799 protein-coding genes, 3 tRNA genes, 7 pseudogenes and 2 riboswitches (2 of these 811 cut by a window edge) are annotated in these 922,746 nt (G+C 63.0%); of the genes and pseudogenes, 477 read left to right on the top strand and 332 right to left on the bottom strand.

All coding sequences use genetic code 11. The features are described from left to right. A protein-coding gene (locus tag KY494_RS05520) for a sigma-70 family RNA polymerase sigma factor (protein ID WP_219890205.1) crosses the window boundary here: on the bottom strand, nt 1–364 show its 5' portion. It extends 155 nt beyond the left edge of the window; 364 of the gene's 519 nt are visible here — the first part of the coding sequence; the start codon lies at nt 362–364; its stop codon lies off the left edge, out of view. Between the two features lie 248 nt (nt 365–612). Between KY494_RS05520 and KY494_RS05515 the strand changes: the two genes are divergently transcribed. The 7 genes from KY494_RS05515 (at nt 613) to KY494_RS05485 (ending at nt 16,994) form a co-directional block, all read left to right on the top strand. After that, nucleotides 613–1,791 carry a CmpA/NrtA family ABC transporter substrate-binding protein gene (locus KY494_RS05515; RefSeq protein WP_219890204.1) on the top strand — a complete coding sequence of 393 codons (1,179 nt, stop codon included), beginning with the start codon at nt 613–615 and terminating at the stop codon, nt 1,789–1,791. A 14-nt stretch (nt 1,792–1,805) separates the two neighbouring features. Beyond that, entirely contained in the window at nt 1,806–2,567 is a 762-nt protein-coding gene (gene cobA / locus KY494_RS05510) for a uroporphyrinogen-III C-methyltransferase (protein WP_219890203.1), read from the top strand. 143 nt (nt 2,568–2,710) lie between these two features. Then, nucleotides 2,711–5,758 carry a CHASE domain-containing protein gene (locus tag KY494_RS05505; RefSeq protein ID WP_219890202.1) on the top strand — a complete coding sequence of 1,016 codons (3,048 nt, stop codon included), beginning with the start codon at nt 2,711–2,713 and terminating at the stop codon, nt 5,756–5,758. A gap of 75 nt (nt 5,759–5,833) precedes the next feature. Continuing rightward, entirely contained in the window at nt 5,834–9,268 is a 3,435-nt protein-coding gene (gene recC / locus KY494_RS05500; protein WP_219890201.1) for an exodeoxyribonuclease V subunit gamma, read from the top strand. Next, nucleotides 9,265–12,927 carry an exodeoxyribonuclease V subunit beta gene (gene recB / locus KY494_RS05495; RefSeq protein WP_219890200.1) on the top strand — a complete coding sequence of 1,221 codons (3,663 nt, stop codon included), beginning with the start codon at nt 9,265–9,267 and terminating at the stop codon, nt 12,925–12,927. Before recC ends, recB begins: the two co-directional genes overlap by 4 nt. Further along, nucleotides 12,917–14,875 carry an exodeoxyribonuclease V subunit alpha gene (recD, locus tag KY494_RS05490; RefSeq protein ID WP_219890199.1) on the top strand — a complete coding sequence of 653 codons (1,959 nt, stop codon included), beginning with the start codon at nt 12,917–12,919 and terminating at the stop codon, nt 14,873–14,875. The genes recB and recD overlap by 11 nt, the downstream gene beginning before the upstream one ends. A 172-nt stretch (nt 14,876–15,047) precedes the next feature. After that, nucleotides 15,048–16,994, top strand: coding sequence for a methyl-accepting chemotaxis protein (locus KY494_RS05485; RefSeq protein WP_219890198.1), 1,947 nt, complete (start codon nt 15,048–15,050; stop codon nt 16,992–16,994). Here the strand turns inward: KY494_RS05485 and KY494_RS05480 are convergent. Beyond that, a complete protein-coding gene (locus KY494_RS05480) occupies nt 16,991–17,890 on the bottom strand; it encodes a LysR family transcriptional regulator (protein ID WP_219890197.1) in 900 nt (299 codons plus the stop codon). The genes KY494_RS05485 and KY494_RS05480 overlap by 4 nt on opposite strands. Before the next feature lie 112 nt (nt 17,891–18,002). On the opposite strand from KY494_RS05480, the gene KY494_RS05475 reads away from it, so the two are divergent. After that, nucleotides 18,003–18,935, top strand: a complete 933-nt coding sequence (locus KY494_RS05475) for a DMT family transporter (protein WP_219890196.1) — start codon at nt 18,003–18,005, stop codon at nt 18,933–18,935. Nucleotides 18,936–19,055: 120 nt separating this feature from the next. Here KY494_RS05475 and KY494_RS05470 read toward each other — a convergent pair whose 3' ends face one another. Next, nucleotides 19,056–19,934, bottom strand: a complete 879-nt coding sequence (locus KY494_RS05470; protein ID WP_071077862.1) for a serine hydrolase — start codon at nt 19,932–19,934, stop codon at nt 19,056–19,058. A 430-nt stretch (nt 19,935–20,364) separates the two neighbouring features. Between KY494_RS05470 and KY494_RS05465 the strand changes: the two genes are divergently transcribed. Genes KY494_RS05465 through KY494_RS05455 form a run of 3 tightly spaced genes read left to right on the top strand, consistent with a single transcriptional unit; the run spans nt 20,365 to nt 22,827 of the window. Beyond that, nucleotides 20,365–21,609 carry a sensor histidine kinase gene (locus KY494_RS05465; RefSeq protein WP_219890195.1) on the top strand — a complete coding sequence of 415 codons (1,245 nt, stop codon included), beginning with the start codon at nt 20,365–20,367 and terminating at the stop codon, nt 21,607–21,609. Next, entirely contained in the window at nt 21,606–22,355 is a 750-nt protein-coding gene (locus KY494_RS05460; RefSeq protein WP_128139640.1) for a LytTR family DNA-binding domain-containing protein, read from the top strand. The genes KY494_RS05465 and KY494_RS05460 overlap by 4 nt, the downstream gene beginning before the upstream one ends. 43 nt (nt 22,356–22,398) lie before the next feature. Further along, nucleotides 22,399–22,827 (top strand): DsrE family protein, encoded by a 429-nt coding sequence (locus tag KY494_RS05455; protein WP_219135550.1) that lies wholly within the window; start codon nt 22,399–22,401, stop codon nt 22,825–22,827. 51 nt (nt 22,828–22,878) lie between these two features. On the opposite strand, the gene KY494_RS05450 is transcribed toward KY494_RS05455, so the two are convergent. Both KY494_RS05450 and KY494_RS05445 read right to left on the bottom strand, forming a co-directional pair. Next, nucleotides 22,879–23,097, bottom strand: a complete 219-nt coding sequence (locus tag KY494_RS05450; protein WP_034757699.1) for a molybdopterin-binding protein — start codon at nt 23,095–23,097, stop codon at nt 22,879–22,881. Nucleotides 23,098–23,261: 164 nt separating this feature from the next. Further along, nucleotides 23,262–24,317 (bottom strand): sulfate ABC transporter substrate-binding protein, encoded by a 1,056-nt coding sequence (locus KY494_RS05445; protein ID WP_308836415.1) that lies wholly within the window; start codon nt 24,315–24,317, stop codon nt 23,262–23,264. A gap of 302 nt (nt 24,318–24,619) precedes the next feature. On the opposite strand from KY494_RS05445, the gene KY494_RS05440 reads away from it, so the two are divergent. Next, nucleotides 24,620–25,150 carry a GNAT family N-acetyltransferase gene (locus tag KY494_RS05440; protein ID WP_219135549.1) on the top strand — a complete coding sequence of 177 codons (531 nt, stop codon included), beginning with the start codon at nt 24,620–24,622 and terminating at the stop codon, nt 25,148–25,150. 66 nt (nt 25,151–25,216) lie between these two features. Here KY494_RS05440 and KY494_RS05435 read toward each other — a convergent pair whose 3' ends face one another. After that, complete coding sequence (locus KY494_RS05435) at nt 25,217–26,041, bottom strand: class II glutamine amidotransferase (RefSeq protein ID WP_219890194.1); 825 nt, start codon at nt 26,039–26,041, stop codon at nt 25,217–25,219. 232 nt (nt 26,042–26,273) lie between these two features. Here KY494_RS05435 and KY494_RS05430 point away from each other — a divergent pair, with 232 nt between their 5' ends. Both KY494_RS05430 and KY494_RS05425 read left to right on the top strand, forming a co-directional pair. Further along, complete coding sequence (locus KY494_RS05430) at nt 26,274–27,110, top strand: EAL domain-containing protein (protein WP_219890193.1); 837 nt, start codon at nt 26,274–26,276, stop codon at nt 27,108–27,110. Between the two features lie 321 nt (nt 27,111–27,431). Next, nucleotides 27,432–27,959, top strand: a complete 528-nt coding sequence (locus tag KY494_RS05425) for a YcbK family protein (RefSeq protein ID WP_375143476.1) — start codon at nt 27,432–27,434, stop codon at nt 27,957–27,959. Between the two features lie 6 nt (nt 27,960–27,965). Here the strand turns inward: KY494_RS05425 and KY494_RS05420 are convergent, their stop codons facing one another. Then, entirely contained in the window at nt 27,966–28,169 is a 204-nt protein-coding gene (locus tag KY494_RS05420) for a DUF3460 family protein (RefSeq protein WP_219890192.1), read from the bottom strand. Between the two features lie 68 nt (nt 28,170–28,237). On the opposite strand from KY494_RS05420, the gene KY494_RS05415 reads away from it, so the two are divergent. Next, entirely contained in the window at nt 28,238–29,119 is an 882-nt protein-coding gene (locus KY494_RS05415) for a LysR family transcriptional regulator (RefSeq protein ID WP_219890191.1), read from the top strand. Here the strand turns inward: KY494_RS05415 and KY494_RS05410 are convergent. Continuing rightward, complete coding sequence (locus KY494_RS05410) at nt 29,095–29,562, bottom strand: PACE efflux transporter (RefSeq protein WP_070291265.1); 468 nt, start codon at nt 29,560–29,562, stop codon at nt 29,095–29,097. The genes KY494_RS05415 and KY494_RS05410 overlap by 25 nt on opposite strands. A gap of 194 nt (nt 29,563–29,756) precedes the next feature. Between KY494_RS05410 and KY494_RS05405 the strand changes: the two genes are divergently transcribed. Continuing rightward, nucleotides 29,757–30,215 carry a hypothetical protein gene (locus tag KY494_RS05405; RefSeq protein WP_219890190.1) on the top strand — a complete coding sequence of 153 codons (459 nt, stop codon included), beginning with the start codon at nt 29,757–29,759 and terminating at the stop codon, nt 30,213–30,215. Between the two features lie 116 nt (nt 30,216–30,331). Then, nucleotides 30,332–32,506, top strand: coding sequence for a bifunctional diguanylate cyclase/phosphodiesterase (locus tag KY494_RS05400; RefSeq protein WP_306823209.1), 2,175 nt, complete (start codon nt 30,332–30,334; stop codon nt 32,504–32,506). 39 nt (nt 32,507–32,545) lie between these two features. Here KY494_RS05400 and KY494_RS05395 read toward each other — a convergent pair whose 3' ends face one another. From KY494_RS05395 to flgB, 12 genes are all read right to left on the bottom strand, one after another. After that, a complete protein-coding gene (locus KY494_RS05395) occupies nt 32,546–33,589 on the bottom strand; it encodes a hypothetical protein (protein WP_258194675.1) in 1,044 nt (347 codons plus the stop codon). A gap of 5 nt (nt 33,590–33,594) precedes the next feature. Continuing rightward, complete coding sequence (gene flgL, locus KY494_RS05390; protein WP_219890189.1) at nt 33,595–34,506, bottom strand: flagellar hook-associated protein FlgL; 912 nt, start codon at nt 34,504–34,506, stop codon at nt 33,595–33,597. Between the two features lie 10 nt (nt 34,507–34,516). Further along, nucleotides 34,517–35,887 (bottom strand): flagellar hook-associated protein FlgK, encoded by a 1,371-nt coding sequence (gene flgK, locus KY494_RS05385; protein WP_219890188.1) that lies wholly within the window; start codon nt 35,885–35,887, stop codon nt 34,517–34,519. Nucleotides 35,888–35,968: 81 nt separating this feature from the next. Continuing rightward, nucleotides 35,969–36,373 (bottom strand): flagellar biosynthesis protein FlgJ, encoded by a 405-nt coding sequence (locus KY494_RS05380; RefSeq protein WP_375143456.1) that lies wholly within the window; start codon nt 36,371–36,373, stop codon nt 35,969–35,971. Further along, nucleotides 36,373–37,485, bottom strand: coding sequence for a flagellar basal body P-ring protein FlgI (locus tag KY494_RS05375; protein ID WP_219890187.1), 1,113 nt, complete (start codon nt 37,483–37,485; stop codon nt 36,373–36,375). The genes KY494_RS05380 and KY494_RS05375 overlap by 1 nt, the downstream gene beginning before the upstream one ends. Nucleotides 37,486–37,494: 9 nt before the next feature. Next, nucleotides 37,495–38,169 (bottom strand): flagellar basal body L-ring protein FlgH, encoded by a 675-nt coding sequence (gene flgH, locus KY494_RS05370; protein WP_258194674.1) that lies wholly within the window; start codon nt 38,167–38,169, stop codon nt 37,495–37,497. Further along, a complete protein-coding gene (gene flgG, locus KY494_RS05365) occupies nt 38,169–38,957 on the bottom strand; it encodes a flagellar basal-body rod protein FlgG (protein ID WP_180338421.1) in 789 nt (262 codons plus the stop codon). Before flgG ends, flgH begins: the two co-directional genes overlap by 1 nt. 42 nt (nt 38,958–38,999) lie before the next feature. Further along, the gene (flgF, locus tag KY494_RS05360; RefSeq protein ID WP_219135539.1) at nt 39,000–39,728 is read right to left on the bottom strand and encodes a flagellar basal-body rod protein FlgF; all 729 of its coding nucleotides are present in this window, start codon (nt 39,726–39,728) and stop codon (nt 39,000–39,002) included. 26 nt (nt 39,729–39,754) lie between these two features. Then, the gene (locus tag KY494_RS05355) at nt 39,755–40,933 is read right to left on the bottom strand and encodes a flagellar hook protein FlgE (RefSeq protein ID WP_219135538.1); all 1,179 of its coding nucleotides are present in this window, start codon (nt 40,931–40,933) and stop codon (nt 39,755–39,757) included. 58 nt (nt 40,934–40,991) lie between these two features. Further along, a complete protein-coding gene (locus KY494_RS05350) occupies nt 40,992–41,648 on the bottom strand; it encodes a flagellar hook capping FlgD N-terminal domain-containing protein (RefSeq protein WP_219890186.1) in 657 nt (218 codons plus the stop codon). 3 nt (nt 41,649–41,651) lie between these two features. Next, nucleotides 41,652–42,068, bottom strand: coding sequence for a flagellar basal body rod protein FlgC (flgC, locus tag KY494_RS05345; RefSeq protein ID WP_034757795.1), 417 nt, complete (start codon nt 42,066–42,068; stop codon nt 41,652–41,654). 8 nt (nt 42,069–42,076) lie between these two features. Then, nucleotides 42,077–42,439, bottom strand: coding sequence for a flagellar basal body rod protein FlgB (flgB, locus tag KY494_RS05340; protein ID WP_219135536.1), 363 nt, complete (start codon nt 42,437–42,439; stop codon nt 42,077–42,079). A 281-nt stretch (nt 42,440–42,720) separates the two neighbouring features. Between flgB and flgA the strand changes: the two genes are divergently transcribed. Continuing rightward, a complete protein-coding gene (flgA, locus tag KY494_RS05335) occupies nt 42,721–43,341 on the top strand; it encodes a flagellar basal body P-ring formation chaperone FlgA (protein ID WP_258194901.1) in 621 nt (206 codons plus the stop codon). Nucleotides 43,342–43,346: 5 nt separating this feature from the next. On the opposite strand, the gene KY494_RS05330 is transcribed toward flgA, so the two are convergent. The 17 genes from KY494_RS05330 to KY494_RS05250 all read right to left on the bottom strand — a co-directional run bounded on the left by KY494_RS05330 (nt 43,347) and on the right by KY494_RS05250 (nt 57,040). Next, nucleotides 43,347–44,099, bottom strand: a complete 753-nt coding sequence (locus KY494_RS05330) for a glycoside hydrolase family 73 protein (protein ID WP_219890185.1) — start codon at nt 44,097–44,099, stop codon at nt 43,347–43,349. Then, nucleotides 44,086–44,526 (bottom strand): flagellar export chaperone FlgN, encoded by a 441-nt coding sequence (gene flgN, locus KY494_RS05325; RefSeq protein WP_219890184.1) that lies wholly within the window; start codon nt 44,524–44,526, stop codon nt 44,086–44,088. The genes KY494_RS05330 and flgN overlap by 14 nt, the downstream gene beginning before the upstream one ends. Then, nucleotides 44,523–44,813: a flagellar biosynthesis anti-sigma factor FlgM gene (flgM, locus tag KY494_RS05320; protein WP_219890183.1), complete on the bottom strand. Its 291-nt coding sequence runs from the start codon at nt 44,811–44,813 to the stop codon at nt 44,523–44,525. Before flgM ends, flgN begins: the two co-directional genes overlap by 4 nt. A gap of 16 nt (nt 44,814–44,829) precedes the next feature. Continuing rightward, nucleotides 44,830–45,834: a flagellar motor protein MotB gene (locus KY494_RS05315; protein ID WP_219890182.1), complete on the bottom strand. Its 1,005-nt coding sequence runs from the start codon at nt 45,832–45,834 to the stop codon at nt 44,830–44,832. Then, nucleotides 45,818–46,675 (bottom strand): flagellar motor stator protein MotA, encoded by an 858-nt coding sequence (motA, locus tag KY494_RS05310; protein ID WP_308836414.1) that lies wholly within the window; start codon nt 46,673–46,675, stop codon nt 45,818–45,820. The genes KY494_RS05315 and motA overlap by 17 nt, the downstream gene beginning before the upstream one ends. Before the next feature lie 113 nt (nt 46,676–46,788). Further along, the gene (locus KY494_RS05305) at nt 46,789–47,532 is read right to left on the bottom strand and encodes a FliA/WhiG family RNA polymerase sigma factor (protein WP_219135530.1); all 744 of its coding nucleotides are present in this window, start codon (nt 47,530–47,532) and stop codon (nt 46,789–46,791) included. A gap of 33 nt (nt 47,533–47,565) precedes the next feature. After that, on the bottom strand, nt 47,566–48,030 hold the full coding sequence (locus KY494_RS05300) for a flagellar basal body-associated FliL family protein (protein ID WP_257572203.1): 465 nt from the start codon (nt 48,028–48,030) through the stop codon (nt 47,566–47,568). Nucleotides 48,031–48,041: 11 nt separating this feature from the next. Then, nucleotides 48,042–49,199, bottom strand: a complete 1,158-nt coding sequence (locus tag KY494_RS05295) for a flagellar hook-length control protein FliK (RefSeq protein ID WP_219890180.1) — start codon at nt 49,197–49,199, stop codon at nt 48,042–48,044. Then, complete coding sequence (locus KY494_RS05290; protein ID WP_096235037.1) at nt 49,196–49,504, bottom strand: hypothetical protein; 309 nt, start codon at nt 49,502–49,504, stop codon at nt 49,196–49,198. Before KY494_RS05290 ends, KY494_RS05295 begins: the two co-directional genes overlap by 4 nt. Then, a complete protein-coding gene (fliS, locus tag KY494_RS05285) occupies nt 49,497–49,886 on the bottom strand; it encodes a flagellar export chaperone FliS (RefSeq protein ID WP_139174544.1) in 390 nt (129 codons plus the stop codon). Before fliS ends, KY494_RS05290 begins: the two co-directional genes overlap by 8 nt. Before the next feature lie 65 nt (nt 49,887–49,951). Further along, nucleotides 49,952–51,367: a flagellar filament capping protein FliD gene (gene fliD, locus KY494_RS05280; RefSeq protein WP_219890179.1), complete on the bottom strand. Its 1,416-nt coding sequence runs from the start codon at nt 51,365–51,367 to the stop codon at nt 49,952–49,954. 86 nt (nt 51,368–51,453) lie between these two features. Then, on the bottom strand, nt 51,454–51,891 hold the full coding sequence (locus KY494_RS05275) for a flagellar export protein FliJ (RefSeq protein ID WP_070289072.1): 438 nt from the start codon (nt 51,889–51,891) through the stop codon (nt 51,454–51,456). Nucleotides 51,892–51,899: 8 nt separating this feature from the next. Then, nucleotides 51,900–53,210, bottom strand: coding sequence for a flagellar protein export ATPase FliI (gene fliI, locus KY494_RS05270; RefSeq protein WP_219890178.1), 1,311 nt, complete (start codon nt 53,208–53,210; stop codon nt 51,900–51,902). After that, a complete protein-coding gene (fliH, locus tag KY494_RS05265; RefSeq protein ID WP_219890177.1) occupies nt 53,207–53,896 on the bottom strand; it encodes a flagellar assembly protein FliH in 690 nt (229 codons plus the stop codon). The genes fliI and fliH overlap by 4 nt, the downstream gene beginning before the upstream one ends. Beyond that, entirely contained in the window at nt 53,893–54,936 is a 1,044-nt protein-coding gene (locus KY494_RS05260) for a flagellar motor switch protein FliG (RefSeq protein ID WP_219890176.1), read from the bottom strand. The genes fliH and KY494_RS05260 overlap by 4 nt, the downstream gene beginning before the upstream one ends. Beyond that, nucleotides 54,911–56,641 carry a flagellar basal-body MS-ring/collar protein FliF gene (fliF, locus tag KY494_RS05255; RefSeq protein WP_219890175.1) on the bottom strand — a complete coding sequence of 577 codons (1,731 nt, stop codon included), beginning with the start codon at nt 56,639–56,641 and terminating at the stop codon, nt 54,911–54,913. Before fliF ends, KY494_RS05260 begins: the two co-directional genes overlap by 26 nt. A 60-nt stretch (nt 56,642–56,701) precedes the next feature. Further along, nucleotides 56,702–57,040 (bottom strand): flagellar hook-basal body complex protein FliE, encoded by a 339-nt coding sequence (locus KY494_RS05250; protein WP_219135523.1) that lies wholly within the window; start codon nt 57,038–57,040, stop codon nt 56,702–56,704. A 551-nt stretch (nt 57,041–57,591) separates the two neighbouring features. Between KY494_RS05250 and KY494_RS05245 the strand changes: the two genes are divergently transcribed. The 7 genes from KY494_RS05245 to KY494_RS05215 are packed head-to-tail and all read left to right on the top strand — an operon-like array spanning nt 57,592 to nt 63,906. Beyond that, nucleotides 57,592–58,470 (top strand): FliM/FliN family flagellar motor switch protein, encoded by an 879-nt coding sequence (locus KY494_RS05245; RefSeq protein ID WP_258194671.1) that lies wholly within the window; start codon nt 57,592–57,594, stop codon nt 58,468–58,470. A gap of 1 nt (nt 58,471) precedes the next feature. Then, nucleotides 58,472–58,837 (top strand): FliM/FliN family flagellar motor switch protein, encoded by a 366-nt coding sequence (locus KY494_RS05240; protein WP_071077826.1) that lies wholly within the window; start codon nt 58,472–58,474, stop codon nt 58,835–58,837. Beyond that, nucleotides 58,834–59,604, top strand: a complete 771-nt coding sequence (fliP, locus tag KY494_RS05235) for a flagellar type III secretion system pore protein FliP (protein ID WP_092715676.1) — start codon at nt 58,834–58,836, stop codon at nt 59,602–59,604. The genes KY494_RS05240 and fliP overlap by 4 nt, the downstream gene beginning before the upstream one ends. Before the next feature lie 3 nt (nt 59,605–59,607). Further along, nucleotides 59,608–59,880, top strand: a complete 273-nt coding sequence (locus KY494_RS05230; RefSeq protein WP_034757874.1) for a flagellar biosynthetic protein FliQ — start codon at nt 59,608–59,610, stop codon at nt 59,878–59,880. 12 nt (nt 59,881–59,892) lie between these two features. Next, entirely contained in the window at nt 59,893–60,690 is a 798-nt protein-coding gene (locus KY494_RS05225; protein ID WP_219890174.1) for a flagellar biosynthetic protein FliR, read from the top strand. Next, entirely contained in the window at nt 60,683–61,822 is a 1,140-nt protein-coding gene (gene flhB, locus KY494_RS05220; RefSeq protein WP_219890173.1) for a flagellar type III secretion system protein FlhB, read from the top strand. The genes KY494_RS05225 and flhB overlap by 8 nt, the downstream gene beginning before the upstream one ends. Then, nucleotides 61,819–63,906, top strand: coding sequence for a flagellar biosynthesis protein FlhA (locus KY494_RS05215; protein ID WP_219890172.1), 2,088 nt, complete (start codon nt 61,819–61,821; stop codon nt 63,904–63,906). The genes flhB and KY494_RS05215 overlap by 4 nt, the downstream gene beginning before the upstream one ends. 41 nt (nt 63,907–63,947) lie before the next feature. Here the strand turns inward: KY494_RS05215 and KY494_RS05210 are convergent, their stop codons facing one another. The 7 genes from KY494_RS05210 to KY494_RS05180 form a co-directional block, all read right to left on the bottom strand. After that, nucleotides 63,948–65,048 carry a hypothetical protein gene (locus KY494_RS05210; RefSeq protein WP_219890171.1) on the bottom strand — a complete coding sequence of 367 codons (1,101 nt, stop codon included), beginning with the start codon at nt 65,046–65,048 and terminating at the stop codon, nt 63,948–63,950. Nucleotides 65,049–65,146: 98 nt separating this feature from the next. Then, on the bottom strand, nt 65,147–66,322 hold the full coding sequence (locus tag KY494_RS05205; RefSeq protein ID WP_219890170.1) for a flagellin: 1,176 nt from the start codon (nt 66,320–66,322) through the stop codon (nt 65,147–65,149). Between the two features lie 178 nt (nt 66,323–66,500). After that, complete coding sequence (locus tag KY494_RS05200) at nt 66,501–69,545, bottom strand: tetratricopeptide repeat protein (protein WP_219890169.1); 3,045 nt, start codon at nt 69,543–69,545, stop codon at nt 66,501–66,503. Between the two features lie 7 nt (nt 69,546–69,552). Further along, complete coding sequence (locus tag KY494_RS05195) at nt 69,553–70,650, bottom strand: class I SAM-dependent methyltransferase (protein WP_219890168.1); 1,098 nt, start codon at nt 70,648–70,650, stop codon at nt 69,553–69,555. Between the two features lie 52 nt (nt 70,651–70,702). Further along, complete coding sequence (locus KY494_RS05190) at nt 70,703–71,824, bottom strand: DegT/DnrJ/EryC1/StrS aminotransferase family protein (protein ID WP_219890167.1); 1,122 nt, start codon at nt 71,822–71,824, stop codon at nt 70,703–70,705. Nucleotides 71,825–72,039: 215 nt separating this feature from the next. Further along, nucleotides 72,040–74,814: a tetratricopeptide repeat protein gene (locus KY494_RS05185; RefSeq protein WP_219890166.1), complete on the bottom strand. Its 2,775-nt coding sequence runs from the start codon at nt 74,812–74,814 to the stop codon at nt 72,040–72,042. A gap of 43 nt (nt 74,815–74,857) precedes the next feature. Beyond that, nucleotides 74,858–76,534 carry an electron transfer flavoprotein-ubiquinone oxidoreductase gene (locus KY494_RS05180; RefSeq protein WP_219890165.1) on the bottom strand — a complete coding sequence of 559 codons (1,677 nt, stop codon included), beginning with the start codon at nt 76,532–76,534 and terminating at the stop codon, nt 74,858–74,860. Nucleotides 76,535–76,785: 251 nt separating this feature from the next. Between KY494_RS05180 and KY494_RS05175 the strand changes: the two genes are divergently transcribed. From KY494_RS05175 to KY494_RS05160, 4 genes are all read left to right on the top strand, one after another. Then, on the top strand, nt 76,786–77,562 hold the full coding sequence (locus KY494_RS05175; protein ID WP_034752351.1) for an SDR family oxidoreductase: 777 nt from the start codon (nt 76,786–76,788) through the stop codon (nt 77,560–77,562). A gap of 119 nt (nt 77,563–77,681) precedes the next feature. Continuing rightward, on the top strand, nt 77,682–78,383 hold the full coding sequence (locus tag KY494_RS05170) for a WbqC family protein (protein ID WP_219890164.1): 702 nt from the start codon (nt 77,682–77,684) through the stop codon (nt 78,381–78,383). Beyond that, entirely contained in the window at nt 78,380–79,354 is a 975-nt protein-coding gene (locus tag KY494_RS05165) for a hypothetical protein (RefSeq protein WP_219890163.1), read from the top strand. The genes KY494_RS05170 and KY494_RS05165 overlap by 4 nt, the downstream gene beginning before the upstream one ends. A gap of 21 nt (nt 79,355–79,375) precedes the next feature. After that, nucleotides 79,376–79,936 carry a GNAT family N-acetyltransferase gene (locus KY494_RS05160; RefSeq protein ID WP_219890162.1) on the top strand — a complete coding sequence of 187 codons (561 nt, stop codon included), beginning with the start codon at nt 79,376–79,378 and terminating at the stop codon, nt 79,934–79,936. Nucleotides 79,937–79,964: 28 nt separating this feature from the next. Here the strand turns inward: KY494_RS05160 and KY494_RS05155 are convergent, their stop codons facing one another. Then, a complete protein-coding gene (locus tag KY494_RS05155) occupies nt 79,965–80,531 on the bottom strand; it encodes a LuxR C-terminal-related transcriptional regulator (RefSeq protein ID WP_219890161.1) in 567 nt (188 codons plus the stop codon). Nucleotides 80,532–80,678: 147 nt separating this feature from the next. Here KY494_RS05155 and KY494_RS05150 point away from each other — a divergent pair, with 147 nt between their 5' ends. Both KY494_RS05150 and KY494_RS05145 read left to right on the top strand, forming a co-directional pair. After that, nucleotides 80,679–81,380 carry a CoA transferase subunit A gene (locus KY494_RS05150; protein WP_219890160.1) on the top strand — a complete coding sequence of 234 codons (702 nt, stop codon included), beginning with the start codon at nt 80,679–80,681 and terminating at the stop codon, nt 81,378–81,380. Between the two features lie 20 nt (nt 81,381–81,400). Next, the gene (locus KY494_RS05145; protein ID WP_071077802.1) at nt 81,401–82,051 is read left to right on the top strand and encodes a CoA transferase subunit B; all 651 of its coding nucleotides are present in this window, start codon (nt 81,401–81,403) and stop codon (nt 82,049–82,051) included. Between the two features lie 59 nt (nt 82,052–82,110). On the opposite strand, the gene KY494_RS05140 is transcribed toward KY494_RS05145, so the two are convergent. Together KY494_RS05140 and KY494_RS05135 are read right to left on the bottom strand one after the other, a co-directional pair. Next, nucleotides 82,111–82,521 carry a DoxX family protein gene (locus tag KY494_RS05140; protein ID WP_219890159.1) on the bottom strand — a complete coding sequence of 137 codons (411 nt, stop codon included), beginning with the start codon at nt 82,519–82,521 and terminating at the stop codon, nt 82,111–82,113. A 236-nt stretch (nt 82,522–82,757) separates the two neighbouring features. Further along, on the bottom strand, nt 82,758–84,095 hold the full coding sequence (locus KY494_RS05135; protein ID WP_257572201.1) for a dicarboxylate/amino acid:cation symporter: 1,338 nt from the start codon (nt 84,093–84,095) through the stop codon (nt 82,758–82,760). Nucleotides 84,096–84,321: 226 nt separating this feature from the next. Between KY494_RS05135 and KY494_RS05130 the strand changes: the two genes are divergently transcribed. Genes KY494_RS05130 through KY494_RS05120 form a run of 3 tightly spaced genes read left to right on the top strand, consistent with a single transcriptional unit; the run spans nt 84,322 to nt 87,893 of the window. Then, a complete protein-coding gene (locus tag KY494_RS05130) occupies nt 84,322–85,203 on the top strand; it encodes an alpha/beta fold hydrolase (RefSeq protein ID WP_219890158.1) in 882 nt (293 codons plus the stop codon). A gap of 54 nt (nt 85,204–85,257) precedes the next feature. Further along, nucleotides 85,258–85,608 carry a RidA family protein gene (locus tag KY494_RS05125; RefSeq protein WP_219135501.1) on the top strand — a complete coding sequence of 117 codons (351 nt, stop codon included), beginning with the start codon at nt 85,258–85,260 and terminating at the stop codon, nt 85,606–85,608. A gap of 32 nt (nt 85,609–85,640) precedes the next feature. Next, entirely contained in the window at nt 85,641–87,893 is a 2,253-nt protein-coding gene (locus KY494_RS05120; protein ID WP_219135500.1) for a bifunctional (p)ppGpp synthetase/guanosine-3',5'-bis(diphosphate) 3'-pyrophosphohydrolase, read from the top strand. A gap of 89 nt (nt 87,894–87,982) precedes the next feature. On the opposite strand, the gene KY494_RS05115 is transcribed toward KY494_RS05120, so the two are convergent. The 3 genes from KY494_RS05115 to KY494_RS05105 all read right to left on the bottom strand — a co-directional run bounded on the left by KY494_RS05115 (nt 87,983) and on the right by KY494_RS05105 (nt 90,596). Continuing rightward, a complete protein-coding gene (locus tag KY494_RS05115; protein WP_219135499.1) occupies nt 87,983–88,933 on the bottom strand; it encodes a cation diffusion facilitator family transporter in 951 nt (316 codons plus the stop codon). A gap of 116 nt (nt 88,934–89,049) precedes the next feature. Next, nucleotides 89,050–89,925, bottom strand: coding sequence for a pirin family protein (locus KY494_RS05110; RefSeq protein ID WP_219890157.1), 876 nt, complete (start codon nt 89,923–89,925; stop codon nt 89,050–89,052). Nucleotides 89,926–89,996: 71 nt separating this feature from the next. Beyond that, nucleotides 89,997–90,596: an FMN-dependent NADH-azoreductase gene (locus KY494_RS05105; RefSeq protein WP_071077794.1), complete on the bottom strand. Its 600-nt coding sequence runs from the start codon at nt 90,594–90,596 to the stop codon at nt 89,997–89,999. Between the two features lie 110 nt (nt 90,597–90,706). Here KY494_RS05105 and KY494_RS05100 point away from each other — a divergent pair, with 110 nt between their 5' ends. Then, entirely contained in the window at nt 90,707–91,612 is a 906-nt protein-coding gene (locus KY494_RS05100; RefSeq protein WP_219890156.1) for a LysR family transcriptional regulator, read from the top strand. A 17-nt stretch (nt 91,613–91,629) separates the two neighbouring features. Here the strand turns inward: KY494_RS05100 and asd are convergent, their stop codons facing one another. Then, a complete protein-coding gene (gene asd / locus KY494_RS05095; RefSeq protein WP_219890155.1) occupies nt 91,630–92,478 on the bottom strand; it encodes an archaetidylserine decarboxylase in 849 nt (282 codons plus the stop codon). Between the two features lie 240 nt (nt 92,479–92,718). Between asd and KY494_RS05090 the strand changes: the two genes are divergently transcribed. The 5 genes from KY494_RS05090 to KY494_RS05070 all read left to right on the top strand — a co-directional run bounded on the left by KY494_RS05090 (nt 92,719) and on the right by KY494_RS05070 (nt 99,023). Then, a complete protein-coding gene (locus KY494_RS05090) occupies nt 92,719–94,944 on the top strand; it encodes a TonB-dependent siderophore receptor (RefSeq protein WP_258194670.1) in 2,226 nt (741 codons plus the stop codon). 118 nt (nt 94,945–95,062) lie between these two features. Then, nucleotides 95,063–96,301: a DEAD/DEAH box helicase gene (locus KY494_RS05085; RefSeq protein ID WP_219890154.1), complete on the top strand. Its 1,239-nt coding sequence runs from the start codon at nt 95,063–95,065 to the stop codon at nt 96,299–96,301. Between the two features lie 52 nt (nt 96,302–96,353). Continuing rightward, the gene (locus tag KY494_RS05080) at nt 96,354–96,971 is read left to right on the top strand and encodes an LON peptidase substrate-binding domain-containing protein (protein ID WP_219890153.1); all 618 of its coding nucleotides are present in this window, start codon (nt 96,354–96,356) and stop codon (nt 96,969–96,971) included. A 142-nt stretch (nt 96,972–97,113) separates the two neighbouring features. Next, on the top strand, nt 97,114–97,857 hold the full coding sequence (locus KY494_RS05075) for a DNA-binding protein (RefSeq protein WP_219890152.1): 744 nt from the start codon (nt 97,114–97,116) through the stop codon (nt 97,855–97,857). A 218-nt stretch (nt 97,858–98,075) separates the two neighbouring features. Next, nucleotides 98,076–99,023 (top strand): cupin-like domain-containing protein, encoded by a 948-nt coding sequence (locus KY494_RS05070; RefSeq protein ID WP_219890151.1) that lies wholly within the window; start codon nt 98,076–98,078, stop codon nt 99,021–99,023. A gap of 148 nt (nt 99,024–99,171) precedes the next feature. Here KY494_RS05070 and KY494_RS05065 read toward each other — a convergent pair whose 3' ends face one another. Further along, on the bottom strand, nt 99,172–100,083 hold the full coding sequence (locus KY494_RS05065) for a DMT family transporter (protein ID WP_219890150.1): 912 nt from the start codon (nt 100,081–100,083) through the stop codon (nt 99,172–99,174). A gap of 51 nt (nt 100,084–100,134) precedes the next feature. On the opposite strand from KY494_RS05065, the gene KY494_RS05060 reads away from it, so the two are divergent. Both KY494_RS05060 and KY494_RS05055 read left to right on the top strand, forming a co-directional pair. Beyond that, entirely contained in the window at nt 100,135–100,692 is a 558-nt protein-coding gene (locus KY494_RS05060; RefSeq protein WP_180287765.1) for a helix-turn-helix domain-containing protein, read from the top strand. Nucleotides 100,693–100,707: 15 nt separating this feature from the next. After that, nucleotides 100,708–101,619, top strand: a complete 912-nt coding sequence (locus KY494_RS05055; protein ID WP_219890149.1) for an ADP-ribosylglycohydrolase family protein — start codon at nt 100,708–100,710, stop codon at nt 101,617–101,619. Here KY494_RS05055 and KY494_RS05050 read toward each other — a convergent pair. From KY494_RS05050 to trpS, 4 genes are all read right to left on the bottom strand, one after another. Next, nucleotides 101,616–101,825 (bottom strand): hypothetical protein, encoded by a 210-nt coding sequence (locus tag KY494_RS05050; RefSeq protein WP_219890148.1) that lies wholly within the window; start codon nt 101,823–101,825, stop codon nt 101,616–101,618. The two genes, KY494_RS05055 and KY494_RS05050, sit on opposite strands and share 4 nt — an antisense overlap. Continuing rightward, the gene (locus KY494_RS05045) at nt 101,822–103,075 is read right to left on the bottom strand and encodes a voltage-gated chloride channel family protein (protein ID WP_219890147.1); all 1,254 of its coding nucleotides are present in this window, start codon (nt 103,073–103,075) and stop codon (nt 101,822–101,824) included. Before KY494_RS05045 ends, KY494_RS05050 begins: the two co-directional genes overlap by 4 nt. Before the next feature lie 36 nt (nt 103,076–103,111). Beyond that, entirely contained in the window at nt 103,112–104,701 is a 1,590-nt protein-coding gene (locus KY494_RS05040; protein ID WP_219890146.1) for a pyridoxal-dependent decarboxylase, read from the bottom strand. A gap of 164 nt (nt 104,702–104,865) precedes the next feature. Next, entirely contained in the window at nt 104,866–105,942 is a 1,077-nt protein-coding gene (trpS, locus tag KY494_RS05035; protein ID WP_257572199.1) for a tryptophan--tRNA ligase, read from the bottom strand. A 316-nt stretch (nt 105,943–106,258) separates the two neighbouring features. Here trpS and KY494_RS05030 point away from each other — a divergent pair, with 316 nt between their 5' ends. Continuing rightward, nucleotides 106,259–108,202, top strand: coding sequence for a CocE/NonD family hydrolase (locus KY494_RS05030; RefSeq protein WP_219890145.1), 1,944 nt, complete (start codon nt 106,259–106,261; stop codon nt 108,200–108,202). On the opposite strand, the gene KY494_RS05025 is transcribed toward KY494_RS05030, so the two are convergent. The 4 genes from KY494_RS05025 to KY494_RS05010 form a co-directional block, all read right to left on the bottom strand. Beyond that, nucleotides 108,199–109,056: a DMT family transporter gene (locus tag KY494_RS05025; RefSeq protein WP_219890144.1), complete on the bottom strand. Its 858-nt coding sequence runs from the start codon at nt 109,054–109,056 to the stop codon at nt 108,199–108,201. The two genes, KY494_RS05030 and KY494_RS05025, sit on opposite strands and share 4 nt — an antisense overlap. A gap of 10 nt (nt 109,057–109,066) precedes the next feature. Then, the gene (locus KY494_RS05020) at nt 109,067–109,888 is read right to left on the bottom strand and encodes an ABC transporter substrate-binding protein (protein ID WP_219890143.1); all 822 of its coding nucleotides are present in this window, start codon (nt 109,886–109,888) and stop codon (nt 109,067–109,069) included. A gap of 100 nt (nt 109,889–109,988) precedes the next feature. Continuing rightward, on the bottom strand, nt 109,989–111,269 hold the full coding sequence (locus KY494_RS05015; protein ID WP_219890142.1) for a TCR/Tet family MFS transporter: 1,281 nt from the start codon (nt 111,267–111,269) through the stop codon (nt 109,989–109,991). A 119-nt stretch (nt 111,270–111,388) separates the two neighbouring features. After that, nucleotides 111,389–112,039: an HD domain-containing protein gene (locus tag KY494_RS05010; protein WP_219890141.1), complete on the bottom strand. Its 651-nt coding sequence runs from the start codon at nt 112,037–112,039 to the stop codon at nt 111,389–111,391. A 333-nt stretch (nt 112,040–112,372) separates the two neighbouring features. On the opposite strand from KY494_RS05010, the gene KY494_RS05005 reads away from it, so the two are divergent. From KY494_RS05005 to KY494_RS04995, 3 genes are all read left to right on the top strand, one after another. Next, nucleotides 112,373–112,864: a chemotaxis protein CheW gene (locus KY494_RS05005; protein ID WP_035818113.1), complete on the top strand. Its 492-nt coding sequence runs from the start codon at nt 112,373–112,375 to the stop codon at nt 112,862–112,864. 216 nt (nt 112,865–113,080) lie between these two features. Beyond that, nucleotides 113,081–114,709 carry a methyl-accepting chemotaxis protein gene (locus KY494_RS05000; protein WP_219890140.1) on the top strand — a complete coding sequence of 543 codons (1,629 nt, stop codon included), beginning with the start codon at nt 113,081–113,083 and terminating at the stop codon, nt 114,707–114,709. Nucleotides 114,710–114,789: 80 nt separating this feature from the next. Then, entirely contained in the window at nt 114,790–116,427 is a 1,638-nt protein-coding gene (locus KY494_RS04995) for a methyl-accepting chemotaxis protein (RefSeq protein WP_219890139.1), read from the top strand. Here KY494_RS04995 and KY494_RS04990 read toward each other — a convergent pair. Genes KY494_RS04990 through mgtA form a run of 3 tightly spaced genes read right to left on the bottom strand, consistent with a single transcriptional unit; the run spans nt 116,424 to nt 119,995 of the window. Beyond that, on the bottom strand, nt 116,424–116,951 hold the full coding sequence (locus tag KY494_RS04990) for a ribonuclease HI family protein (protein WP_219890138.1): 528 nt from the start codon (nt 116,949–116,951) through the stop codon (nt 116,424–116,426). The genes KY494_RS04995 and KY494_RS04990 overlap by 4 nt on opposite strands. Then, entirely contained in the window at nt 116,933–117,274 is a 342-nt protein-coding gene (locus KY494_RS04985) for a DUF6677 family protein (RefSeq protein ID WP_219135479.1), read from the bottom strand. The genes KY494_RS04990 and KY494_RS04985 overlap by 19 nt, the downstream gene beginning before the upstream one ends. 36 nt (nt 117,275–117,310) lie before the next feature. After that, nucleotides 117,311–119,995 (bottom strand): magnesium-translocating P-type ATPase, encoded by a 2,685-nt coding sequence (gene mgtA, locus KY494_RS04980; protein WP_219890137.1) that lies wholly within the window; start codon nt 119,993–119,995, stop codon nt 117,311–117,313. Nucleotides 119,996–120,509: 514 nt separating this feature from the next. Between mgtA and KY494_RS04975 the strand changes: the two genes are divergently transcribed. The 3 genes from KY494_RS04975 (at nt 120,510) to KY494_RS04965 (ending at nt 122,546) form a co-directional block, all read left to right on the top strand. Further along, entirely contained in the window at nt 120,510–121,079 is a 570-nt protein-coding gene (locus KY494_RS04975) for a hypothetical protein (protein ID WP_219890136.1), read from the top strand. A gap of 125 nt (nt 121,080–121,204) precedes the next feature. Beyond that, the gene (locus KY494_RS04970; protein WP_219890135.1) at nt 121,205–121,606 is read left to right on the top strand and encodes a hypothetical protein; all 402 of its coding nucleotides are present in this window, start codon (nt 121,205–121,207) and stop codon (nt 121,604–121,606) included. A 211-nt stretch (nt 121,607–121,817) separates the two neighbouring features. Then, on the top strand, nt 121,818–122,546 hold the full coding sequence (locus KY494_RS04965; protein ID WP_219890134.1) for an alpha/beta hydrolase: 729 nt from the start codon (nt 121,818–121,820) through the stop codon (nt 122,544–122,546). A gap of 185 nt (nt 122,547–122,731) precedes the next feature. Here the strand turns inward: KY494_RS04965 and KY494_RS04960 are convergent, their stop codons facing one another. Beyond that, entirely contained in the window at nt 122,732–123,340 is a 609-nt protein-coding gene (locus tag KY494_RS04960; protein ID WP_219890133.1) for a TetR/AcrR family transcriptional regulator, read from the bottom strand. Between the two features lie 25 nt (nt 123,341–123,365). Next, a complete protein-coding gene (locus KY494_RS04955) occupies nt 123,366–124,583 on the bottom strand; it encodes a Bcr/CflA family efflux MFS transporter (protein WP_219890132.1) in 1,218 nt (405 codons plus the stop codon). 144 nt (nt 124,584–124,727) lie between these two features. Between KY494_RS04955 and KY494_RS04950 the strand changes: the two genes are divergently transcribed. Beyond that, nucleotides 124,728–124,895: a hypothetical protein gene (locus KY494_RS04950; protein WP_168208332.1), complete on the top strand. Its 168-nt coding sequence runs from the start codon at nt 124,728–124,730 to the stop codon at nt 124,893–124,895. Between the two features lie 174 nt (nt 124,896–125,069). Here KY494_RS04950 and gcvP read toward each other — a convergent pair whose 3' ends face one another. The 3 genes from gcvP to gcvT form a co-directional block, all read right to left on the bottom strand. Next, complete coding sequence (gene gcvP / locus KY494_RS04945) at nt 125,070–127,976, bottom strand: aminomethyl-transferring glycine dehydrogenase (RefSeq protein WP_219890131.1); 2,907 nt, start codon at nt 127,974–127,976, stop codon at nt 125,070–125,072. A 112-nt stretch (nt 127,977–128,088) separates the two neighbouring features. Beyond that, nucleotides 128,089–128,469, bottom strand: coding sequence for a glycine cleavage system protein GcvH (gcvH, locus tag KY494_RS04940; RefSeq protein ID WP_219890130.1), 381 nt, complete (start codon nt 128,467–128,469; stop codon nt 128,089–128,091). An 80-nt stretch (nt 128,470–128,549) separates the two neighbouring features. Continuing rightward, complete coding sequence (gene gcvT, locus KY494_RS04935) at nt 128,550–129,671, bottom strand: glycine cleavage system aminomethyltransferase GcvT (protein ID WP_219890129.1); 1,122 nt, start codon at nt 129,669–129,671, stop codon at nt 128,550–128,552. Nucleotides 129,672–129,746: 75 nt separating this feature from the next. Continuing rightward, a riboswitch (glycine riboswitch) is annotated at nt 129,747–129,852 on the bottom strand. A 26-nt stretch (nt 129,853–129,878) separates the two neighbouring features. Beyond that, nucleotides 129,879–129,965: riboswitch (glycine riboswitch) on the bottom strand. A 169-nt stretch (nt 129,966–130,134) separates the two neighbouring features. Between gcvT and KY494_RS04930 the strand changes: the two genes are divergently transcribed. The 7 genes from KY494_RS04930 to def all read left to right on the top strand — a co-directional run bounded on the left by KY494_RS04930 (nt 130,135) and on the right by def (nt 140,164). After that, on the top strand, nt 130,135–130,707 hold the full coding sequence (locus tag KY494_RS04930; RefSeq protein ID WP_257572198.1) for an ATP-dependent Clp protease proteolytic subunit: 573 nt from the start codon (nt 130,135–130,137) through the stop codon (nt 130,705–130,707). 168 nt (nt 130,708–130,875) lie between these two features. Then, the gene (locus KY494_RS04925) at nt 130,876–131,475 is read left to right on the top strand and encodes a phosphatase PAP2 family protein (RefSeq protein ID WP_219890128.1); all 600 of its coding nucleotides are present in this window, start codon (nt 130,876–130,878) and stop codon (nt 131,473–131,475) included. A gap of 181 nt (nt 131,476–131,656) precedes the next feature. Further along, on the top strand, nt 131,657–135,184 hold the full coding sequence (gene smc / locus KY494_RS04920) for a chromosome segregation protein SMC (RefSeq protein WP_219890127.1): 3,528 nt from the start codon (nt 131,657–131,659) through the stop codon (nt 135,182–135,184). After that, nucleotides 135,181–136,347: a cell division protein ZipA C-terminal FtsZ-binding domain-containing protein gene (locus KY494_RS04915; RefSeq protein ID WP_219890126.1), complete on the top strand. Its 1,167-nt coding sequence runs from the start codon at nt 135,181–135,183 to the stop codon at nt 136,345–136,347. Before smc ends, KY494_RS04915 begins: the two co-directional genes overlap by 4 nt. A gap of 14 nt (nt 136,348–136,361) precedes the next feature. Next, entirely contained in the window at nt 136,362–138,713 is a 2,352-nt protein-coding gene (gene ligA / locus KY494_RS04910; RefSeq protein WP_219890125.1) for an NAD-dependent DNA ligase LigA, read from the top strand. Nucleotides 138,714–138,737: 24 nt separating this feature from the next. Then, the gene (gene galU / locus KY494_RS04905; RefSeq protein ID WP_219135462.1) at nt 138,738–139,631 is read left to right on the top strand and encodes a UTP--glucose-1-phosphate uridylyltransferase GalU; all 894 of its coding nucleotides are present in this window, start codon (nt 138,738–138,740) and stop codon (nt 139,629–139,631) included. Further along, nucleotides 139,628–140,164 (top strand): peptide deformylase, encoded by a 537-nt coding sequence (gene def, locus KY494_RS04900; RefSeq protein WP_219135461.1) that lies wholly within the window; start codon nt 139,628–139,630, stop codon nt 140,162–140,164. The genes galU and def overlap by 4 nt, the downstream gene beginning before the upstream one ends. Before the next feature lie 185 nt (nt 140,165–140,349). Here the strand turns inward: def and KY494_RS04895 are convergent, their stop codons facing one another. The 4 genes from KY494_RS04895 to map form a co-directional block, all read right to left on the bottom strand. Further along, nucleotides 140,350–141,114, bottom strand: coding sequence for a flagellar brake protein (locus KY494_RS04895; protein WP_219135460.1), 765 nt, complete (start codon nt 141,112–141,114; stop codon nt 140,350–140,352). 130 nt (nt 141,115–141,244) lie between these two features. Further along, nucleotides 141,245–141,994 (bottom strand): pseudouridine synthase, encoded by a 750-nt coding sequence (locus KY494_RS04890; RefSeq protein ID WP_219135459.1) that lies wholly within the window; start codon nt 141,992–141,994, stop codon nt 141,245–141,247. Between the two features lie 41 nt (nt 141,995–142,035). Beyond that, the gene (locus KY494_RS04885; protein WP_219890124.1) at nt 142,036–144,603 is read right to left on the bottom strand and encodes a [protein-PII] uridylyltransferase; all 2,568 of its coding nucleotides are present in this window, start codon (nt 144,601–144,603) and stop codon (nt 142,036–142,038) included. A 36-nt stretch (nt 144,604–144,639) separates the two neighbouring features. Continuing rightward, nucleotides 144,640–145,452 carry a type I methionyl aminopeptidase gene (gene map, locus KY494_RS04880; protein WP_219135457.1) on the bottom strand — a complete coding sequence of 271 codons (813 nt, stop codon included), beginning with the start codon at nt 145,450–145,452 and terminating at the stop codon, nt 144,640–144,642. 390 nt (nt 145,453–145,842) lie between these two features. Here map and rpsB point away from each other — a divergent pair, with 390 nt between their 5' ends. The 17 genes from rpsB (at nt 145,843) to KY494_RS04795 (ending at nt 162,666) form a co-directional block, all read left to right on the top strand. After that, the gene (gene rpsB / locus KY494_RS04875) at nt 145,843–146,595 is read left to right on the top strand and encodes a 30S ribosomal protein S2 (RefSeq protein WP_219135456.1); all 753 of its coding nucleotides are present in this window, start codon (nt 145,843–145,845) and stop codon (nt 146,593–146,595) included. 158 nt (nt 146,596–146,753) lie between these two features. Next, nucleotides 146,754–147,665 (top strand): translation elongation factor Ts, encoded by a 912-nt coding sequence (gene tsf, locus KY494_RS04870; protein WP_010397617.1) that lies wholly within the window; start codon nt 146,754–146,756, stop codon nt 147,663–147,665. Between the two features lie 147 nt (nt 147,666–147,812). Further along, the gene (gene pyrH / locus KY494_RS04865) at nt 147,813–148,529 is read left to right on the top strand and encodes a UMP kinase (protein WP_071077758.1); all 717 of its coding nucleotides are present in this window, start codon (nt 147,813–147,815) and stop codon (nt 148,527–148,529) included. A 141-nt stretch (nt 148,530–148,670) separates the two neighbouring features. Then, a complete protein-coding gene (frr, locus tag KY494_RS04860; protein ID WP_071077757.1) occupies nt 148,671–149,231 on the top strand; it encodes a ribosome recycling factor in 561 nt (186 codons plus the stop codon). A gap of 99 nt (nt 149,232–149,330) precedes the next feature. Beyond that, nucleotides 149,331–150,098 carry a polyprenyl diphosphate synthase gene (gene uppS / locus KY494_RS04855; RefSeq protein ID WP_219135455.1) on the top strand — a complete coding sequence of 256 codons (768 nt, stop codon included), beginning with the start codon at nt 149,331–149,333 and terminating at the stop codon, nt 150,096–150,098. Continuing rightward, the gene (locus KY494_RS04850; protein ID WP_219135454.1) at nt 150,098–150,931 is read left to right on the top strand and encodes a phosphatidate cytidylyltransferase; all 834 of its coding nucleotides are present in this window, start codon (nt 150,098–150,100) and stop codon (nt 150,929–150,931) included. Before uppS ends, KY494_RS04850 begins: the two co-directional genes overlap by 1 nt. Nucleotides 150,932–150,939: 8 nt before the next feature. Then, a complete protein-coding gene (gene ispC / locus KY494_RS04845; RefSeq protein WP_219890123.1) occupies nt 150,940–152,124 on the top strand; it encodes a 1-deoxy-D-xylulose-5-phosphate reductoisomerase in 1,185 nt (394 codons plus the stop codon). Beyond that, nucleotides 152,121–153,482: an RIP metalloprotease RseP gene (rseP, locus tag KY494_RS04840; protein ID WP_219890122.1), complete on the top strand. Its 1,362-nt coding sequence runs from the start codon at nt 152,121–152,123 to the stop codon at nt 153,480–153,482. The genes ispC and rseP overlap by 4 nt, the downstream gene beginning before the upstream one ends. An 83-nt stretch (nt 153,483–153,565) precedes the next feature. Then, a complete protein-coding gene (gene bamA / locus KY494_RS04835) occupies nt 153,566–155,902 on the top strand; it encodes an outer membrane protein assembly factor BamA (protein WP_219135451.1) in 2,337 nt (778 codons plus the stop codon). Nucleotides 155,903–155,953: 51 nt separating this feature from the next. Continuing rightward, a complete protein-coding gene (locus KY494_RS04830; RefSeq protein ID WP_219135450.1) occupies nt 155,954–156,472 on the top strand; it encodes an OmpH family outer membrane protein in 519 nt (172 codons plus the stop codon). 25 nt (nt 156,473–156,497) lie between these two features. After that, nucleotides 156,498–157,553, top strand: coding sequence for a UDP-3-O-(3-hydroxymyristoyl)glucosamine N-acyltransferase (lpxD, locus tag KY494_RS04825; RefSeq protein WP_219135449.1), 1,056 nt, complete (start codon nt 156,498–156,500; stop codon nt 157,551–157,553). Further along, nucleotides 157,550–158,044 (top strand): 3-hydroxyacyl-ACP dehydratase FabZ, encoded by a 495-nt coding sequence (gene fabZ / locus KY494_RS04820; protein WP_071077748.1) that lies wholly within the window; start codon nt 157,550–157,552, stop codon nt 158,042–158,044. Before lpxD ends, fabZ begins: the two co-directional genes overlap by 4 nt. Continuing rightward, nucleotides 158,044–158,835 carry an acyl-ACP--UDP-N-acetylglucosamine O-acyltransferase gene (gene lpxA, locus KY494_RS04815; RefSeq protein WP_035818170.1) on the top strand — a complete coding sequence of 264 codons (792 nt, stop codon included), beginning with the start codon at nt 158,044–158,046 and terminating at the stop codon, nt 158,833–158,835. Before fabZ ends, lpxA begins: the two co-directional genes overlap by 1 nt. Then, nucleotides 158,819–159,994 carry a lipid-A-disaccharide synthase gene (lpxB, locus tag KY494_RS04810; RefSeq protein WP_219890121.1) on the top strand — a complete coding sequence of 392 codons (1,176 nt, stop codon included), beginning with the start codon at nt 158,819–158,821 and terminating at the stop codon, nt 159,992–159,994. Before lpxA ends, lpxB begins: the two co-directional genes overlap by 17 nt. Nucleotides 159,995–160,037: 43 nt before the next feature. Continuing rightward, a complete protein-coding gene (rnhB, locus tag KY494_RS04805) occupies nt 160,038–160,676 on the top strand; it encodes a ribonuclease HII (protein WP_219135446.1) in 639 nt (212 codons plus the stop codon). Beyond that, nucleotides 160,673–161,458, top strand: a complete 786-nt coding sequence (locus KY494_RS04800; RefSeq protein WP_219135445.1) for an RNA methyltransferase — start codon at nt 160,673–160,675, stop codon at nt 161,456–161,458. The genes rnhB and KY494_RS04800 overlap by 4 nt, the downstream gene beginning before the upstream one ends. Before the next feature lie 11 nt (nt 161,459–161,469). After that, nucleotides 161,470–162,666 (top strand): aminotransferase class V-fold PLP-dependent enzyme, encoded by a 1,197-nt coding sequence (locus KY494_RS04795; protein WP_219890120.1) that lies wholly within the window; start codon nt 161,470–161,472, stop codon nt 162,664–162,666. Nucleotides 162,667–162,702: 36 nt separating this feature from the next. On the opposite strand, the gene KY494_RS04790 is transcribed toward KY494_RS04795, so the two are convergent. From KY494_RS04790 to KY494_RS04780, 3 genes are all read right to left on the bottom strand, one after another. Beyond that, a complete protein-coding gene (locus tag KY494_RS04790; protein ID WP_219135443.1) occupies nt 162,703–163,254 on the bottom strand; it encodes a hypothetical protein in 552 nt (183 codons plus the stop codon). A 60-nt stretch (nt 163,255–163,314) separates the two neighbouring features. Then, on the bottom strand, nt 163,315–163,725 hold the full coding sequence (locus KY494_RS04785) for a DUF4136 domain-containing protein (RefSeq protein ID WP_219890119.1): 411 nt from the start codon (nt 163,723–163,725) through the stop codon (nt 163,315–163,317). A 455-nt stretch (nt 163,726–164,180) separates the two neighbouring features. Then, a complete protein-coding gene (locus tag KY494_RS04780; RefSeq protein ID WP_100872735.1) occupies nt 164,181–165,029 on the bottom strand; it encodes a pyruvate, water dikinase regulatory protein in 849 nt (282 codons plus the stop codon). Between the two features lie 152 nt (nt 165,030–165,181). Here KY494_RS04780 and ppsA point away from each other — a divergent pair, with 152 nt between their 5' ends. The 5 genes from ppsA (at nt 165,182) to KY494_RS04755 (ending at nt 170,708) form a co-directional block, all read left to right on the top strand. After that, nucleotides 165,182–167,614 carry a phosphoenolpyruvate synthase gene (ppsA, locus tag KY494_RS04775; RefSeq protein WP_219890118.1) on the top strand — a complete coding sequence of 811 codons (2,433 nt, stop codon included), beginning with the start codon at nt 165,182–165,184 and terminating at the stop codon, nt 167,612–167,614. 141 nt (nt 167,615–167,755) lie between these two features. Beyond that, nucleotides 167,756–168,253 (top strand): Dps family protein, encoded by a 498-nt coding sequence (locus KY494_RS04770; protein WP_219135441.1) that lies wholly within the window; start codon nt 167,756–167,758, stop codon nt 168,251–168,253. Nucleotides 168,254–168,430: 177 nt separating this feature from the next. Further along, a complete protein-coding gene (locus KY494_RS04765) occupies nt 168,431–168,847 on the top strand; it encodes an NfeD family protein (protein ID WP_219890117.1) in 417 nt (138 codons plus the stop codon). Nucleotides 168,848–168,862: 15 nt separating this feature from the next. Further along, nucleotides 168,863–169,807, top strand: coding sequence for an SPFH domain-containing protein (locus KY494_RS04760; protein ID WP_219890116.1), 945 nt, complete (start codon nt 168,863–168,865; stop codon nt 169,805–169,807). 592 nt (nt 169,808–170,399) lie between these two features. Further along, the gene (locus tag KY494_RS04755; protein ID WP_071077739.1) at nt 170,400–170,708 is read left to right on the top strand and encodes an H-NS family nucleoid-associated regulatory protein; all 309 of its coding nucleotides are present in this window, start codon (nt 170,400–170,402) and stop codon (nt 170,706–170,708) included. Nucleotides 170,709–171,025: 317 nt separating this feature from the next. On the opposite strand, the gene smpB is transcribed toward KY494_RS04755, so the two are convergent. After that, nucleotides 171,026–171,475 carry an SsrA-binding protein SmpB gene (smpB, locus tag KY494_RS04750; RefSeq protein ID WP_034752217.1) on the bottom strand — a complete coding sequence of 150 codons (450 nt, stop codon included), beginning with the start codon at nt 171,473–171,475 and terminating at the stop codon, nt 171,026–171,028. 93 nt (nt 171,476–171,568) lie between these two features. Here smpB and KY494_RS04745 point away from each other — a divergent pair, with 93 nt between their 5' ends. Further along, entirely contained in the window at nt 171,569–172,000 is a 432-nt protein-coding gene (locus tag KY494_RS04745) for a type II toxin-antitoxin system RatA family toxin (protein WP_071077738.1), read from the top strand. Then, nucleotides 171,993–172,289: an RnfH family protein gene (locus KY494_RS04740; protein ID WP_219890115.1), complete on the top strand. Its 297-nt coding sequence runs from the start codon at nt 171,993–171,995 to the stop codon at nt 172,287–172,289. Before KY494_RS04745 ends, KY494_RS04740 begins: the two co-directional genes overlap by 8 nt. A 187-nt stretch (nt 172,290–172,476) precedes the next feature. On the opposite strand, the gene KY494_RS04735 is transcribed toward KY494_RS04740, so the two are convergent. From KY494_RS04735 to KY494_RS04640, 23 genes and pseudogenes are all read right to left on the bottom strand, one after another. Then, nucleotides 172,477–173,586, bottom strand: coding sequence for an Arm DNA-binding domain-containing protein (locus KY494_RS04735; RefSeq protein WP_258194667.1), 1,110 nt, complete (start codon nt 173,584–173,586; stop codon nt 172,477–172,479). A gap of 5 nt (nt 173,587–173,591) precedes the next feature. After that, nucleotides 173,592–173,894, bottom strand: a complete 303-nt coding sequence (locus KY494_RS04730; protein ID WP_219726802.1) for a hypothetical protein — start codon at nt 173,892–173,894, stop codon at nt 173,592–173,594. Continuing rightward, the gene (locus KY494_RS04725) at nt 173,891–174,430 is read right to left on the bottom strand and encodes a hypothetical protein (protein ID WP_219890113.1); all 540 of its coding nucleotides are present in this window, start codon (nt 174,428–174,430) and stop codon (nt 173,891–173,893) included. The genes KY494_RS04730 and KY494_RS04725 overlap by 4 nt, the downstream gene beginning before the upstream one ends. Further along, nucleotides 174,427–174,669, bottom strand: a complete 243-nt coding sequence (locus tag KY494_RS04720; protein ID WP_219890112.1) for a hypothetical protein — start codon at nt 174,667–174,669, stop codon at nt 174,427–174,429. The genes KY494_RS04725 and KY494_RS04720 overlap by 4 nt, the downstream gene beginning before the upstream one ends. Continuing rightward, nucleotides 174,666–174,992, bottom strand: a complete 327-nt coding sequence (locus KY494_RS04715; protein WP_219890111.1) for a hypothetical protein — start codon at nt 174,990–174,992, stop codon at nt 174,666–174,668. Before KY494_RS04715 ends, KY494_RS04720 begins: the two co-directional genes overlap by 4 nt. A 9-nt stretch (nt 174,993–175,001) precedes the next feature. Next, a complete protein-coding gene (locus KY494_RS29620) occupies nt 175,002–175,124 on the bottom strand; it encodes a hypothetical protein (RefSeq protein WP_258194666.1) in 123 nt (40 codons plus the stop codon). Next, the gene (locus KY494_RS04710; RefSeq protein ID WP_219890110.1) at nt 175,121–175,759 is read right to left on the bottom strand and encodes a hypothetical protein; all 639 of its coding nucleotides are present in this window, start codon (nt 175,757–175,759) and stop codon (nt 175,121–175,123) included. The genes KY494_RS29620 and KY494_RS04710 overlap by 4 nt, the downstream gene beginning before the upstream one ends. Beyond that, on the bottom strand, nt 175,756–176,475 hold the full coding sequence (locus KY494_RS04705; protein WP_219890109.1) for a hypothetical protein: 720 nt from the start codon (nt 176,473–176,475) through the stop codon (nt 175,756–175,758). The genes KY494_RS04710 and KY494_RS04705 overlap by 4 nt, the downstream gene beginning before the upstream one ends. A gap of 332 nt (nt 176,476–176,807) precedes the next feature. Next, a complete protein-coding gene (locus tag KY494_RS29615; protein ID WP_258195002.1) occupies nt 176,808–177,113 on the bottom strand; it encodes a DNA translocase FtsK in 306 nt (101 codons plus the stop codon). Between the two features lie 270 nt (nt 177,114–177,383). Continuing rightward, a pseudogene (locus tag KY494_RS29610) lies at nt 177,384–178,274 on the bottom strand (recombination-associated protein RdgC); the annotation flags it as partial. A gap of 9 nt (nt 178,275–178,283) precedes the next feature. Next, complete coding sequence (locus tag KY494_RS04695; RefSeq protein ID WP_219890107.1) at nt 178,284–178,697, bottom strand: recombination protein NinB; 414 nt, start codon at nt 178,695–178,697, stop codon at nt 178,284–178,286. A gap of 28 nt (nt 178,698–178,725) precedes the next feature. Further along, nucleotides 178,726–179,364 (bottom strand): hypothetical protein, encoded by a 639-nt coding sequence (locus KY494_RS04690; RefSeq protein ID WP_219890106.1) that lies wholly within the window; start codon nt 179,362–179,364, stop codon nt 178,726–178,728. After that, complete coding sequence (locus KY494_RS04685; protein WP_219890105.1) at nt 179,361–179,609, bottom strand: hypothetical protein; 249 nt, start codon at nt 179,607–179,609, stop codon at nt 179,361–179,363. The genes KY494_RS04690 and KY494_RS04685 overlap by 4 nt, the downstream gene beginning before the upstream one ends. After that, nucleotides 179,606–180,316 carry a KTSC domain-containing protein gene (locus KY494_RS04680; RefSeq protein WP_219890104.1) on the bottom strand — a complete coding sequence of 237 codons (711 nt, stop codon included), beginning with the start codon at nt 180,314–180,316 and terminating at the stop codon, nt 179,606–179,608. The genes KY494_RS04685 and KY494_RS04680 overlap by 4 nt, the downstream gene beginning before the upstream one ends. A 31-nt stretch (nt 180,317–180,347) precedes the next feature. Further along, the gene (locus KY494_RS04675; RefSeq protein ID WP_219890103.1) at nt 180,348–181,619 is read right to left on the bottom strand and encodes a hypothetical protein; all 1,272 of its coding nucleotides are present in this window, start codon (nt 181,617–181,619) and stop codon (nt 180,348–180,350) included. Next, nucleotides 181,616–182,272, bottom strand: coding sequence for a lambda exonuclease family protein (locus tag KY494_RS04670; protein WP_219890102.1), 657 nt, complete (start codon nt 182,270–182,272; stop codon nt 181,616–181,618). Before KY494_RS04670 ends, KY494_RS04675 begins: the two co-directional genes overlap by 4 nt. Further along, on the bottom strand, nt 182,269–183,282 hold the full coding sequence (locus tag KY494_RS04665) for a hypothetical protein (protein ID WP_219890101.1): 1,014 nt from the start codon (nt 183,280–183,282) through the stop codon (nt 182,269–182,271). Before KY494_RS04665 ends, KY494_RS04670 begins: the two co-directional genes overlap by 4 nt. A 112-nt stretch (nt 183,283–183,394) precedes the next feature. Then, nucleotides 183,395–183,640 (bottom strand): hypothetical protein, encoded by a 246-nt coding sequence (locus KY494_RS04660; protein WP_219890100.1) that lies wholly within the window; start codon nt 183,638–183,640, stop codon nt 183,395–183,397. Beyond that, nucleotides 183,637–183,768: a hypothetical protein gene (locus tag KY494_RS29605; protein WP_257560975.1), complete on the bottom strand. Its 132-nt coding sequence runs from the start codon at nt 183,766–183,768 to the stop codon at nt 183,637–183,639. Before KY494_RS29605 ends, KY494_RS04660 begins: the two co-directional genes overlap by 4 nt. After that, nucleotides 183,765–184,013: a hypothetical protein gene (locus KY494_RS04655; protein ID WP_219890099.1), complete on the bottom strand. Its 249-nt coding sequence runs from the start codon at nt 184,011–184,013 to the stop codon at nt 183,765–183,767. The genes KY494_RS29605 and KY494_RS04655 overlap by 4 nt, the downstream gene beginning before the upstream one ends. Further along, a complete protein-coding gene (locus tag KY494_RS04650) occupies nt 184,010–184,324 on the bottom strand; it encodes a hypothetical protein (protein WP_219890098.1) in 315 nt (104 codons plus the stop codon). Before KY494_RS04650 ends, KY494_RS04655 begins: the two co-directional genes overlap by 4 nt. 212 nt (nt 184,325–184,536) lie before the next feature. Next, nucleotides 184,537–184,716, bottom strand: coding sequence for a hypothetical protein (locus tag KY494_RS04645; RefSeq protein WP_219135422.1), 180 nt, complete (start codon nt 184,714–184,716; stop codon nt 184,537–184,539). A gap of 145 nt (nt 184,717–184,861) precedes the next feature. Continuing rightward, a complete protein-coding gene (locus KY494_RS04640; protein ID WP_219890097.1) occupies nt 184,862–185,236 on the bottom strand; it encodes a hypothetical protein in 375 nt (124 codons plus the stop codon). Between the two features lie 751 nt (nt 185,237–185,987). Between KY494_RS04640 and KY494_RS04635 the strand changes: the two genes are divergently transcribed. Then, nucleotides 185,988–186,701, top strand: coding sequence for a KilA-N domain-containing protein (locus KY494_RS04635; protein ID WP_219890096.1), 714 nt, complete (start codon nt 185,988–185,990; stop codon nt 186,699–186,701). 115 nt (nt 186,702–186,816) lie between these two features. Here KY494_RS04635 and KY494_RS04630 read toward each other — a convergent pair whose 3' ends face one another. Then, complete coding sequence (locus KY494_RS04630) at nt 186,817–187,509, bottom strand: hypothetical protein (protein WP_219890095.1); 693 nt, start codon at nt 187,507–187,509, stop codon at nt 186,817–186,819. Nucleotides 187,510–187,527: 18 nt separating this feature from the next. Then, nucleotides 187,528–188,298 carry a S24 family peptidase gene (locus tag KY494_RS04625; protein ID WP_143451840.1) on the bottom strand — a complete coding sequence of 257 codons (771 nt, stop codon included), beginning with the start codon at nt 188,296–188,298 and terminating at the stop codon, nt 187,528–187,530. Between the two features lie 84 nt (nt 188,299–188,382). Between KY494_RS04625 and KY494_RS04620 the strand changes: the two genes are divergently transcribed. From KY494_RS04620 to KY494_RS04580, 9 genes and pseudogenes are all read left to right on the top strand, one after another. Next, complete coding sequence (locus KY494_RS04620) at nt 188,383–188,703, top strand: Cro/CI family transcriptional regulator (RefSeq protein WP_219890094.1); 321 nt, start codon at nt 188,383–188,385, stop codon at nt 188,701–188,703. Continuing rightward, nucleotides 188,700–188,837, top strand: coding sequence for a hypothetical protein (locus KY494_RS04615; protein ID WP_219890093.1), 138 nt, complete (start codon nt 188,700–188,702; stop codon nt 188,835–188,837). The genes KY494_RS04620 and KY494_RS04615 overlap by 4 nt, the downstream gene beginning before the upstream one ends. 70 nt (nt 188,838–188,907) lie before the next feature. Then, entirely contained in the window at nt 188,908–189,198 is a 291-nt protein-coding gene (locus KY494_RS04610) for a hypothetical protein (protein WP_219890092.1), read from the top strand. A gap of 17 nt (nt 189,199–189,215) precedes the next feature. After that, complete coding sequence (locus KY494_RS04605) at nt 189,216–189,431, top strand: hypothetical protein (protein WP_219890091.1); 216 nt, start codon at nt 189,216–189,218, stop codon at nt 189,429–189,431. A gap of 76 nt (nt 189,432–189,507) precedes the next feature. After that, nucleotides 189,508–189,747, top strand: a pseudogene (locus KY494_RS04600) (helix-turn-helix domain-containing protein); the annotation flags it as partial. Between the two features lie 20 nt (nt 189,748–189,767). Then, complete coding sequence (locus KY494_RS04595; protein ID WP_219890089.1) at nt 189,768–189,932, top strand: hypothetical protein; 165 nt, start codon at nt 189,768–189,770, stop codon at nt 189,930–189,932. 57 nt (nt 189,933–189,989) lie between these two features. Further along, entirely contained in the window at nt 189,990–190,739 is a 750-nt protein-coding gene (locus KY494_RS04590) for a KilA-N domain-containing protein (protein ID WP_219890088.1), read from the top strand. Nucleotides 190,740–190,840: 101 nt separating this feature from the next. Beyond that, nucleotides 190,841–191,140, top strand: a complete 300-nt coding sequence (locus KY494_RS04585; RefSeq protein WP_219890087.1) for a hypothetical protein — start codon at nt 190,841–190,843, stop codon at nt 191,138–191,140. Then, on the top strand, nt 191,137–193,482 hold the full coding sequence (locus KY494_RS04580; protein ID WP_258194665.1) for a DNA cytosine methyltransferase: 2,346 nt from the start codon (nt 191,137–191,139) through the stop codon (nt 193,480–193,482). The genes KY494_RS04585 and KY494_RS04580 overlap by 4 nt, the downstream gene beginning before the upstream one ends. A gap of 11 nt (nt 193,483–193,493) precedes the next feature. Here KY494_RS04580 and KY494_RS04570 read toward each other — a convergent pair whose 3' ends face one another. Next, nucleotides 193,494–194,099: a hypothetical protein gene (locus KY494_RS04570; protein WP_219890086.1), complete on the bottom strand. Its 606-nt coding sequence runs from the start codon at nt 194,097–194,099 to the stop codon at nt 193,494–193,496. Nucleotides 194,100–194,113: 14 nt separating this feature from the next. Here KY494_RS04570 and KY494_RS04565 point away from each other — a divergent pair, with 14 nt between their 5' ends. Next, a complete protein-coding gene (locus KY494_RS04565; protein WP_219890085.1) occupies nt 194,114–194,554 on the top strand; it encodes a hypothetical protein in 441 nt (146 codons plus the stop codon). A 10-nt stretch (nt 194,555–194,564) separates the two neighbouring features. Here KY494_RS04565 and KY494_RS04560 read toward each other — a convergent pair whose 3' ends face one another. Next, a complete protein-coding gene (locus KY494_RS04560; RefSeq protein ID WP_219890084.1) occupies nt 194,565–195,146 on the bottom strand; it encodes a hypothetical protein in 582 nt (193 codons plus the stop codon). 56 nt (nt 195,147–195,202) lie between these two features. Here KY494_RS04560 and KY494_RS04555 point away from each other — a divergent pair, with 56 nt between their 5' ends. From KY494_RS04555 to KY494_RS04520, 8 genes are all read left to right on the top strand, one after another. Next, a complete protein-coding gene (locus KY494_RS04555) occupies nt 195,203–195,676 on the top strand; it encodes a nuclease domain-containing protein (RefSeq protein ID WP_219890083.1) in 474 nt (157 codons plus the stop codon). Then, nucleotides 195,673–198,300, top strand: coding sequence for a DNA methyltransferase (locus tag KY494_RS04550; protein ID WP_219890082.1), 2,628 nt, complete (start codon nt 195,673–195,675; stop codon nt 198,298–198,300). Before KY494_RS04555 ends, KY494_RS04550 begins: the two co-directional genes overlap by 4 nt. Beyond that, nucleotides 198,297–198,704 (top strand): hypothetical protein, encoded by a 408-nt coding sequence (locus KY494_RS04545; protein WP_219135397.1) that lies wholly within the window; start codon nt 198,297–198,299, stop codon nt 198,702–198,704. The genes KY494_RS04550 and KY494_RS04545 overlap by 4 nt, the downstream gene beginning before the upstream one ends. Next, the gene (locus tag KY494_RS04540) at nt 198,701–199,507 is read left to right on the top strand and encodes a YdaU family protein (protein ID WP_219890081.1); all 807 of its coding nucleotides are present in this window, start codon (nt 198,701–198,703) and stop codon (nt 199,505–199,507) included. The genes KY494_RS04545 and KY494_RS04540 overlap by 4 nt, the downstream gene beginning before the upstream one ends. After that, nucleotides 199,449–200,342, top strand: a complete 894-nt coding sequence (locus KY494_RS04535) for an ATP-binding protein (protein WP_258194663.1) — start codon at nt 199,449–199,451, stop codon at nt 200,340–200,342. Before KY494_RS04540 ends, KY494_RS04535 begins: the two co-directional genes overlap by 59 nt. 624 nt (nt 200,343–200,966) lie before the next feature. Then, complete coding sequence (locus KY494_RS29990; RefSeq protein ID WP_219890080.1) at nt 200,967–202,694, top strand: methyl-accepting chemotaxis protein; 1,728 nt, start codon at nt 200,967–200,969, stop codon at nt 202,692–202,694. A 98-nt stretch (nt 202,695–202,792) separates the two neighbouring features. Further along, nucleotides 202,793–203,335, top strand: a complete 543-nt coding sequence (locus tag KY494_RS04525; protein ID WP_219890079.1) for a hypothetical protein — start codon at nt 202,793–202,795, stop codon at nt 203,333–203,335. A gap of 581 nt (nt 203,336–203,916) precedes the next feature. Further along, nucleotides 203,917–204,213: a hypothetical protein gene (locus KY494_RS04520; RefSeq protein WP_219890078.1), complete on the top strand. Its 297-nt coding sequence runs from the start codon at nt 203,917–203,919 to the stop codon at nt 204,211–204,213. Nucleotides 204,214–205,192: 979 nt separating this feature from the next. Here the strand turns inward: KY494_RS04520 and KY494_RS04515 are convergent. Further along, nucleotides 205,193–205,432, bottom strand: a complete 240-nt coding sequence (locus KY494_RS04515; RefSeq protein WP_219890077.1) for a hypothetical protein — start codon at nt 205,430–205,432, stop codon at nt 205,193–205,195. Nucleotides 205,433–205,483: 51 nt separating this feature from the next. Here KY494_RS04515 and KY494_RS04510 point away from each other — a divergent pair, with 51 nt between their 5' ends. The 35 genes from KY494_RS04510 (at nt 205,484) to KY494_RS04340 (ending at nt 238,563) form a co-directional block, all read left to right on the top strand. Continuing rightward, nucleotides 205,484–205,729: a hypothetical protein gene (locus KY494_RS04510; protein ID WP_219890076.1), complete on the top strand. Its 246-nt coding sequence runs from the start codon at nt 205,484–205,486 to the stop codon at nt 205,727–205,729. A gap of 95 nt (nt 205,730–205,824) precedes the next feature. Continuing rightward, nucleotides 205,825–206,466 carry a putative metallopeptidase gene (locus KY494_RS04505; protein WP_219890075.1) on the top strand — a complete coding sequence of 214 codons (642 nt, stop codon included), beginning with the start codon at nt 205,825–205,827 and terminating at the stop codon, nt 206,464–206,466. Between the two features lie 30 nt (nt 206,467–206,496). Beyond that, nucleotides 206,497–206,958: a DUF2280 domain-containing protein gene (locus tag KY494_RS04500; RefSeq protein WP_219890074.1), complete on the top strand. Its 462-nt coding sequence runs from the start codon at nt 206,497–206,499 to the stop codon at nt 206,956–206,958. Further along, the gene (locus KY494_RS04495) at nt 206,939–208,225 is read left to right on the top strand and encodes a terminase large subunit domain-containing protein (RefSeq protein ID WP_219890073.1); all 1,287 of its coding nucleotides are present in this window, start codon (nt 206,939–206,941) and stop codon (nt 208,223–208,225) included. Before KY494_RS04500 ends, KY494_RS04495 begins: the two co-directional genes overlap by 20 nt. 14 nt (nt 208,226–208,239) lie before the next feature. Beyond that, a complete protein-coding gene (locus KY494_RS04490) occupies nt 208,240–209,604 on the top strand; it encodes a DUF4055 domain-containing protein (protein WP_219890072.1) in 1,365 nt (454 codons plus the stop codon). Continuing rightward, the gene (locus tag KY494_RS04485; RefSeq protein WP_219890071.1) at nt 209,605–210,690 is read left to right on the top strand and encodes a phage minor head protein; all 1,086 of its coding nucleotides are present in this window, start codon (nt 209,605–209,607) and stop codon (nt 210,688–210,690) included. Nucleotides 210,691–210,705: 15 nt separating this feature from the next. Further along, nucleotides 210,706–211,110: a hypothetical protein gene (locus tag KY494_RS04480; RefSeq protein WP_219890070.1), complete on the top strand. Its 405-nt coding sequence runs from the start codon at nt 210,706–210,708 to the stop codon at nt 211,108–211,110. 114 nt (nt 211,111–211,224) lie between these two features. After that, nucleotides 211,225–212,037, top strand: a complete 813-nt coding sequence (locus KY494_RS04475; protein WP_219890069.1) for a DUF6651 domain-containing protein — start codon at nt 211,225–211,227, stop codon at nt 212,035–212,037. Nucleotides 212,038–212,207: 170 nt separating this feature from the next. Then, on the top strand, nt 212,208–213,575 hold the full coding sequence (locus tag KY494_RS04470; RefSeq protein WP_258194662.1) for a P22 phage major capsid protein family protein: 1,368 nt from the start codon (nt 212,208–212,210) through the stop codon (nt 213,573–213,575). Between the two features lie 57 nt (nt 213,576–213,632). Beyond that, a complete protein-coding gene (locus KY494_RS04465; RefSeq protein ID WP_219890068.1) occupies nt 213,633–213,989 on the top strand; it encodes a hypothetical protein in 357 nt (118 codons plus the stop codon). 62 nt (nt 213,990–214,051) lie between these two features. Continuing rightward, on the top strand, nt 214,052–215,740 hold the full coding sequence (locus tag KY494_RS04460; RefSeq protein ID WP_219890067.1) for a fibronectin type III domain-containing protein: 1,689 nt from the start codon (nt 214,052–214,054) through the stop codon (nt 215,738–215,740). Then, complete coding sequence (locus tag KY494_RS04455; RefSeq protein WP_219890066.1) at nt 215,737–216,423, top strand: hypothetical protein; 687 nt, start codon at nt 215,737–215,739, stop codon at nt 216,421–216,423. The genes KY494_RS04460 and KY494_RS04455 overlap by 4 nt, the downstream gene beginning before the upstream one ends. 16 nt (nt 216,424–216,439) lie before the next feature. Then, nucleotides 216,440–216,952, top strand: a complete 513-nt coding sequence (locus KY494_RS04450; protein ID WP_219890065.1) for a DnaT-like ssDNA-binding protein — start codon at nt 216,440–216,442, stop codon at nt 216,950–216,952. Next, entirely contained in the window at nt 216,949–217,320 is a 372-nt protein-coding gene (locus KY494_RS04445) for a hypothetical protein (RefSeq protein ID WP_219890064.1), read from the top strand. Before KY494_RS04450 ends, KY494_RS04445 begins: the two co-directional genes overlap by 4 nt. Nucleotides 217,321–217,323: 3 nt before the next feature. Then, nucleotides 217,324–217,698 carry a hypothetical protein gene (locus tag KY494_RS04440; RefSeq protein WP_219135377.1) on the top strand — a complete coding sequence of 125 codons (375 nt, stop codon included), beginning with the start codon at nt 217,324–217,326 and terminating at the stop codon, nt 217,696–217,698. A gap of 8 nt (nt 217,699–217,706) precedes the next feature. Beyond that, the gene (locus KY494_RS04435) at nt 217,707–218,195 is read left to right on the top strand and encodes a hypothetical protein (RefSeq protein WP_219890063.1); all 489 of its coding nucleotides are present in this window, start codon (nt 217,707–217,709) and stop codon (nt 218,193–218,195) included. Continuing rightward, the gene (locus KY494_RS04430) at nt 218,192–218,593 is read left to right on the top strand and encodes a DUF4128 domain-containing protein (RefSeq protein WP_219890062.1); all 402 of its coding nucleotides are present in this window, start codon (nt 218,192–218,194) and stop codon (nt 218,591–218,593) included. Before KY494_RS04435 ends, KY494_RS04430 begins: the two co-directional genes overlap by 4 nt. Nucleotides 218,594–218,660: 67 nt before the next feature. Then, the gene (locus KY494_RS04425; protein ID WP_219890061.1) at nt 218,661–219,863 is read left to right on the top strand and encodes a phage tail tube protein; all 1,203 of its coding nucleotides are present in this window, start codon (nt 218,661–218,663) and stop codon (nt 219,861–219,863) included. Nucleotides 219,864–219,993: 130 nt separating this feature from the next. Further along, the gene (locus KY494_RS04420) at nt 219,994–220,467 is read left to right on the top strand and encodes a hypothetical protein (RefSeq protein WP_219135373.1); all 474 of its coding nucleotides are present in this window, start codon (nt 219,994–219,996) and stop codon (nt 220,465–220,467) included. 11 nt (nt 220,468–220,478) lie between these two features. Continuing rightward, the gene (locus tag KY494_RS04415) at nt 220,479–220,814 is read left to right on the top strand and encodes a hypothetical protein (RefSeq protein ID WP_219890060.1); all 336 of its coding nucleotides are present in this window, start codon (nt 220,479–220,481) and stop codon (nt 220,812–220,814) included. Further along, nucleotides 220,815–226,379 carry a hypothetical protein gene (locus KY494_RS04410; RefSeq protein WP_219890059.1) on the top strand — a complete coding sequence of 1,855 codons (5,565 nt, stop codon included), beginning with the start codon at nt 220,815–220,817 and terminating at the stop codon, nt 226,377–226,379. Further along, nucleotides 226,376–227,848, top strand: a complete 1,473-nt coding sequence (locus KY494_RS04405) for a hypothetical protein (protein ID WP_219890058.1) — start codon at nt 226,376–226,378, stop codon at nt 227,846–227,848. Before KY494_RS04410 ends, KY494_RS04405 begins: the two co-directional genes overlap by 4 nt. Next, the gene (locus tag KY494_RS04400) at nt 227,845–229,998 is read left to right on the top strand and encodes a hypothetical protein (RefSeq protein WP_219890057.1); all 2,154 of its coding nucleotides are present in this window, start codon (nt 227,845–227,847) and stop codon (nt 229,996–229,998) included. The genes KY494_RS04405 and KY494_RS04400 overlap by 4 nt, the downstream gene beginning before the upstream one ends. 44 nt (nt 229,999–230,042) lie before the next feature. Continuing rightward, entirely contained in the window at nt 230,043–230,333 is a 291-nt protein-coding gene (locus KY494_RS04395) for a hypothetical protein (protein WP_219890056.1), read from the top strand. A 4-nt stretch (nt 230,334–230,337) separates the two neighbouring features. Beyond that, complete coding sequence (locus KY494_RS04390; protein WP_219890055.1) at nt 230,338–231,168, top strand: hypothetical protein; 831 nt, start codon at nt 230,338–230,340, stop codon at nt 231,166–231,168. Next, nucleotides 231,168–233,051, top strand: a complete 1,884-nt coding sequence (locus KY494_RS04385; protein WP_219890054.1) for a hypothetical protein — start codon at nt 231,168–231,170, stop codon at nt 233,049–233,051. The genes KY494_RS04390 and KY494_RS04385 overlap by 1 nt, the downstream gene beginning before the upstream one ends. A gap of 382 nt (nt 233,052–233,433) precedes the next feature. Then, entirely contained in the window at nt 233,434–233,799 is a 366-nt protein-coding gene (locus KY494_RS04380) for a hypothetical protein (protein ID WP_071077676.1), read from the top strand. Continuing rightward, complete coding sequence (locus KY494_RS04375) at nt 233,796–234,056, top strand: hypothetical protein (RefSeq protein ID WP_219890053.1); 261 nt, start codon at nt 233,796–233,798, stop codon at nt 234,054–234,056. Before KY494_RS04380 ends, KY494_RS04375 begins: the two co-directional genes overlap by 4 nt. Further along, nucleotides 234,047–234,511 carry a D-Ala-D-Ala carboxypeptidase family metallohydrolase gene (locus KY494_RS04370; protein WP_219890052.1) on the top strand — a complete coding sequence of 155 codons (465 nt, stop codon included), beginning with the start codon at nt 234,047–234,049 and terminating at the stop codon, nt 234,509–234,511. The genes KY494_RS04375 and KY494_RS04370 overlap by 10 nt, the downstream gene beginning before the upstream one ends. Beyond that, a complete protein-coding gene (locus KY494_RS04365) occupies nt 234,508–235,077 on the top strand; it encodes a hypothetical protein (protein WP_219890051.1) in 570 nt (189 codons plus the stop codon). The genes KY494_RS04370 and KY494_RS04365 overlap by 4 nt, the downstream gene beginning before the upstream one ends. 480 nt (nt 235,078–235,557) lie before the next feature. Continuing rightward, entirely contained in the window at nt 235,558–236,346 is a 789-nt protein-coding gene (locus KY494_RS04360) for a DNA adenine methylase (protein ID WP_219890050.1), read from the top strand. A 588-nt stretch (nt 236,347–236,934) separates the two neighbouring features. After that, nucleotides 236,935–237,618, top strand: a complete 684-nt coding sequence (locus tag KY494_RS04355; RefSeq protein WP_219890049.1) for an SOS response-associated peptidase — start codon at nt 236,935–236,937, stop codon at nt 237,616–237,618. A 96-nt stretch (nt 237,619–237,714) separates the two neighbouring features. Next, the gene (locus tag KY494_RS04350) at nt 237,715–238,059 is read left to right on the top strand and encodes a hypothetical protein (protein WP_219890048.1); all 345 of its coding nucleotides are present in this window, start codon (nt 237,715–237,717) and stop codon (nt 238,057–238,059) included. A 68-nt stretch (nt 238,060–238,127) separates the two neighbouring features. Beyond that, nucleotides 238,128–238,310 carry a hypothetical protein gene (locus KY494_RS04345; protein WP_167389704.1) on the top strand — a complete coding sequence of 61 codons (183 nt, stop codon included), beginning with the start codon at nt 238,128–238,130 and terminating at the stop codon, nt 238,308–238,310. A gap of 10 nt (nt 238,311–238,320) precedes the next feature. Beyond that, a complete protein-coding gene (locus KY494_RS04340; protein ID WP_219890047.1) occupies nt 238,321–238,563 on the top strand; it encodes a hypothetical protein in 243 nt (80 codons plus the stop codon). A gap of 12 nt (nt 238,564–238,575) precedes the next feature. On the opposite strand, the gene KY494_RS04335 is transcribed toward KY494_RS04340, so the two are convergent. Further along, nucleotides 238,576–238,848: a hypothetical protein gene (locus tag KY494_RS04335; RefSeq protein WP_219890046.1), complete on the bottom strand. Its 273-nt coding sequence runs from the start codon at nt 238,846–238,848 to the stop codon at nt 238,576–238,578. Between the two features lie 286 nt (nt 238,849–239,134). Here KY494_RS04335 and guaB point away from each other — a divergent pair, with 286 nt between their 5' ends. From guaB to KY494_RS04305, 6 genes are all read left to right on the top strand, one after another. Then, nucleotides 239,135–240,595 (top strand): IMP dehydrogenase, encoded by a 1,461-nt coding sequence (guaB, locus tag KY494_RS04330; protein ID WP_099764098.1) that lies wholly within the window; start codon nt 239,135–239,137, stop codon nt 240,593–240,595. Between the two features lie 66 nt (nt 240,596–240,661). Further along, nucleotides 240,662–242,272 (top strand): glutamine-hydrolyzing GMP synthase, encoded by a 1,611-nt coding sequence (guaA, locus tag KY494_RS04325; RefSeq protein ID WP_219890045.1) that lies wholly within the window; start codon nt 240,662–240,664, stop codon nt 242,270–242,272. A gap of 260 nt (nt 242,273–242,532) precedes the next feature. After that, a complete protein-coding gene (locus KY494_RS04320; RefSeq protein WP_219890044.1) occupies nt 242,533–244,305 on the top strand; it encodes a ShlB/FhaC/HecB family hemolysin secretion/activation protein in 1,773 nt (590 codons plus the stop codon). Nucleotides 244,306–244,368: 63 nt separating this feature from the next. Continuing rightward, a complete protein-coding gene (locus tag KY494_RS04315; RefSeq protein ID WP_219890043.1) occupies nt 244,369–262,617 on the top strand; it encodes a hemagglutinin repeat-containing protein in 18,249 nt (6,082 codons plus the stop codon). Between the two features lie 10 nt (nt 262,618–262,627). Then, complete coding sequence (locus KY494_RS04310) at nt 262,628–262,879, top strand: hypothetical protein (protein ID WP_219890042.1); 252 nt, start codon at nt 262,628–262,630, stop codon at nt 262,877–262,879. Between the two features lies 1 nt (nt 262,880). After that, the gene (locus KY494_RS04305) at nt 262,881–263,294 is read left to right on the top strand and encodes an Imm70 family immunity protein (protein WP_219890041.1); all 414 of its coding nucleotides are present in this window, start codon (nt 262,881–262,883) and stop codon (nt 263,292–263,294) included. Between the two features lie 132 nt (nt 263,295–263,426). On the opposite strand, the gene KY494_RS30100 is transcribed toward KY494_RS04305, so the two are convergent. After that, nucleotides 263,427–263,534 carry a hypothetical protein gene (locus tag KY494_RS30100; RefSeq protein WP_375143500.1) on the bottom strand — a complete coding sequence of 36 codons (108 nt, stop codon included), beginning with the start codon at nt 263,532–263,534 and terminating at the stop codon, nt 263,427–263,429. 720 nt (nt 263,535–264,254) lie between these two features. On the opposite strand from KY494_RS30100, the gene KY494_RS04295 reads away from it, so the two are divergent. From KY494_RS04295 to KY494_RS04285, 3 genes are all read left to right on the top strand, one after another. Next, nucleotides 264,255–265,820, top strand: a complete 1,566-nt coding sequence (locus tag KY494_RS04295; protein ID WP_219890039.1) for a phage tail sheath C-terminal domain-containing protein — start codon at nt 264,255–264,257, stop codon at nt 265,818–265,820. A gap of 86 nt (nt 265,821–265,906) precedes the next feature. Continuing rightward, a complete protein-coding gene (locus KY494_RS04290; protein ID WP_219890038.1) occupies nt 265,907–267,193 on the top strand; it encodes a hypothetical protein in 1,287 nt (428 codons plus the stop codon). A gap of 147 nt (nt 267,194–267,340) precedes the next feature. Further along, nucleotides 267,341–268,672 carry an IS4 family transposase gene (locus KY494_RS04285; protein ID WP_219891479.1) on the top strand — a complete coding sequence of 444 codons (1,332 nt, stop codon included), beginning with the start codon at nt 267,341–267,343 and terminating at the stop codon, nt 268,670–268,672. 270 nt (nt 268,673–268,942) lie between these two features. Here KY494_RS04285 and KY494_RS04280 read toward each other — a convergent pair whose 3' ends face one another. Further along, on the bottom strand, nt 268,943–269,476 hold the full coding sequence (locus KY494_RS04280) for an ankyrin repeat domain-containing protein (protein ID WP_219890037.1): 534 nt from the start codon (nt 269,474–269,476) through the stop codon (nt 268,943–268,945). A gap of 38 nt (nt 269,477–269,514) precedes the next feature. Beyond that, nucleotides 269,515–270,714, bottom strand: coding sequence for a YbfB/YjiJ family MFS transporter (locus tag KY494_RS04275; RefSeq protein ID WP_219137131.1), 1,200 nt, complete (start codon nt 270,712–270,714; stop codon nt 269,515–269,517). A 417-nt stretch (nt 270,715–271,131) separates the two neighbouring features. On the opposite strand from KY494_RS04275, the gene KY494_RS04270 reads away from it, so the two are divergent. The 3 genes from KY494_RS04270 (at nt 271,132) to KY494_RS04260 (ending at nt 273,634) form a co-directional block, all read left to right on the top strand. Beyond that, nucleotides 271,132–271,482, top strand: a complete 351-nt coding sequence (locus KY494_RS04270) for a hypothetical protein (RefSeq protein WP_219890036.1) — start codon at nt 271,132–271,134, stop codon at nt 271,480–271,482. A gap of 182 nt (nt 271,483–271,664) precedes the next feature. Continuing rightward, complete coding sequence (locus tag KY494_RS04265; protein ID WP_219890035.1) at nt 271,665–272,327, top strand: response regulator transcription factor; 663 nt, start codon at nt 271,665–271,667, stop codon at nt 272,325–272,327. After that, the gene (locus KY494_RS04260) at nt 272,327–273,634 is read left to right on the top strand and encodes an ATP-binding protein (protein WP_219890034.1); all 1,308 of its coding nucleotides are present in this window, start codon (nt 272,327–272,329) and stop codon (nt 273,632–273,634) included. The genes KY494_RS04265 and KY494_RS04260 overlap by 1 nt, the downstream gene beginning before the upstream one ends. 56 nt (nt 273,635–273,690) lie before the next feature. Here the strand turns inward: KY494_RS04260 and KY494_RS04255 are convergent, their stop codons facing one another. Together KY494_RS04255 and KY494_RS04250 are read right to left on the bottom strand one after the other, a co-directional pair. Then, nucleotides 273,691–274,329 (bottom strand): NAD(P)H-dependent oxidoreductase, encoded by a 639-nt coding sequence (locus tag KY494_RS04255; protein WP_219890033.1) that lies wholly within the window; start codon nt 274,327–274,329, stop codon nt 273,691–273,693. A gap of 107 nt (nt 274,330–274,436) precedes the next feature. Further along, nucleotides 274,437–275,435, bottom strand: coding sequence for an aldo/keto reductase (locus KY494_RS04250; RefSeq protein ID WP_219890032.1), 999 nt, complete (start codon nt 275,433–275,435; stop codon nt 274,437–274,439). A 115-nt stretch (nt 275,436–275,550) separates the two neighbouring features. On the opposite strand from KY494_RS04250, the gene KY494_RS04245 reads away from it, so the two are divergent. Then, nucleotides 275,551–276,441 (top strand): LysR family transcriptional regulator, encoded by an 891-nt coding sequence (locus KY494_RS04245; RefSeq protein ID WP_219890031.1) that lies wholly within the window; start codon nt 275,551–275,553, stop codon nt 276,439–276,441. Here KY494_RS04245 and KY494_RS04240 read toward each other — a convergent pair. Together KY494_RS04240 and KY494_RS04235 are read right to left on the bottom strand one after the other, a co-directional pair. Beyond that, nucleotides 276,438–277,523 (bottom strand): ATP-binding protein, encoded by a 1,086-nt coding sequence (locus KY494_RS04240; RefSeq protein WP_219890030.1) that lies wholly within the window; start codon nt 277,521–277,523, stop codon nt 276,438–276,440. The two genes, KY494_RS04245 and KY494_RS04240, sit on opposite strands and share 4 nt — an antisense overlap. Continuing rightward, nucleotides 277,523–278,275, bottom strand: a complete 753-nt coding sequence (locus KY494_RS04235; protein ID WP_077403452.1) for a response regulator — start codon at nt 278,273–278,275, stop codon at nt 277,523–277,525. Before KY494_RS04235 ends, KY494_RS04240 begins: the two co-directional genes overlap by 1 nt. Nucleotides 278,276–278,436: 161 nt before the next feature. Here KY494_RS04235 and KY494_RS04230 point away from each other — a divergent pair, with 161 nt between their 5' ends. From KY494_RS04230 to KY494_RS04200, 7 genes are all read left to right on the top strand, one after another. Next, entirely contained in the window at nt 278,437–279,564 is a 1,128-nt protein-coding gene (locus tag KY494_RS04230; protein ID WP_219890029.1) for an efflux RND transporter periplasmic adaptor subunit, read from the top strand. A 33-nt stretch (nt 279,565–279,597) separates the two neighbouring features. Then, nucleotides 279,598–282,744: an efflux RND transporter permease subunit gene (locus KY494_RS04225; RefSeq protein ID WP_219890028.1), complete on the top strand. Its 3,147-nt coding sequence runs from the start codon at nt 279,598–279,600 to the stop codon at nt 282,742–282,744. Continuing rightward, nucleotides 282,744–284,117, top strand: a complete 1,374-nt coding sequence (locus tag KY494_RS04220) for an efflux transporter outer membrane subunit (RefSeq protein ID WP_219890027.1) — start codon at nt 282,744–282,746, stop codon at nt 284,115–284,117. Before KY494_RS04225 ends, KY494_RS04220 begins: the two co-directional genes overlap by 1 nt. A 166-nt stretch (nt 284,118–284,283) precedes the next feature. Further along, entirely contained in the window at nt 284,284–287,046 is a 2,763-nt protein-coding gene (locus KY494_RS04215; protein WP_219890026.1) for a DUF4962 domain-containing protein, read from the top strand. A 133-nt stretch (nt 287,047–287,179) separates the two neighbouring features. Then, nucleotides 287,180–288,460 carry an arsenic transporter gene (locus tag KY494_RS04210; protein ID WP_219890025.1) on the top strand — a complete coding sequence of 427 codons (1,281 nt, stop codon included), beginning with the start codon at nt 287,180–287,182 and terminating at the stop codon, nt 288,458–288,460. Between the two features lie 46 nt (nt 288,461–288,506). Then, nucleotides 288,507–289,148, top strand: a complete 642-nt coding sequence (locus tag KY494_RS04205; protein ID WP_219890024.1) for an NAD-dependent dehydratase — start codon at nt 288,507–288,509, stop codon at nt 289,146–289,148. A gap of 231 nt (nt 289,149–289,379) precedes the next feature. Then, nucleotides 289,380–290,669, top strand: a complete 1,290-nt coding sequence (locus KY494_RS04200; protein ID WP_219890023.1) for a glycosyltransferase — start codon at nt 289,380–289,382, stop codon at nt 290,667–290,669. On the opposite strand, the gene KY494_RS04195 is transcribed toward KY494_RS04200, so the two are convergent. From KY494_RS04195 to KY494_RS04180, 4 genes are all read right to left on the bottom strand, one after another. Then, the gene (locus KY494_RS04195) at nt 290,666–291,613 is read right to left on the bottom strand and encodes a DUF2145 domain-containing protein (protein WP_258194658.1); all 948 of its coding nucleotides are present in this window, start codon (nt 291,611–291,613) and stop codon (nt 290,666–290,668) included. The two genes, KY494_RS04200 and KY494_RS04195, sit on opposite strands and share 4 nt — an antisense overlap. After that, nucleotides 291,610–292,041, bottom strand: coding sequence for a hypothetical protein (locus KY494_RS04190; RefSeq protein WP_099764075.1), 432 nt, complete (start codon nt 292,039–292,041; stop codon nt 291,610–291,612). Before KY494_RS04190 ends, KY494_RS04195 begins: the two co-directional genes overlap by 4 nt. 92 nt (nt 292,042–292,133) lie before the next feature. Further along, complete coding sequence (locus KY494_RS04185) at nt 292,134–293,000, bottom strand: HDOD domain-containing protein (RefSeq protein WP_258194657.1); 867 nt, start codon at nt 292,998–293,000, stop codon at nt 292,134–292,136. A gap of 100 nt (nt 293,001–293,100) precedes the next feature. Beyond that, nucleotides 293,101–294,207: an acyl-CoA dehydrogenase gene (locus KY494_RS04180; RefSeq protein ID WP_219890022.1), complete on the bottom strand. Its 1,107-nt coding sequence runs from the start codon at nt 294,205–294,207 to the stop codon at nt 293,101–293,103. 117 nt (nt 294,208–294,324) lie between these two features. Between KY494_RS04180 and KY494_RS04175 the strand changes: the two genes are divergently transcribed. From KY494_RS04175 to KY494_RS04165, 3 genes are all read left to right on the top strand, one after another. Then, nucleotides 294,325–294,621, top strand: coding sequence for a hypothetical protein (locus tag KY494_RS04175; RefSeq protein ID WP_219137115.1), 297 nt, complete (start codon nt 294,325–294,327; stop codon nt 294,619–294,621). A gap of 64 nt (nt 294,622–294,685) precedes the next feature. Then, a complete protein-coding gene (locus KY494_RS04170) occupies nt 294,686–296,344 on the top strand; it encodes a SulP family inorganic anion transporter (protein WP_219890021.1) in 1,659 nt (552 codons plus the stop codon). 49 nt (nt 296,345–296,393) lie between these two features. After that, a complete protein-coding gene (locus KY494_RS04165; protein ID WP_219890020.1) occupies nt 296,394–297,014 on the top strand; it encodes a ParB-like protein in 621 nt (206 codons plus the stop codon). A 6-nt stretch (nt 297,015–297,020) separates the two neighbouring features. Here the strand turns inward: KY494_RS04165 and KY494_RS04160 are convergent, their stop codons facing one another. Together KY494_RS04160 and gstA are read right to left on the bottom strand one after the other, a co-directional pair. Continuing rightward, complete coding sequence (locus KY494_RS04160; RefSeq protein ID WP_219137112.1) at nt 297,021–297,593, bottom strand: DUF4337 domain-containing protein; 573 nt, start codon at nt 297,591–297,593, stop codon at nt 297,021–297,023. A 242-nt stretch (nt 297,594–297,835) separates the two neighbouring features. Continuing rightward, entirely contained in the window at nt 297,836–298,450 is a 615-nt protein-coding gene (gstA, locus tag KY494_RS04155; protein ID WP_219890019.1) for a glutathione transferase GstA, read from the bottom strand. A 231-nt stretch (nt 298,451–298,681) separates the two neighbouring features. Here gstA and KY494_RS04150 point away from each other — a divergent pair, with 231 nt between their 5' ends. Next, nucleotides 298,682–298,891, top strand: coding sequence for a hypothetical protein (locus KY494_RS04150; RefSeq protein WP_219890018.1), 210 nt, complete (start codon nt 298,682–298,684; stop codon nt 298,889–298,891). A 66-nt stretch (nt 298,892–298,957) separates the two neighbouring features. Here the strand turns inward: KY494_RS04150 and KY494_RS04145 are convergent, their stop codons facing one another. Continuing rightward, nucleotides 298,958–299,818, bottom strand: a complete 861-nt coding sequence (locus KY494_RS04145) for a LysR substrate-binding domain-containing protein (RefSeq protein ID WP_219890017.1) — start codon at nt 299,816–299,818, stop codon at nt 298,958–298,960. Between the two features lie 117 nt (nt 299,819–299,935). On the opposite strand from KY494_RS04145, the gene KY494_RS04140 reads away from it, so the two are divergent. The 4 genes from KY494_RS04140 to KY494_RS04125 all read left to right on the top strand — a co-directional run bounded on the left by KY494_RS04140 (nt 299,936) and on the right by KY494_RS04125 (nt 303,631). Then, the gene (locus tag KY494_RS04140) at nt 299,936–301,486 is read left to right on the top strand and encodes an MFS transporter (RefSeq protein ID WP_258194656.1); all 1,551 of its coding nucleotides are present in this window, start codon (nt 299,936–299,938) and stop codon (nt 301,484–301,486) included. Nucleotides 301,487–301,519: 33 nt separating this feature from the next. Next, nucleotides 301,520–302,314 (top strand): hypothetical protein, encoded by a 795-nt coding sequence (locus KY494_RS04135; protein ID WP_219890016.1) that lies wholly within the window; start codon nt 301,520–301,522, stop codon nt 302,312–302,314. Nucleotides 302,315–302,466: 152 nt separating this feature from the next. Beyond that, complete coding sequence (locus KY494_RS04130) at nt 302,467–302,979, top strand: DUF1579 domain-containing protein (RefSeq protein ID WP_219890015.1); 513 nt, start codon at nt 302,467–302,469, stop codon at nt 302,977–302,979. A 421-nt stretch (nt 302,980–303,400) separates the two neighbouring features. Further along, complete coding sequence (locus tag KY494_RS04125; protein ID WP_219890014.1) at nt 303,401–303,631, top strand: GNAT family N-acetyltransferase; 231 nt, start codon at nt 303,401–303,403, stop codon at nt 303,629–303,631. 93 nt (nt 303,632–303,724) lie between these two features. Here KY494_RS04125 and KY494_RS04120 read toward each other — a convergent pair whose 3' ends face one another. Further along, the gene (locus tag KY494_RS04120) at nt 303,725–304,786 is read right to left on the bottom strand and encodes a nitronate monooxygenase family protein (RefSeq protein WP_219890013.1); all 1,062 of its coding nucleotides are present in this window, start codon (nt 304,784–304,786) and stop codon (nt 303,725–303,727) included. A gap of 87 nt (nt 304,787–304,873) precedes the next feature. Here KY494_RS04120 and KY494_RS04115 point away from each other — a divergent pair, with 87 nt between their 5' ends. The 5 genes from KY494_RS04115 to KY494_RS04095 all read left to right on the top strand — a co-directional run bounded on the left by KY494_RS04115 (nt 304,874) and on the right by KY494_RS04095 (nt 318,781). Beyond that, nucleotides 304,874–305,746: a LysR family transcriptional regulator gene (locus tag KY494_RS04115; protein ID WP_219891475.1), complete on the top strand. Its 873-nt coding sequence runs from the start codon at nt 304,874–304,876 to the stop codon at nt 305,744–305,746. Nucleotides 305,747–306,287: 541 nt separating this feature from the next. Continuing rightward, nucleotides 306,288–307,130 carry a phage tail protein gene (locus KY494_RS04110; RefSeq protein ID WP_258194655.1) on the top strand — a complete coding sequence of 281 codons (843 nt, stop codon included), beginning with the start codon at nt 306,288–306,290 and terminating at the stop codon, nt 307,128–307,130. A 161-nt stretch (nt 307,131–307,291) separates the two neighbouring features. After that, nucleotides 307,292–308,236, top strand: a complete 945-nt coding sequence (locus KY494_RS04105; RefSeq protein ID WP_258194654.1) for a tetratricopeptide repeat protein — start codon at nt 307,292–307,294, stop codon at nt 308,234–308,236. Nucleotides 308,237–308,307: 71 nt separating this feature from the next. Beyond that, nucleotides 308,308–317,079 carry a YDG domain-containing protein gene (locus KY494_RS04100; RefSeq protein WP_219890011.1) on the top strand — a complete coding sequence of 2,924 codons (8,772 nt, stop codon included), beginning with the start codon at nt 308,308–308,310 and terminating at the stop codon, nt 317,077–317,079. Nucleotides 317,080–317,086: 7 nt separating this feature from the next. Further along, entirely contained in the window at nt 317,087–318,781 is a 1,695-nt protein-coding gene (locus KY494_RS04095; protein ID WP_219890010.1) for a ShlB/FhaC/HecB family hemolysin secretion/activation protein, read from the top strand. Between the two features lie 24 nt (nt 318,782–318,805). Here the strand turns inward: KY494_RS04095 and KY494_RS04090 are convergent, their stop codons facing one another. Beyond that, on the bottom strand, nt 318,806–319,606 hold the full coding sequence (locus KY494_RS04090) for an alpha/beta fold hydrolase (protein ID WP_219890009.1): 801 nt from the start codon (nt 319,604–319,606) through the stop codon (nt 318,806–318,808). Further along, nucleotides 319,603–320,619, bottom strand: coding sequence for a M14 family zinc carboxypeptidase (locus KY494_RS04085; RefSeq protein WP_219135349.1), 1,017 nt, complete (start codon nt 320,617–320,619; stop codon nt 319,603–319,605). The genes KY494_RS04090 and KY494_RS04085 overlap by 4 nt, the downstream gene beginning before the upstream one ends. 209 nt (nt 320,620–320,828) lie before the next feature. Between KY494_RS04085 and KY494_RS04080 the strand changes: the two genes are divergently transcribed. From KY494_RS04080 to KY494_RS04020, 13 genes are all read left to right on the top strand, one after another. After that, a complete protein-coding gene (locus KY494_RS04080) occupies nt 320,829–321,572 on the top strand; it encodes a hypothetical protein (RefSeq protein WP_219890008.1) in 744 nt (247 codons plus the stop codon). Continuing rightward, complete coding sequence (locus tag KY494_RS04075; protein WP_219135347.1) at nt 321,569–322,144, top strand: RNA polymerase sigma factor; 576 nt, start codon at nt 321,569–321,571, stop codon at nt 322,142–322,144. Before KY494_RS04080 ends, KY494_RS04075 begins: the two co-directional genes overlap by 4 nt. Before the next feature lie 8 nt (nt 322,145–322,152). Further along, nucleotides 322,153–323,130 (top strand): FecR domain-containing protein, encoded by a 978-nt coding sequence (locus tag KY494_RS04070; protein WP_219890007.1) that lies wholly within the window; start codon nt 322,153–322,155, stop codon nt 323,128–323,130. Nucleotides 323,131–323,285: 155 nt separating this feature from the next. Continuing rightward, on the top strand, nt 323,286–335,909 hold the full coding sequence (locus KY494_RS04065) for a filamentous haemagglutinin family protein (protein WP_258194652.1): 12,624 nt from the start codon (nt 323,286–323,288) through the stop codon (nt 335,907–335,909). After that, nucleotides 335,906–336,637 carry an RNA polymerase sigma factor gene (locus KY494_RS04060; RefSeq protein WP_219890006.1) on the top strand — a complete coding sequence of 244 codons (732 nt, stop codon included), beginning with the start codon at nt 335,906–335,908 and terminating at the stop codon, nt 336,635–336,637. The genes KY494_RS04065 and KY494_RS04060 overlap by 4 nt, the downstream gene beginning before the upstream one ends. Before the next feature lie 76 nt (nt 336,638–336,713). Next, the gene (paoA, locus tag KY494_RS04055) at nt 336,714–337,364 is read left to right on the top strand and encodes an aldehyde dehydrogenase iron-sulfur subunit PaoA (protein ID WP_219135344.1); all 651 of its coding nucleotides are present in this window, start codon (nt 336,714–336,716) and stop codon (nt 337,362–337,364) included. Next, nucleotides 337,361–338,320, top strand: coding sequence for a xanthine dehydrogenase family protein subunit M (locus tag KY494_RS04050; RefSeq protein ID WP_219890005.1), 960 nt, complete (start codon nt 337,361–337,363; stop codon nt 338,318–338,320). Before paoA ends, KY494_RS04050 begins: the two co-directional genes overlap by 4 nt. 4 nt (nt 338,321–338,324) lie before the next feature. After that, complete coding sequence (gene paoC, locus KY494_RS04045) at nt 338,325–340,523, top strand: aldehyde oxidoreductase molybdenum-binding subunit PaoC (RefSeq protein ID WP_219890004.1); 2,199 nt, start codon at nt 338,325–338,327, stop codon at nt 340,521–340,523. A 111-nt stretch (nt 340,524–340,634) separates the two neighbouring features. Then, complete coding sequence (locus tag KY494_RS04040; RefSeq protein WP_258194651.1) at nt 340,635–342,272, top strand: response regulator; 1,638 nt, start codon at nt 340,635–340,637, stop codon at nt 342,270–342,272. Beyond that, a complete protein-coding gene (locus KY494_RS04035) occupies nt 342,269–343,297 on the top strand; it encodes an ABC transporter substrate-binding protein (protein WP_219890003.1) in 1,029 nt (342 codons plus the stop codon). Before KY494_RS04040 ends, KY494_RS04035 begins: the two co-directional genes overlap by 4 nt. Nucleotides 343,298–343,307: 10 nt before the next feature. Then, nucleotides 343,308–345,821 (top strand): ATP-binding protein, encoded by a 2,514-nt coding sequence (locus KY494_RS04030; protein WP_219890002.1) that lies wholly within the window; start codon nt 343,308–343,310, stop codon nt 345,819–345,821. A gap of 507 nt (nt 345,822–346,328) precedes the next feature. Continuing rightward, on the top strand, nt 346,329–346,961 hold the full coding sequence (locus tag KY494_RS04025; RefSeq protein WP_219890001.1) for a hypothetical protein: 633 nt from the start codon (nt 346,329–346,331) through the stop codon (nt 346,959–346,961). A 90-nt stretch (nt 346,962–347,051) separates the two neighbouring features. Continuing rightward, nucleotides 347,052–348,038 (top strand): magnesium and cobalt transport protein CorA, encoded by a 987-nt coding sequence (locus tag KY494_RS04020; RefSeq protein WP_219135337.1) that lies wholly within the window; start codon nt 347,052–347,054, stop codon nt 348,036–348,038. 37 nt (nt 348,039–348,075) lie between these two features. Here KY494_RS04020 and KY494_RS04015 read toward each other — a convergent pair whose 3' ends face one another. Continuing rightward, nucleotides 348,076–348,618, bottom strand: a complete 543-nt coding sequence (locus KY494_RS04015; protein WP_219890000.1) for a cytochrome b — start codon at nt 348,616–348,618, stop codon at nt 348,076–348,078. 196 nt (nt 348,619–348,814) lie between these two features. Between KY494_RS04015 and KY494_RS04010 the strand changes: the two genes are divergently transcribed. From KY494_RS04010 to KY494_RS04000, 3 genes are read left to right on the top strand one after another with little or no spacing between them, the layout of a single operon-like run. Then, complete coding sequence (locus KY494_RS04010; protein ID WP_219889999.1) at nt 348,815–349,510, top strand: response regulator; 696 nt, start codon at nt 348,815–348,817, stop codon at nt 349,508–349,510. Further along, nucleotides 349,507–350,901 carry an ATP-binding protein gene (locus tag KY494_RS04005; RefSeq protein WP_219889998.1) on the top strand — a complete coding sequence of 465 codons (1,395 nt, stop codon included), beginning with the start codon at nt 349,507–349,509 and terminating at the stop codon, nt 350,899–350,901. The genes KY494_RS04010 and KY494_RS04005 overlap by 4 nt, the downstream gene beginning before the upstream one ends. Nucleotides 350,902–350,911: 10 nt before the next feature. Then, nucleotides 350,912–351,610 carry a VIT family protein gene (locus tag KY494_RS04000; RefSeq protein ID WP_219889997.1) on the top strand — a complete coding sequence of 233 codons (699 nt, stop codon included), beginning with the start codon at nt 350,912–350,914 and terminating at the stop codon, nt 351,608–351,610. 5 nt (nt 351,611–351,615) lie between these two features. Here the strand turns inward: KY494_RS04000 and KY494_RS03995 are convergent, their stop codons facing one another. The 7 genes from KY494_RS03995 to KY494_RS03965 form a co-directional block, all read right to left on the bottom strand. After that, complete coding sequence (locus KY494_RS03995; protein ID WP_219889996.1) at nt 351,616–352,461, bottom strand: universal stress protein; 846 nt, start codon at nt 352,459–352,461, stop codon at nt 351,616–351,618. A gap of 31 nt (nt 352,462–352,492) precedes the next feature. Further along, on the bottom strand, nt 352,493–354,310 hold the full coding sequence (locus tag KY494_RS03990; protein ID WP_219889995.1) for an alpha/beta hydrolase: 1,818 nt from the start codon (nt 354,308–354,310) through the stop codon (nt 352,493–352,495). A 62-nt stretch (nt 354,311–354,372) separates the two neighbouring features. Beyond that, nucleotides 354,373–357,921: a response regulator gene (locus tag KY494_RS03985; RefSeq protein WP_219889994.1), complete on the bottom strand. Its 3,549-nt coding sequence runs from the start codon at nt 357,919–357,921 to the stop codon at nt 354,373–354,375. Then, on the bottom strand, nt 357,918–359,063 hold the full coding sequence (locus KY494_RS03980) for an FIST signal transduction protein (RefSeq protein WP_219889993.1): 1,146 nt from the start codon (nt 359,061–359,063) through the stop codon (nt 357,918–357,920). Before KY494_RS03980 ends, KY494_RS03985 begins: the two co-directional genes overlap by 4 nt. Before the next feature lie 14 nt (nt 359,064–359,077). Then, nucleotides 359,078–360,136 (bottom strand): HD domain-containing phosphohydrolase, encoded by a 1,059-nt coding sequence (locus KY494_RS03975; protein WP_219889992.1) that lies wholly within the window; start codon nt 360,134–360,136, stop codon nt 359,078–359,080. A gap of 51 nt (nt 360,137–360,187) precedes the next feature. Beyond that, nucleotides 360,188–360,691, bottom strand: a complete 504-nt coding sequence (locus tag KY494_RS03970) for a chemotaxis protein CheW (RefSeq protein ID WP_219889991.1) — start codon at nt 360,689–360,691, stop codon at nt 360,188–360,190. 59 nt (nt 360,692–360,750) lie between these two features. Further along, entirely contained in the window at nt 360,751–361,653 is a 903-nt protein-coding gene (locus KY494_RS03965) for a sensor domain-containing diguanylate cyclase (RefSeq protein ID WP_219889990.1), read from the bottom strand. Nucleotides 361,654–362,129: 476 nt separating this feature from the next. Here KY494_RS03965 and KY494_RS29985 point away from each other — a divergent pair, with 476 nt between their 5' ends. After that, nucleotides 362,130–363,782: a PAS domain-containing methyl-accepting chemotaxis protein gene (locus KY494_RS29985; protein ID WP_219889989.1), complete on the top strand. Its 1,653-nt coding sequence runs from the start codon at nt 362,130–362,132 to the stop codon at nt 363,780–363,782. Here KY494_RS29985 and KY494_RS03955 read toward each other — a convergent pair. The 8 genes from KY494_RS03955 to KY494_RS03920 form a co-directional block, all read right to left on the bottom strand. Further along, entirely contained in the window at nt 363,779–365,065 is a 1,287-nt protein-coding gene (locus KY494_RS03955) for a DUF445 domain-containing protein (RefSeq protein ID WP_219889988.1), read from the bottom strand. The genes KY494_RS29985 and KY494_RS03955 overlap by 4 nt on opposite strands. 60 nt (nt 365,066–365,125) lie before the next feature. Continuing rightward, the gene (locus tag KY494_RS03950) at nt 365,126–366,523 is read right to left on the bottom strand and encodes an amino acid permease (RefSeq protein ID WP_308836412.1); all 1,398 of its coding nucleotides are present in this window, start codon (nt 366,521–366,523) and stop codon (nt 365,126–365,128) included. A gap of 201 nt (nt 366,524–366,724) precedes the next feature. Then, nucleotides 366,725–368,512, bottom strand: a complete 1,788-nt coding sequence (locus KY494_RS03945; RefSeq protein ID WP_219889987.1) for an MFS transporter — start codon at nt 368,510–368,512, stop codon at nt 366,725–366,727. 38 nt (nt 368,513–368,550) lie between these two features. Continuing rightward, nucleotides 368,551–369,645, bottom strand: a complete 1,095-nt coding sequence (locus tag KY494_RS03940) for an N-acetylglucosamine-6-phosphate deacetylase (RefSeq protein WP_219889986.1) — start codon at nt 369,643–369,645, stop codon at nt 368,551–368,553. A 3-nt stretch (nt 369,646–369,648) separates the two neighbouring features. Further along, nucleotides 369,649–370,377 (bottom strand): transcriptional repressor AgaR, encoded by a 729-nt coding sequence (gene agaR / locus KY494_RS03935; RefSeq protein WP_243136400.1) that lies wholly within the window; start codon nt 370,375–370,377, stop codon nt 369,649–369,651. 73 nt (nt 370,378–370,450) lie between these two features. After that, a complete protein-coding gene (locus KY494_RS03930) occupies nt 370,451–371,794 on the bottom strand; it encodes a D-tagatose-bisphosphate aldolase, class II, non-catalytic subunit (RefSeq protein WP_219891470.1) in 1,344 nt (447 codons plus the stop codon). After that, on the bottom strand, nt 371,794–372,747 hold the full coding sequence (locus KY494_RS03925) for an ROK family protein (RefSeq protein ID WP_219889985.1): 954 nt from the start codon (nt 372,745–372,747) through the stop codon (nt 371,794–371,796). Before KY494_RS03925 ends, KY494_RS03930 begins: the two co-directional genes overlap by 1 nt. After that, nucleotides 372,734–373,870, bottom strand: a complete 1,137-nt coding sequence (locus tag KY494_RS03920; RefSeq protein ID WP_219889984.1) for an SIS domain-containing protein — start codon at nt 373,868–373,870, stop codon at nt 372,734–372,736. Before KY494_RS03920 ends, KY494_RS03925 begins: the two co-directional genes overlap by 14 nt. A 347-nt stretch (nt 373,871–374,217) precedes the next feature. Here KY494_RS03920 and KY494_RS03915 point away from each other — a divergent pair, with 347 nt between their 5' ends. The 5 genes from KY494_RS03915 to KY494_RS03895 all read left to right on the top strand — a co-directional run bounded on the left by KY494_RS03915 (nt 374,218) and on the right by KY494_RS03895 (nt 386,950). Beyond that, entirely contained in the window at nt 374,218–377,568 is a 3,351-nt protein-coding gene (locus tag KY494_RS03915) for a TIM-barrel domain-containing protein (RefSeq protein ID WP_258194650.1), read from the top strand. 132 nt (nt 377,569–377,700) lie between these two features. Beyond that, complete coding sequence (locus KY494_RS03910; RefSeq protein WP_219889983.1) at nt 377,701–380,628, top strand: TonB-dependent siderophore receptor; 2,928 nt, start codon at nt 377,701–377,703, stop codon at nt 380,626–380,628. Nucleotides 380,629–381,121: 493 nt separating this feature from the next. Then, nucleotides 381,122–384,166 carry a TonB-dependent receptor gene (locus tag KY494_RS03905; RefSeq protein WP_219889982.1) on the top strand — a complete coding sequence of 1,015 codons (3,045 nt, stop codon included), beginning with the start codon at nt 381,122–381,124 and terminating at the stop codon, nt 384,164–384,166. 66 nt (nt 384,167–384,232) lie between these two features. Next, nucleotides 384,233–385,624, top strand: a complete 1,392-nt coding sequence (locus KY494_RS03900; protein ID WP_219889981.1) for a Gfo/Idh/MocA family protein — start codon at nt 384,233–384,235, stop codon at nt 385,622–385,624. Between the two features lie 63 nt (nt 385,625–385,687). Continuing rightward, entirely contained in the window at nt 385,688–386,950 is a 1,263-nt protein-coding gene (locus KY494_RS03895) for a DUF3472 domain-containing protein (protein ID WP_219889980.1), read from the top strand. 10 nt (nt 386,951–386,960) lie between these two features. Here the strand turns inward: KY494_RS03895 and KY494_RS03890 are convergent, their stop codons facing one another. Next, nucleotides 386,961–387,473, bottom strand: a complete 513-nt coding sequence (locus tag KY494_RS03890) for a hypothetical protein (protein WP_219889979.1) — start codon at nt 387,471–387,473, stop codon at nt 386,961–386,963. Between the two features lie 250 nt (nt 387,474–387,723). Here KY494_RS03890 and KY494_RS03885 point away from each other — a divergent pair, with 250 nt between their 5' ends. From KY494_RS03885 to KY494_RS03875, 3 genes are all read left to right on the top strand, one after another. Then, nucleotides 387,724–388,236: a sigma-70 family RNA polymerase sigma factor gene (locus tag KY494_RS03885; RefSeq protein WP_219889978.1), complete on the top strand. Its 513-nt coding sequence runs from the start codon at nt 387,724–387,726 to the stop codon at nt 388,234–388,236. Then, entirely contained in the window at nt 388,209–389,210 is a 1,002-nt protein-coding gene (locus tag KY494_RS03880) for a FecR domain-containing protein (protein ID WP_219889977.1), read from the top strand. The genes KY494_RS03885 and KY494_RS03880 overlap by 28 nt, the downstream gene beginning before the upstream one ends. 85 nt (nt 389,211–389,295) lie before the next feature. Further along, nucleotides 389,296–391,758, top strand: coding sequence for a TonB-dependent receptor (locus KY494_RS03875; RefSeq protein ID WP_258194649.1), 2,463 nt, complete (start codon nt 389,296–389,298; stop codon nt 391,756–391,758). A 4-nt stretch (nt 391,759–391,762) separates the two neighbouring features. Here the strand turns inward: KY494_RS03875 and KY494_RS03870 are convergent, their stop codons facing one another. Next, nucleotides 391,763–392,140: a SirB2 family protein gene (locus KY494_RS03870; protein ID WP_219889976.1), complete on the bottom strand. Its 378-nt coding sequence runs from the start codon at nt 392,138–392,140 to the stop codon at nt 391,763–391,765. Nucleotides 392,141–392,524: 384 nt separating this feature from the next. On the opposite strand from KY494_RS03870, the gene KY494_RS03865 reads away from it, so the two are divergent. Genes KY494_RS03865 through KY494_RS03855 form a run of 3 tightly spaced genes read left to right on the top strand, consistent with a single transcriptional unit; the run spans nt 392,525 to nt 395,912 of the window. Beyond that, on the top strand, nt 392,525–393,769 hold the full coding sequence (locus tag KY494_RS03865; RefSeq protein WP_219891467.1) for a nitrate/nitrite transporter: 1,245 nt from the start codon (nt 392,525–392,527) through the stop codon (nt 393,767–393,769). 8 nt (nt 393,770–393,777) lie between these two features. Next, entirely contained in the window at nt 393,778–395,163 is a 1,386-nt protein-coding gene (locus KY494_RS03860) for a NarK family nitrate/nitrite MFS transporter (RefSeq protein ID WP_219135357.1), read from the top strand. A 56-nt stretch (nt 395,164–395,219) separates the two neighbouring features. After that, the gene (locus tag KY494_RS03855; RefSeq protein WP_219889975.1) at nt 395,220–395,912 is read left to right on the top strand and encodes a carbonic anhydrase; all 693 of its coding nucleotides are present in this window, start codon (nt 395,220–395,222) and stop codon (nt 395,910–395,912) included. A 121-nt stretch (nt 395,913–396,033) separates the two neighbouring features. Here the strand turns inward: KY494_RS03855 and KY494_RS03850 are convergent, their stop codons facing one another. Beyond that, entirely contained in the window at nt 396,034–396,405 is a 372-nt protein-coding gene (locus tag KY494_RS03850; protein WP_219889974.1) for a ribonucleotide reductase subunit alpha, read from the bottom strand. 231 nt (nt 396,406–396,636) lie between these two features. Here KY494_RS03850 and KY494_RS03845 point away from each other — a divergent pair, with 231 nt between their 5' ends. The 9 genes from KY494_RS03845 to KY494_RS03805 all read left to right on the top strand — a co-directional run bounded on the left by KY494_RS03845 (nt 396,637) and on the right by KY494_RS03805 (nt 409,106). Next, nucleotides 396,637–400,335, top strand: coding sequence for a nitrate reductase subunit alpha (locus tag KY494_RS03845; protein ID WP_219889973.1), 3,699 nt, complete (start codon nt 396,637–396,639; stop codon nt 400,333–400,335). A 1-nt stretch (nt 400,336) separates the two neighbouring features. After that, entirely contained in the window at nt 400,337–401,887 is a 1,551-nt protein-coding gene (gene narH, locus KY494_RS03840; protein WP_034781611.1) for a nitrate reductase subunit beta, read from the top strand. Nucleotides 401,888–401,896: 9 nt separating this feature from the next. Further along, a complete protein-coding gene (gene narJ, locus KY494_RS03835; RefSeq protein ID WP_258194648.1) occupies nt 401,897–402,553 on the top strand; it encodes a nitrate reductase molybdenum cofactor assembly chaperone in 657 nt (218 codons plus the stop codon). Nucleotides 402,554–402,587: 34 nt separating this feature from the next. Further along, nucleotides 402,588–403,274 carry a respiratory nitrate reductase subunit gamma gene (narI, locus tag KY494_RS03830; RefSeq protein WP_071077546.1) on the top strand — a complete coding sequence of 229 codons (687 nt, stop codon included), beginning with the start codon at nt 402,588–402,590 and terminating at the stop codon, nt 403,272–403,274. 25 nt (nt 403,275–403,299) lie between these two features. Further along, a complete protein-coding gene (locus tag KY494_RS03825; RefSeq protein WP_219135294.1) occupies nt 403,300–404,046 on the top strand; it encodes a peptidylprolyl isomerase in 747 nt (248 codons plus the stop codon). 102 nt (nt 404,047–404,148) lie between these two features. After that, nucleotides 404,149–405,135 (top strand): GTP 3',8-cyclase MoaA, encoded by a 987-nt coding sequence (moaA, locus tag KY494_RS03820; protein WP_219889972.1) that lies wholly within the window; start codon nt 404,149–404,151, stop codon nt 405,133–405,135. A 44-nt stretch (nt 405,136–405,179) separates the two neighbouring features. After that, nucleotides 405,180–407,066, top strand: coding sequence for a type IV pili methyl-accepting chemotaxis transducer N-terminal domain-containing protein (locus KY494_RS03815; RefSeq protein WP_258194647.1), 1,887 nt, complete (start codon nt 405,180–405,182; stop codon nt 407,064–407,066). Between the two features lie 25 nt (nt 407,067–407,091). Next, complete coding sequence (locus tag KY494_RS03810; protein WP_034781594.1) at nt 407,092–407,754, top strand: response regulator; 663 nt, start codon at nt 407,092–407,094, stop codon at nt 407,752–407,754. Nucleotides 407,755–407,882: 128 nt separating this feature from the next. After that, nucleotides 407,883–409,106, top strand: a complete 1,224-nt coding sequence (locus KY494_RS03805; protein ID WP_219889970.1) for an NnrS family protein — start codon at nt 407,883–407,885, stop codon at nt 409,104–409,106. A 160-nt stretch (nt 409,107–409,266) separates the two neighbouring features. Here the strand turns inward: KY494_RS03805 and KY494_RS03800 are convergent, their stop codons facing one another. The 9 genes from KY494_RS03800 to KY494_RS03760 all read right to left on the bottom strand — a co-directional run bounded on the left by KY494_RS03800 (nt 409,267) and on the right by KY494_RS03760 (nt 421,552). Continuing rightward, nucleotides 409,267–412,704: a response regulator gene (locus KY494_RS03800; protein WP_219889969.1), complete on the bottom strand. Its 3,438-nt coding sequence runs from the start codon at nt 412,702–412,704 to the stop codon at nt 409,267–409,269. A 48-nt stretch (nt 412,705–412,752) separates the two neighbouring features. Beyond that, a complete protein-coding gene (locus tag KY494_RS03795; RefSeq protein WP_258194646.1) occupies nt 412,753–414,462 on the bottom strand; it encodes an ATP-binding protein in 1,710 nt (569 codons plus the stop codon). A 162-nt stretch (nt 414,463–414,624) separates the two neighbouring features. After that, nucleotides 414,625–416,838, bottom strand: coding sequence for a hybrid sensor histidine kinase/response regulator (locus KY494_RS03790; protein WP_219889968.1), 2,214 nt, complete (start codon nt 416,836–416,838; stop codon nt 414,625–414,627). Next, nucleotides 416,835–417,197 carry an Hpt domain-containing protein gene (locus KY494_RS03785; RefSeq protein ID WP_219889967.1) on the bottom strand — a complete coding sequence of 121 codons (363 nt, stop codon included), beginning with the start codon at nt 417,195–417,197 and terminating at the stop codon, nt 416,835–416,837. The genes KY494_RS03790 and KY494_RS03785 overlap by 4 nt, the downstream gene beginning before the upstream one ends. A gap of 27 nt (nt 417,198–417,224) precedes the next feature. Further along, entirely contained in the window at nt 417,225–417,851 is a 627-nt protein-coding gene (locus tag KY494_RS03780; protein ID WP_071077537.1) for a response regulator, read from the bottom strand. A 75-nt stretch (nt 417,852–417,926) separates the two neighbouring features. After that, nucleotides 417,927–418,841: an HDOD domain-containing protein gene (locus KY494_RS03775; RefSeq protein WP_219889966.1), complete on the bottom strand. Its 915-nt coding sequence runs from the start codon at nt 418,839–418,841 to the stop codon at nt 417,927–417,929. Further along, nucleotides 418,838–419,476 carry a hypothetical protein gene (locus tag KY494_RS03770; protein ID WP_219889965.1) on the bottom strand — a complete coding sequence of 213 codons (639 nt, stop codon included), beginning with the start codon at nt 419,474–419,476 and terminating at the stop codon, nt 418,838–418,840. Before KY494_RS03770 ends, KY494_RS03775 begins: the two co-directional genes overlap by 4 nt. Nucleotides 419,477–419,530: 54 nt before the next feature. Then, on the bottom strand, nt 419,531–421,228 hold the full coding sequence (locus KY494_RS29980) for a methyl-accepting chemotaxis protein (RefSeq protein ID WP_219889964.1): 1,698 nt from the start codon (nt 421,226–421,228) through the stop codon (nt 419,531–419,533). Between the two features lie 102 nt (nt 421,229–421,330). Continuing rightward, a complete protein-coding gene (locus tag KY494_RS03760) occupies nt 421,331–421,552 on the bottom strand; it encodes a hypothetical protein (protein WP_219889963.1) in 222 nt (73 codons plus the stop codon). Between KY494_RS03760 and KY494_RS03755 the strand changes: the two genes are divergently transcribed. Further along, nucleotides 421,551–424,001, top strand: a complete 2,451-nt coding sequence (locus KY494_RS03755) for a membrane-bound PQQ-dependent dehydrogenase, glucose/quinate/shikimate family (protein WP_219889962.1) — start codon at nt 421,551–421,553, stop codon at nt 423,999–424,001. The two genes, KY494_RS03760 and KY494_RS03755, sit on opposite strands and share 2 nt — an antisense overlap. A 177-nt stretch (nt 424,002–424,178) precedes the next feature. On the opposite strand, the gene KY494_RS03750 is transcribed toward KY494_RS03755, so the two are convergent. The 6 genes from KY494_RS03750 to KY494_RS03725 all read right to left on the bottom strand — a co-directional run bounded on the left by KY494_RS03750 (nt 424,179) and on the right by KY494_RS03725 (nt 431,664). After that, a complete protein-coding gene (locus KY494_RS03750; RefSeq protein WP_219889961.1) occupies nt 424,179–424,562 on the bottom strand; it encodes a hypothetical protein in 384 nt (127 codons plus the stop codon). Further along, complete coding sequence (locus KY494_RS03745; RefSeq protein WP_219889960.1) at nt 424,537–425,601, bottom strand: MauE/DoxX family redox-associated membrane protein; 1,065 nt, start codon at nt 425,599–425,601, stop codon at nt 424,537–424,539. The genes KY494_RS03750 and KY494_RS03745 overlap by 26 nt, the downstream gene beginning before the upstream one ends. Beyond that, on the bottom strand, nt 425,601–426,512 hold the full coding sequence (locus KY494_RS03740; protein WP_219889959.1) for a hypothetical protein: 912 nt from the start codon (nt 426,510–426,512) through the stop codon (nt 425,601–425,603). Before KY494_RS03740 ends, KY494_RS03745 begins: the two co-directional genes overlap by 1 nt. Nucleotides 426,513–426,521: 9 nt before the next feature. After that, nucleotides 426,522–427,241 carry a hypothetical protein gene (locus KY494_RS03735; RefSeq protein WP_219889958.1) on the bottom strand — a complete coding sequence of 240 codons (720 nt, stop codon included), beginning with the start codon at nt 427,239–427,241 and terminating at the stop codon, nt 426,522–426,524. After that, complete coding sequence (locus KY494_RS03730) at nt 427,234–427,773, bottom strand: hypothetical protein (RefSeq protein ID WP_219889957.1); 540 nt, start codon at nt 427,771–427,773, stop codon at nt 427,234–427,236. The genes KY494_RS03735 and KY494_RS03730 overlap by 8 nt, the downstream gene beginning before the upstream one ends. A 441-nt stretch (nt 427,774–428,214) precedes the next feature. Next, on the bottom strand, nt 428,215–431,664 hold the full coding sequence (locus KY494_RS03725; RefSeq protein WP_258194644.1) for a DUF748 domain-containing protein: 3,450 nt from the start codon (nt 431,662–431,664) through the stop codon (nt 428,215–428,217). A 245-nt stretch (nt 431,665–431,909) separates the two neighbouring features. Here KY494_RS03725 and KY494_RS03720 point away from each other — a divergent pair, with 245 nt between their 5' ends. Next, a complete protein-coding gene (locus tag KY494_RS03720; protein ID WP_219889956.1) occupies nt 431,910–434,045 on the top strand; it encodes a TonB-dependent siderophore receptor in 2,136 nt (711 codons plus the stop codon). Here KY494_RS03720 and KY494_RS29565 read toward each other — a convergent pair. Further along, entirely contained in the window at nt 433,967–434,254 is a 288-nt protein-coding gene (locus KY494_RS29565; RefSeq protein ID WP_258195004.1) for a hypothetical protein, read from the bottom strand. The two genes, KY494_RS03720 and KY494_RS29565, sit on opposite strands and share 79 nt — an antisense overlap. On the opposite strand from KY494_RS29565, the gene KY494_RS03715 reads away from it, so the two are divergent. The 4 genes from KY494_RS03715 (at nt 434,181) to KY494_RS03700 (ending at nt 437,606) form a co-directional block, all read left to right on the top strand. Beyond that, a complete protein-coding gene (locus KY494_RS03715; protein WP_258194643.1) occupies nt 434,181–434,495 on the top strand; it encodes a DUF2946 family protein in 315 nt (104 codons plus the stop codon). The two genes, KY494_RS29565 and KY494_RS03715, sit on opposite strands and share 74 nt — an antisense overlap. A gap of 98 nt (nt 434,496–434,593) precedes the next feature. Next, a complete protein-coding gene (locus KY494_RS03710; RefSeq protein ID WP_219889955.1) occupies nt 434,594–436,672 on the top strand; it encodes a TonB-dependent receptor in 2,079 nt (692 codons plus the stop codon). Between the two features lie 231 nt (nt 436,673–436,903). After that, entirely contained in the window at nt 436,904–437,116 is a 213-nt protein-coding gene (locus KY494_RS03705; protein WP_219135275.1) for a hypothetical protein, read from the top strand. Nucleotides 437,117–437,339: 223 nt separating this feature from the next. Beyond that, on the top strand, nt 437,340–437,606 hold the full coding sequence (locus KY494_RS03700) for a hypothetical protein (RefSeq protein ID WP_219889954.1): 267 nt from the start codon (nt 437,340–437,342) through the stop codon (nt 437,604–437,606). Here the strand turns inward: KY494_RS03700 and KY494_RS03695 are convergent. Continuing rightward, on the bottom strand, nt 437,594–437,887 hold the full coding sequence (locus tag KY494_RS03695; RefSeq protein ID WP_219889953.1) for a hypothetical protein: 294 nt from the start codon (nt 437,885–437,887) through the stop codon (nt 437,594–437,596). The two genes, KY494_RS03700 and KY494_RS03695, sit on opposite strands and share 13 nt — an antisense overlap. Before the next feature lie 254 nt (nt 437,888–438,141). On the opposite strand from KY494_RS03695, the gene KY494_RS29975 reads away from it, so the two are divergent. Together KY494_RS29975 and KY494_RS03685 are read left to right on the top strand one after the other, a co-directional pair. Further along, nucleotides 438,142–440,388, top strand: a complete 2,247-nt coding sequence (locus KY494_RS29975) for a D-serine ammonia-lyase (RefSeq protein WP_219889952.1) — start codon at nt 438,142–438,144, stop codon at nt 440,386–440,388. 43 nt (nt 440,389–440,431) lie between these two features. Further along, nucleotides 440,432–441,247 (top strand): ferritin-like domain-containing protein, encoded by an 816-nt coding sequence (locus KY494_RS03685; protein WP_219889951.1) that lies wholly within the window; start codon nt 440,432–440,434, stop codon nt 441,245–441,247. A gap of 13 nt (nt 441,248–441,260) precedes the next feature. Here KY494_RS03685 and KY494_RS03680 read toward each other — a convergent pair whose 3' ends face one another. Continuing rightward, entirely contained in the window at nt 441,261–444,647 is a 3,387-nt protein-coding gene (locus KY494_RS03680) for a hypothetical protein (protein WP_219889950.1), read from the bottom strand. Nucleotides 444,648–444,869: 222 nt separating this feature from the next. Between KY494_RS03680 and KY494_RS03675 the strand changes: the two genes are divergently transcribed. Together KY494_RS03675 and KY494_RS03670 are read left to right on the top strand one after the other, a co-directional pair. After that, nucleotides 444,870–445,136 (top strand): hypothetical protein, encoded by a 267-nt coding sequence (locus tag KY494_RS03675; RefSeq protein ID WP_219889949.1) that lies wholly within the window; start codon nt 444,870–444,872, stop codon nt 445,134–445,136. Nucleotides 445,137–445,266: 130 nt separating this feature from the next. Next, nucleotides 445,267–445,650: a YkvA family protein gene (locus KY494_RS03670; RefSeq protein ID WP_219889948.1), complete on the top strand. Its 384-nt coding sequence runs from the start codon at nt 445,267–445,269 to the stop codon at nt 445,648–445,650. Here the strand turns inward: KY494_RS03670 and KY494_RS03665 are convergent. The 3 genes from KY494_RS03665 to KY494_RS03655 form a co-directional block, all read right to left on the bottom strand. Continuing rightward, the gene (locus KY494_RS03665; RefSeq protein ID WP_219889947.1) at nt 445,647–446,837 is read right to left on the bottom strand and encodes a serine hydrolase; all 1,191 of its coding nucleotides are present in this window, start codon (nt 446,835–446,837) and stop codon (nt 445,647–445,649) included. The two genes, KY494_RS03670 and KY494_RS03665, sit on opposite strands and share 4 nt — an antisense overlap. Before the next feature lie 122 nt (nt 446,838–446,959). Beyond that, nucleotides 446,960–447,112 (bottom strand): hypothetical protein, encoded by a 153-nt coding sequence (locus KY494_RS03660; RefSeq protein ID WP_219135265.1) that lies wholly within the window; start codon nt 447,110–447,112, stop codon nt 446,960–446,962. Between the two features lie 8 nt (nt 447,113–447,120). Beyond that, nucleotides 447,121–448,236, bottom strand: a complete 1,116-nt coding sequence (locus tag KY494_RS03655; RefSeq protein ID WP_219889946.1) for a mechanosensitive ion channel family protein — start codon at nt 448,234–448,236, stop codon at nt 447,121–447,123. Between the two features lie 261 nt (nt 448,237–448,497). On the opposite strand from KY494_RS03655, the gene KY494_RS03650 reads away from it, so the two are divergent. Genes KY494_RS03650 through KY494_RS03640 form a run of 3 tightly spaced genes read left to right on the top strand, consistent with a single transcriptional unit; the run spans nt 448,498 to nt 453,365 of the window. Beyond that, nucleotides 448,498–450,777 (top strand): trehalose-6-phosphate synthase, encoded by a 2,280-nt coding sequence (locus tag KY494_RS03650; RefSeq protein ID WP_258194639.1) that lies wholly within the window; start codon nt 448,498–448,500, stop codon nt 450,775–450,777. After that, the gene (gene otsB / locus KY494_RS03645; protein WP_219889944.1) at nt 450,777–451,541 is read left to right on the top strand and encodes a trehalose-phosphatase; all 765 of its coding nucleotides are present in this window, start codon (nt 450,777–450,779) and stop codon (nt 451,539–451,541) included. Before KY494_RS03650 ends, otsB begins: the two co-directional genes overlap by 1 nt. A 3-nt stretch (nt 451,542–451,544) precedes the next feature. Further along, nucleotides 451,545–453,365, top strand: coding sequence for a glycoside hydrolase family 15 protein (locus KY494_RS03640; RefSeq protein ID WP_219889943.1), 1,821 nt, complete (start codon nt 451,545–451,547; stop codon nt 453,363–453,365). Nucleotides 453,366–453,440: 75 nt separating this feature from the next. Here the strand turns inward: KY494_RS03640 and KY494_RS03635 are convergent, their stop codons facing one another. Together KY494_RS03635 and KY494_RS03630 are read right to left on the bottom strand one after the other, a co-directional pair. After that, on the bottom strand, nt 453,441–455,771 hold the full coding sequence (locus KY494_RS03635; protein WP_219889942.1) for a TonB-dependent receptor: 2,331 nt from the start codon (nt 455,769–455,771) through the stop codon (nt 453,441–453,443). 185 nt (nt 455,772–455,956) lie between these two features. Continuing rightward, nucleotides 455,957–457,210, bottom strand: a complete 1,254-nt coding sequence (locus KY494_RS03630; protein ID WP_219889941.1) for a PepSY domain-containing protein — start codon at nt 457,208–457,210, stop codon at nt 455,957–455,959. A gap of 240 nt (nt 457,211–457,450) precedes the next feature. Here KY494_RS03630 and KY494_RS03625 point away from each other — a divergent pair, with 240 nt between their 5' ends. Genes KY494_RS03625 through KY494_RS03605 form a run of 5 tightly spaced genes read left to right on the top strand, consistent with a single transcriptional unit; the run spans nt 457,451 to nt 461,084 of the window. Further along, on the top strand, nt 457,451–458,281 hold the full coding sequence (locus KY494_RS03625; protein ID WP_219889940.1) for an alpha/beta fold hydrolase: 831 nt from the start codon (nt 457,451–457,453) through the stop codon (nt 458,279–458,281). An 11-nt stretch (nt 458,282–458,292) separates the two neighbouring features. Next, nucleotides 458,293–459,828 (top strand): ATP-binding protein, encoded by a 1,536-nt coding sequence (locus KY494_RS03620; RefSeq protein WP_258194637.1) that lies wholly within the window; start codon nt 458,293–458,295, stop codon nt 459,826–459,828. 25 nt (nt 459,829–459,853) lie between these two features. Beyond that, nucleotides 459,854–460,363, top strand: coding sequence for a hypothetical protein (locus tag KY494_RS03615; protein ID WP_219889938.1), 510 nt, complete (start codon nt 459,854–459,856; stop codon nt 460,361–460,363). Then, complete coding sequence (locus KY494_RS03610) at nt 460,326–460,592, top strand: hypothetical protein (RefSeq protein WP_219889937.1); 267 nt, start codon at nt 460,326–460,328, stop codon at nt 460,590–460,592. The genes KY494_RS03615 and KY494_RS03610 overlap by 38 nt, the downstream gene beginning before the upstream one ends. Further along, on the top strand, nt 460,593–461,084 hold the full coding sequence (locus KY494_RS03605) for a hypothetical protein (protein ID WP_219889936.1): 492 nt from the start codon (nt 460,593–460,595) through the stop codon (nt 461,082–461,084). 68 nt (nt 461,085–461,152) lie between these two features. On the opposite strand, the gene KY494_RS03600 is transcribed toward KY494_RS03605, so the two are convergent. The 4 genes from KY494_RS03600 to KY494_RS03585 all read right to left on the bottom strand — a co-directional run bounded on the left by KY494_RS03600 (nt 461,153) and on the right by KY494_RS03585 (nt 464,241). Continuing rightward, the gene (locus KY494_RS03600; protein ID WP_100872860.1) at nt 461,153–462,370 is read right to left on the bottom strand and encodes an MFS transporter; all 1,218 of its coding nucleotides are present in this window, start codon (nt 462,368–462,370) and stop codon (nt 461,153–461,155) included. Between the two features lie 285 nt (nt 462,371–462,655). Further along, entirely contained in the window at nt 462,656–463,129 is a 474-nt protein-coding gene (locus tag KY494_RS03595) for a DUF6328 family protein (RefSeq protein WP_219135251.1), read from the bottom strand. A gap of 87 nt (nt 463,130–463,216) precedes the next feature. Then, complete coding sequence (locus tag KY494_RS03590) at nt 463,217–463,924, bottom strand: hypothetical protein (RefSeq protein ID WP_219889935.1); 708 nt, start codon at nt 463,922–463,924, stop codon at nt 463,217–463,219. Nucleotides 463,925–464,028: 104 nt separating this feature from the next. Further along, nucleotides 464,029–464,241 (bottom strand): hypothetical protein, encoded by a 213-nt coding sequence (locus tag KY494_RS03585; protein ID WP_076568831.1) that lies wholly within the window; start codon nt 464,239–464,241, stop codon nt 464,029–464,031. A gap of 262 nt (nt 464,242–464,503) precedes the next feature. Between KY494_RS03585 and KY494_RS03580 the strand changes: the two genes are divergently transcribed. Beyond that, entirely contained in the window at nt 464,504–464,923 is a 420-nt protein-coding gene (locus tag KY494_RS03580) for a YidB family protein (protein WP_152253961.1), read from the top strand. Between the two features lie 167 nt (nt 464,924–465,090). On the opposite strand, the gene KY494_RS03575 is transcribed toward KY494_RS03580, so the two are convergent. Continuing rightward, a complete protein-coding gene (locus tag KY494_RS03575) occupies nt 465,091–466,188 on the bottom strand; it encodes a LacI family DNA-binding transcriptional regulator (protein WP_219889934.1) in 1,098 nt (365 codons plus the stop codon). 166 nt (nt 466,189–466,354) lie between these two features. Further along, nucleotides 466,355–468,436 (bottom strand): Ig-like domain-containing protein, encoded by a 2,082-nt coding sequence (locus KY494_RS03570; protein WP_219889933.1) that lies wholly within the window; start codon nt 468,434–468,436, stop codon nt 466,355–466,357. 177 nt (nt 468,437–468,613) lie between these two features. Here KY494_RS03570 and KY494_RS03565 point away from each other — a divergent pair, with 177 nt between their 5' ends. The 5 genes from KY494_RS03565 (at nt 468,614) to KY494_RS03545 (ending at nt 473,126) form a co-directional block, all read left to right on the top strand. After that, the gene (locus tag KY494_RS03565) at nt 468,614–469,864 is read left to right on the top strand and encodes an Hsp70 family protein (RefSeq protein ID WP_219889932.1); all 1,251 of its coding nucleotides are present in this window, start codon (nt 468,614–468,616) and stop codon (nt 469,862–469,864) included. A gap of 53 nt (nt 469,865–469,917) precedes the next feature. Beyond that, nucleotides 469,918–470,547 carry a PolC-type DNA polymerase III gene (locus KY494_RS03560; RefSeq protein ID WP_219889931.1) on the top strand — a complete coding sequence of 210 codons (630 nt, stop codon included), beginning with the start codon at nt 469,918–469,920 and terminating at the stop codon, nt 470,545–470,547. A 178-nt stretch (nt 470,548–470,725) separates the two neighbouring features. Next, nucleotides 470,726–472,123, top strand: a complete 1,398-nt coding sequence (locus tag KY494_RS29970) for a tetratricopeptide repeat protein (protein ID WP_219889930.1) — start codon at nt 470,726–470,728, stop codon at nt 472,121–472,123. Between the two features lie 101 nt (nt 472,124–472,224). Then, nucleotides 472,225–472,701 (top strand): DUF4262 domain-containing protein, encoded by a 477-nt coding sequence (locus KY494_RS03550; RefSeq protein ID WP_219135245.1) that lies wholly within the window; start codon nt 472,225–472,227, stop codon nt 472,699–472,701. Beyond that, the gene (locus KY494_RS03545; protein ID WP_219889929.1) at nt 472,698–473,126 is read left to right on the top strand and encodes a DUF6386 family protein; all 429 of its coding nucleotides are present in this window, start codon (nt 472,698–472,700) and stop codon (nt 473,124–473,126) included. The genes KY494_RS03550 and KY494_RS03545 overlap by 4 nt, the downstream gene beginning before the upstream one ends. A gap of 45 nt (nt 473,127–473,171) precedes the next feature. Here the strand turns inward: KY494_RS03545 and KY494_RS03540 are convergent, their stop codons facing one another. Then, nucleotides 473,172–474,959: a GGDEF domain-containing protein gene (locus KY494_RS03540; RefSeq protein WP_219889928.1), complete on the bottom strand. Its 1,788-nt coding sequence runs from the start codon at nt 474,957–474,959 to the stop codon at nt 473,172–473,174. A 415-nt stretch (nt 474,960–475,374) separates the two neighbouring features. Between KY494_RS03540 and KY494_RS03535 the strand changes: the two genes are divergently transcribed. Continuing rightward, nucleotides 475,375–477,555 carry a prolyl oligopeptidase family protein gene (locus tag KY494_RS03535; protein WP_219889927.1) on the top strand — a complete coding sequence of 727 codons (2,181 nt, stop codon included), beginning with the start codon at nt 475,375–475,377 and terminating at the stop codon, nt 477,553–477,555. Between the two features lie 90 nt (nt 477,556–477,645). Here the strand turns inward: KY494_RS03535 and KY494_RS03530 are convergent, their stop codons facing one another. The 6 genes from KY494_RS03530 to KY494_RS03505 form a co-directional block, all read right to left on the bottom strand. Beyond that, nucleotides 477,646–478,533 (bottom strand): STM4011 family radical SAM protein, encoded by an 888-nt coding sequence (locus KY494_RS03530; protein ID WP_219889926.1) that lies wholly within the window; start codon nt 478,531–478,533, stop codon nt 477,646–477,648. Next, complete coding sequence (locus tag KY494_RS03525; protein ID WP_219889925.1) at nt 478,527–479,906, bottom strand: STM4012 family radical SAM protein; 1,380 nt, start codon at nt 479,904–479,906, stop codon at nt 478,527–478,529. The genes KY494_RS03530 and KY494_RS03525 overlap by 7 nt, the downstream gene beginning before the upstream one ends. Continuing rightward, a complete protein-coding gene (locus KY494_RS03520) occupies nt 479,903–480,745 on the bottom strand; it encodes an STM4013/SEN3800 family hydrolase (RefSeq protein ID WP_258194636.1) in 843 nt (280 codons plus the stop codon). Before KY494_RS03520 ends, KY494_RS03525 begins: the two co-directional genes overlap by 4 nt. After that, nucleotides 480,738–481,820 (bottom strand): STM4014 family protein, encoded by a 1,083-nt coding sequence (locus tag KY494_RS03515; RefSeq protein ID WP_258195000.1) that lies wholly within the window; start codon nt 481,818–481,820, stop codon nt 480,738–480,740. Before KY494_RS03515 ends, KY494_RS03520 begins: the two co-directional genes overlap by 8 nt. A gap of 21 nt (nt 481,821–481,841) precedes the next feature. Next, entirely contained in the window at nt 481,842–482,768 is a 927-nt protein-coding gene (locus KY494_RS03510) for an STM4015 family protein (RefSeq protein ID WP_219889923.1), read from the bottom strand. Between the two features lie 91 nt (nt 482,769–482,859). Next, complete coding sequence (locus KY494_RS03505; RefSeq protein WP_219889922.1) at nt 482,860–483,435, bottom strand: helix-turn-helix domain-containing protein; 576 nt, start codon at nt 483,433–483,435, stop codon at nt 482,860–482,862. 200 nt (nt 483,436–483,635) lie between these two features. Between KY494_RS03505 and kbl the strand changes: the two genes are divergently transcribed. The 3 genes from kbl to KY494_RS03490 are packed head-to-tail and all read left to right on the top strand — an operon-like array spanning nt 483,636 to nt 487,294. Then, the gene (gene kbl, locus KY494_RS03500) at nt 483,636–484,859 is read left to right on the top strand and encodes a glycine C-acetyltransferase (RefSeq protein WP_219889921.1); all 1,224 of its coding nucleotides are present in this window, start codon (nt 483,636–483,638) and stop codon (nt 484,857–484,859) included. A 20-nt stretch (nt 484,860–484,879) separates the two neighbouring features. Continuing rightward, nucleotides 484,880–485,845 (top strand): NAD-dependent epimerase/dehydratase family protein, encoded by a 966-nt coding sequence (locus tag KY494_RS03495; RefSeq protein WP_219889920.1) that lies wholly within the window; start codon nt 484,880–484,882, stop codon nt 485,843–485,845. 48 nt (nt 485,846–485,893) lie between these two features. After that, the gene (locus KY494_RS03490; protein WP_219135234.1) at nt 485,894–487,294 is read left to right on the top strand and encodes an L-serine ammonia-lyase; all 1,401 of its coding nucleotides are present in this window, start codon (nt 485,894–485,896) and stop codon (nt 487,292–487,294) included. Nucleotides 487,295–487,466: 172 nt separating this feature from the next. Here the strand turns inward: KY494_RS03490 and KY494_RS03485 are convergent, their stop codons facing one another. Continuing rightward, nucleotides 487,467–488,210 (bottom strand): AAA family ATPase, encoded by a 744-nt coding sequence (locus tag KY494_RS03485; protein ID WP_219889919.1) that lies wholly within the window; start codon nt 488,208–488,210, stop codon nt 487,467–487,469. Between the two features lie 287 nt (nt 488,211–488,497). Here KY494_RS03485 and thrC point away from each other — a divergent pair, with 287 nt between their 5' ends. Genes thrC through moaD form a run of 3 tightly spaced genes read left to right on the top strand, consistent with a single transcriptional unit; the run spans nt 488,498 to nt 491,470 of the window. Next, on the top strand, nt 488,498–489,979 hold the full coding sequence (gene thrC, locus KY494_RS03480; protein ID WP_219889918.1) for a threonine synthase: 1,482 nt from the start codon (nt 488,498–488,500) through the stop codon (nt 489,977–489,979). Further along, nucleotides 489,979–491,205, top strand: a complete 1,227-nt coding sequence (gene glp, locus KY494_RS03475) for a gephyrin-like molybdotransferase Glp (RefSeq protein ID WP_219889917.1) — start codon at nt 489,979–489,981, stop codon at nt 491,203–491,205. The genes thrC and glp overlap by 1 nt, the downstream gene beginning before the upstream one ends. A gap of 10 nt (nt 491,206–491,215) precedes the next feature. Next, a complete protein-coding gene (moaD, locus tag KY494_RS03470) occupies nt 491,216–491,470 on the top strand; it encodes a molybdopterin converting factor subunit 1 (protein WP_219889916.1) in 255 nt (84 codons plus the stop codon). Nucleotides 491,471–491,511: 41 nt separating this feature from the next. Here moaD and KY494_RS03465 read toward each other — a convergent pair whose 3' ends face one another. Next, nucleotides 491,512–491,745 (bottom strand): hypothetical protein, encoded by a 234-nt coding sequence (locus KY494_RS03465; protein ID WP_219889915.1) that lies wholly within the window; start codon nt 491,743–491,745, stop codon nt 491,512–491,514. Between the two features lie 154 nt (nt 491,746–491,899). Here KY494_RS03465 and KY494_RS03460 point away from each other — a divergent pair, with 154 nt between their 5' ends. Next, nucleotides 491,900–493,147 carry a TIGR03862 family flavoprotein gene (locus KY494_RS03460; protein WP_219889914.1) on the top strand — a complete coding sequence of 416 codons (1,248 nt, stop codon included), beginning with the start codon at nt 491,900–491,902 and terminating at the stop codon, nt 493,145–493,147. A 155-nt stretch (nt 493,148–493,302) separates the two neighbouring features. Here the strand turns inward: KY494_RS03460 and KY494_RS03455 are convergent, their stop codons facing one another. The 6 genes from KY494_RS03455 to hpnC all read right to left on the bottom strand — a co-directional run bounded on the left by KY494_RS03455 (nt 493,303) and on the right by hpnC (nt 498,362). After that, entirely contained in the window at nt 493,303–494,109 is an 807-nt protein-coding gene (locus KY494_RS03455) for a head GIN domain-containing protein (protein ID WP_219135227.1), read from the bottom strand. A gap of 10 nt (nt 494,110–494,119) precedes the next feature. Then, the gene (locus KY494_RS03450; RefSeq protein ID WP_257572171.1) at nt 494,120–494,911 is read right to left on the bottom strand and encodes a DUF1700 domain-containing protein; all 792 of its coding nucleotides are present in this window, start codon (nt 494,909–494,911) and stop codon (nt 494,120–494,122) included. A 24-nt stretch (nt 494,912–494,935) separates the two neighbouring features. Further along, entirely contained in the window at nt 494,936–495,100 is a 165-nt protein-coding gene (locus tag KY494_RS03445; protein WP_219889913.1) for a hypothetical protein, read from the bottom strand. Nucleotides 495,101–495,228: 128 nt separating this feature from the next. After that, entirely contained in the window at nt 495,229–496,593 is a 1,365-nt protein-coding gene (gene hpnE / locus KY494_RS03440) for a hydroxysqualene dehydroxylase HpnE (protein ID WP_308836411.1), read from the bottom strand. 7 nt (nt 496,594–496,600) lie between these two features. Further along, nucleotides 496,601–497,434, bottom strand: coding sequence for a presqualene diphosphate synthase HpnD (gene hpnD, locus KY494_RS03435; protein ID WP_219891461.1), 834 nt, complete (start codon nt 497,432–497,434; stop codon nt 496,601–496,603). A gap of 46 nt (nt 497,435–497,480) precedes the next feature. Continuing rightward, entirely contained in the window at nt 497,481–498,362 is an 882-nt protein-coding gene (hpnC, locus tag KY494_RS03430; RefSeq protein WP_219135224.1) for a squalene synthase HpnC, read from the bottom strand. A 278-nt stretch (nt 498,363–498,640) separates the two neighbouring features. Here hpnC and KY494_RS03425 point away from each other — a divergent pair, with 278 nt between their 5' ends. The 3 genes from KY494_RS03425 (at nt 498,641) to KY494_RS03415 (ending at nt 503,147) form a co-directional block, all read left to right on the top strand. Then, nucleotides 498,641–499,804, top strand: a complete 1,164-nt coding sequence (locus KY494_RS03425; RefSeq protein ID WP_219889911.1) for an efflux RND transporter periplasmic adaptor subunit — start codon at nt 498,641–498,643, stop codon at nt 499,802–499,804. Further along, nucleotides 499,801–502,899 carry an efflux RND transporter permease subunit gene (locus KY494_RS03420; protein ID WP_219889910.1) on the top strand — a complete coding sequence of 1,033 codons (3,099 nt, stop codon included), beginning with the start codon at nt 499,801–499,803 and terminating at the stop codon, nt 502,897–502,899. The genes KY494_RS03425 and KY494_RS03420 overlap by 4 nt, the downstream gene beginning before the upstream one ends. 165 nt (nt 502,900–503,064) lie before the next feature. Next, nucleotides 503,065–503,147: transfer RNA gene (locus KY494_RS03415), tRNA-Leu, on the top strand. A gap of 61 nt (nt 503,148–503,208) precedes the next feature. On the opposite strand, the gene KY494_RS03410 is transcribed toward KY494_RS03415, so the two are convergent. Together KY494_RS03410 and KY494_RS03405 are read right to left on the bottom strand one after the other, a co-directional pair. Further along, nucleotides 503,209–504,732 (bottom strand): hypothetical protein, encoded by a 1,524-nt coding sequence (locus tag KY494_RS03410; protein ID WP_219889909.1) that lies wholly within the window; start codon nt 504,730–504,732, stop codon nt 503,209–503,211. Nucleotides 504,733–504,739: 7 nt separating this feature from the next. Next, on the bottom strand, nt 504,740–504,922 hold the full coding sequence (locus KY494_RS03405; RefSeq protein ID WP_099763919.1) for a hypothetical protein: 183 nt from the start codon (nt 504,920–504,922) through the stop codon (nt 504,740–504,742). Nucleotides 504,923–505,522: 600 nt separating this feature from the next. Here KY494_RS03405 and tig point away from each other — a divergent pair. The 8 genes from tig to KY494_RS03365 all read left to right on the top strand — a co-directional run bounded on the left by tig (nt 505,523) and on the right by KY494_RS03365 (nt 514,829). Continuing rightward, nucleotides 505,523–506,863 carry a trigger factor gene (gene tig / locus KY494_RS03400; RefSeq protein ID WP_219135220.1) on the top strand — a complete coding sequence of 447 codons (1,341 nt, stop codon included), beginning with the start codon at nt 505,523–505,525 and terminating at the stop codon, nt 506,861–506,863. Nucleotides 506,864–506,948: 85 nt separating this feature from the next. Then, nucleotides 506,949–507,566: an ATP-dependent Clp endopeptidase proteolytic subunit ClpP gene (clpP, locus tag KY494_RS03395; RefSeq protein WP_369811567.1), complete on the top strand. Its 618-nt coding sequence runs from the start codon at nt 506,949–506,951 to the stop codon at nt 507,564–507,566. A gap of 200 nt (nt 507,567–507,766) precedes the next feature. Next, nucleotides 507,767–509,035, top strand: coding sequence for an ATP-dependent Clp protease ATP-binding subunit ClpX (gene clpX, locus KY494_RS03390; protein WP_010398446.1), 1,269 nt, complete (start codon nt 507,767–507,769; stop codon nt 509,033–509,035). Between the two features lie 276 nt (nt 509,036–509,311). Continuing rightward, nucleotides 509,312–511,723 (top strand): endopeptidase La, encoded by a 2,412-nt coding sequence (lon, locus tag KY494_RS03385; RefSeq protein ID WP_219135219.1) that lies wholly within the window; start codon nt 509,312–509,314, stop codon nt 511,721–511,723. A gap of 204 nt (nt 511,724–511,927) precedes the next feature. Next, on the top strand, nt 511,928–512,200 hold the full coding sequence (locus tag KY494_RS03380; RefSeq protein ID WP_219889908.1) for an HU family DNA-binding protein: 273 nt from the start codon (nt 511,928–511,930) through the stop codon (nt 512,198–512,200). Nucleotides 512,201–512,325: 125 nt separating this feature from the next. Beyond that, nucleotides 512,326–512,402 (top strand) — tRNA-Asp (locus KY494_RS03375). A 17-nt stretch (nt 512,403–512,419) separates the two neighbouring features. Then, nucleotides 512,420–512,496 (top strand) — tRNA-Asp (locus tag KY494_RS03370). A gap of 410 nt (nt 512,497–512,906) precedes the next feature. Further along, complete coding sequence (locus tag KY494_RS03365) at nt 512,907–514,829, top strand: SurA N-terminal domain-containing protein (RefSeq protein ID WP_219889907.1); 1,923 nt, start codon at nt 512,907–512,909, stop codon at nt 514,827–514,829. A 69-nt stretch (nt 514,830–514,898) separates the two neighbouring features. Here KY494_RS03365 and KY494_RS03360 read toward each other — a convergent pair whose 3' ends face one another. Next, entirely contained in the window at nt 514,899–515,474 is a 576-nt protein-coding gene (locus KY494_RS03360) for an arylesterase (RefSeq protein WP_219889906.1), read from the bottom strand. A gap of 112 nt (nt 515,475–515,586) precedes the next feature. Between KY494_RS03360 and KY494_RS03355 the strand changes: the two genes are divergently transcribed. Continuing rightward, entirely contained in the window at nt 515,587–516,348 is a 762-nt protein-coding gene (locus tag KY494_RS03355; protein ID WP_375143455.1) for an ABC transporter ATP-binding protein, read from the top strand. Between the two features lie 119 nt (nt 516,349–516,467). Here KY494_RS03355 and KY494_RS03350 read toward each other — a convergent pair whose 3' ends face one another. Continuing rightward, on the bottom strand, nt 516,468–518,021 hold the full coding sequence (locus KY494_RS03350) for an NAD(P)H-hydrate dehydratase (protein ID WP_219889905.1): 1,554 nt from the start codon (nt 518,019–518,021) through the stop codon (nt 516,468–516,470). Between the two features lie 130 nt (nt 518,022–518,151). Between KY494_RS03350 and KY494_RS03345 the strand changes: the two genes are divergently transcribed. Further along, on the top strand, nt 518,152–521,724 hold the full coding sequence (locus tag KY494_RS03345; protein WP_219889904.1) for a hydantoinase B/oxoprolinase family protein: 3,573 nt from the start codon (nt 518,152–518,154) through the stop codon (nt 521,722–521,724). On the opposite strand, the gene KY494_RS03340 is transcribed toward KY494_RS03345, so the two are convergent. Then, nucleotides 521,706–522,653 carry an AraC family transcriptional regulator gene (locus tag KY494_RS03340; RefSeq protein ID WP_219135215.1) on the bottom strand — a complete coding sequence of 316 codons (948 nt, stop codon included), beginning with the start codon at nt 522,651–522,653 and terminating at the stop codon, nt 521,706–521,708. The two genes, KY494_RS03345 and KY494_RS03340, sit on opposite strands and share 19 nt — an antisense overlap. A gap of 178 nt (nt 522,654–522,831) precedes the next feature. Here KY494_RS03340 and KY494_RS03335 point away from each other — a divergent pair, with 178 nt between their 5' ends. Further along, entirely contained in the window at nt 522,832–523,878 is a 1,047-nt protein-coding gene (locus tag KY494_RS03335) for an NAD(P)-dependent alcohol dehydrogenase (RefSeq protein ID WP_219889903.1), read from the top strand. A gap of 416 nt (nt 523,879–524,294) precedes the next feature. Here KY494_RS03335 and KY494_RS03330 read toward each other — a convergent pair whose 3' ends face one another. Beyond that, complete coding sequence (locus KY494_RS03330) at nt 524,295–525,920, bottom strand: tetratricopeptide repeat-containing response regulator (protein WP_219889902.1); 1,626 nt, start codon at nt 525,918–525,920, stop codon at nt 524,295–524,297. 351 nt (nt 525,921–526,271) lie between these two features. Between KY494_RS03330 and KY494_RS03325 the strand changes: the two genes are divergently transcribed. After that, entirely contained in the window at nt 526,272–527,339 is a 1,068-nt protein-coding gene (locus tag KY494_RS03325) for a diguanylate cyclase (protein WP_219889901.1), read from the top strand. Between the two features lie 201 nt (nt 527,340–527,540). After that, the gene (gene purL / locus KY494_RS03320) at nt 527,541–531,578 is read left to right on the top strand and encodes a phosphoribosylformylglycinamidine synthase (protein ID WP_219889900.1); all 4,038 of its coding nucleotides are present in this window, start codon (nt 527,541–527,543) and stop codon (nt 531,576–531,578) included. Between the two features lie 101 nt (nt 531,579–531,679). On the opposite strand, the gene KY494_RS03315 is transcribed toward purL, so the two are convergent. Together KY494_RS03315 and KY494_RS03310 are read right to left on the bottom strand one after the other, a co-directional pair. Beyond that, nucleotides 531,680–533,752, bottom strand: coding sequence for an AAA family ATPase (locus KY494_RS03315; protein WP_258194631.1), 2,073 nt, complete (start codon nt 533,750–533,752; stop codon nt 531,680–531,682). 112 nt (nt 533,753–533,864) lie between these two features. Further along, nucleotides 533,865–534,687: pseudogene (locus KY494_RS03310) on the bottom strand (lipid II flippase Amj family protein). Between the two features lie 393 nt (nt 534,688–535,080). Between KY494_RS03310 and KY494_RS03305 the strand changes: the two are divergent. From KY494_RS03305 to KY494_RS03295, 3 genes are all read left to right on the top strand, one after another. Next, nucleotides 535,081–535,467 (top strand): putative quinol monooxygenase, encoded by a 387-nt coding sequence (locus tag KY494_RS03305; protein WP_219889899.1) that lies wholly within the window; start codon nt 535,081–535,083, stop codon nt 535,465–535,467. A gap of 55 nt (nt 535,468–535,522) precedes the next feature. Continuing rightward, nucleotides 535,523–536,932, top strand: a complete 1,410-nt coding sequence (locus tag KY494_RS03300; protein WP_219889898.1) for a hypothetical protein — start codon at nt 535,523–535,525, stop codon at nt 536,930–536,932. A gap of 106 nt (nt 536,933–537,038) precedes the next feature. After that, entirely contained in the window at nt 537,039–537,494 is a 456-nt protein-coding gene (locus KY494_RS03295) for a tellurite resistance TerB family protein (RefSeq protein ID WP_099664126.1), read from the top strand. 20 nt (nt 537,495–537,514) lie between these two features. On the opposite strand, the gene KY494_RS03290 is transcribed toward KY494_RS03295, so the two are convergent. Both KY494_RS03290 and KY494_RS03285 read right to left on the bottom strand, forming a co-directional pair. Beyond that, nucleotides 537,515–538,030 carry a hypothetical protein gene (locus tag KY494_RS03290; protein ID WP_219889897.1) on the bottom strand — a complete coding sequence of 172 codons (516 nt, stop codon included), beginning with the start codon at nt 538,028–538,030 and terminating at the stop codon, nt 537,515–537,517. Between the two features lie 110 nt (nt 538,031–538,140). Then, the gene (locus KY494_RS03285) at nt 538,141–538,548 is read right to left on the bottom strand and encodes a DUF1353 domain-containing protein (protein ID WP_219889896.1); all 408 of its coding nucleotides are present in this window, start codon (nt 538,546–538,548) and stop codon (nt 538,141–538,143) included. A gap of 138 nt (nt 538,549–538,686) precedes the next feature. On the opposite strand from KY494_RS03285, the gene KY494_RS03280 reads away from it, so the two are divergent. Continuing rightward, nucleotides 538,687–539,682, top strand: coding sequence for an IS481 family transposase (locus tag KY494_RS03280; protein ID WP_219887870.1), 996 nt, complete (start codon nt 538,687–538,689; stop codon nt 539,680–539,682). Between the two features lie 217 nt (nt 539,683–539,899). Here KY494_RS03280 and KY494_RS03275 read toward each other — a convergent pair whose 3' ends face one another. The 5 genes from KY494_RS03275 to KY494_RS03255 all read right to left on the bottom strand — a co-directional run bounded on the left by KY494_RS03275 (nt 539,900) and on the right by KY494_RS03255 (nt 543,722). Then, nucleotides 539,900–540,229: a hypothetical protein gene (locus tag KY494_RS03275; RefSeq protein ID WP_219889895.1), complete on the bottom strand. Its 330-nt coding sequence runs from the start codon at nt 540,227–540,229 to the stop codon at nt 539,900–539,902. 92 nt (nt 540,230–540,321) lie between these two features. Beyond that, on the bottom strand, nt 540,322–541,155 hold the full coding sequence (locus KY494_RS03270) for a hypothetical protein (protein WP_219889894.1): 834 nt from the start codon (nt 541,153–541,155) through the stop codon (nt 540,322–540,324). Then, nucleotides 541,139–541,804 carry a hypothetical protein gene (locus KY494_RS03265; RefSeq protein WP_219889893.1) on the bottom strand — a complete coding sequence of 222 codons (666 nt, stop codon included), beginning with the start codon at nt 541,802–541,804 and terminating at the stop codon, nt 541,139–541,141. Before KY494_RS03265 ends, KY494_RS03270 begins: the two co-directional genes overlap by 17 nt. A gap of 262 nt (nt 541,805–542,066) precedes the next feature. After that, on the bottom strand, nt 542,067–543,254 hold the full coding sequence (locus KY494_RS03260; RefSeq protein ID WP_219889892.1) for a helix-turn-helix transcriptional regulator: 1,188 nt from the start codon (nt 543,252–543,254) through the stop codon (nt 542,067–542,069). A gap of 24 nt (nt 543,255–543,278) precedes the next feature. Beyond that, a complete protein-coding gene (locus KY494_RS03255) occupies nt 543,279–543,722 on the bottom strand; it encodes a hypothetical protein (protein ID WP_219889891.1) in 444 nt (147 codons plus the stop codon). A 301-nt stretch (nt 543,723–544,023) separates the two neighbouring features. Between KY494_RS03255 and KY494_RS03250 the strand changes: the two genes are divergently transcribed. Genes KY494_RS03250 through KY494_RS03230 form a run of 5 tightly spaced genes read left to right on the top strand, consistent with a single transcriptional unit; the run spans nt 544,024 to nt 550,452 of the window. Next, nucleotides 544,024–544,707, top strand: coding sequence for a VWA domain-containing protein (locus KY494_RS03250; protein WP_219889890.1), 684 nt, complete (start codon nt 544,024–544,026; stop codon nt 544,705–544,707). 14 nt (nt 544,708–544,721) lie between these two features. Continuing rightward, the gene (locus KY494_RS03245) at nt 544,722–545,480 is read left to right on the top strand and encodes a PP2C family serine/threonine-protein phosphatase (protein WP_219889889.1); all 759 of its coding nucleotides are present in this window, start codon (nt 544,722–544,724) and stop codon (nt 545,478–545,480) included. After that, entirely contained in the window at nt 545,477–547,819 is a 2,343-nt protein-coding gene (locus KY494_RS03240; RefSeq protein WP_219889888.1) for a hypothetical protein, read from the top strand. Before KY494_RS03245 ends, KY494_RS03240 begins: the two co-directional genes overlap by 4 nt. A 9-nt stretch (nt 547,820–547,828) precedes the next feature. Beyond that, entirely contained in the window at nt 547,829–549,178 is a 1,350-nt protein-coding gene (locus tag KY494_RS03235) for a toxin-antitoxin system YwqK family antitoxin (protein ID WP_219889887.1), read from the top strand. Further along, the gene (locus KY494_RS03230; RefSeq protein ID WP_219889886.1) at nt 549,160–550,452 is read left to right on the top strand and encodes a toxin-antitoxin system YwqK family antitoxin; all 1,293 of its coding nucleotides are present in this window, start codon (nt 549,160–549,162) and stop codon (nt 550,450–550,452) included. The genes KY494_RS03235 and KY494_RS03230 overlap by 19 nt, the downstream gene beginning before the upstream one ends. A gap of 76 nt (nt 550,453–550,528) precedes the next feature. Here KY494_RS03230 and nadB read toward each other — a convergent pair whose 3' ends face one another. Then, nucleotides 550,529–552,142 (bottom strand): L-aspartate oxidase, encoded by a 1,614-nt coding sequence (gene nadB, locus KY494_RS03225; RefSeq protein WP_219889885.1) that lies wholly within the window; start codon nt 552,140–552,142, stop codon nt 550,529–550,531. A 167-nt stretch (nt 552,143–552,309) separates the two neighbouring features. On the opposite strand from nadB, the gene KY494_RS03220 reads away from it, so the two are divergent. From KY494_RS03220 to KY494_RS03190, 7 genes are all read left to right on the top strand, one after another. Continuing rightward, the gene (locus KY494_RS03220) at nt 552,310–553,698 is read left to right on the top strand and encodes a TIGR03013 family XrtA/PEP-CTERM system glycosyltransferase (protein WP_219889884.1); all 1,389 of its coding nucleotides are present in this window, start codon (nt 552,310–552,312) and stop codon (nt 553,696–553,698) included. Beyond that, the gene (gene prsK / locus KY494_RS03215; RefSeq protein ID WP_219889883.1) at nt 553,695–555,746 is read left to right on the top strand and encodes an XrtA/PEP-CTERM system histidine kinase PrsK; all 2,052 of its coding nucleotides are present in this window, start codon (nt 553,695–553,697) and stop codon (nt 555,744–555,746) included. Before KY494_RS03220 ends, prsK begins: the two co-directional genes overlap by 4 nt. Before the next feature lie 12 nt (nt 555,747–555,758). Next, nucleotides 555,759–557,114 (top strand): PEP-CTERM-box response regulator transcription factor, encoded by a 1,356-nt coding sequence (gene prsR / locus KY494_RS03210; protein WP_219889882.1) that lies wholly within the window; start codon nt 555,759–555,761, stop codon nt 557,112–557,114. A 118-nt stretch (nt 557,115–557,232) separates the two neighbouring features. Then, nucleotides 557,233–558,147: a hypothetical protein gene (locus tag KY494_RS03205; RefSeq protein WP_219889881.1), complete on the top strand. Its 915-nt coding sequence runs from the start codon at nt 557,233–557,235 to the stop codon at nt 558,145–558,147. A 208-nt stretch (nt 558,148–558,355) separates the two neighbouring features. Beyond that, a complete protein-coding gene (locus tag KY494_RS03200) occupies nt 558,356–558,925 on the top strand; it encodes a DUF1439 domain-containing protein (protein ID WP_219889880.1) in 570 nt (189 codons plus the stop codon). A 182-nt stretch (nt 558,926–559,107) separates the two neighbouring features. Beyond that, on the top strand, nt 559,108–559,341 hold the full coding sequence (locus KY494_RS03195; RefSeq protein ID WP_219889879.1) for a hypothetical protein: 234 nt from the start codon (nt 559,108–559,110) through the stop codon (nt 559,339–559,341). 155 nt (nt 559,342–559,496) lie between these two features. Next, nucleotides 559,497–561,542: a M13 family metallopeptidase gene (locus KY494_RS03190; protein ID WP_219889878.1), complete on the top strand. Its 2,046-nt coding sequence runs from the start codon at nt 559,497–559,499 to the stop codon at nt 561,540–561,542. A gap of 32 nt (nt 561,543–561,574) precedes the next feature. Here the strand turns inward: KY494_RS03190 and fdx are convergent, their stop codons facing one another. The 3 genes from fdx to lpxO all read right to left on the bottom strand — a co-directional run bounded on the left by fdx (nt 561,575) and on the right by lpxO (nt 563,509). Continuing rightward, the gene (gene fdx / locus KY494_RS03185; protein WP_219137089.1) at nt 561,575–561,907 is read right to left on the bottom strand and encodes an ISC system 2Fe-2S type ferredoxin; all 333 of its coding nucleotides are present in this window, start codon (nt 561,905–561,907) and stop codon (nt 561,575–561,577) included. 60 nt (nt 561,908–561,967) lie between these two features. Further along, nucleotides 561,968–562,366 carry a DUF6331 family protein gene (locus tag KY494_RS03180; RefSeq protein WP_219889877.1) on the bottom strand — a complete coding sequence of 133 codons (399 nt, stop codon included), beginning with the start codon at nt 562,364–562,366 and terminating at the stop codon, nt 561,968–561,970. 243 nt (nt 562,367–562,609) lie between these two features. Continuing rightward, nucleotides 562,610–563,509 carry a lipid A hydroxylase LpxO gene (gene lpxO / locus KY494_RS03175; protein ID WP_219137087.1) on the bottom strand — a complete coding sequence of 300 codons (900 nt, stop codon included), beginning with the start codon at nt 563,507–563,509 and terminating at the stop codon, nt 562,610–562,612. Between the two features lie 144 nt (nt 563,510–563,653). Here lpxO and KY494_RS03170 point away from each other — a divergent pair, with 144 nt between their 5' ends. From KY494_RS03170 to KY494_RS03155, 4 genes are all read left to right on the top strand, one after another. Beyond that, nucleotides 563,654–564,079, top strand: coding sequence for a hotdog fold thioesterase (locus tag KY494_RS03170; protein WP_219889876.1), 426 nt, complete (start codon nt 563,654–563,656; stop codon nt 564,077–564,079). 252 nt (nt 564,080–564,331) lie between these two features. Then, nucleotides 564,332–565,912, top strand: coding sequence for a methyl-accepting chemotaxis protein (locus KY494_RS03165; protein ID WP_219889875.1), 1,581 nt, complete (start codon nt 564,332–564,334; stop codon nt 565,910–565,912). A gap of 80 nt (nt 565,913–565,992) precedes the next feature. Further along, nucleotides 565,993–566,529: a CPBP family glutamic-type intramembrane protease gene (locus KY494_RS03160; RefSeq protein WP_219889874.1), complete on the top strand. Its 537-nt coding sequence runs from the start codon at nt 565,993–565,995 to the stop codon at nt 566,527–566,529. 162 nt (nt 566,530–566,691) lie between these two features. Continuing rightward, nucleotides 566,692–567,189, top strand: coding sequence for a VOC family protein (locus KY494_RS03155; protein WP_374197330.1), 498 nt, complete (start codon nt 566,692–566,694; stop codon nt 567,187–567,189). Here the strand turns inward: KY494_RS03155 and KY494_RS03150 are convergent. From KY494_RS03150 to KY494_RS03140, 3 genes are all read right to left on the bottom strand, one after another. Further along, nucleotides 567,186–569,663 carry a TonB-dependent siderophore receptor gene (locus tag KY494_RS03150; RefSeq protein ID WP_219889873.1) on the bottom strand — a complete coding sequence of 826 codons (2,478 nt, stop codon included), beginning with the start codon at nt 569,661–569,663 and terminating at the stop codon, nt 567,186–567,188. The two genes, KY494_RS03155 and KY494_RS03150, sit on opposite strands and share 4 nt — an antisense overlap. 66 nt (nt 569,664–569,729) lie before the next feature. Next, entirely contained in the window at nt 569,730–570,701 is a 972-nt protein-coding gene (locus KY494_RS03145; protein ID WP_219889872.1) for a FecR domain-containing protein, read from the bottom strand. Next, nucleotides 570,698–571,204 carry a sigma-70 family RNA polymerase sigma factor gene (locus tag KY494_RS03140; RefSeq protein WP_219889871.1) on the bottom strand — a complete coding sequence of 169 codons (507 nt, stop codon included), beginning with the start codon at nt 571,202–571,204 and terminating at the stop codon, nt 570,698–570,700. The genes KY494_RS03145 and KY494_RS03140 overlap by 4 nt, the downstream gene beginning before the upstream one ends. A 174-nt stretch (nt 571,205–571,378) precedes the next feature. On the opposite strand from KY494_RS03140, the gene purT reads away from it, so the two are divergent. From purT to KY494_RS03125, 3 genes are read left to right on the top strand one after another with little or no spacing between them, the layout of a single operon-like run. Next, a complete protein-coding gene (purT, locus tag KY494_RS03135) occupies nt 571,379–572,617 on the top strand; it encodes a formate-dependent phosphoribosylglycinamide formyltransferase (RefSeq protein ID WP_219889869.1) in 1,239 nt (412 codons plus the stop codon). Then, on the top strand, nt 572,617–573,048 hold the full coding sequence (locus KY494_RS03130) for a DUF6678 family protein (protein ID WP_258194628.1): 432 nt from the start codon (nt 572,617–572,619) through the stop codon (nt 573,046–573,048). Before purT ends, KY494_RS03130 begins: the two co-directional genes overlap by 1 nt. A gap of 16 nt (nt 573,049–573,064) precedes the next feature. Beyond that, complete coding sequence (locus KY494_RS03125; protein WP_219889868.1) at nt 573,065–573,802, top strand: hypothetical protein; 738 nt, start codon at nt 573,065–573,067, stop codon at nt 573,800–573,802. Here the strand turns inward: KY494_RS03125 and KY494_RS03120 are convergent. The 6 genes from KY494_RS03120 to KY494_RS03095 are packed head-to-tail and all read right to left on the bottom strand — an operon-like array spanning nt 573,789 to nt 578,475. Continuing rightward, entirely contained in the window at nt 573,789–574,484 is a 696-nt protein-coding gene (locus tag KY494_RS03120; RefSeq protein WP_219889866.1) for an ABC transporter permease, read from the bottom strand. The two genes, KY494_RS03125 and KY494_RS03120, sit on opposite strands and share 14 nt — an antisense overlap. After that, nucleotides 574,481–575,752: a glycosyltransferase gene (locus KY494_RS03115; RefSeq protein WP_258194626.1), complete on the bottom strand. Its 1,272-nt coding sequence runs from the start codon at nt 575,750–575,752 to the stop codon at nt 574,481–574,483. Before KY494_RS03115 ends, KY494_RS03120 begins: the two co-directional genes overlap by 4 nt. After that, entirely contained in the window at nt 575,746–576,645 is a 900-nt protein-coding gene (locus tag KY494_RS03110; RefSeq protein WP_219889864.1) for a hydrolase 1, exosortase A system-associated, read from the bottom strand. The genes KY494_RS03115 and KY494_RS03110 overlap by 7 nt, the downstream gene beginning before the upstream one ends. After that, on the bottom strand, nt 576,642–577,502 hold the full coding sequence (locus KY494_RS03105) for a hydrolase 2, exosortase A system-associated (RefSeq protein WP_258194624.1): 861 nt from the start codon (nt 577,500–577,502) through the stop codon (nt 576,642–576,644). Before KY494_RS03105 ends, KY494_RS03110 begins: the two co-directional genes overlap by 4 nt. Beyond that, nucleotides 577,499–577,741: an acyl carrier protein gene (locus KY494_RS03100; RefSeq protein WP_219137074.1), complete on the bottom strand. Its 243-nt coding sequence runs from the start codon at nt 577,739–577,741 to the stop codon at nt 577,499–577,501. The genes KY494_RS03105 and KY494_RS03100 overlap by 4 nt, the downstream gene beginning before the upstream one ends. Further along, entirely contained in the window at nt 577,720–578,475 is a 756-nt protein-coding gene (locus tag KY494_RS03095) for a GNAT family N-acetyltransferase (protein ID WP_219889862.1), read from the bottom strand. Before KY494_RS03095 ends, KY494_RS03100 begins: the two co-directional genes overlap by 22 nt. 186 nt (nt 578,476–578,661) lie before the next feature. Between KY494_RS03095 and KY494_RS03090 the strand changes: the two genes are divergently transcribed. From KY494_RS03090 to KY494_RS03080, 3 genes are read left to right on the top strand one after another with little or no spacing between them, the layout of a single operon-like run. Then, nucleotides 578,662–580,257 (top strand): acyl-CoA ligase (AMP-forming), exosortase A system-associated, encoded by a 1,596-nt coding sequence (locus KY494_RS03090; protein WP_219889861.1) that lies wholly within the window; start codon nt 578,662–578,664, stop codon nt 580,255–580,257. Next, entirely contained in the window at nt 580,254–581,513 is a 1,260-nt protein-coding gene (locus KY494_RS03085) for a pyridoxal-dependent decarboxylase, exosortase A system-associated (protein ID WP_219889860.1), read from the top strand. The genes KY494_RS03090 and KY494_RS03085 overlap by 4 nt, the downstream gene beginning before the upstream one ends. Next, complete coding sequence (locus KY494_RS03080; protein WP_219889859.1) at nt 581,510–583,450, top strand: asparagine synthetase B; 1,941 nt, start codon at nt 581,510–581,512, stop codon at nt 583,448–583,450. Before KY494_RS03085 ends, KY494_RS03080 begins: the two co-directional genes overlap by 4 nt. On the opposite strand, the gene KY494_RS03075 is transcribed toward KY494_RS03080, so the two are convergent. Next, nucleotides 583,359–584,294, bottom strand: a complete 936-nt coding sequence (locus KY494_RS03075) for a polysaccharide deacetylase family protein (protein WP_219889857.1) — start codon at nt 584,292–584,294, stop codon at nt 583,359–583,361. The genes KY494_RS03080 and KY494_RS03075 overlap by 92 nt on opposite strands. Beyond that, nucleotides 584,291–585,589 carry a putative O-glycosylation ligase, exosortase A system-associated gene (locus KY494_RS03070; protein WP_219889856.1) on the bottom strand — a complete coding sequence of 433 codons (1,299 nt, stop codon included), beginning with the start codon at nt 585,587–585,589 and terminating at the stop codon, nt 584,291–584,293. Before KY494_RS03070 ends, KY494_RS03075 begins: the two co-directional genes overlap by 4 nt. 147 nt (nt 585,590–585,736) lie before the next feature. Here KY494_RS03070 and KY494_RS03065 point away from each other — a divergent pair, with 147 nt between their 5' ends. From KY494_RS03065 to KY494_RS03035, 7 genes are all read left to right on the top strand, one after another. Then, nucleotides 585,737–587,821: a glycosyltransferase gene (locus KY494_RS03065; protein ID WP_258194623.1), complete on the top strand. Its 2,085-nt coding sequence runs from the start codon at nt 585,737–585,739 to the stop codon at nt 587,819–587,821. 18 nt (nt 587,822–587,839) lie between these two features. Continuing rightward, nucleotides 587,840–589,309 carry a lipopolysaccharide biosynthesis protein gene (locus KY494_RS03060; RefSeq protein ID WP_219889855.1) on the top strand — a complete coding sequence of 490 codons (1,470 nt, stop codon included), beginning with the start codon at nt 587,840–587,842 and terminating at the stop codon, nt 589,307–589,309. A 37-nt stretch (nt 589,310–589,346) separates the two neighbouring features. After that, the gene (locus tag KY494_RS03055) at nt 589,347–590,420 is read left to right on the top strand and encodes a glycosyltransferase family 4 protein (protein WP_219889853.1); all 1,074 of its coding nucleotides are present in this window, start codon (nt 589,347–589,349) and stop codon (nt 590,418–590,420) included. Beyond that, nucleotides 590,410–591,969 (top strand): MBOAT family protein, encoded by a 1,560-nt coding sequence (locus tag KY494_RS03050; protein WP_219889851.1) that lies wholly within the window; start codon nt 590,410–590,412, stop codon nt 591,967–591,969. The genes KY494_RS03055 and KY494_RS03050 overlap by 11 nt, the downstream gene beginning before the upstream one ends. Before the next feature lie 2 nt (nt 591,970–591,971). After that, complete coding sequence (locus tag KY494_RS03045) at nt 591,972–593,162, top strand: hypothetical protein (protein ID WP_219889850.1); 1,191 nt, start codon at nt 591,972–591,974, stop codon at nt 593,160–593,162. A 28-nt stretch (nt 593,163–593,190) separates the two neighbouring features. Continuing rightward, nucleotides 593,191–594,384 carry a hypothetical protein gene (locus KY494_RS03040; protein ID WP_219889849.1) on the top strand — a complete coding sequence of 398 codons (1,194 nt, stop codon included), beginning with the start codon at nt 593,191–593,193 and terminating at the stop codon, nt 594,382–594,384. A gap of 87 nt (nt 594,385–594,471) precedes the next feature. Then, nucleotides 594,472–595,476, top strand: a complete 1,005-nt coding sequence (locus tag KY494_RS03035) for a 2-hydroxyacid dehydrogenase (protein ID WP_219137063.1) — start codon at nt 594,472–594,474, stop codon at nt 595,474–595,476. On the opposite strand, the gene KY494_RS03030 is transcribed toward KY494_RS03035, so the two are convergent. Next, the gene (locus KY494_RS03030) at nt 595,465–595,827 is read right to left on the bottom strand and encodes a TfoX/Sxy family protein (protein ID WP_219889847.1); all 363 of its coding nucleotides are present in this window, start codon (nt 595,825–595,827) and stop codon (nt 595,465–595,467) included. The genes KY494_RS03035 and KY494_RS03030 overlap by 12 nt on opposite strands. Before the next feature lie 97 nt (nt 595,828–595,924). On the opposite strand from KY494_RS03030, the gene KY494_RS03025 reads away from it, so the two are divergent. The 3 genes from KY494_RS03025 (at nt 595,925) to KY494_RS03015 (ending at nt 597,844) form a co-directional block, all read left to right on the top strand. Further along, nucleotides 595,925–596,158, top strand: a complete 234-nt coding sequence (locus KY494_RS03025; protein ID WP_257572386.1) for a hypothetical protein — start codon at nt 595,925–595,927, stop codon at nt 596,156–596,158. After that, nucleotides 596,155–596,625: a MepB family protein gene (locus KY494_RS03020; protein WP_219889846.1), complete on the top strand. Its 471-nt coding sequence runs from the start codon at nt 596,155–596,157 to the stop codon at nt 596,623–596,625. Before KY494_RS03025 ends, KY494_RS03020 begins: the two co-directional genes overlap by 4 nt. 397 nt (nt 596,626–597,022) lie before the next feature. Next, nucleotides 597,023–597,844 carry an alpha/beta fold hydrolase gene (locus KY494_RS03015; protein WP_219889845.1) on the top strand — a complete coding sequence of 274 codons (822 nt, stop codon included), beginning with the start codon at nt 597,023–597,025 and terminating at the stop codon, nt 597,842–597,844. Between the two features lie 223 nt (nt 597,845–598,067). Here the strand turns inward: KY494_RS03015 and KY494_RS03010 are convergent, their stop codons facing one another. Together KY494_RS03010 and KY494_RS03005 are read right to left on the bottom strand one after the other, a co-directional pair. Next, complete coding sequence (locus KY494_RS03010; protein WP_219889843.1) at nt 598,068–598,493, bottom strand: hypothetical protein; 426 nt, start codon at nt 598,491–598,493, stop codon at nt 598,068–598,070. Between the two features lie 14 nt (nt 598,494–598,507). Further along, on the bottom strand, nt 598,508–598,819 hold the full coding sequence (locus KY494_RS03005; protein ID WP_219889842.1) for a hypothetical protein: 312 nt from the start codon (nt 598,817–598,819) through the stop codon (nt 598,508–598,510). Nucleotides 598,820–598,938: 119 nt separating this feature from the next. Between KY494_RS03005 and KY494_RS03000 the strand changes: the two are divergent. The 3 genes and pseudogenes from KY494_RS03000 to KY494_RS02990 all read left to right on the top strand — a co-directional run. Then, a pseudogene (locus tag KY494_RS03000) lies at nt 598,939–599,058 on the top strand (transposase); the annotation flags it as partial. Between the two features lie 380 nt (nt 599,059–599,438). After that, entirely contained in the window at nt 599,439–600,410 is a 972-nt protein-coding gene (locus KY494_RS02995; RefSeq protein WP_219889841.1) for a cation diffusion facilitator family transporter, read from the top strand. A gap of 1 nt (nt 600,411) precedes the next feature. Beyond that, the gene (locus KY494_RS02990; RefSeq protein ID WP_219889839.1) at nt 600,412–602,961 is read left to right on the top strand and encodes a cation-translocating P-type ATPase; all 2,550 of its coding nucleotides are present in this window, start codon (nt 600,412–600,414) and stop codon (nt 602,959–602,961) included. Between the two features lie 16 nt (nt 602,962–602,977). Here the strand turns inward: KY494_RS02990 and KY494_RS02985 are convergent, their stop codons facing one another. The 5 genes from KY494_RS02985 to KY494_RS02965 form a co-directional block, all read right to left on the bottom strand. After that, nucleotides 602,978–603,934 carry an FAD:protein FMN transferase gene (locus KY494_RS02985; RefSeq protein ID WP_219889838.1) on the bottom strand — a complete coding sequence of 319 codons (957 nt, stop codon included), beginning with the start codon at nt 603,932–603,934 and terminating at the stop codon, nt 602,978–602,980. After that, nucleotides 603,918–606,137 (bottom strand): PepSY domain-containing protein, encoded by a 2,220-nt coding sequence (locus KY494_RS02980; protein ID WP_219889837.1) that lies wholly within the window; start codon nt 606,135–606,137, stop codon nt 603,918–603,920. Before KY494_RS02980 ends, KY494_RS02985 begins: the two co-directional genes overlap by 17 nt. A gap of 10 nt (nt 606,138–606,147) precedes the next feature. Next, the gene (locus KY494_RS02975; RefSeq protein WP_219889835.1) at nt 606,148–606,618 is read right to left on the bottom strand and encodes a DUF2271 domain-containing protein; all 471 of its coding nucleotides are present in this window, start codon (nt 606,616–606,618) and stop codon (nt 606,148–606,150) included. Continuing rightward, nucleotides 606,615–606,956, bottom strand: coding sequence for a PepSY domain-containing protein (locus KY494_RS02970; protein WP_258194619.1), 342 nt, complete (start codon nt 606,954–606,956; stop codon nt 606,615–606,617). Before KY494_RS02970 ends, KY494_RS02975 begins: the two co-directional genes overlap by 4 nt. 243 nt (nt 606,957–607,199) lie before the next feature. Further along, nucleotides 607,200–608,081, bottom strand: a complete 882-nt coding sequence (locus KY494_RS02965) for an MBL fold metallo-hydrolase (RefSeq protein ID WP_219889832.1) — start codon at nt 608,079–608,081, stop codon at nt 607,200–607,202. A 228-nt stretch (nt 608,082–608,309) separates the two neighbouring features. On the opposite strand from KY494_RS02965, the gene KY494_RS02960 reads away from it, so the two are divergent. The 3 genes from KY494_RS02960 (at nt 608,310) to KY494_RS02950 (ending at nt 610,435) form a co-directional block, all read left to right on the top strand. Next, nucleotides 608,310–609,635: a sigma-54-dependent Fis family transcriptional regulator gene (locus tag KY494_RS02960; RefSeq protein ID WP_258194617.1), complete on the top strand. Its 1,326-nt coding sequence runs from the start codon at nt 608,310–608,312 to the stop codon at nt 609,633–609,635. Between the two features lie 229 nt (nt 609,636–609,864). Then, nucleotides 609,865–610,056 (top strand): DUF2892 domain-containing protein, encoded by a 192-nt coding sequence (locus KY494_RS02955; RefSeq protein WP_071077404.1) that lies wholly within the window; start codon nt 609,865–609,867, stop codon nt 610,054–610,056. A 22-nt stretch (nt 610,057–610,078) separates the two neighbouring features. Further along, nucleotides 610,079–610,435 (top strand): carboxymuconolactone decarboxylase family protein, encoded by a 357-nt coding sequence (locus tag KY494_RS02950; protein WP_219889831.1) that lies wholly within the window; start codon nt 610,079–610,081, stop codon nt 610,433–610,435. A gap of 88 nt (nt 610,436–610,523) precedes the next feature. Here KY494_RS02950 and KY494_RS02945 read toward each other — a convergent pair whose 3' ends face one another. From KY494_RS02945 to KY494_RS02935, 3 genes are all read right to left on the bottom strand, one after another. Further along, a complete protein-coding gene (locus tag KY494_RS02945) occupies nt 610,524–611,516 on the bottom strand; it encodes an ATP-binding protein (protein WP_219889829.1) in 993 nt (330 codons plus the stop codon). Then, nucleotides 611,513–612,247, bottom strand: coding sequence for a response regulator (locus KY494_RS02940; protein WP_219889828.1), 735 nt, complete (start codon nt 612,245–612,247; stop codon nt 611,513–611,515). The genes KY494_RS02945 and KY494_RS02940 overlap by 4 nt, the downstream gene beginning before the upstream one ends. 66 nt (nt 612,248–612,313) lie before the next feature. Further along, nucleotides 612,314–612,883, bottom strand: coding sequence for a hypothetical protein (locus KY494_RS02935; protein ID WP_219889826.1), 570 nt, complete (start codon nt 612,881–612,883; stop codon nt 612,314–612,316). 123 nt (nt 612,884–613,006) lie between these two features. On the opposite strand from KY494_RS02935, the gene KY494_RS02930 reads away from it, so the two are divergent. Then, nucleotides 613,007–613,864, top strand: a complete 858-nt coding sequence (locus tag KY494_RS02930) for a hypothetical protein (RefSeq protein WP_219889824.1) — start codon at nt 613,007–613,009, stop codon at nt 613,862–613,864. 312 nt (nt 613,865–614,176) lie between these two features. Further along, nucleotides 614,177–615,004 (top strand): IS5 family transposase, encoded by an 828-nt coding sequence (locus KY494_RS02925; RefSeq protein WP_219891454.1) that lies wholly within the window; start codon nt 614,177–614,179, stop codon nt 615,002–615,004. A gap of 35 nt (nt 615,005–615,039) precedes the next feature. Here KY494_RS02925 and KY494_RS02920 read toward each other — a convergent pair whose 3' ends face one another. Beyond that, nucleotides 615,040–616,188 (bottom strand): IS5 family transposase, encoded by a 1,149-nt coding sequence (locus KY494_RS02920; protein ID WP_219889823.1) that lies wholly within the window; start codon nt 616,186–616,188, stop codon nt 615,040–615,042. Nucleotides 616,189–616,683: 495 nt separating this feature from the next. Here KY494_RS02920 and KY494_RS02915 point away from each other — a divergent pair, with 495 nt between their 5' ends. Both KY494_RS02915 and KY494_RS02910 read left to right on the top strand, forming a co-directional pair. After that, nucleotides 616,684–618,708, top strand: a complete 2,025-nt coding sequence (locus tag KY494_RS02915) for a hypothetical protein (protein WP_219889821.1) — start codon at nt 616,684–616,686, stop codon at nt 618,706–618,708. A gap of 672 nt (nt 618,709–619,380) precedes the next feature. Next, nucleotides 619,381–620,727 (top strand): chitinase, encoded by a 1,347-nt coding sequence (locus tag KY494_RS02910; protein WP_258194616.1) that lies wholly within the window; start codon nt 619,381–619,383, stop codon nt 620,725–620,727. 36 nt (nt 620,728–620,763) lie between these two features. Here KY494_RS02910 and KY494_RS02905 read toward each other — a convergent pair whose 3' ends face one another. After that, entirely contained in the window at nt 620,764–621,348 is a 585-nt protein-coding gene (locus KY494_RS02905) for a TetR/AcrR family transcriptional regulator (protein ID WP_219889820.1), read from the bottom strand. A gap of 92 nt (nt 621,349–621,440) precedes the next feature. Here KY494_RS02905 and KY494_RS02900 point away from each other — a divergent pair, with 92 nt between their 5' ends. From KY494_RS02900 to KY494_RS02880, 5 genes are all read left to right on the top strand, one after another. Further along, on the top strand, nt 621,441–621,842 hold the full coding sequence (locus tag KY494_RS02900) for a nuclear transport factor 2 family protein (RefSeq protein ID WP_219889818.1): 402 nt from the start codon (nt 621,441–621,443) through the stop codon (nt 621,840–621,842). Between the two features lie 196 nt (nt 621,843–622,038). Continuing rightward, the gene (locus tag KY494_RS02895; protein WP_219136948.1) at nt 622,039–623,094 is read left to right on the top strand and encodes a sensor histidine kinase; all 1,056 of its coding nucleotides are present in this window, start codon (nt 622,039–622,041) and stop codon (nt 623,092–623,094) included. Next, nucleotides 623,085–623,876 (top strand): LytTR family DNA-binding domain-containing protein, encoded by a 792-nt coding sequence (locus KY494_RS02890; protein WP_219889816.1) that lies wholly within the window; start codon nt 623,085–623,087, stop codon nt 623,874–623,876. Before KY494_RS02895 ends, KY494_RS02890 begins: the two co-directional genes overlap by 10 nt. Before the next feature lie 166 nt (nt 623,877–624,042). Beyond that, nucleotides 624,043–624,774, top strand: a complete 732-nt coding sequence (locus KY494_RS02885; RefSeq protein WP_219889815.1) for a DUF4386 family protein — start codon at nt 624,043–624,045, stop codon at nt 624,772–624,774. Nucleotides 624,775–624,924: 150 nt separating this feature from the next. Next, nucleotides 624,925–625,353: a DUF2061 domain-containing protein gene (locus KY494_RS02880; protein WP_219889814.1), complete on the top strand. Its 429-nt coding sequence runs from the start codon at nt 624,925–624,927 to the stop codon at nt 625,351–625,353. 99 nt (nt 625,354–625,452) lie between these two features. Here the strand turns inward: KY494_RS02880 and KY494_RS02875 are convergent, their stop codons facing one another. Next, a complete protein-coding gene (locus KY494_RS02875) occupies nt 625,453–626,913 on the bottom strand; it encodes an amidase (protein ID WP_219889813.1) in 1,461 nt (486 codons plus the stop codon). 101 nt (nt 626,914–627,014) lie between these two features. Between KY494_RS02875 and KY494_RS02870 the strand changes: the two genes are divergently transcribed. The 3 genes from KY494_RS02870 (at nt 627,015) to KY494_RS02860 (ending at nt 631,488) form a co-directional block, all read left to right on the top strand. After that, on the top strand, nt 627,015–627,911 hold the full coding sequence (locus tag KY494_RS02870; RefSeq protein WP_219889811.1) for a LysR family transcriptional regulator: 897 nt from the start codon (nt 627,015–627,017) through the stop codon (nt 627,909–627,911). 122 nt (nt 627,912–628,033) lie between these two features. Beyond that, entirely contained in the window at nt 628,034–630,127 is a 2,094-nt protein-coding gene (locus tag KY494_RS02865) for a c-type cytochrome (RefSeq protein ID WP_375143454.1), read from the top strand. A gap of 80 nt (nt 630,128–630,207) precedes the next feature. After that, on the top strand, nt 630,208–631,488 hold the full coding sequence (locus tag KY494_RS02860) for an NRAMP family divalent metal transporter (RefSeq protein ID WP_219889810.1): 1,281 nt from the start codon (nt 630,208–630,210) through the stop codon (nt 631,486–631,488). A 6-nt stretch (nt 631,489–631,494) separates the two neighbouring features. On the opposite strand, the gene KY494_RS02855 is transcribed toward KY494_RS02860, so the two are convergent. Continuing rightward, nucleotides 631,495–632,286 carry an SDR family oxidoreductase gene (locus tag KY494_RS02855; RefSeq protein WP_219889809.1) on the bottom strand — a complete coding sequence of 264 codons (792 nt, stop codon included), beginning with the start codon at nt 632,284–632,286 and terminating at the stop codon, nt 631,495–631,497. 71 nt (nt 632,287–632,357) lie between these two features. On the opposite strand from KY494_RS02855, the gene KY494_RS02850 reads away from it, so the two are divergent. From KY494_RS02850 to KY494_RS02820, 7 genes are all read left to right on the top strand, one after another. Further along, nucleotides 632,358–632,750 (top strand): MerR family transcriptional regulator, encoded by a 393-nt coding sequence (locus tag KY494_RS02850; RefSeq protein WP_219889808.1) that lies wholly within the window; start codon nt 632,358–632,360, stop codon nt 632,748–632,750. Between the two features lie 3 nt (nt 632,751–632,753). Beyond that, nucleotides 632,754–633,404, top strand: a complete 651-nt coding sequence (locus KY494_RS02845; protein ID WP_219889807.1) for an SMI1/KNR4 family protein — start codon at nt 632,754–632,756, stop codon at nt 633,402–633,404. Between the two features lie 100 nt (nt 633,405–633,504). Next, complete coding sequence (locus KY494_RS02840; RefSeq protein ID WP_219889806.1) at nt 633,505–634,056, top strand: DUF4142 domain-containing protein; 552 nt, start codon at nt 633,505–633,507, stop codon at nt 634,054–634,056. 113 nt (nt 634,057–634,169) lie between these two features. Then, complete coding sequence (locus tag KY494_RS02835) at nt 634,170–634,556, top strand: hypothetical protein (RefSeq protein ID WP_219889805.1); 387 nt, start codon at nt 634,170–634,172, stop codon at nt 634,554–634,556. Between the two features lie 13 nt (nt 634,557–634,569). After that, nucleotides 634,570–635,001 (top strand): hypothetical protein, encoded by a 432-nt coding sequence (locus KY494_RS02830; RefSeq protein ID WP_219889803.1) that lies wholly within the window; start codon nt 634,570–634,572, stop codon nt 634,999–635,001. Between the two features lie 227 nt (nt 635,002–635,228). Continuing rightward, nucleotides 635,229–635,696 carry a cache domain-containing protein gene (locus tag KY494_RS02825; RefSeq protein ID WP_219889802.1) on the top strand — a complete coding sequence of 156 codons (468 nt, stop codon included), beginning with the start codon at nt 635,229–635,231 and terminating at the stop codon, nt 635,694–635,696. A 60-nt stretch (nt 635,697–635,756) separates the two neighbouring features. Beyond that, nucleotides 635,757–637,307 (top strand): methyl-accepting chemotaxis protein, encoded by a 1,551-nt coding sequence (locus tag KY494_RS02820; protein ID WP_258194615.1) that lies wholly within the window; start codon nt 635,757–635,759, stop codon nt 637,305–637,307. Here KY494_RS02820 and KY494_RS02815 read toward each other — a convergent pair. Beyond that, nucleotides 637,304–638,344 carry a hypothetical protein gene (locus KY494_RS02815; protein ID WP_219889801.1) on the bottom strand — a complete coding sequence of 347 codons (1,041 nt, stop codon included), beginning with the start codon at nt 638,342–638,344 and terminating at the stop codon, nt 637,304–637,306. The genes KY494_RS02820 and KY494_RS02815 overlap by 4 nt on opposite strands. Before the next feature lie 43 nt (nt 638,345–638,387). Next, nucleotides 638,388–638,819, bottom strand: coding sequence for a Cd(II)/Pb(II)-responsive transcriptional regulator (gene cadR / locus KY494_RS02810; RefSeq protein WP_034787498.1), 432 nt, complete (start codon nt 638,817–638,819; stop codon nt 638,388–638,390). Nucleotides 638,820–638,916: 97 nt separating this feature from the next. Here cadR and KY494_RS02805 point away from each other — a divergent pair, with 97 nt between their 5' ends. Beyond that, entirely contained in the window at nt 638,917–641,190 is a 2,274-nt protein-coding gene (locus KY494_RS02805; RefSeq protein ID WP_219889800.1) for a heavy metal translocating P-type ATPase, read from the top strand. An 83-nt stretch (nt 641,191–641,273) separates the two neighbouring features. Continuing rightward, the gene (locus KY494_RS02800; RefSeq protein ID WP_219889798.1) at nt 641,274–641,714 is read left to right on the top strand and encodes an alpha/beta fold hydrolase; all 441 of its coding nucleotides are present in this window, start codon (nt 641,274–641,276) and stop codon (nt 641,712–641,714) included. 27 nt (nt 641,715–641,741) lie between these two features. On the opposite strand, the gene KY494_RS02795 is transcribed toward KY494_RS02800, so the two are convergent. Together KY494_RS02795 and KY494_RS02790 are read right to left on the bottom strand one after the other, a co-directional pair. Further along, nucleotides 641,742–642,536, bottom strand: a complete 795-nt coding sequence (locus KY494_RS02795) for an anti-sigma factor (RefSeq protein ID WP_219889797.1) — start codon at nt 642,534–642,536, stop codon at nt 641,742–641,744. Between the two features lies 1 nt (nt 642,537). Continuing rightward, nucleotides 642,538–643,038 carry a sigma-70 family RNA polymerase sigma factor gene (locus KY494_RS02790; RefSeq protein WP_258194614.1) on the bottom strand — a complete coding sequence of 167 codons (501 nt, stop codon included), beginning with the start codon at nt 643,036–643,038 and terminating at the stop codon, nt 642,538–642,540. 227 nt (nt 643,039–643,265) lie between these two features. On the opposite strand from KY494_RS02790, the gene KY494_RS02785 reads away from it, so the two are divergent. The 3 genes from KY494_RS02785 to KY494_RS02775 are packed head-to-tail and all read left to right on the top strand — an operon-like array spanning nt 643,266 to nt 644,992. After that, the gene (locus tag KY494_RS02785; protein WP_219889796.1) at nt 643,266–643,664 is read left to right on the top strand and encodes a cytochrome c family protein; all 399 of its coding nucleotides are present in this window, start codon (nt 643,266–643,268) and stop codon (nt 643,662–643,664) included. A gap of 47 nt (nt 643,665–643,711) precedes the next feature. Further along, nucleotides 643,712–644,605 (top strand): metallophosphoesterase, encoded by an 894-nt coding sequence (locus KY494_RS02780; RefSeq protein WP_219891449.1) that lies wholly within the window; start codon nt 643,712–643,714, stop codon nt 644,603–644,605. Between the two features lie 3 nt (nt 644,606–644,608). Continuing rightward, nucleotides 644,609–644,992: a cupredoxin domain-containing protein gene (locus tag KY494_RS02775; RefSeq protein ID WP_219889795.1), complete on the top strand. Its 384-nt coding sequence runs from the start codon at nt 644,609–644,611 to the stop codon at nt 644,990–644,992. 31 nt (nt 644,993–645,023) lie between these two features. Here the strand turns inward: KY494_RS02775 and KY494_RS02770 are convergent, their stop codons facing one another. After that, entirely contained in the window at nt 645,024–645,692 is a 669-nt protein-coding gene (locus KY494_RS02770) for an SUMF1/EgtB/PvdO family nonheme iron enzyme (protein WP_219889794.1), read from the bottom strand. A gap of 97 nt (nt 645,693–645,789) precedes the next feature. Beyond that, nucleotides 645,790–645,918, bottom strand: a pseudogene (locus KY494_RS30095) (SUMF1/EgtB/PvdO family nonheme iron enzyme); the annotation flags it as partial. Nucleotides 645,919–646,168: 250 nt separating this feature from the next. Here KY494_RS30095 and KY494_RS02765 point away from each other — a divergent pair. After that, a complete protein-coding gene (locus KY494_RS02765; RefSeq protein ID WP_219889792.1) occupies nt 646,169–647,320 on the top strand; it encodes a sensor histidine kinase in 1,152 nt (383 codons plus the stop codon). After that, complete coding sequence (locus KY494_RS02760) at nt 647,317–648,069, top strand: LytTR family DNA-binding domain-containing protein (RefSeq protein ID WP_219136970.1); 753 nt, start codon at nt 647,317–647,319, stop codon at nt 648,067–648,069. Before KY494_RS02765 ends, KY494_RS02760 begins: the two co-directional genes overlap by 4 nt. Before the next feature lie 223 nt (nt 648,070–648,292). On the opposite strand, the gene KY494_RS02755 is transcribed toward KY494_RS02760, so the two are convergent. Together KY494_RS02755 and KY494_RS02750 are read right to left on the bottom strand one after the other, a co-directional pair. Beyond that, the gene (locus KY494_RS02755; protein WP_308836444.1) at nt 648,293–649,771 is read right to left on the bottom strand and encodes an MFS transporter; all 1,479 of its coding nucleotides are present in this window, start codon (nt 649,769–649,771) and stop codon (nt 648,293–648,295) included. 128 nt (nt 649,772–649,899) lie between these two features. Beyond that, nucleotides 649,900–650,484, bottom strand: a complete 585-nt coding sequence (locus KY494_RS02750; protein WP_219889788.1) for a GNAT family N-acetyltransferase — start codon at nt 650,482–650,484, stop codon at nt 649,900–649,902. Between the two features lie 97 nt (nt 650,485–650,581). Between KY494_RS02750 and KY494_RS02745 the strand changes: the two genes are divergently transcribed. The 3 genes from KY494_RS02745 (at nt 650,582) to KY494_RS02735 (ending at nt 652,256) form a co-directional block, all read left to right on the top strand. Continuing rightward, complete coding sequence (locus KY494_RS02745) at nt 650,582–651,463, top strand: LysR family transcriptional regulator (RefSeq protein WP_219889787.1); 882 nt, start codon at nt 650,582–650,584, stop codon at nt 651,461–651,463. 86 nt (nt 651,464–651,549) lie between these two features. Further along, a complete protein-coding gene (locus KY494_RS02740; protein ID WP_219889786.1) occupies nt 651,550–651,765 on the top strand; it encodes a DUF6434 domain-containing protein in 216 nt (71 codons plus the stop codon). A gap of 32 nt (nt 651,766–651,797) precedes the next feature. After that, nucleotides 651,798–652,256, top strand: a complete 459-nt coding sequence (locus KY494_RS02735; protein WP_258194612.1) for a hypothetical protein — start codon at nt 651,798–651,800, stop codon at nt 652,254–652,256. 3 nt (nt 652,257–652,259) lie between these two features. Here the strand turns inward: KY494_RS02735 and KY494_RS02730 are convergent, their stop codons facing one another. After that, nucleotides 652,260–653,822, bottom strand: coding sequence for an FAD-dependent oxidoreductase (locus KY494_RS02730; RefSeq protein WP_219889785.1), 1,563 nt, complete (start codon nt 653,820–653,822; stop codon nt 652,260–652,262). A 100-nt stretch (nt 653,823–653,922) separates the two neighbouring features. Between KY494_RS02730 and KY494_RS02725 the strand changes: the two genes are divergently transcribed. The 8 genes from KY494_RS02725 (at nt 653,923) to KY494_RS02690 (ending at nt 660,249) form a co-directional block, all read left to right on the top strand. Continuing rightward, a complete protein-coding gene (locus KY494_RS02725) occupies nt 653,923–655,095 on the top strand; it encodes a citrate synthase (protein WP_219889784.1) in 1,173 nt (390 codons plus the stop codon). Nucleotides 655,096–655,140: 45 nt separating this feature from the next. Beyond that, nucleotides 655,141–655,665, top strand: a complete 525-nt coding sequence (locus tag KY494_RS02720; RefSeq protein WP_219889783.1) for a MarR family winged helix-turn-helix transcriptional regulator — start codon at nt 655,141–655,143, stop codon at nt 655,663–655,665. Nucleotides 655,666–655,736: 71 nt separating this feature from the next. After that, on the top strand, nt 655,737–656,189 hold the full coding sequence (locus KY494_RS02715; protein WP_219889782.1) for a PaaI family thioesterase: 453 nt from the start codon (nt 655,737–655,739) through the stop codon (nt 656,187–656,189). 70 nt (nt 656,190–656,259) lie between these two features. Then, a complete protein-coding gene (locus KY494_RS02710) occupies nt 656,260–656,895 on the top strand; it encodes a Vat family streptogramin A O-acetyltransferase (RefSeq protein ID WP_219889781.1) in 636 nt (211 codons plus the stop codon). Nucleotides 656,896–657,046: 151 nt separating this feature from the next. Next, a complete protein-coding gene (locus KY494_RS02705) occupies nt 657,047–657,631 on the top strand; it encodes a LysE family translocator (protein WP_219889780.1) in 585 nt (194 codons plus the stop codon). A gap of 175 nt (nt 657,632–657,806) precedes the next feature. After that, nucleotides 657,807–659,276 (top strand): PLP-dependent aminotransferase family protein, encoded by a 1,470-nt coding sequence (locus KY494_RS02700; protein ID WP_219889779.1) that lies wholly within the window; start codon nt 657,807–657,809, stop codon nt 659,274–659,276. Next, a complete protein-coding gene (locus KY494_RS02695) occupies nt 659,269–659,586 on the top strand; it encodes a hypothetical protein (protein WP_219889778.1) in 318 nt (105 codons plus the stop codon). The genes KY494_RS02700 and KY494_RS02695 overlap by 8 nt, the downstream gene beginning before the upstream one ends. 246 nt (nt 659,587–659,832) lie before the next feature. Beyond that, nucleotides 659,833–660,249: a hypothetical protein gene (locus tag KY494_RS02690; RefSeq protein WP_219136983.1), complete on the top strand. Its 417-nt coding sequence runs from the start codon at nt 659,833–659,835 to the stop codon at nt 660,247–660,249. A gap of 731 nt (nt 660,250–660,980) precedes the next feature. Here the strand turns inward: KY494_RS02690 and KY494_RS02685 are convergent. Beyond that, nucleotides 660,981–661,964 (bottom strand): site-specific integrase, encoded by a 984-nt coding sequence (locus KY494_RS02685; protein ID WP_258194611.1) that lies wholly within the window; start codon nt 661,962–661,964, stop codon nt 660,981–660,983. Nucleotides 661,965–662,221: 257 nt separating this feature from the next. On the opposite strand from KY494_RS02685, the gene KY494_RS02680 reads away from it, so the two are divergent. Then, on the top strand, nt 662,222–663,238 hold the full coding sequence (locus KY494_RS02680) for a DNA-binding protein (RefSeq protein ID WP_219889776.1): 1,017 nt from the start codon (nt 662,222–662,224) through the stop codon (nt 663,236–663,238). Nucleotides 663,239–663,307: 69 nt separating this feature from the next. Here KY494_RS02680 and KY494_RS02675 read toward each other — a convergent pair whose 3' ends face one another. Together KY494_RS02675 and KY494_RS02670 are read right to left on the bottom strand one after the other, a co-directional pair. After that, nucleotides 663,308–663,859: a hypothetical protein gene (locus KY494_RS02675; RefSeq protein ID WP_219889775.1), complete on the bottom strand. Its 552-nt coding sequence runs from the start codon at nt 663,857–663,859 to the stop codon at nt 663,308–663,310. Beyond that, nucleotides 663,856–664,290 carry a DUF1801 domain-containing protein gene (locus KY494_RS02670; RefSeq protein ID WP_258194610.1) on the bottom strand — a complete coding sequence of 145 codons (435 nt, stop codon included), beginning with the start codon at nt 664,288–664,290 and terminating at the stop codon, nt 663,856–663,858. Before KY494_RS02670 ends, KY494_RS02675 begins: the two co-directional genes overlap by 4 nt. Before the next feature lie 245 nt (nt 664,291–664,535). Here KY494_RS02670 and KY494_RS02665 point away from each other — a divergent pair, with 245 nt between their 5' ends. The 3 genes from KY494_RS02665 (at nt 664,536) to KY494_RS02655 (ending at nt 668,372) form a co-directional block, all read left to right on the top strand. Further along, entirely contained in the window at nt 664,536–665,510 is a 975-nt protein-coding gene (locus KY494_RS02665) for a DUF535 family protein (RefSeq protein ID WP_219889774.1), read from the top strand. A gap of 11 nt (nt 665,511–665,521) precedes the next feature. After that, the gene (locus KY494_RS02660) at nt 665,522–666,895 is read left to right on the top strand and encodes a serine hydrolase (protein ID WP_219889773.1); all 1,374 of its coding nucleotides are present in this window, start codon (nt 665,522–665,524) and stop codon (nt 666,893–666,895) included. Nucleotides 666,896–667,019: 124 nt separating this feature from the next. Then, a complete protein-coding gene (locus tag KY494_RS02655; protein WP_219889772.1) occupies nt 667,020–668,372 on the top strand; it encodes a serine hydrolase in 1,353 nt (450 codons plus the stop codon). A 3-nt stretch (nt 668,373–668,375) separates the two neighbouring features. On the opposite strand, the gene KY494_RS02650 is transcribed toward KY494_RS02655, so the two are convergent. From KY494_RS02650 to KY494_RS02640, 3 genes are all read right to left on the bottom strand, one after another. After that, the gene (locus KY494_RS02650; protein WP_219889771.1) at nt 668,376–668,729 is read right to left on the bottom strand and encodes a hypothetical protein; all 354 of its coding nucleotides are present in this window, start codon (nt 668,727–668,729) and stop codon (nt 668,376–668,378) included. Continuing rightward, entirely contained in the window at nt 668,726–670,279 is a 1,554-nt protein-coding gene (locus KY494_RS02645; protein ID WP_219889770.1) for an EAL domain-containing protein, read from the bottom strand. Before KY494_RS02645 ends, KY494_RS02650 begins: the two co-directional genes overlap by 4 nt. A 92-nt stretch (nt 670,280–670,371) precedes the next feature. Continuing rightward, complete coding sequence (locus tag KY494_RS02640; RefSeq protein WP_219889769.1) at nt 670,372–671,868, bottom strand: MFS transporter; 1,497 nt, start codon at nt 671,866–671,868, stop codon at nt 670,372–670,374. 63 nt (nt 671,869–671,931) lie between these two features. Between KY494_RS02640 and KY494_RS02635 the strand changes: the two genes are divergently transcribed. Then, a complete protein-coding gene (locus tag KY494_RS02635; RefSeq protein WP_258194609.1) occupies nt 671,932–672,828 on the top strand; it encodes a LysR family transcriptional regulator in 897 nt (298 codons plus the stop codon). Nucleotides 672,829–672,830: 2 nt separating this feature from the next. On the opposite strand, the gene KY494_RS02630 is transcribed toward KY494_RS02635, so the two are convergent. Further along, nucleotides 672,831–673,397, bottom strand: a complete 567-nt coding sequence (locus tag KY494_RS02630; protein WP_219889768.1) for an XRE family transcriptional regulator — start codon at nt 673,395–673,397, stop codon at nt 672,831–672,833. Nucleotides 673,398–673,488: 91 nt separating this feature from the next. On the opposite strand from KY494_RS02630, the gene KY494_RS02625 reads away from it, so the two are divergent. Then, nucleotides 673,489–674,019 (top strand): GNAT family N-acetyltransferase, encoded by a 531-nt coding sequence (locus tag KY494_RS02625; RefSeq protein WP_219889767.1) that lies wholly within the window; start codon nt 673,489–673,491, stop codon nt 674,017–674,019. A gap of 13 nt (nt 674,020–674,032) precedes the next feature. Here KY494_RS02625 and KY494_RS02620 read toward each other — a convergent pair whose 3' ends face one another. From KY494_RS02620 to KY494_RS02610, 3 genes are all read right to left on the bottom strand, one after another. Next, complete coding sequence (locus KY494_RS02620; RefSeq protein WP_375143499.1) at nt 674,033–675,217, bottom strand: low temperature requirement protein A; 1,185 nt, start codon at nt 675,215–675,217, stop codon at nt 674,033–674,035. A 50-nt stretch (nt 675,218–675,267) separates the two neighbouring features. Continuing rightward, nucleotides 675,268–676,221: a 2-hydroxyacid dehydrogenase gene (locus KY494_RS02615; protein WP_219889765.1), complete on the bottom strand. Its 954-nt coding sequence runs from the start codon at nt 676,219–676,221 to the stop codon at nt 675,268–675,270. Between the two features lie 346 nt (nt 676,222–676,567). Beyond that, entirely contained in the window at nt 676,568–677,227 is a 660-nt protein-coding gene (locus KY494_RS02610; protein WP_219889764.1) for a hypothetical protein, read from the bottom strand. A gap of 234 nt (nt 677,228–677,461) precedes the next feature. Here KY494_RS02610 and KY494_RS02605 point away from each other — a divergent pair, with 234 nt between their 5' ends. From KY494_RS02605 to KY494_RS02565, 9 genes are all read left to right on the top strand, one after another. After that, complete coding sequence (locus KY494_RS02605; RefSeq protein WP_219889763.1) at nt 677,462–679,663, top strand: TonB-dependent siderophore receptor; 2,202 nt, start codon at nt 677,462–677,464, stop codon at nt 679,661–679,663. 84 nt (nt 679,664–679,747) lie between these two features. Further along, on the top strand, nt 679,748–680,620 hold the full coding sequence (locus KY494_RS02600) for a hypothetical protein (RefSeq protein WP_219889762.1): 873 nt from the start codon (nt 679,748–679,750) through the stop codon (nt 680,618–680,620). Nucleotides 680,621–680,688: 68 nt separating this feature from the next. Beyond that, the gene (locus KY494_RS02595) at nt 680,689–681,846 is read left to right on the top strand and encodes a sensor histidine kinase KdpD (protein ID WP_219889761.1); all 1,158 of its coding nucleotides are present in this window, start codon (nt 680,689–680,691) and stop codon (nt 681,844–681,846) included. Between the two features lie 119 nt (nt 681,847–681,965). Then, entirely contained in the window at nt 681,966–683,420 is a 1,455-nt protein-coding gene (locus tag KY494_RS02590) for a circularly permuted type 2 ATP-grasp protein (protein ID WP_219889760.1), read from the top strand. Next, entirely contained in the window at nt 683,414–684,358 is a 945-nt protein-coding gene (locus tag KY494_RS02585) for an alpha-E domain-containing protein (RefSeq protein WP_219134488.1), read from the top strand. Before KY494_RS02590 ends, KY494_RS02585 begins: the two co-directional genes overlap by 7 nt. Beyond that, a complete protein-coding gene (locus KY494_RS02580) occupies nt 684,358–685,167 on the top strand; it encodes a transglutaminase family protein (RefSeq protein WP_219889759.1) in 810 nt (269 codons plus the stop codon). Before KY494_RS02585 ends, KY494_RS02580 begins: the two co-directional genes overlap by 1 nt. An 89-nt stretch (nt 685,168–685,256) precedes the next feature. After that, a complete protein-coding gene (locus KY494_RS02575; protein WP_219889758.1) occupies nt 685,257–686,135 on the top strand; it encodes a peptidase in 879 nt (292 codons plus the stop codon). Between the two features lie 108 nt (nt 686,136–686,243). Continuing rightward, the gene (locus KY494_RS02570) at nt 686,244–687,584 is read left to right on the top strand and encodes an alpha/beta hydrolase (RefSeq protein ID WP_219889757.1); all 1,341 of its coding nucleotides are present in this window, start codon (nt 686,244–686,246) and stop codon (nt 687,582–687,584) included. Between the two features lie 103 nt (nt 687,585–687,687). Further along, entirely contained in the window at nt 687,688–688,113 is a 426-nt protein-coding gene (locus KY494_RS02565) for a Fur family transcriptional regulator (protein ID WP_219134484.1), read from the top strand. Nucleotides 688,114–688,140: 27 nt separating this feature from the next. Here the strand turns inward: KY494_RS02565 and KY494_RS02560 are convergent, their stop codons facing one another. The 3 genes from KY494_RS02560 to zigA all read right to left on the bottom strand — a co-directional run bounded on the left by KY494_RS02560 (nt 688,141) and on the right by zigA (nt 690,980). Then, on the bottom strand, nt 688,141–688,656 hold the full coding sequence (locus KY494_RS02560; RefSeq protein ID WP_219889756.1) for a GNAT family N-acetyltransferase: 516 nt from the start codon (nt 688,654–688,656) through the stop codon (nt 688,141–688,143). Between the two features lie 91 nt (nt 688,657–688,747). Beyond that, complete coding sequence (locus tag KY494_RS02555) at nt 688,748–689,734, bottom strand: GTP-binding protein (RefSeq protein ID WP_219889755.1); 987 nt, start codon at nt 689,732–689,734, stop codon at nt 688,748–688,750. A 19-nt stretch (nt 689,735–689,753) separates the two neighbouring features. Next, entirely contained in the window at nt 689,754–690,980 is a 1,227-nt protein-coding gene (gene zigA / locus KY494_RS02550) for a zinc metallochaperone GTPase ZigA (RefSeq protein ID WP_219889754.1), read from the bottom strand. Between the two features lie 297 nt (nt 690,981–691,277). Between zigA and KY494_RS02545 the strand changes: the two genes are divergently transcribed. The 5 genes from KY494_RS02545 to KY494_RS02525 all read left to right on the top strand — a co-directional run bounded on the left by KY494_RS02545 (nt 691,278) and on the right by KY494_RS02525 (nt 697,827). After that, entirely contained in the window at nt 691,278–692,024 is a 747-nt protein-coding gene (locus KY494_RS02545; protein WP_219889753.1) for a hypothetical protein, read from the top strand. A 31-nt stretch (nt 692,025–692,055) separates the two neighbouring features. Next, nucleotides 692,056–693,162 carry a hypothetical protein gene (locus tag KY494_RS02540; protein ID WP_219889752.1) on the top strand — a complete coding sequence of 369 codons (1,107 nt, stop codon included), beginning with the start codon at nt 692,056–692,058 and terminating at the stop codon, nt 693,160–693,162. 114 nt (nt 693,163–693,276) lie between these two features. Further along, entirely contained in the window at nt 693,277–695,373 is a 2,097-nt protein-coding gene (locus KY494_RS02535; protein ID WP_219889751.1) for a bifunctional 2',3'-cyclic-nucleotide 2'-phosphodiesterase/3'-nucleotidase, read from the top strand. A 56-nt stretch (nt 695,374–695,429) separates the two neighbouring features. Continuing rightward, the gene (locus KY494_RS02530; protein WP_219889750.1) at nt 695,430–696,122 is read left to right on the top strand and encodes a tetratricopeptide repeat protein; all 693 of its coding nucleotides are present in this window, start codon (nt 695,430–695,432) and stop codon (nt 696,120–696,122) included. Between the two features lie 268 nt (nt 696,123–696,390). Continuing rightward, nucleotides 696,391–697,827: a catalase gene (locus KY494_RS02525; RefSeq protein ID WP_219889749.1), complete on the top strand. Its 1,437-nt coding sequence runs from the start codon at nt 696,391–696,393 to the stop codon at nt 697,825–697,827. Nucleotides 697,828–697,893: 66 nt separating this feature from the next. Here KY494_RS02525 and KY494_RS02520 read toward each other — a convergent pair whose 3' ends face one another. Beyond that, nucleotides 697,894–698,229 carry a hypothetical protein gene (locus KY494_RS02520; protein ID WP_219889748.1) on the bottom strand — a complete coding sequence of 112 codons (336 nt, stop codon included), beginning with the start codon at nt 698,227–698,229 and terminating at the stop codon, nt 697,894–697,896. 170 nt (nt 698,230–698,399) lie between these two features. Further along, nucleotides 698,400–699,581, bottom strand: coding sequence for a S1 family peptidase (locus KY494_RS02515; RefSeq protein WP_257572103.1), 1,182 nt, complete (start codon nt 699,579–699,581; stop codon nt 698,400–698,402). Nucleotides 699,582–699,856: 275 nt separating this feature from the next. Here KY494_RS02515 and KY494_RS02510 point away from each other — a divergent pair, with 275 nt between their 5' ends. Genes KY494_RS02510 through KY494_RS02500 form a run of 3 tightly spaced genes read left to right on the top strand, consistent with a single transcriptional unit; the run spans nt 699,857 to nt 704,549 of the window. Continuing rightward, the gene (locus tag KY494_RS02510) at nt 699,857–701,821 is read left to right on the top strand and encodes a serine protein kinase (protein WP_219889747.1); all 1,965 of its coding nucleotides are present in this window, start codon (nt 699,857–699,859) and stop codon (nt 701,819–701,821) included. 2 nt (nt 701,822–701,823) lie between these two features. Beyond that, nucleotides 701,824–703,020, top strand: a complete 1,197-nt coding sequence (locus KY494_RS02505) for a DUF444 family protein (RefSeq protein ID WP_219889746.1) — start codon at nt 701,824–701,826, stop codon at nt 703,018–703,020. Next, nucleotides 703,017–704,549 (top strand): SpoVR family protein, encoded by a 1,533-nt coding sequence (locus tag KY494_RS02500; RefSeq protein WP_258194608.1) that lies wholly within the window; start codon nt 703,017–703,019, stop codon nt 704,547–704,549. Before KY494_RS02505 ends, KY494_RS02500 begins: the two co-directional genes overlap by 4 nt. A 225-nt stretch (nt 704,550–704,774) precedes the next feature. Here the strand turns inward: KY494_RS02500 and KY494_RS02495 are convergent, their stop codons facing one another. Beyond that, a complete protein-coding gene (locus KY494_RS02495) occupies nt 704,775–705,938 on the bottom strand; it encodes an SDR family oxidoreductase (protein ID WP_219889745.1) in 1,164 nt (387 codons plus the stop codon). Then, nucleotides 705,938–707,260 (bottom strand): nucleotide sugar dehydrogenase, encoded by a 1,323-nt coding sequence (locus KY494_RS02490; protein WP_375143453.1) that lies wholly within the window; start codon nt 707,258–707,260, stop codon nt 705,938–705,940. The genes KY494_RS02495 and KY494_RS02490 overlap by 1 nt, the downstream gene beginning before the upstream one ends. Nucleotides 707,261–707,473: 213 nt before the next feature. On the opposite strand from KY494_RS02490, the gene prsT reads away from it, so the two are divergent. From prsT to KY494_RS02475, 3 genes are read left to right on the top strand one after another with little or no spacing between them, the layout of a single operon-like run. Then, nucleotides 707,474–710,257 (top strand): XrtA/PEP-CTERM system TPR-repeat protein PrsT, encoded by a 2,784-nt coding sequence (gene prsT, locus KY494_RS02485; RefSeq protein ID WP_219889744.1) that lies wholly within the window; start codon nt 707,474–707,476, stop codon nt 710,255–710,257. Between the two features lie 3 nt (nt 710,258–710,260). Beyond that, entirely contained in the window at nt 710,261–712,756 is a 2,496-nt protein-coding gene (locus tag KY494_RS02480; RefSeq protein WP_219889743.1) for a hypothetical protein, read from the top strand. Further along, nucleotides 712,753–713,535 (top strand): serine protease, encoded by a 783-nt coding sequence (locus KY494_RS02475; protein ID WP_219889742.1) that lies wholly within the window; start codon nt 712,753–712,755, stop codon nt 713,533–713,535. The genes KY494_RS02480 and KY494_RS02475 overlap by 4 nt, the downstream gene beginning before the upstream one ends. A gap of 1 nt (nt 713,536) precedes the next feature. Here KY494_RS02475 and KY494_RS02470 read toward each other — a convergent pair whose 3' ends face one another. Together KY494_RS02470 and KY494_RS02465 are read right to left on the bottom strand one after the other, a co-directional pair. Beyond that, entirely contained in the window at nt 713,537–714,283 is a 747-nt protein-coding gene (locus KY494_RS02470; RefSeq protein ID WP_219889741.1) for a long-chain N-acyl amino acid synthase, read from the bottom strand. Nucleotides 714,284–714,483: 200 nt separating this feature from the next. Next, on the bottom strand, nt 714,484–715,107 hold the full coding sequence (locus KY494_RS02465; protein ID WP_219134468.1) for an XrtA/PEP-CTERM system exopolysaccharide export protein: 624 nt from the start codon (nt 715,105–715,107) through the stop codon (nt 714,484–714,486). Nucleotides 715,108–715,359: 252 nt separating this feature from the next. Between KY494_RS02465 and KY494_RS02460 the strand changes: the two genes are divergently transcribed. From KY494_RS02460 to KY494_RS02390, 15 genes and pseudogenes are all read left to right on the top strand, one after another. After that, nucleotides 715,360–716,889 carry an XrtA system polysaccharide chain length determinant gene (locus KY494_RS02460; RefSeq protein WP_219889740.1) on the top strand — a complete coding sequence of 510 codons (1,530 nt, stop codon included), beginning with the start codon at nt 715,360–715,362 and terminating at the stop codon, nt 716,887–716,889. Nucleotides 716,890–716,908: 19 nt separating this feature from the next. Then, nucleotides 716,909–717,742 carry an XrtA-associated tyrosine autokinase gene (locus tag KY494_RS02455; protein ID WP_219889739.1) on the top strand — a complete coding sequence of 278 codons (834 nt, stop codon included), beginning with the start codon at nt 716,909–716,911 and terminating at the stop codon, nt 717,740–717,742. After that, complete coding sequence (locus KY494_RS02450; protein WP_219889738.1) at nt 717,726–719,255, top strand: TIGR03016 family PEP-CTERM system-associated outer membrane protein; 1,530 nt, start codon at nt 717,726–717,728, stop codon at nt 719,253–719,255. The genes KY494_RS02455 and KY494_RS02450 overlap by 17 nt, the downstream gene beginning before the upstream one ends. A gap of 12 nt (nt 719,256–719,267) precedes the next feature. Continuing rightward, nucleotides 719,268–720,428, top strand: a complete 1,161-nt coding sequence (gene wecB, locus KY494_RS02445) for a non-hydrolyzing UDP-N-acetylglucosamine 2-epimerase (protein WP_219889737.1) — start codon at nt 719,268–719,270, stop codon at nt 720,426–720,428. After that, nucleotides 720,425–721,276: an XrtA system polysaccharide deacetylase gene (locus KY494_RS02440; protein WP_219889736.1), complete on the top strand. Its 852-nt coding sequence runs from the start codon at nt 720,425–720,427 to the stop codon at nt 721,274–721,276. The genes wecB and KY494_RS02440 overlap by 4 nt, the downstream gene beginning before the upstream one ends. Further along, nucleotides 721,276–722,355 (top strand): FemAB family XrtA/PEP-CTERM system-associated protein, encoded by a 1,080-nt coding sequence (locus KY494_RS02435; protein ID WP_219891443.1) that lies wholly within the window; start codon nt 721,276–721,278, stop codon nt 722,353–722,355. Before KY494_RS02440 ends, KY494_RS02435 begins: the two co-directional genes overlap by 1 nt. A gap of 15 nt (nt 722,356–722,370) precedes the next feature. Continuing rightward, nucleotides 722,371–723,672 (top strand): TIGR03087 family PEP-CTERM/XrtA system glycosyltransferase, encoded by a 1,302-nt coding sequence (locus KY494_RS02430; RefSeq protein ID WP_219889735.1) that lies wholly within the window; start codon nt 722,371–722,373, stop codon nt 723,670–723,672. Further along, on the top strand, nt 723,669–725,255 hold the full coding sequence (gene xrtA / locus KY494_RS02425; RefSeq protein ID WP_219889734.1) for an exosortase A: 1,587 nt from the start codon (nt 723,669–723,671) through the stop codon (nt 725,253–725,255). The genes KY494_RS02430 and xrtA overlap by 4 nt, the downstream gene beginning before the upstream one ends. Next, on the top strand, nt 725,245–726,447 hold the full coding sequence (locus tag KY494_RS02420; protein WP_219889733.1) for a TIGR03088 family PEP-CTERM/XrtA system glycosyltransferase: 1,203 nt from the start codon (nt 725,245–725,247) through the stop codon (nt 726,445–726,447). The genes xrtA and KY494_RS02420 overlap by 11 nt, the downstream gene beginning before the upstream one ends. Nucleotides 726,448–726,457: 10 nt before the next feature. Then, nucleotides 726,458–728,410 (top strand): XrtA/PEP-CTERM system amidotransferase, encoded by a 1,953-nt coding sequence (locus KY494_RS02415; RefSeq protein WP_219889732.1) that lies wholly within the window; start codon nt 726,458–726,460, stop codon nt 728,408–728,410. 4 nt (nt 728,411–728,414) lie between these two features. Next, on the top strand, nt 728,415–729,644 hold the full coding sequence (locus tag KY494_RS02410; RefSeq protein WP_219889731.1) for a TIGR04063 family PEP-CTERM/XrtA system glycosyltransferase: 1,230 nt from the start codon (nt 728,415–728,417) through the stop codon (nt 729,642–729,644). Continuing rightward, a complete protein-coding gene (locus KY494_RS02405) occupies nt 729,641–732,076 on the top strand; it encodes a glycosyltransferase (protein WP_219889730.1) in 2,436 nt (811 codons plus the stop codon). Before KY494_RS02410 ends, KY494_RS02405 begins: the two co-directional genes overlap by 4 nt. 309 nt (nt 732,077–732,385) lie before the next feature. Beyond that, nucleotides 732,386–733,420, top strand: a pseudogene (locus tag KY494_RS02400) (zinc-dependent alcohol dehydrogenase). A gap of 72 nt (nt 733,421–733,492) precedes the next feature. Then, nucleotides 733,493–734,203, top strand: coding sequence for a hypothetical protein (locus KY494_RS02395; RefSeq protein WP_219889729.1), 711 nt, complete (start codon nt 733,493–733,495; stop codon nt 734,201–734,203). A 158-nt stretch (nt 734,204–734,361) separates the two neighbouring features. Further along, nucleotides 734,362–736,305 (top strand): FTR1 family protein, encoded by a 1,944-nt coding sequence (locus KY494_RS02390; RefSeq protein WP_375143452.1) that lies wholly within the window; start codon nt 734,362–734,364, stop codon nt 736,303–736,305. 107 nt (nt 736,306–736,412) lie between these two features. Here KY494_RS02390 and KY494_RS02385 read toward each other — a convergent pair whose 3' ends face one another. Continuing rightward, the gene (locus KY494_RS02385; RefSeq protein ID WP_219889727.1) at nt 736,413–738,263 is read right to left on the bottom strand and encodes an amidohydrolase; all 1,851 of its coding nucleotides are present in this window, start codon (nt 738,261–738,263) and stop codon (nt 736,413–736,415) included. A gap of 430 nt (nt 738,264–738,693) precedes the next feature. Between KY494_RS02385 and KY494_RS02380 the strand changes: the two genes are divergently transcribed. After that, on the top strand, nt 738,694–739,098 hold the full coding sequence (locus KY494_RS02380) for a ribonuclease domain-containing protein (RefSeq protein WP_219889726.1): 405 nt from the start codon (nt 738,694–738,696) through the stop codon (nt 739,096–739,098). 39 nt (nt 739,099–739,137) lie between these two features. Here the strand turns inward: KY494_RS02380 and KY494_RS02375 are convergent, their stop codons facing one another. Then, on the bottom strand, nt 739,138–739,509 hold the full coding sequence (locus tag KY494_RS02375) for a gamma-glutamylcyclotransferase family protein (protein ID WP_219889725.1): 372 nt from the start codon (nt 739,507–739,509) through the stop codon (nt 739,138–739,140). Nucleotides 739,510–739,834: 325 nt separating this feature from the next. Here KY494_RS02375 and KY494_RS02370 point away from each other — a divergent pair, with 325 nt between their 5' ends. The 7 genes from KY494_RS02370 to KY494_RS02340 all read left to right on the top strand — a co-directional run bounded on the left by KY494_RS02370 (nt 739,835) and on the right by KY494_RS02340 (nt 749,764). Next, entirely contained in the window at nt 739,835–740,458 is a 624-nt protein-coding gene (locus KY494_RS02370) for a TetR/AcrR family transcriptional regulator (protein WP_219889724.1), read from the top strand. Nucleotides 740,459–740,548: 90 nt separating this feature from the next. After that, entirely contained in the window at nt 740,549–741,358 is an 810-nt protein-coding gene (locus KY494_RS02365; protein ID WP_219889723.1) for an oxidoreductase, read from the top strand. 36 nt (nt 741,359–741,394) lie between these two features. Beyond that, nucleotides 741,395–741,871, top strand: a complete 477-nt coding sequence (locus KY494_RS02360; protein WP_219889722.1) for an alcohol dehydrogenase catalytic domain-containing protein — start codon at nt 741,395–741,397, stop codon at nt 741,869–741,871. 132 nt (nt 741,872–742,003) lie between these two features. Next, entirely contained in the window at nt 742,004–743,158 is a 1,155-nt protein-coding gene (locus tag KY494_RS02355) for an ABC transporter substrate-binding protein (RefSeq protein ID WP_219134451.1), read from the top strand. A gap of 28 nt (nt 743,159–743,186) precedes the next feature. Then, nucleotides 743,187–746,834 (top strand): hybrid sensor histidine kinase/response regulator, encoded by a 3,648-nt coding sequence (locus KY494_RS02350; RefSeq protein ID WP_219889721.1) that lies wholly within the window; start codon nt 743,187–743,189, stop codon nt 746,832–746,834. After that, nucleotides 746,831–749,371, top strand: a complete 2,541-nt coding sequence (locus tag KY494_RS02345) for an EAL domain-containing protein (protein ID WP_219889720.1) — start codon at nt 746,831–746,833, stop codon at nt 749,369–749,371. Before KY494_RS02350 ends, KY494_RS02345 begins: the two co-directional genes overlap by 4 nt. A gap of 18 nt (nt 749,372–749,389) precedes the next feature. Next, nucleotides 749,390–749,764 carry a hypothetical protein gene (locus KY494_RS02340; RefSeq protein WP_219889719.1) on the top strand — a complete coding sequence of 125 codons (375 nt, stop codon included), beginning with the start codon at nt 749,390–749,392 and terminating at the stop codon, nt 749,762–749,764. 21 nt (nt 749,765–749,785) lie between these two features. Here KY494_RS02340 and KY494_RS02335 read toward each other — a convergent pair whose 3' ends face one another. Next, a complete protein-coding gene (locus KY494_RS02335) occupies nt 749,786–751,291 on the bottom strand; it encodes an anion permease (protein ID WP_219134445.1) in 1,506 nt (501 codons plus the stop codon). 259 nt (nt 751,292–751,550) lie between these two features. Here KY494_RS02335 and KY494_RS02330 point away from each other — a divergent pair, with 259 nt between their 5' ends. Both KY494_RS02330 and KY494_RS02325 read left to right on the top strand, forming a co-directional pair. After that, nucleotides 751,551–752,696: an acyltransferase gene (locus KY494_RS02330; RefSeq protein WP_258194606.1), complete on the top strand. Its 1,146-nt coding sequence runs from the start codon at nt 751,551–751,553 to the stop codon at nt 752,694–752,696. 233 nt (nt 752,697–752,929) lie between these two features. After that, nucleotides 752,930–753,703, top strand: a complete 774-nt coding sequence (locus KY494_RS02325) for a ferredoxin--NADP reductase (RefSeq protein WP_100873082.1) — start codon at nt 752,930–752,932, stop codon at nt 753,701–753,703. A gap of 70 nt (nt 753,704–753,773) precedes the next feature. Here the strand turns inward: KY494_RS02325 and KY494_RS02320 are convergent, their stop codons facing one another. Next, entirely contained in the window at nt 753,774–755,423 is a 1,650-nt protein-coding gene (locus KY494_RS02320; protein ID WP_219889718.1) for a phosphoethanolamine transferase, read from the bottom strand. 201 nt (nt 755,424–755,624) lie between these two features. On the opposite strand from KY494_RS02320, the gene KY494_RS02315 reads away from it, so the two are divergent. Continuing rightward, nucleotides 755,625–756,203 (top strand): type 1 glutamine amidotransferase family protein, encoded by a 579-nt coding sequence (locus KY494_RS02315; RefSeq protein ID WP_219889717.1) that lies wholly within the window; start codon nt 755,625–755,627, stop codon nt 756,201–756,203. A gap of 103 nt (nt 756,204–756,306) precedes the next feature. Further along, on the top strand, nt 756,307–757,656 hold the full coding sequence (locus KY494_RS02310) for a S41 family peptidase (protein WP_219889716.1): 1,350 nt from the start codon (nt 756,307–756,309) through the stop codon (nt 757,654–757,656). Here the strand turns inward: KY494_RS02310 and KY494_RS02305 are convergent. The 3 genes from KY494_RS02305 to KY494_RS02295 are packed head-to-tail and all read right to left on the bottom strand — an operon-like array spanning nt 757,653 to nt 759,145. Next, nucleotides 757,653–757,889: a hypothetical protein gene (locus tag KY494_RS02305; RefSeq protein WP_219889715.1), complete on the bottom strand. Its 237-nt coding sequence runs from the start codon at nt 757,887–757,889 to the stop codon at nt 757,653–757,655. The two genes, KY494_RS02310 and KY494_RS02305, sit on opposite strands and share 4 nt — an antisense overlap. 18 nt (nt 757,890–757,907) lie before the next feature. After that, the gene (locus KY494_RS02300; RefSeq protein ID WP_219889714.1) at nt 757,908–758,279 is read right to left on the bottom strand and encodes a serine hydrolase; all 372 of its coding nucleotides are present in this window, start codon (nt 758,277–758,279) and stop codon (nt 757,908–757,910) included. Continuing rightward, entirely contained in the window at nt 758,231–759,145 is a 915-nt protein-coding gene (locus tag KY494_RS02295) for a serine hydrolase (protein ID WP_219889713.1), read from the bottom strand. Before KY494_RS02295 ends, KY494_RS02300 begins: the two co-directional genes overlap by 49 nt. Nucleotides 759,146–759,360: 215 nt before the next feature. On the opposite strand from KY494_RS02295, the gene KY494_RS02290 reads away from it, so the two are divergent. After that, nucleotides 759,361–760,542: a metallophosphoesterase gene (locus tag KY494_RS02290; RefSeq protein WP_219889712.1), complete on the top strand. Its 1,182-nt coding sequence runs from the start codon at nt 759,361–759,363 to the stop codon at nt 760,540–760,542. A 24-nt stretch (nt 760,543–760,566) separates the two neighbouring features. On the opposite strand, the gene KY494_RS02285 is transcribed toward KY494_RS02290, so the two are convergent. Further along, a complete protein-coding gene (locus tag KY494_RS02285) occupies nt 760,567–760,896 on the bottom strand; it encodes a hypothetical protein (RefSeq protein ID WP_219889711.1) in 330 nt (109 codons plus the stop codon). A gap of 7 nt (nt 760,897–760,903) precedes the next feature. Continuing rightward, the gene (locus tag KY494_RS02280; protein WP_219889710.1) at nt 760,904–761,284 is read right to left on the bottom strand and encodes a hypothetical protein; all 381 of its coding nucleotides are present in this window, start codon (nt 761,282–761,284) and stop codon (nt 760,904–760,906) included. A 116-nt stretch (nt 761,285–761,400) separates the two neighbouring features. Between KY494_RS02280 and KY494_RS02275 the strand changes: the two genes are divergently transcribed. The 19 genes from KY494_RS02275 (at nt 761,401) to KY494_RS02185 (ending at nt 778,489) form a co-directional block, all read left to right on the top strand. Further along, a complete protein-coding gene (locus KY494_RS02275; RefSeq protein WP_219889709.1) occupies nt 761,401–761,802 on the top strand; it encodes a GFA family protein in 402 nt (133 codons plus the stop codon). Nucleotides 761,803–762,009: 207 nt separating this feature from the next. Next, nucleotides 762,010–762,336 carry a hypothetical protein gene (locus KY494_RS02270; protein ID WP_219889708.1) on the top strand — a complete coding sequence of 109 codons (327 nt, stop codon included), beginning with the start codon at nt 762,010–762,012 and terminating at the stop codon, nt 762,334–762,336. A gap of 180 nt (nt 762,337–762,516) precedes the next feature. Further along, nucleotides 762,517–762,765 carry a DUF3297 family protein gene (locus KY494_RS02265; RefSeq protein ID WP_099763738.1) on the top strand — a complete coding sequence of 83 codons (249 nt, stop codon included), beginning with the start codon at nt 762,517–762,519 and terminating at the stop codon, nt 762,763–762,765. Between the two features lie 233 nt (nt 762,766–762,998). Further along, on the top strand, nt 762,999–764,126 hold the full coding sequence (locus KY494_RS02260; protein ID WP_219889707.1) for a YjhT family mutarotase: 1,128 nt from the start codon (nt 762,999–763,001) through the stop codon (nt 764,124–764,126). Between the two features lie 14 nt (nt 764,127–764,140). Beyond that, nucleotides 764,141–764,833, top strand: coding sequence for a FadR/GntR family transcriptional regulator (locus tag KY494_RS02255; protein ID WP_219134434.1), 693 nt, complete (start codon nt 764,141–764,143; stop codon nt 764,831–764,833). A 54-nt stretch (nt 764,834–764,887) separates the two neighbouring features. Continuing rightward, entirely contained in the window at nt 764,888–766,453 is a 1,566-nt protein-coding gene (locus KY494_RS02250; RefSeq protein WP_219889706.1) for an ABC transporter substrate-binding protein, read from the top strand. Between the two features lie 104 nt (nt 766,454–766,557). Beyond that, nucleotides 766,558–767,511 (top strand): ABC transporter permease, encoded by a 954-nt coding sequence (locus KY494_RS02245; RefSeq protein ID WP_219889705.1) that lies wholly within the window; start codon nt 766,558–766,560, stop codon nt 767,509–767,511. A gap of 113 nt (nt 767,512–767,624) precedes the next feature. Continuing rightward, on the top strand, nt 767,625–768,482 hold the full coding sequence (locus KY494_RS02240; RefSeq protein WP_219134431.1) for an ABC transporter permease: 858 nt from the start codon (nt 767,625–767,627) through the stop codon (nt 768,480–768,482). Between the two features lie 2 nt (nt 768,483–768,484). Further along, nucleotides 768,485–769,405 (top strand): dihydrodipicolinate synthase family protein, encoded by a 921-nt coding sequence (locus tag KY494_RS02235; RefSeq protein WP_219134430.1) that lies wholly within the window; start codon nt 768,485–768,487, stop codon nt 769,403–769,405. Between the two features lie 23 nt (nt 769,406–769,428). Continuing rightward, entirely contained in the window at nt 769,429–770,445 is a 1,017-nt protein-coding gene (locus tag KY494_RS02230) for an ABC transporter ATP-binding protein (protein ID WP_219889704.1), read from the top strand. Continuing rightward, on the top strand, nt 770,426–771,448 hold the full coding sequence (locus tag KY494_RS02225; protein WP_219889703.1) for an ABC transporter ATP-binding protein: 1,023 nt from the start codon (nt 770,426–770,428) through the stop codon (nt 771,446–771,448). The genes KY494_RS02230 and KY494_RS02225 overlap by 20 nt, the downstream gene beginning before the upstream one ends. After that, nucleotides 771,445–772,158: an N-acetylmannosamine-6-phosphate 2-epimerase gene (locus KY494_RS02220; protein ID WP_219889702.1), complete on the top strand. Its 714-nt coding sequence runs from the start codon at nt 771,445–771,447 to the stop codon at nt 772,156–772,158. Before KY494_RS02225 ends, KY494_RS02220 begins: the two co-directional genes overlap by 4 nt. Before the next feature lies 1 nt (nt 772,159). Continuing rightward, a complete protein-coding gene (locus KY494_RS02215) occupies nt 772,160–773,035 on the top strand; it encodes an ROK family protein (protein WP_219889701.1) in 876 nt (291 codons plus the stop codon). Nucleotides 773,036–773,042: 7 nt separating this feature from the next. Further along, complete coding sequence (locus tag KY494_RS02210; protein WP_219889700.1) at nt 773,043–773,216, top strand: hypothetical protein; 174 nt, start codon at nt 773,043–773,045, stop codon at nt 773,214–773,216. A 42-nt stretch (nt 773,217–773,258) separates the two neighbouring features. Beyond that, nucleotides 773,259–774,398, top strand: coding sequence for a porin (locus KY494_RS02205; RefSeq protein WP_219889699.1), 1,140 nt, complete (start codon nt 773,259–773,261; stop codon nt 774,396–774,398). Nucleotides 774,399–774,436: 38 nt separating this feature from the next. Continuing rightward, a complete protein-coding gene (locus KY494_RS02200; RefSeq protein ID WP_219889698.1) occupies nt 774,437–775,585 on the top strand; it encodes an N-acetylneuraminate epimerase in 1,149 nt (382 codons plus the stop codon). A 68-nt stretch (nt 775,586–775,653) separates the two neighbouring features. Continuing rightward, a complete protein-coding gene (gene nagA, locus KY494_RS02195) occupies nt 775,654–776,769 on the top strand; it encodes an N-acetylglucosamine-6-phosphate deacetylase (RefSeq protein WP_219889697.1) in 1,116 nt (371 codons plus the stop codon). Beyond that, complete coding sequence (locus tag KY494_RS02190) at nt 776,750–777,202, top strand: hypothetical protein (protein WP_219889696.1); 453 nt, start codon at nt 776,750–776,752, stop codon at nt 777,200–777,202. The genes nagA and KY494_RS02190 overlap by 20 nt, the downstream gene beginning before the upstream one ends. A 114-nt stretch (nt 777,203–777,316) precedes the next feature. After that, nucleotides 777,317–778,489 (top strand): exo-alpha-sialidase, encoded by a 1,173-nt coding sequence (locus KY494_RS02185; protein WP_219889695.1) that lies wholly within the window; start codon nt 777,317–777,319, stop codon nt 778,487–778,489. Between the two features lie 108 nt (nt 778,490–778,597). Here the strand turns inward: KY494_RS02185 and KY494_RS02180 are convergent, their stop codons facing one another. The 4 genes from KY494_RS02180 to KY494_RS02165 form a co-directional block, all read right to left on the bottom strand. Further along, complete coding sequence (locus KY494_RS02180; RefSeq protein ID WP_219889694.1) at nt 778,598–779,242, bottom strand: hypothetical protein; 645 nt, start codon at nt 779,240–779,242, stop codon at nt 778,598–778,600. After that, nucleotides 779,239–780,093 carry a hypothetical protein gene (locus KY494_RS02175; protein WP_219889693.1) on the bottom strand — a complete coding sequence of 285 codons (855 nt, stop codon included), beginning with the start codon at nt 780,091–780,093 and terminating at the stop codon, nt 779,239–779,241. Before KY494_RS02175 ends, KY494_RS02180 begins: the two co-directional genes overlap by 4 nt. 81 nt (nt 780,094–780,174) lie before the next feature. Continuing rightward, nucleotides 780,175–780,993, bottom strand: coding sequence for a glutaminyl-peptide cyclotransferase (locus tag KY494_RS02170; RefSeq protein ID WP_219889692.1), 819 nt, complete (start codon nt 780,991–780,993; stop codon nt 780,175–780,177). Nucleotides 780,994–781,018: 25 nt separating this feature from the next. After that, complete coding sequence (locus KY494_RS02165; RefSeq protein ID WP_219889691.1) at nt 781,019–781,927, bottom strand: LysR family transcriptional regulator; 909 nt, start codon at nt 781,925–781,927, stop codon at nt 781,019–781,021. A 103-nt stretch (nt 781,928–782,030) separates the two neighbouring features. Here KY494_RS02165 and KY494_RS02160 point away from each other — a divergent pair, with 103 nt between their 5' ends. Together KY494_RS02160 and KY494_RS02155 are read left to right on the top strand one after the other, a co-directional pair. Beyond that, on the top strand, nt 782,031–782,489 hold the full coding sequence (locus KY494_RS02160; protein ID WP_219889690.1) for a CidA/LrgA family protein: 459 nt from the start codon (nt 782,031–782,033) through the stop codon (nt 782,487–782,489). After that, nucleotides 782,486–783,175 carry an LrgB family protein gene (locus KY494_RS02155; RefSeq protein ID WP_096235499.1) on the top strand — a complete coding sequence of 230 codons (690 nt, stop codon included), beginning with the start codon at nt 782,486–782,488 and terminating at the stop codon, nt 783,173–783,175. Before KY494_RS02160 ends, KY494_RS02155 begins: the two co-directional genes overlap by 4 nt. Here KY494_RS02155 and KY494_RS02150 read toward each other — a convergent pair. Then, the gene (locus tag KY494_RS02150; protein ID WP_219889689.1) at nt 783,172–783,855 is read right to left on the bottom strand and encodes a TetR/AcrR family transcriptional regulator; all 684 of its coding nucleotides are present in this window, start codon (nt 783,853–783,855) and stop codon (nt 783,172–783,174) included. The two genes, KY494_RS02155 and KY494_RS02150, sit on opposite strands and share 4 nt — an antisense overlap. Nucleotides 783,856–783,944: 89 nt before the next feature. On the opposite strand from KY494_RS02150, the gene KY494_RS02145 reads away from it, so the two are divergent. The 8 genes from KY494_RS02145 (at nt 783,945) to KY494_RS02110 (ending at nt 791,212) form a co-directional block, all read left to right on the top strand. Then, nucleotides 783,945–785,087 (top strand): NAD(P)/FAD-dependent oxidoreductase, encoded by a 1,143-nt coding sequence (locus tag KY494_RS02145; protein ID WP_258194605.1) that lies wholly within the window; start codon nt 783,945–783,947, stop codon nt 785,085–785,087. A gap of 79 nt (nt 785,088–785,166) precedes the next feature. Then, nucleotides 785,167–786,258: a tRNA 2-selenouridine(34) synthase MnmH gene (mnmH, locus tag KY494_RS02140; protein ID WP_219889688.1), complete on the top strand. Its 1,092-nt coding sequence runs from the start codon at nt 785,167–785,169 to the stop codon at nt 786,256–786,258. Between the two features lie 45 nt (nt 786,259–786,303). Beyond that, nucleotides 786,304–787,359, top strand: a complete 1,056-nt coding sequence (gene selD, locus KY494_RS02135) for a selenide, water dikinase SelD (RefSeq protein WP_219889687.1) — start codon at nt 786,304–786,306, stop codon at nt 787,357–787,359. 26 nt (nt 787,360–787,385) lie between these two features. After that, nucleotides 787,386–788,255 carry a putative selenate ABC transporter substrate-binding protein gene (locus KY494_RS02130; protein WP_219889686.1) on the top strand — a complete coding sequence of 290 codons (870 nt, stop codon included), beginning with the start codon at nt 787,386–787,388 and terminating at the stop codon, nt 788,253–788,255. Between the two features lie 124 nt (nt 788,256–788,379). Further along, the gene (locus KY494_RS02125; RefSeq protein ID WP_219889685.1) at nt 788,380–789,192 is read left to right on the top strand and encodes a phosphonate ABC transporter ATP-binding protein; all 813 of its coding nucleotides are present in this window, start codon (nt 788,380–788,382) and stop codon (nt 789,190–789,192) included. A gap of 17 nt (nt 789,193–789,209) precedes the next feature. Beyond that, nucleotides 789,210–790,022: an ABC transporter permease gene (locus tag KY494_RS02120; protein ID WP_219891440.1), complete on the top strand. Its 813-nt coding sequence runs from the start codon at nt 789,210–789,212 to the stop codon at nt 790,020–790,022. Further along, nucleotides 790,019–790,819 (top strand): phosphonate ABC transporter, permease protein PhnE, encoded by an 801-nt coding sequence (gene phnE / locus KY494_RS02115; RefSeq protein WP_219134408.1) that lies wholly within the window; start codon nt 790,019–790,021, stop codon nt 790,817–790,819. Before KY494_RS02120 ends, phnE begins: the two co-directional genes overlap by 4 nt. A gap of 27 nt (nt 790,820–790,846) precedes the next feature. Then, nucleotides 790,847–791,212: a hypothetical protein gene (locus KY494_RS02110; protein WP_219889684.1), complete on the top strand. Its 366-nt coding sequence runs from the start codon at nt 790,847–790,849 to the stop codon at nt 791,210–791,212. 35 nt (nt 791,213–791,247) lie between these two features. Here the strand turns inward: KY494_RS02110 and KY494_RS02105 are convergent, their stop codons facing one another. The 3 genes from KY494_RS02105 to KY494_RS02095 all read right to left on the bottom strand — a co-directional run bounded on the left by KY494_RS02105 (nt 791,248) and on the right by KY494_RS02095 (nt 799,436). Further along, the gene (locus KY494_RS02105; protein WP_219889683.1) at nt 791,248–797,439 is read right to left on the bottom strand and encodes a YDG domain-containing protein; all 6,192 of its coding nucleotides are present in this window, start codon (nt 797,437–797,439) and stop codon (nt 791,248–791,250) included. Between the two features lie 60 nt (nt 797,440–797,499). After that, on the bottom strand, nt 797,500–799,194 hold the full coding sequence (locus KY494_RS02100; protein ID WP_219889682.1) for a ShlB/FhaC/HecB family hemolysin secretion/activation protein: 1,695 nt from the start codon (nt 799,192–799,194) through the stop codon (nt 797,500–797,502). 71 nt (nt 799,195–799,265) lie between these two features. Then, a complete protein-coding gene (locus KY494_RS02095; RefSeq protein WP_219134404.1) occupies nt 799,266–799,436 on the bottom strand; it encodes a hypothetical protein in 171 nt (56 codons plus the stop codon). Nucleotides 799,437–799,856: 420 nt separating this feature from the next. Between KY494_RS02095 and KY494_RS02090 the strand changes: the two genes are divergently transcribed. The 4 genes from KY494_RS02090 to KY494_RS02075 all read left to right on the top strand — a co-directional run bounded on the left by KY494_RS02090 (nt 799,857) and on the right by KY494_RS02075 (nt 802,010). Further along, on the top strand, nt 799,857–800,291 hold the full coding sequence (locus KY494_RS02090; protein WP_219889681.1) for a hypothetical protein: 435 nt from the start codon (nt 799,857–799,859) through the stop codon (nt 800,289–800,291). A 70-nt stretch (nt 800,292–800,361) separates the two neighbouring features. After that, nucleotides 800,362–800,856, top strand: coding sequence for a GNAT family N-acetyltransferase (locus tag KY494_RS02085; protein WP_219889680.1), 495 nt, complete (start codon nt 800,362–800,364; stop codon nt 800,854–800,856). A gap of 36 nt (nt 800,857–800,892) precedes the next feature. After that, on the top strand, nt 800,893–801,120 hold the full coding sequence (locus KY494_RS02080) for a hypothetical protein (RefSeq protein ID WP_219889679.1): 228 nt from the start codon (nt 800,893–800,895) through the stop codon (nt 801,118–801,120). Nucleotides 801,121–801,338: 218 nt separating this feature from the next. Continuing rightward, nucleotides 801,339–802,010: a hypothetical protein gene (locus KY494_RS02075; RefSeq protein ID WP_219889678.1), complete on the top strand. Its 672-nt coding sequence runs from the start codon at nt 801,339–801,341 to the stop codon at nt 802,008–802,010. Here the strand turns inward: KY494_RS02075 and KY494_RS02070 are convergent, their stop codons facing one another. The 7 genes from KY494_RS02070 to cyoA form a co-directional block, all read right to left on the bottom strand. Continuing rightward, on the bottom strand, nt 802,011–802,547 hold the full coding sequence (locus tag KY494_RS02070) for a response regulator transcription factor (RefSeq protein WP_099377157.1): 537 nt from the start codon (nt 802,545–802,547) through the stop codon (nt 802,011–802,013). It lies immediately after the preceding gene. After that, the gene (locus KY494_RS02065) at nt 802,537–803,886 is read right to left on the bottom strand and encodes an ATP-binding protein (protein WP_219889677.1); all 1,350 of its coding nucleotides are present in this window, start codon (nt 803,884–803,886) and stop codon (nt 802,537–802,539) included. Before KY494_RS02065 ends, KY494_RS02070 begins: the two co-directional genes overlap by 11 nt. Further along, the gene (locus KY494_RS02060; RefSeq protein ID WP_219889676.1) at nt 803,870–804,703 is read right to left on the bottom strand and encodes an SURF1 family protein; all 834 of its coding nucleotides are present in this window, start codon (nt 804,701–804,703) and stop codon (nt 803,870–803,872) included. Before KY494_RS02060 ends, KY494_RS02065 begins: the two co-directional genes overlap by 17 nt. Further along, nucleotides 804,700–805,086 (bottom strand): cytochrome o ubiquinol oxidase subunit IV, encoded by a 387-nt coding sequence (gene cyoD, locus KY494_RS02055; RefSeq protein WP_219889675.1) that lies wholly within the window; start codon nt 805,084–805,086, stop codon nt 804,700–804,702. Before cyoD ends, KY494_RS02060 begins: the two co-directional genes overlap by 4 nt. Continuing rightward, complete coding sequence (gene cyoC / locus KY494_RS02050) at nt 805,083–805,721, bottom strand: cytochrome o ubiquinol oxidase subunit III (RefSeq protein WP_071077269.1); 639 nt, start codon at nt 805,719–805,721, stop codon at nt 805,083–805,085. Before cyoC ends, cyoD begins: the two co-directional genes overlap by 4 nt. Next, entirely contained in the window at nt 805,714–807,717 is a 2,004-nt protein-coding gene (gene cyoB / locus KY494_RS02045; RefSeq protein WP_219889674.1) for a cytochrome o ubiquinol oxidase subunit I, read from the bottom strand. The genes cyoC and cyoB overlap by 8 nt, the downstream gene beginning before the upstream one ends. A gap of 84 nt (nt 807,718–807,801) precedes the next feature. Further along, the gene (gene cyoA / locus KY494_RS02040; RefSeq protein WP_258194603.1) at nt 807,802–808,785 is read right to left on the bottom strand and encodes a ubiquinol oxidase subunit II; all 984 of its coding nucleotides are present in this window, start codon (nt 808,783–808,785) and stop codon (nt 807,802–807,804) included. 217 nt (nt 808,786–809,002) lie between these two features. On the opposite strand from cyoA, the gene KY494_RS02035 reads away from it, so the two are divergent. Then, nucleotides 809,003–810,349 (top strand): MFS transporter, encoded by a 1,347-nt coding sequence (locus KY494_RS02035; protein ID WP_219134394.1) that lies wholly within the window; start codon nt 809,003–809,005, stop codon nt 810,347–810,349. A 96-nt stretch (nt 810,350–810,445) separates the two neighbouring features. Here KY494_RS02035 and KY494_RS02030 read toward each other — a convergent pair whose 3' ends face one another. Further along, nucleotides 810,446–810,898, bottom strand: coding sequence for an Hsp20/alpha crystallin family protein (locus tag KY494_RS02030; RefSeq protein WP_219889673.1), 453 nt, complete (start codon nt 810,896–810,898; stop codon nt 810,446–810,448). A 282-nt stretch (nt 810,899–811,180) separates the two neighbouring features. Between KY494_RS02030 and KY494_RS02025 the strand changes: the two genes are divergently transcribed. The 4 genes from KY494_RS02025 to KY494_RS02010 are packed head-to-tail and all read left to right on the top strand — an operon-like array spanning nt 811,181 to nt 819,612. After that, complete coding sequence (locus tag KY494_RS02025; protein ID WP_219889672.1) at nt 811,181–814,657, top strand: response regulator; 3,477 nt, start codon at nt 811,181–811,183, stop codon at nt 814,655–814,657. Further along, entirely contained in the window at nt 814,657–815,535 is an 879-nt protein-coding gene (locus KY494_RS02020; RefSeq protein ID WP_219889671.1) for a protein-glutamate O-methyltransferase CheR, read from the top strand. Before KY494_RS02025 ends, KY494_RS02020 begins: the two co-directional genes overlap by 1 nt. Continuing rightward, nucleotides 815,532–816,722 carry a hybrid sensor histidine kinase/response regulator gene (locus tag KY494_RS02015; RefSeq protein WP_258194602.1) on the top strand — a complete coding sequence of 397 codons (1,191 nt, stop codon included), beginning with the start codon at nt 815,532–815,534 and terminating at the stop codon, nt 816,720–816,722. The genes KY494_RS02020 and KY494_RS02015 overlap by 4 nt, the downstream gene beginning before the upstream one ends. Nucleotides 816,723–816,729: 7 nt before the next feature. Continuing rightward, nucleotides 816,730–819,612 (top strand): response regulator, encoded by a 2,883-nt coding sequence (locus KY494_RS02010; protein WP_219889670.1) that lies wholly within the window; start codon nt 816,730–816,732, stop codon nt 819,610–819,612. On the opposite strand, the gene KY494_RS02005 is transcribed toward KY494_RS02010, so the two are convergent. Further along, the gene (locus KY494_RS02005; RefSeq protein WP_258194599.1) at nt 819,609–822,809 is read right to left on the bottom strand and encodes a PAS domain-containing protein; all 3,201 of its coding nucleotides are present in this window, start codon (nt 822,807–822,809) and stop codon (nt 819,609–819,611) included. The genes KY494_RS02010 and KY494_RS02005 overlap by 4 nt on opposite strands. 80 nt (nt 822,810–822,889) lie before the next feature. Next, complete coding sequence (locus tag KY494_RS02000) at nt 822,890–823,795, bottom strand: LysR family transcriptional regulator (RefSeq protein WP_219889669.1); 906 nt, start codon at nt 823,793–823,795, stop codon at nt 822,890–822,892. A 96-nt stretch (nt 823,796–823,891) separates the two neighbouring features. Between KY494_RS02000 and KY494_RS01995 the strand changes: the two genes are divergently transcribed. From KY494_RS01995 to KY494_RS01975, 5 genes and pseudogenes are all read left to right on the top strand, one after another. Then, nucleotides 823,892–825,067, top strand: a complete 1,176-nt coding sequence (locus tag KY494_RS01995) for an FAD-dependent oxidoreductase (RefSeq protein ID WP_219889668.1) — start codon at nt 823,892–823,894, stop codon at nt 825,065–825,067. 42 nt (nt 825,068–825,109) lie between these two features. Then, nucleotides 825,110–826,015 (top strand): alpha/beta hydrolase, encoded by a 906-nt coding sequence (locus tag KY494_RS01990; RefSeq protein ID WP_219889667.1) that lies wholly within the window; start codon nt 825,110–825,112, stop codon nt 826,013–826,015. 239 nt (nt 826,016–826,254) lie between these two features. After that, nucleotides 826,255–826,521: a hypothetical protein gene (locus tag KY494_RS01985; RefSeq protein WP_219889666.1), complete on the top strand. Its 267-nt coding sequence runs from the start codon at nt 826,255–826,257 to the stop codon at nt 826,519–826,521. A 381-nt stretch (nt 826,522–826,902) separates the two neighbouring features. Then, complete coding sequence (locus KY494_RS01980; protein ID WP_219889665.1) at nt 826,903–827,451, top strand: hypothetical protein; 549 nt, start codon at nt 826,903–826,905, stop codon at nt 827,449–827,451. 791 nt (nt 827,452–828,242) lie between these two features. Then, nucleotides 828,243–829,232: pseudogene (locus tag KY494_RS01975) on the top strand (IS481 family transposase); the annotation flags it as partial. Between the two features lie 1,307 nt (nt 829,233–830,539). Here the strand turns inward: KY494_RS01975 and KY494_RS01970 are convergent. Then, the gene (locus KY494_RS01970) at nt 830,540–831,070 is read right to left on the bottom strand and encodes an SRPBCC domain-containing protein (RefSeq protein ID WP_219889664.1); all 531 of its coding nucleotides are present in this window, start codon (nt 831,068–831,070) and stop codon (nt 830,540–830,542) included. A 133-nt stretch (nt 831,071–831,203) separates the two neighbouring features. On the opposite strand from KY494_RS01970, the gene KY494_RS01965 reads away from it, so the two are divergent. Genes KY494_RS01965 through KY494_RS01950 form a run of 4 tightly spaced genes read left to right on the top strand, consistent with a single transcriptional unit; the run spans nt 831,204 to nt 835,833 of the window. After that, entirely contained in the window at nt 831,204–831,638 is a 435-nt protein-coding gene (locus tag KY494_RS01965) for a MarR family winged helix-turn-helix transcriptional regulator (RefSeq protein WP_219134384.1), read from the top strand. Between the two features lie 41 nt (nt 831,639–831,679). Beyond that, nucleotides 831,680–833,185 (top strand): DHA2 family efflux MFS transporter permease subunit, encoded by a 1,506-nt coding sequence (locus KY494_RS01960; protein ID WP_219891436.1) that lies wholly within the window; start codon nt 831,680–831,682, stop codon nt 833,183–833,185. A 5-nt stretch (nt 833,186–833,190) separates the two neighbouring features. Then, the gene (locus tag KY494_RS01955; RefSeq protein ID WP_258194598.1) at nt 833,191–834,648 is read left to right on the top strand and encodes an efflux transporter outer membrane subunit; all 1,458 of its coding nucleotides are present in this window, start codon (nt 833,191–833,193) and stop codon (nt 834,646–834,648) included. Between the two features lie 21 nt (nt 834,649–834,669). Beyond that, nucleotides 834,670–835,833, top strand: coding sequence for an HlyD family efflux transporter periplasmic adaptor subunit (locus KY494_RS01950; RefSeq protein ID WP_219889663.1), 1,164 nt, complete (start codon nt 834,670–834,672; stop codon nt 835,831–835,833). Between the two features lie 100 nt (nt 835,834–835,933). On the opposite strand, the gene fusA is transcribed toward KY494_RS01950, so the two are convergent. Continuing rightward, nucleotides 835,934–838,042, bottom strand: a complete 2,109-nt coding sequence (gene fusA / locus KY494_RS01945; protein WP_219134382.1) for an elongation factor G — start codon at nt 838,040–838,042, stop codon at nt 835,934–835,936. Nucleotides 838,043–838,329: 287 nt separating this feature from the next. Here fusA and KY494_RS01940 point away from each other — a divergent pair, with 287 nt between their 5' ends. After that, entirely contained in the window at nt 838,330–839,448 is a 1,119-nt protein-coding gene (locus tag KY494_RS01940) for a phospholipase A (protein WP_308836410.1), read from the top strand. 61 nt (nt 839,449–839,509) lie between these two features. On the opposite strand, the gene KY494_RS01935 is transcribed toward KY494_RS01940, so the two are convergent. The 7 genes from KY494_RS01935 to KY494_RS01905 all read right to left on the bottom strand — a co-directional run bounded on the left by KY494_RS01935 (nt 839,510) and on the right by KY494_RS01905 (nt 843,981). Beyond that, on the bottom strand, nt 839,510–839,707 hold the full coding sequence (locus tag KY494_RS01935) for a hypothetical protein (protein ID WP_096235523.1): 198 nt from the start codon (nt 839,705–839,707) through the stop codon (nt 839,510–839,512). A 153-nt stretch (nt 839,708–839,860) separates the two neighbouring features. After that, nucleotides 839,861–840,139 carry a hypothetical protein gene (locus tag KY494_RS01930; RefSeq protein ID WP_243136430.1) on the bottom strand — a complete coding sequence of 93 codons (279 nt, stop codon included), beginning with the start codon at nt 840,137–840,139 and terminating at the stop codon, nt 839,861–839,863. Nucleotides 840,140–840,209: 70 nt separating this feature from the next. Further along, nucleotides 840,210–841,133 carry a methyltransferase domain-containing protein gene (locus tag KY494_RS01925; protein WP_219889662.1) on the bottom strand — a complete coding sequence of 308 codons (924 nt, stop codon included), beginning with the start codon at nt 841,131–841,133 and terminating at the stop codon, nt 840,210–840,212. Between the two features lie 253 nt (nt 841,134–841,386). Beyond that, nucleotides 841,387–842,037, bottom strand: a complete 651-nt coding sequence (locus KY494_RS01920) for an ankyrin repeat domain-containing protein (protein ID WP_219889661.1) — start codon at nt 842,035–842,037, stop codon at nt 841,387–841,389. Between the two features lie 16 nt (nt 842,038–842,053). After that, entirely contained in the window at nt 842,054–842,833 is a 780-nt protein-coding gene (locus KY494_RS01915; RefSeq protein WP_046682742.1) for a TatD family hydrolase, read from the bottom strand. Between the two features lie 71 nt (nt 842,834–842,904). Further along, on the bottom strand, nt 842,905–843,537 hold the full coding sequence (locus KY494_RS01910; protein ID WP_071077253.1) for a carbonic anhydrase: 633 nt from the start codon (nt 843,535–843,537) through the stop codon (nt 842,905–842,907). Nucleotides 843,538–843,594: 57 nt separating this feature from the next. Continuing rightward, a complete protein-coding gene (locus KY494_RS01905) occupies nt 843,595–843,981 on the bottom strand; it encodes a VOC family protein (RefSeq protein WP_219134379.1) in 387 nt (128 codons plus the stop codon). Nucleotides 843,982–844,135: 154 nt separating this feature from the next. Here KY494_RS01905 and KY494_RS01900 point away from each other — a divergent pair, with 154 nt between their 5' ends. Then, nucleotides 844,136–844,507, top strand: coding sequence for a hypothetical protein (locus KY494_RS01900; protein WP_219889660.1), 372 nt, complete (start codon nt 844,136–844,138; stop codon nt 844,505–844,507). A 60-nt stretch (nt 844,508–844,567) separates the two neighbouring features. Here KY494_RS01900 and KY494_RS01895 read toward each other — a convergent pair whose 3' ends face one another. From KY494_RS01895 to mltG, 3 genes are read right to left on the bottom strand one after another with little or no spacing between them, the layout of a single operon-like run. Next, the gene (locus tag KY494_RS01895) at nt 844,568–845,596 is read right to left on the bottom strand and encodes a DNA polymerase III subunit delta' (protein ID WP_219889659.1); all 1,029 of its coding nucleotides are present in this window, start codon (nt 845,594–845,596) and stop codon (nt 844,568–844,570) included. 15 nt (nt 845,597–845,611) lie between these two features. Continuing rightward, on the bottom strand, nt 845,612–846,253 hold the full coding sequence (tmk, locus tag KY494_RS01890) for a dTMP kinase (protein ID WP_219889658.1): 642 nt from the start codon (nt 846,251–846,253) through the stop codon (nt 845,612–845,614). Nucleotides 846,254–846,277: 24 nt separating this feature from the next. Further along, the gene (gene mltG, locus KY494_RS01885; RefSeq protein ID WP_219134375.1) at nt 846,278–847,264 is read right to left on the bottom strand and encodes an endolytic transglycosylase MltG; all 987 of its coding nucleotides are present in this window, start codon (nt 847,262–847,264) and stop codon (nt 846,278–846,280) included. A gap of 176 nt (nt 847,265–847,440) precedes the next feature. On the opposite strand from mltG, the gene KY494_RS01880 reads away from it, so the two are divergent. From KY494_RS01880 to KY494_RS01840, 9 genes are all read left to right on the top strand, one after another. Beyond that, nucleotides 847,441–848,547 carry a folate-binding protein YgfZ gene (locus tag KY494_RS01880; protein WP_219889657.1) on the top strand — a complete coding sequence of 369 codons (1,107 nt, stop codon included), beginning with the start codon at nt 847,441–847,443 and terminating at the stop codon, nt 848,545–848,547. Between the two features lie 7 nt (nt 848,548–848,554). Beyond that, nucleotides 848,555–848,845, top strand: a complete 291-nt coding sequence (locus tag KY494_RS01875) for a DUF4936 family protein (RefSeq protein WP_219889656.1) — start codon at nt 848,555–848,557, stop codon at nt 848,843–848,845. Further along, nucleotides 848,836–849,573, top strand: a complete 738-nt coding sequence (locus KY494_RS01870; protein WP_219889655.1) for an NRDE family protein — start codon at nt 848,836–848,838, stop codon at nt 849,571–849,573. The genes KY494_RS01875 and KY494_RS01870 overlap by 10 nt, the downstream gene beginning before the upstream one ends. Before the next feature lie 283 nt (nt 849,574–849,856). Continuing rightward, on the top strand, nt 849,857–850,864 hold the full coding sequence (locus tag KY494_RS01865; protein ID WP_219889654.1) for a LacI family DNA-binding transcriptional regulator: 1,008 nt from the start codon (nt 849,857–849,859) through the stop codon (nt 850,862–850,864). 30 nt (nt 850,865–850,894) lie between these two features. Continuing rightward, nucleotides 850,895–852,379, top strand: a complete 1,485-nt coding sequence (gene xylB, locus KY494_RS01860; RefSeq protein WP_219891433.1) for a xylulokinase — start codon at nt 850,895–850,897, stop codon at nt 852,377–852,379. A 2-nt stretch (nt 852,380–852,381) separates the two neighbouring features. After that, nucleotides 852,382–853,329: a transaldolase gene (gene tal / locus KY494_RS01855; RefSeq protein WP_219889653.1), complete on the top strand. Its 948-nt coding sequence runs from the start codon at nt 852,382–852,384 to the stop codon at nt 853,327–853,329. Nucleotides 853,330–853,385: 56 nt separating this feature from the next. Then, complete coding sequence (locus tag KY494_RS01850) at nt 853,386–854,321, top strand: ABC transporter substrate-binding protein (RefSeq protein ID WP_096235540.1); 936 nt, start codon at nt 853,386–853,388, stop codon at nt 854,319–854,321. Between the two features lie 77 nt (nt 854,322–854,398). Continuing rightward, entirely contained in the window at nt 854,399–855,898 is a 1,500-nt protein-coding gene (locus KY494_RS01845; protein WP_219889652.1) for a sugar ABC transporter ATP-binding protein, read from the top strand. A gap of 36 nt (nt 855,899–855,934) precedes the next feature. After that, nucleotides 855,935–856,945 carry a ribose ABC transporter permease gene (locus KY494_RS01840; protein WP_219134369.1) on the top strand — a complete coding sequence of 337 codons (1,011 nt, stop codon included), beginning with the start codon at nt 855,935–855,937 and terminating at the stop codon, nt 856,943–856,945. Nucleotides 856,946–857,064: 119 nt separating this feature from the next. Here the strand turns inward: KY494_RS01840 and KY494_RS01835 are convergent, their stop codons facing one another. The 4 genes from KY494_RS01835 to KY494_RS01820 all read right to left on the bottom strand — a co-directional run bounded on the left by KY494_RS01835 (nt 857,065) and on the right by KY494_RS01820 (nt 860,320). Next, a complete protein-coding gene (locus KY494_RS01835) occupies nt 857,065–857,490 on the bottom strand; it encodes a GNAT family N-acetyltransferase (RefSeq protein ID WP_219889651.1) in 426 nt (141 codons plus the stop codon). Nucleotides 857,491–857,550: 60 nt separating this feature from the next. Next, on the bottom strand, nt 857,551–858,546 hold the full coding sequence (locus KY494_RS01830) for an NADP-dependent oxidoreductase (protein WP_219889650.1): 996 nt from the start codon (nt 858,544–858,546) through the stop codon (nt 857,551–857,553). Nucleotides 858,547–858,711: 165 nt separating this feature from the next. Next, nucleotides 858,712–859,014, bottom strand: a complete 303-nt coding sequence (locus tag KY494_RS01825; RefSeq protein ID WP_219889649.1) for a Dabb family protein — start codon at nt 859,012–859,014, stop codon at nt 858,712–858,714. A gap of 127 nt (nt 859,015–859,141) precedes the next feature. Then, nucleotides 859,142–860,320 carry an acetyl-CoA C-acyltransferase gene (locus KY494_RS01820; RefSeq protein WP_219134366.1) on the bottom strand — a complete coding sequence of 393 codons (1,179 nt, stop codon included), beginning with the start codon at nt 860,318–860,320 and terminating at the stop codon, nt 859,142–859,144. Nucleotides 860,321–860,547: 227 nt separating this feature from the next. On the opposite strand from KY494_RS01820, the gene KY494_RS01815 reads away from it, so the two are divergent. Next, on the top strand, nt 860,548–862,248 hold the full coding sequence (locus tag KY494_RS01815) for an MFS transporter (protein WP_219889648.1): 1,701 nt from the start codon (nt 860,548–860,550) through the stop codon (nt 862,246–862,248). Nucleotides 862,249–862,355: 107 nt separating this feature from the next. On the opposite strand, the gene KY494_RS01810 is transcribed toward KY494_RS01815, so the two are convergent. Together KY494_RS01810 and KY494_RS01805 are read right to left on the bottom strand one after the other, a co-directional pair. Beyond that, a complete protein-coding gene (locus KY494_RS01810; RefSeq protein WP_219889647.1) occupies nt 862,356–862,559 on the bottom strand; it encodes a hypothetical protein in 204 nt (67 codons plus the stop codon). Nucleotides 862,560–862,690: 131 nt separating this feature from the next. After that, complete coding sequence (locus KY494_RS01805; protein WP_219889646.1) at nt 862,691–863,614, bottom strand: LysR family transcriptional regulator; 924 nt, start codon at nt 863,612–863,614, stop codon at nt 862,691–862,693. 97 nt (nt 863,615–863,711) lie between these two features. On the opposite strand from KY494_RS01805, the gene KY494_RS01800 reads away from it, so the two are divergent. The 3 genes from KY494_RS01800 (at nt 863,712) to KY494_RS01790 (ending at nt 865,407) form a co-directional block, all read left to right on the top strand. After that, nucleotides 863,712–863,951 carry a DUF2798 domain-containing protein gene (locus KY494_RS01800; RefSeq protein ID WP_141169369.1) on the top strand — a complete coding sequence of 80 codons (240 nt, stop codon included), beginning with the start codon at nt 863,712–863,714 and terminating at the stop codon, nt 863,949–863,951. A gap of 101 nt (nt 863,952–864,052) precedes the next feature. Continuing rightward, nucleotides 864,053–864,451 carry a VOC family protein gene (locus KY494_RS01795; RefSeq protein WP_219134361.1) on the top strand — a complete coding sequence of 133 codons (399 nt, stop codon included), beginning with the start codon at nt 864,053–864,055 and terminating at the stop codon, nt 864,449–864,451. Nucleotides 864,452–864,558: 107 nt separating this feature from the next. Then, nucleotides 864,559–865,407 carry an alpha/beta fold hydrolase gene (locus KY494_RS01790; protein WP_219889645.1) on the top strand — a complete coding sequence of 283 codons (849 nt, stop codon included), beginning with the start codon at nt 864,559–864,561 and terminating at the stop codon, nt 865,405–865,407. Nucleotides 865,408–865,505: 98 nt separating this feature from the next. Here KY494_RS01790 and KY494_RS01785 read toward each other — a convergent pair whose 3' ends face one another. Then, nucleotides 865,506–867,593 (bottom strand): 3-hydroxyacyl-CoA dehydrogenase NAD-binding domain-containing protein, encoded by a 2,088-nt coding sequence (locus KY494_RS01785; protein WP_219889644.1) that lies wholly within the window; start codon nt 867,591–867,593, stop codon nt 865,506–865,508. A 631-nt stretch (nt 867,594–868,224) separates the two neighbouring features. Here KY494_RS01785 and KY494_RS01780 point away from each other — a divergent pair. The 4 genes from KY494_RS01780 to KY494_RS01765 are packed head-to-tail and all read left to right on the top strand — an operon-like array spanning nt 868,225 to nt 872,718. Further along, the gene (locus KY494_RS01780) at nt 868,225–869,859 is read left to right on the top strand and encodes a PAS domain-containing methyl-accepting chemotaxis protein (protein ID WP_258194595.1); all 1,635 of its coding nucleotides are present in this window, start codon (nt 868,225–868,227) and stop codon (nt 869,857–869,859) included. A 3-nt stretch (nt 869,860–869,862) separates the two neighbouring features. Continuing rightward, nucleotides 869,863–870,687 carry a protein-glutamate O-methyltransferase CheR gene (locus tag KY494_RS01775; protein WP_219889643.1) on the top strand — a complete coding sequence of 275 codons (825 nt, stop codon included), beginning with the start codon at nt 869,863–869,865 and terminating at the stop codon, nt 870,685–870,687. Continuing rightward, entirely contained in the window at nt 870,684–871,214 is a 531-nt protein-coding gene (locus tag KY494_RS01770) for a chemotaxis protein CheD (protein WP_219889642.1), read from the top strand. Before KY494_RS01775 ends, KY494_RS01770 begins: the two co-directional genes overlap by 4 nt. Beyond that, complete coding sequence (locus KY494_RS01765; protein WP_258194594.1) at nt 871,201–872,718, top strand: chemotaxis protein CheW; 1,518 nt, start codon at nt 871,201–871,203, stop codon at nt 872,716–872,718. Before KY494_RS01770 ends, KY494_RS01765 begins: the two co-directional genes overlap by 14 nt. Nucleotides 872,719–872,724: 6 nt before the next feature. Here KY494_RS01765 and KY494_RS01760 read toward each other — a convergent pair whose 3' ends face one another. Then, a complete protein-coding gene (locus KY494_RS01760; RefSeq protein ID WP_308836409.1) occupies nt 872,725–874,377 on the bottom strand; it encodes a 3-(methylthio)propionyl-CoA ligase in 1,653 nt (550 codons plus the stop codon). 297 nt (nt 874,378–874,674) lie between these two features. Between KY494_RS01760 and KY494_RS01755 the strand changes: the two genes are divergently transcribed. The 7 genes from KY494_RS01755 to KY494_RS01725 all read left to right on the top strand — a co-directional run bounded on the left by KY494_RS01755 (nt 874,675) and on the right by KY494_RS01725 (nt 879,974). Further along, nucleotides 874,675–876,069 (top strand): YdiU family protein, encoded by a 1,395-nt coding sequence (locus KY494_RS01755; protein ID WP_258194997.1) that lies wholly within the window; start codon nt 874,675–874,677, stop codon nt 876,067–876,069. 9 nt (nt 876,070–876,078) lie between these two features. Beyond that, entirely contained in the window at nt 876,079–876,480 is a 402-nt protein-coding gene (gene msrB / locus KY494_RS01750) for a peptide-methionine (R)-S-oxide reductase MsrB (protein ID WP_096235562.1), read from the top strand. 84 nt (nt 876,481–876,564) lie between these two features. After that, nucleotides 876,565–877,194 carry a septation protein A gene (locus KY494_RS01745; protein ID WP_046682773.1) on the top strand — a complete coding sequence of 210 codons (630 nt, stop codon included), beginning with the start codon at nt 876,565–876,567 and terminating at the stop codon, nt 877,192–877,194. Beyond that, entirely contained in the window at nt 877,191–877,478 is a 288-nt protein-coding gene (locus KY494_RS01740) for a BolA family transcriptional regulator (protein ID WP_099763678.1), read from the top strand. The genes KY494_RS01745 and KY494_RS01740 overlap by 4 nt, the downstream gene beginning before the upstream one ends. A gap of 83 nt (nt 877,479–877,561) precedes the next feature. Continuing rightward, a complete protein-coding gene (locus KY494_RS01735) occupies nt 877,562–878,341 on the top strand; it encodes a peptidyl-prolyl cis-trans isomerase (RefSeq protein ID WP_219889641.1) in 780 nt (259 codons plus the stop codon). Nucleotides 878,342–878,458: 117 nt separating this feature from the next. Further along, nucleotides 878,459–879,235, top strand: a complete 777-nt coding sequence (locus tag KY494_RS01730; protein WP_219889640.1) for a peptidyl-prolyl cis-trans isomerase — start codon at nt 878,459–878,461, stop codon at nt 879,233–879,235. Between the two features lie 58 nt (nt 879,236–879,293). Continuing rightward, nucleotides 879,294–879,974, top strand: coding sequence for a DNA alkylation repair protein (locus tag KY494_RS01725; protein WP_219889639.1), 681 nt, complete (start codon nt 879,294–879,296; stop codon nt 879,972–879,974). Here the strand turns inward: KY494_RS01725 and KY494_RS01720 are convergent. Further along, nucleotides 879,937–880,647: a TetR/AcrR family transcriptional regulator gene (locus KY494_RS01720; protein WP_219889638.1), complete on the bottom strand. Its 711-nt coding sequence runs from the start codon at nt 880,645–880,647 to the stop codon at nt 879,937–879,939. The genes KY494_RS01725 and KY494_RS01720 overlap by 38 nt on opposite strands. A gap of 107 nt (nt 880,648–880,754) precedes the next feature. Here KY494_RS01720 and KY494_RS01715 point away from each other — a divergent pair, with 107 nt between their 5' ends. After that, entirely contained in the window at nt 880,755–881,450 is a 696-nt protein-coding gene (locus tag KY494_RS01715; RefSeq protein ID WP_219889637.1) for a DAPG hydrolase family protein, read from the top strand. Between the two features lie 6 nt (nt 881,451–881,456). Here the strand turns inward: KY494_RS01715 and KY494_RS29540 are convergent, their stop codons facing one another. Genes KY494_RS29540 through KY494_RS01700 form a run of 3 tightly spaced genes read right to left on the bottom strand, consistent with a single transcriptional unit; the run spans nt 881,457 to nt 884,466 of the window. After that, nucleotides 881,457–881,648 carry a hypothetical protein gene (locus KY494_RS29540; RefSeq protein WP_258194996.1) on the bottom strand — a complete coding sequence of 64 codons (192 nt, stop codon included), beginning with the start codon at nt 881,646–881,648 and terminating at the stop codon, nt 881,457–881,459. Continuing rightward, complete coding sequence (locus KY494_RS29535; protein ID WP_258194593.1) at nt 881,633–882,331, bottom strand: nuclear transport factor 2 family protein; 699 nt, start codon at nt 882,329–882,331, stop codon at nt 881,633–881,635. Before KY494_RS29535 ends, KY494_RS29540 begins: the two co-directional genes overlap by 16 nt. 50 nt (nt 882,332–882,381) lie before the next feature. Then, nucleotides 882,382–884,466, bottom strand: a complete 2,085-nt coding sequence (locus KY494_RS01700; protein WP_219889636.1) for a P-loop ATPase, Sll1717 family — start codon at nt 884,464–884,466, stop codon at nt 882,382–882,384. 440 nt (nt 884,467–884,906) lie between these two features. Between KY494_RS01700 and KY494_RS01695 the strand changes: the two genes are divergently transcribed. Next, nucleotides 884,907–885,800: a neutral zinc metallopeptidase gene (locus tag KY494_RS01695; RefSeq protein WP_219889635.1), complete on the top strand. Its 894-nt coding sequence runs from the start codon at nt 884,907–884,909 to the stop codon at nt 885,798–885,800. Nucleotides 885,801–885,820: 20 nt separating this feature from the next. Here the strand turns inward: KY494_RS01695 and KY494_RS01690 are convergent, their stop codons facing one another. From KY494_RS01690 to KY494_RS01645, 10 genes are all read right to left on the bottom strand, one after another. After that, nucleotides 885,821–887,278 carry a LamG domain-containing protein gene (locus KY494_RS01690; RefSeq protein WP_219889634.1) on the bottom strand — a complete coding sequence of 486 codons (1,458 nt, stop codon included), beginning with the start codon at nt 887,276–887,278 and terminating at the stop codon, nt 885,821–885,823. A gap of 43 nt (nt 887,279–887,321) precedes the next feature. Continuing rightward, nucleotides 887,322–887,708: a hypothetical protein gene (locus tag KY494_RS01685; protein WP_219889633.1), complete on the bottom strand. Its 387-nt coding sequence runs from the start codon at nt 887,706–887,708 to the stop codon at nt 887,322–887,324. Further along, a complete protein-coding gene (locus KY494_RS01680; RefSeq protein WP_219889632.1) occupies nt 887,705–888,595 on the bottom strand; it encodes a 2OG-Fe(II) oxygenase in 891 nt (296 codons plus the stop codon). The genes KY494_RS01685 and KY494_RS01680 overlap by 4 nt, the downstream gene beginning before the upstream one ends. After that, complete coding sequence (locus KY494_RS01675) at nt 888,592–891,927, bottom strand: hypothetical protein (protein ID WP_219889631.1); 3,336 nt, start codon at nt 891,925–891,927, stop codon at nt 888,592–888,594. The genes KY494_RS01680 and KY494_RS01675 overlap by 4 nt, the downstream gene beginning before the upstream one ends. 73 nt (nt 891,928–892,000) lie before the next feature. Further along, complete coding sequence (locus KY494_RS01670; RefSeq protein ID WP_219889630.1) at nt 892,001–892,420, bottom strand: hypothetical protein; 420 nt, start codon at nt 892,418–892,420, stop codon at nt 892,001–892,003. Nucleotides 892,421–892,608: 188 nt separating this feature from the next. Continuing rightward, nucleotides 892,609–892,755, bottom strand: coding sequence for a hypothetical protein (locus KY494_RS01665; protein WP_219889629.1), 147 nt, complete (start codon nt 892,753–892,755; stop codon nt 892,609–892,611). Nucleotides 892,756–892,982: 227 nt separating this feature from the next. Continuing rightward, complete coding sequence (locus KY494_RS01660) at nt 892,983–893,747, bottom strand: ABC transporter substrate-binding protein (RefSeq protein WP_219889628.1); 765 nt, start codon at nt 893,745–893,747, stop codon at nt 892,983–892,985. Further along, a complete protein-coding gene (nadC, locus tag KY494_RS01655; protein ID WP_219889627.1) occupies nt 893,747–894,613 on the bottom strand; it encodes a carboxylating nicotinate-nucleotide diphosphorylase in 867 nt (288 codons plus the stop codon). Before nadC ends, KY494_RS01660 begins: the two co-directional genes overlap by 1 nt. Continuing rightward, nucleotides 894,610–895,743 carry a quinolinate synthase NadA gene (gene nadA / locus KY494_RS01650; protein ID WP_219889626.1) on the bottom strand — a complete coding sequence of 378 codons (1,134 nt, stop codon included), beginning with the start codon at nt 895,741–895,743 and terminating at the stop codon, nt 894,610–894,612. Before nadA ends, nadC begins: the two co-directional genes overlap by 4 nt. Before the next feature lie 234 nt (nt 895,744–895,977). Next, entirely contained in the window at nt 895,978–897,576 is a 1,599-nt protein-coding gene (locus tag KY494_RS01645) for an ABC-F family ATPase (protein WP_219134346.1), read from the bottom strand. Nucleotides 897,577–897,786: 210 nt separating this feature from the next. Here KY494_RS01645 and KY494_RS01640 point away from each other — a divergent pair, with 210 nt between their 5' ends. Together KY494_RS01640 and KY494_RS01635 are read left to right on the top strand one after the other, a co-directional pair. Further along, on the top strand, nt 897,787–898,335 hold the full coding sequence (locus tag KY494_RS01640; RefSeq protein ID WP_219889625.1) for a DUF2939 domain-containing protein: 549 nt from the start codon (nt 897,787–897,789) through the stop codon (nt 898,333–898,335). Between the two features lie 84 nt (nt 898,336–898,419). Further along, nucleotides 898,420–899,130 (top strand): hypothetical protein, encoded by a 711-nt coding sequence (locus tag KY494_RS01635; protein ID WP_219889624.1) that lies wholly within the window; start codon nt 898,420–898,422, stop codon nt 899,128–899,130. A gap of 52 nt (nt 899,131–899,182) precedes the next feature. On the opposite strand, the gene KY494_RS01630 is transcribed toward KY494_RS01635, so the two are convergent. Then, nucleotides 899,183–899,875: a DUF3334 family protein gene (locus tag KY494_RS01630; protein WP_219134343.1), complete on the bottom strand. Its 693-nt coding sequence runs from the start codon at nt 899,873–899,875 to the stop codon at nt 899,183–899,185. A 298-nt stretch (nt 899,876–900,173) separates the two neighbouring features. Beyond that, nucleotides 900,174–901,799, bottom strand: a complete 1,626-nt coding sequence (locus KY494_RS01625; RefSeq protein WP_219889623.1) for a methyl-accepting chemotaxis protein — start codon at nt 901,797–901,799, stop codon at nt 900,174–900,176. Between the two features lie 111 nt (nt 901,800–901,910). On the opposite strand from KY494_RS01625, the gene KY494_RS01620 reads away from it, so the two are divergent. Next, entirely contained in the window at nt 901,911–902,729 is an 819-nt protein-coding gene (locus KY494_RS01620; protein WP_219889622.1) for an AraC family transcriptional regulator, read from the top strand. On the opposite strand, the gene KY494_RS01615 is transcribed toward KY494_RS01620, so the two are convergent. Both KY494_RS01615 and KY494_RS01610 read right to left on the bottom strand, forming a co-directional pair. After that, on the bottom strand, nt 902,726–902,983 hold the full coding sequence (locus tag KY494_RS01615; protein WP_219889621.1) for a DUF1488 family protein: 258 nt from the start codon (nt 902,981–902,983) through the stop codon (nt 902,726–902,728). The two genes, KY494_RS01620 and KY494_RS01615, sit on opposite strands and share 4 nt — an antisense overlap. A gap of 15 nt (nt 902,984–902,998) precedes the next feature. Beyond that, entirely contained in the window at nt 902,999–904,147 is a 1,149-nt protein-coding gene (locus KY494_RS01610) for a sensor histidine kinase KdpD (RefSeq protein WP_219889620.1), read from the bottom strand. Nucleotides 904,148–904,300: 153 nt separating this feature from the next. Here KY494_RS01610 and KY494_RS01605 point away from each other — a divergent pair, with 153 nt between their 5' ends. The 6 genes from KY494_RS01605 to KY494_RS01580 all read left to right on the top strand — a co-directional run bounded on the left by KY494_RS01605 (nt 904,301) and on the right by KY494_RS01580 (nt 909,213). Then, the gene (locus tag KY494_RS01605; protein WP_219889619.1) at nt 904,301–904,618 is read left to right on the top strand and encodes a hypothetical protein; all 318 of its coding nucleotides are present in this window, start codon (nt 904,301–904,303) and stop codon (nt 904,616–904,618) included. 116 nt (nt 904,619–904,734) lie between these two features. Beyond that, nucleotides 904,735–906,405, top strand: coding sequence for a DUF6138 family protein (locus KY494_RS01600; protein WP_219889618.1), 1,671 nt, complete (start codon nt 904,735–904,737; stop codon nt 906,403–906,405). Nucleotides 906,406–906,502: 97 nt separating this feature from the next. After that, entirely contained in the window at nt 906,503–907,183 is a 681-nt protein-coding gene (locus KY494_RS01595; RefSeq protein WP_219889617.1) for a hypothetical protein, read from the top strand. Between the two features lie 25 nt (nt 907,184–907,208). Beyond that, on the top strand, nt 907,209–907,535 hold the full coding sequence (locus tag KY494_RS01590) for a hypothetical protein (RefSeq protein ID WP_219889616.1): 327 nt from the start codon (nt 907,209–907,211) through the stop codon (nt 907,533–907,535). Nucleotides 907,536–907,619: 84 nt separating this feature from the next. Continuing rightward, the gene (locus KY494_RS01585; RefSeq protein ID WP_219889615.1) at nt 907,620–908,261 is read left to right on the top strand and encodes a hypothetical protein; all 642 of its coding nucleotides are present in this window, start codon (nt 907,620–907,622) and stop codon (nt 908,259–908,261) included. A 94-nt stretch (nt 908,262–908,355) separates the two neighbouring features. After that, the gene (locus KY494_RS01580) at nt 908,356–909,213 is read left to right on the top strand and encodes an alpha/beta hydrolase (RefSeq protein ID WP_219889614.1); all 858 of its coding nucleotides are present in this window, start codon (nt 908,356–908,358) and stop codon (nt 909,211–909,213) included. A gap of 9 nt (nt 909,214–909,222) precedes the next feature. Here KY494_RS01580 and KY494_RS01575 read toward each other — a convergent pair whose 3' ends face one another. After that, nucleotides 909,223–910,116, bottom strand: a complete 894-nt coding sequence (locus tag KY494_RS01575) for a LysR substrate-binding domain-containing protein (RefSeq protein WP_219889613.1) — start codon at nt 910,114–910,116, stop codon at nt 909,223–909,225. Between the two features lie 169 nt (nt 910,117–910,285). Between KY494_RS01575 and KY494_RS01570 the strand changes: the two genes are divergently transcribed. The 3 genes from KY494_RS01570 (at nt 910,286) to mntP (ending at nt 912,467) form a co-directional block, all read left to right on the top strand. Continuing rightward, nucleotides 910,286–910,906, top strand: coding sequence for a LysE family translocator (locus KY494_RS01570; RefSeq protein WP_219889612.1), 621 nt, complete (start codon nt 910,286–910,288; stop codon nt 910,904–910,906). 76 nt (nt 910,907–910,982) lie between these two features. Beyond that, nucleotides 910,983–911,837 (top strand): undecaprenyl-diphosphate phosphatase, encoded by an 855-nt coding sequence (locus KY494_RS01565; protein ID WP_219889611.1) that lies wholly within the window; start codon nt 910,983–910,985, stop codon nt 911,835–911,837. Nucleotides 911,838–911,897: 60 nt separating this feature from the next. Continuing rightward, nucleotides 911,898–912,467: a manganese efflux pump MntP gene (gene mntP / locus KY494_RS01560; protein ID WP_099763654.1), complete on the top strand. Its 570-nt coding sequence runs from the start codon at nt 911,898–911,900 to the stop codon at nt 912,465–912,467. On the opposite strand, the gene KY494_RS01555 is transcribed toward mntP, so the two are convergent. Next, nucleotides 912,438–913,376 carry an arginase family protein gene (locus KY494_RS01555; RefSeq protein WP_219889610.1) on the bottom strand — a complete coding sequence of 313 codons (939 nt, stop codon included), beginning with the start codon at nt 913,374–913,376 and terminating at the stop codon, nt 912,438–912,440. The genes mntP and KY494_RS01555 overlap by 30 nt on opposite strands. A 173-nt stretch (nt 913,377–913,549) precedes the next feature. On the opposite strand from KY494_RS01555, the gene KY494_RS01550 reads away from it, so the two are divergent. The 3 genes from KY494_RS01550 (at nt 913,550) to KY494_RS01540 (ending at nt 914,501) form a co-directional block, all read left to right on the top strand. Beyond that, nucleotides 913,550–913,756: a hypothetical protein gene (locus tag KY494_RS01550; protein WP_219134330.1), complete on the top strand. Its 207-nt coding sequence runs from the start codon at nt 913,550–913,552 to the stop codon at nt 913,754–913,756. 137 nt (nt 913,757–913,893) lie between these two features. Beyond that, nucleotides 913,894–914,199: a hypothetical protein gene (locus KY494_RS01545; protein ID WP_219889609.1), complete on the top strand. Its 306-nt coding sequence runs from the start codon at nt 913,894–913,896 to the stop codon at nt 914,197–914,199. Nucleotides 914,200–914,255: 56 nt separating this feature from the next. After that, a complete protein-coding gene (locus tag KY494_RS01540; RefSeq protein ID WP_219889608.1) occupies nt 914,256–914,501 on the top strand; it encodes a hypothetical protein in 246 nt (81 codons plus the stop codon). Nucleotides 914,502–914,514: 13 nt separating this feature from the next. Here KY494_RS01540 and KY494_RS01535 read toward each other — a convergent pair whose 3' ends face one another. Then, nucleotides 914,515–914,736, bottom strand: coding sequence for a hypothetical protein (locus tag KY494_RS01535; protein WP_096235591.1), 222 nt, complete (start codon nt 914,734–914,736; stop codon nt 914,515–914,517). A gap of 140 nt (nt 914,737–914,876) precedes the next feature. On the opposite strand from KY494_RS01535, the gene KY494_RS01530 reads away from it, so the two are divergent. Continuing rightward, nucleotides 914,877–915,593: an SOS response-associated peptidase gene (locus KY494_RS01530; protein WP_219889607.1), complete on the top strand. Its 717-nt coding sequence runs from the start codon at nt 914,877–914,879 to the stop codon at nt 915,591–915,593. A gap of 1 nt (nt 915,594) precedes the next feature. Here KY494_RS01530 and KY494_RS01525 read toward each other — a convergent pair whose 3' ends face one another. From KY494_RS01525 to tadA, 6 genes are all read right to left on the bottom strand, one after another. Next, on the bottom strand, nt 915,595–916,752 hold the full coding sequence (locus tag KY494_RS01525) for a DUF418 domain-containing protein (protein WP_258194591.1): 1,158 nt from the start codon (nt 916,750–916,752) through the stop codon (nt 915,595–915,597). Nucleotides 916,753–916,781: 29 nt separating this feature from the next. After that, complete coding sequence (gene ldcA, locus KY494_RS01520; RefSeq protein ID WP_219889606.1) at nt 916,782–917,699, bottom strand: muramoyltetrapeptide carboxypeptidase; 918 nt, start codon at nt 917,697–917,699, stop codon at nt 916,782–916,784. Between the two features lie 42 nt (nt 917,700–917,741). Then, nucleotides 917,742–918,659: an alpha/beta fold hydrolase gene (locus KY494_RS01515; RefSeq protein WP_219889605.1), complete on the bottom strand. Its 918-nt coding sequence runs from the start codon at nt 918,657–918,659 to the stop codon at nt 917,742–917,744. Between the two features lie 269 nt (nt 918,660–918,928). Continuing rightward, nucleotides 918,929–920,083: a hemin-degrading factor gene (locus KY494_RS01510; RefSeq protein ID WP_219889604.1), complete on the bottom strand. Its 1,155-nt coding sequence runs from the start codon at nt 920,081–920,083 to the stop codon at nt 918,929–918,931. A 62-nt stretch (nt 920,084–920,145) separates the two neighbouring features. After that, nucleotides 920,146–922,503, bottom strand: coding sequence for a TonB-dependent hemoglobin/transferrin/lactoferrin family receptor (locus KY494_RS01505; protein WP_219889603.1), 2,358 nt, complete (start codon nt 922,501–922,503; stop codon nt 920,146–920,148). A gap of 221 nt (nt 922,504–922,724) precedes the next feature. Further along, nucleotides 922,725–922,746 carry the end of a tRNA adenosine(34) deaminase TadA gene (tadA, locus tag KY494_RS01500; protein ID WP_219889602.1) on the bottom strand. 488 nt of this gene lie beyond the right edge of the window, so the window shows 22 of its 510 coding nt (coding positions 489–510); its start codon lies off the right edge, out of view — the gene reads right to left on this strand; its stop codon occupies nt 922,725–922,727.

Here is a 922,746-nt window from a genome sequence, read left to right as displayed (position 1 = left end):
CGCCCAGGCCGTCGAGCAACGCATCGATCTCGTGCAGTGTTTCCAGCACGATGGCGCGCGCCTCGCACGACAGTTCCTGTGCTTGCGGCCATTGCGCCAAGGTTTCCAGGTAAGCCTGTTCCAGCGCGCGGCGGCGGTAGTGATCGACCACGACTCTGCCGGCGATGGTCGCCAGGTAACTGCGCGGTTCGCGGATGGCTTCCGCATTGCGGTCGACCAGCTGGCGCACGAAGGTGTCGTGCGCCAGGTCGGCGACATCGCCCATATTGCCCAGGCGTGCGCGCAGCCAGCCTTTCAGCCAGCCGAGGTGTGCGCCGTAGAGCGTGCCGACAGGGTGGGGGGAAAAGGGGAGCGGGGCGGGCATGGGGGGCGTGACGGTCGTGAATGGAGAAGTCTTGAATCTAAATGGGAATTGTTCTCATTTTAGCGAGGAAGGATGTTTTGTGCAATGAGGCCTTGGCTAGTCCATCCATTCCGGCCAGCCGCGGCACGCTTTTGGTGCATTTTTTACCCGTGCGTCTGGCACGGCTCTTGCTGGCTAAAGGGCAGGGGCGCGCGGCTTGCGCAGGGAATGGTCAGCGGTATTTCGCAAAGTTAAGCAAGGATGCGGGTATGACAGAGGGAAAGGGCGCAAGCGCCCAGGTGATGCGATCAGTACATCCGGAAAAACAGGCGATACGCATCGGCTACCTGCCGCTGGCCGATTGCGCCTCGCTGGTGATGGCGTCGAAGCTGGGCCTGGATGAAAAATACGGTATCAAGATCGAACTGAGCCGCGAGATGTCGTGGGCCGGCGTGCGCGACAAATTGCATAACGGCGAACTCGACGCGGCCCACGTGTTGTACGGTCTCGTGTATGGCGTGCAGATGGGCATCGGCGGACAACAGCGTGACATGGCCGTGCTGATGAACCTGAATCACAGCGGCCAGGCCGTCACCCTGTCGGCGGCGCTGGCGCGCGAGGGCGCTCACGATGGCCCCACACTGGCGCGGCATATGCGCGCCACGGCGCGGCCGTTTGCGTTCGCGCATACTTTCCCGACCGGCAACCACGCGATGCTGCTGCAATACTGGCTGGCGGCGCATGGCATCGATCCGCTGCGCGACGCGCGCGTGATGACGGTGCCGCCGTCGCAGATGGTGGCGGCCTTGCGCGCGGGCCAGATGGATGGCTTTTGCGCGGGAGAACCGTGGGGCTACAAGGCCATCGTCGATGGCGTCGGCGTGACGGCCGCCACCAGCGGCGGCATCTGGCCCGACCATCCGGGCAAGGTACTGGGCACCAGCGCCGCGTTTGCGCGCCAGCATCCGAACAGCTGCCGCGCCCTGATCGCCGCCGTGCTCGAGGCGGGCCGCTGGATCGACGCCAGCGATAGCAACCGGCTGGCCATGGCGGCCACCCTGGCCGAGCCTGCTTACCTGAACACGCCGCAGGAAATGCTGGCGCCGCGCATCCTCGGCCATTATCAGGATGGCCTGGGCAAGACCTGGGACGAGGCGCGCGGCTTGCAGTTTTACGGCGCTGGCGCCGTGAATTTCCCCTACCTGTCCGACGGCATGTGGTTCATGACCCAGCACCGGCGCTGGGGCTTGCTGCGCGATGAGCCCGATTATCTGGCGGTGGCAAGGCAAGTCAACCGCATCGACCTGTACCGCCAGGCGGCGGAAATGACGGCCACGCCCGTGCCAAAGGCCCCCATGCGCAGCTCGACCCTGTGCGACGGCGTCGTGTGGGACGGCAGCGCGCCGGAAGCGTACGCGGCATCGTTTGCCATCGGCCATTTTTTCTGATTGGAGAGTGCATCATGGCGCAATGTGGAAGCGTGACCCTGGTGGGCGCCGGTCCCGGCGACCCGGACCTGCTGACATTAAAAGCTGTGAAGGCCATCGCGCGGGCCGATGTAGTGCTGATCGACGACCTCGTCAACCCGGCCATCCTCGCGCATGCGGCGTCTGGCGTGCGCGTGGTCGAGGTGGGCAAGCGGGGCGGCTGCGCGTCCACGCCGCAAGCGTTCATCGAGCGCCTGATGCTGGCCGAAGCGCGCGCCGGCCTGCATGTGGTGCGCCTGAAGGGAGGCGACCCGTATCTGTTCGGGCGCGGCGGCGAAGAGCGCGCCTATTTGCGCAGCCACGGCGTGGCTGTCGAGGTGATACCCGGCATCAGCAGCGGCCTGGCAGCACCGTCCAGCATCGGCGTGCCACTGACGCACCGCGGCTGGAGCCAGGGCGCGATCTTTGTCACCGGTCACGGCAAGGATAGCGCATCCGAGCCGAACTGGGCGGCCTTGGCGCAAAGCAAGCTCACCCTCGTCATCTACATGGGCGTGGCCAGGGTGGCGGCCATCCAGGCGGGCTTGCTGGCCGGCGGCATGGCGCCCGGCACGCCCGTGGCCGTGGTGCAATCGGCCAGCTTGCCGGCCCAGCGCCAGTTGCTGAGCACTTTGCAGGATGTGCCCGCCGACTTGCAGGCCAGCGGCCTGGGCAGTCCCAGCATCATCGTCGTGGGCGAGGTGGTGCGCTGCGCCGATGCCTGGGATGACCATGGTGCCAGCGCCTTGCTGGCTTAAGCACCAGGTGTTTTCCAGTGCAACCATCATGCGCGCTTTTTTTCTTGCACAAGCGCGTCGGGCGTGAGCTTTGATAGTATCCTCGTGCTTGCTGGGTGGCCGGAGTGCCGCACATTCGAGGAAACCGGAATAAGCGATCGACAATGCACACTTTGAGCAAGGGCGGGGCGGGATCAGGCATCAGAATCTGGGCGGGCGGCCTGCTGCTGGCCTTGGCGGTGGGCGGCGCCCTGTATGCGGGCGCGGTGCGCACGGTCAATGACGACGCCGAACAGCGTTTCGACAACCTCACGCACGGTGCCCAGCATAGCCTGGCCACGCGCGTAAAAAGCTATTCCGATCTGCTGCGCGGGCTCGAAGCGCTGTTTCGCACCAGCGAGCAGCTGACGCGCCGCCAGTTCCACGATTACGTGGCCGGCCTCGATATCGCGCGCCAGTTCCCCGCCATCGAATCGGTCAACTACGCGGCGGCCGTCCCGTCGGCGCAGCGCGCCGCCTTCATCGAGGCCGTGCGCAAAGACACCAGCCTGGCGCCACGCGGCTATCCCGCTTTCACCATCCGCCCGCCCGGCGAGCGGCCCGAATACACGGTGCTCACTTACCTGGAGCCCGATTCGCTGCTGTCTGAACGCATGGGCGTCGATATCGGCGCCAGCCCGCTGGTGGCACAGGCCCTGGCGCAGGCGCGCGACAGCGGCGAAGTCAGCGCCTCCGGGCAGGTGATCATGATCAAGGGACCGCCCGCGCATGTGGGCCTGGGCATGCGCTTGCCCGTGTACCGCAATGGCATGCCGCAAGGCAGCGTGGCCGAGCGCCGCGCCGCCTACCAGGGATCCGTGGGCATCGGCTTTGGCGTGACACAGCTGGTGCACAGCGCGCTCGAACGCAGCGCCCTGGAACCGCTGCACCTGATCCTGTACAGCGCGGTCGAACCTCTGCCGGCTCAAGGCGTCCTGCGCATCGCGCCGCAGGACCGTCTGCTGTTCAACGATGACGGCGACCTGGCGGCAACGCCGCCGCAAGCGGGCGGCGATGCCGCGTATTTCGACCAGGTGCTGCCCATCGTGTATCAGGGGGGCGTATGGAAAGCCCATTTCCGCGTGCGCAAGGCGGAGCTGTACAGTCCCTTTGACCGCTATTTCCCGTGGCTGGCGCTGGCCGTCGGCGTGGCCGGCACCCTGCTCGTTTATGGCTACATCTTTACCCTGTACCGTTCGCGCCGCAACGCGGTGGCGCAGCGCACCCTGCTCGATACGGTGCTCGACAGCGTCGATGCCTACGTCTACATGAAGGATGCCGACCTGCGCTACCGCTACGTGAATGCGCGCACGGCGAAGATACTGGGCCGCTCGGCGGAGCAGTTGATCGGCCGCCAGGATGGCGAGTTGATGCTCGGCGATGCGGCCGCCGCCGCCCAGCTGACCGAACGCCAGGTGTTCGACAGCGGCGCCAAGTTCGTCGGCGAGGAGCGCTTCGTCGATGCGCAGGGCCAGGTGCATCACCTGTGGAGCGTCAAGGTGCCGCTGGGCTTGCCCGGTCCCGTCACGGGCCTGATCGGCCTGTCCACCGACGTGACGGAACTGCACCGCCTGAAGGAGCAGGCCGACGCGGCCAGCCAGGCCAAGAGCGACTTCCTGTCGAACATGAGCCATGAAATCCGCACGCCGATGAACAGCATCATCGGCATGGCGCACCTGGCGCTGAAATCGGTGGCCGATGCGCGCCAGCGCGATTATCTGCAAAAAATCTTCCATTCGGGCCAGCATTTGCTGGGCCTGATCAACGACATCCTCGATTTCTCCAAGATCGAGGCGGGCAAGCTGGAACTGGAAGTGCTGGACTTCCGTCTCGACACCCTGCTGGCGAACATCGCCAGCCAGCTCGGCGACGCGGCCGCCGTCAAGGGCCTGGCGCTGCAGTTCGATATCGCGGCCGAGCTGCCGCAGCGCTGGCGCGGCGACCCGCTGCGCCTGGAGCAGGTCTTGCTGAACCTGACCAGCAACGCCATCAAGTTTTCCGACAATGGCAGCATCTTCGTGCGCGTGCGCCAGTCCGAGGAGCGCGGCAGCCACAGCATGCTGCGCTTCGAGGTGCAGGACCGGGGCATCGGCATGAAGCAGGAAGAGGTGGCGCAGCTGTTCCGCTCCTTCCATCAGGCCGACCCCTCGACGACGCGCAAGTATGGCGGCAGCGGCCTGGGGCTGGTGATCAGCAAGCAACTGGTCGAACTCATGGGCGGCAAGGTGGGCGTGTACAGCCAGCCGGGCCTGGGCAGCACCTTCTGGTTCACGGCGCGCCTGGAGAAAAGCGCGCAAGCGGGCGACGAGCGCATCGTCGAAATCGAGCCCGAAGTCCTGGGTGTGATCCGTGGCGCATCCATCCTGCTGGTGGAAGATAACGTCTTCAGCCAGCAGGTGGGCTGCGAATTGCTGGAAGACGCCGGCGCCACCGTCTGCGTCGCCTGCAATGGCCGCGAAGCGCTGGAATTGTTGTCCCGCCAGCGCTATGACTGCGTGCTGATGGACGTGCAGATGCCGGAGATGGACGGCTTCGAGGCGACGCGCCGCATCCGCGCCGACCCCAGGCTCGGCGGCCTGCTGGTGATCGCCATGACGGCCAATGCGGGCAGCGAAGACCGCGCCCGTTGCCTGGCGGCCGGCATGGATGAATTCGTAACCAAGCCGATCGCCCCGAATCTGCTGTTTCACCTGCTGGCCAAATGGTTCCGCCTGCGTGGAGGCATTGGCGGCATTGGCGGTATCGGCCATGCGCGCGTGGGCGAGAGGCTGGCGGCGCTGCCGACAGTGCCGCCGTCGGGCGCCGCGCCGGACTTGCGCGACATGGCCATCCTCGATCTGGCCACCCTGGCGCTCACGTTCAGCAATGACGCCGTGAAGATGCGCAAATACACCCAGCTGTTTCTCGATACGGCGCGTGACGGCATCGCCGAAATGGAGCAGGCCATGGCGCTGGAAGACCTGGGGCGCCTGGCCGACCTGGGACACCGCAGCAAATCGTCGGCGCTGGCCGTGGGCGCGCATGCCTTCGCCAGCCTGTGCATGTCGATCGAAGGCTTGCGCCTGGGCGGCGATCTGCAGCAGGCGCGCGCCTTGCTGACGGCGCTGGAGCCGGCGCTGGCGCAGGTGGCGGAACAAATTTCTGTGGAATTTGCCGCCAGCGACGCCCCCTGACGCAGGCAGCGGCGATAATACGCGTTTGACGTCTCCGGCCACCGGGCCGGAGACGCGGCAACCCATCGGATCAGCATGCATACTCCCGTCACGCCCGGCCTTCTCATCCTGCATGGCAACCAGCTGGAACAGCTGCGCGCCGCCGTCTTCCAGTGGCTGCGCCAGCATCCGCTGGCGCCGCTGGAAACGGATATCTTCCTGGTGCAGTCGAACGGCGTGGCCGAATGGCTGAAGATCGCCCTGGCCGAAGAAATGGGCGTCTGCGCCGCCACGCGCATCGCGTTGCCGGCGCGCCTGCTGTGGGAAAGCTACCGCGGCATGCTGGGGCGCGAGCGGGTCCCGCGCGTGTCGCCGTTCGATAAATCGCCGCTGACCTGGCGTTTGATGCGTCTTTTACCCTCGCTGCTGGCAGACCCGGTGTTTGCGCCGCTGCGCTACTTCCTTGCCGATGGCGATAGCGAACGCCGGCTGCAGCTGGCCGAGCGCCTGGCCGATCTGTTCGACCAGTACCAAGTCTACCGCGCCGACTGGCTGGCCGACTGGGCGGCCGGGCGCGACCAGTTGCGCACGGCGCGCGGTGAAGCTATCGTCCTGAAGGAAGACCAGCGCTGGCAGGCGCAGTTGTGGCGCGCCGTGGCTGCCGACGTGGAGCCGTTTGAGCGCGACACGGGCCGCGCCGACATCCACGACGCCTTTTTGGCGGCGATCGCCGCCGGCGATGCGCCTGCCGGCAAGCTGCCGCGCAGGGTGGTGCTGTTTGGCGTGTCGGCCCTGCCATACCAGACCTTGCAGGCGCTGGCCGCGCTGGCGCGCCACACGCAGGTGGTGCTGGCCGTGCCCAATCCGTGCCAGTTTTACTGGGGCGACATCATCGACGGGCGCGACTTGCTGCGCGCGGAAAACAAGCGCCAGCGGCAGCGCAACGGCACCGACCTGGCGCAAATTCCGCTCGAAGAACTGCATGCGCACAGCCATCCGCTGCTGGCCAGCTGGGGCAGGCAAGGGCGCGACTTCATCCGCATGCTCGACGAATTCGACGAACACGCGCAAGCCGAGGGGCGCGACGACAGCCTGCGCATCGACCTGTTTGGCGAGGAAACGGGCGAAACCCTGCTGCAGCAGGTGCAGGTGGCCATCCGCGAACTGCGGCCGCTGGCGGAACATGAACAAACGCCGCCCGATGCAGGCGACCGCTCGATCGAATTTCACGTGGCGCACAGCGTGCAGCGCGAAGTGGAAGTGCTGCACGACCAGCTGCTGGCCATGTTCGCGCACAGCGCCGTAACGGGCTTGCGTCCGCGCGACGTGGTGGTGATGGTGCCCGACATCGACACGTTTACGGCCGCCATCCACGCCGTCTTCGGCCAGTACCGGCGCAATGACGAGCGGTTCATCCCCTTCGAGATCGGCGACGTGAAGGACCGCAGCGTCAATCCGCTGCTCGTCGCGCTCGAATGGCTGCTGCAGCTGCCGCAGCAGCGCTGCCGCCAGAGTGAAGTGCGCGACCTGCTCGACGTGCCCGCGCTGGCGGCGCGCTTCGGCCTGCAGCCGGACGACCTGGCCACCCTGGGCGCCTGGATCGAAGGGGCGGGCGTGCGCTGGGGCCTGGACCAGGCGCACCGCGCCGGCCTGGGGCTGGGCGCGGCCGGGGAACAGAATGCGTGGATTTTCGGCGTGCGGCGCATGCTGCTCGGCTATGCCAGCGGCAGCGGCGCCAGCTTTGGCGGCATCGAGCCGTATGCGGAAGTGGGCGGCCTCGATGCGGCGCTGGCGGGCTCGCTGGCGCAGCTGGTCGAGGCGTTGCTGCACTGGCGCAGCGTGCTGGCCGGCGCGCACACGCCCGCCGAATGGGGCGTGCAGGCGCGCGCGCTGCTGGCCGCCTTCTTTGATGCCGACGACGAAGGCGATCGCCTGACCCTGGCGCAGCTGGAAGGCGCCTTGCAGGGCTGGCTGGAAACCTGCGAGCATGCGGGTTTTGTCGAGCAGGTGCCGCTGTCCGTGCTGCGCGTGGCGTGGCTGGGCGCGCTCGACGAGCCGACCCTGAACCATCAATTCGTCTCCGGCGGCGTGACTTTCTGCACGCTGATGCCGATGCGCGCCGTGCCGTTCCGCGTCGTGTGCCTGCTGGGCATGAACGATGGCGATTTTCCACGCCGCGCGCAAAAGGCCGATTTCGACTTGCTGGCGCTGCCCGGCATGGCGCGCCCGGGCGACCGCTCGCGCCGCGACGATGACCGCTACCTGATGCTCGAAGCCTTGCTGGCCGCGCGCGACAAGCTGTACGTGAGCTGGGTGGGGCGCAATGTGCGCGACAATTCCGAGCAGCCGCCATCCGTGCTGGTGTCGCAGCTGCGCGACTACCTGGCCGCCGGCTGGTCGCTGGACCGGCACCTGGCCTCGCTGACCACCGAGCATGCGCTGCAGCCGTTCAGTCGCCGCTATTTCGAGGCCGATGGCTTGCTGACCTACGCGCGCGAATGGCGCGTAGTCCATACCGATGCCGATGCGGCGGATGCGGACGCGCAGGCCGCCGTGCTGCCGCTGGGCCCCTACGAGCTCGATCCCGGCACGCGCCTGAAGCTGGGCGAGCTGGCCAGCTTCCTGCGCCAGCCCGTCAAGTACTTTTTCCGCCGCCGCCTGAGCGTGTATTTCGCCGATGCGGCCATGCTGGGCGAGGATGAAGAGCCGTTCGGCCTGAATGCGCTCGAACGCTATCTGCTGGAAGACACCATGCTCGACGACGGCGGCGCCGTCGAAGCGCTGGACGAGGTGCGCGCCAGCCTGGAAGCGCGCGCGCAGAAACTGGCGCGCGAAGGCGTGCTGCCCATCGGCCTGATCGGCCGGCAAGTGCAGGCGCAGCTGGTCGAGGCGCTGGTGCCCGTGCGCAGCGCGTGGCTGTCGCTGCGCGCCTCGTTCCCGCTGGCGGCCGACAAGCGCGCCATCAATTTTCCGTTCGGCGAAGTGCAGATCGACGACTGGCTCGATAAATTGTGCAGCAACGGGCAGGAGACGGCCTGGCTGATGCAGATTTCCTCGAAAGTGACGGACAAGGGCGGCCTGGCGCGCGGCGACAAGCTGATGCTGATGTGGCTGCGCCAGCTGGCCGCCGCCGCCCTCGGCTTTCCCGTCACCGGCTATCTGGTGGCGCGCGACGCCATCGTCAGCATGGCGCCACTCGACCCGGCCACGTCGCGCGATGCGCTGGCCACCTTGCTGGCGCTGTGGCGCGAAGGCATGAACCATCCGTTGCCCACGGCGTGCAAGACGGGCCTGGCGCTGGTGCAGCAGGGCGACCCGCGCGCCGTCTACGATGGCGGTTTTGAACTGTCTGGCGAGCGCGATGAACTGTGCCTGGCGCGCCTGTGGCCCGAGTTTTCCGCGCTGGCGCTTGAGGAGGCATGGGAAGACTGCACGCGCGAATTGTATGGCCCGCTGGCCGACTGGCTGCAACAACACATTACGATCGACCCGATCAGCGCGCCCGATGACGGCGCGGGAGAAGAACAATGACGAGCCATCTGCTCAACCCCCTGGCGTTCCCGCTGCACGGCTCGCGCCTGATCGAAGCCTCGGCCGGCACGGGCAAGACCTGGAGCATCGCCGCGCTGTACGTGCGGCTCGTGCTGGGACACGGCGACGACGACAGCCGCTTTACGCGTCCCCTGCTGCCGGCCGACATCCTCGTGATGACGTTTACCCGCGCCGCCACGCGCGAATTGTCGAATCGCGTGCGCGAGCGCCTGATCGAGGCGGCCGCCTACTTCCGCCACGAGTCCGGTGGCAGCGACCCGTTTCTCGACGCCTTGCTGGAATCCTATCCTGACGAGAGCGAGCGGCAAAAGGCCGCGCACCGCTTGATGCTGGCCGCCGAGACGATGGATGAAGCGGCGATTTTCACCATCGACGCCTGGTGCCAGCGCATGCTGCGCGAGCACGCGTTCGACAGCGGCAGCCTGTTCGACGAAGAACTGGTCAGCGACGAGCAAGCCCTGTTCGAGGATGCGGCCCACGATTACTGGCGCCAGCAAGTCTATCCCTTGCCGCCGCAGGCGCTCGACGTGCTGCTGGCCTGCTGGCCCGACGTGGGGGCGCTGAAGAAAGGCGCGCGCGAGCTGGCGCGCCGCGCGGACATCATGCGCATGGCGGACGAAGAACCTTTATCTACCCTGATCGCGCGCGAACAGCGGGCGCTGGCCGCGCAGCTGGCCACCCTGAAGGCGGGCTGGGTCGAGCGCACTGAGCAGATGGCGACCTGGATCAACGACCACCGCGCCGTCAATCCCAAGTGTTTTAACGGCGTCAAGATGAAGCCGGAGAACCTGGCGAAGTGGTTCGACGGCTTGCGGCGCTGGGCACAGGACCCGCTGTTGCTGCTGCCGGCCATCACGGCCAAGGCGTGGGAGCGTTTGACGCCGTTCGGCATCGAGGATGCGTTTGCCAAGAGTTTCACGGCCCAGGTGCCCGAGTGCTTCGAACATACGGAAGCGCTGGGCATCGCCCTGGCGGCATTGACGCCGCTGGCGCACAAGCTGCACCTGCATGCGGCGGCGGCCATTGCGCGGCGCATGGATCAGTTAAAACGCCAGTCGCGCCAGTTCGGCTTTGCCGACATGCTGCAACGTCTGCACGATGCGCTGGCCGGCGAAAATGGCGCGGCCCTGCGCCAGCGCATCATCGATCAATACCCGCTGGCGATGGTCGATGAATTCCAGGATACGGCGCCGGCGCAGTACCAGATCTTCAATTCGCTGTACCGGATTGCCGACAACGATCCGGCGCTGGGCCTGTTCCTGATCGGCGACCCGAAGCAGTCGATCTACGGCTTTCGCGGCGCCGACATCCAGAGCTACCTGGCGGCGCGGCGCGCCACCACCGGTCGCCACTACCAGCTGGGCACCAACTACCGCTCGACGGCGCCGCTGGTGGCGGCCGTCAACCAGCTGTTCCTGCACGCCGAGCGCGCCGAGGTGCCGGCAGGCGCCTTCCGCTATCGGAAGAACGGCGAGAATCCGCTGCCGTTCGAAGCCGTCGACGCCAAGGGCCGCGACGAGTACCTGGTGAACGCCGGCGGCCCGCTGCCGGCGCTGCTGGCCGCCTGCGCCAGCGATGCAGGGCTGCGCGGCGACGGCTACCGCGAGTATTTCGCGCAGCATTGCGCCGAGCATATCGTCGCCATGCTGGGCGATGCGCAAGCCGGTTTTGCCGGTCCCGACGGATTCGTGCGCCTGCAGCCGGCCGATGTCGCCGTGCTCGTGCGCGACCGCAAGGAAGCGGCGGCCATCCGCCGCGCGCTGGCGCGCCGCCGGGTCGCCAGCGTGTATTTGTCCGACAAGGATTCCGTCGTCGACAGCGAGGAAGCGCAAGACGTGCTGCGCTGGCTGGCGGCGCTGGCCAACCCGCTTGACGGGGGACTGGCGCGCGCCGCGCTTGCCACGCGCACCATCGGCCTGTCGCTGGGCGAGCTGGCGCGCCTGTCGAGCGACGAACTGGAATGGGAGCGCCGGGTCGAGCAACTGAAGGCCCTGCATTTGATCTGGCAGCGCCAGGGCGTGCTGGCCATGCTGCGCCGCTTCATCCACGAACTGCAATTGCCCGCCATGCTGCTGCAGCAGACGGGCGGCGAGCGGCGCTTGACGAATCTGCTGCACCTGGCCGAACTGCTGCAATCGGCCAGCCGCCAGCTCGATGGCGAGCAGGCGCTGATACGCTGGCTGGCCGAGCAGATCGCCGGCGAAGGCGAGGGCGGCGACGAGCGCGTGCTGCGCCTGGAAAGCGATGCGGAGCTGGTGAAAGTCATCACCGTGCACAAGTCCAAGGGCCTCGAATACCCGCTTGTGTATTTACCGTTCGCCGTCACGGCGCGCAAGGTGGATAAACGCAACCGCAGCTTCTTCGAGTATGCCGGGGAGAATGGCGAACGCCGCCTCGACCTGTCCTTGTCCGACGAAGCCATGGCGGCGGTCGAGGAAGCGCGCATCGAGGAAGACTTGCGCCTGCTGTACGTGGCCCTGACGCGCGCGCGCCATTTCCTGTGGCTGGGCGTGGCCGCCCAGGCGGCGCGCAAGGCGGGCGAGAATACCCTGCACGAATCGGCGCTCGGCTACCTGCTGACGGGCGGCGACAAGCTGCCGGCGGAGCAGCTGCTGCTGCGCTGGCAGCAGGTGGCGGGCGATTGCGACGCCATCTACGTGAGCTCCCTGGCGCAGCCCGACGCCTGCACGGTGCTCGACCGGGTCGAGCGTCGTCCCGAACTGCGTCCCGCGCCCGTGTTCGCGGGCGAATTCGAGCGCGACTGGTCGGTGGGTAGCTTTACCTCGCTGACGCGCCAGATCGGCGCCGTGGCGGCCGCGCACGTGCCGCAGCGGGCGCTGGAAGAGACCTTGCTGGAAGACGGCACCGGCGTGCCGGCCGCGTCGCCGCTGCAGACGGGCGACGCGCCATGGCACCGCTTCCCGCGTGGTTCCGTGCCCGGCAATTTCCTGCACGAACAGCTCGAGTGGATGGGCGGAGAAGGTTTTGACAGCGTCCACGAGGCCAATTTCGACACGCGTCTGGCCGCGCGCTGCGAGCGGGCAGGCTGGGGCCACCGCCAGGACGATGCCATCGCCTGGCTCAGGGAAATCGCCGTCACGCCGCTGCCGCTGCTCGATGCGTCGTTGTCGCAGCTCGATAGCACCCTGTCCGAGATGGAGTTCTGGTTCCCCAGCGAGCATTTGTCCACCGCAGCGCTCGACCAGTTGTGCACGCGCTTGCTGTTGGGCGGCGCACCGCGTCCCGCGCTGCCGCGGCGCCAGCTGCACGGCATGCTGAAAGGCTTTGCCGACCTGGTCATCGAACGGGAGGGGCGCTACTGGGTGCTCGACTACAAGTCGAATGCGCTGGGCGCCAACGACGGCGCCTATCACACGCAGGCGCTGGCGGCCGGCATGGCGCAGCACCGCTACGATATCCAGGGCGCGATCTACATGCTGGCCCTGCACCGGCTGCTGAAAAGCCGCCTCGGTGACGCTTACGATCCGGCCGAGCACCTGGGCGGCGCCATCTTCCTGTTCCTGCGCGGCATAGCGAATGCGGATACACACGGCTGCTACTGGCTGGCGCCGCAGCTGGAACTGCTGGACGGACTCGATCAACTATTGTCAGAAGAAGCGGAACATCATGCAGCATAGTGAGCAAATGAATGCCTTGTTCAGCCACATCGACGGCGTCGCCGGGGCGGGCCATCTGCGCCGCCTGAGCGCCGCCTTTGCCCGCTTCATCGCCAGCCTGGACGAGCAGGCGCCGCATGCGCCCGCCGTGGCCGTGGCGTGCGTGGTCCTGTCCGAGCTGGAAGGGCGGGGGCACAGCTGCCTGATGCTGGCGGACCTGGCCAGCGAACCGTCGCAGCTGCTGGGCTGGAGCGAGGAGCTGTGGCATGCCGTGCTGGCCGTTGCCGGCCCGCTGCCCGCATCGCTTGACGGCTGGCGCGCGCTGCTGGCCGGCGCGCCGCAGGTGTGGCAGGTCGGTGCGCCCGATGTGAAACAGCCGCTGGTGCTCGATGGCGACCGCCTGTACCTGCGCCGTTACTGGCGCGACGAGACACTGGTCGGTGAAAAGATCGCCGTGCGCGCGCAGGATTTGAGCACTCCGCCGCTGGCACAGGTGCGGCAATGGCTCGACATCCTGTTCGACCAGCCCACGCAGGATGGGGGGCCGGACTGGCAAAAGGTGGCGTGCGCCATCGCCCTGCGCGGCAAGGTGGCCATCATCACGGGCGGCCCGGGCACGGGCAAGACGTACACGGTGGCCAGTTTGCTGACCTTGCTGTTTGCCGTCTCGCCGCAGCCGGAGCAGCTGCGCATCGCGCTGGCAGCGCCCACGGGCAAGGCGGCCGCGCGCTTGAAACAGTCGATCGACAAGGCCTTGAGCGGCCTGGCGGAAAAGGTCGGGGAAGCCTTGCCCCTGCTGGAACTGGCGCGGCGCATGGGCGCGGCGCGCACCCTGCATAGTTTGCTGGGCGCGCGGCCCGATACGCGCGCCTTTGCCCACCACGCGGGCAATCCGCTCGACGTCGACGTGCTGATCGTCGACGAAGCGTCGATGGTGCACCTGGAGATGATGGCCTCGGTGCTCGATGCCTTGCCGCCCACGGCGATTCTGATCCTGCTGGGCGACAAGGATCAATTGGCGTCGGTGGAAGCGGGCGCCGTGCTGGGCGACTTGTGCCACGATGCGCAGGCGGGCGGCTACACGGCGGACACCATCGCGTATGCGCAGGCGGCCAGCGGCGTGGCCATTCCGCCTGACTTTGCAGGTGGCGCCGGCGCGCTGGCGCAGCAGACGGTGATGCTGCGCCACAGCCACCGTTTCAGCGGCCCGATCGGCGAGCTGGCGCTGGCCGTGAATGGCGGCAGGCCCGATCTGGCCAGGGCGTGTTTCGCCGGCGACAGCGGCGGTCAGCTGGCGTGGAACGTGCCGGCGCAGCAGGAAGACGTGCTGCGCCTGGCCTTGCGCGGGCGGGTGGACGCGCCCGGCGGCTATCAGCCCTACCTGGCGCTGGTGAACGCGGGCGAGGCGGCGTACGCGCGGCATGACGACTGGGTGCGCGCCGTGCTGCACGCTTTCGAGGCATTCCGCATCCTGTGCGCCGTGCGCGAAGGCGAGTGGGGCGTGGCCGGCTTGAACACGGCCATCGAGCTGCGGCTGGAAAAGGAAGGCTGGATACGCCGCAGCGAATGGTATGTGGGCCGTCCCGTGATGGTCACGCGCAACGACTACGGCACGGGCGTGTTCAATGGCGACATCGGCCTGACCCTGCGCGATCCGGCGCGGCCCGGTTCCCTGCGCGTGTATTTTTTGGAAGGCGAGAACGTGCGCAGCGTGCTGGCCACGCGTTTGCGCCACGTGGAAACGGCGTTCGCCATGACGGTGCACAAGTCGCAGGGCTCGGAATTTCGCCACACGGTGCTGGTGCTGCCGCAGGAGGGCGGCGCCATGCTGGCGCGCGAACTGGTCTACACGGGCATCACGCGCGCGCGCGACTTCTTTACCCTGGTCTCGCCCACGCAGGCCGTGCTGTTCGACGCGATTCTGCGCCGCACGCAGCGCGCCAGCGGCTTGAGAGGACTGATCGGCTGACGGTTTGACCGGGCTCTGTAGGTTTCCATATAGAAATATATGTGTTGTATTCCGAATAGTTGGGGTAATTGTTCCGATTTTTGTGTGAAAATACTTTCGTAGAGAACGTGGTGCAAAAGCACTGTTTTTTGCCACTATTTCACGCCATTAAAATCGAAACGAGGAGTCCATCATGTTGTCTTCCCTTCGCACGCGTCTGGTGCTGATTTGCGTTTCCATCGTCGTGCTGTCCATGCTGGCCTTGTCGGTCGCCAATTACGTCACCACGCGCAACAGCATGCTGGCTTCGGCTGACCAGCAGATGCAGCAGCTGCTACAAAGCCAGTCGGCCGTGCTGGCGCAATGGGTCGATGGCAAGAAAAAGGTGATGGCGTCCGTCGTCATGTCGGCCGAGACGCCCGATCCGCTGCGCGCCTTCCAGATCGCGGAAAAGGCCGGCGATTTTGCCGAAGTGTTCATCGGCTACGCGGACAAGCGCTCCGTGTTTACCCATCCGGGCCGCCCGGCCGATTTTGATCCCACCGCGCGCGCCTGGTACACGGACACCGTCAAGGCGGGCGTGCCGATGCTGACGCCGCCGTACGTGGATGCGGCCAGCCACAAGCTGGTGGTGTCGTTTACGGCGCCCGTCGGCCCGAAAGAGGCGTTGCTGGGCGTGGCGGGGGCCGACGTGCTGCTCGATACGGTCATCGCCAACGTGGTGGCGATCAAGCCGACGCCGCACAGTTTTGCCTTCCTCGTCGACCAGAGCGGCACCATCATCGCCCATGCGAACAAGGAACTGAGCCTGCAGCCGGTGGCGAAACTCGATGCGGCGCTGTCGGCCGCGCAGATCAACCGGCTGGAAAGCGCGCGCCAGAGCGACGCCGTGCGCCTGAACGATCGCGACGGCATGCTGTACGTCACGCGCGTGGCGGGGACAAGCTGGCTGCTGGCCGTGGTGCTCGACCAGCAGGAAGCCATGCAAGCCTTGCAGACGATGCTGACGACGGCCACCGTCACGGCCGTGCTGCTGGCCGGCGCGGCGGCGGTGCTGCTGTCGCTGCTGGTCTTTAAAATGCTCAAGCGCCTGGAGCTGGTGCGCGATGCGCTCGACGACATCGCCTCGGGCGAAGGCGACCTGACGCGCCGCCTCGACGCTTCCGGCGTGGATGAACTGGCGCAGATCGCGGACGCCTTCAACCGCTTCATCGACAAGATCGCCGCCGTGCTGGTGAAAATCCGCATGGCCAGCGAATCGGTCAAGGTGTCGTCGTCGGAAATCGCCGCCGGCAACCAGGATCTGTCGTCGCGCACGGAACAGCAAGCCAGCTCGCTGGAAGAGACGGCCGCCTCGATGGAAGAGCTGACTTCCACCGTGAAACAGAACGCGGACAATGCGCGCCAGGCCAACCAGATGGCGCAATCGGCGTCCGGCGTGGCCAGCAAGGGCGGGCAAGTGGTGGCGCAAGTGGTCGAGACCATGGCCTCGATCAACGACTCGTCGAAGAAGATCGTCGACATCATCAGCGTCATCGACGGCATCGCCTTCCAGACGAATATCCTGGCCTTGAACGCGGCCGTGGAAGCGGCGCGCGCGGGCGAGCAGGGACGCGGCTTTGCCGTGGTGGCGACGGAAGTGCGTAATCTGGCGCAAAGATCCGCTGGCGCGGCGAAGGAAATCAAGCTGCTGATCGACGATTCGGTGGGCAAGGTCGATTCGGGCGCGCGCCTGGTCGACGAGGCGGGAGCGACGATGCAGGAAATCGTCGACAGCGTGCGCCGCGTGACCGACATCATGGGCGAGATCACGGCCGCCAGCGTCGAGCAGAGTTCCGGCATCGAACAGGTGAACCAGGCCATCGCGCAAATGGACCAGGTGACGCAGCAGAATGCGGCCCTGGTGGAAGAGGCTGCGGCTGCGGCGGAAAGCCTGCAAGACCAGGCCGGCACCCTGGCGCAGGTGGTGGGCGTGTTCAAGCTCGATGACGGGCAAGCGCCGCAGCAGCAGAAACCGCAGCCGCAGCCGCAGCCAGTCCGGCCCGTGGCGCGGGCAGCCATCGCGCCGCGCCTCGCCAGCCGCCCCGCAAAAACGCCCGTCGCCAAGCCCGAGCGCAGCGACGAGTGGGAAACGTTCTAGGCGCGCCGGGGCGCCAGGGTCGGCGCCATCTGCTTCGCCACCTCGAAAAAAGCGTTGGTGGCGGGCGTGTTCTGACGCCGGTCGCGCACGGCCAGGCCCACCTTGCGGCTGACGGGCGGATGTAACGGCAGGGCCACCAGCTCCGGATATTGTTCCCGCAGGCGCTGCGGCAGGGCCAGTTCGGCCACGATGGAGACGCCATCGCCGCGGCTGACCATGTCGAGGATGGTGATCACCTGGCTGATGCGGTAGGGCACATTCGGCTGCAGGCCCGCGTTGGCGAACAGCGGTTCGATCAGGCAGGCGCAGCCCGCCTCGGACATGATGAACGGCCCTTCGCACAGCTGCGCCAGGGTGATGGCCGCTTCGCTGGCCAGCGGGTGGCTGCGCGGCACCAGCGCCATCATCTGGTCTTCCACCAGCGGCGCCGTATCGAAGCGCTCGTCGGGCAGCACGACGAAGCCGACATCGACGCGACGTTCGCGTATCCACTGCACCACTTCATGGTCGGCGCCCTCGTCGATGCGCAGGGTGATGCCGGGATAGCGCAGGCGGAATTGCGCCGTGATGGCCGGCAGCAAATTCAAGGACGAGGTGGGGCCGAAGGAACCGATGCGCAAGCTGCCCTGGCGCTGGCCCAGCACGTCGGCCGCTTCCTGGCGCATGGCTTCCGACAGGCCGAGGATTTCACGCGCGCGCAGCAGCAGCTGGCGGCCCACGTCCGTCAGCTCGGCCGAGGCCTGGTGGCGCACGATCAGGTCCACGCCCATTTCCCTTTCCAGCGCTTTTAGCGCATGCGAGACGGCCGACTGGCTGATGCCCAGCTGCGCGGCGGCGGCGGAAAAGCCGTGCAGTTCGGCCACCAGGGTAAAAATTTCCAGTTGCGTGAAGGTCATGGCTGTGGTTTTCCTGTGCTATGAGTATTTACTCATTATTTCATGAGTTGATATTAGTATTAATATATAAGTGTACACCACCCGCCGCGCAAGCGGCCTCACAGGAACTCCCATGTCTTCATCCGCCTTGCCCTCTGCCACCTTGCCTGCCGCGCAATCGCCGCTCGTCTACCTCAAACTGATTTTCGTCGCCCTGTTCTGGGGCGGCACCTTTATCGCGGGGCGCGTGCTGGCGCAGCAGATGCCGCCGATGACGGCGGCCAGCGGGCGCTTCGGCGTCGCCGTGATCCTGCTGCTCGTGCTGGCGTGGAAACTGGAAGGCGGCTTGCCGCGCCTGGACCGCAAGCAGCTGGCGACGACGGCGGCGCTGGGCCTGACGGGCATCTTTCTGTACAACCTGTGTTTCCTGGCGGCCCTGTCGCGCATGCCGGCCGGGCGCACGGCGCTGTTCGTGGCGCTGAACCCCATCGTCACGGCGCTGGCCTCGGCCATGCTGTTCCGCGAACGGCTCGGATCGTTCAAGTGGCTGGGCATCATGCTGGCGTTTTGCGGCACGGCCATCGTCATCACGCGCGGCGACCTCGCCGGCGTGCTGCACGGCACGGGCGGCGGCATCGGCATGGGCGAAGTGTTCATGTTTTGCGGCATTTCCAGCTGGGCCGCCTATACCCTGATCGGCCGGGTCGCGCTGAAGGGCCTCTCGCCGATTGCCGCCACCACGTATGCCTCGATGTGGGGCCTGGCCTTTTTGCTCGTGGGGGCGGTGGTGGAGTTCCCGACGGTGCCGTGGCACAGCTTCGGCTGGCAAGTCTGGGCCGCCATCGGCTACCTGGGCGTGTTCGGCACGGTGATCGGCTTTGTCTGGTATTACGAGGGCGTCAAGGCGCTGGGACCGTCGCGCACGGCCGTGTTCAACAACCTCGTGCCCGTGTTCGGCATCGTGCTGGCGGCGGGGCTGCTGGGCGAGCCCGTGCTCGCCTCGATGCTGGTGGGCGGCGCGGTGACGATTGCCGGCGTGGTGATGACCAACCGGCAAGCGAAGTAAGTGGTTTTCTGATATGTAAGCACGCCTGAAAAACGTTCAGGGCAAGGCGCAGTGCCGCAGGCAGTACGAATAGTACGGCCAGGCACTGCAACGCCGCCATGGACGTTTTCTCAGCCGTGCTTATTTGGCGCGGCGGCGCTTCGATGGCTTGGCCGGCGCCTTCTTGTGCCGGCTGACGGAAGCGCGCATCACCTTCGGCTCTTCGATACCGTTCTCGGCCGCCAGCATGCGGCGGATGTTGACGGCGTCCATGGCGCGCACGGAATTGGCGCGCGCGTTGAGCAGGATCATGGTGGCGAATTTGCCGGCCGACTTGATGCGCATGATCAGGCAACGCCCCGCTTCATTCGTGTAGCCCGTCTTCGACAGGCCGATGTCCCAGCCCTTGGCGCCCACCAGGCGGTTCGTGTTGTGGTATTCCACGTCGCGGCCCTTGATCTGGATCACGTCCTTCGAATCGGTGGTGATGCGGCTGATTTCCGGGTAGCGCGAGGCGGCCACGGCCATCTTGACGAGGTCCGCCGCCGTCGACTGGTTGTTCGGCGACAAGCCCGTCGGCTCTTCGATCACGGTCTGGCGCATGCCCAGGGCCTTGATCTTGGCGTTGACGGCCACGGCGAACGCCGTCGGGCCGCCGGGGAAGGTGCGCGCCAGCGAGGCGGCGGCGCGGTTGTCGGACGACATCAGTGCCAGTTGCAGCACGTCGTGGCGGCTCAGGGTGGCGCCCACGGGCACGCGCGAGGTGCTGTGTTTCAAGGTGTCGACATCCTCGCGGTCGATGCTGATCTCTTCCTGCATATTCGCCTTGGAGTCGAGCACGACCATGGCCGTCATGAGCTTGGTCAGCGAGGCGATCGGCACCACCACGTTGGAATTTTTTTCAAGCAAGATTTTGCCTGTGCCGTCTTCGACTACCAGGATCGACTGGGAACCGAAGGGCACGGCGATGGCCGCTGTCGAAAGCGTCATCAGCACCGCGGCGAACATTTTTTTGAGCATGGGATTGTAATGGGAAAGCAGTTTTGGGGCGCCATCAGGGGCGCTGCGCGCAAATCCGGAACGGGGCCGCGCGGGGACGCGGCGTGTATCTCGGAGGCAATATTTGCCAAGCTTAAACAATACCATTAAAGATCAAGCGATGTCTACGGAATAAGGGCGCCACAGGCGGCGCTGCGGCCAATTTGGCGAATAAAAACGGTTATTCTTGCCGTAGTGAAAATTGTTACGCAATTATTGATTTCGCTATGGAAACTTCGTATTATTTCAGCAATATTGGCAGACTTGATCCGGCAGGCGCCGCGCGCTTCGTCGTTGATGCCCGCCGCTTCGTGCTTCGTCGCCCCGCGCTATGCCCTGCAACAGGGGTACCGTAGACTGCGTTCATGCCTGAATCACGGACCACGGAGAACGCATCGTGTTAAAAAAATATATGCAATGGTATCGCGGCATCGACGAAGAATCGCTGCGGGTGCTGCAACATCCCGAGATGGCGGAGCAGGTCCAGGGACGGGTGCGCCGCTACGTCGCCATGAAGCTGGTGAAACTGACGCCGATCGAGCGCCAGCAATTGCACGCTTTCCTGCTCAAGTACCGCGGCGCCGTTTGTTACCTCGCCGCGTTCAAGCTGATGCTGCTGTTCAGCGCCATCGGCGTCGCCCTGCACCTGCTGCTGCCGGCCAGGTTCGAATTGCTCAAGGCCCTCGCTTTCAGCAACGGCATGGGTTTTGCGCTGACGTGGGGCCTGGTGGGTGTCTGGTTCAATTACCGCAGTTCCGTGCGCAACAAGTTCAAAAGACTCTTGCTGGTCGTTTCGACCTGCGCGGCAGGGGTGGCGGCCGGCGTGCTGCTGGCCGGCTTGTGCGATACCGGTTCCATGGGCATGGCCTTCGAGCGCTTGCTGCGGGTGGGCGGCATCGCCTTGCTGGTGGCTGGCCTGTTTTATATGGTGCCGCTGGCGCTCGTGACCACCTGGCGCAACCGGCAATACGAAGCGCTGACCTTGCAACTGCAGCAGGATGCCGAGCGCGACCGACTGGCGCGCGAACTGAGCGAATCGCAGCTGCGTCTGCTGCGCGCGCAGATCGAACCGCATTTCCTGTTCAATACCCTGGGCGCCGTGCAGCAACTGGCCGAGCAGGGCGCGCAAGGCGCGGGCAGGGCAGCGGCATTGACGGCCGATCTGATCGCCTTCCTGCGCGCCAGTCTGGCGGAGATGCGCAGCGAGCAAGTGCCCTTGCAAAGCGAGTTCGACATGGTGGCCGCGTATTTGCGCGTGATGCAGGCGCGCCTGGGCTCGCGCCTGCGCTATGCGCTGGATTTGCCGGCCGAGTTTGCGCACGCGACGATACCCAGCATGATCTTGCTGACCCTGGCGGAAAATGCCATCAAGCATGGTATTGAACCATCGTTGCGCGGTGGCGAGATCCGCCTCTCGGCGCTGCGGGTGGACGGCATGCTGCGCCTGCGCGTGCAGGACACGGGCATGGGCTTGCCGGAAAACGGTGCGGGCAGCGTGCCCGGAGGCGGCCTGGGCCTGGAAAACGTGCGCAGCCGGCTGTTGCTGTCCGATCCGTCCGCCAGCCTGAGCCTGCGCGACGGCGAAGAGGGCGGCATGATCGCTGAAATAGTGCTACCCATTAAAATTGCATCCAGCCTGAAAGAACCTGTCGCATGAACACCACCATCCTGATCGCCGAAGACGAACCCCTGATGCGCGAGCGCCTGCAAATGCTGCTGGCGCAAGCCTGGCCCGAGGCGCAAGTCGTGCTGGTGGCGGAAAACGGCAACGACGCCTGGGACGGTTTCCTTGAGCATGAGCCGGACGTGGTTTTCCTCGACATCCGCATGCCTGGCCTGTCGGGCCTGGAAGTGGCCGAGCGCATCGGCAAGCGCGCCCACGTCGTGTTCGTCACCGCCTACGACCAGTACGCCGTCGATGCGTTCGACGCGGGCGCCGTCGACTATCTGTTGAAACCCGTGCAGGCCGAGCGGCTGCAGCGCGCGCTGGCCCGGCTGCGCGACAAGCTCGGTGCGCAGCCGGCCGACATGGCCAATTTATTGCAGTCGCTGCGCGCCGCCTTGCCGGCGCCGCCGCGTGACAAGTTGAAATGGATCAAGGCCAGCGTGGGCAAGCAGATCCGCCTGATCGACATCGACGACGTGCTGTTCTTCCAGGCCGACACCAAGTACACGCGCGTGGTGCTGGCCGGCTCGGAAGCGCTGGTGCGCACGCCGCTGAAGGATTTGCTGGGCGGACTCGATCCGGAACAGTTCTGGCAAATCCACCGCGGCACCATGGTCAACGTGAAAGCCATCGAGGCAGCCGAGCGCATCGACGCCGAGCGCATGCAGGTGCTGGTGCGTGGCAGCACGGAAAAGCTGCCCGTCAGCCGCACGTTTACGTATTTGTTCAGGGATTGATATGATGGCAATATTTTTAATCTGCCACTGAAATGGACATCTCATGACAATCTTGCGCCGCTGGTTCTCCGCCATCCTTCTTTCCTTGCTCGCTTGCACGGCTGCCACGGCAGCGCAGAAGGAGGAAAAGGTGGTGTATCACGTCAATGACGCCAGCAATGCCACGGCTGCGCTGAAAAATATCCGCAATCACCTGGACGCCAGCCCCCAGGCCACCATCGTGCTCGTCGCGCATGGCCCCGGCATCGATTTTCTGCTCGACGGCGCCATCGACAAGAATGGCACTGCGTATGAAGTGGCGGTGCGCGAGCTGGCCAAGCGGGGCGTGAGTTTTCGCGTCTGCAATAACACCTTGCAAGGACGCAACATCGACCGCCAGCGCGTGCTGCCCGAAGCGGTCATCGTACCGTCGGGCGTGGCCGAGCTGAGCCGCTTGCAGTGGCAGGAAGGGTATGTGTATATCAAGCCCTGACGCACGCGCCGCTGCCGGATGGCAAGGGCGCGGCGCATGGGAAGCGGGGGCTTACTGGATCTTGGCGATCGACACTTCCGTCGATTTCACCAGGGCGATGACTTCGCTGCCCACTTTCAAGTCCAGGTCCTTGATCGAGCGCGAGGTGATCACCGACGTGACGATGCCGTGCGGCGTTTCCACGTCCACTTCCGAGACCACGGGGCCAAAGATGATTTCCTTGATCTTGCCGCGAAACTGGTTGCGTACATTCACTTCCGAGATAGCCATGATATTTCCTTTGAGCCCGTAATACGCCATGTGGCGCGACAAGGCCAGAGTACGGCGCGCACGCGGTTTTGACCACGAATCGATGCGCATATCGATATGCGCAAACAGGCGCGCACATGAAAAAACCGGGAACAAGTCCCGGTTTTTATTGATGTGGCGCAAACTTACTTCTGATAAATCTTGTCGAACTCGCCGCCATCGTCAAAATGTTTCTTTTGTGCCTGTTTCCAGCCGCCAAAGACGTCATCGACGGTAAACAGGCTGATCGGCTTGAAGCTGGCCGCGTACTTCTTCGCTACCGCTGCCGAACGGGGGCGCAGGTAGTGCTTGGCGACCAGTTCCTGGCCCGGCTCCGAGTACAGGTATTGCAGGTAGGCCGTGGCTTCCTTGCGCACGCCGCGGCGGTCGACGACCTTGTCGACGACGGCCACGGGCGACTCGGCCAGGATGGAGATGCTTGGATACACCACTTCGAAGTTGTCGCCGAATTCGGCGCGCACCAGTTGCACTTCATTTTCAAACGTCACCAGCACGTCGCCGATTTCACGCTGGGTAAACGTGGTGGTGGCGCCGCGGCCGCCGCCGTCGAGCACGGGCACGTTCTTGAACAGCTTGGTCACCAGTTCGCGCGCCTGCGCTTCGCTGCCGCCTTTTTTCACGGCATAGCCCCAGGCGGCCAGATACGTGTAGCGGCCGTTGCCCGAGGTTTTCGGGTTCGGCACGATGACCTTGATGCCGGGCTTGGCCAGGTCGTCCCAATCCTTGATGTGTTTCGGATTGCCTTTGCGCACCAGATACACCATGGTGGAATAGAACGGCGCCGCATTGTTCGGGAATTTCTTGGCCCAGTCGGCCACCACCAGGCCGCGATCGACGAGGATATCGATGTCATTCGCCTGGTTCATGGTCACGACGGACGCTTCCAGGCCATCGGCGACCGAGCGCGCCTGCTTGCTCGAGCCGCCGTGCGACTGCTTGATGGTGATGGTTTCACCCGTTTTGGCTTTCCAATCAGCAATAAACGCGGGATTCACATCCTTGAACAATTCGCGCATCACGTCGTACGAGGCGTTCAGCAAGACCACGGGTTCGGCGGCGCTGGCGGCCATCGGCAGGCTCATGGCGGCAGCGGAAGCGGCCAGGGCGCTGGCCAGGAACCAGCGGCGCGAGCGTTGGGTGAGTGTCGCTGCGGCAGTCGATACGGCGTTGGAATGGGTCATGTTGAACTCTTGTTGTGAGAATAGACAGTCATAGTCTAAAATTCCGGCCGGAAAAGAAACGAATTTTTCGTAATATGCTTAGATCCGATTCCCGTTTGTGCTGAAAAACAGATATCGATTTTTGAAATGATTCGTGGGCAAGACGACAGTCAAGGCTTAGCCTGCAAGGGTTCCGTCATAGGCAAAACCGGTCTGTGGCGTGGCGCGAAAAAACCCGATCGCGCCGCTTGGTGTATAGTCGAATGGCGCGATACAGGGGTAAAACCGTCTGCATCGGCAACTGGAATATTTTGTGAGCGTACATGAGTCTTGAAATTCGTATTGCAACATCGACCGACGCTTTCGAGGCGTGCAACGTATTACGACGCTCCATCGTCGAATGCTGCAGCCTCGATCATCGGGACGATCCGGCCATCCTGGAAGCCTGGCTGGGCAATAAAACACCGCAGATGGTGGCGTGCTGGTTTGCGTCGCCTACCAATTTTTCGCTGGTCGCAGTCGAGCAGGGCGCCGTCGTCGGCGTCGGCTTGCTGACGCGCGCCGGCAAGCTGGCCCTGTGCTACCTGCTGCCCGAGGCGCAAGGCCAGGGGGGCGGCAAGGCCCTGGTGGAACAGCTGGAAGCGCAGGCGCGCGAGTGGGGCATCAAGGCCCTGCAACTGCACAGCACGGCCAGCAGCCAGGCCTTTTTTGTCAAGCGGGGCTATATCGAGGCGGGCAATGTGCGCTCGCCATATGGCGTGGAAACGATTTTTTGTTGGAAACAGATTGACTCCGCAGGCATCGCTAGCGGCGACCCCAAGCGCAAGCGTTTTTGCAACTGCAATTCGGCCTGACGGCTATCCCGCACTTCAGCCCGCCCATCCGGCGGCGGGCCATTTCCTCACTTTGCATATTTCCCTTCAGTAACTGATCTGGATATACACGCCTTGTTGCATGCCTTGTTGCGCGCTATCGTTTGCTGGCAGCAAGGTGCCGCCGGCAAACAGTTTCAGTTCGCCGGGCGCGAACGCCAGCCAGTCTTCGTTTTGCGTCAGCGGATGCGTGGCGATGACGGCGATGCGGTCGTCCAGGTGGTTGTGCTGGCGAAAGTCGATACTGCGCTCGCAGTCGATCAGTTGCGCCACGGAAAACGGGTATTCGCGTATCACGTAGTGCAAATGCGTGGAACAGTGGGCAAACAGCAGTTCGCCGTCCGACAGGATGAAATTGAAGCTGCCGTGCGCGGCAATCTCGCGCGCCACCTCGCCGATGGCGGCGCGCAGCGCGGCGCGCACCGGTTCACCTGCGGGAAACCGCGTGCGCAAGCGGGCCAGCAGGTGGCAAAACGCCTGTTCGCTGTCCGTGTCGCCGCTGGCGCGGTAGCAGGCATTGGCGGGCGGGCGCCACGTTTTGAGGTCGCCATTGTGGGCAAAGGACCAGGTCTTGCCCCACAGTTCGCGGGCGAACGGGTGGGTGTTTTCCGGGGCGATGCGGCCCTGCGTGGCCTTGCGGATGTGCGCGACGATGTTTTTCGCCTTCACGGGATGCTGCTGCACGATGGCCGCCAGCGGCGAATCGACGGCCGCCAGATGGTCCGTCAGCAGGGTGCAGCCGCTACTGGAATGATAGGCGATGCCCCAGCCGTCGCGGTGCTCGTCCGTGCGTCCGCCCCGCTCGGCAAAGCCGGCAAAGGAAAATCCCAGCGCGGCCGGTTTGCTGCTGTTCATTGCAAGTAACTGGCACATGGCGGCCCTTCCTGATGGTATCGGTACACGCCCACAGTAAGGGCGCTCGCCAGGGGCGGGAACGAATGTTTCCATCTATCGTTATGCGCTGGCCGTCGCATCTCTTATGTGCTGGGCGCATATCAAATGGCGAAACCATTCGTTCTCCTTTGCTTGGGGCTGCCTTACTCTGCACACTTTGGCGCCGTCCTCCCCATGCGGGAGACCGGCGCGGCCCGATGAAGGAGCACGTATGCCATTTCCCGTCCTGAAAAACTACCTGGCCCGTCTGTCGCACCAAACCCAGGCCGGCACCAGCGTCTGGCTCGACGACGAGGGCAGGGCGCTGGGGCGCTTTTTCAATTGCACCATGACCAGCGCCTTCCAGCCGCTGCGCGAACTCGACGCCGGCAAGCTGGTGGCGTTCGAGGGGCTGGCGCGCAGCGTGTCGAAGGCGGACGAGGGCTTGTCGCTGTGGCGTTTGCTCGATCACGCGGCCAGCGACGACGAATCGGTGGAGCTGGACCGGCTGTGCCGCATGCTGCACGCCATCAATTTTTTTCGCCAGGGCGAAGCGGAGCAGTCCGATCTGTACCTGAACGTGCACGACCGCCTGCTGAGCGCCGTCAGCAGCAATCACGGCCACGCCTTCCAGCGCATCCTCGACGCGCTGGGCTTGCCCATCGAGCGCATCGTGCTGCAATTGCCGACGGTGACGCCGAACCAGGGCTGGCTGCTCAACTACGTGGCCGACAATTACCGGCGCAACGGTTTCCGCCTGGCCATCAACGTGGCCAGCGTGCAGGAGGCCACGGGCATGCTGGAGCGTTTGCACCCGCATGCGTTCAAGCTCGACGCTGGCAACCTCAGCGACGAGGGGGCCGTCGCCAGCTTCGTCACCGTGTGCCATGCGGCGAAAATCCGCGTCATCTTCAAGCGCCTCGATACGCCGGCCGCGCTGGCCGCGCTGCAGCGCGTCGCCACGCTCACGGGCTTGCCCATCGTCGCCCAGGGTTATCTGCTTGACAAGCCTCTGACGGCGCTGGCGCAGGCAAACCGCGACGTCGCGGCCGGCGCGGCCGCCGCATAGGGCATCCAATGCTGAAATGAGGGCGACACGATAGGCATTGAGGGTTTTTCTTCGCAGCACAATACGCTATAGTATTCCCATCGTTACATTGGACTGACTATGGCATCGCGCAGAAATTTTCTACATCACGGTATGGGCCTGGCCGCGCTGGGCCTGGTAGCCACCCCACTCATCGGCTGCGCTTCGCGCACGGCCGCTCCGGCCTCGGCCTCGGCCGGCGCCAAGCCGCGCGCGCCGCGCACGGGCGTGCCGTCCCAGCCGACGCAACTGGCCAGCGTCGACCGTTCGATCACGTCGCAGTCGCGCCAGGCGATCACGGAGATGGAACCGCCTCCCGACATCTTTGATGCGCAGGCGCTGGACCTGGAATTCTGGCTCAAGCCGCGCACCCTGGAAGTGGTGCGCCCGGCCAGCAATGAAAAGGCGAAATTGCTGTACTGGAAAGATGGCGAAGTCATCGATTCGGCCTACCAGGAGCTGTGCCACTTGCTGCGCGACGTGAACGGCAAGAAGACGGCCCCCATCGACCCGAAACTGCTGGAAACCCTGTGGGGCACGCAAGCGTTCGTGGCCCGCTACGGCATCGAGCAGCCGCTGGAGATCCTGTCGGGCTACCGCACGGCCGAGTCGAACAGCCGCCTGCGCGAAGCGGGTGTGCCGGCGGCGCGCCAGTCGCTGCACATCTCGGGCCGCGCCGCCGACATCCGCGTGGCGAACCTGAACGCGGAAGTGCTCGGTTCGCTGGTACGCAGCTTCAAGCAGGGCGGCGTGGGCTTTTATTACCGCTCCGGCCCCCGTGGCGGCTGGATTCATGCCGATACGGGATTGCAGCGGGTCTGGAAAGGCTAAGACTTTTTAGTCGTAGTGGTAGGGCGGCTCCGGCACGCTATCGGTGCCGGCGCGCCGCCACTCGTCGAAATTCACGGGGCGCTCCCACCAGATGCGCCAGCCCTGGCGCTGGCTTTCCCGCACTGCGGGATGCGCTTGCAGATAGCCGTCGATAAAGCGGGTAAAGTCCGATACATAACCGCTGCGGCGGTAGGGAAGTCGATGCGGCATGGCTGCTCCTTTCTTGCCTTGCCTGGCTTTTGACCTCTGGCGCGCGCAAAAGTGCCGCGCTCTCTTCCATGAAACTCTCCAGCCATAACATCGAACTGTTCCTGGCCGTCGTCGACGGCGGTTCGTTTTCGGCCGCCGCGCGCGCCCTGCGCCGGGCGCCGTCGGCCGTCAGCATGGCGATGGCCAATATCGAGGCGGAACTGGGCATCGCCCTGTTCGACCGGGGCGCGCGCGAAGCCGTGCCCACGCCGGCCGCACTGGCGCTGCTGCCCCATGCGCGCCTGATCGCCGAACAGCTGAAGCAGTTGCACCTGCACGTACAGGAATTGTCGCAGGGGCTGGAAAGCCGCATTTCGCTGGGCATCGCGGCCGAACTCGACCATACGCCGTTCCTGGCGGCCGTGCGCGCGCTGTCGCAGCGCCATCCCTTGCTCGACATCGAAGTGCTGACGGCGCCGCAGGACGATGTGCTCGACATGCTGCACCGGGGCCGCGTCAGCGCCTGCATGGCCTTCGCCGGCGGGCGCATCAATCACGAGGAACAGTTCCAGCTGGTGGGCAGCGATGCCTTGCTGGCAATTATCTCCACCCAGCATCCGCCCGACGTGGCGGGCCGGCCCCTGTATATCGAGGAGTTGGTGAATTTGCGCCAGATCATCGTCGCCAGCCGCGAACTCGACCTGGCTGACGCGCGTCCCGTGGTGGGCTTGTCTTACTGGCGCACGGACAGCTTGCCGATGGCGCTGGCGATGGTGGAGGCGGGACTAGGCTGGGGCAATTTTGCCGCCTCGGCCATCAAGGACTCGCTGGCGGCGGGGCGGGTGCGCCGCGTGGCGTTCAAGAATACGGGCAATGGCCTGGTCGTGCCCATCCACCTGGTGTGGAGGAAGGACCGGCCGCTGGGCATGGCGGCGCGGTCCTTTCTTCAGTTGCTCAGCGAAGCGGCCTGAACGTCAGCAGGCTCTTCCTTGGGCTGCTGCGCCGACAGGGGCACGCCGAACAGGCCGTCGAAGAAGTAATTGAAGATGAAGCTGTAGCAGGGGATGATCAGCATCAGCGCGAAGTCCAGCACGAACGCTTGCCACAAGCTGATATCGAGCCACCAGGCGATCAGCGGGATCAGGTAGATGACGAGGGTGATCTGGAAGCCGATCGCGTGCAGGATGCGGCGCCAGACGGTGCGCGTGCGCGACACTTGGCGGATTTCCCAGTATTCGAAGGCCGTGTTGTAGAGCAGATTCCAGATCACGGCAATGGTGGTGATCATGATCGCCAGCGGCCCGGTACTGGTGGGCGACTCGCCCGAAAGCAGGGTCAGCCAGGCCGTGGAAATGGCCATGCCGATGATTTCAAAGGCGGTGACGTAGACGATTTTGCGTTTGATGCCTTGCATGTAAAGCCTGTAAAGAAGAGATGGCGCGTATTTTAAGTCAGTCATGCTGATGTTAAAAGTTAATAGCTGTCAGTTTTTCTGATGAATTGATGCGCGTAATCGCATATTGCCTGCGAACGAGGGATAATGGCGGCTGGCGGGCAGCCGCTCCCGCGCATCACCGCAGAACATCACCGCAGAAAAGGTCAACGAGCATGCAAGGCGCAGCAGACAGCAACATCCCCGATATCCCGGATTCCCCCGCCAGCGCGGACGAACGTCCCCGTTTTCGCCCCGTTCCGTGGCAGCACCTGGAAACGCCGTACGATGTGGAAGTGTGGATCGAGGAACATAACCGCAGCATGCAGGACAATATCCGCGCCACGGAAACGGGCGTGGGCATCTGCTTTACCCTCGCTGAAGGGGGCGATATCTATATGCAGACGAGCGCCGATGGCGCCGTCGTGCTCGACGTGACGCCGGACGCGGCCTGGGTGGCTCCATTGATCAGTGCGGCGACGGGCTGCGAGACGCCGGACTCGTCCCTGTGGATCTTGCCTGACGATAAGCTGATCCAGCTGATCGTGGGGCTATCGAGCCTGGTGGCCAGCACCTTGCTGGTGGTGGGCCATGATTTCGGCTTGCGCCGGCGCAGTATGCGGCAGGGCCGCTGATCGGCCTTGTGGCGGAATCGTTATCCGCGGCAGGCATCGCTCGACACTGCGCGTGGCGCGTGCTAGTCTGACTATAGCACCCACCTGTTTTCCAGGCGGCCGTGCAAAGGACAGCCATGGACACACCACCGCAAGCGGTACCTGCTCCGGATTCCTTCCCGCGCGGTCACGACGACGTGCCGCGGCATGTCGCGCCCCTGCTTGACGATGGTGTCTTCAGTCCGGAACGGATGAAGGCTGAACGCGAACAAGCGTATTTCAACGACTTGTACCTGCTGGCGCCCGTCGCCTATTTTGTGCTGGGTCTCGATGGCGTCATCGTGCAGATGAACCTGGTGGCGGCCGAACTGTTCGGCCTGCCGCGGGAACGGCCCGGCCACGTGCTGTTTCGTTCCTATATCCACGAGGCGTTCCGTCACGATTACGAGCAGTTCGTGGAGCGCGTGCTCAATAGCAGCGAGCCCGAGCGCATCCAGCTGCAGGTGCAGCCGCCGCCGCCGCGTCCCGGCGCGCGCGCGGCCGGCTTGCCCGTCAGCCTGCTGGGCAGCGCCGACCCGAACGGCCAGGCGCTGCGCCTGGTGCTGGAGCAGGCCGAGGGCAAGCTGGCCGCGCTCGAACGCAGCGAAGAGCGCTTCCGGCGCATCGTGCACAGCGCCGAGGAGGGCATCTGGGAAATCGATGCGCAGGCGCTGACCAGCTTTGTCAATCCGAAGATGGCGCAGATGCTGGGCTGCCATATCGAGGAGATGCTGGGCCAGCCGCTGGCGGCCTTCATGGATGACGAGGGACGCGCCATCCTGGAGCGCAACATTGCGCGGCGCCAGGATGGCATCGTCGAACGCCATGAATTCAAGTTCCTGCGGCGTGACGGCAGCACCTTGTGGGCCACCCTGGCCACCAACCCCATCTTCGACTCCGGCGGCGCCTACCTGGGGGCGCTGGCGCTGGTCAGCGACATCACGGCGCAGCGCGCGGCGTCCGAGCGCATCTGGCGGCAAGCCAATTTCGATCAGCTGACGGGCTTGCCAAACCGCCACATGTTTCTCGACCGCCTGCAGCACGAGGCGGCCCATGCCAAACGCGAGGGCGCGTGCCTGGCCCTGCTGTTCATCGACCTCGACCATTTCAAGCAGGTGAATGACCGCCTGGGCCACGAGAGGGGCGACATGCTGCTGCGCCAGGCGGCGCGCCGCATCAGCGAGCGCGTGCGCGCCACCGATACGGTAGCGCGCCTGGGCGGCGACGAATTCACCGTCATCCTGGCCGGCGTGGGGCAGCTGGGCGGCATCGAGCGCGTGCTGCAGGAGCTGACGGCCGCGCTGGCCCTGCCCTTCTTGCTCGATGGCGACACGGCGCAAGTGTCGGCCAGCGTGGGCGTGGCCCTGTATCCGGCTGACGGCGAGGCGCCGGACAGCTTGCTGCGGCATGCCGACCAGGCCATGTATGCGGCCAAGAGCGCGGGGCGCAACGGCTACAGCTATTTCACGCCGGCCTTGCAGCAGGCGGCCGAATTGCGCCGCAGCACGGTGCGCGAGATGCGCCTGGCGCTGGCGCAAGAGCAGTTCGAAGTGCATTACCAGCCCATCATCCGCCTGTGCGATGGCGTCATCGAGCGGGCCGAGGCGCTGCTGCGCTGGCGCCATCCGCTGCGTGGCCTGCTGCTGCCCGCCGATTTCATCGCCTTTGCCGAGGCGAACGGTCTGATCATCGATATCGGCGAGTGGGTGTTTCGCCAGGTGGTGCGCCAGGCACGGCAGTGGCAAGACGAGCATGGCACCGCGTTCCAGATCAGCATCAACAAGTCGGCCGTGGAATTTCGTTGCGACGCCGCGCTGTACCAGGACTGGGGCGGGCATCTGGCGCGCCAGGGTCTGGCGCCGGGCGCCATCGTCATCGAAACAAGGGAAGCGGTGCTGCTCGACGAGGCGTGCCAAGTGGTCGACCGGCTACGCCAGTTGCGCGCCATGGGCCTGGCGCTGGCGCTCGACGATTTCGGCAGCGGGCAGGTATCGCTCGCGTGCCTGAAAACGGCCGATATCGACATGCTCAAGATCAACCGTTCCCTGATCGGCGAGTTGGGACGCGACGATGCCGGATTGGGCCTGTGCCAGGCGATCATTGCGCTGGCGCAGCGGCTGGGGCTGAAAGTCGTGGCCGAAGGTGTGGAAACGGCATCGCAGCGCGATTTGCTGCGCGCCGCCGGCTGCGATTATGCGCAGGGATATTTCTTTTCCCGTGTGTTAGCGGCAGGACAGATGGATCGCCTGCTGGCGGCTCAGGCGGCTGCCTGAACGGTCGCGCGCGCCAAGGCAGCGCACGCGGGGGAGAGCTTACTTCAGGCCCAGCAGGGCGACGACGCGCTCGCGGCTGATGCCGACCAGGGCCGAGCTGATGGCCAGCAGCGATTCATAGCCGGGCTGGCTGGCCTTTTGCGTGAAGTTTTCCGCCAGGGTATCCATGCTGACGCTCTCTTGCACCGGTTGTGCGCGGGCCACCCGTCCCGTCGCTTGCGCCAGCGCCAGGCTGACGGAACTGCGCGCCGCCTGCAGCTGCGCCAGCGCCTGCACCACTTGCTGCAAGGTGGCGCGCAAGGCTTCCACGTCGCCGGTATGCCATTCTTCCGGGGCGATGGCGGCCGGTTCCGCATCCGTGCGCACGCGGCTCATCTGGCCGGTCGGATAGCGGATGCCGCTGCCGCGCACGGACAGGCTGTCGCGCACGTTGGCCCAGGCCGCTTCTGACGTGCTGAACACCAGCTCGCCATTCTCGCCCAGCTTGACGCCGATGCCTGACGGCATGAGTGCGCGGTCGAAGCGGGACACGATTTCGCTCTCGCTCAGGCCAGGTTCGATATTTACCGAGCGCAAGGCCTGGTTCGCGCCGCCGACGGAAAACGCCAGCACTTCCTGCGGACCTTCCTGCAGGCTGGCCATGGTCAGGCCGCGGATGCTGAACTGCTGCTGTGCCGACTGCGGGCTGGTATAGCTGAGCTGTGCATCGAGCGTGCCGGCCGAGGCGCTGGCGCGCTGGCGCCAGGTATTGCTGAACTGGCGCACGCGCGCTTCCACTTGCCCCTCGCGGCCCTGGCGCGCGGCCAGCTTGGCCGCCAGCTCGCTTTTCAGCGCTTGCAGCTGGCTGCTGCTGCGTTCCAGGTAATCGAGCGTTTGCTGCGCGTTGGAAATTTCTCCCTGCAGCTGGTGATCCCAGTTGTTCAGGCCGCGCTTCAGGCTTACCGTCGAACTCCTCGCCGCTGGCGCCTCGCTGCGCGTGCTGGCGCCGCCATTGATGGTAGCGGACGCGTCATCGACGACGCGGGCTGTGCCGGCGCCTTTGGCATTGACGCCGGAAGAGGAGGAGGTCTGAACGATTTGCATGATGGTCAGAGAAGATCAAACAGGGAAATGGTACCCACCTTGGAATAGGCCTTGTACGTTGCTTGCAGCGCCGTCTGGTAGCCGTTCAGGTCAATGGCGGCCGCGCCCATGTCGGTCTTCTTCAGATCTGACAAGGCCATGTCGTTCGACAGCGAGACGTTGGCCAGATTGCCGGAGAGCGTGGAGAGGATGTTTTGCGCGCCGCCGAAGATGGCGATTTTGCCTGAAAGCAATTCCATGCCATCATCGGTGCCATCGAGCGCGGCGACCACCACGCTGCGCACGGCCGGATCGCTGGGGTTGATGCCGGGCTTGCCCAGCGTTTCGATGGTCTGGTCGATCTTGTTCAGCCATACTTGCAGCTTGTCCACATCGACGTTGGCCGTTTGCGTCACGCCATTGCCCACCACCACGGTCTGCGTGTCGGTATTGCCGATGTAGGTGTAGCGCGAACCTGCATTTGCGGCCGCATCGTATTTGATTGCGGGTTGGTCGGTAGCGGTGCCGGAAAACATGTAGCGGCCTTCCTGGTCCTTCAGGTTGGCAGTGTAGAGTACGCTGTCGCGCATGGCGATCAGCGATTGCGTCATCGCCTTCAGGTCGTCCGGCGCATTGCTGCCGTCTGCGGCCCATACCAGCAGGTCGCGCGCCTGGCCCATGTCGGTGACCATGCTCGACAGGTAGTTTTCGTTTTTCAGCAGGCGCACTTTCACCGTCGCGATATTGTCCTGGTACTGGCTCACCATGGCTTGCTCGCGCGTCAGGCGCGAAATGCGCACATTGCCGATCGGATCGTCCGAAGGCAACTGGATGCGCAAGCCCGAGGACATCTGCTGGGTCAGGTAATTGATGCGTTCCTGATTTTGCTGAAGAGAAATATTAATCAGCGATTGGTACTGGCTGCTGGCGACACGCATGCTCTTCTCCTTAACCCATCATTTGCAAAGTGGCATCAAACAAGGTCTTCGCCACGGAAATGACTTTCATGTTTGCCTGGTACATATTCTGGAATTCGACCAGGTTCATCGCTTCCTCGTCCTTGTTCACGCCGCTGGTGGATTTCCAGTCGTCGATGGCTTGCGCACGCACGGTGTTGGAGGTCTTCAGCAGGGCCTGGTTCTGCTGGCTGTAGATACCCAGCTTGCCGACCAACTGCGTGTCGGCATCGCTCATCAGGACATTACCCACCCAGCTGACGCTGATCGGTTGATTTTTGATGTCGATTAATTTCTGCAAGTTACCGCTATCACCAGCGGCGCCCGTCAGCGACAGGGCCAGGTCCTTCGCGTTGAAGCCGGGAGTAATGCCCAGCTTGCCATTCGCGTAGACCAGCAGGGGGGTGCCGTTATTGCCAGGAGGCGGGGCCATGGTCGTGCCCAGGGCCAGCTGCGTGTTGACCTTGCTGGTTAACTGGGTGGCCATGTCTTGCAGCGACTGCTGCAGCGGTTTCAGGGTATTTTGCTCGAATTCGCCCAGGCCGCCCATCTGGCCGCCGATGGCCACCGGATCAAGGGTGTACGACGATTTGGCGAAATCGAGGGTCAGGGTTTGGTCGCCCGTGTTCGTCATGTTGCTGCTGAGGGTAGCGGCCAGGCTGCCGATGACCAGCGGCTGTCCCGATTTCAGTGCGACATTGCGCGAGCCGTCCGGCTGGTCGAGCACGTCGATGCCCATTTGCGAGGCCAGGCCATCGATCAGCTGGTCGCGCGCATCCATCAGCGACGACACATTCGTGCCCGAGGCCGTGGAGGTGCTGATGCGCTGGTTCAGCGCGGCGATATTCGCCAGCGTCGTGTTCGCTTGCGGCACGATCGCTGACCGTTGCTGCTGCACCGACAGCAGCTGGTTGCCCATGACGGTGCTGATGCTGTTGAAGCGTTGCGCCATGGCGTCGGCGGAGGTGACGATCTGCTGGCGCAGCGGCGTCGACGTCGGGTCCACGGCGGCCGCGTTCAGGGCCTTGAAGAAGCCGTCGATACCGTTGCTGATGCTGGATGCATCGTCACCCATCACGCGCTCGAGCTGCGTCAGGTACGGCTGGGTCTGCGCACGGGCGCCCTGGTCGGACGCGGCGCGCCACATTTGCTGGCTTTTATACGCATCGGCAAAGCGCAGCAGGGCCGACACTTCCACGCCATTGCCGGCCGAGCGCACGCCCACGCCGGCGCCAAGCGAGGACAACAGCACGCCCTGGCGGGTATAGCCCGCCGTTTGCAGGTTGGCGATGTTCTGGCTGGCCGCATTCAGTGCGGCCTGGGCGGCGATGCTGCCTGACAATGCATTGCTGATGATGCTCATTGGGCAATTTTCTTTCGTGAAGAGTGTGGCGCGTGCGGGTGGGCAGGCAGTGAATCGTTGTTACCTTGTACAGGCGACGTTTCAGACGGATTTATTAAGCGGCGCCGCAATATTGTCGGTCTTGACAGCGTTTTTGCCAGTGACATTAGCCGAAACGGGCGCATTGGCCGCCGGCAGCAGCTGGCGCAGGATGGCGTCGGCGATGCCGAAGGCGCGCTGGCCGGCCATCTTGTCGGCAACCAGGTTGTCGGCCATTTCCAGCATGTCGCTGTTGATGGGGTCCTTGAAGACGCTGTCCTCGCCCGCCATCTCGCGCGTGCCCGAACGCATCTGGCGCAGCATGTGCGAGATGAAGAAGGCTTCGAACTTGACGGCCGCCTCGGTGGCCTTGGCCGCGTAGCGGGGATCTGCCGGCGTGGCCGCGGCGGGAGTCTTGTCATCGAGCGCCGAGGGCAGGGCGCTGCTGCTGTCGTTTACATTCAGCATCAAATCACCACCAGTTCGCCTTCGATGGCGCCAGCCTGGTCGAGCGCCTGTAAAATTGCCATGATGTCGTCGGGCGAGGCGCCCAGGCTGTTGACCACATCGATGATGGACTGCAGCTTGGCGCCGGCCGGCCATTTGAACATATTGCCGTTGCCCTGGTCGACGGAGACCTTCGACTGCGGCGTGACGGTGGTCTGGCCACTGCCGAACGGCGCCGGCTGGCTGACGTTGGAACTTTCGGAAATGACCACTTTCAGCGAGCCGTGCGTGACGGCGGCGGCCTTGACGCGCAAGCCTTCGGCGATGACCACGGTGCCGGTGCGCGAATTGAAGACCACTTTCGGCGTGTCGACGCCCACGTCGACGCTCAGCGCTTCCAGCTTGGCCATGAACGCCACGCGCTGGGTCGGGTTTTCCGGCGCCAGCACGTCCACGCTGGTGGCGTCGCGCGTGGTGGCGACGGCGCCGAAGCGGCGGTTCACGGCTTCGACGATATTGATGGCCGTCTCGAAATGCGGGTGGCGCAAGTTCAGGGTGACGGAAGGCTTGGTGGAAAAGTCGCTGATAATCTCGCGCTCGATGTTGGCGCCGTTGGGTATGCGGCCCGAGGTGGGCGTGTTGACGGTGACGGACGAGCCGCTCTTGCCGGTGGCGTTCAAGCCGCCGACGACCACGTTGCCTTGCGCCAGCGCATACGTTTCATTGTCGGCCGCGCGCAGTTGCGTCAGCAGCAAGGTGCCGCCGCGCAAGCTTTTCGCATCGCCCAGAGACGAGACGGTGACGTCGATGGCCTGGCCACGGCGGTATCCTGGTGGAAATACGGCGCTGACCATGACGGTGGCGACGTTCTTGCTTTTCGCTTCGGCGCCGTCCGGCATCTTCACGCCGAACTGCTTGAGCATGTTGACCACGGACTGGCTGGAAAACTTCACCTGGGTGGTGTCGCCGCTGCCGTTCAGGCCGACGACGAGGCCGTAGCCGACCAGCGGGTTGTCGCGCACGCCCTCGATGCTGACCAGGTTGCGCAGTACTTGCGCGGCGCTGGCGGGCAGGGCAAGGCCGGAGAGCACGGCGAGCATGGCTGCCAGGGGCAGGGCGGAACGAAATTTCATGAGGTCACCTTAAAACGGCATCCATGGGCCGACGAAGAAGCGCGTCAGCCAGCCCGGTGTATTGGCTTCGGCCAGGGTGCCCTGGCCGGAATAGGCGATCTGTGCATTGGCGATGCGCAAGGACGAGACCTGGTTGTTCGAATCGATGTCGGCCGCGCGCAGGTAGCCGCGCAGGCGCACGAATTCCTCGCCCTGGTTCAGGGTCAGCGTTTTCTCGCCCTGCACGCGCAGCAAGCCGTTCGGCAGCACTTCCTGCACGATCACGGTGATGGCGCCGGACAAGGCATTTTGCTGCGTGCTGGTCGAGTCGCCGGCGAAGTTGCGGTCGGCGGAGAGATCAAGGCCCGTCTTCGGCAGGGTCTTGCCGAGGATGCTGGCCGCCTTCACGCCGACGGACGAGCCCTTGTTGAACGAGGTGCCCGCCTTCTTGCTGGCCTGCGTGGTTTCCTGCAGGGCCACCGTGACGACGTCGCCCACGCGGAAGGCGCGGCTGTCCGAGATCAGGTCCAGTCCCGCATCGGGATTGAACACGCCGCCGCCCACGCCGCCGCGTGCCGCGCTGCGCGGCGCCACGGGCAACGGCGTATCGGAAAAGCTGGGCGCCACCGGCGCCGCCGGCTGGCTGGCGCAACCGGCCATCAACACCAGCAGCAGGGCCGCCGTGGCTTTCATGGCGACTGTCATCAGCGTGCCGCTTGCGCCAGGTATTGCAGCATATTGTCGGCGGCCGACAGCACCTTGGTGTTCATTTCATAGGTGCGCTGGGCAGCGATCATGTCGACCATCTCTTCGACCACCTGCACGTTCGAGCCTTCCAGCGCAAACTGCTTCAGCTTGCCCAGGGCGCCTTCGCCGGGACGGCCTTCCGTCGGCGTGCCGCTCGATGCCGTTTCCTGGAACAGGTTTTCACCGAGTGCCAGCAGGCCCGTCGGGTTGATGAAGCTGGTCAGGTTCAGCTGGCCCAGCTGGGTGCCGTTGACATTGCCCGGCACGGTGGCCGTGACCATGCCGTTTTCACCGATGGTGATCGCCGTGGCATTGTTCGGCACGGTGATCTGCGGCACCAGCGGCAAGCCCTGGGCGTTGACCATCACGCCGTTTTCATTGATGCCCAGCTGGCCGGCGCGCGTGTAGGCCGCTTCGCCGTTCGGGCGCAGTACTTGCAAAAAGCCGTTGCCGGTGATGGCGACGTCGAATTCGCGGCTCGTCGTTTGCAGGCTGCCGGTGGTAAACACCTTTTGCGTGCCCACCATGTGGGTACCGTTACCCAGCTGTACGCCCGATGGCGAGAGGGTATTGTCGGCGCGCTGCGTGCCCGGCTGCTGCTCGACCTGATAAAACAGGTCTTCGAAGACGACGCGGTCGCGCTTGAAACCGACCGTATTGACGTTGGCCAGGTTGTTCGCGATGGCTTGCAGTTTGGCATCTTGTGCCTGCACGCCGGTCTTGCTGATCCACATTGCTGGATTCATATATTGCTCCTTGAATATTTCGTCGCGTTGGGCCGGGTACGCTTAGGTACTGAGCAGGCGGTTGCCCGATTCCGTCATGGAATCGCTGGCCTTGAATACTTTCATTTGCATCTCGAAGCTGCGGTTCAGGCTCATGGTGGCGACCATTTCCTCGACGGCCGAGACGTTGCTGCCTTCCAGGTGGCGGTCGCGCAGGCGCACCGTCGGATCGGCTTGCAAGTCTTCGCCGCTGCGCGCCACGATCAGGCCCGCCTCGTTCTTCGTCAGCTCGCCCGCTTCGGCATTGACCAGCTTGAGCTTGTCGACGGTCTGCATCTGCGCCGTACCCGGCACCTGGATGGAGATCGTGCCATCGGCGCCGATCGACAGGCTGGTGTGCTCGGGAATCGTGATGGGGCCGCCTTCGCCCAGCACGGGCCGGCCGTTCAGGGTCAGCGCGCCCGTTTCATCGAGATCCATGGCGCCGGCGCGCGTGTAGGCTTCGCCGTTTTGCCACTGTACCGCGAGAAAACCGTTGCCCGTGATGGCCACGTCGAGATCGCGTCCCGTTTCCTTGATGGCGCCCGTACGCGTGCCGACGGCGCTCGACTGCGTCTGCGTCATGTGGCGGTCGTCGTAGCCATAGCCGTTTTGCAGCGGCTGGGCAGTGGACACTTCCAGGTTGGCGCGAAAGCCGCCCGTCTCGATATTGGCCAGGTTGTTGGCGTGTACCTGCTGTGCCCGCAGGGCACGATCGGCCCCGCTCATGGCGGTATAAATCAGCGCATCCATTGCTTTTTACCTTTGCGTATCGTGGATTACAGCGCTTGCATCAGCGATTGCAGCATGGCGTTCTCGGTCGAGATGACCTTCGAGTTCGCCTGGTAATTGCGCTGCGACGTCATCAGACCCACCAGTTCGGAGGTGATGTCGACGTTCGACTGTTCCAGCGAGCTCGTCACCAGTTTGCCGACCATGCCGACGCCCGGACGGTCATACATGGCGGTGCCGGACGTGGTCGAGGCAACCCAGCTGGTATCGTTGACGGCCGTCAATGCGCCTTCGTCGGGGAAGGTGGCCAGGGCGATCACGCCGATGCTTTGCTTCTGGCCGTTCGTGTATTTCGCCACGACGGAGCCGTCAGTGGCCAGTTCCACGCCCGTGTAGGTGCCCGAGGCATAGCCGTCGGCGCGGTCGGTCGAGGTCGTCGATTCGCCGGCGAACTGGGTCGTGCCCGTGTAGTCGATGGCGACCGACATCGGCGCCGCGCCAGGCGGCGTCGGCAGGACCGGCGTGGCAGACGTGCCCGTCACCAGCTTGCCGGAAGTGTCGAAGGTCATGTTCGTCACCGGCAACACATCGGCGTTATCGAAGGTGTAATGTACATCCACGCCCGCCGCCGTCTTGACGAAGTACTGGCCCAGCGAGTGCTTGGCGCCCAGCGAATCGTAGATGATCGAGGACTTGCCGCTGTTGTAGCTCAGCTCGCTAGTCTTGCTGAAGGGCACGGTCTTGATGGTCCATTCGGACGACATGTTGGCGGCATACGCCAGCTTGGTCGATGCCACGGCGGGAATCTGGCCCGTTGGAATCAGCATGTCGCCCATGGTGCCCAGAGCGGTGCTGTCCTTGACGGCGGCATAGCCCTGCACCAGGCGTCCGTTCGCATCGATCAGCTTGCCTTCATTGCTGGCCGAAAAGATGCCGACGCGGCTGTAGCTCATGGTGTTTTGCGCATCGCGCGAAACGAAATAGCCGCGGCCATCGATGGCCGCGTCGAGCGCGCGGCCCGTGTTCAGCACGCCGCCATTGAGCGACATGCTTTGCGTCAGCGAACCGATTTCCGTGCCCGTGGCGCGCGAACCGGCATACATGGCCGAAAAGTTGGCGCGGCTGCTCTTGAAACCGTAGGTGCCGGCATTGGCGATATTGTTACTGGTGCTGTTCAACTGTTGGTTGATGGACTGGATACCGGACAGGGCGATGTCGAAACTCATGTTGACTTCCTTTAGTGAAGGAGGAGATTAGTGTTCAGGAAACGAAGGGGAGAGCGGATCAGGCCGTCTTACCGTTAAAGCCGGTGATCGCGCCAGGGTTGACTTCGCCCAGGTTCGACACGTTCAGAATCATGCTGCCGCCGGACGACAGGCGCACGCTGTTGAGCTTGCCTGCGATGTCGACCGTCGGTTTTTCGGTGCCACCGGTGGTGACTGCCATGGTATAGGTGCCAGCAGGCAAGCCCAGCGCGACGGGGTCGATGGTGAAGGGAACGGTACCGGCACCCTTGGCACCCAGTTCGATCTTGTATTCCTTGTCGTCCGCGCCTTTCAGGGTCACGGTGGTCTTGGTGGTGCCGGCGGCCAGCGCGATGCTGCCGCTGACCTTGCTCGTGTCGAGCTGCACCGTTTCACTGTTGACCATCACTTCGGAACCCACTTGCGCACCCAGGGCCAGCACTTGCATCGATTGCAGCACGCTGGCATTGGCGCTGGTCAGCGCCGACAGGTTCTGCATCGCTTCCGTTTGCGCCTGCTGCGTCAATTGATTGACGAACTGGCTCGGATCGGTGGGTGCGAGGGGATCCTGGTTCTTGATCTGCGCGACCAGCAATTTGGTGAACATATCCTGGGTGGCATTGCTCTGCGACTTGACGGCATTGCTGCCGTTGTTGCTGGCGCCACTGTTGTTGTTTGTAAAGAGATTGGTTTCCATGGATTATGCTTCACCTAATTTGAGGAGCGATTGCTGCATCGACTTGATGCGGCCCAGAACTTCGACATTGGTTTCAAACGCGCGCGAAGCCGACATCATGTCGGTCATCTCGGCGACCTGATTGACGTTGGGGTAGAACACCATGCCATCGGCATTGGCCATCGGGTGGCCCGGCTCATACACCTTGCGCAGCGGCTCATCGCTTTGCACCACGTCGAGCACTTGAACGCGTCCGCCGGCGCCGCTGGCACCGGGGCCATCCATCACGGCGGCAAACACGGGCTTGCGTGCGCGGTAGGTTTCACCTTCGGAGCCGGCAACGGAATCGGCATTGGCCAGGTTGCTGGCGATGGTATTGAGGCGCACGGTCTGCGCCGCCATCGCCGAACCGGCGATCTTGGAAATATCCTGGAAGCTCATGCTGATCCTTATTGTCCGGAAATGGCCTTGGCCAGACCCTTCAGTTTCATGTTGACGAAAGTGAGGCTGGTCTGGAAGTCGGTGGCATTCTGCGAGAACGCCGCCTGCTCGACGCCGATTTCGACGGTATTGCCGTCGCGGCTGGGGTGGTAGGGCACGCGGTACAGGGCGCTGGCATCGTCATCGGTCGACAGCAGGCCCGCTTCGTTGTCCTGCAATTGTTGCAGGGCGCTGCCGAAATCCATGTCCATGGCCTGGAAGCCGGGCGTATTTTCATTGGCAATATTGGCCGCCAGCACGCGGGTACGGTCGGCACGTAGCGCGAGTGCATCGGCGTGCACGCCCAGCGCATCCTTGAAATTAATCCCCATGGTCTTCCTTTGTATTGAATTCGATCGTGCTTTTTGCGGTTCGGGCTAGAAAATAGGTGGTGCAGAAGTAAAATCCCAGCCTGGTCATGTTGACGCATGGTAAGGTCATGCCGCTTCAGTATCTTTGATTAAGGTTAGCAATGATTCATTTCAACAGCATTACGATGATCCGAAACAAGGTGCCACATCCTTACATACTGCTTCCTGGCCTATTTTTACTGACCAGCCTATATAGTAGTGCAGGTCGCGCAGAATTGCCAGCCGACAATATATTTTCGCGTGTGGAACAGTTGGCGCGAGAGCAATTAGCGCAGCAGGCAGCCACGGCAGGATTGCTGGAACCGCAGTTTCAAGTGGCCGTGGTGAAAAGCACGCGCCCCATGCCCGCTTGCGCGGCGCCTGTCACGCTGGAAACGGCGGACAGCCGTTCGGCGCAGCGCATGCGCTTTGTGGCAGTGTGTCCTGGAAGCAACGGTTGGCGTTATGAAATGTTGGCGCGCGGTAGCATCACGGCCCAGGTCGCCGTCACCAGCGCACCCGTCACGGCCAATATGCCGTTGCAATCGGCCGACGTGACGCTGGCGCGGCGCGATGTGACGATGGTGCCGGACAGTATTTCCTCCTTGCCTGGCGCCGTCGGCCTGTCGAGCCGGCGCAGCTTGCGTGCCGGCGAAGTGCTGCGCCAGGGGCAACTGGCGGCACCCATGCTGATCAAGCGGGGCAGCGCGGTCAATATCGTGGCGCGCAAGGAGCAGGTGGAAGTGAGCATGGCCGGCGAAGCGCTGGACCCGGGCGCGCTGGGAGCGGTGATCAGAGTGCGCAACGCCACCAGCGGCACGGTGATACGTGCCAGGGTGGTCGATGCGGGCGTGGTGGAACCGGCCGATATTCCCGGCCGTTAAGGAGGTCAGTCCGCGACGGCCGTGCGCTGCAAGCGCGTCGCCAGCTGCGTCAGCTTGGTGGCGTAGTTGGGGTCGGTGGCATAGCCGCCGCGCGCCAGGCCTTGCGCAAAGGCGCCCGCGTTGGCGCCCGTGTTCAGGGCGGCGCGGTAGCGTGGATTGTCGAGCAACACTTGCGCATAGTCGCGGAAGGCGCTGGCCTGGTCCGGATAGCTGCGGAAGCGCTCGGTTTTCTTCAGCGCCGTGCCGCTGCCGGCCTCGTATTCGGTGGTGACATTGCTGGCCACGTCGCCCTGCCATTTGCCGCCGGCCTTGATGCCGAACAGATTATTTGTGTCCGCGCCCGTGCCCTGGCGCAACGGACGCTGGCCCCAGCCCGATTCCAGCGCGGCGTGGGCGGCGACGATTTCCGGCGCCACGCCCAGGCGCGCGCCCGTTTCTTCCGTCCACGGCTTGATCGAGGCGAGGAACTGCTGCTGCACTTCGCCGATCTCGCCGCCCTGGTTGATGTTGCCCAGCACATTCACGGGCTGGCTCTGCTCCAGATAGGCGCGTCCTTGCGGGCTCAGACTGGTGGCGTTGCCGCCGCCCTGTTCGATGAAGCGGGCCACTTCGCCCTGCACCTGTCGGAACACGCTGCTGAAGTTGCCGCCGGAGCCGGTGGCGTCGGTGGCGCGCATATTGCTCTGCACGGCATTCGTCGCCGCCGTCGATGGCGTCGCCGCCGTGGCGCGGGTGGTCAGGAAATCAGCCTGGCGCATACGTATCTTCCTCGCCATGCAGCACGCGCTGCATGATGCTGTACTGCTCTGTTAATAAATCGCTGTTGCGGGCATTCAGGCGCTTGCATTCCAGCACCATCTGCTCCAGTGCGACCCAGTCGCGTTCGGCCGTGGCACGCGCGTCTTCTTGCAACAACGCAAACAATTGCGGCATATCGCCTTGCGGGCCCAGCAGGGCAGTGACGAGGCTCACGCGCTGGCGGCGGCGCGCATCGAGGGGCTCGACGGCGGCGATGACCTGCTCGGCCAGCGTCGTCAGCCGGGTGCTCTGATGGTGCAAGGTGGCCTGAAATTGCTCTTCCAGCAAGGTTTGCAGGGCGGCGTAGCCGACGCTGTCGTCCGCCATGCCTTGCAGCACGCGACGTATCGCTTCCTGGCGTGTGATGCCCTTGCGCGGTGCGGTCACGATTCACCGCCGTGGAAACGCTGGATCAAGCCTGCCAGTTTTGCTGGATCGAATGGCAATTCGCCCTTGGCCAGCGCATCGCGCAGCATGGCCACGCGCTCGTGGTCGATCTCGGGCATGGCGCGCAGGGCGGCCATGGCCGGTTGCAGCACGGCCGATTGCAATTCCGCCCCGGCCGACGAGCCACCCATGGCGCCGGTGGCGCCCGCGTTCTCGGCGATCGCCTCGGCCGGCGCGATGGCGCTGCTGCCTACGGCAGCGCCGGTATTGCCGGAGGAGATTTTCATACGTTGTCCCTTGCCCTTAATTTGCATGCTCATCGCGCTCCTTCTTTGCGGGCAGGCCCAGCTTGTCGCGCAGGCGCTGCAAGGTTCCCGAGTCCGGTTCACCCACTTGCAGCTCTTCGCCTTGCGCTTTTTGCCCGGCCATGCCAAACATGGCGGCGATGCTGTCAGCCTGGCCACGCGTCAATATTAACAGTTCGATGCGGCGGTTGATGCCGGCGCTGGCATTTTTCACGTCCAGCGGCGCGCGGTCGGCCATGCCCACCACTTGCAGCACGCTGTCCGGACTCATGCTGCCAATCAACAATTGCGCGCGCGCCGACATGGCGCGGTTGGCCGACAGGGTCCAGTTCGAATAGCCTTCATAACCGTTATTGGCGTACTGCATCGAGTCGGTGTGGCCGACGATCAGCATCTGGTTGTCCATCTGCGCGAAGACAGGGCCCATCTGGCGCAGCAGCTTGCGGAAACGGTCGGTCGGCACGGCGCTGCCACGCACGAACATGCCTTGCTTGTCCGTGTCGTGCAGCATGACGCGCAAGCCGTACGGCGTGATCACCGATTGCAGGTTGCTCTTCAATCCCGCTTCGTCGCTGAGCTTGTCGAGCGCGCGCGACAGCGACAGCAGGTCTTCCGGCGACTGGTAGCTGACCTTGGTCTGGTTTTGCGGCGCCGCGCCTGCCTTGCCGTCCTGTGTCTGCTTGCCTTCCGTGCGCGTGTCGCCCGTGCCCTTGCGGGGCATGGGGAAGCGCTCGATCAGGCTGCCGCGTGGGCCGCCTTTCTGTTCCGGCATGACGCCCTGGCCTTCGCCCTGGCGGCTGCCTGCCGACGCGTCCATCATGATTTCCTTCATCGCCTGCTGCTCGCGCGCGGCCATCAGCCACAGCACGAGGAAGAGCGACAGCAGGGCCAGGCAAAAGTCGGCGAACGCGACTTTCCAGGCGCCGCCATGGGCATCGTCGTCATGCTTGCGGCCGGCACGCTTGATGATGGCCTGTTCATGTTTCTCATGCGGCTTTAGCACGGCGGCCTCCCCGCCCTTGGCCTTGCTCTTGTTCGTCGCCGCCGCTTTCCAGCGCGTTGATCCAGCTTTCCAGCTGGGCAAAGCTCGGCTTGATGTTCAGCTGCACCAGGCGGCGGCCGGCATCGATGGCCAGCAGCGGCGGCTTGCCCGCCACGTGCGTGACCAGCACGACCTTCACGCATTCCATGGTCGAGCCTTCCTCGCCCACCAATTGCTTCATCATGTTGCACATCGGATCGAGCACGCCGTAGCAAAAGAAGATGCCGATGAAGGTGCCGACCATGGCGGCGCCCACTTTTTCCGAAATTTCCGCCGCATCGGCGCCGTCGGCCACGGAATTCATGGCCATCACGATACCCAGAACGGCGGCCAGAATGCCGAAGCCCGGCATGGCTTCGGCGATCTTGTGCAGGGACTTCGACGGTTGCAGCAGCTCGTCGTGGATGGCTTCGAGTTCCTGTTCCAGCACGCCTTCGAGCTCATGCGCGTTGATCTTGCCCATCGCCATCAAACGGAAGTTGTCGACGATGAAGGCCAGCAGCTTCGGCTCTTCCAGCACCAGCGGATAGCGCTGGAACAGGGCGCTTTCGCGCGGCGCCTCGACGTGCGCGTCGAGTGCCTTCAGGCCACCGGCGGCCGTTTGCAGCAGTTCATACATCAGCAGCAGCAACTGGCGCTGGAATTCCGAGCCTTGCTTCTTGTGCGTGACGATCTTGCGCATCTGGTGCAGCATTTCCCCGAGTACATGCTTGGGGTTGCCCAGCACCAGGGCGCCGACGGCGGCGCCGATGATGATGATCAGCTCGACCGGTTGCCAGATCGCGTGGACGGTGCCGCCCATCAGGGCGAAGCCTCCGAATACACACCCCATCACGATTAAGATACCGATAATTACCATGTCAACTGCCTTTCTGCGTCATTGTGCTGCGTCAATTTGATGGATAGTGCTGAAACTTATGCGTCTTGCAGCATGGCTTTCATCTTGCCCAGTGCCGTCTTGTTCAGCTGGCAGACGCGGGCGTCGCTCAGGTCCAGCACAGCGGCAATTTCTTTATAGCTCAGTTCGAATTCGTAGTACATCTGGATCACGCGCTGCTCGCGCTCGTCGAGCGTACGCAACGCCTGTTCCAGGCTGCGCCGCACCATCAATTGCTCTTCCGGACTCGGTGCGCTGTCAGCCTGCCCCAGGCCTTCCTGCAGCACTTCGTCGAAACTGACGATCAGCTCGGCGTTTTCCGCCAGCTGGTATTCCTGGAAGGCTTCCGGCGTCAGCTTCAGGGCGGCCATGATTTCCGCGTCCAGCGGCTCGCGCCCCAGGCGCCGGGTCAGGGCGCGCACGCTGTCGCGCAATCGATGGCTTTCCTGGCGCACGGCGCGCGGGCGCCAGTCCTGGCGCCGCAGCTCATCGAGGATGGCGCCGCGGATGCGCAGGCTGGCATAGCTGCCGAAAGACTGGTCCGGCACGCCGTAGCGGCGCAGCGCCTCCAGCAAACCCATCAGGCCGATCTGTTCCATGTCGTCGCGGTCGATGGCGCCCGACACCTGCGAATTGAGCTGGCGCACGATGCGTTTCACCAAAGGGGCGTACGCCACCAGATGTTGTTGCTCTTCAGCAACGCTGAGCACGGCCGCGCAAGCGCTGGCGGCGGCATATTCGCCGGCACCATACGCTTCCTGGTATTGCTCTACATAGGCCACGGGGTCTCCCACTAGGTCGGCTGGCGTGTTGGCTTATTCAATGATCAGCTTGCCGACCATGACTTCGGTGTAGGGTTTTTCCATCTGCTCGCGTTCATAGCTGACATTGAAGGCCTTGTTGATCTGTTCGGCAAATTGCTCCACCGTCATGGTCTGTGCCTTGTCCATCGGAAAGCTCGACAAGGTACTGACGGCGATCGAGCGCATCAGTGGCAAGTGGTCCTTGGTCAGCTTTTCCTTTTCCTCGGTGGTGGCGATCACCAGGTCGGCCGACAGGTAATGCGTTTCGCTGTCGCCGGGGCCGCGGCGCAGCATCACGATGACCTTGTCCAGGGTGATGAACTTGCGCGCCTTCTTGCCCGTGGCCGGTGGCGGCGGGGCTTTCGCTTCGGCAGTTTCGGCATGGCCGGCGACCGGCTTGGCCAGGTACCACATGGCGCCACCGGCGGCGCCGGCGGCCAGCACGGCCACGGCGATGAAGCCGGCTATCAATTTCATTTTCGTATTCATCAGGCGGTATCTCGCTCATGCATGGCGTAAGTGGTAGCGGCAGTGCTGCCGTCGGACAGGGCGCGCCCCGGTTCGGCGTCGTCGTTCTGGCGGCCCGGCTGACGCTGGCCGCGCGCATCGCCTTCGGCAAACGCCTGGGCGGCAGGGCTGCGCGGCGTGGCGCTGATATTCACGGCCACGTCGGTGTACTGGCGCTGTGCCAGGTCGCTGCGCATGTTTTCGCCGATGCCTTGCAACTGGCGCAACACTTCCGAGTTCGACGCCGTGACGTTCACCTGCAGCGCGCCGGCCGTGTGACGGATGGAAATTTCAATGCGGCCCAGCAGGGGCGGATCGAGGCGGATCGTCGCGTGTTCGCTGTTGCGGCCGATCTGTGTCTGCAGGCGTTCGCCCAGCGCTTCGCGCAACGGTTCCTGCCATTGCTGGGAAGGGCCGTTGAGTTTGATCGTGTCGGCGCCCGGCGTTGCCGGGGCGCCATTGTTCACCCCGCCAACCGGGCCCGGGCTGACGGGCGTGGCAGCAACGCGCTCGCCATCGCGCGTGGCGGCGGGCGCCGCTGCCGCGGGCGCGGCCGTCACGGCCGGCGCCGCATCGAAGCCGGCGGCTGGCAGCGCGGTTTTGCCGCCGGTCGCAGAGGCTGGTGTTGGCTGGGCTGCCGCCACCGGTTCGCCCAGATCGCGTGCTGGCACCATCCTGGCGGTCTGCACATTGAAAGCAAGGGCATCGGGATGCAGGCGGCTGTTCAGGCCCAGGGTCTGCTGTGCATTGCCTTGTTGCGTATCGGCTACGCCATCGTTTCCCTTGGCTGCTACAGCTACAGCTGCAGCGTCGGCTTGAGGCGAGACGGGCAGCATGGGCGCCATCAGCGGCGGCGTCATGGCGGGCAGGCCCGCGTCCTGCTTTGTCGCAGCCTCAGTGATGTCGGCAGCTGCGTCGGTGGCGGGGACGCCATCCTCCGGCAGGTCCGCGGCAAGGTCTGGCGCCAAGACGGCATCGTTGGCGACCGTTCCCTGGGCTGGCGCGGGCAGTGAGAACAGGAGGTTGCGCGGGGTGCCAGCATCGGGCGCGCCCTTGCTCACGGGCGCGTTAACGCCCGCATCGGCGCTCCTTGATGGCGTGGTCGCGGTGTTCGGTGTGGTGTTGAAGCTCATTTTCATGCTGGATTCTCATCTTGATACATGGCATTTTCAATCGCATACGCGACCCAGCCTTCTTGTTTCGAATGTATCTCGCCCAACTGCATGCCCAGGCGATGTTTTTCGTCGGAACACGCCTGGTATGCCTGCGCATGCGCCTTGCGCAAGGCGAGCAGGGCGGCTTTTTCACGTTCGCTCAATATGCCCAGGCTGGCAAGGTGCTGCGCCAGTTTTCTGTCGAGTAGTTCCAGCGCGTCCCAGTTCTGGCTGGCGGTGGCCGCCAGCACTTCGCGGGTCAGCTGGAGCGACAAGGGGCTGCTATCCATTCTTGGCCTGGACGCCGAGCCAGCCTTGCTTGATCGTCGTCAACAGCGTGGTCACCTCGTCGATCAGGGTCGGATCGAGCGTGATGCCGGCCGAATACAGGCGGCCGGTGCAGTACTCGTACAGACGGCCCAGATTGGCGACGACTTCGCCGCCATTCTCGAAATCGAGCGAGCTCGACAGTCCGTTGATGATTTCCGTACATTTGTTCAGGCTGATGGCCTTTTGTTCATAGCGCTTGCCGACGATGTGTCCGCGCGCGCGCGCCAGTTCTTCCAGCAAGCCGTCGGTGAGCAGCAAGACCAGTTCGACCGGCGTGGCGCGCGACGTCTGCGCATCCAGATTGACGGCGTGGTAGTTACTGTATGCATCGTGATTCATCATTTTTTCTCACTCTAAAAGCTTGGTGTTGCTGGCAGGCAGTCGCCGTCCGCGGACGGCGACTGCCTCTATTTACTCTTGTCGCTGCTGAACAGGGCATCGAACATATCGGTCGTTTGCGCCATGCGTGCCTGCAAGGATTGCAGTTGGGTGAACTGCGCCTTGTAGCGGTTGTACATCGCCGTGTAGTCGGCCTCGAACTTGGTCTGGCGCTCGCCCAGCGATTTTTGCAGCTTGGCCACCGATGTCTCGCGCTGCGACAGCTGGCCATTGGCCGAGGTCCAGGTTTCGATGAACTTATCGAGCTTGCCGGCGATGCCGCTAGGCGCGCTGGCGGAATTGTTGCCGATTGCCTTGTCCAGGCCGCCCGGATTCGTCTTCAGCGCTGCCGTCAGCTTGGTGGCATCGAGGGCCAGCGTGCCGTTGCGCTGAGCGGTGATGCCGAAATTGGCAAGGGCGCCCGTCGCCGTTTCGCGCAAGGTACGCACCAGCTGGTCACGCAGCACGCGCACGCCGCTGTCGGTGGAAAATACACCGGCAGCCTTGGCCGATGCCGGATCTCCCGGGTCGGTCAAGCCGTCAAGCACGGCCTTGAGTTTGTTGTAGGCAGTAACAAAGCTTTGCGCATTGGTCGTCGTGGCGGACGAATCGAGCGCCACGGTCAGGGTCATCGGCGCGTCGCCGCTCGCCTGCGCTTTGGTAAAGGTCATCTTCACACCATCGATATTGCTGAAGGTATTCGACGATTGCTCGATGCGGTTGCCATTATCGACCCCATCTGCTGGCTTGCCGCCGACCCAGATGACGGCATTCTGGGCATCGACTACCTGCTTGGGCGTGGCAGCGAGCGCATCTTTCAAGGCGCCGGGCGCCATCGCGCCCGTATCGAGCGACAGCGCGCCTTCCGTGCCGCTGACATTCGACGTCAGCACCAACTGGGCGATACCGCCGATGGTGATGACGGACGCCGTCACGCGCGAATTGTTCTTCGGTTCCGCATTGATGGCGGCGGCGATATCCTTGGCTGACAGGGTCGCGCTGTCGCCATCCGCATTCGCCTGGCTCAAGTCCACCGTGAAATCGGTATTGTTGGCCAGCTTGATTTTCAGCGTGCCGTTGCCTGCGGCCGGCATGGCCATGTTGCTCAGCCCGCCCAGCGACACCTGGTTGTTCGTGGCAACCTTTTCCACGAATAACGAATACGTGCCGGCGGCAGCCGATTGCGACGCCGTGGCGCTGCCCAGCGCTGTATTGCTGAAGGTGGCACCTTGCACCAGCATGGTCTTGCCACTCGTCAGGCCCAGCAAGCTGGAGCTGAAGGAGGTCAGGGCCATCTTCAGGTTCACCAGGCCACCCGAAGTGGCCGTGGCGGCCTTGGTCTGGGCGGTGATGCGCGCCTGCAGATCGGCCGTGTATTTGTCGGTCAATGCCTGGGCCGACGCCGTCGGGTCGTAGGTATTCGAAGCGGAAGTGGAAAAGGCCATGTCAAACTCCTAAAATTAGCATGCAGGATATACCCAATGACAAGGCGACCAAATATTCACTTTTCTGAAATTATTTCTGTAAAACATTATTTTACCTGCCCGCGGAACCAGAACTGCGTCGCCAGCTCGTCTTGCCGCTTGGCATCGACACGTTGTTGCTCATTCGCAACATGTTTTTGTTTTTGCGTCAACACCTGGTCCAGTACCTCGCGTTTCGCCCAGGCCGTATTCAGGGCGCGCTGCGAGACAGCCATGTTGGCCTCGTGCAGGTGCAAATCGGTACGGTGCTGGTCGGCCATCTGCATGACCGCTTGCTTGAAGTTGCCGCAGTTGACGGACAAGGCCAGGGGCAGGGCGCCGCTGGGGCCGCTATCCGTGTACAGGCCCGTCAGGCGCTCCAGGTTTTTCTGGTAGCGCTCGCGCACGGCCGTCTGCGCCGCCATTTCGCCTTGCAGGCGTTCCACTTCCGTGCTGCGCAGGCCGACCAGGGTGGTCAGATTGCGGATGGTATGCGCGTCGCTCACATATGCTCCTAGGCCATGATCTGTTCAAGTTGGGCTATGCACGGCCCCATCGGCGCCTCTTCCTTGGTGCCCTGGCACAGGAAGGCTTCGATGGGCGCGTGCAGCTGGACGGCGCGGTCCGTGATCGGATCGGCGCCCGGCACGTAGGCGCCCAGCGGGATCAGGTCGCGCACGCGCGCATGGCGCGCCATCGACGCTTTCAGCGCGCGCGCCGCCTGCATGTGCTCGGGCGTGATCACCTGCGCCATGCAGCGGCTGATCGAGGCGGCGATGTCGATGGCGGGGTAGTGGCCCCGCTCGGCCAGTTCGCGCGTGAGCACGATGTGGCCGTCGAGAATCGCGCGCGCCGTGTCGACCACCGGGTCTTGCTGGTCGTCGCCTTCGGCCAGCACCGTGTAGATGGCGCTCATGCTGCCTTCCGGGTGGGCGCCGTTGCCGGCGCTCTCCACCAGTTGCGGCAGGTTCGAAAACACGGACGGCGGATAGCCGCGCGTGGCGGGCGGCTCGCCCAGGGCCAGCGCCACTTCGCGCAAGGCCATCGCATAGCGCGTCAGCGAGTCGACCAGCAGCAGCACGTGCTTGCCCTGGTCGCGGTAATGCGCGGCGATCGAGTGGCACAATTCGGTGGCCATGATGCGCATCAACGGCGATTCGTCGGCCGGCGCGATCACCAGCACGGCTTTCTTCAAGCCTTCGGCGCCGAGCGACTTTTCGACGAATTCGCGCACTTCGCGGCCCCGTTCGCCGATCAGGCCGACGACGACGACATCGGCCACCGTCTGGCGCGTGATCAGGCCCAGCAGCACGCTCTTGCCGACGCCGGAACCGGCCATCAGGCCCACGCGCTGTCCCTTGCCCAGGGTCAGCATGCTGTTAATCGCCCGCACGCCCACATCCAGCGGTTCGATGACGGGCTGTTTCTTCAGGGGGTTGATTTTCGGCGGCGTCACTTCCAGGATGTGTTCGCCACCGAGGCGGCCCAGGTCATCGATCGGCTCGCCCAGGCCATTCACCATGCGGCCCAGCCATGAGGGGCCGATCTGCAGGCTGGCCTTGTCGGGCAGGGGCAGGACCCTGGCGCCCGTGGTCAGGCCTGTCGCCTTCTTGAACGGCATCAGGTAGGACAGTTTTTCGCGGAAGCCGACGACTTGCGCATCGAGCCACTCGCCGCTCACAGTTTCAATTTGACAACGCTGGCCCGTGTGCAGGCGGCAGCCGGCGCTTTCCAGCAGCAGGCCGGATGCGCCGACCAGGCGGCCGGTGGGCGTCGCGACCGGGATATCGCCGATCTCGAAGCTGCGCAGCGTGTCGGCGATCATGCAGGCGCGCCCTGGTCCGCGTGCTCGGCGGCCAGCGCCAGATGGCTGCTGACCTGGTCCATGCAGGCCGACAGGCGCTGGTGGCAGCCCGCGTCGACTTCATTGTCGCCGGCCTTGATGCGGCATTCGCCCGCGTCGAGGCGCGCGTCGGCGATCAGGTTCCAGCGCTTGGCGCGCTTCGGATCGAGTTCGCTGATGCGTTTGAGTTCTTCCGGATTGAGGAAGACATCGATTTCCTCGCGCGTCGGCGGCATCGAGGCCAGGGTCTCGTCGACCAGGGCCAGCAATTGCACCGGCTGCAGCGCCAGTTCCGCGCGGATCACCTGGCGCGCCACCTTGGCCACCAGGTCGACCACTTCCTTGCGCTGCGCTTCGCGGTAATCGGCGCGCACTTTTTTCAGGTCGCGCAAGATGGCGTCGACGGGGCGCGCCAGGCGGTCCAGCGCCACCAGGGTTTCATTGCGGCCTTCTTCGCGGCCCTGCGCCATGCCGTCGTTGCGTCCGGTGTCGTAGCCGTCCTGCTGGCCTTGCACCAGGCCCACTTCGTAGCCGTCGCGCTGGCCCTGCTCGAAACCTTCCGAGACGGATGCCTGCCACTGGCCATCCGTATCCTCGTTGGAGGCACGCTGGCCGGCGGCGATGAATTGCGACAGGGGCGGGAAACGATACGAGCGGAAGTGTTTCATTCGATCACCGCTTCAGCAAACAGTTGCACTTCGATCTCGCCCGCATCGGCGAGGCCCTTGACGGTGGCCATGATTTCCTGGCGCGTCTGTTCGATACGCGACAGTGGCACGGGGCCGGAACGGCGCATCATGTCTTCGAAGCTCTGTGCCTGGCGGCGCGGCATGGTTTTCAGCACGGCGTCGCGGATCGACGGTTCCGCGCCCTTCAGGGCGATGGCCCACTGTTCCATCGGCACGTCTTCCAGGATGCGCGTGAGGGTGACATCGCTTTGCGTGGACAGGATCAGGAAGTCGTACATGCTCAGTTCGATTTCCGAGACCACGTCCGGATCGTGCGCGCGCAGCAGTTCGACCAGCGCGGCGCGGTTGCCCGGCATGCGGTTGAGGATTTCGGCGGCCTGGCGGATGCCTTCGACGCTGGTGCTTTGCGTGTCGAGCGTGCCCAGGCAGCGGCCCACCAGTTCGTCGAGCTCGACCAGCAGGTCGCGGTCGATCTCGTCCAGGCGCGCCAGATTCAGCAAGACCAGGTCGCGGCCTTCGACGGGCAGGGCGTCGAGGATCTGGCCGGCCAGCGCGGGCGGCAAAAAGGCCAGGAACACGGCTTGCATCTGCACGTGTTCGTTGACGATGTATTCGGCCAGCCATTTTGGCGAGGCCCACTGCAGGCGCGCCATTTTTGGACGGATGGCGTCGCCGTAAATGTTGTTCAGCACGCTATTTGCGATATCGCTGCCCAGCGCCAGGTCCAGCGAGCGCTTCAGGTAGCTGCGCGAGGCGCCGTGCACGCCGCTTTGCTGGCGGTAGTCGTCGAAGAAGGTCTGCATGGCCGTTTTCACGGATTCGACCTTGATGCCGCTCATGCGCGACATCACTTGCGTGACTTCCAGCAATTCTTCGCGCGACAGGCAGCGCAGCACGTTGGCAGCTTGTTCCTCGCCTATGCTCAGCAGCACGATGGCGGCCTGCTCCACGGGATTCAGGCTGACGCTTTCGTACTCGGCGCCGTCGGAGGGATTATTGTTGTTGTTGAGTTCGGCCATTTTTCTGCATCCATTGTTTGACGACTTCGGCGACACGCTCGGGTTCTTTTTCAGCCAGCACTTTCAGGTGATCGACCATCACGTCGACCGCCGAGCCTGGTGGCGGCAAATCATAGTTTTCCAGCAGCGGCACGACCGGCATGTTGCCAGCGCTGGCCTCGCTTTCGAGCGCCAGCGGGCTGCCATTCACGCCCAGGGCTGGCGCGCCAGCGGCCTCCACGCCATTCGTGCCGGCGGCGCTGCCGCCGCCCAGTGCCAGGGCGGGATCGAGCTGTTTCAGTGCCGGCGGCGCCAGGCGCGTGGTCAGCAAGCGCATCAGTGGACGCAGGATCAGGAAGTAGCCGAGCACGGCGCCCAGGGCGTACAGCAGCCAGCTGCTGAAATCGACGACGGTATCGCGCTCTTCCCACCACTGCGCCACGGGCGGCTTGGCAGGGAAGGCCAGCGCAGTCAGGCTCAGGCTGTCGCCGCGCTGTGTGTTGATGCCCAGGCCGCTGTTGAGCATTTTTTCAATATTGCCCAGTTCGGCAGGGGTCCAGCCGGTTTTCGGATTCGGTGCGGCGGCGCTGTTGAGCACGACGGCCACGCTGAGTTTTTCCAGGCGGCCACGGCTGCGCTTGATCTGCGTGATGCTGCGGTCATACGCGTACTGGCGCGTGGTGGCGTTCTTGCGCGCAGTGCCGTCGTCGGACGCTTTCGGTGCGCCATCGGCCGGCGCGGCGCTGGCGCCGGCCGGTGCCGGCACGGCCGCCGCTGGCGGACGGTTCGACAGGCTGCCGGGAACGCCGGCCACGGTGCGGTTGCGCTCCTGCTCTTCGCGCATCGCTTCGCTGGTCACTTTCGGGGCTTCGCCGTATTTTTCCAGCGTTTCGTCCACACGGTCGTTGTTCACGGCGGCCGTCACGCTGAGCTTGAAGTTGTCTTCGCCGATCACGGGACCGAGCAGGCCCGTGACGTTGCGGCGGATGTCATCCTGGAAGCGCTTCGCGCCTTCATTGCCAGCGGCCGAGGCGTCGAAGCCGTCCGTCAGGTCGACGTGCGAGGACAGCAGGTTGCCGCCCTGGTCGACCAGGCTCACGCGCGTAGGCGCCAGGCTGGCGACGCTGCCGGCCACCATGTTGATGACGGCGGCGATCTGTTCCGGCGCCAAGGTGCGGCCCGGTTTCAGCGCCACCACCACGGAGGCCGACGATTTGTCGCCGTCGCTGGCGACAAACGAGGTCGACTTGGCAATCGACAGATGGACGCGCGCCGAAGCGATCGCGTCCATCGTCATGATGCTTTGCGCCAATTCGCCTTCCAGGCCGCGGCGGAAGCGCACGTCCTGCACGAATTGCGATACGCCCAGCGGGTCATTCTTGTCCATCAGCTCCAGCCCGGCCGGCAGCTGCGCCGTCACGCCTTTCGAGGCGAGCAGCATGCGCACCTTGCCCAGCATGGCATCGGGCACCAGCACCTGGCCGCTGTCCGGATGCAAACGGTAGGGGATGTGCTCGGCGTCCAGGGTGGCCATCATGTCCGTCACGGCCACTTTTTCGCGCGCGCCAAACACCGGCTTGTAGTTGGCCTGGTCGCGCCAGGCATACATGGTCACCATGGCGGTGATGCCGATGGCCAGCACGACGATGGGAACCAGGTTTTTCAGCAGGGCGGGCGGGATGGCGGGCTGGGCACCAAGGCGCCAGCGCGCAAATGCGGACTTCATGGGGGTAATCACTTGGGGTAACTTTCGCTGGGAGGCTGGGCGTGGATCAGGGCGTGAAGATTACAGAGGCAGTTTGATGAGTTCGTCGACGGCGCCCATGACCTTGTTGCGTACCTGCATCAACATGGAGAAGGACAGGCTCGCTTCCTGGCTGGCCAGCATGGCGCCGACCATGTCGTCACTCTTGCCGCTGTCGACGTCGCTCATTTTCTGCGCCGCCATGCGGTCGTCGCCATTCACCTTGCCGATGGCGTCTTGCATGCTTTGCGCGAAGGAGAAGCCGGATTGTTCCGGCGTGCCGAACTGGGCGGCGGGCGCGATGCTGGCGCCAAGCGCGTGCGCGTCATTGCTCAGTGCTGCCAGATCGGCCTTGATCAGACCTGCGAGTTCGTTGCTCATCTTGCCCTCTACTTTCAATATGCGGTGACGTATCAATCAGAATTACTGGTGTTGCCAATCCGGCAGAAGTGCACGTGAATGCCATCCTGCCCGGCCCGATCCGCAAGGCCCATCAGTTTTATCAGTTGCCACACCATCCGCTCAAGCAGACTCAAACAAACTCAGCAAACCCACGCCGACATGATTTACATGGCCATGACAACTAGTAATTATCTGATAAAAGTTTCTTCTGGTGGCAATAAGAGGAACTGAACACTGCCATAAAAACCGGAATCAGGTAAGCGGAATGGCGCACTGCAAATCTATATTTTGTCGCTATAAGCTTACCTCGCGGCAACTATAAAGTAAAGAGAGGATTGGCTCAAGGAATATTGATACATGGCAATATTCGGCTTTTTCATGTATTGTTCAGCACCGTAGTCATCTAGCATGCGATACGATGCGCAATCGTTGGCTTGCGCACCTGTCGGCAAAGCCAAGATGATGCTGTATTTAATTTCGGGCGATCCGTATAATTTGTTCTGCCACCGCAATACCGACATGACTACTACATGACAATCATTACCAAGACAGATCAAACTGTGCGCCATCAAGTCCTCGATTCCTGTCTGCTTGGACGTCCTGTCCATTTGCTGCATGTATTCGGCGCTCAGCTGCGCGACGACCTGGCCGCGGCCCTGCGCCAGCCGATGAGCCGTCGCTACTGGGGTAATTTCCAGATCGACGCCGTGACGTTGTCGCGCGCGGAAAACGAGGACAGCGTGAATCGCTGGCTGAGTTTTTCCACGCCGGCCGGTCAGACGGGCTTTACGCTCGAACGGCAGATACTCTTGAGCGTGCTGAACTATCGCTACGGTAGTGCCGGCGCCAAGGGCGTGCTGCCCGATCCGGCGCAGGTGCGCGTGACGGCCACCGAGGAGCGCCTCGCTGTGGTGCTGGGACAACAGTTGGTGAACAGCTTGTTCGCCCGCATCCACAAGAACCTGCAAACCGTGGGCAAAAGCAGCGACATCGACGCCAGTGCCGAGGTCGCCGTGCAGTCGGGCGTGCATCCGGCGCGCGGCAGCTGGATCGTCAGCGTGGCGCTCAGCGACGTCGCGGCGGGGCAGAATGGCCAGTTCTGGTTCTCGCTGGACAAGCGCCTGATGGCCGACGTGCTGCGCGGCCTGCTGCCCGAGCGCGCGCAAGCGAAGAAAGCCCTGCGCGGCAGCGTGCGCCCGCTCGCTTCGCGTTTGCAAGTGACCCTGGAAGGGCGGCTCGTCAGCAAGCAGGTGCAGTTGGGCGCCTTGTTCGACCTGCGCGTGGGCGACGTGATTCCCGTCAGCCTGAGCCGCACCGACGTCATGCTCGACGATTCCCGTTTATTTACCGCGGCTGTTTCCGAACACAAGGGCAAGCTCTGTTTAACCTCATTTGAAGATGTCGAATAATATGAATATCACCGATACCAACCAGAGCGAAACCCTGCTGGAAGACCTGGGCGATGACATGATCATCGATCAGGGCGACATGTCCGACGTGGCCAGCACCCGCGCGCGGCGCGACATTCCGCAGATGATGCGCAAGATTCCCGTCACCCTGACCCTGGAAGTGGGCTCGGCCCGCATTTCGCTGGAAGAACTGATGGCCATCGGCCCGGAAAGCGTGATCGAACTCGACATGCTGGCCGGCGAACCGCTGGTGATCAAGGTCAACGGCACGCCGATCGGCCGTGCCGAAGTGGTGGTGGCCGGCGAGAACTATGGCCTGAAAGTCATCGACCTCGACGGCCTCAATCTCGACCTGATGACAGCATGAAGCTGGCGGTACCCGGTTTGAGCCGGCGCCGCGGCGCGCTGGCTGCCGCGCTGGCTGTCCCCGTTCTGATGCTGTGCTGCAGCGCCGCCGGCGCGCAGGACCTGCTGTCCGGCGTGGTGCCGGGCGCGAAGACCGACCTGTCGGTGAAGATGCAGATCCTCGTCGTCATGACCCTGCTCGGGCTGCTGCCCGTGATGGTCATGATGATGACCAGCTTTACCCGCTTCGTCATCGTGCTGTCCCTGTTGCGCCAGGCCCTGGGCCTGCAGCAGGGTTTGCCCAACCGTATCGTCACGGGCATCGCCCTGATCCTCACCTTGCTGGTCATGCGCCCCATCGGCGACCAGGTGTGGAAGGAGGCGTTCGTGCCCTACGACCGCGACCAGATCGGCATGCAGGAAGCGCTGAAGATCGCCGAAGTGCCGATTTCGCGCTTCATGCTGGCGCAGACGAGCAAGGCCGCGCTGGCGCAGATCGCCCACCTGGCCGGCGAGCCATCGACGATGCGCCCGCAAGACCACAGTTTCACGGTCAAGCTGGCTGCGTTTGTCTTGTCCGAACTCAAGACGGCGTTCCAGATCGGCTGCATGCTGTTCATACCGTTCCTCATCATCGATCTGGTGGTGGCGTCCGTGCTGATGGCGATGGGCATGATGATGCTCTCGCCGCTGGTGATTTCGCTGCCGTTCAAGCTGCTGCTGTTCGTGCTGGTCGACGGCTGGACCCTGACCGTCAACACTCTCGTTACCAGCATACAGGGCTATTGAGCGATGTTTACCCCTGAAGTCGCCGTCGACCTGATCATCGAAGCGTTGCATGTCGTCATGCTGCTGGTGGTGATCCTGGTCGTGCCAGGTTTGCTCATGGGCTTGCTGGTCGCGCTGGTGCAGGCGGCCACCTCGATCAATGAACAGACCATGAGTTTCCTGCCGCGCCTGCTGGTCACCCTGTTGGCGCTGATCCTGGCCGGACGCTGGATGGCCGGTTACCTGATGGATTATTGCGTGTCCATTTTTCAGCGCGCGGCCACCCTGGTCGGATAGCGCCGCGCGCCCATGGATCAGATTTTCAATCAGGTGCTGCCGTTTCTGCTGGCCGTGTGGTGGCCGTTCTGCCGCATCCTGGCCATGCTCAGCGCCTCGCCCGTGATCGGCGACGGCGTCGTGCCCGTCACCGTGCGCATCCTGCTGTCGCTGGTGCTGGCGATCCTGATGCTGCCCGTGATGCAGGCCTCGGGCATCTCGCAGGACTTGTTGAAAATCGATCCGTTTTCCCTGCACGCCATCGTCGCCACCCTGGAGCAGGCCGTCATCGGCTTCGTCCTGGGCCTGGCCTTCCACTTCGCCATGTCGGTGATGTCGGTGCTCGGCTACCTGGTGTCGAGCCAGGTGGGCTTTTCCATGGCCGTCATGAACGATCCGCTCAACGGCACCTCGTCGGACGTCATCACGGGGATGCTCACCATCATGTGCATGATCGTGTTTTTCGCCATCGACGGCCATCTGGTGCTGACGGGCGTGATCGGCGCCAGTTTCAAGGCCTGGCCCGTGGGGCAGGGCTATGCCCCGCTGCTGCTGCAGACGGTGGCCTACAACGTGGCGTGGATCTTCGCCGCCGCCATGCTGCTGGCCTTGCCCATCGTCTTTTCCACCATGGTGGTGCAGCTGGGCTTCGGCTTCCTGAACCGCGTGGCGCCGTCGCTGAACCTGTTTTCGCTGGGCTTTTCCATGATCACCGTGTTCGGCCTGCTGATGCTGGGGCAGATCGTGCGCTTTATTCCCGAGCACTACATCGCCATGACGAATCGCGTGCTCGATATGATCGCCGAACAGATGCGGGTGGCGCATGGCTGAGAATAGCACGGGCGACAAGACCGAAAAGGCGTCACAGCAAAAGCTGAAGAAGTCGCGCCAGGAAGGGCAGGTGGTGCGCTCGCGCGACCTGTCGACGGCGCTGGGCATCCTGATCAGCATGAAGCTGTTCGTGTTTCTGCTGCCTTCTTATCTGGACACCTTCCGCGGACTGTTCGCCATGGCGTTCATGCCGCTCGACAGCAAGGGCGCGCTCGACAATGCCATGTCGATGGCGTTCGTCACCTCGGTGGGCTTGCTGATCAAGATGATCGTGCCGCTGTTCTGCGTGCCGTTGTTCGTCGTGCTCGGTTCCCTGATCCCCGGCGGCTGGGTCATCAGCACGAAGAACTGGATGCCGAAGATGGAGCGCCTGAGCCCGGCCAAGAACCTGGGCCGCCTGGTGTCGCCCAAGCATGGCTTTGAATTCGGCTTGTCCATCGCCAAGGCCGGCGTGCTGGGCATGGTGATCGTGCATGTGAGCCGCTCCAGCCTGGTGCAATACGTGGATTTGCAGCACCGGCCCCTGCAGCAAGCCATGCTCGATGGCTCGGCCCTGATGCTCGACGGCCTGATGGCCCTCATTTCCGTCTTCATCCTGTTCGCCATCATCGACGTGCCGGCGCAGGCCTTCTTTTTTGCCCGCGGCCAGCGCATGAGCAAGCAGGACGTCAAGGAAGAGCATAAAAGCAGCGAAGGCCGGCCCGAAGTGCGCCAGCGCATCCGCCAGTTGCAGCAGCAGATCGGCCGGCGCAGCGTGCGCAAGACCGTGCCCGACGCCGACGTGGTGATCGTCAACCCCGAGCATTACGCCGTTGCACTGAAGTATGACCAGGACCGCGCCGAGGCGCCGTTTGTCGTTGCCAAGGGCGTCGACGAGATGGCGCTGTATATCCGGCAAGTGGCGAGGGAACACGATATTGAAACGCTGGAGTTGCCGCCGCTGGCGCGCGCCATCTACAACACCAGCCAGGTGCAGCAGCAGATTCCCGTGCAGCTGTACCAGGCCGTGTCACAGGTGCTCAACTACATACTGCAACTGAAAGCATTCCGTACTGGGCAGCGTGCCGCCCAGCCCCCATTTCCCACCGAGGTGGTCGTGCCATCTCATTTGAGCGAGGTAGTACCTTCATGAATTTCCTGAACAGAGTGGTTGCCGAAATGCGCCGCCACAAGTTCGCCACGCCGCTGTTCCTGCTGGTGATCCTGGCGATGATCATCCTGCCGCTGCCGCCGGTGCTGCTCGATATCTTGTTCACTTTCAATATCGTGCTGGCACTGATCGTCATCCTGGTCAGCGTGTCGGCCAAGCGGCCGCTCGATTTCTCCGTCTTCCCGACGGTGATCCTGGCCACCACCATGCTCAGGCTGACCTTGAACGTGGCGTCCACGCGCGTGGTGCTGCTGCACGGCCATACGGGCGCGGACGCGGCCGGTAAGGTGATCGAGGCCTTCGGTAACGTGGTCATCGGCGGCAACTTCGTCGTCGGTATCGTGGTCTTCGTGATCTTGATGATCATCAACTTCGCCGTCGTCACCAAGGGTGCCGAGCGTATTTCCGAAGTGTCGGCGCGCTTTACCCTCGATGCCTTGCCGGGCAAGCAGATGGCCATCGATGCCGACCTGAACGCCGGCCTGATCAACCAGGAAAAAGCCCAGATCCGCCGCAAGGACGTAGCCGCTGAAGCGGATTTCTATGGCGCCATGGACGGCGCCTCGAAGTTCGTGCGCGGCGATGCCGTCGCCAGTATTTTGATCCTGATCATCAACATGGTCGGCGGCGTGGCCATCGGCTCGCTGATGCACGACCTGTCGTTCGGCGATGCTTTCCGTCAATACGCACTGCTGACCATCGGTGATGGCCTGGTGGCGCAGATCCCGGCGCTGCTGCTGTCGGCCGCGGCCGCCATCCTGGTGACCCGTATCAGCGATTCGGGCGACTTCGAACAGCAAGTGGCGGGTCAGGTGCTGACGTCGCCAACGGTGATCTTCAGCGCGTCCGGCATGATGGTGGCGCTGGCCTTGATCCCGGGCATGCCGTGGTTCATGTTCATGACCTTTGCCGGCGTGCTGGCCTTCGTGGCCTGGCGATTGACCAAGCGCGTGAAGGGGCCCGATACGGCCGGCATGGCGGCCATCGAGGCGGCCTTGCGCGACGACAAGCCTGCCGAGATGGAGTGGCAGCAACTGCCCGCCGTGCAACCGCTGATGGTGATGCTCGGCTATAAACTGGTGGGCATGGTGGATAAAACGCAAGGCGAACCACTGACCAAGCGCGTCAAGGGCGTGCGCCAGAGCCTGTCCGAATCGATGGGCTTGCTGCTGCCGAACATCGGCGTGCGCGACGACCTGGCCCTGAAGCCGTCGCAGTATGCCATCGTGCTGTCGGGCACCGTGGTGGCGCAGGCGGAAGTGCAGGCCGACCGCCTGATGGCGATCCCGTCGCCGAACGTGTATGGCCAACTCGATGGCATTCCCGGCATCGAACCGGCCTACGGCATGCCCGTCACCTGGATCGAGCCCGGTGAAAAGGCGCATGCGCTGGGCCTGGGCTACCAGGTCATCGAGGCGCCTAGCGTGATCGCCACGCACTTGTCGAAGATGGTGCGCGAATACTTGCCGGAACTGTTCCGCCACGAAGACGTCTCGAATATGATGGAGCGCCTGACGGCCCTGTCGCCGAAGCTGGCCGGCGCGCTGGACAAGGCCCTCACGCACACGCAGATGCTGCGCGTGTTCCGCGTCTTGCTGGCGGAAAACGTGTCACTGAAGGATATCGTGCCGATCGCCACCACCTTGCTCGATAGTTCGGAAACCACCAAGGATCCGATCCTGCTGGCGGCCGAAGTGCGCTGCGCGCTGCGGCGCCAGATCGTCAGCGGCCTGTTTGGCCAGAAGATGGAAATGCAGGCGTTTAACCTCGGTGGCGAGCTGGAAAACATGCTGCTCGGTTCGCTGAACCAGGCGCGCCAGTCGGGCAAGGTGACCCTGGATAATTACCCGATCGATCCGCACCTGCTGTCGCAACTGCAGGTGAACATGCCGGTGGCGCGCGAGCAGATGAAGCAGCAGGCCACGCCGCCGCTGCTGCTGGTGCTGCCGCAGATCCGTCCGCTGCTGGCCCGCTATGCGCGCCTGTTCGCACCGGGCCTGCATGTGCTGTCGTATAACGAAATCCCGGAAAACCGCGAAGTGAGCATCATCGGCACGGTGGGATAAAATGAAAAACGGCGCTGCGGGCGCCGTTTTTTTCTGCTGCATCAATCCTGCTCGTCGATCGGCGGCAGCAGCTCGTGCTCCTGGCCGTCGGCCAGCAGCAGCACGGTGCGGCCTTGCGCCGTTTCTTCCGCATCGCCATAGTCGTAACCGAGCGGCGCCGCCACTTCCTTCGAGACGATGATGGGCTCCTCTTCGGCTTCGCCGGCGTGTGCCGTGGGCGCTTCGGGATCGGCCGCCACTTCCGCTGCCGGCTGCGTCAGCAGCAGCGCCACTTCGGCCATGGCGCGGAACAGGGGCAGCGACAGCGAGGCGGCGCCCGCCTGCATCGGGTAATTGCCATGCACGCGCTGCGCGTGCAACTGGCGGTTCAGGCGGCAGCGCACCACGCGCAAGCCCGCGCGCCGCACGGCGTCGGCAATCTCGGGCAGGGCCAGGCGCAAGTGGCGCAGCGCGGCTTCCTCGTCGGCCGCCAGTTCCAGCAGCACGCCGTCGCCGGACGGCTCCATCTGGATCACCACCCGGCCGATGCCGGCAATCAGCAGTTCGACGCGCAGCGCCACCTTGCCGCGCCGCCTGGGCTGCGCATCCTCGTCCTCGTCGCTGGCCAGCACGCGCAGCAGCAGGCGCTGGCCGCCCCAGCCATACACGGCAAAGCGCCACGCTTCGCTGTCGACCGTCAACGGTGGACGGGCACCTTCGCGCAGCAGGGCCGGCTGCTGCTCGGCCATGAACAGATTGCCCGGCACGTGCTGGCCGCGCGCCTGTTCCTGCAGGGCGGCGTATTGCTCGCCATACGTCTTGACCATCACGCGCCACGAGGCGGCCAGCTGCGCCGCGTCGGGCGGCTGCCAGACCAGCTGGCGCGTAAAAAACAGTTGATTGACCTGCATGGCGCTGCTGTCGCGCGGCATGGCGCCACCAGTACCATCGGCATTCGGCTTGATCAGCGACGCCAGGCTGTCCTGGCCTTGTTGCGCCAGCTGCGCGGGCAGGGTGCCGGCATCGGGCGCGGGCGCCATGTAGGGCCCGACGGGCACCAGCGGCTGCACCACGCCCGGTGTCATCGGCGTAGCAGGGCTGACGTCGAAGCGCTGGGTAATCAGTGGCAGGGGATTGCCTGCGGACACACGCTCTATCGCCATTGCTGCTCCTCCCGCATGGGATGAATAAAAAAAAGCCAACTGCTTGCGCAGTTGGCTCTGGTCGGCCTGACCTGAGCCAGGTCAGGACGCGCTTACTATTATTGCAGCAGAGACATGACCATCGAGGACATGCTGTTGCTTTGTTTCAGCATCGCGGTACCAGCTTGCAGCAGCATTTGCGAAGCGGTCATGTTCGAGCTTTCGGTCGCGAAGTCGGTATCCATGATGCGGCCCGTTGCGCCCTGGGTGTTGGTGCTGACGTTGGCCAGGTTGGTGGCAACGTGGTCCAGACGGTTACCCGCTGCGCCCAGTGCCGAACGCGAGGTACCAACAGCGTCGATCGCCGCTTGCAGTTTGTCGATGGCTGCCGATGCGCCGCCGACGGCGGTCAGTTCGGTACCAGGCGTCGATGCTGCCGCGCCGAAGGTGTTGTATTCCGCAGTCGCGCCTTTGATGGCGGTGTGCATGGAGCCCAGTTGCGACGACAGGTCGAAGCTCATCGATTCGCTGGTCGACGCGCCGATCTGGAAGTCCAGGTTGGCGGCGAACTTGCCGTCGCCTGTACCTGCAGGGCCGGCGTTGCTTGCCGTTGCCAGTGCTTCGAATGCGGTCGACGCGGCCAATTTGGCTACAGCAACATCGTGGGCTTTGTCGGCATCGACACTGGCCGTCGATGCATTGGTCAACGCCAGGGCAGTTGCGGTGGTTGGCGTGGCGGTGTAGGCCGCTTGTGCCGAAACCAGCGTGGCGGCTGCGGCAGCTTTGGCGCCGGTGGTACCGGTGGTGCCAGCGCCGACAGCGGTTGTGTCGTTGGTGACGGCAACGGTCGCGTTGGCAACGTCGGTCGCGGTAGCCTGTTTCGACATCAGTTTCGCGCCAGCGAACGAGGTGTTGCCCAGAACGTTGCTCAGTTCGTTGGTCAGCGTGTCGAATTCGGCTTGCATTGCCGTCTTGTCTGCGCCGGTTGCTGAACCGTCGGCCGCTTGCGTGGCCAGATCTTTCATGCGGACCAAGATGTTGACGGTCTCGCCCAGCGCGCCGTCGGCGGTCTGGATCATCGAAGTAGCGTTCTGGGTATTGCGCATGGCCATGGCCATACCGCTGGTCTGTGCTTTCAGACGGGTTGCAATTTGCAGGCCGGCAGCGTCGTCCATTGCCGAGTTGATGCGGTAGCCGGTGGAGAGGCGCGTCATCGAAGTCGACAGCGATTGTTGGGTTTTTGAGATCGACGATTGGGCGGACAGGGCCGCTGCATTGGTGTGAAGGCTCAGCATGAAGGTGCTCCAGTTAGGTGGTTACGGTGCGGAGCAGCAGTTTTTGCGCTCTCACAAGTACAAGACGACCATTCCGCCAAGAAAATTAAATTCTTTTGAGAAATTCTTTTATTTTTTTTATCTGGCCAGAACGGCGCCGTTGAATGCCTGTTACCGGCGCCTTGTTTTTGCCTCCTGCTCAATGTGTCGCGTGCCCCGCACGGGCCAACAGGTCCGCTTGCCGGTCGCTGGCCTCCGCTTCCTCGTTCCTGTCGAGCGAGCGCAGCACATGCGCGAGATCCCGATGCAGTTGGACGTCGTCTGGAACCAAGGCAAGCGCCGCGTGGTAGCTCGCGACGGCTTCCTGCAGTTCGCCCAGTTGCGCCAGCACGTTGCCCAGGTTGGCATGCGCCAGCGCATACGCCGGGTCGATACGCGCCGCGCGGTGAAAACTTTCCGCAGCCCCGGCGACATTGCCCATCGCATGCTGGGCACTGCCCATATTGCAGCAGGCTTCTGCAAGAGCTGGGGCAAGTTCAAGTGCGCGCGCGTAACAGCTGATGGCCGATTCATGCTCGCCAGCGTCTAGCCATGCGTTGCCCAGGTTTCCATGGACCTGGGCGTCATCCGGTGCCAGTTGCACGGCGCGTTGCAAGACCGCCAGCGCATCCTTGCCTTGTACCTGCAAGGCCGTACCGAGAGCGTTCCACGCAAAACCGGACGCGCCATAGCACATGGTCAGCCTGTGTGCGGCATTTTCCATTTCCGCATGGCGGCCGGCCTGATACAGCTCGACGATGTGATCGGCTTCCGCCTGGGTAGGTTCAAGCACTTCGCCCGCCGCTGCCGATTGTGCTCGCAGCAACAAGGCTTGCATACCTTCAGTATGCAGATCGCGCTTGATCGCGTCATCAAGGACCTCGACCGCCGCCGCCGCCTGCCCCGCATGCAGCAATGCTCGCGCGTAAGATAAAATGAACTGGCCCTCCTCGGGGGCGGCCAAGATGGCTGCGCGCAGATAAGGTAGTGCTTTGTTAAAGTAGCCAATCTGGCCAGCGAGCAGGCCCATATTATGATTGGCAATCGCATGCTGTGGCTGGCTATGGATGACGGCAAGATACAGCGTTTCCGCCTCGACAAGACGGCTGGCCTGGTGATGTTCAATCGCCAGCAGCACTGCCGCATCGACGTTCACCGCATGCAAGGCCTTCATGCTGGCGGCACGTCTTGCCAAGGAGCTTTGCGACGGGTCCGCATCGAAGGACTCGGCCGGCAAGCCGGCGCACCAGCGTTGCCACATGGTGCGCAGCGCATTTTCCACGCCCGCTGCTATCAGTACCGGCTGGCCGATGGCGGAGTTGCTCAAGTGCGCGCGCATGCCCATGCGCAGGCTGGCCAGGGCGGCCAGGTCGGCGGAGATGCTCACCCCTTTTTGCAGGAAGTCCGCCTCATCGATGGCGATGAACTGTTCCAGTCCCTGGTGGCCGAGGATCGTCGCGCCGACCCGGCTCGGCAAGGTCCGGCCAACCATGGTCAGCGTCGGCACGCCCATCCAGAGGGCATTCAGGGTAGTCGTGCCGCCCGTGTAGGGCCAGGTGTCGAGGCAGACGTCGACATGCCGGTGCATGGTCAGGTAGTCGCGTACGTTGGTGACAGGATGAAAACTCAAGCGTTCGGCGGCGATGCCCTCTTCATCGAACCAGCCGCGCAGCATGTTGGTGATCTGTTCGCTAGGCATGCCAGCAAGTAACATTTTCGCTGTTGGCACGCCGCGCAGCAGAGTCGACCATAGCGCGATGACGCTGCGGCTCACTTTATTGGCGCGATTGAAGCTGCCGAAGGTGACGTAGCCATTTTCCATTGACGGGGCGGGCTCGATTGCCGGTGCGGCCGGCGATGGCACGTATGGGGCGCTGGCGGGTAATCTGAGTAATTTTTCAGTGAACTGGGCATCGAGCAGTCCGGGCGGTGAATAGTAGCGGTCCGTCAGGAAGTAATCCATCGACTGCATCCCGGTGGTCATCGGATAACCCATCCAGGTCACTTGTAACGGCGCCGGTTTGCGCGCGAAGGCCAGCAGGCGGTTGTAGCCGGTATGGCCGGACAGGTCGATCAGGATATCGATGCGGTCTTTTACGACCTGTTGCGCCAACTCATCATCCGTCAGAGCTCTGACTTGCTGCCACCTGCCGATCACTGCGCGTAAATGACTGGTGATGTGATCGTCGACCATGTTATTGGAATAGATGAAGATTTCCAGGCCGGTCGCGTACATCAAATTTTCCAGCATCGGCGTAATGAAATTGGCCATCGCGTGGTTGTTCAGGTCAGCCGAAACAAAGCCGATGCGCAGCACGCGCTCCGGATCGCGTTCGTTGTCATGCCGCGGCCAGCGTGAACGCAAAGGCATTTCAAATTGCAGGCCGAAGCGCCTGTGCTCTTCAAAGATATCCGCAGGATTGGCAACCGCGCTGTGCGTCAGCGCAAACAGCAGGTTGCTGTGCATATCGTTCCACTCAGGATTGATCCGGATGGCCTGACGACATGCTTCGACGGTCTCCTCGGTCCATCCCAGCTTGCTCAGAGTGGCGCTGAGATTGTTGTGTGCCGCATAAAAATGCGGGTCGTGTTTTATCGTGTTTGAAAAATGGACCAGCGACTCATCTAGCTTTCCCAGTAATAGCAGACTGGTGCCCAGGTTGAAGTGGGCGGAAGCGAAATGCGGGGCAATTTCCAGTGCGCGTTGATATTCCTGCATTGCCAGATGAATCTCGCCCTGGCCCTGCAGGGCCGAACCGATATTATTATGCGCAACGGCGCTATCCCGATCGAGCGCGAGCATCCGGTGATATGTCTCGATGGCTTCATCGAACCTGCCAGCCTGCTGCAGCACGGTTCCCAAACCATTCAGGGTCGGCAGATCGCGAGGATCAAGCAGCAATGCCGCCTGATAGCTGGCGATGGCCTCGTCATTGCGCTTGAGCGTTGCCAGTAGTTCCGCCAGCTTGCGCAAGATCGTGACCGAAGATGGCGCCAGGGAGACAGCATGGCGAAATGCCGCCTCCGCATCGTCGGTTTTACCGCTCAGATACAGTGCATTGCCGATGGTGTAATGAACTTGTGCGTCTCTGGGTAAGGTTGCCTGCAGTTTGCGATAGTCGGCAATGGCCGCCGATATGATCTTGTCAGCCTTGCTTTTGGCTGGAGTTGCCTGTGTTGCCGGAGCCGGTGCTTGCGTGCGCATGGGGGCCTCAGTGCAACTGCAGAAAGAGTGCTGTGCCCATGACAAATGCGCAGCTGAGACGAGTCCTGTTTTTATGCAAAAATTCATCGCCCACCCGCTGCGGACCATCGCCATATGGCCAGACGTAATCGTCGATGATGATCCAGCCGCCCGGCAACACATGACCGCTCCAGGCTTCGACATCGGCGCGCGCCGCTTCATAACTGTGGTTGCCATCGATGTGTAGCACGGCAATGTTTCCACAATATTCGGTCATGCCGAAGCTTTCCGTACTCACCGCGCGCTGCGCGCGATAGTGCAGCGCCGCCTCGGTCGATGGCAGGCGCATGTAATTGATGTCGCCATTGCTGTAAGGTAGTAAATTCATTTCAAACACGCGCAGCGTTTCATCGGCGTCAAAATACTGGACCGAGTCGTCAACCATGCCGCCGGCATCGTTTTGCACCATGTATTCTCTTTTCCATGGATCGATGCACAAGGTCTTGCCGATGCCGTACAAGCGCGCCAGTCGGGATAGCACAAAAGCTGACTTGCCATACGCGCTGCCGATTTCGACAATGTCGCCAGGCACGCTGTAGCGGCCTATTTCACACAGGGCGCCGATCTTTTCATCGTCGCACATGCCTGGAATGATATTGGCATGGCGGAACAGGGCGCTCAGTTGCACGTCCGGCATGGCTGGTTTTGCACTCACGCAGGAGGCCAGCGACAGTGTTTGAGTCAACAATTGATGGCCCAGTTTGCTGGCCGTGCGGTAGCCTGTCAGCTCTTCCTCTGCCGGCGAAGCATTAATCACCGCAATGCCAGGTGCGATCCGGGGCAGGGACTTGTTCAGATAGGCCCAGGCAACGGGATTCGGTGTGTAGATGCCGCCGATATCGTGCTGCTTGATCAGTTCGCCCAAGGCTTGGTCAAAGCCGGCTTCCGTAATATAGGGCAGTACCTCCCATTGGGCATATCGGGTTTTGCTCACATCGTAAGCCAACGACGAAGAACCGATCACGGCCTGCCCGTTGCGCTGACACTGTTCAAGATATTCCAGCGAGCGCACCATGCCTGCTGGAAAGATAAGGACGGGTTTACCCGCGGGGGAGAACTGGCTCATGGAAGTCTTTCGTACTAAAGGATGAGGGGGGGCATGCCTGGGTGGCATGCCGTCAGGCTGTCCGTATCAATTGCACAATCTGTTCGAGCTGCGCTGTACTCAGGCCGGGATACATGGGCAGGCAGATGACCTGACTGGCCATGCGCGATGCGTTTGGCAGATTGGCGCTGGCTGCCGAAGGCATGCCGCGATACATGGGAAAGTTACTGATCAGGGGGTAAAAATAACGACGCGCAAAGATACTGGCATCGCGCATTTTCTGAAACAGGGCGTCGCGGCTGAGCGGGTAGTCTTGCTGTACCAGAATTGGGAAATAAGCATGGTTGGTCACCGTGCCTTCAGGTGGCGCCGGGCATTCGATGCCGCTTATCGTGGCAAGGCCTGAGCGATACATTGCGTCAATGCTGGCGCGTTGCTGCAGCGCCTGGTCTATTGTTTTCAACTGCAGCAAGCCGAGAGCGGCACTGACCTCATTCATTTTGCCATTGATGCCAGCGGCGACCACGGTCACTTCGTCGACAAAGCCAAAATTCTTCAAATGATCGATGTGGCGTTTCGTCTTTGCATCGGGAGAAACGATGGCTCCCCCTTCGAAGGTATTGAATACCTTGGTCGCATGAAAACTCAATACTGACAAATCACCTTGATTCATTACGCTGCTACCGCCACTGTGCACGCCGAATGCATGTGCGGCGTCATAGATGACTTTCAATCCATAGTTGCTGGCGATCGTTTCAATTTGCTCCACATCGCAGGGATGGCCATAGCAGTGGACCGGCATGATGGCTGTTGTTTGCGGCGTGATAGCAGCTTCGATCTTTGCCGGGTCCATATTGAAACTGCCTGGCGCGATGTCGATGAACACCGGCGTGATGCCGTTCCACAGGAGCGAGTGCGCGGTCGCCACGAAAGAATAGGGCGTGGTGATCACTTCGCCTGTAATGCGCAAAGCTTGTAGCGCCGTCATCAATGCCAGCGTACCGTTCGCAAACAGCGAAATGTGTTTGACGCCAAGATAGTCAGCCAGGGCCTGTTCCAGTTGCTGATGAAACGGACCCCCGTTGGTCAGGATTTTATTGGCCCATATCTCTTGCAGATAAGGTAAAAAATCTTCCAGCGGTGGCAGCGTTGGCTGCGTCACATAAATGGGGGGATTTTCACCAATGGGTTTCATATGCGTCCTTCAGATCTTTTTCTATACGGATGAAGACAGCTGCGATCCATGCTCAGACGCTGTCCAGGTATTTTTTATTGCGATATGTTGCGTGAGTGGTTACACCGTGCCAGGCCCTGTCATGCTGAAAAGCCGTCATTGAAGAGGGCCGCGCCTTTCGGTGATATTGCGTTACCTGGTCTGGTAAAAACACCAAGTCCATAATGGGGGCTTATTCAAGCTTGCTCGTCGGCCGGTTTGGCAAGCTCTTCCATGGCGCTTGCCTCGAACGAAATTGGCTGATCGCTGGCACACCAGCGCCGCCACATGGTGCGCAGTGCAACTTCCAGGCCCTTTGCAATTAGTGTCGGCTGTCTGATCGCGGAGTTGGTCATGCGGTCGCGCATGTGCATGCGTAAACCGGCCAGCACACTCATATCCTCGGCAAACTTGCGGCCTTTCCGCAGAAAATCGTCTTCGCTGTAGGCGATAAAATCGGTTAAGCCGGCATGTGCAAGGATCGACGCTGTCACGTAGCCCGGCAATGTCGGTCCGACCATGGTCAGGGTGGGCACTCCCATCCACAAGGCATGAAGTCCGGTCGTGCCGCTGGTGTAGGGATAGGTGTCGAGACACAAGTCGACCGTGGCGTGGAGGGCAAGATAATCACGAATATTCGTATGTGTATGGAAGGTGAGCCGTTTGGCATCAATCCCATCGCGGACGAACCATGCCCGCACCATATCGCTGGTGTGCTTGTTCGGCATCGCAGCGAGCACCATTTTTGCACTCGGAACCAAGCGCAGCAATGTTGACCAGCGGGCAATGGTTGCCCGATTCAGCTTGCCAGCACGGTTGAAGCTGCCGTAAGTGATGTAGCCCTTCTCAATGGATGGGGCAGTACTGACCGGCGGTGATTCCGGGGACGGAAGAAAAGGAGCTGCGGCCGGCAGACGTACCAATTTCTCGGTGAACTGATTATCGAGTTTGCCCGGCGGTGAATAATAGCGATCAGTGAGGTAGTAGTCCATCGCCTGCAAGCCAGTCGTCCCGGGATAACCGATCCAGCTCACCTGCAGCGGCGCCGCCTTGCGCGCAAAAGTGGGCAGGCGGTTGAAGCCGGTGTGGCCCGACAGGTCGATCAGGATGTCGATGGCGTCGCTGGTGATCAGCTGCGCCAGCTCCGCATGGCTCAGTTTTTCAACCTGGCGCCAGACCGCGAACAGACCGTGCAGGTGCCGGCTGACATGGTCATCGTGAAAGCTGTTGGCGTAGGCCACGATTTCCACCTGCCGGGATAGGCTCAAGTATTCGAGGATGGGCGTGATGAAATGGGCTACCGCATGGTTATGCAAGTCGGCGGAAACAAAACCGATGCGCAGGCGGCGCTCGGGATCGCGCACGTTGGTGTGTTGTGGCCAGGCGCCGCGCAGCGGTGCTTCGACTCGCTCGCCAAAACGCAGGTGTTCGGCAAACAGCGCGGCGGCATCCACATGCTCGCTATGGCTCAGGTAGAACAGCAGGTTGCTATGCAGCTCATCCCAATCGGGATTGCTCTTCAGCACTTGGCGGCAGTGAGCGATGGCTTCGTTGATACGGCCAAGTCTGTTCAGGGTGCCATTGAGATTGAGATGTGATTGATATGCTTGCGGGTCGAGTTTGATGGATGTCGCGTAGCTTTTGGCTGCCTCATCCATCTGACCTGATTCCATCTGGCAAGTGCCCAGGTTGAAGTGGATGGCGGCGTGCCTGGGGTTCATTTCGAGGGCGCGTCGGTAACTTTGCATGGCGATGCTCCTTTGCCCCAGGGCTTGCATGACCACGCCAATATTGCAATGGGCGATAGGGTTATTGGGCATCAGTGCCAGCAACTGCTGGAAAGCCGCGAGGGCCTGGTCGAGCTTGCCGTTTTCCTGCAAGGCCACGCCCAGGTTGTGCAGGGCGTCCGTATTCTTGGGTTCCAGCAAGAAAACCGCCTGGTAGATGACGATAGCCTGTTCCGTGCGTCGTGTTTCCCGCAGCAGGTCTGCGTAGTGCAGCAATGGCGCTACGACTGAGGGAGCGAGTTCGATGGCGCGCCGGTAGGCCGCCTCGGCATCGGCCGCCTGGCCGATGGCATGCAAGCTGCGCCCCCACCCGTGGTAGTGCGCCGCGACGTGCGGGAGATATTGCACGGCCGCGCCGTAGCGGGCAGCTGCTTGCTGGTAGCGGCCCAGCTTGTACAGCACGTCGGCCAACCCGCCATGCGCCAGGGCGCAGTCGGGATCGCTTGCCAGCGCCCGCTCATAGCTGAGGATTGCCTGCTCATGCTGCCCCATCGCAAGCTGTACATCGCCAATTGCGCGATGAATTTCAGCGGCGTCCGGAGCAAGCGTCAGCGCATGACGATAGCTGGTTTCAGCAGCCTTGAATTGCCGCTGCAGCTGCAGTATGTCGCCCAAGCCCATGTGCGCCACGGCATGGGCGGGATCCATTTTCAGCACCTCGCGATAGCAGTCGGCCGCTTCCGGGAGATGGCCTTGGGCCTGTAAGGCATCGCCCAGGCGGCTGAACGCTTCTGTAAAGGCAGGCTGGATTTCCAATGCCCGGACATACGATCCGACGGCCAGGTCCAGTTGGCCGATCGCCAGTTGGGCATTGCCAAGGTGCAGATGCGCTTCGGCGTCGTCCGGCGCCAGGTCCACCGTCTTGTGCAATGCCGGCAGCGCATCTTTGCCCTGCAGCTGCAAGGCCATGCTCAGCACGCTCCAGGCAAAGGCCGATGCCGGATAGCGCTCGAGCAAGGCACGGGTTGCGCTTTCCATTTGCGCATGTTCGCCGTTTTCATACAACTGGGCGACATGATCGATTTCCAGTTGCATCGGCTGCTGCGCGGCATTTTGGGGCGATGCTGTGTTATCGGTAGCGTGCATGGGAGCGATATGGTAAGTGCCAGACTGAATTGTAACGGTTAGAAGTGCATTAGAGAAACTTCTTCGCATGGCGCGAATCAAAAACAGCGTGGAAACCATCAGGTGTCCACGCTGTTTTATAGGCATAAATGATGCCGGGGTCTTACATATTTGGATAATTCGGTCCGCCGCCGCCTTCCGGTGTGACCCAGACGATGTTTTGCGTCGGGTCCTTGATGTCGCAGGTCTTGCAGTGCACGCAGTTTTGCGCATTGATCTGCAGGCGTTCGGCGCCGTCGTCGTTCTTCACGAACTCGTACACGCCGGCGGGACAGTAGCGCGCTTCCGGACCCGCATACATGGCCAGGTTGACGTCGACGGGCACGCTGGCGTTCTTCAAGGTCAGATGGATCGGCTGGTCTTCCGCGTGGTTGGTGTTCGAGATGAAGACGGACGACATCTTGTCGAAGGTCAGCTTGCCATCGGGTTTCGGATACACGATCTTTTTCGACTGGGCCGCCGGTTTCAGGCATTCGTGGTCGCCATGCGTGTGGTGCAGGGTCCAGGGCGCCTTGCCGCGGAAGAGGATCTGGTCGATGCCCGTCATCAGGCTGCCCAGGTACAGGCCCTTCGACAGCCAAGGCTTGACGTTGCGCGCCACGTGCAGCTCTTCATGCAGCCAGGATTGTTCAAACGCGACAGGGTAGCTGGACAGTTCGTCGTGCTGGCGCTGTTCGCCCAGCGCGCCGAAGGCCGCGTCCGCCGCCAGCATGCCGCTCTTGATGGCCGCGTGGCTGCCCTTGATGCGGCTCATGTTCAAAAAGCCTGCATCGCAGCCGATCAGCGCGCCGCCGGCGAACACGAGCTTTGGCAACGATTGCAGGCCGCCGGCCGTGATCGCGCGCGCGCCGTACGAAATGCGCTTGCCGCCTTCGAAGAACTTGCGGATTTCCGGATGGGTTTTATAACGCTGGAATTCCTCGTACGGCGACAGGTACGGGTTTTCGTAGTTCAGGCCCACCACATAACCGACCATGACCTGATTGTTTTCCAGGTGGTACAGGAAGGAGCCGCCATAGGTCTTCGCGTCCAATGGCCAGCCCGTCGAGTGGATCACCAGGCCCGGCTGGTGCAGGGCAGGGTCGATTTCCCACAATTCCTTGATGCCGATGCCGTACGATTGGGGATCCTTGCCGGCGTTCAAGTCATACTTTGCCATCAGCTGCTTGCCCAGGTGACCGCGCGCGCCTTCGGCGAACAGGGTGTACTTGGCGTGCAATTCCATGCCCAGCTGGAAGTCGGGACCCGGTTCGCCATCGCGCTTGACGCCCATATTGCCGGTCGCCACGCCTTTCACGGAGCCGTCGTCGTTGTAGAGGATTTCCGCGGCAGGGAAGCCCGGGAAGATTTCCACGCCCAGGTTTTCCGCCTGCTGGCCCATCCAGCGCACCACATTGCCCAGCGAGACGATGTAGTTGCCGTGGTTTTCAAAGCAGGCCGGCACGGCGAAGTTCGGCGTTTTATACGCTTTGGTTTCCGTCAGGAACAGGATGCGGTCTTCCGTCACTGCCGTGTTCAGGGGCGCGCCCAGTTCTTTCCAGTTCGGTATCAGTTCAGTCAGCGCTTTCGGGTCCATGATAGCGCCGGACAGGATATGCGCGCCCAGTTCGCCGCCTTTTTCCAGCACGCAGACGGACACTTCCTGGCCCTTTTCAGCGGCCAGCTGCTTCAGGCGGATGGCCGCCGCCAAGCCTGCGGGGCCGCCGCCGACGATCACCACGTCATACTCCATGGTGTCGCGCGGTCCGTACTGTTCAACTAAGTTATTAGGCTGTGTCATGGTCTCGATTGTTAGTCACTAAATGGGTGGGTGAGGAATCTTCGGATATATTTAAGCACGAGTGTGCTTGTTTTTGGCGAGGATTGCAACTTTGGCGCCATTTTGCGTGACATTGCCCCTCGCCGCAATCTAAATCCAGCCATTTTGTGTAATGATGGCGTTTACCTTTGCTCAAGTGTGACGCAGGGTATTTTGCCCCTGTGCCAGTGGCACGGTGTAAAGTGTTGTCTAAAATAAAACAGGAGTAGCTCGTGGGCATAGAAGTCAATTTCGAGGGCAAGATTGCCCTGATTACCGGCGCATCGAGCGGCCTCGGCGCGCGCTTTGCGAAAGTGCTGGCCCAGGCCGGCGCGCAGGTCGTGCTGGCGTCGCGCCGCACCGAACGCCTGAAGGAGTTGCGCGCCGAAATCGAAGCCGATGGCGGCGCCGCGCACGTGGTGTCGCTCGACGTGACCGACTTCGCCAGCATCAAGTCGGCCATCGCGCATGCGGAAACGGAAGCGGGCCCTATCGATATCCTCGTCAACAATTCCGGTGTCTCCACCACGCAACGCCTGGTCGACGTCACGCCCGAAGATTATTCGTTCGTGATGGACACCAACCTGCGCGGATCGTTCTTCGTGGCCCAGCAGACGGCCAAGCGCATGATCGCGCGCGCCAAGGGCGACCCGAAGAAACAGCACCGCATCATCAATATCGCCTCGATGGCCGGCTTGCAGGTGCTGCCGCAGATCGGCGTGTATTGCATGAGCAAGGCGGGCATGGTGCACATGACGCGCGCCATGGCCGTGGAGTGGGGCAAGTATGGCATCAACACCAACGCCATCTGCCCCGGCTATATTTCCACGGAAATCAATGAGGATTACTTCGCCACCGAGCAGGGCAAGAAGCTGATCGAAATGTTGCCGAACAAGCGCCCGGGCAAGCCGGAAGACCTCGACGGCCTGCTATTGCTGCTGGCGGGCGAGGATTCGCATTTCATCAATGGCGCGATTATCTCCGCCGATGGCGGCATGAGCACGTTTTAACGTTCCGAACCCGCAGTGAACATGATGAGCAACACACTGGACGTATCTTACGCGCCCGGCCGTCGAGCAGGTGCCTGCCTTGACGTACAGGCATTTGAACCTGGCAAGGCGACATGCGCATGAAGCTTGCGATCATGCAGCCCTATCTGTTCCCCTACATCGGGTATTTTCAGCTTGTTGCGGCCGTGGATAAATTCGTCTTTTACGATGACGTCAACTTCATCAAGAATGGCTGGATCAACCGCAACCGGCTGCTGTTGGCTGGTGAAGTGCGTTACATCACGGTGCCGCTGCGGGCAGCCAGTCCTTTCCTGAAAATAAATCAGATCGCGACGCAAGGCAGCGGACCGTGGCAAAAGAAAATGGCAGAATCGTTGCGGCACTCCTATCGAAAAGCCCCTTTCTTCGAAAAAATCAGTGCCATTTTTTCGGAAGTTATTTTTGCGCAGTATGACAATATCGCTGACATGGCGAAGCATAGCGTACTGTCGATAGCGCAATATTTACAGCTCGATACCGACTTTGTGCTGTCTTCCGCAGTATATGGCAACACTCACCTGCACAGTGCCGAGCGGGTGATCGACATTTGTATAAGGGAACAGGCAAGTTGCTATTACAATCTGCCCGGTGGCCGGCAATTGTATGATGCCGCTGCTTTCGCCAGCCATGGCATTGACTTGCATTTCATTGAAACAAAGATCGAGCCTTATGACCAGGCGAAGGCTGCTTTTCAGCCTGGCTTGTCGATGCTCGATGTGCTGATGTTCAACGATGTGGCGACAGTAAAAGCCATGTTATCCGACCTTGCGGCGAAGCGATGAACATGGCCATTGGCGGGTATTTTGAGCTTGAGCTGCCCGAGCCCAGACCGTTCCTGTACCCGATGGCATATCAATTCCAGTCGGCAAGGGCGGCTTTCCTTGCCCTGTTGCGCGCCGGACGGCCTTCGCGGGTATTCATGCCGTATTACCTCTGCGATTCAATGCTGCTGTCGCTGGAAAAAGCGGGGGTCGAGTGTGTCTTTTATTCCATGGACGCCGGGTTCAATATCTGTGACGACATTGATTTGCGCGCAACAGACTGGCTTTTGTATGTCAATTATTTTGGCGTTTGCGGCAACAGCATCGACAGGCTGCGCGCCAGGTATGCTCCTCGCCAACTGGTCCTCGATCACTCCCAGGCGTTTTATGCCGCGCCCCGTGACTGCCTTGCTACGATTTATTCGCCACGCAAGTTTTTTGGCGTGCCTGACGGCGGCTTGCTGCTTACCGCGTTGCCGGTCTGCGAGGCGCAGGGCATGGACCAGGGATCGCTGGCGCGGGCCAGCTCCGGACTGACGCGCCTGGCGCAAACAGCGGAGGCCGGCTATGCCGCCTACCAGGAGGCGGAAGCCTCGCTGGAGCAGTGCGAACCACTTGAGATGTCGCAACTGAGCCGGCGCATCCTGCACAGCGTGGACATCGAGGCCGCACGGATGCGGCGCAACGCCAACTTCGCGTTCCTGCACCAGCAACTGGGAAGCTGCAATGCGCTTGCGCTTGACTTGGACAGCATTGATGGTCCGCTGTGTTATCCCTTGCTTGCCGACGCCACCGATTTGCGTGCCCATCTGATACGTGAAAGAATCTTCGTGGCGACCTACTGGCCGGAAGTCGCAAGCCGTGTCGGCATGCTCAGTCAAGAGCGCGAATGGGTGCGGAATTTATTGCCGCTGCCTTGCGATCATCGTTACGGGCTGGCTGAGATGCAGCGCATCGCGCAAACCTGCCTGCCTTTTTTATCTGGCGGCTGATTTACTATTGTTGGAGTCAATGTGAATATTCATGGAAAAATTGTTACCTTGCGCGCTCCGGAAGTGGCCGATATTGCGCAATTACATCAATGGAGCAACGATCCCGAGATCTGGAGCATGTTGGGCGGATGGCATTTTCCATTTTCAAGCCGTTCGACGGAAGATTGGGTGCGTAGCCGGAAGGACAATAATTTGACCGATCATGTTTTCTGCATTGATACCGCAGAGCACGGATTGATTGGCACAGCCAATATCATTAATATTGACTGGAAAAACAAGACCGCTTTCCATGGAATGATGATAGGGCAGCAGAATATCCGCGGCAAGGGCTATGCTCTGGATGCCCTATTTTCCATCATGCGCTACGCATTCATGGAGCTCGGCCTGAACCGGCTTGATGGCGACATGATTGAATACAATGAACGCTCAATCAAGTTTTACATAGAAAAAGGCGGCTGGAAACATGAAGGAATACGCCGGAAATGGTTCTATAAAAATGGTACATATCATGACAAGGTGATCGTCGGTGTGACCAAAGACGATTATCTCGCCCTGATGGAAATGAACCCATACTGGGGTTGATTCCTCATGATCGTCTTGGGATAGGCTCTTAAACTTGCCAGCTCAGTCCCACCAGCTTGTGCACCAGTTCGGACGACGTCGCGGCGGCGAATTTGCGCATCAGCTTGGCGCGGTGCATTTCCACCGTGCGGGGGCTGAGGTCGATCTGGCGGGCGATGACCTTGCTGGTCTTGCCTTCCACCAGCAGGGCGGCGATTTCGCGCTCGCGCGGCGTCAACTGGGCCGTCACGGGGCGTTTCTCGCTGACATCCTCGAACGTCCAGATGCCGGCCCCCAGTGGCTGGCCCGGCAGCATGGCGTGGCCCGTCACATGGCACCAGAACAATTCACCATTACTGCGGCGCATGATGCGCTCGTCCGAATAGCGGCCCTTGGCGTTCATGATGGGGATGATGCGGTCACCCGTGCGCAGGAATTCGTCGTGCGTGGGGTAGAGTACTTCGAAGGACTGGTCGTCGAGCTGGGCGCGCGCATAGCCGAACATGTCCGCCAGCGCTTCGTTGCAGCTGCGCATGATGCGGTTTTCCGACATGCACATGCCCACGGGCGCGTGCAGGAAGATGCTTTCATAATCGATGGCTGACGCGGCGTTCATCTGATACGTATCACTCTCACAGTGGGATTGCTGGCACGGCGCCGGTAGTTCTACGGTATTGTACTTTCCACTCGCGTATTTTATGCTGAGTCGCTGCCTGAGTCATGGACTCAAGACCAAAGCTTAACAAAAGATAGAGGGACACCCATGAATAAAGTTTATCCTGACGCCGCCTCGGCGCTGGCCGGTATCGTCCAAGATGGCCAGACCATCGCCGTCGGCGGCTTCGGCCTGTGCGGCATTCCCGAAGCCCTGATCGGCGCCTTGCGCGATTCGGGCGTGACGGGCCTGACGGCCATTTCCAACAACGCCGGCGTGGACGGCTTCGGCCTGGGCCAGTTGCTGACCACGCGCCAGATCAAGAAAATGATCGCCTCCTACGTGGGCGAAAACAAGGAATTCGCGCGCCAGTACCTGGCCGGCGAGCTGGAACTGGAATTCACGCCGCAGGGCACCCTGGCCGAAAAACTGCGCGCCGGTGGCGCCGGCATTCCCGCCTTCTTCACCAAGACGGGCGTGGGCACCATCGTTGCCGACGGCAAGGAACTGCGCGAATTCGACGGCGAACAATACGTGATGGAACGCAGCCTGGTGGCTGACGTATCGTTGGTGAAAGCCTACATGGCCGACCGTGCCGGCAATTTGGTTTACCGCAAAACGGCGCGCAATTTCAATCCCAACGTGGCCATGGCGGGCAAGATCACCATCGTCGAAGTGGAAAAACTGGTCGAAGTGGGCGATATCGACCCGGACCAGGTGCACACCCCCAGCATCTTCGTGCACCGCATCGTGGTCAACGCGAACCCGGAAAAACGCATCGAGCAGCGCACCGTGCGCACTGAAGCATAAAAAAGAATACGGAGATAATCATGGCTTGGACGAGAGATGAAATGGCCGCGCGCGCGGCAAAGGAATTGCAGGATGGCTTTTATGTGAACCTGGGCATCGGCTTGCCGACCCTGGTGGCCAACTATGTGCCGGACAATATGGAAGTGTTTTTGCAGTCGGAAAACGGGTTATTGGGCATCGGCCCTTTCCCCACCGACGCGGAAGTCGATGCCGACCTGATCAACGCTGGCAAGCAGACAGTGACGGCCTTGCCCGGCGCCGCCTACTTCAGCTCGGCTGACTCATTCGGCATGATTCGTGGCGGCAAGATCAACCTGGCCATCCTGGGCGCCATGCAGGTGTCGGAAAAGGGCGACCTGGCGAACTGGATGATTCCAGGCAAGATGGTCAAGGGCATGGGCGGCGCGATGGACCTGGTCGCCGGTGTCAAGCGCGTCGTGGTGCTGATGGAGCACGTGGCCACGGCCAAGGACGGCACGACGTCGCATAAATTGCTGAAACAGTGCGACTTGCCGCTGACGGGCGTGGGCGTGGTCGACGTCATCATCAGCGACCTGGGCGTCATCGACGTGACGGAAAACGGCTTGAAGCTGGTGGAACTGGCGCCGGGCGTGACCAAGGAGCAGGTGCAGGCGGCCACGGGCGCTGAGCTGGACGTTTCCGCCGTATAAGCGGAACATAAGCGGATTGTCGTATTGAAGCAGGGCGGACAGCGATGTCCGCCCTTTTTTTATGCGCCCGCCTTGCCGCGCAAGCCGTCGAGGCTGTAGGCGCCGGCGCCCGCTGCCGCGAAGTACAGGAAGGTGAAGCAGTACATCACGGCCATTTCGCCGCCGTTCAGGATCGGCAGGAAGGCGCTTGGCGCGTGCATCAGAAAATAGGCCACGGCCATCTGGCCCGACAGGATGAAAGCGACGGGACGCGTGAACAGGCCGAGCAGCAACAGGGCGCCGCCCACCAGTTCCAGCACGCCGGCCGCGCCCATCAGGGAAAACAGTTGCAAGCCGTCGAACATGGCCACGTGCGGCACGCCGAACAGCTTGGCCGTGCCGTGCTGGATGTAGAGGAAGCCGAGGATGATGCGCAGCAGGCCCAGCAAGCGTGGGGACCAGGTGGCGTAAAGGGCGGGCGAGAGGGACATGGCGTACTCCATTCAAAAAGTGGATGGTTCGGTGTCAGGCTTGCATTAACGCAATGTCATTATGCGCGAGCCTGGCGGCGAACAGGTGACAGCACTGTAATGGTTTTCCAGGCATTGATCATCATGATAAATATTGATGCATGATTTACTGTGGGTTGATGATGCGCTAAAACCCGCGCACAATGAAAAAAGCCCTGCGGATCGCTCCGCAGGGCTTTTCAATGTTGAGTACCGCTTTACTTGACGATATTCACGCTCGGTGCGACGTAGGCGTCGTCGGTCGGGTGGGTGGGATGGGCCAGCTCGCTGTGCAGCTTGTCCATGTCCAGTTCTTTTTCCCATTTCGACACGACGATGGTGGCTACGCCGTTGCCGATAAAGTTGGTCAGCGCGCGGCATTCGCTCATGAAGCGGTCGATGCCCAGGATCAGCGCCATGCCGGCCACGGGAATCGTCGGCACCACGGCCAGGGTCGCGGCCAAGGTGATGAAGCCGGCGCCCGTGATGCCGGACGCGCCTTTCGAGGTCAGCATCGCCACGCCCAGGATGGTCAGTTCCTGCCAAATGGTCAGGTCCGTGTTGGTTGCCTGTGCTACAAACAGGGCAGCCATGGTCATGTAGATATTGGTGCCGTCCAGGTTGAACGAGTAGCCGGTAGGCACGACTAGGCCGACCACCGGTTTGGAGCAACCCAGGCGCTCGAGTTTTTTCATCAGGGCCGGCAGCGCCGATTCCGACGAGCTCGTGCCCAGCACGATCAGCAGTTCTTCCTTGATGTACAGCAAGAAGCGGCCGATGGAGAAGCCCGTGTACTTGGCGATCAGGCCCAGCACGACGAAGATGAACAGGAAGCAGGTCAGGTAGAACGAACCCATCAGTTTAGCCAATGGAATCAGCGAAGCCAGGCCGTATTTGCCGATGGTGAAGGCCATCGCGCCGAACGCGCCGATCGGTGCGACTTTCATGATGATGTTGACCATGCCGAAGATGGCATGCGACAGGTCGTCGATCAGCTTGGTGACCGGACGGCCGCGCTCGCCCAGCAGGGACAGCGCGAAGCCGAACAGGATGGCGATCAGCAGCACTTGCAGGATGTCGCCTTTGGCGAAGGCGTCAACGAAGGTCTTCGGGATGATGTTCATCAGGAAGTCCACCGTCGACAGGCCTTCGGCGTGCGTGTATTGCGCGATCGACTTGGCGTCCAGGTGGGCGGGATCGGCGTTGAAGCCGGCGCCCGGTTTCAGGATATTGGCTACCAGCAAGCCGATGCCCAGCGCGAAGGTGGAGACCACTTCAAAGTACAGCAGCGCCTTGCCGCCTACGCGGCCGATCTTCTTGACGTCCTGCATGCCGGCAATGCCGGAGACCACGGTACAGAAGATCACGGGGGCGATGATCATCTTGATCAGTTTGATAAAGCCGTCACCCAGCGGTTTCATGTCGACGGCGTTCGACGGGTAGAACACCCCCAGCAGCACGCCGGCCACGATGGCGAACAGCACCTGGACATACAGGATTTTATAGAATGGTTTTTTCACGAGTGGTCTCCTCTTGCGGGTTGATGCTGCGATCATCCGCCCATTGCCGGGCCGGCTCAATTGTGGATAACCGCAGATATGCAGTTTCGCTATATCGGGTATTGCGCCATGGCGAACGTGCGAGTGCTGTGCTGCGGTGCAGCATTTCAGGCGCGCGCTTGGAGCATTGCCCGCGCTGCGTTACACTGCCGTAGCGTCGCGCGCGGGACACCCGGCAGAAGGCAGGAAGCGGTGCTCTTTTTATATCAAATAAGGAATTGGCATGATCGAAGCGAGCATCAAATCCGTCCAGTGCATCTCCCCCGCAGGCTTGCATACCATGTCGTACAAGGAGTGGGGCGCGGCGGACAATCCGAACGTGCTCGTCTGCGCCCATGGCGTGACGCGCGTGGCGGACGACTTCGACAACCTGGCGCGCGCCATGGCCAGCGATTACCGCGTCATCTGCCCCGATGTGGTGGGGCGCGGGCGCTCGGGCTGGCTGGCCAATCCGCAGTTTTACCGCGTGCCGCAATATGTGAGCGACATGGTGACCCTGCTGGCACGCGTGCTGGCCAACGGCGAGCGTCAGACGGTGGACTGGTTCGGCACCTCGATGGGCGGCTTGATCGGCCTGGGCCTGGCATCGTTGCCGAACAGCCCGATCAGCAAGCTGGTCTTGAACGATATCGGCCCGACCCTGGCGCCGGAAGCCTTGCAGCGCATCGGCGACTACATCGGCCAGGACTTGCGTTTTGATACCTTCGAGCAGGGCGCCAGGTTTGTGCGCGACGTGTCCGCCAGCTTCGGCCCGCACACGGACGCGGAATGGCATAAACTGGCAGTGGATGTGTTGCGCCAGGATAAGGATGGCCACTGGCGCCGCCACTATGATATGGGACTGGCCATGCCGTTCCGCTCGGCCACGCCGGAATCGGCGGCCAGCGACGAAGCCATGCTGTGGGCCGCGTATGATGCCGTGCGCTGCCCCACCTTGCTGGTGCGCGGGTCGGAATCCGACTTGCTGTCGCACGCGACGGCGCAGATCATGCTGGGCCGCGGCCCGAAGGCGCAGCTGGTGGAAATCGCCGGCGTGGGCCATGCGCCCACCTTCGTGCACGACGACCAGATCGCCATCGCGCGCAAGTTTTTGCTGGGCAAGTAACCAGGCAACAAGCAACACCGCTGTACAGATTTTGAAACAACCGAAAGAAGAAGCATGGAAATTACACGACTGCACGTAGGCAAACGCCTCTCCGAAGTAGCCATACACAACAACACCATCTACCTGGCTGGCCAGATCGCCGAAGACACCACGCAAGATATCGTCGGCCAGACGCGCGAAGTGCTCGGTCACGTCGACCGTTTGCTGATGGAAGCGGGCAGCGACAAGACCTGCATCCTGTCGTGCCAGATCTACATCGCCGACATGAAAGACTTCGACGGCATGAATGAAGTATGGGATGACTGGGTGGCGTCAAGCCACACGCCGCCGCGCGCCACCGTCGAGGCGAAGCTGGCCAATCCGGCATGCCTGGTTGAAATCGTCATCATCGCTGCAGAGCGCTAAGTTATCTGGTTTTTCAGTTTATAAGGCATTACATGGTTTCCATCTCGGCCCCGAACAGCGTCACCTCGGAACAACTGGTAGAGGGCTTGAGTGCGCCGGACAGCGCGCGCGTGCTGGACGCGCTCGCGTATGCCACCGAAGCGTATGGCGACAAGCAGACCTTTGCCGGCCGTTCCGCGCTGGAATTCGCCATCGGCGTGGCCAACACCCTGGCTTTCCTGCGCAGCGATGCGGAAACGCGCATCGCCGGCCTGATGTTCGAGCTGACCCTGCTGGACCCGGATACGGCGGCCGATATCGAGCCGCGCTTCGGCAAGCAGGTATGCGACCTGGCGACAGGCGTGCGCCAGCTGATCCGTTTGCGCGCGCTGACCCAGGCGCAGCACGGCAGCGCTGCCGGTCGCGGCAAGAATGCGGCGCAGCAAGCCGTGGCCCAGGTGGAAACCTTGCGCAAGATGCTGCTGGCGATGGCTTCCGACATGCGTGTCGTGCTGGTGCGCCTGGCCGCTTGCGTGACGACCTTGCGCTATTTCGCCGAACTAAAACTGTTCAACGAAATGACGCGCGAATACGGCAAGGAAACGCTGGATTTGTACGCGCCGCTGGCCAACCGCCTCGGTATCTGGCAGCTGAAGTGGGAACTGGAAGATTTATCGTTCCGCTTCATCGAGCCGGAAGCGTATAAACGCATCGCCAAGATGCTGGAAGAAAAGCGCATGATGCGCGAGGGCTTTGTTTCCTCGGCGATTCTGCGCCTGCAGACGGAACTGGCGTCGGCCGGTATCCAGGCGGAAGTATTTGGCCGCCCGAAACACATTTACAGCATCTGGAACAAGATGCGCGGCAAGGAACTCGATTTCACGGCCCTGTACGACGTGCGCGCCTTCCGCGTCATCGTTTCCGACGTGAAAACTTGTTACACGGTGCTGGGCGTGGTCCACAATATCTGGACCCCCATCCCGAAAGAATTCGACGATTACATTTCCCGGCCGAAACCGAATGGGTATCAGTCGCTGCACACGGTGGTGACGGCCGAGGATGGCCGCCCGCTGGAAGTGCAAATCCGCACCAATGAAATGCACAGCTTTGCCGAATACGGCGTGGCCGCGCACTGGCGCTACAAGGAAGAGGGCGGCTCGAACTTTGCCGGCCAGAAATACGACGAGAAAATCGCCTGGCTGCGCCAGTTGCTGGCGTGGAAGACGGAAGTGGCCGACGCCGTCGTGGGCCAGGAAGAAATCCAGCGCGAATGGGTGGAAAAGCTCAAATCGGCGACCCTGGACGACCGCATCTTCGTCATGACGCCGCAGGCGCGGGTGCTGGAATTGCCCGTGGGCGCCACGCCCGTCGATTTTGCCTATCACCTGCACACGGATGTGGGCCACCGCTGCCGCGGCGCCAAGGTCGACGGCATCATGGTGCCCCTGAATACGCAATTAAAGAATGGCCAGACCTGCGAAATCATCACGGCCAAGGGGGCGCCGGGCACGGCCGGTCCATCGCGCGACTGGCTGGGCGCCGGCTATGCCGTCAGCACGCGCACGCGTTCCAAAATTCGTGCCTGGTTCCACGCCATCGACATGCAGGAAACCCTGGCCCATGGCCGCGCGCTGGTGGAGAAATCCTTGCAGCGCGAAGGCAAGACGGCCGTCAATCTGGAAGCGCTGGCGCAAAAGCTGGGCTTTGCGAAAGTCGACGAACTGTTCCTGTCGGTGGGCAAGGATGAATTCAGCCTGCGCCACGTGGAGCAGGCGCTGCACGACAATGGCGAAGTGGTGGTGCCGGAAGACGCCGTGCTGGTGGGTAAAAGCCGCGCCTCCAGCGTGGAGCAGGGCGCCAAGTCCGGCGTGCTGGTGGTGGGCACCGAGGGCTTGATGACGGTGCTGGCCAAGTGCTGCAAACCGGCGCCGCCGGACAGTATCGTCGGCTTCGTCACGCGCGGCAAAGGCGTGTCGATTCACCGCGCCACCTGCAAGAACTTCGAGGAAATGCGCGCCAAGTCGCCCGAGCGCGTGATTTTTACCGAGTGGGGCAGCACGGGCGGGCACGATACCGTGTATCCGGTCGACGTCTTCATTCTCGCCGGCGACCGCCAGGGCTTGCTGCGCGACATTTCCGAAATCTTTTCGCGAGAGAAAATCAACGTGATCGGCGTCAACACTCAAAGCGCCAAGGGCCAGGCCCGCATGACGTTTACGGCCGAGATCAGCTCGACGGCGCAGCTGTTGAAGGCGCTGAATGTGATTAAGGATGTCAGTGGCGTGTTGGAAGCCCGACGGAGTTAGCTAAATTTAACCCCGAGCGCAGAGGCCGGGGTCGTACCCTCAGGGACTCGGCGTCCCCGTACGACCCCAGTATTTGCCGTTGGGTTCAATCAGTGTGTTTTGTCACCCTGATGCAACCCCGCCATCGCCGCCGTCTCCGGCTGCAAGGTAATGTGATCGATCCCATGCTTGGCCAACAGCATCTTCTTGATCGCGCGCAAGACCTTCGGCCAATGGTCGAGGTGCTCGATTTCCACGTGGCCGATCAGGGCCGGCTGGCCCGGCGACATGTCCCACACGTGCAGATCGTGCACGGCAATCACGCCGTCCACTTGCTCCACGTCCGTGCCCACGGCGATATAGTCGATGTGCATGGGTACGCCTTCCATCAGGAAGTGGTAGGACTCTTTCAATACCCCGAAGGTCGATTTCAAAATCAGCAGCGATACCAGCACGGACAGCAGCGGGTCGATCTGCATCCAGCCCGTGAAGTAAATCACGGCGCCCGCGACGATGGCGGCGACCGAGCCGAGCAAATCGCCCATCACGTGCACGAGGGCGGCGCGCGTGTTCACGCTTTGCTTGTCTTTCGACAGGACCCACGCCACCACCACGTTGATCGCCAGGCCGATGAAGGCGACGATGAAGACCATGCCGCCCTTGACGGGTTGCGGAGCGGAAAAGCGCAACACGGCTTCATAGCAGATCCAGCCCACGACGCACAGCATGGCCAGGCCGTTGACGAAGGCGGCCAGCGCCTCGGCGCGGCCAAAGCCGAACGAGTGGCGCGGCGAGGGCGGGCGGCGCGCGATGAGCTGCGCCAGCAGGGCCAGGCCCAGAGCGGCCGCGTCCGTGACCATGTGGCCCGCGTCGGAAATCAGCGCCAGTGAATTGGACATGAAGCCGGCCGCCACCTCGATGCCGGCAAACGACAGGGTCAGCCCCAGCGCCCACGCGAGGATGCTCTGGCTGCGCCCCTCGAACGAGTGCGTGTGCTGGGCGTCGCCCTTCAGGTGGGCGTGCAAATGGGTGGCGTCGTGTTCGGTGTGCGTGGGCTGCATGGAATGCTTTGTGGAATGAGGTTGCCGTCAGTGTAATTGAAAAGCAACAACATAGTCGGCACGTAAAAAAACCTGCAGGCTTGATGGCCTGCAGGTTTTTCTTTAAGCAAACATTTTTACTGGGCCGCCGTCTCGCCAAACTTGCCCTCGCGGAAATCCTGCACGGCCTGAAACACTTCCGCCTGGGTATTCATGACAAACGGACCGTACTGCGCGATGGGCTCGTTCAAGGGCTGGCCGGCGACGAGGATTACGCGGCCGCCTGCGGGCGCTTCGATGCGCACGCCGTCGCTGCCCGGCGTGTTGGCGAAGATGGCCATGCGCAGGGCGGGCACGGCCTTGCCGTCCACCTGCACCTCGCCACGGAACGTGTAGATGAAAGCGTTATGGCCAGGCGGCAAGGGCTGCTCGAAGCTGCTGCCTGCTGGCAAGTCGATGTCGAGATACAGCGGTTCCGTCAGCTCGCGCTGCACGGCGCCCGTCACGCCATGGCTCTGGCCGGCGATCACTTGCACGGCCACGCCGTCGTCCGTCGTGTAGCGGGGGATTTCGGCGCTGGTAAAATCGCGGTACCACGGCGTGCGCATCTTGTCGCGCGCAGGCAGGTTCAGCCACAACTGAAAACCTTCCATCACGCCTTCTTCCTGTTCCGGCATTTCCGAGTGGATCACGCCGCTGCCGGCCGTCATCCATTGCACGCCGCCCGAAGTCAGCAAGCCTTCGTGGCCCGCGCTGTCCTTGTGGCGCATGCGTCCCGTGATCATGTACGACACCGTTTCAAAACCCCGGTGCGGATGCTCGGGGAAACCGGCGATATAGTCGTTCGGCTTGTCGCTGGCAAAGTTGTCGAGCATCAAAAACGGGTCGAGACGGCGCTGCAGCTGCTGCGTCAGCACGCGGTTGATCTTCACGCCGGCGCCATCCATGACGGCCTGGCCGGCGATCACGCGCTCGACGGCGCGTGGCTTGTTGACGGTGGTGATGTCGCTCATTGTTTTCTCCTGTTTGGGATCAGACCCGGCGGAACTCGGCGTCTCCGCCTGACCCCAGCTTGGTACGTGCATTACACCAGGATCGCGTTGATCTCGGCGTCCGCTTGCGCCTGTGCCTTGGCCACGGCTTCCGGGCCCATGCCCATGCCTTCCGAATACACGTATTGCACGTCCGTCAGGCCCAGGAAACCGAACATGGTGTTCAGGTAAGGCACCTGGCTATCGTTGGCGCTGTCGCGGTGCAAGCCGCCGCGGGACAGGCCCACGTAGACTTTCTTGCCGGTCAACAGGCCCACGGGGCCGTTTTCCGTGTACTTGAAGGTGACGTTGGCGCGGGCAATCGCGTCGAACCAGCTTTTCAGTTGCACGGTGATGCCGAAGTTGTACATCGGTGCGCCGATGACGATGACGTCGGCTGCTTGCACTTGCGCAATCAGCGCGTCGTCCAGGGCGATGCGGGCCGCCTGTTCCGGCGTGCGCTTGTCGGCCGGGGTGAACAGCGCTTGCAGGGTCGGCTCGTCGAGCACAGGGTGCGGTGCGGCAGCCAGGTCGCGGCGCGCCAGGGTGGCGCCGGGGTTGGCGGCTTGCACGCGGGCAACGATGGCGTCAGCCAGACGGGTCGAGGCGGAACCGGTGCTGCGGGCGCTGGAATTGATTTGCAGGATGTTCATCTTGTTTTCTCCGTTGTGAGGTGTCTTGCGATGGATGAACTATAGCAATTCCAAAATTGATGCGGAAGCCGTTAAAATGGATAACATTAATCCACTCATGGAATAAACTCATGGATATTGATCCTGGAGATTTGCTGCTGTTCGCGCGCGTCGTCGAGTGCGGCAGTTTTTCGCGTGCCGCCCAGCGCGTGGACTTGCCCAAGTCGACCCTGTCGCGCCGCATCTCGCTGCTGGAAGCGAAGTTGGGCGAACGGCTGCTGCTGCGCACCACGCGCAAGCTGGCGCTGACGGAGTTTGGCGCCAGCCTGCTCGAACATGCGCGCAAGGTGGTGGAAGAAACGGAGGCGGCCGGCGCGCTGGCCCAGCACCGCCAGGCGGGGCCCAGCGGCTTGCTGCGCATTTCCATGCCGGCCGATTTCGGCGACGCGCTGATGCGCCAGGTACTGGCCGAATTCGTGCGCCGCTACCCGGCCATTTCGCTGGAGCTGGACTTGTCGGCGCGCAGGGTGGACTTGCTGGAAGAAAATTTTGACCTGGCCATCCGCATGGGCAACTTGCCCGACGACGCCAGCCTGGCGGCGCGCCGCGTGGCCTTCAGCACCTTGGCCCTGTATGCCTCGCCGCAATACACGAGCGTGCACGGCTTGCCCGAACATCCCGACGATTTATACGGCCATGATCTGCTCAGCTTGCCCCGCGCCGTGCATGGTCTCGTGCATTGGACTTTGATTCGTGGCAAGACGACGTGGGAGCGCGATTTGCCCGTGCGCCTGCTGGCGAATTCTCCGGAATTGCTGGTGCGCATGGCTTGCACGGGCGTGGGCATCGCGGCCAGCACGGACCGCTTTGCCAAGGCGTATGTGGCGACGGGGGAACTGGTGCGCGTATTGCCGGAGTGGAGTTTCCCGCTGGTCACGGGCTGGGCCGTGTTTCCCGGTCGGCGCTTGATGCCGGCCAAGACGCGCGCATTCCTGGACTTGATGGAAGAAATGTACCGCACGGATGCGCCCGTGTAGGCGCGCGTCCCGCTCGCTTACCTCGGTACGTTACCCATGACTTCAGCCAGCTGCACGGGGCCGGCCGGTTGCCAGTTGGCATTGAATTGCACGGTGTCTTTCGGGAACAGCATCACGACGGTGGAACCGAGCAGGAAGCGGCCCAGCTCTTCGCCCTGTTTCAGCACCACATTGTCGTTCGCATAGCTCCAGTCGCGGATCTCACCGGTGCGGGGCGGGTTGACGACGCCGTGCCAGACGGTGGCCATGCTGCCGACGATGGTGGCGCCGACCAGGGTCATGACGAAGGGGCCGTTGGCCGTGTCGAACACGCAGACGACGCGCTCGTTGCGGGCGAACAGGCCGGGAATGCCGCGCGCCGTCGTCGGGTTGACGGAAAATAGTTCACCGGGAACATAAATCATGCGCGTCAAACGGCCGTCGCACGGCATGTGGATGCGGTGGTAGTCGCGCGGGCTCAGGTACAGGTTGGCGAAGCTGCCATGCTCGAACTGGGCCGCCAGGGCCGCATCGCCGCCCACCAGGGCCGTGGTGCTGAAGTTGTGGCCTTTGGCCTGGAAGATCTGGTCCTTGTCGATGCTGCCGAACTGGCTGATGCGGCCATCGACGGGGCAGACGTAGTCGGCCTGGGCCAGCGGACGGGCATCGGGGCGCAGCGCGCGCGTGAAAAAGTCGTTGAAGCTGGCGTAGTGCGTGATGTCCGGGTCCAGCGCCTCATCCATGTTGACGTTGTAGCGGCCGACGAACCAGCGGATCAAACGCGTCGTCATGGCGCCGCCCTTGGCGCCGGCGATGCGTCCGGCAAAGTTGGTCAACGCCCCCTTGGGCAGCAGATATTGAGGCAAAACGGCAAGACGGTCAGACACGATGGGAAGCCTTTGACGGGGTGAGCGGAATAATGGCGAAAACGCATTATAGCGGCGATGTGGCGCGCAATGATAATGCCGTATGCAAGGGTGCGTATCGCAGCCGGCCACCGAATTTAATTTGCTATAGGAAATATTTTCAGGAAACTGTGTCACTCGGAAAAAATTACAGCACAATACAGCGGCCTGTTTTTTAGCATTTAGCCATTTTTATTCAGCCAACTTTTTTTTAGCCAGGTCATGATGCCACGCCGTTGCCTTCGCCTTACCGTCCTTTGTTCCGCCGTTTTACTTGCCTGGAATGCCCAGGCCCAGCAATCCGAAACGTCCGGCACCGATAACGCCGCCGTGCCGCTGAAGGCTGAAAAGCCAGCCGCGCCCGCCATGCAGACCGTCGAAGTCAAGGGTAGCGGCTATGATCCGCGCCGCGACGATACGGCCAGCAAGATGGTCGTGGGCAGCGAGGAAATCCTCAAGTATGGTGACACGAATGTCACCGACGTGCTCAAGCGCTTGCCCGGCATTACCGTGTCCGGCGCGGCCGGACGCTCGGGCGGCGAAATCCGCATGCGCGGCCTGGGCAGCGGCTATACGCAGATATTGCTTAACGGCGAGCGGGCGCCGGCCGGCTTTTCGCTCGACACCCTGTCGCCCGACGTGATCGAGCGCATCGAGATCCTGCACGCGGCCAGCGCCGAGTACAGCACGCAGTCGATCGCCGGCACCATCAATGTGGTGCTCAAGAAAGCCGTGAAGACGGCGCAGCGCGAGCTCAAGCTGGGCGTGCAGGGCAGCGACGTGAGCTTCTCGCCCAGCGTCAATCTGCAACTGTCCGACCGCGACGGCAATTTCTCGTATTCCATGGCCGGCTCGCTGTTCCGCTACGATTACCACTACGACAATCCGGGACTGGAACTGGGCTATGCGCCCGACGGCCGGCAAAACCTGCTGCGCCGCACGAATGGCACGGGTGATGGCCGTCCGGAAGGCATCAATCTGTCGCCGCGCCTGAACTGGGTACTGGCCGGCGGCGACAATCTGACGGCGCAATTTTTCTTCAATGGCGGGCGCTCGAATCACCGTAATTTCAGCCGCGCGGAAACGGAGCAGGGCGTGCGCCCCGACTATGACACGAATACGGGCAGCTCCAGCAACCACAATGCCTTCGGCCGCAGCGACCTGACGTGGATGCACAAGCTGGCCGGCGGCGCCAGGCTGGAATTGAAAGTTGGCGCCTCGGCCGCCCGCAATACGTCCGACAGGCTGCAGCAGGGCTTTATCGACGGCAGCGGCCTGGCGCTCGACCGCCAGGTGGGCGTGAAGGCGACGGAAAACGGCGTCAGTTCCACCGGCAAGTATTCCACGCCCTTGCTGCCCGGTCACGCCCTGTCGATGGGTTGGGATGGCGCCTACACGCAGCGCGAGGAAACGCGCCGCCAGCGCGAAGCGGCGCTGGGCGCCTCGGGCGCGCGCCCGCCCGTCAACAGCGACGAGGGTTTCGACGCCACCATCCAGCGCCTGGCTTTGTTCGTGCAGGACGACTGGGAAATCGCGCCGCGCTGGTCCATGTATGCGGGCGTGCGCTGGGAAGGAATCGATACGCGCAGCGCGGGCGATACCTACGACGAAGTGAATCAGCGCACCAGCGTGTGGAGCCCGCTGCTGCAAACCCTGTGGAAGTTACCTGATACCAAGGGCGACCAGGTGCGGCTGGCCCTGACGCGCACCTACAAGGCGCAACCCACGGCGAGCTTGATTCCGCGCCGCAATACCTCGACCAACAATAGCCAGACCGATCCCGACCGCGAAGGCAATCCGTATCTGAAGCCGGAGCTGGCGCTGGGCATCGATGCCTCGTACGAGCATTACTGGGCCGAAGGCGCCTTGCTCAGCGCGCGTGCCTCGGCCCGCCGCATCGACGGCTATACGCGCCAGGGCTTGCTGTTCATCAATGACCGCTGGGTATCGACGCCCGTCAACGATGGCCGCGCGAATACGCAGACACTGGAACTGGAAGCGAAGTTCCCGCTGCGCGCCGTCATGGCTGCGCCCGTGCCGGCCATCGACCTGCGCGCCAGCGTCAGCCGCAACTGGTCGCAGGTGGAGCAGGTGCCGGGGCCAAACAACCGGCTCGACCAGCAAACCCCCGTCAGCGGCAACTTCGGTCTCGACTACAAGACGCCGGACGGCGTCTTGAGCACGGGCGGCAGCTTCAATTTCCGCAATGGCGGCCCGGTGCGCATCACCGAGCGCCAGAGCGCCTATACGTCGCCACGGCGCGACCTCGACATGTATGCGCTGTGGAAGTTCGACGCGAAGAATCAATTGCGCCTGGCCGTGTCGAACCTGCTGGCGCAAGACTTCGAAAGCACCACCACGTATGCGGACGCCAGCGGCGCCATCGTGCGCAACAGCATTTCACCGAGTTCGCCGCAGGCGCGCGCGACCCTGGAAATGAAGTTCTGATCGTGACGTTCTCGTACTGAAATCCCCGGCCGGCATCCCCGCTGGCCTATAATCTCGGCAATTGCGCGCACGGCCAGTCCGTGCGCGCCACCTTTTACTTTGCCAAGATTGCTTCCCCATGACGTTTTCCTCCCTCGGCCTGATCGATCCCCTGGTCCGCAAACTCGATGAGCTCGGCTATGCCAAGCCCACGCCCGTGCAGGCGCAAGCGATTCCTGCCGTGCTGGCCGGCCGTGACCTGATGGCCGCCGCCCAGACAGGCACGGGCAAGACGGCCGGCTTTGCCGTGCCGCTACTGCAGCGACTGGCCCTGGAAGGCGTGGTGGCGCCCCAGTGCGTGCGCGTGCTGGTGCTGGTGCCCACGCGCGAACTGGCCGAGCAAGTCTATGCCAGTTTCCGCAGCTATGGCGGCAACCTGCCGCTGCGCAGCTTTGTCGCCTACGGCGGCGTGCCCATCGAGCCGCAGATCAGCAAGCTGCGCAAGGGCCTCGACGTGCTGGTGGCCACGCCGGGCCGTTTGCTGGACTTGCAGACGCAGGGCGCCGTCAAGTTCGAGCAAGTGCAAACCCTGGTGCTGGACGAGGCGGACCGCATGCTGGACTTGGGCTTCGAGCGCGAGCTTGATATATTGCTGATGACGATGCCCAAGCAGCGCCAGACCCTGCTGTTCTCGGCCACGTTCTCGGACGCCATCCGCGCCATGGCGAAAACCATGCTGAAGGATCCCGTCTCGGTGGAAGTGAGCGCGCGCAACAGCACGGTCAAGGCCGTGAAACAGTCGGTCATCGTGTGCGACAAGAAACGCAAGCCGGAACTGTTCTTGCACTTGCTGAAGAAAAAGCGCTGGGGCCAGGTATTGGTCTTCGTCAAGACGCGCAAGGGCGTCGAGCTGCTGGTGAATACCTTGCTGGAGCAGGGCGTGCGCGCCGACTCGATCCACGGCGACAAGACGCAGCCGAACCGCCTGCGCGCGCTGGCCCGTTTCAAGTCGGCGGAAGTGCAGGTGCTGGTCGCTACCGACGTGGCGGCCCGTGGCCTGGACATCGAGCAATTGCCCGTCGTCGTCAATTTCGACTTGCCGACGGTCGCTGAAGACTATATCCACCGCATCGGCCGCACGGGCCGTGCGGGCGCTTCGGGCGAAGCGATCTCCCTCGTCTGCGCCGACGAGGTGGAATTGCTGTCGGCCGTGGAAGCGCTGACGCGGCAAACCCTGAAACGCAACGAGGAACCCGGTTTCGAGGCCGAGCACCGCGTGCCGGGCACGTCCGCCGGCGGCACCATCCAGAAGAAGGCCGTCAAGGTGCTGGCGCCCAAAGCCGCGGAGCGGGCGAAAAAGCGCCGCTTCTACAAATAATCGGGGAGGCAAGCGCGCAGCATGGATATGCCATTCGTGCCATCATGCGCCTATGACCTCGATACCTTTGTTCCCGCTCAATACGGTGCTGTATCCCGATGGCTATCTGCCCCTGCAGATCTTCGAGGTACGCTACCTGGACATGATACGTCAGTGCATCATGGGCGAGCAGCCGTTCGGCGTGGTGCAGCTGCTGGACGGCGCGGAAGTACGCAAGCCGGGCCAGCACGAAACCCTGGCGCCCGTGGGCACCCTGGCGCGTGTCATCGACTGGGCCGCGCCCCTGTCGGGCTTGCTGCAAATCAAATGCATGGGCCTGCAGCGCTTTCACATTCTTTCCAGCGAGCAGCTGAAGCACGGCTTGTGGATGGCGCAGGTCGAAACCTTGCCGCCCGATAAGACCATTCCCATTCCCCAGGAGCAGCAGAACGTGGCCGACGCGCTCGGCGCCCTGATCCGCACCTTGCAGGAGCAAAAGATCCCGCCCGAGCAAATGCCCTTGCAGCCGCCTTTCCGCCTCGACGAGTGCGGCTGGGTGGCGAACCGCTGGTGCGAACTGCTGTCTCTGAGCGCCATGCAAAAGCAATTGCTGCTGAGCCAGGATAATCCCGTGCTGCGGCTGGAACTGGTGCAAGATATGCTCACTGAAAATGGTCTGCTCGAAGAGTAAATCAGCTGAAGCCGCATGTTTTCTCACGCTTGCGTTGTGCAATTGCAATCTCTATTGAGAAATACTTTACGCTTTGCCGCCGCTGACATAAGATAGTGCCCCTGGGCAAGATTGCCTTGGGCAACATTCAAGAGCAGACGACATGGCAAAAGTAAGCGCGGAACAGATCAATGCGGCAATGGAAGCGATGGCGGGCGAAGGCCAGGCCATCACGGTGCGCGCCTTGCGCGAACGGCTGGGCAACGGCGCCTGTCTGGGCACCATCAGCAAGCTCTTGCTGCGCCGCAAGGCGGGTGCGCAACGCCAGATCGCTGCCGCCGCCGAACTGTCGCCCGTGCTGCAGCAAGCCATCCTCGATTATGTAGGACAGGAATTAAGCGCCAGCCACAGCGCGCATGAAGCCGAGATGAACGACAATCAACAGGAATTGATGGACCTGGCCAGCGAGAACGAGCGCCAGCAAGAGTTGCTCGAACTGCAGGCGGGCGAACTGGAAACCTTGCGCGAGGAACTCGAACGAGAGCGGCAAGTGGCGAACCAGGCTAGAACAGACCTGGCCAAGGCGCAGCTGCGCCTGGAAGGCTTGCCGCGCCTGGAAGAGGCGGCCGAGCAGGCGCGCATGGACCTGGCCAAGGCGCAATTCAAGCTCGAAGGCATCCCCCGCCTGGAAGAGGCTGCCGAAGCGGCGCGCGCGGAACTGATCCAGGCCCAGCTGAAGCTGGAAAGCCTGACCCGCGTGGAAACGGAACTGGCGGCCGCGCGCCTGGAACTGGAAGCGGAACGCGAAGAGCTGGGCGAAACGCGCGCCGAGCTCGATGAAGAGCGCACCTTGCGCATCAAGGCGCAGCAGTTTATCGTCGACCCCATCTTCAAAACGCCTGTGTAGGAACACCTGACCAAACCTGCTGCGCGTCGCGCTTTGCGGCCTGCGATGCTCACCGTACTGAAGTACGGTTGCGCTTCTTAGCCACAAATCACTGCCGCTCGCGACGGTTTTGTCAGGTGTCGATGCGTGGGGGGGGAATAGGTCATGCGGGCCTTGCTGGCTTAAAATGGCGCACTGTCGCGCCATGCCATGTGACGCCTTGATCGCAAAGAAGGTTTATGTTCGTAGAAAAAGAAGTGCCGCTCGAGCTTGCGGCCACCCCCATCTCGCCGCGCGCCTTGCCGCCCAGGCCGCCAGCAGAATTCAGTTCGCCCGAAGCGGCGCTTGCGCGCAAGCAGGCGCGCGAAGACAAGGATGCGCAGGTGCGCGGCGTCATTTCCATCGACGCCATGCGCGTCGCCATCAAGCGAGCGGCGCGTGATTTGCCCAGCATCACCGAAGTGCCGCGCCTGGCCATGCTGGACGCCGCCGCTTTCCGCGCGCGCGCCGCGCTGGGCTTGCCCTTCCTGATGCGCGGGCTGGTGCAGCGCTGGCCCTTGTCCAGGCTGGCGCCCGACGTCTTGCGCGAGCAGTTCAGCCACGTGCCCGTGCGCGCGCGGGTGGGCGACTACATCAACACGGCGTTTGCGGCCGACCGCGCCATGCAGGACATGTCGATGGGGCAATATCTGGACCTGGTGGCAGAGGGCAAGTACGCGCTGCCGCCTTACCTGGGCAACCTGGAATTGCGCGAGCTGAACCGTTTGACCCACTGGCCCACGTATTTCGACAAGATGGGTCCGCCGCGCTTCTGGGTGGGGCCAGCCGGCACGGTGACGCCCCTGCATTGCGATTACGACGACAATATCTTCGCGCAAGTGTGGGGGAGCAAGCGCATCATGTTATCGCCGCCGCACCACGATGTCTTCCTGTACCCCAGCGAAGCGAACGCCATCCTGTTCGGCTCGCCGTTCGACCCGGAAGCGCCCGATTTCGAGCGTTTTCCCCTGGCGCGCCAGGCGACCATGATCGAATGCCTCGTCGAGCCGGGCGACATGCTGTACGTGCCCGCCGGCTGGTACCACCAGGTGCGCGCGCTGACGTTTTCGCTATCGTCGAACCGCTGGGCCAGGGCCGTGCCGCTGGCGCTGCATGGCGATACGGCGCTGTGGCGGGCCGAGGCTTAGAACGCCTATCAAAACCTACTGCGCGTCGTAATTTGCGGTCTGCGATGCTCACTGACTCGGCGTCCCCGTACCTTCGTACAGTTGCGCTTCTCAAGCCAACGGGGGCGCCGAGCCTTCCTTCCGCTCGCTACGGTTTTGTTAGGCGTTGTTAATCCGATAGCGCGATGGCCTTGCCATCGGCACGCAGGCGCTTCGGCCGCCACTCGCTGAGGATGCCCGCGCAAATGATCAATATGCCTCCCACGATGGCCAGCGCGGGCAGGCGTTCGCCGGCGATGCGCCCGATCACGCCCGCCCAGACCGGCTCGCCCGCGTAGATCAAGGTGGCCTTGGTGGCGGAAATGCGCTTTTGCGCCCAGTTCATCACATACTGGATCAGCGCGCTGGCGCAGCCCAATGCCAGCACGCTGAGGATGAAGGTCTGGCTCAGGGCTGGCGGCGCTTCACCCATGACGGGCATCAGCAGCAGGGCGATCAGGGATGCGGTCGCCAGTTGCACGATGGTCACGCGCAAGATGTTCAATTGCGGCGAGACGCGGCTGATCAAAATAATTTCCAGCGCGATCGCGATGGCGCCCACGGCCGTCATCAGCTCGCCTTTGCCCAGACCCATGCTCAAGCCATCCATGTCTGTGAGCAACAGCAAGCCCACGAAAGCCAGCACCACGGCGGCCCAGACGGCGGCGCGGGGCCGCTGCTTGAAGGCCAGCCATTGCACCAGCGGCACGATGGGCACATAGACGGCCGTGATGAAGGCCGATTTACTGCTCGTGATATGCATCAGGCCATAGGTTTGCAGCGCGTAGCCGCCAAAGATGCTCACGCCGATGGCCATTCCCGTGAGCAATTCGGCCTTCGTCAACTGGCGTAGCTGGCCCCGGCAAACGAGGGCGCCGATGCTGGCGGCCACGGCAAAGCGGGCAGCGACAAAGGCCAGCGGCCCGCTGACCGTCACGGCATGTTGCACGACAAGAAAAGTGCCGCCCCAGATGAAGGTAATGGCGATCAAGGCCAGCTCGGGCAGGCCGAGAGCGGGCGGGGGACTTGCGTGTGTTTTCATGGGAGGCTATGCTATGAGCAAAATATTTCCCATCATCATAGGAGCAATATATTGCGCAGTCAAGCCGAGGCCGGTGGCGTGCTGGCACACCTGGCCACCAATCTGCGGCGCTTGCGTCTGGCCGCCGGCCTCAGCCAGGAAGAGCTGGCGCGCCTGTCGGGACTCAGCCGGCGCATGGTCAATGGCGTCGAGGCGGGCAGCACCAACATCAGCCTGGCCAACCTCGACCACGTGGCCGCCGCGTTGAAAGTAGCCTTTGTCGACCTGGTGCAGCCGCCGCAGCAGCCGCACGACAGCCTGCGCGTGCTGATGTGGCAAAGTGCATCGCAGGCGAGCCAGGCCGTACTGCTGGGCGCGGCCCCTGCCAGCCGCCAGGTGGAACTGTGGTCGTGGACGCTGGCGCCAGGCGAGCGCTATGATGCGCAAGCCGACCCGGCGGGATTCAGCGAAATGCTCTACGTGCTGGAGGGTGAATTACAGCTGGTGCTGGCGGCCGGAACCAGACACCTGGCCACCGGCGATTTTTTCGTCTTCAGCAGCGCGCAAGCGTATGCCTACGTGAATGCGGGTGCATCCACTTTGCGCTTTACGCGCAATGTGGCCAGCTAAGAGTCAATGGAAACCATGAATACGTCAACTTTGCACAACCGTTATCTGGGCGCCATGCTGGCGCTGGCCTGTGGCGATGCCGTCGGCACGAGCGTGGAGTTTTCTCCGCGCGGCAGCTTCGCGCCCGTGACGGGCATGACTGGCGGCGGCCCTTTCGGCCTGCAGCCGGGACAATGGACGGACGATACCTCGATGGCGCTGTGCCTGGCCGAGAGCCTGATACTGAAAGGGGCGTTCGATCCGGCGGACCAGATGGTACGGTATCTGAACTGGTGGCAATGGGGCTACCTGAGTTCCACGGGCACCTGCTTCGATATCGGTGGAACGGTAAGAAGCGCGCTGGCCAGTTTCCAGGAGACGGGCAATCCCTGGAGTGGCTCCACCGCGCCTGACACGGCGGGCAATGGTTCGCTCATGCGTCTGATCCCGGTCGTGCTGTTTGCTTATCCTGATGTCGAAGCGGCCTTAGCCTGTGCTGCCGATAGTTCGCGCACCACCCACGCGGCGCCGGAAGCCGTCGAAAGCTGCCAGTTGTTTGCCGCCTTGCTGTGCGGCGCGCTGGCGGGCACGCCGAAAGAAGAGCTGATCGCGAGTATCGCGTACCGGCCTGCCGAACCGAAGCTGGTGGAGCTGGCCAGCGGCAGTTTCCTTGCCAAAACGGAGCAGCAGATACGCGGCACCGGTTATTGCGTGGAGTCGCTGGAAGCGGCGCTCTGGTGCTTCTTCCATACCGACTCACTGGAAGAGGCCGTGTTACGCGCCGTCAATCTGGGCGAAGATGCCGATACGACCGGCGCCATCGTCGGCCAGCTTGCCGGTGCGTATTATGGCGCGCAGGCGATTCCGCCGGCGTGGCTCAACACCCTGGCCATGCGCGGCGATATAGAAGAGCTGGCGGGCAAATTGTTCGAGCGCCCTCGTGGCTAGCGCAGGCTGCATCCGGCCAGCAGCATCGGCCGTTCGCGCTCTTCCGCCAGGGGGTGGCTGCTGCGCCATGAAGATCGGATACTCGATGGAAAACACCCGCTTGCCGCCCGGTTGTAAACTCTGGCGGATGGTGGCAAGGCCAGTTGTTCCAGATCAAGCCGGGCGTGGCTGACAGAAACGGCGTCGTCGTAGATGTTCTGTGTCATGTGTCGAGATCCTTGGCAGGATGGCGTTTGGCATGCCCGCTGCGCTGCGCCCGGTAAATGCCAGCGTGGCCGGAAAACAGATAGGCCACGACGCAGGCGATGGCCGCGTACACGCCGATCTCGGCGCCAAACAGTTCCATCGCCATCAGGGTCGAGGCGATCGGCGTATTGGCCGCGCCCGCGAACACGGCGACGAAGCCGATGGCGGCCAGCAAGGCGACGGGCTGGTGCAGCAGCGGCCCCAGCGCATTGCCCAGGGTCGCGCCGATGAAGAACAATGGCGTGACTTCACCGCCCTTGAAGCCCGTGCCTAGCGAGACGATGGTAAACGCCATCTTGCCGAGGAAATCCCAGGCGGGCAGCGGTTCCTTCAGCGCATCGACGATGGTGGGGATGCCCAGGCCGATGTAGCGATCCGTGCCCAGCAGCCACACGGCCAGCGCGACGACGAGGCCGCCTATCAGCGGGCGCAGCGGGGCATAGCTGATCCAGCGTTTCATCAAGGCACTTAAGCCGTGTGTGGTTTGCGCAAATATTTTACCGGTCACGCCGAACAGCACGCCCGCGATCACCATGGCGCACAAGGTCCAGGCGGAAAGGGCGGGGATCAGCGGCACGGCGTAATGCGTGTGGCTAATGTGCAAAACCGGCCCCCATAGCAGGACCACCTGGTCGGCGATGACGGCGGCAGCCAGGCAGGGCAGCATGGCTTCATAGCGCAGGCGGCCGATGGCCAGCACTTCCAGGCCGAAGAGGGCGCCTGCCAGCGGCGTGCCGAAGACGGAGGCAAAGCCGGCACTGATGCCGGCCATCAGGATGATGCGGCGGTCTTCGTTGTTCAGGCGAAACATGCGCGTCAGCTGGTCGGCCAGCGCGCCACCCATCTGCACGGCCGTGCCTTCGCGCCCGACCGAGGCGCCGAACAAATGCGAGAGGACGGTGCCGCCCAGCACCAGCGGCGCCATGCGCAAGGGGATGATTTTTTTCGGGTCGTGGATTTCATCGATGAGCAGGTTCGCGCCACCCTCGACACTGCTGCCGTAGCGCAAGTACAGCCAGCCGACGGCAAAGCCCGCCACGGGCAGCAGCCAGATCAGCCAGGCGTGCGCCAGGCGCGTGCGCGTGGCCCAGTCGAGGGCGAACAGGAAACCGGCCGAGGCCGACCCCGCCAGCACGGCCACGACAAAGGCGAGCAGCAGCCATTTCAACAGATGCTGCAACAGATCAGTGAGGGCGCTCAGGCGGTGCATCGGGCATCCAGTCAGGGCTGATGGGTGGGTGTTTCCTTACAGGCCCAGCTCGGCCACCAGCGCCTGGCCGATGGCGCGCTGCTCGGCCAGGATGGCGCGCAGGTGGTGGGGGCGCGTCTTGACATTCGTCATGACCACGCGCAGCACATTGGTCGGGCCGGGATAGCGCGTCGATTCCAGTACGGTGCGTGACACAAAGCTGTGGCCTTGCGCCTTTTGCCGGTTTTGCAGCTTGGCGGTCAAGGTGTTCAGCTGCTGGTTCAGTTCCGTCGCCGCTTCGATCTGGCCGCCGCTCAGCAAGGCGTCCATGCGCTGGCGCAAGTGCGCGGGCACGTAGCGGTAAGTCAGAATGAAGGTGTCGGAGCGCGTGACGAGTTCGAAATCTTGCTGGTCTGCCAATAAATCCTGCAACTGGCCGGACAGGGTGGCCGCCTGCTGCAGCAGGGTCGTGTAGCCGGACACGCCCAGCACCTTGAACGAGGTCCACAGTTTCAAGGCGTCGAAGCGGCGCGAGCCTTCCAGCGAGGTCTGGCCCAGGTCGCCCGAGTTGTCGCGCAGGATGTAGTTGGCGTTGTGTTTCAACAGGTTCAGGCTGGCGCTGTCCTTGAACAGCACCATGCTTTGCGCCATCGGCACCCACAGCAGCTTGTGCCCGTCGATGACGACGGAGTCGGCCAAAGCAATTCCGTCGTACAGCGGGCGGTACTGTTCCGCGATCAGCAGGGCGCCACCCCAGGCCGCGTCCACATGGAACCAGATGCTTTCCCGCGCGGCAATGGCCGCCATGGCCGCCAGCGGGTCGATGGCGCCCGTTTCCGTCGTTCCGGCGATGCCGATCATGGCGACGACCTTGATATTGCGCAATTTTAGGTCGGCAATGGTGGCTTCCAGCGCGGCGACGTCGATGCGGTTGTCTCGGTCGACGGCCACCAGGTGCAGGGCGTTTTCACCGAGGCCCAGGGTCGCCAGCGCCTTTTTCACGGAATAATGGCTGCGGGCCGAACCGATCACGGCCAGCCCCGCGTAGCCTGATTCCTGCATGGCGGCAAACAAACCGCGCTTGCGCATGCCGGGCAATTGTTTTTCCAGCGCCACGGCCAGCGCCGTCAGGTTGCCCATGGTGCCGCCATTGACGACATTGCCCAGCGCGCCGCTGGTGGCGGCCATCGCCTGCGTGTAGACATGTTCAGGCTGCTGGTACACCTGGCGGTGCAGCCAGCCGAGGATCTGCTTTTCGATCAGGGTCGACACATACGCCGTCTCGATTTTGACCTGGTTCTGGTTCAGGGTGGCCGTGAACGCTTCGGCCAGCACGCTGATCCAGGGCAGGGCCTGCGTCATGTGGCCGATGTATTGCGGGTGGTTCAGCTGGGCCGTATTGGCCAGCACGGTGGTGTCGAGTTCTTGCAGGAAATCGGCCACGGGCATGCCGTGCGCGGGCAGGCAAGTGTCGGACAGTTGCGTCAGCAGTTCCGCATATGGCGTGTGCGGATACGGTTCGGCGCGCTCGGCGGCCAGCCAGCCGCCCAGCATGCGCAGGGCCTGATGCAGGGGCGCGGGCGAGCGTTGCAGCGCATCGATGGAAAAATGCTGTTGCAGCAGCTGTTCGATAGCGGAGTCGGTCATTGGCTATGTTTCAATATATGGTGACCCTAAGACAAGTGCCGGGGTCGGACCCTCAGGGTCCGACCCCAGACTCTGCTGTTGGGTTAGGCAAAAAAATGGCCCGGCGGAGACGGGATTCTACCCGACTCCGGCAGGGCGCATCAGTTTGCTATTTCTGCCCGTGATCAGAAGTAGTTCAGGCCCAGCGCCGACTTGACTTCATCGGCCGTGCGGGCCGCCACTTCGCGTGCCTTGAAGGTGCCTTCCTTGAGCATCTGGATGACTTGGCCCTTGTCCTTGGCGAACTCTTCGCGGCGGGCGCGGATCGGCGCCAGCATTTCCTGCAAGACCAGGTCCAGGCGCTTCTTGACGATGCTGTCGCCCAGGCCGCCGCGCACGTAATGGGCTTTCATCTCGGCCAGCGCCGCTTTTTCCGGGTCGAACGCGTCCAGGTAGGTAAATGCGATGTTGCCTTCCAGGTGGCCCGGGTCTTCCACGCGCAGGTGCAGCGGGTCGGTATAGACTTTCTTCACGGCGGCCGTGATTTCGGCCGGGGTGGCGCCCAGGTTGATGGTGTTGCCCAGCGACTTGCTCATCTTCGCCTTGCCGTCGATGCCGGGCAGGCGACCGATATCGGGCACCAGCGCCTTGCATTCCATCAGCACTTCGCGGTTGTACATGCGGTTGAAGCGGCGCACGATTTCATTCGTTTGCTCGATCATCGGGATCTGGTCTTCGCCCACGGGCACCACGCCCGCCTTGAAGGCCGTGATGTCGGCCGCCTGGCTGGCAGGGTAGGTCAAAAAGCCGGCCGGGATGTCGCGCTCGAAGCCGCGCAAACGGATTTCTTCCTTGACGGTGGGGTTACGCTCAAGGCGCGCCACGGTGACGATGTTCAGGTAGTAAAAGGTCAGCTCGGCCAGTTCCGGAATCTGCGACTGGATGAACACCGTGGTCTTGGTCGGGTCGATGCCGACGGCCAGATAATCGAGCGCCACTTCGACGACGTTGCGGTGCACCTTGTCGATGTCATCCATATTGTCCGTCAGCGCCTGCGCGTCGGCCAGCATGATGAATTGCTTGTAATTATTCTGATAGGAAACGCGGTCGCGCAGGCTGCCCACGTAGTGGCCCAGATGCAAGGGGCCGGTCGGGCGGTCGCCCGTCAGGATCACGGATTGCGAAGCGATGGCGGCGGCGGACAGCGGTGCTGCCGGGGCGTTGTCGGTGTCGGGGGTATCGGGGGTGTTAGGCAAGCTCATCAAGTTTCCTTTTGAGCCGCCTGCATCGGGGATGATCCAGGCTGAGCCTGTTACGCCACCGATCGAGGCGGCGTGGATCAAATTCACATCACTATAGAGTGGCCGCGCGAAAGTGAGCGGGACCACCAATTCAAGCAGGCGTGTTGTGACGGGATAAATTTCATGGCGGTATGGTTGCAGTTCGTGCGCGTTCTGTCAAGTTGCGTGCCGATATATCTGCTGCGCTGCGTCAGAGACGAGCCTACTGCGGAACTTGCTTTCCGGGTACTATTGCCATTCGGCCACTTTCACGTGGCATGAATCATTGGAGAACAGTATGCGCGTGTCGTCCCCCGTCCGGCTCACCGGCCTGGCTTTTGTTATCAGTTCCTTGTTTGCCGTACCGGCGCTGGCGCAAACGCCGCCGATGACGCCCGATATCGGCGCCAGGCTGGTGCTGCCCGATATGAATGATTACGTCAAGCGCGTGGTGATGATCCCCATGCGCGACGGCGTCAAGCTGTACACAGTGATCGTCGTGCCGAAAGACGCCAAACGGGCGCCGATCATGCTCACGCGCACGCCATACAATGCGGCCCGCCGCGCCCAGCGCGCCACCAGCGCCAGCATGCTGGCCACCTTGCCGCAGGGCGACGATACCCTGGTGGAAAACGGCTACATCCGGGTGTTCCAGGACGTGCGCGGCAAGCATGGCTCGGAAGGCGATTACGTGATGACGCGCCCCGTGCGTGGCCCGCTCAACCATACCAAAGTCGATAACGTCACCGATGCGTGGGACACCATCGACTGGCTGTCGAAGAATATTCCAGAAAGCAATGGCAAGGTGGGCATGCTCGGTTCCTCGTACGAAGGGCATACGGTGCTGATGGCCCTGGTCGACCCGCATCCGGCCCTGAAGGTGGCCATACCCATGAGCGCCATGGTCGATGGATGGCGCGGCGACGACTGGTTCCATAACGGCGCCTTCCGCATGCCCAGCTTGTCTTACCTGGCGTGGCAGACGAGCGTGCGCGGCAGCGGCGAGGCGCCCGTGCTGGGCGTCTACGACGACTACGACGCGTATCTGCGCATCGGCTCGGCCGGTGATTTCGCGAAGAAATTCGGCATCGACAAACTGACCTACACGAAAAAGCTGTTCGAACACCCGGCCTACGACAGTTACTGGCAGGAACAGGCGCTCGATAAAATCCTCGCCAAGCGCCCGCTGATCGTGCCCACCATGCATGTAGTGGGGCAGTGGGACCAGGAAGACATCTATGGCCCCTACGCCAGCTACACGGCGATGGAGGGGCGCGACAAGGGCAACAACCTCAATTACCTGGCCATCGGCCCGTGGCGTCACAGTGGCGTCAACTATGACGGTTCCAGCCTGGGCGCCCTGAAGTTTGACGGCGATACGGCGCGCCAGTTCCGCGAAAAAGTCATGCAGCCATTCCTCAATCAATACCTGAAGGATGGTGCGCCGGAGGCGAACACGGCGCCCGTGGTGTCGTACCAGACGGGCACCAACCAGTGGCAGCGCTTGTGGCAGTGGCCGCTGGCCTGCGAGACCTGCGACACGAAATTGACGCCGATCTACTTGCAGGATGGCTACAAGCTGGGCTTTGCGGCGCCAGCGGGCGCCGCGGATGCGGCGCAAGGCGCCTTCGACGAATACGTGGCCGATCCCGCCAAGCCCGTGCCTTTCGTGCCCCGTCCCGTGCGCCTGAACGATGGCGACGTATGGAAGCCATGGCTGGTCAGCGACCAGCGCGGCTATGCGGACCGCACGGACGTGCTCAGCTATGTTTCCGAACCGTTGAAAACGGCCGTGCGCATCGCCGGCGCGCCGATGGTGAACCTGTTCGCTGCCACCAGCGGCACGGATGCCGATTGGGTGGTGAAACTGATCGACGTGTATCCGGACGAAGTGCCATCGCAGCCGGCCATGGGCGGCTATCAATTGGGCGTGGCGATGGATATCTTCCGCGGCCGTTACCGCGACAGCCTCGAACATCCGACGGCCATTCCTGCGGGCAAAGTGGAGCGCTACCGCTTCGCCTTGCCAAACGCGAATCACGTTTTCCTGCCCGGCCACCGCATCGCCGTGCAAGTGCAGTCGAGCTGGTTCCCCCTGTACGACCGCAACCCGCAAACCTTCGTGCCGAACATCTTCCTGGCCCAGCCAGGCGATTATAAAAAGGCGACGCAGCGCGTGTACCACGCTGCAGGGGCGGGCAGCGCGATCGAGTTGCCGATTGCACCGCTCGACGCCCGCTAGCCGGCGCGCATCAGCACAGCCCCCGCCGCGATCAGGGCGATGGCCAGGTAGCGGCGGGGGCTGATTTTTTCGCGCAGGAACAGCGCCGCAATGGCGATGGCGAACAGGATCGATGTTTCGCGCAGGGCCGCGATGGCGGCCACGGGCGCCTGCGTCATGGCCCACAGGGCCAGGCCGTACGAAGCGAGCGTGCCGAAGCCGCCCAGCGCGGCCAGGCGCCATTGCGTTCGCGCATACGCCAGCAGGCCGGCGCGGCGGCGCAGCACCGTCCACAGTAGCAGTCCCGCGCCGTTCAAGACAAAAATCCACATCGTGTAGGCGGCCGGCGCGCCGGACAGGCGCACGCCGATGCCGTCGATCAAGGTATAGCTGGCGATGACGCAGGCGTTGCCCAGCGCAAAGGCGGTGGCGCGTCCCGTGTTTTTTGCGGCTGTGGCCGTGGCCGGCCGGCGCGCCGCAAAATACAGGGCAAGGATGCCCGCGCAGATGCAGGCGACGGCGCCCATCTGCATGGCAGACAGGCGTTCGCCGATCAGCGGCCAGCTGGCCAGCGCCACGAGCAATGGCGCGCTGCCGCGCATCAAGGGGTAGGCATGGCTCATGTCGCCCGCCTTGTAGGCAGCCGCCAGTAGCGAGTAGTAAGCGAGCTGCGCCACGGCCGAGGCGGCCAGCCAGGGCCAGCTGGCAGGAGCGGGAGCATGAACAAACGGCAAGACGGCCAGCGAAATCAGGGCCGCGCCGACGGACACCAGCACGGTCGTGAGGAAAGTATCCTTGCCCGACTTGACGATGGCGTTCCAGCTGGCGTGCAGCAGGGCGGCAAACAGGACGACGGCGACGACCAGACCGGACATGCGAATATCCTTAGCGCGGACGTATGCTGAGCGACAACAGTTCCTGACGGTGATGACGCTGAAAGGCGTCCATCACGGTGCCCGAGCGGCCCGCCTTGTCCAGCAATTCGCGCAGGGTGGCCTGGTCTTCCGCCGTCAGGGACTTGCGCGACAAATAGACGCCGCTCATGCCCCACGGCAATTCCGGCAGCGCTTCCAGGCGCAAACGGTCGGCCAGGCCGTACACGCGCGCATCGTTTTGCGCCACGCCGGCGAGGATGGTGGGCGCCATGATGGTGGCGTCGATGAAGCCGCTTTGCATCAGGCGCGCCACGGACAGCGCATCGACTTCGTAGAACAGGCGTCCCTGGCTGCTCAGCTCCTTCGCCAGCGCCTGGTACGGCGCGCCATAGTCGTAGCCGCGCACCAGCGCCACGCGCAATTCGCGCCGCTCGATGAGTTCCTGCATGGTGTTGATGGGCGTGCGCGCGCCTTGCAGCGAGATCAGCAGGGGGCGGCTGCCCAGCATGGGGATGAACAGGCCATGCTGGTCACGCCGCGGCGTGCTGCTGGCGGGAATCAGCAAGTCGGCCTTGCCCGCCTCGAACATCGCTTCCAGGCGCGCGCGGGGCACGGCCGTGAAGATGAAATTGCAGCCCAGCTTGGCGCCCATGCTGCGCAGCAAGTCGGGATAGATGCCGCCGATGCTGGCGCCATTGACGACCACGCTGGCGCCGATGGCCGAGACGGGTACCTGGATGTCGCGCGAGCATTGTGCGCCTGCCAGCGACGGCAGCGCCAGCGCCAGCAGGGCTACGGTTCGGCGCCAGGCGCTGGAATAAAAGTCAGTCATACCCATCCTTGCTTGCCATCGAATCGCGGGCGTCGGCAACGTCCGCTTGATTATCCCATTCTCGCCTATCTATTTCTCAAATGCAATATTATCCCGGCGACTACTTTGTGGTGGAAACCGCAAGTCTCGCCTGGCGTTGTGCCTTGAAGTAGCGCCAGGCCACCAGGATGCCCAGGGTTTGCATGATGGCGCACAGATAGAAGGTGCTGCCGATGCGCCAGTCTTGCGGCGGCAAGTGGCTCACTTCACCGAGGATCATGCTGCCGAGCAAAGGCATGATGATGATGCCCAGGCTGCTGATCGACTGCAGGGAGCCCATCAGTTCTCCCTGTTCGCTGGCGGCGGACGCCTTCGAGATGATGCCTTGCAGGGCCGGGCCGGCGGCAAAGGCCAGCAGGTTGCACAAAATCAAGGCATACATCATCCAGCCTTGCGTGGCCAGGCCGTACAGCAGGTAGGTGAGGGCGCCCGAGGCCATGCCCAGCAGGGACAAACGCACTTCGCCGTAGCGCTTGATGAGTATGCCCAGCAAGCCCGCCTGCACCACGGCCGCGCACAGGCCCACGCAGAACAGGGCGATGCCGTTCTGGCGCGGCGTCCAGTCGAAGCGGAAGTGCGTGTACAGCACCCAGGTGGTGTTGAGCATCATTTGCGCAAACGTCATCAGGCCGAAGGCCAGCACCAGGCCGCGGATCTCCACGCGGCGCACCAGTTTCAGCAGGGCGGCAAACGGATTGATGCGCGCCCAGGTAAATGGCGCGCGTGGCCCCGGCCGCAGCGATTCGGGCACGCAGAAATAGCCGTAGATGAAATTGGCCGCCGACAGGCCCGCCGCCACGTAGAACGGCAGGTGCAGATTGATCTCGCCCAGCAGGCCGCCCAGCATGGGGCCGCAAATGAAGCCCAGGCCAAAGGCGGCGCCGATCTTGCCGAAGCTCTTGGCGCGGTTGTCGGGTGTGGAAATGTCGGACGCGTAGGCGGACGCGACCGACATGCTGGCCGACGAGACGCCGCCGATGATGCGGCCGATGAACAGACAGGCCAGGTTGGGCGCCCAGCCCGTGGCGAGAAAGTTGATACCCATGCCGGCCATCGAATACAGCAGCACGGGACGGCGTCCCACGCGGTCGCTGATGGCGCCCAGCATGGGCATGAAGATGAACTGCAGCAAGCCGAAGACGGCCGCCATGATGCCGTACCAGAACGCCTGCGCTTCCTTGCCGTTGACAAAGTCGCCGATCAGGATGGGCAGCACGGGCACCACCAGACCGATGCCCAGCATGTCGATGAAGACGCAGACGAGGATGAAATTGAGGTTGCCGGCGCTCTTCAGGGCGGGCGATGACGGGGAATGGCTGTCGGGGCTGGTTTTATCGGACATGCATGCTTTCGGCGCGTTGGTAAAGCGCCGGCGCGTGACAGGATGCTGCTGGCGCGCGGCGCGATAGCTAAGGCTTGCATTATAGACAGCATGGGCCATGCTGGCTATCGCCACCAAGCTTATGCGCTCATTCCCCATTCGTCGGCAAAGGCGGCGCGAAAATCCGTCAGCACGGCCAGTCGCTGTTCGGCCAGGGCGCGGCCCGCCGCCGTCTGCATCTTGCCGGGCAGCTTGTCGAGCTTGGTGACGATATGGTCGAGCGCGTACGCCTTGTCGTCGAGTTCGCGATGCTGGGCCAGCGGGTCCGCGCCATGCGCCAGCGCGCTATCCATGCGCGCCGCCGTATAGAACAGGCGCGCCAGTCCCACGGCGCCCAGCGCGTCGATGCGGTCGGCATCCTGCACGATTTGCGCTTCGATCGTGTGCGGCGGCAGATTGGCGGAAAAACTGTGCGTCTCGATGGCGTGGGCCACGCCAGCCAGTTTTTCTGCCGGGAAATCCAGCTCCGCCAGCCGGCGGCAAGCCAGCGCGGCTGCCTGGCGCGAAGCCAGGTGGCGCTCGGGATGGTTTTTCGGCAGGTTGACCAGGTCGTGCAGATAGCAAGCGGCCATCACCGTGAGGGCGTCGGCCTGCGCGTGCTCTTGCAGCAGGACGGCGGCGTTGCGCCAGACGCGCTGCAGGTGGTTGATGTCGTGGGCGCTGTCGTCGCCCAGGCCGGCCGTGGCCAGTGCCAGCAGGCGTGGTTGCCATTGAGAAAGCAAAGAATGCATGGTTCAAGGTCGTAAAAAGCAGGGGCCGCCAGTGTGGCATAAAACGCCGCCGCGTGCGGCGGGCAGCCAGGTACGCCGGCGTACTGTATTTGCCACAGTAATTGCGTTTTGGAAAATATTCAAACCACCGAGTGCTCTTTTTTAGTGCATGTAAAATTTACATGGGGTAACATTGCCGCACGGAAATTAGAGATATAAGCTAATTGCGAGAAAGTATTTGCAAAAAAACATACAAGTGGCAGCCATTCCCTCAGGGATGGATGTTGTCACGTCCAAGGCTTGCGCGCAGCGTGCCTTGGCCTGCGCCCCAGGCGAGTTAACGAAAGGATTATCATGAACACCATTTCCAGCGACACTGGCGCAACCGTTGCCAAGGCTGCCGAATACCTGGCCTTTACCCTGGGCCAGGAAGAGTATGGCATCGACATCCAGAAAGTCAGCGAAATCCGCAGCTATGAAACGCCGACCCGCATCGCCAACGCGCCCGAGTTCGTCAAGGGCGTGGTCAACTTGCGCGGCATCATCGTGCCGATCGTCGACATGCGCATCAAGTTCAACCTGGGCACGCCCAGCTATGACCAGTTCACCGTCGTCATCATCCTCAATATCGGCAATCGCGTGGTCGGCATGGTCGTCGACCGCGTCTCCGACGTCACGACCCTGATGCCGGAACAGATCAAGCCGGCGCCGGACATGGGCCGCTCGATCAACACGGAATATGTGATCGGCCTGGGCACCATCGACGAGCGCATGCTGATCCTGGTCGATATCGACCAGCTGATGTCCAGCGCCGACATGGGCTTGATCGAGAAACTGGCGGCGTGATGCCGCAGTGAAGAGAATTCCCCTGCATATTGTCAAAAACTATTGACATTTAGTATTGCATATCGTTTCCGCAGGGAGCACGCTAGCGCACTTTCCTGGCGCACGGTTCAACCGAACCGTGCGCCAGTTTACTTGGCAGGACAGATTTGGCGGCGTCCGCCATGCTGTTCCAGGCGCTGGCTGCAGGGCCTCTCTTCAGGATATTAGGATAGTCACATGAATTTGTTAAGAAACGTCAGCATCGGGGTCCGTCTGGGACTGGGCTTTGCCGTCATTTTGCTGTTTTCCATGGTCATCACCGGCATCAGCGTCTGGCGTCTGGATGACGTGGCCAGTGCCACGCGCACCATGATGGAAGAGCCGCTGGCCAAGGAACGCTATATTTCCGACTGGTATACGCGCATCGACAGCGCCGTGCGGCGCACGATCGCCATCGCCCGCAGCAGCGACACCTCGCTGAGCGGCTATTTCGCCGAAGAGTCGAAAGTATCGAGCGCCAGCTCGGCTGACCTGCAAAAGAAGATCGCGGCGCTGCTCAAGGACCCGAAAGAACAGGCCATGTTCGCCAGCTTGCTGGAATTGCGCGAAGTGTATGTCGGCTCGCGCGACCAGGTCTACAAGCTCAAGGGCGAGTCCCAGTCCGAGGCCGCCAACGACGTGTTTGAAAAAACCTTCGTGCCCGCCGCAGCCAAGTACCAGAAGATGGTTTACGGCTTGCTGGAGCACCAGCGCGCCACCATCGACGCCACCGCGCGCCAGATTGATGACATCGCCAGCACCAGCCGCAACTTGCTGTTATTGCTGTCGACGCTGGCGCTGGCTTTCGGCGTCGTCTGCGCCTGGCTGTTGACGATGGGCATCGTGCGTCCGCTGCGCACGGCCGTGGACATCGCCCGCAAGGTGGCCGATGGCGACTTGACGGCGCAGATCGACGCCAGCGCCAAGGATGAAACGGGGCAACTGTTGCAGGCGCTGAAAGACATGAACACCAGCCTGCTCAACATCGTGGGCGAAGTGCGCAGCGGCACGGACAGCATCGCGACGTCCTCGACGCAGATTGCCGCCGGCAACCAGGACCTGTCTTCCCGCACGGAAGAGCAAGCCGGTTCGCTGGAAGAAACGGCGTCTTCGATGGAAGAGCTGACCAGCACCGTGAAACAGAATGCGGACAATGCGCGCCAGGCGAATCAATTGGCGGCCTCGGCGGCGCAAGTGGCCGTCAAGGGCGGTGAAGTGGTGGCGCAAGTGGTGGGCACCATGCAATCGATCAATGCCTCGTCGAACAAGATCGTCGACATCATTTCCGTCATCGATGGCATCGCCTTCCAGACGAACATCCTGGCCCTGAATGCGGCCGTGGAAGCGGCGCGCGCGGGCGAGCAGGGCCGCGGCTTTGCCGTCGTGGCCTCGGAAGTGCGCAACCTGGCGCAGCGTTCGGCTTCGGCGGCGAAAGAGATCAAGACCCTGATCGGCGCCTCGGTGGAGCAAGTCAACGCGGGCAGCATGCTGGTGGCGCAAGCCGGTTCGACCATGAACGACATCGTCGACAGCGTGCAGCGCGTGAGCGACATCATCACGGAAATCACGGCGGCCAGCAGCGAGCAAAGCGTGGGCATCGACGAGATCAACCGTGCCATCGGTCAGATGGATGCCGTGACGCAACAAAATGCGGCGCTGGTGGAAGAGTCGGCGGCCGCCGCTGAATCCATGCAGCATCAGGCGCACAACCTGGCGCAAGTCGTCAGCGTGTTCAAGCTCAATGGCCAGCAGGCCAAGGAGAGTGGCGCGAGCACGCTGAAGCGCCCGGCAGCGCCGCAAACCGCCTTGCGCCTCGGCGCACGCTGAATGCCGCTGCGGCTGCCCCATGCAGCCGCAGCCTTCAGCTCCTTTTATATAGTCTGGTTCCGATTTTTTAGGATATTCACATGAATTTGTTAAGAAACGTCAGTATTGGTGTGCGTCTCGGCCTGGGTTTTGCCGTCATTTTGCTGTTTTCCCTGGTCATTACCGGCATCAGCGTCTGGCGTTTGCACGACGTGGCCACCGCCACGCGCACCATGATGGAGCAGCCGCTGGCGAAGGAACGCTATATTTCCGACTGGTACAGCAAGATCGACAGCGGCATCCGCCGTACCACGGCCATCGTGCGCAGCGCCGACACCTCGCTGGGACCGTATTTTGCGGAAGAAGCGAAACAGTCGTCCGTCGTCTCGGGCGAGCTGCAAAAGAAGATCGAAGCGCTGATCTCCGGCCCGCAAGAAACGGAACTGTTCCGCCAGGTCAGCGAAATGCGCAAGGTATATCTGGATGCCCGTGAGCAAGTATCGAAGCTGAAGGCGGCCGGCCAGACGGAAGAAGCGGAAAAGGCTTTCCAGGCCGTGTTCGTGCCCGGTTCGACGAAATACCAGAAAGTCATCATGAACATGCTGGAACACCAGCGCGCCAGCATCGACGCCACCGCGCGCGAGATCGATGCCGTGGCCAAGACCAGCCGTAACCTGTTGCTGGCGCTGGCCGCGCTGGCGCTGGCTTTCGGCGTCGTCTGCGCCTGGGTCTTGACGATGGGCATTGTGCGCCCCCTGCGCACGGCCGTGGACATCGCCCGCAAGGTGGCCGATGGCGACCTGACGGCGCAGATCGACGCCAGCGCCAAGGATGAAACGGGGCAACTGTTGCAAGCGCTGAAGGACATGAACACCAGCCTGCTCAATATCGTGGGCGAAGTGCGCAGCGGCACGGACAGCATCGCGACGTCCTCGACGCAGATTGCCGCCGGTAACCAGGACCTGTCTTCCCGCACGGAAGAGCAGGCCGGTTCGCTGGAAGAAACGGCGTCTTCGATGGAAGAGCTGACGTCGACCGTGAAACAGAATGCGGACAACGCGCGCCAGGCGAATCAATTGGCGGCATCGGCGGCGCAAGTGGCCGTCAAGGGCGGTGAAGTGGTGGCGCAGGTGGTGGGCACGATGCAATCGATCAATGCCTCGTCGAACAAGATCGTCGACATCATTTCCGTCATCGATGGCATCGCTTTCCAGACGAACATCCTGGCCCTGAACGCGGCCGTGGAAGCGGCGCGCGCGGGCGAGCAGGGCCGCGGCTTTGCCGTTGTGGCCTCGGAAGTGCGCAACCTGGCGCAGCGTTCGGCTTCGGCGGCGAAAGAGATCAAGACCCTGATCGGCGCGTCCGTGGAGCAAGTCAACGCGGGCAGCATGCTGGTGGCGCAAGCCGGTTCGACCATGAACGACATCGTCGACAGCGTGCAGCGCGTGAGCGACATCATCACGGAAATCACGGCAGCGAGCAGCGAGCAAAGCGTGGGCATCGACGAGATCAACCGTGCCATCGGCCAGATGGATGCCGTGACGCAACAAAATGCGGCCTTGGTGGAAGAGTCGGCGGCCGCCGCTGAATCGATGCAGCATCAGGCGCACAACCTGGCGCAAGTGGTCAGCGTGTTCAAATTGAATGGCCAGCAGGCCAGTGTCAGCGGTTTGAAGGGGATGAAACGCCCGGCGGCCAAAACACCGCAAGATGCCTTGCGGATCGGCCGCGCCGCTTAATCTTTCTCCACCCAGCCGGCGATCGCCAGCTGCGACAGCCGGTCCGCCTCGCCATTGCGGTGGCGCGGCAGCCAGCACAAGCTTACATCAGTGAATTGTTCCAGCAGGGCCACTACGGTGGCCCTGTGCATTTCCAGTCCCTTGGCGCCCACGGACGTCGTTCCCAGCACATCATTGATCACCACCTGGCTGTCACCGTACAGCAGCAGCTGCTCGGGCGGCGGGCGCACGGCCTGCGCGGCCTGCAACACGGCGATCAGGGCCGCATATTCCGCATCGCTGCTGCTGCCATGGCCGGCCGGCTGGCTCACTTCGATGCGCTCGCCATTCGGCCCCAGCAGCAGGGCGCCTATGCCCAGCTTGCCCGGGTTCGGATGGGCGGAACCGTCGAACCAGCCGCGCCAGGCCTGCGGGCCGCCATGGTCCTGGCGGCTGAGCGCCAGCTGCGCGCGGCGCGCCTGCATCCTGGCTTCCTTGCGTGCTTTGCGCGCTTCTGCTTCCGCCGTCACGGCTTGAGGAACCATGTGTCGATCAGGCTGCCTATCCAGCACGCCACCAGCACGCTCATGGCCAGCGTCATGGCAGGCCCGTCGTTGGCGGACAGCGCATCGACTTTTTCCACGATCAGCTGCACGTCGAGGGGCAGGGCGCCACTGTCGATCTGTGCCATAACCTGGTCCAAGCGTGCCATGATCTGGCGCAATACGATCGCCAGCGCGACCAGGGCCGGCACGAGGAAGAGGCAGCCGCGCGCCTTGCGTTGCAAGACAAAATGCCCGCTGCCGGGAAAGACGAGGGCCGACAGCAGCAGGGCGAGATTACGTTTGGAAAGGGAGGAGCCGCTCATGCGTGCCTTTTGTAGGGGAAAGAGCGGCTCATCATACTATTGCCAGCCGAATTTGCGCAGATACACGCGTTTCATGAACGTCGTCAGCACGGTGTAGCAGACGAGGATGCCCAGCAGCCAGGGGAAATAGCCCAGTGGCAAGGCTTGCAGCTTGAAGTAGGTCGCCAGCGGTCCCATCGGCAAGAACACGCCCACGGCCATGATGGCGGTGGTGGCCACCAGCAGGGGCACGGACGCGATGCTGTCGATGAAGGGCAGCTTGGGCGTGCGGATCAGGTGCACGATCAGGGTTTGCGTCAGCAAGCCCACGACGAACCAGCCGGACTGGAACAGGGTCTGCTGTTCTGGCGTATTCGCGCCAAACACATGCCACATCAAGATAAAGGTGCTGATGTCGAAGATCGAGCTGATGGGGCCGAAGAACACCATGAAGCGACCGATGTCGCGCGGGTTCCAGCTCAGGGGCTTCTGGATCAGTTCAGCGTCGACGTTGTCGAAGGGAATGGCGATCTGCGACACGTCATACAGCAGGTTTTGCACCAGCAAGTGCAGCGGCAGCATGGGCAAGAACGGCAAAAAGGCGCTGGCCACCAGCACGGAAAACACATTGCCGAAGTTCGAGCTGGCCGTCATGCGGATATATTTGAGCATGTTGCTGAAGGTGCGCCGGCCTTCCAGCACGCCTTCTTCCAGCACCATCAGGCTCTTTTCCAGCAAGATGATGTCGGCCGCTTCCTTTGCGATATCGACGGCCGAATCGACGGAAATGCCGATGTCGGCCGCGCGCAGGGCGGGCGCGTCGTTGATGCCGTCGCCCATGAAGCCGACGATATGGCCATTGCCGCGCAGGGCGCGCACCAGGCGCTCCTTGTGCAGCGGGCTGAGCTTGGCAAACACGGTATTCTCTTCAGCCGCGCGGGCCAGGGTGGCGTCGTCCATCTCGTCCAGTTGCGGGCCTTGCAGCACGCCATGCACGGCCAGGCCCACTTCGCGGCAAATCTTCGCCGTCACCAGGTGGTTGTCCCCCGTCAATACTTTCACGGTGACGCCGTGTTCCGCCAGCGCGCGCAGGGCGGGCGCCGTCGATTCCTTCGGCGGATCGAGGAAGGCCACATAGCCGATCAGGGTCAGCGCCGTTTCATCGGCCACGCCGTACACGGTTTTATGCGGTGGCACTTCCTTGACGGCCACTGCCACCACGCGTAAACCTTCCGCGTTCAGGCCATGCGTGGTTTCCAGTACTTTCGCCAGCAGGGCGGCGTCGAGCGGCACGTCGACGCCATTGAGGCGCAGATGGCTGCAGGTGGCGAGGATTTCCTCGACGGCGCCCTTGCAGATCAGCTCATGGTGGTCATTCTTTTCGGAAACGACGACGGACATGCGGCGGCGCACGAAATCGAAGGGGATTTCATCGACTTTCACGTAATCGCGCGCCAGTTGCATTTCCGTCTGCAATTCCACATGGTCGAGCACGGCGCGGTCCAGCAGGTTTTTCAGGCCCGTCTGATAGTGGCTGTTCAGGTAGGCAAATTGCAGCACTTCATCGGAGGGCTGGCCGAACACGTCCGTGTGGCGTTCCAGCACGATCTTGTCCTGCGTCAAGGTGCCTGTTTTATCTGTGCACAGTACGTCCATGGCGCCGAAGTTCTGGATCGCGTCCAGGCGCTTCACGACAACTTTCTTTTTCGACAGTTTCACGGCGCCCTTGGCCAGGGTGCTGGTGACGATCATGGGCAGCATTTCCGGCGTCAGGCCCACGGCCACGGACAGGGCAAACAGGAATGCTTCCATCCAGTCGCCCTTGGTCCAGCCGTTGATCAGGAACACCAGCGGCGCCATCACGAGGGCGAAGCGGATCAAGAGCCAGCTGACGCTGTTCACGCCCGCTTCAAACGCCGTCGGCGTGCGCTCGGTGGCCGTCACGCGCGTGGCGATGGTGCCAAAATAGGTGCGGTTTCCGGTGGCCAAGACCAGCGCCGTGGCGGCGCCCGAGATCACATTCGTGCCCATGAACAGCAGGTTGGCCAGCTCCATCGGGTCTTTGCCATGGGCATCGGCCAGCTCGGCCATCTTTTCCACGGGCAAGGATTCGCCCGTCATGGCGGCCTGACTGACGAACAGGTCTTTCGCGGACAGCAAACGGCAGTCGGCGGGGATCATGTCGCCGGCCGACAGCACGATGATGTCGCCCTGCACCAGCTGACGGATGGGCAGCTCGATCTGCTGGCCATTGCGCAGCACGGTGGCGGTATTGCTGACCATGGCTTTCAGGCGCTCGGCGGCCCGGTTCGAGCGGCCTTCCTGCACGAAGCGCAGCAGGGTCGACAGAATCACCATGGTGCCGATGACGATGGTGGCCTTCGGGTCTTCCGTCAGGTAGGAAACAATCGCCAGCACGGTGAGCAGCAGGTTGAACGGATTCTTGTAGCACAGCCACAGGTGCTGGTACCAGGCCAGCGGCTTTTCATGCTCGACTTCATTCGGCCCCGTTTGTGCGCCGATGACTTGCGCCTCGGCATCGCGCAAGCCTTCCAGGCGCGTATGCAGGCGGTTCAGGGCGCTGTCCAGGTCTTCGTGGGCGGCCGCCAGCAGCTGGCGCGCCAGATGGTCGGGCACGGGGCGGGCCGTGCTGTTTTCCAGCGGCATGGCGCGGCGGCGGAAATGGCCGGCCGTATGGCGCTTGCGCAGGAACGATTCGAACAAACGGGTGAAGAGATTCATGCTCTTCCTTTCACGACGAGGTGTTGACGGGCGGCGCAGCCGCAGGCAAGACTTGCGTGCCGCCAAAACACAATAGTGCTGGCGGGCAATCCGGGTCAGTAGCCGGTCGCGATCGGAAAGAGGGGGGAGAGGCGCGCGGCCAGACTGGCCGCGAGAGACACCGCACCTTGCTCAGCAAGGCACGGAGGAAGGAAGTTCCGCGTTGCTTGCTGTTTAGCTGCCGAGGCAATCACCGATACAAGATCGGCTACTGTCACTAGAACAAGTACCCACGTGGGACTCCGTAAATGAATAATGGGGGCATCTTATGCACGTGCCGCGAGGATGTCAACTGAAGAAATCTTAGGTTTCCAAAGTGTAATGTGGGTGTGGACGAATACGAACGTCCGATGCCACGGCCATTCGCGTTGCTGTGACAATGTGTGATTCTTTCTGCTTGGCAATCCGTTATGCTCGGGTACGCTGATGGGCTGGAAATAGCCATGGTGAACACGATGCCAATACAGAAAAACACATGTCTATGGAATTCATCGTTGGGGCAGTCATAGCGGGACTTGTTGTCATGTTCCTTGCAGGCAAGCACTTTTCAAAAAAAATGCCCAAAGAAACACATTTCGACTGTGCCCGTTGCGGCACGCTTGCACGCCATACCGATCGAACCATTGAAGCCTGGCGCAACAACAAAACCACATTCTTTTGCCAGTCCTGCCATATCAAATGGGTGCATGCCAGGACGCCACGAGAGCGTGAGCGTAGCGCTTCTGCTGCAGGTTCCAGATCTGGATCGAGATCAGGTTGCCTTGGCGTTGTTGTGCTGCTTGTCGTCGTTCCGCTGGCTGGCTTTCTACTGGTGCACCTCGCCAAAAACCTCTCATTCCCTGCCAGCTTCCACGATGTTGCTGCTCAGTACGTATGGACACCGGACGATGACTGTTTTACGGCGAGCACTATTGGCAGCGACCGACGTCTCTCGGCCCCTTGTATTGAAAAGTCGAGCGGCAATAATTTCGGGAGGCCTCCGACCTCCAGGCAGTTGGCCATTAGGGATCAATGTGGCCTGTCTGGAAGGAATCAGTCCGTTTGACTTTGAAGAGGTAGCAGTAAACGAAGGGCGCCTCCATCCAAAAGAAAAAAGTGCTGGAGGCGGGCCTGACATCGCTGGATACCTACTTTTTTTTCCTAATGCCGGCCATTAAATGAGCTTTATCATTGAGCGACCTCAATAACCTCTTCGCGGCGAAACCTGCTGACGACGGCAACCGGCCAGAAGCAGTCATATACACCATTAAATTTTATCCAATCATGCCTACTCCCATACAAGACGAAATTGCTCACGCAATTCTGGCCAGCGAAAAACACAAGGCGCATGCCAAAGCGGTGCTGAACCGCCCATCCTCATCAGTGCCAACATTTCTTGTGACAATGCTGATTGTTGGACTAGGGGTGTATCTGCAAGGTATCGATCAGTTTGATGCTCCGATGTGGGTCAGCGTATTGCTCATCCTAGGCGTTAGCTGTTCGGTCGCGAATATGATGGACTTGTGGACTACACGTCGCCGACTGGATGCCGCCATTACGCTCCTGCAACAGCAACAAGATTCTAAACATTGACTGGCTTCGCGCGTCGGTATTGGCACTCAGCAACATCAGCTTTAGAGTGGAACTTGCCGACGACAGCAACCGGCCAAAAGCAGACCTATTGCGAGGCTACGCCTTAACTCGTCATGTAGTCGTGACATCGCATTGTTCGTTGTTCGACTTCAGAGATAATCATCAGTAAGCCCAGATTCAGCAGCCTCCAACCGTAGCAAGAAAGGATTCAATGCGCCGTCTCGTCACCTTAATTCCCCTGATGTTTTGCACACCGATGGCCTTTGCTGCCGTACCAGTGAATATTCACGTTCCACCTGATGTGCAAGCGTGCACTCGTGCGCAACCATGTCCAGTTGCAATCCTTAGCCCAGGATATGGGCTTTCCGGTTCAGACTACTCATTCGTTACACAAAATCTCAACCGAATGGGTTACTTGGTTGTCGCGTTGCAAGATAGTTCTGGCGGCATAGAGTTAAATCGGGACGCGCCGATTAAGAAGCAACTACAGGCGATGGCCCGCGTAGCTTCACGGTCGATCTCCACCGTGATCGACGGGACCGCAGTACGCTATCCTCAGTTCGATTGGCGACACTTGCTTCTCGTCGGGCACTCGCTTGGTGGCGACAGTTCGGCTCAGTTTGCCGCTGACAACCGGAGCCGCGTATCCAGCATTATCAGCCTCGACAGCCGTCGGGTCGCGTTGCCCCGCTCAGCTGGTATCCACGTCCTGACAATTCGTGCCAGTGACACCACTGCCGACCGCGGTGTGTTGCCGAATGAGGAAGAGCGCGGTCACTACGGTACATGCGTGGTCCACATCAAAGGCTCGCGCCACAAGGATATGCAAGATGCTGGCAGTGAACAATTGAAGGCCAAAATTGTATCCGCCATCGATACTTTCCTCGCTCCAGCGCAGCACCCTAAATACGCTTGCGACCGAGACTCAAAGCTCGAATAATGTTCAGGCGATCATTTTGATATTGCAAAGTCCGCTATGGGGTGCAAGCGGAACTTCACAGGCGAAAAATCCGGCAGCAAGCCGTACCACATTTGAAGGCGATAAAGCGGTGCTTTCGAAGAGCCGATAGCGGCTAGTGTCAGGCAGGTTTGTCGGTTCGCCGTGTGGCAGTAAGCTATACCGCATCAGGCCGGTTGCGCCGCCATCGCCAGCGAATCGGACAGGATGTGCCATAGCGCCGCATGGCGCTGCTGCAGCGCGGCGCCGCCTGCATAGATCAGCTCCACATGCAGGCTGTCGACGATGCCCAGGTAGGCTTGCGCATACAGGTCGATGCGCGCGGCCGGCAACGCTGGCGCCAGGCGACCGAGGCTGGCCACGTAGTGCCGCTGCAATTGCGCCAGCAAGGCTTCATAGCCCGTGCCAACTTCGATGCGCAGGGTGGCGGGCGGCAGATACGCCGTGCGCAGCAGGAAGCGCAAATGGGCCGAGTCCGCATAGCGCTGCGCCATGCGGTCGCAATACAGGGCGCCGGCCAGCTGGCCGCCCGGTGCCGCCAGCGCCGCCTCGTCGGCGAAGCAGGCGTCCATGAAGGCTTGCTCTTCGGCCAGCGCGTCGGCAAACACGTCGAGAAACAGGGCATCCTTGCCGGCGAAGTGGGAATACAGCGAGGCCTTGCGCATGCCCGCCTGCTCGGCGATATCGCTGAGGGACGAGGCGTCGTAGCCGTGTTCGGAAAAGTGCACGACTGCAACGGCACAGATGTTATCGGCCGAAGCCGAGCGTTTCTTCATATGAGGGTAGTAGTTGGGTGAAGCGTCAGTGCGCCCCCAGGCCGGTGGCGCGTGCCGGATGGATGCGCGCAGTGGCCAGGGTCAGCCATGATACCAGCAGGCCGGCCACCGTCAAGAACAGCAGCCAGGGCAGCGGCCCCCATTCGGACAGGCTGGCCGCCAGCGGTGTGGCCAGCGACGACAAGGTCATCTGTATGGCACCCAGCAATGCCGCCGTGGAACCGAGCGCACGCTGTTGCGAACCCATGGCCATGGCCATCAGCGCCGCTTCCGCGATGCCCAGGCCAAACAGGGACACGAACATGCCGGGCACGACGGCGGTGATGCCGAAGCCCGCCCAGGCACCCAGCAGGGCCAGCACGGCGCCGCCCAGCATGGCGGCGCTGCCCGCCAGGCAGAGGCGCGCCACGCCGTGCCTTGCCACCAGGCGGCCGCTGGCCATCGCGCCCAGCAGCACGGCCACGCCCGTGGCGCCGAACACCAGGCCGAAATTGCCGGCGGACAAGCCGAAATCGCGCTGGTAGACCAGTGACGCACCGCCGATATACGCAAACAGGAAAAAGAAAGTGGCCGACAGGGCCAGCGCGGGCAGCAAAAAGGCGCGGTCCAGCGCGATGCGCGCATACGTGCGGTGCAGGCCGCGCGGCGAGACCCGCTTGGCGATGGGTAAAGTTTCCGGTAGGAACAGCGCGCTATTGAGCAGGGTCAAGGCGCCCAGCGCGGCCAGGGCCAGCATCACGGCGCGCCAGCCGTAATGGGCGTCGAGCAAGCCGCCCACGGCGGGCGCCAGCACGGGCGCCAGGCCCACGATGGTCATCAGCAGGGCGAACAGCTGCGCCGCTTTGACGCCATCGGCCACGTCGCGCACCATGCTCATCACCACGACCAGGGTCAGCGCCGCGCCCAGGCCCTGCAGCGTCCGCGCCAGCAGCAGGGTGGTCAATTGCTCCGCCTGCGACGCCCAGACGGCCGCGACGATGTAGACGGCGATGCCGGCCAGCAGCGGACGGCGCCGGCCCAGCATGTCCGTCAGCGGCCCACACAGCAGCTGCCCAGCGCCCAGGGCCAGCAGGAAGACGGTCAGGCTCAGCTGCACGTTCGCATACGAGGTGTGCAGTTCGCGCGCCATGGCGGGCATCGAGGCCAGATACATGTCGATGCCTGCCGGACCGAGCACGGCCACCAGGGCCAGGGAAGCCGCCAGCCCAAGACTGGCGGCGGGGAGAGTGGTTTGCTGCCGCATTGCGCTTCCTTCATGTGTCAAAAAACACGGCATGGACATTGCCGTCTTTTTTATTGTACACTGGCTACCTACCGATAGGTAGTTGGTTCAATCAATGAAAAGGATGAGAGCGATGAAAGAAGCAACAATGACGGGAGAGTTGACATGACGGAAGTGGGAATCTCGCTCAGCGGCGTGGCCGTCGCGCTGCTGTTTGCCGCCTGGAGCTCGCACCGCAGCCGCTGCGAGCGGCGCGACGTCATGTTGCTGACGATACTGGGCACCGTGCTGGGCTTGCCGGGCGCCGTCTTGCTGGCGTTGCCGGTTGCGTAGGTCGGATTAGCGGCGTAGCCGCGTAATCCGACAACATTGTTGGCGAGGCCAGTGGTGGCGTCGGATTACGCGCTTGCGCGCTAATCCGACCTACGATAAAAAAAGCAGGCCGCGTGGCCTGCCTTCTTGTCGTCGCTACGCCCGCTGAAGCGGGAGCCCGGCGCTTACTCTTGCTTACTCTTCCTCGTACGAGCTGATCGGGGCGCAACCGCAGAACAGGTTGCGGTCGCCGTACACGTTGTCGGCGCGGCCGACCGGTGGCCAGTATTTGCGCTGGCGCAGGGAAGCGACGGGGTAGGCCGCGATTTCACGGCTGTACTTGCGTTCCCAGTTGTCCGACATCAAGACTTGTGCCGTATGCGGCGCGTTTTTCAACGGGTTGTCGTCGTGGTCGAATTCGCCGCTGGCGACCTTGGCGATTTCTGCGCGGATGGCGATCATGGCGTCGATGAAGCGGTCGATTTCCACTTTCGATTCGCTTTCCGTCGGCTCGATCATCAAGGTGCCCGGCACCGGGAAGCTCATGGTCGGTGCATGGAAGCCGAAGTCCATCAAACGCTTGGCCACGTCTTCGTTGCTGATGCCGGTGGCGTCCGTGATCGGGCGCAGGTCGAGGATGCACTCGTGCGCGACCAGGCCGTCGTGGCCCGAGTACAGCACCGGGTAGTGCGGCGCCAGGCGGCGCGCGATGTAGTTCGCCGCCAGGATCGCCGTCTCGGTGGCTGCGGTTAATCCCTCTGCGCCCATCATGGCGATATACATCCACGAAATCGGCAGGATGCTGGCCGAGCCGAATGGCGCGGCGCTGACGGCGCCTATACCCGCATCGGCTACGTCGCGCCGGTAGCCGGTAGAACGCTGGTTCGGCAGGAATTTCGCCAGGTGGGCGCCCACGCCGATCGGGCCGACGCCTGGTCCGCCACCGCCGTGCGGAATGCAGAAGGTCTTGTGCAGGTTCAGGTGCGATACGTCGCCACCGAACGAGCCGGGAGCGGCCACGCCGACCAGCGCGTTCATGTTGGCGCCGTCGATGTAGACCTGGCCGCCGTGCGAATGGATGATCTCGCACAGTTCCTGGATGCCTTCCTCAAACACGCCGTGGGTGGACGGGTAGGTGACCATCACGCAAGCCAGGTTGGCGCTGTGCTTTTCCGCTTTCGCTTTCAGGTCGGCCAGGTCCACGTTGCCGTTGGCGTCGCAGCTGGTGACGACCACCTGCATGCCGACCATGTTGGCCGATGCCGGGTTGGTGCCGTGCGCCGAAGATGGGATCAGGCAGATGTTGCGGTGGCCTTCGCCGCGCGATTCGTGATACGCCTTGATCACCAGCAGACCCGCGTATTCGCCCTGCGAGCCGGCGTTCGGCTGCAGCGAGACGGCCGCGTAGCCCGTCAATGCGCACAGCATTTCTTCCAGCTGCGCGATCATTTCGCGGTAGCCCACCGTTTGCGCGTCTGGCGCGAACGGGTGGATGTTCGAGAATTCTGGCCAGGTGACAGGGATCATTTCGCTCGTCGCGTTCAGCTTCATGGTGCACGAGCCGAGCGGGATCATGGTGCGGTCCAGCGCCAGGTCCTTGTCGGCCAGGCTGCGCAGGTAGCGCAGCATTTCGTGTTCCGAATGGTAGCTGTTGAAGACGGGGTGCGTCAGGTAGGCGCTCTCGCGTGCCAGCTTGGCCGGCAGCGCGCTGGTCACAGCCGCTTCAACGGCGTCCAGGTCCGGCGCGGCAGGCGCGTTGGCCAGGCCGTGTGCGAACACCTTCCACAGCAGCGCGATATCGTCGCGCGTGGTGGTTTCATCGAGCGACACGCCCACATGGGTGTTGTCGATCTTGCGCAGGTTGACGCCGTGGTGCATGGCCGTCGCGTGCAGTTGCGCCGCATCGGCGACATGGATGGTCAGGGTGTCGAAGTAGCTCGCGTTGACGACGCCATAGCCAAGCGTCTTCAGGTTGGCCGCCAGCACGCCCGTGAAACGGTGCACGCGCTGGGCGATCTGCAGCAGGCCGGCAGGGCCGTGGTAGACGGCGTACATCGAGGCCATCACGGCCAGCAGCACTTGCGCCGTGCAGATGTTCGAAGTCGCTTTTTCGCGGCGGATGTGCTGTTCGCGCGTTTGCAGGGCCAAACGGTACGCCTTGTTGCCTTGCGCATCGACGGTCACGCCCACCAGGCGGCCCGACATATTGCGCTTGAATTCATCGCGCGTGGACAGGTAGCCCGCGTGCGGGCCGCCGAAACCGAGCGGCACGCCGAAGCGCTGACTGTTGCCGACGACGACGTCGGCGCCCCATTCGCCAGGCGGCGTGAGCATGGTCAGGGCCAGCAGGTCGGCCGCGACGATGACCATGGCGCCATTCGCGTGCAATTTTTCCACGCCGGCGCGGTAGTCGCGCACGACGCCGTTCACGCCAGGGTATTGCAGCAGCACGCCGAAGCAGGCGTCGAGCGACTCGATTTCAGCCGGATCAAACGTACGCACCTCGATGCCGATCGGCTGGGCGCGCGTCTGCACCACTTCCAGCGTTTGCGGCAGCACGTCATTGGCGACGTACAGCACGTTCGATTTCGATTTGCCCACGCGCTGGATCAGGGTCATCGCTTCGGCGGCGGCCGTGCCTTCATCCAGCATCGAGGCGTTCGAGATGCCCATGCCGGTGAGGTCCGTGATCACTTGCTGGAAGTTCAAAATCGCTTCCAGGCGGCCTTGCGAAATCTCCGGCTGGTAAGGCGTGTAGGCCGTGTACCAGGCCGGGTTTTCAAAGATGTTGCGCAGCACGACGCCAGGCGTAAAGGTGTTGTAATAGCCCTGGCCGATCAGCGATTTCAACACCTGGTTCTTGCCGGCGATGGCTTTCAGGCGCGACAAGGCTTCCTGTTCCGGCATCGGCTGCGAATACGCGCCCAGGGGCAGGGCGCCCTTGTTGCGGATGTTGGCCGGTACCAGGGCATCGATCAGCGCGGCGCGCGATGGATAGCCGAGGGTCGCCAGCATGGCTTGCTGTTCGGTGGCGGAAGGGCCGATGTGGCGGGCGATGAAGGCATCGCGTGCTTCGAGTTGGGTCAGGCTGGTGCGGGTCATGATATAGAGGCCAAAAAAGACTGAAAAACCGGGAGGCGGCGCGCGGGCGCTGCTGTAATTTATTGCAACCAAAGCAAACGGGCCGCAATGGCGGCCCGTGAGTCAGACGCGATCAGGCGCTGGTGGTGGCGCCATAGGCGGCGGCGTCGAGCAAGCCGTCCAGGGCCGACACGTCGGCTGGCTTGATCTTGAACAGCCAGTTGGCGTAGGCGTCGGCGTTGATCGACTCGGGCGAGTTGACCACGTCGTCGTTGACGGCCACGACTTCGCCGGCGATCGGCGCGTAGATGTCGCTCGCAGCCTTGACCGATTCCACCACGGCGGCGTCGTCGCCGGCGCCATAGGTGTTGCCCACGGTTGGCAGTTCGACGAAGACGATGTCGCCCAGGGCGTCCTGCGCGTACTCGGTGATGCCGACGGTGACGGTGCCGTCGCCTTCAAGGCGTACCCATTCGTGGGAGGCGGTGTACTTCAGGTCTGCAGGAATGTTCATGTGTGGCTCCAGATGGTAAGTGTTCGTTATTGATTATGTTTATTCGGTCTTGCGGGCGGTGGCTCTCTATCGCTAATCGCTTACGCAACCAGGATTTTACCGTTACGCACGAAAGGCAGCTTGACGACGGAGGCGGCCAGTTGCTTGCCGCGGATTTCCACGTGCACGGTGTCGCCTACAGCTACGCCGTTGGGTACGCGCGCCAGGGCGATCGCTTCCTGCATGGTGGGGCTGAAGGTGCCGCTGGTGATTTCGCCCGTTTGCTCGTTACCGGCGATGATGACTTTTTGATGGGCGCGCAGCACGCCGCCTTTTTCGCGCAGGATCAGACCGACGAATTGCGCATTCTGGCCCTTGGCCAGCAGGGCGGCCTTGCCGATGAAGTCACGCTCGCTGACCAGGTCGATGGTCCACGCCAGGCCCGCGTCGAGCGGGTTGACGCTTTCGTCCATGTCCTGGCCGTACAAGTTCATGCCCGCTTCCAGGCGCAGGGTGTCGCGCGCACCGAGGCCGGCCGGCTTGACGCCGGCGGCGATCAGGGCGTTCCACAGCGCTTCCACCTGGGTGGCCGATACGCCGATTTCAAAGCCGTCTTCGCCCGTGTAGCCGGTGCGCGCCAGCATGACTTCGCCGAACGCGGTGTCCTTGACGATGACGACGTTGAACGGCTTGATGGCTTCGGACGCGGCTTGCGTTTCCGGCAGCACTTGCCACACCTTGGCGCGCGCGTTCGGGCCTTGCACGGCCACCAGGGCCATCGGATCGTTGGCATTGCGGCGTTCGGTAATCGTCAGGCCGCTGTTGGTGGCGGTGTTTTGCTGCTGCATCCAGGCCACGTCTTTTTCCGCCGTGCCCGCGTTGACGACGAGGCGGAACCAGTTTTCATTGAAGAAGTAGACGATCAGGTCATCGATGACGGTACCTTCGGCATTCAACATGCACGAGTACAGCGCCTTGCCCGACACTTGCAGCTTGTCGACGTTATTGGCCAGCAAGCCGCGCAAAAAGGCGCGCACATTCGGGCCTTCGATATCGACCACGCACATATGCGACACGTCGAACATGCCGGCGTCGCCGCGCACGGCGTTGTGTTCTTCGATTTGCGAGCCGTAGTTGACGGGCATGTCCCAGCCGCCGAAATCGACCATGCGGGCGCCGAGGGCACGGTGGGCGTTGTTGAGTGGGGTCGCTTTGAGCGTCATGGATTCCTCGGGACGAAGGTAAAGGGGGAAGTTAACAGAACACAGAACAGCCAAAAACGGCTTTCCATCGTGATCACTGACCCCCCTGTCCTTTGTACCTGAGAGATTACGGGGGCTTGCCCCGTGCGCCCCTTCGGTGGGCCGCCGGCAATAGCCGCGGCCGCTCTCCAGAGTTGAGCTGTAGTGTCGCCAAAGCAACAGCTTCAGTCCGCCTGATCGGTCCTTTTGCCTGAGAGTTTTTGGGTAGTGCCCCTTCGGCGGCAACGCTGGGTTGCCCTCTCCCGATCAAGTGGAAGGAATATATGCCAGCGGGGTGTTTCTGTCAATCTGTAAAGACGTTGCCAAATTGCCGCAAAACCCCCGATTTGCGGGGCTGGGCAGGGGGCTGATCCACTGCAAAAGGGCGCCCGGCCGCGCGCGAATGCGCTATGATGAAATTCTGGCTTTCTTGCGGGTGCCTGCCATGAACACTACACAAAGCGAGACGCAAAACAACACCGAGCAGCACGGTTACTTTACCCTCTCGGGCGACGTCAACAGTGACATGGTGCGGCGCGTCTTCAACGCCGTGGCCGACATCACGGAAGACAAGCTCACCACCGCGCACATCCTGATCCAGTCGAACGGCGGCTATGTCAGCGATGGCATTTGCCTGTACAACTTCCTCAGCAAGTTGCCGTTCGACATCATTACCTACAACGCAGGCGCCGTGGCGTCGATCGCCGTCACCTTGTTTCTGTCGGGGCGGCATCGCCATGCCAGCGACACGGCCCGCTTCATGGTGCACAAATCGCATGCGACCGCCTCGCCCGGTTCGCGGCCCGATGCGCTCAGCATCATCGTCGAGGGCTTGCGCGCCGACGACATGCGTACCGAGCGCATCCTGCGCGGCCAGGTCAACCTGACGGAAGAGCAGTGGCAGGTGCATGCGTATTCCGACCTGCACCTGACGGCCGACCAGGCGCTGGAAGTGGGCATGGTCGAATCGATCCGCGACTTTGCGCCGCCCAGGGGCAAGCGCCTGACGAATATCTGACGCGCGCCCGGCGATGGCCGGCGGAAATTTTGTAATCGAATGTAATTCTTTGCTGCGGCACAGCAAAAGCCGCGCGGAACAGGGCCGAGTCGTGGCATAGTGCACGCTGATCATGAAATAAGCGCAGGCACGATGACTTGGTGGAATGGAATTTCTTTTGCGGCCGACATGTCCGTCATGGGGCCGGCTGGCGTGGCGATTGCCCTGTGGCTGCTCGTCTCGCGGCAGTGGCGCCTGGTGCTCAGCTGGAGCCTGTGGTACGGCGGTGGCCTGGCCCTCGTGGTGCTGTCGAAGCTGGCCTTCATGAGCTGGGGTGTGGGCAGCAGCGCGCTCGATTTTACCGGCTTCAGCGGCCACGCCATGCGCGCCGGCGCCGTGTTTCCTGTGCTGATGTATGTGCTGCTGCAGCGCGCCGAACCGCGCCGGCGCCATGCCGGCGTGCTCGTCGGCGTGGCGTTTGCCGTGCTGGTGGCCATTTCGCGCGTCGTCGTGCATGCGCACAGCGTGTCGGAATCGGTCAGCGGCTGCGTGCTGGGCCTGGCGCTGGCGCTGGGCTTCATGTGGAATGCCCGCGGCGCCGTGAATTTTGCCGTCAGCCATGCGCTGGCGCTGGCCAGCCTGGTGCTGATGGTGGCGCTGAGCTTCAAGGCCGAGCCCATGCCGACCGAGCAGTGGCTGCAAAAACTGGCCATGGTGCTGTCCGGCCATGATCGCGTTTTTTCCCGTGAAGACTGGAAACTGGCGCAAGATGGCCGCCCAGCCCCTTGAGCTCGTGCCGGCCGGCGCTGGATGCCGCTGTTTTTTGGCCAGAAAAGCATCAGGAAATGGTATGATGAACCACTTTTTTGCGGTGAGCGGCCAGACTGCCGTCGCAATGGTGCATCTGAACTGAATATGAACCGGGTTCGCCGATCTCAACCGCCAGCATAGGCCAGGAACTCTAAAACACGTGCGTCTCTCTTCCATCAAGTTGTCGGGATTTAAGTCTTTCGTCGATCCCACCAATTTCCAGGTGCCAGGCCAGCTCGTGGGCGTGGTTGGGCCGAATGGCTGCGGCAAGTCGAACATCATCGATGCCGTGCGCTGGGTGCTGGGCGAATCGAAAGCGTCGGAATTGCGCGGCGAATCGATGCAGGACGTCATCTTCAACGGTTCCACCCACCGCAAGCCGGCTGGGCGCGCTTCCGTGGAACTGGTGTTCGACAACAACGATGGCAAGGCGTCCGGCCAGTGGGGCCAGTACGCCGAGATCGCCGTCAAGCGCACCCTGACGCGCGACGGCACGTCCACCTATTACATCAATGGCCAGCCTGTGCGCCGGCGCGACATCCAGGATATCTTCCTCGGCACGGGCCTCGGCCCGCGCGCCTACGCCATCATCGGCCAGGGCATGATTTCGCGCATCATCGAATCGCGCCCGGAAGAGCTGCGCGTGTTCCTGGAAGAAGCGGCCGGTGTCTCCAAATACAAGGAACGCCGGCGCGAGACGGAAAACCGCTTGCAGGATACGCGCGAAAACTTGCTGCGCGTGGAAGACATCTTGCGCGAACTCAATGCCAACCTGGAAAAGCTGGAAGCGCAGGCGGCCGTGGCCACCCGTTTCCACGCCTTGCAGGCGGACCAGGAAGAAAAGCAGAAATTGCTGTGGCTGCTGCGCAAGAACGAGGCGCACAACGAGCAGACGCGCTATTTCCGCGAAGTGGAACAGGCGCAGACGGACCTGGAAGAACAGACGGCCAAGCTGCGCAATGTGGAATTGACGCTGGAACAGATGCGCCAGGCGCATTTTGCCGTGGGCGACCGCTTGCATACGGCGCAAGGCCATCTGTACCAGACGAATGCGGAAATCGGCAGCCTGGAAGCGCAGATCAAGTTCGTCATCGAATCGCGCGCCCGCCTGCAGGCCCAGCTGGCCACCCTGACGGCCCAGCGCGACCAGTGGACCAGCCAGGGCGGCGAATACCAGGAACAGATCGAAGAGGCGGAATTCCACCTCGAAGAGCTGGCTGCCAAGGTGGAGCAATCGCAAATGATGGCCGAGCAGAAGGGCGAGCAATTGCCCGAGCTGGACGCCGCCTGGCGCGCCGCGCAAAACAAGAGCACGGAATCGCGCGCGCGCATCATGCAGGCCCAGCAGCAGCTGGAACTGGAATCGGCGCACCAGCGCAACGCCTCGAACATCCTGGCCAGCCTGTTGACGCGCCGCGAGCGCCTGCAGCAGGAAAAGAACAGCCTCAGTTTGCCCGACAGCAGCCACCTGGAAAACCTGAAACTGCAGCTGGAAGAAAAGCAGCAGACGCTGGAAGAGCAGGGTTTCTACCTGGAAGAAGCGCTGGAGCAGCAGCCCAAGCTGGAACAGGAACGTGCCGAGGCGCAGGCGCAAGTCAATGCCGAGACGGCCGCGAATGCCCAGCTGGAAGCGCGTCTTTCCGCTTTGAAACAATTGCAGGAACGGGTGCAAACCCAGGGCAAGGTCCAGCCGTGGCTGAAAAAGCATGAGCTCGACACCTTGCCGCGCCTGTGGCAAAAGCTGCAGATCGAGGCGGGCTGGGAAGCGGCCATGGAATCGATCTTGCGCGAGCGCACGTCGGCCCTGCAATTGTCGAATATCGACTGGGCCAAGGCTTTCTTTGCCGACGCGCCGCCCGCCAAGCTGGCCCTGTACGCGCCATCCACGGTGGCACCGCTGCCGATGCCGGACGTACCAGGCCTGAAACCGTTTTTGAATTTGTTGAAACTCAACGATCCGGGCTTGCGCGGCTTGCTGCAGGACTGGCTGTACAACGCCTACGCCGTCGAAGACGCGGCCGAGGCGCTGGCCGAGCGCGGTAAATTGCCGCCGGGCGGCTATTTCGTCACGCGGCTTGGGCACGTGGTCACGGCGTCCAGCGTGCGCTTCTATGCGGCCGATTCGGAGCAGGAAGGCATGCTGGGGCGTCAGCAGGAAATCGAGAATATCGGCAAACAGTTGCGTGCCCAGCAATTGCTGGCCGAAGAGGCGCGCGCCCGTTCCGTGCGGGCCGATGCGGCCGTGGCAACCTTGACGCGCAACCTGTCCGATTTGCGCTTGCGCATACAGCAACTGACGTCGTCCGTGCATACTTTGCAACTGGACGTCGTCAAATTGTCGGAAGTGGAAGCGCGTTTCAACCAGCGCAGCACGCAGATCGGTGCCGATCTCGCCGAAATCGCCGCGCAGGAAGCGGAGCAAATGCAGACCAAGCTGGAATCGGAAGAGAAATTCGAACAGCTGGACATGGAACTGGGCAACTTGCAGGAAGCGCACGAAGACGGCCATACGGATTTCTTGCAGAAGGAACAGCGCCTGGCCGAAGCGCGCGAAGCCTTGCGCGACCTGGAGCGAAACGCCAAGGATACGGAATACGCGGAAAAAGCCCACCGCGCGAAGATCGAGGAATTGCGCCGCAACATCGCCACGGCCAGCACGCAGGCGCAGCAAGTGACGGCCAGCCTGCAGGCGGGTGAACTGGAACTGGCCAACCTGGAAAGCGGCGCGGCGGCCGACGGCTTGCAGGACTTGCTCGAGCGCCGCACCACGCAGGAGCGGGCGCTGGCGGACGCGCGCCATGAACTGGACCAGATCACGCAGCAGCTGCGCCTGTCCGAAGATGCGCGCACGCAGTCGGAACGCAGCCTGCAGCCGCAGCGCGACAAGATCATGGAAATGCAGCTCAAGGAGCAGGCCGCGCGCCTGAACCAGGAGCAATTCGCCCAGCAATTGCTGGAATCCGGTGCCGATGAGGCGGCCTTGACGGAAAAATTGCACCCGGACATGCGTCCCTCGTATTTGCAGGGCGAAGTGACGCGCCTGACCAATGCCATCACGGGCCTGGGTGCCGTCAACCTGGCCGCGCTGGACGAGCTGGCGCAGGCATCCGAGCGCAAGAATTTCCTCGACGCCCAGAATGCCGACCTGACGGAAGCGATCAATACGCTGCAAGACGCGATCCACAAGATCGACAAGGAAACGCGCGATTTGCTGCAAGACACGTTCGACAAGGTCAACCATCACTTTTCCGAGCTGTTCCCCATCCTGTTCGGCGGGGGGCAAGCCAGGCTGACCATGACGGGCGACGAGATTCTCGATTCCGGTGTACAAGTCATGGCGCAGCCTCCCGGCAAGAAAAATGCCACCATCCACCTGTTATCGGGTGGAGAGAAGGCGCTGACCGCGACCGCATTGGTGTTTTCCATGTTCCGCCTGAATCCGGCGCCGTTCTGCCTGCTCGACGAAGTCGATGCGCCGCTGGACGATTCGAACACGGAACGCTTCTGCCGCATGGTCAAGCGCATGTCCGACCAGACCCAATTCCTTTTCATTTCGCATAACAAGATTGCGATGGAAATGGCCCATCAATTGATCGGTGTGACGATGCAGGAGCAGGGCGTATCGCGCATCGTGGCGGTGGACATGGAGTCCGCCGCAAATTTTGCAACCGAGGCACAAGCAGCATGACAGACTTACAAATTACCTTGTTCGGCGCCGGCGGCGTCTTTATCGTCGGTGTTTTCTCGTACAACAAATGGCAGGAATACAAGGCCAAGAAAAGCGTGGAACGGGCTTTTTCCACCGATCACGACGACGTGCTGATGCGCGAGGGCGACGCCCCCGTGGCGAATGTCCAGGAACCCGTCCTGCGCCATGAACCACGCTTTGACGCCGCGCCAGCCGCCAAGACCGAGCCGTCGTTCGGCGCGCCGCCAGCGGCACCCGTGTCCGACGCCCCCGTGCATGCGGAACCGTCGCTGGGGGATATCGCTGCCGAGCCGGTCGCGGCACCAGCCGCCGAGCCCGTGCAAGAAGTGAGCGCGGCCAGCGAACAGGCGACCAGCCTGGTCGACCCGCTGATCGACTGCCTGCTGCCTTTGTCGCTGGAAGCGCCCGTGCGCGGCGACAAGATCCTGCCCGTGCTGCAAACCCTGCGACTGGTCGGCAACAAGCCCGTGCACTTCATCGGATTGCACGTGAATGGCGACTGGGAGCCGATCACGCATGGCGGTGTCTACACCAGAATGCAGGGCGGCGTGCAGCTGGCCAGCCGCAGCACGGCCCTGAATGAACTCGAATACTCGGAACTGGTCACGCGCTTGCGTGGCGTGGCCGACGAGATCGGTGCCGAGCCGGAAGTGCCCGACATGATGGAAGTGATGGCCGAAGCGCGCACCTTGCACCGCTTCGTCGCCGGCCACGACGCGCAACTGGGCGTCAACCTGCACACGAACGGCGCGCCGTGGGCCATTTCCACCTTGCTGTTTGCGCTGGAAAAGCAGGGCTTCGACGTGCGTCCGGACGGCCGCTTCGTCATGCCCGATGGCGACGGCAGCTATCTGTTCTCGCTGTCGACGAATGTCACCCTGGCCGAGGAAACCACGTCCCGCCTGACCCTGCTGCTGGACGTGCCCTGCGTGGCGCCTGCGCGCGACGGTTTCGGCGCCATGGTCGCTTGCGCCAAGGCACTGGTGGGCCGCCTCGACGCCACCATCGTCGACGATTACAACCAGGCCCTGTCCGATGCGGCGCTGGCCGAGATCGCGGGCCAGGTGCAAGATTTTTACCAGGAAATGGACGCGGCCGACATTCCCGCCGGTTCCACCCGCGCCCTGCGTTTATTTAGCTGAAGAATCCCGCAACAATGACTGATCCGATCAACCAGGACGCCGCAGCGCGGGTCCTGGCACTCACCGCCGAACTCAACCGGCACCTGCACGCCTACCACGTGCTCGACAATCCCACCATTCCCGACGCCGAGTACGACAAGCTGTTTGTCGAACTGCAGGCGCTGGAAGCGGCCCATCCTGAGTTGCTGCAACCGGATTCGCCCACCCTGCGCGTGGGTGCGGCACCGCTGCCGCAATTCGAGCAAGTCACGCACACGGTGCCGATGTTGTCGCTGAACAATGGTTTCACCGATGACGATATCGTCAATTTCGACCGCCGCGTGCGCGAAGGCCTGGATCTTGACGTTGCGCAAGTCGACTATGCGGCCGAAGTGAAATTCGACGGCCTGGCCATCAACCTGCGCTATGAAAACGGCCTGTTCATGCAGGCGGCCACGCGCGGCGATGGCGCCACGGGCGAAGACGTGACGGCGAATATCCGCACCATTTCCGGCATCCCGCTGCGCCTGCATGGCGACAAGATACCGGCCGTGCTGGACGTGCGCGGCGAAGTGATGATGTTCAAGGCCGATTTTGCCCGCCTGAACGAACGCCAGCGTGTAGCGGGGCAGAAGGAATTCGCCAATCCCCGCAATGCGGCCGCCGGCAGCCTGCGCCAGCTCGATTCGCGCATCACGGCGCAGCGCAAGCTGCGTTTTTATGCCTACGGCATCGGTGCCCTCGATGGCGCCGCCATGCCCGTGTCGCATTCGGCCTTGCTCGACTGGTACGAAACCTTGGGCATCCCCGTGTCGAAGGAACGCCGTGTGGTGCAGGGCGCGCAGGGCTTGCTCGATTACTACGCCGATATCGGCGCGCGCCGTCCCACCTTGCCCTACGAAATCGACGGCGTCGTCTACAAGGTCAACGCGACGCAAGACCAGCAGGAGCTGGGCTTTGTGTCGCGCGCACCGCGTTTTGCCTTGGCACACAAGTTCCCCGCCGAAGAAGCCTTGACCGTGGTGCTGGGCATCGATATCCAGGTGGGCCGCACCGGCGCCATGACGCCCGTGGCGCGCCTGGCGCCCGTGTCCGTGGGCGGCGTGACGGTGACGAATGCCACCTTGCACAATGAAGACGAGGTGTTGCGCAAGGATGTGCGCGTGGGCGATACCGTCGTCGTGCGCCGCGCCGGCGACGTGATCCCGGAAGTGCTGTCCGTGGTGCTGGAGAAGCGCCCGGAACCGACGCCGCTGCCGTTCAAGATGCTGGAGCGCTGTCCTGTCTGCGATTCCCATGTGGTGCGCGAAGAGGGCGAGGCGATTGCCCGCTGCTCGGGCGGCCTGTTCTGTTCGGCCCAGCGCAAGGAAGCGTTCCGTCACTTCGCGGGCCGCCGCATGATGGATATCGAGGGATTGGGGGAACGTTATATCGATACCCTGGTCGAACTGGAATACGTGCATGGGCTGGCCGACCTGTACAGCCTGACCCTGGATAAATTGCTGGAAATGAAAGTGCGCGCCGACGAGCGCGATGGTTCGACGCCAGAAACAGTGCAACAAGGCAAGATTCCCACCAAATGGGCGGAAAACCTGCTTGCTGGCATAGAGGCCAGCAAGCGTCCACCGCTCGAACGTTTCCTGTTTGCGCTGGGCATCCGCCACGTGGGCGAATCGACGGCCAAGACCCTGGCCGAATGGCTGGGCAGTTTGAATTATGTGCGGCAAGCGCCTGCGGCCTTGCTGCGCGTGCTGCCCGACATCGGCGGCACCGTGGCCGAGTCCATCGCCGACTTTTTTGCCGAAGAAAAGAACCAGCAGGCGCTGCAGGCATTGCTGGACGCTGGCGTCACGCCGCAGGGTGAACATGCGCCCAGCGCCAAGCTGCGTACGCAGCTGGAGCAAACGACGTTGCTGGCGGCCATCGGCATTCCCAAGCTGACGGAACCGCGCAGCAAGCAGCTGGTGGAGCGGGGCGTGACCCTGGCCAGCCTGGCGGCGCAAGGCGCCAGTTTCCACGCGGGCTTGCCCGCCGCTGTCGCCGAGTCGCTGGCGCAATGGCTGGCCGATGAGAGCAATGTCAAGCTGCTTGCTCAACTGGACGCCCTGCGCAATGAATTACTGTCACAATTGCCTGAAATGGCAGCCGCTGGCGGCAAGCTGGACGGCAAGACCTTCGTCCTGACGGGCACCTTGCCCAATATGAGCCGCGACGAGGCCGCGGAGCTGATCGAGGCGGCCGGTGGCAAGGTCAGCGGTTCCGTGTCGAAGAAGACCGGCTATGTCGTGGCCGGCTCGGACGCCGGCAGCAAGCTGGCCAAGGCGCAGGAACTGGGCGTGGCCATACTCGACGAGGCTGGGTTGCTGGCCTTGCTCGCGCAAGACTAATCATTAAAATATTACAGAAGACCCATGAAAAAAATCAGAAAAGCAGTTTTCCCCGTCGCTGGCCTGGGCAGCCGTTTCTTGCCTGCGACCAAAGCGCAACCGAAGGAAATGTTACCGATCGTCGACAAGCCATTGATCCAGTACGCAGTGGAAGAAGCGGTGGCGGCGGGCATCACGGAAATGATCTTCATCACGGGCCGCAACAAGCGCGCCATCGAAGACCATTTCGATACGGCCTATGAGCTGGAGTCGGAACTGGAAGCGGCAGGCAAGCGCCTGTTGCTCGACATGGTGCAAAACGTCATTCCCAAGCACATCAATTGCATTTATATACGCCAGTCGGCACCGCTGGGCCTGGGGCATGCCGTGCTGTGTGCCCGTCCCGTGATCGGCGACGAACCGTTTGCCGTCTTGCTGGCCGACGATTTCATGGACGTGGAAGAGGGTGTGCGCCCCGTGCTGGCGCAGATGACCGATGTCTTCCAGTATGAAAATTGCTCGTTGCTGGCGGTGCAGGATGTGCCGCGCGCGGAAACCAGGCAGTACGGTATCGTGTCGGCAAAGAATTATCAGCCTGACCTGGAAGTGGTCTCGGCCATCGTGGAAAAGCCTGCTCCGGAAGAGGCGCCGTCGACCCTGGCCGTGGTGGGCCGCTATGTGCTGACCAGCCGCATCTTCGGTCACCTGGAAAACCTGGGTACGGGTGCCGGCGGCGAAATCCAGTTGACGGACGGCATTGCCGCCCTGATGCGCGAAGAGCGCGTGCTGGCTTACCGCTATCAGGGGCAGCGCTATGACTGCGGCTCCAAGTTGGGTTATCTGAAGGCAACGACGGCGATGGGCATGAAGCATCCGGAAACGGGCGCCGCTTTCCGTACGTACCTGCAACAACTGCAATCGACACTGGAAGCAAAATGACCGTACGCGAGATTCTGAAGATGGGCGATCCGCGCCTGCTGCGCATGGCCGAGCCTGTGCGCGAATTCGATACGCCCGAATTGCACGCCTTGATCGCCGACATGTTCGACACCATGCATGCGGCCAATGGCGCGGGCCTGGCGGCGCCGCAGATCGGCGTCAACCTGCAGCTGGTGATCTACGGCTTCAAACAGAACCTGCGCTACCCTGACGCGCCGCAAGTGCCGGAAACCGTGCTGATCAACCCTGTGCTGACGCCTTTGACGGAGCGCAAGGAAGAGGGCTTTGAGGGTTGCCTGTCCGTGCCAGGTTTGCGCGGCAGCGTGCCGCGCTGGAGCGAGCTGCACTATGAAGGCGTGGACCACTTCGGCCAGCCCATCAGCCGCGATTGCGACGGTTTCCATGCCCGCGTGGTGCAGCATGAAGTGGACCACCTGCACGGTATCCTGTATCCGATGCGTATCGTCGACTTCACGCAGTTCGGTTACACGGAAGTCATGTTCCCGGACCTGGACCCCAACGACGACGATTGATCGGCGCCTGAGAAAACGCCCATGGCGGCGTTGCCTTGCCTCGCCGTACTATTCGTACTGTCTTCGGCAAGGCGCCTTGCCCTGAACGTTTTTCAGGTGCCTCGCGACTTTGAATGCCAAACAAAAAATGGCCGCGCAGCATCAGCTGGGCGGCCATTTTTTATACCTGAGACAAACCTGCGAATTTAGCGCACCTTGCGGCTGCTGCCCAGGTTGTCGAGCAAGACTTTCAATTCATCCTGCATGGCATCCGTCAGGTTCAGGAAACGGCAGCCGATCTGCACTTGCTCGCCCAGCAGGAAGGAGCGGAAGGTGCGCGACAGGCGGATTTCCAGGTCGGCGATCATGACCTTGTCCGGCCCCAGTTCCAGCCGTACGCGCGACAGTTTGCGGCCCACATACAGGCCGACCGTATCGCGAGGGTGGGCACGCATGCCGATGCCGCCGGCCGAGAAATCATACAGCTGCAATTCATACGGTCGGCCTTCCAGCACGAAGGCGGCCAGGTAGTACACACCCAGCGGCGTTTCCAGGCGCGCCGATTCGCGCCGTTCCAGCACCAGGCAATGGCCGGGGAAGTTCGTCAGGTAGACGTTCGGCCGCTCGGGATACGCCTGCCATTCGCCATTGATGGTAAATTGCAGCTTGGCGTTTTGCACCCACGATACAAACGTGGCGCCGCCTTCGGGCAGGGTGGTCCCCTCATTGAGTTCCAGCACGAATTGCGGCAAGTCGTCGTCGACGGACAAGATGCGCGCCATGATGACGTCTTCGCCGCTTGTCGGGTAGATGGAAATGGCGTCGCCGTTGTCAGCCAGGCTGCACAGGGTTTCGCCGATATCCCACGGATCGCTCATATGGTGCGGCTTGGTACCTGGCTCCATCGGCTCGGCCACATCGGCCAGGCTGGGCGCGCCTTTGCGCAGGGGATTAGGAATGGGATCGTTCACGACGGCGTATCTCTTGTAATTTCTAATGGGGAATAGTGTATAGGTTCAAGGCAATATTTGCTAACTAAATCACAATAATTGCCTTTGTTGCACTATTCTTGTTGCCTGCTGGATATAGATCCCGGTACGTTTAAAACTGCTCGTCCGCGCTCAGGTAACGCCATTGGCCCGTTGGCAAGTCGCCCAGCTTGACCTTGCCGATGCGCACGCGTTTCAATCCCAGCACTTTCAGGCCGACGGCTTCGCACATGCGGCGGATCTGGCGTTTCTTGCCTTCGCGCAGGGTAAAGCTCAGCTGGTCTTCATTTTGCCAGCGCACCTTGGCCGGCAGCAACGGCTTGCCGTCGAGCCACAGGCCGTGGTTGAGCTTTTTCAGCTCGCTGTCGGGCAGGACGTCGCCCTTGGTGTAGCTCACGCGCACCAGGTATTCCTTGTCGATATCGGTATCGTGGCCGATCAGCTGCTTGGCCACGCGCCCATCCTGCGTCAAGACCAGCAAGCCGACGGAATCGATGTCCAGGCGGCCAGCCGCCACCAGGCTGCGCAGCTGGGTCGGATGGAACTGTTCCGGGCTGCGGTCTTCCGCCCAGCGGTTCTCGGCCTTGATCAGGGCCACGGCCGGCGTGTAGCCATCTTCGGCCTGGCCGCTGACGTAACCCATCGGTTTATTGATCAGCACGGTCACGCGCTTGGACTGTTCGGCCGCCGCCTGGCGTTCCACGGTGATTTTCTGGCTGGGATAGACCTTGCTGCCCAGCTCGGATACCACCTTGCCGTCGACGCGAACCCAGCCGCGCGCGATCCATTCATCGGCTTCGCGGCGGGAGGACAGGCCCAGTTCGGACATGCGCTTGGACAGGCGTAATAATTCTTCGGTCATGTTGTTTCAGTTTCAGTAAGGGTAGGCGCTGCGCACAAGGTTTACACCTTCAGCGCATCGAGTAAATCGGTTTCCAGCAATATCTGGTTGCGGGCATTGTTGAGCGCGGGGCCGTCGACGAGGAAAACGTCTTCGACCCGCTCGCCCAGGGTCATGATCTTGGCCGTGTGCAGGTTGATGCGGTACTTGGTCAGCACATTGGCGATCGCATACAGCAGGCCCGTGCGGTCGTTGGCGGCCACCGACAGCAGGTAGTACTGGCCCTTTTCATCGGGCCGCAAGTCCACCGTCGGCTGGAAGGGGAAGGTGCGCGACAGGCGCGACAGCCGTCCCTTGCCCGGCGGCGGCAGTGGCGTCTGCGACTGCAGCAGTTCGCCCAGCTCATGCTCGATCAGGCTGATGATGTCGCGGTAGCTCTTGGCGAAGTTCTGCTCCGTGACGAGGAAGGTGTCGAGCGCGTAGCCATTCCTGGTCGTGTGGATCTTCGCGTCGAGGATGCTGAAATTCTTGCGGTCGAAATAGCTGCAGATGCGCGCGAACAGGTCAGGCTGGTCGGGAATGTACACGGCCACCTGCAAGCCTTCGCCGATGGGCGCCAGCCGGCATTTTACCACCGGCAACTTGCTGTCGAGCTTGTCATACAGCGAGCGCGTCTGCCAGGCGATGTCGGACGCGTCGTGGCGCAGGAAATACGCCACATCGAGCTGCTGCCACAGTTTTAAATGGGCATCGGGCGGCAAGCCGTACAGGCGCAGGGTGGCCAGCGCTTCCTGCTGGCGGTTCTTCAGTTCGCGGTCGGCCGTGTGCGGCTCGCCGCCCAGCACGCGCAGGGTGATCTTGTACAGGTCTTCCAGCAGCTTGCCTTTCCACGCGTTCCACACTTTCGGGCTGGTGCCGCGGATGTCGGCCACCGTCAGCAGGTACAGGCCCGTCAGGTGGCGCTCGTCCTTGACCGCTTTCGCGAACGCGGCGATGACGTCGGGATCGGACAGGTCCTGCTTTTGCGCCACTTGCGACATGGTCAGGTGATTTTCCACCAAGAAAGCGACCAGTTCCGTGTCCTCTGCCGACATGCCGTGCTCGTGGCAGAACTGGGTGGCGTCGGCCACGCCCAGCTTCGAATGGTCGCCGCCGCGGCCCTTGGCGATGTCGTGGAACAGGGCCGCCACGTACAGCAGCCACGACTGCGAGAAATCGGCCATCAGCTGGCTGCAGAACGGGTATTCGTGCGCATGTTCGCTCATGGTGAAGCGACGCATGTTGCGCACCACCATCAGAATGTGCTGGTCGACCGTGTACACGTGGAACAGGTCGTGCTGCATCTGACCCACGATGCGGCGGAAATTCGGCAGGTAGCGCCCGAGGATGCTCATCTCGTTCATGCGCCGCAGCGCATGGATGATGCCCACGGGTGCTTTCATGATGCGCAGGAACAGGGCGCGGTTGACGGGGTCCTGGCGGAAGGCGGCGTCGATCTTGAAGCGCGCGTGCCACAGGGCCCGCGTGGCGCGCGAGGTCATGCCTTTCAGGGCCGGGCGCTCCGTCATCAGGACGAAAATTTCCAGCATGGCCGACGGGTATCGTTCGAACGTATCGTCGGCGCTGATGTCGATCAGGCTGTTGACTTCATTGAAGCGCTCGTTGATGGGCACGGCCACATCGTCTTGTGGAAACAGCCGTGCCTCGATGTTTTGCAGCAAAATCGTGTTGAGCTGGGTCACCGTCTTGGCGGCCCAGTAATAGCGCTGCATCAGGTATTCGCTGGCGCGGCGCATGTGCGGCCCGCTGCCCGTGGCTTGCAAGCCCAGCGATTCGGCGATGGCCGTCTGCACGTCGAACACCAGGCGGTCTTCGCGCCGTCCCGCATGCAGGTGCAGGCGCACGCGGATATCCTTGAAGGCGCGCTCCTTTTCCATCAGCTGGCGCGCTTCCGTCAGGGTGATCAGGCCGCCCGTGGCCAGCGTGCGCCAGGAATTGGCCAGGCCGGCCGCCTTGGCCACCCACAAAATCACCTGCAGGTCGCGCAGGCCGCCCGGGCTTTCCTTGCAATTCGGTTCCAGGCTGAAGGCCGTGTCTTCGTATTTGGCATGGCGCTGGCGCATTTCCGCCGTTTTCGCCTGGAAAAACGCCTGCGGGTCCATGGCCGCCTCGTAGCGCTGCTGCAGTTGCGCGAACAGGTCCGCGTTGCCGCACACGAGGCGCGCTTCGAGCAGGCTCGTTTGCACGGTGATGTCGGCCTTCGATTCGACCATGCATTCCTCGACCGTGCGGATGCTGTGGCCGATTTCCAGGCCCAGATCCCACAGCAGTTGCACCAGTTCCTCGAGCTTTTCCTGCGTCGCCGCCTCGGGCGCCTGCTGCAGCAGGATCAGCAGGTCGACGTCGGAATAGGGAAACAGTTCCCCGCGACCGTAGCCGCCCACGCCCACCAGGGCCGTACCGGGTGGCAAGCCCGCCTCCTGCCAGGCGCGCGCCAGCACGCCATCGACGCTGTGGCGCAGGCTGCGCAGCAGTTTTTCAGGCTTGCCGTCGGCCTGGAAGGCCGCAATGACGACCTGGCGGTCGGCTTTCAGTTGCTGTTTCAGCTGTTCCCGAATCTGCTTTTTCATCTGGGCCCTGGGGTGGCGGTGCGTGGGATGGAAGAATCAGGCTTTGTTCAGGATCAGGGCGGGCGGTGGCGGCATGCCGGGCGAGACGGTCAGCACTTCATAGCCCGTTTCCGTCACCAGCACCGTGTGTTCCCATTGCGCCGACAGGCTGCGGTCCTTGGTTTTGATGGTCCAGCCATCGTTCATTTCGCGGATCTCGCGGCGGCCCGAGTTGATCATCGGTTCGACGGTGAAGATCATGCCCGCTTCCAAGCGTTCCAGGGTGCCTGGTTTGCCGTAATGCAACACTTGCGGTTCTTCATGGAAGACCTTGCCGATGCCGTGGCCGCAGAATTCGCGCACCACGCTGTAGCCGGCTTTTTCCGCATGTTGCTGGATGGCGTGGCCGATATCGCCCAGGTGGGCGCCCGGCTTGATCTGGTCGATTCCCAGCCACATGCATTCATAGGTGATTTCCGACAGGCGCTTGGCCAGGATGGTGGGCGTGCCGACGAGGAACATGCGGCTGTTGTCGCCGTGGTAGCCATCCTTGATGACGGTGATGTCGAGGTTGACGGTATCGCCGCTCTTCAAGACCTTGTCACCGGGAATGCCATGACAGATGACGTCGTTGACGGAGGTGCAGATGGCCTTCGGGTAAGGCGTGTAGCCTGGCGGGCAGTAGTTCAGCGGGGCAGGGATGGTGCCTTGCACGTTGACCATGTATTCGTGGCACAGGCGGTCCAGTTCGCCGGTCGTGACGCCGACCTTGACGAAGGGCGTGATGTAATCGAGTACTTCGGCGCCGAGCTTGCCGGCAACGCGCATGCCTTCGATGTCGGCGGCGCTATTAATTCGGATGGTGGCCATGGTGTGATTCGCAATCTGCAAGATGTTCGGGTGAAAAGCACAGACGAATCTCAGCGTATGAGGAAACGTCTGCAAATATGTCGAAATTATAAACGAGGCGCCCCGCATCCGCCGCCTCCATCCTCTGGCTGGCAGGCGATTTTTGCGGGAAAGTCCATGGTGGATACGCCTTGCACCAGTGTGGTGCAAGGCTGGCCGTCGTTGCGCGCGCGATTTGCGCCGTGGGCTTGATGGAATGGGCATTTCGGTGTAGAATCCTGGGTTGCTTGAATTCTCTTTTGGGCAATGCAGTAAAACAGTGTCTTTAATTTATATAAACACGCGAATCCGGTCGACAAGGGTGCCTGTATGGTGACTGATCGGATTCCAGACCCAACCCTGGAGTTAATAATGTCCGTAACAATGCGCGAAATGCTGGAAGCCGGTGTCCACTTTGGTCACCAAACCCGTTTTTGGAATCCAAAAATGGCACCGTTCATCTTCGGCCATCGCAACAAGATCCACATCATCAACCTGGAAAAAACCATGGCGATGTACCAGGACGCAATGAAGCACGTGCGTCAACTGGCTGCAAACCGTGGCACCATCCTGATGGTTGGCACTAAGCGTCAAGCGCGCGAAATCATCGCTGCTGAAGCACAACGCGCTGGCGTGCCTTTCGTTGATCAACGTTGGTTGGGCGGCATGCTGACCAACTTCAAAACGATCAAAACCTCGATCAAGCGTCTGAAAGACATGGAAGTCATGGTTGAAGATGGTTCGATCGAGAAGCTGTCGAAAAAAGAAGCGCTGATGTTCTCCCGCGAAATGATCAAGCTGCAAAAATCGATCGGCGGCATCAAGGACATGGGCGGCATTCCTGACGCAATCTTCGTCGTCGACGTCGGCTACCACAAAGGTGCGATCACCGAAGCGGCTAAACTGGGTATCCCGGTCATCGGCATTGTCGATACCAACCACTCCCCAGAAGGCGTGAACTTCGTGATCCCAGGTAACGATGACTCCTCGAAAGCCATCATGTTGTACGCTCGCGGTGTTGCTGATGCAATCATCGAAGGCCGTGCAGCTGCCGGTAACGAAGTTGTTGAAATGGTTAAAGCAGCCGCTGGCGACGAATTCGTCGAAGTAAACGAACAGGCTTAATGGCCAGGCTATCGCAAGATAGCCGTGTGTAAGCACAGCAGTAAGGGAAAAGGGGTGGCAGCAGCTCCCCCTTTTTTTTAACAAAAAAACGATAGAGACCGCTGGCGAGGCATATCTGCCCGGCCGCGACTATCGACTCACCGAATCAGGAGAAACACATGGCAGCGATTACAGCAGCGATGGTAGGCGAATTGCGCGGCAAAACCGACGCACCAATGATGGAATGCAAAAAAGCACTGACCGAAGCCGAAGGCGACATGGCACGTGCGGAAGAGATCCTGCGCGTCAAACTGGGCGGCAAGGCATCGAAAGCATCAGCACGCATCACCGCTGAAGGCGTCGTGGCAACCTACATCGCCAATGGCGTAGGCGCCCTGGTCGAAGTGAACTCGGAAACCGACTTCGTTGCGAAAAACGACGATTTCCTGGCACTGGCCAACAACGCTGCCCGTCTGGTAGCGGAACACAACCCGGCTGACGTCGCTGCCCTGCTGGCCCTGCCACTCGATGGCAAGACCCTGGACGAAGTGCGCGCTGCCCTGATCGGCAAAATCGGCGAAAACATGACCATCCGCCGCTTCCAGCGTTTCGAAACCAGCAACAAGCTGGCGTCGTACCTGCACGGTGCGCGCATTGGCGTGATCGTCGAATTCGACGGCGCCGACGAGCAAGTAGGCAAAGACGTGGCCATGCACATCGCTGCCATGAAGCCAGTGTCGCTGTCGTCGAACGAAGTTCCTGCGGAACTGATCGAAAAAGAGCGTTCGGTTGCCCAACTGAAAGCCGAAGAAGACGCAGTCAAAGCGGCCGCCGAAGGCAAGCCAGCGCAATCGCCGGAAATCCTGGCCAAGCGCCTGGAAGGTTCCGTACAGAAGTTCCTGAAAGAAGTATCGCTGCTGAACCAGGCTTTCGTGAAAAACGACAAGCTGTCGGTTGAGCAAATGCTGAAGGCGGCTAACACCAGCGTCAAAGGTTTTGCCATGTACGTGGTAGGCGAAGGCATCGAGAAGAAGCAAGACGACTTCGCAGCAGAAGTCGCAGCACAGATGGCTGCCTCCCAGGGAGCGTAAGTAAAGCGGGCCGAGAGGCCCGTTTTTTTGGCCCGCCCGCACCTGTCGTGCCGGGCGGCGACATGGGCAGCCCCGCGCGCCTATCCGGCGCTGCAAGGCGCTGCGCCATGTCATACTCGAATAACCTCATTTATGGAGCCCCAGCTCATGTCAAAACCAGCCTACAAGCGCGTCCTCCTCAAGTTGTCCGGCGAAGCCCTGATGGGCGATGATCCCTACGGCATCAACCGCGCCACGATCGAGCGCATGGTGGCCGATGTGGCCGAGGTGGCGAAATTGGGTGTGGAACTGGCAATCGTGATTGGCGGCGGCAATATCTTCCGTGGCGTCGCGCCTGGCGCGCAAGGCATGGACCGTGCCACCGCCGACTACATGGGCATGCTTGCCACCGTGATGAATGCACTGGCCCTGGCCGATGCCATGCGCCACGTCGGCATCGTCGCGCGCGTCATGTCGGCGATCGGCATCGAGCAAGTCGTCGAGCCGTACGTCCGCCCGAAAGCCCTGCAATACCTGGAAGAAGGCAAAGTGGTGGTCTTCGCCGCCGGTACCGGCAATCCGTTCTTCACCACCGACACGGCAGCCGCCCTGCGCGGTTCCGAGATCAGTGCCGAGATCGTCCTGAAGGCCACCAAGGTCGACGGCGTCTACACGGCCGATCCGAAGAAGGATCCGAACGCCACCCTGTTCCACACGATTACGTTCGACGACGCCATCGCCAAGCACCTGCAAGTGATGGATGCCACCGCATTCGCCCTGTGCCGCGACCAGAAACTGCCGATCAAGGTGTTTTCGATCACCAAGCCAGGCGCGCTGATGCGCGTCATCATGGGCGAAGATGAAGGCACGCTGGTTCACGTATAGAAATAAGGAGCACCGAGAAACCGTCCATGGCTGCGTTGCAGCGCCTCGCCCTGAACGGTTTTCGGCACTCCCGATTGCGCTAGTGTTCCCATCGCAAGCGAAGTAGCAATATTCATTATTATCAAGACAAGGAGTACAGCAATGTCCTTAGCTGACGTTAAAAAGAACACCCAGGAACGCATGACGAAGTCGCTGGAAACACTGCGGGCCGACCTGGCCAAAGTGCGTACCGGCCGCGCCCATACGGGTATCCTGGACCACGTGATGGTCGATTACTACGGTTCGCCGACGGCACTGACCCAGGTGGCCAACGTGACCCTGATCGACGCGCGCACCATCGGTGTGCAGCCGTACGAAAAGAAAATGGCTTCGACCGTTGAAAAAGCCATCCGCGACGCCGACCTGGGCTTGAACCCATCGGCGCAGGGCGACATGATCCGCGTCCCGACGCCGCCGCTGACGGAAGAGCGTCGCAAGGAAATGGTCAAGCTGGTCAAGACCGAAGCGGAAGACGCGAAGATTGCCGTGCGTAACATTCGCCGCGATGCGAACGAGTCGCTGAAGAAACTGGTCAAGGAAAAAGCCTGCTCCGAGGACGATGAGCGCCGCTCGTCGGAAGAAGTGCAGAAACTGACGGACAAGTTTATTGCCGACATCGACAAGATGGTGGTCGATAAAGAAAAAGAAGTGCTGACGGTCTAGTTTTCAGTCCTTTTGACGCTGCCCGGGAAAGCATGGCTTTTCCGGGCAGTGCTATTTGGCGCATAATAGTTATCTTTTATTTTTGGTATTCGTGTTTTCATGATCTATTCGAGTTCGACAACGGCAGTACCTGAGGTTGGCACTGTGCCGCGCCATGTGGCAATCATTATGGATGGCAATGGCCGCTGGGCAACCAAACGCTTCCTGCCGCGCGTGGCTGGCCACGTCAAGGGCGCTGACGCCGTGCGCGGTGTCGTCGAGACCTGCCTCGAGCGGGGTGTCGAATATCTGACCCTGTTTGCCTTCAGTTCTGAAAACTGGCGCCGCCCGGAAGAAGAGGTGTCGATGCTGATGCGCCTGTTCGTCACCATGCTGGAACGCGAAGTGGTCAAGATGCATGCCAACGACATCCGCCTGAAAGTGGTGGGCGACCTGTCGCGCTTCAACGAGCAGCTGCAAACCCTGATCGCCAATGCGGAACGCAAGACGGCGCACAACACGCGCCTGACCGTGACGATCTGCGCCAATTACGGCGGGCGCTGGGACATCATGCAGGCAGTCAACAAAATGACGGCCGAGGCCGCCGCCAACGGCCAGCCTGCCGGGCAGGCTTACACGGAAGAGCAACTGGCGCCGCACCTGGCCATGGCCTATGCGCCCGAGCCTGACCTGTTCATCCGCACGGGCGGCGAGCAGCGCATTTCCAATTTCCTGCTGTGGCAACTGGCGTACACTGAGCTGTTTTTCACCGAGACTTTCTGGCCCGACTTCAATGACGAGTGCCTCGACGCGGCAATCGCGTCTTACCAGCAGCGCGAACGGCGCTTTGGCCGTACCAGCGCGCAATTAACTGAAAAGACAAACTGATGCTGAAAACACGGATAATCACCGCCCTGGTCCTCTTGGCGGTCTTGCTGCCGGTTCTGTATCTGAATTATTTCCCCGCCTTCGCCGTGATCGCCACGGCGTTCTTCGGCGCCGCCGTCTGGGAAAGCTTCCGCATTTTCAAAAATCGCCAGGCGCTCTTGATTGCCGCCGTCTGGACTGCCGCCTTCGCGTATACGTTTTTTGTCGGTAACGGCATGGCGCAGCTCAATTTCTGGTTCGCCCTGTGCGTGGCCATCTGGCTGATCCGCTTCGTGCCCTCGCTGGCGACGGGCTTGCCACCTACCGAAGGCCTGGGCAATACCTTGCTCAGCCTGGTGTACCCGGTGACCATCGTCGGCTGCTTCGTCGCCATCATCGCCTTGTTCCTGCACAGCCCCTTGTACCTGCTGTCCGTGATGGCCCTCGTGTGGATCGCCGATATCGGCGCCTACTTCTCGGGCAAGGCGTTCGGCAAGCGCAAGCTGGCGCCCAGCATTTCCCCAGGTAAATCCTGGGAAGGCGCGATCGGCGGCGGCATCGCCGTGCTGCTGATCTCCGCCATCACCATCGTCGCCGCGCCATCGCTGCCGGTCTTGCAAGACACCTTCGCCGTGCAGCTGCAACTGCGCCGTGGCTGGCTGGTGGCCTTGCTGGTGCTGTTGCTGATCGTCGCCGCCAGCATCGTCGGCGACCTGTTCGAATCCCAATTGAAGCGCCGCGCCGGCATCAAGGACAGCAGCAACCTGTTGCCTGGCCATGGCGGCGTACTCGACCGTATCGACGCGCTGATCCCGGTCCTGCCATTTGCCGCCCTCGTGGCCAGCTGGCTTTAAGGAAACTCATGCAATACATCACCATTCTTGGCGCGACCGGCTCGGTCGGCGTGTCCACCCTGGACGTGCTCGCGCGTCATCCCGAGCAATACAGCGTGTATGCGCTGAGCGCCCACAGCCGCGTGGCCGAACTGGCCGCCCAGTGTCTGCAATTCCGTCCGCAGCGCGCCGTCGTCGGTACGGCCGACGCCGCCCTTGAACTGACGCGCTTGCTGCGCGGGCAGGGCGTCGCTACGCAAGTCGAGTACGGCGTGGAAGCCCTGTGCGCCATCGCCAGCGCGCCGCAAGTGACGGGCGTGATGGCGGCCATCGTCGGCGCGGCCGGCCTGGCGCCCACCCTGGCGGCGGCACGCGCCGGCAAGAAAGTATTGCTGGCCAATAAAGAAGCGCTGGTCATGTCGGGCCAGCTGTTCATCGATGCCGTGCACGATAACGGCGCCGTGCTGCTGCCCATCGACAGCGAACATAACGCCATCTTCCAATGCATGCCGCACGCGCATGGCCGCGCGCCAGGCGCCGCGGGCGTGGCGAAAATCGTGCTGACGGCTTCCGGCGGCCCCTTCCTCACGCGCGACGTCGAGACGCTCGACACGGTCACGCCGGACCAGGCATGCAAGCATCCGACCTGGGCCATGGGACGCAAGATTTCCGTCGATTCGGCCACCATGATGAACAAGGGCCTGGAAGTGATCGAAGCGCACTGGCTGTTCGGCGCGCCGGCCGACCAGATCGAGGTGCTGATCCATCCGCAAAGCGTGATCCATTCGATGGTCTCGTATATCGACGGTTCCGTGCTGGCCCAGCTGGGCAATCCGGACATGCGCACGCCGATCGCGCATGCGCTGGCGTATCCGCGGCGCATCGCTTCCGGCGTGGCGCAGCTGGATCTGGCGCAAGTGGCCACCTTGCAGTTCGAACGTCCCGATTTCCGCCGTTTCCCTTGCCTGGCGCTGGCGTTCGACGCCTTGCGCGCGGGCGGCACGGCGCCGGCCCTGCTCAATGCAGCCAATGAAGTGGCCGTGCAAGCGTTTCTTGACGAGCAGATCGGCTTCCGCCAGATCGACAGAGTCATCTCCCACGTGATCGAGACGGTGCCGCATGGCGCCGCCTCGAGCATCGAGGCCGTGATGGAGCAGGACCGCCTGGCCAGAGCGGCCGCGCACGCGTATATCGCCCAGAGGCTGGCCGCATGACCTTGATTACCACCTTGCTGGCCTTTATCGTCGCGCTCGGTTCACTGATTACCCTGCACGAGCTGGGCCACTACCTGGTGGCGCGCTGGTGCGGCGTGAAAGTGCTGCGCTTCTCGATCGGCATGGGGAAAGTGGTGTATTCGCGCAAGTTTGGCAAGGACCAGACGGAATGGGCGATTTCCGCGCTGCCGTTGGGCGGCTATGTGAGCATGCTCGACAGCCGCGCGCAAGACCTCAGTGACTTGCCGGAAAGCGAATTGCGCCGCGAATTCACGCGCCAGAGCGTGTGGCGCCGCATCGCCATCGTGGCCGCCGGTCCGCTGGCCAATTTCCTCGTCGCCATCGTGCTGTATGCGGGCCTGTTCATGCATGGCATCGAAGAGCCGTCGAGCAAGCTCGGTCCCGTGGCCGAGCAGACGGCCGCCTACGCGGCCGGCTTGCGCAGCGGCGATACGGTTGAAACGGTGAATGGCAAGGCCGTGGCCAGCTGGTCCGAGCTGCGCTGGGAACTGATCCAGGCCACCCTCGACAAGCAGCCGGCGCGCATCGAAGTGCGCCGTCCCGACCGTGGCCAGCAGGAAGCGACCTTGCCGACGGCCAGCCTGACGGAGACGGACCTGGAAGGCGACGTGCTGGGCAAGCTGGGCCTGACCCTGGCCCGTTCCGCGCCGACCCTGATGGAAATCATGCCCGGCGGCGCCGCCGCGCGCGCCGGCCTGCAGAAAAACGACCAGATCCTGGCCATCGACGAGCAGCCCGTGCACGACGTGGCGTCCGTCATCGCCACCCTGAGCCAGGCGCCTGGCCGGACCTTGCAATTGCAACTCTTGCGCCAGGGCCAGGACCTGACCTTGCCCATTACGCCGGAGGCCGTGCCGGGTGCGGGGACAGCGGGAGCTGTAACAGTTGGTAAGATCCAGGCAAAGCTGGGGCAGGTGCCGGATATGATTACCGTGGCATCCGGACCGTTCTCTGCCGTGGGCAAGGCGTCCACCAAGGTCTGGGACACGAGTGTCATGAGCCTGAAAATGCTGGGTAAAATGATTACCGGCCAGGTCTCGCTGAAGAATGTGACGGGACCCATTACCATCGCCGATTACGCGGGCCAGACGGCGCGCACCGGCCTGGTAAGCTACCTGAGCTTCATCGCCTTCATCAGTATCAGTCTGGGCGTGATGAATTTGCTACCCATTCCTGTTCTGGATGGCGGGCATTTGCTGTATTATTCGCTGGAAGTTTTGACCGGACGCCCCTTGCCGGAGCGCGTAGGCGAGATTGCCCAGCGCCTGGGGATCGGTTTGTTGCTGACCTTGATGGTGCTTGCCGTCTTTAATGACGTGTTGCGATTGCTGAATTAGGGCGGTGGTTGATGCCATTGCGTGAGTCGCACAAGCAATCTTTTGTGTATGTTGTCCATTGATTTACCCATTGAATAACCCCAATGAAATTACATTCTGCTCGTTTTGCCTTGCCTTCCTTTCGTCGCAGCCTGATCGGCGCCGCCGTCATGGCCTTCTGTGCCGGCCATGCGCTGGCCGTCCAGCCATTTACTGTCAAGGACATCCGGGTCGAAGGGATCCAGCGTACTGAAGCGGGTACTGTTTTCAGCTACCTGCCGGTGCGCGTCGGCGAAACGTTCTCCGACGAGAAGAGTATCGCCGCCATCAAAGCCCTGTACGCGACGGGTTTTTTCAAGGACGTGCGCCTGGAAGTCGATGGCGACGTGCTGGTGGTACTGGTCGAGGAGCGCCCGGCCATCGCTGCCGTGGAATTCACGGGCACCAAGGAATTTGAAAAAGATGTGCTGGTCAAGGCCTTGAAGGAAATCGGCGTCGGCGAAGCCAAGATTTTCGACAAGGCTTCGGTCGACCGCGCGGAACAGGAGCTCAAGCGCCAGTATCTGTCGCATGGCCTGTACGGCGTGAAGATCACCACCACCGTCACGCCGATCGAGCGTAACCGCGTCAACGTGGTGTTCGCCGTCGACGAGGGCGACGTGGCCCGCATCAAGCAGATCAACATCGTCGGCAACAAGGCCTTCACGGACAAGGAACTGCGCGAACAGCTGGCCCTGAACACGGGTGGCTGGTTCAGCTGGTACACCAAGGCCGACCAGTATTCGAAGACCAAGCTGACGGGCGACATCGAAGCGCTGAAGTCCTACTACCTGGACCGCGGCTATATCGAGATGCAGGTCGATTCCACGCAAGTGTCGATCACGCCCGATAAAAAAGACATTTACCTGACGATCAATATCACCGAAGGTGAAAAGTACAAGATCGCCGGCACCAAGTTCGAAGGCGAGATGTTCGGCCGCGAAGAAGAGCTGAAGGCGCTGAACCTGATGCGCGAAGGCGAGATCTACTCGGGCGCGCGCCTGACTGCCACGAATAAACGCATCCAGGACCGCCTGGCCACGTTCGGCTATGCCTTTGCCAACGTCAACGCCAATCCGGAAATCAACCGTGACAAGCATGAAGTAGGTTTTACTTTCTTCATCGATCCGGGCAAGCGCGTGTACGTGCGCCACATGAATATCGCCGGCAACACCACTACGCGCGATGAAGTCATCCGCCGCGAATTCCGCCAGTTCGAATCGTCCTGGTACGACAGCAACAAGATCAAGCTGTCGCGCGACCGTGTCGACCGCCTCGGCTACTTCAAGGACGTGACCATCGACACGCCGGAAGCGCAGGGCTCGACCGACCAGGTCGACGTCAACGTGACGGTGGTGGAAAAACCAACGGGTAACTTCCTGATCGGTGGCGCCTTCTCGCAATCGGAGAAGTTCACCCTGTCGGCATCGATTTCGCAGGCCAACTTCGCCGGTAGCGGCAACACGGTCGGCATTGAACTCAATACCAGCCATTACAGCCGCACGATTGCGTTCTCGCAAACCAATCCGTACTTTACGGACGATGGCATTTCGCGCAGCTTTGAAGTTTACCTGCGTACGACGGAACCGCCGGCGCTGAACATCGGCAGCTACAAGATCAAGCAAACCGGTGGCCGCGTCAGTTTCGGCGTGCCGTTCTCGGAAGTCGACACCATCTTCTTCGGCATCGGCGCCGAGCGTTCGCGCATCGAAACCGACATCACCAGCCCGATCCGCTTCAAGCAGTACGTGATCGACAATGGCGGCCCGTCGGACGGTATCGGTTCGGCCACGACCAATTCCATCCCGCTGACGGCGGCATGGCAGCGCGACAGCCGCGACAGCGCCCTGACGCCATCGATCGGCCGCTACCAGCGCGTCAACCTGGAGGCTGACCTGATCGGCGACCAGAAATACTTCCGTGCCATCTATGAGCACCAGTATTTCCGTCCGCTGTTCAGCAAGGTCACCCTGGCGCTGAAGGGTGAACTCGATTACGGCCACGGCATCGGCAAGCACGTGTACCCGGTGTTCAAGAACTTCTACGGCGGCGGCATCGGTTCCGTGCGCGGCTACCTGAGTTCCTCGCTGGGCGCGGTCGAACCGAGCACCAACGATGCACTGGGCGGCGCTTCACGCCTGATCGGTAACGCCGAACTGCAGATGCCATTCCCCGGTTCGGGCAATGACCGCAGCCTGCGCTGGTTCGGTTTTCTTGACGGCGGCCAGGTCTACCAGGAAGGCGAAAAAATGCGGATCTCGCAATTGCGCTATTCTGCTGGCTTGGGCATCAGCTGGATTTCACCGGTGGGCCCGCTCAAGCTGAGCTATGCCAAGCCGCTGAACGCCAAGCCGACGGACCGCCTGGAGCGCTTCCAGTTCCAGATGGGCACCGGTTTCTGACCGGCCATCTGAACCGGGGCGACAGCTTTTACCTTTTGACCATGGAGTATCATGAACACCGCATCCGCTACCCTGCCCAAGTCCCTTGCCGTGATCGCATTGTGCTGGAGTTCGCTGTTGCCGGTGCAGGCGCAGGCTCAGGAGTCGAAAATCGCCTGGATCAGCAGCGAACGTATTTATAACGAATCGAAGCTGGCCAAAGCGGCCAGCGCCAAGCTGGCCGAAGAGTTCCGCTCGCGCGAAAAAGCCGTGCAGGAACTGGGCAGCCGCTTCAAGGTGGCCAACGAAGCCCTGGAAAAGGACATGCCCACCCTGAGCGAAGCCGAGCGCGCCAAGCGCCAGCGCGAGTTTTTCGAGCTGGACAAGGAGCTGCAACGCCGCCAGCGCGAATTTCGCGAAGACCTGAGCCAGCGCACGAACGAAGAGCGCAGCGCCATCGCGGAAAAAGCCAACACCATCATCCAGCAGATGGCGCATATCGAAGGATATGACATCGTGCTGCAGGAAGCCCTGTGGGCCAGCCCGCGCATCGACATCACCGACAAGGTCTTGAAGGCGCTGGACAAGTAACAGTAACAAAATAAGGGTTATCAAGATGGGCACTCGACTAGGAGACTTGGTCGAACGCTTCGGTGGTCAATTGGCGGGCGATCCCAACCTGGAAGTCACAGGGATCGCGCCGCTGGCCGACGCCGGCGCTTCGCACATCAGCTTTCTCAGCAATAGCAAATTCCGCGCGCAGGCCGCCCAGAGCGGCGCCGCGGCGCTGATACTCACGCCGGCCGACGACGCGCTGATCGGCGTTGAATACACCGGCGCGCGCATCGTCACACCGAATCCCTATGTGTATTTCGCGCGCGCGGCGCAGTATTTCGCCGCCCTGCACGAGATCAAGGCGCCGATCGGCATCCATCCGGCCGCCTTTGTCGATGCCAGCGCGCAGGTCGATGCCAGCGCCTCAGTCGGCGTGCACGCGGTGATCGAGGCGGGCGCCGTGATCGGTGCCGGCTGCGTCATCGGTCCCGGCTGCGTGGTGGGGCGCGACGCCGTCATTGGCGCGGGCACGCAATTGCTCGCCAACGTGACCTTCCATGCGCGTTGCGTGATCGGTCAGCGCGGCATCATCCATTCCGGCGCCGTGATCGGCACCGACGGATTCGGCTTCGCCAACGAAGGCGGCGTCTACATCAAGATTCCGCAGACGGGCAGGGTGGTGATCGGTGACGATGTCGATATCGGCGCCAATACCACCATCGACCGTGGCGCACTGGCCGACACCATCATCGAAGATGGCGTCAAGCTCGACAACCAGATCCAGATCGGCCACAACTGCCATATCGGCGCGCATACGGCCATGGCCGGCTGCGTCGGCGTGGCCGGCAGCGCCGTCATCGGCAAGTATTGCACCTTTGGCGGCGCCGCCATGGTGCTCGGCCATTTGACGATCGCCGACCGCGTCCACGTGGGCTCGGGCAGCATGGTCTCGCGCTCGATCGCGGAAGCGGGCCAGTACACGGGGTTTTATCCGCTGGCCAAGAACGCCGACTGGGAAAAGAGCGCCGCCATCGTGCGCAACCTGTCAAGCATGCGCGAGAAGATACGCACGCTTGAAAAAACAATTAAAACACTGACCACGCAAGACGAAAAATGACTACTGAAAAAAAGACCCTCGACATCCTCGCCATCAAATCGCTGCTGCCGCACCGCTATCCGCTGCTGCTGGTTGACCGCGTGCTGGACTGGGAAGCGAACAAAACCATCACCGCCATCAAGAACGTGACGGTCAATGAAGAGTTCTTCCAGGGCCATTTCCCGCACAAGCCGGTCATGCCTGGCGTGCTGATGATCGAAGCGCTGGCGCAAACGGCGGCCTTGCTGTCGTTCCTGTCGATGGGCGTGAAACCGGATGAGAACTCGGTGGTGTACTTTGTCGGCATCGACAATGCGCGTTTCAAGCGTCCTGTCGAACCGGGCGACCAGCTGAAGATGGACGTGGAAATCCTGCGCGTCTCGCGCGGCATCTGGAAATACAAGGCGGTCGGCTCGGTCGACGGCAAAGTGGCGCTGGAAGCGGAATTGATGTGCACCATCCGTAGCGCGCAGGATGCGAGCCAGTCTGCGAGCCAACCAGCGGGGCAGTGATGGCGGCGATCCACTCCACGGCAGTCATCGATCCGAAGGCTGAGCTCGACAGCTCGGTCGAAGTGGGTCCGTACACCATCATCGGTCCGCACGTGCGCATCGGTGCCGGCACCAAAGTTGGCCCGCACGTGGTCATCGACGGCCACACGACGATCGGCAGCGACAACCACCTGTTCCAGTTTTCTTCCATCGGCGCGCAGCCGCAGGATAAAAAATGGGCGGGCGAGGCGACGCGCCTGGACATCGGCGACCGCAACACTATCCGCGAATTCTGCACCTTCAACACGGGCACCGTGCAAGGTGGCGGCGTGACGCGCCTGGGCAATGACAACTGGATCTCGGCGTATGTGCACCTGGCGCACGACTGCCTGGTGGGCAACAACACGATTTTCTCGAACAACGCCCAGCTGGCGGGCCACGTGGAGATCGGCGACTGGGTCATCATGAGCGGTTTCGCCAATGTGCACCAGTTCTGCAAGATCGGCGCGCACGCCTTTGTCGGCATGAGCACCAGCCTGACGCAGGACGTGCCGCCGTTCGTGCTCTTGAACGGCAATCCGGCGCAGGCGCATGGCGTGAATATCGAAGGCTTGAAGCGCCGCGGCTTTACGCGCGAGCAGATCAACGGCATCCGCACCGCGTATAAACTCATCTACCGCGCGGGACTGACCCTGGAAGAATCCAAGGCGGCCCTGTTCGAAGAAGAAGCGGCATCGTCGCCCGAGGTGGCGCAACACATTCGCGCCATGCGCGAATTCCTTGGCGTGGCATCGCGTGGCATCGTCCGCTGACCGGTCCAGCGACCTGTCGGTCGCCATCGTCGCCGGCGAGGTGTCGGGCGACCTGCTGGCCAGCCGGCTGCTGTCCGGCCTGGTGCCGCAGCTGCCCGGCGCGCGCTTCCATGGCATCGGCGGCGAGCACATGGCCAGGCAGGGTTTTGTGTCCGACTGGCCGCTCGACAAGCTGACCGTGCGCGGCCTGTTTGAGATCATTCCCCGCTACCGCGAAATCAAGGGCATCCAGAACGCGCTGCGCGACCAGCTGCTGGCGGAGCGTCCCGCCGTTTTCATCGGCGCCGACTATCCCGGTTTCAACCTGGGGCTGGAGCAGCAGCTCAAGGAAGGCGGCATCCCCACCGTGCACTACATCGGGCCGCAGATCTGGGCCTGGCGCGGTGGCCGCATCAAGAAAATCATCAAGGCCGTCTCGCACATGCTGGTGATCTTCCCGTTCGAGGAAGAAATCTACCGCAAGGCGGGCGTGCCCGTCACCTATGTCGGCCATCCGCTGGCCGAGATGATTCCGTTGCAGCCCGACGAAGCGGCCGCGCGCCGCACCCTGGGCTTGCCGCAAGACGCGAATGTCGTGACCCTGATGCCGGGCAGCCGCATGGGGGAACTCAAATACAATGCGGTGGCCTTTGTCGGCGCCTGCAAGCTGCTGCTGGCGCGCGACCGCTCCCTGCGTTTCGTCGCGCCCATGGCCGGCGAGAAGCAGCGCCAGTACTTCCTGCAACTGGTACGTGAAGCTGGCCTGCAGGACGTCGAGATATTGCTCACCGACGGCGGCTCGCACACGGCCATCTGCGCCGCCGATGCGGTATTGGTGGCGTCCGGCACGGCCTCGCTGGAAGTGGCGCTGTACAAGAAGCCGATGGTCATCGCCTACAAGATGATGCGCGCCTCGTGGGAAATCATGCGCCACATGGGCTACCAGCCGTGGATTGGGCTGCCCAACATCCTGGCGCGCGACTACCTGGTGCCCGAGCTGCTGCAAAACGCGGCCAGCCCGGAAGCACTGGCCGAGGCCATGTGGCAGCAGCTGAGCGACGTGCCGGGCCGTTTGCGCCTGGTGCAGCGCTTCACGGACATGCACCACAGCCTGCTGCGCGACAGCGCGCGCGAGAGCGCCAACGCCGTCATGCAAGTCATCGCCGCCAACCGCAAGTAACTCCAATCACCGCTCCAAGCGCATTACCAACCAAAGATTCAACGTGAAAAATATCTATCCCGGCCTGTTTGACGACTTGCCATTCTCGCTCGATGAAATCATCTGCGGCGTCGACGAGGCAGGCCGCGGTCCGCTGGCCGGCCCCGTCTTCGCCGCCGCCGTGATCCTCGACCCGAGTCAGCCGATCGACGGCTTGCGCGACTCGAAAAAACTCAGCGAAGCCAAGCGCGACCTGCTGGCGCCGCAAATCAAGGCCAAGGCCCTGGCCTGGGCCATCGCCGAAGCGTCGGAAGAGGAAATCGACCGCCTGAACATTTTGCAGGCGTCGATGCTGGCCATGCGCCGCGCCGTCGAGGCGTTGAGTACCGTGCCGACCCTGGCCCTGATCGACGGCAACCGCTGCCCCGTGATGCCGATACGCGGCATGGCCATCATCGGTGGCGACGACAAGGTCGATTCGATTTCCGCCGCCTCGATCCTGGCCAAGACGGCGCGCGACGCGGCCCTGGTGCACCTGCACGCGGCCTATCCCGAGTACTGCTTCGACCAGCACAAGGGCTATGGCACCAAGCTGCACCTGGAACGCCTGCACCTGCACGGCGCCTCGCCCGTGCACCGCCGCTCGTTCGCGCCCGTGCGCAATGTGATCGCCCTGTTTGGCGCGCAGGAGGTGGTGGCATGAAGACGATTACCTCGCGCGACAACGCGCAATACAAGGAGCTGTTGAAACTGGCGGGCAGTTCGCAGGCGCGCCGCAAGTCCGGCCGCACCCTGCTCGACGGCGTGCACCTGTGCCAGTCGTATCTGCAGCTGCGCGGCATGCCGGAGCAGTGCATCGTCAGCGAAGGCGCCTTGCGCAATCCGGAAGTGATGGAGATCGTCGGCCAGCTGGAAAGCCAGCGCGCGCATGTACTGGGCTTGCCCGACGCGCTGTACCACGCGGTGAGCCAGGTCGAACACGGCGTGGGCGTGATGTTCCTCATCGAGACGCCTGAACGGGCCGTCACGCAGCCCCTGAGCGTATCGGCCGTGCTGCTCGATAACCTGCAAGACCCGGGCAATGTCGGCTCCATCCTGCGCAGCGCGGCGGCAGCCGGCATCACGCAGGTGTACTGCAGCGCCGGCACGGCCTTCTGCTGGTCGCCGAAGGTGCTGCGCGCGGCGATGGGCGCGCACTTCGTGCTCGACATCTTTGAAAACGTCGATCTGGCGGCACTGGTCGCCGACGCGAAGGTGGCGACACTCGCCACCAGCGGCTACGCCACGAAGCAGCTGTACGACGTCGACCTGCGCCAGCCCGTCGCCTGGCTGTTCGGCCATGAAGGGCAGGGCGTGGCCGACGACCTGCTGTCGATGGCGACGCACCAGGTGGTCATTCCGCACCTGGGCCAGATCGAATCGCTGAACGTGGCCGCCTGCGCCGCCGTCTGCTTCTTCGAGCAGCTGCGCCAGGGCCAGGCCTGAACAGGGTCGCCATGTCTTTCCCTGTGCTCGCCGACGGTGCCGCACGTGACGAGGCCTGGTGGCGCCAGGTCGCCGCGTTGTATCCCGCGCCGCCGGACGCCATCGTCAATCTGGAGCATGGCTATTTCGGCGCCATGGCCGCGCCCGTGCAAGCCGCCTTCGAGCAGGCCGTGCGCTACACGAATGAGCAGCTGAGTCCCTTCGTGCGCGGCGAATTCACGCGCACGCATGTGGATATCCTGCGCCAGCGCCTGGCCGCGCTGATCCACGCCGAACCGCACGAGATCCTGCTGACCCGCAGCGGCACCGAGTCCATGCAGGTGCTGATCACGCAATACCATGGCCTGGCGCCCGGCGATACGGTGTTGTGGAGTAATCTCGATTATCCGGCCACGCGCACGGCCATGCGCTGGCTGGCGCAGCGCCGTGGCGTCACCAGCACGCAAGTCACATTGCGCTTGCCCATCGGCGATGACGAGATCATCGCCTGTTACGCGCAAGCCATGCGCCAGGCCGTCAGGCCGAAACTGCTGTTGCTGTCGCAGGTGACGCCGGCCAATGGCCAGCAGTTGCCGCTGCGCGCCTTGATTGCGCTGGCGCGCGAACACGGCATCGATGTCGTGCTCGACAGCGCCCATGCCTTGGGGCAGGTGGCGCTCGATGTGCGCGCGATGGATGTCGATTTTGCCGGTTTTAATTTACATAAATGGCTGGGTGCTCCGCCGGGGCTGGGCTTTGTGTATATCCGCGCCGCGCAGCTGCACAAGATCGAGCCGCATTTTGGCGACGACGATTATCCATTGGACGATATCCGCTGTCGTCTGCACATGGGCATGCCGCCGATCAGCGCCATCCTGGCCGCACCCGCCGCGCTCGACTTTCATGAGCGCCTGGGTGGCACGCCAGCCAAGAACGAACGCCTGGCCTGGCTGCGCAATTACTGGGTCGAACGGGTGGCGCAGTTGCCCGGCGTGCGAATCTTGTCGCCACTGGATGCGGTGCGCGGCACGGCGCTGGTGGCGTTCGCCATCGACGGCATGGACGCGCGCGCGCTGCAGCAGGCCTTGCTGCAGCGCTTTGGCATCTTCACGGTGGAACGCAATATCGGCGACACCGATATCGTACGCGCCACGGTGGCCGTCACCACCACCACTGCAGAGCTGGACCGGCTGGTGGCGGCGCTGGAGGTGCTGGGCAACGAGGCATAGCGGCAGGTCCGCCAGGAAAGCCGGCTGTGCGGTGACTTACAGTTTCAGCTCAGCGATTTTGCGCAGGCCCTGCTCGACATTGTTACGTGCCGCACCTTCCGTCGCCAGGCGCAGGCGTGTGGTTCCTGCGAAGGCGTCGGTGGCGCTGGCCGTGTATTCCGACTTGATGGCTTCCTGCCATACCTTGCCGCTGTCGCTGGCGCGTATCAGTGTCCAGCCCATTTCCAGGCCCACAGTGAAGGAAAAGCCGAAATTGGGCTGGACGACGTTGACGATGTTGACGGTCAGCAGGTAGTCGCCGCCCTTGCCGGGCACCACGCGCGAAAAGGTCTTGGTCTGGTTGATCGCTTCGGTGACCGCTTTCGCCAGTTCCGCGTTGTCGATCTGCGATTTACCCAGGGTGTCGGTGCCGCTGCCGCCGAGCGCCGCCACTGACACCGATTGTGGGTGTTGCTGGCTTACTTTCAGTGTCACCGGCACCATTGCCTGATAGGTGACGGGTGATGCGCAACCGCCCAGTGCCAGCAGAGTGGCAACGACAGGGATGGCGAGCAGGCGCGCTGCATGGAATGGCAGAATTTTTTTCATGATATGGGTCGTGGATGAGTGAACACGGCGCGGTTTGCCGCAGGCAGCAAACCGCAGGATTTACTGCGGCGAGGCGGAAAAAATATTATTCAGCACTTCATCGACCATTTCGTCGGGCGACTTGCGCGCCATCGAGGTATGGAAGGAATTGCCAGTGGCAAGCGGGAAGCCGGTTTTCGGGTCGCGCAAGTTGACGCTCAGTTCCACCATGTACATGGTGATATCCCACACCCACTTGTCGGCGTACGTGACGGCGACATCGGCGTTGTACGGTCCCGCCAATACAGGACCGTTGGTCACCACATAGCCGCGCTTTTCCAGATTAGCCTTGATGATCTTGTCGATATGGCGCCCGTCTTGCGGCAACTTCACCACGTAGACGCTTTTGATGCTGTTCAGATCGGTTCCCGGGCTGAGCGAGCTGGTGGCTTTATTGACAGCGCAGCCGGTCAGTGACAGGGCCGCCAACATAGTGCAGCTTGACGCAAAAACGGAAAGGGTATTACGTTTAAACATACTATGATGGCCTTGGTGGTAACGTGATCGAGCAAAAATAATGTCCGCGCGGTGGAGAACTCTTATTTGCTTTTAAGAAATAAAATAATAATGCATTTCTGATAAATAAGAAAGTGTAAAGATTGAGTTTTCAGCCAGCTGCGACCTGGCCTGCTATCGGCCACGCCGGATCACCGCAGTTTGGTCAGGGACATCGAAAGGGAGTTTTTGATCACTGGCCAGTCGGGGATGACTGCAGCAGAGAGTAAGGTCGTGGAAAGTGCGAAAGATATTTTAAGAGCAAGCCACTGGCAAGACCTCGGCCAGCGGCAGTGCCACTTCAACAGGCGATAGCCTGGGCCACCTCACGTTTTATTGCAGACACCTTGCTTTCGACGTGATGCCTGCGCTACGCGGCGGAGCCTTCTGTGTCAATACTCGCGGCGGTTCGGCTTGATTTCTTGCAGGATCGTCGTGGAGATTTCTTCGATCGACTTGGTGGTCGAGGAGAGCCAGCGGATACCTTCGCGTTTCATCATTTTTTCCGCCTCGTTGACCTCGTAACGGCAATTTTCGATGGCCGCATACTTGCTTCCGGCGCGTCTTTCGTTGCGTATTTCCGACAAACGTTCGGGCGTAATGCTTAATCCAAAAATTTTATTCTTAAATTCCAGCAGGGCCGATGGCAGCTTGTCGCGCTCGAAATCGTCGGGAATCAGCGGATAATTGGCTGCCTTGATGCCGTATTGCATGGCCAGGTACAGGCTGGTCGGGGTCTTGCCAGAGCGCGAAACACCCACCAGAATGACATCGGCCGAGGACAGGTTCTTGTGCGACTGGCCATCGTCGTGCGCCAGCGAATAGTTGATCGCCTCGATGCGATTTTTGTATTCTTCGCTGTCGACGATATTGTGCGAGCGCCCGATGGTGTGGGTCGACATCACGCCCAGTTCCTGCTCCAGCGGGGCGACAAAGGTCTGGATCAGGTCCATGTGCATGCCGCTGGACTTGCGGATCACGGCCGACAGGTCGTTCTTCACCAGGGTGGAGAAAATGATCGGGCGCTGGCCATCGGTGACGAAGGCTTCGTTGATCTTGCGCGCCGCCTCGTAGGCCTTGTCCATGGTATCGATGAAGGGCAGGCGGATCTGGCGGAAACGCAGATCGAACTGCGTCAGCACCGAGTGGCCGAAGGTCTCGGCGGTAATGCCGGTGCCGTCGGAAACGAAGAAGACGGTGCGGGCCGCGGAGGGCAGGGGGGGGCGTGGATCTTGTGTCATGGGTTTTCGGATCAAGATTGTGCGTCGTCAATTTGCGCCGCACAAGGTAAAATGGCTGCAACGGTATGATTGTGCTGCACGACGCCAAGAATAACAAGAAGACTGTCCGTGCACCGCGCGTAAAGATTTCTATCATCAGTAAGGGTGTCATTATGACCAACGCAGTATCGCAACAGCAGGAAGACAAGGACGCGGTGTATGTTGCCTCGTTCGAGCATTTGCGCATGACGGATGTCGAATCCGTCGGCGGCAAGAACGCCTCCCTGGGCGAAATGATCAGCCAGCTGGCGGAAGCCGGCGTGCGCGTGCCCGGTGGCTTTGCCACCACGGCGCAGGCATTCCGCGATTTCCTGTCGTATAGCGCCAACGGCGGCTTGCCGCTGGCCGAACGCATCGCCCAGCGCCTCGAAGGGCTGAACATCGATGACGTGCGCTCGCTGGCGCAAGCCGGTGCCGAGATCCGGCTATGGATCGTGGAAACGCCATTCCAGCCACGCCTGGCCGCTGAAATCGACCAGTTCTATGCCAAGCTGGTGGCCGATTCCGACACGGAAATGTCGTTTGCCGTGCGTTCCTCGGCCACGGCGGAAGACTTGCCGGACGCGTCGTTTGCTGGTCAGCAAGAAACCTTCCTGAACGTGGTCGGCATCGACAACGTGCTCGACGCCATGAAACAGGTGTTCGCCTCGCTGTACAACGACCGTGCCATCTCGTACCGCGTGCACAAGGGCTTTACGCACGCGGAAGTGGCCTTGTCGGCCGGCGTGCAGCGCATGGTGCGTTCCGACCTGGGCGCGGCCGGCGTGATGTTCACCATCGACACGGAATCGGGCTTCAAGGACGTGGTCTTCGTCACCTCCAGCTATGGCCTGGGCGAGACCGTGGTGCAGGGCGCCGTCAATCCCGACGAATTCTATGTGCACAAACCGATGCTGGAAAAAGGCAAGTCGCCTGTGATCCGCCGCAATATCGGCTCCAAGCTGCTGAAAATGGAATTTACGAACGAAGCGAAAGCCGGCCGTTCCGTGAAAACCGTCGACGTGCCCGTCGAAATGCGCAACCGCTACTCGCTGAACGACAGCGAAGTGGTGGAACTGGCAAAGTACGCCGTCATCATCGAGAACCACTACGGCCGTCCGATGGACATCGAGTGGGGCAAGGATGGCCGCGACGGCAAGCTGTACATCCTGCAAGCGCGTCCTGAAACCGTCAAGTCGCAGCAAAAGGCGACGGACGTGCAGGAACGCTTCAAGCTGAAAAGCACGGGTACCGTGCTGACGTCCGGCCGCGCCATCGGCCAGAAGATCGGCGCCGGCCCCGTGCGCGTGATCCACGATCCGGCCGACATGGAGCGCGTGCAGCCAGGCGACGTCCTCGTTGCCGACATGACGGACCCGAACTGGGAGCCGGTCATGAAGCGCGCTGCGGCCATCGTCACCAACCGTGGCGGTCGTACTTGCCACGCAGCAATTATTGCGCGTGAACTCGGTGTGCCTGCTGTCGTCGGCTGCGGCAACGCCACCGACGTGCTGAAAGACGGCACCTTTGTCACCGTGGTGTGCTCCGAAGGCGACGAAGGCAAGATCTACGATGGCTTGCTGGAAACGGAAGTGTCGGAAGTGTCGCGTGGCGAATTGCCGAAGCTCGACACCAAGATCATGCTCAACGTGGGCAATCCGCAACTGGCGTTCGACTTCCAGTCCGTGCCGAATGCGGGCGTGGGCCTGGCGCGCCTGGAATTCATCATCAATAACAATATTGGTGTGCACCCGCGCGCGATCCTGGAATACCCGAACATCGACGCCGACCTGAAAAAGGCCGTGGAATCGGTGGCGCGCGGCCACGCTTCGCCGAAAGCGTTTTACATCGACAAGCTGGCCGAAGGCATCGCCACCATCGCCGCCGCATTCTGGCCGAAAAAAGTCATCGTGCGCCTGTCCGACTTCAAGTCGAACGAGTACAAGAAGCTGATCGGCGGTTCGCGCTACGAGCCGGACGAGGAAAACCCGATGCTGGGCTTCCGCGGCGCGGCGCGCTACCTGTCGGCCGACTTCTCCGAAGCGTTCAACATGGAATGCGAAGCGATGAAGCGCGTGCGCAATGACATGGGCCTGACGAACGTGGAAATCATGGTGCCATTCGTGCGCACCCTGGGCCAGGCCGAGAAAGTCATCGACCTGCTGGCGAAAAATGGCTTGAAGCGCGGCGAGAACGACTTGCGCGTCATCATGATGTGCGAAGTGCCATCGAACGCGATTCTGGCCGACCAGTTCCTCGACCATTTCGACGGCTTCTCGATCGGTTCGAACGATCTGACCCAGCTGACCCTGGGCCTGGACCGCGATTCCGGCATGGAATTGCTGGCCGCCGACTTCGACGAACGCGACCCAGCCGTGAAAGCCCTGCTGTCGCTGGCCATCAAGGCTTGCCTGGCGCGCGGCAAGTACATCGGCATTTGCGGTCAGGGTCCTTCGGATCACCCCGACTTCGCCGTCTGGCTGATGGAGCAGGGCATCGAATCGATGTCCCTGAATCCCGACTCGGTGATCGACACCTGGCAAAAGCTAGCCGCGCTGAAAGCGTAAGCATCTGCCCTCTGAAAACCCGCTGCCGCTCACCTGGCAGCGGGTTTTTTTACGCCTGCCATGCGGCGCACGGCAGTATTCGATGGGCTTGCGCCAGATCAGCTAAAATGATTCCACCAATACATTGAAACGGGAGTTCTCATGGCAAGCAAGAAACCGAGCAAAGTTGCAAAGATCGACATCGGCATTTCCGAGGCGGACCGCGCGAAGATCGCGGAAGGCCTGTCCGGCCTGCTGGCCGACAGCTATACCCTGTACCTGATGACGCATAATTTCCACTGGAACGTCAAGGGGCCGATGTTCAACACCCTGCACCTGATGTTCATGACGCAATACACGGAGCAGTGGGGCGCGCTGGACCTGATCGCCGAGCGCATCCGCGCCCTCGGCTATCCGGCGCCGGGCACCTACAAGGAATTCGTCAAGCTGGCCTCGATCAAGGAAATCGACGGCGTGCCGCCGGCGCTGGACATGGTCAGCCACCTGGTATCGGCACAGGAAGCGACCGCGCGCACGGCGCGCCGCTTGTTCCCGCTGCTGGAAAAAGCCAATGACCAGCCGACGGCCGACCTGATCACGCAGCGCCTCGATGTGCATGAAAAGACGGCATGGATGTTGCGCAGCCTGCTGGAAGAGTAATTGCCAGGCCGGCGGCGCTAATTCGCCCCCGGCTATTGACGCCATCAGGAATTGCGTTAGACTGCTTGTATATAGGTGTTTGGCAAGAAGAATATCAGGCTGTACTGCGCATTAAACCCCGTCGCTTATATAGGCTGCGGGGTTTTTTATTTTCGGATTCACAAGGATGGAGGCATCATGGCTGAATGGGTAGGCTGGTTTGTGGCGGCTGGCGCGGTATTGATCTTGGAACTGTTTACGGGCACGTTTTATTTGCTGATGATCGCCATCGGCATCAGTGCCGGAGGATTGGTGGCGCTGGCGGGCGGCAATGGCGGCTGGCAAGCCGTGACGGCCGCTATTGTCGGCGTGGCGGCCACGCTGTTATTGCGGCGCAGCCGTTTTGGCAGGGCGGCGCGGCGCGATGCGGCGCAGGATCCGAATGTGAACCTCGATATCGGCCAAAGCGTGGCGGTCGCGCATTGGGTCGATGGCGCGGCGCGCGTGATGTACCGCGGCGCCTTGTGGGATGTGGAACTGATTCCCGGCAGCGATACGCAGGCAGGTCATTACACCATCCGTGCCGTGCGTGGCAGCCGTTTGATTGTTGGATAACCTGGAGAGTAGATTATGGAAGTAAGCATCGGAAGCATGTCGCTGATCTTGTTATTGCTGGCATTGGTATTTGTCTTCAAGACGGTCAATGTGGTGCCGCAGCAGCATGCCTGGGTGGTGGAGCGCCTGGGCAAGTTCCACGCGGTATTGGGGCCGGGCCTGAATATCGTCGTGCCTTTTGTCGACCGTATCGCCTACAAGCACGTGCTCAAGGAAATTCCGCTCGACGTGCCGCCGCAGGTATGCATTACGCGTGACAATACGCAATTACAGGTCGATGGCATTCTGTATTTTCAGATTACCGACGCCATGCGTGCTTCGTATGGCTCGTCGAATTATATTGCCGCCATTACGCAACTGGCGCAAACGACCTTGCGTTCGGTGATCGGTAAAATGGAACTCGACAAGACATTTGAAGAACGCGACCATATCAATACGGCCATCGTGAATGCTATTGATGAATCGGCGGCGAATTGGGGAGTCAAGGTATTGCGTTATGAAATCAAGGATTTGACGCCGCCCAAGGAGATTCTGCATGCGATGCAGGCGCAGATTACGGCCGAGCGCGAAAAGCGCGCACTGATTGCCGCTTCGGAAGGGCGCAAGCAGGAGCAGATCAATATTGCCAGCGGCGAGCGCGAAGCGAACATTGCCCGCTCGGAAGGCGAAAAGCAGGCGTCGATCAACCGCGCAGAAGGTCAGGCTACGGCCATCGTCGCGCTGGCGCAAGCCAGTGCCGAGGCGCTGCGCCAGGTGGGCGCCGCCATCCGCGAGCCGGGCGGTGAAGATGCCGTCAATCTGAAAGTGGCCGAACAGTATGTGGGCGCGTTCGCGCAATTGGCGAAAACGAATAACTCGATTATCGTGCCGGCCAATCTGGGCGATATGAGTAGTTTGATCGCCACGGCGATGCAGGTGGTGAAAACGCAGAAGCCGAAAGGCAGCGTGACTATCCCCTGATTACCAGGCTGGGTGAATAGCAAGCTAGTAGCAAGGTTTCATCAATACTGCCCGCTGTATAGCGGGCAGTTTGCATTTATGGGCTGGGAATATGTGGCGGCGGCAGGCCGGAGTATCGGCGGCTGAATGAATTACATTGAAGTTTTTTCTTCATGCTATGCTATGCGCACTTTGATGATTATGTGCTGTCATGCGGCGCTTATTTCTTTGATTGACGTAACATCTGCCGCGCAGGATCCCGGATAGCGGTTGCAGGCGATGTGCGATTGGCGATAGTATTGAACCCATGTATATTTTGAATTGCAATTGCTATAAATTGCAATGAAACAGAAAGTACCGCAAAATAAATACAGCCGATGGCGCTGTATTGAATCGCAGCCGCACAAAGCAGGGGTATCGCGCGGGCCATTCATGGCCGATGTGCGCTCCCATGATTGAAGACTTGCATCGTTTGAAAGCCCGGAAAGCAGGTTTTTTTGGTAAAAGAATTGTAAAAAACAATCAAATTTCAAGAAAAATCACCTCAGTCGCGTTACAATTGGATAGAATCTAACTGTTCAGTTATATTTTTCAACTCACACAAGGAAATATTATGGATCTGTCGAACTTATCCCTGTCCGAACTGCGCACCTTGCAGGACGACATCAAGAAGCAAATGAAGAAGCGCGAACAGGATGATCTGTCCAAAGCACGCGAGCAAATCCTGGCGATTGCCCAGAGCGTCGGCGTTTCCGTAAAAGATCTGGTTGGTACAGGGATTCGCGCTAAAACGGGTACGGTCGCTGTGCGCTATCGCAATCCGGATGATGCGACGCAGCAATGGACTGGCCGTGGCCGTCAACCGAAATGGGTCAAAGAGTGGACCGATTCGGGTAAGTCGCGCGATCTGCTGAAGGTGTAATCCTGAAGGTTTAAAAAACCGTTCATTCGGATGCTTGTCCTGTGAAGTGGTACAGGTGTAGTACAAGGCAGCATGCAAGCATCCGGAACTTTGTTGATTCATTCTCGTTGGCCAGGTCGGCCAAGATGATTTACCTCGGCTTATCTCCATGGTATTTTTGTTAATGCCAGTCTTTTCCCCCGCCTTATCCGATTCCCTCCCTGTTGTAGTCCTCCGCGCCGCGCTTTTTTCCGTTTGCCGCAGATAGTGGCAAAATAAAACCCGGCATATAGCCGGGCTTGTTGATCTGCTCGCAGCACGCTGCGTGTCATGACGGATCAACGGCGGTGTGACTTCATTGCCGCCTGCACTTCGCGCGCGCCATCGCGGTCGCGCTCGGCTGCCCGCTTGTCGTGCTGTTTCTTGCCCTTGGCCAGGCCGATTTCGCATTTCACGCGGCCGCCCTTGTAGTGCAGGTTGAGCGGCACCAGCGTGTAGCCGGAGCGTTCCACCTTGCCGATCAGTTTATCCATTTCCGTGCGGTGCAGCAGCAGCTTGCGTGTGCGTACGGCTTCCGGATGGATATGGGTGGAGGCGGTCGGCAGGGCGCTGATATGCGCGCCGAACAGGAAGAGTTCATCGCCGCGGACGACGACGTAGGCTTCCTTGATTTGTACGCGAGCGTCGCGGATGGCTTTGACTTCCCAGCCTTCCAGCACGATGCCCGCTTCGTAGCGATCCTCGATAAAGTAGTCGTGGAAGGCTTTTCTGTTGTCTGCTATGGTCATGAGATGGTAAATGTGCGCGGGTCGGTTAAACTACTGTCTCGCGCAAGCGCGATAAAATCAAATGTATCCAACATCATAGCAAATGGTTCTTCAATGGCAGTAGTACATAAATCAGTTTTTCTCGGTTATAGCGCCGAACAAATGTTTGCGCTGGTGGCGGCGGTGGAGGATTATCCCAAATTCCTGCCCTGGTGCGGTGCGGTCGAGGTTCGCGAGCGGGGCGAGAACACGGTTGTCGCCAGCGTGGGCATACATTACCACGGCGTGCGCCAAAGCTTCACCACGTCCAACGAGAACGTGCCGCCGACCTCCATCAAGATGAAGCTGGTGGACGGTCCTTTCAAGACCCTCGATGGCGTGTGGACCTTCAAGGCCCTGCGCGAAGATGCCTGCAAGATCGAACTGGACCTGCACTACGAGTTTTCCAGCCGCGTGCTCGAACAGATCATCGGCCCCGTCTTCGGCATGATCGCCAACAGCATGGTCGACTCCTTCTGCAAGCGCGCGGAGACCGTATATGGCTGAGGCCAACATCAAGGTGCAAGTTTGCTACGCCTTGCCCGATAGCAGCTTCCTGCGTTCCCTGAGCGTGCCTGCAGGCGCCACCATCGAGCAGGCAGTGGCGCGGAGCGGCTTGCTGCAGGCTATCCCTGGCATCGACCTGGCCAGCAATATGGTGGGCATCTATGGCAAGAGAAAGCCGCTCGATACGGTCTTGCACGAGCATGACCGGGTGGAAGTGTATCGCCCCTTGCAGGCCGACCCGAAAGAGGCGCGCCGACGCCGTGCCAGCGGCAAGCCTGCGAAGGGTTGAGCGGGCAGGGCGGCGGCGTGACCGCTGCCTGGCGAGCTTCATTTTTTGCTAGTTCCAAATATCTTTTCTATGCTGCAAGGACGGAGGGCACTTTTTTCTGTATAACTTGCTTTTAGCCACCACAAGCAAGCATACATGCGGGTTCCAGTCGTTTCCCCTTTTCCATGGGCGAAACGTGGGCGAAAATCTAGGCTGCCCCTGCCTTTAGCCCATCAGTCATTTTGCAATACTGATCAGGCAACACGCCACCTTCCTGCTCAACCCAGCGGCCATACGTTCGGGTGATCATGGTCGTATCGGTATGCCCCATTTGCTTTGCCACGTACATCGAGTTGGCGCCCGTCGATAGCAGCGTCGACGCGAATGTGTGCCTCGTTTGATACGGATTTCGGTAGCGGACCTGGGCCTTCTTGATCATTGCCGCCCAGAAGAGGCTCAAGCGCTGCGTGTTGTCCCAGCCCTGGCCGGTAGCCGGATCAAGGAACACCAGGCCACCAGCAAGGCAGCTATGTTGCTTCTGTGCAACCAGCGCCGCGACAGCGCCGCGCCGCAGGTCGACCAAGCGGCGGCCGGCGCGCGTCTTTAGTTCCTCGCGCGATTCACCCATCACACGCGAACGCTCCACCTTCGCCTTGAATCCGGCCCAGTCGATCGATTCCCAGCGTAACGCGATGTATTCACTCGGGCGCATGCCCGTGTAGAAGGCAAACTGAAAGACATTGCGGGCCTGGCCCTGGGCAGCATCGAGGATGGCCGCAATCTCCTGCGCGGAAAAAGGATCCACTTCGTATTCAGCCTTGTAGGCGTCGCGGTCCAACGTTTTTTGCAATTTCACCCGGTCGAGCGGGTTACTATCAATCAGGTCGTCGTTTATCGCAAGCTCCAGCGCGCCGCGCAGCGGGATGAGAATTTGTCTGACGGAGGTGGCCTTCAACGACAGATCGACAATCCACGTGCGCAGCGCCGCCGGCGTAAGCTCGGTGAGCAGCGTGTCGCCCCATTGCCCCATCAGTATTTTGTTGAGCACGCGCTTGTAGCTTTTCAACGTGCTGGGCGCGAGGATACGCTCGTAGATCTCGAATTGCTGTTTAAGCAGGTCGCCAACGGTTACATCCTTGCCCCGAGGTTGCAAACCGAACTTCTTCAGCTGCGTCGATTCGGGGAAGTACTTGGCATAGCTGAAATTACCCAGCGCAATGGCGTTCAGGATCTCGCCGCGAAGCCGCTCGGCGTATTTTATGTTTGCCTTGCTGTGCGCGAGCTTCAGCGTTTCCCTGCACTCGGTGCCACGGTACATAAATTTTATGCGGATCGATTCGCTTTGGACGCCCGACCGGAGTTCGACGCCTGGCGGGCTGGACTTGTTTGTTCCCATTTTGCTACCCATTCTTCTACCGCCGGCAGGTTGATCCACAGCCGGCCATCTACAATTTTGCATTGATTGCCATCGAGCCACTTGCCAGCCTTGCGGCGGGCCTGCACGGAATCGACGGAATCGCCTGATATTTCGACGTAGCGCTCGAGCTTTACCCAAGTAAGGGGCTGGTGCGCACGCTCGATTGCGGCAACCATCCTGGCCACCACGTCGTGCTCGCTCATGTTCATAGCGCGCTCCCATCCGCCTTACTGACAGCGATAGCGGCTAAGCCAACAACTCGCGTTGGCGTCTTGATGTACCCGCTGTTCATTTCCACGTTTTCCAGGCTCTCGTGGCTGTAGACGACGCGGGCATTCAGATCTAACGCGGCGTAAAGGACGGCATGCGCGTTTGCTTCGCCCTGAATCGCTGGGGCGGCCGGCGCTGCGGCAATCATGGCCCGAAATACTGCATTGCCAGTCCAGATTTTATTGATGGCCGTGGTGTCGATGCGTACGGCCTGTGCGCCAGCGGTTTGCATTGCGTCATTTGGCTCGGCCGGCACCAGCTTCCAACCATCCGGTACGGCGGCGGGCTGCGCCGTCGGGGCAGCCATGCCCAGAACGGCCAGGCCATCGCCGGTATAGCCGCGCTCTACGCAGGCCTGACGCACGATGGCCAGCAGTGGCGAGCCTTGGCTGCAGGGGGACGGGGAGTGCTTGTTTTCGGCAGCGCGCGCCGCGGCGGCGGCAATGCTGCGTACCAGGTCCAAGAGATCGATCATTCTGCTTTCTCCAAAAAAGTTATTTCGTTCGGCTGATGCGGTGTCGCGTCGCCCATCAGGTAAATCACGGAAGACACGCCGCCGCCCAAGACCTGGGCGCTCATCCCGCGCAGGTGCTGCTGCTTGCCCTCGAACAACACTGGCTGGCAGGTGTGGATCGCGCGCAGCACGGCCCGGTCCAACTTGTAGGCGGCCTCGGCCGGGGTTTCCGGCGCGGGCGCTGGACTGCGGCTGCTCATTGCGCCGCCGACGCGCGGCGCGCGAACCATGCCACTGGGCCATCGTTCTCTTCGTCGTACAGCGCGAGCAGGAACCAGCCTGGGGCTGGCGCCGTGGGCTGCCAGTCGACCAATGCGCTCGGATCGCCATTGCCATCGAGGTAGCGTTCTGCCAAGTCGGGTGCGTCGCCATCCATCCAGATGCGCTGGACCTCCAGCCCTTGGGCGTCTATCCATTCCTTGAATTTGGCGGTATCGCCTTCGTCAAAGGATGGCAGATCAGGATGCTCATACCAGCCTTGAGCATCGCGCATGACTGGCGCCGCTTCAATTGTCTTTTTCATATTCACCTTTCAGGTTGTCGCGGCCAGGACGCCCGCCAGGGTCGCCGCCACGTAAATCAGGATCAGGGCTGCCGCCACTCGCGCGGCGCCGGGGCTGCGTTCGCTGTTCGGCACTTCGTCGTCATCGGTCATGCTGCCTCCGTGGTGGGCATCTTGATGTCGCGCCAGGCGTAGAAGGCTGGCCTGTCATCAGGCGAGATGCGCATACAGTCTTCTCCGAATGTAAAGGTGGCGTCGTGCTGTGCCCCTGGAAACCGGAAGTAGAGGAGCGCCTGGGCATGTCCGAGCCAGTCCGGCCCCTGCAGCGGCGCGCGGCTTACCCAGATGCTGCCGATCTTGCAGTCTGGATACTTGACCGCAAAGTACTCGATCAGGGCCGCCTGGGCTGCCTTTTGCGCGCGCCGCTCGACAAACTCCCCCATTACGCAGCTCTGGCTGCAGTAGACGGCATCGCCATCCGTGACAACTTCCAGGTGCTCGTGCTCTTCACCTTCATCCTCGGCTTCCTGCTGCATGTCCTCGCTGATTCGCCGGCTGCAGTGGTGGCACTCGAACCACCAGCCATGTTCGATCAGCACGGTCTTCGGCACCGGGCCGGGTGCGTACTGGTCGAACTGCGGGCGGCGGTTGCAGGATTCGACTTCGCTGAAGGAGCAGTCCAGTTCATTTCCACCCTCGCGCCGCGCGGTGGCGCTGTTGCTTGCGAAGGTGATGACGCAATGACCCTCGCCGGGCTCGCGCACTTCATAGGCACGCAGGCGTTTCATGGCGTCACCCGTTTGAACTCGATCACCCACACCCATGGGTTGGCTGCCCAACTGCCGGCGCCGTTGATGGATTCCCACAAGTGGCTGTAGTGCTCGCTCGGCGTCGCATTGTAGTTGTAGCTCGGGATGACGCCATGGCCACCAGGTGCTCCCTCGGCGCGCGCGTCGGCGTCGCTGCAGTCATTCAGGCGTTCGACACGCACCGACACGATCGCCAGCAGGATCCTGCTGGCCGCGCGCGGCATGAAGATAGCAGGGCGCTTGTACCAGCCGGGCAGCGCGCCGCCGCGCCCGGCTGCCAGTGGCACGTCTGGGAAATCGGCGTCGTACTGGTACGTACGGTCGCATTCGGCCGTCAAGTCGATGAAGTGCCATTCGTCGCGGCCCTTCTTCTGGCTGTAGCGCGTCACCCAGCGGCCGTAGGCGAAGAATGTCTCGCGCACGTGCAGACCGTCACCATGTCCGCCGTGTGGGCACGCGTCGCCAGCCATGCCGTGGGCACCAGGTGCACGCGTCTCCGCAACGCTCACCATCGACTGGAATGCGTTGCAAGGCCACTGGTAGTCACCTGGGCGGTGCGGGCTGGGTTCCGGCTGCGGCTTCATGACCCGCCGCGTCTGCGTCTTGCTGCCGTCGAGCACGACGCGCACCATGGGCGCGTTGAAGAGGATAGGGCGCTCTTTTCTGGCGATTAAGGGATGTTCGAAATGGTTCATGCTATTATTGTTCCAGTAACATTGATGGGGGAATCAAATGCGATTTTTCTTCAACGCGCCAGATGCGGAAGGCGGTTTTGTTTGGTTCCGCGACGATGCATTCAATAATTGCGTCGAAGTTACAGTCGGATATGGGTCAGAGAGACGCATTGGCACCTTCCAATTGCCCCGTCGAAGCTCCTATAGATCTGCATTAACGGAAAATGAGAGGGTGGAGTACTGCCGCCGTGCGATCTCCGAGTTTTGCAAAAGACCAGGCGCCATTGCTTCTCTTGGTCACGTTGACGAGAGCACTCCTTTGTGGGAGGGCGATCTGACCCTGACGGCATATCTCAAGTCATGACATTCAGGAGATTTCGGTTTCCGTTAGATTGCACAGGTCCAGTGAGGCCGACCAACTCCATTGCTTCGAGAAGCCGCGCCGCCCGGTTGTAGCCAATGCCCAAATACCGCTGTACCAGGGATATCGATGCGCGCTGCCGGCTGCGCACCAGCTCGACGGACTGCTCGTACAACGGATCGCTCGCGCTGCCGTCGCCGGGCAGCACGGCGCCTACCGCTTCGCCATTCAGCTGCAGCGCCGGGCGCTGTTGGCGGACAGGGGCATCGCCCGCTGCCGGTCGTGGGCTCGGTTCCATGATCTCAACGGCGGCTACCAGCAGCAGGTCGGCGGATTGCGAGCCGCCAGGCAGCTCCTTGGCCAGCGTCAGCGCCGATTTAATCGCGCCCTCGGCAGTTTCTGCCATGTGCTCGCGCACGCGGGCAACGGCCGGCTGCACGGTGCTTTCATACAGCTCGTTGAGCACATCGCGATAACGTGCGCGCAACTTGTACAGATCGGCAGTCAAGTTCACGGCGCGCTCGATCTTCTGCTGGCCGGCAGCAGCTTGGCGCGGCGCCGGCGCATCCGCGTCGGCCTCGCCGCCCAGAGCCTCGACCAGGTCGGCCAGCATCTTGGCCAGTTCGCCCGACATCAGCGCGAAATCGCTGTCGAAGCGCTCGTCGTCGTTGCGCGTGGCGCTCTCCTTGATGATCTCCAACGGCTTCACCGATTTGACGGCCAGGCTCTCGTCCAGCACGAAGCTGATCTTGTCGCTCCAGGTCATGGCCAGGCGCGTGCACTGCTTGCCGGCGGCAATGTGGCGGCGGATATCGTCCGCTTCCAGGGTGTGGCGCTTGTACGCCACCTGGGCCTTGCTCTCGCCGGTGGCGCGCATGATCGCGTCTTGGTCGACCGTGAAGCCGGCCGGGGATTCGTCCGCCTGCAGCCATTCCGTCATCGCGCCGACCGGCGAGCGCATTACGCGCAGGCTTTCCAGCGGCAGCTTGTCGACGGACTTGAGCAGCAGCTTGATCACTTCATCGGCCTTGGCCGGGCTGGCCGCGTCCACCACCAGCCAGCCGTTCACCGGGTCAATCCACACGGCCGTGGTGCTGAGAATGGCGAACGCGCGCGGCAGCAGCTCGTCGGTGACGCGCTCCTTCAGTTCCTTCATGGCCTTCTTGCCGGGCGCGAAGCCCTGGGCTTCTTCCATTTCCAGCGCGCGGGCGGCGGCCACCTGGTTGACCACGGTCGACGGCAGCAGCTTCTTCTCGGTTTTCAGCTGCAGCAGGAACTGGCCGCCGACGGCATGCACCAACGGCGCGCCGGCACCGCGAGGTGCGGCCCAGCCCTGGCGTACCAGGTCCATGCTAGTGGCGGGTGTGAACTGCTGCGGCGCCAGTGCCTGCTCGAGCAGGGCGGCCGTCATGGCCCAAGGGATGGGTAAGCGGTAAATCTGCAAATTCTTGAAAAACATGGCGCTTCCTTATTCTGAGAACACGACGCCGCGCGCGGCACCGAAGGCATACAAAAATTCAATGAACTGAGCGGCTTCCTTCACGTAGAAGTCGCTGGTCTGGACGCCCAGCTGCACGATGCGACGCCCGTCGAAGCTGGGCGTCACGCGCCCGTCGTGGTGCAGCGGGGTGCCGGCCAGGCGCATTTCGTCGGCAAACTCGTCCACCAGCAGCCGCTTCATGTCGTCCGCATCCCACTTGCGCCCGATGTGTTCCACCTGCTTGGCGATCTCGCCGATCATTGCGTGATATTTTTCTTCCTGGGCCCGCTTTTTCTTCGGCTCGGAAAACACGACCATCCAGCCGGGCGGCGCGTTTTTTGCGAATTCGGCCGCCCGGCGTCGCGCCTCGTCGTGAACGAGGAAGTAGGTCTGTTTCGTCATGGCGGCGCTCCTGCGGCGCGGCGCGCCATCATGCTGGCACCGCCTCGGCCGCCGACTGCTTGACCGCGTCGTATTGCTCGATGCCCCAGGCCAGCGCGTAGCAGCACCAGAGGAAGCGGTGCGAGTAATCCTCGCTGTCTACCTCGTAAAAATCGTGGAAAACGCGCTTCCCGTTCCATACAAAGTCCATTGCCGCGCGGTAGGCCGTGTCGGCTCCATCGTCTGCATGGTCCAGCACTTCGGATTGAAGCTCATCGCGCAGGCCGTGCCCACGCTTTCCGGTCAGCCCCCGTTGTTCAACCCAGTCCATGACATTCGTCTTGAATTTCTCGGACGAATACTTCCGATAACCGTCGCGATCTGTCGCCTGGAGCTTTTCGCCCCAGTACGGGAGGTTGACCGCCAATTTAGCGCCGTTGCGTTTTTTGTATTCCCGGTCGGTACGGAAAAACTCAAACATGTCGGTCAGCCGCTGAAAGACATACGTGCCCATGTCGCCGGTGTAGCAGAGGTAGCCGGGCCAGGTAATCAGATCGAAGTGCATGCAGCCAGTGCCAGGGCGCGAGAAGCGAACATGCCGACCGTTGCCGCCATCGTCACGCAGCACGGTCATTTTGTGCTCTGCCACGTCGAGGAGGAATTGCGCCTCAGCGCAAGAGGTGCTCATGCTTTTTCCGCCTTTAAGGCCGTCACCCGTTCCAGGTCATAGCAGCCGCGAACGCCATCGAGCCAGATGACTGCGCTGTGGCCGCCCATGATCTGCGCCTCGCTGGTCGTGACCGTCTCGCGGACCTCGCCACCATCCAGCTTGACGCTGACGGCGGCGCCGACCTGGTGCGCAGCGTTGAACTTGTCGCATGCGGCCTGGAGCTTTGCGGTAGCCTGTGCCTGACGCTCGGCGCGGGTGGTCATGCTGCACCGCCCAAGTCAGCCACGTCGATCACGATGCCGCGGCAGTACGGTTCGCCGTCCTCCACGATTTCGAACGTGGCGTGCGGCACGTCAGTGCGGTAGGTCCAGCTGTAGCCGTCTTCCTTGGCCCACAGGGCATCCACGGCGCGCACCTGCGGCGCCCGGGCGAAATAGTCCTTGAGTGCATCGTCGTCGTGCTGGATATCCTCGCGGAATGGCAGCAAGCCCTTGGCGTCGAGCAGTGCGATGGTCGGCGCGCCGCGCTCGTCGTGCACGAAGCCACGAAATTCGATCAGGTCGTCGCTGGCGCCGAAAATCACGATCAGGCCGGCAGCAGCGGCCTGCTGCTCTTCTTCCTTGGCCATTTCCTTACCGTATTCGCGGCCCGTCAGCAGGCCGGCCAGCAGTTCCTTGCTCAGCTTGACCGGCGCCAGCTCGACGGCCGGCGTGCCCATGTTCGTGTATGGGTGCTTGTCGGCATGCGGCTTGATGTGCGCGTAAAAGTGCTTGCCGATGGACTCGGCGCTGGCAAAGGCCGCGTATTCGGTGGCCTTGACGTTGGCGTAGTGGTACACGTCCGCTGGCGCGCCCTTGCGGAAGAACTGCACGGCCAGGGTTTCGGTCGCGGGGCAGTGGCCGATGGCGGCAATCTTCGAGGATTGGATGGCTTGCAGGGTGATTTGTGGTGCTGCGGCTGCTGTATTCATTGGTTTCTCCTGGTGGTGGGCGAGGTGGTGTTTATGCTGCTTTGGTGATCAGGGCAGCGTACTCAGCGGCAAAGTCGAACTTGGCCAGGCGTTCGATGGCCTCGGCTGCCGTCAGGCCGAACTGCTCGAACATCACATCGAGGATGTCGCTGTCGGATGGGTAGAGGTCATCGGCAGCGGCGTCGAGCAGGTCAGGTGCTGGCGCTGGGCGGCTCGCGGCCGGCGCGATGGCGGCGGGCGCGCGGCGGATGCCGATAGGAGCGGAGGGCGCAGGCGCGGCAACCTGGGCGGCTTGCTCGGCGGCGCGCGCCACGGCGAGCTGTGCGGCCTGCTCGGATTGCGCAGCATCATTGGCCAGGCGGTCGGCTTCGACCTGAGCCAGTCGTGTGGCTTCGGCTGCAGCAGCCTGCATATCCAGCAGTTCCTGGCGCTGGCGTGCGATTTCCGCTTGCTCCAGCCGGTTCTGCTCTGCTTGGGCGTCTGCCTGCTTTTTCAATTCAGCGGCATGGGATTCGCGTTGGCGCAGCGCCTCCGCTTCCTGCTCGGCGGCCAGCGCCGCCCGGCGGTCGTCTTCAGCCTGGCGTTCGGCAGCGATGCGGTCAGCTTCCACCTGGGCGATACGCCGGGCCTCGGCAGCCGCTTCGCGCAGTTGCGCCAGCTCAGCGCGCTCGGCGGCAATGCGGGTGGCTTCTTCTTCGTTCGCCACTGCTGCGGCATGCAGGCTGGCCAGCTTGGCGCTCACTTCGGCAACGACCTTGGCAGCGTCCTTCTCGAATTCGGCAAAGCGTGCCTTGTCCACGACGATGGCAGCCACAGTTGCTGCGGCCACCTGAATATCGGCAGCGGACTTGCCCACCAATTCCAGCGGCGTATCATGGATTGCCGCAATATCAGCCTGAATCGCAGTAATGCGTTCGCGCTCCTTCGCAATCGCAGCTTGCTTTTCGGCCTCGACCTTGGTGTCGTAGGCGTCGCGCAGCTCGAACACGCGATTTTCTTCTGGCGTGATCAGCGCAATCAGGTCTTTTTCCTTTGCAATCACCGCCTTGCTGAAGTCTGTCGCGTCTTTGCGTGCGGCCTCGCCGACGGCCTTGATGCCGGTGCGCAGTTTCAGCAGGTTCATGCCGATGCGGTGCGCCTGCTCGCGGCCGGCGGGATCGATGACGGCGGTAATATCGGTCGAGGCGGCAACCTGTTCCTTGATTTTTGCCTCATAGTCCACGGCGCCCAGCGCGACGGCAGCGCGCTGCGGTAGGGTGAGGGCGGCGGTAGCCGGCGTGGCCTGGGTGGTTTCGGTGATCATGCTGCCTCCTTGAGTTTGAAAAGAATTTCGCGATCCGATACGCGGCGCGCGAAAGCGGCCAGGTCCAGCACCATTGCGTCAATAAAGTTGTCGTCGCGCATCACGCGCTTGATGTACAGGTCGCTACCAGCGTTGGCCAAGTCGGGCACGTACATGATGAAATCGCACCACTTGCGAGCCGTGATCCACATGCCGCCCTGCATTTGGTGCATGTATTCGGTCAGGTCGCCTGTCTCCAGGATCTCGACGATCTTCACGCTGTCGATTGGCGCCTTGATCTCGATCAGGCCTTCATTACCCACAAACCCGTCCGTCGAATAGCCGAACAAGCCGTCGTCCGTCAGCACGAGGCCCGCCTCGGTCACCATGGATTCGGTGCGCGCCTCGTACGCCATGCGTGCCAGGCGCTCCATTTCGTGACCGCGGTCCAGCACCCAGGCCTTGACTGGTGCACCGTACGGCTTGCCGCTGATGCGCTCGATGGCCAGGTCTGCGGCGTATTTGTCCGAGGCGATGGAAGGATCGCCGGCCTTGCGCTTGCCAGAAGTGCGCGACAGGGTGGACACTGCATCGACGAAGCAAGAGGCTGTTACGACGCCGGCGCGGGCCTGGTGCCATTCCGGCGTGCCTTGGGCGCAGGTAATGAATCTCATGCTGCCCCTCCTGCTTTCTGAGCGCGCGCCATCAGGCCGTCGTAGTGAGCGGCGAGCATGTTCTGCGTGGTTTTCGACAGGCTGGCCCAGCTTGCAGCGAAGACCTCGGCACCGTCGTCGGCGAGCACTTCCATGTCGGCGAGTATTTCGGCCGCAGCAGTGGACAGCGGTTGTGGTTCTGGCTTCTCTGCTTTGGGCGCAGGCTGCGCGGCAGTCAGTGCCGTTCCGCGTTCCGTTACAGCCGCCTTGAAGGCGTTCGATGCAACCGCATCCTTGGCCTCGTTGATCGCCTTGACGCCAGCCTTCCATACAGCTGCCAGGTCATCAGCGGTTGGCGCAGCGTTGGCCTTGGCCACCCACTCAAGCGCCAAAGGTGACATTGCTGGGTCGCCGGCGTCCTGGACGCGCAATTCTTCCGGCAAGTCTTCGATGTCCTGCGTGAAAATGTCGGATGCTGCTGTGACGTTTAAGGTCATGGCGATCATGGCGCGCTTGCATGCCATTTTCAGGACCGTATTTGACAGATCGGCCGCCTCGGTACGTACTTGAACTTTCTTCTGGACACTGCCGTTGTACTTCGCAAATTTCAGACGGCGCATCGTTTCTGGCGTCAAATCGAATTCCTCGGCGCACACGGATGCGCGCCACTTATATTTTTCTTCGGCGGAAGAGCATTCACCGACGCCTTCGCCCAACATGATGTCGGATACCTGGTGCTGGCCGACGCAAGTAACGCGGAAGCGGGCAACCAAATCGGTGCTGAGATCGAGGATGCGATAGATCGGGGCGATGCGGAAAGTCACACACAGCACTTCGGCGCCCGGCTTGTACAGCGTCGGCTTCGGCGTTCCAGGGATGGTCCCGTAGTGGGTGTTGAGCTTCATGATCCCGCGCATCACCTCCTGTACCAGGTTGACGCGCTCGCGAATCTCGGCGAGCGAGTAGCGGTGCACTTCGGCAGCAACCAGGCCGGCGCTTTCGCGACGTGGCATTTCGATTACTTCGTTCATGACTTTTTCCTTGTTAGTTTTATGATTTCTGCCTTCAACAGCGCCAGGCGGACGGCGTAGACGATGGCGTGGCCGGCATGCCAGTTGCGCAGGGCCTGGCTGGCCACGTCAATCACGGCTTGGCTGCCGACGTCCACTGCGCCTCCCGGTGGGCGCGGCCCAGGCGCTGCACGCGCGCGGCGGATGCGTCCAGGTCGATCAGCGCTTCGATCTGCGCGGTGATCAGTTCCTTGCGCATTTCCTCAAGTCCGGCCAACTCGCGGCGCACGCCGGCCAGACGCATCTTGTTCATGTGGTGCTGGTGCTGCGCCTGGTAGTGACGGTGGGCGGCCATCAGGCGGTGGAAGAGGGCGATCATGGGCGCACCATTGCAGTCACGCCAAGGGCGCCATTGTCGTAAGCAGCGTCCTGCAGGGCGCCCAGGTCGCCAATGGCGGGATAGCTGTGCATTCCTTCGGCGGTGCGGATGGTGATGATGTAGCTCACTGCTGCTCTCCCTTGCTAAGTTCTGCGAATTTTTCCTGTGCTGCGCGCCAGCCGGCCACGCGTAACACGGCACGGGTGTCCTTGCTTTTCTGTGCGATGCGGTTGTGCCGCGTTGCGCGTTGATTCAGCGTCATGCCCAGGCCGCGCATTGCGACGTCATGAATCTGCTGGATTCGGTTCGTGTAGGTGGTGCTGCCCGCGCAGAGCTGCAGAACCTTTTCAAGTGCTTCTCGGTGCTCGCTCATACAACACCCACGACATGCGCTGCGGCGGCGATGCCAGCGTCTTCGCCGACCACGTAGCGGCCAGTCGTGCGGCCGCAAAACGGGCAGTGGCTGGCGACGCACGGCATTTCCTTGCCCTTGGCGTTGGTAAAGCCCTTGCCCGTGCCACGGATGCGGAACGGGATGTTGATCGTGCTGCGCAGGCCCATGTCATCCGTCATGGCAAAGCCGGTGGCTTGGCACTCGACCTTGATATCGCTGCCAGCCTTGGCCACGATGAATGGCGAGCTGGCCAGGTTTGTCTCGATTCTTTTGACGCAGTCGCAATTCATTGTTCTGCTCCTCTGGTTAATTGGCTGTTGACGACCCGGTCAATCCGTCGGGCGTGTGATTCCTGCGGCTGGTGGGTCGCCAACAAGAGAGGAATTTGGTCAGACGGCGGGATTTGCTTTTGGCTCGGCCCCGCTTGCATAGTGCAAACGCCTCTCTTATTGGCCGCCGGTTACGCCGGCGAAACGGGCCAGGGCGACTGGCCGGGGTGAAATTAGGCTGCCGTCACCTGCGAAGGGCGGAAACGCTGGCTTTGCGTCGAGCCGTCCAGCAGCACTTCCAGGAAGTCGCCGCGAGCGCCTGGGTGCGTCTGCACGAACTTGCCATGGCGAGCTGCCGGGTCGGTCTTCGTGCCCTTCACATTCACTTTCTGGTCTTTTTTGAAATTCGACATGCTGTATTTCCTTCAAGGTTGGTTGTGGCGCCGGGCTTCCCCGGACGCCTGATCCTCACGAAGATCAATCGGGCCACTCTGTGCCATCGGGCAGTTAATCGGGCTGCCATTCCTGTCCCGCCTTGAACTACGGCGCGGGCGACCGCTAAATCTGTAACTTCTCCAGGCCCACGGCCTGCGCGCGGGTCTTGGCCTGGCAGTTCGCCGGATCGTCACGCGCCAGCTGCGCGGCACCATCGACTTCTCTGGTGGCTGCCGCCAGCGCGTCCGAATAAATCGTGCCGGCGACAAATTCCCGGAACGCGTTGCCTGCGGTGGCCGCATCGCATGCCAAGGCGGTGCGCGCCAGCACATTCACGGCGCCAGGTGCTGCCAGCCGTTCGAGCAGCATGTTGGCGATCCCGCTGGCGCCGGCGCCGCCTGTCAGCAAGACGGTACGTGCGACTGCATTTTTCTCGGCTGCCAGGCTAGTGATCATTTCTTCGCGCAGCTCGGCGGCGTCGTGGTCGCGGGCACTCATGACGATCAGCCGTGCGCTGGGATTGCGATTGCCGGGATCACTTCGCCGTGGGCGACGAGGACCGCTTCGAGTGCTGCGAGCTCTGCTGGGGACATGTCGTACTCCTGTGTTTGCTTTCGATGGAGTGAACTATAGCAATTTGCTTTTAGCATAGCAAGAGCAAATTGCTTTTATTTTTCTCTTTTCATGTAAAATGTTTTCGTCGCCAGGGATTCGGGCGACCGGAAGCCCGGACAAAATCACGCCAGGCAGCGCAAGTCCAGATAGATGGAGCCGGCGAACGCTACGCAGTACCCAGGGCATTAACGCGAAACGGGCGTAGTGGAAGTGCCGCAAGAAGGACGACGGGCGGCGACGATGGGTGATAGTGGGGAGAGTCGAGTCGGGGGCCGGAAACGCTCAAAGGCTCCCCTATGCGCAGTGCCCGAAGTCGAAGAGGGGCATTCAGCGTTCTCACGGAGCTGGGCTTTATCGCTTGGCTACTGGGAGAGTGCTGCTCAGGAACCGAGCCTCCAAGGGCATAGACTTCAAAACAGTAGCTTTAGAACTTGGAAAAGCAAGATCAAAAGCTTACTTCAAGAGCAAGATAATGTTTTTTGAGTACCCTTTACAGCAGAACACATAGTTAAAAATAAATCGGCCCCGCTGGCGCAAAAAATCGCCGGGCGATGCCGCGCGCAGTAGCAGGCATGGCTGGTGGCCGTGTTACTCTCAATCTCCCGGCTCTCAATAAAATCAACTGGAGAATCACATGAATGATCGCGTTTCCGAAGAGCTGCTTGCTGAGGCGGCCGGGCGCCACGCGGCGCGTATCAGTGGCGTCACGACCGTTATCACAGCCGAATACAAAGGCCAGGGTTACTCATTTCGTGACGACGGATGGTTCAACGCCACCGAGGCGGCGCAGCGGTATGGCAAGGAGCCAGCTCAATGGCAGCGGCTACCTGCAACGATCGAGTACGTGGAAGCCTTCAAGCGTAGATATGGGGAAATCACACATGTAGAAACCAGTCGCGCCCGCGCTGATCGTGGTGGCGGAACTTGGCTACATCCGAAGCTGGCCGTGCCATTTGCGCGCTGGCTTGATATGGATTTCTCGTTATGGTGCGATGAGCAAATAGATCGACTCCTTCGCGGGGATCTACTGAATGAGGGTGGCACCGACGAGTTGACCACTGTGCGCGACCGGCTGCCTCTGCTGGAAGTCGCGCACCATGTATTCACGCGCACCGGAATTTTCTATCCGCAAACCTATGCGGCCATCAACGCGGCAGCTGGCTCGACAAACTACCGCACGATGAAAAAAGGACAGGCTGCGCGCGTGCTGCCGCAGGCGTTGCGCATCAATACTGGAACCGACACGCAGGAGGACTGGGAACGACTGCACGTGAGCAAGCGCGAGCTATCTGGCGATGTGCAGTTGGAACTGGGATTCAGCGGTCCGGATTCGGATGTGGCAGTGTAGGTGCCCGTCAAGGCGGCCATATCATCACCTGGTGCGACGTACGCTGCACCTGACCAGCAACACACCCACCGCCGGCGAGGTGGTGCGATTGTCTGTTGTTGAAGTTCTTATGCTACTAATTCTGAATTGACGATACGATGCCGTTTTCAAAATAAATGTAGTTGCCGTCGCCGTAAACCCATTGTTCATGAGTGCCGTATGATCCAGTGCTGCGATTGATACTCTCCGGCCCACCCCAGTTGGATGCACGAACCTGCTTTGCGGTCATTCCAATGCTAACTCCGCCGCGCGCTTTCCAAGCGGCAGCAGCATTTGCCGCCTTGGCTTTAGCCTTTTTTTCCGCAATGCGTAGTTCTTCTGGCGATACCGGGAGGATGTATTCAACAAAATTGTGCTTAGGCCTCCCAATCTCATATAGATCATCAAAAAGAGCATATTTTTTCGGGTTGCTATCGAATAATATACCCTCTGCTAAATATGCAATTTTTCCATCGGGGAAATTTATCTTAACGTAATTTCGATATCTGTTAGTTGCGAAACCAATAACTGAAAAGCTGGTCGCCTCAGTCACCACGAACTTTTCACTGCCAATAGAGCCATCTTCCTCAGCGCTAATAAATTCCTTTCGTCTAATTGCAGAAGCATTCGGCTCGATCCAAAACGTCACGCCTGCCATTTTTTCACGCGCCGCCAACAGCGTTGATTGTTTAATATCTTCTGCCGAGGCGGCATTCTGTGTCAATGATGCGTATTGCGCATGGGCGGGGAGGCCTGCAAGGGCGACTAGCGCCAAGACTAAGCTTTTCATGATCATTCTAGTAGTGAATTAGAGGCGGTCTTTGAAATTGCGCGCCTCAAACCGCACTATGCGCCCAACAATAATGCAATCACCGCCACGGCAAAGCCTTCTTGCGTATCGTGGGTCGCCATTTTCGGACGTCATGTACCATTCGCGCCCCTCATATTTGAGGCGCTTAATGACAGGCTCGCCATTGAAATTGATGGCGTAGACGCCCCCACTTACCTTTTTATTATCTGCGATATTTACCACGGCGATATCGCCTTGGTAAAGCAGGGGCTGCATGCTATCGCCTCGCACTTTGATGGCAATAAGACAGTGTGGGACGTAATCATTTTCCTCGACCCATTGCAATGGTACATCTAAGGTGCCGCCATCTTCAAAATTTTGCTCCACTTCAAATCCCATGATCCCGGCCTGCAAGTGCATTGTGACCAATTTGATGGGAATCGTTGCATGGATGGCTTCGCCTACGGTGACGCGGCGGGCGCCGGGCAACAGAGGGTGGGCAGGGGAGGTAGACACGGGATCGCCGTGATCTTGAGGAATATCCTCAATCTGGTCGTCGCTGTGGTCGGCATCCATCCAACCTTCCGGCTTGCCGCAACCGGCCTCCAGCTTGCGAGCCAACTTATCGCCCACGCCACGCGCGGTACCGGTAGATGACTTCGCACTATTCAGTATTTGGCTGAGATACATGGGTGCCGTGGCTGCGCGTTGAGCCACGGCGTCCGCCGTCCTGAATTCGTTGACGAGCGTTCGGAGATTTTCGATGCGGATTTCTTTAGATGTAGCCATATGGGCATTTAATAGCAAAACGCTTTATATAGGAATATGCAAATTGCTATTGCAAGAGTAAAAGCAAATTGCTATAGTGAGGTTATGAAACTCATCGAATACGTCAAAGGTCGCGGGTCCCAGCGCGACTTAGCCGACAAGATCGGCATCACTCCAGTGCTTATTAGCCAATGGGCGAATGCGTTGCGGCCAGTTCCTCCTGAGCGCTGCGTCGAGATCGAACGCGCTACGGGAGGCGAGGTTTCCCGTAAAGACCTACGCCCAGCAGACTGGCACAAAATCTGGCCCGAGCTGGTCGCTGTCGATCCTGGCCACGCCGGCCGCCAACCGCCCACTACCAACGCCATCTTCGACACCGTGCCTGCGCGTGCCGCCGTCGGCATCGACGTGGGCGCCAAGCCATGATCCGCCTGATCCCAATTCCTCCGCCGCGCCCGGCGGCCGACTTCGCGCGCATCCCGCTGCTCGAACCGCACCAGTTGCCGCGCGGCGTACAGCTTGAGGAGTGCGCATTGCCAGCCTGCGAGCGCCCACCGTAAAACAGCACCAAGTACCAACCTGCATTTCGCTGTACCCAAACCCTGTAACACCGACCACCAGGAGAAAACCATGAAACAGAAGCAAAAACGTACCGCACTCGTCAAGGGCTACATCACGGACGACAACAAGGATGCCTTGCAAGCCGCATGCACTGCGATGCGCAAGACCGTCAGTGACGTGCTGAACGAATGCACGATCGTAATCATCCGCAATCACCTGGACGCCAGGCCGAAACGGAATGATACGCCGCCGTTTTCCAGCGGAGCTAGGCCCAAATCAACAAATAACAGGGCCCAAATTTCGCCGGCGCCGCGCCCGTGCTTTGGCGTCGTCCCGCGCGTCGTGCGGATGCGGGTTTAACGGCATGGAGGCAGCTATTGAATAAACAAGCCGAGGTCACAGCCGAGGAAAAGGAGCTGATCTTCCAGCGTTCGATGATCTACCGCCAGGCCGAGAAAGACCTGCAGGGCGCCAAGGACGGGGAGGGTGAGAGCGCGGCAAAGGCCGCGCACAAGGAGGCGCGCCAGAAATGGCGCGATGCCACCGACAGGGTGGCGAAGAAATACGAGGTGCCGCAGCGCGAGCCGCCATAACGAACCCGCACCCGACAGCTACAGCATCGCATGGCCGGATTCGGCCACTTTAATCACCATCAATTAGGAATATGACATGACGCAAACAACTGCAATTAAGCCTTACCGCTCGCTGGACGACGCTCATGGCAATAACGAACTGCTCGACATGCTGCTCGCCAAGGGCCCGAAGAACGACGCAGCTCTGGCCCGTGCGCTGGAAGTGGCGCCACCCGTGATTTCCCAGATTCGCCACGGCCGTCTGCCAATCGGCGCCTCGCTGCTGATCCGCATGCACGAGGTTTTCGACGTGTCGATCCGCGAACTCAAGCGCATCGCGCGCGCCGAGGTGGCAGCTTGACCTGGACGACGATGCAGCTGGAAGGCGGCGCGCCGGCGCAGGCCGAGCAGGACGCCCAGCATCAAGGGCACGTCGAGCACGAATTGCCGGTCGACCCCGGCCACGTGCGGACGCGCCAGCACTACGAAGCAATGCTGCAGGAACTGCAAGGCCAGAAATGAAAAAAGCCCGCTGGCAGGCGGGCTTCCTTGAAACAACAAAAATTCGCGAAAGAATTTATGACCGAAATTGTACAACACAAAAGTATCAACATCGCGGAAACGGTGATCACCACCGACCAGGACGGCCGTTTTTGCCTGAACGATCTGCACAAAGCATCTGGTGGTGAAGACCGTCACGTCCCTGGCTATTGGCTGGAAAACCGTCAGGCCATCGAATTGGTTGCGGAATTAGAAACTACCGGAATTCCGGTAGTTAAAAAAACTGGCCGCAACGGCGGTACCTACGTCTGCAAGGAATTGGTGTACGCGTACGCCATGTGGATCAGCGCCAAGTTCCACCTGGAAGTCATCCGCACCTTTGACGCCGTGGCCACCGCTCAGGCGCCGGCCGCCGCGCCCGCGCGCAGCGCAGTCTCGCCCGCCAAGGAATTCCGAGCCATCTACGGCATCGCGCGTCTGATCGGCCTCGACAAGAATGCCGCGGCCATCAGCGCGAACCAGGGCACGGCCGCCCTGACCGGCGTCAACATGCTGCAGCTGATGGAACGCACGCACCTGGCCACGCCCAGCCAGGAGATTTACTACACGCCGACGGAGCTGGGCAGCCGCTTCGTCAAGAGCGCCAAGGCGTTCAATCAGCTGCTGGCCCAGGCCGGCCTGCAGGAGAGCATCGCTGGCCGTTGGGTGCCGACGGAGAAGGGCCGGGAGCATGCCTACGTTATGGATACCGGCAAGGCGCACGCCAGCGGCACGCCCATCCAGCAAGTGAAATGGCGCGACTCCGTCCTGGCGGAGGTGGCATTGTGACTGGCCAAGCTGACAATCGCGCGCGCCCGACTTTTGGCGTAAATAAGACAAAACGCCGTCGTACTGGCGTCACTCTCCCGAAACAAGGCTCCCGCTCGTATTTGTTGCTGCAGGCGATGCTGGCCGGCCCCGGCACCTTCTATCAAATCTGCGAGCGCGCCGGCTTCGATATCGAAGAGGCGGGCATGGAGCACCGCCTGCGCATGATCTTCTCGCGCTTCATCCAGGGCAATGTGCGCCTGGCGGGCATTCGCTACGTGCTGAAAGATGCCTCGCGCGCGGCGCTGCTGGGCGCGGGGCCGGATCAGTCCGGCCAGGTCGCCACGCCGCACTTTCGCGGCACGGTGGGCGCAATGCCTGTCGTGGTCGTTCGCCGGCCAGCTGCGGAGGTGCGCCCATGAAGCGCGACGCCTTCACCTTGTCCCTCGACTTGGGCAGCGAACTGATCATCGATAACTTTGCCGGAGGCGGCGGGACCAGTACTGGCCTGGAACAGGCATTCGGCCGCCCAGTCGACATCGCAATCAATCACGACCCCGAGGCGCTGGCCATGCACGCGGCGAACCACCCGCACACCACGCACCTGTGCGAGAGCGTGTGGGACATCGACCCGATCAAGGTGACGGGCAATCGCCCCGTCGGCCTGGTCTGGCTGTCGCCTGACTGCAAGCACTTCAGCAAGGCCAAGGGCGGCAAGCCCGTCGAAAAGCGCATCCGTGGCCTGGCCTGGGTGACGCTGCGCTGGGCGGCCAAGTGCAAGCCGCGCGTCATCATGCTTGAAAACGTCGAGGAATTCAAAACGTGGGGCCCGCTGCTGGTCGAGGCGGACGGCAGCGCCAAGCCGGACCCGGCCAAGAAGGGCAAGACCTTCGACAGCTTCATCCGCCAGCTGCGCGCGCACGGCTACACCGTCGACTACCGCGAAATGCGCGGCTGCGACCACGACACGCCTACCATCCGCAAGCGTTTCTTCCTGGTGGCGCGCCGCGACGGCATCGCCATCAAGTGGCCGGAGCCAACCCACGGCGCGCCCGACAGCATCGGCGTGCGCGCAGGCAAGCTGCTGCCGTACCGCACGGCGGCCGAGTGCATCGACTTCAGCCTGCCATGCCCGAGCATCTTCGAACGCGACCGGCCGCTGGCGCCGGCCACGTTGCGTCGCATCGCCAAAGGCATTATGCGCTACGTGGTTGACGCACCTGAGCCATTCATCGTCGGTGCCGGCGGACCGGCGCGCGCAGGTGAACCGCGCCCAACTGCGCGCCCATTCGGCACGCTGCTGGCACGCAACGACAGCTATTTCTGCGCACCAACAATTGTCCCGGTCACACACCAAGGCAGCGACCGCACGGAATCCATCGGCGAGCCGTTCCGCACCATCACTGGCGCGCACCGCGGCGAGAAGGCGCTGGGCGTGGCCACGCTGGTCCAAGTGGGGTACGGGGAGCGTGAGGGTCAGGCGCCGCGCGCGCTCGACATCGGAAAGCCACTCGGCACGGTGGTAGGCGCGGCGTCGAAGCATGCGCTGATCGAGGCCGAGCTTGCGCCATTCGTCATGACCAACACCACTGGCCACCCTGGCGCTGGCGTGGGCAGTCCGGTACCGACGATCACCGCCGCTGGCAACCAGGCGCTGATATCGGCGCTGCTGACCGGAGTCGGCGGCCGTGCTGGCCAAAGCCGCCCGCGCGACCTGAACGAGCCGACAGCAACAGCCACGTCGAAGGCCGACGCGGCGCTGGTGACGGCTGTGCTGGTCGATGCCGCGCACGGCGAGGTGTCGCCAGGCGGCGTTAAGCGCTGGGGACCGGGTGCGCACGACGTCGAGGCGCCGCTGGGCACCGTTACGGCCAGCGGCAACAAGGCAGTGGCCACGGCGTTCCTGGCCAAGCATTACACGGGCGTGGTTGGTTCGGACCTGACCGATCCTATTGGCACGGTCACCGCATGCGACCACCACAGCCTGGTGACGGCATTTTTGACGGAGCATGCCAACGCGAGCAATCAGCGCGTGATGCCGGCCGACGAGCCGCTGCGCACCATTTGCGCCCAGGTCAAGGGCGGCCATTTCAGCATGGTGTCGGCGCACATCACCAAATTCCGCACTGGCGCCACCGGCAGCGATATGAATATGCCGCTGCCGACGATCACGGCCGGGCCGAAGGAAAATCCAGCTGGTGCGCCGCATGCGCTGGGCATCGTCACGGCGCATATCCAGCGCGACATGGGTGCAAGCGTCGGCCACGCCGCCGATGCGCCGCTCGGCACGGTCACGGCCGGCGGTGGCGGCAAGTCGGCGATCATCACCAGCAACATGATCAAGCTGCGCGGCACCAGCACGGCGGCCGGTACCGACGAGCCGCTGGGCACGGTCAGCGCTGGCGGCCAGCACCACGCCGAGGTGCGCGCGTTCCTGCTGAGCTATTACGGCACGGATCAGGCGCCGGAGATTGACGGGCCGCTGGCCACCGTCACGAGCCGCGACCGTTTCGGCCTGGTGACGATCCACGGCCAGGACTATCAGATCGTGGACATCGGCTTGCGCATGCTGCAGCCGCGCGAACTGTTCCGGGCCCAGGGCTTTCCCGACGATTACATCATCGGAGACGACCCGGCCCAGGGCCTGAAACTGACGAAGAGCGCCCAGGTGCGCATGTGCGGCAATTCAGTCTGCCCGCCCATGGCCAAGGCGCTGATCCTTGCCAACTTCGCGCATGAGCGCGAGATTGCGAGGGTGGCATGAAATACCTTGGACTATTGGCCGATTTGAAACTTAATGATTTTATAAAACCTTTGAACGTTTCCAGCAGACATGGATACATTTTCACTTCGTACTTGCTTCGTGCGCACGAGAATCAACCCCATTGCGCCCTGGTCTGTCTCTCCAAAATAAGGAATTTCCGCACGGTAGTCTTTCACTGCCCCAAGCAAGAAGAACATTTGATCTCGCAAATCGAGAATGGCCGCCACAGCCTCGGCGTTGCCTACCTCGTGTATAGGGATTGCATTCAAGGCGTTAATGATGCTTTCAAGACGGCTATCGTCGTAGTCGGCGTATTGCCGACTCAGATCGCCATTAACTCCAAATATGGCACAGGCCAGTTCGCTGCGCTCGAAAGCTGCGGTGCAAATCGCAAAAAAAGCCTTAAGGCGGTCCTGCTTTGCTCTTTCCACTTGTATGTGGCCAAGGTGATACGCACCAAGAATCGCGGTAACCGAGCCAATTGCCTGCACCCATGCCGCCCAGTCGCTGGGGCTGAATTTTTGGTGCAGCCCGAGTTGGATCAGTGCGCCGACCGCGAGCGCTCCGCAAGCAACAGGCGCAACCCATTGAATCTTAAATCGTTTAAAAGTTTCCATAAAGGAATCATAGCATGATCTATGACCTATCCCGCGCGGAGCGCCAGCACCGCGCCATCGCCACAGAATCGGCGCCACCGATACTGATCCGCAAGCTCTGCGCCTGCGGCAAGGCCAGCACCGCCAAGCAACTGGCTCAGCACGGCAAATGCGCCGCCTGCGCGCTGGCGGCCGTCCGCGACGCGATCATGCCTGGCGACTTTGCCAAGCTGCAGCACATGCTGGGCGCCGTGCAGCAGTATCCGAAGTCCAAGTGGGGATGGCGCAATTATTTTGCCGCCAGCAGCGGCCAGCAGCACGAGGCCATGCAGCGCCTGGTGGCCGCCGGCCTGGCCACGACCGGCCGTACATGCGGCGACATGACCTATTTTTACGCTACCCGCCTGGGTTGCAAGGCTGCTGGCCTTGATGGCGCTGGCATAAAGCGCGCGATGGAGGATGACGATGGTTGTTGAAACAAAATTTTTAGGCAGCGTAGAGATTGGCTCTTATGCCTCTGGCCCGACTCCTTTGTTCTTCAAGTCTGGTGGAGAGGCTATCCCAGAATGCGATGCGCTGTGCCGGACTCATATTGTCAATTTCATTTATCAAAACCATCGTGCTATCCATCGCATCCATCATGAGCATTGCCGCGACGACAATTTTTTCATCGCCTACTTCGTAGAGGGGAGCGGCAGACAACAGCTTTTGCAAGTTTGTGAATACGGTTCGGGGGACAATTTTCAGGTGAGTCTCATAGTCTTCGCGGCGCTGCAATCTCCCTGGCAGTCCGCAGATTGCGGCAAAGCAATGATCAATTACAAGCCGCACCGATTGATCGCGTTCCTTTTTTTTCTGGGCAGCCGTCGCTGCTTGGAGCGCAGCGCTGTCTCGGCTCTGCTTCGAGGCAAGAATGAACGCTCCGATTATGGCACCAATAGAGCCAACGGCGCCGACCCAGTACGCCCACTCCGCGACGCCCATTTTGTGCCAGGGTATGCCGCTATATCCAGCTACGCCTATGGCGGCGGCGATAACCATGACTACCCACTTATCGTACCAAGCCATTCCACCTCCAATTTAGGTTGGCGGAATCGTAACACGTCGAGTATTGGCGGTGGGGAATGAAACGCTCACCCATGAAGCCCGGCGCCGGCCTCAAGCGCACCTCACCCATGCCCAGCACCGGCATGCTCTCCGTGCAATCGCACCAGCGCACGGCACCGAAGCGCAAGGCCAGCTTGAAGGCCAAAGGCCCGCGCTCGACGCCGATCCGGCGCGCCGCGCGCGGCCAGGACTGCACGCTGCGCCTGGCCATCTGCAACTTCGACCCTGACACCACCGTGCTCTGCCACAGCAATTTCCTTGCAGACGGAAAGGGCATGGGCTTGAAGGCGCCGGACACGGCCGCGGCGTTCGGCTGCAGCGCCTGCCACGACGTGCTTGACGGCCGGCGCCCGCGCCCGACTGAGCTGTCGCTCGCTGGCCTGGAGATTGCCTTTCGCGCGGCCGTCAGCACCACACACGAAATTTTACGGTCGCTGGGCCTGCTCGATGCAGCGCCTGCCGCCATCAAACCTACATTGGAACACCCATGAGTGCATTTAGCCCGCAAGAGCAAAAATACCTGAAAGAAGCCGCGTACAGCGAATTCCTACGCGCCAAGATCAAGCTGGCGCAGCGCAAGGGCTTCGACGTGCCGCTGGCCGATATCCATCCCGGCCTCAAGCCGCACACGCGTGACATCGTGCGCTGGGCCTTGGCAGGCGGCCAGCGCGCCATCTTCGCCTCGTTCGGCCTGCACAAGACCAGCACCAACCTGGAAGTCATGCGCCAGATTGGCATCCACCGGCCGGGCCTGCGTCTGATCGTGCTGCCGCTGGGCGTACGTCAAGAATTCATCCGCGAGGCCGCGAAGCGCTTCACTGGCGAATACGAGGTACAAGTGCGGTTTATCCGCACGGACGCCGAGATCGATGGTCAGGACGTCGTCTACCTGACGAACTACGAATCGGTACGCGAGGGCAAGATCGACGTGCGCAAGTTCCGCGCCGTCGGTCTGGACGAGGCCAGCGTGCTGCGCAGCTACGGCAGTAAGACCTATCAAGAGTTCCTGCCACTGTTCGAGCAGGTCGAGTTCAAATTCGTCTACACGGCCACGCCGTCGCCGAACCGCTTCAAGGAATTGATCCACTATGCCGGATTCCTGGGTGTGATGGACACTGGCCAGGCCCTGACGCGCTTTTTCCAGCGAGACAGCGAGAAGGCGGGCAACCTGACGCTGTACCCGCACAAGGAGCAGGAATTCTGGCTTTGGGTGGCCAGCTGGGCGGTTTTCATCCAGCGCCCGAGCGACCTGGGCCATTCGGACGAGGGCTACGACCTGCCGGCGCTGGATGTGCGCTTTCACGAGGTGCCGAGCAATTACAGCACGGCCGGCGCCGAGAAAAACGGCCAGGGCCTGCTGATTCCGAACGTGGCCATGGGCCTGTCGGCCGCCGCCGGCGAGAAGCGCGACAGCATGGCCGCGCGCGTGGTGAAGGTTGCCGAAATCATGGCGGCGGATCCTGACGATCACTTCCTGATCTGGCACGACCTGGAGGACGAGCGCCACGCCATCCAGGCGGCCGTGCCCGGCGTGGTCAGCGTTTGGGGCACGCAGGACCTGGACCAGCGCGAGCAGCGCATTGCCGATTTCAGTGACGGCAAGATCAAGGATCTGTCGACCAAGCCGATCATCGCCGGCAGCGGCTGTAACTTCCAGGTGCATTGCCACCGTGAGATTTTCGCGGGCATCGGCTTCAAGTTCAACGATTTCATCCAGGCCATCCACCGCGTCCAGCGCTTCCAGCAGCAGCACGCGGTGCGCATCGACATCATCCACACCGAGGTCGAGCGCAAGGTGCTGGCCGATCTGATGGAAAAATGGCGCCGCCACGACGAAATGCAGGCCAAGATGGGGCAGATCATCCGCGCCTATGGCCTGGACCAGCTGTCCATGCAGGATTCGCTGGCGCGCACCATCGGCGTCGAGCGCGCCGTGGTGGCCGGCGAGCGCTTCTCGGTGGCCAATAACGACTGCGTGCTCGAAGCCATGCAGCAGCTGGATAACTCGGTGGGCATGATCATCACCAGCGTCCCGTTCGCCAACCATTATGAATACACGCCGAGCTATAACGACTTTGGCCACACCCAGGACAACGATCACTTCTGGGCGCAGATGGACTTCCTGACGCCGGAACTGCTGCGCATCCTGCAGCCGGGCCGCATCTACGCCTGCCACGTCAAGGACCGCATCAATTTTGGCAACGTTACCGGCGCCGGCGTGCCCACCGTCAGCCCGTTCCACGCCGAGGCGCTGTTCCACGGCATCAAGCACGGTTTCGATTACATGGGCATGATCACCGTCGTGACCGACGTGGTGCGCGAAAACAACCAGACCTACCGCCTGGGCTATTCCGAAGTGTGCAAGGACGGCACGAAGATGGGCGTCGGCTCGCCGGAATACATCCTGCTGTTCCACAAGCCGCAGACGGACCGCAGCCGTGGCTATGCCGATACGCCTGTGACCAAGGCCAAGCCAATGTGCCTGGACGATGCCGGCGACCGGATCCCGTTTGACCGCAAGGCCGCGCCGATTCCTGGTACTGGCTACAGCGTGGCGCGCTGGCAGGTCGACGCGCATGCGTTCTGGCGCTCCAGTGGCGATCGCCTGCTGGGCGCGGCCGAGCTGGCCAGTTTCGGCCCGGGCAAGCTGGCTAAGCTGTTCACCAGCATGTCGCTGGGCAACGTCTACAACTATGAATACCACGTCGAGGTCGGCGAGGCGCTGCTGGCCAATAAGGCACTGCCTGCCGATTATCTCAGCCTGGCGCCGGGCAGCGCCGATCCGGCCGTGTGGCACGACATCGTGCGCATGCGCACCCTGAACGGCGAGCAGTCGGCTCGTGCTGTCGAAAAGCACGTTTGCCCGTTTCAGATCGATATCGTTGACCGCCTGATTGGCCGCTACAGCAACCCGGGGGAGGTGATCTACGATCCATTCTGTGGCCTGGGCACTGTTCCCGTACGCGCAATGAAGCTGGGCCGCCAAGGCCGCGGCAGCGAGCTGAACCCGGCATATTTCGCTGACCAAGTGCACTACTGCCAAGCTATGGAGCGCGAAGTTAGCATGCCTACGCTGTTCGATATGGAACTGATGGACGAGGAGAATGCAAAGTGACGCGCGCAAATTTCAGTGAATTCGTGCTGGGCGCGATGCCCGGTACCAAGGCCGAGATCGTCATCAAGTCGGGCGTCAGCCAGGCGGCCGTGCTGCGGTGGGTGCGCCTGCTGCATTCCGCGCGCAAGATTTACATCGCAAGTTGGAAGCCGCACCCGCGTGCTGGCGCCGCCATGGCGGTGTATGCCGTGGGTGATCTGCCGGACGCACCGTGCCAGCTGAAGCATCTGACGAAGCGCCAGGTTCGCCTGCGCTTCGAAGCCAAGGCCAAGCAGGACGGCCGCTGGGATTCGATGAAGGCGCGCTGGCGCAGCAAGTACTGGATCCGCAAGGCGGGCGCCGTGGGCGACCCGCTGGTGGCTGCGCTGTTCGGCGCGGCGCGCGTGCAGGAGGGCCGGCTTTGAATTACTACAGCCATCACATCGGCGATTTTGACCGCGCGACCCGGCACCTGACGCGCATTGAGCGCAGCGTGTACCGTGATTTGCTCGACACCTACTATGACACTGAGCAGCCGCTGACGCTGGACCGGGCCGCGCTGTGCCGAAAAATCCTCGCACGTTCCGACGAGGAGGCAACGGCCGTTGAACAGACGTTGAACGAGTTTTTCATCGAAACGCCGACCGGCTGGTATCACCAGCGGTGCGAGGAAGAGTTGGAGGCATACCGCGCGTCGAATAGCCAGAAATCGGCAGCTGGTAAGGCATCTGCTGCCAAAAGAGCATTGAAATTGCAACAGGCGATGAACGGGAATTCAACGACCGTTGCAACGACCGTTGAACAGACGCTCAACGGCTCGGCAACTAACCAAGAACCAATAACCAATAACCATAAACCAGTAAACCTAAAACCTTCGTCGGCTTCGCCTCCCGATCCATACCCAGAAGAATTCGAAACGGCCTGGCAAGCGTACCCGCCACGTCCCGGTGCAAGCAAAAAAGATTCTTATAAGGGCTGGACGGCCCGCCGGAAGGAGGGCGTACCGGCCGAAGCGCTCCTTGCTGGCGTTCAACGGTATGCGAACTACGTGCTGCTATCTCGCACCGAGCCGCAATTCACGAAACAGCCTGCCACGTTCTTTGGGCCAGGCGAGCACTACAAGGCCGACTGGGCAGTCAGCGCAACGCAAACACAAAAAGGCGTCATTCATGGAAACTTTGGCAAGCAGGATTACCACAAGGGCGTTGGGGCAGATGGCACCTTTTGAAGGCAAGAAGCGCTTCGCCAGCGCGCAGATCGAGCGCTGCCCAATGCACGGCGAGTACACGGCAATGCTGATTCGCGGCGCCTGGTCCGGGTGCCCGGATTGCATGAACGTCGAGGACCAGGTACGCGAGGCCGAGCAGCGCGCCGCCTGGCGCCAGGAGCTCAAGGCGCGCGAATGGAGCGCAAAGCTCGGCCGTGCCGCTATTCCCGAGCGTTTTGCTGATCGCCGCCTCGAATCGTACCGGCCGGACTGCCCAGGCGCCGAGCGCGCGCTGGCCGTGGCCACCCGGTACGCCGAGAACTTCGAAGATGCACGGGCCACTGGCTCCTGCCTGATTTTCGCTGGGGATGTCGGTACCGGCAAGACGCACTTGGCCGTGGGCATTGCCCATCACATCATGGGCCACGGCTGCCAAGCGGTCTTCACGTCGGTGATGCGCGCGGTGCGTTCCGTCAAGGAAACCTACGCAAAGGGCGCCGGGCGCACCGAGGCGCAGGCCATCCGCGACCTGGTTGACCCAGACCTGCTGATTCTCGACGAGGTGGGCGTACAGCACGGTAGCGACACGGAAAAGCTGATCCTGTTCGAAATCATCAACGGCCGCTACGAGGCGGCGCGCCCGACCATCGTCATCAGCAACCTAGACGCGGCCGGCCTGGAGCAGTTCCTGGGCGCGCGCGCGTTTGACCGATTGCGCGAGGGCGGTGGCAGGCTGGTTGTCTTCGATTGGGAATCGCATAGGGGGAAACGTCCGAGCGTCCAGGCTGCGAATGCCGCTCAGGATTTGCCTGAGGCACCGCCGCACTGCGCAAGGGTCATGGCCGCCACGAAGTGACGTACCCATCAGAAAAAACGGCTTAAAAGGCTTTAAATGAAAAATCAAGAAATGAAAATTCCGCAGCGCTGTGCCAATATGCATCCTTAACATTGCCTCGCCAACCTATCACCAAGGGATGGCCGACGTTCTCGTGCAGTAGCACGACCCTTGTTGTAAATCTATATCCCGACGGAAAGGCGGGAGAACTTCGGCAATATGGCCTCAACTGCCAGCATTGGCTGGTGCCGCGTTCAGCCCATCGCCGTCATGTGGCTCGATAATGTGCATGTGTTTTGTATTGCACCGCGGAATTTATTCTGAAATGCTGATAGCTAGCGCCTCTGTTTAGCAGGTGAAAAATATGCAATATTAATAATATTAACGAAAGGTTCATTTTATGAAGATTGCGATCTGTAACAACTTGGAAATACAGATGTTTCCACTGGGAAATTAGTCTACTATGTAATTATAAGTGAGCATTAGTCGCTAATGGTCGCCATTTTTTGCCTGTGACCACCTGTTCTCCTCGCGGTCGCCACCTCGCCGCGCACCAATAAATTGCAGTACGAAAAATTTCTCTTGGTTTTGATGTTTTCTAATCAAGGCCTAGCAATACCGTGAACGCTAATTGGGAGTAAAAACATGAACATCGGAAACATGAAAATTGGTCTGCGGCTCGGCTGCGCGTTTGGTGTGGTTTTGCTGATGCTCGTAGCGGTGGCGATTTTGGGGTTAAGCCGGATGTCTGCGATCCAGGACTCCATGGAGACTGTAACGAAAGCAAACAACGTTGAGGCAAATATGGCAGCGACCATGCGCGCCAGCGTCGCAGATAGGATGATTGCCCTAAGAAATATCGTATTGTTAGAAGATATTGCCGGCATGAGCAAGGAGGTTGACCGTTTACGAGCCCAAGCTCAGGTTTATGCGGATGCAGAAAAAACTCTCCGAGTCACGCTCGATAAATATGGGGTACTTCCCGAAGAGACTGCGCTACTGGCAAGTATTCGCGAGGCAAACCTCGCCGCCCAGCCAATTATTGAAAAAGTAATCGCCCTTGGTTTGGCAAATAAGGGTGCCGATGCTACTAAGGTTTTGATGGGCGACCTGAGGGCAGTTCAGCTTAAATGGAATGCAGACCTCGAGACTTTGGACGCTAGCGAAAAAAGGCAGAACGACGAGGCAACAGTGCTTGCTGAGAATACGTACGTTTTTGCACGGACTTTGATGTATTCCTTAAGTGCTGCAGCTGTGGTTTTTGGTCTGATTATTGCATGGTTGATCACGCGCTCTATTGTCGAACCTATCAATCGAGCTGTTGTTGTCGCGCAGACCGTATCAGCAGGAGATCTCACAAGTGAAATCGAGGTGAAGACCTCTGATGAAACTGGGTTGCTCCTAGGCGCCCTAAAGGTAATGAACGATAACTTGCGTAAAATTGTTGGTGATGTTCGTAGCGGTACCGAGACCATGTCAACCGCATCTCAAGAAATCGCTGCCGGAAATCTTGATTTATCATCAAGGACCGAGGAGCAAGCCAGTTCATTAGAGGAAACTGCATCTTCAATGGAAGAGCTAACAAGTACCGTTAAACAGAATTCTGACAATGCGCGCCAGGCAAACAGCCTTGCGGTCACTGCTTCGGAGGTCGCTAGCCGGGGTGGCGCTGTAGTTGCACAGGTAGTTACCACGATGGAGGAGATTAATGAGTCGTCGAAAAAGATAGTTGACATCATTAGTGTGATTGATGGTATCGCCTTCCAGACCAACATATTAGCTTTGAACGCCGCGGTGGAGGCAGCACGTGCTGGCGAGCAGGGAAGGGGCTTCGCTGTAGTTGCCACTGAGGTTCGCAACTTGGCTCATCGTAGTGCGACTGCAGCTCAGGAAATTAAACTTTTGATCGGGAACTCTGTAGAAAAAGTTGGCAATGGCTCTAAGCTTGTACATGAGGCTGGCGTTACTATGACCGAAGTCGTCGAAAGCGTCCGCCGGGTGGGAGATATAATCAGTGAAATTTCAGCAGCCGGTCGTGAGCAAACACTTGGAATTGAGCAGATAAATCAAGCGATTATGCAGATGGACAGCGTTACTCAACAAAATGCGGCTTTGGTTGAGCAATCAGCGGCTGCTGCTGAGTCTCTTCAGGATCAGGCTGCAAGCCTGGAAAAAGTTGTCAGTATGTTTGTTTTGGGAACGCTTGACGGAAGTACACGTGGGCATGCAGCTAAAATCAACGTTACGCCGAAAGTGGTAAAAGCGCATCCTCGTGCAGTGGCTGTCAAAGGCCATGAAAAGAATGTTGCCCCTTCTTCTCAGCGGGCTAAAGTCGTTGCCAAATCGTCGTCCACAGAGTGGGAAGAGTTTTAATTGCGGGCACATGTCTGACCAGTTAATGTGCTAATGCTGCTGGGCTATTGCAAACCAAAAATGGGTGTTAACATGGAGCCATAAAACGAAAGGCACCCATGGGCTTTACTGACCGCTACATCGCATCGATAGGTTCGAGCAACCTGATGGACGACGCTCTACACCACCAGACGGACCCGCTGGCAGCCGCAGCGCTGGCCGGCGACATCGGCGCGCTGCTGTGCCGCGTGAAGTACGCAGACGGCACGCTCAACCGCTTGTTCGAAGGCAACCAGCAGAACCTGGCGCAGCTGCTGCGCATCTGGACTGTCGAGGTGATCAAGCGCGGCCGGACGCGCCGTTGGCTCCCAGAAAACACAGCATGGGATGCGCAAGCGGCGCAGGCGCTGTACCGGCGCGTGGCAGAGAAGTCGCTGGCGCACTGGCTCGACGGCAAGTGCAAGGGCTGCAGCGGTACCGGTGTCAGGGTGCTACTGGGCAATGGCATCTGCACGAGTTGCAAAGGAACCGGCGTCGCGCCCGTCTTCGGTGCGGCCGGCCTGGAGCTGGAGCGCGTCAAGGACATGGTGAGCGAACTGAGCTCCATTCACGACAGTCATTCCGGCCGGGCGGGAGGTTTGTTACGCGGCGGAGATATGTAGCGCAGGTTTTCTTTAAGCCTGTGTTTACAAACAGTATTTCTGCGGTATACTTCAGTCCTCAGTTCAAGAAAATTCTTCCGGAAATCGTAATGTGCGCATCGCGCCACCGATAGCTGGAACTCGCGACAGTACCCGGACCCAGCGCCGTACCTGCACGCCTTGAATTTTCCGCTCACCACGCCCCATGGGAGTGGAAGTAATACCACCAAAACCACTACGCTCGGCGCGCAAACGACGCGGGTTTTTTTATTTTCTGGCGCCAATTTGTCAGGGAGTTGGAACCAATCGGTGGGGATGCTGAAACTAGTTTTCGCGTCCACAGTGATTACATTGCACAAATAATCTCTTTGTTACAAAGAACGCATTTTCTAGTTGATGTTGATGATATATTAAATCAGCCTCGCCGGTGTCATTTCATCCGAATGAGCCGCTGATTTACTCATGTTTTTGGCTTGCAGCGCCCCATAGGTCTTTGATTGAGAAGACTAAAAACTTTGTCAAGTGAATCAATTAGCGTCTCCCTAATCGGTAGTGGTTTATGTTCCTATTGAAATAATCAGACTTCAACCAAGGAGAACTCAATGAGCAGCATAACGTTATTTGGAAGCATACAAAGTAATGGTACAATTGTCTCTGGTTCCGGAAATTTCAGCGTAAAGCGCGAAAGCAACGGCAATTACACAATATTATTCAATACGCCATTTACTAATAACCCAGCAATTGTTGGTTCGCAATGGGGTTTTGGTAGCGGTCAAAGCACTTTGGATAACGTCATCTTTTCCACTGTTTCTGGCGGCAGCGCGGAAGTCCAAACGGGTGATTCTAAAGGTAATTATACTGATCGAAATTTTAGTTTTATTGCAATGGGCAATATTTAATTTCTTCAAGCGTCAACTAGGAGCTGTCAGTAATTAACGCAGACCATACACCAGAGTAGTTCCCGTCATTTTTGATGGGAGCTATTTTGGGTACCGATTTAAGGGCGGTAGCCGTAAGACCGATCCAATTATTCCGCTTACTTCAGCGATATCGTGCTTCCGATGCTGGCATACTGGGTATATCTGCATCGAGGCTGGTTCAAGAACGTATGGCTAAATGGTGGTGCGCACTGCGTACTTGCGTGCTTGGTACGGGGGGGCGGTGAAGCCATTACCCGATCAGGAGTGCCGATGGACTGATCCAATATTTCCGGTGCATTTGCGGTACACAGCAGCGCAGCACCATGATTGAAACTCTGCTGACGACACCATTGTGTCGCATCCCCGCTGATGTCAACGCTGCGCAGCTAAAACTCGTCCTGACAGGTATACGCATGATAGGCTTGCCGTCGGATCCTCATCTGGCTGGCTGCCGGTGTTTCCAGAATGCCTGATGGCATGAGCTGCCGGATGACCTCCAACACGATGGCCTACAGTTGAAACGCTACTGGTCTGCTGAAACATGTGATTTCTCTCGAGCTGCGCTTCACAGTTACTGAGATTATTACAATAAAGGGCAGTGCCAGCCGGATTCGACGCCGTGCAGGCCGAGTATGAACTGGTTCCGTTTACAAGTTTGCCGGCGCCTTACCCTGCTGAGGTAGTGGGCTTTGATCTCCACGCCTGAACGTCATGATAACGCGCACCAGGCCGAACTGGAGTAAGCCTGCGGGCGTGGTCAGATTCGGTGTCGCTGCTGAATGATTTCAGCGGCAGTCTGCTTGGACTCACGCCGCACATATGCAGCTGTCTGTGCACACCATTGGGAGGACCTAAAAAACGGGCTAAACCCACCGACGTAGCAATGATCCAGGGGACTCCAGCCGCAACACACTGCAGCGCCTGCTGTGGGCGGGTGGTGGCACTGTAGCAGCGATACTTAGCTTGCGACTGGTGATGTCAGATTATTTGGATTTTCCAGCGGGATTGGAGGGAATCGACTGACGCCCTGATCATGAAGATAGCTTTCTGCCGCACTAAGACCCTCTTCCATTACTAGCCGCACCGCCGTATCAATAATCGCATCGATCCGGCTCTTCGGACGGTTGCTCTGGCCAGGCGCAGACGGGTAATGTTTCATCATCGCATCATGTCCTTGTTCGAAATCAAATAATGTCAAAGCCACCTGAGTGGACTTTGATTTGCGTCAACATATCGGCGAATAAGCGAAATGAATAAAATTCAACATCTGTCGAACAACGGCGTGCTGGGCGCGCCAGCGGGCTGGGACCAGAGCGAGCTGCCGTGCGGCGCTCTACCGATCACGCGCACGCACGTCGGCGATCTGCCTGCTGTGGTGTCGTACTGGTGCCCGAGCGCCGAAGAGCTGGCCGTGCTGAATGCCGGCGGCTCTATCGCGCTTTGGGTGCTGGGCATGTCGATGCCGCCCGTCAATTTGAGCGTCGAAAGCGCTTGAGACACTACATTTAGTAGGTCGCGAGCAAAAGTGTCAAAAATCACCGGGCTGAGACCGCCGGAATTGCTACCAAACACTACATCTAGTAGGTCGGAATGAAGAAAAGCCGAAATTCCGCAGCGCCCACCTCTGCGCGCCCGGTTCCTCCTGCTGAATTCACCGACCCGCTGCACCATCGATATCTGCCCGCACCCGAGGTGCTCAAGTGGGCGCGCGCAACCATCCTCTCCGAAGGCGGCGCACTCTACAACGAAGACCACGCCCACTTGGAATTTGCCGACGTCCAGTTCCTCTGGGCGCCGCACGGCTTCAACAAGGCAGGCCGCACGGTGCTGGGCCAGTGCGAGGAAGTGACGTTCCGCTGCGGGCCGTGGCAGAAGGGGCGCCAGCAACAGCAGATGGCAGACTGGTTTGGCGCGGTACCTGATTTCCTTATTACCCTGGACGCTTCCTACTGCCTGACTTGCAGCGATGCCGAATTCTGCGCATTGCTCGAGCACGAGCTTTATCACATCGCCCAGGAGCAGGATGAATTCGGCGCACCAGCATTCAACAAGTACGGCTTGCCGAAGCTGTGCATGCGCTCGCATGACGTCGAAGAGTTCGTCGGCGTGGTCCGGCGCTACGGCGCAAGCGAGGACGTACAGCGCATCATCGACGCAGCAAAGACAGCGCCAGAAGTGGCGAAAATCAACATAGCGAGGGCGTGCGGAACGTGTCTTCTAAAGGCTGCGTAGCCTTTACGTTGCTTTACAGGAAACTAAAACATGGCCGCACTCAAGGACGAGGTGAAGCTGTTCATCGTCAATGCGCTGGCCTGCTTCGACGCGCCCACGCAGGTGTCGATAGCGGTAAAAGAGGAATTCGGCCTCGATGTGAGCCGTCAGCAAGTGTCCTGCTACGACCCGAACACGTATGTCGGCCGCAACCTGAGCCAGAAATGGCGCACGATTTTCGAAGAGACGCGCGCCAAGTTCCGCGCCACCGCTGAGGAAATCCCGATTGCCAGCAAGGCATTCCGCTTGCGTGGCCTGGGCCGCCTGGCGCAGAAGGCCGAGAGCATGCGCAATTTGCCGCTGGTGGCCAGCTTATACGAGCAGGCAGCCAAGGAAGTGGGCGACATCTACGTGAACAAGGGCAAGGCCGAGCAGGCCGACCAGGCGCCCACACCTGTCGCCATTACCTTCGGCGTGAAAGACGCCAAGCGCCATGACGACAATCCAGTTTGACCTGAACGTCCCGCAATCGAGCTTCCTGCAGCTGCCGCACAAGTTCAAGGCCTACGTGGCTGGCTTCGGCTCGGGCAAGACGTTTGTGGGCTGCGCCGGCATCTGCGCCCACTTCTGGCAGTGGCCGGGCATCAATCAGGGCTACTTCGCGCCGACCTATCCGCAGATCCGCGACATCTTCTATCCCACGATGGAAGAGGTGGCCTATGCGATGGGCCTGCGCATCAAGGTGAAGCAGGGCGATCACGAGGTCGAGGTGTACGAGGGCCGGCGATATCGCGGCACGGTCATCTGCCGCTCGATGGAGAAGCCGGAAACCATCGTTGGCTTCAAGATCGGTCACGCGCTGATCGATGAGCTGGATGTGATGCCTTTGAAAAAGGCGCAGACGGCCTGGCGCAAGATCATCGCCCGTATGCGCTACAAGGTGCCGGGGCTGATGAATGGCATTGACGTGACGACGACGCCCGAGGGCTTCAAGTTCGTCTATCAGCAGTTCGTGAAGGCCATCCGGGATAAGCCTGAGCTGGCCAGTCTGTACGGCCTGATCCAGGCCAGCACCTTCGACAACGAGCTGAACTTGCCTGACGACTATATCCCGTCGCTGATGGCCAGCTATCCGCCGGCGCTGATCGATGCTTATCTGCGGGGCAAGTTCACCAATCTGACCAGCGGCAGCGTGTATGCCGATTTCGACCGCGCGCTGAACCACACGAACGAGATCATCCTGCCCGGCGAGCCGCTGATGGTGGGCCTCGACTTCAACGTGCAGAACATGACTGCCTGCATCAACGTGGTCCGGGAAGGTCTGCCGCGCACGCTGGCCGAGCGCGTGCAGGTGCGCGATACGCCAGCCATGGCTCGGATCCTGAAGGAAGACTTCAAGGACAAGGGCCACCAGGTGAAGATTTTCCCGGATGCGTCCGGGCAGAACACCAGCAGCAAGAACGCCAGCGAGTCCGACCTGTCCATTTTGCGCCAGGCGGGCTTCCTGCTCGAAGTGAACCACTCAAACCCTGCGGTCAAGGACCGGGTCAACGCCTACAACGGCATGATCCTGAACGCCCAGGGCGAGCGCCGTTGGAAGATCAACACTGACCAGTGCCCGACCACCACCGAGGCGCTGGAGCAGCAGGTATGGGGCGCCGACGGCCAGCCGGATAAGAAGTCCGGCCATGACCACCCGAACGACGCCAATGGCTACTTCCTCGTGAAGCGCTACCCGATCTTGAAGAGCACGACGACCACGGCGCCGCTGCGCATGTAACAACAAGGATTTCCATGACCGATGTACGCACACAATCAGCCGAAGCCGCCAAGCTGAACGAGGATTGCGCGCTGATCGCCGCGCTGCTGGGCGGCACGAAGACCATGCGGGCCGCTGGCAAGAAGTATTTGCCGCAGTGGCCAGGCGAGGACAGCGAAAGCTACGATCTGCGCCTGGCCGTCGCCACGCTGTTCCCGGCCTATGCCCGCACCATCGACGTGCTGTCGGCCAAGCCATTCAGCAAGCCGGTGACGCTGGGCGAGGACGTGCCTGAGCGGCTCAAGCCTTGGCTGCAAAATGTTGACCTCTCCGGCCGTGACCTGCATAGCTTTCTGTCGGAAATCACCCAAGAGGCGATGGGCTACGGCTTCGCTGGCATCCTGGTCGACTTCCCCAAGGCTGGCAACTTGGTCACGAAGGCCGACGAGCAGGCCGCTGGCGTGCGGCCGTACTTCGTCCAGGTGCACGTGCAGAACATCCTGGGCTGGCTGCCGAAGAATGCAACCAGCCTTGACGGGCTGACCCAGCTGCGGTTGCTGGAAAGCGTGTCCGAGCCGAATGGCGACTTTGACACCAAGGAAATCGAGCAGGTCCGCGTACTGGGGCGCGGCACCTGGCAGACCTGGCGCCAGAGCGAAACTGGCAGCAAAAAGGAGTGGACGCTGCATGAAGAGGGCATCACCAGCCTGAAAATCATCCCATTCGTGCCCGTCTACGGCAAGCGCCTGGGCTACATGCAGGCCACGCCGCCGCTGCTCGAGCTGGCTCACAGCAACGTGGAGCATTGGCAGAGCAAGAGCGACCAGCAGAACATCCTGCACGTCGCGCGCGTTCCGATCCTGTTTGCCAAGATGCTGGGCGAGGGCGGCATCACGGTCGGCGCCGGCAGCGCGGTCAAGACGGAGAGCTCGGACGGTGACCTGAAATTCGTGGAACACGGCGGCAAGGCCATCGAGGCCGGCCGCTTGTCCATTCTCGACCTGGAAGATCGCATGCGCCAGGCTGGCGCCGAACTGCTGGTGATCAAGCCAGGCAACGTGACCGAGAGCCAGACCCTGGCCGACAACGAGCAGGGCGCATGCGCGTTGCAGAAGATCGCGGGCAACGTCGAGGACGCCGGCGACCAGGCGCTGCAGTTCATGGCTGAATGGGTGGGGGAGGGCGAAGGCGGTCACATCACCATTTTCAAAGACTTCGGCGCCGCATCGCTCGCCGAGGCCAGTGCCGAGCTGCTGTTCAAGAGCGCCGCCGGCGGGAAAATCTCAGGCGAAACCTACTTCAACGAGTTGCAGCGCCGCGGCATCCTGTCGCCGGATCTGGACTGGGAGACGGAGCAAGAGCGTATCCAGTCGGCTCCGCCAGACCTGATGGGAGCATAAATGGGCGCGCTCGAAGAGTGGATTGCCGAGATGTTTCTCGTGCACTCCTTGAACCTGTTGCGTTTCTCGGCGGACGTGCAGGACAAGATTGTCGCGCTCATGGGCGCCATGTCGAAGGAATTGACCGCCAAACTGGCGGAAAGTGAGATTCCGGCGCTCCGTACGCAGCGTATGGCTGTGCTGCTGCGTGAATCGAATGCCATTATTGCGTCACACTACAGTGGAATGCAGGCCGAGGTCGCGCATAACCTGAGCGGCATGCTCCGAATCGAGGCCAATTACACGGCCAAGGTGCTTACGCAGGCGCTCAAAATTGAACTGGGCGCCAAGTTGCCGCCGGCGGCGTATCTCGAAAAGTTGGTAGGGAATACATTGATTGACGGCGCGGCGTCTGCTAAATGGTGGAAGCGCCAGGAGGGCAGCACCCAATTCAATTTTGCAAGACAAGTCGAGCTTGGTGCATCGCAGGGTGAGACGACCTCGCAGATTGTTGCGCGTGTTATCGGCACCAGTGCTAAGGCTGCGGGCGGCGATACCGAGGCAGTCACTGGCATATTGCAGACGTCGGCAGCAAAGGCCCGCGCGCTGGTGCACAGCTCGGTGCAGGCCGTGGCCAACGCCGCGCGGCTGGCGTCCTTTCAGCAGAATGCGGACCTGATCGAGTGCCTGGTGTGGCTGTCGACGCTCGATTCGCATACCTGCCTGCTGTGCGCCATGCGCGACCTGCACGAGTACTCGCTGGACGACCAGGAGCCGATCAACCATACCCACGAGTGGGCGGGCGGTCCTGGCGCCATCCATTTCAGCTGCCGCTGCGTGCTCAGCACGCGCACCAAGTCATTCAAAGACCTGGGCATCGAGCTGGACGAACCGGGCGAGAGCACGCGACCCAGCGATGGCGGGGCGGTCAGCAGCAAGATGAACTTCAGGGACTTCTTGGCCAGCAAGGACAAGGCCTGGCGGGCTGAGTACTTGGGGCCGGGCCGCGCCGAGATGTACGAGGCGGGGAAGATTACGCTGAATGACCTGATGAACCTCAAGGGCAGGAAGCTGACGCTGGAGCAGCTGCAGGCGAAGTACAAATAGCAAAAGTGAGGGCGAATGGAAATTGCACTGCAAGTCGCGGCTGCCGTATGGGGCGCGTGGATCGCCCTCAACCTGCTTATGGTGACTCTCGCGGCGACAGTCCTACCGGTTCAGCAGGTGCACTTCGACGGATTCCGGGCGCGGCTGCCGACCTCGTTGCCGACGCTGCTGGCGCCGGCTGAGATCGCCGCTGTCGTGGCACACGAGCATGGCCACGGCCATCACCTGCATATCTGGACCAACCTGCTGTTGCGATGCCTGCTTTTGACGCCTGGGCCGCAGCGCCGGCGCCGACAGGAAATCGAAGCAGATGACTATGCTGTGGCGCGCGGACACCGCGCCCACTTGGCCAGCGCGCTGCGCAAGCTATCGAGCCACCCCGACGATGTGTCGAGAGCCGAGCGCTTGGAGCGCATGTAGCACGAACGATTTCACACGCCGCCCTTGAGGCGGTTTTTTATTGCCGCCAGCGGACGCGACGCGGTGCACGGCCGGAAGGTCATTGATAGGGCGGATGCCCAGAAAGAAACAACCATGCCATTCAAATTCAACGCAGACGGAACCATTGCAATCGACGGCGAGAAGAAGCTGCCGATCTTTATTCATCCCAACGGTACCGAAGCGCCATTCGACGCGGACACCACGCTGGGCACAATCACCCGCCTGAACGGCGAGGCTAAGACCCACCGCGAGGCGAAGGAGATTGCAGAGGCCAAGCTGAAGACCTTTGAAGGCATCGAAGACGGCGTGGCTGCACTGGCCGCGTTGAATACGGTCAAGAGCCTCAGTTCCGGCGAGCTGAAAACCGCCGCCCAGGTCAAGGAAATCCAGGATGCGGCGGCGAAGACCGCGCAGGAGCAGGTCGCCGCGCAGGCCAAGGCAAGCGCCACGCAGTTGCAGGAATTGACCGCGCAGCTGGATAAGCGCACCAACGAATTGAACACCTACATGATCGGCGGCGGCTTCGCCAGTTCGAAGCTGCTGACCGACGACAAGCACCCGAGCCGCCTGGCGATTCCGACCGAGATGGCAAAAGCCTATTTCGGTAGCCATTTCAAGGTCGAGGACGGCAAGATGGTGCCGTACGACGCCGCTGGCAACAAGATTTTCTCGCCGACCCGCCCGGGTGAAGTGGCCGACTTCGACGAAGGTCTGGCGCAGCTGGTCGCCGCCTGCCCATTCAAAGATCAGATCCTGAAGGGCTCCGGCGCATCTGGCGGCGGCGCGCAAGGCGGTGGCTCGGGCGGCAGCGGAAGCGCCAAGCAGGTCACGCGCGCCCAGTACGAAGCGGCCGATCCATCGGCACGCGCCGGCCTGCTGAGTGGCGGCGCCGTGCTGATCGACTGATCCCGATTTCCCTGTTTCTCCGAATGGCCTGCCGTGCGCAGGCTTTTTCGTATCTGCACTACTGCATCACCGCAATACATTTGCCGGCGCCTGGATGGGCTAAGTCGGTGCTTTGGGCCGGATGGCCTGCTGCTGGAAATCCCAAACCACTTACCTTTAAGGCAATCAACATGAAAAAAATGTTCGCTTTTGCCGTGGCGCTCGCCGCCATGGCATTCTCCACGGCCACCTCGGTCGCAACCGCCAGTGCCCAGACTGTGCAGCGTTTCGCTGCGCCAGCCATCAGCAAGACAGTCTTCTGCGCACGCGTGGCGCGCGAGCTGGCGTATGGTTACATCTGGAACTATGCCGCCAAGACCGGCCTGGTGCTCGGCCCCAACAACCTGACAGGTCTTATCAATACGCTGTATAACGCGATGGACGTGGTTTCCCGCGAACAGATCGGGATGATCCCGGCCGTGTCGAGTGACATGACCTTCGCGCGTGCCGCCGTTGGCCAGACCGTGACTTCGCCAGTTGCGCCTGCTGCGACCGCAACCGATATCGTGCCTGCTGTTACCCCACCCGATGATGGCAATCAGAACATCGGCAACAAAGGCGTGACGTTGACGAAAGCGCGTCGCGTCCCAATCCGCTGGAACGGTGAAGAGAAACTGGCGCTGGATAACAGTGGTAATAGCTACAACATCATCTTGCGCGACCAGTTCGCGCAAGCGATGCGCACGCTGGCCAATGAGGTCGAAAGCGACCTGACGGCGCTGCACGTCAAGGCCTCGCGCGCATACGGCACCCCAGGCACTGCTCCGTTTGGCGTCGCCAACGAGCTGAATGACACTGCCGGCGCGCTGCGCATTCTGGAAGACAACGGCGCCCAAGGCCTGGACTTCCAGCTGGTCCTGGGCAGTGCCGCCATGCAAAACATGCGCAGCAAGCAATCGGGCCTGTTCAAGGTCAATGAGGCTGGCCGCGAAGACATGCTGCGCAACGGTATCACCGACCGCTTGCAGAATCTGGCGCTGCGCCAGTCGTCCCAGATCAAGCGCCCAGCCAAGGGCACTGCGGCCGGCGCAACCACCAATGCGGCTGGCTATGCCTTCGGCGCCACCGTCATCACGCTGGCGGCAGCTGGTACCGGCACGTTCGTTGCTGGCGATGTGGTCAGCATTGCCGGTGATCCGGAAAACAAGTATGTGGTTGCCTCCGGTGATGCGGACGCCTCGAACGGCGGCACCATCACCCTGGCTGCTCCCGGCCTGATGCAGGCAATCCCTGCTGCCGCAACGGCGATCACCGTTGCCAACGTTGGCTTCCGCAACCTGTTCTTCGCCCGTTCGGCGATCGTGCTGGCCACCCGCGTGCCTGCGCTGCCAGCGCAAGGCGACTCGGCTGTTGACCGCACCATCATCACCGATCCGGTGTCGGGCCTGTCGTTCGAGGTGAGCATGTACATGCAGTACCGTCAGGTGCAGTACGAGATCGCACTGGTATGGGGCTGCGGCACCGCCAAGGACGAGCACTTCGGCATCCTGCTGGGATAATTATCAACCTGGCCCGTCCAGCACTGCGGTGCTGCCGGGCCTCACCTGGACTTCACCATGGATACCATCAAAATCGTATCGACGGACCCGCACACGCAGGGCCCGTTCGTCGTCATCAATAAATCCGACTTCAACCACGACCTGCACGAGCTGTACGGCGACAACGACCTGGGCGCGCCCACCGAGCGTGCACCAACCATGGCCGAACTTCTGGCCGCGCGCGATCAGCTGCTGGAGCGCGAGCGCGAACTGGCTGCGGAAAAGGAACGCGTTGCCGAGCAGGCGCGGGCCAACGAAATCGAAGCGCAACGCCTGCGCAACGAAGGTGTAAGCCTGCAGGCCGCGAAAGATGCAGCTGCTGCGGCAAGTCTTGCCACTTCGACCGAAAAGCCAGCCAAGGCTGCCAAGGCGTAATCCCTGGCCAGCACCGCCCCGCGCGCCGGGGCATTCCACAAACCGCATTCCCGAAAGTCACTATGCCAACCATCACCGCCGGCAGCACGCCACAAACCATCAGCTTGTCCGAGGGGCAAGTTCTGAATATCAGCGGCGTCGTCGGCACTGCTGGCGTGGCGTATCGCCTCGATCCGGTGCTGGGTGGCACGAATTCACTGCAATCGTGGACCATCGGCGCTGGTGCGTTGGCGCAGATCGGGCCTTATGCCGGCCTGCAGCGCTTCCTGGTGACGTGCTCTGCGGGACGTGTGGATGTGAGTGCGTCAAATGCGGTGTTGAACCTGTCGAGCGGTGGCGCCGCTGGATCGATTCCATTTTCGGCTGCTGTTCCGCTTGGTGGTGGTAGCGTCGTGATGGAAAAGAAGGTGGTGAGCGGGGCGCTGACATTCGTGCCTTCTGGCGCTATCTCTGGTGGCGTATGCGTTGCAGAGATGCTGGCCGACGGCGTGAATGCGCCTTCGTTCGCGGCTTTTGAAGAGCATTCCTCGTCGTCAGGCTGGCTGAATACGGCGGGATTTACGAACCTTGTGCAGTTTTTCTGCATCGGCACCCGCAATTACTTCTCGGTCTCGCAGCCCCTTGTACAAGGGGCACCCGATTTGACGCCGCCGACCGTGGCGTCAGCTATCGTCGCGGCAGCTTTGCCGGGAGTGCTCTCCGTCGGCTTCAGCGAGGCGCTGGCCAGCGGCTTTGTTCCAACCGCGAGCGCATTCACGGTCGACGGCCACGCCGTGACCGCAGTGGCCTTGCGCGCAGCCTTCGTAGACTTGACAGTTGCCCCGGCGTTTGTGAGCGGCGAGGCCGCGCGCACTGCGGCGTATGTACAGCCCGGCAGTGGCGGCTTGCGTGACGCGGCCGGCAATCTGGTGGCGTCGTTTAGCGGCCGTGCGATTGCCAATAATGCCGGCATGCTCGTGACCGTACCAGCTGCGCCCACTGCGGTTGCAGCGGTGGCCGGCAATGGCCAGGCCACTGTAACCTATACGCCCGGTGCCGATGGCGGCTCGACCATCACCGGTTACGTGGCCACATCAACGCCAGGCGGATTTACTGGCAGCGGCACATCGGGTCCGATTGCGGTGCTCGGCCTGACGAACGGGGTCGCCTATACGTTCACCGTGCACGCCGTGAACAATATCGGCAACAGCGCCGAGTCGGCACCATCGGCCGCTGTTACGCCAGCAGTGCCGGCCGCAGGATATGCTCGGTTCGCAAGCCTGGTCAACACGACCGAGAGCGGTAGCGCCGACCCATACGCCTACACAGGTAATGGCACAGCATTTGGTACTGCAATGGGCGGCATAGCAACAAAATCTCGCGTGGTTGGGACTGATGGCTCTTGCGCCGTGGTGCTTGGCGCGGCCACCGACGCGACGCACGAGGCAATGCTCGGGCTGGATAATTCTGCCACCCCTGTCGGCTACACTTCGCTGGACTATGCGGTGTTCGCGCCAAGCACGGGAACCTATCGTGTAGTCGTTGGGGGAGTTAGCACGGCCGCAACAGTGGCTGTTTCCTGCGCCGTGGGCGATATCATGCGCCTCAGTATCACAGGGGCGAATCTTGACGCACAGGTGTCGAAGGACGGCGGCATGACGTGGACGACCATCTACTCATGGAGCGGCATCTCCGCATCGGCAGTTAAATATCATATCCAGGCTGCGAAATCTGCTGTACTTACCGCCAGCCAGATTGTCGGTGCCGCATGATGATCATCCCGACCGGAACGGCGCGCACGATCTATGACCCGTCCCGTACAGCCATCACCTACGACGGCAACAGCATTATTGATCCGACGTTGCCCGGCGATCTGGTACTGCAGCTGGCAGCCATGGCGCCCATCAGCAATGCCCTGACGATTTCCAATATCGGCAAGTCGGGCCAGACCATCCGGCAAATGATCGCGACGCGAAGCGATGTTTTGGCGTCCTTTGTGCCCGGTCGCCGCAATATCCTGATCGCATTCGAGATCACCAACAGTATTTTCAACGGAGTGTCCCGAACTGGCCTACAAGCTATCGCCGACCTGGCCGAGTACATCGCCGCGGCGCAGGCCGACGTCGCTGCTGCTTACCCAGGTCAGCGGTGGTCTGTGATTGTCCAGACAGCCATTCCGCGCGGCGACTATCTGGGCGCCGTCTATACCGCACAGACCGGGGAGGTGGAGCTGCAGGCCGCCAACGCGGCACTGCGGGCGGATTACCGCTCGATGGGCGCAACGGCTCTCGTAGAGTCTCGGCGCCAAGGCGGCATTTTCGATTTCACTGACTCGCACAACGGCGCTCGATTCCCGTCGACCTATTGGCGCGATCGCACGCACCCGAATGCGGCCGGCGACGCCGTGTTGGCCGGTTATGTAGCTGATGTCCTGAAGACGCTGCCTGCCCGCTGAAATTTTAAGGATCCACATGCTCACAATCGAAAACGGCGCCGGCCTGCCTGACGCCGAATCCTACGCCAGCATCGCCGCAGCAGACGTGCGCTGTGCCAGCCTGGGCATGACTGCCTGGGCGGCGCTGGCCGAAGCTGATAAGGAAATCGCGCTGCGCAAGGCCATGATCTTCATGTCCACCTACCGCACGCGCTGGGCCGGCCGCCGCGTTTATCAGCACCAGGCGCTCGACTGGCCGCGTTACAACGTGGCGGTCGACGGCTTCACCGTGCCCAGCACAATTGTGCCGGCGGAAGTGGTCAATGCCTGCATCGACCTGGCCGTGCGCGCCGGCAGCGGCGAGGATCTGCTGCCCGACCTCGACACCGGCTCGAACGCGATCAAGAAAGACAAGACCGGCCCGCTGGAAACGGAGTACTTCCAGAACACCACGGATGCGCGTGAGCGCTTCGTGGCCGTGGACGCAATCCTGGCGCCTTACTTCGGCGCGGCCGGTGGTGGCAATTCGATCAAGGTGACACGAGCATGAGCGCATACCCCGCAGTGAAGATCGATGGCTGTTTCGTCGCTGATAACACCTACCGCGACGGCGGCAAGGCATGGATCGTCACCAACCTGATCGCACGCGCTAAGGACTTGGTGCCGTTCGACCTGCCGATGGCGGCGATTTACTCCGGCAGCGAGGTCTGGACCCCTGTCGGTTCGGCCTACGGCATCGCGCACCACGTGCGCCGCGCGCTGGACGTCAACACCGAGTATCCGATCATTCTGTGCCAGCAGGGCTTCATCATGGACGGCTGGCATCGCGTGCTGCGTGCCCTGATCGACGGCAAGACCACGATCAAGGCCGTGCGCTTCGTGGAGACGCCGCCGTATGACTACTTGAAAGCGCCATAGGCTATGACCGATTACAGCAAAAGCGCCTCGCGTGCCGACCAGTCCCTGCGCCGCAAGGGCGGCGTCGTGGCGCTACGCCAGGTCGTCACCGGTCCATATGATCCAGGCCTGGGCTCTGCACCCACCATCACCACGGACTACGAAGGCACCGGCGTGAAGATAAACTACGAGGCCGAGAACATCGACGGCACGCTGATCCAGGCGGGCGACCAGAAACTGCTGTTGTCGCCGCTGCAGCGTAACGGCGCGCCAATGCCGACGCCAACCACGGCCGACTTGGTGCTGTTCGGCGGCGCCAGTTACACGGTAAAGGCCGTCGGAACCACAGCACCGGTCGATGTGGCCGTGCTGCACACGCTGCAACTGCGGGGGCTTTGATGGCGAGCATGTCATTTTCGATGCAGATTGCCGAGTTCATCGCCAAGACCAAGGCCAGCCAGGATCTGGTGGTGCGCGCCATCACCATGAAGATCGACAACAAGCTGGTGCAGCGCTCGCCGGTCGGTGATGCCAAATACTGGAAGCACAAACCGCCACCAGGCTATACAGGCGGGCGCTTCCGCGCCAACTGGCAGCTTTCCATCGGCTCGCCGACCGCTGGCGTCCGCGACCTGATCGACAAGGACGGAAGCGCCACAATCGCCGCCCACGGTAGCACGATCAGTGCGGCGAAGGCGGGCGACGTGATCTACCTCGTGAACAACCTGCCCTATGCGAAGCGCATCGAGGAGGGCTGGTCCCGTCAGGCGCCCGTCGGCGTCGTTGCGCTGACGGTCGTGGAATTCCGCACCATTGTGGACAACGCTGTGAACGGCGTGCGCGACGGCACCACCGCAAGCGAGTTCGCCCAAGGCTATTCGAGCTATAAATTATGAGCCAACCAACAATAAGAGCGGCGCTGGAGGTGGCCCTGGCCAGCCTCGCGCCAGCCATCGACACCGCTTGGCAGAACGTGCCGTACACGCCAGTCACCGGCCGGCCGTATCAAGCAGCCTATTTGTTGCCTGCTGAACCAAGCAACCATTCAATGGGCGACGGCGCACGCCAGGAGCGCGGCATCTTTCAGGTCAGCCTGATGTATCCGCCAGGGCAGGGCACCGCCGCCGCCGGCGCGCGCGCTGAAATGATCAGGGAGCTTTTCCGCCGCGGCGCAAGCTTCACGAAGGGCGATGTGACCGTGCAGATTGAGCGCACGCCTGAAATCGCCAACGGCCGCGAGGACGGCGACCGCTGGATGGTGCCGGTCAAAATCCGGTATTTCTGCAACTTGTAACACGCATCACTCCACACAGATCGCCTCGGCGGTCTTTTTTTTCGACCAAAGAAAGGCAATCCATACCATGACCACTGCAAACGGCATCGACAGCCTGCTCGTTATCGGCAAGCAAACAGCGGAAGGCACAAAGGCCCAGGCTGCCGCCGGCCGCCTCTATCCACGCGTGACCGCGACGTATGACACGGACGCCGACAAGTACTCGAGCAATGAGATCGACCCGAGCCAGCAGCAGAGCGATACCCGCCTGGGTAACTTCCGCACCTCTGGCGTCATCAAGGGCGAAGCCAGCTGCGGCACCTACGCCTTGCTGCTGGCCGCGCTGCTGCGCCGCGACTTCACGGCCGGAGGCGTCACCGCGGCACAGAACACCATCGCATCGGGTGCCACGGGTCTGACTCGCAGCGCTGGTTCCTGGCTGGCCGACGGTCACCGCGCCGGTACCGTCGTGCGCATCGGCGGCTTCCTGACCACCGGCGCGGCCAACAATGCCAAGAACTTCTTCATCACGTCCGCTACTGCGCTGAAGCTGACGGGCCAGTTTATGAACGGCACGGCCATGACCGTTAAGGTCGAGGGCGATCCAGTGACGGTGACGGCGATCGGTAAGCGCAGCTTCACGCCGCTGAGCGGACACACCACCGACTGGTTCACTGCGGAAGTTCAGGATCCTGGCATTGCCGTCAACCGCTGCTTCATTGATCAGTTGGTGAGCAAGGTTGACTTATCCGTGCAGCCGAACGGCATCACCAGCATGGATTTCACGCTGATGGGCAAGCTGGAAGGCCCGACGACGCCGGCAGCATACTTCGCCGCGCCGGCGGCCGCGCCTGGCACCGGCAAGTTCTCGGGCGCCACGGCGATGCTGACGGTGGCCGGCATCCCGTCGCAGATTTGCACCGGCATGTCGCTGTCCCTCGATGGTCAGGTCAAGATCGATCCGGTGATCGGCTCCAAGTTCGCCACGGCCGGCTCGCGCGGCAAGGTGCTGGGCTCCGGGCAGTTCACCGTGCTGATGCAGGATTCGGCCTATATCGACTACTTCAAGGAAGAAGTCGAGTTGCCGCTGGCCTACGCCATGGCGGCCAGCACGGCGCCATTGGCCGATGCGATGACCATCGCCATGGGGCGCATCAAGATCACCAGCGCCAAGGTCGATGATGGTGAAAAAAACAAGATTGTCACTTGTGCCTTCGACATCCTGCGCTACCAGGGCGCCGATGCGCAGTATGAGGCGACCACCGCCGCCTTCCAAGACACCAGTCTGTAATCCATTGCCCGGCCACGCGCCGGGCTTCCTTTTTGGCGCAAGCCAACCCCAGCACCGACCGGTCGCTGTCGCCTTCGTGGGCGCGGCGGCCGGCACGGGCATTGTTTATTTCCCACGAAAGGCACTACCCATGAATACCACCCAAGCACCCGCAGTCCTGAACGCCGCTCAAGCCCTGGCCGTCGCTGGCTTCGATATCGCCAACCTGTCCGCGCCAGCCGCGCGCGTGACCTTCGACGTGCCCGTGATCTTCGACGCCGACGGCGAGCCCGTGGCCGGCATCAAGATCGTCGGCAAGAATTCCGACGAGTACCGCAAGGAAAGCCACGCCGTGCGCGCCGAAGGCTACAAAAAATCGGCCAAGCGCAAGACCGCCATCGATGCATCGACGGACGAAGGTGCCGATCAGTTGGTGAACGTCATCGATGACAACCAGAAGCGCCTGGCGCTGGCCGTGGCTGTCGACTGGTACGGCTTCACCAGCAACGGCGCGCCGGTCGCCTTCGACAAGGACATGATCGCCGCGGCGTTCGACAAGTACCCAACCTGGCAGGACCGCGTAACGGCCGCCCTGGAAAACGACGCCAATTTTTTGAAGGTCTAACCCAGGCCCTGTTGCTGTACGCCGATCATCTGTTTGATCGCGCGGCAGCGGCAGGCGACGGCAACGCCAAGGGCGATCACCTGGACACCGCCCGGCAAAACCCGCTCTACCGGGCGCCAGAGGCACTGGCAGTACCGCAGCTGCCGCCCGAGCTGGCTTATATCTGGACCTGGTTCACCCAGCTGAACCAGAAGCGCCAGTGTGGCATGGCCGTGAACTCGCTGACCAGTACCGAGATATTGGCCTGGCAGGCGCGCCACGGCGTCCGCTTCGATCCGTTCGAAGAAGCCGCCATCGATCGCCTTGATGCGCTGTTCATTTATCACCAAAACAAGAAGGACAAATAAATGCCTGATATCGCCCAGCTTGGACTTTCCATCGATACGCGCCAGGTAGTCGAGGGCAGCAAAGCCCTGGATTCCCTCGGTGAGGCGGCGGTGCGTGTCGAGCAGAAGACTGCTGGCGCCACGGCTGCCGTCGACAAGTTGGGCGAGGCTAATGCTGCCGCAAAGGCGAAGGTGACGGAAAGCGCCGCAGCTGTTGACGCGGTTGGTGAGGCTGGCGTGCGCGCAGCTCAAAAAGTGGCGGGCACCACCACGTCGGTAGATTCGCTGAGCGCGGCAGCAGTGCGCGTGCGCTCGACGTCGGTCGAGGGCGCCAGCGCGCTGGACGGTTTTACGAATGCGTCAGCCGGCGTGTGGCGCCGTGGTGGCGATGCGGCCAGAAGCGTCGAAACGCTCGGCGATGCCACGCAGCGCACTGGCCAACGTGCAGCCGTCAGCAATGGCCAGATGGATGACACGTCCAAAATTATGCGCGCTCAGGCTGAGCAGGCGCGCCAGGCAGCCCAGGCCACGACGGCGCTGGGCGGTTCGACCACGCAATTGACGCTGGGCCAGCAGCAACTGATCGAGCGCATGCGTGAACAGGCGGCCACGATTGGTATGAGCCGCACCCAACTGCTTGCCTATCAAGCAGCGCAGATGGGGGTCACTCAGGAGACGCAGCGGGCAATTGCAACAATCAAGGCGCATGAAGATGCTATCAAGGCAGCGGCGAAGGCGAAAGAGGACGCTGCTCGCTCGTCTGGCGTTTTGGCCGACGCAGTCAAGATGCTTGTTGCTGCTTACGCGGCGTTGAAGGTGTGGGATTACGTGAAGGAATCTGCTCTTCTGGCTGCACGGTACGAGACGCTTGGTGTCGTGATGGAGGTGGTGGGCCGCAATGCAGGCTACACCAAGACCCAAATGATTACTGCCACCGAGGCGATAGCCGCTCAGGGCATCACTATGATCGAGTCGCGCGAATCGGCCGTCAAGTTAGTGCAGGCCCACATCGACCTCAAGCATGCAACAGGCTTGGCGCGCATCGCGCAAGACGCGGCCGTAATTGGCCACATGAATTCTTCAGAGGCGTTTGATCGATTGGTAAATGGCATTTCGCGTGGAAACGTGCTGATCTTACGGAATATCGGTATTAACGTGAACTTGCAGGCGGCATACAGAGATATGGCCGATGCACTAGGCAAGACCACGAAAGAACTTACCGAAAATGAGCGCGTGGAGGCTCGAAGAATTGCGGTTTTTGAAAGGGGCGTAGATATCAATGGGACATACGCCGCAAGTATGGATACCGCTGGTAAGCAGATCACCTCGATGCAGCGATATGTTACTGATTTGAAAACTCGCTTCGGCGAAACGTTCAATGAAGTGCTTACCATTTCTGTAATGGCTCTCACTCGCTCATTGAAAGATGCCAACGGAGAGGTGAGTGAACTGGCAAAAAATAACCAGTTGGAGGACTGGGGGCATAACCTTGCCGCCACTTTTGTTTGGATTGCCAATACTGTGAGCAACGCCAATACGGTGCTGCAAAAAGCGTGGGCATGGGCTAATTGGAAACAGCGGGATGATGCCGTAAGGGAAGATTTTCATAAGAAGCTGATTGACAATAATGCAGATGGCTCAATTAACAACGACGAGCGCCGGCGACGCGCGATTCGCATTGAGTCCGTGGCCAAAAGTGAGTTTGCGCAGGAGTATGCGGACTACGTGGCTGGTCAAGCCAAACTAACTTCAGAATTCGATAGGTTTTCAAAAGCAGAGGAAGAACGCAATGCGGCCCGAACCACGAAGCGCAAAGCGGAGGCCGACGCCCGGCTCAAGGTCGAGGCCGACTATTCCAAAGCTGCGAGCGAGATCCTGATGAAATCGCTTAATCAAGGTGCGGTAGCGCAAGAGGAGGCGCGCAAGAAAGTCGTCGCTCTGCACTACGCAACCTTTACCGGCACGCCGTCCTACCGCGACACCGAAGGCCGCGAGCCAAAGCCAAAGGCCGACCAGGTCGAAAACACTCAACTTGCCGACCAGATTAAGCAGTATGAGAAAGAGGCCGCGACCGCGAAGGCCCATTACGACGCATTGGGCAAGCTTGACGACATGTACTTAAGGGGTGGCGAACTGTCTGTGCAACAGGCATACGAGAACAAGCGCTCGTATGCAACCAAAACATATGAAGCCCAGATTGACGCGTATGACCTGGAGCTCGATGCGTTGAGCAGCCACAACAGCCACACCAGCGGCGAGGCTGCGAAACACGAAAAGCAGATCAACGAGATCCTCGGGAAACGTGACGCGGCCGAGAAAGCCTTCTTTGACGAGAGCTTCCGTCGGGACGAAGAGGAGCGCTTACGCCAGGCGGCCATCGCCACTGCCGCATCCGATGCTGCAAACAAGGAAATCGCGGCCATTAATGCCCAGGTGGCTGCTGTTGAGGAGCAAATTCGCACCTACGGCTTGCTGCCGGCGCAAAAGACCGCTTTGGCAGTCGCGGACCTTGAAGAGCAAAAAGCTGCTCTTGTAAGTTTCGAGGGCAATGAGAAGATCATCGATGGCATCAATCGCAAGATCGATGCACTGAAACGCCTTGGTATCGTCCAAGGCAAGGCTTCGACGCAAGAGCAAGGCGGCGACGTAGCCAAGGCTAAGGAGCTGCTGGACATCCTGACGGCTGTCGACACCGCAACGAAGTCGGCAGCGCAAGGTATGGCCGCGTCGTTCGGCGCGGTCGGCACTGCCATCGGAGGGCTGACGACAGCATTGTCCGGCTATGCCGTGCAGCAACAGGCTATCGCTGCCCAGCTGGCCGCCGCCACCAAGGATGCCTATGGTGACCCAACCAAAGTCGCCAAAGCCCAGGCCGCTGCGGCCCAGCAGGGCGCGCAGGCGCAGATCAAGTCTTATGGAGACATGGCCAGCGCCGCCAAGGGCTTCTTCAAGGAAAACAGCACCGGTTACAAGGTGATGGAAACCGCAGAAAAAGCATTCCGCGCCTATGAAATGGCCATGGCCGTCGAGTCGATGGTCAAAAAGATCTTCTTCAAAGAAGCCGAGGTGGCCGCCAACCTGACACTGAACGCCACCAAGCTGACCGGAGAGGCGACGACGACAGCCGCATCCACTGGCCTGGCCGCCACCGAGGCCAGCGCCTGGGGTATCACGGCGGTGGTGAAGGCCTTGGCCAGCCTGCCGTTCCCGCTCAACCTGGCGGCCGGCGCCGCGACGCTGGCGGCCGTGGTCGCCATTGGCGCCAAGATGCTGGGCGGCACGGGTGGCAGCAGCGTCAGCTTGTCCCAACAACGCCAGGCCTCCAACGGTACCGGCTCGGTGCTGGGCGACTCGTCCGCGAAATCGGAATCGATCGCGCACAGTCTGGCCATCATGGAAAAGAATTCCGGGCTGGGCCTGGCTTACTCTGCATCGATGGCCAGCTCATTGCGCCAAGTTGTCGACGGTATTGGCGGTCTCGGTGGCCTGCTGGTGCGTAATTCCGGAGTGACCGGCAGTATGGCGGCCGATACAAAAGGGGGCGCCGCGTCGTTTGGCGCGTCCACCCTTGGTGTTGCACTGACGGGCGGGGTTATCGGCTTGACACTGGATAAACTGACCGGCGGACTTGTTGGAAAAATCACCGGTGGCATCCTGGGTTCCATATTTGGAGGTAAAACGACCACGCTTGATACGGGCGTCATGTTAAACAAGGCATCGCTGACCAGTATTCAGATGGGTGGCGTGTCCGCTAGCCAATATACCGACACGAAAACGTCGGGTGGCTGGTTCTCTCGCGATAAGAACCGCACTGCGCTGAGCAGCCTGGGTGGTGAGGCGAACGACCAGTTCACTAAAATCATCCTGGGCCTGCGCGACACGATTCAATCAAGCGCCACGGCGCTGGGCATGGGTGGCGCCGTTTTTACCGCGCAGCTGAATACATTCGTGGTCGACCTGGGCAAGATCAGCCTGAAGAATTTGAAGGGCGATGAACTGCAGAAGGCCTTGGAAACAGCGTTTTCAAAGCTGGGCGACGATATGGCCAAGTTCGGCTTGGGCGGCCTGGAGCAGTACCAGGCCGTGGGTGAGGGTTACCTGGAAACGTTGGCGCGCGTGGCCAACGACTACATGCAGGTGTCCGACGTGCTGGCTGTGCTGGGCAAGTCCTTCAATACGACCGGCCTGGGCGCGGTGGCGCTGAGCGAAAGCCTGATCACTGCGGCCGGCGGTTTGGAGACGCTGACCAGCGGCACCAGCTACTTTGTCGAAAACTTCCTGACCGAAGCCGAACGCATGGCGCCAATCACCAAATCGGTGAACGATGCCATGGGCAAGCTGGGCATATCGGGTGTGGACACTGTCGACCAGTTCAAGGCCCTGGTGCTGGCGCAGGACCTGAACACGGCTGCTGGCCAGGCGATGTATGTGGGATTGATTGGCCTTGCCGAACCGTTCAAGAAGGCGGCGGACTATGCGGCCGAGCTGGCCGGTGCCACGGGCGATCTGGCCGCAGCGAACAAGACCGCCAGTGAGATTGCCAGCGAGCGTCGCGACCTGCAGCAGCAGCTCAACGAATTGACGAAAAGCGAAACGGCGTTGCTGGCCATCCAGCGCGCTGGCATCGCCGACGTCAACAAGGCGCTCTTCGACCAGGTGCAGGTGGAAAAAGCGGCGGCTGCCGCGCGTGATGCGGCGGCCAAGACTTTGGTGACCGCCAAGGATGCGTTGACCAGCGCCTACCAAGCCGAAAGCTCGGCGGCGCAAAGTGCGCTCGATAAGGTGAAGAACTGGGTTTCGAGCCTCAATAGCATGAGTGCCGGCCTGGCCCTTGGCAATCTGTCCACCCTGACGCCAGAGCAGAAATATGCCGAGGCAAGGGCGCAATTCGAGAAAACGCTGGCGGCAGCCAGGGGTGGCGATGCGGAAGCGCAATCGGGCCTGTCGGCCGCAGAGCAGGCATTCCTGACGGCGTCCCAGCTGGTGAATGCGAGCAGCACAAAGTATGCGGCAGATTACGCCCTGGTACAGGCGGCCAATGCTGAGGCGCTGAAGTATGCGGCTGCGCAGGTCAACATGCAGCAGGCCAGCCTGGACGCGCTCAAGGCCCAGGTGTCGGGCCTGATCACGGTCAATGCCAGCGTGCTGACGGTGGCGCAGGCCATCGACGGGCTACGGGCGGCGATGGGTGTCGCTACCCGCCTGGGGGTGCCGTTCGATGGCTCCCATGCCGGCGGCCTGGTCAGTGTGCCGTTCAACGGCTATGCGGCCGAGTTGCATCAGGGCGAGATGGTGGTGGATGCAGCAGCAGCGGCCGCCATGCGTCGCTATTTTGGTGGTGCGCCAAGTCAGGGCGGCGGCAATACGGACGCTCTCGTGGCCGAGATCCGCGCCCTGCGCGAAGAGAACAAGGCCACGCGCGAAGAGCTCAGGGGCTTGCGTGCCGATCAGGCCAAGCAAACCGGCGACATCATTCTGGGAAATTACGATGCGTCGGACAAGGCCGCCAACAAGCAAGTGGCTGGTGCCAAATCTGCGGCAATGGCTCCAGTTTATGCGGAAAAGATGAGGGCTAAATTAGCATGAACGATGTAAATTTCTTGGCCTGGCTGAAAAACCCGCTGGCGATTCCACTGGTTTTGATCGAGGTGGCCGTGCGCGTCTCGGGTGTGGAGACGACCAAGTATTTGTCCACTGGCGTTTTCGTCACAGGTCCGGCCGACACACCGTCAAACCTCGCCTATGAACCCATCGTGTCGACGGGCGTCCAGTTCAGCGAGCAGCTGTCGCTCGATGGCGAGGCCAGCCTCTCTACCGGGGATATTGAGTTGAGCAACGCCAATGGCGAGCGTGACGGCTGGCTCGGTGCTGGCAGCGTCTGGACGAACCGGCCGGTGCGGGCATGGATAGGTGATCCGCGCTGGCCAAGGGCGGACTTCCGCATGATCTTTAACGGCATCGTGGCCGATATCGCACCGAAGGGACGCGACATGCTGGCCCTGAAGCTGCGCGATAAGATGCAGCGCCTCAACGCGCCGGCCACTGAAAGCAAGTTGGCCAGCTCGCTGAATGCCGACGCCGTTTTGCCGCTGTCCTTTGGTGAGGTGCACAACATCACGCCCTTGCTGGTCGATCCGGTCATGCTGCAGTATCAGGTGCATGACGGCGCGTGCGAGAGTATTTTCGAGGTGCGTGACAACGGCCTGCCGGTGGCGGCCGTGGCGGTCAACAGCACGGGGAAATTGACGCTCAATGCCAACCCGGTCGGCGCCATCACCGTATCGGTGCAGGGAGACAAGCCGGGCGCCTACGCCAACACCATTGCGGCGCTGGTGCAGCGCCTGGTCACAGGATACGGCAGCGCGGCCGACAGGTTTACCAGCGCCGATCTGGATATCGCCAGCCTGGCGGCATTCGACGCGGCGCACCAGCAGCCCGTCGGCCTGTACCTGCAAGGCCGCACGAATGTGATCAGCGCCTGCCAGTCGCTCACGGCCAGCGTCGGCGCGCAGATGGCGCTGTCACGGCTTGGCCAGCTGCGCCTGATCCAGATTGCGCTGCCGGCCCCCGGCACGCCGACCGAGATCCGTCCGGCACATATTGTGGGCGATACGTTGGAGCCGACCGTGCGTCCAGAGGTCGTTGCGGCTGTGAAGCTGGGTTTCTGCAAAAATTGGACCGTGCAGCCAGGCCTGCAAACGTCGATCCCCGCCCAGCACAAGGAATTGTTCGCAACCGAATGGCTGACAGCGACGAGCACGAACGCCCCGGTGCGCACCATTTATCGCCAGACGCTCGATCCAGTCCAGCAAGACACGATGCTGATGCGTCGCGCTGATGCGGATGCCGAAGCGGCGCGCCAGCTGGCCCTGTGGTCGTCACCGCGCATGGTCTACGAGTTCGAGGGGCTGCCAGAAATGCTGATGCTGGAGCTGGGCCAGCCCATCGTGATCTATAACCAGCGCTTCGGGATGGAAGCCGGTGTGCCTGGGATCGTGATTTCCCTGGCTCCCAGCTGGGAAAGTGCGCATTGCAAAGTGGGAATTCTCGTATGAGCGTTGTTTTGAATGATCGTGATGCGATGTTGCAAGGCACAATACCGCGCAATATCGACCCCAGTGCCGGCAAGGCGTTGATTCTGCAAGCAGATACGCAGGCCTTCCGTGTGACGGAGACCGGCATTGGTTCGCCGGAGGCCATTATTTTGCGCGCGCAGCTGATCGGTATTCCGGGCGTGGTCATCTGGAGCGCCACCGAAGGCAGCGAGTTGACGGGCACGGGTAACGCCCGCAGCCTGGCGTTCACGGCGATGGGTGCGAGTTCCGTGACCGTGACCGCACAAATCTCCCATGAGGGTGTGACGTACACGCAAAGCCGGGTCATTTCCAAGGCTTTCGATGGAGTAACGGGGGCGGCCGGCAGCAAAACTGCAACGGCATATCTGTACCAGTGGGCGGCGACGGCACCAGCGGTGCCAAGCGGTGTGACGAAATACACTTGGGCCACCGGCATCAATTCGACTTATTCCGTCAGTGATGGCTGGTCGGTGTCGGTTCCGGCCAATCCTGGCACGCCTGGGCTGCAATTATTCACTGCAACGCGGGTGTTGAGCGTCGCGGGGGATACCGCTACATCGACGGTCGGCTATGCGAACGCCGCCATTGCATCAATCGCAGTGAATGGCGCTGTCGGGCCACAGGGTGTGGCGGGCGTGAAGAGTGGCACCGCGCGCGCTTACCAATGGGCGACAAGCGCGCCGACGATCACGGGCAGCGCGATCTGGACGTGGGCGACAGCCAGTTACAACACCGTGCCGGTGACGGGCTGGAGCGCGACCAAGCCGGCGGCGCCAGCGCTGGGATATACGCTGTACGAAGGCGCGGTCAATCTGGTCGACGGCGCCGGCACCACCACCTCGCCGATCAACTGGTCGACCGCAACGGTGGCGGCAATCGGCTATGCAGGAAACAACGGCACCAATGGCGCATCGGTCGCTATCGCCTACACACTGGCGGATGCCTTCACGCTCAACCTGACGCCGGTGTCGGTATCCCGCGCCGGCACCGCCTATCCGGCCACCGGCACCTGGGACGAGACACGCGCCTGGGTGGCGCAGCCGACAACCGCACCGGCGGCCGGCCAGGCATGGTTTCAGTCGGTGGGCATCTACGATGGGACCAACACCGTATGGGGCGTGCCGTACCTGTCGAGCCTGAAGGTGGGCAGCCTGTCGGCCCTCAGTGCCAATTTCGGCAATATGACGGCCGGAACGATCACGGGTGTGACGATTTTGGGCACGACTATCACCGGGGGGGTAATACGGACGGCCGCCAGTGGCCAGCGCATCACCATTAACGAGTCCGCGAATAATTCAATCACGCTGTATGGTGACGCGGGCGGTGGAGTGGAAAAGTTGTTAACGCTAGGTTTGTCTAACCCCGTCGCGCTACTGGCGGTGGGCTCGTATTCGAGCGGGAACGCGGTTCCGGCCATTCGTGGTTATAGCGCGTCTGGCATTGGCATCGAAGCGAGAAGCACATCGAACCAGGCATTGTTCGCCGCCAGCACGAGTAGCTATGGCGTTCTGGCTCTCAGCACCAATGGCATCGCTATCCAAGCGAACAGTACAAACCGTGAAGGCATCCAGGCGTTTGGTGGGACCGTTGGGGTGGTTGGGATCGGCGCGACCTATGATTTTTATGCTGGCGGTGGCGGCGTCAATTATGGACCGTTCACTGGTGGTCACGATGGCCTGGCACTGTTGGACTTCAAGCCGGTACAAGGCGACATCCTGGTAGACGAAGAGATCGCTTGCTACGCCGGGATCTCGAACACTATTGCGATCAATGCCCTATCAAGTGCGCCGATGCAGAAAAATGTCATTGGCGTATTCGTCGCTCAGCGGCCGCTTGATCCACAGAATCCACCCGTCGCACTCAAGGGCATCGTGGGTCTTGCATTCATGGCCGAGATATACAAATCGATCACATTGAACGCTGTTGGCGAAGGTCAGATCAATGTCTGCGGCGAAGGCGGCGATATCAAGGCCGGCGACTACATCACCACGTCCAGCATGCCTGGCAAGGGCATGCGCCAGGCGGACGACGTTTTACATTCCTACACGGTCGCCAAGGCGCGCGAGCCGATTTCATTCAACACGCCATCAGAAACCCGTTTGATCGCCTGCACCTACCACTGCGGATAACCATGATTATTTCAACCCGATACATACCCGCAAGATTCGATGCCATGACCGTCTGGCCCCTCATCCTGGTGCGGCCGGCCTCGCGCGGCGACAGCGCGCTGCTTGTGCACGAAATGGTGCATTACCGCGAACAGCGCAATTGTGGCGTGTTGCCATGGCTGTTGCGCTACGCCATGTCGGCGCGCTTCCGCCTGGGCGCCGAAGTGCGCGGCTACCGCGCACAACTGGCTGCCGGCGGTATTTCTCTGGAGCGTGCTGCCGCATTGCTCATGCGCTACGGCGTCGATATCACCTATGCGCAGGCGGTTGCTTTGCTCAAGGCATCCAAGGATTGAACCGATGACGAACCTGCGAATCATTTATGACAATGCCGCCGACCGTGCCGCGCTGACGGCATCGAGCCAGGCCGGCGCGCTGAGCGTGGCCAACCTGCAGCGCGAAGGCAAGCATGACGTGCTGCGCTCGCTCGGCCTGGCCCTGAGCATCACCGCCACCTGGCCCACGCCCGAGATCGTCGGCTGCGTGGCCCTGCCATTTTGCAACCTGACGCCGACGGCGACGATCCGCGTGCGCGGCTACGTCGAGCCAGGCGACGCCGTGCCCGATTTCGATACGGGCGCCGTGCCGGCATGCGAGTACGCCAGGCTGGGCATGTGGGACTGGGGCGCGCTGCCGCTGGGCGTGAATGCCTTCAGCTACGGCGGCGGCACGTATGCGCGCTGCTGGCTCCAGATGCGCAGCGTCAAAAAGCTGGTGATTGACCTGGCCGACCAGGATAACCCTTCAGGCTACATCGAGGCGGCGCGGCTGGTGACGGGCCCCTACTGGAGTCCGGAGCAAAACGCCTCGTATGGAGCCGGCGTCACGTCGGTCGACGCCAGCACGCAGTATCGCAACGGCGCCGGCGGGCAAACAGTCGGACGCGGTGCGCTGTATCGCAAGCTGTCGCTCGCGCTCGACCATATGACGCCGCTGGACCGGGCTGAGCTGTGGCGCATTGTGCGCGGCAACGGCCTGTCTCGCCCGCTGCTGATCAGCCTGTATCCAGAGAGCGACGACGGTGAGCTTGAGCAGGCGCACCAGGTGTACGGCCGCCTCGCCAGCAATTCCGCCATCACTACCCTGTATTACCAAGCATATGCCACCAACATTGAAATCGAGGAACTGTAATGGGCGACTTTTTTTACTATGGCCAGAAGGACATGATCCGGCGCCTGAATGAGCTGGCCGGGCGCGGCGCCGTTGTGGCGTCGTATGCGCCAGCGGTCGGGCGGTCTCCGCTTGGCGGGCCAAATGGCTTTATTAATCCATACTGGCTTGATGGCTCCCTTCCGATCAAAAGCCAACTTCCAATCTCAGCAGGTATGGGGGCGGCAAACAAATTTGGTTTCAACTTTCTGCAACAAGGTCAAGCACAGCGACTGTATAAAATCGCAACTTTGGAACCTACAGTTTCTAGTACTTACTCGTCACTGCGTATTGACGCGCTGATTGGTGGTTGGGGAGGGTCAGAATTGACGGCAATGACTATTGTCATGGGTAGTCGTGTAGCAACTGCTGCGGATGGGATTTTTGTTGACTGGTCAGTAAGTCGGTATGTGCCTGCCAGTGTGCGTTTTCAAGCCTATCTGGAAGCAAATGGACAAGTATCTATCTACCTGTTCTTAGCTGCGGGTAGTTTTGCCCAAGCGTCATTCAGCCTGATGGGTATGTTGGCCGCCACGTATGAAGCACCTGTAGCTGTTAGCACGGCAACAGGTACTGCGGTATGGGACAGTGCAGTAGCCCCAGGCACCGCCTTGTACAGAGCACCCCGTTCTTACGGAATGGCCACTGCATTGCCTACTCTGCCACAAGGTACGAGCTTTGACAGCATCGTGGAAGTTCGGGCACAAGATGGGGTTGCGGCCTCATCGTCGTACTTTCTTGGCTGCCCAAAAGCGAACTTAATGGCGGCTAAACAAGAAGCGGAAGCCCTTCGTATTGGCGTATCTGGTAATTCGGGCGTTTCTTACGCAGGCTTCTTTAGTGCATATGTTTCAGTTGGTGAAAACGCCAGTCCATTCGCACTGGGATACAAACTGGCGCTTAAGGCTCGTGATGTGGGTTCGGGGAACTTCACCCCAACACTGTTTTCCATTACTGGCAACGGGTATGTGTATATGCCATTTCTTAAGGCAGGAAGCTCAGATCCCGCTGCGTGTCACCATATCTCCTACGGTACAGGGCAGGGGGCAGTGATTCTTAATATTGGCGTAGATAACGCGCCAAATCCGAGTGTAGGCGTTTTAGCGGCTGATGGAGCAGCTGGTTGGGGGCCAACTCTGTCGGTACTGTACGTGGGCAAGAATTCTGTTACTGGCCGCAGTATTAATGTGCCGGGGACAGTTAATACAGGGGGTAACGATTATGCTGAGTATATTTTCAAAAGCTTAATGTGCGGCATCGTAGCTGCTGGCCAGATCATTGGCATCACCGCAGATAACCAGATCACTGACAAGTGGGCCGATGCCGTTATGTTCTCGATCAAATCGACCGCACCATCGTTTGTTGGTGGTGACATATGGGCCAACGACGTAGGGCAGCGCCCAGCGCCCCAGGCAGGGCCAGCGCCAAACCAGCCCCTGCGCCGCGCCGATGTGATCACGCAGCAACCCGTGGCAGGCACCAACCCACTGGAATTCGAGGACGTGGTAACCGAGCCCGGCGACACCGATGAAGAATGGGCCGAAAAGCAGGCCGCCTACACCGCCGCGCTGGCCGCCCACAACATCGCCGTGCAGCAAGACGCCGAGGCCATGGACACCTTCGACGCGGCACTGGAAGTCGAGCGCCAGAAGGTCGACCGCATCGCCATCGCCGGCCGCGTGCCGGTCAACGTGCAAGGCGCCCAGCCGGGCGACTACATCGTGCCGATGCAGGACGGTGCCGGCATCAAGGGCATCCCTGTGCACGAGGATGACCTCAGCATGAAGCAGTACTTTCGCGCGGTCGGCCGCGTGATCTCGATTGAACCGGATGGCCGGGCCTATGTGATGGTAAAGGTGGTGTAATGGACAAGTGGACTGAGGCAAAGTTGATCGGGACATCGAACACCGGACGCTGGATCAGTAGCGGCCCCTACAGCGGGCCAGGTGAGACCCTTCCATCGTCCACCAACTATGGGAGATCGGTGAGTTCATGCGATCCCCCTACAGGTGCTGACTATGCTGAATACTTGGGCGCCAGCGCCTGGCAGAAAATAGCCACGGCTTCGGCAAAGTGACCTAATTTCCTGTAGTACCTATCAAACCCGCTTCGGCGGGTTTTTTCATTTCCACCATCAGAAAAATACTGTCTCACCTTTCCCTAGAAATGAGACAGCCATGCTCGTAATGTCAGCCCTAGCCGCTGCTCTAGAGCAATCCACCCACATACCCAACCCGAAAGGCCAATATGGCTGAACCTGCAAGCAGCACCGTCGGCATTGCAATCGCCGCCGGCACCATCACCCTGACCGGGTCCATCCTTGGCGTGCAGTATGACGCGCTGCTGGCCGGCCTGGCTGGCGGCCTAGTTTCGCTGTCCTACCTGCCCCCCATGCGCGGCCCGCAGATCGCCGGCAGCGTGATCGGCTCCTCGCTGATCGCCGGCTGGTTCGCGCCGGTGGCCAGCGTCACAGCAGCCAATTATTTCCCATTCCTGTCGAGCGCCGGCGAATCGGGTATCCGCATCGCCGCCGCAGCCGGCCTGGGCCTGTGCGCCCAAGTCATCATCCCGGCGGCATTTGCTTGGCTGCGCAAGAAAGGAGACGTGCCATGAACATTTTGTATGCGATCGACATGGCGGCGGCGACCATCGTGCTGGCGCGAGGGCTGTTCGTCGAGCTCAACCACATGCGGCCTGGCACGAGCAGTTCTATTCGCATCACGTGGATAGCGCTCACGGCCGGCGCCGCCGCCGTGCTGCTGTTCGGCGTGACACCGGCCTGGCCCGAAGTGCTGCTCCATTGTGGCATCGCTGCGCTAGTCTGCGTCGACCGGCGCTCATCGTTCTGGAAGGGATCGTCATGCAACTGAGTAAAAATTTCTCGCTGGCCGAACTGGTCGCCTCCGACTGGGCCGCGCGGCACGGCGTCGATAACACGCCATCGGCTGCCGTGCTGCTCGAGCTGCGGCGTACGGCCGAGCTGCTGCAGCGCATCCGTAATTACCTGACGGCTTGCGCTGGCATCGACACGCCCTTGTCGGACATTAGCGGCTTTCGCTCGATTCCAGTCAATCGTGGCGTGGGCAGCAGCGATGGCAGCGATCACGTGCGCGGCATGGCGGCTGACTTCAAGGCGCGGGGCATGACGCCGTACCAGGTATGCCAGGCCCTGCTCCCGAAATTGGACGAGTTCGGCATCGGGCAGATCATCAACGAACTGACCTGGGTACACGTCAGCACGAAGATGGTGGCCAAGCCGATCAACCGCATCATCACCATCGACCGCCACGGCACGCGCGCTGGCATTTTGCAGGTGCGGCCGTGATCGCGCTGTCCAAGCTCGCCGGTAAGGTGCCGAGCTGGCTGTACGCCACCGTGCTGCTGTACGTGCTGGCCAGCGCCGGCATGCTGTACCAGCGCCTCCTCGGCAACGCCCAGGGCCGGGCGGAAGTGCAGGCGCTGTGGGATGCCGACAAGAAGACCCGCGCGGCAGCGGAAACGAAGGCGGTGGCGCAGCGCGCCGCCGAGAACTTGGCGCAAGCCCGACAACAGGCCGCCAAAGCGGCGGCCGTAAAGGAAGTCTACGATGACGAAATCAACGATGTCCGGGCTCGTCTTGCTGCTGCTGAGCGCATGCGCAAGCCCGCCTTCTGTGCAAGTGCTGGACCTGCCGCCCCGGCCGGTGCCAGTGGCGCCGAAGGAGGCGCTGCAGCCGATTCCGCCGGCGGGCTACTTCCTGACGCAGTGGCGCGAGATATTCAAGCCTTGATCCTGCAGACGGAAGAGGTAGCCGCGACGGGACGCGCATGCCAGGCGTTTGTAAGAGCTAATGGCTTGGCTCCGGTGCAGGAGGGCAGATTTGATCTTCATCACGCGGGACAAGAACGCTGATAGCCCCCGTGTGTATCAGCTGATATGCCAAGGCTGATGCTTCAATTCGTGCAGCGCGATCTGATTTAAAGGTGGTTGGGGTCGGTATCTTAACGTTAGGCAGGATGGCGTTGCCAGCATGTGCGGTAATCATAATCATGCCCCGGAATTTCCCTTCATCCGTTATGTACGCACCCAACTGATATTCATATCCTTCTAGCTGGTGTCGCTGTGTCGTCTCCATACACCCTCCCATATAAATTGTGAATACAGCATGCACCTATGAGGAACCCCAATGATTCTATCCCATCAGTTTCACATGGTATGTGCATGCGTGGATGTGTCAAGCGCTTTGGTAAAGGAATAGGAAAAAGCAGAGCGCTGATTGTCGCTGCATCAACAGCGGCAATCAGCCTCGGCACGCTGGCCAGGCCAATGAACCAAGTAGGCTCGTGCTACCTCGGGAAGGTAATTCGACTCTAACATTAGGAGGTTCACATTTTGGCTTTTCCCATCATCCCCTGGATCGGCGGCAAACGACGCCTGGCCGACCGCATCATCCCGCAGTTCCCGCCGCATACCTGCTACGTCGAGGTGTTCGCCGGCGGGGCCGCACTGTATTTCATGCGGCCGCCTGCAGACGTCGAGGTGCTGAACGACGTCAACGGCGAGCTGATCAATCTGTACCGTGTCGTCAAGAATCACCTGGAAGAATTCGTGCGCCAGTTTAAATGGGCGTTATCGAGCCGCGAGGTGTTCAAGTGGCTGCAGGACACGCCGCCGCATACCCTCACGGATCTGCAGCGCGCAGCCCGTTTTTTCTACCTGCAGCAGCAGGCCTTTGGCGGAAAGGTCGACGGGCAGACCTGGGGTACCGCTACGACGGCACCGCCCATCAACCTATTGCGCATCGAGGAAAACCTGTCAGCGGCGCATCTGCGTCTGTCGAACGCATACATCGAGAACCTGGACTGGTACAAGTGCATGGAGCGCTATGACCGGCCGCATACGCTCTTTTACCTGGACCCGCCGTACTGGGAGACTGCCGGCTACGGCGTCGAATTCGAGTTCGCGCAGTATGAAAAAATGGCGGAGCTAATGGGGCGCTTGAAGGGTAAGGCGATCTTAAGCCTGAACGACCATCCCGACATTCGGCGTGTGTTCGGGCGCTTCCAGATGGATACAACTGGTATCCAGTATAGCGTGGGTGGCGGCGGTAGGGCGGTCGAGCGAAAGGAGTTGATTATTTATAGCTGGGATAGGGCAGCAGAGCCGGCCGGGCTATTCTAAGTAGTTTGATCGGCGGGGTGCCAGCGCTCATGGACGGCGTGATCGTCTTGGTGCTGGCGCGCGATTGGTAGCGTGGGAGGAAATATTAGGAGGAGCTGAATGCGCTGCTTGCTGGCTGTAGATAGCAGTGACGATATAAAAATCCCCAGCGTGTGGGGATTTTAGAAACTGGTGCGGGTTGGGGCAATTAAACCCCCGGCGGTACTATTGGGCAACAGTGAATTTGGAAGAAGCTTTTGAGTATTTTTGGCTAAGACAAACCCGCAGGACCGCTCCGCACCATAATACAAATAAAAATTGAGGCATATTTGCTCCTAGCACCTGTTGATAAATCCACAAAAGAACCGTGACCAGGCCTGAAATAACCGACAATACGTTACTAAACTTCGACCAACTAGACACTGCCATTGGTGCCAACTCGGTTAGATAAATAGTTTATCTGATGCATGAATTATTTCATGAAGGGCAACTTTTGTCAAGTGATCTGCGCATTGTCAATTATAGATTTGGCGGAATTTGTAATACGCCTTTGATTGAGGTAGGACTGACTATTTGGCGAAGGCCTGGGAAATGCATTAAAGTAACCGCATGTGCGCCGACTACACGCCCAGCCGTAAAGAGCAGATCGAAGAAAGCTTTCGAGCCGGATATCCCCTGCTCGACCTGCCACCTGAGGCATGGCCAGGCTACATGGCGCCCATCCTGCGCGGCTCGCACGAAGCGCCCGGTGAGCTGGAAATCGCCCCGGCTATGTTCGGCGTGGTTCCTCACTGGGCCGACGTCAAGCTGGCCCGCCAGACCTACAACGCCCGCACCGAGACGGTGGCCACCAAGCCATCCTTCCGCAGCGCCTGGAAGCGCAAGCAGTTCTGCATCATCCCAGCGGCCAACTACTTCGAACCCAATTATGAAACCGGCAAGCCCGTGCGCTGGCGCATCGAGCGCGCCGACGGTGGGCCGTTGGCCATTGCCGGCATATGGGAATATCGCCCGGCGGATCAGTTGTTATCGTTCTCGATGCTGACGATCAACGCCGAAGGGCACACCCTGATGCAACGGTTCCACAAGCCGGACGATGAAAAGCGCATGGTGATGATCCTAGATCCTGACCAGTACCAAGGCTGGCTGGATGGCTCGCTGGTGACCGAGGAGGACGTTTATCGGCAATATCCGGCGGAGCTGCTCGTCGCGCAGCCCGACCCGATGCGGCCGCGTACCCGTGCGAAAGCGCCTGCGCCGGTCGCGCCGACGGAGCAGGGCGGGCTCTTCTAGTTACAAATTTCGTCTTCTGGTTTTCAATGCCCACGAATATACTGTGTTTATATACAGTTATTTGGTGTTGTTGCTATGAAAGTAAGAGTGGTTTTGATGCGCAAGGCTGGCGTGGCCGTCGAGCGCCGCATGCTGTCCGATCAATACACCGTCAAGTACTCCGGCTGCTTGGTTGTCATGGACGTGACCGATCAGGGCCTGCGGCGTCCTGTGAAGGTGGCGAGACTTACGCAGCCCGGCAGGCTAGGCCCTTATATGGAACTGCTTGATCCGCACATCGTGTGGGCGAACGATGGCAAGTTCACGCTGGCAGGGTTTGAGCGGACAACGAATGCAGAGGGCCATGTGGTCGAGTTTGCGCAGTCGTGGCTTTGCGCGGTGGATCTGGCCATGCCAGAGCCGGAAACCGATACCAGGAACGTTCGACCGATGCGGTCATGAGAAATTCTCAAACGCCCCTAACTACAGTCGAGCTGGTAGAAATCCGGCTCCGTAGCGATTCGCGGGACATGCGCGCCGTGCTGCGTGAGATCAGGCGCCTGCGCGCAATCGTATCCAAGGCGGACCAGCTGGAGCGCAGCCTGGGGCCAACTGATGGTGCGGCAGCGATGATCCGTGATGTTTTGCGTGCTGAGCTGGACGAGGAGCCATCCATTGCAGAGCTGATGTGGACCGATCTAAACGTGCTATGAAGAGGTGGTAATGAGTAGGATTCGGGCGCCGCTCAGCATCGAGCAACTGAAAGAAATCCAAGGTCGCAACGACTCGGCCGATGTGCGCGTGCTTTTGTGGGAGGTTCGGCGCCTGCGTAAGATCGCAGCAGCGGCCGATGAATTGGAGCGCAGCTTGGGGCCGCGCGCCGGCATGTCCGGGCTGATCCGTGCCTCGCTTCGGGTGCAGCTGGATGGTGAGCCTTGCACCGTCTCGATGTCGCCGCCCACATGAACAGACGGCCGCTTAGCGGGCCATGCACGATTTCCCCTTCGATGCCCAGCCGGCCACGCGCTGCTGCTGGTCGACCAGCACGATGAACTTGCATCCGGCCGCGACGCTGCCGTAGTTCAGCTGCAGATATTCGCCGAGGTGTTGATAGCTGGCGGGTGTGCCGTAGCGGGCGGCAAGGGCGAAGCTGTCTATGCCTATCAGATCACCGCTGCTGCGCTCGGCAGTGCCGCTGGCAGCGCAGCTTAGCAGGGCGGGCAAGAAGAGGGTGCTCAGCGCGTGCTTCATTGTAATTTTTCCTTTTAGCGTTATGCTTACAGGTGGTGTCTTCTATATAGTATCTGCGGCACCTGCCATCCCGATCTTGCGCGGTCTCATACCAGAATGGAAGGTGGGCGAAGCGGGCAAATATGGGGGCGAAATTTGGGCGAAAACGTGGACGTTTCCAGACTTTTCCAGACATTTAGAGAGAAGTGAAAATGGCATTCCCACTATGTCTACAGAGGTTTGCGAATGTTTAAGACAGGAGTCAAGAATTTCTGTATAATCTGCTTTTGCGCCAATAGGAAATGCTATGCGTCTACTTCAAAAAGCACTCACATTCGATGACGTGCTGCTCGTCCCAGCCTACTCCAACGTTCTGCCCGCCGATACGTCCCTCAAAACTCGCCTGACCCGCAATATCACCCTGAATATTCCCTTGCTGTCCGCAGCCATGGATACGGTGACGGAAGCCCGTCTGGCGATCGCGATGGCCCAGGAAGGCGGCATCGGTATCATCCACAAGAATTTGAATCCGAAGGACCAGGCACGTGAAGTGGCCCGTGTAAAACGTTTCGAAGCTGGCGTGCTGCGCGATCCGATCACGATTCCGCCGGACATGAAAATCCGCGATGTGATCGCGCTGACGGAACAATACGGCATCAGCGGTTTCCCTGTCGTCAAGGGCAAGGAAGTGGTCGGTATCATTACCAACCGCGATTTGCGCTTTGAAAAGGAACTCGACGCGGAAGCCTCCGCCAAGATGACGCCGCGCGAAAAACTCGTCGTCGTCAATGAAGATGCCGACACGGCCGAAGCCAAGCGCCTGATGAACAAGCACCGCCTTGAGCGCGTGCTGGTCGTCAATGACGCGTTTGAGCTGCGCGGCCTGATCACCGTCAAGGATATCCAGAAGTCGACTTCCCACCCGTTCGCGTCGAAAGACAGCCAGGGCAAGCTGCTGGTCGGCGCTGCCGTCGGTGTCGGTGCCAAGGATGAAGAGCGTATCGACCTGCTGGTCGCCGCTGGTGTCGACGTGCTGGTGGTCGACACGGCCCATGGCCACTCGCAAGGCATCCTCGATCGCGTACGCTGGATCAAGACCAAGTACCCGCAGGTGGAAGTGATTGGCGGCAACATCGCTACCGCCGCCGCCGCCAGGGCGCTGGTGGAATACGGCGCCGATGCCGTCAAGGTCGGCATCGGTCCTGGCTCCATCTGCACCACGCGTATCGTCGCCGGTGTGGGCGTGCCGCAAATCACGGCCATTTCGAACGTCGCCGAAGCACTCGAAGGCACGGGCGTGCCATGTATCGCCGACGGCGGTATCCGCTTCTCGGGCGATATCTCGAAAGCGCTGGCCGCTGGCGCCTCGACCGTCATGATGGGTTCCATGTTTGCCGGTACGGAAGAAGCGCCAGGCGAAGTGATCCTGTACCAGGGCCGCAGCTACAAATCGTACCGCGGCATGGGCTCGCTGGGCGCGATGTCCGATGGGTCGGCTGACCGTTATTTCCAGGACGCCACCATGAAGGCCGACAAGTTCGTGCCTGAAGGTATCGAAGGCCGCGTGGCTTACAAAGGCAGCGTGCTGGCGATCATCTTCCAGCTGGTGGGCGGCGTGCGTCAATCGATGGGTTACTGCGGTTGCGCCACCATCGACGAACTGCGCGAAAAAGCGGAATTCGTGGAAATCACCTCGGCCGGCATGCGCGAGTCGCATGTCCATGATGTGCAAATCACGAAAGAAGCACCTAACTACCGTTCAGAGTAATTAGCGACAGACCAGACCGGCGCCCAGTGCGCCGGTTTTGTAATGACCCCATATAAAGCCCCCATCATGCATTCTAAAATCCTCATTCTCGATTTCGGTTCCCAAGTCACCCAGTTGATCGCCCGCCGCGTGCGCGATTCCGGCGTGTTTTCCGAAGTCTTCCCGTATGACGTCAGCGACGAATTCGTGCGCAACTATGGCGCCGCCGGCGTGATCCTGTCGGGCAGCCACAATTCCACCTTGGACGGCGATTCGCCGCGCGCGCCGCAAGCCGTGTTCGAGCTGGGCGTGCCCGTGCTGGGCATCTGCTACGGCATGCAAACCATGGCGGCCCAGCTGGGCGGCAAGGTGGAAAACGGCCTGGTACGCGAATTCGGCTACGCCGAAGTGCGCGCCCGCAGCCATACCAAGTTGCTCAACGGTATTGCCGACTTCGTCACCGACGAAGGCCACGGCATGCTGAAAGTGTGGATGAGCCACGGCGACAAAGTGCTGGAAATGCCGCCAGGCTTCAAGCTGATGGGCAACACTCCGAGCTGCCCGATCGCCGCCATGGCCGACGAAGAGCGCCAGTTCTACGGCGTGCAATTCCACCCGGAAGTGACGCACACGGTGCAGGGCAAGGCCATGATCGGCCGTTTCGTGCATGAAATCTGCGGCTGCAAGTCGGACTGGAACATGCCCGATTACATCAGCGAAGCGGTGGAAAAAATCCGCGCGCAAGTCGGTACCGACGACGTCATCCTGGGCCTGTCCGGCGGCGTCGATTCGTCCGTGGCCGCGGCCCTGATCCACCGCGCCATCGGCGACCAGCTGACCTGCGTCTTCGTCGACCACGGCCTGCTGCGCCTGGACGAAGGCAAGATGGTGATGGACATGTTCGCCAAGAACCTGGGCGTGAAAGTCATCCGCGTCGATGCGGAAGAGCAGTTCATGGGCCACCTGGCCGGCGTCACCGACCCCGAGCAGAAGCGCAAGATCATCGGCCGCGAATTCGTCGAAGTCTTCCAGGTGGAATCCGGCAAACTGGTCAACGCCAAATGGCTGGCGCAAGGCACGATTTACCCGGACGTGATCGAATCGGCCGGCAAGGGCAAAAAGGGCCAGACCATCAAGAGCCACCACAATGTGGGCGGCTTGCCGGACACCATGAAGCTCAAGTTGCTGGAACCCTTGCGCGAACTGTTCAAGGACGAAGTGCGCAAACTGGGCGTGGCCCTGGGCTTGCCGCATGACATGGTGTACCGCCACCCGTTCCCGGGCCCGGGCCTGGGCGTGCGCATCCTCGGCGAAGTCAAGAAAGACTTTGCCGACCTGCTGCGCCGCGCCGACGCCATCTTCATCGAAGAACTGCGCAACACGCCGTACGAATTCGTCGCCGGCCAGGCCGTCGACCCGGACGCGCTGCCGGCGAACTGGTACGAAGCGACCAGCCAGGCATTCGCCGTCTTCCTGCCCGTCAAATCGGTGGGCGTGATGGGCGATGGCCGTACCTACGAATACGTGGTGGCCCTGCGCGCCGTGCAGACGCAGGACTTCATGACGGCCCACTGGGCGCACCTGCCGCACAGCCTGCTGGGCAAGGTATCGAACCGCATCATCAATGAAGTGCGCGGCATCAACCGCGTCGTCTACGATATCTCGGGCAAGCCGCCGGCGACCATCGAGTGGGAGTGAGTTTCCTGCGGGAAACTTTGTGTCCCGGAATGACTGAGTAAGCCAAAGCCCTGTTTTTACAGGGCTTTTTTTTTTGGTATTCATTGTGGATGCATTTGTCTGACCTACTGCCATGATGCCGCATGCTTATTTACTAGTGGTAATTCGATAGTTAAAAGATAGTTACCAAAAAAGTAAAGTTCTCAAGAAATAAATATAATTGCCGGATAGAAATAATTAATTTATAATTTCCTTACGTAAATAATTACTTAAGGCAACATATGCACCTGCGCTTGACGCCATGGTGCGGTGTATTTTTGTTTAGCGGCACCCTGTGTGCCGCCGTGTCCGCGCAGACCCGTCCTGAAATCGCGCCGCCCCTTCCCACTACGCCTGGCCTTGGTCAGCGCGACGATGCCAGCCAAGAATTGATACGCCAGCAAGAACGTGAGCGCCTCCTGCGCCAGCAGCAGGAGCGCCAGCCCGACGTGCGCCTGCTCGAGGCGCCGGCGGCCGCTTCCGCCAACCGCTTGCCCACGGGCGAATCGCCGTGCTTTACCATCGACCAGCTTGTCTTGCACGGCGAGGACGCCGCCCAGTTCCAGTGGGCGCTGGCCGCCGCCGCGCGCGACGACCTGGGTGCACCGGACTCGCCGCTGGGACGCTGCCTGGGCACGCAGGCCATCAATGTACTGATGGGCCGCATGCAGAACGCCATCATCGCGCGCGGCTTTGTCACCACGCGCGTGCTGGCCGAGCCGCAGGACCTGAGCCGTGGCACGCTGGCATTGAGCCTGATACCGGGGCGTATCCGCCAGATCGGTTTTGCGCCCGGCACCAACCCCCGCGCCACCTGGTGGAACGCCGTGCCGGCGCGGCCGGGCGACTTGCTCAATGTGCGCGATACGGAACAGGCGCTGGAAAACTTCAAGCGCGTGCCGACGGCCGAGGCCGATATCCAGATCATGCCTGCCGAAGGCGGCAACGCCAAGCCGGGCGAGAGCGACCTGCAGATCCAGTGGAAGCAGGGCTTGCCGTTCCGCCTGGCGCTGGGCCTCGACGATGGCGGGTCGCGCTCGACCGGCAAGCTGCAGGGCAGCGTGACCCTGTCGTATGACCACTGGCTGACCCTGAACGACCTGTTTTACCTGAGCCTGAACCAGAACGTTGACGGCAACCGCAATGGTCCGCGCGGCACGGGCGGCATGGTGGCCCACTATTCGATTCCCTACGCCTACTGGCTGCTGGCCTTCACGGCCAGCGACAGCCGCTACCACCAGTCCGTGGCCGGCATCAGCCAGGACTACAACTACAGCGGTGCCAGCCAGAATCGCGAAGTCAAGTTGTCGCGCCTGGTCTACAGAGATGCCTCGCGCAAAACGACGGTGTCGTTACGGGGCTGGCAGCGTTCCGCGCAGAACTTCATCGACGACACGGAAGTGGAAGTACAGCGCCGCCGCATGGCCGGCTGGGAACTGGGCCTTGGCCACCGCGAATTCATGGGACAGGCGACTCTGGACCTGAACCTGCAATACCGGCGCGGCACGGGCGCGATGCATGCGCTGGCCGCGCCCGAGGAAGCGTTTGGCGAGGGCACGTCGCGGTTCAAGCTGATCCTGGCCGATGCGGCCCTGTCGGCGCCGTTCAAGCTGGCCGGCCAGCCGCTGCGCTACGCGGGCAGCTGGCGCATGCAGCACAACCGCACGTCGCTGGTGCCGCAAGACCGCTTCGCCATCGGCGGGCGCTACACGGTGCGCGGCTATGACGGCGAAAGCAGCCTGTCGGCCGAACGGGGCTGGCTGCTGCGCAATGAAGTCGGCGTGCCGCTGGGTAACAGCGGCCAGGAAGCGTATGCGGGCCTGGACCACGGCGAAGTATCGGGACCGTCCGCCGAATGGCTGATCGCGCGCCGCCTGACGGGTGGCTTCGTCGGCTTGCGCGGCCAGTGGCTTGGGGTGCAGTACGACGCCTTTGTCGGCTGGCCCGTGCACAAGCCGGAGCTGTTCCGCACGGCCAGCCATACGGCCGGTTTTAGCCTGAACGCCAGTTACTAAGATCGCCATCGACCAGTTGTCATCTCACTTTATCGCATCATTTAATTGTCATTAGGACATTTCATGAACAAGAACCTGTACCGCATTATCTTCAACAAACGCCGTGGCCAATTGATGGTCGTCGCCGAAAATGCTTCCTCGCAAGGTAAGGCGTCCAAGGGGGAAGGTGGCCTGGATAGCGGCGTGTTTGAGGGCGATGGTGGCGGGGTCAATGCCAGGTTGAGGCCGCTGGCCTTGGCGATATTTGGCGCACTGGGCATGGTGGCCTTTGTGGCCGGTCCGGCCATGGGGCAGATCGTGGCCGACCCGAACGCGCCGGGCCGGCAGCGTCCGACCGTGGTGCAAAGCGCCAATGGCGTGACGCAGGTGAATATCCAGACGCCGAGCGCCGCCGGCGTATCGCGCAATACCTACAGCCAGTTCGACGTGACGGCGAATGGCGCCATCCTCAACAACAGCTGCGGCAACGTGCAGACGCAGACGGGCGGCTGGGTACAGGGCAATCCGTGGCTGGCCGGTGGCAGCGCGCGCGTCATCCTCAACGAAGTCAATTCGGCCAACCCGAGCCAGCTGCGCGGCTATGTCGAGGTGGCGGGCCAGCGGGCCGAAGTCGTCATCGCCAACCCGGCCGGCGTGGCCATCGACGGCGGCGGTTTCATCAACGCCAGCCGCGTCGTGCTGACGACGGGCACGCCGATGCTCAACGATGGCAGCCTGGACGGCTACATGGTGCAGCGCGGCGTAGTCAGCATCAACGGACGGGGACTCGACACCTCGCTGAGCGACTACACGGCGATCCTGGCGCGCGCCGCGCAGATCAATGGCGGCATCTGGGCGCAGGAATTGAAAGTGGTGACGGGCGCGAACCAGATCGATGCCGCGCATGGCGTGACGGGTGGCGGGCCTGGCGTGAGTCCGGCTCCAGCCTATGCGCTGGACGTGGCGCAACTGGGCGGCATGTATGCGGGCAAGATCACCCTGGTCGGCACGGAATCGGGCCTGGGCGTGCGCAACGCCGGCGTGCTGGCGGCCACGGCGGGCAACCTGGTGCTGCAATCGAATGGCTGGCTGAGCAATAGCGGCAATATCCAGTCCGCAGGCGCCGGCAGCCAGACGAGCATCGCCGTTACGGGTGACGTGGCCAACAGCGGCACTGTATATGCGGGCGGCGACAGCCAGGTGCAGGCCCAGGGCAATATCGCCAACAGCGGCGTGATTGCGGCCCAGGGCAATGTCCAGGTGCAAGCCACGGGCGCGGCAGCGCGCATCGATGCCACTGCTGGTTCGGTACTGGCGGCTGGCTTGAATTTGGACAATACCTTGGCCGTCAGCGGCAAGCTGAGCGTTTCTGCTGGCGCCACCATTGCCGTGCACGGCACGGCGGTCGCGGGTGGAGACAGCAGCCTGGCGGCGCGCCAGCTGGACCTTGCTGGGGCGCAAGTGTCGGGCGGGAACGTCAGCCTGGGCGCCAGTGCCGGCGACCTCGACGCCAGCCGCGCGCAGGTCAGTGCGCGCGACCGCCTGCAGCTGGACGCGGCGCAGACCGTGCGCAGCGATGCGGCGCAGCTGACTGGCCAGCAATTGGGCGTGAATGCGCACGACTTGTCGAACGTGGGCGGCCAGATCATGCAACTGGGCAGCGGTGATCTCGCCATCAGCTTGCCAGGGGGGGTGGACAATACGCGCGGCGTGATCGCCACAAATAGCCAGGCCTTGCGCCTGCAGGCCACCAGCCTGAGCAACCAGGACGGCCAAATCCAGCATGCGGGCGCGGGCGCGCTGGAGATCGGTGCGGCGCAAGTCAACTTGCAGCGCGGCAGCATTGTCAGCAATGGCGCCATGGCGCTGAGCGGCGAACACATCGACCACCGCGATGCCCGCACGGTGGCAGGGCAGCTCAGCATCGACGCCACTACCCTGGACAACCGGGGCGGCAGCCTGGCGCAGAGCGGCCAGAGCGACACGCGCGTGCAGATGCGCGGCGGGCTGGACAACCGCGGTGGCGCGCTGGAAAGCAATGGCGCCTTGAGCGTGCAGGCGAATAATATACAAAACCAGAAGGGCCGCATCGTCTCGGGCACGGACCTGGCGCTGTCGACTGGCGTGCTGGACAACACCGAGGCGTCTCTGGCTGCGGGCCGTACACTGCGCCTGGACAGTGGCGACATCGACAACACGCGCGGCCAGATCCAGGCGCTGTCGGGCAATGCGGCCTTGACGGTCGCAAAGTTGAACAATACGGCCGGCAGCGTGTTTTCCGGTGCCAACCTGGCCACCCGGGCCAGCGAAGTGCTCAATAGTGGCAACCTGTACGCGGCGGGTAGCCAGGCGCTGCAGGTGAGCGGCGCCGTCAGCAATAGCGGCGTGATCGCTGCGCAGGGCGACAACCGCATCGACGCCAGCCGCATCGACAGCACCGCTGGCAGCTTGCTGGGTGCGGGCATCCGCGCCGACGGCAGCCTGGTCGGCAGCGGTCAGTTGCAACTGACCGCTGGGCAAGCGATCAGTGCGCACGGTCAGAACCTGGCCGCTGGCAAGACCGGCATACATGCTGCCGTCATCGACCTGAGCGGCAGCCAGACGGGCGGCGCGGCCATTGATTTGAATGCCAGCGGGGGCAATGTCGTCACCGATAACGCGTTGGTGACGACCACCGGCCTGCTGTCCGTGACGGCAGCAGCCAGCAGCCAGGCCTTGTCGAACGTGCGCGGCAGCCTGAGCGCTGGGCAACTGAACCTCACAATGGGATCGCTCGACAACCGTAGCGGCACCCTGATCCAGACGGGCAATGGCGACACGGCATTGCAAGTCAGTACCCTGGACAACACGGGCGGGCGCATCGCCGTCAACAGCGCGAACCTGGTGCTGCATGCCAACAAGGTGAACAACCGCGACGGCAGCATCGAGCACGCGGGCACCGGCCGCCTGAACATCGACGCGGTGCGCTTCGATGGCGAACGGGGCAAGGTGACGGGCAATGGTTTAGTCGATATCCAAGCGGAAACAGTCGATCACCGCCAGGCAGTCACGTCCGGGCAGCAGGTAATAGTGCAGGCCGGCCAGCTGGACAATAGCGACGGCACCCTGCAGCAGACGGGGCCAGGACAGATGCGCGTGGATGTGGCGCAAACGCTGGACAACACGCGTGGCAACATTGCAGGTAATGGCGGCCTGCAGCTACAGGCGGGCGTGCTGGACAACAGCAAGGGCCGCATCACGTCCGCTGCTTCGGCAGATATCGCCAGCAAGGGCGCGCTGAAAAATACGGATGGCGTGATTGCCGCCACGCAGGCGCTGCAGTTGACGGGTGTTGAAATCGATAACACGCGCGGCGTATTGCAGGCGGACAATTTACGTCTGGATGCGGCGGCCTTGCTGAACCAGCAGGGGACGGTGAGCGCTGGCACGGACCTGACGGCGCGCCTCAGCGCAGACTTGAACAATGCGGGCCTGCTGTATGCGGGCCGCAACCAGCAACTGACGGTCGGCGGTGTGCTGACCAACAGCGGGTCGATTGCTTCCGTCAACGACACCCATATTACCGCTGCCAAAGTGACCAGCAGCAGCCTGCTGGGCGCTGGCGTGAAAGCGGATGGTAGCCTGGGTACGACAGGCGACTTGACCATCAATGCGGATGGCGTGTTGCAGGCGAGCGGACAGAACCTGGCGGCTGGCAGCGCTGTGCTAAAGGGTGATGCCATTGATTTGTCGAACAGCCAGACGGGCGCCGCGAATATCGCCATCACCGCGCGCAGCGGCGACGTACTGACGAACAAGGCAGTGATTTCCGCCAGCAACGTGCTGGCGATCACGGCCAACGCAAACAACGCCCAGTCGCTGGTGAATAGCCAGGGCCAGCTGGTGGGCGGTCAGTTGCAGCTGAACGTGGCCAACCTGAACAACGCCAGCGGCGAGATCGTGCAGACGGGCACGGGCGACACCGTCATCACCACGGGCAAGCTGGACAACACGGCCGGCCGCATCGCCGTCAACAGCGCTAACCTGGCTTTGAATGCGACGGTGCTGACGAACATCAATGGCAAGCTGGAACACGCGGGCGCCGGCATCCTGGCGATTAACGCAGGACAATTCAACAACCAGCACGGCAAGATCACGGGCAATGGCAAGCTCGATATTACGGCTGCCACCTTGGATCACCGCAGTGCGACGACGGTAGCAAATCAGCTGACCGTCAATGCCGGTACGCTGGACAATCGCGCCGGCAGTCTGGCGCAGACTGGCACCGGCTTGATGACGGTGGCGGCTACTGGCCAGCTCGACAACACGGGCGGCAAGATCGAAGGCAATGGCAATGCGCTGGTCAAGGCAACCACCTTGCTGAACAGCACGGGCCGCATCGTGGCGGCGCAGGATGCCACATTGAACGTGGGTAGTCTGGACAATACGGAAGGCACGGTGGCAGCTGGGCGCAACCTGGCATTATCCGGTGGCGATATCGACAATACTAAAGGTCAATTGCAAGCCGTGGCGGGCAACGCCACCTTGAACGCTGCGAATTTGAATAATGCGGCAGGCAGCGTGTTTGCCGGCGGTAATCTGACCACTACGCTCGATACCTTGAACAACACGGGCAGTCTGTATGCGGCCGGCAATCAATCCCTGACTGCAACAGGCGCCATTGCCAACACGGGCGTGATCGCGGCCCAGGGCAATGCCAGCCTCACGGCCAATAGCCTCGACAGCAGCGCGAGCAGCTTGATCGGCGCCGGCATGCAAGCCGATGGCAAGCTGGGCACAAGTGGCGACTTGACGATCCATACCGCGCAAGCGCTGGCTGCGCATGGCCAGAATCTGGCTGCAGGCAAGGCGACGCTGACGGGCGGTAACGTGGATCTGGCAGGCAGCCAGACCAGCGCGGCCAACATCGGCCTGACGGCAAACCAGGGCGATGTCAACACGAACAAGGCTGTCGTGACAACGGCGGGCACGCTGAATGTGACAACGGGCACTTCTCTGCATAACACGGAAGGTACCTTGCAGGCGGGCCAGTTCGATCTGCATGTGGGCAATCTGGACAACGCCAAGGGCACTATCTTGCAGACGGGCACGGGTGACACGAACATCGCCACCGGCAATCTGGACAATACGGCCGGCCGCATCGCCGTCAACAGCCAGAACCTGAACATCGATGCCGTCAGCGTCACGAACAAGGACGGCAAGATCGAGCATGCGGGCACGGGGACGTTGAATTTGCAGGCGGGCGTGCTGGACAACAGCAAGGGCCGCATCACCTCGGCTGCATCGGCTGACATCATCAGCAAGGGGGCGCTGAATAATACGGATGGCGTGATGGCAGCGACTGCCGACTTGCATGTGGGGGGCGTGCATATCGACAACACGCGCGGCGTCTTGCAGGCGGACAAATTGCGTCTGGATGCTGTGACCTTGCTGAACCAGCAAGGTACGGTGAGTGCCGGCACGGACCTGACGGCGAAAGTGAGCGGTGACCTGAACAATGCGGGCCTGTTGTATGCGGGCCGCAATCAGCAACTGACTGTCGGCGGTGTGCTGACCAACAGCGGGTCGATTGCTTCCGTCAACGACACCCATATTACCGCTGCAAAAGTGACCAGCAGCGGCCTGCTGGGCGCTGGCGTGAAAGCGGATGGTAGCCTGGGCACAGCAGGCGATCTCACCATCAATGCCGATGGCGTGTTGCAGGCGAGCGGACAGAACCTGGCGGCTGGCAGCGCTGTGCTAAAGGGTGATGCCATTGATTTGTCTGGTAGCCAGACGGGCGCGGTCAACATCGCCATCACGGGAAATACTGGTGATGTACTGACGAATAAAGCCGTCATCTCGGCCACCAATCTGCTGACGATCACGGCCAATGCGAATAATGGACAATCTCTGGTGAACAGCCAGGGCCAGTTGGTGGCAGGTCAGCTGCAGCTGAACGTCGCTAACCTGAACAACGCCAGCGGGGAGATCGTGCAGACGGGCACCAGGGATACCGTCATTGCCACCGGCAAACTCGACAACACGGCGGGCCGCATCGCCGTCAACAGTGCTAATCTGGCCTTGAACGCGACGGTCTTGACGAACCTCAATGGCAAGCTGGAACACGCGGGCGCTGGCGTACTGGCGATCAACGCGGGGCAATTCAATAACCAGTTCGGCAAGATCACGGGCAATGGCAAGGTCGACATCACGGCTGCCACCTTGGATCACCGCAGTGCGGCGACGGTAGCAAATCAGCTGACGCTCAACGCCGGCACGCTGGACAACCGCAGCGGCAGCCTGGCGCAGACGGGCGCCGGCTTGATGAGGGTCGCGGCCACGGGCCAGTTCGACAACACGGGCGGCAAGATTGAGGGCAATGGCGATGCGCTGGTCAAAGCCCAGGTATTACTGAATAGCAAGGGCCGCATCGTGGCGGCGCAGGATGCCGAGCTTGCAGTGGGCAGCCTGGACAATACGGAAGGCACGGTGGCAGCTGGGCGCAACCTGGCATTATCCGGTGGCGATATCGACAATACTAAAGGTCAATTGCAAGCCGTGGCCGGCAACGCCACCTTGAATGTGGCGAACTTGAATAATACCGCAGGTAACGTGTTTGCCGGCGCCAACCTGAACGCGACACTGGCCAGCCTGAACAACACGGGCAGCCTGTATGCGGCTGGGAATCAAGCCCTGACCGCAACAGGCGCCATCGTCAACACGGGCGTCATCGCGGCACAAGGCAACAACAGCATCACGGCGAAAACCCTCGACAGCAGCGCAAGCAGCCTGCTCGGTGCCGGCATGCAGGCCGATGGCAAACTGGGGACAAATGGTGACCTAACGATCAGCACAACACAAGCGCTGGCCGCACATGGCCAGAACCTGGCTGCGGGCAAGGCGACGCTGACGGGCGCCAGCGTGGATCTGGCCGGCAGCCAGACCAGCGCCGCGAACATTGGCCTGACAGCAACAACGGGCGACGTCAGTACGAACAAGGCGGTCGTGACGACGCCAGGCATGCTCAACATCACGAGCAATGCCACTTTGCACAACACGGAAGGTACTTTGCAGGCAGGACAGCTCGATTTGCACGTGGGTAACCTGGACAATACCAAGGGCACTGTCATCCAGACGGGCACGGGCGATACCGTCATCCAGACGGGCAATCTCGACAACAGCGCCGGGCGCATCGCCGTCAATAGCGCGAACCTGACCCTGGGCGCGGCCAGCTTGACGAATGCGGGCGGCAAGATCGAGCATGCGGGTGCCGGCACCCTGGCCATCACGGCGGCCACCTTGCAGGGCGCCGGCGGCAGCATCATCGGCAATGGCGCCGTCGATCTGAAGGCCGGCTTGTTTGATCACGCCAACTCCACCACCACGGGCCGTTCTTTGAACGTGCAGGCCGACAGCCTGAGCAACCGTGGCGGCCATCTGCTGCAGACGGGCGCGGGCGGCATGACGGTTGCCGTTACCGGCCAACTGGACAATGCAAATGGAGAGATGGCCGGCAATGGCACCTTGTCGGTGCAGACCGGCAGCCTGGACAACACCAAAGGCAAGATCACCTCGGCCACGTCCGCCGACATCGTCAGCACCGGCACACTCGTCAATACAGACGGCGTGATCGCGGCCGCAATCGATCTGCACCTGGGCGGCGCCATCGACAATACGCGCGGCTTGCTGCAGGCGGGCACTGGCGCCTTGCGCCTGGATGCGGCCAGCATGCGCAATGCACAAGGCACGCTCAGCGCGGGCAGCGATATCACGGCCAAGGTCAGCGGCGACGTGCTCAACGCGGGCGTGCTGTATGCGGGACGCAACCAGAGCCTGGACATCGGTGGCTTGCTGAATAATACGGGTTCGCTGGCTGCCCTGGGCAATACGATGATCACGGCGGGCAGTCTGAGCGGCAACGGCCTGTTGGCGGCCGGCATGCGCGCCGATGGCAGCTTTGCTTCGGCCGGTGACCTGACGGTGACGGCCCGTGGCGTCTTGCAGGCTGGCGGCCAGAACATGGCGGCCGGCCAGCTGCAAATGACGGGCGCGTCGGTCGACGTGGGCGGCAGCCAGAGCAGCGCGGCGCATATCGGCTTGACGGCCCTGGCGGGCAACGTGACGACCAGCAAGGCCGTCGTGTCGACCAATGGTTTGCTGGCCATCACGGCCAATGCCGCCAATGGCCAGGCATTGGTGAACCAGGGCGGCAGCCTGAGCGCGGGGCAACTGTCCTTGCGCGTGGCCAACTTGGACAACGCCAAGGGTAGCTTGATCCAGACGGGCACGGGCGACACCGTCATCGAGACGGGCGCGCTGGACAATACGGGCGGGCGCATCGCCGTCAACAGCGCCAACCTGCGCCTGCAGGCGGGCGACCTGACGAATATTGACGGCAAGATCGAACATGCCGGCAAGGGCGTGCTGGAGATCCGCGCCACGAATCTGTATGGCCAGCGGGGCCAGCTGACGGGTAATGGCGCGTTGCAGGTGGCGGCCAATTACCTCGATCACCGCAATGCCAGCCTGCTGGCGCAGCAGGTGAACGTTTCCGCCGGCATCCTCGACAATCGTCAGGGGCAAATCACGCAGCTGGGCACGAGCGCGGCGACAGTGCTGGCCAGCACGCGTCTGGACAATAGCGGCGGCAAGATCGAGGCAAATGGCAATGTGCGCGTGGAAACGGGCGCCTTGCTCAACGATCATGGCCGTATTGCGTCTGCGCAAGATGTCAATGTGGCGGCGACGGGCAAGCTGGATAATACCTCCGGCGTGATCATTGCCGGCCGCGACCTGACCTTGGCTGGCGGCACGGTGGACAATACCCTGGGCCAGCTGCAAGCGGCGGGCGGCAATGCGCAATTGACGATGGACGAGCTGCTCAATGCACAGGGCAGCATCGTTGCCAGCGCTAATCTGACGACGACAGCGGGCAGCGTGCGCAACAGCGGCAGCCTGTTTGCCGGCGCAGAGCAGGTATTGTCCGTGACGGGGGCGCTGGAAAATACCGGCGTGATCTTGGCCCAGGGCAACAACACGATCAGCGCGAAGAGTATTGACAGCGGGGCAGCGAGCCTGATCGGTGCGGGCGTGAAGGCCGACGGCAGCCTGCAGATGAGCGGCAATCTGCAGATCACGACGATGCAGGCATTGGGCGCGCATGGACAGGTGCTGGCGGCAGGCAATGCCGTCCTGCGCGGCGGCAGCGTCGACCTCGGTGGCAGCCGCAGCAGCGCCAACAGTATCAGCCTGACGGCGACAACAGGCGACGTCAGCACCAGCGGCGCCGTGGTCACCACGCCGGGCGCCCTGACGATTACATCTGGACAAGCTGGCTGGAACAACCAGCGCGGCGATATCAGCGCCGGCCAGCTGGCCGTTGGCGTTGGTAGCCTGAACAACCAGCAAGGCAGCATCGTGCAGACCGGTGCCGGCAATACGGCCATTGACCTGACATCGCCAGCGGGCGTGCTGGACAACACGGGCGGGCGGATCGCCGTCAACAGCGCCAACCTGAGCCTGAAAGCGGGTACGCTGACGAATACGGATGGCAAGATTGAGCATGCGGGCAGCGGCACCTTGAGTCTGCAAGCGAACCAGCTGAACGATTTGCGCGGACAGATCACGGGCAATGGCGCGCTGGTCGTGACGGCCGGCACCATCGACCACCGCAACGCCAGCACCATCGCGCAGCAAATCAGCGTGACGGGCGCGACCCTGGACAATGGCGGCGGCAACCTGACGCAGCTGGGCAAAGGCGACACCAGCATTCAACTGACGACCAGCCTGGACAACCGCGGCGGCACCATCGCCAGCAACGGCAACACGAATATCGTCGCACCAAGCCTCGATAACCAGGGCGGCAAGCTGCAGGCGGCCGGTACGGCCAACCTGACGGTCACGGCAAATAATGTGCTCGACAACAGCCATGGCGGCGCCATCGCCGGCGGCGGCAATGTCGTGCTGGGCGCGGGAAATCTGCTGAACCAGGGCGGCAGCGCCACGGCGGGCGGGCAGCTGACGGCAAATGTGGCGCAGGCATTGAGCAATGCGGGCGGCATGCTGGCGGCCACGGGCAATATGAGCGTGAACGCGGCCAGCGTGGACAACAGCGCCGGCGGCAAGCTGGCCTCGGTGCAGGGCCTGTTGACGGTCACGTCCACGGGCGCCACCGTCAACGACGGCGGCACCATGCAGTCGGGCGGCGACATCATCCTGCGCAATGGCGGCCTGTCGAACGCGCTGGGCACCATCGCGGGCGTGAATGTCACGCTCGATACGCATGGCCAGGCCTTCAACAACATCCAGGGCACCTTGGCGGGCACGGGCACCGTCAACTTGCAGACGGGGCTGCTGAACAACGATGGCGGCTTGCTGCAGTCGGGCGGCGCCATGATCATCGATACGCACGGCAATGCTTTACTCAACACCAATGCGGGCGCGTATGCCGTGCGCCATCCGGGCAGCGCGGGCGGCATCAGCAGCGGCGCAGGATTAGCCCTGCAAACGGGCAGCTGGAACAATGCGGGCGGCTATCTGGGTGCGGCCGGCAACATCACGGGCAGCGTGGGCCTGCTGGACAACCGCGGCGGCCAGATCGTCGGCAAGTCGGCGCTGGACCTGGCCCTGAGCGGCTTGCAAAACCAGGGCGGGCAAATCCAGGTACTGGGCAATATCGGCCTGAACGCGGGTGGCGGCAGTATCAATAACCAGCAAGGCTTGATCCGTTCCGGCGCGGCCGTTACCGTGACGGGCGGCACCATCGACAATGCCAGCACCTTGGGTGCGAACCAGGGTATCGAAGGCGTGCAGGTGACCTTGAACAGCGCCAATGTCAGCAATGTGCAGGGTGTGGTGCGCGCGGACGGCAACCTGGCGATCAACAGCGCAGGCAGCGTCAATAATACCCTGGGCATGCTCAGTGCTGGCGGCACGGCTTCCGTGCAGGATAACGGCCCCGGCCGCGGCCTGGCCATCACCAACACGGGCGGCACCATCATCGGTGGTTTGCGCACCGATATCCGCGCAGGCAGCCTGAGCGGCGACGGCAAGCTGTTGTCGCAGCAAGACCTGGCGCTGGACCTGGCCGGCAACTTCACGCTGAACGCGGGCGCCGAGATCATGGCCAATGGCAGTGCCGGTATCACTATCGGCGGATTGCTGACCAATGCAGGCAAGATCCAGGCGCGCAGCACCCTGACCCTGGGTGCCGCCAATTTCGATAACACGGCCACGGGCGACATCAATGCGGGCACGACGCGCGTCAACGTCGGCGGCGTGCTGAACAACCGCGGCGTGATCGACGGCATCAACACGGAACTGAACGTCGGCACGCTGAACAACCTGGGCACGGGCCGCATCTATGGCGACCATCTGAGCATCGCCGGCGGCACCGTCAACAATGACGTGGAGGGCGGCGTGGCGGCCACCATCGCGGCGCGCACCCGCCTCGACATTGGCGTGACGACACTCAACAACCGCGAACACGGCCTGATCTTCAGCGGCGGCGACATGGCCATCGGCGGCTATTTGGACGGCAACCGCATCGCCACAGGCTGGGCGGGATCGGTGACGAATGCCAGCGCGACGATCGAGGCGCTGGGGAATCTGGAGATGGGGGCGAGTCAGTTCCGAAATTTAAATACGCATTTCAGGATCGAGACGCTCGATAGCGGACCTGAATCCGTCGTGGAATTTGAGAGCATGACCCCTGGAGAAGAAGGCAAGCGGTATCGGCTGGGTGCTGCGGGAGTCTACGAACATAAAACGGGGGATTACTACCACTTGGTCGTCAATGGTATGAACGTGAGGGATTACAAAAGATATGAGCTTACCCGCACCTCGCGCAAGGATACGGTCGTTGAGACAGATCCCGGAAAATTGCTGGCAGGCGGAAATATAACGATTCACGCCAGCAGTGCCCTTAACGACCAGAGTCACGTCATTGCTGGCGGCGTGCTGAAAGTCGAGGGAACGACACTGCTTGCTCCAGAAGTGAGGTTGCAGACATATTTTCGTGAGTCCGGATCAGTCACAAATATTATGTATGGACCAATATCGGCTACCGGCGGTGCCATGAGTATGGCAAAGGGATCATACCGTTACGACCCTGTCGAGAAGAGTTCGTCTGACATCGTCAAGCAGATATATGAAAAAGCGACCTATAGCTCGCCGTCATCGACAGGAGTGAGCGGAGTCAATGGCGGCACCAGCGCCACCGGTGCCACCAATGCAAATGTGACGCACACGGCAGTGAATGGCACGCCTGGCAGCGTTGCAGGTGTGAATGCTGCTGGTGGGACAGGCGCCGGGGCAGCCAGCGGTACGGGGACATTGAACGGCGCCAGTGGGACGGGCAATGCGGGGCAGGTGGGCAATGTTGGCGCGCTCAGCGGTTCGGCCGTCGCCGGCGCCACGGGTGCGGGCGGACAGACGGCAACGTCGGGCATCGATACTGGCCGCGCCACGGTGGGTGTCGATGGCAAGAGCGCGGATGCCGTGGCAGCGCAAGGTAGTCAAGATGGCAGTGGCCGGATTGGCAACGCGGGGAAAACAGCTGGCCATGGCGCGGTGCAGGGCAGTTCCGCCGGCGCGGCCACAGGAAGCGGCGCCGCCAGCACGGTCGATTCGGCCCTGCTGGCGCGTGACGCGCAGGGAGGTCCCGGCGCGGTCGGCGGAGGCAGCGGCTTGCAAGGTAGCGGACGTCTCGGCAACGCTGGCCAGTCGGCCGGGCATGGGGGCGTACAGGGCGGCTCTGCAGGTACCGTTGGCGGTGCCGCCGGGGCTGGCAAGGTCGATCCTGCCTTGCTGGCAGGTGGGACGCAAGGCGGACCCGATGCGGTAGAGGGGACCGGCGGCTTGCAAGGTAGCGGGCGTCTCGGCAGCGCTGGCCAGTCGGCCGGGCATGGGGGCGTACAGGGCGGCTCTGTAGGTACCGTTGGCGGTGCCGCTGGGGCTGGCACGGTCGATCCCGCCTTGCTGGCAGGTGGGACGCAAGGCGGACCCGATGCGGTAGGGGGGACCGGCGGTGTGCAAGGTAGCGGACGCCTTGGCAGCGCGGGCCAGGCAGCAGGCCATGGCAGTGTGCAAGATGGCGGCGTTGCCGCCGTCGGCGGAGTGGCTGGTGCTGGCAAGGTCGATGCGGGCTTGCTGGCGAAAAATACGCAAGGTGGTCCTGCCTCAGTGGGCGGCGGCAACGGCTTGCAGGGGAGCGAGCGTGCCGGCAATGCTGGCCAGGCGCTCAGCCTGGCGGGCGTCAAGCAGGAACTTGCGGCAGGCGCTACGGGGCCGGGCAAGGCCACACAGTCCGACATGGCCGCAGCGCATGGCGCCACGGTGTCGAGCGCCACCGGCAGCGCAGCGCAGGTGGCCGGCGCCGGCGGCGCGTCCGCCGGACGCATGACGGTCATCGGCCAGGTGGCTTTGGCGAACCCTTCGGGCCGCGCGCAAGTCGTGCGCACGACGTCGCCTTCCACGCAAATTCCGAATGCCAGCCTGTTCAGGACGAGTCCCGGACCTGCGTCGCGCTTCCTTGTGGAAACGGATCCCCGTTTTGCCAATTACAAGGACTGGACGGGGTCGGACTACCTGACCAGCAAGGTCCAGCTCGATCCGACAGTGACGCAAAAGCGCCTGGGCGATGGTTTTTACGAGCAACGCCTGGTGCGCGAGCAGATCGCGGAATTGACGGGGCAGCGCTTTACCGGCGACTATTCCAGCGATGATCAGCAGTATCGGGGACTGATGGATGCCGGTGCCGCCTTTGCCCAGACCTGGGACCTGCGTCCCGGCCTGGCGCTGACGCCGGCACAGATGGCGGCGCTGACCAGCGATATCGTCTGGCTGGTGGAGCAAAACGTGACCTTGGCCGATGGTTCCACGCAAAAGGTGCTTGTGCCGCAAGTCTACGTGCGCGTGCGTGAAGACGACCTTGATGGCGCAGGCAGTCTGTTGGCAGGCAAGGAGGTCGATATCCGCTTGTCGGGCGACCTGGTGAATGGCGGCACCATTGCCGGCCGTGAAGTCGTGTTGCTGAATGCGGAGAATGTCAGCAATCTGGGAGGCCGTGTCGGCGCCGATAACGTCGGCATCGCGGCGCGCAACGACTTGAATAATATCGGCGGCACCATTTCGGCCAATAGCACACTGCAGGCGAGCGCGGGACGCGACATTAATATTTCCACCAATACGCTGGAAGACGGGCGCTATCTGGGGCGCGTGGCAGGGCTGTATGTGAGCGGCGATGCCGCCAGTGGCAGCAGCCTGGTGCTGTCTGCGGGAAGGGATGTCAGTATTGCTGGCGGTATTGTCAGCAATACCGGGCCGGGCGGCGTCACGGCAATCTCTGCCGGGCGGGACCTGAGCGTCGATACGGTGGTGGCTACCTCCGGCAGCGGCTTGTCGGCCAAGCGTATCGAGCAGCAGGCGGGTGAAGTACATGGCGACAAAGTAGCGTTGATCGCCGGCAATGACATCAATAACCGCGGCGGCAGCGTTGTTGCGGAATCCCAGTTGCTGGCCAGTGCAGGCCGCGATATCAACGTGGTCAGCACCACCGTCAACAACGCCAGCGAGCGGTGGACGGGCAATACGTCGACCAGCACCACCATCGGCTCGACGGCAGGCATGTACGTGACGGGCACGGACCAAGGCAATGCCCTCGTCGTGCAGGCAGGGCGCGATGTGATGGTGACGGGCGGCGTGATCGCCAACGCGGGCGTGAATGGCCAGACCAGCGTGATTGCTGGCAATAACCTGACCCTCAATACCGTCACCGTGGCTTCCACTCAGAATGACATACGCAACGCCGACAATTACAGCAAGCAGAGCAAGACGGGGGAAGTGGGCAGCCAGATCATGGGCGCCGGCAACGTCAATTTGCAGGCGGGCCATGATCTGAAGGCGCGTGCGGCGGATGTGCAGGCGCAGGGAACGTTGGGCCTGGTGGCGGGCAATGACATCAGCCTGGTCAATGGTTTCCAGAACGAAGTGAGCGATACCGCCAGCAAATCGACGAAGGAGGGCTTCTTGAACAAGACGACCACCACCAAGCATGACGTGGTCAGTACGACCACGGCAATCGGCACATCGCTTGGCGGCAGCAGCGTGACGGTGCAGGCGGGGCACGATCTGCAAGTCACCGGTTCGAGCATCTTGAGCGATGATGCGACGCGATTACTGGCAGGTAACAATATCACGATCGATGCGGCCACCAATACCGTGTACGAGTTGCATCATTCCAGCACCAAGAAAAGCGGTTTCATGAGTAGCGGCGGCATCGGCTTCAGCTACGGCACCAAGACCACGACGGTGGACCAGGAGCGTGACGCCACCTTGCAAAGCGGCGAGGCGCGCAGTTCGATCGGTGCCACGGGCGGTGCGCTGACGATGGTTGCCGGCAATAACGTGACGATAGGCGGCAGCGATATTCTTGCCGCCACCGATCTCGATATCATCGGCAAGAGCGTCACCATCAAGCCGGGCCAGGACAATGAGAAGGGCAAATTCGAAGTCAAGACCACGCAGGATGGCTTGACCCTGGCTCTGGGCGGCAGCGTGATCAGTGCCATCCAGACCTTGCAAACCATGAGTTCGGCGGCCAGCACGGCCAAGGATGGCCGCGTTACGGCCATGGCGGCCGCCACGGCGGCCATGGCCGCCAAGGACGCTGCCAAGGACATGATGAAGGAAGGCGGTCCAAGCATCAGCATCAGCCTGACGGCGGGCCATTCGGAAAGCATCCAGACGCAAAATACGGCCAGCACCACGCATAGCGGCAGTGTGTTGACAGGCAACAATATCAACATCACGGCCCTGGGTGGCGGCAAGGATAGCAACATCAATATCCTCGGTAGCGACTTGAATGCGAAGAACGATATCCGCCTGCATGCCGACAATAACGTCAATCTGCTGGCCGCGCAGGATACGGAAAGCCAGCACAGCAAGAGTTCGAGCATGAGCGCAGCGGCTGGCGTGGCGGCCAGCGTCAGCAGCAAGGGCATGTCCTTCGGCTTCACGGCCAGCGTCAGCGGCAGCAAGGGCCATGAGGATGGTGACGGCACGACGCAGCTCAATACGCATGTGAATGCGGGCGACAAGTTGGTCATCACAAGCGGTGGCGACACCAACATCAAGGGCGCCGTGGCCAGCGCCAACCAGGTGATTGCCGACATCAAGGGCAATCTGAACCTGGAGAGTCTGCAAGACCTGGCCAAGTTCGACAGCAAGAGCCAGAGTCTTTCCGTCAGCGGTACCGTGGGCTTTGGCGCCAGCGTCAGCGGCAGCTATAGCCAGAGCAATATGCACAACGACTATGCCAGCGTGCAGGAGCAAAGCGGCATCAAGGCGGGCGACGGCGGCTTCCAGATTAAGGTGGGCGGCAATACGGACCTGAAAGGCGCCGTCATCAGTGCAACGGAGGCAGGCAAGCCAAACAGCAGCCTGATTACCTCGACTTTGACGCACAGCGACATTGCCAATCATGCGATATCGAAGGGCAGCAGTGTTGGGGTGTCGGGAGGAGTGTCGTTCGCAGGCACGGGGCCTAAGAACGATAACCTCACCAACGTCGGCGGCGAGAAGGATGCCAAAACCGCAGGTTTGCCTATTATCGTGGGGACTAGCGAAAATGCCAGCAGCACCACGCGCAGCGGCATCAGCGGCGGCACACTCGTCATCACAGACGACGCGGCCCAGCGCGCGGCGACCGGCAAGGGAGCGGAAGAAACTATCGCGGGTGTGAACCGCGATGTGACGACCGGTGTGGATAGCAGCGGCAAGATCGGCAATAATTTCGACAAATCCAAGCTGCAGGCGACGATGGATGTAACGGCGGCGTTTGCGGCGGCGGCGGCAAATGAGGTGGAGGCGTACGCCAAAGACAAGCTGGCGGAAGCATTTGATTTGAAGGACGCAGCGTTTCGTGAGCCTGACAAGACGAAAAGAGACGAAATGTTGCTCCAGGCAGCAAAGATTGAAAGCGATTGGGCTGAGGGGGGCACTTCCCGACTGCTGGCCTCCACGGCGATTGGTGCGCTGAGCGGTGGTTTGACTGGGGCGGCAGTGAATGCCGCTGGCACCAGTGCTTCTGGCTTACTCAATCGTCCAAAATTACCGGATTCTTTCAAGTTGTTGTCATTAGAGCAGCAGGCCCAAATTGGGTATATAGGAGCTGAGTTAGGCCTCAATGCGTCTAGTTCACCTGATGAATATAAAGTATTGAAGGAAGTGACTGATCTGCAGCACGACCCTTCATTGCAGGATATTTCGCCCGCTGAAAGACTGCGTCGAGTAGACAATTATTTGAGCTTACGGGGGGCAACAGCTGAACAAATTGCGGATATCCATGAATCGTATGTGCGGGCAGGCTTCATTAAAAATCCTAATGTAGAGGTGCACACCGTTCCTGCTTCGGACGTTTCGAATGAAAATTTATCAGATGCGAGCAGTGCTGTACCAGACGCTTTCTTGCTATCTCGATATCTCGACAAAGGTTCCCAGCATGTCGGGACTGCTGTCAAGGAATTTGGTAATTTTATTGAGAGTAAGCCTGAAGCGAAACTTGCCTTGGCCGGGGCGGACTTCATGGCCGGACCTCTGATGTTTACTGTCAAGCAGGTTCCCGTAGTAGAAAAAATGATCGACAAGGCGACAGGGGAAGTGACTGATTTACTTGCTGGAGGATTTGAACGTGCAGGCTACGTAGGCAGTGATGTTCAAGATGGCGCCATTGGCACTACTGTTATACTGTCGACTGGCATTGGCGGTATAGTTGGTGCAGTAAAAAAACTGGGGAAATCCATTGATTTTTCGCGCAATACTGCTCAGGTAGTAGAGCGAACTATCGAAAATACTCCCATTCCCATACGAAATGCGGAATTGATAGGCGCGGATGGAAAAGTCATAGCGCGCCAGAATCCGTTGACCAATGCATGGGAACAGAGTGTACCTTCCTTGTCGAAGGATGGTGTAAGTGGCTCAGCTGTTAACCCGCTAAGAGCAGGGCAACTTTATGAGGTTGAGCAGTTATCAGCACTTGGCGTTGGAAAAAACAACACCGTATTTAGACCGAAGATAGCGGAAGTTGAAACGGCGACATTCAAAGCTATGGTAGGAGAACCAAAATATACCCCAGGGGGGCAGTTAAAAGGAACAATTTTTGACAGCGTCGAGAATGGTTATCTTGAAATTAAAGGTGGTACTAGTGAGTTGAATTCCACTTATCAACTACGTTTGGAAACATATAAGGCAACCGTAGATCGTCAACCTTTTACAGTGCAAACAAATCGACCAGTGAATCCTCAGTTTCAAAAATATTTGGATTTCTGGGGAGTGAAAGTTATTAAACCTTAGTGAGATATTGATGGATTTTTTTTATACAAAACACCAAGCGGTAAGAGGTGCGAAGGCAGATGCGGAGGTGGGGGATAAAGTATATTTAATAAAAAATGTATCCCAGCTTCGCTTAACTTACCAAATAAAAATGCTGGCCTATATGGCGTATGAGCGAAAATTAAAGCTCATAATTCAGTTACCAAAGACTGCGAAAATTCACGATTCGTTAAGGAACTTTGTGAATGGTGCGAATGGATTAATTAAAATTGAACGGATGTAATATGGGACTGTATCTTTGTGTGTTTGATGGAGATGAAGAATTGGAAGGTGTCGAAGTCGGCTCGTATGCGGATTTCAATTTTTTTCGTGACGCTGTCGCTGCCACCGTTGAAACTGGAACAGTTGGTACAGTGTGTCCAGTGCTTAATACTCATTCCGATAGTGATGGTGAGTGGACAAGTCAGGAAGCTGAACGTTTACTTGCTGAGTTGATGCAGATAGCAGAGGTGCTGTGTTGCTATCCTCCTGTTGAATTCAATTCCGAATGGAAGAAAGAAGTTGCTAAGACTTTTGGTCTTTGTCCTCAAACATTGCTGGATTGCTTTTTTGATATTGATGGTGAATCATTAGTAGCACGATTGAAGCAGCTAGCACAGATTAGTATTTCTAGTGGACAACCAATTTTATTTCAATGACTGAACAGGGTGCGAGGTCAGGTTGAGCTAGGCCGCAAAGTTTCGTGTGCATAATTAACTGTCCTGAAAACCCGAACTGGGACCAGGGTCAGGTTGTAGTGCCGGGGTCAGGTCCGCCACTCGTACACGATCTCAGCCTTGGCCGTCGCGATCTGCAGCAAGTTGCGCTTTATTAAATGCCGATATGGCTCGACTGACTGTCCTGCTCGATACGTGAAAAGCGGCGGCGATGTGGGACATGGTAAAAGCGGTTGAGAGATAGGCGCGTGCCATTGCCTCGTCCCTATCGCTATAGCGGGCGTGATATTACGCGAGTGACAGTGTGACAGCGCGGCGCTGAAGATCGGCGTATCCTTAAATTTATCGGGGCGCTTTGATTGCTGCTGTGCTGAGATGAAGGCGTTGTCGCCCAGAAGAATCTGATGACAGTTGCGAGTAAGCGGACTGGTGTATCCTATCCCGGCCGCGACAAACCGGCAATAGCGGATTTTTCAGTTGAGGGTATTTTTGAGGGTATCGGTAACTGAGTGGTTTGGAAAACACTTAAAAATCAAGCGCTTAGCAAGATCGTTGACAATTGAGTGGGAGTGAGTTTCCCTCAGAAAATTTTGCATGTCGGATGACTGAATAAGCCAAAGCCCTGTTTTTACAGGGCTTTTTTTTATGCAGCCAGCCCCCTGCAGCAGTACGTTGAACGCGAACAAGCGCCGAGAGCATGTGATCGACGCTATTTTACGCAATGTCTTTTTTAACTGCGGATACAGCAATATTTTTTTTAATTTATTAAAAAACAAAATTTCATATTAAAATAATTACTTGTCGCCAAGGTGGCGCCAACTTGGCTTGCTCACAAATCACTGACACGGCGATTTTTGCCGTTGTTTATCGTATGTTGACATTCAGCTTGCGGCCGCCGCGCCAGCCTTCAAGCCCAGTGCCGGACAGGGAGCGATGATGCAATTGAAGACCCCCGGCGTGTATATCGTCGAGCAGGATGCATTTCCCAATACGGTAGTCGAGGTGGCCACGGCGATACCGGTGTTTCTCGGCTACACCGAGAAGGCTGCCGACGGACCTGTTTCCAAGGCACGCATTCCCACCCGTATCGGCTCGCTGGTGGACTATGTGCGTATCTTCGGCGGCCCACCGGTGCCGAGGTTTTCGCTGGCCCCCGGCGTCAACCAGAAGACCCTCACCGCCGCATTGGCGCAGCAGTTTTTCCTTTACCACGGTGTGAAGCTGTACTTCATGAACGGCGGCGGACCGGCCTACGTGATATCGGTGGGAACCTTTGCCAGTGTCCAGGTCTATGGTATCCAAGCCTCGGATTTCATGCCGGAAGGTGATCCCGCCGGCGTCAGGGAAGCCCCGTTCGATGCCTTGAAAAAAGTGCTGGATGTGACGCTGATCGTGGCGCCGGACAGTGTCTTGCTCGCTGGTGCGGACGATTGCTACCAGTTCTGGCAGGCGGCGCTCCAGCATTGCGGCGGCATGCAGAACCGCATGGCGCTGATCGACATCCATGGCGGCGGCAGGCAGCGTACCTTTGACCCGGACGGTGATGTTATTTCCGGCAAGAAGGATGGCTTGCGCGAGAAAATCGGCAGCAATTTCCTCAACTACGGCGCGGCCTATTATCCGTGGCTCAATTTTGATGTGGTCGACGAAGGCAGCATCACCTACGACAGCCTGCAAGACGCAGGGCTGGCGTTGCTGGCTGACGCGCTCAAGGCCGAACTGGCGGCGATGAAGCCGCAACCCTCCGCGCAGATGCAAGGCAACATGAACACCCTGTATGCCGCCATCCAACATCGGCTGCCGGCCGACGCCGTTCCACTGCCAGCCGGCACGGAAAGCCGCACGGCGGTGATTGCGCGCCGTCATGACCAGCTTCGGCAGGTGAGTCCCTTGTACCAGCGCGTGGTGGCCGACATGCTGGCGCTGGCCAACCAGTTGCCGCCGGCCTGCGCCATGGCTGGCGTGTACGCGCGGACGGATGAAAGTGCTGGCGTGTGGATGGCGCCGGCCAACACCAGCATCATGGGGGCGCTCTCGCCGATGGTGGATATCTCGCATGACGACCAGGAGGATCTGAACATGCCGCTCGACGGGCGGGCGGTCAACGCGATCCGCACCCTTCCCACGCGTGGCCTGGTGGTGTGGGGCGCGCGCACGCTCGATGGCAACAGCGATGACTGGCGCTACATCAACGTGCGCCGCACGCTGATCATGCTGGAGCAATCGATCAAGAACGCGATGCTCGCCTATGTCTTCGCGCCCAACGCGGCCACGACCTGGGCGGCGGTGCAGAACATGATCTCCAACTTCCTGACCAGCCAGTGGCAGAGCGGGGCGCTGGCCGGCGCCAAGGCGCAGGATGCGTTCAGCGTGCAGATCGGTCTGGGCAGCAGCATGAGCGGCGACGATATCCTGAACGGTTATATGCGCGTGTCGATACGCGTGGCATTGCTTCATCCGGCCGAATTCATCGTGCTGACATTCCAGCAGCAACAGCTGGTTTCCTGAACGCTTATCGAGGAGTCATTGTGATGGCAGGAGTACCGCAAGACCCAGGCCGAAGGCCGCTGGACGGCGAGACTGACACGGTGTCGATGACGGTCACGCTGAACGGGCATGTCATGCCGGATGACTATGCAGTCGAAAGCATACACGTCACGGGCGAGCTCAATCGCCTGGGCACGGCGCGCATCGTGCTCGCCGACGGCGATCCGTCCACGGGGGGATTCAAGCTTAGTACGGCAGACACGCTGCTGCCCGGCGTGACGGTGGAGGTCGCAATAGGCTACCACCCGAACATCAGCACCGTCTTCAAGGGCATCATCGTCAAGCACGGCATGCGGATAGGCGGACAGGGCGGCTCGCAGCTGGTGCTGAGCTGCGCCGAGGTCGCCATCGGAGCGCCGGTGCAAGCCGACAACAGTTGCGTACTGCTAGTCGCCTATGGCGAGTCGATCATCGCGTTCAGTGCCGAGCTGGATGCGCGCTCCGGCGTGCGCGGTACGGTGAGTTTCCAGGGCAATGCGCTGGCGGTGCCGGGCAAGACCATCGAACTGGCCGGACTGGGCAAGCGCTTCGACGGCGACGTGTATATCACCCGCGTGGAGCACACGCTGGAACACGGTAACTGGGTGACCGAGCTCACTTTCGCCCTGCCGCCGCGCTGCGTCGCCAGTGACAGCGGGCAGGTGCATGCCCCTGCCATACCGGGCTTGCAGATTGGCACCGCGCTGCAGGTCGAGGCCGACCCTCAGGGCCAGCTGCCCGGGCCACACGCGCCGGACCAGGGCGGGCCGTTCTTCATGCATGCGAACACGGTGAACATGAGGGACATCGAAATCACGGCCGCCAAGGCGCTGGAGGCGGAGCTGGCCTGGCTGGATGCCGTCATCGCGGCGTCGATGGCGCAGTATTTCCAGCGCGCCGACGCGCCTCGCATGCCGGAGCCGCCCACCTTGCCGGCGCACGCGCCGTATGCCTTGGCGTTGCGCAAATGGGGGCTCAGTACCGAGGAGCGGCTGGTGCTGATTCTTGCGCTGGCGCCGCATGTGCGTCCGCAGGCGCTGGACAGTTTCCTGATTCGCAACGCCAGCATGGATTTGCCGTTCAGCGAGTTCGGCGGGCAGGGCGGCAGTCACCGGGGTTTCTGGCCTACCGCCGAGACCGCGTCATTTCTGCTGGCTGGCGACCGGCTGGCGGCACGCTTGGCCACGCATCGCCTGTTCGGCGCCGGCGCGCCGCTGCGCAGGCTTGGCTTGCTGGCATGGGACGAGTGGCCAGCCGACGGCGCTGGGCCCTGGACCCTGCTCGGTCACCCGCTGAAACTGGGACGCGAGGCGCTGTCGTTGCTGGTCACCGGCGAGTCTTGTCAGCCCGACTAAGAGCCACCCCTTTAAAGGTGCGTCGCCACAGATGAAATAAAACCTGCACTCTTTGTAGCAAACATCATCTAACTGGGGCAGGAGGAAACTGCCATGATGATGAATGCTGTGGTATCGCACTGCGCAAAAATCAGCCCGCTGACTGTAATGGCAAGGCTGGTGCTGCAACGTGCCCTCGATCCTGCTTGGGTCGATGCACTGTTCGAGCGTGAACGTGGCGCCCAATACCAGAGGGAGCTACTGTTCTCGACGACAGTCGAACTGATGTCCGTGGTCGCAGTTGGGCTGCGGCCATCGCTTCACGCTGCAGCGCAGGCTTACCCTGATTTGCCTGTTTCGGTGCAAGCTTTATATGACAAGGTCAAGCATACCGAGCCGAACCTGGTACGGGCTCTGGTCACCGGCAGCGTCGAGCGCCTTGGAGATGTGATCACGCCATTTTTGCAGGGGAATGCACCGCTGGTTCCGGGTTACCGCACCCGAATCGTGGACGGTAACCATTTGCCTGCAAGCGAAAAGCGGTTGAAGCCTTTACGCGCCTTTCGCGGCGCCGCAATGCCTGGCCAGTCCCTTGTGGTGTATGACCCTGATTCGGGCCTGGTCGTCGATATGGAGCCTTGCGAAGATGCACACTCGCAGGAACGCGCCGTAATGCCGCCGTTACTAGAGCGTTCGCATCCGGGCGACCTGTGGATTGCTGATCGCAACTTCAGCACGCGCATGATCCTGTCCGAATGGGATCGCCGTGGGTGTGCCTTCATCGTGCGTGAGCACGGTCGTACGCCCAATCCGGCACCGCTCGACGAGCTGACATATCGAGGGAGAATCGCGACCGGCGCCGTCTTTGAACAGTGCGTTGCCATCCCTGGAGCTACAGGACAGAAGGTAGCATCACGTCGCATTGAACTGCAACTTTACAAGCCCACTGACGATGGCGAAATGATTCTCCGATTACTGACGAATCTACCAAAAGAGCATTTCAGTGCACGCGCCATTGCTCGCCTATACAGCAAGCGCTGGCGGATCGAGACAATGTTCCAGCGGCTCGAATCGGTCTTGCACAGTGAAGTCAAGACTCTCGGACACCCGCGCGCAGCCTTGTTCGCGTTCGGTATCGCGATCCTGGCCTATAACGTGCTGACTGTCTTGCAGCGCGCGGTAAGCACCGCGCACGACTTGGTTGCCAGCGGCATTGAGCTATCGCCGTTTTATGTGGCCGTGGAGGTACGGGCGCACTATGCCGGCATGGTGATGGCTGTGCCAACCAAAGCATGGCGGCGCTACGACGCCATGTGTGCATCAGAGCTGAGCAAATTACTGCTTCAGATTGCCGCTTACGCCAAACCAAAAACGCTGCGCAAACACCCTCGCGGCCCGAAAAAAACAGTAAAAAAAGGCTACGTGGCCGGCGCTGTTGCGCGACGCCACGTATCAACGGCACGGGTATTAAAAGACGGTGCTGTCAATGTACACCTTTAAAGGGGTGCGACTAAGAGCCTATCCCAGTAGGCCCGTTGCACGCCAAGCGATGAGGCCGCAATCACCGCTGCGCTGCTGGGCGCGCTTTGCCGATGCCGAACCGCTGGCGATGCTGTCCAGTTTGTCGGCCATGGACGGCTCGGCCGTGCCGGCGTTCGGCATTCCGACCCGGCGCCAGGCACGACGAATGAGCGCGGGCGCTTGGTGCGGCAGAGCGCTTCCTGAACGCTCCAATGGCAGTCGCAAAACTGCCGGTGATGTCGGCGTTGGCTACGCCGTCTGCCCCAGGCTGGCCAGGCGGGCCAGCGTCTCCTGCGCATTCATGGACTTGGCCAGTTTGACGGCAGTCATGCCGCGGCTGTCCACGGCATCGATGCGCGCGCCGTGCCGCAGCAGCAGTTCGAGGATGGCCAGGCGGTTGAACATGGCGGCCATCATCAACGGTGTCTTGCCGTCCGGGCTGGCGCCTTCCACGCTGGCGCCGTGCCGCAGCAGCAGTTCGGCGATCTCCAGGTAGCCCTTGTAGGCCACGCCGGCCAGCGGCGTCTGGCCCTGGTCGTTGGGGACGTTGGCGTCGGCGCCCGCTTCGAGCAGCAGGCGCGACGTTTCCAGGTGGCCGAGGTAGCTGGCCAGCATGATCAGGCTGTCGCCTTTTTCGTTGCGGAAGTTGACGGGCACGCCTTGCGCGAGCATGGCGCCCAGTTGCTGCGTGTCGCCTTCGCGCACCAGGGCAAACAGGCCCTGGATGAATTCCAGCGTTTCGGCATCCATCGTTGCCGGGGCTTTCCGTGCATCGGTGTTCATCGTGATCTTTCTGCGCAGGTGGTCAATCCAGCAGTCTACTATGCGGCCGGCGCCAGCGCCTTTTGCCGCGCGGCCAATGCGGCGCCGATGAAGAGGGCGATGGCCGAGGCGATCAAGCCCCGCTCCAGTCCTGCCGGGCCGTCGGCGATCCAGCCGACCGCGATGGGGCCGACGATCTGGCCCAGCGCGAACACCGTCGTGTAGGCCGTTATGCCGGCCGTCCACGATTGCTGCGGCAGATTATGCCGCACCAGGGCCGTTGTCGAGGCCACCACCGACAGGAACACGGCGCCGAAGACCAGGCCGGAGAGGAACACGACGGGCACGTAGCTGGTCAGCGCGGGCAGAATGGTCACCACGCCCAGCACGCCATTTAATATCGCCAGCGATTCGCCGCCCTTGTAGCGGTCGAGCATGCGGGCCCAGATGCGCGACGACGCCACCACCGCCAGGCCCAGCAGGGTGTAGAACACGGTGATGCGCGCCGGTGGCATGCCTTGCTGCTTGAGCAGGGCGATGACGAAGGTCATGTAGCCGATATAGCCGACGCCAAACATGAAGTAGCCGGCCAGGCTGGGGGCGAAATCGCGCCAGGCGAAGCGCCGTGGCGTGTCGAGGGCGCGCGGCGCTTCGCCGATGGCTTTCGCCGGCAGGGCCATGATGGCGGTGGCGAGCAGGCAGGCGATGCCCAGTGCCAGCCAGGGCCATTGCCAGGCATGCGCGGCGCCATGCGCCTGTGCGGCCGCCAGCGCCGCCGGCACCAGCAGGGCCGACAGCGCGATGCCGAAACCCGTGCCGCCGTAATACAGGCCGATGTAGAAGCCGGCGCGCTGGCTGTGCATGGAGCCGAGCCGCGCCGCCAGCACGCCGCCGGCGATGAAAATGAAGGCGCTGGCCACGCCCGCGCACACGCGCTGCAGGAACAGGGCGGTCGTATCGCTGACCAGGCCCGACATCAGCATGAAGACGCTGGCCAGCACGCAACCAATGATGAGCAAGCGCCACACGCCCAGGCGGCGCATCAGGGCCGGCGTGGCCAGGGCGCCCAGGAAATAGCCGAGCGCATTGAAGGTGTTCATGGCCCCGGCCAGCAGGTAGGACCAGCCCAGATCGGCGCGCATGGGCGGCAGCAGCAAGCCATACGAAAAGCGCGACAGGCCCAGGGCGACGGCGGCACCCAGCGAGAGCGCCAGCGCCGTGGCCAGCGGATGGGCCGGGGAATGATCGTGTGTCGGCATGGCCTGGTGACCCATCTATGTGAAAACGTGCAGTGGAGCTGGCGCCGGGTGGGGCAGGCCGGCGGCCAGGGTGGTGGGCGACAGTGGCATACGGTGCTCACCGCGCGCCGGTTTTTACTGCCAAGTTAATGAATCGGTGCTGAGAAGTCAAGCATGCCCGCACCTGAATAGTGCAGGGACCAAGGCAATCCTTGTCATCGTTACTTTTGGAGGGATTTATAAGACATGCAATTCCATATAATTGTAATTGGGAAATTTACTTGCCCAAAATCAATTTTGCAGCTTGCTCCTGATCCTGCCAGTGCCAGGCGAGCGCCGCCGCATCGTTCGTAGTGATGACCAGCGCCAGAGGAAATCACGGACTCGTCGTCCGGCGCTGTTTTTCTTGAGTCCGGGCAGAGCCACAGCAGGGAGCAAATGATGAATACGCAAATTAACATCAGCTACAACGTGGAGTCGGACGAGATGCGAGACAAGACCGAGCTGGTGTTCCTGAAGCCGCAGAACCCGCAGAGCAATTACCAGATTCCTGCTTGGCAAGTATTGAAGGGCGTGCCTGGCCCCATCGAAGCGTTCGTCTACGACCATCAAATCCCGCTCGACGTGCGCAGCCATGGCGACGCGCTCACCAAGACCAATCCCTACAGCCAGTTCGACAGCGACTGGTACGTCAACGCCACGCCCGTCGTGACCACGCAGCCTGTCGATGCGCACTCGGCCACGGCCACTGAAGGGGACGTGACCTTGAACTGCAACCAGGATCGGTAAGACCTTGCCTGCGGCGCCAGCTACAGCGCCGACCCTGGCGCTGCTCACACGTCGACGGCCAGGGTGCCGCCCTTGGCGATCAGCTGTTCGGAACTTTGCTGGCATCCGGCCGGGCCGGTGCAGCGATGGGGCACCGCGTACGAGAGTAAGATGACGGCATTTCAAGACTGTGAGAGGCCCAGGTGCGCGTGTTGCTGGTGGAAGACGATCCGATGATCGGGGAAAGCCTGGTCGAGGGCTTGCGCGGCGAGTGCTATGCCGTGGACTGGGTACGCGACGGCCACGATGCGGAGCTGGCGCTGGCCGGCTTCGCCTACGATTTGATGCTGCTGGACCTGGGCTTGCCGGGCAAGGAGGGCATGGACGTGCTGCGCACCATGCGCGCGCGGGGCGCCGAGCTGCCCGTGCTGATCATCACGGCGCGCGACGGCACGCCGGCCCGCGTGGCAGGGCTCGACAGCGGCGCCGACGACTATCTGGTGAAACCGTTCGACCTCGACGAGCTGCTGGCGCGCATCCGCGCGTTGCTGCGGCGCCGGGTCAGCCGTTCGCGCTCCGTCATCGAGCATGGCGCGCTGATCCTGGACCTGGCCAGCCACGACGTCACGTTCGAGGGAGAGCTGATCAAGTTGCCTCCGCGCGAGTTTTCCGTGCTGCGTGCCTTGCTCGACCATCCGGGCAAGGTGGTGTCGAAACGGCAACTTGGCGAAAAACTGTACGGCTGGGATAGCGAAGTGGAAAGCAATACCGTCGACGTCTACGTCTACCAGCTGCGCAAGAAGCTGGGCGCGGACAGCATCCAGACCGTGCGCGGCGTGGGCTACAAGATGCGGGTGGCAACTTGATGACCATCCGCCGCCAGTTGCTGCTGGGTTTGCTGGCCGCCACCTTGCTGTGCGTGCTCGGCGCCGGCATTTCGCTGTTCCGCTCGCTGCTGGAAGAAGCCAATGAGCTGGCCGATTTGCAGCTGCGCCAGCTGGCAGTGGCCTTGCCCGACGAGTTCGAGCCGCAGACGGGCTCGCCGGCTGCGCAAGAGCCGGAAGAAGCGTTCGTGCTGCAGGCGTGGGACGAAGAGGGGCAGCCCTTGCCCGTCTTGCCGGATCAGCCGGCACTGCCGCGCTATGCGCTGGCCGGCTTTGCCGATGTCACCTTGCGCGGCGAAGACTGGCGCCTGTACGGCGAGACGCGGCGCGGCCGTTACGTGCAGGTGGCGCAGGCGCAGGCCGTGCGCGACCAGCTGGCCTGGCAAATGACCATGCGCGCCGGCGCGCCCTTGCTGGCGTTCGCGCTGCTGCTGGCACTGCTGATCGTCGCCGTCGTGGGGCGCGCGCTGGCGCCGCTGCACCGGCTGGCCGAATCGGTGGCGGGCCGTTCGCCGGATACGCTCACGCCCTTGGCGGCCGACGACATGCCGCCCGAACTGCGGCCCGTGGCGCTGGCGCTGAATGGCCTGATGGGGCAGTTCGAGGCGGCGCTGACGGCGCAGCGCACCTTTGTCGCCGATGCCGCGCATGAATTACGTTCGCCGCTGACGGCGCTGAAACTGCAGCTGCAGGTGGCCGAGCGGGCCGGCAGCGAGGAAGAACGCCGCGTGGCGCTGGCGCGGCTGCACGAAAGGCTGGACCGCAGCACGCACCTGGTACGGCAATTACTCAGCCTGGCGCGCCATGAAACGGCGCTGACGGCCAGCCAGCTGCAAACTGTTGATCTGGGACAGTTGCTGGAAGCGGCCGTGGCCGACCACAGCGCGCTGGCCGACAGCCGCGCCATCGATCTGGGCGTGCTGGAAACCGTGCCGGCCCCGGTGCTGGTGCAGGCCGATCCCGATGGCTTGCAAGTGTTGCTGAATAACCTGATCGACAACGCCTTGCGCTACACCCAGCGCGGCGGCAGGGTCGATTTGCAGGCTGCGCTGGAAGAGGGCCGGCCCCTGCTGCGCGTATCCGACAACGGTCCCGGCGTGCCGCGCCAGCACCATGCACGGCTGTTCGACCGCTTCTTCCGCCCCGACGGCAACGACGCCTGGGGCTGCGGCCTGGGCCTGTCCATCGTGCGCCACATCGCCGAGCACCACCGGGCCGATATCGCGCTTGCCGATGGGGCGGCGGGACGGGGACTGCAGGTGACGGTGCGCTTCCCGCAAGCGGCCTGAACGAAAAAAAGCGGCTGCCGGCGAGGGCATCCGCTTTTCAATCGCTGGCGAGGCGCTTACGCCAGCTCGGTGATGAACTGCTCGCGCGCAGGGCGCACTTTTTTCAGGTCCACCAGCCAGTCGCCCTCGTCGGCGCGGTAGCCGAGCGGCAGCATGACGACGGAACGCAGGCCTTTTTCGCGCAAGCCCAGGATTTCGTCGACCTTGGCCGGATCAAAACCTTCCATCGGCGTCGAATCGACTTTTTCCTGCGCGGCGGCGATCAGGGCCGTGCCCACGCCGATATACGCCTGGCGCGCCGCGTGCTGGTAGTTGGTTTCCGCATCGCGCTGCGGATACGTGGCGAGGATCTGCTGGCGGTACGCTTCCCAGCCTTCATTCTTGAAGCCGCGCACGGTGTTGACCAGGTCAAAGCGCGCGTTGATGCGTTCCACCGTGTAATTGTCCCAGGCGGCAAACACCAGCAGATGCGAGGCGTCCGTCACTTGCGACTGGTTCCACGCGTGCGGCTTGATCTGCTCGCGCAGGGCCGGATTCGTCACGACGAACACTTCATACGGGTGCAGCCCGCTGGAGCTGGCCGTCAGGCGCACGGCTTCCAGGATGCGCTCGACCTTGTCTTGCGGCACCGTTTTCGTCGGGTCCATTTTCTTGGTGGCGTAACGCCATTGCAGTGTTTCGAGCAAATCGGACATGTGAATCCCTTTCAGAGTGAATAGTTCAGATTGGAAATGATAGCGGATTCAGCCATTTCAAGTGCGGTGCCGCAAAGAGAGTTGTATAGATGAGCTGTCGCTGCCCTTTACAGCCCCACCATGGCCAGCTCCACCTCCGGGTAGCGCGCGCCCTGCACGCTGGCGGGCGCGATGGCGGCGCCGATGGCGGCCAGCTCGGCGCCGCTCAATTCGATCTGCGCGGCGGCGACGTTCTCTTCCAGGTGCGCCACGCTGCGGGCGCCGGGTATCGGCACGATGTCGTCGCCTTGCGCCAGCAGCCAGGCCAGGGCCAGCTGGGCCGCCGTGGCGCCGCGCGCCGCCGCCAGGCGCCGCAGTTCGGCCACCATGGTCGCGTTGGCCGCCATCGCCATCGGCTGGAAGCGGGGCAGGCTGTGGCGGTAGTCGTCTGGCGCCAGTGTGGCGCTGGAAGGCAACTGGCCCGTCAGGAAGCCCCGGCCCAGCGGGCTGTAGGGCACGAAACCGATGCCGAGCGCGCGGCAGGCGGGCAGCACGTCCGCTTCCACGTCGCGGCTCCACAGCGCGTATTCGGACTGCACGGCCGCAATCGGATGCACGGCGTGGGCGCGGCGCAGGGTGGCGGCCGACACTTCCGACAGCCCCAGGTGGCGCACCTTGCCCGCCCGCACCAGTTCGGCCATGGCGCCGACGACGTCTTCGATGGGCACGGCGGGGTCCACGCGGTGCTGGTACAGCAGGTCGATGCACTCGATGCCGAGCCTGGACAGCGATGCTTCCACGGCTTGCACGATGTGCTCCGGGCGGCTGTCCACGCCCGCCATGCGTTCCACACCCTGGCCGTGCGGCAAGATCTTGAAGCCGAACTTGGTGGCGATGCTGACTTTGCCGCGCAGTTCTTTCAGGGCGCGGCCTACTAAGTCCTCGTTGGCGTAGGGGCCGTAGACTTCGGCCGTGTCGATCAGGGTGACGCCCAGTTCCACGGCACGGTGCAGCACGCGCAGCGAGGCGGCTTCGTCGGCGCCGCCGTAGGCAAAGCTCATGCCCATGCAGCCCAGGCCGATGGGGGCGACGCGCAAGCCGGAGTTGCCCAGTGTTCTGTGTTCCATTTTTAACTCCTCGTCCAAAAAAGATGCAAGGAGTATGGGTGAAGCAACAGCATGCGATAAGATAGCCAATCCTGCATGTATTACTGAATTTTGTTCATGAATTTTTTCCTCGACAATGGCTGACCTCAACGAATTGACGGCCTTTGCCGCTGTCGCCCGCCTGCGCAGCTTTCGCCAGGCGGCCCTCGAGCGGGGCGTGTCCGCCAGCGCCCTCAGCCACGCATTGCGCGCGCTGGAAGAGCGCCTGGGCGTGCGCCTGCTGAACCGCACCACGCGCAGCGTCACGCCGACCGAGGCGGGGCGGCAGCTATTGGCGCGCCTCACGCCGGCCATGCGCGAAATTGACGATGCCTTGCTGGACTTGAGCGCCTTGCAGGATGTGCCCGCAGGCAAGCTGCGCCTGAACGTGCCCCGTCCGGCCGCGCGGCGGCTGCTCGCGCCCATGCTGGCCTGTTTTGTCGCACGCTATCCGCGCGTGCAGGTGGAAGTGGTCACCGATGACGGCATGATCGATATCGTGCGCGACGGTTTTGACGCGGGCATCCGCTTCGGCGAGCAGGTGGCGGCCGACATGATCGCCGTGCCCGTGGGTGCGCCGCAACCGTTCGTGGTGGTGGCGTCGCCCGCCTACCTGGCGGCGCATGGCGCGCCAGCCACGCCGCGCGACTTGCTGGAGCATGCCTGCATGGGCCGGCGTTTTCCCAGCGGGCGCCAGTATGCGTGGGAGTTCGAGCATGAGGGGGAAGCCGTCAGCATCGCCGTCAACGGCCCGCTGGTATTCGACGACGATGCACTGATGCTGCGCGCGGCCCGCGACGGCGCGGGGCTGGCGTATGTGTATGAAGCCGATGCGCGCGCCGACATCGCGGCGGGGCGGCTGGCGTGCGTGCTGCAGCGCTGCCTGCCGCCGCCGTCCCGCTACTTCCTGTACTACCCGAGCCGGCGGCAGATGCCGCCCATGCTGCGCGCCTTTGTCGACATGCTGCGCGCCGACGGTCCTGCTTAGGCAGCGGCCGGCGGCGCGCCGTGCTCGACCGGCCACTTGACGGTAAACACGCTGCCGCCCGCCTTGCCGCGCGTGCACGTCGCGCTGCCGCCATGCGCGCGCGCGATGGCTTCCACCACGGCCAGCCCCAGGCCGCTGCCCGCGTGCGGGTCGCCGCCGTCGCTGTCGCCGCGGCGGAACGCCTCGAACACGTGCGGCGCCAGTTCCTCGGCAATGCCGGGACCCGTATCCTCGACGCTCAGGTAGTACTGGCCCGCCTGCACGCGGGTGCGCACGCGCAGCAGGCCCGGATGCGCATAGCGGCGCGCGTTGTCGAGCAGGGCCAGCACGATTTGCCGGATGCGCGCCGCATCGCAGCAGACGGGGTGGTCGGACAGGTGCAGCTGCAGCGTAAAGCCGGCCGCTTCCATCTCCTGCGCCAGCAGGCGGCCCACTTCCTCGATTTCCAGGGTCAGGTCCGTCCACGCCATGCGCAGTTGCATGTGGCCGCTGTCGGCCAGGCTCAGGGTGCGCAAGTCCTCGATCAGGCGGCCAAGGTCTTCCACTTGCGCCAGCAGGCTGGAAAACGGCACTTCCTCGGGCTTGAAGACGCCATCGACGACGCCTTGCAAGGTGCCACGCAGGATGGTCACGGGCGTGCGCAGTTCGTGCGCGATGGCCGCATTCCACGTTTCGCTTTCCTTGGCGCCCCGCTGCAGGCGCTCGGCCATGCTGTTGAAGTCATCGACCAGCATGGCCGTCTCTCCCAGGCTGCGGTCGCCCGCGAAGGCGCGCGCGGACAGGTCGCCATGGGCCACGCGGCGCACGCTGTCCATCACGGAATTGATCGGTTTCAGGATGCGCGCGGCCAGCTTGATGGCGAAAAAGGCCGCCAGCAGCAAGCCGAAGATGGTGATGGCGAAGATCCACAGCCACTCGACGGTGCTGGGCGACCAGTCGTCCGGCTCGGACAGCATGTCGGGATCGATCTTGAAGGCGACGGCAAAGAAGATCCATGAGCCCATCCAGATGATCAGGATGCTGCTGACCATCAGCACGGACATCGACAGCACGATCTGCCGGTTCAGGCCCGTGAAGCGCATCAGTCGCTTTCCAGCCGGTAGCCCACGCCGCGCAGGCTGGCCGGCATGTTCATCACGCCCGCTTCCTCGAGCTTCTTGCGCAGCTTGCTGACGTGGCTGTCCACCGTGCGTTCCATCGAATTGCTCTCGGGCATGCACGACTCCAGCAACTCCAGGCGGCTGCAGACGCGGCGCGGCGTGCGCGCCAGATGCGCCAGCAGGCGAAACTCCGTCAACGTCAGGCTGAGCATGAGAGGCTGGGCCATGCCATCCTGCAGCACGCTGGCCACATACGTTTCCTGGTCGATGTCGATGGGACCGCAGCGCAGGCGCTGGCCGCCCACCGGATGGTGGCGCACGCGCGAGCGGCGCAGCACGGCGGCCACGCGGGCCACCACTTCGGCCGGATTGAAGGGCTTGATGATGTAGTCGTCGGCGCCCACGCGCAGCGCGGCCAGTTTATCGGCATCCTGGTCGCGCGCCGTGAGCATGATGACGGGCGTCTCGCCGCGCCGCCGCACTTCCGCCAGCACGCCCCAGCCATCGACTCTGGGCATTTGCACGTCGAGCAGCAGCAGGTCCGGCGCCAGCGCCAGGTGCTGCTGCAGCGCTTCCTGGCCATCGAGGGCGAAGGCCGTGCGGTAGCCGTCGCGCTCCAGGTAACCGGCGAGGATGCGGGCGATTTGCGGTTCATCTTCGGCGATCAGGACGAGGGCGGAAGGCGGCGTGGTGGCAAGGAAAGAGGGCTGGCTGGCGCTGTGATGATAGTTCATGCAGGAGTCTAGCATTCTTCTTTCTCTCCATCGAATCTCCACATTTCTTTGACAGAATATCCACGCAAGGCTTTTATGCTGCGCGTATCTGTCGACCGGACCGCCGGTTGGGATCCGCCATAGAGAGAGTCATGCCAGTCAAGTACCTCACCAGGAAAAACATGTTGATCGCCGCGGCACTGCTCAGCCTTGCCGCCTGTTCCAAACCTGCGCCGGAGGAAGCGGCCACGCCACCGGCTTCCGTGACGGTGCTCAAGCTGCAGGCGGCGCCCGTCGTCCTGAGCGACGAATTGCCGGGCCGGGTGGCGGCCTTCCGTATGGCCGATATCCGCCCGCAGGTGGGCGGCATCGTGCTGCGCCGCCAGTTCGAGCAGGGCGCCGACGTGACAGCGGGGCAGAAGCTGTTCCAGCTGAACCCCGCGCCATTCCAGGCGGACGTCGATTCGGCCGCCGCCGCCCTGCAGCACGCGGTGGCCACGGCGAATCGCGCCAGCAGCCAGGCGGAGCGCCTGAAACCGCTGGTGGAAGCGGATGCCATCAGCCGCCAGGCATATGACGATGCCGTGGCCCAGCGCGAGCAGGCCGTGGCCACCGTGGCGCAGGCGCGCGCCAGCCTGGCACGGCGCCGCCTGGACCTGGCCTTTGCCAGCATCGAGGCACCGATTGCCGGGCGCATCGGCTCCGAACTGGTGACGGAAGGCGCGCTCGTGGGCCTGGCGGACGCCACGCCGATGGCGCGCATCCAGCAGATCGACAAGGTGTATGTCGACGTGCGCCAGCCGGCCGCCGCGCTGGCCGCGCTGCAAGCCTCGGGTACTGGTGGCGCGGATAAGCTGCCCGTGACCATTTTAGGCGCCGACGGCCAGCCGCATCCCGTCACGGGGCGCATCCTGTTCTCGGGCATCAGCGTCGATGCGGGCACGGGCGACGCCGTCATCCGCATGCTGGTCGATAACCCGCAGCGCCAGCTGCTGCCGGGCATGTTCGTGCGCGCCCGCATCGCCCGCGCCGTGCAGGCGCATGGCGTGCTCGTGCCGCAGCAAGCCGTCTTGCACAACAGCGGCGGCCAGGCGCAGGCCTGGGTGCTGGACGGCACGAACAAAGCCAGCCTGAAACCGATTACCGTGGGCGACGTGGTTGACCATCAGTATGTGGTCAACGGTGGCCTGAAGGCGGGCGACACCGTCGTCATCGAAGGCCAGGAACGCCTGCAGCCGGGCGCCACCGCCGCGCCGCAGCCATGGAAGCCGACTGTCGTGGCAACGGCGGCTGCCGCCAAGGCCCGTTGATGCACACTTTGAATACAATGAAAGCTTAACGACATGCCTCAATTTTTCATCAACCGCCCCGTCTTTGCGTGGGTGGTGGCGGTCTTCATCGTCCTGTTCGGACTGATCGCCATACCGCAATTGCCGATTGCGCGCTTCCCTTCCGTGGCGCCGCCCAGCGTCAGCATCAGCGCCAACTATCCTGGCGCCACGCCGCAAACCATGAACGATTCCGTGGTGGGCCTGATCGAACGCGAACTGTCGGGCGTCAAGCACCTGCTGTATTTCGAGTCGTCCACCGATACCTCGGGTTCGGCCTCGATCAGCGTCACCTTCCAGCCCGGCACGGATCCGGAAATGGCGCAGGTGGACGTGCAAAACCGCCTGAAAGCCATCGAACCGCGCCTGCCGCAGGCTGTGCGGCAAAATGGCTTGACGGTGGAATCGGCATCGTCCGGTTTCCTGATGATCGTCAGCCTGATTTCCGAGACTGGCCAGCATGACGAAGTGGCGCTGGGCGACTACCTGGCGCGCAACGTGACGGAAGAACTGCGCCGCATTCCCGGCGTGGGCAAGGTGCAGCTGTTCGGCTCCGAGCGGGCCATGCGCATCTGGGTCGATCCGGCCAAGCTGGTGTCGTACAACATCGCCATGGGCGAGCTGACGGCCGCCATCGCGCAGCAGAATGCGCAGATCGCGCCGGGCCGCCTCGGCGATTCGCCCGCCGTGCATGGCCAGCGCGTGACGATTCCGCTGACGGTGCAGGGCCAGCTGCAAACCCCGGCCGAATTTGCCGCCATCGTGCTACGGGCGAATGCGGATGGCTCGAAAGTGACCATCGGCGACGTGGCGAAAGTGGCGCTGGGCGCGCAAAGCTTCAATTTCAGCATCCGCGAAAACGGGCAAGCCGCGTCGGGTGCCGCCATCATGCTGTCGCCGGGCGCCAACGCCGTGCAGACGGCCGCCGCCGTGCGCGCGCGCATGGCCGAACTGGCCCATACCATGCCGGCCGGGATCAAGTATTCGGTGCCGTTCGATACGGCGCCGTTCGTGAAAATCTCGATTGAAAAGGTGATTGTCACGCTGCTGGAGGCGATGGTGCTGGTCTTCCTCGTCATGTATCTGTTCCTGCAAAAGATACGCTACACCCTGATTCCCGCCATCGTCGCGCCGATCGCCCTGATGGGCACTTTTACCGTGATGCTGCTGGCCGGCTATTCCATCAACGTGCTGACCATGTTCGGCATGGTGCTGGCCATCGGCATCATCGTCGATGACGCCATCGTCGTGGTGGAAGCCGTCGAGCGCCTGATGGCCACCGAAGGCCTGTCGCCGAAGGAAGCGACGTCGAAAGCCATGCGCGAAATCACGGGGGCGGTCGTGGGCATCACGCTGGTGCTGACGGCCGTGTTCATCCCGATGGCGCTGGCCAGCGGTTCCGTGGGCGCCATCTACCGCCAGTTCACCCTGGCGATGGCCGTGTCGATTTTGTTCTCGGCGTTTTTGGCACTCACCCTGACGCCGGCACTGTGCGCCACCATGTTGAAACCGATTGGTCCGCACGATCATGACAAGAAGGGCTTCTTCCTGTGGTTCGACCGCCAGTTTGACCGCATGACGGCCCGCTATGAACAGGGCGTGGTGGCGATGCTGAAACGCGCCGGCCGTTCAATGGTGGTGTATGGCGCCATCGTCGCGGTGCTGGGCGTGGCCTTCATGCAGCTGCCGTCGGCCTTTTTGCCGGAAGAAGACCAGGGCTATTTCATTACCTCGATCCAGTTGCCATCGGACGCCACCATGGAGCGCACGCTCGATGTCGTCAAATTGTACGAGCAGCACGTGGCCACGCGGCCCGGCATTGAGGTGAACCAGTCGATCCTCGGCTTCAGCTTTTCCGGCGCGGGACCGAACGCGGGCCTGGCCTTCACCATGCTGAAGGACTGGAAACAGCGCAACGGCGCCACGGCGCAGGAAGAAGTGGCGCTGGCGCAGGCCGCCATGTCGCAGGCGAAGGAGGGCGTGATCATGAGCCTGATGCCGCCCGCCATCGATGAACTGGGCAACTCGTCCGGCTTTTCGATGCGCCTGCAAGACCGCGCCAGCCAGGGTGTCAACGCCCTGCAGGCGGCGCAGAACCAGTTGCTGGGACTGGCCGCGCAAAGCGGCAAGGTGGCGGGCGTGTATCCGGACGGCTTGCCGCCCGGCGCCAGCGTGCGCCTCGATATCGACCGCACCAAGGCCGAGGCATTGGGCGTGTCATTTACAGCGATTGCCGACATGCTGACGGCGGCCATGGGCTCGACCTATGTCAACGATTTCCCGAACGCGGGCCGCATGCAGCAGGTGATCATCCAGGCCGACGCGCCGTCGCGCATGCAGCTCAACGACGTGCTGGCCTTGCGCATTCGCAATAACGCGGGCGGCATGGTGGCCCTGGGTGAGCTGGTGCGCCCCGTGTGGAGCGAGTCGCCGCTGCAACTGGTGCGCTACCAGGGCTATCCGGCGGCGCGCATTTCCGGCAGCGCCGCGCCCGGCGTATCCAGCGGCGACGCCATGCTGGAAATGGAGCGGCTCGTGAAACAGCTGCCGCCGGGCTTCGCGCTGGCGTGGACGGGACAGTCGCTGCAAGAGAAGGAATCAGCGTCGCAAGCGCCGATGCTGATGGCGCTGTCGATGCTGGTGGTCTTCCTCGTGCTGGCGGCCTTGTATGAAAGCTGGTCGATCCCCGTCTCCGTGATGCTGGTGGTGCCTTTGGGCCTGTTGGGCGCCGTGCTGGCCGTGATGGTGCGCGGCATGCCGAACGACGTGTTCTTCAAGGTGGGCATGATCACGATCATCGGCCTGTCGGCGAAGAATGCCATTTTGATCGTCGAATATGCGCGCCAGTTGCAGGCGCAAGGGCGCGGACTGGTCGAGGCGACGGTGGAAGCGGCCCGCTTGCGCTTGCGTCCGATTTTGATGACGTCATTGGCGTTCGCGCTGGGCGTGGTGCCGCTGATGCTGGCCACGGGCGCCAGCGCCGAGACGCAGCACGCGATCGGCACGGGCGTGTTCGGCGGCATGATCACCGCCACCGTGCTGGCCGTGTTTTTCGTGCCCGTGTTCTTTGTCGTGGTGCTGGGCGCCGTCGACAAGATGGGCACGTACTTCAAGAAACGCAATAATCACACTGCGGTTAAAGCGGTGGAAGGAGAGTCGTAATGCGTTTATTTTTTCTCACACCGCTGGCCGCGCTGGCCCTGTCGGCGTGTTCATTGACGCCGCCGCTGGTCAAGCCGGCGCCGCCCATCCCTGCCGCTTATGGCGAGGCCTTCGCGCCAGCCACGGCCGACACCGCGGCCGACCTGGGCTGGCGCCAGATGCTGCTCGACCTACGCCTGCAGCGCCTGGTCGACATCGCGCTGGAAAACAACCGCGACTTGCGCGTGGCGTCCCTCAACGTGGAAGCCGTGCGGGCCCAGTATCAGATCCAGGATGCGGGCCGCTATCCGGCCGTCGGCGCGAATGCGGGCGGCGTGCGCCAGCGCGGCGCCGATGCCAGGCTTCAAAACACGTTCACGGCCGGCATCGCCATGAGCGCATTCGAGATCGACCTGTTCGGCCGCCTGCGTTCGCTGTCGGACGCGGCGTTTGCCCGCTACCTGGCCACGCAGCAGGGCCAGCGCGCCGCGCGCATGGCCCTGATCGGCGGCGTGGCCGACGCCTACCTGGAGCAGCGGCTGGCCGAGGAACAGCTGGCGCTGGCGCGGCAAACCCTGCTTGACTGGCGCCAGGCGCTGGTCCTGACGCAGCGCCTGCATGGCGCGCAGCAGGGCAGCGGCCTGGACGTGGCGCAAGCGGAAGGGCAGGCGGCGACGGCGGAAGCGGACGTGCAGGCGCGCGTCCGGGCCAGCTTATTGGCGCGCAACAACCTGGAATTGCTGCTCGGTGCGCCGTTGCCGGCCGATTTGCCCGCTGGCCGGCCGCTCGATGGTCAGCCCGTGCTGACGCAGCTGCCGCCCGGCTTGCCGTCGGACTTGCTGGCGCGCCGGCCCGATATCTTGCAAGCCGAATATGCGCTGGTGGCGGCGAACGCGGAAATCGGCGCCGCCCGCGCCGCCTTCTTCCCCCGTCTGTCGCTGACGGCGTCGCTGGGCCTGGCCAGTCCGGAACTCGGCGACCTGTTCCGTGGCAGCGCGCGCAGCTGGTCGTTTGCGCCGCAAGTGACGCAACCGCTGTTCCAGGGCGGCCAGCTGCGCGCGGAACTGCAGCTGTCGCGGCTGCGCAAGGACGTGGCCGTGCTGCAATACGAGCAGGCGATCCAGACGGCCTTCCGCGAAGTGCGCGACGGCCTGGCCGGCGGCGCCACATATGCGCAGCAGATCGATGCGCAAGAACGCGTGGTGGTGGCGGCGCGCCAACGCCAGCGCCTGTCGCAGCTGCGCTACGACGCGGGGCAGGACAGCCGGCTGGAATTGCTCGACGCGCAGCGCCAGTCGTATGCGGCGCAGCAAGCCCTGCTCGACGCGCGGCGCGACCAGTTCAAGTCGGCCGTGGCCCTGTACAAGGCGCTGGGGGGAGGGCTGGAGGAGTAGGTGAATTCGTCATCGCAATGCATCGGGCACGTGTATGGAGCATGGAATGATTTCAAAATAGCAAGTGTATTACCGCTTTGGTGTTATTATTGAAATAGCATCACTATTCCTCTGTATTCGATGCGGGATGGTGTATTTCCTGGTCCACCATTCAAAAGGAGTCTGCATGCGTCAGCCCCATGTCGCGCTATTGTTATCTGTTTGCATAGGCGCAGCGCACGCTGCGCCCACGATCCTGGCATTCGATGCCGATCACCTGAAGGTGGTGGAAGGCCAGCCTGTGCGCCTGTACTGGGAGGTGAGCGGGGCCGCCACGGTCACGCTGAATGGCGTGCCGGTCAGCGGCAACAGCCAGATCGTCAGTTATGCCGCTGGCGATGCTTCCACGCTGCGCCATACCTTGACTGCCAGCACTCCCGGCGAGCCGGAAACGGCCACGCGCACCATCGAACTGTCTGCCGGGGTGGTGCTGGACAAGGACTATATTCCTGAATCGTACGCGGCCGGCTGCAAACCCGTACAGGAAGCCGATTTTGTCGTGGAGCATGAGTATGCCCGCATCGAGCCGCGCGACTGTACGTCCGTGAAAGTGCGCAATCCCGTGTTTGTCTGGCCTGATGTTTATGACGTCGCAGAAATGGTCTTGACGGTCAATTTTCCCAGTGGAAAGAGCCCATTGCGCATTACCACGACGCGCACGTCGCTGATTCTTCCCGAGTTGTTGAACGAAACGGGGCTGTACACGTGGCAGGTGGAGTATCGCCTGCCGGGCGGCCAAAGCAGGTCCGGCGAGGTCCGGCGTTTTCATTTCGATGGCAATGCTGTCGACAACCTGCCCGACCTGCCCACCGCTGCCGAAGTCGTGGCCAGGATCGGACAGCGTTTGCATCCACGGCTGATTCCGCTGGCGGCGAATGGCCAAGTCATGCAAATGTCGGCCATCCACGCCGCCGTGCAGGCAAGTCCCCTGGCAGCCTCCTACGAAACGTATCTGGCCGAGGCGGAGCAGGTATTGGCCAATGAACAATACGTCATGCCTGCAGAGCCCACCGCCGGCCAGGGGGCAAGCACTATCGAGGACGCATCGTTCAGGGCGGCGCAGGGAATAGAGCGGCTGGCCGTGGCGGCGCTGGTCAAGGGCGACCAGCGCTATCACGCGCAGGCCATTGCCCGCCTGCTGCAACTGGCCAGCTGGGCGCCGGACGGCGTGAGCGGCGAATGCCAGCAGGATCAGGCCAACATGCAGATCATGGTCGCCCTGGCGCAAGGCTTGGACATGCTTTACTACAATATGACCGGGGCGGACCGCTATGTGCTCATCAATGCGATCAACGCACGGCTCAATCCCTTGATGTACAAGATGGAGGCAGGTTTGCGCGCCAATCCGTATGACTCCCATGTCCTGGCCTCCGCCTACTATGCGGTGCAAACCCTGATGCTGTCGGCTGGCGCCGTCGGTCAGGGACCGCTCGGCGATGTGACGTTTGAACAGGGCGCGCAATATGACAAGTCCTGCGATGCCAACAACAAGCCGCTGGCGCCGTTTGACCGTTTCTCCGCCGCCTGGGAAACGCTGATCACGAGTTCCGGCACGTGGGGCGGCGGCACGGACAGCGCGTTTGGCAACAGCGTCAGTTATGCGTGGTACGCGCTCAACTCCTATGCGCCGGCCATGGCCTCGTATCTGTTGATGGCCAACGTGGATATCAGCCGTATCCCCGCGCTGCGGCAGTTTGGTGACAATTTCCATGCGCACACGGTGCGGGATCGATCGAGCAAGGTGCGCAGCGCATTCGGCGACGGTAGCAACCACACGGGACATTATGCATCCTATGCCTGGGACTCCTACCGCCTGTTCGCCCAGGTATCGCAAAATCCTGTCGACGAATGGTATTACCGTGACCATATTGAGCAGACCCAGTCGCTGGCCTTGCCCTTCCAGCATTATTTCCTGACAGCACTCAGGCCGCCCGTTGAACCCGCCGTGCTTCCCGCATTGAAGCGCACGTATCTGTTCGAGGATGCGGGTGTGGTTGCCATGCACTCCGATACGGCCGATCCGCAGCGCTCGAGCCTGTTTTTCCGTTCCAGCCGTCTTGGCGCGATCAACCATAGCCATGCGGACAACAATGCCTTTACCTTTGTGTCAAAAGGCAAGAGTATTTTCATTTCCGGCGGCATCTATGATGATTTTGGCAGCGTGCCGGAGCAGCTGATAAGGCGTTCCACGCGCTACAAGAATGCGCTGACGTTCGATGCGGGGGCAGGGTATAACAACGCCGGCATAGGCCAGGCCGAGTCGACGGCAAACCCCGTTGCGCCGGGCGCGCCGCGGTTTTATACGCAGCCACATGGCAGGCTGATCAATTTTTATGCGGCCGAGACTAGCGACTGGTCGGTTGCCACCGGGGACGCCACGGCCGCTTACCGCAGCCTCGACGAAAATACGTGGGCTTGGACCCCCTTGCTGCAAGGGGCGGTGCGTACTGTCGCCTATAACGCCAAGGCAGGCGTGGCCCTGATTTACGATTGGGCGCAGAGTGCGACCAAGCGCCGCTGGCAGATGAACTACCAGACGCTGGTGGCGCCGGTGGACATCGGGGCGCGTGAATTCAAGGTCAATGCGGGCGATGGCGTCAGCGTCTGCGTCAACTATCACGGCTATGACGGAAAGTATGCGGCGCCGGAAAAAATGTCCAAGGTGGCCAAGAACGCGCAACTGACATGGCCGGCAGGCGAACCTGAGCAATACCACACCGCGTACAAGACCAATATACGCAGCAATTCCCTGGCCAGCCTGATCGTCTTGAAGGAAGACTGCAATGCCGTTTCCGTGACGGCCGAATATTTGTCGCCGACCAAGCTGCTCGTCAAGGTCGATACCAGCTGGTTCATCTTCGATAAAAAGGCGGTGCAGCTATCCGAGTAACTGCAGCGACGGCCTGGCAGGTGAATCATTGCTTTGATTCTATTTGATATTTCCAGTATTATGGAATCATTGCATCCATTCACCAGCCCAGGCGCGATTGCGCGCCTTGCCGCCTTATCCGGAACCTCGCCGCATGCTGACCGCTTTCCTGATCTTTCTCGCCACATTAACCCTGGTCATCTGGCAGCCGCGTGGCCTGGGCATCGGCTGGAGCGCCGTCATCGGTGCTGGTGTCGCCTTGCTGGCCGGCGTCATCCACTGGGGCGACATTCCCGTCGTCTGGCATATCGTGTGGAACGCCACCGGTACCTTCATCGCCGTGATCATCATCAGCCTGCTGCTGGACGCGGCCGGTTTTTTCGAATGGGCCGCCTTGCACGTGGCGCGCTGGGGCGGCGGCAGCGGCAGGAAACTGTTCGTGCTGCTGGTCTTGCTGGGCGCGCTGGTGTCCGCCGTGTTCGCCAACGACGGCGCCGCGCTGATATTGACGCCCATCGTCATCGCCATGCTGCGGGCATTGAAATTTTCCGCCAAAGCCACCCTGGCCTATGTGATGGCGGCCGGCTTTATTGCGGACACGGCCAGCCTGCCGCTGGTGGTATCGAATCTGGTCAATATCGTCTCGGCCGACTATTTCAAGATCGGCTTTGCCCGGTATGCGTCCGTGATGGTGCCCGTCAACGTCGTCGCCGTGGCCGCCACCCTGGGCGTCTTGCTGCTCTTCTTCCGCCAGGATATCCCGCGCGATTACGATGCCTCGCAACTGAAGCGCCCGGACGCCGCCATCCGCGACTTGTCCACCTTCCGCGCCGGCTGGCTGGTGCTGGCGCTGCTGCTGGTGGGCTTTTTCTCGCAGGAACACCTGGGCGTGCCCATCAGCCTGATCGCCGCCGTGGGCGCCGCGCTGCTGCTGGGTGTGGCGGGCAAGGGCCATGTGATTTCCACGCGTCATGTGATCCGTCATGCGCCGTGGCATATCGTCGTCTTTTCACTGGGCATGTATCTGGTCGTGTACGGCTTGCGCAACGCGGGCTTGACGGCGTACCTGACGGGCATGCTGAACCACTTTGCCCAGTATGGCGTGTGGGGTGCGGCCATGGGCACGGGCGTGCTGACGGCCTTGCTGTCGTCCGTGATGAACAACTTGCCGACGGTGCTGGTGGGCGCGCTGGCCATCGACCCGACGACGGCGCAGGGGGCCGTGCGCGAAGCGATGATTTACGCCAACGTCATCGGCAGCGACCTGGGGCCGAAGATCACGCCGATCGGCAGCCTGGCCACCTTGCTGTGGCTGCATGTGCTCGACAGCAAGAATATCCACATTTCCTGGGGATACTATTTCCGCGTCGGCATCGTGCTGACCGTGCCCGTGCTGCTGGTGACCCTGGCCGCACTGGCGCTGCGCTTGTCCTGAGTTCCGTGTATGGTGCTCACTGTGAGCAACTTTTTCCTGGGAAATGATGAAACTATTGCTTGTGGGCGCCACGGGCCTGGTGGGCCGCGAAGTGCTGCGCCTGGCGCTGAGTGACGCGCGCGTCACGGCCATCGTCGCGCCGGTGCGCAAGGCCTTGCCGCCCCATGCGAAACTACACGCGCCCCTCGTTGATTTCGATCAATTGCCGCCCGATGCACCGTGGTGGCAGGCCGACGCCGTCATCTGCACCCTGGGCACGACCATGAAGGTGGCCGGCACGCGGCAGGCGTTCTTGCGCGTGGACCACGATTATCCGCTGGCCGTGGCGCGTCTGGCGCTGGCGGCGGGCACGCGCACGTATGCGCTCAATTCGGCCGCCGGCGCCAACGCCGGCTCGCGCATCTTCTACAACCGCGTCAAGGGCGAGCTGGAACGCGACCTGGAGCCGCTGGGTTTTGCATCGCTCACCTACGTGCGCCCGGGCCTGATCGGCGGCGAGCGCGACGTGGCGCGCGCTGGCGAGGGCGCCGCCTTGCGCCTGCTGCGCGCGCTGGGGCCCGTGCTGCCGCGCCGCTGGCGCATCAATCCCGCGCCGCGCATCGCGCAAGCCCTGCTGGAAGCGGCGCTGGCCGGCGCGCCGGGCGTGCATGTCGTCAGTTCGGAGCAACTTTCGGCTTCAATCCCGTGAAGGTGACGCCGGACGGCTTCGGGCCCGGCATCGACCAGTGGGACATGATGTTGCAACTGCCTGCGTAGCGATCGCAGGCAGCCATGGCGTCAAGCGGCGCTCAGATACTGATTGAAATGCCAACCTTTATCGCTTACCATCGTTGGATGTTTTCACTAGGAAAGATTCCCATGCGCCCTACGTTCTTGTCTGATGTTGCACTGCACGCCATCGCCAGGCACGGAGGGCGGCATGGCTGACGACAGCCACCCGCCGGAGCCGCTCGTCATCGTCGCCAGCAACGGCACCGGCGGCGACATACAGCCGTTTGTCGCGCTGGCGCAGGGCTTGCGGCAACGGGGGCGGCGCGTGCTGCTGCTGGTGCCGGCCTGGCAGGAAGCGGCGGCGCTGGCCTCAGGTGTGCCGTATCGCACCTTCGGCACGCAGGAAGAGGGGCAGGCCATGCTGGGTGACCCGGGCCTGTGGGATGAGCGCAAGGGCTGGGGCGTGGTGTGGCGCGGCCTCGTGCCGCACCTGGGCGCCGTGCGCGACGTGGTACAAGGCTTGCCGGACGGTGAAGAGTGCGTGGTGCTGTGCCACCCCTTCCTCGTGCCGATGGCCGCCCTGGCACGCTCAGTACGCCCGCACCTGCGCATCGTCGCGGCCTATCTGGCGCCATCGAACCTGTGCAGCAGCCATGATTTCCTGGCGGCCGGCTCGCTGCGCATTCCCGCCTGGGTGCCGCTGGCCTGGCGCCAGGCCCTGTGGCGGCTGCTCCACCGCGCCATGGTCGACCCGGTGCTGCTGCCCGGCCTGAACGGCGCGCGTGCGCAGTACGGACTGCCGCCCGAAGCGCATTTTTTTGCGCACATGCTGGCCGCGCCCGATGCCTCGCTGGGGCTGTTTCCCGCCTGGTTCGCCGCCCCGCAGGCGGACTGGCCGCCGCATTTCGTGCAAGCCGGTTTCGCCGGCGCCGCCACGCATGGCGCTGCGGCGCTGCCGCCGGAGCTGGAACGCTTTCTGGGCGAGGGCGAGCCGCCCATCGTCTTTACGCCTGGTACCGGCCACCAGCACGCGCAGCGCTATTTCAGCATCGCCCTGGAAGTGTTGCGGCGGCTGGGACGGCGCGGCGTGTTCCTCACGCCCCATGCGCCGCAAGTGCCGCAGCATTTGCCCCCGAACGTCATGTGGCAGGCGCACGCGCCGTTCGCGGCGCTGCTGCCGCGCGTGGCGGCCATCGCGCACCATGGCGGCATCGGCACCAGCGCGGACGCTTTCCGCGCTGGCATCCCGCAGCTGATCGTGCCGTTCGCCTACGACCAGTTCGACAATGGCTGGAGGATCAAACGGCTCGGCGTGGGGGATGTCTTGCTGGCCAGGCGTTTGTCGGCCGGGCGCATGCGGCGGCAGCTGGCGCGCCTGCTGGCCGCTCCCGAGGTTCAGCTGGCATGCGGCGAGGTGGCCCGCCGGATGCAGCAGGAACTGGAACCTGCCAGCCTGCTTGATCACGCCGAAGCGGCGCTGGCCGCCCGGACTGCTTAGGGCATGTTGTGCGGTGTATCGTCGAGGGCGATGACCCGGTCGTCCGGGCCGGGCACGCAGCCGTCGGCGATCGCATCCCAGCCCCGGTGCACCACCACCTGCTTGCCGTCGTGGCAGATTTCCACGCGCTCGCTGGCGGGCAGGCGCTGGCGCGCGAACGTTTCCAGGCTGGCCGGCAGGCTCACCGCCAGCCGCATTGTGCCGATGGCTTCGGGCGGATGGTCGTCCATGTGCACGAGGGGCACGAAGATCGATCCCAGCATCAGCCAGCGGGCGCCCACGTCGACGGCGGCGGGGTTGTAAGGCGCGGCGCGCAGCCAGTCCTGGGCGCGCCCGCGCAAATCGCCGCCTTCGGCCAGCTCGCCCCAGGCGGCGGCCAGCATTTCCACCACCCACTGGTTGCAATTCTGGTATTTCAAATTGAATGCATACGCGTTGGCGCTGTAGCGGCCCGCCAGCAATTGCTGCACGCGCACGGGGTCGAGCAGGGCGCGGCGCAGGGGCGGCACGGTTTCCGCCGGCAGTTTCACGATAGAGATGTAGCCGAGCGCGGGATTTGCCGTGCCCATGGCGAAACCGGCCGTGCCCTGGTCGAAGATGCGCGGACGGCCTTCGTCACAGGCGTAGTACAGCTGGCGCGCGGACCAGCCATTGTCATTGTCGTGGCGCCAGGCCAGCGCCGCGTGCGAGTAGCGGATGCCGAAGCGGGCCAGGTCCAGGCCGGAGCGGCTGATCAGGGCCACGCTGCCTTCGCTGGCGGCCAGTTCCTCGCGCACCACGGCGGCAAAGCGCAGCAGCCGGTCCTGTTCCGTGGCCGTGAGTTCCTGCGCGCGGTCGCAAAAGCGCGATGAGGCGAGCGAGGTGCCTGCCTGGGCTGCGGCAGCGCTGAAGATGGCGCAAACGCCCAGCAGCAGTGCCGGGCGATGCAGGAAAAAACGGATCAAAGGCTGACGGGGCGCGTGGCCATTTCGCCGTACCAGTCGTCGGCCAGCACGAGGAAGAAGGCGGCGCGCGTGTCGTTGCGCGAAAATTCGATGCCGTAGGCGCGGTTTTGCGCATGCACCACGTCGCCCTGGGCCAGTTGCTGCTTGTCGAGCGCCGCTTGCGGCAAGTCCAGCACCAGCGGCGTTGCCGTGGCGTCGGCCTGCATGGTCAGACGCGTCATGCCGTCGCGGCCCGGCAGGGCGGCCACGTCGATGATGCGGTAAGGGCCATTGGCCACCTTGTTGTCGCGCGAGGAGCTGTTGCTCGAACCGTTGAGCGAATCGGAAATGCTGCCGCTCGACTGGGAACCGGCGCTGGAGGCCGAGGAAACGAAGCTGTCGGCGTTGGCGTTGCACGCCATGGTCAAAGCTGCGGCCAGGCCGAGCATGCGTAGGGAGGTAGTCAAGGCAGTTTTCCAGTGCACATCAATGAAAGCGGGCCGGGTCCATCCCGGCCTGCGCCATGATAGCAGATCGGCCATCAGCTGAGGAGCACCTCGATCAGGCCCTTCGCTTCGGGCGACGGCTGCGTGCGTAGCACCTGCAGCACGGGATCGTGCTCCAGGTAGGCTTGCAGCGGCGCGCTGACGGTGACGCTGGCCTGCGGCAGCGGCGAGGGCACGGGCGCCAGCGCCTTGGCCAGCAGCAGGGTGTCGCGCAAGCCTTCGGGCGGCAGCATGATGGTCGAGCCGGGCAAGGCGTTGACGGCATCGGCCACGGACAGCGGCACATTCAGCTGGCGCATCAGCGCGCGGCCGATCACTTCCAGCGTGGACGCCATCTGCGTTTCCAGCTGGGCGTACAGGCCCGGGGTCTTGTCGGCCTGGGCCAGCATGTAAAAGCCGGCCACTTCATGCACGATGCCGGCGAACAGCGCCGTATCGGCATCCGTGTGCGTGACGGTGCTGGCCAGCGCATGCGCCAGCGCCGCCACGTGCACGGTGTGCGCCCACAGCTGGGTGGCGCGGGCGCGCAAGGCTTCGTCGCGGATGCCCGCATTCAGCTGGCGGATGACGGCCGCCGTCGCCAGCGCATACAGGTTGCGGTGCCCCAGCCGCTCGACGGCGGCGCGCACGCTGGTGATGGCGGGCGCCTGGCCGGGCGAGAACAGGGCCGAATTGGCCAGCGCCACGGCGCGCGCCGACAAGGTCGGTTCGCACAGCAGCAGCCGGCTGATGTCGGACGAGTGGCAATCGGGATTGGCCAATTCCTTTTGCAGCAGCAGGGCCGTATTGATGCTGGTGGGAAAGGCCAGGGTTTCCGTTTCGGCGCTGGACAGGAGTTGCGCCAGGCTGCTGAGCGTGTTGACGTGCATGGATAGGGGAGCGAGAAATGGCAATGGCCTCATATTATCAGGCAATCCGGCCCGCATGGCGTCCGGCAGCCTTTTCAGCCATGCGCCGGCCCGGGGTGCAAGCCGTTGCGCGGCGTTGCCGAGGTCGGCAATGTCAAGGCAGCAGCAATGCATGCTGGCTGGCCGTGTGGAAATCGCGCCACACGCGGTTGATGGTGCTGTCTTCGCGGGCCGCGTACAGGCCGCAATACGGGTACAAGCCATCGACGGCTGAGCGCGCCGCAGCCACCAGGGCCAGCGAGCTCGCTTGCACGGCCTGCATGGCGTTGTCGTCCAGCGCCGCGCCGCCAGCCACCGTGGCCCAGCTGTCGTCCAGCACGGCGTAAAAACGGGCGCGCGCGGCGGTGAATGCGTCTTTCTTGCCCTGCAGCATGGCGGCCACGTCCGGCACGTCGAGCAGCGGCAAGCCGGCGCGCGCATGGCGGCGGTGGCGCATGCATTCCTCGGCCAGTTGCATGAAATGCCCGGCCATGCCGGCCACGTTGGCGGCCAGGGTCACGTAGGCCAGTGAATAGAAGGGGTAGCGGTACAGGGGGCCGTCGGCCGTCGCGGCGGTCGCGTCGATGGTGAAACCGTGTTCCTTGGCAAGCCACTGGCCGTCGATGCGGTAGCTGTGCGAGGCGCTGGCGCGCATGCCGATGCTGTTCCACGAGGGCGCCAGCTGCACCAGCGCGGCGGGCACGAGGAAGGCGCGGATGCGCGGCTGGCCTTGCGCATCGAGCAGGGGCTGGCCATCGCGCCGCAGCCGGGCGTTCAGGGTGAAGTGCGTGGCCATGGGCGCGCCGCTGGCGTAGTCCCAGCTGCCCGTGATGCGGTAGCCGTCGCCTTCTTCCTCGGCATAACCGGTGGCCGCGCCGCTGCCGCCCAGGCAGACGCGCGGCGTGCCGATGATGGCGCGCGCCATGTCGGGTGCCAGAAAGCCCGCGAACCAGCCCGCGCCCGCGCACAGGGTCAGCACCCAGCCCATGCTGCCGTCGATGGCGGCCACGGCTTCTTCCAGGCGCACCACCTGCGGCAAAGGGAGCTCGGCGCCGCCCGCGCCGCGCGGCGCCAGCATGGTCAGCCAGCCGCGCCGGTGCAGCAAGGCTTGCTGGGCCGGATGCAAAAAGCGGGCGGCGTCGGCCGCCTGAGCGTGGCGCGCGATGCGCCGCGCGTCGCGTGCGGAAAGGGGGGCGAGGGTAGCGAGGGCGGCGTGCGGCATGAGTAAAGTCCGGCAATGGCGAAGGCGGGCATTTTCGCACGGCGCGGCGTGCCGGGCATAGTCAGCGCCTGTTGCGGCGCCAGTCCGGCGCCTGTAAGCTGCGGGAAAGGGGACAATATGTGCAAAATCATCAATGCGGGGAGCGCGGCGGCATTGCTGCTGTGTCTGACGGCTTGCGCCAGCGTGCCGCCACCGCCACCGGTCGTCACGGTAGGCAAGGAAGACATCACCGTGGCGGGCCAGCGCGTCCACACGGTGGAGGAGATGCTGGCCGTGCTGTCCGAGAAGAACATTGCCAGCGTTGCCTTGCGGACGGAGCCGGATGTGCCCTACGAGCGCATCGGCGTGGCGATCTATTCCATCTTTCGCGCCGGTAGACAAGTGACGGAAGTGGACCGCTCCAAGGCGCCGTGAACCCGCATGCCGCCGGTTTGCCGCAGCATGGCGCGGACCAGTGCCATTCACCAGGAGCATCGCCATGAGCGCATCGGCTGCGACGCAAACGCAGCGCTGGCAGGATGTCAGCGCCGGCCTGTCGATCGCCGGCCTGCTGCTGCCGGAAGCGGTGGCGTATGCCAGCATCGGCAACCTGGCGCCCCAGGCGGGCATCCTGGCCCTGTTCGCGGGCTTGCTCTGCTATGGCGCGCTGGGCGCGAGCCGCTTTGCCATCGTTTCGGCTACGTCGTCGTCGGCCGCCGTGCTGGCCGCAGCCATGGCTTCCATGCCGGGCGGCACGGCGGGGCACCGGCTCATGCTGGTGGCGGGGCTGGTGATACTGACGGGTGCGTTTTTCCTGCTGGCCTGGGTGGCCAGGCTGGGCAGCGTCACGCAATTCATCGCCAAGCCCGTGTTGCGCGGCTTTTCCTTCGGCCTGGCCATCGTCATCATCATCAAGCAGCTGCCCGGCGTGCTGGGCGTGCAGGCGGGCGGCGCCGTCGTGCATCTCGTGCCCGGCTTGCTGGCGCGGGCGGGACAGTGGAACTGGCGCGGCGCGGCCCTTTGCGTGGCGGCGCTGCTGTTGCTGTTCCTGCTGCGGCGCGCGCAGCGCTGGCCCGCCGGACTGATCGTCATCGCGCTGGGGATCGCCGCCGGACAGTGGCTCGACTTGTCGCGCCACGGCGTGGCCCTGGTGGGCGCCATCGATATCAGCCTGGCCATGCCGGTCCTGCCGCGCCTGACGCAGGAGGAATGGACGCGCCTGGCCGAACTGGCGTTTGCGCTGGCGCTGATCCTGTATGCCGAATCGTATGGCGCCATCCGCAGTTTTGCCTTGAAGCATGGCGATCCCGTGGCGCCCGAGCGCGACTTGCTGGCGCTGGGCGCGGCCAACGTGCTGGCGGGATTGCTGCAAGCCATGCCGGTGGGCGCCGGCTATTCGGCCACGTCGGCCAACGAGGCGGCCGGCGCCACCTCGCGCCTGGCGGGGCTGGTGGCCGCCGCCGTGGTGGGCGTCATCGTGCTGACCCTGCTGCCGCTGGTGGCGCTCACGCCCGTGCCCGTGCTGGCCGCCGTGGTCATCCACGCCGTCAGCCATACCCTGAACCCTGTTTCCTTGCAGCCCTACTTTGCCTGGCGCCGCGACCGCCTGCTGGTGCTGGCGGCGATTGCCGGCGTGCTGCTGTTCGGCGTGCTCGACGGCTTGCTGGTGGCCATCGCCATCAGCCTGCTGCTGATGCTGCGCCGCCTGTCGCGGCCGGGCATGTCCGTGCTGGGGCGGCTGGGCGAGAGCCACGACTACGTCAAGCTGGCGCTGCATCGCGAGGCGCGAGCGCAGCCGGAGCTGCTGATATTGCGCCTCGATGAACCCTTGTTCTTTGTCAATGCCGAGCGTAGCCTGCACCTGGCGCGCGCCATGCTGGAGGAGCGGGCCGGTCCGCTGCGCAAGGTGATCCTCAGCCTGGAAGAGTCGCCCGACCTCGATGGCAGCAGCGTCGAAGCCTTGCGCGACTTTGCCGCATTCGTGCGCCAGCAGGGGCTGTCCCTGGCGCTGGCGCGCCTGAAGGAGCCGGCGTACACGGTGCTGCGGCTGGCGCTGGGCGACCTGCTGGCCGTGCAAGCCGGACCGGCGCTGCTGCTCAGTGAATTGAGCGTGGCCGAGGCCGTGCATCTGCTGGAGGATGCGGCAGCGCAAAAGTAGCTGTGACTGTGCTACGCTGGCGGCCAGGCGAGGCATCTAGGGACAAGGCATGACAAGCACGAAACCGCAACTGGTCAAGGCAAGGCTGAACAAGCTGCTGCCCACGCAAATCACGGTCGGCATGGCCGAGGTGGCGCTCAAGCGCGCGCACTGGGCCAGCCTGGGCCGGAAGGCGCGGACGGCGGCGCTGGCGAATCACTGGTTTCCCAGCATCATCGGCCCGGAAGGACGCCACTACATCGTCGACCACCACCATTTCGGCCTGGCGCTGCACCAGGAAGGCGTGAAAAGCGTCAGCCTGATGATACTCAAGGATCTGTCATGGTTGGAACCGCTGCACTTCTGGCATGTGATGGACCACCACCAGTGGGTACACCCGTACGACAGCGAAGGCTTGCGCCGCGATTTTTCCGCCATCCCCCGGCACCTGAGCGGCTTGCACGATGATCCCTACCGCAGCCTGGCCGGCGAATTGCGCAGCGCAGGCGGCTACGCCAAGGATGTGACGCCCTTCAGCGAATTCCTGTGGGCCGATTTCCTGCGCAGCCGCATCGCGCCCGCCAGCCTGCGAAAGAATTTCCCCAAAGCACTGGCGCAAGCCAATAAGCTGGCGCGCAGCCAGCAGGCGCGCTATCTGCCCGGCTGGAGCGGCATCGTGCCGCCCGCCTGACGGCGCCTACAGCAGGAAGGCGCTGCCGGCCGCCAGTATGCCGGCCGCCGCCGCGCCCACGGAACCCCACAGCAGCCAGCGGCGCCGCGTCAGCACGGTGATGGCGGCCAGCGCCACGGCGATCTGGATGAGGCTCAGTGCCAGGGCCAGACGGTGGTGCGGGCGCAGCTTGGCGTCCGATTCCTCGCCCAGCTTGCGTGATTGCTCTTCCAGCTGGCGCGCGCTGGCTTGCACTTGCAGCTTGGCCTTGTCTTCCTTTGCTTGTTCGGCCAGGAAGCGGGCCTTGACTTCGGGCGCGGTGGCCAGCGCCGCCGTTGCCTCGGCGATATGCCCCTTGGTCGATTTCGCCTGGTACAAGGCCCACTGGTCGCTCGCCTGCGCCTGCAGCAGGATGCTCTCGTTCTTCAGAAACATCGCCTCGTTCTGGGCATTGCCGCTTTGATAATTGACCATCGCGCCTATCGTGGCGAGGATGGCCGTCATCAGCGCGATCTTTTGCGTCAAGCCATCGCGATCCTTTTCCGCCGCCTCTTCGACGGCGTGTTCATAAGGATTGGGCACTTCGTATTCGTCTTCCATGCTATATCTTTCGCGTAGCGGGGTGGGAAATGGCGCGATGATACCTGATCGGGCCGCAGCCTTCAGCGTGCCCGGCCGATCAGGCCATCCCACCCCGCCCGATGCGCGACGCGGGCGCGAAAGAAGTCGTTCAAAAAGAGGTGGAAGGCCGCAGTGTTCGCCGTGCGCGCTGATGCAGCACACCATCATGGCGATGCACGGCAAGTCTGAAAAGACGTGAGCCGTGCACCGCGGCGCGGGATTCAGGCGCTTTTTGCCAGGCCTTCCGCTTCCCGGGCAGCCTTGACGCTGTCGCGCCAGGATACTCTGCCCAGGAAGGCTTGCACATTGGCCAGCGCGGACAAATCCACGCCCACGTTCGGCGCCCAGCCCGTGATGACGAACAGGTAGGCGTCGGCCACGGTAAAGGTGTCGCCCGTCAGGTAGGCCTGGCCTTCCAGGCGGCTGTCCACCCACTTGAATTTCTTGCCCAGTTGCTCGATGAATAAGGCTTTGGTGGCGGCGTCGAAGCGGGGATCGAACAGGGGACTGAACGATTTGTGCAGCTCGGACGTGATGTAATTCTGCCATTCCAGCACCTTGTAGCGGGCAAAGTTGCCTACCGGCGGCAATAAATCCTGCCTGCCGGCCTGTTCGGCGATGTACTGGGCGATGACGGGGCCTTCACTCAAGGTCGTGCCATCGTCGAGCGCCAGCAGCGGCACCTGGCCTTTCGGGTTGAGTTCGTAGTAATTGCCGCCTTCCAGCGTCCGGTGCTGGCCCAGGTCGACCTTCACGAGGGTGAAGGCCGCCCCCGTTTCGCGCAGGAGGATGTGCGGTGCCTGCGAGCAGGCGCCCGGCGAGTAAAAGAGTTTCATGGCGATCCTTGAACAGGTGGGAAAGCAGCCACTATAGTCCTGCGCCGCCGCACGGTAAACGTGGGCGAGGGATGGCGCCCGATAAAACCGCCTGCGCGGGCCACGGCTACGACAGCGACCATGTCGTTGACGGTGGTTTGCGCCATGTTGTCACCTTTCAGTCATGCGTCGCGCTGCATTTTGCTGGTATTCTGCAAGTACCTCCCTGCCATATGGCCGGACTATCGCCTGATGAAAATATTTCTTTACTTGCTACTGGGTTTTGCCTTGGCCAGCGTCATCGCATGGGGCGCCTTGTTGCTGTGGGGCGCCCTGGTGTTGCAGCTGTCGCCCGGCGACAGCTATTGGGACCGCACACCGTACGGGGCCGATATTTTCATTGCCTGCTGGCTATTCCTCGCCATCGGGGCGGCCATCCTGGCGGCTCGGCTAGGCCGTTGACCCTGGTTTCATACAATTCATTAGCGCACCCTGTGCAGCGCCATGCTGGCCTTGCTGCTGGTGCTGTCATGCCGCCGGCGCGGCTGACCACTCGCGCAGCAATTGCCCGAACGCGTCGGCCGCCGCCGTGCTGCCAGCGGCGCGCCAGACGAGCTGGAACTGGGCGGCGGGCAGGGCGGGCAAGCCATGCTGGTCATCGACGATGACCATGCCCGGCTCCAGGTCGCCCTGTGGCAGGGCCGTGATGGCCAGCCCGGCCAGCACGGCCGCGCGCAAGCCCTGCTGGCTGGGCGAGGTGAACGCCACGCGCCAGTCGAGACCGGCGCCGTCGAGGGCAGTGACGCCCACTTGCCGGTGCATGCACGGTGCCGGTGAAAACGCCAGCGGCAGCGGCAGCGCGCCGTCGTGGCGGAAATCGTGCGCGGCCGCCCAGACGAAGCGCGTGCGGCGCAGCACGGCGGCGTCATCCTGGTCGCCAGCCAGGGCCATGACGACGGCCAGGTCCAGCGCATCGGCGGCGACGAGTTTCTGTAAGTCAAGATAGGTGCCCACCGTCACATCGAGGCGCACGGCGGGAAACAGGTGCGCGAACTGCGCCAGCAGGGCGGGCAGGCGCGCGCCCATGAAATTTTCCGGCACGCCAAAGCGCACGGCGCCCGCGATCGAGGAACGCTGGAAACGCCGCGACAGGGCATCCTGGGCCGCCAGGATCTGCCGCGCGTGGCGCAGAAAATCCTCGCCATCTTCCGTCAGGCGCAGGCTGCGCGTCGTGCGCAGCAGCAGCGCGGCGCCCGCCTGTTCTTCCAGCCGGCGGATCTGGTGGCTGATGGCGGACTGGCTCAGGTGCAGCCGTTCGGCGGCGCGGTTAAAGCCGCCCGTGTCCGCTACGGCGACCAGGGCGCGCAGCAGGGCGGTATCGAAGTCCATGAAGCTCCCGTGATTCATGATGAAAATGAATGAATTATACAAAATTTTATCATTTCCCTCATGAGTCGAGGCTTTCTAGAATGGCGGCTCGCAGTGCGCCGTCTCCACGCGCGCTCCATGACTACCGACATCAAGGCTTCGATGCTACCGACTACTTCGCAACAAAATACCCTGACCCTGGCCGCCGTGTGTCTGGCCTCGCTCATGTTCGGCCTGGAAATTTCCAGCGTGCCCGTGATCCTGCCCACCCTGGAAACGCTGCTGCATGGTGACTTCAAGGATTTGCAATGGATCATGAACGCCTACACCCTGGCGTGCACCACCGTGCTGATGGCCACGGGCACCCTGGCTGACCGCTATGGCCGCAAGCGTTTGCTGCTGGCCAGCCTGGCGCTGTTCGGCCTCAGCTCGCTCGCATGCGGCTGGGCCGGCAGCACGGCCGTGTTGATCGCCGCGCGCACGCTGCAGGGCGCGGCCGGCGGCGCCATGCTGATTTGCCAGGTGGCCGTGCTGTCGCAGCAATTCCCGGCCGGCGCCGCGCGGGGCCGGGCGTTCGGCGCCTGGGGCATCGTGTTTGGCCTGGGCCTGGGCTTCGGCCCCATCATCGGCGCGGCCATCGTCGCACTATCGAGCTGGCAATGGGTATTTCTCGTGCACGGGCCGCTGGCTGTCGTCGCGCTGCTGCTGGCGGGCCTGGGCGTGACGGAATCGCGCGATCCGCAGCGGCGCAAGCTGGACGTGGCCGGCATCGCCACCCTGTCGCTGGCCGTGTTCAGCCTGGCGTGGTGCATCACGCAGGGGCCGGCGCTGGGTGTCACGGATCCGCGCAGCGTGGCCAGCCTGGCCGTGGCGCTGCTCAGCCTGATGCTGTTTGCCGTCATCGAACGGCGCCAGCCTGAACCGATGGTCGATTTCAGCGTATTTCGCCTCCGCCGTTTCTCGGGCGCGCTGCTCGGTTCGGCGGGCATGAACTGCAGTTTCTGGCCGCTCATGATTTATCTGCCCCTGTACGTGCAGCATGGCCTCGGCTACAGCAGCCTGGGCACGGGCCTGACCCTGCTGGCCTACACCTTGCCCACCTTGCTCATGCCGCCGCTGGCCGAGCGGCTGACGCTGCGCTACCGGGCCGATGCGGTCATTCCCGCCGGCATGCTGGCCATCGGCGCAGGTTTTTTGCTGATGCTGTGGGGCAGCCGTGCCGAAACTGCCAGCTGGCTGACCATCCTGCCCGGCTGCCTGCTGGCCGGCACGGGCCTCGGGCTGACCAACACGCCCGTCACCAACACGACGACGGCCGCCGTGCCCGGTGAGCGGGCGGGCATGGCGTCGAGCATCGACATCAGCGCGCGCATGATCAGCCTGTCCATCAATATCGCGTTGATGGGCTTTATTCTCGTCGACGCCATCCAGTCCGCCTTGCGGCCCCATTTGCCTGGCGGACTGGACGCGGCCACCTTGCGCGCCATGGCCGAAGATTTGTCGGCAGGCAAGGGCGCCGGCGCGTTGCCGGCCGGCGTGGCGAAGCTGGCGCTGGCGCAAGGCTTTGGCGCCGTGATGCTGTATGGCGGCGTCGCCGCCTGCCTGTTCGCCGTGGCCAGCTGGCTGGTGTTTGGCGCCGGGAGGACGAGCGCGCCAAGGGACGGGGAGGCTATAATCGGGTCACGTTGACAAGTGTTGCTCAACGTCATTACGAGGCCGCCCATGCATAAACTGATTTCCGAACTCACCCGCCTGTACCTGTTCGAGGAACAGCAGCACTACGTCGATGCGCAGGGCGGCACGCAGCCTTTGATGCCGGCCGTGCTGGCGCGCCACCTGGCGGGCGAGCAGACGGTGGTGGTGCAGCTGGTGAGCGAACGCGGCCTGGCGCGCGCGCTGGTGCTGGAGTTTGGCGGCAAGGGTGGCGGCGAGGCGCACTGGAGCGCGCTGTGCACGATCGCCAATGCCGTGCAGCATGAGCTGGACTTGCCGGCGCCCGCCGTCAGCATCTCGGGCACGGCGTTCCAGCTGTGGCTGTCGCTGGCCACGCCCGTGCCCGTCGCCCAGGCGCGCCAGTTCGTGCAGCTGTTGCGTTCCACCTTTTTACCCGCTTCGACCGATATCCTCGCCGTCGCGCCGCCCGCTTACGTGGAACAGGTGGCGCTGCCGCCATGCCTGCAGCCATCGGGCAAGTGGGCCGCCTTCATCCACCCCAGCATGGGCGCCGCCTTCGTCGACGAGCCGGGCCTGGACATGCCGCCGCCGCCGGTCGCCCAGCTGGGCTTCCTGGAAAGCTTGCGCAGCATCAACCCGGCCCAGTTTGCGCAGGCGCTGGCGAAATTGCAGGGACATGCGGGGCTGGCTGTCGCCGTGCCCGCTCCTGTCGTCGCCGCATTGCCAGCGGCAACGTCCGCCACTGCGCCGGGCTTGCTGCTGCAGGACGCCACGCTGGAAGACATCGTGCGCTGGTTGCATGCGCGCAATATCGAGCCGACTTTGCGGCACAGGTTGCCGTAGCGGGAGCGCTCTTCGTCCTTGGCCTTGCTGGTGTGACAATGTATGCATTTTTCTTATCGGCAATTTGTTATCCTCTACGGCCGCTCTGGCCCCATGTCTGCAATGAAAAACCAGGTCGAGCATTGCGTTAACTTAAATTCAGGAAGCCATCCATGCACTTGCCAGCCGACACAAACGCACCCCGGGACTTTGACTTCATCATCGGCGATTGGCTAGTCAAACATCGCCGGCTCAATTCCAGATTCACCAATTGCAAGGAATGGACGGAGTTTGACGGGCTCTCGTCGACCGTCAAGACGCTGGGTGGCTTTGGAAACCTGGAGGACAACGTTCTCTACTTCCCGGAAGGCAGCTTCCGTGCCCTTGCACTGCGCTCGTTTTGTATGAAATCCGACACCTGGTCGATCTGGTGGCTCGATGCACGCAAGCCGACGACGCTCGATGTCCCTGTCGTTGGAAAATTCTCCAATCACATCGGCGTATTCTTTGCAGATGACCTACTAGATGGCCAGGCAATAAAAGTGCGCTTTACCTGGAGTGCCACACCTGGGGAAAATCCCCGTTGGGATCAGGCTTTTTCCAAGGACCAGGGAAGAACATGGGAAACGAACTGGACCATGGATTTCGTGCGCGCCGCACAGGAAATGGCACCCCTTCAGCCTTGAAGACTGCGGCGGCCAACGACGGCAAGCAGCCAGGAGCAGTCGTTGAAGCGAAACCTGAGTAACTAAAATCAATAATAAAAATTATGGAATATGAAATACAACTTCAGTTGGGACAGAAAATTTCCCGCATGTCTCTCTTTTTTCTCGTTAATTTTCTTTGGCTTCGCCTTTGCTCCTGAAGTTGTGCCGGCTCATGTAAGGTTTTTTTCCTTGGCGCTATCGGCACTATTTTCTTGCGTAGGGAGCAATAAATCTGCCTTGATTTCACCGGCAAAGAGCTTGCAATGGAAGTTCATGCCACCGATACCACGAGCCTTGTTTCTCGCTTTTTTTCAGTTGCTGGCATTGTCGACTGTGATGATGTTCTTGGATGTTTAAATTGCCACGAGTTAACCAGACACTGCTGAACTGCTCATAAACTATGACTGGTCGCTTGCATGCGTTTGTCACCGAGATGATTGTTCACCCCGAATTTCAACATCAAGGAATCGGAGCCGCTTTACTCAGCTCAATTCTTGGCGATTGTCGTGCCGCTGGCATTGCAGATATCCAGCTTTTCAGCGCCAAAGGCAAGTCGATATTCTACGAAAAACTTGGATTTTCCTCGCGACCGGAAGATGCGCCTGGCATGCAATTCAATGCAGTCACCTGACCAGTCGTTCAAGCCACCCCTCTATCTCTGGATGGCGTGCCGTCTGTGGCGCAGGCGTCCATGGCGGCGTCCCATGTCAGCGGCATCCTGACGTCAAGCCGCCATTTCCCTTGCCAAGGTCAACACCAGTTCCTCCGCCCCCATTTCCCGCGCCAGCGGCGCGCCCTGGCCGGCCCATTGCGCGGCAAATTCGCTGTCGCCGTGCTGGCTTGCCAGCGCGTTCAATTGTTTTGCTGCATCGTAGGCGACGGGGTAGTCGGCCGGCGGCGGGCTGCCTGGCGCTTCGCCGTGCTCGATCAGACGGTTCACCATGCCGCGCGCCAGGCGGCCCGAGAGGACGCTGGTCAGGCGGGTGCTGGCGGCCCGTTCGCTTTTCAGGTTGGCACGGTAGCCCGCGTTGGCCGACGATTCCGGGCACAGCACGAACGCCGTGCCCAGCTGGGCGGCCGCAGCGCCCAGGTCCAGCGCGGCGCGGATGCCTGCTCCATCCATGATGCCGCCGGCGGCGATCAGGGGGAGCGTTGTGCGACCAGCCAGCAGGCGCAGCAGCACCGATGTGCTGTGGCGCTCGTCCGGCGCTTGCGGGTCGAAGACGCCCCGGTGTCCGCCTGCTTCCACGCCTTGCGCCACGATGGCGTCGACCCCGGCCTGTTCGATCATGGCCGCCTCGCGCAGATTGGTGGCCGTGGCCATCGTGTAGATGCCGGCCTGGCGCAGGGCGGCAATTTGCTGCTGCGTCGGCAAGCCGAAATGAAAGCTGGCGACGGCGGGGCGCTGTTCCAGCAGCAGGGCAAACGCTGCCTCATTGCCGAGAAAGGTTGGATATATCTCGTCGAGCTGCGCTGGCACGGCCGCGCCCAGCTGCGCAAACAGGGGCGCCAGATGGGCCAGCCAGGCCGCTTCGCGCCGCGCATCCCTTGCCGCCGGGGCATGGCAAAACACATTGATATTGAAGGGGCGGTCCGTCAGCGCGCGCGTATCCATGATCATCTGGCGCGCCTGCGCCACCGTGCCGGCGCCGATGCCCAGCGAACCGAGGCCGCCCGCATGCGAAACGGCGGCCGCCATGCGCGGCGTGGAGACGCCCGCCATCGGCGCCTGGATGATGGGGTGCTGCAAGCCGAGACGGTCGAGGAAGCGCTGGGACGTGCTCATGATGTTTCCTTCACCAAGTTGAGGATGCCATATTTTGTTCTTATTTTGAGAATATAATAGCATGATAATTCTTAAATAGAGAACATGATGGACATGGAATCCCTGACGATTTTTTGTGCCGTGGCCAGTGAGCTGAGCGTCACGCAGGCCGCGGCGCGGCTGGGCCGCGCGCCGTCCAGCGTCACCACGCGCGTCCAGCAACTGGAAGCCGATATCGGCGCGGAGCTGTTCGTGCGCACGAATAAACGCATGGCCCTGACGGCGGCGGGCGAGCGCTTTCTCGAATATGCGCAGCGTTTGCTGGCGCTGGCGGAAGAGGCCAGGCATGTCGTCACGGGCGGGCGAGAAGGGGGCACCTTGCGCGTGGGCAGCATGGAAAGCACGGCGGCCAGCCGCTTGCCGGCGCTGCTGGCCGGGTATCACGCCCGCTATCCGGACACGCGCCTGGCGCTGAGCACGGGGCCGTCGCGCCCCCTGATCGAGCAGGTGCGCACGGGTTTGCTCGACTGCGCTTTCGTGGCCTTGCCGCCAGCCTTCGGCGGCGCCGCCGCGCTGGATGAGCTTGGCCTGGCATCGACCGCCGTGTGGCGCGAGGAACTGTGCTTGCTGCTGCCGGCCAGCGAAGCGCAGGCGCGCCGCGCCGTGGACGTACGCACGCGCTCGCTGGCGGCGTTTCCGCAAGGCTGCACCTACCGCGGCATCGCCGAAGAGGTGCTGGGCGTGGCCGGCAGCACGCAGTGGCGCGTGCAGGAACTGACTTCGTATCACACCATGATCGCCTGCGTGGCGGCCGGCGCCTGCGTGACCCTGCTGCCGGCCAGCGTGCTGGCGCTGTCAGACGCGCCAGCCACCCTGAAAACACTTTCTGTTGGGCAAGCCGACACCTTGCTGGTGTGGCGCACCGGGTTCGGTGTGCCCGCGTTCCAGCATTTGCTGGTGCAGATAAGTAATCCCCAATAAATAAGAGCTTACTCGGACTGGATCTGAGCCGTGACATCGCGGCCTTGCCAGCAATGCCCTGATGCGGCCGGTGCCAGTTGTAATGATGGTTCCATTTCTGAGCATGTGAGCAGATTCCAGCGAGTTGTTATAAATGAAGCCGTAAGCCCATTCACGCGTTTTCGTGGGTTTCAACAGGATAGAGTTCGGTGAAGGCGATACGCATCCGGTCTTGTCCATGAAAGCGCACAGCAACCCCTACGCTAAAACTTGCGTGTCACCAGCTGTGTTTATCGGCCCGGCCGGTCGAGCGGCGCGGTGATTAATTGAGCACATGGTAATGGTCCGATATGCAGCGCTTCTTCAAGTCCATGCAGGCAGACCTCTCGAAAATGATGCTTTAATGTAACGAGTAGCAAAATATATATATGCATGACGATGCATACTAAATTATTATTATTAACAGCAGTTAATTTACTGGTTTATCAAATGACCTTGTAAGTTAGTAGTTAATAAATAAATAATAATATCCCGCGTCGTGCATTATACTAAGGAGAGCAAGTTGAAATCATTCGTCAGGAATCGTGTTTCTAGCGTCGCACTGGTCTCCGGTGTGCTTGCGGCAGCCTGGAGCCCCGCCAGTTTCGCCTGCTCCGATACGCCGGTGCTGGCGAGTATTTGCGTCATGGCGGTACCGTTCACGTTTGGTCCTTTTAATCGCCAGTTTATTCTCGCTGCCGGGCAGGATTTGTCGATTAATAGCTATACGGCGCTGTACTCCCTGATCGGTACCACTTACGGCCAAACCAATAATACGACCTTCAAGCTGCCCGACCTGCGCGGCAAGTTCGTGATCGGCGCCGGCGGCAGTTACAGCACAGGCGCTACAGGCGGAAAAGACGCCATCACCCTGACGACAGCCCAGTTGCCGCCGCATTTGTTCACCGTGACCGCGCTTCCGGTTGCCATGGGCGCGGTGACCGTCTCCACGACATTGCCTACGCTGAGCGCCACGGTCAATATCGCCAGCAGCGTCGCGACCGGCACGGTGTCGGGTCTGAAATTGAACGTGGTCAATAGCGGCGGCGGTGTCGCGACTCCATCGGGTAACTATCTCGGCAAGAGCGGTAATGCTATCGCCAATATCTATTCCGCGGCGACGCCGGATGCAACCCTCAATGCCGCTGCCATCAGCGGTGGCGATGTGTCGGTGACGGTCCCGGCCAGTTCCACAACCGTGACCTTGCCGGGCTCAACCGTGGCCGGAGCCGTGGGCGGCACCGCGACCGTCAGCGGCAACACCAATGTCGTCGGGCAAGCCACGCCGATTGATATCAGGCCGCCGTATATCGCATTGACGTATTACATCGCGGCGCAAAATGGCCTGTATCCGAGCCGCGACTAAGTAATGCTGATGCTGTGTTGATCGCGGCAATGAGGCGCACCTGCAGCGCCGCATTGCCTGCCGGGACAGCGCCTGCGTCCGTCACTGGAGATGCCGCAGTGGCTGAGCAAGCCACCAATAACGACTTTAGCTGGGATGCTGCTTTGCGTAATGTGAATGCAATGATCACTGCCGCGCTGTTTGCGGTCGCGGTGAACGCGGGCGCCGCTCCGCGCGACCTTTCTGCCGAGTTAAAGCGCGCTAACAAGGCCCTGGCAGCGCACGATTATGGGCTGGCCTACAAGGAATATGCGCGTGTCGCCGCCGGCAATCCTTTGGCGCAATTTAACCTGGGATTGATCGAACGCGAGGGCTGGGGACGCCCACGCGATGCTGTCGCAGCCTGTGCCTGGTTCGGCAAGGCGGCGCAAGGCAAGACCCCGGCCGCGCAACAGTTTTTTGGCGATTGCCTGGCTGCCGGCACCGGGCGCGCGCCCGATGGCAAGGCTGCTGTGGCGTGGTATCAGAAGGCGGCGCAATCAGGCATCGCGTATGCGAACTGCTCCGCCGGTGAACTGTATATCCGTGGCCAGGTCGTCGACAAGGATGTCGCGCGCGGCCTGGCCCTGTGTGCGCAAGCGGCGCAGGCGGGCTCGGCGCCGGCCATGCTGCGCCTTGCCGATTATTATAAGGACGACAAGGATGTGCCGCAAGATCTGGCGGCTGCGCGCTACTGGTATCAACAGGCAGCCGAATACCGCATTCCTGTGGCGCAATATCGCCTGGGCGTGATGCTGGGGCTGGGCGAGGGCGGCGCCGCCAACCCGGCCCTGGCCTTGTCGTGGCTCGAACATGCGGCCGTCGAAGGGTATGCGCCGGCCTATTTACCGGTGGCCATTTTGTATGGCAACAGTGCACCGGACCCTGCCACCGGCGCGCTGACGCCGGCCAACCTGGCAAAGATTTACATGTGGAGCCGCGCGGCCAGAGCCACCACCAGCAAGCCGGCGGAAATTGCCGAAATCGAGGGTATTGAACAACTGCTGCAGCAAGTAATGCCACCGCAGTGGCAACCCGAGCTCGATCGCCGGGTGGCCGAGCATCTGGATAAATTTACTGTCAAATAGAATAAAACACAGGCGCCGCCGTTGCTGACGCAGCTCGCCTATCACCAGGGAAAATCACCATGCATGCTTCCATGAACAGAATCTATCGACTCGTCTGGAGTCATGTCCATCAAACCTGGGTGGCCGTCCACGAACGCGCCAAGGGCAAGGGCAAGTCGGCCAATCGCCGCCTCGTCTCCAGTGTGTTGCTGGCGGCCTCACACTCGGCCATGGCGGGGCCGACCGGCGGCCAGGTTACCGCCGGCAACGGCACCATCAACCAGAACGGCGCCACCACCACGGTGACGCAAGCGAGCCAGAACCTGTCACTGAACTGGCAGTCGTTCAATACCAGCAGCGGCGAGACGGTCAATTTTGTCCAGCCATCGGCCAGCGCCATTGCCGTCAACCGTATCAGCGGCAATAGCGCCACCCAATTCTACGGTGCGCTCAACGCCAACGGCCAGGTTTATCTGATCAATCCGAATGGCGTACTGTTTGGCGCCGGATCGCAAATCAACGTCGGCGGCCTGGTCGCTTCGACGCTCGACACCGGCGACGCCAGCCTGCGCGACGCCACGCGCCGATTCACGGGCATCGGCAGCGGCAGCATCATCAACCAAGGTGCGATCAATACCGCCAAGGGCGGTTACGTCGCCTTCGTCGGCAACACGGTCGCCAACCAGGGCGCCATCAAGGCCGGTACGGTGGCGCTGGGCGCCGGCAGCGATGTCACGCTGTCGTTCTCCGGCGATAGCCTGGTTCAACTGCAAGTGAACCAGAGCACGCTGAACAACCTGGCTGAAAATGGCGGTCTGATCAATGCCGACGGCGGCGCGGTATGGCTGTCGGCCGGCGCCAGGGATGCCGTGCTGGCCAGCGTGGTCAACAACACCGGGATTATCAGGGCGCGCAGTGTCGAGCAAGTCGGCGGCACCATCGTGCTGGGGGCGGGCAGCGCGGGCACGGCCACCAACAGCGGCACGCTCGACGCCGCGGGCGTTGCTGGCGGCGCCACTGGCGGCACCGTGAAAGTGCTCGGCGGCACGGTCACGCTGGCGGCAGGCAGCGTGGTCAATGTTGCCGGCGATGGCGGCGGCGGTACGGCGCTGATCGGCGGCAATTTCCTCGGCGCCGGCCCCGAGCATAATGCGCACACCACCACGGTCCAGGCAGGCGCGGCGATCAACGCCGATGCCATCAGCACCGGCAATGGCGGCAATGTCGCGGTATGGTCCGACAAGGTCACGCAATTCGACGGCGGCATCACGGCCCGCGGCGGTGCGCTGTCGGGCAATGGTGGCCAGGTGGAAACTTCGGGCAAGCACCTCAATATCAGGGGCAGCGCCTTGGTCAGTACGGCTGCGCCGCATGGGGTGGCAGGAAACTGGCTGCTCGACCCGGACGATATTACGATCGGCAATGGCAGTATATGGGGCAATTCGGTCGGCATCAATGTCGACACGCGCGTTCTGACGAATGCGCTCAATAACGGCAACGTGACCATCAAGACCACCGCATCTTCGGCCAGTTGCACGGGCACGCCGTGTACTGGAACGTCTGGCAATGGCGATATCATTGTGCTCGATGCCATTGGCTCCGTTATTAACTACAATAATGGCAATAATGTCATTGATTGGACCGGCAGCACTACACTCACGCTGAGTGCCTATCGAGATATTTACTTCAAATTCACGCCTGATGTGAAATATCCGGGAGCCCCCACTGGCCAGGATCTGGGGGGATCAATCTTTATTAACAATGGGGCCGGGAAAGTCGTACTGAGGGCAGACAATACTGCCAAGGGTACAGGCACAGTCACTTTTGATACTCCTTCTCAAAATATCATTATCCTTGACACCGGCACCACCTCTGTTTATTACAACCCGAGCAGCTATAGCTCGCCGACGGACTATAGCACCAACATCTACACTCAATTTGATGCCTATATGGCCATCAATGTAAGCGGCTCGGCTGCCTCCAAGATTTATGATGGCCTCGCGACGACCAGCGTATCAGCTCTGACTTCCCTGTTGACCATGCCGACCGGATTGACGCTCAATACCGCCAGTGCGCAGGGTACCTTTGCCGACAAGAACGTCGGCACCGGAAAAACCGTGACCATTGCCGGCGTCACTGCTACCGGCACTGGTGCCGCTACCAGCACCTCCAGCGATGGCGCCACCGTCATTAGCTACGGCGGCAACAGGTACTTCATCAATGGTCTCGACAGCAAGACCGCCACGATCACGGCCAGAAACATCAACGTCACCGGTGTAACGGCCAACGATAAAACCTATGACGGCACCACTTCGTCCACCCTCTCCGGCAGCGCCAGTGTCGCCGCCAGTATCGTCAGCGGCGACAACGTCACGCTCGGTAGCGGCGCGGCCACCTTCGCCGATGCCAATGCCGGCGTTGGCAAGGCCGTTACCGTCACCGGCTATACGCTGAGCGGTATCGATGCCGGTAACTACGTGGTCACCCAGCCGAGTGGCCTGACTGCCACCATCAACAAAGCCAATTTGACACTCTCCGGCAGCAAAACCTACGACGGCGCCAGATCGGTGGCGGGCAGCACGCTGACGGCGACCGGCGTGGCCGGCCAGATCTTCAGCGTCACCGGGGCCGGCGATGCGTCGAACTTGAGCAGCAAGAACGTGCAAAGCGGCGCGGCGCTTGCCAGCGCCACGGGCCTGAGCCTGGGCAGCGGCAGCAATGGCGGCCTGGCCAGCAACTACAACGCGATCGGCGTCGCCGGCAGCAGCTATACGGTCACCGCCAAAGGCGTGACCCTGACCGGCATCAGCGCGGTCGATAAAACCTACGACGCCAGCACCACGGCCGCGCTCAACACCGCCAACGTGGCGTACTCGGGTCTGATCAACGGTGATGATGTGTCATTGGGAGGCAGCGGCACGGGCAGCTTTGCGACGAAGAATGTGGGTGCCAACAAGGCCGTGACCGTGAGCGGCTACACCCTGTCCGGCGCAGACGCCGGCAACTATGTGGTGACGCAACCGAGCGGCCTGACGGCCAGCATCAGCAAGGCCAGCCTGGCCGTGTCGGGCATCGCCGCCGCCAACAAGACCTATGACGCCACCACGGGCGCGACCTTGAGCGGCACGGCCACCGTGAGCGCTTTGGGCAGCGACAGCGTCACGGTGGCCGGCACCGGTACCGGCAGCTTTGCCGATGCCAATGCCGGCAGCAACAAGGTGGTCAGCGTGAGCGGCTATACGCTCGCTGGCGTTGACGCCGGCAATTACGACGTGGTGCAGCCGGCCGGCGTGAGCGCCACCATCAACAAGGCTAATGTCATCGTGTCCGGCAGCAAAACCTACGACGGCGCCAGATCGGTGGCGGGCAGCACGCTGACGGCGACCGGCGTGGCCGGCCAGATCTTCAGCGTCACCGGGGCCGGTGACGCCTCGAATTTGAGCAGCAAGAATGTGCAAAGCGGTGCGGCGCTTGCCAGCGCCACGGGCCTGAGCCTGGGCAGCGGCAGCAATGGCGGCCTGGCCAGCAACTATAACGCGATCGGCATCGCCGGCAGCAGCTACACGGTTACTGCCAAAGGCGTGACCCTGACCGGCATCAGCGCCGTCGACAAGACCTACGACGCCAGCACCACGGCCGCGCTCAACACCGCCAACGTGGCGTACTCGGGTCTGATCAACGGCGACTCGGTGTCGCTGGCCGGCAGCGGCACCGGCAGTTTTGTGACGAAGGATGTGGGTGTCAACAAGACCGTGACGGTGAGCGGCTACACCCTGTCCGGCGCGGACGCCGGCAACTATGTGGTGACGCAACCATCCGGCCTGACGGCCAGCATCAGCAAGGCCAGCCTGGCCGTGTCGGGCATCGCCGCCGCCAACAAGACCTATGACGCCACCACGGGCGCCACCCTGAGCGGCACGGCCACCGTGAGCGCTTTGGGCAGCGACAGCGTCACGGTTGCCGGTACCGGCGCCGGCAGCTTTGCCGATGCCAATGCCGGCAGCAACAAGGTGGTCAGCGTGAGCGGCTATACGCTCGCTGGCGTTGACGCCGGCAATTACGACGTGGTGCAGCCGAACGCGGTGAGCGCCACCATCAACAAGGCTGATGTCATCGTGTACGGCAGCAAAACCTACGACGGTTCCAGATCGGTGGCGGGCAGCACGCTGACGGCGACCGGCGTGGCCGGGCAGCAGTTCAGCGACACGGGGGCCGGTGACGCCTCGAATTTGAGCAGCAAGAATGTGCAAAGCGGTGCGGCGCTTGCCAGCGCCACGGGCCTGAGCCTGGGCAGCGGCAGCAATGGCGGCCTGGCCAGCAACTATAACGCGATCGGCATCGCCGGCAGCAGCTACACGGTCACCGCCAAAGGCGTGACCCTGACCGGCATCAGCGCGGTTGACAAGACCTACGACGCCAGCACCACGGCCACGCTCAACACCGCCAGCGTTGGCTACTCGGGCCTGATCAACGGCGACTCGGTGTCGCTGGCCGGCAGCGGCACCGGCAGTTTTGTGACGAAGGATGTGGGTGTCAACAAGACCGTGACGGTGAGCGGCTATACCCTGTCCGGCGCGGACGCCGGCAACTATGTGGTGACGCAACCATCCGGCCTGACGGCCAGCATCAGCAAGGCCAGCCTGGCCGTGTCGGGCATCGCCGCCGCCAACAAGACCTATGACGCCACCACGGGCGCGACCTTGAGCGGCACGGCCACCGTGAGCGCTTTGGGCAGCGACAGCGTCACGGTGGCCGGCACCGGTACCGGCAGCTTTGCCGATGCCAATGCCGGCAGCAACAAGGTGGTCAGCGTGAGCGGCTATACGCTCGCTGGCGTTGACGCCGGCAATTACGACGTGGTGCAGCCGGCCGGCGTGAGCGCCACCATCAACAAGGCTAATGTCATCGTGTCCGGCAGCAAAACCTACGACGGCGCCAGATCGGTGGCGGGCAGCACGCTGACGGCGACCGGCGTGGCCGGCCAGATCTTCAGCGTCACCGGGGCCGGTGACGCCTCGAATTTGAGCAGCAAGAATGTGCAAAGCGGTGCGGCGCTTGCCAGCGCCACGGGCCTGAGCCTGGGCAGCGGCAGCAATGGCGGCCTGGCCAGCAACTATAACGCGATCGGCATCGCCGGCAGCAGCTACACGGTTACTGCCAAAGGCGTGACCCTGACCGGCATCAGCGCGGTTGACAAGACCTACGACGCCAGCACCACGGCCACGCTCAACACCGCCAGCGTTGGCTACTCGGGCCTGATCAACGGCGACTCGGTGTCGCTGGCCGGCAGCGGCACCGGCAGTTTTGTGACGAAGGATGTGGGTGTCAACAAGACCGTGACGGTGAGCGGCTATACCCTGTCCGGCGCGGACGCCGGCAACTATGTGGTGACGCAACCATCCGGCCTGACGGCCAGCATCAGCAAGGCCAGCCTGGCCGTGTCGGGCATCGCCGCCGCCAACAAGACCTATGACGCCACCACGGGCGCGACCTTGAGCGGCACGGCCACCGTGAGCGCTTTGGGCAGCGACAGCGTCACGGTGGCCGGCACCGGTACCGGCAGCTTTGCCGATGCCAATGCCGGCAGCAACAAGGTGGTCAGCGTGAGCGGCTATACGCTCGCTGGCGTTGACGCCGGCAATTACGACGTGGTGCAGCCGGCCGGCGTGAGCGCCACCATCAACAAGGCTAATGTCATCGTGTCCGGCAGCAAAACCTACGACGGCGCCAGATCGGTGGCGGGCAGCACGCTGACGGCGACCGGCGTGGCCGGGCAGCAGTTCAGCGTCACCGGGGCCGGCGACGCCTCGAACTTGAGCAGCAAGAACGTGCAAAGCGGCGCGGCGCTTGCCAGCGCCACGGGCCTGAGCCTGGGCAGCGGCAGCAATGGCGGCCTGGCCAGCAACTACAACGCGATCGGCGTCGCCGGCAGCAGCTACACGGTCACTGCCAAAGGCGTGACCCTGACCGGCATCAGCGCGGTCGACAAGACCTACGACGCCAGCACCACGGCCGCGCTCAACACCGCCAACGTGGCGTACTCGGGTCTGGTCGGCGGCGACGCGGTCACGCTGTCAGGCAGCGGCACGGGCAGCTTTGCGACGAAGAATGTGGGTGCCAACAAGGCCGTGACCGTGAGCGGCTACACCCTGGCTGGCGCAGACGCCGGCAACTATGTGGTGACGCAACCGAGCGGCCTGACGGCGACCATCAGCAAGGCCAGCCTGGCCGTGTCGGGCATCGCCGCCGTCGATAAAATCTATGACGCCACCACCGGCGCGACCCTGAGCGGCACGGCTGCGGTTAGCGCGCTGGGTAGCGACAGCGTGTCGGTAACGGGTACCGGTGCCGGCAGCTTTGCGGACAAGAACGCCGGTGCCAACAAGGCGGTCAGCGTGAGCGGCTACACCCTGGCCGGTGCAGACGCCGGCAACTACGTCATCAATCAACCGAGCGGCCTGACGGCGACCATCGACAAGGCCAGCCTGGCCGTGTCGGGCATCGCCGCCGCCAACAAGACCTATGACGCCACCACCGGCGCGGCCCTGAGCGGCACGGCCGTCGTAAGCGCACTGGGCAGCGACAGCGTCTCGGTTGCCGGTACCGGTGCCGGCAGCTTTGCGGACAAGAACGCCGGTGCCAACAAGGCGGTCAGCGTGAGCGGCTACACCCTGGCCGGCGCGGACGCCGGCAACTATGTGGTGACGCAACCATCCGGCCTGACGGCCAGCATCAGCAAAGCCAGCCTGGCCGTGTCGGGCATCGCCGCCGTCGATAAAATCTATGACGCCACCACCGGCGCGACCCTGAGCGGCACGGCCGTCGTGAGTGCACTGGGCAGCGACAGCGTCTCGGTTGCCGGTACCGGTGCCGGCAGCTTTGCGGACAAGAACGCCGGTGCCAACAAGGCGGTCAGCGTGAGCGGCTACACCCTGGCCGGTGCAGACGCCGGCAACTACGTCATCAATCAACCGAGCGGCCTGACGGCGACCATCGACAAGGCCAGCCTGGCCGTGTCGGGCATCGCCGCCGCCAACAAGACCTATGACGCCACCACCGGCGCGACCCTGAGCGGCACGGCCGTCGTGGCGGCACTGGGCAGCGACAGCGTGTCGGTGGCGGGCGCGGGCACGGGCAGCTTTACGGACAAGAACGCCGGTGCCAACAAGGCGGTCAGCGTGAGCGGCTACACCCTGGCCGGCGCGGACGCCGGCAACTATGTGGTGACGCAACCATCCGGCCTGACGGCCAGCATCAGCAAGGCCAGCCTGGCCGTATCGGGCATCGCCGCCGTCGATAAAATCTATGACGCCACCACCGGCGCGACCCTGAGCGGCACGGCCGTCGTGGCGGCCCTGGGCAGCGACAGCGTGTCGGTGATTGGCGCCGGTAGCGGCAGCTTTGCGAACAAGAACGCCGGCGCCAACAAGGCCGTAACCGTGAGCGGCTACACCCTGGCCGGCGCAGACGCCGGCAACTACGTCATCAATCAACCGAGCGGCCTGACGGCCAGCATCAGCAAGGCCAGCCTGGCCGTGTCGGGCATCGCCGCCGTCGATAAGATCTATGACGCCACCACCGGCGCGACCCTGAGCGGCACGGCCGTCGTAAGCGCACTGGGCAGCGACAGCGTGTCGGTGGCGGGTACCGGTGCCGGCAGCTTTGCGGACAAGAACGCCGGTGCCAACAAGGCCGTAACCGTGAGCGGCTACACCCTGGCCGGCGCGGACGCCGACAACTACGTCATCAATCAACCGAGCGGCCTGACGGCGACCATCGACAAAGCCAGCCTGGCGGTATCGGGCATTAGCGCCGCCAACAAGACCTATGACGCCACCACCGGCGCGGCCCTGAGCGGCACGGCCGTCGTAAGCGCACTGGGCAGCGACAGCGTCTCGGTTGCCGGTACCGGTGCCGGCAGCTTTGCGGACAAGAACGCCGGTGCCAACAAGGCCGTGACCGTGAGCGGCTACACCCTGGCTGGCGCGGACGCCGGCAACTATGTGGTGACGCAACCGAGCGGCCTGACGGCGACCATCGACAAAGCCAGCCTGGCCGTGTCGGGCATTGCCGCCGTCGATAAGACCTATGACGCCACCACGGGCGCGACCCTGAGCGGCACGGCCGTCGTGGCGGCACTGGGCAGCGACAGCGTGTCGGTGATTGGCGCCGGTAGCGGCAGCTTTAAGGACAAGAACGCCGGCGCCAACAAGGCGGTCAGCGTGAGCGGCTACACCCTGGCTGGCGCGGACGCCGGCAACTATGTGGTGACGCAACCATCCGGCCTGACGGCGACCATTGCCCGCGCAGCGATGACGGTCAGTGGCATCACTGCAGCCGATAAAGTTCTCGACGGTAGCACCGCCGCCACGGTGAGTACCGCCAATGCGACGCTGGCAGGCAAGTTTGGTTCGGATGACATCACACTGGCGTCGACCGGCCAGTTTTCCGACGCCGCCGCTGGTGTTGGCAAGATTGTCAATCTGAGCAGCACTTATGGCGGTGCCGATATCGGCAATTACATCGTTACCGGACAAGCACAGGCAATCGCCAGCATCACGGGAGGGGCTGTCGTTGTGCCCGACACGCTGACGCAGCAAGTTCAGAGCGCGGTGACGCAAGTGCAGTCGTCCTTGCTGCCGCCGCAAGCCTTGGCGCAGCCACAAGTATTGAGCCTGTCCTCGACGTTGGTGGTGCAGCAGCTGGCTGACTCTGGCAGCAGCAACAGCAATGAGAGCTCGAAAGAAACGATGGGCCTGCCGTTAATCAATACTGCGACAGGATTTGGCACGCCCGCGCCGATACTGAAAATTCAAAATGGCGGCATGCAATTGCCGCTCGTTGCTACCAGCAGCAAAGAGTGAAAAATATATGAATACCCTATCCAAACAGCCTTTCCTGATGAAACCCTTGTTCGCCGCGTTGGTGCTTGCGTCGCTGGACGCCCAAGCCGTTGGTCAGCAAGTGCCTCCCAACGCCGGATCGATTCTGCAACAATTGCAACCACCAATTCCCAAGGCGGTGCAACCGATGGCGCCGGTCCTTGAGGTGAAGCCGAAAATCGATGTCGGCATGCCGCCTTCGCAGCCATTCCACGTGAGCAAATTGCGTATCACAGGCAATACTGCGTTCGCTACAGCAACGCTGCATGCATTGATCGCCGATCAGGAAGGTAAAAATCTGACGCTGGCGCAACTCGAAGAGCTGGCCGGGCGCATTACCGCATACTATCAAGCTCATGGATTTTCAATTACGCGGGCCATCATTCCGGTGCAGTCGATTACCGACGGCGTCGTTATTATCCAGGTCGTCGAGGCGCAGTATGACAACGTCCGGCTCAAGAATCAAAGCGAGGTGAGCGACGATTTACTCCAGGCTTTTCTGCAGCCCCTCGCTAGAGGAAAATTAATTGTCGATGACGAACTCAACCATGCTTTGCTGTTGCTGTCGGACGTGCCAGGCGTGGGCGTGAATGCGGTGCTCAAACCGGGAGCGACCACCGGTACGTCCGACATCGATATCGAGACGCGGTACATTCCGGCGACGCTGGCTAACTTGTCGCTGGATAACTACGGTAACCGCTATATCGGCCGCACGCGCCTGAGCGGTAATGTCAATATTGTCAATCCATTCCATGCCGGTGACACACTGAGCGCCAACATGACCACCACAGGCGAAGGCATGAATTATCTCCGGGCGGCATATGACACGCTGCTCAACGGTCAGGGGACCCGGATCGGCGCCGCATATTCCGCACTGCGTTACAAGCTCGGCAGCACTGCCCGCGCCCTTGATGCGAATGGCACTGCGGCAGTCGGCAGCCTGTGGGTAAGACATCCATTGATTCGTACCAAACAATATAACCTCTATGCTCAACTGCAATATGAAGCCAAGACGCTGCATGATCGCGTCGATCTCACAGGTATCCGTACTGACCGGCAGCTCAGCAACTGGATAGCCAGTATCAACGGTGATTATCGCGACAGCCTGCTGGCAGGTGGCATGAGCACCGGATCGCTGAGTTGGACTAGCGGACGTACCAGTTTTGACGACGCCGCCGCCGCCGCATCGGATGCCGCTACCGCGCGTTCGAGCGGTACATTCTCGAAGTGGAATGTCAATCTTGCCCGCTTGCAGGGACTCACGCCGCGCGACTCGCTGTATCTCAGTTTTACCGGGCAATGGGCGGACCGCAATCTGGATTCCGCCGAGAAGATGGCCATTGGCGGCCCTTATACCGTCCGTGCTTATGACATCGGTGTGCTTTCAGGCGACACCGGCTATGCCGCCAGTGTGGAAATACGCCATGAGTTGGGACGGCTGTTGTCAGGATCATGGCAGGCGCAGGCGTTTATCGACAATGCTTATGTCAAGGTCAACCGGCAGCCTTGGACCGTCACTGCGAACAGTGCGACCTTGTCCGGCGCCGGTGTCGGTCTGAGCTGGGTCGGCCCCGACCTGTGGCGCGCGAGTGCTTCCGTGGCAACCCGCGTGGGCGCGGTGCCTGCGCTGTTGTCCAGGCAGTCGACGGCGCATGCCTGGCTGCTCGTAGGCAAGGCATTCTGAGCGCGCAAACGGCCAGGTCCTTGGTCAGTTTTTGTCAGCCGCGGGAGGACTGTTGCCAGGCTGTGGGGCCAGTCGCCCCAGCCATTGCACCAGCGTCTCGGCCACCCAATCGCCATCGTCGAGCGGCAAGTCGTGGCCGGCGTCGGGGTGGAGCATGCAGGCGGCGTCCCATGCCTGCGCCAGTTGCTGCGAGCAGCGGTGGTCGACCAGACGGTCGCGCGCGCCGGCCAGGATCAGCACGGGCATGGCGGGGCGCCGATCCGGGGCGCGGTAGCGGGCGGCGGACTGCAACTGGCGCAGCGCGTTGCGCCGGCTGACCGGATATTCCTGCTGGTAACTGAGCCAGTCGGCCAGCAGCGCCGGGTTGCCGCCCGCATGCCGGCGGCTCGTCAGGCGCAAGATCAGCGCTTCCTGGCTGCGCTGGTCGCCGGCCAGCAGCTGGCGCAGCAGGGCGCCGTAGTTCTGCCAGCGCAGGCGCCGGTAAAACGGATTGAACGGCCGCATGCTGGTGTTGATGAGCACGCAGCGGGCGATTTCCTGCGGGTAGCGACTGGCCCATTCGACGGCCACCATGCCGCCCAGCGACAGGGCCAGCAGGTGGTAGGGCGGCGCGATGCCCCGTGCGGATAAATCCTGGCGGCAAAATTCCACCATCTCGGCTACCCGCGTGGGGCTGTCCATGGCGTGCCGCTCGCCATTGCCGGGCAAGTCGGGCGTGATGATGCGGGCGCCGGGCAGGGCGCGCGCCAGGCTGGCGGGAAACTCTCCCCAGTGGCGCTGTTCGCGCATCAGGCCACGCAATAAAATCCAGGTGGGCGGCGTCATGACTCATACCATTGCGCCAGCGCGCGCCGGCGCTGCGCCTTGCGCAGCAAGCCTTCCGGCATCCAGCGGCCGTGGCTGCTGGCGGCGCGCATGAGGAAATCGAACCACACCAGGTGCCGGCGCAGCACGCGCTGCAGGCGGTGCGCGGCCGTGGGATTGAAGATGCTGACCCGGTTGAACAGCTGGCGCGGATTTTTTTTGACCCACAGCCACGAGCCCATCTCCAGGGTCAGCGGCAGGAACACGCGGCCCGTGTAGCTGGTGCCGTTCAGGTACAGATAGTCCCACAGGTCGCCATGCGTGCGGTATTGCCGGCTTTGCGGCTCGAACACATAGTTGTGGTTTGGGTAGCTCTGGCTGAACAGCTCTTCCAGCGCGCCGATCTCGGCCAGGTGTTCGATCGGCACCTTGGTGTGGGCATGGGGAAACCAGATGCGGTCGCGCAAGCCGAAGCCGGAATGGCAATCGAGGGCGATGCTGAACTGGCGCGACAGCAATTCGCGTTCGACGAAGTCGCACACGGCCCGGCTTTCCAGCTCCATCGCGCCATCCGCCGCGCCCCGGTACCAGGGCAGGCGGGCGCTGTAGCGCTGTCCACCGAGCATGAACGGAACTTTTTCGCGCGCGCTCAGCGGCGCGTTGCGCATCAGGTCCACGCCGCGCGGATTGCAGCGCGTGGCTTGCCACATGCCGCCTGGATTGACCAGCGGCATGAAAACGAGGCGCATGCTTTCCAGCTGCTGGTGCAGGGTGGCATCCCAGCGCAGGCGCGCGATCAGGCTTTCCAGGAAGGACAGCAGCACTTGTGTGCCGATGCGTTCGAGGCCATGGATGCCGCCGAAAAAGCCCAGCACGGGCACGTCGGGACTCGGATTGCCCAGCGCAATCGTGTACACGGGAAACTCGCGCCCATCCATGGCGATGCCGCAGGGCGCGGCCACTTCCAGGTGGCTGCCGCCCTCGTCGATGAGGCGCTTCAGCATGACCAGCTCGGGCAGATTCTTTTCGATCATCAGGCGTCTGAAAGGGAAAGTGACAGCCAGTGTAGCCGAAATAAGTGCCGCGCCCGACGTCCCGCATGGCGAAATATATGCATGGCAAACATGTCACGAAGCCGTCATTTTTTGTGTGTAGGCTATTGCAGTTGATACAAGAATTGTTACTTGACAATGCCTTGTTACCACGCGGTTTCACCCTCACACGATAGCGACACGATAGCGATATGACAGGCAGCCCGGCATCCGTCCATGTGCTTGCGCTGGCGGGATACCTGGTTTTGCTGGGTTTCCTGACCGCGGTGGGGCCCGTGCGGGCGCAGCCGGCCGACGGCTCCGTGCTGCAGTTCGATATCGCCGCGCAAAACCTCGGCGATGCGCTCGACCTGTACAGCCGTCGCACGGGCATCGCCGTGCTGATGGACCAGCGCTACGCGCAGCGCCAGTCGGCCGCCGTGCGCGGTGCATACGCGGCTGGCGTGGCCCTGCAAGTTTTGCTGGAAGGCACGGGCCTGCAATCGCGGCTGTCCGACGCGCAAGCCGTCATCGTATATGCCCCGGCCGCGGCTTCAGCGCTAGCCGCGGCGGACTTGCCGCCGGCCGCCGTGGTGGCCGCCGCCGACATACCGGGCGCCACGCAGGGCGGCGGCGACCATGCCGCCTATGTGAGCCGCCTGCAGCATGTGCTGCTGGGGCTGTTGTGCCGCGCGGCGCAGACGCGTCCCGGCGGCTACCGGCTGGCGCTGCAGCTGTATCTGAACCGCGCCGGCGTCGTCGACCGCGTGCACCTGCTCGACAGCACGGGGCTGCGCGCGCGCGACACGGCGATTGCACGCGTGGTGCTGGGCATGCGCGTGGGCGCCGCGCCGCTGCCCACGATGCCGCAGCCCGTTTCCATCCTGCTGCTGCCGCAAGGCCCGGGCAGTGAAGTCGATTGCGCCCCCGGCGCGCCGGGTAGAAACGCGCCATGAGCCTGCCCGACCTGCGCACCAGGCTCAAATGCCACCTCAGTTCGCGCTACGCCGTGCTGCGCTGGCGCCTCGAAAGGGTGGTGGGCTGCAAACACCATGCGGCCGATGCGCTGCAGGAAACCTGGCTGCGCCTCGAAGCGATGGTGGCGCCTGGCCCCGCCGCCGCGCCCGTCCATAACCCCGACGCCTATCTGCTGCGCATGGCGGCCAATATCGCCACCGATGCCTATCGCCGCGACCGCATCATCGTCACCGAACGCGAACGCGAAGAGCTGATGCACATGGCCGACGAGGCCGGCGACGACATCAGCGACCCGGCGCGCATCGTTTCGGCGCGTCTCGACGTGCAGGCGCTCGACGCGGCCCTGGCCGGCCTGTCGCCGCGCCGCCGCGCCATCCTGACGGCGGCGCGCATCGACGGCATGCTCAATGCGGAGATCGCCGAGCGCTTCGGCATTTCCGTGGCGATGGTGAAGAAAGAATTGCAGGCCGCCATGCAACACTGTAAAACGTGCATGGCTGACGCCGATGCGGCCCAGCGCAGCGATGTATCGGGCCGCCGTAAATATTGATGAATCTGATGACTGCTCCTGACCGCGATCCACGCGACCTTGTTGAACATAACGACACCGCCATCGGCGAGCAAGCCGCCGCTTGGTGGGCGCGCCTGCGTGCCGACGATTTCACGCAAGCCGACGCCGACGCCTTGCGCGCCTGGTGCGCGCGCAGCCCCGGGCATGCGCGCGCCTGGCGCGAACTCAAGCAAGTATGGCAGGCGCTCGATCCCGCCTTGACCCGCGCCGCCGCCGCCGCGCCGCAGCGGGCGAACGTGCTGGCGTTTCCCGTCCGTCCCGGGCGGCGCGCCTTCCTCGGCGGCGCGCTGGCAGCCGGCGTGGCCGTGCTGGCCCTGCGTCCGCCGCTGGGCGCCTGGCCGTCGCTGCAAGAGCTGAGCGCCGACTACCGCACGGGCACGGGCGAGCAGCGGCAAGTGGCGCTGTCGCCACAGATGACGGTGCAGATGAATACGCAGACGCGCATCGATGTGCGGGCGCCGGAAGCGATCGAACTGCTGGGCGGCGAAGCGGAAATCCTTGCCAGCGGCGCGCGCCAGCCTGTGTCGGTGCTGGCGGGGGCGGGGCGCTTGCTGGCGCAGTCGGCCCGCTTCAATGTGCGCCACACGGACGACGTCGTTTGCGTCACCTGCCTGGCGGGCGCCGTGGAAGTCGTCTGGCAACAGCGGCGCCAGACCCTCGATGCCGGGCAGCAACTGGTGTATGACGAGCGGGGCGTGCAGGCCGCCACGGCCGCGCAGGCGGGCGAGGCCAGCGCCTGGCGCACGGGTGCGCTGTCGTTTGTCGGCAAGCCGCTGTCCCAGGTGGTCGATGAAATCAACCGCTACCGGCCTGGCCGGGTGCTGCTGCGCAATGCCGAGCTGGGCCGGCGCCTGGTGCGCATGCGTTTTTCTATCGGGCAAACCGATGGCGCGCTGGCGATGATACGCGACCTGTACGGCGCGCAAATGACCAGCCTGCCAGGCGGCATCGTCCTGCTCAGCTGATCTCGTGTTTCCCTTTGGCAGGCTTGTTTAAAAATATTTGAACATATTTTTCAAAAAACATTATCCCTTCCGCCATCGAGCTACGTCATGGAGGCATGGACGCCTGCGCCACCGCCAGGCTCCGTTCCCTACTCTCTAGCCAGGAAGCCATTGCCATGACCAAGTTTCACACTGCCCAGCGCCCAGTCCCGAACGTCGACACGGGCGCGCAGCGGTCCTCCACGCTGGGCAGCCGCTTGCGGCTCACGCCGCTCGCTTACGCACTGACCACCATGTTGATGGCAGGCGCCTTCACCACGCCGGCGCGCGCGCAGCAGGCGTTCAGCGGCGGCTGGTTCGCGGCCAAGGGCGCGGCGCAGAATACGGCATCGACATCGGGGCGCCTGCCGAATGGCCAGCCGCTGCCGCTGGGCAGCCGCCCCGAGGGCCAGCAACAGCAGGCCAATCAGCAGTTGCAGCGCTCGCTCAACAACCTGAACCTGGCTGCGCGCGCCATCGCCGCGCAGCAAGCGGCTCAGGCGCAGGCGCGCCAGGCGGCCGCCAGCGGCGCCAGCGTGCCGAATGGCCTGGCGCAAGGCGGCTTGCAGGTCGACACCAACAGCCTGACGGCCGGCTGGCTCAATGCCCAGGCGCCCGTGCAGACGGTAGCGAACGGCAAGACGGCCGTGGTGGTGCAGCAGACGGCGGACAAGGCCATCCTGAACTGGGAAACATTCAATGTGGGCAAGGACACGACCTTGACCTTCCAGCAGCAGAAGGACTGGGCCGTGCTGAACCGGGTCAACGATCCGCAAGCGCGTCCCAGCCAGATCCAGGGCCAGATCAAGGCTGACGGCACGGTGCTGCTGGTCAACCGCAACGGCATCGTGTTTGCCGGCACCAGCCAGGTCGATACGCGCAGCCTGGTGGCGGCCGCGGCCCGCATCGGCGACGCGCAATTCCAGAAGGACGGCATCTACAGCCCCGGCACGGCCGGCGCCACGACGTTCACCGATGCGGCCGGCAAGGTGCAGGTGCAGGCGGGCGCGCGCCTGTCCAGCAATGCGCCCAAGGGCAGCACGGAAGGGGGCGGATACGTGATGCTGCTGGGTAAAGAGGTGCACAACGGGGGCGAGATCAGCACGCCCAAGGGCCAGGCCCTGCTGGCCGCCGGCGACAGTTTTGCCATTAAAAAAGGCGTGGGCACGGACGGCAATCCGCTGTCGAGCACGCGCGGCAGCGAAGTCACGCCGCAATTCGCGGCCGGCGGCACGGCGGGCAAGGTCGTCAACACGGGCCTGATCCAGGCGCGCGAAGGCGACGTCACGCTGGCCGGGCGCGACGTGCGCCAGGAAGGCGTCGTGCTGGCTAGCACCACGATGGCCACGCGCGGCACCATCCACCTCAATGCCCTGGGCAGCGACGCGGCCGTCACCCTGGGACGCGGCGCCACCACGGCTATCCTGGTCGAGGACGACGGCAAGACGACGGCGCTCGACAGCCAGCGCGACGCCATGCGCGGCCCGGCCGTGACGTCCACGGAAAATATCCTCGCCGTCAACGACCGCCGCGACCAGTCGCGCATCGAGATCGGCAGCGCCGGCACGGTGGAATTCATGGGCGACTCGCTGACCCTGGCCACGGGCGGCCAGATCGCCGTGAATGCCGCCAGCCGCAGCCGCAGCCTCGTGCGCGATGGCGCCCAGCTCGACGTCTCCGGCGCCGTGGGCGTCAAGGTGGCGATGGCGGCGAACAATGTCGAAATCAATGTGCAGGGCAACGAGCAGCGCGACGCGCCCGTCAACCGCGACGGCAAGGCCTTGCTCAACAACAATATCTGGGTCGACCGCCGCAAGCTGGTGTTGGTACCGAAAGGCACGAACGGCTATGACAGCGACCGCTGGTACACGGCCGGCGGCTTGCTGGAAGTGGCCGGCTACCTGGGCACGCAGGGGCATTCCGTCAGCGAGTGGATGGCGCAGGGCGGCACGGTCACCTTCGGCGGCAAGGATGTCGTCACGCAGCTTGGCTCCGCCATCAACCTGTCGGGCGGCACGCTCGACGTGCAGACGGGCGCGCTGCGCCAGACCTGGCTGAAGGGCGCGGACGGCAAGCTGTATGAGGCGGGCAGCGCGCCGGCCGACTTGGCCTACCTTGGCGTGTACAAGGGCTACGAGGAAGAACACGCGCGCTGGGGCAAGGATGCCAGCGCGTTTTACGCCAATCCCCTGGTCGCCGCGCAAAAACGGCTGGAAAACGGCTACACGGTGGGCCGCGACGCGGGCAAGCTGGTGGTCGCGACCGGGTCGGCCGTGCTGGAGGGGGGCATCGCGGGCGAGGTCTTCCAGGGCGAGCGCCAGACGCAGGCGCCGCAGGCGCTGCTCGATGGCTACCAGCAGTCGCAGCTGGCCGCCGCGCAGCGGGGCCAGCTGATCGTCGGGCAATATCAGCCCATGTTCGACAAGCGCACGGGCGTGCTGCAGCATGTGCTGTCGGCCGTCATGGACGACGTGCGCCTGGCGCGCGTGCAGGACGGCATCGCCGCCGGCCTCGACGTGACAGGCGCGCTGGCATCTGAGCGCCAGGGCAAGCTGCTGCTCGACACGGGCTTGCTGAATGAGCAGCATCTGGGCGCCATCCGCCTCGCCGCGAAAGGATCGATCACCGTCGACAGCGCGCTGCAGGTGGCCGACGGCGGCAATATCACCGTGTACGCCAAGGATGTGGCCATCAATGCCAGCCTGCGCAGCCATGGCGGCAGCATCATGGCCGGCAATGTGCTGAACCAGATCGGCGCGCTGGGCATGGTCGATACGCTCGTCAACCCGGGCGGGCCAGGGGGCCAGCTGCTGCTGGCCGCTGGCGTCAGCCTCGATACCAGCGGTCTGTTGAGTAACGTGCTGCGCGACCCGCTGGCCGCCGCCGGCCTGCCATATATCAATGGCGGCAATGTGTCGCTGCGCGCGAATGGCGACGTGCGCATCGGCAATGGCAGCTTGATCGACGTCAGCTCGGGCGCGGCCATCCTGTCGCAGGCGAAACAGCAGGGCGGCAAGGGCGGCAGCGTGACCCTGGCCAGCTATGGCGCGCAGGCCGATTTGCTGCTGGGCGAGGGCGCGCAGGTGCGCGGCCACGGCGTGGCGGGCGGTGGCAAGCTGGAATTGCAGGCGAACAAGATACTGGTCGGCCAGGCCGATACCGCACAGAAAGGCACCCTGCAGCTGGGTGCTGACTTCTTCGACAAGGGTTTTTCCAGCTACAGCCTGCTCGGCAAGCAGGGCTTGACGGTGGCGGACGGCACGCAGGTCGACGTGCGCATGCCCGTGCTGCGCGTGGTGGACAATGAAAAACTGGCCCTGTGGACGCCGGAGCAGGTCACGGAAAACGCGCTCAAGGGCACCTTGACGCAGCGCAAGGGCGCCAGCCTGGCCCTGCAGGTGGGCGATGTCCAGTCCGGCGCGGCCGATATGGCCACTGCCGAACTGCTGGTGGGCAAGAATGTCGTGGTGAATGTCGATGCGGGTCAGTCCATCAAACTGGCCAGCGTGGGCCAGCTGACGGTGGAAGGCCGGCTGAACGCCTGGGGCGGCAAGATCAGCCTGGGCGGCGTGGGTGTCGATGTGAATGTGTCCGAGGCCGTGGAAGCGGCCGGCCATGGCCGTTCCATCTGGATCGGCGAGAACGCCGTGCTCGACGTGGCGTCGCGCGCCGTCACGGCCACGGACGCGCAGGGCCGGCGCTACGGCAAGGTGGTCGATGGCGGCAGCATCGTCGTCGGCGGCGAGATCAACCATGCGCAGGGCAGCACGTCGGCGGTCAGCCTGTTCGTGGTCGTGTGCGACGGCGCCGTATTGGATGCTTCCGGCGCGCACGCGGTGCTGGACGTGAACGGCGCGGCCATCGACGTGGCCAGCGCGGGCGGCAGCATCGCGCTGGCGTCGAACAATGGCTTGTACCTCGACGGCCAGCTGCTGGCCAGGGCCGGCGGCGCGGGCGCGGCGGGCGGCACCCTGTCCGTGGCCACGGGCACGCCCGAATACAAGAAAACCCTGGCCACGACCAGGGTGCTGCAGGGACGCCAGCTGAGGTTGACGCAGCGGCAGGGCGCCAGCGACCTGGCCGATGGCGTGCATGCGCAGGATGCGGCGCCGCTGCTGCAGTACGGCCATGGCAGGTTTTCCGTGGAGCAGGTGGAAACGGGCGGTTTCGCCAACCTGGCCTTGCTCGGCGCCGCCTCCTTCGATGGCGATGTGTCGCTGAAGATGCAGCAGAGCTTCCAGCTGTACGGCGCGCCCGTGCTGTCACCGGGCAGTTCGCCCGGCGCGCGCATCAGCATCGCGGCGCCGTATGTGCGCCTGGCCAGCATCAAGCCTGCCGGGCGCGATTTCTATGTCACGCCAGGCAGTGCGGGAGCATCGCCCCTCGCCAGCCAGATCAGCATGGCGGGTGACCTGATCGACGTGCGCGGCATGGTCAATATCGTCGCAGACGACGTGCGCCTGACCAGCCGCGGCGACCTGCGTTTCCTGCTGTCGCCGCTGGGCTGGGATGGCAACCAGGCGACGACGGTGCTGTCCACGCCGGGCGACATGACCCTCAGTGCGGCCCAGCTGTATCCGGAGACGGGCGCCGGCGCCGCCGTGCGCGCCGGTTATGGCTTGATTGACGGTAAGTTTGGCTACAATCCCGCGCACCGGCTGAACATTGCACGCGCGAGCGACAGCGTGCCGGCCATGCCGTATTCCGCCTTCGGCTCGCTGGAGCTGGGTGCCGCGCATATCGAGCAGGGTGGCGTCGTGCGCGCGCCGCTGGGCCGCCTGTCGATTGGCGCGGCCGGCTATGACAATGACAAGAGCCTGACGGTGAATCTATTACCAGGTAGTATCACCTCCGTCAGCGGTGCCGGCCTGGTCATGCCGTACGGCGGTACCGTCGATGGCCAGGCCTGGAATGTGGACGGCAAGTTGGCCGCCTTCATGGGCGTGGGCGGCTTCAGTGCGCAGGGTGGCTTGCGCGTCGGCGTGGAAATGGCCGGCGTGGCCGTGGACGTGCGGCCGGGTGCGCTGCTCGACCTGTCCGGCGGCGGCGAACTGACGGGCGCCGGTTTCATCGCCGGCCGCGGCGGCTCCACCGATGCGCGCTATCATCCGCTGATGCAGGTGGGTGCGAATGGCGGCTTCGTCTTGCCGGGCCTGGCGACCAACCCTGTGTACGCCATCGTGCCCGGCGTGCAGGCGCCGCAATCGCCTTCGGGCGCAGACAAGGCGGCATCCGATGCGGCCGTGGGCCGGCAGGTGACGATAGGCAACGGCGTGCCGGGCTTGCCCGCCGGCACCTACACCCTGATGCCCTCGACCTATGCCTTGCTGCCGGGTGCCTTCCGCGTGGAACTCAACGGCCTGGCGACCCAGGGGAGCGCCGGTTCGCTGGCGCAACCGCTGCGCAATGGTTCCTGGGCCGCGCCCGGCACCCTGTCGATTGCCGGCACGGACATCCGCGCGCCGCTGGCCAGCCAGCTGATACTCACGCCGGCCAAGGTCTTGCGCACGTATTCCCAGTACAACGAAACAGGCTATGCCGCCTTCGCCCTGGCCGATGCGCAAACGCGCGGCATTCCCCGCGCGCAGCTGCCATCCGATGCGAAAACGCTCAAGCTGACCCTGGCGCAAGACGGCGGCCTGGACACATTCCAGTTCAAGGGCACGGGCAAGTTCGGCGCGGCCGAGGGCGGCTACGGCGGCACCGTGCTGCTGGGGTCGAGCAATGTCGCCAACGGCGAGATTGAAATCCTCGCCGATGGCGCGCCAGCCACCAGCGGCGCCGGGCAGGTCAGCGTGCGAGCCTCGAGCCTGAATAAGATCGGCGCGGCCCGCATTGTGGTAGGCAACACGCCTACGGTGACATATGGCCAGGGCGGCAATTACGTGAACTTCGGCGTCAACTCGGCGCGTGCCATCTATCTGCGCGCGGGCGCCGTGCTGTCGGCGCCCGAGGTATTCCTGGTGGCCCAGGACCCGGGCAATTACCAATTGGGCGATGGCGTGATCGATATCGCGCCTGGCGCGGGCATCAACACTGTGGGACGGGGCAAGGCCGCGTATGACGCCAACGACGGCTTCATCTACAAGAGCCGCGCGGACATGCACATGCTGGCCGCCTCGAACGGCTTGATGAACGTGGCGCCGGTCGGCGGTTCGGCGCGCGGTGGCATCCGCATCGGCGTGTGTGCCGACGCTTGCGCCGGCACAGGCACGGGCACAGCGAGCCTGTACTCGGAAGGCACTTTGCTGCTGTCGACGAATGGCAGGTTTGAACTGGACGACACGGCGCGCTACGGCACGCGCAACCTGAGCCTGTCCGTGGGCGCCATCAACATGGGCAGCAGCGAAGCGCTGGCGGCGGCGCAGGCCAACGGCACGCGTTCCAGCGGCCTGGCCATGAACCAGGGCGTGCTGGACCGCCTGCTGCGCGGCGATACCAGCACGGGTGCGCCGGCCCTGCAGGCGCTGATGCTGAGCGCGGCGGACGGCGTCAATTTCTACGGCGACGTGGTGCTCGACACCTACGACAAGGGCACGGGCAAATCCACGCTGGAACGCCTGGTGCTGACCACGCCCGCCATGTATGGCCAGGGCGGCGCCGATGCCGTGGCGACCATCCGCACGGCCAACCTGATCTGGGGCGGCGCCCTGTCGCCGGCTGGCAACGTGATCGCGCATGGCGCCGGCACGGGCAGCGGCACGCTGAACCTGGAAGCGGAGCGCATCGATTTCGGTTTCGGCCCATTCACGCAGCCGGCCGGCGTCGCCTCGTTCGACCGCCTGGCGCTGGGTTTTGCCAACGTCAACCTGAAAGCGTCGGGCCAGGTCACGGCCAACCACAAGGGCAGCCTGTCCGTCTACCAGGCGCAGGGCGCCTATGAAACGGGCAAGGGCTACCAGTACAGTGGCGGCAAGCTCAATATCATCACGCCGCTGCTGACGGGCGACGCCGGTTCCGCGCACAGCTACACGGCGGGCGGCGCGCTGACGGTAACGGCGCCGGCCGGCGTGGCGCCAGCGGTTCCCGTCAAGAATAACGCGGCGCTGGGCGCGCAGCTGGCGCTGAACGGCGACAGCGTGAGCGTGGCGACGGCCGTAGTATTGCCAAGCGGCAAGCTCACCGTCAGCGCGCGGCACGACATCACCCTGGCCGACGGCGCGCGCATCGACATGGCGGGCCGCAAGAGCACTTTTTTCGACGTGGATAAATACAGCTGGGGCGGCGACGTGACCCTGGACAGCCGCGCCGGCGATATCCGCGCAGCTAGCGGCAGCGTGATCGACCTGTCGGCCGAGCATAATCGCGCCGGCAGCCTGAAGGCCGTGGCCCTCGATGGCGCGGCCGGCATGGTGGACTTGCAGGGCAAGATCCTGGGCGGCGCCAGCGGCAGTTACGACGCGGGCGGCACCGTGGTGCCGTACAAGAAGGGCAGCGTGGACGTGCGCGCGCAAACCCTGGGCGCGGGCGGCACGCTGGACAGCCAGTTCGCGTCGCTGAACACGCGCCTGACGGAAGGCGGCGTGACGGGCGGGCGCAGCTTCCAGCTGAAGCAGGGCGACTTGACGATAGGCAATGAACTGAAGGCGGGCGAAGTGCAGGTGTCGGTCGACAACGGCCGCCTGACCGTGGCCGGCACGTTAGATGCCAGCGGCGAGCGCGTGGGCAGCATCCGCCTGGCCGGCAAGCATGGCGTCACCCTGGCCGGCAACGCCGTGCTCGACGCGCATGGCACGGTCTTGCGCGTCGACAGCTATGGCAAGATCATCGACAGCCCGAACCGGGCCACGGTGGAACTGAACGCGGGCGAAGGCATATTGGACCTGGCCGGCGGCGCGCAGATCGACCTGCGCCACGGCACGGCGGCCGTGGCCGGCAAGGGCAAGGGTGAATACGACGGCGCCGCGCGCGGCACGCTGGAACTGAGCGCGCCGCGCCTGGGCAGCGGCGGTTCCCGCACGGATGCGGACGCGGCCACCTTTGGCGATATCGCCATCGCCACCGGCGGCGGTTTTACCGTGCGCGGGGCGAAATCCATCGCCGTCAACGCCATGCAGCGCTATGACGACGCGGCCTACGCCACGGACCTGTCGGCCAGCGGACGGCCGTACCAGGTGATTAACCAGGCATATCTTGACAGCAAGCACGCGGACAGCACGGCCTTCATCGATGCGGCGCTGGCGAATACGAACTTGCGCAATATTAAACTGGCTGGCTTGACCACGGCCGCGTATGCCGATGCGCTGCACTTGCGCCCCGGCGTCGATATCGTCAGCAAGACGCCGGACGGCGACCTGGTGGTGCAGGGCGACCTGGACCTCTCAGGCATGCGCTACGCCAGCCTGAATCCGCGCTTTCAAGCAAGCAATGTGCGCGGCTCGGGCGAGGTGGGCAGCCTGCTGCTGCGCGCCGGCGGCGATCTGAGCATTTACGGCAGCATCAACGACGGTTTCGCGCCGCCGCCCGCCACCAAGGATGACAAAGGCTGGATATTGCTGCCGGGGCGTGACTTCAATGGCAGCGACGTCATCGTGCCGGGCCAGGGCGTGACCGTGGCCGATGGAACGCTGTTCCCGGGCGGGATCGCGCTCAATTACGATGTGCCCCTCAAGGCCTTCTATCTGGACGCAAATACGCGCCTGCCCGTGGCCATGACTCTGGACCAGGTTGTCACCTTGCCGGCCGGCACGGTGCTGGCGGCCGCCGTGCGCGACAGCGCCGGCAATATCGTCCATGCGGCCGGCACTCTGCTGGCCACGCAACAGACTTTTGCCGCCGGCATGCGCTTTGACGCCGGCAGCGTGCTGGCGCAAATGGTCAAGGTGCGGGCCATGACCTGGCCCAAGGGCGTGCCCTTGCCCGGCGTGGCGGGCGAACGCTCGGTGTTCGCACTGAATGGCAACCTGGCGCTGGCCGTGGGTGCGCTGATCCCGTCCGGCACCGACGTCAAGCTGATGGCCGGCGTGGACGCCATCGAGCTGCGCCCGGACGTGGCGGGCAGCCAGGGCAAGCTGTGGGCCATCGCGCCCATGCTGGCTGAAGGCTCGCAAGCATGGGGCATGCGCCTGGTGGCCGGCGCCGACCTCGATGCGGCCGACACGCGCAGCGTGCAGGCGCATCCCGCCCACGGCACGTTGCGTCTGGCCGACAGCCACTACGGCATGTATGGCATCCTCGTGCCACCGAAGGGCGTGCAGTACTGGAGCCAGGCGGCTGCGGATCTGGGCATCGAGGGCATCGTGGCCGGTGAAATCATCACCGACGAGTTCCTCAGCAACTTCGGTACCAATATCGTGGACTTTTGTGCTGGCGATCCGACCATGTGCGTGCTGAAGGTGGCCTATGTGTGGACCAGGGTCGGCGCGGAAGAGTTCGCCGACCCGAGCGTGAAGGCGGGCGACGTGGTCGACCTTGCCGGACTGGGCTGGCCTACCCTGTGCGAGGAAAATCCCAGCTGGTGCGGCACCTCCAGCCCCAGCTACAATTACAAGCCGTCCAGCCTGCGCTACAGCGTGCTGCGCACGGGCACGGGCGACCTGGACCTGGTCAGCGGCGGCGACTTGCGCATGGACAGCCTGTATGGCGTGTACACGGCCGGTATGTCGTCTACGCCGACCTCCGCAGGCGACCCGTTCAACTTGCCACGCTCGCGCAATGCCGACGGCACGGTGCTGGCCAACCCCGATGGCGCGCATGAACACCTGGTCAACGGCGGCGCCGACAGCATTTACCGCGCTTGGTATCCAGACCAGGGCGGCAATCTGCTGCTGAAGGTGGCCGGTGACTTGAGCGGCTCGCTGCTCGACGCGGCCAGTTCCAGCAACGAGCGTCCCGTCAGCAAGGATGGCATGGCTGACTCGGTGGCAGTGGGCAACTGGCTGTGGCGCCAGGGCAGCGGTGGCGTCGCCACAGGCGGTCCGGCCCAGCCGACGGCGTGGTGGATCAATTTCGGCAGCTACGTGGGCCGCGATACCCTGGCCGACACCGTGCTGGGCTTTACGGGTTTCGGCACCCTGGGCGGCGGCAATGTGCGCGCCGACGTGGCGGGCGATGCGGGCGTGCTGGCGCCGCTGACTGGCAATACGTATAACGCCAGCATCAATCCCCGTTCCCAGGGTTTGCTGCTGGCCGTGGGCGGCACGGGCCGCGTGCAGGCCGACGGCGGCCTGCTGCTGACGGGCGGCGGCGACCTGGATCTGCGCGTGGGCGGCGCCCTCAATCCCGCCGGCAAGGCTGGTGGCGGCCACATGAATGGCGCGCTGGTCGACTTGCGTGGCCATGCGGAAACGTTGGCCACGCAGCTGGGCAGCGTGGCGCTGCAATATGGTACGCAAGCCACCGATCACGTGCCGCTGGAAACGCGGGCCTTCGATGCCTTCCGCGCCACGCGCGCGTCGCCCCGGGGCGGCATGACGCTGGTGCCGGGCGATGCCACGTTCAGCGTGGCGACGCTGGGCGACCAGGTAGTGCAGGATGTGGCCGACCCCGGCCGCGTGACCCCGTTCAATGCCACGCCGTTCACCGGCGCGGCGGGCGAGCAGGGCTTTGGCTACAGCTGGTTCAGCCTGTGGACGCCGCGCACGGCGCTCGACCTGTTCTCCGCCGGCGGCAACATGACGCCTGTGACGGCGCCGGTCGGCACGGCCACGGACCTGGCGATCGTCTATCCCTCCATCGTGCGGGCCGCGGCCGCGCATGGCAGTTTGTACTACGGCAAGGCGATTGGCAGCACGAATACCGTCCGCGAATATGACGCCCCCCTGCTGCTGGCACCGTCGGGCTATGCCCAGTTGCAATGGCTGGCCAGTGACTCCATCTATGCGGGCGGCTTTGCCATCAGCCAGTCCGGCGCTGCCGCCGACAGCATCGCGACGCCGTTCAAGCCTGGCTTCACGGGCTGGGATATCAAGCCTTACGTGAGCAGTCCCCTGGCTACCAATGTCTCAAGCACGGGGACGCCGGCAACGAAATGGAACTTCCCGCTGTTTGCCTTCGGCCCCAATTCCTCGGCCGGCCCCGCCAACAGCGGCACGCAGGTGGCCCGTATCTATGCCGTCACGGGCGACCTGGTGGGAGTGAATAGCGGCCGCATCATCGAATTTTTTGACGCCAGGCATGCGGGCATCACCTGGTATGAGGGTGGCCAACCCGTGTGGATGAAGGCTGGACGCGATATCGTCGGCAGCGGCACGGCGCAGCTGGAAGCCATTGAGGGCAGTGCCAGCAACAGCGACATGAGCTTCAGGAATATCAGCAACCTGGTCGTGCACAACAATGCATATGACGTGTCGGTGGTGTCGGCCGGGCGCGATATCCTGAACAGCTCCTTCAACGTGGCCGGCCCCGGCACGCTCGACATCAGCGCCGGGCGTAATATATTGATGCAGGACAAGGGCAGCGTCGTCAGCCTCGGCCCCATCGTGCAGGGTGACAAGCGTCCGGGCGCCGGCATCGCCATGCAGGCAGGCGTGGGCGCGGCCGGTCTCGATTACCTGCGCTTCGTCAAGCCTTACCTGGACCCGGCCAACGTGGCAAAGACGGGCGTGCCGCTGGCTGAGCAGGCCGGCAAGGTGGTGAAATCGTACGAAACCGAATTGGTGACCTGGCTAGTCGAGCGCTACGGCTTCAAGGGCACGCCCGCCGAAGCGCAAGCCTTCTATCTGGCCTTGCCCGAGCCGCAGCAGCGCGTGTTTGCCCGCGATGTGTATTTTGCGGAACTGAAGGCGGGCGGGCGCGAGTACAACGACTGGGACAGCGCGCGCTATGGCAGCTTTTTGCGCAGCCGCAATGCCATCGCGGCCCTCGCGCCGGCCACGGACGCCAGCGGCAAGACGATTGCCTATGCGGGCGACATCGTCATGTACCGCGGCCTGTACGGGGTGCGCAATGAGAACGAGCAACGCTGGTATTACTACCCCCGCAGCGGCTACGTGCACACCAACTTCGGCGGCGACATTCAACTGCTGACGCCGGGTGGCAAGCAGGTGTTCGGCATCGAAGGCGAAGCGCCGCCATCGACCTCGGGCGTCATGACCAAGGGCGGCGGGAATATCGAGCTGTTCTCACACGGCAGCATCCTGCTGGGCCAGAGCCGCGTCATGACGACGTTTGGCGGCGATATCCTGGGCTGGTCGTCGCAGGGCGACATCAACGCGGGCCGTGGTTCGAAGTCGACCATCGTCTACACGCCGCCCAAGCGCGTGTATGACAACTGGGGCAACGTGACCCTGTCGTCCGACGTGCCGAGCACGGGCGCCGGGATCGCCACCCTGGCGCCGATCGCGGAAGTGCCGGCCGGCGACGTGGACTTGCTGGCGCCGCTGGGCACCATCGACGCGGGCGAGGCGGGCATCCGCGTCTCGGGCAGCGTCAACCTGGCCGCGCTGACGGTGATGAATGCGGCGAACATCCAGGTCAAGGGCGAATCCAGGGGCATGCCGACGGTGGCGTCCGTCAACGTGGCCGCCATGACCAACGCCAGCGCGGCCGCCACGCAGGCCACGACAGCGGCGCAGGAGGTGGTGCAGCGCGAACGCGCCGCCACCCGTTCGGCGCAGCCATCGGTGTTTACGGTGCGCGTGCTGGGTTTTGGCAGCGACGCGCCGACCGACAGCGCGCAAGCCACCCCGGCAGACGGCGCACGCATCGAGGCGGCCGACTACAACCCGCGCAGCGCCGTGCGCGTGCTGGGCCTGGGCCCGCTACCGGAATCGGCCACGCGCCAGCTGACGGCGCAAGAGCGCAGCAGGTTGTCGCCATGATGGCCCGCCTGGCTGAACCTTTGCCCATGCGCTTGGCCGGTGCCATGGGGCCTGCAGGCATGGCCCGGTACCGGCCCGCCATCCGACCCCGTTTGCGGGCGGCCAACGACGTGGCGCCCTTGTCCGCTGCAGCGCCAGGGCAGGGCGCCCAGCTGCAGGCGGTGTTGGAAAGCAATTACCGGAGCCTGCACCGGCGCCTGACGCGCCACCTCGGTTGCGCCGAACTGGCCAGCGACAGCCTGCACGACGCCTGGCTGCGCCTGGGCGCGCTGGCGGCCGGGGACGGCGCGGCGCTGGCGCACAGCCCCGTCACCTATGTGTTTCGCGTGGCCTGCAATGCGGCCATGGACAGCCTGCGCCGCAACCGCGCCTGGCTGTATGCGGACGAGGGCGATGGGGACGGCGCCGCCGTCCTCGTCGATATCCTCGCCGATACGGCGGCGGGGCCGGAACGCCTGGCCGAACTGCAGGCCGATGTGCGCCGGCTGGCGCAGGCCGTCGCGTTGCTGCCGCGGCGCCACCAGCAAGTGCTCGAAGCGCTGCGCGTGGATGAGCTGACCCGCCAGCAGGTGGCCGAGCGGCATGACATGTCGCTGCGCAATGTCGATACGGCCTTGCGCCAGGCGCTCGACCACTGCGCGCGCCACACGGGCCATGCGGCGCTGGGCGGCGCCGGCACGACCCGGCGCAGTCTTAGGCTGAAGGTACGTTCGCGTACAGACGCGTAGGAATCCGGCCGTCAGACTGGTGCTTCGGGCCTGCATGCGCCCACCCAGCCAGTTTACAGCCAGGAGGAAGCGCGACATGACAGAGATCAATCCAATCAATGCCGGCAGGCGCGGCGTGCTGATCGCCGGCGCGTTGTCGGCCACGGCCGTGGCGGTTCCCGGCGTGGCGGGAGCGGCGGAAGCGGTCAACACGGCCAGTGTTTCTCCGCCGCCGGTGTTGATGAAAGTCAACCTGGACATCAACGGCCAACGCCGCAGCCTGGAACTCGACACGCGCACCAGCCTGCTCGACGCCTTGCGCGAACACCTGCAGCTGACGGGCACCAAAAAGGGTTGCGACCACGGCCAGTGCGGCGCCTGCACGGTGATCCTCGACGGCCAGCGCATCAATGCCTGCCTCACTCTTGCCGTGATGCATGACGGCGCCCGCATCACCACCATCGAGGGGCTGGGCACGCCCGACAAGCTGCACCCGATGCAGGCCGCCTTTATCGCGCATGACGGCTTTCAATGCGGCTACTGCACGCCGGGGCAGATCTGCTCGGCCGTCGCCGCGCTGGCAGAGATCCGTCAGGGCATCCCCAGCCACGTCAGCGCGGACTTGAACGCGGCCCCCTCGGTGACGCCGGAAGAATTGCGCGAACGCATGAGCGGCAACCTGTGCCGCTGCGGCGCGTATTCCAACATCATCGAAGCCATCACCGAGGTGGCGGGGAGGCCCGCATGAGAGTATTCAGCTACCAGAAGGCGGCCACGCCGGCCGAGGCGGCGGCCGCCGCCTTGCACACGCCGGGCGCGCGCTTCATCGCGGGCGGCACGAATCTGCTCGATCTGATGAAACTGGAAATCGAAACGCCCGCGCATTTGATCGACGTGAATGGCCTCGCGCTCGATACGGTGGAAGCCACAAAGGATGGCGGCTTGCGCATCGGCGCCCTGGTGCGCAACACGGCGCTGGCCGCGCACGCCACAGTGCGCCGCGATTACGCGGTGCTGTCGCGCGCCTTGCTGGCCGGCGCCTCGGCGCAACTGCGCAACAAGGCGACGACGGCCGGCAACTTGCTGCAGCGCACGCGCTGCCCCTACTTTTATGATACGAACCAGGCGTGCAACAAGCGCGTGCCGGGCAGCGGCTGCTCGGCCATCGGCGGCTTCAGCCGGCCGCTGGCCATCCTGGGCGGCAGCGAGGCCTGCATCGCCACGCACCCGAGCGACATGGCCGTGGCCATGCGCGTGCTCGACGCCGGCATCGATACGGTACGGGCCGACGGCAGCACGCGCAGCATCCCCATCGCCGATTTTTACCGCTTGCCGGGCAACACGCCGCAGCTGGAAACCGTGCTGCAGCCGGGTGAACTGATCACCAGCGTGACCTTGCCCCGGCCTATCGGCGGCACGCACGTCTATCGCAAGGTGCGCGACCGCGCCTCGTATGCGTTCGCGCTGGTGTCGGTGGCCGCCATCATCTTGCCCAACGGCACGGGCCGACTGGCCCTGGGCGGCGTCGCGCCGCAGCCGTGGCGAATTTCTAGCGCCGAGCAGGCGATGCCGAATGGCGCGGCCGCCGTCAGCGAGCGCCTGCTGGCCGGCGCCCATCCCACTGCCGACAACGGCTTCAAGCTGATCCTGGCGCAGCGCACGATTGCCGCCGTGCTGGCGCCAGCACCCGACCAGAAAGGCTAGGGCCATGAAATTCACGACACCCGCCACGACGAACCCCATCGACCAGTTGAAAGTCGTGGGCCGCCCCACGGACCGCATCGACGGCCCCCTGAAAACCACGGGCACGGCGCCGTACGCGTATGAACAACACACCGCCGCGCCGCACGCCGCCTACGGTTACGTCGTCGGCGCGGCGATTGCCAAAGGGCGCATCGTCTCGCTTGACACCAGCGCGGCGCGCCGCGCGCCGGGGGTGCTGGCCGTGGTGACGGCGCAATCGGCAGGCAAGCTGGGCAAAGGCAAGATGAACACGGCGCATCTGCTCGGTGGCCCGGACATTCAACATTACCACCAGGCCATCGCGCTGGTGGTGGCGGACACCTTCGAGCAGGCGCGCTCGGCCGCGCAGTTGCTTGACGTCAAGTATGTCGAGCAGCCGGGCGCCTTCGACCTGGCCAAGGCAAAAAACTCGGCGAGCAAGCCGAAGGATGGCAAGCCCGACAGCAAGACGGGCAATTTCGCCAGCGCGTATGCGAATGCCCCCGTGCGCCTGGACGCCAGCTACACGACGCCCGACCAGTCGCACGCCATGATGGAGCCGCACGCCTCGATTGCCGCCTGGGAAGGCGATACATTGACGCTGTGGACGGCGAACCAGATGGTGGACTGGGGCCGGGGCGACCTGGCCCGCACTTTGGGACTGCCGAAAGAGCAGGTGCGCATCGTCTCGCCCTACATCGGCGGCGGTTTCGGCGGCAAGCTGTTCGTGCGCGCGGAAGCCTTGCTGGCGGCGCTGGGCGCGCGCGCGGCGCAGCGGCCCGTCAAGGTGGCCCTGACGCGGCCCCTGATGTTCAACAACACGACGCACCGGCCCGCCACCATCCAGCGCCTGCGCCTCGGCGCCACGCGCGACGGCAAGATCACGGCCATCGGCCATGAATCGTGGTCGGGCGACTTGAAAGGGGGGCAGCCGGAAACGGCCGTGATGCAGACGCGGCTGCTGTACGCGGGGCAGCACCGCATGACGGCCATGCGCCTGGCCGTACTCGATTTGCCGGAAGGCAACGCCATGCGCGCGCCGGGCGAGGCGCCGGGGCTGATGGCGCTGGAAATCGCCATGGACGAGCTGGCGGAGAAATTGAACATGGACCCCATCGTCTTGCGCATCCTGAACGACACGAAAGTGGACCCGGAAAAACCGGGCAGACCGTTTTCCCAGCGCCGCCTGATCGACTGCCTGCGCACGGGCGCCGTGGAATTCGGCTGGAAAGAGCGGCAAGCGCGGCCCGGCACGCGGCGCGACGGCCGCTGGCTGGTGGGCATGGGCGTGGCGGCCGCCTTGCGCAACAACCTCGTCATGCAGTCCGCCGCCAGGGTGCGCCTGGACGGTGACGGCATCGTCACCGTCGAGACCGACATGACGGACATCGGCACGGGCAGCTACACCATCATCGCGCAGACGGCGGCGGAAATGCTGGGCGTGACCTTGAAGCGGGTCGTCGTGCGCCTGGGCGACTCGGATTTCCCCGTCTCGGCCGGTTCGGGTGGGCAGTGGGGCGGCAACAGCTCGACGGCCGGCGTGTACGCCGCCTGCGTGCGCCTGCGCCAGGCCATCGCCGGCAAGCTGGGCTTCGATGAGAAGGAAGCGCGTTTTTCCGATGGGCAAGTCAGCCAGGGTGAACGCAGCGTACCGCTGGCGGCGGCAGCCGCGCATGGCGACGTCGTCGCGGAAGACCATATGGAATACGGCGATCTCGACAAGAAATTCCAGCAATCGACATTCGGCGCACATTTTGTCGAGGTGGGCGTGGACGTCGACACGGGCGAAGTGCGCGTGCGGCGTATGCTGGCCGTGTGCGCGGCCGGCCGCATCCTGAACCCGAAGGCGGCGCGCAGCCAGGTGATCGGCGCCATGACCATGGGCGTGGGCGCGGCCCTGATGGAAGAACTGGTGGTCGACCGGCGCCGTGGCTTCTTCGTCAACCACGACCTGGCCGGCTACGAAGTACCCGTGCATGCGGACATTCCGCACCAGGACGTCATTTTTCTCGATGAAACGGACCCCATGTCCTCGCCCATGAAAGCCAAGGGCGTGGGCGAGCTGGGCATTTGCGGCGTGGCGGCCGCGATCGCCAATGCCGTCTACAATGCCACGGGCGTACGCGTGCGCGACTATCCGCTGACCCTGGACAAGCTGCTGCGGGGGCTTCCCGAGCTCGCCTAGCCACCTTGCGCGTGACAATGCGTGTATTTTTGGTAATTTTCAAGTGCTATGCTCGGAACGCATGTTGCGGGGCAAGTTCCCGACCCGCAAGGTCATGCGCCAGGAGAATGCATGAACAGATCATCAATGCCGCCACGTATCCTCATCGTCGATGACGAGCTGGCGCACATGCGCGCGCTGTGCGACACCTTGCGGGGACAGGCCTACGACACGACGGGGCTCGTTTCGGGCGAGGCGGCGCTGTCCCTGCTGGCCGTCGAATCGTTCGACCTGCTGCTGGTCGACCTGATGATGCCGGGCATGAACGGCATTGCCGTGGTGGAAGCGGCGCGGCAGATCGATGCGGACCTGGCCTGCATCATCATGACGGGCGAAGGCACGATCGCCTCGGCCGTGCAGGCCATGCAGGCGGGTGCGCTCGATTATGTCGTCAAGCCGTTCAAGGTGTCGGGCATTTTGCTGATACTGGCGCGCGCGCTGGAGACGCGCCAGCTGCGCATCGCCAATGCGCGCCTGGAATTGCTACTGCGCCAGCACACGGACGAACTCGACGCGATGAACCAGGATTTGCAGCTGGCGCGCGAAGTGGCCGAGCGGGCGAACCAGGAAAAGACCAATTTCCTGTCCAGCATGAGTCACGAGCTGCGCACGCCGCTCAACGCCATCCTGGGCTTTTCGCAGATGCTGATGTCCGATTCCATCCCCTCGACGGCGCAGGAAAAGAAAATCTTTGCCTCGCACATCTTCGGCGCGGGCCGGCACCTGTTGACTTTGATCAACGATATTCTCGATATCGCCAAAATCGAGTCGGGCAATATGTCGCTGTCGATGGAGCCCGTGGACCTGGCCGGCATCTACCACGAATGCTGGCAAATGATGGAACCGCTGGCGCGCAAGCGCGGCATCACCTTGACGTTCGTCGAGGCGGTCGGCTTGCATGTGCTGGCCGACCGTACGCGCCTCAAGCAGGTACTGCTCAACTTGCTGTCGAACGCCGTCAAGTACAACCGCGAACAGGGCGAAATCCACGTCGATTGCCAGCCCGTCGATGCACGGCAGTTGCGCCTGTCCGTGCGCGACACGGGCGGCGGGTTGAGCGCCGCGCAGCTCGAAGCGCTGTTCCAGCCCTTCAACCGCCTGGGACGCGATGCGCGCGACGAGGAAGGCACGGGCCTGGGGCTGGTGGTCAGCAAGCGCCTGGCCGAAGCCATGCAGGCCAGGCTGGGCGTGGCCAGCACGCCCGGACGCGGCAGCACCTTCTGGCTCGATATCGCCAGTTGCCCAGCGCGCCAGCCGCTGCAGGAAAGTGCGCCCCTGTCCGCCATTGCCCGGCCCGCGGAACCGGTACGGCTGCCGGACCGCAAGACGCTGCTGTATGTGGAAGACAATCCCCTGAATCTGGCCCTGGTGGCGGGCCTGATCCATTTTCGCCCCGACCTCGACCTGCTGTCGGCCGGCGACGGCCAGACGGGCCTGGACCTGGCGCGCCGCCACCTGCCGAAGCTGATACTGATGGACAGCGACCTGCCCGACATCAGCGGCACGCAAGTCATGCAGCTGCTGCGCGCCGACGCCCGCACCGCGCATATTCCCGTCATCGCGCTGACGGCCGTGGCCGGGCCGGGCGATATCCGCCAGGGACTGGCGGCGGGCTTTTACCGCTACCTCACCAAGCCGCTCGACGTGCTGGCGTTTTCCGAGGCCGTCAACAGCGCGCTGGAGTCGGCCACGGCGCAGCGCAGCGCATGAACGGCGCGGCGCCGGTGCGACGGGCGATCTGGCTGACGGCCATCGCGCTGTTGCTGGCGCTGGCCGCGGCAGCCATCTGGCGGCTCAATGCCCGGCCCGCTGCGCCGCCCGTCCCGGTGGAAGTGCTGCGCCTGGCCGTGAATGCGGAATACGTGGGCAGCTGCCCCGTACTGGCCGCGCGCGCACACGGTTATTTCGCGCGCGAGGGCATCGACGCGCGGCTGCAACCATATTCGTCGGGCAAGGCGTCGTTGGAAGCCGTGCTGCAGGGCAGGGCCGACCTGGGCACCGTGTCCGACATCCCCGTGGTGCTGGCCAGCCTCAAAAACCAGTCCGTCGTCATCATCGCCAGCATCTTCGAGGCCGAGCGCGACCACGGCATCGTGGGACGCCTGGACCGCGGCGTGTCCACGCCCGCCAGCCTGAAGGGCAAGCGCATCGGCGTGACCCTGGGCACCTCGGGCCATTTCACGCTGGACGCTTTCCTGAACCGCCAGAAGCTGCTGCCCGCTGAGGTCACCTTGCGCAACTACGCGCCGGACCAGCTGGCCGGTGCGCTGGCGCGCGGCGAGGTCGACGCGGCGGCCGGCTGGGAACCCTTCCTGACGGGCATGACGCATGCCATCGCGGGCAAGGCGGCCATCTTTTATGGCGAGGACGTGTATGCGGGCCTGTTCAATGTGGCCGGCACGGGCGACTTTGTGCGCAGCCACCCGGCGACGATGCGCAAGGTGCTGCGCGCGCTGCTGGCCGGCGCGCGCTTTTGCCGCGACGAGCCCGACGCCGCGCGCGCCCTGTTTACCACGGCGTCGGCCGGCGAGGCGGCACGCCTGCAGGCGGCCTGGCACGGTTATCAGTTCGGCATCGTGCTCGACCAAGGTTTGCTGCTGGCGCTGGAAGACGAGGCGCGCTGGGCCATCAAGAACCGGCTGGCCGGCAGCGGCGACATGCCGAACTTCCTCGATGCCGTCTACCTGGACGGCCTGGAAGCCGTGGCGCCATCGGCCATGACGGTCATTCATTGAGAAAGCCACCGTGAAAATCGTAACGCGCTTCAAGCTGGCCGAACTGTTTTGCGTGCTGCTGGTGGCCATCATCGTCGCCGTGCTGTTCTCCACCACCATGGCGATGCAGCGCGAACTGGCGAAGAACAAGGCCGCAGGCGATATCCTGCAAGCCGTCACGTCGCTGCGCTACCTGTCGATCGAATATGCGCTGCACCATGGCGCGCGCACGCGGGCCCAGTGGCAGCTGCGCAGCGAATCGCTGGCCACGGGCTTGCTGGCCAACCCTGCCTTCAGCACCGGCGAGGAGCGCGCGCTGCTGCGCGAATTGCAGGGCGACCTGGCCGGCGTGGGGACCCTGTTCGAGCTGTTTGTGGCGAATCACCGGGAACTGGGGCAGGACCCGCAGCGGCGCGAGGTGCTGGGCGAACTGGAGTCGCGCCTGTCCGGCCAGATCATGGGCAAGGTGCAGGGCATGATCTCGGACGCGATGCGGCTGTCGGAATTGAGCCGCCAAGGCGTGCTCGATGCGCAGCAGCGGGCCAATGTCGCCGTGATGCTGTTTGGCGGCATGATCATCGCCCTGGTGGCCGGCCTGATCTATTTCACCATGACCAGCGTCACGGGACCGCTGGAAAAGCTGCGCCAGGGCACCCTGATCGTCGGCGCCGGCAAGCTCGATTTTGCGCTCGGCGTGCACACCAGGAATGAGATCGGCGACCTGGCGCGCGCCTTCGACGGCATGACGGAAAAGCTGCGCCGCACCACCGTCTCGCGCGATGAGCTGGCGCACACGAATGCCGCCCTGGAAACGCAGATCGCCGAGCGCCAACTGGCCGAGCGCAAGGTGCACGAGCAGCTCGAGCGCCTGAACCTGCTGCAGCAGATCACGCGCTCGATCGGCGAGCGGCAGGACTTGCGCAGCATCTTCCAGGTGGTGGTGCGCAGCCTGGAAGACCAGTTGCCCATCGATTTCAGCTGCATCTGCCTGTACGAACCGTCGCAGCACGCGCTGCAGGTGACGTGCGTGGGCGTGCGCAGCGAGGCGCTGGCGCAGTCGTTCATGATGGGCGAGCAGGCGCACATCCCCATCGACGAGAATGGCCTGTCGAGCTGCGTGCGCGGCAAGCTCGTGTATGAAGCCGACATCGCCGAAGTGGCGTTTCCGTTTCCGCAGCGGCTGGCGCAAGGGGGGCTGCGCGCCCTCGTCATGGCGCCCCTGCTGGCCGAGAATACGGTGTTCGGCATCCTGATCGTGGCGCGCCATGCCGCGCACAGCTTTACCAGCGGCGAATGCGAATTCCTCAGCCAGCTGAGCGAGCATGTGGCGCTGGCCGCCAACCAGGCGCAGCTCTACGGCGCGCTGCAGCGCGCGTATGACGACTTACGCCAGACGCAGCAGTCGGTGATGCAGCAGGAGCGCCTGCGCGCGCTGGGACAGATGGCCAGCGGCATTGCGCACGACATCAATAATGCCATTTCGCCCGTGGCCCTGTACACGGAATCGCTGCTGGAGACGGAAACCAATCTCAGTCCGCAGGGCCGGCATTGCCTGGAAGTCATCGAGCGCGCCATCGACGACGTGGCCGCCACCGTGGCGCGCATGCGTGAATTCTACCGCCAGCGCGAACCGCAGGTGGCGCTGTCGCCCATCGACGCCAACCTGGTGGTGCAACAGGTGCTGGACCTGACGCGCGCGCGCTGGAGCGACATGCCGCAGCAGCGCGGCATCGTCATCGCCCTGCGCACGGAGCTGGCGGACGGCTTGCCCATGCTGCCCTGCAGCGTGGGCGAAATCCGCGAAGCGCTGACCAACCTGGTCTTCAACGCCGTCGACGCCATGCCGGAAGGCGGCACCCTGAGCGTGCGCACCAGTTGCGCCGGCGCAGCGGGAGAGGCGCGGCAGGTGCGCATCGAGGTGGGCGACACGGGCATCGGCATGGACGACAATACCCGCCGCCGCTGCCTGGAGCCGTTTTTTACCACCAAGGGCGAGCGTGGCACGGGCCTGGGCCTGGCCATGGTGTACGGCATGATGGAGCGCCACGGCGCCAGCATCGACATCGTCACGGCGCCGGGGCAGGGCACGGCGGTGCGCCTGGATTTTCCCGCCTGCGCCGCGGACGAAAGGGAGGATGCGCCCGACACGGCCCACGTGGTGCCACCGCGCCTGCGCATCCTGGTGGTGGACGACGACCCGATGGTGCTCAAGTCGCTGCGCGACATCCTGGAAATCGATGGCCACGAGGTGGTGTCGGCCGATGGAGGCCAGGCCGGCATCGACTGCTTCCAGGCCGCATACGAGCGGCATGAATACTTCGCCGTGGTCATCACGGACCTGGGCATGCCCCACGTGGACGGGCGCAAGGTGGCCAGCGCGGTGCGCCAGTGCTCGCCGGCCACGCCCATCATCATGCTCACGGGCTGGGGCCAGCGCCTGGCGGCCGACAGCGACTACCCCGAACACGTCGACTGCGTGCTGGGCAAGCCGCCCCGGCTGAAGGAATTGCGGCGCGCCTTGAATGCGGTCATGTCGACGGCCTAGCCTGCCGCGGCATCTCTCATCGCTGAAAAAACCAGCCAGGACCAGCTGACTCGTCGAGCACGGCGCCTGCCTGTCCAGGCAGCAAATGGCGCACGACCTGGTATTTATCCGCAGCGATTACGTTTTCATACCGGGCAATAAGCTGCTCGGCATCTTCGGCATACCCTTCGGTGCCCGGGACAGAGGATGAATGCATGTGATGGCGGATGTCAAATTGGGGTGATATTGACTGGATAATACCGCTATTTCTCAAGGTCCGGTCTTCGCCCCATGATGCCTGGGCGCCAGCGATATCCGGGCTGCCAGGATAACTTTGCCGAGTCTGTCGATGCCGTCAACAAGATGACGGACATGGATGCCTGCCGCGCCATCGACGGCGCGCGCTGGCAAACCGCACGAGATAAAATTGCCATATGGAAATATTTAATATATTATCTTTTATGGCAATATTAGTTATGTTGAATTAACTAATGTTTCGATGAAACCTACTTTGAATCTGGATTTCTTGTGCGTAAAGATAGTGTGCGTGGTGTATTGAGTGTCTTGCTGGCTGCCGCCAGCGTGAGTGCCTGGGCGGCCGGGGCCGGTGACGAAGTCGTGGCGAAGCAGGCGGTGGAAACCCCGGTGGCGCAGCCTGTCGTCGCGGAAGCGGCCGCCGTGCTCACGGTTGCGAAACTGAGCCTGATATCGTCGGGCGAGCAGATGGTGGTGGACTACGGCACCAGTGGCAGCGCGCAAGAGTGCAAGGACTTCACGCCGGTGGGCAAGGTGTATGACGCCACGACCTTGCGCGAAAAATTGTTGCCGTTTATCTCGAAGATGGTCGAGCGTTCGCGGCGCATGACGGGCGTGCTGCCGGAAGTGGAGAAGACGCTGACGGCGGGCGCACCGGTCTGGGTGCAGGCTTACGCCGACTGGCCGGCCGAACACGGCTTGCGTGCCGGTTCCTGCGGCCCGCTGACCTTGCAGTTGACGCCGGAAGCGGGCAAGAAATATCAGGTGGAATTCCACTTCCTGGGTGAAAACAAGTGCAAGCAGGTGCTGTTCGATGTGACGGATCCGGCGGCCAAGCAGGAAATCGAGGCGCCCGTTACCGCGGCCTGCACGGCGCCGAAAAAATCGCTGTTCGGCCTGTTTTAAGCTTCGTTGCGGGCGACGCTGGCCAACTTAACAGAATGATAGTTTCGTTCCGCTATACTGACGGCCCGACATCGTAGCCCGAAAATTATCATGGACTTGAGTACCCACGCCGCCGTCGTCAATTGCGAAGCGTATCGCGATGGCAGGAAGATCGCCCATTTCGACATCGACAAGGTGGGCGACTTCCTCGGCGACCCCGATTGTTTCGTGTGGATAGGCCTGGCCGGTCCCGATGGCATCGCCATGCAGGCGCTGGAGTCCGCTTTTGGCTTGCACGAACTGGCCGTCGAGGATGCGCAGGGCGCGCACGAGCGTCCCAAGCTGGAAGAGTACGGCGACACGCTGTTCATGGTGATGCACACGGCTACCCTGGACGGCGGCGCCATCGTGTACGGCGAAACCCACGTCTTTCTCGGACCCCGCTTTATCATCACGGTGCGCCATGGCGCCTCGGCCGGTTATGCAAAGTTGCGTGAGCGCAAGGAAAGCGTGCCCGAGAAACTGGCCAGAGGCCCTGGCTACGTGCTGTATTCCATCATCGACTTCATCGTCGACCAGTACCAGCCCTGCATCGACCATTTGCAGTCGCGCTTCCAGCACTACGAGCTGCAGCTGTTCCAGCCCAGTCTCTCCGAAGACAAGCTGCAGGATTTCTACCAGCTCAAGACGGAACTGCTCAAGCTCGACGCGGCCGTCAATCCCCTGCACGACATCTGCACCCAGCTGATTCGCTTCCATGGCGACATCGTGCCCAAGGAAAACCGCATCTATTACCGCGACATCCTCGACCACGTCAAACGCGTCACGCACACGGCGGGGCAGATGCGCGAGCTGGTCAATTCGGCCATGCAGGTGGCGCTGGGACAAATCTCGATCCGCCAGAACGAGGTGGTCAAGCGCCTGGCCGCCTGGGCCGCCATCCTGGCCGTGCCCACCATGGTCTTCAGCCTGTACGGCATGAACTTCGAATTCATGCCGGAACTGAAGTGGCGCGGCAGCTATCCGGCCGTCATCGTCGTCATCATCGCCGGCTGCTACTGGCTGCACCGGCGCCTGAAGCGCGAGGGCTGGCTGTAGCCGGCAGGCCCGCCGCGTGGCCGAAGGGCGGTGCCCGTTACAGCATGCGCTGGAAGACGCCGTCCTTGTCCAGCAGCAGATGCTTGAGGCCGGCAAGGGCGTGCAGGACGATCAGGGCGGCCAGGGTCCAGGCGCCCAGTTCGTGCAGTCCGAAGCATTGTTCGGCCAGCGCGTGGTCGGGCACGAACCAGCGCGGCAGGGCCAGGCCGAAAAAGGCCACGCCGCTCTTGCTCAGCAGCGCACCGGCCAGGCCCGCGGCCGGCACCAGCAGCATGCCCGCGTACAGCAAGCCGTGGCCCAGGCGCGACAGGCGCGCTTGCCACGGTGCCACGGACGGCGGCAGGCTGGCCGGCCTGTGGCCCAGGCGCCAGGCGGCGCGCGCGGCGAGCAGCAGCAGGAGCAGCAAGCCCAGCGATTTATGCAGATTGAAGTACACCTCGCTGCCGGGATCGTCCTCGACCTCCATCATATACCAGCCCAGGGCCAGCATGGCGGGGATCAGCACGGCCATCAGCCAGTGCAGCAGGCGCGCCGGGGCGGCATAGCGCCAGCCTTGCGTCGTCAATTTCTCGGTATTCATGGTGTTTCCTTGTCGTTGTGTTGCGTGGATGATGCGTCTGGCCGCCAGCGGTTAAGATAGGGGGCTGGCATGGGAAGCAGCCGAAAGTGGACGATGGATCGATGGTCGCCCGCAGATGTTAAGAAGTTCTTAATGTCCGGCGCCTACGCTGCCAGCATGAAATCCCGGACACGACAGCCAGACAGGACAGGCCACGATGCGCATATTGCTGACAGAAGACGACCCTCAGCTGGGGCGCGCCACGCAGATGGGGCTGGAGCAGGCCGGCTATGCGGTCGACTGGGTGCAGTCGGCCGAAAGCGCGCACATGGCCGTGCGCCTGCACCGCTATGGCTGTCTGTTGCTCGACCTGGCCCTGCCGGGCGAGGATGGCATGCAGGCGCTGGCGACCTTGCGCCGTGGCGGCTATGACGGGGCGATCCTGATCGTCACGGCGCGCGATCAGATCGTCGACCGCGTGACGGGCCTGGACGCGGGCGCGGACGACTTCATCGTCAAACCCTTCGACCTCGATGAGCTGGCGGCGCGCATGCGCAGCGCCTGCCGCCGCGCGGCCGGGCGCACGCACGAAGAACTCGTGCACGGCGATATCGTCATCGACGTCGCCGCGCGCCAGGTGCGGCAGGGCGGCGTGGCGGTGCCCGTGACGGGCAAGGAGTTCAGCATCCTGTTGATGCTCGTCGAGCAGCGCGGGCGCATCCTGAGCCGCGTGCAGCTGGAAGAGGGCGTCTACAGCTGGGGCGAGGAAATCGACAGCAACGCGCTGCAGGTGCATATCCACCATTTGCGGCGCAAACTGGGCAAGGCGCTGATCCGCACCGTGCATGCCATCGGCTACAGCATCGACAAGCCCGCTACGCCCGATATGCCCGAGATGCAGGCGTGTCCATGATGCCCATCCCGGGTAGCGCGGGCGCATGGTCGCTGCGGCGCACGCTGCTGGCCGTGCTGCTGGGACTGACGTTTACCTTATGGGGCTTCAGCGCCGCCATCGTGTATCTGGAAGCGGGGCGCGAAAGCCAGGAACTGTTCGACCAGTCGCTGGCCGAGACGGGCCATTTGCTGCTCGCTTTGGCCGAGCACGAGGTGCAGGAGCATGGCGCGAGCGCGTCGCTGGTGATGCCGGTGGCGCAGAACCGCAACCACCGCCAGTATCTGCTGTTCCAGGTGTGGGATGCGCAGCAGCGCCTGCTGTACAAGAACGCCGGCGCGCCGGACCAGGCGTTCGCCGCGCCGGCCGATGTGGGCTACAGCTGGCACGACAACGACGGCCGCCTGTGGCGCATCTACACGAGCTGGAATCACAACGCGCAGCTGCAGATCCAGGTGGCGGAACCGGCCAGCCACCGCCAGGAAATCAGCAGCCGCTTCGCCCTGAAGCTGCTGGTCATCGGCTTGCCGATGGCCGCCCTGGCGGCGCTGGCCATCTGGTGGAGCATCAACCGCGTGTTTCGCGCCCTGCGCCGTAGCGCCGATGAAGTGGCGCTGCGCACGCCCGACGATCTTGCCAGTGTCAGCGTGACGGGCGCGCCGCTGGAAGTGCAGCCGCTGCTGCAGGCCATCAACCGCCTGTTCGTGCGCGTGCGCCAGACGCGCGAGCAGGAGCAGCGCTTCACGGCCGATGCCGCGCATGAACTGCGCACGCCGCTGGCGGCCATCAAGACCAACCTGCAGGTGCTGCAGCGCGCGCGCAGCGATGCCGAGCGCAAGGAATCGGTGATGGGCCTTGGCCTGAGCGTGGACCGCGCCACGCGCCTGGTGGCGCAGTTGCTGACCTTGTCCCGGCTCGACCCGCAGTCGCAGCCGCCGCCCGACCTGCCCGTGCTGGACCTGGCCGCCGTGCTGGCCGACCAGCTGCCCGCCTGGATGGCGCAGGCGCAGCGCCAGGATCTGCTGCTGCGGGCCGACCTGGCCACGGCGCCGTGCCGTTTGCAGCCGGACCATGTCCTGATCCTGGCGCGCAACCTGATGGACAATGCCATGCGCTACACCCCGGCCGGCGGCACGCTGGCGCTGGAATGCCGCACCGAGGCCGATGGCGTGCTGCTGCGCGTGAGCGACACGGGACCCGGCATCGCCGAGCAGTTGCGCGAGCGCGTGTTCGAACGCTTTTTCCGCGCCGCCGGCGCGCAGCAGCCGGGCAGCGGCCTGGGCTTGTCGATCGTGCGGCGCATCGCCGAAACGCATGGCGCCAGCGTGCAGCTGGCCGCCGGGCCCGATGGCGCGGGCCTGGTGGTGACGGTGCGCTTTCCCGCGCCCGCCGACGCGGCCATGCATACCTAAAGGAGAAAATATGCCATTGCGACACCGCGAGTTTCACCGGATGGACAACGTGGGCTGGCTGCGCGCCGCCGTGCTGGGTGCCAATGACGGCATCGTCTCGACGGCCAGCCTGGTGCTGGGCGTGGTGGCGGCGCACGCCACGCACGATAGCATTCTGGTGGCCGGCGTGGCCGGCCTGGTGGCGGGCGCCATGTCGATGGCCACGGGCGAATATGTCTCGGTGCAGTCGCAGGCCGATACGGAACAGGCGGCGCTGGAGCGCGAGGGCGGCGAGCTGCTCGGCGATCCGAAGGGGGAGCTGCACGAGTTGACGCACATTTATGTGGCGCGCGGCCTGAAGCCGGCGCTGGCTGCGCAAGTGGCCAGGGCGTTGACGGCGCACGATGCGATCGGCGCGCATGCGCGCGATGAACTGGGCATCACCGAGAGCATGCGCGCGCGTCCGCTGCAGGCGGCGCTCGCTTCGGCGCTCAGCTTTGCCGTCGGCGCGGCGTTGCCGCTGCTGGTGGTGTTGCTGGCGCCGTTGTCCATGCTGGCGCCAGCCATCGTCGTGGCGTCGCTGCTATCGCTGGCCTTGCTGGGCGGCCTGGCCGCCAGGGCCGGCGGCGCGCGCGTGGGCCGTGGCGTGCTGCGCGTGGTGTTCTGGAGCGCGCTGTCGATGGCGGCGGCATCGGGCATCGGGGCGCTGTTCGGCGCCACGGCAGCCTGACGCTGTCAGTGCGATACCAGCACCGGCAACGTCATGTCCTGCAGCACCGTGCGCGTGACGCCGCCCAGCAGCGCTTCGCGCAGGCGCATGTGGCCGTAGCAGCCCATCACGATCAGGTCGCACTGGCGCTGCGCGGCCATGGCCAGCAGGGCCGCGCCCACGTCCTGGCCCGGCGGCGTGTCGTGCTGCAGCACCTCGACGTTGACGCCGTGGCGCGCCAGGTACAGGGCCAGGTCGGCACCCGGCTGCTCGCCGTGCGCGGCCGGCTGGGCGTGCGAATTGACGACGGCCAGGGTCACCTGCCGCGCGCGTTGCAGCAGCGGCAGCGCATCGGTGATGGCGCGCAGCGCTTCGGCGCTGCCGTTCCAGGCCAGCAGCGGATGCTGCGCGCTGCCCGATAGCGCGGCGGACGGCGCGTGCGGCACCATCAGCACGGGCCGGCCGCAATGGAGCATCAGGTATTCGGGCGTGCCGGCGATGACGCGCGAGGGCGTATCCTGCGCGTCCGTCTGGCCGAGGATCAGCAAGTCGCAATAGCGCGCCTGCAGCAGCAGCGCGCCTTGCGCATCGTCGTCGACGAAGCGCGTTTCGTAGGTGCCCAGGCCTTCTTCGCGGGCGATGCGCTCGAAGTCGTGCAAGGCCTCGCTGGCCTGGCTGCGCAGCGCCTGCATCTGCGCCGGCGCAAACTGCAGCGCGTTGACGCCGCCGCCATACGCATAGCGCGAGATGCCGCTCATGGCCGAACCGATCAGGTGCGCGCCTTCGGCGACGGCCAGGCGCACGGCCAGGCGGATGCGCTGGGCGCAGTGGCGGGAATTGTCGACGTGGACCAGCAGGGTAGTGTAGGGCATGGCGTTTTCCTCGGTTGTCGGAAGTCGGTTGTCAAGTCTGCAGCACGTAGTTGCCCGGCGCGTCGCCCAGGTCGGGCCCCATGGCCGGCGGCGCCACCTGCGCGCCCGAGCGCTCCGCCAGCCAGGCTTGCCAGGCGGGCCACCAGGAACCGTCGTGGTGCGGCACGTCGCGCTGCCAGCTGTCCGCGTCGATGTAGGGCGCATCGTGGGAGTGCGTGGCCAGCTGGTAGCTGCGGCGCGCCTGGCCCGGCGGCGAGACCACGCCCGCATTGTGGCCGCCCGAGGTGAGCAGGAAGGTGACGTCGGTATCGGTCAGCAGCTGCAGTTTATACACGGAGCGCCATGGCGCCACGTGGTCCGTCAGGGTGCCGACGGCAAAGATGGGGGCATCGATGTCGGGCAGGGCGATGTGCCGGCCTGCCGTGCGGTAGCGCCCTTCGGCCAGGTCGTTGTGCAGGAACAGACGGCGGAGGTATTCCGAATGCATGCGGCAGGGCATGCGCGTGGCATCCGCATTCCAGGCCATCAGGTCGCTGTCCTGCTCATCGAGGCCGAGCAGGTAATGGCGCAGCCGGCGCGACCAGATCAGGTCGTTCGAACGCAGCAGCTGGAAGGCGCCCGCCATCTGCTTCGTATCGAGATAGCCCTGCTTCCACATGGCCGCTTCCAGGAAGCTGACCTGGCTGTCGTCGATGAACAGCGACAGTTCGCCCGGTTCCTTGAAGTCGACCTGCGAGGCCAGCATGGTGAGGCTGGCCAGACGCGCATCGCCGTCGCGCGCCATGCTGGCGGCGGCGATCGCCAGCAGGGTGCCGCCCAGGCAGTAGCCGGCCGCGTGCACCTGTGGCGCGCCCGTGATGCGGGCAACGGCGTCGAGCGCGTCCATCACGCCCAGCTGGCGGTAGTCTTCCAGCGACAGCTCGCGGTCTTCTTCCTGCGGATTTTTCCAGGAAATCATGAACACCGTGTGGCCCTGGTCCACCAGGTAGCGCACCAGCGAATTGCGCGGCGACAGGTCGAGGATGTAGTACTTCATGATCCAGGCCGGCACGAACAGCAGCGGCGTGGCATGCACGGTCGCTGTCGCGGGGGCGTACTGGATCAATTCGATCAAGTCGTTGCGGTAGACCACCTTGCCGGGCGTGACGGCCACGTTCTCGCCTGCCTTGTAGCTGCGCGCATCGGGCGCATGCGCGCCCATGGCGGCGCGGCGCCAGTCGTCGGCCAGGTGCTGCGCGCCGTTCGCCAGGTTGGCGCCACCGCTCGCCAGGGTTGCCTGCTGCACCACGGGATTGGTCAGCAGGAAGTTCGACGGCGCCAGCATGTCGAGCCACTGGCGCACGGTGAACGTGACGACATCTTCGTGGTGCGGCGAGACGCCGCGCACGCCCGTGGTGGCGCGGTGCCACCACTGCTGCTGCAGCAAGAAGCCCTGGTAGGCCAGGTTGTACGGCCAGCGCTGCCAGGCCGGGTCCTCGAAGCGCCGGTCCTGCGGCAGCGGGGCGATGCACGGCGGCGCACTGGCGCTGCCGCTCTGCGCCGGCTGCAGCGCCGATTGCAACGCGTACTGCTGCCAGCGGCCGATCTTCTTCCACGCTTCCTGCAGCAGGGTCAGCTGCTTCGATGGCGCCAGCGCCAGGTGGCTGAGCCAGTCGGCATAGGCGTTGCCCAGCGCGGCCGGCGAAATGCCGCCCGTGAACTTGCCCAGCCAGGCGTTCAGCAGCAGGTCCAGGGTGGCGCCTTCCGGCGCGCTCTCCGGATAGTCGGGCGCTGGCACGCCTTGCCAGGCGCTGCCCAGGCGCTCATGTTCAACGGTTTGTTCCGCATTGCTCGGCTGCGTCTTGCTCATTCAGCACTCCTGTCATTTTTTTACAGGATAGCAAGAGCTTGTTCAAAAAATTATGATCTACATCAAGTTTGCCCGGATGCGTGCAGCGTCCCGCCTGTCGCCTGGATGGCCGCGTCCGTTTCCTGCATGAACAGCCGCAACTGTTCCTCCAGCGCAGCGAGCCGCGCCAGCAATGCCGCCTGCGGAGCCTGTGCCGCTTCGCGCTCGATGGCGGCGGCGATTGCGACGGCGGGGATGGCATGGAAGTTGGCCAGCAAGCCGGCCAGGGTATGTGCCTGCCGGCTCGCGGTGGGCCGGTCGTCCGCCTGCAGGGCTGCGCGCAAGGCGGCCAGCTGCTCCGGCAAGCCGGCCAGGAAGGAGGCGCCGATGATGCCGATCACGTCGGCGTCGGCGTTCGCCAGCGCGGCGCCGTAGTCGAAGCGTGGCGCGCTGCCGCTTGCCATTACTGTCGTGGCCGGCGTCATGGCGGGCGGCGGCGTTGGCTTGCTGATGTGCGACACATGCTGCTCGATCAGGCTCTGGAGGGCTGCGGTGCGGAAAGGCTTGGACAGGTAATCGTCCATGCCGCCGGCGATGCAGCGTTCGCGGTCGCCTTCGAAGGCGCTGGCCGTCATGGCGATGATGACGCTCTTCGGCATGCCTTGCGCTTCGCGCTGGCGGATCTGCGCGGTGGCTTCGAAACCGCCCATTTCCGGCATCTGCAGGTCCATCAGGATCAGGTCGAAATGGCTGGCGGCCTGGCGGTCGAGCGCTTCGCGGCCATTCGCCGCATGCGTGACCCGGTGGCCCGCATTCGACAGCAGCACGGTGGCCAGTTCGCGGTTCATGGCGTTGTCCTCGACCAGCAGGATGTCCAGGCTGGGCGAACCTTCGCGCACGCTATGGCGCGTCATCACCGGTGTTGCGCCGGGCATGCCGCGGCAGGTGCCCAGCACGCTCATGGTGATGGCCAGCAATTCCTCGGGGCTGGCCGGCTTGAGCAGGTAGCCGTCGATGCCCAGTTCGCGGCAGCGCGCCGCGTCGCCCAGGCTGCCGCTCGACGATAGCATGACGATGGGCACCTGGCTCCAGTGGGGCAGGGCGGCCAGCGCCGATGCCGTGTCGAAGCCATTCATGCCGGGCATGGCAAAGTCCATGATGATGCAGTCGGCCGGCAGGGCGGTGCGGCAGTGTTCCAGCGCCGCCTCGCCCGACTCGCAGGCGGTGACCATGGCACCGCTGTGCTCGAAGATCTTGCGCAAAATGGTCAGGCTGCTGGAATTGTCGTCGACCAGCAGGATCGCCCGCGCCGCCAGCGAGGCGCCGGGCGGCGGCAGGCAAGGCTGATGCTCGCCGATGGGCAGGGCCAGGTCCACGCTGAAGCTGCTGCCCTTGCCCAGTTCGCTCGACAGGCCGATGCTGCCACCCATCATCGTAACCAGGCGGCGCGTGATCGACAGGCCCAGTCCCGTGCCGCCGAAGCGCCGCGTGGTCGAACCGTCTTCCTGCTGGAAGGCGTCGAAGACGGCCTCCTGCATGTCGGCGGCGATACCGATGCCGGTGTCGCGCACGCACAGCTGCAGCCGGGCCATGCCATCGCCGCTGGCGCACAGCCGGGCACTCACGGTGACCTCGCCGCGCGGCGTGAACTTGATGGCGTTGCCCGCCAGGTTGGTGAGTATCTGGCGCAGCCGGCCAGGGTCGCCGAGCAAGGTGTGCGGCAGCGCGGGATCGATGTCGAGCACCAGTTCCAGGCCGCTGGCCTGGGCCCGCATGGCGAGTGCGCGCATGGTTTCCTGCATCAGCTGGCGCAGCTTGAAAGGGATGCTTTCCAGCGTCAGCATGCCCGCCTCGATCTTCGAGAAATCGAGGATGTCGTTGATAATGCACAGCAGGGCGTCGGCCGAAGCCTTGACGATTTCCAGGTATTTGCGCTGGTGGACGTCGAGTTCGGAATCGAGCACCAGGTCCGTCATGCCCAGGATGCCGTTCATCGGCGTGCGGATCTCGTGGCTCATGTTGGCCAGGAATTCGCTCTTCGAGCGGCTGGCCGATTCGGCCACTTCCTTGGCCAGCAGCAGCGCGCGCTCGGCCGCCTTTTGGCTGGAAATGTCGACGATGGTGCCAACCAGGCCGTGCAGGCTGCCATCGGACTTCAGCAGGGCCGCCTTGCTGTACAGCACATCGACCTGACGCGCGCCGACGCTCAGCCGGTCCTCATACGTCTGGTTGCCCCGGTCCTGCAGCAGCTCCAGGTCGCGCTGCAGCACTTGCTGCGCCTGCTGCTGCGGCAGGATGTCGGCCACCGTCTTGCCCAGGATGTCCGCTTGCGCGCGTTGGAAGAAGGCGCAATAGGCGCGGTTGGCGCGCAGGTAACGGCCTTGCACATCCTTCAGGTACAAAGGGATAGGAATGGTCTCGATCAGCGCGTCGACAAAGTTGAGGTTGTGCCGCAGCTCGTGCGCCGCCAGACGCCGTTCCGTGATGTCGGTCAGGCTGCCGGTGATGCCTGCCAGCCGCCCCAGGCCATCGCGCTCGGCGCGCGCGCACACATCGATCCAGCGCACGTCGCCGTCGCGGGTGACGTAGCGCGCTTCATGGCGCATGCTGTCCACATGGCCACCGAGCAGCTGTGACAGGCCGGCGGCGGCGCGCTCGCGGTCGCGCGCATCGACGAATTGCAGCACATTCTTGCCCAGGCTGTCGGCGGTGCCGAAGCCGGTGATGGTGTGCCAGGCGGGGTTCAGGAAGGTCCAGGCGCCGTGCAAGTCGGTACGAAAGACCACTTCATTGAGGCTGTTGACGACGTTGCGGTATTCGCGCTCGCTTTTCGCGATGGTCTCGGCCATGCGTTTGCTGTCGCTGATTTCCGTGCGGATGGCGATGTACTGATAGGGTTCGCCGGCGGCGTCGAGGAAGGGCACGATGGTGGCGTCGACCCAGTATTGCCCGCCATCCTTGGCGTGGTTGCAGATTTCGCCATGCCAGACCTGGCCCGTGGTGATGGTTTGCCACATCTGCGCAAAGTAGGCGTCAGGATGCGTATGCGAATTGATCAGGCGGTGCGTCTGGCCGACCAGCTCTTCGCGCGCGAACCCGCTGATGGCGCAGAACTTGTCGTTGACGTAAATGATGACGCCGGCCGTGTCGGTGATGCTGATAATGGCATGCTGGTCCATCGCAAAGCGCTGGTTCTGCAGTTCGATGCGGCGCAGTTCCTGCTGCGATACCAGCTTGGCCAGCAGCACCGAGAGGCCCTCGATATCGCCTTCCTGCGGCAGGTGCAGGCCGGAATCGTCGTTGTCGAGCAGGCGCACGGCCGCCACGCGCAGCGATTGCAGGACGCGGTTGCGGCTGGCCAGTTCCGTGCGCAGCAGGTCATTCGTCATGCTCAGTTCGGTCGAACTCAGCTCCAGGCTGCGCGAGCGCAAGTCCAGGTCGCGTTCAGCCTGTTCGTAGCTGCCGTCGATGCGCAGCAGCAGGGCCGGCAGGCCGGCCAGGAAAGCGGCCAGTTCGGGCGGCGTGCCCGCTTGCGATCCCAATGCCTGGGCCTGTTCCAGCAAGGCGATGCAGGCGTTTTCCGAGTCGATGTCGCAGACGCGGCTCAATTGGCGTGCCAGGGTGCGGTTCATGTTTCGCTCAGCACAGTCACGGTCATCGTCTGGTTATGCAGCTGGCATGCGCCATGCGGCTGCGTGATACCGATTTCGCCGTTGGAGTAAAAACCGGCGATGCAGGTGGCGCCGCTGCCCAGCACCTCGGCCACCGCTTCGACCTCTTCCTCGACCCGGTCGCCCATGACCAGCTTGCGCCCCACGCAGCTGACCAGCAGGGCCAGCTGGTCGCCCAGCGTATCGGCGTGGCGCTGGACATTGCGCGCGGCCATTTCGGCCCCGTCGATCAGCCGGTTGGTACTGGAATGCATCAATTTCAGGTAGCCGTCGGCGAGGATGTCGCCGGCCAGTGTCAGCGAACCCTGTTCTTCATCGACGGCGAGGATGGTGCGAAACACATTGCTTTTTTCATGCGCCGCCGTGAGCATTTCAAACGGAAACAGCAGCCCCGAGCCGGGCAGGTCGCACGCATAGTCGCCCAGGTACAGCTTGTAGATGTCCAGCGCCCGCGCGCCATCGAGGCCATACAGCACGTTGCCGACGCAGCGCGTCACCTTGCGCGCGGGACCGAACGCTTCCCAGCCCGCATGGCTGCCGTAGCCGAGGCGGATATGCTCGCCGTACAGGCCGACGGCCACGATGGTATTGTCGGCCGCGCCGCGCGGACCCAGGGTCCAGGTCTGGCGGAAGGCGCCGCCGTCGGCCGCCAGCCCGCCCGATATGGTGACGCCCGGCGGCAGATTTTCCTGCAGGCCGGCGATCAGGGCACTGCCGTTGATGGCCACGCCCGTGCCCAGCATGAAGACCGCCGCCAGGCCATCCCGCGGCAGCGCCTGTGCCAGGCGCTCGCCCGCCTCGTGCGAGTCCGCCATGTCGCAGATGATGGCGTCGGCAATCGCCACCGTGGTGTGCGCGAAGCCGATGGCGGTGATGACGCAACTGTCGTCGTAGACGCGCTTGCCGGCGATCTCGCCGGCCGTGGAGCAGCCGGCGATCACGGCGCCGGGCAGTTGGCGGCGCAGCGCCGCCGTCAGTTCGGGGGTGGAAAAATAGGCGCAGGCGCCAAAGACCAGCACCAGCTGCGGCTGCATGGCGGCCAGGGGCGCCAGTGCGGCATCGATGTCGGCACGGTTTTTCAGGATCAGTTGTTGCACGCGCATGGCAGGGTCCTCGCTTACAGTGGGTGGGCGTGGTGCTGGTCGGGGTCGGGCAGGCTGTTGCGGATGTCGAGCACCTCGTCCCAGGCGCCCAGGAAGGCGTCGATGCAGTGCGGGCAGAAATGGCTGCCTTTGTTCTGTTGCAGGAACAGGCGCGCCTGTTCCACAGGCCAGGCCGGCTTGTACGGGCGTTCCGAGGTGAGCGCGTCGAAGACATCGGCCACGGCGACGATGCGCGCCGACAGCGGTATCTGTTCGCCCGCCAGGCCGCGCGGATAGCCGCTGCCGTCGTATTTTTCGTGGTGGCCGCAGGCGATTTCCTCGGCCAGCTGGATCAGCGGCGAATCGCTGCCGGCGAGGATCTTGCCGCCGATTTCCGCATGCTGGCGCATGATGGCCATTTCCTCGGGGTCCAGCCGGCCCGGCTTGAGCAGGATATGGTCGGGCGTGGCCAGCTTGCCCACGTCGTGCATGGGAGCCGCCTTGAGCAGCAGTTCCTGCCATTGCGCATCCATGCCCAGGTCCCTGGCGATCAGCGCCGAATAGCGCGCCATGCGCATGATGTGAGCGCCCGTTTCGGGGTCGCGGAATTCGGCCGCCCGCGCCAGGCGCGTGACCAGTTCCATCTCGCGCGCCGTGACGTTGGCGATGGCCTGGCGCACTTCATGCTCAAGCAGCTTGGCGCGGTCGGCCAGCATGGTTTGCGCCGTGCGCAGGGACAGCAGATTGCGCACGCGCAGGCTGAACTCGATGGTGTCGACGGGCTTGGTGAGAAACTCCGTGACACCGAGCGAAAAGGCCTGCTTGCGCACGGCGCGGTCGTTCTCGGTGGTGACCATGATGATGGGGATGTCGGCCATGCCCTGCATCTTGCGGAAGATGCTGAGAAATTCATTGCCCGACAGGCTGGGCATCCGGTAGTCGAGCAGGACCAGGTCCGGCACATGCGACTCGCACCAGGTCAACGCATCGATGGGGTCGTTCATGCAGACGGGTTCGATGCTGCTGGCCTTGCGCGCCAGGGTCGATAGCAGGTTCAGGTTGGTGTCGTTGTCATCGACGATCAGGATGCTCATGGTGTCTCCGGCGGATGGCGGTCAGGTGGCGGACGCAATGGTGATGGCGTCTCAGGCAGCCAGTTTGCCCGTGGCGGGCATGCCCAGGCCTGACAGCAGGCTGTCCATGTCGAGCACGATCAACAGCCGTTCATCCAGGCTGCCGATGGCCGTGACATGGCCTGCCATCGCCGAGCCATGCAGCTGCGGCGGGGGCTTGAGCTGTGCCGGCGCCAGCGGCACCACATCGGCCACGCGGTCGACCACGATGCCGGTGGCGCCATGCGCGAAGATGAGGATGATCACCACGGTCGAGGCGTCGTATGCGGGCTCGGCCTGGCCCAGCGCGATGCGCAGGTCGAGCAGCGGCACGATGCTGCCGCGCAGGTGGATGAAGCCCTTGAGGAAGGCGGGCGCATTGGCGATACGGGTCACGGCGCCGTAGCCGCGGATTTCCTGCACCAGGCCGATGTCGATCGCGTACTCCTCCTTGCCCAGTCCAAAGACCAGCAATTCCCGGGCGCCCGCTTGCGCCAGCTGGCTCGCTGCCGCGGCATGTGTCGTGGTGGTTTCCATGTGTTTGCTCCTGTCAGGTGATGCGTGATGCATGAAACTGCGGGGTTGCCGGGTGGCGCTCAAATTTGCTCGGTGCGGTTGCGGCCATTGCTCTTGGCCTGGTACAGCGCGGCGTCGGCTTGCATGAAACAGGCTTTCCAGTCGCCGTTGTTGGGCAGCGGCGCCAGGCCGATGCTGACCGTCGCCGTGATGGATGTGTGCTCGAAGTCGACGCACGTTGCGGCCACGGCAAGGCGGATGCGTTCGGCCACCTTGTACGCCATCGTCATGTCCGTATGCGGGAACAGCAAGCCGAATTCCTCGCCGCCCACGCGGGCGACGACATCGGATGCCCGTGCCTGGGACTGCAGCGCGGCCGCGATGGCTTGCAGCACGGCGTCGCCGGCGGCGTGGCCATGCCGGTCATTGACCTTCTTGAAGAAATCGATGTCGGCGATGCCGATGGTCATCGCACTGCCCGCGCGACTGGCCCGCGCGGCCGTACGTACGGCTTCGATCTCGAAGGCGCGGCGGTTCGGCAGGTGGGTCAGGGGATCGCTCAGGGCGATGCGCTGCAAATGCTGCCAGCGGGCCGCATTCTGCTGTTCGATGGCGCGTGCGTGGCGCTGGTCGATAAAAAAGGCGCCCAGGTAGTTTTCGTCGTCCAGCTTGCCCAGGTCCATGGCCTTGAGCACGATGGGCAGCATGGTGCCATCGTGGTGGCGTATGGCGAAATGGCGCTTGTGGCCGAGTACCGTGGACTTCTTTTCGCCGGCCAGATAGGCGCCGATCCGTGCGCCATGCTGCTTGCGCACGGAGTCGGGCAGCAGCGCCTCGATCTGCTGGCCCGACAGGCTGCCCGGGGCATAACCGCTCAGCGCATACATGGCGTCGTTCGCATAGCGGATGCGTGAACCCGCATCGATGATGACGGCGGCGTCGTCGGCGGCGTCGAGCAGACGCAAGGCCAGGATTTTGTTCATGTGCTTGTCCCCTGCATGAATGCGGATTTCCTGGGAAGACGAAGGCCACGATCTCGCTGCCCCATTTTTGTTTTCCCTTAGGAATCATCATACCTCAAATAAAATTGAATGCAATGAATTTCATGATTTTAATGATTTGTATTTCTGGCGCAACTGCCATCACGGCCCTGAATTCACCAGAAAACAAGCAGTTTTCCTCTGTGGCTCGGGCAAATTTCTCATTCTCAATGTTATTAAAAATAACAAATTTGTTTAATTTTTTAATTAAATGTTGTATTTGGTAAATTTATGTAGCAAAATAAATTTGATCTACATCAAAAAGATGGCGAATAAGAGAAAGAAAAGCAGAGGGCGTGGTGCCTTCGCGCTTGTTCACCATCAGGGCAGGAATAGGCGAACGCTGCTGAGGTCAGGGCGTCAGCTGGCTGGATCCGGATGGCGCCGCCATTCGGTTGTGCTGGATTTAGGGAGCGAACATGCGTACAAATATGCCGGTAACGGACAGGGAGTATGTGCTGCATGCTGGCCAGACGGTGGTATCGAAGACTGATTTGCAGGGCAACATCACCTATATCAACCAGGATTTCATCGACATCAGCGGCTTTTCGGCCGAGGAGCTGATCGGCGCGCCGCAAAACATCGTGCGCCATCCGGACATGCCGGTCGAAGCATTCGCCGACTTCTGGCGCACCATCAAGAGCGGCAAGGCATGGACGGGCATGGTCAAGAACCGCTGCAAGAATGGCGATTACTACTGGGTGGAAGCGAATGCCGCGCCGATGCTGGAGCATGGCAAGATGGTGGGCTACACCTCGATCCGCGTCAAACCCAGCCGGGAACAGGTAGCCGCCGCCGAGCAAGCTTACCGGGCCATCAAGCAAGGCAGCAGCACGCTCGAAGTGCGCGAGGGCGTGGCCGTGCACCGCTCGGTCCTGCGGCGCCTGAACCCGATGGCGCAGCTGTCGCTGCGCGCCAGGCTGGGCCTGGTGTTCGGCTCGCTGGCGCTGCTGTTCGTCGCGGCGCCGGCCATCTCTTACGTGGCCGCCGGGCATGCCGGCATGCCGATGCTGTTTACTACCCTGTGCGGCGTGGTGTCATGCGCTGCCGGCGGTTATACCTTGCAGCGCTCGGCCGTGATGCCGCTGCAGCGCATGCGCAGCGATATCGAGCGCATGAGCGCGGGCGATCTGTCGGGCAGCATCAGCGCCAGCGGCAACGACGAGCTGACTGCTGTGGTACAGGCGTTGCGCGTCTTGCAGACGAATGTCAAGCTGCTGGTCGGACAAATCAAGGAATCGACGGGCGTGGTTGGCCGTGGCGCGCAGGAAATCGCCGAAGGCAACGCGAACCTGTCGCAGCGCACGGAGTCGCAGGCGAGCGCGCTGGAAGAGACGGCATCGTCCATGGAAGAGCTGACGGGAACGGTCAAGCAGAATGCCGATAATGCGCGCGAGGCGAACCGCCTCGTCAGCGCCGCCTCGGAGACGGCGCACAAGGGCGAGCAAGCCATGTCGCAGGTGATCGTCACCATGGGGTCGATTCAGGAAAGCTCGCGCAAGATCGTCGACATCATCGGCGTGATCGATGGCATCGCCTTCCAGACGAATATCCTGGCCCTGAATGCGGCCGTGGAGGCGGCGCGCGCTGGTGAGCAGGGACGTGGTTTCGCCGTGGTGGCTTCCGAGGTGCGCAACCTGGCCCACCGCTCGGCCCAGGCGGCCAAGGAAATCAAGGTACTGATCGGCGACTCGGTGGACAAGGTGGGCGTGGGTAGCCGGCTGGTGCAGGATGCCGGCAAGACCATGGGGGAGATCGAGCAATCGGTGCGCCAGGTGGCCGGTTACATGACCGACATCACGGCCGCCAGCCAGGAACAGAGCGAGGGCATCGAGCAAATCAACCAGGCCATCACGCAGATGGATGACGTGACGCAGCAAAATGCGGCCCTGGTCGAACAGGCTTCCGCCGCGGCGACCGACATGCAGCAGCAGGCCATGCAACTGGCGACCTTGGTTGATTCTTTCCAGCTGGTGCGCAGTGTCGCGGCCGGCGTGGTGGCACGGCAGCCAGCCAGGGCTGCCGCAGCACGCAGGCCGTTGTCCGTGACGAGGCTGGTAAAGAGTGCTTAAAACGCGTGGCTGACGGCGTAAATCAGCAAGCCGGCCAGGCCGCCAACGATGGTGCCGTTGATGCGGATGAATTGCAGGTCGCGCCCGATGGCCAGTTCGATGCGCTCGCTCATTTCGTCCTTGCTCCACAGGTCCAGCCGTCCGGCGATGAAGGCGCCCACTTCGCCCCGGTAGCGCCGCACCAGCGACCCGCTGCCGGCGACGATGGCGTCGTTCAGCCACGCACGCGCGTGCCTGTCCTGGTCCAGCACCTTGCCCGTGTTGCGCGCCAGGCTGGCGATCGCTTGCGCCAGCACGGGCGCGTCCGCGTGCAGGTCGGCCAGCAGGCGCGTGCGGATGTTGTTCCACAGCTCGCCCAGCATGGCTTGCACCGTGTCGCTGGCGATCAGCTGCAGCTGGTAGCGGCGCACGGTGTCCTGCCACTGCGGATCGGCCTTCAGGTGCAGGGCGCTGTCGGCGATCCAGCCGGCAATGCGCTGGCGCAGCGGGTGTTGCGCATCGACGCGCACGGCGACGGCAAACTTTTGCAGCGAGGCGATCATGCGCGGCTCATACGCTTTCACGGCTTTTTTCACCAGCGCGTTCTCGATCTGGAAGGCGCCCAGCACGAAGTCGCCGATGGCGGCGTGGTGTGCCTCGTCGTCCAGGTAGGCGGCGCCGCGGTCGAGCAGGAAGTCCAGCAGTTCCTGCGGCTTGCCGTCGGCGATCAGCGCGTCGAGGCAGTCGGCCGCCACCTCCGACAGATTCAATTGGCCCAGGTAGCTGCTGGCCTGTTCGCGCAGCAGTCGGCCCAGTGTGTCGTGATCGGCCATCGCCAGCAGCTGTTTCACCACGCCGGCGCTGGCCATGCCCAGTTGCCGCGCGTTGACCTCGTCACTGAGCCAGGTGCCCAGGCGCGCGGCGGGGTCGGCTTGCACGATGCGCTCGGCGATGCCTTGTTCGGTAATGAAATGGTTTTCCACGAAGGCGCCCAGGCTGCGCCCGATGTCCGCCTTGCTGTTCGGGATGATGGCCGTATGCCACAAGGGAATGCCCAGCGGGTGGCGGAACAGCGCGACGACGGCGAACCAGTCGGCGATCGCGCCCACCATGGCCGCTTCGGCGAATGCTTCCACATAGCCCCAGGCGGGGTGGCCGCCGCGCCGCGAGCGGGCCACGGCGAAGACCAGCGCGGCCAGCAGCAGCAGGCCCACGGCCAGCCACTGCATGTGGCGCAGGCGCGCGCGCTTGAGCTGGTCCGTGCTCTGGTCCAGCTGCGCGATGAGGTCGGGGGAAGGTTGCATGGATGGCGGCCTGCAGGGTTGCGAGACCGCCATCTTACTGCGCCGGGCGCAGTGACGGGATTACTGTTGCGGATGCAGCAGCGAACGGCGGCGTGCGTAGCCGAAGTAGATGACCAGGCCGATCACCAGCCAGATGGAAAACGCCATCCAGGTGACCCAGCTGAGGAAGGTCATCAGGCCCACGCACAGGATCACGGCCAGCGCCGGCACGTATGGCACGCCGGGGCAGCGGAAGGCGCGCGGCAAGTCCGGGCGCTTCTTGCGCAGCACCACCACGGCAATCGACACCATGGTGAAGGCGGCCAGGGTGCCGATGTTGATCAGCTCAGCGAGGATATTGAGCGGGATCACGGCGGCGATCAGGCCGAAGACGATGCCGACCAGCCAGGTGGCGAAGAATGGCGTGTGGAAGCGCGGGTGCACGGTCGACAGGCGCTTGGGCAGCAAGCCGTCGCGCGACATGGCGAAGATGATGCGCGTCTGGCCGAAGGCCATCACGAGGATCACGGTGGTCATGCCGAGGATGGCGCCCAGGTCGACGAAGCCGGCGATCCAGTTTTCACCCGCATATTGCAGGGCCAGCGAGACGGGATGGTCGACGCCGAGGAATTTTTGATACGGCACGATGCCCGTCATGATGGCCGAGACCACCACGTACAGCACGGCGCACACGGCCAGCGAGCCGATGATCCCGATCGGCAGGTCGCGCGACGGCTTCTTGACTTCCTCGGCGGCCGAGGTGACGGCGTCAAAGCCGATGAAGGCGAAGAAGACGAGGGCGGCGGCGCTCAGCATGCCGTGGTAGCCGAACGGCATGTAGGGCTGCCAGTTGGCCGGCTGCACGTGGCGCGCACCGAAGATGATGAACAGCAGCACCACGCCCACCTTGATGGCCACCATGATGTTGTTCAGGCGCGCCGATTCGCGCACGCCCCAGCCCAGCATGGCCGTCAGCAGCAGCATGATGACCAGGGCCGGCAGGTTGATGAAGGTCGTCACGCCCGGCAGCGCGCCCGGCGCGGCCGACAGGGCCGCAGGCAGGGTGATGCCAAAGCCGGCCAGCAGCGACTGGAAGTAGCCGGACCAGCCGACGGAGACGGCGGCCGCGGCCAGGCCGTACTCAAGCAGCAAGTCCCAGCCTATCATCCAGGCGGCCAGTTCGCCCAAAGTCGCATAGCTGTAGGTGTAGATGGAGCCGGCCACCGGCACGGTGGAGGCGAATTCCGCATAGCACAGGGCGGCGAAGCAGCAGGCAACGGCCGCCACGACGAACGACAGCGACAGGGCGGGGCCGGCCGTCAGCGCACCCGTGCCGGTGAGCACGAAAATGCCCGTGCCGACGATGGCGCCTATGCCCATGAGGACAAGGTCGAACGGTCCCAGCACCTTGGCCAGACCTCCCGGCTTCTTGCTGTGGGCGATCATGTCATCCAAATTCTTGGTTCTAAATAAGCTCACTGTGTCTCCTGGTGGTTTTTGTCATGGCGCCATTGCCGCCTCGTGAGTAGCACGACGCAGCCAGATTCTAGCCCACGCGCCCGTGATTCCAGAAGGAAAACTGCGCCGTGCCGTGCGCGCCAGCCCCGTAAACATGTTCGGCAGGCAAAAAAACAGCCCCGGATGGTGGTCCGGGGCTGGAAAGGAGACTGCTACTAATGGTTACCTGGAAAAGTGCGCTTCAATTTCTTCCAAAGTCTTGCCTTTCGTTTCCGGCAGCAGGAAGGCGGCGGCCAGGAAATACAGCACCGTGCAGCCGGCGCCTAAGAAGAACAGCGTCGAATAGCCGTGCAAGCCCACGGTGGGCAGGAAGATGGCGGCGATCACCGTCGAGACGAACTGGTTCACCAGCAGCGCGATGCTCATGCCGTTCGAGCGGATACGCGTCGGCATCAGTTCGGACAGGGCCAGCCACACGCATACGCCCGGCCCCACGGCAAAGCTGGAAACGAACACGCAGATGGCGATCGCCACCAGCCAGCCGTGCGAGGACGAGGGCACGGGACCCAGGCTGGCCTTCTCGATGCGCAGCGGCGCCTCGCGTCCGGCGGCCGGGTCGGCGAACGGGTTCAGGTGCAGCTTGCGGAAGAACACGCCGATCACGCTGTCGGCCTGTACGGCGTCTTCGCGGGCAATGCTGACCTGGCGCAGCACGGGGTCGTCGCTGCGCAGGCTTTTCACGTTGGTGAAGGGGCCGTAGGCGTAGGCGATGGTCAGCTGCTGCGGGGTGCCGTCGGCCGCCGCGCCCAGCGCCGTCAAGGTGGCCGCATCGAGGTGCAGGGTCAGGCCATCGGCTTGTACCTGGGCGGCGATGGCGGGGCGCACGTCGGCCAGGTGCGCTTCGGCGCCGCGGAACAGCAGCCCGGCCGCCAGCAGCGAGACGACGATGCCGCCCGTGCCCAGCATCAGCAGGAATTTGCGACCCTTGCGGTCCACCAGCAGCACGGCCACCACCGTCATCACGGCATTCAGTACTTTCAGCAGCACGTCCGCCATGTTGGCCGAGGCGCCCGACAGGCCCGCCTGGTTGAGGATATTGACGACATAGGCGAGGATGGAATTGATGCCCGTCGCCTGCGTGCAGGCGAGGATCAGGCATGCGAGCAGGAAGGGCAGCACATAGCGGCGGCTCAGCAGCGGGTCTTTCGCCTTGCCGCTGGCCTTGGCCGCATTCTCGGGCGTGTCGAGCATCTCGCGCAGTTCGATGTCGGCGGCGGCGGGCAGGCGCGTGCGCAGCAGCGACTGGCGCGCCTGTTCGATGCGGCCCCGTTGCGCCAGCCAGCGCGGCGACTCGGCCAGCAGCAGGGCGCCGATGGTAAACACCAGGCCCGGCGTCAAACAGACCCAGAAGATGCTGCGCCAGGCGTGGTCCTTGGCCGTGAAGATGGCGGCGATGCGGCCCGCTTCCGGCAACGCCTGCGCCGCCTGCGTGGCCGTTTCCACCGTCTGTGCTTGCTGCAGGCCGATCAGGGCGGCGGCCACCAGGCCGATGGTCAGCAGCAGCTGGAACAGGGCGGCGCCGCGTCCACGCTGTTGCGCGGGCAGGCATTCGGCCAGGTACAGGGGCACGACGACGCCGATGAAGCCGCCGCTGATGCCTTGCAGCAGGCGGCCCAGCAGCAGCGGCGTGTAGCCGTCGGCTAGGGCGATCAGCGGGATGCTGGCGCTGAACAGGGCGCCGGCCAGGAACATCACCCAGCGCCGGCCCAGGATATCGGCCAGGGCGCCGGCGAACAGCGAAGACAGGACGGAGCCGAGGAGCACGGCGGCGACGATAAAGCTCAGCTGCTGCGCCGTCAGTTTCCAGGCCACGGAGGCCGTCGATTCCAGGTAGGGCAGGGCCCCGGCGATGATGCCGATGTCTATGCCGTACAGCAATCCTCCCATGCCGGCAATAAATAGCAGGTAGCGCATGGCCCACACGGGGGCCTTGTGTGACGTGTCGTGCATGGTAACTCCGGGACGGGGTTGAGGTAAGTTGAGGTGGTCTAGCGGGTGGAAAGATCGATGGCCGCGCCTTCGACGAAGACGGACACTGGCTGTAATTGGGAATCGAGGACGACGATATCGGCCCAGGCGCCCGGTGCCAGGCGGCCCCGTTCGGATTCACCCAGGTAGTCGGCGGGATACAGCGAGAGGCGATTCGAGGCGTCGGCCAGGTCCAGGCCCAGCTCGACGAAATTGCGCAGCGCCTGGTCCATGGTCAGCACGCTGCCGGCCAGCGAACCCGTGGCCAGGCGCACGCAGCCCAGGCATTTGTAGACGCGCTGCGTACCCAGGCCGTATTCGCCATCGGGCATGCCGGTGGCCGAGGTGGCGTCCGTCACGCCATACAGGCGCGGGATGGCGCGCAGGGCCGCGCGCAGGGCGCCCTTGGCCACGTGCTGCAGGTCGGGGATGATCTCCGCGTATTCGGCATGCGCCAGCGCCGCGCCCACCATGCCGGGATCGTAATGCGTCATGCCCGTCATGCCGTTGTACAGATGGGTAAAACCGGAGACGCCCGCTTTCAGCGCCGCCACGCCTTCGTCATACGTGCCGGCGCTGTGGCCGATCTGCACGCGGATACCCATCGCCGCCAGTTGCGGGATCAGCTCCAGGTGGCCGGGGATTTCCGGCGCCATGGTGAGTACCTTGATGGGCGCGATGGCGTGGAAACGCTGCACCAGCGCCAGGCTCGCTTGCACCACGTCGGGCGGCTGCGCGCCCAGGCGGTGCAGGTTCAAAAACGGGCCTTCCAGGTGCACGCCCAGCATGCGCGCGCCGTTGGCCGGGCGCTCGGCGATGACGCCGGCCAGGCCTTGCAGGGCGCGCAAAATCGACGGTTCCTTGGCCGTCAGGGTGGTGCCCAAGAGGGCCGTGGTGCCGTGGCGCGCATGCACCCGCGCCACGGTGGCGCCCGCATCGCCGCCTTCCATGATGTCGACGCCAGCCGCGCCGTGCACGTGCAGGTCGATAAAACCGGGCAAAATGGTCAGCGCGCTGTCGGCGGCAGGGTCTTCTTGTATCTGGACGATGCGCTGGTCAAAGGTGATGGTGCCCGTGATCCAGCCAGATGGGGTAAGGATTCTGCCGCTCAGCATGTGTTATTCCGCTATAAAAAGTTCGATGCCCAGCTTTTGCAGCCCTTCGCGGTACTCCTGGCTGATGCTGGCATCGGTGATGACGGTATCGACGCGGTCCAGCTGCACGATGCGGTGCAGGCTGACGCGGCCGAACTTCGAGGCGTCCGTGAGGACGATGATTTTCTTGGCCCGTTCCACCATCTTGTGGTTCAGGCTCGCTTCCGCTTCGTGGTGGGTGGTGACGCCGAACTGCAGGTCGAAGCCGTCCACGCCCAGGAACAGCTTGTCGAAGCTGTACGCCTGCAAACAGGTTTCCGCCTGGCTGCCCTGGATCGACAGCGACTGCTTGCGCAGCAGGCCGCCCGTCAGGATCAGGTCCACGCCGGGCGCGTCGGCCAGTTCCCATGCGATGTTGAGGCCATTCGTGGCCACCGTCACGCCCGTCGCATCGCGCAAATGGCGCGCCAGCGAGATGGTGGTGGTGCCCGAGTCGATGATGATGTTGTCGCCCGGTTCCACCAGCCGCGCCGCATAGGCGCCGATGCGCTCCTTTTGCTCGTGGTTGATGGCATCCTTCTGGCGTATCGTATGCTCGGGCGGCGGCGTGCGCGTCAGGGTCGCGCCACCGTGGCTGCGCGTGGCCATGCCTTGCGCTTCCAGCGCATTCAAGTCGCTGCGGATGGTGACCGCGGACACGCCGAGCTTTTCCACCAGATCGGTCACTTGCACCGAGCCCTGCTGGGTAAGCATTTGGAGGATGGATTCACGGCGTTGGCTGGTATTTCGCATGGTGGCGGGCTCAGTAAAAATGAAAATATCGAGCTTAACAGATTGCCGCTTCGGCAACGACGGCGACGGCCGTATTGCGGTTGCAGGCGCGCGCATATTGCGCCAGCAAGCTGCCGATCTTGTGCTCGATCAGGGCCTGCGCCTCGGCTGCCAGGCTGCCCTGCACCACGGCCAGGTACTGTTCCGGCAAATGCTGGCTCAGCAGCGGCAGCGGAATCGCCACGGCGTCGAGGTTGGCCAGCAGCTTGCCGACGGCGGCAGCCACTTCCGGCTCGCCCCAGTAATAGCGGCAACGGTCGCTCAAACCGTAGCGGCGCATCAATCGCTGTTCTTGCGGCGTGCCCAGGTAATGCTTGATCCAGTGCTTCGGCTTGGCCAGCATCACATCGTCGAGCACCTGCATCAGCTGCGACGTGGCGTGCGCCGGCAGCAGTTCCTGCTCGATCTGGCACAGCGCGTACAGCGCCTCGCGCAGGGCAAAGGTGGCGGCCGGCCCCACTTTCAGGATGGCGAAATGGTCGCGCACCATGGCGTGCAGGGCCGATTCGCGCTGGTAGTCGGTGGAATGGGCTTCGAACACGAGGCCGGGCTGCTCGGCGACGAAGGCCGACAGTTCGGCGGCGGCATCCGCATCGTAATGCTCGATGCTGCTCTGGTCGAAATCGACGCCCGGCTGCACCACCATGGCGATGACGCGGCGCCAGGCGCCATGCAGATCGTTTTCCATGAAGGCGCGGCGGTGCACGTCCAGCGTGCGGTGCGCGGCCTGCGGGCTGGTGACGGCGCCGGCCTGCGCCAAGGACGCTTCGCCGCCGGGAATCGGCACTTCCGTGCCGATCACGTAGACGGGCGGCGCGAAGCCGGCGGCGGCGGCGGCTCCCTCTGCAACGATGCACAGGCGCGCCGAGCGGGCGGCCACGGTTTCATCGTCGAGCTGCAAAGGGTCGTCGGCACAGCGCATGCTGCAATCGAGGTGGATTTTATGAAAGCCGGCCGCCGCATACGCGACGATCAGGGTCTCGGCGTGGGCCATCGCGGTGGCCGCATCGAGGTGCTGCCAGGCGTTCGGGCCCAGATGGTCGCCGCCCAGCACCAGGCGCTCGGTCGGGAAACCCTGTTCCCGCGCCAGTGCCAGCATGGTGTCGCGGAAAACGACCGGCGTCATGCCCGTGTAGCCGCCGAACTGGTCGACCTGGTTCGAGGTCGCTTCGACCAGCAGCACGGTGTCGTATTCGCTGGCCACGCGCATGGCGGCGCGCAGCACGCTCGGGTGGCTGCAGCAGACGGCGTACAGGCCCACGCGTTCGCCGCGGCGGTGCGCCTTGATCACTTGCTGGATCGGAGACAAGGTAAAAGTCGGGTTTTCCACTTGCTTCATCATGTTGACGCCTTGGTATGTTGTCGTATCAAAAGGGCCGCGCCGCGCGCGCCGCCGGCGTCGCCAAAGCGGGGCGGCAAAATGGGCGGCACGTGGACGCCGGGGAACAGATGGCGCTTGACGGCGGCCGGCAGCTTGTCGTACAGGTGCGGCAGCTTGGACAGGCCGCCGCCGAGCACGATGACGTGCGGGTCGTAGGCCAATACCAGGCCGGCCAGCGCGTGGCCCAGCACGTCGAGGTGCACGGCCACCGTGCGTTCGGCCACGGCGTCGCCGATGTTGGCGCGTGCGACGATGGCCAGCGGCTCGGCGCCGTCGCCGCCAAAGTGCGCATGGAGTTTGCGCATGGCGGGGCCAGAGACATAGCGTTCCAGGCAGCCCGCCTTGCCGCACGGGCACGGGTATTCGGCCAGGCCGTGCTGCGCCAGCAGGGTGGCGGGCAGGCTCCAGTGGCCCCATTCGCCGGCCACGCCGTTGAAGCCGCGCAGCAGTTGGCCGCCCACGCAGTAGCCGCCGCCGGCGCCCGTGCCGAGGATGGCGCCGAACATGCTGACGGCATTCCCGGCCGCGCCGCCTTGCGCTTCGGACAGGGCGAAACACTGGCAATCGTTGCCGATGGCGACAGGGCGCTGCAAGGCTTGCTGCAGGGTTTGCGCCACCAGGCGGCCGTTCAGGGCCGGCACGTTGGAACTCAGTTGCCGCCCGCTGGCGCTGTCGATCACGCCGGGCAGGCCGATGCCGACGGGCGCCGTCGTGCCCAGGGCGGCGTCGCCGCGCGCCACCAGGTCGACGATCGCTTGCACGAAGGCGGCAAAATCGTCACCGGGCGTAGCCACCCGTTCGCGGAAAACTTCCGTCAATGCCCCGTCGCGGTCGGCAAAGGCGACCAGCTCCATCTTGCTGCCGCCGATGTCGATGCCGTGAAAGCCCTGGATGGAATTAGAATTGGTCATGGCCATAGATGGTGACGCCCTGCACGACACGGTTGACGATGCCGCCGGCGAATGGATTGTCGGGGCGCAGTTGCAGCAGCGCGGACTGGTGCAGCGCATATTGCTGCGCCATCAGCAGCCACAGCGGGGCCAGCCAGGCGTCGGGCCAGGCCGGCGCGTCGGCTGACAGGTCGGCACCGATGCCCACGGTCAGGCAGCGCTGCGCCACGCTGTCGCGCTGGAGTTCTTTCAATAAATCGTCTTCGTACTGGCGCGCCAGCGGCTTGCTGCTGCGCAGCAGGATCACCAGCGATTCCGTGGTGACGGCCGATTTCGGGCCGTGGCGGAAGCCCAGCGCGGTATTTGCCATCGCCATCACGCGGCCGCCCGTCAATTCCAGGATTTTCAGGGCCGCTTCCTTGGCCAGCGCTTCCAGCGGGCCGCTGCCCAGGTAGACCACGCGTTGCACGGGTGTCGAACCCAGCTCCGCCACGGGCGCCGACCAGTCGCGCAAGGCTTGTTCGCCCAGCTGCGCCAGCGTGTCCAGGCGAGACAGATCCGTATCCTGGCCCAGTACCGACAGGGCCGCCAGCAGCATGCTGCTAAAGCTGCTGGTCATGGCGAAGCCGCGATCGCAGCTGCCTTCGGGCATCAGCAGGTTATACGTATTGCTGTCATTGGCGCCCTGGCGCGCCAGCTTGCCGTCCGCGTTGCAGGTGATATTCAAAAAGCGCGCGCCGGGCACGACCTGGCGCAGCAGTTCCACGGCCGCTAGGCTTTCCGGGCTGTCGCCGCTGCGGGCAAACGAGACGAGCAGGGTAGGCGCATCCGCTTCCAGGTACAGCTCGTGGTGCGTCAGCAAAGTCGTGGTGGCGATGGCGCGGATCTGCGCGGGCCAGGCCGCATTCAGGGTGTCGGCGACGATTTCGCCCACATACGCCGAGCTGCCGGCGCCCGTCAGGATGACGCGCTGCTGCGGATTGGACAGCGCGTCGCCGAGGAAGGCGGCCAGGCTGGCTTGCTCGTTGCGCAAAATGCCGGCCAGCGCGCGCCAGATGGCCGGCTGGTGGGCGATTTCCTCGGCCGTGTGCAGGCCGCCGATGTCGCGCCAGGTTTGAATGTCACGCTGAAGAAGGGTAGTCATGGAGTGTCAGTAAAGTGTTTGTTGGAGAAAGCATAAATACTAAATTTCGAAAAGTCAAATACGAAAGTAAAACGAAAGTAAATAGTTGCATGGCTTGCGAAATAATGTCGGTTTATCTGCTTTCAATCGTGCTGCAGTGCCGCATGAAACCCAGTCGCGCTGCCACCTGTCGCTGAAATGCGACGATAACGAAAGTATGATTTGTGGCATTTTGATGAAACGTAAGAAAAATGCGCCAATTCTGGGTATTTTATTAATAAATTGCCGCTTTAACTTTCTTTTTGTTGACGATATTTATTTTTCTTCTTAAAGTATTTCCATCACTTCGATTTTCTGAAAGCCGCCAGATGAAACCTCTCCCGCTTCCCCGCCGCGCCCTTGCCGCCTGTGTCCTCGCCGCCCTCGCCACCCTGGCCGCGCCGGGCGTGCAGGCCGCGCCTATCGGCAACCTGACAAGCTTGAGTGCCGTGCATGCGGCCGACGTGGCCAAGGGCGAGGCGCTGGGCTGGGATCTGCGCAGCGACACGGGCGTGCAACTGCGTATCAGCCTGCCGCAGGCGGACGTGCTGCGCATCCAGGCGGGCGGCAAAGGGGGCTTGACGGGGCCCGGCGACAAGGCCGCGCCCATCGTCGTGGGCCAGCCTGCCGCGCAGGTGGCGTACCAGATCAATGAACAGCCCGACCATATCCTGATCAGCACCGAGGCCCTGAGCCTGCGCATCGACCGCAAACCCTTGCGCTTTACCTTGTTCCGCAAGGGCGACCTGGTGCCCTTGTGGCGCGAAGTGCAGCCGCTGTCGCTCGACGACAAGCAGGGCGTGCAGGTGCTATCGAGCCTGCCGGGCGAGCGTTACTTCGGCGGCGGCCAGCAGAATGGCCGCTTCGAATTCAAGGGCAAGCAGGTGCCCGTGTCGTATTCGGGCGGCTGGGAAGAGGGCGACCGGCCGAATCCCGCGCCATTCCTCATGAGCTCAAGGGGCTGGGGCATGCTGCGCAATACCTGGTCCGACGGCAATTACGACTTGCGCGACAAGGAGCAGATCTCGCTGCAGCACGCGGAAGGCCGTTTCGACGCGTATTTCTTTGTCGGCAAGGACTTGCGCGACGTCGTCGCCCGCTACACGGACTTGACGGGCCGCGCGCGCATGCTGCCCCGCTGGGCGCTGGAGTACGGCGACGCCGATTGCTACAACGATGGCGACAATGTGAAAAAGCCCGGTTCCGTGCCGAAGGGCTGGACGGACGGCCCGACCGGCAAAACGCCGGACGTGGTGGAAACGGTGGCGCGCCAGTACCGCGAACACGACATGCCGGGCGGCTGGATACTGCCCAACGACGGCTATGGCTGCGGCTACACGAACTTGCCGGAAACCGTGAAGGGCCTGGCCGGCTATGGCTTTCGCACGGGCCTGTGGACGGAAAACGGCGTCGACAAGATCGCCTGGGAAGTGGGCCAGGCGGGCAGCCGCGTGCAAAAGCTGGATGTGGCGTGGACGGGCAAGGGCTACCAGTTCGCCATGGATGCGAACAAGTCGGCCTACGACGGCATCCTGAACAACTCCGACAGCCGCCCCTTCCTGTGGACGGTGATGGGCTGGGCCGGCATCCAGCGCTACGCCGTGGCGTGGACGGGCGACCAGAGCGCCAGCTGGGATTACATCCGCTGGCACATCCCGACCCTGATCGGCTCGGGCCTGTCCGGCCAGGCGTATGCATCGGGCGACGTGGACGCCATCTTCGGCGGCAGCCCGGAAACCTATCTGCGCGACCTACAGTGGAAAAGCTTTACGCCCGTCCTGATGGGCATGTCCGGCTGGGCCGCGGCCGAGCGCAAGCACCCGTGGTGGTTCGAGCAGCCGTACCGCGACATCAACCGCCGCTATCTGAAGCTCAAGATGCGTTTGACGCCGTACATGTATACGCTGGTGCGCGAGGCCGAGCAATCGGGCGCGCCGCTGGTGCGCGGCCTGATGTGGGATTATCCGCAAGACCCGGCCGCCTACACGGAAGCGTATAAATACCAATTCCTGCTGGGGCGCGACGTGCTGGTGGCGCCCGTCTACCGCAGCCAGGCCGTCAGCGGCGGCTGGCGCAAGGGCATCCACCTGCCGCAGGGCACGTGGTATGACTACTGGGATGGCCGCCAGGCCACGGCCGACGCGAAAGGGCGCGACCTCGATATGCAGGTCACGCTGGACAAGCTGCCCGTGTTCGTGCGCGCCGGCGCCATCCTGCCCATGTATCCGGAAATGCTGTACGACGGCCAGAAACCGAAGGACCAGCTCACGCTCGACATCTACCCGCACGGCCATTCCGACTACACCCTGTATGAAGACGACGGCAATACGCGCCAGTACCAGGGCGGCGCCTTCAGCCAGCAAGTCATCCGCATGCGCCAGACGGCCGGCGACGTGCAGGTCGACATCGGCGCCGTCGATGGCCAGTACCAGGGCCAGGAAGCGCGCCGCGGCTATGCGCTGCGTATGCTGGCGGGCCAGGCACCGGCCACCGTGCGCGCTGGCGAACGGCTGATCGCGGCGTCCGCCGACCGCGCCGCCTACGACAAGGCGCTTGATGCCTGGTATTTCGATCTTGCCGACCGGCAAGGCACCCTGCACGTGAAAGTGGCGGCGCAGGATATCCGCCAGCCTTTGATTCTGCAGGTCGCCGGTGCGCTGGCCGTGGCGAGAATCGATGCCGACTTCCCGGCCGCTCCCGTGCCGGGCCGCGCCTTGCCGGCCGACGCCATGCAGGTGGTGGCGCGTCCGGCCGAAGAAAACGGCTATCCGCTGGAAAACGCCTTCGACGGCAAGCCGGAGACCTGGTTCCGCACCGTGCGCAGCCCGTCCGTGAAGAGCGGGCCGCACGAATGGGTGATCGGCTTTACGGAACGGCGCCTCGTCGATGGCATCGAACTGGCGCCGCGCAACGACCAGCACTGGAAACATGGCCAGGTGCGCGATTATGAAATCTACATCGGCGACAACAACGGCGAGTGGGGCGCGGCGCTTGCGCGCGGCACCCTCAAATTGCAAGAGGGTACGCAGACGATCAACTTCCCCGCCACGGCCGGGCGCTTGCTGCGCTTTCGCGTCATGAGCACGCAAAATCCGGAAGGCGATGGCGCCGCGTCCACCGACCCGATGGTGACGGCGGCGCAGGCCGGGCCGGTGGCGCGCGCGTTCGACGCGGCGCTGGCCACCGACGTGGCGCCCGTGACCCTGTCGGAATTCCGCGTGCTCGAGCACCGCGTGGCCGAAGGCGAAGAGGTGCAGCGCTATCTGTCGGACCTGGCGCTGCCGAAGCATATCGCGAAAGACCGGCCGGCCGGCAAGGCGGCCGAGATGCGCATGAACGGGCTGTGGTTCCGCAAGGGGCTCGGCGTGGGACCGGCCAGCCGCATCGACTTGCAGCTGGCGGGCAACTGGAATCTGCTGCGCGCCGACCTGGGCGTGGACGATAGCTGCCGCGGCGCGGGCGGCTTGCAATTCCAGGTCTGGAGCGGTGAGCGGCTGCTGTACGACAGCGGCCTGGTCACGGCTCCCGGGGTGGTCAAACCCGAAATCGACGTGCGCGGCCTGAGCCAGCTCAGTTTGCGCACCTTGGGCGCGCGCGGCGCCCACCCGGCCCAGGTCTGCGGTAACTGGGCCAATGCCGTGCTGACCGGCACGCAAGGCGCGACCGTCAAGTCGCGCTAGACACACTTCACTTCATCATTTCACTAAAAACGAGCCCCTCTTCGGACCGGGGAGGGGCTCTTGCAAGCTGACGAAAACAAATCACTGATCATCACTGATAATAAGGGAGACGGGAATGCACTTGAAAAACTGATGGCCGCCATGGTGGCGGTAGGGTTGGCGTCGACGGCGCTGGCGGCGGAGGAGGAAAAACTGGCGCGTGTCGAAGTGACGGGTTCCAGCCTGAAGCGCATCAACGCGGAAACGGCGTCGCCGGTACAGGTGATCAACGCCAAGCAGATCGAAAACATGGGTGCGCTCACCTTGCTGCAAGTGCTAGACAACCTGCCCGCCGCGCGTCCCGCGCAGCAGGACTTCCGCTCAATGTTCACGGGGTCGGACGGCGGCTCGCAAGCGAACTTGCGCGGCTTGGGGGCGCAGGGCACGCTGGTGCTGCTCAATGGCCGCCGCCTGTCGTTCTATGGCGCACCGGCCGGCTTCCAGACCATGTTCGTCAATATCGACGCCATCCCGGCCGCCGCCATCGAGCGCATGGAAATTTTGACGGATGGCGCGTCGGCCGTGTATGGCTCCGATGCCGTGGCCGGCGTCATCAACGTGATCACCAAAAAATCGTATCAAGGCCTGGAAGCGCGCGCCAACGGCGAGTTTTCGCCCAGCGTGAAAGCCTATGGCGAGCGCCAGGCCAGTGTCTTGTATGGTCTGGGCGACCTGGCCAGCGACGGCTACAACATCTATGGTTCCGTGAACGTCTACCAGCGCGACCGCATCGCCCTGGCCGACACCTGGCAAAAGCGTCCCGCGTATTTTTATGCGAACAATCCGAATTTCATCCCGAACATGCGCGTGGGCGTCGGCAGCGAGCCGGGCGTGATGAACCCGGGGACCTTCTTTGTCTTCGACAAGGCGAAGAACAATGCGCGCACCCAGCGCGCCGCGCCCGGCTGCAACACCAGCATCACCGAGGCGTCGGGTAGCCGCTGCGTGTGGAATGCGCTGCCCAACCAGCTTGACACGGGGCCTACCTCGGAGCGCGCCACGGCCTACCTGAGCGGCCGGCTGAAACTGGGCGGCGACATGGAAGCGTTCGCGGAAGGCGCCTACACCCACATCAAGATGCGCGGCGAGAATGGCCCGTCCAGCTTCAACAGCGGCAGCACGAACAACTGGTTCGCGCGCAACACGGGCAATACCCTGAACACCTTCGTCACGCCTTTCCTCAGCCCGAACAACGTCTACCTGAAGGGCAAGCTCGATGCCGACATGCTGGCCAAGATGGGCGGCGCGGCCGGCTTGAATTACCTGCTGCAGGATGCGACGGGCCACTTCGGCCAGAAGAATGTCGATGAAAACTACCGTGCGCTCGTCGGCCTGCGCGGCAGCATCGGCGGCGGCTGGGATTTTGAAACGGCGCTCAGCGTGGCGGGCAGCCATTCGACCCTGTTCCAGACGGCGAACATCAACATCAAGGGCTTCGAGCAGGCGTTTGGCCCGTTCACGAAAGACCCCGTCAGCGGCCGCACGTATATCTCGGACAATCCCGCCTACAAGTTCGGCGAAATCAGCGACGCCAACGCGGCGCTGGTGCGCGCCGCCTATCCGACCTTCGCCATCGAATCCTGGACCAAGCTGATGACGTGGGACGCGAAGGTCGAAGGCACCCTGTTCAAGCTCGGCGAACGCGAAGTGCGCGCCGCCGTGGGCACCAACATCATGCGCGAGAGCTTTCTCACGCCCGGCAACGCCGATGCGGCCAATGGCCTGATTACGCAGCAGGGCGGTTCCTGGTTCGATGGCAAGCGCACCATCGCCGCCGTGTTTGGCGAAGTGGTGGTGCCGCTCAGCGACACCCTGGAAGTCAACGCGGCCGCGCGCCTGGACAAATATCCGCATTTCGCCGCCAACCTGGCGCCCAAGCTGGGCGTGATCTGGCGCGCGCGGCCCGACCTGATGCTGCGCGGGACCTATTCGGAAGGCTTCCGCGCGCCCAACCTGGCCGAATCGGGCTCGGGCGGCGTCTTTGCGCAGGTGGGCGGCATCCGCGACACGGTGCGCTGTGACGAAACGAACGCCATGGCGCGCGCGCTGATGAAGTCAAAAGTAGCGACGGATGCTGACCTGGGCAAGAGCCTGCTCAATTCGAACTGCTCGACGACGGTGGGCGGCCTGACGCCGCCGAACCAGAACCTGCGTCCGGAAAAGGCCAAGATTTCCACCGTGGGCCTGGTGCTGCAGCCGGCCAAGGACGTGAGCATCTCCATCGATTACTGGTTCATCAACCGCCGCGACGAAATCGTGCGCCAGGACTTCAACGAGCTGTTTACGGAACTGGTGGACAAGTACGGCCCGACCCTGGCCGGCACGTCGAGCGCCATCCGCAACGACCTGACGGATACGGACCGTGGCAATGTGGCGGCGGTGGCGGCCATGTGCGCCAATCCCGCCAACGCGGGCGTGTGCGCGGGCGGCGTGCCGCGCTACTCGGTGGGCAACCTGGGCGGCTTGATCAACTCGTATTCGAACCGTGGCCGCACCCTGATGGACGGCGTGGACATCGATGCGCGCACGCGCTTTGCGCTCGGTGACTGGGGCAAGCTGAGCACCGGCATCGCCGCCACCATCCGCAAGCGCGATACCCACGACAGCGAAGACGGCAGCGACATCAAGGGCAATACCGTCGGCTACTACGATTCGCCGCGCTACCGCGCCACGGTCAACGCCGACTGGAGCTACCGCAACTTCGTCAGCAGCGTGTTCATCAACTACTCGGGCAAGACGCGCTGGGCCTATGGCCCCTGGGACAAGGACAACACGCCGGAGAACTGCACCGCCGCCTCGGTATCGCTGCCGGCCGGCCAGTGCAAGGGCGCGCCGTCGTACACCACGGTGAACCTGGCCTTCAGCTGGAAGCCCATCAAGCACCTGGACGTGGGCCTGAACGTGAAAAACGCGTTTAACAAGCAGCCGTACTACGACCCGAACGGCTGGGAGGGCTACAACCATAGCCAGGACCTGTTCGGCCGCCAGTTTGCGCTCTCGGCCAGCTACAAGTTCTTTTAAAACGTGACCTTGCCCCGGCCCGCCTGTGCGGGCCGGGGTATTGCCATGGAAAAGAAAAACAATATTCCGAAATATGCAATACGAAAGATAAGCGTAAGTGAAAGCAGGCCATCAGGGCTGCTTTCGCATTTTTTTCCCCGGATTTTTGGTCCGTTTCACCGTTCCCGCTCACTTCCCCGCCTACGCGTGTATCTGTCATACCACAATAACGAAAGTTATCTGCCGCGCCACTGATTGAATAGAAAGATAAATCGCGTTTATTTACCCGGTTAAGCGATAAATTTGCGTTATAACTTTCTTTTTGTTGACGATACTTATTTTTCTTTTTAAAGTAATCCCAGGAAAACGAAAATCAGCCGATACGGACTGATTTCCCGAAAGGTGCGGCTGTCTGGCTCTACCTTCCGACGAACACCATAAAAATGGCCTCCCCCCGACTCCGTCCCGGAGCGGGGAGGACGCGTAAAACCCTCGATATAGACGGAGACACAGCATGCATACCACCCGACTCAAATTGCGCGACATCAGCCGCGCCGCCGCGATCGTGATCGCACTGGCGGCCGGCGTGCCAGGCCAGGCCTGGGCACAGTCGAACGCCACGAGTACCATTTTCGGCGAAGTGAGCGCACCGGCCGGCGCCACCGTGGTGCTGGAAAACCTGGCCACGGGCGTGCGGCGCACTTTGACGCCCGATACGTCGGGTCGCTATGTGGCCAACTCCATGCCGCCAGGCCGCTATGCGGTGCGCGTGCTGCGTGCCGGTTCGGTGGAAGCGTCGCAGGAAGTCGAAGCCCTGATCGGCGCCGGCGCGGAAGCGAACTTCGGGCCGGTCGGCGTGGCCGCTTCCGTGGGCCAGGAGCAGACCGTCGTGGTGAAGGCGTCGCGCAACCCGATCGACGTGTCGAACACGAACAATGGCGTGATCTTCACCGCCAAGGAACTCAAAGCGCTGCCGGTCGGGAACGATGTGGCGTCCATCGTGCAGCTGACGCCGGGCGTGGCGCGCGGCACCAACAGCGTGTATGGCAATGCGCCGTCGATCGGCGGCTCGGGCCAGTCGGAAAACGCCTTCTACGTCAACGGTTTCCCCATCACGAATATCCTGACCCAGGTGGGCGCCTCGGAGCTGCCGTTTGGCGCGATCTCCAACCTGCAGGTGCTGTCGGGCGGCTACGGCTCGGAGTTTGGCCGCTCCACGGGCGGCGTGATCAACATCACCACCAAGAGCGGCGGCAACAAGGTCGAATTCGGCGGCAAGGTCTCCATCATCCCCCGTTCGCTGAAGGGCACAACGGAAAACCGGTACTACCCGAACACGGGCGCCAATCCGGGCACGGATGGCACCTTGAAGTACTGGAACCGCGATAACGGCAGCACCAGCAAGGTCGTCGGCTTGTACGGCAGCGGGCCGCTGATCCAGAACAAGCTGTTCGCCTTCGTGGCGCTGGAACAGACGCGCACGGACGGCGGCGCCGTCGCCGGTGCGCGCGACGACTCGGACAAGGTGCAGCCGAACGGCTGGCGCGAGAGCAAGAGCAAGGTTGACCGCATGATGGCCAAGCTGGACTACAACCTGACGGACGACCATCACTTTGAATATACCAAGCTGTATGACCGCACGACTACGGATAGCCAGAGCTATGGCTTCGACTATGCCACGCTGAAACGCAACAACGTGCCTGGCGGCGGGAGCGAGACCACCATCAACTGCTGCGGTTCGTCGGCCGCGCCGGGCGCGAATGTCGACATCTTCAAGTACACGGGCTACCTGACGGACCAGCTGACGGTGACGGCCATGATGGGCGAATCGCGCACATCGCACCGCCGCATGCCGAATGGCTACGATCCGAGCCTGGCGCAGACGGTCTCGAATAGCGATACCCGTGTACCTGGACTGACGTACGCCAATCCGCAGGCGGTGACGGGGACCCTGGTCGACCCATCCTCGGAAGACCGCCAGAAGGCCAAGCGCCTGGACCTGGAATACAAGCTGGGCAAGCACTCGCTGCGTGGCGGCATCGACCGCATCGACGTGGAATCGCAAGTGGGCCTGAGCCTGGCCGGCGGCTACCGCTGGAGGTACGAGAAGGTCAAGGATCCGACGCTCCTGATCAACGGCGCCTTTGAGACGCCGGCCCAAGGCAACGGCTATGGCAAGGATGGCTATTACGTCAGCAAGGAATTGAACGCCAATCTGGCGCGTCCGACCAGCGTGCAATCGGCGCAGTACATCCAGGATCACTATCAGGTCACGGAACGCGTGCTGCTGGACCTGGGCCTGCGCCGGGAACAGTTCACCAACTACAGCACCGATGGCGTGGCCTTCATTTCGCAGCGCAACATGATCGCCCCGCGCGTGGGCGCCACCTGGGATTATCTGGGCGACGGCACCCTGAAATTCTTCGCCAACGGCGGCCGCTACCACCTGCCGGTGCCATCGAATTTGTCGAGCAACATGGCCAGCCCCTTCCTGGCCACCAGCGAGATGTACACTTACACGGGCGTCGATCCCGTCACGGGCGCGCCGACGGGCCTGCACGCGATCAGCAAACCGTATTCGGCCAACAATGCGTATGGACAGAGCCGCGACGCGCGCGAAGTGACGGCCGTTGGCCTGAAACCGCTGTCGCAGGATGAATTCTCGCTGGGCTTCGAACGCGCCCTGAGCAAGAAGCTGGTGGTGGGCGCCAGCGTCCTGTACCGCAAGCTGAACGACACCAATGACGACACCTGCGACGCGCGTCCGCTGCAAGCCTGGGCCACGCGCAACAGCGTCGATACGGCTAACTGGAGCGGCTTTCAGTGCGCCATCATCAATCCGGGCCGCGACAACAGCCTGATGGTGGACTTCGACGATGGCAAGGGCCTGCGCCGCGTGGATATTTCGGCGGCAGAGTGGGGCAACCCGCTGCCATCGCGCACCTATCGCGCCCTGAACATGTTTGTCGAGCACCCGTACACGAACGGCTGGTACGGCAAGCTGACCTACACCTTGTCCGGCCTGAAGGGCAATATGGAAGGCCAGACGGACAGCATCGGCGGCGGCGACGTGGGCCTGACGGTCAGCGACGACCACAAGGAACTGATGTACAACGCGTATGGCTACCTGCCGGGCGACCACCGTCACGCCTTCAAGGCCTACGGTTTCATGCAGGTCATCCCGGACGTGATGGTGGGCGCCAACCTGTCGCTGATCTCGGGCGCACCGCGCAACTGCATCGGCGCGCTGCCCGATAATCTGAAGTTCGAGGGCAATTACGGCGATTCCTACTTCTATTGCAACGGCAAGCCGGCGCCGCGCGGCAGCCAGGGCCGCCTGCCGTGGCAAGCCCAGTTGGATATGAATGTGGCCTATACTCCCAGCGCCGTCAAAGGCCTGAGCCTGAAAGTGGACGTGTTCAACGTGTTCAACAGCCAGACCGTCACCCGCTATACCGAAACGCGCGAAGACCATGGCGCCATCTCCCGCAATTACCTGCAGGTCGATGGACGCACGGCGCTGCGTTCCGTGCGCTTCACGGCTGAATACACTTATTAACCTGCAACCGGCGCGCCGTGCGGCGTGCCGGTGACGATCATTACCAACGGAAGCGAGAAGAGACCAATGACGACACAAATCAATCGACGCAATTTCCTGTCCGCCAGCGCAGCGCTGGCCGGTGGCGCCATGGCCGGCAGCGCCTTGCTGCCTGGCGATGCCAGCGCCGCACCTGCCGCCGGCCGCGACAAGGTCCGCCTGGGCCTGATCGGCACGGGCATGCGCGGCCAGGTGCTGCTGGCCGAACTGGTGCGCCGCGACGACGTGGAAGTGGTTGCCCTGTGCGATATCGAACCGATCATGCTGAAACACGCGCTGGGCCAGGTGGCCAAAGCGGGCAAGCCGCGTCCGCGCACCTATGGCGAAGATCGCGACCAGAAAGCCTACCAGCGCATGCTGGACGCGGGCGGCCTCGATGGCGTGATCATCGCCACGCCGTGGGAATTCCACGCACCGATGGCGATTGCCGCGATGCAGGCGAAAATCGCCGTCGGTTGCGAAGTGGTGGCCGGCATCACCCTGCAAGACCACTGGGATGTGCTGAATACCCAGCTGAAGACGGGCACGCCGTACATGTTGCTGGAAAATGTGTGCTACCGCCGCGACGTGATGGCCGCGCTGCAGATGGTGCGCGCGGGCCTGTTCGGCGAACTGCTGCACCTGCAGGGCGGCTACCAGCACGATTTGCGCGCCGTCAAATTCAACAGCGGCAATCCGGCCAAGCCGTATGGCGGCGGCGTGGAATTCGGCGAAAAGGGCTGGTCGGAAGCCCATTGGCGCACGCAGCACTCGGTCGAGCGCAATGGCGAACTGTATCCGAGCCACGGCATCGGCCCGTGCGCCATGTACACGAACATCAATCGCGGCAACCGTTTTACGCGCATCAACGCCTTTGCCACCAAGGCGCGCGGCTTGCACGACTACATCGTCAAGCAGCCGGGCGGCGCGCAGCATGCGAACGCCAAGGTGAAATTCAAGCTGGGCGACGTCGTCACCACCACCCTGGCGTGCGAAAACGGCGAAACCATCATCCTGCAGCACGATACGAGCCTGCCGCGCCCGTATTCGCTGGGTTTCCGCGTGCAAGGCACGGACGGCCTGTGGATGGACTTGAATAATTCGATTCATATCGAGGGCGTCAGCAAGCCGCACCAGTGGGACGACTTCAAGGCTTACCAGGACAAGTATGAGCACCCGGTGTGGCGCAAATACGCGGCGCAAGCCGAAGGCGCGGGCCACGGCGGCATGGACTTCTTCGTCATCCACGCCTTTGTCGAAGCATTGAAGGCCAACGCGCCGATGCCGATCGATATCTACGACGCCGTCACGTGGAGCGCCATCACGCCGTTGTCCGAGCAGTCGATCGCCGCCAACTTCCAGACTCTGGACTTCCCCGACTTCACGGGCGGCCAGTGGAAAGCGCGCAAGCCGATCTTCGCCCTCGACGGCAAGTACTAAGGTTTCACAACCCGCTACCGCGCCTGCCGCCGTAGCGGGTTTTTTCCATTCCAGGAGACGTTGATGAAACACAGAAGTTCATTGTTCTACGCTGTCCTTCCCGCCATGCCTTTACTGGCCGCCTGCGTGGCCGCGCCCGTGGCGTCCGCGACGCCCGCCAGCGTGGAACTGGCCGGCAATGCCTTCATCACCAGTGCAGACAAGGGCGCCGTCATCGGCGAACATGGCCTGACCGGCTGGAGCAATCCGGCAGCGGTGGCCAGCATGTATTTCCGCGTGGCTGAAGCGGGTCCCGTCCAGGTGGCGCTGGACGCCAGCCTGGCCGATGGCGGCGACAGCACCATCCGCGTGAAGATCAACGGCACGCCGTTCGACGTCAGGCTGGCCGGCAAGGCGCGCAAGACCTACGCCGTCGGTACGGTCAATGTGCCGGCGGCCGGCTATGTGAAGGTGGACTTGCAGGGATTGACGCGCGCCAAGGCCACGTTCGGCGACGTTTCGGCACTGAAGGTGACGGCCGGCGCCGCGCTCAATTACGCGAATGACCGCGCCAATTACTACTGGTCGCGGCGCGGGCCGTCCGTGCACATGGGCTACACGGTACCGGTCAATACCGAGTATTTTTATAACGAGATGACGATACCCGTGGGACAGGACGCCATCGGCTCCTACTTCATGGCCAACGGCTTTGGCCAGGGTTACATGGGCATCCAGGTCAAGTCGCCCAGCGAGCGCTGGATCCTGTTCTCCGTGTGGGACGCCGAGAATGGCGCGAAGACCACCCTGGTCAGCAAGGGCGCCGGCGTGGTTGACAACGCATTTGGCGGCGAGGGCACGGGCGGGCAAACCTACCTTTCATATCATTGGGCGGCCGGCACCACGTACCGCTTCATCACGCGCGCGCGGCCCGACGGCAAGGGCGGCAGCGATTACTCGGCTTGGTTCTTCGCGCCCGAAACGGGAAAATGGCGCTACATCGCCACCTGGAAGCGGCCGGCGATTTCCACGTATTTGACGCGCGTGCATTCCTTCCTCGAAAACTTCATCGATACCCTGGGCCACACGGAGCGCCGCGTCCAGTTCGGCAATCAGTGGGCAAGGAACGTTGCCGGCACCTGGTCGGAAGTGACGGCAGGGCGCTACACGGGCGACGCCACGGCCACCAACGCGCAGCGCATGGATTATGCGGGCGGCGTGGAAAACGGCAAGTTCTACCTGCGTAACGGCGGTTTCTTCGCCGGGTACGTGAAAACCGGCCAGAACTTCACGCGCCCGGCCACGGGCCAGGCGCCCGCCGTCGACGTGAGCGCCTTGCCGATGCAATAGGCGTGGTTTCTCAGAACGGCCGCTTGCCCACCGTCGCTTCGATGCCGCGATAGTAGGTGAGCGGCCGGACTATGGTCACGCCCATCAATGCCGCCGCCTGGATGATGTCGTCCGTGTCGCGCCGGTACACCACCAGCGCATCCATTTCGTCGGAACCGTTGCCGTCGATCTGGATCAGCTCATAGCCGCCGTCTTCCACGGCGCGCTGCGCCAGTTCCGTGTCCAGCCACTCGAAATAGGGCAGCGCGCTACCGCCGCTGTCCTCGAGCATCTCGTACGGGAAGTCGGGGAATTCGTCGAACATGTCCTGTATCTGTTCGTGCAATTCATCGAGCTTGTCGCTCGACGCCGTATAGCAGGCCAGGCGCAAGAGGATCGCCACCGTGTAGGCCTGCGCATCGCTGTCGATCCACTCGTCGCGCGGAGCGGAGGGCGCAGCGGTGATGGCGGTGACGGCTTCGTCGAGTTCCTCTCCTTCCAGTTCACCGCAGGTCAGCTTGGTCAGCAGTTCAGATAGCAGCATGTTTGCCTTTCAATGGTGTGGATGCATGGCCAGGGAGGCCTGCTTGTTCAGGTGTTGCCAATACTATCATTGCCGCGTATCTGGGCGCGCTCTGCAGAACTTGCAACGCGCGCTACGCCGACGGACGCGATCATCATGGCAGTGTTTGCAAAAATCGCGTCAGACAGGCATTTGCAGGGCGCTTGCGCCGCAGCACCGCATGGATATAGAATGCGAATCATTATTATTTGCAAGCTAGGGAGTATGCGACGTGCCGCCTGCCCAACCCGGCGTTCACCAGGAGGTGGGCAGCCTGTATCACGATCACCACCGGTGGCTGCAAGGCTGGCTCAGGCACAAGTTGGGCAACGCCTTTGATGCGGCCGACGTGGCGCACGACACTTTCATGCGCCTGCTCAATCGCGAAGAAAGCATCGCCGCGCGCGAGCCGCGTGCCTTCCTGACGACGGTGGCCAAGGGCGTGCTGGGCAATCTGTATCGCCGCCGCGATCTGGAGGCGGCGTATCTGGACACCCTGGCCAGCCTGCCGGCGCAAAGTGCGCCCGACCCCGAGGCGCAGGCGATTCTGCTCGAAGCCCTGTTCGACATCGACCGCCGCCTCGATGGCCTGGCGCCGGCCGTGCGCCGCGCCTTTCTGCTGTCGCAGCTCGATGGCATGCCGCAGGCGGCCATCGCGCTGGAACTGAATGTCTCGCTGGCCACCGTGCAGCGCTACCTGGTCAAGGCCATGCACCAATGTTTCTTTGCCCAGCCGGTGCCGTGATGGGCGCCCTGACGCCGGAAGCGGCCAGCCTGCAGGCTGTCGAATGGCTGGTGCGCCTGCAGGCCGGCGACGTAGCGCCAGAAGTGGAGCAGGCCTGGCGCGCCTGGCGCGGCAGCGACCCGGAACATGAGCAAGCCTGGCAGCATGTCGAAGGCTGCATGGCGCGCATGCGCGCCTTGCCAGCGCCGCTGGCGCACGGCACGCTGGCGCGCAAGCCCGCGCATGCGCAGGCCAACGCCGCGCGCCGCCAGTCGTTGACATTCCTGGCGCTGCTGGCCGTGGGCGGCGGCGCCTGGATGGCGGGCGGCGATGAGCAGGCGCGCTTCTGGCTGGCCGATTACCGTACCGGTACGGGCGAGCTGCGTCACGTCGTGCTGGACGACGGCACGCGCATCGCGCTCAATACGGCGTCCAGCATCGACGTGCGCTATGACGCGGGCCAGCGCCTGGTGACTGTATTAAAGGGCGAGATCATGGTCAGCACGGCGCGCGATCCGGCCGGCCGGCCGTTTTTGGTGCACACGGCGCAAGGCCGGTTGCAACCGGTGGGCACGCGCTTTGCCGTGCGCGCCGGTGGCGGAGTCACGCGCCTGGGCGTGTTTGCGGGCGCGGTCGACATCATGCCAATGCTGGCGCCAGGCGCCGTGCAAAGGCTGCACCCCGGTCAGCAAACGATGTTCACGGCGAACCGCACGGGGGCAATCGAGGCCTTGCCCGCCGGCGCGGACGCCTGGACGACGGGCATGCTGGTGGCGCACGATATGCCGCTGGCCGAGTTTATCGGCGAGCTGGCGCGCTACCGCCATGGTCGCCTCGCTTGCGATCCCGCCGTCGCGCACTTGCGCGTGTCCGGCATCTACCCGCTGGCCGATACGGGGCAGGTGCTCGACATGCTGACGCGCACCTTGCCCGTCGACGTGCGCCAGAGCACGCGTTTCTGGGTGAGCGTGGTGCCGCATCGGAAGCATCCCTAATTATTTTCTGAAAAACTGAGGGGTTTTCGATTTTCGCGTGACATGGCAAGTGAACCCTTCATTCACTTTCAGGAAAACAGTCCGCATGCCCAGCACAACTCTTATTTACGCTTCTTCCGCTTCCACTGTATGCCGCCGCCGCGTGGCGGCGCTGGCCGTCAGCCAGGCCCTGTGGTTGCTCGCCGCCAGCGGCGCCTCGGCTGCCGCCCCCCTTGCCCAGGCAGCCAATGCGGCGCGCATCGAGCTGGCGATACCTGCCGGCACCCTGGAACAGGTACTGGTGCGCTTCGGCCAGCAGACGGGCACCATGCTTTCCTACCAGGCCGCCGCCTTGGCGGGCAAGCGCAGCGCCGGCCTGACGGGCAGCTACAGCGTGCCTGCAGCGCTGGGCGCCATCGTGGCCGGCTCGGGCTTGCGTGCCCTGCCGCAGGCGAATGGCGGCTATGTGCTCGACGCGGCAGCGGCCGATGGCGGTCAGACCATGCCCGAGATGAAGGTCAGCGCCAGCTTTGATGCGAACGGCGCGACGGAAGGCAGCGGCGCCTATACGACGCAGGCCATGCGCTCGGCCACGCGCCTGGGCTTGTCCGTGCGCGAGACGCCGCAAGCCGTCAGTGTGGTCACGCGCCAGCAGATGGATGACCAGAATCTGCAAACGGTAGAAGACGTGCTGCAAAACGCGGCCGGCATCGCCATCAACCGCTACGACAGCGACCGTACTTCGTTTTTTGCGCGCGGCTTTTCCATCGCCAGCTACCAGTACGACGGCATCCCCACCACGGTCGACAATGCCTACAACGTGGGCGACAGCACGCTGGACATGACGGCCTACGACAGGGTCGAGATCGTGCGCGGCGCCACCGGCCTGCTGACGGGCGCGGGCGAACCGTCGGCCACCATCAACCTGGTGCGCAAGCGCGCGTCATCGGGGCAGTTGGCCGGGAATGCGGCCCTGAGCCTGGGTTCCTGGAACAATGCGCGCGCCAGCGCCGACCTGTCCACGCCGTTGACTGCGGACGGCAAGGTGCGTGGCCGTGTCGTCGCCAGCTACCAGGACAGCGAATCGTATGTGGATCTGTACCACGGCAAGAAGGCCATGGCGTATGCCACCGTGGAAGCGGACCTGGCGCCCGGCAGCGTGCTGATCGCCGGTTATGAATACCAGGATAACCGCCCGCGCGGCGGCATGTATGGCGGCTTGCCGCTGTGGTATGCGGATGGCGAGCGCGCCACGTTTTCCCGCTCCGCCACCACGGCCACCACCTGGAGCCGCTGGTTCAGCACCAGCCAGACGGCTTTTTTGCGCCTGGAGCAAAGCCTGGGCAGCGGCTGGAACCTGACCGCCATGCTGAATCACGGCTGGGGCAATTACTCGGCGGCCGAGCTCTTCGCCAATACCTGGCCGGACAAGGCCACGGGGCAGGGCGTGACGGGCTACGCCGGCTTTTACTCGGGCACGCGGCGCCAGGATAGCGTCGACGCCTATGTCCAGGGACCGCTGCAACTGCTGGGGCGCACGCACGACCTGGCGTTTGGCGTCTCGGGCAGCAACCAGTTCTCCAGCAATCCCGGCATTGCCGGCGGCAGCGTCGACTACGGCAATTTCCATCAATGGCAGGGCGTGACGCCGGAGCCGGACTGGAATAACCCGAATTTCTCGCGCTGGCAACTGCTCGACACGGTGCAGCAGCGTGGCATCTACGGCACTGCGCGCTTCTCGCTGGCCGACCCCTTGAAGCTGATCGTCGGTGCGCGCTACAGCCGCTACAAGGCGGACCACGTCGATGACTGGGGCGGCAGCTACGCCTATGCCAAGCATGCCGTCACGCCGTATGCGGGGCTGGTATGGGATATCGATACGCAGCATGCGCTGTATACCAGCTACAGCAAGATCTTCAAGCCGCAGGGTTACCAGGACCGGTTTGGCCGCTATCTCGACCCCGTGCAGGGCAAGAATGTGGAAGCGGGAGTGAAGGGCGAGTATTTTGGCGGCAAACTCAATGCGGCACTGGCCGTGTTCCGCATCGCGCAGGATGGCCTGGCGCAGGAAGACACGGGCCATTTTGTCGGCAATGCGCTGACGCAGGCGTATTTCTCGGCCTCGGGCACCACCAGCAAGGGCGTCGAACTGGACGTGTCGGGCGAGCTGGCCAAGGGCTGGAACGTATCGGCCAGCGTATCGCACGCCGCGGCAGAGGACAACGCGGGCGCGCGCTTGAACAGCTATGTGCCGCAGACCCTGGCGCGCGTATTTTCCACGTATCAGCTGCGTGGCGACTGGCGCGCCTTGTCCGTGGGCGGCGGCGTGAACTGGCAGAGCGGCGCCTACCGCGATGCGACGGGGCCGAAGGGCACGGAGCGCGTGGAGCAGGGCGGCTATGCCGTGGCCAGCCTGATGGCGAAATATGCGCTGTCGCGCCAGCTGTCGCTGCAGGCGAACGTCAACAACCTGTTCGACAAGCATTACTACAGCCAGCTCGGCATGTACAACCAGGGGTACTGGGGCGCGCCGCGCAATGCCAGCGTCACCCTGCGCTACATTTTTTGATGCATCAGAGCGGCCAGGCCTGCCTGGTGACGGCCACGGCGACGATGTAGGCGAAGACCAGCACGGCGAGCGCGAAGGCGGTGCCGCGCACGGCCGGCGTCTTGCCCCGTTTTAGCGCGATGGTGCCCAGCACGATGTAGGCCACCAGCGCGCACAGCTTGGCGGCCAGCCAGGGCTGGCTGCCCGGCGACTGGCCGCTCCACACGGCCAGGGCGATGGCGCTGGCCAGCAAGGCCGTGTCGATCAGGTGCGGCAGGATTTTTACCCAGCGCTGCTGCAAGGCGGGCGAGGCGCGCAGCATCCAGGCGCCGCGCAAGAGGAAAAGACAGCCGCTGGCGGCGGCGCAACCCATGTGGAAGTGCTTGAGACTCAGGTAATCCATGCGGTGACTTTACAGGCGTTGACAATGGCGCCAGCATAGCCGCCTTTGGCGCGCCGCGCCATAGGTCGCCGGGATAAGGTGCTGGCAACGCAGGAATCCGGCCAGCTCCTTCGTGTGCCGGTGCCGAGTGTGCCAAAAATACCCGCGTTTGTAAAACGCCCGCCATCCAGCCTAGGTCCGCACCCCGCCATCTAGTCACTTTTGCCGATGCGGCTATCCAGATTGCCTTTCCAGAATCACCCTGTGGCCGATAGTGCCTTTCGCCTCTGCCACGTAAGCTGGTCGGGACGGCTGGCCAGACGGCCAGTGCATTCATGGAGAAACATCGTGGCTACCCTAGATGGCACTAAGAACAACAGTAGTAACAAGGCAGTCGAACCGGGCATGCGGCGCAAGCAGGCGTCCGTATTGATCAGCAGTACCTTCGCATTTACCATCTGCTTCGCGGTATGGATGATGTTTGCCGTACTGGGCATCCCCATCAAGACCAGCCTGGGCTTGACGGAAACACAATTCGGCCTGCTGGCCGCCATGCCCGTGCTGACGGGCTCCCTCGTGCGCGTGCCGCTGGGCATCTGGACGGACAAATACGGCGGACGCCGCGTCTTCTTCCTGCTGATGCTGGCCAGCGTGCTGCCGATCTACCTGATTTCCTACGCCACCGCCTACTGGCACTTCCTCGTGCTGGGCATGTTCGTGGGCCTGGCGGGCGGCTCGTTTTCCGTCGGCACGCCGTATGTGGCGCGCTGGTATGAAAAGGAGCGCCGCGGCCTGGCGATGGGCATCTTCGGCGCCGGTAACTCCGGTTCCGCGCTGACCAAGTTCGTCGCGCCGGGCATCGTCGCCGCCTTCGGCTGGCAAATGCTGCCCAAGGTGTATGCGGTCGCCATGCTGGCCACGGCCATCATCTTCTGGCTGTTTTCGTACACGGATAAATCGCACCTGGCGCCATCGGGCGAAAGTTTTTCGGCGCAGATGAAGGTGCTGAAGGACCCCCGCGTGTGGCGCTACTGCCAGTACTACTCGGTGGTGTTCGGCGGCTATGTGGCGCTGGCGCTGTGGATGACGAAGTATTACGTGGCCGAATACGGTTTTGATTTGAAGCACGCGGCGCTGCTGGCTGCCTGCTTCTCGCTGCCGGGCGGCGTGCTGCGCGCGTTCGGCGGCTGGATCGCGGACAAATACGGTGCGGCCAGGGTGACCTGGGCCGTGATGTGGGTGTGCTGGGTGTGTTTCTTCCTGCTGTCGTATCCGCAAACGCAGATGGTGATCGAGACCGTCACGGGGCCGCTGGCCATCCACATCGGCCTGTCGCCGCTGTGGTTCACCGCGCTGCTGTTCATCGTCGGCATCGCCATGGCTGTCGGCAAGGCGTCCGTCTTCAAGTTCATCGGCGATGATTTTTCCGACAACATCGGCGCCGTCTCGGGCGTGGTGGGCCTGGCCGGCGGTCTCGGTGGCTTCATCCTGCCCGTGATGTTCGGCGCCCTGGTGGACTTCACCGGCGTGCGTTCGAGCGCCTTCATGCTGCTGTACGGCACCGTCTGCGTTTCCCTCGTCTGGATGTATTTCTCGTTCAAGCCGCTGCGTGCGGCGACTATCCCTCAACCTGCAGGAGCAACGCTGTGAGCAAACCAATGAGCCGCTATATGATCAATACGTGGGAGCCGGAAACCCCGAGCTTCTGGCAAAGCACGGGCAAGGCCACGGCCGCGCGCAATCTGTGGATTTCGATTCCCGCGCTGCTGCTGGCGTTCGCCGTGTGGATGGTGTGGAGCGTGGTGGTGGTGAATCTGCCCAACATCGGTTTCACCTACAGTAACAACCAGCTGTTCTGGCTGACGGCCTTGCCGGGTCTGTCCGGCGCCACCTTGCGCATCTTTTATTCGTTCATGGTGCCGATTTTCGGCGGCCGCCGCTGGACGGCCATTTCCACGGGCTCGCTGCTGATTCCCGCCATCGGCATCGGCCTGGCCGTGCAGGATGTGAACACCGGCTATCCGACCATGCTGATCCTGGCCCTGCTGTGCGGCTTCGGCGGCGGCAATTTCGCCTCGTCGATGGCCAACATCAGCTTTTTCTATCCGAAGGCGAGCAAGGGTTTCGCGCTGGGCATGAATGCGGGCCTGGGCAACCTGGGCGTGTCGGTGGTGCAGTTCGTCGTGCCGCTGGTGATCACGTTCGCCGTCTTCGGCGCCTGGGGCGGCGATTCGCTGACCTGGGTCAAGAATGGCGTGAGCAAGGACATGTGGCTGCAAAACGCGGGCTTCATCTGGGTGCCGTTCATCGCGCTGTCGACCTTGCTGGCCTGGTTCGGCATGAATGACCTGGCCTCTGCCAAGGCTTCGTTTTCCGAGCAGGCCGTGATTTTCAAGCGCAAGCACAACTGGCTCATGTGCTGGCTGTACACGGGCACCTTCGGCTCCTTCATCGGTTATTCGGCCGCGTTTCCGCTACTGATCAAGATCCAGTTCCCTGACGTGAATCCGCTCGATTACGCCTTCCTGGGACCTTTGGTCGGTGCGCTGGCGAGGGTCGCCGGTGGCGTGATTTCCGATAAACTGGGCGGCGCCAGAGTCACCCTGTGGTCCTTCCTGCTGATGATAGGCGCCGTGCTGGGCGTGCTGTACTTCATGCCGCAAGCGGGCGTGGGTGGCAGTTTCAGCGGCTTCTTCTGGATGTTCATGCTGCTGTTCGCCGGCACGGGCGTCGGCAATGCGTCGACTTTCCGCATGATCCCCGTGATCTTTTTGACGGAGCACCAGCGCGCGGCCGCCGGCAAGGGCAAGGCGGCGCAGGAGCAAGCCATCCTTGACGCCAACAAGGAAGGTGCGGCCGTCCTGGGATTCACGTCGGCCGTGGCGGCCTACGGCGCCTTCTTCATCCCGAAAAGCTATGGCACCTCGATTTCGCTGACGGGCAGCCCCGACGCGGCCCTGTGGTGCTTCATCGGCTTTTATGTCAGCTGCATCGCGATCACCTGGTGGTGCTATGCGCGCAAGAATGCGCCGATGCCTTGCTAAAGTTGGAATGTCTGGCAAGTCGTTCTTGCCAGACGTTGAGGAAATGAGAGTCTGTCATGGAAGAACTGGAAAAATTCGTCAACGGCTTCAGCCTGTTTCAGCAGCAGTACTTCAGCGAGCCGCAAACCCTGTACGACAGCCTGCGCGACGGGCAGCGGCCCACGACCTTGCTGATCGGCTGCTGCGATTCGCGCGTCGACCCCATGCTGCTGACGGGCAGCGATCCGGGTGACATGTTCGTCGTGCGCAATATCGCCAACCTCGTGCCGCCGTGCACGCCCGACGCGCCGCCCGGCGTCAGCTCGGCCATCGAGTTTGCCGTCTGCAAGCTCGAAGTGGCCAGGGTCATCGTGCTGGGCCACGCGCGCTGCGGCGGCATCCGCGCGCTGCTGGAACCGCAGCCGCGCGCGGAAGGGCAGGAAACGGACTTCGTGGGACAGTGGATGCGCATCGCCGAACCGGTGGCGCAGCGCGTGCGGCGCGAGCTGGCGCATCGCTCGTCGGAAGAGCAGCACCATGCGTGCGAGCTGGCCAGCATATTGCAGTCGCTGGATAACCTGCTGACCTACCCTTGGCTGAAGCGCCGGGTGGAGCAGGGGGGGCTGAAACTGCATGGATGGTATTTCGACATCGACAGCGGCGCCCTGATGGCGTATTCGGCGCGCCAGCAGCAGTTTTTGCCGCTGGTCTGTCCGATAGAGCGGGCGCGGCATTTGCATGAGCGCCCGTGGCCGGATGCGGTCAGGTAATCCGAAACGTGCCGCCAACAATGTGTCGGATTACGCTACGCTAATCCGACCTACCTTGCATAATTGGTGGAAGAATGATGTAGGTCGGATTAGCCCGCAGGGCGTAATCCGACAACTTCCCTCAGCTAAAACGCAATAAATCGCCGCTGCGGTCAAACGCCAGCAGGCCGTCGATGCGGCCTTGCTCGATGGCCGTCACCATGGCGCGCAGGGGCGCTTCGCAGTCCTGTGCGGCCGGCGGCTGGCCCTCGCGACCCGCCAGTCCCGCCACGAAGACCACGTCCCAGTGCGTCTGCATCTGTTTCGACTCCTCCATCAATGTCTCGAAGCTGCCCAGTTCATCGGGCAGCTTGTCGGCGCACATCACGGGCGTGAGGGACTTGCCCTGGCCGCCTGGCTGGGCTTGCGCCTGGGTAAAGGTGAACAGCAGGCGTTGCGGCTGTTCCTGGTCGCGGGCGCTGCGCAGCAGGCTGGCGTAATCGGTAATCGACATGGTGCTCTTTCTCTGTGTTGAACGATGACGACAGGTATACCGCAGCACGGTCGCGGCGCCCATAGGCAATAGTGACTACCCACCTATGCATTCCTGGTGCGGGAAACCGACTTCTTGCCAATACCGCCGGGCAGGGCACATCGATAGACTGTTTGTATCGACGCTTGAGCCATCCTGCTTGCAGCGTTTTTATGACCTGGCGCCGCTTCTGCGGCGCAATGTGGAGGTAGCATGAGTCACTTTCTGGACCGTCTTAAATTTTTTAGCAAGCCTGCCGAGCCGTTCTCGAACGGCCATGGCACCGTGGTCGACGAAGACCGCACCTGGGAAAACGCCTATCGCCAGCGCTGGCAGCACGACAAGATCGTGCGCTCCACGCATGGCGTCAACTGCACCGGCTCTTGCAGCTGGAAGGTGTACGTCAAGAATGGCCTGATCACCTGGGAAACCCAGCAAACCGATTACCCGCGCACGCGGCCCGACCTGCCCAACCACGAACCGCGCGGCTGCCCGCGCGGCGCCAGCTATTCCTGGTACGTGTATTCGGCGCAGCGCGTGAAATACCCGATGGTGCGCGGCCGCCTGATGGAAATGTGGCGCGAAGCGCGCAAGACCATGGACCCCGTCACCGCCTGGGACTGGATCAGCCAGGACCCCGTGCGCTCGCAGCAGTACAAATCCATCCGCGGCCTGGGCGGTTTCGTGCGCGCCACGTGGGAAGAATCGAATGAAATCATCGCCGCCGCGAATGCGCTGACGATCAAGAAATACGGCCCGGACCGCATCGTCGGCTTCTCGCCGATTCCCGCCATGTCCATGGTCAGCTACGCCTCCGGCACGCGCTACCTGTCGCTGATCGGCGGCGTGGCCCTGAGCTTCTATGACTGGTACTGCGACTTGCCGCCCGCCAGCCCGCAAGTGTGGGGCGAACAGACGGACGTGCCGGAATCGGCCGACTGGTACAACTCGACCTATCTGATGGTGTGGGGCTCGAACGTGCCGATGACGCGCACGCCGGATGCCCACTTCTACACGGAAGTGCGCTACAAGGGCACGAAAACCGTGGCCATCTCGCCCGATTACGGCGAAATGGTGAAGTTCGGCGACATCTGGCTGGCGCCGAAGCAGGGCACGGACGCTGCGCTGGCGCTGGCCATGGGCCACGTCATCCTGAAGGAATTCCACTCGGAAGGCCAGTCCGACTACTTCCGCGAATATGCGCGCCAGTACACGGACTTCCCCATGCTGGTGCTGCTCAAGGAGCATAACGGCACCCTGGTGCCCGATTACTTCCTGCGCGCTTCGCACCTGGACAACAACCTCGACGAGACCAACAATCCTGAATGGAAAACCCTGGTCATCGACGAGACCACGGGCACCATCACGGCGCCGGCCGGCTCCATCGGCTTCCGCTGGGGCGAATCGGGCAAGTGGAACCTGGAGCAGAAGGCCGGCGGCAGCGGCGTGCCTATCGTGCCGATGCTGTCCATGATCAATGACAGCGACGCCGTCACGGAAGTGGGTTTCGCCTACTTCGGCGGCAAGGATGCGGCCGACATGCTGCTGCGCAAAGTGCCGGTGAAAACCATCCGTCTGGCCGACGGCAGCACCGCGTTGGTCACCACCGTGTTCGACCTGACCCTGGCCAACTACGGCATCGACCGTGGCCTCGGCGGCGAAAACGTGGCCGAGAGCTATGATGACGACGTGCCGTACACCCCGGCCTGGCAGGAAAAGCACACGGGCGTGAAACGCGCCGACGTCATCACCGTGGCGCGCCAGTTCGCGCAAAACGCGGACCAGACGCGCGGCAAGAGCATGGTCATCGTGGGCGCCGGCCTGAATCACTGGTACCACATGGACATGACGTATCGCGGCATCATCAACATGCTGATGATGTGCGGCTGTATCGGCCAGTCCGGCGGCGGCTGGGCCCATTACGTGGGCCAGGAAAAACTGCGTCCGCAAACGGGCTGGACGCCTTTGGCCTTCGCCCAGGACTGGGTACGCCCGATGCGCCAGATGAACGGCACCTCGTTCTTCTATGCGCATACGAGCCAGTGGCGCCACGAAAAGCTGGAAACGGGCGACATCGCCTCGCCATCGGCCGCCAGCGGCACGGGCGACCTGACCCTGCTCGACTACAACGCCAAGGCCGAGCGCATGGGCTGGCTGCCATCGGCGCCGCAGCTGCAAACCAATCCGCTGGAAGTGGCCAAGGCCGCCAAGGCGGCAGGGCAGGCGCCGGCCGCGTATGCGCTCGACCAGATCAAGGCGGGCCAGCTGCAGTTTTCGTGCGACGACCCGGACAATCCGGCCAACTTCCCGCGCAATATGTTTGTCTGGCGCTCGAACATCCTGGGCAGCTCGGGCAAGGGCCATGAATACTTCCTGAAATACCTGCTGGGCACGCAGAATGGCTTGCTCAGCGACGAAGATGACTGCATCACGCCGAAACAGGTGAAAGTGCGCCCGGCCGCCGAAGGCAAGCTCGATCTGCTGGTGGTGCTGGACTTCCGCATGTCGACCACGTGTCTGTATGGCGACGTGGTGCTGCCGACGGCCACCTGGTATGAAAAAGACGACTTGAACACCTCGGACATGCACCCGTTCATCCACCCGCTGTCGGAAGCCGTGCAGCCGCTGTGGCAATCGAAGTCGGACTGGGAAATCTACAAGGGCATCGCCGAGAAATTCTCGGAAATCGGCGGCGAGTTGCTGGGCACCCAGCAAGACATCATCCTCACGCCGCTGATGCACGACACTCCCGGTGAACTGGGCCAGCCTTTCGATCCCAAGGATTGGCGCGCCGGCGAATGCGAAGCCGTGCCAGGCAAGACCATGCCGAACATGACGGTGGTCGAGCGCAATTACCGCGACGTCTACAAGAAGTTCACCTCGATCGGGCCGCTGCTGGAAACCATCGGCAACGGCGGCAAGGGCATTTCCTGGAAAACGGAACATGAAATCGAGGTCCTGCGCGGCATCAACCGCACGGTGCTCGAAGAAGGCGTGTCGAAGGGCCAGCCGCGCCTCGATACGGCCATCGATGCGGCCGAAATGATCCTGACGCTGGCGCCGGAAACGAATGGCCACGTGGCCGTCAAGGCCTGGGCCGCGCTGTCTTCCATCACGGGGCGCGAGCACACGCATCTGGCCAAGCCGCGCGAGCATGACAGCATCCGCTTCCGCGACGTGCAGGCGCAGCCGCGCAAGATCATTTCCTCGCCCACCTGGTCGGGCCTGGAAAGCGAAGAAGTCAGTTACACGGCCGGCTATACGAATGTGCATGAAATGATCCCTTGGCGCACCTTGACGGGCCGCCAGCAGTTTTACCAGGATCACCTGTGGATGCGCGATTTCGGCGAAGGCCTGTGCGTGTACAAGCCGGCCATCAACACGAAGACGACGGAAGCGCTGCTGGGCACCAGGCCGAACGGCAACAAGGAACTGGCGCTGAACTTCCTGACGCCGCACCAGAAGTGGGGCATCCACTCCACGTATTCGGACAACCTGCGCATGCTGACCCTGTCGCGCGGCGGACCGCACGTGTGGCTGTCGGAAACCGACGCGAAGACGGCAGGCATCGTCGACAACGACTGGATCGAAGTGTTCAACGTGAACGGCAGCCTGACGGCGCGCGCCGTCGTCAGCCAGCGCATCCCGGCCGGCATGACGATGATGTACCACGCCCAGGAAAAGATCATCAACGTGCCTGGCGCGGAGATGACGGGCAAGCGGGGCGGCATCCATAACTCGGTGACGCGCGCCGTGCCCAAGCCGACGCACATGATCGGCGGCTACGCCCAGCTGGCGTACGGCTTCAATTACTACGGCACGGTGGGCTCCAACCGCGATGAATTCGTATTGGTGCGCAAGATGAACAAGGTTGACTGGCTCGAAGGCCCGTTGCAGGAAGAAGGAGCATAGTATGAAAATCAGAGCGCAAATCGGCATGGTGCTGAACCTGGACAAGTGCATCGGCTGCCACACCTGTTCCGTCACCTGCAAGAACGTGTGGACCAGCCGCGACGGCGTCGAGTACGCATGGTTCAACAACGTCGAAACCAAGCCCGGCATCGGCTATCCGAAGCAGTGGGAAAACCAGGACAAGTGGAATGGCGGCTGGCGCCGCACGGATGCGGGCAAGATCGAGCCGCGCCAGGGCAGCCGTTTGAAAATACTGGCCAATATCTTCGCCAACCCGAACCTGCCGGCCATCGATGAGTACTACGAGCCGTTCACCTACGACTACGAGCACCTGCAAAGCGCGCCGCTGTCGCAGACGCCGCCGACGGCCCGTCCGATCTCCGTGCTGACGGGGAAAAAGATGGAGAAAATCGAGTGGGGTCCGAACTGGGAAGATGACCTGGGCGGCGAATTTGCCCAGCGCAGCAAGGATAAACTGTTCGACAACATGCAGAAGGAGATGTACGGCACGTTCGAGAACACCTTCATGATGTATCTGCCGCGCCTGTGCGAGCATTGCCTCAATCCGACGTGCGTGGCGTCGTGCCCGTCCGGCTCCGTGTACAAGCGCGAAGACGACGGCATCGTGCTGATCGACCAGGACAAGTGCCGCGGCTGGCGCATGTGCATCTCCGGTTGCCCGTACAAGAAGATTTACTACAATTGGTCGTCCGGCAAGGCGGAGAAGTGCACCTTCTGCTTCCCCCGCATCGAGGCGGGTCAGCCTACCGTGTGCTCGGAAACGTGCGTGGGCCGCATCCGCTACCTGGGCGTGCTGCTGTATGACGCCGACAAGATCGAGGCGGCCGCCTCCGTGCCGCAAGAGCAGGACCTGTACCAGGCGCAGCTCGATCTGTTCCTCGATCCGCACGACCCGGCCATCATCGCCGAGGCGCGCCGCCAGGGCATTCCTGATCTTTGGCTGGAAGCGGCCGTCAAGTCGCCCGTCTACAAGATGGCCGTCGAGTGGAAAGTGGCGTTCCCGCTGCATCCCGAATACCGCACCTTGCCGATGGTGTGGTACGTGCCTCCGCTGTCGCCGATCCAGGCGGCGGCCGAATCGGGCAAGCTGGGCGTGAACGGCATGCTGCCGGATACGCAAAGCCTGCGCATTCCGGTGCAATACCTGGCCAATTTGCTGACGGCCGGCGACCAGCCACCCATCGTCACGGCGCTGGACCGCATGCTGGCCATGCGTGCCTATATGCGCAGCAAGACCGTCGAAAAAGTGGAAAACCTCACGGTGCTGAAACAAGTGGGCCTGACCAAGGCGCAGGTGGAGGACATGTACCACATCATGGCCATCGCCAATTACGAAGACCGCTTCGTCATTCCCAGCAGCCACAAGGAAATGGCGGAAGACAGCTTCAACGAGAAGGGTTCGTGCGGCTTCAGCTTCGGCAACGGCTGCTCGGACGGCACCAGCGAACCGACCTTGTTCGGCAAGAAAAAACACGGTTCGGCCATCTTCATGCAGATGCCGAAGTCGCGCAAAACGGCGCCAGGCGCTTAAGGAACCGATATGACACACGCTATGAATCACTATCAAATCCTCTCGCGCCTGCTGCTGTATCCCGAGCCCGAGCTGATCGCGCACCTGCCCGAGCTGGACTCTGCGCTGGCCGCCATGCCGGAACAGCACGCGCTGTTGCGGCCCTTGCTGGCGCACCTGGAAAGCAGCAGCCTGATCGACCTGCAGCAGCAGTACGTGGCCACGTTCGACCGCAACCCGTCGCACTCGCTGCACCTGTTCGAGCATATCCACGGCGAATCGCGCGACCGGGGCCAGGCCATGGTAGACCTGATGGAGGAATACAAGCGCCATGGCTTGCAGATGACGGGCGACGATTTGCCCGACTTCGTGCCGCTGTTCCTGGAATTTTTGGCGCAGCTCGACGAGGCGGCATCGGCGCCGCTGCTGGGCGACGCCGTCCACGTGCTGGCGCATATCGGCCGCAAGCTGACGGCCAACGGCAGTCTGTATGCTCCCGTCTTCACGGTGCTCGAACGCCTGAGCCCCGTGGCGGCCGAAATGCTGGCCGAACCGCCGATCCGCGACATGGATGAAGCGCTGGAAACCTTCGGTCCCGGTGCGGATGGCGTCGAGCCCTTGCTGCGCCAAGCCCCGGGCGGCGTCCATCCCGTGCATTTTCACCCGCAGCCGCGGCGCGCCGCTTAATGGGCCGCCTGCGCCCGCATGAGGAGAGTACATCATGAGTAATTACTTGCATCAATTTGTGTATGGCATTTATCCATACATCGCGCTGGCCATCTTTTTCCTCGGCAGCCTGATCCGTTTCGACCGCGAGCAATACACGTGGAAGTCCGATTCCAGCCAGCTGCTGCACCGTGGCAGCCTGCGCCTGGGCAATATCCTGTTCCACATCGGCATCATCGGCCTGCTGTTCGGCCATGCGGCCGGCCTGCTCACGCCCGTCTGGGTGTGGGATACGCTGGGCGTGACGCACAGCCTGAAACAGGGCGTGGCCATGGCCGCTGGCGGCATCATGGGCGGCCTGTGCCTTGCCGGCCTGCTGATCCTGCTGGTGCGCCGCTTTTCCAACGACCGGCTGCGCGCCGTCACCACGGCCGGCGACAAGCTGGTGATGTTGTGGATTTTGCTGACCTTGCTGCTGGGCCTGTCGTCGATCTTCGTCTCGGCGTCGCACATGGATGGCCACATGATGGTCTTGCTGATGAACTGGGCGCAGCACATCGTCACCTTCCGCGGCGACGCGGCCAGCTTCATCGTCGATGCGCCGCTGGTGTTCAAGCTGCATCTGTTCATGGGCATGTCGCTGTTCGTCATCTTCCCGTTCACCCGCCTGGTGCACGTATGGAGCGGTTTCGGCGCCATCGGCTATCTGGGCCGCGCCTATCAACTGGTGCGCCGCCGCTAAGGCGGTCATTGAAAGGAGAATCATCATGGGAATTTCCGTCAATGGCATCGATATCGACGATGCCGACATCGCGCAGGAACTGCCGCACCACCAGCAGGCGGGCAATCCGCTGAAGCAGGCCGTGCATGAACTGGTGCTGCGCCGGCTGCTGCTGGACGAGGCTCAGCGCCTGGGCTTGCAAGCAGATAGCGACGATGCCCTGGTCGAAGCGCTGTTCGAGCAGGAAGTGCGCGTGCCGCCCGCCGACGATGCGGCTTGCCGCACCTTTTATGCGCAGCGCCCGCAATTGTTCCGTAGCGGCGCGCTGGTCGAGGCACGCCACATCCTGTTCCAGGTGACGCCGGAAGCGCCTTTGGAGCTGCTGCGCACGACGGCGCAAGCCGTGCTCGACGCCCTCAAACTGGCGCCCGAGCGCTTCGCCGAACTGGCGGCGCAGTATTCGAACTGCCCGTCGGGCGCGCTGGGGGGCAACCTGGGCCAGCTGTCGCCGGGCCAGAGCGTGCCGGAATTCGACGCGCTGCTGTTTCGCCTGGAAGCGGGGGCGCTGGCCGGCCATTTGCTGGAAACGCGCTTCGGCTACCACATCGTGCAGGTGCTGCGCCGGGTCGAAGGCCAGGCCATCGCCTACGAGGCGGTGCAGGCGCAGATCGCCGATCGCCTGGCGCGCGCCGCGTGGCAGCGCGCCGTGCACCAGTATCTGCACTTGCTGGTGGGGCGCGCCGACATCGCCGGCATCGAGCTCGAAGGCACAGCCAGTCCGCTGGTTCAGTAAGTAGAAATGCGTAGCTAAAAAGGCGTAGGCCGCTAGGCCTTCTGGGGCACAGCCAGATCGTGCCCCAGCCTTTACAATCACGGAAGTAACAGGAGTAGCGTCATGGGTAGCGTCAAGTTGCAGGACCGTTTTGGCCGTTCGATCGATTATGTGCGGCTGTCCGTCACCGACCGCTGCGATTTGCGTTGCAGTTATTGCATGCCCAAGGGCTTTCGCGGTTTCGAGGAGCCGAAGGACTGGCTGACGTTCGACGAGATCGAACGCCTGCTGGGTATTTTTGTTCGTCTCGGCACGCGCCGCGTGCGCCTGACGGGCGGTGAGCCCCTGTTGCGGCGCAACCTGCCGCAGCTGGCGCAGAAGTTGTGCGCGCTGCCCGGTCTGGACGACCTGTCGCTGTCGACGAATGCCACCCAATTGGGCAAGCACGCCGTGGCCTTGCGCGCGGCGGGCGTCGACCGCATCAATGTCAGCCTCGACTCGCTGGACCGCGCCTGCATGCAGCAGATCACGGGACGCGACAGCCTGCAGCCCATTCTGGACGGCCTGATGGCGGGCAAGGCGGCCGGTTTCGACCCGATCAAGATCAATATGGTGGCCATGCGCGGCGTCAACGACGGCCAGATCGAGGCCATGGCGGCGTTTTGCATCGAGCAGCAGTTCATCCTGCGCCTGATCGAAGCCATGCCGATGGGCAGTACGGGCCGCAATGCCAGCTACATGCCGCTGGGTCCCGTGCGCGAGCGCCTGGCGGCCCGCTTTGGCCTGGTGCCGCAGGCGCAAGAACTGGGTGGCGGGCCGGCACGCTACATGGCGACACCCGATGGCCGCTCGAGCATCGGTTTCATCACGCCCATGTCGCAGCATTTTTGCGCCACCTGCAACAGAGTGCGACTGTCCGTCGATGGTACCCTGTACCTGTGCCTGGGCCAGGAAGAGAAATTCGCCCTTGGCCCTATGCTGCGCGGCGGGGCCACGGATGCGCAGATCGAAGCGGCGATCCGCGCCGCCATCGAACTCAAGCCGCAGCAGCATGATTTCAATACGCAGCCCGATAAAATTGTGAGGTTCATGGCACAGACGGGCGGCTGAGGCAGTTTGTATTTACACTCAAGGGCGGTATGAAATTCAAGGCGATGTTTTCCTCCTGGCAGAAGCTGTCGACCAAGATCGTCGGCGCGCTGCTGCTCATGCTGGTCCTGGCGCTGAGCGCCATCGGCTGCACCCTGTTCCTGTCGTGGCAGCTCGAAGGCAGTTCCGCCGCCATCAACGAGACGGGCCGGCTGCGCATGCAGACCTATCGCCTGACCCTGCTGCTGGCCAGCGACGCTGGCGAACAGGCGCGCCAGCAGGTGCTGCTGGTCGACGAAACCCTGGCCAAGATCGGCCACGGCGATCCGCAACGTCCCTTGTTCCTGCCCCCCAGCACTGCCATCAAGTCGGAATTCGAGCGCATCGGCGCCGCCTGGCGCGGCGGCTTGCGTCCGGCCGCGCTGGCCGCCGATTCCACCGCGCGCGCGCGCCAGTTCGAGCATGACGCCGATACTTTCGTCGGCCAGGTCGACCAGTTGGTGCGCCTGATCGAGCACGATAGCGAGCAGCGCACGTTCTGGCTGCGCGCTTCGCAGCTGATCCTCGTCGGCATGGCCGTCATCGGCACGGTCAGCATGATTTACCTGATGTTCATGCTGATTATCGAACCGGTGACGCGACTGCGGCTGGGCATGCAGCGCATGAAGGAGCGCGATTTCAGCGTGCGCCTGGCCGTCGAAAGCAATGACGAATTCGGCCAGCTGGCCAGTGGCTTCAACCAGATGGCCGACCGCCTGCAGGCGCTGTACGGCAACCTGGAAGAGGGCGTGCGCAGCAAGACGGCCACCCTCGAATACCGCAACCGCGAACTGGCGCTGCTGTACGAAAGCGCGGCCTTTTTGCAGCGCCCGCAGCCCCTGGAAGACATCTGCGGCGGCTTCATGCAGCGCATCGTCGACTATTTCGAGGCCGACGGCTCCACCGTGCGCGTGCTCGACGCCGAGCGGGGCAACCTGCACATGGTGGTGCATACGGGCCTGTCGGAAGAACTGGTGGCGTCCGAGCATTGCCTGAAGGTGGGCGACTGCCTGTGCGGCACGGCCGTCGAGATGAAGGTGGCGAAGGTGCACGACATGCGCCGCATCGACAAGGCGCACGAGCTGCGCTGCCACCGCGAGGGCTTTGCCACCGTCTCCGTCTTCCACATCCATGCGCACGAACAGCACCTGGGCTTCTTCAACCTGCACTTCCGCCATGCGCGCGTATTTTCCGCGCGCGAGCTGGCGCTGCTGGAAACCCTGGGCCAGCTGCTGGGCATCGCGCTGGAAAACCTGCGCCTGGCCGCGCGCGAGCGCGAGATGGCCATTTCCGAGGAGCGCAACCTGGTGGCGCAGGGCCTGCACGACAGCATCGCGCAAAGCCTCAATTTCCTCAACCTGCAAGTGCAGATGCTCGACGACTCCGTGCGCAATGCCCGTTTCGACGAGGTGGCGGGCATCGTGCCGGCCCTGCATGCGGGCGTGAAGGAAAGTTACGAGGACGTGCGCGAACTGCTGGCCAACTTCCGCAGCCGCCTGATGGAGGACGACCTGATCGGCTCCCTGCGTGCGGCAATCGACAAATTCCGCCGCCAGACGGGCATCGAGGCCGATCTGCTGGCCGATGTCGACGGCGCGCCATTCCCCCGGGAACAGCAATTGCAGTTACTCTTCATCGTGCAGGAAGCGCTGTCGAACATCCGCAAGCACGCCCAGGCCAGCCATGTCGAGGTGCGCCTCGCCGATCACCAGGACTTTACGCTGACGATCAGCGATAATGGTGTCGGCTTCGATGCTTGCGCCGTGCTGGAAAAGGGCGACAGTCATGTCGGTATCCATATCATGCGCGAGCGCGCGCAGCGCATCGACGCCACGTTCGACGTGCACGCCTGTCCCGGTGGCGGCACGACCGTCGAACTGCACCTGTCGCGCGAGCAGCGCCGCGCCGCCTAAGCCACTATCTGAAAGTACAAAAAAAATGGAGACTCCCGATAAACCGATCACCGTCATGCTGGTGGACGACCATGCGCTGTTCCGCAGCGGCATACGCTCGCTGCTGCAGCGGCATACGGATTTTTCCGTGGTGGGCGAAGCGGCCGATGGCGTGGAAGGCATCAAGCGCGCCATCCAGCTGCAGCCCGACGTGGTACTGCTGGACCTGAACATGGCCGGCATGTCCGGCGTGGAAGCGCTGCAACTGATGCAGCACGACTGTCCCGACACGGCCATCGTCATGCTCACCGTCTCCGAGGATGCCGAAGACCTGGCCACGGCCCTGCGCGCGGGCGCCTGCGGTTACCTGATCAAGAATATCGACGCCGACTATCTGGTGCGCGCCATCCGCCGCGCGGCGGCCGGCGAAGTCGTCATCGCCGAAGCGATGACGGGCAAGCTGGTGGCGCAGCTGCAGGCGGGCACGCGACGCGAGGAGCCCGTGTCGGAACTCGACAAACTCACGCCGCGCGAAAAGGAAATCATCGACTGCCTGTCGCGCGGCGAGAGCAACAAGGGCATCGCCCGCACCCTCGACCTGGCCGAAAGCACGGTCAAGATCCACGTGCAGAACGTGCTGAAAAAACTCAACCTCACCAGCCGCGTGCAGGCGGCCGTGTATGCGGTCGAGCACCGCCAGGGCAAATAGCCCGAGTTGGGGTCTGACCCGCCGGGTCAGACCCCATGCCTATTACCTCTCTCTAGTCCTTTTTGCCGATGGCCGTTCTGGCGCTTTTAAAGTAGTATATTGAATATATCTTTAAAAGCGAGCCCATCATGGCCATTACCCCGATCAGCGAACCTTCTCCACCTTCCACGACAGCAGGCGCCGCGCCCTGGCATGCCCGCCACGCCGTCTGGCAGCTGGGTTTCCGCCCGTTCTACCTGCTGGCGGCCGTGTTTGCGGTCATCAGTATTCCCTTGTGGCTGGCCAGCTATAGCGGCTTGCTGACGGGCCCCTTGCAGGTGGGCCTGGGCTGGCACATGCATGAAATGGTGTTCGGCTTCGCGCTGGCCGTCGTCGTGGGGTTTTTGTATACGGCGGGGCGCAACTGGACGGGCTTGCCCACGCCGCACGGTGCCCCGCTGATGGCGCTGGCGGCGCTGTGGCTGGCGGGGCGCATCGCCATGCTGTGCGGCCCCGGGCTGGTGGCGGCGCTGGTCGAGTGGCTGTTCCTGCCGCTGGCCGCCTGGCCCCTGTACCAGGTGCTGCGCCGTTCCGGCAATACGCGCAATCTGTTCCTGGTCGCTCTGCTGGCCTTGCTGGCGCTGACCAATGGCCTGTTCCACGCGGCCGTGCTGGGATGGCTGCCGCTGTCGCTGTTCGTGCCCGTGCAGGCGGCCATCTTCATCATCGTGCTGATCGAATCGGTGATCGGCGCGCGCGTCATTCCCATGTTTACGCGCAATGGCGCGCCCGATATCAATCCCAATCGTACGCCGGTGGCCAGTCCGCAGCGGGCGCTGGTCGCCGTGGCCTGCATGGCGGCGGCCGCCATCGCGTGGCTGGCAGGCGCGCCAGCCTGGCTGACGGCGCCGCTGGCTTTCTGCGCTGCCGGCGTGTCGCTGGCCAATCTGCTGGCCTGGCAGCCGCAGCGCACCTTGCGCGTGCCCTTGCTGTGGATTTTGCACCTGTCATATGCGTGGATAGGCGTCGGTTTTGCGCTGCTGGCGGCCGCCAGCCTGGGGCTGCTGCCGGCCAGCGCCGCCTTTCACGCGCTGACGGTGGGCTCGATGGCGGGATTGATCATCGGCATGATGACGCGCACCACCCTGGGCCACACGGGGCGGCCGTTGAAAGGCGGCCGGGCGGAAGCGGCGATGTACTGGCTGATCCAGCTGGGCGCGCTGGCGCGCCTGCTGGCCGCCGTCGGTCCCGCCGCGCTGGCCATGCCGCTGCTGCTGGCTGCCGGCGCGTGCTGGTCGCTGGCCTTTGGCCTGTATGCGTGCGTGTATGCGCCCTATCTGTGGCGCGTCAGGGTGGATGGGCGCGAAGGCTAAGCTGTCAGAAAGGGCGCCAGGCCAGCAGTTTCCTGATCTCCGGCGTCCAGTAGGACAGCGATTCGCCCACGACGAAGAGCAGCGTGCCCAGCATGATGGCTCTCAGCAGCAAATCCCTGCACCAGATCATAGTATTCCCCAAGTTTTCATGTTGTTAAGTTTAGCATTGGCATGCGCGGCCATGTTGAGTTTCTGGCATGGCCGTCTGGCCGGGTGTCCGTGCCGTGAATGCGGCGGCGGCATCGATGGCGTGCGCCAGCGCCTGTTCCAGCGTGTCGAGCGCGGCCGACGCATCGTCGCCGGCATGCAGTAACTGTTCTGCTTGCTGCGCGGCTTGCAGGGTGGCGGGCAGGGCCAGGCTGCCAGCCTCGCCCGCCAGCTTGTGCGCCAGCGCGGCGGCATCGTCGCGCGCATCGGCTGCCAGCAGCGCGCGCATGGCGCCCACCGTATTGCGATAGTTGCTGCCAAAACGCGACAGGTGCTGGCGGTAGGGCGCCTCATCGAGCCACTGCGCCATGCCTTGCGCCAGGTCGATCACGGCTGCCGCGCCGCATGGCGGCACGGGCAGCGTCGCTTCGGTCACGACCGGCGGCAGGGCTGGCAGACCTTGCGCATGGCGCCGATGCGCGCGCGCGATCAGGGCGATGGTCTGCGGCACGTCGAACGGTTTGCTGATGAAATGGTTCACGCCCGCTTCCAGTGCCGCCGTGCGCTGTGTCTGGAACGCCCCGGCCGTCAGCGCCACCACGGGCAAGTCCTGAAACTGCGGCAGCTGGCGCAACGCGCGCGTCGCCTGCAAGCCATCCATGACGGGCATCTGCACATCCATCAGCACGATGTCGACGTCGGCCGGGTGGGCCAGCAGCCAGTCCAGTGCCTGCCTGCCATCGCAGGCGAACGAGGGCACTGCTCCCTGGTCGCACAGGATATGCTTGACCACGTCGCGGTTGATTTCGCTGTCATCGACCACCAGCACGCGCACGCCGGCGAGCACGCGTACTTCCGGCGCACCCAGGCTGGCGTCCAGGCCGGCGGCCCGGGCGCGCTGCTGGCGCGCTTCCATCGTCGCGTTGTACAGGCTGGACGCCGTCACCGGTTCGTTGAGGACGGCGTCGGCCGGATCGGCCGGGTCGGTGTGGCGCCGCGCTGGCCGCGTGGCTGGCGCGCCGCTGGCTGCCAGGATGATGATGGGGCAGTCCTGCGGTGGCAGGTATTCGCGCAGCGCGCGTGCCGTGGCTTCGCCGTCCAGCGCCGGCATGCGCGCGGCCAGCAGGACGACGCCGGGCCGCGCGTCGTCGGCGCAGGCCAGCGCATAGTCGAGGGCCGCCCGCCCGTCGGACACGGCATGCACGCTCCAGCCCAGGCCTTGCGCCACGGCGGCAACTGCCTCGCGCGCGTCGGCGTTGGCATCGGCCAGCAAGGCATGCAAGGCTAGCATGTCGGGCGAGGACAGGGTGCCTGCGGGCAGCAGTTGCAGCGGCACCGTGAAGCTGAATTCGCTGCCCTGGCCCAGGCGGCTTTGCAGGCGCAGCGAGCCGCCCATCAGTCTGACCAGCTGGCGGCAGATGGTCAGGCCCAGGCCCGTGCCGCCGAAGCGGCGCGTGGTGGACGTGTCGGCTTGGGCGAAGGCGGAAAAGATCGTTTCCTGCGCCTCGGGCGCGATGCCGATGCCCGTGTCGCGCACGCTGAAACGCAGCAGCGCGGCATCGCCGTCGCGGCTTTCCAGTGTACTCAACAGCTCGACCGTGCCCTGCGCCGTGAATTTGATGGCATTGCTGGTCAGGTTGACCAGCACCTGTTCCAGCCGCAGCGCGTCGCCCAGCACCAGGTCGACGTCATCGGGCAAGGGACCGACCCGCACGGCGATGGGCTTGTCATGCGCGGCCACGCCCATGCTGGCGGCGATCTTCTCGGTCACCTCGGCCAGGCGGAACGGCGCCTGTTCGATGCTCATGTGGCCGGCCTCGATTTTCGACACGTCGAGCACGTCGTTGATGATGCCCAGCAAGGACTGGCCGGCGGCGCGGATCTTGCGCGTCATCACGAGTCCTTCTTCGTCCAGGCTGCCTCGTTCCAGCAGCCATGCCATGCCGAGGATGGCGTTGAGCGGCGAGCGGATTTCATGGCTCATGTTGGCGAGGAATTCGGCCTTGCTGCGGTTGGCCGCCTCGGCCGCATCGCGCGCCAGCAGCATGGCCTCTTCCGCCTGCTTTTGCACGGAAATATCCTGCGCAAAGATCAAGGTGGCAGGTCCATCCTTGAGCATCACGCGCGTGGTGGTCTTGAAGACGGGCACGGGAAGGCCCTGCTTGTCCAGACCGACGGCTTCGAACACCTGTTCGCTGGGCGAGTCCGCCTCGATCAGCGCTTCGTTGGTGGCCAGTGCCGCCTGCGATTGCGCGGAAATCATGGCGGACCAGGGCAGGCCGTTCAGATCGTCTTCGAACGAGTAGCCATGCAGCCTGCGGTAGCGGGGATTCGAGTAGATGAAGCGGCCGTGGCGCAGGATGGCGATGGCCACGGGCGCATCTTCGATCAAGGTGCGAAAGCGCGTTTCGCTGTCGGACACGGCTTGCATGGCCTGGCGCTCCGTTTCCTGTTCCGCATGCCAGGCGGTTTGCTGCCGCCGCCGCCGCTGGCGCCAGAACAGCAGGCTGGCCCCGGCCAGCGCCAGCATGGCAAAGCACAGGATGTAGGCCAGCGCCTGGCGCCGCAACGGGGCGGCGATGGCCGCTTCTTCGCGGCTCAGACCGATGATGATGGCACGGTCCATGTGCAGCGCGGGAGGCGCGATGGTCGCCATGGCCATGATGCGGGGGGCGGCGGCGCTGGTGCCGGCTATCTGGACGCCGCTCAGCACGCCAGCCTGATAGCCGCTGTCGCGAAAGCGCCGCAGGAAGCTGCCGTGCACGTCCACATTGCCGCCATCGGCAGTCCTGGCGGGATAGTTCATGAATTGCCGGCCGTCGCCATGCAGCACCACGGCCCAGACGTCGGGGGCATACATGGCGGTGCGGAACTTGGCCGTGAAGTATTCGGGATCGAGGGTGGCCACCACCACGCCGGCAAAGCGGCCCTGCTTGTCCTGCACCATGCGCGACGCCGTGATGACCAGGTCGCCCTTGAAGGAATGGAAGGGCGCCGAGATGTACAGCATGCGCGCATCAGGGGCGTCGCGCGCCGTCTGGAAGTAGCCGCGATGCGAAAAATCCTGCTCGGCCAGTTGCGCGATATTGGTGGCGATCGGCTTGCCCTTCGCATCGATGACCAGCATGGCGCGCACGCCCGGCATGGCGTCGACCACTGCGGCCAGGCGCCGGGGCAGTGCTTGCCCGGCGTCTTCCGTGGCACCGGCAACAAGATAGTCGCGGATCACGCCGTCGAGCACCAGGTTGGTCGCTGCCAGGTCGACTTCGATATTTTTTGCCAGCAGTGCCGTCAGCACGCTGAGCCGCTCACGCTCGGCCGCGTCGTGCCGCGCGGCTTCGGCCAGATGCGCGTAGGCAAGGGCGGCAGCCACGAGGAGCAAGCCGAGCAGTAAAAACAGCCATTCGATCCATTGTCTGCGTACCGCCGCCGCATCTGTGTGATAGGTCATGGGGCGATGCTATACCCGATACGCACGCAGGACAACTTTTACGTATGACTATGCATGCGAAAGTGTGGTCAATTCGCCGTCCGCCGCCATCGCGCGGGCCATGCCGCCCAGCGGCAGCCGCAGGCGGAAGGCGGCGCCGTGGCCCGGCGCGGATGCCACGCCGATACTGCCGCCCATCAAGGTGACGAGCTGGCGCGCGATGGCCAGGCCCATGCCGGCGCCACCATGGGCGCGGCTCGGCGAATCGTCCGCCTGCGAGAATTTGTCGAAGATGTCGGCTTGCTGTGCTTGCGCGATGCCGATGCCCGTATCGCGCACCTCGATCTGCAGGTCCGCGCCACTCTGCATGACGTGGACATCGACCCGCCCCGCGGAGGTGTAGCGGATGGCATTGTCGAGCAGGATGTCGAGCACGCGCACCAGACGCGCGCGGTCGCAATCGATGCTGGGCGGCGTTGCGGGCGCGATGTGCGAGGCCAGCAGCAGGCCCTTGTGCGCCGCGCGCTGCCGGTGCGGCGCCAGCGCCAGCGCCAGCAGCTGGTCCAGCGGCACGGCGGCGGACGCCAGCCGCACCTGGTCGTTTTCAAGCGCGCTCAGTTCCATCGCCGCCTCGACCATGGCCAGCAACTGGCGGCCGCTGTCGTGTATCGTTTGCGCGTAGGCGGCCTGTTCCGGCTCGCGTAGCTGCTCCAGCAGCAGTTCGGAGAAACCCAGGATGCCATTGAGGGGCGTGCGCAATTCATGCGACATGTTCGACAGGAAGCGCGACTTGGCCTCGCTGGCGGCGATGGCCCTGGCGCGGCTGTCGACCAGGCGGCTGATCAGCAGCACCAGCGCCGCCCAGGACAGCACGATCAGCACGCTCGTGATGGCCGCCATCAGCAAGGCCTGGTTGCGGCGCGAGACGTAGTCGGCCAATACCGCGTCGCGCTCCAGTCCGACCAGCATGTAGAGCGGGTAGCCGGCCAGTTTTTCGAATGCATAAAAGCGCAGGGAGCCATCGACGGGACTGCGTTCGGTGAAGCTGCCCCGCGTTTTACCTTTCATCAAGGAAAATACTTTGCTGCCGCCGATATCCTGGCCGATGGTATTGACGGCGCCTACCCGCCGCGCGCGCACCACGCCGTCGTTGCCGACCAGTTCGGTGGAGCTGTTGTCGCCCAGGTCGACTTCGTCGTACAGGCGGGTAAAGTAATACGGATCCATCGAGACCACCACCACGCCCTTGAAGCGGCCATCGGCATGGTTGATGCGGCGCGTCATCTGGATCGACCATTTTTTCGACACGCGCCCCAGCACCGGCTTGCTGATATACAGTTCGCCGCTGTCGCGCCGCATGTGTACCCGGATGTGTTCGCGGTCGGCCAGGTTGGTCGGCTGAAAGGGGCGGCTCGACAGGACCGTGTCGCCCCGTTCGTCGACGATGGTAAACAGGTTGTACAGGGGGCCGGGATTGAGGCCTTGCTGCAGGTCCGCCACGATGTCGAGGTGCTGGCCCAGCGCCTGGTAGCGGCCGCGCAGGTAGGTGACCGCCTGGTCCGCCGCCTCGATCGTGCGGATCGCGTGTTCGTCGAAGACGCGCGCTATGCTGCGCGCATCGCGCCCGGCATCGGTGATGGCGGCGTCGTGCGCGCGCTGCAATTGCAGCATGGTGATGCTCCACAGCCCCGCCAGCAGGACCGCCATGAAGAGCGACAGCAGGGTGCGCGTATCGCAGCGCTCCCAGGCCATGGCCTTCCAGTATCTGTACTCCCGCATGCCGCCTCCGCCACGTCTGCCAGGTTTCCGTCATGCGCGGATGTCCGGCATCACTGGCGCGTTGATTTGTCAATTATAGCGAATATAATTGATTTTATCGAATAAATTGATTTTTATGCGGAAGTGTTGTATTCAGCGCCGGCCCAGGTTGGCCCAGGTTACTTAGCGCGTCAGCCAGCGCTCTACCATTGCGCGCAGCTGGGCGGCCGTAAAGGGCTTGGACAGATAGTCGTCCATGCCGGCCGCCACGCAGCGTTGCCGGTCGTCCTCGGTCACGCCGGCCGTCAGGGCGATGACGGGCAGGCGCGGCGCACCGCTGGCCGCTTCGCGGGCACGCAGGGCCTGGCAAGCCTGGTAGCCATCCATGACGGGCATCATGCAGTCCATCAGGACCAGGTCGTACTGCTGCCCGGCCAGAGCCTGCAGGCCCAGTGCGCCGTTCTCCGCCGTGTCGATGTGGTAGCCGCGGGCGGCCAGCTGCAGGCACACCAGCTGGCGGTTCAGCGCCGTATCCTCGATCAGCAGGATGCGCGCGCCTGGTCCTGATGCGGGCGCGGGCAGGGGGGCGGGCGCCGGTGCCGCAGCGGGCTCCGGCTGCGGCGTGGCGGCGCTTGGCGCCTGGGCCGCCTGGCAGGGAATGCGCACGGTGAAGCGGGAGCCGGCACCTGGCTCGCTGCTGCAGAAAATCTCGCCGCCCAGCAGCGCCAGCAGGTGCTTGCAGATGCTCAGACCCAGTCCCGTGCCGCCATACGTGCCGCTGATGCTGTCGTCGGCCTGGCAAAACGGCTCGAAGATGCGGCTCAGCTGCTGCTGGCTCATGCCGATGCCCTGGTCGTTGACGCTGGCGACGAGGCAGGCGCCGGCGCCGTCCGGCGTGGCCGCTTCCAGGTGCAGGCGCACGGTGACGCTGCCGGAGGGCGTAAACTTGATGGCATTGCTGAGCAGGTTGCCGAGGATTTGCGCGATGCGCGTGCGGTCCGAGCACACCCGCTGCGGCACGCTGTCGCCGATCTCGCTGGCAAGGTGCAGCTTCTTGCGGTCGGCGTGCGGGCGGTGCAGGGCCAGCACGTCATCGAGCAGCAGGCGCGGATCGAAGTCGCGCAGTTCGATGTTCATCTGGCCTGCCTCGACCTTGGACAGGTCGAGGATGTCGTTCAGGATGCGCATCAGGTGCTGCACGCCATCGCCGATGCGCTGCGCATATTGCCGCTGTGACGCCTCGAGTCCGGTTTCCTGCAGCAGTTCGGCCATGCCGGCGATACCGGCCATGGGCGTGCGGATCTCGTGGCTCATGATGGCCAGGAAGCGCGACTTGGCAGAATTTGCCGCTTCCGCGCGCGCTTGCAGCGCCAGCGCCATGGCCGCGTCGCGCTCCTGGCGCCGCAGCAGGGCCATGATCAGCGCGATGGCGCCGGCCAGCACGAGCAGGCTGATGACCGCCGCCCCGCCCATGGTGCGCAGCATGCGCCGCCAGCTCGCCAGGTAGACCTCGTCCGTAATGGTCACGTTGATGGCCAGCGGATAGTCGCGCACCAGCCGTACCCCGGCCAGGCGGTCGACCGTACGCCCCTGGTCGGCCGCGCGCGGCGAGTCCACCTGCAGCACGCCATGCGTCTTGCCCTGTTCCAGCAGGCGGTAGGTGCTGCCCGTCAGGTTGCGCTGGCCCATCATGGCGGGCACGGCCGGCCAGCGTGCCAGCAGCGTGTAGTCGCTGCGGTACAGGGAAAAGGCCGTGTGTTCGCCGATGCTGCTATTCTGGAAGAATTTGCTGAAAAAGTCGCACGACAGGCCCACCAGCACCACGCCCAGGAAGCGGCCGTCCGGCCCGCTGATGCGCCGGCTGATATAGAAGGTCCAGGCGCCATTGCCCTTGTTTTGCACGGGCGCGCTGACGTGCATGCCGCCGTCTGGGTGGCGCCGGTGATACTCGAAGTAATCGCGCTCGTCGAGACGGATGGGCGGCGCGGGATAGGCGCGGCTGAAGGCCAGCACGCTGGCATCGCTGCCGACGATGGACACGACGTCCACTTGCGGCACGCCGCCGATCTTCTGCAGCAGCATCTGGTGCATGGCCGGGGTGCCGACGGCGGCGGCCAGCGCGGGTGCGTCCGGGGGGGCGGCGGCGTCGATGTCGTGGCTGACGCTGTCGAGCACCAGGCGGGCCGCCGTCATGCTTTGCGCCGTGTTTTCCGCCAGCAGCAGCGACAGGTTGGACAGGTCCTGTTGCCAGTCGTCGACGGCTTCGCGGTGCAGCAGCACGCCGGAAACGACGATGCGTAGCGCCAGCAGGCATACCAGCACCAGGCCCACCACGGCTGCCGTGGTGCGCGGGCGATAGCGGTGCGCCAGGCGCAGGACGGTCTGGCGGGCGTTCATGCCTGCGCGCCCGTGTACTCGCGCATGCTGTGGCAGACCTCCTGCTCCACCGCGCCGACCAGCGCTGCCGTTTCCGCCAGCCAGCCCGGTGCCGCCACGCCCTGGTGGCGCACCAGCTGCTCCAGCTCCGCCAGGCGGGCCGTCAGCGCGCGGGCGCCCAGCAGGGCCACGGTGCCGCGCAAGGTATGGCAGCTATGCACGATGGCGGGCACCGTACCGCTGCGCACGGCCTGCTCCACGCGTGCAAACATGGCCGGCGCCGTATCGAGATAGGTCTGCGACAGGGCGCGGAACATCTTCAGGTCATGGCCGGTGGCCTGGAACAGCACGGCAGGATCGATGTGGCGATAGGCTTGCATGGGGGCTCCGGGGAAAGCGGTGGCGAATTAGGCGGCCAGGCTGTTGCGCCGCGCGTGGCCGGCGCAGCAGGCGCGCAGATAGCCGCGCAGCTCGTCGTAATTGACGGGCTTGGCAAAGAACACCACGCCGGGCGGTACGCCACCGCGTTCTTCCAGTTCCTCCGGCGTCAGGCTCGACAGCATGGCGATATGCATGTCCGCCAGCAGCGGGTCGGCCAGGATGGTGCGGATCACTTCGTAGCCGTCGATGCCTTCCATGATGATGTCGGCCAGCAGGATGTCGGGCTGGTCGCGGGCGATTTCCATCAGCGCCTGGTAGCCGTTCTCGCAAAAGCGCAAGCTTGCCTGCAAGCCCCATGAGCCGATCTGCTTTTCATACAGCGCGCGTTCGATCGGATTGTCTTCGATCACCAGGATGGAGGGCGGGCGGCCCGATGCTGCGGGGCGGCTGGCGCGTGCCGCGCGCTGATCCTGGCCTGGCTGGCCGGGATTGCCCTTGTAGGCTTCGACGGCCGCGAGGGGAATGCGCCGGTGGCCGCCCTTGGTCTTCCAGGCTTCGATAACGCCGGCCTCGACCAATTGCTGCACCGATGTGACCGAGATGCCGAGGATTTCGGCAGCCTTTTGGGTAGTGCATACGTCTGCAGTGTGCATGATGAACTTTTATGGTCGAGGATGAAGTTGAATGGAATGATACGCAATCACGCTCAAAAAATCAATTTCAACAAATTAGATGAATTCACTAAAAACCTGCCGCGTGGCGGGGCGGACTCGCGTGCGCGTGCGGCAGGTGGCGACGCGGGCGGGTGGTTCCAGGATTTCGCGCCATTCGCTCCACTCCGCGTTACTGTGGCGCAGCAGGGTTTCCATGTGGTCCACATCCAGACCCAGTACCCTTGCGGCGCCCGTGGCCGGCCCGCGCTGCCCCACGCCATTGCGCAGTATCAGGTCGGCGAAACCGCTGGCCAGTTTCAGCAGCCAGGCCAGCTCCGTCATGCGTCCGGCCTGCCCGAAGCCGGGCGGCGCGGCATGGCAGCGCACGGCATCGCACAGGATGTCCGGCATGCCCCAGCCCCGCATGAGGCGGGCTGACAGCGCCAGTTGATGGTGGCCGAAGCGCCGCGATTCCTCGCACAGCAGCAGCGCCCTGGCAGCGCCGCCGTACTGGCCCAGCAGTTCTCCATACGCTTGCGGATGCAGCGCGGCCAAGGCCAGTTGGCCAATGTTGGCCAGCAAGCCGCAAGTGTACAGCTCTTTGCTCGGCGCCAGCTGCAGCGCATCGCCCGCCACGCGGGCGGCGCAGGCCATGGCCAGCGAGTGCGACCAGAATCGCTGCTCGTCGAAGTGCGCACACGTGGCCGCTGGCAGGGCCGGGATGGCGAACGCCTGGCGCAGGGCGGGCAGGCCGATGGCGGCCAGCATCGCGGCGTCGACTGCCGCATGCTGGCGTCCGCCCGGCGGCACGGCCCCATTCGCCAGGCCGATGACCTTGCCGGTCAGGGCCGGATCGCAGCCCAGTTGTTCGGCCAGTTCAGCGAGTGACACTTCCTGCTGGCATAGCGTCGCCAGCCAGTGGTGCCGCCAGGCCGGCGAGGGCAGGATGGCGCCGCCGAGCAGGCCCGCCAGATCGCGGTGCGCACTCATGGCCGGCTCCCGATGCCGCTGCAGTCATCCGCCCGCGCGGCGCCCGTTTGCAGGGCCGAGACCGCTTGCGACAGGGCATCGAGCGCCATCAGCAGGTCCGCATGCAGGCGGCGCAGCGCGTCGATATCGTTGGAAAAGCCCGCATGCACGGCCTGGCGCGCCAGTGCCTGCAAGGGAAGCAGGCCCATGGCGTAGCTGCTGTCGACAATTTCTTGTGCCAGTACGCGTGCCGGGGCCGGGCGTTCGCAGCGCAGCGCATGGGCGATGCCGGCCAGGCGGTCGCGCGTCTCGGCCACGAACAGGGCCAGAATCTCACCCTGCAGGCGCCGGTCGTAGCCGAACATGGCGTCCAGGCGGGCCAGCTCGAACGGCGGCGTGTCCAGCACCTCGGGCTGTGGCGGCGGTACCGTGTCTGCCTCCTTGGCCGGCTGGGTGGCCCTGCGCATTTGCAGCTGCTGATGCAGATCGGCAACTGTCGCGCTGGCGGTCGGCGCGCGGCCAGCCTGGCGCCAGTGGAGGCGGCGCCAGAGCAGGGCGGCCAGCAGCAGCAACAGGCCCGCCAGCGCCAGCGCCGGCCGCATCAGCGAGACATCGTCGCAACGAAGGTAAGGATGGACCGCAAGGAAGGAGTTCATGGCAATGCCTGCATGCAGTGAGAGTGGTTGAAAACGGATGTCATGGCGACGGGTTCAGAATTCTTCCCAATCGCCGCCGGCACCGGCGCTGGGCGTGCCGCGGGCAGGAGCGGGGTCGCGCTGTGCGACCAGCTTGAGCGGCGCCGCCTTGCGCGCTGCCGGTGGCTTGGCGGCGGGGGCATGGCGCACCGGGGTGCTGTGGTGCGCCGCGTTGGCCTGATCGTGCGCCAGCTTGAAGGCGCCGACCACGCTGGCCAGGTTGCTCGCCTGCTCCTGCAGCGATTGCGATGCCGCCGCCGCTTCTTCGACCAGCGCCGCATTCTGCTGCGTGACTTCATCCATCTGCGTGATGGCGCGGTTGATTTCGTCGATGCCCGTGCTTTGCTCGGCGCTGGCGGCCGAGATTTCGCTGACGATGTCGGTAACGCTGCGTACCGTGTCGACCACTTCCGTCATGGCCGCGCCGGCTTGCTGGACCAGCTTGCCACCTTGTTCCACCTGCTCCACGGAGTCGCTGATGAGCGCCTTGATTTCCTTGGCGGCGGCCGCCGAACGGTGCGCCAGGTTGCGCACTTCGGTGGCCACGACGGCAAAACCGCGTCCTTGTTCCCCGGCCCGCGCCGCTTCCACGGCCGCATTCAGGGCCAGGATGTTGGTCTGGAAGGCGATGCCGTCGATGACGCTGATGATGTCGGCGATCTTGTTGGACGAGCTGTCGATCGCTTCCATGGTGCGGATCACGTCGCCCATCACCTCGCCGCCGCGCACTGCCTTGTCCGAGGCGCTGACGGCCATTTGCTTGGCCTGGCGGGCATTGTCCGAGTTTTGCCGCACGGTGGCCGTCAGTTCTTCCATGGCCGAGGCGGTTTCTTCCAGCGAACCGGCCTGCTGCTCCGTGCGTGCCGACAGGTCGAGGTTGCCTGCCGCGATTTCGCTCGAGGCCGTGTTGATGGTCTCCGTGCCGGAGCGCACTTCGGTGACGATGCGCACCAGGCTCTCGCTCATCTCGCCCAGGGCGGTCATCAACTGACCCACCTCGTCGTTCGAGCCGGCGCTGATTTGCACGCTGAGGTCGCCGCCTGCGATGGTGTGGGCCACGTCGATGGCATTCTTGAGCGAAGAGGCGATGCGGCGCGCCAGCAGCAGGCCCATGCCGGCCACCAGCACCATCACGGCCAGGGCCACGCTGATGGAAATCCAGCGCGCGTTGGCGGCGACGGTCGTGCCTTCGGCCGCGCCCATGTTGCCCAGCTTTTCGTTGTAGCTATAGTGAGCGGCGAGGGCGTCGATCAGCTCCTTGATGATGGGCTGGTTGGCCATCAGCAAAGCGCGCGCCGCGTCGAGGTCGCCCGCCTTCGACAGGGCCAGTACCTTGTCGCGCATGCCATCGTAGCGCAGCAGTACATCGCGGTCCGTGGCCAGCAGCGCTTTATCTTGCTCATCAGAAAGATACTCTTTCTCATATTTGTCGAGCGCCTGGCCGATTGCCGCGCGCGCTACCTTGATGTCCGCTTCCAGCTTGTCGTGCGCGGCCGCATCCCTGCTGGCCAGATGCTGCCAGACAGCTACACGTATATTTGCAAAAGGGGTAACTGCCTGGTGCAAGGTCAGCAGGCTGGGAACGGTGTTGACGGTGGTATAGCTGGCCGCCGTGTACACGCGCTCCATTTCATAGATGCTGAAGCCCGTCAGGGCGGCCAGTCCGAGGACGACGCAGAGTATCAATGCATACAGGCGTTTGGCGATGGTCATGATGGGTGCTCCACTTCAAGGTTGAAAATCGGGAAAACCGGTTCGTTTGTTTGTTTTTTTCATTTTACGATAAAAATTTGTTTTATTCGAGTAATTTGTTATTTATTTGTGTGATTTAATTTTATTTATCAAAATTGCATGATAAAAAGCAGCATGGCAGGGCAGCAGTCGGGAATGCGGTGGGAACAGCGCCACACCGCGCGCACCGGGCGTTCTCGCGTGTGCCACGCTTGGCCAAATAGTGAAAAAATGGGACTTCTTGATCGCCATCAAATACGGTGCGCAATCGCGTGCCGCCGACTGACTCTTGTAAAGGAGCATCATGACTGCCTCTGCCCGGCCTGGACCCTTGCTTATCCTCACCGCAGTCCTCTTCATCTTGCTGGGCCTGGCGCTTGCCGGCGGCGGCGCCTGGCTCGTCAGCCTTGGCGGCTCCTGGTATTACGTCGTGGCCGGCATCGGCATGCTGGTCGCCGGCGCGCTCGTGTGGAAGGGGCGGCGCAGTGCCCAGCTGTTTCTCGCGCTGTTGCTGTTCGCCACCCTGATCTGGTCCGTCATCGAAGTGAAGCTCGACTGGTGGCAATTGCTGCCGCGCCTCGATATCTGGTTCGCCGCCGCCGTCTGGCTGCTGCTGCCGTTCGTCGACCGCCGTCTGGCGCCAGCCCTGGTCGCCGGCGCGAAACCGCGCGACGCGGGCAAGAGCGCGCTGGCCGCCGCCGTCGTGCTGACGGCCGCCGTGGGTGTGTTCTCGCTGTTCCAGGACTATTACACCTTGCACGGCGAAGTGCCGGCCGAGAACATGGCGGCCGCGCCGCAAGGCGATGTCGCCCCGGGCGTGGCGCCCAACGACTGGGCCGCGTATGGCCGTTCCGGCTATGGCGACCGCTACGCGCCGGCCGCGCAGATCACGCCGGCCAACGCCGGGCGGCTGAAACAGGCGTGGGTGTACCACACGGGCGACTTCAAGGGGCCGAACGATCCGGGCGAGATCGCCAACGAAGTCACGCCCCTGAAAGTGAACGGCATGCTGTACCTGTGCACGCCGCATAACATCGTCATCGCGCTGGACCCGGATACGGGCAAGGAGCTCTGGCGCCACGATCCGAAGATCAACCGCGATGCGTCCAGCTACCAGCACATGATCTGCCGCGGCGTGGCCTACTGGGACGTCAACGCGGGCCGCGCCAAGGATGACCCTGCGCCCGAGGCGGCCGGCATGGAATGCCCGCGCCGCATCTTCGCGCCCACCATGGATGCGACCCTGATCGCCGTGAATGCCGATACGGGCGCGGCGTGCAAGAGCTTTGGCGAAAATGGCGTGATCGGCCTGTACCACGGCATGGGCATGAAGAAGCGGGGCTTTCTGATGCCGACGTCGCCGCCGGCCGTGGCGCAAAACGTGGTGGTGATGGCCGCCAGCGTGACCGATAATTTTTCCACGGAAGAACCGTCGGGCGTGATCCGTGGCTACGACCCCGTCACTGGCAAACTGATGTGGAACTGGGATGCTTCGAACCCGGACGACACGGCGCCGATCGCCGACGGCAAGACGTACACCAACAACTCGCCCAATTCCTGGGGCGTGTCCAGCGTCGATGAAAAACTGGGCATGGTGTACATCCCGATGGGCAATGAAACGCCCGATACATGGGGTGGCAAGCGCAATCCGAACGGCGAGAAATACAATAGCGCCATCGTCGCGCTTGATCTTGTTACCGGGAAAGTACGCTGGGTGTACCAGACCGTGCACCACGATATCTGGGACATGGATATCGGCGGCCAGCCCACCCTGGTCGACATCGATACGCCGAAAGGCAAAGTTCCATCGGTCGTGGCCACGACCAAGCGCGGCGACATCTATGTGATCGACCGGCGCGACGGCAGCCTGGTCGTGCCGGCGCCGGAAAAACCCGTGCCGTCGGCCAACGCCGCGCCTGGCGACAAGCTGTCGCCCACGCAGCCGTTCTCTGCCCTCACTTTCCTGCCCGAGAAGCACATCAGCGAAACGGATATGTGGGGCACCACGCCATTCGACCAGCTCGCCTGCCGCATCATTTTCCGCCAGCACCGCTATGAGGGGCCGTTTACGCCGCAAACGGTGGCCGAAGGCAAGATCAAGGGCGCCATCATCTCGCCGGGTCCGCTGGGCATCTTCGAGTGGGGCGGGGCGGCCGTCGATCCCGTGCGTCAGTTGCTGTTAGTTAATCCCGACTACATGGGCTTCCTGGAACGCCTGGTGCCGCGTGCGCAAGCCAACGCGAAGGGCGGCACGGGCTCGGAAATGGGCTTGCAGCCGCAGACGGGCGTGCCGTTTGCTGTGGAAATCAAGCCTTTCCTGTCGCCGCTGGGCTTCCCATGCCAGGCGCCACCCTGGGGTTATATCGCCGCTGTCGACTTGCGCACCATGAAAAAAGTGTGGATGCACAAGAACGGCACCACGCGCGACAGCGCCCCCGTGCCCATCGCCTTGCCGCTGGGCGTGCCGAGCCTGGGTGGCATGAGCACGACGGGCGGCGGCGTGGCTTTCCTCAGCAGCGCGCTCGACTACTACATCCGCGGTTACGACGTGCGCAACGGCAAAACCGTCTGGAAAGCCCGCCTGCCGGCCGGCGGCCAGGCCACGCCGATGAGTTATATCTCCGACAAGACGGGCAAGCAATATGTGGTGGTGATGGCCGGCGGCCACGGGTCGCTGGGCACGAAGATGGGCGACAGCCTGGTGGCGTTTGCGTTGCCGGACGAGGGGGTGTCAGCGGGAGGCAAAGACAAGTAGGGGGCGGCATCGCTGTGCAGCGCCGCCTCGGCGTTGCCGCACAGCATGACTGCGTCGTCTTTTTACACAATCAGTTCCATCCGCTCTGCGGCAAAACAGGGAAAATCGCTGAAGTCGAGATTGGGCTCGTCGGGACGTGTTCTGTCGCAGATCAAGTGTAAAAAACCGGGCTCCCCTCTAAGATCGCCTGTGGCCCAGCCACATGTTGGCTGCAATCGATAACGGCACCATGCAGAACAGGTTGAACAACGGTGTCATTAGCAGACCCAATGCAGCAGTGGAGCTTTGCGGGGCCACGAACACCGACCAGTAGGTGTGCGCGTCCAACAGCAGCATCAGCAAGGCGCCGGCCAGCAGACCGCCGCAATTCTTGCTGCGTTGTAGCGCAAGTGCCAGCAATAGGTAGGGCGCCAGCGACCAGGCGCACAGCGCCGTCCGAAAGACGATGCCGCCACCGTTGGCCAGAAATAGGGCGGTGATCAGGTGCAGGCAAGTGCCGACCGTCAGCAGTAGCCGGCTTGCCTGTCGTGGGGATTTAAGCGGCGATATTCCGGTTTTCATCAATCTGCGGTACGGTCGATTCCAGTAGATCGTATATGTCTTTTGAACCCAGCGCCAGATGCGATGCGATCGTCCCCTCGGCGGACACCAGTACGGCGCTAGGAGTCACCAGCGCGTCGTAGCGCTCGGATACCTTTCGGTCCTCTTGCAGCAGCGTGGTGCAGGAGCCGGCGGTATGTGGACGGTGCAGCTGCCCGGCATCCACGCGCAGGATGAAGGCGATGCTGATCAAGCCCTGGTATTGCCGATGCCAACTCTCAATGCGCGGCGCCAGTTCGGCACAAGGGCCGCAGGCGATGTCGGAGAAGACCAGCAGCACCGGCAGGCCGACAGACCTGAGCTGCGCCAGCGTCTTCGCTTCGCCAGTGCCCATTTCCGCCAGCGCGAAGTCCGGCGCCATGCTGCCGACTGCCAGTCCGCGCGGCCGCATGTCGAGCGCATGCAGTGGCTGAATGTTGGCGGCGTCGAGTCGCAGCTCCAGCGTATCCATGCGCAAGATCAGGCGCCCGTTCTGGCGCAGCGTATGCAGTAGCAGCCACCATTGCAGCGCCATCACGGCGATGCATATCGACAGTGCCGGGGCCGTGACCAACATCCCGGCTAGATGCGGCCATACAGGAGCATGCGCGTATGCCGGTCCGGCGTAAATCAGCGCGCCCGCCATCGACAGCAGTACCCCGTTCCTGAGCAGCGTAGTGGGGCCGATCGGCGTGGCGTCCTGCTGACCGAAGCAGTTGCAACTGGGCCGCTGGCCTTGCTGCAGCTTGTACGCCAGCACGGCGCTGTAGAGCGCCAGCAGTGCGGCGCCGGCGATGGCGCCCCACCACGTGGACATCGCCAGCGTCAGCATGAAGGCGATCGCCAGTTCGCACGTCGGCATCAGCCACGCCAGCTGCGGCTGCAACGCAGCGGGAATGCCGAATTCCGCCAGCGTTTGAGCGTACGCCTGCCGGTGCAGCAGCTTGCCGGCAGCGGCCATCAGCAAGATGCCGCCTACCAGCAGGCGTAAGACGGTGAATGGCAATGTAAACGCGTCCATTATCTCTTTCCTCCCAGGGTAGGTCCATCGTAACGTTGAGCGCCACCAAACGGCGAGATGATCGATGCGTTCGTCAGGTCGGAGCACAGTGGCCCGCACAATGCGGTGCCGCCGCAACAATTTGAGCCGGCGCAACCGTATCCCGGTGGGCAATCGTCGTTGGAGCTGCAGGTGGGTAAACCGGCACAAGGAGTATTGCCGTGCACACAGACGCCCGAGCCATTCGGCGTCGTAAAGCACACGCAGTCACCGCCGCCGACGCAGGCCGGGAAGGCGCCGCAACTGCCGCCGGCGCAGGTCCGGCAAGCCGTAGGCGGGCAGCAGTCGCACGAGAGCTTCTGGGCGTCGTCATACGCGTTTTGGCCATAGGAGGACACCGCGTTGTAATAGGCCTGCGCCTGGGACAGACAACCGCCGCGCTTTATGTTCTGGATGCTGCCCGTGCCGGGGAAGGCTGCGGTGCAAATAGCGCCAAGGCTACTAAGGAAGTTGGTATCGCACGCTGCCTTGTTCTGGTTGCACTTGTCATAGCAACAATCGTGAGTATTACAAGCGGGAACGAAGCTGACGCCGAAGTAACTTTGCGGCGGCGACACCCACGATCCGGCCGCGCCGCAACCATTGGCAGTGCAGGTATGCGCCAGGTTGGCGGTGCGCGAAGGGCAGTCCGCCAGATTGGCAATGGGGTGCTTTTGCACCACGCCGTTGGGCGTGCAGCAGGCAAGGGCGGAGTCGTACACGCGGTTATTGCACAGGCAATTGCGCGCCGCCCAGGCGTTGTCGATGCCGAACCGGGCCAGGGTCATGCCGCCCAGGCCGAGTACGACCATTTTCAGTGCGGCGCGGCGCGAGGTGACGCCAGCCAGCGTGCGTGCGATGTCGTCGAGTACGGTATGGTCTGAGGTTTTCATGTCGTTCACCTATCGTGCTCTGGATGGCGACAGTACCGTGTCCAGCCCCACCGGTCCGGCATTGTTGGCCGCATGGTCCCAGGAGATCAGGCTGTAGGCGGTGGACTCGGAGCGCCCGGTCGGACTTTGGATCTCGAAACCGCCAAGCGCTTGCTGGGGCGCGATATGGGCATCAGCGGAAATCCAGCCCACATAGGTCATCAGGTCGGACTCGGACTGCCAGCCGTGTGGCGTGCCGGTGACGGTGGTGGGTGCCACGATGTCGAGGTGGAAGGCGGCGATATACAAGGAGCTGCCCAGCGGCTCGTCGTTGAAGATGGTGTAGGTCCACGTGGCGTTATTCAGCAGCACGTTCACATGCGAGCGCAGACGTGGCGAGGCATACGGCGCCGGCTGCGGAATCATCACGTAGCGATTGACGACGAAGCCCAGCGTGCCGCCGGCCTCGTAGGTGCCGCGCAGGGTCAGCAGGTATTGCTGCCCGGGCGTTAGCCCGGTGTGGCTGAATCTGGCGCCTATGCTGCCGCTGCCTTCGTTCGTCAGGCTACCGATGTACACCGGAAAATTCTGCGGGCTGATTCGCCGTGCCGCACCCAATGTGGCGCCGGTCAGGAACACCTTGCTGGCGGTCTCGCTACCGATGTTGGCAACAGTGATCGAGACGATGACTTCTTCGCCGGTGTTGATGACCGTGGCGTTGCCCGTGCCGATCTGTGGCTTGCTAGCCATGATTGCCTCCATGGTTGGGGAGAGTACGGCAAAGCATCATGCCGGTCATGCCGGCCAGGCCGGCCAGCATGATGGCCAGCGTGGGCGGCTCCGATACGGCCACCACTTGGTCGACTAGGAAGCTGAAGCTGACGACGTCGGAGAAGTTGCCGCCAAGGTCCTGCAGCATCACATCGAGCGTATGCGCGCCGGGCAGCGCATTGGCCGCCACGTCGATAGTGAACAGGGCAACATTGTCCCTGAACGAAAAACTGGGAATGCGGAACAGGACCAGTCCCAACGTTTGCTGTGGCGTCAGCGCGCCTGGATCGAAATTGCCGAAATTCAGGAACAGGTCGGTCGCGTCCAGTGCCGTGTTGGTCCGGTTGATGATGCTGCCGGTGATGCCGACGCTGCCACCGGCCGAGACCTGCATGGTGGTCTGTGTCGGTGTAAGCGTGAGTAGCGGCAGCGCGTGCGCGCTGTGTGCCAGCGCGAGCAGTATGAGTGCTGCCAGCGCGCTACCGAACGATTTGTGTAGTGTATTGAGCATGGAAATCCCCTGGTTGGCCTCATGGGACTAGCTATGCATTAACTATGCCAATCCGTGGGAGCTCTGTTAAATCAAGGGTTGCTCAGGATTGCCCGTGGCAGTCGAGGGGAAGTGTAAAGATGACCGACAAGCTGTGGATGTTAATCATTGCGCAATAGACATGCTAGCGCCTGGAAACCGGGGCCGGGCTCCGCCTGCTGTTTTGACAAGGAAAGGCCTGCTCTTACTTGAGCGAGGCAGGAGTCTTTGCAGGGTCGGCCATAGAGACGCCAGACCCTGCCTCGTCGTTGGCTTAGGCCGCTACGAGATCGCACACCAGGTGCCTGCCAGGACACCCAGGCCCCCAAGACGATCCATCGGTTTTCATCTTTCATGAACGATGGATCAGAAGAGTCCAAGCGACTGGTGGCGATTCAGGCTGGCAAGGCCCTACTCAATAGACTATTGCGCCGCCAATCCCAGCTTTAACCCCACCAGCTTGCCAGGCGCGGCCTCCGTTTTTTCCGGCGCGCCGGCGCTGACCCTGGCTGTGGGGGTGCCGTCCTGCCGCAGGGCGGCCAGAATCGCCGCGCTGCGCTGGGCGCCCAGTTTATTCAAGGCGTCGGCAGGCAGCGGCTGCCTGGCTTCCAGTTGCTCGCGCAAGCCGTTATAGAAAGCGCCCGTGTCGGCCACTTGCGGTTCGCCCTCGATCAGCTTGCCAAGGCGCTGCAAGACGGGGATTTTGGCCGGAGCCGGAATGGAGGCGGCCGCCGCTGCCCCAGGCGCAGCCGACTCCGCCGCCTTCTTCTGCTTGTCCAGCTCGGCCTTGCCGAAGCGTTCGCCGTACAGCTCGCGCAGGGCGCCCCGTATCTTGCGTTCGCCCAGGTTCAACGGCCCCGGTTCCTCGCCCGCTTCCAGCTTGATGCCGGCCTTGGCGGCGATGGCGCGGCGCACGGCTTGGGCGCGCAGGGCGGCCCCGTCCGTGTCGCTGTACTGGCCCGGCACGGCCAGCTTCAGCTGTTCGCGCTTGGCGAGGATTTGCGCCACCTGCTTGAGCTTTTCCCGCTCCGGCGGCAGCAGCACGGCGCTGCCCGCATCGAAGTCGATCGATTCGAGCTTGTCGGCGCTGATGCCGAGCAAGTTGCCCAGCGCGCGGAACGGCGCCGTGACGATTTTCGTCAGCACATTGCCCACGGCTTTCCAGATCAGCGCGCCATAGCTGAATTGCGGGTCGTTCATGTCGCCCGACACGGGCAAACCGAGGTCGATGCGCCCGTCGCTATCCTTGAGGATGGCCAGCGCCAGTTCCAACGGCAGTTTCAGGGCGTCAGGACTGTCGATGCGTTCGCCCAGGGTCAGCTTGTCGAGCACGATCTGGTTGGTGCCGTCGAGCTGGCGGTTGCGCACCTTGTACTGCAAGTCCAGCGAAATCTTGCCTTCAGCCACCTTGTAGCCGGCGAACTTCATCGTGTACGGCGAGGCGGAGACCATGTCGACGTTCTTGAAGACCACGTTCAAGTCCGTGTTGTCGGTCGGGGCGAAGGGATTTAATTGTCCGCGCACGCGGGCCAGGCCGAATTCGTCGATGCGGCCATCGAGTTCGATCTGGCTGCGCGCATCGCGCTTGGTGGACAGACCCGTGATGACGCCATTGAGTTCATAAATCTTGGCGGCGAACTGGGGCCGCAAGCTCAGGTCGGCAAAGTCCAGCTTGGCATTTTGCAGGCGCACGCGGCGCACGCGCACGGGGAAGGCGGCGTCGGCGGCCGGTGTGGCGGTGGCCGCCGCCGGCGCGGCCGGTTCCGGTGCCTTCACGAGCAAGCGCTGGGCGTTCAGGCTGCGGTCGTTTTCGATGATCAGCTGGGCGTTCGGTTCCACCACGCGCAGTTCGGGGATGTCGAGGAAATCCGGCCCCACGCTGGCCGTCAGCTTGTCGGCACGCACGCTTTTCCATGACGCAAAACGCTTGCCATCCGTTTCATTGAGCACCAGGCCGGCGATATCCACGCCACCCTCATAGCGTACCTTGGGCGCTTTCGGCGCGCCGCCGCCCGTCGTCAGGCGGCCGCTGCCGGAGAGGGTGCCGCCCGCCAGCTTCAGTTTCACATGCTGCGCCAGCAACGGTTGCACAGGAGCCAGGGTCAGTCGTTGCAGATTCAGCTGCGCATCGACGGTACCCGTGCCCGGCACGACCTTGCCGTTGGCCGTCAATACACCGCCTTCGCGCAGGCCCACGCCCAGTTCGAACGGCAGCGCCTGCTTCATGTCGTTGCTGACTTTGAGTAGCGACAGGCGGGCGTCCTGCAGCGTGCCCTTGATGCCCGTGCCCGCATCGTCGAAACGGGCGCCGAACTTGCTCAGTTCTACCTTGTCTACCTTGGTGGACCAGGGCGCGGCCGCTGCATCCTTGCTCGCGTCGGCCTTGCCAGAGGCAAACACGGGCAGCTGTTGCGCAATTGCAAACTCTCCCTGGCGGTTGCGCGCCAGGTCGATCTGCGCGCCGCTGGCTGTCAGCGCGCCCACGTGCACGGTACGCGCCGCCAGGTCGATCTTGCCATCCGTAAAACCCAATTGGGCCAGTGTGAACGGCGTTTGCGCGCCGCGCTGCATGGCGAGGTCGGCCAGCGCAAAGTGCGCGCCGTCGATGACGGTGGCCATGCCCGCTAGCCCTTGTTGCAAGCCCAGTTGCAGCTGCAGTTGCAACTGTTTCGCGCTCAATTGCAGGGCCGGCGAGACGGTTTCATCGATGGCGGACACGTCCACATTGGCCAGCGCCAGCTGTTTTAAATCCACCTTCCACTTGCCAGGCTTGGCAGGTGCTGCAGTGGCCGATGCTGCGGGTGCGGGATTACCCGGCAGCATCAGGTTCGCCACATCGATCTCGCCCTTGCTGTTGCGGCGCACGGCCACCTTGCCGCCGTACAGATTGATTTTATCCACGCTGACGTTCTGGCGCGCCAGATCCACGTTGACGCCGGCGATGCCCAAGGTATCCAGCGACGTAAATGCTTCTCCCTTGCCGTCGCGCGCCAGCGCCAGATCGCGCAAGGCCAGCCCGGCGCCTTTGACGGTTGCTTCCAGCTTGCCGTCCGCATAGGAAAAGGCGTAGGGCAGGCGCGCCGACAGCTTGCCGCTCGTCACCGTGGCGCGCGTATAGGCTTTCAAATACGCGGCCAGGCCGGGCAGGGAAGCGTCGTTCAGTATCAGCTCGCCTTCGCCGCGAATCGGGCTGAGCGAGGCCGTGCCGCGCCAGTGCAGCTTGCCGCCGCGCGCCGCATCGGCGCTGAGGCTGTAGCTGCCGTTGGCGTCGGGCAAGGTGGAGATATTGTCGAGCGTAAAATTGATCGGCGTGAAGTTGTCCGCATAACCCGCCTTCTGGTCTTGCCAGTCCACTTTGCCTTGTTCCAGCGCAAAATGGGCGATGACGAGGCGCGGCATGCCGCCGTCGCTTTTTTCCGGGTGCTTGCGTTGCCAGGTGGCCAGCACTTCGGCCAGGTTGAACTTGCCGTCCGGCGTGATGGTCAAATGCGTCTGTGGCGCCGTGATGCGGATTTCCGCCAGGCTCCAGGCGCGGCGCACGATGGATTTCCATTCGAGTTGCACGGCCAGGGCGCCGATGGTCAGCAGCGGTGCATCGCTCTTGCCATCCACGCCAGACGCTTCTTTGAAAGCGATCTGGTCCGCTTCCAGGCGCAGGGTAAACGGGTTGAAGCGCACATCGGCGATGCTGGCCTGGCGCGCGAGTTCTTTCTCTGCAAATTTGGGCAGCTGGTGCTTGATGACATAGGGCACCAGCCAGAAGCCGGCCGCGCTGTAGGCGGCGAGGGCGCAGCCGGTGCCAACGGCCCAGCGCTGCCAGCGTTTCCAGCGAAATGTTTTCGTCTGCACGCTTTTGTTGTCGATTGTGTTCACAAACTTACCTTTTGATCTTGTTGGGCGGCGCGTCCTGTGCGCCGTGACTGTCAGTATGCCTCTTTGCAGCCTCGTCTGCAAAATCCAAACGTGTTCATGTGATAACAGGCGCCAGGGTGACCTTGTTTCTTCTGTGAAACTCACACAAACTCACTCTTACTTGATAATGATTCTCATTATCGGTATCATGGCCGCTAACCGTAAGTTTCCATTAGTACATATTTTCTCATTGAAAGCCCGATGTCATGCCTGTCGTCTCTCCTCGCACCCGCTTGCTTCCAGTCGCCGCCGCCCTGTCGCTGGCCTTCGCTTCCCATGCGGCCCATGCCGCCAGCGGCCAGGACGATTTGACGGCTGGCGATGAAAAAGTCATGCAAGCCGTGCAGGTGATGGGCGCCCGCGCGCAAGGTCTGGTGCCCGTCACCACGGAGGCGGGCAGCTTTCGCGGCGCCAACATCATGGATGTGCCATCGACCGTCAACGTGATCACGCGCGCATTGCTGGAGCAGCAAGCTGTCTCCGGCCTGTACGATGCCGTGCGCAATACGGCGGGCGTGACGCGCCAGCAAAACGGCGGCGAAACGTGGGATCAGCTGGTGATACGCGGCATCGCCGTGGAAAACCGCACGAATTACCGCCTCAACGGCTCCATGCCCATCATGAACTTCTCGCAAGTGCCCATGGAAAACAAGGAGAGGGTGGAAGTGCTGAAGGGCGCCTCGGCCCTGTACTATGGTTTTACCTCGCCGGCCGGCGTGGTCAACTTCGTCACCAAGCGGGCCGGTAGCAAGCCCGTCACCAGCATGGGCCTGAGTCTCGACGACCGGGGCAGTGCCGTGGCAAATGTCGACGTGGGCCGCCGCTTCGGCGCGCAGCAGGAATTCGGCGTGCGCATCAACGCGGCCGGCGGCACCCTGGGTTCCTGGCTGGACCATGTCGGCAACGGCAACCGCAGCTTTCTCTCCACCGCGCTGGACTGGCGCGTGAGCAATAAGCTGCTGTTGAAGGCGGACCTCGAATACGACCGCCGCAAGGTGACGGAGCAGGCGGGCGTGGCCTTGCCCACCGCCGTGAAAGGCGTGATCAGCTTGCCGCGCGCCGTCGACCCGCGCCAGCTGATCGGCCCTGACTGGTCGAATTTCGAAGCGCAGACGAAAAACGCGCAATTGCGCGCCGATTACGCCATCGCGGATGGCTGGGCCCTGACGGTGGAAGCGGGCCACTCGGAAACGGCGCGCGACCGCCGCCTGGCGATTTTCCGTCTGAACAATGCGGCCGCGCTGGCCACGGGTGCGGGCCGCATCACGGGCAATATCCAGCACAGCGTGACGGCGTCGGACTTGCTGCGCTTTGAACTGGCCGGCAATTTCCATACGGGTTTTATTGCCCACGAGCTGACACTGGGCGCCTCGCGCACGGACAAGTCGCAAGATCCGATTTACCAGAGCAATTACACGATCGCCTCGCAAAACCTGTACCAGCCCGTGCCCGTGACGAATGTCGTGTTCGGTCCCAAGCCGGCTTCGCTCACGACGGCCGCGCTCGACACGCGCGACACGGGCTTGTACGCGCTCGACCGCATGGTCTTCAGCCCGCAATGGCAAAGCGTCATCGGCGTGCGTCGCAGCAGTTATCAAAGCGACCAGGGCGCCAGCCACTATGACGTCAGCAAGACGACGCCGATGGCGTCATTGATCTACAAGGCCACGCCCCAGCTGTCGTTCTACGCGTCCACGGCGCGGGGGCTGGAAGAGGGCGAAACGGGCCCGACGGGCACAGTCAACCAGGGCGTCAAGATGGCGCCCGGTGTGAGTAAACAAAAGGAACTGGGCGCGCGCTGGCTGGCGCCGGGCGGCACCCTGGTCTCCGCCGCGCTGTTCGACATCACGCGCCCCGGCTATTACACGAATGCCGGCAATGTGTTCACGTCGGATGGCGAACAGCGCTACCGCGGCCTGGAACTGTCGACCCAGGGCAAGCTGACGCGCCAGCTGTCGTGGCAAACCTCGGCCCAGTTGCTTGACCCGCGTTTTGCGCACATCAACGCCGACTACAACGGCAAGGCGCCGGAAAACGCGTCGAAGCGCACGGCCAGCGCCTTTCTCGCCTACGCGCTCGACGCCGTGCCGGGCCTGTCCGTCAACGGCGGCGCGTATTACTACAGCGCCCGTCCCGTCAACGACCTGAACCAGGCCTTCCTCGGCGGGGTGACGCTTTTCAGCGCCGGTGCCCGCTACGCCAGCACGGTAATGAACAAGTCTGTCGTGTGGCAGCTGAACGTGGAAAACCTTGCCGACAAGCGCTACTGGGCCGGCGCTGGCACGCGGCTGGCATCCGGTGCGCCGCGCGCCATCAAGCTGTCGATGAAGGTGGATTTGTAGGAAGCTTTGACCTGCGCCCTGTGCGCAGGAGGCTTGCCCTGATACAATGTTGCCATATTCATCAGCAAAGGCAAGGCCAGCATCGTCCTGTGGATCGCGTGTATCGCCATCTTCCTGTCCACGCTCGCCCCTACGGTGTCGCGCGCGCTGACGGTCGCCAGCGGCCTGGCCGTGCCCAGCCTGGAAATCTGTTCGGTGGCGGGCGGCATGAATATGTCTCCCGCAACATTCTCCAGCGACGCGCCCGATACTTCCAAGGGCAGCATGCGCATGGGCGATTGCCCCTGCTGCAGCATGCACGCCGACACCTTGTCGCTTCCGCCTACCTCGCTCGTGCTCGCTTCCGGCGAGCTCCTCACGGGTTTGCTGCCCGAGCTGTTCTACCAATCCGCCACGCCGCCGTTCGCCTGGACGCCCGTCCAGCCCCGTGGCCCGCCCGCCGCTTTCTGATCTGTCCCTTTCCCTGAACTGCCTTGCGCCGCGCGGCTATGTGCTGTGCCGCGCTTGCGTCTGTTCGTCTTACCTCTACAGAATCTGAAAGCAGCACCATGAAACATTTACCGTTCTTGATTTCCCTCGCCATCGCCATGCCTGCCGTGGCGCAAACGCGCACTGAAGTTGTTCTTCCCGAGATGAAAGTCATCGTGACAGCCATCGGTGACGGCTACCGTCCCGCCGCCGATACGGCGCAGATGCTCAGTAGTACGCCCGGATACAGCGTGGCGTCCGGCGGCGGCGTGTCCGGCTTGCCAGTGGTCAATGGCTTTGCGGATGACCGCATCAAGATTCGCATCGATGGCATGGAACTGACGTCGGCCTGTGCCAATCACATGAATGCACCGCTGTCCTACATCGATCCGCAGCAAGTGCAGCGCATCCGCCTGATCGCCGGCGTCACACCCGTCAGCGCGGGCGGCGACAGCATAGGCGGCACCATCGAGGTGCAATCGAACGTGCCCGTGTTCGCCCAGCCTGGCGCGCCGTTGCTGACGCAAGGCAGCTTTGCCGTGTCGGGCCGCAGCGTCAACAACAGCGTGGCGACCAGCGTGAACGCCTCGGCCGCCAGCGATATGCTCAGCATCGGCTACACCGGCGCCTATACGCGGGGCCACAGCTATGAAGATGGGCGCGGCAACAAGGTGCTGGCCAGCATGTACGAAAGCATCAACCAGGCCATCGTGCTGGCGGCGAAGGGCCAGGGCCAGCAACTGACCCTGCGCGCCGGCGTGCAGCACATCCCCTACCAGGGCTTTCCGAACCAGTACATGGACATGACGGACAACCACGGCCAGTTCGCCAATCTCGCTTATAAAGGCGAGTTCGGCTGGGGCGTGCTCGATGCGCGTGCCTACTGGCAGCAGACGGACCATGAAATGGGCTTCTTCTCGCCCGAGCGCAAGGGTTCGATGCCGATGATTACGCACGGACGCAACACGGGCTATGCGCTGATGGCCAGCCTGCCGACAGGCGCGGGCGAGTTGCGCCTGGGCCAGGAGTGGCACGGTTTCCGCCTCGACGATTACTGGCCGGCCGTGCCCGGTTCCATGATGATGGGGCCGCGCACCTACCTGAACATCAACGACGGCAAGCGCGACCGGACCGTGCTGTTCGGCGAACTGGAAACGCGCCATGACGCGCGCTGGAGCAGCGTGCTGGGCTTGCGCGGCGAATCCGTGCGCATGGACACGGGCGACGTGCAATCGTATGGCACCAATATGATGAACATGCCGGACCTGATGGCCGCCAGGGCCTTCAATGCGCGCAGCCACAGCCAGCGCGACACGAATATCGATGCCTCGGCACAAGCCACCTTCACGCCCGATGTGGCCAGCAGCTACGAATTCGCGCTGGCGCGCAAGGTGCGCTCGCCCAATCTGTACGAGCGCTACTCGTGGGGCCGCGGCTCGATGGCCATGACCATGACCAACTGGTTTGGCGATGGCAACGGCTATGTGGGCAATATCGACCTCAAGCCCGAGACGGCTTACACGGCCGCGTTCACGGCCGACTGGCATGGCGGCGGCGAGGAGGGCTGGTTCCTGCGCGTCAATCCCTATTACAGCAAGGTCGACAATTACATCGACGTCGACGTGCTGGCGTCATTCCACCCGTACATGAAAATGGGCGCCAATGGGAACTTGCTGCGTTTTGCCAACCACGACGCCAAATTGTACGGCGCCAATCTGGCCTGGCAACTGCCTTTGGTGCGCAGCGCGCGCTGGGGCCGCTTCATGGCGACGGGCAATGCCGCTTACACGCGGGGCAAACGCAGCGATGGCGGCGACCTGTACCGCATGATGCCGTTCAACGGCTTGCTGGCCGTCGAGCACAAGCTGGGCGCCTGGAGCAGCCGCATCGAAACGAAGATCGTGGCCCGCAAGGACAAGGTCGATGCCCGCCGCTTCGAACCGGCGACGGGCGGCTATGCGCTCGTCAACCTGCGCAGCAGCGTGGCATTGAACAAGATGGCCAGCCTGAGCGCCGGTGTCAGTAACCTGTTCAACCGCGCGTATGCGGACCCGCTCGGCGGCGTGTACTTGTCGGGTTTGAAAGCGAATGGCGGCGCGCTGCAAGCGTTGCCGGCCGAGGGCAGGTCGATTGATGTGGGGCTGCAGCTGAAGTTCTAAGGCTGGCAATTGGCTATGGCGCCTTCCTGCTGCCGATGCGGGAAGCGGAAGGCGCCTGCCGGTATCGCCGCAGCAGCGAGCACCATGTTCGTGACAATGTGTGCATGTTTCTCGCCGGTAATTTGTTATTCTTTCTGGCGCCTGCTTCAGGCGTTTGGCGCACATGGGTGCGATAGCGAAGGTTGCCGGCCTTGGCTGCTGAAATGATGTTGGCTGACAAAAAAGGTATACATGATCGCGTTTAAAGATTTTCGTTCGACCACGTCGGGCAGTCCTCTCTCTGACGGCATCGACAGGTCGCTGGTAATGGCCAATGAATGGCTGGTAAAAACCGGTGTTCATCCGGTCAACATCGAAACCATCACGGAAACGAGGGGCTGGATGGTGCTAGCCAAGGTTGAGCGCGGTATTCGGGTATGGTATGAAGCCGGTTCTGTTCGTTGAAAGAGTAATCGGCGAGGACTCGCAAGATTACACAGGATTGCTCCCGAGAATTACCTGGATGGCAGTTATCTGGATGGATGAAGTTGAATAAGAAGGTTGAATAAACGCTGGAGCCGTAATGGGATATAACCTGCATATTACAAGAAGCGCAGACGGGCATACGCGTAGGGGACCTGCCATTTCGATCGAGGAATGAACCAAGCTGCTTGCACAGGATGCAGAAATGCGCCGTGATGGCTACGCCGAAGTCAGGGCGTCCGATGGCACGACGATACGCATGGAAGACGAAGGCCTGGCCGTATGGACGGCCTATTGCGCCCATCAGGAAAACGGCAAACGGGCATGGTTCAGTTTTTATCGCGGCAGTATCAGCTGCAATAACCCCCATGCTGAAATCGTCGGGGAAATGTGGCGCATTGCCCAGCAGCTATCGGCCGTCATTCAGGGGGATGAAGGCGGGTTGTATGATGAGCATGGTCAGTCCCGGTAGGTCCGGGTTTGTCGGGCGCGTGGGAAACTGGCAACGTGGGTATGCGGCACAGCGCCATCAATTTCCTCCTCCGCTCTTTTTCGCCGTGACCCCGTGAGGACGCGCAGCGCAGTGGCGATCGGCACCTTGTTCTTGGCCAGGTAGGCGGCGGCCGTGGCCGTATCGAGCATTTCCTGGAAAATAATGCCGACTTCGACCTTTTGGGCCGTCAAATCGTCCTGCCTTGCGCAGTCGATGATATCCATATTCGTAGCAATGACTTTGTCGTTCTTGGAGCGCATTTTTGCCTCGGTAGAAAAGAGAAAAAATGTCTCCTTTTATTTTGCCTTTAAGATAACTTATTTTTGTGACTTTGTGGAAATTTTTCTTTAATCGATAGTGCATTCAAGAATTAAATTTAGCTATGGGCCAAGCTCAGTGCATGGAGATGAATGCGGGATACATGATTTCCCGTCACCCATTGCCTGATCAACCATCGTTTGCCAGCGGCGCGCGGATGCGGTCTAATCATGGCTTGTTCCTACACGAGCTTGCCATGCTGCCCACTCCCGCCATCGCCGCGCTGCGCGAAAAATTTCCCCTCATTAGTGATTTGATGGCCTTGCAGCCCTTGAGCTGGTTCAATCCCGCCATCGCGCCGGCGGCCGTAGCCTTGAACGACGTGGGCTTGACGGCGGCCGACGTGGCGGATGCCAGCGCCCGCCTGGCGCGCTTTGCGCCCTACCTGGCGAAGGCTTTTCCGGAAACGCAGGCTAGCGGCGGCGTCATCGAGTCGCCCGTCGTGCCGCTGCCCGCCATGCAGGCGGCGTTGGGTTTGGCGTCAGGCATGACGAGCGGTCAGCTATGGCTCAAGCAGGACAGCCATTTGCCCATTTCCGGCTCGATCAAGGCGCGCGGCGGCATCTATGAAGTGCTGAAACACGCGGAAATGCTGGCGCTGGACGCCGGCTTGCTGCAGGAGGGCGACGATTACAGCCTGCTGGCCAGCGACGCCGTGCGCGCCTTCTTTGGCCAGTATGCGATCGCCGTCGGCTCCACGGGCAATCTGGGCTTGTCGATCGGCATCATGAGCGCGCGCCTGGGCTTTCGCGCCACCGTGCACATGTCGGCCGATGCGCGCCAGTGGAAAAAGGATAAATTGCGCAGCCATGGCGTCACCGTCGTCGAGTACGCGACCGACTACAGCGTGGCCGTGGAAGCGGGGCGCCAGCAGGCGGAAAATGACCCGACTTGCCACTTCGTCGACGATGAAAACTCGCACGATCTGTTTCTCGGCTATGCGGTGGCGGGCCAGCGCCTGCAAGCCCAGTTCGAAGCGGCCGGCGTCGCGGTCGATGCGCAGCACCCGCTGTTCGTCTACCTGCCGTGCGGCGTCGGCGGCGGTCCCGGCGGCGTGGCCTTCGGCTTGAAACTGGCCTTTGGCGATGCCGTCCACTGCGTGTTCATCGAGCCGACGCATTCGCCGTGCATGCTGCTGGGCGTGCACACGGGCTTGCACGAGGGCATCAGCGTGCAGGAGATCGGCATCGACAACCTCACGGCCGCCGATGGCCTGGCCGTGGGACGCCCGTCCGGCTTCGTCGGCCGCGCCATGCAGCGGCTGATCGACGGCTACGCCACCGTCACGGATGAAGAACTGTACCGTCTGCTGGCGCTGCTTGAACAAACGCAAGGCTTGCGTCTGGAACCGTCGGCCGTGGCCGGTTTCGCGGGTATTCCTGCCGTGCTGGCGGCGCCGCAGTACCAGGCAACGTTGGCACACGCCACGCACCTGGTGTGGGGCACGGGCGGCAGCATGGTGCCGGAGCAGGAAATGACGGCCTACGTGGCGCGTGGCCGTGCCCTGCTGGCGGCCGGCGCGCCGAGCAGGGCCACGCCTGGGGCCATGCTGACGGCCAGCCAGTTCGCCAACCTGCACACGTTTCTTGTGGCGGCGCGCCACGCCAGCTTTGCGCTGGCCGCGCAGGAACTGGCGCTCACGCCCAGCGCCGTCAGCCACCGCATCGCGCGGCTGGAAGCGGGCCTGGACCTGCGCCTGTTCGAACGATTGACGCGGCAAGTCAAGCTGACGGCCGATGGCGAGCGCATCTTCGCCGCCCTGCAAATCGGCTGGGACAGCTTGCAGGCGGCGCTGGCCGGCGGCGATGCGCTCACTGGCGGCATCACCGTGCATGCGCGTCCCTCGGTGGCGCAATGCTGGCTGGTGCCGCGCCTGGCAGGGTTCGCTGCGCAATATCCGGACGTATCGATTGACTTGCGCGTGGGCAATGAAAGCGTGGACTTTCGCGCCGGCCAGGTCGACCTGGCCTTGCACTATGGCGACGGCCACTTTCCCGGCCTGGCATCGCGCAAGCTGATGGATGAATGGCTGGCGCCCGTATGCAGCCCCGCGTATGCACGCGAGCACGGCTTGCTGGATACGCCACACAACTTGTCAGGCGCGACGCTGCTGCACGATACGCTGGCCTGGCCCGCCTGCGCGCCCGACGCCGAGTGGCGGCTATGGCTGGACGGGCGCGCGCCCGAGGTGAACTTGCCGGCGCGCAGCCTGCGCTTCGACCGCGCCGACCTGTGCGCGCAGGCGGCCATCCACCACGCGGGCGTGGCCATGGGCCGGCGCCAGCTGGTGCAGCCGTGGCTCGCCAGCGGCCAGCTGATCCTGCCGTTTGGCGCTTTCGACTTGCCCAGCCCGCAGGCGTATTACCTCGTGCACAGCGCGCGCGCCGCGCCGCCAGCGCGCGTGCAGGCGTTGCTGGATTGGCTGCTGGGGCAGGCTATTTGATACACTGCGCGCCTTGTTCAAGAACGCGCAGGAAGGAAGCACCATGCACGCATCATCTCCATTGACCCCCACGCCGCCACAGGAACTGCGCACGTATGCGCTCGCCTGTCTGCTTGACCCGGACCCGGCCACCAAGGTGTCGATGGTGGCCGCCATGGCAGAAGCGCAGCTTTCTCTCGATGCGCAAGCGCCGCTGGCGCCCACCGGCCCCGTGCCGGGCCGTCCAGAACACCCGGAACTGGTGCCGCCGCGCCTGGTGGGACGGCGTTCGATGATCACGCCGGAAGGGCGCGCCATGCTGGTGCACGCGCTCGCGCACATCGAGTTCAACGCGATGAACCTGGCGCTCGATGCCCTGTGGCGCTTCCCGGACTTGCCCTTTGACTACTACACGGACTGGCTGCGCGTGGCGAAAGAGGAAGCGACGCACTTTGCCATGCTGCAGGCGCACTTGCAAGTGCTGGGCCACACGTATGGCGACTTTCCTGGCCACGACAGCCTGTGGGAAATGGTCGACAAGACGCGCGGCGACGTGCTGGCGCGCATGGCGCTGGTGCCGCGCACCCTGGAAGCGCGGGGCCTCGACGCGATTCCGCCGCTGCGCGCCAAGCTGGCGCAGGCGGGCGACATGGCCGCCGCCGCCATCCTCGACATCATCCTGCGCGATGAAGTGGGGCACGTCGAGATCGGCAACCGCTGGTACGGCTATCTGTGCGACCAAAGGGGCCTGGAATTGCGCGCCACGTATGCGGAGCTGGCGCTGCGCTATGAAGCGCCCACCTTGCGCGGCCCGTTCAACCTGGAAGCGCGGCGCCGGGCGGGCTTTTCGGAGCTGGAACTGTCCGACTTGCCTGCCTGAATCTGTCGCGGCGTCACGGGTGGGCCGTGATGCTGATATGCCAGTGGCTCAGGTGTTCCGTTTCGATGTGCACTTTGATGGGTTTGTTCCACGCGCCAGCGCCCGGGATCTTGTCGGCCGGCGCGGCGGAAAAACGCCCGTCGACGAGGGCCAGCTTGACGAAGCTGGGGCCGATGTAGATGACGCGCGTGCTGGCCGGCGCTGCTTCCTGGGCCAGCATGGCCCGGTTCGCCGCGATCCACGCCAGCAGGGCCGCCAGTTTCGGCTTTTGCGCGGGGTTGGCCGCCACTTCCGCCTTCGCGTCGATGATCAGCTTGTGAATGCCTGCGCCATTGCCCTGGCCGCCCAGCGTATCCGTGTAGCCGCCCGCGCCGTCCGCGTAGCGCAAGTCGATCTGCTGGCCGTCGCTGTGGCCGCTGTGGCCGAGGATGGAGCGGCCCTCCGCCGTCTGCGTCACGTGCTGACCGCTGATGTCGTCGAAGCGGTAAGGCTTGCCCGCCAGCCAGGCGATGGCCAGGCGCGTGGCCCATGAATCGCCACCCGCATCGCGCGTGCCGTAGCGCCGCGCCGCCAGCGCCGCCTCGTTGTTGGCCAGGTACAGGGGAATGTAGGCCGTGCTGCCCTTGAACTCCACTTGCCCCCCTTCGGCCGGGTCGGAACTGGCGTCCGTATTGTCGACTTTGCCCTTCAGGCGCAAGGTGACGACGGCCTTCTTGTCGAGTTTTGCGCCGGCAAAGGCGGGCAGCACCAGGCTGGGGAATGTCACCTTGCCCGCGCTCTTGGTATTGGTCTGGGACAATAAATTCTCGGTGCTGAAGGCGGGATCGCCGCCGCCCGACGAAATACCGATATTGACTTCCGTAATCGTCGCCGCCGCCGGCGTGTAGTGCAATTCCAGCGGCAAGGTGTGCGTGGCCGTGGCCGTGCCTTGCGACACGGATACATATGGCCCCGGCAGATTGCCCGTCAGCTTGATCGGCTGCAGCACGGGATGGCCGGCCTTGTTGGGAGAGAGGAATTTCGCCTGCGTCACCTTCAAACCCTTGCACACGAGGCTCAGTTCCACCGTCGTCACGGTGGCCAGGGCGCTGTCGCCGATATTCGTGGCGCTGACATTGCCGCCCAGGCTCAACGTCCCCTCCTTGGTTTGCTTGCTGACATCGACGCATTCCGTCCTGACGATGCTGCCCTGCGTGTAGTGGGTCTGGTTGACGGCGCCCGTGGCGGCCAGGTTGACCCCCGGCAGCCCCGTCACGGAATACGACCAGGTATCGTTGTACTGGCTTTGCGCCGTCGTGTAGACGGGATACTCGGCCGTGCTGACGGTGATTTTCACACCCACGTTTTTCGTACCCTTGGGCACCGTGAAGGCGATGGGCGAGGTGATGGTCTGGTTTTGCGCGGCCGCCGTGGCCGTAAACGTCTTGCTGCCCTCGTCATCCTGCGGCGTGACGTCGTCCGCGGCACGGGGGCTGGCCGGCACCGCGCGCGCGGGCGGCCCGGCGCCATCCTGCGTGACGCTGCCCGCCACATAGCTTTGTGCCGAGGCGGTGCGCTGGGCCAGGCCGGTTCCGTACGGATACACGATGCCGACGCTGACGGTGCTGCTGTTGTCAAACACGACGGCGCTGACGCTAACCACGTTCGGATGGACCAGGTCGTTCAAGGTCAGTTGGTAAGTGTCGGGCAGCACGCCATCGAAGTGGAAGGCGCCCGTGGCGTCGACCACGGCCACCTGGCGCTGGTGGTTGTTGTAGCCAGCCAATAACATCTTCTTGCCGGCCAGCCCCGTGGCATTGCCACCCGCCGGTGTGCGCAGCTGGCCCTGCACCACGGCGCCGGACTTGAGGACGATCAAGGCATAGCTGGCCGTGAATTCACCGTCCTGCGAGACGAAATTGAGGTTCAGCTCGTAGCTGCCGTTAGGCAAGGATGCCAGCAATTGCTGCATGGCCGTGGCGCTGATGGCGAAATTGCCGCTGGCCGCATCGAACGTCCAGTAGTTCTTGATGCTGACGGCCACGCCGTCCGGCATCGACAGCAGGCCGTCGCTGTCGTCCTGCAGGGCCAGTGACGGCGCGCCCACCAGGCGGAACGCCATTCCGCCCGGCTGCAGGCGGTTGTTCGGCCCCAGTCCCGTGATGGCCAGCACGGGCGCCGTGGCGGGCAGGTTGCCGTCGTCGTCCGGCTCCACATAGGTTTCCACGGCCGTGGGCAATTCCGTCTGGATCAGCAGGTCGAGGGTCGTGACCTTGTTGCCCTTGCTGAGGGAAAACTGCGCATGCTGGTCGACGCCCGTGTCGCCGGGCGTGGAAAAGCGCAGGCTGCCGTCCTGCAGCAGCACGTCCGTGACGGCGCCGCTGGCCTTGACGCTGTCGGCGCCGTCCGTAAAACCCAGCTCGGCCAGCGACAGCGCGACCACTTGCGCGGGCCGCACGGGATCGAGGGCGATGCTGACGTTGGTGCTGAAAGTCCACGTCAGGCCCGTGCTCTGGAAGGCGATGCTGCGTTCGATGCGCACGGTGATGGTGTCGTCGGGCGTGACGGTGGCACCCGCGTCAATGCTGCTGGCCAGCACCTCGCCATCGATGATGGTGCTGCCTTCGGGCGCGCTGGCCAGCACGGCTTGCACATTGCTGGCCGCCGCGCCGCTGTTGTTGCGGATGTGTACGCGGTAGGTATAGTCCCAGGTCGTGCGGCTGACGCGCTGCTCGCCCACCTTTTCCAGCAAGGTCACTTCGAAGTCCCCGGCGGCCTGGGCGGTGGTGCCGGTAGTCGCTGCGGCGGCCAGCATGACTTTCGGCGTGGGCGGCTGGGTGGGATCGTTCGGCCCGCCGCAGGCGCACAGGCTCATGGCCAGCAATGGGGCCAGCGCGGCGGCGGCCAGCCGGCGCCGGCCCAGGCAGGCCATAGCCAGCACGCCTGCCAGCAGCAGCCATGGCGTGGACGGCAGGGCGACGGCGGCCGCCTGCGTGATGCCCGCCTCGATCTCGATAAAGGAGACGGGGTCGAGAATGGAAAACGGCTGGGCGCCGGGGTTGCCCGCACCCAGGTAATCGAAGGTGACGGAAAAGCCCGTGGCCGTGGCGCCGGGATTGATGCCGCTGGCCAGTGCCAGTGCGTCGACATAGCCGCTGGCGGGGATGGCGGGATCGGGCTGGACCAGCAGCACGTCCCAGCCCGGTGCCGTGGAGACGTTGTGCAGCTTGGCGTACTGGCCCACGCTGAAGAACAAGGTGAATTCTTCGATGGGCACGGCCAAGGTGGTATTGCTGACCGTATAGTCGTAGCGCCACTGCGTGCCGCCCAGCGCTGTCGCCGTGTAGCCGATGCTGGTGGCGTGCGCGGCGGACATGGCGCACAGCAGCAGCGCCAGCAGCACCTGTTTGATAAAGCTCATGATCGTTCCCCCACTGACTGGCGCCAAGCGTGCCCAGGAAATAGCTCAAGCAGGAAACGTTCCTGTACAAATTGTGCCGTAAAAACAAGGGTTTGGCTGAGGAGGGCCGGCGTCGGTGTCAAATATGGCGACACTGGTCCATACGGCTGAGCATGTCAGCGCTGTCCTACCCATCTTGTCGAAACTGTCTGATTGTATGCCTTGCGGAAACACGCGATGATCATGTCCATGCTGCAACAGCCAGCCAATCCGATGGAGTATGCGATGTCCAAGCCAGCCAAGCCCAGTCATTTGAACAAGCCGTTCCTGGTAATCTGCCTGTTCACTTTGTCGACCCTGGCGGCCACCTGGATGAATGCGGGCGAGGCGCCAGCCAGCGATGCCGCGCCTGCGCCTGTGGCGCGCGATGTGGGCCATGGCGCCTTGCCGGTCTGCGGCAGCGATGCCCTCACACTGTCGGCACACTGCCAGCCTGGCCGCCAGGCTTGACGCCAGCCTGCAGCTGCAAGGCCAGGTGTGGAAATCCTTGGCCGTGTAGTCGTCGCCCGTCACCTCGGCGGCGCGCTGTTATGCTAAGGTGCGCATTCGTAACGCCGTGCGCGGCAGACAGGAGCAGCAGATGTTTGGCAGAAAAAAGAATCTGGAAGAAGACCACGCCCCCCAGGCCGACAAGCAGTATGAAAAGAAATACACGGATGACAGCTTCTGGGACAAGGTCGTCAAGTTCGCCAAGACGGCGGGACGCGAAGTCATTGAAAAAGCCCTGTGGCTGTACTACGCGGCGCAGCAGCCGAACACCCCGCTGTGGGCGAAGACGGCCATCTATGGCGCGCTCGGCTATTTCATTTCACCCATCGATGCGATTCCCGACATCACGCCCGTGATCGGCTATGCGGATGACCTGGCCGTGCTGGCGGCGGCCGTCGCCACCGTCGCCACCTACATTACGGCCGAGGTCAAGGAACGCGCCGCAGAGAAATTGCGCGGCTGGTTCGGCGCCTAGGTTTTCTTGACAGCGGGTGCACCGCCGGCCCCATGCGCGAGCAGGCGCAGCACGACTTCTTTCTGGAATGAACGAAACTCCTTGTCGGCGCTGACGTTGGCGAAGGCCAGCACGGCCGTCCTGCTGGCGCGGTCGACACAGACGACGGACGCGGCGCCCGGGTCGCCGCCGCTGTGCGTGGCCAGCGGCTTGCCGTCGACGTCGCGCAGCAGCCACACCAAAGCTTGCCGCACGGACGAGTCGGCGGGCACGACGGGGGCCGCTTGCGGGGCAAAAAACAATTGCAGGGTGGCATCTTGCAGATAGCGGTGGCCATCGACCCGGCCGCCATTGCTGAAAATGGCCAGGAAACGGGCAAAGTCATGCGCCGAGCTGCGCAGCAGGCCGGCCGGCCAGTCCGGATAGCCGACGGGCGGCAGCACTTGCAGGCCCGCCTCCTTGTGCGCATACGGCTGGGCGACGACGGCGCGCCGCGGCAAGCCGGCCAGGTTCCAGGCCGTGCTGTCCATGCCCAGCGGTTCGAACAGCTGTTCCTGCGCAAAGGCGTCCAGGCCGTCGGGATTCAAGCGGCCCACCAGATAGCCGAGCAGGGCGATGCCCACGTTGCTGTAGCGCCATTCCGTGCCGGGCCGGGCGGCAAACGACACATCCGCGTCGTACCAGGCGCCGCCGCGCGACAGATAGCCCTTGACGAAGTCGCGCAGCGGCAAGCGCGGATCTCCCTGCACGGCAAACGCCGTCGTCTTTTCGTACACGGCGTCGGAAATGCCCGAGGTGTGATTGAGCAAATGGCGAAAGGTGATGGGCACGTCGGGAAACTTCGGATGCATGAGCGGGAAGTCCAGGTAGGCCGCCACCTTGTCGTCGAGCTGGAAGGCGCCCTGTTCCAGCAGCATCATGACGGTCGTCGCCGTGACGAGCTTGCTGACGGAGGCGATATGGAACACCGTATTGGCATCGGCCTTCTTGCCGGCCTGGATATCGGCCCAGCCATAGCCGCGCGCGAAGAGGGTTTGCTCGTCGCGCACCACGGCCACGCTCATGCCCGGCGTTTCCGTACGGGCCAGGCCATCGCGCATGAAGCCGTCAAATTCCGTTTCCCACGCCAGCCTGGCCGGATCGGTGGCGCAGCCCGTTTGCAGCAGGGCCAGTGAGACGCCCAGTCCCAGCACGCTTCTTCGTTTCATTGATTCTTTCTTTTGCCATTTTTAATTATCTTAACAATATTTCCGCCCGCCATAGCGGCGATTGACAAATCATTGCTCTGCAGCAATGACAAAGGAGGGCGGCCGGCGCCTATTTGCAGCAGTTATTTGCGCCAGTAGCGTTCCAGCAGCGGTTTGACGGTCAGTCCGTGCGCGATGGCATAGCTGAGGTAATACAGCGAACCGATGCCGCGCACGCACGCTGGTGTCCGTGGCAAGCAAGCCGGGCGCGCCACCAGCCGCAGGAACAGCGCCACGCTCTTTTTTACGCCTTGTACAACTGCACCGTATCGTTCTGCGCCTGCATGCCATGCACCTCGATGGGGTCGTGGGTGGAGCGCAAGCGGGGCAGGCTGTGCGGATAATTGCTCGTGATAAAGGCCAGCATCTGCTCGCGCACGAGGCAGCGCAATTCAAACGCCGTGCCTGAATCCACCGCGCTGATGAGGAAGCGCACGCGCACGGCCCGCTCGTTCGAATCCGTCGCCTGCACGGTGCAGACCCGGCCATCCCATTGCTTGGCCCCTTCGCAGATGCGCGTCAGTTCCGCGCGCAGCGGCTCGATCGGGACGCTGAAATCGAGCCACAGGAACACCGTGCCCAGGATGTCCGAGGAGGTATGCGTCCAGTTTTCGAACGGATTTTCGATGAACCACTGCAGCGGCACGATCAGCCGGCGTTCATCCCACACGCGCACGACCACGTAGGTGCCCTTGATTTCCTCGACCGTGCCCCATTCGCCATTGACGATCAGCACGTCGTCGATGCGGATGGGTTGAGAAAACGCAATTTGCAGCCCTGCAATGAAATTGCCGAGTACGGGGCGGGCGGCGATACCGGCCACCAGGCCCGCCACGCCGGCCGAAGCCAGCAGGCTGGCGCCGATCTGCCGCGCGCCGGGCAAGGTCAGCAGCACGAAGGACAGGCCCAGCAGGACCACGATGGCATGCGCGCTGCGCGTCAGCACGCGGGCCTGGGTGATCCGGCGGCGCGCGCGCAGGTTGTCGGCCGCGTCGACGGGATTGATCTGGGAAATCGTGATGCTGAGCGACTCGATGCATTGCATGGCCAGCCAGGTCAGCGCGATGATCAGCGCCACGCTGGTGACGTGCGATATGGCGACCAGGCCCGGCGTGTCGTCGGGCGCGCTGGCCAGCACCATGCGCAGGCCGAAGACGATCATGCACAGCTGGCTGGCGCGGAAGGCCACGCGCGCGACGTTGCTGGCAAGCGCGTGGCCATTGGCGAGTTTTTTCAGCAAGCCGATGCCGGCCCGGTGCACGAGGATGGCGACCAGGGTGACGAGCAGGGCGGAAACGAGCACGGTCAGCGCCGAGCGCAGCGGGCCTCCCATCAGCGAGTGAAACGTGCTGAGATCCATAGGCGAAAACTCCTTATTGATAAGTGAAATGGATGTCGGAAGCGGCTATTTTACGGGCAGATGACGTCGCGGGGGCGTGCGTTGCCGTACGGATAAGACTTGCATCAAGGCGGATACTGGTAGAAATTGCTGCGCTGCGCCATGCCACGTTGACGTTTCAATATGGAAAGCAAACGCGCGCCGCCTTATTGGAAATATAGCCATACTTGCAATGGTTGTTTATGTCTGCAAAGGAAAACGATGATAATACGATCACTCCGAATGTCCTTGCGCTTCATCCTGCCACTGGCCCTGGTGCTGGGATTGTTTGCTTATATCGTGGTACCCCTGCTCGATAATATTACCTTGCGCTGGTATGTGCGCGACCTCGACAGCCGGGCGGAATTGCTCGCTGGAACTCTCCGCCCCTCGCTCACCGAATACCTGCCCGCGCAAGACGCCACGCGGATCGGCGAACTGTTCCAGGGCGCCACGCGCGACGAACGCCTGATCGCCATCGGCTTTTGCGACAATGCGGGCCACTTGCTGTACCAATCCGCGCAATACCCGGCCTCCATCGGCTGCTGGAGCACGCCTCCCACGGGCGGTCTGTACAAATCCCTGGCGCAACTGCCGCAAGGGCAAGTCCACCTGAGCGAAACGCCCGTCATGCAGGACGCGTCCCAGCTGGGACGCCTGGTGCTGGTGCAGGACATGAGCTTTGTCGAGCGCCGCAATACCGATACCAAGCGCTTCATTTTTTCCTTCCTGGCCGTGCTGGCCGTGCTGATTTCCCTGATGACCGTGTTCGTCGCCCACCTGAGCTGGCGCGGCTGGCTGTCGGCCGTGAAGGATATTTTACGGGGCGAGTTGCTGCCGAAAAGCAATGGCGCAGTGGCCGCCGCCACGGCGCCCGCCGCCGCATCCGCGCCGCCGCCGGAAATGCAGCCGCTGATCGGCGACTTGCGCGAATTGCTGCAGGAATACCACCTGGAACGGCAGGGCGACAACGGCTGGTCATCCGACTGGACGCCGGACAAACTGCGCGCGCTGCTGGAAGCGGACTTGCAGGGCGACCAGGTACTCGTCGTGTCGAACCGCGAACCGTATATCCACACGAAAGCCGATGACGGCAGCGGCGAAATCCGCGTGCAGCGTCCGGCCAGCGGCCTGGTGACGGCCGTGGAAGCCGTGATGCGCGCCTGTTCCGGCACGTGGATCGCGCATGGCGCCGGTTCCGCCGACCGCGAGACGGTGGATAAATTCGACCACGTGCCCGTGCCGCCCGACAATCCCAGCTACACCTTGCGCCGCGTGTGGCTGACGGAAGAGGAAGAGCAGGGCTACTATTATGGTTTTGCCAATGAAGGCATGTGGCCGCTGTGCCATATCGCCCACGTGCGCCCCGTGTTCCGCTCGTCCGACTGGGAGCAGTATGTGAAGGTCAACCGCCGCTTCGCCGACGCCGTGATCGCCGAGGCGAAGACGGACAACCCCGTCGTGCTGGTGCAGGATTACCACTTTGCCTTGCTGCCGCGCATGGTGCGCGAAGCCTTGCCGAAGGCGACCATTATTACTTTCTGGCATATCCCCTGGCCGAACTCGGAATCGTTCGGCATTTGCCCTTGGCGCGAGGAAATCCTCGACGGCTTGCTGGGCAGCACGATCCTCGGTTTCCACACGCCGTTCCACCGCAAGAATTTCCTCGAAACGGTGGACCGCTACCTGGAAACCCGCATCGAGCCCGAGGCTTCCACGATTTCGTATGGCGGCGAGATGACGCAGGTCGAGGATTACCCGATCTCGATTGCCTGGCCCGAGGATAATCCCGAACAGCCCGACGTGGCCACCTGCCGCGCGCAAATCCGCGCCGAATTGGGCGTGGCGCCAGATCACTTGCTGGGCATCGGCGTGGACCGCCTCGACTACACGAAAGGCATCGTCGAGCGCTTCCAGGCCGTCGAGCGCATGCTGGAGCAGCAGCCTGGCATGGTCGGCAATTTTACCTTCGTGCAGATCGCCGCCCCCAGCCGCGCTTCGCTTGATGAATATCAAAGTTTCGACGCCAGGGTGCGCAAGATGGTCGAGCGCATCAACCGCCGCTTCGGCAGCGGCGACTACGTGCCCATCCTGCTGAAGGCCGAGCACCATGGCCAGGACGATCTGCAGCGCTATTTCCGCGCCTCGGAGGTGTGCATGGTGACGAGCTTGCATGACGGCATGAATCTGGTGGCCAAGGAATTCATCGCCGCGCGCGACGACGAGCTGGGCGTGCTGGTGCTGAGCCAATTTACCGGCGCGGCGCGCGAATTGCATGAAGCGCTGATCATCAATCCGTATCACATCGAGCAGGGCGCCGACGCCCTGTACCGTGGCCTCGTGATGCCGCCCGTGGAGCAGCGCGAGCGCATGAAAAGCATGCGGGCCCGCGTGAAACATTTCAATGTCTACCGCTGGGCCGGGCGCATGCTGCTGGACGCGGCCCGCTTGCGCCAGCGCGACAAGGTCATGACCAAGATCGACGCCCACAGCCGCATCAAGCGGCGCAAGGGGATGATGTGATGGCCGATATCCCTGACGATAGCGCGGCCCTGTTGCAACTGTTGAGTGCGCCCGGAACAGCCGTCTTCCTCGACTTCGACGGCACCCTGGTCGACCTGGCGCCCACGCCCGACGGCGTGCATGTGGTGCCCGGTGTTATTGAAGCGCTGGCGCTGCTGGCCGAGCGCCATGGCGGCGCGCTGGCCCTCATTTCCGGGCGTCCCGTGGCGCAGATCGACGCCATGCTGGCGCCCCTGGTCTTGCCTGTTGCCGGCGTGCATGGCGTGGAGCGGCGCGGCGCCGATGGCGTGCTGCACCTGGCGGCCACGCCCGATGTGGCGCCCGTGCTGGCGCGCGCGCGGGCGCTAGCCGCAGTCCACCCCGGTTTGCTGGTGGAACAGAAGCGGGGCGCCGTGGCCTTGCATTACCGCCTGGCGCCCGAATTGGAGCCGCTATGTCTGCAAGAAATGACGGCAGCCGTGCAAGCGTGCCCGGGGGTGTTGCTGTTGCATGGCAAAATGGTCCTGGAAGCCAAATCGGCCGCCACCGACAAGGGTGGCGCCATCGCCGCCTTCCTGCGCGAAACCCCGTTTGCCGGTCGCCGGCCCGTGTTCGCGGGCGACGACACCACCGACGAGGCAGGCTTTGCCTTTGTACAACAAGCAGGCGGGCAGGGCGTGAAAGTGGGCAGCGGCCCCAGCGCCGCCACCCTGCGCCTGGCCAGCCCCGGCGCCTTGCGCGCCGCCTTGCTGGCCGCTTCCGTATCCCCGACATCGAAGGAGTAGCCCATGACGACATCCTATGACACCCGCGCCAGCCAACCGTCCGCGCAAGCGTCCCTGAACTGCGGCGTGGTGGGCAATTGCGCCTTCAACGCCCTGATCGACCAGGCAGGGCAGGTCGTCTGGTCCTGCCTGCCCCGATTCGACGGCGATCCCGTCTTCAACCGCTTGCTGGACGACACGGAAAACGGTAGCGTGTGGGCCATCGACATCGAGAACTTCGCGCGCAGCGAGCAGTTCTATGAGCCGAACACGGCCGTACTGCGCACGCGGCTGTACGACACGCAGGGGCGTGGCGTGGAAATCACGGATTTCGCGCCCCGATTCCTCAGCCGCGACCGCATGTTCCGCCCGCTGATGCTGGTCCGCCGGGTCCGGCCGCTCGACCACGCCGTGCGCATCCGCGTCCGGCTGCGCCCCCGCTACGACTGGGGCCGCCTGGCGCCGCAAATCACGCAGGGCAGCCACCACATCCGCTACGTGGGGCCGGAACAGACCTTGCGCCTGAACACCGATGTGTCGCTCAACTATGTGCTGAGCGAAACGTATTTCGTGCTGGGCGGCACCGCCAACTTCCTGCTGGGTCCTGATGAAACCCTGGCCGGCGGCATCGACGAGACGGCGCGCATCTTCGAAAAGGACACCATCAATTACTGGCGCACCTACACGCGCCGCCTGGCCGTGCCGCTGGAATGGCAGGACGTGGTCATCCGCGCCGCCATCACCTTGAAACTGTCTTTATATGAAGACACGGGTGCCATCATCGCCGCCATGACCACCAGCATCCCGGAAGCGCCGGGCAGCAGCCGCAACTGGGATTACCGCTATTGCTGGCTGCGCGACGCCTTCTTTGTCGTGCGCGCACTCAACAGCCTGTCGGAAGTGGGCACGATGGAAGAATACTTGCGCTGGCTGACGAATATCGTCGCCCGCTCGAAAGGCGGCCACATCCAGCCCCTGTACGGCATCGGCCTGGAAGAGCAGCTACCCGAATCGACGCTGGACCACTTGCCCGGCTACCGGGGCAATGGCCCCGTGCGCGTGGGCAACCAGGCGCAGGAACACTTCCAGCACGATGTCTACGGCAATATCGTGCTCGGTGCGGCGCAGGCCTTCCTCGACCACCGTTTGTTCCACCGGGCGGGAAAAGCCGAGTTTGCCGCACTGGAAGCCGTGGGCGACCAGGCCTTCAGGCTGCACGCGGAACCGGACGCGGGCATGTGGGAGCTGCGCACGCGGGCGCGCGTCCACACCTCGTCCATGCTGATGAGCTGGGCCGCCTGCGACCGCCTGGCCAAGGTGGCGCATAAACTGGACTTGCCGGACCGTGCCGATCACTGGAACGGCCGCGCCGTGCTGATCCGCGAGAGATTATTGCGCGAAGCGTGGAGCGAGGAGCGCCAGGCCTTCGCGGAAAGCCTGGGCGGGCGCGACCTCGATGCCTCCGTTCTGTTGATGGCGGAAGTCAACTTCATCGACCCCATGGACCCCCGTTTCATCGCCACCGTCGATGCGCTGGAAGCGTCGCTGTGCGACGGCCCCTACATGCGCCGCTACGAAGCCCCCGACGACTTCGGCAAGCCGGAAACCGCCTTCAACATCTGCACCTTCTGGCGCATCGACGCGCTGGCGCGCATCGGCAGGAAAGACGAGGCGCGCAAAATCTTCGAAACCATGCTGCTGGCGCGCAACCACCTGGGTCTGCTGTCTGAAGACACGCACCCCGTGACGGGCGAGATGTGGGGCAACTTTCCGCAGACGTATTCGATGGTGGGCTTGATCAATTGCGCCGTGCGCTTGTCGGCGCCTTGGGATAGCGCTGTTTAAGAGCGGGCCGGGATCGCGGGCCGGAGGCAATGACCATGGCTGCGTTGCCAGGGCTTGCCGTATGGTCGCCGCGCCTTAAAGCCTGGCGCTCAATCCCACCTGGAAGCTACGGCCCGGCAAGGGCGCGATGTATTTCAGTGGAGAATTGTGCGGCCTGGCATCGTCATCGAGCAGGTTGGTGCCGCTAATAAATACATCGATGCCTGTAAACGGCGAATTCGGCACCTGCAGTGCGCGGCTCACCTGGAAGTTCACCATGGTGTAGCCGTCGAGCGGCACTTCCTCGCTGACACTTTTGCCCAGGTACTTCTGCTTGTCGTACCAGGTGCTCGATACCCTGGCCTTCCAGCCCTGGTTCTCCCACAGCACATTTGCGCCATAGCGGTTGGTGGGCATGTTGGGCAGGTATGCCCCGTCGTTGTGCGCGCGCAGCTTGTCGGGATGGTCCGCCTTGTTCTTGACCAGGTCGGCAAATGCGGAGAGGTTCAGCTTGCCGTAGCTGCCCAGCTGAATGACCTGGGAGGCGTCGATCTCGAATCCCTTGACCGTCGTATCGGTCTGCTTCCAGTATTTTAATGGCAGGCGATTGGCCATCTGGGCTCCAGAATGGCCAAGGTAGAGATAGTTCTCGTATTTCATGACGTAGCCGGTGGCGGACAGGTTGAAGCCGCGATTGCCGAACAGGGCGGTGAGTTCGGTATTCCTGGCACGCTCGGCCTTCAGGTTCTGGTTGCCTTCTTCCTGGGTCATGATCGAATAGTGGCGGTTGCTCGCATACAACTCATTGACGTCGGGCGCTCTTTCCGAGGAGGCATAGCGCAGCTTCGCACCGAAAAGCTGGCCAAGCTTGGCCGAGGCCCCCAGGCTATAGCTGTTCAGGCTGAACGACTTGTCCTCGAGTTTAGCGTTGCTCGCATTTCTCGACGTCTTGAATCCGCTTTTGCGGATGTCGTGCTCCACTTTTTCATGGCGAAAGCCCGCGTCGAAAGTGGCCCAGTCGACGTCGAGGCTCTCCTTGACGAACAGCGCGCGGCTGACCGTGCTGGCATCGGGAAGGTATAACTGCGGGCCGCTGCCGGCGATATCCCTTGCTTGATGGCTGAGGCCAAGCAAGCCGCTCAATGGTCCTGCACGCCGGTGCGCCAGCAGGAGCTCGGCCTGATTCGTGTCAAACCGGTAGTCATTCGCCTTGGCAGTACCGAGGCGCTCTCCCGACGCATTGTTCAGGCGAGACACGCGCAATTGCGCGCTTTCAATGTACGCGACGGGGTCGCGCAGATGGGCTTCCAGCGCATATTTATCCTGCTTGATGATCACGCCGACGGGCAGCCCCTCGTCATCATTCGCGCCGAACGACTTGTTTTCCATGGAAAAGCCCGGCACGCCATACTCGCTATTCTTGGTATCGAGGCTGACGGCCACGTAGCCGCGATCGAAAAAGTAGGTCGTGCCGACGCCAAAGTGGCTGTTACTGGCATGGCTGTTGCCCAGGGTGCCGTGGTAATCAGGGGTGACGTCCTTGTTGATCTTGTTCTGGGTCATCGACGGCGTACCGGGCACGTAGGCGGGGTTGGCCGGATTGACGTAGGTCTTGCGTTGCCAGACGGAGGTCGGGTTATTGGTGTAGAAGGAAAAATCGCCGTCCGCCCAGTCCGGATTTTCCGTCATGAACTGGTCGATAAACGGTTGCGACGCCTTGTTGTAGACCTGCTGGATTCTCGCTTCTTTCTGGCAACTGTCGGCCAGAAAGGTGTTGACGCCGCCTGTCGCCGGAAACAACTGGCTGTTGCACACGCCGGCCTTGCTGTTGCCCGCAATAGCGTAATGCCCGATCTTCTGGAAGGACATCTGCAGATTCGTCGAGAAGTGTTTGCCATCGTTGAAATTCAGGCGCAAGCCTTGTGCATCGGCATCGTTGAAACCCTTGCGCAGGACCAGTTCCAGGTCTTTCGGCTGGTCCTCCATCTTCCTGGAAATGAGGCCGGAATCGACGTCAACGCTGCCGCCGATGGCATTGCCGCCGAAGCGCACGCTATCGGACGATTTGTTCACGCTGACGCTGCGCGCAAACAGCGGATCGAACGGGATATTGATGTCGCCGCTGAGCGCATTCATGCCGAGGATGGACTGGCCATCTTCGAGGATCTGCACGCGGCTGCCGCTCAGGCTGCGTATCACCGGTGCGCCGGCATTCGGCCCGAAGGCGCTGCTTTGCACACCCGAGACATGCTCGAGCATGCCGCCCAGAGTCCTGTTCTGAGCTTGCGTATTTTCAACGACAACGACGCTGTCGATGCTCGACGGCCGGTCTGCGCGGACTTTGATGGTCTGCAGGGTGATGTCGTCTGCCGCGTAAGCGAGCGGGGTGGTGGACAGCATGGCGGCTGCGAATACGTGATGGCGCATGGGACTCTCTGAAAAGGCGGAATGGGGGTGCTGGCGCTGGGCGACTGCTTAAATGCAATCGAGTTGCAATAATAGACTGCGCGCAATGCTATTGCAAGCAAATTGCATTTGAGGGTGTTGATGGCTGGCGCATGGAAAGCGCGCAGGCCGAGCCAGTCCGCCTGCGCCGTTGTGGCGTCGCTACTTCAGGTGGATTTCAATGGCTTTGTCGCCTGCAGCCGGCGCGCGCGCCGTTTGCGCTCCCAGATGACGATGCCCGTCACCGACAGCATGGCGACCATGAGGCCCATGCAGGACATCAAGATGCGTCCCGGCAAGCCGAGGATGCGGCCCGAGTGCAGGGGGAATTGCAGTTGCACGAAGACGTCGGCGGCCGTGCCTTCCCACGGCTTGTGCTGGCCGATGATGCTGCCGTCCATGCCGTCGACGTACAGGTTCGACAGGCCCATGCCGGCCGCGCCGAATTCGTCGGCCGGGTCGAAGAACGAGACGTTGTAGAACGAATAATTGCCGCCATAATAAATGCCGCCGATGGGCGCGCTGATGCCGCGCTGCACGGCTTGCTTTTTCGCAATCTCCACCGCCTGTTCAAAACCGATCACCGGCGTGATATACGTGCCATACGGCGCCGGCGTCTGCGTTTCGTACGGACCCGGCGTGGTGGTCGACACGAGCGACATGACGGGATAAAACACTTCGCGGTACAGGTTCAGCGAGAACGAGGTGAACGCGACGACGATGATGATGGCCCACACCCACAGGCCGCCCGCGCGGTGCAGATCGAAATTGAGCTTGTAGCCGCCGGCCGCCCAGCGCACCACCCACGACGGTTTCCACCGCTGCCACCAGCTGGCGGCGTCGCGGTGGCGCGGCGCATCCGCCCGTTCGCGCAGGCGCCGCGGCGTGGTCAGGTAAAACGCCACCATGCTGTCGAGCAGCCAGATCAGGGCTACGCTCCCCATCAGCCAGTAGCCCCAGCGGTCGGTGCCCCAGAAGGCGGGCACGTGCAGGCTGTAGTGCAGGTGGCGCAAGAACGGCATCAGGCTGCGGCGCGACAGGGAAATGGCCGTCGAATCGCGCGTGCCCGTGATGTGCGCCGTGACGGGGTCGATGTAGACGGTGTTGTAGTCGAGCGCGAACGGCTTGTTGGTGGCCGGGTCGGTCAGGGGGCGCACCATGAAGGCGGCCGCATGGCCTTCTTCCAGGCCCAGGGTCATGTAATTGACTGCCACGCGCGGGTCGGCGGCGGCGACCTTTTGCGCCAGCGCAAATGGTTGCTGCAGGGCGCCGCGGCCCGGCGTGTCCATGATGTCGGCGTTGAGCCATTCATCGAGTTCGTGGTCCCACGACGTGACGGCGCCCGTGAGGCCCGCAACGATGAGGAAGAGGGCGATGGTGAGACCGGCCCAGCGGTGTATGACAGTCCAGAAAGCGCGCATGCGGTACAAACCTTCAACATGAAACCGGCTTGTTGCCGCCAGCAGGCGCCATGGCGGCGCACAGGGAACGCCAGGCACGGGCCTGGTATTTTGATAATGGGAATCGTTCTCATTATCCGCCGTGGCCAGGCGTTTGTCCAGCGCCATTGGTATTGGCCCCGGGCAAATCGCGCATGCTAAGATGGTGCTGGCAATAAGTTAATTTACATTTCACATAGAAATATTCAAGGCTGAAGCGGCATGCGCATAGAAGATCGTAACAATATCCGCGTGAGCGAATGCAGTGCCGCGCCGCAAGCCGGCGCGGCCGCCACCGTGGTGTTCATGCATGGCTTTGGCTGCGACCAGACCATGTGGCGCTACCTGGAACCGCTGTTCCGTCCCCGTTACCGCACCGTGCTGTTCGACCTGGTCGGCAGCGGCGCTTCCGACCTGGACGCCTATGATTTTGAGCGCTATGCGCGCCTGGACGCGCATGGCGCCGATTTGCGGCACGTCATCCATGCGGTCGGCGGTGGCCCCGTCATTTGCGTGGGCCATTCCGTCAGCGCCATGAGCGCCTTGCTGGCCAGCATCGCCGAGCCGGACCTGTTCGCCGCGCAAGTGATGCTGGCGCCGTCGCCGTGCTATGTCGACGATGCGGCGGACGGCTATCGGGGCGGCTTCAGCCGCGCCGATATCGACGACTTGCTGGGCGCCATGGACAGCAATTACCTGGGCTGGTCCGCCAGCATGGCGCCGGCCATCATGGGCGCGCCCGGACAACCGGCGCTGGGCGACGAGCTGGCCAGCAGCTTTTGCCGCACCGACCCCGCCATTGCCCGGCATTTCGCGCAAGCGACGTTCCTGTCCGACCACCGCGCCGTCTTGCCGCATAACCGCACACCGGCCCTGATCGTGCAATGCAGTGACGACTTCATCGCGCCGCCGCCCGTGGGCGAGTATTTGCGCGCCATGCTGCCGTGCAGCAGCCTGCACGTGGTCGAGAACGTGGGCCATTGCCCGCACATGAGCGTGCCCGATGCCAGCTACCGCGCCATCCGTCACTTTCTCGACGGCTTGCACCTGTAATGCACGACACCATGCCTTCCTTGCCTGACGCCAATACCTTGTTCCAGCATGCGGCCTGCGGCTTGCTGCTGTGCACGGCCGACGGCACCATCGTGCAGGCGAACGCCACCTTTTGCGGCTGGCTCGGCTATGGCGCCGGGGAATTGCTCGGAAAAAAGAAACTGCAAGACTTGCTGACCATCGGCGGGCGTGTGTTCCACCAGACGCACTGGCTGCCGCTGATGCAGGTGCAGGGCAGCGTGTCGGAAATCCTGCTCGACATGCGCCAGCGCCAGGGGCAATCCATCCCCATGCTGTTCAATGCCGTGCGCCGCGTGCATGAAGGCGTGCGGTATGACGAGATCGCCGTCTTTGTCGCCAGCGACCGGCGTAAATACGAGCAGCAGCTGCAGTTGGCGCGCAAGGAGGCCGGCGAGCTCAACGAGCAACTGGCGGCCGCTGACCGGCGCAAGGACGAGTTTCTCGCCACCCTGGCGCACGAGCTGCGCAACCCGCTGGCGCCGATCCGCAATGTGCTGGAAGTGCTGCGCCTGGCGCAGCTGGACGATCCGCAGCTGCGCTGGGCGCGCGAGGTGCTGGGCCGCCAGGTGGGCCACATGACGCACCTGGTCGACGATTTGACGGAAGTGTCGCGCATCACGCGGGGGCGCCTGGAATTGCGCCGCGCCAGCGTGGAGCTGGCGCCCGTGGTGGAAGCAGCGCTGCACAGCGTGGCGGAGCTGGCGGCGCAATCCGGCCACCAGGTGCACGTGGAGCAATGGCCGCAAGCCATCTGGCTCGACGCCGACGCCACCCGCCTGGGGCAGATGATCGCCAACCTGCTGACCAACGCCGTCAAGTACACGCCCGCCAACGGCGTCATCGGGCTGGAAGTGGCCTGTACGGAAAATGACGTGCACATTCGCGTGCGCGACTCGGGCATCGGCATCGCGCCCGAGCACCTGGACACCGTCTTCGAGCTGTTTTCGCAGCTGGAACCGGCCCTGTCGCGGGCCCAGGGCGGCCTGGGCATCGGCCTGTCCCTCGTGCGCGGCCTGGCCGAATTGCATGGCGGCACGGTCAGCGCGCACAGCGATGGCGTGGGGCAGGGCAGCACCTTCGAGCTGCGTTTGCCGCTGCCCGCCGTGCCGCTGCAGCCGCCCGCCCCTGTGGACCGCCGCCTGCTGGCCGGTACGCGCGAAGGCAAGGTGCTGGTCATCGACGACAGCGCCGACGCGGCCGAAAGCCTGGCGCTGGCGCTCGACATCCTCGGCTATGAAGTGCGCACGGCCTACGATGGCGCGGCCGGCGTTGCGGTAGCGCAAACCTTCATGCCGCAAGTGATCTTGCTCGACATCGGCCTGCCGCACATGAACGGCTATGACGTGGCGCGCCTGCTGCGTTCCGAGCCGTGCGGGCAACATGCCATCCTGGTCGCCGTGACTGGCTGGGGCCAGGACAAGGACCGCCAGATGGCGTCCGACGCGGGCTTTGATTTGCATCTCACCAAGCCGGTGGATTTTTATGAGCTCGATGCGGTGCTGCAAAAGATGTTGCGGGCCGGGTGAGAAGAGTATGCGTGAACGGCAGGTAATGGAACAACTGACAGAATTGGAAATCGCCGTTTTCCAGCTGCGCATGGGTTTTGGCCATGCCGACCGTTGCGTGGACTGGGCCGTGGAGCGCTTGCGCCAGGACCAGGAAGGCGACGACCTGGAAGTCGTGCTGCTGGCCAGCGCCCGGGGCATTGACGAGGTGTTGCCCCTGGCCGAGACCATCATCGAGCGCTACCGGGGTGCTCAGCGGCTCAGTGACCAGTTTCTGGCGGGAAAATTCATCGTCGAATTGCGCGCCGCCTACCTGGCGGGCCGGGAAAGCGTGTCGTCGCTCGACGGCATCCTGACCCGCCTGTACCCGGCGCTAGCTTATCCCGACTGGCTGGTCATGTTGAGCCGTAATTGCGAATACGCGATCGACGTGCCCGATTTCGAGCAGCCGTTCGAGGATGAATTCCGCTATATCGCCAGCCTGTGGGCGCAGGCGGAAGGCTTGGCCGCGTTCGAGCGTGAATACAGCCGACAGACCTCGCCTGGAAAATATTGACGAGGTATGGTGCAGCTACGCTTCGTTGCAGGGCTTGCTGGCGGAGCTGTTTCTCGATGTCTGCGAGGATGAGGTGGATGACGCCGCGCTGCGTGCCAGCGCCAGCCTGTTCGGCTTTCATGGGGTGGGGCGCTTGCTGGCCGAGGCGGCCAAGGCCGGAGCGGGCTACGACCAATGGCGTGCAGGCTTTGGTGCGAGCTGTGTGGAGCGCCCCGGGGAGAAAGCATAAATGATTTTGCAATGTTCTTCGGCGGAAGAAATTCAACTCCTGTATCCCGCCACGCCGCAGTGGGCTGTGGTGGAAGACGGCACGCTCGTTGAGCTGGTCAGGCATGACCGTATCGAGCCGTCCTGTGCTGGGCTTGCTTTAGGGGAAATGGCGTGCAGAAAGCATCGTGATAGTTGGATCCTCGCTGCCTGGCTGCTGGATGAGGAGGATGCCGACGTCTGGCTGCGCACCTCGGCGCTCGGTACGGTACTGTCCCATAGCGTCCTGCTTGGTTTCGATATGGGCGTCCGCCTGGTGGCACATTGCGACGTTTATATGCTGGACTCGCTGGTCGTGGCAGTCAATGATGCATGTCAGGGTGAATTGTTGGACGAGTTGCGCCACCATCCTCTGATTCCATTGCTGAAACAACGAATTGCCAGTCTCGATGGCCTTGTATTACCACACGCAGATCTGGCAATTTTTGAACACTATCTGGGCGCAATCTCGTAATGTCGCGTTTGCATGGCCCGCATTTTCCGGGCGGGGCGACCTGAGCTGGCCGCCGCTTCTGTAAATCATCAAGCCGGCTGCGCGCCGCCCACATTGCGGCTGCGGTTTTCCACCAGCACGGAAATACCGAGCACGACGATGCCGCCGCAGGCCAGCATGGCGCCGACCCAGCCCGTTGAGCGCAAGCCCATGCCCATGGCGATGGCGATGCCGCCGGCCCAGGCGCCCAGCGCGTTGGCGATGTTGAAGGCGGAATGGTTGAGGGCGGCGGCCACGGTTTGCGCGTCGCCGGCCACGTCCATCAGGCGCGTCTGCACGGCGGGAGCCACGGCGATGCCGGCGCCGATGGCGAACAGGTTGATCGCCGTCAACCAGACATTGCTGCTGGTATAGGTAAACGCGGCCAGCGCGGCCACGTTCCACAGCAGCACGCCAAAAATCGTCCACAGGCGCGAGCGGTCGGCCAGCCAGCCGCCGATCAGATTACCCAAGGTCATGCCGACACCGATGATGGCCAGCAAGATAGAAATGACCAGGGGCGACACTTTCGTGATTTCCAGCAAGGTGGGCGTGATGAAGGTGTAGACGGCGAACATGCCGCCGAAACCGATGGCCACCATCAGCAGGGTCAGCCACACTTGCAGGCGACGAAACACGCCCAGCTCGCGGCGCGGGCTGGAATCGCCGGCAGCGACCATCGGTACGAAGATGCGCACCATCAGCATGGTCAATAAACCCAGCGCGGCGACCAGCAAAAAGGCCGAGCGCCAGCCCAGGGTCTGGCCGATGTACGTGGCCAGCGGCACGCCGAAGATATTCGCAACAGTCAAGCCCATCAGCACGCGGGCGACAGCCTGGCCGCGCTTGTCCGGTTCGGCCAGGGCGGCCGCCACCAGGGCTGCCACGCCAAAGTAAGCGCCATGCGGGATGCCGGCCACGAAGCGGGCCACCACCAGCAAGCCATAGTTGGGGGCGATGGCGCTGAGCAAGTTGCCGCCAGCGAACATCAGCATCAGACAGATCAGCATCAGGCGGCGCGGCATGCGCGCCAGGAAGATGGTGATTAATGGCGCGCCGATGACCACGCCCAGCGCGTAGGCGCTGATCATGTGGCTCATCTGCGGCAAGGTCGTGCCCAGGTCGTCGGCGACCACGGGCAGGATGCTCATGGAGGCGAATTCGCCCGTGCCGATGGCGAGGCCGCCGATGGCCAGGGCCAGGTCGGCATAGCCGGCGCCAAAAGGCGCGGTGACGCGCGGAATCAGGGGATCTACGGAGGCGTGCATGTTCTTGTTGGTTGGGTAAAGAATGACTGGGTGGAGAGGCGCGCGGTGGCCGGGCCGGAAGTGGCCATGCGCCACCAGAGTCGACGGCTGGCCGGTATTTTCGGGCTATAACAACTGCCCAGGGACAACATTGTAAAAGATTCGGGCAAGCTCTGCTGGGTGACGGCTAAAATCTGCTGCACTGCACACACCAGCGATTGCTCTTTTTGTTAACGATAACACGGAATGCATCCGCTGTTGGGGGATCTTCCTCGAGACCTTGCTGGAGCCGGCGGGCCTTGCCGCCTAGATTTTCCTGGCGTGCTTCAAGTGCAGGGGCAGCCACCACCACATGCAAATGATGAGTGTGCCCATCAGCCCGCAGGCGACGATGCCCGCGATGTGACCGAACACTTCCGACATCACCAGATTGGTGCCCAAAATAAACGCCAACGCCAGCGAAAAGGCGCCGCACATCATGATGCGGTCGGCCACGCGCTTGAAGCGTTCGCGGTCTTGCAGGGGGCGCATCACGCGGTGCTGGATGGCTGGCGCGCTGAGCAGTACCAGGCTGGTCATGGACAGGAAAAACGTCAGCAGGAAGATGATTTTTTCCGCCTGCACGATCTTCGCGAAGCCGCCGTTGAAAGGCAGGATGATGAGGAAGGCTGTCAGCATCTGCGCGCCCGGCAAGAGGATGCGCAATTCGCTGAGCAGGTCGGACAAGTCGCCTTCGTCGCCGGGCTGGCCATCTTCATCCTGGTGTTGCGCGTGTGGCATGGGCTGGTCCTCGCAGTGGTGATGGAAGCAGTCTACGCACAAGCGACCAGGCCGACTGTGGGCGGGCGCACCTTCAGAAGCATTGTGTCAGAACCAGTGCAGGTAGCGTTGGCGCAGCCGCCACAAGGGCGTCGAGACGATGGCCGTGGCGCTGTGCGAGGCGTCGTGGCCGCAATGGCCGCAGCTGTGGCGGCGGTGCGGCGCCAGCGCGAAGCTGCCCAGGTCCAGATGCGGATGGCCGCAGCGGGCGCAGTCGCTGCAGTCCAGCGGCGTGCCCGCCTGCAAGGCGGCGGCGAACGCCTGCGCGGCGGGCGGCGTGAGGTTCAGCTGCACTATGTCGGGCGGAAACAGGCCGGGCAGGGCGCGGCAGTCGATGGCCAGGGCCGGCAGGTCGCGGTGGAACTGGGCGCCGCCGTCATCGGTTCGGGCGCGCAGTTGCAGCAAGCCATCGGGGCCCAGGCGCAAGGTGGTGGCATGAAACCGCATGGGATCGAACAGTTGCGGATACAGCACATAGCCCATGGGGCTGGCGTGCTGGCGGCAGCGCATCTGCCGCGTCGCTTGCCAGTCGGCCAGGTCGGCTTGCGTGCCCCAGTAGCACTGGTGCGTGCGGCACCAGTGGCGCGACGCGCCATTGCGAAACTTTCCGGCGGGTAACAGATCGCACACGATGATGGCATCGAAGCCCGCGCCGGCGCGAAAGTGTCCCGTGATGTGGGAGGTGGCGACGGCAAGATCGCCCGTGCTCGCTTGTAGGGGCCAGCAGATGCCGGGCAGGGTCAGCGGCGTGGGCAATGAAGCCTCCGCGCGGCGACCGGCTTGCCAGCCGCCATGGCGTAAAAAAGCCCGCCGGCGGGGGGGGGGCCGTGCTGACGGGAATGCCTGCGGCATGGCCCCGTCTATTCTTCCGTGTCGGCCAGGGTGACGATGGCGCGCGCCCACTTCGCGTATTTCAGGTTTGCCAGGTCGCGCACGGTCTTGATATTGAACGCTTGCTTGAGCAACTCCGCATCTTTTTCGCTCACGCCTTGCAGCGCATCGACGGGCGCATCGGCGATTTCCTTGAACGTTTTTTTCTCGTAGGCTTTGTCTACCGCTTTATTGATGTTCATGTATTGATACTCCTCAGTAAGTAGGAAAATTAATTTTACACGTTTCTGTGAACCGTCAATTTACGCTTGCATGTTGTGCCGAACTAAATATGATGGAGGTGGGCGCAGCTACGGCAGAGATTGTTTTTGATTCGCCTGTTACATTGTAAATGTAACATTATAATTATTCATAGTATAATTGTTGTGTATGTCGGAGAATTGTTGCCGACTAAACCGGACGCCGCTATGCGCGGCACTGATTGACAGCGTTCAGGAGAATACGATGAGTTTGCTAGATCAACTTGCAGGACAGGCGATGAGCGCTTTGGGCAACAAGGGCGCGGATGGGGAAGCGCCATCGGGGCTGATGGCCAGCGTGATGGACCTGGTCAACCAGCATGGCGGCTTGCCGGGCCTGCTGCAGAAATTCCAGGAAAGCGGCCTGGGCGACCAGGTGGCCAGCTGGATCGGCACCGGCGCCAATGCGCCCGTTTCCGGCGAACAGATCAAGGATGCGCTGGGTGCCGACACCATCACGCAGATCGCTGAAAAAGCTGGCGTCGCACCGGACGCGGCCTCGGGCGGCCTGGCAGCCTTGCTGCCCCAGCTGATCGACAAGCTGACGCCGAACGGTCAAGTGCCAGAAGGTAATGACCTCGTCAGCCAGGGCTTGAATATGCTCAAGGGCAAAATCTTTGGTTGATATTCAATGCGGCAGAACGCTAAAACCTCGCAACGATGCGAGGTTTTTTTATGTGCAAGGTTTTGTGTGCGAACTATGAACGTCTGAAAAACGCCCAGGGCTAGGCGCCGCCCCGAAGACAGTACGCGAGTACGGCGAGGGGCAGGCAACAACGCCATGGGCGTTTTTCAGGCTGCGGCCATCATGCCGAAACGCTGAGGTTCGCTGGTCAGCCTGGCCGTGCTCCCCTCCACCAGATACGAACAATAGCGGCGCCGTTCGGTGTTGCCGCCGCGCCGTTCCATTAATTCTCCCAGCATGGCGACGGCGTCGGTGGCCATCTTTTGCACGGGCTGGCGCAGGGTGGTGATGTCGTAGCTGAGCCAGCCCGATGCTTCCAGCGCGTCGAAGCCGGCCACGGACATTTGCAGCGGCACCTGGATGCCCATCTGGTGGCGCGCCGTGTCCAGGCAGCCGATGGCCATGATGTCGTTGCCGCAAATGACGGCGTCCGGCACGCGGCCCAGGCGGTCGATGACCTTGCGCAAGCCCCGTCCGCCGCTGGCGTAATCGTAGTTGCCGCTGACGACGATGGGCGCGGGCAAGCCCAGCGTGAACAGGCGGTCCAACACGCCGGCCTTGCGTTCCTGCGCCACGGCCGAGTCGCCGGGGCCGTCGATGACGGCGAACTGGCGGTGACCCGCCTCGGCCAGGCGCGACACGAGCAGGCGCGCCGCTTCCCCCTGGTCGCACAGCACGGCATGCACGGCGTGCTCGCGCGGGCTGCGGTTGAACAGCACCAGCGGCACGTCGCGCCGGCCGAACTCAAGCATCTGCTCGTCCGACAGGCCGGCGGCCACGACGGCGCCATCGACCTGGTATTGCCATACGTCGCACAAGACCTTGCCGATATCGGCTTCGCGCTCCAGGGTAAACAATAATAGACGCTTGCCCAGGCGGGCGATTTGCTGGCTCAGGTCGGACAGCGCTTGCGGATAGTACAGGTTGGCCAAGTTGGAAATGATGACGGCCACCAGGTTCGAGCGCCGCGTGATCAGGCTGCGCGCGGCCGCGTTGGGGATGTAGTCGAGACTGATGGCCGCCTGCATGACCTTGGCCTGGGTGGCGGGCGAGATGCTGGCGCCCGGCTTGAAGCAGCGCGACACGGCCGATTGCGACACGCCGGCCAGTAGGGCCACGTCATACGAGGTCACGCGCCGTCCGGCGCCGGGTACGGGGCGGGCGGTGGTGCCGGGTGTCCAGGCTACAGTATTCTTTTTTCGCATATTGGTCTGGCAAGCAATCTGTCTCAAAGTATTCCTGCAGGCCCGGCCGCTTGTGGCGGATTGGGCGGGAAAAATGAGCATAACGAAAATATTTCCATGTGGCAAGACTGTTTTCTTATCCATGTTGCAAATAATTTGATTGAATGGCAAGTGGTATGCTTGTCCCTCAGTCGGGGCTGTCGCAGGGGCCGCTGCCATAGGGGCTGATGCGTCCTGGCGGGTCCACGCGGCGCGCGCTGAAATCGCTGGCCAGCGTGGGTAATGGGAAATCCGTCGTGGCGCTCGCTTCCGTGCCGCTGACCGTGCCGCGCACCGTCAGGGCGACGTGCACCCAGGAGCCATGGTTGCGCGGATAACTGACGGTGACGGTGGCCATGCCCAGCGCGTCGCTCAGGCCGCTGGCGCTGACGGTCAGGGGGATGCCCGGATCGAGCACGCCATTGCCGTTGCGGTCATAGGCGGCGTCAAAAATGCCGTTGCGCAAGACATCTTCATTGGCACAGCTGTAGTGGGGCAGGGCCAGGCGCCACACGCCCGTGTCGGGGAACTCGGGCTTGTCCGCTTGCCACACATAATATCCCTTGGCATAGCGGCTGGGCCAGGCGGCGGCCGTGATGGCAACGCCGGACACGGCGTTGCCTGCGCTGTCGGAAACGAACACGGTAAAGTCCTTTTGCAGCACGCTGGTCGAATACTCGCGCAGCAGGCTGCCCGTGCCCAGCTTGATCGACAGTGCTTGCCGCGCCACCGTCAGGCGCACGAGGGCCGTGGCCGCCGCTTGCGGGGCGCCCTCGATGCGGGCCTGGATCAGTACGCCGTCGCGCCCGCTATCGGCCGGCCCCGCCACATACACGGCGCGCGCCAGGCCGTCGCTGCCCGTCAGCACACGGCCCGCCTGCCGCAGGTAGCCGCCGCTGGGGTCGCTCAAGATGCTGAACAGCACGGGCGCGTTCTTGACCAGGTTGTTCGCCGCGCCATCGCGCACCACGGCGCTGATTGTGCTGATACTGGTGCCGGCGTTGTCGGCTGCGGCCGCCGCAGTGCCCATATTCGCGCGCAGCACGGCCGGCTCCGCCTGCACGGCCAGCTTGCTGGCAGGGCTCAATGGCGCGACGAATTCCAGCCGCGTCTGCGCCGAAGGGCCGCCCGCCACGGCCGCCGTGACGGTGGCCACGCCCGCGTTGGCCGACTGCACATAGCTGCGCGGCAAGTTGCCATTGTTGAAAATCAAGCTGGCGGGCAAGGCCTGGCTGCAGGCGCTGTCCGCAAACAGGCTGCCGCGCGAGGTCGACAGGCTGGCGCTGCCCGTTTGCGCCACGCCCGCCTTGTCGTAGCGCGCGTCGATGGGTTGGCATGCCAGGGTCGCTACCTCCGGCAGCACGTCCGCGCCGCTGGCGTCCTGGCCCACGGCCGGACTCAGGCGCAGGTCGCTGCCGGCCACGGCATACGCTTGCGTGGCGGCGGCGCCCAGCGCGCTGACGGACACGGCATCCTTGCCCAGGCTGCCTGCCGTCAGGCGCAGCACCAGCTGGCCCTGCGCATTGCTGAGCGCTGCGCCGCCATCCCTGACGCGCAGGCCGTTGCCGGCGCCCGTGCTGTAGGCGATGGCGGCGCCGGCCACGGGCCGTTTTGCCGAGTCGCGCACGGTAACGGTGAGGTCGGCGCCCTGGCCCAGCATCAAGGCGGCCGGCCCCAGCACTTCCACGCTGCTGCCCGTGACGGCCACCGTACCCTTGCCGCTGCGCGCGCCCACATTCGCCGTCACGGTGATGCTGCGGTTGCCGTTGGCGCCACCGGTGCCCAGCAGGGCGCGCGCCTGGCCGTTCTTGTCCGTCACGGCATCGACGCTGCCGAGGATGCCGGAATCGGCGGCAAAGGAAATCTTTGCATTTGGCAAGGCCAGGTTGGCACCATCCTTGACGAGGGCCGTGACGGCCACTTCACTGCCGGCCAGGCCCGCCGAGGCCAGTTCCGTACTGGAAAACACCAGGTTGACGGCGCTGGCCAGGCTGGCCGGCTCGGGCGGCGTGACGGGCGGAATCACGGGGGGCGTCACGGGCGGGGTGACTGGCGGCGTGACGGGCGGTGGCGGGCTGCCGCCGCAGCCAGCCGTGCTGTGCAGCGAGCAGCCGGCGCCAGCCTGCGTATCGGTACTTCCCCCGCCGCCGCAGCCGGCCAGGGACACTAGAAGGGCGGCCAGCCAGGCGGCGGGCAGGTGGGGACGTTGGCGCAAGGGGGCGTAGGGCACGATGGGTCTCCGGGAGGTGGCCGAGTTGCTCGGCGTCAATCCCAAGAGTAGCTTTTACGCGCGGCCAGTACTTGATGCAAAGCAAGCTTGTGATGTTGACCGAGCCGAACGGGTTTTGCTGGTGCAATGGCGTGCCTTCTGATAAGATAACGCCCCTTTATTCAGGGAAGGGTCGACATGGCCAATGCTTGCGGCGTCGATTTCGGCACGTCAAATTCCACGGTAGGCTGGGCACGTCCCGGGCAGAGCACCATGCTCGGCCTGGAAGATGGCAAGACGACCTTACCGTCCGTTGTCTTCTTCAATGCGGAAGACGAGGAAGTCAGTTTCGGCCGCGCGGCGCTGGCCGGCTATCTGGCCGGTTACGAGGGGCGTTTGATGCGCTCGCTGAAAAGCTTGCTGGGCACCAGCCTCATCGACGGCCAGACGGAAGTGGGCGGCCGCGCCTTGCCATTTCGCATGTTGTTGGCACAATTCATTGGCGAAGTGAAACGCCGCGCCGAGCAATCCGCCGGCCGCGAATTTTCGTCCGCCGTGTTCGGTCGTCCCGTCTTCTTTATCGACGACAATGCGCAGGCCGACCAGCTGGCGCAGGACACCCTGGCCGACGTGGCCCGTTCCGTGGGCTTCAAGGATGTCGCCTTCCAGTTCGAGCCGATTGCCGCCGCCTTCGACTACGAGTCGCAGATCACCAAGGAAGAGCTGGTGCTGATCGCCGACATCGGTGGCGGTACTTCCGACTTTTCGCTGGTACGCCTGTCGCCTGAACGGGCGAAAAAGGCCGAGCGGCGTGATGACATCCTCGCCACGGGCGGCGTGCACATCGGCGGCACGGACTTCGATAAATACCTGAGTCTGTCTTCCGTCATGCCTCTGCTCGGCTATGGCAGCCGGCTGCACAACAATAGCGAAGTGCCGTCCAGCTATTATTTCAACCTGGCGACCTGGCACACCATCAACCTGGCGTACACGAAGAAGATCTGGGTGCAGCTGGCCGATGTGTGCCGCGATGCGCGTGAGCAAGACAAGATGGGGCGCTTGCAAAAGCTGATCGACGAGCGCGCCGGCCACTGGCTGGCCATGAAGGTGGAAGAGGGCAAGATCGCCCTGTCCGACGCGGCCGAAGTGCAGCTGGAGCTGGATCGTCTGTCGCCCGCGCAAAGCCTGTTGCTGAAACGCACGCAATTCGACGACGCCATCGGTCACCTGTGCGGTTCCGTGGAAGAAACCGTGCTGCGGCTGCTGCGCGACGCGGGCGTGGCGCCGGAAGCCGTCGATACCGTGTTCTTTACTGGCGGCTCTTCCGGCGTGCGCTTGTTGCGCGAAAAGATCGCCGCCCTGGTGCCGGCCGCGCGCAAGGTCGAAGGCGACTTGTTCGGCAGTATCGGTGCGGGATTGGCGCTGGACGCCGTGCGTAAATTTGGTTGATAATCAGCACCCATTGAGTATCGCCCATTGCTGTAGCCACGAAAGAACGCCCCATGAATGTGTTTGACAAACCGATCGTCATGATCGACTTCGAGACGACCGGCTTGTCTCCCGACATGGGCGACCGCATCACGGAGGTGGCGGCCTTGCGCATCGAGGGCGGGCGGATCACGGACCGCTATGTGACCCTGATCAACTGCAATGCGCGCATTCCCTCGTTCATCACGGGCTTGACGGGCATCACGCAGGCGATGGTGGACAAGGCGCCGCCCGTGGCCGAGGTGGTGCCGCAGTTGCTGGATTTTATCGGCAGCGATGCCTTGTCGGCGCACAATGCCAGCTTCGATGAGAAATTCCTGCGCGCGGAAAGCGCCAGGCTGAACCTGACACCGGCGCACCAGTCGCTCGTGTGCTCCTTGAAACTGTCGCGCCGCGTGTTTCCCGGCCTGTCCAGCTACAAGCTGGGGCTGCTGTCGAGCCAGCTGGGCATCGCCTTCAAGAGCGCCGCCCACAGGGCCGAGTCCGATGCGGAAGTGGCGGCGCAAGTGCTGATCCATATCGGCCGCCATTTGCGCAGCAGCTATGGCATCGCCGACGTCGACGCCGACCTGCTGGTGTCGCTGAACAAGCTGGCCGCCGCAAAAGTGCCGCAATTCCTGCAAAAACATCCATCACGCCGCTGATCTCCGCATCGCCTACAGGCGGGCTCATCAAAACGATATAATTTTGTTATTTCGTTTGAGCCTGCTCAAGTCCTTCCCCCGCATCGAATTTAAAATTTAGGCAACACACACGATTTCGCCGCCCTGGGCCGCCGTTTTGCGCTTGCTGCCGGCAAGCGCAATGTGGATGGGGGCGCACATGGACAAGCACCATACTGCCAGAGATAGCCACCAGGCGTATATCTGGTTCCGCACGGCTGCCGAACAGGGCAATGCCTATGCCCAGTTCAACCTGGGCTTGATGTACAAGAAGGGTGAAGGCGTGGCGCAGGACGATGCGCGCGCCTTTGTCTGGCTGCGCCTGGCCGCGCTGCAAGGGCTGGCGTTTGCGCAGAACCACCTGGGCGCCCTGTATTACCACGGCCGCGGCGTGGCGCCGAGCGACGAGGACGCCGTGCTGTGGTTTCGCCGCGCCGCCGCCCAGGGCGATGCCTCGGCGCAGCAAAACCTGGGGCAGATGTACCGCAAGGGACGGGGCGTGCCGCAGAGCGACGAGTTGGCCCTGGCGTGGTTTTACCGCGCCTCCGAACAGGGCGTGGCCAGCGCGCAATCCATGCTGGGCGAAGCGTATGCCCAGGGGTTGGGCACGAAAAAGAACGATGCGCTGGCGCTGGCCTGGTTCCGCAAGGCAGCCTTGCAGGGCGATGCGCAGGCGCAGCTGAACCTGGGACTCGTCTACAAGCGGGGGCAGGGCGTGGTGCAAAGCGATGCGCAGGCGCTGGCCTGGTTCCGCCAGGCCGCCGCCCAGGGCTTGGCGGTGGCGCAGCGGCAACTCGGCGTGGCGTATGCGGAAGGCCTGGGCGTGGCGCCCGACCAGCTGCGCGCCTATGCCTGGCTGCAGCGGGCGGCCGAGCAGGATGACGCCGACGCCCAGTTCAACCTGGGCCTGATGCTGGCGCGAGGCCAGGGTGTGGACCGGGACGAGGCGCGCGCCGTGGCCTGGTACCGGCGCGCCGCCCTGCAGGGCCATTGCATGGCGCAATACAATCTGGGCGGCATGTATGCGGGCGGGCGCGGCATCGCCCGCGACTTGCGTCAGGCGCTAGACTGGTATGCCAGGGCTGCGGCCCAGGGCGCGTCGAATGCGCAGTTCAACCTGGGCGTGATGTATGCCAATGGCCAGGGCGTGGAACGCGACGAGGTCTGCGCCGTGCGCTGGTACCGCACGGCCGCCGAGCAGGGCGATGCCAGCGCGCAAAACAATCTGGGCGTCATGTATGCGAACGGCCATGGCGTGTCGCAAGACGACGGCCTGGCCGTGCAATGGTATGCGCGCGCGGCCGGCCAGGGCCATGCGCTGGCGCAGTACAACCTGGGCGGCATGTATAACAGCGGGCGCGGCGTGGTGAAGGATGTGCTGTGCGGCTACATGTGGCTGGCGCTGGCGGCCGAGGGCGGCGATAGCGGGGCGGTCAAGGCCAGGGAAGCGGCGGCTGCCAGGCTGGAACCGGCACAGTTGCTGGAGGCGCAGCAGCGCATGCGGCAGTGGTATCAGGGGCATCAGGGGCGTTCCCCGCCGCTGCCGCCGCCAAACTGAAGCGCCGGCAGCGTGCGCGCACGGACGCGCGCTGCATGCGATAATTGCCGAAAGGCATGTCGCAAAGGCGGCGCGGTTTTTGGCACAGTGAAAGGTGGAACATGGTAAGGCAGGCAGGCGAGGATGCATCCGAGCAAAAAGTCATCGACGACATCGCCACGCATGGCTGGCATGGCGTCCATATCAGTGCTGATGAAGTCGGTCCCGGCTATGCCTTCACGATAGGTGCCTGCCACAGCTTTGGCCAGCCTGAATTTCTCATCATGGGCTTGCCGCGCGCCATGGCCCACCAGATACTCGACGTGGCGCTGGACGCCGCGCGCAGCGGCGCCATCGCGGATTTCACGGCCACCACGGACGCCTTGCTGGAAGGCCATCAGTGCGCCTTTGTGCGCGTGCCCGTTGAGCAATACCGCAACTATGTCGGCTATGCGCGCTGGTATTACCAGGGCGATGATTTTACCTTGTACCAGATCGTCTGGCCTTCGCGCGATGGCCATTTCCCTTGGCAGGCGCAAGCCAGCGCGCAATACGTGGAGAGTCAGCCCCTGCTGGGACCTGCGCCGCTGGCGGCATGACGAGCATTGTGACCGGCACGGCCACCGTGTGCGTGTTCGACCCGGCGCTCCTGCGCCACAGGCTGGAAGATGATTGCGACTGGTGGAGCCTCCCCAGCGCGGAACTGGCGGCCGTGAATGCGGGGCACGTGGCGTTTTTCAATGTGGGCGGCGACGGCGCGTATGAAATCGCCTTGCACGCCGAACTTGCCGAGCCGCAGGTAGTCGTGCATCTGACCGTCGCCTCGGGCCGCGTCTTCATCGGCGCGGGGGAAGACGTGACGGGTGGCGGCCTGGAACCGGACACGGCATATGGCGGCCTGTTCGTGGACGTGCCCGCAGGCACCTACCGTCTGCAGGCGCGCCGCGATGAGGCACGCGTCAGCCTGGCATTCGTGCCCGATACGCGCGGCAGCAATGCGTTTGACGACCTCGTGCGTATTTGATTGAGCGTAGCCTGTCCCCGTCCAGCTTCTGACTATTGCCCCAAGCTACGCATCCATGCGCGCCACGCCCGTGCCTTGCCGCCGGTCCAGGAACAGGCTGTTACCGTGGATTTTCTTCGCCTGCTTCTTCGCTTCCGCCGCCTGCGTGGCAATCTGATGGTGCGTGTAGTACTGGTGCGCCTCGACCTTGATGACGCCCAGCGACAGGCTGATCAACGAATAAAACACTTTCTTGCCCTGCCGGTCTTCGCTGATGTAGCCGCCCCGTTCGCAGTCGCCCGTGCTGTAATAGGCGAGGATGGCGGCGGCAAAGCGTTCCAGGATGGCCTGGCAGCGCGTTTCCCAGTCTTCGCTCTGGAACAGGATCATGAAATCGTCGCCGCCGATGTGGCCGATGAAGTCGCGGTTCGGGTCGCAATGGCCGCTGAGGATTTCTCCCGTCAGCTGGATCACGTCGTCGCCCTTGCGGTAGCCATACACGTCGTTGAAGGGCTTGAAGTGGTCGAGGTCGCAATAGCAGACCCAGAAGCGGCTGCCACTGTGCAATAAACGGTCGATATGCTCGTTGATGGGCACGTTGCCGGGCAGTTGCGTCAGCGGGTTGGCATAGCGGGCCGCGTTGATCTGCATCTGCGTGATTTCGCGCATCAGGTCGTGTCCTGTGCCCATGCCCAGGTAGCGGCCGTGCTCGGTGATGATGAAGCCGTTGAACAGGTGGTGGGCGTCGGACTGCACCATGGTGTAGCTGAGTTCCTGCAAGCTCGTCTCGTGGTCGGCGATCAGGGGCGTGGCATCCATGAACAGGCTGCACGATTTCTTGCCATACAGTTCACGCTGGTAGGGGCGGGCGAAGTGGTCGATCATCTCGAAGCGGCTGATCAGGCCCAGCGGCACGCCGTCATCGACGACGGGGATGATCATCAGCTTCGGTTCCTTCAGGAAGATATCGTACACCTCGTTATTATTGAGTTGCGGCGAGACGGCTGCCACGCGGTGCAGCAGTTTGCGGATGCTGGCGCCGTTCTTTTCCAGGCTGCTGCGCTGCGGATACACGGCCACGCCGTTGCGTCCCAGCGCCTGCACCACTTCGGCCGGCAGCGCGCGCGCCGGCACGGCATTGGGCCGGCCCAGGTGATAGCCTTGTCCAAACGCCACGCCCAGGTCGCGCAAGACCAGCAATTCCGTTTGCGCCTCGATGCCTTCGGCGATCACCAGGGTGCCCGATTTTTCCGCGATTTCCTGGATCGAGCGCACGAACTGCAGTTTCACGGGGTCATGATTGATGCCCTGGATGAAATGCATGTCGATTTTCACGTATTCCGGGCGCAATTCCGACCACAGGCGCAGGCTGGAAAAGCCTTCGCCCAGGTCGTCGATGGCGATCTGGAATCCCATGTTGCGATAGTGCAGCACCGCTTCGCGCATCAGCTCGTAATCGTAGGTGGGCTGGTTTTCCGTCAGCTCGATGATGACACGATCCGGATTGATGCCGATGTGCTCGATGTACTCCAGGGTTTCGCCATGGCGCGCATTGCGCAGCAGCAGGCATTCGGGGCTGACGTTGAGAAACAGTTTTCCCGGCAGCTGCAGTTCGGCAAAGCGCTCGAGCACCACTTGCCGGCACAGGTGTTCCACCTCCAGCGTCAGGTCATGCGCGCGCGCCACCTTGAACAGATTCATCGGCGCGTGCAGGGGGCTGTCGGACGGTCCCCGTATCAAGCCTTCGTAGCCGATGATGTCGCCGCTGTGCATGTGGATGATGGGCTGGAACAGGGCGCTGAGCTTGCGGCCCGCCAGGATATCGTGCAAGGCATCCGTTCCTTCGATGTTCATGGGGGTAGATGGAGGCTTCAGGTAAGCCACATTCGATGGCATCGCGCCGGGCGGCGCGGCGGTGACGGAAGGGAGGGCGAGAGTGTGCATAGGAGGATGTGGCGGCACGGCCTCTGGACGGGCCATGAACATGTTGCCTATGGTAAGGAAGATTTATGACGGCTTGATGAAACGTATTAGCTTTTGATAATGTTTCTTGCCTGCCCGTCAGTTTGCCGATTCTCGCCAAAAACGCGATTTATCACGGTGATTCATGTAAATTACCCAAACAAAAGACGGCAAATTCATCAGATAACTGTGCTTTAAAAGTGGCAATCCGCGCTATGATTTCTCTTGGCGAAAGTCAACATGGGCAGCCGCAGCGTGAGTTTGAACGGCCTGCTTTCTTCGACATCCAACAATGAGACAACAACCCATGCAATTACGTAGTGCAACCCTCATATTCAGCTTGCTGGCCGCTTTCGGTGGCAATGCCCTGGCACAATCCTGCCCGGCCGGCGATGGCGTCCCCGTGACGTATCCGGTCAGCAAAAAAGTCGACCAGCAAGACAGCTATTTCGGCACCACCATCGCTGACCCCTACCGCTGGCTGGAAGACGCCAACAGCGCCGAGACGGGCGAATGGGTGGCGGCGCAAAACAAGCTGACGCAGTCGTACCTGGGCACCATCCCCGAGCGCGCGGCGATCAAGCAGCGCCTGACCAAGCTGTGGAACTATGAGCGCTTCACTACGCCAACGAAGCAGGGCGGCCGCTATTTCTACAGCCGCAATGACGGCTTGCAGAACCAGGCCGTGCTGTACACGGTGAAAAAACTGTCCGACGAGCCGCGCCTGCTGCTGGACCCGAACACCCTGTCGACCGACGGCACGGTGGCGCTGGCCGGCACTTCGATCAGCCCGAACGGCAAATACCTGGCGTATGCCACGTCCGCTTCCGGTTCCGACTGGAACGAGTGGAAAGTGCGCGACATCGAATCGGGCAAGGATTTGACGGACCATATCAAGTGGGCCAAGTTCTCGGGCGCTTCGTGGACCAAGGACAACACCGGTTTCTTCTACAGCCGCTATGACGCACCGAACGAAGCCACCAAGCTGGCCGATATCAATTACTTCCAGAAATTGTATTTCCACAAGATCGGCACGCCGCAAAGCGACGACGTGCTGGTCTTCGACCGTCCCGACCAGAAGGAATGGGCGTTCGGCGGCAGCACCGTCAGCGACGACGGCAATTACCTGATCATCACGGCCACGCAGGGCACGGAACGCAAGAACCGCGTTTTTTACAAGGACTTGCGCCAGAAGAATGCCAAGGTCGTGGGCTTGCTGGAAGAATTCGACGCATCGTACTCGTTCATCGACAACGACGGCCCCGTGTTCTTCTTCAAGACGGACAACAAGGCGCCGAAATCGCGCGTGATCGCCATCGATACGCGTAAACCTGCGCCCGCCGACTGGAAGGAAATCGTGCCGCAAAGCGCGGAAACCCTGGTCGCCGTCAACCTGATCAACAACCAGCTGGTGCTCGACTACTTGAAAGATGCGCAAACGCAAATCAAGATCGTCGACCTGAACGGCAAGCTGGTGCGCGAAGTAGCCTTGCCGGGCATCGGTTCGGCCGGTGGCTTTGCGGGCAAGCGTGGCGACACGGAAACGTTCTACTCGTTCACCAGTTTCACGACGCCGGCGACCATCTACCGCTACGACATGAAATCGGGCAAGAGCACGGTGTACCGCCAGCCGAAGGTCGATTTCGACCCGAACGCCTTTGAAACGCGCCAGCAATTCTTCACCAGCCGCGACGGCACCAAGGTGCCGATGTTCATCGTCTCGAAAAAAGGCATGAAGCTCGATGGCTCCAACCCGACCTATCTGTACGGCTATGGCGGCTTCAATGTATCGCTGACGCCGAGCTTCTCCGTGGCAAATCTTGCCTGGGTGGAAATGGGCGGCGTCTACGTGATGGCCAACCTGCGCGGCGGCGGAGAATACGGCGAAGCCTGGCACCAGGCTGGGACCAAGCTGAACAAGCAAAACGTGTTCGACGATTTCATCGGCGCGGCGCAATGGCTGGTGGACAACAAGGTCACCTCGCCATCGAAGCTGGCGATCGGCGGCGGCAGCAATGGCGGCCTGCTGGTCGGCGCGGCCATGACGCAGCGTCCCGACCTGTTCGCGGCAGCGATTCCGCAAGTGGGCGTGCTCGACATGTTGCGCTTCCACAAGTTCACCGTGGGCTGGGGCTGGGTGCCTGACTATGGTTCGTCGGACGACGCCGAGCAATTCAAGGCGCTGGTGAAATACTCGCCGTTGCATAACCTGAAGGCGGGCGGCTGCTATCCGGCCACCATGATCACCACGGCCGACCATGACGACCGCGTCGTGCCAGCCCACAGCTTCAAGTTTGCCGCCGCCGCCCAGGCAGCGCAAGGCGGCCCGGCACCCGTGCTGATCCGCATCGACAGCAAGGCCGGTCATGGCGCCGGCAAGCCGACGACCAAGCAGATCGAAGAAGTGGCCGACCGCTGGGGTTTCCTCAGCCGTTCGCTGAAGATGACGCCGGTAGTGGCGGAGCCGGCCAAGGTGGCGGCACAATAAAACACGGTAGGTCGGATTAGCGCGGCATCGCCGCGCGTAATCCGACACTACCAGCGCCAACAATGTGTCGGATTACGCGGCGTGCCGCCGCTAATCCGACCTACGCTGGCCTGCCTCCTTAATCCTCGCCAATACCCCCTCCCCAAACACGGCCTGAAACGGCAAATCCTTGCGCTGCGCATAGCCGATGTAGCAATCGCACTTGAAGCGCGGGCAGCTGCGTTCCCGCAGCATGTCGGCCAAGTCATCCTCATATAAATTCCCCAGTCGCTCGGGCACGAAATGGCAGCGCGCCAGTTCGCCGTCGCCATCGACGGACAGCGACGCTTCGCCCGCCAGGCACGGTTTATTGCGCGAGGGCGATGGGCGGCGGTTTTGCGCGAACCACGGGTCGATGGCGTCGAGCCAGGCCAGGTCTTGTTCGCTGTAGTAGCCGGGGCCACGCCGGTCGTACGCGTTCAGCCACAGGTAGATGTGCGCCGGCAGGGCCGCGCGCAGGGCGCGGATGGCGTCCAGGTGCTCGTTCATCGCCACGACGCCGACGGAGTAGCGCACGCCCATCGCATCGAGGCGCGCGCAGCGCGTGAGAAAGCGGGCCAGGGTCGTCTGGTCCGGGTGGTAGGTGCACCACAGGCCGATCTTGTCCAGCCCGTCCATGTTCTCCAGCCAGCTCAAGGGGCCGGACAGATTCGTCTGCAGCGCCACCTGGCGCACGTGCGGCAAGGTTGCCAGGGTTTGCATGGCCGCGCGGTAGTGGCGCCGCACCAGCGCTTCGCCCCAGGGCGTGAACAGGATACTGATGTTCCGGTTTTGCGCCGCCACCCAGCTGGTAAAACGCGCCACTTCGCGCGCGTCGCGGGCCAGCGCGGCGCGGCTGTCGCGCTTCTTGGCAAACGGGCAGTAGCCGCAGGCGTAATTGCAGCTGGCCAGCGTGCCGCGGTACAGCAGGGACAGCGTTGCTGCTGGCGCTGTCAGCATGCCTGGCCGCCTTCGGCCATCAGCGCGCGCACCGTCTCGGAGGCCAGCCAGGGGCCGATGGTGTCGGCGTAGCTGTAGCCCCGGTCGTTCAGGCGCAGCAACGGGCCGTTTTCTTCCACTAATTCCAGCGCGTGCAGCTCGGCCAGTTGCGGCAAGTCCTGTTCGCAGCGGCTGCCGAAGCGCGCCGCGTAGGCATCTCGGTCCAGGCCAGGCTGCGTCAATAGCGACTGGATCACGTAGCGTCGGCGCTGTTCCGCATCATCGAGCTGGTAACCGTGTTCGGCCTGCGCGAAGCGCGCTTCATCGAGCGCCAGGTAGTTGTCGATGATGTTGATGGTGTCAAGCCGCGCCACGGCGTACTCGCTGGAGTAGTGCAGCTTGGTCGTGTAGGAGCGGGCGCCCGCGCCCAGGCCCACCATGCCGTCATTCTGGCAGCAGTACGAGGGACCATTCTGCTCGGGCGCATGGGGTGCGCGGAACATGCGCATCGACACCTGCTCATAGCCCTGGGCGCGCAAATGGTCGCGCGCGGCCGCGTACAGGGCCAGGCGGCTGTCGCCTTCCTGCGCCAGCATGATGGGGTTGAGCGATTGCGCGCCCTGGCGGCGCGCCACTTTTCCAAGACCCGTCTGCTCGCGCACGTACAGCGGATACAGATAGATTTCCTCGGGCGCAAACGTCAGCGCGCTGTCGATGGAGGCCAGCAGGCTGGCGACGGTTTGCCCCGCGATGCCGTAGATCAGGTCCAGGTTCAGCGTCGGGAAGCCGGCAGCGCGTATCAGGCCGATGGCGTGATGGACGGTGGCGTTTTGCTGGGGGCGTGCCAGCGCGCGCATCTCGCCGGCGGCAAAGCTCTGGATGCCCAGGCTGACGCGGTCGATGCCATGCGCGCGGCAGACGGCCAGGCGCTCGGCCGTGATGGTTTCGGGCGACGCTTCGATGCCGGCCGGCGTGTGTTGCAGGTCGATGCCGAGGATGTCGCGCGCGCCGCACAGCAGGGTGTCCAACTGCGCGGGCGACAGATAGGTGGGCGTGCCGCCGCCCAGTGCGAAGCGGGCGAAGCGCCGTTCGCCCAGCGCGCCGTTGAGTGCGCGCATCTGCACCAGCACTTGCTGCACGTAGCGCTCGACCATGTCGGTACTTGGGCGCGCCATGGCGAACAGGTTGCAAAAGCCGCAGCGCATCTCGCAGAACGGAATATGGATATACGCGAACAGGGCGGAGCGGTCTTGCTGCGCCCACAGGGGGCCCAGCGGCGCCGCCTGCGGCAAGGCGCGGTAAGCCGCCTTGTGCGGATACGAATAGGAATACGCCTGGTAGGGCGTGTGGCGCATGCGCTGCGCCAAAGTGCCAGGCTGTTCGGAAGGGTTCACGGTGGGGATTCCTTGGAAGGTGTATCGGGGGCGATGAAAAAGTGCGCGTACGGCACATTCCACACGCTGTCATGGGCCACTCTATGGCCCCGGTAGCCGTCTTCGCCATACGCGCTACCGTGATCCGAGCAGACGATGGCAAACGTGGGTGCGCGCGCGGCGCAGGCGGCAAACAGTGGCGCCAGCGCGCTGTCCACATAGCGCAGGGCCGCCGCGTGGCTGTCCAGGTTATCGGCACGGCAGCCGGGCAGGTAGGCGCGGTTCGGCGTGTGCAGGGCGGCCACGTTGATGAATAAAAAGGTGCGCTGCGCGCCGTCCGCCAGGCGGGCTATGGCCAGCGCCACCTGTTTTTGCGTCGAGTGGCGGCTGGCCACGCCCATGCCCGCGCTCCAGTGGCTTTCCTGGAATAGCGACGGCAGCACGCAACCCAGCGCCGTCTGTTTATTGAAAAAGCCCACGCCGCCGATGCAGATGGTGCGGTAGCCGCGCGCGGCCAGCGCGGCGGGCAGGTCCGCCTGCTCGAACGCGTACGTGTGCGGCGAGGTGGTTTCGCTGCCCGCAAAGGCGGAAGCGAACAGGCGCGGGTGGCGGCCCGGCGTGGCCGGCGTGGGCAAAAAACCCGCGAAGAAGGCCTGGTGCGCCGCATACGTGAACGTGGCGGGCGAGTGCCGCCGTTCCCAGCCGCCCGGTGCTAAAAAACGTCCCAGCACGGGCAGTTCGCCCGCCTCGTACAGCGCTTGCGCCACGTCAAAGCGCAGGGTGTCGAGCGTGAGGAAGACGATGTCGTGGCTGCCGACGACGGCGTGCATGTCGGGGATGGATGGTGTTTCTTTAAGCATGGGCCAGTTGCGCCGTGTAAGTATCGATGCCTTGCCAGAGAAGGCCGGGCAGCAGGTCGCCGAAGGCGTTCGCTTCCAGCACGCGGGCCTGGCCGTGGCGTACTACCAGGTCGTAGCCCGTCACGTGGCTGGCGGGGAAGGCGCGCGCGGCCAGGGCGGCGGTTTGCTCCAGCGCGGCCAGGTCGGCTGCGTTCAAGAGGCCGGACGCGTCGCCGCGCCGGTTGTCGAGGTGCAGATTGGTCATCATCTGGTTGCCGATGCGCGCCACGCGGTGCGCGGGCTGGCCGGCCACGGTCACGACGCGCAGGTCGTAATGGCTGTCGCCGCAGCGCGGCTTGTTCAGCCACGCTTCCGCGTACAGTTCCTGCGCGGCCAGCGCATCGACGAGGGCGGCGATGTCGTGTTCGGATTCGTAGCGCGCCATGCGCTTGACGTTGAACAAGCGGGTCTTGCCATCCGCCCGCGACAAGGCGGCCGAGGTGGTGGCTTGCTGGCGCCCGGCCTTGTTCCTGCGGTAGGCGACGACGCCCGACGCGGACGAGCCGTAGCGCGGTTTTAAATAGATTCGGTCGAGGTCATGTTCGTGCAGCAGCGCCTGCAGGTGCTCATAGCTCTCGACTGGCCCCAGCAGGGCGGGAATCGGCACGCCGTGCGCGGCCAGGTGGCGCTGGCAGGCCAGCTTGTCCGTCATGCGGCTGATTTCGGCCGGTGCATTGACCACGCGCGTGTGCGGCAGGTCAAGCAGTTGCGCCGCCAGGGCCGTCATGGCGGCCGTAAAACCGGCGAACCACGCGTCCATGGCCAGCAGCTCGCCATGCGCGGGCGCTGCGACCGGCGGGCGCTCCTGCAGCCTGCAGCCCGCCTGCAGCAACAGCAAATGGGCGGCAGGATCGTCGCCGGGCGGCTCGATCTTCAACAGGCAGGGTTGGCGCAATGCCTCCTCCAGCAGCGCCGGCTGCGCCAGCCAGTCGCGCCATTCGAGCACTTGCGCGGGTGGCAGGCGCAGTTGCGCGCGCGCCGCCAGCATCAGGCGCACGCGCTTGCTGCCCTGTGTCGCCAGCAGGGTGAGAGGCATCAGCAAAGGATAAAACTCCGCTTATTCGCCGACAGCCACGTAGCGGTAGGTCTCGCCGTCGTCTTCATCGGCTTCCTGCGGGTCGTCCAGTACCACTTCGAAGGGCAGCGCCTTCAGTTTCGCCTGGTTTTCCTCGGAGATGTAGTGGTGCGACAGGTCCAGGCGCTTCAACTTGCCCAGCTGCGTGTGATTGAGCACGGCCACGGCGCCCAGGTCGCCGATGGTGCCCAGCGACAGGTCCAAGATGTCGAGCTGCGCCACCAGCGGTTCTTCCGCCAGCCACACGGCCAGGTCGTCGGCGATTTCCGCGTCGCGCAAGCCGAGATATTTCAGGGTCGGCACGGTCAGCTGCGCCAGCACCTTGCGGTACAGGTCCACGTCGCCCGAGAAGCCATAGTCGTCCGTGCCCAGCCACAGTTCCAGGTGTTCCAGCTGCGGCATGCTCGATTGCGCCAGCGCCTCGGCGATCTTTTGATCGAGGCCGCCCGCTTCGATGGTGAAGCGGCGCAGGTGCTGGTGGGCGAACGGCTCGATGACGAGCTCATTGCCGCCGCGGATGCGCAGTTCTTCCAGCAGCGGGAAGGCATCCAGCAGGGGCTTGTAGCTGCCTTGCACGATCCATGAGATTTCGCATTCCTCGTACGTCATGTCGCCGATGAACAGGGCGCGCAAGTTGGGCAGCTGTGGCGCCTGGGCGATCAGCGCGGCCATCACTTCGTCGGCGCCCGATTCGTACGGGTCGCCCCACATGCCGATGATCAGCGCTTCGAGCGCGTTCTTGTCGGCCTTGGCGAGGAAGCCGGCGATCAGTTCCTCCATCTTGCGCTTGTCGTCGTATTCAAGCGACAAACGGTAGACGATGCCTGGTGACGCGTCGAAGGGCAAGTCCGGGTCGTACTGGACGACTTTCTTGTCGTGGAAGGTGGTCGTGCTGTCGGAAATCGTCATTGCTAAGGCTCCATGAAAGACAGTGAAAATCTTGTCTAATCCAAAATCTTAGCATGGGCGAAAGAGCTTATTGCACACCGCTGAAAAGCAACTATCTATGGATTACCACCAATAATGCCTTGCCTTCCGCCTTGCCCAGATTGCGTATCGTATGCGGCTGGTCCGCCGGATAGCGCGCCGTGCCGCCGTTCTTGACCTTTTTCTTCGCCGTCCCCACTTCCAGCTCCAGGTTGCCGTGGATCACCGTCAAATGCTCGGTGGTGCCCGGATCGTGCGGCTGCGACGCCAGTTCGCCGCCCGGCGCCAGGGTCACTTCATACCATTCATATTTGCCGGCCAGTTCCATCGGTCCCAGGATGCGCAGCACGTAGCCCGCGTGGTCGCCGGGCAGGGTAGGGGTTTCGTGGGCGTCCGTGATGCGAATGGTTTCCACGGCTTTTTCCGCGCTGGACAGCAATTCGCCGATCTGCACGCCCAGGGCGTTGGCCAGGCGCCACGTGATGGCGATGGTGGGATTGGCTTTTTCGCGCTCGATTTGCGACAGCATGGACTTCGAGACGCCCGCGATGCGCGACAAATCCTCGAGTGTCAGGCCGCGCGCCAGGCGCAGCCGTTGCAGGGTGGCACCCACTTCAGGGGGAGAATTGGTCGAAACGCTGGTTTTCATCGGCAGGTGGCTTGCAAAGTTCAATAGGCTTGGGTAATATCCACTATATTGAATTTCAGTTCGAAATAGTGGATTTTGAGGAAAAACACGGAAACGTGCAGACTTCAAACAGCGCTTCACGGTACAGCATATGGCGCGCGCCGGTCAAGCGGCGGCCCATACAGCCAACAGGCATACAACAGGGACACACAAGGATCATCATGAGCGAGCAAGCGAAGAACACCTTTTTCAGCGGTCTGCAACAGAATCTCGATCAACTGCGCCAACAGGGCTTGTACAAGTCCGAGCGCGTGATCGCCTCGCGCCAGGGCGCTGAAGTGGTGTGCGACGATGGCCGTACCCTGATCAATATGTGTGCGAACAACTACCTGGGCCTGTCCGGCGACCTGCAGACGCAGGAAGCGTCGATTGCCGCCACGCAAAAATACGGCTACGGCCTGTCGTCCGTGCGTTTTATCTGCGGCACGCAAACCGTACATAAAGAACTGGAACAGGCGATTTCCGCCTTCCTCGGTACCGAGGACACGATTTTGTACGCGGCCGCATTCGACGCCAACGGCGGCGTGTTCGAGCCCCTGTTCGATGAAAACGACGCCATCATTTCCGACGCGCTGAACCACGCTTCCATCATCGACGGCATCCGTCTGTGCAAGGCTGGCCGCTACCGCTACCTGCATAACGACATGGCCGACCTGGAAGTGCAGCTGCAAGCGGCCGTCGCCGCAGGCAAGCGCCATAAAGTCATCGTCACGGACGGCGTGTTCTCGATGGATGGCACGATTGCGCAACTCGACAAGATCTGCGACCTGGCCGACAAGTATGGCGCGCTGGTGATGATCGACGAATGCCACGCTTCCGGCTTCATGGGCGCGACGGGCCGCGGCACGCACGAACACCACAATGTGATGGGCCGCATCGACATCATCACGGGCACGCTGGGCAAGGCCCTGGGCGGCGCCATGGGCGGCTTTACGTCGGCGCGCAAGGAAGTCATCGACACGCTGCGCCAGAAATCGCGCCCTTATCTGTTCTCGAACACCCTGGCGCCATCGATCGCCGGCGCCTCGCTGTCGGTTTTGGCCCGCCTGGCCAAGTCGACGGAACTGCGCGACCGCCTGCATGACAACACGGCGTTCTTCCGCAGCGAGATCGAGCGCATCGGCTTTACCATCAAGCCGGGCACCCATCCGGTGGTGCCCGTGATGCTGTTCGACGCCCCCGTGGCGCAACAATTCGCCGCCCGCCTGTATGAGCTGGGCGTGCTGGTGACGGGCTTCTTCTACCCGGTCGTGCCGATGGGCCAGGCCAGGGTCCGCGTGCAGCTGTCGGCCGCCCACACCCGCGCACAGCTGGTGCAAGTGCTGGCCGCCTTCGAGCAGGCGGGCAAGGAACTCGGTCTGCTGACCACTACCACTACCAACTAACAAGAATTCAGGAAAAAAGCATGGAACGCATCTTAGTCATTGGCGCAAACGGCCAAATCGGTAGTGAGTTGGTGGGCGCGCTGGCGCAGCAGCACGGCGCGGACAACGTCATCGCCAGCGACATCGGCACGAATAATCTGTACCAGGCCAAACGCTACGCGCAATTGAATGTGCTGGACAAGGACGGCCTGGCGAAGCTCATCGCCGACGAAGGCATCACCCAGGTGTACCAGCTGGCGGCCATGCTGTCGGCCACGGGCGAAGCGGCGCCGTTGAAGGCGTGGAGCCTGAACATGGATGGCTTGCTCAATATCCTGGAACTGGCGCGCGAGCGGGGCGAGGCGGGCAAACCGCTGCGCATCTTCTGGCCATCGTCGATCGCCGCCTTCGGCCCGAACACGCCGCAGGTGAACACCCCGCAAATGACGGTGATGGACCCGACCTCGATGTACGGCATCAGCAAGCTGGCCGGCGAGCGCCTGTGCGAGTACTACTTCAACAAGTATGGCGTGGACGTGCGCAGCATCCGCTACCCGGGCATCATCAGCTACAAGTCGCCTCCGGGCGGCGGCACCACCGATTACGCGATTGCCATCTTCCATGCGGCCTTGCGCGGCGAGCGTTATGACTGCTTCCTCGATGCGACGACCACCTTGCCGATGATTTACATGCCCGATGCCATCCGCGCCACCATCGAACTGATGGACGCTCCTGTGTCGCAGATCAAGATCCGTTCGTCCTACAATGTGGCCGGCGTGTCGTTCAACCCCGAGCAACTGGCGAAAGCCATCGTGCACATGATCCCGGACTTCAAGATCAGCTACAAGCCGGACAGCCGCCAGGCCATCGCCGACAGCTGGCCGCAAAGCCTGGACGACAGCAAGGCCAGCGCGGACTGGGGCTGGAAGGCGCGGATCGGCGTCGAGCAGATGGTCAACGACATGCTGGCCAATGTCGACGTGGGCCATGCCGCCAAGGCAGCCTGAGTCCCACACAAGCATTCATAAAAACATACCAATATAAAGAGACACTACATGGACATGAGCGTATTCGACCTGTTTAAAATCGGCATCGGGCCGTCGAGTTCCCACACGGTGGGGCCGATGGTGGCGGCGCGGCGTTTTCTGGTCGAATACGGTCCGCTGGACCAGGTAGTGGGCGTCGAGGCGGCCCTGTATGGCTCGCTGGCGCTGACGGGCGTGGGCCATGCCACGGACAAGGCCGTCATTCTGGGCTTGATGGGTGAAACGCCGCAGGACGTGGCGCCCGATGCCGTCGACAGCAAGCTGGCCGCCATCGAGGCGGCTGGCGAGATCGCCTTGCTGGGCATGCACGTGGTACCGTTTACGGCCGCCACGGGCTTGATCTGGCACAAGAGCGAATCCTTGCCAGAACATCCGAACGGCATGCGCTTTACGCTGAAACTGGCCGACGGCAGCCGGGCCGACAAAGTGTATTACTCGATCGGCGGCGGTTTTATCCGCGAAGCGGGCGAGGCGCAGGCGGAAGCGGCCGTGGAATCGGCGGCCAGCGCAAGAGTCGTCTTCCCCTTCGATACCATGGAGCAGTTGCTGGCGCATGGCGTGGAAAGCGGCCTGTCGATCCCGGAAATGCTGCGCGCGAACGAGTGCGTCAAGCGCAGCGACGATGAATTGAATGCGGGCCTGGACCGCATCTGGCACGTCATGCGCGACTGCATCGCGCACGGCCTGGAAACGACGGGCAACCTGCCGGGCGGCTTGAACGTCAAGCGACGCGCCGCCAAACTGTGGCGATTGGCGCAGGAAGCGAAGGCGTCGGACAACCGTGCCAACGACTTGCCGCACGACGCCGTGCACCTGGTCAGCCTGTACGCGATGGCCGTCAACGAGGAAAACGCGGCCGGCGGGCGCGTGGTGACGGCGCCGACCAACGGCGCCGCCGGCATCATCCCGGCCGTGCTGCGCTATTACGCGCAGGATTGCCGCCCCAGCGACCCGGTGGGCGGCGTGCGCCGCTTCATGCTGACGGCAGCCGCCATCGGCATGCTGTGCAAGCGCAATGCCTCGATCTCGGGCGCCGAAGTGGGTTGCCAGGGCGAAGTGGGCGTGGCCTGCGCCATGGCGGCGGCCGGCCTGGTGGCGGCCCTGGGCGGCACCAATGAACAGATCGAAAACGCGGCCGAAATCGGCATCGAGCACCACCTGGGCATGACCTGCGACCCCATCGGCGGCCTGGTGCAGATCCCGTGCATCGAGCGCAATGGCATGGGCGCCGTGAAAGCCATCACGGCCGCCTCGCTGGCGCTGAAGGGCGACGGCACGCACTTCGTCAGCCTCGACGAAGTCATCGAAACCATGCGCCAGACTGGCGCGGACATGCAGGACAAGTACAAGGAAACGTCGCTGGGTGGCCTGGCGGTCCACGTGATTACGGTGAACCACGCGGCTTGCTGATGCGCTGGTGGTGGCGTCGGATTACGCGCGCAACGCTAATCCGACCTACGCCATGACGCAAGCAACGTAGGTCGGGGTGGTTAGGCGCAGGTCGGCGTAGGTCGGCGTAGGTCGGCTTAGCCCGCAGGGCGTAAGCCGACATCACCAAATCAGCAAGCCGACAGCCACCACCTCACTCCTCCTCCTCGAACAGCTGCTCCAGCCTTCTCGGGTAGTGATTCAAAAAATCGCGCGTCACGGCGTAGTGTTCCGTGTCTTCATACGCCACTTCGTGGATGCCGCCGCCCGTAAACATGAGGATTTTCGCGTTCGGGTAAGCGAGCAGAATCGGCGAATGGGTGGCGATGATCAGTTGCGAGTCGTCCTGCACCAGCTGGTGGATCACCGATAATGCCGCCATCTGGCGGCTGGGCGACAGGGCCGCCTCGGGTTCGTCCAGCAGATACAGTCCCTTGCCCCGCAGCTTGTTGATCAGGGTCGCCATGAACGCTTCGCCGTGCGATTGCGCGTGCAGCGACTTGCCGCCGTAGCTGCCCAGGTATTCGGGCATGTCGTCCATATAGGTGGCGACATTGAAAAAGCTCTCGGCGCGCAAAAAATAACTGTCATCCGGTTTCTTGTAGCTCTTGCTCAGGCGCAGATGCGCGTGCAAGCCCGATTCCTCATCCGACGGTAGCGCGATGCGCACGTTGCGCGTGCCGCCATCCTTGCCGAAGCCCAGCCCCACGGCCAGCGCTTCGAGCATGGTCGACTTGCCGCTGCCGTTCTCGCCCACGAAGAACGTCACGTCGGGGTGGAAGTCCATGTGCACGAAGTCGCGGATGGCGGGGATGGTGAACGGATAGTGATCGAGGTCGACGACGGCGTCGTGGCGCAGCGCGGCGCTTTGCAGATACGGTTTTTTACTCAGCGACATGGCCGGTTCCATGAATGGCCGCAATGCGGCCGACAAGTACGAGTGTGGCGCAAATCAGGCGTATACGCCAGCACGTGGCCCCATCTTTATGCGGGGCGTTGATCTCGCCATAAGAAATTTCCAAAATACAATGCTTTTACCTCTGCCCGACGCTGCTGTTTGACAACAGGGGCAGGGGCCAGGACGGCTGCGTGCGCATGCGATTCGCCTTGGGCGGCGGCTGGCACTATAATATCCGCTGCCATTCATGATCAACCGCACTCAGCTCAACTGGACTCTTCAAATTTATGCACTACGTGTCTACCCGCGCTGATAAAGCGCCAATGAATCCGCAGCAATTCTCCGACATCCTCCTGGGCGGCCTGGCCCCCGATGGCGGACTGTATCTCCCTGAACACTACCCGCAAGTCACTGGTGCCGAGCTCAATGCCTGGCGCACATTGTCGTATGCCGACCTGGCCTACGAAATCCTGAAGAAGTTCGCCACCGATATCCCGGCCGCGGACCTGAAGGCATTGACGGCGAAAACCTATACCAAGGCAGTCTACAAGAACGCCCGCGCCGGCGAAAACGCGGCCGACATCACGCCGCTGCGCGTGCTCGAAGAAAACCTCGTCAAGGGCGGATCGACCACCCTGATGCTGCAAGCGCTGTCGAACGGCCCGACCCTGGCCTTCAAGGACATGGCCATGCAGCTGCTGGGCAACCTGTTCGAATACACCTTGGCCAAGACGGGCGCCGAACTCAATATCTTCGGCGCCACCTCGGGCGACACGGGCAGCGCGGCCGAATACGCGATGCGCGGCAAGAAGGGCATCCGCGTCTTCATGCTGTCGCCGCACAAGAAAATGAGCGCCTTCCAGACGGCGCAGATGTTCAGCCTGCAAGACCCGAACATTGTCAACATCGCCGTCGAAGGCGTGTTCGACGATTGCCAGGATATGGTCAAGGCCGTGTCGAACGACTTGCTGTTCAAGGCGAAACAGAAGATCGGCACCGTCAATTCCATCAACTGGGCAAGAGTCGTGGCGCAGGTCGTGTACTACTTCCGCGGCTATCTGGCGGCGACCACCAGCAACGAGCAAAAAGTGTCGTTCACGGTGCCGTCTGGCAACTTCGGCAATATCTGCGCCGGCCATATCGCCCGCATGATGGGCTTGCCCATCTCGAAACTGGTGGCCGCGACGAATGAAAACGACGTGCTCGACGAATTCTTTCGCACGGGCGTCTACCGCGTGCGCAAGTCGGCCGAAACGTATCACACGAGCAGCCCGTCGATGGATATCTCGAAGGCGTCGAATTTCGAGCGCTTCGTCTACGACCTGGTGGGCCGCGACAGCGAGCGCGTGCGCGCCTTGTTCACGAAAGTGGAAACGCATGGCGGCTTCGATTTGTCCGGCAAGCCTGGCAGCGACGGCGACGAGTTCAAACTGGTGGCCAAATACGGCTTCAAGTCGGGCAAGTCCACGCACCAGGACCGCCTCGACACCATCCGCGACGTCGCCGACGACTACGGCATCACCATCGACACGCACACGGCCGACGGCATCAAGGTGGCGCGCGAGCACCTGGAACCGAACGTGCCGATGATCGTGCTGGAAACGGCGCTGGCCGCCAAGTTCAACGAAACCATCCTCGAAGCGCTGGGTGTGGACGCGGAACGGCCAAAGGGCTTCGAAAACATCGAAGACTTGCCGCAAAAGTTCATCGTGATGGATGCTGACGTGGAAAAAATGAAGGCGTACATCGCCGCCAATACGGGATTGTGATGACAGAAGCCAGCACTGTACGCAAACCGATGCTGTCGGTGGCCGAGGCGCAAGCCTTCATGCTGGGCGCGGCGCGTCCGGTGACCGAAGTCGAGCTGGTCGACACCATGCGCGCCAACGGCCGCGTGCTGGCCACGGCGCAGACGTCGACCCTGAACGTGCCCGAGCGTGACAACACGCAGATGGATGGCTATTGCGTGCGCGCGCAGGATTGCGCCAGCGGCGCGGCCAGCCTGCCCGTGTCGCAGCGCATCGCGGCCGGCCACGTGGGCCAGCCCCTGCAGCCGGGGACGGCGGCGCGCATCTTTACGGGTGCCTTGCTGCCGGACGGCGCCGATTGCGTGGTGATGCAGGAGCAGTGCACCTTGCTTGATGGCGTGGTGACGGTGAACCACGTGCCGCATGCGGGTGAATGGGTGCGCCGCCAGGGCGAGGATATCCGCGCCGGTGGCGTCATCCTCGGTGCGGGACGACGCCTGCGCAGCCAGGAAATGGGCCTGGCCGCCTCCGTGGGCCTGGCGCAAGTCCCCGTGCTGCGCAAGCTGCGCGTGGCCGTGTTCTTCACGGGCGACGAGCTGGCCATGCCCGGTGAACCTTTGGCGCCGGGCGCCGTCTACAACTCGAACCGTTTTACCCTGCGCGGCTTGCTGGAAAACCTCGGCTGCGACATCACGGACCTGGGCATCGTGCCCGACAGCCTGGAGGCCACGCGCGCCGTGCTACGTCAGGCGGCCCAGGGCAATGATTTGATCATCACCTCGGGCGGCGTGTCCGTTGGCGAGGAAGACCATATCAAGCCGGCCGTGGAAGCGGAAGGACGGCTGAACATGTGGCAGATCGCCGTCAAACCGGGCAAACCGCTGGCGTTTGGTGAAGTGCAGGACGCGTTCTTTGTCGGCTTGCCCGGCAATCCCGTGTCGAGCTTCGTCACGTTCTTGCTGTTCGTGCGCCCGTTCATCTTGCGCCTGCAAGGCGTGGCGGGCAGTCTGGCGCCGCGCAGCTACAAGCTGCCGGCCGCGTTCGAGCGCCTGAAGGCGGACAAGCGCAACGAGTTCTTGCGCGCCAAGGTCAATGACGAGGGCGAGCTGGAACTGTACACCAACCAGAGTTCGGGCGTGCTGACGTCCACCGTGTGGGGCGACGGCTTGATCGATTGCCCGCCGGGGCTGTCGATTGCGCGCGGCGACATGCTGCGCTTTATCCCGTTTAACGAATTGCTGTACTAAGGAAGTATCGATGAAGATCAATCTGCGATTTTTCGCCAGCGTGCGCGAGCTGGTGGGCACGGCCCAGGAAGTGCTGGAAGTGGCCGGGCCGCTGACGGTGGGCGAGGTGAGAAGCCTGCTGATCGCCCGCGGCGGCAACTGGGAATATGCGCTGGCGCAGGGCCGCGCGCTGCGCATGGCGCATAATCAGGTGATGTGCGATGCCGATACCGTGATTGCGGAAGGCGACGAGGTGGCGTTTTTCCCGCCGGTGACGGGCGGCTGATCATGTCCACGCAAGAAAATGGCCGCTGAAGCGGCCATTTTTTATTGCGACTTGGCTTTTGGTTTGTCCCCGCTGCAGGTGGCGCAGGCGATGGCTTTCTTGTGGCGCCAGTATTTCGGGCCGATGAAGATGGCCGAGGCCACCAGCGACCAGGCCAGGGCGCCCAGCAAGCTGGCCTTGCTCACGTTGCCTTTGCTGTAATCGACCACCGTCAAGATCATGAATAAAATCGAGCTGGCCAGCAAATAGCGGGAAATCCAGAATCCTGTGTCCATGTGTTTCTCCTCTTGTCGTCTCGTTGTCTCGTGATTCAAAGTGCCGATCATTGCGGCATGCCTGCGCAGTATGCATCATTTTTCAGCATTCTTGCCATTCCCCGGCCTTATCTCGACTAAAATGCCGGGGTTTTCACCGTCTTCCCAGCTTGCCATGACCCATTCCAGCCTTCCTCCGTTCCACATCGCCGTCATCGGCGGCGGCCCCGCCGGCCTGATGGCCGCCCAGGCGGCCGCCGACCAGGGGGCCAGGGTGGAATTGTTCGACGCCATGCCGTCCGTCGGCCGCAAATTCCTGCTGGCCGGGCGCGGCGGCATGAATATCACGCACGCGGAAGGCTACCAGGCCTTCGTCTCGCGCTACGCCAGGCAAGCGCACCGCGTGAAACCGGCGCTGGACCAGTTCGGCCCGCAAAAGGTGCGCGACTGGGTGCACGGCCTGGGCGTGGATACCTTCGTCGGTTCCTCGAACCGCGTCTTTCCGACCGATATGAAGGCCGCGCCCCTGCTGCGCGCCTGGCTGCACCGCTTGCGCGAAGCGGGCGTGCAATTTCACATGCGCCACCGCTGGACGGGCTGGCAGGATGAGGATGGCCAGCTGGCCTTTGCCACGCCGGATGGCGAACGCCGTTTCACCTTCGACGCCGTGATCCTGGCGCTCGGTGGCGGCAGCTGGGCGCGCCTGGGATCGGACGGCGCCTGGGTGCCGCTGCTGCAAGGCCAGGGCGTGGCTGTGGCGGCACTGGCGCCGGCCAATTGTGGCTTCGACGTGGACTGGAGCGAGCATTTCAGCAGCCGTTACGCGGGCGAACACCTGGCCACGCTGGCCATCACGGCGCATGACATCGATGGCTTGACGATCAAGCGCCAGGGGCAGTGCGTCATCACGGCGGGCGGCGTGGAAGGAGGCCTGATTTATGCGCTGTCGGCCGCGCTGCGCGAGCAGATCGCCCGTGACGGCAGCACCACCATCTGGCTGGACCTGGCGCCTGACCACAGCCATGAGCGCGTGTTCGAGGAAGTGACGCGCCCGCGTGGCGCCCGTTCCATGTCCAGCCATTTGCAAAGCCGGCTGGGCATCAAAGGCGTGAAATCGGGCTTGCTGCGCGAATGCCTGAGCGCGGCCGACTTTGCCGACGAAGCCAGGCTGGCTGCCGCCATCAAGCTGCTGCCCGTCACGCTCAAGCGTGCGCGCCCCATCGATGAAGCCATCAGCAGCGCCGGCGGCGTTCAATTCGACGGCATCGACGGCAGCATGCTGCGCGCCATGCCGGGCGTGTTTGTCGCCGGTGAAATGCTGGACTGGGAAGCGCCGACCGGTGGCTACCTGCTGACGGCCTGCCTGGCGCAAGGCAAGGCGGCCGGTGAGCAGGCGGTCAGTTGGCTGGAAGGGAATTTTTGAAATTACAACAGCATTTGATCGTTAGCGCCACGACGCTGTTCACAATCGTAGCGAGCGGCCCCGAGTTGTGGCTGAGAAGCGCAGCTGTACTCTAGTACAGCGAGCATCGCCAGCCGCAAATCGCGCCGCGCAGTAGATTGTGAACAGCGTCATCATCAATGCCAGATGATGTCGCCTGACCCGCTTTTCTGGGTCTCGCGCTGGCGCGGGTTGCCGTGCACGTGGATATCGCCGCTGCCGCGCAAGGTCAGGTTGGCGGCGTCGCGCACGAAGACGGTGCTCTGGCCCGAGCCTTGCAGGCTGACGCTGGCCTTGTCGGCCGCCAGGTGTTCGGCATCGATGTCGCCTGAGCCGCTCAGGTCGGCGCGCAGGAACTTCGTGTTGCCGCTGGCGGCGATGCGTCCGGAACCCACCATTTCCAGCACCACGCTGTCGCTGTTGCCGCCATTGATGTCGAGGTCGCCACTGCCGTTGACGGTGGCTTGCACCTGCTTGTAGCGTCCCGTGAAGCTGACGTCGCCCGATCCCGTCAATTCCAGTATAAAACTGTCGCCCGAAAAGCCCGTGATCTTGCTGTCGCCATTGCCGTGCACTTCCACGCGCACGAGGGCGGGCAGCACCAGTTCCACCTGCAGCGGCTGGCGATGGTGGAACAGCATGCCTTTCGGGCCGATATGCAGGGTCGTGCCATCGGCCGTCGTGTCCACGTTCGACAGCAAACGCTGTTCGCCGCTCACCTTCATCGACGGCGTGGCGCCGCGGCGCAGCACCAGGTCGATGGGGCCGGCCAGGTCGATGCTGGTGATATTGGCGGCAATCGGGCGCGTTTCGCTGCGCACGGCGCGGCCGGCAGCGCTGCTGGGATTGCTGATCCCCTTGGCGCGCAGCGCCGCATACGACATGGCGATCAGGACCATGGCCAACAAGAGCATGGACAGGCCGACTTTGAGTAAACGTTTCATGGCAGCCTTTCTAGTGACCTTTGAGCAGGGAGACATTCATGGCGATGTAGCGCTTGATGCCGATCAAGGTATAGCGCGTGACCACCAGACTGAGCAGGAAGATGACGATACCGCCGAGCAGCATGCCCACGCCGAAGACGGTTTGCGTGGTGCGCGCATCGCGGTCCATGTCGGTGGAGATGCGGATGCCGCCGCCGGCCAGCGCTTCGGCCCGCTCCATCATGCGCGACGATACGCCCGGCCCCTGGGGTTCGGCCGGTTCACGCTGCAAGGGACCGGGCACGTGGTCGATTTCGATGCCCGTGTCGCCGATGGTGATGCGTGTTTCGCGCCGCTCGCCCCCTTCGCCGCCGTCATCGTCATGCATGAAGACGTGGCGCAGCGGGCCATCGAGCACCAGTTCGTTGGCGCCGGACAGGCCGCTGGCCGTGATGGCGATGCCGGCCAGGTAAAAGCTCAGGCCGACGGCATACAGGGTGGCCAGCAGGGCCGCGTACACGGCGGCAGGCACGACCATGAACAGGTTGAAGATGGCCAGGCCCACCAGCGAGACAAGCAGGCGCAGCAGGTTGACGGGGGTTTTCTTTTGTTCGAAAGCCTGGCGGTGGGTGCTGCTGCGCAAGGTGAGGGCGATTTTTTTGGGATCGCCCAGGTCCTCGGCGATTTCGTGCTCGCTGCGGCCTGCCGCCGCGCCTTCGATGAAGGTCTGTTCGTAATAATCGAGGGTCTTGGCCACCAGGTCCGGCGGCAAGCCTGCCAGCGCGCGCCGCAGAGAGTCGAGATAATCTTGCTTGTTCATCATATTCTTCCTGTTCCTGCGCGCCGCTTAGCCCAGCGCCGGCAGCAGCATGCTTGCCTGGCTCAGCACTAATGGCGCATGCTGGGCCGGTGGTACTTGCTGTACGTTAATGACGATCACGGTGGCCAGCGCCACACAGGCCAGCAGCGCCACGGCTTTCAAGCTATTTTTCAAGTGCAAGGTGGTGTGCATGGTATTCCCCGTGGCATGGCCGTTGTCGATGATCAGACTGTACCCAAGCGCGGCCTAGCGCACCAGTGCGGTGCGACAGAATGCAATTTCGCGGGGGCGAGCGACACCAGGGGAGGATGCACCGTCGTCTACTTTGCCGCCTTGCCCGTGGTGAAGGCCCTGGCCGCCGCCACGCCGCTGCGCACGGCCGCTTCGATGGTGGCCGGATAGTCTTGCGTCCGGTCATCATTGGCCGTGTAGTCGCCGGCCAGCAGCAAGCCCGGCACGCCGCTGGCGTTGCCGGGACGCAATAAATCCGGTGTGCAGGCAAACGTGGCGCGCTTTTCCGTGATCAACTGGGTCCAGGCCGGTTGCGCCAGTTCCGGACGCTGCAATACTTGCGCCAGTTGCGCCGCGATGGCTTGCGCCAGCGGCGCGTGGCCTTGCTCGGCGGCAGGACCGGAGGCGCTGATGACGACGGCCAGCAAGCCCGCCTGCTTGCTGTCGAGCTGGCCCCGGTCGAAGACGAACTGACCCCAGTGCTGTTGTTCTGGCGCATCGACGAGCGCGTAAAACGGCAAGTCCAGGCGCACGCTGGCGTCGTATTGCAGGTAGCCGGTGCTGATGGCTTCCGGCGTGAACGCCTGCATGCGATTGATGACGTCGGCCAGGCGTGCGTCGTGCAAGTCTTGCAGCAGGCTGGCGGCCTGCACGGACGAGGTGGCGACGATCACACCAGCATAGTGCTCGCCGTCATCGAGCTGCCAACTGCCATCGGGCAAGGCGTGCAAGGCAGCCACCTTGGCGCCCGTGCGCACTGCGCCGCCATGCTGCGCCAGGTAGCGGGCGGCCGCCTCGGGCAACAGGGCACTCAGGTTCGCTTTCGGGATCAGCATGTCGGAGGCGCGCCGGCGGCTCGCCCCCAGGCTGTCGCGCAGCACGTTGAGGAAGACGCGCGCCGAGGCCCGTTCTGGCGGCGTGTTCAGCGCGGCCAGGCACAGCGGGTGCCACATCAGCCGGTTCAAGCGGTCCGTCTGGTCGAAGCGCTGCAGCAACTCGGTCACCGAGCAATCGTTGTACAACTGCCAGCCCATCGTCCGCATGGCGGTGGAAAAGCGCATCAGGGCCAGCTTGTCGGCGCGCTGCAAACCTTTGGCGCGCAGCAGGGCCCAGGCCAGGTGCAGCGGCGCGGGCAGGCGCGGCGCGATGAAATCCATGCCATCGGAGTTCGCCGGATAGCGCATCTGCAGGGGCAAAGTGAGGATCAGCTCTGCCGGGTCCTGGCCCGCGAGCTTGATCAGGCGCAAGGTTTCCGTGTACGCGCCCAGCAAGATATGCTGGCCGTTGTCGAGTACCGTGCAGTCTTGCCCAACCCCGCGTTCGACCCGGCGCGCGCGGCCGCCCAGGGTGCGCGCCGCCTCGTAGACGGTGACGGCATGGCCGGCGCGCGCCAGTTCCATGGCCGCCGCGCAGCCGGCCCAGCCGGCACCGATGACGGCGTAGCGTTGCTTCACGCTACTCTCAGCCACGAACCCAGGTCTTCCAGGCCAGCCACAGTTTGCGGATCGGCGTGAGCGAGATGCGCTGTTTCAACACGTGATAACCGTCGCGCTCAACTTCATTGAGTACCGTGCGATAGATGGCGGCCATGATCAGGCCCGGGCGCTGGGCGCGGCGGTCTTCGGCCGGCAGCAGGGCGAACGCTTCGTCATACGCCTTTTGCGCGCGCGCCACCTGGAAACGCATGAGGTTTTCAAAGGCTTCGCTGTGGCGCGCGTTCAGCAGGTCGGCCGCCGTCACATTGAACTGCTGCAATTCGCTGATCGGCAAATAGATGCGCCCCTTGCGCGCATCTTCGCCCACGTCGCGGATGATGTTGGTCAGCTGGAAGGCATGACCCAGTTTTTCCGCGTACAGCAGCGTTTCCGGGCGGGTCGCGCCGAAGATGCTGGCCGACAAGATGCCCACCACGCTGGCCACATGCCAGCAATAGCGGCTCATGGCCTGGTAATCGAGGTAGCGGGTCTGGTTCAAGTCCATTTCCATGCCGTCGATGATGGCCTGCAAATGCTTTTCTTCCAGTTGATACACGGCCAAGTGCGGCTCCAGCGCGCGCATCACGGGATGCGTGGGGAGACCCTCGTACATGGCCTTGACTTCCTTGCGCCACCAGACCAGCTTGGTGCGTGCCACGGCTTCGTCGGTGCAGTCATCGACCGTGTCATCGACTTCGCGGCAGAACGCGTACAGGGCCGTGATGGCCTTGCGGCGTTCGGCCGGCAGGAACAGGAAGCTGTAGTAGAAGCTGGAGCCGCTCTGGGCGGCCTTTTGTTGGCAGTATTCGTCGGGAGACATAGTCAAAAGAGCAAGGGTTGCAGATCGAAGCCGCTATTCTATCGTCTTACAGAGTGGGCGACGGGGGAAAAGCCGTTTTTACTTGCGTCTCTTGATGCAGGCTTTTGCGCGACATGCGCAGCGCGCGCCAGAAAATGATCAGCCAGTCGCGTTTCTCCAGCTTGGGGCGGCGCCGGAACACGTCGTAATTGACGGCTTCGATGGCTTCGAGGATGCGCAAGCCCCCTTGCACCACGAGACGCAGCTCCCAGCCGATGCGCCCGCGCAAACGCAGGGCCAGCGGCGCGCCGGACAGCATCAGGGCGCGCGTGCGGGCCACTTCGAAGCGCATCAGGGCGCTCCACTTGCCGTGCGCCTCGGGCCGCTCGAAGGCGGCTGCGGAGACGGCAAAGCGGGTCAAGTCTTCCATCGGCAGGTAGATGCGTTCCTTTTGCTGGTCGATGGCGACGTCTTGCAGGAAATTAATTAGTTGCAAAGCTGAACATATGGCATCGGAATCGCGTACATTCTGTTCATCGGCCGCACCGTACAGGTGCAGCATCAGCAGCCCCACGGGGTTGGCGGAGCGGGCGCAGTAGTCGAGCACGTCGTCGTAGCTGGCGTAGCGCGTCGTCTGCACATCCTGCTTGAAGGCCGACAACAGATCGTAAAACGGCTTCAGCGGCAGCTGGTGTTTGGCGATGACGGCGGCCAGGCGTTCGAACATGGCGGCATGCTCGCCAGCATGGCCTTCTTCGCGGGCGATGCGGCCCAGCGCCTCTTCGTAGGCGTGCAGCGAGGCCAGGCGTTCGGCCGGCGTGGCGTCGCCTTCATCGGCCAGGTCGTCGGCGCTGCGGGCGAAGGCATAGATGGCTTCGACGGCAGGCACCAGGCGGCGCGGCAGTAAAAATGATGCAACAGGAAAATTTTCGTAATGGTCTACAGGCATTGAACACGCTTCTCTAGTCTTGCGTTTGTCCGGCACCCCTGAAACGCTGGAATGTGGCGGACGTTGTACGGCTCAAGATTAATGACGCAAAAGTCACTAAAAACTTTTACGCACGATTATAATTAATAACCAGAAAGTCATTAGGGGAAGTCCTCCCTGTCATGATCCAGCTGATATTGTCACAAATTTAAGGATATCGCGTGCGAAAAAGTTTGGCTAGCCAGCTAAAAGTTTCCTCATGCAAAAATCCAACAGCCCGCATAGTAAAGGAAAATACCTTGTTTGCCCTGAAAACCCTGCGCCGCGAGACCGGCGCACCCGCGCTGCCCGCCCTGCGGCTGATTACCTCCGCCGCCCTGGCGCTGACCCTGGCGGCCTGTTCCAAGCCCGCCGTCAAAGTGGAAGACGTGCGCCCCGTGCGCGGGATCGTGTTGTCTAGCAGCAATGTTGACGTGAGTGCCGAGCTGGCGGGCGAGGTCGTGCCCCGCGTCGTGTCGCAGCTGGGTTTCCGCGTGGGCGGCAAGATCGTCGCGCGCAAGGTCGATGTGGGCGCCAGCGTGAAAATGGGGCAAGTGCTGATGCAGCTCGATCCCGTCGACTTGCAGCTGTCGCAGGCCCAGGCCAAGGCTTCGCTGGTCAGCGCGGAAACGAGCCGCGACCTGGCGCGCGCGGAATTGAAGCGCTACCAGGATTTGCGCGAGAAAAATTTCGTCAGCCAGGCCGTGCTCGATGGTAAAAATGCCACCTACAAGGCGGCGCAGGCGAACGTGGAAGCGGCGCAAGCCCTGTACCGTGGTCAGGCGAATCAGTCCGGCTATGCCAGCTTGCTGGCCGACGTCGATGGCGTCGTCACGCGCATCGAGGCGGAAGTGGGGCAGGTGGTGGCGCCCGGCGCGCCCGTGGTGCAAGTGGCGAAAAGCGGCGAGAAGGAAGTCGTGATCGGCATTCCCGAAGACAAGGTCGAGACCTTGCGCGGCGTCAAGGATGTGGTGGTGCGCCTGTGGGCCGACCCGAAGCAGGCGCTGCCGGGCAAGATACGCGAAGTGTCGCCCGTGGCCGATCCCGCCACGCGCACCTATATCGCCAAGGTCAGCATCCCGGACGCGCCGCAGGCGCGCCTGGGCATGACGGCCGTGGTGCAGTTCGCCTCGAAAACGGCCACGCCGCAGATCAAGGTGCCGCTGACGGCCCTGTTCAATGAAAAGTCGCAAAGCTCCGTGTGGGTGGTGGAAAACGGCGCCGTGAAGCTGGTGCCGGTGACGGTGGGCGGCGTGGCGGGCAATGAATTGCTGCTGACCTCGGGCGTGAAAGCGGGGCAGACGGTGGTCACGGCCGGCGTCAACCTGCTCAAGCCTGGGCAGAAAGTCTCGATCCTGGGCGCCGAACTGGCCAGCAAACCCGATGTCGCCGCGGCCGCCGTCAGCGTAGGGGCCGTCAAATGAAGGGCGGCTTCAATCTGTCGCGCTGGGCCCTCGAACACATTCCGCTGACGCGCTACCTGATGGCCGTGCTGCTGATCGGCGGCATGCTCAGCTATGCCAGCCTGGGCCAGGATGAAGATCCCCCGTTTACTTTCCGCGCCATGGTCTTGCAGGCATACTGGCCCGGCGCCACGGCGCTGCAGATGGCCGAGCAGGTGACGGACAAGCTGGAAAAGAAGCTGCAGGAAACACCGTACATCAATGAAATCACCAGTTATTCGAAACCCGGTGAAACATTGATCTTGCTGGAGCTGCGCGAATCGGCGCCGCCCAAGGAAACGGCGGCCGCCTGGTACCAGGTACGCAAGAAGATCGGCGACATCAAGGGCACCTTGCCGGCCGGCGTGGTGGGCCCGTTCTTCAATGACGAGTTCGGCGACACGTATGGTTCCATCTTCGCCCTGTCCGGCGACGGTTTCACCTACGCGGAAATGAAGGATTACGCGGACAAGGTGCGCCAGGAACTGCTGGCCGTGGGGCAGGTGTCGAAGGTGGAACTGTTCGGCGTGCAAGACGAAAAGATCAATATCATCTTTTCTCACAAGAAATTTGCCCAGCTGGGTATTCCTTTTGACGCCATCGTGCAGCAATTGTCCGAGCAAAACAGCATCAACGCCACGGGCGTGCTGGTGACGCCGACGGATAATCTGCAAGTGCGCGTGACGGGCGCCATGGTGACCGTCAAGGACCTGGAAAACCTGGAACTGCGCACCAACGGCACCACCTTCCGCCTCGGCGACTTTGCCACGGTGAAGCGCGAATTCGTCGATCCACCGAAGGACAAGATGCGTTTCAATGGCAAGGAAGTGATTGGCCTGGGCGTGTCGATGGAAAAGGGTGGCAACATCATTGACATGGGCAAGGCCTTGCAGGCGACGGTGACGCGCATGAAGAGTGAATTGCCGGTCGGCATAGAGCTGCAGCGCGTGTCGAACCAGCCGGAAGCCGTGTCCGCCTCCGTGGGCGAGTTCGTGCATACCCTGATCGAAGCCATTCTGATCGTGCTGGCCGTCAGCTTTGTCGCGCTGGGCTTGCATACAAAACCGCTGCGCATCGACGTGCGGCCCGGCCTGGTGGTGGCGCTGACCATCCCGCTGGTGCTGGCCGTTACGTTCCTGTTCATGCGCCTGCTCGACATCGACTTGCACAAGATCTCGCTGGGCGCCCTGATCATCGCGCTGGGCTTGCTGGTCGATGACGCCATCATCGCCGTCGAAATGATGGTGCGCAAGATGGAAGAGGGCATGTCGCGCTTTGACGCGGCCACCTTCGCCTACACGTCGACGGCCATGCCCATGCTGACGGGTACATTGATCACGGTGGCGGGCTTTTTGCCCATCGGCCTGGCCAAGTCGGCCGCCGGCGAATACACGTTCTCCCTGTTCTCCGTCAATGCGCTGGCCCTGATCATTTCGTGGGTGGTGGCCGTCGTCTTCACGCCTTACATCGGCTATGTCTTGCTGAAAGTGAAACCGCACGCGCACAACGACCATGAATTGTTCGATACGCCGAACTTCCGCCGCTTCCGCCGCGCCGTCACCTGGTGCGTGGAATGGCGCAAGACGACGATCGCCGCCACCCTGGCCATCTTTGCGCTGGGTATCTATGGTTTCAATTTTATCGAAAAGCAATTCTTTCCCGATTCCAGCCGCCCGGAACTGATGGTGGAACTGTGGTCGCCCGAGGGCACGACCTTTGCCGCGAATGAAAAGCAGGTGAAGAAATTCGAGGCTTTTGTGGGCAAGCTCGACGGCGTGGACAGCATCACCAGCTATGTGGGCACGGGCAGTCCCCGCTTCTACCTGCCGCTGGACCAGATCTTCCCGCAGACCAATGTATCGCAAGTGGTGATCCTGCCGAAGAGTCTGGCGGATCGCGAGCAGCTGCGCCAGAAGATCATCGATGTCTTCAAGAAGGATTTCCCGGAAGTGCGGGGCAGGGTAAAACTGTTGCCGAACGGCCCGCCGGTGCCGTATCCCGTGCAATTCCGTGTCACGGGGCCGGAAGTGGCGGGTGTGCGCGCCATCGCCGACCAGGTCAAGGACATCATGCGCGCCAATCCGAACACCCTGGGCGTCAACGATAACTGGAATGAGTCGGTGAAGGTGCTGCGCCTGGACCTGGACCAGGACAAGATGCGCGCGCTGGGCGTCACCTCGAAAACGGTGATGCAGGCGGCCAATACGATACTGTCGGGCACCGTCATCGGCCAGTTCCGCGAAGACAACAAGCTGATCGATATCCAGGTGCGCCAGCCGCTGGAGGAGCGGGCGACGATTTCCGTGCTGAATGACACGAATATTCCGACGGCAACGGGCAAGTCCGTGCCCATCTCGCAGCTGGCCCGCGTGCATTTCGTGTGGGAGCCGGGCGTGGTCTGGCGCGACAAGCGCGAATGGGCCATTACCGTGCAATCGGACGTGGTCGACGGTATCCAGGGCGCGACGGTCTCGACGCAGTTGGCGCCGCAGCTCGACGCTTTACGGGCCAAAATGCCGGACGGTTACCGCATCACCGTGAAGGGCGTGGCGGCCGACAGCGGCGAGGCGGAAGCGTCGATCGCGACCAACTTGCCGCTGGCCATCTTCATCATCTTCACCTTGCTGATGCTGCAGCTGCACAGTTTCTCGCGTTCCTTGCTGGTGTTCCTGACGGGGCCGCTGGGCGTGGCGGGCGCCGCGTTTGCCTTGCTGGCGCTGGGCCGGCCACTTGGTTTTGTGGCCAACCTGGGCATTATTGCGCTGTTCGGCATGATCATCCGCAACTCGGTGATCCTGGTCGATCAGATCGAGCAAGACATCAACGATGGCTCGGCGCCATGGGACGCCATCATCGACTCGGCCGTGCGCCGCTGCCGTCCCATCGTGCTGACGGCCGCCGCCGCCGCGCTGGCCATGATTCCCCTGTCGCGCTCCGTTTTCTGGGGTCCGATGGCGGTGGCCATCATGGGCGGCCTGATCCTCGCGACGGCGTTAACTTTACTGTTCCTGCCGGCGCTGTATGCGGCCTGGTTCCGGGTCAAGAAGCCGGAGCCGGCGACGGCAAAAGAGGGCTAGAAATCGGCATCAAGGTGTCGGCATAAAAAAGGCGGCATTCCTCTGGGAAATCCAGTAGAATGCCGCCTTTGCTTTACCGAGGGCTTGCTTGATCAGTCCACGGTAGCCAGATCGCTCCCGAGTTGTTAAAATCAGGGGAGCAAGTAGTACAAAGTAGTACAAAATGCGGATGTGGTGGAATTGGTAGACACGCTGGTCTTAGAAGCCAGTGCTTCGGCTTGGGAGTTCGAGTCTCCCCATCCGCACCAATCCGGGTTGCTCCAGCCCGGACGTGCAGCACCATCAAGATTTTCCCTGAATTCGTATTTTTCAACCCAAAGCCCCCAGTGCGGCCAGTTGCCGGCTCGATAGTTGCACCATCTGCGCAACCAGCGCCTGCGCCTGCGGGTAGCCAGTGTTTCCCATCAGCGTTTCATCCTCGCTCAGCGGCCACAGTGCCTGCATGATGCGTTGCCGCGCCTGCGGCCAGTCGTGCTCCTGCGTCGGGGGCAATGGCGGCAGTTCCCTGTCCAGCATGTGCAGTGCCTGCCGCGTCATCGCCAACTCTTGCTGCGCCTGCAAGCCCAGCGTGTCGTTACGCGGTGGCGGCTGCTGCGCCAGATAAGTATCGAGCTTGCGGCTCTGGCGCTCGTACAGGTCGAGCAGCAGGTGCAGGGTGGCGCCGCTGGGCCGCCGTTGCGTGTCGAGCGCGTCGAGCACATCGAGCAGCCAGTGCGTCATCTGCCGCCCCGCCAATCCCAACTCCGGCCAGGTAGTGCTGTGCAATTGCTCGCCCAGGTAGCGGGCGCGGTCGATGGCGCGCCCGCTGCCGCTCATGTGCTGGCCGATGGGGCCGTATTGGGGCGCCAGCACCGCTTCCTGCTGCTCGGCCAGCAGGCACAGCAAGGCCAGGTGGACGTACACGTGAAAGGCGGCCAGGGTGCGGTGGGCATCCCAGTAGTGATTGCCGTCATCATCGGGCGCATTCCACAGCGAGCAGACCCTGGCGCCGTCGTCGCGCGCATAGTCGGGCGCCAGCAGGCTGTGGCCGTGGCGGAAGTCGTACAGTTTCTGGTGCAGCGACTCGTGCAACAAGTGCTCGGCCAGCCACCAGGGGTTGCCGATCAGTTCCTGGTTCAGGAACACGCTGCCATTGACGCGAAATTGCGAACTCGACGCCTTGCCGCGCCACGTGCCCAGCTTGGGAAACAGGGCGATTAGTTGTACATGAGAAAGCGCGCTGGCCGTCAGGCGGGGCAGCAGGGTTTCCAGCAGCCGCAGGCCCCGGCGCAGCAGGGCCCGTTCCTGCGGCGTAGGGGTGGCCAGCGGCGCGCCGTAGTTATCTTCCATCACGGCAAGAAAAGCGCGCGCATACGGCGTGCCTTCCTGCCAGGCATGCCAGATATACGTGTCCTGGTCCTGCAGGCTGCCTTCGTCGTGCAGCCGCGCCATGGGCGGCAAATGGGCCGCCAGCGGGCCGCCGGGCAAGTCCGCGCGCAGGTGCTCGCCCGCCGCCCGGAACAGCGCCGCGCATTGCGGCAAAGGCAAGCCGTATTCGTCGCCCAGCTGCAACTGGCGCATGGCGTGCTGGACGGCGCAGCGCAGCACCGTGTCGCCCAGCAACTGGTGCTGGCGCGCGGGTGGTGCCGCATCCAGCAGCGTGGCCAGGCTTTCCGCCTCGGGCAGGGCGCCACCGAGCTTGTGCAGCCGCCGCCGGTAGGCGACGGCCAGCTGGTCGCGGATATAGTTGCTGTCACCAAAGGCACGGTGGGTCACCAGTGCCGTTTCCACGGTGGCCAGCACGTCCGCATCCGGTGGCGCGGCACGCACGGCAAGCGCAGTAAGCGCAGCCATTGCCGGATCAGGCGGCGGTGGGGTGGTCGTGGTCGTGATGACCGTCTCCCTGCATGCGCAATTCCATTTCATCGACTTCCGTCTGGATTTTTTGCAGGTCGTCATCGCTTACGCCGTCGAGCAGGCGGCTGAGGACCATTTGCAGCTTGGCTTTGGCGTTGCTGGAACCGCCGGGTGCGCTATCGCTCATGATATTTTCTCCATTAAATTCACTTGGAGAGGCGCGCGGCGGCTTAGGTTTGCCTGAAAAATGGCCAAATTGAGCTAAATCAAAGGTTTTTTGACTGAAATCTTCGTCAAGAGCGCATTTCTTTGTTTCGGACGGAGCGACAGTTCGCATATACTAATGAACGAAGCAGGCTGGAAAGCCTGTCTCTGGCGAAATAAGGAATGCCGGGGCAAGAGTAAAGACAGGGCAACCCAGGCTGTGGCGATTCATTCGCCACCGCTGGCATCCTCTGTGGCCGGGCTGTAAGGCCAGCCACTTTCCCGAAGTCCTTTGTTATAATGCCACGCTTTACCGAATGATGGCCTGCCTTGCATTTACTTGGAAGCAAGGCTGGACGCTCGGAGCCCTGTCGCGGTACTGGAAGCGGCGGATTGTTTGGTGCCTGGTGCGGGTTTTTCCCTCAGCCGGGTAGACCAGGTCCATCGTCCTGTTTTCAGTACTTTTACAGATGAATATGCGAGCGAGTGAAGCTGGACCCATGTCTTGCCGTCAGCGATGGCGCAAGGGGTCGGGTCTTCTTTTCTCGCACCAACAGTGTTTATTTTTTGGACGATTTTTTACATGGCAACTGCAGTCGAAACCTTGGGCAAACTCGAACGTCGTATCACGATCTCCTTCCCGCTGACGGACGTCCGCACGGAAGTTGAGAAGCGCCTGAAAGTGCAAGCCCGTACGGCTAAGGCACCGGGCTTCCGTCCGGGCAAAGTGCCGTTGAAAATGGTCGCAGCACAATACGGCTACCAAATTGAATCCGAAGTGCTGAACGACAAAGTCGGCCGCGCGTTCAACGACGCCGCCAACGAAAACAATCTGCGCGTGGCCGGTTTCCCGAACATCGTGCCGAAAGAAGAAGCAGCCGAAGGCCAGCTGGCTTTCGATGCAACGTTCGAAGTGTATCCGGAAGTCGTCATCGGCGACCTGACGGCCGTTGAAATCGAAACCGTGCAAGCCGAAGTGTCGGAAGCCGAAATCGACAAGACCATCGATATCCTGCGCAAGCAGCGCGTGCACTTCCACACCAAGGGCGAAGCTGGCGAACACGGCGACGGCGGTGAGCCGATCGCTGCCAACGGCGACCGCGTGACCGTCGACTTCGTCGGCTCGATCGACGGCGTTGAATTCCCAGGCGGCAAAGCTGAAGGCTACGCTTTCGTGCTGGGCGAAGGCCGCATGCTGCCAGAATTCGAAGCAGCGACGCTGGGCCTGAAAGTGGGCGAGTCCAAGACTTTCCCATTGTCGTTCCCTGAGGACTACCATGGCAAGGACGTGGCCGGCAAAACCGCTTCGTTCACCATCACCCTGCAAAAGCTGGAATGGGCGCACCTGCCGGAAGTCGATGCTGAATTCGCCAAATCGCTGGGCGTTGCCGATGGCGACCTGGCCAAAATGCGCGAAGACATCAAAGTCAACCTGCAGCGCGAAGTCGCTGGCCGCGTGAAAGCGCGCAACAAGGAAGCCGTCATGGACGCGCTGATCAAAGTTGCTGAGCTGGAAGTGCCAAAAACCCTGATCGCTCAGGATTCCGAGCGTCTGGCCGAAATGACCCGTCAAGACATGGCGCAGCGCGGCATGAACGTCAAGGACGTGCCTTTCCCAGCAGAACTGTTCGCGGAAAAAGCCGAGCGTCGCGTACGCCTGGGCCTGATCCTGTCGCAACTGGTGGGCGACAACAACCTGCAAGCGACGCCTGAGCAAGTCAAGGCGCAGATCGAAGACTTCGCCCAAAGCTATGAAGATCCACGCGAAGTGCTGAAGTACTACTACAGCGACCGTCGTCGTCTGGGTGAGATCGAAGCCCTTGTATTGGAAGAAAACGTCGTCACTTACGTGTTGGGCCTGTCGAAAGTCACGACGAAAGCAGTTGCTTTCGACGAACTGATGGGAAGCAACGCACAAGCGTAAACCAGTTGGTATCCGGACGCCGCTCCCGGCCGCAAGGCCGAGGCGGCGCCCTCTAACTGCTTCACAAGGAAATGAAATGACAGGTATGAACCGTAATCCGGCGCTGGACACAGAGATGCTCGGCCTGGTGCCGATGGTGGTGGAACAAAGCGGTCGCGGCGAGCGCTCGTATGATATTTACTCGCGCCTGCTGAAGGAACGCTTGATTTTCATGGTCGGCCCGGTCAATGACCAGATGGCCAACCTGGTTGTCGCCCAGCTGCTGTTCCTGGAAAGCGAAAATCCGGAAAAGGAAATCTCGCTCTACATCAACTCGCCAGGTGGTTCGGTCTCGGCCGGCATGGCCATCTACGACACCATGCAGTTCATCAAGCCGGACGTCTCGACCCTGTGCACGGGCATGGCTGCCTCGATGGGCGCTTTCCTGCTGGCCGCTGGCGCCAAGGGCAAGCGTTTCTCGCTGCCGAACTCGCGCATCATGATTCACCAGCCGTCCGGTGGTTCGCAAGGCATGGCGTCCGACATCGAGATCCAGGCGAAGGAAATCCTTTACCTGCGCACCCGCTTGAACGGCATCATGGCCGAGCGCACGGGCCAGACGATCGAACAGATCGCCAAGGATACCGACCGCGACCGTTTCATGTCCGCCGACGAGGCCGTTGAGTATGGTTTGATCGACAAAGTGTTGACTAGCCGCGCTTGATGAGCCCCTACCGGTATTGCTAAGCAAGTAAGTAAACGCCCGGGCGATCAAACGTTCGGGCGTTTCGCTTTTATTTCGGGTAGCATGGAGCTTGTGCACGTTGTTGACTTGCGCCATGGGTGGCTGCCTTTGCCGGCAACTACCGCACTCCGGCTTGCGATTTTGCAATATTGTTAATGCAGTTCCAACCAAAATGCCTTATGTCAGACAAAAAATCCTCTAGCGGCGAAAAATTACTGTATTGCTCGTTCTGCGGCAAAAGCCAGCACGAGGTGAAGAAACTCATCGCCGGCCCGTCCGTGTTCATTTGCGACGAGTGCATCGACCTGTGCAACGACATCATCCGTGATGAAACGTCGAGCATCGAGACGGTGACCGGTACCAAATCCGACCTGCCGACGCCGCAAGAAATTGCCGCCTTGCTCGATCAGTACGTGATCGGCCAGCAGACTGCCAAGCGCATCCTGTCGGTGGCGGTGTACAACCATTACAAGCGCCTCAAGCACCTGGGCAAGAAAGACGACATCGAACTGGCCAAGAGCAACATCTTGCTGGTCGGTCCTACCGGCTCGGGCAAGACCCTGCTGGCACAGACCCTGGCGCGCATGCTCAACGTGCCGTTCGTGATCGCCGACGCCACCACCCTGACCGAAGCCGGTTACGTGGGTGAAGACGTGGAAAACATCATCCAGAAGCTGCTGCAAAGCTGCAACTATGACGTCGAGAAAGCCCAGCGCGGCATCGTCTACATCGATGAGATCGACAAGATTTCGCGCAAGTCCGACAATCCGTCCATCACGCGCGACGTGTCGGGCGAGGGCGTGCAGCAAGCCTTGTTGAAACTCATCGAAGGCACCATGGCTTCCGTGCCGCCACAAGGCGGCCGCAAGCACCCGAACCAGGATTTCGTGCAGATCGACACGACCAACATCATGTTCATCTGCGGCGGCGCCTTCGACGGCCTGTCGAAAGTGATCGCCAACCGTTCCGAAAAGAGCGGCATCGGCTTCTCGGCTACCGTGCGCAGCAAGTCGCAAAGCTCGGCCAGCGAACTGATGTTGCAAGCGGAACCGGAAGATCTGGTCAAGTTCGGCCTGATCCCGGAACTGGTCGGTCGTCTGCCCGTCATCGCCACCCTGGCGGAATTGACGGAAGAGGCGCTGATCCAGATCCTGGTCGAGCCGAAGAATGCGCTGATCAAGCAGTATTCGAAGCTGCTCGAGATGGAAGGCGCGGAACTGGAGATTCGTCCGGCCGCCCTGCATGCGATCGCCAAGAAGGCGCTGGCGCGCAAGACCGGTGCCCGTGGCCTGCGTTCCATCCTGGAACATGCTTTGCTGGACGTCATGTACGAACTGCCGAGCGAACAAAATGTGGTGAAGGTCGTCATCGACGAAAATACCATCACCAGTGGCGCCAAACCTTTGTTGATTTATCAAGAGACTGCCAAGGCCTCCGGAGAAAATTGATTACTGCCGAGACAAATGCATAAAAAGGGTTTTGATTCCTTAATGCATGGCAGTACAATTTAAATCAATGAGTGCAGGCTTCAATCGGAAAGCCACTCGCGGCGCTTAGCTGCGTGTGGCTTTTTTACTGTGAAAACTGCATTTGTTACAGTCATGCGGGTGTGTTTTGCGAAATAGACAAAAAAATGTTTGTTTCACAGAATTATTTATTCTCGCCGGTCTTGTGTTTTGGCAGCGAGCGCCAACATCGTAAACACGCTTTCTATAAGGTACGCCATGACAACTTCCAAATTAACTGAGCAAACTCAACTGCCGTTATTGCCGTTGCGGGATGTCGTCGTTTTCCCGCATATGGTGATACCGCTGTTCGTTGGCCGTCCAAAGTCGATCAAGGCGCTGGAAGCTGCGATGGAGCAGGGCAAGAGCATCATGCTTGCCGCTCAAAAAGCAGCCGCGAAGGACGAGCCGTCCCCTTCGGATATCTATGAAATTGGCTGTGTCGCCAATATTCTGCAAATGCTGAAGCTGCCCGATGGCACCGTCAAGGTGCTGGTCGAAGGCGCGCAGCGTGCCCGTATCAACCACATCAGCGATGCGCCGACGCACTTCATCGCCGACCTGACGCCGCTCGAGTCCGAGCCGGGCGACGAGTCGGAAGTCGAAGCCATGCGCCGCGCGATCGTGCAGCAGTTCGACCAGTACGTCAAACTGAACAAAAAGATTCCACCGGAAATCCTGGCATCGCTGTCGGGCATCGATGACGCCGGCCGCCTGGCCGACACGGTGGCCGCGCATCTGCCCCTGAAGCTGGAGCAAAAACAAGTCATCCTGGAAATTTTCAGCGTGGCCAAGCGCCTCGAACATCTGTTGGGTCAGCTCGAAGGCGAGCTCGACATCTTGCAGGTGGAAAAGCGCATCCGCGGTCGCGTCAAGCGCCAGATGGAAAAATCGCAGCGCGAGTATTACCTGAACGAGCAAGTCAAGGCGATCCAGAAAGAACTGGGCGAGGGCGAAGATGGTGCCGACCTCGACGAGCTGGAGAAAAAAGTCGCTTCGGCAAAAATGCCGAAGGAAGCGCTCGACAAGGCGACCAACGAACTGAAAAAGCTCAAGCTGATGTCGCCGATGTCGGCCGAAGCCACCGTCGTGCGCAACTACATCGACACCCTCGTCAACTTGCCTTGGAAAAAGAAATCCAAGGTCAATAACGACCTGGCGAATGCGGAAAAAGTGCTCGAGGGCGACCACTACGGCCTCGACAAGGTCAAGGAACGCATCCTGGAATACCTCGCGGTGCAACAGCGCGTCGACAAGCTGAAAGCGCCTATCCTGTGCTTCGTCGGTCCTCCGGGCGTGGGCAAGACCTCGCTGGGCCAGTCCATCGCCCGCGCCACGAACCGCAAGTTCGTGCGCATGGCCCTGGGCGGCGTGCGCGACGAAGCCGAGATCCGCGGCCACCGCCGTACCTACATCGGCTCGATGCCGGGCAAGATTTTGCAATCGCTGTCGAAGGTCGGCGTGCGCAATCCTCTGTTCCTGCTCGATGAAGTCGACAAGATGGGCGCCGATTTCCGTGGCGATCCGTCGTCGGCCCTGCTGGAAGTGTTAGACCCGGAACAGAACCACACGTTCTCCGACCATTACATCGAAGTCGATTTCGACCTCTCGGACGTGATGTTCGTGGCCACGTCGAACTCGTACAATATTCCGCCAGCCTTGCTTGACCGCATGGAAGTGATCCGTCTGTCCGGTTACACGGAAGATGAAAAGACCAGCATCGCGCAGCGTTATCTGCTGCCGAAGCAGATCAAGAACAATGGCTTGAAGGAAGAGGAAATCTCGGTGGCCGAGTCGGCCTTGCGCGACATCATCCGCTACTACACGCGGGAAGCCGGTGTGCGTTCGCTCGAGCGTGAAGTGTCGAAGATCTGCCGCAAGGTGGTCAAGATGCTGCTGCTGAAGAAATCCGACAAGAAAGTCATCGTCAACTCGAAGAACCTGGATAAATTCCTCGGCGTGCGCCGCTATGATTTCGGTGTCGCAGAGAAAGAAAACCAGGTGGGCCAGGTGGTCGGTCTGGCATGGACGGAAGTGGGCGGCGATCTGCTGACCATCGAAGCCGTGTCGATGCCGGGCAAGGGCGGCATCATCCGCACGGGTACCCTGGGCGACGTCATGAAAGAGTCGATCGAGGCCGCCCGCACGGTGGTGCGCAGCCGGGCGCAGCGCCTGGGCATCAAGGCGGACGTGTTCGAGAAGAGCGACATCCACATCCACGTGCCGGAAGGCGCGACACCGAAGGACGGCCCTTCGGCTGGCGCGGCCATGACGGTGGCGATGGTGTCGGTCTTCACGGGCATCCCCGTGCGCGCCGACGTGGCGATGACGGGCGAGATCACCTTGCGCGGCGAAGTGTTGCCGATCGGCGGCCTGAAAGAGAAGCTGCTGGCGGCCCATCGCGGCGGCATCAAGACGGTCCTGATTCCAGAGCAGAATGTGAAAGACCTGGCCGAAATTCCGGACAACGTCAAGAACAAGCTGGAGATCGTGCCCGTGCGCTGGATCGACAAAGTGCTGGAAATCGCGCTTGAACGCATGCCTGAACCATTGGTGGAAGTCGCTGCGGTGGAGGCTGTCACGGCTGCCGCGGCCAAGCCTGACGCGGCTGGCGAGGTGGTAAAACACTAACGTTTTACCCCTGTTTTCCCCAAACAAGCGCTTTTAGAGCGCTTGTTTTATATTGAAACGTGAATTGCGCCCCCAAAGCGCTTGACACATATACAGTGTGGCTTGTTTAATACGCCTGCACATTTTTTTCGCCGGACAGCTGTGGTGCCAAAAGTGCCGCAACGATACGGTAATCGTTTTATACCTTTGTAATTGGGGATGCTAGTGAACAAGACTGAATTGATCGACCACATTGCTGAAAAAGCTGACCTTTCCAAAGCCGCCGCTGCGCGCGCACTCGACGCTGTTATCGGCGGCGTGACGGAAACTTTGAAAAACAACGACAGCGTGACGCTGGTTGGTTTTGGCACTTTCTCGGTCAGCGAACGCGCTGAGCGTACCGGCCGCAATCCGCGTACCAAAGAAGCGATCACGATCGAAGCAGCAAAAGTTCCAAAATTTAAAGCTGGTAAAGCTTTGAAGGATGCTGTAAACTAACGGACTTCGGTGAGGTGACAATCACCGGAAACATTTGGCGGCGCTTTCGGGTGCCGCGATTTCAGGGTTGAAGTTCTGCGAATCGCAACCTTGAATACAAATGCAAGCAGTACTGTGTATTTTTCGGAGTGGTAGTTCAGTTGGTTAGAATGCCGGCCTGTCACGTCGGAGGTCGCGGGTTCGAGTCCCGTCCGCTCCGCCAAAAAAATACGCTCTTAAGGAGTGGTAGTTCAGTTGGTTAGAATACCGGCCTGTCACGTCGGGGGTCGCGGGTTCGAGTCCCGTCCGCTCCGCCAGAATATAGAAGCCCGCGCTGCTGAATAAGTAGCGCGGGTTTTTCTTTTCCAGCGCCAGATTATCTCGGCGCGCCTGTTTTTAAAATCCCGTCCTGCCATGTTGAATAAAAAAGCCTGCGTTTAAATCGGCTTTAAGCTGCGTCCGGTTAAATGCGTGAGCCCGGCGCCTTGCCGTCCACGCGACGCCAGGGCAGGGCGCGCGCCCTGATTTACTCTTGCTATAGCGCTATGGGCATTGTAGAATCAGGAGATAATGGCTTGGGCGTCAGAATCCTGCTTTAGTTCCAGCGCCAAGTTGTTGAATCTAAAGGGGAAGTGGACATCTGTCCCGTCCATTCCGCCGAAGAAATCAAGGCGAACGCATGTTCGCCTTTTTTTATAGTGATCCACTCATCCCGAATTGGCTGACCATGTTTGAATTTATTCGTACCCATCGACGCTTGATGCAGTTTCTCTTGATGCTGGTCATCGTCCCGTCTTTTGCACTGGTCGGTATCAGCGGCTACCAAAGCTTCGGCGACGGCGCGAACACCATCGCCAAGGTCGGCGACCAGGTCGTTACGCAGCAGCAATATGAAGAAGCGCAACGCCAGCAGATCGACCGCTACCGCCAGATGATGGGCGAGCAGTTCGACCAGAAAATGTTTGACACGCCGGAAGCGCGCCAGAGCATCCTCGACAACCTGATCGCCGAGCGCGCCGTGGCCGCCGAAGTGGGCCGTAGCCACCTGGTCATCAGCGATGCCGTGCTGCAAAAGGAAGTGCTGGAAATCCCAGGCCTGACCTTGCCGGACGGTAAATTCGACCTGGAACGCTACAAGGCCATGCTGGCCGCGCAAGGCATGACGCCGCAGATGTACGATGCGCGCCGCCGCAGCGATATGGCCCTGCAGCAACTGGCCGGCGCCGTGCAAGGCACCGCCTTCGCGCCGAGCACCGTCTCCAAGCGCCTGTCCGACATCACCTCGGAAGAGCGTGAAGTGCAGGAACTGCTGTTGCCGATCGCCCAGTACGTGTCGGAAGTCAAAGTGACGGACGCCATGATCAAGGCTTTCTATGACAAGAACAGCAAGTTCTTCGAAATCCCGGAACAAGCGAAGATCGAATACGTCGTGCTGGACGACAGCGCCGCCGGCGAGCAAGTCGACGTCACCGAAGCTGACGTCACCGGCTACTACGCGAAGAACCAGAAAGCCTACACGACGCCAGAAGCGCGCCAGGCCAGCCACATCCTCGTCGCCGTCAAGAAAGACGCCCCGGCCGCCGACAAGGCAGCCGCCAAGGCCAAGGCTGAAGCCATCCTGGCTGACGTGCGCAAAACGCCTGCCAGCTTTGCCGCCGTGGCGAAAGCCAAGTCGGAAGATCCAGCCTCCGCCGAACAGGGTGGCGACCTGGGCGTGATTGGCAAGGATGGCTTGCCAGCACCACTGCTGAGCGCGGTAAGCAAGCTCAAGCAAGGCGAAATCAGCGATGTCGTCGCTTCCGATTTCGGCTACCACATCCTGACCGTCACCTCGCTCAAGCCACAGCACGTCAAGGCACTCGATGAAGTACGCGGCGAAATCACGGCCGACTTGCGCAAGCAATTTGCTGCCAAGAAATACTCGGAAATGGCGGAAACGTTCACCAACACGGTCTACGAGCAATCGGACAGCTTGAAACCGGTGGCCGACAAGCTGAAACTGAAAGTGGAAACCGTCGCCAACCTGTCGCGCACGCCGTCGCCGGCACTGGGCAAGGCGCCGTTCAACAACGCCAAGTTTCTGACCGCCATCTTCTCGAACGATTCGTTGAAAGACAAGCGCAACACGGAAGCCGTCACCGTCGCACCGAACGTGCTGATCGCCGGTCGCGTGGTGGAGTTCAAACCAGCAAGCAAGCGTCCGCTGGCCGAAGTCGAAGCGATGATCCGTCAGCGCGTGACGATGGAAGAAGCGGAAAAGCTGGCCAAGAAAGCGGGCGAAGCCAAGCTGGCCGCCTTGAAGGCTTCCGGTGACGCCAGCGGTTTCGGCGCCGCGCAATGGGTGTCGCGCAGCAAGCTCGACGGCATCAACCGCGCCGCCATCGCGCAAGTCATGAAAGCCGACACGAGCAAGCTGCCAGCGTACGTGGGCGTGGACTTGCCAGCCCTGGGCTACGGCATCTACCGCATCGCCAAGGTGCAGCAGCCGGCACAAGTGGACGCGGCACGCCGCCAGCAAGAGAAAGACCAGATCAGCGGCATCCTGGCGCAACAGGAAATGTACGATTACGTCGAGTACCTGAAAGCCAAGGCCAAGGTGAAGATCGTCAAGCCGGTGACCGCGCCAGCGGCCCCAGCGTCAGCACCGTAAGATTTAGTTTCCACGCATAAAAAGAGCCGCTCCCAGAGCGGCTATTTTTTTGTCTGCAGAATCTCTGCTTTACTTGGCGTTCAGCAACGGCGCCAGTTGCGGCCAGATGTTTTTCAGGATGGTCGGGTGCGCCTTGGCATTCGGGTGCATGCGGTCGGCCTGGAATAGCTGCGGCTGGTCGGCGATGCCTTCGAACATGAAGGGCACCAGCGGCGCCTTCCATTCCTTCGCCAGCTTGCCGTACACGCCATAAAACTGCTCGCCATAGGCGCGGCCATAGTTGGGTGGCATGCGCATGCCCACCAGCACCACCTGCGCGCCCGTTTTTTTGGCCGCTTCCCCCATGGCGCGCAGATTCGCTTCGGCGGCGGCCACGGGCAAGCCGCGCAAACCGTCGTTGGCGCCCAGTTCGATCAGGACCACGTCGGGCTGGTGCCTGGCCAGCAGGGCGGGCAGGCGCGCGCGGCCGCCGCTGGTGGTCTCGCCGCTGATGCTGGCGTTGACGATGCGCGTGTCATTCTTTTGCGCGGCCAGTCGCTGTTCCAGCAGCGCCACCCATCCAGTACCGCGTGCCAGGCCATATTCGGCCGAGAGGCTGTCGCCAAGCACCAGCAGCGTTTTTGGTGCAGAATAGGCGTTCGTCATGCCTGACACCAGGAGCAGGGCTGCCGCAGGAAGCAAGGACAGAGTGCGCCGCCGCAACGGATTGTCGCCCTGGATACTTATTTGTTCACGAAATTTTTTAAGATAGATCAGCATGCCCGAATTCCCTAAAGCGACTTCCACCAGTTTTCTTCCATCAGACGCGGCGGCCCAGCGGCCCGCCGCACTCAATAGTCAAAACAGCCAAAATGCCCGGCCGGCCATCGAAGTGGTCCAGCTGGCCAAGCGCGTACCTGATGCCGATGGTGAGCTGACCATCCTGCATCAAGTCGATTTTACCGTGCAAACGGCGGAGACGCTGGCCATCGTCGGCGCCTCCGGTTCCGGCAAGTCGACTTTGTTAGGCCTGCTGGCCGGCCTGGATACCCCCAGCGGGGGCAAGGTCATCCTTGACGGCACGGATATCTTTGCCCTCGATGAAGACGGACGCGCCGGTTTCCGCAAGGAAAAGCTCGGTTTCGTGTTCCAATCGTTCCAGCTGCTGGCCCACCTGACGGCGCTGGAAAACGTCATGCTGCCGCTGGAATTACGCGGTGACCCGGACGCGAAGGAAAAGGCGCAAGCCATGCTGGGCAGGGTCAACCTGGGCAGCCGCCTGAAACACTATCCGAAATACCTGTCCGGCGGCGAGCAGCAGCGCGTGGCCCTGGCCCGCGCGTTTGTCACGGAACCGCCGCTGCTGTTCGCCGACGAGCCGACGGGCAGCCTGGACGCCGCCACCGGGGAGGCCGTGATCCAGCTGATGTTCGAGCTGAACCGCGAACGGGGCTCGACCCTGGTGCTGGTCACGCACGACAGCTCGATCGCGGCCCGCTGCGGCCGCACCATCACGATAGCGGCGGGCAGGCTGGTGTGATTGCTGCTGGTGTTTGTCGGATTACGCGCTGCGCGCTAATCCGACCTACCCGACCTACCCGACCTCCGGGCCGTAGGTTGGATTAGCGCAGCGTAATCCAACACCACCGCACCGCATGCCTATGCCGACAAGGCATTGATCAACCTGCGTATCGCCGGGATCAATTCCCCCGCCGTCAGCCCGATGGGACCGCTGCCAGCGGCCACCAGCGCGTCGGCCGCCGCGCCATGCAGCCAGACGGCGCCGAGCGCCGCTTCCCACTCGGGCCAGCCCTGCGCCAGCAGGCTGCCGCACAGGCCTGACAACACGTCGCCCGTGCCTGCCGTCGCCAGCGCGGGGCTGCCCGTGTTGTTGACCACCACGCTGCCATCCTGCGCGGCGATCACCGTGCCCGAGCCTTTCAATACGACGATGACGCCCAGCTGCGCCGCCAGCTGGCGCGCTGCGCCCAGGCGGTCGGCCTGCACCTCGGCCACCGTCAGGTCGAGCAGGCGCGCCGCTTCCAGCGGATGCGGCGTCAAGATCGTCGCGCCCGCGCCCGTGCGCACGGCCAGCGCCGATTGCAGTTCCGGTTCGGCCGCCATCAGGTTCAGCGCGTCCGCGTCGAGCAGCAGCGGGCTGTCGCTCTCGAACGTGCGCTGCAGCAGTTCCACCGTATCGACGTCGTCGCCGAGGCCCGGTCCCGCCACCAGCGCGGCAAAGTGCAGGCCCGAGAAATCCACGTCCTGGGCGCGGCGGCACATCAGTTCCGGCTGGCCGCTGTCAAACGCGGGCGGCGTGTCGGGAAAGGCGATATACACTCTTCCCGCGCCCGCGTGCAGGGCCGTGCGCGCCGCCAGGATGGGCGCGCCCGCCATGCCTTGCGCGCCGCCGATGATGGCCACGCTGCCGTAGCTGCCCTTGTGCGTGTTTTGCTGGCGCGGCTGCAGCTGGCGGGCGAACAGGTGCAGTCCGCCCAGCTGGGCGTTGGCGGGCGGCAGCAGGGCAGGGTCGATGGCCAGCGCCGCCACTTCCACCTCGCCCGCATAGTCGCGGCCATTCGCCGTGTGCAGGCCCGGTTTGTCGCCGAGGAAGGTGAGCGTATGCGTGGCGCGGATGGCGACGCCGTCGATGGCGCCCGTGTCCGCGTGCAGGCCGCTGGGCACGTCGAGCGCCAGTACGGGGCATGCCAGGTTGTTGACCAGCTGCGCCATGTCGCGGCATTCGCCGTCCAGGGGGCGCGACGCGCCGATGCCGAACAGGCCGTCGATGACCAGGTGCCATGGCGCCGCGCCCACCGCCGCCGACGCCATGGAGTTGGCCGCTTCCAGCAAGCGCGCGGCGCTGTTGCGCGCGCGGCTCAGCGCCTGTTCGCGCTCGGGCGATGTGGCAGGCGCCTCGGGCGCCAGCCAGACGAGTACTTCGAGGCCGCTGCCGGCCAGATGGGCGGCCGCTTCCAGCGCATCGCCGCCGTTGTCGCCAGGGCCGGCCAGCACCAGCACGCGCCGGTGGCCCGCGTCGTCGCCGTCTTCCGCAGCGTGCAGCAGCTTCAGGGCGGTGCTGGCGGCGGCCTGGCCCGCGCGCTGCATCAGCAGCCCTTGCGGCAGGTCGCGCATGGCGGCTTGTTCGATGGCGCGCAGTTCGGCGATGGAATACAGGGGAAGGGCGGTGCTGGCAAAGTCGGTCGGGGTCATGGGGCGTTCCATTTATTGATATGCCTTCAACATACGGCCGATCCACGCGGAAGGCAAGGCGCGCACGCCTGAAACGCGCCCCTGTTTGGCAGCTACAATAGCCATCTCACATAAGTACGGGGGCAGGACGATGGACTGGCAATTCTGGATCGACCGGGGCGGCACTTTTACGGACATCGTGGCGCGCCGTCCTGACGGCAGCCTGGCCACACACAAGCTGCTGTCGGAGAACCCGGGCCAGTACCGCGACGCGGCGCTGGCCGGCATGCGCCAGCTGATGGGCCTTGCCTCCGATGCGCCGCTGCCCGTGGAACAGGTGGGCGCCATCAAGATGGGCACGACGGTGGCCACCAATGCGCTGCTCGAACGCAAGGGCGAACCGACCGTGCTGGCCATCACGCGCGGTTTTCGCGACGCCTTGCGCATCGCCTACCAGAACCGCCCGCAGCTGTTTGCGCGCCAGATCATCTTGCCGGAACTGCTGTATGGCGACGTGATCGACATCGATGAAAGAGTGGGCGCCCACGGCGAGGTGGTTACGCCGCTCGATGAAGTAGCTGCCAGCGCCGCGCTGGAACAGGCTTATGCGCGCGGCGTGCGCGCCATCGCCGTCGTGCTGATGCACGGCTACCGCTACCACGCGCACGAGGCGCGGGTGGCGCAGCTGGCGCGCGAGGCCGGTTTTACGCAGGTGTCCGTGTCGCACGAGGTCAGCCCCATGATGAAACTGGTGGCGCGCGGCGACACCACTGTGGTCGACGCCTATCTGTCGCCCATCCTGCGCCGCTATGTCGACCAGCTGGCGATGGAGCTGCCCGGCGTGCACCTGCAATTCATGCAGTCGAACGGCGGCTTGACGGATGCGCGCGCCTTCCAGGGCAAAGACAGCATCCTGTCCGGCCCCGCGGGCGGCATCGTCGGCATGGTGCGCGCCAGCGCGCTGGCCGGTTTCGATAAAGTCATCGGCTTCGACATGGGCGGCACCTCGACCGACGTGTCGCATTACGCGGGCGAGTTCGAACGCGTGTTCGAGACGCAGATCGCCGGCGTGCGCATGCGCGCGCCCATGATGAGCATCCACACGGTGGCGGCGGGCGGCGGCTCCATCCTGCACTTCGACGGCGCCCGCTACAAGGTGGGGCCGGACAGCGCGGGCGCCAATCCCGGCCCCGCCAGCTACCGGCGCGGCGGCCCGCTGGCCGTCACCGACTGCAACGTCATGCTGGGCAAGCTGCAGCCCGCCTTCTTCCCCCGCGTCTTCGGCCCCGACGCGAATGAAACGCTGGACGCGGCCACGGTGCGCGCCCAGTTCGAAGCGCTGGCCCGCACGGTAGATAGCACGCCGGAACAGGTGGCCGAAGGCTATATCGCCATCGCCGTGGGCAATATGGCCAACGCCATCAAGCAGATTTCCGTGCAGCGCGGCCACGACGTCACGGAATATACGCTTACCAGCTTTGGCGGCGCGGGTGGCCAGCATGCTTGCCTGGTGGCCGACGCGCTGGGCATGCGCACGGTCTTCATCCACGGCCTGGCGGGCGTGATGTCGGCCTACGGCATGGGCCTGGCCGACCAGAGCGCCATGCGCGAACAGGCCATCGAAGCGCCCCTGGGCACGCAACTGGACACCGATTTCGCGGCCCTGGGCGAGCTGGCGCGCGGCGACTTGTTGCGCCAGGGCGTGGCGCTTGACCGCATCGCGCTCGTGCATCGCGTGCACCTGCGCTACGAAGGCACGGATACGGCCCTCGTCGTGCTGTCCGATACGGTGGCCGGCATGCAGGCGCAGTTCGAAGCGGCGTACAAGAAGCGCTTTTCCTTTCTGATGCCGGCGCGCATCTTGATCGTCGAAGCCATTTCCGTGGAAGCCATCGGCGCGTCCGATGCGCCGCCGGAGGCCATGCCGGCATATGCGCCCCGTGAAGGCGCTCTGGCGCCCGTGCAGACGGTGGCCATGTACTGCGCCGGAGCGTGGCGCGACAGTGGCCTGTATGGGGCGGACAGCCTGCGTCCCGGCGATACCATCGATGGTCCGGCCATCGTCAGCGACGCCAACGCCACCACCGTCATCGAACCTGGCTGGCGCGCCGACGTCACCGCGCACGGGCATTTGATCTTGCGCAGGGTCGTCGCCTTGCCCGAGCGGCGCGCCATCGGGACGGATGCCGACCCCGTGATGCTGGAAATTTTTAATAATCTGTTCATGTCGATCGCCGAGCAGATGGGCCTGCGCCTGCAAAATACGGCCCATTCCGTCAACATCAAGGAGCGGCTCGATTTCAGCTGCGCCATCTTCGACGTCCAAGGCCAGCTGATCGCGAATGCGCCGCACATGCCCGTGCACCTCGGTTCCATGGGCGAGAGTATCCGCACCGTCATGACGCGCAATGCGGGTGCCATGCGGCCCGGCGACGTCTTCATGCTGAACGACCCATACCACGGCGGCACGCACTTGCCCGACGTGACGGTCATTTCCCCCGTCTTCGATGAAGCGGGCGAGGCCATCCTGTTCTATGTCGGTTCGCGCGGCCACCATGCCGATATCGGCGGTACGACACCGGGCTCGATGCCGCCCGATTCCACGCGCATCGAGCAAGAGGGCGTGTTGATCGACAATTTCAAGCTGGTCGACGGCGCCACGGGCGCGATACGCGAAGACGCAACCCTGGCCCTGCTGGCGGGCGCCAGCTGGGCGGCGCGTAACCCGCAGCAGAATTTGGCCGACCTGCGCGCCCAGGTGGCGGCCAACCAGAAGGGGGCCGAGGAACTGCACAACATGGTCGCGCATTTCGGTATGCCGGTCGTGCAAGCCTACATGGGCCACGTGCAGGACAACGCCGAGGAAGCCGTGCGCAGGGTCATCACGACCCTGAAGGATGGCAGCTACGTGCTGGACCTGGACAACGGCGCGCAGATCAAGGTGGCGATCAGGGTCGACGTGGCTGCACGCAGCGCCGTCATCGACTTTACGGGCACGTCCGCCCAGCTGCCGAACAACTTCAATGCGCCATCGGCCGTCTGCATGGCGGCCGTGCTGTACGTGTTCCGCACCCTGGTCGACGACGACATTCCGCTGAACGCGGGCTGCCTGAAGCCCTTGACCGTGATCATCCCGTCCGGCTCCATGCTCAACCCACAGTATCCGGCCTCCGTCGTCTCGGGCAATGTGGAAACCTCGACCTGCATCACCAACGCCCTGTACGGCGCGCTGGGGGCGATGGCCGCCTCGCAGGGCACGATGAACAATTTCACGTTCGGCAGCGCCAAGTACCAGTACTACGAGACGATATCGGGCGGCTCGGGCGCCGGTCCCGGCTTCGACGGCACGGACGTGGTGCAGACGAACATGACCAATTCGCGCCTGACGGACCCGGAAATTCTGGAGTGGCGCTTTCCCGTGCGCCTCGACAGCTACGGCATCCGCACCGGTTCCGGCGGCGCGGGGCGCTGGCACGGCGGCAATGGCGGCGTGCGCCGGGTGCGCTTTCTGGAACCCATGACGGCGGCGATTTTGTCGAACAACCGCATTATTCCGCCGTTCGGCATGGATGGCGGCGCGCCGGGCGCGCTGGGACGCAACTATGTCGAGCGGGTGGACGGCACGGTGGAGCACCTGGCGCACATCGGCAAGACCGATATGTGCCCCGGCGACGTGTTCGTCATCGAGACGCCGGGCGGCGGCGGCTACGGCAAGCTGGAGTAAGCCGTGCCGGTGCCGCTCAGCTGCGCGCGCACCTGGCCCACGTCGCGCATGGGCGCGCGGCCGAACTGGCGGCTGTATTCGCGGCTGAATTGCGATTCGCTGGCGTAGCCGACGCGGTAGCCGGCCGTGCCCGCGTCGATCTGCTCGACCAGCATCAAGCGCCGTGCTTCCTGCAGGCGCAGCAGCTTCTGGTACTGCATCGGCGTCATCGCCGTAATCGCCTTGAAGTGGTGGTGCAGCGACGACATGCTCATGTTCGCCATGCCGGCCAGGTGCTCGATGCGCAGCGGCTGCGCGTAATGGTGCTTGATCCAGTCGATGGCTTGCGCCACCTGGTGCGACTGGCTGCTGGCCAGCGCCATGTGGCGCAGGCGCGCGCCGACGGGGCCATTGAGCAGGCGGTATGTCAGTTCGCGGCGGATCAGGGGCGCCAGCGCGGCGATTTCGCCCGGTTTGTCGAGCAGGCGCACGAGGCGCAGCATGGCGTCGAGCAGCTCGGGCGAGACGTCACTGACGGAAATGCCGCGCGTGGCGGGCAGGATTTTCTGCAGTGCGGTGCCACCCGCGCCAGCTGCGCTTTCGCTGTCGAGCAGCGCCGCCACGTCGGCGATGTCGATGCCCAGCACCACGCACAGGTGCGGCTGTTCTTCGCTCGCTTGCGCCACGCGCACCTGCACCGGCAGGTCGACGGACGTCAGCAGATATTGCATGCGGCTGTAATGGAAGGTTTCCGTGCCCAATGTGACGTCCTTCGCCCCCTGCGCGATGATGGCCACGCTGGGGCGCGCCGCATGGAACAGCGACTCGGTGACGGACGACTGGCGGTGAAACGTCAGGTTGCCGATGGCCGTCGCGTAGTCGCCATTGCGCGGCGCGTGGCGGCTGATGAGGGCGGCGATTTCATCTTGCGGGGGGATCTGTGTGGACATGGGGCGAGTAGGCGTCAGGCGAGGAGGGGCAAGGCTTGATCTTACGCAGATTTGGAGGATCGTGCAAAGGTCTTGCAGGATCGCGGTAACGGCGGGCGGGCTTCTCAGGCACACTTGTGCAATCGCATGCATGGCACGCGTCCCCCTTCGTCACACACATATAGATACAGGAGTTTTCATGACCCCCATCGCCAAAGGCTACGCCGCACTGGGCCCGACTTCCGCACTGCAACCGTTCACGTTCGAGCGCCGCGCCCCGCGCGAAGACGACGTGGCCATCTCGATCAAATACTGTGGCGTGTGCCATTCCGATATCCACCAGGCGCGCGACGAATGGGGCGGCGCCGCCTTCCCCATGGTGCCGGGCCATGAAATCGCCGGCGTCGTCACGGCCGTCGGCGCCAATGTGAGCAAGTTCAAGGTGGGCGACCACGTGGGCGTGGGCTGCTTCGTCGACTCGTGCACCACCTGCAAGACGCGCAACGTGGACCTGGAACAGTACATGCCAGGCCTGATCCAGACCTACAACGGCGTCGAAGCGGACGGCAAGACGGCCACGCAGGGCGGCTACTCGGATAGCATCGTCGTCAAGGAAGGCTATGTGCTGTCGATTCCCGACAACCTGCCGCTGGACGCCGCCGCGCCGCTGCTGTGCGCCGGCATCACCCTGTATTCGCCGCTGAACCACTGGAAAGCCGGCCCTGGCAAGCAAGTGGCCATCCTGGGCATGGGCGGCCTGGGCCACATGGGCGTCAAGATCGCCCACGCCATGGGCGCCGAAGTGACGGTGCTGAGCCAGACCCTGTCGAAGCGCGAAGACGGCCTGCGCCTGGGCGCCGACCACTACTACGCCACCAACGACGCGGAAACGTTCAGCAAACTGGCCGGCACCTTCGATCTGATCATCTGCACCGTGGGCGCCTCGATCGACTGGAACCAGTACATCAACCTGTTGAAGGTCGACGGCAACATGGTCATCGTCGGCATCCCGGACGGCGCCGTGCCGCCCGTGAACGCCTTCGGCCTGGTGGGCGCGCGCCGCAGCCTGTCCGGCTCCATGATCGGCTCGATCAAGGAAACCCAGGAAATGCTGGACTTCTGCGGCAAGCACAATATCGTGTCCGACATCGAGATCATCCGCATCCAGGATATCAATGAGGCGTTTGAGCGCGTGGTCAAAAGCGACGTACGGTATCGTTTTGTGATCGATATGGCGTCGCTGTAACACCCGGCTCACCTGTGTTTGTTGGATTACGCGCTTTGCGCTAATCCAACCTACGCATTACGCACGTTCATTTCCGGTAGATACTGTCCGATCTTGACATGGAGGATGGGTAACTGGTGCGAGATCTACGGAGCTGGCTCGGGGCCTAAGGGCGGATACGGCATCCAGTTACCCGGTCTTGATATGCCTACCAAGATTTTGACAGCGGTCGATGCCGTTCGCAATACCACGAACGGCATGAGGGGAATAATGCAAGGTCGGATTAGCGGCGGCACGCCGCGTAATCCGACACTACGGAGCCAACAATGGTGTCGGATTACGCTCCGCCTCGGCGGCCCCGCTAATCCGACCTACGTGATTGCCTTACGTGAATGATCGGAAATGGGCTGCGCGGCAGGTTTGCAGCATCCCTCAGGTCAGGTCGCAATACCGTATTTGTGCTGCGTCGCCTCATATTGCTGCTTGAGCGACTCCAGCTGCGGATGCCTGGGGTCGATCTTGCGGATCACCTGCATCTGGTGCTGCGCCTGTTCGGCCAGCGGGGCTTCCCAGCCCAGCATATTGAGCTGGCGCAAGATGGCGTCGACGGAGGCGAACAGCACGGGCAGGTTGCCCGGCGTCTTGCGCAGGGCCTGGCGCAGCACGAAGACGGCGCCCTTGAGCTCGCCGCTTTCCGACTTGCTGGCCGCATCCTGCATCAATTCCTGCACCTGGTGCGTGATCTGCTGGCCCATGCCTTGCGCAAGGTCATGGCGGCCCGCTTTTTCAAACACGTCGACTGCCGCTTCCATCGTCACGTCGCTGTCGGCTTCGTTGACGAGTTTCATCATGACGTCGGAGGCGGCCTGCTCCAGGTTGTTTTTCAGGCAGCTTTGCACCAGGCCTACCTTCAGCTGCGTCGACAGGCCGCGCGCCGTGTCGAGGGCGGCGGCGGCCAGTTGCAGTTCGGTGGCGGCGGCGATGTCGTTGCCCGACAGCTCATGCAGCATGGCGGCCGAGATGGCACGGCAGGCTTCCACGTTGGCGCTGCCCCGCAGGGAGCGCTCCATGTCGCGCAGCACGCCGCTCGCTTGCGGCGCATCACCTTTCTTGACCAGCGCCCTGACCAGGTTGACGTGGTCTTCCGGGTCGCGGAATTCCGAGTACTTCGCTTTGCTCACCACCTGCTTGTAGGCCCGTTCGGCCGCGCCGATATCGCCCGTGTCGTAGGCGATGCCGCCCAGGTGGCGGAGGCGGCGCACCATGTGCGGCGAGATGGCCACCGCGTCTTCGAGGACTTTCTTCGCCTGTATCTGCTGGCCCATGGCTTCATGGTTTTGCGCCAGCAAGTCGTAGGCGGCCATGAAGCGGGGATAGGTTTCCACCAGTTCCAGCAGCGCCTCCTGCGCATCTTCATGGCGCTGCTGTTCGAACAGGGTGCGCGCCAGGCCCAGATGGGCCCAGGCCATGGGCCGCGTGGCCAGCATGTCGGCGTACAGCTGTTCCGCTTCCTTCCATTCATCGAGGGCGATGTGCAGCTCGGCGCGCAGGCGGGTGAAATCGGCCGCCAGGCGCGGGTGCTGCAGTTCCGCCGCGCGGCAGCTTTTCACGGCTTCGCGCAAGTCGCCCTTGTCGATCAGCTGATAGGTGGGCAGGAAAATGGCGCGCCGTTCGATGGCGCGCGCGATGCGTCCGCTCAGCACATCGACGGTAAACGGTTTTAATATGTAGTCGGACGGGGTCAGTTCGGCCGCGCTGATCACCTTGCTGTGGATGGCTTCGGAGGTCAGCATGATGAAGATCGTCCACAGGCCGATCAGCTTGTGATGGCGCAAGTCTTCCAGCAATTGCTGGCCATCCTGGCCGTCCGTGCCACTACCAAGATCGTATTCGCACAAGATAATGTCGAACGGTTTCTTCATCAGCAAGCGGATGGCCGTGCCGGAATTGACGGCATATTCCACCTTGGTGATGGCCGCCTGGTTCAGCATATTGTGCAGATTGCCCCGCATGCTGGGATTCGGGTCGACGATCAGGACAGATAAGTCGCTAGTTTCTGGCATTGTTCAGCTCTCGTTCATCTGTTCGGTCATTGGCGGGAACTCTTCTTATAGGTATCTGCCTGGCAGTATTACTTTTTATCAGCATACTGCAAAGCCGGCCGACACTGCCAGCAAAATGCATGCAATCGGGCGTACCGTGTGAGGGCAGGGACGCCCGGCGCCGTCCGGCGTTGTATTTCATGACGCGGGGGCTCATCGCAGCAGTGCCGGTGCCTGTTTTTTCGTCCATTTATTAACTAGCATGATAGTATTTTAAAAATGCAACACTTGTTGCATGCCGCGCCATGTTGCGGCTAGGCATGCGCAAGGCTTTAACGGGCGCTTTATCTCTTTCTGGTGTCGATACCCGTCATGCGCGTTCCTGATCTGTCTACCCTGCGGCGCGTTGCCGTTCCCCTCGCGTTTGGCGGCAACAGCGAACAGCAGCATACCTATTTTGCGGAATTGCACCGGGTCGGCCTGGTCACGCAATTGCTGGGCATCGTCGCCTACAGCATGACCTGGCTGATGATGCCCGACCCCTATCATCCGAACCTGCTGCACGCCGTGCTGGCGCTGCTGGGCATGCTGGTCAGCCTGGTGGCGCGCTACCGCTGCACCACCTTGCCCGTGCTGACCATTTCCGGCGCCTGCGCCGTGCTGGCCCTGACTTTCGGCCTGCGCACCATGGCCGACGCCGTTAATCACGCCAGCTTCTGGGTCTTGCCCGTGGGCGTCTTCATGACCCTGGCCATCGCCTCCATCTTCAATGGCGGCCTCAGCTACCTGGCCGTGGTGGCCGGCGTGTGGTGGAACGTGGGCCACGGCCTGTATCCCGTGAATGCGGGCTTGCCCGACCAGTCCTGGGTGGCGTTGATGATCGCCGTCAGCGTGCTGTTCGGCCTGGCGCTGAATGTCAGCTTCAGTTTATTGCGTTTGCGTAACTATCACGCCAAGGTGGAATTGACGCGGCTCGCTTTCCAGGACAGCCTGACGGGCTTGAACAACCGCCGCATGTTCACGCAGCGCGCGCTGCAGATGCATGGCGCGGCCCATGGCGGCATGCTGCATTTCCTGATGATCGACATCGACGATTTCAAGATCATCAACGACCGGCACGGCCACGATGCGGGCGACGAGGTGCTGGTACGCACGGCCGCCATCATCGCCGACAAGACACAAGGCCATCTGTGCGGGCGCCTGGGCGGCGAGGAGTTCGGCATCGTGTATGCGGGCAGCCGCGAAGACACGGTCGCCTTTGCCGGCGCCCTGGTCGAGGCCGTCAGCCAGGCTTTCCATGCCACACAGTTCGTCTCGATCAGCGTGGGCGTGGCCGAGCTGGACCGGGGCAAGGCGCTGGACCACAGCTACCGGCTGGCCGACGAGGCGCTGTACCTGGCCAAGCGCCAGGGCAAGAACCGCTACGTGATCGCCGGATGATCGCATGAGGGTGTTGCTGCTGTGTCAAAAACTGCCGCTTTGCGGGGCAAAAGCGGGGCAAAAGGGGGGCAAAACCGCAAGTTCCGGTCATAAGGCAGGGGCAAAACGGGTATAATGCGCGCAAAGGAAATTTGCCGTACGAAAGATATTGTCATACCTACCTTTAACCCGCAGCCACGCTGCATCAACCACCTTCCAATCATGTTGATACTGCCGGGTTCCAATGCCCTGTCCCATTTCCGTAGCCACCGTCTGTTAAGCCAACTGCAAGCCGTTTCGCCTGCGATTGTTGCCGTACAAGCACGCTATGTCCATTTCATCGATGCCAGCGCGCCTCTCACCGACGACGACAGCACGCGCCTTGGCGCCTTGCTGACGTACGGCGAGCCGGCCCAGGCTGACAATACGGAAGGCGCTGCCGAAGCATTCTTCGTCATCCCCCGTTTCGGCACGATTTCGCCGTGGGCCTCGAAAGCCACCGACATCGCGCACAACTGCGGCATGGCGCACATCAAGCGCGTCGAACGCGGCATCGCGTTCCGCATCAACCTGAAATCGGGCATCCTGGGCAGCGCCATTGGCGCCGGCAAATTGACGGACGAGCAGGTACAGGCCGTGGCCGACCTGCTGCACGACCGCATGACGGAATCCGTGCTGCGCAGCGCCGACGACGCCAAGGACTTGTTCCGCACGCTGGAAGCGCGTCCGCTCGAATCGATCGACTTGCTGGGACAGGGCAAGCGCGCGCTGGAAACGGCGAACACGGAACTGGGCCTGGCGATGTCGGACGACGAAATCGACTACCTGGACGCCGCCTTCACCAAGGCCGGCCGCAACCCGACGGACGTGGAACTGATGATGTTCGCGCAGGCGAACAGCGAGCATTGCCGCCACAAGATCTTCAACGCCGACTGGACCATCGACGGCGTGGCGCAGCCCAAGTCGCTGTTCGGCATGATCAAGAATACGCACGAACTGCAGCCGAAGGGCACCGTCGTCGCCTACAGCGACAACTCGTCCATCATGGAAGGCGCGACGGTTTCCCGTTTCTACCCGCGCGGTGACAACCACGAATACGCGGCTTCCACGGAATTGACGCACACCCTGATGAAGGTGGAAACGCATAATCACCCGACGGCAATCTCCCCATTCCCTGGCGCCTCGACGGGCGCGGGCGGCGAGATCCGCGACGAAGGCGCGACGGGCCGCGGCGCCAAGCCAAAGGCCGGTTTGACCGGTTTTACGGTATCGAATCTGTCGCTGCCGGATGCCGTGCGCAGCTGGGAAACGGCTGCTTCCGTGACGGCGCCATTGGACAAGCGCGCTGACGCCGACCAGTATGGCAAGCCTGAGCGCATCGCTTCGCCGCTGCAAATCATGATCGAAGGCCCGCTGGGCGGCGCCGCGTTCTCGAACGAATTCGGCCGGCCAGTGTTGGGCGGCTACTTCCGCACGTATGAGCAGAACGTCGGCGTGGACAAAGACGCCGTATTCGGCTACCACAAGCCGATCATGATCGCGGGCGGCATCGGCAATATCTCGGCGCAGCACACGCACAAGAACGACATCCCCGTCGGCAGCCTGCTGGTGCAACTGGGTGGCCCGGGCATGCGCATCGGCATGGGCGGCAGCGCCGCCTCGTCGATGACCACCGGCAGCAACACGGCCGACCTGGACTTCGACTCCGTCCAGCGCGGCAATCCGGAAATGGAACGCCGCGCCCAGGAAGTCATCAACGCCTGCTGGCAAATGGGGCTGGATAATCCGATCATCTCGATCCACGACGTGGGTGCGGGTGGCTTGTCGAACGCTTTCCCGGAAATCACCAACGACGCCAAGCGCGGCGCGATTTTCGACCTGCGCAAGATCCCGCTGGAAGAATCGGGCATGGCGCCGAAGGAAATCTGGAGCAATGAATCGCAGGAACGCTACGTTCTCGCCATCGCGCCGGAAAGCCTGCCCCTGTTCAAAGCCATGTGCGAACGCGAACGCTGTCTGTTCGCCGCCGTGGGCGTGGCCACCGAAGAGCGTCAACTGAAACTGATCGACCCGGAACTGGGCAACGAACCGGTCGACATGCCGATGGACGTCTTGCTGGGCAAGCCGCCGAAGATGCAGCGCGACGTGGTCCACGTGACCAACGATTTCCCGGCCATCGATCTGACGGGCATGGACTTGAAGGATGTGGCGCAAAAAGTGCTGCTGCTGCCGACCGTGGCCGACAAATCCTTCCTCATCACCATCGGCGACCGCAGCGTGGGCGGTATGACCGTGCGCGACCAGATGGTGGGACCATGGCAAGTGCCGGTGGCCGATTGCGCCGTCACCACCATGAGCTTTGAAGGCTATCTGGGTGAAGCGATGGCCATGGGCGAACGCACGCCGCTGGCCGTCATCGACGCCGCCGCCTCGGGCCGCATGGCCGTGGGCGAAGCCGTCACCAACATCGCCGCCGCAGCGATTGCCGACATCTCCGACATCAAACTGTCCGCCAACTGGATGGCCGCCTGCGGCCAGCCTGGCCAGGACGCAGCGCTGTACGACACGGTCAAAGCCGTCGGCATGGACCTGTGCCCGGCGCTGGGCATCAGCATCCCTGTCGGCAAGGATTCGCTGTCGATGCGCACGACGTGGAAAGACGACAGCACGGGCGCGGCGAAATCGGTCACGTCGCCCGTGTCGCTGATCGTCTCCTCGTTCGCGCCAGTGACGGATGTGCGCAAGTCGCTCACGCCGCAGCTGAAAACGGACAAGGGCGACACGTCGTTGATCCTGATCGACCTGGGTCGCGGCAAAAACCGTTTGGGCGCCTCCGCCCTGGCGCAAGTCATGGGGCAGTTGGGCAACGAGACGCCGGACGTGGACAGTGCGGAAGACCTGAAAGGCTTCTTCGCCGCCATCCAAAAGCTCAATAGCGACGACAAGCTGCTGGCCTACCATGACCGTTCGGACGGCGGCCTGTACGCCACCCTGACGGAAATGGCCTTCGCCGGCCATACGGGCATGTCCGTCAACCTGGACATGCTGACGATGGAAGGCGAGCATTCCAGCGACTGGGGCGACGCCAAGAACTGGACGGGCCAAGTAGCGGAACGCCGCAACGAACTGACGCTGCGCGCCTTGTTCAGCGAAGAGCTGGGCGCCGTGATCCAGGTACGCGCGGAAGAAAAATCGCTCGTCATGGACGTGCTGCGGACCTTCAACCTGGGCGCCTGCAGCCATATCATCGGCAAATTGAACGACCGCGACGTCATCGAATTCACGCGCGACGCCAAGCTCATTTACACCCAGCCGCGCGCCGACTTGCACCGCCTGTGGAGCGAAACGAGCTGGCGCATCGCCCGCCTGCGCGACAATCCGGCTTGCGCCGACGCCGAATACGACCGCCTGCTGGACGTGCAAGATCCGGGCATGTCGCCGATCGTCACGTTTGACCAGAACGACAACATTGCCGCGCCATTCATCGCCACTGGCGTGCGTCCGCGCGTCGCCATCCTGCGCGAGCAGGGCGTCAACTCGCACATCGAGACGGCCTACGTGATGCACCAGGCAGGCTTTACCGCTGTCGACGTGCACATGAGCGACCTGATTGCGGGCCGCGTCAAACTGGACGACTTCCAGGGCGTCATCGCCGTGGGCGGCTTCTCGTACGGCGACGTGCTGGGCGCGGGCGAAGGCTGGGCAAAAACGATTTTGTTCAACGCCAGCCTGGCGGAACAGTTCGCGCGCTTCTTCAACCGCACGGACAGTTTTGGTTTGGGCATCTGCAACGGCTGCCAGATGATGAGCAACCTCAAATCTATCATCCCCGGCGCCCACGCCTGGCCCAAATTCACGCGCAACAAGTCGGAGAAATTCGAAGGCCGCTTTGCCATGGTCGAAGTGATGGATTCCCCATCGATCTTCTTCAACGGCATGGCCGGCACGCAAGCCGGTATCGCCATCGCCCACGGCGAAGGCTACGCCGACTTCTCGCAAACAGGCGACATCACCCAGGTCAGCAAAGCCATGCGCTTTGTCGACAACAAGGGCGCCGCCACCGAAGCGTACCCGTACAACCCGAACGGCTCGCCGGAAGGCATCACCTCCGTGACCACGCCAGACGGCCGCTTCACCGTGCTGATGCCGCACGCGGAGCGCGTGTTCCGGTCAGTCCAACAGTCCTACCACCCTGAAGCATGGGGCGAGGATTCGCCATGGATGCGCATGTTCAGGAATGCACGGAAGTTTGTGGGGTAATTAGTTCACTTGCAGGGCAGCGCTGGAGTTCAAGGCGCTGCTGCTGGGGTAGGAATGAGAAAGCCGCTGTCGGGAGATAGCGGCTTTTTTATGGGCGAAATTTATTTAAATGACAGGTCGCATTCAGAGATAATATGCTCTGGAATGAAATCATATTTATGTGGATTTAACTGCATGATGTAGTCATTCTCTATGTGGAATGATTCATTTATGTATTTTTTGACCACATCATTTTCGTGATTTTCATTATTTATTATTCTGAAAATTTGTAATTTTTCATAACTGTTGCGCGCATTCTTGTATGCGAACGTCATTTTGTCATTATTTATTATTTCAGCAAGTATTTTTTCGTAGTCAAATGAGATAATTTTTTCTCGAATTTTGATTGTCGCACAATCGATTTCTTGTTCACTCATAATCCTTTCTGTGCCATCTTCTTTAAGCATGGGAACCTGCCTTTTATGCAATAAATTTGATAGTAGTTGGTACTGAATCCCTTTATCGTTGAGTATCTCTTGCTGTCGCCTTAAGTAGATTATTTTAATGATATCGCTGTCTAAAAGTGCCATATTTTCGTCACATATTTGACCGAAACTTGTCACATCTTTTTTCTCGACAATTAATTCTTCGATAATGCCTTTTTTTGTTTTTAGAAAACAAGCTAATGGGCTTGGCTGAAAAGTGTGGCTTAAGCTTTTTACCATATCAATTATTGGTTCAATATCATGGGTAAGCATGATCGTCGTTTTTCCTCGAAAGCTATCCTTTCCTCTGAATAGCATTTCTAGAATTGCAAATTTTTTACTCTTATCAAACGATGAAATTGGATCGTCAAGAATGATTAGGTCTGGGTTTCTCGTTAGGCATTCATACATAAAAAGCACAATTGAAAATGCGTTTCTTTCTCCGTAACTTAAATGAAGATTTCCATTTTGAATATTTTCAGAAAAATCAACGTGTCGAAGTTTCATTTTGTATTCTTCATTTTCTGCTTGTATTTCAACAACATATTTATACCCAGCATATCGCAAGAATGAATTTATCTCTGATTTGTATTTTAATATTGCTGTCTCAATTCCATTCTTTTGCTTATTTACTTCGCCTTGCAGTTTTCCTGCTTTGATAGTGACAATATTTAATGAGGCATTGACCTCTGCAATGATTTTTCTCGACTCTTCCGAATTTAATAATGGAAGCAACTCTATATTTATTTTTAAATTTTCTAGATGTTCTTGTACTTTTCCTGAATCCCTTAGAGAGAAGAATGAGATGGATTTTATATCTCTCAATTTTTCCTTTAGGATTGTTACTTGATTTTTCAGTCCTGTAAGGTAGCCAATTTCTTCTTTTGTTAAACCATCTTTGTTATTAATTATTGGGGTCAATAGACGAATGGTTTCCTCGCTAAGGTATTTTCCGAGTCTTGAAATAATTCCTTGAAGGGCTACAAGGTGTTCAATTGATTTTGCATCATATTCTTTGCTAATTGCAAGAATGCTGTCTTTCTTTTTATCTGTTGGTGCGACGCAGTAAGGACATTCTGTGGATATTTCTAAGAATTCATTGCCTTCTATTTGCCATTTTATCCATTTTACATTGCACTCACTCTTTATGTAATTCTTGTAATGTTCGACTGCTGCAGGAATATTTTCTATCTTATTGCCGCCGCCAACGCCTTTGCCGATCCGACCTGCCTTTGAGTATCCTGTTTGTGACTTCCCAAAACTGTCCTCTAAATCGGATAGATCTTTAATTGCATCATCAATGTTGGAATCATTTTCGTAAGTTTCTTTTATTTCGGAAACTATATTTTGTATTTCCAACATCTTATCTTTGTAGTTTTGATTTTTTATAAATATGTCAAAACTGTTTTTTAAAACTTCATCTTGCTTAAATACAAATTGGCTAACATAATCTTCATTGAAGACTGAAATTGATTTAAAGGCCTCGATTCCTTCAATTGATGGGATTTTTCTTTCTTCTTCTGGGAGGCTTCTGAATTTGAATTGCGTTAAAGAACTTAGATCGATAGGTTTTTTTGATGTTAATTCAATGGCTTTTGCAATAGTGCTTTTTCCTGTTCCGTTTGCGCCGTATTTTATATTTAGCCTTCCAATTTCTACGGATATATTTGCTTCATCTATATTGTTGCAATTTTTTATATTAATTTTCATGACGTACCTTTGTTTGATTTATATTTTTATTTGGTAGTTGGATTATTAAGATGTTTTTTTGCTTCTATTTTCTTCATTTTATTTAAAATATATTTTGAATTATTTCATAGGCTTATAGTCCCTCCGCCACCCCCACAATCACCACCGCCGATGGCACCAATAAAAACTGCGCAATCAGCGTTCCCGCCAATCTGCTCCCCACCAGCCACACCACCGCGCGCCGGAACTGCGATTCTTCGATCTTTCCTTCGATAACGTCATCCGTCATGCCCGACATGTGCGGGTCGATGAAGACGGCCATCATGATGGTGGCGCCGCCGTTGATGATCGATGAAAGCGTGCTGGAGGTCACGCGCACGCTCGGATCGAGCACGCCCGCGTACAGCGCCGCGGTGTAAGGTGGACAACGATGCGCCCACCGTCCACAGGGCAGTGGCGATGACGTTAATGGCCGTCATGGAGACGGAGACGCCCGATTGTTGGCGCAGGCCCGTGACGTTGGCGGGCCTGGGCAGGCTGGCGGAGGTCTTGAGGTAGGACAGGCCGCCCTTGAAGACGGCGTGCAGCAGCAGTTTCGGCACCGACCTGTGCACCTGGAAGTGCTCGACGGCGCGGCAGAAGGCGCGCTGGAAGGTGGGGATCAGGATGGCGCCCAGTATCGTCGCCAGGCTGGCGGAGAACAGCAGCCAGCGGAAGTCCAGCAATAGCGTGCCGGCGGCAACGTGCTGGTCGATGCCCGTTTCCACGCGCTTGGCCAGGAATGGCCCCAGGAAAGAGTTCGACGTGCGCGATAGCAGCATCAGAATGCTGAACAGGGCCAGCGAGACGGCGATGCGCCGCGTGCGGATGCCGGCGATGCGCACGGAGTAGGCAAGGGTGCCGATGATGTGGATGATGAACGTCAGTGCGCAAATCAACAGCAATTGCTTGTCCATCACAACCTTGCAGTAAAGAAAATGTCATTCCATGCTGCCATGAAGTTACATATTTTTCAACTGCAAATAAGATAAGCATGATGGTCATCGGCTTTTTCAGTCCATGGTTGTGGATGGACACGCAGCGGCGTCTTGCCGCGCTCTTCAGTGAGTGCTGGATTCCCTGACTGAATGGAGGAAATAATATCAAAAATAAATATTTTGAATTTGTGAATATTGGTGAATATTTAGCAATATCAAACGGTGCAGAATCAGGCATCGCATCTTTTGTAAATTCAACAATTCTTCATAGGCATCGTCTGATCCTGCCCGCAAGGCGAGGGCGGCGGCACTGCTGGTAGCAGCAAGATTCTTAACCGACTTTCGCAAGCAGCGCTTGCATGAGGAGAATTGATGATGACGCCATATCCCGATGATGCCCTGCATCTGACTTCCGAGTGGTTCATTTTGCCCGGCTGCGAGGCGCAGGTGGAGCAGGCGCTGGCCGTGCTGGTGCAAGCCGTGCTGTCGCAGGAACCCGATACGCTGGCTTATCTCGTGCACCGCCCGCGCGCGGCGCCTTCCCGCCTGCAGTCGCTGCCGCCGGGCAGTCCCCAGTCCCTGCTGTTTTTTGAAATCTATCGCAACGACGCCGCGTTCCTGCGGCATGTGAACGGGCCGGTATTTCAGGCATTCGTCGCCGAGCACGGTCACTTGTTTATTGGCTCCGAGGGGCGGCCCTTTACCACGGTGGCCTTTCTCTCGCAGGTCAACGGTTTTGTGCGCAGCGCGCCTGTCTAGGGCGCATGGTGGCCCGGCTATCGATTTTGTCGTCGTCCCTCAACTGGAGAAAGTCATGCAAAAAATTGCAATGTTGATATTGTGCGCTGGCATGTGTGCCAATGCCGCCGCGCAAGCCATCGATCCCTTCGCCAATTCGCAGCTGCCTCCGCCCGCCGGCTATAGCGGCCCCGTGTTTGCCTTGAGCCATGCCTACCCGGCTGGCCAGGCCATCCCGGCGATGCCATGGCGCGCGGCCATCAGCAATGGCCAGATCACGACGGCGAATGCCGGCGCCTATGCCGAGGCGTTGAAGGCATCGATCGGGGCGGACATGCGCGTCATGTTGCTCGACTACAAGAACTGGAACGCCGGGGAGCGCGGCTGGTACAACGAACCGTGGATGGGCGCGACCTCGGTGGCGCAAAAACGTTCGACCATGCGTGAGCCCCTGCGCGGCATGTATGTGGGCTCGGGCGAGCTCGATGCCGACTTGTTCAAGGCCAGCGGCCTGAAACGCCCGATCACCACCTATGTGCTGACGTATTACGACAAGACCGCCGCTGTGACGCTCAACAAGGTGTGGGGGGCGACGGCGCAGGAGCCGAATCTGACGGCGCAATCGACGCAATTTGCCGAAGGATCGGTGATCATCAAGGCCGCGTTCATCACGGCGGGGCCGACGCTCTGGCCGGTCATGCAGGGCACCGTGTCCTGGCCCGCGTATGTGAGCGTCAATGCAACGCTCCCCAAGCCACCCACGGCGCCGGCGTTGACCAATACGTATCTGATGCAGTTCGACATCATCGTCAAGGACAGCGTGTCCGCGCCGAAGACGGGCTGGGTGTTTACCACTCTGGTGTACGATGCGCGCGCGGCAAAGGGCGGCGACATCTGGGACAAGATGGTGGTACTGGGCGCGCAATGGGGTAACGATCCGCAGGCCAGCGATCCCGCCATACTCAAGCCGGTGCTGCAGGAAAACTGGATGAACCCGAAGGCACCCGCCTACGGCAGCGCCACCCTGGGCTGGGGCGGACGCCTTTCCGGCCCCAACGATGGCGCGATGAATAATATCGCCTATCCGGAAGGGAAGAAACCCACCCTCAAATACGCGCGCAACGCCCAAAGCTCGTCCTGCATGAGCTGCCACAGTTCCGCGCAATGGAACGTGGCCAGCCATTCCATGCCATCGTTCCTGTTGCCGATACTCAACTCCGGCTCCATCCAGCGGCCCGCACCGCAAAACGGCGTCGATTTCACGCTCTCGCCGGCGCCCGGTTCGGCGTTATGGATGAAATGGTTTCAGAACCGCAAAGGCGACGTGCCGATGGATGCCGGCAGCATCGCGGGCGACTTCGATATGGTGCTGACCTTTAAATCGTTGCCGAACTGGTACTCGTCGACCCAGACCCCGGGCGTGGCGCACACGCTGATGAATTTCGACCTGCGGGGCAAGCGCCTGCCCGGCAAGGAGGCCGAGTAACACCGGTGCCAGGGCAGGTCCATGCTTGCATTTCAGGCATGTGCCCTCATTTGGGTGGGAGTGGCAGCGCAGCGCTGCCGCACCTACACCAACCCGGAGGTACACCATGAGTTTCGATTCCTTTCTGTCCAAACTGAAGACCAAAGCCAGCGAACTGAAAACGGAAGCCCTGAAGTACAAGAACAAGGATTTTCTGAACGCCGCGATGGCAGGCTCGGCCCTGATCGCCATGGCCGACGGCAGTGTCAGCGCGGAAGAGAAGCAGAAGATGGTGAAATTTATTGAAAGCAATGATGCGCTGTCGGTGTTTACCACCACGGACGTGATCAAGGCTTTCCAGGAATATGTCGGGCAGCTGGAATTCGACAAGGATATCGGCGAAGCCAAGGCGTATCAGGCGCTGGGCAAGATGAAGTCGAATGTGGAGGCGTCGCGCCTGCTGGTTCGCATGATCATCGCGGTCGCTTCGTCAGACGGTAATTTCGACGCCAACGAGCAGCGCGTGGCCAGCAAGATCGCGCGCGAGCTGGGCTTGACTCCTGCGGAGTTCGAGTTGCAGTAAATCCAGCCCCAGCGTAGGGGCTAGCCTTTGTCCCACCACGGCGGCGTGCCCGACGACCAGGGGCACGCCATGTCCACTTCGCGTATCCTGTAGCGGATCTCGATTACCTGGCCGGGGCTGAAGGGACCGCGTTTCCAGTCGCCGGAATCAAAGACGTAGCCTTTGCCCTTGATGCAAAGACTGGTCGGATTGTTGCCGATTGGACCGGTCGAGTGCAGGGTGACGCGCACTTCGCCGTTGGCGTCCAGCGGGGCGTCGCCGCCCGTGAACAGTGCATCCGAGCCGATGTCGCAGACAGTGGTGCTGCCTATCTTGCTGCAGTGCTTGATATACGTTTGCTGGCGCGCATTGGCCAGGTAATCGTCATGCCGCATCGGCTTGCCATCGTCATAGGTAAAGCGCAGGACGACTGGCGTGGGTTCGCTGGCAGGATGGCGCGTGGTGCTGGTGCAGGCGGCGCTGACCAGGGCCAGCAAGGGCCACGCCAGCAGGCGCAGGCCGCGCAGTAGTGCTGCTCTCGGTTTACTGTCTGACATATGCATTGTGCTCATCTATTTTATCTACTTACTACATTCCAACAAATGTGGCGACGATGATACCATCGCCACGCCTGCGCACGTTACGCTGGCCGGTCTGGTCCGCTGGACTAGAACGCCATTGGGTTGTTTTTCCATTTTGCCCAGGTCATCGTTGGATCGGAAGGAAAGTTTTTCAGAATCCGTCGTTCGCCCTTTTTTTTCAGCGCGGCATTGCTGTTCCAGGCCTTGCCGCCACCGAGCCTTACCCCGGCGTGGATGGCGGCGATGCTCAATTTGTCTATCTGGAAGTCTTGCATGGCAAATTTGAAAATCATATCTGCTTGTTCTCGTGAAACAGGTTGCTCCCAGTAAAGATAGTCATGCACGATCGCCGGATAGGTATACAGGCCATCCGGTGGGAGCAAGGACCAGAAAGCGCGCGGAATGCTGGCAAAATCGGTGACAAATCCGACGGGTGCGTTGACGCTTGGGTATTGCTTTTGGCCTGGATTGGGGGTCCAGCCTATGTCCTTCATCAAGAAATAGGTGGGGTCGGCAAAGCGGCCTAGGTGTTTAGAATTGGGTGATCATATTCCTATTCGCAGCTTGCCCTACTTCAAAGCCAGGCGCCTGTTGAGTACACTGTTGATTCCTGTCACCTCACCGCCAGCGCCATGACCCAAGCCCTTCACAGCCGAGCCCGCACCACCCACCTGATCCGGGAAGAAATCCGCAACTCGACACTGCCCCAACGGGAGCTTGCCGAGCGCTATAACGTGAGCCGCCTGACGATCCGTAAATGGCAGAACCGCGACAGCGCCGAGGACCGTTCGCACCGGCCCCACACCATGCATACGACGCTGACGCCAGCGCAGGAACTGGTCGTCATCGCGCTACGCACCACCTTGCTTTTGCCCACCGACGACTTGCTGGCGGTGGCGCGTGAGTTCGTCAACCCGGCGCTTTCGCGTGGCGCCCTGGGCCGCTGCTTGCGGCGCCATGGTGTCTCCAGTTTGCTTAAAATGGCCGCACTCGAAGACGACAAACCGGTTACCAAAAAGTCGTTCAAGGACTACGAGCCGGGCTTTTTACATATGGATATCAAGTACTTACCGCAGATGCTCGATGAAACCGAACGCCGTTACCTGTTCGTCGCCATTGACCGCGCCACACGCTGGGTCTTCATGGAAATCTATGCCAACCAGTCCGACAGCAGCAGTACCGACTTCCTGCTCAAACTGAAAAATGCTTGCCCGATCACCATCGTCAAACTACTCACTGACAACGGCAGCCAGTTCACCGACCGTTTTACCAGCAAGAAAAAAGACCCTGTCAGCGGCGACCGTATCCCGAGCGGCAAGCATGTCTTTGACGTGCTGTGCAAGCAATTGGTGATCGAACATCGATTGATTCCGCCGCGTCACCCGCAAACCAACGGCATGGTCGAACGCTTCAATGGCCGTATCAGCGAGGTCGTCAACCAGACTCGTTTCGGCTCCCGGGCCGAACTGGAATCGACGCTGCGCAATTACCTGAAAATCTACAACCACAACATTCCCCAGCGCGCCTTGGATAACGCAACACCGATTCAGGCGATGAAGAAATGGCAGGAGAAAAAGCCGGAATTATTCGTTAAACGCGTATATAACCAGGCCGGTCTTGACAACTAGGTGCATACTATTCGTCGCGGCCTGCGGCGATTTCAAGGCCTTGGCTATCCATTTGTCCATGGCGGTACGGTCGCTATATGTATCGGCCGGTAAACTCATTGATGCATGAACATTTACCGTTGTCTGGAATGCATAAGCACCTGCCATTTTCAGCATGGTACGTCTGGAGATATACATAATTTCACCTTTCAAATGTCTGCTTGATGGAATTTCCGACCTAGTGGCTCTGCAGGACCAAGAATATTTTTTTCCTGATGACTTCATTTAACCTTGCCAAGTAGTCCTGAACATCGCTTCGCAAAGAGTCCGAACAGTTGTCTATGCCGGTGAAGGTCAGCATCACACTGCCAAAGTCCGATGCCACGTCTTTCATCGGAAGAACAAGGAAAGAGTACACCGCTACGGCACCCGAATTTTTTTCGGTGCAAGCGGGTTGATGCGTATTGAATACCATCAGGATATTTTCGCCTACCTGTATTTGGTTTCTTTTATATACGCCAAAAGCCATTTTTTTATCTGCCTCTTCAATTATCTTCTTGCGCGTCAATCCAATTTTTGTGAAATCCTCATCTCTGATAAGAGTAAATTTCTCATTTATGAGAGAACTGGATATATTCTTCTGAATGTCATCAAGTATGGCTATTTTTTCGTTATCGGAATGTCTGTTTCTGATTGTTTTTCGAGATCATAGTCGATTGATTGGATAAGGAGTCGCAGATGTTTTTTTCGTAATTCCGCATTAATTTCTTTATCGTAGTCATCATGTTTTTTTATTTCAATTGTCCATTTCCCTATCTTCTTTTCATTGACTGAAGATTGCTTCTGAGTAGGTGAAATATTGAAGCTAATATATTCAATGGCATCTGGAATATCGGATGTAATGGAAGCATCCGTCCTTGCATAGCCGTGTTGAATAATGCTATCCGTTTTACGGCCATTTCCGATGAATGTGGTAAATCCGAATTCAAATTTTGCGATAAAAGTTAATACTTTCGGAAAGGCGACATATGGGGTAACGGAACTATTGCCATTTGAAACCTTGCATTGCGAGGCTGCGGCAAGATAATCCTGTACCATTGTCGCCCCCTTCCTCTCGTAGTCTTGTTTGTAGGAAGTGATATCCTTGAGTCTGGCACGCCGAAAGCATGTCATTGCACCATTGGCAGGTGTGCTATATCTGAAGCAGGTGAAGTCGCTGAGCAAATCGACGGAGGTACTTTTCAGTAGGCACAATTTTGACTGTTTGCCACCTGCGCGTTGCATCAGCGTATATTCCAGATTACGTTGTGGTAACTTGCATTCATCTGCCGCAGGCAACGCTCCTTTTTTTAATTCATCTACAACGCTTGCGATGTCCTTGCACTCGCTTAGTACACCCAAATTTATTTCCGCATAGGCTAGTGTGTACACGGATGCTGTTGCAAGTAGTGCGAGGCCGCGCAGTACTGTCAGAGGCCTAGAAAAATTTCGCATATATATTCCTTTGGAAATCAAGTTCGATTTCTGACATGTTTATTTTTCCTTTTTTTTCAAATACGCCAAGTCGGAATGCAGAAATACGTTCGTCTGGCCTGCCATGTGCCAATTCCGAAGATTCGAAATAAAGTCCGGTGAGTAATATGTTTTGTTCGAATTTTTTGAGGTCCATATTTTTGAATAGTCGTGAAAACATGACGCCAGTCATATAATCTGCGGCTAGCTCAATGCGTTTTGATCGGTATTTTTTTGAAAGCGCAAGCGAACCTCCTGCGTTTTTCATTTGCAGAACATGTGATAGCTCGTGCAAGGTCGGAGCAAGAAATTTTTCCTTATCTATTTTGTATGAAATAATATATTTTTTATCACTGCGATCATCTGGCATCGCAGAGAATCGTCCAAGCTCACATCCTCGAAAACTTAACTCGCTCATGTTGATATTTAATAGTGAAATGGCTATTTTTATACTTTCGTTGTTGGCCAGATCAATGGGGTCCGCGGCGGGACACGGAGTTTGACGGCTGGGAGTGCCAGATACCGTCACTGCGTAAAGACAATTGGATTGATTGCCGTCTGGCCAAGAGTTCGCCGACATGGATGTGGCTGATAAGGTGGCTATAGCGATAAATTTTACTTTATTTAACATGATTTATTTCTTTCAATGTCCGTATTGCTAAGTGGCTTTACATAATTTTTTCAGAATGGAATTTCATGTTAGTAAATATGAATAGTGACGGCATTTATTTTTGTTGTTTTCATGATATGGATCAATCCGGTATTGTTCTCTAATAAGAACAAATGTCGTGAAAATTTTCGTTCCATTTGTTAATGCGAGTTAGATCAGACGCTGATGGTGAAACACGATGTGTTCTTCCAGCAGTAGGCGTTGCCTCTGACTGGCCAATAACTCACATGTTTCTCTTTATGCTGTGAGTGCTAAATGATGCCGTTGATGTGCCCGCATTGTTTCCCGCATCCTGGTGGATCCTGGCGATCAGTTCGCCCTGGCGCGCCGTGCCGGTCTTGTCGTAGATGTGGTGCAGATGCGTCCTGACGGTGTTGATGGAGACGCCCGTATCGGCGGCGATGCGGTCGATGGCGGCGCCTTGCGCCAGCGCCTGGGCCACCAGCGCTTCGGCTTGCGTCAGGTCAAACAACTGTTGCAGCGCAGGGACGGCGATGGCCGGTGCCTGCGGGTCGCGCGCCAGCACCAGGGCGCATGGGCGCTGGGTGGACTGGCCTTGCGGCGGCTGGAAGGGTGCCACCGTCAGGCACAGGTCGGGTGCGCCCGGGCGCGGCAGGCGCACGGCGCTGGCGATGGGCGCGGCGACCCGCTTGCCCTGGCCGGTGCCGATGGCTTGCCGCACGGCTTGCGCCAGTTGCGGCAACGCGCACCAGCGGGAGCTGCCGCCAGCCGGGCAATGCAGGCTGCGTTCCAGGCCGGGACCGAACAGGGCCAGTGCGCTGGCATTCGCGTAGAGCACGTCGAGCCGGCTATCTACCAGCAGCACGGCCGTGTCGAGCGCATCGAGCGCCGCGCGCGTGGTGCGCTCCTGCATGCCGCTGTGCGCCAGGCGGGAGCGGATGCGCAGGGCGCGCTGCAGGTGCGGCAGCAGCGCTTGCAGTTGCGCCTGCACCAGTGGGCTGTCCGCAAACGGCCCCTGCGTGCGCTGGCGGTGCACACCCAGCTGGGCAGATTCCCCGGGCGCCATGGGCAAGATTGCGCAGATGACGTGGTAAAGGTCGTGCGGGCGGCAAAAGTCGGCATAGAATTCCGTGCGCTCGAAATCGCGCGGACGAATGTGCTTCGCGCTGTCGTGTACCTGGCCCACGCCCAGGCGGTATGCCAGTTTCGCCCAGATATCGTGCTGCCAGTAATACGCTTCATACGCGCTGGTAGCCTCCTTGCCGAAGTGGCCTGCAGGATTGAGCAGCTGCGCGCCGCTGTCGCTTTCCAGGATCAGGATGGTTTCACTGGCGCCGCCGCACGCATCGGCCAGGTCGCGACACAGCTGCGGCCACAGCGCATCGTCGAGGGCCGCGTCATACAGGCGGGCGATCAATGCCTGCTGCTGCGCTGTCATCGGCATGTCCATGGCGTCCGCCAGTTCGTGCCACGGTCAGCGGCCTGGAAAGCCCAGCGTGGCCAGATGCTCGCCCTGCGCGCTGCCATCGGCCAACTGGCGTGCCGGCACCACCATCACCAGCTCGCCGCCCACGCTGCCATCGTCGTGATGGTCGATGCGCACTTTCAGCTGGCGGTCCAGCGCGACGAAGGCATTGCGGCCCGTGGCGACGATGCGGTGTTCGGGCTGGTTGCCGATGCGTGCATACATGATGCCGCCGGCGCGGCGCAGCTGCAGGGTGTCGCCATTCGACAGGTCGTAGGCGCCCACGAATTGCTGGAAGTCTTCGCGCAGCATGTGGCGGGGCTGCGCCGGCACGTCGATGCGCAGCGAGTGGCCCGGCACGTCCACGGTCTTATCTTGGGGCAGGTTTTGCGCGCTCGGCGCCAGGCAGGTGACGGACAGGCCCAGCAATGTGCTCAGGATGATGGTTTTCATGATGTCGACCCTCGATGGTTGAGTGCCCCTGGCGCGTGGCCCGGTCGGGCGGGCGTGAGGCTGGAGCCAGTCTAGGCAAGGGTGCTGCGCGGCGCATCATTCATCCGAATGAGATGGGGATTGATATTTTGCGGGGTGCGGCTATCAGGTATAGCCCCAGGGCCATCCGGGCATTCATCAAGTTAGGCCAGATTTTGGCGTCAGGCAAAGTCGACCAAGGATCAGCGCAATCTCGCGCGGCAAGTCGCGGTGCGTGATGTAAGATTCGCATTATGTCCGATTTCACATTTACCGATTGCCCATGAGTTCAATAATGATCCCCGACGTCGCCCTGGTCGACAATACCGAACAACGCACGCCGCTGGTGCTCGTGCTGGACTGTTCCGGCAGCATGGCGGGCGAACCCGTCTCCTTGCTGAACGAAGGGCTGGCCTTGCTGGAACAGGAACTCAAGTCCGACGTGATCGCCGCCAAGCGCGTGCGCATCCTGGTGATTCAATATGGCGCCCACGATGAAGCCGTGGTGGCCAGCAACTGGTGCGACGCCATGGATTTCACGGCGCCCCGCCTTGAGGCGAACGGCACCACGCCGACCGGCGCGGCCGTCGAACTGGCGCTGGCCGAAATCGAGCAGGAAAAGCAGCGTTTCCGCGCTGCTGGCGTGGCGTACACGCGGCCATGGCTGTTTTTGATGTCGGACGGCGAGCCGACGGACCAATGGCAGCACGGCGCCGAACAGGCGCGCGCGGCCGAGCAGGCGAATAAAGTGGCGATCTTCCCCATCGCCGTGGGCGACAACGCGAATATCGATACGCTGGGGCAGTTTTCCAGCCGTGGCGAGCGGGGCGTGAAGCAGCTGAAGGGCTTGCAGTTCCGCGAACTGTTCCTGTGGCTGAGCGCCAGCATGCAGGTGGTGTCGCAGTCGCGTCCCGGCGCGCAGGCGCAGCTGGCTTCGACGGACGGCTGGTCCGTCGTGAGTACGTGAAAGCCCGCTGATCCATGGCGATCGTAAATCAGCAGTGGCGCGTGTTCGGCGCCTCCGTCACGGGCAAGGCGCATCTGGATAAAGCCATCCCTTGCCAGGACGCGCACGCGCATGCCGTCGTGAACGACGTGCTGGTGGCCATCGTCTGCGATGGCGCCGGTTCGGCCAGACTCAGCGAACAGGGCGCGCAGTTTGTCGCAGCGCAAACCGTGCAAGCGCTGGCCGGGCGGCTGGAGCAGGGCGCCACCGTGCAGGATTTGCATGACGGCGCGCTGGCGGGCACCCTGGCGCAGATCCGCGCCGCGCTCGACGACATCGCCCACGCCGCCAACGCCACCCTCGATGACTACGCCAGCACGGTCGTCGGCGTGGTCATGGGGCAAGATGCCGGCTTCTTCTTCCACCTGGGCGATGGCCTGGGCGTGGCGCAGCTGAGTGACGGCGGCGAACTGATCTCGCTGCCCGCGAATGGCGAATATGCCAACGAAACATATTTCATCAGCGGCGAGCGCTGGCGCGAACAGTTGCGCCTGTTGCCGATTCCCCCGTTCGTGCGCGGCGTCGTGCTGATGTCGGACGGCTGCATGCCCTTTGCCATGAGCAAGAACAATGGTTCGCTGTATGCGCCGTTCATGGATGCCGTGCAAGGCTATCTGCGCACGGTCGACAGCGTTGAACTGGGCAATGCGGCGTTGGCGTCCACGCTGGCCGACCCGCGCACGCACCAGATCACGGGCGACGACAAGACCCTGCTGCTTGCCTTGCGCGCATGAGCCAGAAGCAGGGCGTCACGCCCGGTCTGAGTCCGGGCGGCAAGATCTGGCTGGATAAAGTCCGAACGCTGGTGCTGGGCAAACTGATTAAAAGCGGTGGCGCGGGCAGCGTGTATCTGCTGCCCGGCGCGCCCGCGCAGGTCGCCAAGCTGTACCACCCGCACCTGGACCGGGCCGCCAACCGGCGCAAGCTCGAAGCGATGCTGGAATTGTCGCCCGAGCTGCCCGACCAGCTGGAAAACGGCAAGCGCTACGTGCAGATCGCGTGGCCGCAAGCGGCCGTGTTCGACGGGCAGGGCGGCTTTGCCGGTTTCGTCATGCCCTTGCTGGACATGGCGCAAACGGCCGAGCTGGAACAGATCATGCAGGAGCGGCAAGCGCGCGCGGCCGGCCTGCCCACGGGACTCGGTCCCAAGCTGACCCTGGCCGCCAACCTGGCCGCCGTCATCGACGCGCTGCACCAGCAGCAGCATTACGTGGTCGATTTAAAGCCCGTGAACCTGCGCTTTTACCGCGATTCGCTGTACATCGCCATGCTCGATTGCGACGGTTTCAGCATCCAGGGCCATGCGGAGCGTTTTCCGGCGGAGCAATTCACGGCCGACTACCTTGCGCCGGAATTCCAGCGCAAGGGCATGCCGGCGGGCACGGAAATGGCGCAAGACCGCTTCGCCCTGGCCGTCATCATCTTCCAGTTGCTCAACTTCGGCATCCACCCGTACAGCGGGCGACCCGGCAATGCGCAAGTGGCGACCGATATTCCCGGGCGCATCCGCGACGGCTGCTATGCGTATGGCGTCAAACGCCACAAGCAGCTGGCGCCGAATGCCACCAGCGGCCATGCGCTGATGCCGCCCGAACTGCGCGCCATGTTCGACCGCGCGTTTTCCCAGTCGCCACAATCCCAGCGGCCGTCGGCGGCGGACTGGGCGCAATTGCTGCGCGGCTATGCGCAGCGCAGCGGCGGCAAGTTGACCATTTGCGCCGTGAATCCCGAACACCAGCATTTTGCGGGCCACGGTTGCGCCGCTTGCGCGCGCGACAAGGTCATCGTCGCGGCCGGGCAGGCGTCCGTGCAAGCGCAGCAGATGCAACTGCAACAGCCATCGTTGCCGCAGCCGCGCAGCGCGCGCGGCGCGCACCATACGGCGCCGGGCCAGGCGCCGGTCTTCATCCCCGTGGCGGGCAGCGGCGGCATGACGGGCAAGGGCTGGGCCGTCGTGGTGCTGCTGATCGTGCTGTTCCTGATCGGCTTTACGGCCTGGACCTCGTCGCCCGATGAAGCCAAGGCCAAGGCCACCTTGCAGGCGCAAGCCGAGCAGGCGGCTGGCCTGGAAGTATTTGGCTGGCGCCCGCGCAAGACAGCCAGTTTCCAGCCGTCCGATGCGCGCAAGGCAGTGCACAGCCTGTCGCAAGCGGTCGGCAAGGGCGACGACGACGCCGTCACGCGCGGCTTGCAGCTGCTGTACCGGGCCGGCGAGGACAAGTCTTCGGGCTACCGCGGCGACCCGACGCGCGCGCGCCTGCGTACCACCTTGATGGAAGGCCTGGGCGCGATGCCTGGCTACTCCCCCGAATTGGCGTACACCTATCTTGACCAGTTGCAAGCCGATCCGCGCGACTATCTGGCGGCGGCGGCCATGGGCCGCATGCACCTGAGCCTGAACGAACCGCAGGCGGCGCGCCAGTATTTCGAGCAAGCCGTGTGGGCCCGCCCCACCGATGGCGTTGCCTGGCTGGGCATCGCGGCCACGGCCCTGCTGCGCGGCGGCGACGAGCGCGATGCCGTCAACATGGTGGCGCTGGCGCAGCTGACGGCTTACCGGTATGCCGTGCAGAACGCCTTGCCGACGGAACCGGGCGAAGCGGCCGACAATGGCGTCGCCCGCACGATGCAGCGCATGGACCTGAACGCCAAGGTGCTGCGCCTGGCTCAGGGGTGGGATTACCAGAAGCGCTGGGACAAGGCGCTGGCCGATGGCGCGCTGCTGGCGACCAAACTCAAGGCCTTGCCGCCCTTGCGCGACCAGGTGGCCGGCGTGCAGCGCGAGACGATGACAACGGTGACGTATGGCGTGCTTGATGAAAAACATGCAACGGGTGAAAACCGCTTGACCCTGACCATTGCCGCCGACGGCACCCTCAGCTATGCGGCGGCCGAGTTGCCGATGGAACCCATGCTCAACAAGGTGCTGCTCGACAGCGTGAAGCGCTGGACCTACTTGCCGGCCGTGCAGCACGGTCAATTGCGGGATGCTAAGGTGGTGGTGTTGGTGCGCTACCGCAACGGCCGGGTCAGCTTCGTGCCGGCCGGTGTGGCCGCAACGACGGAAAATTAAAGGAATAGCATGAAAATCAAGACGATATGCGCCTTGCTGGGCGCCTCCTTGCTGTACTCAGGCATGGCGCAGGCGGACATCGTGCAGCGCCATGTGCTGGCAAGCATGGCCAGCGAACCCGACAGCGAAGGCGGCGACGTGTTCACGATTGCGGGCACGACGGCCTGCGGCGGCAAGCAGATCCGCATGGATGCGCGTTCAGTGAACCTGGAAGAGGCGCCGTACGAGGCGCTGAAAGCCGAGCTGGCCCGGCGTATCCGCGACAAGACGCCCATGCTCGTCACCCTGAAAAAATGCCCGGAAGGCGGGAGCGTCCCCATCGTGCGCGAGATCGCCGCCTGCACGCCAGCCGCCTGCGCCGATGGCCGGGCGCGCCTGTACCTGCACGAACGTTTCTACCCCACCGAGCAGGAAAACGCACCGAATGTGCTGCTGTTACCCTTGCCGAAAGGCAAACTGCCAGGTACGTGGAAGGTGGACATTTATAGCGTGGCCGGGCACAAACTGCGCCTGTCGGGCCAGGTCAGCAAGGCCGATTATGCATCCGGCGAGCTGGTGGGCGGCTTTGTCACATATTACCCGAACGGCAAGATCGAGAAACAGGTGGCGCAGGACGGGCAGGGCTGGCAGGAGGGCGTCACCAGCCTTTATCGTGCCGATGGCAGGCTGGAATCGCGTGGCAGCTGGCGCCATGGCTTGCCGGAAGGCACGCATGAGCAATATCACGCCACGGGCAAGCTGCGCGAGACGAGCAGCTACCGCAACGGCAAGCGCGTCGACGGTCCCGTGCAGACGTTTGATGAAAATGGCAAGCTGAGCACCAGCTACACTTTGCGCGGTGGACAGATGGAAGGCGAGATGCTCACGTACTTCCCTGATGGAAAAATCTCCAGCCGCGCGGAAATGCAGAATGGCAAGTTCAATGGCTTGACGACGAATTACTACCCCGACGGCGCCGTGCGGGCCAGGATGACGCAGGTCAACGATTTACCCACGGGCGAGGCGTTGGAATTCTATCCTGACGGCAAGGTGCAAAGCCGCCAGCAGTATGGCGACAAGGGCGGGCTGCTCAGCGTGCAGCGCTACAGCCCGCAGGACGTGCTGGTGCTGGAAAGACGCTGGGATGCGCAACTGCGCGAGCAAGGCACGTCGCGCTCGTGGTACGAAAGCGGCAAGCCCGAGCATTCTATTGACTACGTGAACGACCAGCGCGACGGCTGGCGCCGCAGCTGGCGCGAGGACGGCAGCTTGCTAAGCGAATGCCGGTATGTGGCCGGCAAGGCCCAGGGCGACTGCGGCGAAGCACCGCCAGCGCGGGAACTGTTGCGCAAGGAGCAAGCATGGCGCGCCTTGAATTGAATTGTCTGCTGGCGGCTTTGCTCTTGTGGCCGGCGCTGGCCAGCGCCGAGATTGAGCAGCGGCAAGTAGTCACCGAGATCAAGGCGACGCCCGACGGCGATGTGCTGACCCTCGCCAGCGACAGCGGCTGCGGCGGCAGGCAGGTGCTGATGAATGCCGTTTCCGTGCGCCTGGATGAAGATCAATATGTTGCCATGAAGCAGCAATTGACCAAATTGATACGCGACAGGACGCCCTTGCTGATGCGTATCACATCCTGTCCCGCGCCAGGCGGTGCTGGCGCGCTCAGCATGCCCGAAGTTGGCAAGCTGGGCGGCTGCGAGCCGCAAGCCTGTGCCGATGGCAAGGCGCGCTTGTACCTGAACCACAATCTGACGCGCGGCGAAGTCAAGGAACAGGCGCGCTATGCACTCGTGCTGCCACTGCCGCCCGGCAAGACACCGGGCACCTGGCAAGTCGAGATCTATCATGTGCGGGAAGGCGCACCGAAGCGGCTGATCGGCCAGGTCAACGCTCCCGATTATTTGCGCGGCAAGCTGGTGGGCAACTACAGCATGTATTACCCGCACGGACAGGTCGAGATGCAGGTGGCGCGCGAGGGGCGCAGCGTGCAGGAGGGGGAGGAGCAGTCTTCTCACCAGAGTGGCAAGCTGATCGAGTCGCGCACCTATCGTAACGGCACCCGCGCCGATGGCCTGGTGGAAACGTTCGACCAGGACGGCAAGCTGCGCACGCGCATGACCCAGATCAAGGGCCAGACGGAAGGCGAGCTGCTGCTGTTCTATCCGGATGGCACCGTGGAAAGCCGCAGCCTGTATGTGAACGGCGTCCAGACGGGGCCGGGCACCGGTTATTTCCCGGATGGCAAGGTGCAGCGCACAACGAACTACGTTGACGGCAAGCCTGCGGGCGACAGCGTCGAATATTATCCGGACGGCAAGGTGGCAGCCAAGCGCACGCACAGCGGCCACTTTGTATTGCGCAGCGAACAGCGCTTCAGCCGCACCGGCGTCTTGCTCGTGCACAAGCAATGGAACGCGGGCGGGCGCGAGGAGGGCACATTGCGTTCCTGGTATGCCGATGGCAAGCCGAGGCAGCTGATCGAATATGTCGATGGCGAGCGCCAGGGCTGGACGCGGCACTGGCGCGCCGATGGCAACCTGGAAAGCGAGTGCCGCTATGTGGCGGACGAGCCGCAGGGCAAGTGCGCCGGAGATTCAGCCAAGATGTCGTACACGGAGGATGGGATTGAGTTTGAGATGCCGGAGTTATAACCCAAAGCAAGGACTGGGGTCAGACCCTCAGGGTCTGACCCCGGCCTTTGCCGGGGTTCCATTGGGTCTGGCAAGGCTAGCGATGCGGCGGCGTCAGCACACTCGCTATCGCCTTCGGCAAGGTCTCCGGATAATCGCGGCTGAAGTGCAGGCCGCGGCTTTCGCGGCGGGAGAGGGCGCTGTTGACGATCATCGAGGCCACGTCGACCAGATTGCGCAATTCCAGTAAATCGTGCGTGATGCGGAAGTTGCGGTAGTACTCGTCGATTTCTTCCTTCAGCAGGGCGATGCGGTGCTGGGCACGTTCCAAACGCTTGGTCGTGCGCACGATGCCCACGTAATTCCACATGAAGCGGCGCAGTTCGTCCCAATTGTGGGAAATCACCACCTCTTCATCCGCATCCGTGACGCGGCTTTCATCCCAGTCGGGCAAATACGGCGTGCCCAGCTTTTCCTTGCTTTCGATATCTTGCGCGCAGGCGCGGCCGATGACGATGCATTCCAGCAAGGAGTTCGATGCCAGGCGGTTCGCGCCATGCAGACCCGTGCACGCCGTCTCGCCCACGGCATACAGGCCCGGCAAGTCGGCGCGGCCCGCCAAATCCGTGACCACGCCGCCACACGTGTAGTGGGCGGCGGGCACGATGGGGATAGGCTGCTTGGTGATGTCGATGCCCAGTTCCAGGCAGCGCGCATAGATGGTGGGGAAGTGTTCGATGAGGAAGGCGGCCGGCTTGTGGCTGATGTCCAGGTGCACGTAGTCGAGGCCGCGCTTCTTGATCTCGAAGTCGATGGCGCGCGCCACCACGTCGCGTGGCGCCAGTTCGGCCCGCTCATCGTGGGCCAGCATGAAGCGCGTGCCGGCCGCCGCGCCCGCTTCAGGCGGCAGTTTCAGCAATCCTCCTTCGCCACGGATGGCTTCGGTGATCAAAAACGATTTCGCGTACGGGTGATACAGGCAAGTCGGGTGGAACTGGATGAATTCCATGTTCGACACGCGGCAGCCGGCGCGCCAGGCCATGGCGATGCCGTCGCCGCTGGCAGTGTCGGGATTCGTTGTATATAAATACACTTTGCCGGCGCCGCCCGTGGCCAGCACGGTGTGCTCGGCGGCAAAGGTGTGCACCTTGCCTGTTTGCTCATCCTGCACGTACAGGCCGTGGCAATGCGGTTGCGCGTTGCGCTGGGTGGGCTTCATGCCCAGCTTGTCGGAGGTGATCAGGTCGATCGCGCAATGGTGTTCGAACAGGCTGATGTTCGGGTGCGAGCGCACTTTTTCTTCCAGGGTCACTTGCACGGCATGGCCCGTGGCGTCGGCCGCGTGGATGATGCGGCGCTGGCTGTGGCCGCCTTCGCGTGTCAAATGGAAACCCAGCTCGGCCGAGGCGTCGCGCGTAAATGGCACGCCTTGCTCGATCAGCCATTCGATCGCTTCGCGGCCGTGCTCGACGATGTAGCGCGTGGCGCTCTCGTCGCACAGGCCGCCGCCCGCGATCAGGGTGTCTTCGATGTGCTGCTGGTGGCTGTCGCCCGAGTCCAGCACGGCTGCGATCCCGCCCTGCGCCCAGTTGCTGGCGCCATCGAGCAGCGCGCGTTTGGAAATGATCGCGACAGTGCGCGTCTCAGCTAAATGCAGTGCAACCGATAAACCCGCCAGGCCACTGCCGACAATCGCTACATCAAATTTCATGACATTCATCTCTTTTAGGGGAAGCATACTATATGCCATTTCCCCTCATTCGGTAATGTGTTGAGATAAATTCTGCAAGCGAAAGATAGCTGGGGCCGTAGCTTGTGGCGCATCAATGTCTTCGCGGAACAGTTCGCCATCATGGCAAGACAGCCGCAGGAGGAACCATGATCCGCATCTTCAGCCATTATGTCTCGAAAACAGCGTTTATCCTGCTGTTGCTGGAAATCCTGATCTTGCTGCTGTCGGCCACCCTGACTTCGATGCTGTGGCTGGCGGACGGCAGCCGCGTGCTGCGCGTGGGCGAGATTTACCTGTCGTCCACGATCTTTGCGCTGGTCATCGTGCTGAGCATGAGCGCGCTGGGCATGTACCAGCACCGCTCGCGCGAAGACATCCGCAACACCTTATTACGCATCCTGCCGTCGTTCGCGCTGGGCTTTGCCGTGCTCAGCGTGCTGATACGCTTCATACCGTCGCTGCAGTTCGGGCGCGGCAGCGTGCTGATCTTCGGGCTGGGCGCCATCGGCGTGCTGCTGGCGCGCCTGGTGGTGTTCAAATCCTCGCAATCGGCGCTGATGGAAGGGCGGCTGATCCTGGTGGGCGGCGGGGCGCTGGCGCGCGAGTGCATGGACTTGGCAGCGAGCAAGATCGGTTTCCATCAGTTTACCGTCGTCGGCTGCATCGATGTGGCGGGAGAGCAACGCTGCGTGCCGGCCTCGGCCTTGCTGCCGGCCGAACCGTCACTGCTGGCCATGGCCCAGCGCCATGCGGCGCATGAGATCGTCGTCTCCGTCAGCGACCGGCGCAATGGCGCGTTTCCCGCCAAGCAACTATTGGAATGCGCGCTGGGCGGCGTCAAGGTGATCGACGCGGCCACGTTTTTCGAGCGCGAAGCGTGCCAGATCCGCATCGATTCATTGCAACCGAGCTATCTGATCTATGGCGGCGGCTTCGACCAGAGTTTTTTCCGCGCCGCCTCGAAGCGGCTGTTCGACCTGGCCGCCAGCAGCGTCATCTGCCTGGCGGCGCTGCCCGTGATGCTGGTGACGGCGATCTGCATCCGCCTGGAAGACGGCGGCCCCGTGTTTTACCAGCAGGAGCGGGTAGGGCGCGACGGCTTGCCCTTCAATGTGCTGAAATTTCGCAGCATGCGCCGCGATGCGGAGCGCGACGGCAAGCCCATCTGGGCGCTGACCAACGATGCGCGCATCACGCGCGTGGGTAATGTCATTCGCAAGCTGCGCATCGACGAGTTGCCGCAGATGCTCAATGTGTTTCGCGGCGAAATGAGTTTTGTGGGGCCCCGTCCCGAGCGCGCCTATTTTGTCGAGCAGTTGAAGGAACAGGTGCCGTACTACAACATCCGTCACAATATCAAGCCGGGCATCACGGGCCTGGCGCAAGTGCGCTACCAGTATGGCGCCTCCGTCGACGATGCCGTCAAGAAGCTGCAATACGATTTGTATTATGTAAAAAATAACAGCCTGTTCCTCGACTTGCTGATCTTGCTCGACACGGTACAGGTGGTGCTGTTTGGCAAGGGCAGCCGATGATACGGGCGCAATCGGACTGGCTGGCGGCGGCCGACGCGGCGGCGCTCAGCCATGGCCTGGCGTCGCTGGCCTTCTTCGTGCTGGCGCTGCTACTGATCAGCAACTGGCGCGCGCGGCAAAATGTGCGCGCCTTGCTGGTGGCTTGCCTGGCGACGGGCGGCTGGGCCACGGGCACGGTGGTGCTGGTGCTACTGAGGCAGCGCATCGCGCTGGCCGGCGATGCGCTGGAATTGCTGCGCACCCTGGCCTGGCTGGTGTTTTTGCTGCTGCTGATCGAACCGTCGCGGCCCCGCTTGCGCCTGGTGCTGGCCGGGATCGTCCTCACGGCGCTGGCGCCAGCGTTGTCCGCGCTGGCCTCGTCGTGGCTGGCGCTGCCTTTGCCGGCGCGCATTATCGCCAGCGTCAGCCGTTTGCTGCTGGCCGTGCTGGGCATGTTGCTGGTGGAACAGTGGTATCGCAACACGCCGCCCCTGAAACGCTGGGGCATCAAGTTCGCCTGCCTGGGCGTGGGCGGCCTGTTTGCCTACGACTTTTATCTGTACAGCGACGCCTTGCTGTTTCGCGCGATCAACGATGACATCTGGGCCGCGCGCGGCATCGTCGATGCCCTGTGCGCGCCGCTGCTGGCCGTCTCGGCCGCGCGCAATCCGGGCTGGGCGCTGGGCCTGTCCGTCTCGCGCCAGATGCTGTACCGCTCGGCCGCCTTGCTGGGCTCGGCCATCTACCTGCTGGCCATGGCGGCCAGCGCCTATTATCTGCGCTATTTCGGCGGCACCTGGGGCTCCTTGATGCAGATGGCCTACCTGGGCGGGGCGGCCCTGCTGCTGGCGGGCGTGCTGTTTTCCGGCAGCCTGCGCGCCAAGCTCAAGGTCACCATCAATAAACATTTTTACAATGCCATCTTCGATTACCGCGAAGAATGGCTGAGATTTACACGCGCCTTGTCCGAAGATGGCCCGGCCTTGGGCGAGCGCACGATACAGGCCATGGCGCAACTGGTGGAAAGCCGCGCCGGCGCGCTGTGGATCTTGCGCGAGCAGGGGCAGTTTGCCCCGGTTGCCAGCTGGAACTGGCCGCCGAGCACGTGGAGCGAACCGGCGTCCGGCCCCCTGTGCCAATTCCTGGAGGCAAGACTATGGGTGATCGACGTGCCCGACTGCCAGCGCAACCCGCTCCAGTACGGCGGCTTGCAGTTGCCGCCCGCACTGCTGGCGCTGCCCGATGTGTGGCTGCTGGTGCCGCTGATGCTGCATGGCCAGCTGTTCGCCTTTGTCGCGCTGGCGCGGCCCCGCACGCGTATCGGCCTGAACTGGGAAATCCGCGATGTGCTGAAAATTGCCGGCAGCCAGGCCGCCAGCTACCTGGCGCACCGCGAATCGCTCGATACGCTCACGGTGGCGCGCCAGTTCGACTCGTTCAACCGCATGTCCACCTTCATCGTGCACGACTTGAAAAACCTGGTGTTTCAATTGTCGCTGCTACTGAGCAATGCGGAAAAGCACCGCGCCAATCCCGCGTTTCAGGAAGACATGCTGGGCACCCTCGATCATTCCGTGCAGAAAATGAAGACCTTGCTGCAGAAACTGGCGCGCGGCGAGGCGCCGGAAGCACCGGCGCCGCTGCTGCTCGATAACTTGCTGCGCCAGGCCGTGGCGGCCAAGGCCAGCCTGGCGCCGGCACCCCGGCTGGAAATCGTCGATGGCGAGCTGACCGTGCTGGCCAACCGCGCGCGGCTGGAACGGGTACTGGGCCACTTGATCCAGAACGCCATCGAGGCCACGGCCAGCGATGGCACGGTGGACGTGCGGCTGCGGCGCGAGCATCGCATGGCCGTGGTCGAGCTCGACGATACGGGGCAGGGCATGAGCGAGCAATTCATCCGCGAGCGCCTGTTCAAGCCGTTCGACACGACCAAGACGGCGGGCATGGGCATCGGCGTGTTCGAAAGCCGCGAATACCTGCGCGAAGTGGGCGGCAGCCTGGAAGTGCGCAGCGAACCGCAAGTGGGCACGACGTTCCGCGTGATCCTGCCGCTGCACGCGGCCTAGCAAAGGAGTGCCATGGGCAAACAGAAACTGCTGGTCATCGAAGACGATCCCGGCCTGCAAAAGCAGCTGCACTGGAGTTTCGACGGCTATGAAGTCTTGCTGGCTGGCGAGCGCGAGGCGGCGCTGGCGCTGGTGCGGCGCCATCAGCCGGCCGTGGTGACGATGGACCTGGGCTTGCCGCCCGACCCGGACGGCGCCACGGAAGGCCTGGCCACGCTGCAGCAAATCCTCGCGCTGGCGCCGGACACGAAGGTCATCATTCTGTCGGGCAACCAGGAGCGCGCGCATGCCTTAAAGGCCATCGCGCTGGGCGCCTACGATTTCCACCAGAAACCGTTCGAGGCCGACATGCTGGGCCTGGTCATCGCCCGCGCGTTTTACTTGCACGCGATGCAGCAGGAAAACCGCCGCATGCTGCAGACGCAGGCCGATTCGCCGCTGGCGGGCATCGTCAGCCGCGACCCCGGCATGCTGAAACTGTGCCGCAGCGTGGAAAAAGTGGCGCCGTCGTCGGCCAGCGTGATGCTGCTGGGCGATTCGGGCAGCGGCAAGGAATTGATCGCGCGGGGCTTGCATGCGCTGTCGAGCCGCCACGCGCAGCGCTTCGTCGCCATCAATTGCGCGGCGATTCCCGAAAACCTGCTGGAAAGCGAGCTCTTCGGCTATGAGCGAGGGGCGTTCACGGGCGCGGCGCGGCAAACCCTGGGCAAGATCGAGCTGGCCCACGGCGGCACCTTCTTTCTCGACGAGGTCGGCGACATGCCGATGGCCTTGCAGGCGAAACTGCTGCGCTTCTTGCAGGAGAGGGTGATCGAAAGGGTGGGCGGGCGCGCCGAGATCGCCGTCGACGTGCGCATCGTCTGCGCCACGCACCAGGATCTGAAGGTGCTGGCGGAACAGGGGCGCTTCCGCGAAGACCTGTTTTACCGGCTCAGCGAAATCGTCTTGCGCATTCCGCCGCTGCGCGAGCGGGCCGGCGATGCGGCCTTGCTGGCCCACCATTTCAAGAACAAGTTCTGTGCCAGAGAAGGACGCAGCAACCTGCATTTCAGCGCCGGTGCGCTGCAGCTGATCGAAAGCTATGGCTGGCCCGGCAATGTACGCGAGGTGGAAAACTGCATCAAGCGCGCCGTCATCATGAGCGACGGGCCGCAGATCGCCGCCGACGACCTGGGTTTGCCCGCTAGCGCCCAGGCGGCGCCCGTGGACGAGGCCATCAACCTGCGCCAGGCCCGCGACGCGGCCGAATACAAGGTGATGGTGCGCGCGCTGGCGCGGGCCGACGGCAATATCGCCAAGGCGGCCGAACTGCTGGGCGTGAGCCGGCCCACCCTGTACGACTTGATGAACCACCACGGCATCAAGTAGGCAGGTACATAAGTGAGTGTATTAAAAATTAATATTGTGTATGGCGTCGCACATACGCGGCGGCGCCGGCGCGGCATGCTTCCCTCTGCAACTTAATCAAGTCAACAGGGAGAATTCCATGCAAGCTACACAACTGTCCGCGTCGGACCTGAACAATCCGGGCGTGTCCTGGGGCGCCGTGCTGGCGGGCGCCGCCGCGGCCGCCGCCTTGTCCTTTATCCTGCTGATCCTCGGCGTGGGCCTGGGCCTGTCTTCCGTGTCGCCGTGGTCGTTCAACGCGACGGCCATCGGCGTATCGACCATCGCCTGGCTGGCCTTCATGCAGCTGGCCGCGTCCGGCATCGGCGGCTATATGGCGGGCCGGCTGCGCGTGAAATGGAGTTCCATCCACACGGATGAGGTGCATTTCCGCGATACGGCGCACGGCTTGCTGGCCTGGGCCGTGGCTACCCTGATCACCGTGGCCGTGCTGGCCGGCGGCACGCGCGCCGTGCTCAGCGGCGCCATCGATGCGGGCAGCGGCGTGGCGGCGGCAGTATCCCCGGCCGCAGCGGCTGGCGCCAAGGCGGGCGAGGGCGGCGGCAGCGTCAATCCGCTCGATTATTTCTCGGACATGCTGCTGCGCGCCGCGCCCGCTGCCGCCACCGGCACGCCAGCGATGGCGAACCCCGGCGTGACGCTCGCCGACCAGCGCGTGGAAATCGGCAAGATCGTCGCCACGGGCCTGTCCACGGGCAGCCTGGCCGCCGATGACCGCGCCTACCTGGGCCAGGTCGTGGCCAGCCGCACGGGCTTGACGCAGGCTGAAGCGGAAGCGCGGGTCGACGCCGTCTACGGTCGCGCCGCCAAGGCCGCCGCCGATGCCAAGGCGAAAGCACAGCAAGCGGCCGACACGGCGCGCAAGGCCGGCGCCCACACGGCCCTGTGGATGTTCGTCGCCTTGCTGCTCGGTGCTTTCGTGGCCAGCCTGGCCGCAACGTTCGGCGGCCGCCAGCGCGACCACGAGCGCGTGCTGCGCCACGTCACCATCTGAACCCCCACCATAAAATCAAGGAGTCTGCCATGCGTTCCATCCTCTTGCTGCTTCTGGGCATCCCATTGCCCATCGTCATACTGATCGCCCTGTTCGTCCGCTGACAAGGTAAACACAGGAACCGGCGCCCGCTGCAAGGTGGGCGCCGGTTTTTGCGTGAAAGCGGCCGCATGTGTAAGATGGCGCCATCTTTCTACCGAGACTATCCATGAATGTGACCGCCATCCGTCCCTTGCTGAAAACCGCCGCCATCGCCGCCTTGGCCTGCACCATGCTGGCCGCGTGTTCCACCCTGATCGGCCCGCGCGACGTGAACGTGTCGCTGAGCAAGATGCAGCAAGGCCTGGAGCGCCGCTTTCCCATCGACAAGCGCGTGCTGTCCGTGCTGGACGTCAAGCTGACGCATCCGCAACTGTCCTTGCAGCCCGAGCGCGAAAGAGTCGCCCTCAGCGTGGACGCCAGCGTCCTGCCGCCGTTCATCCGCCAGAGCTGGCGCGGCAGCCTGGCCATGTCGGGCCGCCTCGTGCTCGACGCCCGGCGCAATGCCGTGTACCTGAGCGAAGCGAGCGTGGACAAGGTCACCATCGACGGCATGGACGAGTCGCAGCAGCGCCAGTTCGCCAAGGTGGCCAGCCTGGTGGCCGACCAGCTCATGCATGAAACACCGATCTACACCTTCAAGCCCGACGAATTGCGCTATGCGGGCGTGCAATTCGTGCCGACGCAGATCAGGACCACGGGCAACGGGCTGACGGTGACGTTCGAGCCGGTGAAGTAGGGGCAGGCTCTGTCATCGCCGTACAGAGCAACCTCCGTGAACTCCCTGCGACAAGCATCGATATTTATTGCTCTATAGTAATATTTATTCTGTATCCGCTGGATGCCGAACACAAGGCGGCCGCCACCGCGTTTGTCGACAACAAGGGTCCCAATCCGTTTGCGGGCTTGTCGCGCGAGCAATTGTCCGCCATCACGAATGATGACAGTGGGACCTTTACCATCAACGAGCGCCGCGCCGCCTTTACGCAGGCTTACGATGAAGAGCAGGCCTGGCGCAGCCAGGTCGTGGCGCAAGCGATGGCGGAATACAATACCACCGGCAAGATGACCAATTTCTTCAAATTTCAATCACGCGGCCGGCAATGGCGGGCCTACGCCGGGTTCGCTTGCGGACATGCTGAAAAATCAGGATAAAAAAGGCCTGGATCTGTTTGATCTGCTGATCCGCTGATCGCTGGGATTGTTCAACTGTCATTGTTGCTCGCTGGAAGGCCGACTATAATCCTGCCTCCCATGCCTGGACACAGCATGTTCTCCAACATGAAGTTAAAACAATTAAAGGAATCTTCGTGAAACGTTCACTCATCAGCGCCGCCTGTTGCGCCTTGCTCGCCTTATCTTCGCCGTCGCTGTACGCCCAAGCCAGCAATGCTGCCGCGCCCGTCTCCGGCATCGACCTGAAAACCCTGGACCCGGCAGTCAGTCCCCGCGATGATTTCTACGGCTACGTCAACGGCGTCTGGACCCGCAATACGGACATTCCGGCCGACAAATCCGTCTGGGGCACGTATATCGAATTGCGCGAAATCGCCCAAGGTCAACTGCGCGGCCTGATCGACGCCACCGTCAAGAACCCCGGCAAGCCCGGCAGCGAAGCGCACAAGATCGCCGACCTGTATACGAGTTTCATGAATGACAAGGCGCGCGATGCGGCTGGCTTCAAGCCCCTGAAGGCCGAACTGGCCCGCGTCGCCAGCTTGAAAGACAAGCAAGACTTGCCGGCGCTGCTGGCCTACCTGCAAGGCAATGGCGTTGCGACGCCGTTTTCCGCCTATGTGGCGCCCGATGCGCAAGACCCCGAACGCTACACGGTCAACATCAGCCAGTCGGGCCTCGGCTTGCCTGACCGCGATTATTATCTGAAGGACGACGACGCCAAGCTGCAAGCCGTGCGCGCCAAGTACCTCAAACATATCAAAACCATGCTGGCCATGAGCGGCGACCAGGCCGCCGCCGACCACGCGGCGCAGATCCTCGACCTCGAAACGCGTTTGGCGGCCGTGCAGTGGACGCGCGTGCAGATGCGCGACCCCGTCAAGTCGTATAACCGCGTCGATTTCAACAAATTCAGCGCACTGGCGCCGGCCTTCGACTGGAACGCGTATTTCGCCGCCGCCGGCCTGGCGAAAAAGGAAACCTCGGCCGTCGTACGCCAGCCCAGCTTCATGACCGGCTTTTCCGAGACCTTGGCCGCCGTGCCGCTGGCATCGTGGAAGAGCTACCTGAACTGGCGCATCATCGAAAGCTATGCTTCCTACCTGGACAGCGCCACGGTCAAGGAGCGCTTCGCCTTCGACGGCACGGTGCTGCGCGGCGTGCCGCAAAGCGAACCGCAGTGGCAGCTGGCGCTGCGCTTCACGGATAACGCCATCAGCGACGCCGTCGGCAAGCGCTACGTGGCCATGTATCTGCCGCCGGAAACGAAGCCGCGCGTGATGGCAATGTTCGACAATTTCGTCGCCTCGTTCAAGGAGGGCATCGAGCAGCTCGACTGGATGGGCCCGGAAACCAAGAAGGAAGCCCAGCTCAAGCTGGCCGCCCTGAAGCCGAAGATCGCCTACCCCGATACCTGGCGCGACTACAGCAGCATGCAGACGCGGCCGAACGACCTGATCGCCAACGTGCGCGCCGCGCGCGCGTGGAGCCGCCAGCAAAACCTGGCCAAACTGGGCAAACCGGTCGACCGCGACGAATGGTCGATGACGCCGCAAACCGTCAACGCCAGCTACAGCCCGGCCCTGAATGCCATCACGATCCCGGCGGCCATCTTGCAACCGCCATTTTTCAACGTGAAAGCGGAAGACGCCGTCAATTACGGCTTGCTCGGCATCACCTTCGGCCATGAAATCAGCCATGCCTTCGACGATTCGGGTAGTCAATATGATGCCAAGGGCCGCTTGCGCAACTGGTGGACGGCAGAGGACCGTACGGCCTTCAAGGCGCTGGCAGCCGGGCTGGTCAAGCAATATGGCGCCTACAGCCCTGTGCCGGGCTATCACATCAATGGCGAGCTGACCCTGGGTGAGAACATCGGCGACAATTCCGGCCTGTCGATCACCTACAAGGCGTACCAGCGTTCCTTGAACGGCAAGCCGTCGCCAGTCATCGATGGCTTGACGGGCGAACAGCGCCTGTACATCGGCTTTGCGCAGAAATGGCGCGCGAAACTGCGTCCCGAAGCGGCCATCGCGCAGATCAAGAGCGACCCGCATTCGCCGGGAGAATTCCGCGCCAAGGGCACGGTCAAAAACCAGCCCGGCTTCTATGAAGCGTTCGGCATCAAGCCGGGCGACCCGATGTATCTGCCACCCGAGCAGCGCGTGATCATGTGGTAAGCCCGTAGGGCAGTCGCGCACCGCGCCGGGCACTATTCCTTGGCGTGGTTGAGGGTGTACCTGGGCAGTTCGACCGTCAGGTCTTCCTGCGCCAGGCGGGCCTGGCAAGACAGGCGCGAGTGGGGCTGCAAGCCCCAGGCCTGGTCGAGCATGTCTTCCTCATTGTCGCCCAACTCATTGAGCGTATCAAAACCCCGCACCACGACCACGTGGCAGGTGGAACAGGCGCCCACCTGGCCGCAGGCGTGTTCCATGTCAATGTTGTTGAGCAGTAATGCATCGCAGATGCTCATTTTCTCGGGCGCGTCGAACACGGCGCCGTCGGGGGCCAGCTCGGGATGGGGCAGGACGGTGATGGTGGGCATACGGGATTCTCCTTGAGTTCCTTGAATACCGTTACCTTGGACCTTCCCGCCTTGGCAAGGTCAAGTCCCTGCGCAATCCTGCGCGGTGATGCAATCGTCGAGATGATCGAGCAATTGCAAAAACACGCGTTTATCGGCCACGTGATTCATCGTGGCACTCGTCAAGACATCGCTGGTCGCCGCCGTCACGGCGGCCTTGGCCCCCATGCAGGCGGCATGCATGTGCGCGCGATCCAGTTCCAGCAGCGCCGTCGCTATGCCTTCGCGCGTGAAGTCGTAGGCATCCATGCCGCAGCAGCCGGCCACGCAATGGGTTTCCAGGCGGCAGATCAGCGGCCATAGCCCATCCAGCATGGCATCAATGTCGATCGCCTGGGTATAGCGGCCGTCAAGATCGATGAATTCGATCCAGGCGTCGTCGCCGATCTGGATAGCGTACTGGCGGTCGCGTTCGGTCATTTTTTAAAATTCTCCTGGTCAGTGGCATCGCAATATAAAAAAACCGCCCGAAGGCGGTTTGATCGAACAGGCAAGGGCGGTTGCGAAGTAGGTCGTAATAAATTATTGTGATTTCTGACCTCCATAACCGGCACTCTGCGGTGTTGCCCGCTGCTAGCAGTGCTCGCACTGCGTCGCAGCGGGCGCCTTGCAGAGCATCCGGTTCTGTTCGTCATAACTTCACAATAATTTCCCACGACCTACTTAGATGAAGTAGATCAGCGCGATCACGCCCACCACGAGGGCCACGCGGGTGAGCTGGTAGGCCGTCTTGTTCCACGCCTTGAAGCGGCGGCGGTACTGGCCCATGGTCCAGGAAATCTGGAACAGTTTACTCACGCCACCCACCTGGTCGCCCAGTTCGTTGGGCGAGGCGGCGGCCGTCATCAGGGTGCGGCCCAGCCAGCGGTTCAATCCTTGCGCCCAGCGGTAGCGCATCGGGCGTTCGATGTCGCAGAACAGGATGATGCGGTCGCTGTCGGCATCGTTGCGGGCCCAGTGGATATACGTTTCATCGAACATCACGGCCTGGCCGTCGCGCCAGCTGTGGCGTTCGCCATCGACGTCGATGAAGCAGCGGTCGTCGTTCGGCGTCTGCAAGCCCAGGTGGTAGCGCAGGGAACCGGCGAACGGGTCGCGGTGCGGGTTGAGCTTGCCGCCTTGCGGCAGTTCCGCGAACATGGCAGCCTTGATCGAGGGAATCGATTGCAGCAGCGCATAGGTTTGCGGACACATTTGCTGCGCCGACGGGTGGTTCGCGTCATACCATTTCAGGTAGAAACGCTTCCAGCCATACTTGAAGAAGGAGTTGAAACCCACGTCATTGTTCTTTTCGGCCGCCTTGATCTTTTTCATTTCCTGCATGCGCAGCGCTTCATCGCGGATGATTTGCCAGTTCTGCTGCAGCGGTGCCAGTTCCGGAAATTGATCGACGGAAAGATATGGCGTGGCCGGCACCTTGGAAAAGGTGTGCATGAACAGGTTCAGCGGCGCCATGAACGAGGAGTGATCGAAGATCTGGCGGCGGAACGGCAGGCGCACCTTGCCCCGAAAATGAATATGTAAAACAGAAAACACAAAAATGCCCAGCAAGGCCCACTTCATACACAACCTCGTTTTTTAAGAATGGAGCAATTATAACCAGTTAATGTCCGTGTCACCCCATGCCATGCTGAAGGAAGGATGAAGCAGCGCGCGCGTGCCGGCTGCCCTACAATGGTTTTTTCTCCCCACTTATCCGAGGTAATCATGGAAATCTGGCACGCACCGCTCGACCTGGCCACGCTCAACGCCGCCAGCGAGGGCACGGCCATGCGCCACCTGGGCATAGTATTCACGGCCTTTGGCCCCGACTGGATCGAGGCGACCATGCCCGTCGACCACCGCACCATGCAGCCTTTTAAACTGCTGCATGGCGGCGCTTCCGTTCTGCTGGCCGAGACCCTGGGCAGCATGGCCGCGAATGCCTGCCTGGATCATCGCCGCCATGTCAGCGTGGGGCAGGAAATCAACGCCAACCACGTGCGCGGCGTGCGCGGCGGCCACGTGACGGGGCGCGCTACGCCGATACACCGGGGCCGCAGCAGCCAGGTCTGGGAAATCCGCATCGTCGACGACGACGGCAAACTGTGCTGCATCTCGCGCATCACCATGGCCGTCATCGACGCTCCTTGACTTGCATCAAGGCATTAAAAGCGAACGCGTGAAATCATCCATAACGCTGTTCGCTTATAATTCAGTGTGCTGTTGTATGGCGTGGGGTGTCTCCCGCACGCCTGCATTGCCCGAAATTAAAAGCTGACTGCCCAAAAAACGCCAGTTAGAGACCCATCCTGCACCATGCGGGAAAGGCAGCACGACGGCGAGCAGATCGCTGGTTCTAGCGTAACCGGCAACAATCAACTTTATTACAGGGTAATAACAACAATGATGTCATTCAATCGTTTGACGATAGGCGCGCGCCTGAGCGCAGGCTTCGGGCTGCTGGTCTTGCTCATGCTGGTGCTGGCCGCCTTCGCGCTGTTGCGCATCGGCGCCATCTCCGGCGCCATGGATACGCAAGAAAAAGTGCAACTGGAAAAACTCGAACCCCTGTACGTGGCGCGCGAAGCGCTCGACCAGACGGGCCTGGCCGCCCGCAACGCGTATATCTTCCATGACCTGGCCGCCGCCGAAAAAGAGCTGGCCATCCTCGACAGCCAGAAGGCGCTGTACCTGGACGCGCTGGCGAAGCTGGCGCCGCAGTTCGCCGGCGATGCCCAGTTCGAGAAAGTCAGCACGGGCCTGAAAACCATGGCGCAGCAACTGCAGCGTCCGCGCCAGTTCCGCGCCACGGGGCAGATGGAGCAGTACGGCACCTTCCTCGTCGATGAATGCAGCCCGCTGCGGCGCCAGATCGTCGCCGACATCGATGCCGTCCTGAAAAACGTGCAGCGCGAATCGGAGCAGGCCAGCGTGGCCGCGCGCGCCATCTATGGCCAGTCGCTGCGCTGGATCGGCGTGCTGGCCGCGCTCAGCGTGCTCATTTGCATTGCGGTCGCCACCGTCATCACGCGGGGATTGCTGCGCCAGCTGGGCGGCGAACCCGCATATGCGGCCTCGATCGCCGGGCGCATCGCGCTGGGCGAACTGGCCATCGACGTGCACACGCGCGATGGTGACGACAGCAGCCTGCTGTTTGCGATCAAGACCATGCGCGACAACCTGGCCGCCATCGTCGGCAAGGTGCGCCTCGGTACGGAAAGCATCGCCACGGCCTCGACCGAGATCGCTTCGGGCAACCGCGACCTGTCGCAGCGCACGGAGCAGCAGGCCGGTTCGCTCGAAGAAGTGGCGTCGTCGATGGAAGAACTGATTTCCACCGTGCGCCAGAATGCGGACAACGCCCAGCAGGCAAACCGCCTGGCGCGCGAAGCGTCCACCGTGTCGGAGCAGGGCGGCAAGGCGGTGGCCGAAGTGGTGCATACCATGGGCCTGATCAATGCCTCGTCGAACAAGATCGTCGACATCATCGGCGTGATCGACAGCATCGCCTTCCAGACCAATATCCTGGCCTTGAACGCGGCCGTGGAAGCGGCGCGCGCCGGTGAGCAGGGGCGCGGCTTTGCCGTGGTCGCCACCGAGGTGCGCAGCCTGGCACAGCGTTCCGCCGCCGCCGCGCGCGAAATCAAGACCCTGATCGACGATTCCGTCAGCAAGGTGGGCACGGGCACGGTGCTCGTCGAGCAGGCGGGCGCCACCATGCATGAGGTGGTGGCCGGCATCGGCAGGGTGACGGGCATCATGGCCGAGATCAGCCACGCCACGCAGGAGCAGGGCGCCGGCATCGAGCAAGTCAACCGCGCCATCGTCGACATGGACCGCGTCACCCAGCAAAACGCGGCCCTGGTGGAACAGGCGGCCGCCGCCGCGCACGAACTGCAGCAGCAGGCGGCGCAGCTGGAACAGGAAGTGGGCATCTTCAAACTGGCCCAGCTGGCCAGCGGTCCTTTGCGCCTGGCGGCCTGAGGCCGCTCGCACTGCAGCGCGGCGCGCCAAGCGCCATATTCCGCGCTACAATGAGAGCTGGATCACCGCCAGGACTTCTCATGCAAGTGCGCAGCAGCCACGATCTATCCAGCCCGGACGACGACCAGCCGGCGCCGCCTGTGCTGCAGCTGGCCCTTGCCGGCCTGGGGTGGGGTTTACTCACCTGCATGTTGTGCTTTGCCATCCTGTTCCTCACCAAATGGCTGTTGCCGCCCGCATACTGGGGCGCGCACACGGGCCTGGCCAAGTTCAAGCACGAAATGTCGCTGCCCCTGCTGGTGTTCTGGGTCGTCATCTATTCTCCCATCCTGGAAACCTTCCTCGGCCAACTGCTGCCGCTGGAAATCCTCAAGCGCCTGGGCGCCAGCCGCCAGCTGAGTATTTTCATCGGCGCCATCCTGTGGGCCATCGTGCATTTCATCAGCGGCGGCTTGCTGCACGCCATCGTCGCGCTGGGCTCGGGCGCCATGTTCAGCTTTGTCTACCTGCGTTACCGTGCTCCCGGCGTGGCTGTTGCCTATGCGACAACGACATTTTCCCGCGCCTGCAATAACATCGCCATCCTCGTCGCCGTGTTTTATGGCCTCGATGCCTAAGTAATCCTCAGGAAATTATTGTAAATTTATGACGAACAGAACCGGATGCTGTGCAAGGCGCCCGCAGCGCACATTGCGTGCCATGACGGCGACGAATTGACTATGATTGGTAGCCGGCCTTCCCGCGCGGGAAGGCGTTCCTTTTCGGACTAGGGAGACATCATGCACAGCGTACAAAAGATTACCCCATGTTTATGGTTCAACGGCAACGCCGAGGCGGCGGCCCGGTTTTATACGGAAATATTTCCTAATTCAAGGGTCGGCCAGATCCTGCGCTATGGCGCGGAGGGCAAGGAAATCCACGGCCAGGAGCCGGGCAGCGTGCTGACGGTGGCCTTCGAACTCGATGGCCAGACGTTTACGGGCTTGAATGGCGGGCCCCTGTTCCAGTTTTCCGAGGCCATCTCGTTCCAGGTCAACTGCGAAACGCAGGATGAAGTCGACCACTACTGGAACCTGCTGTCCCGGGGCGGGCCGCCGGAAGCCCAGCAATGCAGCTGGCTCAAGGACCAGTTCGGGGTATCGTGGCAAATCGTGCCCACCCTCATGATCCGCCTGCTGACGGACCCCGATCCCGTCAAGGCCGGGCGCGTGATGAAAGCCATGATGGGCATGAAAAAGATCGACATCGACGAGATCAAGCGGGCCTATGCAGGCTAGAAGCTGGCCCGCAAGGTCAGCTGCGCGTTGCGCGGATCGCCATAATAGCCGCTGCCGTACAGGCCGTAACCACTGTAATAGCGCTTGTCGAAGACATTATTGAGGTTCAGCACGGCACTGAGCCGCTTGCTGAACTCGTAGCGCGCCATCAGTCCCACCACGCCAAAGCTGCCTTCGTCGGCGCGTGCCGGCACGTCGCCCGCCAGGACGGTGTGGTAATACGTCCGGCCCTGCCAGTTGACATTGCCGCCCACGCTCAAGCGGCGCCAGTCGCCGCCCAGGCGGTAGCTGGTCGCCAGCTTGAAGCTGCGTTCGGGACGCGTCGTATCGATGCGCTGGCCATCCTTGTCGCGCGGGCGGCTGAACGTCGCTCCCGCCTGCACCTGCCAGCCAGGCAACAGCTGGCCTGCCACTTCCAGCTCCACGCCGCGCGTGGTGGTTCCGTCGATGGGCCGGTAGACTTCCCGTTCGTTGGCGTCCGTGCCCACGTAATCGGCCAGGTTATCTTGCTTGATATGAAATACGGCCACGCTGGCGTTCAGCTTGCGCTCGAAAAACTCGCCCTTGATGCCGCTTTCCCAGGACTTGCCCGTGGTGGGCGGCAGCGCTCTGGCGTTGGCGTCGCTGACCGATTGCGGCTCGAAGATGCTGGCATAGCTGAGATACGCGGAGTACGTGCCGTTCAAGTCGTAGACGGCGCCCGCATACGGCACCAGCCGGTGTTTTTCCTTCGCGTCGTCGCGGCCCGTGTCGCCCGAGCCATAGATCAGCTCGCCCGTGCGTTCATAGCTGTTGAGGCGGCTGCCGACGATCAGCGACAAGCCATCGGCCGGCTTGAAGCGCGCCGCGCCATACGCCGCATATTCCTTGAAGCTGTATTGTTGCGTCTGGCTGACGGTCATGCTCGACGGCAGGGGCACGTTGTTATTCCAGTGGCGGTAGTCGATTTCCACATTGCCGCCGCGATAAGCCACGTAGTCGGACTTGCGGTGACTGGCGTTGACGCCCAGCACCAGTTCATGCTGGCGGCCCAGCCACTGGAATGGACCCGTGGCGTAGGCATCGAGCGAATTGCTGTCGATGGCATAGGTTTTTGCGCCGCGCTGCACGGTGGCCAGGCCCGTCGCTGAATCCGGATAGGGACCCCAACTGATGATGTTCGCTTGCAACTGGTCCGTATCGCCCTTCCAGTGGCTCGCTTCCGCCTTGACTTGCCAGCCATTGTCGAACAGGTGCTCGGCGGCGGCGAACACGCGCGTGCTGGTGCTGCCCGCGTCCGTCCAGCGCGCTGCGGGGTTGAAGGCGCGCGCGAACCGCGTGCGGCTGCCATCCGTGTAGAACAGGGGATTCTGGCCGAAGGACGAGCCCTTTGAATCGATTTTCTGGTAGTCGATGCCCGCCAGCACGCGCGTGCGCGGCGTCAAATCCGCTTCGATGACGCCGTACACCACGCTCTTGTTCTGCTGGTAATAGTCGATGTAGGAGCCATGATCCTGATGCGCGGCCACCAGGCGCGCGCGCACGGAAGCGTCCGCATTCAGGGGGCCGGAGACATCGGCTTCCGCGCGGTAGCGGTCCCAGCTGCCGATGCCCGCCTGCGCGTATGCCTGGAACTGGCGCGTGGGTTTCTTGCGCACCAGGTTGACGGCGCCGGCGGGGCTGCCGGCGCCGCTCATCAGGCCATTCGCGCCGCGCACCACTTCCACCCTGTCGTAGATGGCCATGTCGCGGATGCCCAGGCCGTTCGAATTGGTGCTGAAGTCGAAGGTGGGCACGCCGTCGTACTGGAAACTGTTCAGGCTGAAGCCGCGCGCATAGTAGTTGTAACGCTCCGTATCGTCGTGCGAAACGGTCACGCCCGGCGTCTGCTGCAGCACGTCGGCCAGGCTGAGGACACCCTGGTCATCCATCTGCTGGCGCGTGATGACGGTCAGCGATTGCGGCGTTTCGCGTGGCGACAGGGTAAAACGCGTGGCCGTGCCGGCCAGCGCCGCCGCATACGCGCCACTGCCTTCCGTTTCCAGCGCCGGCTCGCCGCCGGCCGTGACCGTGATTTCGGCCAGTTGCTGCGCGCCATCCGCCGCATTCACCGACCTGGGCAGTGGGCGCAGGACGAAATCGTTGGGCGCCAGTTGCAGCGCCGCCAGGCCGCTGCCGGCCAGCAGCGCGTCGAGGCCGGCCGCGACACCGTAATTGCCGGACAGGCCGGCCGTGCGCAGGCCGCGCACGTCGCCCGCCTGGTAGGTGAGCGTCAGGTTCGCCGTGCGCGCCAGCTGTTCCAGCGCCGCATCGAGCGGGCCGGCGGCGATCTGCAGGGCATGGACGGCGCTGTCGCTGCTGGCCCGGGGCTGGTTTTGCTGGGCCAGGACGGGTGCCGCGCCGAGCAGCAGCAGGGTGCTGGCGACGGCGCCAGCCAGGCGGGAACGGACGGGAGCGGGGAAGGGCCGAGGGCGGGGCAGGAAAGATGGGGTCATATATCGCTATCATTTGAGTGGTATCAAGCTGTATGCCGTGCGGCCAGCCCGATCCCCTCATCTTTTTTACGCTTTTTTCAGCGTGACCCAGAAGCGCGTGCGGTACACGGCCACGATGGGCTGCGTATGCAGCAGCACGCGCAGGGCCCGCTCGGGATCGTCCAGCTGGAAGATGCCGGACACGGGCAAGCGGGCGATATCGGCATCGCACAGCAGCAAGCCATGCCGGTGGCGCGCCAGTTCGGCCACCAGCTGGCCCAGGGGCATGTCGCGCGCGACGATCACGCCATCGAGCCAGGCGGCCGGATCGTCATGGGCCGGCTCGCGCCAGATGCGCGCGCCATCCGTCAGGACGCCGTCGCCTGCCTGCACCAGCAAGGGCCGGGCCGCGCTTGCGGCTGCCTGCAGCTGCACCGCGTGTTCCTGCACGGCCAGGCGCGTCAGCATGGCATCAGCGCCCTCGGCAACAGCGAGGCGGCGCACCGTGAAACGCGTGCCCAGCGCCAGCATGCGCGCTTCGCCCGTGTCGACGAGAAACGGCCGGCGCTGCGGGTCGGCTTGCGTGGTGATGGCAATGTCGCCATGCAGCAAGGTCAGCAGCCGTTGCGCGCCATCGAAGCGCAGCCTGACGGCCGTGCCCGCATTCAGCTGCAGCAAGCTGCCGTCCGGCAGGCGCACGGCCAGGCGCTGCCCCGTGCCCGTGCGGTAGTCGGCGCGCGTGTCGATGGCGAACCAGGCGGCCGTGCCGGCAAAGCCGATGCCGGCCAGCACTTTCAGCGCCTGGCGGCGCTGGCGGCGGCGCGCCAGACTGGCGTCGAGGGTGGCGCGGCTCGCTTCCGGCGGCAAGCCCGAGAACTGGCTGCCGATGGCGGCGAGGCGCTGCCATGCCTGTTCGTGGCCGGGGTCGGCATCGCGCCAGCGCTGCAGCGAGTGCAGGGCGTCCGGGGTGGCGCCATGCATCTGCAAGCGCACGGCCCAGGCGATGGCTTGCTCCACGGGGTCTTCCGGCAAGGCAGCGGCCGTCACTGGAAATGTCACTGGAAATAGACGCGGTAGCAGGCGCGCCAGGCGCTGGCCAGGTCGCGCTCGACGGTGGCCAGCGAGACATCGAGCCTGGCGGCGATGGCGGGACCCGTCAAGCCGTCCAGTTGGGCCAGCAAAAAGGCCCGCCTGGCGCGCGGCTTGAGGGCGTCGAGCGCCGTATCGAGGCGCACCAGGGTGTCGATCAGCAGCAGCCGTGTTTCGGGCGACGGTGCCGTCTGCTCGGGCAGGGCGGCCAGCGCCTGCAGGTAGGCGTATTCCACGTCGCGGCGCCGGTAATGGTCGATCACCAGGCCTTGCGCGATGCGCGTCAGGTAGGCGCGCGGTTCGCGCAGGGCGGGCTGCGGCCGTTCGCGCCGCTGCAGCAGGCGCATGAAGGTGTCGTGCGCCACGTCGGCCGCATCGGCGCCGCAACCCAGTTTATGCCGCAGCCAGCCCTGCAGCCAGCCGTGGTGGGCGCGGTACAGGGTGGCAAGGTCGGGCGGTGCGGCAGGGTTCATGGCGGCAAGGACGATGATGGATGATCGTTAATTGAGAATCATTCTCAATTATTGCATTGCCAGCTTGCTCTGGCAAGTGCCGCCGCCAGCGGCTGCACCGTTGGCGCGCCCTGTCCAAGAGGGCCGGCATTTGCTATAGTCCCAGCCATCTTTCCAAAGCCACCTGACCCCGCCATGACCATTAGCACCAGCAGCACCAGCAACACCATCACGCCCCGCACCTTCGGCACACCGCTGTCTTCCACCGCCATCAAAGTCATGCTGCTGGGTTCCGGTGAACTGGGCAAGGAAGTGATCATTTCGCTGCAACGCCTGGGCGTGGAAGTGATCGCTGTCGACCGCTATCCGAACGCACCGGGCCACCCGGTGGCGCACCGCTCGCACGTGATCGACATGAGCGACGGCGTGGCGCTGGCCGCCCTGATCGACCTGGAAAAGCCGGACCTGATCGTGCCGGAAATCGAAGCCATCGCCACGGAGACCCTGGCGGCGCTGGAAGCGGCCGGGCAAATCACCTGCATCCCGAACGCGCGCGCCGCCGTGCTGACGATGAACCGCGAAGGCATCCGCACGCTGGCCGCCGAAACGCTGGGCGTGGCGACGTCGCCATACCGCTTCGCCAGCAGCCTGCAAGAGCTGCAGCTGGCGTGCCAGGAGATCGGTTTTCCCTGCGTGGTAAAACCCGTGATGTCGTCGTCGGGCAAGGGCCAGTCCAAGCTCGATGGCCCGCAAGATGTGGAAACGGCGTGGGCGCATGCGGCCAGCGGCGGCCGGGTCGACACGGGCCGGGTCATCGTCGAAGGCTTCATCGACTTCGATTATGAAATCACCTTGCTGACGGTGCGCGCCGTCGGCGCCTCGGGGAAGATTGAAACGCAGTTCTGCGAGCCGATCGGCCACTTGCAGGTGCAGGGCGACTACGTGGAATCGTGGCAGCCGGCCCGCATGGCGCCGCTGGCCCTCGAACGCTCGCGCGAGATCGCCCGCAAGGTGACGGATAACCTGGGCGGCCTGGGGCTGTTCGGCGTGGAGCTGTTCGTCAAGGGCGACATGGTGTGGTTCTCGGAAGTGAGTCCCCGTCCGCACGACACGGGCATGGTCACCATGGCCAGCCAGGTGCAGAGCGAATTCGAACTACACGCGAAAGCCATCCTGGGCTTGCCCGTCAACGTGGCGCTGCGCTCTCCCGGCGCCTCGGCCGTCATCTACGGCCAGTTGGAAGCGAAAGGCATCGCCTTCGAAGGCGTGGCCGACGCCCTGAGCGTGCCGGGCGCCGACTTGCGCCTGTTCGGCAAGCCCGAATCGTTCGCCCGCCGCCGCATGGGCGTGGCGCTGGCCACGGCCGACGATATCGACACGGCCCGCGCGCGCGCCGTGCTGGCCGCGTCGAAAGTCAAGCCGGTGGCGAAGTAATGGCTGGCCTGCCGCTGGCCGACGCTGGCGGCGACGACATCAAGCGCAAGCTGCGCGGCCACATCGCGCGCCGTAACCTGGCGGGAGCCGCCAACGACTGCAAGTGGAACGAGCTGCTGGCCTTCATGCGCGGGCGGACCGACTGGGCGCCGTCGTACCGCTACGGTTCCGTGTCCGGCTATGTGTCGCGCTGGGATACGGAATGGGATTACCACCCGCCGTTCCCGTTCCTGGGCGTCGAATGGTTCGACATCAGCCTGTACTCGCAAGAACACGTGGCCATGCTGCTGCCCAAAAAAATCATCGACCATGGCGTGTGGATCGTGCCGGAACTGGAACGCATCGGCTTCGATTTCGAGGTGCGCGACCGGGTGGCGCGCATATGGGGCTATCTGCCCCGTTCCTATCACGATTTTCCTCCCGCCGACTAATTCAAAGACCAATCTCATGCCTGATAACGACATTCCCCAAGTAGCGCAACCGGACGACGCCGTCGTCGGCAAGGAAGCGGGCGCTCAGATGCTGGCTGCGGCCTGCGCCGCGCGCGACGCCTTCTATGCCACCCTGGGCACGCTGGATGCCGACGTGCTGGCGCCGTTGCTCAATTCCGCCTTGATGGGAGGCCCGCGCTGGCCATCGCTGCGCCAGGCCTGGAGGGTGATCCGCCGTGCCGATTCGATCATCATCGCCAGCGATGGTTTGAGCGACCCGTTCGAAGATGAAGACGACGTGTTCGTGCCGCGCGGCCACCTGCTGGAAGTGTGCATCGAGGCGCCGCTGTCCGCCTTCGACGGCGATGCGGTGCAGGCATCGTGGCTGTTCGACGTGATTTATCAGGTCAGCCAGAACGTGGCCGACCACGGTTCCATCGACTTGCTGCTGCAGCGCCATGGCAGCGTGTCGATGGTGCTGGACGTGCGGGATGCGCCGGCAGGCCTCGAAGACGAAAACGAACAGGTGGGCGTGCTGCTGACACAGGGCACGGCCACGCTTCCCCCTTCTTTCGACACGCCATATGGCGCAGTGATGCTGCTGACCGCCACCGTGCTGCAGCCGGCCGAACTGGCGCACATCGGCGCGGCCGCCGACAAGGCGCAGTCGCGGCGCGATCTGGCCGCCGCGCTGGCCGCCTCGCCGACGGGGCATTGGAGCGTGGCCCAGCGGCCGGCCGTCATTCCCCGCTAGGTTTTTCGACCGGCGGCGCGGCCGGTTCTTCCTTTGTCGGTGCCTCCTTTGCTTCCATGACGGCGGGCGGCGGTTCTTTCCACTTGCCCGCCGCCTTCAGCTTGTTCTTCAGCCCCGGCAAGGGAAAGCCCAGCGCATAGGCTTTTTGCGCGTGCGCGCTGGCTTTCTCGTATTCCTTCTTTTTTACATACATCAAGCCCAGGTTGTACTGGATGGTGGCCTGCTCGGGCGCCAGGCGGCTGGCCGCGTCCAGCTGCTCCAGCGCCATGGCATCCTGGCCCGTGGCCAGCAAATAGCTGCCGTACACCATGCGCGCCGTCACGTCGTGCGGCGCGTAGGCGATCGCCCGTTCGAAGTAGCAGCTGACCGTGTAGCGGGCGCCGACCGGCTGCGCGCTTTTCAGGCGCAAGCCCAGTTTCGCCATCGAGGCCAGCGCCCGGTGGTGGTTCGGGAAGTGCTCCAGGGTGTAGCTGATGTCGCCGCCCAGGCTGCCCGTCATGCCTTGCGTGAGCGTTTCCACGGCGCGCGAAAAATGGAATTGTTCGACCACGGACAGGTCCTTGCGGTCTTCCGCGCTCGTGTAGTCGCCGCCCGTGGTGCCCTTGACGTAGGGCGGGCAGTCGGCGGCGTCGGCGCTGGCGCAGCGGGCGGCCAGGGCGCAGGCAAGTATCAGGTGCTTCATGCGGTTCTCCTGTGGCTGACCTGGTCCAGCACATCGGCCAGGGCGTTGCTGCGGGCTTGCCGCGATTGCAGGGCGATGGCCGCGGGGCTGGCCAGCGGCGCGCGGCCCTGGCGCGCCAGTTCCAGGAAGCGCAGCAGCGCGCGCGCGCAATCGGCGCTGGACGCCAGCTGGCCGATGGTGTCGATGCCGCAGTGGCGCAGCTTGGCCGCGCTGTCGCCCGCCAGGTCGGTCAGCGCCAGGATAGGGCGGCGACAGCGCAGGTATTCATACAGCTTGGCGGGAATCTGCGCATTGCAATTGGCCGCCTGCAGCAGCAGCAAGCCGTCGGCGGCCAGCATTTCCTGCAGCGCCGCGCCATGCGGCTGCAACGGTTCCAGGCGCACCAGGTCGAGGATGCCGTATTTCACCAGCAGGCTGGCCAGCCATGCATCGTGGCCCGTGGCGCGCAGCACCAGCTGGAAATTGCGCGCATGCAGCACGCCGTCGTGGCGCAGCTTTGCCAGCGCCTCGAACAGCGCTTGCGGATCGCGCTCGGACGGGTAGATCACGCCGCTGTGCAGCAGCAAAAAGCGGCTGCGGTGGCCCGTGCGCGCAGGATTGCCGTCATGGCCGTCTTCGTCGTAGCCGTTCTCGATCAGATGGAAGCGCTCGCGCCCCACCTGTGCCAGGCGTCGCCGGTGGGCGTCGATGGCGCCCGGCGTGGTGCAGACGATGGCCGCGCTGCGCGCCGCGATGCGCTGTTCTATCCACGCATGCATGCGGTGCAAACGCACTTCGGACGGATATGGCGCCAGCGGGTCGCTGTCATCGAGCATGGGGTCGCGCTGGTCGGCGATCCACGGCAGGCCGCTGAGTTTTTGCAGGGTCAGCGCGATCAGGTGCGCCGTGGCGATCGGGTACGTCGACCAGATGGCGTCGGGGCGGTACTCGCGGATCATGCGCAGGCCGGCCGGCACGGCGCTCAGCCACCAGGAACTCCAGCGGTCGGGCAGCGCCAGGCAGCGCGGATAGCGCCCGGCGATGGACAAATGGCGTGCCGCATCCAGCGCCAGGGTGCGCCGCACAGTGGCGCGCTCCCCGATCTGCGCCAGCTGGGACACGCCTGTTTGCGCATACGCGACAGGGCTGGGACTGAGCACCAGCGGCTGCCAGCCGCAGTCGGGCAAATGGCGCGCGAAGCCCAGGGTGCGCAGGATGCCGCTGCCGCCGGCCAGCGGCGGAAAATGGTAGGCGACCATCAGCACCCGTTTTGGCGAGGTACTTACCATGACTGCAGCCAGCGTACGCACAGCTGTTCCACTTCGCCGCGCCAGGCGGCGCTGGCAAACGTGTGGTTGGCGCCAGCCACCTGCGCCTGCGTCCATGGCGCGCGGGCGACGACGGCGCGCCAGGCCCCGTCACCATGGAGCAGGGTTTGCCACTCGCGCGCGCCCAGGTCGTCGCCGCTGAGGATCAGCAGCACCTTGCCCTGGAATTGCGTCAGCGCCCGCAGCAGGGCCGGCGCGGGCGCGTCGTCCTCCTGCGCTTCCTGCGTCTGCTTCTGCGCCTGCGTGGCGGCCGCCACCTGACGCAGCGACGCCAGGCTGGCGCCCAGCTGCACTCCGCCTTTGGTCAGCTTGCGCCAGAACGCGCCTTGCAGCAGGCGTGGCAAATAGTAATGGCGCAAGGTGGCGCGCGCCAGGCCGGCGCTGCTGCGTACCCACGGATTGAGCAAAATCAGGGCATTGACGCGCGCGTCGCGCGGCGCATGGCAGGCGCCCGCTGTGGCGCCGTCGCACAAGCCCCACAGCGCCACTTCGCGCAACGATGGCACGGCGTCGAAGAATTGCGCCAGCGCGCCGGCGATGTCGGGGCCGGCGGCGCGGTAGTCGCGCGCGCTGCCCTCGCTGTCGCCCATGCCGCGCAGGTCGAAACGCAGCACGGGCCAGCCTTGCGCGGCCAGGGCGCGCGCCAGCAGGACGAACTGGCGGTGGCTGCCGACCCGGTACTGCGGCCCGCCCGTGACGATCAATATGCCGCGCGGGCCCGGTACGGCGGGCAGGCTGAGGATGCCGACCATGCGCGCCTGCGCTTCACCGTCTGCGGCCGCGCTGCGAAAGCGCAGGGCCAGCTCGCGCACGCTGTGCCCTGTGAGGTGCTGCTGACTGCTGTCGCGTTTCATGGCGGCGTCCTTTCTTCGTCGAGCCAGTCGCGGCACAGGGTGCGCGTGGCGGCCAGCAGCTGCGGACACGCCAGCAGCTCGCCGCTGTGCCAGAACGGGCCGTCGCCGAAGCTGGCCACGTGCACGGCGGCGCCCTGTTCGCGCCAGTGGCGCGCCAGCGGCGGCAATGGCGAGGCCGCTTGTTCCGGCGCCTGGTAATCGAGCCAGTAGACGGGCACGGACGGCAGCAGGGCGGACGCGCTGACGCCATCGATGGCCAGCGCCAGCTCGGGCGCCAGCAGGTAGCCGGCCACTTCCACAGATTCACCCTGCGCCAGTGCCGCGCGCGCGTGGCCGGGCGCTTCCTGCGTGCCGCCGGCCAGCATGCTGGTCGCCAGGCGCAGGCGCAGGAAGCGGTCGATGCCGCGCCGTCCATCGGCTTCCGGCTGCCATAGCAGCAAACGCGCCAGCGGCAGCGGCGCGCGGCTGGCGAAATCGAGGGCCAGCAGGGCGCCCAGGCGCAAGCCCCACACGCTCAAGGGACCGTCGACGCGCTGCGCCAGCCACGCGCAAGCCAGGTGCAGGTCGTTGTGCCAGATATCCCAGCGCGCTTCGCTGAAGTCGCCGCTGCTGTCGCCGCAGCCGTACAGGTCGATCTGCAGCACGCTGTAACCCAGGGCGGCAAAGGCGCGCGCCTGCGCGGCGGCCACGTGGCGGCTTTTGTTCAGTTCTTCCGCGAACGGATGCACGTAGATAATGCCGCCGCGCGCGCCGCGGCCCGGCGGTGGCAGGTGCAGCAGGCAGTAGCGCTGGCCGCCGCTGGCGGGCAGGAAGAAGGGCAGCAGCGGCAGCGCGTCGAGGGCGGCGCCGTTCATCATCGCAGCTGCGCAAACACGAAGTCGTGCAGGGTGCCCACGGTGGCGAAGTGGCGCGCGTGGATGTCGTCGTCGGCGACGATGATGCCGAAATGGTCTTCCAGCGCGGCGATCACGCCGATCACGGCCATCGAGTCGAGTTCCGGCACGCTGCCCAAGAGCGGCGTGTGGGCTTCCAGCGCACGCCCGTTCAAGCCCAGCGTGGTGTCGAGGATGCGTTTTACTGCTTCAAGATGCGGCATGTCAGCTCCAGGGAAGGGTAGTGCGGCAGGGACGAGGTATCGAAGGCGAGGCAGGGGATGTCGTCCGGGCGGCGCGACAGGTGGACATACGGCGGCAGGCTGGCGGCCATCCATTGCCAGCGTCCGCAGCGGAGAAAGGTGGCCGTGCCCAGCGCGTGCGTGCCCAGGCGCGCATGGGCGCCCAGCGAGGCGCGGTTGAAGCGCGAAATGCGGCTGCACGACCAGCGCACGCCCTGCGCGTGCAGCGCGGCGTTGGCTTCTTCCCACAGCCGGGCGAAGACCAGGCCGCCGCGCTGCTCGGGATGCACCCACACGTCGAGGTCCCACGACGACTGCTGCGACGCCAGCGCATAGCGGGCGCGCACCTCGTCTTCCTGGCAGCCGTGGCGCAGCAGCCAGATCCAGCCGGCCATGCCAGACTTGTCACGCGCCACCAGGCATTGCGCGCCCTGGCGGTAGCGTTCGCGCAGCGCGCCGGGGCGGCGTGCGGGGCCGGGCGGCAAGTCCGCCTCCGCCAGGCAGGGCATGACGGTGATGGCCTGGCCGCGCCCGCGGCACAGCGAACCGGGCGCCACGGCTTGCGCGACGAATTGATAACGATATAGCGCGCAGCGCCCGCCCGGCACGCGTTCCAGCAGGCGCGCCACGGCCAGCCAGGCGCTGTCGCGCCAGCCCAGCTGATTGAGGCTGGCGCTCAACCGTTGCAGCAGGGGAAATTGTGGAAACAGGGCCATGGCGGTAAGGGATGAGGCGGCTATGCAGCCAACGCTGTCCATTAGAGCGCAGCGGCCAGCGGCGGTCTTGCGCCGGCTCAAGCTGTGTTGCTGAAACTGTTAATTGATCAAAATCAAGACCGCTGTGGCCGTTTGTCTGAATCATAGGGGAATGCATGGCAATCATGGCAACCCGGGGATGAAACGATGGCGACACTGATACACGATCTGATCTTCGACACGGCGCAGCGCGCGCCCCACGCGCCCGCCCTGTCGTGGCAGGGCGAGGAAACAAGCTATGCCGCGCTGGCGCAATCCGTGCGCGAAGCGGCCGGTACCTTGCTGACGCTGGGCTTGCGGCGTGGCGCGCGCGTGGCCGTGTACCTGGAAAAACGCCCGGAAAACGTCAGCGCCATGTTTGGCGCGGCGGCGGCAGGCGGCGTGTTCGTGCCCGTCAATCCGCTGCTCAAGCCGGACCAGGTGGCGTATATCCTGGCCGATTGCAACGTGGCCATCCTCGTCACCTCGCGCGAGCGCCTGGCGCAGCTGGGTCCCGCGCTGGCCGCCTGCCCGAACTTGCAGACGGTGCTGCTGACGGGAGAATCCCTGCCGGAATCGCACCTGGGCAAGCTGCGCGTGCTGCCGTGGACTGCAGTGCCCAGCAATGTGCCCGCGCCGAGGCCGCATGCGGCGATCGACACGGACATGGCGGCCATTTTGTATACCTCGGGCAGCACGGGGCGGCCGAAAGGCGTGGTGCTGTCGCACCGCAACATGCTGGCCGGCGCGCTCAGCGTGTCGTCCTACCTGCGCAACACGCCGGATGACCGTATCCTGTGCGTCCTGCCGCTCAGCTTTGATTACGGCTTGAGCCAGCTGACGACGGCCTTTGCCAGCGGCGCCTGCGCCGTGCTGATGAATTATCTGCTGCTGCGCGACATCGTCGAGGCCGTGGAGCAGGAAGCTATCACGGGACTGGCCGCCGTGCCGCCCCTGTGGGTGCAGCTGGCGCAGCTGAGCTGGCCCTTGTCCACGCCTTTGCGCTACATCACCAATTCGGGCGGCGTGATGCAGCGCTCCACCTTGGACAAGCTGCGCGAGTCGCTGCCGCGCGCGCAGGTCTACCTGATGTATGGCTTGACGGAAGCGTTCCGTTCCACGTATCTGGCGCCGGAACAGCTGGAGCGGCGCCCCGATTCCATCGGACAGGCGATCCCGAACGCGGAAGTGCTGGTGCTGCGCCCCGACGGCAGCGTGTGCGACGCCGACGAGCCGGGCGAGCTCGTGCATCGTGGCGCGCTGGTGGCGCTTGGCTACTGGAACGATGCGGCGCGCACGGCCGAGCGCTTCAAGCCGCTGCCGCCGCAGGCGAGCGGCCTGGTGCTGCCGGAACTGGCCGTCTGGTCGGGCGACACCGTGCGCCGCGATGCGGATGGCTATCTGTATTTCGTGGGGCGCAGCGATGACATGATCAAGACGTCCGGCTACCGGGTCAGCCCGGCCGAGATCGAGGAAGTCGCGTATGCGAGCGGGCTGGTGGGCGAGGCGGTCGCGCTGGGCTTGCCCCATGCCGTGCTGGGCCAGGCCATCGCCTTGCTCGTCACGCCCGCGCCCGGTGTCGCATTGCAGCGCGACAAGGTGCTGGCCGCCTGCCGCGCGCGCCTGCCCAGCTATATGGTGCCGCTGTGGCTGGAAATCCGCGACGGCGTGCTGCCGCGCAATCCGAATGGCAAGATCGACCGTCCCTTGCTGGCCAGGGAACTGGCGCGTGCATATGCGGTCCAATCAGGAGGTGCGGCATGAAGGATTTGATCCGCTCGAACAGCACGGAATTGCCGTCGCACGCGGCCCTGGGCCAGCAGTTCGCCGTGGAAAACGACATGCTGCAGGTCGGTGGCGTGTCCTTGCAGCGGCTGGCCCAGCGGGTGGGCAGCACGCCGTTTTACGCATATGAGCGCGCGCACATCACGCGCCGCGTGGCGGAACTGCGCGCCGCCTTGCCTGCTGGCGTGCATGTGCATTACGCGATGAAGGCCAATCCCATGCCGGCCGTGGTGCAATGGCTGGCGGGTCTGGTCGATGGCATTGACGTGGCCTCGGGCGGAGAACTGGCCACCGCGCTCGATACGCCCATGCCGGCCGAACGCATCAGTTTCGCGGGGCCGGGCAAGAGTGATGGCGAACTGGCGCGGGCCGTGGCGGCGGGCGTCCTGATCAACGTGGAATCGGGCGCCCAGCTGGAAAGGACGGCGCTGGCCAGCGAACGGCTGGGCGTGGCGGCCAGGGTGGCCGTGCGCGTGAATCCCGATTTCGCCCTGCGCCGCACGGGCATGCGCATGGGCGGCGGGGCGCAACCGTTTGGTGTCGATGCGGCCCTGGTGCCGGCGCTGCTGGGCCGCATCGGTCAGCTGGGCCTGGATTTTCACGGCTTTCACTTGTATGCGGGTTCGCAAAACCTGTCGGCGGCGGCCCTGGTGGAAGCGCAAGCGCTCAGCGTGCAGCTGGCCCTGCAGCTGGCCGACAGCGCGCCATCGCCCTTGCGCACCCTGAATATCGGCGGAGGCTTCGGCGTGCCGTATTTTCCCGGCGACCAGGCGCTCGATCTGGCGCCCGTGGCCGCAGGCTTGCAGCGGCAGCTCGATCTGCTGGCCCAGGCGGCGCCCGGCGTGCGCCTGAACCTGGAACTGGGCCGCTACCTGGTGGCCGAGGCCGGTATCTATGTGTGCAAGGTGATTGAGCGCAAGCAGTCGCATGGACAGGTATTTCTCGTGACGGATGGCGGCATGCACCACCACTTGGCCGCTTCCGGCAATTTTGGCCAGCTGATCCGCAAGAATTACCCGGTCGCCATCGGCAACCGGCTGCACGGCGGGGGGCGCGAAGTGGCGTCCGTCGTGGGGCCGCTGTGCACGCCACTGGACTTGCTGGCCGACCAGATGGAGATGGCGCGCGCCGGGGAGGGCGACCTGGTGGTGGTGTTCCAGTCGGGCGCGTATGGCTTGACGGCCAGCCCGACGACCTTTCTCGGCCATCCCTTGCCGGCCGAGGTGCTCGTATGAGCGGCCTGTGCGGTTGGCTGGCGGCGGGCGGTGCAGCGCAGGGCGGCACTACGGCCGATGGCGCCGCGCCCACCGCGCTGGCCGGCATGGCCGCGCCCCTGTCGCGTTTCGATGGCGCGCCCCTGGCCGCCAGCTTGAGCGAAGTGGGCGGCGTGGCCGTGGCCGCCATCGACGGCAGCCGCCATATATATCAGCAAGATGGCTTGCAAGTGGCCATCTGGGGCCGGCCCGTGCTCCACGGCTCGGCCGACGACGTGGCGTCCCGCCTCGCATCCCTGTGGCTGAGCCGGGGCGTGGCCGCCTGCGCCAGCCTGTCGGGGCCTTTCTGTTTAGCCATCCTCGACGCCTTTTCTGGCTCGGCCCTGCTGGCCGTGGACCGTGCCGGCATCCACCCCCTCAGCTATGCGAGCAATGCGCAAGGCCTGTTTTTTGCCTCATCGATGGATGCCTTGCTGGCCCATCCGTCCGTGCGGGGCGCGCTCGATCCGCAAGCGCTGTATCACTATTTGTATTTCCACATGGTGCCCGGCCCGGCCACGGCCTATCTGGGCCAGCAGCGCTTGCTGCCCGGCGAATACCTGCATGTGCGCGGCGGCAAGCAATGCAAGGGCAGCTACTGGCAACTGGCCTTCCACGAGCCGGCAGCAGGGCGTGCGCGGCGCAGCTTCGCCAGCAACAAGCAGGAATTCCTGCGCCTGCTGCGCCAGGCCGTGGAAAGCAGCCTGGGCAATGATAGCGCCAGCACGGGCGCGTTTCTCAGCGGCGGCACCGACAGTTCCACTCTGGCCGCCATCATCGGGCAGGTGACGGGCCGCCCCGCGCGCACGTACTCCATCGGCTTCGACGCGCCCGGCTATGACGAAATGGCGTATGCGCGCCTGGCCGCCAGCCACGCGGGCAGCATCCACCACGAGCGCTACGTGACGCCAGACGACGTGCTGGCCGCGATTCCCGCCATGGCGGCCGTTTTCGACCAGCCTTTCGGCAATGCCTCTGCCATTCCCGCCTACTATTGCGCGCAGATGGCGCGCGACGATGGCGTGACGCGTTTGCTGGGCGGCGATGGCGGCGACGAATTGTTTGGCGGCAATGAGCGCTATGCGCACCAGGCCTTGCTGTCGCAATATGAACGCTTGCCCGTCATGCTGCGCCAGGCCATCATCGAGCCGCTGCTGTTCCGTGAGCGGACAAGTCAATCGTGGCGCTTGGGCGACAAGGCGCGCCGCTACATCGAGCAGGCGAGCCTGCCGCTGCCGGCCCGCCTCGATGGCTACAACTTGCTGCTGCGCCATGGTTATCGCACGGTGCTGGAAGCGGGTTTTATCGACACCATCGACCCGGGCATGGCGCCCGGCTGCGTGAATGGCGCGTATTGGGAGCGGCAGGGCCAGGGCTTGAGCCAGATCAATCAGTTGCTGGCGCTGGACATGCGTTTTACGTTGGCCGACAACGACTTGTTCAAGGTGCGCAAGGCGTGCGAGCTGGCCGGCGTGGAAGCGGCGTTTCCCTTCCTGCACGACGCGATGGTGGCGTTCGCGTCGCGCCTGGCGCCGCGCGACAAGCTTGACGGCAGGCAGTTGCGGCCCTTCTTCAAGCGGGCACTGGCGGAAATCCTGCCGCCGGCCATCGTGCGCAAGAAAAAGCACGGTTTCGGCTTGCCCTTCGGCCAGTGGCTGCACAGCCACGCGCCGCTGCGCGAGTTTGCGTTCGATAACCTGACGCAGTTGCGCGGGCGCGGCATCGTGCGGCCCGCCTTCATCGACGATTTACAAGGGCGCTTGCTGGCGGAGCACCCTGCCTACCACGGCACCATGGTGTGGCTGCTGCTGATGCTGGAACAGTGGCTCAGCCAGCATCCGAGCGCGCTGGGTGCGCTTGCCGACGGTTTTGCCGCAAGCGCCACAGAAACGCCAGCCGTCCTCGATCCCACGGCGTAAAGCGGGGCAGCTGCAGCAAGTCCAGCCCCGCGCCGGGGCGCGCCACGCCCCAGTCCGTCGCCACGGCCGCCGTGAACCCCAGGCTGCGCACCATCGCCACGTGGGATGCGCCGTAATCGCGCCCGGCCTTGCCGTTCGGATACGCAAACACGGTGACGGGCGCCTGGATCAAATTTTCCAGCTGATGCTTGCCGTTGGCGATGTCCAGCCGCGCCTCCCGCTCCGGCAAGGTGGACAAGATCGGATGGCTCATCGTGTGCGCGCCCAGCGCCATGCCTGCCGCCTGTAATTGGCGCAGCTGCGCCGTGCTCAGCATGGCTGGCGCTCCGGCCGTGGCGCTCGCCTGGCGGCGGATCTGCATGGACAGCTGCTGGCGCCGGTCGAACGGCAGGTACTTGAGCTGGCCCAGCAAGGTGGCGATGGCCGCTTGCCGCTGCGCCAGATCGGCGACGGGCAGGCGGTCCAGCCCGAGTTCGCGCAAGTCGAGTACGGAACCTGGCGCCTGACGCACGGCCTCGATCACCGTGTCGTTCCACATTTGCCCGCCGTCCAGGTAGCCCGTGGCGATAAAAAACGTGGCGTGCAAGCCGTGGCGCTGCAGCAGCGGCAGTGCCACTTGCGCATTGTCCGCATAGCCGTCGTCGAAGGTGATGCAGGCGGCGCGCGGCGGCAGGCTGCCATCCTGCAGCCGCTGCACGGCCTCGGCCAGCGGCAGCGGCGCATAGAAACGTTTTACAAGGCGCAGCTGGCGCTCGAACAGGGCCGCATCGACTTCGCCGGGAAACAGCGGGTCGGGCCGCGCCAGCACGCGGTGGTAGATCAGAATCGACAAGGTGGCGCTCATGGCTGCTCCGCGACGGCGGCCCGGGCCTTGGCCCTGGCCTGGCGCCATGTGGGGGCCGGCGCCTGCCGCTCGACGATGATGCGCGTGGCGATCAGGGCGGCCATCAGGTAATACGGCATGTCGAAATACAGCAGGCTGAGGAAGGCGCCGCCCACGGCAAAGCCGATCAGGCTGGCCTGGCTCATGGTGGCCAGGCCGTGCGCCCAGCGCAATTCCGGCTGGCCCCGCGTGCGGCGGATGATGACGGCCGCCGTGCGCCAGGTGGCGATGCCCAGCGCCAGGTAAATCAACAGGCCGACGAAGCCGTGTTCGCCCAACACCTGGAAGTAGATGCTGTGCGCCGCGTGCACATCCATGGGGTTGGGCGCGTAGCGGGCAAAGATGGCGGCGTCGGACACGTCGAAGCCGCCGCCCAGGAAACGGTCGCGCGCCAGGTTCCAGGCCATGCGCCAGGCATTCAGGCGGCCCATGGCGGATTCATCCTCCTGGTAGGTGTTGATGGTATCCATGCGCTCGGCCCAGCGTTCGGGCATGAAGGCCAGCAGCAGCGGCGCGACCGCACCGAGCAGCGCGCCCAGCACCAGCTTGCGGTCGCTTTTCAGCCACATGAACAGGCCCATGGCGGCAATCGCCAGCAGCGCGCCGCGCGAATACGAGCCCAGCGCGGCCAGGGCCGACAGCAGCATCGCCGCGGACAAGCCATGGCGCACCCAGCGTCGATGTTTTTCCGTGTTTTGTTGCAGGTAATACATGAGGGGAATGGTGATGATCAGGGCCAGGGCCAGCGCATTGTTATCCCCAATAAATGTTTCTTCCGGTCCCCAGACCCGCTCCGTGCCGCCGCTGCGGATGGTGAAGATGCCGCCCTTCACGCCGTAATAGCCGATCGAGCCCACTAGCACCCACACGAGGCGCACGATGTCGCGCCGCGTGCGTATCACCATCATGACCACAAAGCTCATCAGCATGATCTTCATGACCTTGTTCCACTGCACCCACGACGACTCGGGCAACAGGGCGAACGGGGCCGTGATATTCATCCACGCCACGAACAGCAGCAGCAGCACGCTGACGGGCGTCAGCGGCAGGTTTTTCGGCTCGCGCGTCATGAACAGGCTGACCATGGTGGCGATGGCGATGATGAAGGCGAACGGCAAGTGGGTGGCAAAGCCCCAGGCCTGCGTGTGGGGATTCATCACGCTGACCCATACCCACATCAGGCCACCGATGGCCGGTGACTTCAGGATGAAGGGCAGCGAACCGAGGATGATGATGGTAATCAGTATGTCGCGCATGAAGGGGGACGCTCCTGGTTTTGCCTGCATGGTCTTGACGCCTGTCAACGGGCTGGCGGGCAGGCTCGGTACACTGGCTCAACACTGTCCAGCACGTTGTTGAGTCCTTACATAGTTTTGTCATGGTAAGACCAAGGAGGCATGTCCTTGTTGACCGTTCTCATGGCGACCTACAATGGCGCCGGCACCTTGCCCCAGGTATTGCGCGCTTACATGGGGCTGCGTTCGCCCGTGGGCGGCTGGCGCCTGGTCATCGCCGACAATGGCAGCACGGACGCCACGGACCGGGTGCTCGCCGCCTTTCGCGGCCGCTTGCCTTTGAGCTATATCTACGTGGCGCGGCGCGGCCGCAGTCCCGCCCTGAATGGCGCCGTCGAGCACGCCTTGGGTTCAAGCGGCGATGGCGGCGAGCTGTTCGTCTTTGGCGACGACGACGCCATGCCCGCATCCGACTGGCTGTGCCGCTTGCAGGACAGTGCGCGGGCCCACCCTGGCTACGCCCTGTTCGGCGGCGCCATCGTGCCCGCCTGGCGGGAAAAGCCGGCCGACTGGCTGCTGCGCCTGACGCCTGTCGGCTTGACGTGGGGCATTACCAGCCCCGACCTGCGCGACGCGCCCGTGTATCCGGGCCTGGTGTGGGGCGCCAATATGGCGATTCGCCGCCGCATTTTCGAGGCGGGCGCCCGCTATGACGAAAGCATCGGCCCGCAGGGAGCCAATTACGCCATGGGCAGCGAAACCAAGCTGAACCTGGAAATATACCGTTCCGGCAACCCTTCCTGGTTCTGTCCCAAGGCCAGGGTGGCACACATCATCCGCGTGCAGCAGGTGCAGCCCGACTGGATATTGCGCCGCTCCTTCCTGTTTGGCCGGGGCCAGTGCCGCCTCGTCGCGCCGGCGCCCAGCGTGGAATGGCTCGGCGTGCCGCGCTGGATGCTGGGCCGCTATCTGCGCGACGGCCTGGCCCGCGCGCGCGCCTGGCTGCGGAGGGACCGCGAAACGCTGTTCCTGTGCCACTGGGAAATGGCCGCGCTGCGCGGCTACTTCCATGAAGCGTGGCGCGGCCGCCGAAAGCGCCTGCCGCGCATTGTCATCACCAGCTATTCCGGCGAACTGGGCGGCATGGAACTGCGCATGGCGCAGGAAGCGCGCATGCTTGGCAAGGCCGGCTATGACAGCATGCTGGCGCTGCGGCGCTTTCCCGGTTTTACCGCCTGGGCGCAAGACCTGCGCGCAAGGCAGATGCAAGTGCGCGTGTACGAGCCGCCCTTGTTTCTCGAACACTGGGCGTGGCGCCGCTGGAATTGGCTGCGCGCCAGGGTCACGGGCGCCTGGCGGCTGCGGCGGCTGCGGCCGGACCTGGTCCATGTGGCGTTTTGCTGGACGGCATATGGCGCCTCCATCCTGTGGCTGGCCCGTCAATGCCGCTTGCCGGCCGTGATCAGCGTGCACAACGCGTTTCCTCTGGAAACCTTCAGCGACTGGCAGCGGCCCCGGCTGGAAGAGGCGTTTCGCGGCGTCAAAGGTGTGTATGCCGTGTCGGACTCGGCCATGCGGCATTTCCTCGACCTGTACCGCGACATGCTGGCGCCGCAGACGCGGCTGGCCGTCATTCCCAACGGCGTCGATACGGACACGTTTATTTTCTCACCGGAACGGAGAATACAGGCGCGCAAGGAACTGGGGCTGCCGCCGAATGCGCTCGTGCTCGGCTGCGTGGCGCGACTCTCCGCGCAAAAGCGCCCGCAAGCGCTGCTGGCCCTGTTCGCCAGGCTGGCGCCGCAGTTTCCCCAGCTACATTTAGTGCTGGTGGGGACGGGACCGCTGGAAGCCATGCTGCGGCTGCAGGCGCAGCAATCGGGTTTGCAGGACAGAGTCGTGTTTGCCGGTTTCCGGCAGCGCGTCGAGCTGCTGATGCCCGCCTTCGACCTGCATCTGCTGTTGAGCAAGAACGAAGGCTTCGGCATCGCCACCATCGAAGCCATGGCTTGCGGCGTGCCGGCCGTGGGCACGGACGTGCCGGGCACCCATGACATCCTGCACGATAGCGAAGGGGGCCTGCTGTTGCCGTTCGACGACGAGGACGCCGCCTGCGCGGCCGTGGCGGACCTGCTGCGCGACCCGGCGCGGCGTCAGCGCATGGGGCGCCAGGCCCGCCTGGAAGCGGAACAGCACTATTCAATGCAGCGGCTGGAGCAGCAGCTGCGCCAGTTCTATGCCGGTCTCGTGTAGCGCCAGGAGCTTGCCCACATGAATGCCACGCGCCATTCCTTCTTCTTTTCCTTTGCTGAAAAGTACACGGTGCTGTTGCTGGGCATAGTCGCCACGATGATCCTGTCGCGCCTGCTGACACCGGCCGAGGTGGGCGTGTATTCGCTGGGCGCCGTGCTCGTGGCCATGGCCCAGGTGGACCGCGATTTTGGCGTGGGTCAGTATTTGATCCAGGAAAAGACCCTGACGATGGAGAAATTGCGCGCCGCGCTGGCGACCAGCCTGCTCGTCGCCTTGCTGCTGGCGGCGCTGGTGCTGGCCGCCAGCGGGCCGCTCGCGCGTTTCTATGAAGAGCCGCGCCTGCAACTGGTGCTGCAACTGCTGTCGATTAACTTCCTGCTGATACCGTTCAGCGCGCTGACCTTGCCCTTGCTGCGGCGCCAATTGCGGTTTCGCGCCATTTATGCGATCAACGCGGCCAACAGCGTCACCAACCTGCTGGTGGGCGTGAGCATGGCCTTGCTGGGACATAGTTACATGAGCCTGGTGGCGGCCGTGCTGGCCGGTTCCACGGCCTCGCTGCTGACCAGCCTCGTCGTGCGCCCCCGCGAACTGCCGTGGCTGCCGGGACGGCGCGGCATCAAGGCCATCATTGCCTTCGGCGCCTACGCGACGGGCGGCGGGCTGGTGGATGAGGCGGGCGTGGTGGCGCCGGACCTGGTCATCGGCAAGATGATCGATATCGAAAGCCTGGCCCTGTTCGGCAAGACGCAAAGCATGCTGAGCATTTTTAACCAGGCCATCACCAGCGCGATCTCGCCCGTCGTGTTTCCCCTGTTCGCGGCGCGCGACCGCGAACAGGGCGGTGCGGGACCCGTGTATGTGCGCACGGTCAGCTATATGACGGCGCTGGCCTGGCCCTTTTTCCTGTTTCTCGCTTGCATGGCCTTGCCTTTGGTCAAAGTGTTGTATGGCCCGCAATGGAGCGCCTGTACGCCCTTGATACGCATCATGTGCCTGTCCTCGGCCGTGTATAGCATATTCAGCATGGCCCGCTACCTGTTCGTGGCGACGGGCCAGATGCGCGTGCAGGCCTGGCTCGATGCCTGGGCGGGCGGCCTGAAGGTGGCGGCGCTGCTGCTGGCAGCGCCGTTCGGGCTGGTGGCCGTGGCCTGGGCCGTGGTGTTCAGCACCCTGTTGCGCAGCTGGCTGATTTACCGCTGCCTGCGGCGCTTCAGCAATCTCGACTGGCGCGTCCTGCTGCCCGTCTTGCGCAAGAGCCTGGCCCTGTGCGCGATCAGCAGTCCGCCGCCGCTGTGCATGCTGCTGTGGATGCCGGCCGACATGCCGCACGCCATCCCGCTGCTGGCGCTGGCCGGCACGGCGCTGGCTACCTTGCTGTGCTGGATCGCCGGTATTTTTCTGTTGAAACATGACATCGCGGCCGAGTTTCTGTTGTTGCAACGTAAGCTGGCAAGCCGCTGGCTGGCCGTCAAATCACCGCAGTGAGGCGCCGCAGGCGGCGCGCACGCCCGAAAGGAAGACCATGCGTGTCGGTATCTTGTCCTACCCGATGCTGTTCCAGCGCGACGGCGGCTTGCAGATTCAGGTACGCGAAACCATTGCCGCGCTGAACCGGCTGCCCCAGCTACCGGCGCGGCCCCTGGAAGTGCAACTGGTCGACGCCAACCATGAGCGGCTGGCCGATTTCGACGTGCTGCACGTGTTTTCGGCCAGCAATGGCACTTACCGCATCATGGAAATGGCCAGCGAGCAAGGCGTCCCCGTGGTGCTGTCGCCGCTGCTGTCGCCCGGCTGGGGCCGCGCCAGCGCCTGGCGCGCGCGGCTGGCCGACTGGCTGGCGGGGCGCCTGACGGAGTGGATGGTGCAAACGAGCTATGCGCAAACGCGGCGCGCCCTGCAGCTGGCCGACGTGGTGATCGCGCTGGGCGAGGCCGAGCGAGATGCCATCGTGCAAGGTTTTGGCATGGGGGCGGACGCCATCCGCGTCTTGCCGAACGGGATCAATCCGCATTTCTTCACGGCCAATGGCGATCTGTTCCTGCGCGAAACGGGCATCGCCGGGCCGTTCGTGCTGATGGTGGGCAGCATTTCAGCGTATAAAAACCAGCTGGGCCTGGCCCAGGCGCTGACGGGGGCCGGCTTGCCCCTGGTGCTGATCGGCGCCGCGCCCCGCGAACAGCAGGCGTATCTGCAGCAGTTGCTGGAATTGCCGCACGTCAGCTGGCTGGGCGCGCTCGACCACGCCGACCCGCTGCTGGCCAGCGCCTACCATGCGGCGGCCGTGGCGGCCTTGCCCAGCCAGGGCGAAGTGTTTCCCTTGAGCGTGCTCGAAGCGCTGGCGGCCGGCACGCCCGTCGTGATGACGGCGCAAAGCGCGCTGGACTTGCCCGATTCCGCGTTCGCGCTGCGCAAGGTGGCCTGGGACGATGGCCCCGCGCAGCGCCAGGCTATCCTCGACTTGCTGGCGCTGCCGCCCGAGCGCGCCCGCGTGCAAGCGCTGGTGGAACGTTTTACGTGGGAGCGGGTGGCGGCGCAAATTGCCGAGTGTTACTACCAGCTGCAGTCCTTGCCTGCCAGGAGGCGCCGTGCTGTTTAACTCCTTCGCCTTCCTGTTCGGCTATCTGCCCATCGTGCTGGCCGGCTATTTTCTGCTGGACCGATTGACGTCCTCCGCCAGCTGGCGCCTGGCGCCGGCCGTGTGGCTGGCGCTCGCCTCGCTGTTCTTCTATGCCTGGTGGGACGTGCGCTATCTGCCGCTGCTGCTGGCCTCCATCTGCGTCAATTATGGCGCCGGGCGCCTGCTGGGGGCCAGCACGGGCGCGGCCCGCAAGCGCGTGCTGGTGGCGGCCCTGGCCTTGAACCTGGGGCTGCTCGCCTACTACAAATATGCGAATTTTTTCATCGACAGCGTCAATGCCGTCGCCGTGGCCGCCGGTGCTGGCGCTGGCAGCCTGCCGTGGCATGGCCTCGACATCATTCTGCCGATCGGCATTTCGTTCTTTACCTTCACGCAGATCGCCTTCCTCGTCGATTGCTACCGGGGCGAGGTGCGCGAGTACCGTTTTATTCATTACGTGCTGTTCGTCAGCTATTTCCCCCATTTGATCGCCGGCCCCGTGCTGCACCACCGCGACATGATGCCGCAGTTCGCCGACCCGGCCAACGCTCACCCGCGCGCGGCCAACTTCGCCATCGGCCTGTCGATTTTCACGATTGGGCTGGCAAAGAAGGTGCTGATCGCCGACAACCTGTCGCCGCTGGCCATCCCCGTCTTCGCCGCCGGGGCCACACCCACCCTGATCGAGGCGTGGATCGGCGTGCTGGCCTATACCTTCCAGCTGTATTTCGACTTTTCCGGCTATTCGGACATGGCCATCGGCCTGTCGCGCCTGTTCGGCGTGAAATTACCGCTGAACTTCAACTCGCCGTACAAGGCGGCCAATATCGCCGACTTCTGGCGCCGCTGGCACATGACCTTGTCGCGTTTCCTGCGAGACTATTTATACATACCGCTGGGCGGCAGCCGCCACGGCGAAGCTCTGCGCTACCGCAACCTGATGCTGACCATGCTGCTGGGCGGCCTGTGGCACGGCGCCGGCTGGACGTTCGTCATCTGGGGCGGCTTGCACGGCCTGTACCTGGTACTGCAGCAGGCGTGGCAGCGCGCGTTCGGCGCTGCGCGGGGGTACTGCTGGCTGCGCTGGTGGCCCTGCGTCCTGACTTTTCTTGCCGTGATGCTTGCCTGGGTCTTCTTCCGCGCGCCCGACGTGGCCACGGCCTGGGACATCACTGGTGCGCTGCTGGGCGCGAACGGCGTGAGCCTGCCGCGCGGCCTGGCCAGTCACGCGGCCAGCCTGGCGCAATGGGGCTTGCATCCGGCGTTCGATGGTATCCGCTGGATCGAACTGGCGGGGCCGGGCTTGCCCGTGCTGCTGGGCGCCATGCTGCTGGCTTTCAAGGCGCCCAATACGCAAGAAATATTCTTTCTTTACGAGCCTGCCATTGAAAGAATATTTCAGCCGACAGGGCGCTGGGCCTTCAGCTGGCGCCCCACGCGCCGCTGGAGCGTGGGGTTTGCCGCTCTGTTCGTCGCCTGCATCTTCGGCATGAACCGGGTCACCGAATTTCTCTACTTCCAGTTCTGAGCATGGACACTTCCGGCCGCCGCTATCTTGTCTGCTTCCTCGCCTGCGTCGGCCTGGTGCTCGGCGCCGTCTCTTTCCTGAACTATCAGGTCGACCCCTACCTGCTGCACCAGTGGGACAGTCCCTTGCTGCAGCGCCCGCGCCAGCTGAACGAAAAGCTCGGCGCCTGGGCCAAGACCTATGCCGTGGCGCGCTACCGGCCGGCCATCATCTACATCGGCAATTCGCGCACGGAAATGGGCTTGCCGACGGGCGTGCGTGCCTTGTTCGACGGCAAGAGGATCTTCAACAGCGCCGTGTCCGGCGCCTCGATCGGCGACGCCATCCGTCTGGCCGAGCATGCGACCAGGGTCAGCCGGGTCGAGACCATGGTGTGGGGCATCGACGCGCCCACTTTTTCCCTGGACATGGGCGCGGTGCGCGTGGAAGACAGCCTGACGGGCGCCCGGCACGGCTTTTTCGTCCAGCGCGCCCTGGTCAACCTGAAGCGCGGCCTGACCCTGGACATGACGCAGGACAGCGTGCGCATCCTGACAGGCAATGCCGGCGATACCTGCCGCTCCAACCTGGCCGTGTATGGGCAGCGCGACGAGACGTGCACCCGCAAGGGCATCAAGCACTGGCTCGGTACCAAGGATGCGATTCCCGTGCGGCTGCAGGAATTCGGCGATGGCCTGGGGCCGACACCGCCCTCGACACCCGCGCTCGACGCCAGTATCGGCAAGCTGTGCCGGCCAGGCATGCGCCTGCGCCTGTACATCAACCCCACGCACGCGCTGACCTTGTACGCGCTGCACTGGCGCGGCAAGTGGGATGCCATGCAGGCCTGGCAACGCGGCCTGGTGCAGGTCGTCGAACGTCACCGCCTGCACGGCTGCGACGTGCGCCTGGTTGATTTTTCCGGCTTTAACAGCATCACGACCGAAGCGACCCCGCTCGTCAGCGGCAAGCCCGACATGCATTATTACTGGGAAGTGTCGCATTACCGGGACAATGTGGGCCGCTTGATCCTGACGCGTTTGTTTGGCGGCGACACGCCGGCGCCGGCCGATTTCGGCGTGGAGCTGACGCAGGCCAACATCGACGCCCACCAGGCGGCCATGCGCGCCGCGCGCGACCGCTATCGCGTGGAACACGCGCGCGAGGCGGCCTATGCGCAGCGGGTGCTGGACGGACCGCTGATCCGGCGTTGAACGTCATTTTCAACTTCCAATTCTGCTCATGGACACTTCCGCCCGCCGCTACCTCGCCATCTTCCTTGCCTGCGTGCTGGCCGCGCTGGCCCTCGTTTCCGCCGTGAATTATCACGTCGATCCGTACTTGCTGCATCAGTGGGACAGCCCGCTGCTGCAGCGATTGCGGCCGACGACCGAAAAACTCAGCGTGTGGGGCAAGACGTATGCCGTGGCGCGCTACCGGCCCGCCGTCGTGTATATCGGCAATTCGCGCACGGAAATGGGCTTGCCGACGACGAGTGTGCGCACTTTGTTCGAAGGCAAGAGTGTCTTCAACAGCGCCGTTTCGGGTGCCTCGATCGGCGAAGCCATGCGCCTGGCCGAGCACGCGGCCAGGGTCAGCCATGTCGACACCATGGTGTGGGGCATCGACGCGCCCTCGTTCTCGCTGGAACTGGGCGCGGCCGGCGTGGAGCCGGGCTTGACGGCCGCCGGCCCCGCGTTCTTCGCGCGGCGCGCCTTGCTCAATATCAAGCGCGGCCTGACGGTCGACATGACGCGCGACACCTGGCGCATCCTCAGCGGTACCTATGACGGCGTCTGCCTGTCCAGCCTGGCGCTGCACGGCCAGCGCGACGAGACCTGCCTCACCAGCCGCAACCGTACCTGGACCGGCACGGCGCGCGCCTTCACGCCGCGCCTGCAGGAGTTTGGCGATGGCCTGGGGCCGACGGCGCCCGCGCTGCGCGCCTTCGATGCCAGCGTCGGCAAACTGTGCCGGGGCGGCACGCGCTTGCGCCTGTACATCAATCCCACGCATGCGCTCACGCTCGACGCCCTGTACTGGCGCGGCAAGTGGGACGCCATGGAAACATGGCAGCGCGACCTGGCGCGGATGGCCCAGCGCTACCGGGGTGAAGGCTGCGACGTGCGCGTGTACGATTTTTCCGGCTTCAACAGCATCACCAGCGAGGCTATCCCGCAAGTGACGGGCGCGCGCGCAATGCGCTATTACTGGGAAGCATCGCACTACCGCGACAATGTGGGCCGCTTCATCCTGGCGCGCCTGTTCGGCGGCCCTGTGCCGGTGCCGGCGGACTTCGGCGTCGAGCTGACGGAAACGGGTATCGCGGCCCACCACGCGGCCATGCGCGCCGCGCGCGCGCGCTACCACGCGCAGCACGCCGAGGAAACAGCGTATCTGCGTCACGTCCTGACCTTGCCCCGCGAACCCAAATAGGCGATCAACGGTGCCAGGCGTACGCCGTGGGGCAGGGCGCTTGCGCTATGATGCAGTTTAGCCATCCAGCAAGTTCCAGGACTCACCATGAAAATCGCCTTCTTTGCCAGCCAGCCCTACGACCGCCGTTTCTTCGATGAAGCCTTGCCATCCCAACCCGAGCCGGACGGCATCGAACTGGTCTACCACAGCGCCTTGCTGAGCCAGGAAACCGCGATCCTGGCGCAAGGCGCCGAGGCTGTCTGCGTCTTCGTCAACGACGTGCTCGACGCGCCCGTGCTGGAAGCCCTGCACGGCTATGGCGTGCGCGCCATTTTGCTGCGCTGCGCCGGCTACAACAACCTCGACCTGGAAGCGGCGAAGCGCCTGGGCCTGTTCGTCGCCCGCGTGCCTGCGTATTCGCCGGAAGCCGTGGCCGAATACACGCTGGCCCTGGTGCAAACGCTGAACCGCCACACGCACCGCGCGTATGCCCGCGTGCGCGAAGGCAATTTTTCGCTGGACGGCTTGCTGGGCTCCACCTTGCACGGCAAGACGGTGGGCATCGTCGGCACGGGCAAGATCGGCCTGGCCACGGCGCGCATTTTTAAAGGTTTCGGCTGCACGGTGCTGGGCCACGACCCGTATCCGGCGCCCGCGTTCGCGCAGCTGGGCACGATGGTGGAACTGCCGCAGTTGCTGGCCGAGTCCGACATCGTCTCGCTGCATTGCCCGCTGATGGACAGCACGCGCCACATGATCAGCGAAGCAACCTTGCCGCTGATGAAGAAGGGCGCCATGCTGGTGAACACCTCGCGCGGCGGCCTGATCGACACGGGCGCCGTCATCGAAGCGCTCAAATCGCGCCAGCTGGGCTCATTGGCCATCGACGTGTATGAACAGGAAAGCAATCTGTTCTTCCAGGACCGCTCGTCCGACATCATCGACGACGACATCTTCCAGCGCCTGATGACGTTCCCGAACGTGCTGGTGACGGGTCACCAGGGCTTCTTCACCATCGAAGCGCTGCGCGAGATCGCTGCCATCACCTACCACAACCTGCAATGCTTCCTGCAGGGCAAGGCGTGCGAAAACAGCGTATTAGCTGCTTGAAGCCGGTTTTCTGGGCTTGGGCGGCGGCTTGGGTTTCGGCGGCGGCAAGGCGTCCGCCGTGCGCCGCGCCAGCTGGCTCAGCCAGTCGCGTTCGTCCCACAGGCCACCATCGATGAGGAAATACGGCTTGGCTTGCGGATAGGGCGGCGCCTCCTGCGGCGTGCCCATGGTACTGATCCAGGCGCGGCCCGCGTCCGTGGGCTTGATGAACAGCTGGTCGTCGGCGACGATGGCGAACATCTTGCCGTCGCAGTACAAGCCGTACTCGCCAAACATTTTCTTGGCGCTGACGCCGCCCGCGCCCGCCAGCTGGTCGAGCAGAAAATCCACCGTGCCTTGCTGTGATGCCATGTCGTCCTCCGAGTGAACGAACAGTGTAGCGCACTGGCCAGGAAAGGCCGGCGCGGCTACACTATCGCCATTGATTTTTTCATATGACTTACTTTCCATGATACCCCAGCATATTATTCACCGCGGCATCACCATCGCCACCCTGGCGGCCGACCAGCCGGTTGACACCCACTGCGCGCCGGGCCAGACGGCCATCCGCGAGCAGGGCGACGGCTGGTGGCTGTATTTTGTCGACGAAGACGGCAAGGTCGACGGCTATGACAGCCCGTTCGCCAGCCATGCCGAGGCGCTGTGGGCGGCCAAGGCCGCAGCCGAGTTCAGCGCGCAATGAAGGCCAGTCCATGGGCCTTCCTGGGCTTGCCGCAAGCGCCCGTGCCGGAAGCGGAAAGCGCGGACTACGGCGCCTGCCGCGCCGAACTGCACGGCAAGCGGCTGGTCTTGCGCGTGGCCAAAACCACGCCGACGAAAACCGGCCAGTTCGTCACCGTCTGGAAGCGTCCCCATCCCGATGCCGAGATCGCCCCGCTCGATGAAGCGGACCCCGTCGATATCGTCATCATCGCCGTGGCCGACGACGATGGCGCGCGGCACGGCTTTTTCATTTTTCCGCGCAGCGTGCTGATCGAACGGGGCGTGATGTCGCGCGCGGGCACCGGCGGCAAGCGCGCGCTGCGCGTGTATCCGCCCTGGTGCGTGCCAGAATCCGCCCAGGCCCTGCGCACGCAGCGCTGGCAGGTGGGGTGGTTTGTGGCGGCGGGAGATCAGCCGCGGCTGGCAAGGCTGCTGGACATCGTCTGACGTTGCCGGCCAAGGGCAGGGCGCACATACTGAACAGCATGGAAAAGCGGAGATGAAATCTTTTTTGGGGAACGAATAGCGTATCGTTCGAATATGAAAGGGGAAGCCCTACACATTCGCCCGTTTGATTCGGCGCGACGAGTCGAACCCGCAGAACGTTTCTGCCGGTGTACTGGCGCGTGACGGCTTCATGACTGAATTCCCGACGCTAATCGGTAGTCTTGCCGGCCTGCCATCCGTTTGAGTATGACGCTTTTAATGGCACAAGCATAAGGTGAACTATTTCATGCCCCATTTTCTCGACCGATTCGGTGACTATCTGCTCGCCAAGGCCATGTAGAGCGAACAAAAGCGCGCGTCACTCCACACTAGAAACCTCGATTTGCCGATGGGCCGGATGGCGTTCTACACCAATCGCCCGGATGTTTCGACCTATCCGGAAGCTGTCATCCTGTTGCACGGCGCCGGTGCCGATAAGACCACGTGGTTGCGCTTCGCCCGCGACCTGCGATGCCAGGCTCCGCTGATCATTCCCGACCTGCCCGGCCATGGGCAAAGCACCGACAGTGTCGATCTGGACTACTCGATTGCCGCGCAGGTGAAATATCTGGCCGAATTCATGCGGGCGCTCTCCCTTACCCGTGCTCACATCATTGGCAATTCGATGGGAGGGGCAGTTGCGCTGGGACTGGCTGCAGCGGCGCCGCAACAGGTAGCATCCCTGATATTGATTTCAGCCGGCGGAACCGGCATGTATGACACGAAATTAATGGAGCACGTCGCGCGGATGGGACGCAACCCTCTCGTGACGATCGAGAGTGAAACCGATTTCAAGAGCATGTTGCGCTTTGGGATGGCGAAGCCGCCCTATCTCCCTGGCATCTTGCTGTCTGCGCTGACCCGCGCTCGCATGGCAAAAAACCGCATCAACGAGAAAGTGGCAGCCGATATCGACAGGAATATGGATCAAACCGCCAAACTGGCACAGATCACTGTGCCGTCGCTGATTATCTGGGGCGATCAGGATCAGATATTACCGCTTCAGAATGCGACATTGCTGGCGCAGGGTTTGGTCAACAGCAAGAAGGTCGTGCTGAAAGATATCGGCCACGTCCCGATGGTGGAAGCGGCCAAACAGGTGGCGGCCCTGTGCAGCGACTTTCTTTCGTCCCCCGCACCGGCCTTGGTGAGTGGTGTCCACGCCGTCAGGCTGCCTTGATTGAAATGACCGGCCGCTTGGCCTTGAGCATTGACGCTTCCGCTCCGCCAAGCTGGCGCCACCGTTGCCGCAAAAGGTCCTTGAATCAAAGACGGGGGGTATTATCGTTGTACTCGCTGCGCGTCACGCACGACATTCTGTCTCGCCAATCTCACGCGGCGGCGTGATCTGGTATGCCTCCAAACTGTGTCAGGCAAAGAAAAAAATTTTCATCAATCCGATATTATTGGCATTCGTTGAGGCCGATGTCGCCTAAAAATACGAACGAATGAGCGGCGATTAGTTTGTAACCTTCGGTTTTGAGTTCAATAGGGCGAGAGAGATCCAATACATTAGATATATGGTAGCACCGCTCAAACCTAAATGCGCTCGGCCACCAAAGAGGCTCAACATTTAACCCGCTAAATCTGTTTTGGATAGGAGAGGAGGCATCTATTACATGTCTATAGTCGGTGTAAAAAGATGCATCTATACCAAGGTATTTGGCATATTCTCGTTCTAATAGCGCCTGCTTCTGGAAGGTTTGGAGGAATCCTGGAAGTTCCTTTTCAAGGTCTACTTCTGCTATGCCGGCTAGTAGCAGTTTTTTCTTAATTTTATCAATACTAGCCAATGCTGTCAGTTGTGCCGTTCCATGCAAGCCCAACATGCTTCCCTTTGGTATTATTTTTTAACTGCTGCTGGAAACAAGTAGTTTGCACAACTAGAAGCACAAATTTCATTGACTTCAATGTCCAAATTTCTATCGTGGATAAGCCGACCTAGATGCATCGCCTCATCAGTCTCGCCACCTCCACTTTGCACCTTAATAACTTTGCTACGCATGGTTACGGCTTTTAAAAACTTAACGCTATCACCTTCGACTATAGAGCCGACCATATTTATGACTCGACCGTTCTCAGTACTGGAGAATTCAGCCGCGTTTGCATTTGATATGGCAGCAGCCAGAGCAAGGAAAAATTTTATGTATCTCATAAGTCTGGAAATATACAGCCGTCTAAAGGAGATGGCTGCGATTATAACTAACTAACTAACTTGAATCGCCACGACCATCGCAGACACTCCTGAGCCATAATTTAGGCAGAGGAGAAGTCATGAGTGGTAAGCGTTACACGGTAGAATTTAAGGTCGCTGCGGTCAAGCAGTTTGTTGAGAGCGGGCATCCAGCGGCTGAGGTCGCAGAACGACTGGGCGTCAGTAAACTGTGCGTTTATAGATAGGTAAAGGGCCCGTGTGGATTTATATAGAGCTGCAATACGGACAGGCAAGGATCATAAAGTGCTATTCGCGTGTCGGCTCCCTACGCACCTAAAGGCCACAGACATTCTCGAATTCTGCCAGCGTCGGTTCGACCTATTGGCCAGTATCGACATGTTACGCCATCGTGCTTGTCCGAAGGTGCAACATTGGCACGGACACCCTCAGTTCTTTGCCCCCTGGTCAGCCTGAAGCTTGCAATTGCTGCCATCAAATGAGAAGCATTAAGATGCAAAAAAGATATTTTTCGTTTTGCTTCAGTATGAAGGATAATTTGATCTGGCCAGTGTGCTCAATCCATTTACCTTACCAATCTACCTTGCCATCTTGATCCAATATGACGCCGACTGAATTCGGAGACGAGAACGAGAATTCTTCACATTCCGCATTAGAACGAGCAAGCGCGGCATCGCGTAGCACGTGGGTTAGTGTCGCCGTTAACGTTTGCTTAAGCATTGCACAGATTGGCGTTGGAATTTTCGCTAAGTCACAAGGCCTTATCGCCGATGGCGTTCACTCGCTCACGGATCTTGTGGCAGATTTTGTCGTTTTGTTCGCTAGTCACCATAGCAAGAAGGATGCTGATGAGAATCACCCCTATGGGCATCAGAGATTTGAAAACGCAGCTTCGTTCATTCTGGGTCTATTGCTTATGGCAGTCGGCGCAGGCATGGTGTGGGAAGCAATATTAAAGCTGGAGTCGCCAGAGACCATCGCAGAAGTACACAGCATCGCGTTGTGGATGGCTGGGGCAGCACTGCTGGCCAAAGAGTGCCTTTTCCGTTATATGCTGGCGATAGCAAAACGTATCAAATCGAGCATGCTGATCGCGAATGCATGGCATGCCCGCTCGGATGCCGCATCCTCATTTGTCGTTGGAGTCGGCATCATCGGCAATCTGGCCGGCTACCCGATACTTGACCCTATTGCTGCACTGATCGTTGGGCTCATGATTCTGAAAATGGGTTGGACGTTCGCCTGGGACGCGCTGCATGACCTGATGGATCGAGCGGTTGATGAGATAGAACTCAGCGCCATTCGCGAGACCCTATTAAAGACTCCCGGCATCAGTGGCGTACATGATTTGCGTACCCGTAAAATGGGGGACATGATTATCGCGGACGTCCACATCGAGGTCGATGCATCACTGACGGTCGAAGCCGGGCATGATATAGCTGTCGATGCCCGCCGCCGCGTGCTCGAGCGTCATCGGGTCCTCAATCTGATGACGCACATCGATCCATGGAGCCGCCCGGATCTGGATCACGACAGTGAGCCGCCTCCGATCAATCTGGAAAAGGCTGGATGATATGCCACAGCAGCTTGACCTTGACGGGCTCACAGCCGCGCAGGCCGCGCAGCGCTTGCTGGAAAACGGGCCGAATGCCTTGCCCGCCTCGCGTCCCTTGAGTGCCGGGCGCCTGCTGCTCGATGTCGTTTCCGAACCGATGTTCCTGCTGCTGGTCGCCTGCGGCGTCATTTATCTGCTGCTGGGCGACCGCAATGAAGCGTTGATGCTGCTGGGTTTTGTTTGCATCGTCATGGGCATCACTTTTTTTCAGCGCAGGCGCACAGAACGCTCGCTGAACGCGCTAAGCGACCTTTCCTGTCCGCGCGCCCTGGTGATACGCGACGGGAAACAGCAGCGCATCGCTGGCAGGGCGCTGGTGCTGGGAGACCTGGTGCTGCTGGCCGAGGGCGACCGCGTGCCCGCCGATATGGAACTGCTCAGCGCATCGAATTTGACGGCCGACGAGTCCATGCTCACGGGTGAGTCCGTGCCGGTCATCAAGCATGGCTGCGGCGAGACTGGCGCCAGTCCGGACAGCCTGGTGTATTCCGGCACCCTGATCACGCAAGGCACGGCCAGCGGCCTGGTGGTCGCCACCGGCCCTCACAGTGCGCTCGGCCGCATCGGCGCCTCGCTGGCCACCATGGGGAGCGAGCTGACGCCGATTCAACGGGAAACGCGGCGCGTCGTCAGGCATGTCGCCATCGGCGGCTTGTGTCTCGCCGCAGGACTGGCATTGACCTATTGGTGGCTGCGCGGCGACGCCCTGCAAGGCTTGCTGGCCGGACTGACGCTGGCCATGGCGGTGCTGCCTGAAGAGTTGCCGGTGATACTGACGCTTTTCCTGGGCTTGGGCGCCTGGCGCCTGGGGCGCGAAAGCATCCTGGCGCGCAGCATACCCGCAATCGAATTGCTCGGTGCAACGACGGTGCTGTGCGTCGACAAGACGGGTACCCTGACGGCCAACCGCATGGACGTGGCCCGGCTGTGCTCGGAGACCTCCGCCCATGATTGTCAGGGCAATCCCGCCGGGGCCTTGCAGGAAGAGCTGCACGGCTTGCTCGAATATGCCGTCCTGGCAAGCCATCGGCGCGCGTTTGATCCGATGGAGTCGGCCATCGGCCAGACCGGCGCCCGCTTGCTGGCCAAGACGGAGCACCTGCATGCCGACTGGCAGCTGATCGACGACTATCCGCTGTCGCGGCACATGCTGGCCATGTCGCGGGTGTGGCAATCGCCGGACCGTTCCGAGTTCCTGGTGGCGGCCAAGGGTGCGCCCGAGGCCATCATCGATCTGTGCCATCTGGCGCCGGCGCGCGCCGCCGCCATCGCGGCCCAGGTGCAGGCCATGGCGAACGATGGTTTGCGGGTGATCGGCGTCGCGCGCGCCACGTTTGCCGCGCCGCCCCTGCCTGACAACCAGCACGTCTTTGATTTTGAATTCCTTGGCCTGCTTGGCTTGCACGACCCGGTACGCCCGGAAGTGCCCGATGCGGTGGCGCAATGTCACGCGGCGGGGATACGCGTGGTGATGATCACGGGCGACCATCCCGCCACGGCACTGGCGATTGCGCGGCAGGCCGGTATCGCCGGCATGGCCAGCGGTGTGATGTCCGGCATGGACTTGGCCGCGCTGGACGACACGGCACTGCGGGCGCGCCTGGCCGATACCGACGTCTTTTGCCGCATCGCGCCGGAACAGAAGTTGCGCCTGGTACAAGCTTTCCGCAGCCGTGGCGATATCGTCGCCATGACCGGCGACGGCGTCAACGACGCGCCCGCATTGAAGGCGGCCAACATCGGCGTGGCCATGGGTGCCCGTGGCACCGACGTCGCGCGCGAGGCGGCAGCGCTGGTATTGCTCAAGGATGATTTTTCTTCGCTATTGCTGGCGGTGCAGCATGGCCGCCGCCTGTTTGCCAATCTGCGCAAGGCCATCGTCTTCATCGTCGCCGTGCATGTACCCATCGTTGGCCTGTCCATCCTGCCCGTGCTGCTGGGCTGGCCCATGCTCCTGATGCCTGTGCACATATTGTTTTTGCAAATGGTGATCGACCCGGCCTGCTCGATCGTGTTCGAGGCCGAGCCGATCGAAGCCGATGCCATGACGAGCAAACCCAGAAGGCCGGAGATGCATCTGTTCGACCGTGAAATACTGCTGCGTGGCTTGCTGCAGGGGGCAGGACTGTTGGCCATGCTGGTCGGCTTCCACGTGCTGGTGCGCTGGGCCGGCCATTCCGACGAAGTGGCGCGCACGACAACCTTCCTCAGTCTCGTGCTGTCGAACCTGGGACTGATCTATGTCAACCGCCAATGGGCCCAGCCGTCATGGAGGAGGGGGATCAAGTCGAACCGGGCGTTCGCCTGGATCAGCATGGCGGCCTCGCTGTTGCTGCTGCTGGTGCTTGGCGTGGCGCCTGTCCGCGAGTTGTTTGCCTTCGCGCTGCCGGACATGGCGCTGCTGATGCAGTGCGCATTCGTCGCCGTGGTCGGCATCGTCTGGTTCGAGTGCGTCAAGTGGGGGCTATCGGCATGGCGATGGCTGCGCCGCGTGGCGGTGGCACATTGATGCGCGGTCGTTCAGCTCAGACCGTCTTGCCGTCGATGAGCAGAATTTCTTCGAGCAGGGCGCCGTGACGCAGGACGAACAGCACGTCCATGCCGCGTTTCCTGGCCAGCGCGACACCGTCCACCTCGCCCAGGACCATGAACGCCGTGGCCCAGGCATCGGCCAGCATACAGCTGGGGGAGAGCACGCTCACGGCGGCGAGTCGGTTCGCTACCGGTTGGCGCAAGGCCGGATGCATGGTGTGCGCATGGCGTGTGCCGTCGATCTCGACCCAGCGGCGATAGTCGCCCGAGGTGGCGATGGCCACGTCGTGCAGTTCCATCACGCCACCGATTTCACGCATGCCATGTGTCGGCTTTTCTATCGCCACGCTCCAGGCCTGGCCATCGGGTCTGGTCGAGCGCGCCCGCATTTCTCCGTCGATACCGACCAGGTAGCTGGCGATGGACCAGCCATCGAGGCAATGCGCCAGCTGGTCGACGCCAAAACCCTTGGCGATGCCCGACAGGTCGAGCGTCAGCAGCGCGCGCTTGCGCACCTGCAGAGCCGCCAGGTCCACGTCCAATGCCTCGGTGGCGGGGCAGTACGTTTTGCCATGCCGGGCCGCGATCTGCGGCGATGGCGCGCATTGCGACGGACCGAATCCCCAGTCCTCCACCAGTTGGCCAACCGCCATGTCGAAGGCGCCGCCCGATTCGCGGCTGACCAGTAGCCCCGCAGCGAGCACCTGCGCCAGTTCCCGCGGCACAGCAAGCCAGGTATTTTCCGGCGCCGCGTTCAGGCGGCACAGGTCCGAGGCGGCATTCCAGGTCGACATCTGCCGGTCGACCCTGTCGACGGCGGCAAACAGGCTGGCGCCGATGGCGGCCAGGTCCGCTTGTCCGCCCGCATAGAATACGGCCGTATAGCGGCTGCCCATGGTCTCGCCATTCAGGCTGTAGCGCCGCAGCGCGGGTTCAGAAGACGTCTTCACGATACCTTCCTTTTTCCCGCAGCGCCGCTACATCGAGCTTGAGCGGCGCGAGTATCTGGTCCATGGCCTGCCTGACGCTGGCGGCCATGGCGCGGCTGCCGCAGACGAGCACCTGGCCATCGTCGGCGATCAGGCGGCGCATATTGTCGGCATCCTCCATCAGCCGGGTCTGCACGTGGACGCCATTCGTGACCCTTGAGAAGGCCGTGTGCAGCTGCGTCAGCCGGCGGTCGGCCAGATAGTTGCGCAGTTCGGGCTCATACAGAAAATCGGAGTCGGGATGGCGCCCACCCCAGTACAAGTACATCGGATGCTGGCCCGTATTGTTGCGGATGAAACCGGCCAGTGGCCCGATCCCGGTACCGGCACCGATCAGGATGACGGGCGCCTTGCCCAGGGCCGGACGAAATTGCGGGTTGGGCTGGATAAAGGCCTCGATGCGGTCCCCCGGCAGCAAGTGGTACAGGTAGCTTGAACACACGCCCCCGGGCTGCTTGCGCACGCAAATTTCCAGCACACCGTCACCCGATCCGCTCGCCAGCGAATAAAAGCGCGGCATGGAACTGCCGGGCGCCATGACACCAGCGAGGTCGCCGGCCTCGAAGCGGGGCAGCCGATGGCGCGCAAGCCGGCTTTTCAGCCAACCGGCGCTGGCCGGCAGCGGGGCGGCTATAAAGCGCAGCACCACGGTGGGATCGTGCTCCTCCTCGCCGTAGGCGATGCGCTCGCGCAACTGCAGCGCATGCGTGTGCGGATGTGCGGGCGCATAGTCGAGTACGAGCTCATGGCCCAGCAGCGCGCCGACCTGGCTCCCCCAGCGCGCGAATTCCTGCGGCGACTGGCGGTCGATCAGGGCCAGTTCCAGCGACCGGCGCCATCCGCGCGCCGCCATCGCCGCGTCGACCTCCTGTGCGAACTGGCAGAACGTGGGGAACTGGCGGTCGCCGAAACCGAGTACAGCGTAACTTGCCGCCTGGTTGGGGGCAATACCGGCCACATTGGTCAGAAAGTGCGTGGCGCAGGCGGGGGCATCGCCATCGCCATACGTCGCCGTCAGGATGAACAACTGGCGCGCGGCGTTGTGGCGCGACGAGAACTGGTTCATCGGCGCCGTGTGCACGCGTTGTCCTGCCTGTCGCAAGGCATCATGCAGCGCGCGAGCAAAGCCCCAGGTACTGTTGTTTTCGCTCCCCACCAGGATCACGCAGTCGGCCGAAGCCGGAGCCGAGTTGTTGGCGATGCGCGGTTTGGCGCGCTGCCGCTGCCACCATACGGCGATGCCCGTCACCGCCAGCCAGGGCGCGCCGAGCGCACTCAGGCCGAGTATCAGACCCAGCCACCACAGGCCTTCGCCCGTATGCAACTGGTAGATCAGTTCAAAGGATTCCCGGACATTGCTGTGCGCGCGGAAGGCCAGCAGCGCGCCGCTGGACTGGTCGACATAGGCGTCGCCTTGCCGGATGCGCAAGGTGTAGACGGCGCTGCTGTCACCGGCAAGCGGAAAGGAAAGCTCGCGCAGGTCGGCCAGACTGGTGGCCAGCAAGGCTGGCAAGCGGGCAGCGGGCAGCGGGGTGCCGCCGGACGTGGTGGCGGGGATATCGGGTTCGTCCTGGCTGCCATCGGAAATGAAGCTGAAGGTCGCCGCCGACATGTAGCTGCCGGTCACTGCGGACAACAGCAGGCCGGCGACAGCAAAACGGGCCACCGCAGCGTGCCAGCGCTGGCTGCGGTTGCCATGCAGTGGACGTGCCAGCTGGCGCCAGCCGCCCACCCGCTTGAGCAGCAGGAACAAGCCTGAGCTTGAGACCAGCAGCATCAGCAGGGCGGTGATGCCGACCGCGGCGCTGCCTGGCGTGTCGAGGAATAATGACCTGTGCAACTCCTTGAACCAGCGCGCGTATGCCGGCGGCGCATAGGGCGCGATCGCCATGCCGCTGGACGGGTCGACCCGGTCCACGCCCGAGACGTCGCCGGCGCTGTAGTAGACGATGATGGTTCCGGACGCAGTGCGCTGGATTTGCTCGGCTCCCGGGTAGTGGCGCACCACCCGGCCCGCCAGTTCGGCAACGCTGACGCCGGCCGGCACGCTGATCGCCAGCCGCTCGAGCGCGGGGTTGATCGACAGCACGGCGCCCGTCAAACCGATGAGCATGACCAGCAGTGCGCTGATCAGGCCAGCGAGCGAATGTATCTGTCGTAACATGCGGCGGTGGCTACATGTCGTAAATGAAGGACTTGACGTAGCCGCGTCCACCGACGGGTTTGCCGGCGCCCTGTTTGCTCAGTGGCGTGCGCACGTCGGCCGGATTGTCGCGTCCGTCCTCTGCGGCGCTGTCAACCCGGATCTCGTAACCTGCATCGATCAGGGTGTCGGCCAGTTCGACCGTCACCTTGAGGGTCTTGCCGCTGCCGACGCTCGCTCCGCTGATCCCGTCAAATTCGCCCGCGTTCAGGCCGCTACCGCGGGCCCAGTCGCTCAGGTGCTTGTAATACTTGGTCTTCTTTCCGGCTACCCATAACGTTTTCTTGTACTTGCCGGCGGCATCCGTGACATATACCGCCAGGTAGGCGCCGTTGCCGGCGTAGTTCTTCAGTTGCGCGGTGAGTGTGACCGGGCGTGCCTGGACGAAACCTGGCAGCGCCAATGCACCTGCAAGGCAGGCGCAGGCTGTGATGTTTTTCATTTCTTTTCCCCTTGGGATGTCGGACCTGAAGGCCGCCTGACGGGAGCCTGCGGTACAGGGCCGAGGTAGTCGGAGGCGTCGCCGTTGTTGCCGAAGTCCACCGCCATGCTGCGCATGCGCAGCGACGCCGGGGAGTATTTGGCCTTGACTTTGTTGCCGTTGCGATCAATGGCTCTGAGCTCGTAGCAGCCATCATCGATCTTGATGCGCTGGACAGTCCAGCCGCGCTGTTCGGCTTCGCGCTGCAATTGCTCGCGAGGTTTCCAGTCGGCAATCGGATCCGTGCAGTGGACATCCGCATGGACCGCATTGCTGAAAACCAGGGCAGACAGCGCCATGCATGTACGCGCTAAGAACATCGCTTGCTCTCCTTGATAACCACCTGAGCATGGCAGTTCATGCTGACATCATACTTACCCGAACGGCATCGCGCGACGACAAATCCGGGTATTTGCGGGTCAACCATCGTGAGATCAATTATTTGCAGAAACATGCGGCAGAATGCGCCGCCGCGCTTGTTTCCTGGCCATCGCGGGCCTGTTGTTTGGTGCGCAAGGGGCCGTGGATGAGTTTGCATGTTTTCAGACCGCGTTGAGCGGTATTTTCAGATAGCGTATGCCGTTCGCCTCAGGCTCGGGAAAATGCCCGGCGCGCATATTGACTTGCACCGATGGCAGGATCAGGGTCGGCATTTCCAGCGACGCATCGCGTTTGGTACGCATGGCAACAAATTCTTCTTCGCTGATGCCGTTGCGCACATGGATATTGCCGGTGCGCTCCTCGCCGACGGTGCTGACATAGCGCACTTCGCGCCCGCCCGGCTGGTAGTCATGGCACATGTAGAGCAGGGTATGCTCCGGCAAACTCAGTACCTTGTTGATGGAGTGGAACAGGGTGCGTGCATCGCCGCCGGGAAAGTCGCAGCGTGCCGTGCCATAGTCGGGCATGAACAGCGTGTCGCCGACAAAGGCGGCGCTGTGCGCAGCGTCACTGACGACGTAGCTCATGCAGGCGGGGGTGTGGCCGGGCGTGTGCAGGGCGCGGCATTGCAGCGCGCCGATGGAAAACAGCTCGCCATCGGCAAACAGATGGTCGAACTGGCTGCCGTCGCGCGCCACCTCGTCGCAGGTGTTGAACAACTTGCCGAATACCCGCTGCACGGTGGCGATATGCTGGCCGATGCCGATCTTGCCACCCAGCATTTCCTTCAGGTAGGGCGCGGCGGTCAAATGATCCGCATGCACATGGGTTTCCAGTATCCATTCGACCCTGGCGTCCAGGGCCGCGATGCGCGCCAGCAGGCGGTCGGCCGAGGCGGTACTGGTGCAGCCCGACTTCGGATCATAGTCGAGTACGCTGTCGATCAAGGCGCAGCGGCGCGTGGCCGGATCGAGCACCAGATAGCTGACGGTGCTGGTGGCGGGGTCGAAGAAACCTTCTATTTGCGGTGATGTGTTGGCCATGATGCGTCTATTTCCTGGGTGTGCAAGCCTGGCGTGCATGAGGTCTAACTGGTAATGCAAGACCTGTGCCAGTACGCGGTGGGCTACACATCTTTCCCAAGTGCCTGATTCCATGCGTTTTCCTGCCAGTGGTAAACATGCGTTACCTCTCTTTGGCGCTGCCACTGGCAGTGTCACTTGACGCATTGGCAGTCCTGCGACAGTATGGCTGCACAACAAGGAGCCAGCATGCCAACGCCACCGGTCACACGCATCGAGCCATCCCCCAGCGCGCCCATGGTGCAATCGCTGATCTCGTTTCTCGAACACGAGGTCCAGCCGATGATCGTGCTCGATCCCGAGTACACGATTCTGGCCGCGAATGTCGCCTACCAGCGGCAATTTGGCAGCATCGGCGAGCCCGTGACCGGCCACAAGTGCTACCGCATCTCGCATCATTACGATGCCCCTTGTGACCAGGCCGGTGAACATTGCCCCATGAAGAAGGCGCAGGAACTGCGCGGGCCTGACCGCGTGCTGCACATCCACCATACGCCGCGGGGCCCCGAGCACGTCGCCGTCGAACTGCGTCCCATATTCGATGCCGGCGGCAGCATTACCGCGTATGTCGAGCGGCTGGAAGTGGTGCGCAGCGCTTCGGCCAAGCCCAGCGAGGAGGGACTGGTGGGCCGCTCCGCCCCATTCAACCGGGTGCTGGCGGCATTGCAGCGCGTGGCGCCATCGATGTTGTCGGTGCTGCTGCTGGGCGAGTCAGGTACGGGCAAGGAACTGTTTGCGCGTGCCGTACACGAGAACAGCACGCGGGCCACAGGACCGTTCGTCGTGGTCGATTGCTCCGGACTGACCGAAACGCTATTCGAAAGCGAATTGTTCGGACACGAAAAGGGCGCTTTCACGGGCGCGACCTCGCGCAAGCCGGGGCTGGTCGATACGGCGCAAGGCGGCACCTTGTTTCTCGACGAAATAGGCGACGTGCCCCTTTCCATGCAAGTCAAGCTGCTGCGCCTGATTGAATCGGGCACTTACCGGCGCGTGGGCAGCGTCGAGACCCAGCACGCCAATTTCCGCCTGGTCGCCGCGACCCACAAATCGCTGGAACACATGATGGCGCGGGGCGAGTTCCGACAGGACTTGTATTACCGCATCAGTGCCTTTCCCATCGCCTTGCCGCCGCTGCGCGCGCGGCCCGAGGACATCGCGTTGCTGGTGCAGTCATTCCTGCGCCGCGCGGGAGCGGGCAAGCGCGCGCTGACGATAGACGCCGATGCCATGGCGCAGCTGCAGCAACGCCCATGGCCGGGCAATATCCGCGAACTGCGCAACGTGCTGGAACGGGCCAGCCTGTTCGCCGATGATGGCGTGATGCGCATCGAGCAACTGCTGGCGGCGCCGGTGGAGCAGGGGGCCGCGCCAGCCACGCCTGTGCGCGGCGACAGCATCCCATTGGCCGAGCTGCACGCTAGCTTCGGCGGCACGCGCAAGGAACTCGCGGCTTACCTGGGCCTCAGCGAGCGCACCCTGTACCGCCGCCTGAAAGCGCTGGGCATCGCCTAGGCCTTGCAGCGCTGCCATGCTGCCAGTGTGGCAGTGTCATCAGTTGACTGGCAGCGCGCTGCTGCCTGCCGCAGCGCCCTAAGTCCCTGTTTTATATCCATTCCTCAGTTGGCGTAACGCTGGCATGAAATATGCTCAGATAGAAGCATGACGCGTACCTGGAACTTGGGTGTGTGTCTCGTGTTGTCATCGCAACGCTTAAGCAGATTAACCATTGAGGAGCAAGACCATGAACGCGAACGTCGGCAATATTGATCGTGCCATTCGGATACTGCTGGGGCTGGGCCTGATCGTGGCCACCCTGGCCGGTGCCATCGGCGCCTGGGGCTGGCTGGGCGTGATTCCCCTGGCGACAGGCATTTTCCGCTTCTGTCCCGCGTATTTGCCGTTTGGCATCCGTACCTGTGCGGTGAAAAAATGAGGCAGGCAACGGAGGTGACAACATGAGCACGCAACTTGGCGGCTACCGCGCCTTGACGCAGTCGGTGTCGCAACAACTGGCGACCCTGCGCGCGGATACTCCCGACGTGATGAAAGGCTTTGGTGATCTGGCGCGCGCGGCAACGCGCGATGGTGCGCTGGACAAGAAAACCAAGGAGTTCATTGCGCTGGCTCTGGGCATCGCGGCCCATTGCGATGCCTGCATCGGCTTTCATGTGCAGGCCCTCGTCAAGCTGGGCGCCACCCGGGCCGAATTTGAAGAGATCCTGGGCATGGCCATCTACATGGGCGGCGGGCCGTCGGCGATGTATTGCGCCAATGCGCTGGCGGCATTCGAGGAATTCTCGGCCCCGGCCTGAGGTGCGTCGGTCGGCTGCGGTGTTCGTGCAGGCATTGACCACGCGCAACGGATGCGCATCGGCGACCGCCGGGATTGGCTGGCGCCGCTCAACATTTGTTCGGTCGCAACAGCACTGTGGCGACCAGGCCGCCTTCGGGGGCGTTGTATAAGGTGAGCGTGCCGCCTTGTCTCTCAATGGCTTCGCACGCGATGGATAATCCGAGGCCCACGCCACCACTGGCTTTGTTACGCGACGACTCCAGGCGGTAGAACGGCTGCATGACGGCGGTCAGTTCGGCGGCCGGAATGCCTGGGCCCTGGTCGTGGATCGTGATGGACAGTCCGGATGGGTGCATGGCGCACTCAACCTTCGTCATTCCGCCGTAACGCAGCGCATTTTCCATCAAATTGGCCAGGGCGCGCCGCAACGCGATCGGCTGCGCCAGAATGGGCGCGACTACGCCTGCGCATTCGATGGCGTGTCCCTGCTCCTGATAATCTTCAGTCATTGAACTCACCAGGGCTTGCACATCGAGCATGGCCGGGACCTCGACGGCCGCTTCGCCGCGCAGATACTCCAGTGTGGCGTCGAGCATGGCGGCCATCTCGGTGGCATCGGCGTGCAGTTGGGCGCGCACATCGGGCTCGGCCAACTGTTCCACGCGCAGCCGTATTCGCGTCAGCGGGGTGCGCAGGTCGTGCGAAACGGCGGCGAGAAAGTGGCCGCGGGCAGCCAGTTGCTGCCGCAGATCGGCTTGCATGCGGTTGAAAGCGCGCGCCGCCAACTGCGCCTCGACAGGGCCGCTTTCCGGCAGGGCCGAGCGGTTCACGTCGTTGCCGAGCTCAACTGCGGCGGCCGCCAATTGCTGGATCGGACGCGCGATGCTGCGCGCGCCCAGCCAGGCGGCCGTGGCCAGTGCCAACAACTCCGTGACGACTCCAATGACCACGCCGCCCACCGGCGGCTGCGGGTGGCAGCGAGCCGCATCGTGATAGAGCATGAAAAACAGGCCAAAGGCGATGGCGTGGCTAGCCACGATGGCGCCCACTGCCAAGGCGAACAGGCGAGAGAACAGCGTGTCTACGAACTTGAACCTCATGCTTCGAATGCCACGTCGAGCAGATAACCCTCGCCGCGGATGGTGCGCAACAGCGGCTTGGCCGTGCTGTCGGTGTCGAGTTTCTGGCGCAGCCGAGACACCAGCAAGTCGATGGTTCGGTCGTACGCCTCCATGCTGCGCCCGCGCGCTGCACTCAACAGATAGCTACGGCTGAGGACACTTTGCGGCTTCTCGATGAACGCAGACAACAGCCGGAATTCACCGTAGGACAGGGGGATCAGCAACTGCGCGGGCGAGGTCAGTTCGCGAGTGGCGCGGTTCAGCCGCCAGCCACCGAAGCAGATGTCGTTGGCCGGCGGCGGCCTGCGCTCTAACGTCGGCGGCGCTCCCACGCCGCGGCCACGAATGCGCCGCAAGATGGTGTGCAGTCGCGCCACCAGCTCGCGCGGGTCGAACGGTTTAATCACGTAATCGTCGGCGCCAGCCTCCAGTCCGGCCACCTTGTCGCCGCGTTCGCCCCGCGCCGTGAGCATCAGTATGGGAATATCAGACAGGAAGCGGATGCTGTGACACAGGGACAGTCCATCTTCACCCGGCAACATCAAATCCAGGATGATGATGTCGAAGCGCTGCCGGGCAAGAGACGCGCGCATCGCGGTGCCGTCATGGACCGCTTGGGCGCGGATGCCGAAATCACCCAGATAGGCGACTAGCAGGGTACAGATATCGGGATCATCGTCGACGATGAGCACTTCGGCAGTTGTTGGCATGGTCTACTTGAAACAGGAACGAAACGGTAAGCGGGAGCAGTTTAACTGATACTCGCCATTGTAGTATCAGGCCTGCGTCGCAATGGCGGACCATGGTGGTTCGGCGAAGGATGCCGCGCCATTCACGTAGGCATCGACCGCGACCTTGACTTTTGCGTTGGCAGCGGCTTCGGGATGCTTGTTGAGATAGGCGTTGGTTTCCTTGTAGTCCGCGCGCTCCTGCTCGGTGACTTCGCCGTTTTCGTTCTTGTCTTCGGCTTCGTAAGTCTCGCTGGAACTCGCCGTGGCGGTGAGGCTGGCGTCATCGCTGACCGCCGACGCGTCGGCCTGTTCGGTACCGCCAGCTTCGGCCGTGTCGGCGCTGCCAGTCTCAGTCTTGGCGGCGCGTCCATCGACGGCCGACGTGTCTACGCGCGAGGCGTCGTACTGGCTCTGCAGCGTGTTCGACAACGCTGCCGCGCCGTTCGGCGCCTTACTGGCCGTCGCGCCAGCGACTTCCGCATTGGCACCCTGCGGCGGCTCGCTGACCGGCGCGGCGATCTTTTGCTCTGCGGCACTCGCCGCGCTGGTGACGTCTTTTTTGCTTTGCGTAGGGATAAATCCCGTACCGCCGCTGACTGCTGATATTCCTGCCATACGATCTCTCCTGTTGGTGCGGCAGAACTTTGTTGTTCATGCCTTGCATAGGTAAACGACAGGGATCCGCGAAACTATTGAACAGCTTTGTAGCATGTTTGTATCATTTGAAATAAAAGGGCGTTGTTTACTCGCTCTGGCGCGTGGTCGGTCGGCAGAGGTATCAAGAATAGCTGGAACGATACTTGCACGGCCAGACGCTGCGTATTTCCAGATGGACAGTGTGAAGTCAGTGTCGCTAAAGAACGTTTCTTTATCGGTCCAGCGCTGCAGCGCAAACCACGGGAAAAACGCGGCGAATCGAGCCAGCGCGAAGTGAATGATGACGATGCAGGCAGGCGCGCAAAGAAGAATGTACGACTTTGCTGCAAGCAAATCGGCGCTGATCGCATGGTGACGTTGACCTACCGAGAAAACATGCTGGACCGCGAACTTGCATTAAAACACTGGAAGGCATTTTGTCGAAAGCTTGGTAAGCATAAACAATTTCATTATGTGGCGGTCATTGACGAACAGGCCCGTGGCGCCTTGCATTTTCATGTGGCCATCGCAGGACGGCAAATGTATGCACTGCTGCGCTCCATCTGGCAAGGCATCCTGGGGCGTGGCCCGAACGGCGAACGATGGGCCAGGTCCACGTCCGTGACCGCACCGTTTCGGCTTCGGCGCGGCCGGGGCGCACGAGATCGCCAGCTACATAGCGAAATACTGCGGCAAGGAAATGCAGTGCAGGGCGCTCGACCAGAAACGCTACTTCCGCTCCAGGGGCATCGTGGTGCCGGAAGTCGATGCATGGCGGGTGCCGTTTTGTACAAACATGCTGCGCGCTGCACAGGTCGCATTTCAGGCGCTTTCCGGCCATTGCATGGACGGCTTGCAGACCTGGTGCAACAACAATCTCGGCGCCGTGTACCTGGCGACCGCACCGGGACTGCCACAAATGGTGGACGATTGTCCTTTCTGACAGTTACTCCACCTTGATTGACAGGGAGGAGGGACGTGATATGGCAAATTTTGATGCTAATTCACTGCGGATACTTGAGCAAATTGAGGATGAATTCCGCAATCAGTACTGGATCATACGCAACTCCAGGCGGACCAACTGGCGGGCGGTCAACCGAACCAGCGTTTTAGGCGACTTTATGTATATGCTTGGAGTTCCAAAATGGGCTGTACAACAGGCTCGCTACTGCTTGCGACAACGTGTATGTGAGCGGTGCTTTAAGTGACGGTTTAAAAACTTCATAGCAACTTTCGGGTCAAAGCATCTTTGATGTTTTGGAGCGATTGATGATGTGGACGCAAGAGAATCGAAACCGGCATCAGCAGGTGAGGACGGCACTCAAACGTGGCTATCCCACAGATGTGAAAGATGAAGAGTGGCGCCTGATCGCGCCGCTGCTGCCAAGGCAAGCGAAGACGGGAAGACCTCGCAAGACGGACTTGCGTGCAGTGATCAATGCGCTGCGTTACATGGTGCGGTCCGGATGCGAGTGGCGCATGCTGCCCAATGATTTCCCGCCGTATCAGACGGTCTATTACTGGTTTCGGCGGCTGATGCGGCGCATGCTGTTTCGTACCATTCATGACTTGGCGCTGATGCTGGATCGCTTGTGCAATGAGCGGGAGGTGCTGCCGAGTGCCGGTGTTGTCGATAGCCAGAGCGTGAAAGCACCCGGCGCGCGAACGCGAGGTTATGACGCCAACAAGAAACTCAGCGGGCGCAAACGCCACATTGCGGTCGACACGGATGGTCGCTTGCTGGCGATAAACCTGACGCCAGCCGACATTGCCGACTCCACTGGCGCGCAGATGGTGCTCGATGGATTGATCAAACGCTGGCCGTGGGTGAAGCATCTGTTTGGGTATGCGGCATACGACCGCAGACAGTTGATGGACAAGGCCGCGTTTCTCGACTTTACTGTGGAAGTCGTGCGCCGTCTGCAGGGGCAGCAAGGTTTCGCTGTTCAGCCAAGGCGCTGGGTGGTCGAGCGAACGTTCGCATGGCTGATGCGTTACCGGCGTCTGGTGCGTGACTACGAACAGCGTATTGACGTGTCAGAAAACATGATCTATCTGGCCATGGGATCGTTGCTGCTGCATCGACTAAATTTCCGCTAAGTTATTAAACCGTCTCTTAGAGGGTGTAGACAAAATTAACCCTTATAAGCGAGTCTGTTGAGTAGCATACGCGCTTCAGCCAACCAAACCCAAGCTGCCGAGACATCGAGTTTGCGGTCGTGATGCATTACCGTGCGGCGCCAGCGTTCAGTCCACGCATGGGTCCTTTCGACGACCCAGCGCATGGGAAGGACCATGAATCCGGCATTTGTAGCCGCATCATGCACAGGAGCGATCTTGGGATCGTGTAGCGTTCCGGTGGTGCCATTGGCTGGATGACGAACTACTTCAACGCGAATACCGTGTGCCTGCTCGATGGCATGCGCACATTTTCCGCCATAGGCACCGTCGGTATAGAGCTTCTCGAGGCGAGGGCTCTTGCTGCACGCTTGCGTCACCACCGCTGGTGTGGCATCCCGATCTTGCACGCTCGCGGCGGTGACCGACACTGCGATGAGCAGCCCCATGGTATCGACCACGAGATGACGCTTGCGCCCTTTGACCTTCTTGCCTGCATCAAATCCGCTTTCGCCACCTTGCGGCGAGATACGGGTGGACTGTGCATCAATGATTGCCGCGCTTGGCGTACTTGCGCGTCCCATGCGTACCCGCCATTGTTCGCGCAGCCGGTCTTGCATCTGTTCGAATACACCTGCGCCGACCCAGCGCGAAAACGCCTTGTAGACCGCCTGCCAGGGGGGAAACGTCTCGGGTAGCAGCCGCCATGCGCAGCCTGTACGCAGCACGTAAGAGCACGCATTGACGAGATCGCGGCGGCTGTAATGCACGGGCGTGCCTCGTTGTCCCGGCATACGCTCGAACAAATCAGCAACCAGCTCCCATTCGGCATCTGTCAGGTTCGTGCTGTATGGCGAGATGGCCTCGCGCCGGTGAGCTGCCGTATAGCCATACCGTTTGGCGCCCTCGGCTCGCTCCGTGACCTTACGGCGCAGTGGCTTGAGCCGTACGACGCCTAACGCGCGTAGGGCACGACGAATCGTTGCTGCACATACGCGCAAAGCGCAGCGGTGATGCAGCTCGTCGGCAATTTCCTGCAAGCTGGCCTGGGCGCGCTCCTGTACGATCTCGTGCAAAACTGCGATATGCTCAGGCTTCAACGCTGGTGGTCTGCCACCGGCACTGCTTGACGGCGCAGTGCTGCCGAGTAAATGTCTGGTTGCCATGGCATGCTCCCTCCACATCGAGATAGCATGCCACAACTTCCTTGTTGATTTTGTCTACACCCTCTTAGTCTATTTACGGCACTCTGTTGTGCAACATTGGCCGGCAACATATCTCGAACCGTTAGCGCTACAAGGCAGGCGAGATAGCAGCTTACAGTCAAAGAGTCATAGGCGCGGTAGCGGTGGGATGGGGTACTAAAAGTGTCGCCGCCTCGATCTGGTATTTGACATAATATAAATTATGCGAAGTTATGGGGGGATTTGAGAAACCCCCCATTTTGCCAACTACCCAATCGCAAATGCGATTTACCTTCGTTCATCCTTAACTTTCACTATCACACTATGGACATCCCCTTGGCCTGGATGGGTACACTGTGCGCGACTGGCTCAGCTCGAATATGCCGCCTGCAGCGCATCGTCGGCCATCTGCGCCAGCGCTCTTGCTTCCCTCACCGGGCGTCGGCAAGATGATGGCGCCCGTACTTGGCGCATTATATGGGTACGAATCAGCAACTGAAAGAAACCTCTCCACTTTGTCATGGTCTATTTTTCATCCGTAATCAAACCAAATCGTATCGCCATTTACCCATGGAGACGGCAATGAATGACACCCCCGAAGACAGGCAGGAACTGGATCCCAACAAGCTATTCGAACCACCAGAGACAAGCGATTATTATGCCTATGATCCTCGACTGAAATCACTTCCATTCGAGCAAGTATCCTGGCAGAGCTTTGAAAAGTTGAGCGCGCGGTTGCTGGAAGTACTCTTCAGCAGCCGATTTCTCCAGGTTTTTGGCTACGGCCGCAGCGGCCAAGCTCAGTACGGAATCGACATCGTCGCTCTGAAGCCAGGTTCAGTAAAACAGACCGTTATGCAGTGCAAGAATGTTCGAGAGGTAAAACGGGGACAATTACACACTTGGGTGAAGCAATTTTTAGCCAATAAGAAAGCGTCAGACTCGGATCACTACATTCTGTGCATTCCTTTTGCCGTAAATGAGGATGCCAAACTTGTCGAAGAATGGGCTGAGCAAGCGCTACTGCTCGACCAGCATGAGATAAATGCGGAACTTTGGGGACTTGATAAGCTAAACGAGTTGCTTCGAGAACAAGCCAGTCTGGTGGAAATTTTTTTTGGTGAAAAGATTGCGTCAGGCTTCTGTTCCCGTGCTCGCATACCGGACAAATATCCGGCTCGATACCGGCGCGAATTTGAAGCACAGTACGACAATAGTGTCGTACTCGAGAACGAAACAGTCAGGCTGGATGCATTTGTTCCGGATGAGCGCGCGGCGAGACTTGCAGCCACCTTATCGTTTGCCCGCTCTGACTTGAGTGGAATCACATTCACTGTTCCAAGCACGACCTTGCTCGAATGGCTACAATGGATTGCCCATGCCGACGATTTGTCGAAGGCTCCATATGTGACTCTGGCGTCGGGACAGAAACAACGATACATCTTCTGTGCGCCCGACATACGGCTTATGCTCGACAACGACGAGTTGTGTCATCTTCATTGGGTATTTAAGCGGGCGTGGATTGCTTATATTTCAGCCGCCAAATCTCTCGAATCGAAATGGCGATTTCTCCGTTTTAATCCAATTCAAGATACCCAGCAGAAGACTTTCGGCCTCGCTAAAATCAGCCGCCAATTATGGCGTGCGTTTCTCTCGTTCGCGCAAGAGCACGATTGCCGTCAAGGTGAATCAGTTTGGCACATCTTTGACAGGGCGCCAGGCATTTTGAAAGTATATGTTGAGCATAGGACAGACGAGCTTGAGCGCGGCTATCATCTGATTATGCGGGCATATCAGGATGCTGGCTTTACGCTCCCTCACGAGGACAGTATTATCATTGGCTGGTCACCTCTTACCTCAATCTCGGACGAGCCTCTTGCAATGCATCCGCGCTTAGCCTGGGACGCCGAGTTTACCTATGATTGGGTTTTCTGCAGCCTGCTTCCTGCCGTTAGGGAATGGATTATTCAAAAGGAGACTCAGCGGCAGAATAGCCAATCCGGATTTTTCGCGAAATTTATATCGGTACCACGTATTGATATCGACCTGTCCTCGCATATCTACTCACTGCAGGCGATACCTACGCGTGCGATATCATCCAGCAGTCCAAAGTTGTCCACGCTGGCAGGATATGCTGAGGATCTACAGTCATATTTTCATGTCTATAGGCGTGTTCCCGACATTTCCGGCGAATCGGTCTTGTGCGTGCTTAAGTTACTGGCGCGGCTAGTCACAATGATACGCAAGCCAGATGAGCGCTATATTCGAGGAAATCTTCAGCTTGGCGATGGATCTTTGCAGGCTGAACTTGAGAAGCTGACAGAACGTGCTCCCTCCACACTTCGTAATCCAGTCTGGTTGGACATGAGTCTGCGCTCCCTGATCGCACTATTACGTGATGCCAACGAACTACCGCAGTCTGAACTTGTCTTGTCGATTGAAACACTTTCCCCGCTTTGGGAGCGGATGGTTGAAGACCGGCTTTGCGACACGCTACGATAGCTGAACCTTGGCCTGCGCGCCCTGCCTGCCTCGATCCGGAACACGCCATGTGGCCGGACGCGCCGTATGCGCGTTCGTTCCAAATGCTGGCACCGTTCGTCACCCTGCTGGGCAACCTCCAGGCGGTCAGTGCGGCGGGCGTGATCATGGCTGCCACCGTGCGGCAGAGGCACACGCGTAACATCGCCGCGATGATCGCCATCGGGAACCAGGGTGCGCTGGAAGTGCTACCCGATAGCAACGGCTATTTGCGTCCAACGGGCAGGTCCGAGGCGGCAGTCCTGTTTTCTTCGCCGCGCACGCCAGCTGAACTACCAGCTGATGCAGCGCGAAACCGTGGCCTTGATGCAGATGCTGCTGGACCTGTCGCGCGTGCCGTATGCCGATTTGCGCAAGGAAACAGCGCCGTAGGCGGCGCGAGAGTCCTCCGCCCTTCCCCGCCCTGCTCCCGGCGCTCTTTCGTCCACCATACCAGCGCACTGAAAAACAGGCACTGGTATGGCCCGCATCGCCCATCCTCTGGTGCGAGACTTCGACTGGTATTGTGATCTTGCGCAAAGAATAAAACCAGTTGACTACCACCTGCAATGCTTGCACTCTGAAAAACCGGACGGTGTCCAGCCGCCCGGCCATGATAAAAACACACAAGGAGATGCGATGCACCGGACAGTCATGAATAGCCTCATTATTACCCTCTTCGGCGGGACCTTGGCCGCCTGCGGCGGCGGCGACGGATCGGGCGCCGGCGCAAGCCAGCTGCTGGCCGGTGTGACCACAGCGGTGGCCTGCTACACGCCATGGAGCAGCGGCACCGCCTACAACGGCGGCGGCAAGGCCAGCTATAACAACGTCAATTACACGGCCAACTGGTGGACGCAAGGCAATAATCCAGCGACCAGCAGTGGCGGCGCCGGCAGCGGCCAGCCCTGGACGGTGGTGGGAGACTGCGGCACGCCGACTCCTACCCCAACGCCGACCCCAACACCTACCCCGACTCCTACGCCAACCCCAACGCCGACTCCTACACCGACTCCCACTCCGACGCCTACGCCCACTCCGACGCCTACGCCCACCGGCTTGGCCAAACACGCGCTGATCGGCTACTGGCACAACTTCACCAATCCCAGCGGCGCGACGTATCCGATCAGCCAGGTCAGCGACGACTGGGACGTGATCGTCGTCTCGTTCGGCGACAACGCGGGTGGCGGCAATGTCAGCCTGACCATCGATCCGGGCGCGGGCACGGAAGCGCAATTCATCGCCGACGTGGCCGCCAAGCGGGCCAAGGGCAAGAAAGTCATCCTGTCGCTGGGCGGGCAAAATGGTTCCGTGTCCGTCGGCAACACGGCCGAAGCAACAAATTTCACGAACAGCCTGTACGCCATCATCACCAAATATGGCTTCGACGGCATCGACCTGGACCTGGAAAATGGCGTGGCGCAAGGCGCGGCCATCCAGACCTATCTGCCGATCGCCGTGAAAAACCTGAAAACCAAGGTTGGCAGCAGCTTTTATTTGTCGATGGCGCCGGAATGGGTGTACGTGGAGGGGGGATACACGAGCTACGGCAGCATCTGGGGCGCCTACATTCCCATCATCAATGCCTTGCGCAGCGAGCTGACGGTGCTGCACCCGCAGTACTACAACAATGGCGACATCTATACACCGTACGCCACGGGCGCCATCAAGGCGGGCTCGGCCGATCAGCTGGTGGCCACGGCGCGCATGCTGATCGAAGGTTTTAACTATGGCGGCAACACCTTTGCCGGCTTGCGTCCGGACCAGGTGGGCTTCGGCGTGCCGTCCGGCCGCAGCTCGGCCGGCTCCGGTTTCACGACGAATGCCGACGTCAGCAATGCCCTGAATTGCCTGACGCGCCTGCTCAACTGCGGCACCATCAAGCCGCTGCAGGCGTATCCGGACTTCCGTGGCGTGATGACGTGGTCGATCAACTGGGACCGCCACGACAACTATACTTTTTCCGTGCCGACGAAGACCGTGCTGAAAACCCTGCCGTAACAGCCTTGGCCCGACTGCGCATGCGGGCTTGGCCGCTCACATGCGCAGCAGCGCCGCGCCCAGCACGCGCATCTGCAGCGCGATGCCCTGGCGTAGCATCTCCCCTCCCCCTTGCGTGTGCTTGATGCCATCCATGGTGGCCACCAGCAAGCCGGCCACGTGCGCGGCAGTCGCGTCCACCCGGCGCAGCGCGATATCGCCCGCCGCCTCGGCCTGTTCCAGCGCGCCGGCCAGCCACGCCACCAAGGTTGCCCGCGCCTTCAAGGTGATGTCGGCGGCCAGGGTCATGTTGGCGTCGAACAATTCCTGTCCGTGGGCGCTGGCTGAAATTTCCGCCATCAAGCCTTGCTGGAATGCCAGCAGCGCCGTTTCGATGCGCGCAAAAACGGGACCAGGTGCGTCCAGCGCCGCCGCCACGTGCGCCATGACGGTGGCATGGGCCCGTTCGGAGCCGGCACGGAACACGTCCTCCTTGTTCTTGAAGTGCAAATATAGCGCCGCGCGCGACATGCCGGCCGCCTGCGCGATGTCGAGCATGGACGTCTTGCGGTAGCCGTAACGGCAAAACACGGCCAGCGCCGCATCGAGAATCTGCTGGCTTTTAGGGGGATCGCTTGTCATGTGGGCATGTTGACACTATGGTCATATAGTGTCAACATGACTTTTGGACAAAAACCGTCAAAGTGTCAATCACCTACCCGAACAGGACTGCCATGATCGATTTCAATGCCGCACTGACTGAAGAACAGCCGATGGACCTGCTGCGCCACACGGAACGCTGCCGTCTGCGCGCCCTCGTGGCTGCCGATATGCAGGCGGCGCGCGTCCTGCATGCCGACGACTTCCAGCTGATTACTCCCATCGGCAGCATGCTGTCGCGGGAACAATACCTGGGCGCCATCGCCTCCGGCCACATGCGCTATCTGAGCTGGGAACCGGAAGCGATCAGCGTGCGCCTGTACGGCACGGCCGCCGTCCTGCGTTACTCGGCGCAGCTGGAAATCGTCTTCGGCGGCCACGCCGTGCCGCGCGCCCGCTACTGGCATATGGATAGCTATGAATGGCGCGATGGGCGCTGGCAAGCCGTCTGGTCGCAGGCGACGGCAATACGCTGACCTGTTCACATGCGGCACCATCGAGCCGCTGCGGGCCTGCCCGGACTTGCGCGGCGCTCGTGGCGCCATCGCGGCCCGGCCCCGCAGGGCGTCGCTGGCGCGCGGGAAAGCGTGCTTCATGCCTGCCGCTGTTGCTTACCGCGTGGCTTTGCCCTATTCTGCTGCTCTTATGGCAATTCCTGGGGGCGTCACATTCATGTACACACTGCGCTCCGTTATCGATGGCCTGCGAACCTGCCTGTCCGCGCGACGCTTGTGCGTGGCCGGGCTGGCTGCGCTATTCGAATTCGCCCTGTTCACCCTGTCATGGGAAGACCCGTTAGGGTACCTGGCCATGGCGGTCTTCCTGCCGGCGCTGGCGGCGCTGCTGGCGTATGGCCTGTTCGAGCGCTGGCCGCGCCGCTTGCCCGGCAGGCTGGCCCACTGGGTGTTGCAGGTGGTGGGCGTGGCGCTGGCGATCATGCTGACCCTGGCCAGCCTGTATCTGCTCAATACCAAGCCCGGTGCGCCGCCATTCTGGCAGGTGCCGGAGCGGTTGCAGAGCTATATATCGCTCGCTTTCCTCGGACTATTGCTCGGCCCATGGACGGCGATGGCCGCCCTGCTGCGCCAGCGCGACGCCCGCGTGCGCGAAGCCGAGCGCCGGCGCGGCGAGCTGGAACGCCAGGCCCGCGATGCGCGCGTGTGGCTGCTGCAGGCCCAGGTCCAGCCGCATTTCCTGTTCAATACGCTGGCCAGCCTGCAAGCCCTGCTCGATGCGGGGTCCAGCCATGCGGCGCCCGTCCTGGCGCATCTGGTCACGTATCTGCGGGCCGCCGTGCCGCGCCTGAACGAAGCGGCTACTCGCCTGGAACAGGAACTGGAAATGGTGCGCGCGTATCTGGTGCTGATGCAGATGCGCATGCCAGACCGCCTGCAGTTCGGCATCAACGTCGCGCCCGGCTGCGAAAGACTGCAGTGCCCGCCCATGACCCTGATGACCCTGGTCGAGAACGCGGTGCGCCATGGCATCGATCCCTGCATGGATGGCGGGCGCATCGATGTGCTCATTACCGAGGCGCATGGCCGTTGCCATATCGAGGTCAGCGATACCGGAGCGGGCCTGCAAGCGGGCAGCCCCGGCCTGGGCACGGGGCTTGGCAGCCTGCGCGAGCGCCTGGCGTTGATGTTTGGCGGCGAAGCGGCCTTGCGCATCAGCGAACTGGCACCCCACGGTTTCCGTGTTTCCATAGAATGCCCCGCATGGCCATGAACCTGACCGCCCTGATTGCCGATGATGAACCCTTGCTGCGCGCCAGCCTGCGGCGCCAGCTGGCCGAGTGCTGGCCGGAGCTGCTGGTCGTGGCCGAAGCGCGCAACGGACCAGAGGCGCTCGCGCTGTTCGAGCGGCACCAGCCGACGGTCTGCTTCCTCGATGTGCACATGCCGGGCCTGTCCGGCGTGGACGTGGCCAGCCAGATCGGCCGCCGCGCCCACCTGGTCTTTGTCACCGCCTATGACCAGTACGCGGTGCGCGCCTTCGAACAGGGCGCGCTCGACTACCTGGTCAAGCCGGTGCAATTGGCCCGCCTGGCCGGTACCGTGACGCGCTTGCGCGAACGCCTGGCGACCATCCAGCCCGGCGCGGCCAGCGAGACGCTGTTGCGGCAATTGGCGGCGTACCTGCAGGCCGCCCCCGCGCCGGGATCCGCGCCAGCTGCGCTGCGCTGGCTGCGCGCCAGCGTGGGGCCGGCCGTGCGGCTGATACCGGTCGATGATGTCGATTACCTGAAGTCCGACGACAAGTACACGCTGGTTGCCTGGCGCGACGGGGGCAAGCCCGCCGAAGCGCTGCTGCGCAATTCCCTCAGGGAATTGCTGGTGCAGCTTGATCCACAGCAGTTCCAGCAAATCCACCGGGCCGTGGTGGTCAACCTGCATGCCGTGCGCCAGGTCGTGCGCGGCGCGCACGAGACGGCCGAAGTGACCTTGAAGCACCGGCCGGAAGTGCTGCCGGTCAGCCGCTCCTTCCTCCACCTGTTCAAGGCGGAATAGTCTCCGGGCGCGGCAGGGCCGCGTCACTCATCGCGCATGGGCGCACTTCGGCCCCCTGGGCGCGTGACGCGTCGGATCGGCCTTGCCGCGGCGCGCCCGTGTGCCGACACTACGCTGGCTGGTCCTGCCTCGGCAGGCTTGATCCCACTCCGACAAAGGTGTATCGATGAACCAAACAATCTCCGCCGCCACGCGGCAAGCCGCTCCCCTGTTCACCTCGCCGCTGCAGCCTGGGGCCGCCGTCCCGCCGGGGCGCTGGCTGGGGCTGGGCTTGCTATTCATTTTCGGCCTGGGCATCTGGTCGAATTTCTGGCTGCAGGAGCAAGTATTTGCCGCGCCGGGCTTCCTCTTGCGGGCGGCCGGCATGCCGCTGCAGGTGGGGCTGATCGTCATGCTCGGGCTGCTCACGGCCTTGCTCGGGCTGGCCATCGCGGCAGCCCTGCGCGGCCTGTATGGCGAGCAGCACCCCCTGCTGAGCCGCTGCTACGTGGCGCTGGTGGCGGCGGCGCTGGCAACGAGCCTGTTCGAAGGCACGCTGATGCTGGCCATGCGCAGCCTGAGCGTCGCCTTCCTCGCCTCGGGCGCCGACGGCAACGCCTATGAGCCGGCGCGCGCCCTGCTGGCGGGGCTGCGCAACGGCGTGCACTTTCCGGACAAGCTGCTGGGCGGTCTGGGCGTGACCCTGATGTATCTGCTGCTGTACCGCGCCCGGGCGATCCCGCGCCTGCTGGCCCTGGCCGGCATGCTGGCCGGCGTGCTGCAGTGGATCGCCGTCGCGCGCGAACTGTTTGGACTGGACGTGATGCACGCCTTGCTGATTCCGCTGGGCCTGGCGTACCCGCTGACCGGCCTGTGGCTCTTGCTGCGGGGCCTGGCGCCGCGGCCTGCCGGTGGTTGATGCTGTCGTTATCGCGGAGGCTGCAATGAGATACAGACTATTAATAGTCTGTATCTATTGATTCGGTTGAAATATTTTACTTCCTTTTGTAAATGAGAATCGTTACTATCTAACTCAAGGATAAGCGAATTCAACAGAAAGGAGCATCCCTTGTTCACTGCCATCAAAACATTCAGCCAGGTCTGCACGCACATGTCGATCGCCTTCGGCCTCGCCTATTTGCTGACGGGGTCGCTCGCGCTCGGTGGCCTGGCCGCCATCATCGAACCGGTCATCAACGTGGCCCTGTTGCCATGGCATGAAAAAGCCTGGCACGCGATCCGCCGCCGCTACGCCGCCAGCCGCGTAGGCTTTGCCGCCCTGGCCGGCGAAAAGCTGAGCCAGACGGCCATGCACATGGGCGTGGCCTTCGGCGCCATGTACTGGGCCACGGGTTCCATGGCCTTCGGCGGCTTGCTGGCCGTGGTGGAGCCGATCTGCAACGTGATCGTTCTGCCCTTCCACGACCGGCTGTGGGAGCGATTTCGTTTCCGTATGGAAGGCCGGGGCGCGGCGCAGCTGGCTACGATGCCCACCTGATACTTTTCACCCAAGAACAAGGACTGGGGTCGGATCCGGCGGGTCCGACCCCGGATTTCGGCTTCTTGTCGCTGGCCAAAACCGTTATGGTGGCCGGCTTCAGCCGTCCGCAAGGCATGCTTGCACCTTGCCCGCCCACACAGGTGGACGCCGCTGCCCCCACGGCGCCGCCCGCTCCAGCTGCCCTGCCAGGCGCAGCAAGGTTCCATCCTGACCATACCCCGCCATGAATTGCATGCCGATCGGCAACCCTGTATCCGACATGGCCAGCGGCACGGACATGGCTGGCAAGCCCGCCACGTTGGCCAGCGGCGTGTAGGGCGAATGCTCGAACAGGCGCGCCGTCCAGCCCAGCCCATCGAGCTGTTCCTCGTTTTCTCCATAGCGCCCCAGCGGCCACGGCACATCCGGCATGGTGGGCGTGAGCAGCACATCGTACTGGCCGAACAAGGCGCCGGCCTGGCGCGTGACGGTATTGCGCACGTCGAGCGCGGCGACGAAATCGACGGCCGACACCGTCTGCCCGTACCGGTAGCAGGCCAAAGTGGCCGGCTCCAGCGTATCGAGCGACACGGCGCGTCCGCTTTCCTGCGCCAGGCCGTCGATCCACGGCACCAGGTTGGCGCACCAGATGCCGGCATTGGCCTGCACGAACGCGTCCCACGACACGCCCAGCGCCGGTTGCACTTCTTCCACGTGGTGGCCCAGGCTTTCCAGCAGGCGCACGGTGTCTTGCAGCGCGGTATCGACGGCAGGCACGGGATGGGCGCCATTGCTGGCCATGCGCTGCACGCCGATGCGCAGCTTGCCCGGCGCCACGTCCACCTGCGACAGCCAGCTGTGGTCAGGAGGACTCGTCACATACGGCTCGCCCGGCAGCACGCCCTGCACGCAGTCGAGCAAGGCGGCGCTGTCGCGCACCGTGCGGCTCACGCCCAGTTGCACGCCCAGGCCGCTGAAGATTTCGTCCATGGCGGGGCCATTCGAGACCCTGCCCCGGCTGGGCTTGAAGCCGAACAGACCCGTCGATGCGGCCGGCACGCGGATGGAACCGGCCGCGTCCGTCGCATGGGCCAGCGGCACGATGCCGGCCGCCACGGCCGCCGCCGCGCCGCCGCTGGAACCGCCCGCGCTCAGGCTGACGTTCCACGGGTTGCGCGTGGCGCCATATAAAACGGGTTCCGTGGTGGTGGCGAACGCCATTTCCGGCGTGCTGGTGCGTCCGAACGTCACCAGGCCGGCTGCGCGGAACTGCGTCATCAGGTGGGAATCAACGGTCGCGACATGGCCGGCGCCCAGGCGGCTGCCCGCTTCGCTGCGCTGGCCCGCCATGGTGACGGCCACATCCTTGATCAGGAATGGCACGCCGGCGAACGGCGCCGCGTGGTCGATGTGCGTGAAATCGGCCGGCCACAGCCCGACCACCGCGTTGAGCTGCGGATTGACGGCGGCGCAGGCGCGCTGGGCGGCGTCGTGCAGTTCGGCCACCGAGACGGCGCCAGTGCGCAGCAGCTGCGCCAGTCCCAGCCCATCAAAGCTTGTATATTCATGGAGTTGCATCAGTTATCTCCTGTAAAAGGTAAGGAATGAAAGTCACAGGAACAACTGTAGGGCTTGCGCTATCATAGTGGAAATGAATAGTTGATATACAAGGTATAGCCATGAACAATTTGCACAAGCTGGACTTGAACCTGCTGCTGACCCTGAATGCGCTGCTGATCGAGCGCAACGTCACGCGGGCCGCCGCGCGGCTGCACCTGAGCCAGCCTTCCGTCAGCGTGCAGTTGGGCAAGCTGCGCACGGCCTTCGACGATCCGCTGCTGCTGCCCGGTCCGCGCGGCATGCTGCCCACGGCCCGGGCGCTGGCTCTGTTTGCACCGTTGCAAGCCGTGCTGGCCAAGCTGGAGCAAGTCTTGCAGCCGGAATCGGCCTTCGACCCGGCCACGGCCGACGTGCGCTGGAACCTGGCGGCGGCCGACGCCACCGAATATGCGATCTTGCTGCCCATGCTGGCCTCCCTGCGCGCGCAAGCGCCGTTGTCGCGCATGGCCGTGTTCGAAGCCGTGCCGGCGCGCATGGCGCACGACCTGGAAATGGGCCAGGTCGACCTGGGCTTTCTGGCGCAGGAAGAAGCGCCGCCCGGCTTGCGCCACCGTACCCTGTTTACCGAGCACTATGTGCTGGCGGGCCGGCGCGACCATCCGCTGCTGCAAACCCCGCCCGACCTCGACCAGTTTTGCGCGCTGGAATTCATCGTCGTCTCGCCCAACGGCGGCGGTTTCCGCAGCAACGTCGATACGGCGCTGCTGCAACTGGGTCGCACGCGCAAGGTGGTGCTGTCCGTGCCGCATTTCCTGATCGTCCCGCCCTTGCTGGCAGAGTCCGACATGGTGGCCCTGCTGCCGTCGCGCCTGCTGAAGAATGCGCTGGGCGCGCTGCGCATGTGGGAGCCACCCGTGATCCTGCCCGATTACGAGATGGCCATGGTCTGGCACGAGCGCATGCACCTGGACGCGGCGCACCGCTGGCTGCGCGAACGCATCATGGCCAGCTTGTAGCCTGCCTACACGATTTTCCAGTGTAAAACACTAGGGAAGATTACCTAGTTGCTCGAAAGAAGTTCCCAATGTTCGCCGTGGTGACGATTGCGTAAGCTTGCGCGTAATAATAAAGGGTCACCATGAACGCCATTTCCATCCTGCACTGCGGTTCGCACCGCCCTCCTGCTTCTTCCCCCTCGATGTTCAGCCGGCTTGCCGCAATACTGCTGGGCATGCTGGGCATGCTGGCCTTCTGCGCCAGCGCGACGGCGGCGTCAGTCACGTCGGCTGAACTGATCAAGCGCGGCGAATACGTCGCCCGCCTGGGCGACTGCGTGGCTTGCCACACGAGTCCGAACGGCGCCGCCATGGCCGGCGGCCTGGAACTGAAAACGCCGTTCGGCACCATCTACAGCACGAATATCACGCCGGACGCGAAGACCGGGCTGGGCACGTACACGTTCGCCCAGTTCAACCGCGCCATGCGCAAGGGCGTGGCGGCCGATGGGCACAATCTGTATCCGGCCATGCCCTACCCTTCCTACGCGAAGATCACCCCCGACGACATGCAGGCGCTGTACGCCTACCTGCAGCGTGGCGTGGCGCCCGTGGCGCAGCAAAACCGCGAAACGGACATGAAGTGGCCGTTCAGCATGCGCTGGGGCTTGTCGCTGTGGAACGCCGTCTTCCTCGACGACGCGCCGTTCAAGCCCGACAGCGCCAAGTCGGCCATGTGGAACCGGGGCAGCTACATCGCCCAGGGCCTCGGCCATTGCGGCTCCTGCCACACGCCGCGCGGCGTGGCTTTCCAGGAAAAAACCATGGGCCAGGATGGCGGCAGCGGCAAGCACTACCTGTCCGGTTTTACGTTTGACGGCTGGCATGCGGTGAACTTGCGCAACCTGTGGACGCCGGGCGACATCGTGCAATTGCTGAAAACCGGCCGCAACAGCTTCGGCACGGCGGCCGGCAGCATGACGGAAGTCATCACGCACAGCACGCAATACTTCACGGATGGCGACCTCGACGCGCTGGCGCATTACCTGCACGGCTTGCCCGCCAAGGACGGGGCGGCCGCGCCGCCGAAGAAAACGGCGACCCTCGCGGCGGCCAGCAACGACGCCTTGTACAACACGCGCGGCGGCCTCGGCTACCTGCAATTCTGCGCCACCTGCCACCGCCGCGACGGCCGTGGCGTGGAAAACATCTTCCCGCCGCTGGCGCAGAACGACTCGGTGCAGTCGAAGGACGCCACCTCCGTCATTCATATCGCGCTGACGGGCTGGCAGTCGGCCGTCACGCAGCACTCGCCCCGCTCGTTCGGCATGCCGTCGTATGACCGCCTGTCCGACACGGAACTGGCGGAAATCCTCACCTTTGTGCGCGGCAAGTGGGGCAACCAGGGCGCACCCGTGACCCCGGCGCAGATCGCCAGGGTGCGCAAGGAACTCAAGCTCAAGGCACCGGACGCGGGCGGCTTCGTCACACCCCGCTTCGCCGCTCTGACGGCCGATCCGAACGCCAATCAATTGATTCACGGCATGCAGCTGATGACGGAAACGCGCGCCCGCCTGCCGCAAAACGTGGGCAACGACCTCAATTGCAGCAGTTGCCACCTGAATGGCGGTACCGTGGCGAACGGTTCGCCCTTCCTCGGCATTTCCGCCTTCTTCCCCTCGGAAGCGCCGCGCGCCGGCAAGGTCATCAGTCTGGGAGAGCGCATCAACGGCTGCTTCCGCCGCTCCATGCACGGCAAGCCGCTGCCCGTGGACGGCCCCGACCTGCAAGCGATGGTCGCCTACATCGACTGGATGAAGGGCGCCACGCAGGCAGGCGACAAGGTGGCGGGACGCGGTGTGGCGAAGATAGACCGCGCTCTGCTGCCCGATCCCGTGCACGGTAAAAAAGTGTATGCGGAGCAATGCGCCGTCTGCCATGGCGCGAATGGCGAAGGCATCCGGGCCGCCAACGGCGTCGTCGCCTTCCCGCCGTTGTGGGGCGAGCGCTCGTTCAATATTGGCGCCGGCATGGCCCGTACCTATACGGCGGCCGGCTTCGTCAAGGCCAACATGGTGATGGGCCACGGCCAGAAATTCCCGCTGGGACAAGGCAACCTGTCCGACCAGGATGCCGTCGACGTGGCCGAATATTTTACGCACATGCCGCGCCCGGACTTCCCCGACAAGGTGAAGGATTGGCCCAAGGGCGGCAAGCCCAAGGATGCGCGCTACTGAATCGTGCATCCCGGGCGGCGCCCCTTCTTTGCGCCGCCCGCCTGTGATACGCTGCTCGCTCCATCACACAGGAGCGACGCATGCAGACCGACAGCGGCCCGGCAGCCCCATCCGACACCTGGCTGGGCAAGCTGGGGCCAGGCCTGATCACGGGCGCGGCCGACGACGACCCCAGCGGCATCGCCACGTATTCGCAGGCAGGCGCCCAGTTCGGCTTCGGCATGTTGTGGACCGTCTGCCTGACCTTCCCGCTGATGCTCGGCATCCAGGTCATCAGCGCCAAGATAGGCCGGGTCAGCGGCCATGGGCTGGCGACGAATATCCGCCGCCACTATCCCCGCTCTTTGTTGTACGCCATCGTCGGCTTGCTGCTGCTGGCCAATGTCATCAATATCGCCGCCGACGTGGCCGCCATGGGCGACGCCCTGACCCTGATCATCGGCGGTCCCACGCACCTGTACGCCGTGGGCTTTGGTTTGCTGTCGCTGCTGCTGCAAGTGTTTATCCCCTATCAGAAGTACGTGCGCATCCTGAAATGGCTGACCCTGGGCTTGCTGGCCTATGTGGCCACCGTGCTCACCGTACACATTCCCTGGGGCGAAGTGGCGCTGCGCACCGTCTGGCCCCGGTTCGCCTGGTCGGCCGCCTCGGTGACCATGATCGTGGCCGTGTTCGGCACCACGATCAGCCCCTACCTGTTTTTCTGGCAAGCCTCACAGGAAGTGGAAGACTTGCAGGCCGATTCCAGCGCGCAAGCCTTGCGCCGCACGCCCGAGCAGGCGCCACGGCAATTCCAGCGCATCAAGATGGACACGGCCATCGGCATGGGTTTTTCCAATCTGGTGGCCTTCTTCATCATGCTGACGACGGCCGTGACCCTGGGCGCGCAAGGCATCACGCATATCGACACGTCCGCCCAGGCCGCTTCCGCCCTGCGCCCCATTGCGGGCGAGTTCGCGTTTGCCCTGTTCAGCCTGGGCATCATCGGCACGGGCTTGCTGGCCATTCCCGTGCTGGCCGGCTCGGCCGCCTACGCCATGGCGGGTGCCTTTCACTGGAAAAACAGTCTGGAACTGGCGCCCAGGGCGGCCAAGAAGTTTTACGGCATCATCATCACGGCCACCGTGATCGGCGCCGCCCTGTGCTTTTCGCCGCTCGATCCCATCAAGGCGCTGTACTGGAGCGCCGTCATCAACGGCGTCATTTCCGTACCCATCATGGGTCTGATGATGGTGATGGCCTCGCGCCCCGCCATCATGGGCACCTTGACCATTTCGCGCCGCCTGCGGGCGCTGGGCTGGCTGTCGACCATCGTCATGGCGACGGCCGTGCTGGCCATGTTCGCCACGATGGCGTTTTGACGCGCATCAAGTCCGTGGCTTGAGCATGCCTTCCACGATGCCCAGCACGGTCTGGCGCGGCAGCAAGCGCGGCAGCCAGGCCAGCAGCCGGTTGGGCCGGCCCGCCACATGGCTGCTGCGGCCCCGGTCCAGCGCCCGCAGCGCTTCATCGACGACGGCTTGCGGCGCCATGCGCTTGCCCACGGCCGCTTCGGGCGCGGCCACCACGTTGAAGAAAGCCGTTTCCGTGGCGCCCGGGCACAGGGCCAGCACGCGCACGCCGCGGTTGCGGTTTTCCGCCCACAGCGCTTCCGAAAACGACAGCACGAAAGCCTTGCTGGCGCCGTAGACCGCCATGTAGGGATCAGGCTGCAGGGCCGCCGTGGACGCCACGTTGATGATGGCGCCCCGTCCTTGCGCCAGCATGTGCGGCAAGGCGCAGTGCGTCAGTTCCATGAGGGCCGTGCAATTGACGGTCACCTCGGCCGCCTGGCGCGCGAGAGCGATGGTCTCGAACCTGCCATGCGTGGCGAAACCCGCGTTATTGATCAGCACATCGGGCGGCATGCCCAGCGCGCAGGCCTGTGCATGGGCTAGTGCAGCGGCGCCGGGCAGTCTCAAGTCGGCCACCAGCGCGTGCGCGCGGATGCCGTGGCGTTGGGAAAGTTCCTTGGCCAGACTGTCGAGCACGGCGCCCGAGCGGGCCAGCAACAGCAAATGCGCGCCGCGCGCGGCCAAAGTTTCCGCAAAGACGCGGCCGATGCCGGACGAGGCGCCCGTGATCAGCACGGTTTGATTGGTGTAATTGAAAGCGGTCATGGCAATTGAATCGTAGTGAAGAGAAATTCACTGTAAACTGTAGACTTTAGTCCACGGTCAATAGAAAAATCATGCGCATCGGAGAAATCACCCGCCTGACGGGCGTCAGCAAGGACACGGTGCGCTTCTACGAGCGCCAGGGGCTGCTGGACGAAGCACCGCAGCCGGGTTTGACGAACAACTATAAAGAGTACTCGGCGCAAGCCTTGCGCCGGATCGAGCTGATTGGCCACGCCAAGGCGCTGGGTTTTACCCTCAAGGAAATCGCCGAAGTCATTGCCGTCTGGCAGGAAAACGCGCTCGATGCGCAAACCAAGCGAATCATGCTGGAAACGAAAATCGCCCAGATCGACGGCAAGGCCCGTTCGATGGCCGTGCTGCGCGCCGGACTCGTCGATGCGCTGGCGAAGGTGGAGACGGGCTGCGAGGATGGCGTCGCGGTCGCAAGAAAATTACAAGGATAATCAATGACTTATTACACGCAATACCGCCACCTGGCGCTCGAGGGCGCCAAGCCTGCCCCCACGGCGCAGCAGATCGCCGCCATCGAAACCCTGCTGGAAGCACCGTTGCCGCCCGCCTTCCTGGCCTTCTTGCAGGTCGCCAACGGCGCCTGGTTCGACTACACCACCGATGTGCCGGACGGCAATGGTGGCGTGGAAAAAATGGGCTTCAATACCTTCTTCAGCGCCGACGAGGGCGATTTCTGCGATGAAACCCTAGTTGGCGAAATCCGCGCCGCGCGCAAGCATACGAATATGCCGGTGCGCATCCTGCCGTTCGCCCGCGACGGCGGCAATTCCATGATCTACCTGGACTTGACGGAAGAAGGCGGCGGCCGCGTGCTGGCCTATGTGCAGGAGTTGCCGGAGTGGACAGGCAAGCGCGCCCACGGTTTCATCGAGCTGGCGCCCTCGTTCGATGCCTGGCTGGACAGCCTGTATATCGACCGCGACACGGTGCTCGAAGAACTCGAACACAGCGTCTCGGAGCCATCCCACCTGGATGCGATGTCGGAATGGCTCGACATCGGCATGCCTGCCTGGCGCCGCGATGCCGGCATCGCGGCCTTGTTTGCCCTGAAACAAGTCGAATTGTGCGCTAACGAACAGGACTAGTCCTACGGGAATCATCGTGCGTGTCCTATGGGTGTGCGCAGGCTGCTGGCTTAATATTGTCATCAGCTTGCATTAAAAACCACACTCGAAAGGAGTTCCCATGCGCATTTCGACCACCAGTTCCCGCACGCCCTCGCTGAAAAGCGTGGCCATCGGCGCCGCCGTGGCGCTGCTGAGCGGCATCGCCATCAACAGCATCGCCGCCGCCGCGCCGGGCGCGTACGACAAGCAATTCCTCAGCAAGGCCGCCGATGCGGGCAGCACGGAAATTGCCGCCAGCAAAGTGGCGCAAAGCAAGAGCAGCAATGGGGAAGTGAAGAAATTCGCCGATGCCATGGTCACCGGTCATACGCAAGTGGCCGAAGAGCTGAAACAGCTAGCCAGCAGCAAGCAGATCGAGGTCAGCGACCAGCCCGGCAAGAAGCACCAGGCGCAGATCGACAAGCTGGGCCGCCTGGAAGGCGTGCCCTTCGACAAGGAATATGCGGCCAGCATCGGCGTGGCCGCGCACAAGGATGCCGTGAAGCTGTTCACGGATGCGAGCCAGAAGGCCAGCGATCCCGACATCAAAGCCTTTGCCGCAAAAACATTGCCAGCACTGCAACATCACCTGGACATGGCCAACGCCCTGCATGCGTCCCTGGCGAAGTAGACGGCCATACACGGTAATAAACGGGTAAATGCTTGCTGTACATGCTGTACGGCAAGCATTTCCGCTCTTGGCATACAATGCGGCAACTTCGTTTTCGGCCCCGCCATGACCTCATGCAGCTACTCAAGAAAACCGGCCTGATCGCCGCCGCCCTCCTGTTCGCCATCGTGCTGGCAGGCTGGCTCTTCATCAAGGTGAGCGCGGCCCGCAATGCCAGCGTGTATGCCCAGCAATGGAACGACCAGCGCACGTGCGTGATCAAGACCTATGTGCCCCATTATGGCAACGGCGTGCCGCACAATATCGTGCGCGCGCTCAGCACTTCTACCTTCTTCCGCGTCTACCACAAGGATGGCTCCTTGCTGGAAAGCACGGAATGGGTGCTGGACATGCATGAAGACGGCATCCTCGACCATGCGCGCTGGGGCCAGAACCAGTCCCGCGCCATCTATCCGACCGACATGGGCTACGAGGGCTGGACCTTGCCTGAATGCGCGTGAACGGGGAGTCATTGTGCAAAAACAAAATGGACTGCGCGGCCCCTGGGTCGACCTGCCGTATGAACCTACGCTGTACCACTTCCTCGGCCCCTTCGACGTGTATGACCGCGAACACACCCTGGGAGTGGAACTGGACACCTGGGACATGAACGACCCGCTGCAGCGCACGGCGCTGATACGGCGCGACATCACGTCGCAATACAAGGAACTCAGCTACCGCCACCGCCATGCGCTGGTGGCCGTGCTGGCGCAGGCGCTGCACGACCCCGGCTACGATTTCCAGGCCATCCTTGAGCATGATCCCGAAAGCACGCACGCCCTGCCCGCCTTGTGGGATGAAATGGCCGACCCGCGCGCCTTTTTCGCCGATATCTACCGACTGGCGCAGCAGGATTGGGCCGACGATCTGGCGCGCGCGGCGGCGGAAGACCCTGCCAACTGGTAGCGCGGCGCGCATGCCACACTAGTGTATCGATAGCCGGCAGCGGCCTTTCCCCTCTGAAAATCCCATTGCGGCAACGTGCACGCGATGTTGCAAAAACGCCCCATTCAAAAAAAATCTGTTGCACCAGCGCATGCCCGCTGGCATCGCGCTACCATGAACCGTCAGCGCTCCCCCCACCGCACCGGTTCTCTGCCGGCTTTCCCTGCCGCAATGTGAAGGAGATTCTCATGTCCAAGTTCGCCCCTGCCATTTGCCTGTCGCTCATACTTGCCGCCGCCACCTTGCCCTCCATCGCCAGCGCGGCCGACGGCGGCGCCACGCGCGCCGACGCCGAAGCCATGGTCAAGAAAGGCGTGAGCTACATCAAGAGTGCCGGCGACGCCAAGGCGTATGGCGAGATCACGGCCAAGGCGCCGCAATTCATCCTGCATGACCTGTACCTGGTCGTGTATAAACTCGACGGCACGGTGGTCGCGCATGGCGCCAACCCGAAAATGGTGGGCAAGAACCTGATTGAACTCAAGGATATCGACGGCAAGGCCTTCGTCAAGGAAAGAGTCGACCTGGCCAAGAGCAAGGGCAAGTTCTGGCAGGAATACAAATTCACGAATCCGGAAAACAAGAAGATCGAACCGAAGGCCATGTACTGCGAAAAACTGGCCGACACCGTCGTCTGCGGTGGCATTTACCTGTAGCCCGCCGCCGCGCCGCCAGCGCCGGGATGGTTTTTCGCTCTCTTGACGATATGGATTCCGATGAAAATCGCACAGAAGATGTTGATCGTCCCGCTGGTCGCGCTGGCTTGCCTGCTGGCCATGGGGGCCTTGTCCTACTTCGCCATGCAGCAGAACGAGCAGCGCATGCGCGAACTGAAAGACGTCACCCTGACGGCCGAACGGCTTGCCAATCAGCAAGCTATTGCCCTGGGCCAGGTACACGCCGATGTGTATGCGAAGATCGCCATCGCCGCCAGCCTGACGGACGAGCAATTCAAGCAATTCGGCGCGCAAACGGATGGCCAGCTTAATGCCATTGCGCAAGGATTGAAGGAACTGCAGAAATTCTCGGGCGCCGCCACGGAAGCGGCCCAGGCCCTGCCGGGCCTCGAACGCTACCGCGCCAGCGTGGCGCAGGCGCTGGACCTGGCGTCGATGGACCCGAATACGGGCGTGGCGGCGATGCAAAATGCCGCCACGCACTACCAGCAAGTGCGCGGGCAGCTGCGCCAGGTGCTGCTCAACCTCGACCATCGCACCGTCGATGCCTTGCAGGAAACAAAAACCGCGGGCCAGCGCGCCGGCTGGCTGTCGCTCGGCACCATGGCCATCGGCTTTGCCTTGCTGGCCCTGATCGCCACCTGGGTGGCGCGTTCCGTCGTGCGCCCCATCGACGAGGCTTGCCGCGCCGCCGAGTCGCTGGCCGCCGGCGACCTGACCATGCGCATCGACGCCCAAGGAGACGACGAGGTGGGCAAGCTGTCGCGCGCGCTGGCCACGGTCTTGAAAAACTGGAACACTTTATTGGGCGAGATACGCCAGGCGGGCTCCACCATCACGGTGGAAGCGAGTGAAATCGCACTCGGCAATGCGGACTTGTCGGCCCGCACGGAGTCGCAAGCCCATTCCTTGCAAGAAACGGCGACCTCGATGCACGCCCTGACCGATACCGTGCGCGAAAATGCCAGCCATGCGCACCAGGCCAACCAGATGGTGCTGTCGACCTCGAACGTGGCGCTGGAAGGCGGCCGCGTGGTGGGCCAGGTGGTCGAAACGATGGGCTCGATCAAGGCCAGTTCGGGGCGCATCGTCGACATCATCGCCGTCATCGACGGCATCGCGTTCCAGACCAATATCCTTGCCTTGAACGCGGCCGTGGAAGCGGCGCGCGCGGGCGAACAGGGACGCGGCTTTGCCGTCGTCGCCACCGAAGTGCGGGGGCTGGCGCAGCGCTCGGCCACGGCGGCGCGCGAAATCAAGCAGCTGATCGAGGATTCCGTTGCCAGGATAGAAACGGGCAGCGAGCTGGCCGACAGCGCCGGGCGCACCATGGGCGATATTGTCGCTTCCGTGCAGCAAGTGACGGAAATCATGAACGACATCACGGCGGCCAGCCAGCGCCAGAGCAAGGGCATCGAGGAAGTCAACAATGCCATCACGGAAATGGATGAATTGACCCAGCGCAATGCCGCCCTCGTCGAGCAATCGGCCGCCGCCGCGCAAAGCATGCAGGACCAGGCACATGATTTATTGCGTGTGGTCGATGCCTTCCGCCTGGGCGACGGCGGCACGCCGCTGCTGCCCCGTTAGCGCAAGTCGGGCCTGGCGGCCTTGGCGCAGGCGACCATCTTGTCGCCTGCTTGCGCCAGGGCCGGATCGGAATCCGTCTGCAGGCGCGTGCCCACGCTGTACTGGTCGGCATAACTGCCGCGCATGGCGGCGTAGGCATATACGTGGTCTTGTCCGCCCTTGCCCGCGCCGTAATCGACGGCCGCATAACCGATGTTTAACAGGCTGTACAGCGCGCCGATCTGCTGCTTGTGCAGCCATTCCATCAATTGCACGATGCGGTATTGTTCAAGGTAGCTCAACTCGCTGACATTGCGACCGGCCAGCGCGTAATACAGTTCGGCGCGGGCCATCCAGTTGCCTTTGGCGGCGGCCGCCACCAGCGCATCCCAGGCGGGGCCACCGCGCTCAAGCTGCGATTGGCGCGCCGTGGCGGACCAGGCATCGACGGCGGCCTGCTGCGGCAAGGGACCATAGGACGCGGGCGCGCGGCAGACGAACTGGCGCACATCGGCCCCGCCCGCCTTGATATCCTTGCTGATCTGGCCCTGGATCTTGTCGACCAATCCCAGCAAGCGCATGCCATAGTCATCCATCGACCAGGCGGCGGGCAGGCGCCCCAGCCAGGCCAGTTCGTCCTGGTTGGCCCTGGCCGCCATGGCATACGCCTCGGCCTTGACTTGCAGCTGCGCTTGCGTCTTCTTCAGCAGCAACTTGGCCGCATCCTGCTCGATATCGTAGCGGCTGGCACTCTGCATCAGTTGCGCGCATTTCTGCAGGGCGGCAGGCTCGCCTTGCCAGCATTTGGCGGGCACGGCCATATTCCAGCGCATGCTGACTGTTTCCAAAACGTAATTTTCTTCGCCTTCGGCCGGCTTCACGAAGGCCTGCCCTTCTTCGTTCGTCAAGCCTTTGAGCAGTTGCTGGCCGCCGGCCGTGCTCCAGGTATAGGGATCGTCGGTGCGCGGCACGCCGGGCACGCTGTACAGGGTCAGGTAGAAGGCGGATTGGGCTTGCTCGGCGGCATGAGCCAGGGGAGACAGCAGGGAAAGTGTCAATAAAGTACTTTTAGAAAACAATGTTGGCATGAAGGCAGATCGCTTAGTGAAGTTCGGTATGGCAGGCGCAGTCGTGGCCGCTGGCCGCCTCGGACAGGTTTTGCAGAATCGCGCAGTCTTGCGACGGCTGCGGCTGGTCGCACTGGTGGCGCAGGGTCACCAGCTGCTGCTGCAGGGTTTGCAAATTCGCCATCTGCTCGGCGATGCGCAGGATATGGTGATCGAGCAATTCATTGACGCTCTGACAGCCTTCGGCCGGATTGTTCTTAAATTCCAGCAAGGCGCGGATATCGGTCAGGCCGATCTGCAAGGAGCGGCAATGGCGGATGAATTGCAGCCGTTCCTGGTGTTCTTCGCGGTATTCGCGGTAGCCGGCACTGTTGCGCCCCGGCTCCTGCAGCAAGCCCGCCTTTTCATAGTAACGCACGGTTTCCACGTCACAATCTGTCCGTTTGGCCAGTTCTCCGATACGCATGGCATCCCCTTTTCATTCTTTCTTGCAAATTCTCTTGACCCTGTAGCGGCTACAGGGTTTCTAATGGAAGCATACACCAATCCAGAAGGATGATGCGATGCCACACGATAGCCATAACCACGCGCACGACCACGAGCATAAGCACGATCATAAGCACGAACCGAGCCCGGCGCCCACGGCGGCCGGCTGCTGTTCCAGCCAGCATGCGTGCTCGTCCGCGCCAGCCCTGCCCAGCGCCCCCATCGCCGGCGCGAGCACAGCCAAATACCGCATCGCCAACATGGATTGCCCCACGGAAGAACGCTTGATCCGCAACAAGCTGGCCAATATGGCGGGTGTCGTGGGCCTCGATTTCAACCTGATGAACCGCGTGCTCGACGTACACCACACACTGCCTACACTGGCCACGGTGGAAGCGGCCCTGCACGGCATCGGCATGCAGGCGATTCCCATGGAAGCGGACGCGGTCGTTGCGCGCGACCCGAACGAAGGCACTCTGTCCGGCCTGCAAAAAGGCTTGCTGGTGGTTTCCGGCCTGGCCGCTGCCGGCGCCGAGGCGCTGGCGTGGACCACGCACGCAGACAGTTCGCCCCTGGTCATCGCCCTGGCCCTGCTGTCGATTGCCACGGGCGGCTGGCCGACCCTGAAAAAGGGCTGGATTGCACTGAAAACGTTCACCCTGAACATCAACTTCCTGATGAGCCTGGCGGTCTTCGGCGCCATCGCCATCGGCCAGTGGCCGGAAGCGGCCATGGTCATCTTCCTGTTCGCCATTGCCGAGCTGATCGAAGGCTTGTCGCTGAACCGCGCGCGCAACGCCGTGCAAAGCCTGATGCAGCTGGCGCCCGACACGGCCACGGTCGCCGACGCCAGCGGCGCCTGGAACCAGGTCAGCGTGGCCACGGTGGCCATCGGCACCTTGATGCGCGTGAAACCGGGCGAGCGCATCGCCCTCGACGGCATCGTGCAAAGCGGCGAGTCGTCCGTCAACCAGGCGCCGATCACCGGTGAAAGCATGCCGGTGGACAAGGCCGTGGGCGACGTCGTGTATGCGGGCACCATCAATGAACGGGGCTTGCTCGACGTCACCGTGACAGCCAACAGCGGCAACAGCACCCTGGCGAAGATCGTCAAGGTGATCGAGGAGACCCAGGGCAAACAGGCGCCCACGCAGCGCTTTGTCGACAATTTCGCCCGCTACTACACGCCCGCCGTGGTCGTGTTTGCCATTCTGGTGGCCGTGCTGCCGCCCTTGCTGTTGGGCCAGCCCTTCATGGCCTGGATCTACAAGGCCTTGGTGATGCTGGTGATCGCCTGCCCTTGTGCACTGGTCATTTCCACGCCCGTCACCGTGGTCAGCGGCCTGACGGCGGCCGCGCGGCGCGGTATTTTAGTGAAAGGCGGGCAATTCCTGGAAACCGGTTATCGGATCAAAGCCATCGCCGTCGACAAGACGGGCACCTTGACCATGGGCAAACCGGCCGTGACGGACGTGGTGGCCTTGGCAGGCAACGACCGTGACGCCATCCTGCTGCTGGCCGCCAGCCTGGATGCCAATTCCGCCCATCCGCTGGCCGCCGCCATCGTCAAGGCGGGTCCGCCCGCCAGCAGCCACCTGCCCGTGAGCCAGTTTGCCGCCCTGCATGGGCGCGGCGTGCAAGGCAATATCGATGGCCAGACCTATTATCTGGGCAATGCGCGCCTGATGACGGAATTGAAGCTCTTGACGCCGGACCTGCAAGCCATCCTGGCGCGGCTGGAACAGCAAGCGTACACGGCCATGGTGCTGGCCAGCCCGGCCGGCGCGCTGGGCGTGATCGCCGTGGCCGACGTGCTGCGTCCGACGGCGGCGTCCGCTATCGCCAGATTGACTGCGCTGGGCGTGACCACCGTGATGCTGACGGGAGATAATTTGCTGACGGCGCAGCGCATCGCGGCCGAGGTGGGCGTGAGCCTGGTCAAGGCGGAATTGCTGCCGGAAAATAAACTCGATGAAATCAAGGCCTTGCAGCAGCAATTTGGCGTGGTCGCCATGCTGGGCGACGGCGTCAACGACGCCCCGGCCCTGGCGCAGGCCGACATCGGCTTTGCCATGGGCGCGGCCGGCAGCGACACGGCCATCGAAACGGCGGACGTGGCCCTGATGGATGATGAACTGGGCAAGTTGCCCGAATTCATCAGCCTGAGCCAGCGCACGCGCAGCATCCTCGTGCAAAACATCAGCTTTGCCATCGGCATCAAGGCCGTCTTCTTCGGCCTGGCCCTGGCCGGCATGGCGACCCTGTGGATGGCCGTGTTCGCCGACGTGGGCGCCAGCCTGCTGGTGGTGGCCAACGGGCTGCGCTTGTTGCGCAATAACAAGCAGGTATAGTCCCGCAGAAATATTTCCATCTGGACAATTCATGTGAAAAACGCTACTTTGATGGCTGTTGATAACAGCCATCAAAGTAGCCGATGAGACCCATTTCCCACCTCGCCCTGCTGTCCGCTCTGCTGCTGTCCACGACAGGCCTGCACGCCGAACCCCTGGCCGTCGCCGACAGCATCTGCACCTCGCCCGCACAGCCTATCCGCGAGCAAGGCTATGTGCCCATCAACGGCATCGAACAATGGATCACGGTCACGGGCGCCGCCTGCGGCAATCCCGTTATCCTCTTCATCCATGGCGGCCCGGGCAATGCCTTGAGTCCGTTTGCCGACGCCATCTATCTGCGGCAGCACCTGGACAAGGACAAAGTCATCCTGATGGGAAGTTCCTGGGGTTCGATCCCGGGCGTGCACATGGCCAGGGCGCGCCCCGACCTGTTCCATGCGTATATCGGCACGGCGCAAGTGGTCAATGCGCGGGACAACGAGACCGGCATGTACCGGGAAGTGCTTGCGCTGGCGCAGTAGTCAATTAGAAGGCCCGGCGCGGCGCTTTTACGGCAGAGCGTCCTGGTCGATCTGCGCCGCGAACCGGCGCTCGAAGTCCATCAGTTCCGGCACATTGAGGTCGGAAATGAGCCGATATTCCATGCCGGAGCGGCTCCAGCGTATCAAGTGATAGCCCTGCTTGACGCTCAGGCGCGGCGGCGCATCGCCTTTTGCTTGCTCAGGCCAGACATACAGGTTCAGCACATGCTGATGCCGGCGATACGCCAAGGCGGCGACGGGGCGCTGCCTGATATAGTCGAGGCGCCCGCCGACCAAGGGAAAGCCGGCTTGCGCCAGGTCAACCACGGGCGGTGAAAAATCGAGCTTGCCGCTGAACCATGGCTTGACCGTGTGCTGGTCGGACGACGCCACGTCGGCCAGGCGATCGGGCAGCAGCGAACGGAAATGGCTGGCCACGATCTCCTGGTCCAGCCGTTCCGCCTCCGATGGCACGGACAGATACAGCGTCAGGGTGACGGCAAACGCCGCCGTGCTGATGCCGGCCACGCCAAAATTGATCCACGCCCACGGCAGTTGCGCCCATTTCCGGCGCTGTGGAACTTCCTTCGCCGCCTTCCCCTCTTCCTGCAGCGCCTGGCGCAGGCGCTGCTGCAGGGCGGCTGGCGCGGTGTGGCGCAGGCCATGCCGGCTAACCGCAGCGCGCAAGTCCAGCAGCTGTTCGAACGCCTTCGCGCAGTCCGGGCAATGGGCCAGGTGCTGCCTCAATTCCTGCGACGCCAGTGCGTCGAGCTCGCCATCGGCAAAGGCGGACATCTTGCTGTGTGATACGGTGCACTGCATTTCATTTCTCATCGGTATGTTGTTTTAGGTATAGCAACAACAGCTTGCGTCCCCGCGCCAGGCGCGACATCACCGTGCCGATCGGGATGCCGACGATGTCCGCGATCTCCTTGTAGGACAGATCGTCAAGTTCCTTCAGCACCAGCACTTCCCGGAAAGGTTGCGGCAGTGCTTCCAGGCCACGGTTGATCGCCTGCCTGACGTCGGACCGGGCCAGGATGTCTTCCGGGGCCATGCCGCATCCATCCCCATCGTGGCCGTGCATTTCCTCGTCAAAGCCGATGTCGTCGTGTTGCGGGCGGCTGTCGCGCAGCGACGTGTAATAGGTATTGCGCACGATCGTCAGCAGCCAGGCGCGCGCGCCATCGCCATCGCCATGGTAGCCGTCCATGAAGCGGTAGGCGCGCAGGAACGCCGTCTGCACCAGGTCCTGGGCATCCTGATCATTGCGCGTGAGCCATCGCGCCAGGTTGTAGGCGGAATCCAGATGAGGCAAGGCCATTTTTTCAAACAACCTGGTTTTATCGATGTCATTCAAATCAACACCCATCCGCCTGTCGACCGTCTCACTACATAAGACTCGCTTTGCCTGCGATTTATTCCCGCTGCAGGGACAAAAATAAACCGGCAGGGACGGGAATATTTGCACCGTCGTCGGAGTTATAGCACTTGCAGGCCCCGATTGCATCGGGTCCATGCCACATACCTGCAAATGGAAGGAACGTAACCATGAAATACCCGTACTTCATCCCCGGCCTGGCGGCGGCCATGCTGATGGCTTCCAGCGGCGCGGCCACCGCCGGCGACGCCGTCCACGGCCAGCTGCTCTACAAAACCATGTGCATGTCCTGCCACTCGATCGACTACAACGGCGTCGGTCCCGCGCACAAGGGCGTGTTCGGCAGGAAAGCCGGCAGCGCCGCCGGCTACGGCTATTCGCCGGCCGTGAAGGCGTCCGACGTCGTGTGGGGCGAGAAAACCCTGGATCTATGGCTGACGAATCCGGAAAAACTGATTCCCGGCCAAAAAATGGGCTACATGGTGCCGTCCGCGCAGGACCGCGCCGACCTGATCGCGTATTTGCGGCAGGAAGCCGGGCGGGCCAGCCCGGCCACGGCCGCCAGATAGCGTTTGTTTTGCCACCGGCATCGACTGAAACGAGGAGAAATATCATGATGGACCGCAGAAGTTTCATGAAACTGACCGCCATCGGCGGGGGCGCCGTGTTCATGTCCGGACTGTATGGACATGCGCCAGCGGCGGCGGCCGGCAACACGCCCGCCCCCTACGACGATTTTTACTTCGTCCAGTTGTCCGACGTGCACTGGGGCTATAGCGGCGGCGCCAATCCCGACGCCCTCAATACCTTCCGCAAGGCCGTCGCCACCGTGAATGCGCTGGAGGTGCAACCCGACTTCATCATCTTCACGGGCGACCTCACGCATACGACGGACGACCCGAAGGAGCGCCGCCAGCGCATGGCCGCATTCAAGGAGATCGCGGCGGGATTGAAGGTGAAAAGCGTGCGTTTCATCCCTGGCGAGCACGACGCCTCGCTCGACAACGGCGCCGCCTTCAAGGAGAACTTCGGCCCGTCCAATTACACGTTCGAGCACAAGGGCGTGCATTTCATCGCCCTCGACAACGTGTCCGACCCCGGCGCGCGCATCGGCGATACGCAACTGGAATGGCTGAAAAACGACCTGGACAAGCAAGCCAAGGATGCGCGCATCGTCGTCTTCACCCACAGGCCCCTGTTCGACCTGGTCCCCAAATGGGACTGGGCCACGCGCGACGGCGACAAGGCGATCGCCCTGTTAATGCCTTACAGCAATGTGACCGTGTTCTACGGCCATATTCACCAGGAACATCACCACATGACGGGGAGAATCGCGCACCACGCCGCCAAATCGCTGATTTTCCCTCTGCCGGCACCGGGATCGCAGGAAAAGCGCACGCCCCTGCCGTGGGACCCCGCCTTGCCAAACAAGGGACTCGGCTTTCGCGAAGTGGAAGCGCAGGCGGGTAATGATTATAAGCTCACGGAATTTCCCGTTACAAGGACCTAAGCCATGGACCGCGCCAGAAGACAGCTATGTGCAAGGTTGGCCTGTGGCTTCGGCGCGCTGCTGACGGTAGCCGCCATCGACGCCCAGGGGTTTAGGAAAATTGCCGGAAAGGAAAGGATCATCGCCATCGAGGCGAGGAAATTCGTCTACACGCCGAATGAAATCACCGTGAAAAAGGATGAAACCGTCGTGCTGGCGTTCACCGCCGTCGATTTCATCCATGGTTTTTTCATCCCGGACATGAACATCCGCGCCGACCTGAAACCGGGCCAGGTCACCGAAGTGCGGCTGACGCCCGGCAAGGCCGGTGAGTACGCCTTCTTGTGCGACAATTTTTGCGGCAGCGGCCACGAGGAGATGAACGGGAAGATCATCGTCACGGAGTAAGGAATGCGGCGAGCGATGATTGTTCGAATCATCATTCAGGCGGCCGTCCCCCGGCATCGCGTTGCGCCTGCCGCGCCGCCGCCAGTGCCCCGACAAAGGCGGCGTCGCCCCCGGTGCAGGCGCTGGCCGTGCAGCCGCCCGTGTCCTCGGCGATGCGGAAGCCTTCGCCCAGGCTGCTGGCATTGCCGCGTCCGCCATGCCCGCGCGCGGCGCTGCGCAGCACCTGGCGCGAGGCAGAATAGCTGCCGCCCCGCGTGATGAAATAATCGCCCTCCGCCTCGCAGCCCTGGCTCCAGGCCGCGCCATCGGCGGGCGCGCCCCGGTAATCGGGATGCTGGCAATCGGCCACCCACTCGGCCACGTTGCCCATCATGTCGTGCAAGCCGTAACCGTTAGGTGCATACATGCCCACGACGGTAGTGTACTCGGCGCCGTCGTCGCAATCGGTGACCAGCATGTCGAGGCCGTGATCGCGCCGGGCCGCGGCCTTGAAACGCCGGTCCTTCATGTTGGCGTAGCTACACAACTGCTCAGGAGCATCGCCGGACGCGTATTTCGTGGCCGTGCCCGCGCGCGCCGCGTATTCCCATTCCGCCTCGCTGGGCAGGCGGAATGGGCGACCCGTTTCCCGCGCCAGCCATTGCACATAGGCCGTCGCATCGCTCCAGCTCACGCACATGACGGGGTGATGGTCCGTCATGTGCGGGGGCATCCCAGCCCGACTCCTTGAGCGCGATGCCGTCAGTGCGGTCGAATTCCCAGCATTCGCTTGCCGCCCGATAGCCGGTGGCGGCAACGAATTGCCGGAACTGCGCCACCGTCGTCTCGTATTTTGCCAGTCGGAATGCGGCCACGCGCACTTCGTGGGGTGGCCCCTCGGCCGGATTGTGGCTGCCGTCGCCGATGCGCGGCTCCGTGCTGCCCATGATAAACACGCCGGCGGGAATACTGGCCATGGGCGGAAGGATGGGTGCGGCGGCCTGGGCGCTGCAAAAAATGGCGCAGGCAAGGGAAATAGTGCTGTGCTTCATGTGGCTCCTGGTAATTGGTGAATGAGAATACAGATTGACAGCCCGGCCGGCCCCTTGCCCCGCCCATGCGACGAATCGACAATGGGGCCGACGAACGGCAAGCCATGTTCTGGTCAATCAGGCAACGGGCCGCTACACTACGCCCATGACCAGAAAAACGACTTTGCTACGGGGCTGGCGTTCGCTGTGGGAACTGCGCCCCAGGCACGAAGTCCCCATCCTCACCCGCCTGCTGCTCATCTCCCTGATCGGCATCGTCCTGGCACTGGGCCTGATGGCCATCGTCGCCATCTTCGGCCGGGTCGACCGGCCGCACTGGTGGTGGGCGTCGCTGCTGCCGAATATCGGCATCTGCCTGTGCATCGTGCATACCCTGTTCGGCGTGCTGCGCCTGGCCGGGCGCTGGCTGCCGGCGCCGCTCGTCGAGCGGATGTCGCATGTGCGCGACATCCGCGCCGGCATGGCTCTGGGCGCGCTGGCACTGGCAGCCATCATTGGCGGCATGAGCATCGGCTTCACCATCGTCCCGATACTGGTGGGTTTCAAGGTGTGGGGCATGTTCGTCTCCCTGCCTGCCGCGCTGACCAAGTTTGCTGTATTCATCCTGTTTGTCATGGGCGCCAACTGGGCATGGTGGCGCTCGCGCCTGCGCCAGCAGCAGTTGCAAAGCGAGGTGACGGATGCGCGCCTGCGCCTGCTGCAGGGGCAGATCGAGCCGCACCTGCTGTTCAATACCCTGGCGAACATCCAGAGCCTGATGGACTACGATCCGCCGCGCGCGAAACGCATGCTGGAAACGTTTTCCGGCTACCTGCGCGCCAGCCTGTCGCAGCTGCGCCAGGGCGACAGCACGCTGGATGCGGAACTCGACATGGCAAGCCAGTATCTGTCCCTGCTGCAGATCCGCATGGAGGAGCGGCTGCGCTTCCGCATCGACGCCAGCGCGCAAGCGCGCCTGGCCAGCATGCCCACGCTGATGCTGCAGCCGCTGGTCGAAAATGCCATCGTGCACGGACTGGCGCTCATGTTGGACGGCGGCAGCGTCGTCGTGCATGCCGAGGTGCGCGCGGGCCGCCTGGAAATCCGCGTGCTGGACGACGGCGCGGGCTTGACGGCCCCAGGCAAGCCACCGCGTCCGGGCAGCGGCATGGCGCTGGCCAATCTGCGCTCGCGCCTGCAGGCCCAGTTCGGCGCGCATGCCAGCCTGGTCCTGCGCGGGCGCGAGCATGGCACCGAAGCCGTGCTGGAGCTGCCGTACCGGCGCGCCGCCAGCGCATGCCCAGTGGAGGCCGCATGACGCGCGCCGTGATCGCGGACGATGAACCGCACCTGGCGCTCTACCTGCGCGACCAGCTGCTGGCCCTGTGGCCGGACTTGCAGGTCATCCATATGGCGCGCAACGGCGTCGAGGCCGCCGCCTGCATCGCCGAGCTGGAACCCGATATCGCCTTCCTCGATATCCAGATGCCGGGGCTGTCCGGCCTTGAGGTGGCGCAAGGCATCGAAGGCCCTACCCGCGTGGTGTTCGTCACCGCCTTCGACGAGTTTGCCCTGCAAGCCTTCGAGCAGGCAGCGCTCGACTACGTATTGAAACCCGTCACCACCGAAAGGCTGGCCCGTACCGTGGCGCGCTTGCGGTCGGTGGCGCCCTTGCCGCCCGCCAGTGCGGCCATGGCACAGGCGCTGCAGCAACTGGCGGCCGCGCCCGGCCCTGCCCGCCCCCGGCTGCGCTACATACTCGCGTCCCGGGGCGAGCGCACGCACCACCTCGACGTGGCCAAGGTGCGCTTTTTCCATGCCGACGACAAGTACACGGTTGTCGCCAGCGTGGATGGCGAATTCCTGATCCGCACACCCATCGCCGACCTGGCCAGCCAGCTTGATCCTGAACAATTCTGGCAAGTGCACCGCTCCACCCTGATCAATCTGGCCTGGCTGGACGGCACGCGCCGCGACGACGCCAGCCGTTTGTTCCTGCGCATGCGCGACCACGCGGGCGAGCTGCCCGTGAGCCGCGCCTTCGTCCACCTGTTCCGGGCCATGTAGCTGCAGCCGCCTAGTAGCGCTGACGTCGCCGGAGGTCGTCCTGGCGGCGATCCGGCAAGTCTTGCCCCCGGCCAACGAGAAGTGAATACTGGAAAATGGCTTCCCCGCATGCCACGGGGGGATGCCGCGATGCGGACCCAAGGAAGGAAAATGCAACTGGCCCGCCGTTTGCGCGGCGAGCCAGTATCCAGTTCAATATTGTCGGGGCGCAAGGCCCCGTCCATCACACCGCGCGGCGCGCCCGCAGATGCAAATGGCGGATGGCGGCGGCAGCCACCATCAGGATGGCGGAAGCCGTTGCCAGCACGACAATAAATGCCTTGTCGAAGGCCGAGCGGGCCAGTTCCGACACTTGCAAGCCCAGTTCGGCCGGCAATTGCTCGGCGGCCAGCAGCGCCGCATCGAGCGTGTCGTGGGCGTTCGGTAGCAGGCCCGCGCTTTCCGGAATGACCAGGGTGGCGCTGTAGACGGCCGACAGAATCGTGCCCAGCACCGTCACGCCGATGACGGCGCCCAGCTCGTACGATACTTCCTCGATCGAGGCGGCCATGCCGGCTTGCTGCGGCGCCACGTTGAGCATTACGGCGCTCGACGCGGCCGTCATGACGGCGCCCAGGCCCAGGCCCAGGATCACCAGGCTGGCCACTTGCGCCGAAACGGCGGCGTCATGCAGCACCAGATACGATGCCATGCCGATGCCGGACAGCAGCAGCGAACCCCACAATACCTTGGCCTTGTCGGCGCGCGGCAGCATGAAACCGGTCAATGGTCCCGCAAACACGGACGCCAGCGGCAGCGGCAACAGCAGCAAGCCCGCTTCCAATGGAGACAGTTCCCGCACCAGCTGCATGTGTTGGCTCAGCGCCAGTTCCATGCCGATCAGGGCGGCTGAGGCCACCATGGCGGCGGCCACAGCGCTGGAAAACGGCAGTTCGCGGAACAGGGCGAAGTCGATCAGCGGCTTGGCTTGCCGCTTCTGGCGGCGCACGAATTTGAGCATGAAGAAGGCACCCACGGCGAACGAGGCGGCGGCCAGCGCATACGACGGCTGCGACTTGCCCAGTTCCTTGATCGCATACACGCCACCAAGCAGACCCATCATGATTTGCAGGGAACCCTTCAAGTCCCACGGCTTGTCGCGGTTACCGGCCCGTTTCGGCAGGACGACGGCGGCCAGCACCAGGGTCAGCAACACGATAGGCACGTTGATCAGGAAGACGGAACCCCACCAGTAGTGTTCCATCAGGAAACCACCGAGCACGGGGCCGAACGCGGCACCGCCCGAGGCAATCGCCGCCCACACGCCGATGGCGAACGAGCGCTCGCGGTTATCCGTAAACGTCAGGCGGATGATGGACAAGGTGGCCGGCATCATCAGCGCGGCGCCGATGGCCAGCAGAATGCGCGAAAAAATCAACAGTTCCGGCGCGGGCGAAAACGCGGCGCACAGCGAGGCGATGCCGAACACGGTCAGGCCGGCGAGGAAAACGGGTTTGTGGCTCAAACGGTCACCGAGGGTGCCGAGGCCGGGCAACAGACCGGAGACGACCAGCGCGTACACGTTGATGATCCACAGCTTTTGCGAGGAAGTGGCCTGCAAGTCGCGCGTCAGCGCGGGCAAGGCGGTGTAGAGCACGGTCATGTCGACCACGATCAGGAACAGGGCGCTGGAGACGATGGCCAGCGTCAGCCATTTTTTCATTGGATGCATAAACAACTCATGGATTTTAGTGTAACTTTTAACAACTATCGGTTTGGATAAATTTGGTGCTGCGCAAATATTTACGTTCCAGGCTGCCACGGGCCTGGCCTTGTCGGGGGCGGCGGGCGTCAGCCACGGTCGCCATCCTTGTCATCCACGGCGGCACTCGTTGTGGTTGCGTCAAGTTCGCGCAGCATGACGACGGACACTTGCTTGAAGCCGCGTCCCTGGAAAAATTGTTGCGCCGTCAGGTTGTGCGCGCCGCATTCGAGGAACAATCGGGCGATGCCGTGGCCGCGCAGCTCGTCGGCCACCCACTCCACCAGCAAGCTGCCGATGCCGCTGCCACGTACCGAGGGCAGCAAGACCAGGTCGTCCAGCGCGGCGAACGATTTTGAGGCGCGCTGGCGCGTGTCGATGGAAACGAGGGCCATGCCGACGATGGCGTCACCGTCGGTGGCGACGGCCAGCAGGGTCGAATCGCCATGTGCCCAGTCATGCGACAGGGCGGCGCGGATTTCGCCGCGTATCACCTCAGGCAAGTCCGCGCGCCAGTTGCCGGGTGCGTCGGCGCGTTCGCCCTGCAGCTCCGAATGGGAGATATAGTCGGCGCTGACGTTATCAAGATATAACTGGCACAAGGTATCTTCGGCGGTGGCGTCGTGACACCAGCTGAAGCTGATGGCGGGGGTAGGGGCTTGGGCGTTTTTCATGGCGGATCTCATGTTATTGAATTAGTAAAAGCATTTTATGTCGCCCCTGGATGGCATTCAAGTTAAAATCCATCTGTAAAACAGATAGGTGGATGCCATGCAATGGACTTTGGAACAAATGCGCTACTTTGAAGCGGCCGTCGCGGCCGGTTCTTTCTCGGGCGCGGCGCGCCGGCTGGGCCGCGCCCAATCGGTGGTCAGCACCTCGATCGGTCTGCTGGAAGCGGAATTTGGCGTGGAACTGTTCGACCGCTCGCGCCGCAGCGCCGTGCTGACGGAAGCGGGCAAGGTGATGCACCTGGAAGCGTGCGAACTGCTGCGCCAGGCCGAGCGACTGCAGCTGCGCGCCCAGCTGCTGAGCGAGGCGCCCGAAGCCCAGCTGACCCTGGCGCTGGACGAAGCCCTGCCCTACCTGGCCATCGGCACTTTGGTCAAGGAACTGGCGGCGCGCTATCCGGCGCTGGAACTGGTGATGCTCAACGCTACGGCGTCCGAGGTGGCGCAATACGTGGAGCAGCAGCAAGCCGACGTGGCTTTTCACTTTGACCGCGGCCCCATCTCGCCCATACTGGAACAGCAGCACATCGGCAGCGTGGCGCAAGGCGTGTTCGTGGCAAAAGGCCATCCGATGGCGCACGGCCAGGAAGTGAGCCGCAACGAGCTGACCCGCTACCGCCAGCTGATCATGGATTCCGAGCTGAACCGCGAACACGCGTTCAGTCCCGCCGTCTGGTTTTCCGACAGTTTTTACAGCATCGCGGAAATGGTGGCCGACGAGCTGGGCTGGGCGATTTTGCCGCTGAATATCGCCAATTACGATAACTACAAAGGGTATTTGCAGGAAGTGCCCTGCCCTGCGCTGGCTTTATCCAGGCTGCCGGTGCGGCGCTTGTCGATTCATGGCAAGAAGCTCAGCGAGACGAGTTTGTGGTTGACGGACAGGCTGGCGGAGTTATTGGCGGATGGACCCAGAGGGTGAGACGGCTGGACATTCGCCGAACTGTTGCCCATGATCTAGAATGGCACGCTCTGGCCATTCAAGGGAATACAGCAAAGGGAATCAGCATGGAATTCGATTGGCACGGCGGCACTATTTCCCGCCACACTGTCATTGATGCGCACTACAGGAATACGCAGAACGTCAGGCGCTTCCTGCTTGCCCAATGCGGACCGCAATTTACGTTCGAGCGCGATTTCATGGTCTGGATACGCGACGGTGCCGTGAAAACCATGGGCGATGTTGCCGATGAGTGGCTACGCCGTCACCGAATGGCTGGCTAGCCGCTTGCCCGCACGAAAGTAGAAAGATTGACATGATGATATCAACGGTGCTCACCAACTGGCTCACCGTGGCAAAAGACGATCCCGTGGAAATCGATCCCGACGATATCAACCACGAAGCCCGAACCAATATGTGGAGCTTTTCGCCCACGGATGAGGAGACGCCGCAGCTCCATGCGGCCGATATCGTTGCCTTCATCGGTGAGGTGATCGCGGCACGCCGCAGCGCGCTCGCTGGTGAGGACATGCTGTTCTATTGCTGGCACGATGCGCAATCCCGCCAGTTGCGGTTCAGCCTGGTGTCGCGCTCGCATGGGCGGCTGCCGTTTCGCTGCGCGCTGCAGGAAACGCAGGATTTATCTCTGATCGCCGAGCGCGTGGTGAACGGGGACTGGCGCAACGAGGCTTTCATGCAGGCCCCGTCGGAGGACGGCGATGAGCAGGAGCAAGTGCCGTTCGTCCTGCCCGTGTTCGTGGTAGCTGTGCCTTAAAAGTCAGCACGCCAGAAAGCGTGCGGGCCGGCAAGCCTCCAGGGCCGCAGCCGGCTGGCCATCGACGATTTCCCCGCTGGCCAGCTGGCCCACGATGGCTGCCAGCACGACGCCCGGATGCATGGCGCATACATACACGCCTGCCACCTGCGGCAAATAGCCGATGACGGGCACGCCGTCAAGCGGCATGGGCCGTAGGCCAACAGCGGCAAATTCCGGCGCGATGGCCTCCGCCCCCGCCAGTTCATTGCGGATCGCGCTAGCCGTGCGCAGCGCCATGGCGGCGGGCTGGTTGTCCGGCGCATCGTCCACATAGTCTTCCGCTGCCAGCATGGTGCCATCTTCGTCTTGCCGCACTTCCATTGCATGGCTGGAAATGATGCCGCGCACTAGGCCGGGCGGCGCCTGGTAGCGCATAAAGATGGCGGGCGAGGCGTGAATCGGCAGGCTGGCGCCCAGTTTTTCCGCCAGGCTGGCCGTGCCTGTGCCCGCTGCCAGCACGACCATATCGGCCTCGATGACGCCAGTGGCTGTTTCCACGCCTGTCACCTTCGCGTCCTGGACCGTAAAACCCAGCACGGGCATGTGCGTGCGGACGGTCGCGCCGAGCGCTTCGGCCTTTGCCAGCAAGGCGTGGGTGGCGGCAACGGCGTCGAGGGCGCCCTGCTCCGGCTCGTAGATAGCCTGTTGCGGCGGTTGCCGCAGCTGCGGTTCAAGCCGGGCGATGCGCGAGCGGTCAATCAAGATGCATGCCGGCGACACGCGCCCATCCTGCGTGCCATATGACAAGGCGCCGTGCCAGCGCACTTTCAAGTCCGGCACCTGCGTTTCCAGCTGGCGCCAGGCGGCGATGGCGCCGCCGCGCAGCGCTGCAATGGGATCCGGCCCGGCACAGGATGTGTTAATCCAGGCAAACGAGGTGCCCGTCACGCCGGACGCGATAGCGCCCGCCTCGACCACGGTGACTTGTGCGCCCTTGCTGGCCAGGTGGTATGCCAGCGACGCACCGACAATGCCGGCGCCGATGACGATGATCCGTTGGGGGGCTGCCCGCAGCTCCAGCGCATAGGCATGGCCATCGACAACCTTGCCTTCCACGATGGCGATATCGGGCACGGCCATTCCCTGCACGAAACCGCAGCGTTCCAGCACGCGGATCGACGCCGCATTGCCGTCGATGGCGCAGGCGCACAGGCGTTCCAGCCGCCATTCGTCTTGCGCCAAGTCAATGAGGTGGCGCAGCGCGGCCGTGGCCAGCCCTTTGCCCGCCTGCTGCTGGCCGATGCGGTAGCCGACTTCGGCTACGCCTTGTTCCCGGTCAATGTCCTTGAGGTTGGCGCGGCCGATCAATTGTCCGTGGTCGTCCAAGATGATGCAGGGGTGCATGCGCCCGTGTGCATGTTCGTCCAGGAATTGCGCGATGTGCGCCTGGACGCCGTCGACGCTGTAAAAATCGTCGGGGCGCCGGTCGATATGGCGCTCGAACCAGGCCCGGTTGGCTTGCTCGAAAGCCAGCAGCGGCGCTGCATCGTCGGGGCGCAGGGTACGAATCGTATGTGTGCTCATGGAGGCTCCTGGAAAGGCATGAGTCTAGTGACACGCCGCCCGGCCCGTCAATCTTGATTCCATCAATCAATATAAAGCGACAGCCGCTACAATGGCCGCCATGAACAACGATCTGTCCGCTGCCGAGGCTGCGCGCCTCTTGAACGTCAGCCTGCCCACCCTGTATTCCTATGTGAGCCGGGGCTTGCTCGCTTCCGTCAGCAACGGGCAATCACGCCGCAAGCGCTATCCGCGGGAAGACGTGCTGCGCCTGGCGGCCCGCAAAAGCGATGCCAAGCGCGGTGGCCAGACGGCCGTGGCCGCCATGCACTGGGGCTTGCCCGTGCTGGAAACGCGGATTTCCCACATTCTCGACGGGCGATTGCTGTACCGGGGCTGCGATGCGACGGCGTTGGCCGAGTCCGCGACGCTGGAGGCGGCAGCCAGCCTGCTGTGGGACGATAAGGCGAGCGATTATTTTCAGCAGGACGCGCCTGCCCTGCCGCCAGGACTGGCCAGCGCGGCGGACGCCACGCCGCTGGCGCGCGCCATGCTGGCCATGGCCGTGCTGACGACAGTGGACATGGCGCACTCGCTGCCATCCGGCCCCGCCCTGATGCGCATCCTGGCCGCCGCCCTGCTGCAGACGACGCCGTCCGCCCTGCCGCTGCACCTGCAACTGGCCCAGGCGTGGCAAGCCGACGCGGAGCAAACGGAACTGCTGCGCGCGGCGCTGGTGCTGCTGGCCGACCATGAATTGAACGCGTCGACCTTTGCCGTGCGCTGCGTCGCCTCGACGGGCGCCAGCCTGCCCGCCGCATTGGGCGCGGGCTTGGCAGCCTTGTCTGGCGACAAGCATGGTGGCGGCAGCGCGGCGGCCCGGCGCATGTTGACGCAGGCGCTGGCCGCGCCGGACGCCGGGGCCGCCATCGTCGCCTATTACAAGACCGTCGCGCCCGAATTCGCCGGTTTTGGCCATCCGCTGTATCCCGACGGGGACCCGCGCGCCGCGTATTTGCTGGGAATCCTGTCGACGCTATCGCTTGGGCACCCGCATCTGGCCGCCATCCTGGCCGTTTGCGCGGCGGCGGACGAGCTGCTCGATGCGCGCCCGAATGCCGACCTGGCGCTGGCGGCCATGGAACTGGCGTTCGGCTGGCCCGAGGGTGCGGGCATGAGCGTGTTTGCGCTGGCCCGCTCGGCCGGCTGGATCGCGCATGCGGCCGAGCAAGCCGCCAGCGCAGCGCTGATACGACCCCGTGCCCGCTACATCGGACGCCACCAACGCGACTAGCAATAGTCGCTTGATTTATTACGCATACGTAGTAGTATACTCCGCATGCGTACCAATACCTCCCCTCAATCCGACCTTCCCGATGCCGCAGCCTGCCCGCTGGGCGAGCGTTCGCCGCGCCTGTTCAATCTGCTCAATCTGGCGCGCCAGAACCTGTTCCGCTCGGCCGATGCCGTGTTTAGCAGCGAACTGGGATTTTCCGGCACGCAAGTGGTCGCCCTGTTTGCCCTGAAGGGCGAGGAAGGCTGTCAGTTGAAGGATCTGGGGCGGGCGCTGCAGCTGAAAAACTCGGCCGTGACGGGCCTGGTGGCGCGCATGGAAGAAAACGGCCTGATCGTGCGCGGCCAGTCGGCGCTCGACGCGCGCGCCGGCACCCTGCACATGTCGCCCAGGGGCGGCGAGGTGCTGGCCGCCGCCCTGCCCCTGCTCGACAGCCTGAACGAACAACTGAAGCAAGGTTTTAGCGAAGAAGAACTGGCCGTCGTCGCCCGCTTCCTGCTGCACGCCTCGCGCCTGCGTTTTGCGCAAGATCAAGCCAACCCACAGACAAAAGCTGGGGTCAGACCCTGAGGGTCTGACCCCGGTCATTGCCGTTGGGTTAAGTATTTTAATACCCTTTTTTCTAACCCACAGGAGTTACCATGCACCCCAACGACATGACCGGCTTGCAACTGATGCAAGCTTTTGCGCAAGGCCTGTTCCCACGGCCCGGCATTTCCAAGACCATGCCCATGGACGCGCACACGATCGAGCACGGCCGGGTGATCTTCACGGCCACGGCGAATGAAACGCACACCAATCCCATGGGCGGCGTGCATGGCGGTTTTGCCGCCACCGTGCTCGACACGGTCACGGGTTGCGCCACGCACACGGTTTTGCCGGCCGGCGAAAGCTACGGCACGACGGACCTGAACATCAAGATGTGCCGCCCCCTGCCCTTCAACGTGACGGTCTACGCCGAAGGCAAAGTCATCAATGCGGGCCGCAACCTGGTCATTTCCGAAGGCACGATCCGCGACGAAGCGGGTAAAGTGTACGCGCACGCGACAGCCACCTGCATGATCATTCGCCCCCGGGAGCAAGCGGCCGCATGATACGGCCCGCCACTATCGAGGATAGCCGGCCGCAAGCTGGGCCAACCTGGAATATTAAAACGGAGAGAGCATGGAAGGTCCTGATCCAAATACGACATACCCGATGCCTGGGTTCCCGCAAATCTGTTTTTTAAAAAATATTATCACCCGCCCCAACATTGAAATCGGCGATTACACCTATTACGACGATCCGGATGGCGTCAAGCAGTTCGAAGACAATGTCCTGTACCATTTTCCGTTCATCGGCGATCGCCTGAGCATCGGCAAATTCTGCGCCATCGCGCGTGGGGTGAAGTTCATCATGAACGGCGCCAACCATCAAATGAACGGGATTTCAAGCTATCCATTCTTCATTTTTGGCAATGGGTGGGAAGCCGCGCGGCCTGTCGAGGGAGAATTGCCATACAAGGGCGATACGATGATTGGCAACGACGTGTGGATAGGCTACGACACGCTCATCATGCCCGGAGTACGGATCGGTGATGGCGCCATCATCGCCGCGCGCTCGGTTGTCACCGCCGACATCCCGCCTTATGCCATCGTCGGCGGCAATCCGGCACGTGTCGTCCGGGAGCGCTTCGATGCCGCTTCCGTGCAAAGGCTACTGGAAATCGCCTGGTGGGATCGCCCGGCGGAATGGATAGGCCGGCACCTCGACCTGATCCGGGGCGGCGACGTCGACGCGCTGTTTGCCGCCGCCCGGTGAGATCCTGCACGCGGCTGGGCGGAGCCGCCTGAATCCCCCTGTAGCAGTCGTCCGACTGATACAGCATGTGCCTGTACGCGCCGCCTTGTGTCTTGTCGCTGCCGCGCCGCGCTCTTAGACTGGGCCCTTCTCCACGCTGCGACTGCCTGCCATGACCGACCTCCTGCCCCTGATGAGCTATTGCTTTGTGATGTCCGCCACGCCCGGGCCGAATAACGTCATGCTGGCCACCACCGGCGCCAATTTCGGCTATCGCGGCGCGCTGCCCGTCATCATCGGCATCCAGACCGGCATCTTCGTGCAGACCATGCTCATGTGCGTGGGGCTGGGCAGCGTGTTCGTCGCGTACCCGATGGCGCAGCAGGTGCTGCGCATCGCGGGCGCGCTGTACCTGATGTTTTTGGCCTGGAAGCTGGCCGGCGCCTCGGTGGCGGGCAGCAGCGCACCGAAGGCCGTGTCGTTTGCGCAGGCGGCGCTGTTTCAGGCGCTGAACCCGAAGAGCTGGCTCAAGGCGATCACCATGGCGTCGGTCTTCATGCCTGCGCAGGGCAACATGCTCGCCAGCGCGCTGCTGGTGTCCGTGACCGGCACCGTGGTGGGCATGCCGTGCAACGCCATGTGGGCGCTGTTCGGCATCTCGATCCGCGGCGTGCTGAAAGCGCCGCGCAACCAGCGCATCTTCAATCTGGCGATGGGCGCCATCCTGCTGCTGCTCGCCGTGACGTTTTTACGCTAGACTGCCACCCATGTTCGCCATCGACCGCTCCTCCCCCATCGCCCTGTTCAAGCAGATCGAGGCCGCATTGTCCGCGGCGTGCTGAAAGCGCCGCGCAACCAGCGCATCTTCAATCTGGCGATGGGCGCCATCCTGCTGCTCCTCGCCGTGACGTTTTTACGCTAGACTGCCACCCATGTTCGCCATCGACCGCTCCTCCCCCATCGCCCTGTTCAAGCAGATCGAGGCCGCATTGCGCCAGCAGATCGCGCAACGCGTCCTGCCTGGCGGAACCCGGCTGCCGTCGATCCGCCAGCTCGCCACGCAGCTCGCGGTCAGCACCAACACCGTGGTGGTGGCGTATGACAGGCTGGTGGCCGCCGGCATCATCGATACGCATGGCACGACAGGCTTCTTCGTCCGCGCGCCAACTGACGCCAGCCGCGCCATTCCCGACGAGGTGGCGCTGGAAGCGGGCCAGGAGCAGGAGCCGGTCTGGCTGAGCCAGCAAGTGAACGACCAGCGGCCGGGCGTGCTGCTGGCCAGCAGCGGCGCCCTGCCGCCCACCTGGCTGCAGGATGCGCTGCCGGCGGCCGCCGTGCAACGTGGCCTGGCGCGCAGCGCGGCCGGCATGGCCTCGCGCTGTCCGCCGCAAGGGCTGGCCGAACTGCGCGAGCAGATCGCGCTGCTGATGCGCGGCATCGGCATCGCCGCGGACGCCGGCCACATCCTCACCACGTTCGGCGGCACCCATGCCATCGATCTGATCTGCCGCACCTTCCTGCAGCCCGGCGATACGGTGCTGGTGGAAGACCCCGGATACTTCCTGATGTTCGGCAGGCTGCGCCAGGACGGCGTGCGCCTGGTGCCGGTCCAGCGCCGCCCCGATGGCCTCGACCTGGATGAACTGGAAGCGGCCTGCCGCGCGCACCGTCCGCGCCTGCTGTTCATGCAGACGGCCTTGCACAATCCCACCGGGTGGAGCAGCAGCGCCGCCAACCTGCACAAGGTGCTGATCATGGCGCAGCAGTACGGCTTCCTGATCGCCGAAGACGACGTGCATGGCCATTTCCAGCCAGGCCACAGCACGCGGCTGGCGTCGCTGTCCGGACTGGACGGCGTGATCTACTACTCCAGCCTGTGCAAGGCGCTGAGCCCGGCCCTGCGCATGGGCTACCTGGCCGCGGCGCCCGCCCTGCTCAAGCCGCTGATGCGCACCAAGATCCATTCCATCATGACCTTGCCTGCGCTGAACGAATACGTGCTGCTGGAAGTGCTCAAGGCCGGCAACCTGCGCAAGCACATGGAGCGGCTGCAACGCAAGATCATGGTGGCGCGCAACGCCAGCACGCGGCAACTGAGCGCGGCCGGCGTGCTGTTCGAGCAGCCCGGCGATGCAGGCATTTTCCTGTGGGGCAGCATGCCCGAAGGGCTGGACGTGGACTTGCTGGTGCAGGATGCCTACCGCAACAAGATCCTGCTGATGCGCGGCGCCGCGTTCTCGGCCAACGACACGCCCGACCAGCACATCCGCTTCAACGTCGCCTTCAGCCAGCATCCGCGCGTGAGCGCCTACCTGGAAGAACGCCTGCGCGCGGTGGCCGGCGCGCGCTCAAGCCTGGCCCGCGCCAGCGCCGCCGCCGGCATCGCGCGCAAGGATGCTTAAAAGGATCGCTTTTATTCTCCTCGGCTTCCTGGCCGGCATCGCCTTCGCTATGCTGCCGCATGCGGTTGAGGTCGTTGCAAAGACCAGCGTTTGTCGTATTCTCTCTGCTTCTCATGGCAGTATTGACCTGCTTGCTCTACAAGCAGCAACACCCGTGATTTTCAAGCTCAATGCTTTGTTGGGAGCAGCCTCAAGCTGGAGTATGGTGCCGAGGATGGCTCTTTACCGCAATGGCTATCGGATACGTGCCGTGGAATACTTTGGCACCCCGGCCAGGGAGCGCATTCACTTCATCAATCCCTTGGCTTAAAGCGCCTTGCAAGGCCACTCGCCTGTCTACTTCTTGCCAAAGGAGTAACAACGCCATACACTGAAGCATTCAGGAGGTCCGCTATCGGCCCAGGAGCGGCCGTTCGCCCTACGACTGCAAGCGGCTTATTGCAGCCGTTCGAAATATTTATCGTCATGGTGCAACTTTATGTCGCACCTTGAAGAAGAAAATGCGGAAATTATGGTGCGTAGTTTGAATTATCCGCTTCATTAAAAATGGCACGCTATGAAGAAAAATTTTTACGTATCTATATTTCTATTTGCTCTTTTTGGCCATGCGCGAGCACTGGATGTTCCAATGAAAGGGTGGCTTGCGGACGAGTTACTTGACTCGAAGACCTGCTATGGAACCATCACGTCCAATGGCAAACTGGTAGCTTATGAACTTCACGATTTGCTTATTTCTATCGATGGGCGATTGGTTGCACTTCCGGCAGTGCAACATATTTCCGAATCCGAATACGACAAACTTCGAATTTACGTGAAGGAAGGCGTGTCTGTCTCTATCGTACAAAAAAGCTATAAAAGAAAGTCGATAGATGCAGACGTCTATCAAGTTCGCGAACGTTCGGAGCTTTTCATCAGTGAGAATGGAAGAAAAAAGATTATGAAGGTTACGATAACGAGTGACTGCTCTCCATGAATCTGGCTGACTTCGGCTGGAAGCTGCCAATGGGAGGTCTACTTCTTAGCGGACATTGGCGTTGGCCGCAGGTTTCAGCCTGAGTAACCCACTGACCGCAAGCGTCCAGAAGCGGACGGACAGACCCTTGGAGCATACTTTGGCGATACGTCAGCGAATGAATCACGTTGCGGCGGGCTTGCTTGACTCGTTCTACAGCCGATGCAATGACCTTGAGGGCTTCTGGGCTTTGGGCATGCTCTATGAGGAAGTGCAGACAGCGCCTTATTGCGTCGAACTCGACCTGTTGAAGCAAACTGCCAGGCCAAGCGGGCAAAACGCGGTTCGAATTGCAGTGCGTTATGCTGACTTCCTCCGGCGTGCATTGTTAAAAAAAATCTGCACGTGGAGGATCTGACTGAAGCCTCGGTAACGGTGCAGTTTAAAGCCAACGTTCCCTCAATGCACTTCCAGCCCCATTGGATCGGGGACGCATTCACTTGCACGGTGAGACTGCGAAGATTGGATGACCAAGTGACGTTTATGGCACACGGAAAATGCATGCCGAATGACACTCGCGTGTTTACCCAGGGCGGTTCACATAGCACACGCAGGCCCGCGCTCCGTTAGGCAAGTGGAGGGCGCAAGGATAAATATCAATCTCCGCTTTGGGACGTAAGCCATGGTGCGAGCGTCAGGCTTGCCGTCCTGTTCGCTGCCAGACCGATGCCAGCAAGGCGCTGTCGGTCGCCTCAGCCCGCCGCCTTCTTCTTCGCCTTCAACAAACTCCCCGCCGCATTTTCCTCGAAGCGGCCCGCCTCTTCTATATAGCCATGCACGGTGCCGTCGTGGCGCCAGCCGCCCTGGCGCTTGATGGCCTGGAAATCGGCGCCCGCGCGGTGCGCACTGGTGGCCATGCCGCGGCGCAGGCTATGGCTCGATAGTTCCGGCACGTAATCAAGCGCCGCCAGCCTGGCGCAGCTTGCCAGGATGGTGTTGATGCTGCTGGCGTGCAATCCCTTCGCTCCCACATGGCCCCACTGGTTGACTGTGCGCAAGAGCGGCCCCGTGCGGATATGCGCCACGCCCAGCCAGGCGCGCAGGGCCGTGGCCGGACAGCAGACGCCGTCGCCGAACGGGATCGCCTTGACGATGCCCTCCCCCAGTTGATCCGTTTTTGAGCGCGGCAAGGTGATCACCATGCCCTGCGGCTCCCAGCTCACGTCTTCCAGCATCAATCCCGCCAGTTCGCTGCGGCGGAAAGCGCCAAAAAATCCCAGTTGCAGCAAGGCGCTGTCGCGCACGGCCTTGACGTTGCCCAGTGCGGCCAGTTTGGACACGATCAACTCCAGGTCCTCCAAGGGCAGCGCCTTGGCCTTCTTTTTCGGCTTGCCGTGCAGGCGGGCGATGCCGGCCAGGGTCTTGCGCACGGTGGGCGTGGAGGCGGGGTCGGCGAAGCCCTGATACACATGCCATTGCGACAGGGCCGTCAGGCGCAGGGCCAGGGTGCGCGCATTCAGACTATCCGCATACGCCATCAGGTAACGGATGACGCTCGACTCATCGGCGGGCAGCGCTCCGCCCCAGGCCTGGAAGTGGCGGATGGCGGAACGGTAGGTGCGGCGCGTGTTGTCGGAGGTGGCGGCGGCGAGAAACGCCTGGTGGCGCGCGGCCAGCTCGGCATCGACCAGGGCGCCGTGTAACGGTGCAGCGGCGATGGCGGTGTTTTTTGACACGGCGACACGGCGTTTCGGGAGGGGCAAATCGGGCATGGCGGCAGCGAAATCACGGTGTTGTACTGAGAGGGTAACAGAATAGCATGCCAGACACTCCCATAACACGCGATAAGCGATCTTATCGTGACTTATATTTTATAAAAATTATTAAAATTTATATCGTAATATTATATGATATTACGTATCATGTAATACGTTACTAAATTTAGCTCATAGGTGGCTTCATGGCCCGCACCGGCATTCTGTACTCTGATGTTATGAAAGCAGCCCAAATCGTCGCTGCCGATGGGCGCAATCCCACGGTCGACAATGTGCGCGAAGCGCTGGGCAGCACGGGCAGCAAGAGCACCATCGCGCCCCTGCTCAAGCGCTGGAAGGAAGAGTTTCAGGGCGCGGGCGCCGTGAAAACGGAGGCGGGCTTGCCGGCCGAGCTGATGGAAGCGATGCGCGGCGTCTATGAAAAGCAGCAGCGTGACGTGGCGCAGCAGCTGGAAACGGGCATGCGGCAACACCGCGCCGAACGCGACGCGGCGCTGGAAACACTGAAGAAGACGGAAAGCGAACGATTAAAACTGACGGAGGCGCGCGCCGCCCTCACCCAGGAATTGCGCGCCACGCAGCATGCGCTGGCGCAGTTGAAGGAGGAACACCATTTTCGCGCCGTCACCCTGGCCACCTTGCACAGCGACAACGCGGGCCTGACGCAGCGCCTGGCCGACCGGGGCGAGGAAATCGCCGCCCTGAACCGCCAACTGGCGCAGGTGCGCTCGCAGTTCGACCATTACCAGGAGGCGGCCGCCACGCAGCGCAGCGAGGAACGGGCGCAGGCGCAGCAACGGATCAGCCGTCTCGAGCAGGATAACGCCCAGTTGCAGCAGCGTTTGCAGGGCCAGCAAGCCACGCTGGTGCAGCAAGACATGCGCCTGGCGCAGCTGCAGGCGGAGCAAACGCGCTTATCCAGCGTAGCGGCCGCCGACCGCGCAGCGCTGGCCACCGTGCGCCCCGAGCGCGACCAGTTCGAATTTCAATACTTGCAGGCGGCCGCGTCCGCCGACGCCCTGCTGGCCAAGCTCGATACGGCCCTGCTGGCGCTGAACGACGCCAAGGTGGCGCTGGCCGCGCAGGATAGGCAGCTCGACATGCTGGCGGAAAATACACAGGCGTCGCGGCAGCGCGCCGACGCACTGGCGTTAGAACGCGACGCCTTGCTGCGGGACAATGCCGGCATGGCCGCGCACCTGGCGCTGCACAACAAGGGGAAACGCGATGTTTGAGCCCATCTATAGAGTGGGGGATCTATATGATGCTCCCGGACGGGCCGGGGGCCGCATCCGAACCGATGATCACAGGCGACGGTTCAGTACGCTGTCGATGTCGTGGGTTGTCAGTTCAAGGTCGACCACGCCGTCTAGCAGCCAGTAGCCATCGCCTCCCCGTTGCAGCGCATCCATGTCGAGCGTGCCCAGCGCTGGAGAGATGGTGCCGGCGAGCAAGGCCGCCACGTCGTCCCATTCCCCGTAAAACAGTTTCAAATACCAGCCATCGTCGTGGGCAAAGGCGAGGAAGCGACCGCGCAAGGCGGGCAGCGGCGCGAGCGCGCCATGGTGGCCGAGCAGCGCGGCCACGTCCGCATCGCCGGGGGCCGGCGGCGCGCCCCTGTAATCGGCCCAGGCATGGCTGCCGCAGGCGTACAGGTCTTCCTGGGCCAGGGCCGGCAGTTGCTGCCGCGCCACCGTCTGGAAGGCGGCAAGTTTCCTGGCCGTGCCGGCGCCGCCCTTGCGCAGCACGATGCCGTCCGCGTCCTGGAGCGCGGGAATCACATCGTTGAATTCGATGCCGGAGGCGACAATCATGCGCGCGGCCGGGTCGTGCCAGATATACAGATAATGTCTCAAGTAGAAGTCCGTTTTGGTTTCGGCGCCATATTCAGCGCCACGGCGGCGCGTATCAGGGCCTTGAATGCCGCGGCATCGAGGGGCTCGCCTTCGTGCAGGTCGATGGCCCGGCGCGTGTTGCCTTCCAGGCTGGCATTGAACAGGCCGGCAGGGTCGGGCAAGGCGGCGCCCTTGGCGAAGGTGAGTTTCACGGCCAGTTGATAGGTTTCACCCGTGCAAATCATGCCCGCATGCGACCAGACGGGCACGCCGCGCCATTTGACTTCTTCCACCACGTCCGGGTCCGCCTGGCGGATCAGCGCGCGCACGGCGGCCAGGGTTTCGCCGCGCCAGTCGGCCAGCGAGGCGATTTTTGCGTCGATCAGGCGTGTAGCGGACTCGGCGCTCACCGCACCATCTTCGGATTGCATGTTTGGCTCTGCTTTTTTCATGGCGGCGATCTCCTTTCCTGGCCTGCCTGTGCCCGTGAACGCATGCGCGATACCGAGGCCACATCCTAGCACTTCCGCGCCCGGGCGCGTGTCCGTTTCCAGCGGTGCCAGAGGTAGCGGTTGGTCACCGGCTTGCGCTGCGGTCGACGCATCGCCCTTTTCTTAATATGAAATTCACCTGGCCCGCGTAGCATTCAAATTGGCAAGGCTCTCATTGTGCAGCGCCTGCCCTCACCGGCTCAATCATGAATGACATCGCTTTGACTTTGCGCCACGGCGCCGCCGTGCCACCCGCCGTGCCAACACCTCCCGCCAGCGGCCACCGCCTGAAAGCGGCGCTGGGCGCCCTGTTCTTTCCCCGTCAGCGCACGCGCTGGCAAGCTTTCCTGGACAGCATGCCAGGCTTGAGCTCGCTGGCGCAGCTGCATCCTTGTCTGCGCTTCAAGATTTACCGCCCGTACGCCTCGCGCCAGCTCGGTTGCGCGGATCGCCTGGCCTTGCTGGAAGGACACTACCGCTTCCTGTGGCAGGCGGGCGCGCGCACGCTGGTCGAGCGGGCCGCGCGCCAGCCCGTGGTGCTGGCCGCGTTCGAAGGCAAGGATGGGGCACTGTACCGCTTGCAGCTGACGGCCATCCACGACAGCTACCGTGAAGGCGAACTGTGCCTGCGCTTGACGCGCGACGGCCAGCCGCTGTACCTGGCCAGCTTTTTGTTCTTGCCGCGCGCCGATGGCGTCTCCTTGCAGCTGGGCGCGCTGCAAGGCTTGCGCTCGGAGGCGGGCAAGCTGGCTGTCAAGGAAGCCACGCGGGCGCTGCACGGTTGCCGTCCGAAAAACCTGATGGTGGCGGCCCTGCGCGATTTCGGCGATTTTTTTGCTTGCACTAACCTGTTCCTGGTCTGCAATGACAACCGCATCGCCCTGAATGCGCACAGGCGCCGCCATATCGCCGCCGACTACGACCTGGCGTGGGAGGAATTGCACGCCCTGCGCATGCGCGACGGTAATTATCACTTGCCCTGCGCGCCCTACCGGGTACCGGACATGGCCGAGGTGCCGTCCAAGAAACGCGCCGATGCGCGCCGGCGAGGCGAATTGCTGCTCAGCATGACCGCCGACATGCGCGCGCAGCTGGCGACCATGATCACCGCGCCATCTTGCCAAAACGACCATCTTGCCAGTGAAACTGTTATGCTGTATTCCCATCAATCACTTACCTGACGGAATCGACGATGCTCCCACGCTTGCGCACCCTGCTGTTGCCTCTCCTGTACCTGTCCGGCGCCGCCGCCCTGGCCGCCCCCGCCCTCGATGCCGCCGTGCGGGAACGGGCGGAAACATTGGTGCGTGACGGCAAGCATGCGAGCCTGGTCATCGCCGTCATCGACGGCAAGGACAGCGCCGTGTACGGCTTCGGCCGCGCCCGGCCCGGCGACAAGGGCGTGCCCGATGCGGATACCGTGTATGAAATCGGCTCCGTGACGAAAACCATGACGGGCCTGCTGCTGGCCGACGCCATCGTGGCAGGCAAGGCGCAGCTGGAACAGCCGGTGGCCGAACTGCTGCCCGCCTACGCCATCCCCGCGCTGGCGGGCCAGAAAATTACTGTAGGCCAGCTGGCCACGCACTTTTCCGGCTTGCCCCGCCTGCCCGCCAACCTGGCGCCAGCGGACATGCGCAATCCCTACGCCGACTATGCCGAAGGCCAGTTGCGCACTTTTTTGGCCGGCCATGCGTTGGCGCGCGCGCCCGGCGCCGCGTATGAATACTCGAATCTGGCGTATGGCTTGCTGGGCACGGCCTTGTCCACGCAAGCCAATATGTCTTACGAAGAACTGCTGCAAGCGCGCATTTTCCGTCCGCTGGGCATGGCCAGCAGCTCGGCAGTGACGACGCCCGCCCTGCGCGCGCGCCTGGCGCCGGGCCACCTGGCCGATGGCAAGCCGGCCGCGAACTGGGATTTCCAGGCCATCGCGGGGGCCGGCGCCGTGCGTTCCAGCGCGCGCGACATGATTGCCTACATGCAATCATACATGCGGGCGACCAGTCCCGCGCAGCAGCTGGCCGTGCAGCCGCGCCAGGTGCTGGCCGGCGAAGGTGATGGCGACGGCGTGAAAAAGATCGGCCTGGCGTGGATGCTCGACCAGGTCAAGGGCCAGCCTTTTGCCTGGCATAACGGGCAGACGGGCGGCTATGCCAGCTTTGCCGGCTACACCCTGGACGGGAAACGGGGCGTGGTGGTGCTGAGCAGCACGGCGCGCGACGTCGATGGGCTGGGCGTGAGCGTGCTGCTGCCCGGCAGCCTGCCGCCGCCAAATGCCCCGGCGCCAAAAGAAATCGCCATCGCCCCCGCCGAACTGGCCCAATATGCGGGCCAGTATGCGCTGGCGCCCACGTTTGTCCTCAGCGTGCGCCAGGGTCCCGACGGCTTGCTGGCGGGCGCCACGGGCCAGCCCGAAGCGCCCGTGTACGCCAGCGCGAAAGACATCTTCTTTTACAAGGTGGTCGAAGCGCAACTGGTATTCCAGCGCGACGCCCAGGGCGCCATCACGGGCGTCGTCCTGCACCAGAACGGCCAGACGATGCCGGGCAAGCGAACACCTTAGCATACTGGCAAGCGTGCCATAAAACTCAGGCGGCCTTCATGTTGGCGCCGTATGCTTTACCAGGCACGCCAGCCACCTTATCCAGGCGCCAGCGTGTATTCGGCCCACCCTGGACAAGGTTCCCATGACACCCACTTTCGCCCTCCTCCCCCTTTGCCTGCTCGGCAGCGCCGCATTGGCCGCTCCTGCCCTCGACGACGCCGTGCGCCAGCGCGCCGAGGAACTCACGCGCACGGGCATGCACCCGAGCATCGTCATTGCCGTCATCGACGGCAAGCACAGCGCCGTGTACGGCTTTGGCAGCGTCCATGCAGGCAAGCACATCAAACCGGGCGCCGATACCGTCTACCAGATCGGTTCCGTCACCAAGACCATGACGGCCTTGCTGCTGGCCGACGCCGTCGTCAAGGGCAAGGTCAGACTCGACGAACCGGTGGCGGCATTATTGCCCGGCTATACGGTACCAGCCTTCGACGGCAAGACGATCAGCCTGCTCGACCTGGCCACGCATTATTCTGCGTTGCCGCGCCTGCCGGACAACTTCGCGCCCAAGAACCCGGCGAACCCGTATGCCGACTACACGGAAGCGAAGCAGCGGCAGTTTCTCGCCGCCTACCATTTGCCCCGCGCGCCGGGCACGGCATTTGACTACTCGAACATCGGCTATGCCGTGCTGGGCACTGCCCTGGCGGCGCGGGCCGGCAGCAGTTATGAGGCGCTGCTGCAAGCGCGCATCGCCGTGCCGCTGGGCATGCGCTCGACCTCGAACACGCCCACGCACGGCATGCTGGCGCGCCTGGCGCCTGGCCATCTGCTGTCGGGCGAGCCCACACCCGCCTGGGATCTGAACGTGGTGGCGCCGGCCGGCGGCGTGTATTCGAGCGCGCGCGACATGGTCGCCTACCTGCAAGCGTACATGTTCAAGCCGCTGCGTCCGTGTGCGCTGGCGCTCCAGCCGCAGCGTCCGCTGGCGCCGGACAGCAAAACCAAAATCGGCCTGGCCTGGCTGCTGGAGCAGCAACAGGGACAAAGCTACGCCTGGCACAGCGGCCAGACGGGCGGCTATACCAGCTATGCGGCATTTACCACGGATGGCAAGCGGGGCGTGGTGGTGCTGACGAATACGGCGCGCACCGTCGATGCGCTGGGCTTGTCCGCCTTGCTGCCCGGCACGCCCTTGCCACCGCTGAAAAAGCCGCAAGCCGCGATCGAACTGCCGCGCGCAACACTGGCCGAGTACGTGGGCGAATATCCGCTGGGCGCGGAGTTTACGTTGACGGTGACCTTGGGCAAGCATGGCCTGGAAGCGGCCGGCACCGGTGTCGGTTCGGCGCCCCTGTTTGCCAGCGCGAAAGACCAGTTTTTCTTCCGCGCCATCGAAGCGGAACTGGCGTTTACGCGCGATGCGGCAGGCAAGATCGCCGGCGCCGTGCTGACGCAAGGCGGACAGGACGTGGTCTTGCCGCGCAAGCCGTAGCGCTCAGGCGGCCGGGTCTTGCATGAAGTGCTCGACCCGCTCGACAAACGCCGCCTTGCTGCGCGTGCGGAATTCTCCCAGGAAAGCGTCGCTGGCCGGGACGATCTTGCCGTGGCGGTCGTATTCCACCTTGGCCATCTCCAGCACGAATTCGCCCTGCGGATCATCCTCCGGCTCGAAATGCGAATTGAAGCAGTAGCCGCTGTCGCGGCAATGGCCCCATAGCAGCAGCGCGCTGCTGAACCATTGCATGGTGTCCGGGCCCGGCTCCACCTCGAACAGGGTGTTGACGGTGAGGTGCCAGCCGCCCGGTACGCGCAGCGGCTGCAGGGGATAAGGGAAGTTTGTCTGTTTCATGTCGACGATGGCGTGCGGCGGGTTTCGTAGAAGGCGAGAAATTCGCTGGCCGGCAGCGCTTTGGCGAACAGCCAGCCCTGGCCGAATTCGACCTTGCGTTCGCGCAAATAGTCGGCCTGGGCCTGGCTTTCGATACCTTCGGCCACGATCAGCATGTTCAGGGTGCGCGCCATGGCGATGATGTGCGGCGTGACGCTGCTGGTGGCGGCGTCGGTGCCGATGGTGTCGACGAACGATTTATCGATTTTGAGGGCATCGAGCGGCAGGTTTTGCAGGCTCGACAGGCTGGAATAACCGGTGCCGAAGTCGTCGATGGCCACCGCATGGCCGCGCGCCCTGGCTTTTTCGATGGTGGCGCGGGCCGCTTCCACGTTGATGAAGCCCCGTTCCGTCGCTTCCAGCCAGATCTGCTGCGCCTCGATGCCCGTGCCGGCCATTGCCCGCTCCAGCACGTCGAGCACCCGGCCCGTTTCGATATCGCTCGCGCACAGGTTGATTGCGATGTGCAACTCGCGGTCGGCCAGCAGCGCGACGCGCATGTCGGCGATCACGCAAGCGATCACCTGGTCGGTGATGGGCAAGATGAGGTCGCTTTCCTCGGCCACGGGGATGAACAGGTCGGGCCGTATCATGCTGCCGTCGGGACGGCGCCAGCGTATCAGCGCCTCGGCGCCCACGCACACGCCCGTGTCGAGCGCGATGATGGGTTGATAATGGACAAAGAATTCGCGCCGCTCGACCGCCGTTTCCAGTTCGCCGCGCAGCGACAGCCGGCGACGCGACAGCCATACGACGATGCCGACGATGAAGGCGGCCATTAGCAGGCCCAGCGGCAAAAGCAGCAGCTGCTCGCGCCGCAGCCTGTCGTTCAGCTTGCTGCGCGGTTCTATCATGACGGCCGTCAAGCCATCGCGGTACAGCGTCGCATGGATGCTGCCGTCCGCCGCTGGCTGGCCGGCGAGCAGGGCCTGCACCTGGGCCGGGTCGGGATGGTGCAAGGTGTCGAGCACGCCGCCCCGGCCGATGGCCACGGCCATCTGGATATCGCTGTCGACGATGACGTCGGAAAAGCGCACGGGATCGATCAGCACTTTATACGCGCCGTAGGACAGGCCCACCATGCGCTTGCCGCCGCTGACGACGGGGCGCAGGTTGAAATCGATGCCCATGCCGTTGGCCAGGGTGAAATCGGCGGGCGTGACGGCGATGCGCTTGTCCTCCATGCCCGTGGAGCTGCATTTGAGCAAGCCGTTTTCCACATAGCCGATATCGTCGATGCTGCGCGTGGTGATGGTAATGCGGCGCAATTGCTGGATATGCGCTTCCGAGCACGGCGCCAGGTCCAGCGCATCGGCGCTGCGCAGGGCGGCGCTGGCCGAGGCGATGGAACGGTGGGCGCGCTCGAGCGCGTAGCCGGCCAGCAGGCGCAGGCGTTCCTGCTCGCCCTGCTCGGCGCGCACGGACGACAGGTAAAAGGCCAGGCTCAGGGGAGCGGCCACGCCGATGACGGCGACCAGCACGCTGGTCACGATAATGCGTTTTCTGCGCATGCTACTCCCTGCGATAGTTATATGATTGCCATGTATTGCTCGATGGCATCATATTACAAGCGGAGGCTGTGCACGTAAATATTGCTGAACAGTTACACTTTTTCCAGCGGCTTGGCCAGCACGAACACCAGCGCCGCCACCACGGCCGCCAGTCCGCCAGCCAGGTACAGCACGCTGGCAAAGCCGTCGATGAAGGCGTGCCGGGCCGCTTCCTGCGCCACGGCTTGCAGCGCGGGCGGCAACTGGCCGAAGGCTTCGGCCGCGTTGCCGGCGACGATGCGCCCGATCATCTCGGGCGAGGCTTTCAAGCCATGCAGCCAGGCCAGCTTGTCGAACGAGTCCGCCGTGCGCATGGCCAGCACGGCGCCCAGCGCGCCCACGGCCAGCACGATGCCGACAAAGCGCGTGGTGGTGCTGATGCCGGAACCCATGCCCGTACGCTCGCGGGGAATGCAGGCGAGGATGGCCTTCTGCGTCGTGCCGTTGAGCAATCCGGCGCCCGCGCCCGTGACGACCATGCCGGCCGCCACCCAGCCGTACTGCAGGCTGGCGGCGGCCAGGGCCGTGGCGACGTTGCCCGCGGCGACGATCAGCAAGCCCGTCACTAATATGCCGCGGTCATCGAGCACCCGCATGGCGCGCGGCGCCAGCCGCGAAAACAGCACCATGGCGACGGCGAACGGCAGCATGGCGCAGCCGGCCAGCACGGCGGAAAAGCCGAAGGCATTCTGCAAATACAGCGGCAAAAAGGTCATCATCACCTGGGCGGCGATGGCGTAGCCGAACATGCCCAGCACGGCGCCGACGAACACGCGCCGGCCAAACAGGTTCAAATCGACCATCGGTGCGCGCTGGCGCCGTTCCACCAGTACGAACACTACCAGCAGCGCCGCGCCGGCCGCAAAGCGCAGCATGGTGGCATCGCTGGACCAGCCGGCCACGCTGGCGTCGATCAAGCCCCAGATGATGCAAAACAGGCCGGCGGAGAACAGCAGCGCGCCCGCCGGGTCGAAGCTGGCGTTGGAGGCATCCTTCGACTCGTCCACGTGCTTGCCTACCAGCCACATCAGGATGGCGACGACGGGCAGGTTCAGGTAGAAAATCCAGCGCCAGTTGATGGCGCTCGTGACCAGGCCACCGAGCAGCGGCGCCACCGTCATGGCCACGCCCATGGCCGCACCCCACACGGACCAGGCCCGTGCCCTCTCCTTTTCCGCATGAAAGGTATGGCCGATGACTGCCAGCGCGGACGTCAGCAACAACGCCGCACCGAGTCCCTTGATGGCGCGCGCCACGTTGAGCACGAACGGCGTCCACGCCAGGCCGCACAGCAGGGACGCCAGCGCGAACACGGCCAGGCCATACAGCATGACCTTGCGCCGTCCCAGGCGGTCGGCGATGCTGCCGGCCGGCAACAGGAACGAGGCGAACGCCAGCATGTAGGCGCTGACCACCCATTCCACGTCGACGAAGCTGGCGTTGAGCGAGCGGGCGATCGACGGCAGCGAGACGGCCACCACGTTGGTGTCGAGCATGATCAGCGCGCACACGCCCGAGCAGGTATATAAGGTCCAGTTGGCATTTTTCATGCCTGTATTTTAAGCAGGCTGGTATTATTTCCTGTTATAAGACAAGCGTCTTATAATTTACCCATGGTGAATACAGACAAAGACATGGAATTGCGGCACTTCCGCTGTGTGCTGGCCGTCGCGCACAGCCTGCACTTCGCGCGGGCGGCCGCCGAGCTGGGCATCTCTCCGCCCGCGCTGACCAAGCAGGTGCAGGAAACGGAACAGTTGCTGGGCACGCGGCTGTTCCAGCGCAGCAAGCGCGCCGTGTCGCTGACGGCGGCCGGAGAATTGTTCGTCATCGAGGCCACGCGCGCTCTGGCGCAGCTGGCGCAGGCGCAGGACGTGGCGCGGCGGGCGGGACGGGGCGAGCTGGGCCGGCTGGAAATCGGCTACGTGGCCTCGGCCGCGTATTCCGGCGTGCTGCAAGATCAGTTTGCCCGCTTTCGCGCCAGCCACCCCGGCATCCACATCGGCGCGCGCGAATACGCGATGGATGCCCTGCCCGGCTTGCTGGACCAGGGCCGCGTGGACCTGGCCTTCGTGCGCCCGCCCCTGCACTTGCCGGACGGACTGGACAGCGTGGTGTTGCTGCGCGACCGCTTCGTGCTGGCCGTGCAGGCGGACAGTCCGCTCGCCCTGCAGCAAATAGCGGGGCCGGCCGCGCTGGCGCAGCAGGCGTTCATCGTGCCGGAACAGGAATTGGGAACCTTGGAAGTGAGCCGGCGCGGCGGCTTTGCGGCGCAGGTGGTGTCGCGCCCCGGCAGCCTGGTGGCCGTGCTGACGGAAGTGTCGCTGGGCGTGGGCTGCGCCATCGTGCCCCATTCCGTGATGGCCAGCGTGCAATTGCCCGGCGTGGTGTTCCGCGAGCTGCAAGGGCCGCAGATCAGCTCGGAAATCGCCGCGGCCTTCCGCCGCCACGAACAGGCGCCCGCCGCGCGCGCCTTCATCGCCCAGCTGCGCGCTGTAGCGCTGGCATAGCCTCAGTTCTTCAATACGGCCACGGCATAGGTGCAAGCGGCGGCCGTTTCATTGCTGAACACGCAGTCGGCCGGCGGGCCCAGTTCCAGGCAATCGCCCGCGTCCAGCACGTGGCGGGTCTCGCCTTCGATGAAGACGAGGCTGCCGGTCAGCGACCATATGAGTTGTCGCCGCGCCACATAGGCGGCGGCCGGCATGGCCACCACGGCACCGGGCGGCAAGGTAATATGCACGAGGTCGAGCGGCATGTCGGATGCGGGTGACACATGCCGCCGCACATAGCCGCTCTGCGGGTCGACCCACACGGGCTGCTCAAGCTTGCGCAGCAAGCGCCCCGTGCGCATTTCGGCGCGGGCGATCAGTTCGGACATGCTCAGGCCGAAGGCTCCCGACAAGCGCGCCAGCAAGGTGGCCGTGGGGCTGCAATCGCCCCGCTCCACCTTGTGCACCATCGCGCGCGACACGCCCGAGCGGGCCGCCAGCTGCGTCAGCGACCAGCCCAGGTTTTCCCGCTCGGTGCGCACCCGGGCGCCGATGCGCTGGTTCAATTCGTCTGGTTTAGTGGACATGTATCGGCTTCCATTCGAATTCTATTGGACAAGACGTGAGCGGGAATCTATGATTTGTCCATTATAGTAGACGACTAGCAAGGAGATCAACATGCAGATACGCGATGCCCACGCGGGCGACATCGAGGCCATCACGGCCATCTACAACGATGCCGTCAGCAACACCCTGGCCATCTGGAATGAACGGACGGTCGATGCGGCCAACCGCGCCGCCTGGCTGGCCGAGCGCCAGCGGGCCGGCTATCCGGTGCTCGTCGCCAGCGATGCGGAAGGAACTGTCGCTGGCTACGCCTCGTTCGGCGACTGGCGCCCGTTCGAGGGTTTCCGCCATACGGTCGAGCATTCCGTGTACGTGCGCGCCGATCGCCGTGGCGCCGGCGTCGGCAAGGCCTTGATGGGGGAATTGATCGCGCGGGCGCGCGGCCTGGGCAAGCACGTGATGGTGGCGGGCATCGAGGCGGGCAATGCCGGCTCGATCGCCCTGCACAAGCAGCTGGGTTTCGAGGAAGTGGGCTTGATGCGCCAGGTCGGCACCAAGTTCGGCGCCTGGCTGGACCTGGCATTCTTGCAGTTGCAGCTCGATGCGCGCAGCGATCCGGACGGCATCACACCGCCCGGCTAAGGTCAGGCAGACGTCAAGGATCGATCTCCGGTGGCGGACGGCGCAATGCCATATGTTCCCACACGGCCACCAATACCAGCACGCAGCTGGTGATGCAGGCCAGGGTCAGCGGTGAATACAGGCGGCCGTAGGCCATCGGAATCAGCGCCAGGATGATCAAGATGCCCAGCAGATGCGACAGCGGCGGCGTGGCGCGGTCGCTGCTGACCCATTTGAATAGCGCATTGCCCAGCAGATACAGGATCGGGCCGCCCAGCAAGGCGCTGATGCCGGCGAAGCTCGCTTCGTCCGGATGCACGAGGGCCAGCTCATCGGCTACGGCGGAAACGATCACGCCGCCCACGATCAGCACGTGGATATACGTGTAAGCCTTGCGGGCGATGCGGCCCGGGTCCTTCGAGTGGGCGATGCGGTGGTGGCCCGCCTCGGCGCCCGTGTCGAAATAAATCCACCACATGGCGATGCTGCCGACCAGGGCCGACAAAAAGCCCAGCCAGTTGCCGGCTGTCCATTCCAGGCCCGCAAAGGTGGCGCCCGTCACCAGCAGGGATTCACCGAGGGCGATGATGACGAACAGGCCGCAGCGTTCGGCCATGTGGCTGCCGTCGACGTCCCAGTCGGCTATCGTCGAGCGGCCCAGACCGGGCATGCCGAACAGCATCCATGGTCCCGCCAAATCGATCAGCAAGGCCGCGGCCCACCAGAAGATGCGCTGTTCGGGCGACGCGATGCCGCCGGCGATCCAGAAAATGCCGGACAGCACGGCCCACAGCGTGATGCGCTGGAAATTGCGGCGGCGCGCCAGTGCTTCATGGCGCACGGCCCACCAGGCGAACAGGGGGCGGCCCACCTGCATGGCGACATAGGCGAGCGCAAAGCCCAGGCCCCGCGTGCCGAACGCTTCCGGTATCGAGGCCGACATGATGAGGCCGCCCAGCATCAGCGCAAACAGGCTGATGCGCACGGGAATGCGCTCGGGGTCGAGCCAGTTCGTGATCCACGAGGTAAAAATCCACACCCACCAGACGGCCATCAGCAGCAAGCCCGTCTGCAGCCAGCCCATGGCGCTCAAATGCGCCAGCAAGCCGTGCGACAGTTGCGTGACAGCAAACACGAACACCAGGTCGAAGAACAGCTCGATCATGCCCACCTTGCCGCTGTCTTGCCCGCCGCGCGTGCGCAACAGCGATTTTCTCAATTCCATAAATCTCTTTCATTCATACGAGTAAACCGATCAATCGGGGGTATTTACAATTTCACTGGCGTCAAGAGGGGCAAGCCGGCAAAGTGCGCCGCCAGGTTATCGACCACCAGTTGCCCCATTGCATGGCGCGTTTCCACGGTCAGGCTGCCCACGTGCGGCGTGAGCACGACGTTCGGCAAGGCGCGCAAGGCGTTTGGCACGCGCGGCTCGTCCGCGAATACGTCGAGACCGGCCGCGCCCAGATGGCCATCCTGCAAGGCGGCGATCAGGGCCACTTCATCGATCAGCGCGCCACGGGCGATATTGATCAGGGTGCCTTGCGGACCGAGCGCGTCGAGCACCGTGCGGTCGATGCTCTGGCGCGTGGTCGGCGTGCCCGGCGCGCAAACTATCAGGTAATCGCTTTCCTGCGCCAGGGCCAGCAAGGACTCCGCGCGCGGCACGGATGTGGCCGTGATGACGCGGGGCTGGAAGTAACGGACGTGGACGCCGAAGGCGGCCAGGCGCAGCGCGATGGCTTGGCCGATCTGGCCGAAGCCGAAGATGCCGGCCGTCTTGCCGCGCAGGCTGGACGCGGGGGCGATGGCCTCGCGCCGTTCCCAGCCGCCATCGCGTACGAAACGGTCGAGCGCCACGATATGCCGCGCGCTGGCCAGCAGCAAGGCCAGCGCCACGTCGGCAACGTCATCGGTCAGCACGTTCGGCGTGGTGGTGACGGCGATGCCCCGCTCGCGCGCCTGGTCGAGCGCCACGCCGTCGAGACCCACGCCGTTGACGGCGACGATTTCCAAAGAGGGCAGCAAGGCCATGTCGGCGGCGTTCAAGCCCAGCGCACCCGTCGTGACGACGGCGCGGATGGCCGGCGCCCGCTCGGCCAGCCAGGCGTGGCGCTCGTCCGCCGGCACTTGCCAGGCGTGATGACACGTATATTGCTGGTCCAGCTGCGCGTTGACGGCAGCCGAAGGGCTGGGAGCGAGGATGAGGAGTTCGGGGGGCATGGGCGTCCTGGGTCGTGTCACATGAATTGCAGACGCAACTTAGCATATTTGACGCATGGCCGGGGATGGCATCGCCTGTTACCGCCCCTAAAACCCTGCCCGCCGCACGGTCTTTTCCTGCGTGGGACTACCCGATTCAATCGTAGGTCGGCTTAGCCCGCAGGGCGTAAGCCGACAAGCGCCGCCCGCAGCCTGTCAGATTACGCTGCGCTAATCTGACCTACGCAGCTAGAGCGCGGTCCGGCACGCGATCTCCTGGCATGTATCACCCTTACGCCATGCGTAGGTCGGCTTAGCCCGCAGGGCGTAAGCCGACAAGCACCGCCACAACGATTGTCAGATCGCCTCAACCCGGGCAAGGCACGCGTTTGACCTTGCCGCCCGTCTTGAACGGATCGGCGCCCGCGCCCGGGTTCGCATCCATGCCATAGCACGTGGCGCCGACGGCGCTGACGACGCGCGTGGCGGGCCGGCCATCGGCCGTCAGGTATTCCTCCACGCGGATGACGGGGCCGCCGCGCCAGGCGGAGGCGACCAGTTTCTGGAAGCTGCTTTCGCTCTTGAGTTCGGCTGCGGCCAGCCAAGGCTGGTCTTGTTTCAGTTCGCCACGCAAGGCCTTGTCGGCGGCCCCCGCCGCCAGCCGGGCGCGCGTGCGCAAGTCGGCGGTGGACGGCGCGGCGGGCAATTCTTCGGCGGGCACGGTGATGCTTTCCGCAGCGACGGCCGGTGGCGCAAGGATGACAGGCGGCGCACTGGCCCGCGCGCGCGGCAAGCGAGCCGGCATGGGCAGCGGCAAGGCCATCGGCGGCGTCTGCGGCATCGGACGGGACGGCAGCAGGGTCATGAAAGCCACTTCCGTGTATTGCTTGAGTTGCCGCGCCGGCAAGAGCAGGAAATACAGGCCCAGCACATGCATGGCCAGGATCAGCGCGACGGCCGCGCCTTTCAGGCTCAGGCCATCCCGCAGGCGCATGGAGACGGACGGTAGATGACGGAGCAATGGCATGCGGTTTCCTGTGGGCGCCGGGCGCGATGGCGTATTTTAGCGAAACTTGACCGTAGGCATTAATAAATCCACAAGGTACCGGCTGGCGCGCCTTTTCCCGCCAGATTCCAGTGCCCTGGCTTGCCGTGTGTTGTACGAATGGCGACTTTATTTATGACATTCTCACACTTTCCCACGCAGCGGGCCATGCTGGAATATAATGATAATCATTCTCATTAATATCCAGATAACACCATGCGCACTTTCCGCCTCGCCCCTACTCCGTTCGCCCTGGCCGCCTTCCTGCTGGCCAGCACCGCCGCCCACGCCCAGAACACGTCGGCAGACAGCGGCGCGCAAACCATGCCCACAGTGGTCGTGAGCGCCTCGGCCGACGCGTCGGCGGAAGGCTTGTCGAAGGCGTATGCGGGCGGCCAGGTGGCGCGCGGCGGGCGCATGGGCATCCTCGGTGCCGTGGACATGATGGACTCGCCATTCGGCAGCACCAGTTACACGCAGCAATTCATTGCCGACCAACAAGCGCGTAGCGTGGGCGACTTGCTGCAGAGCGATCCGGCAGTGCGCATGTCGCGCGGCTATGGCAATTTCCAGGAAGTGTATGTGATCCGCGGCTTCGCGCTCGATTCCGATGATGTGGCGTATAACGGCCTGTACGGCGTCTTGCCCCGCCAATATGTGTCGCCGGAACTGTTGGAAAGAGTGGAAGTGTTCCGTGGTGCCAGCGCCTTCCTCAACGGTGCGGCGCCGGGCGGCAGCGGCATCGGCGGCGCCATCAACCTGATGCCCAAGCGCGCCGGTAACGCGCCACTGACGGAACTGACGGTGGGCGTGGAATCGGGCGGCCATGCCTATGCGGCCATCGACGTGGCGCGCCGCTTCGGCGACAAGCAGGAATTCGGCGTGCGCGTGAACGCCGCCAGACGCCAGGGCGAGACCGGCATCAAGCGCGAAGACCACGACGTGGGCATGTTTTCCGTCGGTCTCGACTATCGCGGCGGTAACTACCGGCTGTCGGCCGACGCCGGCTACCAGAACTTCGATTTGACGTCGCCGCGTCCATCCGTCGCCATCGGCGGCGTGGCCGCGCTGCCATCCGCGCCCGATGCCGCGAAGAACTTCGCCCAGCCGTGGAGCTATTCGAAGGAGCACGACGTGTTCGGCACGGCGCGCGCCGAAGTGGACCTCGCCAGGGATGTCGTGGCCTGGGCCGCCTTCGGCTCCCGTTCGACCAGGGAAGCCAATAGCCTGGCCGAGCCTTCCTTGACCTCGGTCAATGGCGATGCCACGGTGTCGCGCTTTGACAATGCTCGCAAGCAAGAAATCCGCACGGGCGAACTGGGCGTGCGCGGCAAGCTCCAGACGGGCGCCGTCCGGCACACGCTGGTGGCCAGCTGGTCCGGGCATTGGAATGAAGCGAAGAATGCCTATGCCATCGGCAATACCTTCGCCACCAATATCTACGCGCCCGTCGATGTGGCCGCGCCGGCAACACCGTACACGGGCGGCATCATGAGCGACCCGCGGGTGACCCAGAAAACCATCCTCAGCAGCTACGCCCTGGCCGACACCATGGCCTTCCTCGACGACCAGCTGCTGCTGACCGTGGGCTTGCGCCGCCAGCAGATCAAGGATGCCGGTTACGACTACAACACCTCGGTGCTGCAAGGCAAGGCCTATGACGAGAGCGCCACGACGCCCGTGGCGGGCATCGTCTTCAAGACCAGCAAGAACGTGTCGCTGTACGCCAACTACATCGAGGCGCTGGTCAAGGGACCGGCTGCCAGCGGTACCTACGAGGAAAACGGCCAGCGGCTCAATGTCGACAACATGGGCGAGGTGTTTGCGCCGTACAAATCGAAGCAAAAGGAAGTCGGCGTCAAGTATGACGGCGGCAAGCTGGGCATGAGCGCCGCCCTGTTCACCACGGCCAAGCCTTTGCTGGCCGTGATCGGCACGCGGGCCGAACTGGCTGGCGAGCAGCGCAACCGGGGCCTGGAATTGTCGATTTTCGGCACGCCGATGCAGGGCGTGCGCCTGCTGGGCGGTTTGACGTGGCTCGATGCGCAGCAAAGCAAGACCGACGTGGCCGCCAACAATGGCAAGCGCCCCATCGGCGCGCCGCAAACGCAGGTGAGCGTGGGCGGCGAATGGGACGTGCCCGGCGCGCCAGGCCTGAGCCTGAACGCCCGCACCATCTACACCTCGACGCAATATGCGGACCTGGCCAACAGCAAGCAACTGCCATCGTGGACCCGTCTCGACATCGGCGCGCGCTACCTGACGCAGGTGGCGGGCCATGACGTGACCTTGCGCGCCCGCGTCGACAACGTGACGGACCGCAATTACTGGTCGTCGGCCGTGTCGTCCTTCAACATCGGCTCCTTGGTGCTGGCCGCGCCGCGTACCGTCGTCGTCTCGGGCAGCGTGGCGTTTTAAGTCAGCCTGCGCGAAGCAGCCCCTTCCCTGGGCAGCTTCGCGTGCGCGCCTGTGCCAACGGCGGATTTGGGCGACAATGCCCGCATGAAACTCCCAGCCCTCCTGTTATTGCTCTGCACGTCCCTGCCCGTCGCCGCCCAAAAACAGGCGGCCTGCCCCTACGCCGCCTGGAAAAGCGGCTTCAAGGGCGATGCGCGGGCGCAAGCCACGTGTCTGCTGCGCCCCGTGAAACTGTATGCGCGCCTGGGCGACAGCGCCCCGCTGCCGGACTTTCTCGCCGCCCGCATCGGCCAGCGCACGGACGTCGCCCCGGCCCGCCTGCGCGCCTGGCTGGCGCAGCAATCGATCAGCGAAGCGGACGTGGGCGGCCCAATCGACGCGCCATTGTCGCGCGCCGTGGGTCGGCTGGCGGCGCCCATGGCCCGCTATTTCGTCATCCACGACACCAGCTACCCGAATTTCCTGGCGGAATCCATTCCCGACCACATCAACGACGCCAGCTGGGATTTCAACGATTTCAGCTTGCGCAATCCGGCGCTCGGTGGCGGGCCGAAAGGCCATGTCTACGTGAACCGACTCGGCGATTCCCTGGCCGTGCGCGACTTTGGCACGCCCGGCTATGCCAGCAAGCTGGAAAAGGACAAGCCGTCGCTGACGGGCCTGTTCCTGCACATGGAACTGGTGCAGCCGCGCCATTCCGTGCCCGGCGGCGGCAAGGGCAACGATGGGCTGGCGCCCGATCCCGGCTTTACGCCCGCGCAGTACGACAGGCTGGCCCTGCTGTATATCGCCGCCAGCGTGCGCAAGGGCACGTGGCTGATCCCCGCCTTCCACGCCGTGCTCGATACGGGCTTTGCGAACGGTCATGACGACCCACAGAACTTTTCGCTGGCCGAATGGTCAGCCTCGCTTTCCCGCCTGTATGCGGCCTTGCGGCAGGCCGACACTGGTCAATAAGGCATTTTCCTGACGGCGGATTAGGCGCATACTATGATGAGCATAGCCATTGCTGTCAGGGAGTTCAGGTGAATATTGTCACGGATCATCATGCGGGTCGCCAGGCCAGCGCGCGCCATCCGCTGGCGCGCGCGCAGCGCCTCTTTGCCATGCGCGACGCCGTCCTCAACGCGTGGGAACTGCGCGTGCGCGCCAGCGTGCGCGGCGCCGACCAGTTGCTCACGCCCATACTCATCAATACCTTGCCCGCCTTTTTCGACAACCTGGCCGAAGCCCTCACGCCGGGCCACCCGCGCGAGAACGCGGCCAGCAACAGCAACGTGCCCGCCGTGCATGGCAATGAACGGGCGCGCATGACCAATTACGGGCCGGAACAGGTGATCCAGGAATACCAGATCTTCCGCGACTGCTTCGCCGCCGTCGCGCATGCGTCCGGCATCACCCTGCGCCGCAAGGATTGGCAGGTGATCAATGCATCGATCGACGTGGGCATCCGCGAATCGATACGCGAATTTACCAGCATGCATGAAGGCTTCCGGCGCCGCATCGCGGCCGGCCTGTCGCACGACATGCGCAACCCGCTGGCCGTGATCAGCACCAGCGCCCAGTTGCTGCTGCGGCCAGCGGACCCGGAACGGGTGGTCTTGCTGGCGCACAAGATTGCCGAGCACAGCAAACGGCTCGACAGCATGATCGAAGAATTGCTCGATAGCCTCAGCTACCACCGGGGCCAGCGGCTGCCGCTGGCGCTGAGCCAGTTCGACGTGCTGCCCCTGGTGCACGCCGTGGCCGGCCAGGTCAACCTGCAGCGGCCCGGCAAATGCCAGGTCAGCGGGCAATCCGTCACCGGCTGGTGGTGCGAGAACTCGCTGCGGCGCGCGCTGGAAAACCTGCTCAGCAATGCCCTCAAGTACGGCGACGACGCGCCCGTCAATGTGCACGTGGAGGCCGTGCACGAACGCCTGATCCTCACCGTCCACAACGGCGGCCACGCCATCGCGCCGGCCCAGGCGGAACGCATCTTCGACTACCTGCGCCGCGAGAACGACAACCCAGCGCCGGGCTGGGGCATCGGCCTGCCCTTCGTGCAAAACGTGGCCGAAAGCCACGGCGGCAGCATCGCCGTCGACAGCGCGCCGGAAACGGGCACCAGCTTCATCTTCGACGTGCCCGTCGATTGCCGCCCCTTCGTCCCGCCCGCCGGCGCCCCCAACAGTGATACCTGACGCACCAAAGCGGTGCGAAGGCGCCACAAAAGTGGTCATCTTTACACCTGTTCGCGCCCGTCCTGTTGGCACGTTTCCTGCTGAGCTATACACAGACACGGCTCAAGGGAAATCACAACATGGCAAATTTTTTCAATGAAATGACTGCGGATGAGGTGGGGACGGACAGCAAGGTACGTGAACACTATCGTGAATTCGACAACTGGCTGGCACAGCAATCGCCCGAGACCATCGCCCGCAAGCGGGCCGAAGCCGACCTGACCTTCCGCCGCGTGGGCATCACGTTCGCCGTGTATGGCGACGATGCCGGCACGGAACGCCTGATTCCGTTCGACACCATCCCCCGCATCATCCCCGCCGCCGAATGGGCGCAGATGCAGACGGGCCTGGTGCAGCGCGTGCAAGCCTTGAACATGTTCATTCATGATATTTATCATGAGCAAAACATCATCAAGGCGGGTATCATTCCCGCCGAGCAAATCTACAAGAATGCCCAGTACCGCCCGGAAATGCAGGGCATCGCCGTCGCCTCCGACATTTATGCGCACATCGCGGGCGTCGACATCGTGCGCGCGGGCCAGGGCGAATTCTATGTACTGGAAGACAATCTGCGGGTCCCGTCCGGCGTGTCCTACATGCTGGAAGACCGCAAGATGATGATGCGGCTGTTCCCGGAATTGTTCGCCCGCAACCGCATCGCCCCCGTCGACCATTACCCGGACATGCTGCTCGACAACCTGCGCTCCGTCGCACCGATGGGCGTCGATGACCCCACCGTCGTCGTCATGACGCCGGGCATGTACAACTCCGCCTACTTCGAACACGCGTTCCTGGCCCAGCAAATGGGCGTGGAACTGGTCGAGGGCAAGGATCTGTTTGTCAACGACAACTCTGTTTACATGCGCACCACGCGCGGGCCGAAGAGAGTCGACGTGATTTATCGCAGGGTCGACGACGATTTCCTCGACCCGCTGGCCTTCCGCTCCGATTCCTCGCTGGGCGTGCCGGGCCTGCTGTCCGTGTACCGCGCCGGCAGGGTGACCCTGGCGAACGCCATCGGCACGGGCGTGGCCGACGACAAGTCGATCTACCCTTTCGTGCCCGACATGATCAAGTTTTATCTGTCGCAGGAACCGATACTCAACAACGTGCCAACCTACCAGTGCCGCAAGAGCGCCGACCTGTCCTACGTGCTGGCGAACCTGGCGAAACTCGTCGTCAAGGAAGTGCATGGCGCGGGCGGCTACGGCATGCTGGTGGGGCCGGCATCCAGCCTGGCGCAGATCGAGGATTTCCGCCAGCGCCTGCTGGCCAATCGGGGCGGCTACATCGCCCAGCCGACCCTGGCCCTGTCCGCCTGCCCCACCTACGTGGACGCCGGCATCGCGCCGCGCCACATCGATCTGCGTCCGTTCGTGCTGTCTGGCAAGACGATTTCCATGGTGCCCGGTGGCCTGACCCGCGTGGCGCTGGGCCAAGGCTCGCTGGTGGTCAACTCCTCGCAAGGGGGCGGCACCAAGGATACCTGGGTACTGGAAGAGACATCCGCTTTTGCAGGAGAGAAAACATGCTGAGCCGCACTGCCGATCATTTGTTCTGGATGGCCCGCTACACGGAGCGGGCGGAAAACACGGCGCGCATGCTCGACGTCAACATGCAAACGTCCATGCTGCCCCAGTCCGAGCACGATGCGGAACAGGGCTGGCGCGCCACCCTGGGTATTTCCGAGCTGCAAAGCGCGTACGACCACAAATATGGGCGCTTCCACACGCGCGACGTGCTCGACTTCATGGTGCGCGACCCGAACAACCCGTCCTCGATCCTCGCCTGCCTGACGGGCGCGCGTGAAAACGCCCGCGCCGTGCGGGGTACCCTGACGACGGAAGTGTGGGAAATCCAGAACGCCACCTGGCTCGACATGCAGAAACGTTTGAAAAGCAATCTGCTGGAAACGGACCCCAGCGCCTTCTTCGAATGGGTCAAGTACCGCTCGCACCTGTCGCGCGGCGTGACTTTGGGCACCATGCTCAAGGACGAAGCGATCCACTTCATCCGCCTCGGCACTTTTCTGGAACGGGCCGACAACACGGCGCGCATCCTCGACGTGAAGTTCCACGGCGCGCGCGACACGTCGAAAGACATCACCCAGCGCGACTTTTACTACTGGGCGGCCCTGCTGCGCTCGGTGTCCGGCTTCGAAATCTACCGCAAGGTGTACCGCGACGTGATCACCCCGGAACGGGTGGCGCAATTGCTGATGCTGCGCGGCGACATGCCCAGGTCCTTGCTGGCCTGCATGGATGACGTGGTGGAAAATTTGAAACATATCCGCAATGATGTGTCGGCCGATACGGAGCGTTTTGCCGGGAAATTGCATGCGGAGCTGAAATTCGGCCATATCGACGACATCATGAAGGCCGGTTTGCACCATACCCTGACGGAGTTTCTGGAAAACATCTATGAGCTGGGCAACCGCGTCAGCCGCGACTTCCTCGTTCCCCTGGCGGCCTGATGCAGCTCACCATCCGCCACGAAACCCATTACGCCTATAGCGCGCCGCTGGCCTACACGATACAGCAGCTGCACCTGACGCCGCGTATCGAGCCGCAGCAGCGGGCACTCTCCTGGCAAATCACCACGCCGGGCCGCTGCCACGCCTACACGGATGCCTACGGCAATCTGTCGCACATGCTGACGATCAATGGCAGCCATCAGTCGCTGAGCCTGGTGGCGCATGGCGTGGTGGACACCATCTATCCGCACAAGGGACGGCTGAACCTGATCGATACCCTGTCGCCACTGTTGTTTACCATGCCGACGGCCCTGACGCAGGCGAACCCCGCCATTGTGGACCTGGCGGCCGCCAGCCTGCCGGACCGCCGTGTGACGGCCGGCACGGGCCATCTGCTGCGTCTGGCGGAAAATATCGTCGGCAAGGTGGCGTATGAAAGTGGCGCCACCATGGTCACCACCACGGCCGGCGACGCCCTGGCTCTGGGGCGCGGCGTGTGCCAGGACCACGCGCACCTGTTTTTGGCCTGCTGCCACGCCTGGGGCATCCCGGCCCGCTATGTGTCCGGCTACATCGATCCGGGCACGACGGGCCATGCGGCCAGCCATGCCTGGGTCGATGCGTGGACGGAAGACACGGATTTCGCGGGCTGGGTCAGCATCGACGTCACGCATGCGCGGCTGATGACGGATGCGTATTGCCGCCTGGCCATCGGGCGCGACTATGATTCGGCGGCGCCCGTGCGCGGCGTGCGCCAGGGTGGCGGCACGGAAACCCTGCACGTGGACGTGCAGATCGTGCCCGTCTAGTGGCAAGAATGAGGCTGGCCGGGCCTTGCCAGCAGGTGGCCCGGCCCGGCTGGTGTAGAATGCTCCCCCTTTTGACTTGATTTACGACGATGACTTATTGCATAGGCATGCGCCTCAACGAAGGCCTGGTCTTCCTGTCCGACTCCCGCACCAATGCCGGCGTGGACCAGGTGGGCACCTTCCGCAAGATGAGCGTGTTCGAGAACCCGGGCGACCGCATGCTGGTCCTGATGACGGCCGGCAACTTGTCGATCTCGCAAGCGATCCGCCAGATCGTCTCGGAACACGTGGATGCGGATGGACGCAGCATCTGGAACGTGGCCAGCATGTACGACGCGGCGCGCATCGTGGGTGACGCCGTGCGCACCGTGCACCTGCGCGAAGCGAAGGCCCTGGCCGACTGCGGCATCGATTTCAATGTCAGCATTATCCTGGGCGGCCAGATAGGCGCCGAGCGCTGCCGATTGTTCCAGGTGTATTCGGCCGGCAATTTCATCGAATCGCACGATGAAAACACGTACTTCCAGATCGGCGAAGCGAAGTATGGCAAGCCCATCATCGACAGGGTCATCAACCCGCATACGCGTCTCGATGAAGCGGCCAAGTGCGCGCTGATCTCCATGGATTCCACCTTGCGCTCGAACATTTCCGTCGGCTTGCCGCTCGATCTGCTCGTCTACGAGACGGGCAGCCTGGCCGTCACGCGCTTCGTCACCATCGATGAAAAGAACCAGTATTTCCGCATGATCCGCGACACCTGGGGCGAACAATTGAAACATGTGTTTGAAGGCATCGTCGATCCCGTGTGGAATGCGGCGCCGGAAACCACGACGAACGTGTTGTCGTCGGCCAACATGCACAGCAAGCCCGTGTGCGTGGCCATCCCCGAGCACGTGAGCCGCGGCGGCCTGACCGTGGCGCCCCTGCAATCCTTGGCGCAGCAGTTCAGCGACGACAAGCAGCATTGACCGGTGACGCCACCGCTGCGCAAGGCGCTGGACAAATCGCCTTGCACGTGCTTTTATGGCAATATGAGTTGACATTCAATCCAGATTGACCTGAAAGGCAGGTGGCGCATGGACTTGATCACTTCCGCCGTCGTGGCGGCCATCGAACATGGCGCGCCCGGCCACGCGCCTGAAGCCGTCGCCAGCCACTATGAACGGCTCAAGCTGGCCATCGCCAAGTTCGACAGCGCCGCCGCCATCCTGGCCGCCATCGCCGCGCTGGAGGCCGAGCCTGGCAATACTCAGCTGCAACTGGCACTGTCGGCCGCCCTGTCCACGGCAAACGTGCCGGACGACATGGAAACCCTGTTTGCCGCGCAAGGCTTGCTCGATGCGCTGCAGCGCCCGCCTTCACCTCTGCCTGAAGTGGCAACGGCGCCCGCCCCGGCCGACAAGAGCGCCGTCGTGTCGAACTATGCGGTGGTCAAAGTGTATTTCGCCACGGACCGCCAGCGCGACGTGGGCAAGCCGCCGGCGCAGCGCTTCAGCGGCGAACGCAACATCATGGGAGGCAATGGGCCGCTCAGCTATGGCAGCTGCGACATCAGCATCCCCCGCGACCACCGCATGGGCCAGCTGGAATCGCCATCGCTGTGGCGCCTGGAATTTCGCGACGACCCGGCCAAGCACGTGGTGCTGCTGTCGGCCGAGGTGCAGGACCGCGACAACTTCTTTGCAGCACTCAAAACGCAGATCCGCGCCTCGGCCGGCAAGAGCGCGTTTGTCTTTGTGCACGGCTACAATGTGAGTTTTGAGGATGCGGCGCGGCGCACGGGACAGATGGCCTACGACCTCGGCTTCGACGGCGCGCCCGTGTTCTACAGCTGGCCGTCGCATGGCGACCTGGCCGGCTACACCATCGATGAAAACAATATCGAATGGAGCACGCCCCACATCACGGCCTTTCTGGCCGACTTTCTCGCCAGCACGGAAGCGGCGCAAGTGTATCTGGTGGGCCACAGCATGGGCAGCCGCGGGCTGGCGCGGGCCGTGGCCGACTTGCTGGCCGCGCAGCCGCAGCTGGCGCAAAAGATCACGGAGCTCATCCTGTCCGCGCCCGATATCGACGCCGCCATCTTCAAGCATGATATCGCGCCAAAACTGGCCCACGCGCGCAATCCCGTCACTTTGTATGCCTCGTCGCAAGACCTGGCGCTGGCCGCCTCGAAAGCCGTGCACAGCTACCCGCGCGCGGGCGACAGCGGTGCCGGCATGCTGATCGTGGCGGGCGTGGAAACCATCGATGCCACCGGGGTCGACACGAGCTTCATGAAGCACTCGTACTTTGCGGAAAAGCGCTCGGCCCTGTCCGACATGTTTTATCTGATACGTAACCAGGCGCGCGCCGACCAGCGCTTTCTCGACCCCGTCGATACGGCCGCCGGCCGCTATTGGACGTTCAAACCATGACAGCGTTTCATCCGGTGCGGCACGCATGCTAAGATACGGCCCATAGGGTGGCAACGGGCACGGCGATGACGCCGCCAGCCGATCCCCCGCAAGCAGGCTTATCATGTTGACATCATCTTCTACACCGCACGCCGAATCGCTGATCCGCAACACCAACGCCCGCGTCACCAAGACGCGCGTGAAGGTGCTCGACTTTTTAATGGCGCAAAGCCGTTCGCTGACGCACCATGAAATCCAGCAAGCGTTGTCGCAGGACAGCGATATCGATTCCGTCACCCTGTACCGGGTGCTGGAATGGCTGACGGAAAATGAACTCGTGCACCGCATCGCGGGCACCGACCAGGTGTGGCGCTTCAGCGCGGGCGCCGGCCACCAGGCGCACGAACACGCGCATTTCCAGTGCACCAAGTGCGCCAACGTCACCTGCTTCAATGAAGTCAAGCTGCCGCCGCCCGTGCTCTTGCCGGAAGGTTTCAGCGGCGGCGAAGTCGATTATTTGATCAAGGGCCTGTGCCCGCGCTGCAAGTAATTTTCAAAAAGACATCACCTGAAGGTATCACTTGAGAAGCAACGCCAGGTGATGCTCGTCGTAAAACAAGTCGCCCACGCGCATCGAGCGCGGTTCCGTGCCATACGCGATAAATCCCAAGGATTCATACAGGCCCAAGGCGGCATTGTGTTCCGCATTCACGCTCAAATGCACTTGCATGATGGCGGGGTCCGTCTCGGCCTGTTCGATGCAGGCGTTGACGAGACGCCGCGCCACGCCTTTCCCCCGCTGAGGCGCATCGACGAAGACGCCCCACAGCAAGGCCTTGTGCCACAGCTGGCGCAACGGCTCGCGCCGCAAGCCGGCAAAACCGACCAGGCGCGCGCCATCGAAGGCGCCAAAGCCCCGTTGCAGGGCGCCGGCGATGCGCTGCGCGTGTTCTTCCGGCGTGCGCGCCAGTTCATCCTCGCGCGACGAGGAAAACGAGCTGGGCGAATCAAGGATGGCGCGCAGGCGCAGCGCGCAAAAGGCGGCGGTGTCGGCTGGCGTCAACAGGCGGATGACGATATCGAGTGCGGGCATGGGAGGACTCGGGAGTTTTTTCCCATTATACCCACACCCTTTCTCCATGCACGCACGCGGATGGCGAGAGTGGGCAAGCCCGCTTCCACGCTCATGCCGCCGCCGCAGTCGCGCAGCGGTCCAGGCCCCGGATCAGCATCTCCTGCGGCAAGTCGCGGCCGATGAAGATCATCTTGCTGGCGCGCGGCTCATCGTCGCGCCACGGCGCGCCCAGTTCCGAGCCCATCAGCATGTGCACGCCCTGGAACACGGCGCGGCATGGCAAGTCGGCCACGTACAAAATGCCCTTGTAGCGCATCAGCTGGCTGCCGAACAGCTGCACCACGGCATCAAGAAAGTTTTCCACCTGCAGCAAATCGAGGGGCCGGGACTGGTGGTAGACGAACGATTGCACGCCGTCACCATGGCGGTGACCCAATTCCCCGAGGAAATCCGGCTCCAGTTCGACGATGGAGTTCACATTGAAACCGCGGATGTTCAGGATGTCGCGCAGCGGCACATTGCCGAAGCGTACTTTCTGTATGCCGGCGCGGCCATTGATGGCGACCAGCCGCTGGCGCAGCGCGGCCAGCGCGTCCTTGCCGACCAGGTCCGTCTTCGACAGCAGGATGCGGTCGGCAAAGCCCACCTGCTCCTGCGCTTCCCTGTGCGCCGTCAATTGCTGCTGCGCATGGCGCGCATCGACCACGGTTAATATCGCGTCGAGCAGGTAGTACTCGCTGACGGACGGTTCCGCAAAAAAGGTTTGCGCCACGGGCCCCGGCGCGGCCAGGCCCGTCGTTTCGATGATCACGTGGTCAAACGCGATCGTCCCCGCCGCGCGTTTCGCGTGCAGCTCGCCCAGGATGCGGATCAAGTCGCCGCGCACGCTGCAGCAGATGCAGCCATTGTTCATTTCCACGATCTGCTCGTCGCTGTCCTGCACCAGCAAGCCATGATCGATGCTTTCGGCGGCGAATTCATTTTCGATCACGGCGATGCGCACGCCGTGATCGCCCTGCAATATGCGCTTGAGCAAGGTGGTTTTCCCGCTGCCGAGAAAACCCGTGATGATGGTGACGGGGATCAGTTCTGTCATGGCGTATTCCTGTTCAAGGTTAGTCTTCGAGTTCTTCCATGCGCTGCCATTCGGGAAACGGGTCGGGCAGCTGGCGCCAGGCGGCCATGCCCTGGCGCGTTTCTGTATAGTTCAATTGACATTTTTTCAAGTCCGCCTCGATGGCGGCCTGGTTCATGTCCTGGCCAATGAAGACGAGCTCTTGGTAGCGGTCGCCATATGTTTCGCTCCAGCCCGCCTTGACTTCCGCCAGCGAGGCGGCATCCGTGGGCCAGCGGTCCTTCGGCACGGACGCCCACCACAGACCCACGGGTTCGATATTCATCAGCTTGCCAGCGCCGGACAGGCTGGCTACCCATTCGGGGCGGCTGGCCAGCCAGAAATATCCCTTGCTGCGCACCACGCCGGGAATCGGCTGCGAAATATAGTCATGCAGGCGCTGCGCGTGGAACGGTTCCCTGGCCCGGTAGACGAAGCTGCTGATGCCATACGTTTCCGTTTCCGGCGTGTGCACACCGGCCAGCTCCCGGGCCCAGCCCGGCATGGCGGCCGCCTGCTCCAGGTCGAACAAGTGCGTGCCCAGGATGGCATCGAGCGGCACGATGGACTGGTTGGTTTCGATGATGCGCGCGCCGGGATTGAGAGCTTTTAAAACGGCCAGCACGCGCAGGCGCTCGTCCGCCGCCACCATATCGACCTTGTTGAGGACGATGACATTGGCAAACTCGATCTGTTCCGTCAGCAAATTGGCCAGCTGGCGCTCGTCGCCCTCGCCCGCCGTTTCGCCCCGCTGCTCCAGGCTGTCTTCGCTATGAAAGTCCGCCAGCAGGTTGGCGCAGTCGACGACGGTGACCATGCAGTCGATGCGCGCCACGTCATTCAGGCTGTCGCCGTGCTCGTCCTCGAAGTCGAAGGTGGCGGCCACGGGCATCGGCTCGCCCACGCCCGTCGATTCGATCAATAAGTAATCGAAGCGGTCCTCCGCCGCCAGGCGCCGCACTTCCAGCAGCAAATCGTCGCGCAAGGTGCAGCAGATGCAGCCGTTCGACATTTCCACGAGTTTTTCTTCCGTGCGCGACAGGGCCGCGCCGGCCGCTTCGGCGCTGTCTTTCACCAGCGAGGCGTCGATATTGACTTCGCTCATGTCGTTGACGATGACGGCCACGCGCTTGCCTTCGCGGTTGCGCAGTATGTGGTTGAGCAAGGTGGTCTTGCCGGCGCCGAGAAAGCCGGACAGGACGGTGACGGGGAGTTTGCGCTGGGGCATGGGGATTCCTTGGGCTGGCTGAGTTGCTGAGTTGGCGATGGTGGCATTACTGCAAGCGAATTGCGTTTTCGAATTATAATGCAACTTAATTGCATTTGTGTGGCGATCTTTGCCTGCCACCGTGAAAAAGAGGAATCCATGCGCTACCAGCAGGATCAGGATCCCGGCACTCGACGTGCTAGAGTGCGAGCTCGTCGGTGATGACATCGAAGTAAGCGCATGGCGGCTGAACTGTTGTCGACAGCCCCTGGATGATGCGATGAAGACTGGTTCTGCCCCTCGTGCAGACAGACAGCCGTGCTTCTCAGCCGCGCGGCCGCGCGAGCATCACATCGGCTGGCTGCGATTTTATTAGCCCTTAGCAAGCCGCTCTTAAATATTTTATTCTCGCCTGGCCCAATGAAAAAAATACTGATAATAAGCCTGCTCGCTCTCGTCTCCATATATGCTTTTAAGCAAATGATTTACAACCCGCATATATGGAAGCAAACCATTAACAGCCCTGAGCATAAATTGCAAATTGGAAGTTTTATTTTCAACAAAAGAACAGGGGTTAATGGTGGAAGCCAAAGCATTCAAACGGATTATTACATTTTCAAAGTAATAGAGATCAATGGCGATCATGTTCGGCTTTCTGTTATCAGGCAATTGTCGGAAAATAACACAATTTCACAATCCGACTTCTCGACCACAAAAGAGAATTTTGAGTATTTAAAAAAACATATCAATGAAATTACAATTACAGGAATATTGACAAAAGACTTATTCGCGGGAGATTATGAGCTATATACCGTGAATGATTATTTGCTAAAGAAGTATCCTGCATTGAAAAAATCAAGGTATTACTTCGAAGACATCCCTGAAGACATGAAAAATTTGCCGTTACCGACAGATAATAACAAACTACAGGATTATTTTAGTGGAATCTATTCCAAAAAAGAAATTATTGAAAATGGCAAGCTTGTTCTCTGGGTTTTAAATAATAGCAACAATCCTGAATTAGCCAGAAACTCATCAGAAAATATAGATTTGATACAAAATTAGAGTGTTGGCGCACCTAATCAATTGTGCTTGCATGGCGCGTGAAGATACTCCATCTTGCCACAGTTCAATTTTCACAATCACCAAGGAATCGATGTTCTTACGTAACTCCACAAGGCTGCTTGCCTTACTTGTTTTGATGATGGGCAGTGCCATTGCCGCAGACATAAAAAAGCCGATCCAGCACTATCTTTACTTTAATCACCGTGAACTGAACGGGGAAAACATCACCTCGGATAAAGCGTTAAGAGATCCCCGCTTCAGCGGCGCGCAAATCGTGTACACATGGCGCAGCCTGGAGCCGGAACAGGACCGTTACGATTTTGCGGCGATCCGCCACGACATCGCCTATCTCGATTCAATCGGGAAAAAACTGTGGATACAACTGCAGGAAAAATCCTTCACGCCGCGCCATAATGTGCCGGCCTATTTACTCAGTGATCCTCGCTACCAGGGCGGCATCATCAAGCAAAGCATGCTTTCCGCACCAGAACGCGACCCGCATAAAGCGGTGACGGATGATGAATACGGCTGGTCGCCGAAAATGTGGGAAGTACCGGTACGCGAGCGTTATCAACGCTTGATCCAGGCGCTGGGCAAGGAATTTGACGGGAAAATCGAGGGCATCAATTTCAGCGAAAGCTCGATCGACATTGGCGTGGAGGACAGCAAGGGAAATACGACGTTCCCCGATGATTTCAAGCCGCAACACTATGTCGATGCCATCAAGGAAAACATGCGGGTACTGGCCGCTGCTTTTCCCCACACCACCACCATGGTGTATTTAAACTTTCTGCCCGGTGAATGGCTGCCGTGGAACGACAAGGGCTATATGCGCAGCGTGTTTGCGCAAGCGCAAACGCTGCAGATGGGCGTGGGCGGTCCCGACCTGATGCCGTATCGGAAAAGCCATATGGGCCAGAGTTACGGTTTTATCAAAGACTACCCTGCGAATTTGGTCAAGGGCATGGCCGTACAGGACGGCAACCTGCGCCAGATCAATCCCCGTACCAAGAAAAAAAATTCAGTGGAAGATTTGCTCGATTTTGCCCGCAATTACCTGGGCCTGGACTATATTTTCTGGGTAGAAGACGAGCCTTACTTCAGCAATGAAGTGCTGAAAAAACTGCCGGCGCATTGACAGGCAGTCGCACCATCGCGCGGCAGCGTGCATCCATGCGCCCTGCACGGCTGTCATCGCCGCGTCATATGGCGGCGTTACAGTCGCGTCCTTTGAATCTTTCCGAGGGCGGTAATGAAAACAAATTGGGTCATGCTGGCGGCGCTGGCAAGTGCGGGTCTCGTCGGTTGCAACGGCAGTTCAAACACGGCGCAAGTCATTCCCGAAGGCACGACGGTCACGGTGGCCTTGCTGGAAACCACCGATATCCACTCGAACGTGCTGAGCTATAACTATTACGCGCTGGCCGAAGACACCAGCCTGGGCCTGGAGCGCACCTCCACACTGATCCAGGCGGCGCGCGCGGAAAACCCGAACAATGTGTTGCTCGACGATGGCGACGTCATCCAGGGCACCCTGCTCGCCGATTTACAAGCCGTGGCCGCGCCCGTGCCCTGCTCCGGCACGCTGGCCGTGCACAAGGCCATGAACGCGCTGAAATATGATGCGGGCGGCATGGGTAACCACGAATTCAACTATGGCTTGCCTTACCTGAGCCAGATCACCAACACGGATTTCGGCATTCCCGGCGTGGCCAAGCCGACGGGTACGTGCGGCGCGCCCGCCTTCCCTTCCGTGCTGAGCAATGTCGTCGGCGTGTCCAGCGGCAAGCCCATCTTCCAGCCCTACACCGTGCTGCCCCGCGATTTCGCCGCCACGGCGCCCGACGGCAGCAAGCTGACGGTAAAAATCAATGTGGGCGTGCTGAGCTTTGTGCCGCCGCAAATCCTCGAATGGGATCAAAAAGTGCTCGCTGGCAAGGTCAGCGTGACGGGCGTGCAGGAAGCGGCCAAGCAATATGTGCCGGAATTGCGCAACAAGGGCGCCGACCTCGTCGTGGCCCTGTCGCATGGCGGCCTGGACACGAGCGCCTACAGCCCGAAGATGGAAAACGGCAGCTATCACCTGACCAGCACGGGCATCGATGCCCTGATGATCGGCCATTCGCACTTGATCTTCCCGAAAGGCAAGGAAGAAGGCGCGGCCGCGCTGGACGCCTCGTTTGCCGCCTTCCCCGCCAGCGCGAAGATCGACGCCGTCAACGGCTTCGTGAACGGCGTGCCGACCGTCATGGCGCAAAGCTGGGGCCGCCGCCTGGGCATCATCAAGCTGACGATGGTCTATCAGGGCGGTAAATGGGTGGTGCAGCCGGCCAAGACCACGGTGGAATCGCGTGGCTTCAAGTACACGGATGGCAAGACCCTCGTGAAAGCCGACCCGGCCATCGCACCGCTGGTGGCCACCGAGCACGCGGCCACCATCGCCTACGCCAGGCAGCCGCTGGGCATCAGCACGGATTTCGAAATGTCGGCGTACTTTGCGCTGGTGGGCGACGTCAGCGCCATCCAGCTGGTCAACCAGGCGCAGCTCGACTACGTGAAGAATTTCATCGCCACCAGCACGGATGCCACCTTGTCCAGCTACAAGAACATCCCCGTCATCTCGTGCAGCGCGCCATTCAAGGCCGGCCGCAACGGGCCGTCCGATTTCACGGACGTGGCGTCCGGCGCCTCGCCAGCCGCACCGATCGGCTTGCAAGTGCGCAATCCGGGCGACTTGTATTTATATAGCAACAACAACCTGCAAGCTGTGAAAATCAAGGGCGCGGACTTGAAGGCGTGGCTGGAAACGTCGGCCAAGCAATTCAACCAGATCAACCCGGCCAGTACTGCCGAGCAAGACCTTGTGCCGTCGTATGGCACGATTTATAACTACGACGTGTTCTATGCGGAAAACAATGCGCTCACGTACCAGATCGACGTGACGAAAAAGCCGGGCAGCCGCATCGTCAACCTCACGTACAAGGGCGCGGCGGTCGCCGATGGCGATGATTTCATCGTCGCCACCAACGACTACCGCGCCGGTGGCGGCGGCGCCGTGCCGGGCATCGATGGCAGCAAGACCATCATCAAGTCGCCCGATGCGAACCAGGCCGTGGTCAGCAACTACCTGGCATCGCTGAGCACCAAGGGCGGCAAGGTGACCCTGGCGGCGAATGGCAGCGCGCGCAGCTGGAGCTTCGTCAAGATGGCCACGGCCGGTCCAGTGATCCTGCGCTCGGCACCCGGTCACCTGGCGCTGGCGCAAGGCAGCGGCATCGCCAACGTGGCGGCCGAAGGCGGACTCGACGCCAGCGGTTTCGCCAAGTACCGCATCGACCTGAGCAAATAAGGTCCATGGGCCGGAACTGCCGCAGTTCCGGCCCCTCATTCTGCAAGGTGATCCAGATGAAACACGCACTTTCCCTCCCCTCCGTCGTGCTGGCCGCCGTCCTGGCCGCCTGCCAGGCATCGCCGCCGCCTACGCCGGCCGAAATCGAAGCGGTCGCCATGCACGCGCGCCAGGCGGGCGACCAGCAAGCCGAGCGCAAGGTACGCAGCTGGGCCGGCAAGGACATGCCCGTCGCCGAGCGCGAACTGGCACTGATTTACCTGGCCCGGCCGGAACGCCGCGCCGAAGCGCTGAGTCTGTTTGAACAGGCGGCCCGCGCCGGCGATACGGAAGCGGCCTTCGAACTGGGCCAGATGCTGCGCGCGGCCACGCCCGGCCAGGCTTGGCTGTGGTACCGGCAAGCGGCGCTGCAAGGGCATGCCAAGGCGGCATTGATGCTGGGCCTGCTGGCAGCCAACGGCGAAGGCGTGCCGCAAGATCCCGTCATAGCGGCACGCTGGCTGGACAAGTCGAGCGAACTGGGTAATCCACATGCCATGTTCCTGCTGTACAACGCCTACCGTGAAGGCCGCGGCGTGCCGCGCGACCTGGTCAAGGGCCATGCACTGCTGGAAGAAGCGGCCCACCATGAGTACCCGCCCGCCCTCCAGGAACTGGCCATGACGGTGCAGGCCGACGACGCCCTGCGCGCGCGCCACCTGATGAAGGAAGCGACGGAGCACCGGCACAATAACTGGAACAAGTTTTAAGCCAAGTCGCTAGCGCGCCAGAAAATCACGCTGCGCTTTGCGCTCGGTCAATCGTGTTGGACTAGACATTGCCGAGAGGCTATGATGGACCCGCTGCATCCCCGGACGCGGCGGGGCTGTCGCCAGCCTCGAAATCGCACACTGAATTTGCTTTTTAGAAATTTGTTACTCTGGACCAGCCTCGGTGAGCGTGTCGCAATGCTCAGCCCAGCCAGTGTTTGGGTAGGCCCTGGCTCGTCCGTCGACCTCCCTATAAAGAAAGAGTCCAATGAAAAAGCTGACCACCGCCTTTGGCGCGCCTGTCGTCGACAACCAGAACATCCAGACGGCCGGCCCACGCGGCCCTGCCCTGCTGCAAGATGTATGGTTCCTGGAAAAGCTGGCCCACTTCGACCGCGAAGTCATCCCCGAGCGCCGCATGCATGCCAAGGGTTCCGGCGCGCACGGCACGTTTACCGTCACGCACGACATCACGCGCTACACGCGGGCGAAAATCTTTGGCGCAGTGGGCAAGCAAACGCCGATGTTCGCGCGCTTTTCCACGGTGGCCGGCGAACGGGGCGCGGCGGACGCGGAACGCGATATCCGCGGCTTCGCCCTGAAATTCTACACGGAAGAAGGCAACTGGGACCTGGTCGGCAACAACACGCCCGTGTTCTTCATGCGCGACCCGCTGAAATTCCCCGATCTGAACCACGCCATCAAGCGCGACCCGCGCACGGGTTTACGCAGCGCCAACAGCAACTGGGACTTCTGGACCTCGCTGCCGGAAGCGCTGCACCAGGTGACGGTGGTGATGAGCGACCGGGGCTTGCCGCGCAGCTTCCGCCACATGCACGGCTTCGGCAGCCATACCTTCAGCTTCCTGAATGCGCAAAACGAGCGTTTCTGGGTCAAGTTCACGTTTAAAACCCAGCAAGGGATTGAAAACCTGACGGACGCGGAAGCCGAGGAGCTGGTGGGCAAGGACCGCGAAAGCTCGCACCGCGACCTGTACGACAGCATCGAAAACAAGGATTTCCCCCGCTGGACGCTGTACGTGCAGATCATGCCGGAAAAAGAGGCAGGCACGTATCACCTGAACCCGTTCGACCTGTCGAAAGTGTGGCCGCACGGCGACTATCCGCTGATCGAGGTGGGCGTGCTGGAACTGAACCGCAATGCCGACAACCACTTTGCCGAAGTGGAACAGGCGGCCTTCAACCCGGCCAACGTGGTGCCCGGCATCAGTTTTTCGCCGGACAAGATGCTGCAAGGCCGCTTGTTTTCGTATGGCGACGCGCAGCGCTACCGCCTCGGCGTCAACCACAGCCATATCCCCGTCAACGCGCCGAAGTGCCCGTTCCACAGCTATCACCGCGACGGCCAGATGCGCGTCGACGGCAACCAGGGCGGGACTCTGGGCTATGAACCGAACAGCGAGCAGGAATGGGCCGAGCAGCCCGATTTCCGCGAACCTCCACTGAGCATCGAGGGCGCGGCCGACCACTGGAACCACAGGGTCGACGAGGATTACTATTCGCAGCCGCGCGCCCTGTTCCGCCTGATGACTGCGGCACAGCAGCAAGCCTTGTTCGACAACACGGCGCGCGCCATCTCGGGTGCCTCGGAGCAAGTCAAGCAACGCCACATCGGCAACTGCACCCTGTGCGACCCCGCGTATGGCGCGGGCGTGGCCGAAGCGATAGCCCGCCTGAGCAAATAGCGTAAGTGCAAGCCTGGCAAGGAAGGCCCGCATGCGGGCTTTTCTTGCTTTGCATCTACGCCACCCCTACCAGCGCTGGATATCGATCTGGCCCGTGATGCTCGTTTCCACCGGATAGCCATCGACCTGCGACGGCACGCGCCGCTTGACGGACGCATCGCGCAAATACACGACGAGGGCTTCGCCGCCGATGGCGGTCTGCCCCAGGCTGACGCCTTCGACGCCATCGATCGCCATCAGGGCCCGCTCGTTGCGCCGCTTTGCCGCTTCCAGCCGGCCGGGCGGCGGTGCGGCATGCGCGAAGCCCGCCACCGCGTGGCCACTGGCCTCGTCCGGCATATACGGCATGGCCGCATCCTCGAAGACGGCATAAGGCGCTGTTACAAATTTACTGTTTGACATGACACATCCTCCTGATGCTGCCCATGGCACGCGTGGAACAAGGAGGCACGGCAGCGCCTCTTGCCCGCCAGGCCATGCATGGCAGCCACACCTGACCCTATCATCATCGTGCAAAAAGTGGCGCAGTGCAAGCAAGCATCACGCCGCCGCGCCGTTTTCTGTGACCGTGCTCAAGTGTACAAATTAATGTCGAGCGCCACCACCACCCTGCGCATCTGGTTGGCAAACGTGATATTGCCGCCGCCGGCAAACAGCAGGCCGACGGGATTGCGCTGCTGGTTCCAGGTCCAGATGGACGAGCCGGAATCGCCGCCCGCGCTGAACGCTCCGCTGACGCCCGTGATGGCGATCTGATCCTGGAACAGTGCGATCCTGCCGCCGCCATAATTGACGTTGATGGTGGCGCCCAGGCCCGTGATGCGGCCCTGCGTCAATTGCGTCGTGCGCCCGGATTTGCCGACCAGCATGCCCAGCGCGGGCGCCACCAGCGCATTGCTGATGCGGAAGTACGCTGGCACGCCGCCGCTCAGGTAGACCAGTTCGGGACGCACGCGGTCTGGCCAGGCCCAGCCGGTGGCGCAATCGACGAAGTTGACGCCGCCGCCGAAATTGATGGGCACGAAGCGCTCGAGCACGGCCACCTGGTCTTGCGGACAGCGCCCGCCATCGATGGGGCCAGGCTGCACGATGCAGTCGTTGAACACGCCGCCGTTGGAATTGGCCAGCACATGATTATTGCTAAGAATCATCAAACGGCTGTTGCGCGGCGCGCTGCGCCCCACGGCCAGGCAGCCGATGGTGCCGGCCGTGATGCGGAAATGCCCGACCGACACGCCGCCCGGCGCCGGACGCAAGCGGAAACGGTGCGGTTGCGCGTCGATCACGCCCGTGACGACGATATTCACGGGCACCCGGTCGCTGGCCACGGCGCGCACGCCCATGGCCCCCACGATGGCGGCCTTGGCGCGATCGACGGACGTCGGTTCGGCCACGTACAGGGTCAGGGCCGGCAAGCCCGGTTCGCCGGACGAGCTGTCGCTGGCGCCCTCGCCCAGGCCGATGGACACGCCCTGGATATTGCCGCCGTCGCTGAAGGCATCGGCGGCGCGCACGCCGGCCGCCTGAGCCAGGCCCTGGCGCATGCCGTCTTCGATGCTGCGCTTGATTTCCAGCAATTCCATGCTGACGCCGCTCAAGGCGTCGGGCACGTCCGCGACGGACGCGCTCTCGATCATATTGTCGTCTGCGCCGGGAGCGGCGAATTGGCCGATGGCCTCTTCATCGTCCGCGCTTTGCCCCCTGCCGCTGCTGCCGGGCGGGGTGCTGAAACCGTTCTCATTGCCGATCATCATGTTCTCCTCGTGGGTCGCTCTGAATATCCAGTGTGGACGGGCCGCGCCGGCCGGTATTGATCTGGATTGAACTGCGCAGGCGTGTGGCTGCGCTGCGCCAAAGGGGCCAAAGGAGGGCAAAAATAGTTCCCTCGTCAAGGTTGAGCGAGATCAGGCGTGCGGGCAGAGGCGCCGCCGTATACTGGATCGACAGGCTGGAACCGGGCCTGCGCCACGGCAGCAACGCTAGCAACGGCAGCAACGGTATGAATGGGGAAACAATGACGAGCCCTGGTATGACACGCCACGACGACGCGCCTGCGGGCGAGCAAGCAGGCCAGCATGCCGGTTTTGTCCACGGCATGGCGGCCTGGGCGGAAAAACACCGCATCAGTCCCTGGCGCGGCAGTTTTGCCGAGTTTATCGAGCAAATCCTGCCCGGCCGCGCGGCCCTGCTGACGCGCAGCGCGCACCAGTACCTGTGGGACATGATGCGCTGGAACGGCCAGACCGATGACAGCGGGCGCTTCCGCTGCCGCCTGTTCGACGACGAGCTGTTCGGCATCGACGAGGCGATCGACCGGGTCGCCGCCTACTTCAAGGCGGCGGCCGCCGGCTCCGAGGTGGGCCGGCGCATGCTTCTGCTGCTGGGCCCGCCATCGGGCGGCAAGTCGACCCTGGTGATCCTGCTCAAGCGGGGGCTGGAAGAATACAGCCACAGCAGCGAAGGCGCCTTGTACGGCATCGCCGGCTGTCCCGTGCACGAATCGCCGCTGCACCTGGTGCCGTACAGCATGCGAGCCGACTTTCGCGCCAGCTATGACGCCGAGCTGCATGGCGAGCTGTGTCCCCATTGCCGCGCCCGCCTGGAAGAACAGTACGCGGGCGATTTCCTGCGCATGCCCGTCGAACGCATCCACCTGTCCGAGGCGGGCCGCTGCGGCATCGGCACGTATGCGCCGCACGACCCCACCACGGCCGACCTGGCCGACCTGGTCGGTTCCGTCGACCTGTCGAAAGTGGCGCAGTACGGCGACGAAGGCGATCCGCGCGCCTGGTCCTGGTCCGGCGCCGTGTATGCGGCCAGCCGCGGCATGCTGGAAATGATCGAAATCCTCAAGGTCAAGCGCGAATTCCTGTATTTACTACTCACCCTGACGCAGGAAAAGAATGTCAAGGTGTCGCGCTTCCCCCTGATTTACCTCGACGAAACCATCCTCGCGCACACGAATCTGGCCGAGTTTCGCAAATTCCTGCAAGAAAGTGAAAACGAGGCACTGCTCGACCGCATGGTCATCGTGCAAGTGCCATATACACTCAATTACCGCGAAGAAGCGCGCATTTACCGCAAGCTGATCCTGGCGGCCACGCCCGCCTTCCGCGACGTGCACCTCGATCCGCACGTGCTGCATGCGGCGGCCGTGTTCGCCATCCTCAGCCGCCTGCCCGAAGGCGAGGCCAAGGAAGCCGAGCTGGTCAAGAAGCTGCGCGTGTATGCGGACGAAGACGTCGACGACTTGCAGCATGCCGACATCCGCCGCTTGCGCGAGCGCGACAAGGCGCCCGACGAAGGCTTGTCGGGCGTGTCGCCCCGTTTCGTCATCAATGCCCTGTCGCACGCCATCATTTCCGCCCAGCGCAACAGTCTCTCCACCATGGACGTGCTGCTGGCCCTGAAGGATGGCATCGAAAGCGATGCGCGCATCGAACCGAGGCGCAAGCGCCAGTGGGTCGATTACCTGGTGCTCACGCGCAAGGATTTCTATAACCGCTGGGTCAAGGCCGATGTGCACAAGGCCTTGTTCGTGTCGTTCGAGCAAGAAGCGCAGGACTTGCTGAACAAATATCTCGATGAAGTCGAAGCCATGCTCGACAACCGCCAGATCCGCGACCCCATCACCAGTGAAGAGCGCCGTCCCGACGAGCGCTTCCTGCGCGCCGTGGAAGAAAAAATCCATATCAGCGACGCGGGCAAGCAGTCGTTCCGCCAGGAAGTGGTGCGCAAGGCCATGAGCGCCTTCAAGCGGGGCGAGCCCTTTGGCCTGGGTAGCCACGCGCAATTGCACGATGCCATCCAGCAATATCTGTTCGAGCAACGGCGCGACGTGCTGCGCCTGGTCGGTTCGGCCAAGCGCCCCGACGATGACGTGCGGGCCAGGATCTCCGCCGTCGAGCAGCGCCTGGTGGACGAATACGGCTATGACGCCCATAGCGCGCGCGAAGCGCTCAACTACGTGACCACCTTGCTGGCGCAGGAATAACCATGGCCGCCACGACTTCGCCAGTGTCCACCGCGCCTGCCCTGGCCCGGCCCTGGTACGGCTTGTTCTCGCGCGGCGCGCGCGACTGGCTGCGCCACAACCAGAAAGTACGCGACGCCGTGCAGGCGCACTTGCCCGAGCTGATCGCCACGCCTGACCTGATCGGCGGACCGCAGCAGCGCACGGTGCAAGTGCCCATGCGCCTGCTCGAACACGCGCGTTTCCGCCTGGCGCCCGCGCGCAACAGCGTGGGCGCGGGCGCGGGCCAGGGTGACGGCCAGCCCGGCGATATCCTGCGCGCGGCCCATCCCGCCGCCACGGGCGGTGCCGGAAGGCCAGGCGAAGGCGGCGATGGCGAGGGGACGGTGCGCCTGCTGCTGGAGTTTCCCATCGACGACATCCTCGACTGGCTGTGGGACGCCTTCGAGTTGCCGCACCTGAAGCCGCGCCACCTGGGCGCGATCGACGACGTGCGGCTGGTCCGCAGCGGTCTGGACCGGCATGGCGCCCGCTCGCGCCTGGACCGGCGCCGCACCGTCAAGGAAGCGATCAAGCGGCGTGCCCTGCAAGCGCAGCCCGTGCCCTTCACCAATGATGACTTGCGTTACCGCCAGGTGCTGGCCCAGCCCCGGCCCAGCACGAATGCCGTCGTGTTTTTCGTGCTGGACGTGTCGGCCAGCATGGCGCAAGCCGAGCGCAAATTGGCCAAATCCTTCTTTTTCTTTGCCTTGCAGGGCTTGCGGCGCAGGTATGCGCGCGTGGAAACGCGCTTCATCGCCCATACGACGCGGGCCTGGGAATTTTCCGAAGCCGAATTCTTCCAGGTCAATGGCATGGGCGGCACCATGGCGTCCACCGCCTTTCGCCTGAGCCGCGAACTGCTGCAGGAACATTATGCGCCGGGGCGCTACAACACCTATCTGTTCTATGCCTCCGATGGCGAAAATTTCAGCGAAGACCGGGCGGCCGCCAGCCTGGCCTTGGGCGAACTGGCCGCCTTGCTCAACTATATGGGCTATGTGGAAACCTTGCCCGGCGTGCCACGCAGCCTGGAAACGGAAATGCACAGCCTGTGCGCCGAGCAGGAACGGCGGGGCTTGCCCTTGCACAGCAGCATCCTCAGCAAGCCTGACGATGTGTGGGAAGCCATCCGCACCTTTTTCCAGCACGAGGCGGCGGACACGGAGGAAGCGTCATGACGCGGCCTGACGCCCGGAACCAAAGCGGTGCGCCAGACCAGGCCGACCAGGCCGCTTCCATGGGCCTGGACGGCTACGCGGCGCGCATCGAAGCGCTGGCGCGCGAGCTGGGCCTGGCATTTGCGCCCGTCGAGTTCGAGCTGGTGCCGGACAACTTCATGAACGAGATCGCCATCTATGGCTTGCCCGTGCGCATGCGTCACTGGTCGTTCGGCGTGCGCTACATCCACCAGCTCGTCCATCAGAAGATGGGCAACTCGCACATTTTCGAAGTCATGTTTCCCGGCGACCCTTGCCATGCCTACATGGCGGAACACAATTCCGTGGCCGAAAACACCCTCGTCACGGCGCATGTGCTCGGTCACGCCGATTTTGCCAGCCGTAATGCCCTGTTCCTGCGCTTCGGCGCCATGGCGGGCCAGCACATCCTGCAACAAAGCGCGGCGCGGGCGCAGCGTCTGGAAATAGCGCTGCAACGCCACGGGCAAGAGCAGGTGGAAGCCGTGCTCGACGCGGCACTGGCGCTGGAACAGCATGTGGACATCCATGCCGAGCTGCACCGCCCGCCCTATGCCGCGGCATCGGGGCCAGCCGGCGTCGCGGGCACGCCAGCTGGACCCGATGCCGCCGCAGACGACGCGTTTGACCGGCGTTACCGGCGCTTGCCCGGTGAGGCAGCCACGCTGGCGGCGCGCGAAGCGGCACGGGCACGCGTGACGCAGCGCCCGCTCGTGCCGCCGCAAGCCGAATACGATTTACTATGGTTTATCGCGCAACATGGGCCGGAACTGGCCGACTGGGAACGCGACATTTTCCTGGCCGTGCGCGAAGAGTCGTTTTACTTCTATCCCGTGTACGCCTGCCAGATCATGAACGAAGGCTGGGCCTCGTACTGGCATGCGCGCTTGCTGCGCGAAGCCGACTTCCTGCCCCCCGCATTGTATCTGGCCGCCATCAAGTCGCATTCGGACGTGGTGCGCCCTTACGCGGGCGAGCACCAGCAGGCGCTGGCCGTCAATCCCTATCACCTGGGCTTTTGCATGTGGGAGCACATCATCGAGCGCGAAGGACTGGCGCGGGCGCGCCAGATTTGCCGCGACGACGATGACTGCAGTTTCATCCGCAACTATCTGGACGGGGAACTGGCTGATCGCCTGGGCCTGTTCGTGCATGAAAGCCGCCGCGACGGCGAAACGCGCCTGGCCAGCCGCGACTTGCGGGCCATCCGCGAAGCCATCCTGGCACCCAAATACAACTATGGCGCGCCGTGCATCGCCGTCACCCTGCTCAACGACGACGGCAGCCTGGTGCTGCGCCACGATCACCAGCGCGACGGGCGCGGCCTCGACCTGGAGCGGGCGGAACAGGTGCTGGCGTACATCGCCCGCATCTGGCGCCGCCCCGTCACCCTGCATACGGCCGATTTCCGCGGCACGCCCCGTGTCCTGCACAGCAAGAGCGACGGCGTGCCCGAACCGCCCAAGCCACCAGCATCGCCAGCACCGACAGCGGCACCCGTGCAGCGTTAAACGGCACACCTGGCGCGGGCCCTGTGCGGTATCGATGCAGGCATTGCGCAGCATCGACGCCGGCCGCCAATGCGGGCACCTGGCAGGCTCCTCATGCGGACATCATGCGCAGCTGATGCGTACTTGAGGTGCACTTGATGTGCACTGAATACGCACTGAATACGCATTTGATACGCATTTGATACGCATTTTGATGTGTATCTGATGTGTATCTGATCCGCGCCCTCACGCCAGGCCCGTTTGCTCCACATACCAGGCGATGGTGTGCCGCAAGCCTTGCGCCAGGTCGTGCGTGGGCACATAACCGAGCAAGCGGGCCGCCTTGGTGATGTCCGCCTGCGAATGGCGCACGTCGCCGGCGCGAAATTCGCCATATTCGGGTGCCAATGCCACGTGCCGCGGGCGGGCGGCCAGCAGCATCTGCTGTATCGTGGCATGCAATTGGGTCAGGCTGGTGCGGGCGTTGACGGCCACGTTGTAGACCTGGTTGACGGCTGCCGGGTCGGCGCGCGTGGCGGCGAGGATATTCGCTTGCACGGCATTGTGCACAAAGCAGAAGTCGCGGCTGGTGGCGCCGTCGCCATGGATGTGCACGGCCTGGCCGTCCAGCATGGCGGTGATCCAGCGGGGAATGACGGCCGCGTAGGCGCCCAGCGGGTCTTGCCTGGGGCCGAAGACATTGAAATAGCGCAGCCCCACCGTCTGCATGGCGTAGCAGCGCGCGTACACCTGCGCGTACAGTTCATTGACATATTTACTCAAGGCATACGGCGACAGGGGCGCGCCGATATGCTGTTCCACTTTCGGCAAGGACGGATGGTCGCCATAGGTGGCGCTGGACGCGGCATACACGAAGCGCCGCACGCCCGCGTCGCGCGCGGCGGCCAGCATGTTCAGGAAGCCGCTGACATTGACGGCGTGGCACAGCAGCGGGTCTTCCAGCGAACGCGAGACGGAACCGAGCGCCGCCTGGTGCAGCACAAAATCGACGGCGACGGGGCCGCCCGGATCGGCACTGCCGTGCTCGCTCAAGCCGCCGCCGCCCCCATCTGCCTTGCCGTCGCCACTGCCGGCGGCCGGCGCTGGCGCGCCGCACGCGCGCGCACACGCCTGCGGGTCGCGGATATCGCCTTCGATGAAGGTGAAGCGCCGCCACGCCGCTTCGCCCACGCTGGCGCGTACTTGCTCCAGATTATGGCGGTGGCCCGTCATGAAATTGTCCAGGCCGCGCACTTCCTGGCCCAGCCGCAGCAAGGTTTCCAGCAGGTGCGAGCCGATGAAGCCGGCCACGCCCGTCACCAGCCAGCGGCGCGGCGTTTGCGCCAGCTGCGCGCAGGCCTGGGCATACGCGCTATCGCCGCCGGCCGGATCGAGGGTATCGGCCGCCATCACAGCCGCCACACGTGCAGGCCGCCGTCTTCCAGCGGGTGGGGGTCGAAATGCGACTTGATGTCGATGAAGCAGCCGTTTTCCAGCACCTTGGCCTGGAAGTCAGCCAGCGGACGGGCCAGCAAGGCCTGGTGCGAGACGGCGCTGATGATGGCCTCGGCCCGCGGCAGCTGTTCCCAGCTTTCCAGGCTCAAACCATACTCTTCCAGCGCTTCGCGGCCATCGGCGACGGGGTCGTGCACATGCACCTGCACGCCGTACGATTGCAGTTCGTGGATCATGTCGACCACTTTCGAGTTGCGCAAGTCCGGACAATTTTCCTTGAAGGTCAGGCCCAGCACGTTGACGTGCGACCCTTTCAATTTGAAACCGGCGCGCACCATTTCCTTGATGGTCTTTTCCGCCACGAATTTGGCCATGCCGTCGTTGATGCGGCGCCCGGCCAGGATCACATGCGGATGGTAGCCCAGCATTTCCGCCTTGTGCGTCAAATAATACGGGTCGACGCCGATGCAGTGGCCGCCCACCAGGCCGGGCCGGAACGGCAGGAAATTCCATTTGGTGCCCGCCGCCTGCAGCACTTCCAGGGTATCGATGCCGATGCGGTCGAAGATGATGGCCAGCTCGTTCATCAGCGCGATGTTCAGGTCGCGCTGCGTGTTTTCGATGACCTTGGCCGCTTCGGCCACGCGGATGCTCGAGGCCCGGTGCACGCCGGCCGCGACCACGCCTTCGTACAGGGCGGCCACCTTGTCCAGCGTGGCGTCGTCGTCGCCCGAAACCACCTTGCGGATGCTGTGCAGGGTGTGGTCCTTGTCGCCGGGGTTGATGCGCTCGGGCGAAAAGCCGACATGAAAATCTTCCTTCCAGCGCAGGCCCGAATGCCGCTCGAGGATGGGGATGCAGATTTCCTCGGTGGCGCCCGGATACACGGTGGATTCGTAGATGACGGTGGCGCCGCGCCGCATATGGCGGCCGACGGCCGCGCTGGCGCCGGCCAGGGCGGAGAAATCGGGATTGTGCGCGCTGTCGACGGGCGTGGGGACGGCCACGACGATGAAATCGGCCAGTTGCAGCTCGGCCGGATCGCAGCCCACGCTCAGCCACTGCGCCGCGCGCAGCTGTTCTGTGCTCACTTCGCCCGTGGGGTCGACATGGTTGCGGTAACTTTCTACCTTGCGTGCCGACAAGTCAACGCCGATGGTGCGCTGGCGCATGCCGAACGCCACGGCCAGCTGCAAGCCGACATAACCGAGCCCCACCACCGCCACCACGCCCGCCTTGTTATTCGCAGTGCCATCCACCTTGCTGTCCATATGCATGTGCTCCCAATGGTTGCGGCCTGAGCATCGCCGTCCGGGAAATTCTACGGTTGCCGATCCGGCCATTCTTGAGCGGGAACAAGAAACACGGGGCGGCGGCCAGCCGGCGCGCGGACAAACGGCGGCTTGTTGAGCGCAATCAAGGAGAGCGGCGCCCATCTTTTTAAGCTAGGCCATGCCCATCCTTCACGCACGCCGCTACCGGAGACTTCCATGGCCCGTACCCTGCCCCGCCCTTTCCCCGGCTTGCCGGCCGCCGCGCTGTGCTGCACCCTGCTGCTGCCCTTGCTGACGGGGTGCCACGGCACGCAGAGCAGCGCATCGCTGCTGGCCGACGCGCAGCAGTACCGCCAGAAGGGCGAGGCGCGCGCCGCCATCATCCAGTTGAAGAACCTGCTGCAAAAGGAGCCGGACAATGCGGCGGCGCGCTTGCTGCTGGGCAGCATCTATATCGATACGGGCGAAGCGCTATCGGCCGAGAAAGAATTGCGCAAGGCAAAGTCGCTGGGCCTGTCGGCGCAGCAAGTGATGCCGCTGCTGGGCAAGGCCTTGCTGATGCTGGGCCAGTTCGACAAAGTACTGGCCGAGATCGCCGATGATGCGGCGCAGCCCGCCAGCGTGCTGGCCCTGCGCGGCGATGCCTTGCTGGCTCTGGGCCGCCGGGACGAGGCGCGCGCCCTGTACTCGCGCCTGCTCGAAGCCCATCCCGACCAGGTCGAAGCCTTGCTGGGCCTGGCGCGCCTGGCGGCGCTGGAGCAGCAGGTGACGGCGGCCGAGCTGCTGCTGGCCCAGGCGTTGAAAAGCGCGCCCGCCAACCTCGACGCCTTGCGCCTGCAGGGCGACCTGCAGCGCCTGCAAGGCAAGAACGACGCGGCGCGCCTCGCCTACCTGCAGATCCTCAAGCTCAAGCCGGACAATACCCAGGCGCATATCGACCTGGCCAACCTCGATCTGCTGGAAAACCGCTACCTGGAAGCGGCGGCCCAGCTGGCCACGGCGCGCAAGACGGCACCCAACAGCCTGGGCTTGCTGCAGACCCAGGCGCTGCTCGATTTCCGCCAGGGCAAGAACAAGGCGGCCCTGCAATCGTTGCAACTGGTGCTCAAGGCGGCGCCCGACCACATGCCGTCCATCCTGCTGGCCGGCGCCGTGCAGCTGAAGCTGGGCTCGCCGCAACTGGCGGAAAGTTATCTGCAGCGCTTCCTGGCCGTGTATCCCCAACATCTGTACGCACTCAAGATGATGGCGTCGATCGAACTGATGCGCGGCAACACGGATGCCGCCCTTGACCTGCTGCTGCCCGTGCTGTCCACCTTTCCCGACGACGTGGAACTGCTGTCGCTGGCGGGCGAGGCGCATTTGCGCGCGCGCCGCTACGACAAGGCCGCGGCGTATTTCGAAAAGGCCACTACCCTGGCGCCGGACACGGCCAGGCTGCATGCGGCGCTGGGCATCAGCCGCCTGGGCATGGGCGAGAACAGCCGGGCCATCGACGAACTGGAACGCGCCAGCATGCTCGACAAGAGCACGCCGCAGGTGGGCACCATGCTGGTGCTGACCTTGCTGCGCAACAAACAGAACGACAAGGCCCTGGCCACCGTCAAGATGCTGGAACAGCAGCAGAAAGGCACGAATCCCCTGCTGCTGAACCTGAAAGGCGGCGTCTACATGGCCTTGCGCGACGTCCCCGCCGCGCGCGCCAGTTTCGAGCAGGCGCTGGGGATGGACCCTGTCTATCTCCCCGCGCTGAACAACCTGGCGCAACTCGACCTGGCCGGGAAAAAGCCGGAACAAGCGAAACAGCGCTTCGAGCGGGCGCTGGCGAAAGCGCCGAAAAATGCCGACCTGTGCGCGGCGCTGGCCAAGCTGGCCGCCTCGCAGGGCAAGACGGACGAGGCGCGACGCTGGCTGGAGCGGGCCCACCGCGACAATCCCGACGCCGTCGCGCCGGCCCTGCTGCTGAGTAACTTTTACCTGCGGACGGGCGCGCCCGACAAGGCGCTGGAACTGGCACGCACCCTGCAGTCGGGCCACCCGGGCGACGCCGATGCGCTGGCCCTGCGGGCGCAGGTCGAATACGGCGCCGGCCAGACGCAGGCGGCGCTTGACAGCTACAGCAAGCTGGCCAGCATACAGACGACGTCGGCACCGCTGCAGATGCGCATCGCCAGCTTGCACCTGGCACTGGGCGACGGCCACAATGCGCTGCAAGCCGTCAAGCGCGCGCAAGCGCTTGACCCGACCCTGCTCGAAGCGCGCGTGGTCGAAGTGGCCATGCTGCTGAGCCTGAATCGCCAGCGCGATGCGCTGGCCGTGGCGCGCCAGGTGCAGGAACACCAGCCGAAGCTGGCGGCTGGCTACAAGCTCGAAGGCGACGTGCTGATGGCGCAGAAACTGCCGCAGGAAGCCGTCAAGCTGTACCAACACGCCATCCAGCTCAGCAATATTGGCCCCATGCAGGTGCAGCTGCACCGCGCCATGCTGGCCGCGGGCCAGGTGCGCGAGGCCGATGCGCGCATGGCGGCCTGGCTGAAGGACAAGCCCGATGACCTGGGCGTGCGCACCTACCTGGCCGGCGTCAAGCTGGCGGCAAAGCAATACGGCGCGGCCATCGAACAGCTGCAGTACATCGCTACCAAGGACACGGCCAATGTGGCGGCGCTGAACGACCTGGCCTGGGCGTACCAGCAGGAAAAAGATCCGCGCGCGCAGGCGACGGCCGAGCAGGCGCTCAAGCTGGTGCCGGACAACCCCATCGTGCTCGACACCCTGGGCTGGATCGTGCTGGAACACGGCGACGTCAAACGCGCGACCACCCTGCTGCGCAAGGCGGCCGGCCTGGCGCCGAAGTTGCCCGAGATCCAGTACCACCTGGCTGCGGCGCTGGCGAAATCGGGCGACAAGCCGGGGGCGCGCAAGCAACTGGAACAGCTGCTTGCCGCCAACAAGGAGTTCCCGCAGCGGGCCGAGGCGCAGGCCTTGCTGACCCAGCTCTAGGCCATGGCGACGCACACGGCCTTGCCCGGCCTGGCAGCACGGCTGCTGGCCTTGCTGGCGGGCGCGGCCTGCATGCTGGCCCTGCGCCATTATCCGCTGGGCCACGGCTGGCCCGGCCTGCTGTTCGCCGCCCTGCTGCCCGCCTATTTCCTGCTGCTGTGCTGGCGTCCCGCCTGCTGGCTGTTCTGCGTGCCCGCCCTGCTGCCCGTGCTCGACCTGGCGCCGTGGACGGGCTGGTTCTTCCTCGAAGAAATCGACGTGCTGCTGTTGCTGACGGTAGCCTGCGGCTATTGGCGCCTGGGCGGACCGGCCCGGAGCGCCGCGGCGCAGCTTTCTCCCGCCGCGCGCGCCTGCCTGCTGCTGTGCAGCCTGGCCTGGCTGGCGGCGCTGCTGCGCGGCGTGCTGCCGCTGCCGCCCCTCGACGTGTATGCCTGGGATAATTACCTGAGCCCCTACAACAGCTTGCGACTGGGCAAGGCCTGGGCCTGGAGCATGCTGCTGCTGCCGCTGCTGCTGCGCGATGGGGAGCCGTCCGCCCTGCGCCGCTACGCGCTGCCGGGCATGCTGGCCGGGCTGGCCATGGTATCGCTGTTCGCGCTGTGGGAGCGGGCGGTGTTTCCCGGTTTGACGAACCTGTCCAGCGACTACCGCATCACGGCGCCGTTTTCCGCCATGCACACGGGCGGCGCCGCGCTGGACGGCTATCTGGCGCTGAGCCTGCCATTTGCGGGCCTGTGGCTGGCGCGCGCGCGCAGCCGCTGGCAGGCGGCGCTGGCCTTGCTGCTGCTGGCCCTGGCCCTGCACGCGGCATGTACCACCTTTTCACGCGGTCTGTACGCGGCCCTGGCGGCGGCCATGCTGCTGGCCTTGTGGCACATCCTGCGCACAGGCCCCGGCGCGGCGCGGCGCCCGACGGGCCGGCGCCCCATGCGCAAACCCTTGCTGATGCTCCTGCTGGCCGGCCTGGGCACCGTCCTGCTCGTATACATGTTCAGCCTGGCCGGCTACCGGGGCTTGCTCGCCGCCGTCGTCCTGCTCGCGGCCAGCTTCGTGCTGGCGGCGCGGCCTTTGCCGTGGCGCCTGGCGCCGGCTAGCCTGCTGTGCGCGCTGTGCCTGCAGGGGCTGCTTGCCAGCTGGTGGCCGGAAGGGGCCGGCCAGCCGGCTGCCGGCTGGCTGAAAGGACCGTACTTCCTGTTCCTGCTGGCCGCCCTGCTGCTGGCGGGCGCGCTGCTGCCCGGCCCCCTGTGGCCGGGCGCCGCCGCCGGCAAAGGCCCTGCCAGGCTGGTCCTGGCGATGATGGCGTGGACCATGCTGGCATGCAATCTCGTCTGGATAGGCTGGCACTGGGCCGGTGCGCCCGCCCTGGCGCCGGCCGGGCTGGTCGTGTCGCTGGCCATGCTGATGCTGTGCAATGGACGCTTGCGCGCGCCGCTATGGCGGCTGGACCGGGCCAGCCTGAGCATCGCGGGCGCGGCCGGCATCCTGCTGCTGCTGGCCATCCCCGTCTCGGCCAGCTATTACGCCACCGAACGTTTCGCCACCACAGCCTTCGACATGCAAGGGCGCTTGCGCCATTGGCGGCAAGTGCTGGCCATGCAGCCGTCCGACTGGGGCGATCAGCTGTTCGGCATGGGCATGGGCAGCTTTCCTGCCACGTACTACTGGCACAATCCGGGGCGCGATGTGCCGGCCAGCATCGCGTATGCGCAAGAAGAGGGCCAGCCTGGCAATTCCCCCAACACCTATGTGCGCCTGGCCAGCCCCGGCTACAGCGCCGGCTATGGCGAACTGCTGCGGCTGCTGCAACGCCTGCCGCTGCAGCCGGCCACGCACTACACCCTGGCGCTGGACGCGCGCCGAAGCGGCCCCATGCCCGTGCTGCTGGTGCGCCTGTGCCAGCGGCAATTGCTGTACGCACAAGCTTGCGTGCCTGTCCCCCTGCGCCTGCGGGCGCCGCCGCCTGGCAGTCCCGTGCCGGCCTGGCAGCACTATGAAGTGCCGTTCGACAGCAAATGGCTGGGCGCGGGCGCCTGGCTGCTGCGCCCGCCCGTGCAACTGGAACTGGCGGCCAGCGGCACGGCCACCTCGTCCGTGATCGACGTGGACAATCTGAGCCTGCGCGCGCCCGGCGGCGAGGAAATGATCGCCAACGGGCGCTTTACGCAGGCCAACAATTACTGGTTTTTCAGCAGCGACCACCATCACTTGCCGTGGCATATCAAGAGCCTGGCGCTGCATGTGCTGGTGGAAACGGGCTGGTGCGGCGCACTGTCCCTGCTGGCCCTGTTATCCCTGGCCGGCCTGCGCCTGCTGCGCCAGGCAACGGCGGGCAACCAGTGCGCGCTGGCCTGCGCCGCCGCCCTGCTGGGTTTTCTCGTCGTCGGCCTGTTCGACAGCCTGCTCGACGTGCCGCGCATCGCCCTGCTGTGCTATCTGATGCTGCTGTGCGCATTGCTGCAGCCCCCGCTACCTCCTCCCCTTGAAAGCCTGCCGCCATGAAATCCCCGCCGTTGACATTCTCCGCCGTCCTGCTGTCCGGTTTGCTCCTGGCTGTGGCCAGCGCGCCCTGCCGCGCCGACCAAGCCCTGGCGCAAGTCATTGCGCGCGTGAAGCCGTCCGTCGTCGGCGTGGGCAGCCTGCAGGCGACGCGCACGCCGCCCATGAATTTCCTCGGCACGGGTTTCGTGGCGGGCGACGGCTTGAGCGTGCTGACCTGCGCCCATGTGGTTCAGAAATTGCTCGACGCCAGTCCGGACGAATCCATCGGCATACTCACGGGCCAGGGCGAGGCGGCGCAATTTCGCCCCGCCAGAATCCAGGCGGTGGACACCGAACACGACCTGGCCTTGCTGCGCCTGGCTGGCGCACCGCTGCCGGCCCTGGCGCTGGGCGACGCGGCCACGGTGCGCGAAGGCCAGGCCATGGCCTTTACCGGGTTTCCGCTGGGTACCTTACTGGGTCTGCACCACGTCACGCACCGCGCCACCGTATCGTCGCTGACGCCGGTGGTCAGGCCCAGCGCCACCGCGCAGCGCCTCGACACCCGGCGCCTGGCGCAACTGCAAAAAGCGCCGTACACGGTGTTCCAGCTGGACGCGACGGCGTATCCGGGCAGCAGCGGCAGCCCCCTGTTCGATCCCGAGACCGGCATCGTCTACGGCATCGTCAACATGGTGTATGTCAAGGGCCTGAAAGAGGCGGCCATCACCGCGCCCAGCGGTATCACCTACGCGATTCCGGGCAGCCACATGCAGGCGATCTTGCTGAAAAATAAATGAGTCAGTTGCGCCCCTGCCTGAGCCGGTCGGTAATCCCTGGCTCATCCCATGTCGGAAAAAAAAAGGGGTAAAACGACCGTTCACCCCCATGCTGTTCCATCATGCCGCCGTACTTGCGTATCTGGGCCCCCATGTAGTCGAGGTCCAGGCGCAGCAAGACGGCCGGCGCCCCCACGCGCGTGCACTCTCGCTCGCCGCCAAAATCCTTGAAACCCAGCATGCGCTTGTAAAACACCACATGGCGTGGATTGACTTCGATGACGTAATCCGTAAAGCCGTGAATATTGTGGGCATAAATATAAGAAATATGAATCAGCGCCGCAAACACGCGCTTGCTCACGCCCTTGTCGATGGCCAGGCGCGACGGTTCGCACAGCCGGCGCCCCTGCTCGCGCAGCACGTCGAGCTTGTCGCGGAAGTTTTCATCGGCGGGCAAGCCCGTCTCGTCATTGTCCAGGCACAGGGTCATGGTGCCGACGGTGGAGCCCGCCGTTTCCGCAAACAGGGTGATTTTATTCAGCGCATGCGCGATGCCTGGATCGACGGCATAGCCGCGCCAGCCGTACATCTTGCGGATCAGCAAACTGGCCGCCTCGCGCCGGCCACGCGAATTGGCCATGCGGATATGAAAGCGCTGCAGGTCGAGCTCGTGCTCCATCGCCGGGTCGATCTGGCCCTCGCCCACCACCAGGTCACTGAAAGCACCTGGCGTGTCGAAGGAAATAATAGGTTCATCTTCAAAGCTCATCTTGTCCTCACGTTCATCGGCAGCCGTCAAGACGGACTGAAGCCAATGCCTTGTGACAAGATAAAAAGCAGAGAAGTTCCCGCGTCAGGCAAAAAAAACAGAAGAAATATGCTATTCAGTAGCAAAATTGCATGCTGAAATTTGCCTGCAAGTACAAATTGACAAATATAAGTGCTGTTTTGATATTGCCGAGCCCGCTGCTAAAAAAAGCTCTCCGGTATCAGCAGCACGTCGCCCGGCCGCATCATGACGTTCGCGGAAATATCGCCACTCTTGAGCAGGTCGTCCAGGCGCACGCCCAGCTGCTGCTGGTTGCCGTCGCGCATGCGGATGATGCTGGCCTTGTTGCCGGCGGCAAAGTCAGTGATGCCGCCCACGGCGATGAGCACGTCCATCAGCGACATGCCCAGGCGGTACGGCAGCGCCTGCGGCTTGGCCGCCTCGCCGATGACCCGGATCTGCTCGCCATACGGGCCCGAGAAATTGGTGACGATGACCGTCACCACCGGTTGCTGGATAAACTTGCCCAAGGCTTGCTCGATATCGCGCGCCAGCTGGGTCGAGGTCTTGCCGCTGGCGGTCAAATCCTCCACCAGCGGCGTGGTGATCTTGCCATCGGGCCGCACAGCCACCGTCAGCGACACTTCCGGATTGCGCCAGACGATGATGTTGACGGAGTCGCCCGGGCCGATCAGGTAGTCGTGCATGGGGGCGCTGTCGTCGGCGGGCGCCAGCGGATAGCGGGTGCGGCAGCCCCCCAGCAAGCTGCTGGTACAGGCCAGGAGCAGCGTGTGGCATACAAATGCACGGCGAAACGGATTCATGCGGAGCCTCTTCGAGTCGATGGCGCATCCATGGCCGGCCCCGCAGAACCAGCCTGGGCCGCGAACTTCCTATGATTATTAAAACCCGGCAAGTGAACCTTGAGGCGTATCAAGAAGCAATCATCTTGGGAAATTTTGCTCCACAGCCGCCCTATACTTTGCTTACTCAACAGGCAAGCATTTCTTGCAAGACGCCGTTGTCCGCGCCGCCCAGCCATCGACCGTGCAGCACCGTCACCTGAAGGAAGCGACATGGAGCAATTGATACAGCAACTGCTTTCCAGCCTGAAAGGCATCTGGAAGTACCGCTGGCATGCGCTGCTGGTGGCGTGGCTGGTGGCGATAGTCGGCTTCATCAAGGTCATTACGCTACCCGACGACTTCCAGACGTCGGCGCGCGTGTTTGTCGATACGCAAACCATCCTCAAGCCGCTGTTGGCCGGCATGACCAGCGTGCCGAACACGGAACAACAGGTGGCCATCATGAGCCGCACCCTGCTCAGCCGCCCGAACGTGGAGCGCGTCATGCGCATGGTCGACCTCGACCTCGATTCGAAGACCGTGCGCGAACACGAAGCCCGGCTCGATGAGCTGATGAGCCGCATCAAGATCACCGGCACCAACGCCTACGATATCTACACCATCAGCTACAGCGGGCGCGACCCGAAGCTGGTGCGCGACGTGGTGCAAAGCCTGCTGACCATCTTTGTCGAAGGCAGTTTCCAGGAAAAAAAGGGCGATTCGCAGAAGGCCGTGCAATTCATCGACGAGCAGATCAAGAATTACGAGGACAAGCTGAGCGCGGCGGAAAACCTGGTGAAGGAATTCAAGATCCGCAACAACCTGCTGCTGCCGCGCCAGGGCATCGACTATGGCAGCCAGCTGCTGATGTCGTCCGATAGCCTGAACAATGCCAAGCTGGAACTGGTCGAGGCGGAACAGGCGCGCAAGGCCATCCAGAGCCAGATCGAGGGCGACGAACCCGTGCTCGATCTGGAGCCGAACGCGGCATCGATCACGAATCCCGAACTCGACGAGCGCATCGCCACGCTCAACAAGAATCTGGACAGCCTGCGCATGCAATTTACGGAATTGCATCCCGACATCATCGCCTCGAAGCGCCTCATCGCCCAACTGGAGGAGCGCAAGATCGAGGAAAGCAAGCTGAAAACGGCGTCCGGCGACCCGGGCAAGAACTACAGCCCCATGCTGCAGCAGCTGAAGGTGGCGCTGACGGATGCGGATGCCAAGGTGGCCGCCATCCGTGCCCGCGTGCAGGAGTACAGCGCGCGCAATGAGCGCCTGCTGGCGCAGAGCAATGCCGTGCCCGAGGTGGAATCGCAGCTGGCGCAACTGAACCGCGACTACGTCATCAACAAGGAAAACTATGAAAAGCTGATCGGTCGGCGCGAAGCGGCCAAGCTGTCGGGCGAACTCAGTTCCACCACCGAGATGATGGCCTTCAAGATCATCGACCCGCCCACGGTGCAATATGCGCCCGTCGGCCCGAACCGTCCGCTGCTGTTTTCCGCGGCGCTGGGCGCGGCCCTGGTGGCCGGCATCGCCACGGCTCTCCTGATCAGCCAGGTGCGCCCCACCTTCCTCAGCCCCGCCGAACTGCGCGATGCCACGGGCTTGAATGTGCTGGGCACGGTATCGATGAACTGGACGCCGCTGCAGCAGGTGCGCCGCCGCCGCGCCCGCTATGCGTTTGCCGGTTGCCTGGGCAGCCTGTTCGTGCTGTACGGCGGGGTCATGACGGCCGCGCTGCTGAAATTCTAGAGCCACCAAGGGAGCGACGATGAGCAGCAAGGACAGCGGCAAGCAGGAACCCACGATCCTGGGCGTGGCCGAGGCCGGCGTGCCCTATGGTCCAGATGTTGCGGATGGCGCGGCGGCGGCCGGCAACCCCCAGTACCGCCCGCTGAACCTGGCCTGGCTGGCGGAGCAAGGCATGCTCACGCAGGAAGGCGGACGCAGTTCGGTGGCCGAAGATTTCCGCATCATCAAGCGCCCGCTGCTGCGCCAGGCGCGCGCCAGCGGCGACGAGGCCATCCACCACGGCAACCTGATCGTCGTCACCAGCGCCATGCCCGGCGAAGGCAAGACGTATTGCGCCGTCAACCTGGCCATGAGCATCGCCATGGAAATGGATATCACGGTGCTGCTGGTCGATGCCGACGTGGCGCGCCCGTCCGTGCTGAAAGTGCTGGGCCTGTCGCCGGAGCCGGGGCTGATGGACGTGCTGCTCGACCCGCAACTGGCCATGGGGGACGTGATCCTGAAAACCAACGTGGCCAACCTGAGCATCCTGCCCGCCGGGCGCAGCAACAAGCACGCGACGGAATTGCTGGCCAGCCGGGCCATGAGCCGCCTGCTGGCCGAGATCGCCAGCCGCTATGGCGACCGCGTCGTCGTCTTCGATTCGCCGCCCTTGCTGATTACCAGCGAAGCGCACGCGCTGGTGGGACAGATGGGCCAGGTGGTGATGGTGGTCGAGGCGGAAACGACGACCCAGCACGCCGTCAAGGAAGCGCTGCGCCAGATCGAAGCGTGCGAACACATACATCTGATCTACAACAAGACCAAATCGTTCCCCGGCAACGACTACTACGGCTATGGCTATTACGACTAGCCGCCGGGTTCCGCTGCCGCTGCTGCCCTTGCTGTCCCTGCTGCTGCCCCTGCCGGCCTTTGCTGTCGACTGGCTGGTCAAGCCCTCGCTGCGCCTGCGCGAAAGCTATACGGACAATGCCACGCGCGCGCCGCCCGGCCAGGCGCAATCGGACTTCATCACGGAAATCGCGCCCGCCATCGCCCTCATCGGCACGGGCCCGCGCCTGCGCGTGAACCTCGATTACAGCTGGCACAAATACCTCTCCGGGCAGCGCGGCAATAGCGACAACCACGACTTGCACGCCGCAGCCGACGCCGAGGTGATGCAGGACTGGTTCTTCATCGATGCCAACGCCAGCGTGAGCCGGCGCAACATCTCGCCGTTCGGCCCGCAATTGATCGATGATCTGCCCGACACGGACAATACCAGCACGGTGCGCACCACCAGCATCAGCCCCTACCTGCGCCACCGCTTCCGCGGCCTGGCCACGGCCGAGCTGCGCTACACGCGCAATACGGTAGCCAGCGGCGGCGATCTGCTGTCCGTGCACAGCGATGAAATGGAATTGCTGCTCAGCGGCGAACCGCGCGGCCAGGGCTGGTCCTGGAACGCCAGCCACGATGTGCGCCGCACGCAGGACAGCAAGCTGGCGCCCGTGCGCATGCAGCGCAGCAGCGTGGGCCTGCGCTATCCGTTCAGCAGAAAATGGGCGGCCACGGCCAGCGGCGGCATGGAAAAGGAAGGCTATATCTCGAGCAACGGCAAGGCGCCGGAAGGCCGTTTCTGGTCGCTGGGCGGCGTGTGGACGCCGTCGCCGCGCACCAGCGTGGCCTTCAGCACGGGCAAGCGCTTTTTTGGCCACACCTACAGCCTCGATGCCAACTTCCTGCAGCGCCATACCAACTGGCAACTGAGCTACAGCGAAGACATCACCACCATGCCCACGCAGTTTGCGCGCCTGGGCGACCTCGATGCGGGCCAGCTGCTCGATCAATTATGGCGCGGCATCTTTCCCAACGCGCGCGACAGGCGCTTGCGCATCAATGCCTTCCTGCGCTACGCCAACAGCCTGGGGCCGGAACGGGGCGCCATCAATTACTTCAGCCACCGTTATTTCCTGGAAGAGCAGCTGAAGCTGACGATGGCGCGCGCCACGGCCAAAAGCACGATGGTCGTCGGCGTCACGGCCGTCGACCGCACGGCGCAAACGGCCAGCGGCATCGACAGCGCCTTGCTGCCCGGCATGGAGTTCGGCAGCGAAGACCGCACGCGCCAGATCGGCGCCAACGTCGGCTGGAACTGGCAAGCCAGTGCGCGCACCAGCGTGAATGTCAATGCCGGCTACGCCGGCGTGCGCTCGCTGAGCGTGCCCCGGCGCGACAACAACATCACCGTGACGGCCGGCTACAGCCGCATCCTGCAGCCGAACATGACGGCCAGCATCGACGTGCGGCATACGCGGCACGCCAGCAACTACGGCGGCGATTACCGCGAAAACGGCGTCAGCGCCACGCTCACCATGCAATTCTAAGGAGGCCGCAGCATGTCCGATCGTTCGCTACCGTCCGCCGCGCCCGCGCACCTGCTGTGCGTGGTGGCCGCGCGCCCCAACCTGATGAAGATGGCGCCCATCCTGGCCGCCCTGGCGCGCCAGGCGCCCGCCGTGCGCGTAACCTTATTGCATACCGGCCAACATTACGATGCGGCCATGAATAGCCAGCTGTTTACGGATCTGGACCTGCGCGCACCCGACATATCGCTCGACGTCGGCTCCGGCAACCATGCGCAGCAGACGGCCGAGATCATGCGCCGCTTCGACGCCGTGCTCGACGCGCATCCGCCGCTGGCGCCCGATGGCGTGCTGGTGGTGGGCGACGTCAATTCCACCCTGGCGTGCGCACTGGTGGCGGCCAAGCGCGACATCCCCGTGATCCACGTCGAGGCGGGCCTGCGCAGCGGCGACCGGCGCATGCCCGAGGAAATCAACCGCGTGCTGACGGATCAATTATCAAGCCTGCTGCTGACCAGCGAAGAAAGCGCGCGCGACAACCTGCTGCGCGAAGGCATCGCCCCCGAACGCATCCATTTCACGGGCAACGTCATGATCGACAGCCTGCGGCGGCAACTGCCGCGCGCAGTCAAGCCCGAAACCACCCTGCGCCCCCACGGCCACGCCTGCCCGCCCGCGTATGGCCTGTTGACCTTGCACCGGCCGTCGAACGTCGATGATCCGGCGCAACTCGCAGCGCTGCTGCAGGCGCTTGGGCAATTGTCATGCCAGCTGCCGCTGCTGTTTCCCATCCACCCGCGCACCCTGGCAGGCTTGCGTCTGGCGGGCCTGGAACCATTGCTGGCGCGGCAGGCCATCGTCTGCCTGCCGCCGCTGGGCTACCTGGAAATGCTGGGCCTGATGCAGGGCGCGCGCCTGGTGCTGACCGATTCCGGCGGCATCCAGGAAGAAAGCACGGCCCTGGGCGTGCCTTGCCTGACCCTGCGCGACAATACGGAGCGCCCCGTCACCGTCCGCGCCGGCACGAATACCCTGGCCGGCACGCAGCCGGCCACCATTCTGGCGCTGGCGCGGGGCATCTTGGAGACGGGCGGCAAGCGGGGCCGCATTCCGCCCCTGTGGGATGGCCACGCAGCCGAGCGCATCGCCGCCGTCATCGCCCCCTGGCTGGCGGCGCGCCCGGGCACGCCATGACGCCGCCAGCCATACTACGCAACGCGCTGACCATCGACGTGGAAGACTATTTCCAGGTGTCCGCCTTCGCGCCGCACATCGCGCGCGCCGACTGGCCCCGCCTGGAATGCCGGGTCGAGGCGAATATCGAACGTATCTTGCTGCTGCTGGAAAGCCGGCGCATCCACGCCACTTTTTTTACATTGGGCTGGATTGCCGAGCGCTATCCGGCCATGCTGCGCCGCGTGGCCGACGCGGGGCACGAAGTGGCCAGCCACGGCTATGCGCACCTGCGCGCCAGCGGCCAGTCGGCCGCCCAGTTCGCCGACGATGTGCGGCGCAGCAAGACCATCCTGGAACAGTTGACGGGGCTGCCCGTGCACGGCTATCGGGCGCCCAGCTTTTCCATCGGCGCGGCCAACCTGTGGGCCTTCGACGTGCTGCAGGAAGCGGGCTACCGCTACAGTTCCAGCATCTATCCGATCCGCCACGACCATTACGGCATGCCCGATGCACCGCGCTTCGCCTGGCGCCCACGGGGGCCGCACGGCATGCTGGAATTGCCTGTCAGCACAGTGCGCTTGCGCGGGCGCAACCTGCCGGCCGGCGGCGGCGGTTACTTCAGATTGATGCCGTATGCACTGTCGCGCTGGCTTTTGCGACGCATCAATTCGCGCGACGGGCAAGCTGGCATATTCTATTTTCATCCCTGGGAACTCGATCCCGGCCAGCCGCGCCCGCCGGGCCTGAGCGCGAAGACGCGCTTTCGCCACTACCTGAACCTGGGGCGCATGGAAGCGCGGCTGGCGCGCCTGACGGGCGACTTCCCCTGGGACCGCATGGACCGTATTTTTTTGGAAAGCACATGATGCACGAGGCCAGCCTTCCTGTCGATCCGGCGCCGTCCAGCGCCGCCATTGCCGTGCGATTCCTGCAGGCGCACGAACATGCGCGCTGGGATGCCTTTGTCGAGACCTGTCCCGAAGCCACCTTCTTTCACCGCGCCGGCTGGCACACCATCATGCAGCAAGGTTTTCACCATGACAGCCATTTCCTGTACGCGGAACAGGACGGGCGCATCGCCGCCGTGTTGCCGCTGGCGCATGTGCGCAGCCGCTTGTTCGGCTCGTCCCTCGTCTCGCTGCCGTTTTGCGTGTACGGCGGCATCGCCGGCGGCAGCCCGGCCGTGCGACTGGCCCTCGACGAAGCGGCGCTGGCGCTGGCGCGGCGCCTCGGCGTGGGGCACCTGGAATACCGCTGGTGCGAGGTAGAGGACAATGCCCAAGGCGGCTGGCTGCACAAACCCCTGTACGCGACCTTCCGCCGTCCCCTGCATCCCGATGCCGAACAGAACTTGCTGGCGATTCCCCGCAAGCAGCGCGCCGTCGTGCGCAAGGCCATGGCCGGCGGCCTGCACAGCGCCATCGACTATGACTTGCAGCGCTTCTACCCGATCTATGCGGCCAGCGTGCACCGGCTCGGCACGCCCGTCTTCGCGCGCCGCCATTTTGCCCTGCTGCGCGCGGTGTTTGCTGACGCCTGCGAGATCCTCACCGTGTACCACGGCCAGCAGGCGCAGGCCAGCGTGCTGCTGTTCTATTTCCGCGATGAAGTGCTGCCGTATTACGGCGGCGGCACGCCGCTGGCGCGCAGCACGGGCGCCAACGACTTCATGTACTGGGAAGCGATGCGCCGCGCCAGCGCGCGTGGCTACCGCCTGTTCGATTTCGGCCGCAGCAAGCTGGGGACCGGGGCATACGACTTCAAGAAGAACTGGGGTTTTACGCCGCAGCCGCTGCCGTATGCCTACCAGCTCGTGCGCGCCAAGGCCTTGCCGGAAGTCAATCCACTGAATCCCAAATACGCGCTGTTCATCCGCGCCTGGCGCCGTCTGCCGCTGCCGCTGGCCAACCTGCTGGGGCCGCACATCGTGCGGCAACTGGGCTAAGGAAGGGGACACGCCATGCGCGAACTGCTCTTCCTCACCCACCGCCTGCCGTATCCGCCCAACAAGGGCGACAAGATACGCTCGTGGCACATGCTGCAGTACCTGAGCCGGCATTTCCGCGTGCACCTGGGCTGTTTCATCGATGACGACGACGACTGGCAGCACGCGAAAACCGTGGCCGCCCTGTGTGCCAGCACGCGCTTCATTGAATTGCGGCGCGGCACGGCCCGCTGGCGCGCCCTGCAGGCGCTGCTGTCGCGCCAGGCCATGAGCGTGCAGTACTACCGCGATGCACGGCTGCTGCAATGGGTCGATGGCTTGCTGTCTAGCGGCAAGGTGCGCCACGCGCTGGCCTTTTCCGGGCCCATGGCGCAATACATCGACGTCAGCGCGGGCCGCGCCCTGCACCGCGTGATCGATTTCGTCGACGTCGATTCCGACAAATGGCGCCAGTACGGCGACAGCAAGCCCTGGCCCCTGTCGCTGCTGTACCGGCGCGAAGCGCAGCTGCTGCTGCAGTACGAGCGCCATATCGCCCAGCAGTTCACGGCCGCCAGCTTCGTCTCGCCCGCCGAAGCGGCCCTGTTCCGCCAGTGCGCCCCGATGGCGCGGCGCAAGACGGGGTATGTCAATAACGGCGTCGACACCGCGTATTTCACGCCGATGCCGGCCCAGAGCGCAATCTATCCGCCCGGCGTGCAGGCGCTGGTATTTACGGGCGCCATGGATTACTGGCCGAACATCGACGCCGTGCAATGGTTCGTGCGCCACGTCTGGCCCGCGCTGCGGCGCCAGTTTCCCCAGCTGCAGTTCTATATCGTCGGCAGCGCGCCCGTGCCCGCCGTGACGGCGCTGGGCAGGGTGGCCGGCGTGGTGGTGACGGGCAAGGTGCCCGACATCCGGCCCTACCTGGCCGGCGCGTCGCTGGCCGTGGCGCCCCTGCGCATCGCCCGCGGCGTGCAAAACAAGGTGCTCGAAGCGATGGCGATGGGCAAGATCGTGCTGGCCACGCCGCAGGCGCTGGAAGGCATCGCCGCCCAGCCGGGCCTGGAACTGCTGCTGGCGCGCGACGACGCCGAATTCATCCACCATGCGGCGCGCGTGCTGCGCAACGCCCGGGGCGACGGGACCGAAGGCAGCGGCGCGGCCATCGGCGCGGCGGCGCGCCAGCTGGTCTTGCAGGATTACGACTGGGAACGCAACCTGCGCAGCCTGGGCGCCATGCTGGGTCTGCCTGCCGAGGCCGCTGCCGAGGCCGATGCGGGAGCCAGCACTGCCGCCATGCCGACACAGCCCGTGCGGGAGCCATCCACATGAGCTTGCAGCTCGACCAGGTCGCCCGCTTGCCGGACGTGGCCGTCCTGCCGCATCCGCAGGGCCAGCAGCAAGCGCTGGCGATCCTGCTGCTGGCCCTGGCCGCCGTCGTGCTGCTGTACCACGCCACCTTCTGGTCGATGCTGGAACTGTGGTCGCGCTCGCAGACCTTCGCGCACGGCTTCCTGATCGTGCCCATCAGCTGCTGGCTGGCCTGGCGCCAGCGCGCCCGCCTGGCCGCGCTGGCGCCCCAGCCGTCGTGGCAAGGCTTGCTGCTGCTGGGCGCGCTGGGCCTGGCCTGGCTGCTGGCCGACGCCGCCAACGTGTCCGTGGTGGAACAATATGCGGCCACGGCCATGCTGCCCGCCTGCGTGCTGGCCATCCTCGGCTGGCCGGCCGTGCGCCTGCTGGCCTTTCCCCTCGCGTATCTGTTCCTGGCCGTGCCGTTTGGCGAAGTCTTCCTCGATCCCCTGATCGACTTCACGGCGGCCTTCACGGTGACGGCGCTGCAATGGACGGGCGTACCTGTGTTTCGCGATGGCAACAATTTTTCGCTGCCGACCGGTAACTGGTCGGTGGTAGAAGCGTGCAGCGGCTTGCGCTACCTGATCGCCGCGCTGGCCCTGGGTGCCCTGTACGCGCATGTGCACTGCCACAGCACGGGGCGGCGCCTGGCCGTCATGGCCGCCGCGCTGCTGGTGCCCATCCTGGCCAATGGCGTGCGCGCCTACCTGATCGTGATGCTGGGTCACCTGAGCGGCATGCGCCTGGCCGTGGGCGTCGACCACCTGATCTATGGCTGGCTGTTCTTCGGCCTGGTGGTATTGCTGCTGTTCTGGCTGGCCGCGCGCTGGCGCGAATTGCCGCCGGCGCGCGCCGCCTTGGCGCCCACCCTGTCAGCCCGGCCCGGCGCCAGCGCCGCTGCGGCCAGCCGGCACGCCGTCGTGCGCGCCAGCGTGGCTTGCCTGCTGCTGGCGGCGCTGTGGCCGGCGCTGGCGCTGGCCAGTCACCGCGACGACGGCGCCGTGCCGCCGGGTTCCCCCGTTGTGCTGGCCTTGCCCGATCCGCCCGCCTGGCGGCGCCTGCACGATGCGGCACCCGCCTGGCAGGCGCCGTATGCGGGCACGCCCGCGCGGTTTGCCGCCACGTATGCACTCGGCGACGGTGCACCGGTGGGACTGCAGCTGCACTGGTATGCGCGCCAGGCGCGCGATGCCGAACTGCTGACGCACCAGTCCTCGCCATACGGCGCGCGCTGGATGGCGCTGGCGCAACGCGTGCAAGACATCACCCTGGCCGGCGGCGCCCTGGCCGTGCGCGAAAGCGTGCTGAGGCACGGTGGCGAACGCCTGCTGGTGTGGCGCATCTACCGCCAGGGCGGCATCGTCACGGCCCGCCCCGTGCTGGTCAAGCTGCTGCTGGCGCAAGCCAAGCTGCTGGGCAGGCGCCAGGATGGCGCCGACATCCTCGTCTTTGCCGCCTACGACGAGCTGGCGCCGCCGCCGCGCGCGCGCCTGCACGCCTTCCTGCAGGCGGCGCTGCCCGTCATCGAACAACGCCTGCAGGAGCTGCCGCATGGCCCTTGACACGGATGCTGGCCGCACACGGGAGGCCAACAGCGCCCCGCTGATCGTGCACGTGATCCACCAACTCGACGTGGGCGGGCTGGAAAACGGCCTGGTGAACCTGATCAACCATCTGCCGCCCGAACGCTACCGGCACGCCATCGTCTGCCTGAAGAACGCCACCGCGTTTCGCCAGCGCCTGACCACGCCCGGTGTCGATGTCATCAGCCTGGACAAGCGCGAGGGCAAGGACTGGCGCCACTACCTGCGCCTGTACCGCGTGCTGAAACAGCTGCGCCCGACACTCGTGCACACGCGCAACCTGGGCTGCCTCGAAGCGCAACTGCTGGCCTGCCTGGCCGGCGTGCGCCTGCGCGTGCATGGCGAACACGGGCGCGACATGAGCGACTTGCACGGCACCCGCCGCAAATACCGGCTGCTGCGCAAATGCATGCTGCCGCTGGTGCAGCACTTCATCGCCGTCAGCGCCGACCTGGGACAATGGCTGGTGGACGTCATCGGCGCGGCGCCCGCGCAGGTATCGCACATCGGCAATGGCGTCGACAGCGTGCAATTCCATCCGCGCCTGGGGCCGCCGGCCGCCGTCGGGCCGCCCGGCTTCCTGTGCAACGGCGCCTTCGTCATTGGCAGCGTGGGCCGCATGGCCGCCGTCAAGGACCATGCCTCGCTGGTACGGGCGTTCCTGCTGTTGCTGGCGCAGCCGGGCGCCCGCGCGCGCCTGCGCCTGATCATCGTCGGCGACGGGCCGTGCCGCCAGGCCTGCCTGGAGCTGCTGCGACAGGCCGGCGTGGCCCATCTGGCCTGGCTGCCCGGCGCGCGCGACGACGTGGCGCAGCTGCTGCGCGCCATGGACCTGTTCGTGCTGCCCTCGCTGGCCGAAGGCAGTTCGAACACCATCCTCGAAGCGATGGCGACGGGACTGCCCATCGTCGCCACGCAGGTGGGCGGCAACGCGGAACTGGTGCAGTCGGGCTGGAGCGGCACACTGGTGCCGCCCGGCTCTCCCGAAATGCTGGCCGACGCCATGCTCGACTACTACAGCATGCCCGAACTGGGGCCGCGCCACGGCGCGCGCGGGCGCCGCCAGGTGCTGGCCGAGCACAGCCTGCCCGCCATGGCCGGCGCCTACCTGGCCGTGTACGACCGCCTGACGGGCGCGCGCCAGCCCTCTCCCCTGTCCACTTATCCCTGAAAGGCCTCCCATGTGCGGCATCAGCGGCATCTTTGATTTGCAGGGCCAGCGCGACATCGACGTGCTGCTGCTGGCGCGCATGAACCACAGCCTGCGCCACCGCGGGCCGGACGAAGGGGGATTGCACCGCGAGCCGGGACTGGGCCTGGCGCACCGGCGCCTGTCCGTGATCTACCTGGCCAGCGGCCAGCAGCCGCTGTTCAACGCCGACCGCAGCATCGCCATCGTCTTCAATGGCGAAATCTATAATTACCGCAGTCTGATGGCCGAACTGCGCCAGTTCGGCCACACTTTCCGCACCAGCAGCGACACGGAAGTCATCGTCCACGCCTGGGAGCAGTGGGGAGAACAATGCGTGCGGCGCCTGCGCGGCATGTTCGCCTTCGCCCTGTGGGACCGCCGGCGCCACCTGCTGTTCCTGGCGCGCGACCGCCTGGGCGTCAAACCCCTGTACTACGGCGAGGCGCAGGACGGCACCCTGCTGTTCGGCTCCGAACTCAAAGCCCTGCTCGCGCATCCGGCCATGCCGCGCGTGCTCGATCCGCTGGCCGTGGAAGAGTATTTCGCCTACGGCTACGTGCCCGAGCCGCGCAGCATCTTCCAGCATGCGCGCAAGCTGCCGCCCGGGCATACCCTGTCCATCCGCGCCGGCCAGCCGCTGCCCGCGCCGCAATCGTACTGGGACATTCCGTTTACGCCGAATCCGCCCGCCAGCGAAGCGCAGGCGGCCGACGAACTGCTGGCGCGCCTGCGCGAAGCGGTGCGCATCCGCATGGTGGCCGAAGTGCCGCTGGGCGCCTTCCTCTCCGGCGGCGTCGATTCGAGCGCCGTCGTGGCGCTGATGGCCGGGGCCAGCGCCACGCCCGTCAACACCTGCTCCATCTCGTTCGGCGACCCGGCGTACAACGAGGCGCGCTACGCCGACCTGGTGGCGCGCCGCTACGGCACGGCGCACCACGCGCGCCAGGTCGAGCAAAACGACTTCGAGCTGATCGACCTGCTGGCCAACCTGTACGACGAACCGTTTGCCGACAGTTCCGCCATGCCCACCTACCGGGTCTGCCAGCTGGCGCGCCAGCGCGTCACGGTGGCCCTGTCGGGCGATGGAGGCGATGAAAGCCTGGCCGGCTACCGGCGCTACCGCCTGCACACGCGCGAAGAAAAAGTGCGCAAGGCGATGGACCCCTTGCTGCCGGCCGGCCTGCGCCAGTCGCTGTTCGGCACCCTGGGGCGGCTGTATCCGAAGGCCGACTGGGCGCCGCGCTTCCTGCGCGCCAAGACCACCTTCGAAGGCCTGGCGCGCGACACGACGGACGCGTATTTTCACGGCGTCAGCCTGCTGGGCGACGCCATGCGCGCGCGTTTGTTCAGCCCCGAACTGCGGCGCAGCCTGCAAGGCTACCGTGCCGTCGAAGTGCTGCGCCGCCACGCGCTGGCCAGCCCCGCGCAAGATCCGCTGTCGCAGGTGCAGTACCTGGACCTGAAAACCTACCTGCCCGGCGACATCCTCACGAAAGTCGACCGGGCCAGCATGGCGCATGCGCTGGAAGTGCGCTCGCCCCTGCTCGACCATGAACTGGTGGCGTGGATGTCCGGCCTGCCGCCGCAATTCAAGCTGCGGCGCGGCGAAGGCAAGTACCTGCTGAAAAAAGCCCTGCGCCCGCTGCTGCCCGACACCCTGCTGTACCGCCAGAAGATGGGCTTTTCCGTGCCGCTGGCGGACTGGCTGCGCGGCCCGCTGCGCCAGCGCCTGCAACAGCGGCTGCTGGGGCCTACGCTGGCGCAATGCGGCCTGTTCGACATGGACTACGTGCGCGTGCTGCTCGATCAGCACGCGAGCGGGCGGCGCGACTACAGCGCGCCACTGTGGGCGCTGCTGATGTTCGAAGCCTTTTTGCGCCAGGTGTTGCCCGTCGATGGCCGCCAGGCGCCGGTGCCCGCGCCGGCCATGGCGGTGGAGTGACGCCATGCGCATCCTGCACATCCTCGACCACTCGCTGCCGCTGCACAGCGGCTACACGTTTCGCACCCTGGCCATCCTGCGGCAGCAGCGCGCGCTGGGCTGGCACACGACGCAACTCACCAGTGCCAAGCAGGGGCCGTCCGACAGCGCGCAGCAGCTGGTCGACGGCTGGCATTTCTACCGCACGGCGCCGAATGCACGCTGGTGGGCGCGCCTGCCCGTGCTGCGGCAAGTGGCCGTCATCGTCGGCCTGGCCGTGCGCCTGCGCCAGCTGGCGCGGCAAGCCAGGCCCGACATCCTGCATGCGCATTCGCCTGCGCTCAATGCCATTGCAGCGCTAAACGCGGGCCGCGCGCTGGGCATCCCCGTCGTATATGAAGTGCGCGCCTTCTGGGAAGACGCGGCCGCCGACCATGGCAGCAGCCGGCCCGGCGGCTTGCGCTACCGGCTCACGCGGGCGCTGGAAACCTATGCGCTGCGCCGCGCCGACGCCATCACCACCATCTGCGACGGTTTGCGGCGCGAGCTGTGTGCGCGCGGCGTGCCCGCGCATAAAATCACGGTGATCCCGAACGCCGTCGATGCGCTCGCCTTCAGCACCACGGCGCCCGGCGACCTGTGGCTGGCGCACAAACTGGGCCTGCATGGCCACCTGGTCATCGGCTTCATCGGCTCGTTCTACGCCTACGAGGGCCTGGCCCTGCTGCTGCGCGCCATGCCACGCCTGCTGGCGGCGCAGCCGGCGCTGCGCCTGCTGCTGGCCGGCGGCGGCCCGCAGGAAGCGGCGCTGCGCGCGCTGGCGGCGCAACTGGACCTGGAGCACGCCGTGGTCTTCGCGGGCAGAGTGCCGCATGCGCAGGTGGCCGCGTATTATCAGCTGATCGACATCTGCGTGTATCCGCGCCTGCCCATGCGCCTGACGGAGCTGGTGACGCCCTTGAAACCGTTAGAGGCGATGGCGCAGGGCCGCCTCGTGGTGGCGTCCGACGTGGGCGGCCACCGCGAACTGGTCGACCATGGCAAGACGGGCATGCTGTTTCGCGCCGGCGACGCCGAGGCGCTGGCGCAGGCGGTATTGCACCTGCTGCTGGCGCCCGACAGCTGGCCGCTGCTGCGGCGTCAGGCGCGCGCGTTTGTCGAGATGGAGCGCAGCTGGGGCGCCAGCGTGGGCCGCTATGCGCCCGTGTATGCGCGCGTGGCCGCGGCGCGCAGGGCGGCGGGAGTGGCGCCATGATCTTCACGGGCTTGCGCATCGCGCTGGTCGGCCCGCTGCCGCCGCCGGCCGGCGGCATGGCGAACCAGACGGCGCAACTGGCGCGCAAGCTGCGCGACGACGGCGCGCAAGTGCAGCTGCTGGCCGTCAACGGCCCCTTGCTGCCGCGCTGGCTGGCGCGCATCCGCTACCTGCGCGCGGCGCTGCGCCTGCCCGTGCACCTGTGGCGCCTGTGGCGCACGGCCAATACGGTGGACCTGTTCCACATCATGGCCAATTCCGGCTGGTCCTGGCATCTGCACGCGGCGCCGGCATTGTGGATCGCCAGCCTGAAAGGCAAGCCCGCCCTGCTCAACTACCGGGGCGGCGAAGCGGCCGCCTTTTTCGCCCGCTCGCCGCGCCTGGTCTCCATGAGCCTGCGCCGCGCCAGCGCCATCGTCGTGCCCTCGGCCTACCTAGCCGGCATTTTCGAGCAATATGGCCATACGGCCCACATCGTGCCGAACGTGGTGGACTTGCAGCGCTTTACGCCGGCCGCGCCGCGTGCGCCTGGCGACGCCGGCCCGTGCATCCTCGTGGCGCGCCACCTGGAACAGCTGTACGACAATGCCAGCGCCGTGCGCGCCTTTGCCATCGTGCGACTAAGCTATCCCAAGGCGCGCCTGGTGCTGGCCGGCGCCGGACCGCAGCGTGCGGCGCTGGCGCGCCTGGCCAGATCTTTGGGTGTGGACGCTGGCGTGCGCTTCGCCGGCCCCGTCGACAATGCCGCCATGCCGGCCCTGTACCAGGCCAGCGACATCGTCCTCAACCCTAGCCTGGCCGACAACATGCCCATTTCCGTGCTCGAAGCGCTGGCCTGCGGCGTGCCCGTCGTCAGCACCAACGTGGGCGGCATCCCCGTCCTGCTGCACGACGGCGTGACGGCGTTGCTGGTGCCGCCCGGCGATCCGGCCGCCATGGCGCAGGCCATCGTGGCGCTGCTGCGCGACCCGCTCCGCGCGCGGGCGCTGGTCGACGCGGGCCTGGCGCACGCCGCCACTTTCGGCTGGGCCGGCATCGCCCCCAGGCTGGCCGCGCATTACCGCCGCATCCGCGCCGCGCCGCGCCCGGGCGCCTACACGCGCCTCGTCGCGCAGTGGCTGTTTCCCCTGCATGAATGGTTCAAGGGCCACCACAGCACGCGCCTGCTGCGCCGCCTGGAACGCTCGCAGTGGTGGAGCGCGGAGCAGCTGCGGGAGTGGCAGCTGGCGCGCCTGCGCCATCTGCTGCGCCATGCGGGCGCGCACGTGCCCTACTACCGCGCGCTGTTCGCCCGCAGCGGCTTCGATCCAGGTCAGGTCAGGCAACTGGCCGACCTGTCGCGCCTGCCGCTGCTGCGCAAGGCGGATATCGCCAGCGCGCGCGACAGCTTCAAGTCCGCCCGCGCCGTGGGTTTGCGCCCGTTCGCCACGGGCGGCTCCAGCGGCGAGCCGCTGCAGTTTTTCCTGGGACGGCGCAGGATCAGCCACGACATCGCCGCCAAGTGGCGCGCCACGCGCTGGTGGGGCGTCGACATCGGCGACCGCGAAGCCGTCCTGTGGGGCTCGCCCATCGAACTGCAGGCGCAAGATCGCCTGCGCCGCCTGCGCGATGCGCTGCTGCGCACCACCCTTCTGCCCGCGTTTGCCATGTCGCCAACGCGCCTTGACGGCTACGTGGCGCAGCTGCGCCGCTGGCGTCCGCGCATGCTGTTCGGCTATCCGTCGGCGCTGTGCCGCATCGCCAGCCACGCCGACGCGCACGACCTGCCGCTCGACGGCCTGGGCGTGAAAGTGGCGTTCGTCACGGCCGAACGCCTGTACGACGAGCAGCGCGCGCAGATCGCCGCCGCCTTCGGCTGCCCCGTGGCCAACGGCTACGGCGGGCGCGACGCGGGTTTCATCGCCCACGAATGCCCGGAAGGCGGCATGCATATCACGGCCGAAGACATCATCGTGGAAATTGTCGATGGCCAGGGCCAGCCGCTGCCCTTTGGTGCCACGGGCGAGATCGTCGTCACCCATTTGGCCACGCGGGACTACCCCTTCATCCGCTACGCCACGGGCGACGTGGGCGCGCTGGGCACGCAGCCTTGCGCCTGCGGCCGCGGTTTGCCCCAGCTGCACAAGATCGAAGGACGCAGCACGGATTTCCTCACGGCCGTCGACGGCACCGTCATGCACGGCCTGGCCCTCGTCTACATCGTGCGCGAACTGCCGCAGGTGCGCAGTTTTAAAATCATCCAGGAAAGCCTGCTGCGCACGCGCGTGCTGCTGGTCTGCGTGGCGCGCCTGGATAACGCCACGCGCAGCGCCATCGTGAGCGGTTTCCAGGCCCGGCTGGGCGCGCAGGTGGACATCGTCATCGAGCAAGTCGACGAGATCGCGGCGGAAGCGTCGGGCAAGTACCGCTACGTGGTGAGCGCGGTGGCCTAGGCCGGCGGCCTGTAGCGCGATGCAACAGCAGTTGTCCATGCTCGTCCATGTATCTTGCCATATCGCCTGCGAAGCCATATCCGAGTGAATGCACGCTACGGATCGGGATATCAACGCCGGTCTGGCTGGCGATTTTCGCACGCAAGTCGCTGCTCTTGTAGTTTGAGGCACCGTGCGCTCACACATTGATGTAGATCAATCAATTTTCGAATCGCATGCAGCAGAATATGATCATTCGCAAATGTCTGTTGACCAGCCCATGGCAGGGCGCGTGACTGACGCCACTCCAACTTCATAAGGAACAAGATGATCCCCACTACCATGAAAGCCGCCGTTGTCGAACAACTGGGCCAGCCCCTGGTGCTGCGCGACGTACCCGTGCCGGTGCCCGGTCCCGGCCAGATCCTCGTCAAGACGGAAGCGTGCGGCGTGTGCCACACGGACTTGCATGCGGCGCGCGGCGACTGGCCCGTCAAGCCTTCGCCGCCGTTCATTCCCGGCCACGAAGGTATCGGCGTGGTGGTAGAGTTGGGCACGGGCGTGACCGAAGTGCGGCTGGGCGACCGGGTCGGCGTGCCCTGGCTCTACTCGGCTTGCGGCCATTGCGAACATTGCCTGGCAGCCTGGGAAACCGTGTGCGCCGAGGCGCAGTTCGGCGGCTACACGAAGAATGGCGGCTTTGCCGAGTACATCCTGGCCGACCCGCGCTACGTCGCGCATATTCCGGCGGGTCTTTCCGCCGTGCAGGCCGCGCCCATCATTTGCGCCGGCGTGACCAGCTACAAGGGCATCAAGGAAACGGGCGCGCGGCCGGGCCAGTGGCTGGCCGTGTCCGGCATCGGCGGCCTGGGCCACCTGGCCATCGAATATGCGGTGGCGATGGGCTTGCGCGTGGCGGCCGTCGACATCGATGAAGGCAAGCTGGAACACGCGCGCGCCCTGGGTGCCGAAGTGACCATCAACGCGCGCTAGGGCGACCCCGTGGCGGCCCTGCGCGAAGCGACCGGGGGCGGCGCGCACGGCGTGCTGATCACGGCGCCATCGATCGATGCCTTCCAGCAAGGCGTGGCGATGACGCGCAAGCGCGGCACCTGCGTGCTGGTGGGCTTGCCGCCGGGCGACTTCCCGACGCCGCTGTTCGACGTCGTCGCCAATTGCGTGACGATACGCGGCTCTTTTGTGGGCACGCGCCAGGACATGGCCGAGGCGCTGGCCTTCGCCGCCACCGGCAAGGTCAAGGCCGGGATCGAATTGCAGCCGCTGTCGGCCATCAATGAGATCTTCAGCCGGCTCGAACATGGCAAGGTGGCCTCGCGCGTGGTGCTCGATTTCAGCGCTAAGTGAGCCGCGCCGGTGTGTCGTGCGACGGCAATGCGATTTTTGTTGCCATAATTGCATATTGAAAAGGACACACCGATGAAAATATCTCTTTCTTGCTGGCTGGCCTGCGCCGCCCTCGCCTGCTCCGCCCCCGCCCCCGCCAGCGCGGCCGATCAGGCCGCGTCCGCCTTGCCCGGGCACTATTACCTGCAAGGCGTCATGGAAACGGGTTCCGAACTGCTGCTGAAAAAGGATGGCACGTTCGAATGGATGCTCAGTTATGGCAATACTGACGAGCAAGCCAGCGGCGAATGGCGCATTGCCGGCGACCTGGTGACTCTGGTGGCGGGCAATGGCGGCAAGGAGCCGCGGTTCCGCCTGTTCGAGGAAGCGGAAATGCGCATCCAGAAACCCGCCGAAGCGGGACTGTGGGTGGCCATCGTCGGCTTTCCCAAAGTGGGGCCGATGGCCGGCGTGGAAGTCAAATTCGAAGCGCAAAGCGGCAAGTCGGCCACCGCCGTCAGCGTGGCGAACGGCGACGCCATCGTGCGCATGCCGGCGTCGGAGCGCTGGGTGCGCGCCGGCTTGCGCCGCCAGGGCTCGAAAGCCGACTATCAATGGCTGGCCGTGCCGCCCGAGCGCGCGCAGCAACGCATCGCCGCCTTCGCCGTCACCGACCCGCAATGGCTGAGAGGCCAGGCATTCCAGAAGCTGGCCTTGCGCGTCGTCAAGGGCGGCCTGAAAGTCGACGATGCGGACAATGGTCTGGCCAGGGGCCTGTACGCCAAACCGGCATCGAAGCAGTAACCCTCACTCTATCTCGTTCCATTCCACAAACACGCCGCCCTGGTCAATATTCCTGACCAGGGCGGCGCTGTTTGCGCCAGCGCGCAGCCGTGCGCCGTTGACACCCCGCACGGTCTGTCCTATAGTCGCCGGGTTAACAAGAAATGAGAATGAGAATCATGTTCATTAAAATACGAAAATGGCTTGCCTGCTATCCGCTCGTGGCCGCAGCCCTGCTGCTGGCCGGAAGCGCGCAGGCGCAAGTGGCCGATCCTGGCGCCGGCGCCAGGCAATTGTGGCAGTTGATTGATTATGTCGCCGTCGATTACAGCGGCGCCGTCGAGCACGGCAAGGTGGTCAGCGAAGCGGAATACGCGGAAATGCTCGACTTTACTGACAACGCGACGACGCAGATCGCCGCCCTGCCCGCCCACGCTTCGCAGGCGGCCATCGCCGCCGCCATCGCCGACCTGCGCAAAGCCGTCGTGGCCAAGGCCGACGGCGTGGAAGTCAAGCGCCTGGCGCACCATGCGAACGGCTTGCTGATCGCCGCCTATCCGATTCCCGTGGCGCCCAAAGTATTACCCAACCTGGCGCGCGGTGCGGCCCTGTATGCGGCCCAGTGCGCTTCTTGCCACGGCGTGGCCGGCGGCGGCGACGGTCCGCTGGCGGCCAGCCTGGAACCGAAACCGATCGCCTTCACGGATGGCGAACGGGCGCAGTCGCGCAGCGTGATGGCGCTGTACCAGGTCATTTCGCAAGGCGTGGCGGGCACCTCGATGGCCAGTTTCGGCCAGCTGTCCGAAAACGAGCGCTGGGACCTGGCCTTCTTTGTGGGCGGCATGTCGCACGACGCGGCGGCGCGCGCGCACGGCGAAAAGCTGTGGCAGGACGATCCGCGCAGTAAAAAGCTGTACGCGGACCTGGCCGCCGTGACGACCGTGACGCAGGAAGCGGCAGCCGCCAAGCTGGGCGCGGACGAGGCGCATGCGCTGACGGCGTATTTGCGCAGCCACCCGGACAAGGCCGAGGCGCACAAGCCCACGGGCCTGGCCCTGTCGCGCCTGCGCCTGGCCGAAAGCCTGGCCGCCGTGCACGCGGGCGACCGCGCGGGCGCCACGCGCCTGGGCCTGTCGGCCTACCTGGACGGCTTCGAGCCGATCGAGCCGATGGTCGGCGCGCGCAACAAGTCCTTGCTGCTGGCCGTGGAAAACGCCATGCTGGCCTACCGTTCCGCCGTTGCCAAGGGCACGGTGGCCGACGCCGAAGCGGCGGGCGACAAGCTGCAGCAACTGTTCAGCCACGTGGAAGCGGAGCTGGGCGACGCCAAGGCCGAGCCGATGACGACCTTTATCGGCGCCCTGACGATCCTGCTGCGCGAAGGCGTGGAAGCGCTGCTGATCGTAATCGGCATCATCGCCTTCCTGCGCAAGGCCAAGCGCAGCGACGTCATGCCCTACGTGCATGGCGGCTGGATCAGCGCGCTGGTGGCGGGCGGCCTGACATGGGTGGCGGCGACGTACCTGGTGACCATCAGCGGCGCCAGCCGGGAAGTGAGCGAAGGGCTCGGTTCCGTGTTCGCGGCCCTGGTCCTGCTCAGCGTGGGCTTGTGGATGCACCAGAAGAGCAGCGCCGGGCGCTGGCAGGAATACCTGCACGAAAAACTCACGGCGGCCATGACGCGCCGCTCCGCCTGGGGCCTGTTCGCCCTGGCCTTCATCGCCGTCTACCGCGAAGTGTTTGAAACGGTGCTGTTCTATTCCGCCCTGGCGGCCGACGGCAATGGCGGCGCCCTGCTGGGTGGCTTCCTGGTGGCCATCGTGCTGCTGGTCGTGATCGCCTGGGCCTTGCTGCGCACCAGCGCCCGCATGCCTATCGGCAAGTTCTTCTCGTGGACGTCCGCCTTCGTGGCCGTGCTGGCCGTGATACTGATGGGTAAAGGCGTGGCCGCGCTGCAAGAAGCGGGCTGGGTCGGCGTCACTCCGGTCGATTTCATGCGTGTCGACCTGCTGGGCATCCTGCCCACGGCGGAAACCTTGCTGGCGCAGGCGGCCATCCTGGCCATCATCGTCGCCGGCTATGGCTGGAACCGTTACTCGGCAGGCAAGCACAAGCCGGCCTGAGCTTGAAGTTCAATCCTTGAAACGCGCCGGCACGGGCGTTTCTACCCTCCCCCTATCGCTGCAGGCAGCGATAGGGGGATTTTTCATTGCAGCAACAGTGCAGCACGCTAAATGTCGTCTGACGATTTCTTGTTGCTGTGCACTTTTATGCCTGCCAGCCAGGTTTCCTCCACCACGATGTCGCGTATCTTGCGCACGGTCTCGTCCAGCGGGTCTTGCGCAAGAATCACCAGGTCGGCCCGCTTGCCGGCTTCCAGCGAGCCGACCAGATGATCGAGGTGGCAGTGCCAGGCGGCATCGAGCGTGACGGCACGCAATGCCGCCATCCGGCTGAGCCGCTCGTCCTGATTCAGCACCTCTTTGCCTGGCGCACCTTCCATGGTGCGAAATACCGCCTGTTCCATCATGCGCAAGGGACCCAGTGGCGAGACGAAATGGTCCGAGTGCAAGCTGACGTGCATCCCCGCTTGCAGTGCCGACTGGCAACGGTCCAGCAACTGTGTCCGCTCCTGGCCAAAAATGGTACGCTGGAAGGTATGTCCCCAGTAACCGACGTGGCCGATGAGGAAACTGGGGTTCAATTGCAATTCTGCCATTTTACTGATGGCATCGTCATTCAGCAGCGATGCGTGCTCGACCCGCAGTCGCAGCTGACGCCGCTTGTGCGCCTCCTCTTCGCTGATGCCACCGGGCTGTGACGTCAGTACCTGCGCGTAGCTGTCCAGCACATATTCCACCGCCTTGTCGCCATTCGCGTGGACCAGCACTGGCCAGCCGTGTGCCACCGCCTTGTCCAGCATGCGGGTGAAAAGAGACGGCTCGTAATTGCTCAAGCCGGTGTCGGGCACGCCAGGGACCGAGTGTTCATGCGAGCAGGCATAGGGCTCGCTCTGGTAGCCAGTCAAGCCCTGGTTCGAGCCATCCGCGATCAGCTTGATCGCCTTGATGCTGAAACGCTGGTCGCCGTGGCTGTCCAGATCCGGCTTGTAGTGCTGCAGCCACTTGTCCAGCGCCTGTTCTTCGGGTTTGGTGAACAGCGCGGCACCGATACGCACGGGACCGAGGTGCGCCGCCAGTTTGAGCAGGCCGATCTCCACCTGTGGCTGCTCGGTGGCGCCCAGACCGGCGTCGAATACGGTGGTAAATCCCATGGCGGAGGCGTTGTCCAGCACCCGCTTCAGGCACGCGACAAATTCCAGCAGCTTGGGCTGCGGCGCGACCAGCAGCGCCTTGGCGATGTCAATCTCGGTCAGCACGCCGGAAGGATCGGGGATACCAGCCGCCGTCAGCGCAGCGGTATTGAGATAGGCAAGGTGGCCGGAAGAGTTCATCAGCAGGATAGGCACCGTGCTGCTCAGCGGGTTCAGCTGGCTGGCGGTGATGTCTTCCCAAGGCTGCATCAGCGAGGGATCGACGCCGAAGCCCAATACCCAAGGGTTGCCTTTCTTGTCTTTCGGCAGCTTGTCCGGCTGCGCCAGCGCGGTGCGAATCTTCTGGCTGATGCTCTGGAAACTGTATTCCAGATCCAGCTCCTGTTGCTGCGGTGCCGGCTTGAAGGGCGTGAGTGACAGCCAGCTCTTGTACAACGCGCTGGGCAGGATGTGCATATGGGGTTCGATGAAGCCAGGCAGCAAGGTGCTGCCGTCCAGGTCCACTTCGCGCGGCTGGTGCAGTTGCATGGCCTGGCGCACGTCCTGCAGCGTGCCGGTGGCAATGATGGTGCCGCCGGCCATGCCCAGTGCCGTCACCTGCTCGCTGCCGTCGGTGGCCATGGTATGAATGACACCGTTATGGAAGATGATGGCTTGCGGCGTCAGTGTGCGGGAGTGCGGGGAGTATGTCTGCTGGAACGCCGCGTCCAGTTCACCGCTGAGTGCAGTTTCTGTCAACAGGCCGCTTGTCAGCGTAGGCAGGTGAGGCAGGTTGCAGCAGGCGCAACCGAGGTGGTCATGGCTCATGCAGATTCCTATCAGAGGTTAATGATTGACGATGAATACATTCATCATTCAGCATTTGATATGCTCAACAACAGAATATCGGGAAAGCGATATGCATAAACTGGCTCGCTTGTTTCCAATAACTGCTACATAGCATAATGAATTGCCAATCAAAAAAACTCTAACATTGTCACGTTAATGTGCATGACTATGTGACTACTCTGAACGCCTTGCCCTGCATTGATTTCCCGCAGCATTTCGCTATCTATTTATTCACCATTTTGTCAGCCCCCTCCCATTTCCCTGAAGAAGACATAAAACTATTTATCGGCAGGTGACAATTGGATAGTTATATTTTCAAAAATTTAACTATATTCTGTATTGCAGAGATTACACTCGCCGTATCAAAAGAAGTCTATCCATTGAACGCACCATCAACGAAAGCTGATCGATGAAAACTCAACGCGCAACAACCTGGACGCTGGCTCTAACTGTGGCAGGCGCCCTGTTATCTTCCCATGCCTATGCGGCGAAGATCCCTGACTGCGGCAAAAGGGAACCGAGCAAAACCTTGCCTACGCCGCAAAATAGCGAATATGACGCCTACCGCAACGCAAAGACGAGCGCGGTGGCGGGTGGTCCGGGCAATACCGTATTCAATAATAATGAAAAGCGCCTGCCCGCCGCCGGCAAGGACGAGGTTTATTATGAATACTATTTGGGTATCGGCGGCGACGGCGGCGCAGGTTCGCATCGTGCGGTACTGCTTGTGCAAACTCCGGCGGGCAAACGCAAGTTGGTGGAACGCTACTATACGCAGGACCACTATACTTCCTTCTGCAGCCTGAAAAACTAGCCGTTCTTTTTCCAATTCAAGCGGCGCCGAAACCAGCGGTCACGGCGCCGCATCGCGCGCATCCACATACGCCCAGGCCTGCATGCCTGACGCCAGGGTGACGCGCTCGCGCCGGTAGGCGGCCACCTCGTAGCCGTCCGCCTGCCGCAATTCGTCCGCCGAGATGGCCAGCACGGCGCCCGGCACGCAATCCGTCGGCGCGCTGCTGCGCGAGGCGATCGGATGGTGCGTCTTGCCGCTGGTCGCCACCACCTGCGCATCGTCGATGGCCAGCAGCGCCAGGCGGTAGCCGGGCAATTGGTCGGGCCGGCTGTCCAGCAGGCGCCCGAAGGTGGCCAGCTGCACATCGGCCTGCTGTAAGGTGCCGTAGGAAAACAGCTGTTCTGGCGTTTCCGCTGTAAAAGATGTCATTGCCGCTCCTTGTCGTTCGTTATTCCAGCTACCCCAGCCAGTCATGAAACCAGTCCATGGCTAAGTAACCCCCAATAAATTATTGTGATTTCTGACTTCCTTAGCCGGCGCTCTGCGGCGTTGCCCACCGCTCGCAGTGCTCGCACTGCGTCGCGGCGGACGCCTTGCATAGCATCCGGCTATGTTCGTCATAATTTCACAATAATTTCCTGACGATTACTTAGCGCGATGGTGCTGAAATCGGGCCATTACATTATTCACCTGCACCGTGGTGCAGGTCAATCGTGTGGCGGCGCACCGCATGCACGATGCTGAAAATTGCGATATGATGACCGTCATGCAGAACTCATCCAACAACTCAGCGGCCAAACCCTCGGCGCAAAGCCGCAAGGAAGCCACCCATGAACGCATCGTCGAGGTGGCCACGCGCGCCATCCGCCGCAGCGGTTATGCGGGCACGGGCGTGGCCGACATCATGAAGGAAGCGGGCCTGACACACGGCGGCTTTTATGCGCACTTCGCCTCGCGCGACGCGCTGCTGGCCGAAGCGGGCGACCGCGCGGGGGCCGAATCGGTGGCGCTGGCGGCCAGGGTGGCCGCTGCCGCTCCGCCGGGCCAGGCGCTGCAGGCCATGCTGGCGGCCTACCTGTCGCCCGAACACATCGCCGCCATCGAGGTGGGCTGCCCCGTCTCGGCGCTGGGTTCGGAAATGCCGCGCCAGGCGCCCGAGGTGCGGCGCGCCGCCACCATCCACATCAAGGAAATGATCGACCTGTTCGCGCGCCAGTTGCCCAACTGGGGCCAGCCCGAAGCGCACGCGCAAGCGATGGCCATGGTGTGCGCCATGGTCGGCGCCACCATCCTGGCGCGCGCCGTCGACGAGCCGGCCCTGTCGGACGCCCTGTGCGCGGCCACCCTGGCGCAGTTCCAGGACGCAAACCAGCCGTAACGCCCATGGCCCGGGTCCGTCCCGGGTTTTTTTTCAAACAACAATATGACGACCGTCATATTTTATGTTGTCAACCACTGAAGGACTGCCATGAAGAACAACAAGATTGCCCTGGTCACCGGCGCCTCGTCCGGCATCGGCGCGGCCACGGCCCGGCGCCTGGCGCAAGCGGGCTACACGGTGTACGGCACCAGCCGCCGCGGCGCGCAAGCCGATGCGGTCGGCTACACGATGCTGGCGCTCGACGTCACCAGCGACGCATCCGTCGCGGCCGCCGTCGCCGAGCTGATGCGGCGCGAAGGCCGCATCGACCTGCTGGTGAACAACGCCGGTTTCGGCGTGGCCCCGGCGGGCGCCGAGGAAAGCAGCATGGCGCAGGCGCACGCCATCTTCGACACGAATTTTCATGGCGTCGTGCGCATGACCCTGGCCGTGCTGCCGCACATGCGGGCCCAGGGCGGCGGACGCATCCTCAATATCGGTTCCGTCGTCGGCTTTTTGCCCATGCCTTATGGCGCGCTGTATTCGGCCACCAAGCACGCCATCGAGGGATACACTGAATCGCTCGACCATGAAGTGCGCGGCTGGGGCATCCGCGCCAGCGTCATCGAGCCGGCCTATACGAAAACCACGTTCGAAGCCAACCTGCTGGCGCCAGATAGCCCGCTGTCCGCCTACCGGCAAGTGAGCGCGGCCGTCACAAGCCGCCTGCAAGCGCTGATGGCCGGCGCCGAAGACCCTGGCGTCGTGGCCGACACGGTATTGGCGGCGGCGCAGGCGCGCCAGCCGAAATTGCGCTACACGGCCGGGCCGCTGGCGGCACGCTTGCGCCTGATGCGCCGCTTCCTGCCCGCCGCGCTGCTGGACGCCGGCTTGCGCAAGGACCTGCGCCTGGCCTGAACGCCAGTACTTTTTTCAGCCTTCAGAGAGAACATCATGCAAGCATTGCAACTCAAACGATACGGCAGCCTCGATCACGTCGCGTTTGCCGAACTGCCCCGCCCTCCCCCCGGTCCCGGCGAACTGCTGGTGCGGGTGCACGCCGTGGGACTCAATCCCATCGATTATCTGATCCCCAGGGGCGACTTCAAGCCGATCTTGAAACTGCGCTTGCCGGCCACCCTGGGTAGCGACTTTGCCGGCGTGGTGGTGGAAGTCGGCAGCGGCGTCACGCGCTTCAAGGTCGGCGACGCCGTGTATGCGAGTATTTTCGACACGCCATACGGCAGCCTGGCCGAGTTTGCCGTCGTGCCCGAGCAGGCGGCCGCGCAGATCGCCGCCCTGCTCGAAGCGGGAAGCATCCGCCCCGTCATCGACCAGGTGTTTCCTTTTCTTCAAGCAAAGCAGGCGCTGACCTACCTGGCGCAGGGCCGCGCACGGGGCAAGGTGGTGCTGCGGCTGCCCGTGCCCTGAGTGGCCTTGGGATTGCGTTCCGTGCTGTGACGGCAACTGTGATTATGTGTGAGTTTTGCGTTAGCAATTTCGGCCATACTCGTTGTCAACCCCTTACCTATTGATACCGGTCAACTTCAACAAAGGTAGCTCATGCGCTTTTTCCGGGAATGCTGCTGGCTCGCGATCACCCTCGCGGCCGGCACCGCCCATGCCGAACCGGGCGTGACCGATACGCAAATCCGGCTCGGCATGGTCAATGCCCAGACGGGGGCGGCCTCCGGGCTGGGACGGGCCATGCTCGATGGCGCGACGGCCATTTTCCAGGAAGCAAACCAGCGCGGCGGCATCCACGGCCGCAGCATCGAGCTGGTGGTGGCCGACGATGGCTACGATCCGGACCGCGCCATCAGCGAAACGCTCAGGCTGATCGAGGACAAGCAGGTATTCGCCCTGTTCGGCAACGTGGGCACACCCACCACCAACGCCGTCATACCGATCGTCCAGGAAATGAAGGTGCCGCTGGTGGGCGCGTTTACGGGCGCCATGACCTTGCGCCGCCCGGTGGTGCATGAAATCATCAACTTTCGCGCCAGTTATGACGATGAGTCCGATGCCCTGGTGCAGTACTTCGCCAGCCGGGGCATCAAGCGCTTTGGCGTGCTGTACCAGGACGACGGCTTCGGCAATGCCGTGCTCGACGGCACCGTGCGCGCCCTGCAGCGGCGCGGCATGGAACTCGTCGCCAAGGGTTCCTTCCAGCGCGGCACCACGGCCGTCAAGGCGGGACTGGCGGCCCTGATCGGTCACGACTTGCAGGTGGTCATCATGGCCGGCCCCTACACCCCGGTGGCTGCGTTCGTGCGCGAAGCAGGCCAGACCGGGCTGAAGGCGGCCCTGGCCACGGTGTCCTTTGTCGGCACCGACAGCTTGCTGCAGCTGCTGGGTAAGGAAGGCAACAACATTGTGATTTCGCAAGTGGTGCCGCTGCCGGAAGACCGCACGCTACCCATCGCCGCCGACTGCGCCGCGCTGCTGGCCCGGCATGTGCCGGCGGCCCGGCTGTCGTTCGTCAGTTTCGAGGGCTGTATTTCAGCCACCCTGATGGTGGCGGCGCTACGCCGCGCCGGCGCCGACCTCACGCGCGAGCGCCTGATCCAGAGTTTCGAAACGTTCGACCGGCTCGATCTGGGCGGCTTGCGGGTAACGCTGCGGCCAGGCGACCACCAGGCGTCGACGGCCGTCTTCCTGACCCGCATCGCCGACGGCCGTATCGTGCCGGCCGACCCGGCGCCTGGCGCGAAGTGATGCGCGCGGCCGTCCCCTGGAGCCTGGCATGAAAATCAGGACCAAGCTGATCATCAGTACCACCGTCCTGCTGGCGGGCGTGGCGGCCATGGCGGCGGCCAGCCTGCTGCTGGTGAAAGGCATCGAAACCCATGTGCATGGATTGACCGACGAGACCGTGCCGCTGTACACGGACGTGTTGCGCCTGCGCTATACCGTGCAGGATATGACGTCGGATTTTTTCGAGCTGGGCAAGGCGGAAGACCTGGCGCAGCTGGAACAGGTATCGAGCAAGATCGTCGCCAGTATCCGGACCGCCGAGAGCATCAGCCAGGACTTGCGGCGCCACGGCGAGTCGCAAGCGCCCCGCTATCACTCGGCCTTCGAACGGGAATTCCAGCGCATGCGCGTCGCCGTGCGCAAGCGCCTGGAAAACGAGGCTTATTACAAGGCGCAGGCGACGGAGATGCGGCAAGTGCTGGCGCAGATCAAGGCCGCGGCCAAGGGCGCGCGCGGTAAGATCCGCCTGGTCGACAGCCAGGCCCAGGCCACGGCCGCCGAGGTGCAGCTGGAAAGCCAGCGCCTGAACGAGAACGCCCGCTACCTGACCGATTTACGCAAGAGCATCCACGACATGCAGATTGCGCTGGCCGAAACGGAGGCCGTGAAAAACCGTTTCCGCATCGCACCCTTGCGCGAACGGCTGACGGCGGCCGTCGCGCACCTGGAAGGCACCAGCGAGCGCGACATCAGCCCGGCCCAGCTGGCGCTGCGGGCGAAACTGCTGGCCACGGCGCGCCAGATGCTCGATCCCGCCGCCGGCCTGCTGGCCCTGCGTGCAGCTCTGCTGGCCGAGGGCGGCGCCAGCGCGCAGCAGCAAGCCGCCTATGCCGCCCTCAAGGAAGACACCAGCGCCGCCCTGGCCGGCGCCCACCTGCGCCTGGCCGAAGAGCTCGATCCCATCGAACTGCAGCTGGCCATCGGGCGCGACCGGCTGGCCGAAGCGGGCCGCTACATGCACACCTCGGCCCGCATCGAGGACGCCAGCGGCGAAATCAACCTGGCCGTCGACGCCATCAGCATCGACGTGGGCGAAGTCATGCTGGCCACGGCGGCGGCCGACGTCACGCGCCTGGGCGACGATATCGCGCTGCGCATCAGTGCCCTGCACCGCGACATGGCCACCATGCAGACCTTGCTGCAAAGCATAGGCCAGCTGGGCTTGCTGGCCGAAACGCGCGGCGTCAACACCCATCTGGACGCGGTGGAGCGTTCGGGACAGCGGCTGGTGCAAGCCAAGGGCAGCGTGCTGGACAGCCAGACGGCGCTCGACGAGGTCATCGACCACGTGCGCGCCTTCGAGCGCGAGCAGGCCGCCTATTCCGCGCAGCAGGTGGCGCGCATCACGGGCCAGCAGCAGGACGCGGTGAGCAAGGTGCGCGATGGCGTGCGGCATGCCTTCGTGCTGATCCTCGGCATCGCGCTGGTGCTGCTGCTGGCCTGCGTGGCCATCACGGGCCTGATCAGCGCGTCCATCGCCCGGCCGCTGGCGCGCCTGTCCTACGCCATCGCGCATATCCGCGACGGCAAGGCGCTGTCGGTGCGCGTGGCGCAGCACGGCAGCGATGAACTCGGGCAATTGATCCTGGGCTTTAACGGCATGCTCGAGCACGTCGAACAGCGCGACCTGGCGCTCAAGCAGGCAAAGGCCGAGGCCGACGCCGCCAACCGCGCCAAATCGGAATTCCTGGCCAAGATGAGCCACGAAATCCGCACGCCGATGAATGGCGTGCTGGGCATGACGGAGTTGCTGCAGCGCGCAGAACTGAGCCCCAAGCAGCAGCGTTTCGTGCACACGGTGCACCGTTCCGGTGAAAGCTTGCTGAGTATCATCGACGACATCCTCGACTTTTCCAAGATCGAGGCGGGCAAGCTGGTGCTCGAACATATCCCCTTCGACCTGCGCCAGGTGATCGACGATGTGGTGGCGCTGTTTGCCAACGGCATCCAGCGCAAGGCCATCGAATTTACCTGCCGCATCGCGCCCGACGTGCCGCAGCATGTGCGCGGCGACCCCGTGCGGCTGCGCCAGATCCTCACCAACCTGCTCAATAACGCCACCAAGTTCACCGAGCGGGGCGAGATTTCCGTCGATGTCAGCCGCCCCGCCGCCGGCCAGATCCGGCTGGAAGTGCGCGACACGGGCATCGGCATGGCGCCGGAAGCGGCGGCGGCCGTCTTCCAGCCCTTCCGCCAGGCCGACAGCACCACTTCGCGCAAGTACGGCGGCACGGGACTGGGACTGGCCATCATCAAGCAGCTGGTGGAGATGATGGGCGGCAACATCGTACTCAAATCCGTGGCGGGTCAGGGCTCCAGCTTCGCCGTGACCGTCGTCGTGGGCGAGGTGGCGCCCGGTGACGCGCCGCCGCCGGCGCCGCCGCGCGTGTCGCTCGATGCCTTGCACGTGCTGATCGTCGACGACCATGCCACCAACCGCAATATCCTGCTGCAGCACGCGATCGAGTGGCAGATGGCCGCGTCCAGCGCCGCCGACGGCGCCGAGGCGCTGGGCCTGCTGCAAGGCGCGCTGCGCGGCGGGCGGCCGTTCGACCTGGCCATCATCGACATGCGCATGCCCGTCATGGATGGCGCCGAGCTGGTGCGGGCGATCAAGGCCGACGCCGCCATGGCGGCACTGAAAATCATCATGCTCAGCTCGCTGGATGCCTCGGCCGATCTGCACCAGGTGACGGCGCTGGGCGTGGAATACTGCCTGACCAAGCCCGTGCGGGCGCTGGAACTGCGCCACTGCATCGAAGCCGTGGGCGGCTTCGGCACGCCGGCGCCCGCCCTGCCCGCTCCACCCGATACGGCTGTCCCGGCCACCGGCCAGGCGCCGCTGCGCATGCTGCTGGTGGAAGACAATGCGATCAACCAGGAAATCGCCCTGGCCATGCTGGAAGATACCGCTTACCAGGCCACGCCGGCCGACAACGGGCGGCGCGCGCTGGCCCTGTGGGAGCGCTACCCGTTCGATGTGATCCTGATGGATTGCCAGATGCCGGAAATGGACGGCTTCGAAGCGACGCGGCGCTTGCGCCACATGGAAGCCCAGCAAGGCCGTGAGCGCACGCCCATCATCGCCCTGACGGCCAACGCCATCCTGGGCGACCGCGAACTGTGCCTGGACGCGGGCATGGACGACTATCTCGCCAAGCCGTACACGCGCGCCGCCCTGCTGGCCGTGCTGGCCCGCTGGCGCCCGGCGTCCAGCGCGCCGGCGGCGGCGCAGACGCCGGCAGTGACGGCGCAGGCTGTCCAGAAGGCGCCGGCCGAAGCGGCCGCCATCCTCGACGCGGCCGCCCTGCAAAACCTGCGCGCCATGCGCCGTCCCGGCCGTCCCGACGTGCTGGGCCGCATCATCGACCTGTTCTACAGCGACGCCCCGCGCCTGCTGGTGCAGCTGGAAGTGGCGGCCGGGGCCAGCGACGCCGCGGCGCTGCAGCTGGCCGCGCACACGCTCAAGTCCAGCTGCGCCAACGTGGGCGCGCTGGGCTTGTCGGCCACCTGCCGTGAAATCGAACAATACGCGCGCGGCAGTGACGTCGGCGGCGCGCTGCGGCATATCCGCGGCATCCAGCAAGAACTCGACCGTGTCCTCGCCGCCCTGGCCATTGAAAAGGAAGCCCTATGAATACCGCACTCCCCCCGCAAGCACTGGTCCTGGTGGTCGATGACGACACCATGACGCGCTTCCTGGTGACGGAAGCGCTGGAGCCGGAAGGCTTCCGCATCGAGGAAGCGGCCAGCGGCCTGGAAGCGCTAGCCGCCTTCCAGCGCGGCGTGCCCGACCTGGTCCTGCTCGACGTCGCCATGCCCGGCATGAGCGGCTTCGAATGCTGCGCCCAGCTGCGCCGGCTGCCCGGCGGCGCGCACGTGCCCATCGTCGTGCTGACCGGCAACGATGACGATGATTCGATCAAGCAGGCGCTGGAAGCGGGCGCCAGCGATTTTATCTCCAAGCCGATGCAATGGCGGCTGCTGGCGCACCGGCTGCGCTACCTGCTGCGGGCCAGCAGCGCGCTGACCGAATTGAGCCGCATCCAGGAAAGCCTCAACCACGCGCAGGCGCTGGCCCGCCTGGGCAACTGGGAATACCGGGGCACCGGCGGCGATGGTTACTGGTCGCCGGAACTGTTGCGCATCCTGGGCCTCGATGCCGCTTCCGGCGCCACCAGCTTCGACCGTTTGCTGCAATGCCTGCCCGAAGACCAGCGGCCCCTGCTGCTCGATGCCTTCATGGAACTGCATGCCAGCGGCACCAGCTACGGCCTGGAACACGGGGTGCTGCAGCCGGACGGCGGCGAGTGCATCGTCTTTCACCAGGCCGAGGCCGTGCGTGAAGGTGGCGAAGTGCTGCTGATGCGCGGTACCGTGCAGGACATCACGGAACGCAAGCGGCAGGAATGGCGCATCGAGTACCTGGCCAACCACGATGCGCTGACGGATCTGCCCAACCGCCAGTTGCTGAACGACCGCATCGGCCAGGCCATCGCCCAAGCCCGCCGCACCCACCTGCACCTGGCCACCCTGATGCTGGACCTCGACCGTTTCAAGTTCGTCAACGACAGCTATGGCCACCCGGTGGGCGATGCGCTGCTGCAGGAAGTGGCCCGCCGCCTGAAGCTGGCCGTGCGCGAAGGCGACACCGTGGCCCGCCAGGGCGGCGACGAATTCGTCATCCTGCTGACGGACTTGCCCGATAGCGACACGGCCGAGGACATCGCCAAGAAGGTGCTGGCGGTGTTCGCCGAGCCCTTTTTGCTGGGCGAGCATACCTTGCACGTCAGCACCAGCATCGGCGCCAGCGTGTTTCCCTCCGACGGCGACAGCGCCGACATTCTGTTGAAGACGGCCGATGCGGCCCTTTACAGCGCCAAGGACAAGGGCCGCAACGCTTACCAGTTCTACAACCACAAGATGGGCGTGCTGGTGGAAGAGCGGGCCGAGATCGAGCACGCGCTGCACCAGGCGCTGGCGCTGGGCGAGCTGGAATTGCATTATCAGCCCAAGGTCGATCTCACCAGCGGCAAGATTTATGGCATGGAAGCGCTGCTGCGCTGGCGCCGGCCCGGCATCGGCCTGGTGCCGCCGGACCGCTTCATCCCCCTGGCCGAGGAAACGGGCATGATCGTGCCCATCGGCGAATGGGTGCTGCGCACGGCCTGCGCGCAGCTGGGCGTCTGGCATGCCTACGGCTTTGCGCACCTGACGATGGCCGTCAACGTCTCGGCGCGCCAGTTCCGCCAGGTCGACATGCCGCAACTGGTGCGCGCAGTGCTGGCGGAAAGCGGCGTGCCGTCCCACTGCCTGGAACTGGAACTGACGGAAAGCGTGCTGATGCAAAACCGCGACCTGGTGGTGCGGGCGCTGGAACAGTTGAAGGAAATCGGCATCACCCTGGCGCTGGACGACTTCGGCACCGGCTATTCCAGCTTGTCCTATCTCAAGCAATTCCCCATCGACGTGGTGAAGATCGATCAATCGTTCATCCGCGACGTGACCGACAGCGTGGACGGCGCTTCGCTGACCCGCTCCATCATCGCCATGGCCAAGTCGCTGCACCTGACCACGGTGGCCGAGGGCGTGGAAACGGAGGGACAATTGGGATTTCTCAATACCAACCGCTGCGACGCCATGCAAGGCTATTACTTCAGCCGCCCCCTGCCCGGCGCCGAGATGGATCTGATGTTGCATGCTGGCACCCATTTGCCGCCCGAGAGCTGCCATGCCGTGGCGCCGCAGCGCGTGCTGCTGCTGGTCGATGACGAGGAGCATATCCTGTCCGCCCTGCGCCGCTCGCTGCGCAAGGAGGGCTACCAGATACTCAGCACCACCAATGCGCAGGAAGCGCTGGAACTGGTCGCGTCCCACGCGGTGGGCGTGATCCTCACGGATGCGCGCATGCCGGGCATGTCTGGCAACGAACTCTTGCGCCGCATCAAGGGCGTCTATCCGGAGATCGTGCGCGTGATGCTGTCCGGCTATCCTGAGCTGCATTCGGTCACGGCGGCCATCAACGAAGGCTCGGTGTACAAGTTCATCACCAAGCCGTGGGACGAAACCCTGCTGAAAGACCACTTGCTGGAAGCCTTCCAGCGCTTCGAATCGGGCGTGCAACGACCGCCTCGGGGTCCCCATGGCATCGAAATCAGCAACCGTGCCGCCTAGGCGCCGCCAGGAGCCATCATGCAGGAGCAACTATTCTTCGAAGGCTTGCGCGCCCTGGCCGAAGCTGCCTTTCCCAAGCATTGCGCCTGCTGCGGCCGCGTCTTCGCCACGGCGGACGAGTTCATCGGGCAGACGCGGGCGATGCGGCAGAATGTTTCCGGGCTAAAGCAAAGTTTCGATGACAACAACGTCGCCATCGTCGAGGTCTACCGCAATTGCCCGTGCGGCTCGACCCTGATGGATTTCTTTTCGGACCGGCGCGACACATCCGAACCGTGCCAGCAACGGCGCCTGCTGTTCGAGCGCCTGCTGCCGCTGCTGCAGGAAAAAGGCATGGAACGGGGCGCGGCGCGCGCCTATCTGCTGCAGGTCGTGCGCGGCGAGCTGCCTTGAGGGGCAGCTCGTCGTATCACCTTACCAGTAACCAAGCACCTTCCACCACGTCGTGCCGACGACGGCAAAGATCAGCAGTTCCACCACGCACATGATGAAACCGACACGCCACCAGTTGCCCATCGTCACGAAGCCGCTGCCGAAGATGATGGGCGAGGTGCCCGTGGCGTAATGGGTCAGGGTCATCATGATGGCCGAGCCGGCCGTCATCATCAGCATGAACGGTACGTGGTATTCGGCCGGGATCAGGTGCAGGCCCACCGTCAGGAAGGCCAGCAGCATGGCGCTGATGTGGGCCGTCGTACTGGCAAAGAAGTAATGCGAGAAGACGAACACGAGCACCAGGACGCCGGCGATCGGCAGCCAGTCCATGCCGCTGGCGACGATGGCCGCCTTCATGCCGGCCGAGAACCAGGCGATCACGCCCGTCTTGTTCAACTGCTCGGCCATCATGACGAGCGCGCCGAACCACACCAAAGTGTCCCAGGCACTCTTTTCCGACAGCACGTCGTCCCAGTCGATGGTGCCGGTAATGATCAGCACAAACAAGCCGATGAAGGCGACCACCGTCGCATCGAGCGAAAACGCGGGGCCGAACAGCATGGCGGGCACATTCGCCCACAGCAACAGCAACAAGGCGAAGGTACCCAGCATGACTTTTTCCGACGGCGACAGCGGGCCCATGCTTTTCAGTTCCGCCTTGGCGTAGGTGACGGCGTCCGGCGTGGCTTTCAGTTCCGGCGGCGACAGCCAATAGATAATCAGCGGCATCACCAGCAGGCAGACCAGGCCCGGCAGCAGCATGCACAGGGCCCAGGTGGTCCACGTCAGGTGGAAACTCTGGCCGCTGGCCTTGGCGACGAAATCGACCACCAGCGGGTTCGGCGCCGTGGCTGTGAGGAACATGGCCGACGTGATCGGGTTGGCGTGGTAGTTGACGAGGGCCAGATACGTGCCCACTTTCCCTTCCGTGCCCTTGGCAGGATCCGAATCGAAGGCGTTGGCGATCGATTTCATGACGGGATGGACGATGCCGCCGCCGCGCGCCGTGTTACTGGGCGTAAATGGCGCCAGCACCAGTTCGCAAATCGCCAGGCCATAGCCGATGCCCATGGTGCGCTTGCCCAGCAGCGAGATGAACAGCAGGCCGATGCGGCTGCCCAGCCCCGTCTTTTTCAGGCCGCGCGAGATCAGAATCGCCACGACGATCAGCCAGATCAGGGGATTCGAAAAACTGCTGAGCGCATCCGTGATGGCGCCCTTGGACGAGGTCGACGTCACTTGCGACAATGACACGATAACGATGGCCATCATGGCCATCACGCCGATCGGCATGACTTTTAATATGATCGCCAGAATCGTGGTGAGGAAGATCGCCACCAGGCCCCAGGCCTTGGGCGTCAAGCCATCGGGCGCCGGCAGCAATAGCATGCTCACCAGCAAGGCCGTGCAGATCAGGGCGGGGACGAGGCGGAATGGGACGGCTTCTTTGAAATGCAGGAACATGTCGCGCACTGTTTTATACATCTTTATTACCTTTCGCTGTGGGTCAGGCATCCTGGCGGCCGGAATCGTGCACGCAGATTCATGGGCCGGCAGGCACGAAAAACCGCGCCCGCAAGATGACAGATGCCCAACAATTCTGTTCGGCAATATCATACACGCAAGGCGTCCCCGCCCCCTGCTTCATACGGCGCGCCGTTCCCGGCAATTGCAAAATCGTTGACCTGCGAGCGACATCTCTCACATAATCGCCCCTCATGCTGCCAAACCGACAAGGACGCCATTGCAAGCCCGCAACCATCATATCGACGCCCTGCGCGGCGCGGCCATCCTGTGCGTGCTGTTGCTGCACTTCGCGCTGGCCTATGGCTTGAAGAACAGCCCGCTCGTCGTTCTGCCGACTTGGCTATTGAAAGCCGCCTACCAGGGCAATTACGGCGTGACCATGTTTTTCGTCATTTCCGGCTATTTGATCACCTCGACCTCGCTGCGCCGCTGGGGCGACCTGGCGCGCATCGACCTGGCCGCATTTTATGCCTATCGCATCGCCCGCCTGCTGCCAGCGTTGCTGCTGGCCCTGTCCCTGATCGTGCTGCTGGGTGTGCTGGACGTGCCCTTCTTTGCCAATTCGGACGGCGGCAAGGATTTGCCAGCCAGCTATTTCGTCATCGCCGTCGCTTCCGTGCTGACCTTCTGGCACAACGTGCTGATGCAAAGCGCCGGGTATTTCAATTACTGCCTGAACGTGTACTGGTCGCTGTCCGTCGAGGAAATGTTTTACCTGCTGTTGCCGCTGTCGTGCCGCCTGCTGCGCCGGCGCCAGGCGATCATGCTGCTGTGCGGCGCCGCCATCGTGGCCGGCCCCGTCTATCGCAGCTTGCACGCGGACAACGAAATCTATTTCATGTACGGCTACCTTGCCTGTTTCGACGCCATCGCCATCGGCTGCCTGACGGCCCTGCTGACGCAACACTGGCAGCCTGGCGCGCGTGCAGGGCAACTGTTGCGCTGGGCGGCTGGCCTGGCCCTGGCGGCCGTGTACGTGCGCGGCATCGGCGGCCATGAAGTCTTCGGTTTTACCCTGATCGCGCTGGCCAGCGCCGCCTTCATCGTGGGCGCCACGGCGGGCCAGGCGGCCAGCCAGGGCCGCTCCGGCCCGCTGCAATGGCTGGGACGGCACAGCTACGAGCTGTACTTGTTCCATATCATCGTGCTGGCGGGCATGCGTAACGTGGTCGACAAGGCGGGCCTGGGCTACGCGGAGCGCCTGCCGTGGCTGGCGCTGTTCCTCGCAGCGACGGCGCTGGCGGCCGCCCTCGTGGCCCGCTGGGTGTCCGAACCGGCGAATACCGCCCTGCGCCGGCGCTTCCTGGGCGCCGCCGCGCCCGCGCCAGCACGCGCGGGCGGCAGCCCTGGAGCGGCGCCTTGAAAAACTGAGCCAGGTCAAGAGAGCGCATGCCCACCGCCCGTTTCCGGGCGAATTTCAGCCCCGCCTTGCCATTCGCACTATAATGTCGGCACCGCGTGCGGCAGCATTGGCGGCGATAGACGGTAACAATTTCGTGTGGACGCCAGTACAATAGCGTCTGGGCCTACACAGGGTTTCACTTTTGCCAGCAGTTGCCAGCAACTAACCATTTTTTTGACCAGCCAACAAATACTATGAGTTCGATGAATGAAGAGCGCGTTTTAAGCGTGCACCACTGGACGGATACCCTGTTCTCCTTTACCACCACGCGCGACCCGTCGCTGCGTTTCTCGAATGGCCATTTCACCATGATCGGCCTGCGCGTCGATGGCAAGCCCTTGCTGCGCGCCTACAGTATCGCCAGCGCCAATTACGAAGAGCACCTGGAATTTTTCAGCATCAAGGTACCGGGCGGTCCATTGACGTCGCGTTTGCAACATTTGCAAGTGGGCGACACCGTCATCGTCGGCCGCAAGCCGACGGGCACCCTGGTGTCCGACTACCTGCTGCCAGGCAAGCGCCTGTACATGCTGTCGACGGGCACGGGCCTGGCGCCATTCCTCAGCATCGTGCGCGATCCGGACATCTACGAGCGCTTCGACCAGCTGATCCTCGTGCACGGCGTGCGCCAGGTCGATGAACTGGCCTACCGCGAGCTGCTGGAAGAGCACCTGCCGAAGCATGAATTCCTGGGCGAAATGGTCAGCGACAAGCTGCGCTATTACCCGACCGTCACGCGCGAAGATTTCCGCAACATGGGCCGCATCACGGCGCTGATCGAGAACGGCAAACTGGCCGAAGACCTGGGCTTGCCGGCGCTGAACCCGGCCGAAGACCGCGTCATGATCTGCGGCAGCTCGGACATGCTGCGCGACCTGAAAGAAATGCTGGAAGCGCGTGGTTTCAAGGAAGGCAATACCTCGACGCCTGGCGACTTCGTTGTCGAGCGCGCGTTCGCCGAGAAGTAATCGATCGCGTTCTCCAGGGGCCCGGTCCCGCCGCACCTTGCGGCGGGACCGGGCCTTTTTCATTGGCGGCTCAGCGCACCAGCGCCGGCGTGCCGCGCTGGTATTGCAAGCCATTCATGAAACGCTGCACGGGCTGAAAGGCGCCGCTGAGGATATCGTCATGCGCCGCGTAATAGCGCGTCTCGATCTTCAACAAGCCCAGCACGGTCGCATCGAGCTTGTCCGTCTGATACGGCCGGCTTTCCAGCGCGGCGCGCGCGGCCCCCGATTGCGGCGCTTGCTGGTTGTTCCAGATCAACATGGGAATTTCATAGCCGCTCTTGTCGGAGGCGGAATGGCCCGCGTGATTGCGGTTGTAGCCCACTTCCTGGCCATGGTCGGAAACGAACAGCAGCGAGGCGGCGCGCCCGGCCTTGGCTTTGTCGGCCATGCCGATCAGGGTGCCCAGCACGTAATCGCCGTAGCGGATGGCATTATCGTACTCATCGCGCTGGTTGCGTATCCAGCGGGACCTGCCCTGGCTGACCATCTGCGCGCTGACGGCGTCCCGCGCCTGGTCGAAATGCGCGAAGCGGCTGGGATAGCGCATGTCATAGCTGGGATGGGCGCCCAGCAAATGCACGACGATGAGCTTTTTCGGCGCCGTATCGGCCAGCGCGTGGGCGAACGGCTGGAACAGGTTGCCATCAAAATTGTTTTCGCCACGGCCAGTACCGTAGTTGATGAAGTCGCTTTCATCGGCCTGGCCCGCCAGCAGACCGATCCAGCCATCGTTGCGCGTCTGGTTCGAGACCCAGAACGTCTTGTAGCCGGCCGCCTCGGCCAGCATCAGCAAATTCGGCTTGGACATCCACGCATCGGGGTTGCCGATATCGGCCGGCGTGAGCATCGTCATCATCGATTCCACCGTGCTGGACGCGGGCGAAATCACGTCGTTGAACACCAGCAGTTTCGCACGCATGGCATCGAGCCGGGGCGTGGTGGCGCGCGGGTAGCCGTACAGCGACATCGAAGCGCGGTTGGTGCTCTCGCCGATCACCAGGATGACGGTGCGCGCATCCTCGCCCGCATAGCGCACATGCCAGTCGCGCGGCGCGGCCATGGCCGTCGTCAGCGCCTGCTGCATCGATTGCATCGCTGCCAGCTGCGCGCTGTACTGCTGGTAGCGCAGCGGCCAGAACAGGGCCGGATTTTCGCGCCGCATGGTGTTATTGACGTGCAGCAGCACAAGAAAGACGGCCATGCTGACGGCAAAGCATTTTTGCGCCAGGCCCGGCACGCTGCTGGCGCGCGCCGCCTGCCAGCGCTGCAGATAACGGTCGGCCAGCAGCACGGCCGTCGTCACGAGCACGAACCAGCCCGCCGATTGCGCCAGCGCGGCGCTGTTGTGCAGGAAAAACTCGGCCGTTTCCGCTTGATCTGTCGCAAACATCGCCTGTAAAACGGCATTCGGATTCGGTCGCATGCCAAAATAGCCACGCAAAAAACCCTTGATGGCAGCGTCGAGGTAAAACACGGGCACCACGATACGCAGCAGCACGGTGAGCGCGCTGGCGCTGGAACTGCCACGCCACGCGTGCAGCACGCCGCCCACGCCCAGCAGGAAGGCCGCCAGCAAGACGCACAATTTCAGGCATTCGTTCGCACTTAACTGATCGAAGAGGAAGAACAGCAGCAGGCCAGCAATGCTGAGCAGGACACGGCAAAACAGAATCAGCATGGGGCAATAGATGGTAGGTATGCAAGGGAGACATGCCCGTGCGGACGGGCCAGCGATTGTAGCGTAGTCCCTTGCAACTTGTACCATCATTTCATGTGCGCTCCTGACAGAAATTGTCAGTGCTTTTCATTATGCTTTCGGCACCGGCAGGCCAGCCAGCCTGTCTTACTATTGATATCTCCACCCGCGACAGGACTTTTCATGACACGTGCCATCACCATACTGACCGAGAACTTTGCCGATTGGGAAACCGCCCTGCTCAATTCCACGGCGCGCCTGTATTACGGCTTTTACACGCAGTTCGCCACGCCGGGCGGCCTGCCCGTCACCTCGTCCGGTGGCATGCTGGTCACGCCGCAACTGGCGCTGGAAGAGATTGAGCTTGATGAACTCGATTTGCTGATGGTGTGTGGCGGCAGCCACTGGCAAAGCGGCAAGGCGCCGGACCTCGGCCCCTTGCTGCGCGCCGCCCGCGACAAGAATATTGTGCTGGCCGGCATTTGCGACGGCACGCGCGTGCTGGCGCAGGCGGGCGTGCTCGACACCGTGCGCCATACGTCCAACAGTGCGGACAACCTGTTGCAAACGGGCTATGCGGGCGCCGCCCTGTACCAGGACGTGCCGTGGGCCGTGGCCGACCAGCGCGTCGTCACGGCACCGGGCACGGCGCCCGTCAGTTTTACGCGGGAAGTGCTGCGCAGCCTGGGCATTCACGACGACAACCTGACGGCCTACCTGGCGCTTCACGGGGCCGAACACCGCCAGCCTCCCGTCACCTGATCTTGCTCCTTGGCACGCAAGTTCTGCCGCCCGCCACAAAGGGGTGGCAGAATCCGCTCAACTTGATTAAAGTGCATCCCTTACCTGCCCCCGGAAGGATGAGATGCGATGCCTGAAATACCTGCCAGCCTGCCTGGTCCTGTTGTGCTGGACGCCCCTGGCGCTGGCCCAGCCCTCGCCCTTGTTGACGCCGGAACAACTGCGCACCGACTTGCGCTTCGTCCAGGAGTCGATCGCCGCCACGCACCCGCAGCCGGATTTTTCCACCGATCCCGCCGCCGTGCGGCAAGCCTACAAATACATTGCAGAGCAAATGCAGGCGCCGATGTCGCCGGACCAGGCCTGGCGCCTGCTTGCCATGCTCAATCCCCTCTACGCCGACGGCCACCTGGCCCTCACGCCGGCCGGGCCGCTGGTGCAAAGCCAGGCTTTCCTCGACGCGGGCGGCAGTTTCTTTCCCTATGAAGTGAGCCTGGATGCCAGCGGCGCCCTGCGCATCCGCGCGCAGCTGGGCGGTGCGCCGTCGCCGCTGCAAGGCATGCACATCACCAGCATCAATGGCGTGCCGGCTGAGCAGATCGTCGCCGACTTGCTGAGCCGCTGCCACGGTGACACGGCCGCGTTCCGCGCCAGCCTGCTGTCGCTGCGCTGGCCTTTCCTGTACTGGAAAGTACTGGGCGCGCCGGACAACTATGCCTTACAGTTTGACAAAGGCCAGCAATTGACCGTACCAGGATCCAGCGCCCTGCCCGCCTACCTGGCCAGCAATGGTAGTTTCGCACAGCAATTCCGTTTCGAATTGCTGCCCCGCAAGGCTGCATTGCTGACCATCAATACCTTCGCCTGGCCAGACAAGGCGCAATTCACGGCGTTCACGGCCGACGCTTTCCGCCAGGTGCAAGAGGCGGGCGTGCGCACGCTGCTGATCGACGTGCGGGAGAATGGCGGCGGCAACGACGACATGTGGATCGATGGCGTGCTGCGCTATATCGCCGACAAACCTTACCGCTGGGCCTCGACCTACCGCAAGAAAGTCATCAAGGGACGCGAGAGCGCGAGTGAAAAGCTGGGCGACGTCATCGATGGCGAGATCACTTCCTGGCAGCAGCCCCAACTGGACAATCCGCTGCACTTCTCGGGCGCCACCTATTTGCTGGTGGGCGGCCGCACGTATTCTTCCTCTGTACTTCTGAGCAATGTCATGCAGGACTTTGGCTTTGGCAAGGTGGTGGGAGCGGCGGGCCAGGCACGCACGCGCCAGAGTGGCGGCACGCAGCGTTTCGTGCTGCCCAACAGCGGCCTGGAACTGGGCGTGCCGCGCCTGCTCTTCCAGCGGCCGTCGGGCACGGGCGGCCCCGTCCTCCTGCAGCCGGATATCGTGCTGCCGGACAGCCCCTACAATGAACGCGAACTGATCGAAGCCGTGCTGGCCATGCCGGCCCCGCCGGCCTAATCGGGGGCCAGCACGCGCAGGCGCGCCACGGCGTGCGCGTTGCCCGGGTCCAGCTCCAGCGAACGGCGGTAATGCGTGACGGCCAGCGCCTTCGCGCCGTCCGCCTCGTACGCTTCGGCCAGGCTGTCGTGGCCGTTCGCCCCTTGCGGGTACAGTTGCACGCCCAGCTGGAAGACGGCGAGCGCCTGTTTCGGCTGCTGCCGGCCCAGCAGGCGGTAACCCCAGGCATTCAAGTCGTCTTCCGTGGGCACCTACAGCCCGTGCTGGCGCCGGATGGCCGCCAGTTTCTGCTCCAGCCCTTCAAAGCCTGTGCTGGCCGCTTTGTTGCGCAATAAATGCGCGGCATACGCCCCGCCGCGCTGCTGGCGCAGGGCGGGAAGGTAAAAGCCGGCGACGGTATCGATCAGCTGTTCCGGCTGGCCACCGGCCAGGTTGCTGAGGATAATGATGGCCAGGCCATCGTCCGGATACACATAAAAGGCCGAGCGGGCGCCGCCGATGCCGGCCACGGCACGGTGATCACCGCGGCCGATGCTGGGCCAGCCCAGCGTCCACGGCGCCGGCTTGCCGTCATTCAGGCTGGTCGGCTGCCACAGCCGCTCCACGCTGGCGGGCGCCAGCAAGCGCCCCGACCGCAGCGCCCCGACCGCAGCGCGATGAGCCAGTTCGCCAGTTCGCCCGCATTGCTGTTGATGCAGGCCCCCGCGCGCATGAACACGGGGAAATCCTCGATCACGTTGCGGTAAGCATTGCCGCCCCGCTCCAGCACGTAGGAACTGGCCTTGCCCACGACCACGTCCTTCGCGTCGCCGAAGCCGCTATGCGGCATGCCGGCCACGTCGAACTGCCGGCGCTGGATGAAATTGGTAAAAGGCTGGCCGCCCTGCCGTTCGATCAATTGCGCCAGCAACACGTAGTTGGTCTGGTTGTAGCGGAAGCGCTGGCCTGGCGCGGCTTCCACGGGCAACGCCCGCACGGCTGTCCACGCCGCGTCGGCGTCATCGGGCTGCGGCCCCACCAGCTTGCCGCTGCGCTGGTCCAGCACATCGGGCAAGCCCGATGTATGGTTGAGCAATTGCGTCACCGTCACGGCTTGCCAGGCTGAAGGCAGGCCCGCCAGGTACTGGCCGATGGGCGCCGCCAGGTCGATCTTGCCCTGCTGCACCAGTTGCATCACGGCCACGCCCGTAAACGCTTTCGTTGCCGAATTGATGGAAAACAGGCTCGCGTCCGTCACCGGCACCTGGTATTGCAGGCTGGCCAGGCCGAAATTGCGCGACAGCACCACCTTGCCATGCCGGATGACCGCGATTTGCAGGCCCGGTATCCGGCGTTCGCGCATTTCGTCCTGCACGAAGGCGGCAATATCCCGCTCCGCGCGGCTGGCCTGCCGCCCGTTGGCGGGCGCGGCAGTGGCGGCCAGGGCGTCCGGCGCAAGGGCGGCGCCGAGCGCCAGGATGAGCAGGGCCGACGGGAAACGTGTATGCAAGATGACTCTCTCTGCTGGACGGAGCGGAAGTGCAGCATCACATATCTATTTAGTAACGTCAACGGAAATATTGCCAGATAGAAATCCATTCCTTGCGGCACACCGCTTATTGATGTAGATCGAACCGGCTGCCACGCGCAGCGGCATCGCGCTCCTGCCCGGACTACACTGACAGTCTGGCCGGCGCACAGGCAAGCCGGCGCAAGGAGTCCGTCATGGCAGATCTCGTCTCTGGCAGCAATGCCCATGTCTTTGGCCTGGCGCGGCCGCAAGCAGGGAGAGCGGCGTCGCTGCACCAGGCGCCGCCCCGCAACACGGCGTTTCGCGACCTGCCGCCGCCGACGGGCAGCGCGCCCTTCCGCCTCGACCTCAAGGATGTCGTGGCGCCCGCTGTCTACGAGGCCATCGTCAGGAACCGCAAACTCGTCTTCCACCTGAATGGCGACATGGGAGGCATCGAGTATGCGGTGCCGCAGGAACTGGTGGCAAAGGGCATGGAGAACGATTTCCAGGCCGACGCCAGTGAGCCGCCGGCCTTCCTGTATGTCACGGGCGACTGCGTCTACTTCAACGGCCAGGTCAGCGAATACTACAAACAGTTTTACCAGCCCTATGAATTCTACCTGGCGCCCGTGTTTGCCGTACCTGGCAACCACGACGGCGACAACCTGCCGGACGACCAGACCCTCGACGGCTTCGTGCGCAATTTTTGTGCGCCCCAGCCCGTCAAGATGCCGGAATCGGGCGACTCCCACCGCACGGCCATGGTGCAGCCGAATGTGTACTGGACCCTGCTCACGCCGCAAGCCAGTATCGTCGGGCTCTACAGCAATGTACCCGCCGGCGGCGAGATCCGCGCGCCGCAGAAGGAATGGCTGGTGTCGGAGCTGTCTACCCTGCCGCGCGAACTGCCCTTGCTGCTGGCCCTGCACCATCCGATCTACTCGGCCGACGACCACCACTCTGGCAGCACCTACATGAAAGACCTCGTCGCGCAAGCGTCCGCCGAAGCGGGCCGCCATCCGGACGCCATCCTTGCCGGCCACGTGCACAACTACCAACGGCTGACGCGGGCCAACGGCGACGGCGGCAAGACCCTGTTCCTCGTCACGGGCGCCGGCGGCTATCACAATCTGCACCAGATCATGAAGGTCAATGGACAGCGCCTGATCGCGCCTGCCGTCTTCCATGACGGCGACGGCGACGCCGTCACGCTGGAAAACTACTCGGACGACCATCATGGCTTCCTGCGCGTCGAACTGTCCGACGGCGTCATGCAGGGCCAATACTACGAAGTGCCGCGGCCGCAGGAACCGTTCAGCAAGGGCAGCCACCTGCTCGACCATTTCCGCTTCGATTTCAGGCAGAAGGCGTATCTGCCCAATACGCCGTCATGATTGGCGGGCGGCAACCGCGCCGCCTCAGGCTTCCTGCCACACATCCTCGTAGCCTTCACGGTCGAGGATGAACCGGGCGCCGCTGGGCAAGGCCAGGTAGTCGAGCACTTGCGGCAGCATCTCGCGCAGGTGGGCCGCATGCAGGGGCTGGTAAAAATCGAGTGCTTCGCTGTGCTCGCCGCAATGGATGAACCAGCTGATGGTGCCGTTTTCCGGCAGGTCGATACGCGTGCCATAGATGGGAGATTGCTCCAGGCTGCCGATGGCCAGGGCCACCATGGGCTCGGGCGCTTGCGCCGGCAAGCCGAATTTGTCGCAGATGCGCTGTTGTGTTTCGCTGATCAGTTCAGTCATGCCGCTCTCAGGATCCGATATATTGGTAATGCAGGCGCAGCGCGCCCTCGTGGCCGGATATTTCCAGATGCAAGGTCGCTTCGCCCGGCCTGCCATCGGCCAGCAACCGGCATTCCAGACCCAGCGGCCCGCAATCGGTGGCATACACGTCGACGGCGCAACGCCCGCCCTGGCCCGGCACAAAGGCCTCGGCCAGCGGCGCCAGGGACAGCGCCTGGTTCGCCGCAAAATAGCTGTCGAGCATCTCGATGATCTCGTCGGCCACGCCCGGCGACAGCGACCAGTCGCGTTGCAGCGCAAGCGGGTCGCGCCGGTCGAGCGTGCGCACGAAGGCCGCCGCCTGTGCATATGCCTGTTGCCGCAGGCTGTCGGTCATGCGCATTTCCATGCTGCCACTCCTCTCTCTTGAACAGGCGCCATTATAGTGCGCGGCCTGGCCGATGCCGCACTGTCGCAATGCCGGCAGTTGCATGACAGTACGGCAAGCCTGTAAAGTGGGCCACGATGAAAAAAACCTACCATGGCAGTTGCCACTGCGGCGCCGTGCGCTTCGCGGCCGAGATCGACCTGGCGGCGCCCAGCCTGCGCTGCAATTGTTCCTATTGCCTGAAAATCCGCTGCTGGGCCAGCCAGGTGCCGCCCTCAGCCTTCCGCCTGCTGTCCGGCGAAGGGGCCTTGAGCGAATACCGCTTCGGCGCCGGCCGCGAGCGCCATTATTTTTGCCGCCATTGCGGCGTGCGGCCGTTTGGCCATGGCGATTCACCGCGCGGCGGCCCGTTTGTCGGCATCGGCGTGAACTGCCTCGACGATGCCTCTGTGGCCGAACTGGCCCAGGTGCCCGTCACCTTTGTCGATGGCTGGCATGGCGAGTGGCACGCGCCGCCGCACGAAACGCGGCATCTGTAAAAATGCAATGCAGAAATGGTTGTCACGCACTACAGAGTTTTCCTACGTGGCGACAGGTAGTGTCCCTATGGTTAAGCCAACGTCAGGCAGCGAAAATGGCCTCACCGGTGCTGCACGGCGCCGGAGGCCAGGCAGCAGCATTCTTATCCATCCTCACGCCATCCTTGGTGCGGATGATGGCGCAGACTAACCATAGGGGTAACGATCATGACTTCAAACAGCAACGACAAAAGCGGTAACCAGTCGAACAAACAGCAATCGGGCAATCAGCAGTCGGACAAACAGCAGTCGGACAAGCAGTCCGGCACCCGCCAGTCATCCGGTAGCACCCAAGGCGGCAAGCCGGAGCAGCATGTCGAGGCGGGCCGCCAAAGCCACAAGAATGACGGCGACAAGCAATCCGGTTCGCAACAAATGGGCCCAGGCAGGAGCGCCAGTGAACAAGCGGGTTCCGGCGCCGGTTCGCGCGGTGGCACGCATGAGCAGCATGTGGAAACGGGACGTCAAAGCCACAAGAATGACGATAAATCCTGATTGCCGGGTCGTGTGATTACAGGAAAATCTGCGGGGACTCGGCTGCAGCATGGGCCGGTGCGGCATTGCCGTGCCGGCTCATAGGTGCAGTACGGCAATGCGTGCCATTTCACGGCCCGCCCAACAGGCGGCGTCGAAAGGCCGTTGTCTGGATCGGCATTCTGGGCGATAATTACGCCCATGAACGATACCACCACCTTACCCCCATTGCCCGATCGCCTGTCGATCGACCCTAGCAGCCCTTACCACGTTGCAGCCGTGTTCGAGAACGACGTCGGCATCCGCTTCAACGACAAGGAACGTCTTGACGTGGAAGAATATTGCATCAGCGAACGCTGGATCAAGGTCGCTTCCACCAAGTCGCTGGACCGCCGCGGCCGTCCTTTGCAAATCAAATTGAATGGCAAGGTCGAAGCGTTCTACCGCTAAGACTTGCCGCTCCGGCCAGGCGCCATGCGCGCTGGCCGGCGTTTTCCCCTGCTGCTTTTTTCGCCCGCTTTTTCCTCCTTCCCCCCGCAGCCACCTGCACCCTTTCACCTCGCTGCAACTTTTTCACAACTTTTTTCATTTAGCCAAACAAGTTGTTTGACATCTGATATCTTACTCTGCAATACTTGCTGCATCGGTTCAGTCATTCGAACCGCAACAGCCCAGCCGAGTACATGCACATGCTACAGCCAGCCGCTACAACACTGACCGCGCCGTTCGACCTGCAGTTCGACCATAGCTGGCCGGCCTTCCCCGTGCCCTTGCGCGAAGCGGCCGGCGCCGCCATCGGCGGCATGCTGTATGCGGGCCTGGGCAGCGCTGGCGGCGCCTGGTATCGCCTCGACACGGCCCGGCGCAAGAATGGCTGGCGGCGCATGGCGGACTTTCCCGCCGCCGCCCCTGCTGGCGCCGCCTGCGCGGCCAGTGGCCAGTCCCTCTACGTGTTTGGTGGCGCCGTCACTCCCGCCGGCCACAGCGCCCGCCAGTCCGACGCCGTATGGCGCTACGACATCCAGCTTGATGTCTGGCAGCCGCTGGACCTGCTACTGCCGCTGGGCTTGCTAGGCGCCTCGGCCCTGGCGCAAGCGGACGGCAGCATCGTGCTCTTCGGCGGCTACCACCGCGCCCAGTTCGACGACTTTTGCCGCGCCCATGCGGCCGCCGGCGAGGCCGAACGGCCCCAGTTGCTGCGCGCCTACATGGCCCGCCCCGTCGCCGCCTTCGCGTGGAACCGCCATCAATGGCGTTTCGACCCGCGCAACGACACATTGCAGGATGAAGGATTGCTGCCGTTTGCGGGCACCTGCGGCGCCGTCGCCATCAATGCGGCAGGCGCGGCCGTCGTCGCCAGCGGCGAAATCAAGCCGGGCCTGCGCACGCCGCTGACCTGGCATGCGCGCCAGGATGGCGGCGGCTGGGAGCAGTTCGCCTTACCGGAGATGGCGCCCGGCGTGCCGCAGGAAGGCGTGGCCGCGGCGTTCGGCGGCCTGTGCGCCGGCGTGCCCGTCCTCGCCGGCGGCACGCATTTCACGGGCGCCAACGCCAATTATGCTCAGCAGCAACTGCACGCCCATGCGGGCCTGGCCAAGACCTGGTGCCGCGAACTCTACGGCTTCGACGGGCGGCGATGGTGCCAGCTGGGCCTGCTGCCGGCGCCGCGCGCGCATGGCCTGTCCTTTCAGGTGGGCGACAGCCTGCTGCTGGTGGGCGGCGATAGCGACGTCGGCGCTGCCACCCTGGAAACCTTGGCAATAACGTTATCGAATTGTCCCGGCCGTGATACCGTGTCGTACCCTGCTTAATTAGTGAGAAAACAATGGTCACAAAGATACCGGCTTACCGCCACGCGCAAGTGAAAATCAAGGAATTCATCGAGCAGAACAACCTGAAGGCGAACGACGCCCTGCCGCCCGAAGCGCGCATGGCCGAGGAGCTCAACATGAGCCGCCCCAGCCTGCGCGAAGCCGTCAAGGCGCTCGAATCGCTGGGCGTGATCGAATCGCGCCACGGCGAAGGCATCTTCGTCAAGGCCTTTTCCTTCGATTCCATCCTCGACAACCTGCCCTATTCCATGGTCGCCAATGACGACCAGATCACGGACTTGCTGTACGTGCGCACCTACCTGGAAATCGGCGCGATTCCCTCGGTGGTGAAAAACATCACGCCGCAAAGCATCGCCGTGCTGCGCGGACTGGCCGACAGCATGCTGGAAAAGGCGCTGCGGCAGGAAACCTTCCCCGCCGAGGACCGTGCCTTCCATGCGGAAATGTATTCGTGCCTGAACAACCGATTCCTGCTGGCCCTGATCGACCTGTTCTGGAACGTCTTCAACAATATGCACAAGGCGTCCATGGCCGCCCAGCTCGATCCCTGGGCCATGGAAGCGACGGCGCGCGACCATATCGCCATCGTCGAAATGCTGGAAAACAAGGATGAGGCTGGTCTGATGCACGCCTATACCCAGCATTTCGATTCCATCTTCAAGCGTTACCCGAAAGACACCGCCTAGCCAGCAACAAGCGGCGTCACCTTTTTTTGTTCATCACATAGAGGTTAGAAATCCATGTTTGCGTCCCGTCCTTCCGTCAAGTATCTGCTCCCCGCGGCCTTCGCCGTTTTCACCTGCCTGTCGGGAGCCGCGCAGGCTGCCGACCAGGTCTTCGTCGGCGCCTTCGACGTGGGTCCGTCCGGCAATGCGCAGAAATTCAATCCGTTGACGGCGGCCGCAGGCTTCAGCTTCTATAACAAGTATTTCTCCACCCTGACCCTGTACGACGTCAGCCTGCAAAAGATCTCGGGCGACCTGGCCGACAGTTGGACGTATGCCAAGGATGGCAAGACCCTGACCCTGAAACTGCGCAAGGACGTCAAGTGGCACGACGGCAAGCCGTTCACCTCGGCCGACGTCAAATTCACCCTCGACCTGATCCGCAGCCCCGAGCTGGCCAGCGTGTTCGCACCGCGCCTGGCCGACGTCAGCGCCGTCAAGGTGCCGGACGCGAGCACCGTGATCATCGAGCTGGCGCGCCCCGACGTGACCTTGCCCGACGCCTTTACCAGCATCATGATCGTGCCCCGGCATCTGTTGATGAGCGTGCCGATCACGGAATTGCGCAATGCCGCCTGGTGGAAAACACCCGTGGGCACGGGACCGTTCAAATGGAGCAAATACCTGCCCGACCAGTACGTGGAACTGACGGCGAATGCCGATTACTACCGCGGCAAGCCGAAGCTGGACAAGCTGATCAACCGCTATTTCAAGGATGCCAGCGCGGCCGCCCTGGCCCTGGCCTCGAACGAAATCCAGTTTACCTACCTGACGATGGACCAGGTCAAGGAAAACCAGGCCAGCAAGGCTTTCAATGTGATTTCCGGCCCGTCCCACGTGCTCAACTACCTGGGCGTGAACCACAGCGACCCGCGCTTCCAGGACCTGCGCGTGCGCCAGGCCATCCTGTACGCCATCGACAGGCCCGCCATCGTCAAGAGCATCTACAACAACAGCGCCACTATCGCCAACTGCGCGCTGACCCTGCCGAAATTCCAGCCGGCCAAGCTGGACAAATATGAAACGAATGTCGCCAAGGCGAAAACCCTGCTGGCGGCCGCCAACTGGGAGCAGCTGAGCAAGGGCCAGCCCGTGGAACTGCTCACCTACTACAACGACCAGGTATCGAAGGATGTCATCGCCAGCCTGCAATCGATGCTGGCGCAAGTGGGCGTCAACATCAAGCCGCGCTTCGTCGACAGCCCGACTTACGGCCAGCTGGTCGATGCCAACCGCTTCGGCCTGGTCTTCGCTGGCGGCGGCGTGGGCCCCGACCCCGGCGCGCTGACGCCGATGCTGCACTCGTCGTACGCGCCGCCGAAGGGCGTGAACCGCATGCGCGTCAAGCTGCCGCAGCTCGATGCCCTGCTCGACGCGGGCCAGCTGGAAACGGACGACGCCAAGCGCACGGCCCTGTACCGCGACGCCTGCGGCATCACGAATGCACAGCTGCCCTGGATCCCCCTGTGGAGCGCCAACCGCTACGGCGGCTTCGCCAAGAATGTCGAGAACATGATCTGGACCCCGGCCCCGGCCGGCGGACGCTACCAGGACAAGCCGGAGCTGTGGCAGCTGCGCTGAGCGGCAGCCCACCCTCACCGTCACACGTCATCCCGATGGCGGGCCACGGCCCGCCGGTTTTTGCATAGCTGAGAAGGCAGGGGGCCATGCCGCCTGGAAGAAACATGTTCAAGTACCTCGTGAATCGCTTGCTGGTCAACATCCCTACCCTGCTGGCCATTTTGGCCACCGTCTTCGTGCTGGTCAACATGGCGCCGGGCGATCCCGTCGACGCCTTCGTGCCACCCAGCCAGGCCTTGACGGACGTGCAGAAGGAGCAACTGCGCCATACCTTGGGCCTGGACCGTTCCGTGCCCGTGCGCTTCGCGCTGTGGCTCAAGCAAACGGCCAGCGGCGACCTGGGCTACCGCTACAAGGATGGCGCCCGCGTAGTTGATGAGATCGCCAGCCGGGTGGCGCCCACCCTGCTGCTGGCCCTGTCGGGCCTGGCGCTGGGCTCCGTGCTGGGCATTATCCTCGGCGTGGTCTCGGCGCGCCGCGCAAATGGCAAGCTGGACCACGTGCTGTCGCTGTTCGCCTACGTCGCCATCAGCAGCCCCGCCTTTTTGGTCGGCATCGTCGGCATGTATGTGTTTTCGCTGCAGCTGGGCTGGTTTCCCAGCGGCGGCTACAGCAATCCGGGCGACGAGAGCGTGGCCGACATTGCGTACCACCTGGCCCTGCCGGCCTGTGTGCTGTCGGTGCAGTTCATCGCCATCACCATGCGCTATACGCGGGCCGGGCTGCTCGACACCCTGAACCAGGACTACATCCGCACGGCCATCGCCAAGGGCGTCAGCCCGAACCGCGTGATGCTGCGCCACGCGCTGCCCAATACACTGGTCCCCATCGTCACCGTGATCGGCGCCAGCTTTGGCGGCCTGATCGGCGGCGCCGTGTTCGTCGAGACGGTGTTTTCCTGGCCGGGCATGGGCATGCTGTTCCTCGACGCCATCGAAAGCCGCGACTATCCGCTGATCATGGGCATCGCCCTGTTCGTCTCGTTGGCCATTCTCGCCGTCAACATGCTGACTGATGTCGTGTATTCCTGGATCGACCCGCGCATCACCCTGAAGTAGCCACACAGCACATTTAACCGGCAATGCCCCCTGGCGACAGGCGGGGCCGGGACCCGTGCGTCCCGCCGCGCCAGGAAAGTTATAAAAAACAAGATACAACCAAGAGGATATTTATGACGCAAGCTCCCCTCCCGCCCTCGCGCTGGAAGCAATTTCGCTCCAGCAAGATAGCCTTCGCCGGCCTGTGCCTGTTCGTGCTGATCGCCGTGCTGTGCGCCGCCTCCGGCCTGCTGTTTTCCTATGACCCGAACGCCATCGACCTGGGCGCCGCGCTGCAGGCGCCGTCGCGCCAGCACTGGCTGGGCACGGACCAGACGGGCCGCGACATGCTGGCCCGCACCCTGGCGGCCGGGCGCATCTCGCTGGCCGTGGGGGTGTCCAGCGTCGCTCTGGCCCTCGTCATCGGCACCTTCCTGGGCGCCATCGCCGGCTACTTCGGCGGCTGGATCGACAATCTCACCATGCGCTTCGTCGACATGGTGATGACCTTCCCGCCCGTCATCGTGCTGATGACCCTGGCCGCCGTGCTCGGTTCAGGCACGGGCAAGACGGTGATCGTCATCGGCTTGCTGTCCTGGCCGCTGGCCTGCCGCCTGGTGCGGGCCCGCATCATGAGCATCCGCGAAATGGAATTCGTCGCCGCCGCGCGCACCTTGGGCGCCGGCCACACCTACCTGATTTTCAAGCACTGCCTGCCCAACACGATCGATGTGCTGGCGGTGTTCGCTTCCCTTGGTTTCGTCTCGGCCATCATGGCCGAAGCGGGACTGAGTTTTCTCGGTCTGGGCGTGCAATTGCCGGACGCCAGCTGGGGCAGCCTGATCAGTATTGCGCGGGAGGCTTCCGTTCTCAAGCAATACCCGTGGATCTGGCTCCCCTCTGGCGTGCTGATCGTTGTTACCGCCCTGGCCGCCAACTTTATCGGCGATGGCTTGCGCCAGGCCTTTGACCCTAAACATAGCAAGGAATAATCATGTCAGCATTGAAATTACACGGCATCATCCCTCCCGTCGTCACGCCGCTGGACCCGCAGGGCAAGATCGACGAACGCTCGCTGCGGCGCGTGATCCGCCACCTGATCGATGGCGGCGTGCACGGCTTGTTCCTGATGGGTTCGACCAGCGAAGTGATTTTCCTCAATGGCGCCCAGCGCGCCGAAGCCATCCGCATCGCCGTCGACGAGACGGCCGGCGCCGTGCCGCTGGTGGCCGGCGTGATCGACCCGACCACCGAGCGCTGCATCGAACACGCGAAGGTGGCCAAGGAACTGGGCGTGCAAGGCCTGGTGGTGACGGCGCCGTTCTACACGCGCACCAGCCCCGCCGAAACCATCGACCATTTCCGCTACATCCAGCAAGCCGTCGACCTGCCCATCATCGCCTACGACATTCCCGTCTGCGTGCACAGCAAGTTGAGCCGTGAAACCCTGCGCGCCATGTACGACGAAGGCCTGATCTGCGCCGTCAAGGACAGCAGCGGCGACGACGGCAACATGCGCATGCTGATGCGCGACTTCGCCGATGCCCCGGATTTCGCCATCCTGACGGGTTCCGAAACGACGGTCGACTACGCCTTGCTGGGCGGCGCCCACGGCTGCGTGCCTGGCCTGGGCAACGTCGATCCGGCCGGCTACGTGCGCCTGTACGAGCGGGCCCGCGCCGGCGACTGGGAAGGCGCGCGCGCCGAACAGGAACGCCTGATCGCCCTGTTCGACATCGTCTTCCACGGCGTGCCCTACACCAGCCCGAACGCCTCGGGCGTGGGCGGATTCAAGACGGCCATGCAGCTGATGGGCATCATCGACAACCGTTTGATGAGCAAGCCGAACCGCTTGCTGCCGGACGCCGCCGTCGAGCGCGTGCGCGCCATCGTCGCGGCCGCCGGTCTGCTCTGATTTCAATATAGCAAGGAGATGTGATGACCGATGCTGAAGTATTGCTCGATGTGCAAGGGCTGACGACATCGTTCCCGACGCCCGCGGGCGTCGTCAAGGCCGTCAACGGCCTCTCGTTCTCGCTGCGGCGCGGCGAAACGCTGGCCATCGTGGGCGAATCGGGCTGTGGCAAGTCGGTCACCTCGTTTTCGCTGATGGGACTGCTGTCCAGCCGCGCCACCATCGAAGGCCAGGCCTGGCTGACGGCGGCCGACGGCAGCCGCTTCGACGTGCTGGGCCTGGCGCCGCAAGCGCGCCAGGCCGTGCGCGGCAACCAGATGGGCATGATTTTCCAGGAGCCGATGACCTCGCTCAATCCCCTGCAGCAGGTGGGCAGGCAGATCGCCGAGGCCATGACGGTGCATGGCGTATGCGGCAGGAAGGCGGCACAGGAACGCGCCGTCGAGCTGCTGCGCCTGGTGGGCATTTCCGCGCCCGAGGTACGGGCGCGCCAGTATCCGCACCAGTTGTCGGGTGGCATGCGCCAGCGCGTGATGATCGCCATGGCCCTGGCCTGCAAGCCGCAGGTGCTGATCGCCGATGAACCGACGACGGCGCTCGACGTGACGATCCAGGCCCAGATCTTGCGCCTGCTCAAGCAACTGCAGCAGGAAGTGGGCATGGGCGTGCTCTTCATTACGCACGACATGGGCGTGGTGGCGCAGGTGGCGGACCGGGTCGCCGTGATGTATGGCGGGCAGCTGATGGAAACGGCGGCCACGGCCGACCTGTTCCGCCAGCCGGCCCATCCGTACACGCAGGGCTTGCTGGCCGCCGTGCCCCGTCCCGGCCAGGGCGGACGTTTGAGCGGCATTCCGGGCCAGGTGGAAACCGTGTATGGCGAACCTGCCGGCTGCCGCTTCGCGGGCCGCTGCCCCCTGGCGCAGGCGCGCTGCACCAGCGAGGTGCCCGCGCTGCGCACGGTGGCGCCGGGGCAGCAGGTGCGCTGCCATTTTGCAACTATTACAACAGGGAGCGTGCATGAAGCCGCCATCGCATGAAACAGGCACCGAAATTCTGTCCTTCGAGCACGTGGGCGTGGCCTTCCACAGCCGCGCGGGATTCCTGGGCAAGCGCCAGTCCGTGAAAGCCGTGCAGGACGTGAGCTTCGGCCTGCGCCGCGGTGAAGTGCTGGGCATCGTGGGCGAGTCGGGCAGCGGCAAGTCGACCCTGGCGAAGCTGGCGATGCAGCTGCTGCGCCAGGACAGCGGACAGATCCGCTACGAAGGCCAGCCGCTGTCCAGCTACCGGGGCGAGGCCCTGCGCCGGCTGCGCGGCGAAGTGCAGATGGTGTTCCAGGACCCGAACGCCAGCCTGAACCCCCGCCTGACCATCGAACAGTGCCTGCGCGAACCATTTATTTTGCACCGGCGCGGCAGCAAGGAAGAGCAGCTGGCCGAGATCACCCGCCTGCTGGACGTGGTGGGCTTGCCCGTCACGGCGCTGCGCCGCTATCCGCATGAATTGTCGGGCGGCCAGAAACAGCGCGTGGTGATTGCCCGTGCCCTGGCCCTGAAGCCGAAGGTGCTGATCGCCGATGAAGCCGTCGCCGCGCTGGACGCCTCCGTCAAGGCGCAGATCATCAATTTGCTGCTGGATTTGCAGCAACAGTTTGGCCTGTCCATCATTTTCATTTCGCACGACCTGCCCATGGTGCAAGCCATGTGCGACCGCGTGCTGGTGCTGTACCTGGGCCGCCTGATGGAAGCGGCACCGCGCTCGGCCATCGCCACGGGCGGCGCGCACCCGTACACGCGGGCCCTGTGGAAGAGCTCGCCGGCCGCCGACCCCGGCTGCCGCATGGCGCCAGAGGACGTGCTGGGCGGAGAAATCCCCAGTCCGCTGGCGCCGCCACCGGGCTGCGTCTTCCACACGCGCTGCCCGCAAGCCCAGCCGGCCTGCCGGCAACAAGTGCCGCCCCTGCGCAGCATCGAACCCAACCACGACGCCGCCTGCCTGCTGCTGGCGCCGTCCCCATCCACGCTTGAGCGAACCACCCCATGACTGATCTGCATCCCACCTCCCTATTGAACCGCCTGCAAGGTGGCCTCGTCGTATCGTGCCAGCCGCTCGACGACAGCCCCATGGACAGCCCCGCCATCATCGTCGCCATGGCGCGCGCCGCCATGGACGGCGGCGCCACGGCCCTGCGCATCGAAGGCGTGGAACACGTGCGCGCCGTGGCGCAAGCCTTGCCGCAGGCCGTCATCATCGGCATCGTCAAGCGCGACCTGGCCGACAGCCCCGTGCGCATCACGCCTTACATCGAAGACGTGCATGCGCTGGCCGAAGCGGGCGCCGCCATCATCGCCTTCGACGGCACGGACCGCCCCCGCCCCGTGCGCGTAACCACCCTGCTGGCGGCCGTGCGCGCGGCTGGCAAGGCCGCCATGGCCGACTGCTCCACCTTGAAAGACGGCCTGGCCTGCCATGCGCTGGGCTGCGATCTGGTGGGCACGACCCTGTCCGGCTATACGAAGGACACGGCCTACCTGCCGGAAGACCGGCCCAACACGGCGCTGGTCGGCCAGCTGGCGCAGTGCGGCGTGCGCGTGATGGCCGAAGGGCGCATCCGCACGCCGCAGGACGCCGCCGACTGCCTGCGCGCGGGCGCCTGCTGCGTCACGGTCGGCTCGGCCATCACGCGCATCGAGCACATCACGCAGTGGTTCGCCGCCGCCTTGAACACCGCGCCGCTTGCGGGCGAGGCCTGAGATGCTGCTGGCTATCGACATCGGCGGCACCAAACTGGCCGCCGCCCTCGTGGACCACGGCGTGATCGTCGCGCGGCGGCAAGTGCCCATGGCCGTTGACGCAGCGCAATTTGCCGCCGCCATCGATGCGCTGGTCGATGGCTGGCCCGCGCCTGAACGCATCAGCGTGGCCACCACCGGCTACGTCGACGGCGGCAAGGTGTATCCCGTGAACCGCGCCATCATTTCTTTCTGGAATGGTTTTCCATTGGAATCCTTGCTGCGCGAACGCTTCGCCTGTCCCGTGACCCTGTTCAACGACGCCCAGGCGGCCGCGTGGGGAGAATACTGCGCCCGGCGCGACATGGGCGAGGCCGCTTATCCGGCCAACCTGCTGTTCCTGACCCTGTCGACCGGGGTGGGCGGCGGCCTGGTGCTGGATCACCGCCTGCGCGCGGGGCCGCACGGCCTGGCCGGCCACGTGGGCCACGCGCCGGCCCGGCTGACACCCGCCGATGGCCTTGTCGCCTGTGGCTGCGGACGGCTGGGCTGCCTGGAAATGCTGGCGTCCGGCACGGCGCTGGCGCGCCAGGCGAGCGCCGTGTTCGGGCGGCAGCTCGACAGCGCCGGCCTGTTTGCCCTGGCCGCGACCGAGCCGCGCGCCGCCGCCATCCTCGACCTGGCGGCGCTGGGGGTGGCCGAAGCCATCGCCGGCCTGCACATGAGCGTGGATCTCGATGCCGTCGTCATCGGCGGCAGCGTCGGGCTGGCGCCCGGCATGTTGCCGCGCATCGCCAAGGCGCTGGCAGGCTTGCCCTTGCCCTGCCCGCCACCGCTGAGCGCGGCCAGGCTGGGTGCGGATGCGGGCTTGCTGGGGGCGGCCGCCTGCCCTGTCTGAGCCTGCCATGAACGCTGCAAAGGCCCGCACCATGCGGGCTGCAGCCATTTTCCCCGGCGCTGAAAACACCCCGATCGAACAAAAAAGCAACAAGTTTATAAGTTGTTTGACATTAGATATCATATATCTTTACACTGATTTTCGAGCCAAGCAGCAACCCACCCAAATGCTCATGTATTGAAATTCTTTCCAACAAAAAAGTAACAAACAACTGGAGAAGTCAATGAAAGTTCAGCGCACCCTGCTCATCGCTATCCCACTGGCGGCCTGCACCATTTCAGCCTCGGCGCAGGTGACACTGCCGCCCATTAATATCAGCGGCCAGTTCGAGTATTCGATCAGCGATCGCAAGGGTTTGACGGAGCAAGGCGACAATGAGCACCGCCAGCGCAGCCATCCCGGCGTGCTGCTGGCCTTCGGCAGCGTGTTGCCGCTCGACAATTCGGGCCTGAGCGCCGAACTGTTCGTTTCGACCAAGCTGGTCACGGGCGACGCCACGCCCGCCTGGACGAATTCCTTCGGCAACCGCGAAGCATGGGGCGGCATCAACAGCGCCTACGGCAGCGTGCGTTTCGGCCGCCAATGGCTCGACAGCTACATCAACGTGCTCGATCCGTACGCCTCGGGCGGCAACATCGGCGAAATGAGCGAGCTGGGCACGGGCGCCGGCAAGGGCTACCCGGCCGGCCTGACGCGCATCTCGAACGCCATCTGGGCCGACAATTCACTCACTTACACGAGCCCGAAAGTGGCGGGTGTGGCCACGCTGCGCGCGCAGTTTTACTGGAACGGCAGCAGTTTCACGGATGAGAAACTGGTGTCGGCGACGGCACCGAACATCGCCCCCAACACCAAGGCGGCCAACGGCTACATCCTCGGCGCGCGCCTCGACTATCCCGTAGCGCGCATCGACCTGAACTATGGCTCGCAAAAGCAGAACCTGAAAAATGCGCTGGCCACCAGCGACAACAGCCCGCTGGCCGATGGCGTGTATGAGACCACGCAAATCATGATCGGTGGCATCGTGCCGCTCGGTACGCACTCGGTGCGCGCGCTGCTGGTGCAGGACAAGACGCAGCGTCCTAACGGCAGCAGCATCAAGGACAACGAGATCATCCTGGGCGGCCAGTACAGCGTCACGCCGAACTTCCACCTGCGCCCCGTGTTCATCATCCACAAGGTCGATACCGTCCCCCACGACGCCAACGACTACAAGCAGCTGCGCGTGGAACTGGCCTACAAGATGAACCTGGGCCTGACGCGCGGTTCGACCTCGTTCTGGCTCCGCCCCACCTACCGCAAGTGGGATACCAGCGGCAACAAGTTCACGGAATTGCGCGCTGGCTTTACGACAAATTTCTAAGCGCTGGCCACTTTCCTCCACCTTACACACCATCCATCATGAAAAAACTCAGCTGTGCATTGCTGTTGTGCCTCGCCTTCTCCGCCACCCAGGCCGCTGGCGCCGCCCCGCGCTGGCCCGACTTCCCCGCCCCCATCAAGAACGGCGCCGGCGCGCGCATCGGCGCCACCGTCTATGCAGGCCTCGGTTCGGCCGGCAAGGCCTGGTATGCGCTCGACACGGGCAAGCCGGGCGCGCCCTGGGTGGCGCTGGCGCCATTTCCCGACGCGCCCCGCGACGCGGCCAATGCCGTGGCCATCGGCGGCCTGGTCTACCTGTTCGGCGGCTCGGGCAAGAACGCGCCCGAGGACAAGGCCCTGACCGTGTTCGACACGGCCTATGTCTACGATCCGGCCGCCAATAGCTGGCGCCAGTTGCCCACGCGCGCGCCGCTGGGCATCTTCACGGCCAGCGTGGTCTCCGTCGACCAGCAGAACATCGTCTTCTTTGGCGGCGTCAACAAGGCCATCTTCGATGGCTACTTCCAGGACTACGCCGTGGGCGCGGCGGACAACAAGGAACGCCAGGCTGTTGTCGCCGGGCATTATTTTGACCAGCGCCCGCAAGACTACCTGTGGACGGCGCAGGTGATGAGCTATAACCCGCACAGCAACCAGTGGCGCAACCTGGGCGCGGATCCGCAGCTGCCCACCGTGGGCGCGGGCGTGGCCGTGCAAGGCAAGGTCCTGACCATGGTGAATGGCGAAATCAAGCCGGGCCTGCGTTCGCCGCAGGTGAAGGAAGTGCTCATCGATGGCGACAAGCTGACATGGAAACAAGGCGGCAAGCTGCCGGCGCCACCGGGCGCCACGCGCCAGGAAGGCGTGGCGGGAGCGTTCGCCGGCTACAGCAACAAGGTGCTGCTGGTGGCCGGCGGCGCCAACTTCCCCGGCGCCTGGCAGCAGTTCGACGCGGGCCAGAATTACGCGCACAAGGGCTTGAAGAAGACCTGGCGCGACGATATCTACGCGCGCCGCGACGGCAAGTGGTCGCACGCGGGCAAGCTGCCGGCGGGCCTGGGCTACGGCACCGGCGTCCAGCTCGACGATGGGGTACTGGTCATCGGCGGTGAACTCGACGGCGGCGCCGCCAGCAAGGACGTGTTCCTGCTGCAATGGGATGGCAAGGCCGTCCAGATCGTGCGCTAAGCGCCGGCGCCCGGCGCGGCCTCCACCGGCGCCGGGCGCCACTTTCCGAACAGACCAGAAAGAACATCATGACTGAAGCTTACCGGCAACATCACGGCCGCATCCTGTGCGATGAGCACTGGATCAACGGCACCCTGACGGTGGCGCCGGACGGGCGCATCGCCGCCATCGAGGAACGGGCGGGCACGCCTGGCCCGACCCTGCTGCCGGGATTCATCGACCTGCACGTGCATGGCGGCGGCGGCGCCGACATCATGCAGGGCGGCGACGCTTGCGCCCGTATCGCCGCCGCCCACGCGCGCCACGGCACCACGTCGCTGCTGGCAACCACCATGACGGCACCGATGGCCGAGCTGGAAGCCGTGCTGGCGGGCCTGGGGCAAGCCTGCGGCGCGCGTCAGCCGGGCGCCGCCCGCGTGCTGGGCGTGCACCTGGAAGGCCCGTTCATCAACCAGGAAAAGCTGGGCGCCCAACCCGACCATGCGTGCGTGGCCGTGATCGACAGCCTGCGCCGGCTTCGCCGCCTGGCGCCCATCCGCGTCATCACCATCGCGCCGGAAATCGCCGGCCACCTGGAGATCATCCGCGAGCTGAGTGCCGACGGCGTGCGCATGCAGATCGGCCACACGAGCGGCAGCTACGACGATGGCGTGGCCGGCCTGCGCCACGGCGCCAGCAGCTTTGCCCATCTGTTCAACGCCATGACGGGCTTGCACCACCGCCAGCCCGGCATCGTCGGCGCCGCGCTGGCCCACGCGCGCTACGCCGAAATCATTCCCGACCTGCTGCACGTGCATCCGGGTGCCCTGCTGGCGGCCCTGCGCGCCATCCCGCAGCTGTATTGCGTCACCGATTCGACTTCCGCCACCGGCATGGCGGACGGCGACTACCGCCTCGGCTCCCACACGGTGCACAAATGCCAGGGCGGCGTGCGCCTGGCCGACGGCACCCTGGCCGGTTCCTGTTTAACCATGGATCAGGCCTTGCGCAACCTCGTCTCCGTCGGGCTGGACCTGGCCGACGCCTCGCGCCGCCTGTCCGCCTATCCGGCCGACTACCTGGGCGTGGCCGACCGGGGCCGCCTGCGCGCAGGCGCCTGGGCCGACATCGCCATTGTCGACGAGCAGCTGGCCCTGCAGGGCGTGGTGGCCGAGGGAGAACGCATTGCACTGGCGCACGCTTGATATCGCCAGCCTGGCGCTGCTCCTGACCGCGTGCGGTGGCGATGTCGCGCCGCCACAGGCCGCCGCGCGCACCGTGGCACGCCCGACGCTGGCCGCCGTCAGCGTGGCGGCGACCATGCGTGCGCGCACGCCGTTACGCGTCGGCTACGTGGAATATCCGGGCGCCACGGGCGTGCGCACCTACACGGACATTGCCGTCGTGCTGGAACTGGAACAGGTCGACGTGAAAAATCCCGCGCTGGAGTTGCAGGCGGCGGGCCGCACGCTGGGCCGCATCGCCCTGGCGCGGCCGGCGGCACCTGGCGCCCGTTACGCCAGCACGCACTGGAGCGCCACGATCCCCGCCGCCTGGGCGATCCGGGGCGCCAGTTGGCGCGCCGTCGCCGATGGCAGTGAAGCGAGCGCGCCGCGCGCGCTGCCGCTGGCCGACTAGGCAGACAAAAATACGGGACGCGCGCCTGCCACCCGTCAGGCGCGCGGGACTTCCCCAGTACGGGATGGTTTGGAACCTGGCGAGCCGCCCGGTTCCGGGAAAGGAATCACCGCAATGTCAACTGTCTTGCCGATTCAATCGATCTATCGCCTGGCTACCGCCTGCCTCCTGGGCCTGGCCTTGAGTAGCGCCCCCGTCGCCCAGGCGGCCATTTCCGCCAGCACGCCATTTCCCGCCGCCGATGCCAGCTACGGCTGCTACCGTATCCCCGCCGTGGTGACATTGCAGAACGGTACAATCCTCGCCTTCGCGGAAGGCCGCCCATCGGGCTGCGCCGACTTCGGCAATATCCAGGTGGTCATGAAGAAAAGCCTGGACGGCGGCACGACCTGGTCGGCCCTGTCCGTGGTGGCGTCAAATGGCACCTTGCAAGCAGGCAACCCGGTGCCCGTGCTCGACACGCTCGATCCCGCCTACCCTGGCGGGCGGCTGTTCCTCTTCTATAACACGGGCAATGCCAGCGAAAGCACGATCCGCAACGGCGGCGCCGGCGTGCGCGAACAATGGGTGCGGACGTCGGCCGATGGCGGCACGACGTGGAGCGCGCCATCGAACATCACGGCGCAGACGGCGAAGATCGGCGCGGCGCCCTACAACAACGCGGCCGGCTGGCGCACCCTGGCCATGGGGCCGGGGCACGGCGTGCAGATGCGCTCCGGACGCCTCGTCGTGCCGGGCAACTTCACGGCCGGGCCGCCGCAGGCGGGCTATGCGGATGGCCGCGCCTATGTGTTTTATTCGGACGACCATGGCGCCAGCTATCAGATCGGCAACGACACGGGCTACCCTTCGGCCAACGAATCGACGGCGGCCGAATTGAGCACCAGCCAGCTGATGATCAACAGCCGCGACCAGAGCGGCGCCACGCGCAAGCGCATCGTCTCCGTCAGTTCCGATGGCGGCGCCAATTTCAGCGCCGGTTTCGCCAACACCACCCTGATCGACCCCGTGTGCGAAGGCAGCTTGCTGAACCTGGGCTGGAATGGCAAGCAGTATCTGTTGCACGCCAATCCCGCCTCCACCACCAGCCGCAACAACCTCACCGTGCGCGCCAGCAAGGACGATGGACAGAGCTGGCCGTTTTCCCTGCTGATCACGGCGGGCGCCTCCGCCTACAGCGACCTGACGCAAGTGGACGCCGGCAATATCGGCATCCTGTATGAAAACGGCAGCAACGGCATCCGCTTCATGAAGATACCGCTCGCTACGGTGATCACGGCCCCCTGAACCGACCGCGTCATCCCCTTTTCCCCGTGTTACCCCCCTCTTTCCCGCCCTGCCCCGCAGCGGCGGGTTTTTTTCTTCCGCCCTTTACTCGGCAGGGGCCCGCCATGCTCAGGCCGGCGGCGGCTGGAAGGCGCAGAAACCCGACCACTGGTCGCGGCTGTCGCACACTTTCAGGCAGCCTTTGTTTTCCTTGAACGTGGCGACGACCTTGATGGGGAAGCCATATTTGGGCGTCGTGGCCAGGAAGGCGGATGGGCAGCTTTGCTCGTTGCTGAAGCGGAAGGTGATCTCTTCGCGGCGGCCCTTGCGCTCAAAGCTCAGCATGAAGGTTTCATTGCTGTTCCATTGCGCCTTGCCCGGCACGCGGAAGCGGTAGCGGGGGTTGCCCGGCTGCTGGCCTTCAAGTTTCTGGCCGAAGACGCGGCTGCTGGCCGTGGCCGTCTCGACCTTGGCAATCGGATACGGCACGGCAAACATGTAGGTGCCGGCAAAACCCTGGTCGAAGCCGAGGCCCTTCTGGTAGAACGGCACGACGATATGCGGCGCGCCCGCGTATTCCACGCTGTTGTGCGCCGTCACGCGCGACGTCAGCTTGTCATCGGGCGCGTTGCCGAAGACCACATCCAGTTCCAGCAAGGCTTGTTGCTTGTCAATATCTTGCGCCAGATAATCCTTGGGGAACAGCTCGCCATGCACGCAGCCGGCCAGCAAGGAGGCGGCGCAGCAGCCGGCGAGGAGTTTGGGTAGTGTCATGGCTGTTTTCCTTCCGGCGGCGCGGTAGCGAGGCCCAGGCCCGTCACTTGCCAGCCGTTCTTGCCTTGTTTCCATTGAAATTGCTGGCCGAACCAGGCCAGTTCCAGCTCGCGCCGGATGCGGTTCGAATCCGTGCGGCCCTGGCGCGCCTTGATGGCGGCGCCCGCCTGCGCGGAAGCGGCATCCGACAACGGTTTCAGCCACCGTTGATAGGTATCGGGCGGCAAGGCCAGCACGCCGGCCACGCCATCGTCGCGCGTGGCGACGATGATCCCCACCTTCGTCAGCGCATTCGTCAGATACGCGCCGCGCCGCCCGTCGGGCGAGACGGAGACCAGCATGGCGGGCGCGTAATCGCCCGTGACGCCACCCGGCACGTCAAACCACAGCAGTTCGCCCGTGCGCGTGTCGAGCGCGCGGCCGTCGCGGGCAAACAGCAGCACCTCGGGATTGCCCGGCTGCGGCACGCCCCATTCGGGGTCGCGCTCCGTGCGCACCATGCTGTCCCGCTGCATGGGACTGATGGGACGCATCAGCGGTTCGCCATTTTGCACGCCGATGAGGATGGTGCCCTGGCCCGTATAGCCCTTGGTAAACGCCAGCAGCATGGGCTGGCCCTCGCGCGTGGCTTTCAGCGGGCGCACTTCCGCCACTTCGCGCGCGCCGCCGGGCCAGTAGCCGTGCTGACGGAAAGACAAAGTGACGAGCGGGTCGAAGCGGTCGCTGGTGACGACGAAGTCGCCGTACTGAATGGTCACCGGCACGTAGGGCGCTTGCGCCTGCGCGCAGGGCACGATGGCGGCGGCGAGGGTGGCGGCCGCCGCCAGGCGGCAAAAGGAGAGGGACAGCATGGCATCCTGTAAAGGTCGCAAGGTGCGAAGGAGGCATATCATAGACGATTCCCCACTAGCAACACTGTCCGATAGCCAACATCAACGGCGCTCGATTTCAATCAGTTCGATCTCGAACAGCTTGGGCCACAGTTTGCCCGTGACAAACAGGCGCTTGCCGCGCGCATCCCAGGCGATGCCGTTGAGCACGGCGTCGGGATTGGCCGTGCCCCGCTGCTCGGGCGGCAGCAGGCCCGTCAGGTCGATCCAGCCCACGACCTTGCCGCTGGCCGGGTCGATGCGGGCGATCACGTCCGCGCCCCACACATTGGCGAACAGTTCGCCATCGACCATTTCCAGCTCGTTCAGGCGGTCGATGGGGCGGCCTTCCGCCTTCACTTCGAAGCGGCGCACCTCGGCCAGGGTTTTCGGATTGAGCACGCGGATGGCGGACGTGCCATCGCTCATGTAGACAAATTTGCCATCGCTGGCCAGGCCCCAGCCTTCGCCCTGATAGCTGAAGGTGCGTTTCAGTTTGAACGTCTTCTGGTCGAACACATAGCCGGTCTGCGAAATCCACGTCAGGCCGAGGATCTCATCGCCCACGTCCGTGATGCCCTCGCCGAACACTTTTTTGTCCAGCATGCTTTTCTGTAGCACTTTGCCCGTCGTCAATTCCACCTTGCGCAAGGAGGACTGGCCGTTCTGGCCCGTGCTTTCATACAGGTGGCCATCCTTGAACAGCAAGCCCTGGGTGAACGCCTGGGGGTCGTGCGGATAGGTATTCTTGACGAAATAGCCATACACGGGAATGGCCGCCTGGGCATAGCCCATTTCGCTCATCAGGCCCACGGTGCATAACAATCCCAGCAGCAGAGAGCCGGCCGTACGTTTCAGTCTGGTTTTACCTGTGTTCTTCATATGCTTGACGGTGGTTGGCGAGCGCCTATTGTAAACGTGCCGCGTCCGCCATGCGCGCCCTGACGAGGTCCAGCCAGGCGCGCGCGGCGAACGACAGCCGTCCGCCCCGGCGCCAGGCCAGCATCAGATTCCACTCCACGGGAGGGCCGGCCAGGGGAATCACGTCAAATTGCGCGGCCTCAAGCGTGTCGCAATACATCTTTGGCAGCAGGCAGATGCCCACGCCCAGCCGCACCAGCGAGGCGATAAAATCCCACTGGCCGCTGCGGCCCGTGATGCGCGGCGCGAAGCCGGCCCGCTGGCAGGCATCCTGCACGATGTCGTTCAGGGCAAACGCGGCGCCGTAGAAGATGAATGGACTGTCGGCCAGCTCGGCCAGGGCCACCGAGGCGCGCCCCTGCCACGGCGAGCCGGGCGCAGCCAGCAGGCACAGCGGCGAGCGCACGAGGGGCAAGGCTTCGAAATCCTGCCAGGTGGCCGCGTTGCCAGGATAGTCGAGCATGGTGCCCAGTTCCACCGTGCCGGTGCGCAAGTCGCGCTCGATCGCCTGCGTGCCGCTTTCATACATTTTCAGCTCGATGCCCGGATAGCGCTGGTGGTATTCGGCCAGCCACGGCGCCAGCGTGGAGTGGGTTTGCGGCGACACGCCGACGCGCAATTCTCCCCGTTCCAGATGTTGCAGGTCGCGCAACTCCACCTTCAGTTCCGCGTGCAGGGCCAGCAGTTCATGCGCGCGCGACAGCACCACCTTGCCCGCATCCGTCAGCGTAAAACGCTTGCCGGCGCGGTCCAGCAAAGCCAGGTCCAGCGACTGTTCCAATTGCTGGATCATCTTGCTGACGGTGGGTTGCGTCACGTGCAGCCTGGCGGCCGCGCGCGTAAAACTGGCTTGCTCGACCACTTCGACGAAGTAGCGCAGGGAGCGGATATCCATGATGCATTCCAATATCGAATGATAATCATGAGTTTAAGTCATTTTATCTTTTGATGTGGGATCACTACAATGAAACCTTCCCCCAGCCGTTTGAAAGCCCGCCGTGAAAGCCTTGCACTGTTCCACCGCCGCCCTGCCCCCCATCGCTGCCTGGCGCCAGCCCGCGCAGACCGCGTGGCAAGTGGGCGTGCTGATCGCCGCCTGGTGGCTGGCCGACGAGGCCGCTTCCGCCCTGCACTTGCCGTTTTCCGGCGGCGTCGTGGGCCTGTTCGTGCTGGTGGCCCTGCTGCTGTCGGGCTGGGTGCGTCCGGCCACCATCGAACTGGGCGCGAACTGGCTGCTGGCCAATATGCTGCTGTTCTTCATACCGCTGGTGGTGTCCGTGGTGCAATTTACGCAACTGTTGAAGTCGCAGGGCTTGATGCTGTTCGTGAATATCGGCCTCGGTTTTGCCAGCGTGATGCTGGCCACGGCCTTGACGGTGGAATGGGTGTGCCGTTATGAACGCAAGTTGCGTCTGAATAAGCTGCTGCGCCAGCGCGCAGCCAGGGCGCAAGCATGAGCACCCTCGTCCTGTCGTTGCTGTTTTTGCTGCTGACCCTGGTACTGTTCTACGCCAACCAGGCGCTGCACCGCCGCCATCCGCATTTTTTGCTGACGCCCGCCATCTGCACCTCGGCGATATTGATCATCATCGTGCAGGCCACCTCGACGCCGTTCGCCACGTATTTCGGCGAGACGCGCTGGCTGCCGTGGCTGCTGGGCCCTGCCACCATCGCGTTTGCGCTGCCCATTTTCCAGGAGCGCAAACTGATCCGCAAGCACTGGCTGGCCTTGTCGCTGGGCAGCTGCGCCGGCATCGTCGCCTCCGTGGCCGCCACATTGCTGCTGGACCGGGTATTTGGCGTGCACGGCGACATGGCGCGCAGCCTGCTGGCGCGTTCCGTCTCGACACCATTCGCGCTGGAAGCGTCGCGCCACATGGGCGGCTCGGCCCAGCTGACGGGCATCTTCGTGGTGATGACGGGCTTGTTCGGCTTGATGCTCGGTAAACCGTTATTAAAACTGCTGCCCTTGCGCATGCGCATCGCGCGCGGCGCCCCGTATGGCGCGGCCGCGCACGGTTTTGGTTTGTCCGTGGCGCGCCGCGTGGGCACGGAAGAAGGCGCCGTGGCCAGCCTGACGATGATCTTTTCCGGCATCGTGACGGTGCTGCTGGCGCCGCTGCTGGGGCATCTGCTGGGCTAGCGGCCCGCTTGCAGCGCCTGCATGCCATGCACGATCAGGTCGATGCCCGCCAAAAAATCCGCGCGGTCGTCGTGCGCGCGCAACTGGCCCGCCACCTTGCGCGCAAACGGAAATGCTTGCGCATCGAGGCGTGACCAGGCGCCCGCCAGGGTGTCGAGGAAATGCGCGCGCTCCAGGCCCTGTTCCCGGGCGATGACGGCGTTGGCCGCATTCTGCCCGCTCACGCCCAGCAAATAATTGAGCAAGGCACATGCCGCCATCCACTGGCGGTCCTGCGGCACGCCCAGCGCATCGACCTGCCGGCCCAGGCGCTCCAGGATGCGCACGGTGGGCAGCTGGCCCGGCGCGCGCGACAGGGCCGAGCCCAGCCACGGATGCGCATCCATGGCCTCGAACATGGCCAGCGCCACGGCGCGGATGCCCGCCTGCGGCGTATCGCCAGGCGGGGCGTCCTGCATGGCGCGGGCGACGATGGCGTCGCTGGCGGCCGTGAACAAATCATCCTTGTCGGCCACGTGCCAGTAGATGGCACCCGCGCCCGTCGCCAGGCGCGCGGCCAGGGCGCGGAAGGTCAGGCCGCCCTCGCCCGCTGTGTCGAGCAGGGCAATGGCGGCGTCGATGATGGTGTCGCGCGTCAGCGTGTCGGCGCGTCGTGGTGGGGTCGCTACGGTATGGGGCATCGCTTATCTTGACACAGATGGCGGCTTGCCGCAAAATTCTTCTGGAACGTTGTTCCATTATTGTTTTGAAAACTATCTGAAGGATCACCATGCATATCGCCATCATCGGCGCGGGCCTGGGCGGGCTGATGTTCGCCCGCGTGCTGCACGTCCACGGCATCGCCGCCACCGTGTATGAAGCGGATGCATCGCCGCAGGCGCGCCGCCAGGGCGGCATGCTGGATATCCACGAAGAAACGGGCCAGCAAGCGCTGCGGGCGGGCGGCCTGCACGACGCCTTCCGCGCCCTCATCCACGCAGGCGGCGAAGCGAGCCGCGTGCTCGACCAGCACGGCACGGTCCTGCACGACGAGGGGGACGACGGCACGGGCGGCCGGCCCGAAGTGCCGCGCGGCGAACTGCGCCGCATCCTGCTCGATGCCTTGCCTGACGGCTGCGTGCGCTGGGGCCACAAATTGACCAACGTCGCAACGCTGGGCGGCGGCCGGCACCTTTTACACTTTGCGCATGGCGCCACGGCGGCCAGCGATCTGCTGGTGGGCGCGGACGGCGCCTGGTCCCGGGTGCGGCCGCTGCTCTCCAGCGCGCAGCCCGCCTATAGCGGCATTGCCTTCATTGAAACGTATCTGTTCGACAGCGACCGCCGCCACCGGGCCAGCGCGCAAGCCGTGGGCGCCGGCGCCCTGTTCGCGCTGGCGCCGGGCAAGGGCATCCAGGCCCACCGCGAAGCCGATGGCGTGCTGCATGCGTATATGGCCCTGAGTAAGCCCGAGGAGTGGCTGGCCGGCATCGATTTTGCCGACCCGGCCGCCGCCCGGGCGGCCATCGCCGACCAGTTTGCAGGCTGGGCGCCGGCGCTCACGGCCCTGATCACGGACGCGGACACGCCGCCCGTGCCCCGTCCCGTGCAGCTGCTGCCCGTCGACCACCGCTGGCAGCGCGTGGCGGGCGTGACCTTGCTGGGCGACGCGGCCCATTTGATGGCGCCAGCGGGTGAAGGCGCCAACCTGGCCATGCTGGACGGCGCCGAGCTGGCGCAGGCGCTTGCCGCGCAGCCGAACGACATGGCGGCGGCCCTGCTGGCGTATGAAACGGCGCTGTTTGCGCGCAGCGGCGCGGCCGCGGCGGAGTCGGAGCGCATCCTGCGCCTGTGCTTCGACGACGATGCCCCGCACGGCCTGGTGCGGTTCTTTACGGGCATGCGGGACGCCGGCCCGGCGCGCGCAGTGTGAACGGCGGCGCCAAAGCCCCACGCCAGTGGCGTTTATCGGGGATAATACGCCTTTCCCCATTCCAAGCAGCCGCGCCACGATGAAATACCCTGCAGTCCTGCCTTTCAGCGACATCCTGCCCCGCTTGCACGAATTCGATGCCATCATCGACGTGCGCAGCCCGTCCGAGTTCGCGGAAGACCACTTGCCGGGCGCCATCAACCTGCCCGTGCTGGACGACGAGCAGCGCGTGCGCGTGGGTACTTTATATAAACAGACCAGTGCCTTCGAAGCGAAGAAGCTGGGCGCGGCACTGGTGGCGAAAAATATCGCGCGGCATATCGAAGACGGTTTCCTCGGTCACCCGCACGATTGGAAGCCGCTCGTTTACTGCTGGCGCGGCGGCAACCGCAGCGGCGCCATGGTGCATATCCTGGCGCGCATCGGCTGGCCCGTCACGCAGCTCGACGGCGGCTACAAGGAATACCGGCGCCACGTGAATGCCGAGCTGGCCACCCTGCCCGAACGTTTCGACTTCATCAACGTGCTGTGCGGCCCCACAGGCAGCGGCAAGAGCCGCCTGTTGCAGGTGCTCGACAAACAAGGCGCGCAGGTGATCGATCTGGAAGACCTGGCGGCGCACCGCGGCTCCGTGCTGGGCGGCTTGCCGGACGCGGACCAGCCCTCGCAAAAGGCGTTTGAAAGCGCGCTGTGGCAGCAGTTGCGCCATTTCGACCCGACGCTGCCCGTGTTCATCGAATCGGAAAGCAAAAAAGTGGGCCGGCTGCGCGTGCCCGACGCGCTGATGGAAAAGATGCGCGCGGCCGCCTGCACGGACGTGCGGCTGGCCACGGAGCAGCGCGTGCAATTGCTGATGCAAGACTATGAACATTTCGTCGGCGACCCCGTGCGCCTGAACGTGCAGCTGGCCCTGTTGACGCAACTGCATGGCAAGGAGAAAATTGCCCACTGGCAGCAACTGGCGACCTCGGGCCAGATGGCCGAGCTGGTGGAAGAGTTGCTGGTCCAGCATTACGACCCCGTCTACCGGCAATCGATCGCCCGCAACTTCAGCCGCTACGCCCAGGCGACGCCGCTGGTCTTGCCCGATATTTCAGAACATGCCTTTGAGCAAGCCGCGCGCGCGTTATGTGCTATCGTCGGCGAACCCCGTACCGCCAGCGCCGCGTGAACGCTGGCGCCGCCTTTCATACTTTTTTTCAGCAGGATGACGACCATGTCCGATAGCGATCCAACCCCAATCCGATTGACCGAATTTGCCCATGGCGGCGGCTGCGGCTGCAAAATCGCGCCCGGCGTGCTGGCCGACATTTTAAAGGGCAGCGGCGGCTTTCCACTGCCGAAGGAATTGCTGGTCGGCATAGAAACCTCGGATGACGCGGCCGTCTATCAGCTCAACGACGAGCAGGCGCTGATCGCCACGACGGATTTCTTCATGCCCATCGTCGACGACCCGTTCGATTTTGGCCGCATCGCCGCCACCAACGCCATTTCCGACGTGTACGCCATGGGCGGCACGCCCATCATGGCGCTGGCCCTGGTCGGCATGCCGATCAACAAGCTGCCCGTGGAAACCATCGGCCTCATCTTGAAAGGCGGCGAAACCATCTGCGCCCAGGCCGGCATCCCCATCGCGGGCGGCCACACCATCGATTCCGTCGAGCCGATCTATGGCCTGGTCGTGCTGGGCCTGGTCCACCCGTCGCAGGTGAAGCGCAACGCGGGCGCGCGCGCCGGCGACAAACTGGTATTGGGCAAGCCGATCGGCGTGGGCATCCTGTCGGCCGCGCTGAAAAAGAATGCGCTGGACGCGGATGGCTACGCGTCCTTGATCGATAACACCACCAAATTGAATACCCCGGGCAAGAAACTGGCCCTGCTCGATGGCGTGCATGCGCTGACGGACGTGACGGGCTTCGGCTTGCTGGGCCACACGCTGGAACTGGCGCGCGGCGCCAAGTTGCAGGCGAGCATCGCCATGGCTGACGTGCCGCTGCTGCCGCAAGTGCAGCAGCTGGCGCAAAATGGCAACATCACGGGCGCCTCCGGCCGCAACTGGCAGGGATACGGCGCACAAGTGACGCTGGCCGACAATTTAAGCGCCATCGACAAGGCGATCCTGACGGACCCGCAGACGGCCGGCCCCCTGCTGGTGGCGTGCGCGCCGGAAGCCGTCGAGCAAGTGCTGGCGATTTTCCGCGCCGAAGGCTTTGGCGACGCCGTCGTCATCGGCGAGATGCAGGATGGCAGTACCGGGGTTTCCGTATATTAATGAACAATCTTTTCAAAGGCAGTCCCATGACCACGTTCTCCAACAAGTTCCCCGCCATCCTGGCCACCGTCGCCGCCACCTTGGCCATCCACAGCGGCCTGGCGCAGGCGCAGCAAGTGTTGCGCGTGTCCGCCATCCCCGACGAAGCGCCGACGGAATTGCAGCGCAAGTTCAAGCCGCTGGGCAGCTATCTGGAGAAGAAGCTGGGCATGAAGGTGGAATTTACGCCCGTCACCGATTACGCGGCGTCCGTGGAAGGCTTGATCAATAACAAGCTCGACATGGTCTGGTTCGGCGGTTTTACCTTCGTGCAAGCGAACGTGCGCAGCGGCGGCAAGATCGTGCCGCTGGTACAGCGCGAGGAAGACACGAAGTTCCGCTCCGTGTTCGTCACCACCAGCAAGGACATCAATCAATTGTCGGACCTGAAGGGCAAGAATTTCACGTTTGGTTCGGAATCGTCGACTTCGGGCCACTTGATGCCCCGTTACTACCTGCTGGCCGCCAAGATCAACCCGGACACGGACATGAAGCGCATCGCGTTCTCGGGCGCGCATGACGCCACCGTGGCGGCCGTGGCCGGCGGCAAGGTCGATGCCGGCACCTTGAACATCTCCGTGTGGGAAAAACTGGTGGAAGCGAAAAAAGTCGATCCCAGCAAGGTGCGCGTGTTCTACACGACACCGGGCTACTACGATTACAACTGGAGCGTGCGCGCCGACATGAACCCCGTCGTGCGCAAGAAGCTGACGGACGCCTTCCTGGCGCTCGATGCTTCCACGCCGGAAGGCAAGGAAATCCTGGACTTGCAGCGCGCCACGAAGTTCATCCCGACCAAGGCCGAGAACTACAAGGATATCGAAGCGGCTGCGCGCGATGCGAAGCTGTTGAAATAATTGCTGAATCTGTCGGATTACGGCCTCCGGCCTAATCCGACCTACGCTGCCGTCGCATGGCGTAGGTCGGATTAGCGGCGCAGCCGCGTAATCCGACACACCAACGCCCCACACCGAACATAGCATGACATTCCAACTTCACAAGGTCAGCGTCCACCACGCGGGCGCCGCCGGCAGTGCGCTGGCCCTGCGCGAGCTGGATCTGGACGTGGCCCAGGGCGAACAGATCGCCCTGATCGGGCCGTCCGGCGCCGGCAAGACCAGTTTGCTGCATACGCTGGCCTGCGCGCTGCGCCCCGAGTCCGGCACCTTGAGCGTCCTCGGCAGCTCTCCCTGGCAGCTGGGCAGCGCCGCGCGCCACGCCTTGCGCGCGCGCCTGTTTTTGGCGCCGCAAACGCCACCGCTGCCGCCGCGCCAGCGCGTCGTCAACGCCGTGCTGGCGGGCCGCCTGCCCCATTGGAGCTTGTGGACGGCCATCCGTTCGCTGCTGGCGCCCGTCGATCCGCGCGCCGCGTGGGAAGCGTTAGGTAAATTCAACCTGCAGGATAAACTGTATGCGCGGGTCGACCGCCTGTCCGGCGGTGAACGCCAGCGCTGTGGCATGGCGCGCGCGCTCGTGTCGAATGCGCAAGCGTTCCTCGTCGACGAACCGTTGTCCGCGCTCGACCCCACTTTGGCTTTGCAGACGATCCATGTGCTGCAGGCGGAAGCGACGGCGCGCAACGCCACCCTGATCTGCAGCCTGCATCAGGTGGAGATCGCGCGCGCCTGCTTTGCGCGCATCGTCGCCTTGCGCGACGGCAAGATCGTCTTCGACTTGCCTGCTAGCGAGGTCAGCGACGCCATGATCGCCGAACTGTACCGCAACAAGGCCGATCCCGCGCCGCAGTTCGAGGCAGTGGACGCGAAGCTGGACGCCGCGAGGCCCCTTTGCTGAAGAGCGCCAACGCCGCCATGCCGCGCGACCCCGCCTGGCGCGGCCGCTTGAGCGCAGCTGCCGTCGTGCTGCTCGTGCTGTGGCCGATGCTGGTGCAGGCCGAATTCAAGCCGTGGATACTGTTCGATGCGCAAAGCCTGGCAGCCACCTGGCAATTCCTTGCCAGCTTCGTGCCGCCCGCCCACTCGCTGGAATTTTTGCAACTGGTGGCCATTTCCAGTTGGGAAACCATCGCCATGGCCACGGCCGGCATGGCGCTGGCCATGCTGGGCGCCATCCCATTGACCTTGCTGGTGACGGAGCGTTTGTCGATTTCGCGCATCGGCTCCGGCCGGGTGTCGCCGCTGGCCGCCAGCGTGCGCCATTGCGTGCGCGCGCTGCTGGTGCTGCTGCGCAGCGTGCCGGAGCTGGTCTGGGCATTGCTATTAGTGCGCATCGTCGGCCTGGGGCCGACGGCCGGCGTGATCGCCATCGCGCTCACGTATTGCGGCATGCTGGGCAAGGTGTATGCGGAAATCCTCGAATCGTCGGATGCGTCCGCCTGCAACGCGCTATTGCACAACGGCAGCGGCAGATTAAAAGCATTGCTGTACGGCGCCCTGCCCGAATCGGCCGCGGAACTGGTGTCATACACGATTTACCGCTGGGAATGCGCGATCCGCGGTTCCGTCGTCATGGGTTTTGTCGGCGCGGGCGGCCTGGGGCAGCGCATGGATGAATCGATGAAGATGATGGCGGGCAATGAATTGGCCACCATGCTGATGGTGTTCGTGCTGCTGGTGGCAGGCGCCGATGCCGTTTCCGCCATGCTGCGCCGGAGGCTGGCATGAAGGGCGACACATCCATGCTGCCGGTGTCCCCTCGCGTGCGCGGGTCCACCTGGGCCTTGCTGGCCGGCTTGCTGCTGCTGGTCATCGCCAGCTTCGCCACCCTGCCCCTGAAATGGGGCGAGTTCTTCAGTGCCGACGCCGTGCGCACGAGCGCCGATTTCCTGCACGGCTTCGCCCCGCCCGAGCTGGCGCCCGACTTTCTGATGAAAGTCGGCGTGGCCACCTTCGAGACCCTGGCCATGTCGGCCATCGGCACGGTGATCGCCGCCGTGCTGGGCGCGCTGCTGGCCCTGCCCGCCAGCGGGCGTTTCGGCAAGCTGGCGCGCAACGCCACGCGCGCAATCTTGAACGTGCTGCGCTCGATCCCCGAACTGGTGTGGGCCTCGATTTTGCTGATCGCCGCCGGCCTCGGCCCGTTCGCGGGTACCCTGGCGCTGGCCCTGCACACGGTGGGCGTGCTGGGCCGATTGTTTGCCGATGCGTTTGAAAACTGCCCGCCCCTGCCCGCCGCCACCTTGCGCATCAACGGCGCCCGGCCCGCCGTGGCCTTTTTGTACGCGACCTTGCCGCAATGCGGGCCGCAGATGATGTCGTATACGCTGTACCGCTGGGAAAACAATATCCGCGCCGCCGCCATCCTCGGCGTCGTCGGTGCGGGCGGCCTGGGGCAGATGCTGAAATACCATCTGTCGCTGTTCCAGATGCAGAGCGCCGCGACCGTCATCGTCGCCATGCTGCTGATGGTGGCCGCCGTCGATGGCCTCAGCTATGTGCTGCGCCGCGCCATGACCCGTTGATTTTTTTACTTTTCACAAGGAATACCGATGTCAGGCTGGTGGACCATTATCTCGACAGAAACACCGGAACAGATGGCCGACCTGGCCAAGGTCAACAAGAACGCCATCCTGGCTACTTGGGAAGCGGGCTTGGGCGGCCTGGGCTGGATCACGCAATTGTGTGAACAAGGCAAGGCGAGCCAGCTGAGCTGCAACGGCTTTCCGAACCGCTACACGGTACGGGCGTCGGACCTGACGCCGCTCCTGGCCAGCGGCATCGCCGAGGCGCAGGAAGGCGTCTTTCAGGAAGACCGGCTCGCCGGCTGGCCCGGCAGCATCACGCTGCACCGCGACCGCATCGCCGCTTGCCCACCCGGGCAGGTATTGACGGTCGAGGTGTGGGACCAGTCCTGAGCGGGAAACCTGAGTCGGCCAGCAGCGCTCAGGCGCTATTTATCCGTGCCCTCCGCCAGAACCAGGATCCACCGTTTCCCATTGATCATGATTTTCACTTCGAACGGCAGCGCGCCGGCAGGTGCGGCCGAGACGTCGAAACTGTGCGTCTGCGCAACGTAGCGCAACCATGCCGGCAGAGGCGCATCATCGGTCCTGCTGATGCGCACCGACGCGCGCGGGTCTGACAGGGCCGCCGTCAATGGCGCCGGCAAGGCAAAGCTGAAAGCGTCACCCTTGCTCACCATATCTTTGGGAATCGACACGCTCACCATGCCCGGCTGGCCATCCGACAACGGACGCACCAGCGACACCGTGATAGCGCTATTGCGCTGGCCATCGGCGATCCGGCCACCCGGCACAGGCGCTTGCAGCGTCAACGGCGATGCCGCCGAGGTCGGTGCCGGAACGACAGGCACGGTGACCGGCAATTGCGGCACCCGGGTCGGCTCGACGCCTGCGGCCAGGATACTGGCAATGGTGCTGGTGCTGGTGCTGGTGTTTTGCAAGCTGTAGTTGGCGGCATCGCTACCCGCGATACTGATCCCCGTGACCGTGACCGGCTTATTGCTGCCCACATCGGCAGTGGCGAAGCTGGCCGCGCCATCGGCGAGCGTCAGCAGATCGCCAGCAATGCGGTTGTCAGCCAGCACGACCATCGCGGCGACGGTTCCATCGAATTGCCGGTCGATCCCCGTGGCGCCCACCGTGAGCGCGCGCGGCGTGATATTGGCCGTGGTGGTGACTCCCGTGCCGCCCAGGACATAGTTGGCGACATCGGCGCCGCTGGCCGCAATATTGCTGACGCCCATAGTCTTGCCCACACCGGCGTTCTTGTCCGCGAAGCTGGCATTGCCGCTCAGCGTCAACAGATCCCCCGCCACCCGGTTGTCCGCCAGTATCGCGCTGCCGTCCGTGCCGCCGTTGTAGATACGGTTTACGCCGCTTGCGCTGACCGTCAAGACCCGCGCCGTGATGTCGGCCGTGGTCGTGGCCGATGTGTTGTAGGCATAGTTGGCCGCGTCGATGCCGGCGACCGCGATGCCCGTCACGCTGATGGCCTTTGCCGTGCCGACGTTCTTGTCGGAAAATGTCGCCACTTCGTCGGTAACGCTCAGCACATCGCCGGCAACCCGGTCATCGGCCAGGGTGAGCGTCGCGTTGCGGCTGCCGTCATACACGCGATTGACGCCGCTGGCACTGACCTTGAGCATGCGCGGCGTGATATCGGCATGCGTAAGGGCCGTGGTATTTTCCAGAGCGTAATTTCCGCCGTCACTACCGCCGATGCTGATGCCGCTCACATTGACCGTTTTGCCGACGCCGACATTCTTGTCCAGGAAATTGGCCGATGCATAGCTAAAGCTCAGCACGTCACCCGTGACGACGCTGTCGTCCGGGGTCAGGTTGGCAATATCGGCCGTGCCGCCGTCATACACGCGATTGGTCCCGCTGGCAAAGACGGCCAGTGGGCGCGGCGTGATGTTGGCGTGGGTCGTCGCCGTGGAGCTGTCGAGACTGTAATTGCCCGCATCCGCGCCGCCGATACTGATGCCGCCCACGTTGACGGTCTTGCCGGTGCCGACATTTTTATTCAGGAAATTGGCGGTGCTGTAAGAATAAGTCAGCTGGTCGCCGAACACGATGCTGTCGTCCGGCGTCAAGGTCACGGCATCGCCGGTGCCGCCGTTATAGACGCGGTTGCTTCCGCTGGCGAACACTTGCAGGGCGCGCGGGGTGATGTTGGCTGTCGTGGCGGCAGTCGTGCTGGCCAGGCTATAGTTGCCGGCATCCAGGCCGCCGATGCTGATGCCGCTCACATTGACGGTCTTGCCATTGCCCACGTTCTTGTCGAGGAAATTGGCCGACGAGTACGAATACGTCAGCGCATCGCCGAACACGACGCTGTCGTCCGGAGTCAGGTTGGCAATATCGACCGTGCCGCCGTTGTAGACGCGATTGGTCCCGCTGGCGAACACCGCCAGTGAGCGCGGCGTGATGTTGGCGTGGGTCGTCGCCGTGGAGCTGTCGAGACTGTAATTGCCCGCATCCGCGCCGCCGATGCTGATGCCGCTCACATTGACGGTCTTGCCATTGCCCACGTTCTTGTCGAGGAAGTTGGCTGACGTGTACGAATACGTCAGCGCGTCGCCGAACACGACGCTGTCGTCCGGGGTCAGGTTGGCAATATCGACCGTGCCGCCGTTGTAGACGCGATTGGTCCCGCTGGCGAACACCGCCAGTGAGCGCGGCGTGATGTTGGCGTGGGTCGTCGCCGTGGAGCTGTCGAGACTGTAATTGCCCGCATCCGCGCCGCCGATACTGATGCCGCCCACGTTGACGGTCTTGCCGGTGCCGACATTTTTATTCAGGAAATTGGCGGTGCTGTAAGAATAAGTCAGCTGGTCGCCGAACACGACGCTGTCGTCCGGCGTCAAGGTGGCCAGCGCGGTGGTGGTGCCGTTGTAAATACGGTTGCCGGCATTGGCGAAGACAGACAACGGCCGCGCCGTGATATTCGCCTGCGTCGTTGCGCTCGTGCTGCCGATGGCGTAGTTGCCCGCGTCGGCGCCGCCCAGGCTGATTCCCGTCACATTGACGGTCTTGCCGGTGCCGACATTTTTATTCAGGAAATTGGCGGCGCTGTAAGAATAAGTCAGCTGGTCGCCGAACACGATGCTGTCGTCCGGCGTCAAGGTCACGGCATCGCTGGTACCGCCGTTATAGACGCGGTTGGTCCCGCTGGCAAACACGTCGAGCGCGCGCCGGGTGATGTTGGCTGTCGTGGCGGCAGTCGTGCTGGCCAGCGCATAGTTGCCGGCATCCAGGCCGCCGATGCTGATGCCGCTCACATTGACGGTCTTGCCATTGCCCACGTTCTTGTCGAGGAAGTTGGCAGACGTATACGAATACGTCAGCGCGTCGCCGAACACGACGTTGTCGTCCGGGGTCAGGTTGGCAATATCGGTCGTGCCGCCGTTATAGACGCGATTGGTCCCGCTGGCGAACACCGTCAGGGAGCGCGGCGTGATGGTGCCCGTGCCGCTGGCGCCCGTGAGCGTGTAGTTGGTATCGAGCGCACTGCTGCCGGTCAGGGTCAGCCCTCCCAGCCCGAGCGCCTGGGCGCCCGCACTGACATTCTTGCTCGCGACCGAGGCGCTGCCCGTCAAGCCGCAGGCGCTCAGGCCGCCACTGCAATCTGAACCGACCAGATTGGTGACCTGCAAAACGTTACTGGCCATCACGGTGCCGCCGTTGTATTCGCGCGTGGCGACCAGGCCCAGCGGCCGTTTGAACACCGTGTAGCTCAGGCCTGCATCGGCGAGGAAGACGTAGTCACCCGCGTTGACGCCGCCCAGGACCAGGCCCGAGTTGTAGATAATCTGATAGTGCCCCGCATTCGATCCGACGCTGGGCGCGCCGCCAAACAAGGCGCTGCCGCTGACGTCCAGTCCAAGGGCGGCCATGCCGTTCGCGTCCAGCAGTGTGCTGCCATTGAACAGGCTATAGGTAAATGTACCGACGAGGTCGCCGTAGATGTTGCTGCTCTGGCTGCTGTTCACATGCACGCTGAGCGGCTTGGAAATCGTGCAGTTGGCGAACGCCGTCAGGCAGGGGTAACCATTGTTGACGCTGGCCTTGATCTGCCACACGGGCGCCGAAGAAAAATTCCAGCCGGCGCCCGTGAAGGTGCCCATGGCTTTCATTTCGGTAGTAGTCTTGCCCGTGCCGCCAGCGCTGGCCGGCTGGCCGCTGGTCTGGGTATCCCAGAAGCTGTTGCTAATGACGGACGGCGAGTTGGCGCCATCGACCGTCAGCGTGCCGACCAGGCCGCCCACACTGGTGTTGCCATTGTTGATAGTCACGGCGCCCACGGCATAGCTGTTGCTGATGTTCGAACCGTTCTCGCCCACCAGGCCGCCGACATTGGTGTTGCCGTTGACCGCACCCGTGGCATAGGTATTGATGATGTTGCTGCCGCTGCCGCCCGCCGCCTGATTCAGGCCGACCAGGCCACCGACGGCCTGACTGCCAGTGACGTTGCCGCTGGCGTAGCTGCTGCTGATGGTGCCGAAGTAATTGACGCCGGCCAGCCCGCCGATGAACGCCGTGGTGCCCGTGACATTGCCGCTGGCGTAGCTGTTGATCGTTTGCCCGCCGAACATTCTCCCCACCAGTCCACCCACGTTCGTGGTGCCCGAAATAGTGCCGCCGGCATAGCTGTTGGTGATGATCCCGGCCTGGCTTTCGCCGACCAGGCCACCCGTGTTATTGAAGCCGGTAACGTTCATGGTCGAGAAACTGTTGCTGATGCTGCCCCAGCTCCGGCCGACCATGCCGGACGCGTATTGTGCCCCGTTGACCGTGCCGCCGACGATGCCAAGATTGCGCAGCTGAACCGTATTGTCGCCATACAGGCTGGCAAACAAGGACGACTGGTTGTTGATCGTAGGCGCGATGATGACGTGACCGAGGCCGTCGAATGCGCCCCATGAGATGGAAAACTGCTGCATGCCGATGGCGCCACTGGCATTCCAGGCAGCCGTCGACGTGGCGTCGATGTCGCTGCCCAGCGCGTAGAAGGCGTTCTGACTTGCTTGCACGCCCTGCAAGGTGCCCGGCGTCATATCGTTGCGGTCGGCGCCCAGGCTGTTGATGACGGTATAGACCTGATTCTTGATCGTCAACGTACCGCTGCCGGCGAAATTGACTTTACCCTTGAAGGTGTTGCCGGCGCCAAATGACGTATTGACCTTGCCTGCCGTCGGCTCGAGATCGAGGCTGGCCGTGCCGCTCGCCGTCATCACCGCATTGATATTGACGTCATTGGTGGCCGTCAGGGTCAGCTTGTTGGCGCTCCAGGTGACGGCATCATTGACGGTCACATTGCCGTCGCTGCCGCCGCCGTTGGTGCTGGCAATGGCGACATCGGCGGTCGCCAGGTTGCTGCTCAGGGTCGCGCCGCTGATATCGCCGCCGCTGGCGGCAATCGTAAAGCCGTCCGGATCGAGCAGCCAGCGGCCCGACTTGCCGTGCGTGGCGCGCGCGTCGACGCGGGTGGCGTCGCGGATGGTCAGGTGGCTGGCGGAGGTTTCGATGAAGCCGCCGTCGCCGCCGCTGTCGCCGCCGCGCGCACTGAAACTGCCGCTGACATCGGTGCGGCTGGCCGCATTGGCGAGGTCCGCGATCACGGTCACCGTGCCGCCCCGTCCCGTGCTGCCGGGCGCCGCGTTGGCGCTGATGCTGCCGCCGGCGCTGATCTGGTCGGACGCCGTGAGCATGATGCGCCCGCCATCGCTCGTCAAGCCGTTGGCCTCCAGCGCGCCGCTGTTGTTGATCACGCCGCCCATCAGGCGATTGGCCGCCTGGGCCGACATGATGATGGTGCCGCCGGGAGCCAGCACCGCCTGCCGGTTCTCGACCAGGGCGGCGATCGCGGATGGCGTAACGACTACGCCGGCCAGGGTATTGCTGTCGCCGAACTGCAGCTTGATCTGCTCGCCCGATGCCAGCGCCACGGTGCCGGCGCGGGCCATGATCAGGCCATAGTTGCGCACTTCCGGCGCCAGCAAGGCGATATAGCCGCCCAGCGTCGCGTGCAGGCTCCCCTCATTGATGACGCTGCCCGTCGCGCCCCCGCGGGAAAACGTGTTCATGCCCGCCATGAAATCGGCGCTCGACATATTGTGGGTGGTGGCCACCAGTCCGCCCACATCGACCGACGCGGAGGGACTGAAATAAACGCCATTCGGGTTGCTCAGGAATACCTGGCCATTCGAGGTGATGCGGCCGAAAATCTGGCTCGGTTGCGCATCGAGTACCCGGTTCAAGGTGACGGCGCTGGCCGAAGGCTGGGCGAAATTGACGCTGGCCTTGGCGCCAAGATTGAACGTCTGCCAGTCGATCGCCCCGCGCGCCGTGCCCTGCTGGATGTTCATCGCCGCGCCATTCTGCGTGATCACGACCTGGCCGCCAACGACCTTCGCGCCGGCCGGCAACTCGGTCGGCGCGGGCGGCGCCGCGAAGGCGGCCATGCTGGCGCCAAGACCGAGCGCCGCGCACGCCGGAGCGAGCAAGGTGCGGCCGCTGCGCTTGCCTTTACCCCTGGCGTTTTCCGCCACGGCGACCCAGGCGCCAAGAATCTCGCTCCAGATCAGGCGATAAATACGGTTCATGGACGCGTGCATGGTGGTACTCCTTCAAAGCAGAGGGAAACGGAATGGGGGCATGCGGCGAAATCTGAAAAACTAGAAAGGCATGGTGGCCTGGAGCCAGAAGCGATTCTTTCTGAATGAACCATCCTGGTCCGTTCCTGTCAGTGTCGGGTTCGGATTGTCACCAATGCGCCTGGCCCAGGTCGCTTTGAGATTCAGGCCGAAGCTGGCCAGCCAGGCGACGGACAGTCCCGCGCCCTTGAGGCTATAGCTGCCAAGCGCCGGTGCGCCGGGGAAATGATTGTCGTGGTTGACCTTCACGTGGCCCCAGTCGTAGAAGCCGGTGACGTTCACATTGTTGGGCAGGCGCGCGCGCAGCTCCAGGTTGAACAGCTGTCCTTCCGAACCGCCGCCTTCGTTGGATGGATAGGCGCGCACGCCATACGCGCCGCCGAGATAGAATTTCTCGGCCGAATCGAGGTTCTTTCCTGCGGTCTGACCCGAGAACGCGGCGTACAGGGCCAGCGCCTCGGTGAGTACCTGCTGGCGGCTGGCGGCATAGCGCAGTTTGGTGAAACTGCCGCCGGTGCGCGTGGTCAGGGCATCGGCGCGGGCGTTGGGCGAGCCGTCCAGGTCGACCTTGCCGTGCACCAGCGCGAGGCTGGCACTGTTGCTGCCGCCGCCACCGTATTGATCCAGCACATTGCCGTTCAGGCCGACGGTGAAGGTATCGATCTTGTAGTCGGTGATGGTGGTTGCCGCCGCCCGATTGTCGAAGCGCTTGTTGTCGTAATTGAGGGCCAGGTAAAGATTTTGCAGACGGGCACGGATCAGCGGGTAGGTCGCCTCGACCCCGCTCGTGGTCGACGTCCCGGATGCGTCGAGCGCGGCCAGCGCATCGTCCACCAGGCGGTAGCGCAGGTGGGACGCGTTGGCGCCGACCCGCCATCCGGCCGCGCCCAGCGGCACGGTGTAGGCCAGGCGGGCATAATCGCTGCCTTCCGTATGCATCAGATTGACGACCGCCTGGTCGCCAAAACGCAGGGGACTATTGATGTACAAGTCGGCGGTCAGGCGCGCGCTGCCGGTGGAACGGGCGCTGGCATTGTCGACGCCGACCTGCCCGTTGATGAGTTTTTCATCCTCGACCTTCAAGACCAGGTCGACTTCATTCGCCTGCTCCCCGGGTGCCAGGCTGCCGGCCGTGCTGATGCCAGGCATGTCATCGAGCAGCAGCAGGGCGCGGTCCATCGCCTGCGCTTTCAGCGCGTCGCCATGTGGCTGGGCGGCACCCACGATCGGCACCAGCCTGTCGAATGGCACGCGGGTCGGCGCCGTGCCTTCCATGCGCACCTGGCCGAACACCGCTTCGACCACCTGCAGCGTCACGACGCCGTCCTTGATCTCCTGCAGTGGCAGATAGACGCGCACGATCCAGCCCGCCTTGCGGTAGGTTTCGGCCACTGCGGCGGCGGCGTTTTGCAGGTCATTGAACGAGAGTGGCCGGTTCACGAAGCTTGCCACGGCAGGCGCCAGTTGCGCTTCCGTGAGCAAGGTATTGCCGGCGAATTGAAAACGCGACACTGTGACCGACATTCCCGACAATTCCTTCATGGGCTGCGGCGGCGGCGCCAGAAGCGGCCCCGGCTTGCCCGGCGGCGGCGCCAGTCGCCCTTTTTCAATTTGCTGCAATAGCGAACCCGCGTCCGGAACGGTTTGCGCGAAGGCGGATGAAACGGAGATCGACAAAACTGTCAGGATGTACAGCGGCGAGCGATGTGGCAGCATGAGTTGAATCCCTTCTGACGCGAATGGCTTCCTTGGCGATGAAAATCATCGACAGGGGTGGTGAGGGGCCGTCAGCCGATCATGGCGGCATGCGGAATTGAGGCGAGCTCTTTAGTTTTCTTCGACAACTTGAAAACATGGGCGTTTTCATCAATAGAAGGACTTCCCCATTCGACCCTCCAGCCCCACGTATCGTTTGGTCTCTGCGGCAAAAGCGTTATGAGTTCATTGAGAATAAGCATCAAATTCCTATGTGCAAGGAATACTTGAATTGAAAATACGCCTCAGTCGTTTTTTTGCACATTGTTTTATTTGCCAGCCGTACGCCTCAGCTGGACGACGGGGCCCTGATCGTCAGTGCTGAAGCAAGAATACGGAGAAACATCCGCAAACGCCATCGTCATTTAACGGCATTCCCAAAGTTCGATACATCCGTGCACATTTGAAATTTTTTTATATTGTTTCCATGTGGACATTAAATTGCACGCCCGTTTTGCTGTAATCTCGGAAGGCCGGACATGCGCGACAAGAATGCGACGTGCCCACCGCGCCATCCCTTTTTCCCCCTGGCGCGGCATATAGCGCCGCCGGGGGATTGCCGTTGCAGAGCAGGTCGATGTGGCTTAGTATGACGTTTTTGATGCTAAAAACTACAGCTTGTCATGCCCATGCCCAAGATCGAGGTTTCACTGCCACACAATGGCACCGTGCTGCTGTCCCTGTATCGCCACGACGCTAGCCCCGCGCTTGACGTGGCCTTGCCCCTGGCCGAGCTGTACAGCGAGGGCGCCGATGGCGCCGCCCGGCAACTGGGCAAGAAAATCCTGCAAACCCTGGCCATCTGGCATGGCGCGGCGTTTGCGGTGCCGCCCTTCCCCGCCGCGCCGCCAGACGATCAGCGCCCGCCCGGCAACTTCGAAGCGGCCCTGATCCTGTTCGACCTGTCGCTGCAACAGAAGACGGCACAGCATGTGGCCGCCATCGAAGCCCTGTTGCGACAGGCGCAGGCCGACGGGCAGATGGCGCAGCGGGAAGACTTTCTTCTTGAAACCTGGCCCGCATTGCGCGCACGCCTCGACACTTATCCTGATGCCTGACGAAGCTGGCGAGGCCTATCAAAAAACATCGTCATCCACCGCCGTGCCGCACAGTAAGGAGTTGCCTGGTTTGCACAACATCGTGATCCGCCCCACCACCGGCGCCGACTGGCCCGCCCTGAAAGCCACGCGCCTGGCCGCCCTGCTCGACGCGCCGACCGCCTTCGGCGTCAGCCACGCCAGCGCGGTCGCCTATACCGATGTAGATTGGCAGCAACGCGCCGTCAGTACGGCGCAGCGTGCCTTCCTCCTGGCGTTTGACGGCGATCACCCCATCGGCATCGCCGCCCATGTCGTCAGCAGCGCGGGGGAATCGAACCTGATCGCCATGTGGGTGCATCGCGCATACCGGGGCATGGCGGTGGCGGCGGGGTTGGTCCGCGCGGTGAAACAACACGCCTTGGCCGGCGGCCATGCGCGGCTGGTCCTCGACGTGGCGCCCGAGAATGCGCGCGCGGCCGCGTTTTACCAGAAGCAGGGATTTGTATTCCTGCCGGAATGGGAAGCGCTGGAGAGCCATCCGCATATCCAGGTGCAGAAGATGGAGTGGCTGGCGGCGGCATGAACTCAATCAGTACACATATCGCCCCCAGGATGAACTGTGCTTGATTGGATTTTCGACGCTATCGTCTGGATCGTTCGCCTGCTGATGTATGGTCTGTTAGGAACAGTCATTGAAAAGCTGTTCTATTGGCCGGGCTGGGCAATGCTGCGACTATTCACGCTGGGCCACTACCCTCCAGCGAGAGGCATTCCTCACAATCACTTCGCCGTCGCGCTATTTGCCGCGGCAGTCATTGCTTCCGGCTTGCTGATGGCATTGACGTAAATACAGATGCGCATAGTGTAGAAAAACAGCGCTTTCCAGCGTTCCATTCATCCCAATTGACGTTCCGTCTTAAAGACCTGCTCCCACCTCTGTTTTTTTCTACACTCACGTTTTCATTAATGAATAGAAAGATGGGTATGCGTGCAATCAAAAAAGCTGGTCTTCTGCTGTGTATGTGCGGCGCCGCGGTACAGGCCCATGCTGATACTGATCAAGCCGTGGAGCCATCCGGCCAGGAGGCGGCCGCGTCCGTCAATGTCAAAGGCATCCGGGACCCGGACTGGAAGCCCTACAGTGCCATGCTCAAGGGCGTCAAACGCTTCGAAGAAAAACACGCGCTGGCGCCAGGCGCCGAGTTGCGCTTCATCCTGGAACCGCGCCGTGCCGATGCCGACATGCATGGCATCGCGCTGCGGCTGGAAAGCGACGAGGCCGGTACCGCGATACCGCTGGGGGAGCGCAATATCTTCAGCTTGCCCGTCGGGCTCGGTCCTCTGTATGACAAGGCCGAGCTGACCTTGAACCGCAAGGCGGGGTCGGTCAGGTGGATTCCCTACATCCGCAGTGCGGCGACCAGCGACACCATCCGCCGCCTGGGCGACCTGCGGCTGGCCTGCGAAGTCCATTGGGCCATCGACAAGGACACCTTGCCTTTCGCCATGCGCACGGCGATGGGCGCACTGGGCGGGCCGTGCAATTTCGTGTCGCAAAAAGGCACCTACAGCTTTACGGAAGCACGGCGTATCACGGCCGCGACGATCAGCTACAACGGCAAAAGCGCGCCCGTGCCCTTCAGCGGCGCGTCGTTCACGCCGCCGTTGCGGGAGCAGGACTGGAGCGACGACAGCGTGCTCGAGCTCACATTCGACAATGAGCAGGCTGCTAATTGATTATTTCACCCGCTGCTTTTCCAGCTTCCTCGCCAGCGTGCGCCGGTGCATGCCCAGCCTTCTCGCCGTTTCCGAAATATTGAAATCCGTCTCGGCCAGCATTTCGTGGATGCGTTCCCATTCCAGGGTCTTGATGTTGGTGGCGCGGTTGGTCAGTTCGATGTCGGCGTTGCCGGCCACGTGGCCGAAGGCCGCTTCGATGTCGTCCGTGTTGGACGGCTTCGCCAGGTACTGGCAGGCGCCCAGTTTGATGGCTTCGACGGCCGTGCCGATGCTGGCGTAGCCCGTCAGCACGACGATCAGCATCTCCGGGTCGTGCTGGTGCAGCATCTGCACGCAGGCCAGGCCGGACGTATTGCCATTGAGCTTCAGATCGACGACGGCGTAGTCGGGGCAATGCTGTTCCAGCAAGGCGCTCGCTTCGTCGAAATTGGTGGCCAGGATGACCTGGTAGCCGCGCCGCTCGAACGAGCGGCCCAGGGTGCGGGCAAACGCGGCGTCGTCTTCGATGATCAATAACAGACGGTCATCCTGCATGGTGGTCGCTTTCTCTTTCCAGTTTGATGGCCGCCAGCGGCAAGGCCAGGTGCACCACCGCCCCGCCCTGCACCCGGTTGCGCGCCGTCACCGTGCCGCCCAGGGTACGCGCAACATTCACCACCAGGAACAGACCGAGGCCGCCGCCGGGCTTACCCTTGCTGCTTTGATATGGCTTGCCCAGGTGCGTCAGCATCGATGGCTCGAAGCCGGGGCCGGCATCGGTAATGACCAGGTGCAAGGCATCCGCTTCGCGCGTGGCCTCGAAGCGCAGCCAGTCCGGCGACGCTTCCAGCGCATTGTCGAGCACATTGCAAATCGTTTGTTTCAGGGTCGAATCGAAGACGACGGGTATGTCATGTTCGATGCGGTTATCGTACTCGAAATCCTGGATCGGGCGGCTGCTGCGCCACTCGTCCACCAGGTCGTTGAGAAAGGTGTTGATCGTCGTCTTCACGGACGATTCGCCGCGCGCCTCGCCCGCCGACAACAAAATGCCGCTGACGATGCTCTTGCAGCGCCGCAACTGCGCCTGCATTTCCGTGATTTCTTCCAGCAATTCGCTGTTCTTGCTCAATTCCGGCATGCGGCGCCAGTCGCCGAGGATGACTGACAGCGTGGCCAGCGGCGTGCCCAGTTCGTGCGCGGCGCCCGAGGCCAGCAAACCCATGCGGATGATGTGCTCTTCTTCCGCCGCGCGCTGGCGCAAGTCCGCCACCTTGGCGTCGCCGGCGCGCTGGTTGCGGTTGATGCGCGTGATGAACACCACCAGCAAGGCCGCGTTCAGGATAAAGCAGATCAGCAAGCCTTGCACGTAGAGGCTGGCAAAGCCCCGCTCGGGGTCGATCGGCAGAATCAGGGGGCCGGGCAGCAAGGCCAGGCCCGCCAGGCACAGGCTCGTGATGGCCACCATGATCCAGGTCGACCACACTTCCAGCAGCACGGCGCTGAGGATGACTTGCAATAAGTACAGGAAGGCAAACGGGTTGCTGATGCCGCCGCTCAGGTAGAGCTGGGCCGTCAGCACGGTGACGTCGACCAGCAGAGCGAGGAACAGGGCCGTATTGGACACGGGCTGGCGTTCGTGCCAGCGCAACAGGCTGGCCAGATTAAAAGCGATGAGGCAGGACAGCACTTCGAGCATGTAGGGCACGGGCAAGGCGATGCCCAGTCCCACGCCCACGCCGAAGATGGTGCTGATCTGGCCGATGACGGCCAGCCAGCGCAGCTGGATCAGCAGCTTCATGTTCTGGTGGCCGGCCGGATGTTCCATCTCGGCCGCCACGGCGCCGCGCTCTAAGACTTCGCGATTGGGCAGGATCTCAATCCTGCCCGGCATGGTCGCTTTCCTGGCGCTGGGCGCCACGGGCGCGGCGGCGCCGGCTTTCGCGCACGATCCACCAGCTGATGCCGGCCACCATCAGGGCCAGCGCAAACCACGTCAAGGCGTACACCAGGTGGTTGTTGTGGAACGAGATCACGGTCAGGCCGCCGACGGGGGCATCAACAGCCGTTTCCGATTTCTCTTTCGCATCGACAAAATACGGCGCCACGTTGGTGAGCATGTGCGAGCCGGCGATGGCGGCCACGTCGCGCGAATACCAGTGCTGCGTGGCAGGACTGTTTTCGCGCAGGAAACCACCGCCCGTCTCGCTGATGCGCAGCAAGCCTTCGACCTCGACGATGCCGGCCGGCGTGCCGGCGGCGATGCTGGCGCGTTTCGGCACGAAGCCGCGGTTGACCAGCACGGTGCTGCCATCGGCCAGGCGCAAGGGCGTCACCAGCCAGTAACCGCTGCCCAGTGCCGTCGTTGCCTGCACCAGGGTATTGAAAATGGGGAGATAGGTACCGGAGAGTCGCACATGGCGGTATTCATCCGTTTGTGGCGTAATGCTGGCCCAGGCTGCGGGTCCAGGTGCGTCCGTTGCGGGCGCATGTACGCGTTGTTCGACGCGCTCGATCAGGTCAAGCTTCCAGAACAGGCGCTTGACTTGCCAGGTTCCCAGGACACAGAAACCGGCAAACAAGATCCCCGCCAGCAAGGCCAATGCAATGCTTGAATAATGCACAGCCATGCCGCGTGGGCCTGGCGCGGCATCTTGCGATGCGGCGCCAGGGGCGCGCCCGGTGTTGCTTGGGCGCGTATTACTCATCATGGAGCCGTTTTCGTATGCATGTACTCAGGCATCAGATCCGGCATCATGTTGTGGTTCATGTGGTACATGACCCACAGGGAACCAGCCATGGCAATGCCCACGATCATGATCGTGAAGATCAGCGCCATCATGTTCCAGCCGCCTTCGGACTTGGTGTTCATGTGCAGGAAGTACACCATGTGCACCACCACTTGAACCGCCGCGAACGCCAGCAGGACCAGGCCCATGGTGCCCGAGTTGGTGATGACTTTCGTCATTACCAGCCAGAACGGAATGGCCGTCAGGATCACCGACAGGATGAAGCCGATGACGTAGCTTTTCAGGCTGCCATGATCGTGTTGGTCATGGTGATGGCTATCGCCGTGTGTGTGGTGGTCGCTCATGGCAGCACTCCCATCAGGTAGACAAAGGTGAAGACGCCGATCCAGATGACGTCCAGGAAGTGCCAGAACAGCGACAGGCACATCATGCGGCGGCCGTTTTCCGGGGTCAGGCCATGCTTGTTCAACTGGAACATCAAGGTCACGAGCCAGATCACGCCGAACGTCACGTGCAAGCCGTGGGTACCGACCAGGGCGAAGAACGACGACAGGAACGCGCTGCGCTGCGGACCGGCGCCTTCGTGGATCAGATGAATGAATTCATACATTTCCAGCGACAGGAAGGCCAGGCCGAACAGGCCCGTGATGCCCAGCCAGACCAGGGTGCTGCGCAATTGCTTGCGCTGCATGGCCAGCATGGCGAAGCCGTAGGTGATCGACGACAGCAGCAGCATGGCCGTGTTGACGGCCACCAGCGGCAGGTCGAACAGCGCGGCGCCCGTCGGGCCGTCCGCGTAGTTGCGGCCCACCACGGCGTACGTGGCGAACAGACAGGCGAAGATCAGGCAATCGCTCATCAGGTAGAGCCAGAAACCGAGCAAGCTGCCGTTTTCCGGGTGGTGCTCGCGCACAAAGTAGCTGCGCGTGCTTGGTGCGGCGCCAGCGGCGCCGGTGTTATGGGCGATGGTATCAGACATGGCTGCTCAGCAATTTAGTATAAGCGTCTTCGGTACGGACCACTTCTTCCGCAGGAATGTAGTAATCGCGCTTGTAGTTAAAGGTATGGACGATGATGGTGATCATCATGACCGCGAAGCCAATGCCGGCGACGAGCCACATTTGCCAGATCAGGCCAAAACCGACCAGTGCGCTCAGCGCGGCGATCACGAAACCAGCCCAGGTGTTCTTCGGCATGTGGATCTTCGTGAAACCGGACGTCGGACGCTGGTAACCGTGTTTCTTCATGTCAGTCCATGCATCGAGTTCGTGCACTTGTGGCGTGAAGGCGAAATTATAGTCTGGCGGAGGCGACGACGTCGACCATTCCAGCGTACGGCCACCCCATGGGTCACCGGTCACGTCGCGCAGGGCGTGACGGTTGCGGTAGCTGACGACGAACTGGATCAGCATGGAGCCGATGCCCAGTGCGATCGAGACGGCGCCAAACCAGGCGATGATGGTCCAGATTTGCAGCGATGGATCTTCAAAGTGGTTGACACGACGGGTCACGCCCATCAGGCCCAGCACGTACAGCGGCATGAAGGCCAGGTAGAAGCCGACGAACCAGAACCAGAACGAGCATTTGCCCCAGAAGGTGTCGAGCTTGTAGCCGAAGGCTTTCGGGTACCAGTAGTTGATCGCAGCGAATACGCCGAACACCACGCCGCCGATAATCACGTTATGGAAGTGGGCAATCAGGAACAGGCTGTTATGCAGCACGAAGTCCGCTGGTGGTACGGCCAGCAGCACGCCGGTCATGCCGCCGATGGTGAAGGTGACCATGAAGCCGATCGTCCACAGCATCGGCAGTTCAAAGCGGATACGGCCGCGGTACATGGTAAACAGCCAGTTGAAGATCTTCGCGCCCGTCGGGATCGAGATGATCATCGTCGTGATGCCGAAGAAGGAGTTGACGCTGGCGCCCGAACCCATGGTGAAGAAGTGATGCAGCCATACCAGGTACGACAGGATCATGATAACGCAGGTGGCGTACACCATCGAGGCGTAGCCGAACAGACGCTTGCTGCTGAATGTGGCGACGACTTCCGAGAACACGCCGAACAGCGGCAGGATCAGGATGTAGACCTCAGGGTGACCCCAGATCCAGATCAGGTTGACGTACATCATGGCGTTGCCGCCCAGTTCCGTCGTGAAGAAGTTAAAGCCTGCAACGCGGTCCAGCGACAGCATGGCCAGCACAGCCGTCAGTACCGGGAAAGCGGCGACGATCAGGATGTTGGTGCACAGTGCGGTCCAGGTAAACACTGGCATTTTCATCCAGGTCATGCCTGGCGCGCGCATCTTGACGATGGTGGCGATCAGGTTGACACCGGACAATAGCGTCCCGACCCCGGCAATCTGCAAGGACCAGATGTAATAGTCTACCCCCACGTCCGGACTGCCGACGATGCCCGACAGCGGCGGATAGGCCAGCCAGCCCGTGCGGGCGAATTCGCCGACGAACAGCGAAGCCATGACCAGGGCGGCGCCCATGGTGGTCATCCAGAAGCTGAAGTTATTGAGGAAAGGGAAAGCCACGTCGCGCGCGCCGATTTGCAGCGGCACCACGTAGTTCATCAGACCCGTCACGAAAGGCATCGCGACGAAGAAGATCATGATCACGCCGTGGGCGGTGAAGATCTGGTCGTAGTGATGCGGTGGCAGGAAGCCGGCATTGTCGCCAAAGGCGATCGCCTGCTGGGTACGCATCATGAGCGCGTCGGCAAAGCCGCGCAGCAGCATGACCAGGCCCAGGATCATGTACATGATACCGATTTTTTTATGGTCGATACTGGTGATCCAGTCGCGCCACAGGGTACCCCAGACGCGGAAATACGTCAGTGCCGCAACGAGTGCGATACCGCCCAGGGCAACCATCGCAAAGGTCGCCAGCAGGATAGGTTCGTGAAATGGAATTGCATCCCAAGTCAGACGGCCGAATATAAGCTTCGTCAGATCAATATGGTCTAGCATTGTTACTCTCAGAGAAAAAAGGGAGGCGCCAGGCAAGCGGCGCCAGTATCTGCAGCGCAATGCGCTGCGGGATTCATGCAGTTGTTACTTGGCTTGAACGCCCTTTTCAACCACTGCATCGCTAGCGACTACTGCCGTTACGGCCGCTACCGGGCTTTTTGCCATCGTCAATTTGTATGGCTCGACCGGCGTCACGCACAGGGCGTCGGAAACGATGGTGCGGTTCAGGATTGCCTTGTACAGATCGCTTGGTACGGCGCTGTAGCGGCGCACCGGGTCGCGTTCGCTAGGCTGGGCCAGCGACAGGTAGTCGTCGCGGTTCAGCGCGCCGCCACCGGCACGTGCCGATTCCACCCATTTGTCGAAGTCCGCATCATTGACACCGTGGAACTTGAAGCGCATGCCCGAGAAGCCGGCACCGCTGTAGTTCGCGGAGAAGCCCTTGTAGACACCAGGCTTGTTGATGACGGCATTCAACTGCGTTTCCATGCCCGGCATGGCGTAGATCTGACCTGCCAGTGCGGGGATGAAGAATGAGTTCATGACGGACGAGGCGGTGATCTTGAAGCGGATCGGACGATCGACGGGCGCGTACAGTTCATTCACGGAAGCGATGCCCTGCTCCGGGTAGATGAACAGCCATTTCCAGTCCAGCGCCACGACTTCGACGATCATCGGCTTGTGGCTGGCGGGAATCGGGCGGTTGGCGTCGATACGGCTCAATGGGCGATATGGATCGAGGGTATGGGTGCTGATCCAGGTCAGCAGGCCCAGCACGATGATGATCAGCAGGGGCGCGCCCCAGATAATCAGCTCGAGGCGAGTCGAGTGGTCCCAGTCCGGCTCGTATTTGGCCGCGGTATTGTTTTTTCTATAGCGCCATGCGAACAGCAGGGTCAGGGCGATTACCGGAACGATAATCAACAGCATCAGCAATGTCGAGATGACAATCAGATTGCCTTGCTGAACTGCGATGTCGCCAGACGCATTCAGTACCACCGTATTGCAACCAGCCAACAATGCGAGAGGTAAAAGAAGCAGTCCGCGACGAACTTTTAATGAAAACATACAGGAAAGTCCAGTACAGGGGATGAAGATATGGTACTGTATTCTCACTGGAGCGCGTTGGCAATTGGACGTTTTGTCCTACCCCTTGCTCGGATTTTCACTAGGTACGTACGGAGTTTTCCTACAACTATCTATTGAATAGTCCTACTCCGGGCGTGAGACACCCGGGGTATGTTACGCGTTGGCCGAACTCGAAACTATATTGGAGACGATCATCATGTCCAGCACGCGCACACACAGCGGGGATGTACCCGCCGACTTTTCCCCTCACTCCCTGCGCGACGCAAGCGGGGCCGGCACGGTCGAATCGCATATCGACCCCGGTGAGATCGCCGTCGGCGTGATCATCGGCCGCGCTTCCGAATACTTTGACTTCTTTGTCTACGCCATCGCCTCGGTGCTGGTGTTTCCGCGCGTCTTCTTCCCGTTCGAAGAACGCCTGGAGGGCACATTGTATGCGTTCCTGATCTTCTCGTTCGCCTTCATCGCCCGCCCGTTCGGCACCGTGATCTTCATGGAGATCCAGCGCCGCATGGGCCGCAGCGCCAAGCTGACGATCGCCCTCTTCCTGCTGGGCGTGTCGACGGCCGGCATCGCCTTCCTGCCGACCTACGCCCACCTGGGCTTTGCCGCCATCATCTGGTTGTCCGTGCTGCGCATCGGCCAGGGCGTGGCGCTCGGTGGTTCGTGGGATGGCTTGCCATCGCTGCTGGCCCTGAACGCGCCGGAAAACAAGCGCGGCTGGTACGCCATGCTGGGCCAGCTGGGCGCGCCCTTCGGCTTCCTGCTTGCCGCCGGCCTGTTCTGGTTCATGCTGACCAGCCTGACGGATGAAGACTTCCTCGACTGGGGCTGGCGCTATCCGTTCTATGTCGCCTTCGCCATCAACGTGGTGGCCCTGTTTGCCCGTTTGCGCCTGGTGTCGACGAATGAATATGCGCGCCTGCTGGACGAACGCGAACTGCAGCCCGTGAGCGTGTTTGAAATGAGCCGCGGCCAGGGCCGCAACGTGCTGATCGGCGCCCTCGCCGCGCTGGCCAGCTACGCGCTGTTCCATCTGGTCACCGTGTTCCCGCTGTCCTGGATTTCCGTCTACCAGACGCGTTCCGCCCCCGACTTCCTGCAAGTGCAGATGCTGGGCGCCGTGCTGGCCGCCATCGGCGTGGTGATTTCCGGCTTGCTGGCCGATAAAGTGGGCCGCCGCACCACCCTGGGCGTGCTGGCCGTGCTGATCGCCATTTTCAGCGCCTTCGTGCCGAGCCTGATGGGCGGCGGCAATACGGGCCAGGACGTGTTCATCCTCGTGGGCTTCAGCCTGCTGGGCCTGTCCTACGGCCAGGCAGCCGGTGCCGTGACGGCCAACTTCCCTGCCCGCTTCCGCTACACGGGTGCGGCCCTGACGTCCGACCTGGCCTGGCTGGTGGGCGCCGGCTTCGCCCCGCTGGTGGCGCTGGGCCTGTCAGCCAACTTCGGCCTCGCCTATGTCAGCTTCTACCTGCTGTCGGGCGCCGTCGCCTCGCTGGCTGCCCTGAGCCTGAACCGGGCGCTGGAAATCCGCGACTGACATATATATAGAGGCAATCTGGGTGGCAGCGCACCGCCACCCCGAACACCCCAGAAAACGCCGGCATCGTCCGGCGTTTTTTTATGCCATCCCACATCACTGTATCGCCAGTTGCCGCCCGCCCGTGCCCTCTTTCTTCGGCAAGTCCAGCAGCAGCACGCCATTTTCATAACGCGCCTGCGCGGCGGCCTCGTCCACCTCATGCGGCAGCACGAAGCTGCGATACTGCTGGCCATACTCGCGTTCGCTGCGCACGGTCTTGCCGCCGCCGTCGCGCGTCACTCTTTCATCCTTGAGTTCGGCACTGATGGAGACGCGGTTGCCGTCGATGGAGACCTTGATATCGTCCTTGTTGACGCCAGGAATGTCTGCCTGTACCTGGTAGGCTTGCCCGGTTTCGGAAATGTCGACGCGCATGCGTGACGAACCCCCATCGCGCAAGCGCAAGGCGGGCGCGAAAAAGTCATGCATGAAATCTTCCATGTCGCTGAACGGGTCGAAACGTGCCAGCGGATTTTGCGGATTGCGACGGATCAGATGATTGGCCATGATGTCCTCCTGCATGGACTGGTTTGCACACGGCGGTCGTCCGCAAGGACGCCGCCACCTCCTGCATCTTAGGATGCGAACCGCCAATCTCTTTGATCTGCCTCAATCGTAGCAATCTTGATTTTTTCGCTACTTTTCTCTGTGCGCTGCCGCGCTTTGCAGCGTCTTGCGAGTCGGCAATTGAGCGCAAGGCTGTTATGCTAGCGCACGCTATGCTTGACCACCAGAAAACTTGCATTTCAATTAAAATTGACTTTTTCGCGACAGCCTTCCACGGACATGATGAATACCAAGACCCCGATCGATTCCTTCAGCTTTCGCCGCATCCTCGCCCGTAACGTAACCTTGCCGCTGGTCATCGGGGTCATCACGGCCCTCTTGTCTGTCGGCCTGATCGCCTACCTGCTGTCGGCCCTGCGCTCGGTCGAACATTCGGAACGGGTGATCGGTAATGCGAACGAAGTCATGAAGCTGTCGGTCGACCTGGAAACGGGCATGCGCGGCTACTTGCTGACGGGCGACGAAACGTTTTTGGCGCCGTATAAATCGGGCAAGGCCAAGATCGCCGTCGAAATGACTACCCTGCTGGACCTCGTGTCCGACAGCCCCATCCAGACGGACCGCCTGCGCCGCATCCGCGCGCTGCAAAACCAGTGGATGGAGTATGCGGAAGGCGTGATCGCGCAGCGCCGCAACAACCAGGAATTCCTCGCGCGCGTGCGCCAGGGTGAAGGCAAGCTGGAATTTGACGAAATCCGCCGCGAATTCCTTGCCTTCCTGTCCATGGAACAACGACTGCGCCAGGAACGGGCCGATACGGCCGAGGGCCGCACCATGCTGGCCGTGGTGGTGTTCCTCATCCTCAGCCTGGGCATGTCCGGCTTCCTGGCCTACCTGGGCCGGCGCGAACTGCTGCGCCTGTCCGATATCTACAACGATGCGCTCGAACAGCGCGGCAAGGATAACGAGGTGCTGCAGGAGCAAGCCTGGCTGCGCACGGGACAGACGGAGCTGGCGGCACACACGAGCGGTCAGCTTGGCCTGGCGCAGCTGGGCCGGCACGTGCTCGATTTCCTGGCCGACCGGCTGGAAGTGGCCGTGGCCACCCTGTACGTCGTCGACGAAGATGGCAGCCTGCGCCGCACGGCCGTGTACGGCTTCAATGAGCAGGGCGTGAAGGAAAAACAGGTGTTCAAGCTGGGCGAAGGCCTGGTAGGCGAGACCGCGCGCGAGAAAAAGCTCAAGCATGTGCAGCAAGTCCCCGAGAATTATCTGACCGTGACGTCAAGCCTGGGGCGCGGTGCGCCGCTGGAACTGGTTTTGGCGCCCGTCAACAATGAAGGCATCGTCAACGGCGTCATCGAACTGGGCTTTACGCACCCCGTCAGCGCCCGCGCCAAGCAATGGCTGAACCTGATTGCGACCAATATCGGCACGTCGCTGGAAGCGGCCCTGTACCGCCAGCGCCTGCAAAATGTGCTGGAAGAAACCCAGCAACTGAATGAAGAGCTGGAAGTGCAGCAGGAAGAATTACGCACGGCCAACGAAGAGCTGGGCGAGCAGTCGCGCGTGCTGGAACAGTCGCAAGCCCACCTGGAAGAGCAAAAAGCGGCGCTGGAACAGTCGAACGAACAGCTGGCCGTGCAGGCGCTGTCGCTGGACCAGAAAAACATGGCGATCGGCCAGGCGCACGCCCAGCTGGAAGCCCGCGCGGACGAGCTGCAGCGCGCCAGCCGCTACAAATCCGAATTCCTGGCGAACATGTCGCACGAACTGCGCACGCCGTTGAACAGCTCGCTGATTCTGTCCAAGCTGCTGTCGGACAATAGCAGCGGCAACCTGACGCCGGAGCAAGTGACGTTTGCGCAAACCATTTATTCGGCCGGCAACGACTTGTTGACCCTCATCAACGATATCCTCGACATTTCCAAGGTCGAGGCAGGCAAGCTGGAATTGACGCCGGAAGCCGTGCCCTTCGCCGAGCTGCTCAGCAGCATGAAGATGTTGTTCGGCGCCCAGGCGCAGCAAAAGAAACTGGTGTTTGACGTCAAGGTGGCGCCGGACGCACCGCCGTCCTTCGTCAGCGACCGCCAGCGCCTGGAGCAAATCCTGAAAAACCTGCTGTCGAACGCCATCAAATTCACCGATACGGGCACCGTGTCCCTGCACGTGAGCACCGATGCGGCCGGCCAGGTGCGTTTCCAGGTACAGGATTCGGGCATCGGCATCGCCGACGAGCAGCAGCAAAAGGTGTTCGACGCCTTCCACCAGGCCGACGGCACCACCAGCCGCCGCTATGGCGGCACGGGCCTGGGCCTGTCGATTTCGCGCGACCTGGCCGCCTTGCTGGGTGGCAGCATCGAGCTGGCCAGCACGCCAGGCCAGGGCAGCACGTTTACATTGGTGTTGCCGGCCGTCATGCCGGAACGCGCCGTGGAAGCGGCGACAGTGCCGGCGGCGGCGCCACAAGCGCCCGCAAAAGTCACCGCGCCCAAGGCGGCGCCCGCCGCCAAGCCAGTGCCGCTGCCCACCTTCCAGGATGACCGGAACAGCGCGCACCCAGGCAAGACGGGCCAGCGTTCCGTGCTGGTGATCGAAGATGAGCCGTCATTTGCCGGCATCCTGTTCGACCTCGCGCATGAAATGCAATACCGCTGCCTGGTGGCGCACGGCGCCGACGAAGGCTTGCGCCTGGCGGAAGAATTCCTGCCCGACGCCATCCTGCTCGACATGGGCTTGCCGGACCGCCCGGGCTTGCTGGTCTTGCAGCAATTGAAGGAAAATCCGCTGACGCGCCACATTCCCGTGCACATCGTCTCGGGCAATGACCAGATCCAGGAAGCCATGCAGCTGGGCGCCATCGGCTATGCCACCAAGCCGCGCACGCGCGATCAGCTGAAGGAAGTGTTCCGCAAGCTCGAATCGAAATTCACGCAAAAGATGAAGCGCATCCTGCTGGTCGAGGATGATGAACGCCAGCGCGAAAGCGTGGTGCACCTGATCAGCGACGACGACGTGGAAATCACGGCCCTGGCGCTGGGCGAGCAGGCGCTGGAATTGCTGAAGACGCAGATTTTCGACTGCATGATCATCGACTTGAAGCTGCCTGACATCCAGGGCAACGAATTGCTCGAACGCATGGAACATGAAGAACTGTGCTCGTTCCCGCCCGTCATCGTCTATACGGGCCGCAACCTGAGCCGCGAGGAAGAAGCGGACCTCATGAAATACTCGCGCTCCATCATCATCAAGGGCGCCCGCTCGCCCGAACGCCTGCTCGACGAAGTGACCTTGTTCCTGCACAAGGTGGAGTCGGAACTGTCGAGCGAGCGACAGGGCATGCTGCAGCAGGTACGCAGCCGCGAACGCGTGTTTGAAGGCCGCAAGATTTTGCTGGTGGACGACGACGTGCGCAATATCTTTGCGCTGACGAATGCGCTGGAACAGAAAGGCGTGGTGGTGGAAATCGGCCGCAACGGCTTCGAAGCCATCAGCAAGCTCAACAGCGTGGACGATATCGACCTGGTGTTGATGGACGTCATGATGCCGGGCATGGATGGCCTGGAAGCGACGCGCTTGATCCGCGCTGATGGCCGCTACAACAAGCTGCCCATCATCGCCATTACGGCCAAGGCCATGAAAAATGACCAGGAAGAATGCTTGCAGGCGGGTGCGTCCGATTACCTGGCCAAGCCGATCGACCTGGACCGCTTGTATTCGCTGCTGCGCGTGTGGATGCCGAAGATGGAACGCATGTGATGTCCCTGCGCACCACGGACGCGCAACTGCATGCGCTGATGGAGGCGATCTGTCAGCGCTACAGCTATGATTTCCGCGACTATTCCCTGCCCTCGCAGCGCCGGCGCCTGAACCAGGCGCTGGAGCGCCTCCATTGCGCCGACTTGCCCGCCCTGCAGCAGCTGGTGCTGGACGACACGGCCGCCTTTGGCAAGCTGCTGCAGATTTTGACCGTGCCCGTCACGCAAATGTTCCGCGACCCGGCGTTTTTCCGCGCCTTGCGCGAACACGTGGTGCCCGTGCTGAAAACCTATCCGTCGCCGACGATCTGGGTGGCCGGCTGCTGCACGGGCGAAGAGGCACTGTCGCTGGCCATCGTGCTGCACGAGGAAGGCTTGCTCGAACGCAGCACGATTTACGCCACCGACATCAATCCGCAGGCGCTGGCCACGGCCGCACGCGGCGTGTATCCGCTGCACCGCATGGCCGACTACGGCGACAACTACCTGGCCGCGGGCGGCCTGGGCCAGCTGTCCGAGTACTACACGGTCGAGCATGCCACGGCGCGTTTCCAGCAGCGCCTGCTCGACAGGATCAACTTTGCCGACCACAGCCTGTCCACGGACAGCGTTTTTATTGAAACGCAATTGATTTGTTGCCGTAACGTGCTGATTTACTTCAATAAAACCTTGCAGGAACGGGCCCTGGGCCTGTTTCACGACTCGCTGTGCCACCGGGGCTTCCTGGGCCTGGGTAGCAAGGAAAGCACGCACTTCACGCGCTTTGCCGCCGACTTCGAGCCATTGCCGGGTCCCGAAAAGCTCTACCGCAAGCGTGCGCCGTCGCACGCCGCTTCCCACTACGCTGGACGGCATGGTCATGCCAGGAATGAAACATGATGAATGAAACAAGCACCAAACTGCTGATCGTCGACGATTTGCCGGAAAACTTGCGCGCGCTCAATGCGCTGATCCGCGAGAGCGACCGCAGCGTCTACCAGGCCTCCTCGGGCGAAGAAGCGCTGGCCCTGTTGCTGGAGCACGATTTCGCGCTGGCCATCCTCGACGTGCAAATGCCGGAAATGGATGGCTTTGAGCTCGCGCAATTGATGCGCGGCACGGAAAAAACGCGCCACATCCCCATCGTCTTCGTCACGGCGGCCGGCAAGGAAATGAATTTCGCCTTCCAGGGCTATGAAAGCGGCGCCGTCGATTTCCTGCACAAGCCGCTCGACATCAATGCCGTGCAAAGCAAGGTCAACGTCTTCGTGGCCCTGCACCAGCAGCGCAGCGAGACGCGGCGCCAGGTGCAGGCGCTTGAACACAGCCGCCAGCAGCAGGAAGCGTTATTGAAAGAATTACGTGCCACCCAGGCGGAACTGCAGCGCTCGCTGCGCCTGCGCGACGAATTCATGTCCATGGTGGCGCACGAACTGCGTACGCCATTAAATACGCTGTTCCTGGAAACGCAGATGCGCACCGTCAACCTGGAGCGGGGCAACCTGGCCGCCTTCGAGCCGGACAAGCTGAACAAGATGGTGGCGCGCGACGGGCGGCAAATCCGCAGCATGGTGCGCCTGATCGACGACATGCTCGATGTCTCGCGCATCACCAGCGGCAAGCTGTCGATCCGCCGCGAAGCCGTCGACCTGACCAGCCTCGTGCGCCGGGTGGCCGACGACCTGGCCCCGTATGCGGCCACGACGGGCAGCGTGCTGGAAGTGCTGGCCTTCGAACCGATCCACGGTTACTGGGATGCTTTCCGCGTCGAGCAGATCGTTGTCAACCTGATCAGCAATGCCGTGCGCTACGGCCAGGGCCAGCCCGTGGAAATCAGCCTGGCGCACACGCAGAACAGCGCCGTCATCGAAGTGCGCGACCATGGCATCGGCATCAATGCGCGCGACCAGGAACGCATCTTCGACGCGTTCGAACGCGTCATGCACCAGGACCGCACGGGCGGCCTGGGCCTGGGCCTGTTCATCACCAAGCAGCTGGTCGATGCGCATGGCGGCGCCATCACCCTGCAAAGCCAGCCCGGCAATGGCGCCCTGTTCAGCGTCACCCTGCCGCTGGCCGGCAGCTGAGCCCGGCATGAGCAGCACACCTGTCCCCCGCGGCCAGGCCGGCGCCAGTGGCGTGGCCTTTTTGCTGCAACTGGAACGCCGGCTGCGCCTGCTGCAAGACACGGGCGAGATCCTCTCGCTGTCGGCGCAGCTGCTGGGACAGCGCCTGGGCGCCCAGCAAGTGGCCTGTTTCGATATCGACCAGACCCTGCAATGCCCCACCCTGCAGCATGCGTGGAGCGATGGCCTGGCGCCCGGTGCCGCCGGCGAATATTTCCTCGGCGATTATGCGGCCCGCCTGGCCGATGCGCTGGCCGCCGGCCAGGCGCTGGCCGTCAGCGATGTGGCCAGCGACCCGCGCACGGCCACGCCGGCCGCGCTGGCCACGTTTGCGCGCCTGGGCATCCGTGCCTTCCTGAACATTCCCATCGCCAAGGAGGGCCGGCTGGCGGCCCTGTTCGTCGTGCACAGCGGCGCGGTGCGCCTGTGGCATGCGGACGAGATCGAACTGGCCGTGCAAGTGTCGGAACGGGTATGGTCGACCATTTTGCGGGCGCAGGCGGAATCGCGCCTGCGCGCCCTCAGTGCCAGCATGGAAATGCAGGTGGCCGAGCGCACGCGCGAGTTCGGCCGCACCTGGAACGTCAGCCCCGATTTGCTGGGCGTGCTCAACCTCGACGGCTATTTCGAGCACTCGAACCCCGCCTGGCAAGCCACCCTGGGCTGGTCGGTCGAGGAAATCCGCACGACGAAATTTTTTGAACTGATCCATCCGGACGACTTGCCGCGCACCCATGCGGCCTGGGACGCGGCCAACCAGGGCCAGCCGGCGCTGCGTTTCGAAAACCGCTACCGCCACAAGCTGGGCGGCTGGCACTGGCTGTCGTGGGTGGCCGCGCCCGAGGGCGAGAAGGTGTATTGCAGCGCGCGCGACATCACCGTGGAAAAGAAGCTGGAAGCGGACTTGGCCGCGCGCAACAGCGAGCGCGAGCGGCTGTGGCGCAGCGCGCAAGACCTGATGGTGGCCATCGACGCCGAGGGCTGCTTTGTCGCCGTCAACCCGGCTTCGTCAGCCATCCTGGGCTGGCTGCCCGAGGAAATGCTGGGCCGCAGCCTGTTCGACTTCGTGCTGTCCGAGGATGCCGCCGCCACCCGCCTGGCGCTGGCGCACGTGACGCAGGAAGCCATGCCCAGCTTTGAAAACCGCTACCGGCACCGCGATGGCGGCCACCGCTGGCTGTCCTGGTCGGCGGCGCCCGAAGGCGACCTGATTTTCGCCACCGGGCGCCACGTCACCCTGGAAAAGGAAGCGGAATGCACCTTGCGCAGCATGCAGGAATCGTTGCGCCACAGCGAGATGGCCCTGCTGCAATCGCAAAAGCTCGAAGCGCTGGGCAAGCTGACGGGTGGCGTGGCCCATGATTTCAATAACGTGCTGCAAATTATCTCGGGCAATCTGCAACTGCTGCAGATGACCCTGGACGACGACCCGCTGGCCGCCAAGCGCATCGCCAGCGCCTCGGCCGCCGTGGAACGGGGTGCCAAGCTGTCGGCCCAGCTGCTGGCCTTTGCGCGGCGTCAACCGTTGAAACCGCTGGTGACGGACCTGGCGCAACTGCTGCGTTCGACGGAAGAGCTGCTGCGGCGCGCCACGGGCGAAAGCATCGAGACGCGTTTGCTGCTGGCCGACGATTGCTGGCGTGCCCTGGTCGACCCGCACCAGCTGGAAAACGTCATCCTCAACCTGGCCATCAACGCGCGCGACGCGATGGAGGGCCAGGGCCAGCTGAACATCGAACTGGGCAATAGCGTGCTGGGCAGCGACTATGCGGCGCGCCATGCGGACGTGGCGCCCGGCGACTATGTGCAGCTGGCCGTCTCGGACACGGGCTCGGGCATTCCCGCCGACTTGCTGGACAAGATTTTCGAACCATTCTTCACGACAAAGAAGGAAGGCGAAGGCACGGGCCTGGGCCTGTCCATGGCGTACGGCTTCCTGCGCCAGAGCGGCGGCCACCTGACGGTGGACAGCGTGCCCGGCCATGGCAGCACCTTCCGCATCTACCTGCCGCGCTCGCTCGAAGCGGAAACGGAATTGCCGCTGCAGCTGGACGGCCCCGTGCTGGGCGGCAAGGAAACCATTCTCGTCGTGGAAGACGACGTGCAGGTGCAGACGACGGTGGTGGACATGCTGCGCGGCCTCGGCTATGCCGTGCTGCGCGCCAGCGACGGCGAAAGCGCGCTGGCCATCGTCAGCAGCGGCGTGCCCATCGACCTGCTGTTTACGGATGTGGTGATGCCAGGCAAGGTCGCCAGCACGGAACTGGCGCGCCAGGCACGGCTGCTGCTGCCCCAGCTGGCCGTGTTGTTTACCTCGGGCTACACGCAGGACGCCATCATGCAGGGCGGCCGCCTGGAACCGGGCGTGGAGCTGTTGAGCAAGCCGTACCGGCGCGAAGACCTGGCGCGGCGCATCCGCCACCTGCTGGCCAACGGCCGCCACGTGACGGCCTTGCACCAGTACCGCGCGCAACTGGCGCCGCAGCCTGCGCCGGCACTGCCGACAGGACGCCATATCCTCCTGGTGGAAGACAATCCGGACGCGCGCGCCATGACGGGCGAACTGCTGGCCATGCTGGGACACACGGTGCAGGCCGTGGGCACGGCCGAGGCAGCCGTGCCCCTGCTGGGCACGCCGGGACTGGAACTGCTGCTGACCGATATCAGCCTGCCGCACATGTCGGGCGTCGAGCTGGCCGAGCTGGCGGCGCGCGACTATCCACAGCTGGAAGTGGTGTTTTCCACGGGCCATGCGCCCGCCAATTCCGGCGTGCTGGACCCGGCCGCTCGCTTCCTGGTAAAACCATTTACCATCGAGCAATTGCAGCAAGCCCTTCAGGTGCCAACCTAGTAAACGTCCTGCCGGCGCGCCTTCAGTGCGCCGGCCAGCTCTTCCAGACCAAACGGTTTGCGCAGGAAGCGCGCGCTGGCGTCCTGCATCAGGCTGGCACCCCAGTCGTGCCCGGACGCAAACACCACCTCCAGCTGCGGCCAGTGCGCGCGCGCGTGGCGCGCCAGTTCCAGGCCGGACATGGTGGGCAGGCTGATGTCCGTCACCAGCACGTCCAGGCCCGGCATGGCCAGCAGGGGCAAGGCTGCCTCGGCGCTGGCCACCCCATGCACGGTATGGCCCAGCATATTGAGCATTTCCGTCGTCATTACACGCGCATCGTCATTGTCTTCCACCAGCAGGATGCGCCGTCCCGACGGGTCGGGCGCACCCGCCAGACGGCGGTCGGCCAGCAAGTGGCGCAAGCGCCGCGCCAGGTCTTCACGCTGGTAGGGTTTGCTCAACAGTTCCACGCCCGGGTCCAGCCGTCCGCCCTGCATGATGGCGTTGTGCGTGTAGCCCGAGGTAAACAGCACGGCCAGCTCCGGCAGCAGCAGCCGGGCCTGCTGCGCCAGCTCCTTGCTGCTGACGGGACCCGGCATGACGACATCCGTAAACAGCAGGTCGATGGCCACGCCCGTGCCCAGCAGGGCCAGCGCCGAAGCGCCATCGTCCGCATGCAGCACGTCGTAGCCGAGGCCGCGCAACATGTCGACCACCGTGTGCCGCACGGGCGCATCGTCTTCCACCACGAGGATGGTCTCGCCGCCGCCCAGCACGGGACCCGTCAGGCCGGCTGGCGGCTCGGCCAGCGTTTCCAGCGAACGGGGCAGGTAAATTTTAAACGTCGTGCCGGCGCCGGGCGCGCTGTGCACCTTGATGTGGCCGGCGCTCTGGCGGATGAAACCGTAGGCCATGGACAAGCCCAGGCCCGTGCCCTCGCCTTCGCGCTTGGTGGTGAAGAACGGTTCGAAAATCTGGTCGATCACGTCGCGCTCCATGCCATGGCCCGTGTCGGTGATGGTCAGCAGCACATATTGCCCCTCCAGCACATCGGCATGCAGGCTGGCGTAGGCGGCATCGAGCGTGACATTGCTCAAGGTGAACGTCAGGCGGCCGCCCCCTTCCATCGCGTCGCGCGCATTGATGGCCATGTTCAGCAGCACGTTTTCCATCTGGTTCGGGTCGACCAGGGTGTGCCACAAGCCTTCGCTGATGAAGGTTTCCTCGGTGACCACCTCGCCCAAGGCACGGCGGATCAGCTCGTGCATGCGGCGCAGCAGGCGTCCCAGGTCCGTCACCAGCGGCTTCAACGGTTGACGCCGCGCAAAGGCCAGCAGCTGCGACGACAGCTTGGCGCCCCGCTCGACGGCAGAGGCGGCCGAATCGAGGCGTCTGGCCGCCTGCGGATTATCGGCCACCGTCAGTTTCAGCAACTGCAAATTGCCGGAAATGATTTGCAGGACATTGTTGAAATCGTGGGCCACGCCGCCCGTCAGCTTGCCGATCGATTCCAGCTTTTGCGCCTGCAATAACGCTTGCTCGCTGCGCACCAGCGCCAGCCGCGCCTCTTTTTCATCGGTGACGTCGCGGCCGATGGCGTGGATCAGCTTTTGCGCCGGCACGGCCGTCCAGGAAATCCAGCGGTAGCCGCCATCGCGGCGCCGGTAGCGGTTTTCCATGCGCAAGGTGGGCGCGCCATGGGCCAGGCGCGACAAATCCTTCAAGGCCGCCATGCGGTCGTCCGGATGCACGAGGCTGATGAAATCCATGCCCAGCGATTCGATTTCAGGGCGGTCGAGGATGTGGCTCCAGGCGGGATTGACGGCGATGATCATGCCGGCCAGGTCCGCCACCAGCATGATGTCGGTCGACAGCCGCCACATGCGGTCGCGGTCGGCCGTGCGGTTGGCCATTTCCACTTCCAGCGAGGAATTCAGGTAAGCCATCTTTTCCAGCACGTTCTTTTGTTCCTGTACGTCCGTATTCGTGCCCACCCAGCGCAACACCGTGCCTGTCTCATCGAACAGGGGCAAGGCGCGCGCCAGGAACCAGCGGTAGGCGCCGTCGCTGGCGCGGCGCATGCGGAACTCGTGTTCGTAGGCGCCTGCCGTGGCGACGGCCCGCTCCCAGCTTTTCTGCGTGGCTTGCACGTCGTCCGGATGCACGCAGTGGCGAAAACCGCTGGTGACCAGCGACTTCAGCGATTGCCCCGTGTACTCGCACACCTGCTCATTGACCCAGTAGGTGGCGCCGCTGCCATGCGCGAGCCAGGCCTGGTTGGGCATGGTCGAGGCGAGCGAACGGAACTGTGCCTCGCTGTCGAGCAAGGCATTGCGCGCCTGCCAGTGTTCGTCGATATCCTCGCAGGAGCCATACCATTTCACGGGCTGGCCCCGCTCGTCGAGCCGGCAATACGCGCGCGAGTGCACCCAGCGGTAGCGGCCGTCCTGGCGGCGCACGCGCATTTCCTGGTCCAGGGGCTGGCCGCTGCCCACCGCTTCGCTCCACGCCGCCAATGCGCGGGGCACGTCCTCGGGATGGATGGCGTCGAGCCAGCTGCTGCCCAAGCCATTGACGCCCGTCCATTCGCGCCAGCGTTGCGCCACATAGTCGAGCTTGCCGTCGATGTCGGCAGTCCACAGCACTTGCGTGTTCAGTTCTATGGCGTAATGAAAGTGTTCGCGGCTGTCGTGCAACGCTCTTTCCAGCTGGCCCCGCTCGATGACATGCGCGGCCACGCGCGCGGCCAGCGCCAGCAGTTCGATTTCCGGTTGCGTGGGATGGCATGACGCGGGGAAGAACAGGCCCAGCACGCCCAGGATATGCCCTTTGGCGCCGAACACGGGGGCGACCCAGCAAGCGCGGTAGCCGTGCAGCATGGCTTCCTTGCGGCCCGCGCTCCAGTGCACATCGCGCGTGATGTCGCCGCAATAGACGGGCGCGCCGGAAAAGGCCGCCGTGCCGAATGGCGAAGGCTGTTCGCCGCCGTGCCGCAGGGCCAGACACAGGTCTTGCGGCAGGCTGGGCGCGGACAAGCCGCAAAAGCGGTCGGCCTCGTCGATCAGCACCAGGCAGGCATGCGCGCCGCCATCGGCCAGGTCTTGCAGCGCCAGCAACAAATGCTCCAATGCATGGGCCAGGTCGGCGCCTGCCGCGATACTGCCTAGCGCACTATGCTCGGCGTCCAGCAAGGAAATAATATTGTTTGCGTGCACCGTGTCTATAAGGAGGGGAAACTGATGCCCGAAATATACCATGGGGCACCCCTCATGCAGGAGGAAAACAGAACAGTGTTTTATGCCTGTGCCAGCGTCTGTTGCAGCAGCGCCAGCAAGGCGCGCGTCTTGGCGGCCAGGTGGCGATGGCTGGGATAGCACGCCACCACGTCGAGCGGCACGGCTAGCAGGTCCAGTTCGACATGCACGAGATCGCCCCGCGCCAGGTGCGCCGCGCAGGCGGCACGCGCCAGCAGCGCAAAACCGACGCCGGCCAGGGCCGCGCTGCGCGCCATCTCTCCGCTGTCGGCCCGGTAGCGCGCCTGCACGGCCACGGGCTGCGCCCGGCCGTCGGCCCCGAAAAATTGCCAGGCCTTGCCATGCAGGGCGGCCCGCGTGGCGATGCAGGGCAGCTGCGCCAGTTGCGCCACCATGTGCGGCGTCCCCGTGCGGGCCAGCAAGGCGGGCGCGGCCACCACGATGCTGGGCAGAGACAGCAAGGTCTGCTGGATCATAGAACTGTCGGGCGGCACGCCGCGCTGGAAGACGATGGCCAGGTCCACGTCGTCGCGCAGCGGTTCGCCGCCGGCCATGCTGGTCTGGCATTCGATGTCCAGCGCTCCGTGCCGGGCCGCGAATTGCGCAATGATCGGCCCCAGCAGCTGCGCGCCGAATTCGGCCGGCAAGCTCAGTTTCAGGACGCCGCGCAAGGTGGCGTGCTGGTCCTGCAATTCCGCTTCCAAGAGCAATAAATCGTCCATCAGGGGCCGCGCCCGCGCCTGCAGCAAGCGTCCCTGCCCCGTCATGCGCAGGTGCCGCGTCGTCCGCTCCAGCAGCCGCGACCCCAGTTGCGCTTCCAGCTGGGCGATATGCCGGCTGACATTCGAGGTCGGCAAGCCCAGCTTGCGTGCCGCGCCCGCAAAACTGCCCGCCTCGACGACGGCAAGAAAGTAGCGCAAATGATTCAGATCGATGCTGGAGCTCATGATTATCCCGATTTTGCAATGATGCATGCCGATTATGCCCCATTCCACCACCCAGGATGATGATCTAGCATGGATGCCTTTCATCAAGGAACCACCATGCAGATCCTGATCCTGGGCGCCGGTATCGCTGGCGCCGCCTGCGCGCTGGCCCTGCAGCGCCACGGCCATCAAATTACTCTCGTGGAGCGCCAGCCGTCGCCCGACACCATGGGCGGCGGCGTCGTGCTGTGGCCGAACGCCAGCCATGTGCTGGACCAGCTCGATCTGCTGGGTGCCGTGGCGTCCCGCGCCGGCACGCCCGTGGAAATGCGCCGCCTGGACCGCCACGGCAATCTGCTCAGTGCGCTGGACATCGGCCAGCTCGACGCCGCCATGGGCCACGCCAGCCATGCCATCCTGCGGCGCGACCTGCAAGCGATCTTGTTGACCCGGCTGCGGGAACTGGGCGTGCGGGTGGAGTACGGGCAGCCGGTGATGTCGCTGTCCGGCGATGCGCAGCAGCAAGGGCTGGTGCACCTGGCCGATGGCCGCGTGCTGCAGGCGGACATGATCCTGGGCGCCGAAGGCCGGATGCGCTCGGCCGCGAGGCAGTACGTGACGGGCGACAGTTCTCCCCGCTACCAGGGTTTCATCAACTGGGTGGGCATCACGCAATTGCCGCCCGGTGAACCGCAGCTCTTCGATGCGCCGGCCATCCACGACTACTGGGGCTGTGGCTTGCGCTTTGGCATCGTGCCCGTTTCCCCGCACACGTATTATTGGGCGGGCGCGCAAACGGCGCCCACGCCCCCGTCAAGTCAGCCCGCCCACTTGCAGGAGCACCTGGCGCGGCTGTTCGACGCCTGGCCGCAAGCCGTGCGCCGCGTGATACGGCACGGCGAACCGCAGGCGCTGCGGCAAATCGCCATCCACGACCATGATCCCGTGGAGCGCTGGCAGCGCGGCAATGTCTTGCTGGTGGGCGACGCCGCCCACGCCGCCCTGCCCACCTCGGGACAAGGCGCATGCCAGGCGCTGGAAGATGCCTGGCAGCTGGCGCAGTGCCTGCAAGCGGACGGTTCCCTGGAAGAGCGCCTGCAGGCGTACACGGCAAGGCGCCAGCCGAAGACGCGGCAGATCACCTTGCAGGCGAGAGCGATGGCGCAGTCGCTGTTCCAGTTAGATGAGGCTGCTTGCCGCCAGCGCGACGCGCAAGCGCGCCAGGCCGATACGCGGAAAATCGTGGCGGACATGGCGCGCGCCTGGGGCAGCGGGCTGTTTTCTGCGCAGTAAGCCTATGCTACAGTGTTGTTCTATTCTCAAGCGAAAGCAACGATGCCCACGTCCCTGCCATCCTCCCTGCTCGCCACCGCCCTGCTCGCCTCCACCCACGGCGCCGTCGCCTCCCCCATGAGCCTGGATGACTACCTGGCCCTGAACGGCCCAGCGCCCACGGCGCAGCTCGCGTATGGCCCCGCGCCGTCGCAGTACGCGCAGCTGTTCCGGCCGACTGGTGCGGGACCGTTCCCCGTCGTCGTGCTCGTGCATGGCGGCTGCTGGACGGTGGCCTTCGGCGGCATCGGGCAGATGCGCAACGTGGCCAGCGCCCTGGTGGCGCAAGGCATCGCCGTGTGGAATGTCGAATACCGCCGCGTCGACGAGCCGGGCGGGGGCTACCCGGGCACCTATGAAGACATGCACGCGGCGCTCGACAGCCTGCGCCAGCACGCACCCCAGTACCAGCTGGACGTGAAGCGCATCCTCGCCATGGGCCACTCGGCCGGCGGCCAGCTGGTGCAATGGATCGCCGGAAGGGAAAAGCTGCCCAAGACCAGCCCCCTGTACCGCGACAGCTTCCTGCCAATCAAGAATATCCTCAGCCTGGGCGGCCTGGCCGACCTGCGCCATGAAAAGGAATTGATCAAGAGCAGCTGCGAACGCGACATGGCGCAACTGGCAGGCAGCGCCAGCACTGAGCGTCCCGACATCTACAGCGACACCAACGCCGCCGACCTGATGCCCAACGGCAGCCGCACCGTGCTGGCGACCGGAGAACTCGACACCATCTCCCCTCCCCGCGTCGCGCACGACTATGCGGCCAGGGCCAAGCTGGCCGGCGACCATGCGGAAGTGCTGATCTTGCCCGGCGCCAGCCACTATGACGAGATTGCCGCCACATCGAATGCATGGCGGATGATCTTGCCGGTAATCAAACAGATGCTGGCAATGGAGGCGAAATGAAGCGCGCCATCGCCTTCACCCTGCTTGCCGCCTGCTCCGCCATGGCGTTCGCCGCCGACACCGCGTCACTCGAAAGCGGCTTGCTGCATGCCATGTAGCTCAAAAAGGGCACCACCGAACGGACGGGTACGTCCGGCCGGGCCATCCGCGCCTACCAGCACTCCGGTCTGGTCAGCAAAACGCCCCGCCAGCGCTTCGACTACACCGACTACTACCTGCTGGACAAGCCAGTGCCCTTCATGGGCCACGAACTGGTGCTGATCGAAGAAGAATACCGCAGCAAATACATAGGCTGCTGCGCCAGCCCCGGCGTCGGGATCACGCTGAAAGTCCATGGCAGCATCAAGAATCTGCAACAGTTCGCCCGCGCCAACCGCTGCACCCTGACCGATCATATTGATTTTGCACATAACCTGCGCGAAGTGGCGATCAAGAACAAGGTGCCCAAGGCGCACTATGCGTCCCTGAGCTGCCGCGAGCGCGATGCCGAGCGCGATGAGTCGTGACAGCTCCCCGCATTACGGACGATGATCGCCTGCGGAGTCAAGCGGTCGGCGTGACAATGTGTGACTTTTCTCGCTTGGTAATTCGTTATGCTCATTGCCGCAGTCGGCCACTACCTGCCAAACGAGGTCGTTGCTAAATTCTGGCGCTTGGAGTGGCACACCTGCGGTCTCCTTTAAGAGATGCAGCAGTGCCTATTGAAATGGTGGCGATTCATACGCAGAAACATCAGCTTGGGGATTCGCATAGCTGAGCCTGTGTCGGAATGGCAGACCTGACCCTCAAGCGTGCGAACGACGACGGCTAGTTTCAGATAACTGACAAAGGAGTTGAGTTTGGGATTATCTACAGCGGGGTTGGCATTTCGGCCTAACGCATCCACGATGGACGAGCAGGAGCTAGTGCAGAGGGTCTTTGGAAGTAGCTCTTTCAAGCCGCCAGAAACGCAAAATGCGCATGATATCCGTGTGCCGGGCAATCTGGCAGTCGAGTCAAAGAACGGCGCGACCTTTCTTTATAACAGTGAGATTGCGGGAGAAATTCTCTTCGATGGGCAATCGCTAGAGCCTTCAGTATTTGCGGCACTCGGGGAACCAGAGCTAATTGTCGTTTTCTGTCATTATGATTCGGGCGGCTCGTTTGGCTATGCCATCGTTAAAAACGGCATCACGGTTCGCTCACGAGTTCACACCATGGACAAGACGACGGATGTAGGAACGCCAAATAAATTCGAGCTGCCGTGGCTGCAAGCAGAGTCGTTTATTGAGGAAGAAGGTGAGCCACCGGTTTACCGCAATCTAAGTACGGGCGAAGTCACCTCTGATTCCTACCTTACGGCGCTTCTGCTCGTTCAGGTGATGAATGCGCTCTTTGGCCTCGTACCTTGGGATGAGTGGAGCTATAGGACCAAGCTAAATTTCTACAGTAGATAACCGTCTGAGGGGGCTGGGCCAGGTCTGCCATTCGGACACGATCTCAGCCTTGGGGTTAGGCTCACAGCAAACTATGATTTATTAATTGTCAATACGGCTCGACTAACTATGCTGCGTATGCGTACAGACGCTGAGCTTACGCAGAGACTTCGGCTTGGGGATTCGCATAGCTGGGCCTGTGTCGGAATGGCAGACCTGACCCTCAAACGCTCTCAAACGCTCACAAGGCCGGCGACCATGCGGAAGTGCTGATCTTGCCCGGCGCCAGCCATTATGACGAGATTGCCGCGACGTCGAATGCTTGGGGGATGATTTTGCCGGTGATTCGGGAGATGCTGGGGATCGGCGCGCAATGATGACAGTGTTGCCTGAAGCAGGCGACATAACAAAGGTAGTGCCTCTTGCTAAGCCGTTCTGTTTTCAGCGTCGAGAAGAATCGTCCAATCGCGGCGTTGCCCCAGAAGGTTCCGCACCTGGTGATGACTTGGCGATCGTCTATCGAAGCAGTACTGGAGAATGCATTGATTGGCACATACGAAATAACAGACTTGCACTCGATAGGCATACCTGGAGTTGAAGTTGCAGGGAGAGAGTTTCACCTGCGCGACCTGCACGAGATGATTGGTATTGAAAGGAACATGACCTGTTTTATGTTTCGGCACAACAGCAAAGCTGAAACTGACTACGTGTTTAGAATTGGGTGATCATATTCCTATTCGCAGCTTGCCCTACTTCAAAGCCAGGCGCCTGTTGAGTACACTGTTGATTCCTGTCACCTCACCGCCAGCGCCATGACCCAAGCCCTTCACAGCCGAGCCCGCACCACCCACCTGATCCGGGAAGAAATCCGCAACTCGACACTGCCCCAACGGGAGCTTGCCGAGCGCTATAACGTGAGCCGCCTGACGATCCGTAAATGGCAGAACCGCGACAGCGCCGAGGACCGTTCGCACCGGCCCCACACCATGCATACGACGCTGACGCCAGCGCAGGAACTGGTCGTCATCGCGCTACGCACCACCTTGCTTTTGCCCACCGACGACTTGCTGGCGGTGGCGCGTGAGTTCGTCAACCCGGCGCTTTCGCGTGGCGCCCTGGGCCGCTGCTTGCGGCGCCATGGTGTCTCCAGTTTGCTTAAAATGGCCGCACTCGAAGACGACAAACCGGTTACCAAAAAGTCGTTCAAGGACTACGAGCCGGGCTTTTTACATATGGATATCAAGTACTTACCGCAGATGCTCGATGAAACCGAACGCCGTTACCTGTTCGTCGCCATTGACCGCGCCACACGCTGGGTCTTCATGGAAATCTATGCCAACCAGTCCGACAGCAGCAGTACCGACTTCCTGCTCAAACTGAAAAATGCTTGCCCGATCACCATCGTCAAACTACTCACTGACAACGGCAGCCAGTTCACCGACCGTTTTACCAGCAAGAAAAAAGACCCTGTCAGCGGCGACCGTATCCCGAGCGGCAAGCATGTCTTTGACGTGCTGTGCAAGCAATTGGTGATCGAACATCGATTGATTCCGCCGCGTCACCCGCAAACCAACGGCATGGTCGAACGCTTCAATGGCCGTATCAGCGAGGTCGTCAACCAGACTCGTTTCGGCTCCCGGGCCGAACTGGAATCGACGCTGCGCAATTACCTGAAAATCTACAACCACAACATTCCCCAGCGCGCCTTGGATAACGCAACACCGATTCAGGCGATGAAGAAATGGCAGGAGAAAAAGCCGGAATTATTCGTTAAACGCGTATATAACCAGGCCGGTCTTGACAACTACGGACACATGGTCACCGGGGTTCTGTTCAACAAAGTTGACATGAACGAGCAAACAAACGAGCTTGCGAATAGTAACTCAGCTTATAACGATCTAGCGGTTCTACGGATAGACTGCCGAGATCCTGCGCTAACTGTTCAACAAAGAAAGACTTTAAAGTACAAGGGCGTCGCTATCAAAGACCTCTTTAAGATATCTTACGCAACCTTTAACCGCCAGCCGCTCCGCCACCCAACAGGCAAGAAGATTGTGCCGAACATTGTTTTAGTTGAAGTTGACTTTTCAAAGCTAGACGCACAGAAGCTACTAGTAAATTATCTGGTCATGAAACATAACGGCGGAACTGCATTGATCGATTATGAAAAAGAAGACCTAGTCGGGACAATGCTGGGGATGCGAAACAATACGATCGATAGCCGCATCCTTGATACTTTTGGCTTTACTGTGAAGTCTGCAAGCGAGAACGTCAACATTCAACTTGCATCGTTAAACGCGAAAGCTGCACGAAATGCACTGGCCAAGGAAGAGCTAGAAGCCAAAGCGAGCTACGAATTCGTTAAGCGAGTAGCGGCACTTGGCGCTGTATGCGCTGAGTTTGAGAGAGCGAGATTAGGAGACCGGTCATTGACGTTAGACAGTGATGCTGCGAAAAGGATACTTGCTAACGCCATCGGGTTTAACCCGTCCGTTATACTGCACGGGAAAAAGCAAGTCTTCTGGGATTTGCAATCCTACCTGCACATCGTAATGCGACACATAGATGCCTATCAGGTTGGTAATTTTAAGGGAAAGACTGTCCTTCCTTATGAGCTGACGGACCTTAAGGACCTAATCGAGAAAGTCTTAGATAGTATTCGCGAAGAGCTTGCTCTTCACTTCGCGACGAACTCGGGAGAGTTTGTCAGATCAGGGCGCATGGCAGTACTCTTCAATGGCGATTACTTCATCTTAAGGATCGATCCTAATGGACGCCTTAGCCAGTTCTACAGTCCTTAGTACTTATTACTTTCCATACGCGACCAAGAGTAGATTAGTCAGACTTGCGCAGGTAACCCGAACCTAGGCGAGTTGGACCAATTGAATTTCCGGTTTGGGGCGCAAGCAGACATTCCTCAACCGCAAACTGGCAACGACAGCAAGAACACACCCGCACCTCAAACCAAGGCTCCCCGGGCCCAGCGGGCCTGAAAAATGGCCAGGGCAAGGCGCGCGGGCGAAGACAGTACGGTTAGTACGGCGAGCCCAAGCAACGCAGCCATGGTCATTTTCTCAGGCCCGCGACTCCGGCCCGCCGTTCTTAAATATTACTGAACACGCGCCAGGTACTGTGCCAGCTGGCCGAAAGTAGCCTTAAACCCCTGCTTCATCGACTCAAACCCCTGCTTGAAAGTCTCATGCTGCTCATCCGTCGCCTTGTGCGGCGCGGAGCGCAAGGTCATCGTCGTCTTGCCGTTTTCCTCGGTCAGGGTCATGGTATTGAACGATTGCAATGGCCAGGTGGCGCTGACGGGGTGCTGCACGGCATTGCCCTGCTTGTCGGCAAACGACAGGATCGAGACGATCCTTGCAGGCGCTTCGATGGCCTGGTAGGTGAACTTGCCCCACATTTCGTAGCCATTGTCGGCGCGCATGCCGTAGTGGAAAATGCCGCCCGGCTGCAAATCCAGCGCCAGCACGCTCAATTCAAAGCCGACAGGGCCCCACCACTGCGCCAGGCGCTCCGGCTCCACCCACGACTGGAACACCAGTTCGCGCGGCGCGTCGAAGGTTTGCGTGATGACAAAGTCGCTGCTGTCGCGGTGCTGTCCGTCCTGCTTCTGTTCTGCGGTGGTCATGCTGTCTCCTGATGATGGTGATGGACTGGATGTCAATGTACCAGCCGCGTCAAAAATGGGAAAGGCCCGCACGCTGCGGAAAGCGGTATGCTAGAATATTAGTTAGACACCTAACCATTAGACGACTCACCTTATGATTTCTATCGAAGAGCGCTTTTCCGCCGCGCTCCACAAGACGGCGCGCGGCTGGCGCCATGCGATCGACCGGCGCCTGAAAGACCTGGACCTGGGGCAAGCGAGCTGGATGGCCATTGCCATGATCGCCAAATCGCCGCAGCCGCCCTCGCAAAGCGAGCTGGCGCACCAGCTGGGCGTGGAAAACCCCACCATGGTGTCGATGCTGGACCGGCTCGTGAAATCGGGCTTCGTGCAGCGCCAGCCGTCGGAAACGGACCGCAGGGTCAAACTCGTCGTGCTGACGGAAGCGGGCCTGCAGGTGTATGACACCGTGCGCAAGGAAGCGGATGGTTTCCGCAAGGAGCTGCTGCAGGGCATAGCTCCCGATCAATTGAGGGCCGCCACCGAGCTGCTGGAAGCGCTGCAAGCGGCCACGGAGAAGTTTGCGTGAATGCCGTTCCCGCTTCGCAAGACCTCACCCTGAACCGGCGCATGATCACGATTTCGATCATGCTCGCCACCATCATCCAGGCGCTCGACGGCACCATCGCCAACGTCGCGCTGCCCCATATGCAAGGCAGCCTTTCCGCCTCGCAAGACCAGATCACCTGGGTACTCACCTCGTTCATCGTCGCCGCCGCCATCGCCACGCCGCTGACGGGCTGGCTGTGCGACCGTTTCGGCCAGAAAAACACCTTCCTCGTGTCGGTTGCCGGCTTTACGCTCGCGTCCGTGCTGTGCGGCCTGTCCGGCACCCTGTCCGAGATCGTTGCCGCCCGTTTGCTGCAGGGCGTATTCGGCGCGGCGCTGGTACCGCTGTCGCAGGCGGTCTTGCTCGACATCAATCCACGCGAGAAACACGGCTCGGCCATGGCCATCTGGGGCATGGGCGTGATGATCGGCCCCATCCTGGGACCGACCTTGGGCGGCTGGCTGACGGACAGCTACAGCTGGCGCTGGGTCTTCTTCATCAACATTCCCATCGGCGCCATGGCCTTCTACGGTATCTGGCGCTACATCCGCAAGGACCCGCCGAACCGCCGCATGAACTTTGACATGTTCGGCTTTGCCACCTTGAGCCTGTCGATCGGCGCGCTGCAGATGCTGCTGGACCGGGGCGAGCAGAACGACTGGTTTTCATCCACGGAAACGTGGATCGAAGCCATCGTGCTGGCCATGAGCTTGTGTTACTTCATCGCCCACACGGCCCTGCGCCCGGCCGGCAAGTCTTTCCTCGACTACCGCCTGTTGAAAAACTCGAACTATGTGAGCGGCTTGCTGTTCATCTTCATCGTCGGCATGGTGCTGTTCGCCACCCGCGCGCTGACGCCGTCGATGCTGCAAGGCTTGATGAATTACCCGGCGGCGATCGCCGGCCTGGTGACGGCGCCCAGCGGCCTGGGCACGATGCTGGCCATGCTGATCGTCGGCAGGCTCACGGGCAAGATCGATACGCGCATCCTGCTGGGCGTGGGCTTTTCGATTACCGCGTTCTCGCTGTGGCAAATGGCCAATTTCACCTTGGACCTGGTGCCGAAAACCGTCGTGTGGAACGGCATCATCCAGGGCATCGGCCTGGGCCTCGTCTTCGTACCGCTGAGCGCGGCCACGTTCGCCACCCTGTCGCCGCAGATGCGGGCGGAAGGCACGGCGATTTACAGCCTGGTGCGCAATATCGGCAGCAGCATCGGCATCGCCCTGGTGCAGACCTTGTTGGTGCGCAATACGCAGATCGCCCATGCGTCCCTGACGGAACACATCACTATCGCCAACCCTGCCCTGCACGATCCCGGCATCGCCCAGGTGTTCGACCTGGGCACGAGCACGGGCATGGCGGCCCTGAATGGCGAGATCACGCGGCAGGCGTCGATGATCGCCTACCTCGACGACTTCTGGCTGATGATGTGGCTGACCATCCTCGTGCTGCCGCTTTTGCTCCTGATCAAACCACCGAAGAAAAATGCGCCCGTCGTGGTCGACCACGCGGCCATGGAATAACCCTCATGTACACACCGATGAAACTCTCCCTGAGCGTCCTGGCGCTAAGCTTGTCCCTGGCCGGCTGCGCCAGCATTCCACCCGACACGCAACAGTTGCCGCAGCAAGAATTGGCCAAAGTGCAATTGGCGGCCGACATCCACCTGGCCAGCGAAGGCTGGCCCGCCGCCCAGTGGTGGCGCCAGTTCCAGGACGATCAGCTGGACCAGCTGATCGAACAGGCGCTGTCCGCCAGCCCCAGCCTGGACGCGGCGAATGCCCGTATCGGCTCGGCCCTGTCCGCGTTCGATGCACAGCATGCGGGGCGCGGCCCCAGGCTGGACCTGGACGCGAACGCCAGCCGCCAGCGCTATTCGGGCAATGGCCTGATGCCCGCCCCCATCGGCGGAAATTACTACAACGAAGTCACCGTGGGCGTGCAAGCCCATTACGACCTGGACTGGTGGGGCAAGCACAAGGCGCAGATCGCCGCCAGCCTCGGTGAAGTCAATGCACGGCGCGCCGAATATGCGATGGCGGAACAGATGCTGGCGGCCGAGATCGCCCGCCACTACTTCAGCATGCAAAATGGCTGGGCCCGCATGGACAACCTGCATGCGCTGGTGCAACTGCAGCAGCAACTGGTGGTCGACAAGGAAAAACGCATCGCCAACGGCCTCGGCGTCAGCGACGACCATCTGTCCGCGCAAACGCGTTTGAGTCTGCTGCAGCAGCAGATCGCCCTGCTGGAAACGCAGATCGTCACGGAACGCGAAGCCTTGCGCGCCCTGTTGGGTGCGGATGCTTCAGCCCTGGCCAGCCTGCAACCGAAAGAAGCCCAAACGCTGCCGCACGCCCTGCCCGGCAAGCTGGGCATGGAATTGCTGGCGCGCCGGCCCGACTTGCAGGCGGCGCGCTGGCGAGTACAGGCGGCCATGAGCCATATCGAGGCGGCGCAGGCGTCGTTCTACCCCGATATCGACCTGGGCGCCTCGTTCGGCCTCGATGCGATCAAACTGGGCAAGCTGCTGCAATCGGGCAGCCGCACCCTGTTCATCGGCCCGGCCCTGTCGCTGCCCCTGTTCGACAGCGGCCGCCTGCAGGCCCAGCTTGCCGGCGCGCGCAGCGAACGCAACGAGCTGATCGCCGACTACAACCAGAACGTCTTCAATGTGGTGCGCGACGTGGCGCAGGCGGGCGCCAGGGTGCAGGGCGTGGAAAACCAGCTGCGGCTGCAGCAGGAAAACCTGCGCGCCAGTGAAGCGCAGCTGCGCAACGCGAATGCGCGACTCAAGCAAGGTCTGGCCGACCGCGCCACCCAGATCAATGCGGAAATGACCATGCGCGGCCAGGTGGACCTGGGCATGCAGCTGCAAAACCAGCGCCAGGATGCGGAAATCAACCTGACCGTGGCCCTGGGCGGCGGCTACCGGGGCAGCAGCGACTTTGCCGCCACAGCCAGCACCAACACCGCCAAACAATAACCATCGATTACGGAACACATCATGAGCAGCGATACCACCACCACCACCACCGAACAGCCGGGCAAACGCAAGGCCGTCCTGATCGCCATCACGGCCGCCTTTCTCGTGGCCGGCGCCGCCTGGGCGGTTTATTATCAATTAGTGCTGGCCAAGGAAGAAGTGACGGACAATGCCTATGTGGGCGGCAACCTCGTCACCCTGTCCGCGCAGGTGACGGGCAATGTCGACGCCATCCGCGCCGACGAAACGCAGATGGTGAAAGCGGGCGCCCCGCTGATCACGCTGAACGCCATCGATGCGGACCTGGCCCTGAGCCAGGCACAGGCACGGCTGGGCAACATCGTGCGCCAGGAGCGCGAACGCTATGCCAGCGTGGCGCAGTACGACGCCATCATCGAGCAGCGCCGCCTGGCACTGGCCACGGCGCAGGGCAACCTGGCGCGCCGCGCGCCCTTGGCGCTGGACCACACGATCTCGGGCGAAGACCTGGCCCATGCGAAACAGGCCGTCGATGACGCCAAGGCGGCCCTGACGGTGGCGCAGCGCCAGGCCGAGTCCGCCAAATCGGGCGTGGCCGGCGTCAACCTGGCCAGCCATCCGGCCGTGCTGTCGGCGCGGGGCGACGTGCTGCAGGCGTGGCTGGCCGTGCGCCGCAACGCCGTGGTCGCGCCTGTCTCGGGCTATGTGGCCAAGCGCAGCGTGCAGCTGGGCTCGCACGTGACGCCGGGCACGCCCTTGATGTCCATCGTGCCACTCGATCAGTTATGGGTTGACGCGAACTTCAAGGAGTCCGAATTGCGCAATATCCGCGTCGGCCAGGCGGCGACCATCGAAACGGATTTGTATGGCAGCAAGGTGGTCTATCACGGCAAGGTGCTGGGCATGTCGGCCGGCACGGGCAGCGCGTTTTCCCTGTTGCCGGCGCAAAACGCCACGGGCAACTGGATCAAGGTGGTGCAGCGCGTGCCGGTGCGCATCACCCTGGACCCGAAGGAACTGGCCGCCCACCCGCTGCGCATCGGCCTGTCGACCACGGTGACGGTCGACACGAGTCATGGCGAAGGGGCAACGCTGGACCAGCCGATGCTGGCGTCCACCGTCTACACGACCAAAGCGCTGAGCCAGCCGGTGGATGAGGCGGAAAAGATGGCGGACGCCATCATTGCGCAAAACCTTCTGAATTGATGCGTAGGTCGGGTTAGCGCAACGCGCGTAACCCGACAACATTGTTGGCACGGCCGTTGGTGGTGTCGGATTACGCAGGGCTTTGCCCCGCTAATCCGACCTACCTGGCTTTACCGGCCGATGCCACCTGGTCCAGGATATGCTTGGGCACGGCCGCATAATGCTTGAATTCCATCGTGTAGGTGGCCCTGCCCTGGGTCAGCGAACGCAGGGTGGTGGAATAGCCGAACATTTCCGCCAGCGGCACCAGGGCCTTGACGATGCGCCCCGCGCCGCCGGGGATGTCGTCGACGCCCTGCACCATGCCGCGGCGGGCCGTCAAATCGCCCATGACGTTGCCCATGAATTCTTCCGGCGTTTCCGCCTCCACCTGCATCATCGGTTCCAGCAGCACGGGATGCGCTTTGCGCATGCCGTCCTTGAAGGCGATGGAGCCGGCCATGCGGAACGCGTTTTCGTTGGAATCGACGTCGTGGTAGGAGCCGAACGTCAGCGTGGCCTTGACGTCGACGACCGGATAGCCGGCCAGCACGCCAGACTTTAACGTTTCGGCGATGCCCTTGTCGACGGCCGGGATGAATTCGCGCGGCACGACGCCGCCCTTGATGGCGTCGACGAACTGGTAGCCCGTACCTGGCGGCAAGGGTTCCAGTTTCAGCACCACGTGGCCGTACTGGCCCCGTCCGCCCGATTGCTTGACGAACTTGCCCTCGATATCGTCCACCGCGCGCGTGATGGTCTCGCGGTACGCCACCTGCGGCTTGCCCACGTTCGCTTCCACGCCGAATTCGCGCCGCATGCGGTCGACCAGAATTTCCAGGTGCAATTCTCCCATGCCGGACATGATGGTCTGGCCCGATTCCTCGTCCGTATGCACCCGGAACGACGGGTCTTCCTGCGCCAGCCGGTTCAGGGCGATGCCCATCTTTTCCTGGTCAGGCTTGGTCTTCGGTTCGACCGCCTGGGAAATCACGGGTTCCGGGAAAATCATCTTTTCCAGCACGATGACGTGGTCGATGGCGCACAGGGTGTCGCCCGTGGTGACGGCTTTCAGGCCCACGGCGGCGGCGATGTCGCCCGCATACACTTCCTTGATTTCCTTGCGCTCGTTCGCATGCATCTGCAGGATGCGCCCCAGGCGCTCGCGCGCGCTCTTGGTGGGGTTGTAGACCATGTCGCCCGAGTTCACCACGCCCGAATACACGCGGAAGAACGTCAGTTGCCCCACGAACGGGTCCGTCATGATCTTGAAGGCCAGCGCGGCAAAGTGCTCCTCGTCCGTCGGATGGCGCTCCACCTCGTTGTCGTGCTCGTCGTGTCCCATGATGGGCGGCACTTCCATCGGCGACGGCAGGTATTCGATGACGGCGTCCAGCATCGCTTGCACGCCCTTGTTTTTAAAAGCGCTGCCGCACAGCATGGGCACGATCTCGTTGCGGATGGTGCGCGCGCGCAAGGCCTGTTTCAGTTCCGCTTCCGTGAACGTGTCGCCATTCAGGTAGCGTTCCGTCATGGCAAGAGTGGCTTCGGCCGCGTGCTCGACCATATGCTCGTGCCACTGCTGCGCCTGCGCCAGCAGCTCGGCGGGAATCTCGCCATAGCTGAACTGCACGCCCTGGCTGGCGTCATCCCAGGTGATGGCGCGCATTTTCAGCAGGTCGATGACGCCCGTGAAATGCTCTTCGGCGCCGATGGGCAGCTGGATGGGCACGGCCACGCCTTTCAGGCGCTCGCCGATCTGCTTGCGCACGCGCAAGAAATCCGCACCCACCCGGTCCATCTTGTTGATGAAGGCGATGCGCGGCACGTGGTATTTGTTGGCTTGCCGCCAGACCGTCTCGGACTGGGGCTGCACGCCGCCGACGGCATCGTAGACCATCACGGCGCCGTCGAGCACGCGCATCGAGCGCTCCACCTCGATCGTGAAATCCACGTGGCCGGGCGTATCGATGATGTTGATGCGGTGTTCGGGGAAGTTGCCGGCCATCCCTTTCCAGAACGCCGTGGTGGCGGCCGAGGTGATGGTGATGCCCCGTTCCTGCTCCTGCTCCATCCAGTCCATGGTGGCGGCGCCGTTGTGCACTTCACCGATCTTGTGATTCACCCCCGTATAAAACAGGATGCGCTCGGTGGTGGTGGTCTTGCCGGCGTCGATATGGGCGCTGATGCCGATGTTGCGGTAGCGCTCGATAGGTGTTTTGCGGGTCATCACAATCTCCATGGCTAACCCCGGCACGACTTGCTTTGCGCCGGTTTTCCAGTGTAGCAGACATCGATTTGGAGGATGGCGCGTAACCATTTTTTACCATGCGTACAACACTAACATTAGCGCGCACGCGCGTTGCATAGAATAAACAAGAGATTCCGCTATACTTTCAACTTTATTAATCCAGTAAAGATTAATCAAAATCAACACGCACCGTAAATGATCGTGCAAGGCGACGCCGCCGGCATGCCAGCCCAGGTGCGCACCGAATGACATGCCCTACTCAATCTATGACTATCCGACTAAGAAAAATAATCCTCTCCTCCCTGCTGGCGTCGCCAGCGCTGGCCATGGCCGGCGAACTGGAACAGCAAATGCAGCGTTGCGCCGTGCTCGGTGACGCCAGCGCCCGCCTGGGCTGCTTCGACACCCTGGCCAAGGCGGCGGAAAAAGCCACCATCGCCGCCGGCGGCGATCCCGCAGCTGCGGCAGTGACCCTGGCAGCGGCCGCCGAGGTCGCCCCCCTCACGCTTGTCAGCCCGCCTGGCGTGGCCACGCCGGACGCCGTCAACGCCGCCATTCCCGCCATTGCCCAGGCTGGCGCGGCGCCGCCGGAAGCGCCGATTTCGCGCACGCAACAATCGTGGGAACTCAACGATGCCTCGAAGCGCGGCCTGTTCAACTTCCGCCCGCACCGCGACACCTATCTGCTGCTGGCCAACTACAGCGACGCTTCGAACGACGAGCCGTTCCAGGATTTCACGCCAGGCGGTGTCAAGAGCCAGCATGTGGAATTGACATTCCAGCTGAGTTTCAAGATGAAGCTGCTGGAAGACATCGCCGGCACGCCCATCGACATGTGGTTCGGCTACACGCAGCAAAGTTTCTGGCAGGCGTATAACCGCAAGGCATCGAGCCCCTTCCGCGAGACCAACTATCAGCCGGAATTGATGCTGGTCTTGCCGATCAACAAGAACTTTGCCGGCGTGGAATTCAATTACCTGAATTTCGGTCTGGTGCACCAGTCGAATGGTCAGACCTCGACCCTGTCGCGCAGCTGGAACCGCGTGTATGCCGAGCTGGGCGTGGAAAAAGACAACCTGGCCGTCACGACGCGCATCTGGCACCGCCTCGACAATGGCAAGACCGACAATGACAATATCGACATCACCGATTACATGGGGCATGGCGACTTGCGCGTGAGCTACCGTAACAAGGGTCACGAGTATGCCGTGACGGCGCGCCGCAATTTCAGCAAGAAACATGGCTCGATGCAGGCCAGCTGGGCTTTCCCATTGAAAGCCAACCTGAAAGGCTATCTGCAACTGTTCTCCGGCTATGGCCAGAGCTTGATCGACTACAACTATTCGCAGAAATCGATCGGCGCCGGTTTCATGGTCGACCTGTAAGCAAGGCAGTGATATAAAAAAAATGGCGCCGAGGGCGCCATTTTTTATGGGAAACATGTATTTAGCGCCGCCCGCCGCCCAGCACGCGGGCCGGCAACATGACGATGGCGCGCAGCAATTCGAACACGCCTTCCACGCCGATGCCGATCAAGCGCAATGGCAGCAACAGCAGCCAGGCCAGCGGATACAGCACGAGGGCCAGCAAGGCCAGGGGCCAGCACACCAGCAAGAGCAGCAGCCACAGCACAAATCCCAGCATCGCGTTCCCCCCGAATAAAATGTGCGGAGCAAGCCGTGCTTGCCCCGCTACCGTGACGGCACTATAGTCAAGCGCCGCCGGGGCGGCAACGGCCGTGCGATGAACGGCACAATGCGGGGATGAACGGTGCAAAAACGGGAATGAACGGGGGGCTTACTGGCCGACGCAAATCACTTTCGTGATGTACTCATGTGCGTTCGGTTTCTTGCTGCCGGCCCATTTGATGGCCTGGTTGGCCTCTTCGATGGTCAGGATGCTGGCCTTTTCCTTCGACTTGATGAAGGACACGCCTTCAAACACGCCTTCCTTGCTGCGCATTACCTTGGCAAACACGGGCGGCTTGGTCTCGCCATCGCTGATTTTGTTCTGTTGCACGAGGTAACGCTGATCGATCTGTTCCATGATAATAAAGCTGTCCAGTGGGTAAAACACGAAATATACCCTGAATGGACAAACGCCGCAGGACGAAATGCCCGCGGCGTTGCCTTTACATTAATGATACTTACGCGTAGACGGCGTTCTGTCCTACCGGTTGCAAGTTGACATCGTAAATCACCTGCGCGCGGATCGACGCTTCCAGCGAGGGGATCGAGCCGCCCGCGCGGTACTGGAAGCTCACCTGCAACACGTCGCCCGCCTTCACGGCCATCGGCGCCGCCAGCGGCAGACACATGTAGTGGTTCAGCCAGTCGATGGTGGTCGAGCGCTCGGGCACGACGGCCAGGATGTTCTTGGTAACGAAACGCAAGGCGTTCAGGGTGCCGCTGCGCTCGACGACGAACTTGCCGTCGAAACCGAACACGCTGTCCGTTGGCTGGCTGAAGTCGATGATGCTGTAGACGGATGGTGGCGCCAGTTCCTGCACGCCCGGGTGAATGGCCGCGGTTTCCTGAAATTGCACGATGGGCGCGTAAAAGCCCTCGAAGTCGTACTCCTGCTGCATCGGCTGCACGGCCATGATGACGGCTTCAGGCAGGAAGATGGGCAGCGGGCCGCCGAAGCGGGCCAGGTAGCGGCGCTTGAACGATTCGATCACTTCCACCTGCTTTTCGCGCAGCATGCCAACATGGATCATTTCGCAAATGACCACGTCAACGGGCTCGGGCGGCAGGTATTCGAAGGCGTCCGCATGGACGACTTCGACTTTTTCACCATTGGGGTTGAGCGCCAGCATCTTGCGCGCTTCCTTGACCATGTCCGGATTGAATTCCACGCACCACACCTTGTCGGCGCGCGCGGCCGCAAACCACGACAACACGCCGGTGCCGCCGCCCAGTTCCAGCACCTTCATGCCGGGTTTCACGGCGTAATCGATCGCCGACTTGAACCCGTGCATGCGGTTCTGGTCCATCAACATATTGTGATGGTAATGGACGGGGATAAATTGCCCCAGGTAACAACTCTCGATTTCTCGTTCATTCAGCATGTCTGTCCTCTTGGAGTCTGGCTCCGATGGCCGATCGGTTTTGTCATTCCAGAAAGCAGTGATGTCGCACGGGCTGCGCGCGGGGCGGCGACAATACAGCCGGCGCCTGACGGTGGTGTGATGGCCCATGCGACGATCTCCTGATTAATGCGACACGACCATTATCGTTAATCGCCACGGAGAACAAAGGGCTGAGGTGAGAGGCAATTCCATGCCAGTTTCAGCGCTGGCATGGAAAATATTAATACAAAGATTACTTTCTGCCGGCGCGCGCCTTTTGCGCCGCTTCGATGATGGCCACCACGCCCGGCTTGTCGCCGGCCTGGGCGAACTGCGCGGCCGTCCAGCCATGGTCGCTTTTCAGGCTGGCGTCCGCGCCCCAGGACAGCAGCAGTTTGACGGCGCCTTCCTGTCCTTCGCGGGCGGCGAACATCAACGGCGTGACGTTGGCCGGTGCGCGCGCATCGACCACGGCGTCGCGCTCCAGAAAGATCTTCATGATGGGCAAGTCGCCCGCCGAGGCCGCATAGTGCAGCGCCGTCCAGCCGCTCTGGTTGACCTTGGCGCCCTTGGCCAGCAAGGCGTTCACCGCGTCCTGCTTGTGCTTGTAGGCCGCCATCATCAGCGCCGTGTTGCCATTGGCCGAGCGCGCTTCGATGTCGATGCCGGGCGTGTCGAGCAGCAGCTTGAACACTTTGTCCGCATCGTCGCGCAGGGCCAGCACGAGCGGTATGTCGCCCCGCTGCGTATCAGGCTGGTTCGGGTTCATGCCCTCAAGCAGCATGCTGCGCACGCCGCTGGCGTTGTTGACGGACACGGCGCGGAAAAAGCTGTCCGGATCCGGCGCCGCCTGGCTGGCAGTCGCCCAGCACAAGAGCATCGCCGCAGCGAGTTTTTTCATCATGGCTAACCTTAAGAAGTTACGGCAACTGATTGAATAACTTGAAGAAATTATCCGTCGTCTGCTGCGCCACCTGGGCCAGCGGGATGCCTTTCAGGGTCGACAGGTATTCCGCCACGTGGGCCACATAGCCCGGTTCGTTCATGCGGCCGCGGAACGGCACGGGCGCCAGATACGGCGAATCCGTCTCGATCAGGATGCGCTCAAGCGGCACTTCCAGGGCCACGGCCTGCAAATCCTTGGCGCTCTTGAACGTGACGATGCCGGAAAAGGAAATGTAGAAACCCATGTCGATGGCGGCGCGCGCCACTTCCAGCGATTCCGTAAAGCAATGCATGACGCCGGCCACGCCGCCGTCGGCCACGCCCGCGCCCTCTTCGCGCATGATGCGGATGGTGTCTTCGCTGGCCGCTCTTGTGTGAATAATCAAGGGTTTACGGGTGATTCTTGAAGCCTTGATGTGCGTGCGAAAACGTTCGCGCTGCCATTCGAGGTCGCCCGTCAGGCGGAAATAGTCGAGGCCCGTCTCGCCGATGGCGATGATCTTCGGGTGGTCGGCCAGCCGCACCAGGTCTTCCACGGACGGTTCAGGCGTATCTTCGTAGTCGGGATGCACGCCGACGGAGGCGAAAATGTGCGGATACTGCTCGGCCAGGGCCAGCACCTGCGGGAAGTCCGGCAAGTCGACGGACACGCACAGCGCGTGCGTCACCTTGTTCTCGGCCATCTTGGCGAGGATCTCGGGCATGCGAGCAGCCAGCTCGGGGAAATTGATATGGCAATGGGAATCGATATACATAGGGCGGGATTGTACCGGAGCGGGCAAAAACTGGCAGGGGAAGCGCTGGGGCGCGCCCCTGCCGCGGCGGCTTACAGCTGCGAGGCCGGGTGTTCCGCCAGCGGAACGAAGTTGCCGGTCGACTCGTCGAGCGCATCGAGGGAACCGTTCTCGATGTCGTACACCCAGCCGTGCAGGGTCAGCCGGTTCTGCGCCATGGCCAGCGCCACCGAAGGATGGGTGCGCAGGTTATTCAGTTGCGCCACCACGTTGGCGCGCACCATGCCGTCGATGCGCGACTGTTCCGTCGGATGCTCGACCGACTCGTTGATCATGCGCGCCGCATCGGCATGGTGCAGCCAGCTGCGCACGGCCGGCATGTGATCGAGGCAGGCGCAGGTGGCGATCGCCTTCATCGCGCCGCAGTCGGAATGGCCGCAAATGACGATATCGCTCACGTTCAGGGCCGACACGGCAAATTCCACCGTGGCGCTGACGCCGCCCGGTTCCGGGCCATACGAGGGCACGATGTTGCCCGCGTTGCGGATCACGAAGAGTTCGCCTGGCTCGCGCTGCGTCACCAGCTCTGGCACCATGCGGCTGTCCGAGCAGGAAATGAACAGGGCCTTCGGGGTTTGTCCCGTGGCCAGGGTCTTGAACAATTCGCGGCGCGCAGGGAAAACCTCTTTTTGGAAGCGTAGAAATCCAGCAATAATGTCGCGCATAAATAAATAGAATGGTTGGCAGAGCCGATATTATCGCTGATCCGGCGCCTGACCGGTCTATTGTCCCTCGGGCGGCTGCCACAGCTCCACCTTGTTGCCCTCGGGATCGATGACCCAGCCGAACTGGCCGTATTCCGAGTCCGGCGCCTTCTCCAGCACGGTGCAGCCCTCGTCGCGCAAGGCTTGCAGCAGCGCGTCGAGGTCGTCGACCCGGTAATTGACCATGAAGGCAGCCTTGCCGGGCGCGAACTGCTCGCTGTCCGCTGATGCCACGGACCAGATGGTGGTGCCGCCCGTGGGCTGGCCTTCGGCATCCGTCCAGCTGAAGGCGGCCCCGCCCCATGGCTGCACGTCCAGGCCCAGGTGGCGCTGGTACCAGGCGCGCAGCGCGGCCGGGTCTTGCGCGTGGAAAAAGATGCCGCCAATGCCAGTGACCCGTTTCATGCACGCCTCCGTTGCTGTCCAGTGCCTTGACTGTAACACCGGGTTCAGAACGTGGCAAACGGACATGGCGCGCTAGGCAAAAAAGTTATCAAGATGTATAGTGAGCGGCCGGTGCGCAGCCATGGGGTTGCGCGCGGAAACGTGGAGAGTGTTCATGCTGAAAGTTGCCAGCCCTTTGATACTGCTGGCCTGCCTGGCCCTGACGACGCCTGTGCATGCGCAAGTACAGGAGCAGAACAAGCGCGACATACCCAAGGCCATCCCCGAGGCGGGCTTGTGCGCACCCATGTGCGCGTCCGCACGCCAGGATTGCCGCGCGCAAGCGCAAGGCGCCACGGAAAACGACACCAGCCCCATCTTGTCGATGAAGCCCGGCAGCAATCCCTACGCGGCCGCGAGCCGGGAAACGGGGCCACAGTCGCAACAGCTGCAACCGACGCAAGCCCAGGCCTTCCGCGCCCGGCGCGCCGAACGCCAGCAAGCGTGCGAAGTGCAATACCGCAGCTGCACGCGCGCCTGCGGCTGAGTTCCAAGCGCGCCAAGCACCAAACAATCTGGATGAACTTGGCAATGCAAGTGCTTGATTCTATTGGCAGCTTGATGCGTAGTCGAGCAGCATGTCTTCCAGAAACAGCTTGGGCGACAAAGGATGCTCGGCGATCGCCCGGCGCTCGTTGGCGGCCTTGATGACGGCCATCAAACGGCTGACGTTGATGCGCCCGGCCAGCGCTTCCAGCTCGCGCCGGTGGCGCGGGTAGTAGCGTATGGTGCCCGACAACTTGACGGAAAACACGTCGTACAGCCAGCGCTGCAGCGATGCCACCAGCGGTGCCAGCGGGGCCTTCTGCAATTTGTCCGCCGCCTTCAACGCCGCTTCCACGCCGGGATTGGCCAGCACTTGCAGCAATTGTTCCGTTTCTTCGCGGCCACCCGATTCGGACTGGGCCAGCGCGGCCAGCGGCGCGCCGCCCTGCTCGCGCAGCCAGCTGTCCGCATCGTTCAAGCCCTGGACCTTGAGCCAGGCCAGGGCCTGCTCGTGGCTGGGCATCGGCAAGGCAAATTTCCTGCAGCGCGACAAGATCGTCGGCAGCAATCGGTCCAGGCTGTTCGAAGCCAGCAGGAACACGGTGCCGGGCGGCGGCTCTTCCAGTGTTTTCAGCAAGGCGTTCGAGGCGGGCGTGTTGAGCGCCTCGGCCGGGTACAGCACCACCACGCGCAAGCCTTGCCGGTGCGTGGAAATGTTCATGAAGTCGGCCAGGTTGCGGATCTGCTCGATCTTGATGTCTTTCGACGGCGTCTTGGTCTTGGCGCTTTTCTTCGCGCCCTCGCCCTCTTCGCCGTCGTCGGCCACGTCATCTTCCAGCGCTTCCGGACGCACGCGGCGGTAATCGGGATGGTTGCCCTGGCTAAACCAGCCGCACGAGGCGCAGGTGCCGCAGGCATGGCCGTCGGCGCGCACGTCTTCGCACAGCAAGGCTTGCGCGAAATGCTCGATGAAGTCGGCCTTGCCGATGCCTTGCGCGCCATGGAACAAAATGGCGTGCGGCATGCGCGGGCGCAAGGCTTGCAATTGCTGCCAGGCGTCCTGCTGCCACGGATAGAGAGAACTGATCATATTATTCTTTGCCAATCAACGTGTTGCAACACTTTGTTCAAGTAATGCATCAAGCAGTTTTGCCAGTTGCACTTGAATATCGGCAATGCTTTGCGTGGAATCGATGATGCGGAAGCGCTGCGGGAACTCAGCCGCGCGGCGCAGGTATTCGTTGCGCGTGGCGGCAAAGAAATCGGCCTGCTCCTGCTCGAATTTATCCAGGGCGCGCGTGGCGTCGAGGCGGGCACGGGCCACGGCCAGCGGCACGTCGAACAGGAAAGTGATGTCCGGCTGCAGGTGCGGGTGCACCCATGCTTCCAGCTGCTCCATCTTGCGCAAGTCCATGCCCCGCCCGCCGCCCTGGTAGGCGAAGCTGGCATCGGTAAAGCGGTCGGAAATGACCCACTCGCCCCGCGCCAAAGCGGGCGCGATGACTTGCGCGATGTGTTCGCGGCGGCTGGCGAACATCAGCAAGGCTTCCGTTTCCAGGTGCATTTTTTCATGCAGCAGCAGTTCGCGCAGCTTTTCGCCCAGGCTGGTGCCGCCCGGTTCGCGCGACGATACGAGGCTGACGCCCCGCTGCCGCAGGTAGTCGGCGACAAAACCGATATGCGTCGACTTGCCCGCGCCATCGATGCCTTCGAAGGTGATGAAGCGGGGTTGATAGTGTTGTGTCATGAAACTCTTGATCTGATAATGATATTAGCGCTGGTACTGGTTCACGGCGCGGTTATGGTCGGGCAAGTTGGCCGAGAACTGGCTGGTGCCGTCGCCGCGCGCGACGAAATACAGCGCCTGCGTGCGGGCCGGCGCCAGCGCCGCCGTCAGCGATTGTGCGCCAGCGAGGGCGATCGGCGTGGGCGGCAAGCCGCCGCGCGTGTAGGTATTGTACGGGGTGTCCGCTTCCAGGTCGCGTTTGCGGATCTTGCCCTGGTAGTTATCGCCCATGCCATAGATCACGGTCGGGTCCGTCTGCAGCAGCATGCCCGTCTTCAGGCGGTTGACGAAGACGCCGGCGATCATGGCCCGTTCGGACTTTTGCCCCGTTTCCTTTTCCACGATCGACGCCATGATCAGCGCCTCATACGGGTTTTTATATGGCAAGGCCGGATCGCGCTTGTCCCACGCTTCGGACAGGCGACCGATCATGGCCGTGTGCGCCTGCTTGAAAATCTGCATTTCGCTGGCGCCCTTGGCGAACAGATAGGTATCCGGGAAGAACAAGCCTTCCGGCAGCACAAACTCGGGGCTGATTTTCGCCATCAGCTCCTTGTCGGACAAGCCCACGGTATCGTGCTTGAGGCCAGGGTGGCTGGCCATGGCCATGCGCATCTGCCTGAAGGTCCAACCTTCGATGATGGTCAGCGATTCTTGCGCGAACTCACCGCGTGCCAGCTGCGTGATCAGACGCTGTGGCGTCGTGCCCGGTTTCAGCTCGTAGGAACCGGCCTTGATCTTCGACGTCTTGCCTTCGACGCGCGCCAGCAGGTTGAACAGGATGGGCACGATGGGCACGCCCGCGTCCGCGATCTGCTGGCCGGCCGCATGCGCGCCACTGCCCGGCGTGATCGTAAACGGGATCGCGTCGCCTTCCGTGGTGATGGGCTGCTGCGCCCAATACACAAAAGTACCACCGACGCCGATGGCGGCGATGACCGAACTGACTACAAGTTTTTTAAAGAAAGCCATTGTTCCGATTCTTGTGATGCGCTCGCTGGCGGGCAGCGCGCGCTTGTTATGATCGTTCATTTGTGAAGCAAGTGCGCGCAAAGCGGCGCCAACACTGGCAATCTTGCCGCTGCCGACGCGATCTGCGCGACATCACTATAATGAACCCGTAATGATAATGCTTAATCGCTGATCTAATGGAAATTATGAATAACTGGAATCAATTTTTAACTGCACAAGGCGCCCGCCCCGCTGCCATCGATGGCGCGCCTGACGGCACCGCGAACGCTCCTATTGCCGATTTTGGCCAGTCCCTGACAGTGTCCCAGCTACAAGAAGGTTTTGTCGCGGCCATCACGGACCAGGGTTTGATCGGCCTGAACGGCGACGAGGCAGCCAGTTTCCTGCACGGCCAGCTGACCAACGACGTGGAACACCTGAACCAGGAGCAAGTGCGCCTGGCCGGCTACTGCACGCCGAAAGGCCGCCTGCTGGCCAGTTTCCTGATGTGGCGCAACGCCACCACCATTTATCTGCAATTGCCGCGCGCCATACAGCCGGCCATCCAGAAGCGTTTACAAATGTTCGTGCTGCGCGCCAAGGCCAAGCTGCACGATGCATCGTTTGATGAAGCGAACCAGGTCGTCCTGGGCCTTGGCGGCCAACGGGCCAGCGCGGCCCTGTCCGCCTGGTTCCCCGTCCTGCCCGCCACGCCGTTCAACAAGGTGGACCATGCGCTGGGCACCCTGCTGCGCGTGGCCGATGTGTTTGGCAGCGCCCGCTATGAATGGCTGACGTCCGCCGCCACGGCGCGCGACGTGTGGCCACAGCTGGCGGAAAAACTCGCCAAGGGCGGCAATGACGCCTGGCAATTGTCCGAGATCCACGCGGGCATCCCGCAGATCACGGCCGCCACGCAAGAGCAATTCGTGCCGCAAATGGTCAATTTTGAACTGCTGGGCGGCGTCAATTTCAAGAAAGGCTGCTATCCGGGCCAGGAAATCGTCGCGCGCAGCCAGTACCTGGGCAAGCTCAAGCGCCGCACCACCCTCGTCAGCATCGCTGACGCAGCGGCAGTAGCCGGCGGCGAACTGTTCGCCGTCAGCGACCCCGAGCAACCTTGCGGCATGCTCGTCAACGCCGCGCCCAACGGTGACGGCGGCATCGATGCCCTCGTTGAAATGAAGCTGGGGGCGATAGCGGAAGGTTCAAGCGCCGCCGGGGCCGTGCGCTACGGTTCGGCCCAGGGCGCCGCCGTGCAATTCCTGCCCATGCCTTATGTGCTCGACGCACTCGATTTGTGAGAATGACATGAAAGATTTGTACATTTACTATCAGGTAAAGGAAGAGCACGCCCAGGCGCTGGAAGCCAGGGTGCGTGCCTTGCAGGCGAAACTGGCGGCCGCCTCCGGCGTGGCGCCACAGCTAAAGCGCCGCCCGGAAGCCAAAGATGGCTTGCAGACGTGGATGGAAATCTACCCCGTCGTCGGCGAAGGTTTTGCCGAACTGCTGGCCGCTGCCGCCGACGAGGCGCTCTTGCTGTCATTGACGGCCGGCGCGCGGCATACGGAAGTGTTCATGGATTTGCCCCCATGTGCCTGATCGTTTTTGCCTGGAAAGTCAATCCGCACATCCCGCTGATTGCCGCCGCCAACCGCGACGAATTCTATGAACGCGCCAGCGCCCCCGCCGGCGTCTGGCCCGAGCACCCGCAAGTGTATGCGGGCCGCGACCTGCAGGCGGGCGGCAGCTGGATGGGCATCACGCAGGCCGGCAGCGGCAGCTCGCGCTTTGCCGCCATCACGAATATCCGCAGCCCGCAAGACCGCAACCCGGACGCCCCCTCGCGCGGCGCCCTGGTGGCCGACTATCTGGCCGGCGACATGTCGCCGCAAGACTACATCGCGCAAATCCGTCCCGGATGCAAAGCCTACAACGGTTTTAACCTGGTGCTGGGCGACGCCACTACCCTGATCTGGTTTTCCAACCGCGGCGATGGCGATGCGCGCAATGGCCAGCCTCTGGAACCGGGCATCTACGGCCTGTCGAACGCCCTGCTGGACGCGCCGTGGCCGAAAGTCTTGAAGACCAAGGCCCAGTTCGCCAGCTTGCTGTGCCAGGGCGCACCCGACGACGCCTACTTCGACATGCTGGCCGACACCACGCGCGCACCGGACTTCCGCTTGCCCGACACGGGCGTGCCGCTCGACCTCGAGCGCGTGCTGTCCGCCGTCTGCATCGAAACGCCGGGCTACGGCACGCGCACCTCCACCGTCATCAAACTGTTCGCGGACTCGCCCGGCGAATTGCATGAGCTGGTGATCCAGTAGGTCGGGTAGGTCGGGTTAGCGCGCAGCGCGTAACCCGACAACACCACCACACTCAACCGGCATCACCGCCCTCCCCGATGTCGGATTACGCGCGCCTCTGGCGCGCTAATCCGACCTACGCACGCTTCCCCTTGTCTTCATCGAAAAGCCCCTCGGCATGCTTCCGCACAAAAAAGAAAGCGCTTGCGCAAGCGCTTTCTTTTGTTTACGATAGATTCAAACGCGGCGACACAGCCGCACACTATCGCAGCACACAATAAGAATAAAACCATCAGGAGACACCATGGCCACCATGGAAGATGTAGCGCGGGCGGCGGACGTATCGCTGTCGACCGTCTCGCACGTACTCAACGGCACCCGCAAGGTCAGCCCGAAAACCGTCGCCGCCGTCAACGCGGCCATGCAGCAGATCGGCTATGTGCCGAACATGCTGGCGCGCGCGCTGGCCGGCTCGTCGTCGGGCACCATCGGCGTGGCCATTTCCGCCTTCACCAATCATTACTTCAGCGAAACCGTGCGCGCCATCGAGGCCGCCTGCACGCGCCACGGCTTGATGATGCTGTTTTCCGATACGCATGACGATCCCGAGCAGGAACTCAAGGTGGTGCAGAACTTGCACCAGCGCCGTGTCGACGGCATCGTGCTGGCACCGTCCGGCGATCCGCACAACCGCGCCCTCGCCTATTTAAACAGCAACAAGATCGCTTCCGTGCTGGTCGACCGCATGTCGCCGCAACCGTTCGACCAGGTGGGCGTGGAAAACATCGAGGCGACGGCCGAACTGGTCAGCCACTTGATCACGACCCACCGCCACCGCCGCATCGGCTTCATCGCGGGGGCGCCCGGCCTGTCCACGACGCACGAGCGTATCGACGGCTACCGCCTGGCCTTGCAGCGCGCCAATATCGTTTTTGACCCCGAACTGCTGCGTTCGGGCGACTCCAACCTGGAACGCAGCGGCGCGGCCACGCGCGAACTGCTGGCCCTGCCTGCTGGACAACGCCCGACGGCCATCGTAGCCGGCAACAACCTGATGACCATCGGCACCATGCACGCCTTGCGCGACGCGCACATTGCTGTACCGCAAGACGTCGCGCTGGCCGGCTTCGATGATTTCGACTGGGCCGATTACTTCAGCCCCCGCCTGACCGTGATGGCCCAGCCGCTCGAAGAGCTGGGCGCCATGGCCGTCGACCTGTTAATCGACCGTATCGCCAATCCGGGCCGCGCCCAGCACGTGCAGCGTTTGTCGCCAACCTTGCGCGTACGCAACTCCTGCGGCTGCCCCTGACTTTTACAGCAAACCCATATGCATCCAGCGATTTCCCTCGGTATCGACCTCGGTACCTCCGAACTGAAAACCGTGTTGATGGACAGCACTGGCGCCGTGCGCGGCCAGGCGTCCGTACGCATCGACACCAGCCGCCCGCAGCCGGGCTGGTCCGAACAGGCGCCGCAGGACTGGTGGGCCGCCTGCGTCAACGCGCTGGGCCAGCTGCGCGCCGGCTGGCCGCAGGACTATGCGCAGATCGCCTGCATCGGCCTGTCGGGCCAGATGCATGGCGCCGTGCTGCTCGATGCCAACGACAACGTGATCCGTCCCGCCATCCTGTGGAACGACGCGCGCGCCGAAGCCGAGGCGGCGACCCTGGCGCGCGACTATCCCGCCTACGCGGACGTGACGGGCAGCCTGCCCATGGCGGGCCTGACGGCGCCAAAACTGCTGTGGCTGCAAAAGCATGAGCCTGACGCGTTTGCCGCCATCGCCTGCCTGCTGTCGCCGAAAGACTATCTGCGCCTGCGCTTGACAGGGATCAAACTGACGGACATGTCCGACGCGGCCGGCACCCTGTGGCTGGACGAGGCCAAGCGCGCCTGGTTCGCCCCCATGCTGGCCGCCTGCGGCCTGGCACTGGAACAGATGCCGGCGCTGGCCGAAGGCGACGCCGCCACGGGCACCGTGCTGGCCGCCATCGCCGACCAGCTGGGCTTGTCCATGGACGTGGTGGTGGCCGGTGGCGGCGGCGACAACCCCGTCTCGGCCGTGGGTATCGGCGCCGTCAACGGCGGCGACAGTTTTATTTCGCTGGGCACCAGCGCCGCCATCGTTTCCGTCACCGAAGCGCCTTTGGGCAACCCGGCTGGCGGCGTGCACAGCTTTTGCCACGCCCTGCCCAGGCGCTGGTATGCGATGGGCGCCATCCTGTCCGGCGCCAGCTGTCTGCGCTGGGCGACCAGCGTGCTGGGCAAGCCCGACGAGGCAGCCCTGCTCGCGCTGGTGGAAGCGGGCTTGCCGCTCGATGCCCCCATCGCGCCGTCGGCACCCCTGTTCCTGCCGTATCTGTCGGGCGAACGCACGCCGCATAACGACCCGCAAGTGCGCGGCGCCTTCTTGCAACTGGGCCACGACAGCACGCCGGCGCAGCTCGGCTACGCCGTGCTCGAAGGCGTGGCCTTTGCCTTGCGCGACGCCATGGCGGCCGTCACCTCGACCGGTGCCGTGGTTCCCCACTGCATGCTGGTGGGCGGCGGCGCGCGCAGCCAGTACTGGGCGCAGCTGCTGGCCAATGTGCTGGGGCGCGACATGCGCACCCTGCACAACAGCGAACTGTCGGCCAGCCTCGGTGCGGCCAAGCTGGGCTTTGCCGCCATCGGTGACGCCAGCCTGCTGACGCAGGGCTTGCCCATCAAAAACACTTTCCTGCCCGATACCGCGCACAGCGCAGCCTTGAGCATCCGCTACGGCCGCTACCGTAGCCTGTTTCCAGCCGTGCAAGCTCTGCACCAACTCAGTGATAAGGAATAGCAATGAATCAGCTGCAACAATTGAAGCAACACAGCACCGTCGTCGCCGACACGGGCGATTTCCTGCAACTGGCCCGTTTCGCCCCGCAAGACGCCACCACCAATCCGTCGTTGATCTTGAAAGCCGTGCTGCAGCCCGATTACGCGCCCTTGCTGGAAAGCACAGTTGCCGCGCATAAAAACGCTGCGCTCGACGATATCGTCGATGCAGTGCTGGTGCGTTTCGGCCTGGAAATTTTGAAAGTCGTGCCGGGCCGCGTGTCGACGGAAGTCGATGCCCGCCTGAGCTTTGACCGCGACGCCACCGTCGCCCGGGCGCGCCGCCTGATCGCCCTGTACGAGCAGGCTGGCGTAAAACGCGAGCGCGTGCTGATCAAGGTCGCCGCCACCTGGGAAGGCATCCAGGCGGCGCGCGAACTGGAAAAAGACGGCATTTTTTGCAACCTGACCCTGCTGTTCGCGTTTTGCCAGGCCGTCGCCTGCGCCGATGCCAAAGTACGGCTGATTTCGCCATTCGTGGGCCGTATCTACGACTGGCATAAAAAATCGCTGGGCGCGGCATGGGACGAAGCGGCGCGCAGCCTGTCCAACGATCCAGGCGTGCAATCGGTCACGCGCATCTTTAATTACTACAAGCAACATGGCATCGCCACGCAAGTGATGGGCGCCAGCTTCCGCAACGTGGGGCAGATCACGGCCTTGTCCGGCTGCGACTTGCTGACCATCAGCCCGGACTTGCTGGCCAAGCTGGAAGCGTCCAACGCACCGTTCGAGCGCGCGCTGGGCAGCGACCTGGGCGCGGCGCAGCCGGCCATCACGTATGACGAGGCCGCTTTCCGCTACGCCCTGAACGACGATGCGATGGCCACCGAAAAGCTGGCCGAAGGCATCCGCGGCTTTGCCGTCGATGCGGGCAAGCTCGACGCCATGATCGAAAAGTTAAGAAATTAATAGTTTTTCACCCGTAGCACCGTTTGTTTTTACAATAAAAACCCTTGGAGATCCTCATGAAAAAAGTCATTACCGCCACCCTGCTGCTGTCCGCCGCCTGCGGCGCCTTTGCCGCCGACAAACCGCTGAAATCGATCGGCGTGAGCGTCGGCGACCTGGCCAACCCGTTTTTCGTGGCGATCGGCCGCGGCGCGGAAGAAAGCGCGAAAAAACTGGGCGGCCCGGGCGTGAAAGTCACCACTGTTTCCAGCAAGTATGACCTGAACACCCAGGTGGACCAGATCGAGAACTTCATCGCCAACAAGACCGACATCATCATCCTGAACGCCGTCGATTCCAAGGGCATCGCCCCGGCCATCAAGAAAGCGCGCAATGCGGGCGTGGTCGTGATCGCCGTCGACGTGGGCGCCGTGGGCGCCTCGGCCACCGTGATGTCCGACAACACCATGGCAGGAGACGTGTCGTGCGCCTACCTGGCCAAGCAGATCGGCGGCAAGGGCAATGTGGTGATCCTCAACGGCCCACCGGTCACGTCCGTGATCGACCGCGTCAATGGCTGCAAGAAAACCCTGGCCGCGTTCAAGGATATCAAGATCCTGTCCGACAACCAGAACGCGGGCGGCAGCCGCGACGGCGGCATGACCGTGATGTCGAACTTGCTGACGGCCTATCCGAAGATCGACGCCGTGTTCGCCATCAATGACCCGACCGGCATCGGCGCCGAACTGGCGATCAAGCAATCGAAGCGCACGGACGTGAAACTGATCACGGCCGTCGATGGCGCGCCAGACGGCCAGAACGCCCTGAAAAACAAGGCCGGCCTGTTTGCCGCCACCTCGGCGCAAAACCCGTACCGCATGGCCACCGATGCCGTGCAGATGGGCTACGACATCATGAACGGCCGTACGCCGAAGCAGACCATGGTGCTGTTGCCGACCCCGGCCATCACCAAGGAAAACGTCGCCACCTACACGGGCTGGGTAAAGAACTGATCTGCCTGACCTGAACCACGTGGCGCCGCCGGCCAGTTGGCGGGCGGCGCCAGTTTCACCAGCAAGGAAGGACAGTCATGAGCGACGATATTATTTTTGAAATGCGCGGCATCGAGAAGCGCTTTGGCGCCACGCGCGCGCTGCGCGGCGTGCACCTGACGGTGCGCAGCGGCGAAATCCATGCCGTGATGGGCGAGAATGGCGCCGGCAAGAGCACCCTGATGAAAATCCTCTCGGGCGTGTACACCCCCGACGCGGGCGAGATCATCCTCGACGGCAAGCCAATTCGCATCCGCAACCCGGGCGAGGCCCGCGCGCTGGGCATCAACCTGATTTACCAGGAACTCAGCGTGGCCAAGAACATGACGGTGGCGCAGAACGTCTTCATGGGCAGCGAACCGCAAGGCCCGTTCTGGACCGTCAAGGGCGGCGAAATGCGCGCGCGCACCAACGCCATCCTGGCCGACCTCGGTTCCCGCTTCGACGCGGACACCATGGTGTCCACCCTGTCGATCGCCGAGCAGCAGCAGGTGGAAATCGCCCGCGCCCTCGTGCACGAAAGCCGCATCCTGATCATGGACGAGCCGAATGCCACCCTGTCCGACCGGGAAACAGAACAATTGTTCCGCATTATCGAAGAGCAGCGCGACAAGGGCCTGGCCGTGCTGTACATCAGCCACCGTATGGCCGAAGTGGAGCGTTTGGCGCGCCGCATCACGGTGCTGCGCGACGGCGCCTATGTGGGCGAACTGGGCAAGGATGAGCTGGATCAAAAGAAAGTCGTGCAAATGATGGTGGGCCGCCCCGCCGACGACTTTTATGCGCACCAGCGCCGCACGACGCGCGGCGCCGAGCGCCTGCGCGTGGAAAACGTGGGCGGCGGCAAGGTCAAGCCCGCCTCGTTCAGCCTGCATGCGGGCGAAGTGACGGGTCTTGCCGGCCTCGTCGGCGCGGGCCGCACGGAACTGGCGCGGCTGATCTTTGGCGCCGACAAGAAGCAATCGGGGCAAGTGTGGCTCGACGGCCAGGAAGTGCACATCAAGCAACCGCTGGCGGCCATCCGCCACGGCATCGGCTATTTGCCGGAAGACCGCAAGAGCCTGGGCTTGTTCATGCAACTGTCGGCCATGGAAAACATGTCGATGAATATCCTGTCCAGGCACTCGACGGCGGGCGTGGTCAACCGTGGCGCCCTGACCCAGCTCACGCGCGAGGCGATTGCCAATCTGAACGTCAAGGTCTCGGGGCCAGAAGGCATCGTGGGGGGATTGTCCGGCGGCAACCAGCAGAAAGTCTTGCTGGCACGCTGGCTGGCCATTGCACCGAAAGTGTTGATCCTCGACGAACCGACGCGCGGCGTGGACGTGGGCGCGAAGAGCGAAATCTACAAGATCATCCACCAGCTGGCGGACGCGGGCACGGCCGTGCTGTGCATTTCCAGCGAACTGGCCGAACTGGTCGGCATTTGCGACCGCGTGATGGTGATGTGCGAAGGACGCCTGACGGGCGAAGTGACGGGCGACGACATTACGCAGGAAAACATCCTCGCTTACGCCACGCAGCTGGAAGCGGCATAAGAATACGCATTAGCATAATCATTCAGGAGATAGACCATGACAACGAGTACCACCCGCGGCGCCGCGCGCGCCGGCGAACCCTTCAATGCCTCGAACCTGATGCGCCGCCTGGGCATGCTGCCCGTGCTGGTGGTGCTGTACCTGGCCATGTATGGCCTGACCGTGTATTTCTCGGCCGACGGCACGTCGACCTTCATGACCAGCAACAACACCATGAACATCTTCCGCCAGGTGTCGATCAATATCGTGCTGGCCTCGGGCATGACGTTCGTCATTTTGACCAGCGGCATTGACCTGTCCGTCGGCTCCGTGCTGGCCGTCTCGGCCGTGGCAGGCATGCTGATGTCCTTGTCGGCCCAGTTCGCCGGCTTCTCGATTCCCACCTTCCTGATCGTCGGCCTGCTGCTGGGTGCGCTCAATGGCGTGCTGGTGGCCCTCGTCGGCCTGAACCCGTTCGTTGTGACCCTGGGCACCATGACGGCCCTGCGCGGCGCGGCCTATTTGCTGGCGGACGGCACCAGCGTGCTGAACACGGAAATCCCCAGCTTCGAATGGATGGGCAACGGCAGCTTTTTGGCCATTCCCTGGCTGATCTGGCTGGCGGCCGCCGTCGTCGTGCTGACGTGGTTTATCCTGCGCAAGACGACCCTGGGCCTGCATATCTACGCCGTCGGCGGCAATATCCAGGCGGCACGTTTGACGGGCATCAAGGTCGGCCTCGTGCTGATGTTTGTCTACACCATCAGCGGCCTGTTCGCTGGCCTGGGCGGCGCCATGTCGGCCAGCCGTTTGTATGCGGCCAACGGCAACTGGGGTACGGGCTATGAGCTGGATGCCATCGCGGCCGTCGTACTGGGTGGCACGAGCCTGATGGGCGGCGTGGGTTCCGTCTGGGGTACCGTCATCGGCGCCCTGATCATCGGCGTGATGAACAATGGCTTGACGATCCTGGGACTGTCGTCGTTCTGGCAGTATGTGGCCAAGGGTGTCGTGATCGTGCTGGCGGTGATTCTCGACAAATGGCGTCAGTCGCACGCGCAGAACTGATGGTGCTGGTGGTGTCGGGTTACGCGCTGCGCGCTAACCCGACCTACAAGCTTAACCCATGAACTGCCGGGGTCGGACCCTGTAGGGTCCGACCCCGGTCCTTGTTCCTGGGTTAACGTTTAAAACACCAGCCGCATCTCCACATGCGCAATCCCCGCCTCTTCGAATACCTCCCCGGCTTGCACGAAACCGTGGCGCGCATAGAATGGCGCGGCCACGGTTTGCGCGTTCAGCACCACCGCCTGATCTCCCCGTTCGCGCGCCTTGTCCATCAGCAAGGTCAGGATGGCGCCGCCCACGCCCGTGCCGCGACCCGGCTGGCGCACGGCCATGCGGCCGATATGGCCGTCCGGCAGTAAGCGGCCCGTGCCGATGGCCTTGCCGGCGTCGTCATAGGCGACGGCGTGCAGGCAGACGGCGTCCATGTCGTCGAGTTCGATCTCGGCCGGCACTTTCTGTTCATCGACGAAAACTTCAAAACGGATGGCGGTGGCGTCAGGGCCCAGGGTGGCCCAGTCGCCGAGGCGGATGGTGTGCTTGGTCATGGTAGCGAGTAATAAGAGACGGGCCGTGATTGTCGCACGGCCCGCCTTTCCTCGGCGAGATCAGCCGAGCTTGACCAGTTGCTTGCCGAAGTTGCGCCCTTTCAACAGGCCGATGAACGCTTCCGGTGCGCTGGCCAGGCCGTCGGCCACGGATTCGCGGAATTTCAGCTTGCCCGTCGCCACCAGGGTACCCAGTTCCGCCAGTCCCTGCGGCCAGAATTCCGGCTGTTCCGAAACGATGAAGCCGCGCACGGTGAGGCGGTTGGTGAGGATGAAGCGGGCATTGTCGAGCGGCGTCGGCTCGCCGTTGTAGCCGGCGATCCAGCCGCACACGGCGATTCGGCCAAACGCGTTGGTGCGCGCCAGGGCCGCATCGAACACGGCACCGCCCACGTTTTCAAAGATGGCGTCGATACCGTCCGGCGTGGCCGCTTCCAGGTCGGCCGCCAGATTGCCCGCCTTGTAGTCGACGCAGGCATCGAAGCCCAGTTCATTCACCACATAGGCGCATTTTTCCGCGCCGCCGGCGATGCCGACCACGCGACAACCTTTCAGTTTCGCCAGTTGGCCCACGACGCTGCCCACGGCGCCGCTGGCGGCCGATACGACCACGGTTTCGCCCGCTTTCGGCGCCATGATCTGGTTCAAGCCATACCAGGACGTCATGCCGGGCATGCCGACGGCACCAAGGTAGGCGGAGGCGGGAATATGCGTCGTGTCGACCTTGCGCAGCATGGTGCCATCCGATACGGCCACTTCCGTCCAGCCCAAGGTCCCCACGACGGTGTCGCCCACGGCGAACTTCGGATGCTTCGATTCCAGCACCACGCCCACCGTGCCGCCGATCATGGTTTCATCGAGTGCCTGCGGCGCCGCATAGCTTTTATTCGCGCTCATGCGCCCGCGCATGTAGGGATCGAGCGACAGGTACTGGTTGCGCACCAGCAATTGCCCATCCGTGATGGCGGGAATGTCTTTGGTTTCCAGGCGAAAGTTATCTGGCTGCACTTCGGCCGTGGGGCGCGAGGCGAGGACGATGCGTTGGTAGGTGGTCATGAAGGCTCCTGTCAATAAAGTTGATGGCTAACATTGATATTCACGACACCGAACAAAACCGTAGCGAGCGGAAGGGAGAGGTGGCCGAGAAGCGCAACCGTACTCTAGTACGGTGAGCATCGCAGGCCGCCTATGCCGACGCGCAGTAGGTTTAGTTCGGTGTCACTACACTTCGTAATCCATGCACTGCCGCGCTTCACGTACAGCCCCAAAAAACGGCTTGATTTTCACGTGTTCGGGATGGTTCTGGTAGGCGTCGAGCGCTGCGCGGCTGGCGAACTCGCTGTACAGGACGATGTCGTAGGTCGCTTCCAGGCCCGGCTGGGCCACGGCCGCCTCGAATTTCAATATGCCGGGCACCAGGTCAGAACAGGAATCGAGCAGGGCTTTCAGTTTCAGGGCATTCGTGGCGCGGTCGGCGCCTTCGGCGTGGTCTTTGAGTTTCCAGAAAACGATGTGCTTGATCATGGTGGCAGGCGGCTTGTTTATGAATGAACCATTACTGTAACCGCTATCGGCGCGCCTTGCAGAAAGTGAGCAGCAAAAGAAAACGGGCGGCACTCAGGCCGCCCGCAGACTGGCTGTCAAGCAAACATCACAGCACTTCGAACAGGCCGGCCGCGCCCTGGCCGCCGCCGATGCACATGGTCACCACCACGTATTTGACGCCACGGCGCTTGCCTTCGATCAAGGCGTGGCCCGTCAGGCGCGCGCCCGACACGCCGTACGGGTGGCCCACGGCAATCGCCCCGCCGTTGACGTTCAGGCGCTCCATGGGGATGCCCAGGGTGTCGGCGCAATACAGCACTTGCACGGCAAATGCCTCGTTGAGTTCCCACAGGCCGATGTCGGCGACAGTCAGGCCCGCCTTTTTCAGCAGTTTCGGGATGGCAAACACAGGGCCGATGCCCATTTCATCGGGTTCGCAGCCGGCCACGGCAAAACCACGGAAAATGCCCAGCGGCTGCAGTCCCTTGGCTTCGGCCACTTTCGCATTCATGACGATGGCCATCGAGGCGCCGTCGGAAAACTGGCTGGCATTGCCGGCGCTGATGACACCGCCCGGCATGGCGGAACGGATCTTCGCTACGCCTTCGTAGGTGGTATCAAAGCGGATGCCTTCATCGCTGGAGATCGTCACTTCGCGCGACACCAGCATGCCGCTGGCCTTGTCAGCCACGCCCATGATGGTGGTCATCGGCACGATTTCCGCGTCGAACAGGCCGGCCGCCTGGGCGCTTGCTGCGCGCTGCTGGCTTTGCGCGCCATACACATCCTGGCGCTCGCGCGAAATCTGGTAGCGCTTGGCCACGGTTTCCGCCGTCTGCAGCATGGGCCAGTACACTTCCGGCTTGTGCTGCTGCAGCCAGACATCGCGGTACATATGCGTATTCATTTCATTTTGCACGCAGGAAATCGATTCCACGCCGCCAGCCGCATAGATATCGCCTTCGCCCGCGATGATGCGCTGCGCCGCCAGGGCGATGGCCTGCAAGCCCGACGAGCAGAAACGGTTGACGGTCATGCCGGCCGTCGTGACGGGGCAGCCGCCGCGCAAGGCCACCTGGCGCGCGATGTTGCCGCCCGTGGCGCCTTCGGGAAAGGCGCAGCCGACCAGCACGTCTTCCACTTCCTCCGCCTCGATGCGCGCGCGCTCGATGGCGGCGGCCAGCACGTGGCCGCCCAGGGTGGCGCCGTGCGTCATGTTGAACGCCCCCTTCCAGGACTTGGCCAGGCCCGTGCGGGCGGTCGATACGATGACGGCTTCATTCATGCTGTGTCTCCTTGTGGGAAATATTATAGGTAGGGTATCTGCGGAATCAGAATAGCACATTTAAGTACGATCGTTCGCAAAGTTATGACGCGCACCACTAGTAAGCTTGGCGTAAGTTTCAAGCAAGCATGGCGTAAGGTTCGAAGAACACACTCGGCCCAAGCTGTTGCAAGAATGGTCAAAAAGACCTCGGCAGCAGTTCACTATAAAACATAGGGAGACAAACCATGGCATCACCATCCGGCTCGGCCGACGTACGGAAATTTTCCACCAAGGGAACGCCGATTACGCCCGAGGAACGCAAGGTCATCTTTGCATCCTCGCTCGGCACCGTCTTTGAATGGTACGATTTTTACCTGTACGGCTCGCTAGCATCGATCATCGCCAAGCAATTCTTCATCGGCGACCCCACCACCACCTTCATCTTCGCGCTGCTGGCCTTTGCCGCCGGCTTCATCGTGCGTCCATTTGGCGCGCTGGTCTTCGGCCGCCTGGGCGACATGATCGGTCGCAAGTACACCTTCCTGATCACGATTCTGATCATGGGCGGCTCCACCTTCATCGTCGGCTTGCTGCCGGGCCATGCCTCCATCGGCATCGCCGCACCGATCATCCTCGTCATCCTGCGCATCCTGCAAGGCCTGGCGCTGGGCGGCGAATACGGCGGTGCAGCCACCTACGTGGCCGAGCACGCGCCTGAAGGCAAGCGCGGCGCATTTACGGCGTGGATACAGACCACGGCAACCCTGGGTTTCTTCCTGTCGCTGATGGTCATCCTGGGCACCCGCCTGGCCACAGGCGAGAAGGAATTCGAGGCGTGGGGCTGGCGCGTGCCCTTCCTCGTCTCCGTCATCCTGCTGGGTATTTCCGTGTGGATCCGCCTGGCCATGAATGAATCGCCGGCGTTTTCCAAGATGAAGGCCGAGGGCAAGACCTCGAAAGCGCCGCTGACGGAAGCGTTCGGCAAGTGGAAAAACCTGAAGATCGTCATCCTGGCCCTGATCGGCCTGACGGCCGGCCAGGCTGTCGTCTGGTACACGGGCCAGTTCTACGCCCTGTTCTTCATGATCCAGACCCTGAAAGTGGACCTGGCAACGGCCAACGTGCTGGTCGCCATCGCCCTGCTGCTGGCCACGCCGTTCTTCCTGTTCTTCGGCAGCCTGTCGGACCGCATCGGCCGCAAGTACATCATCCTCGGCGGCTGTCTGATCGCCGCCCTGACCTACTTCCCCATCTTCAGCGGCCTGACCCACTTCGCCAATCCGCAGCTGGAAGCGGCACTGAAGAACTCGCCAGTGGTGGTGGTGGCCGATCCTGCCTCCTGCCATTTCCAGTTCAACCTGACGGGCCAGAAGAAATTCCCGTCCTCGTGCGACATCGCCACGGCTTTCCTGTCGAACAGCTCGGTGAACTACACGAAGGAAGACGCACCAGCCGGCAGCGTGGCCAAGGTACGCATCGGCACCAAGGAATTGACCTCGTTTAACGCCGTCATGACGGCCGACGGCTTGAATTTCGACGCGGACAGCAAAGCCAAGGAAGCGGCGTTCAAGAAAGAAATCGGCGCCGGCATCAAGGAAGCTGGCTATCCTGCGAAAGCCGATCCGGACCAGATCAACAAGCCGATGGTCGTCTTGCTGCTGTTCATCCTGGTGCTGTACGTGACCATGGTGTATGGCCCGATCGCCGCCATGCTGGTGGAAATGTTCCCGACGCGCATACGTTACACCTCGATGTCCCTGCCCTACCATATCGGTAACGGCTGGTTCGGCGGCTTGCTGCCGACCACGGCCTTCGCGCTGGTGGCCTTCAAGGGCGACATTTATTATGGCCTGTGGTATCCGATCGTCATCGCCCTGGCGACGGTGGTCATCGGCACCCTGTTCGTCAAGGAAACCAAGGATAACAATATCTACGCCGACGATTGATCCTGCGCCAGCCCCGGCCGCAATGCCGGGGCCCGCAAAGCAAAACGCCGCTGACTGGTCAGCGGCGTTTTTTTTATGCAGCGTATGCGGCGCAGGCGACGGCAGGCTTATTTATCGCTCGTGCCCTGTTTCACCTGGTCGCGCTGCTGCACGTATTCCTGGTAGCTGGTCTGGTTACGCTTGCGGCAGGCATTGCGGTCGTCAAAATTATTAAGGCTGTTGCAATACTCACCGATCTTGTCCCGGTTCGCGTCATACAAGACTTCACAGCCAGTCATGGCCAGCAAGAAGGGAACGATCAGATATTTCATTGCTACTCTCATGGATAGGGACGAAATTGCGCGTAAAAACACCAGATTGCCCGCTGGATAAGCGAGCAAGCTTTATCTTAACGCGATCCTGACGGAAAGTACAAGCGCTCGGTATTACTGAGTGGTAAGGATCAGGGCAAGGCGGCGTCCTGCCCGTCCAACGCTTCGTTCAACAGCGGATTGCCCGCCGCAAACGCCGCCAGGTGTTCCAGCAGCACGCGCACGCGGGCCGGCAGATAGCGCCGCTGCGTCCAGACGGCGTACACGTGACGCGGCTGCGGCATCCAGTCGGGCAGCACGCGCACCAGGCTGCCACTGGCCACTTCGTCGCGGCACTGCAGAAGCGGACACAGCAGGATGCCGATGCCCGCGTCGGCCATCTCCACGGCCAGACGCATTTCATTGACGCGCAGGCGCGCCTGCGGTTCGATCACCATTTCGGCGCCGTCGCCGGGACGCCGCAAACGCCAGCTACGCAGCGGTTCGGCGACGATCAGCTCGTGCTTTTCCAGTTCCTGCAAGTCGCGCGGCACGCCGGTGCGCGCCAGGTAGGCGGGCGCGGCCACCATCACCAACGCGGCGCTACCCAGCCGGCGCTGCATCAGCGAAGAATCGTCGAGCGCGCCCACGCGGATGGCCAGGTCGGCGCCGCTGCCCACCAGGTCTTGCAGCAGGTTCGACAGTTCCAGCTCCAGGCGGATATCCGGGTACTGCCGCATGAAGCTGACCCAGGCCGGCGTCAGCAAGCCGCTGGCGAAATTCACGGGCGCCAGCACGCGGATGCTGCCCGAGACGGCCGACAGGCTGGCGTCGAGCTGCTGCGTCGCTTGCCGCAAGGCGTGCACGAGGGGACGGCACTGCTCATAGTATTGCCAGCCTTCCGCCGTCGGCTGCAGGCGGCGCGCGCTGCGGTTGAGCAAGCGGTAGCCGAGCTGGCTTTCCAGCTTTTGCAGCCGGCGCGTGACGGTGGCGGCGGGCAAGTCTTCCTTGACGGCCGCCGCATGCAGGCTGCCCGCCTCGACGATGGCGACGAACAGGGCTAAATCATCAAGCATGATTGCATTTATGGAATTTGAAATTAAAAATATGGCTCTAGTATAGATTGCTGCAAGTCGTTACGCTGGCATCTTTCCACTATGTTGAAAGCACGCCATGTCCGATGCCCTGCGCCTGCGCTGCACGTTCGCCTTCCTGATGTCGCTGGTGATGACCCTGCTGATGAGCGCCTGGGTCACCTGGCTCAATATCGGCCTGCAGGCGGACTTCCTGCCCCGCTGGCGCCATGCGTTTTTTGCCGCCTGGCCCGTGGCTTTCTGCGCCGTGATGCTGTTCGCGCCGCGCGTGCAGCTGATGAGCCGCAGTATCGTGGCGCGGCTCGCCAACCGGCCTTAACCGGCGGTCGGCCGCCGCCGGTATCACTCGGTTACTTCGGCCCACGGCCGTCCTGATCCGGGCTATGCTATGGCCGTCCTTGTTTTTCCAGTGGAAAGCCCATGCTCGATCACGTTTCCCTCACCGTTGCCGACCTGGAACGCGCCGAGCGCTTCTACGACGCCATCTTCGCCGCACTGGGCGTGCCCAAGGTAGGCAGCGACCATGCCCATGCCTGGATAGGCTACGGCGAACGCAGCGATGCGGAACACCCCGGACGCAGCTACTTTTCCGTGCGCCTGGGCCCCAGGCCCGACGACGCGCCACGCCGCCACTGCTGCTTCAAGGCCCCCTCGCGCGCGGCCGTCGATGCCTTCTGGCATGCGGGTCTGGCGCACGGCGGCATCGACCTGGGTGCGCCCGGCCTGCGCCACTACCACGCCAGCTATTACGCGGCCTTCCTGTTCGATCCGGACGGCAACCGCATCGAAGCCGTCTGCCATCGCGCCGACGCCGGCTAGCACAGCGGGAAATCCGCCTCTGTTCGGCGTTTCCACTTCGATACGTTTTGCCTATAATGGCTGGCACGCCATACCGGTCCCCGGTCTCTGCCCCAAGAAGGAAATTCATGCATCATCTATTCGTCGGCCGCCCCGCGCGCACCCTGCTCCTCTCCAGCGCCGGCTTGCTGCTGGCAGGCTGTTTTTCCGGCTGCTCCCTGCTGCCGTCGTCGCCGGCCGCGCCAGGCGTGCCCGCCACGGCCGCCCTGCCCGACGCCAGCATCGCCTATGCCTTGAGCGGCCAGGGCGGCTTGCCCGTGGTGTTCCAGTCAGCCATGGGCGATGGCAAGGATGTGTGGGCCAAGGTGGTGCCCGAAGTGGCCAGACAGCATCGCGTGCTCGTGTACGACCGCCCCGGCTACGGCGACAGCAAAAAGACCACCACGCCGCGCGACCCGTGCACCATCGCCGCCCAGCAGCGCGCCCTGCTGGCGCAAGCGGGCCTGAAACCGCCATATGTGCTGGTCGGCCATGGCTTGGGCGGGCTGTACCAGTATGTGTATGCGAGGCTGTACCCGCAGGATGTGGCCGGCCTGGTCTTGCTCGACCCCACGCACCCGCAGCAATGGAGCCGGATGCAGACGGATGCGTCCACCTACGCCATGCTCGTGAAAACGCGGCGCAAACTCATGTTCAACAGTACGGAATCGGCCGAATTCGATGCCCAGACGCAGTGCCTGCAGCATGTCGACATGAGCAGCCCCCTGCGCGTGCCCGCCATGCTGCTGGTGCGCGACAAGTTCGGCATCGAGGAAATGGGTTCGTTTGAAAACGTGGTGCGGGCGCAGGAAAAGGATTGGCAGCGCCTGTCCGGCGCGCCAGCCATCGAGCGCATCACGGGCGCCGGCTACTACATCCAGAAAGACAACCCCGTCATCGTCAACGAGGCGGTCAAGATGGTGGCGAAGAAGAAGTAATTCGGGGGTCAGACCCGTCGGGTCTGACCCCAGCAGCCGGGTAGGTCGGATTAGCGCGGCAAAGCCGCGCGTAATCCGACAATATTGTTGGCGTCGGCTTAGCTATTGAAACCCTTGCCCTCGCCCGCCAGTTTCACCAGCAGCGGCGCTGGCGTCCACGCTTCGCCATGGCGGCCTTTCGCGTAGCCATTGATGGTATCGAGCACGTTCGGCAAGCCGACCGTATCCGCATAGAACATCGGGCCGCCGCGGAACAGGGGGAAGCCGTAGCCCGTCAGGTACACCATGTCGATATCCGAGGCGCGCAGGGCGATGCCCTCTTCCAGGATGCGCGCGCCTTCGTTGACGAGCGCATACACGAGCCGTTCGACGATTTCCTGGTCGCTGATCTTGCGCCGCGCCACGCCGATATCGGCGGAATGCTGGACTATCATGGCATTGACCTGTTCCGAGGCATACGCCTTGCGGTCGCCCGCCTTGTAGTCATACCAGCCGGCGCCCGTCTTCTGGCCATAGCGGCCCAGTTCACACAGCAGGTCGGCCGTCTTCGAATACGTGACGTCCGGTTTTTCCACGTAGCGGCGCTTGCGGATGGCCCAGCCGATGTCGTTGCCGGCCAGGTCGCCCATGCGGAACGGGCCCATGGCGAAGCCGAATTTCTCGACCGCCTTGTCGACCTGTTCCGGCAGACAGCCTTCTTCCAGCAGGAAACCGGCTTGCCGGCTGTATTGCTCGATCATGCGGTTGCCGATGAAACCGTCGCATACGCCCGAGACGACGCCCGTCTTTTTCAGCTTTTTCGACAGCGCCAGCGCCGTGGCCAGCACGTCCTTGCCCGTTTCCTTGCCACGGACGATTTCCAGCAGCTTCATGACGTTCGCCGGGCTGAAGAAATGCGTGCCGATCACGTCTTGCGGGCGCTGGGTGAACGCGGCGATCTTGTCCAGGTCCAGGGTGGACGTGTTCGAGGCGAGGATGGCGCCCGGCTTCATGACGGCGTCGAGCTGTTTGAACACGGCTTCCTTCACGCCCAGCTCTTCAAAGACGGCTTCGATGACGATATCGGCTTGCGCGATATCGGCATAGGCTAACGTGCCGCTGACCAGAGCGATGCGCTGCTCGGCCTTCTCTTGCGTGAGCTTGCCCTTTTTCACCGTGTTCTCGTAATTCTTGCGGATGGTGGCCAGGCCCTTGTCCAGCGCTTCCTGTTTTGTTTCCAGCAGCATCACGGGGATGCCCGCGTTGGCGAAATTCATGGCGATGCCGCCGCCCATGGTGCCGGCGCCCACGATGGCGGCGCTGGCGATCGTGCGCACGGGCGTGTCGGACGGCACGTCGGGCACCTTGCTGGCGATCCGCTCGGCAAAGAAGGCGTGGCGCAGGGCTTTCGATTCGGGCGACTGCACCAGTTGCATGAACAGTTCGCGCTCGTACTTCAAGCCATCGTCGAACTTCATCGTCACGGCGGCCGCCACGGCATCGACGCATTTGAGCGGCGCGGGGAACGGACCGGACATGGCTTTGACGGTATTGCGCGAAAACTGCAGGAACGCTTCGTGGTTAGGGTAATCGACCTTGCGCTCGCGCACTTTCGGCAGCGGGCGCACGTCGGCCACCTTGGTGGCGAAGGCCACGGCGGCTTGCAACAAGTCGGCACCGGGGGCGATGACTTCATCGAACAGGGCCGTGCCGGCCAGTTTCTCGGATGCCACGGGCGTGCCCGAGACGATCATGTTGAGGGCCATTTCCAGGCCCAGCACGCGCGGCAGGCGCTGCGTGCCGCCCGCGCCCGGCAAGATGCCGAGTTTGACTTCCGGCAAGGCCATCTGCGCGCCAGGCGCGGCCACGCGGTAGTTGCAACCGAGCGCCAGCTCCAGGCCGCCGCCCATGCACACGCTGTGGATGGCCGCCACGACGGGCTTCGTGGATTGCTCGACGACGTTGATCAGGGTGTGCAGGGTCGGTTCCGTGAGCGCCTTGGGCGAATTGAATTCCTTGATATCGGCGCCGCCCGAAAAGGCCTTGCCGGCGCCCGTGATGACGATGGCTTTGACGGCCTCGTCCGCCAGCGCCTGGCGGATGCCCGCAACAGCGGCCGTGCGCGTCGCCAGGCCCAGCCCATTGACGGGCGGATTGGCGAGGGTAATGACGGCAACGGCGCCGTTCACTTGATATTCAGCACTCATGTCTCTTCCTTATTGGTTTTGCTCAACGTATGAGGTGGTTGCAAGGGATGAAGCTTTACTATACCGCATAAAAGAACGCTCGTATTATTTTTGTCGCATGCGCCCGGGCGCCAGCATGGTACGCCATGGTACCTCAAGGTTTGCGGAAAGATTCTGCTGCAAGCGGCAAGCCCCAGTAGAAGCTATCACTTGCATATTCATTTATATAAGAAAATATTAACAATAATAACGGTGTTTTATAATGCGAAAAAATGTTTTTCTTATATGCCGGCCGGGGCCAATTGCGACAATTTTGACATTATTTATTCCCGCCCCTTGTTTTTCGCCAGACGCTGGGGAATAATAAAATTATTGATTCAAATCAATACTCTACAATTTATTTATGTTAAGGCAAACCGCAGGACAAGCACTGACGGCCGTTCATCGCGCACATTCTCACCGATTATCACCAGATGTTGCCCACTGCAATAACATCGTTGCCTTATTCCCTGTCTTATCTGGATAGCAGAAAAAATAATAACAGCAGCCTTATCGCTCCCCTTCCTCTTCTCACACCGAAGGAAATATGATGGACGCAGCCAGCCATGTCAGCCACTCCCAGGATCTGGACTTACAAGCGATAAATACTGCATTGAACCGTGTCCAGGCCGTGATCGAATTCGAACTCGACGGCACCATCCTGCATGCGAATGACAATTTCCTGCGCGTGCTCGGCTATACACTGGCCGAAGTACAAGGCAAGCACCATGCCATCCTCTGCGACCCCGAGTATGTAAAAACGGACGAATACAGCAACTTCTGGGCCAAGCTGGGGCGGGGCGAATTCGACCAGGGCGAATACAAGCGCCGCGCCAGGGACGGGCGCGAAGTGTGGATCAACGCGTCGTACAACCCCATCCTCGACGCGGACGGCAAGCCGTATAAAGTCATCAAGTTCGCCACCGACGTCACGGCCCTGAAAAAGCGCAATGCCGAATACGAAGGCAAGGTCAGCGCCATCGGCAAGGCGCAGGCCGTGATCGAATTCGACATGCAGGGCAATGTACTGGACGCGAACGACAATTTCCTTGCCGTCATGGGCTATGACTTGAGCGATATCCAGGGCGAGCACCACCGCATGTTCTGCGAGCCCGAGTATGCCGGCAGTGCCGAGTACAAGAAATTCTGGCAAAAGCTCAACCGCGGCGAATTCGACGCGGGCCGCTACAAGCGCCTGGGCAACCATGGCAAGGTGGTGTGGATACAGGCTACCTACAATCCCATCCTGGACCTGAACGGCAAGCCGTATAAAGTGGTCAAGTTCGCCATCGACATCACGGACCAGGTGAACCTGGAAAACAGCATCCAGGCCAAGGCCGCCAACGACAGCCGCAAGGTCTATGCCCTGCTCGACTCGGTGGCGCGCGCGGCGCAAGGCGACCTGACCTGCAATATCGTGCCCGAAGGCGACGAGCCGATCGACCTCCTGGCCGGCGGCATCAGCAAGATGATCATCGACTTGCGCGGTGTGATCGGCACCGTGGTCTCGGCGGCCAACGGCTTTGCCGATGCCTCGCATGCCATCGCCGAGCGGGCCACGGGCGTGGCCGTGGGCACGCAGGCGCTGGGCGCCACGGTGGAAGAAATGAACGCCTCCATCGATGGCCTGACGTTTTCCATCAACTCCATCGCGGAAAACACCTCGAATGCCGATTTCCTGGCGAAAGCCACGCAGCAGGAAGCGGAAGCGGGCGCGCGCGCCGTCGCCAAGTCGATCAAGGCGATGGACCTGATCAACCGCTCGTCGGAAGACATCGGCGAAATCGTCAAGGTCATCAGCGAGATCGCCAACCAGACCAACATGCTGGCCTTCAATGCGGCCATCGAGGCGGCGCGCGCGGGCGAGCACGGCCTGGGCTTTTCCGTCGTCGCCGACGAAGTGCGCAAGCTGGCCGAGCGTTCCTCACAGGCAACAAAAGAGATTTCCAAGCTGATCAACGAATCCGTCAAGCGCGTCTCGACGGGCAGCGAGATTTCGCGCCAGGCCAGCGATGCCTTCGACAAGATCGTCTCGGGCGTGGCGAAGACCACGCTGGCCATCTCGGATATCTCGAAGGCGGCCAACGAGCAGCTGCTGACGGCGCGCGAAGTGTCGACGGCGATCCAGTACATCGCCGAGGAAACGGAAAAGTCGGCTGCCAATTGCGACAGCATCGCCCGCTCGACGGATGGGCTGAACGAGCGCGCGGGCAGCCTGAACCAGACTGTCTCCGGCTTCGTGGTGTAGGCCATGAGCCACGCGGCCACCTTGACGCCCGAGGTGCTGACGAGCCTGATCGCGCTGGTGCGCCAGCATACGGGCATCGCCATGACCGCGCGCAAGAGCGTGTTGCTGGAACGGCGCTTGCAGCCACGGCTGCAGGCGCTGTCCCTGCACAGCTACCAGGCTTACCTGGAGCGCGTGACCAGCGACCGCGACGAGGTGGCCCATTTCATCGACCTGGTGACCACCAACGACACCCTGTTTTTCCGCACGCCATCGATCTGGGATTACTTCCGCGACCGCTACCTGCCCGCCTGGGCGCACGCCCATCCCGATGGCAGTCTGGCCATCTGGTCGGCGGCGGCCGCCAGCGGCGAAGAGCTGTATTCGATCGCCATGCTGTGCGAGCAATTCAGGCTGCAAGCGCCCGCCTTCCGCTACCAGATCCTGGCCAGCGACATTTCGCAACAGATCCTGGGCGCGGCGCGGGCCGGCCAGTACAGCGGCCGTTCCGTCGAGCGCATCCGCCTGTCGCACCCGGACTTACTGCGCAGATACTTCACGCCCTCGCCGCATGGCGTCAAGGTCAATGACGAGCTGCGGCAGCACGTCAGCTTTGCGCAGCATAATTTGCTGGAGGCATTGCGCCCGGCGCGGCAGTTCGACCTGGTGTTCCTGCGCAATGTGCTCATTTATTTCGACGCCGGGCACCAGGAAACTGTGCTGCGCCAGGCGCGCCTGAGCCTGAAGGACGAGGGGCGGCTGATCCTGGGCGAGTCGGAAACTATCGCCCGCCTCGGCACCGGCTATCAATTCGAATTTCCCATGATTTACAAGGCGGGTAGCGCATGAGCATCATCATCGAGCATGGCCTGCCGCTGCACCATGTTGGCATGGGGCAACTTAGCGTGGGCACGCATGGCGAGCAGCTGCAGGCGCTGCTGGGCTCCTGCATCGGCATCGGTTTCATCTGGAAGAACGGCCCCTGCTGCGGGCTGGCCCATTGTCTGCTGCCGGAAGCGCCCAGGGCCGACAGCGCCCTTGGTGCTCGCTATGTGAGTCAGGCCGTGCCTTCGCTGCTGCGCCTGATGGGCGTGCGCCAAGCCGATTACGCCGACATCGACGTGGTGCTGGCGGGCGGCGCCAGCATGTTTGGCCCCGCGAATGGCCATGGGCGCCTGCAGGTGGGCCGGCAAAACGCGCAAGCGGCGCAAAAATACCTGGACCAGTGCGGCTTGCACGTGAGCTTTTGCGCGCTGGGCGGCCGCCACGGGCGCCAGTTGCTGATCGATTGCGCCAAGCACAGCTATGTCGTCACCGATGTGGTGGCGCCACCCGAATTGATTCCTCGCAAGGAAGGCGCATATGGATATGCATGAAGAGGGCGCCAGCGACACGGCCACCGAACTGTTCGGCTCCTTCCACCTGGGCGACGATGAATTCGCCCTGCCCGCCAGTTGCATCCGCGAGGTCGTCAACTATCCCGCCAAAGTCACCGCGCTGCCCCTGTCGCCCGCTTATCTGGAAGGCATGTTCACCTTGCGCGGCAGCGTCATTCCGGTGGTCAACCTGGGACGGCTGTTCCGCGCCGATGCGCCACGCGCCGTGGCCACGGACAAGATCGCCATCCTCGATTTCCAGCAGGTGCTGATCGGCATCGTCTTCCAGAATACGGGCGACATCCTGCGCGTGCCCGCCAGCGCGCGCTGCGCCCTGCAGTATGCGGCCGGCGACAGCCACGCCGTCATCGCCGGCACGATCTTGCTCGATGGCGGCGCGCGCCTGCTGCAAATCCTCGACCCGCACGCCTTGCTGCGCATCGAAAACGTGCCCCATGTGCTGGCCCTGCAAGCGACGGGCGCCAAGCTGAGCACGGCCCGTTACCACGCGCAAAGCGAACGCCGGCAGTGCGTCAGCTTTCACGCGGCCGGCGCCGCGTTCGCCTTCGAAATGCTGGCCATCCAGGAAATCATCCGGGTGCCCGAACTGCACGGCTCCCTGCTGAATAGTGAGCTGTGCCTTGGCCGCATGCATTTTCGCGGCAGCCAGGTGGCCGTCATCGATTTCGGCACCCTGCTGCAAGCGGCCGGGTCCGGCAACGGAGCCAAGGCGGCGACCAGTGACCAACGCATCATCGTCGTGCGCCTCGATGACACGACCGTGGGATTTCTCGTCGACTCCGTCGACAGCATCGTGCATTTCTTTGGCGATGAAGTGCTGCCGATTCCCCTGCTGAGCAAGGCCCGCGCGGCCATGTTCGCCGGCTGCATCACGAAAGAGGGCCTGGGCGACATCATTTTCCTCGACCACAAGGGCATCCTGTCGCAGGCGGAGATCGTCGAGATGCGCGACGGCCACAAGCGCCTGTATCCAAACGACGCGGAAACGGCCACGGCCGCCACGCGCAAGGCGCAGCGCCGCGTCTACATCACGTTTACCGTGGAAACCCGCTTCGCCGTGGAAATCGGGCAGGTGCGCGAAATCATCGACTTCAGCGGCGCCATCACCACGCCGCCGGGCATGCCGGCCTGCATGCGCGGCATGCTGAACTTGCGCCAGCAAATGATCAGCATCATCGACCTGCGCCAGTTGTACGCCATGCCGGCCCTGCCTGACGCGGGCGCCGGCAAGATCCTCATCGTGGAACGGGGTAGCGAGCGCTACGGCTTCCTTGTCGACCATGTCGACAACATCATGACCATTTCCGACAGCCAGCGCTTTGCGGCGCCGCAAATCATCCGCACGGGAGAACATGACGACTTGCGCAGCGAAATGGATGAAATGATCGATATCGGCACGGAGGCGCAGCGCCAGACCCTGTCCGTGTTCCAGTGCGATCATTTGCTGGAAAAGCTGGGGGCGGCGCTGCCGCAGGCGGCCTAGGCTGGTTTACATCCCCGGCAACTGGTGCCCCTTGAACTGCTCGCGCAGCTTGTTCTTCTGGATCTTGCCCGTCGCGCCCATGGGCAAGGCGTCGATGAACAGCACGTCGTCCGGCGTCCACCACTTGGCGATCTTGCCCTCGAAGAACTGCAACAAAACCTCGCGCGTGACCGTCATGCCGGGGCGCAACACCACGACGAGCACGGGGCGCTCATCCCATTTCGGGTGGAATACGCCGATGCAGGCCGCCTGCAGCACGGCCGGGTGCGCCATGGCCAGGTTTTCCAGGTCGATGGTGCCGATCCACTCGCCGCCGGACTTGATCACGTCCTTGCTGCGGTCCGTGATCTGCATGTAGCCATCCGCGTCGATGGTGGCCACGTCGCCCGTGGGGAACCAGCCATCCTGCAACACGTCGCCGCCCTCGTTCTTGTAATACGACGAGATGATCCACGGCCCTTTCACCAGCAAATGGCCGTAACTGATGCCATCCCACGGCAATTCCTTGCCGTCGTCGTCGACGATCTTCATGTCCACGCCGTAGATCGCATGGCCCTGCTTTTGCAGGATCTTGCGCTGTTCGTCCTTCGGCAAGTCCAGGTGCTTGGTCTGCAAGCCGCCCGCCGTGCCCAGCGGCGACATTTCCGTCATGCCCCAGGCGTGGATGACTTCGATGTCGAACTTGTCGATCAGGGTGTCCATCATGGCCGGCGGGCAAGCGGCGCCGCCGATCACCGTGCGGCGGAAGCTGGAAAATTTCAAGTCATTCTGCAGCGCATGGTTCAGCAAGCCCAGCCAGACGGTGGGCACGCCGGCCGAGAACGTCACTTTTTCCGCCTCGAACAATTCATACAGCGACTTGCCATCGAGCGCCGCGCCGGGAAAGACCATGCGCGCGCCGGACAGGGGCACGGAATACGGCAAGCCCCAGGCATTCACGTGGAACATGGGCACGACGGGCAGCACGGTATCGGAAGCGCGCACGTTCAGGCCGCTGGGCATGGCCGAGGCATACGCGTGCAGCACGGTCGAACGGTGCGAATACAGGGCGCCCTTGGGATTGCCCGTCGTGCCGGACGTGTAGCACAGGGTGGCGGCCGCATTCTCGTCGAACAGGGGCCACGTGTACTCGTCGGAATGCGTGGCGATGAGATCTTCATAGCACAGCAGGTCGGGAATGGTGCTGCTGGCGGGCATCCGGTCGCGGTCGCACATCAGGACGAAATGGCGCACGAAGGTGCAGTCGGCGGCGATCTTTTCCACCACGGGCAAAAAGGTCAGGTCGAACAGCAGGACCTGGTCCTCCGCGTGATTCGAGATATAGGCGATCTGGTCGGGAAACAGGCGCGGATTGATGGTGTGCAGCACGGCACCCGAGCCGGACACGGCATAGTAGGCTTCCAGGTGGCGGTAGCCATTCCAGGCCAGGGTGGCAACCCGGTCGCCCATGCCGACGCCGAGGCCATGCAGGGCGTTGGCCAGGCGGCGCGCGCGCTGGTGGCAATCGCGGTAGGTGTAGCGGTGCATATCGCCCTCCACCCGCCGCGAAATGATTTCGCTGCCTGCATAATGACGCGCTGCAAACTCGATAATGCTGGAAATCAGCAGGGGCTGATTCATCATCTGGCCCATCACTGGACTCAAGGGAAATGCCGACATCGTGTCTCCTGGGGTGGCTACTCGGTTATTGTAGGAATTTAAAGATTTTCCCTAGTTTCGTACGGTCGTGCGGAAATCGTCAACGCATTTCGATATTGCAATGCAGCATGGAATTTTTGATTCCGTTTTTTGCGGTGCCGGCGTCCCGTACGGACCTGCGCGCCGTGCGGTAAAATCGGGTTCCAGCCTGGCGCACCTTGCCGGCGCATCTACTTGAATGGAATCGCCATCACCGCTCATACCTTACCACTGGACAATGCCTTTGCGGCCTTGCCACCCGCGTTCTATACGCGGCTGATGCCCACGCCCCTGCCCGCGCCCTACTTTGTCGCCGCCAGCGCGCCGGCGGCCAGCCTGATCGGCCTCGATGCCGCGCGCCTGGCCGAACCCGGCTTTGTGGAACTGCTGATCGGCAATACCGTGGCCGAGCGCTCGCTGCCCCTGTCGGCCGTGTATTCGGGCCACCAGTTCGGCGTCTGGGCCGGCCAGCTGGGCGATGGCCGCGCCATCTTGCTGGGCGATATCGCCACAGCAAGCGGTCCGATGGAGCTGCAGCTGAAAGGCGCCGGCGCCACGCCGTATTCGCGCATGGGCGACGGCCGCGCCGTGCTGCGCTCGTCCATCCGCGAATTCCTGTGCTCGGAAGCCATGGCGGCGCTGGGCATTCCCACCTCGCGCGCGCTGTCCATCATGGGTTCGCAGCAAGGCATCCTGCGCGAAACGGTGGAAACGGCGGCCGTCGTCACGCGCATGGCGCCCAGTTTCGTGCGCTTTGGCTCGTTCGAGCACTGGTTTTACCGCAAGAAGCCGGATGAGCTGAAAATCCTCGCCGATTACGTCATCGACGGCTTCTATCCCCATTTGCGCGCCGCATCAAATCCGTATCAAGCCTTGCTGGCCGAGGTCTGCGTGCGCACAGCGCACATGATCGCGCAATGGCAAGCCGTGGGCTTCATGCATGGCGTGATGAATACGGACAATATGTCGATCCTGGGCCTGACCCTCGATTACGGCCCGTTCGGCTTCATGGAAGCGTTTGACGCGGAACACATCTGCAACCATACGGACCAGCAAGGTCGCTATTCCTACGCCAACCAGCCGCAGGTGGGCCACTGGAACTGCTATGCGCTGGGCCAGGCCCTGCTGCCGCTGATCGGCGAAGTGGAACTGGCGCAGGCGGCGCTGGACAGCTACCAGAGCGCCTTTGCGGAGAAGATGAATGGCTTGCTGCGCGCCAAGCTGGGCTTGCAGACGAGCCAGGACGACGATACGGCGCTGTTCGACAGCATGTTTGCGCTGATCCAAGCCAATCATGTGGATTTCACGAATTTCTTCCGCGCCTTGTCTACACTGCGAGTGGCCGCGCCCGAACACGACACGGCGCTGCGCGACCTGTTCATCGACCGCCCCGCCTTCGACGCCTGGGCGACTCAGTACCGCGCACGCCTGTTGCAGGAGCATAGCGTCGATGCCGAACGGCAAGCCGCCATGAACGGCGTCAACCCGAAATACGTGCTGCGCAACTACCTGGCGCAGGTGGCCATCGAGAAAGCGCAGCAGCAGGACTACACGGAAGTGGCGAAATTGCTGGAAATATTGCAAAAGCCATTTGACGAACAGCCCGAACACCAGCACTATGCGGCCCTGCCGCCCGACTGGGCCAGCCACCTTGAAGTCAGTTGCTCATCCTGAGGTACTACCATGACCACGAATAAAGTCAAAAAAACCGACGCCGAATGGCGCGCCATGCTCGACTCGATGCAATACGAAGTCACGCGCCACGCGGCCACGGAACGGGCCTTCACGGGCAAGTTCTGGGACCACCATGCACACGGCATCTACACCTGCGTCTGCTGCAACACGCCCTTGTTTGCGTCGGACACGAAATTCGATTCCGGCTGCGGCTGGCCCAGCTATTTCCAGGCGCTGGACCCGGCCAACGTGACGGAAATCGTCGACCGTACCCACGGCATGCTGCGCACGGAAATCGTCTGCGCCGTCTGCGACGCCCACCTGGGGCACGTCTTCCCGGACGGCCCGCCGCCGACCGGCTTGCGCTATTGCATCAATTCGGCCTCGCTGCGCTTCGATCCACAGCCTTGAGACACCGGTATAGCCTGGGAGCGCCACGGTTGCTCCTAAGCCATTCCTAAGATGATTTTAATAAGACCAGTGTAAAGTCTCGCCATGAAATTTCTATTCGACCTATTCCCCCTGATCGCCTTCTTCGCCGCGTTTAAACTGGGCGGCATGTATGAAGCGGCCACGCACGATTTCGTGCAGCAATATTTATCCGGCTTCGTGTCCGGCGGCCTGATCAAGGCTGACCAGGCGCCGTGGATACTCGCCACCCTCGTCGGCATCGTCGCCACCGCCTGCCAGGTCAGCTATCTGCTGCTGCGCGGCCGCAAGGTCGACGGCATGCTGTGGCTGTCGCTGTTCATCTTTGTCGTGTTCGGCGGCGCCAGCATCTACCTGCATGACGATTTCTTCCTGAAATGGAAGCCGACCCTGATCTACTGGCTGTCCGGCCTGGCCCTGCTGATCGCTCACGTGGGTTTCAAGAAAAACCTGATCCGCAAGACCATGGAAGCGCAAGTGCAATTGCCTGATGCCGTCTGGAACCAGTTGCTGGCGGCATGGATCATTTTCTTTGGCGCCATCGGCGCGCTGAACCTGTTCGTCGCCTTCGTGCTGTACAAGGGCGACATGGCCGCTTGGGTCAGTTTTAAAGCGTTTGGCGCGACGGGCATCTTCTTTGCCTTCATCGTGGCGCAAACCCTGTTCCTCGCCAAACATATCAAGGAAGACGCATGATGACGAACGACACGACAACGCGCATGCAGCGCATTCGTACCCGCCTGGAAACGGCACTTTCCCCTCTGGAATGCGTGCTGGAAGACGACTCGGCGCGCCACCGGGGCCATGCGGGCGCCGCCTCGGGCGGAGGTCATTACAATCTACGCATTATTTCTAGTCAATTTGAGGGGCTCAGACTCGTCATGCGCCATCGACTGGTGTATGATTCCGTGCACGATATGATGCATAATGAGATACATGCATTGGCGATTGTGGCCCTGGCGCCGTCCGAAGTAGTGTAAGGATGGCGTTTTGGCGTACCCGAGCCATGTCATGGATTTCTTCCATGCGTTTTTTACGAAACTTTCCCTAACAGGATTTAATAATGACTTTTAAGCCAGCCCGCTTGCTGATCGCACTACTCGCCGTTGTCGCGGTACCTGTTTTTGCGCAAAATATTGCCGTTGTTAATGGCAAGCCTATTCCATCGTCGCGCGTTGATGCAGTCGTCAAGCAAGTCGTCGCCCAAGGTCAGCAACCGGATTCGCCGCAATTGCGCGAAATGATCAAGAAGGACTTGATCGGCCGTGAAGTGCTGATGCAAGAAGCGGAAAACAAAGGTTTCGGTAAAGATGCAGCCGTCAAGCAGCAAATCGAGAACGCACGTCAGGCCATCGTCATCAACGCCCTGGTCGGCGACTACCTGAAAAAGAACCCCGTCAACGACGCTGAAATCAAGGCCGAGTACGACCGCTTCGTGGCGCAGACGGGCGACAAGGAATACCATGTACGCCACATCCTGGTAGCCACCGAAGCCGAAGCGAAAGACATCATCGCCAAGCTGAAAGGCGGCGCCAAGTTCGAAGACCTGGCCAAGCAATCGAAAGATGCCGGTTCGGCCGACAATGGCGGCGACCTGGACTGGGCAGCCCCTTCGTCCTTCCCGAAAGTGTTCTCCGACGCCTTCGTGAAGCTGCAAAAAGGGCAAGTCACCGACACCCCGGTGCAAACGCCTAACGGTTTCCACGTGATCAAGCTGGACGACACCCGCGCGGCCAAGCTGCCGACCCTGGAAGAAGTCAAGCCACAGATCGCCGAAGCGCTGCAGCAAAAGAAACTGCAAGCGTATCAGGAAGAAATGATCAAAAAAGCGAAAGTTCAGTAAGAACTGACCTCCCCGGCGCCCTTTTCGGCGCCGGTCGTGTATTCTGCGCCTGAATGCGCACTGCACGGCAGTCGCGATCTTTTGTACCGGTTTTTTGTATACTTATTAGGAATGAACATGATTTTGAAGCCAGCCCGCCTGATCTTAGCCCTGGTCGCCGTCGTCGCGATCCCTGCGTTCGCGCAAAACGTCGCCACCGTGAATGGCAAGGCCATTCCATCGTCGCGCGTCGACCAGGTCGTCAAGCAAGTCGTCGCCCAAGGCAAGCAAGCCGATTCGCCGCAATTGCGCGAAGCCATCAAGAAAGACCTGATCGGCCGTGAAGTGCTGATCCAGGAAGCCGACAAGCAAGGCTACGGCACGCGTCCTGAAGTCAAGTCGCAGATCGACAATGCCCGTCAAAGCATCATCATCAACGCCCTGCTGGCCGACTACGTCAAGAAGAACCCTGTCAAGGACGCTGAAATCAAGGCCGAATACGACAAGTTCAAGGCACAAGCGGGCGACAAGGAATACCATGCACGCCACATCCTGGTGGCCACCGAAGCGGAAGCGAAAGACATCATCGCCAAGCTGAAAGGCGGCGCCAAGTTCGAAGAACTGGCGAAAGTATCGAAAGACGGTTCCGCAGCCAATGGCGGCGACCTGGACTGGGCTAGCCCGGCTTCGTACGTGAAGCCATTCTCCGACGCCATGGTCGCCCTGAAACCAGGCCAGATCACGCAAACGCCCGTGCAATCGCAATTCGGCTTCCACGTGATCAAGCTGGAAGAAACCCGTCCGACGAAGCTGCCATCACTGGAAGAAGTCAAGGGCCAGGTGGCCGAGTCGCTGCAACAGAAGAAACTCGCCGCCTACCGCGATGAGTTGATGAAGAAGGCCAAGATTCAATAATATTGGATCGGCATGAAAAAGCGCTCCCTGGGGCGCTTTTTTTACGCCTGGAGATGCCATGAATCTACATGAAGAATTAAAAATCGCGCTCGAAGCGGCTGCCGAACCGGGCCGCGCGGCGCCCATGCAGGCGTATATGCGCGACCAGTTCGTGTTCCTGGGCGTGGCGGCGCCGCAGCGGCGGCTGGCTGCGAAGGCCCTGCTGGCGGGCTTGCAAGGCGTGGGGGCTGATGGACTGCTGGAACATGCACAACTGCTGTGGCAGCAGCCCGAGCGCGAATACCAGCACGTGGCGCTCGACATGCTGGACATGCACCGGCGTCAGCTAAACATCGCTCACCTCCCCGCCCTGCTCGGCCTGGCGCGCCAGCGCGCATGGTGGGACAGCGTCGACGGCATGGCGGCCATCGTCGGCGACGTGCTGCAGGCGGAACACCGGCGCGGCGGCGACGGCCATGCGCAGATGGACGCGGCCTTGCGCCACGAGAACTTCTGGCTGCGCCGCATCGCCATGCTGCACCAGCTGGGCTGGCGCGCCGACACGGATGCCGGCTGGCTGTTCGATGCGGCGCTGGCGCTGGCGCATGAAGACGAGTTTTTCATCCGCAAGGCCATCGGCTGGGCCTTGCGCGATTACGCGCGCCATGCGCCGGCAGAGGTGCTAGCTTTTGCCACGGAGCACCGGCAGAAACTATCGCCGCTCAGCTACCGCGAAGCGCTGAAGCACCAGCCACCTTGAACGACTGGCCGCCCAGCAATCGCAGCGCCGCATCGATGCGGGAAGCGGCATCCCAGGCCGGCACGGGCGCCAGCAAGCCCAGCGCCATCTGCCGCAGCGGCTCGGCGATCACCATGGCCAGCAGCAAGCCAGCCAACTCTGGCCCATCCTGCAGCACCAGATGGCCGCGCGCGGCCTGGCGCTGTAACCACTCGGCCAGCAAGGCCGTGCCCCGCTCGATGCCGTTGCGCTGATACACGGCCAGCAAATCGGCGCGGGCGGGAAACTCCGTGCACAGCAGGCGAAACAGCCCGACGGCATCCGCCGTCAGCACGCGCGCCGCCATCGTCTGCAAGATCTCCTTCAATAATGGCAGCACTTCGCGGGGCGCGGCCGCATCGTGCGCCATCGCCGGCAGGAAGGCATCCGTCCAGCCGCGTACCACCAGGGCGACCAGCTCCTCGCGGTTAGCCGCATATTGATACAGCGACTTTTTTGCCATGCCCGCGTGGCGCGCCACCGCTTCCATGGTCGTGGCCGCATAGCCTTCGTGCAGCAGCAGCCAGGTGGCCGCCTGCACCGCCGCCTCGCGCGCTTCCTCGGGCGGGCGCGCCGGACGGCCCCGTCCACGCACAGCCTTGCTCTCTGCCTTGCTCTCTGCCTTGCTCTCTGCCTTGCTCTCTTCTTCCTGCATGCCAGCTCCTAGCTTGATCGATGGGCAATTTTACACTGAAACATATTTTGAAAACGTTATGCGTTTCTTTAATATATAATTGTCTCACCCCAACAAAGGAGAACGACATGACGCATATTGAATTCCCATGGAGCATCGCCAACACGGGCGACTTGCTCGACCCGTTCCCGCTGCACCTGGAAACGGGCATCACGCGCCTGGAAAATGGCTGCCTGCTGGTGGCGGCGCGCACGGAGCTGCACGGCTGCAGCGGCCGCATGCTGGACTGGTGGTTTACATTTTTCGAGACGACGCAGCACATCAAGTGGTGGCATCCGCACGACCACGTGGCCCATCACGGCTGGAACAGCGCGTGGAAAAAGGGAGAAAGTTATTACGGCGCTTCGATCGAGGCGGTGGAATCCTTGGGCGACATTCCGCCCGTGAAAGCCAAGCTGAAGTTCCATGATCCGAAGGAAGTATTTGATCCGGCACAACTGCAGCAGGCCAGGGACAGCGGCGCCCTGTCGGCCGCCATCTGCGCGCGCATCGGCTTCGGCGACCACGTGGTGCTCGATCCGCAGGGCGACCCGCTCGACGGCGAAATGCTGCACCTGACGCGCGACACGCCCACGGGCTGCGTGCTGCGCAGCCGCTTCTTGCTGGGCCGCAACAGCCTCGATCCCGTGCGCGAGGTGCCCGACGTGCTGGGCCTGAACCTGCTGCGCCATTGCTACAGCGAATTTACCTATCTGTCGCGCTTTTTACCATCGCTGTATTACGGCGAGCACGCCAACGGTGAAAAGGCGCCGTTGCCCTGGTAAGCAGCCTTACAGCCGCTTGTGCATGCGCGCCAGCGGCAGTTTGATGTCATCGGGCAAGTCGAGGTGAAAATCTTCCGTGACGGCAAAACCGCTGGCCAGGTACAGCGGCACGCCGGGCAAGGTGGCTGCCAGTTCCAGCGCGCTGAAACCGGCGGCCAGCGCTTGGCGTTCGCAATGGCGCATCAGCATGCTGCCCAGGCCCTGGCGCGCGGCGCCTGGCTCGACAAAGAAGGCGCGGATGCGGCCCGGCTGGCTGGCCGGATCGAGCAGCGGGCCGGCCCGCTCTTGGCGCGGTCGGCGCCGTACAGGGTGGCGCGCTGGCTCCAGCCGCCGCAGGCCAGCATGGCGCCGTCGCGCTCGATCACGAAATACGTGCGGTCGGCAACGAGCTGCGTATCGACGCCGAACACGTGGCGCGTCACGGCCTCGGCCTGTTCCACTGTATAAAAGCCCGCGCTCAGTGCCACGCCGGAGCGGGCGATCAGCGCATTCATTTGCGGCACATCGGCCGGCAGCGCCACGCGCAGGCGCGTCAACGCGCCAAAGCTGAACCAGGCGCGGCTGATACGGCCCCGCTCCACTTCATACGTCGCCACCAGTTCCTGCGCGGAAACACCGTCCGGCGTGTCGCCATGGACGATTTCATGGTCGATCACCAGCTTGCCGCAGGCAATGCGGTTGAGCAACTGCGCCTGTGGCCGGCTGGCGGCGAAACGGGCCGTGAAACGGGGGCCGATCTGCGCACCGCCCTGGGCCAGCAAGCTATCGGGGTGCTGGAATTGCTTTGCGTCATCGGCATAGATGGCCAGCAAGGCGGGCACGTCGTGGGCATTGTAGGCGTCCAGTTGGGCCTGGACGATAGCCGAGGGTGTAGTATTCAAAATATTTAAATAGTAATTTAAAATAGTTAAATTAATCGATAATTACCTTATTACCGCCCCTTCTTCTTCACCACACCACCCTGACCATTGGCATAAAGTCGAATGTGATTATCAATACGCTTTGTAAGCGCATCATCTAATGTGTCAAACTTCTGAGGACTTCTAAGTTTAGAAAGAAGAGAAACTAAAAATGATGCAGTTAATTTTACAACCACTTCATTTTTATTGTAAAATTCACGAAATGCCTCCATCTCACCTCCTTTAGAAAGTTCTTTTTGAGTATCCCGACATATTAAAAATGCGAATCTACCATACTCGTTACCCAAATAAGAAGCACATTGCCTATATTCATTAACAGACATTTTTTCGAAATTTTTTACTTCAAAAATAATTTGTCTAGATGAATAATCTTCCCTAATACGCCGCCAAAACCCTTCCGTGGCCATATTTGCCCCAACAATATCTCTCCTCGCAGATCCATTCCCATTGGGTTTTAATTGAATATTTGTAAGCTTCCCAGCAGAAATAAGCTCAATCGCTCTTTTTGCCCAATCTTCAAACTGAGACGCATCTTCATTTCCCAACTCTATTTTTCCGAGTTCGGCTATCATTCCGCCAATGGACAAATCCCTCTGCTCCTTAACCTCTGATGATATTGTAATATCATACTCATCATATATTTGCTCAGAAATATTCTGATCCGGGAAACCCTTTTTAATTCCAAGCGCACTCCAGTAACAAGGATGAATTAAAAGCATAGAGTTTTGGTCAAATAGTCTCTCTGGCTTTTTCCCATCATGACTAAACACTATATTTCCAGAGGTTTTATCTGCCATACCAATAAAACCCACTCCATAAAGTGCCTTTAGTACCTCCTGTGCAGTTCCAAGTATCTTCAAATGCTGATATACAAGTGGATTTTCATCATTTTGCATAATTTTTTCAATAGCACTACTGGCCTGAAAAACATTTAAGCTAGGACCAAATGGAGCGAGTGACTTAGCTACATCATCAATCCCAGGAAAAACAGAAGAATATTCCTTTCGAAGATCATCGAATCTTATCTCTGAAATATGATTTGCCGAAGCATCTAAATCATCTACAATCAAGACTTTACGACCTTGTTTCTTTGCATTATAAAAAGCGGTATTCAAGAGAGATATTAAATCCCGAGGCCGATAAAGTGTCAATTTAAGACAGCTTTTAAAACCTTCGCGGCCGTGGAGTTCATTAGCAGTAACCGAATTCCACACTTTCACATCACTTTCCACATCAATAGAAAATGCTTGTCGAATCCTTTTGCATACCAAATAAAATAACTCTTGGACATCCCAATGCAATCTCAATACACTTCCTTCAACATTTCGGCTAAAATCTTGATCTGAAATCTGAATAGCCCTAAATATATTATCCCTAAGAAATAATATTGTTCTTATATTTGATGTTTTTGTTCTTAAATCATCAGATCCATAGATAATGCCATCGACTATTCCAATCCCAACCTCATCTGACTCATACCCCTCATCAAGTCGATCAATTAAAATCATTACTCTCTTACCAGCCACGCGCAGCAATTCATCCAAATCACAAGTTAGTGAATTTAGATTCAACCTTGTTGCAAGCTCAGATATGCTCTCTTCCGCACTTTCACCTGGAATAATAGCATCATTTAATGTTTTTTTAAGGCGAGAAACAATATTATCACCAAGACCTTTCCATTTTTTAAGTGGAGCATTTAATGCTGACGCGCTTATCATGTTTTGCGTCTTATAATACTGCTCCAACGCGCAACCCAGTTCCATAATCAATGCGTAACGCCATCCTGTTTTTATTGCCGAACGAATTCTCGTTAACGTCTGTCCATATTTTGCTGCTGCGGCACGCAATCCAAAAACATCTTCTTCATTCGGAGCAACAACTATCACGAAATTTTTTTGCGCTTTCCAGTCCTTCATTAATCTATAAGTAAGTGCACTTTTCCCGGTACCTCGGCGGCCCACGACTAAAAATCTACCGTCAGCTTCCGCTAGAATTTTATAGTCTTGCCAATCATAAAATGCCGTATCTAACATATTATGATCATGCTCAGCGCGAACATCACCAAGCAGATTTCCTTTATTTTCTAAGCTACTCATAGAGATCCATAAAGATAAGAAAAACACATAAATTTGTTCTAGTATTACATGGGAGTGCTTGCTTAGGGACATTGACCCCTAAATATGTGCCTGACAACATACCCCTAACCTCTTGGAGGTCTCCGTCGAAGTAACTATACCTTGCAGCCATTGCCCAAATGAATGGAAGAACAGTGCAGTGTCATGCTTTGCAGTCGCATTAGGGCTTTCCTAGTTAAGCCCAACCACACAATGACTCACAGCGTAGGCTTTACCGTAGCTCCCATAGCGAGCATCATAACTGTCCGACGTCGATGCCACTATGCTGGATGTTCTCTAAAAAAGCATTGCAATAGCACTGTGTTCACTAGCAGAAACTGAGATAATTGCAACATGTAGCAACAACATCCGCAGCTTGTCACGCGGCATAAGCACAATCAATCGCAGCAGGAGTAAAGATCATGAAATGGCAAGGCAATCGCGAAAGCGACAATGTGGAAGACCACCGTGGCGAAGGTGACGGCGGTGGCGGTGGCGGAGGAGGCTTTGGCTTTGGCGGGCGCTCGATCGGCATCGGCACCATCGTCATCGCCCTCGTCGGCTCGTATGTGCTGGGCGTCAATCCCCTTACCTTGCTGAATCTGCTCAGTGGTGGTGGTGGCCAGGTCAGCACCCAGCAAAGCCAGTCGCCCGCGCGCCAGCCACCCGAATCGGACGAGATGGCCCGCTTCGTGAAAACCGTGCTGGCCGATACGGAAGACACGTGGGGTGCCCTGTTCAAGGCCGAAGGCGGCACTTACGTCCGCCCCAAGCTGTCGCTGTTTTCGGGCAGCATCCCCACAGCCTGCGGCACGGGCCAGAGCGCCAGCGGACCCTTTTATTGCCCCGGCGACCAGAAAGTCTACCTGGACCTCGATTTCTTCAAGCTGATGCAGCAGCGCTTCAAGGTCTCGGGCGAATTTGCGCAAGCGTATGTGATTGCGCATGAAGTGGGCCACCACGTGCAAAACCTGCTGGGCTTGTCCGAGAAGGTCGACAAGGCGCGCCGCACGCAATCGGAGCGCCAGGCCAACGCCATGTCCGTGCGCCTGGAATTGCAGGCCGACTGCTTTGCCGGCGTATGGGCATTCCACGCGAACCAGGACCGCAAGATCCTGGAACAGGGCGATGTGGAAGCGGCCCTGAAAGCGGCCACGGCCATCGGTGACGATGCGCTGCAGCGCCAGTCGCAAGGCCATGTCGTGCCCGACTCGTTTACGCACGGCACCTCGGAACAGCGCGTGCGCTGGTTCAGCAAGGGTATCGAGAGCGGCCAGATTTCCCAGTGCAATACGTTTGAGGCACGCCAGCTGTAGTGGCCGCTTCCCGGCGGCGCTTAGCCTACCGGCTTCCTGAGCGCGCCGCGATAGTCGAGCGGGCCGCTGGAGCCTGAACGGCTGGAACCCTGGAACACGGGCTGGTTTTGCGGACCGTCCGGCCAGTAATACGCGGTGCTGCTGGAAGCGAGGAAGTTCAGTGACGCCGTGCAGGGATTACCGTCGGTGGGCCAGTTGATCGTTACTCCATCGATGACGACACCAGTCATCAGTTGCGTTCCCTGGACAACAAAACCCATGCGCGTCAGATACAGCGCTCCCGCCGCCTCCCAGGAGCCGCTGTCGCCACCCCATTTGGTGGCTGTGTCATAGATGCCGGAAAATTGGCCCAGCATGGCGGGCGCCTGGCCGGCGCGCACCGGCGGCGCGTCGTTCGATGCCACCACGCCGCCCGAGGTGTGCATGCTATTGCGGGTGGCGGAAAAATCGTTGCTCAGGCCGAATTCCGCGGACCAGTAACCCGCCAGGGCGGCCGTGCCGGGCGCCAGGCGCAACTGGTAGTTGGCCGCATTTTGTGCCTGGCTGAGCGCCGCGCCCCACAGCCTGACCTCCGCCAGCGCTCCATGGAAGGCGCGGAACGGTTCTTGATCCTGGTCCACGCTGCCAATGGTCAGCCGGTAACCATTATCGACATTCAGGGGCGCGGCGGCGTTGCCGCGCGTGCTGCCTGCCATGGCCGCGCCGCAATCGAGGTACAGCGTAATACTGGCGCCCTGGCGCACGGCGGCCACATGGTGCCAGCCATTGTCGCAGGCATTGCTGGCAACGCTGTCAAACTCGAAGAAACCGTAGCCATTATCGGTGGCGAACTTGATGCTGCCATCGGGCCGCACCACCAGCAGAAAGCCGCCGTTGCCGGCGCCGCCCGCCGTCGGCTTCTTGCCCAGCACACTGCCGCCGCTGCGGGTGCGGAACCAGGCCTGCACGCTGAAGTCGCCGACGCCCATGTGATAGGCGGGATTGTCGTTACAGTACAGATAGCCATTTTCAAGCTGCAGCGAGCCCACCGCCGCCACCTGCGCCGGATACAGCGCGGCGATGGCGCCGGCCACGTCGGCCGCGGCAAAGCCGCCGGCCAGCAAGGCCGGGCGCATGGCGTCCGATGACAGCGCGGGATAGACCTGGCTGTCAAGCAGCAGCGTCCCCACCGCCAGCGCCGACAGGGCGGGAAAGCCAAACGCCAGGCCCATGGCCACGTCGGCCGGCGTGCCGCCGAAGTCATTTTTCAGGATGCGCGCCAGCTCCAGCGGCGTAATGTCGGCAAACACGGCCACAAGCGCCCCTGCCAATATTCGGGCGTCAACCAGCGCGGCCAGGCCAGGAAGCGGCATGCCCAACGTAAAAACGGCCGGAAAATTCTCCTTGCGCAGAGTTTGCACGGCCTGCTCGGCGCCCTGCCCCTGACGCTTGTACTGCGTCAATTGTTCAGTCAAATATGCTTGTGCGGTCGTATCCATGGTGGCTGTTTTCCTTAAGAAAGTTCAACGTGGTGGTGGTGAATCAACTGGTGCGACGGATGGAAATGGTGAGCGCGCAGACAGAAACGGCAAGATTGGCGATCGGATTCCAGCACTGCACCCATTTGCCCTCTTCCTGTTTGCCCAAGGTCACGCTCACCTGGAAGGCGTTGCTGCTGTCAAACCCCAGCTCCTGGAGCGCGATGTTCATGTCGCCGATGCCCTGCGGCAGTGCATCAGCGCCCAGCTGCGGCGCCAGCGCCTGGGCCGCCCAGCCCATGAACTGCGCGATGGGCAAGGTCGCCACGGCCTTGCCATCGGCGGCTGAAAACTGCAAAAGGAAATTCTGCGTGCTGATCTGCCCGTCACCGCTACCGAGGCGCAGTTCGCCGTTCACGGCAATGGCCAGCGTACCGTCCGCGTCACTCATGGCCATCCCTCCGCCAGCGTTCCCGGTTGCACAAAATGGTCGACCGGCAAGCCGTCGGCGTCACGCGCACCGCCGGCGATATCGCCTCCGCTCCAGCCCCTGGGCCCGTGGCCATGGCGGCGCGCCGCGTCTTGCGCCTGGCCGTGATACCACAGGATCAGCGAATTGCGTTCGAAACCGTGATTCGACATGAAGCGGTGATAGGAGCTGGGACTGCAGGCGAAGGCGAGCAAGCGGTTCGCCAGCGGGGCGATGCGTTCGACGGTGCTCACCTGCCCTTGCGCTTCCCATCCCAGTTCGGTTTCGCCGCCCATGCCGTCTTGCCAGCCCTCGGCGCCGAAATAGTAGATCAGCGTCACGGCGCGGCAGCGCTGCACCGTCGCAGCCCCGCCTGCCATGCCGCCATCCATGTAATTGCATTCGAAGTGCCAGGGCCGCATGCCCGCACCCACGCCAGGCGGGGACGAGAAATACGCCAGATTGTAGTCGTCGTGCCAGGCATCGGAGCGGCTGCCCGGCAAGTGATGATGGAATTCGGCCACCATCTCGTCGCCCAGAGGCAAGTCAAACAGGCGCTGGCAATGATCGCGCAGGCGCGGGTCGAGAAACAGCGCCAGGGCCGGCGGCGCCTGGCGGCCGATCACCCAACAATAGGCATCGTAGCCGGGAAAACGCGCCAGCCGATCGGTAACAAATTGCTCGGACAAGCCGCGCGCGCGCAAGGCCGCAAACGTCCCCTGCAGCCGCTGATAAGCGGGCGCGGACAGGAATTGGTCCAGCACCACATGCGCAAAAGGCGCGCTGCGCACGGCGGCCCTGTGTAGCGAGCTCAAGGCCAGCGTAGCTTCGCCGTCCGCGTTGATGTCGATATCGATGTCGGGCTTCATGATTCCAATCCATAGGCCTGGCGCAAGGCGGCCACCAGTTGCATGACCGTCAGCGCGGGATACATGACGCGCAGCGCGCCGCTACACTGCTGCGCGGTATAGCCGGCCTGCGCCAACGCCTTGGCCAGCGTCGCGCCATCGGCTTGCGGCAAGGCGGCCAGCACGGCCCTGCCGGCTTCAACGGCGCTCTGCCCTGCGGCCCGCGCCGCGCGCGCCGCCTCGCCCGGACCATCAAAGACATACGCGCCTTGCAGGGCCTGCACCAGTTGCTGCACGCCCAGGCCCGCATAGGCGGCGCGCAAGCCCTGCGTCGTTTCGGCGGCGATATAGCCGGCGTGCGCCAGCGCCATGGCGTTTTGCGCCGGGCTCAGGCCGGGGAAGTTGGCCAGCAATAAAGGTCCCGCTTGCGCCCCTCCCTTGCCCGCCGCATGCAGCTGCATGGCATACGCCTGTGGCGTCGCCGTGCCATATGCCGCCAGCAGCGCGTCGAGCAACTGCTCGACCGACAGCGTTGGATAGGCGGCGCGCAAGCCTTGCGCCGTGGCCTGCGCCGTGTAGCCGGCCTGCGCCATGACTTGCGCCAGCGGGGCCGCATGCAGGCCCGGAAAGCGCGCCAGCATGGCGCCGGCGCAATCGGCGCCGCCTGCGTGCAGTGCGAATTGCTGTTGAGCAAACTGTAACGGCGTCAGTGGCGGCACGACGGTGATTTCCAGCGGCGCACTGAATGCGCCCTGCATCACCAGCGCCAGGCTGGCCAGGGCGAGCACCCTGGCAGTGACCGTGCCCGGCGGCGTGGCGGGAGGCAAGGCGATCCGGCCTTGCGCGGCGCTCGACGCCGTCTGGCCGTCGGCGATCACCTCGCCCGCGGCGTTCGTCACCTGCATGCGGTAGTGCGCGGCGCCGTCCACCGGCGCCCATTGCAACACGATATCGGGCTCCTGGTAGCTGCCGGTCGTCATCACCACCTGTCCCAGCACAGTCAGGGCAGCCGGCGCGCTTGGCGCGCTTGGCAAGGCCTGGCCCGCTTGCACGGCTTGCACGGTGGCCTGATATTGTCCGGCCGGCGCCGGCGCATCGAGCACGAATTGCGCAGTGGGCAAGGCGCCGGCGGCCACCTGCTGCTGCCGCACCTGGTCCAGCGGGTCGCGCAACCGGGCCACATAGGCAAGCCTGGCGTCGCCCGTCTGCCAGCCCAACGTCACGCTGCGCTGCGCCAGTTGCAGCACGGGACTATCCGGCGCGGCCAGCTTGCTGACGGCGACGGCCTCGCTCCACGCGCTCGGCATGTCAAGCGCGCCGTTGCGCGCCTGCATGCGCAAGGCATAGTTACCGGCGGGCGATGCGGCGGCGATGGGCACATCGGCCTGCCGCAAGCCGGCCGCCACCGGCGTTTCCTGCTCGGCGCCACCGGGCGCCGTCACGCCGATGATGAAGGCGGCCGCCGCGTCCTGCGCCGTCCACTGCAAGCTGACGGCGTCGGTGCCGGGCACGGCCAGCAGGGACGCCGGCGGCGCCAGGCGCAGCATCGTCGCGTCCGGGCTCCAGGCGCCGCTGCCGGCGCTATTGATGCCCTTGACGGCAACGCTGTAGCGCCCCGCCAGCAGGCTGGTCGAAGGATCGAGGCTGGCGCACAATCCCGCGACACTGACAAAATCGAGCAGGGTGCCGTCGGGACCGCACAGTCTGGCGCCGTAGCTGCTGGCGCGGTCCGCGGCCTGCCAGCTTGCCAGCACCTTGCCGCCCTGGAAGCTGAGCACCGGCGCGGCCGGCGCAGCGGGAACGGCCGGCCCCGGTCCTGGCCCAGGTCCAGGCGGTGGTGGCGGCGGTGGTGGCGGCGGTGGTGGCGGCGGCGGTGGCGGCGGTGGTGGTGGCGGCGGCGGTGGTGAAGGTGGCGTCGTCGGCCAGTTGTTGCACAGCAAAGTGGACGCCACGGACTTCAGCACGGCCGGGGCCACGGTGGCAGCAAAGAAGGCAGCCGACTTTGCAGGATCGTCGAGCAGCGCCTTCACCAGCGAGGCGGCGGCGCCGACGATGGCATCGATAATCAGCTGGCCCAGGGCGTCAAAGGAAAAACTGTCGGGCTTGGTGATGGGGATGCTGATCGGCGCAGGAAAGTCGACCGAGACCACCGGCTCGCCCGCCACCAGGATGGTGAACGTCCCGCGCAGCTCTATCTTCAATCCATTGGTGGAGGAAAAAGACGGCTTTACCTTGAAAGCGGAAGTGACGACCTTGTCGAACACCAGGCCGACGAAGGCGCCACATCCATTTGTGTTGCTCAGTTTTTGCAGCGTCTGCAGTAATTGCAAGTCCGCCAGCAAGGTATCGGGCGGCGCCCAGTTGCTGACCTGGAAGCCATTTTTCTTGCTATAGGTAAAACTGATACTGGGGTCGGTGAACGGTCCATAGGTCCCGTTGGCGCTCAGGACGCCGCCAAATTGAGTATAGTCGCCTACTTCCTGGGTGATCCTCAGGATGCTCGACAGATTGAACCTGGTCTGCAGGAATTGCAGGCCGACACTCAGCTGCGCTCCCTTGTCGCCACCCTGGCTGAACACGGTGACTTCGGGTGCGTGGGCGAAGCTGCTGTCATAGATCTGCAGAAAACCCAGGTCGATGGGCGCGCTCAGGCTGCCGCTGATGCGCACGCCACTGCTGGTGCCGCCCGTCGTCACGGCCACCGACACGAAGGCGCTGAAATCCATGATGGAGATCTGCGTCTGGTCCAGCACGAAGCCTTGCGTCGGGAATCCCCCAAATGGCGCGGTGGCATAGTACAGTCGGATGGGCTTGTCTGGCGCCTGGCCGGAAAATTCAATGGGAATCAAATCGCCCCAATTCACTCCCAGCGCGGCCGAGGACAGGAAGGTGTAGATGGAAATGGGCTGTGCGATGGTCGCGCTGACCACGACCAGCTTGCCTTGCTCGAACCAGATATCGCCCGTCAGGCGCAGGCTGCCGAAATCGAGCCGGATCTGGAAGTGGAGCGAGGCGCCGGACGCACCACGCTTGAACGCCAGCGTCCAGTCCTTGACCGTGACGCCCGTCAAGCCCAGCGGATCGTGCCAGTCCATCTGTACGGTGCCGCTAAACGACAGATCACCGGATTGGCAGTCGTATTGCAAGGATGCGGCTGTCAACAATAGCTGGGGGAAACTATCCGGCAAGGACAGGAAGCTCGCCCGCATGAGCTCGTCGATCATCTGGCGAAAATCGATACTGGAATTTTTCTCCAGCTCGGCCAGAATACTGGTGCCCGGCAGCGATAGCCTGGCCGACAGGCTTCCCTGTCCCAAGACGATCGTGCCGGCAATATTGACCAGGGTGCTCATGCGATATGCATTCCGCGCTGAAAAGTGGATAAACCGCGCGGCAGGCGCCGCGCGATGCAAGCTGGCGGCGACCTCAGGCGGGCGTGCGCACGATGCTCAGCGCCACCCCTTGCAGGCTGATGGCGATGCCCGCGATCGGCGTCCAGTCATCCTTCCATTTCTTGTCAGCGTCGACCGAACCGAGACTGGTGGCGAGCGTCAGGTTGCCATTGGTGTTCATATCGAGTTGGGTCACCGCCACCGACAGCGTTTTCAAACTGGTGGGCAGGTCGGCGTCCGTCACTGTCAGGCCGACTGCCGTGGCGGCCCAGGTGATGAAATCGCCGACGACGATGGTGATGGCATCCTGAGGTGCCTGCGGACCATACTTGAATTCGAATTCTTGCGCTTTGGCTGGCGGCAATTGCGTTTCGATCGGAATCGAGATGTTCTTGGTGGGATCGGTGGAAGTCCCGATTACGATATTTCCCTTGAGCGTAGTGGTCACTGTCATGGCATTTCCCTTAAGTTTCGTTAACAAACCAGGTGTGCTGCATGCTTAAATTAGCCACAAAACGCTGTCGCGCTATCGTTAAGTGACGAAAATTCATGCTCGTGTAAGCCGTCCGCATCACGCCAGCAGTGCGCCATCGCCATTGCCCTCAATCAGCGAGCGCAGCTGCGCGCAGACGACCTTGATCGTCACGCTTGCGGCAAACGCCGCAAGCGCCAATAAATCGGTTGCAGTGGACTGCGATACGCGCCGGCCGGCACCGGCACGGACTTGTGGGCGTCGCCGGGCAGGCCGCACCACGGCAGGATGAAGTGGAAAATTGTCGCATACGGCATGGCGCGCTCCCGGCAAAATGAAAGCCGGCAAAACCGATGCTCAGGGCATCGGCGGCCAACTTTCCCTGTGGCTGAACGGCGGCATATGGGTGCGGCGCGGCTCAGCAGGGAAAGACAGTATGCAGTTAAAAAAATGATTAATAGTCATCAAATGTCACGATGACTTAAAAACTTGAAATAAGTGTCAGGCGCTATGCCTCAACGCGGCCATGCCGCGGGGGAAGCGCTCAAGGCACGCTCACATCGAAGCGCTTAGCCATTTTTTTGAGTTCGCCGCTATCGATCAGGCTATTCAGTTCCTGATCGAACTGCAGGCGCAGCTTGTCGAAGGTGGGAGAGCGGGGAAAGGCGAAATAGCCGTTTTGTATGTCAATTACCTTGGGCAAAGGTTTCACCTGGCGAGCATAGCCCAGGCGGGCGATCACGGGGTCGGTATTGCGGCGGTTGCTGATGAACACGTCGACGTGGTTGTGCACCAGCATCTTCAAGCCATTTTCCACATTATTGGCCACACTGACCTGCAAGCCGGGCCGCACGCGCTCCCAGTCCGCGCCATACGCCCAGCCATTGAGCAGCACCACCCTGCGGTTCTTCAGCGCCGCGTAGTCGCCATCCCAGCCGAAACTGGCATCCTGGCGCGTATAAAAGACCATCTGGTCCTGGTAGAACGGCTTGTCGGAAAACCCCATGCTGGCGATGCGCTCGGGCGTCTTGTAGGGGCCGATCAGGATATCGGCCTGGCCCTGCACCAGCATGGCTTGCGCGCGCGCCCACGGCACCATGCGAAAACGCACGGTGTTACCCGTGCGCGCCGCCATCAGCCGCAGCAGTTCCGCACCCAGCCCGCCATACTCGCCACCGTCCTGATACTCGAACACGCGCTCGAACTGCGCGCCCACGGCCAGCAGTTCCCGGGCTGGCGCCTGCGATGGCACAAGCAGCGTCGGCCACAGCAGCGCCAAGGTTAGCAGGCGCCGCCCTGCTCCTTTCATCAGCCGACGATGCGCAAGGAGTAATCGGTGGCCCGCACGTCCTTCGTCAGGCTGCCGATCGAGATGCGGTCCACGCCCGTTTCGGCAATCGCCCGCACGGTGTCGGCATTGATGCCGCCCGACGCTTCCAGCAAGGCGCGGCCGTTGGTGACGGCCACGGCGTCGCGCAGCATGTCGTTGCTGAAGTTATCGAGCAGCACGGAGACGGCACCCGCGTCCAGCGCTTCGCGTAATTGCGCCAGGTTTTCCACCTCGATCTGCACGGGCACGCCCGCGTCGAGGTTGCGCGCGTTTTCCAGGGCCTGGCTGACGCCACCGGCGGCCGCGATATGGTTTTCCTTGATCAGGATGCCATCGTACAGGGCCAGGCGCTGGTTCTTGCCGCCACCGACGCGCACCGCATACTTTTGCGCCAGGCGCAAGCCAGGCAAGGTCTTGCGCGTATCTAAAATGGACGCCCTGGTGCCGGCGACCACGTCCACATACCGGCGCGTGGCCGTGGCCACGGCCGACAGCAGTTGCAGGAAATTGAGCGCGCTGCGCTCGGCCGTGAGCAAGGCGCGCGCTGGCGCCTGAATGGTGCAGACGACGCTGTCGGCCGTCATCATGTCGCCTTCGGCATAATGCCAGGCGATATCGATGCTGCGGTCCAGGCTTTTCATGATGCCTTCGAACCACGGCGCGCCGCACAGCACGGCCGCTTCGCGCACGATGACGCGCGCCGTGACGATGTGGTCGGGCGGCACCAGTTCGCCCGTCAGGTCGCACTGGCCCACGTCTTCCAGCAAGGCGGCCAGCAGATTGCCTTCGAACGCGCGCGCCAGGGCGGGGTCAAAGGGAGCGAAAGAATTAACGAGGGTACTCATGCTGGACCGATTCCTTGGAACAATGTGGTTTCTTTTGCCAGGTCCGCACCCGGCTTGAGGCCCGCCTTCTTGGCGGCGGCGAAGTCGAGCATGCGCTTGATCGAACGCACGGCCAGCTGGCCGACGGCGGGATCGACGTGGATTTCGTTGTGCATGTTTTCCAGCGTTTGCGCCAGGTTCAGCAAGCCGTTCATGGCCATCCACGGGCAGTGCGCGCAGCTTTTGCAGGTGGCGCTGTTGCCGGCCGTGGGCGCTTCGATGAAGCGCTTGCCGGGTGCGGCCGCGCGCATCTTGTGCAGGATGCCGTTGTCGGTGGCGACAATAAACGTGTCCGTATCCATGGTTTGCGCTGCCGCAATCATTTGCGACGTCGAGCCCACCATGTCGGCCAGCGCCACCACGTTGGCGGGCGACTCCGGATGCACGAGCACCTTGGCTTGCGGATACTCTTCCTTGAGCAAATCGAGTTCGATGCCCTTGAATTCGTCGTGCACGAGGCAGCTACCCTGCCACAGCAGCATGTCGGCGCCCGTTTCCTTCTGGATATACCCGCCCAGGTGCTTGTCGGGCGCCCAGAGGATTTTCTTGCCCTGCGCATGCAGGTGCGCAACGATGTCGAGGCCGATCGACGACGTCACCATCCAGTCCGCGCGCGCCTTGACGGCCGCGCTGGTGTTGGCGTAGACCACCACCGTGCGGTCCGGATGGGCGTCGCAGAAGGCCGTGAATTCATCCACCGGGCAGCCGAGGTCGAGCGAGCAGGTCGCATCGAGGTCGGGCATTAATACGGTTTTCTCGGGACTGAGGATTTTCGCCGTTTCGCCCATGAAGCGCACGCCGGCCACGACCAGGGTCTTGGCCGGATGGTCGCGCCCGAAGCGGGCCATTTCCAGCGAATCGGAGACGCAGCCGCCCGTGGCTTCGGCCAGGTCTTGCAGGTCGGCATCAACGTAATAGTGGGCAACGAGCACGGCTTCGCGCTCGATCAGCAGACGCTTAATGCGCGTGATCAGTTCGGCTTTTTCAGCCGGGGACGGCGTCGCTGGCGTGCGTGCCCAGGCATGGGCAGTGCAGCTGGCTCCGTCTTGTGGGTGTTCATACTCGACGGATTTGATGGCTAAAGTTTGCATGGCTGTGTCAAACAAAAACGGGATAGACCGGCACGAACGCAATGAAGCTGGTGCGCCGGAACGAAAGGACCGCGGCGCGTCGGTGTGGTGCTGGGTGGCCTCGCTGGCCGGAATTGTCGGATTACGCTGCGCTAATCCGACCTACGCGACCTACGCGACCAACCCGGGCAACTCACCCTGACGTAGGTCGGATTAGCGCACAGCGCGTAATCCGACGCAACGTTAGCCTATAAATTAATCGATACCCTGGCTCTTCAAGTAATCTTCGTAATTGCCGTTGTAATCGACAATGCCGTCTTCCTTGATCTCGATGATGCGGTTCGCCAGCGAGGAAACGAACTCCCGGTCATGCGACACGAAGATCAGGGTGCCCGCGTATTTTTCCAGCGCGATGTTCAAGGATTCGATCGATTCCATGTCCATGTGGTTGGTCGGCTCATCGAGCATCAGCACGTTGTGGCGGCCCAGCATCAGCTTGCCGTACATCATGCGGCCCTTTTCACCACCGGACAGCACCTTCACGGCCTTTTTCACGTCGTCGCCGCCGAACAACAAGCGGCCCAGGATGGAACGCACGGCCTGGTCGTCGTCGCCCTCTTTCGTCCACTGGCCGATCCAGTCGGTCAGGTTCGTGTCCTTGGCGAAATCTTCCGTCGGGTCTTGCGGCATGTAGCCGACATTCGCGTTTTCCGCCCACTTCACGCGGCCCTGGTCCGGCTGCAGGCCGGCGATGTCGCCCGCGATGCAACGCAGCATGGTGGTCTTGCCGGCGCCGTTGGCGCCGATGATGGCGATGCGCTCGCCCGCTTCGACCATGATGCTGAAATTCTTGAACAGGGTGCGATCAAAGCCCTTGGTGATGTTTTCCACTTCCACGGCCAGGCGGTGCAATTTCTTTTCGCCGTCGAAACGCACAAACGGATAGGCGCGCGACGATGGCTTGATGTCATCGACCTTGATCTTTTCGATCTGCTTGGCGCGCGATGTCGCCTGGCGCGCCTTGGATTTGTTGGCGGCGAAGCGGCGCACGAATTCCTGCAGCTCGGCAACCTTGTCTTTCGCTTTCGCGTTGTTGGCCAGCTGCTGGTTGCGCGCCTGGGTCGAGGCGAACATGTATTCGTCGTAATTACCCGGGTAAATCTTCAGGGTACCGTAGTCCATGTCGGCCACGTGGGTGCAGACCTGGTTCAGGAAGTGGCGATCATGGGAAATGATGATCATGGTGGAATTGCGCTCGTTGAGCACGTCTTCCAGCCAGCGAATCGTGTTGATGTCCAGGTTATTCGTCGGCTCGTCGAGCAGCAGGATGTCCGGATTCGAGAACAGCGCCTGCGCCAGCAGCACGCGCAGCTTCCAGCCTGGCGAGACATTGCTCATCGGGCCTTGATGCAGCTCGATGGCGACACCGGCGCCCAGCAGCAGTTCGCCCGCGCGCGATTCGGCCGTGTAGCCGTCGTATTCGGACACTTTGCCTTCCAGATCGGCCGCCTGCATGTAGTCGTCGTCGGTCGCTTCCGGGTTCGCGTAGATGGCGTCGCGTTGCTGGATGGCGGCCCACATTTCCGTGTGGCCCATCATGACCACGTCAAGCACGCGCATGTCTTCAAACGCGAACTGGTCCTGGCGCAGCTTGCCCAGGCGCTCGTTGGTGTCGAGCATGACGTTGCCGCCCGATGGGTCCAGGTCGCCGCCCAGGATCTTCATGAACGTCGACTTGCCGCAGCCGTTGGCGCCGATCAAACCATAGCGGTTGCCGTCGCCGAACTTGACGGAGATATTCTCAAACAATGGCTTGGCGCCAAACTGCATCGTAATATTTGCTGTAGATAGCATGTGATATTGGGTCTTTATTCAGTTAAAACAGCTAGTTAAATACTTTTCTCCCATTATACAGCACCCACCCTCATCACTCTATAGTGGTCGGCCGAGGGCGACCGGAGTACATGCTGAGAAATAATGGCAAGAAAATATGATTGCCGCCATTCCATTTAGCGGCTACCCTGCGTGGCATCCGTTCCCACCCCTCTAGCTCACAGGCATCTCTTGAAAAAAATCACCATCGCCGCCGCCGTGGCCGTCATTGCCGTCGCTGTCACCGCCTACGCTTCGCCGTACTACGCCTTGCACCAGATCAAGACCGCCCTGGCCGAGCGCAATGCCGACGCCCTGGCCGGGCACGTGGACTTCCCCGCCCTGCGCGCCAGCGTCAAGGCACAGCTGGAGGCCAGCATGGCTCGCAGCATCGAGGCGACCGCCGGCAGCGGCAACCCGCTGGCCGCCCTGGGCCAGTCGATCGCCAGCGCCATGCTGGGCAAGATGGTCGACACCATGGTCTCGCCCGCCGGCGTGGTGGCACTGGTCAACAAGAGCGCCGTCAGCCCGCAAGCGGGAGCCGATGCAAGTGCGGATGCCCCGGTCGATGGCACGCAGAAAAAGGCCGACTATTCGGCAAGCTATGCCGGCGTGAACACCTTCGTCGTGCGCGCCAAGGAGGGCAATGCGCAGGAAGGCGCGCTGGTCCTGCAGCGCCATGGCGTGTGGGACTGGAAGCTGAGTTCGATCGAGATTGCGTCGGCGATGGCAGCACATTAAAGGGAAGGAAGGCGCAAGGAACACGCATGCGCAGGCAATCCGAGACACAATGCCTGCCACTTGTAGCAGATTGCAGGAGATTTCATGCTGAAACACGCGGCCTTATCGCTGGCAATGGCCCTCGCCAGCGCCACGTCATTCGCCCACGCCCTCGATGGCACAGCCGGGAGCAGCCACTCTGTCGCCTCGCGCATGCAGGCGGAAACATCGAGCGCGGCCGACCCCGACGCGCCCGCGCCGCTGCCCGTGTCCAGCGACATTTCGCTGGCCGAACTGGAGCGCCGCTGGGCGCTGGGACAGGCGCAGGCCGAAGAAAAACACTACACCAGCGCGCTCGACCCGGCCGTGCTGACGGCCCTGGCGCGGCAGATGGAATGCCTGGATATCGTCGGCGTGCAAGCGTATGGCTTCCCGCTGGATCGGGCGCAGCCTGCCGTGCTGAGCGGCGCGCACCTGCTGGCGCGCTGCCCGGACAGGGCCTACCTGACGATCACGGCGATGTCGATGGCGGGCAAGACGGGCAAGCGCGTCACGATTTCGTCGCAGTCATTCAAGCAGACGGTCGATGGCAAGCCCGCGCGGCGCCTGTATTACAAGGCCCCCAACGGCCGCCAGAAGGAAACGCTGACCATCGTCGATGGCAGTTATGTGTATGCGCTTGAATACTGGTCGCTCGATGACAGCCAGCAGAGCGGCATGGTCGGCATGCGCCGCATGGAAACATTGACGTTACCGCAACAACAGGGGAAGTTATCTTGCAGGGACGAGGCCGGAGCACAGCCTTGTCGGCAGTAAACGGCAGCGGCCGGCGGCAAACATGCCGCCGGCCACGTTCAGACACCGCTGCTTACATGCCCAGGGACTTGAGCAGGTCGGCGTTGTCGTCGTCTTCCGGTTCCACTGCCGGCGCCGGGCCGGCGTCGCGTTCGCGGTTCGCGTATTCCGTATCCATCAGCGAGTCGGCATCGACTTCGCGCGAATCGAAATCGTGCAACTTGATGAACTCGGTACGGTCGATCGCCAGTTCCAGATAGAAAATATTGTTCTTTTCCGTGTAGAAGGTAACGCGACGCATTTCCGGGCGGTCCAGCGGCGTGTCGACGCTGAGCATCACCTGCTTGTTCAACACCAGCATCTTCGGCTGGCTTTGGGTGATGTTCGTTTGCAGTTCGCGCCGCACCTTGCCCGTGAAGTCGCCCACGATCTGGTTCATCAGCTCGCCCATGATGTTCGACACTTCGTCCGACGTGTAGAAATTGGCCAGTTCTGACTTCGGCATACCCATGTGCAACATGTAGCGCTCGTAGATTTCCATCGCCGTATCGGCGGCAAAATTGAGCACCACCAGGCCCGTGAAACCACCATCGAACATCACGAAGCAACCGATGTCGGGCTTCAGGCCGGTCTTGGTAATGCGCTGCACCATGCCTGAATAATTGACTCTACTTTGCGTTGCAACGTTGAGCACCCGAACCACCGAGTTGCACAAACTCATCAACAAATCTTCTGTACCGTACACAACATCCTTTTCTGCATCCATGAGCAACCTCTCCTACTATTTTAAAGATGACAGCACTGTTTCCCTGCCCGTCGCGAGCCGAAACACGACCGTTTCGCTCAGCAAGCGGACGACTTCACCTTTGCATGCCCGACCTTGCCTGGCCGTGCGAGCCGCGTTGCCGCTGGCACGAACCGCCCTGTTACCTTTTTCTGTATAGAAATAAGTATCAGATGCGCAGAATACCCAGATGTAACATTTCCGTCCAGCCATACCTGCATTTACTTGACGATCTGTGCGGAAATACCATACGCCGCCTGCGGGGCCACAGTGCCGGAGGCTAGCCGCCCATGGTCAAGGCCAAGGGCCGACGCCCTGCTGGCCGCGCCGCGCCGGCCTGGGTGGTATGCGGCGCATCCTTCAGGCGAAACACTTGCACGGCGTGCGACAGCTGCGCCGCCTGATCCTGCATGGCATTGGCCGCGGCCGCCGCTTCTTCGACCAGGGCCGCATTCTGCTGCGTCACCTGGTCCATCTGGCTGATGGCTTCATTCACCTGCTCGATGCCGAGGCGCTGCTCTTCGCTCGCATCCGTAATCTCGCCGATGATGGCGCTCAGGCGCTGCACGCTATCAACCACGTCCTGCATGGTGGCACCGGCCTGGTCGACCAGCTTGCTGCCCGCACCCACCTTGTCCACGGAATCGTCGATCAAGCCCTTGATTTCCCTGGCGGCGCTGGCCGAACGCTGGGCCAGGTTGCGTACTTCCGTGGCCACCACGGCAAAACCGCGTCCCTGTTCGCCGGCGCGGGCAGCCTCCACGGCGGCATTCAAGGCCAGGATATTCGTCTGGAAGGCGATGCCGTCGATCACACCGATGATATCGGCAATCTTGCGCGAGGAATCATTGATCGAGCCCATGGTCTGCACCACTTCGGATACCACCGCGCCGCCCTTGACGGCCACAGCGGACGCCGCCGACGCCAGCGAGCGCGCCGCCAGCGCATTGTCCGCATTCTGCTTGACGGCCGCAGTCAGCTCTTCCATTGACGACGCCGTTTCTTCCAGCGAACTGGCCTGCTGTTCCGTGCGCGATGACAAGTCCATGGTCCCGACGGCGATCTGCGCGGAAGCAGTGGCAATGGTATCGGTGCCGCCGCGCACTTCGCCCACGATGCCAACCAGCGCCGTGTTCATGTCGCGCAGGGCGGCCATCAGCTGACCCGTTTCATCTTGCGAACGCACGACGATATCGCTGCTCAGGTCGCCCTGCGCCACGCGCTGGGCCAACGCCACCGCCTCGACCAGCGGGCGCGTGATGTTACGGGTCAGCAAGATCGCCAGCATGCACGCCAGCAGTGCGGCGATGACGCCGCCGCCCAACAAGACCCACGTCGTGCGCGACTGCAAGGCGGCCGCTTCGTGGCCCCGTTGCCCTAATAACATACTTTCCGTCTTGCCTATGTCGGCGAGCAAGATACGCATTGCATCCATGGCCGCCTTGCCCTTGCCGGCCTGCTCCGCCGCCACCACGGCGTCGAGGCTGCCATCGACGGCCGCCGCGCGGCGCAAGGCGATCACGGGATTGATGGCCGTCGCCAACCATTGCTGCTGAGCACCTTCCAATGCCTTCAGCCGCTCCAGCTGGGTAGGGTTGTCGGCAGTCAAGGTGCGGATCTTTTGCAAGTGTTCGGTAAAGCCGCGCTGGCCGCTTGCCAGCGGTTCCAGCGAGCTATCCTTGCCGGTCAGGGCAAAGCCGCGCTCGCCGGTCTCGATGTTGATCAGGCTTTCGAGCAAGGCATTGGCCTCTCCCATGACCTCGTACGTATGGATATTCAGTCCATTGGCCTCACCCAGGCGGGAAAAATTCGCTTGCGCAGACGCGACCAGTATCGCCAGCAAGGCGACGACGGCGCCAAAGGCCAGATACAGGCGGGTGCCGATCTTCAAGTTGGACAATGCCATTTTCGTACTCCATGTAAGAACAAACATCAAGGCGCCATCATAGCGATAAAAATGGAAACATTTGTTGCTGATGGGATACAATTTATATCTTATCGTCTTTTTATAATTTCCATGGATCGCTTGTCTGCCTTGTTGCTGCAATTTGGCTTTTCAGCCGACACTTTCTTCGAGGGAACGTTTTGCGGCAGCAACCACTTCCCCGCGCAACCGGGAAGGGGCCATCTGCACCTGGTGCGCGAAGGGTCGGTGACCTTCGTCCACGCAGACGGCACCCGGCTGCGCGTCGATGCGCCCACGCTGATTCTTTACCCGCGCCCGCAGGCGCACGGCCTCGACACGGGTGCCGGCACGGCGCGGCTGCTATGCGCGACCGTGCATCTGCCCGGCGACGACGGGGCCGTGATCGACAGCCTGCCGCCGTGCCTGCCGCTGCCGCTGGCGCAACTGCCGGCCATGGCTGGCCTGCTCGATCTGCTGTTCGACGAGGCGCAACATGGGGGACTGGGGCAGAAACTGGTGCTCAACCGCCTGTGCGACGTGCTGATCGTCCAACTGCTGCGCCATGCGCTGGCCAACCATCTCATGCCCGCCACATGCCTGCTCGACCAATCCGATGCCGCCCTCGCCAACGCCATGACGGCCATGCACGACCATCCCGGGCGCCACTGGACGGTGGCATCGCTGGCGACGCTGTGCGGCATGTCGCGCAGCCGCTTCGCGCGCCAGTTCCACGCCGTCATCGGATGTCCGCCGGCCGAATACCTGACGGGCCAGCGCATGCTGCGCGCCCAGGCGCTGCTCCAGCAGGGCCGGCTGGTGCAGGATGTCGCGCTGGAAGTGGGCTATGCCAGCCAGCCGGCCTTCACCCGGGCCTTCCGCGCATACAGCGGCTTGTCGCCGCGCGAATGGCTGGCGCAGGGAGCCAACTAAAAATCGAGCGCCCGCAAGACCACGCTGCTGACCAGCAGATCGCGGCTCAGATAAGCGAAGGCGCGCTGGCCCATGCGCAGGCGGTGGGTGTCGAAGATGAGCAGCCAGTCGCCGCCCTGTCCCTGGTCCAGGCTGCGCAATGCCGTCACGGTGATGCGGCAAGTCTTTTCCACGCCGAAGACGCTCAGATGGAAGCGGATGGCGTCGCCCGCCGGTTCGAGCGCGATGCTGTCGCGCAGGATGTCATAGGGCATGGCCGCCGCCCCCGTTCATTTGGCGACGGTGGCCGAAGCGGCATGCCGTGGCAAGTCGATGATGAAGACGCAGCCATGGCCAGGCACGCTTTTCACGCTCAAGGTGCCGTCATTCGCTTCCACGCTGCGCCGCGCAATCGACAGGCCCAAGCCCAGGCCCGTCTTGTTGGCGCCGCCTTGCGTAAAGGGCAAAAACAAGTCATTTGCGGCCTGCGGCGGCATGCCGGCGCCGTTGTCTTCCACTTCGATCCTGATCCGCTCGCCGTGTGCATACGCGCGCAGCACCACCGCACCCTTCGGCGAGCCAAACTTGAAGGCATTCTGCAGCAGGTTGCCCACGGCGGAGAGCAACAAATCCTGATCCGCATTGAGCTGCAGCAAGGGTGCAACCTCGTCCACGATCAAGGTGCAGCACAGCAAGTCCGCTTCCAGGCTGGCCGAATAGCGCAGTTCACTGATGAAGTTGTCCAAGTAAAAGACCGAGCGTTGCAAGGTCAGGCCCGCCTCCACCCGCACCTCCGCCAGCGAGCGGTCGATCAGGGTACGCAAACCCACCAGGCTGCGGTCGAGCACGGCGCCAGTGGCGCCCGTCACTCCCATGCCGCCCTGTTTGATGGCGGCGACAGCCAGGCTGGCAGTGCTGAGATGATTGCGCAGCTCATGGGCAAAGTAGCCGATGCGCTGGCTCAGCTGCACGGCCTGCTCGTCGGCGATCAGCACGTCGCGCCGTTGGGAAAATTCGGATACGGCTTCGGCAATGCCGTTGTCGAGACAGCGGTTCAGCGTCCTGAATTCCTCGACGGCAAATTGCTCGTCCAGCGCCACGGCCAGATCGCTGACAGCCTGGCACAGGTCGCCATAATCGTGCACCACCTGGCTGACGGAATAGCCGAGCGCCAGCAATTGCCCGCCGTGCGTGCTGGCGCTGTCGGCCAGTTCCGATGTACTCGCCGCACTGCCGTCGGCGGAACCAGAAATTGCCAGGCTTTGCGCCAGCTTACCCGCTTCTTCCGCCTTCAGAGTGCGGATCAGCTGGTCCAGGAAGATGGGGATGCCTTCCCTTAACTGTATTTCAGTCGAAAAACGCATGGGCCGCTTGGCGACCTTGTCACGACAACGGCGCTCCAGCTCGGCGCGATTTTCCGCTAGGAATAAATGCATCATGGCGTTTTCGGTAATCTCAATGATTAAGAACAAGCCAGCCTAGCGCGATGATCCGTCAAGCACCGTCTGTTACCGTACATACTTACTTACGCGCACGCATCGGCCCTCCCCTGTGCTATTGTCATCATGTACATCACCAGGCAGGAGCCATGCATGAGCAACATCGTTACCAGCGTCTCGTTCCGCTACATCGATCCGCGCCACAAGGAACCGGGCCCGAGCCGGGAATTCATCAACCAGAACATCCTGCTGCCGTCGGGCGCCCATCTGCCGCGCATGGGCGAAGCCATCGAACTGATGCACTGGGACTTGAATCGCGACATGAAATCGGGCGTATATGCGGTGCTGTTCGTCCACACGCGCATCGCCTTGTTTGACGGCAACGACAAGCCGTCCGGCTGGCACACGACGATCACCGTGGGCCCGCAATCCGATGAGATCGACGCGCGCTTCCTCACTGCCCCCTCCTGATGCCCGTGCGGCCCTTGTTGCGGCCAGGCCCGGCCACCTAAAATAGTGCTTTTATAAAACATGACCGTGACGGCAGCCGGTGGCGCCGTCACGCGCAAGGAAAGACGACGACACTGATGAGTACTCTTGTAGAGCTGGTAACACAGGAAATGACGGCGGCCATCCACGCCTGGTTCGATGAACGCCTGCAGCGCAACGACCTGGAACAATCCGTCAAACGCACGACCTTGCAAGCGGGCATTTTCAATGACTTCATGCTCGACTACAAGCCAGGGCGCGCGATCGCCGACGATATCGACCTGGACTTCGACGACGACGCGCGCCCCGGCACGGCGGCGCGCCTTGACGATGCGCAAATGCGCGACGATGTCGTGCCACAACTGACGGCCGTGGTACAGGCCCGCCTGGCGCCGCTGGTGGACACGCCGATGATCGACTACCGCTTCACTTGCCGTGGCAAGTTCCAGACGGCGCAGGGCAAGCTGCACCTGACGTTGCTGGAATACGTCAACGAGGATAAACGCCAGGCCTTGCTGGAAAACATACACGCGTACATTGGGCAAAAGCTCACGCATGGCAAGCATCCGACGCAGCCGCTGGAAACGTTCTTCCTGGCACGCCACCTGCTCGACCCGCAGCTGTTCCCGCAGCTCGACGTGGCCTGGACCATCGCCCAATACGAACGCATCCAGGCCTTGAACAAGACCCAGCCGGACGACTTGGCCAGGCACCGCGCCGACATCATCCGCGCCATCACGCAATGGGCGGAAAACGTTTTCCTGCCGCAGTTTTATGACCGCGCGCTGTCCGCCTACCGCGCCACCGAATACACACTGAAAGCGGGCGCGGCGCCCGATGCACAGGCACTGCAGCCGATCGACCTGCTGCTGTATGGCGCGGTGATGATCTTGCGCCATGACGCCAGCTACGCCAAGTCAAAGGGCTTGAAATTCCTGGAAATCGCGCGCGAACTGGGCAGCGAACGGGCCGTGCGCATGCTCAAGGAAGGCAGCGGCACCTTCCCCGATGCCGACATCCACCTGAAAAATGCGCTGCTGGAATGCCGCGCCAACGATGTGTTTGCCACGATCAGCATCACGATTGCCCGGGAAGAGGCAGACGCGTATGCGCAGGCGCTGGCCTTCATCACGCATTTGCTGCGGAACGGTTTTCCGAAAAGCTACCAGATCAAGCTCAAGGCCAAGTTCAAGCAATATCTGCCGATCAAGGGACTGGCGAAATCCGACACGCACCGTTTCTTTGCCAACGCCCTCGCCCATGCGTCCCTGCAGCCGCAACTGGAAGCGTATGCGCGCGCCGCCATCGAGCAATTCGAATTCTATGCGGACACGGAAGGCGAAAAGAATTGCATGCCCGGCAGCTACGCCACGTTCGGCCTGGGCTTGCTCGATGCGCGTTATTTTCCCCTGGTGCAGCACTACATGGCCAGCGTCGACGAGGAACACCAGGGCGTACAGGACCAGTTCACGGCCGCCTTTGCTGAGCAGCATGGCGTGACGACGGAGTCCATCCCCGTGCTGGCGGCCTGCCTGCGCGCCTGCACGGACAACGCCAAGGTGAAAATCCAGACGGAACTGGAAGAGGTGGAGAAGCTGGAACTGTTCTGCCAGCAACTGCAAGGGCTGGAAGGCTATCTGGTCGAGCACATGCTGTATCCGGTCTGGGGCAAGCTGGAAAAACTGGCCACCCTGGCGCGCAAGGCGGACGGCCGGCGCAAGGAGCTGCTGCTGGCCTTGCTGGAAGCGGCCAGCAAGACCGACGCCTGAAGTGCGCAACGTTATGACTTTCACCATATATAATGCGCGCGCCAGCGTTGCTATAAGGCATCTTTTGGCACCTGACATCGAATCGTGGAGAAAATACATGCACAAGCAATTCCCTGCCGCCAGATTGCTGGCCGCCACCCTCGCCGCCGCGCTGATGCAGCCAGTCATGGCTGCTGAACCCACCGCCGTGGAACTGGCGCCGCTAGCCGTCGCCAACCTGTACATCAAGACCATCATCAACCAGGATGAAGCCAGCGTCGCCCAGCTCAACGCCTACCTGCGCCCCACCCGTCTGGCGGGCCAGCAAAGCGCCGAATACGCGTCGTACAGCGGATTGAAGGAAGCGGACGCCAAGTTTCCAACGGAAACCGGCAAGCTGATCGCCGACCTGTTCCCGGCCCCCATGCGCGCGGCCGTGACGCCGGCCGCCGAATTGCTGGCCGCGAACGTCATCGCCGCCAAGAATGGCGCCGCGTGCCAGGCCACCAAGGCGGACCCGGTCACCGTGGAAAACGGCATGCAGACGGCCGCCGTCAGCTTCGAGTGCCAGGTCGTCAAGGTGCCCGTGGCGTGGGCGGCTGCCGCCCAGCAATTGGCGAAGAGCGGCTGCAAGGTCGAGCAATGCAAGGCCGGCCTGCAAAAGATCGCCGCGACCTACACCAGCGCACCGAAGCAGACGTGGCGCGCCGTGTTTGCCGTCAGCCGCGAAAAGGACTCGGAAGCCTGGCGCAACGATTTCGCGCGCGAAACTTTCGATGAAATCTGGGACTACCTGTAATCCTGGCCTCGTTTAGAATGGCTGGATGGACAAATTGACACCGGCACCACAGCCTGCGGGCCTGGCCGTGCTGCGCTTGATCGACCCCGACCATGTGGAAGGCGCGGTGGTCAGGCAAGCGCTGGCGCAAGAATTGCCTGCCCTGCACGGCAGGCAATTGCTGGCGCTGCTGCGCCGGCTGCGTGCCGCGCAATCCAACCAGCAGCACTATGCGGGCGCCAGCGTCGAACAGGCGGAACAGCATTTCGGCGCCGCCATCGCCGCCGTCAAGGCGGAGCTGGCCACGCGTCCGCACATTCCCAACAAGCAGGAAGCGAAGGCCCTGCGCCAGGCGGCGGCAAAGAAGCGCTGAACGGGTCTGCGGTGCGTGGGCGGGCACGGCCCTCCTTCTATAATCGATGACGATACATTGTTTTCCGCACTGAAAGGACTCCCCATGCCCACACGCTTTTCCCGCCATCTGGCCGGCTGCGCCGTACTTGCCGTCTCCGCCCTGACCACCATGCAGGCGGCCCATGCCCAGCCGACAGGCCCCATCGATGCGCGCGCCGTGTGGCAGGAACGTTCGCTGTCGGCTTGCCGCAGCGAACAATCCCAAACTGCGCCCGACGTCTGCCTGCTGCGCACCATGCAGCGCTCGGGCGCGCGCCCGCAAGCCATCGCCGCCGCCAACATGCTGGTGAAGGCGAACAAGGCCGGCTTTATCTCCGCCTGGCGCCCGCTGGGCAAGGCGGCCCTGGCCACCGTCACCTATCCGTTTCGCGCCAACACGAATGAAGGTAGCTTGCTGATCGGCAGCGATGGCGCCGCCATCGACGTCGACGAGGACTCCGTGCGCGAGGAAGACCGCGCCACCCCGGCCTGGCGCGCGTTTGCCGCCGCCCATCCGGACGCCGTGCCGTTCGCCCCCGCCGACTTTATTGGCAGCACGACGACCGCCGATGGCGGCCAGAGCGTGCTGTTTTCCACGCCCCTGAAGAGCTGCCATGCCTGCGCCGACGATGGCGCGCTGCTGGTCGCCTACACGATCGACAAGACGGGAATCGTGCGCGAGCGCAAGCTATTGACGATCAAGTAATGCTGCGCCAAAGATAAGATAGAATTGCTTGGTGGCATGTCCATACATATACATGCCATCGATCCGACTTACTTATCCTTTATCACGGGAAAACATGCGCCGCTCTTGCCTTGCACTGCACCTCACCGCCGCCCTGCTGCTGTCCAGCCCCTTCCACCTCGCCCATGCCGCACCGGCCGCTGCCGCCAGCGCGGCCACGCCGCTCGTCATCGGCGACAGTTTCACGATCGATTCGCAGGCGCTGCAGGAACAGCGCCACATCAATGTGTACATGGCGCGCGCCTGGGATACGCCGCGCGACGCGCCGCTGCCCGTGCTGTACATGCCCGACGGCGGCGTGGCGGAAGACTTTTTACACGTGGCCGGCTTGCTGCAAGTGTCGGTGGCGAATGGCACGATGCGCCCCTTCATGCTGGTCGGCATGCAAAACACGCAGCGCCGGCGCGACTTGACAGGCCCAACGCAGAGCGCGGAAGACCGCAAGATCGCCCCCGTGGTGGGTGGCGCGCCGGCCTACCGGGCCTTCATCCGCGATGAACTGATGCCGGAAATCAAACGGCGCTACCGCACGACGGGCGAAACGGCCATCGTCGGCGAATCGCTGGCGGGCCTGTTCGTGGTGGAAACGTATCTGCTGGAACCGCAACTGTTCGACCATTACCTGGCCTTCGACCCCAGTCTGTGGTGGAATCATGGCGCCCTGCCGCGTCAGGCGGCGGCCCTGCTGGCCAAGGGCAAGCCGGGCAAACACAGCCTGTACCTGGCGTCCAGCAGCGAGGCGGGCATCGCCGTCGAAGTGCAGCGCCTGGCCCAGGTGCTGGAAAAACAGGCGCCGCCCGGCTTGCAATGGCACCAGGAAAAGATGCCGGAAGAGACCCATGGCACCATCTACCATCCGGCCGCCTTGAAAGCATTCCGCGCCGTGTTCAAGCCTATTACCGCGCCGCAATAAGCGGCACGGCTACGCCACCGGCAGCGCCTGCCCCATCTGCTCGCGCAGCCAGTGCAGCAAGGTGGCGCGGCGCGCATCGCCGTCGAACAGCAGCGGCGACAGCAGGAAATAGCCGCTGCCGTCGCGCCGGAAACCCTGGGGCGCGACCAGGCGCCCGCTGTCGATATCTTCGCGCACCATGAAGACGGAGCCGACCGCCACGCCCAGGCCGGCGCAAGCGGCTTGCAGACTCAGATAGAAATGCTCGTAGGTCTGGCTGTCGCCGTGGCCGAGGCTACTACTGCCGTCGTCCGTGCCGACGGCGCGCCAGTGCGCCCAGGCGGCCGGGCGCGACGCCGTGTGCAGCAGGCGTTGCGCGGACAAGTCCAGCCGCCCTTGCCGCAGCAGGGCCGGCGCGCACACAGGCGCGATCCATTCGTCGCACACCTTTTCCGCATGCAATGCCGCATCCCACGCAAAATCGTTGCGCCGCAGCGCCACGTCCACCGCGTCGCGCTGGAACGCCACCGGCCCGCCCGAGGCGAACAGGTGCAGCGGCACTTCCGGATGGCGCTGGTAAAAGTCGCCGAGGCGCGGGATCAGCCATTTCATCGCAATCGTCGGCTCGCATGACACCACCAGCGGCGCCGGGCGGGTCGGCTGGCGCACCGCATCGAGGGCGGCGTCGAGCCGTTCGAACGCCTGCTGCACGGCATCGCGCAACTGCGCGCCCGGTGCGGTCAGAAAGACGCCGCGGTTGCGGCGCTCGAACAAGGCCGTGCCCAGCGACGTTTCCAGCAGGCGGATTTGCCGGCTGACCGCCCCGTGCGTCACGTGCAGCTCGTCCGCCGCCTGGACAAAACTGCCCAGCCTGGCCGCCGCCTCGAAGAAACGCAAGCTACCGAGTGCTGTCTGTCTGGTCATGATCTGTCATTTTTTCTCACATATATCGGCAAGATATCATCGTTTTTCATCGGCCGCCATTATCGCGATAATGCGTGTTCCGGCCGGCGGCATCGGTGCAGTGCCTTGCCCCTACAGGCGACGAATACTCACCGATTGCCATGCGGCCGCCACCCTCCAAGGAAGAGACATGATCGCATTGCTTGCCGTTGCATTGATTACCCTGCTGGCCTCCATCGTCCCCGGCCCCGATTTCGCGATGGTCACGCGCAACAGCTATCTGCATGGACGCCGCGCCGGCTTGCTGGCCGCGCTCGGCATCGCGCTGGGCGTGCAAGTGCACGTGTTCTATACGATGTTTGGCGTGGGACTGGTCATCGCCAGTTCACCGGCGCTGTTTACAGCGATCAAGTTTGTCGGCGCCGTGTACCTGATCGTGATCGGCTGGAAAACCTGGAGCAACCGCGCGGGCCTCATCATCGACCTGCATGGCGGCGCCAGCGTGCCCCGGCACAAGATCCTGCTCAACGGCTTCCTGACGAATGCGCTGAACCCGAAAACCACCTTGTTCGTCATCAGCACCTACACCCAGGTGGTGCAGCCGGGCACGCCATTGAGCGTCCAGTTCGGCTATGGGCTGTGCATGTCCGCCATCCACCTGGCCTGGTTTGCCCTCGTGGCCATCTTTTTCTCGCAAGCGCGCTTTCGTTTGCGCATGGTCAAGCACCAGCGGACCCTCGACCGGCTGATCGGCACGCTGCTGATGGCGCTGGGCGTGCTGCTGGCCTGCGCCAACATGGACAAACTGTAATGGCGCGCACGGCTCAGGCACACGCTACGGCGGGTAAAATCGGCGGTTAATCTTCCCCCGCCCGAGTCCCGCCCCCATGAGCTTTTTGCAACTATTTATTCTTTCCATCGTCCAGGGCTTCGCCGAACTGCTGCCCGTGTCCAGCTCCGCCCACGTCATCATGGCGGAAAAATGGATGGGCCTGGACCCCACGTCGCCGGAACTGACCATGCTGCTGGTGATGTTGCACACCGGCACCATGTTCGCCGTCATCGTGTATTTCTGGGCATCCTGGCGCGCCACGTATTTCAGTTCGACCGCCGCCTTCCGCAGCAATGTGCTGCTGCTCGCGGCCGCCACGGCGCTGACGGGCATCGTCGGCTTCGGCTTGCTCAAGGGCATTACCCATTTCATGAGCAAGGATGCGCCCGGCTTTGAAATCGAGCACCTGTTCGGCAATGCGAAACTGATGGCCGCCGCGCTGGCCGCCGCCGGCGTGCTGATCATCGTCTCCTCGCGCCTGCAGGCGCGCCAGCATGGCACCTTGTCCATTGGCAAGGCGATGGTGATCGGCGCCGTGCAAGGCCTGTGCCTGCCCTTCCGGGGTTTTTCCCGCTCGGGCGCCACCATTTCCGCCGGCATCGCCATGGGCGTGCCGCAACGCCGCGCCGAGGAATTCAGCTTTGCCCTGGCCGTCGTGCTGACGCCAGCCGTGCTGGTCAAGGAAGGCTGGCGCTTTTACCAGGCCGTGGCAAATGGCAGCCTGGACCATCTGGAACACGGCAACAGCATGCTGCACCTGCTCGGACCCAGCCTGCTGGGCATGCTGCTATCGTTCCTGGCCGGCTTGCTGGCCTTGCGCTGGCTGTCGCGCTGGCTGGAACAGGGCCGCTGGCATTTCTTTGGCGCGTATTGCCTGCTGGCCTCTGCCGTGGTGCTGTACGTAGGGTAAAATCGCCGGGTTTGTAGTTTGCAACTAACCATCCCAGCCAGGTTTTACTGAAAGCCAACGATGAATTTCGCCGCCACCGCCGCCCTCTCCCTCGCCATGTCCACCGATGCCTTCGCGGCCGCCGTGGGCAAGGGCGCCGCCCTGCACAAGCCGCAATGGCGCGAGGCGCTGCGCACGGGCCTGATCTTTGGCGTCATCGAAGCCATCACGCCCATCATTGGCTGGGCCCTGGGTAGCGTGGCCGCACCCTACGTGGAAGCGTGGGACCACTGGATCGCCTTCAGCCTGCTGGGCATCATCGGCCTGTTGATGATACGCAATGCCCTGTCCGACGCCGACGAGGACGAAGCGCCGGCCCAGTCGCACTCGTTCTGGGTGCTGGCCGTCACGGGCCTGGCCACCAGCATCGACGCCATGGTGGTCGGCGCGGGCCTGGCATTGTTGGGCGCCAACATCGTCGTCACGGCCGCCGCCATCGGCTTTTCCACCTTCGTCATGGTGACCCTGGGCGTGATGCTGGGCCGCGTGCTGGGCACGGTGGCGGGCCGGCGCGCCGAACTGGTGGGCGGCCTGGTGCTGATCATCATCGGCTGCGTGATCTTATACGAGCATATCGGCCATCCGGCCTGAAGCCCGGGCTGGCGCGAAAAGCTGGCCCAGCAGCTCCACCAGCAAGGCGGCGCAACTGCCATCCGGGTCCTTGTCGGGATCGAACACTGTCACGCTCATGCCGCAGCAGCAGCCGCCGTCGCGCACGGCACGCAGGATGGCCAGCAAGGCGTCCGGCGCAATACCGGGGCTGCCCGGGGAATCGACGGCAGGCATCAGCGCCTGATCGAGCACATCGACATCCAGGTGCAGCCAGAAGCGCCGCGCTTCAGCCCTGTCCAGCACGGCATTGATGCGGCTGGCCACGACGGCGGGACCGGCCGCGTTGGCATCGAACACGTCGATGCGCGTGATGGCCGTATCATTCACGTCCGGCCAGGCGAAATCGGCGTCGCGGTTTTCCCGCTCCCCCAATTGCACGATATGCTCTTCCGCTACCAGCGGCGCCGCCACGCCGGGCCAATGCGTCATCAGCGCTTCGCCCCGGCCCGTGGCCAGGGCCAGGTCCATGCCGGCCACGGCGCCCAGGGTTTGCGCGGGGTCATAATTGCCCGGATGGCGGAAATCGCTATGCCCATCCACATGCACCAGCGCAACGCCGCCAGCGCGCCGGGCGCCTGCCAAGGCCCCCAGCAGCACGGAACAGTCGCCGCCTATGACCAGCGGAAACGCGCCGCGTGCATGGCTGTCGGCAACGCGCGCGGCCAGTTCCAGGTTGAATGCGCGCATCGTCACGCCGTTATACAGGCGCGTGCCAGGCTGCGCCAGGGGCGTATAGGCGGGGCGCGGCAGTGGCACGATGGCGATCGCGCCCACGGCCGCTGCCAGGCCATTCGCCATCAGCACGGCTGGCGCGCGCCAGGTACCCGGCTCATGGCCGGGAGCCAGGGGCCGCAGCCCCAAGTTGGAAGGAGCAAGAATAATTTCCATGAGGATGACTTTACAATCCAGGTTGACGTGCGGACACACAGCGTGCCGCCGGGCCTCATGATAGCCGCAACGCAGACCTGGCAGGCGCGCACGCCGCGATCACCGGGCGTGGGCAAAGACGCGCTTTGTGCTACATTGAATACTCTGCATTCCTGTCTCGCAAGGTGACCATCATGGAAACTCTGGAGCTGCTTTTTGCCGCGCTGGTGCGCGACACGGCCGTGTCGATACGCGACCACCATGTCCCCTTTGCCATCAAACACGACGAGCGCGCCTATTTCGAGTGGATGGACGGGCATCCGATCAATGGCTATATCCAGGAAGCGTATCGCGAGATCGAAGAGACGGCCCAACAGATCCGCGCCATTCGCGCTGGGTGATGACGCTTGCCGCAAGCTACTGCGCGGGGCGCTAGTTGAATGCGTTCAAGGGACGTATTGATACAAATCAAACACTCAGCTGTTCGATACGCTTAAAAAGGTCTGAGCCACCACAATCAGGTCTGGAGGCGGGAGACATGGATCAGCAACAAAAACATCAGATCCGGGGCTATGAATTTCATGTGGCGGGGGCGCTGGAGAAGGATGGACGCTATCGGGGCATGATTTTGATCAGCAAGCGCGGCGATACGCAGCAGGTGTATGCCAAGCCCGTCCTGATAGAAACGCCCAGCAGCTTCAAGTCCGCGCATGCGGCCTTGATCGAGGCATCGGCGTACGCCCAGGAACTTATCTATAGTGGCGCCATCACGGCGCTGCTGCCCGCCGATGCGCCGGCCGGCGACAAGCAGGCGCCACAGCCGCCTGACCTGGTCGGCAATTAAGCCTCGGCAAGGAGCGGCGCGTATAATCGCGTTCCCCTTGCTAAGAGTGCGTCATCATGGAATTTGTGAATCTACCGCTGGTCTTCCTGGTCGGCTGCGCGCTGATCGCCTTGCTGGCCAAGAAGAATGGCTACTCGTGGTACCTGTTTTTCTTCGCCATTGCCGTGCCGGCGCCCCTGTTGCTGCTGGCCTTGCCGCATGTGCTGGGCGCGGAGGCCGCTTCGCTGACCTCCGTACGTCTGGGCACGGCCCTGCTGTTCCCGTGCGCAGGCCTGCTGCTGGCCTTGCGTCGCCAAAGCTGACGCTGCGCGCAGCTTAACGTGCCTGCATCCCATCGGCCAGGCGCCAGCCGACGGACAGCGCCAGTTGCTGCGCCTCTTTTTCATTGCTGCAATCGTCGTAGTCGCAGGTATCCGCATACGCGCCGCGCGCCTGGTTCTGGCTGACATACGAGCCGACCCACCGGCCATCGCGGCGCTGGCAAGCCGTGGCGCTGATCGTAAAACCTTTGTGGATGGTGGGATTTTCAAACGACATAATTCCTCCGATGCATGAAGCGTCAGCCACCTGACTGACTTCCACTGTGCGCCATAGCCCGCCCGCAGTCTGTACGTTGGCCCACACCCACGCCTGCGTGCCAGACCGCGCGCACCATGGCGATCGGGTATGATTTCGCCATGTGTGGACGATTCGATCAAAATGACACGGCGCGCGTGCTGGCGTCGTCCTTCGGCTGGACCGACGCGGTGTTCGACAGCGAGGCAGAACCGCACCTGAACGTCTCGCCCGGCACTTACCGGCCCGTGCTGCATATCCAGGATGGCGTGCACCGGGTCGACGACGTGTTCTGGGGCTACCGCCCTGCTTGGGCCGCACAGGCCGTGCCCGCGCCCGGCAAGAAAAAAATCCCCATCGCCATCAATGCGCGGCTGGAAAAACTCGCCGGCGCCTACTGGAAACCCTTGCTGCGCGCGGGGCGCGGCATCGTCTGCGTGTCCGGCTGGTATGAATGGACGGGGGAAAAAGGTAGCAAGCAGCCGTGGCACATCCACCGCCGCGACCGCGCGCCCCTGTTCCTGCTGGCGCTGGCCCATTTCGGCCCCTGGAAGTTCAGCCGCGAGGAAGCGGGCTTCGTGCTGGTGACGGCCGACAGCCTCGGTGGCATGGTCGACATCCACGACCGCCGCCCCGTGGCCGTCAGCCGGGAAGACGCGCACCGCTGGCTGGACCCCGCGCTCCCCCCCGAGCAAGCGCTGCACCTGGCGCGCACCTGCATGCTCGACGTGGATTTGTTCGAGTGGCATGCCGTCGATAATCCGCTGGTGCCGTCCGCCAAACCCAGGGCGCCGCCGCCGGCGTCGCCGCAAGGCGCCTTCGACTGGGGCGCCGACTAGCTCAAGCGGGCAGGCGCGCCAACCGGCGCCACAGCGCTTCCATCGGTCCCTGGCGGAAGTGCCGCAGCCAGTAGCGGCTGAGCAGCACCTGCCCCGCCATGATGATGACCGCCAGGCCCAGCATCTCGGCGGGACGCAGTGTGGCGCCCCAGCCCAGGCCCGGCCCCTGCAGCAGCCAGGTGCCGAGCAACGATTGCAGCAGATAATTGCTCAGCGCCATGCGCCCCACGGGCGCCAGCCATGTGCCCAGCCAGCCCAGCAGGAAGGGACCGGTCAGCATCAGCGCGGCCACATAGCCGGCCGCCAGCACGGGACCGCCCGCGAACAGGCCCACTTCGAACAGGGCCGTATCGAACACGGTTTGATACGGATCGGCCACCTGCCACGCGATGGCGCCTGCCGCCAGCAGATTGAACGGCAAGCCCACGCCCAGCCCCACGGCGCGCACCCGGCGCCACAGGCGCTGGTGGCGCCGCGGCTGCGTCAACCAGTCGCAGCGCACGGACAAGATGCCCAACAGGAACAGCACGATGATATGCGGCAGCATGACGATGGCGTACAGCAGCGAGGCGAGGAAATCGTTGGCGCGCAGCCTGGCCACGGCCCACGCGCCGCCTTGCGTGTAAATCGCGTAGCGGTCCGCAAAGCCTTGCAGGTCGCGCGCGATGTCCGGCGCGCCGCCCTGCTGGCCCACGGGAATCAACAAGCACATGAATAATAGAAAACCGGCCGCCACCAGCCAGGCGCGGTTGCGCACGCGGCTGAGCCTGGCGGCCGCCAGCGGCAGGATCAGCATGCCGGCGACCGCATACGAGGTCAGCACGTCGCCGCTCCAGATGAGGAACCCGTGCAGCAGGCCAAACACCAGCAGCCAGCGCAAACGGCGCCGGTAAGCCGATTGCGCCTGCTCCCAGCCGCCTAGCTGGCGTTTCAGGGAACGTGTCTGCAAGGCAAAGCCGGCGCCAAACAGAAACGCGAAGATGGGATAGAACTTGAATTGCGCCAGCGCAGCGACAAAAAAAATGACAAGCTGGTCCAGCACGGGCGGCTGCGCGGGCAAGGTGCCGTAGCGCAGGGACAGCGTGCCCCAGGCAAAGCCCCATATATTCACCAGCAAGATGCCAAACACGGCGATGCCGCGCAGCACATCGAGCTGCAACAGCCTGCCGGGTTTGGCGCTTATGGAGTTCAGGGGCGTGCCAGGGCCGGGTAATCACCCACCTGCAGGCTGAAGCCGGACGCATCCGATTGCAGCCGCGCCTGGCCGCCGAACGGCAAGGTGACCCGGCGGCGGATGTGGCCGAATTCCAGCCCCGTCAGCACGGGTACGGGCAAGCGCTGGCGCACATACGCCAGCATGACGTCGAAATCGTAGCCCTTGTCCATCGGGCTCAATTTATAGCCGGAAAAGTCACCGAGCACCACGGCTTGCTGGCGCCCAATCACGCCCGCGTGCAGCAATTGCAGCAGCATGCGCTCGACCCGGTACGGGTGTTCGTTGACGTCTTCCAGGAACAAAATGCCGCCGTCGACCTGGGGGAAATATGGCGTGCCCAGCAAGTGGACCAGCATGGCTAGGTTGCCGCCCCACAGCTTGCCTTGCAATTCGACCTGCGGATTGCCGGCAGACACGCCCATGACCGTGTGCGTGGGACCGGCCAGGCACGACCACAGCTGATCGAGCGTAAACTGCTCGGGTTCGTCGCGCGTAAAATCGTCGCAGACCATGGGACCGGCAAAGCTGGCGCGGCCCGTCTTGGCCAGCAAGCCCATGTGGAAGGCCGTGAAATCGCTGTAGCCGACAAACAGTTTGCGGCTGGCCGCCATGCGTTCGAAATCGATGTCGGGCAGGATGCGGCTGATGCCGTAGCTGCCGCGCAGGGCGAGCACCACCTGCACGTCCGGATCGGCGGCGGCCGCGTTCAGCTGCGCCAGGCGGCCCGCATCCGTGCCGCCGAAGCGCTGGAAGGTGTGCTCGGGGTCGTAGTAATTGTGGACGGTGGCGCCTTGCGCCTGCAAGCGGGCGATGCCGCGCTCCACGGTCGCCTCATCGGGCGCGCAACCGCCGGGCGCCACGATGGCGATGCCAATTTCAGGTGTCTTCAAAATATGCCTGGCTAGTCAAGTAGTGGGCGCGCCAGCTTACTTTCAAGCTGGCTGGGAGCGCATCTGGGGCGCCATCTTACCTTGCAGATGCACATCGATCAAGGCGAGCAGGCGCTCGATCAGTTGGGGCGGCATGTCGTGTCCCATGCCTTCGATCACTTCCAGCCGGGCGCCCGGAATCAGCGCCGCCGTATCGATGCCGCAAGCGACAGGGATCAAGGGGTCGGCCGCGCCATGGATCACCAGCGCCGGACAGCTGATGCTTGGCAACAGCGCCGTGCGTTCGCCCGAGGCGGCAATGGCCACCATTTGCCGCGCCACGCCTTCGGGGCAACTGCCCCGCTGCAACGTCGCTTCGATGCGCTGGTACAGCAATTTTTCCGAGACGGGATAGGCGGGACTGCCGATGACGCGCACGGTGGCCGCCATGTGCGCCATCAGTTCGGCGCGGCTGGCATTGCGTTTCGGACGTTGCAACAAGGCGTTGCGCGCCGCCCGCGTGGGGCCGGGCAAGCCGCGCCGGCCGCTGCTCGACATGATGGAAGTCAGGCTGAGCACCTGCTGCTGCGCGCGCGCCGCCATCACTTGCGCGATCATGCCGCCCATCGACACGCCGATCACGTGCGCCTGAGCAATACGCAGGGCCGTCAGCAAGCCCAGCGCATCGTCCGCCATGTCATTGAGGGTGTAGGAAGTTTTCAGGGGCCAGCCGATGAGGTTTTTCACGTAGGCCAGCGGCAAATATGGTTTACCCGCCTGCGCCATCTTGCTCGACAGGCCGCTGTCGCGGTTGTCGAAACGCACGACGCGAAAACCTTGCTCGACGATGCCTTCGACGAAGTCCGCCGGCCAGGCGATCAGTTGCATGCCCAGGCCCATGACCAGCAGCACGCACGGATCGTTGGGATTGCCGTGGCTCTCATAAGCTATGTTGAGGCCGTTCGCCATGATGGTTGCCATGATTGCCTCTCTTCCAGGAACCAGCACGCAGGCACGATCGCTGCGGCCTTGCAATCAGCATACCACTATCGTGCTTCAGACATGAGACCGGCACGCGGCACCCATCCTGAAGTGTTGCTCTGCTTGCACATGACAGAACCTACTGCGCGTCGCGACTTGCGGCCTGCGATGCTCACCGTACCTTCGTACGGTTGCGCTTCTCGACCACAATTCGCTTCCGCTCGCTACGGTTCTGTCACGTGCTGATACTCATCAACTTGCAAAAAACATTATTTTGCCTTTGGCAGACTATCGGCCAGATCCACCCATGCTTGCGGCTGCGGTTTGCCGCGCTCGCGCACGCCGAAGAAGGAGACCACTTGCGTGCCGTCGTTGTCGAAGAATTCGACGGAAGTGACGCCGCCGCGCTTGACGACCCAGCCGCTGCGCAGGGCCGTGTCGCGGATGTGCAAATTAAAATCCGGGTCCAGCACGTTGAAGAAGCCGCCGGCGGCCATGGTTTTCTCGATCTTGCCGCTGTAGATCTGCGTCAAGCCTTCATTGCCCAGGAAGACCATGATGGCGACCTTGTCCCTGGCCGCGTTTTCCAGCAGGGTGCGCAGCGCTTGCGGCGTCACGCGCTCGACCACGCCGGCCGGTGCCAGGCGCAGCGCCTGTTCGCGCGTCAGGTGGAATTCGCGCATGATTTGCGCAAACTGGTGCACGTCCGTCATGTCTTTCCAGGCCAGCTGGAATTCCTTGACGTCGATTTCGCTGTCCGGCTTTTCCGCCGCTTTCGGTGCCACGGCCAGCACGTTCAATTCGGCGCTTTGCTGGGGCAGGCGGAAGGTCGCCACCAATTTATCGTAGACGGCCACGCCAGGCTCGTTGCGCAGGTAGATTTTGTGCACGGCCGTGCCATTGGCGTCAAAGAATTGCAGGCTGCGCGTGGGCTTGCCGTCGCGGCCCGCTTGCTCCACGGCAAATGCGTATTTCCAGTTTTCAAAGTGGAAACGCAGGTCGATCTGGCCGCCCAGGTAGCCGCCCGCGATATTGCGCTGGCGTGCTTCCGTTTCCGGGTCCTTGGCGTCGGCCTGCTCGGACTTGTCGCCCGCCTGCTTGAACTTGCTGGCGACGCCCGTCGTCTCGATGACGCCGTTCTCATTGCGCGTGATCGCTTGCACGAGGCCCAGGTCCAGCGCGGCGCGCATGATTTCGCGCGGCTGGTTGCCATCGGCCTGCAGGCGCGTGACGCCCTTGCCGATGTTAGTTGCCAGCAATTGCGCTTCCGACGCGCCCAGCGCGCGCGCCGCGTCGCGGATCTGCAGCTTGGGCTGCTCGGTGCGCAAGGTGGACCAGCGTTCCGCCAGGGTGGCTGGGGCCGCGTATGCGTTTGCAATCAGCAGGCTGCCTAGCAGGGATAGAACGAGTTTGGATAACTTCATAGAGAGACCATTCAATCAAACATGGAAAATAAGAGGGGCAAGCACCCCTCCCCGGTAAAAATTTAGAAATTGACGCTGAGGCTGGCGGCGAGGTTGCGGCCCGGCTTGGCGTAGCGCTCGATCTCGGCGCGATTGGCGGCCGTGGTGCCGGCGGACAGGCTGCGCGCGGCGGCGTAGTCCCAATACTTGCGATCCGTCAAGTTATACACGCCGACGACGATCTTCGCGTTCTTGTGCACGTTCCAGTAGGTCGACAAGTCAAAGATCGTGTACGACGGCACGCTGAAACGGGGCGCGGTCGTGCCCGTCAGCAAGTCGTTCGGCGCCTGTTTTTCGCCCGCATGCACGGCCGTCAGGGCCAGGCCGAACAGCTCGTTCGCATGGTCGTAGCCGAAGGTCAAGGCCGACTTGGCCGGTGCCACCGAGGCCAGGCCGCCGCTGTCGCCCGTCAGGCTATTGAAGGAGCGGCCCTTGGCCACGCCCGTTGCCAGGTCGACGTGGTAACCCTGCATCGCTGGCGCCCAGGCGCCCAGCTCCGCGCGCAGGGTCAGCTCGGCGCCCCAGGTGCGCGCATTGCCAATGTTTTCCGGACGGAACAGGCCCTGGGTGATGGTGGGATAGTTGACCGGATCATCTTCCTGCATCACATACTCGATCATGTTCTTGTATTCCGTCTGGTAGACGGACGCATGCATGCTCAAGCCCTTGACGATGTCGCCCTTCAAGCCCAGTTCATAGGCCTGGCTGGTTTCCTTGCGCAAATTCGCATTGCCCAGCACGGCATAGCCCGTACCCGCGCCCGTATAGCTGATGGAATCATAGGTGCCCGTGCGTTCGGCCGCCGTCGGCAGGCGCGTGCCGCGCGTCACGGTGGCGTAGGCGTTCATTTGCGGCAAGACTTCCACGGACAGGCTCAGGCTCGGCGTGAAATACGTGTCGCTCTGCTTGCGCACTTCCTTGGCTGCGCCAGGCACGCCGATGGCGTAACTTTGCAGGTTTTTCGGCGCGTCCTTGCGGTAATCGGCACGCAATCCCGGCGTCAGCACGGCCTTCTTGCCAGCCAGATCAAAGCTGAGATCGTCGCGCACGTACAGGGCCAGCTTGCTCGTGTCCATGTCGGCCATGCGGTTCTTGTTGGTGATCTGATGCTGGCCCGTGGCGACGACGGTGCGGTCTTCACGCCACGGCCGGCGCGTTTTCAGCTGTTCCAGCTGCACGCCGTACAGCAGCGCGTTGTCCGCATTGAGCTGCTTGAACGCTTCGGACGTGACGCCGATGCTGTCATTCTTGAAGCTGGTGTCGATGGAGCGCAAATAGTTGCCGCGGTACGTGTAGCGTCCGTTGGTCTTGTCTTGCGTTTTCGCGTTCTGGACATAGACTTTCGACGTCAGTCGGTCGAACAGGGCAAAATCCTTGAGCACCACATCGTGGCCCAGGCTGACGCGCGTACGTTTCGTGGTGGAATCCTGCTGCACGCCCGTCGGATAATACGTGCTGACCTTGCTGCGCAGATCGCGCTTGTTCTTGCGCTCGAACATATCGACCGTCAAGTCGAGCTTCTGTTCGCCCGGCAAGGTCCACACGAGCTTCGACAGCAAGGCGTTCGAATGCCAGTCGTCCGGGTTGACGGGGGTGGTGCCGCGGCTGTCCGTCTGCTCGCCATCGCGGTGCACGTAGACGGCCAGGCCCTGCAGATTGGCGCCGATTTTGGCGGCGCCCGTCAGGGTGTGCGCATTGCTGCGATCTGCCGTGGCGCGGCCGTATTTATAGGCGACATAGTGATCCCGCCCCTCGCCCAGGTAATCCTCGGGCGACTTGGTGATGAAAGCCACGCCGCCACCCAGGCCTGGATTGGCGCCGCTGGCGGCCGTCGTGCCCGAATCGATGCGCACTTCGCGGAAGGTTTCTGGGTCGAAATAATCACGGCCCGTGGCGAAGGCGTTGAGGGTGTTGCCGTCCGGCTTCGGCGCCGCGTCGGGCAGCGCAATGCCGTCGAGCTCCAGGCTGACCCGGTTGCCTTCCAGGCCGCGGATGTTGTAACCGGTGTTGCCCGAACCATCCCATACGCTGCCGCTGCCCGACGCCGCCGCTGGCGCGGTAATCAACGGCAGGTAGCGCACGATGCCGCCCATGTCCGTGACATTGCGGCGCTCCAGGTCGTCCGCCGTGACGACCGTCTTCGTGCCGGCGCGGCGTTCATAGTCCTGCTTGGCATTGACGACGATTTCCGGGAAGACAGGCAGCTTGGCCGGTTCCTGCGCCGCCGTGCCCGCGTTGATGGCGGCATTTTGCGCGCAAACCGGCAGCAGCGGCGCGGCGAACAGGCCCAGCAAGGCGGCGCGCAGCACCAGGTTGTGGCGGCGGGCAGGAACGGGAGATACGACGGGCGCAGCGGAGCGCTGCAGAAGCACTGTAGTCATGATGATCCGGTTTGAGAGTGGAGGCTGGCTCTTGAACCCGGATCGATAACGATGCGCAAGGGAAGTTTGCTGGCGAAAACAATACTGTAACACGAATCATTCTCATTTGAGAATGGCAAAGTGGTCTAGACAGATGTTATTTCGCAACAGTTACAAAAAATGCCAGCCGCGATGGCTGGCAAGGATGGCAAACACGACAAGGCCATCGCGGCCCTGCCCTGTCAGGCCGGCGGATGGGCCAGC

It is taken from the genome of Janthinobacterium sp. PAMC25594 (assembly GCF_019443505.1).
GTDB lineage: Bacteria > Pseudomonadota > Gammaproteobacteria > Burkholderiales > Burkholderiaceae_D > Janthinobacterium.
The sequence above is the reverse complement of the archived record's forward strand: the minus strand, read 5'-3'. Positions and strand labels throughout refer to the sequence as shown.

Bases quoted from the DNA above. Each gene is read 5' to 3' on its own strand.
- KY494_RS03825 (WP_219135294.1), top strand. From the start codon at position 403,300: ATGGGAATTTCCGTCAATGGCATCGATATCGACGATGCCGACATCGCG.
- KY494_RS04085 (WP_219135349.1), bottom strand. From the start codon at position 320,619: ATGATCGAAAAGAATCTGCCCGAGCTGGTCATGCTGAAGCGCCTCATC.
- KY494_RS05005 (WP_035818113.1), top strand. From the start codon at position 112,373: ATGAACACCATTTCCAGCGACACTGGCGCAACCGTTGCCAAGGCTGCC.
- cyoA (WP_258194603.1), bottom strand. From the start codon at position 808,785: ATGTTTTCATTAAAAGTTCGTCGCGGACTGCTTCTTTTACCTCTCGCA.
- KY494_RS04125 (WP_219890014.1), top strand. From the start codon at position 303,401: ATGACTGGTCGCTTGCATGCGTTTGTCACCGAGATGATTGTTCACCCC.
- KY494_RS03070 (WP_219889856.1), bottom strand. From the start codon at position 585,589: ATGCGCGACATACTGATTACCATCATCATCCTCGGTTCGCTGCCCTTC.
- KY494_RS05165 (WP_219890163.1), top strand. From the start codon at position 78,380: ATGAACATGGCCATTGGCGGGTATTTTGAGCTTGAGCTGCCCGAGCCC.
- hpnD (WP_219891461.1), bottom strand. From the start codon at position 497,434: ATGTCTCCCGACGAATACTGCCAACAAAAGGCCGCCCAGAGCGGCTCC.
- KY494_RS04710 (WP_219890110.1), bottom strand. From the start codon at position 175,759: ATGAAACGCCTGCGTGCCTATGAAGTGCGCGAGCCCGGCGAGGGTCAT.
- KY494_RS03030 (WP_219889847.1), bottom strand. From the start codon at position 595,827: ATGGCATCACAGCAAGGCACGGTGGATTTTCTGCTCGACCAGCTGGCG.
- KY494_RS04180 (WP_219890022.1), bottom strand. From the start codon at position 294,207: ATGCCGCACGCCGCCCTCGCTACCCTCGCCCCCCTTTCCGCACGCGAC.
- KY494_RS02025 (WP_219889672.1), top strand. From the start codon at position 811,181: ATGAATACCAAGACCCCGATCGATTCCTTCAGCTTTCGCCGCATCCTC.
- KY494_RS03750 (WP_219889961.1), bottom strand. From the start codon at position 424,562: ATGAAAACCGGAATATCGCCGCTTAAATCCCCACGACAGGCAAGCCGG.
- tal (WP_219889653.1), top strand. From the start codon at position 852,382: ATGAATCAGCTGCAACAATTGAAGCAACACAGCACCGTCGTCGCCGAC.
- KY494_RS03360 (WP_219889906.1), bottom strand. From the start codon at position 515,474: ATGACGAACGCCTATTCTGCACCAAAAACGCTGCTGGTGCTTGGCGAC.
- KY494_RS03265 (WP_219889893.1), bottom strand. From the start codon at position 541,804: ATGTTAAATAAAGTAAAATTTATCGCTATAGCCACCTTATCAGCCACA.
- msrB (WP_096235562.1), top strand. From the start codon at position 876,079: ATGACCACGAATAAAGTCAAAAAAACCGACGCCGAATGGCGCGCCATG.
- flgF (WP_219135539.1), bottom strand. From the start codon at position 39,728: ATGGATGCGCTGATTTATACCGCCATGAGCGGGGCCGATCGTGCCCTG.
- agaR (WP_243136400.1), bottom strand. From the start codon at position 370,377: ATGCTTACCCAGCAGGGCTCGGTGCAAGTGACCGATCTGGTGGAAAAG.
- KY494_RS02605 (WP_219889763.1), top strand. From the start codon at position 677,462: ATGCGCACTTTCCGCCTCGCCCCTACTCCGTTCGCCCTGGCCGCCTTC.
- KY494_RS05140 (WP_219890159.1), bottom strand. From the start codon at position 82,521: ATGTCCCTCTCGCCCGCCCTTTACGCCACCTGGTCCCCACGCTTGCTG.
- KY494_RS01980 (WP_219889665.1), top strand. From the start codon at position 826,903: ATGGACGAGCAGGAGCTAGTGCAGAGGGTCTTTGGAAGTAGCTCTTTC.
- KY494_RS01955 (WP_258194598.1), top strand. From the start codon at position 833,191: ATGTACACACCGATGAAACTCTCCCTGAGCGTCCTGGCGCTAAGCTTG.
- KY494_RS03250 (WP_219889890.1), top strand. From the start codon at position 544,024: ATGAGTTCAATAATGATCCCCGACGTCGCCCTGGTCGACAATACCGAA.
- KY494_RS04460 (WP_219890067.1), top strand. From the start codon at position 214,052: ATGCCAACCATCACCGCCGGCAGCACGCCACAAACCATCAGCTTGTCC.
- KY494_RS03780 (WP_071077537.1), bottom strand. From the start codon at position 417,851: ATGCACACTGCAGACGTATGCACTACCCAAAAGGCTGCCGAAATCCTC.
- KY494_RS03545 (WP_219889929.1), top strand. From the start codon at position 472,698: ATGACGAGCATTGTGACCGGCACGGCCACCGTGTGCGTGTTCGACCCG.
- KY494_RS05505 (WP_219890202.1), top strand. From the start codon at position 2,711: ATGCACACTTTGAGCAAGGGCGGGGCGGGATCAGGCATCAGAATCTGG.
- KY494_RS03270 (WP_219889894.1), bottom strand. From the start codon at position 541,155: ATGCGAAATTTTTCTAGGCCTCTGACAGTACTGCGCGGCCTCGCACTA.
- KY494_RS05055 (WP_219890149.1), top strand. From the start codon at position 100,708: ATGAATACGTCAACTTTGCACAACCGTTATCTGGGCGCCATGCTGGCG.
- KY494_RS03640 (WP_219889943.1), top strand. From the start codon at position 451,545: ATGACGACATCCTATGACACCCGCGCCAGCCAACCGTCCGCGCAAGCG.
- KY494_RS04705 (WP_219890109.1), bottom strand. From the start codon at position 176,475: ATGAACCATTTCGAACATCCCTTAATCGCCAGAAAAGAGCGCCCTATC.
- KY494_RS03925 (WP_219889985.1), bottom strand. From the start codon at position 372,747: ATGACCAATTCTAATTCCATCCAGGGCTTTCACGGCATCGACATCGGC.
- KY494_RS05295 (WP_219890180.1), bottom strand. From the start codon at position 49,199: ATGAAAATGAGCTTCAACACCACACCGAACACCGCGACCACGCCATCA.
- KY494_RS02925 (WP_219891454.1), top strand. From the start codon at position 614,177: ATGTGGACGCAAGAGAATCGAAACCGGCATCAGCAGGTGAGGACGGCA.
- KY494_RS04520 (WP_219890078.1), top strand. From the start codon at position 203,917: ATGAGCAGCATAACGTTATTTGGAAGCATACAAAGTAATGGTACAATT.
- gcvT (WP_219890129.1), bottom strand. From the start codon at position 129,671: ATGACGCTCAAAGCGACCCCACTCAACAACGCCCACCGTGCCCTCGGC.
- KY494_RS01995 (WP_219889668.1), top strand. From the start codon at position 823,892: ATGCAGATCCTGATCCTGGGCGCCGGTATCGCTGGCGCCGCCTGCGCG.
- KY494_RS02740 (WP_219889786.1), top strand. From the start codon at position 651,550: ATGGAATTCGATTGGCACGGCGGCACTATTTCCCGCCACACTGTCATT.
- KY494_RS02495 (WP_219889745.1), bottom strand. From the start codon at position 705,938: ATGGCGGCCGATACCCTCGATCCGGCCGGCGGCGATAGCGCGTATGCC.
- KY494_RS04610 (WP_219890092.1), top strand. From the start codon at position 188,908: ATGAAACAGAAGCAAAAACGTACCGCACTCGTCAAGGGCTACATCACG.
- KY494_RS02910 (WP_258194616.1), top strand. From the start codon at position 619,381: ATGAATAGCCTCATTATTACCCTCTTCGGCGGGACCTTGGCCGCCTGC.
- guaB (WP_099764098.1), top strand. From the start codon at position 239,135: ATGCGTCTACTTCAAAAAGCACTCACATTCGATGACGTGCTGCTCGTC.
- KY494_RS04850 (WP_219135454.1), top strand. From the start codon at position 150,098: ATGCTGAAAACACGGATAATCACCGCCCTGGTCCTCTTGGCGGTCTTG.
- KY494_RS04885 (WP_219890124.1), bottom strand. From the start codon at position 144,603: ATGAAAAAGCAGATTCGGGAACAGCTGAAACAGCAACTGAAAGCCGAC.
- KY494_RS01805 (WP_219889646.1), bottom strand. From the start codon at position 863,614: ATGCTTGATGATTTAGCCCTGTTCGTCGCCATCGTCGAGGCGGGCAGC.
- KY494_RS02130 (WP_219889686.1), top strand. From the start codon at position 787,386: ATGACCACGTTCTCCAACAAGTTCCCCGCCATCCTGGCCACCGTCGCC.
- KY494_RS04580 (WP_258194665.1), top strand. From the start codon at position 191,137: ATGAAGCGCGACGCCTTCACCTTGTCCCTCGACTTGGGCAGCGAACTG.
- KY494_RS02180 (WP_219889694.1), bottom strand. From the start codon at position 779,242: ATGACACTACCCAAACTCCTCGCCGGCTGCTGCGCCGCCTCCTTGCTG.
- KY494_RS05040 (WP_219890146.1), bottom strand. From the start codon at position 104,701: ATGACCGACTCCGCTATCGAACAGCTGCTGCAACAGCATTTTTCCATC.
- KY494_RS04985 (WP_219135479.1), bottom strand. From the start codon at position 117,274: ATGAGCGGCTCCTCCCTTTCCAAACGTAATCTCGCCCTGCTGCTGTCG.
- KY494_RS03945 (WP_219889987.1), bottom strand. From the start codon at position 368,512: ATGCACGACACGTCACACAAGGCCCCCGTGTGGGCCATGCGCTACCTG.
- wecB (WP_219889737.1), top strand. From the start codon at position 719,268: ATGTCCGATCGTTCGCTACCGTCCGCCGCGCCCGCGCACCTGCTGTGC.
- KY494_RS04245 (WP_219890031.1), top strand. From the start codon at position 275,551: ATGGCTGACCTCAACGAATTGACGGCCTTTGCCGCTGTCGCCCGCCTG.
- KY494_RS02555 (WP_219889755.1), bottom strand. From the start codon at position 689,734: ATGACAGAACTGATCCCCGTCACCATCATCACGGGTTTTCTCGGCAGC.
- KY494_RS03170 (WP_219889876.1), top strand. From the start codon at position 563,654: ATGGAAATCTGGCACGCACCGCTCGACCTGGCCACGCTCAACGCCGCC.
- moaD (WP_219889916.1), top strand. From the start codon at position 491,216: ATGAAGATCAATCTGCGATTTTTCGCCAGCGTGCGCGAGCTGGTGGGC.
- KY494_RS05300 (WP_257572203.1), bottom strand. From the start codon at position 48,030: ATGAAATTGATAGCCGGCTTCATCGCCGTGGCCGTGCTGGCCGCCGGC.
- KY494_RS02900 (WP_219889818.1), top strand. From the start codon at position 621,441: ATGATCGATTTCAATGCCGCACTGACTGAAGAACAGCCGATGGACCTG.
- KY494_RS01745 (WP_046682773.1), top strand. From the start codon at position 876,565: ATGAAATTTCTATTCGACCTATTCCCCCTGATCGCCTTCTTCGCCGCG.
- KY494_RS02205 (WP_219889699.1), top strand. From the start codon at position 773,259: ATGAAAGTTCAGCGCACCCTGCTCATCGCTATCCCACTGGCGGCCTGC.
- KY494_RS04010 (WP_219889999.1), top strand. From the start codon at position 348,815: ATGCGCATATTGCTGACAGAAGACGACCCTCAGCTGGGGCGCGCCACG.
- KY494_RS04235 (WP_077403452.1), bottom strand. From the start codon at position 278,275: ATGAACTATCATCACAGCGCCAGCCAGCCCTCTTTCCTTGCCACCACG.
- KY494_RS05170 (WP_219890164.1), top strand. From the start codon at position 77,682: ATGAAGCTTGCGATCATGCAGCCCTATCTGTTCCCCTACATCGGGTAT.
- KY494_RS02150 (WP_219889689.1), bottom strand. From the start codon at position 783,855: ATGCCCCATACCGTAGCGACCCCACCACGACGCGCCGACACGCTGACG.
- KY494_RS02285 (WP_219889711.1), bottom strand. From the start codon at position 760,896: ATGACTGAACTGATCAGCGAAACACAACAGCGCATCTGCGACAAATTC.
- KY494_RS04620 (WP_219890094.1), top strand. From the start codon at position 188,383: ATGAAACTCATCGAATACGTCAAAGGTCGCGGGTCCCAGCGCGACTTA.
- KY494_RS04205 (WP_219890024.1), top strand. From the start codon at position 288,507: ATGAAACTATTGCTTGTGGGCGCCACGGGCCTGGTGGGCCGCGAAGTG.
- KY494_RS02375 (WP_219889725.1), bottom strand. From the start codon at position 739,509: ATGACATCTTTTACAGCGGAAACGCCAGAACAGCTGTTTTCCTACGGC.
- KY494_RS05445 (WP_308836415.1), bottom strand. From the start codon at position 24,317: ATGACCCATTCCAACGCCGTATCGACTGCCGCAGCGACACTCACCCAA.
- KY494_RS03335 (WP_219889903.1), top strand. From the start codon at position 522,832: ATGACCCCCATCGCCAAAGGCTACGCCGCACTGGGCCCGACTTCCGCA.
- KY494_RS03990 (WP_219889995.1), bottom strand. From the start codon at position 354,310: ATGAGCAAGACGCAGCCGAGCAATGCGGAACAAACCGTTGAACATGAG.
- KY494_RS04435 (WP_219890063.1), top strand. From the start codon at position 217,707: ATGTCATTTTCGATGCAGATTGCCGAGTTCATCGCCAAGACCAAGGCC.
- KY494_RS04960 (WP_219890133.1), bottom strand. From the start codon at position 123,340: ATGAAGAAACGCTCGGCTTCGGCCGATAACATCTGTGCCGTTGCAGTC.
- rseP (WP_219890122.1), top strand. From the start codon at position 152,121: ATGACCTTGATTACCACCTTGCTGGCCTTTATCGTCGCGCTCGGTTCA.
- KY494_RS02610 (WP_219889764.1), bottom strand. From the start codon at position 677,227: ATGCCATTGCTCCGTCATCTACCGTCCGTCTCCATGCGCCTGCGGGAT.
- KY494_RS04590 (WP_219890088.1), top strand. From the start codon at position 189,990: ATGACCGAAATTGTACAACACAAAAGTATCAACATCGCGGAAACGGTG.
- KY494_RS04410 (WP_219890059.1), top strand. From the start codon at position 220,815: ATGCCTGATATCGCCCAGCTTGGACTTTCCATCGATACGCGCCAGGTA.
- KY494_RS01900 (WP_219889660.1), top strand. From the start codon at position 844,136: ATGCTGAAAGTTGCCAGCCCTTTGATACTGCTGGCCTGCCTGGCCCTG.
- KY494_RS04675 (WP_219890103.1), bottom strand. From the start codon at position 181,619: ATGATCACCGAAACCACCCAGGCCACGCCGGCTACCGCCGCCCTCACC.
- KY494_RS01720 (WP_219889638.1), bottom strand. From the start codon at position 880,647: ATGCAGGAAGAAGAGAGCAAGGCAGAGAGCAAGGCAGAGAGCAAGGCA.
- KY494_RS01700 (WP_219889636.1), bottom strand. From the start codon at position 884,466: ATGAGTAGCTTAGAAAATAAAGGAAATCTGCTTGGTGATGTTCGCGCT.
- KY494_RS03490 (WP_219135234.1), top strand. From the start codon at position 485,894: ATGGACATGAGCGTATTCGACCTGTTTAAAATCGGCATCGGGCCGTCG.
- KY494_RS03315 (WP_258194631.1), bottom strand. From the start codon at position 533,752: ATGAAAATTAATATAAAAAATTGCAACAATATAGATGAAGCAAATATA.
- KY494_RS03955 (WP_219889988.1), bottom strand. From the start codon at position 365,065: ATGCAACCTTCCCCCGACCTCATCGCGCAGCTGGACCAGAGCACGGAC.
- mgtA (WP_219890137.1), bottom strand. From the start codon at position 119,995: ATGAATCTCTTCACCCGTTTGTTCGAATCGTTCCTGCGCAAGCGCCAT.
- KY494_RS03075 (WP_219889857.1), bottom strand. From the start codon at position 584,294: ATGAGCGCCACCTTGTCGATTCTGATCTACCACCGCGTGCTGGCGCGG.
- KY494_RS02110 (WP_219889684.1), top strand. From the start codon at position 790,847: ATGTCAGGCTGGTGGACCATTATCTCGACAGAAACACCGGAACAGATG.
- KY494_RS02000 (WP_219889669.1), bottom strand. From the start codon at position 823,795: ATGAGCTCCAGCATCGATCTGAATCATTTGCGCTACTTTCTTGCCGTC.
- KY494_RS02510 (WP_219889747.1), top strand. From the start codon at position 699,857: ATGACACGCCACGACGACGCGCCTGCGGGCGAGCAAGCAGGCCAGCAT.
- purT (WP_219889869.1), top strand. From the start codon at position 571,379: ATGACCATTAGCACCAGCAGCACCAGCAACACCATCACGCCCCGCACC.
- KY494_RS04105 (WP_258194654.1), top strand. From the start codon at position 307,292: ATGATCACTGCCGCGCTGTTTGCGGTCGCGGTGAACGCGGGCGCCGCT.
- KY494_RS04500 (WP_219890074.1), top strand. From the start codon at position 206,497: ATGGCCGCACTCAAGGACGAGGTGAAGCTGTTCATCGTCAATGCGCTG.
- KY494_RS03980 (WP_219889993.1), bottom strand. From the start codon at position 359,063: ATGCGCGTGCAACAACTGATCCTGAAAAACCGTGCCGACATCGATGCC.
- KY494_RS04140 (WP_258194656.1), top strand. From the start codon at position 299,936: ATGACTACCGACATCAAGGCTTCGATGCTACCGACTACTTCGCAACAA.
- KY494_RS02145 (WP_258194605.1), top strand. From the start codon at position 783,945: ATGCATATCGCCATCATCGGCGCGGGCCTGGGCGGGCTGATGTTCGCC.
- clpP (WP_369811567.1), top strand. From the start codon at position 506,949: ATGAACCGTAATCCGGCGCTGGACACAGAGATGCTCGGCCTGGTGCCG.
- KY494_RS02575 (WP_219889758.1), top strand. From the start codon at position 685,257: ATGACTTATTGCATAGGCATGCGCCTCAACGAAGGCCTGGTCTTCCTG.
- KY494_RS04040 (WP_258194651.1), top strand. From the start codon at position 340,635: ATGAACAGATCATCAATGCCGCCACGTATCCTCATCGTCGATGACGAG.
- KY494_RS02955 (WP_071077404.1), top strand. From the start codon at position 609,865: ATGAACGCGAACGTCGGCAATATTGATCGTGCCATTCGGATACTGCTG.
- KY494_RS04340 (WP_219890047.1), top strand. From the start codon at position 238,321: ATGAGTAGGATTCGGGCGCCGCTCAGCATCGAGCAACTGAAAGAAATC.
- KY494_RS02860 (WP_219889810.1), top strand. From the start codon at position 630,208: ATGCAGACCGACAGCGGCCCGGCAGCCCCATCCGACACCTGGCTGGGC.
- KY494_RS01515 (WP_219889605.1), bottom strand. From the start codon at position 918,659: ATGGCAACCATCATGGCGAACGGCCTCAACATAGCTTATGAGAGCCAC.
- KY494_RS03905 (WP_219889982.1), top strand. From the start codon at position 381,122: ATGCATACCACCCGACTCAAATTGCGCGACATCAGCCGCGCCGCCGCG.
- KY494_RS03295 (WP_099664126.1), top strand. From the start codon at position 537,039: ATGAGTTTCGATTCCTTTCTGTCCAAACTGAAGACCAAAGCCAGCGAA.
- KY494_RS02615 (WP_219889765.1), bottom strand. From the start codon at position 676,221: ATGCCCCCCGAACTCCTCATCCTCGCTCCCAGCCCTTCGGCTGCCGTC.
- fusA (WP_219134382.1), bottom strand. From the start codon at position 838,042: ATGACCCGCAAAACACCTATCGAGCGCTACCGCAACATCGGCATCAGC.
- KY494_RS03705 (WP_219135275.1), top strand. From the start codon at position 436,904: ATGATCGCGTTTAAAGATTTTCGTTCGACCACGTCGGGCAGTCCTCTC.
- ppsA (WP_219890118.1), top strand. From the start codon at position 165,182: ATGACCAACGCAGTATCGCAACAGCAGGAAGACAAGGACGCGGTGTAT.
- KY494_RS02935 (WP_219889826.1), bottom strand. From the start codon at position 612,883: ATGGCAGGAATATCAGCAGTCAGCGGCGGTACGGGATTTATCCCTACG.
- KY494_RS03850 (WP_219889974.1), bottom strand. From the start codon at position 396,405: ATGTCGATTACCGATTACGCCAGCCTGCTGCGCAGCGCCCGCGACCAG.
- tmk (WP_219889658.1), bottom strand. From the start codon at position 846,253: ATGACACAACACTATCAACCCCGCTTCATCACCTTCGAAGGCATCGAT.
- KY494_RS02365 (WP_219889723.1), top strand. From the start codon at position 740,549: ATGAAGAACAACAAGATTGCCCTGGTCACCGGCGCCTCGTCCGGCATC.
- motA (WP_308836414.1), bottom strand. From the start codon at position 46,675: ATGGGCGGCACCGTCCACGCGATCTGGCAACCGGTCGAGCTGATCATC.
- KY494_RS03365 (WP_219889907.1), top strand. From the start codon at position 512,907: ATGTTTGAATTTATTCGTACCCATCGACGCTTGATGCAGTTTCTCTTG.
- ispC (WP_219890123.1), top strand. From the start codon at position 150,940: ATGCAATACATCACCATTCTTGGCGCGACCGGCTCGGTCGGCGTGTCC.
- KY494_RS02480 (WP_219889743.1), top strand. From the start codon at position 710,261: ATGGCGACGCACACGGCCTTGCCCGGCCTGGCAGCACGGCTGCTGGCC.
- KY494_RS02850 (WP_219889808.1), top strand. From the start codon at position 632,358: ATGCGCATCGGAGAAATCACCCGCCTGACGGGCGTCAGCAAGGACACG.
- KY494_RS03255 (WP_219889891.1), bottom strand. From the start codon at position 543,722: ATGAAAACCATCATCCTGAGCACATTGCTGGGCCTGTCCGTCACCTGC.
- def (WP_219135461.1), top strand. From the start codon at position 139,628: ATGACCGTACGCGAGATTCTGAAGATGGGCGATCCGCGCCTGCTGCGC.
- purL (WP_219889900.1), top strand. From the start codon at position 527,541: ATGTTGATACTGCCGGGTTCCAATGCCCTGTCCCATTTCCGTAGCCAC.
- kbl (WP_219889921.1), top strand. From the start codon at position 483,636: ATGAGCGAGCAAGCGAAGAACACCTTTTTCAGCGGTCTGCAACAGAAT.
- KY494_RS03350 (WP_219889905.1), bottom strand. From the start codon at position 518,021: ATGACCCCGACCGACTTTGCCAGCACCGCCCTTCCCCTGTATTCCATC.
- KY494_RS04060 (WP_219890006.1), top strand. From the start codon at position 335,906: ATGATGGCCCGCCTGGCTGAACCTTTGCCCATGCGCTTGGCCGGTGCC.
- KY494_RS03130 (WP_258194628.1), top strand. From the start codon at position 572,617: ATGGCTGGCCTGCCGCTGGCCGACGCTGGCGGCGACGACATCAAGCGC.
- KY494_RS03020 (WP_219889846.1), top strand. From the start codon at position 596,155: ATGAAGGCCAGTCCATGGGCCTTCCTGGGCTTGCCGCAAGCGCCCGTG.
- KY494_RS01795 (WP_219134361.1), top strand. From the start codon at position 864,053: ATGCTCGATCACGTTTCCCTCACCGTTGCCGACCTGGAACGCGCCGAG.
- KY494_RS04550 (WP_219890082.1), top strand. From the start codon at position 195,673: ATGAGTGCATTTAGCCCGCAAGAGCAAAAATACCTGAAAGAAGCCGCG.
- nadA (WP_219889626.1), bottom strand. From the start codon at position 895,743: ATGCAAACTTTAGCCATCAAATCCGTCGAGTATGAACACCCACAAGAC.
- KY494_RS04280 (WP_219890037.1), bottom strand. From the start codon at position 269,476: ATGAACACCGATGCACGGAAAGCCCCGGCAACGATGGATGCCGAAACG.
- KY494_RS04685 (WP_219890105.1), bottom strand. From the start codon at position 179,609: ATGACCACCCGCGCCGAGCGTCAGGCACAGGCTACCGCAAAGCTCCAG.
- KY494_RS02755 (WP_308836444.1), bottom strand. From the start codon at position 649,771: ATGAAAAAATGGCTGACGCTGGCCATCGTCTCCAGCGCCCTGTTCCTG.
- KY494_RS01790 (WP_219889645.1), top strand. From the start codon at position 864,559: ATGCATCATCTATTCGTCGGCCGCCCCGCGCGCACCCTGCTCCTCTCC.
- KY494_RS04730 (WP_219726802.1), bottom strand. From the start codon at position 173,894: ATGAACATGAGCGAGCACGACGTGGTGGCCAGGATGGTTGCCGCAATC.
- KY494_RS04625 (WP_143451840.1), bottom strand. From the start codon at position 188,298: ATGGCTACATCTAAAGAAATCCGCATCGAAAATCTCCGAACGCTCGTC.
- KY494_RS03285 (WP_219889896.1), bottom strand. From the start codon at position 538,548: ATGAAGGACATAGGCTGGACCCCCAATCCAGGCCAAAAGCAATACCCA.
- KY494_RS03040 (WP_219889849.1), top strand. From the start codon at position 593,191: ATGGACACTTCCGCCCGCCGCTACCTCGCCATCTTCCTTGCCTGCGTG.
- KY494_RS03675 (WP_219889949.1), top strand. From the start codon at position 444,870: ATGTCCATGCTGCAACAGCCAGCCAATCCGATGGAGTATGCGATGTCC.
- KY494_RS04485 (WP_219890071.1), top strand. From the start codon at position 209,605: ATGGGCGCGCTCGAAGAGTGGATTGCCGAGATGTTTCTCGTGCACTCC.
- KY494_RS04645 (WP_219135422.1), bottom strand. From the start codon at position 184,716: ATGTCGAATTTCAAAAAAGACCAGAAAGTGAATGTGAAGGGCACGAAG.
- KY494_RS05350 (WP_219890186.1), bottom strand. From the start codon at position 41,648: ATGGAAACCAATCTCTTTACAAACAACAACAGTGGCGCCAGCAACAAC.
- KY494_RS01565 (WP_219889611.1), top strand. From the start codon at position 910,983: ATGAGCTTTTTGCAACTATTTATTCTTTCCATCGTCCAGGGCTTCGCC.
- KY494_RS01985 (WP_219889666.1), top strand. From the start codon at position 826,255: ATGGGCCACGAACTGGTGCTGATCGAAGAAGAATACCGCAGCAAATAC.
- KY494_RS01715 (WP_219889637.1), top strand. From the start codon at position 880,755: ATGACGCATATTGAATTCCCATGGAGCATCGCCAACACGGGCGACTTG.
- KY494_RS02965 (WP_219889832.1), bottom strand. From the start codon at position 608,081: ATGGCCAACACATCACCGCAAATAGAAGGTTTCTTCGACCCCGCCACC.
- gcvP (WP_219890131.1), bottom strand. From the start codon at position 127,976: ATGACCCGCACCAGCCTGACCCAACTCGAAGCACGCGATGCCTTCATC.
- xrtA (WP_219889734.1), top strand. From the start codon at position 723,669: ATGAGCTTGCAGCTCGACCAGGTCGCCCGCTTGCCGGACGTGGCCGTC.
- lpxD (WP_219135449.1), top strand. From the start codon at position 156,498: ATGGGCACTCGACTAGGAGACTTGGTCGAACGCTTCGGTGGTCAATTG.
- KY494_RS03665 (WP_219889947.1), bottom strand. From the start codon at position 446,837: ATGAAACGAAGAAGCGTGCTGGGACTGGGCGTCTCACTGGCCCTGCTG.
- KY494_RS29985 (WP_219889989.1), top strand. From the start codon at position 362,130: ATGCGTACAAATATGCCGGTAACGGACAGGGAGTATGTGCTGCATGCT.
- flgK (WP_219890188.1), bottom strand. From the start codon at position 35,887: ATGAGCATCATCAGCAATGCATTGTCAGGCAGCATCGCCGCCCAGGCC.
- KY494_RS03685 (WP_219889951.1), top strand. From the start codon at position 440,432: ATGCACGCATCATCTCCATTGACCCCCACGCCGCCACAGGAACTGCGC.
- KY494_RS03900 (WP_219889981.1), top strand. From the start codon at position 384,233: ATGACGACACAAATCAATCGACGCAATTTCCTGTCCGCCAGCGCAGCG.
- fliI (WP_219890178.1), bottom strand. From the start codon at position 53,210: ATGATCGCCGACACGCTGCGCAGCTTCGAGATCGGCGATATCCCGGTC.
- otsB (WP_219889944.1), top strand. From the start codon at position 450,777: ATGGCCGATATCCCTGACGATAGCGCGGCCCTGTTGCAACTGTTGAGT.
- KY494_RS03120 (WP_219889866.1), bottom strand. From the start codon at position 574,484: ATGAAGCACCTGATACTTGCCTGCGCCCTGGCCGCCCGCTGCGCCAGC.
- KY494_RS03585 (WP_076568831.1), bottom strand. From the start codon at position 464,241: ATGAACATCAATAAAGCGGTAGACAAAGCCTACGAGAAAAAAACGTTC.
- KY494_RS05410 (WP_070291265.1), bottom strand. From the start codon at position 29,562: ATGCAAGGCATCAAACGCAAAATCGTCTACGTCACCGCCTTTGAAATC.
- KY494_RS02215 (WP_219889701.1), top strand. From the start codon at position 772,160: ATGCTGCTGGCTATCGACATCGGCGGCACCAAACTGGCCGCCGCCCTC.
- KY494_RS02275 (WP_219889709.1), top strand. From the start codon at position 761,401: ATGAAAAAAACCTACCATGGCAGTTGCCACTGCGGCGCCGTGCGCTTC.
- KY494_RS03865 (WP_219891467.1), top strand. From the start codon at position 392,525: ATGCGGCGCAAGCAGGCGTCCGTATTGATCAGCAGTACCTTCGCATTT.
- KY494_RS02950 (WP_219889831.1), top strand. From the start codon at position 610,079: ATGAGCACGCAACTTGGCGGCTACCGCGCCTTGACGCAGTCGGTGTCG.
- KY494_RS03290 (WP_219889897.1), bottom strand. From the start codon at position 538,030: ATGTCAGACAGTAAACCGAGAGCAGCACTACTGCGCGGCCTGCGCCTG.
- KY494_RS03625 (WP_219889940.1), top strand. From the start codon at position 457,451: ATGCGCATAGAAGATCGTAACAATATCCGCGTGAGCGAATGCAGTGCC.
- KY494_RS04565 (WP_219890085.1), top strand. From the start codon at position 194,114: ATGATCTATGACCTATCCCGCGCGGAGCGCCAGCACCGCGCCATCGCC.
- KY494_RS02100 (WP_219889682.1), bottom strand. From the start codon at position 799,194: ATGCTGCCACATCGCTCGCCGCTGTACATCCTGACAGTTTTGTCGATC.
- KY494_RS02220 (WP_219889702.1), top strand. From the start codon at position 771,445: ATGACTGATCTGCATCCCACCTCCCTATTGAACCGCCTGCAAGGTGGC.
- KY494_RS04100 (WP_219890011.1), top strand. From the start codon at position 308,308: ATGAACAGAATCTATCGACTCGTCTGGAGTCATGTCCATCAAACCTGG.
- KY494_RS04525 (WP_219890079.1), top strand. From the start codon at position 202,793: ATGGGCTTTACTGACCGCTACATCGCATCGATAGGTTCGAGCAACCTG.
- KY494_RS04755 (WP_071077739.1), top strand. From the start codon at position 170,400: ATGGATCTGTCGAACTTATCCCTGTCCGAACTGCGCACCTTGCAGGAC.
- KY494_RS04375 (WP_219890053.1), top strand. From the start codon at position 233,796: ATGAACATTTTGTATGCGATCGACATGGCGGCGGCGACCATCGTGCTG.
- fliP (WP_092715676.1), top strand. From the start codon at position 58,834: ATGAAGCTGGCGGTACCCGGTTTGAGCCGGCGCCGCGGCGCGCTGGCT.
- KY494_RS04275 (WP_219137131.1), bottom strand. From the start codon at position 270,714: ATGCCGACACACGATCATTCCCCGGCCCATCCGCTGGCCACGGCGCTG.
- KY494_RS02820 (WP_258194615.1), top strand. From the start codon at position 635,757: ATGAAAATCGCACAGAAGATGTTGATCGTCCCGCTGGTCGCGCTGGCT.
- KY494_RS02680 (WP_219889776.1), top strand. From the start codon at position 662,222: ATGAAAGCAGCCCAAATCGTCGCTGCCGATGGGCGCAATCCCACGGTC.
- KY494_RS02710 (WP_219889781.1), top strand. From the start codon at position 656,260: ATGGAAGGTCCTGATCCAAATACGACATACCCGATGCCTGGGTTCCCG.
- KY494_RS05080 (WP_219890153.1), top strand. From the start codon at position 96,354: ATGACCTCGATACCTTTGTTCCCGCTCAATACGGTGCTGTATCCCGAT.
- KY494_RS02310 (WP_219889716.1), top strand. From the start codon at position 756,307: ATGCGATGCCTGAAATACCTGCCAGCCTGCCTGGTCCTGTTGTGCTGG.
- KY494_RS04225 (WP_219890028.1), top strand. From the start codon at position 279,598: ATGCCTCAATTTTTCATCAACCGCCCCGTCTTTGCGTGGGTGGTGGCG.
- KY494_RS05115 (WP_219135499.1), bottom strand. From the start codon at position 88,933: ATGCAGCCCACGCACACCGAACACGACGCCACCCATTTGCACGCCCAC.
- KY494_RS02890 (WP_219889816.1), top strand. From the start codon at position 623,085: ATGGCCATGAACCTGACCGCCCTGATTGCCGATGATGAACCCTTGCTG.
- KY494_RS05020 (WP_219890143.1), bottom strand. From the start codon at position 109,888: ATGACTGACTTTTATTCCAGCGCCTGGCGCCGAACCGTAGCCCTGCTG.
- KY494_RS02980 (WP_219889837.1), bottom strand. From the start codon at position 606,137: ATGTTACGACAGATACATTCGCTCGCTGGCCTGATCAGCGCACTGCTG.
- KY494_RS01925 (WP_219889662.1), bottom strand. From the start codon at position 841,133: ATGCTGAATGAACGAGAAATCGAGAGTTGTTACCTGGGGCAATTTATC.
- KY494_RS02200 (WP_219889698.1), top strand. From the start codon at position 774,437: ATGAAAAAACTCAGCTGTGCATTGCTGTTGTGCCTCGCCTTCTCCGCC.
- KY494_RS01690 (WP_219889634.1), bottom strand. From the start codon at position 887,278: ATGGATACGACCGCACAAGCATATTTGACTGAACAATTGACGCAGTAC.
- KY494_RS02170 (WP_219889692.1), bottom strand. From the start codon at position 780,993: ATGAAGAACACAGGTAAAACCAGACTGAAACGTACGGCCGGCTCTCTG.
- KY494_RS01630 (WP_219134343.1), bottom strand. From the start codon at position 899,875: ATGGATGCAGAAAAGGATGTTGTGTACGGTACAGAAGATTTGTTGATG.
- KY494_RS02355 (WP_219134451.1), top strand. From the start codon at position 742,004: ATGCGCTTTTTCCGGGAATGCTGCTGGCTCGCGATCACCCTCGCGGCC.
- KY494_RS02580 (WP_219889759.1), top strand. From the start codon at position 684,358: ATGCAGCTCACCATCCGCCACGAAACCCATTACGCCTATAGCGCGCCG.
- KY494_RS03695 (WP_219889953.1), bottom strand. From the start codon at position 437,887: ATGCGCTCCAAGAACGACAAAGTCATTGCTACGAATATGGATATCATC.
- KY494_RS02125 (WP_219889685.1), top strand. From the start codon at position 788,380: ATGACATTCCAACTTCACAAGGTCAGCGTCCACCACGCGGGCGCCGCC.
- KY494_RS03985 (WP_219889994.1), bottom strand. From the start codon at position 357,921: ATGAACCGCACCCTGGCACGCCAATTGAGCCGCGTCTGCGACATCGAC.
- KY494_RS01865 (WP_219889654.1), top strand. From the start codon at position 849,857: ATGGCCACCATGGAAGATGTAGCGCGGGCGGCGGACGTATCGCTGTCG.
- prsT (WP_219889744.1), top strand. From the start codon at position 707,474: ATGGCCCGTACCCTGCCCCGCCCTTTCCCCGGCTTGCCGGCCGCCGCG.
- KY494_RS03630 (WP_219889941.1), bottom strand. From the start codon at position 457,210: ATGCGCGCTTTCTGGACTGTCATACACCGCTGGGCCGGTCTCACCATC.
- KY494_RS04335 (WP_219890046.1), bottom strand. From the start codon at position 238,848: ATGAAGCACGCGCTGAGCACCCTCTTCTTGCCCGCCCTGCTAAGCTGC.
- KY494_RS05230 (WP_034757874.1), top strand. From the start codon at position 59,608: ATGTTTACCCCTGAAGTCGCCGTCGACCTGATCATCGAAGCGTTGCAT.
- KY494_RS04405 (WP_219890058.1), top strand. From the start codon at position 226,376: ATGAACGATGTAAATTTCTTGGCCTGGCTGAAAAACCCGCTGGCGATT.
- glp (WP_219889917.1), top strand. From the start codon at position 489,979: ATGACAGAAGCCAGCACTGTACGCAAACCGATGCTGTCGGTGGCCGAG.
- KY494_RS04305 (WP_219890041.1), top strand. From the start codon at position 262,881: ATGGGACTGTATCTTTGTGTGTTTGATGGAGATGAAGAATTGGAAGGT.
- KY494_RS04670 (WP_219890102.1), bottom strand. From the start codon at position 182,272: ATGAGATTCATTACCTGCGCCCAAGGCACGCCGGAATGGCACCAGGCC.
- KY494_RS04965 (WP_219890134.1), top strand. From the start codon at position 121,818: ATGCGCCGTCTCGTCACCTTAATTCCCCTGATGTTTTGCACACCGATG.
- KY494_RS05065 (WP_219890150.1), bottom strand. From the start codon at position 100,083: ATGAAAACACACGCAAGTCCCCCGCCCGCTCTCGGCCTGCCCGAGCTG.
- KY494_RS03855 (WP_219889975.1), top strand. From the start codon at position 395,220: ATGGAAGAACTGGAAAAATTCGTCAACGGCTTCAGCCTGTTTCAGCAG.
- rpsB (WP_219135456.1), top strand. From the start codon at position 145,843: ATGTCCGTAACAATGCGCGAAATGCTGGAAGCCGGTGTCCACTTTGGT.
- map (WP_219135457.1), bottom strand. From the start codon at position 145,452: ATGGCCACCATCCGAATTAATAGCGCCGCCGACATCGAAGGCATGCGC.
- fliH (WP_219890177.1), bottom strand. From the start codon at position 53,896: ATGAAACACTTCCGCTCGTATCGTTTCCCGCCCCTGTCGCAATTCATC.
- KY494_RS02690 (WP_219136983.1), top strand. From the start codon at position 659,833: ATGAAGAAAAATTTTTACGTATCTATATTTCTATTTGCTCTTTTTGGC.
- KY494_RS02725 (WP_219889784.1), top strand. From the start codon at position 653,923: ATGAACAACGATCTGTCCGCTGCCGAGGCTGCGCGCCTCTTGAACGTC.
- KY494_RS04020 (WP_219135337.1), top strand. From the start codon at position 347,052: ATGGACTTGAGTACCCACGCCGCCGTCGTCAATTGCGAAGCGTATCGC.
- KY494_RS05155 (WP_219890161.1), bottom strand. From the start codon at position 80,531: ATGAACGCCGCGTCAGCCATCGATTATGAAAGCATCTTCCTGCACGCG.
- KY494_RS01835 (WP_219889651.1), bottom strand. From the start codon at position 857,490: ATGACCAAGCACACCATCCGCCTCGGCGACTGGGCCACCCTGGGCCCT.
- KY494_RS04740 (WP_219890115.1), top strand. From the start codon at position 171,993: ATGGCTGAGGCCAACATCAAGGTGCAAGTTTGCTACGCCTTGCCCGAT.
- KY494_RS01625 (WP_219889623.1), bottom strand. From the start codon at position 901,799: ATGGCATTGTCCAACTTGAAGATCGGCACCCGCCTGTATCTGGCCTTT.
- KY494_RS02570 (WP_219889757.1), top strand. From the start codon at position 686,244: ATGGACTTGATCACTTCCGCCGTCGTGGCGGCCATCGAACATGGCGCG.
- KY494_RS03220 (WP_219889884.1), top strand. From the start codon at position 552,310: ATGATCCGCATCTTCAGCCATTATGTCTCGAAAACAGCGTTTATCCTG.
- KY494_RS02350 (WP_219889721.1), top strand. From the start codon at position 743,187: ATGAAAATCAGGACCAAGCTGATCATCAGTACCACCGTCCTGCTGGCG.
- KY494_RS05380 (WP_375143456.1), bottom strand. From the start codon at position 36,373: ATGCTGAATGTAAACGACAGCAGCAGCGCCCTGCCCTCGGCGCTCGAT.
- KY494_RS03150 (WP_219889873.1), bottom strand. From the start codon at position 569,663: ATGACCCCATCTTTCCTGCCCCGCCCTCGGCCCTTCCCCGCTCCCGTC.
- ligA (WP_219890125.1), top strand. From the start codon at position 136,362: ATGACTGATCCGATCAACCAGGACGCCGCAGCGCGGGTCCTGGCACTC.
- KY494_RS05025 (WP_219890144.1), bottom strand. From the start codon at position 109,056: ATGTCCGGTCTGGTCGTCGCCGTCGTCCTGTTTGCCGCCCTGCTGCAC.
- KY494_RS03155 (WP_374197330.1), top strand. From the start codon at position 566,692: ATGCACAGCGTACAAAAGATTACCCCATGTTTATGGTTCAACGGCAAC.
- KY494_RS03460 (WP_219889914.1), top strand. From the start codon at position 491,900: ATGACCCATTCCAGCCTTCCTCCGTTCCACATCGCCGTCATCGGCGGC.
- KY494_RS04175 (WP_219137115.1), top strand. From the start codon at position 294,325: ATGTGCAAAATCATCAATGCGGGGAGCGCGGCGGCATTGCTGCTGTGT.
- KY494_RS02455 (WP_219889739.1), top strand. From the start codon at position 716,909: ATGAGCAGCAAGGACAGCGGCAAGCAGGAACCCACGATCCTGGGCGTG.
- KY494_RS05465 (WP_219890195.1), top strand. From the start codon at position 20,365: ATGCAATGGTATCGCGGCATCGACGAAGAATCGCTGCGGGTGCTGCAA.
- KY494_RS02970 (WP_258194619.1), bottom strand. From the start codon at position 606,956: ATGGCGCTGTCTGCCCTGGTTTTCAGCAATGCGGTCCATGCGGATGTC.
- KY494_RS01600 (WP_219889618.1), top strand. From the start codon at position 904,735: ATGAGTACTCTTGTAGAGCTGGTAACACAGGAAATGACGGCGGCCATC.
- KY494_RS29615 (WP_258195002.1), bottom strand. From the start codon at position 177,113: ATGGAACCGAGCCCACGACCGGCAGCGGGCGATGCCCCTGTCCGCCAA.
- KY494_RS02325 (WP_100873082.1), top strand. From the start codon at position 752,930: ATGAGTTCGATGAATGAAGAGCGCGTTTTAAGCGTGCACCACTGGACG.
- KY494_RS04925 (WP_219890128.1), top strand. From the start codon at position 130,876: ATGTCCGTCATGGGGCCGGCTGGCGTGGCGATTGCCCTGTGGCTGCTC.
- KY494_RS03055 (WP_219889853.1), top strand. From the start codon at position 589,347: ATGCGTGTCGGTATCTTGTCCTACCCGATGCTGTTCCAGCGCGACGGC.
- nagA (WP_219889697.1), top strand. From the start codon at position 775,654: ATGACTGAAGCTTACCGGCAACATCACGGCCGCATCCTGTGCGATGAG.
- KY494_RS05000 (WP_219890140.1), top strand. From the start codon at position 113,081: ATGAATTTGTTAAGAAACGTCAGCATCGGGGTCCGTCTGGGACTGGGC.
- KY494_RS04450 (WP_219890065.1), top strand. From the start codon at position 216,440: ATGCTCACAATCGAAAACGGCGCCGGCCTGCCTGACGCCGAATCCTAC.
- KY494_RS02975 (WP_219889835.1), bottom strand. From the start codon at position 606,618: ATGAAAAACATCACAGCCTGCGCCTGCCTTGCAGGTGCATTGGCGCTG.
- KY494_RS03140 (WP_219889871.1), bottom strand. From the start codon at position 571,204: ATGAACCCTGCCGCACCGCCCGACCTTGCCACCCTGTACCGCGCCCAC.
- KY494_RS03445 (WP_219889913.1), bottom strand. From the start codon at position 495,100: ATGCACACCACCTTGCACTTGAAAAATAGCTTGAAAGCCGTGGCGCTG.
- KY494_RS02535 (WP_219889751.1), top strand. From the start codon at position 693,277: ATGAAAACAAATTGGGTCATGCTGGCGGCGCTGGCAAGTGCGGGTCTC.
- KY494_RS02765 (WP_219889792.1), top strand. From the start codon at position 646,169: ATGACCAGAAAAACGACTTTGCTACGGGGCTGGCGTTCGCTGTGGGAA.
- KY494_RS04635 (WP_219890096.1), top strand. From the start codon at position 185,988: ATGAATGATCGCGTTTCCGAAGAGCTGCTTGCTGAGGCGGCCGGGCGC.
- KY494_RS03485 (WP_219889919.1), bottom strand. From the start codon at position 488,210: ATGTCGCTGAGTAAAAAACCGTATCTGCAAAGCGCCGCGCTGCGCCAC.
- KY494_RS04955 (WP_219890132.1), bottom strand. From the start codon at position 124,583: ATGCGGCAGCAAACCACTCTCCCCGCCGCCAGTCTTGGGCTGGCGGCT.
- KY494_RS05415 (WP_219890191.1), top strand. From the start codon at position 28,238: ATGAAACTCTCCAGCCATAACATCGAACTGTTCCTGGCCGTCGTCGAC.
- KY494_RS02775 (WP_219889795.1), top strand. From the start codon at position 644,609: ATGGACCGCGCCAGAAGACAGCTATGTGCAAGGTTGGCCTGTGGCTTC.
- KY494_RS04800 (WP_219135445.1), top strand. From the start codon at position 160,673: ATGAAGACGATTACCTCGCGCGACAACGCGCAATACAAGGAGCTGTTG.
- KY494_RS02395 (WP_219889729.1), top strand. From the start codon at position 733,493: ATGAAAATATCTCTTTCTTGCTGGCTGGCCTGCGCCGCCCTCGCCTGC.
- KY494_RS02440 (WP_219889736.1), top strand. From the start codon at position 720,425: ATGACGCCGCCAGCCATACTACGCAACGCGCTGACCATCGACGTGGAA.
- KY494_RS05395 (WP_258194675.1), bottom strand. From the start codon at position 33,589: ATGCAAATCGTTCAGACCTCCTCCTCTTCCGGCGTCAATGCCAAAGGC.
- KY494_RS05145 (WP_071077802.1), top strand. From the start codon at position 81,401: ATGGCTTGGACGAGAGATGAAATGGCCGCGCGCGCGGCAAAGGAATTG.
- KY494_RS03680 (WP_219889950.1), bottom strand. From the start codon at position 444,647: ATGAGCTTTATCAAACAGGTGCTGCTGGCGCTGCTGCTGTGCGCCATG.
- KY494_RS03530 (WP_219889926.1), bottom strand. From the start codon at position 478,533: ATGCTGACAGCGCCAGCAGCAACGCTGTCCCTGCTGTACCGCGGCACG.
- KY494_RS03575 (WP_219889934.1), bottom strand. From the start codon at position 466,188: ATGCGAAAAAAGAATACTGTAGCCTGGACACCCGGCACCACCGCCCGC.
- nadC (WP_219889627.1), bottom strand. From the start codon at position 894,613: ATGAGTACCCTCGTTAATTCTTTCGCTCCCTTTGACCCCGCCCTGGCG.
- KY494_RS05150 (WP_219890160.1), top strand. From the start codon at position 80,679: ATGAATAAAGTTTATCCTGACGCCGCCTCGGCGCTGGCCGGTATCGTC.
- KY494_RS02670 (WP_258194610.1), bottom strand. From the start codon at position 664,290: ATGAAAAAAGCAGAGCCAAACATGCAATCCGAAGATGGTGCGGTGAGC.
- cobA (WP_219890203.1), top strand. From the start codon at position 1,806: ATGGCGCAATGTGGAAGCGTGACCCTGGTGGGCGCCGGTCCCGGCGAC.
- nadB (WP_219889885.1), bottom strand. From the start codon at position 552,142: ATGAAATTTGATGTAGCGATTGTCGGCAGTGGCCTGGCGGGTTTATCG.
- gstA (WP_219890019.1), bottom strand. From the start codon at position 298,450: ATGAAACTCTTTTACTCGCCGGGCGCCTGCTCGCAGGCACCGCACATC.
- KY494_RS05485 (WP_219890198.1), top strand. From the start codon at position 15,048: ATGTTGTCTTCCCTTCGCACGCGTCTGGTGCTGATTTGCGTTTCCATC.
- KY494_RS05195 (WP_219890168.1), bottom strand. From the start codon at position 70,650: ATGAGCCAGTTCTCCCCCGCGGGTAAACCCGTCCTTATCTTTCCAGCA.
- KY494_RS04345 (WP_167389704.1), top strand. From the start codon at position 238,128: ATGCGCGCCGTGCTGCGTGAGATCAGGCGCCTGCGCGCAATCGTATCC.
- KY494_RS01530 (WP_219889607.1), top strand. From the start codon at position 914,877: ATGTGTGGACGATTCGATCAAAATGACACGGCGCGCGTGCTGGCGTCG.
- KY494_RS03420 (WP_219889910.1), top strand. From the start codon at position 499,801: ATGAAGGGCGGCTTCAATCTGTCGCGCTGGGCCCTCGAACACATTCCG.
- KY494_RS04720 (WP_219890112.1), bottom strand. From the start codon at position 174,669: ATGAGCAGCCGCAGTCCAGCGCCCGCGCCGGAAACCCCGGCCGAGGCC.
- KY494_RS03345 (WP_219889904.1), top strand. From the start codon at position 518,152: ATGGACTGGCAATTCTGGATCGACCGGGGCGGCACTTTTACGGACATC.
- KY494_RS04260 (WP_219890034.1), top strand. From the start codon at position 272,327: ATGACCATCCGCCGCCAGTTGCTGCTGGGTTTGCTGGCCGCCACCTTG.
- narJ (WP_258194648.1), top strand. From the start codon at position 401,897: ATGACACACGCTATGAATCACTATCAAATCCTCTCGCGCCTGCTGCTG.
- KY494_RS04420 (WP_219135373.1), top strand. From the start codon at position 219,994: ATGAATACCACCCAAGCACCCGCAGTCCTGAACGCCGCTCAAGCCCTG.
- fliD (WP_219890179.1), bottom strand. From the start codon at position 51,367: ATGGCCTTTTCCACTTCCGCTTCGAATACCTACGACCCGACGGCGTCG.
- mltG (WP_219134375.1), bottom strand. From the start codon at position 847,264: ATGGCTTTCTTTAAAAAACTTGTAGTCAGTTCGGTCATCGCCGCCATC.
- KY494_RS02015 (WP_258194602.1), top strand. From the start codon at position 815,532: ATGATGAATGAAACAAGCACCAAACTGCTGATCGTCGACGATTTGCCG.
- KY494_RS01920 (WP_219889661.1), bottom strand. From the start codon at position 842,037: ATGATGAAAAAACTCGCTGCGGCGATGCTCTTGTGCTGGGCGACTGCC.
- KY494_RS02260 (WP_219889707.1), top strand. From the start codon at position 762,999: ATGCACATGCTACAGCCAGCCGCTACAACACTGACCGCGCCGTTCGAC.
- KY494_RS05405 (WP_219890190.1), top strand. From the start codon at position 29,757: ATGCAAGGCGCAGCAGACAGCAACATCCCCGATATCCCGGATTCCCCC.
- KY494_RS03330 (WP_219889902.1), bottom strand. From the start codon at position 525,920: ATGCCAGAAACTAGCGACTTATCTGTCCTGATCGTCGACCCGAATCCC.
- KY494_RS05075 (WP_219890152.1), top strand. From the start codon at position 97,114: ATGGCAAAAGTAAGCGCGGAACAGATCAATGCGGCAATGGAAGCGATG.
- cyoB (WP_219889674.1), bottom strand. From the start codon at position 807,717: ATGCTAGACCATATTGATCTGACGAAGCTTATATTCGGCCGTCTGACT.
- KY494_RS02225 (WP_219889703.1), top strand. From the start codon at position 770,426: ATGAAGCCGCCATCGCATGAAACAGGCACCGAAATTCTGTCCTTCGAG.
- KY494_RS03165 (WP_219889875.1), top strand. From the start codon at position 564,332: ATGATGTCATTCAATCGTTTGACGATAGGCGCGCGCCTGAGCGCAGGC.
- KY494_RS04120 (WP_219890013.1), bottom strand. From the start codon at position 304,786: ATGAGCACGTCCCAGCGCTTCCTCGACCGTCTCGGCTTGCAGCACCCC.
- KY494_RS02035 (WP_219134394.1), top strand. From the start codon at position 809,003: ATGTCCAGCACGCGCACACACAGCGGGGATGTACCCGCCGACTTTTCC.
- KY494_RS04285 (WP_219891479.1), top strand. From the start codon at position 267,341: ATGGCAAGGCTGGTGCTGCAACGTGCCCTCGATCCTGCTTGGGTCGAT.
- KY494_RS05225 (WP_219890174.1), top strand. From the start codon at position 59,893: ATGGATCAGATTTTCAATCAGGTGCTGCCGTTTCTGCTGGCCGTGTGG.
- narI (WP_071077546.1), top strand. From the start codon at position 402,588: ATGAGTAATTACTTGCATCAATTTGTGTATGGCATTTATCCATACATC.
- KY494_RS03325 (WP_219889901.1), top strand. From the start codon at position 526,272: ATGCGCGTTCCTGATCTGTCTACCCTGCGGCGCGTTGCCGTTCCCCTC.
- KY494_RS05110 (WP_219890157.1), bottom strand. From the start codon at position 89,925: ATGAGCGACATCACCACCGTCAACAAGCCACGCGCCGTCGAGCGCGTG.
- KY494_RS04560 (WP_219890084.1), bottom strand. From the start codon at position 195,146: ATGGCTTGGTACGATAAGTGGGTAGTCATGGTTATCGCCGCCGCCATA.
- KY494_RS04170 (WP_219890021.1), top strand. From the start codon at position 294,686: ATGAGCGCATCGGCTGCGACGCAAACGCAGCGCTGGCAGGATGTCAGC.
- KY494_RS02450 (WP_219889738.1), top strand. From the start codon at position 717,726: ATGGCTATTACGACTAGCCGCCGGGTTCCGCTGCCGCTGCTGCCCTTG.
- cadR (WP_034787498.1), bottom strand. From the start codon at position 638,819: ATGCGTATCGGAGAACTGGCCAAACGGACAGATTGTGACGTGGAAACC.
- KY494_RS05010 (WP_219890141.1), bottom strand. From the start codon at position 112,039: ATGCATTCTTTGCTTTCTCAATGGCAACCACGCCTGCTGGCACTGGCC.
- KY494_RS01580 (WP_219889614.1), top strand. From the start codon at position 908,356: ATGCGCCGCTCTTGCCTTGCACTGCACCTCACCGCCGCCCTGCTGCTG.
- KY494_RS02155 (WP_096235499.1), top strand. From the start codon at position 782,486: ATGAGCACCCTCGTCCTGTCGTTGCTGTTTTTGCTGCTGACCCTGGTA.
- KY494_RS04480 (WP_219890070.1), top strand. From the start codon at position 210,706: ATGGAAATTGCACTGCAAGTCGCGGCTGCCGTATGGGGCGCGTGGATC.
- KY494_RS04005 (WP_219889998.1), top strand. From the start codon at position 349,507: ATGATGCCCATCCCGGGTAGCGCGGGCGCATGGTCGCTGCGGCGCACG.
- KY494_RS05450 (WP_034757699.1), bottom strand. From the start codon at position 23,097: ATGGCTATCTCGGAAGTGAATGTACGCAACCAGTTTCGCGGCAAGATC.
- KY494_RS01740 (WP_099763678.1), top strand. From the start codon at position 877,191: ATGATGACGAACGACACGACAACGCGCATGCAGCGCATTCGTACCCGC.
- KY494_RS05185 (WP_219890166.1), bottom strand. From the start codon at position 74,814: ATGGTTTCCACGCTGTTTTTGATTCGCGCCATGCGAAGAAGTTTCTCT.
- KY494_RS02460 (WP_219889740.1), top strand. From the start codon at position 715,360: ATGGAGCAATTGATACAGCAACTGCTTTCCAGCCTGAAAGGCATCTGG.
- KY494_RS02560 (WP_219889756.1), bottom strand. From the start codon at position 688,656: ATGCCCGCACTCGATATCGTCATCCGCCTGTTGACGCCAGCCGACACC.
- KY494_RS02795 (WP_219889797.1), bottom strand. From the start codon at position 642,536: ATGCAGTGCACCGTATCACACAGCAAGATGTCCGCCTTTGCCGATGGC.
- KY494_RS03805 (WP_219889970.1), top strand. From the start codon at position 407,883: ATGGCCATTACCCCGATCAGCGAACCTTCTCCACCTTCCACGACAGCA.
- KY494_RS01575 (WP_219889613.1), bottom strand. From the start codon at position 910,116: ATGACCAGACAGACAGCACTCGGTAGCTTGCGTTTCTTCGAGGCGGCG.
- KY494_RS04795 (WP_219890120.1), top strand. From the start codon at position 161,470: ATGTCTTTCCCTGTGCTCGCCGACGGTGCCGCACGTGACGAGGCCTGG.
- KY494_RS05050 (WP_219890148.1), bottom strand. From the start codon at position 101,825: ATGACACAGAACATCTACGACGACGCCGTTTCTGTCAGCCACGCCCGG.
- KY494_RS02865 (WP_375143454.1), top strand. From the start codon at position 628,034: ATGAACGCCATTTCCATCCTGCACTGCGGTTCGCACCGCCCTCCTGCT.
- KY494_RS04640 (WP_219890097.1), bottom strand. From the start codon at position 185,236: ATGAGTGCCCGCGACCACGACGCCGCCGAGCTGCGCGAAGAAATGATC.
- KY494_RS03095 (WP_219889862.1), bottom strand. From the start codon at position 578,475: ATGGCCCTGTTTCCACAATTTCCCCTGCTGCAACGGTTGAGCGCCAGC.
- KY494_RS04315 (WP_219890043.1), top strand. From the start codon at position 244,369: ATGAACAAGAACCTGTACCGCATTATCTTCAACAAACGCCGTGGCCAA.
- KY494_RS01595 (WP_219889617.1), top strand. From the start codon at position 906,503: ATGCACAAGCAATTCCCTGCCGCCAGATTGCTGGCCGCCACCCTCGCC.
- KY494_RS03770 (WP_219889965.1), bottom strand. From the start codon at position 419,476: ATGAACTCCTTCCTTGCGGTCCATCCTTACCTTCGTTGCGACGATGTC.
- KY494_RS02095 (WP_219134404.1), bottom strand. From the start codon at position 799,436: ATGCTTATTCTCAATGAACTCATAACGCTTTTGCCGCAGAGACCAAAC.
- hpnC (WP_219135224.1), bottom strand. From the start codon at position 498,362: ATGCCTGTAGACCATTACGAAAATTTTCCTGTTGCATCATTTTTACTG.
- KY494_RS01695 (WP_219889635.1), top strand. From the start codon at position 884,907: ATGAAATGGCAAGGCAATCGCGAAAGCGACAATGTGGAAGACCACCGT.
- KY494_RS03710 (WP_219889955.1), top strand. From the start codon at position 434,594: ATGAAACATTTACCGTTCTTGATTTCCCTCGCCATCGCCATGCCTGCC.
- KY494_RS01685 (WP_219889633.1), bottom strand. From the start codon at position 887,708: ATGAGTGACGCGGACGGTACGCTGGCCATTGCCGTGAACGGCGAACTG.
- gcvH (WP_219890130.1), bottom strand. From the start codon at position 128,469: ATGAACATTCCTGCAGACCTGAAGTACACCGCCTCCCACGAATGGGTA.
- KY494_RS03125 (WP_219889868.1), top strand. From the start codon at position 573,065: ATGCCTGATAACGACATTCCCCAAGTAGCGCAACCGGACGACGCCGTC.
- KY494_RS01645 (WP_219134346.1), bottom strand. From the start codon at position 897,576: ATGCTATCTACAGCAAATATTACGATGCAGTTTGGCGCCAAGCCATTG.
- KY494_RS04270 (WP_219890036.1), top strand. From the start codon at position 271,132: ATGATGAATACGCAAATTAACATCAGCTACAACGTGGAGTCGGACGAG.
- KY494_RS02770 (WP_219889794.1), bottom strand. From the start codon at position 645,692: ATGACGGACCATCACCCCGTCATGTGCGTGAGCTGGAGCGATGCGACG.
- KY494_RS01850 (WP_096235540.1), top strand. From the start codon at position 853,386: ATGAAAAAAGTCATTACCGCCACCCTGCTGCTGTCCGCCGCCTGCGGC.
- KY494_RS01585 (WP_219889615.1), top strand. From the start codon at position 907,620: ATGCCCACACGCTTTTCCCGCCATCTGGCCGGCTGCGCCGTACTTGCC.
- KY494_RS03045 (WP_219889850.1), top strand. From the start codon at position 591,972: ATGGACACTTCCGGCCGCCGCTATCTTGTCTGCTTCCTCGCCTGCGTC.
- KY494_RS05120 (WP_219135500.1), top strand. From the start codon at position 85,641: ATGGTTTCCATCTCGGCCCCGAACAGCGTCACCTCGGAACAACTGGTA.
- KY494_RS03005 (WP_219889842.1), bottom strand. From the start codon at position 598,819: ATGAGATACATAAAATTTTTCCTTGCTCTGGCTGCTGCCATATCAAAT.
- KY494_RS03280 (WP_219887870.1), top strand. From the start codon at position 538,687: ATGACCCAAGCCCTTCACAGCCGAGCCCGCACCACCCACCTGATCCGG.
- KY494_RS02320 (WP_219889718.1), bottom strand. From the start codon at position 755,423: ATGCTGATTCTGTTTTGCCGTGTCCTGCTCAGCATTGCTGGCCTGCTG.
- KY494_RS04830 (WP_219135450.1), top strand. From the start codon at position 155,954: ATGAACACCGCATCCGCTACCCTGCCCAAGTCCCTTGCCGTGATCGCA.
- KY494_RS04990 (WP_219890138.1), bottom strand. From the start codon at position 116,951: ATGGTTCCTCAAGCCGTGACGGCGGAAGCAGAAGCGCGCAAAGCACGC.
- KY494_RS03600 (WP_100872860.1), bottom strand. From the start codon at position 462,370: ATGCACGCCTCCGTAGATCCCCTGATTCCGCGCGTCACCGCGCCTTTT.
- KY494_RS01535 (WP_096235591.1), bottom strand. From the start codon at position 914,736: ATGTCGTTTGAAAATCCCACCATCCACAAAGGTTTTACGATCAGCGCC.
- KY494_RS03755 (WP_219889962.1), top strand. From the start codon at position 421,551: ATGACTGCCTCTGCCCGGCCTGGACCCTTGCTTATCCTCACCGCAGTC.
- KY494_RS03760 (WP_219889963.1), bottom strand. From the start codon at position 421,552: ATGATGCTCCTTTACAAGAGTCAGTCGGCGGCACGCGATTGCGCACCG.
- KY494_RS01825 (WP_219889649.1), bottom strand. From the start codon at position 859,014: ATGATCAAGCACATCGTTTTCTGGAAACTCAAAGACCACGCCGAAGGC.
- KY494_RS03845 (WP_219889973.1), top strand. From the start codon at position 396,637: ATGAGTCACTTTCTGGACCGTCTTAAATTTTTTAGCAAGCCTGCCGAG.
- KY494_RS05355 (WP_219135538.1), bottom strand. From the start codon at position 40,933: ATGAGTTTCGACATCGCCCTGTCCGGTATCCAGTCCATCAACCAACAG.
- KY494_RS02380 (WP_219889726.1), top strand. From the start codon at position 738,694: ATGAAAACTCAACGCGCAACAACCTGGACGCTGGCTCTAACTGTGGCA.
- KY494_RS02875 (WP_219889813.1), bottom strand. From the start codon at position 626,913: ATGCAACTCCATGAATATACAAGCTTTGATGGGCTGGGACTGGCGCAG.
- KY494_RS02715 (WP_219889782.1), top strand. From the start codon at position 655,737: ATGCACCCCAACGACATGACCGGCTTGCAACTGATGCAAGCTTTTGCG.
- KY494_RS01540 (WP_219889608.1), top strand. From the start codon at position 914,256: ATGGAATTTGTGAATCTACCGCTGGTCTTCCTGGTCGGCTGCGCGCTG.
- KY494_RS03260 (WP_219889892.1), bottom strand. From the start codon at position 543,254: ATGGACATGCCGATGACAGCGCAGCAGCAGGCATTGATCGCCCGCCTG.
- KY494_RS04050 (WP_219890005.1), top strand. From the start codon at position 337,361: ATGAGAGTATTCAGCTACCAGAAGGCGGCCACGCCGGCCGAGGCGGCG.
- KY494_RS02705 (WP_219889780.1), top strand. From the start codon at position 657,047: ATGACCGACCTCCTGCCCCTGATGAGCTATTGCTTTGTGATGTCCGCC.
- KY494_RS03975 (WP_219889992.1), bottom strand. From the start codon at position 360,136: ATGAGCATCCTGATCGTCGATGACAACGACACCAACCTGAACCTGCTA.
- KY494_RS29990 (WP_219890080.1), top strand. From the start codon at position 200,967: ATGAACATCGGAAACATGAAAATTGGTCTGCGGCTCGGCTGCGCGTTT.
- KY494_RS04185 (WP_258194657.1), bottom strand. From the start codon at position 293,000: ATGAGGCCATTGCCATTTCTCGCTCCCCTATCCATGCACGTCAACACG.
- KY494_RS01505 (WP_219889603.1), bottom strand. From the start codon at position 922,503: ATGACTACAGTGCTTCTGCAGCGCTCCGCTGCGCCCGTCGTATCTCCC.
- KY494_RS03620 (WP_258194637.1), top strand. From the start codon at position 458,293: ATGCCTTCCTTGCCTGACGCCAATACCTTGTTCCAGCATGCGGCCTGC.
- KY494_RS02405 (WP_219889730.1), top strand. From the start codon at position 729,641: ATGATCTTCACGGGCTTGCGCATCGCGCTGGTCGGCCCGCTGCCGCCG.
- KY494_RS04090 (WP_219890009.1), bottom strand. From the start codon at position 319,606: ATGACGCCGCCCACCTGGATTTTATTGCGTGGCCTGATGCGCGAACAG.
- KY494_RS02700 (WP_219889779.1), top strand. From the start codon at position 657,807: ATGTTCGCCATCGACCGCTCCTCCCCCATCGCCCTGTTCAAGCAGATC.
- KY494_RS04425 (WP_219890061.1), top strand. From the start codon at position 218,661: ATGACCACTGCAAACGGCATCGACAGCCTGCTCGTTATCGGCAAGCAA.
- KY494_RS03410 (WP_219889909.1), bottom strand. From the start codon at position 504,732: ATGGCTGCGCTTACTGCGCTTGCCGTGCGTGCCGCGCCACCGGATGCG.
- KY494_RS05480 (WP_219890197.1), bottom strand. From the start codon at position 17,890: ATGACCTTCACGCAACTGGAAATTTTTACCCTGGTGGCCGAACTGCAC.
- KY494_RS03580 (WP_152253961.1), top strand. From the start codon at position 464,504: ATGAGTTTGCTAGATCAACTTGCAGGACAGGCGATGAGCGCTTTGGGC.
- KY494_RS02265 (WP_099763738.1), top strand. From the start codon at position 762,517: ATGAACGATACCACCACCTTACCCCCATTGCCCGATCGCCTGTCGATC.
- KY494_RS02760 (WP_219136970.1), top strand. From the start codon at position 647,317: ATGACGCGCGCCGTGATCGCGGACGATGAACCGCACCTGGCGCTCTAC.
- KY494_RS02270 (WP_219889708.1), top strand. From the start codon at position 762,010: ATGACTTCAAACAGCAACGACAAAAGCGGTAACCAGTCGAACAAACAG.
- KY494_RS01940 (WP_308836410.1), top strand. From the start codon at position 838,330: ATGACTATCCGACTAAGAAAAATAATCCTCTCCTCCCTGCTGGCGTCG.
- KY494_RS01725 (WP_219889639.1), top strand. From the start codon at position 879,294: ATGAATCTACATGAAGAATTAAAAATCGCGCTCGAAGCGGCTGCCGAA.
- KY494_RS02335 (WP_219134445.1), bottom strand. From the start codon at position 751,291: ATGTATAAAACAGTGCGCGACATGTTCCTGCATTTCAAAGAAGCCGTC.
- KY494_RS04430 (WP_219890062.1), top strand. From the start codon at position 218,192: ATGAGCCAACCAACAATAAGAGCGGCGCTGGAGGTGGCCCTGGCCAGC.
- KY494_RS04770 (WP_219135441.1), top strand. From the start codon at position 167,756: ATGGCAAGCAAGAAACCGAGCAAAGTTGCAAAGATCGACATCGGCATT.
- KY494_RS02800 (WP_219889798.1), top strand. From the start codon at position 641,274: ATGAGACCCATTTCCCACCTCGCCCTGCTGTCCGCTCTGCTGCTGTCC.
- KY494_RS05425 (WP_375143476.1), top strand. From the start codon at position 27,432: ATGGAACCGCCTCCCGACATCTTTGATGCGCAGGCGCTGGACCTGGAA.
- KY494_RS01970 (WP_219889664.1), bottom strand. From the start codon at position 831,070: ATGACCACCGCAGAACAGAAGCAGGACGGACAGCACCGCGACAGCAGC.
- KY494_RS01610 (WP_219889620.1), bottom strand. From the start codon at position 904,147: ATGATGCATTTATTCCTAGCGGAAAATCGCGCCGAGCTGGAGCGCCGT.
- KY494_RS01635 (WP_219889624.1), top strand. From the start codon at position 898,420: ATGCTGAAACACGCGGCCTTATCGCTGGCAATGGCCCTCGCCAGCGCC.
- KY494_RS02010 (WP_219889670.1), top strand. From the start codon at position 816,730: ATGAGCAGCACACCTGTCCCCCGCGGCCAGGCCGGCGCCAGTGGCGTG.
- KY494_RS05030 (WP_219890145.1), top strand. From the start codon at position 106,259: ATGCGCGTGTCGTCCCCCGTCCGGCTCACCGGCCTGGCTTTTGTTATC.
- KY494_RS05210 (WP_219890171.1), bottom strand. From the start codon at position 65,048: ATGGCGATAGAGCGTGTGTCCGCAGGCAATCCCCTGCCACTGATTACC.
- KY494_RS04690 (WP_219890106.1), bottom strand. From the start codon at position 179,364: ATGAGCACCTCTTGCGCTGAGGCGCAATTCCTCCTCGACGTGGCAGAG.
- KY494_RS03720 (WP_219889956.1), top strand. From the start codon at position 431,910: ATGCCTGTCGTCTCTCCTCGCACCCGCTTGCTTCCAGTCGCCGCCGCC.
- KY494_RS04470 (WP_258194662.1), top strand. From the start codon at position 212,208: ATGAAAAAAATGTTCGCTTTTGCCGTGGCGCTCGCCGCCATGGCATTC.
- KY494_RS05100 (WP_219890156.1), top strand. From the start codon at position 90,707: ATGGATATTGATCCTGGAGATTTGCTGCTGTTCGCGCGCGTCGTCGAG.
- guaA (WP_219890045.1), top strand. From the start codon at position 240,662: ATGCATTCTAAAATCCTCATTCTCGATTTCGGTTCCCAAGTCACCCAG.
- KY494_RS04465 (WP_219890068.1), top strand. From the start codon at position 213,633: ATGGATACCATCAAAATCGTATCGACGGACCCGCACACGCAGGGCCCG.
- KY494_RS01675 (WP_219889631.1), bottom strand. From the start codon at position 891,927: ATGAGCACCCTGGTCAATATTGCCGGCACGATCGTCTTGGGACAGGGA.
- KY494_RS01965 (WP_219134384.1), top strand. From the start codon at position 831,204: ATGATTTCTATCGAAGAGCGCTTTTCCGCCGCGCTCCACAAGACGGCG.
- KY494_RS03540 (WP_219889928.1), bottom strand. From the start codon at position 474,959: ATGAACATCGAAGGAACGGATGCCTTGCACGATATCCTGGCGGGCCGC.
- KY494_RS04220 (WP_219890027.1), top strand. From the start codon at position 282,744: ATGCGTTTATTTTTTCTCACACCGCTGGCCGCGCTGGCCCTGTCGGCG.
- KY494_RS02915 (WP_219889821.1), top strand. From the start codon at position 616,684: ATGGGTACGAATCAGCAACTGAAAGAAACCTCTCCACTTTGTCATGGT.
- KY494_RS02230 (WP_219889704.1), top strand. From the start codon at position 769,429: ATGACCGATGCTGAAGTATTGCTCGATGTGCAAGGGCTGACGACATCG.
- KY494_RS02720 (WP_219889783.1), top strand. From the start codon at position 655,141: ATGCGTACCAATACCTCCCCTCAATCCGACCTTCCCGATGCCGCAGCC.
- KY494_RS02730 (WP_219889785.1), bottom strand. From the start codon at position 653,822: ATGAGCACACATACGATTCGTACCCTGCGCCCCGACGATGCAGCGCCG.
- KY494_RS04555 (WP_219890083.1), top strand. From the start codon at position 195,203: ATGAAACGCTCACCCATGAAGCCCGGCGCCGGCCTCAAGCGCACCTCA.
- KY494_RS04490 (WP_219890072.1), top strand. From the start codon at position 208,240: ATGACCGATGTACGCACACAATCAGCCGAAGCCGCCAAGCTGAACGAG.
- KY494_RS01880 (WP_219889657.1), top strand. From the start codon at position 847,441: ATGGAAATTATGAATAACTGGAATCAATTTTTAACTGCACAAGGCGCC.
- KY494_RS04075 (WP_219135347.1), top strand. From the start codon at position 321,569: ATGAGCCTGCCCGACCTGCGCACCAGGCTCAAATGCCACCTCAGTTCG.
- KY494_RS04290 (WP_219890038.1), top strand. From the start codon at position 265,907: ATGACGGTCACGCTGAACGGGCATGTCATGCCGGATGACTATGCAGTC.
- KY494_RS01960 (WP_219891436.1), top strand. From the start codon at position 831,680: ATGATCACGATTTCGATCATGCTCGCCACCATCATCCAGGCGCTCGAC.
- KY494_RS03775 (WP_219889966.1), bottom strand. From the start codon at position 418,841: ATGAGTGCGCACCGCGATCTGGCGGGCCTGCTCGGCGGCGCCATCCTG.
- KY494_RS03180 (WP_219889877.1), bottom strand. From the start codon at position 562,366: ATGACCGAACGCGACCGCCAGTACGCTATCCAGATCGGCGACGACGCC.
- KY494_RS04890 (WP_219135459.1), bottom strand. From the start codon at position 141,994: ATGACCGAAGAATTATTACGCCTGTCCAAGCGCATGTCCGAACTGGGC.
- KY494_RS03995 (WP_219889996.1), bottom strand. From the start codon at position 352,461: ATGCCCTACACTACCCTGCTGGTCCACGTCGACAATTCCCGCCACTGC.
- KY494_RS02105 (WP_219889683.1), bottom strand. From the start codon at position 797,439: ATGCACGCGTCCATGAACCGTATTTATCGCCTGATCTGGAGCGAGATT.
- KY494_RS02905 (WP_219889820.1), bottom strand. From the start codon at position 621,348: ATGACAAGCGATCCCCCTAAAAGCCAGCAGATTCTCGATGCGGCGCTG.
- KY494_RS03890 (WP_219889979.1), bottom strand. From the start codon at position 387,473: ATGCTGCTATCTGAACTGCTGACCAAGCTGACCTGCGGTGAACTGGAA.
- KY494_RS03730 (WP_219889957.1), bottom strand. From the start codon at position 427,773: ATGCTCAATACACTACACAAATCGTTCGGTAGCGCGCTGGCAGCACTC.
- KY494_RS02240 (WP_219134431.1), top strand. From the start codon at position 767,625: ATGACGCAAGCTCCCCTCCCGCCCTCGCGCTGGAAGCAATTTCGCTCC.
- KY494_RS02430 (WP_219889735.1), top strand. From the start codon at position 722,371: ATGCGCGAACTGCTCTTCCTCACCCACCGCCTGCCGTATCCGCCCAAC.
- KY494_RS01785 (WP_219889644.1), bottom strand. From the start codon at position 867,593: ATGAGTGCTGAATATCAAGTGAACGGCGCCGTTGCCGTCATTACCCTC.
- KY494_RS04380 (WP_071077676.1), top strand. From the start codon at position 233,434: ATGGCTGAACCTGCAAGCAGCACCGTCGGCATTGCAATCGCCGCCGGC.
- KY494_RS04660 (WP_219890100.1), bottom strand. From the start codon at position 183,640: ATGATCGCCCTCTTCCACCGCCTGATGGCCGCCCACCGTCACTACCAG.
- KY494_RS02210 (WP_219889700.1), top strand. From the start codon at position 773,043: ATGAACGCTGCAAAGGCCCGCACCATGCGGGCTGCAGCCATTTTCCCC.
- KY494_RS02530 (WP_219889750.1), top strand. From the start codon at position 695,430: ATGAAACACGCACTTTCCCTCCCCTCCGTCGTGCTGGCCGCCGTCCTG.
- KY494_RS02490 (WP_375143453.1), bottom strand. From the start codon at position 707,260: ATGCATATGGACAGCAAGGTGGATGGCACTGCGAATAACAAGGCGGGC.
- KY494_RS05125 (WP_219135501.1), top strand. From the start codon at position 85,258: ATGGAAATTACACGACTGCACGTAGGCAAACGCCTCTCCGAAGTAGCC.
- KY494_RS02790 (WP_258194614.1), bottom strand. From the start codon at position 643,038: ATGGCCTTGCCTCATCTGGATTCCGCCTACAACCTGGCGCGATGGCTC.
- KY494_RS05070 (WP_219890151.1), top strand. From the start codon at position 98,076: ATGTTCGTAGAAAAAGAAGTGCCGCTCGAGCTTGCGGCCACCCCCATC.
- KY494_RS01990 (WP_219889667.1), top strand. From the start codon at position 825,110: ATGCCCACGTCCCTGCCATCCTCCCTGCTCGCCACCGCCCTGCTCGCC.
- KY494_RS04765 (WP_219890117.1), top strand. From the start codon at position 168,431: ATGGCTGAATGGGTAGGCTGGTTTGTGGCGGCTGGCGCGGTATTGATC.
- KY494_RS01840 (WP_219134369.1), top strand. From the start codon at position 855,935: ATGACAACGAGTACCACCCGCGGCGCCGCGCGCGCCGGCGAACCCTTC.
- KY494_RS03965 (WP_219889990.1), bottom strand. From the start codon at position 361,653: ATGAACAAAATCCTGGCCTTGCGTCTGCTCGACGCCGCCGACGACGCC.
- KY494_RS02385 (WP_219889727.1), bottom strand. From the start codon at position 738,263: ATGAGCCATGACCACCTCGGTTGCGCCTGCTGCAACCTGCCTCACCTG.
- KY494_RS04000 (WP_219889997.1), top strand. From the start codon at position 350,912: ATGCCATTGCGACACCGCGAGTTTCACCGGATGGACAACGTGGGCTGG.
- KY494_RS02540 (WP_219889752.1), top strand. From the start codon at position 692,056: ATGGCGCGTGAAGATACTCCATCTTGCCACAGTTCAATTTTCACAATC.
- KY494_RS03455 (WP_219135227.1), bottom strand. From the start codon at position 494,109: ATGAAACGTTTACTCAAAGTCGGCCTGTCCATGCTCTTGTTGGCCATG.
- KY494_RS01760 (WP_308836409.1), bottom strand. From the start codon at position 874,377: ATGTCGGCATTTCCCTTGAGTCCAGTGATGGGCCAGATGATGAATCAG.
- KY494_RS01935 (WP_096235523.1), bottom strand. From the start codon at position 839,707: ATGCTGGGATTTGTGCTGTGGCTGCTGCTCTTGCTGGTGTGCTGGCCC.
- smpB (WP_034752217.1), bottom strand. From the start codon at position 171,475: ATGACCATAGCAGACAACAGAAAAGCCTTCCACGACTACTTTATCGAG.
- KY494_RS02870 (WP_219889811.1), top strand. From the start codon at position 627,015: ATGAACAATTTGCACAAGCTGGACTTGAACCTGCTGCTGACCCTGAAT.
- flhB (WP_219890173.1), top strand. From the start codon at position 60,683: ATGGCTGAGAATAGCACGGGCGACAAGACCGAAAAGGCGTCACAGCAA.
- KY494_RS03595 (WP_219135251.1), bottom strand. From the start codon at position 463,129: ATGCCACACGCGCAACACCAGGATGAAGATGGCCAGCCCGGCGACGAA.
- KY494_RS05085 (WP_219890154.1), top strand. From the start codon at position 95,063: ATGACGTTTTCCTCCCTCGGCCTGATCGATCCCCTGGTCCGCAAACTC.
- KY494_RS04495 (WP_219890073.1), top strand. From the start codon at position 206,939: ATGACGACAATCCAGTTTGACCTGAACGTCCCGCAATCGAGCTTCCTG.
- KY494_RS03700 (WP_219889954.1), top strand. From the start codon at position 437,340: ATGCGCCGTGATGGCTACGCCGAAGTCAGGGCGTCCGATGGCACGACG.
- KY494_RS04145 (WP_219890017.1), bottom strand. From the start codon at position 299,818: ATGGACTTCGATACCGCCCTGCTGCGCGCCCTGGTCGCCGTAGCGGAC.
- KY494_RS03240 (WP_219889888.1), top strand. From the start codon at position 545,477: ATGAGCCAGAAGCAGGGCGTCACGCCCGGTCTGAGTCCGGGCGGCAAG.
- KY494_RS05205 (WP_219890170.1), bottom strand. From the start codon at position 66,322: ATGCTGAGCCTTCACACCAATGCAGCGGCCCTGTCCGCCCAATCGTCG.
- KY494_RS01615 (WP_219889621.1), bottom strand. From the start codon at position 902,983: ATGCCCTATGACATCCTGCGCGACAGCATCGCGCTCGAACCGGCGGGC.
- KY494_RS01810 (WP_219889647.1), bottom strand. From the start codon at position 862,559: ATGAAATATCTGATCGTTCCCTTCTTGCTGGCCATGACTGGCTGTGAA.
- KY494_RS03635 (WP_219889942.1), bottom strand. From the start codon at position 455,771: ATGCGCCATCACGTATTCGCAGCCGCCATGCTGTCCACCACCCCGCTC.
- KY494_RS02390 (WP_375143452.1), top strand. From the start codon at position 734,362: ATGTTCATTAAAATACGAAAATGGCTTGCCTGCTATCCGCTCGTGGCC.
- KY494_RS04165 (WP_219890020.1), top strand. From the start codon at position 296,394: ATGACAAGCACGAAACCGCAACTGGTCAAGGCAAGGCTGAACAAGCTG.
- KY494_RS03670 (WP_219889948.1), top strand. From the start codon at position 445,267: ATGTTTGGCAGAAAAAAGAATCTGGAAGAAGACCACGCCCCCCAGGCC.
- KY494_RS04350 (WP_219890048.1), top strand. From the start codon at position 237,715: ATGCGCAAGGCTGGCGTGGCCGTCGAGCGCCGCATGCTGTCCGATCAA.
- KY494_RS01735 (WP_219889641.1), top strand. From the start codon at position 877,562: ATGACTTTTAAGCCAGCCCGCTTGCTGATCGCACTACTCGCCGTTGTC.
- KY494_RS02945 (WP_219889829.1), bottom strand. From the start codon at position 611,516: ATGAGGTTCAAGTTCGTAGACACGCTGTTCTCTCGCCTGTTCGCCTTG.
- KY494_RS04510 (WP_219890076.1), top strand. From the start codon at position 205,484: ATGAATAAAATTCAACATCTGTCGAACAACGGCGTGCTGGGCGCGCCA.
- KY494_RS04150 (WP_219890018.1), top strand. From the start codon at position 298,682: ATGAAAATATTTCTTTACTTGCTACTGGGTTTTGCCTTGGCCAGCGTC.
- KY494_RS04210 (WP_219890025.1), top strand. From the start codon at position 287,180: ATGCTGACCGCTTTCCTGATCTTTCTCGCCACATTAACCCTGGTCATC.
- KY494_RS02640 (WP_219889769.1), bottom strand. From the start codon at position 671,868: ATGAAAAATGCCAACTGGACCTTATATACCTGCTCGGGCGTGTGCGCG.
- KY494_RS02420 (WP_219889733.1), top strand. From the start codon at position 725,245: ATGGCCCTTGACACGGATGCTGGCCGCACACGGGAGGCCAACAGCGCC.
- KY494_RS01605 (WP_219889619.1), top strand. From the start codon at position 904,301: ATGAGCAACATCGTTACCAGCGTCTCGTTCCGCTACATCGATCCGCGC.
- KY494_RS03080 (WP_219889859.1), top strand. From the start codon at position 581,510: ATGAGCGGCCTGTGCGGTTGGCTGGCGGCGGGCGGTGCAGCGCAGGGC.
- KY494_RS02840 (WP_219889806.1), top strand. From the start codon at position 633,505: ATGCGCATTTCGACCACCAGTTCCCGCACGCCCTCGCTGAAAAGCGTG.
- KY494_RS29980 (WP_219889964.1), bottom strand. From the start codon at position 421,228: ATGACCATCGCCAAACGCCTGTATGCATTGATACTCTGCGTCGTCCTC.
- KY494_RS03025 (WP_257572386.1), top strand. From the start codon at position 595,925: ATGATACCCCAGCATATTATTCACCGCGGCATCACCATCGCCACCCTG.
- KY494_RS03810 (WP_034781594.1), top strand. From the start codon at position 407,092: ATGGAGACTCCCGATAAACCGATCACCGTCATGCTGGTGGACGACCAT.
- KY494_RS01570 (WP_219889612.1), top strand. From the start codon at position 910,286: ATGATCGCATTGCTTGCCGTTGCATTGATTACCCTGCTGGCCTCCATC.
- KY494_RS01590 (WP_219889616.1), top strand. From the start codon at position 907,209: ATGGACAAATTGACACCGGCACCACAGCCTGCGGGCCTGGCCGTGCTG.
- KY494_RS03510 (WP_219889923.1), bottom strand. From the start codon at position 482,768: ATGACGATTTCCGACAGCACGACCACCTTCCACGACAAGAAAGTCGTC.
- KY494_RS03560 (WP_219889931.1), top strand. From the start codon at position 469,918: ATGAATGTGTTTGACAAACCGATCGTCATGATCGACTTCGAGACGACC.
- KY494_RS04915 (WP_219890126.1), top strand. From the start codon at position 135,181: ATGACAGACTTACAAATTACCTTGTTCGGCGCCGGCGGCGTCTTTATC.
- KY494_RS01870 (WP_219889655.1), top strand. From the start codon at position 848,836: ATGTGCCTGATCGTTTTTGCCTGGAAAGTCAATCCGCACATCCCGCTG.
- KY494_RS02255 (WP_219134434.1), top strand. From the start codon at position 764,141: ATGGTCACAAAGATACCGGCTTACCGCCACGCGCAAGTGAAAATCAAG.
- KY494_RS01765 (WP_258194594.1), top strand. From the start codon at position 871,201: ATGGATATGCATGAAGAGGGCGCCAGCGACACGGCCACCGAACTGTTC.
- KY494_RS05105 (WP_071077794.1), bottom strand. From the start codon at position 90,596: ATGAACATCCTGCAAATCAATTCCAGCGCCCGCAGCACCGGTTCCGCC.
- KY494_RS02625 (WP_219889767.1), top strand. From the start codon at position 673,489: ATGCAGATACGCGATGCCCACGCGGGCGACATCGAGGCCATCACGGCC.
- KY494_RS04950 (WP_168208332.1), top strand. From the start codon at position 124,728: ATGACGGAAGTGGGAATCTCGCTCAGCGGCGTGGCCGTCGCGCTGCTG.
- KY494_RS05430 (WP_219890193.1), top strand. From the start codon at position 26,274: ATGCCATTTCCCGTCCTGAAAAACTACCTGGCCCGTCTGTCGCACCAA.
- flgB (WP_219135536.1), bottom strand. From the start codon at position 42,439: ATGGGGATTAATTTCAAGGATGCGCTGGGCGTGCACGCCGATGCACTC.
- KY494_RS03465 (WP_219889915.1), bottom strand. From the start codon at position 491,745: ATGGACACAGGATTCTGGATTTCCCGCTATTTGCTGGCCAGCTCGATT.
- KY494_RS04160 (WP_219137112.1), bottom strand. From the start codon at position 297,593: ATGGAAGACGAATACGAAGTGCCCAATCCTTATGAACACGCCGTCGAA.
- cyoC (WP_071077269.1), bottom strand. From the start codon at position 805,721: ATGTCTGATACCATCGCCCATAACACCGGCGCCGCTGGCGCCGCACCA.
- KY494_RS03230 (WP_219889886.1), top strand. From the start codon at position 549,160: ATGGCGCGCCTTGAATTGAATTGTCTGCTGGCGGCTTTGCTCTTGTGG.
- KY494_RS04615 (WP_219890093.1), top strand. From the start codon at position 188,700: ATGATCCGCCTGATCCCAATTCCTCCGCCGCGCCCGGCGGCCGACTTC.
- KY494_RS02515 (WP_257572103.1), bottom strand. From the start codon at position 699,581: ATGATGATCGGCAATGAGAACGGTTTCAGCACCCCGCCCGGCAGCAGC.
- KY494_RS04975 (WP_219890136.1), top strand. From the start codon at position 120,510: ATGTCTATGGAATTCATCGTTGGGGCAGTCATAGCGGGACTTGTTGTC.
- KY494_RS04395 (WP_219890056.1), top strand. From the start codon at position 230,043: ATGACCGTCTGGCCCCTCATCCTGGTGCGGCCGGCCTCGCGCGGCGAC.
- selD (WP_219889687.1), top strand. From the start codon at position 786,304: ATGTCCGATAGCGATCCAACCCCAATCCGATTGACCGAATTTGCCCAT.
- KY494_RS05250 (WP_219135523.1), bottom strand. From the start codon at position 57,040: ATGAGCAACGAACTCGCAGGTCTGATCAAGGCCGATCTGGCAGCACTG.
- KY494_RS03340 (WP_219135215.1), bottom strand. From the start codon at position 522,653: ATGTCCACACAGATCCCCCCGCAAGATGAAATCGCCGCCCTCATCAGC.
- KY494_RS04080 (WP_219890008.1), top strand. From the start codon at position 320,829: ATGACAGGCAGCCCGGCATCCGTCCATGTGCTTGCGCTGGCGGGATAC.
- KY494_RS03495 (WP_219889920.1), top strand. From the start codon at position 484,880: ATGGAACGCATCTTAGTCATTGGCGCAAACGGCCAAATCGGTAGTGAG.
- KY494_RS01875 (WP_219889656.1), top strand. From the start codon at position 848,555: ATGAAAGATTTGTACATTTACTATCAGGTAAAGGAAGAGCACGCCCAG.
- KY494_RS04475 (WP_219890069.1), top strand. From the start codon at position 211,225: ATGCCATTCAAATTCAACGCAGACGGAACCATTGCAATCGACGGCGAG.
- KY494_RS04240 (WP_219890030.1), bottom strand. From the start codon at position 277,523: ATGCGCTTCACGGGCCTGAACCGGCAGATCGTGCTGTCGATGTCCGTG.
- KY494_RS04250 (WP_219890032.1), bottom strand. From the start codon at position 275,435: ATGGAACACAGAACACTGGGCAACTCCGGCTTGCGCGTCGCCCCCATC.
- KY494_RS03880 (WP_219889977.1), top strand. From the start codon at position 388,209: ATGTTTCTTTGCCCAGCCGGTGCCGTGATGGGCGCCCTGACGCCGGAA.
- KY494_RS05180 (WP_219890165.1), bottom strand. From the start codon at position 76,534: ATGACACAGCCTAATAACTTAGTTGAACAGTACGGACCGCGCGACACC.
- KY494_RS02345 (WP_219889720.1), top strand. From the start codon at position 746,831: ATGAATACCGCACTCCCCCCGCAAGCACTGGTCCTGGTGGTCGATGAC.
- KY494_RS02895 (WP_219136948.1), top strand. From the start codon at position 622,039: ATGTACACACTGCGCTCCGTTATCGATGGCCTGCGAACCTGCCTGTCC.
- KY494_RS02060 (WP_219889676.1), bottom strand. From the start codon at position 804,703: ATGATGAGTAATACGCGCCCAAGCAACACCGGGCGCGCCCCTGGCGCC.
- KY494_RS02920 (WP_219889823.1), bottom strand. From the start codon at position 616,188: ATGGCAACCAGACATTTACTCGGCAGCACTGCGCCGTCAAGCAGTGCC.
- KY494_RS03010 (WP_219889843.1), bottom strand. From the start codon at position 598,493: ATGTTGGGCTTGCATGGAACGGCACAACTGACAGCATTGGCTAGTATT.
- KY494_RS29970 (WP_219889930.1), top strand. From the start codon at position 470,726: ATGGACAAGCACCATACTGCCAGAGATAGCCACCAGGCGTATATCTGG.
- KY494_RS02415 (WP_219889732.1), top strand. From the start codon at position 726,458: ATGTGCGGCATCAGCGGCATCTTTGATTTGCAGGGCCAGCGCGACATC.
- mnmH (WP_219889688.1), top strand. From the start codon at position 785,167: ATGAAATACCCTGCAGTCCTGCCTTTCAGCGACATCCTGCCCCGCTTG.
- KY494_RS02475 (WP_219889742.1), top strand. From the start codon at position 712,753: ATGAAATCCCCGCCGTTGACATTCTCCGCCGTCCTGCTGTCCGGTTTG.
- KY494_RS05190 (WP_219890167.1), bottom strand. From the start codon at position 71,824: ATGAAACCCATTGGTGAAAATCCCCCCATTTATGTGACGCAGCCAACG.
- recC (WP_219890201.1), top strand. From the start codon at position 5,834: ATGCATACTCCCGTCACGCCCGGCCTTCTCATCCTGCATGGCAACCAG.
- KY494_RS04655 (WP_219890099.1), bottom strand. From the start codon at position 184,013: ATGAGCGAGCACCGAGAAGCACTTGAAAAGGTTCTGCAGCTCTGCGCG.
- KY494_RS02290 (WP_219889712.1), top strand. From the start codon at position 759,361: ATGGCAGATCTCGTCTCTGGCAGCAATGCCCATGTCTTTGGCCTGGCG.
- moaA (WP_219889972.1), top strand. From the start codon at position 404,149: ATGGGTAGCGTCAAGTTGCAGGACCGTTTTGGCCGTTCGATCGATTAT.
- KY494_RS02785 (WP_219889796.1), top strand. From the start codon at position 643,266: ATGAAATACCCGTACTTCATCCCCGGCCTGGCGGCGGCCATGCTGATG.
- KY494_RS04035 (WP_219890003.1), top strand. From the start codon at position 342,269: ATGAACGGCGCGGCGCCGGTGCGACGGGCGATCTGGCTGACGGCCATC.
- KY494_RS03535 (WP_219889927.1), top strand. From the start codon at position 475,375: ATGCAATTACGTAGTGCAACCCTCATATTCAGCTTGCTGGCCGCTTTC.
- KY494_RS02855 (WP_219889809.1), bottom strand. From the start codon at position 632,286: ATGACCGCTTTCAATTACACCAATCAAACCGTGCTGATCACGGGCGCC.
- KY494_RS03870 (WP_219889976.1), bottom strand. From the start codon at position 392,140: ATGGATTACCTGAGTCTCAAGCACTTCCACATGGGTTGCGCCGCCGCC.
- KY494_RS03100 (WP_219137074.1), bottom strand. From the start codon at position 577,741: ATGCCGCATCTTGAAGCAGTAAAACGCATCCTCGACACCACGCTGGGC.
- KY494_RS05015 (WP_219890142.1), bottom strand. From the start codon at position 111,269: ATGTCCGATAAAACCAGCCCCGACAGCCATTCCCCGTCATCGCCCGCC.
- KY494_RS04095 (WP_219890010.1), top strand. From the start codon at position 317,087: ATGAATACCCTATCCAAACAGCCTTTCCTGATGAAACCCTTGTTCGCC.
- KY494_RS02315 (WP_219889717.1), top strand. From the start codon at position 755,625: ATGACACGTGCCATCACCATACTGACCGAGAACTTTGCCGATTGGGAA.
- KY494_RS02995 (WP_219889841.1), top strand. From the start codon at position 599,439: ATGACGCCGACTGAATTCGGAGACGAGAACGAGAATTCTTCACATTCC.
- KY494_RS04790 (WP_219135443.1), bottom strand. From the start codon at position 163,254: ATGAAAAAAATTCTGCCATTCCATGCAGCGCGCCTGCTCGCCATCCCT.
- KY494_RS02565 (WP_219134484.1), top strand. From the start codon at position 687,688: ATGTTGACATCATCTTCTACACCGCACGCCGAATCGCTGATCCGCAAC.
- KY494_RS02250 (WP_219889706.1), top strand. From the start codon at position 764,888: ATGTTTGCGTCCCGTCCTTCCGTCAAGTATCTGCTCCCCGCGGCCTTC.
- KY494_RS03085 (WP_219889860.1), top strand. From the start codon at position 580,254: ATGAAGGATTTGATCCGCTCGAACAGCACGGAATTGCCGTCGCACGCG.
- KY494_RS04320 (WP_219890044.1), top strand. From the start codon at position 242,533: ATGCACCTGCGCTTGACGCCATGGTGCGGTGTATTTTTGTTTAGCGGC.
- fliF (WP_219890175.1), bottom strand. From the start codon at position 56,641: ATGAAGTCCGCATTTGCGCGCTGGCGCCTTGGTGCCCAGCCCGCCATC.
- KY494_RS02885 (WP_219889815.1), top strand. From the start codon at position 624,043: ATGAACCAAACAATCTCCGCCGCCACGCGGCAAGCCGCTCCCCTGTTC.
- KY494_RS01770 (WP_219889642.1), top strand. From the start codon at position 870,684: ATGAGCATCATCATCGAGCATGGCCTGCCGCTGCACCATGTTGGCATG.
- lpxA (WP_035818170.1), top strand. From the start codon at position 158,044: ATGGCGGCGATCCACTCCACGGCAGTCATCGATCCGAAGGCTGAGCTC.
- KY494_RS02340 (WP_219889719.1), top strand. From the start codon at position 749,390: ATGCAGGAGCAACTATTCTTCGAAGGCTTGCGCGCCCTGGCCGAAGCT.
- uppS (WP_219135455.1), top strand. From the start codon at position 149,331: ATGATCTATTCGAGTTCGACAACGGCAGTACCTGAGGTTGGCACTGTG.
- KY494_RS01550 (WP_219134330.1), top strand. From the start codon at position 913,550: ATGGAAACTCTGGAGCTGCTTTTTGCCGCGCTGGTGCGCGACACGGCC.
- KY494_RS02940 (WP_219889828.1), bottom strand. From the start codon at position 612,247: ATGCCAACAACTGCCGAAGTGCTCATCGTCGACGATGATCCCGATATC.
- KY494_RS01680 (WP_219889632.1), bottom strand. From the start codon at position 888,595: ATGAAGCCCGACATCGATATCGACATCAACGCGGACGGCGAAGCTACG.
- KY494_RS02520 (WP_219889748.1), bottom strand. From the start codon at position 698,229: ATGTCAAACAGTAAATTTGTAACAGCGCCTTATGCCGTCTTCGAGGAT.
- KY494_RS03875 (WP_258194649.1), top strand. From the start codon at position 389,296: ATGCCCAGCACAACTCTTATTTACGCTTCTTCCGCTTCCACTGTATGC.
- KY494_RS01915 (WP_046682742.1), bottom strand. From the start codon at position 842,833: ATGTATATCGATTCCCATTGCCATATCAATTTCCCCGAGCTGGCTGCT.
- lon (WP_219135219.1), top strand. From the start codon at position 509,312: ATGACAACTTCCAAATTAACTGAGCAAACTCAACTGCCGTTATTGCCG.
- KY494_RS04200 (WP_219890023.1), top strand. From the start codon at position 289,380: ATGGCTGACGACAGCCACCCGCCGGAGCCGCTCGTCATCGTCGCCAGC.
- KY494_RS02735 (WP_258194612.1), top strand. From the start codon at position 651,798: ATGATGATATCAACGGTGCTCACCAACTGGCTCACCGTGGCAAAAGAC.
- paoA (WP_219135344.1), top strand. From the start codon at position 336,714: ATGACAGAGATCAATCCAATCAATGCCGGCAGGCGCGGCGTGCTGATC.
- KY494_RS02845 (WP_219889807.1), top strand. From the start codon at position 632,754: ATGACTTATTACACGCAATACCGCCACCTGGCGCTCGAGGGCGCCAAG.
- KY494_RS05260 (WP_219890176.1), bottom strand. From the start codon at position 54,936: ATGGCCGAACTCAACAACAACAATAATCCCTCCGACGGCGCCGAGTAC.
- KY494_RS05470 (WP_071077862.1), bottom strand. From the start codon at position 19,934: ATGCTCAAAAAAATGTTCGCCGCGGTGCTGATGACGCTTTCGACAGCG.
- KY494_RS01800 (WP_141169369.1), top strand. From the start codon at position 863,712: ATGTCCGATGCCCTGCGCCTGCGCTGCACGTTCGCCTTCCTGATGTCG.
- KY494_RS04570 (WP_219890086.1), bottom strand. From the start codon at position 194,099: ATGGAAACTTTTAAACGATTTAAGATTCAATGGGTTGCGCCTGTTGCT.
- KY494_RS04190 (WP_099764075.1), bottom strand. From the start codon at position 292,041: ATGCTCGGCCTGGCCGCAGCTTTGACCATGGCGTGCAACGCCAACGCC.
- KY494_RS01815 (WP_219889648.1), top strand. From the start codon at position 860,548: ATGGCATCACCATCCGGCTCGGCCGACGTACGGAAATTTTCCACCAAG.
- bamA (WP_219135451.1), top strand. From the start codon at position 153,566: ATGAAATTACATTCTGCTCGTTTTGCCTTGCCTTCCTTTCGTCGCAGC.
- KY494_RS03110 (WP_219889864.1), bottom strand. From the start codon at position 576,645: ATGAAACGCGACAGCAGTCAGCAGCACCTCACAGGGCACAGCGTGCGC.
- KY494_RS03200 (WP_219889880.1), top strand. From the start codon at position 558,356: ATGAATGTGACCGCCATCCGTCCCTTGCTGAAAACCGCCGCCATCGCC.
- fliS (WP_139174544.1), bottom strand. From the start codon at position 49,886: ATGATGAATCACGATGCATACAGTAACTACCACGCCGTCAATCTGGAT.
- KY494_RS02465 (WP_219134468.1), bottom strand. From the start codon at position 715,107: ATGAATCCGTTTCGCCGTGCATTTGTATGCCACACGCTGCTCCTGGCC.
- KY494_RS04115 (WP_219891475.1), top strand. From the start codon at position 304,874: ATGGACATGGAATCCCTGACGATTTTTTGTGCCGTGGCCAGTGAGCTG.
- KY494_RS01755 (WP_258194997.1), top strand. From the start codon at position 874,675: ATGCCCACGCCCCTGCCCGCGCCCTACTTTGTCGCCGCCAGCGCGCCG.
- KY494_RS03160 (WP_219889874.1), top strand. From the start codon at position 565,993: ATGCAAGTGCGCAGCAGCCACGATCTATCCAGCCCGGACGACGACCAG.
- KY494_RS04785 (WP_219890119.1), bottom strand. From the start codon at position 163,725: ATGTTGGCGGCCCTGTCACTGACCGGCTGCGCTGTCAATAAAGCCACC.
- KY494_RS03235 (WP_219889887.1), top strand. From the start codon at position 547,829: ATGAAAATCAAGACGATATGCGCCTTGCTGGGCGCCTCCTTGCTGTAC.
- recB (WP_219890200.1), top strand. From the start codon at position 9,265: ATGACGAGCCATCTGCTCAACCCCCTGGCGTTCCCGCTGCACGGCTCG.
- KY494_RS02525 (WP_219889749.1), top strand. From the start codon at position 696,391: ATGAAAAAGCTGACCACCGCCTTTGGCGCGCCTGTCGTCGACAACCAG.
- KY494_RS04385 (WP_219890054.1), top strand. From the start codon at position 231,168: ATGGGCGACTTTTTTTACTATGGCCAGAAGGACATGATCCGGCGCCTG.
- KY494_RS01910 (WP_071077253.1), bottom strand. From the start codon at position 843,537: ATGCGCGACATTATTGCTGGATTTCTACGCTTCCAAAAAGAGGTTTTC.
- KY494_RS02650 (WP_219889771.1), bottom strand. From the start codon at position 668,729: ATGAAACAGACAAACTTCCCTTATCCCCTGCAGCCGCTGCGCGTACCG.
- KY494_RS04230 (WP_219890029.1), top strand. From the start codon at position 278,437: ATGTTGATCGCCGCGGCACTGCTCAGCCTTGCCGCCTGTTCCAAACCT.
- KY494_RS02470 (WP_219889741.1), bottom strand. From the start codon at position 714,283: ATGAGCTTTGAAGATGAACCTATTATTTCCTTCGACACGCCAGGTGCT.
- KY494_RS04745 (WP_071077738.1), top strand. From the start codon at position 171,569: ATGGCAGTAGTACATAAATCAGTTTTTCTCGGTTATAGCGCCGAACAA.
- KY494_RS02370 (WP_219889724.1), top strand. From the start codon at position 739,835: ATGATGACCGTCATGCAGAACTCATCCAACAACTCAGCGGCCAAACCC.
- pyrH (WP_071077758.1), top strand. From the start codon at position 147,813: ATGTCAAAACCAGCCTACAAGCGCGTCCTCCTCAAGTTGTCCGGCGAA.
- KY494_RS04505 (WP_219890075.1), top strand. From the start codon at position 205,825: ATGAAGAAAAGCCGAAATTCCGCAGCGCCCACCTCTGCGCGCCCGGTT.
- KY494_RS01545 (WP_219889609.1), top strand. From the start codon at position 913,894: ATGGATCAGCAACAAAAACATCAGATCCGGGGCTATGAATTTCATGTG.
- KY494_RS01555 (WP_219889610.1), bottom strand. From the start codon at position 913,376: ATGGAAATTATTCTTGCTCCTTCCAACTTGGGGCTGCGGCCCCTGGCT.
- KY494_RS02600 (WP_219889762.1), top strand. From the start codon at position 679,748: ATGAAACTCCCAGCCCTCCTGTTATTGCTCTGCACGTCCCTGCCCGTC.
- KY494_RS02630 (WP_219889768.1), bottom strand. From the start codon at position 673,397: ATGTCCACTAAACCAGACGAATTGAACCAGCGCATCGGCGCCCGGGTG.
- KY494_RS02990 (WP_219889839.1), top strand. From the start codon at position 600,412: ATGCCACAGCAGCTTGACCTTGACGGGCTCACAGCCGCGCAGGCCGCG.
- KY494_RS02960 (WP_258194617.1), top strand. From the start codon at position 608,310: ATGCCAACGCCACCGGTCACACGCATCGAGCCATCCCCCAGCGCGCCC.
- KY494_RS03895 (WP_219889980.1), top strand. From the start codon at position 385,688: ATGAAACACAGAAGTTCATTGTTCTACGCTGTCCTTCCCGCCATGCCT.
- KY494_RS04680 (WP_219890104.1), bottom strand. From the start codon at position 180,316: ATGAATACAGCAGCCGCAGCACCACAAATCACCCTGCAAGCCATCCAA.
- KY494_RS02695 (WP_219889778.1), top strand. From the start codon at position 659,269: ATGCTTAAAAGGATCGCTTTTATTCTCCTCGGCTTCCTGGCCGGCATC.
- KY494_RS03300 (WP_219889898.1), top strand. From the start codon at position 535,523: ATGCAAAAAATTGCAATGTTGATATTGTGCGCTGGCATGTGTGCCAAT.
- KY494_RS05515 (WP_219890204.1), top strand. From the start codon at position 613: ATGACAGAGGGAAAGGGCGCAAGCGCCCAGGTGATGCGATCAGTACAT.
- KY494_RS05215 (WP_219890172.1), top strand. From the start codon at position 61,819: ATGAATTTCCTGAACAGAGTGGTTGCCGAAATGCGCCGCCACAAGTTC.
- KY494_RS03355 (WP_375143455.1), top strand. From the start codon at position 515,587: ATGCCCGAATTCCCTAAAGCGACTTCCACCAGTTTTCTTCCATCAGAC.
- KY494_RS05455 (WP_219135550.1), top strand. From the start codon at position 22,399: ATGACAATCTTGCGCCGCTGGTTCTCCGCCATCCTTCTTTCCTTGCTC.
- KY494_RS02745 (WP_219889787.1), top strand. From the start codon at position 650,582: ATGCAATGGACTTTGGAACAAATGCGCTACTTTGAAGCGGCCGTCGCG.
- prsR (WP_219889882.1), top strand. From the start codon at position 555,759: ATGGGCAAACAGAAACTGCTGGTCATCGAAGACGATCCCGGCCTGCAA.
- KY494_RS04735 (WP_258194667.1), bottom strand. From the start codon at position 173,586: ATGTACCGTGGCACCGAGTGCAGGGAAACGCTGAAGCTCGCGCACAGC.
- KY494_RS05045 (WP_219890147.1), bottom strand. From the start codon at position 103,075: ATGCACCGCCTGAGCGCCCTCACTGATCTGTTGCAGCATCTGTTGAAA.
- KY494_RS03815 (WP_258194647.1), top strand. From the start codon at position 405,180: ATGTTTTCCTCCTGGCAGAAGCTGTCGACCAAGATCGTCGGCGCGCTG.
- KY494_RS01510 (WP_219889604.1), bottom strand. From the start codon at position 920,083: ATGAAGTTATCCAAACTCGTTCTATCCCTGCTAGGCAGCCTGCTGATT.
- KY494_RS03785 (WP_219889967.1), bottom strand. From the start codon at position 417,197: ATGCAAGCCTATCGCCACATCGATCCTGCCGTGCTGTTCCAGGCCACC.
- KY494_RS02090 (WP_219889681.1), top strand. From the start codon at position 799,857: ATGCCCATGCCCAAGATCGAGGTTTCACTGCCACACAATGGCACCGTG.
- KY494_RS03970 (WP_219889991.1), bottom strand. From the start codon at position 360,691: ATGGAAACCACCACGACACATGCCGCGGCAGCGAGCCAGCTGGCGCAA.
- KY494_RS02500 (WP_258194608.1), top strand. From the start codon at position 703,017: ATGACGCGGCCTGACGCCCGGAACCAAAGCGGTGCGCCAGACCAGGCC.
- KY494_RS03910 (WP_219889983.1), top strand. From the start codon at position 377,701: ATGGCCGCCATGGTGGCGGTAGGGTTGGCGTCGACGGCGCTGGCGGCG.
- KY494_RS05200 (WP_219890169.1), bottom strand. From the start codon at position 69,545: ATGCGCACGCAAGCACCGGCTCCGGCAACACAGGCAACTCCAGCCAAA.
- KY494_RS05475 (WP_219890196.1), top strand. From the start codon at position 18,003: ATGTCTTCATCCGCCTTGCCCTCTGCCACCTTGCCTGCCGCGCAATCG.
- KY494_RS03615 (WP_219889938.1), top strand. From the start codon at position 459,854: ATGGAACAACTGACAGAATTGGAAATCGCCGTTTTCCAGCTGCGCATG.
- KY494_RS01895 (WP_219889659.1), bottom strand. From the start codon at position 845,596: ATGATCAGTTCTCTCTATCCGTGGCAGCAGGACGCCTGGCAGCAATTG.
- KY494_RS02175 (WP_219889693.1), bottom strand. From the start codon at position 780,093: ATGCTGTCCCTCTCCTTTTGCCGCCTGGCGGCGGCCGCCACCCTCGCC.
- frr (WP_071077757.1), top strand. From the start codon at position 148,671: ATGTCCTTAGCTGACGTTAAAAAGAACACCCAGGAACGCATGACGAAG.
- KY494_RS02660 (WP_219889773.1), top strand. From the start codon at position 665,522: ATGCTCCCACGCTTGCGCACCCTGCTGTTGCCTCTCCTGTACCTGTCC.
- KY494_RS03735 (WP_219889958.1), bottom strand. From the start codon at position 427,241: ATGGCTAGCAAGCCACAGATCGGCACGGGCAACGCCACGGTCATCAAC.
- KY494_RS03105 (WP_258194624.1), bottom strand. From the start codon at position 577,502: ATGATGAACGGCGCCGCCCTCGACGCGCTGCCGCTGCTGCCCTTCTTC.
- flgG (WP_180338421.1), bottom strand. From the start codon at position 38,957: ATGAATCCAGCAATGTGGATCAGCAAGACCGGCGTGCAGGCACAAGAT.
- KY494_RS03245 (WP_219889889.1), top strand. From the start codon at position 544,722: ATGGCGATCGTAAATCAGCAGTGGCGCGTGTTCGGCGCCTCCGTCACG.
- KY494_RS05435 (WP_219890194.1), bottom strand. From the start codon at position 26,041: ATGTGCCAGTTACTTGCAATGAACAGCAGCAAACCGGCCGCGCTGGGA.
- KY494_RS02360 (WP_219889722.1), top strand. From the start codon at position 741,395: ATGCAAGCATTGCAACTCAAACGATACGGCAGCCTCGATCACGTCGCG.
- KY494_RS01820 (WP_219134366.1), bottom strand. From the start codon at position 860,320: ATGAATGAAGCCGTCATCGTATCGACCGCCCGCACGGGCCTGGCCAAG.
- KY494_RS01660 (WP_219889628.1), bottom strand. From the start codon at position 893,747: ATGAAAGGAGCAGGGCGGCGCCTGCTAACCTTGGCGCTGCTGTGGCCG.
- flgM (WP_219890183.1), bottom strand. From the start codon at position 44,813: ATGAAAATCTCCTCCGGCAATACCGGCGCTGCCGTAGGCAGCAGCGCC.
- KY494_RS03565 (WP_219889932.1), top strand. From the start codon at position 468,614: ATGGCCAATGCTTGCGGCGTCGATTTCGGCACGTCAAATTCCACGGTA.
- KY494_RS02020 (WP_219889671.1), top strand. From the start codon at position 814,657: ATGTCCCTGCGCACCACGGACGCGCAACTGCATGCGCTGATGGAGGCG.
- KY494_RS01665 (WP_219889629.1), bottom strand. From the start codon at position 892,755: ATGCCGTATGCGACAATTTTCCACTTCATCCTGCCGTGGTGCGGCCTG.
- KY494_RS30100 (WP_375143500.1), bottom strand. From the start codon at position 263,534: ATGTCCCACATCGCCGCCGCTTTTCACGTATCGAGCAGGACAGTCAGT.
- clpX (WP_010398446.1), top strand. From the start codon at position 507,767: ATGTCAGACAAAAAATCCTCTAGCGGCGAAAAATTACTGTATTGCTCG.
- KY494_RS04630 (WP_219890095.1), bottom strand. From the start codon at position 187,509: ATGAAAAGCTTAGTCTTGGCGCTAGTCGCCCTTGCAGGCCTCCCCGCC.
- KY494_RS02030 (WP_219889673.1), bottom strand. From the start codon at position 810,898: ATGGCCAATCATCTGATCCGTCGCAATCCGCAAAATCCGCTGGCACGT.
- galU (WP_219135462.1), top strand. From the start codon at position 138,738: ATGAAAAAAATCAGAAAAGCAGTTTTCCCCGTCGCTGGCCTGGGCAGC.
- KY494_RS03550 (WP_219135245.1), top strand. From the start codon at position 472,225: ATGGTAAGGCAGGCAGGCGAGGATGCATCCGAGCAAAAAGTCATCGAC.
- narH (WP_034781611.1), top strand. From the start codon at position 400,337: ATGAAAATCAGAGCGCAAATCGGCATGGTGCTGAACCTGGACAAGTGC.
- KY494_RS04535 (WP_258194663.1), top strand. From the start codon at position 199,449: ATGGAAACTTTGGCAAGCAGGATTACCACAAGGGCGTTGGGGCAGATG.
- KY494_RS01905 (WP_219134379.1), bottom strand. From the start codon at position 843,981: ATGAAACGGGTCACTGGCATTGGCGGCATCTTTTTCCACGCGCAAGAC.
- KY494_RS04400 (WP_219890057.1), top strand. From the start codon at position 227,845: ATGAGCGTTGTTTTGAATGATCGTGATGCGATGTTGCAAGGCACAATA.
- KY494_RS03920 (WP_219889984.1), bottom strand. From the start codon at position 373,870: ATGACTACCCTTCTTCAGCGTGACATTCAAACCTGGCGCGACATCGGC.
- KY494_RS04255 (WP_219890033.1), bottom strand. From the start codon at position 274,329: ATGTCCGATTTGCTCGAAACACTGCAATGGCGTTACGCCACCAAGAAA.
- cyoD (WP_219889675.1), bottom strand. From the start codon at position 805,086: ATGAGCGACCACCACACACACGGCGATAGCCATCACCATGACCAACAC.
- KY494_RS02590 (WP_219889760.1), top strand. From the start codon at position 681,966: ATGGCAAATTTTTTCAATGAAATGACTGCGGATGAGGTGGGGACGGAC.
- recD (WP_219890199.1), top strand. From the start codon at position 12,917: ATGCAGCATAGTGAGCAAATGAATGCCTTGTTCAGCCACATCGACGGC.
- KY494_RS04070 (WP_219890007.1), top strand. From the start codon at position 322,153: ATGACTGCTCCTGACCGCGATCCACGCGACCTTGTTGAACATAACGAC.
- KY494_RS02070 (WP_099377157.1), bottom strand. From the start codon at position 802,547: ATGCAGGATGACCGTCTGTTATTGATCATCGAAGACGACGCCGCGTTT.
- KY494_RS03930 (WP_219891470.1), bottom strand. From the start codon at position 371,794: ATGAAGCAAGTGGAAAACCCGACTTTTACCTTGTCTCCGATCCAGCAA.
- flgL (WP_219890189.1), bottom strand. From the start codon at position 34,506: ATGCGTGTCGCCAGCAGCCAGTACCAATCGCTGATTAATATTTCTCTT.
- KY494_RS04695 (WP_219890107.1), bottom strand. From the start codon at position 178,697: ATGACGAAACAGACCTACTTCCTCGTTCACGACGAGGCGCGACGCCGG.
- KY494_RS04725 (WP_219890113.1), bottom strand. From the start codon at position 174,430: ATGATCGATCTCTTGGACCTGGTACGCAGCATTGCCGCCGCCGCGGCG.
- KY494_RS03860 (WP_219135357.1), top strand. From the start codon at position 393,778: ATGAGCCGCTATATGATCAATACGTGGGAGCCGGAAACCCCGAGCTTC.
- KY494_RS03505 (WP_219889922.1), bottom strand. From the start codon at position 483,435: ATGAAAACCAGCGTTTCGACCAATTCTCCCCCTGAAGTGGGTGCCACC.
- KY494_RS05245 (WP_258194671.1), top strand. From the start codon at position 57,592: ATGACAATCATTACCAAGACAGATCAAACTGTGCGCCATCAAGTCCTC.
- KY494_RS05135 (WP_257572201.1), bottom strand. From the start codon at position 84,095: ATGATCGCAGCATCAACCCGCAAGAGGAGACCACTCGTGAAAAAACCA.
- KY494_RS03915 (WP_258194650.1), top strand. From the start codon at position 374,218: ATGAAACCTCTCCCGCTTCCCCGCCGCGCCCTTGCCGCCTGTGTCCTC.
- KY494_RS04665 (WP_219890101.1), bottom strand. From the start codon at position 183,282: ATGAACGAAGTAATCGAAATGCCACGTCGCGAAAGCGCCGGCCTGGTT.
- KY494_RS05440 (WP_219135549.1), top strand. From the start codon at position 24,620: ATGAGTCTTGAAATTCGTATTGCAACATCGACCGACGCTTTCGAGGCG.
- KY494_RS04760 (WP_219890116.1), top strand. From the start codon at position 168,863: ATGGAAGTAAGCATCGGAAGCATGTCGCTGATCTTGTTATTGCTGGCA.
- KY494_RS03015 (WP_219889845.1), top strand. From the start codon at position 597,023: ATGGCGTTCTACACCAATCGCCCGGATGTTTCGACCTATCCGGAAGCT.
- KY494_RS03795 (WP_258194646.1), bottom strand. From the start codon at position 414,462: ATGCGGGAGTACAGATACTGGAAGGCCATGGCCTGGGAGCGCTGCGAT.
- KY494_RS03655 (WP_219889946.1), bottom strand. From the start codon at position 448,236: ATGGATCTCAGCACGTTTCACTCGCTGATGGGAGGCCCGCTGCGCTCG.
- KY494_RS02185 (WP_219889695.1), top strand. From the start codon at position 777,317: ATGTCAACTGTCTTGCCGATTCAATCGATCTATCGCCTGGCTACCGCC.
- KY494_RS01775 (WP_219889643.1), top strand. From the start codon at position 869,863: ATGAGCCACGCGGCCACCTTGACGCCCGAGGTGCTGACGAGCCTGATC.
- KY494_RS02655 (WP_219889772.1), top strand. From the start codon at position 667,020: ATGACACCCACTTTCGCCCTCCTCCCCCTTTGCCTGCTCGGCAGCGCC.
- KY494_RS04440 (WP_219135377.1), top strand. From the start codon at position 217,324: ATGACCGATTACAGCAAAAGCGCCTCGCGTGCCGACCAGTCCCTGCGC.
- KY494_RS05240 (WP_071077826.1), top strand. From the start codon at position 58,472: ATGAATATCACCGATACCAACCAGAGCGAAACCCTGCTGGAAGACCTG.
- KY494_RS29620 (WP_258194666.1), bottom strand. From the start codon at position 175,124: ATGACCGATGACGACGAAGTGCCGAACAGCGAACGCAGCCCCGGCGCC.
- KY494_RS04445 (WP_219890064.1), top strand. From the start codon at position 216,949: ATGAGCGCATACCCCGCAGTGAAGATCGATGGCTGTTTCGTCGCTGAT.
- KY494_RS02805 (WP_219889800.1), top strand. From the start codon at position 638,917: ATGCCACACGATAGCCATAACCACGCGCACGACCACGAGCATAAGCAC.
- KY494_RS03405 (WP_099763919.1), bottom strand. From the start codon at position 504,922: ATGAGCGATAGCGCACCCGGCGGTTCCAGCAACGCCAAAGCCAAGCTG.
- KY494_RS04015 (WP_219890000.1), bottom strand. From the start codon at position 348,618: ATGAATACCGAGAAATTGACGACGCAAGGCTGGCGCTATGCCGCCCCG.
- KY494_RS04215 (WP_219890026.1), top strand. From the start codon at position 284,284: ATGCGTCAGCCCCATGTCGCGCTATTGTTATCTGTTTGCATAGGCGCA.
- KY494_RS02665 (WP_219889774.1), top strand. From the start codon at position 664,536: ATGAATGACATCGCTTTGACTTTGCGCCACGGCGCCGCCGTGCCACCC.
- KY494_RS02120 (WP_219891440.1), top strand. From the start codon at position 789,210: ATGCCGCGCGACCCCGCCTGGCGCGGCCGCTTGAGCGCAGCTGCCGTC.
- KY494_RS03305 (WP_219889899.1), top strand. From the start codon at position 535,081: ATGATGACGCCATATCCCGATGATGCCCTGCATCTGACTTCCGAGTGG.
- flgH (WP_258194674.1), bottom strand. From the start codon at position 38,169: ATGACAGTCGCCATGAAAGCCACGGCGGCCCTGCTGCTGGTGTTGATG.
- KY494_RS03520 (WP_258194636.1), bottom strand. From the start codon at position 480,745: ATGCTTAAAGAAACACCATCCATCCCCGACATGCACGCCGTCGTCGGC.
- KY494_RS02165 (WP_219889691.1), bottom strand. From the start codon at position 781,927: ATGGATATCCGCTCCCTGCGCTACTTCGTCGAAGTGGTCGAGCAAGCC.
- fdx (WP_219137089.1), bottom strand. From the start codon at position 561,907: ATGCCCACCATCACCGTCCTGCCCCATCCCGAGCTGGCCCCCGACGGC.
- paoC (WP_219890004.1), top strand. From the start codon at position 338,325: ATGAAATTCACGACACCCGCCACGACGAACCCCATCGACCAGTTGAAA.
- KY494_RS02645 (WP_219889770.1), bottom strand. From the start codon at position 670,279: ATGCGCAGAAAACGCATTATCGTGACCAGCGTGCTGGTCGCCGTCATC.
- KY494_RS04455 (WP_219890066.1), top strand. From the start codon at position 215,737: ATGATGATCATCCCGACCGGAACGGCGCGCACGATCTATGACCCGTCC.
- KY494_RS03090 (WP_219889861.1), top strand. From the start codon at position 578,662: ATGGCGACACTGATACACGATCTGATCTTCGACACGGCGCAGCGCGCG.
- KY494_RS05290 (WP_096235037.1), bottom strand. From the start codon at position 49,504: ATGGATAGCAGCCCCTTGTCGCTCCAGCTGACCCGCGAAGTGCTGGCG.
- KY494_RS02280 (WP_219889710.1), bottom strand. From the start codon at position 761,284: ATGGAAATGCGCATGACCGACAGCCTGCGGCAACAGGCATATGCACAG.
- KY494_RS05400 (WP_306823209.1), top strand. From the start codon at position 30,332: ATGGACACACCACCGCAAGCGGTACCTGCTCCGGATTCCTTCCCGCGC.
- KY494_RS01730 (WP_219889640.1), top strand. From the start codon at position 878,459: ATGATTTTGAAGCCAGCCCGCCTGATCTTAGCCCTGGTCGCCGTCGTC.
- KY494_RS01830 (WP_219889650.1), bottom strand. From the start codon at position 858,546: ATGACCACCTACCAACGCATCGTCCTCGCCTCGCGCCCCACGGCCGAA.
- KY494_RS01670 (WP_219889630.1), bottom strand. From the start codon at position 892,420: ATGACAGTGACCACTACGCTCAAGGGAAATATCGTAATCGGGACTTCC.
- KY494_RS02750 (WP_219889788.1), bottom strand. From the start codon at position 650,484: ATGAAAAACGCCCAAGCCCCTACCCCCGCCATCAGCTTCAGCTGGTGT.
- trpS (WP_257572199.1), bottom strand. From the start codon at position 105,942: ATGAGCTTGCCTAACACCCCCGATACCCCCGACACCGACAACGCCCCG.
- KY494_RS04650 (WP_219890098.1), bottom strand. From the start codon at position 184,324: ATGAATTGCGACTGCGTCAAAAGAATCGAGACAAACCTGGCCAGCTCG.
- KY494_RS03115 (WP_258194626.1), bottom strand. From the start codon at position 575,752: ATGGTAAGTACCTCGCCAAAACGGGTGCTGATGGTCGCCTACCATTTT.
- KY494_RS03605 (WP_219889936.1), top strand. From the start codon at position 460,593: ATGATTTTGCAATGTTCTTCGGCGGAAGAAATTCAACTCCTGTATCCC.
- KY494_RS05330 (WP_219890185.1), bottom strand. From the start codon at position 44,099: ATGCGCCAGGCTGATTTCCTGACCACCCGCGCCACGGCGGCGACGCCA.
- KY494_RS02410 (WP_219889731.1), top strand. From the start codon at position 728,415: ATGCGCATCCTGCACATCCTCGACCACTCGCTGCCGCTGCACAGCGGC.
- KY494_RS02245 (WP_219889705.1), top strand. From the start codon at position 766,558: ATGTTCAAGTACCTCGTGAATCGCTTGCTGGTCAACATCCCTACCCTG.
- KY494_RS01845 (WP_219889652.1), top strand. From the start codon at position 854,399: ATGAGCGACGATATTATTTTTGAAATGCGCGGCATCGAGAAGCGCTTT.
- KY494_RS03450 (WP_257572171.1), bottom strand. From the start codon at position 494,911: ATGATGAACAAGCAAGATTATCTCGACTCTCTGCGGCGCGCGCTGGCA.
- KY494_RS03940 (WP_219889986.1), bottom strand. From the start codon at position 369,645: ATGCTGAGCGGCAGAATCCTTACCCCATCTGGCTGGATCACGGGCACC.
- KY494_RS04065 (WP_258194652.1), top strand. From the start codon at position 323,286: ATGACCAAGTTTCACACTGCCCAGCGCCCAGTCCCGAACGTCGACACG.
- KY494_RS02635 (WP_258194609.1), top strand. From the start codon at position 671,932: ATGGTGAATACAGACAAAGACATGGAATTGCGGCACTTCCGCTGTGTG.
- KY494_RS02825 (WP_219889802.1), top strand. From the start codon at position 635,229: ATGTCCAAGTTCGCCCCTGCCATTTGCCTGTCGCTCATACTTGCCGCC.
- KY494_RS05090 (WP_258194670.1), top strand. From the start codon at position 92,719: ATGATGCCACGCCGTTGCCTTCGCCTTACCGTCCTTTGTTCCGCCGTT.
- KY494_RS01950 (WP_219889663.1), top strand. From the start codon at position 834,670: ATGAGCAGCGATACCACCACCACCACCACCGAACAGCCGGGCAAACGC.
- KY494_RS04135 (WP_219890016.1), top strand. From the start codon at position 301,520: ATGCATAAACTGATTTCCGAACTCACCCGCCTGTACCTGTTCGAGGAA.
- KY494_RS03790 (WP_219889968.1), bottom strand. From the start codon at position 416,838: ATGAACGCCCGCCAGACCGTCCTGCGCCTGGCGCACCGCTATCGCCCG.
- prsK (WP_219889883.1), top strand. From the start codon at position 553,695: ATGATACGGGCGCAATCGGACTGGCTGGCGGCGGCCGACGCGGCGGCG.
- KY494_RS02780 (WP_219891449.1), top strand. From the start codon at position 643,712: ATGGACCGCAGAAGTTTCATGAAACTGACCGCCATCGGCGGGGGCGCC.
- KY494_RS04355 (WP_219890049.1), top strand. From the start codon at position 236,935: ATGTGCGCCGACTACACGCCCAGCCGTAAAGAGCAGATCGAAGAAAGC.
- KY494_RS04995 (WP_219890139.1), top strand. From the start codon at position 114,790: ATGAATTTGTTAAGAAACGTCAGTATTGGTGTGCGTCTCGGCCTGGGT.
- KY494_RS05420 (WP_219890192.1), bottom strand. From the start codon at position 28,169: ATGCCGCATCGACTTCCCTACCGCCGCAGCGGTTATGTATCGGACTTT.
- KY494_RS04390 (WP_219890055.1), top strand. From the start codon at position 230,338: ATGACGAACCTGCGAATCATTTATGACAATGCCGCCGACCGTGCCGCG.
- KY494_RS02505 (WP_219889746.1), top strand. From the start codon at position 701,824: ATGGCCGCCACGACTTCGCCAGTGTCCACCGCGCCTGCCCTGGCCCGG.
- KY494_RS02585 (WP_219134488.1), top strand. From the start codon at position 683,414: ATGCTGAGCCGCACTGCCGATCATTTGTTCTGGATGGCCCGCTACACG.
- KY494_RS02835 (WP_219889805.1), top strand. From the start codon at position 634,170: ATGCAGCTACTCAAGAAAACCGGCCTGATCGCCGCCGCCCTCCTGTTC.
- KY494_RS04370 (WP_219890052.1), top strand. From the start codon at position 234,047: ATGCAACTGAGTAAAAATTTCTCGCTGGCCGAACTGGTCGCCTCCGAC.
- tig (WP_219135220.1), top strand. From the start codon at position 505,523: ATGGCAACTGCAGTCGAAACCTTGGGCAAACTCGAACGTCGTATCACG.
- KY494_RS29975 (WP_219889952.1), top strand. From the start codon at position 438,142: ATGCTGCCCACTCCCGCCATCGCCGCGCTGCGCGAAAAATTTCCCCTC.
- KY494_RS03060 (WP_219889855.1), top strand. From the start codon at position 587,840: ATGAATGCCACGCGCCATTCCTTCTTCTTTTCCTTTGCTGAAAAGTAC.
- KY494_RS05460 (WP_128139640.1), top strand. From the start codon at position 21,606: ATGAACACCACCATCCTGATCGCCGAAGACGAACCCCTGATGCGCGAG.
- KY494_RS05130 (WP_219890158.1), top strand. From the start codon at position 84,322: ATGATCGAAGCGAGCATCAAATCCGTCCAGTGCATCTCCCCCGCAGGC.
- flgC (WP_034757795.1), bottom strand. From the start codon at position 42,068: ATGAGCTTCCAGGATATTTCCAAGATCGCCGGTTCGGCGATGGCGGCG.
- KY494_RS03035 (WP_219137063.1), top strand. From the start codon at position 594,472: ATGAAAATCGCCTTCTTTGCCAGCCAGCCCTACGACCGCCGTTTCTTC.
- fabZ (WP_071077748.1), top strand. From the start codon at position 157,550: ATGACTACTGAAAAAAAGACCCTCGACATCCTCGCCATCAAATCGCTG.
- KY494_RS04310 (WP_219890042.1), top strand. From the start codon at position 262,628: ATGGATTTTTTTTATACAAAACACCAAGCGGTAAGAGGTGCGAAGGCA.
- KY494_RS02435 (WP_219891443.1), top strand. From the start codon at position 721,276: ATGCACGAGGCCAGCCTTCCTGTCGATCCGGCGCCGTCCAGCGCCGCC.
- KY494_RS03745 (WP_219889960.1), bottom strand. From the start codon at position 425,601: ATGGACGCGTTTACATTGCCATTCACCGTCTTACGCCTGCTGGTAGGC.
- tsf (WP_010397617.1), top strand. From the start codon at position 146,754: ATGGCAGCGATTACAGCAGCGATGGTAGGCGAATTGCGCGGCAAAACC.
- zigA (WP_219889754.1), bottom strand. From the start codon at position 690,980: ATGCCCCAGCGCAAACTCCCCGTCACCGTCCTGTCCGGCTTTCTCGGC.
- KY494_RS04780 (WP_100872735.1), bottom strand. From the start codon at position 165,029: ATGACACAAGATCCACGCCCCCCCCTGCCCTCCGCGGCCCGCACCGTC.
- KY494_RS29565 (WP_258195004.1), bottom strand. From the start codon at position 434,254: ATGCCGCCCGCCACCGAACAGATTTCCAGGCTGGGCACGGCCAGGCCG.
- phnE (WP_219134408.1), top strand. From the start codon at position 790,019: ATGAAGGGCGACACATCCATGCTGCCGGTGTCCCCTCGCGTGCGCGGG.
- KY494_RS04715 (WP_219890111.1), bottom strand. From the start codon at position 174,992: ATGAAAAAGACAATTGAAGCGGCGCCAGTCATGCGCGATGCTCAAGGC.
- KY494_RS01620 (WP_219889622.1), top strand. From the start codon at position 901,911: ATGGATCGCTTGTCTGCCTTGTTGCTGCAATTTGGCTTTTCAGCCGAC.
- KY494_RS02235 (WP_219134430.1), top strand. From the start codon at position 768,485: ATGTCAGCATTGAAATTACACGGCATCATCCCTCCCGTCGTCACGCCG.
- mntP (WP_099763654.1), top strand. From the start codon at position 911,898: ATGAATTTCGCCGCCACCGCCGCCCTCTCCCTCGCCATGTCCACCGAT.
- KY494_RS02065 (WP_219889677.1), bottom strand. From the start codon at position 803,886: ATGCCGGGCAGGATTGAGATCCTGCCCAATCGCGAAGTCTTAGAGCGC.
- thrC (WP_219889918.1), top strand. From the start codon at position 488,498: ATGCACTACGTGTCTACCCGCGCTGATAAAGCGCCAATGAATCCGCAG.
- lpxO (WP_219137087.1), bottom strand. From the start codon at position 563,509: ATGAAGTGGGCCTTGCTGGGCATTTTTGTGTTTTCTGTTTTACATATT.
- KY494_RS03515 (WP_258195000.1), bottom strand. From the start codon at position 481,820: ATGCCTCTCACCCTGCTGGCGACACAGGGCAGCAAGCGCGTGCGCCTG.
- KY494_RS04130 (WP_219890015.1), top strand. From the start codon at position 302,467: ATGCACTTGCCAGCCGACACAAACGCACCCCGGGACTTTGACTTCATC.
- KY494_RS04930 (WP_257572198.1), top strand. From the start codon at position 130,135: ATGAACACTACACAAAGCGAGACGCAAAACAACACCGAGCAGCACGGT.
- KY494_RS03800 (WP_219889969.1), bottom strand. From the start codon at position 412,704: ATGACCTATCACACAGATGCGGCGGCGGTACGCAGACAATGGATCGAA.
- KY494_RS03205 (WP_219889881.1), top strand. From the start codon at position 557,233: ATGCAAGCTACACAACTGTCCGCGTCGGACCTGAACAATCCGGGCGTG.
- KY494_RS03650 (WP_258194639.1), top strand. From the start codon at position 448,498: ATGTCCTTGCGCTTCATCCTGCCACTGGCCCTGGTGCTGGGATTGTTT.
- KY494_RS05375 (WP_219890187.1), bottom strand. From the start codon at position 37,485: ATGAAATTTCGTTCCGCCCTGCCCCTGGCAGCCATGCTCGCCGTGCTC.
- KY494_RS03740 (WP_219889959.1), bottom strand. From the start codon at position 426,512: ATGAAAACCTCAGACCATACCGTACTCGACGACATCGCACGCACGCTG.